This is a genomic window from Neobacillus sp. GCM10027624, from assembly GCF_042675345.1.
Lineage (GTDB): Bacteria > Bacillota > Bacilli > Bacillales > Cytobacillaceae > Neobacillus > Neobacillus cucumis_D.
This window is the reverse complement of record NZ_JBHTHD010000002.1, coordinates 115344-983880: the sequence shown is the minus strand read 5'-3', so window position 1 is coordinate 983880 and position 868537 is coordinate 115344. Positions and strand designations below refer to the sequence as shown.

At 37.7% G+C, this 868537-nt stretch carries 847 protein-coding genes, 2 tRNA genes, 4 other RNA genes, 25 pseudogenes, 7 riboswitches and 2 other annotated features (1 of these 887 running past the window's edge); of the genes and pseudogenes, 642 read left to right on the top strand and 236 right to left on the bottom strand.

Annotated features, from left to right (window positions below; translation table 11 throughout):
- Positions 1-102: 102 nt before the first annotated feature.
- Positions 103-846, bottom strand: a complete 744-nt coding sequence (locus ACFQZ9_RS04975; RefSeq protein ID WP_498942577.1) for a flagellar motor protein MotB — start codon at positions 844-846, stop codon at positions 103-105.
- Positions 830-1630 (bottom strand): MotA/TolQ/ExbB proton channel family protein, encoded by an 801-nt coding sequence (gene motA / locus ACFQZ9_RS04970; RefSeq protein WP_498942576.1) that lies wholly within the window; start codon positions 1628-1630, stop codon positions 830-832. The genes ACFQZ9_RS04975 and motA overlap by 17 nt, the downstream gene beginning before the upstream one ends.
- A 249-nt stretch (positions 1631-1879) precedes the next feature.
- Between motA and ACFQZ9_RS04965 the strand changes: the two genes are divergently transcribed.
- The 23 genes from ACFQZ9_RS04965 to ACFQZ9_RS04855 all read left to right on the top strand — a co-directional run bounded on the left by ACFQZ9_RS04965 (position 1880) and on the right by ACFQZ9_RS04855 (position 23103).
- On the top strand, positions 1880-2689 hold the full coding sequence (locus ACFQZ9_RS04965; RefSeq protein WP_498942575.1) for a CheR family methyltransferase: 810 nt from the start codon (positions 1880-1882) through the stop codon (positions 2687-2689).
- Between the two features lie 2 nt (positions 2690-2691).
- The gene (locus ACFQZ9_RS04960; RefSeq protein ID WP_498942574.1) at positions 2692-3732 is read left to right on the top strand and encodes a protein-glutamate methylesterase/protein-glutamine glutaminase; all 1041 of its coding nucleotides are present in this window, start codon (positions 2692-2694) and stop codon (positions 3730-3732) included.
- 190 nt (positions 3733-3922) lie between these two features.
- Positions 3923-5311 (top strand): flagellar hook-length control protein FliK, encoded by a 1389-nt coding sequence (locus tag ACFQZ9_RS04955; protein ID WP_498942573.1) that lies wholly within the window; start codon positions 3923-3925, stop codon positions 5309-5311.
- A 16-nt stretch (positions 5312-5327) separates the two neighbouring features.
- Positions 5328-5756 (top strand): flagellar hook assembly protein FlgD, encoded by a 429-nt coding sequence (gene flgD, locus ACFQZ9_RS04950; RefSeq protein ID WP_498942572.1) that lies wholly within the window; start codon positions 5328-5330, stop codon positions 5754-5756.
- 27 nt (positions 5757-5783) lie between these two features.
- Positions 5784-6698, top strand: coding sequence for a flagellar basal-body rod protein FlgG (locus ACFQZ9_RS04945; protein ID WP_498942571.1), 915 nt, complete (start codon positions 5784-5786; stop codon positions 6696-6698).
- A gap of 95 nt (positions 6699-6793) precedes the next feature.
- Positions 6794-7768 carry a flagellar motor switch protein FliM gene (gene fliM, locus ACFQZ9_RS04940; protein ID WP_498942570.1) on the top strand — a complete coding sequence of 325 codons (975 nt, stop codon included), beginning with the start codon at positions 6794-6796 and terminating at the stop codon, positions 7766-7768.
- Position 7769: 1 nt separating this feature from the next.
- Positions 7770-8891: a flagellar motor switch phosphatase FliY gene (fliY, locus tag ACFQZ9_RS04935; RefSeq protein WP_498942569.1), complete on the top strand. Its 1122-nt coding sequence runs from the start codon at positions 7770-7772 to the stop codon at positions 8889-8891.
- A gap of 27 nt (positions 8892-8918) precedes the next feature.
- Complete coding sequence (locus ACFQZ9_RS04930) at positions 8919-9281, top strand: response regulator (RefSeq protein WP_498942568.1); 363 nt, start codon at positions 8919-8921, stop codon at positions 9279-9281.
- Positions 9282-9505: 224 nt separating this feature from the next.
- A complete protein-coding gene (locus ACFQZ9_RS04925) occupies positions 9506-11515 on the top strand; it encodes a chemotaxis protein CheA (RefSeq protein ID WP_498942567.1) in 2010 nt (669 codons plus the stop codon).
- A 19-nt stretch (positions 11516-11534) separates the two neighbouring features.
- On the top strand, positions 11535-11963 hold the full coding sequence (locus ACFQZ9_RS04920; protein ID WP_498942566.1) for a chemotaxis protein CheW: 429 nt from the start codon (positions 11535-11537) through the stop codon (positions 11961-11963).
- Between the two features lie 41 nt (positions 11964-12004).
- Entirely contained in the window at positions 12005-12484 is a 480-nt protein-coding gene (locus ACFQZ9_RS04915; protein ID WP_498942565.1) for a chemotaxis protein CheW, read from the top strand.
- A 145-nt stretch (positions 12485-12629) separates the two neighbouring features.
- Complete coding sequence (locus ACFQZ9_RS04910; RefSeq protein ID WP_498942564.1) at positions 12630-13073, top strand: YaaR family protein; 444 nt, start codon at positions 12630-12632, stop codon at positions 13071-13073.
- A 55-nt stretch (positions 13074-13128) separates the two neighbouring features.
- Entirely contained in the window at positions 13129-13557 is a 429-nt protein-coding gene (locus ACFQZ9_RS04905) for a hypothetical protein (protein ID WP_498942563.1), read from the top strand.
- A gap of 2 nt (positions 13558-13559) precedes the next feature.
- On the top strand, positions 13560-14447 hold the full coding sequence (locus ACFQZ9_RS04900; RefSeq protein ID WP_498942562.1) for a flagellar hook-basal body protein: 888 nt from the start codon (positions 13560-13562) through the stop codon (positions 14445-14447).
- Positions 14448-14474: 27 nt separating this feature from the next.
- On the top strand, positions 14475-15332 hold the full coding sequence (locus ACFQZ9_RS04895) for a flagellar hook-basal body protein (protein WP_498942561.1): 858 nt from the start codon (positions 14475-14477) through the stop codon (positions 15330-15332).
- A 222-nt stretch (positions 15333-15554) separates the two neighbouring features.
- Entirely contained in the window at positions 15555-17069 is a 1515-nt protein-coding gene (gene fliD, locus ACFQZ9_RS04890; RefSeq protein WP_498942560.1) for a flagellar filament capping protein FliD, read from the top strand.
- Positions 17070-17386: 317 nt separating this feature from the next.
- Positions 17387-17734: a carbon storage regulator gene (locus tag ACFQZ9_RS04885; protein ID WP_498942559.1), complete on the top strand. Its 348-nt coding sequence runs from the start codon at positions 17387-17389 to the stop codon at positions 17732-17734.
- 109 nt (positions 17735-17843) lie between these two features.
- Positions 17844-19517, top strand: a complete 1674-nt coding sequence (locus ACFQZ9_RS04880; protein WP_498942558.1) for a flagellin N-terminal helical domain-containing protein — start codon at positions 17844-17846, stop codon at positions 19515-19517.
- Positions 19518-19586: 69 nt separating this feature from the next.
- Positions 19587-19952 carry a DUF8042 domain-containing protein gene (locus tag ACFQZ9_RS04875; protein ID WP_498942557.1) on the top strand — a complete coding sequence of 122 codons (366 nt, stop codon included), beginning with the start codon at positions 19587-19589 and terminating at the stop codon, positions 19950-19952.
- An 18-nt stretch (positions 19953-19970) separates the two neighbouring features.
- Positions 19971-20168, top strand: a complete 198-nt coding sequence (locus ACFQZ9_RS04870; RefSeq protein ID WP_498942556.1) for a YjfB family protein — start codon at positions 19971-19973, stop codon at positions 20166-20168.
- Between the two features lie 41 nt (positions 20169-20209).
- Complete coding sequence (locus tag ACFQZ9_RS04865) at positions 20210-20617, top strand: hypothetical protein (RefSeq protein WP_498942555.1); 408 nt, start codon at positions 20210-20212, stop codon at positions 20615-20617.
- A 356-nt stretch (positions 20618-20973) separates the two neighbouring features.
- Entirely contained in the window at positions 20974-21831 is an 858-nt protein-coding gene (locus tag ACFQZ9_RS04860) for a GGDEF domain-containing protein (RefSeq protein WP_498942554.1), read from the top strand.
- A 51-nt stretch (positions 21832-21882) separates the two neighbouring features.
- Positions 21883-23103: an EAL domain-containing protein gene (locus tag ACFQZ9_RS04855; protein WP_498942553.1), complete on the top strand. Its 1221-nt coding sequence runs from the start codon at positions 21883-21885 to the stop codon at positions 23101-23103.
- A 210-nt stretch (positions 23104-23313) separates the two neighbouring features.
- Here the strand turns inward: ACFQZ9_RS04855 and ACFQZ9_RS04850 are convergent, their stop codons facing one another.
- Positions 23314-23763: a V4R domain-containing protein gene (locus ACFQZ9_RS04850; protein WP_498942552.1), complete on the bottom strand. Its 450-nt coding sequence runs from the start codon at positions 23761-23763 to the stop codon at positions 23314-23316.
- Between the two features lie 132 nt (positions 23764-23895).
- Between ACFQZ9_RS04850 and ACFQZ9_RS04845 the strand changes: the two genes are divergently transcribed.
- From ACFQZ9_RS04845 to ACFQZ9_RS04675, 35 genes are all read left to right on the top strand, one after another.
- Positions 23896-24066 (top strand): hypothetical protein, encoded by a 171-nt coding sequence (locus tag ACFQZ9_RS04845; protein ID WP_498942551.1) that lies wholly within the window; start codon positions 23896-23898, stop codon positions 24064-24066.
- A 246-nt stretch (positions 24067-24312) separates the two neighbouring features.
- Positions 24313-26310, top strand: coding sequence for a methyl-accepting chemotaxis protein (locus ACFQZ9_RS04840; RefSeq protein ID WP_498942550.1), 1998 nt, complete (start codon positions 24313-24315; stop codon positions 26308-26310).
- A gap of 99 nt (positions 26311-26409) precedes the next feature.
- The gene (locus ACFQZ9_RS04835; RefSeq protein WP_498942549.1) at positions 26410-28419 is read left to right on the top strand and encodes a methyl-accepting chemotaxis protein; all 2010 of its coding nucleotides are present in this window, start codon (positions 26410-26412) and stop codon (positions 28417-28419) included.
- A gap of 175 nt (positions 28420-28594) precedes the next feature.
- Positions 28595-30598 carry a methyl-accepting chemotaxis protein gene (locus ACFQZ9_RS04830; protein WP_498942548.1) on the top strand — a complete coding sequence of 668 codons (2004 nt, stop codon included), beginning with the start codon at positions 28595-28597 and terminating at the stop codon, positions 30596-30598.
- Between the two features lie 132 nt (positions 30599-30730).
- Positions 30731-31093, top strand: coding sequence for a FlaG family protein (flaG, locus tag ACFQZ9_RS04825; protein WP_498942547.1), 363 nt, complete (start codon positions 30731-30733; stop codon positions 31091-31093).
- Between the two features lie 334 nt (positions 31094-31427).
- Positions 31428-31694, top strand: a complete 267-nt coding sequence (flgM, locus tag ACFQZ9_RS04820; RefSeq protein ID WP_498942546.1) for a flagellar biosynthesis anti-sigma factor FlgM — start codon at positions 31428-31430, stop codon at positions 31692-31694.
- 22 nt (positions 31695-31716) lie between these two features.
- On the top strand, positions 31717-32202 hold the full coding sequence (locus tag ACFQZ9_RS04815) for a flagellar protein FlgN (protein WP_498942545.1): 486 nt from the start codon (positions 31717-31719) through the stop codon (positions 32200-32202).
- Positions 32203-32237: 35 nt separating this feature from the next.
- On the top strand, positions 32238-33731 hold the full coding sequence (flgK, locus tag ACFQZ9_RS04810; RefSeq protein ID WP_498942544.1) for a flagellar hook-associated protein FlgK: 1494 nt from the start codon (positions 32238-32240) through the stop codon (positions 33729-33731).
- A 10-nt stretch (positions 33732-33741) separates the two neighbouring features.
- On the top strand, positions 33742-34635 hold the full coding sequence (flgL, locus tag ACFQZ9_RS04805; RefSeq protein WP_498942543.1) for a flagellar hook-associated protein FlgL: 894 nt from the start codon (positions 33742-33744) through the stop codon (positions 34633-34635).
- 111 nt (positions 34636-34746) lie between these two features.
- On the top strand, positions 34747-35388 hold the full coding sequence (locus ACFQZ9_RS04800; RefSeq protein WP_498942542.1) for a flagellar brake protein: 642 nt from the start codon (positions 34747-34749) through the stop codon (positions 35386-35388).
- Positions 35389-35692: 304 nt separating this feature from the next.
- Positions 35693-36586, top strand: a complete 894-nt coding sequence (locus ACFQZ9_RS04795; protein WP_498942541.1) for a hypothetical protein — start codon at positions 35693-35695, stop codon at positions 36584-36586.
- A gap of 142 nt (positions 36587-36728) precedes the next feature.
- Entirely contained in the window at positions 36729-37118 is a 390-nt protein-coding gene (fliS, locus tag ACFQZ9_RS04790; protein WP_498942540.1) for a flagellar export chaperone FliS, read from the top strand.
- The gene (locus ACFQZ9_RS04785; RefSeq protein ID WP_498942539.1) at positions 37118-37465 is read left to right on the top strand and encodes a flagellar protein FliT; all 348 of its coding nucleotides are present in this window, start codon (positions 37118-37120) and stop codon (positions 37463-37465) included. Before fliS ends, ACFQZ9_RS04785 begins: the two co-directional genes overlap by 1 nt.
- A gap of 294 nt (positions 37466-37759) precedes the next feature.
- A complete protein-coding gene (locus ACFQZ9_RS04780; RefSeq protein WP_498942538.1) occupies positions 37760-38077 on the top strand; it encodes a hypothetical protein in 318 nt (105 codons plus the stop codon).
- Positions 38078-38242: 165 nt separating this feature from the next.
- The gene (locus ACFQZ9_RS04775) at positions 38243-38971 is read left to right on the top strand and encodes a glucosaminidase domain-containing protein (protein ID WP_498942537.1); all 729 of its coding nucleotides are present in this window, start codon (positions 38243-38245) and stop codon (positions 38969-38971) included.
- 149 nt (positions 38972-39120) lie between these two features.
- The gene (gene flgB / locus ACFQZ9_RS04770) at positions 39121-39516 is read left to right on the top strand and encodes a flagellar basal body rod protein FlgB (RefSeq protein ID WP_498942536.1); all 396 of its coding nucleotides are present in this window, start codon (positions 39121-39123) and stop codon (positions 39514-39516) included.
- A 5-nt stretch (positions 39517-39521) separates the two neighbouring features.
- The gene (gene flgC, locus ACFQZ9_RS04765) at positions 39522-39965 is read left to right on the top strand and encodes a flagellar basal body rod protein FlgC (protein WP_498942535.1); all 444 of its coding nucleotides are present in this window, start codon (positions 39522-39524) and stop codon (positions 39963-39965) included.
- A gap of 11 nt (positions 39966-39976) precedes the next feature.
- Positions 39977-40267, top strand: coding sequence for a flagellar hook-basal body complex protein FliE (gene fliE / locus ACFQZ9_RS04760; protein WP_498942534.1), 291 nt, complete (start codon positions 39977-39979; stop codon positions 40265-40267).
- Between the two features lie 30 nt (positions 40268-40297).
- The gene (gene fliF / locus ACFQZ9_RS04755) at positions 40298-41890 is read left to right on the top strand and encodes a flagellar M-ring protein FliF (RefSeq protein WP_498942533.1); all 1593 of its coding nucleotides are present in this window, start codon (positions 40298-40300) and stop codon (positions 41888-41890) included.
- A 6-nt stretch (positions 41891-41896) separates the two neighbouring features.
- The gene (fliG, locus tag ACFQZ9_RS04750; RefSeq protein ID WP_498942532.1) at positions 41897-42907 is read left to right on the top strand and encodes a flagellar motor switch protein FliG; all 1011 of its coding nucleotides are present in this window, start codon (positions 41897-41899) and stop codon (positions 42905-42907) included.
- Entirely contained in the window at positions 42882-43706 is an 825-nt protein-coding gene (locus ACFQZ9_RS04745; RefSeq protein ID WP_498942607.1) for a FliH/SctL family protein, read from the top strand. Before fliG ends, ACFQZ9_RS04745 begins: the two co-directional genes overlap by 26 nt.
- Positions 43690-45012, top strand: a complete 1323-nt coding sequence (gene fliI / locus ACFQZ9_RS04740) for a FliI/YscN family ATPase (protein WP_498942531.1) — start codon at positions 43690-43692, stop codon at positions 45010-45012. The genes ACFQZ9_RS04745 and fliI overlap by 17 nt, the downstream gene beginning before the upstream one ends.
- Positions 45009-45443, top strand: a complete 435-nt coding sequence (gene fliJ, locus ACFQZ9_RS04735; RefSeq protein ID WP_498942530.1) for a flagellar export protein FliJ — start codon at positions 45009-45011, stop codon at positions 45441-45443. Before fliI ends, fliJ begins: the two co-directional genes overlap by 4 nt.
- An 11-nt stretch (positions 45444-45454) precedes the next feature.
- Positions 45455-46324 carry a hypothetical protein gene (locus ACFQZ9_RS04730; RefSeq protein ID WP_498942529.1) on the top strand — a complete coding sequence of 290 codons (870 nt, stop codon included), beginning with the start codon at positions 45455-45457 and terminating at the stop codon, positions 46322-46324.
- Between the two features lie 26 nt (positions 46325-46350).
- Positions 46351-46914: a flagellar biosynthetic protein FliO gene (locus tag ACFQZ9_RS04725; RefSeq protein WP_498942528.1), complete on the top strand. Its 564-nt coding sequence runs from the start codon at positions 46351-46353 to the stop codon at positions 46912-46914.
- Between the two features lie 4 nt (positions 46915-46918).
- Positions 46919-47668: a flagellar type III secretion system pore protein FliP gene (gene fliP, locus ACFQZ9_RS04720; protein WP_498942527.1), complete on the top strand. Its 750-nt coding sequence runs from the start codon at positions 46919-46921 to the stop codon at positions 47666-47668.
- Positions 47669-47681: 13 nt separating this feature from the next.
- Complete coding sequence (fliQ, locus tag ACFQZ9_RS04715; protein ID WP_498942526.1) at positions 47682-47951, top strand: flagellar biosynthetic protein FliQ; 270 nt, start codon at positions 47682-47684, stop codon at positions 47949-47951.
- Between the two features lie 9 nt (positions 47952-47960).
- Complete coding sequence (fliR, locus tag ACFQZ9_RS04710) at positions 47961-48731, top strand: flagellar biosynthetic protein FliR (RefSeq protein WP_498942525.1); 771 nt, start codon at positions 47961-47963, stop codon at positions 48729-48731.
- A gap of 2 nt (positions 48732-48733) precedes the next feature.
- Positions 48734-49801, top strand: a complete 1068-nt coding sequence (flhB, locus tag ACFQZ9_RS04705) for an EscU/YscU/HrcU family type III secretion system export apparatus switch protein (RefSeq protein ID WP_498942524.1) — start codon at positions 48734-48736, stop codon at positions 49799-49801.
- Positions 49798-51831, top strand: coding sequence for a flagellar biosynthesis protein FlhA (flhA, locus tag ACFQZ9_RS04700; RefSeq protein ID WP_498942523.1), 2034 nt, complete (start codon positions 49798-49800; stop codon positions 51829-51831). Before flhB ends, flhA begins: the two co-directional genes overlap by 4 nt.
- Positions 51828-53084 (top strand): flagellar biosynthesis GTPase FlhF, encoded by a 1257-nt coding sequence (gene flhF, locus ACFQZ9_RS04695; RefSeq protein ID WP_498942522.1) that lies wholly within the window; start codon positions 51828-51830, stop codon positions 53082-53084. The genes flhA and flhF overlap by 4 nt, the downstream gene beginning before the upstream one ends.
- 2 nt (positions 53085-53086) lie before the next feature.
- Positions 53087-53971, top strand: a complete 885-nt coding sequence (locus ACFQZ9_RS04690; RefSeq protein ID WP_498942521.1) for a MinD/ParA family protein — start codon at positions 53087-53089, stop codon at positions 53969-53971.
- 13 nt (positions 53972-53984) lie between these two features.
- Positions 53985-54371 carry a hypothetical protein gene (locus ACFQZ9_RS04685; protein ID WP_498942520.1) on the top strand — a complete coding sequence of 129 codons (387 nt, stop codon included), beginning with the start codon at positions 53985-53987 and terminating at the stop codon, positions 54369-54371.
- Between the two features lie 3 nt (positions 54372-54374).
- Positions 54375-55178, top strand: coding sequence for a sigma-70 family RNA polymerase sigma factor (locus ACFQZ9_RS04680; protein WP_498942519.1), 804 nt, complete (start codon positions 54375-54377; stop codon positions 55176-55178).
- Between the two features lie 158 nt (positions 55179-55336).
- Positions 55337-55978: a response regulator transcription factor gene (locus tag ACFQZ9_RS04675; protein WP_498942518.1), complete on the top strand. Its 642-nt coding sequence runs from the start codon at positions 55337-55339 to the stop codon at positions 55976-55978.
- Between the two features lie 58 nt (positions 55979-56036).
- Here ACFQZ9_RS04675 and menC read toward each other — a convergent pair whose 3' ends face one another.
- The 3 genes from menC to ACFQZ9_RS04660 all read right to left on the bottom strand — a co-directional run bounded on the left by menC (position 56037) and on the right by ACFQZ9_RS04660 (position 59756).
- Positions 56037-57146 carry an o-succinylbenzoate synthase gene (menC, locus tag ACFQZ9_RS04670; RefSeq protein WP_498942517.1) on the bottom strand — a complete coding sequence of 370 codons (1110 nt, stop codon included), beginning with the start codon at positions 57144-57146 and terminating at the stop codon, positions 56037-56039.
- A gap of 86 nt (positions 57147-57232) precedes the next feature.
- Complete coding sequence (locus tag ACFQZ9_RS04665) at positions 57233-58720, bottom strand: amino acid permease (RefSeq protein ID WP_198309925.1); 1488 nt, start codon at positions 58718-58720, stop codon at positions 57233-57235.
- A 190-nt stretch (positions 58721-58910) separates the two neighbouring features.
- Positions 58911-59756, bottom strand: a complete 846-nt coding sequence (locus ACFQZ9_RS04660) for a MurR/RpiR family transcriptional regulator (RefSeq protein WP_498942516.1) — start codon at positions 59754-59756, stop codon at positions 58911-58913.
- Between the two features lie 215 nt (positions 59757-59971).
- Here ACFQZ9_RS04660 and ACFQZ9_RS04655 point away from each other — a divergent pair, with 215 nt between their 5' ends.
- A complete protein-coding gene (locus ACFQZ9_RS04655; protein ID WP_498942515.1) occupies positions 59972-60556 on the top strand; it encodes a DNA-3-methyladenine glycosylase I in 585 nt (194 codons plus the stop codon).
- Between the two features lie 25 nt (positions 60557-60581).
- Here the strand turns inward: ACFQZ9_RS04655 and ACFQZ9_RS04650 are convergent, their stop codons facing one another.
- The gene (locus tag ACFQZ9_RS04650) at positions 60582-60731 is read right to left on the bottom strand and encodes a YuzK family famiily protein (protein ID WP_498942514.1); all 150 of its coding nucleotides are present in this window, start codon (positions 60729-60731) and stop codon (positions 60582-60584) included.
- 307 nt (positions 60732-61038) lie between these two features.
- Here ACFQZ9_RS04650 and ACFQZ9_RS04645 point away from each other — a divergent pair, with 307 nt between their 5' ends.
- Entirely contained in the window at positions 61039-61506 is a 468-nt protein-coding gene (locus ACFQZ9_RS04645; protein ID WP_498942513.1) for a CBS domain-containing protein, read from the top strand.
- 55 nt (positions 61507-61561) lie between these two features.
- On the opposite strand, the gene ACFQZ9_RS04640 is transcribed toward ACFQZ9_RS04645, so the two are convergent.
- Positions 61562-61723 carry a hypothetical protein gene (locus tag ACFQZ9_RS04640; RefSeq protein ID WP_165976193.1) on the bottom strand — a complete coding sequence of 54 codons (162 nt, stop codon included), beginning with the start codon at positions 61721-61723 and terminating at the stop codon, positions 61562-61564.
- A gap of 380 nt (positions 61724-62103) precedes the next feature.
- Between ACFQZ9_RS04640 and ACFQZ9_RS04635 the strand changes: the two genes are divergently transcribed.
- The 10 genes from ACFQZ9_RS04635 (at position 62104) to ACFQZ9_RS04590 (ending at position 69165) form a co-directional block, all read left to right on the top strand.
- Positions 62104-62769, top strand: a complete 666-nt coding sequence (locus ACFQZ9_RS04635; protein WP_498942512.1) for a TetR/AcrR family transcriptional regulator — start codon at positions 62104-62106, stop codon at positions 62767-62769.
- A gap of 18 nt (positions 62770-62787) precedes the next feature.
- Complete coding sequence (locus ACFQZ9_RS04630; protein WP_498942511.1) at positions 62788-63537, top strand: GTP pyrophosphokinase; 750 nt, start codon at positions 62788-62790, stop codon at positions 63535-63537.
- A gap of 199 nt (positions 63538-63736) precedes the next feature.
- Positions 63737-64570, top strand: coding sequence for a DUF8832 domain-containing protein (locus ACFQZ9_RS04625; protein WP_498942510.1), 834 nt, complete (start codon positions 63737-63739; stop codon positions 64568-64570).
- A 127-nt stretch (positions 64571-64697) separates the two neighbouring features.
- Positions 64698-65012 (top strand): metal-sensitive transcriptional regulator, encoded by a 315-nt coding sequence (locus tag ACFQZ9_RS04620; RefSeq protein ID WP_498942606.1) that lies wholly within the window; start codon positions 64698-64700, stop codon positions 65010-65012.
- A gap of 15 nt (positions 65013-65027) precedes the next feature.
- Entirely contained in the window at positions 65028-65234 is a 207-nt protein-coding gene (copZ, locus tag ACFQZ9_RS04615) for a copper chaperone CopZ (RefSeq protein ID WP_198309932.1), read from the top strand.
- A 78-nt stretch (positions 65235-65312) separates the two neighbouring features.
- Positions 65313-65422, top strand: a riboswitch (TPP riboswitch).
- 166 nt (positions 65423-65588) lie between these two features.
- Positions 65589-66581 (top strand): ABC transporter substrate-binding protein, encoded by a 993-nt coding sequence (locus ACFQZ9_RS04610; RefSeq protein ID WP_498942509.1) that lies wholly within the window; start codon positions 65589-65591, stop codon positions 66579-66581.
- Between the two features lie 14 nt (positions 66582-66595).
- On the top strand, positions 66596-66886 hold the full coding sequence (locus tag ACFQZ9_RS04605; RefSeq protein ID WP_198309934.1) for a thiamine-binding protein: 291 nt from the start codon (positions 66596-66598) through the stop codon (positions 66884-66886).
- A 1-nt stretch (position 66887) separates the two neighbouring features.
- The gene (locus ACFQZ9_RS04600) at positions 66888-67655 is read left to right on the top strand and encodes an ABC transporter permease (RefSeq protein ID WP_498942508.1); all 768 of its coding nucleotides are present in this window, start codon (positions 66888-66890) and stop codon (positions 67653-67655) included.
- The gene (locus ACFQZ9_RS04595; RefSeq protein WP_498942507.1) at positions 67652-68398 is read left to right on the top strand and encodes an ABC transporter ATP-binding protein; all 747 of its coding nucleotides are present in this window, start codon (positions 67652-67654) and stop codon (positions 68396-68398) included. The genes ACFQZ9_RS04600 and ACFQZ9_RS04595 overlap by 4 nt, the downstream gene beginning before the upstream one ends.
- A complete protein-coding gene (locus ACFQZ9_RS04590; protein WP_498942506.1) occupies positions 68395-69165 on the top strand; it encodes a TatD family hydrolase in 771 nt (256 codons plus the stop codon). The genes ACFQZ9_RS04595 and ACFQZ9_RS04590 overlap by 4 nt, the downstream gene beginning before the upstream one ends.
- Before the next feature lie 33 nt (positions 69166-69198).
- Here ACFQZ9_RS04590 and ACFQZ9_RS04585 read toward each other — a convergent pair whose 3' ends face one another.
- Positions 69199-70491: a DUF4309 domain-containing protein gene (locus ACFQZ9_RS04585; protein WP_498942505.1), complete on the bottom strand. Its 1293-nt coding sequence runs from the start codon at positions 70489-70491 to the stop codon at positions 69199-69201.
- Between the two features lie 146 nt (positions 70492-70637).
- Here ACFQZ9_RS04585 and ACFQZ9_RS04580 point away from each other — a divergent pair, with 146 nt between their 5' ends.
- The 9 genes from ACFQZ9_RS04580 (at position 70638) to ACFQZ9_RS04540 (ending at position 79453) form a co-directional block, all read left to right on the top strand.
- Entirely contained in the window at positions 70638-71303 is a 666-nt protein-coding gene (locus ACFQZ9_RS04580; protein ID WP_498942504.1) for a YfjL-like protein, read from the top strand.
- A gap of 124 nt (positions 71304-71427) precedes the next feature.
- Entirely contained in the window at positions 71428-72330 is a 903-nt protein-coding gene (locus tag ACFQZ9_RS04575) for an alpha/beta hydrolase (RefSeq protein WP_498942503.1), read from the top strand.
- Positions 72331-72435: 105 nt separating this feature from the next.
- Entirely contained in the window at positions 72436-72843 is a 408-nt protein-coding gene (locus tag ACFQZ9_RS04570) for a hypothetical protein (protein WP_498942502.1), read from the top strand.
- Between the two features lie 103 nt (positions 72844-72946).
- Positions 72947-73789 carry a hypothetical protein gene (locus tag ACFQZ9_RS04565; RefSeq protein WP_498942501.1) on the top strand — a complete coding sequence of 281 codons (843 nt, stop codon included), beginning with the start codon at positions 72947-72949 and terminating at the stop codon, positions 73787-73789.
- 174 nt (positions 73790-73963) lie between these two features.
- On the top strand, positions 73964-74992 hold the full coding sequence (locus tag ACFQZ9_RS04560; protein WP_498942500.1) for a tripartite tricarboxylate transporter substrate binding protein: 1029 nt from the start codon (positions 73964-73966) through the stop codon (positions 74990-74992).
- Between the two features lie 63 nt (positions 74993-75055).
- Entirely contained in the window at positions 75056-75511 is a 456-nt protein-coding gene (locus ACFQZ9_RS04555; RefSeq protein ID WP_498942499.1) for a tripartite tricarboxylate transporter TctB family protein, read from the top strand.
- 22 nt (positions 75512-75533) lie between these two features.
- Positions 75534-77060: a tripartite tricarboxylate transporter permease gene (locus ACFQZ9_RS04550; protein ID WP_498942498.1), complete on the top strand. Its 1527-nt coding sequence runs from the start codon at positions 75534-75536 to the stop codon at positions 77058-77060.
- An 82-nt stretch (positions 77061-77142) separates the two neighbouring features.
- The gene (locus tag ACFQZ9_RS04545; protein WP_498942497.1) at positions 77143-78768 is read left to right on the top strand and encodes an ATP-binding protein; all 1626 of its coding nucleotides are present in this window, start codon (positions 77143-77145) and stop codon (positions 78766-78768) included.
- Positions 78731-79453, top strand: a complete 723-nt coding sequence (locus tag ACFQZ9_RS04540) for a response regulator (RefSeq protein ID WP_498942496.1) — start codon at positions 78731-78733, stop codon at positions 79451-79453. The genes ACFQZ9_RS04545 and ACFQZ9_RS04540 overlap by 38 nt, the downstream gene beginning before the upstream one ends.
- Before the next feature lie 91 nt (positions 79454-79544).
- Here the strand turns inward: ACFQZ9_RS04540 and ACFQZ9_RS04535 are convergent, their stop codons facing one another.
- Positions 79545-80819 carry an MFS transporter gene (locus ACFQZ9_RS04535; RefSeq protein ID WP_498942495.1) on the bottom strand — a complete coding sequence of 425 codons (1275 nt, stop codon included), beginning with the start codon at positions 80817-80819 and terminating at the stop codon, positions 79545-79547.
- Positions 80820-80845: 26 nt separating this feature from the next.
- A complete protein-coding gene (locus ACFQZ9_RS04530) occupies positions 80846-82153 on the bottom strand; it encodes an alkaline phosphatase family protein (protein ID WP_498942494.1) in 1308 nt (435 codons plus the stop codon).
- A gap of 136 nt (positions 82154-82289) precedes the next feature.
- Between ACFQZ9_RS04530 and ACFQZ9_RS04525 the strand changes: the two genes are divergently transcribed.
- Entirely contained in the window at positions 82290-83228 is a 939-nt protein-coding gene (locus ACFQZ9_RS04525; protein ID WP_498942493.1) for a carbohydrate kinase family protein, read from the top strand.
- Positions 83229-83325: 97 nt separating this feature from the next.
- Positions 83326-83769 carry an OsmC family protein gene (locus ACFQZ9_RS04520; protein WP_198309951.1) on the top strand — a complete coding sequence of 148 codons (444 nt, stop codon included), beginning with the start codon at positions 83326-83328 and terminating at the stop codon, positions 83767-83769.
- Between the two features lie 172 nt (positions 83770-83941).
- On the opposite strand, the gene ACFQZ9_RS04515 is transcribed toward ACFQZ9_RS04520, so the two are convergent.
- Complete coding sequence (locus ACFQZ9_RS04515) at positions 83942-84685, bottom strand: SDR family NAD(P)-dependent oxidoreductase (protein ID WP_498942491.1); 744 nt, start codon at positions 84683-84685, stop codon at positions 83942-83944.
- Between the two features lie 327 nt (positions 84686-85012).
- On the opposite strand from ACFQZ9_RS04515, the gene ACFQZ9_RS04510 reads away from it, so the two are divergent.
- The 18 genes from ACFQZ9_RS04510 to gucD all read left to right on the top strand — a co-directional run bounded on the left by ACFQZ9_RS04510 (position 85013) and on the right by gucD (position 102502).
- Positions 85013-86038: an ATP-grasp domain-containing protein gene (locus tag ACFQZ9_RS04510; protein WP_498942489.1), complete on the top strand. Its 1026-nt coding sequence runs from the start codon at positions 85013-85015 to the stop codon at positions 86036-86038.
- Positions 86039-86376: 338 nt separating this feature from the next.
- Positions 86377-87138 (top strand): FadR/GntR family transcriptional regulator, encoded by a 762-nt coding sequence (locus tag ACFQZ9_RS04505; RefSeq protein WP_498942488.1) that lies wholly within the window; start codon positions 86377-86379, stop codon positions 87136-87138.
- 84 nt (positions 87139-87222) lie between these two features.
- Positions 87223-87654 carry an aconitase X swivel domain-containing protein gene (locus ACFQZ9_RS04500; protein ID WP_498942486.1) on the top strand — a complete coding sequence of 144 codons (432 nt, stop codon included), beginning with the start codon at positions 87223-87225 and terminating at the stop codon, positions 87652-87654.
- A 157-nt stretch (positions 87655-87811) separates the two neighbouring features.
- Positions 87812-89128 carry an aconitase X gene (locus tag ACFQZ9_RS04495; protein ID WP_498942484.1) on the top strand — a complete coding sequence of 439 codons (1317 nt, stop codon included), beginning with the start codon at positions 87812-87814 and terminating at the stop codon, positions 89126-89128.
- 52 nt (positions 89129-89180) lie between these two features.
- On the top strand, positions 89181-90335 hold the full coding sequence (locus tag ACFQZ9_RS04490) for a branched-chain amino acid ABC transporter substrate-binding protein (RefSeq protein WP_498942483.1): 1155 nt from the start codon (positions 89181-89183) through the stop codon (positions 90333-90335).
- Between the two features lie 122 nt (positions 90336-90457).
- Entirely contained in the window at positions 90458-91354 is an 897-nt protein-coding gene (locus tag ACFQZ9_RS04485) for a branched-chain amino acid ABC transporter permease (RefSeq protein ID WP_198309958.1), read from the top strand.
- A gap of 3 nt (positions 91355-91357) precedes the next feature.
- Positions 91358-92341 carry a branched-chain amino acid ABC transporter permease gene (locus ACFQZ9_RS04480; protein ID WP_198309959.1) on the top strand — a complete coding sequence of 328 codons (984 nt, stop codon included), beginning with the start codon at positions 91358-91360 and terminating at the stop codon, positions 92339-92341.
- A complete protein-coding gene (locus ACFQZ9_RS04475) occupies positions 92328-93098 on the top strand; it encodes an ABC transporter ATP-binding protein (protein ID WP_498942482.1) in 771 nt (256 codons plus the stop codon). The genes ACFQZ9_RS04480 and ACFQZ9_RS04475 overlap by 14 nt, the downstream gene beginning before the upstream one ends.
- A complete protein-coding gene (locus tag ACFQZ9_RS04470) occupies positions 93095-93811 on the top strand; it encodes an ABC transporter ATP-binding protein (RefSeq protein ID WP_498942481.1) in 717 nt (238 codons plus the stop codon). The genes ACFQZ9_RS04475 and ACFQZ9_RS04470 overlap by 4 nt, the downstream gene beginning before the upstream one ends.
- 38 nt (positions 93812-93849) lie before the next feature.
- Entirely contained in the window at positions 93850-94731 is an 882-nt protein-coding gene (locus ACFQZ9_RS04465; protein WP_198309962.1) for a dihydrodipicolinate synthase family protein, read from the top strand.
- A 26-nt stretch (positions 94732-94757) separates the two neighbouring features.
- Positions 94758-95075 (top strand): (2Fe-2S)-binding protein, encoded by a 318-nt coding sequence (locus tag ACFQZ9_RS04460; RefSeq protein WP_232490024.1) that lies wholly within the window; start codon positions 94758-94760, stop codon positions 95073-95075.
- Positions 95062-95403: a (2Fe-2S)-binding protein gene (locus ACFQZ9_RS04455; RefSeq protein WP_198309963.1), complete on the top strand. Its 342-nt coding sequence runs from the start codon at positions 95062-95064 to the stop codon at positions 95401-95403. Before ACFQZ9_RS04460 ends, ACFQZ9_RS04455 begins: the two co-directional genes overlap by 14 nt.
- On the top strand, positions 95400-96638 hold the full coding sequence (locus ACFQZ9_RS04450; RefSeq protein WP_498942480.1) for an NAD(P)/FAD-dependent oxidoreductase: 1239 nt from the start codon (positions 95400-95402) through the stop codon (positions 96636-96638). Before ACFQZ9_RS04455 ends, ACFQZ9_RS04450 begins: the two co-directional genes overlap by 4 nt.
- 103 nt (positions 96639-96741) lie before the next feature.
- Positions 96742-97929, top strand: a complete 1188-nt coding sequence (locus ACFQZ9_RS04445; RefSeq protein ID WP_498942479.1) for an NAD(P)/FAD-dependent oxidoreductase — start codon at positions 96742-96744, stop codon at positions 97927-97929.
- Between the two features lie 19 nt (positions 97930-97948).
- A complete protein-coding gene (locus ACFQZ9_RS04440; RefSeq protein ID WP_498942605.1) occupies positions 97949-98971 on the top strand; it encodes a proline racemase family protein in 1023 nt (340 codons plus the stop codon).
- A 13-nt stretch (positions 98972-98984) separates the two neighbouring features.
- On the top strand, positions 98985-99989 hold the full coding sequence (locus tag ACFQZ9_RS04435) for a proline racemase family protein (protein ID WP_498942478.1): 1005 nt from the start codon (positions 98985-98987) through the stop codon (positions 99987-99989).
- A 36-nt stretch (positions 99990-100025) separates the two neighbouring features.
- Positions 100026-101009 (top strand): NAD(P)-binding domain-containing protein, encoded by a 984-nt coding sequence (locus ACFQZ9_RS04430; RefSeq protein WP_498942477.1) that lies wholly within the window; start codon positions 100026-100028, stop codon positions 101007-101009.
- Between the two features lie 26 nt (positions 101010-101035).
- On the top strand, positions 101036-102502 hold the full coding sequence (gucD, locus tag ACFQZ9_RS04425) for an alpha-ketoglutaric semialdehyde dehydrogenase GucD (protein WP_498942604.1): 1467 nt from the start codon (positions 101036-101038) through the stop codon (positions 102500-102502).
- Positions 102503-102622: 120 nt separating this feature from the next.
- Here gucD and ACFQZ9_RS04420 read toward each other — a convergent pair whose 3' ends face one another.
- Positions 102623-103531: a DMT family transporter gene (locus ACFQZ9_RS04420; protein ID WP_498942476.1), complete on the bottom strand. Its 909-nt coding sequence runs from the start codon at positions 103529-103531 to the stop codon at positions 102623-102625.
- 138 nt (positions 103532-103669) lie between these two features.
- Between ACFQZ9_RS04420 and ACFQZ9_RS04415 the strand changes: the two genes are divergently transcribed.
- Entirely contained in the window at positions 103670-104548 is an 879-nt protein-coding gene (locus ACFQZ9_RS04415) for a LysR family transcriptional regulator (protein WP_498942475.1), read from the top strand.
- 170 nt (positions 104549-104718) lie between these two features.
- Here ACFQZ9_RS04415 and ACFQZ9_RS04410 read toward each other — a convergent pair whose 3' ends face one another.
- Together ACFQZ9_RS04410 and ACFQZ9_RS04405 are read right to left on the bottom strand one after the other, a co-directional pair.
- Complete coding sequence (locus tag ACFQZ9_RS04410; protein ID WP_498942474.1) at positions 104719-104928, bottom strand: hypothetical protein; 210 nt, start codon at positions 104926-104928, stop codon at positions 104719-104721.
- Positions 104929-105082: 154 nt separating this feature from the next.
- Positions 105083-106342, bottom strand: a complete 1260-nt coding sequence (locus ACFQZ9_RS04405; protein ID WP_498942473.1) for a dicarboxylate/amino acid:cation symporter — start codon at positions 106340-106342, stop codon at positions 105083-105085.
- A gap of 208 nt (positions 106343-106550) precedes the next feature.
- Between ACFQZ9_RS04405 and ACFQZ9_RS04400 the strand changes: the two genes are divergently transcribed.
- From ACFQZ9_RS04400 to ACFQZ9_RS04375, 6 genes are all read left to right on the top strand, one after another.
- Positions 106551-107228, top strand: a complete 678-nt coding sequence (locus ACFQZ9_RS04400) for a response regulator (protein ID WP_498942472.1) — start codon at positions 106551-106553, stop codon at positions 107226-107228.
- Between the two features lie 31 nt (positions 107229-107259).
- Complete coding sequence (dcuS, locus tag ACFQZ9_RS04395) at positions 107260-108882, top strand: sensor histidine kinase (protein ID WP_498942471.1); 1623 nt, start codon at positions 107260-107262, stop codon at positions 108880-108882.
- Between the two features lie 77 nt (positions 108883-108959).
- The gene (locus tag ACFQZ9_RS04390) at positions 108960-110477 is read left to right on the top strand and encodes a helix-turn-helix domain-containing protein (RefSeq protein WP_498942470.1); all 1518 of its coding nucleotides are present in this window, start codon (positions 108960-108962) and stop codon (positions 110475-110477) included.
- A 238-nt stretch (positions 110478-110715) separates the two neighbouring features.
- Positions 110716-112386 carry a urocanate hydratase gene (hutU, locus tag ACFQZ9_RS04385; RefSeq protein ID WP_498942469.1) on the top strand — a complete coding sequence of 557 codons (1671 nt, stop codon included), beginning with the start codon at positions 110716-110718 and terminating at the stop codon, positions 112384-112386.
- Between the two features lie 21 nt (positions 112387-112407).
- Complete coding sequence (gene hutI, locus ACFQZ9_RS04380; RefSeq protein WP_498942468.1) at positions 112408-113706, top strand: imidazolonepropionase; 1299 nt, start codon at positions 112408-112410, stop codon at positions 113704-113706.
- On the top strand, positions 113678-114670 hold the full coding sequence (locus ACFQZ9_RS04375) for an agmatinase family protein (protein WP_498942467.1): 993 nt from the start codon (positions 113678-113680) through the stop codon (positions 114668-114670). Before hutI ends, ACFQZ9_RS04375 begins: the two co-directional genes overlap by 29 nt.
- A gap of 73 nt (positions 114671-114743) precedes the next feature.
- Here ACFQZ9_RS04375 and ACFQZ9_RS04370 read toward each other — a convergent pair whose 3' ends face one another.
- Positions 114744-115664, bottom strand: a complete 921-nt coding sequence (locus tag ACFQZ9_RS04370; protein ID WP_198309973.1) for a DMT family transporter — start codon at positions 115662-115664, stop codon at positions 114744-114746.
- Positions 115665-115859: 195 nt separating this feature from the next.
- Here ACFQZ9_RS04370 and argH point away from each other — a divergent pair, with 195 nt between their 5' ends.
- From argH to ACFQZ9_RS04325, 9 genes are all read left to right on the top strand, one after another.
- Positions 115860-117350: an argininosuccinate lyase gene (gene argH, locus ACFQZ9_RS04365; protein ID WP_498942466.1), complete on the top strand. Its 1491-nt coding sequence runs from the start codon at positions 115860-115862 to the stop codon at positions 117348-117350.
- Between the two features lie 215 nt (positions 117351-117565).
- The gene (gene gvpJ, locus ACFQZ9_RS04360) at positions 117566-117799 is read left to right on the top strand and encodes a gas vesicle protein GvpJ (RefSeq protein WP_498942465.1); all 234 of its coding nucleotides are present in this window, start codon (positions 117566-117568) and stop codon (positions 117797-117799) included.
- A gap of 89 nt (positions 117800-117888) precedes the next feature.
- Complete coding sequence (gene gvpN, locus ACFQZ9_RS04355; protein ID WP_498942464.1) at positions 117889-118779, top strand: gas vesicle protein GvpN; 891 nt, start codon at positions 117889-117891, stop codon at positions 118777-118779.
- A complete protein-coding gene (locus tag ACFQZ9_RS04350; protein ID WP_498942463.1) occupies positions 118776-119534 on the top strand; it encodes a GvpL/GvpF family gas vesicle protein in 759 nt (252 codons plus the stop codon). Before gvpN ends, ACFQZ9_RS04350 begins: the two co-directional genes overlap by 4 nt.
- Positions 119531-119764, top strand: a complete 234-nt coding sequence (locus tag ACFQZ9_RS04345; RefSeq protein ID WP_498942462.1) for a gas vesicle protein GvpG — start codon at positions 119531-119533, stop codon at positions 119762-119764. The genes ACFQZ9_RS04350 and ACFQZ9_RS04345 overlap by 4 nt, the downstream gene beginning before the upstream one ends.
- Positions 119765-119794: 30 nt before the next feature.
- Complete coding sequence (locus ACFQZ9_RS04340; RefSeq protein WP_498942461.1) at positions 119795-120625, top strand: GvpL/GvpF family gas vesicle protein; 831 nt, start codon at positions 119795-119797, stop codon at positions 120623-120625.
- Complete coding sequence (locus ACFQZ9_RS04335; RefSeq protein ID WP_498942460.1) at positions 120625-120864, top strand: gas vesicle protein; 240 nt, start codon at positions 120625-120627, stop codon at positions 120862-120864. Before ACFQZ9_RS04340 ends, ACFQZ9_RS04335 begins: the two co-directional genes overlap by 1 nt.
- Positions 120836-121099 carry a gas vesicle protein K gene (locus ACFQZ9_RS04330; RefSeq protein WP_498942459.1) on the top strand — a complete coding sequence of 88 codons (264 nt, stop codon included), beginning with the start codon at positions 120836-120838 and terminating at the stop codon, positions 121097-121099. The genes ACFQZ9_RS04335 and ACFQZ9_RS04330 overlap by 29 nt, the downstream gene beginning before the upstream one ends.
- 21 nt (positions 121100-121120) lie before the next feature.
- Positions 121121-121501: a gas vesicle protein gene (locus ACFQZ9_RS04325; RefSeq protein ID WP_498942458.1), complete on the top strand. Its 381-nt coding sequence runs from the start codon at positions 121121-121123 to the stop codon at positions 121499-121501.
- Positions 121502-121744: 243 nt separating this feature from the next.
- Here the strand turns inward: ACFQZ9_RS04325 and ACFQZ9_RS04320 are convergent, their stop codons facing one another.
- The 4 genes from ACFQZ9_RS04320 to ACFQZ9_RS04305 all read right to left on the bottom strand — a co-directional run bounded on the left by ACFQZ9_RS04320 (position 121745) and on the right by ACFQZ9_RS04305 (position 124679).
- Complete coding sequence (locus tag ACFQZ9_RS04320; protein ID WP_498942457.1) at positions 121745-122152, bottom strand: hypothetical protein; 408 nt, start codon at positions 122150-122152, stop codon at positions 121745-121747.
- 197 nt (positions 122153-122349) lie between these two features.
- Positions 122350-122499: a hypothetical protein gene (locus ACFQZ9_RS04315; protein WP_498942456.1), complete on the bottom strand. Its 150-nt coding sequence runs from the start codon at positions 122497-122499 to the stop codon at positions 122350-122352.
- 207 nt (positions 122500-122706) lie between these two features.
- Positions 122707-123453, bottom strand: coding sequence for a spore coat transglutaminase TGL (gene tgl, locus ACFQZ9_RS04310; RefSeq protein WP_498942455.1), 747 nt, complete (start codon positions 123451-123453; stop codon positions 122707-122709).
- 245 nt (positions 123454-123698) lie between these two features.
- Positions 123699-124679, bottom strand: a complete 981-nt coding sequence (locus tag ACFQZ9_RS04305) for a CgeB family protein (protein ID WP_498942454.1) — start codon at positions 124677-124679, stop codon at positions 123699-123701.
- A 200-nt stretch (positions 124680-124879) separates the two neighbouring features.
- On the opposite strand from ACFQZ9_RS04305, the pseudogene ACFQZ9_RS04300 reads away from it, so the two are divergent.
- Together ACFQZ9_RS04300 and ACFQZ9_RS04295 are read left to right on the top strand one after the other, a co-directional pair.
- Positions 124880-125209: pseudogene (locus ACFQZ9_RS04300) on the top strand (polysaccharide deacetylase family protein); the annotation flags it as partial.
- A gap of 24 nt (positions 125210-125233) precedes the next feature.
- The gene (locus ACFQZ9_RS04295) at positions 125234-125506 is read left to right on the top strand and encodes a polysaccharide deacetylase family protein (RefSeq protein WP_498942453.1); all 273 of its coding nucleotides are present in this window, start codon (positions 125234-125236) and stop codon (positions 125504-125506) included.
- Between the two features lie 74 nt (positions 125507-125580).
- Here ACFQZ9_RS04295 and ACFQZ9_RS04290 read toward each other — a convergent pair whose 3' ends face one another.
- From ACFQZ9_RS04290 to ACFQZ9_RS04280, 3 genes are all read right to left on the bottom strand, one after another.
- Positions 125581-125799: a hypothetical protein gene (locus ACFQZ9_RS04290; protein ID WP_498942452.1), complete on the bottom strand. Its 219-nt coding sequence runs from the start codon at positions 125797-125799 to the stop codon at positions 125581-125583.
- A 179-nt stretch (positions 125800-125978) separates the two neighbouring features.
- Positions 125979-127049, bottom strand: coding sequence for a glycosyltransferase (locus ACFQZ9_RS04285; protein WP_498942451.1), 1071 nt, complete (start codon positions 127047-127049; stop codon positions 125979-125981).
- 58 nt (positions 127050-127107) lie between these two features.
- Positions 127108-127509 carry a hypothetical protein gene (locus ACFQZ9_RS04280; RefSeq protein WP_498942450.1) on the bottom strand — a complete coding sequence of 134 codons (402 nt, stop codon included), beginning with the start codon at positions 127507-127509 and terminating at the stop codon, positions 127108-127110.
- 334 nt (positions 127510-127843) lie between these two features.
- Here ACFQZ9_RS04280 and ACFQZ9_RS04275 point away from each other — a divergent pair, with 334 nt between their 5' ends.
- The 3 genes from ACFQZ9_RS04275 (at position 127844) to ACFQZ9_RS04265 (ending at position 131076) form a co-directional block, all read left to right on the top strand.
- Positions 127844-128086: a glutaredoxin family protein gene (locus ACFQZ9_RS04275; protein ID WP_498942449.1), complete on the top strand. Its 243-nt coding sequence runs from the start codon at positions 127844-127846 to the stop codon at positions 128084-128086.
- 572 nt (positions 128087-128658) lie between these two features.
- Positions 128659-129585 (top strand): alpha/beta hydrolase, encoded by a 927-nt coding sequence (gene lipP1 / locus ACFQZ9_RS04270; RefSeq protein ID WP_498942448.1) that lies wholly within the window; start codon positions 128659-128661, stop codon positions 129583-129585.
- A 123-nt stretch (positions 129586-129708) separates the two neighbouring features.
- Complete coding sequence (locus ACFQZ9_RS04265; RefSeq protein WP_498942447.1) at positions 129709-131076, top strand: MATE family efflux transporter; 1368 nt, start codon at positions 129709-129711, stop codon at positions 131074-131076.
- A gap of 110 nt (positions 131077-131186) precedes the next feature.
- Here ACFQZ9_RS04265 and ACFQZ9_RS04260 read toward each other — a convergent pair whose 3' ends face one another.
- The 3 genes from ACFQZ9_RS04260 to ACFQZ9_RS04250 all read right to left on the bottom strand — a co-directional run bounded on the left by ACFQZ9_RS04260 (position 131187) and on the right by ACFQZ9_RS04250 (position 133492).
- The gene (locus ACFQZ9_RS04260) at positions 131187-132086 is read right to left on the bottom strand and encodes a DMT family transporter (RefSeq protein WP_498942446.1); all 900 of its coding nucleotides are present in this window, start codon (positions 132084-132086) and stop codon (positions 131187-131189) included.
- A 123-nt stretch (positions 132087-132209) separates the two neighbouring features.
- On the bottom strand, positions 132210-132944 hold the full coding sequence (locus ACFQZ9_RS04255) for a metallophosphoesterase family protein (protein ID WP_498942445.1): 735 nt from the start codon (positions 132942-132944) through the stop codon (positions 132210-132212).
- A 254-nt stretch (positions 132945-133198) separates the two neighbouring features.
- Positions 133199-133492, bottom strand: a complete 294-nt coding sequence (locus ACFQZ9_RS04250) for a hypothetical protein (RefSeq protein WP_198309985.1) — start codon at positions 133490-133492, stop codon at positions 133199-133201.
- A gap of 244 nt (positions 133493-133736) precedes the next feature.
- Between ACFQZ9_RS04250 and chrA the strand changes: the two genes are divergently transcribed.
- Complete coding sequence (gene chrA, locus ACFQZ9_RS04245; protein WP_498942444.1) at positions 133737-134927, top strand: chromate transporter; 1191 nt, start codon at positions 133737-133739, stop codon at positions 134925-134927.
- A 104-nt stretch (positions 134928-135031) separates the two neighbouring features.
- Here the strand turns inward: chrA and ACFQZ9_RS04240 are convergent, their stop codons facing one another.
- On the bottom strand, positions 135032-135949 hold the full coding sequence (locus ACFQZ9_RS04240; RefSeq protein ID WP_498942443.1) for an MBL fold metallo-hydrolase: 918 nt from the start codon (positions 135947-135949) through the stop codon (positions 135032-135034).
- Positions 135950-136096: 147 nt separating this feature from the next.
- Positions 136097-137176: an AbrB family transcriptional regulator gene (locus ACFQZ9_RS04235; protein ID WP_498942603.1), complete on the bottom strand. Its 1080-nt coding sequence runs from the start codon at positions 137174-137176 to the stop codon at positions 136097-136099.
- A 220-nt stretch (positions 137177-137396) separates the two neighbouring features.
- Between ACFQZ9_RS04235 and ACFQZ9_RS04230 the strand changes: the two genes are divergently transcribed.
- The 4 genes from ACFQZ9_RS04230 to queE all read left to right on the top strand — a co-directional run bounded on the left by ACFQZ9_RS04230 (position 137397) and on the right by queE (position 140805).
- Positions 137397-138611, top strand: a complete 1215-nt coding sequence (locus tag ACFQZ9_RS04230) for an ATP-binding protein (RefSeq protein ID WP_198309988.1) — start codon at positions 137397-137399, stop codon at positions 138609-138611.
- Positions 138612-138718: 107 nt separating this feature from the next.
- A riboswitch (PreQ1 riboswitch) is annotated at positions 138719-138762 on the top strand.
- Positions 138763-138943: 181 nt separating this feature from the next.
- Positions 138944-139603: a 7-cyano-7-deazaguanine synthase QueC gene (gene queC / locus ACFQZ9_RS04225; protein ID WP_198309989.1), complete on the top strand. Its 660-nt coding sequence runs from the start codon at positions 138944-138946 to the stop codon at positions 139601-139603.
- 4 nt (positions 139604-139607) lie between these two features.
- Positions 139608-140090 (top strand): 6-carboxytetrahydropterin synthase QueD, encoded by a 483-nt coding sequence (gene queD / locus ACFQZ9_RS04220; RefSeq protein WP_198309990.1) that lies wholly within the window; start codon positions 139608-139610, stop codon positions 140088-140090.
- A complete protein-coding gene (gene queE / locus ACFQZ9_RS04215) occupies positions 140083-140805 on the top strand; it encodes a 7-carboxy-7-deazaguanine synthase QueE (protein ID WP_498942442.1) in 723 nt (240 codons plus the stop codon). Before queD ends, queE begins: the two co-directional genes overlap by 8 nt.
- A gap of 70 nt (positions 140806-140875) precedes the next feature.
- Here the strand turns inward: queE and ACFQZ9_RS04210 are convergent, their stop codons facing one another.
- Entirely contained in the window at positions 140876-141577 is a 702-nt protein-coding gene (locus tag ACFQZ9_RS04210; RefSeq protein ID WP_198309992.1) for a polysaccharide deacetylase family protein, read from the bottom strand.
- 477 nt (positions 141578-142054) lie between these two features.
- Here ACFQZ9_RS04210 and ACFQZ9_RS04205 point away from each other — a divergent pair, with 477 nt between their 5' ends.
- From ACFQZ9_RS04205 to ACFQZ9_RS04190, 4 genes are all read left to right on the top strand, one after another.
- The gene (locus tag ACFQZ9_RS04205) at positions 142055-142249 is read left to right on the top strand and encodes a Fur-regulated basic protein FbpA (protein ID WP_198309993.1); all 195 of its coding nucleotides are present in this window, start codon (positions 142055-142057) and stop codon (positions 142247-142249) included.
- A gap of 337 nt (positions 142250-142586) precedes the next feature.
- Positions 142587-142880, top strand: a complete 294-nt coding sequence (locus ACFQZ9_RS04200) for a hypothetical protein (RefSeq protein ID WP_498942441.1) — start codon at positions 142587-142589, stop codon at positions 142878-142880.
- Between the two features lie 131 nt (positions 142881-143011).
- Positions 143012-144661 (top strand): FtsH/Yme1/Tma family ATP-dependent metallopeptidase, encoded by a 1650-nt coding sequence (locus tag ACFQZ9_RS04195; RefSeq protein WP_498942440.1) that lies wholly within the window; start codon positions 143012-143014, stop codon positions 144659-144661.
- 199 nt (positions 144662-144860) lie between these two features.
- Positions 144861-145781, top strand: coding sequence for a thermonuclease family protein (locus tag ACFQZ9_RS04190; RefSeq protein ID WP_498942439.1), 921 nt, complete (start codon positions 144861-144863; stop codon positions 145779-145781).
- A 608-nt stretch (positions 145782-146389) separates the two neighbouring features.
- On the opposite strand, the gene ACFQZ9_RS04185 is transcribed toward ACFQZ9_RS04190, so the two are convergent.
- The gene (locus ACFQZ9_RS04185; RefSeq protein ID WP_198309997.1) at positions 146390-146905 is read right to left on the bottom strand and encodes a J domain-containing protein; all 516 of its coding nucleotides are present in this window, start codon (positions 146903-146905) and stop codon (positions 146390-146392) included.
- Positions 146906-147124: 219 nt separating this feature from the next.
- Here ACFQZ9_RS04185 and ACFQZ9_RS04180 point away from each other — a divergent pair, with 219 nt between their 5' ends.
- Together ACFQZ9_RS04180 and ACFQZ9_RS04175 are read left to right on the top strand one after the other, a co-directional pair.
- Positions 147125-148243, top strand: coding sequence for an alpha/beta hydrolase family protein (locus tag ACFQZ9_RS04180; RefSeq protein ID WP_498942438.1), 1119 nt, complete (start codon positions 147125-147127; stop codon positions 148241-148243).
- A gap of 136 nt (positions 148244-148379) precedes the next feature.
- Complete coding sequence (locus ACFQZ9_RS04175; protein ID WP_498942437.1) at positions 148380-149381, top strand: LLM class flavin-dependent oxidoreductase; 1002 nt, start codon at positions 148380-148382, stop codon at positions 149379-149381.
- 55 nt (positions 149382-149436) lie between these two features.
- Here the strand turns inward: ACFQZ9_RS04175 and ACFQZ9_RS04170 are convergent, their stop codons facing one another.
- Positions 149437-150180, bottom strand: a complete 744-nt coding sequence (locus tag ACFQZ9_RS04170; RefSeq protein ID WP_498942436.1) for a YoaK family protein — start codon at positions 150178-150180, stop codon at positions 149437-149439.
- Between the two features lie 121 nt (positions 150181-150301).
- On the opposite strand from ACFQZ9_RS04170, the gene ACFQZ9_RS04165 reads away from it, so the two are divergent.
- Positions 150302-150577, top strand: coding sequence for a hypothetical protein (locus tag ACFQZ9_RS04165; protein WP_198310001.1), 276 nt, complete (start codon positions 150302-150304; stop codon positions 150575-150577).
- A gap of 84 nt (positions 150578-150661) precedes the next feature.
- Complete coding sequence (locus tag ACFQZ9_RS04160; RefSeq protein ID WP_498942435.1) at positions 150662-150889, top strand: hypothetical protein; 228 nt, start codon at positions 150662-150664, stop codon at positions 150887-150889.
- A gap of 59 nt (positions 150890-150948) precedes the next feature.
- On the opposite strand, the gene ACFQZ9_RS04155 is transcribed toward ACFQZ9_RS04160, so the two are convergent.
- Entirely contained in the window at positions 150949-151653 is a 705-nt protein-coding gene (locus ACFQZ9_RS04155; RefSeq protein ID WP_498942434.1) for a YjjG family noncanonical pyrimidine nucleotidase, read from the bottom strand.
- Positions 151654-151862: 209 nt separating this feature from the next.
- On the opposite strand from ACFQZ9_RS04155, the gene ACFQZ9_RS04150 reads away from it, so the two are divergent.
- The gene (locus ACFQZ9_RS04150) at positions 151863-152000 is read left to right on the top strand and encodes a hypothetical protein (protein WP_498942433.1); all 138 of its coding nucleotides are present in this window, start codon (positions 151863-151865) and stop codon (positions 151998-152000) included.
- Between the two features lie 91 nt (positions 152001-152091).
- Here ACFQZ9_RS04150 and ACFQZ9_RS04145 read toward each other — a convergent pair whose 3' ends face one another.
- Complete coding sequence (locus ACFQZ9_RS04145) at positions 152092-152928, bottom strand: RMD1 family protein (protein ID WP_498942432.1); 837 nt, start codon at positions 152926-152928, stop codon at positions 152092-152094.
- A 188-nt stretch (positions 152929-153116) separates the two neighbouring features.
- On the opposite strand from ACFQZ9_RS04145, the gene ACFQZ9_RS04140 reads away from it, so the two are divergent.
- Positions 153117-154154, top strand: a complete 1038-nt coding sequence (locus ACFQZ9_RS04140) for a threonine aldolase family protein (protein ID WP_498942431.1) — start codon at positions 153117-153119, stop codon at positions 154152-154154.
- 144 nt (positions 154155-154298) lie between these two features.
- Entirely contained in the window at positions 154299-155759 is a 1461-nt protein-coding gene (locus tag ACFQZ9_RS04135; protein WP_498942430.1) for an amino acid permease, read from the top strand.
- 140 nt (positions 155760-155899) lie between these two features.
- Here the strand turns inward: ACFQZ9_RS04135 and ACFQZ9_RS04130 are convergent, their stop codons facing one another.
- Positions 155900-156679: an HAD family hydrolase gene (locus ACFQZ9_RS04130; RefSeq protein WP_498942429.1), complete on the bottom strand. Its 780-nt coding sequence runs from the start codon at positions 156677-156679 to the stop codon at positions 155900-155902.
- 217 nt (positions 156680-156896) lie between these two features.
- On the opposite strand from ACFQZ9_RS04130, the gene ACFQZ9_RS04125 reads away from it, so the two are divergent.
- Together ACFQZ9_RS04125 and ACFQZ9_RS04120 are read left to right on the top strand one after the other, a co-directional pair.
- Positions 156897-157277, top strand: coding sequence for an SLC5/6 family protein (locus tag ACFQZ9_RS04125; RefSeq protein WP_498942602.1), 381 nt, complete (start codon positions 156897-156899; stop codon positions 157275-157277).
- A gap of 199 nt (positions 157278-157476) precedes the next feature.
- A complete protein-coding gene (locus ACFQZ9_RS04120) occupies positions 157477-158913 on the top strand; it encodes an MDR family MFS transporter (RefSeq protein WP_498942428.1) in 1437 nt (478 codons plus the stop codon).
- Positions 158914-159043: 130 nt separating this feature from the next.
- Here the strand turns inward: ACFQZ9_RS04120 and ACFQZ9_RS04115 are convergent, their stop codons facing one another.
- Positions 159044-160249: an MFS transporter gene (locus tag ACFQZ9_RS04115; RefSeq protein WP_498942427.1), complete on the bottom strand. Its 1206-nt coding sequence runs from the start codon at positions 160247-160249 to the stop codon at positions 159044-159046.
- Positions 160250-160587: 338 nt separating this feature from the next.
- Here ACFQZ9_RS04115 and nirB (ACFQZ9_RS04110) point away from each other — a divergent pair, with 338 nt between their 5' ends.
- The 13 genes from nirB (ACFQZ9_RS04110) to bioB all read left to right on the top strand — a co-directional run bounded on the left by nirB (ACFQZ9_RS04110) (position 160588) and on the right by bioB (position 179943).
- Positions 160588-162699, top strand: coding sequence for a nitrite/sulfite reductase domain-containing protein (gene nirB, locus ACFQZ9_RS04110; RefSeq protein WP_498942426.1), 2112 nt, complete (start codon positions 160588-160590; stop codon positions 162697-162699).
- A 34-nt stretch (positions 162700-162733) separates the two neighbouring features.
- Positions 162734-164884 (top strand): molybdopterin oxidoreductase family protein, encoded by a 2151-nt coding sequence (nasC, locus tag ACFQZ9_RS04105; RefSeq protein WP_498942425.1) that lies wholly within the window; start codon positions 162734-162736, stop codon positions 164882-164884.
- A gap of 165 nt (positions 164885-165049) precedes the next feature.
- Positions 165050-167464 carry a nitrite reductase large subunit gene (nirB, locus tag ACFQZ9_RS04100; RefSeq protein WP_498942424.1) on the top strand — a complete coding sequence of 805 codons (2415 nt, stop codon included), beginning with the start codon at positions 165050-165052 and terminating at the stop codon, positions 167462-167464.
- 29 nt (positions 167465-167493) lie between these two features.
- Positions 167494-167820 (top strand): nitrite reductase small subunit NirD, encoded by a 327-nt coding sequence (gene nirD, locus ACFQZ9_RS04095; RefSeq protein WP_198310014.1) that lies wholly within the window; start codon positions 167494-167496, stop codon positions 167818-167820.
- Between the two features lie 114 nt (positions 167821-167934).
- Positions 167935-168720, top strand: coding sequence for a uroporphyrinogen-III C-methyltransferase (gene cobA, locus ACFQZ9_RS04090; RefSeq protein WP_498942423.1), 786 nt, complete (start codon positions 167935-167937; stop codon positions 168718-168720).
- A 237-nt stretch (positions 168721-168957) separates the two neighbouring features.
- The gene (purU, locus tag ACFQZ9_RS04085) at positions 168958-169857 is read left to right on the top strand and encodes a formyltetrahydrofolate deformylase (RefSeq protein ID WP_198310016.1); all 900 of its coding nucleotides are present in this window, start codon (positions 168958-168960) and stop codon (positions 169855-169857) included.
- A 218-nt stretch (positions 169858-170075) separates the two neighbouring features.
- Positions 170076-172799 carry a hybrid sensor histidine kinase/response regulator gene (locus ACFQZ9_RS04080; RefSeq protein ID WP_498942422.1) on the top strand — a complete coding sequence of 908 codons (2724 nt, stop codon included), beginning with the start codon at positions 170076-170078 and terminating at the stop codon, positions 172797-172799.
- 19 nt (positions 172800-172818) lie between these two features.
- A complete protein-coding gene (locus ACFQZ9_RS04075) occupies positions 172819-173661 on the top strand; it encodes a CheR family methyltransferase (RefSeq protein WP_498942421.1) in 843 nt (280 codons plus the stop codon).
- On the top strand, positions 173603-175648 hold the full coding sequence (locus tag ACFQZ9_RS04070) for a PAS domain S-box protein (RefSeq protein WP_498942420.1): 2046 nt from the start codon (positions 173603-173605) through the stop codon (positions 175646-175648). Before ACFQZ9_RS04075 ends, ACFQZ9_RS04070 begins: the two co-directional genes overlap by 59 nt.
- 41 nt (positions 175649-175689) lie before the next feature.
- Positions 175690-176646, top strand: a complete 957-nt coding sequence (locus tag ACFQZ9_RS04065; RefSeq protein ID WP_198310020.1) for a sugar ABC transporter substrate-binding protein — start codon at positions 175690-175692, stop codon at positions 176644-176646.
- Positions 176647-176837: 191 nt separating this feature from the next.
- The gene (locus tag ACFQZ9_RS04060; RefSeq protein ID WP_198310186.1) at positions 176838-178076 is read left to right on the top strand and encodes a multidrug effflux MFS transporter; all 1239 of its coding nucleotides are present in this window, start codon (positions 176838-176840) and stop codon (positions 178074-178076) included.
- A 169-nt stretch (positions 178077-178245) separates the two neighbouring features.
- Entirely contained in the window at positions 178246-178692 is a 447-nt protein-coding gene (locus ACFQZ9_RS04055) for a carboxymuconolactone decarboxylase family protein (RefSeq protein ID WP_498942419.1), read from the top strand.
- A 243-nt stretch (positions 178693-178935) separates the two neighbouring features.
- Positions 178936-179943 carry a biotin synthase BioB gene (bioB, locus tag ACFQZ9_RS04050; protein WP_198310022.1) on the top strand — a complete coding sequence of 336 codons (1008 nt, stop codon included), beginning with the start codon at positions 178936-178938 and terminating at the stop codon, positions 179941-179943.
- A gap of 216 nt (positions 179944-180159) precedes the next feature.
- Here the strand turns inward: bioB and ACFQZ9_RS04045 are convergent, their stop codons facing one another.
- The 3 genes from ACFQZ9_RS04045 to thiS are packed head-to-tail and all read right to left on the bottom strand — an operon-like array spanning position 180160 to position 182148.
- A complete protein-coding gene (locus ACFQZ9_RS04045; RefSeq protein ID WP_498942418.1) occupies positions 180160-181179 on the bottom strand; it encodes a thiazole biosynthesis adenylyltransferase ThiF in 1020 nt (339 codons plus the stop codon).
- Positions 181176-181943, bottom strand: coding sequence for a thiazole synthase (locus tag ACFQZ9_RS04040; RefSeq protein WP_498942417.1), 768 nt, complete (start codon positions 181941-181943; stop codon positions 181176-181178). The genes ACFQZ9_RS04045 and ACFQZ9_RS04040 overlap by 4 nt, the downstream gene beginning before the upstream one ends.
- 1 nt (position 181944) lies before the next feature.
- Positions 181945-182148 (bottom strand): sulfur carrier protein ThiS, encoded by a 204-nt coding sequence (gene thiS / locus ACFQZ9_RS04035; protein ID WP_498942416.1) that lies wholly within the window; start codon positions 182146-182148, stop codon positions 181945-181947.
- 142 nt (positions 182149-182290) lie between these two features.
- On the opposite strand from thiS, the gene ACFQZ9_RS04030 reads away from it, so the two are divergent.
- A complete protein-coding gene (locus tag ACFQZ9_RS04030) occupies positions 182291-183040 on the top strand; it encodes an MBL fold metallo-hydrolase (protein ID WP_498942415.1) in 750 nt (249 codons plus the stop codon).
- 40 nt (positions 183041-183080) lie between these two features.
- Here the strand turns inward: ACFQZ9_RS04030 and thiO are convergent, their stop codons facing one another.
- Together thiO and ACFQZ9_RS04020 are read right to left on the bottom strand one after the other, a co-directional pair.
- Positions 183081-184214 (bottom strand): glycine oxidase ThiO, encoded by a 1134-nt coding sequence (gene thiO / locus ACFQZ9_RS04025; RefSeq protein ID WP_498942601.1) that lies wholly within the window; start codon positions 184212-184214, stop codon positions 183081-183083.
- Positions 184189-184905, bottom strand: coding sequence for a thiamine phosphate synthase (locus ACFQZ9_RS04020; protein ID WP_498942414.1), 717 nt, complete (start codon positions 184903-184905; stop codon positions 184189-184191). The genes thiO and ACFQZ9_RS04020 overlap by 26 nt, the downstream gene beginning before the upstream one ends.
- A 16-nt stretch (positions 184906-184921) precedes the next feature.
- Positions 184922-185030: riboswitch (TPP riboswitch) on the bottom strand.
- Positions 185031-185264: 234 nt separating this feature from the next.
- On the opposite strand from ACFQZ9_RS04020, the gene ACFQZ9_RS04015 reads away from it, so the two are divergent.
- The 4 genes from ACFQZ9_RS04015 to ACFQZ9_RS04000 all read left to right on the top strand — a co-directional run bounded on the left by ACFQZ9_RS04015 (position 185265) and on the right by ACFQZ9_RS04000 (position 188541).
- Positions 185265-185750 (top strand): GNAT family N-acetyltransferase, encoded by a 486-nt coding sequence (locus tag ACFQZ9_RS04015; protein WP_498942413.1) that lies wholly within the window; start codon positions 185265-185267, stop codon positions 185748-185750.
- Between the two features lie 155 nt (positions 185751-185905).
- Positions 185906-187075 (top strand): hypothetical protein, encoded by a 1170-nt coding sequence (locus ACFQZ9_RS04010; RefSeq protein ID WP_498942412.1) that lies wholly within the window; start codon positions 185906-185908, stop codon positions 187073-187075.
- 74 nt (positions 187076-187149) lie between these two features.
- Complete coding sequence (locus ACFQZ9_RS04005; protein ID WP_498942411.1) at positions 187150-187380, top strand: DUF2187 family protein; 231 nt, start codon at positions 187150-187152, stop codon at positions 187378-187380.
- 354 nt (positions 187381-187734) lie between these two features.
- Positions 187735-188541: a rhamnogalacturonan acetylesterase gene (locus ACFQZ9_RS04000; protein WP_498942410.1), complete on the top strand. Its 807-nt coding sequence runs from the start codon at positions 187735-187737 to the stop codon at positions 188539-188541.
- Between the two features lie 137 nt (positions 188542-188678).
- Here ACFQZ9_RS04000 and ACFQZ9_RS03995 read toward each other — a convergent pair whose 3' ends face one another.
- The gene (locus tag ACFQZ9_RS03995; protein ID WP_026575434.1) at positions 188679-188870 is read right to left on the bottom strand and encodes a hypothetical protein; all 192 of its coding nucleotides are present in this window, start codon (positions 188868-188870) and stop codon (positions 188679-188681) included.
- Positions 188871-189136: 266 nt separating this feature from the next.
- Between ACFQZ9_RS03995 and ACFQZ9_RS03990 the strand changes: the two are divergent.
- Positions 189137-189532: pseudogene (locus tag ACFQZ9_RS03990) on the top strand (YybH family protein).
- Positions 189533-189628: 96 nt separating this feature from the next.
- Here ACFQZ9_RS03990 and ACFQZ9_RS03985 read toward each other — a convergent pair.
- The 3 genes from ACFQZ9_RS03985 to ACFQZ9_RS03975 all read right to left on the bottom strand — a co-directional run bounded on the left by ACFQZ9_RS03985 (position 189629) and on the right by ACFQZ9_RS03975 (position 193345).
- A complete protein-coding gene (locus ACFQZ9_RS03985; protein ID WP_498942409.1) occupies positions 189629-190405 on the bottom strand; it encodes a 3D domain-containing protein in 777 nt (258 codons plus the stop codon).
- Between the two features lie 332 nt (positions 190406-190737).
- Complete coding sequence (locus tag ACFQZ9_RS03980; RefSeq protein ID WP_198310033.1) at positions 190738-192162, bottom strand: Na+/H+ antiporter NhaC family protein; 1425 nt, start codon at positions 192160-192162, stop codon at positions 190738-190740.
- A 214-nt stretch (positions 192163-192376) separates the two neighbouring features.
- Positions 192377-193345 (bottom strand): NAD(P)-dependent alcohol dehydrogenase, encoded by a 969-nt coding sequence (locus tag ACFQZ9_RS03975; RefSeq protein WP_498942408.1) that lies wholly within the window; start codon positions 193343-193345, stop codon positions 192377-192379.
- A 319-nt stretch (positions 193346-193664) separates the two neighbouring features.
- Here ACFQZ9_RS03975 and glnA point away from each other — a divergent pair, with 319 nt between their 5' ends.
- The 3 genes from glnA to ACFQZ9_RS03960 all read left to right on the top strand — a co-directional run bounded on the left by glnA (position 193665) and on the right by ACFQZ9_RS03960 (position 195435).
- Positions 193665-195029 (top strand): glutamine synthetase family protein, encoded by a 1365-nt coding sequence (glnA, locus tag ACFQZ9_RS03970; RefSeq protein WP_498942407.1) that lies wholly within the window; start codon positions 193665-193667, stop codon positions 195027-195029.
- A 132-nt stretch (positions 195030-195161) separates the two neighbouring features.
- Positions 195162-195272, top strand: a complete 111-nt coding sequence (locus ACFQZ9_RS03965; protein ID WP_081810792.1) for a YjcZ family sporulation protein — start codon at positions 195162-195164, stop codon at positions 195270-195272.
- Positions 195273-195303: 31 nt separating this feature from the next.
- The gene (locus ACFQZ9_RS03960; RefSeq protein ID WP_498942406.1) at positions 195304-195435 is read left to right on the top strand and encodes a YjcZ family sporulation protein; all 132 of its coding nucleotides are present in this window, start codon (positions 195304-195306) and stop codon (positions 195433-195435) included.
- A 58-nt stretch (positions 195436-195493) separates the two neighbouring features.
- Here ACFQZ9_RS03960 and ACFQZ9_RS03955 read toward each other — a convergent pair.
- A pseudogene (locus tag ACFQZ9_RS03955) lies at positions 195494-195709 on the bottom strand (DUF3231 family protein); the annotation flags it as partial.
- A gap of 123 nt (positions 195710-195832) precedes the next feature.
- Here ACFQZ9_RS03955 and ACFQZ9_RS03950 point away from each other — a divergent pair.
- The 11 genes from ACFQZ9_RS03950 (at position 195833) to narI (ending at position 207509) form a co-directional block, all read left to right on the top strand.
- Complete coding sequence (locus tag ACFQZ9_RS03950; RefSeq protein ID WP_198310036.1) at positions 195833-196297, top strand: hypothetical protein; 465 nt, start codon at positions 195833-195835, stop codon at positions 196295-196297.
- A 107-nt stretch (positions 196298-196404) separates the two neighbouring features.
- On the top strand, positions 196405-197100 hold the full coding sequence (locus tag ACFQZ9_RS03945; protein WP_498942405.1) for a Na-translocating system protein MpsC family protein: 696 nt from the start codon (positions 196405-196407) through the stop codon (positions 197098-197100).
- Positions 197101-197212: 112 nt separating this feature from the next.
- A complete protein-coding gene (locus tag ACFQZ9_RS03940) occupies positions 197213-199066 on the top strand; it encodes a PAS domain S-box protein (RefSeq protein WP_498942404.1) in 1854 nt (617 codons plus the stop codon).
- Positions 199067-199478: 412 nt separating this feature from the next.
- Entirely contained in the window at positions 199479-199859 is a 381-nt protein-coding gene (locus tag ACFQZ9_RS03935; protein ID WP_498942403.1) for a VOC family protein, read from the top strand.
- A 143-nt stretch (positions 199860-200002) separates the two neighbouring features.
- The gene (locus ACFQZ9_RS03930; RefSeq protein ID WP_498942402.1) at positions 200003-200467 is read left to right on the top strand and encodes a hemerythrin domain-containing protein; all 465 of its coding nucleotides are present in this window, start codon (positions 200003-200005) and stop codon (positions 200465-200467) included.
- Positions 200451-200756, top strand: a complete 306-nt coding sequence (locus ACFQZ9_RS03925) for a hypothetical protein (protein ID WP_498942401.1) — start codon at positions 200451-200453, stop codon at positions 200754-200756. Before ACFQZ9_RS03930 ends, ACFQZ9_RS03925 begins: the two co-directional genes overlap by 17 nt.
- 17 nt (positions 200757-200773) lie before the next feature.
- Positions 200774-201070 carry a hypothetical protein gene (locus ACFQZ9_RS03920; protein ID WP_498942400.1) on the top strand — a complete coding sequence of 99 codons (297 nt, stop codon included), beginning with the start codon at positions 200774-200776 and terminating at the stop codon, positions 201068-201070.
- Complete coding sequence (locus tag ACFQZ9_RS03915; protein ID WP_498942399.1) at positions 201051-204716, top strand: nitrate reductase subunit alpha; 3666 nt, start codon at positions 201051-201053, stop codon at positions 204714-204716. The genes ACFQZ9_RS03920 and ACFQZ9_RS03915 overlap by 20 nt, the downstream gene beginning before the upstream one ends.
- Positions 204706-206208, top strand: a complete 1503-nt coding sequence (narH, locus tag ACFQZ9_RS03910; RefSeq protein ID WP_498942398.1) for a nitrate reductase subunit beta — start codon at positions 204706-204708, stop codon at positions 206206-206208. Before ACFQZ9_RS03915 ends, narH begins: the two co-directional genes overlap by 11 nt.
- On the top strand, positions 206208-206807 hold the full coding sequence (gene narJ / locus ACFQZ9_RS03905) for a nitrate reductase molybdenum cofactor assembly chaperone (protein WP_498942397.1): 600 nt from the start codon (positions 206208-206210) through the stop codon (positions 206805-206807). The genes narH and narJ overlap by 1 nt, the downstream gene beginning before the upstream one ends.
- Positions 206808-206819: 12 nt before the next feature.
- Positions 206820-207509 (top strand): respiratory nitrate reductase subunit gamma, encoded by a 690-nt coding sequence (gene narI / locus ACFQZ9_RS03900; protein ID WP_198310045.1) that lies wholly within the window; start codon positions 206820-206822, stop codon positions 207507-207509.
- A gap of 55 nt (positions 207510-207564) precedes the next feature.
- On the opposite strand, the gene ACFQZ9_RS03895 is transcribed toward narI, so the two are convergent.
- The 3 genes from ACFQZ9_RS03895 to ACFQZ9_RS03885 all read right to left on the bottom strand — a co-directional run bounded on the left by ACFQZ9_RS03895 (position 207565) and on the right by ACFQZ9_RS03885 (position 209201).
- Positions 207565-207798: an ABC transporter gene (locus tag ACFQZ9_RS03895; protein ID WP_198310046.1), complete on the bottom strand. Its 234-nt coding sequence runs from the start codon at positions 207796-207798 to the stop codon at positions 207565-207567.
- 141 nt (positions 207799-207939) lie between these two features.
- Positions 207940-208425, bottom strand: coding sequence for an HXXEE domain-containing protein (locus ACFQZ9_RS03890; protein WP_498942600.1), 486 nt, complete (start codon positions 208423-208425; stop codon positions 207940-207942).
- Between the two features lie 269 nt (positions 208426-208694).
- Positions 208695-209201, bottom strand: coding sequence for a hypothetical protein (locus ACFQZ9_RS03885; protein ID WP_498942396.1), 507 nt, complete (start codon positions 209199-209201; stop codon positions 208695-208697).
- 291 nt (positions 209202-209492) lie between these two features.
- Between ACFQZ9_RS03885 and ACFQZ9_RS03880 the strand changes: the two genes are divergently transcribed.
- The 5 genes from ACFQZ9_RS03880 (at position 209493) to ACFQZ9_RS03860 (ending at position 215122) form a co-directional block, all read left to right on the top strand.
- The gene (locus tag ACFQZ9_RS03880) at positions 209493-210974 is read left to right on the top strand and encodes a multicopper oxidase family protein (RefSeq protein WP_498942395.1); all 1482 of its coding nucleotides are present in this window, start codon (positions 209493-209495) and stop codon (positions 210972-210974) included.
- 150 nt (positions 210975-211124) lie between these two features.
- The gene (locus ACFQZ9_RS03875) at positions 211125-213257 is read left to right on the top strand and encodes an outer membrane protein assembly factor BamB family protein (RefSeq protein WP_498942394.1); all 2133 of its coding nucleotides are present in this window, start codon (positions 211125-211127) and stop codon (positions 213255-213257) included.
- A gap of 173 nt (positions 213258-213430) precedes the next feature.
- Positions 213431-213757: an antibiotic biosynthesis monooxygenase family protein gene (locus ACFQZ9_RS03870; RefSeq protein ID WP_498942393.1), complete on the top strand. Its 327-nt coding sequence runs from the start codon at positions 213431-213433 to the stop codon at positions 213755-213757.
- Between the two features lie 33 nt (positions 213758-213790).
- Positions 213791-214318, top strand: a complete 528-nt coding sequence (locus ACFQZ9_RS03865) for a DinB family protein (protein WP_498942392.1) — start codon at positions 213791-213793, stop codon at positions 214316-214318.
- Between the two features lie 279 nt (positions 214319-214597).
- Positions 214598-215122 carry a ferric reductase-like transmembrane domain-containing protein gene (locus ACFQZ9_RS03860; protein ID WP_498942391.1) on the top strand — a complete coding sequence of 175 codons (525 nt, stop codon included), beginning with the start codon at positions 214598-214600 and terminating at the stop codon, positions 215120-215122.
- Positions 215123-215479: 357 nt separating this feature from the next.
- Here ACFQZ9_RS03860 and ACFQZ9_RS03855 read toward each other — a convergent pair whose 3' ends face one another.
- Positions 215480-216403, bottom strand: a complete 924-nt coding sequence (locus ACFQZ9_RS03855) for a DMT family transporter (RefSeq protein WP_498942390.1) — start codon at positions 216401-216403, stop codon at positions 215480-215482.
- A gap of 154 nt (positions 216404-216557) precedes the next feature.
- Between ACFQZ9_RS03855 and ACFQZ9_RS03850 the strand changes: the two genes are divergently transcribed.
- The 4 genes from ACFQZ9_RS03850 to ACFQZ9_RS03835 all read left to right on the top strand — a co-directional run bounded on the left by ACFQZ9_RS03850 (position 216558) and on the right by ACFQZ9_RS03835 (position 219676).
- Positions 216558-217010 carry a MarR family winged helix-turn-helix transcriptional regulator gene (locus ACFQZ9_RS03850; protein WP_198310055.1) on the top strand — a complete coding sequence of 151 codons (453 nt, stop codon included), beginning with the start codon at positions 216558-216560 and terminating at the stop codon, positions 217008-217010.
- A gap of 226 nt (positions 217011-217236) precedes the next feature.
- Entirely contained in the window at positions 217237-218613 is a 1377-nt protein-coding gene (locus ACFQZ9_RS03845; protein ID WP_498942389.1) for an amino acid permease, read from the top strand.
- Positions 218614-218723: 110 nt separating this feature from the next.
- A complete protein-coding gene (locus ACFQZ9_RS03840; RefSeq protein ID WP_498942388.1) occupies positions 218724-219065 on the top strand; it encodes a hypothetical protein in 342 nt (113 codons plus the stop codon).
- A 98-nt stretch (positions 219066-219163) separates the two neighbouring features.
- A complete protein-coding gene (locus tag ACFQZ9_RS03835) occupies positions 219164-219676 on the top strand; it encodes a DUF3231 family protein (RefSeq protein ID WP_198310058.1) in 513 nt (170 codons plus the stop codon).
- Between the two features lie 133 nt (positions 219677-219809).
- Here ACFQZ9_RS03835 and ACFQZ9_RS03830 read toward each other — a convergent pair whose 3' ends face one another.
- The 4 genes from ACFQZ9_RS03830 to ACFQZ9_RS03815 all read right to left on the bottom strand — a co-directional run bounded on the left by ACFQZ9_RS03830 (position 219810) and on the right by ACFQZ9_RS03815 (position 223075).
- A complete protein-coding gene (locus tag ACFQZ9_RS03830) occupies positions 219810-221711 on the bottom strand; it encodes a beta-glucosidase (protein WP_498942387.1) in 1902 nt (633 codons plus the stop codon).
- Positions 221712-221729: 18 nt separating this feature from the next.
- A complete protein-coding gene (locus ACFQZ9_RS03825) occupies positions 221730-222206 on the bottom strand; it encodes a hypothetical protein (RefSeq protein WP_498942386.1) in 477 nt (158 codons plus the stop codon).
- 286 nt (positions 222207-222492) lie between these two features.
- A complete protein-coding gene (locus tag ACFQZ9_RS03820; RefSeq protein ID WP_498942385.1) occupies positions 222493-222861 on the bottom strand; it encodes a carboxymuconolactone decarboxylase family protein in 369 nt (122 codons plus the stop codon).
- Between the two features lie 40 nt (positions 222862-222901).
- The gene (locus ACFQZ9_RS03815; RefSeq protein WP_198310059.1) at positions 222902-223075 is read right to left on the bottom strand and encodes an asparagine synthase; all 174 of its coding nucleotides are present in this window, start codon (positions 223073-223075) and stop codon (positions 222902-222904) included.
- A gap of 194 nt (positions 223076-223269) precedes the next feature.
- Here ACFQZ9_RS03815 and ACFQZ9_RS03810 point away from each other — a divergent pair, with 194 nt between their 5' ends.
- Positions 223270-223518 (top strand): hypothetical protein, encoded by a 249-nt coding sequence (locus ACFQZ9_RS03810; RefSeq protein ID WP_498942384.1) that lies wholly within the window; start codon positions 223270-223272, stop codon positions 223516-223518.
- 105 nt (positions 223519-223623) lie between these two features.
- On the top strand, positions 223624-224589 hold the full coding sequence (gene uvsE, locus ACFQZ9_RS03805; RefSeq protein WP_498942383.1) for a UV damage endonuclease UvsE: 966 nt from the start codon (positions 223624-223626) through the stop codon (positions 224587-224589).
- Between the two features lie 38 nt (positions 224590-224627).
- Here uvsE and ACFQZ9_RS03800 read toward each other — a convergent pair whose 3' ends face one another.
- Positions 224628-225560 (bottom strand): AEC family transporter, encoded by a 933-nt coding sequence (locus ACFQZ9_RS03800; RefSeq protein WP_498942382.1) that lies wholly within the window; start codon positions 225558-225560, stop codon positions 224628-224630.
- Positions 225561-225685: 125 nt separating this feature from the next.
- Entirely contained in the window at positions 225686-226558 is an 873-nt protein-coding gene (locus ACFQZ9_RS03795) for an SDR family oxidoreductase (RefSeq protein WP_498942381.1), read from the bottom strand.
- A gap of 252 nt (positions 226559-226810) precedes the next feature.
- Between ACFQZ9_RS03795 and ACFQZ9_RS03790 the strand changes: the two genes are divergently transcribed.
- Positions 226811-227881 carry a BMP family lipoprotein gene (locus ACFQZ9_RS03790; protein WP_498942380.1) on the top strand — a complete coding sequence of 357 codons (1071 nt, stop codon included), beginning with the start codon at positions 226811-226813 and terminating at the stop codon, positions 227879-227881.
- A gap of 298 nt (positions 227882-228179) precedes the next feature.
- Here ACFQZ9_RS03790 and ACFQZ9_RS03785 read toward each other — a convergent pair whose 3' ends face one another.
- Positions 228180-229652 carry a flavin monoamine oxidase family protein gene (locus ACFQZ9_RS03785; RefSeq protein WP_498942379.1) on the bottom strand — a complete coding sequence of 491 codons (1473 nt, stop codon included), beginning with the start codon at positions 229650-229652 and terminating at the stop codon, positions 228180-228182.
- A 180-nt stretch (positions 229653-229832) separates the two neighbouring features.
- Here ACFQZ9_RS03785 and ACFQZ9_RS03780 point away from each other — a divergent pair, with 180 nt between their 5' ends.
- Positions 229833-230288 carry a C40 family peptidase gene (locus tag ACFQZ9_RS03780; RefSeq protein WP_498942378.1) on the top strand — a complete coding sequence of 152 codons (456 nt, stop codon included), beginning with the start codon at positions 229833-229835 and terminating at the stop codon, positions 230286-230288.
- A 226-nt stretch (positions 230289-230514) separates the two neighbouring features.
- The gene (locus ACFQZ9_RS03775) at positions 230515-230883 is read left to right on the top strand and encodes a Gp49 family protein (RefSeq protein WP_026575468.1); all 369 of its coding nucleotides are present in this window, start codon (positions 230515-230517) and stop codon (positions 230881-230883) included.
- Between the two features lie 61 nt (positions 230884-230944).
- On the opposite strand, the gene ACFQZ9_RS03770 is transcribed toward ACFQZ9_RS03775, so the two are convergent.
- On the bottom strand, positions 230945-232318 hold the full coding sequence (locus ACFQZ9_RS03770; RefSeq protein ID WP_498942377.1) for a dipeptidase: 1374 nt from the start codon (positions 232316-232318) through the stop codon (positions 230945-230947).
- A gap of 174 nt (positions 232319-232492) precedes the next feature.
- Between ACFQZ9_RS03770 and ACFQZ9_RS03765 the strand changes: the two genes are divergently transcribed.
- Positions 232493-233119, top strand: a complete 627-nt coding sequence (locus tag ACFQZ9_RS03765; RefSeq protein ID WP_498942376.1) for a fumarylacetoacetate hydrolase family protein — start codon at positions 232493-232495, stop codon at positions 233117-233119.
- An 81-nt stretch (positions 233120-233200) separates the two neighbouring features.
- On the opposite strand, the gene ACFQZ9_RS03760 is transcribed toward ACFQZ9_RS03765, so the two are convergent.
- The 5 genes from ACFQZ9_RS03760 to ACFQZ9_RS03740 form a co-directional block, all read right to left on the bottom strand.
- On the bottom strand, positions 233201-233779 hold the full coding sequence (locus ACFQZ9_RS03760) for a hypothetical protein (protein WP_498942375.1): 579 nt from the start codon (positions 233777-233779) through the stop codon (positions 233201-233203).
- Positions 233780-234388, bottom strand: coding sequence for an SCO family protein (locus tag ACFQZ9_RS03755; RefSeq protein WP_498942374.1), 609 nt, complete (start codon positions 234386-234388; stop codon positions 233780-233782).
- The gene (locus ACFQZ9_RS03750; RefSeq protein WP_498942373.1) at positions 234381-235868 is read right to left on the bottom strand and encodes a heme-copper oxidase family protein; all 1488 of its coding nucleotides are present in this window, start codon (positions 235866-235868) and stop codon (positions 234381-234383) included. Before ACFQZ9_RS03750 ends, ACFQZ9_RS03755 begins: the two co-directional genes overlap by 8 nt.
- Before the next feature lie 16 nt (positions 235869-235884).
- Positions 235885-236403 carry a cupredoxin domain-containing protein gene (locus ACFQZ9_RS03745; protein ID WP_498942372.1) on the bottom strand — a complete coding sequence of 173 codons (519 nt, stop codon included), beginning with the start codon at positions 236401-236403 and terminating at the stop codon, positions 235885-235887.
- 386 nt (positions 236404-236789) lie between these two features.
- A complete protein-coding gene (locus ACFQZ9_RS03740; protein ID WP_498942371.1) occupies positions 236790-237104 on the bottom strand; it encodes a formate/nitrite transporter family protein in 315 nt (104 codons plus the stop codon).
- Between the two features lie 380 nt (positions 237105-237484).
- Here ACFQZ9_RS03740 and ACFQZ9_RS03735 point away from each other — a divergent pair, with 380 nt between their 5' ends.
- The gene (locus tag ACFQZ9_RS03735; protein ID WP_498942370.1) at positions 237485-238147 is read left to right on the top strand and encodes a YfjL-like protein; all 663 of its coding nucleotides are present in this window, start codon (positions 237485-237487) and stop codon (positions 238145-238147) included.
- A gap of 106 nt (positions 238148-238253) precedes the next feature.
- Here ACFQZ9_RS03735 and ACFQZ9_RS03730 read toward each other — a convergent pair whose 3' ends face one another.
- A complete protein-coding gene (locus tag ACFQZ9_RS03730; RefSeq protein WP_198310077.1) occupies positions 238254-238820 on the bottom strand; it encodes an MOSC domain-containing protein in 567 nt (188 codons plus the stop codon).
- A gap of 261 nt (positions 238821-239081) precedes the next feature.
- Here ACFQZ9_RS03730 and ACFQZ9_RS03725 point away from each other — a divergent pair, with 261 nt between their 5' ends.
- Together ACFQZ9_RS03725 and ACFQZ9_RS03720 are read left to right on the top strand one after the other, a co-directional pair.
- Positions 239082-240191 carry an alpha/beta hydrolase family protein gene (locus ACFQZ9_RS03725; RefSeq protein WP_498942599.1) on the top strand — a complete coding sequence of 370 codons (1110 nt, stop codon included), beginning with the start codon at positions 239082-239084 and terminating at the stop codon, positions 240189-240191.
- Between the two features lie 252 nt (positions 240192-240443).
- Positions 240444-240584, top strand: a complete 141-nt coding sequence (locus ACFQZ9_RS03720; protein ID WP_081810794.1) for a DUF3934 domain-containing protein — start codon at positions 240444-240446, stop codon at positions 240582-240584.
- A 157-nt stretch (positions 240585-240741) separates the two neighbouring features.
- Here the strand turns inward: ACFQZ9_RS03720 and ACFQZ9_RS03715 are convergent, their stop codons facing one another.
- Positions 240742-241182 carry a YaiI/YqxD family protein gene (locus tag ACFQZ9_RS03715; RefSeq protein WP_198310079.1) on the bottom strand — a complete coding sequence of 147 codons (441 nt, stop codon included), beginning with the start codon at positions 241180-241182 and terminating at the stop codon, positions 240742-240744.
- 208 nt (positions 241183-241390) lie between these two features.
- On the opposite strand from ACFQZ9_RS03715, the gene ACFQZ9_RS03710 reads away from it, so the two are divergent.
- Positions 241391-243073, top strand: a complete 1683-nt coding sequence (locus tag ACFQZ9_RS03710; RefSeq protein ID WP_498942369.1) for an Ig-like domain-containing protein — start codon at positions 241391-241393, stop codon at positions 243071-243073.
- Between the two features lie 90 nt (positions 243074-243163).
- On the opposite strand, the gene ACFQZ9_RS03705 is transcribed toward ACFQZ9_RS03710, so the two are convergent.
- On the bottom strand, positions 243164-243466 hold the full coding sequence (locus ACFQZ9_RS03705; protein WP_198310081.1) for a hypothetical protein: 303 nt from the start codon (positions 243464-243466) through the stop codon (positions 243164-243166).
- 395 nt (positions 243467-243861) lie between these two features.
- Here ACFQZ9_RS03705 and ACFQZ9_RS03700 point away from each other — a divergent pair, with 395 nt between their 5' ends.
- The 4 genes from ACFQZ9_RS03700 (at position 243862) to ACFQZ9_RS03685 (ending at position 246494) form a co-directional block, all read left to right on the top strand.
- Positions 243862-243996, top strand: coding sequence for a BA3454 family stress response protein (locus ACFQZ9_RS03700; RefSeq protein WP_133333306.1), 135 nt, complete (start codon positions 243862-243864; stop codon positions 243994-243996).
- 233 nt (positions 243997-244229) lie between these two features.
- The gene (locus tag ACFQZ9_RS03695) at positions 244230-245387 is read left to right on the top strand and encodes a DUF4317 domain-containing protein (protein WP_498942368.1); all 1158 of its coding nucleotides are present in this window, start codon (positions 244230-244232) and stop codon (positions 245385-245387) included.
- Positions 245388-245589: 202 nt separating this feature from the next.
- Positions 245590-245865 (top strand): hypothetical protein, encoded by a 276-nt coding sequence (locus ACFQZ9_RS03690; RefSeq protein ID WP_498942367.1) that lies wholly within the window; start codon positions 245590-245592, stop codon positions 245863-245865.
- 83 nt (positions 245866-245948) lie between these two features.
- Positions 245949-246494, top strand: coding sequence for a GNAT family N-acetyltransferase (locus ACFQZ9_RS03685; protein WP_498942366.1), 546 nt, complete (start codon positions 245949-245951; stop codon positions 246492-246494).
- A 160-nt stretch (positions 246495-246654) separates the two neighbouring features.
- On the opposite strand, the gene ACFQZ9_RS03680 is transcribed toward ACFQZ9_RS03685, so the two are convergent.
- Positions 246655-247119 carry a DUF3291 domain-containing protein gene (locus ACFQZ9_RS03680; RefSeq protein ID WP_498942365.1) on the bottom strand — a complete coding sequence of 155 codons (465 nt, stop codon included), beginning with the start codon at positions 247117-247119 and terminating at the stop codon, positions 246655-246657.
- 339 nt (positions 247120-247458) lie between these two features.
- On the opposite strand from ACFQZ9_RS03680, the gene ACFQZ9_RS03675 reads away from it, so the two are divergent.
- Positions 247459-248421: an aromatic acid exporter family protein gene (locus ACFQZ9_RS03675; RefSeq protein ID WP_498942364.1), complete on the top strand. Its 963-nt coding sequence runs from the start codon at positions 247459-247461 to the stop codon at positions 248419-248421.
- A 707-nt stretch (positions 248422-249128) separates the two neighbouring features.
- Here the strand turns inward: ACFQZ9_RS03675 and ACFQZ9_RS03670 are convergent.
- On the bottom strand, positions 249129-249893 hold the full coding sequence (locus ACFQZ9_RS03670) for an MBL fold metallo-hydrolase (RefSeq protein ID WP_498942363.1): 765 nt from the start codon (positions 249891-249893) through the stop codon (positions 249129-249131).
- A 117-nt stretch (positions 249894-250010) separates the two neighbouring features.
- Between ACFQZ9_RS03670 and ACFQZ9_RS03665 the strand changes: the two genes are divergently transcribed.
- The 4 genes from ACFQZ9_RS03665 to ACFQZ9_RS03650 all read left to right on the top strand — a co-directional run bounded on the left by ACFQZ9_RS03665 (position 250011) and on the right by ACFQZ9_RS03650 (position 252045).
- Positions 250011-250421 carry an Lrp/AsnC family transcriptional regulator gene (locus tag ACFQZ9_RS03665; protein ID WP_498942362.1) on the top strand — a complete coding sequence of 137 codons (411 nt, stop codon included), beginning with the start codon at positions 250011-250013 and terminating at the stop codon, positions 250419-250421.
- A 135-nt stretch (positions 250422-250556) separates the two neighbouring features.
- Positions 250557-251018 carry a hypothetical protein gene (locus tag ACFQZ9_RS03660; protein WP_498942361.1) on the top strand — a complete coding sequence of 154 codons (462 nt, stop codon included), beginning with the start codon at positions 250557-250559 and terminating at the stop codon, positions 251016-251018.
- Positions 251019-251215: 197 nt separating this feature from the next.
- A complete protein-coding gene (locus tag ACFQZ9_RS03655; protein WP_498942360.1) occupies positions 251216-251623 on the top strand; it encodes a YwrJ family protein in 408 nt (135 codons plus the stop codon).
- A gap of 200 nt (positions 251624-251823) precedes the next feature.
- A complete protein-coding gene (locus tag ACFQZ9_RS03650; RefSeq protein WP_498942359.1) occupies positions 251824-252045 on the top strand; it encodes a hypothetical protein in 222 nt (73 codons plus the stop codon).
- Positions 252046-252343: 298 nt separating this feature from the next.
- On the opposite strand, the gene ACFQZ9_RS03645 is transcribed toward ACFQZ9_RS03650, so the two are convergent.
- From ACFQZ9_RS03645 to ACFQZ9_RS03635, 3 genes are all read right to left on the bottom strand, one after another.
- Positions 252344-252607, bottom strand: coding sequence for a hypothetical protein (locus ACFQZ9_RS03645; protein ID WP_498942358.1), 264 nt, complete (start codon positions 252605-252607; stop codon positions 252344-252346).
- 372 nt (positions 252608-252979) lie between these two features.
- Positions 252980-253138: a hypothetical protein gene (locus ACFQZ9_RS03640; protein ID WP_198310092.1), complete on the bottom strand. Its 159-nt coding sequence runs from the start codon at positions 253136-253138 to the stop codon at positions 252980-252982.
- Between the two features lie 216 nt (positions 253139-253354).
- Positions 253355-254257 carry a DMT family transporter gene (locus ACFQZ9_RS03635; protein ID WP_498942357.1) on the bottom strand — a complete coding sequence of 301 codons (903 nt, stop codon included), beginning with the start codon at positions 254255-254257 and terminating at the stop codon, positions 253355-253357.
- 151 nt (positions 254258-254408) lie between these two features.
- Between ACFQZ9_RS03635 and ACFQZ9_RS03630 the strand changes: the two genes are divergently transcribed.
- The 3 genes from ACFQZ9_RS03630 to ACFQZ9_RS03620 all read left to right on the top strand — a co-directional run bounded on the left by ACFQZ9_RS03630 (position 254409) and on the right by ACFQZ9_RS03620 (position 256976).
- Positions 254409-255797, top strand: a complete 1389-nt coding sequence (locus ACFQZ9_RS03630) for an aminotransferase-like domain-containing protein (protein ID WP_498942356.1) — start codon at positions 254409-254411, stop codon at positions 255795-255797.
- A 17-nt stretch (positions 255798-255814) separates the two neighbouring features.
- Positions 255815-256369 carry a hypothetical protein gene (locus tag ACFQZ9_RS03625; RefSeq protein ID WP_498942355.1) on the top strand — a complete coding sequence of 185 codons (555 nt, stop codon included), beginning with the start codon at positions 255815-255817 and terminating at the stop codon, positions 256367-256369.
- Between the two features lie 79 nt (positions 256370-256448).
- The gene (locus ACFQZ9_RS03620; RefSeq protein WP_498942354.1) at positions 256449-256976 is read left to right on the top strand and encodes a dihydrofolate reductase family protein; all 528 of its coding nucleotides are present in this window, start codon (positions 256449-256451) and stop codon (positions 256974-256976) included.
- 6 nt (positions 256977-256982) lie between these two features.
- Here the strand turns inward: ACFQZ9_RS03620 and ACFQZ9_RS03615 are convergent, their stop codons facing one another.
- Together ACFQZ9_RS03615 and ACFQZ9_RS03610 are read right to left on the bottom strand one after the other, a co-directional pair.
- Positions 256983-257207 carry a hypothetical protein gene (locus ACFQZ9_RS03615; protein WP_498942353.1) on the bottom strand — a complete coding sequence of 75 codons (225 nt, stop codon included), beginning with the start codon at positions 257205-257207 and terminating at the stop codon, positions 256983-256985.
- A complete protein-coding gene (locus ACFQZ9_RS03610) occupies positions 257200-257886 on the bottom strand; it encodes a Dph6-related ATP pyrophosphatase (protein WP_498942352.1) in 687 nt (228 codons plus the stop codon). The genes ACFQZ9_RS03615 and ACFQZ9_RS03610 overlap by 8 nt, the downstream gene beginning before the upstream one ends.
- Before the next feature lie 201 nt (positions 257887-258087).
- Here ACFQZ9_RS03610 and ACFQZ9_RS03605 point away from each other — a divergent pair, with 201 nt between their 5' ends.
- From ACFQZ9_RS03605 to ACFQZ9_RS03590, 4 genes are all read left to right on the top strand, one after another.
- Complete coding sequence (locus ACFQZ9_RS03605; RefSeq protein WP_498942351.1) at positions 258088-258777, top strand: hypothetical protein; 690 nt, start codon at positions 258088-258090, stop codon at positions 258775-258777.
- 161 nt (positions 258778-258938) lie between these two features.
- Positions 258939-259421 carry a DUF2975 domain-containing protein gene (locus ACFQZ9_RS03600; RefSeq protein WP_498942350.1) on the top strand — a complete coding sequence of 161 codons (483 nt, stop codon included), beginning with the start codon at positions 258939-258941 and terminating at the stop codon, positions 259419-259421.
- Between the two features lie 10 nt (positions 259422-259431).
- Positions 259432-259653, top strand: a complete 222-nt coding sequence (locus tag ACFQZ9_RS03595) for a helix-turn-helix domain-containing protein (protein ID WP_429742592.1) — start codon at positions 259432-259434, stop codon at positions 259651-259653.
- Positions 259654-259760: 107 nt separating this feature from the next.
- Positions 259761-260552, top strand: coding sequence for a DUF817 domain-containing protein (locus ACFQZ9_RS03590; protein ID WP_498942598.1), 792 nt, complete (start codon positions 259761-259763; stop codon positions 260550-260552).
- 678 nt (positions 260553-261230) lie between these two features.
- Here the strand turns inward: ACFQZ9_RS03590 and ACFQZ9_RS03585 are convergent.
- Positions 261231-261863: a LysE family translocator gene (locus ACFQZ9_RS03585; protein ID WP_498942349.1), complete on the bottom strand. Its 633-nt coding sequence runs from the start codon at positions 261861-261863 to the stop codon at positions 261231-261233.
- A 363-nt stretch (positions 261864-262226) separates the two neighbouring features.
- On the opposite strand from ACFQZ9_RS03585, the gene ppsA reads away from it, so the two are divergent.
- From ppsA to ACFQZ9_RS03565, 4 genes are all read left to right on the top strand, one after another.
- Positions 262227-264827 carry a phosphoenolpyruvate synthase gene (ppsA, locus tag ACFQZ9_RS03580; RefSeq protein WP_498942348.1) on the top strand — a complete coding sequence of 867 codons (2601 nt, stop codon included), beginning with the start codon at positions 262227-262229 and terminating at the stop codon, positions 264825-264827.
- A gap of 193 nt (positions 264828-265020) precedes the next feature.
- Complete coding sequence (locus ACFQZ9_RS03575) at positions 265021-265617, top strand: DUF4256 domain-containing protein (protein WP_498942347.1); 597 nt, start codon at positions 265021-265023, stop codon at positions 265615-265617.
- Between the two features lie 246 nt (positions 265618-265863).
- A complete protein-coding gene (locus tag ACFQZ9_RS03570) occupies positions 265864-266748 on the top strand; it encodes a DMT family transporter (protein ID WP_498942346.1) in 885 nt (294 codons plus the stop codon).
- Between the two features lie 137 nt (positions 266749-266885).
- On the top strand, positions 266886-267659 hold the full coding sequence (locus ACFQZ9_RS03565; RefSeq protein WP_498942597.1) for a class I SAM-dependent methyltransferase: 774 nt from the start codon (positions 266886-266888) through the stop codon (positions 267657-267659).
- Between the two features lie 152 nt (positions 267660-267811).
- Here the strand turns inward: ACFQZ9_RS03565 and ACFQZ9_RS03560 are convergent, their stop codons facing one another.
- Entirely contained in the window at positions 267812-268033 is a 222-nt protein-coding gene (locus ACFQZ9_RS03560) for a hypothetical protein (RefSeq protein WP_498942345.1), read from the bottom strand.
- Between the two features lie 562 nt (positions 268034-268595).
- On the opposite strand from ACFQZ9_RS03560, the gene ACFQZ9_RS03555 reads away from it, so the two are divergent.
- Complete coding sequence (locus ACFQZ9_RS03555) at positions 268596-269144, top strand: GNAT family N-acetyltransferase (RefSeq protein ID WP_498942344.1); 549 nt, start codon at positions 268596-268598, stop codon at positions 269142-269144.
- 171 nt (positions 269145-269315) lie between these two features.
- On the top strand, positions 269316-269717 hold the full coding sequence (locus tag ACFQZ9_RS03550) for an SRPBCC family protein (RefSeq protein ID WP_498942343.1): 402 nt from the start codon (positions 269316-269318) through the stop codon (positions 269715-269717).
- Between the two features lie 292 nt (positions 269718-270009).
- Here the strand turns inward: ACFQZ9_RS03550 and ACFQZ9_RS03545 are convergent, their stop codons facing one another.
- Positions 270010-270642 carry an MOSC domain-containing protein gene (locus ACFQZ9_RS03545; protein WP_498942342.1) on the bottom strand — a complete coding sequence of 211 codons (633 nt, stop codon included), beginning with the start codon at positions 270640-270642 and terminating at the stop codon, positions 270010-270012.
- A 586-nt stretch (positions 270643-271228) separates the two neighbouring features.
- On the opposite strand from ACFQZ9_RS03545, the gene ACFQZ9_RS03540 reads away from it, so the two are divergent.
- From ACFQZ9_RS03540 to ACFQZ9_RS03520, 5 genes are all read left to right on the top strand, one after another.
- Positions 271229-271423, top strand: coding sequence for a hypothetical protein (locus ACFQZ9_RS03540; RefSeq protein WP_198310106.1), 195 nt, complete (start codon positions 271229-271231; stop codon positions 271421-271423).
- A gap of 167 nt (positions 271424-271590) precedes the next feature.
- Positions 271591-271938 carry an ArsR/SmtB family transcription factor gene (locus ACFQZ9_RS03535; protein WP_498942341.1) on the top strand — a complete coding sequence of 116 codons (348 nt, stop codon included), beginning with the start codon at positions 271591-271593 and terminating at the stop codon, positions 271936-271938.
- Between the two features lie 31 nt (positions 271939-271969).
- The gene (locus tag ACFQZ9_RS03530; RefSeq protein ID WP_198310108.1) at positions 271970-272611 is read left to right on the top strand and encodes an MIP/aquaporin family protein; all 642 of its coding nucleotides are present in this window, start codon (positions 271970-271972) and stop codon (positions 272609-272611) included.
- Positions 272612-272624: 13 nt separating this feature from the next.
- A complete protein-coding gene (arsC, locus tag ACFQZ9_RS03525) occupies positions 272625-273044 on the top strand; it encodes an arsenate reductase (thioredoxin) (RefSeq protein ID WP_498942340.1) in 420 nt (139 codons plus the stop codon).
- Between the two features lie 188 nt (positions 273045-273232).
- The gene (locus ACFQZ9_RS03520; RefSeq protein WP_498942339.1) at positions 273233-273367 is read left to right on the top strand and encodes a hypothetical protein; all 135 of its coding nucleotides are present in this window, start codon (positions 273233-273235) and stop codon (positions 273365-273367) included.
- Between the two features lie 87 nt (positions 273368-273454).
- Here ACFQZ9_RS03520 and ACFQZ9_RS03515 read toward each other — a convergent pair whose 3' ends face one another.
- Positions 273455-273637, bottom strand: a complete 183-nt coding sequence (locus tag ACFQZ9_RS03515; RefSeq protein WP_498942338.1) for a hypothetical protein — start codon at positions 273635-273637, stop codon at positions 273455-273457.
- Between the two features lie 76 nt (positions 273638-273713).
- The gene (locus tag ACFQZ9_RS03510; RefSeq protein ID WP_198310111.1) at positions 273714-274037 is read right to left on the bottom strand and encodes an ArsR/SmtB family transcription factor; all 324 of its coding nucleotides are present in this window, start codon (positions 274035-274037) and stop codon (positions 273714-273716) included.
- A 288-nt stretch (positions 274038-274325) separates the two neighbouring features.
- Between ACFQZ9_RS03510 and ACFQZ9_RS03505 the strand changes: the two genes are divergently transcribed.
- Entirely contained in the window at positions 274326-274739 is a 414-nt protein-coding gene (locus ACFQZ9_RS03505) for a VOC family protein (RefSeq protein ID WP_498942337.1), read from the top strand.
- 130 nt (positions 274740-274869) lie between these two features.
- Here the strand turns inward: ACFQZ9_RS03505 and ACFQZ9_RS03500 are convergent, their stop codons facing one another.
- A complete protein-coding gene (locus ACFQZ9_RS03500; protein ID WP_498942336.1) occupies positions 274870-276471 on the bottom strand; it encodes a HAMP domain-containing sensor histidine kinase in 1602 nt (533 codons plus the stop codon).
- Positions 276461-277177: a response regulator transcription factor gene (locus tag ACFQZ9_RS03495; protein ID WP_498942335.1), complete on the bottom strand. Its 717-nt coding sequence runs from the start codon at positions 277175-277177 to the stop codon at positions 276461-276463. Before ACFQZ9_RS03495 ends, ACFQZ9_RS03500 begins: the two co-directional genes overlap by 11 nt.
- Positions 277178-277358: 181 nt before the next feature.
- Here ACFQZ9_RS03495 and ACFQZ9_RS03490 point away from each other — a divergent pair, with 181 nt between their 5' ends.
- The 4 genes from ACFQZ9_RS03490 (at position 277359) to ACFQZ9_RS03475 (ending at position 280670) form a co-directional block, all read left to right on the top strand.
- Positions 277359-278021 carry a phosphatase PAP2 family protein gene (locus tag ACFQZ9_RS03490; protein WP_498942334.1) on the top strand — a complete coding sequence of 221 codons (663 nt, stop codon included), beginning with the start codon at positions 277359-277361 and terminating at the stop codon, positions 278019-278021.
- 72 nt (positions 278022-278093) lie between these two features.
- A complete protein-coding gene (locus ACFQZ9_RS03485; protein WP_498942333.1) occupies positions 278094-279269 on the top strand; it encodes a glycosyltransferase family protein in 1176 nt (391 codons plus the stop codon).
- Positions 279270-279289: 20 nt separating this feature from the next.
- The gene (locus tag ACFQZ9_RS03480) at positions 279290-279955 is read left to right on the top strand and encodes a TVP38/TMEM64 family protein (RefSeq protein ID WP_498942332.1); all 666 of its coding nucleotides are present in this window, start codon (positions 279290-279292) and stop codon (positions 279953-279955) included.
- Positions 279956-279980: 25 nt separating this feature from the next.
- On the top strand, positions 279981-280670 hold the full coding sequence (locus ACFQZ9_RS03475; protein ID WP_498942331.1) for a polysaccharide deacetylase family protein: 690 nt from the start codon (positions 279981-279983) through the stop codon (positions 280668-280670).
- Positions 280671-280825: 155 nt separating this feature from the next.
- Here ACFQZ9_RS03475 and ACFQZ9_RS03470 read toward each other — a convergent pair whose 3' ends face one another.
- Positions 280826-281830, bottom strand: coding sequence for a YvdQ family spore coat protein (locus tag ACFQZ9_RS03470; RefSeq protein ID WP_498942330.1), 1005 nt, complete (start codon positions 281828-281830; stop codon positions 280826-280828).
- Between the two features lie 506 nt (positions 281831-282336).
- Here ACFQZ9_RS03470 and ACFQZ9_RS03465 point away from each other — a divergent pair.
- The 8 genes and pseudogenes from ACFQZ9_RS03465 to ACFQZ9_RS03430 all read left to right on the top strand — a co-directional run bounded on the left by ACFQZ9_RS03465 (position 282337) and on the right by ACFQZ9_RS03430 (position 290329).
- Positions 282337-283209: a YitT family protein gene (locus tag ACFQZ9_RS03465; protein WP_198310117.1), complete on the top strand. Its 873-nt coding sequence runs from the start codon at positions 282337-282339 to the stop codon at positions 283207-283209.
- Between the two features lie 95 nt (positions 283210-283304).
- Positions 283305-283474: pseudogene (locus tag ACFQZ9_RS03460) on the top strand (PLP-dependent aminotransferase family protein); the annotation flags it as partial.
- 120 nt (positions 283475-283594) lie between these two features.
- Positions 283595-284890, top strand: coding sequence for an MFS transporter (locus ACFQZ9_RS03455; protein ID WP_498942329.1), 1296 nt, complete (start codon positions 283595-283597; stop codon positions 284888-284890).
- A 225-nt stretch (positions 284891-285115) separates the two neighbouring features.
- Positions 285116-286117, top strand: coding sequence for a 3-dehydro-L-gulonate 2-dehydrogenase (gene yiaK, locus ACFQZ9_RS03450; protein WP_498942328.1), 1002 nt, complete (start codon positions 285116-285118; stop codon positions 286115-286117).
- Between the two features lie 59 nt (positions 286118-286176).
- Positions 286177-287565: an aminotransferase-like domain-containing protein gene (locus ACFQZ9_RS03445; RefSeq protein ID WP_498942327.1), complete on the top strand. Its 1389-nt coding sequence runs from the start codon at positions 286177-286179 to the stop codon at positions 287563-287565.
- A gap of 141 nt (positions 287566-287706) precedes the next feature.
- The gene (locus ACFQZ9_RS03440) at positions 287707-288816 is read left to right on the top strand and encodes a flavin monoamine oxidase family protein (protein WP_498942326.1); all 1110 of its coding nucleotides are present in this window, start codon (positions 287707-287709) and stop codon (positions 288814-288816) included.
- A 270-nt stretch (positions 288817-289086) separates the two neighbouring features.
- A complete protein-coding gene (locus ACFQZ9_RS03435; RefSeq protein WP_498942325.1) occupies positions 289087-289332 on the top strand; it encodes a hypothetical protein in 246 nt (81 codons plus the stop codon).
- An 844-nt stretch (positions 289333-290176) separates the two neighbouring features.
- Positions 290177-290329 (top strand): hypothetical protein, encoded by a 153-nt coding sequence (locus tag ACFQZ9_RS03430; RefSeq protein WP_498942324.1) that lies wholly within the window; start codon positions 290177-290179, stop codon positions 290327-290329.
- Between the two features lie 51 nt (positions 290330-290380).
- Here the strand turns inward: ACFQZ9_RS03430 and ACFQZ9_RS03425 are convergent, their stop codons facing one another.
- Positions 290381-291838 carry an MFS transporter gene (locus ACFQZ9_RS03425; protein WP_498942323.1) on the bottom strand — a complete coding sequence of 486 codons (1458 nt, stop codon included), beginning with the start codon at positions 291836-291838 and terminating at the stop codon, positions 290381-290383.
- Between the two features lie 126 nt (positions 291839-291964).
- Between ACFQZ9_RS03425 and ACFQZ9_RS03420 the strand changes: the two genes are divergently transcribed.
- The 7 genes from ACFQZ9_RS03420 (at position 291965) to ACFQZ9_RS03390 (ending at position 296778) form a co-directional block, all read left to right on the top strand.
- Positions 291965-292837, top strand: a complete 873-nt coding sequence (locus ACFQZ9_RS03420) for a LysR family transcriptional regulator (protein ID WP_498942322.1) — start codon at positions 291965-291967, stop codon at positions 292835-292837.
- Positions 292838-292850: 13 nt separating this feature from the next.
- The gene (locus ACFQZ9_RS03415) at positions 292851-292940 is read left to right on the top strand and encodes a recombinase family protein (protein WP_198310127.1); all 90 of its coding nucleotides are present in this window, start codon (positions 292851-292853) and stop codon (positions 292938-292940) included.
- Between the two features lie 351 nt (positions 292941-293291).
- Positions 293292-293846 (top strand): YvdQ family spore coat protein, encoded by a 555-nt coding sequence (locus ACFQZ9_RS03410; RefSeq protein WP_498942321.1) that lies wholly within the window; start codon positions 293292-293294, stop codon positions 293844-293846.
- Positions 293847-294110: 264 nt separating this feature from the next.
- The gene (locus ACFQZ9_RS03405) at positions 294111-294548 is read left to right on the top strand and encodes an Imm26 family immunity protein (RefSeq protein ID WP_498942320.1); all 438 of its coding nucleotides are present in this window, start codon (positions 294111-294113) and stop codon (positions 294546-294548) included.
- Between the two features lie 165 nt (positions 294549-294713).
- Entirely contained in the window at positions 294714-295736 is a 1023-nt protein-coding gene (locus tag ACFQZ9_RS03400) for a DUF3231 family protein (RefSeq protein ID WP_498942319.1), read from the top strand.
- Between the two features lie 242 nt (positions 295737-295978).
- Positions 295979-296341, top strand: coding sequence for a DUF4362 domain-containing protein (locus ACFQZ9_RS03395; RefSeq protein WP_498942318.1), 363 nt, complete (start codon positions 295979-295981; stop codon positions 296339-296341).
- Positions 296342-296544: 203 nt separating this feature from the next.
- Positions 296545-296778, top strand: a complete 234-nt coding sequence (locus ACFQZ9_RS03390; protein ID WP_498942317.1) for a DUF3953 domain-containing protein — start codon at positions 296545-296547, stop codon at positions 296776-296778.
- A gap of 109 nt (positions 296779-296887) precedes the next feature.
- Here the strand turns inward: ACFQZ9_RS03390 and ACFQZ9_RS03385 are convergent, their stop codons facing one another.
- The 3 genes from ACFQZ9_RS03385 to ACFQZ9_RS03375 form a co-directional block, all read right to left on the bottom strand.
- Positions 296888-298102 carry a hypothetical protein gene (locus tag ACFQZ9_RS03385; RefSeq protein WP_498942316.1) on the bottom strand — a complete coding sequence of 405 codons (1215 nt, stop codon included), beginning with the start codon at positions 298100-298102 and terminating at the stop codon, positions 296888-296890.
- 532 nt (positions 298103-298634) lie between these two features.
- Positions 298635-298802, bottom strand: coding sequence for a YwrJ family protein (locus ACFQZ9_RS03380; RefSeq protein ID WP_498942315.1), 168 nt, complete (start codon positions 298800-298802; stop codon positions 298635-298637).
- A 93-nt stretch (positions 298803-298895) separates the two neighbouring features.
- Positions 298896-300257: an arsenic transporter gene (locus ACFQZ9_RS03375; protein ID WP_498942314.1), complete on the bottom strand. Its 1362-nt coding sequence runs from the start codon at positions 300255-300257 to the stop codon at positions 298896-298898.
- Between the two features lie 412 nt (positions 300258-300669).
- Between ACFQZ9_RS03375 and ACFQZ9_RS03370 the strand changes: the two genes are divergently transcribed.
- The 6 genes from ACFQZ9_RS03370 to ACFQZ9_RS03345 all read left to right on the top strand — a co-directional run bounded on the left by ACFQZ9_RS03370 (position 300670) and on the right by ACFQZ9_RS03345 (position 306301).
- Entirely contained in the window at positions 300670-301197 is a 528-nt protein-coding gene (locus ACFQZ9_RS03370) for a GNAT family N-acetyltransferase (RefSeq protein ID WP_498942313.1), read from the top strand.
- A gap of 379 nt (positions 301198-301576) precedes the next feature.
- Positions 301577-303124, top strand: coding sequence for a spore germination protein (locus ACFQZ9_RS03365; protein WP_498942312.1), 1548 nt, complete (start codon positions 301577-301579; stop codon positions 303122-303124).
- Between the two features lie 4 nt (positions 303125-303128).
- Complete coding sequence (locus tag ACFQZ9_RS03360) at positions 303129-304229, top strand: GerAB/ArcD/ProY family transporter (RefSeq protein ID WP_498942311.1); 1101 nt, start codon at positions 303129-303131, stop codon at positions 304227-304229.
- Positions 304226-305329, top strand: a complete 1104-nt coding sequence (locus tag ACFQZ9_RS03355) for a Ger(x)C family spore germination protein (protein WP_498942310.1) — start codon at positions 304226-304228, stop codon at positions 305327-305329. Before ACFQZ9_RS03360 ends, ACFQZ9_RS03355 begins: the two co-directional genes overlap by 4 nt.
- Positions 305330-305495: 166 nt before the next feature.
- Positions 305496-305696 (top strand): cold-shock protein, encoded by a 201-nt coding sequence (locus tag ACFQZ9_RS03350; protein ID WP_026574136.1) that lies wholly within the window; start codon positions 305496-305498, stop codon positions 305694-305696.
- A 398-nt stretch (positions 305697-306094) separates the two neighbouring features.
- Positions 306095-306301 carry a zinc ribbon domain-containing protein gene (locus tag ACFQZ9_RS03345; RefSeq protein WP_198312645.1) on the top strand — a complete coding sequence of 69 codons (207 nt, stop codon included), beginning with the start codon at positions 306095-306097 and terminating at the stop codon, positions 306299-306301.
- A gap of 153 nt (positions 306302-306454) precedes the next feature.
- On the opposite strand, the gene infC is transcribed toward ACFQZ9_RS03345, so the two are convergent.
- A complete protein-coding gene (gene infC / locus ACFQZ9_RS03340; RefSeq protein WP_498942309.1) occupies positions 306455-306931 on the bottom strand; it encodes a translation initiation factor IF-3 in 477 nt (158 codons plus the stop codon).
- 209 nt (positions 306932-307140) lie between these two features.
- On the opposite strand from infC, the gene ACFQZ9_RS03335 reads away from it, so the two are divergent.
- The 5 genes and pseudogenes from ACFQZ9_RS03335 (at position 307141) to ACFQZ9_RS03315 (ending at position 310281) form a co-directional block, all read left to right on the top strand.
- Positions 307141-307956, top strand: coding sequence for a lipid II flippase Amj family protein (locus tag ACFQZ9_RS03335; RefSeq protein ID WP_498942308.1), 816 nt, complete (start codon positions 307141-307143; stop codon positions 307954-307956).
- A gap of 168 nt (positions 307957-308124) precedes the next feature.
- Positions 308125-308297 (top strand): annotated as a pseudogene (locus ACFQZ9_RS03330) (helicase); the annotation flags it as partial.
- Between the two features lie 313 nt (positions 308298-308610).
- Positions 308611-309108: a DinB family protein gene (locus ACFQZ9_RS03325; RefSeq protein WP_498942307.1), complete on the top strand. Its 498-nt coding sequence runs from the start codon at positions 308611-308613 to the stop codon at positions 309106-309108.
- Positions 309109-309183: 75 nt separating this feature from the next.
- Positions 309184-309600: a VOC family protein gene (locus ACFQZ9_RS03320; protein WP_498942306.1), complete on the top strand. Its 417-nt coding sequence runs from the start codon at positions 309184-309186 to the stop codon at positions 309598-309600.
- Positions 309601-309795: 195 nt separating this feature from the next.
- On the top strand, positions 309796-310281 hold the full coding sequence (locus ACFQZ9_RS03315) for a hypothetical protein (protein WP_498942305.1): 486 nt from the start codon (positions 309796-309798) through the stop codon (positions 310279-310281).
- 896 nt (positions 310282-311177) lie between these two features.
- Here the strand turns inward: ACFQZ9_RS03315 and ACFQZ9_RS03310 are convergent.
- The 6 genes from ACFQZ9_RS03310 to ACFQZ9_RS03285 form a co-directional block, all read right to left on the bottom strand.
- On the bottom strand, positions 311178-311507 hold the full coding sequence (locus tag ACFQZ9_RS03310) for a hypothetical protein (protein WP_498942304.1): 330 nt from the start codon (positions 311505-311507) through the stop codon (positions 311178-311180).
- Entirely contained in the window at positions 311476-311691 is a 216-nt protein-coding gene (locus ACFQZ9_RS03305; protein WP_498942303.1) for an aldo-keto reductase family protein, read from the bottom strand. The genes ACFQZ9_RS03310 and ACFQZ9_RS03305 overlap by 32 nt, the downstream gene beginning before the upstream one ends.
- A 15-nt stretch (positions 311692-311706) precedes the next feature.
- A complete protein-coding gene (locus tag ACFQZ9_RS03300; RefSeq protein WP_198312654.1) occupies positions 311707-312231 on the bottom strand; it encodes an NAD(P)H-dependent oxidoreductase in 525 nt (174 codons plus the stop codon).
- 89 nt (positions 312232-312320) lie between these two features.
- Entirely contained in the window at positions 312321-312857 is a 537-nt protein-coding gene (locus ACFQZ9_RS03295; protein ID WP_498942302.1) for an NAD(P)H-dependent oxidoreductase, read from the bottom strand.
- Positions 312858-312962: 105 nt separating this feature from the next.
- Complete coding sequence (locus ACFQZ9_RS03290; RefSeq protein WP_498942301.1) at positions 312963-313610, bottom strand: Rossmann-fold NAD(P)-binding domain-containing protein; 648 nt, start codon at positions 313608-313610, stop codon at positions 312963-312965.
- 51 nt (positions 313611-313661) lie between these two features.
- A complete protein-coding gene (locus ACFQZ9_RS03285) occupies positions 313662-314096 on the bottom strand; it encodes a MarR family winged helix-turn-helix transcriptional regulator (protein WP_498942300.1) in 435 nt (144 codons plus the stop codon).
- 239 nt (positions 314097-314335) lie between these two features.
- Here ACFQZ9_RS03285 and ACFQZ9_RS03280 point away from each other — a divergent pair, with 239 nt between their 5' ends.
- From ACFQZ9_RS03280 to ACFQZ9_RS03265, 4 genes and pseudogenes are all read left to right on the top strand, one after another.
- Entirely contained in the window at positions 314336-315229 is an 894-nt protein-coding gene (locus ACFQZ9_RS03280) for a zinc-binding dehydrogenase (RefSeq protein ID WP_498942596.1), read from the top strand.
- A gap of 54 nt (positions 315230-315283) precedes the next feature.
- A pseudogene (locus tag ACFQZ9_RS03275) lies at positions 315284-315822 on the top strand (NAD(P)H-dependent oxidoreductase); the annotation flags it as partial.
- Between the two features lie 420 nt (positions 315823-316242).
- Positions 316243-316731, top strand: a complete 489-nt coding sequence (locus ACFQZ9_RS03270; protein ID WP_498942299.1) for a CBO0543 family protein — start codon at positions 316243-316245, stop codon at positions 316729-316731.
- Between the two features lie 504 nt (positions 316732-317235).
- A complete protein-coding gene (locus ACFQZ9_RS03265) occupies positions 317236-317673 on the top strand; it encodes a VOC family protein (protein WP_498942298.1) in 438 nt (145 codons plus the stop codon).
- A gap of 251 nt (positions 317674-317924) precedes the next feature.
- Here the strand turns inward: ACFQZ9_RS03265 and ACFQZ9_RS03260 are convergent, their stop codons facing one another.
- On the bottom strand, positions 317925-318176 hold the full coding sequence (locus ACFQZ9_RS03260; protein ID WP_498942595.1) for an AAA family ATPase: 252 nt from the start codon (positions 318174-318176) through the stop codon (positions 317925-317927).
- 611 nt (positions 318177-318787) lie between these two features.
- Between ACFQZ9_RS03260 and ACFQZ9_RS03255 the strand changes: the two genes are divergently transcribed.
- The 5 genes from ACFQZ9_RS03255 (at position 318788) to ACFQZ9_RS03235 (ending at position 321793) form a co-directional block, all read left to right on the top strand.
- Positions 318788-319462, top strand: coding sequence for an alpha/beta family hydrolase (locus ACFQZ9_RS03255; protein ID WP_498942297.1), 675 nt, complete (start codon positions 318788-318790; stop codon positions 319460-319462).
- A 165-nt stretch (positions 319463-319627) separates the two neighbouring features.
- On the top strand, positions 319628-320167 hold the full coding sequence (locus ACFQZ9_RS03250; protein WP_498942296.1) for a helicase: 540 nt from the start codon (positions 319628-319630) through the stop codon (positions 320165-320167).
- Between the two features lie 169 nt (positions 320168-320336).
- Complete coding sequence (locus ACFQZ9_RS03245) at positions 320337-320930, top strand: dienelactone hydrolase family protein (protein WP_498942295.1); 594 nt, start codon at positions 320337-320339, stop codon at positions 320928-320930.
- Between the two features lie 77 nt (positions 320931-321007).
- Positions 321008-321208 carry a hypothetical protein gene (locus ACFQZ9_RS03240; RefSeq protein ID WP_498942294.1) on the top strand — a complete coding sequence of 67 codons (201 nt, stop codon included), beginning with the start codon at positions 321008-321010 and terminating at the stop codon, positions 321206-321208.
- A gap of 63 nt (positions 321209-321271) precedes the next feature.
- Positions 321272-321793 carry a hypothetical protein gene (locus ACFQZ9_RS03235; protein ID WP_498942293.1) on the top strand — a complete coding sequence of 174 codons (522 nt, stop codon included), beginning with the start codon at positions 321272-321274 and terminating at the stop codon, positions 321791-321793.
- Positions 321794-322158: 365 nt separating this feature from the next.
- Here the strand turns inward: ACFQZ9_RS03235 and ACFQZ9_RS03230 are convergent, their stop codons facing one another.
- Positions 322159-322947, bottom strand: coding sequence for a hypothetical protein (locus tag ACFQZ9_RS03230; protein WP_498942292.1), 789 nt, complete (start codon positions 322945-322947; stop codon positions 322159-322161).
- 227 nt (positions 322948-323174) lie between these two features.
- Here ACFQZ9_RS03230 and ACFQZ9_RS03225 point away from each other — a divergent pair, with 227 nt between their 5' ends.
- The 6 genes from ACFQZ9_RS03225 (at position 323175) to ACFQZ9_RS03200 (ending at position 330843) form a co-directional block, all read left to right on the top strand.
- Complete coding sequence (locus tag ACFQZ9_RS03225) at positions 323175-324014, top strand: DUF5995 family protein (protein WP_498942291.1); 840 nt, start codon at positions 323175-323177, stop codon at positions 324012-324014.
- A gap of 178 nt (positions 324015-324192) precedes the next feature.
- The gene (locus ACFQZ9_RS03220; protein WP_498942290.1) at positions 324193-325491 is read left to right on the top strand and encodes a Glu/Leu/Phe/Val family dehydrogenase; all 1299 of its coding nucleotides are present in this window, start codon (positions 324193-324195) and stop codon (positions 325489-325491) included.
- A gap of 162 nt (positions 325492-325653) precedes the next feature.
- Complete coding sequence (locus ACFQZ9_RS03215) at positions 325654-328545, top strand: 2-oxoglutarate dehydrogenase E1 component (protein WP_498942594.1); 2892 nt, start codon at positions 325654-325656, stop codon at positions 328543-328545.
- A 46-nt stretch (positions 328546-328591) separates the two neighbouring features.
- Entirely contained in the window at positions 328592-329818 is a 1227-nt protein-coding gene (gene odhB / locus ACFQZ9_RS03210; protein ID WP_498942289.1) for a 2-oxoglutarate dehydrogenase complex dihydrolipoyllysine-residue succinyltransferase, read from the top strand.
- Between the two features lie 85 nt (positions 329819-329903).
- Positions 329904-330422, top strand: a complete 519-nt coding sequence (locus ACFQZ9_RS03205) for an acyl-CoA thioesterase (RefSeq protein ID WP_498942288.1) — start codon at positions 329904-329906, stop codon at positions 330420-330422.
- Between the two features lie 226 nt (positions 330423-330648).
- Positions 330649-330843 (top strand): aspartyl-phosphate phosphatase Spo0E family protein, encoded by a 195-nt coding sequence (locus ACFQZ9_RS03200; protein ID WP_198312672.1) that lies wholly within the window; start codon positions 330649-330651, stop codon positions 330841-330843.
- Between the two features lie 251 nt (positions 330844-331094).
- On the opposite strand, the gene ACFQZ9_RS03195 is transcribed toward ACFQZ9_RS03200, so the two are convergent.
- Positions 331095-332522: an alanine/glycine:cation symporter family protein gene (locus ACFQZ9_RS03195; protein ID WP_498942287.1), complete on the bottom strand. Its 1428-nt coding sequence runs from the start codon at positions 332520-332522 to the stop codon at positions 331095-331097.
- Between the two features lie 588 nt (positions 332523-333110).
- Entirely contained in the window at positions 333111-333827 is a 717-nt protein-coding gene (locus ACFQZ9_RS03190; RefSeq protein WP_198312674.1) for a trimeric intracellular cation channel family protein, read from the bottom strand.
- 304 nt (positions 333828-334131) lie between these two features.
- Between ACFQZ9_RS03190 and ACFQZ9_RS03185 the strand changes: the two genes are divergently transcribed.
- The 7 genes from ACFQZ9_RS03185 (at position 334132) to ACFQZ9_RS03155 (ending at position 339775) form a co-directional block, all read left to right on the top strand.
- On the top strand, positions 334132-334485 hold the full coding sequence (locus ACFQZ9_RS03185; protein ID WP_498942286.1) for a Na-translocating system protein MpsC family protein: 354 nt from the start codon (positions 334132-334134) through the stop codon (positions 334483-334485).
- A gap of 75 nt (positions 334486-334560) precedes the next feature.
- Complete coding sequence (locus tag ACFQZ9_RS03180; RefSeq protein ID WP_498942285.1) at positions 334561-336636, top strand: carbon starvation CstA family protein; 2076 nt, start codon at positions 334561-334563, stop codon at positions 336634-336636.
- A complete protein-coding gene (locus tag ACFQZ9_RS03175; protein WP_198312677.1) occupies positions 336629-336832 on the top strand; it encodes a YbdD/YjiX family protein in 204 nt (67 codons plus the stop codon). The genes ACFQZ9_RS03180 and ACFQZ9_RS03175 overlap by 8 nt, the downstream gene beginning before the upstream one ends.
- Positions 336833-337504: 672 nt before the next feature.
- Positions 337505-337642: a hypothetical protein gene (locus ACFQZ9_RS03170; protein WP_498942284.1), complete on the top strand. Its 138-nt coding sequence runs from the start codon at positions 337505-337507 to the stop codon at positions 337640-337642.
- A 170-nt stretch (positions 337643-337812) separates the two neighbouring features.
- Entirely contained in the window at positions 337813-338799 is a 987-nt protein-coding gene (locus ACFQZ9_RS03165) for an alpha/beta fold hydrolase (RefSeq protein ID WP_498942283.1), read from the top strand.
- Positions 338800-338921: 122 nt separating this feature from the next.
- Positions 338922-339050, top strand: coding sequence for a hypothetical protein (locus ACFQZ9_RS03160; protein ID WP_286180277.1), 129 nt, complete (start codon positions 338922-338924; stop codon positions 339048-339050).
- A 278-nt stretch (positions 339051-339328) separates the two neighbouring features.
- Positions 339329-339775, top strand: a complete 447-nt coding sequence (locus ACFQZ9_RS03155) for a DNA mismatch repair protein (protein WP_498942282.1) — start codon at positions 339329-339331, stop codon at positions 339773-339775.
- 191 nt (positions 339776-339966) lie between these two features.
- Here ACFQZ9_RS03155 and ACFQZ9_RS03150 read toward each other — a convergent pair whose 3' ends face one another.
- Positions 339967-340179 carry a hypothetical protein gene (locus ACFQZ9_RS03150; protein ID WP_498942281.1) on the bottom strand — a complete coding sequence of 71 codons (213 nt, stop codon included), beginning with the start codon at positions 340177-340179 and terminating at the stop codon, positions 339967-339969.
- A gap of 253 nt (positions 340180-340432) precedes the next feature.
- Between ACFQZ9_RS03150 and ACFQZ9_RS03145 the strand changes: the two genes are divergently transcribed.
- Both ACFQZ9_RS03145 and helD read left to right on the top strand, forming a co-directional pair.
- On the top strand, positions 340433-340708 hold the full coding sequence (locus tag ACFQZ9_RS03145) for a stage V sporulation protein S (RefSeq protein WP_198312682.1): 276 nt from the start codon (positions 340433-340435) through the stop codon (positions 340706-340708).
- A gap of 145 nt (positions 340709-340853) precedes the next feature.
- A complete protein-coding gene (helD, locus tag ACFQZ9_RS03140) occupies positions 340854-343160 on the top strand; it encodes a HelD family protein (protein WP_498942280.1) in 2307 nt (768 codons plus the stop codon).
- A 216-nt stretch (positions 343161-343376) separates the two neighbouring features.
- Here the strand turns inward: helD and ACFQZ9_RS03135 are convergent, their stop codons facing one another.
- Complete coding sequence (locus tag ACFQZ9_RS03135) at positions 343377-343769, bottom strand: GNAT family N-acetyltransferase (protein ID WP_198312684.1); 393 nt, start codon at positions 343767-343769, stop codon at positions 343377-343379.
- A 279-nt stretch (positions 343770-344048) separates the two neighbouring features.
- Between ACFQZ9_RS03135 and ACFQZ9_RS03130 the strand changes: the two genes are divergently transcribed.
- The 6 genes from ACFQZ9_RS03130 to ACFQZ9_RS03105 all read left to right on the top strand — a co-directional run bounded on the left by ACFQZ9_RS03130 (position 344049) and on the right by ACFQZ9_RS03105 (position 350000).
- Entirely contained in the window at positions 344049-345152 is a 1104-nt protein-coding gene (locus ACFQZ9_RS03130) for a glycosyl hydrolase family 18 protein (RefSeq protein ID WP_498942279.1), read from the top strand.
- A gap of 200 nt (positions 345153-345352) precedes the next feature.
- Positions 345353-346708, top strand: a complete 1356-nt coding sequence (locus ACFQZ9_RS03125; RefSeq protein ID WP_498942278.1) for a TrkH family potassium uptake protein — start codon at positions 345353-345355, stop codon at positions 346706-346708.
- 45 nt (positions 346709-346753) lie between these two features.
- Positions 346754-347671, top strand: a complete 918-nt coding sequence (locus ACFQZ9_RS03120; RefSeq protein WP_498942277.1) for a VOC family protein — start codon at positions 346754-346756, stop codon at positions 347669-347671.
- A 459-nt stretch (positions 347672-348130) separates the two neighbouring features.
- Positions 348131-348391, top strand: a complete 261-nt coding sequence (locus ACFQZ9_RS03115) for a hypothetical protein (RefSeq protein ID WP_498942276.1) — start codon at positions 348131-348133, stop codon at positions 348389-348391.
- 14 nt (positions 348392-348405) lie between these two features.
- Positions 348406-348774 (top strand): CBO0543 family protein, encoded by a 369-nt coding sequence (locus tag ACFQZ9_RS03110; protein WP_498942275.1) that lies wholly within the window; start codon positions 348406-348408, stop codon positions 348772-348774.
- A gap of 191 nt (positions 348775-348965) precedes the next feature.
- Complete coding sequence (locus ACFQZ9_RS03105) at positions 348966-350000, top strand: DUF3231 family protein (protein WP_198312689.1); 1035 nt, start codon at positions 348966-348968, stop codon at positions 349998-350000.
- 269 nt (positions 350001-350269) lie between these two features.
- Here the strand turns inward: ACFQZ9_RS03105 and ACFQZ9_RS03100 are convergent, their stop codons facing one another.
- Positions 350270-350734: a hypothetical protein gene (locus ACFQZ9_RS03100; protein ID WP_498942593.1), complete on the bottom strand. Its 465-nt coding sequence runs from the start codon at positions 350732-350734 to the stop codon at positions 350270-350272.
- Positions 350735-351306: 572 nt separating this feature from the next.
- Here ACFQZ9_RS03100 and ACFQZ9_RS03095 point away from each other — a divergent pair.
- From ACFQZ9_RS03095 to ACFQZ9_RS03080, 4 genes are all read left to right on the top strand, one after another.
- Complete coding sequence (locus tag ACFQZ9_RS03095; protein WP_498942274.1) at positions 351307-351411, top strand: FMN-binding negative transcriptional regulator; 105 nt, start codon at positions 351307-351309, stop codon at positions 351409-351411.
- 251 nt (positions 351412-351662) lie between these two features.
- Positions 351663-352646: a tRNA dihydrouridine synthase gene (locus tag ACFQZ9_RS03090; protein WP_198312787.1), complete on the top strand. Its 984-nt coding sequence runs from the start codon at positions 351663-351665 to the stop codon at positions 352644-352646.
- A gap of 271 nt (positions 352647-352917) precedes the next feature.
- Entirely contained in the window at positions 352918-353934 is a 1017-nt protein-coding gene (locus ACFQZ9_RS03085) for a DUF3231 family protein (protein ID WP_498942273.1), read from the top strand.
- A gap of 212 nt (positions 353935-354146) precedes the next feature.
- Entirely contained in the window at positions 354147-354761 is a 615-nt protein-coding gene (locus ACFQZ9_RS03080; protein ID WP_498942272.1) for a thermonuclease family protein, read from the top strand.
- A gap of 130 nt (positions 354762-354891) precedes the next feature.
- On the opposite strand, the gene ACFQZ9_RS03075 is transcribed toward ACFQZ9_RS03080, so the two are convergent.
- The 3 genes from ACFQZ9_RS03075 to ACFQZ9_RS03065 form a co-directional block, all read right to left on the bottom strand.
- Positions 354892-355692 (bottom strand): COG4705 family protein, encoded by an 801-nt coding sequence (locus ACFQZ9_RS03075; RefSeq protein WP_498942271.1) that lies wholly within the window; start codon positions 355690-355692, stop codon positions 354892-354894.
- A gap of 296 nt (positions 355693-355988) precedes the next feature.
- On the bottom strand, positions 355989-356915 hold the full coding sequence (locus ACFQZ9_RS03070; RefSeq protein WP_498942270.1) for an alpha/beta hydrolase: 927 nt from the start codon (positions 356913-356915) through the stop codon (positions 355989-355991).
- Positions 356916-357084: 169 nt separating this feature from the next.
- Positions 357085-358128, bottom strand: a complete 1044-nt coding sequence (locus tag ACFQZ9_RS03065) for a phosphodiester glycosidase family protein (RefSeq protein WP_498942269.1) — start codon at positions 358126-358128, stop codon at positions 357085-357087.
- 296 nt (positions 358129-358424) lie between these two features.
- Between ACFQZ9_RS03065 and murI the strand changes: the two genes are divergently transcribed.
- The 3 genes from murI (at position 358425) to ACFQZ9_RS03050 (ending at position 360078) form a co-directional block, all read left to right on the top strand.
- A complete protein-coding gene (gene murI / locus ACFQZ9_RS03060; protein ID WP_498942268.1) occupies positions 358425-359222 on the top strand; it encodes a glutamate racemase in 798 nt (265 codons plus the stop codon).
- Between the two features lie 120 nt (positions 359223-359342).
- Positions 359343-359495, top strand: coding sequence for a hypothetical protein (locus ACFQZ9_RS03055; protein ID WP_498942267.1), 153 nt, complete (start codon positions 359343-359345; stop codon positions 359493-359495).
- A gap of 109 nt (positions 359496-359604) precedes the next feature.
- On the top strand, positions 359605-360078 hold the full coding sequence (locus ACFQZ9_RS03050; RefSeq protein WP_498942266.1) for a hypothetical protein: 474 nt from the start codon (positions 359605-359607) through the stop codon (positions 360076-360078).
- Positions 360079-360124: 46 nt separating this feature from the next.
- On the opposite strand, the pseudogene ACFQZ9_RS03045 reads toward ACFQZ9_RS03050, so the two are convergent.
- Positions 360125-360809: pseudogene (locus ACFQZ9_RS03045) on the bottom strand (IS110 family RNA-guided transposase); the annotation flags it as partial.
- 512 nt (positions 360810-361321) lie between these two features.
- Positions 361322-361645 (bottom strand): redoxin domain-containing protein, encoded by a 324-nt coding sequence (locus ACFQZ9_RS03040; RefSeq protein ID WP_498942592.1) that lies wholly within the window; start codon positions 361643-361645, stop codon positions 361322-361324.
- Between the two features lie 1415 nt (positions 361646-363060).
- Here ACFQZ9_RS03040 and ACFQZ9_RS03035 point away from each other — a divergent pair.
- From ACFQZ9_RS03035 to ACFQZ9_RS03025, 3 genes are all read left to right on the top strand, one after another.
- Positions 363061-363255, top strand: a complete 195-nt coding sequence (locus tag ACFQZ9_RS03035) for a hypothetical protein (protein WP_498942265.1) — start codon at positions 363061-363063, stop codon at positions 363253-363255.
- A gap of 171 nt (positions 363256-363426) precedes the next feature.
- The gene (locus ACFQZ9_RS03030) at positions 363427-364350 is read left to right on the top strand and encodes a glycoside hydrolase domain-containing protein (RefSeq protein ID WP_498942264.1); all 924 of its coding nucleotides are present in this window, start codon (positions 363427-363429) and stop codon (positions 364348-364350) included.
- A 164-nt stretch (positions 364351-364514) separates the two neighbouring features.
- Positions 364515-364904 (top strand): cupredoxin domain-containing protein, encoded by a 390-nt coding sequence (locus tag ACFQZ9_RS03025; protein ID WP_498942263.1) that lies wholly within the window; start codon positions 364515-364517, stop codon positions 364902-364904.
- Positions 364905-365104: 200 nt separating this feature from the next.
- Here ACFQZ9_RS03025 and ACFQZ9_RS03020 read toward each other — a convergent pair whose 3' ends face one another.
- A complete protein-coding gene (locus ACFQZ9_RS03020; protein WP_498942262.1) occupies positions 365105-366217 on the bottom strand; it encodes a GerAB/ArcD/ProY family transporter in 1113 nt (370 codons plus the stop codon).
- A 498-nt stretch (positions 366218-366715) separates the two neighbouring features.
- Here ACFQZ9_RS03020 and ACFQZ9_RS03015 point away from each other — a divergent pair, with 498 nt between their 5' ends.
- A complete protein-coding gene (locus ACFQZ9_RS03015; protein WP_498942261.1) occupies positions 366716-367603 on the top strand; it encodes a C39 family peptidase in 888 nt (295 codons plus the stop codon).
- Between the two features lie 120 nt (positions 367604-367723).
- Here the strand turns inward: ACFQZ9_RS03015 and ACFQZ9_RS03010 are convergent, their stop codons facing one another.
- A complete protein-coding gene (locus ACFQZ9_RS03010; protein ID WP_498942260.1) occupies positions 367724-368110 on the bottom strand; it encodes a CotD family spore coat protein in 387 nt (128 codons plus the stop codon).
- 735 nt (positions 368111-368845) lie between these two features.
- Here ACFQZ9_RS03010 and paaK point away from each other — a divergent pair.
- Positions 368846-370174 carry a phenylacetate--CoA ligase family protein gene (gene paaK / locus ACFQZ9_RS03005; protein WP_498942259.1) on the top strand — a complete coding sequence of 443 codons (1329 nt, stop codon included), beginning with the start codon at positions 368846-368848 and terminating at the stop codon, positions 370172-370174.
- Positions 370175-370370: 196 nt separating this feature from the next.
- On the opposite strand, the gene ACFQZ9_RS03000 is transcribed toward paaK, so the two are convergent.
- On the bottom strand, positions 370371-371801 hold the full coding sequence (locus tag ACFQZ9_RS03000) for a sigma-54 interaction domain-containing protein (protein ID WP_498942258.1): 1431 nt from the start codon (positions 371799-371801) through the stop codon (positions 370371-370373).
- 223 nt (positions 371802-372024) lie between these two features.
- Between ACFQZ9_RS03000 and ACFQZ9_RS02995 the strand changes: the two genes are divergently transcribed.
- The 8 genes from ACFQZ9_RS02995 (at position 372025) to ACFQZ9_RS02960 (ending at position 379340) form a co-directional block, all read left to right on the top strand.
- Complete coding sequence (locus ACFQZ9_RS02995; protein ID WP_498942257.1) at positions 372025-372783, top strand: SDR family NAD(P)-dependent oxidoreductase; 759 nt, start codon at positions 372025-372027, stop codon at positions 372781-372783.
- On the top strand, positions 372776-373555 hold the full coding sequence (locus ACFQZ9_RS02990; RefSeq protein ID WP_498942256.1) for an SDR family NAD(P)-dependent oxidoreductase: 780 nt from the start codon (positions 372776-372778) through the stop codon (positions 373553-373555). The genes ACFQZ9_RS02995 and ACFQZ9_RS02990 overlap by 8 nt, the downstream gene beginning before the upstream one ends.
- Before the next feature lie 13 nt (positions 373556-373568).
- A complete protein-coding gene (locus ACFQZ9_RS02985; RefSeq protein WP_498942255.1) occupies positions 373569-374039 on the top strand; it encodes a PPC domain-containing DNA-binding protein in 471 nt (156 codons plus the stop codon).
- Positions 373978-375525 carry a class I adenylate-forming enzyme family protein gene (locus ACFQZ9_RS02980; protein ID WP_498942254.1) on the top strand — a complete coding sequence of 516 codons (1548 nt, stop codon included), beginning with the start codon at positions 373978-373980 and terminating at the stop codon, positions 375523-375525. The genes ACFQZ9_RS02985 and ACFQZ9_RS02980 overlap by 62 nt, the downstream gene beginning before the upstream one ends.
- Positions 375522-376658: a thiolase family protein gene (locus ACFQZ9_RS02975; protein WP_498942253.1), complete on the top strand. Its 1137-nt coding sequence runs from the start codon at positions 375522-375524 to the stop codon at positions 376656-376658. Before ACFQZ9_RS02980 ends, ACFQZ9_RS02975 begins: the two co-directional genes overlap by 4 nt.
- A 3-nt stretch (positions 376659-376661) precedes the next feature.
- Positions 376662-376967 carry a Zn-ribbon domain-containing OB-fold protein gene (locus ACFQZ9_RS02970; protein WP_498942252.1) on the top strand — a complete coding sequence of 102 codons (306 nt, stop codon included), beginning with the start codon at positions 376662-376664 and terminating at the stop codon, positions 376965-376967.
- A gap of 114 nt (positions 376968-377081) precedes the next feature.
- On the top strand, positions 377082-378044 hold the full coding sequence (locus ACFQZ9_RS02965; RefSeq protein ID WP_498942251.1) for a bile acid:sodium symporter family protein: 963 nt from the start codon (positions 377082-377084) through the stop codon (positions 378042-378044).
- A 3-nt stretch (positions 378045-378047) separates the two neighbouring features.
- Positions 378048-379340, top strand: a complete 1293-nt coding sequence (locus ACFQZ9_RS02960; RefSeq protein WP_498942250.1) for an MFS transporter — start codon at positions 378048-378050, stop codon at positions 379338-379340.
- Between the two features lie 198 nt (positions 379341-379538).
- Here ACFQZ9_RS02960 and ACFQZ9_RS02955 read toward each other — a convergent pair whose 3' ends face one another.
- The 3 genes from ACFQZ9_RS02955 to ACFQZ9_RS02945 form a co-directional block, all read right to left on the bottom strand.
- Positions 379539-380648 (bottom strand): GerAB/ArcD/ProY family transporter, encoded by a 1110-nt coding sequence (locus tag ACFQZ9_RS02955; RefSeq protein ID WP_498942249.1) that lies wholly within the window; start codon positions 380646-380648, stop codon positions 379539-379541.
- Positions 380649-381487: 839 nt separating this feature from the next.
- The gene (locus tag ACFQZ9_RS02950) at positions 381488-381883 is read right to left on the bottom strand and encodes a DUF3224 domain-containing protein (protein ID WP_498942248.1); all 396 of its coding nucleotides are present in this window, start codon (positions 381881-381883) and stop codon (positions 381488-381490) included.
- Between the two features lie 589 nt (positions 381884-382472).
- On the bottom strand, positions 382473-382793 hold the full coding sequence (locus ACFQZ9_RS02945; RefSeq protein WP_498942247.1) for a hypothetical protein: 321 nt from the start codon (positions 382791-382793) through the stop codon (positions 382473-382475).
- A gap of 306 nt (positions 382794-383099) precedes the next feature.
- On the opposite strand from ACFQZ9_RS02945, the gene ACFQZ9_RS02940 reads away from it, so the two are divergent.
- From ACFQZ9_RS02940 to ACFQZ9_RS02910, 7 genes are all read left to right on the top strand, one after another.
- A complete protein-coding gene (locus ACFQZ9_RS02940; RefSeq protein WP_498942246.1) occupies positions 383100-383231 on the top strand; it encodes a hypothetical protein in 132 nt (43 codons plus the stop codon).
- Entirely contained in the window at positions 383204-383701 is a 498-nt protein-coding gene (locus ACFQZ9_RS02935; RefSeq protein ID WP_498942245.1) for an MFS transporter, read from the top strand. The genes ACFQZ9_RS02940 and ACFQZ9_RS02935 overlap by 28 nt, the downstream gene beginning before the upstream one ends.
- Positions 383702-384564: 863 nt before the next feature.
- Positions 384565-385044: a 2-oxo-4-hydroxy-4-carboxy-5-ureidoimidazoline decarboxylase gene (gene uraD / locus ACFQZ9_RS02930; RefSeq protein WP_498942244.1), complete on the top strand. Its 480-nt coding sequence runs from the start codon at positions 384565-384567 to the stop codon at positions 385042-385044.
- Complete coding sequence (gene pucL / locus ACFQZ9_RS02925) at positions 385045-385998, top strand: factor-independent urate hydroxylase (RefSeq protein ID WP_498942243.1); 954 nt, start codon at positions 385045-385047, stop codon at positions 385996-385998.
- Positions 385995-386354 (top strand): hydroxyisourate hydrolase, encoded by a 360-nt coding sequence (uraH, locus tag ACFQZ9_RS02920; RefSeq protein WP_498942242.1) that lies wholly within the window; start codon positions 385995-385997, stop codon positions 386352-386354. Before pucL ends, uraH begins: the two co-directional genes overlap by 4 nt.
- A 10-nt stretch (positions 386355-386364) precedes the next feature.
- Complete coding sequence (gene allB / locus ACFQZ9_RS02915; RefSeq protein ID WP_498942241.1) at positions 386365-387726, top strand: amidohydrolase family protein; 1362 nt, start codon at positions 386365-386367, stop codon at positions 387724-387726.
- A 16-nt stretch (positions 387727-387742) separates the two neighbouring features.
- Positions 387743-388972, top strand: a complete 1230-nt coding sequence (locus ACFQZ9_RS02910; protein ID WP_498942240.1) for a Zn-dependent hydrolase — start codon at positions 387743-387745, stop codon at positions 388970-388972.
- A gap of 653 nt (positions 388973-389625) precedes the next feature.
- Here the strand turns inward: ACFQZ9_RS02910 and ACFQZ9_RS02905 are convergent.
- Positions 389626-390849 carry a cytochrome P450 family protein gene (locus tag ACFQZ9_RS02905; RefSeq protein WP_498942239.1) on the bottom strand — a complete coding sequence of 408 codons (1224 nt, stop codon included), beginning with the start codon at positions 390847-390849 and terminating at the stop codon, positions 389626-389628.
- Positions 390850-391120: 271 nt separating this feature from the next.
- Between ACFQZ9_RS02905 and ACFQZ9_RS02900 the strand changes: the two genes are divergently transcribed.
- Complete coding sequence (locus tag ACFQZ9_RS02900; protein WP_498942238.1) at positions 391121-391513, top strand: J domain-containing protein; 393 nt, start codon at positions 391121-391123, stop codon at positions 391511-391513.
- A gap of 533 nt (positions 391514-392046) precedes the next feature.
- Here ACFQZ9_RS02900 and ACFQZ9_RS02895 read toward each other — a convergent pair.
- Positions 392047-392367, bottom strand: a complete 321-nt coding sequence (locus ACFQZ9_RS02895) for a hypothetical protein (RefSeq protein ID WP_498942237.1) — start codon at positions 392365-392367, stop codon at positions 392047-392049.
- Positions 392368-393139: 772 nt separating this feature from the next.
- Here ACFQZ9_RS02895 and ACFQZ9_RS02890 point away from each other — a divergent pair.
- The gene (locus tag ACFQZ9_RS02890) at positions 393140-393583 is read left to right on the top strand and encodes a hypothetical protein (RefSeq protein WP_498942236.1); all 444 of its coding nucleotides are present in this window, start codon (positions 393140-393142) and stop codon (positions 393581-393583) included.
- Positions 393584-393623: 40 nt separating this feature from the next.
- Positions 393624-393794, top strand: a pseudogene (locus ACFQZ9_RS02885) (family 1 glycosylhydrolase); the annotation flags it as partial.
- Positions 393795-394332: 538 nt separating this feature from the next.
- Here the strand turns inward: ACFQZ9_RS02885 and ACFQZ9_RS02880 are convergent.
- The gene (locus ACFQZ9_RS02880; protein WP_498942235.1) at positions 394333-394755 is read right to left on the bottom strand and encodes an organic hydroperoxide resistance protein; all 423 of its coding nucleotides are present in this window, start codon (positions 394753-394755) and stop codon (positions 394333-394335) included.
- A gap of 179 nt (positions 394756-394934) precedes the next feature.
- Here ACFQZ9_RS02880 and ACFQZ9_RS02875 point away from each other — a divergent pair, with 179 nt between their 5' ends.
- Complete coding sequence (locus ACFQZ9_RS02875; protein WP_498942234.1) at positions 394935-395372, top strand: MarR family winged helix-turn-helix transcriptional regulator; 438 nt, start codon at positions 394935-394937, stop codon at positions 395370-395372.
- 80 nt (positions 395373-395452) lie between these two features.
- Here ACFQZ9_RS02875 and ACFQZ9_RS02870 read toward each other — a convergent pair whose 3' ends face one another.
- Complete coding sequence (locus ACFQZ9_RS02870; protein WP_498942233.1) at positions 395453-396115, bottom strand: TetR/AcrR family transcriptional regulator; 663 nt, start codon at positions 396113-396115, stop codon at positions 395453-395455.
- Between the two features lie 206 nt (positions 396116-396321).
- Between ACFQZ9_RS02870 and ACFQZ9_RS02865 the strand changes: the two genes are divergently transcribed.
- From ACFQZ9_RS02865 to ACFQZ9_RS02825, 9 genes are all read left to right on the top strand, one after another.
- Entirely contained in the window at positions 396322-396960 is a 639-nt protein-coding gene (locus tag ACFQZ9_RS02865; protein ID WP_498942591.1) for a nitroreductase family protein, read from the top strand.
- A gap of 31 nt (positions 396961-396991) precedes the next feature.
- Entirely contained in the window at positions 396992-397288 is a 297-nt protein-coding gene (locus tag ACFQZ9_RS02860; protein WP_498942232.1) for a putative quinol monooxygenase, read from the top strand.
- Positions 397289-397711: 423 nt separating this feature from the next.
- A complete protein-coding gene (locus ACFQZ9_RS02855) occupies positions 397712-398932 on the top strand; it encodes a metallophosphoesterase family protein (RefSeq protein WP_498942231.1) in 1221 nt (406 codons plus the stop codon).
- Between the two features lie 60 nt (positions 398933-398992).
- On the top strand, positions 398993-399199 hold the full coding sequence (gene tatAD, locus ACFQZ9_RS02850) for a twin-arginine translocase TatA/TatE family subunit (protein ID WP_498942230.1): 207 nt from the start codon (positions 398993-398995) through the stop codon (positions 399197-399199).
- 213 nt (positions 399200-399412) lie between these two features.
- Positions 399413-400060, top strand: coding sequence for a TerC family protein (locus tag ACFQZ9_RS02845; RefSeq protein ID WP_498942229.1), 648 nt, complete (start codon positions 399413-399415; stop codon positions 400058-400060).
- 124 nt (positions 400061-400184) lie between these two features.
- Positions 400185-401312 (top strand): acyl-CoA dehydrogenase family protein, encoded by a 1128-nt coding sequence (locus ACFQZ9_RS02840; RefSeq protein ID WP_498942228.1) that lies wholly within the window; start codon positions 400185-400187, stop codon positions 401310-401312.
- A 23-nt stretch (positions 401313-401335) separates the two neighbouring features.
- Entirely contained in the window at positions 401336-402151 is an 816-nt protein-coding gene (locus ACFQZ9_RS02835; RefSeq protein WP_498942227.1) for a phosphate/phosphite/phosphonate ABC transporter substrate-binding protein, read from the top strand.
- Positions 402152-402269: 118 nt separating this feature from the next.
- Positions 402270-403451 (top strand): cobalamin-independent methionine synthase II family protein, encoded by a 1182-nt coding sequence (locus ACFQZ9_RS02830; RefSeq protein WP_498942226.1) that lies wholly within the window; start codon positions 402270-402272, stop codon positions 403449-403451.
- On the top strand, positions 403444-403935 hold the full coding sequence (locus tag ACFQZ9_RS02825; RefSeq protein ID WP_498942225.1) for an OsmC family protein: 492 nt from the start codon (positions 403444-403446) through the stop codon (positions 403933-403935). Before ACFQZ9_RS02830 ends, ACFQZ9_RS02825 begins: the two co-directional genes overlap by 8 nt.
- Positions 403936-403997: 62 nt before the next feature.
- On the opposite strand, the gene ACFQZ9_RS02820 is transcribed toward ACFQZ9_RS02825, so the two are convergent.
- On the bottom strand, positions 403998-404345 hold the full coding sequence (locus tag ACFQZ9_RS02820; protein WP_498942224.1) for a hypothetical protein: 348 nt from the start codon (positions 404343-404345) through the stop codon (positions 403998-404000).
- A gap of 299 nt (positions 404346-404644) precedes the next feature.
- Positions 404645-404800 carry a hypothetical protein gene (locus ACFQZ9_RS02815; RefSeq protein WP_498942223.1) on the bottom strand — a complete coding sequence of 52 codons (156 nt, stop codon included), beginning with the start codon at positions 404798-404800 and terminating at the stop codon, positions 404645-404647.
- 475 nt (positions 404801-405275) lie between these two features.
- Here ACFQZ9_RS02815 and ACFQZ9_RS02810 point away from each other — a divergent pair, with 475 nt between their 5' ends.
- Together ACFQZ9_RS02810 and ACFQZ9_RS02805 are read left to right on the top strand one after the other, a co-directional pair.
- Entirely contained in the window at positions 405276-406478 is a 1203-nt protein-coding gene (locus tag ACFQZ9_RS02810) for an FtsW/RodA/SpoVE family cell cycle protein (RefSeq protein ID WP_498942222.1), read from the top strand.
- A 1037-nt stretch (positions 406479-407515) separates the two neighbouring features.
- The gene (locus ACFQZ9_RS02805) at positions 407516-408550 is read left to right on the top strand and encodes an LAGLIDADG family homing endonuclease (RefSeq protein WP_498942221.1); all 1035 of its coding nucleotides are present in this window, start codon (positions 407516-407518) and stop codon (positions 408548-408550) included.
- A 305-nt stretch (positions 408551-408855) separates the two neighbouring features.
- On the opposite strand, the gene ACFQZ9_RS02800 is transcribed toward ACFQZ9_RS02805, so the two are convergent.
- Both ACFQZ9_RS02800 and ACFQZ9_RS02795 read right to left on the bottom strand, forming a co-directional pair.
- Positions 408856-409167 carry a hypothetical protein gene (locus ACFQZ9_RS02800; RefSeq protein ID WP_498942220.1) on the bottom strand — a complete coding sequence of 104 codons (312 nt, stop codon included), beginning with the start codon at positions 409165-409167 and terminating at the stop codon, positions 408856-408858.
- 210 nt (positions 409168-409377) lie between these two features.
- On the bottom strand, positions 409378-409869 hold the full coding sequence (locus ACFQZ9_RS02795; protein ID WP_498942219.1) for a hypothetical protein: 492 nt from the start codon (positions 409867-409869) through the stop codon (positions 409378-409380).
- A gap of 210 nt (positions 409870-410079) precedes the next feature.
- On the opposite strand from ACFQZ9_RS02795, the gene ACFQZ9_RS02790 reads away from it, so the two are divergent.
- On the top strand, positions 410080-410799 hold the full coding sequence (locus ACFQZ9_RS02790; RefSeq protein WP_498942218.1) for a YybI family spore inner coat protein: 720 nt from the start codon (positions 410080-410082) through the stop codon (positions 410797-410799).
- Positions 410800-411060: 261 nt separating this feature from the next.
- Here ACFQZ9_RS02790 and ACFQZ9_RS02785 read toward each other — a convergent pair.
- The 4 genes and pseudogenes from ACFQZ9_RS02785 to ACFQZ9_RS02770 form a co-directional block, all read right to left on the bottom strand.
- A pseudogene (locus ACFQZ9_RS02785) lies at positions 411061-411479 on the bottom strand (staygreen family protein).
- Positions 411480-411622: 143 nt separating this feature from the next.
- On the bottom strand, positions 411623-412849 hold the full coding sequence (locus ACFQZ9_RS02780) for an NAD(P)/FAD-dependent oxidoreductase (RefSeq protein ID WP_498942217.1): 1227 nt from the start codon (positions 412847-412849) through the stop codon (positions 411623-411625).
- 281 nt (positions 412850-413130) lie between these two features.
- Positions 413131-413598 (bottom strand): DUF8821 family protein, encoded by a 468-nt coding sequence (locus ACFQZ9_RS02775; RefSeq protein ID WP_498942216.1) that lies wholly within the window; start codon positions 413596-413598, stop codon positions 413131-413133.
- A gap of 21 nt (positions 413599-413619) precedes the next feature.
- Positions 413620-414099 carry a GyrI-like domain-containing protein gene (locus ACFQZ9_RS02770; protein ID WP_498942590.1) on the bottom strand — a complete coding sequence of 160 codons (480 nt, stop codon included), beginning with the start codon at positions 414097-414099 and terminating at the stop codon, positions 413620-413622.
- A 307-nt stretch (positions 414100-414406) separates the two neighbouring features.
- On the opposite strand from ACFQZ9_RS02770, the gene ACFQZ9_RS02765 reads away from it, so the two are divergent.
- Positions 414407-415369 (top strand): helix-turn-helix transcriptional regulator, encoded by a 963-nt coding sequence (locus ACFQZ9_RS02765; protein ID WP_498942215.1) that lies wholly within the window; start codon positions 414407-414409, stop codon positions 415367-415369.
- A 44-nt stretch (positions 415370-415413) separates the two neighbouring features.
- On the opposite strand, the pseudogene ACFQZ9_RS02760 reads toward ACFQZ9_RS02765, so the two are convergent.
- A pseudogene (locus ACFQZ9_RS02760) lies at positions 415414-416300 on the bottom strand (LysR family transcriptional regulator).
- Between the two features lie 247 nt (positions 416301-416547).
- Here ACFQZ9_RS02760 and ACFQZ9_RS02755 point away from each other — a divergent pair.
- The 11 genes and pseudogenes from ACFQZ9_RS02755 to ACFQZ9_RS02705 all read left to right on the top strand — a co-directional run bounded on the left by ACFQZ9_RS02755 (position 416548) and on the right by ACFQZ9_RS02705 (position 426917).
- Entirely contained in the window at positions 416548-417060 is a 513-nt protein-coding gene (locus ACFQZ9_RS02755; protein WP_498942214.1) for a carboxymuconolactone decarboxylase family protein, read from the top strand.
- A 138-nt stretch (positions 417061-417198) separates the two neighbouring features.
- A complete protein-coding gene (locus tag ACFQZ9_RS02750; protein ID WP_498942213.1) occupies positions 417199-418035 on the top strand; it encodes an NAD(P)-dependent oxidoreductase in 837 nt (278 codons plus the stop codon).
- Positions 418036-418305: 270 nt separating this feature from the next.
- Positions 418306-418956 (top strand): helix-turn-helix transcriptional regulator, encoded by a 651-nt coding sequence (locus ACFQZ9_RS02745; RefSeq protein ID WP_498942212.1) that lies wholly within the window; start codon positions 418306-418308, stop codon positions 418954-418956.
- An 11-nt stretch (positions 418957-418967) separates the two neighbouring features.
- A complete protein-coding gene (locus tag ACFQZ9_RS02740; protein WP_498942211.1) occupies positions 418968-419342 on the top strand; it encodes a RidA family protein in 375 nt (124 codons plus the stop codon).
- A 74-nt stretch (positions 419343-419416) separates the two neighbouring features.
- Entirely contained in the window at positions 419417-420520 is a 1104-nt protein-coding gene (locus ACFQZ9_RS02735) for a threonine synthase (RefSeq protein WP_498942210.1), read from the top strand.
- 190 nt (positions 420521-420710) lie between these two features.
- Positions 420711-421049: a GNAT family N-acetyltransferase gene (locus tag ACFQZ9_RS02730; RefSeq protein WP_498942589.1), complete on the top strand. Its 339-nt coding sequence runs from the start codon at positions 420711-420713 to the stop codon at positions 421047-421049.
- A gap of 463 nt (positions 421050-421512) precedes the next feature.
- On the top strand, positions 421513-422454 hold the full coding sequence (locus ACFQZ9_RS02725; protein WP_498942209.1) for a hypothetical protein: 942 nt from the start codon (positions 421513-421515) through the stop codon (positions 422452-422454).
- A gap of 397 nt (positions 422455-422851) precedes the next feature.
- Positions 422852-423517 (top strand): annotated as a pseudogene (locus ACFQZ9_RS02720) (MFS transporter); the annotation flags it as partial.
- 1060 nt (positions 423518-424577) lie between these two features.
- A pseudogene (locus ACFQZ9_RS02715) lies at positions 424578-425185 on the top strand (transposase); the annotation flags it as partial.
- 531 nt (positions 425186-425716) lie between these two features.
- Positions 425717-426223 (top strand): CBO0543 family protein, encoded by a 507-nt coding sequence (locus ACFQZ9_RS02710; protein ID WP_498942208.1) that lies wholly within the window; start codon positions 425717-425719, stop codon positions 426221-426223.
- Positions 426224-426365: 142 nt separating this feature from the next.
- Complete coding sequence (locus tag ACFQZ9_RS02705) at positions 426366-426917, top strand: CBO0543 family protein (protein WP_198312774.1); 552 nt, start codon at positions 426366-426368, stop codon at positions 426915-426917.
- Positions 426918-427218: 301 nt separating this feature from the next.
- Here the strand turns inward: ACFQZ9_RS02705 and ACFQZ9_RS02700 are convergent, their stop codons facing one another.
- From ACFQZ9_RS02700 to ytzI, 3 genes are all read right to left on the bottom strand, one after another.
- On the bottom strand, positions 427219-427707 hold the full coding sequence (locus ACFQZ9_RS02700; protein ID WP_498942207.1) for a pyridoxamine 5'-phosphate oxidase family protein: 489 nt from the start codon (positions 427705-427707) through the stop codon (positions 427219-427221).
- Positions 427708-427937: 230 nt separating this feature from the next.
- On the bottom strand, positions 427938-428279 hold the full coding sequence (locus ACFQZ9_RS02695) for an alkylphosphonate utilization protein (protein WP_498942206.1): 342 nt from the start codon (positions 428277-428279) through the stop codon (positions 427938-427940).
- Positions 428280-428300: 21 nt separating this feature from the next.
- Positions 428301-428465 carry a YtzI protein gene (gene ytzI / locus ACFQZ9_RS02690; protein ID WP_498942205.1) on the bottom strand — a complete coding sequence of 55 codons (165 nt, stop codon included), beginning with the start codon at positions 428463-428465 and terminating at the stop codon, positions 428301-428303.
- A 281-nt stretch (positions 428466-428746) separates the two neighbouring features.
- Here ytzI and ACFQZ9_RS02685 point away from each other — a divergent pair, with 281 nt between their 5' ends.
- Positions 428747-429253: a DNA mismatch repair protein gene (locus tag ACFQZ9_RS02685; protein WP_498942204.1), complete on the top strand. Its 507-nt coding sequence runs from the start codon at positions 428747-428749 to the stop codon at positions 429251-429253.
- Between the two features lie 618 nt (positions 429254-429871).
- Here ACFQZ9_RS02685 and ACFQZ9_RS02680 read toward each other — a convergent pair.
- Positions 429872-430063, bottom strand: a complete 192-nt coding sequence (locus ACFQZ9_RS02680) for an aspartyl-phosphate phosphatase Spo0E family protein (protein ID WP_035424241.1) — start codon at positions 430061-430063, stop codon at positions 429872-429874.
- Between the two features lie 227 nt (positions 430064-430290).
- Between ACFQZ9_RS02680 and ACFQZ9_RS02675 the strand changes: the two genes are divergently transcribed.
- The 4 genes from ACFQZ9_RS02675 (at position 430291) to ACFQZ9_RS02660 (ending at position 433513) form a co-directional block, all read left to right on the top strand.
- Positions 430291-430785: a cysteine hydrolase family protein gene (locus tag ACFQZ9_RS02675; RefSeq protein WP_498942203.1), complete on the top strand. Its 495-nt coding sequence runs from the start codon at positions 430291-430293 to the stop codon at positions 430783-430785.
- 297 nt (positions 430786-431082) lie between these two features.
- Positions 431083-431298: a binding site (T-box leader), on the top strand.
- A 58-nt stretch (positions 431299-431356) separates the two neighbouring features.
- Positions 431357-431914, top strand: a complete 558-nt coding sequence (locus ACFQZ9_RS02670; protein ID WP_498942202.1) for a pyridoxamine 5'-phosphate oxidase family protein — start codon at positions 431357-431359, stop codon at positions 431912-431914.
- A 297-nt stretch (positions 431915-432211) separates the two neighbouring features.
- Positions 432212-432904, top strand: coding sequence for an SDR family oxidoreductase (locus ACFQZ9_RS02665; RefSeq protein ID WP_498942201.1), 693 nt, complete (start codon positions 432212-432214; stop codon positions 432902-432904).
- 105 nt (positions 432905-433009) lie between these two features.
- Entirely contained in the window at positions 433010-433513 is a 504-nt protein-coding gene (locus ACFQZ9_RS02660; RefSeq protein WP_498942200.1) for a P-loop nucleotide/nucleoside kinase family protein, read from the top strand.
- An 892-nt stretch (positions 433514-434405) separates the two neighbouring features.
- Here ACFQZ9_RS02660 and ACFQZ9_RS02655 read toward each other — a convergent pair.
- Positions 434406-434492, bottom strand: a pseudogene (locus ACFQZ9_RS02655) (gamma-type small acid-soluble spore protein); the annotation flags it as partial.
- Positions 434493-434522: 30 nt separating this feature from the next.
- Here ACFQZ9_RS02655 and ACFQZ9_RS02650 point away from each other — a divergent pair.
- Both ACFQZ9_RS02650 and ACFQZ9_RS02645 read left to right on the top strand, forming a co-directional pair.
- Positions 434523-434696, top strand: coding sequence for a hypothetical protein (locus ACFQZ9_RS02650; RefSeq protein WP_498942199.1), 174 nt, complete (start codon positions 434523-434525; stop codon positions 434694-434696).
- 452 nt (positions 434697-435148) lie between these two features.
- On the top strand, positions 435149-435328 hold the full coding sequence (locus ACFQZ9_RS02645) for an aspartyl-phosphate phosphatase Spo0E family protein (RefSeq protein ID WP_498942198.1): 180 nt from the start codon (positions 435149-435151) through the stop codon (positions 435326-435328).
- A gap of 260 nt (positions 435329-435588) precedes the next feature.
- Here ACFQZ9_RS02645 and abrB read toward each other — a convergent pair whose 3' ends face one another.
- Complete coding sequence (gene abrB, locus ACFQZ9_RS02640) at positions 435589-435873, bottom strand: AbrB/MazE/SpoVT family DNA-binding domain-containing protein (protein ID WP_498942197.1); 285 nt, start codon at positions 435871-435873, stop codon at positions 435589-435591.
- A gap of 531 nt (positions 435874-436404) precedes the next feature.
- Between abrB and ACFQZ9_RS02635 the strand changes: the two genes are divergently transcribed.
- On the top strand, positions 436405-436737 hold the full coding sequence (locus ACFQZ9_RS02635) for a CBO0543 family protein (protein ID WP_498942196.1): 333 nt from the start codon (positions 436405-436407) through the stop codon (positions 436735-436737).
- 265 nt (positions 436738-437002) lie between these two features.
- Here the strand turns inward: ACFQZ9_RS02635 and ACFQZ9_RS02630 are convergent, their stop codons facing one another.
- Complete coding sequence (locus tag ACFQZ9_RS02630) at positions 437003-437275, bottom strand: heterocycloanthracin/sonorensin family bacteriocin (protein WP_498942588.1); 273 nt, start codon at positions 437273-437275, stop codon at positions 437003-437005.
- Positions 437276-437855: 580 nt separating this feature from the next.
- Positions 437856-438221, bottom strand: a pseudogene (locus ACFQZ9_RS02625) (tyrosine-type recombinase/integrase); the annotation flags it as partial.
- 167 nt (positions 438222-438388) lie between these two features.
- Between ACFQZ9_RS02625 and ACFQZ9_RS02620 the strand changes: the two are divergent.
- A complete protein-coding gene (locus tag ACFQZ9_RS02620; RefSeq protein ID WP_498942195.1) occupies positions 438389-438586 on the top strand; it encodes a hypothetical protein in 198 nt (65 codons plus the stop codon).
- Between the two features lie 199 nt (positions 438587-438785).
- Here the strand turns inward: ACFQZ9_RS02620 and ACFQZ9_RS02615 are convergent, their stop codons facing one another.
- The gene (locus ACFQZ9_RS02615) at positions 438786-439103 is read right to left on the bottom strand and encodes a DinB family protein (protein ID WP_498942194.1); all 318 of its coding nucleotides are present in this window, start codon (positions 439101-439103) and stop codon (positions 438786-438788) included.
- Positions 439104-439501: 398 nt separating this feature from the next.
- On the opposite strand from ACFQZ9_RS02615, the gene ACFQZ9_RS02610 reads away from it, so the two are divergent.
- The 4 genes from ACFQZ9_RS02610 (at position 439502) to ACFQZ9_RS02595 (ending at position 443555) form a co-directional block, all read left to right on the top strand.
- The gene (locus ACFQZ9_RS02610; RefSeq protein WP_498942193.1) at positions 439502-439921 is read left to right on the top strand and encodes a GNAT family N-acetyltransferase; all 420 of its coding nucleotides are present in this window, start codon (positions 439502-439504) and stop codon (positions 439919-439921) included.
- Positions 439922-440389: 468 nt separating this feature from the next.
- Positions 440390-441928, top strand: coding sequence for a phosphoesterase (locus ACFQZ9_RS02605; RefSeq protein ID WP_498942192.1), 1539 nt, complete (start codon positions 440390-440392; stop codon positions 441926-441928).
- A 108-nt stretch (positions 441929-442036) separates the two neighbouring features.
- Positions 442037-443092 carry a HupE/UreJ family protein gene (locus tag ACFQZ9_RS02600; RefSeq protein WP_498942191.1) on the top strand — a complete coding sequence of 352 codons (1056 nt, stop codon included), beginning with the start codon at positions 442037-442039 and terminating at the stop codon, positions 443090-443092.
- A gap of 106 nt (positions 443093-443198) precedes the next feature.
- Positions 443199-443555, top strand: coding sequence for a GIY-YIG nuclease family protein (locus ACFQZ9_RS02595; protein ID WP_498942190.1), 357 nt, complete (start codon positions 443199-443201; stop codon positions 443553-443555).
- 397 nt (positions 443556-443952) lie between these two features.
- Here ACFQZ9_RS02595 and ACFQZ9_RS02590 read toward each other — a convergent pair.
- Both ACFQZ9_RS02590 and ACFQZ9_RS02585 read right to left on the bottom strand, forming a co-directional pair.
- A pseudogene (locus ACFQZ9_RS02590) lies at positions 443953-444255 on the bottom strand (transposase); the annotation flags it as partial.
- Entirely contained in the window at positions 444256-445350 is a 1095-nt protein-coding gene (locus ACFQZ9_RS02585; protein WP_498942189.1) for a low temperature requirement protein A, read from the bottom strand. It abuts the pseudogene before it with no gap.
- 270 nt (positions 445351-445620) lie between these two features.
- Here ACFQZ9_RS02585 and ACFQZ9_RS02580 point away from each other — a divergent pair, with 270 nt between their 5' ends.
- The 6 genes from ACFQZ9_RS02580 to ACFQZ9_RS02555 all read left to right on the top strand — a co-directional run bounded on the left by ACFQZ9_RS02580 (position 445621) and on the right by ACFQZ9_RS02555 (position 450996).
- Positions 445621-446178, top strand: a complete 558-nt coding sequence (locus ACFQZ9_RS02580) for an NADPH-dependent FMN reductase (protein WP_498942188.1) — start codon at positions 445621-445623, stop codon at positions 446176-446178.
- A gap of 185 nt (positions 446179-446363) precedes the next feature.
- Positions 446364-447008, top strand: a complete 645-nt coding sequence (ycaC, locus tag ACFQZ9_RS02575; RefSeq protein ID WP_498942187.1) for a hydrolase — start codon at positions 446364-446366, stop codon at positions 447006-447008.
- 276 nt (positions 447009-447284) lie between these two features.
- Positions 447285-447803: a metal-dependent hydrolase gene (locus ACFQZ9_RS02570; protein WP_498942186.1), complete on the top strand. Its 519-nt coding sequence runs from the start codon at positions 447285-447287 to the stop codon at positions 447801-447803.
- 281 nt (positions 447804-448084) lie between these two features.
- The gene (locus ACFQZ9_RS02565; RefSeq protein WP_498942185.1) at positions 448085-449755 is read left to right on the top strand and encodes a ribonuclease J; all 1671 of its coding nucleotides are present in this window, start codon (positions 448085-448087) and stop codon (positions 449753-449755) included.
- A gap of 190 nt (positions 449756-449945) precedes the next feature.
- Positions 449946-450329, top strand: a complete 384-nt coding sequence (locus ACFQZ9_RS02560; protein ID WP_498942184.1) for a DUF1259 domain-containing protein — start codon at positions 449946-449948, stop codon at positions 450327-450329.
- 313 nt (positions 450330-450642) lie between these two features.
- Entirely contained in the window at positions 450643-450996 is a 354-nt protein-coding gene (locus ACFQZ9_RS02555; protein WP_498942183.1) for a hypothetical protein, read from the top strand.
- A gap of 157 nt (positions 450997-451153) precedes the next feature.
- Here the strand turns inward: ACFQZ9_RS02555 and hpaB are convergent, their stop codons facing one another.
- Both hpaB and ACFQZ9_RS02545 read right to left on the bottom strand, forming a co-directional pair.
- On the bottom strand, positions 451154-452599 hold the full coding sequence (gene hpaB / locus ACFQZ9_RS02550; protein WP_498942182.1) for a 4-hydroxyphenylacetate 3-monooxygenase, oxygenase component: 1446 nt from the start codon (positions 452597-452599) through the stop codon (positions 451154-451156).
- 497 nt (positions 452600-453096) lie between these two features.
- Positions 453097-453288: a Spo0E family sporulation regulatory protein-aspartic acid phosphatase gene (locus tag ACFQZ9_RS02545; RefSeq protein WP_498942181.1), complete on the bottom strand. Its 192-nt coding sequence runs from the start codon at positions 453286-453288 to the stop codon at positions 453097-453099.
- Between the two features lie 372 nt (positions 453289-453660).
- On the opposite strand from ACFQZ9_RS02545, the gene ACFQZ9_RS02540 reads away from it, so the two are divergent.
- On the top strand, positions 453661-453903 hold the full coding sequence (locus ACFQZ9_RS02540) for a hypothetical protein (protein ID WP_498942180.1): 243 nt from the start codon (positions 453661-453663) through the stop codon (positions 453901-453903).
- 159 nt (positions 453904-454062) lie between these two features.
- A complete protein-coding gene (locus tag ACFQZ9_RS02535; RefSeq protein ID WP_498942179.1) occupies positions 454063-454497 on the top strand; it encodes a hypothetical protein in 435 nt (144 codons plus the stop codon).
- A gap of 516 nt (positions 454498-455013) precedes the next feature.
- Here the strand turns inward: ACFQZ9_RS02535 and ACFQZ9_RS02530 are convergent.
- Positions 455014-455304, bottom strand: coding sequence for a GNAT family N-acetyltransferase (locus ACFQZ9_RS02530; RefSeq protein ID WP_498942178.1), 291 nt, complete (start codon positions 455302-455304; stop codon positions 455014-455016).
- Between the two features lie 31 nt (positions 455305-455335).
- Positions 455336-455551: a (4Fe-4S)-binding protein gene (locus ACFQZ9_RS02525; RefSeq protein WP_498942177.1), complete on the bottom strand. Its 216-nt coding sequence runs from the start codon at positions 455549-455551 to the stop codon at positions 455336-455338.
- A 651-nt stretch (positions 455552-456202) separates the two neighbouring features.
- Between ACFQZ9_RS02525 and ACFQZ9_RS02520 the strand changes: the two genes are divergently transcribed.
- A complete protein-coding gene (locus ACFQZ9_RS02520) occupies positions 456203-456661 on the top strand; it encodes a DinB family protein (protein WP_498942176.1) in 459 nt (152 codons plus the stop codon).
- Between the two features lie 416 nt (positions 456662-457077).
- Positions 457078-457485: a hypothetical protein gene (locus ACFQZ9_RS02515; RefSeq protein WP_498942175.1), complete on the top strand. Its 408-nt coding sequence runs from the start codon at positions 457078-457080 to the stop codon at positions 457483-457485.
- 322 nt (positions 457486-457807) lie between these two features.
- On the opposite strand, the gene ACFQZ9_RS02510 is transcribed toward ACFQZ9_RS02515, so the two are convergent.
- Positions 457808-457966 carry a hypothetical protein gene (locus tag ACFQZ9_RS02510; protein ID WP_429742756.1) on the bottom strand — a complete coding sequence of 53 codons (159 nt, stop codon included), beginning with the start codon at positions 457964-457966 and terminating at the stop codon, positions 457808-457810.
- A 649-nt stretch (positions 457967-458615) separates the two neighbouring features.
- Between ACFQZ9_RS02510 and ACFQZ9_RS02505 the strand changes: the two genes are divergently transcribed.
- Entirely contained in the window at positions 458616-459821 is a 1206-nt protein-coding gene (locus ACFQZ9_RS02505) for a Ger(x)C family spore germination protein (RefSeq protein ID WP_498942174.1), read from the top strand.
- Positions 459822-460249: 428 nt separating this feature from the next.
- Here the strand turns inward: ACFQZ9_RS02505 and ACFQZ9_RS02500 are convergent, their stop codons facing one another.
- On the bottom strand, positions 460250-460438 hold the full coding sequence (locus ACFQZ9_RS02500; protein ID WP_498942173.1) for a gamma-type small acid-soluble spore protein: 189 nt from the start codon (positions 460436-460438) through the stop codon (positions 460250-460252).
- Positions 460439-460719: 281 nt separating this feature from the next.
- Positions 460720-460859, top strand: a riboswitch (cyclic di-AMP (ydaO/yuaA leader).
- Between the two features lie 220 nt (positions 460860-461079).
- On the opposite strand from ACFQZ9_RS02500, the gene kimA reads away from it, so the two are divergent.
- Positions 461080-462987 carry an APC family permease gene (gene kimA, locus ACFQZ9_RS02495; protein ID WP_498942172.1) on the top strand — a complete coding sequence of 636 codons (1908 nt, stop codon included), beginning with the start codon at positions 461080-461082 and terminating at the stop codon, positions 462985-462987.
- Positions 462988-463425: 438 nt separating this feature from the next.
- Here kimA and ACFQZ9_RS02490 read toward each other — a convergent pair whose 3' ends face one another.
- Positions 463426-463932, bottom strand: coding sequence for a potassium channel family protein (locus ACFQZ9_RS02490; protein WP_498942171.1), 507 nt, complete (start codon positions 463930-463932; stop codon positions 463426-463428).
- A gap of 271 nt (positions 463933-464203) precedes the next feature.
- The gene (locus ACFQZ9_RS02485) at positions 464204-465442 is read right to left on the bottom strand and encodes a cation:proton antiporter (protein WP_498942170.1); all 1239 of its coding nucleotides are present in this window, start codon (positions 465440-465442) and stop codon (positions 464204-464206) included.
- Positions 465443-465668: 226 nt separating this feature from the next.
- Positions 465669-465811: riboswitch (cyclic di-AMP (ydaO/yuaA leader) on the top strand.
- Between the two features lie 322 nt (positions 465812-466133).
- Here ACFQZ9_RS02485 and ACFQZ9_RS02480 point away from each other — a divergent pair.
- The 10 genes from ACFQZ9_RS02480 to ACFQZ9_RS02435 all read left to right on the top strand — a co-directional run bounded on the left by ACFQZ9_RS02480 (position 466134) and on the right by ACFQZ9_RS02435 (position 475662).
- Complete coding sequence (locus ACFQZ9_RS02480) at positions 466134-466553, top strand: hypothetical protein (RefSeq protein WP_498942169.1); 420 nt, start codon at positions 466134-466136, stop codon at positions 466551-466553.
- 224 nt (positions 466554-466777) lie between these two features.
- Complete coding sequence (locus ACFQZ9_RS02475) at positions 466778-467434, top strand: potassium channel family protein (protein ID WP_133338322.1); 657 nt, start codon at positions 466778-466780, stop codon at positions 467432-467434.
- A gap of 73 nt (positions 467435-467507) precedes the next feature.
- Complete coding sequence (locus ACFQZ9_RS02470) at positions 467508-468854, top strand: TrkH family potassium uptake protein (protein ID WP_498942168.1); 1347 nt, start codon at positions 467508-467510, stop codon at positions 468852-468854.
- A 296-nt stretch (positions 468855-469150) separates the two neighbouring features.
- Entirely contained in the window at positions 469151-470146 is a 996-nt protein-coding gene (locus tag ACFQZ9_RS02465; RefSeq protein ID WP_498942167.1) for an APC family permease, read from the top strand.
- 353 nt (positions 470147-470499) lie between these two features.
- The gene (locus ACFQZ9_RS02460) at positions 470500-470931 is read left to right on the top strand and encodes a hypothetical protein (RefSeq protein ID WP_498942166.1); all 432 of its coding nucleotides are present in this window, start codon (positions 470500-470502) and stop codon (positions 470929-470931) included.
- Between the two features lie 374 nt (positions 470932-471305).
- On the top strand, positions 471306-472565 hold the full coding sequence (locus tag ACFQZ9_RS02455) for a divalent metal cation transporter (protein WP_498942165.1): 1260 nt from the start codon (positions 471306-471308) through the stop codon (positions 472563-472565).
- Between the two features lie 311 nt (positions 472566-472876).
- The gene (locus tag ACFQZ9_RS02450) at positions 472877-473134 is read left to right on the top strand and encodes a CBO0543 family protein (RefSeq protein WP_498942164.1); all 258 of its coding nucleotides are present in this window, start codon (positions 472877-472879) and stop codon (positions 473132-473134) included.
- Positions 473135-473643: 509 nt separating this feature from the next.
- Positions 473644-474066 (top strand): CBS domain-containing protein, encoded by a 423-nt coding sequence (locus ACFQZ9_RS02445; protein ID WP_498942163.1) that lies wholly within the window; start codon positions 473644-473646, stop codon positions 474064-474066.
- A 388-nt stretch (positions 474067-474454) separates the two neighbouring features.
- The gene (locus tag ACFQZ9_RS02440) at positions 474455-474880 is read left to right on the top strand and encodes a MaoC family dehydratase (RefSeq protein WP_027323078.1); all 426 of its coding nucleotides are present in this window, start codon (positions 474455-474457) and stop codon (positions 474878-474880) included.
- A gap of 233 nt (positions 474881-475113) precedes the next feature.
- Positions 475114-475662, top strand: a complete 549-nt coding sequence (locus ACFQZ9_RS02435) for a GNAT family N-acetyltransferase (protein WP_498942162.1) — start codon at positions 475114-475116, stop codon at positions 475660-475662.
- A 299-nt stretch (positions 475663-475961) separates the two neighbouring features.
- On the opposite strand, the gene ACFQZ9_RS02430 is transcribed toward ACFQZ9_RS02435, so the two are convergent.
- The gene (locus ACFQZ9_RS02430) at positions 475962-476147 is read right to left on the bottom strand and encodes a hypothetical protein (RefSeq protein ID WP_498942161.1); all 186 of its coding nucleotides are present in this window, start codon (positions 476145-476147) and stop codon (positions 475962-475964) included.
- A 439-nt stretch (positions 476148-476586) separates the two neighbouring features.
- Positions 476587-478104 (bottom strand): carboxypeptidase M32, encoded by a 1518-nt coding sequence (locus ACFQZ9_RS02425; RefSeq protein WP_498942160.1) that lies wholly within the window; start codon positions 478102-478104, stop codon positions 476587-476589.
- Positions 478105-478337: 233 nt separating this feature from the next.
- Between ACFQZ9_RS02425 and ACFQZ9_RS02420 the strand changes: the two genes are divergently transcribed.
- Both ACFQZ9_RS02420 and ACFQZ9_RS02415 read left to right on the top strand, forming a co-directional pair.
- Entirely contained in the window at positions 478338-478739 is a 402-nt protein-coding gene (locus ACFQZ9_RS02420) for a MarR family winged helix-turn-helix transcriptional regulator (RefSeq protein ID WP_498942159.1), read from the top strand.
- A 318-nt stretch (positions 478740-479057) separates the two neighbouring features.
- A complete protein-coding gene (locus ACFQZ9_RS02415; protein ID WP_498942158.1) occupies positions 479058-480404 on the top strand; it encodes a type 1 glutamine amidotransferase family protein in 1347 nt (448 codons plus the stop codon).
- 1047 nt (positions 480405-481451) lie between these two features.
- Here the strand turns inward: ACFQZ9_RS02415 and ACFQZ9_RS02410 are convergent.
- Positions 481452-481739: a hypothetical protein gene (locus tag ACFQZ9_RS02410; RefSeq protein ID WP_498942157.1), complete on the bottom strand. Its 288-nt coding sequence runs from the start codon at positions 481737-481739 to the stop codon at positions 481452-481454.
- A 531-nt stretch (positions 481740-482270) separates the two neighbouring features.
- Between ACFQZ9_RS02410 and ACFQZ9_RS02405 the strand changes: the two genes are divergently transcribed.
- From ACFQZ9_RS02405 to ACFQZ9_RS02350, 12 genes and pseudogenes are all read left to right on the top strand, one after another.
- Positions 482271-482678, top strand: coding sequence for a hypothetical protein (locus tag ACFQZ9_RS02405; RefSeq protein ID WP_498942156.1), 408 nt, complete (start codon positions 482271-482273; stop codon positions 482676-482678).
- A 366-nt stretch (positions 482679-483044) separates the two neighbouring features.
- On the top strand, positions 483045-483599 hold the full coding sequence (locus ACFQZ9_RS02400; RefSeq protein ID WP_498942155.1) for a CBO0543 family protein: 555 nt from the start codon (positions 483045-483047) through the stop codon (positions 483597-483599).
- Positions 483600-483766: 167 nt separating this feature from the next.
- Complete coding sequence (locus ACFQZ9_RS02395; RefSeq protein WP_498942154.1) at positions 483767-484225, top strand: hypothetical protein; 459 nt, start codon at positions 483767-483769, stop codon at positions 484223-484225.
- Positions 484226-484623: 398 nt separating this feature from the next.
- Complete coding sequence (locus tag ACFQZ9_RS02390; RefSeq protein WP_165976420.1) at positions 484624-484776, top strand: hypothetical protein; 153 nt, start codon at positions 484624-484626, stop codon at positions 484774-484776.
- Between the two features lie 152 nt (positions 484777-484928).
- Positions 484929-485206: pseudogene (locus ACFQZ9_RS02385) on the top strand (CPCC family cysteine-rich protein).
- A 267-nt stretch (positions 485207-485473) separates the two neighbouring features.
- Positions 485474-485950, top strand: a complete 477-nt coding sequence (locus ACFQZ9_RS02380; RefSeq protein ID WP_498942153.1) for a CarD family transcriptional regulator — start codon at positions 485474-485476, stop codon at positions 485948-485950.
- Between the two features lie 328 nt (positions 485951-486278).
- On the top strand, positions 486279-486476 hold the full coding sequence (locus ACFQZ9_RS02375; protein WP_498942152.1) for a sporulation protein Cse60: 198 nt from the start codon (positions 486279-486281) through the stop codon (positions 486474-486476).
- Between the two features lie 191 nt (positions 486477-486667).
- A complete protein-coding gene (locus ACFQZ9_RS02370) occupies positions 486668-486868 on the top strand; it encodes a cold-shock protein (RefSeq protein WP_198313891.1) in 201 nt (66 codons plus the stop codon).
- A 1616-nt stretch (positions 486869-488484) separates the two neighbouring features.
- Positions 488485-488862 carry a hypothetical protein gene (locus ACFQZ9_RS02365; protein ID WP_498942151.1) on the top strand — a complete coding sequence of 126 codons (378 nt, stop codon included), beginning with the start codon at positions 488485-488487 and terminating at the stop codon, positions 488860-488862.
- 158 nt (positions 488863-489020) lie between these two features.
- Positions 489021-489248, top strand: coding sequence for a cyclase (locus tag ACFQZ9_RS02360; protein WP_498942150.1), 228 nt, complete (start codon positions 489021-489023; stop codon positions 489246-489248).
- Positions 489249-489386: 138 nt separating this feature from the next.
- Complete coding sequence (locus tag ACFQZ9_RS02355; protein WP_498942149.1) at positions 489387-489761, top strand: hypothetical protein; 375 nt, start codon at positions 489387-489389, stop codon at positions 489759-489761.
- A gap of 312 nt (positions 489762-490073) precedes the next feature.
- Positions 490074-490196 (top strand): DUF2750 domain-containing protein, encoded by a 123-nt coding sequence (locus tag ACFQZ9_RS02350; RefSeq protein WP_498942148.1) that lies wholly within the window; start codon positions 490074-490076, stop codon positions 490194-490196.
- Between the two features lie 358 nt (positions 490197-490554).
- On the opposite strand, the gene ACFQZ9_RS02345 is transcribed toward ACFQZ9_RS02350, so the two are convergent.
- Complete coding sequence (locus ACFQZ9_RS02345; RefSeq protein ID WP_498942147.1) at positions 490555-491601, bottom strand: cytochrome d ubiquinol oxidase subunit II; 1047 nt, start codon at positions 491599-491601, stop codon at positions 490555-490557.
- Positions 491602-492975 carry a cytochrome ubiquinol oxidase subunit I gene (locus tag ACFQZ9_RS02340; protein ID WP_498942146.1) on the bottom strand — a complete coding sequence of 458 codons (1374 nt, stop codon included), beginning with the start codon at positions 492973-492975 and terminating at the stop codon, positions 491602-491604.
- 432 nt (positions 492976-493407) lie between these two features.
- Between ACFQZ9_RS02340 and ACFQZ9_RS02335 the strand changes: the two are divergent.
- From ACFQZ9_RS02335 to ACFQZ9_RS02315, 5 genes and pseudogenes are all read left to right on the top strand, one after another.
- Positions 493408-493500, top strand: a pseudogene (locus ACFQZ9_RS02335) (alpha/beta fold hydrolase); the annotation flags it as partial.
- 409 nt (positions 493501-493909) lie between these two features.
- Positions 493910-494485: an NAD(P)H-dependent oxidoreductase gene (locus ACFQZ9_RS02330; RefSeq protein WP_498942145.1), complete on the top strand. Its 576-nt coding sequence runs from the start codon at positions 493910-493912 to the stop codon at positions 494483-494485.
- Between the two features lie 422 nt (positions 494486-494907).
- Entirely contained in the window at positions 494908-496812 is a 1905-nt protein-coding gene (shc, locus tag ACFQZ9_RS02325) for a terpene cyclase/mutase family protein (RefSeq protein ID WP_498942144.1), read from the top strand.
- 35 nt (positions 496813-496847) lie between these two features.
- Complete coding sequence (locus ACFQZ9_RS02320; protein ID WP_498942143.1) at positions 496848-497495, top strand: HXXEE domain-containing protein; 648 nt, start codon at positions 496848-496850, stop codon at positions 497493-497495.
- A gap of 492 nt (positions 497496-497987) precedes the next feature.
- Positions 497988-498923, top strand: a complete 936-nt coding sequence (locus ACFQZ9_RS02315; protein WP_498942142.1) for a TIGR01777 family oxidoreductase — start codon at positions 497988-497990, stop codon at positions 498921-498923.
- A 199-nt stretch (positions 498924-499122) separates the two neighbouring features.
- On the opposite strand, the gene ACFQZ9_RS02310 is transcribed toward ACFQZ9_RS02315, so the two are convergent.
- Together ACFQZ9_RS02310 and sda are read right to left on the bottom strand one after the other, a co-directional pair.
- Entirely contained in the window at positions 499123-500256 is a 1134-nt protein-coding gene (locus ACFQZ9_RS02310; RefSeq protein ID WP_498942141.1) for a YsnF/AvaK domain-containing protein, read from the bottom strand.
- A gap of 302 nt (positions 500257-500558) precedes the next feature.
- On the bottom strand, positions 500559-500714 hold the full coding sequence (gene sda, locus ACFQZ9_RS02305; RefSeq protein WP_198313799.1) for a sporulation histidine kinase inhibitor Sda: 156 nt from the start codon (positions 500712-500714) through the stop codon (positions 500559-500561).
- Positions 500715-501019: 305 nt separating this feature from the next.
- Here sda and ACFQZ9_RS02300 point away from each other — a divergent pair, with 305 nt between their 5' ends.
- Both ACFQZ9_RS02300 and ACFQZ9_RS02295 read left to right on the top strand, forming a co-directional pair.
- Positions 501020-501328: a hypothetical protein gene (locus ACFQZ9_RS02300; RefSeq protein ID WP_498942140.1), complete on the top strand. Its 309-nt coding sequence runs from the start codon at positions 501020-501022 to the stop codon at positions 501326-501328.
- Between the two features lie 273 nt (positions 501329-501601).
- Positions 501602-502135 (top strand): GNAT family N-acetyltransferase, encoded by a 534-nt coding sequence (locus ACFQZ9_RS02295; RefSeq protein ID WP_498942139.1) that lies wholly within the window; start codon positions 501602-501604, stop codon positions 502133-502135.
- Positions 502136-502456: 321 nt separating this feature from the next.
- Here ACFQZ9_RS02295 and ACFQZ9_RS02290 read toward each other — a convergent pair whose 3' ends face one another.
- The gene (locus ACFQZ9_RS02290) at positions 502457-503557 is read right to left on the bottom strand and encodes a GerAB/ArcD/ProY family transporter (RefSeq protein WP_498942138.1); all 1101 of its coding nucleotides are present in this window, start codon (positions 503555-503557) and stop codon (positions 502457-502459) included.
- Positions 503558-504475: 918 nt separating this feature from the next.
- On the opposite strand from ACFQZ9_RS02290, the gene ACFQZ9_RS02285 reads away from it, so the two are divergent.
- From ACFQZ9_RS02285 to ACFQZ9_RS02255, 7 genes are all read left to right on the top strand, one after another.
- On the top strand, positions 504476-504583 hold the full coding sequence (locus ACFQZ9_RS02285) for a YjcZ family sporulation protein (RefSeq protein ID WP_133340128.1): 108 nt from the start codon (positions 504476-504478) through the stop codon (positions 504581-504583).
- 36 nt (positions 504584-504619) lie between these two features.
- On the top strand, positions 504620-504778 hold the full coding sequence (locus ACFQZ9_RS02280) for a YjcZ family sporulation protein (RefSeq protein ID WP_198313802.1): 159 nt from the start codon (positions 504620-504622) through the stop codon (positions 504776-504778).
- A 710-nt stretch (positions 504779-505488) separates the two neighbouring features.
- The gene (locus ACFQZ9_RS02275; protein ID WP_498942137.1) at positions 505489-506079 is read left to right on the top strand and encodes a molybdopterin-dependent oxidoreductase; all 591 of its coding nucleotides are present in this window, start codon (positions 505489-505491) and stop codon (positions 506077-506079) included.
- A 267-nt stretch (positions 506080-506346) separates the two neighbouring features.
- Positions 506347-506622, top strand: coding sequence for a hypothetical protein (locus ACFQZ9_RS02270; protein WP_498942136.1), 276 nt, complete (start codon positions 506347-506349; stop codon positions 506620-506622).
- Between the two features lie 70 nt (positions 506623-506692).
- Complete coding sequence (locus ACFQZ9_RS02265; protein WP_498942135.1) at positions 506693-506953, top strand: hypothetical protein; 261 nt, start codon at positions 506693-506695, stop codon at positions 506951-506953.
- A gap of 1080 nt (positions 506954-508033) precedes the next feature.
- The gene (locus ACFQZ9_RS02260) at positions 508034-510094 is read left to right on the top strand and encodes a catalase (RefSeq protein WP_498942134.1); all 2061 of its coding nucleotides are present in this window, start codon (positions 508034-508036) and stop codon (positions 510092-510094) included.
- A 465-nt stretch (positions 510095-510559) separates the two neighbouring features.
- Positions 510560-511519: a DUF3231 family protein gene (locus tag ACFQZ9_RS02255; protein ID WP_498942133.1), complete on the top strand. Its 960-nt coding sequence runs from the start codon at positions 510560-510562 to the stop codon at positions 511517-511519.
- Positions 511520-511760: 241 nt separating this feature from the next.
- On the opposite strand, the gene ACFQZ9_RS02250 is transcribed toward ACFQZ9_RS02255, so the two are convergent.
- Both ACFQZ9_RS02250 and ACFQZ9_RS02245 read right to left on the bottom strand, forming a co-directional pair.
- Positions 511761-512243 (bottom strand): CBO0543 family protein, encoded by a 483-nt coding sequence (locus ACFQZ9_RS02250; RefSeq protein WP_498942132.1) that lies wholly within the window; start codon positions 512241-512243, stop codon positions 511761-511763.
- Positions 512244-512970: 727 nt separating this feature from the next.
- On the bottom strand, positions 512971-513546 hold the full coding sequence (locus tag ACFQZ9_RS02245; RefSeq protein ID WP_498942131.1) for a dihydrofolate reductase family protein: 576 nt from the start codon (positions 513544-513546) through the stop codon (positions 512971-512973).
- A gap of 141 nt (positions 513547-513687) precedes the next feature.
- Between ACFQZ9_RS02245 and ACFQZ9_RS02240 the strand changes: the two genes are divergently transcribed.
- A complete protein-coding gene (locus tag ACFQZ9_RS02240; RefSeq protein ID WP_498942130.1) occupies positions 513688-514173 on the top strand; it encodes a DinB family protein in 486 nt (161 codons plus the stop codon).
- A gap of 515 nt (positions 514174-514688) precedes the next feature.
- Here the strand turns inward: ACFQZ9_RS02240 and ACFQZ9_RS02235 are convergent.
- Positions 514689-514994, bottom strand: a complete 306-nt coding sequence (locus tag ACFQZ9_RS02235) for a DUF4870 domain-containing protein (RefSeq protein ID WP_198313846.1) — start codon at positions 514992-514994, stop codon at positions 514689-514691.
- Positions 514995-515654: 660 nt separating this feature from the next.
- Between ACFQZ9_RS02235 and ACFQZ9_RS02230 the strand changes: the two genes are divergently transcribed.
- The gene (locus ACFQZ9_RS02230; protein ID WP_498942129.1) at positions 515655-516674 is read left to right on the top strand and encodes a DUF3231 family protein; all 1020 of its coding nucleotides are present in this window, start codon (positions 515655-515657) and stop codon (positions 516672-516674) included.
- A 452-nt stretch (positions 516675-517126) separates the two neighbouring features.
- Positions 517127-517465, top strand: coding sequence for a YolD-like family protein (locus tag ACFQZ9_RS02225; protein ID WP_498942128.1), 339 nt, complete (start codon positions 517127-517129; stop codon positions 517463-517465).
- A gap of 298 nt (positions 517466-517763) precedes the next feature.
- Here the strand turns inward: ACFQZ9_RS02225 and ACFQZ9_RS02220 are convergent, their stop codons facing one another.
- Complete coding sequence (locus ACFQZ9_RS02220; protein WP_498942127.1) at positions 517764-518903, bottom strand: AbrB family transcriptional regulator; 1140 nt, start codon at positions 518901-518903, stop codon at positions 517764-517766.
- Positions 518904-519044: 141 nt separating this feature from the next.
- Here ACFQZ9_RS02220 and ACFQZ9_RS02215 point away from each other — a divergent pair, with 141 nt between their 5' ends.
- Positions 519045-519917 carry a LysR family transcriptional regulator gene (locus ACFQZ9_RS02215; RefSeq protein WP_498942126.1) on the top strand — a complete coding sequence of 291 codons (873 nt, stop codon included), beginning with the start codon at positions 519045-519047 and terminating at the stop codon, positions 519915-519917.
- Between the two features lie 210 nt (positions 519918-520127).
- Here ACFQZ9_RS02215 and ACFQZ9_RS02210 read toward each other — a convergent pair whose 3' ends face one another.
- Positions 520128-521279 (bottom strand): pyridoxal-phosphate-dependent aminotransferase family protein, encoded by a 1152-nt coding sequence (locus ACFQZ9_RS02210; RefSeq protein ID WP_498942125.1) that lies wholly within the window; start codon positions 521277-521279, stop codon positions 520128-520130.
- Between the two features lie 563 nt (positions 521280-521842).
- Between ACFQZ9_RS02210 and ACFQZ9_RS02205 the strand changes: the two genes are divergently transcribed.
- The 5 genes from ACFQZ9_RS02205 (at position 521843) to ACFQZ9_RS02185 (ending at position 526777) form a co-directional block, all read left to right on the top strand.
- Positions 521843-522499 carry a PIG-L deacetylase family protein gene (locus ACFQZ9_RS02205; protein ID WP_198313840.1) on the top strand — a complete coding sequence of 219 codons (657 nt, stop codon included), beginning with the start codon at positions 521843-521845 and terminating at the stop codon, positions 522497-522499.
- A complete protein-coding gene (locus ACFQZ9_RS02200) occupies positions 522496-523794 on the top strand; it encodes a glycosyltransferase family 4 protein (RefSeq protein ID WP_498942124.1) in 1299 nt (432 codons plus the stop codon). The genes ACFQZ9_RS02205 and ACFQZ9_RS02200 overlap by 4 nt, the downstream gene beginning before the upstream one ends.
- A 14-nt stretch (positions 523795-523808) precedes the next feature.
- A complete protein-coding gene (locus tag ACFQZ9_RS02195; RefSeq protein WP_498942123.1) occupies positions 523809-524987 on the top strand; it encodes a carboxylate--amine ligase in 1179 nt (392 codons plus the stop codon).
- Between the two features lie 31 nt (positions 524988-525018).
- Positions 525019-526089 (top strand): aminoglycoside phosphotransferase family protein, encoded by a 1071-nt coding sequence (locus ACFQZ9_RS02190; RefSeq protein WP_498942122.1) that lies wholly within the window; start codon positions 525019-525021, stop codon positions 526087-526089.
- Between the two features lie 118 nt (positions 526090-526207).
- Positions 526208-526777, top strand: coding sequence for a kinase (locus ACFQZ9_RS02185; RefSeq protein WP_498942121.1), 570 nt, complete (start codon positions 526208-526210; stop codon positions 526775-526777).
- Positions 526778-527029: 252 nt separating this feature from the next.
- On the opposite strand, the gene ACFQZ9_RS02180 is transcribed toward ACFQZ9_RS02185, so the two are convergent.
- The gene (locus ACFQZ9_RS02180) at positions 527030-528046 is read right to left on the bottom strand and encodes a DUF3231 family protein (protein ID WP_498942120.1); all 1017 of its coding nucleotides are present in this window, start codon (positions 528044-528046) and stop codon (positions 527030-527032) included.
- 169 nt (positions 528047-528215) lie between these two features.
- On the opposite strand from ACFQZ9_RS02180, the gene ACFQZ9_RS02175 reads away from it, so the two are divergent.
- Positions 528216-528659: a GNAT family N-acetyltransferase gene (locus ACFQZ9_RS02175; RefSeq protein WP_498942119.1), complete on the top strand. Its 444-nt coding sequence runs from the start codon at positions 528216-528218 to the stop codon at positions 528657-528659.
- Positions 528660-528790: 131 nt separating this feature from the next.
- Positions 528791-529219 (top strand): hypothetical protein, encoded by a 429-nt coding sequence (locus tag ACFQZ9_RS02170; RefSeq protein WP_498942118.1) that lies wholly within the window; start codon positions 528791-528793, stop codon positions 529217-529219.
- Between the two features lie 208 nt (positions 529220-529427).
- Here the strand turns inward: ACFQZ9_RS02170 and ACFQZ9_RS02165 are convergent, their stop codons facing one another.
- Genes ACFQZ9_RS02165 through ACFQZ9_RS02155 form a run of 3 tightly spaced genes read right to left on the bottom strand, consistent with a single transcriptional unit; the run spans position 529428 to position 530768 of the window.
- Entirely contained in the window at positions 529428-529955 is a 528-nt protein-coding gene (locus tag ACFQZ9_RS02165) for a permease (RefSeq protein WP_498942117.1), read from the bottom strand.
- The gene (locus ACFQZ9_RS02160) at positions 529952-530434 is read right to left on the bottom strand and encodes a hypothetical protein (RefSeq protein WP_498942116.1); all 483 of its coding nucleotides are present in this window, start codon (positions 530432-530434) and stop codon (positions 529952-529954) included. The genes ACFQZ9_RS02165 and ACFQZ9_RS02160 overlap by 4 nt, the downstream gene beginning before the upstream one ends.
- Positions 530427-530768 carry a PadR family transcriptional regulator gene (locus tag ACFQZ9_RS02155; RefSeq protein WP_498942115.1) on the bottom strand — a complete coding sequence of 114 codons (342 nt, stop codon included), beginning with the start codon at positions 530766-530768 and terminating at the stop codon, positions 530427-530429. The genes ACFQZ9_RS02160 and ACFQZ9_RS02155 overlap by 8 nt, the downstream gene beginning before the upstream one ends.
- Positions 530769-531269: 501 nt before the next feature.
- On the opposite strand from ACFQZ9_RS02155, the gene ACFQZ9_RS02150 reads away from it, so the two are divergent.
- From ACFQZ9_RS02150 to ACFQZ9_RS02100, 11 genes are all read left to right on the top strand, one after another.
- Complete coding sequence (locus tag ACFQZ9_RS02150; RefSeq protein WP_498942114.1) at positions 531270-531620, top strand: VOC family protein; 351 nt, start codon at positions 531270-531272, stop codon at positions 531618-531620.
- 379 nt (positions 531621-531999) lie between these two features.
- On the top strand, positions 532000-532266 hold the full coding sequence (locus tag ACFQZ9_RS02145; protein WP_498942113.1) for a hypothetical protein: 267 nt from the start codon (positions 532000-532002) through the stop codon (positions 532264-532266).
- 615 nt (positions 532267-532881) lie between these two features.
- On the top strand, positions 532882-533862 hold the full coding sequence (locus tag ACFQZ9_RS02140) for a DnaD domain protein (RefSeq protein ID WP_498942112.1): 981 nt from the start codon (positions 532882-532884) through the stop codon (positions 533860-533862).
- A 5-nt stretch (positions 533863-533867) separates the two neighbouring features.
- Positions 533868-535112, top strand: coding sequence for a replicative DNA helicase (locus ACFQZ9_RS02135; RefSeq protein WP_498942111.1), 1245 nt, complete (start codon positions 533868-533870; stop codon positions 535110-535112).
- A gap of 32 nt (positions 535113-535144) precedes the next feature.
- Positions 535145-535603, top strand: a complete 459-nt coding sequence (locus ACFQZ9_RS02130) for a hypothetical protein (protein ID WP_498942110.1) — start codon at positions 535145-535147, stop codon at positions 535601-535603.
- A gap of 441 nt (positions 535604-536044) precedes the next feature.
- Positions 536045-536608: a GNAT family N-acetyltransferase gene (locus tag ACFQZ9_RS02125; RefSeq protein WP_498942109.1), complete on the top strand. Its 564-nt coding sequence runs from the start codon at positions 536045-536047 to the stop codon at positions 536606-536608.
- Positions 536609-536810: 202 nt separating this feature from the next.
- Complete coding sequence (locus ACFQZ9_RS02120) at positions 536811-537173, top strand: hypothetical protein (RefSeq protein ID WP_498942108.1); 363 nt, start codon at positions 536811-536813, stop codon at positions 537171-537173.
- 49 nt (positions 537174-537222) lie between these two features.
- A complete protein-coding gene (locus tag ACFQZ9_RS02115; protein ID WP_498942107.1) occupies positions 537223-537537 on the top strand; it encodes a hypothetical protein in 315 nt (104 codons plus the stop codon).
- A 1318-nt stretch (positions 537538-538855) separates the two neighbouring features.
- Positions 538856-539074: a hypothetical protein gene (locus ACFQZ9_RS02110; protein ID WP_498942106.1), complete on the top strand. Its 219-nt coding sequence runs from the start codon at positions 538856-538858 to the stop codon at positions 539072-539074.
- A 262-nt stretch (positions 539075-539336) separates the two neighbouring features.
- The gene (locus tag ACFQZ9_RS02105; RefSeq protein ID WP_498942105.1) at positions 539337-540197 is read left to right on the top strand and encodes a hypothetical protein; all 861 of its coding nucleotides are present in this window, start codon (positions 539337-539339) and stop codon (positions 540195-540197) included.
- Positions 540190-541686 carry a hypothetical protein gene (locus tag ACFQZ9_RS02100; RefSeq protein ID WP_498942104.1) on the top strand — a complete coding sequence of 499 codons (1497 nt, stop codon included), beginning with the start codon at positions 540190-540192 and terminating at the stop codon, positions 541684-541686. The genes ACFQZ9_RS02105 and ACFQZ9_RS02100 overlap by 8 nt, the downstream gene beginning before the upstream one ends.
- A 1050-nt stretch (positions 541687-542736) precedes the next feature.
- Here the strand turns inward: ACFQZ9_RS02100 and ACFQZ9_RS02095 are convergent.
- The gene (locus ACFQZ9_RS02095) at positions 542737-543075 is read right to left on the bottom strand and encodes a hypothetical protein (RefSeq protein ID WP_498942103.1); all 339 of its coding nucleotides are present in this window, start codon (positions 543073-543075) and stop codon (positions 542737-542739) included.
- 514 nt (positions 543076-543589) lie between these two features.
- Between ACFQZ9_RS02095 and ACFQZ9_RS02090 the strand changes: the two genes are divergently transcribed.
- From ACFQZ9_RS02090 to ACFQZ9_RS02050, 9 genes are all read left to right on the top strand, one after another.
- Positions 543590-543868: a hypothetical protein gene (locus ACFQZ9_RS02090; RefSeq protein ID WP_498942102.1), complete on the top strand. Its 279-nt coding sequence runs from the start codon at positions 543590-543592 to the stop codon at positions 543866-543868.
- Positions 543869-544551: 683 nt separating this feature from the next.
- Positions 544552-544950, top strand: a complete 399-nt coding sequence (locus ACFQZ9_RS02085; protein ID WP_498942101.1) for a hypothetical protein — start codon at positions 544552-544554, stop codon at positions 544948-544950.
- 194 nt (positions 544951-545144) lie between these two features.
- Positions 545145-545423 carry a hypothetical protein gene (locus tag ACFQZ9_RS02080; protein WP_498942100.1) on the top strand — a complete coding sequence of 93 codons (279 nt, stop codon included), beginning with the start codon at positions 545145-545147 and terminating at the stop codon, positions 545421-545423.
- Between the two features lie 332 nt (positions 545424-545755).
- Positions 545756-547360: a RelA/SpoT-related domain-containing protein gene (locus ACFQZ9_RS02075; RefSeq protein WP_498942099.1), complete on the top strand. Its 1605-nt coding sequence runs from the start codon at positions 545756-545758 to the stop codon at positions 547358-547360.
- On the top strand, positions 547347-548489 hold the full coding sequence (locus tag ACFQZ9_RS02070; protein ID WP_498942098.1) for a DGQHR domain-containing protein: 1143 nt from the start codon (positions 547347-547349) through the stop codon (positions 548487-548489). The genes ACFQZ9_RS02075 and ACFQZ9_RS02070 overlap by 14 nt, the downstream gene beginning before the upstream one ends.
- Positions 548490-549512: 1023 nt before the next feature.
- Positions 549513-550880 (top strand): DEAD/DEAH box helicase family protein, encoded by a 1368-nt coding sequence (locus tag ACFQZ9_RS02065; RefSeq protein WP_498942097.1) that lies wholly within the window; start codon positions 549513-549515, stop codon positions 550878-550880.
- A 15-nt stretch (positions 550881-550895) separates the two neighbouring features.
- Positions 550896-551069, top strand: coding sequence for a hypothetical protein (locus tag ACFQZ9_RS02060; RefSeq protein ID WP_498942096.1), 174 nt, complete (start codon positions 550896-550898; stop codon positions 551067-551069).
- Positions 551070-551072: 3 nt separating this feature from the next.
- Positions 551073-553064 (top strand): AAA family ATPase, encoded by a 1992-nt coding sequence (locus ACFQZ9_RS02055; protein ID WP_498942095.1) that lies wholly within the window; start codon positions 551073-551075, stop codon positions 553062-553064.
- A gap of 1 nt (position 553065) precedes the next feature.
- Complete coding sequence (locus tag ACFQZ9_RS02050; protein WP_498942094.1) at positions 553066-553524, top strand: DNA phosphorothioation-associated protein 4; 459 nt, start codon at positions 553066-553068, stop codon at positions 553522-553524.
- 22 nt (positions 553525-553546) lie between these two features.
- Here ACFQZ9_RS02050 and ACFQZ9_RS02045 read toward each other — a convergent pair whose 3' ends face one another.
- The 7 genes from ACFQZ9_RS02045 to dndB all read right to left on the bottom strand — a co-directional run bounded on the left by ACFQZ9_RS02045 (position 553547) and on the right by dndB (position 562982).
- A complete protein-coding gene (locus ACFQZ9_RS02045) occupies positions 553547-554890 on the bottom strand; it encodes a ribbon-helix-helix domain-containing protein (protein ID WP_498942093.1) in 1344 nt (447 codons plus the stop codon).
- 223 nt (positions 554891-555113) lie between these two features.
- A complete protein-coding gene (locus ACFQZ9_RS02040; protein ID WP_498942092.1) occupies positions 555114-556697 on the bottom strand; it encodes a ribbon-helix-helix domain-containing protein in 1584 nt (527 codons plus the stop codon).
- A gap of 89 nt (positions 556698-556786) precedes the next feature.
- A complete protein-coding gene (locus tag ACFQZ9_RS02035; protein ID WP_498942091.1) occupies positions 556787-557905 on the bottom strand; it encodes a cysteine desulfurase family protein in 1119 nt (372 codons plus the stop codon).
- 9 nt (positions 557906-557914) lie between these two features.
- Entirely contained in the window at positions 557915-558286 is a 372-nt protein-coding gene (dndE, locus tag ACFQZ9_RS02030; RefSeq protein ID WP_498942090.1) for a DNA sulfur modification protein DndE, read from the bottom strand.
- A complete protein-coding gene (gene dndD / locus ACFQZ9_RS02025) occupies positions 558283-560268 on the bottom strand; it encodes a DNA sulfur modification protein DndD (protein ID WP_498942089.1) in 1986 nt (661 codons plus the stop codon). The genes dndE and dndD (ACFQZ9_RS02025) overlap by 4 nt, the downstream gene beginning before the upstream one ends.
- Before the next feature lie 22 nt (positions 560269-560290).
- Positions 560291-561883 (bottom strand): DNA phosphorothioation system sulfurtransferase DndC, encoded by a 1593-nt coding sequence (gene dndC / locus ACFQZ9_RS02020; RefSeq protein ID WP_498942088.1) that lies wholly within the window; start codon positions 561881-561883, stop codon positions 560291-560293.
- 1 nt (position 561884) lies between these two features.
- Positions 561885-562982 carry a DNA sulfur modification protein DndB gene (dndB, locus tag ACFQZ9_RS02015; protein WP_498942087.1) on the bottom strand — a complete coding sequence of 366 codons (1098 nt, stop codon included), beginning with the start codon at positions 562980-562982 and terminating at the stop codon, positions 561885-561887.
- Between the two features lie 203 nt (positions 562983-563185).
- Between dndB and dptF the strand changes: the two genes are divergently transcribed.
- Genes dptF through dptH form a run of 3 tightly spaced genes read left to right on the top strand, consistent with a single transcriptional unit; the run spans position 563186 to position 572187 of the window.
- Positions 563186-565522 (top strand): DNA phosphorothioation-dependent restriction protein DptF, encoded by a 2337-nt coding sequence (gene dptF / locus ACFQZ9_RS02010; RefSeq protein ID WP_498942086.1) that lies wholly within the window; start codon positions 563186-563188, stop codon positions 565520-565522.
- Between the two features lie 7 nt (positions 565523-565529).
- The gene (dptG, locus tag ACFQZ9_RS02005; RefSeq protein ID WP_498942085.1) at positions 565530-566927 is read left to right on the top strand and encodes a DNA phosphorothioation-dependent restriction protein DptG; all 1398 of its coding nucleotides are present in this window, start codon (positions 565530-565532) and stop codon (positions 566925-566927) included.
- Positions 566908-572187 (top strand): DNA phosphorothioation-dependent restriction protein DptH, encoded by a 5280-nt coding sequence (gene dptH, locus ACFQZ9_RS02000; RefSeq protein ID WP_498942084.1) that lies wholly within the window; start codon positions 566908-566910, stop codon positions 572185-572187. The genes dptG and dptH overlap by 20 nt, the downstream gene beginning before the upstream one ends.
- Positions 572188-572218: 31 nt before the next feature.
- Here the strand turns inward: dptH and ACFQZ9_RS01995 are convergent, their stop codons facing one another.
- The 3 genes from ACFQZ9_RS01995 to ACFQZ9_RS01985 are packed head-to-tail and all read right to left on the bottom strand — an operon-like array spanning position 572219 to position 574824.
- Entirely contained in the window at positions 572219-572587 is a 369-nt protein-coding gene (locus tag ACFQZ9_RS01995; protein ID WP_498942083.1) for a hypothetical protein, read from the bottom strand.
- Positions 572588-572591: 4 nt separating this feature from the next.
- Positions 572592-574607: a DNA sulfur modification protein DndD gene (gene dndD / locus ACFQZ9_RS01990; protein ID WP_498942082.1), complete on the bottom strand. Its 2016-nt coding sequence runs from the start codon at positions 574605-574607 to the stop codon at positions 572592-572594.
- A gap of 16 nt (positions 574608-574623) precedes the next feature.
- The gene (locus ACFQZ9_RS01985) at positions 574624-574824 is read right to left on the bottom strand and encodes a DNA modification system-associated small protein (RefSeq protein WP_498942081.1); all 201 of its coding nucleotides are present in this window, start codon (positions 574822-574824) and stop codon (positions 574624-574626) included.
- A gap of 150 nt (positions 574825-574974) precedes the next feature.
- Here ACFQZ9_RS01985 and ACFQZ9_RS01980 point away from each other — a divergent pair, with 150 nt between their 5' ends.
- From ACFQZ9_RS01980 to ACFQZ9_RS01955, 6 genes are all read left to right on the top strand, one after another.
- Positions 574975-575538 carry a hypothetical protein gene (locus ACFQZ9_RS01980; protein ID WP_498942080.1) on the top strand — a complete coding sequence of 188 codons (564 nt, stop codon included), beginning with the start codon at positions 574975-574977 and terminating at the stop codon, positions 575536-575538.
- Between the two features lie 127 nt (positions 575539-575665).
- On the top strand, positions 575666-575965 hold the full coding sequence (locus ACFQZ9_RS01975; RefSeq protein ID WP_498942079.1) for an HNH endonuclease domain-containing protein: 300 nt from the start codon (positions 575666-575668) through the stop codon (positions 575963-575965).
- Between the two features lie 57 nt (positions 575966-576022).
- A complete protein-coding gene (locus tag ACFQZ9_RS01970; protein WP_498942078.1) occupies positions 576023-576352 on the top strand; it encodes a nucleoside triphosphate pyrophosphohydrolase in 330 nt (109 codons plus the stop codon).
- Positions 576353-577482: 1130 nt separating this feature from the next.
- Positions 577483-577674 (top strand): hypothetical protein, encoded by a 192-nt coding sequence (locus ACFQZ9_RS01965; protein WP_498942077.1) that lies wholly within the window; start codon positions 577483-577485, stop codon positions 577672-577674.
- 474 nt (positions 577675-578148) lie between these two features.
- On the top strand, positions 578149-578349 hold the full coding sequence (locus tag ACFQZ9_RS01960; RefSeq protein WP_498942076.1) for a sporulation protein Cse60: 201 nt from the start codon (positions 578149-578151) through the stop codon (positions 578347-578349).
- A gap of 187 nt (positions 578350-578536) precedes the next feature.
- Positions 578537-578737: a cold-shock protein gene (locus ACFQZ9_RS01955; RefSeq protein ID WP_133337187.1), complete on the top strand. Its 201-nt coding sequence runs from the start codon at positions 578537-578539 to the stop codon at positions 578735-578737.
- 104 nt (positions 578738-578841) lie between these two features.
- Here ACFQZ9_RS01955 and ACFQZ9_RS01950 read toward each other — a convergent pair.
- Positions 578842-579021 (bottom strand): annotated as a pseudogene (locus ACFQZ9_RS01950) (hypothetical protein).
- Between the two features lie 36 nt (positions 579022-579057).
- Between ACFQZ9_RS01950 and ACFQZ9_RS01945 the strand changes: the two are divergent.
- Positions 579058-580419 carry an IS1182 family transposase gene (locus ACFQZ9_RS01945; protein ID WP_498942075.1) on the top strand — a complete coding sequence of 454 codons (1362 nt, stop codon included), beginning with the start codon at positions 579058-579060 and terminating at the stop codon, positions 580417-580419.
- 641 nt (positions 580420-581060) lie between these two features.
- Positions 581061-581264, top strand: coding sequence for a cold-shock protein (locus tag ACFQZ9_RS01940; RefSeq protein WP_198313821.1), 204 nt, complete (start codon positions 581061-581063; stop codon positions 581262-581264).
- Positions 581265-581580: 316 nt separating this feature from the next.
- On the opposite strand, the gene ACFQZ9_RS01935 is transcribed toward ACFQZ9_RS01940, so the two are convergent.
- Both ACFQZ9_RS01935 and ACFQZ9_RS01930 read right to left on the bottom strand, forming a co-directional pair.
- Positions 581581-582120, bottom strand: a complete 540-nt coding sequence (locus tag ACFQZ9_RS01935; protein ID WP_498942074.1) for a hypothetical protein — start codon at positions 582118-582120, stop codon at positions 581581-581583.
- A gap of 137 nt (positions 582121-582257) precedes the next feature.
- A complete protein-coding gene (locus ACFQZ9_RS01930; protein ID WP_498942073.1) occupies positions 582258-583013 on the bottom strand; it encodes an NERD domain-containing protein in 756 nt (251 codons plus the stop codon).
- Between the two features lie 685 nt (positions 583014-583698).
- Here ACFQZ9_RS01930 and ACFQZ9_RS01925 point away from each other — a divergent pair.
- Entirely contained in the window at positions 583699-584262 is a 564-nt protein-coding gene (locus ACFQZ9_RS01925; protein ID WP_498942072.1) for a GNAT family N-acetyltransferase, read from the top strand.
- Between the two features lie 408 nt (positions 584263-584670).
- Here ACFQZ9_RS01925 and ACFQZ9_RS01920 read toward each other — a convergent pair whose 3' ends face one another.
- Positions 584671-585081 (bottom strand): hypothetical protein, encoded by a 411-nt coding sequence (locus ACFQZ9_RS01920; protein WP_498942070.1) that lies wholly within the window; start codon positions 585079-585081, stop codon positions 584671-584673.
- Positions 585082-585588: 507 nt separating this feature from the next.
- Positions 585589-585689, top strand: a riboswitch (TPP riboswitch).
- Between the two features lie 55 nt (positions 585690-585744).
- On the opposite strand from ACFQZ9_RS01920, the gene thiH reads away from it, so the two are divergent.
- The gene (gene thiH, locus ACFQZ9_RS01915; RefSeq protein WP_498942068.1) at positions 585745-586827 is read left to right on the top strand and encodes a ThiH family protein; all 1083 of its coding nucleotides are present in this window, start codon (positions 585745-585747) and stop codon (positions 586825-586827) included.
- A 1274-nt stretch (positions 586828-588101) separates the two neighbouring features.
- Here the strand turns inward: thiH and ACFQZ9_RS01910 are convergent.
- Positions 588102-589208 (bottom strand): GerAB/ArcD/ProY family transporter, encoded by a 1107-nt coding sequence (locus ACFQZ9_RS01910; protein WP_498942066.1) that lies wholly within the window; start codon positions 589206-589208, stop codon positions 588102-588104.
- Between the two features lie 622 nt (positions 589209-589830).
- On the opposite strand from ACFQZ9_RS01910, the pseudogene mobQ reads away from it, so the two are divergent.
- Positions 589831-590526 (top strand): annotated as a pseudogene (mobQ, locus tag ACFQZ9_RS01905) (MobQ family relaxase); the annotation flags it as partial.
- Positions 590527-590529: 3 nt separating this feature from the next.
- Positions 590530-591108 (top strand): hypothetical protein, encoded by a 579-nt coding sequence (locus ACFQZ9_RS01900; RefSeq protein ID WP_498942587.1) that lies wholly within the window; start codon positions 590530-590532, stop codon positions 591106-591108.
- Between the two features lie 1233 nt (positions 591109-592341).
- On the opposite strand, the gene ACFQZ9_RS01895 is transcribed toward ACFQZ9_RS01900, so the two are convergent.
- The 3 genes and pseudogenes from ACFQZ9_RS01895 to ACFQZ9_RS01885 all read right to left on the bottom strand — a co-directional run.
- Positions 592342-592863 carry a DUF3920 family protein gene (locus ACFQZ9_RS01895; RefSeq protein ID WP_198312140.1) on the bottom strand — a complete coding sequence of 174 codons (522 nt, stop codon included), beginning with the start codon at positions 592861-592863 and terminating at the stop codon, positions 592342-592344.
- Positions 592864-593522: 659 nt separating this feature from the next.
- Entirely contained in the window at positions 593523-593798 is a 276-nt protein-coding gene (locus ACFQZ9_RS01890; RefSeq protein WP_498942063.1) for a tyrosine-type recombinase/integrase, read from the bottom strand.
- Between the two features lie 303 nt (positions 593799-594101).
- Positions 594102-594217: pseudogene (locus ACFQZ9_RS01885) on the bottom strand (SET domain-containing protein-lysine N-methyltransferase); the annotation flags it as partial.
- A gap of 128 nt (positions 594218-594345) precedes the next feature.
- Here ACFQZ9_RS01885 and ACFQZ9_RS01880 point away from each other — a divergent pair.
- A complete protein-coding gene (locus ACFQZ9_RS01880; protein WP_026576733.1) occupies positions 594346-594555 on the top strand; it encodes a hypothetical protein in 210 nt (69 codons plus the stop codon).
- Positions 594556-594914: 359 nt separating this feature from the next.
- On the opposite strand, the gene ACFQZ9_RS01875 is transcribed toward ACFQZ9_RS01880, so the two are convergent.
- Entirely contained in the window at positions 594915-596270 is a 1356-nt protein-coding gene (locus ACFQZ9_RS01875; RefSeq protein ID WP_498942061.1) for a sigma-54 interaction domain-containing protein, read from the bottom strand.
- Positions 596271-596527: 257 nt separating this feature from the next.
- Between ACFQZ9_RS01875 and ahlS the strand changes: the two genes are divergently transcribed.
- The 4 genes from ahlS (at position 596528) to ACFQZ9_RS01855 (ending at position 601883) form a co-directional block, all read left to right on the top strand.
- The gene (gene ahlS, locus ACFQZ9_RS01870) at positions 596528-597376 is read left to right on the top strand and encodes an N-acyl homoserine lactonase family protein (RefSeq protein WP_498942060.1); all 849 of its coding nucleotides are present in this window, start codon (positions 596528-596530) and stop codon (positions 597374-597376) included.
- 14 nt (positions 597377-597390) lie between these two features.
- Positions 597391-598515, top strand: coding sequence for a zinc-dependent alcohol dehydrogenase family protein (locus ACFQZ9_RS01865; protein ID WP_498942058.1), 1125 nt, complete (start codon positions 597391-597393; stop codon positions 598513-598515).
- A 30-nt stretch (positions 598516-598545) separates the two neighbouring features.
- Entirely contained in the window at positions 598546-599985 is a 1440-nt protein-coding gene (locus ACFQZ9_RS01860; protein WP_498942586.1) for an NAD-dependent succinate-semialdehyde dehydrogenase, read from the top strand.
- Positions 599986-600875: 890 nt separating this feature from the next.
- Positions 600876-601883: an LCP family protein gene (locus ACFQZ9_RS01855; protein WP_498942056.1), complete on the top strand. Its 1008-nt coding sequence runs from the start codon at positions 600876-600878 to the stop codon at positions 601881-601883.
- 493 nt (positions 601884-602376) lie between these two features.
- Here the strand turns inward: ACFQZ9_RS01855 and ACFQZ9_RS01850 are convergent, their stop codons facing one another.
- Entirely contained in the window at positions 602377-603207 is an 831-nt protein-coding gene (locus ACFQZ9_RS01850) for a carbonic anhydrase (protein WP_498942054.1), read from the bottom strand.
- 2496 nt (positions 603208-605703) lie between these two features.
- On the opposite strand from ACFQZ9_RS01850, the gene ACFQZ9_RS01845 reads away from it, so the two are divergent.
- The 7 genes and pseudogenes from ACFQZ9_RS01845 to ACFQZ9_RS01815 all read left to right on the top strand — a co-directional run bounded on the left by ACFQZ9_RS01845 (position 605704) and on the right by ACFQZ9_RS01815 (position 617857).
- Positions 605704-608439, top strand: coding sequence for a DUF3289 family protein (locus tag ACFQZ9_RS01845; protein ID WP_498942053.1), 2736 nt, complete (start codon positions 605704-605706; stop codon positions 608437-608439).
- Positions 608436-608957, top strand: a complete 522-nt coding sequence (locus tag ACFQZ9_RS01840; RefSeq protein WP_498942052.1) for a hypothetical protein — start codon at positions 608436-608438, stop codon at positions 608955-608957. Before ACFQZ9_RS01845 ends, ACFQZ9_RS01840 begins: the two co-directional genes overlap by 4 nt.
- Positions 608958-608985: 28 nt before the next feature.
- Positions 608986-609630, top strand: a pseudogene (locus ACFQZ9_RS01835) (DEAD/DEAH box helicase family protein); the annotation flags it as partial.
- A gap of 306 nt (positions 609631-609936) precedes the next feature.
- Positions 609937-611448: a spore germination protein gene (locus tag ACFQZ9_RS01830; protein WP_498942051.1), complete on the top strand. Its 1512-nt coding sequence runs from the start codon at positions 609937-609939 to the stop codon at positions 611446-611448.
- On the top strand, positions 611441-612550 hold the full coding sequence (locus ACFQZ9_RS01825) for a Ger(x)C family spore germination protein (RefSeq protein ID WP_498942050.1): 1110 nt from the start codon (positions 611441-611443) through the stop codon (positions 612548-612550). Before ACFQZ9_RS01830 ends, ACFQZ9_RS01825 begins: the two co-directional genes overlap by 8 nt.
- Before the next feature lie 19 nt (positions 612551-612569).
- The gene (locus ACFQZ9_RS01820) at positions 612570-613673 is read left to right on the top strand and encodes a GerAB/ArcD/ProY family transporter (RefSeq protein WP_498942049.1); all 1104 of its coding nucleotides are present in this window, start codon (positions 612570-612572) and stop codon (positions 613671-613673) included.
- Positions 613674-614098: 425 nt separating this feature from the next.
- Positions 614099-617857, top strand: a complete 3759-nt coding sequence (locus ACFQZ9_RS01815; protein WP_498942048.1) for a PDDEXK-like endonuclease domain-containing protein — start codon at positions 614099-614101, stop codon at positions 617855-617857.
- Positions 617858-617996: 139 nt separating this feature from the next.
- On the opposite strand, the gene ACFQZ9_RS01810 is transcribed toward ACFQZ9_RS01815, so the two are convergent.
- Complete coding sequence (locus ACFQZ9_RS01810; protein WP_498942047.1) at positions 617997-619205, bottom strand: multidrug efflux MFS transporter; 1209 nt, start codon at positions 619203-619205, stop codon at positions 617997-617999.
- 143 nt (positions 619206-619348) lie between these two features.
- Between ACFQZ9_RS01810 and ACFQZ9_RS01805 the strand changes: the two genes are divergently transcribed.
- From ACFQZ9_RS01805 to ACFQZ9_RS01685, 25 genes are all read left to right on the top strand, one after another.
- Positions 619349-620230: a LysR family transcriptional regulator gene (locus tag ACFQZ9_RS01805; RefSeq protein WP_498942045.1), complete on the top strand. Its 882-nt coding sequence runs from the start codon at positions 619349-619351 to the stop codon at positions 620228-620230.
- 400 nt (positions 620231-620630) lie between these two features.
- Positions 620631-622028 (top strand): amidase, encoded by a 1398-nt coding sequence (locus ACFQZ9_RS01800; protein WP_498942044.1) that lies wholly within the window; start codon positions 620631-620633, stop codon positions 622026-622028.
- Positions 622029-622441: 413 nt separating this feature from the next.
- On the top strand, positions 622442-623797 hold the full coding sequence (locus ACFQZ9_RS01795; RefSeq protein ID WP_198312200.1) for an ABC transporter substrate-binding protein: 1356 nt from the start codon (positions 622442-622444) through the stop codon (positions 623795-623797).
- Positions 623798-623894: 97 nt separating this feature from the next.
- A complete protein-coding gene (locus ACFQZ9_RS01790; protein WP_198312201.1) occupies positions 623895-624773 on the top strand; it encodes a carbohydrate ABC transporter permease in 879 nt (292 codons plus the stop codon).
- Positions 624773-625675 carry a carbohydrate ABC transporter permease gene (locus ACFQZ9_RS01785; RefSeq protein ID WP_498942585.1) on the top strand — a complete coding sequence of 301 codons (903 nt, stop codon included), beginning with the start codon at positions 624773-624775 and terminating at the stop codon, positions 625673-625675. The genes ACFQZ9_RS01790 and ACFQZ9_RS01785 overlap by 1 nt, the downstream gene beginning before the upstream one ends.
- Before the next feature lie 53 nt (positions 625676-625728).
- On the top strand, positions 625729-626964 hold the full coding sequence (locus ACFQZ9_RS01780; protein ID WP_498942043.1) for an ester cyclase: 1236 nt from the start codon (positions 625729-625731) through the stop codon (positions 626962-626964).
- 104 nt (positions 626965-627068) lie between these two features.
- The gene (gene hisD, locus ACFQZ9_RS01775) at positions 627069-628334 is read left to right on the top strand and encodes a histidinol dehydrogenase (RefSeq protein ID WP_498942042.1); all 1266 of its coding nucleotides are present in this window, start codon (positions 627069-627071) and stop codon (positions 628332-628334) included.
- Positions 628335-628688: 354 nt separating this feature from the next.
- Positions 628689-629978, top strand: a complete 1290-nt coding sequence (gene hisD, locus ACFQZ9_RS01770) for a histidinol dehydrogenase family protein (protein ID WP_498942041.1) — start codon at positions 628689-628691, stop codon at positions 629976-629978.
- 81 nt (positions 629979-630059) lie between these two features.
- Positions 630060-631166, top strand: a complete 1107-nt coding sequence (locus ACFQZ9_RS01765) for a cupin domain-containing protein (protein ID WP_498942040.1) — start codon at positions 630060-630062, stop codon at positions 631164-631166.
- Between the two features lie 112 nt (positions 631167-631278).
- Positions 631279-632040, top strand: coding sequence for an SDR family NAD(P)-dependent oxidoreductase (locus ACFQZ9_RS01760; RefSeq protein ID WP_498942039.1), 762 nt, complete (start codon positions 631279-631281; stop codon positions 632038-632040).
- A gap of 111 nt (positions 632041-632151) precedes the next feature.
- Positions 632152-633174, top strand: a complete 1023-nt coding sequence (locus ACFQZ9_RS01755; RefSeq protein WP_498942038.1) for a LacI family DNA-binding transcriptional regulator — start codon at positions 632152-632154, stop codon at positions 633172-633174.
- A 125-nt stretch (positions 633175-633299) separates the two neighbouring features.
- Positions 633300-634001 (top strand): alpha/beta fold hydrolase, encoded by a 702-nt coding sequence (locus tag ACFQZ9_RS01750; protein ID WP_498942037.1) that lies wholly within the window; start codon positions 633300-633302, stop codon positions 633999-634001.
- Between the two features lie 49 nt (positions 634002-634050).
- The gene (locus ACFQZ9_RS01745; RefSeq protein ID WP_498942036.1) at positions 634051-635097 is read left to right on the top strand and encodes a LacI family DNA-binding transcriptional regulator; all 1047 of its coding nucleotides are present in this window, start codon (positions 634051-634053) and stop codon (positions 635095-635097) included.
- Positions 635098-635121: 24 nt separating this feature from the next.
- Positions 635122-635889 (top strand): HpcH/HpaI aldolase family protein, encoded by a 768-nt coding sequence (locus ACFQZ9_RS01740; RefSeq protein ID WP_498942035.1) that lies wholly within the window; start codon positions 635122-635124, stop codon positions 635887-635889.
- A 512-nt stretch (positions 635890-636401) separates the two neighbouring features.
- Positions 636402-637781 carry an FAD-dependent oxidoreductase gene (locus tag ACFQZ9_RS01735; RefSeq protein ID WP_498942034.1) on the top strand — a complete coding sequence of 460 codons (1380 nt, stop codon included), beginning with the start codon at positions 636402-636404 and terminating at the stop codon, positions 637779-637781.
- A gap of 3 nt (positions 637782-637784) precedes the next feature.
- Complete coding sequence (locus ACFQZ9_RS01730) at positions 637785-638486, top strand: isochorismatase family protein (RefSeq protein ID WP_429743124.1); 702 nt, start codon at positions 637785-637787, stop codon at positions 638484-638486.
- A gap of 3 nt (positions 638487-638489) precedes the next feature.
- On the top strand, positions 638490-639869 hold the full coding sequence (locus tag ACFQZ9_RS01725) for a dihydroorotase (protein WP_498942033.1): 1380 nt from the start codon (positions 638490-638492) through the stop codon (positions 639867-639869).
- Positions 639870-639895: 26 nt separating this feature from the next.
- The gene (locus ACFQZ9_RS01720; RefSeq protein WP_498942031.1) at positions 639896-641152 is read left to right on the top strand and encodes a 3-isopropylmalate dehydratase large subunit; all 1257 of its coding nucleotides are present in this window, start codon (positions 639896-639898) and stop codon (positions 641150-641152) included.
- Between the two features lie 45 nt (positions 641153-641197).
- Positions 641198-641704 (top strand): 3-isopropylmalate dehydratase small subunit, encoded by a 507-nt coding sequence (locus ACFQZ9_RS01715; RefSeq protein ID WP_133337141.1) that lies wholly within the window; start codon positions 641198-641200, stop codon positions 641702-641704.
- Positions 641705-641783: 79 nt separating this feature from the next.
- On the top strand, positions 641784-643073 hold the full coding sequence (locus ACFQZ9_RS01710; RefSeq protein ID WP_498942030.1) for an MFS transporter: 1290 nt from the start codon (positions 641784-641786) through the stop codon (positions 643071-643073).
- A 102-nt stretch (positions 643074-643175) separates the two neighbouring features.
- Entirely contained in the window at positions 643176-644045 is an 870-nt protein-coding gene (locus ACFQZ9_RS01705) for an isocitrate lyase/PEP mutase family protein (protein ID WP_498942029.1), read from the top strand.
- A gap of 49 nt (positions 644046-644094) precedes the next feature.
- On the top strand, positions 644095-644826 hold the full coding sequence (locus tag ACFQZ9_RS01700; protein ID WP_198312219.1) for an IclR family transcriptional regulator: 732 nt from the start codon (positions 644095-644097) through the stop codon (positions 644824-644826).
- A gap of 268 nt (positions 644827-645094) precedes the next feature.
- Positions 645095-645604 (top strand): hypothetical protein, encoded by a 510-nt coding sequence (locus ACFQZ9_RS01695; RefSeq protein ID WP_498942028.1) that lies wholly within the window; start codon positions 645095-645097, stop codon positions 645602-645604.
- Between the two features lie 171 nt (positions 645605-645775).
- Positions 645776-646885 carry a lactonase family protein gene (locus tag ACFQZ9_RS01690; protein WP_498942027.1) on the top strand — a complete coding sequence of 370 codons (1110 nt, stop codon included), beginning with the start codon at positions 645776-645778 and terminating at the stop codon, positions 646883-646885.
- A gap of 997 nt (positions 646886-647882) precedes the next feature.
- On the top strand, positions 647883-648743 hold the full coding sequence (locus ACFQZ9_RS01685; protein WP_498942026.1) for a transporter substrate-binding domain-containing protein: 861 nt from the start codon (positions 647883-647885) through the stop codon (positions 648741-648743).
- 78 nt (positions 648744-648821) lie between these two features.
- Here ACFQZ9_RS01685 and ACFQZ9_RS01680 read toward each other — a convergent pair whose 3' ends face one another.
- Positions 648822-649067 (bottom strand): hypothetical protein, encoded by a 246-nt coding sequence (locus tag ACFQZ9_RS01680; protein WP_498942025.1) that lies wholly within the window; start codon positions 649065-649067, stop codon positions 648822-648824.
- Positions 649068-649724: 657 nt separating this feature from the next.
- Here ACFQZ9_RS01680 and ACFQZ9_RS01675 point away from each other — a divergent pair.
- The 10 genes and pseudogenes from ACFQZ9_RS01675 to ACFQZ9_RS01630 form a co-directional block, all read left to right on the top strand.
- Positions 649725-649895: pseudogene (locus ACFQZ9_RS01675) on the top strand (FAD-dependent monooxygenase); the annotation flags it as partial.
- Between the two features lie 433 nt (positions 649896-650328).
- Positions 650329-651132, top strand: a complete 804-nt coding sequence (gene rsbRA / locus ACFQZ9_RS01670) for an RsbT co-antagonist protein RsbRA (RefSeq protein ID WP_498942024.1) — start codon at positions 650329-650331, stop codon at positions 651130-651132.
- Positions 651133-651134: 2 nt separating this feature from the next.
- A complete protein-coding gene (locus ACFQZ9_RS01665; protein WP_026572864.1) occupies positions 651135-651497 on the top strand; it encodes an STAS domain-containing protein in 363 nt (120 codons plus the stop codon).
- A gap of 3 nt (positions 651498-651500) precedes the next feature.
- Complete coding sequence (locus ACFQZ9_RS01660; RefSeq protein WP_198312221.1) at positions 651501-651902, top strand: anti-sigma regulatory factor; 402 nt, start codon at positions 651501-651503, stop codon at positions 651900-651902.
- Between the two features lie 10 nt (positions 651903-651912).
- A complete protein-coding gene (locus ACFQZ9_RS01655) occupies positions 651913-652920 on the top strand; it encodes a PP2C family protein-serine/threonine phosphatase (RefSeq protein WP_498942023.1) in 1008 nt (335 codons plus the stop codon).
- A gap of 53 nt (positions 652921-652973) precedes the next feature.
- The gene (locus ACFQZ9_RS01650; RefSeq protein WP_498942022.1) at positions 652974-653573 is read left to right on the top strand and encodes a PP2C family serine/threonine-protein phosphatase; all 600 of its coding nucleotides are present in this window, start codon (positions 652974-652976) and stop codon (positions 653571-653573) included.
- A gap of 115 nt (positions 653574-653688) precedes the next feature.
- Positions 653689-654510, top strand: a complete 822-nt coding sequence (locus ACFQZ9_RS01645; RefSeq protein ID WP_498942021.1) for an STAS domain-containing protein — start codon at positions 653689-653691, stop codon at positions 654508-654510.
- Positions 654511-654648: 138 nt separating this feature from the next.
- A complete protein-coding gene (locus ACFQZ9_RS01640) occupies positions 654649-655485 on the top strand; it encodes an STAS domain-containing protein (protein ID WP_498942020.1) in 837 nt (278 codons plus the stop codon).
- A gap of 214 nt (positions 655486-655699) precedes the next feature.
- The gene (locus tag ACFQZ9_RS01635) at positions 655700-655918 is read left to right on the top strand and encodes a hypothetical protein (RefSeq protein WP_498942019.1); all 219 of its coding nucleotides are present in this window, start codon (positions 655700-655702) and stop codon (positions 655916-655918) included.
- A gap of 109 nt (positions 655919-656027) precedes the next feature.
- Entirely contained in the window at positions 656028-657485 is a 1458-nt protein-coding gene (locus ACFQZ9_RS01630; protein WP_498942018.1) for an alpha-amylase, read from the top strand.
- Positions 657486-657581: 96 nt separating this feature from the next.
- Here ACFQZ9_RS01630 and ACFQZ9_RS01625 read toward each other — a convergent pair whose 3' ends face one another.
- Positions 657582-658451 carry a Rossmann-fold NAD(P)-binding domain-containing protein gene (locus ACFQZ9_RS01625; protein WP_498942017.1) on the bottom strand — a complete coding sequence of 290 codons (870 nt, stop codon included), beginning with the start codon at positions 658449-658451 and terminating at the stop codon, positions 657582-657584.
- A gap of 433 nt (positions 658452-658884) precedes the next feature.
- Between ACFQZ9_RS01625 and ltaS the strand changes: the two genes are divergently transcribed.
- Positions 658885-660852: a lipoteichoic acid synthase gene (gene ltaS / locus ACFQZ9_RS01620; protein WP_498942016.1), complete on the top strand. Its 1968-nt coding sequence runs from the start codon at positions 658885-658887 to the stop codon at positions 660850-660852.
- A 111-nt stretch (positions 660853-660963) separates the two neighbouring features.
- On the opposite strand, the gene ACFQZ9_RS01615 is transcribed toward ltaS, so the two are convergent.
- Entirely contained in the window at positions 660964-661701 is a 738-nt protein-coding gene (locus ACFQZ9_RS01615; protein WP_498942015.1) for an SH3 domain-containing protein, read from the bottom strand.
- Positions 661702-661706: 5 nt separating this feature from the next.
- Positions 661707-662627, bottom strand: coding sequence for a hypothetical protein (locus tag ACFQZ9_RS01610; protein ID WP_498942014.1), 921 nt, complete (start codon positions 662625-662627; stop codon positions 661707-661709).
- Between the two features lie 410 nt (positions 662628-663037).
- Here ACFQZ9_RS01610 and ACFQZ9_RS01605 point away from each other — a divergent pair, with 410 nt between their 5' ends.
- From ACFQZ9_RS01605 to ACFQZ9_RS01580, 6 genes are all read left to right on the top strand, one after another.
- Entirely contained in the window at positions 663038-663718 is a 681-nt protein-coding gene (locus tag ACFQZ9_RS01605; protein WP_498942013.1) for a serine/threonine protein kinase, read from the top strand.
- A 26-nt stretch (positions 663719-663744) separates the two neighbouring features.
- On the top strand, positions 663745-664356 hold the full coding sequence (locus ACFQZ9_RS01600; protein WP_498942012.1) for a DedA family protein: 612 nt from the start codon (positions 663745-663747) through the stop codon (positions 664354-664356).
- Positions 664357-664399: 43 nt separating this feature from the next.
- Positions 664400-665293 (top strand): mechanosensitive ion channel family protein, encoded by an 894-nt coding sequence (locus ACFQZ9_RS01595; RefSeq protein WP_498942011.1) that lies wholly within the window; start codon positions 664400-664402, stop codon positions 665291-665293.
- A gap of 316 nt (positions 665294-665609) precedes the next feature.
- Positions 665610-666122 carry an acyl-CoA thioesterase gene (locus ACFQZ9_RS01590; RefSeq protein ID WP_498942010.1) on the top strand — a complete coding sequence of 171 codons (513 nt, stop codon included), beginning with the start codon at positions 665610-665612 and terminating at the stop codon, positions 666120-666122.
- A 570-nt stretch (positions 666123-666692) separates the two neighbouring features.
- A complete protein-coding gene (locus ACFQZ9_RS01585) occupies positions 666693-669350 on the top strand; it encodes an SGNH/GDSL hydrolase family protein (RefSeq protein WP_498942009.1) in 2658 nt (885 codons plus the stop codon).
- Between the two features lie 115 nt (positions 669351-669465).
- On the top strand, positions 669466-669609 hold the full coding sequence (locus ACFQZ9_RS01580) for a hypothetical protein (protein WP_498942008.1): 144 nt from the start codon (positions 669466-669468) through the stop codon (positions 669607-669609).
- 360 nt (positions 669610-669969) lie between these two features.
- Here ACFQZ9_RS01580 and ACFQZ9_RS01575 read toward each other — a convergent pair whose 3' ends face one another.
- The gene (locus ACFQZ9_RS01575; protein ID WP_498942007.1) at positions 669970-670464 is read right to left on the bottom strand and encodes a PM1805 family lipoprotein; all 495 of its coding nucleotides are present in this window, start codon (positions 670462-670464) and stop codon (positions 669970-669972) included.
- A gap of 550 nt (positions 670465-671014) precedes the next feature.
- On the opposite strand from ACFQZ9_RS01575, the gene ACFQZ9_RS01570 reads away from it, so the two are divergent.
- A complete protein-coding gene (locus ACFQZ9_RS01570; protein ID WP_498942006.1) occupies positions 671015-671611 on the top strand; it encodes a class I SAM-dependent methyltransferase in 597 nt (198 codons plus the stop codon).
- A 360-nt stretch (positions 671612-671971) separates the two neighbouring features.
- Positions 671972-672553, top strand: coding sequence for a hypothetical protein (locus ACFQZ9_RS01565; protein WP_498942005.1), 582 nt, complete (start codon positions 671972-671974; stop codon positions 672551-672553).
- Between the two features lie 312 nt (positions 672554-672865).
- Here the strand turns inward: ACFQZ9_RS01565 and ACFQZ9_RS01560 are convergent, their stop codons facing one another.
- A complete protein-coding gene (locus tag ACFQZ9_RS01560; RefSeq protein ID WP_498942004.1) occupies positions 672866-673099 on the bottom strand; it encodes a hypothetical protein in 234 nt (77 codons plus the stop codon).
- Positions 673100-673112: 13 nt separating this feature from the next.
- On the bottom strand, positions 673113-673484 hold the full coding sequence (locus tag ACFQZ9_RS01555; protein WP_498942003.1) for a hypothetical protein: 372 nt from the start codon (positions 673482-673484) through the stop codon (positions 673113-673115).
- A gap of 207 nt (positions 673485-673691) precedes the next feature.
- On the opposite strand from ACFQZ9_RS01555, the gene ACFQZ9_RS01550 reads away from it, so the two are divergent.
- The 3 genes from ACFQZ9_RS01550 to ACFQZ9_RS01540 all read left to right on the top strand — a co-directional run bounded on the left by ACFQZ9_RS01550 (position 673692) and on the right by ACFQZ9_RS01540 (position 675759).
- The gene (locus ACFQZ9_RS01550; protein WP_498942002.1) at positions 673692-673886 is read left to right on the top strand and encodes a hypothetical protein; all 195 of its coding nucleotides are present in this window, start codon (positions 673692-673694) and stop codon (positions 673884-673886) included.
- Positions 673887-674373: 487 nt separating this feature from the next.
- Positions 674374-674652 carry a hypothetical protein gene (locus ACFQZ9_RS01545; protein WP_498942001.1) on the top strand — a complete coding sequence of 93 codons (279 nt, stop codon included), beginning with the start codon at positions 674374-674376 and terminating at the stop codon, positions 674650-674652.
- Between the two features lie 492 nt (positions 674653-675144).
- Complete coding sequence (locus ACFQZ9_RS01540) at positions 675145-675759, top strand: peroxiredoxin (RefSeq protein ID WP_498942000.1); 615 nt, start codon at positions 675145-675147, stop codon at positions 675757-675759.
- A gap of 135 nt (positions 675760-675894) precedes the next feature.
- Here ACFQZ9_RS01540 and ACFQZ9_RS01535 read toward each other — a convergent pair whose 3' ends face one another.
- Complete coding sequence (locus tag ACFQZ9_RS01535) at positions 675895-676158, bottom strand: MerR family transcriptional regulator (RefSeq protein ID WP_498941999.1); 264 nt, start codon at positions 676156-676158, stop codon at positions 675895-675897.
- 103 nt (positions 676159-676261) lie between these two features.
- Here ACFQZ9_RS01535 and ACFQZ9_RS01530 point away from each other — a divergent pair, with 103 nt between their 5' ends.
- From ACFQZ9_RS01530 to ACFQZ9_RS01510, 5 genes are all read left to right on the top strand, one after another.
- Positions 676262-676621 (top strand): zinc-binding dehydrogenase, encoded by a 360-nt coding sequence (locus tag ACFQZ9_RS01530; RefSeq protein WP_498941998.1) that lies wholly within the window; start codon positions 676262-676264, stop codon positions 676619-676621.
- A gap of 113 nt (positions 676622-676734) precedes the next feature.
- The gene (locus ACFQZ9_RS01525) at positions 676735-677175 is read left to right on the top strand and encodes a cell wall hydrolase (protein WP_026572891.1); all 441 of its coding nucleotides are present in this window, start codon (positions 676735-676737) and stop codon (positions 677173-677175) included.
- 267 nt (positions 677176-677442) lie between these two features.
- Positions 677443-678282, top strand: coding sequence for a GNAT family N-acetyltransferase (locus ACFQZ9_RS01520; RefSeq protein ID WP_498941997.1), 840 nt, complete (start codon positions 677443-677445; stop codon positions 678280-678282).
- A gap of 514 nt (positions 678283-678796) precedes the next feature.
- Positions 678797-679138 (top strand): DUF485 domain-containing protein, encoded by a 342-nt coding sequence (locus ACFQZ9_RS01515; protein ID WP_498941996.1) that lies wholly within the window; start codon positions 678797-678799, stop codon positions 679136-679138.
- A complete protein-coding gene (locus ACFQZ9_RS01510) occupies positions 679135-680688 on the top strand; it encodes a solute symporter family protein (RefSeq protein WP_498941995.1) in 1554 nt (517 codons plus the stop codon). The genes ACFQZ9_RS01515 and ACFQZ9_RS01510 overlap by 4 nt, the downstream gene beginning before the upstream one ends.
- A 140-nt stretch (positions 680689-680828) precedes the next feature.
- On the opposite strand, the gene ACFQZ9_RS01505 is transcribed toward ACFQZ9_RS01510, so the two are convergent.
- Complete coding sequence (locus tag ACFQZ9_RS01505; RefSeq protein WP_498941994.1) at positions 680829-681257, bottom strand: DUF2383 domain-containing protein; 429 nt, start codon at positions 681255-681257, stop codon at positions 680829-680831.
- 203 nt (positions 681258-681460) lie between these two features.
- Between ACFQZ9_RS01505 and ACFQZ9_RS01500 the strand changes: the two genes are divergently transcribed.
- The 3 genes from ACFQZ9_RS01500 (at position 681461) to ACFQZ9_RS01490 (ending at position 689029) form a co-directional block, all read left to right on the top strand.
- Positions 681461-685093, top strand: a complete 3633-nt coding sequence (locus ACFQZ9_RS01500) for a fibronectin type III domain-containing protein (RefSeq protein ID WP_498941993.1) — start codon at positions 681461-681463, stop codon at positions 685091-685093.
- Positions 685094-685380: 287 nt separating this feature from the next.
- Positions 685381-688416, top strand: coding sequence for an efflux RND transporter permease subunit (locus ACFQZ9_RS01495; RefSeq protein ID WP_498941992.1), 3036 nt, complete (start codon positions 685381-685383; stop codon positions 688414-688416).
- A 421-nt stretch (positions 688417-688837) separates the two neighbouring features.
- Positions 688838-689029, top strand: coding sequence for a hypothetical protein (locus tag ACFQZ9_RS01490; protein WP_498941991.1), 192 nt, complete (start codon positions 688838-688840; stop codon positions 689027-689029).
- 166 nt (positions 689030-689195) lie between these two features.
- Here ACFQZ9_RS01490 and ACFQZ9_RS01485 read toward each other — a convergent pair.
- Positions 689196-689519: pseudogene (locus ACFQZ9_RS01485) on the bottom strand (hypothetical protein); the annotation flags it as partial.
- A 99-nt stretch (positions 689520-689618) separates the two neighbouring features.
- On the opposite strand from ACFQZ9_RS01485, the gene ACFQZ9_RS01480 reads away from it, so the two are divergent.
- From ACFQZ9_RS01480 to ACFQZ9_RS01465, 4 genes are all read left to right on the top strand, one after another.
- Positions 689619-690983: a spore germination protein gene (locus ACFQZ9_RS01480; protein WP_498941990.1), complete on the top strand. Its 1365-nt coding sequence runs from the start codon at positions 689619-689621 to the stop codon at positions 690981-690983.
- Positions 690984-692081 carry an SLC5/6 family protein gene (locus ACFQZ9_RS01475; protein WP_498941989.1) on the top strand — a complete coding sequence of 366 codons (1098 nt, stop codon included), beginning with the start codon at positions 690984-690986 and terminating at the stop codon, positions 692079-692081. It abuts the gene before it with no gap.
- Positions 692078-693172 carry a Ger(x)C family spore germination protein gene (locus ACFQZ9_RS01470; protein ID WP_498941988.1) on the top strand — a complete coding sequence of 365 codons (1095 nt, stop codon included), beginning with the start codon at positions 692078-692080 and terminating at the stop codon, positions 693170-693172. The genes ACFQZ9_RS01475 and ACFQZ9_RS01470 overlap by 4 nt, the downstream gene beginning before the upstream one ends.
- 181 nt (positions 693173-693353) lie before the next feature.
- Positions 693354-693812, top strand: a complete 459-nt coding sequence (locus tag ACFQZ9_RS01465; protein ID WP_498941987.1) for a hypothetical protein — start codon at positions 693354-693356, stop codon at positions 693810-693812.
- A 116-nt stretch (positions 693813-693928) separates the two neighbouring features.
- Here the strand turns inward: ACFQZ9_RS01465 and ACFQZ9_RS01460 are convergent, their stop codons facing one another.
- A complete protein-coding gene (locus ACFQZ9_RS01460; protein ID WP_498941986.1) occupies positions 693929-694924 on the bottom strand; it encodes a YvdQ family spore coat protein in 996 nt (331 codons plus the stop codon).
- Positions 694925-695202: 278 nt separating this feature from the next.
- Between ACFQZ9_RS01460 and ACFQZ9_RS01455 the strand changes: the two genes are divergently transcribed.
- The 7 genes from ACFQZ9_RS01455 to ACFQZ9_RS01425 all read left to right on the top strand — a co-directional run bounded on the left by ACFQZ9_RS01455 (position 695203) and on the right by ACFQZ9_RS01425 (position 699966).
- Entirely contained in the window at positions 695203-695673 is a 471-nt protein-coding gene (locus tag ACFQZ9_RS01455) for a hypothetical protein (RefSeq protein WP_498941985.1), read from the top strand.
- Entirely contained in the window at positions 695674-696171 is a 498-nt protein-coding gene (locus tag ACFQZ9_RS01450; protein WP_498941984.1) for a hypothetical protein, read from the top strand. It abuts the gene before it with no gap.
- A gap of 181 nt (positions 696172-696352) precedes the next feature.
- Positions 696353-696811, top strand: a complete 459-nt coding sequence (locus ACFQZ9_RS01445; protein ID WP_498941983.1) for a CBO0543 family protein — start codon at positions 696353-696355, stop codon at positions 696809-696811.
- Positions 696812-696998: 187 nt separating this feature from the next.
- Positions 696999-697535, top strand: a complete 537-nt coding sequence (locus tag ACFQZ9_RS01440) for a sugar O-acetyltransferase (RefSeq protein WP_498941982.1) — start codon at positions 696999-697001, stop codon at positions 697533-697535.
- Between the two features lie 235 nt (positions 697536-697770).
- Positions 697771-698214 (top strand): TetR/AcrR family transcriptional regulator, encoded by a 444-nt coding sequence (locus ACFQZ9_RS01435; RefSeq protein ID WP_498942584.1) that lies wholly within the window; start codon positions 697771-697773, stop codon positions 698212-698214.
- A 94-nt stretch (positions 698215-698308) separates the two neighbouring features.
- Complete coding sequence (locus tag ACFQZ9_RS01430; RefSeq protein WP_498941981.1) at positions 698309-698848, top strand: CBO0543 family protein; 540 nt, start codon at positions 698309-698311, stop codon at positions 698846-698848.
- Positions 698849-698970: 122 nt separating this feature from the next.
- Positions 698971-699966, top strand: a complete 996-nt coding sequence (locus ACFQZ9_RS01425) for a zinc-dependent alcohol dehydrogenase family protein (protein ID WP_498941980.1) — start codon at positions 698971-698973, stop codon at positions 699964-699966.
- A gap of 156 nt (positions 699967-700122) precedes the next feature.
- Here ACFQZ9_RS01425 and ACFQZ9_RS01420 read toward each other — a convergent pair whose 3' ends face one another.
- Positions 700123-700770 carry a MerR family transcriptional regulator gene (locus ACFQZ9_RS01420; protein ID WP_498942583.1) on the bottom strand — a complete coding sequence of 216 codons (648 nt, stop codon included), beginning with the start codon at positions 700768-700770 and terminating at the stop codon, positions 700123-700125.
- A gap of 340 nt (positions 700771-701110) precedes the next feature.
- Between ACFQZ9_RS01420 and ACFQZ9_RS01415 the strand changes: the two genes are divergently transcribed.
- Both ACFQZ9_RS01415 and ffs (ACFQZ9_RS01410) read left to right on the top strand, forming a co-directional pair.
- Entirely contained in the window at positions 701111-701881 is a 771-nt protein-coding gene (locus ACFQZ9_RS01415) for a cyclase family protein (RefSeq protein ID WP_498941979.1), read from the top strand.
- 439 nt (positions 701882-702320) lie between these two features.
- An RNA gene (gene ffs / locus ACFQZ9_RS01410) (signal recognition particle sRNA small type) lies at positions 702321-702416 on the top strand.
- Positions 702417-702878: 462 nt separating this feature from the next.
- Here the strand turns inward: ffs (ACFQZ9_RS01410) and rnpB are convergent.
- Positions 702879-703262, bottom strand: an RNA gene (gene rnpB / locus ACFQZ9_RS01405) — RNase P RNA component class B.
- Between the two features lie 389 nt (positions 703263-703651).
- Between rnpB and ACFQZ9_RS01400 the strand changes: the two genes are divergently transcribed.
- The 4 genes from ACFQZ9_RS01400 to ffs (ACFQZ9_RS01385) all read left to right on the top strand — a co-directional run bounded on the left by ACFQZ9_RS01400 (position 703652) and on the right by ffs (ACFQZ9_RS01385) (position 704304).
- Positions 703652-703742, top strand: a tRNA-Ser gene (locus ACFQZ9_RS01400).
- Positions 703743-703751: 9 nt separating this feature from the next.
- Positions 703752-704114, top strand: a transfer-messenger RNA (tmRNA) gene (gene ssrA, locus ACFQZ9_RS01395).
- Positions 704115-704148: 34 nt separating this feature from the next.
- A tRNA-Asn gene (locus ACFQZ9_RS01390) sits at positions 704149-704220 on the top strand.
- An RNA gene (gene ffs, locus ACFQZ9_RS01385) (signal recognition particle sRNA small type) lies at positions 704220-704304 on the top strand. The genes ACFQZ9_RS01390 and ffs (ACFQZ9_RS01385) overlap by 1 nt, the downstream gene beginning before the upstream one ends.
- A 100-nt stretch (positions 704305-704404) precedes the next feature.
- Here the strand turns inward: ffs (ACFQZ9_RS01385) and ACFQZ9_RS01380 are convergent.
- Together ACFQZ9_RS01380 and ACFQZ9_RS01375 are read right to left on the bottom strand one after the other, a co-directional pair.
- Positions 704405-705229, bottom strand: a complete 825-nt coding sequence (locus ACFQZ9_RS01380) for an ABC transporter permease (RefSeq protein WP_498941978.1) — start codon at positions 705227-705229, stop codon at positions 704405-704407.
- Between the two features lie 26 nt (positions 705230-705255).
- On the bottom strand, positions 705256-706026 hold the full coding sequence (locus ACFQZ9_RS01375) for an ABC transporter ATP-binding protein (RefSeq protein WP_498941977.1): 771 nt from the start codon (positions 706024-706026) through the stop codon (positions 705256-705258).
- Positions 706027-706504: 478 nt separating this feature from the next.
- Between ACFQZ9_RS01375 and ACFQZ9_RS01370 the strand changes: the two genes are divergently transcribed.
- The 3 genes from ACFQZ9_RS01370 (at position 706505) to ACFQZ9_RS01360 (ending at position 708882) form a co-directional block, all read left to right on the top strand.
- Positions 706505-707398, top strand: coding sequence for a TauD/TfdA dioxygenase family protein (locus ACFQZ9_RS01370; protein WP_498941976.1), 894 nt, complete (start codon positions 706505-706507; stop codon positions 707396-707398).
- 104 nt (positions 707399-707502) lie between these two features.
- Entirely contained in the window at positions 707503-708498 is a 996-nt protein-coding gene (locus ACFQZ9_RS01365; protein ID WP_498941975.1) for an ABC transporter substrate-binding protein, read from the top strand.
- 144 nt (positions 708499-708642) lie between these two features.
- Complete coding sequence (locus ACFQZ9_RS01360) at positions 708643-708882, top strand: hypothetical protein (protein WP_498941974.1); 240 nt, start codon at positions 708643-708645, stop codon at positions 708880-708882.
- A 63-nt stretch (positions 708883-708945) separates the two neighbouring features.
- Here the strand turns inward: ACFQZ9_RS01360 and ACFQZ9_RS01355 are convergent, their stop codons facing one another.
- Positions 708946-709941 carry an LLM class flavin-dependent oxidoreductase gene (locus ACFQZ9_RS01355; protein ID WP_498941973.1) on the bottom strand — a complete coding sequence of 332 codons (996 nt, stop codon included), beginning with the start codon at positions 709939-709941 and terminating at the stop codon, positions 708946-708948.
- An 18-nt stretch (positions 709942-709959) separates the two neighbouring features.
- Positions 709960-710244 (bottom strand): DUF3219 family protein, encoded by a 285-nt coding sequence (locus ACFQZ9_RS01350; protein WP_498941972.1) that lies wholly within the window; start codon positions 710242-710244, stop codon positions 709960-709962.
- Positions 710245-710459: 215 nt separating this feature from the next.
- On the opposite strand from ACFQZ9_RS01350, the gene spxA reads away from it, so the two are divergent.
- The 4 genes and pseudogenes from spxA (at position 710460) to ACFQZ9_RS01330 (ending at position 712687) form a co-directional block, all read left to right on the top strand.
- Entirely contained in the window at positions 710460-710855 is a 396-nt protein-coding gene (gene spxA / locus ACFQZ9_RS01345) for a transcriptional regulator SpxA (protein ID WP_198312250.1), read from the top strand.
- Positions 710856-710966: 111 nt separating this feature from the next.
- Positions 710967-711380, top strand: a complete 414-nt coding sequence (locus ACFQZ9_RS01340) for an RrF2 family transcriptional regulator (RefSeq protein ID WP_198312251.1) — start codon at positions 710967-710969, stop codon at positions 711378-711380.
- Positions 711381-711477: 97 nt separating this feature from the next.
- Positions 711478-711819, top strand: a complete 342-nt coding sequence (locus ACFQZ9_RS01335) for an IDEAL domain-containing protein (RefSeq protein ID WP_498941971.1) — start codon at positions 711478-711480, stop codon at positions 711817-711819.
- A 199-nt stretch (positions 711820-712018) separates the two neighbouring features.
- Positions 712019-712687 (top strand): annotated as a pseudogene (locus tag ACFQZ9_RS01330) (DUF3231 family protein).
- A gap of 77 nt (positions 712688-712764) precedes the next feature.
- Here the strand turns inward: ACFQZ9_RS01330 and ACFQZ9_RS01325 are convergent.
- Positions 712765-713853 carry a GerAB/ArcD/ProY family transporter gene (locus ACFQZ9_RS01325; RefSeq protein ID WP_498941970.1) on the bottom strand — a complete coding sequence of 363 codons (1089 nt, stop codon included), beginning with the start codon at positions 713851-713853 and terminating at the stop codon, positions 712765-712767.
- Positions 713854-714311: 458 nt separating this feature from the next.
- Here ACFQZ9_RS01325 and ACFQZ9_RS01320 point away from each other — a divergent pair, with 458 nt between their 5' ends.
- The 14 genes from ACFQZ9_RS01320 (at position 714312) to ACFQZ9_RS01255 (ending at position 730317) form a co-directional block, all read left to right on the top strand.
- Positions 714312-714608 carry a heterocycloanthracin/sonorensin family bacteriocin gene (locus tag ACFQZ9_RS01320; protein ID WP_498941969.1) on the top strand — a complete coding sequence of 99 codons (297 nt, stop codon included), beginning with the start codon at positions 714312-714314 and terminating at the stop codon, positions 714606-714608.
- Positions 714609-714774: 166 nt separating this feature from the next.
- Positions 714775-716733, top strand: coding sequence for a putative thiazole-containing bacteriocin maturation protein (locus ACFQZ9_RS01315; RefSeq protein WP_498941968.1), 1959 nt, complete (start codon positions 714775-714777; stop codon positions 716731-716733).
- Entirely contained in the window at positions 716733-718673 is a 1941-nt protein-coding gene (locus ACFQZ9_RS01310) for a TOMM precursor leader peptide-binding protein (RefSeq protein ID WP_498941967.1), read from the top strand. The genes ACFQZ9_RS01315 and ACFQZ9_RS01310 overlap by 1 nt, the downstream gene beginning before the upstream one ends.
- 21 nt (positions 718674-718694) lie before the next feature.
- Complete coding sequence (locus ACFQZ9_RS01305) at positions 718695-720284, top strand: SagB family peptide dehydrogenase (RefSeq protein WP_498941966.1); 1590 nt, start codon at positions 718695-718697, stop codon at positions 720282-720284.
- 288 nt (positions 720285-720572) lie between these two features.
- A complete protein-coding gene (locus ACFQZ9_RS01300; RefSeq protein ID WP_498941965.1) occupies positions 720573-721244 on the top strand; it encodes a DUF975 family protein in 672 nt (223 codons plus the stop codon).
- Between the two features lie 166 nt (positions 721245-721410).
- Positions 721411-722412: a macro domain-containing protein gene (locus ACFQZ9_RS01295; protein WP_498941964.1), complete on the top strand. Its 1002-nt coding sequence runs from the start codon at positions 721411-721413 to the stop codon at positions 722410-722412.
- Positions 722413-722489: 77 nt separating this feature from the next.
- Positions 722490-723140 (top strand): vWA domain-containing protein, encoded by a 651-nt coding sequence (locus ACFQZ9_RS01290; RefSeq protein ID WP_498941963.1) that lies wholly within the window; start codon positions 722490-722492, stop codon positions 723138-723140.
- 184 nt (positions 723141-723324) lie between these two features.
- Positions 723325-724671 (top strand): cation:proton antiporter, encoded by a 1347-nt coding sequence (locus ACFQZ9_RS01285; RefSeq protein WP_498941962.1) that lies wholly within the window; start codon positions 723325-723327, stop codon positions 724669-724671.
- A gap of 140 nt (positions 724672-724811) precedes the next feature.
- Positions 724812-725549, top strand: a complete 738-nt coding sequence (locus ACFQZ9_RS01280; RefSeq protein ID WP_498941961.1) for a DUF2161 domain-containing phosphodiesterase — start codon at positions 724812-724814, stop codon at positions 725547-725549.
- A 252-nt stretch (positions 725550-725801) separates the two neighbouring features.
- A complete protein-coding gene (locus ACFQZ9_RS01275; RefSeq protein ID WP_498941960.1) occupies positions 725802-727304 on the top strand; it encodes a spore germination protein in 1503 nt (500 codons plus the stop codon).
- Positions 727297-728535 (top strand): Ger(x)C family spore germination protein, encoded by a 1239-nt coding sequence (locus ACFQZ9_RS01270; RefSeq protein WP_498941959.1) that lies wholly within the window; start codon positions 727297-727299, stop codon positions 728533-728535. Before ACFQZ9_RS01275 ends, ACFQZ9_RS01270 begins: the two co-directional genes overlap by 8 nt.
- Before the next feature lie 236 nt (positions 728536-728771).
- Complete coding sequence (locus ACFQZ9_RS01265) at positions 728772-729878, top strand: GerAB/ArcD/ProY family transporter (protein WP_498941958.1); 1107 nt, start codon at positions 728772-728774, stop codon at positions 729876-729878.
- Positions 729879-729964: 86 nt separating this feature from the next.
- Positions 729965-730144, top strand: a complete 180-nt coding sequence (locus ACFQZ9_RS01260) for a hypothetical protein (RefSeq protein WP_198312267.1) — start codon at positions 729965-729967, stop codon at positions 730142-730144.
- A 23-nt stretch (positions 730145-730167) separates the two neighbouring features.
- Entirely contained in the window at positions 730168-730317 is a 150-nt protein-coding gene (locus ACFQZ9_RS01255) for a hypothetical protein (protein WP_155925458.1), read from the top strand.
- A gap of 460 nt (positions 730318-730777) precedes the next feature.
- Here the strand turns inward: ACFQZ9_RS01255 and ACFQZ9_RS01250 are convergent, their stop codons facing one another.
- Positions 730778-731326 (bottom strand): hypothetical protein, encoded by a 549-nt coding sequence (locus ACFQZ9_RS01250; RefSeq protein WP_498941957.1) that lies wholly within the window; start codon positions 731324-731326, stop codon positions 730778-730780.
- Positions 731327-731390: 64 nt separating this feature from the next.
- Between ACFQZ9_RS01250 and ACFQZ9_RS01245 the strand changes: the two genes are divergently transcribed.
- Positions 731391-731669 carry a hypothetical protein gene (locus ACFQZ9_RS01245; protein WP_498941956.1) on the top strand — a complete coding sequence of 93 codons (279 nt, stop codon included), beginning with the start codon at positions 731391-731393 and terminating at the stop codon, positions 731667-731669.
- A gap of 117 nt (positions 731670-731786) precedes the next feature.
- Here the strand turns inward: ACFQZ9_RS01245 and ACFQZ9_RS01240 are convergent, their stop codons facing one another.
- Entirely contained in the window at positions 731787-735494 is a 3708-nt protein-coding gene (locus ACFQZ9_RS01240) for a polysaccharide deacetylase family protein (RefSeq protein ID WP_498941955.1), read from the bottom strand.
- A gap of 314 nt (positions 735495-735808) precedes the next feature.
- Between ACFQZ9_RS01240 and ACFQZ9_RS01235 the strand changes: the two genes are divergently transcribed.
- Positions 735809-736516, top strand: a complete 708-nt coding sequence (locus ACFQZ9_RS01235) for a hypothetical protein (RefSeq protein ID WP_498941954.1) — start codon at positions 735809-735811, stop codon at positions 736514-736516.
- A gap of 74 nt (positions 736517-736590) precedes the next feature.
- On the opposite strand, the gene ACFQZ9_RS01230 is transcribed toward ACFQZ9_RS01235, so the two are convergent.
- The 7 genes from ACFQZ9_RS01230 to ACFQZ9_RS01200 form a co-directional block, all read right to left on the bottom strand.
- On the bottom strand, positions 736591-736758 hold the full coding sequence (locus ACFQZ9_RS01230; protein ID WP_198312270.1) for a hypothetical protein: 168 nt from the start codon (positions 736756-736758) through the stop codon (positions 736591-736593).
- Between the two features lie 224 nt (positions 736759-736982).
- Positions 736983-737876: a permease-like cell division protein FtsX gene (gene ftsX / locus ACFQZ9_RS01225; protein ID WP_498941953.1), complete on the bottom strand. Its 894-nt coding sequence runs from the start codon at positions 737874-737876 to the stop codon at positions 736983-736985.
- Positions 737873-738553 carry a cell division ATP-binding protein FtsE gene (gene ftsE, locus ACFQZ9_RS01220; RefSeq protein WP_198312272.1) on the bottom strand — a complete coding sequence of 227 codons (681 nt, stop codon included), beginning with the start codon at positions 738551-738553 and terminating at the stop codon, positions 737873-737875. The genes ftsX and ftsE overlap by 4 nt, the downstream gene beginning before the upstream one ends.
- A 30-nt stretch (positions 738554-738583) precedes the next feature.
- Positions 738584-739816 carry a glucosaminidase domain-containing protein gene (locus tag ACFQZ9_RS01215; RefSeq protein WP_498941952.1) on the bottom strand — a complete coding sequence of 411 codons (1233 nt, stop codon included), beginning with the start codon at positions 739814-739816 and terminating at the stop codon, positions 738584-738586.
- A 287-nt stretch (positions 739817-740103) separates the two neighbouring features.
- Complete coding sequence (locus tag ACFQZ9_RS01210) at positions 740104-740865, bottom strand: N-acetylmuramoyl-L-alanine amidase (protein WP_498941951.1); 762 nt, start codon at positions 740863-740865, stop codon at positions 740104-740106.
- Positions 740866-740991: 126 nt separating this feature from the next.
- Positions 740992-742488: a sodium:solute symporter family protein gene (locus ACFQZ9_RS01205; RefSeq protein ID WP_498941950.1), complete on the bottom strand. Its 1497-nt coding sequence runs from the start codon at positions 742486-742488 to the stop codon at positions 740992-740994.
- Entirely contained in the window at positions 742485-742691 is a 207-nt protein-coding gene (locus ACFQZ9_RS01200; RefSeq protein ID WP_026572933.1) for a DUF3311 domain-containing protein, read from the bottom strand. The genes ACFQZ9_RS01205 and ACFQZ9_RS01200 overlap by 4 nt, the downstream gene beginning before the upstream one ends.
- A gap of 366 nt (positions 742692-743057) precedes the next feature.
- Here ACFQZ9_RS01200 and ACFQZ9_RS01195 point away from each other — a divergent pair, with 366 nt between their 5' ends.
- The 3 genes from ACFQZ9_RS01195 (at position 743058) to ACFQZ9_RS01185 (ending at position 747037) form a co-directional block, all read left to right on the top strand.
- A complete protein-coding gene (locus ACFQZ9_RS01195) occupies positions 743058-744008 on the top strand; it encodes a ribose-phosphate diphosphokinase (RefSeq protein WP_026572934.1) in 951 nt (316 codons plus the stop codon).
- A gap of 137 nt (positions 744009-744145) precedes the next feature.
- A complete protein-coding gene (gene trpB, locus ACFQZ9_RS01190) occupies positions 744146-745315 on the top strand; it encodes a tryptophan synthase subunit beta (RefSeq protein ID WP_498941949.1) in 1170 nt (389 codons plus the stop codon).
- 213 nt (positions 745316-745528) lie between these two features.
- Complete coding sequence (locus ACFQZ9_RS01185) at positions 745529-747037, top strand: efflux MFS transporter permease (protein ID WP_498941948.1); 1509 nt, start codon at positions 745529-745531, stop codon at positions 747035-747037.
- Positions 747038-747081: 44 nt separating this feature from the next.
- Here the strand turns inward: ACFQZ9_RS01185 and ACFQZ9_RS01180 are convergent, their stop codons facing one another.
- On the bottom strand, positions 747082-748107 hold the full coding sequence (locus tag ACFQZ9_RS01180) for an acyltransferase family protein (protein ID WP_498941947.1): 1026 nt from the start codon (positions 748105-748107) through the stop codon (positions 747082-747084).
- A gap of 217 nt (positions 748108-748324) precedes the next feature.
- Here ACFQZ9_RS01180 and ACFQZ9_RS01175 point away from each other — a divergent pair, with 217 nt between their 5' ends.
- Together ACFQZ9_RS01175 and ACFQZ9_RS01170 are read left to right on the top strand one after the other, a co-directional pair.
- Complete coding sequence (locus ACFQZ9_RS01175) at positions 748325-749236, top strand: DMT family transporter (RefSeq protein ID WP_498941946.1); 912 nt, start codon at positions 748325-748327, stop codon at positions 749234-749236.
- Between the two features lie 124 nt (positions 749237-749360).
- On the top strand, positions 749361-749678 hold the full coding sequence (locus ACFQZ9_RS01170; RefSeq protein WP_498941945.1) for a hypothetical protein: 318 nt from the start codon (positions 749361-749363) through the stop codon (positions 749676-749678).
- 753 nt (positions 749679-750431) lie between these two features.
- Here ACFQZ9_RS01170 and ACFQZ9_RS01165 read toward each other — a convergent pair.
- Entirely contained in the window at positions 750432-750632 is a 201-nt protein-coding gene (locus ACFQZ9_RS01165) for a hypothetical protein (protein WP_198312283.1), read from the bottom strand.
- A gap of 175 nt (positions 750633-750807) precedes the next feature.
- Between ACFQZ9_RS01165 and ACFQZ9_RS01160 the strand changes: the two genes are divergently transcribed.
- From ACFQZ9_RS01160 to ACFQZ9_RS01150, 3 genes are all read left to right on the top strand, one after another.
- Complete coding sequence (locus ACFQZ9_RS01160) at positions 750808-751329, top strand: DUF2179 domain-containing protein (protein ID WP_498941944.1); 522 nt, start codon at positions 750808-750810, stop codon at positions 751327-751329.
- A gap of 91 nt (positions 751330-751420) precedes the next feature.
- A complete protein-coding gene (locus tag ACFQZ9_RS01155; RefSeq protein WP_498941943.1) occupies positions 751421-751846 on the top strand; it encodes a DEAD/DEAH box helicase family protein in 426 nt (141 codons plus the stop codon).
- Between the two features lie 80 nt (positions 751847-751926).
- A complete protein-coding gene (locus ACFQZ9_RS01150; RefSeq protein WP_498941942.1) occupies positions 751927-752835 on the top strand; it encodes a TIGR01777 family oxidoreductase in 909 nt (302 codons plus the stop codon).
- A gap of 99 nt (positions 752836-752934) precedes the next feature.
- Here ACFQZ9_RS01150 and ACFQZ9_RS01145 read toward each other — a convergent pair whose 3' ends face one another.
- The 6 genes from ACFQZ9_RS01145 to ACFQZ9_RS01120 all read right to left on the bottom strand — a co-directional run bounded on the left by ACFQZ9_RS01145 (position 752935) and on the right by ACFQZ9_RS01120 (position 759934).
- Positions 752935-754278, bottom strand: a complete 1344-nt coding sequence (locus ACFQZ9_RS01145) for a TldD/PmbA family protein (RefSeq protein ID WP_498941941.1) — start codon at positions 754276-754278, stop codon at positions 752935-752937.
- A 4-nt stretch (positions 754279-754282) separates the two neighbouring features.
- Positions 754283-755671, bottom strand: a complete 1389-nt coding sequence (locus tag ACFQZ9_RS01140; protein ID WP_498941940.1) for a TldD/PmbA family protein — start codon at positions 755669-755671, stop codon at positions 754283-754285.
- 163 nt (positions 755672-755834) lie between these two features.
- Entirely contained in the window at positions 755835-756917 is a 1083-nt protein-coding gene (locus tag ACFQZ9_RS01135) for a GerAB/ArcD/ProY family transporter (protein WP_498941939.1), read from the bottom strand.
- Between the two features lie 36 nt (positions 756918-756953).
- Positions 756954-757181, bottom strand: coding sequence for a hypothetical protein (locus ACFQZ9_RS01130; RefSeq protein ID WP_498941938.1), 228 nt, complete (start codon positions 757179-757181; stop codon positions 756954-756956).
- The gene (locus tag ACFQZ9_RS01125) at positions 757178-758365 is read right to left on the bottom strand and encodes a Ger(x)C family spore germination protein (protein ID WP_498941937.1); all 1188 of its coding nucleotides are present in this window, start codon (positions 758363-758365) and stop codon (positions 757178-757180) included. The genes ACFQZ9_RS01130 and ACFQZ9_RS01125 overlap by 4 nt, the downstream gene beginning before the upstream one ends.
- Entirely contained in the window at positions 758366-759934 is a 1569-nt protein-coding gene (locus ACFQZ9_RS01120; RefSeq protein WP_498941936.1) for a spore germination protein, read from the bottom strand.
- 191 nt (positions 759935-760125) lie between these two features.
- On the opposite strand from ACFQZ9_RS01120, the gene ACFQZ9_RS01115 reads away from it, so the two are divergent.
- The 10 genes from ACFQZ9_RS01115 (at position 760126) to ACFQZ9_RS01070 (ending at position 771915) form a co-directional block, all read left to right on the top strand.
- Positions 760126-760707, top strand: coding sequence for a hypothetical protein (locus ACFQZ9_RS01115; protein ID WP_498941935.1), 582 nt, complete (start codon positions 760126-760128; stop codon positions 760705-760707).
- 126 nt (positions 760708-760833) lie between these two features.
- The gene (locus ACFQZ9_RS01110; protein WP_498941934.1) at positions 760834-761337 is read left to right on the top strand and encodes a hypothetical protein; all 504 of its coding nucleotides are present in this window, start codon (positions 760834-760836) and stop codon (positions 761335-761337) included.
- Between the two features lie 209 nt (positions 761338-761546).
- Positions 761547-762629: an inorganic phosphate transporter gene (gene cysP / locus ACFQZ9_RS01105; protein ID WP_498941933.1), complete on the top strand. Its 1083-nt coding sequence runs from the start codon at positions 761547-761549 to the stop codon at positions 762627-762629.
- Between the two features lie 281 nt (positions 762630-762910).
- Positions 762911-763903: a hypothetical protein gene (locus tag ACFQZ9_RS01100; protein ID WP_498941932.1), complete on the top strand. Its 993-nt coding sequence runs from the start codon at positions 762911-762913 to the stop codon at positions 763901-763903.
- 17 nt (positions 763904-763920) lie between these two features.
- The gene (locus ACFQZ9_RS01095; protein ID WP_498941931.1) at positions 763921-764109 is read left to right on the top strand and encodes a hypothetical protein; all 189 of its coding nucleotides are present in this window, start codon (positions 763921-763923) and stop codon (positions 764107-764109) included.
- A 65-nt stretch (positions 764110-764174) separates the two neighbouring features.
- Positions 764175-765107 (top strand): hypothetical protein, encoded by a 933-nt coding sequence (locus ACFQZ9_RS01090; protein ID WP_498941930.1) that lies wholly within the window; start codon positions 764175-764177, stop codon positions 765105-765107.
- 254 nt (positions 765108-765361) lie between these two features.
- Positions 765362-766666, top strand: a complete 1305-nt coding sequence (locus ACFQZ9_RS01085) for a DUF2399 domain-containing protein (protein WP_498941929.1) — start codon at positions 765362-765364, stop codon at positions 766664-766666.
- On the top strand, positions 766642-768069 hold the full coding sequence (locus tag ACFQZ9_RS01080) for a hypothetical protein (RefSeq protein ID WP_498941928.1): 1428 nt from the start codon (positions 766642-766644) through the stop codon (positions 768067-768069). The genes ACFQZ9_RS01085 and ACFQZ9_RS01080 overlap by 25 nt, the downstream gene beginning before the upstream one ends.
- Positions 768014-768712, top strand: coding sequence for a hypothetical protein (locus ACFQZ9_RS01075; protein WP_498942582.1), 699 nt, complete (start codon positions 768014-768016; stop codon positions 768710-768712). Before ACFQZ9_RS01080 ends, ACFQZ9_RS01075 begins: the two co-directional genes overlap by 56 nt.
- The gene (locus tag ACFQZ9_RS01070; protein ID WP_498941927.1) at positions 768709-771915 is read left to right on the top strand and encodes an AAA family ATPase; all 3207 of its coding nucleotides are present in this window, start codon (positions 768709-768711) and stop codon (positions 771913-771915) included. The genes ACFQZ9_RS01075 and ACFQZ9_RS01070 overlap by 4 nt, the downstream gene beginning before the upstream one ends.
- A 492-nt stretch (positions 771916-772407) precedes the next feature.
- Here the strand turns inward: ACFQZ9_RS01070 and purF are convergent, their stop codons facing one another.
- From purF to ACFQZ9_RS01050, 4 genes are all read right to left on the bottom strand, one after another.
- On the bottom strand, positions 772408-773787 hold the full coding sequence (gene purF, locus ACFQZ9_RS01065; RefSeq protein WP_498941926.1) for an amidophosphoribosyltransferase: 1380 nt from the start codon (positions 773785-773787) through the stop codon (positions 772408-772410).
- Positions 773788-773977: 190 nt separating this feature from the next.
- A complete protein-coding gene (locus ACFQZ9_RS01060) occupies positions 773978-776290 on the bottom strand; it encodes a thiamine pyrophosphate-dependent enzyme (protein WP_498941925.1) in 2313 nt (770 codons plus the stop codon).
- Between the two features lie 19 nt (positions 776291-776309).
- Positions 776310-777320: a 2-oxoacid:acceptor oxidoreductase family protein gene (locus tag ACFQZ9_RS01055; RefSeq protein ID WP_498941924.1), complete on the bottom strand. Its 1011-nt coding sequence runs from the start codon at positions 777318-777320 to the stop codon at positions 776310-776312.
- A 252-nt stretch (positions 777321-777572) separates the two neighbouring features.
- The gene (locus ACFQZ9_RS01050) at positions 777573-778046 is read right to left on the bottom strand and encodes a hypothetical protein (RefSeq protein ID WP_498941923.1); all 474 of its coding nucleotides are present in this window, start codon (positions 778044-778046) and stop codon (positions 777573-777575) included.
- Positions 778047-778204: 158 nt separating this feature from the next.
- Between ACFQZ9_RS01050 and ACFQZ9_RS01045 the strand changes: the two genes are divergently transcribed.
- From ACFQZ9_RS01045 to ACFQZ9_RS00970, 16 genes are all read left to right on the top strand, one after another.
- Positions 778205-778423: a hypothetical protein gene (locus ACFQZ9_RS01045; protein WP_498941922.1), complete on the top strand. Its 219-nt coding sequence runs from the start codon at positions 778205-778207 to the stop codon at positions 778421-778423.
- Positions 778424-778600 carry a hypothetical protein gene (locus ACFQZ9_RS01040; protein ID WP_498941921.1) on the top strand — a complete coding sequence of 59 codons (177 nt, stop codon included), beginning with the start codon at positions 778424-778426 and terminating at the stop codon, positions 778598-778600.
- 130 nt (positions 778601-778730) lie between these two features.
- Entirely contained in the window at positions 778731-779462 is a 732-nt protein-coding gene (locus ACFQZ9_RS01035; protein WP_498941920.1) for a TerC family protein, read from the top strand.
- A 69-nt stretch (positions 779463-779531) separates the two neighbouring features.
- Positions 779532-779903, top strand: coding sequence for a hypothetical protein (locus ACFQZ9_RS01030; protein WP_198313406.1), 372 nt, complete (start codon positions 779532-779534; stop codon positions 779901-779903).
- Between the two features lie 633 nt (positions 779904-780536).
- Entirely contained in the window at positions 780537-780737 is a 201-nt protein-coding gene (locus ACFQZ9_RS01025; RefSeq protein ID WP_498941919.1) for a hypothetical protein, read from the top strand.
- A 64-nt stretch (positions 780738-780801) separates the two neighbouring features.
- Entirely contained in the window at positions 780802-782973 is a 2172-nt protein-coding gene (locus ACFQZ9_RS01020; RefSeq protein ID WP_498941918.1) for a transglycosylase domain-containing protein, read from the top strand.
- Between the two features lie 140 nt (positions 782974-783113).
- The gene (locus tag ACFQZ9_RS01015) at positions 783114-783452 is read left to right on the top strand and encodes a hypothetical protein (protein ID WP_498941917.1); all 339 of its coding nucleotides are present in this window, start codon (positions 783114-783116) and stop codon (positions 783450-783452) included.
- A 123-nt stretch (positions 783453-783575) separates the two neighbouring features.
- Positions 783576-783688, top strand: a riboswitch (TPP riboswitch).
- A 140-nt stretch (positions 783689-783828) separates the two neighbouring features.
- A complete protein-coding gene (thiC, locus tag ACFQZ9_RS01010; RefSeq protein ID WP_498941916.1) occupies positions 783829-785598 on the top strand; it encodes a phosphomethylpyrimidine synthase ThiC in 1770 nt (589 codons plus the stop codon).
- Positions 785573-785770, top strand: a complete 198-nt coding sequence (locus tag ACFQZ9_RS01005) for a hypothetical protein (RefSeq protein WP_498941915.1) — start codon at positions 785573-785575, stop codon at positions 785768-785770. The genes thiC and ACFQZ9_RS01005 overlap by 26 nt, the downstream gene beginning before the upstream one ends.
- Positions 785771-786068: 298 nt before the next feature.
- Positions 786069-786899 carry a basic amino acid ABC transporter substrate-binding protein gene (locus ACFQZ9_RS01000; RefSeq protein WP_498941914.1) on the top strand — a complete coding sequence of 277 codons (831 nt, stop codon included), beginning with the start codon at positions 786069-786071 and terminating at the stop codon, positions 786897-786899.
- Positions 786900-786962: 63 nt separating this feature from the next.
- A complete protein-coding gene (locus ACFQZ9_RS00995; RefSeq protein ID WP_198313412.1) occupies positions 786963-787625 on the top strand; it encodes an amino acid ABC transporter permease in 663 nt (220 codons plus the stop codon).
- Complete coding sequence (locus ACFQZ9_RS00990) at positions 787622-788344, top strand: amino acid ABC transporter ATP-binding protein (protein WP_498941913.1); 723 nt, start codon at positions 787622-787624, stop codon at positions 788342-788344. The genes ACFQZ9_RS00995 and ACFQZ9_RS00990 overlap by 4 nt, the downstream gene beginning before the upstream one ends.
- 12 nt (positions 788345-788356) lie before the next feature.
- On the top strand, positions 788357-789562 hold the full coding sequence (locus ACFQZ9_RS00985) for a M20 metallopeptidase family protein (RefSeq protein WP_498941912.1): 1206 nt from the start codon (positions 788357-788359) through the stop codon (positions 789560-789562).
- 118 nt (positions 789563-789680) lie between these two features.
- A complete protein-coding gene (locus ACFQZ9_RS00980; RefSeq protein WP_498941911.1) occupies positions 789681-790862 on the top strand; it encodes an MFS transporter in 1182 nt (393 codons plus the stop codon).
- An 18-nt stretch (positions 790863-790880) separates the two neighbouring features.
- Positions 790881-792161 carry a Zn-dependent hydrolase gene (locus ACFQZ9_RS00975; RefSeq protein WP_498941910.1) on the top strand — a complete coding sequence of 427 codons (1281 nt, stop codon included), beginning with the start codon at positions 790881-790883 and terminating at the stop codon, positions 792159-792161.
- A gap of 68 nt (positions 792162-792229) precedes the next feature.
- Positions 792230-792388: a hypothetical protein gene (locus tag ACFQZ9_RS00970; protein WP_198313417.1), complete on the top strand. Its 159-nt coding sequence runs from the start codon at positions 792230-792232 to the stop codon at positions 792386-792388.
- A 61-nt stretch (positions 792389-792449) separates the two neighbouring features.
- On the opposite strand, the gene ACFQZ9_RS00965 is transcribed toward ACFQZ9_RS00970, so the two are convergent.
- The 3 genes from ACFQZ9_RS00965 to ACFQZ9_RS00955 form a co-directional block, all read right to left on the bottom strand.
- Positions 792450-792707: an HPr family phosphocarrier protein gene (locus ACFQZ9_RS00965; protein WP_198313418.1), complete on the bottom strand. Its 258-nt coding sequence runs from the start codon at positions 792705-792707 to the stop codon at positions 792450-792452.
- Positions 792708-792828: 121 nt separating this feature from the next.
- Positions 792829-792969: a hypothetical protein gene (locus tag ACFQZ9_RS00960; protein WP_498941909.1), complete on the bottom strand. Its 141-nt coding sequence runs from the start codon at positions 792967-792969 to the stop codon at positions 792829-792831.
- Positions 792970-793012: 43 nt separating this feature from the next.
- On the bottom strand, positions 793013-793138 hold the full coding sequence (locus ACFQZ9_RS00955) for a hypothetical protein (protein ID WP_268884104.1): 126 nt from the start codon (positions 793136-793138) through the stop codon (positions 793013-793015).
- Between the two features lie 184 nt (positions 793139-793322).
- On the opposite strand from ACFQZ9_RS00955, the gene ACFQZ9_RS00950 reads away from it, so the two are divergent.
- Positions 793323-794447 (top strand): NADH-dependent flavin oxidoreductase, encoded by a 1125-nt coding sequence (locus ACFQZ9_RS00950; RefSeq protein WP_498941908.1) that lies wholly within the window; start codon positions 793323-793325, stop codon positions 794445-794447.
- Between the two features lie 27 nt (positions 794448-794474).
- On the opposite strand, the gene ACFQZ9_RS00945 is transcribed toward ACFQZ9_RS00950, so the two are convergent.
- From ACFQZ9_RS00945 to ACFQZ9_RS00935, 3 genes are all read right to left on the bottom strand, one after another.
- Positions 794475-794612 (bottom strand): hypothetical protein, encoded by a 138-nt coding sequence (locus ACFQZ9_RS00945; RefSeq protein WP_498941907.1) that lies wholly within the window; start codon positions 794610-794612, stop codon positions 794475-794477.
- 311 nt (positions 794613-794923) lie between these two features.
- Positions 794924-795973, bottom strand: a complete 1050-nt coding sequence (locus ACFQZ9_RS00940) for a C40 family peptidase (RefSeq protein WP_498941906.1) — start codon at positions 795971-795973, stop codon at positions 794924-794926.
- A gap of 174 nt (positions 795974-796147) precedes the next feature.
- Complete coding sequence (locus ACFQZ9_RS00935) at positions 796148-796660, bottom strand: cupin domain-containing protein (protein ID WP_498941905.1); 513 nt, start codon at positions 796658-796660, stop codon at positions 796148-796150.
- A gap of 129 nt (positions 796661-796789) precedes the next feature.
- Here ACFQZ9_RS00935 and ACFQZ9_RS00930 point away from each other — a divergent pair, with 129 nt between their 5' ends.
- The gene (locus ACFQZ9_RS00930) at positions 796790-797665 is read left to right on the top strand and encodes an alpha/beta hydrolase family protein (protein WP_498941904.1); all 876 of its coding nucleotides are present in this window, start codon (positions 796790-796792) and stop codon (positions 797663-797665) included.
- Positions 797666-797736: 71 nt separating this feature from the next.
- Here ACFQZ9_RS00930 and ACFQZ9_RS00925 read toward each other — a convergent pair whose 3' ends face one another.
- Positions 797737-797880, bottom strand: coding sequence for a hypothetical protein (locus tag ACFQZ9_RS00925; RefSeq protein WP_198313425.1), 144 nt, complete (start codon positions 797878-797880; stop codon positions 797737-797739).
- Between the two features lie 407 nt (positions 797881-798287).
- On the opposite strand from ACFQZ9_RS00925, the gene ACFQZ9_RS00920 reads away from it, so the two are divergent.
- From ACFQZ9_RS00920 to ACFQZ9_RS00900, 5 genes are all read left to right on the top strand, one after another.
- A complete protein-coding gene (locus ACFQZ9_RS00920) occupies positions 798288-799862 on the top strand; it encodes a spore germination protein (protein WP_198313426.1) in 1575 nt (524 codons plus the stop codon).
- A gap of 3 nt (positions 799863-799865) precedes the next feature.
- Complete coding sequence (locus ACFQZ9_RS00915) at positions 799866-800990, top strand: spore germination protein (protein ID WP_498941903.1); 1125 nt, start codon at positions 799866-799868, stop codon at positions 800988-800990.
- Positions 800974-802155: a Ger(x)C family spore germination protein gene (locus ACFQZ9_RS00910; protein ID WP_198313427.1), complete on the top strand. Its 1182-nt coding sequence runs from the start codon at positions 800974-800976 to the stop codon at positions 802153-802155. The genes ACFQZ9_RS00915 and ACFQZ9_RS00910 overlap by 17 nt, the downstream gene beginning before the upstream one ends.
- Before the next feature lie 125 nt (positions 802156-802280).
- Complete coding sequence (locus ACFQZ9_RS00905) at positions 802281-803252, top strand: transglutaminase family protein (RefSeq protein WP_498941902.1); 972 nt, start codon at positions 802281-802283, stop codon at positions 803250-803252.
- A gap of 148 nt (positions 803253-803400) precedes the next feature.
- Positions 803401-805554 (top strand): MMPL family transporter, encoded by a 2154-nt coding sequence (locus tag ACFQZ9_RS00900; protein WP_498941901.1) that lies wholly within the window; start codon positions 803401-803403, stop codon positions 805552-805554.
- Positions 805555-805767: 213 nt separating this feature from the next.
- Here the strand turns inward: ACFQZ9_RS00900 and ACFQZ9_RS00895 are convergent, their stop codons facing one another.
- On the bottom strand, positions 805768-806640 hold the full coding sequence (locus ACFQZ9_RS00895) for a processed acidic surface protein (protein WP_498941900.1): 873 nt from the start codon (positions 806638-806640) through the stop codon (positions 805768-805770).
- A 195-nt stretch (positions 806641-806835) separates the two neighbouring features.
- On the opposite strand from ACFQZ9_RS00895, the gene ACFQZ9_RS00890 reads away from it, so the two are divergent.
- Both ACFQZ9_RS00890 and ACFQZ9_RS00885 read left to right on the top strand, forming a co-directional pair.
- The gene (locus ACFQZ9_RS00890; RefSeq protein ID WP_498941899.1) at positions 806836-809937 is read left to right on the top strand and encodes an SNF2 helicase associated domain-containing protein; all 3102 of its coding nucleotides are present in this window, start codon (positions 806836-806838) and stop codon (positions 809935-809937) included.
- 19 nt (positions 809938-809956) lie between these two features.
- Entirely contained in the window at positions 809957-810739 is a 783-nt protein-coding gene (locus ACFQZ9_RS00885; RefSeq protein ID WP_498941898.1) for an arylamine N-acetyltransferase family protein, read from the top strand.
- Positions 810740-810775: 36 nt separating this feature from the next.
- Here the strand turns inward: ACFQZ9_RS00885 and ACFQZ9_RS00880 are convergent, their stop codons facing one another.
- A complete protein-coding gene (locus ACFQZ9_RS00880; protein ID WP_498941897.1) occupies positions 810776-811117 on the bottom strand; it encodes a helix-turn-helix domain-containing protein in 342 nt (113 codons plus the stop codon).
- A gap of 185 nt (positions 811118-811302) precedes the next feature.
- Here ACFQZ9_RS00880 and ACFQZ9_RS00875 point away from each other — a divergent pair, with 185 nt between their 5' ends.
- From ACFQZ9_RS00875 to ACFQZ9_RS00830, 10 genes are all read left to right on the top strand, one after another.
- A complete protein-coding gene (locus ACFQZ9_RS00875) occupies positions 811303-812307 on the top strand; it encodes an asparaginase (protein WP_498941896.1) in 1005 nt (334 codons plus the stop codon).
- A gap of 33 nt (positions 812308-812340) precedes the next feature.
- Positions 812341-813771: an aspartate ammonia-lyase gene (aspA, locus tag ACFQZ9_RS00870; protein ID WP_498941895.1), complete on the top strand. Its 1431-nt coding sequence runs from the start codon at positions 812341-812343 to the stop codon at positions 813769-813771.
- 147 nt (positions 813772-813918) lie between these two features.
- Positions 813919-814386, top strand: coding sequence for a flavin reductase family protein (locus ACFQZ9_RS00865; RefSeq protein ID WP_498941894.1), 468 nt, complete (start codon positions 813919-813921; stop codon positions 814384-814386).
- A 160-nt stretch (positions 814387-814546) separates the two neighbouring features.
- Complete coding sequence (pabB, locus tag ACFQZ9_RS00860; RefSeq protein ID WP_498941893.1) at positions 814547-815953, top strand: aminodeoxychorismate synthase, component I; 1407 nt, start codon at positions 814547-814549, stop codon at positions 815951-815953.
- Positions 815950-816543 (top strand): anthranilate synthase component II, encoded by a 594-nt coding sequence (gene pabA / locus ACFQZ9_RS00855; RefSeq protein WP_498941892.1) that lies wholly within the window; start codon positions 815950-815952, stop codon positions 816541-816543. The genes pabB and pabA overlap by 4 nt, the downstream gene beginning before the upstream one ends.
- A 3-nt stretch (positions 816544-816546) precedes the next feature.
- Positions 816547-817395: an aminodeoxychorismate lyase gene (gene pabC, locus ACFQZ9_RS00850; protein ID WP_498941891.1), complete on the top strand. Its 849-nt coding sequence runs from the start codon at positions 816547-816549 to the stop codon at positions 817393-817395.
- 201 nt (positions 817396-817596) lie between these two features.
- Complete coding sequence (locus ACFQZ9_RS00845; protein WP_198313441.1) at positions 817597-818382, top strand: ABC transporter ATP-binding protein; 786 nt, start codon at positions 817597-817599, stop codon at positions 818380-818382.
- Positions 818366-819127: an ABC transporter permease gene (locus ACFQZ9_RS00840; protein WP_198313442.1), complete on the top strand. Its 762-nt coding sequence runs from the start codon at positions 818366-818368 to the stop codon at positions 819125-819127. Before ACFQZ9_RS00845 ends, ACFQZ9_RS00840 begins: the two co-directional genes overlap by 17 nt.
- Before the next feature lie 30 nt (positions 819128-819157).
- Positions 819158-820156, top strand: coding sequence for an aliphatic sulfonate ABC transporter substrate-binding protein (locus tag ACFQZ9_RS00835; protein WP_198313443.1), 999 nt, complete (start codon positions 819158-819160; stop codon positions 820154-820156).
- A gap of 58 nt (positions 820157-820214) precedes the next feature.
- On the top strand, positions 820215-820799 hold the full coding sequence (locus ACFQZ9_RS00830; RefSeq protein WP_498941890.1) for an SCO family protein: 585 nt from the start codon (positions 820215-820217) through the stop codon (positions 820797-820799).
- A gap of 56 nt (positions 820800-820855) precedes the next feature.
- On the opposite strand, the gene ACFQZ9_RS00825 is transcribed toward ACFQZ9_RS00830, so the two are convergent.
- Positions 820856-821371 (bottom strand): gamma carbonic anhydrase family protein, encoded by a 516-nt coding sequence (locus ACFQZ9_RS00825; RefSeq protein WP_198313445.1) that lies wholly within the window; start codon positions 821369-821371, stop codon positions 820856-820858.
- Between the two features lie 240 nt (positions 821372-821611).
- On the opposite strand from ACFQZ9_RS00825, the gene ACFQZ9_RS00820 reads away from it, so the two are divergent.
- The 5 genes from ACFQZ9_RS00820 to ACFQZ9_RS00800 all read left to right on the top strand — a co-directional run bounded on the left by ACFQZ9_RS00820 (position 821612) and on the right by ACFQZ9_RS00800 (position 827344).
- Entirely contained in the window at positions 821612-822262 is a 651-nt protein-coding gene (locus ACFQZ9_RS00820) for a GGDEF domain-containing protein (protein ID WP_498941889.1), read from the top strand.
- A 60-nt stretch (positions 822263-822322) separates the two neighbouring features.
- Complete coding sequence (locus tag ACFQZ9_RS00815) at positions 822323-823291, top strand: HD-GYP domain-containing protein (RefSeq protein WP_498941888.1); 969 nt, start codon at positions 822323-822325, stop codon at positions 823289-823291.
- Positions 823292-823483: 192 nt separating this feature from the next.
- Positions 823484-823739, top strand: a binding site (T-box leader).
- Positions 823740-823813: 74 nt separating this feature from the next.
- Complete coding sequence (ilvA, locus tag ACFQZ9_RS00810; protein ID WP_498941887.1) at positions 823814-825103, top strand: threonine ammonia-lyase IlvA; 1290 nt, start codon at positions 823814-823816, stop codon at positions 825101-825103.
- A 194-nt stretch (positions 825104-825297) separates the two neighbouring features.
- Positions 825298-825987 carry a response regulator transcription factor gene (locus tag ACFQZ9_RS00805; RefSeq protein ID WP_498941886.1) on the top strand — a complete coding sequence of 230 codons (690 nt, stop codon included), beginning with the start codon at positions 825298-825300 and terminating at the stop codon, positions 825985-825987.
- A gap of 1 nt (position 825988) precedes the next feature.
- Positions 825989-827344, top strand: coding sequence for a sensor histidine kinase (locus tag ACFQZ9_RS00800; protein WP_498941885.1), 1356 nt, complete (start codon positions 825989-825991; stop codon positions 827342-827344).
- Between the two features lie 63 nt (positions 827345-827407).
- On the opposite strand, the gene ACFQZ9_RS00795 is transcribed toward ACFQZ9_RS00800, so the two are convergent.
- Positions 827408-828322 carry a DMT family transporter gene (locus ACFQZ9_RS00795; protein ID WP_498941884.1) on the bottom strand — a complete coding sequence of 305 codons (915 nt, stop codon included), beginning with the start codon at positions 828320-828322 and terminating at the stop codon, positions 827408-827410.
- 183 nt (positions 828323-828505) lie between these two features.
- Here ACFQZ9_RS00795 and ACFQZ9_RS00790 point away from each other — a divergent pair, with 183 nt between their 5' ends.
- The gene (locus ACFQZ9_RS00790; protein WP_498941883.1) at positions 828506-829831 is read left to right on the top strand and encodes an MDR family MFS transporter; all 1326 of its coding nucleotides are present in this window, start codon (positions 828506-828508) and stop codon (positions 829829-829831) included.
- Between the two features lie 75 nt (positions 829832-829906).
- Here ACFQZ9_RS00790 and ACFQZ9_RS00785 read toward each other — a convergent pair whose 3' ends face one another.
- Entirely contained in the window at positions 829907-830875 is a 969-nt protein-coding gene (locus ACFQZ9_RS00785) for a DMT family transporter (protein ID WP_498941882.1), read from the bottom strand.
- A gap of 145 nt (positions 830876-831020) precedes the next feature.
- Here ACFQZ9_RS00785 and ACFQZ9_RS00780 point away from each other — a divergent pair, with 145 nt between their 5' ends.
- The 7 genes from ACFQZ9_RS00780 (at position 831021) to ACFQZ9_RS00750 (ending at position 835912) form a co-directional block, all read left to right on the top strand.
- The gene (locus ACFQZ9_RS00780) at positions 831021-831263 is read left to right on the top strand and encodes a replicative helicase loader/inhibitor (protein WP_498941881.1); all 243 of its coding nucleotides are present in this window, start codon (positions 831021-831023) and stop codon (positions 831261-831263) included.
- Positions 831264-831323: 60 nt separating this feature from the next.
- Positions 831324-831977: a GntR family transcriptional regulator gene (locus tag ACFQZ9_RS00775; RefSeq protein ID WP_498941880.1), complete on the top strand. Its 654-nt coding sequence runs from the start codon at positions 831324-831326 to the stop codon at positions 831975-831977.
- A 206-nt stretch (positions 831978-832183) separates the two neighbouring features.
- On the top strand, positions 832184-833527 hold the full coding sequence (gene glyA, locus ACFQZ9_RS00770) for a serine hydroxymethyltransferase (RefSeq protein WP_498941879.1): 1344 nt from the start codon (positions 832184-832186) through the stop codon (positions 833525-833527).
- An 82-nt stretch (positions 833528-833609) separates the two neighbouring features.
- Entirely contained in the window at positions 833610-834029 is a 420-nt protein-coding gene (locus ACFQZ9_RS00765; protein WP_498941878.1) for a GNAT family N-acetyltransferase, read from the top strand.
- A gap of 194 nt (positions 834030-834223) precedes the next feature.
- A complete protein-coding gene (locus ACFQZ9_RS00760; RefSeq protein WP_498941877.1) occupies positions 834224-834649 on the top strand; it encodes a DMT family transporter in 426 nt (141 codons plus the stop codon).
- Between the two features lie 25 nt (positions 834650-834674).
- Positions 834675-835373, top strand: coding sequence for a Crp/Fnr family transcriptional regulator (locus ACFQZ9_RS00755; protein WP_498941876.1), 699 nt, complete (start codon positions 834675-834677; stop codon positions 835371-835373).
- Positions 835374-835402: 29 nt separating this feature from the next.
- Positions 835403-835912: a DMT family transporter gene (locus ACFQZ9_RS00750; protein WP_498941875.1), complete on the top strand. Its 510-nt coding sequence runs from the start codon at positions 835403-835405 to the stop codon at positions 835910-835912.
- 19 nt (positions 835913-835931) lie between these two features.
- Here ACFQZ9_RS00750 and ACFQZ9_RS00745 read toward each other — a convergent pair whose 3' ends face one another.
- Complete coding sequence (locus ACFQZ9_RS00745) at positions 835932-836336, bottom strand: hypothetical protein (RefSeq protein ID WP_498941874.1); 405 nt, start codon at positions 836334-836336, stop codon at positions 835932-835934.
- Between the two features lie 241 nt (positions 836337-836577).
- Between ACFQZ9_RS00745 and ACFQZ9_RS00740 the strand changes: the two genes are divergently transcribed.
- The 14 genes and pseudogenes from ACFQZ9_RS00740 to ACFQZ9_RS00675 all read left to right on the top strand — a co-directional run bounded on the left by ACFQZ9_RS00740 (position 836578) and on the right by ACFQZ9_RS00675 (position 855023).
- A complete protein-coding gene (locus ACFQZ9_RS00740; RefSeq protein WP_498941873.1) occupies positions 836578-838623 on the top strand; it encodes a hydantoinase/oxoprolinase family protein in 2046 nt (681 codons plus the stop codon).
- A 1-nt stretch (position 838624) separates the two neighbouring features.
- On the top strand, positions 838625-840364 hold the full coding sequence (locus ACFQZ9_RS00735; RefSeq protein ID WP_498941872.1) for a hydantoinase B/oxoprolinase family protein: 1740 nt from the start codon (positions 838625-838627) through the stop codon (positions 840362-840364).
- 153 nt (positions 840365-840517) lie between these two features.
- On the top strand, positions 840518-841282 hold the full coding sequence (locus ACFQZ9_RS00730; protein ID WP_498941871.1) for an IclR family transcriptional regulator: 765 nt from the start codon (positions 840518-840520) through the stop codon (positions 841280-841282).
- Between the two features lie 18 nt (positions 841283-841300).
- Positions 841301-842923, top strand: coding sequence for an OPT family oligopeptide transporter (locus ACFQZ9_RS00725; protein ID WP_498941870.1), 1623 nt, complete (start codon positions 841301-841303; stop codon positions 842921-842923).
- Positions 842924-843096: 173 nt separating this feature from the next.
- On the top strand, positions 843097-843639 hold the full coding sequence (locus ACFQZ9_RS00720; protein WP_498941869.1) for a helix-turn-helix domain-containing protein: 543 nt from the start codon (positions 843097-843099) through the stop codon (positions 843637-843639).
- Between the two features lie 291 nt (positions 843640-843930).
- On the top strand, positions 843931-845967 hold the full coding sequence (locus ACFQZ9_RS00715) for a hydantoinase/oxoprolinase family protein (protein WP_498941868.1): 2037 nt from the start codon (positions 843931-843933) through the stop codon (positions 845965-845967).
- Complete coding sequence (locus tag ACFQZ9_RS00710; RefSeq protein WP_498941867.1) at positions 845964-847619, top strand: hydantoinase B/oxoprolinase family protein; 1656 nt, start codon at positions 845964-845966, stop codon at positions 847617-847619. The genes ACFQZ9_RS00715 and ACFQZ9_RS00710 overlap by 4 nt, the downstream gene beginning before the upstream one ends.
- Before the next feature lie 16 nt (positions 847620-847635).
- Positions 847636-848076, top strand: a complete 441-nt coding sequence (locus ACFQZ9_RS00705; protein WP_498941866.1) for a DUF3830 family protein — start codon at positions 847636-847638, stop codon at positions 848074-848076.
- A 52-nt stretch (positions 848077-848128) separates the two neighbouring features.
- Positions 848129-849478 (top strand): MFS transporter, encoded by a 1350-nt coding sequence (locus ACFQZ9_RS00700; protein ID WP_498941865.1) that lies wholly within the window; start codon positions 848129-848131, stop codon positions 849476-849478.
- A gap of 148 nt (positions 849479-849626) precedes the next feature.
- Positions 849627-851672 (top strand): hydantoinase/oxoprolinase family protein, encoded by a 2046-nt coding sequence (locus ACFQZ9_RS00695; protein ID WP_498941864.1) that lies wholly within the window; start codon positions 849627-849629, stop codon positions 851670-851672.
- A 2-nt stretch (positions 851673-851674) separates the two neighbouring features.
- Positions 851675-853423 (top strand): hydantoinase B/oxoprolinase family protein, encoded by a 1749-nt coding sequence (locus tag ACFQZ9_RS00690; protein ID WP_498941863.1) that lies wholly within the window; start codon positions 851675-851677, stop codon positions 853421-853423.
- A gap of 1 nt (position 853424) precedes the next feature.
- Positions 853425-853787 carry a cupin domain-containing protein gene (locus ACFQZ9_RS00685; RefSeq protein WP_498941862.1) on the top strand — a complete coding sequence of 121 codons (363 nt, stop codon included), beginning with the start codon at positions 853425-853427 and terminating at the stop codon, positions 853785-853787.
- Positions 853750-853889, top strand: a pseudogene (locus ACFQZ9_RS00680) (proline racemase family protein); the annotation flags it as partial. The gene ACFQZ9_RS00685 and the pseudogene ACFQZ9_RS00680, both read left to right, overlap by 38 nt.
- 27 nt (positions 853890-853916) lie before the next feature.
- On the top strand, positions 853917-855023 hold the full coding sequence (locus ACFQZ9_RS00675) for a M24 family metallopeptidase (RefSeq protein ID WP_498941861.1): 1107 nt from the start codon (positions 853917-853919) through the stop codon (positions 855021-855023).
- Between the two features lie 49 nt (positions 855024-855072).
- On the opposite strand, the gene ACFQZ9_RS00670 is transcribed toward ACFQZ9_RS00675, so the two are convergent.
- The 3 genes from ACFQZ9_RS00670 to ACFQZ9_RS00660 are packed head-to-tail and all read right to left on the bottom strand — an operon-like array spanning position 855073 to position 855831.
- Positions 855073-855309, bottom strand: coding sequence for a hypothetical protein (locus tag ACFQZ9_RS00670; RefSeq protein WP_498941860.1), 237 nt, complete (start codon positions 855307-855309; stop codon positions 855073-855075).
- A gap of 49 nt (positions 855310-855358) precedes the next feature.
- A complete protein-coding gene (locus tag ACFQZ9_RS00665) occupies positions 855359-855592 on the bottom strand; it encodes a spore germination protein (RefSeq protein WP_198313462.1) in 234 nt (77 codons plus the stop codon).
- Positions 855593-855597: 5 nt separating this feature from the next.
- Positions 855598-855831 carry a hypothetical protein gene (locus ACFQZ9_RS00660; protein WP_198313463.1) on the bottom strand — a complete coding sequence of 78 codons (234 nt, stop codon included), beginning with the start codon at positions 855829-855831 and terminating at the stop codon, positions 855598-855600.
- Positions 855832-856051: 220 nt separating this feature from the next.
- Here ACFQZ9_RS00660 and ACFQZ9_RS00655 point away from each other — a divergent pair, with 220 nt between their 5' ends.
- Positions 856052-856582 (top strand): hypothetical protein, encoded by a 531-nt coding sequence (locus tag ACFQZ9_RS00655; RefSeq protein ID WP_498941859.1) that lies wholly within the window; start codon positions 856052-856054, stop codon positions 856580-856582.
- A gap of 195 nt (positions 856583-856777) precedes the next feature.
- Here the strand turns inward: ACFQZ9_RS00655 and ACFQZ9_RS00650 are convergent, their stop codons facing one another.
- On the bottom strand, positions 856778-857455 hold the full coding sequence (locus ACFQZ9_RS00650) for an SOS response-associated peptidase (RefSeq protein WP_498941858.1): 678 nt from the start codon (positions 857453-857455) through the stop codon (positions 856778-856780).
- Between the two features lie 337 nt (positions 857456-857792).
- Here ACFQZ9_RS00650 and ACFQZ9_RS00645 point away from each other — a divergent pair, with 337 nt between their 5' ends.
- The 12 genes from ACFQZ9_RS00645 to lsrK all read left to right on the top strand — a co-directional run.
- Positions 857793-858530, top strand: a complete 738-nt coding sequence (locus ACFQZ9_RS00645) for a GntR family transcriptional regulator (RefSeq protein WP_498941857.1) — start codon at positions 857793-857795, stop codon at positions 858528-858530.
- A 68-nt stretch (positions 858531-858598) separates the two neighbouring features.
- Entirely contained in the window at positions 858599-859441 is an 843-nt protein-coding gene (locus ACFQZ9_RS00640; protein WP_498941856.1) for a fructoselysine 6-kinase, read from the top strand.
- A gap of 103 nt (positions 859442-859544) precedes the next feature.
- Positions 859545-860840 (top strand): ABC transporter substrate-binding protein, encoded by a 1296-nt coding sequence (locus ACFQZ9_RS00635; RefSeq protein WP_498941855.1) that lies wholly within the window; start codon positions 859545-859547, stop codon positions 860838-860840.
- A 56-nt stretch (positions 860841-860896) separates the two neighbouring features.
- Positions 860897-861784 carry a carbohydrate ABC transporter permease gene (locus tag ACFQZ9_RS00630; RefSeq protein ID WP_498941854.1) on the top strand — a complete coding sequence of 296 codons (888 nt, stop codon included), beginning with the start codon at positions 860897-860899 and terminating at the stop codon, positions 861782-861784.
- Positions 861785-861788: 4 nt separating this feature from the next.
- Positions 861789-862691 (top strand): carbohydrate ABC transporter permease, encoded by a 903-nt coding sequence (locus ACFQZ9_RS00625; RefSeq protein WP_198313468.1) that lies wholly within the window; start codon positions 861789-861791, stop codon positions 862689-862691.
- Between the two features lie 138 nt (positions 862692-862829).
- On the top strand, positions 862830-863795 hold the full coding sequence (locus ACFQZ9_RS00620) for an SIS domain-containing protein (RefSeq protein ID WP_498941853.1): 966 nt from the start codon (positions 862830-862832) through the stop codon (positions 863793-863795).
- A gap of 63 nt (positions 863796-863858) precedes the next feature.
- Positions 863859-864872 (top strand): SIS domain-containing protein, encoded by a 1014-nt coding sequence (locus tag ACFQZ9_RS00615; protein WP_198313470.1) that lies wholly within the window; start codon positions 863859-863861, stop codon positions 864870-864872.
- Between the two features lie 285 nt (positions 864873-865157).
- Entirely contained in the window at positions 865158-865709 is a 552-nt protein-coding gene (locus tag ACFQZ9_RS00610; protein ID WP_498941852.1) for a GNAT family N-acetyltransferase, read from the top strand.
- A gap of 89 nt (positions 865710-865798) precedes the next feature.
- Positions 865799-866209 carry a VOC family protein gene (locus tag ACFQZ9_RS00605; protein WP_498941851.1) on the top strand — a complete coding sequence of 137 codons (411 nt, stop codon included), beginning with the start codon at positions 865799-865801 and terminating at the stop codon, positions 866207-866209.
- A 341-nt stretch (positions 866210-866550) separates the two neighbouring features.
- Positions 866551-868068, top strand: a complete 1518-nt coding sequence (gene hutH, locus ACFQZ9_RS00600; protein WP_498941850.1) for a histidine ammonia-lyase — start codon at positions 866551-866553, stop codon at positions 868066-868068.
- A 78-nt stretch (positions 868069-868146) separates the two neighbouring features.
- Entirely contained in the window at positions 868147-868296 is a 150-nt protein-coding gene (locus ACFQZ9_RS00595) for a hypothetical protein (RefSeq protein ID WP_197031476.1), read from the top strand.
- Between the two features lie 141 nt (positions 868297-868437).
- Positions 868438-868537, top strand: partial view of an autoinducer-2 kinase gene (gene lsrK / locus ACFQZ9_RS00590; RefSeq protein WP_498941849.1) — the 5' end (the start) only. 1463 nt of this gene lie beyond the right edge of the window; 100 of the gene's 1563 nt are visible here — the first part of the coding sequence; its start codon is at positions 868438-868440; its stop codon lies off the right edge, out of view.

Here is an 868537-nt window from a genome sequence, read left to right as displayed (position 1 = left end):
GTATTCTTTCTTCAGCTGTAAATTTGGCCATAAAAAAACCCCTAAACGTTAGAATGGTGTCTAACATTTAGGGGGCATTTCAAAAATTGAACAGGCTTTTGATTATTGGTTTCGTAAAATTACTATATTAACCCGGCGGTTTGCCTGACGGTGTTCTTTCGTATTATTTGGATAAAGCGGCTTATATTCACCATAACCGGTAAATTGAAGCCTTTTATCAGAAACTTTTTTCGACTCAAAAAAGTGAAGGACACTGACAGCTCTAGCAGAGGAAAGCTCCCAGTTTGAGGCAAAAGCAGCATTACCTATTGGGACATTATCCGTATGCCCTTCAATACTAATCGGATTTGATACAGTTCTAATTAATCCAACAATATCATTTAATGTCTTAAATGAGCTCTTTTTTAAATCAGCCTTACCTGGGTCAAAAAGGATGACATCCTTTAAGGAAACTTCAACCCCCCGTTTTGACTCCTGAAGAGTGACGGTTGCATGTAAATGATTGTTTTTAATGTATTGCTCAAGTTTTTGTTTTAATTTATCTAGTTCAACATCTTTTGTTTTTGTTTCAGGCTGAACCACTGGAACTGGCGCATTTTTTTGCTGCTTTACGGTTGTTTGGCTAGGCGAAAGGCCGACCTGCGCATTTTGTACCTGGGTGCCGGATAATTCATTTTTGAATGATTCCATAATAGCTTCATACTTTGATTTATTAATACTACTCGCTGCAAATAAAACAATAAACAGCGCCAGCAGAAGAGTCAGAAGATCAGAATAGGGAATCAGCCAAGTTTCGTCGATATGATCTTCGTGTTCCTCTTCTAACTTCCTACGCGATCTTCTCATTTCTCTCTTCACCTCCGCCATCTTTCACGAATTTTTTAAGTTCCTTTGGCGGCATAGAAACGGTTAATTTTTTTTCCAAAGCGCTTGGAGAAAGTCCTTGATAAACGGCAAGTAATCCTTCAATGGTTAAAAGTTTTAAATCTTGTTCTTTTTTTGATAAACGCTTTAATCGATTGGCAATCGGGTGCCATAATACGTAGCCGGTAAAGATACCTAGTAAAGTGGCAATAAATGCTGCAGAAATGGAGTGTCCAAGTTTTTCGACATTGTTTAAATTCCCAAGTGCAGCGATCAGCCCTACTACTGCCCCAAGAACACCGAGAGTAGGTGCATAGGTACCTGCCTGAGTAAAAATAAGGGCACCGGTTTTATGGCGTTTATCAATCGCTTCTACTTCTTCAAATAAAACCTCTTCAATAAATTCCAGGTCATAGCCATCAATAATCAATTCAAGTCCCTTTTTCAAAAAAGGATCTGTTGTGTTTGCGGCAATTTCTTCGAGCGCAAGGAATCCCTCTTTTTTTGCGACTTCTGCACATTCTACTAAACTGGAAATTTGCTTAGCCTTGGAAGGAAGTTTTGGTTCAATCAGGGCGATTTTGAATAATTGAGGAAGTTTCTTAATTTCACTGAATGGAAATGCAACCAAAAGTGCAGCAGCCGTGCCACCGAAAATAATGAGGTAGGCTGCTGGGTTGTATAATGATGTAAGTGAAGCACCTTTTAAAACCATCCCGATACCGATTGCTAGTAATGCTAACAAAATTCCAAAAATACTAGACATCTTTGTTCTCCTTTTAAAAATAAAATAGGTTATAAAGATATTGTACGTTAATCAATAAGCTTCGACAATTATGTTTTTGATTTTTATCGAACAAAAAATTTAACTTTTTGATAAAAAATCAAAATATCTAGTGTGAAAATTCTCAAAATCTATTTGACGGGTGCCTATTAATTTTGTAACTTTATACTAAACTAGGTAAAATAATGTCAATCTATTTTTTGAAGGAAGTGGCTGTACAGAGTGAACTTTTTGGTAGATAGCGGACTAGAAAAATTAAGCCGAAGTATTTACAATCATTGTGGATTGCGTTTTGCTGACAGGCTTACCATTTTAAAAGAAAAGATTTCTAAAAGGGTTCAGGAACTTGGGGTGTCGTACGAAGAATATTATGGATATTTACAAATCAACCCTAGTGAATGGGATATTCTTGTGGAAATATTAACCATCAATGAAACTTATTTTTACAGAGAGGAGAGCCAATTAAACGAGTGCTGCTCGGTGGTTTTACCTCAAATGAAACAAAGAACCAGAAACCGTCCGCTAAGAATATGGAGTGCTGCGTGTTCAACAGGGGAGGAACCTTTCACTCTTGCGATGTTAATTCAGGAAACGGGGCTGTTCCCGGCAGGGTCTGTTGAGATTATTGCAACGGATATCAATAAAAAGGTCCTCCAAAAAGCAGAAAAGGGCTGGTACCATAAAGGATCCTTTGCCTTTCGAAGAATCCCTGAAAAACTATTATTGAAATATTTTTCAGAAGAAAATGGCGGTTATCAAATCATGCCTGCCGTTCGAAATATGGTTCGCTTTCAGCATTTAAATCTCCTAAACAAAACAAAAGCATCACAAATCGGAGATGTAGATGTCATCTTCTGCAGAAACGTATTGATTTATTTTGATCAAGAGACCACAAAACAAGTAATCAGAAGTTTACATCAAAACCTAATACCCGGAGGGTACTTGTTTCTAGGACACGCTGAATCGATTACTCAAATGGACTTAGGATTTCAAAAGGTAGATTCTAATAAGACTTTTTATTATCGAAAGGAACTTGATTAGAAATGAAGCAGTATGGTGTTTTAGTGGTGGATGATTCTGCTTTTATGAGAAGAACCATTAGTTTAATCCTAGAAAAGGACCCGCAATTTTTTGTCATTGGAATTGCAAGGAACGGTGTGGAGGCGGTTGAAAAGGTTCAACGGTTGAAACCCGATTTGGTCACAATGGATTTGGAGATGCCGGAAATGAATGGACTTACGGCATTAGAACAAATCATGGGGAAATCACCCGTACCTGTCGTGATGTTAAGTTCACGGACGGGAGAAGGAGCTCAAGAAACCATCCAGGCTCTTGAATTAGGAGCCGTTGATTTCTTTTTAAAGGATAAACTTGTTCAAAACCCGTTAGACAATGACCATGTTCAAGATTTTTTGCTGCGCCTGAAAGGTATTGCCGAGGCTAAACTTCCAAGCGAAACTCCGAAACCGCAGCCGCGAAATAGAGTAGTAAAAGAGAAGAGGAGTCGGAAAATAGAGCTGATTTTCATTGGCTGTTCGACTGGGGGCCCCTCTGCCTTACAGGCAATCCTGCCCCATTTTCCAAAGAATTTTCCAATTCCAATTGTTGTTGCGCAGCATATGCCTCGCGGGTTTACCAAACCTTTGGCCAATCGTTTTAATAATCTATGCCAATTAAATGTAATCGAGGCGCAAAATGATCAGGTGATTCTGCCTGGAACGATTTATATTGCCCCTTCGGGTTATCAAACAAGGTTTGAAAGGAAACCAAATGGCACAGTGGTATCTAAAATAGATGACTCTCTAGATGTAAGAACATTATACAAACCAGCGATAGATATATCACTCGAATCCGCTGCCCCCATTTTTGGAGACCGTTTGCTATCCATCATATTAACTGGTATGGGATCAGATGGAATGAAAGGGTGCAGTTTTGTAAAAAATCATCGGGGAAATGTGTTCGTAGAGGCTGAGGAAACCTGTATTGTATATGGGATGCCGAAGGCGGTAAAGGAAGCAGGATATGCCGATGGACAATTTGCACTTTCGCAAATGTATCAGGAAATAATTGCTTTTACGATTTAACGGCTGGTAGTTAAAAGGAAGGGATGATGGGCGGGTATCGTCCCTTCTTTTATTATGAATCTAGGATTTCTTCAAAAACTATCAAAAATTTTATAACTTCTCATCGAAAAATCTCATGACTAAATTTGGCTAATGAGTTATAATATTGTGTAATTGGAATATGTTATCCAGATGAAAGTAGGGAAGTTGTTTGGAAGTCAATCAAATCTCAATCAAAATAAATCAAACAACTCAAGCGGATAGTGGAAAACAAACTTCTGCCGAAAAGGCGGAAGGTTCCGCTAATTCCTTTGATCAAATATTGGCGATGTTCAATCTTCTTGGTCAAGCAAATCAGAAGGCCGAGAATAAATCTTCATCTGTCTTGAAAGACAGTTCTAACTTTTCCAGTACGAATAAGGAAGATGAAAAGAATATAAGCCCGGAAGAATGGCAGCAAATAGAAGCAATTTTACTTGCTTGGGTCCAAAGCGGCCAGCAAGTTTCACCATTACCGACAGGCGAAAATCCAGTAATGAATAATTCTTCAGGAAGTGAGTCCCAATCACCCGTCAATGTATCGCAACTTGGCCCATTACTCCAAAAAATTGGGTTACAAAAGATGGATGGACTTAATCAACTGTCAGATTCGGATAAAAATAAATTCGCCCAGGGAATACTCAATCTACAATCACTCGCACAACAAAAACCATCTGAAATTTCAAATAATACACTGGGTAAAATACCATTTGAAATTTCAAATAATATACAAGATCAAAAATTATCTAGAATTCTAAAGGGAATAGAAAATAAACTCGGGATTAACTTAAACGATGAAAAATCGGAAAATTTGTTAAACAGTAAGTCGTCTGAAATCAGCCAATCCCGACAACCATTATTTGTTGATATCAAACAAAATAGTAATCTTTTATTTAAACCCCGGTTAAGCTTAGATAAAAATCAAGTAGATTTCCCATCCTCTATTAATTTAGAACTTGATGGGAGCAAGCAAGTAAGAATCAAGGAACAACCAATTCTAGTAAATCTACAGCCGCAAACGACCACAGGATTGAATGCTTCTGGCGATTCAGCTGCTCCATCCGTGTTACCGGTTTCTAATTTTGTTCCGGAAGTCAGTGAATGGATGGGAACATTTATGAGAATCTCAGCGGGGCAAACGGGAGGAACTGAAGCGAAATTTTCTTTATATCCTGAGCATTTAGGACATGTTGAAATCAAAATTTTCTCTCAAGATGGGCAGTTATCTGCACAAATCTTGACAGACACGGCCACGGCAAAAGATGCTTTGGCAGGCCAGCTGCATGATCTGAGGCAGGCACTCCAGCAGCATGGAATCATAGTACAAAAGCTTGATATTTCTCAGCAGGCCGTTCCATCCACAGAACAAAATCAGGCCGGCTTATCCTTTTCTCAAAATGGTTCAAGTTCTTCGGATGAACAACGTTCCTTCACTTTTAATCAGAATCCGTTGAAAAAACAAAATGATTCTAATCAAAAAGAAATAGAAACAGAGCCAATACCGATTACATATGGGAGGACATCTCCTAGCTCAACTTCAAGTATCGATTTTACCGCATAGAAAGGAGTCCAAGAGTATGAGCAGTTGGGTAGATATTTCCAATGCCTCCCAAACGAATTCCGTTTTTAATAATGTAAAGCCTTTTGAACAAAAAAGCATCCTGGGAAAAGATGATTTTTTGCGGATTTTGACGACACAATTGTCGCATCAGGATCCCTCCAGTCCGCTTCAAGATAAAGATTTTATCGCACAGATGGCTACGTTTAGTTCTTTGGAACAAATGACGAATTTAAATAGTGCTTTTGATAAGTTTGCCAGCCAGCAAATGAGTCAATATGCTTCATCAATTGGAAAAGAAATTAGTTGGACCGGGGAGGATTCAAGTTCCCCAAGCAATGGCGTTGTGGATGGAATCTCCATGCAAGACGGAAACTATTTTTATCTTGTAGGGGATCAAAAAGTCCCAATGGAAAATGTTACTGAAATCAAGGAAGTCAAATCCTGAAACTAATTCATTAATGGGGGAACGAACATGTTAAAGTCACTTTATTCCGGGGTTTCCGGAATGAAAGGTTTTCAAACGAAACTTGATGTAATCGGAAATAATGTTGCAAACGTTAACACGGTAGGATTTAAAAAAGGCCGCGTAATGTTTCAGGATATCATTAATCAAAATATTGCTGGGGCAACCGCTCCTACCACCCAAAGCGGCGGTGTGAACCCTAAGCAAGTAGGGCTCGGTACGAAAGTTGGCTCAATCGATACCATCCATACACCAGGAAGTCCGATGACGACAGGTGTTGGGACAGATTTAGCAATTGATGGAGATGCGTTTTTTGTTGTGAAGGATGGAGTGAATGGCCCAAGTTACTTAACAAAAGCTGGAAACTTTAATAGAGATGCAAATGGGGATTTGGTTAATTCCAATGGATATCTTGTATCAGGGGTTAAAGTTAAAATTAATGCCGGAGCTCCTCCGACTAGGACGATTACTCAAGTTCCAAGGATTAATATAACTAAGGATGATAAAACGGATTTAAATTTTACTTCCTATTCAATTGATTCGAATGGTTATATAAACGTGGTAGATGAAAAGGGTAATAGCGGAAAACTAGCCTATGATGGCACTGATTACTATTTGAACAATACTGCAACTACAGATGATAATGTTTCAATAGCTACCTCAGTTGTTCCGAACCCAGGCGGTTTACAAAAAGTTGGAAATACTATGTTTGCGATTACAGGGAACTCCGGAAATGGAACACCTGACGCCATCCAATACAACAAAGGTGGCACGATCAACTCCGGAATCCTCGAAATGTCCAACGTGGATTTAACCGATGAATTTACTGAGATGATTGTGGCACAGCGCGGTTTCCAAGCAAATGCTAGAACGATTACTACTTCAGACTCTATTTTAGAAGAGCTTATAAATCTAAAACGATAGCTGGTAATTTTGAAAACTAATTATCTCCCCTTAGTTAAAGGAATGTGATTAAATCTTTTTAATAAACTCAGGGAAGAGTGAAGGGGGGATGCCCTGTGGCAGATGTATTATCACAACAAGAAATTGATGCTCTTTTATCAGCGTTAAATAACGGCGAACTGCAGGCATCAGAAGTTCAAGAGAAAAAAGAAAAAGTAAAAGTTTATGATTTCAGACGGGCGATGCGTTACTCAAAGGATCAGTTGCGCAGCATTGCCAGAATTCATGAAAATTTTACAAGACTATTCACTTCCTATCTTTCAGCTCAGCTAAGAACCTTTGTTCAAATTGAAATCGACCTGGTAGACCAGGTAAACTATCATGAGTTTATTTCGTCAATCCCTTCAAAAACGATTATCAATCTGTTTGAAGTGAAACCAATGGACGCCAAAATGGCGATGGAAGTAAACCCGCAAGTCGCTTATGCAATACTAGAGCGGATGCTGGGAGGACAAGGCGACCTTGCTGACCGGGCCGAATCACTTACAGAAATCGAAACCAAGCTTTTACAAAAGATTTTTACCCGTGGCTTTTCGATGTATCAAGAGGCATGGAAAAACATTGAACATATTCATGTGAAATTGGAAGGGATTGAATCAAACCCTCAATTTATTCAAATTGCTTCTTCTAATGATACGGTGATTATTATCGTTCTACGTACGACGATAGGAGAAATTACAGGTCCAATGACAATATGCCTACCGCATTTAATCGTAGAACCAGTACTGCCAAAATTAACGACACATCAATGGCTTTCTTCCATGTCGAAAACGAATGATACGCAGCAGGATTTATTAAAGAAAAACTTAGACACGGTTAATATTCCTGTGATAGCTGAATTAGGCAGAGCCACCTTACCAGTTTCCGACTTGCTGAACTTGCAGATTGGTGATGTGATCGGAATTGAAACAGGTAAACTACGAATCAAAGTAGGAGATTTGACAAGGTTTTTGGGAAACCCTGGCCTTCAAAAAGGGCATTATGCTGTCCAGATTGATCAAGTAATCCACAACGAAGGAGATGACCTTTAAGATGACCGAGGGATCGTTATCTCAAGAAGAAATCAATGCATTATTTAATCAATTAAATGAAAATCCAAGTTTATCGATTGAGGATTTCTTGAGCCCTATGGAGCAGGATGCTTTAGGGGAGATTGGCAATATATCATTAGGAAGTTCTACTACTGCACTTTCTACCCTGTTAAATCAGCGGGTTGAAATCACGACACCAACATTGTCTGTGATTGAACGGGATCGAATGGAAGATCTTATTGAAGAAGTACATGTGGCTGTATTTGTGGATTATACGGAGGGACTGCGCGGCAATAACGTTTTGATGATTAAAGAAAACGATGCAAAAATCATTGCGAATTTAATGATGGGCGGGGATGGTACCTCACTTGACACAGAACTGACAGAGTTGCATCTCAGTGCCGTACAAGAGGCAATGAATCAAATGATGGGATCAGCTGCCACATCAATGTCGACGATGTTTCATCAAAAAGTGGATATTTCACCCCCATCTATTGATGTCCTTGGGTTTCCCCCGAAAAAGTTGGAAGCATTCGATGACGATATTATCATCAAAGTTTCCTTTCGATTAAAGGTAGGAAACCTAATTGATTCGAATATGATTCAATTTATTCCACTTTCCTTTGGAAGGGAATTAATTCAACAAATTTTCAAAACCAATGCTCCAGAACCGCCTTCCACTCCGGTCATTGAGGAAAAGCCAGTCAGGCAAGCCCAAACGACGGTAGTGAAACCTGAAGCGGCTCCGCATTATGAGGGAAGCTCGGCTTCTCAAATTCCTGTACTGCCGCCCGTCAATGCCAATGTACAAAAGGTTGAATATGGTGCTTTTCCAGAGCAGCCTGCAGCTGGCAATGTCAAAGGCAATCTTGATTTGTTATATGATATTCCTTTAGAAATTACTGTTGAGCTTGGAAGAACAGATATGGAAATCCGCAAGATTCTGGAATTGGGACCTGGGGCTGTCATCCAGTTGGATAAATTAGCCGGTGAACCTGTGGATATTCTAGCGAACCATAAGCTGATTGCCAAGGGAGAAGTAGTGGTTATCGAAGAGAATTTTGGGGTGCGGATTACAGATATCATTAGCCCTATCGACCGTTTAACGAAAATGACCATATAAAGATAGAAGATATTGGAGGAGAATTCTATGGCAAAGGTATTAATCGTTGATGACGCTGCTTTTATGCGTATGATGTTAAAAGATATTTTAAGTAAAAATGGACTTGAAGTAGTTGGAGAGGCAGTAAATGGAGCTGATGCAGTTGTAAAATACCGTGAGCTACAGCCTGATGTCGTGACCATGGATATTACGATGCCTGAAAAAGATGGGATTTCTGCGGTTAAAGAAATTAGGGCTTCTTATCCCCAAGCGAAAGTGATTATGTGTTCCGCGATGGGGCAGCAGCCGATGGTATTAGAAGCCATTCAGGCCGGTGCAAAAGATTTTATCGTAAAACCTTTCCAAGCGGATCGGGTTATGGAGTCCATTACTAAGGTGTTAGGAAATTAAATTCAAAGGGGAATTTTCAATAAAAGCGAGAAGTGCATGGAGCCATTTAGTTAATCCGTTCACTCTCGCTTTTTATACGCAATTTAGTTTTTGATGATGGATAAAAATCTATCAAAAAATTTTAGAAAAATAGTAAAAATATTTGGTAATATGGAGTATATACGAAACTGCATACATATTAAATCTAGTAATCCTGAAATGCTATTTAGCGAGGAGAGTAAACAATGGACTCGAATGATTTTTTAGAGATGTTTATCGAAGAATCAAAAGAACATTTACAGGCAATGAACGAAGAGCTATTAAATCTAGAATCGGAGCCTGATAACACGGCAATTGTGAATGAAATCTTTCGTTCAGCCCATACCCTTAAAGGGATGGCAGGTGCTATGGGCTTTGAAGACATGGCATCGCTTACCCATGAAATGGAAAATGTGCTAGACCTTGTTCGTAATTCGAAACTGCGGATTACGGTGGAAATAATGGACGTAATTTTTAAGTGCGTGGATCACTTGGAAAAAATGGTCACCAATATCGAGCAAGGAGGAGACGGTAAAGAAGACGTTTCTGAAACGGTAAAACAATTGACGATGATTAAAAATCCATCATCAACTACCCAAAAAGAACCTTATGCGGCGGCTCAAGAAGTTGCTGCTACGGCTGAACTTGTGATGGATGAGTATCAAATGTCTGTCATCAATGAAGCATGGAAAACGGGTAATAAAGTCTATCAAATTCAAGTCACACTCGATCATAATTGTATGATGAAAGCCGTAAGAGCCTATATGGTTTTTCAAGTAGTTGAGGAATACGGGGAAATCATCCAAACAAATCCATCTGTAGAGAAAATAGAGGAGGACGATTTTGGTGACTCTTTTACCCTATTATTATTATCTGAGAGCGAACTGAGAGTGATTCAAACCGAAATTTCTAATATTTCAGAAGTTAAAGAAGTCATTATAACCGAAAGTTTGACTCGAAAATTAGAAGAAGTTGAATCTGTAAATGCCCCTGAAATCGAAAAACAAGAGCAAACGAGTACGATACAAACCAAAGCTGCTCAAGACCATGGCAAAAAGAAACATCGCTCAAAATCAATTCGTGTCGATATTGAAAAATTAGATCACTTAATGAACCTTTTTAGCGAATTGATAATTGACCGCGGCAGATTAGAGCAAATCTCCCGAAAGTCAGACTTGGCTGAACTGACTGAGACAGTGGAGCATATGACCCGTATATCAACTGACTTACAAGGACTTATTTTGAATATGCGAATGGTACCGGTAGAGCAAGTATTTAGCCGATTCCCGCGAATGGTAAGGGACCTTGCGAAAGACCTAAATAAAAAGGTTCAATTAGTGGTAGAAGGCGCTGAAACTGAATTAGACCGGACCGTAATTGATGAAATTGGCGATCCTCTAGTCCATCTCCTTCGTAATGCGTTAGATCACGGATTGGAGTCTACAGAGGAACGAATCAGCAGCAAAAAAAGAGAAGAAGGCAAAATCTTATTGAAAGCCTATCACAGTGGAAACCAAGTGTTTATCGAGGTAAAGGATGATGGGAAGGGCATTAATCGTGAGAAGGTATTGAAAAAAGCGATTGAACGGTCTGTTGTCACAGAGGAAGAGGCTAAATCTCTAACTGACTCAGAGGTATATGCTTTGATTTTCTCATCAGGATTCAGTACCGCCGATAAAATTTCAGATATATCCGGACGGGGTGTAGGTTTAGATGTGGTGAAAACCAAAATCGAATCCTTGGGCGGAGTGATTAGCATTGATTCAACACCTGGCCAAGGTTCAACGTTCCGCATCCAGCTGCCGTTAACCTTATCGATTATTTTTTCGATGCTCGTGAAGGTGGCAGAAGAAACCTATGCAATTCCATTTAATTCGATTGTGGAAATTACCTCTATTTCACCAGAGGATGTAGCTACCCTTCATGGTCAAAGAGTAATTCAATTTCGGAAACAGGTGGTTCCATTAATCTATTTGAATGAGGTATTCCAAGTTCCTACTATGGATGAGAGCCATGATCGCCAGCTTTATATTGTTATTGTTCGCAAGGGCGATAAGACGGTAGGGGTAGTGGTAGACTCGGTTTTAGGACAACAAGAGGTAGTATTGAAATCTTTAGGCGGATTTTTAACCAACTTATATGCGATTTCTGGCGCTACCATTCTTGGAAACGGAGAAGTGGCATTAATTATTGATTCTAACCAGTTCATTAAATAGAAAGGGCAGGGGCTTCCCAATGGAAATAAAAAAAATTGTCGCTTTTAAAATCGGTGATGAGGAGTATGGACTTGATATTGATTATGTGGAGTCTATTGAAAAAGTGAATCATATTACGAGAGTTCCTAATGCACCCGTTTATGTAAAAGGTGTCATCAATTTGCGCGGAAATGTCACTCCAATTATCGATCTTCGCTGTAAATTAGATTTAGGGCAGGCTGAGTTCACGGAAGATACACGAATTATTGTGACCAAAATTGAAGATATTGAGTTAGGGTTAATTGTCGATAAAACGAGCGATGTAATCGATGTGTCACCGAAAGTGATTGATGACCCGTCCACCTGTGGATTTGCTTCCGAGTATTTTGCGGGAATTGCCAATATAGAGGGGCGTCTAATTATTCTTTTAAAATTAGCCGAATTGATGGAGCTCACAACGGTAGCTTAATCATTTTCTTGTAAGTAATACGTAAGAAAGAAGGAATCGAAATGGAGCAACATGATGTAAAATCACTTATTTTTAAGGTGGGGCATGAGGAGTACGGGGTCCAGATCAGTCAAGTGATTTCGATTGAACAAATGCAGGCAATTACCCCATTCCCGAACCGGCCACCGCATGTTTTAGGAGTAACGACCATCCGAAATGTTGTAACACCTGTGGTAGATTTACGCTCAGCTTTAATGGGGAAAACCCTTTCGACTGATGACGCAAGACTTGTGGTGGTTCAAGTTAGCAATAAAGCAATCGGTCTTGTAGTGGATGCGGCAACAGATGTTTTAGATATTGCTCCTGATACCATTCAGCATCCTACCCTAATGGAATCTAGAAATGTTTCTTATTTAAAGGGAGTTTCCATGCAAGATGAACGCTTAATCATTCTTTTGGATATTGAAAAATTACTTGAAGATACATCGAATTTGGATGAATTGAAGGAAATTAAAGATTCCTCGCAGCTTCAAATGGCCTAGACATTCATTGGCTAAATTGTTTTAAGGGCTTTAATCGTAATAGATTAAGGCTCTTTTCATTTTTTCTGCCAGTTTTAATGAAACTTTCAAAAAATTAGGGTATAATTTTGATAGATTTTGATATTTTTTTGAGGTGGTAAATCCATTGAAAATACAAGACCAGATTCGAATCAATTTGGGAGATTCCCGTTTTCCCACAACGGAAAGGAATTCCACTAACTCTGCTTCGTTTCAAAAAATAATGAGCAACTATTCGAAAGGGCTTACAAAGGATTACCTAAATCAATTATTGGAAGATGTTGATCAACAGGGACAAAAGTTAAGCGAAAATCCAACTTTTCTTGAATTACGTAAATACAAGGATTTAGTGAAACAGTTTATGGGTGAAGTGACGAAGAATGGGGTCGGCTTATATCAGACAGAAAGCTGGGACCCATACAGCGGAAACAAAACATTGAAAACGGTTCAGGTGCTTGATCGCAAGTTAATGGAATTAACCGACCATGTCCTAAACCAACAAAATGAAGGGCTGTCTATCTTGGATCGGATTGGCGAGATTAAAGGGTTATTAATTAACTTATATACATAGTCTCATTGTACGGTTCTGAAACAACAACCATAGAATTGCAGAAAGGAAGGGAACAGTGCAAACGTTTTTTATAGTCATACTTTTAGTCCTGATTTTTTTGGGTGTTATTTTTTTAATTGCCCGAAGTTTAATTGGAGAAGATTCTCGAACAAAAAAGGATCATTATCAAGAAATCCTTGAGAAATTAGGAAAGTTAAAGCGCGATACGGCTGAATTAGAATTAACTGTAGAGTGTTTTTCACTCGCAATCAAACGGGAATTCAACAAGTGGCAAGCGGAAAAACAGGCATTAGCAGCAGCTGTTCAATCAGCTGAGAACTCTACAAACGAACATCATCTATTCCTAAATGAACGATACAAAGAAATTTTTGATTTGTATGCACAAGGGCTATCTGCCGAACAAATTGCAAGAAAACTTGACAAAGGTTACGGAGAGGTATCCTTTATCCTGCAGCTGGCAAGCCAAGAACAGAAAGGGGATTAACGATGTTAAGAGGATTATATACTGCGGCATCAGGCATGTTTTCCTTGGAGCGGAGACAGGAAACATTAGCCAATAATCTGGCCAATGCGCAAACACCAGGGTTTAAAAAGGATGATACGGTTCTCCGTGCTTTTCCAAAACTATTAATGCAGCGAATAAATGATTTTAATGAAATGGCCAAAGTATCAGGACCCGGAGTACCGCCAATCCCAGGCTATCCTGTACCGATAGGGGACTTGTATAACGGGGTATACGCCCAGGAACGCATTCCCAGCTTCACACAAGGTGCTCTAGTAGATACGAATAATCCATTAGACATTGCCATTGAGGATCAAGAGATTCCTGCTCAAAATGTAAATGGCCGGCAGGTAAAACCGAATGCCTTTTTTGCGGTGCAGCTTCCGAATAGAACAGTTGGCTATACAAGAGATGGGAAGTTTGACCTAGATACCAATGGCAATCTAGTAACTGCAGACGGATATCGCGTAATCGGCTCTGATAATAAACCTGTCCAAATAAACAGCAGCATCAGTAAAGAGGATTTGCAAATCAGTCCGAACGGGCAGATCATTGCTTACCCGAATGAACCTTCAAAAACAAGGAACATCGGGCGGATTGGCATAGCTATCGCACAAAATCCTTTAGACCTTCGCCGCTTAGGTGGCAATGTTTATCAATCTACTAATCCATTACCAATGATTCAAGGAAACGGTACAAATCCGGGTGTTTCCCTGCACCAAGGCACTATTGAGCAGTCCAATGTCGACCTTGGCCAAACGATGACAGATATGATGTCTACAGTAAGAGGATATGAAGCAAATCAAAAAGTTTTAGGTGTTTATGATCAATCGCTTGATAAATTGTACACGGTCGGAAGGCTTGATGGCTAAAATACATAAGGACAGGGGAATAGAAAATTGAACACTTCATTATATATTTCATCCGGCGCACTGCAAGCCTACCAGCAAAAAATTGACACTTCTGCAAACAATATTGCCAATGTAAACACGACTGGATTTAAACGAAGAGATCAAAGCTTTTCAGAGCTTTTAGCCTCACAAATCAACAATCAAATTGATACTACACAGGAAATGGGCCGGCAAACTCCTTATGGATTGCGAGAGGGTTATGGAGCACGGGCAGGACTAACTCAGCTTGATACAGAGCAGGGACAGGGAATTGAAACGAAAAATCCGTTTGATCTGATGATTCAAGGAAAGGGATTTTTTCAAGTAAGCTATCCATCGAAAACTGCTGGCGGCCAAAGTGAGGTCCGTTTCACGCGTGATGGGAATTTCCATTTAAGCCCTAATCCTAATAATAAAGGAAGCTATTATTTAGTTAGTGCTAATGGGGGATTTCTTCTGGATCAGAAGGGTACGCCGATACAGCTGAATGGCCAAAATGAGGTCCAAATTGATGCAACCGGACAAATACAATTGAAAAATAAAAATGGTAAAGGCACCGTAATCAATTCCCCTCAGCGGGTCGGGATTGTTGATATTCAAAATCCACATGTTTTGAAAAATATGGGGGATAATGAATATTCTATCGATACCACTGTCCTTCCGACTGGGACCAATGCCGCAAATTTTGTGAGAGCAATGAATCCGGGTGAAGCACAAATTCAATCTGGTTTTTTAGAAGGCTCCAACGTTGACTTAACATCAGAAATGACTGACTTGATGACTTCACAGAGAAGTTTTCAAATGAATTCTAGAGCGGTTTCCTATGCGGATCAGATGATGGGGATTGCGAATAATATTTTAAGGTAATGTAAGATTGGAGGTGCTTTATTGTGCCTCTATTTTTTAAGACTAAACCTTTTTTTCTATTTTCCGATAAAACACTTTATAAGATTATAAAAAGGATAAATAGATTTAGATCAGTTAGGTTAAATAGTGAATATATTAAGCCTTAAAGTTTTAGGAGTGATTGTATTGGTAAGTTCTGTTACAAGTAGTAATTATAATAGAATATCTGGATTAGCTTCTGGGATGGATACGGATAGTATAGTTCAGCAAATGGTAAAGGCACAAAGTACCAAGCTAAATAAGCTGCAGCAGGCAAAAACGTTAAATTCATGGAAGACAGATGCATACAGAGATGTGAATACAAAGTTAGCTGATTTTAGAAGTTCAATCCAAAATCTTCGGTTACAATCCACTTTTAATAAGAAGACAGTTACTTCTTCACAACCTGATTTAGTTGGAGTTTCCATTTCTGGAGCACCAACTGCATCAAGTTACACTCTAACAGTTAATACGCCGGCAACACCAGCACAAAATGCGACTGTTAGCTTTAGCGGAAGCATTGCAGACAGAACATCAAAGGTCGGAACTGATTTTTCATTTGATTTGACAGGAACAGGAACACAAACGATTTCCATTTCTAAAGATGATACGATAGATGGTGTAATTACTAAAATCAATACTCAAAGTGCAACGACAGGTGTTAAAGCAAGTTATTTTGATGGGAATGGATCTATAGTTTTTTCAACAGTAGCAACAGGAGCAACGGCTAACATAAAGATTGAAAATGTTGGTGCCAATAATTTAGGGATTACAAATGGTATTATTCTAAAAGATGCAGATCCTACTGTTGCAGTAAACCAACAAAACTTTACTAATCAAAGTGTCGGAGCAGATGTTAAACCAGGTCAGGTTACAATTAACGGATTATCCCTTACGATTAATAGCAACAGCTTTACCTATGATGGGGTCAAGTATGATTTAAAAGCTCCAAATACTGGCCAGACAGTTTCCGTTCAGACAACAAATGATACACAAAGTGCGTTTGATTCAATTAAAACCTTAGTCGACAAATATAATCAGCTTATTTCAGATCTTAATTCTAAGATATCAGAACAGAAGTACCGTGATTATCCGCCGCTTACAGATGATCAGAAAAAAGATATGAAAGATACGGATATTACACTATGGGAAAATAAAGCTAAAAGTGGACTATTAAATAATGATTCAAACATTTCAAGTTTATTACAACAAATGAGGACAAGCTTATCCCAGGCAGTTGGCGGGATTACAGATGGTCCAAAGTCCCTATCTGATATCGGCATTACCACCAGTAACAACTATCAAGATAATGGAAAGCTAGTGCTAGATGAAGCAAAACTAAAAAGTGCACTTGACAGCAATTTATTAGGTGTTCAAAACCTATTTACAAAAAAAAGTACCTTAGGATCATCAAGTGACACGACCGCAACAAGCAGTGAAAAGAGTAATGACAGTGGTTTTGGCTGGAGGATTTATGACCGGGTTAACAGTGCATTGTCTGATTTAGCCACCATTGCTGGTTCACCAACTTCTGCGTACACAGATACAAAAAGTTTGATGGCCAAACAACTAAAAAGTATTACTGATAATCTGACAAAGGAGCAAAATCGAATATCACAGTATGAGACTAATCTCTATAAAAAGTTTTCCGATATGGAAACAGCACTTACAAAATTAAATTCGCAAAGCAATTGGTTAACGCAACAACTAGGCGGATAAAGAATAAGGTGAAACAGTATTTCTTGGTTTATTTTAAGGCTGAATGCTGTTACGAGAGTCATCCCTATGGATGGCTCTTTTCTGTGTTAAATAAATAAAAAATTAATTTAATTACTAAACCATATTTTATTTTTTCCGATAAGAAGAATAGAAAGAATGCGATAACTTTTTTTAAAGATTTCAATTAATATTTTAGAAAAATACTAAACTTAAATCCTAATCATCCGATAAATAAAATACCAAGCAATTCTTCCAATAAAGTAAGTTCATACATATAAAGTGAATTCTTGGAATTTACTCCTATGGAGGTTGCTAAATTGCTGATTGTAGGTAGAGAAATTGGTCAATCCGTTATTATTGGTGATGTGATTAAGGTTACAGTTCAAAAAAAATATTTAAAACCTCAATTATTAATTAATGCACCAAAGCACTTTAGTATATCTCAATACAATCAGATTGGAAGCAGTAAGGTAAGCTTAAAAAAAGGTGTACGAATGGTGGGCAAACAAATCCTTATCGGAGAATTAATAAAGGTAGCACTCCTTCAGACTGATTCAGGGTTACTAAGAATTGCCATTGAAGCACCGAAAAAAATTCCTATTTATCGAGAGGAATTATACAAAACTATTCGTTTATCAGAAGAAAAGTTGAGAATTAGTTTGTAAAATTATTATTTATTTTTTCTTTGATAATAACCCAATCGGGTTTATTATAAATAATCTTTAAAAGGGTAATATCCCCAATAAAAATATAAACTAGGGAGGAAAAAATAACATGATTATTAACCACAATATTACAGCACTTAACACTTATCGTCAGTTGAACACCAACAGTAACGCTCAAGCCAAATCTATGGCGAAACTATCTTCTGGTCTTCGTATCAACAGTGCTGCTGACGACGCGGCAGGTCTATCTATCTCTGAAAAAATGAAAGGTCAAATCCGTGGGTTGGACCAAGCAAGCCGTAACGCACAAGATGGTATCTCTCTTGTAAGTACTGCTGAAGGTGCTTTAAACGAAACTCATGACATTCTTCAACGTATGCGTGAATTGTCTACCCAAGCTTCCAACGGAACTGCAACAGATTCTGACCGTGGTGCAATGCAAGATGAGTTTAACCAATTAACTTCTGAGATTAACCGTATCGGTAACACTACTGAGTTCAACACACAAAAACTGTTGAATGGTGGAATTGGATCAAATAGTGGAGATAAGATTACTCAAGCTACTAGCGCGTCCCTTACACTGAGTGGGGCGACTACTAATGCTGCGTCTACTTCGAAAATCACAGTGGACAATCTAACGTTCGATCTGAGCAGTGCTGGAACTTTGACTGGTAGCGGTGCGGCTTCTGACATTACTGCTCTTGGAAACGTAACGTCTGGTGGAACGAAGTTGTCTGATGTGGTAGATATCACTCAAACTGCGAGTGGTGTATTAACGTTCACCGCTAAATCTCAAGGTGCAAACAGCACCATTACTCTTGACGATGGCGGTGCCGATGATGCTGGGTTGGGTGCGGTTGATGCTACTGATGCTAAGACGGTTCATGGTACATCCACCACTGTTGAACGTACAGGTGTTGAAATGACTACAGCACTTGGTGGTGGTAACACGATTGCAGCTAACTCTTCTTTCCAAGTAACCGTTGGATCTAATAGTGCAGTTACTGTTAATATTGGTGGTCCAAATGGCAAGACCTATGATACTGGTAATAGTGACTCAAATGTCGCTAAAGCAGCGATGCAGGACCTCGTTAAAGATGTGAATGCTGCTTTACAACAAGCTGGTTTGAGTGGTCAAGTAACTGCATCTCTCTCCGATACAAATAAATTACAGTTTATTTCGGAAACTGGTAAGGATATTTCACTTACTGATGGTACTGGTACACCGCTAGCGGCGATGGGTTCTACGGCAGCAACTGACGTTAAAGGTAACATACAGCAAGTAGTAGGACCTGGTGCTCAAGGAGTTGGGTATAACGTTAAATTCCAAATTGGTGCAAATACTGGACAATCAATGTCCTTAACTATCAATGATATGCGTTCTTCTGCACTTGGTATCACTGGAAATGCAGGCCAACAAGGCTTTACTACTGCTAATTCAGTTTCAAACGGAACTGATGATATTAAAACAGAAGCTGCATTGAATATCTCTTCAGTAGATGATGCTTCAAAAACAATTGCAGTTATTGATAAAGCAATCCAAACAGTTTCTGCAGAACGTTCTAAATTAGGGGCTGTTCAAAACCGTTTGGACCACACCATCAACAACTTAAATACATCTAGCCAAAACATCACTGATGCACAATCTCGTATCTCAGACGTAGATATGGCAAAAGAAATGATGAATCAAACGAAGTCCAGTGTTCTTGCACAGGCTGCTCAAGCAATGCTTGCTCAAGCAAACCAACAACCACAACAAGTACTTCAATTACTTCGTGGATAATTTTTATAAAGGAGACCCTATTGTGTCAAGGGTCTCTTTTTTCTATAAAATCAAAGGAGGGATAGACAGATGGAAAAGTACAACGATGTGATGAAACGGATCTTAGATTTAACGGAGACAATGGAAGAAGGATTAACTCATATACACAACCAAGTAAATGAAGGATATTTTGAAGCATCTGTTCCTTTACTACAGGGTGTAATCACTGCCTTTGCGTCGATTGAAAAGAGTATCTTAGATATTAACAACCTGCGACAAGTAGATTTCAAAGAAGTGTTTCAAAACTTAAGACAAGGATTTAACGTACTAACCGAATCCTATGAACAAGGTAGTGGAGGGAAGGCTTTAGAAATCCTCCAGTTTAACGTTCTTCCCATCTCAAAAAAATGGAAAGCAGCTTTAGAGCAGTCTTTTGAACCTTATCTTGTATCATAAATGAAAGGGGATGTTGAAATGGACATAGCAAGTTTATCTATGGGCATAAGCCAATCCAAACTGCATCAAGATGCAAGTATAGCGGTCATGAAAATGGCAATGGATACAGCAAAAGGACAAGGGGATATGGTTAACGAACTACTTAGCCCTCCAACCCAAGCAATGGAACAATCCGTTCAGCCACAACTAGGTGGTATTCTAGATATTCGAATATAATTCATAGAAATAATAACAATCGTGATATTGGAGGAAGGAATATGTCATCCATCAACGATTATCCGACTTCCAGGATATTCAACATGTTTTCATCTCAACCTGGAACTAGAGAATATTTTCAATCTCATGTTGATGAATGTATTGCAACGATTGAAAAAGGAAAAGAGAAAGTAGCTAACCAAGTGAAGCCAATTACACAAGGGGGCTATGCAAACATAGAGCCTGGGAACTATCCTGACCTTATCACAGGACAACCGATTTCTAATTTCCACCCGTTCTTTCCTGACAAGGAAGCTGTTGGAGGTCAAATCAAAGAAGTAACGTATGATGCTCTTATGGCACCTCATAGTGTTCCATATCCAGATATCACAACTGGAACACCTGTAGATAAGTTTAAATTTGTAACAAATCCACCGGCAGTGGGAAAAAATTTGAACGTGTCTATTTAACAGTTTCTTCTGATATCGTGACAACCGTGAACCTAGGAGGAACGCGGTTTTTTGTGTTTTTACATAAATACCGATGCATGCCAATACCCGAACATTGTCGAAGATTAATAGTTAATTTGATTTGTAAATCAAGGAATTTATAATATTATCTCTATTCAATATGACTTTCCAAAAATTTTAAATATCTTTTTCCCCAAAAACAGCTGAGTGTATGTATGATAATTAGATTCAATCATCAGCTGTTTTTTTTCTATTTTACTAAACCTTTTATAAAAACCGCCGATTACTATAGTAAATGCTTCATAAATGAGTAAACAGTTGGAGTTTAAATCCAATCGGAAGAGGTTTAAAAAATTTTGCAAAGAAAATATCTATATTGGTCAATTATTGTCCTTTTTACAATTTTTCCAATAATCATAGACTTTACTTTAAAAGAAGATTTACAAAGACTGTCTGCTTCTATTTGGTCACTTTATCGCATACCTACAATCTTAATCATGATCCTGTATCCGAGATGGAAAGTTATTTTTGGAACAGCAATCTTCTATTGTTTTTTGAAGTATACCACTTATTTTACAGAAGAGGACTCCATTAGCCTCATTGAGATGGTGGCACTTATTTTCAATTCCTTAGTGAATGCGGCTATTCTGTTAACGGTGAGTTACTTGCGATTAAGATATATCAAATTATTAAAGCAAATGCAGAAATTAATTGTCATTGATTCGGTGACAGGATTGTATAACCGAAGATACTTTGACTTGTATATGGAAAAAACGATTCCATTTATGAAAAGGATCAAAAGACCGTTGATTCTGCTTATGCTGGATATTGATCACTTTAAACAGGTCAATGACAATAATGGTCACTTATGCGGGGACCAAGCCCTTAGACATATTTCTGAAATTATAAAAAGGAATGTCCGAAACACGGATGCGTATGTTCGTCTTGGCGGGGAGGAGTTTGCGATTATTTTGCCCAACACCCAGCTAGCTGAAGGCCAATCAATTGCCGAACGGATACGAGGAGCGGTCGAACGATCAAACTTTACTTATAAACATATACCCGTTCCTATTACAATTAGCATCGGGGTTACATTGTACTGCGGAGAAAATGTGGATGATTTTATTGAAAAGGCAGATCAAGCCTTGTATCGTGCAAAGGAAAGTGGAAGGAACCAAGTCGTTTGTTTTGATGCATTGCAACTGGCCAATTGATTATAAATAAGTCCTAATGGGCAAGTTTTAATACTTTGGGGGAATAGGAAAGTGGAATTCGCAAGTGAAAAATTTCAATTAGAAACAGAACTCAGAAATGCTATAGAACGGAAAGAATTCCGCCTTTATTATCAACCAAAGCTTGATTTGATTACGGGAAAATTAAAAGGGGTGGAGGCGTTGATTCGCTGGGAACATCCCGCAAAAGGACTGGTTTCACCGGCAGATTTTATTCCTTTAGCAGAGGAAACAGGATTAAATATTCCTATTGGAGAATGGGTACTTCATACGGCATGTTTGCAAAATAAGGTATGGCAGGAAGCAGGCTTATCACCTTTTATGATGTCTGTTAATATCTCCGCACGTCAGCTTTACCAATCAAATTTTGTGGATTGTCTCCGGCATATTCTAATAGAAACAAATCTTTCCCCGGAATACCTTGAACTTGAGATTACAGAAAGTGTGGTACTCGATACAAGTTATAGTCTCCAAATCATAAGGGAATTAAAGCGGATGGGGGTACAAATTACTTTGGATGACTTTGGAACCGGATACAATTCCCTCCACTATTTAACTGAATATCCAATTGATAGTATTAAAATAGACCGTTCCTTTACATTTAATTGTACAATGGACTCCAATGATGCCATGGTTGTAAAAATGATTATTTCTTTGGCACACAAGTTGCAAATTGAAGTGATTGCAGAAGGGATTGAAACCAAGGACCAATTGATTTTTCTGCAACAGCATTTTTGCCATCAAGGGCAAGGATATTTGTTTAGCAAACCGTTGCCGCCCGAAATCCTAATTCAACAATTAGCTCAAATCGAACAAATTTTTAACCGTGAAGGAATTGGAACTGAAGTATTTAAACAAGGTTTGATTGGGGAAGCATCAGAAACCGCCCGTCAGGAATTAGCCGAAACGGTTAAGCAACACCATGGGATTATTTTTCGCTTTAAAGAAGTAAATGGTAAGTTTATTCACACAGTTTGCGATGGTGGATTATTGTATCGAATGCAAATTACACCAGAACAAGTAATTGGAAAAGAGTTGAGAGGCTTATTTCCTAATCCAATCGCGGAAGAAAAAGAAAAATATTACCGTAAGGCTTGGGAAGGAAAAGAGAATGTAATGTATGAAGGAGAATTTAATGGCATTAATTATCTTGTTTCCTTACGTCCAATTCAAAAAAGAGGACAAGTGATTGGTGTGGTTGGTTCAGTTTTTGACATTACGATACAGAAGCAACGGCAAAAAAAGGGCGATTAATTTACAAATAAATTGGGCTGTTTCTTTTTGTTAATGGGAGGTAAATTATTATGATCATTAGTTGAAAAGATTTTACTATAATACGATATTGATGGGAAGGCTTACTGAATAAGCATAGATTTGCCGGGCAGTATAACTGCCCGGTTTATGTATGTTCACTATTATCATTTATCCGAATTTCAACCTATTTTATCCGTGAATTAAAATTTTTTAAAGCAATCGAATCCGATACTCGCAGTGGCTGTCGCCGTTTACATTACATTTTTCTTCGCTGACCATTACTCTTCCATCATAGAAGCGTGAAATTGCCCCTTCTATAATTGCCCCCTCTAAGTCACAGACTTTATTTCCAGGATGGGGCGGAAGTCCTTTGCAGAAGCAATCGTCAATTTTAACAAGATATTCATTTTCTTTTGAGTCCAAAACTGTTGGAATTCCAATTTTTAATTCTTGAAAATGGGCAAGGACTTCATCAATTTTTTGAACCGGCAAACTTTGGCCAATCTTTCTTCCCACCGCAACGGTTGTATTTTTCCCATTCATTGGCAACCCTTGATACATTCCGATTAAACGAACCGATCGGAAAAGCTCCAACGGGATCATCGCCCCTAATTTCCTTCGATTAATTTTCTTCATATCCTCATACGTAAATAATTCCACTATTGTTCCCTCCATTCATATGTATGTCTCTATTTTGACAGAGGTTAAACTTGGAAACCTTGATTTAAGTCAAGTTTTTTTACAAGATTTAAAGATAATCTTAAGTTATACATTGGGTAAAGAGGGGTCATTATGGACAAAGCGATACTGCATCAATTTCAGACACCCATAATTCTAGTAAACAATCAAAGGGAAGTGATCTTTACCACTCATGCGTTCAATGAGAAAAGCGGGTACGGTTGGGATGAGCTTCGGTATATGCTGCAGCATCATTACGTTGAAAACATGAAGGCTATGGTTTAATTTAGTAACGCTCTTGCGGAATGCAGGAGCGTTTTTAAACGTTTATTTAAATCGCTGATAAACTCTGCCGATTGGCCGATGAACTTCTGAAAATCGCCGATAGAATGTAATTTTCCCCTATCCTATTATGAAATTCCTGCAATTTCCGATAAAAATTGACAAATAATGAAATAATGGTATAAATTTTTAATATGTCAAAAGTTTTGCTACTATAGTACTATTTTATTCTCAAAATGGAGGCAATCTATGAAAAAAGTCAAAATAGCAAACTCACTACTTGTTCGAATCATTGTTTTCCTTCTTCTTTTTATGGTCATTCCGATTTCCATTGCCGGCTCTTATTTATATGGCGAAGTCAAGAAAGATCTAACGCAAATGGAAAAAGAACGCGTTTCAATTTCAAATCAAGCATCTAAAAAACTATTTTACAAATTTGGAGAAAATTTATTAGTCGTTATAAAATCGAATTCTCACTGGGAGGATAATCGTGCTGCGGTAAAAAAGAAAGATATTAACTGGATTGATGAAAATGTTAACTCGGAAATAGAGGCGATTCCAAATGTTTCTTTCATTGCAACTACTGATCTAAATGGCAGCGTTCTTACGCAGGTTGGCGATGTGAAAGAGTTCACGGGAACATTAGCGAATAAAGAAATATTGGATAGGTTGAAAAACCAAACTGAACTTTCAGGGTTAGTGGAAACTTCAAAAGGGTTAGCTGTGATTGCTGCGTCTAAAATCACAGACGAGGATGGGAAGGCAAAGCCGACAGGTATTTTAATTTTTGGAAGAATCCTTGATAATCAGGCTATAGGAGAAATTAAGGATACGCTTGAAGATGATATTGCCTTATTAACGAATAATGGCATCATGTTATCCACTTCAAAGGAAATTACAAGAGACAACTTAACTCAAAATCTAGCCAAAATAAAGAAGAATGAAAAAGTAAAGCTATTTGAAACTACTAACCGTAAGAAAATGGAATATGCACAAATGAGTACCTCTTTAATGGATTTTTCAGGCCATTCAATCGGTGTGTTACATATCTATCAAAAGCAGGCCACAAGTACGAAAGTAAAGAATCAATTATTAAATGTTAATTTTATCATTGGATCCATATTAATACTGATGATTGTACTATTATCCTTTATCATTTACCGATTGATGATTAAGCCAATTCAACACATTGTTTCCGTTTCCGAAGATGTTTCTCATGGAAACCTATCTTCGGCAGTCATACAGAAAGTGAGTAACCGGAAAGATGAATTAGGTAAACTGGGTTATTCCATGAATAAAATGATTGAAAACTTTCGAACGTTAATAAAAGAGGTGGTTCAAACCATTGAGCAAGTAGCTGCTTCTGCAGAACAGCTCTCTGCAAGTTCAGAACAAACCACACAAACCACCCATCAAATTTCAGCTGCTATCCAAGAGGTAGCTAGCGGATCGGATACACAACTTAAAGGTACAATGGAGTCTTCGCATGCTGTAAAGGAAATGGCGGAAGGGATTCAGCGTGTTGCTGAGACGGTTTCAGTCATTTCAGATCATTCTATACAAACGGAGAAAGATGTAGAGCAAGGAAACCAATCCATCCTGAAGGCAGCACAACAAATTGAAAAAATTAATGTTTCTTTTAAAGAATCAGCATCCATTGTTCAGCAATTAACGGAAAGTTCGAATGAGATTGCCAAGATTGCCTCATCTATTTCCGAAATTGCAGATCAAACGAATCTCCTATCGCTAAATGCAGCAATCGAGGCCGCGAGAGCCGGTGACCAAGGCAGAGGGTTCGCGGTAGTGGCAGAGGAGGTACGGAAATTAGCTGTTCAAACTTCCGAGTCTGCTGAACTTGTAGCAAAATTGATTGAAGAAATTAAACATGTATCTGTTTCTACTGTTCAATCCATGGATAAGGTGAATAAAGAATTAAATGAAGGTTTAAACCAAATTGATCATGTTGAAAAGGTATTTGAGCAAATTCTTTTGTCTGCCAACCATGTAGCGGTCCAAACTCAAGAACTATCTTCTGTATCGTTGCAAATGTCAGAACATACGGAAAAGGTTTCTTCTTCCGTGGAGGAAGCAGCTCAAATAGCCAGAAATTCAGCGAATTCATCGAAAAATGTAGCGTTTTCTTCAAAAGAGCAGCTGCGGGCAATGGAGGAAATTACTTCTGCGTCGGGATATTTAACAAATATGGCGCAGGAATTAAAGAAGTTGATTAACCAATTTAAACTGTAAATTTATTCTCAACAATTCAAATTTTTTTCGTACGGCTAAACTCTTTTTTAAAACTTCCGAAAAATATTAAGGTAACGAAAATTTATTTGGGGGTTTTATATGGAACAGCAAAGGAGAGTTTCATCTAAGTTAAATTGGAATAGCGCAAAAACAAAATTAATTGCAGGTATGACAACAGTAGCGATTATTCCAACGATTTCAATTGCACTTATTTCCAATTCAGTTACAAAAAATGTTATTCATGATCAAGTTTCGGACTCAAATCTTCAAATTACAAAACAGGCTAATGAGAGATTGAATTACATGATGCAGGGTGTTGCCAATCAGCTGGATTTGCTAGCTCATAATTCTGACTTTACAGAGTTTTATCAAAACAAAAAGAATAAAAAATTTGCTGATGAACTGTTAGACGGAACATCCAAAACAAATTCAGAATATTCTTCTGTTTATTTTGGAACTACCAAAAGGCAGACTATTTTGGCCCCAAAGGTTGACCTCCCGGAAGGCTATAATCCAACACAACGGGATTGGTATAAAGCAGCTGTTGAAAATAAGGGAAAGGTTACGTATAGTGAGCCATATATTGATGCATTTACAAATAAACAGGTTATCACTCTTTCAGAGACGGTATCGGACAAGAAGGGAAATTTAGTTGGGGTAGTTGCCATTGATATGTTCCTAAGTGAATTTTCCAAATCGATTAATGAAATTAAGATTGGTAAGAAAGGGTATATGACTATACTCGGACAAAACGGGAAATTTATTTCAACCCCCGAAAAAAATAAAATAGGCAAGGCTGCTCCAGTATGGAAAAATATAAAAGAAAATACAGAAGGTACGAGTGAGTACACATTAAATGGAGTGGAAAAATTTTCAGCCTATACCACAAATAAAAGAACAGGTTGGAAATTTGTTTCTCAATTAGATCAGTCTGAAATTATTGGTGACGCAACGAGAATCAGACATATTGGATGGATTCTGACTGTCATTTTTGGCCTGTTATCTGCCCTTTGCGCTTATATTTTTGGCCGCCGGATTGCACGTAATATTCTCTCCGTCAGGGATGCTTTAGAGACGGCTTCAAAAGGTGATTTTACTGCGAGGGTTTCTGTTATGGCTAATGACGAATTTAAGGATTTGGAGCGAAGCTTTAATCATACAATGGAGCAATTATCAAAATCGCTAGGGAAAGTAGGAAAATCGTCTAAAACAACTTCAGAAACATCTGCCCATTTATCTGATATGACAAGAGAGGCAAATGCCTCCTTATCGGAAGTGGCTCTTGCCATTGATGAAATTGCAAAAGGTGCCACTCTCCAGGTTAAAAATGTCCATGTGAGCTTTGAACAAATGAGAGAATTATCTAAAAAATTGGATGGAATTTCTACTGTAACCGAGGGGATGAACAGTGTTTCAGAACGTTCGATGGAATTAAGCAATAAAGGTTTGGAACAGGTTGAATTCCTATCAGATAAATCTTTAAAAACTAAATCCTCTACAAATGAGGTCACTTCCATTGTAAAAGATGTAGAAGGTCGAATGGAAGAAATCAACACGATTATAGAGGCCATCACCAGAATCACCGATCAAACCAATCTACTTTCGCTAAATGCGTCCATCGAATCCGCTAGAGCTGGGGAGCACGGAAAAGGTTTTGCTGTAGTTGCAAATGAAGTAAGAAAGTTAGCTGATCAATCAAAGACATCTGCGGATGAAATTAAGCGAATTGTTGAAAGTATTAAGGCAGTAGTGAAAAGGGCTGTTCATGCAATGGAACAAACCAATCAGGTGGTAACAGAACAAGATACGGCCGTAAAAGAAACGCAGGTCATCTTCAATGAAATTTTAACAGCCGTTCAGGAATTGGCAGAGCGGGTTGAGGATGTTCGGGTTTCCGTCAAAGACAGCCAGCATAATAAAGACCTCGTCACGCAGGAAATGGACAGTATTACGGCTGTATCAGAGGAAACAGCAGCGGCAACAGAAGAGGTAGCGGCTTCGGCCGAACAAATTTCGGCAACCATGAATTCTTTTACCGAACATGCCAATGGCTTAAAAGAATTATCAGAGCAATTGGATGATGAAATTAAAAAATTTAAATTGGAATAGTGAATAAACCCGTCTTTTCTTTTAAAGGATGGGTTTTTTATATTTTTTGACCTTTCTTTCAAAATTCACTAAACATATTTTGTCATTTGCCGATTATTAATTATGGTGAATTTTATCAAAATTTATCAAAAAATTTTTGAATAGGCTTACAAAAAAATAATCCGGAGGATTGCAAATGGAACAGAAAAGGGGTTCAACAAAGTTTACATGGAACAGTGCAAAAACGAAGATAATTGCCGGGATGGCAGCAACAGCATTAGTTCCTACGATTTCAATTGCACTTATATCAAATTATGTTACACAAAATGTTATTTCTGACCAAGTTTCTAACTCCACTCTTCAAATGACAAAACAGGCGAGCACAAGTTTGGATTATAAAATGGAGGGCGTTGCCCACCAGGTTGACTTATTAGCTCACAATCTTAATTTTACAGAGTTTAATCAAAATAAGAATCGTATTTTTGCAAAAGATTTAATCCATGGTACCGCAAATACCAATCCGGAGTATGCCTCCGTTTATTTTGCCACAACCAAAAAAGATATGCTTGACTCCACAACCGACACGATTCCGAAAGGATATGACCCGACAACCCGGGATTGGTTTATTAGTGCTGTTAATCAAAATGGAAAGACAGTTTATAGTGAACCATATATCGATGCATTTACGAAAAAAATGGTATTAACTATTTCACAGGCTGTATTAAATAAAAAAGGGGAAGTCGTTGGGGTTGCCGCAGTTGACTTATATATTAGCAACTTTTCTAATACTATTAGTCAGATAAAAATTGGCAAGCGTGGGAATATGACCATTCTCGGGCAGGATGGGAAATTTATCTCCAACCCTGATAAAAAGAAAATCGGCAAGAAATCACCCTTATGGGGGAAATTTGATGGGAAACAACAGGGAACCATTGACTATACACAAAACGGCGTAGATAAATTTTCAGCCTATACGACCAATCAAAGAACGGGCTGGAAATTTGTATCGGCTTTGGATAAGTCCGAAATCGTCGAAGATGCGACCAAAATTCGAACGATCGGCTGGTATTTAACCATCATCTTCGGCTTATTGTCCGCTATGTGTGCCTATATTATCGGCAGACGAATCGCCAGAAATATTAATTCTGTTAAAGATGCATTAGAAACAGCATCTAAGGGTGATTTTACTTCAAGGGTTTCTGTTAAAACAAAGGACGAATTCAAAGATTTGGAATTGAGTTTCAATAACATGATGGAGCAATTATCAATCTCACTTGAGAAGGTCGGGGACACATCCAAAACAACATCCGAGACTTCTGCCCATTTATCCATGATGACAAGAGAGGCTAATGCTTCCCTATCGGAAGTTGCCCTAGCTATAGATGAGATTGCCAAAGGAGCCACATTACAGGCTAAAAATGTTCATGTAAGCTTTGAACAGATGAAAGAGCTATCCAAAAAATTAGATGGAATTTCCTCTGTAACAGGGGGAATGGAAAGTGTTTCCCAGCGTTCAATGGAATTGAGTAATAAGGGACTAGAACAGGTTGTCTTCTTGTCAGATAAATCGTTAGAAACAAAATCTTCCACCAATGAAGTCACTTCCATTGTGAAGGATGTTGAAATCAGAATGGAGGAAATCAATACGATTATCGAGGCGATCACGAGGATTACCGATCAAACCAATTTACTTTCGCTTAATGCATCGATTGAATCTGCGAGAGCAGGTGAGCATGGGAAGGGATTTGCAGTCGTTGCAAATGAAGTAAGAAAATTAGCAGATCAATCGAAAGCTTCCGCGGATGAAATCAAACGAATCGTTGATAGTATTAAGACGGTAGTAAGGAATGCGGTATCTGCTATGGAACAAACCAATCAGGTTGTGACGGAGCAGGATGTAGCAGTGAAAGAGACGCAGGCCATTTTTAATGAAATTTTATCGGCTGTTCATGAATTGGCGGCTAGAGTAGAGGAAGTACAAGTTTCGGTTAAGGATAGCCAGCAAAACAAAGATTTAGTCAATCAAGAAATGGACAGCATTACAGCTGTTTCTGAACAAACAGCTGCAGCTACGGAAGAGGTTGCTGCCTCAGCCGAACAAATTTCTGCTACGATGAATACCTTTACAGATCATGCCAACGAGTTAAAAGAGCTTTCAGAGCAATTAGATAATGAAATTAAGAAATTCAAATTGGATTAATAAAAAATAGTATGCCTGTCCTGATCGGGACAGGCATACTGTTTTTTATGAAATATTTTTTTATTCCTATAAACAATATCCAAATTCATCCGATATAACCAATACATATACAGTGTAAAGGTGGGGCTGAAAATGATTGATAAACTATCCATATCGACTAGTAATTCGCCGGATTATCATGTAAAACAAGTGGAAGGTATCCCAAATGTAAAACCCATTTCTGAAGGGGAACATAAACAGCAAACTGAACAGCCAGATCAGAAAGTGAATACGAAAGATAAAACCAAAAAAGTAATCGACAGCATGAATGAATTTTTAAGAGCATCCAATTCACATTTGAAATTCCAGTTTCATGAAGATTTGCAAAAATATTATGCAGTTATCGTGGATGATCAAACAAATGAGGTCATAAAGGAAATCCCTCCAAAGAAATTGCTCGATATGTATGCCTCAATGGAGAAGTACTTAGGGCTTTTAGTAGATAAAAAGGCATAACAGTAGGAGAAAATCAAATGACCTCAGGAGGTGGAATCCATGCAGCTTCCACAAATCCGCCTGCGAACCACTCAACCCACCAAGAAATTCATCAAGTTCCCGTAGATTGATCCATTAAACAGGTTCCTGCTCCAATGACAATTGACCGTCATCCATCACAAGCCAAATTCACTCAAAGGGAGCCAGCAAAATAGGTAATGAAGAAAAGGGTTAAATTTGATACAATCTATAAAGATATGATTCTTTTAATGGAATTGGAACTATTTTCTTTTTTAAATGAACTAAACTTTTTTTTAGATTAACCGATACAAAAAGAGAATAGGAGGGACTGTTCATGAGAATTAATGAAACGAATTATGGGTTTTATTCCTACCAAAATCAACTAAACCGTAAAAATACGGAAAATATAACGAAAAAATCTTCATCTTCTTCGGCAGAAGTCGAAATATCATCCCGCGGCAAAGAAATCTCTCAAGCGGTGATGAGTGAACAAGCACAGCGCCAAAAGCGTGTTCAAGAATTGAAACAACAGATAAGTGACGGAACTTATCAAGTAGATAGCAAAAAAGTTGCGGAGAAAATGATAGATTTTTGGAAGTAATATTCCTTTAGGAGGCAGCAATATGGAATCACACGAAAATTTAATACAAACATTGGAAGCCATGATTGACGCCCATACACGATTACTCGATTTAGCGAAAGAAAAGCGAGCGATTCTTGTTGAAGGAAATACTTTACGACTTCAGGAATTAATCCAACGTGAAAGCTCATGTGTAGGGGAAATACAAAAACTTGAACTAGAAAGAAAGAATTTTGTTCAGAACTATTTTAATCAAATGGGTTTGACCAATCCATCCCCAACACTTGAGGAATTAATTAAAAACGCAAATAATCCTCTTGCAAAATCAACTTTGAATAAAATTGCCCAACAACTGCGCATTCTTGTCAAGGAAATTACGAATATAAATGAGAGCAACCAACAATTAATTCAAACTTCCCTTTCTTATGTTGAATTTTCATTGGGCATGCTTGTACCAAAAGAACCGAACATAGGGTATGGACCTAAATCAGGAAGACGATACGCAAATCTGTTGGATGCCAAGGTATAGGATAATTAGTATTATTGACAAACGGAGGAAACACAATGACTTCAACCTTTCATGGCATAGAGATAGGAAAAAGGGCACTTTTTGCCCAGCAATCGGCCCTTTCTACCACAGGCCAAAACGTATCAAATGCCAATACAACAGGATACACAAGGCAACGATCGGAGATGCAGGCTGATTACTCAATATCTCTTCCTGGAGCAAACGGAAATAATATGCAATTAGGGACAGGTGTTGTGGTTAACAAGATTGTTCGCTTAAGAGAAGATTATTTGGATGTCCAATATCGCGGTGAAAATAAAAATTTAGGATATTGGGATGCCAAAAGTGATACGCTCAGTAAAATTGAAGGGATTCTCAATGAACCATCTGATAATGGGCTCGCGTCGACAATGGATCAATTCTGGAGTTCATGGCAGGAACTTTCCAAAAACCCGGATAGTGCAGCTGCCCGTGGCGTTGTCAGACAAAGAGGGGTGGCAGTTGCTGAAACCTTTCACTATCTTTCCGATTCCTTGGATCAAATGAAGGATGACACCTTACATGTTATAGACACTAAGGTAAAAAGTGTTAATGATATAGTCGATCAAATTGGTAATTTAAATAAACAAATTTCCAGCTTAGTTGCGAATAACTACCAACCAAATGATTTGTATGACCAACGTGATGTTTTAATTGATAATTTATCTAAAATGGTGAACGTGAGTGTTACCAATCATACAAATGGAATCGTAGATGTCGCTATTGGGACAGAATTCCTAGTGAAAGGTACCGATGTCAATAAACTTGAAGGCTTCGACTTAAGTAATGGATTAAAAGATCCAGCTAACATAACCCTCAATGGAAACTCTTTACAGTTGGATAGTGGAGAATTAAAAGGACGAATCGAATCCTATCAAAAAATAATCCCTGAAATGCAAAATAAAATCGATACGTTAGCAAAAACGTTTGCGGATAAAATCAATGGAATACATAAAACAGGTTATCATTTAGAAAATAATGGAGCTGTTGCAGGAAGTGTTGATTTCTTCACTGGAATAAGTAAACCAGATCCAAGCGATCCAAATTCTCGTGTTATTTCTGATACCAATATAACCGCTAAAAACTTTGAAGTGAATTTTGAAATCATGAATTCTTTAGATAAAATCGCCGCCAGTCAAGAAGCTGTTACTGGGAATGGAAAAAATGCCCAAGCAATCGCTGATTTGAAATTTTCAGTAGTTGATTTCAAAGAAGATAGTACGGATTCCTCAAAAACAACATCAACTTCAACAATTGATGACTTTTACCGTAATATTATTGGACAACTGGGAATTGATTCTCAGGAGGCACAGCGCATGCAAGAGAACTCTGATGTGATTGTGAATCAGATCGATAACCGCCGCCAGTCAGTCTCCGGTGTATCGTTGGATGAAGAAATGGCCAATATGATTAAATATCAGCAGGCTTATAATGCCGCTGCACGAATGATAACGACCATGGATCAATGTTTGGATAAAATCATTAATGGAATGGGCAGAGTCGGTCTGTAGGAGGATTTTTATGAGTACGCGCGTTACACAAGGTATGCTTAACCAAAATATGTTATTTAATTTATCTCAAACCAATAAAGCAATGCAAAAATATCAGGACCAGGCGTCTTCTGGTAAAAAAATAAATAAGCCGTCGGATGATCCAGTTTCAGCTGTTCGCGGAATGTATTACCGCTCCTCACTAAATGAGGTGGATCAATACAAGCGCAATGCGGATGATGGTGCCTCCTGGATGAGCACAACAGATGATGCCCTTAATGAGGTAAATTCTGTGCTTCAGCGTGTCCGGGAACTAACGGTTCAAGGCCTTAATGGGACGAATGACCCAAGTGCCCGCACGGCCATTACTCAAGAAATTGATCAGTTAAAAGAGCATCTGGGGGAAGTAGCCAATTCACAGATTGCCGGAAAATATATTTTTGCCGGGACGGATATTAAAAACCCACCCTATCAAACCGCAACTAAAACATTTAATGGTAAAAATGGAAAGATTGATGTACAGGTTGGGCAAACAAATAATGTGCAAATAAATGTCCAAGGGACGGATGTTTTTGGTAAGGATATTAATGGGGATGGGGGTATTTTTAAACTGCTTTCGGATATCTCAACAGGTTTAAGCTCCTCTGATTCATCTTCCACAGACGTTTTGGGAAAATTAGATGCACAAATTGATAATGTTTCAAAAGAACGCTCTGAATTAGGCGCACGAATGAATCGAATGGAATTAAGTCAATCACGTTTAGATGGGTTAGAAGTTTCAACCACTAGTTTATTATCTAGCGAAGAAGATGCAGATATGTCCCAGGTGATTATCAACTTAACGACTGAGGAAAATGTCCAGCGTGCCGCATTATCTGTTGGGGCCCGCATCATCCAACCATCATTAGTTGATTTTTTACGTTAATCAAAGTAAACGTGAACTGCAAATTCTGCAGTTCAATTTTTTTAACTACCAATTTTGGTAAAAAACTATTAAACTGGAATTATCAATAAAAAATAATAGGAGTGGGAGTAAATGTATCCCAAAATTGGACAGAATATTGAGATTTTGATAAAAGATCGGGATTATTCCTGCCGGTCGATTATAGCGGAAATTGGGGAACACGAAATCCTGATCGCTGTACCGCTCAATCGGAGTGTCATTGGAATGTTGGGTAGCGGGACATTAATAGATGTCTTTTTTTTGGAGGAGGAAAATCAATATAAATTCCAAACTGAAATCATTGCAAAAACAAAAGATACGAAAATACCATTATACAGGTTAACAAAGCCGCTGGAGAGTGAGATTATCCGAATTCAGCGCAGGGAAAATTTTCGAGTCAACAGCAATTTACGCCTAATCGTAAATGAAAAGGAATTAGCCACCATCAATATAAGTGTAGGCGGGTTGCTATTTTCGGATGGAATGGATAATCTTCTAGAGATTGGTGACCAGATTTCCGGAACCCTGTATATTCCAAATCCCCAAAACAAGGATATTGATCCGATTAATTTCAGTGGAATGATTAGACGAGTAAATTTGATAGAAAAACCGGAAAGAAAAAACATTGCTGTCGAATTTACCAATTTAACGCAGCGTGATCAAATGAAAGTCATCCAGCATTGCTTTGAAAAACAAAGACAAATGCGATTGGTTGAAAAAGATAAACGCAGGTAAATAGGCTATAAAATTAACTCTTCTTTTTAAGAAAGAGTTTTTTTATTAGGAAATCAAAATAAATAGAGGGTTTTAAGAATAATAGATTTACAAATCTTTACATAATTAATATAATTATAGTGTAAAGGTATACTTTACAAAAAAAAATTTTGTTTGATATACACCCAAAAAGATTTCAATCAGTGCGAATACATATATTAGAACCTTTACTCAACATCAAAATTTTTCAAAATTATTTTCGATTTGAAAATTGTCATATTCCAAGATAGGTACATTTTCATTCAATTAATTAGGAGGTATTGGGATGGGGTTAAAAACTGCACTATTCGAATTGAAACAAGCTGTAAGGAATCATGATGGGTATCAAACAGATGAAGCTTTCATACATAACCTGGAGCATGATCATAAAGTAAGTCCTGGTACCCTGGTTTATTATTTTAATCATTTTCAGATGATGGGAATTAATAAAGAGGATGATCAAACCCAGCCGTCAGATGAGTCAAAAAAAGTGAACCGTAAGTGGAGTAAGAACGAAATTGAATTTATGTTTCAATACATTAAGGTACGGCAAGAAGAGGGCGCGTTGAATATAACAGAAATATTGGAGGAACTTGCTGAACTTTTTGAGCGAGGCTATCAATCTGTAAATTATAAATATTATTCACTTCTAAAGAAAAAAGAACAGAAAGAAGCCCGCACCCAAGAACCCCTGCATTTTACCACCATTCCGTATAATGAAGTTCCGGTTGTCTCCACTGAAATCATTCCCAAAACATCACAAGTATCTAAAGTGAACCTTCATCAAGACGATGATTTGCTAGATGTTTTATCCGGATTGATTACAAACATCCAACAACTTCCAGGGATTCATTTAAATGAACTTTTAAGAAGTCTTTTTCAGCTTACCAATATGGCCCTGCAGAATCAGGAAGAAGTTCAGCAAATTGAACATCTGAGATCAGAATTTCATCATGAAAAAGAAGAACTGCGGGAAAAATTATTAAAAAAAGAACAACAATTGCGCCTTGAGAAAAAGCGGAATGATGAATTGCAAATAGAAGTTTCAAAGTTGGCAAAAGAAATAAATGCATTCAATAAATTGGGAGATGCAGCCAAAATACAAAACCTAAAAGCCTACAATCAAAGGCTAAACTATATTATTGATGGGTTCGGAATTGTCCTTCAAGTAGGCAGTTAATCTAAAAAAGGCTACTCCAATAATAATTGGAATAGCTTTTACTTTTTTAATAGGATTTTTTTGATAAAAACGTAAACTATTTTTCCAAGCATCCGATAATTAATACTAGGAAGAACTGGATATAGGAAGGAGTAATTCAATCATGACTTTAAGAAATCCTTATCAAGCCTATCAAAAACATGCTGTCACTACATCAAAGCCTGAAGATTTGACATTGATGTTATTTCGGGGAATGGTAAAATTTATTCGCTTAGCTAAACATTCTCTTCAAAATAAAAATTTAGAAGAATCTCATAAATATAATTTAAGGGCCCAAGATATTCTAAGTGAGTTAATGGTATCCTTGAAAAAGGAATACGAGATTTCTGCATCCTTACTATCCTTATATGACTATATGAAAACCCGTTTAATTGAAGCGAATCTAAACAAAAATTTGGATATTTTAGAGGAAATAGAAGGTTATGCAGCCGAATTAACAGAAACATGGTCAACAGCTATGAAACTAAATAAACCGAATATGCAGGGATCGTAATGGACGAAATGATTTCAATGGTTTATGAACTGACGGTTGAAATGGAACGAAAGCTAACCAGCGGTGACTTTGAGGAATTTGAGACCTTATTAAGTCGCCGCGGCAACATAATGATGAAGGTCGAATCCTTTAAAGCAGAAAACCCTGATTTTCCATATTCTCCAGATTCAATCAAAACCATAAAGGAAACTCTTTCACTGGACAACCAGCTTACTTCACAGCTGAAAGGGAATATGAATGAAACCCAATCAGCTCTCAACCAAATCAAAAGGGATCGGCAAATATCAAAAAAATACCTGCCATATATCAAACAAATAAGTGGGGTATTCTTGGATCGGAAAAACTAATTTAGAATATGAAATAAAATTCAATTAATTGCGTGACTATGCATTTTTATTTGCGTGGTCACGCAATTAATTTTATTTTTCCCGTAAAGTTTTTTCGTTATGACGCATTGTGTTTTCGGTTAAATATTTCCATTTATCATTTAAAATAAGAATATGATGTATTTCGACATACTTTGCATCTGTAATGTTCGGATAGTTATGAAAATGGTACCAGGATTTCATTACTAGCTTTAATTCAGTCAAAGAAGACGAAAATATCTTTCACAATAAGTTTAATAAAGAGGAAGATTTTTCATGAAGCTGCAAAATACGACAAAAAAAGACAAACAAACCCTTGGGAAGTTATATCAATTTATCGACTATAAAAAGAGGCAGCCATTTTTCAGAAAGCCAATTAAAATCTTAATGGGCAGCCCAATCAATGAGATTTTTTACATGGTAGAAAACATTGTGTACGAAGGGAAGCAAATTCTTGCCTTAAAACAGGAGACTAACATCAATACGATTGTTTTAGTGGAGGCCAAAATTGAGGATGGACAACTAAAACAGGTATTAAGGATTTCAAATGAATTTTTAAGTGAAATACAAGGGATGTTTAAAAAAACAATTTAGAATCATGTCTTTGTCGAAACTTACCTGCAAATGAACAGCATCAACAGGCACCCAAATAATGCGTGGTCACTTATTTCAGTAGGGTGGTCACGCTTTTTTTATAGGTAAGAATATTCATATATTTTGCTAATAGACCATTACATAATCTCGAAAGGGTGTATTACTTTGAAAATAGATGATAATTGGTTTCTTAATTCCATGCTGGTAAACACTTTATCCCAGACAGCAAAAACACCCTCTCAGTCCATGCCCACAGGCAACTTGAGCGGTGCTCTTTTTTCAGCCATTTTAAATCAATTTTTAGACCAAATGCAATTGGAAACAACATTCCAATCCGTGGATCAACCTTCGTTTCCATCGATGATTTCGACTTCTGCCCCATTAACTGGGCAGCCAGTGTTTAGTTCGTACATACCGAATCAAGTTCCATCGATTACTCCAGATGTAAATAAGCAAAAACTGCCTATTGGCGGTGATGATTCGCTCGGGTTTCAAATGGTGAATCCGGAAAAACTGGATCAAGTACTGGACGGGAAATTAAAAGGTATGGGAGAGGTTTTTGTTCAGGCAGGGAAGCAATTTAATATCAATCCAGCATTACTGGCTGCCATTGCGCAACATGAATCAGCTAATGGAAAATCCCATGCGGCCGCTATCAAAAATAATATTGCGGGAATGATGGGATCTAATGGATTAAAGTCGTATTCCACTGTTGAAGAAAGTATCATGGATATGGCTCGTAATTTAAGTAAGAATTATTTGGGCAGCGGTTTAAACAGTATTGCTGAAATTGGCGCTAAATATGCCCCTCAAGGTGCAGCGAATGACCCAACAGGACTTAATAATTATTGGGTTTCTGGTGTTTCTCGTTATTTTAACCAGATTAGAGTTTAATTATAATTGAGGAATATTCTGCTAATCTGAAAAAAATGTAGATTTAAATCCATTTTTTGTAGTATATTGTTGAAGTATGTAAAAATTATTTTGATATTTATCAAAAACTATCAAAAGGAAACCTTGTAGGTAAAAAGGAGTGAACCCCTGTGAATAATATCAATCTATTACAATCTGCATTAGATGCTTCTAGTTTACGCCAACAAGTTGTTTCTAATAATATTGCAAATGCAGAGACTCCCGGTTATAAATCGAAACAAGTAGTTTTTGAAGATGTTTTAAAGCAGCATTTAGCTGACCAAATGAATTTTACAGGAAAACGTACAGATCCTCGTCATTTAGTGATTGGGAATTCTCCAGGTGTGATACCAGCCCCCAAAACAATAGAAGATACCGGAACGGTTATCCAAAATAACGGGAATAATGTGGATATTGACAAAGAGATGACCCTTATGGGAAAAAATGCGCTCTGGTATGACACGCTCTCGCAGCAGCTTAATAGCGAATTTCAACAATTATCCATTGCCATTACCGGAAGGAGTTAGGGGAAATGTTTGATTCTTTAAATATAAGTGCGTCTGCATTAACAGCGGAGCGCCTGCGGATGGATGTAGTCTCTTCGAATATTGCAAATGCCTCATCCACTAGAGCTAAAATGGTAAACGGAAAGTGGGAGCCGTACCGCCGCAAAATGGTTACGATGGAACCAAGGGAAAACTCTTTTAATTCAGTATTAATGGGAAAAATGCAGGCCCAATCCTCCCTACAGGGGGTAAGAGTGACGGGAATTGTCGAAGATCAAACACCATTTAATATGGTATATGATCCGAGCAATCCGGACGCCAATGCGAACGGATATGTAATGATGCCGAATGTTGACTTGTCAAAGGAAATGGTCGACCTCCTTTCTTCATCGAGGGCGTACGATGCGAATATTACCGCCTTTAATACAGGAAAATCAATGATGTTAAAAGCTCTAGAAATCGGGCGTTAGGAGGCATATAAATGAATGTTTCAGGGATTAACAACAGCGGATTTATCAAACTAAATCAAAATCTAGTTCAAACTAAACCAAAAACTTCCTTTGCCGATGTTCTTCAAGGATATTTAGGGAATGTAAATGATACTGTTCAACAGGCATCTAATCTAACCGCACAAACGGCAGTTGGAATGGTTGATAATGTACATGATGTTACGATTGCATCGCAAAAGGCGAAATTAGCATTGGAACTGACGGTTACAGTTAGGGATAAGGCTGTGGAAGCTTACCAAGAAATTATGCGTATGCAAATTTAAAGAATGACGATATGCTGGGCAGGGTGAGAAATGAACCGATCATGGATAGATCAACTTAAACAAACAAAGGACAAATTTAGTACATACTGGGGTGCGCGCAGTAAGAAGCAAAAGTGGATGATCATTGGTACCTTCTTATTTCTTTTTGTTTCCATTTCCATCTTTATCTTTTTTGCATCCCGTCCTCAATATGTACCATTATATACAGGTCAATTGACCCAGCGTGAAGTTGGGGATATTAAAGCGGAGTTAGATAAAGAAGGATTTACAAATTATAAAATATCTGATAGCGGAACCATGTTGTCCGTTCCCCGTAAAGATGCGCCAGATTTATTAGTCAATTTAGCTTCAAAGGGATATCCAAAGGACAATAAAATTAACTATGATATTTTTGGCCAGAATCTATCATTCGGTGCCACAGATCGTCAATATAATATTCTTGAACGTGAAGCTATGCAAAATGAAGTAGCAGAAGTCATTAAACATGTTGATGGGATTAAAAATGCAGATGTTATTTTGACATTGCCTGATAATTCTGTGTTTGTAAAACAAGACCAAGGGCAGCAAGCCAGTGCATCTGTTATGGTTGATGTGGAACCAGGGGTACAACTAACTTCGCAGCAAATAAGGGCCCTTTACACCCTTGTCTCACGCAGCGTACCAAATCTTCCTATTGATAACATCACGATTATGAACCAGTACAGTGAGACATTAGCATTGGAAAATGCGGATAGTGAAGATCAAACATTGGATCAATATGATAAACAGCAAAAGATTCAGCGGGATATTCAACGTGATATTCAGCAAAATCTTCAAAGTTTGCTAGGAACAGTTCTAGGAACCAATAATGTCTATGTCCAGTCTTTTGTCAAAATCAATTTTGATAAAGTCAAAACAGTAGAGAAGCTAGTAAAGCCGACTGATCAAAATAATAATGGCATTGTCATCAGTTCAGAAAAGATTTCCAAATCCTCTACCGGTAAAGGAGCAGATTCTGGTGGTGTTACGGGAACGGGGTCTAGCGATGTTCCTGGATATACCGGTTCCAACTCTGGCGGGGAAAGCTCTTATGAAGAATTGCAAAATAGAGTGAATTATGAGGTTAATCGAATTAATAATGAAATTTTAAAAAGTCCGTACCAAATTGAGGATATTACGATCAATGTCGGAGTTGAACCTGATCCTTCTTCTCCTAAAAAGATTCCAAAAGCGACATTAGCAAATATTCGTAACATTGTTTCCAATACCGTACAAACGGCTCTTGGTCATCCGAATTTATCCCAGCAACAGATTAACCAGCGTATTACCATTTTCCCTCACACCTTTGCAGCGAATGCTGCGCTAAACAACACATCAAACGGTCATCCAATTTTAATTGGAAGCACAATTGGTGCCGGTGTGTTAGCAGCGGGGGGACTCGTATGGTGGCTGCTGCGCAGAAGAAAACAAAAGCAACTGGAGCAAGAAGAGGAAATGAATTTTACAACACCGCCTGTTGCAGAGGCTGATTATTTTGCAGAACAGGAAATGACTGTAGAAAATCAACTGCGAAAATTGCTAGATAAAAGACCTGAGGACTTTTCTAAAATTATTCGAACATGGCTGCATGAAGAGGAGTTGTAGTTTTTCATGTCTACATCATTAAAGTTGAACGGCAGACAAAAAGCAGCAATTTTGCTTATTTCAATGGGAAAAGAGGCTTCATCGAAGGTTTTTAATTTTTTGCCTGATGAGGAGATTGAACTGCTTTCCCTGGCAATCGCCAATATTAATAAGGTTGATCTCAAAGAAAAAGAAGAGGTTTTAAAGGAATTTCATGAAATGTGTATTGCACAAGATTACCTTGCAATGGGTGGAATTGCCTTTGCACAGGAAGTTCTGGAGCAGGCATTAGGGAAAGATCGTGCAAAACAAATTATTCAGAAATTAACAGTACAGCTTCAAGTGAAGCCTTTTGAGTTTGCACGCCGAATTGATCCAATGGAAATTTACCACTTTTTGCAAAGTGAACACCCGCAAACGATCGCACTCGTTTTAGCTCATTTAGAGCCACCACAGGCCTCTATGATCCTGTCATCGCTCCCGGAGGCGTTACAATCCGATGTTGCAAGACGTATCGCTTTACTAGAACAAACCTCACCGGATGTGATTAAGGAAGTAGAAAATATATTAGAGCAAAAACTAACGGCTACGATCCGTCAAGACTTTAGCGTCGTAGGGGGAATTGATTCCATTGTCGGCATCCTTAACGGTGTGGATCGCGGTACGGAGAAGAGTATTTTAGAGGACTTGGCAATTAAAAACCAGGAATTAGTACAGGAAATCAAGCAGCGGATGTTTACTTTCGAGGATATCCTTAATCTTGACCGCCGTGCCATTCAGCGTGTTATTCAGGAAGTGGATAATCAGGATTTACTGCTTGCATTGAAGGCTGCTAGTCCGGAAGTTAAAAAGGTTATATTTGAGAACATGTCCGGCCGGATGGTTGAAACATTCGAAGAAGAATTGCAATATCTTGGACCAGTTCGAGTCAAGGATGTTGAAGAAGCCCAGGGAAGAATTGTTTCCGTTATACGTCGTTTAGAAGACACAGGAGAAATTGTGATTGCCCGAGGTGGAACCGATGATGTCCTATTCTAGGGTTTTTAAAGCCTCCCATCTTTCTATAGGGAATGAAGTAAAAGTTATTACCCAGCCTTTTATTGTTGAAAAAAATAAGCGAAATGATGAGAATCGGGTCTCTATTGATGATGAGAAGGTTTATGGGAATCAATTGATCGAAGAGGCCCAAGCAAAAGCTCAGGCGATTATTGCCCAAGCCGAGCAAAATGCGCATTCGATCGAAACGGTCGCAGCTGAAAAGATTAACCAGTGGTGGGATGAAAATCATCTAAAACTCGATGCCATGTCAGCTGAAGTTAAACAACAAGGGTTTCAAGAAGGATTTGAGCTGGGGAAACAAGAGGGCGAGTCTTTCGTCCAGCAAGAATATAATGACAAATTAGCTCAAATTCAACATCTGCTGCAACAGGCCTATGAAGAAAAAGAGGCTATCATCGCTGAAGCAGAACCATTTTTATTGGAATTAAGCTTTGCGATTGCTTCGCAAGTTATTAAACAAGAATTAACGGATTACCCTGAAAAATTTGTTGAGTTAATTAAACAGAATATTCATCGTGTCAAAGAGAAAGAAGCCATAACCGTATGTGTTCACCCAGATGATTTTGAGTTTGTTCAATCTGAGCGAAGACATCTTTTGGCTGTTGTCAACGGTGAAACTGAAATCAAAATTATCCCTGACCATTCCGTATCACCGAAGGGATGCATGATCCGTACGGCCTATGGAAGTGTGGATGCACGAATTGACACCCAATTGGAGGAAATTAAAAAGGTCGTTTTAGAGGCAAGAAGGGAGCCGGAACGTGAAACTATCAGCTGAAAACTATGTTAGGCTTATTCGCGGTATTGATCCGGTAAGGGTAAATGGGAAGATTACACAAATTATTGGACTTACCATTGAATCCCAAGGCCCTGACGTTAGAATTGGTGAACTTTGTTCGATTTATCCCTCTCAATCTAAAACCCCTATCCAAGCTGAGGTTGTTGGAATTAGGGAAAACAAAGTTCTTTTAATGCCTTTGGGCGAAGTTCGGGAAATTGGACCCGGATGTGATGTGGTGGCTAGCGGAAAACCATTGGTCGTAAAGGCCGGGACCCAACTGTTAGGAAGGGTTTTGGATGGTTTGGGCCACCCTATTGATGGGAAGCCTCTGCCAATTGGTTTAGAGGAAGTTCCAACCCATGCTGTTCCTCCAAACCCGCTAAGCAGGCCGCGGATTCACTCCTCCTTAGGTGTCGGTGTCCGAGCCATTGATGGCTTGCTTACAATGGGAAAGGGGCAAAGGGTTGGGATCTTTGCCGGAAGCGGAGTCGGAAAAAGCACATTGCTTGGAATGATTTCAAGAAATACGACAGCAGATGTCAATGTAATTGCTTTAATTGGAGAACGAGGACGGGAAGTACTTGATTTTTTAGAGCAAAATTTAGGGGAAGAAGGGTTAAAAAAATCAGTTGTGATTGTTGCAACATCTGACCAACCGGCCCTGATTCGAATTAAAGGTGCGTTAACCGCTACTTCCATTGCTGAGTATTTCCGTGATCAAGGAAAGAATGTTTTGCTTGTCATGGATTCAGTCACACGATTTGCGATGGCGCAGCGGGAAATTGGTTTAGCGATAGGGGAACCGCCTACGACTAAAGGATATACGCCATCCGTGTTTGCCATGCTTCCCCAATTGCTTGAACGTGCCGGAACTGGGCCAAGAGGAACGATTTCAGCCATTTATACGGTATTAGTAGATGGTGATGATATGAATGAACCGATTGCGGATGCTGTTCGCGGAATTTTAGATGGTCATATCGTTCTAAACCGTGCCATTGCAGGGAAAGGGATTTTTCCCGCCGTCGATGTGTTAAACAGTGTGAGCCGGGTTATGACCGAAATCACTTCCAATGAACATATTACTGCCGCACGTCATTTTAAAAGATTGCTAGCTTCCTATAAAGAAGCAGAAGATTTGATAAATATTGGGGCATATAAAATGGGCTCCAATCGCGATATTGATTTAGCGATAAGGTTAAAACCTCAAATTGACCAATTTTTGCAGCAAGGGATATATGAACCGTCCCAACTAGAGGATACCGGATCCTTTCTAATTTCACAGTTTGGAGCGATGATTGGATGAAATTTGAGTTTTCTTTTCAAAAAATACTTGATTTTAAAGAAAAAGAGAAAGAAACGGCCAAACGGGAGTTTGGTACGGCCAAACTTCGGGAAGTAGAGCTTCAAGAACAAATGGAAGGCCTTGAGTTAGAAAAGGAAAGGGCTTTCAATCAATACAATGAAGTGAACCGGAAAACGGTGTGGGAAATATTGGAGCTGCAAAATGAAATTGAGCATGTAAACATGCAAATGAAACAGTTGGAACATCAATCGCAGCAAATTCAACAGCAAGTAGAACGAAATCACGAGATTCTGATTGAAAAAACAAAGGAAGCGAAAATGTGGGATCAATGGAAGGCTAAATCAAAGGCTGCTTTTCAAAAACAATTAGATCAAGAAGAGCAAGCCATGTTAGATGAAATGGCCGTATTACGATATTCCCGGAGAATATAGGAGAGAATCAAATGGAAGAAGAAAAAAAACATGGGATACTAAGAGCCCTTTCCTTTTATGCCATTCCAATACTATTAACCATTGTCCTGGTTGTTGTGGTTGTCAAATTCTTGGGTATCCCTGTAGGAAAAACTTTACAGGAGTGGGGGAAGAAAGTTCCGATTTTAAACCAAATCATTCCTGATCCTAAGCCGGCTTCCGTTTCTACTGCCCAATCAAGCGGACAAGGGCAAGATGTATGGAAACAAAAATATTTAAATAGCAGTTTAGCCTTAAAAGATCGGGATCAAACAATCGCAGATTTAAAAAAACAGCTAAATTCTAATTTGACAAAGGTATACGATTTACAAAAAAGCAATGATGAACTAAAACAACAGCTTAAAACGAAGCAAAGTCAACAGTTTTTAAATCAAAAAAAACAAGTTTCCAGTGTTTATGCTGATATTCCCCCATCAAAAGCGGGTGCAATGTTTGAGGCAATGTCATTAGAGGATGCTTCCATAACCATGTCTATGCTCGACCCAAACCTGCAAAGCAGTGTACTTGGCGGAATGAAGGATAGTAAAAAAGCCGCTCAAATTACCAATTTGGTAAACAATATCGGGACGTTAAATGAACCGACTCAAGCGGCACTAAAGAAACGTGTACACGCAATGGTAAAAAAATTAGAAACACCATTGGATACATTATCGGAAACAATTGCTGGAATGCCGACTGCGCAAGCTGCGGGAATTATTCAATCCATGATGCAATCGAACGCCCAGGCAGCAATGAATCTATTAAAAAATCTTAATACTAATAATCGTTCACAAATTTTAGCAGAAATCGCAAATAAGGATGCAAAATTGGCTGCCCAAATCACAGCAAGCTTGAATAATTAGCCTGAACTCCAAGGAAGGAGAAAATCATGAAATACACCATGATCTTGTTTATAATTCTTTGTTCTCTAATAACGTTTCAATCCACAACATTCGCTGCAGAATCCAATTCTGCAGGCGATTCTTCCATTTATAACACGATCCATAATGGAAAGGAAAACCCGAAATCACAAGCTGTAAAAACAGTGGATATTGGGACACCTTCCTTATTTCCCCTTTTTGCCAAATTTATCGTCTCCTTTATCTTAGTAATTGGATTATTAGTTGTATTGCTTCGTTTTTTATCTAAAAGAGGCAGCATGATGCAGACGACTGGGCCTATTCTCCCAATAGGAGGACAAGTACTTGGAAATAACCGCTCCTTACAAGTGGTCTTGATTGGTCAAACCATTTATATTTTTGGAGTTGGCGAGAGTATCACTTTACTCCGTACCATATCTCAAGGAGAAGAATTTCAACAAATTCTGAAAAGTTTTGAAAATCAAGTTGAGGTTCCTTCAACAAAAGATCTCATTGATGATTCTAAAAAAGTGTGGAACACCGTGTTTGGTAAACATTTGCAAAAAATCCGCCAGGAAAATGGGGAGGAGTAGGCTTATGTTTCGAAAAATAGCCCTCCTCGTTCCGATTCTTTTACTTGGTGCCGTTTCGGCAGTGTATGCTGCAAGTCCAACGGAATCCATTCTTCCGGGAATTGATTTGGGATCCGGAAGTACTGGCGATGTATCCAATACAGTGAAAATTATCGTAATGATTACTGTGCTGTCGATTGCTCCGGCAATTCTTGTTTTAATGACGTGTTTTACAAGAATTATTGTTGTACTGGGATTTGTTCGCAATGCTCTTGGCACCCAGCAAATACCTCCCAATCAGGTATTAGTAGGACTCGCCTTATTCATGACGTTTTTTATCATGGGCCCGACTTTTTCGCAGATGAATCATCAGGCATTGCAGCCATTTATGGCAGGGAAAATGACGCAGCAGCAGGCATTTAATAAGGCGAGTATTCCTTTAAAGGAATTTATGTCCAAACAGACTCGGGAGAAGGATTTAGAGTTGTTTTTAGATTATGGGAACATGAAGATGCCGAAAAAGGTGGAGGATATCCCGCTAAGAGCATTAGTTCCTGCTTATGCCATAAGCGAATTAAAATCCGCTTTCCAGATGGGATTTATGATTTTTATTCCTTTTCTTGTCATTGATATGATTGTCTCCAGTGTATTGATGTCGATGGGAATGATGATGCTTCCTCCAGTGATGATTTCGTTGCCGTTTAAAATTTTACTGTTCATTTTGGTTGATGGTTGGCATTTAATTGTCAAATCATTGCTAATGAGTTTCCAATAAGGAGGTCCTATCTTTGAGTACGGAAATGATTTTACGACTTGCCCAGGATTCTGTCTATACGATTTTGATTGTCATTGCACCAGTGGCCGGAGTGGCTTTAGTTGTCGGCTTACTGGTAAGTATTTTTCAAGCTACCACACAAATACAAGAACAGACGCTTGCCTTTGTGCCAAAAATTGTTGCAGTCTTTTTGTCCCTTTTAATTTTTGGTGCATGGATGTTACAGCATGTAGTGGAATTTACCCAAAACCTATTGGGGAATCTTTCACAATATATTGGGTAAGTGAATCCAATGGATGTGACTTTATGGTGGACCTTTTTACTTGTATTTGTACGAATTACAACCTTTATGGTGACGGCTCCAGTATTTTCCGGCAGGCAAATACCAGCTTTATATAAAATTGGTTTTAGCGGCGTTCTTAGTATTCTATGCTTTGGAATGGTGAAAGATCCAATCCATTCTGTGGAACTAGGAACGATCATTCTACTAATCTTAAAAGAATTTATGGTAGGGATTATCTTAGGGTTGGTAGCCAATATCTTGCTATATTCAGTCCAATTGGCTGGTTCGTTAATCGATCTTCAAATTGGTTTTTCAATGGCCAGTCTTTTTGATCCGACCTTTGAAACCAATACACAATTAACAGGACGATTGCAGAATATTATCGCGATTTTAGTTTTACTTTCTACAAACGGCCATCACCTTTTGATTAAAGGGATTTTAACCAGTTTTGATTGGATTGGCCTGCAGGCAGCTGTACCGGCCTGGATGGACGGCCGTCTGTCTACCTTTTTGCTGCAGTGTGTCGTCCAAATGTTTATGATTGGCTTTATGATGGCTGTACCGATTATCGGAACGCTGTTTGTTGTAGATGTTGGTTTGGGCATCATTGCAAGAACTGTGCCGCAGATGAATTTTTTTGCCGTTGCTCCGCCAATCAAAATTATGCTGCATTTTTTGATTTATATTTTTATATTGCCGAGTTTTTTTTATATATTAAGAGTCCTTTTTGATACGATGTTTCAATCCATGGACACGATTCTGAAAATAATGGGGGGATAAACATGGCTGGAGAAAAGACGGAAAAAGCCACCCCGCATAAACGTCAGGAAGCAAGGAAAAAAGGGCAGGTTGTAAAGAGTGCAGAAGTTTCACAGGCTCTGACATTACTGTTGTCTTTCTCTTTCTTTTTGATCGGTGGGAAAAGTTTTATTGAAGGGTGCTTTAATCTCTACCGCCGCTGTTTCGAGGAATATATTCATTTGAATCTTTCCATTACCAGCACCCAGACACTATTTAATCAGTTGTTGCTCGATGCCGCCAAATTAGTAGCTCCGCTTCTAATTGTTGTATTGGTAGCGGGAATTTTAGCTAACTTTTTCCAAGTCGGATTTATGTTCAATATGTCATCCATCAAAATGGACTTTGGAAAAATAAATCCTCTTCAGGGAGCGAAAAAGATATTTTCAATAAGGTCCTTGGTGGAAATGATAAAATCAATCTTAAAAATCGTCATTACCTCTGCTATTGTCTCCATCATGATTTGGCAGGAGAAAGATGCACTGTTTACCATTGGGGATAAAAACCTTTTAGACGCATCTAAAATCATTGGTTCTCTTACACTCAAACTTGGAATCACCGTCAGTACTTGTTTGGCCGTCTTGGCCGCAGCGGATTACTTTTATCAAAAGTTTGAATATGAAAAAAAGCTCCGTATGTCAAAACAGGACATTAAAGATGAACATAAAAAGATGGAAGGGGATCCCTTCATTAAAGGAAAGAGAAGAGCGATACAAAGACAATTATCTATGAATCGTATGATGCAGGAAGTGCCAAAGGCCGATGTGATTATTACGAATCCTACGCATTTTGCTGTGGCCATCCGCTATGATTTTACAGCAATGGACGCACCAGAGGTCATTGCGAAAGGACAGGATTATATCGCACTAAAAATCAAAGAGATTGCTAAACAGCATAAAATTATGACCGTGGAAAATAAACCTTTGGCGCGTGCGTTATTTGCCTCTGTTGAAGTCGGTGAACAAATACCGGAGGAATTATTCAATGCTGTCGGAGAAATTTTAGCTTATGTGTACTACCAGGAAGGTCGTTATAAGGGGATGATGACATGAAAACAAAAGATTTTTCGGTATTAATACTTGTCATCATGATTGTCGCCATGATGATTATTCCAATGCCAACATTATTATTGGATTTTCTACTAATCTTCAATATTTGCTTGTCATTATTAATCTTGTTAGTAGCTATGAACAGCAAAGAGCCATTGGACTTTTCTATTTTTCCAACGGCATTATTAATCACAACCTTATTCCGTTTGGCGCTGAATGTGTCGACAACCCGTTCGATTCTTTCAAAGGCAGACGGAGGAAAGGTAATCGAGACGTTTGGTTCGTTTGTAATCGGTGGAAATCCGGTTGTAGGTTTTGTTGTTTTCCTCATTCTTGTTGTAATTCAATTCATTGTCATCACAAAAGGATCTGAAAGAGTTGCAGAAGTAGCAGCACGCTTTACCTTGGATGCTATGCCGGGAAAACAAATGAGTATTGATGCCGATATGAATGCGGGGTTGATTAGTGAGCAGGATGCCCGCACACGTCGTAAGAAAATTGAACAAGAGGCAGATTTTTACGGCGCTATGGATGGTGCCAGTAAATTTGTCAAAGGGGATGCAATCGCCGGAATTGTTATTCTGCTCATCAATGTTATAGGTGGTTTTATAATAGGCATGGTTATTCATGGCATGGGCTTTGCTGAGTCTGCCAGCACCTTCACATTATTATCAGTGGGGGATGGATTGGTTAGCCAGGTGCCTGCCTTACTGATTTCAACTGCAACAGGGATAACGGTTACCCGTGCTGCCTCTGATGGAAATTTGGGCTCGGATATTATGCAACAAATCTTTAATTATCCGAAACTTCTTTACATTGTCGCCGGAACAATCATGCTGCTAGGAATCTTTACTCCGATTGGGATTTTCCTGACTCTTCCTGTGGCTGCTGCATTATCGATTGGGGCCTATACCATGCAAAAGGCGGTACAAAAAGAAGAATTGCGTAATGAGCAGATTGAAATGGAAGGTATGGAGAATGATAACGGAAGTCCCGAAAAAGCGGTTACTCTGCTTCCCCTTGATACCCTTGAATTAGAGATCGGTTATGGTTTGATACCGCTCGCAGATCAAAAACAAGGCGGAGATATCCTTGATCGGATTGTGATGATTCGCAGGCAATTTGCCATAGAATTAGGCTTGATTATTCCAACCATTCGTATCCGGGATAATTTGCAATTGCCGCCTAATCAATATGTTTTAAAGTTCCGCGGCAATCGAATTACCGAAGGGGAAGTATATTTGGATCATTTCCTTGCGATGACCCAAGGTGCCGATGAATCGGGAATTGTAGGAATTCAAGTCATTGAACCGGCGTTTGGTCTTCCTGCTACCTGGGTGAATATGGAGGAAAAACAAAAAGTTGAACTTTTGGGATATATGATTGTAGATCCTCCATCTGTAATAGCTACTCATTTAACAGAGGTATTAAAGAAATTTGCGTATCAGCTTCTTCGTAGGGAAGAAACTAAAGAATTAATTGATAATATGAAACAAACTCATCCTAATTTAGTAGAGGAATTGGTTCCTAATTTACTATCGGTAGGAGAGGTTCAAAAGGTATTACAGAATCTTCTCCGAGAACAAATATCCATTCGGGATTTAGCTGCGATATTCGAAACATTAGCTGACTATGCGATGTATACAAAGGAGCCTAAAGTTTTAACGGAATATGTACGTCAATCTCTGACACGTCAAATTACTGAGCAATATGCAGAAAATGGAGTTATTCATGTGTTAACGGCCGGGGCTACGCTTGAAAAAGGAATATCGGATTATATACAACAAACTGAAGCGGGAGTCCATTATCTTTCCATGGATCCACAAATGTCCAGAAAAATTTCTGCTGAACTACAGGAGCAAATTGAACGGGTTGTCAATGCAGGCAGCCAGCCTATTTTCTTAACCTCTCCAAACATTCGGATGTATTTAAAACAATTTGTTGATAAAATTATGCCGAATGTGCCTGTTCTTTCCTATACAGAGCTAGAGCCTGATATTGAGATTCAAAGTATTGGAGTGGTAAACATATGAAAACGAAAAAAATAGTAGCAGAGTCAATGCCTGTTGCCCTAAAAATGGTTCGTCAGCAATTAGGGGAGGATGCCATTATTGTTAACACAAAGGTAATAAAAACAGGAGGGCTTTTCGGCTTTTTTACGAAACAAAAATTTGAAGTGACGGCATACTCAGTAGATAAGGATTCGAGTGCCCCAGAACCAAAATTTACATTACCGCAAATAGAAAAGACGATACAAACTGAACGGAACAAAAAGGTTCAGGAAAACAAAACAGAAGATTTAGAAACCAATGCCGCCGTTTTTCATAAGCAGCCTCAGAAACTGTATCAATATTATTCTAAGGAAATCGCTCCTAAAGAAAAGACAGTTTCTTCCTCTCAATCTTTGAAAAATGAGGATTTACTATTGGAAGAATTGCAGCAAATGAGAAAAATGATGATGAACTATATCATTAGCGATAGTCAGAAAAGCTCGTTGCCTCCTGGTTTCGTAAAATGGAACAACCATTTAAAAAAACAGGGTGTCAGCGAAGAAGTGATTGAATATATTCTCAATCGAATCCTATTGAAATTTGAGTCTAAAAATAGTTTGAACGATCAAGCCATTGAGAATGAAATAAGTTCCATTATTGTCGAGATTATTGAAAAGCGGATTCCAGAGTCGAGTGTAGTCCAAGACAAGACCCGGATGATTAATTTAATTGGACCAACTGGTGTTGGAAAAACCACTACAATTGCCAAACTTGCAACAGAACAAGTTTTAAAACAAAAGCGGAAAGTGGCGATGATTACGACCGATGTATACCGGATTGCTGCTGTGGAACAGCTCAAAACCTATGCTGTTATTTTAGGTGTGCCGGTGGAAGTGGTCCGCTCAATAGATGAATTAGAAAAGGCATTAAAAAAACTAGAAAGCTATGACCTTATTTATATGGATACAACGGGTCGTAATTATAAGGATGCTGAATATCGTACGTCGATTATGGAATATTTGAATCTTCCAATCGAAAGTGATCAATATTTGGTTATAAGCTTGACGACTAAATATGAAGATTTGCAATTATTGTTAGATGAGTTCTCCGGGAGCTCTGTCAATCGCTTGATTTTAACAAAGTTTGATGAAACAACCAGCTATGGTTCGATTCTTAATATTGCTTTTAAATATCCATTCCAATTGACGTATATGACAAATGGACAAAGTGTTCCGGAAGATATTACAGCCATCAATGCGTCGCTGGTTGCGAGATATTTATTAGGAAGGGAATAGCCATGGACCAAGCTCAAAGTCTTCGCGAATATATGCATCGTTATAATATTCAGCAGAAAAAAAAACAATCTTCTCGCTTGATAACCATTACAAGTGGAAAGGGCGGGGTTGGTAAATCAAATTTTACACTTAATTTTGCATTAGGCTTAATAGCGGTCGGTAAAAAAGTGGTCATTTTAGATTTAGATTTATCTACTGCTAATATTAATATTCTTATGGGCATCGCTCCTCGGTATAGACTGCTAGATGTTCTCCAACAAAGGAAACAGATTTTGGACGTGATTGAAAAGGGTATGGGTGGTGTCGAATATATTTACGGTGGTTTGGAGTTAGACGATCTTATGGAACTTGAACATAGGACACTTAGTTTTTTTGTGAACCAGCTTCAAGAACTTCAAACTTACGCTGATTTTATTTTACTTGACACCGGTGCCGGTATTTCAAAGGAACTTGTCGATTTTATTTTAGCTTCAGATGAAACGATATTAGTCACCACACCTGAGCCAACGTCTATGGCTGATTCATATGCAGTTTTGAAAACAATCGTGCAATACACTGACCAAATTCCGAAGTTTCGTTTAGTAATTAATCGTGCCCAATCGTATCGAGAGGCAGTAGAAACTTCAAAAAGATTGCAGAATACTTGCTGGCATTTTTTGAAGCTGGAATTAAAAACACTAGGCTATCTGTTGGAGGATCAACATGTAAGGAAGTCGGTTAAAGCACAAACGCCCTTTTTTATATCTTATCCAAATTGTAAAGCATCAAAAAATATGAAGGAGATTGTATTTTCTTATTTGCGAGAAAAAAATGAGGCTTCATCGGTTTCGTCGAAAGGGATTCGAGGTTTTTTTGAAAAAGTTCTGTCTCTAGGGAAATCGTCATAAAGGATGGGGTTATATGGCAGCAAATTGGATAGTAAATGTAATCTTGGGTGTTGTTACGTTCCTACTTACTTTTGTTTTTTCAATTGGGAATAACACTTGGCAAACATCAACATTCAGATCCGTAATCGGTTTTCTTCTTTTCTTTGTTTTTGGTTATATTTTACGGTCTATATTGTATCAAATTTCAGTAATGAAAACTTCAAAGCCGTTGGAGGACCCATCTATTGAAGAGGAGTGGGAAACAGAAGACTATTTAAATCGTTTCGGAGAAAAGCACGAGAATGAGTCTTTGTTCCAGGCAGTTACTCTCCACTCTTTACATAATGGTGAGGGCACGAAAGACCCGGAAACTATTGCACACATGATCCAATCATGGACAGAGAATAACAAGGAGGGATAACACTTGAGACCAGCTATCAAAAACAGCATTCCCCATTATTTTTTATGGAGAACGTATCGAGAAAGCAATGATTCAAACTTGCAGGAAAATTTGGTAAAACAATATATGTATTTGGTAGAGCAAATGGCCAATCGGATGTCCCAAAGTATCCCTCAACGAATTATTCCTAAAGAGGATTTGATTGGATTGGGTTATATTGGTTTAATTGAGGCCATTAATAAATTCGACTATAGTAAAGGGTATCAGTTTGAGACATATGGTCTTTGGAGGATAAAGGGGGCAATGCTTGATGGCATTCGCCAAATGGACTGGGTTCCTAGGGGAGTAAGGGAGAAAGCGAAAAAACTAAATCTCGCTCTTCGTCACCTTGAACAAACTTTGATGAAATCTCCTAGTGAAGAGGAACTAAGTAAATATTTGGATATATCGATTGAGGAAGTTGATCAAGTGATGGCTGCTTTATCATTGTCTACATTGATTTCCCTTAACGAACCAGTGAATGCATTCGAAGATGAAGGAAAACAACAGAGCCGCTTGGATCAACTAAGTGATGAAAACAGCATTTCTCAAGAACGACAAATGCAAATGGGAGAATTTAAAAAGTTAATGGCAGAATGTATTGATAAGATGCCGGAAAATGAGAGACTTGTCATAACATTATTGTATTACGAGGGTCTGACTCAAATAGAAATTGCTGATATTATGAATCTGACAAAAGGACGAATTTCCCAAATCCATTCCCGCGCCATCCTACGTCTACGTCAAAGTTTTGAGGCAAAAGGTTTTTCTTTAGACACCTTCCTATAACCTTGAATTTACATTGTGGTATAATCTTGTATGTCTCTCGGTGGGGAGGCATTTTTTTCTTCTTAATGGAAATAACCTGAATCGGGAGTATCCAAAAAACCAATTGAGAAGTATAATTACTTTTGATACTAGGTAAAAATGTATTTTGAGGTGTTTAAATGATTCACATTTTGCTTGTTGATGATCATCCGTTGATGGGGGAAGGTACTAAATTAATTATTGAAAAAGAGCAGGATATGAAGGTACTGTTTGAATCTTCATCATTAAAGGCTTTAGAAATGACAAAAACCCAATCATTTGATGTCATGCTTTTTGATTTACAAATGCCTGAATTAGATGGATTTGAATTAACCAAAAAAGTGTTAGCGATAGAACCAAATGCGAATATTTTAATCTATTGTGATAACGAAATCCTTCCATATATTGATTTATTAATGGATTCTGGTGCTGTAGGCTTTATATCAAAAACAGCAACAAGGCAACAGTTAATCAGATCGATTCGTTGTGCATTAAATAAAGAAGCGATTATTCCATATACTTTGTTAAAAGAAATCTACCATGGGTCAAAACCATCATTTTTGCTGGAAAGTCCTAACGAAGGAATTTCTTTTAATGAAAAGGAAAAGAAAATTTTAACTGAACTCGTAAAAGGAAAAACCAACAAGGAGATTGCCCAAACAATGTTCATCGGGCAAAGAACTTTGGAATATAATTTAACCAATTTATTTCAAAAGCTTGGGGTACATACTAGAATTGAGGCAATTGTAAAAGTAAAAGATATGGGGTTTATTGAGTTTTAAAGACCAAATTTATTTTTCCAATAAAAAAAAAGGGTGAATAGGTTCACCCTTTTCGATTTTAACGATAGGTCTTACTAGATAAGGTATACTTTTCGATTTTTTCCATCCTTGGCATATAACCCATTCCCGGACCGTCTGGAACCGTGATGGTACCACTTTCGGCGATAACCTCTGGTTCAATAATATCTTCTGCCCAGTAAAGTGCAGAACCGGCTGTGTCTCCAGGAAGTGTAAAGTTTGGCAGAGAGGTCAACGCGATATTATGAGCCCTGCCAATGCCAGACTCGAGCATCCCTCCACACCATACCGGTACATTATGTGCCATACAATAATCATGGATTTTCTTTGCTTCGGTCAATCCGCCAACCCGGCCCACTTTAATATTGATAATTTTACAGCTTCCAAGCTTCAATGCCTTTTGAGTATCTGCTAATGAATGAATGCTCTCGTCCAGGCAAATCGGTGTTTTTAATTTTGCTTGAAGCGCCGCATGATCAATAATATCATTATAGGCTAAGGGCTGTTCAATCATCATTAAGTTATAGTCATCCAGTGCGGTTAACAGGTCCATATCGTTTAAAGTGTAGGCCGAATTTGCATCCGCCATTAGCGGGATATCAGGATATACCTTACGAACCTTGTCAATTAATTCAACGTCCCAGCCTGGCTTAATTTTTAATTTGAAGCGCTTATAGCCTTCCGAGCGGCGCTGCTCAATCACCTTTAGCGTATCTTCAATGGAGTCTTTAATGCCAATGCTTACACCGACATCAATGGTTTTTTTCGTTCCGCCTAGAGCACTGGCAAGAGAAATGTTTTGTTCCCTGGCATATAAATCCCATGCAGCCATTTCTAAACTAGCCTTTGCCATGTAATTTCCGCGAATATGAGCAAACAGTTTTTCCGACAACTCATCAGGATGACTGAAATCATGGTTTAACAAAAGGGGCATTAAAAAATCTTCTAACATATGCCAATTCGTTTTTACGGTTTCCTCATTATAGTAGGGGGTAGGCATGGCAACATTTTCGGCCCACCCGGTTAGACCATCCTCGTTTTTCACTTCGACAAGAATAAAATCCCGATCTTTTTCTTCTCCGAAGCTGGTGACAAAAGGATAAAGTAAATCCATTTTTAAATGCCTTAGAGTAATTTCTTTTATTTTCATAGCTTTTTCATTCTCCTTTCCCTCATTATGCTTAGTATGTAAAAAAAAGCTAACGCCTTGCGGAAACAAGGCGTTAGGGGGAAAAATTATTCTCTACTGAAATCTGCCTCTTTTAGTGGAACCATTTTCGTTTTCTTTACTAATTTATAGCCTAAGTAGCCGGCAATAAATAATGGCAATCCAATGTACGAAACAAGTATACCATACCAGTCGACTTTATCACCAATAAACGCACCATAATTGGTACCAAGCGTAGCAACCAAGCAAAGGATTGTTGCTAAAATTGGTCCTAATGGGAACCATTTTGCTACATATGGAAGATCCTTCATATCTCTTCCTTGTGCTTTATACGCTTTTCTAAAGCGCATGTGGGTGATTGAAATACCTAACCAAGAAAGGTAACCGGCTAAACCTGCTGCATTTAAAAGCCAATTATAAACGGTACCGTCTCCGAAAAGAGAGGTTAAGAAACAAAGCATCCCGATAAGTGTAGTAACGTAAAGCGCGTTAACAGGTACGCCGCCCTTATTTACTTTTTTCAAAAATGCCGGTGCTTTTCCTTCTTCAGCCAATGTCCAAAGGACACGGGAACCAACGTATAAGGATGAGTTTCCTGCTGATAAAACCGATGTAAGGATGACAGCGTTCATTGCAGCAGCGGCAAAAGCTAAACCTGCATGTTTAAATACGAGAGTAAAAGGACTGACAGCAATATTTTCTAGGTCGCCGCCTAATAAGTTTGGATCCTTATAGCTAATCAAACAGCCGATAACGAAAATGGCTAAAACGTAGAACAAAAGAATGCGCCAGAAAATTTGTTTAATGGCTCTTGGCATATCTTTTTCAGGATTTTCACTTTCTCCGGCTGCAACCCCAACCATTTCAGTTCCTTGGAAGGCAAAACCTACAACCATAAACACACTGAAAATGGATAATAGCCCGCCATGGAATGGTGCATCGCCTTTTGTAAGGTTTCCAAATCCACCGGTATAGCCTTTCATAATTCCAAAAATCATTAATAAACCAACAACAATGAAAATAATAATCGTTGCAACCTTGATAATGGAGAACCAGAATTCTGATTCACCGTATCCTTTAACGGAAAGTACATTTAAGCCAAAAATAAGGACAAGGAAGCTTGCACTCCAAACGATTCCCGGCACATCAGGTAGCCAATATTTCATGATTAAAGATGATGCGGATAATTCCAAAGCAAGGATAATCGCGTTATTATACCAATAGTTCCAACCAACTGCAAAGCCTAATGCAGGGTCAACAAATCTACCTGTATACGTACTGAATGAACCGGAAATAGGAATAAATGCAGCCATTTCAGCAAGACTTGCCATAAGAAAATACACCATGATTCCTGCAATTAAATAGGCAGCAATTGCTCCGCCTGGGCCGGCATCATGAATGGTCGCACCGCTTGCTAAAAACAAGCCGGTACCAATCGTTCCACCCATGGCAATCATCGTTAAATGTCTTGTTTTCAGTTTTCTTTCCAAATGTTCATGCTGAACAGTTTGTCCCATTTGTTCTGATGTTTGAAACTTCTTTGCAGTATTTGACATAAAACACCTCTTTTATTTTATTAAATTTTTATACCGAAAACGCGAAGGAGTGCGTATTGGTTAAAATTTTTTTCTCAATGGATATCTTTTAAACTTTACTTTTAGGTGTTAATCGATTTGCTGTAGTTGAATTCTTTTGAAAGACAATTTTTGGAATCGCTTTCAATTTTTCAACCACCTCCTTTAAGGTTTATTCTTTAAAAACATGAAAGCTTGAATAAAGCATTTCTAGTTTTTGCTGATGGGAATGGATTCGTTTTTGATCTTTTTGTTGGATTCCTTCGATAATCAGGTCAAGTAAACTAATGACGGATGCAATCGAATTCACTCCAGTATCGGCGTTCTCTTCTGTCGTAACGACAATATTTGAAATTCGCCCAATGGGTGAGAGGAGGCGGTCCGTAACCGCGATTATTTGAATACCGTGGTTTGCAGCACACTCCGCTATTTTAATCGTTTCATTTGAATAGCGCGGGAATGAAAAAACGACAACAACCGAATTTTTTGTAAGATTACAAAATTGCTCGACAAAATTTCCATTAGGGGAACATAGGTTGACGTTTTCCCTTAAGGTACTAAGCCTATAGGAAAACCAGTAGGCTGCAGCGTGGGAAAGACAATATCCAGCAATTAATACTTGGTCAGCCTTAATCAGGGTATCTACTGCATTCCAAATCTCATCTATATTTGTTGGATTGAGCATATGTCTTAAAATATGGACTTCATTTTCAATTACCTTTTTAAAGGGATCATTGATTTCTTCTTGTTGACTTCTATCAAAAAACTCCGCCTGATGTTGTTGAAGCAGTTGATTTTGTATCGTTGTCTGCATGTCACTAAATCCTTCAAAACCTAGTGCGAAAGAAAGTCTAATCACAGTGGTTTCGCTGACGCCAGTTTTTTTTCCAATTTGATAAGCTGTTTTGAAGGCAAACTCATCAAGATGTTCAATGAGATAATTGGCCACTTTTTTTTGGCCAGCTGATAAAAGGGAGAACTTTTCCTTTATTAAAAGCTTAATAGGTAGTTGTTTCATTTCATCCTCCTTCCTTACTTTAGCAGATTAGAGAATTAGTAAGGTAGTAATTCAGTGAATTAAATCCTTCGCTTTTTTACTTATTCTGCATGAAATCCTTTAACACTTAATAAATTATCATATTTTTGCTAAAAATAGAAGAATTATTTTTAGTTTTCGGACTTTTTTAATAAAAAACTAATTTATGGTATTTTAAAAAGAGGAGGTGGTAATAAATGAATCGATGTGGCTGGGTAAATCAGGATCCATTATATATCGATTATCATGACCACGAATGGGGCGTGCCGGTTTATGATGATCGCCAGCTATTTGAGTATTTGAATCTTGAAGGAGCGCAGGCAGGATTAAGCTGGTATACGATTTTAAAGAAACGCGCCAATTACAGGGAGGCATTCGACAACTTTGAGGCAGAAAAAATTGTTCGCTATAATGATCGAAAAATTGAAGAGCTGCTAAACAATAAAGGAATTGTCCGGAATAAGTTGAAAATCCATGCGGTTATTACGAATGCAAAAGCGTTTTTAAAAGTGGTGGAGGAATTCGGTTCGTTCAGCGCCTATATCTGGTCATTTGTCGATGGAAAACCGATTCAAAATCACTTCGAGGACTTATCGAAAGTCCCTGCGACTACTAGTATTAGTGATAGGCTTAGTAAAGACCTAAAAAAGCGCGGCTTTAAATTTGTCGGCACAACGATTTGTTATGCCTTTATGCAGGCCGTTGGAATGGTCAATGATCATGTGATGACATGTGACTGTTATATGAAGTTAAGGAATGAAAACACAAAAGGGAACAGGTGAATGTAAACCGGTTCCCTTTTTCTATTTAGGTTGCGTAGGCATAAAGTTTACTCGTGATTTCTGCAAGCAATCTCTTACTTTCTCGATAATTTCGTTCTCGTTGATTTTCAACTCTAATTCTCACTGAATGCTTTTGACTATATACTTGATAGCCAACTCCATGAGCCTTGTGCATGGCTTTTTCCATTTCACTCGTGTAATTCAATTCTAATGGATTGATAAAAAATCCCCTCCGTTAGGTTTTTTATTGAACAAATACATCTTACCATCAATGTATTTGTATTCACAAAGCGGATATACCAGTGTATGCCTCCGTATCAAGCGCCTAGTAAGAGTGTCAGGAGGTCACCTCGTCAATCCTTAAAATAATGGCAGTTTCCTTCCAATATGGGCATGTTTTAGCAATAAAATCATTGAAGGTTCCAAATAATAGAAGTTACATAGCTGTTCATTATTAATACAACAGAAAGCGGTGCTGCGTTATGAAAGTAAAGGATTTTATGATAACAAGTGTGATTGCCGCCAGTCCTGACGCAACAATTAAAGATGTAATGAAAATAATGGTTGAAAGAAAAATCGGTGGTGTGCCGATCATGGATAAGGAAGGGAAATTACAGGGGATTGTTACGGATGGAGATATTTTGAGGGCGATTCAACCGGTTGACCGAAGAATTAATGACTATTTTTCTTTTATCAGTTATCATTGGGAACAAAATTTAGAGAGCAGGATTAAAGAGATGGCGAATCTGAAGATCATAAAAATTGCCAAAACCCATGGTTTGGTAACGGTTTCACCTGAGGATGATGTGAAACAAGTGGTACAACTTTTAGCGAAACACCATTTTAAAAAGCTGCCGGTGATTGATCAATACAGTCATGTGCTGGGGGTCATTAGCAGGGGGGATATGATTCGCTGCGTTCAAAACACGGTATTTGATAAGATGCGTTAAAAATAAGCCCATCACTTCAGTGGGAAGTGATGGGCTTAATAAAATGATTATTTATTTAATTCATTGATTTGTCCAGCAGGAAATCTCCTTTTGGTAAGGTAATAATCTTTCCACCAATTTGCACATGAATGGTATCGTTAAAGATGGCCTTCACGATTCCTTTTAAGGAAATGGTTGAATTAATGTCAATTTTTTTCGGTTCAGAATTGGCTGCCAAATTATTCACACCTTCCAAGGTAGTATGGTGATATTATATAGGATGAAAACCAGAAAACACTAGGCAGAAGTATTGGGAATGTATTATTATTCACATCATATGAAGATCATTCCGGCAGGTGCCTAGATATTCTCAATCCTACAGTAATTTTCTTTAATAATTCGGTGAAAAAATCAAAAATCCTGTTCATTTCAGAAATTTTTAATAAATTATGTTCATGTTATTCCAATTTCATTTAGTCAAGGGGTGCCAACTAAGAAGTGGATATAACATGAACTATGGTTCATAGTATTACATGGTTTAAGAAAACTGTCAATGGAAATATGAACAGAGGTTCACCTTTTTATTATTTATGATATGATTGGACCTGAGGTGATAAAATGTCAGACCGTGAAGACCAGTTGGTTGGTGATTTTCCTTTTGTACCAAAACAAGAGCGTGCTCAGCAAAAAAGGAATGCTCTGCTAGAAAGTGGTCATGCATTGTTTATTTCGAAGGGATATGAGCAAACCACCGCAAAGGAAATTGCTGCCAAAGCAGGGGTTGCTACAGGGACCTTTTATCGGTATTTTTTAGATAAACGTCAATTATTGATGTCGCTATTAGAGGATAAAATTGAAAAACTTATGCCTCCTGAACCAAGCTGGGTAAACGGGAATCCTGAAACCAGGTTAGCTGAACTGCTTGAAGCGCATGGGAATAGGTTGCAACGGCTTGGATTACATCGTGTTTTACCAGAATTATTATTAAAGGATCCGGAGCTTTCAGAGGTTATCGCTTCTGCAAAATTAAAAATTCACGGCAGAATCTATGCAGGATTGCAAAAGGCTTGTGAGAAGGGGCTAACCTGGAAGGACTTAGATTTAAATACGCTTACTTGGTCGATTATGCTGCTTGCTGAGAATACAACCGGTAAAGTGTTGGAATCAGGGGATACCGAGGAATATCATAAAACTGCTAAAGTAATCTGTAGAATGGTTTTCCCTCCTGAAGTATTGAAAAAATTACAAAATGGCGAAAAGTACGAAGAAAATATAGAGAATTGAGAGAGAGGGAGTTTTCGGTTGGAAATTGAACAATTCCTTAATATAAAAGAGATTAAAGAATTAAAGGTTGAATTAATACGTTTTATGATGGCTTATAAGTTTGCCTTGGATGAAATGAATACAAAAATAAATATTCTTCAGGATGAATTTAATTTTATTCATGACTATAACCCGATCGAGCATGTGAAGTCGCGGTTAAAATCACCGGAAAGTATATTAAAAAAGGTTTACCGCAAAGACTTCGATTTTACGTTAGACAGCATCAAGGAAAATATTAAGGATATTGCAGGAATAAGAATTACCTGCTCCTTCCGATCAGATATTTATGAAATAAGTAAGATGATTGCAAACCAAAAGGATGTTAGAGTTGTTGAATATAAAGATTATATTCAAAATCCAAAACCAAATGGCTATCAAAGCTTGCATCTTATTTTGGAAGTCCCGATCTTTATGTCTGACCGGGAGGAATTAGTTTATGTAGAAGTCCAAATCCGAACGATCGCAATGGATTTTTGGGCAAGTTTAGAGCATAAAATTTATTATAAGTATAATGAGGAAGTTCCAGAGAAAATGATTGTAGAGTTGAAGGAAGCTGCGACCATGGCTACTCATTTGGATCAAAAAATGGAACGACTTCACAAAGAAATATCGGTCATCAAAGAGGAGAATAAAAGAAAAGATGAGACTAGCATTTTTAATCTTGTTGGTCATCAATTCTCAATTCCCATGTTAGAGACATTAATGGAAAAGGTCGGGGACCGAAAGTAAAAGCACTTTTTTAAAAAGGTGCTTTTTTTATTGCTCATTAAAGGGAATTTACCCATATATAAATGGAAAATATTTTATTTTTCGTTTGACATTTTACTATAGGGGGGTATAGTATATTGTGTATATAAGCTACACAAATTAAATAAATTTTAGCCGACGGGTTAGATTAAATACCAAATAATAGAAGGGAAGTAATGTAATGAAAAAATGGGCACTTGCGGCAGTAGTATATTTGCTCGTTATTATTGGCGGCTATTGGGTATACGATGCGAATTTTAAGACGGAAGCTAAGTCAACGATGGATATGAATCATGAATCACCGGTTTCAACAAGTGAAAGTCATGCCCATAATGATTCAGGGTCTGGCGGCAACCATGAGAGTACAGGTACAGAAGCAGGAGAAGTAAAACCAACCTTTAGCTATAAAGATGGCAAAATAGAAATCATCCTAAAGGATATGCAGGGTGATCCTGTTAATGACCTTGAAGTAAATCATGAAAAACTGATGCATTTAATTGTGGTGAATGAACATTTAGACCAGTATTATCACATCCACCCCAATGAAATCGGTCCAGGGAAGTTTGCAATTCCCTACCAATTAGCGGATGGTCCGTATAAAGCGTTTATTGATGTAAAGCCAAAGAATTTGAATTATAAAGTAGAGCCTGTTCCCTTTACGGTTGGTAATTCAGTAGAAAATCACAGCCATCCTTCATTAGTACCTGACCAAACTTTTATTAAAACCATTGATGGAAAAACTGTCGGAATGAAAGTAAGTTCATTTGAAGATGGAAAACAAGTCACTCTACAGTTTAAATTGGATGAATCCACACTTGAGCCGTATTTAGGTGCTGCCGGTCACGTCGTCATCCTAAACGAAAATGCTGATCAATACTTGCATGTTCATCCAAAAGATGAAAGTAAACCGGTATTTGAAACCCAATTTGACCATCCCGGAATCTACAAAATTTGGGCAGAATTTAGACAGGCTGGAAAAGTTAGGGTGTTTCCATTTATAATTAAAGTTAAGTAAATACTCTGGATAGTAGAACAGGATGTCAAACTATTTCCTTACTTTTACTATACCGGGGTATGATATAATATCCAAAAAGGAGGGTGTGCGGATGTCTGGTGAAAACAATTATAATGAAGAATTAATAATGGATGATGCGTGCTGCGCTTCAGAAGGCAGCCACAGAAAAAGCCATCATTCAGATAAAGTAAAAAACAATCTCGTAACACGTCTCAATCGGATTGAGGGCCAGATACGTGGAATTAAAGGATTGATTGAAAAAGATACCTATTGTGATGATGTGATTACGCAAATTTCCGCAACCCAATCAGCCCTAAATAGTGTGGCAAAGATTTTACTAGAGGGACATTTAAAAAGCTGTGTCCTTGAAAGGATTCAAGAAGGGGACATGGAAGTTCTTGATGAGGTTCTTGTAACGATTCAAAAATTAATGAAAAAATAATGGAGGATTCCTAAAATGGAAAATATTACTTTAAGTGTTAAAGGAATGTCTTGCGGCCATTGTGTGAAAGCAGTAGAAGGGAGTGTAGGAGAGCTCCAAGGTGTTAAACAGGTAAAAGTCCATCTTGATAATGGCACAGTTGATGTTGAATTCGACCAAAATGTTATTAACCTTAGCAAAATTAAAGAAACCATTGATGATCAAGGATATGATGTGGTTTAAGTCTCTATAAAAAATAAACATATAATGCTAGCATATTAAAACACTTCTGTTATAATGAGTATGGAAATAAACTTCATACATTAAATGTAGGGGAGCCGGTGTTGCCGGTTGAGAGTTCGTTCTAAAAACGATAACCCTTGGAACCTGATCTGGGTGATACCGGCGGAGGGAACATATTCTTAAACAAATAAGTTGTTTGCCAATATGCACTCGAGGTTCTAAGAGCCCGGGTGCTTTATTTGTTGTTTGGGAAATTTTGTTCTATTATGCTTATAGCAACCGGATTGTTTCTCATAGGCAATTCTAGTTTTGTTTCCAACAGATTCGGATTATACATATGGGGGAATAAAGAAAATGAAAAAGTTGTTTGTTCTACTACTTACCGTTTTTCTGATTGCTGGCTGCAGCAGCAAAAAAGAGACAGATACGGCTAAGGAAAATACGAAAAAGCTCAAAAAGATTACGGTCGTTCTTGACTGGACGCCAAACACAAATCATACAGGGCTTTATGTGGCAAAAGCAAAGGGATATTTTAAGAATCAAGGCTTGGATGTTGACATCATTCAGCCGGGAGAAACAGGTGCTGATCAGCTTGTTGCATCTGGAAAAGCGGATTTTGGCGTTGGCTATCAAGAGGGTGTCACGCAGGCACGTGTCCAAGGTGTTCCGCTTGTATCCATTGCTGCGGTTATCCAGCACAATACATCGGGATTTGCTTCGCCCGTTGACAAAAATATTAAAGCACCAAAAGACTTTGAAGGAAAAACATATGGAGGATGGGGTTCTCCTGTTGAAAAGTCCGTCATTACTTCTTTAATGGATAAAGAACATGCCGATGCAAATAAAGTAAAAATCATTAATATGGGAGATACAGATTTTTTCACTGCTGTGAAAAGAGATGTTGATTTTGCCTGGATTTATTATGGCTGGACCGGTGTAGAGGCAGAGCTTCGCCATCAAAAAATCAACATGATCTACCTTACTGATTATTCTAAGAAACTTGACTATTATACACCAGTGTTAGAAACAAACGAAAAGATGATTGCCAATAATCCTGATACTGTTAAAGCCTTTTTAAAGGCAGCATCAGAAGGATATGGATTTGCAATTAAAAACCCAGATCAAGCAGCAGATATTCTCATCAAGGCAGCACCAGATTTAGATCCAAAGCTTGTCAAGGCAAGTCAGAAATGGCTATCACCTAAGTACCAGGATGATGCGTCTCAGTGGGGAATACAAAAAAAGACTGTTTGGGAAAACTATGCTTCTTGGATGTATGACCATAAGCTTCTTGATAAAAAACTGGATGCCGAAAAAGCATTCACGAATGAATTTTTACCAAAATAATGGAGGGGTTTCACATGGCAAATGCCTTAGTGAGCATTCAAATTATACCGAAAACAAAGGATGGAGAAGATGTTATTCCTTATGTGGATGAAGCCATCCGTATTATTGATGAATCAGGAGTAAAATATCAGGTTCATCCTTTGGAGACCACGATGGAAGGTAAGCTTGAACATTTATTTAGTGTTATCACCAAAATGAATGAACGCATGATGGAAATTGGCAGCAAAAACGTGATTTCGCAAATTAAGGTATTGTATCAGCCGTCAGGAATCACGATGGATCAATTAACGGAGAAGTATCGCTAAAATGAAGAAACTGCTTTTAAAAGGGTGGAGACCAGTGTTGGTTCTCCTCCTTTTGTTCGTGATATGGGAAATGATTGTAAAGACCGCAAAAATCGAGGAGTGGCTGCTGCCGGCACCATCGAAGATTTTTACTGAAGCCATCCGCGGCTGGAGCGAATTTTACCCGGATTTATTCTCGACAACAAAAATTGCTTTATTTGGTTTTGTAATCGGTGCGGTGATTGGTTTAGTGGTGGCGGTGATTCTTTATTTAATTCCGGTTTTACGAGATTCGTTTTATCCGTTACTCATTCTTTCACAAAATGTACCGACCATTGTGCTTGCTCCGCTTTTAGTGATTTGGTTCGGGTTTGGGCTGCTGCCGAAAATGATTGTGATTACACTAGTTTGCTTTTTTCCTATCACTGTTGCGGCACTCGACGGTTTCAGGCAGACGCCCGCAGAATTAAGACATTATATGATGATGGCGGGGGCTTCGAAAACGCAGGTTTTTTGGAAATTGGAGTTTCCCTTTGCATTGCCATCGATTTTTTCCGGCTTGAAAATTTCAGCAACCTATAGTGTGATGGGAGCCGTTATTTCTGAATGGCTTGGTGCAAAACAGGGGATTGGTGTCTATATGACAATGGCATCCTCATCATTTCGCACTGATCGTGTGTTTGTTGCCATTTTTGCGATTATGCTATTAAGCCTATTATTTTTCTTATTAATAGTGTTGGTGGAACGCCGGGTTGTCCGCTGGCGGGTAAAAGGAGATGAGGGAAAATGAGCCATCTTATGCTGAAAAAAGTATCGAAAAGCTTTGGTGCAAACGAGGTTATGGACGGGATGAATTTTTCCATCAAAAAGGATGAGTTTGTTTCTATCATTGGTCCTTCAGGCAGTGGAAAGAGTACGATTTTCAATTTAATTGGCGGAATGCTGGCTCCAGATCACGGTCAAATCATGCTGGAAAATAAGGTCATTAACGGAATGCGTGGTTTGATTAGTTACATGCCGCAGACTCCCTCGCTGCTTCCGTGGAGGACCATCCTTGATAATGTGGTGCTTGGACAAGAGCTTCAAGGGAAAAAAGAAATCGGCAAGGCGAAGGAAATGCTTGAGATTGCCGGTCTCGCGGATTATGAAAAAGCTTATCCGCATGAGCTATCCGGTGGGATGAAACAACGGGCGGCGTTTATCCGTGCTTTATTAAGTCCGCAAGCAGTAATTTGTTTGGATGAACCTTTTTCAGCCTTGGACGAATTGACCCGTTTTGAGATGCAACAATGGCTGTTAACTGTGTGGGAGTCAAACAAAAGGACGGTTTTGTTTATTACCCATAATATTGAAGAAGCCTTGTATCTTTCCGACCGAATTCTTGTGTTATCGCAAAAGCCTTCGAAGGTAATCAGTGAAATAGAAGTCCCGTTTTCGAGGCCGCGGGACGCAAGCATCCTGTTGGAAGAGCCATTTTTGCAATGGAAACGGAAGGTTCATTTTACATTAACGGGGCAGGGGGGATTGCGATGAAAATGATCGATGCCCATATTCATTTAGATCATTATAAAGACGAAGAAATTCAGGTAATCATGGCTGATTCTAGTTTGATCGATGCTCTCGTTTCAGTTTCGTTTGATCTTGAATCCTGTAAAAGAAATCTACAATTGGCCGGGAGGTTTAATAAAGTTAGACCTGCCTTCGGCTTTCATCCTGAGCAGCCGCTCCCCAGTGTCTATGAACAGGAGAAGCTTTTTCAGTGGATGGAGGAGCATCGAAAAGAGATGGTTGCCGTTGGAGAGGTTGGGCTTCCTTATTATACTCGGCTGGAAGGCAAAATTTCTAACAAGGAGTATGGGAAGTATATCGAGCTATTAGAGAATTTTATGCAAAGGGCAAAGGACTGGGAGAAACCGATTGTTCTTCATGCCGTCTATGATGATGCTCCGCTTGTTTGCGATTTGTTAGAAAAATATTCATTGACAAAAGCTCATTTTCATTGGTTTAAAGGAGACGAAAAGACAATTGAAAGGATGATCGAAAACGGCTATTTCATTTCTCTCACACCGGATGTGGTGTATGAAGAGGAAATCCAGCAATTAGGATCAATCTATCCTTTGGAACAAATGATGATTGAAACGGACGGACCATGGCCATTTGAAGGACCATTTGCAGGGATAATGACCCATCCGAATATGATGGAAGAATCGATTCGAGTGATTGCCGAAATTAAAGGACTTTCAGTTGGAGAGGTTTCGGAAAAATTATTTGAAAATACGGTTTCGTTTTATCAAATTTAAAGCGTCTCAGCCTAAAAGGTGAGACGCATTTTTTCATTTGTAAGCCTTTTGTCCAAGTAATGTTTGAAGGTCGACGATTTCAAAACCTTTTCGAGTTAGTTCTTCAATGATGTGTGGCAGGGCTTTAGCTGTTTGTACTTTATCATCGTCCGAATGCATGAGGATGATGTCGCCATTTCGGATATTTTTCAAAACATTGTTTTCAATATTACTGCTTTCCATTTGCGACCAATCCAGTGTATCAATCGACCATAGAACAATCTTATAACCATTTTGTGTCGCGGTGGAGATAACCGTATTATTTACAGCGCCATAGGGTGGACGAAGCAGTGCAGGTTTTTTACCAATTACTTCATATATCTCCTCATCTGTTTGAGCCAAATCTGTTTTAATTTCCACAGCTTGACGTTTGCTTAAATCATGATGATAGTAACTATGGCTTAGCACAAGATTTCCATTGGTATATGCCTTTTGGACAACCTCTGGATACTTTTTTACTTTCTCCCCGATAAAAAAGAAACTCCCTTTCACATGGTAGTTTGCCAACGTTTCAATAATGCTTGGTGTATTTAGAAGGTCAGGACCATCATCAAAGGTCAGTGCGACTCTTTTTCGGTTAGGGCCATTAAGGAATACAGAATTTTGATGAATTTTTGCAATGGGAATCATTTGATTGCGCCAGTTCTGCATATTTTGCCAAGCTGTCTCCGATAAGTTTTTCGATACCCCTTTTATCGGAAGGATATAAGGAGTGGTGGTAGTTGAGACTGCATCATTTGGAATTAATACGGAAATGTGATCGACCTTTCCAGTATTTTTTGGAATGATGAAACGAAGCTCGATTTGCTGCGTGATTTTATAGCCATAGATTTGGTCGTCCTGATTGGTTCTTTGATAGTCTGGTTCGCCTAAAGTTTTTACGATTTGTTGGTAGGTTAGCTGATGAAGTTGCTCATCGTAAGAACGGATATCCACCAAAATATTTTTTGTGTTATATCCAAATACGGTGTGTTTTGCAGGGTAATTGGCATAATTCATTCCTTCAACTTGATCGGTATTAGCAGCAGGGCCCCATTGCTTTATAACATCATTTATTGAATTTGTGTGTACAGCAAAATGGCTCGTAGGTATTTTACCTTCTTTGGCATGTTCCGTTATTTTTTTTAATAATGGGTATTTCGGTTCTTTATAATCTGGAGGGGTTACTTGGTGTTCTTCGGTATTTTTCCCAGTGTGTTCTTTATTGGGCTCTGAATCATCTTTTGCAAAAAGACTGCAGGCAGTTAGGGAGATCAGGCATAGAAAATAAAGAAGAAATTTACTCATGTGAGCCTCCTTTGATGAGAATTCTTGTAACTCCATTTTACTTTTAAACAATGTCATAAAAAAGACAAATTTTCTAAAAAAGTAAGAAGGAATAATGAATTTCAAAATTGAATAAAATATTATAAATATTCTGAAATTATTAGGGGGTGGTGCATATAAGGTTCAGCAGAGTTCTAATAGGGATTATTTTTTTTCTTATTGTCACGCTCAGTCTTTTTGTCTATGCCGGGTTTAATGGCACACCGTGGGAGAGGCACCATCAGAGTAAAAATATGGAACGCTATTTGAATCAAAAATATCATACTGCATTTATTATAAAAAATATTGATTATAATTTTTTAAGTGAAACGTATCAGGCTTATTCCTATCCGAAGGGTCATCCTGAACTGGTATTTACGGTGGAAGAGGATGTAGATGCTGCTGCCGGCTATTCAGATACATTTCCAAAAGTCTTTTGGGAAAGTGAGTTATCAAATAATCTGAAAAAAACTATTAAAGGACTATTCCCCCGCTTGGACAAAACAACATTTACCGCCGATCGAATTGTTGATCGAGGGGAATATTTTGGTTCCCATATACCAACCTATCAAAACATCTATACATCGCAGCTAGCCTGCTCAATTACTATTTTTATGAAAACTAAATGGGAAAAAGTGAAACAAGTCGCGGAACTTGAAAAAATGAAAAGGCTAAGCCAGCATTTAAAATCGATTCATTTTCCTGTACTTATTCAAGTAACTTATGAAAAGGAACGAAATGAAAAAGACAAAGTGTTTTTTATAACAGAGGATGGCAGGGTTGTCGATAAATAGAATGCGAAAGGCATACTACTTTTTTTAGTGGTGTGCTTTTTTTGTTGTGGATGGAGGATTTTAAGAATAGACCGGAATGGACAAAATGGAGAGTAGTACTGGATTGTGATAGAGGAGAGCAAAAATGGCAAGTTTACGCAGTGTTATTTTTAAAAAGATAATGAACCGCGCAATTCTTAGAACGGTTGGAACAAGTATTGAAGAAAAGCGCAGAACGATGGACAGGGCGTCCTTAATGTGGACAAGAGTTCCGAAGAATTGTATGGTGGAAAAGGTGTATATAGAGGGAATAGAAGCGGAATGGCTTAGAAATAAGCTTGTCGCCGAAGATAAAGTACTGCTCTATTTTCACGGCGGTGCTTATACATATGGATCAACGGACTCCCACCGGGCATTAGCCGGGAAAATTGGGAAGGCAGCAGGTGTAAGGGTGCTGCTCCCAGAATATCGATTGGCACCGGAAAATCCATACCCTGCTGCGATTGAGGATGCGGTGAAGATTTATAAATGGTTATTAGAGCAGGGATTTGAATCCAGTAATATTTTCGTGGCCGGTGATTCTGCCGGCGGGGGCTTGAGTCTAGTGTTAGCTCTTGTATTAAAAGAAGAAGGAATAGGGTGTCCAGCTTCGATTATATGTCTGTCTCCATGGGTTGATTTAACGAGTAGCGGGGGCAGTTATACAAAAAAGGTAAGGGAAGATCCTTTATTTACACCGGATGGTATTAAAAAAGCAGCACGGGTATATGCAGGAAATGAACCATTAACAAGTCCGTTTATCTCCCCCGTTTATGCGGATTTAACAGGCCTTCCGCCTTTGTTTATTCAAGTAGGAAGCGAAGAATTATTACTCAGCGATGCAGAAATGCTCGCGGCACAGGCAAGAAGATATCAAGTACGTGTGAATTTTAAAGTTTGGCAAGGCATGTGGCATGTCTGGCAGCTAACCGGAGACCTCCTCCCCGAAGCCAAACAAGCCATCGCCGAAATCGGAGACTTTGTCAAACGCGGTGATAAAGTAAAGTGATGCAGTGACAGGCACCGTACGTGGACTTTTTGGTTGATTTGTCCGTGTGAGGTGGACAGTGCTAGGGTTTAGGCTGATTTTTGTGTGGAATTGGGGTATTGTGTATTGAATTTGATTAAATTTTTGGTTAGAACGCAGGTTATGGCGATTATCGTTGGAGTACTGCGTATTATTTATTTATATATTTTAGCTTTTCTTGATCAACCAGATCGGGCTCTTCAGTATATTAACTGGTTTGTGTATGGATTGGCGATTGTTTTTGGAATTCTTGCTTTCTATATGACTAGATATTTTCTCGGCAGAAAATGGCTTGAAGTTTTACTTGTACTGATTTCCTACCTTATTATCTATCAGCCAATATTACTTATTTTGCAAAGCACACTATTTAATCACTACACAGGGTATGATCCAATCATAAATTTTTTAGCGATTTCAACCGGACTTGTTTATTTTGTCATCACAGCATTTGGAATGGTTTTGGCATATTGGTTTGGTTCTTCCAAAAGGGATTGATTTTTTCAGGTAAAAGTGGGGAATCGAAGCCTTGTTCTATTCTCAATATTTTCGTGGAACATGATATAATTTAGCTACTTATGCAGAAGAAGGAAGTGGAACGATGGCAATCCAACGCCCGCAAATGGAACAATCAGAATTGACTCATTATATTCCTCCGAAAGGGGAATTTGAAACTTTCCGTGATGAGGAGCATTTTAAGGAAAAACTTCGAGAGTGGGGGTTATCTGCCTCAAAGGAAGAGTTTTGGTACAAAGAGCGGAACTACCAGCGGTTAGTCTCTATTAAAGGTTATGAGATTTATGGCCGTGACAATGATTCGAATACGCTCGTCATCGAATTTCAGGATGGTAATTTAAGCTGTATCCATCCGGCTTATTTAAAGGAAATGCAGCAGGCGAGCTTTGGAAAAGAGAGTATGTTTACGGTTGAAGAAAAGGATGAGGAAAAAGCTGGTCCGCAGGATTCGCATACGGAAAATGCCACTTTGGAAGAGGTTCTGGCGACTGAACCTGATGAAAAAGCTGAATCGGCTGCTAAGGCAACTAAGGCTCCTGAGCCAAAAAAAGCGAAAGAGCCAAAGAAACCGAAAAAAGAGAAGGCAAAGAAGCTTGATCTTCCTGCAGATAAAGTTCATTTCACTGCTACTGTTAAACAGTTTGCGATGACCTACAATGCATTTTCCGAAGAAAATGATGAAGTAGTCATTTTAGAGAATGTCACCATTGTCCAGGAGTCACCGCTTGAGCTTGAATTTGCTTGGTGCAGCCATAGCAAGACACTTAAAAAATTTGAGCTGGCAGCAGGGGACAAGCTCGAATTTGACGGAAAGGTTGCGGCAAAAAAATTACCGAAGGGAAAAGAAGTTGAAGAAGAGTTCATCGTGGATGTCGCTGTGCATTATAAAATCAATAATCCTTCTAAGATTGTAAAACAGGAAAAATGATGATTGAAAAGGGACTTTGAAAAAGGTCTCTTTTTTGATTTGAAAAAATATGAACCCGCCGTGAACTTTATGAACAAAATGGCGGTTAAGTTTTTTATGCGGTTTAACTGTATAAACTATGAATTTATCTGAAATTTTATAAAATTAAGGAAACGGTTACAAGGGGGAAATGAAATGAAGAGACTAAAGAAAATTTCAGCAGTAATGTGTGCAGGTGCTCTAGCACTCAGCTTGGGGGCATGCAGCAGTAAGGAAACATCAAGCAACAGCACAAAAAAGGAAAGTAAAGGCTATCCGACGAAAGCGATTTCAGTTGTGGCTCCATCAGGGGCTGGGGGTGGATGGGATCTAACAGCCCGCTCGTTTACAAAAGTATTGAGTGAGACAAAGCTGGTGACTCAGCCTTTAACGGTTGAGAATAAGCCGGGCGGAGGCGGCGCCGTATTTATGGCCGAATATGCTACCCAGCAAGCTGAAAATAACGATATGCTGTTTGTCAATTCACCACCGATTATTATCAACAACCTGAAGAAGGAAGGTAACAGCCCTTATGGCTACAAGAACACAACGCCACTTGCGCAATTAACAAAAGATTATGGGGCTATCGTCGTTAAAAAAGATTCAAAGTATAAAGATCTTAAATCAGTTTTGGAAGATGTTAAGAAGGATCCTAGCAAACTAACCTTTGCGGGAGGATCTGCACCAGGATCAATGGATCACCTGATTTCAATCCTGCCAGCCTATAAATACGGTGTTGACCCTACTAAAATCAAATACGTATCCTACGACGGCGGCGGCGAAGCCATTACCGCTTTACTTGGCGGAAACGCGGATGTCATCGGAACTGACGCATCCAGTGTTAAGGAATTTTTAAAAGCCGGTAAAATTCGTGTTCTTGCCGTAACCGCTGCAGATCGTTTATCCGGTGACTTTAAGGATGTTCCAACTGCAAAGGAACAAGGCATAGATGCTGAATTTACAATTTGGCGCGGAGTGTTTGGCCCAGAAAAAATGTCGGCTGAAGCAAAAGCATATTGGGAAAAAGCAATTGATAAACTAGTAAACACTCCGGAGTGGAAAACAGAAGTAGAAACACAAGGCTGGGAATTAGAATACAAGAACAGCACAGACTTTAAAGCATTCTTAGATGAGCAAGAACAACAAGTTCAACAATTATTAGAAGCATTAGGCATGCAGAAGTAATAACAAAGGGAAGGAGCAGCTTTCTCCTTCCCGCTTATTTTTTAGGTAAGGAGGATCCATAAAATGGATATTAAATTCGATCGTATTGCTGCTGTGTTATTTCTGGTTGTCGGAATGTTATTTTGCGTTGGCAGCAAGCATATTGCAAGCTCTGCCTATGGAAGTGTCGTTGGGCCGGACATTTTTCCGTTTGTTCTTGGGATCGCACTTTCATTATTAAGCATCCGTCTGTTTTTTGAAACGGTACGAGGCCAAGGATACAAATTTGGGAAAAAAGAAAAACTTGACTACAAGCCATTTCTAATAATCTTTGTTGCTACCTTGATTTATATTTTAACGTTAGAATCAATTGGTTATGTGATTACAACATTTGTTTTTCTTTTCGTCTGTTTCCAGGCGATGGAACGCGGGAAAATCATTAAATCACTGATTATATCTGCATGTTTTTCAGGAATCGTCTATTTTTTATTCGTGGAAGTGCTAAAAGGTACGCTGCCAGGATGGCCGGTGTGGTTTTAATGTTTAGAAAGGAGGCTTCATGATGGGAACGATTGATTATTTACTGCATGGATTTGGGACAGCATTAATTTGGTATAATTTACTTTTTGCGTTTGTCGGAGTTTTAATTGGGACAGCAGTCGGCGTTTTGCCAGGGATTGGTCCAATGAGCGGTGTAGCACTCCTCATACCTGTTACAGCATCCGTAACCGGCGGGCTTCCGCCAGAACAGGCAGCGACAAGTGCTATCATTTTACTAGCAGGAGTCTATTACGGTGCTATGTATGGAGGCTCGACCACTTCAATTCTATTAAATACCCCTGGAGAGTCCTCCTCGGTTGTCACAACACTGGATGGATATCAGATGGCAAAGAAAGGCCGGGCAGGAAGTGCCTTGTCGATTGCCGCCATTGGATCCTTTGTTGCAGGGATTGTTACCCTGATTGCCTTGATTGCCCTTGCGAAGCCATTATCAACGGTCGCACTTAAATTTGGTCCCTCAGAATATTTTTCACTCATGCTTTTAGGATTAATGGCTGTCAGCGGTCTAGCTGGTAAATCGGTTACTAAAGCGTTAATCATGACAGTATGTGGACTATTATTAGGAACAATTGGAATCGACACGGTATCAGGGATTTCGCGCTTTACCTTTGACATTCCATGGCTCTATCAGGGAATTGAATTTTTAACGGTTGCAGTTGGATTATTTGCCCTTGGTGAAGTATTCAAAACAATTCTGGAAAAAGAAGAAGAAGATGCCGAGATGGCGCGCATTAATAATTTGATTCCATCAAAAGAAGAATTAAAAGAGTCGGCAGGGCCGATTGCCCGCGGTTCACTCCTTGGTTTCTTTGTCGGAATCCTTCCAGGTGCGGGTGCAACACTTGCTTCCTTCTTTTCTTATATTCTTGAAAAAAAGATCTCTAAGAATCCTTCAAAATTTGGTACAGGTACGATTGCAGGGGTGGCTGCACCGGAATCAGCAAATAATGCCGCATCTGGTGGAGCGATGATTCCATTACTAACACTTGGTATTCCTGGATCAGGTACCACGGCAATTTTAATGGGAGCCTTGATGATGTATAATGTTCAGCCGGGCCCGCTGTTATTCGAGGATCATCCAAATGTTGCATGGGGATTGATTGCCAGTATGTTTATTGGAAATGTTATGCTGTTGATCCTGAACCTGCCGTTAGTAAAAGTTTTTGCTAAAATTATTCAAACACCGAAGAAATATTTAATCCCTTTAATTGTTGCCATCTCGATTTTTGGGGTCTATGCTGTACAGGTTTCTACAAATGACCTCCTATTATTGTTAGCATGTGGTCTATTAGGCTATTTCTTTAGTAAAAATGATTACCCAATTGCACCGCTCGTACTGGGGCTTGTTTTAGGGCCGATGATTGAAAACAATTTGCGTAGAGCCTTAACCATATCAAATGGAGATTATAGTGTATTCTTTACACGTCCGATTTCGCTTGCCTTCCTTATAATTGCAGTTCTATGGCTGGTGATTCCAACCTTAATGAAGATGAGAGGAAAACAAGTAATTATTAACGTTGAAGGGTAAAAAATTTGAAAATTTCAGAAAGAACAAAAAACTCCTTTTTTTAAGGGGTTTTTTTTTATATGATAAGAATAGAGGTGTTTGCATGCGTTTACATACGAAATTAATGCTGGGAATGTTCGTACTCATTATTGTCCTTGGCGTTATATTAGAATTTACCTTTAAAAATATCATGGAGACTAATCTTAAGCACGATATGGGAACAAAGGCCCTTTCTGTTGCTCAAACTATTTCGAATATGCCGAGTATTCAAGAGGCTTTTACGACTAACGACCCAGCCGCTATTATTCAACCCATCGCGGAAAAAATACGGAAACAGGTGGGGGCCGAATTTATTGTAATTGGGAACCGCGACGAAATTCGTTACTCGCATCCAAATCCGAACCGGCTGGGACAAAAAATGGTTGGGGGAGATAATGATGCTGTTTTCAAAGGAAAGTCTGTTATTTCGGAATCGATTGGGACATTAGGTCCATCACTTAGGGGGAAAGCACCCATATTTAACAACGGAAAAGTTATCGGTGTTGTCTCCGTTGGCTACATGCAGAAAGATATTCATACAGAGGTTGCAAAAATTCAGCGAAAAATCTTTTTTGCCACTCTCCTTATTTTAATCGGGGGATTAATCGCAGCCCTATTAATCTCCTTAAATATAAAACGTGCAATATTTGGACTTGAACCAAAAGAAATTGCATGGATGTATCAGGAAAAGCATGCCATCCTGGAGTCGATCCATGAGGGGCTTATCGCAATCGATACAGAGGGAAGAATAACAGTCGTGAATGAAACAGCTCATAAAATTTTAAATGAGCCACTCGATGTTTTGCTTCGCGGGAAAAAAATTGAAGACGTATTGGAAAATACCCATCTATTAGATGTAGTAAAAACAGGACAAGCCGAGTATGATCAGGAAATTATCATTCATGATGACGTTTATTTGGCGAACCGCATTCCGATTTTAGGTAAAAGAGGTGAGGTGATTGGAGCAGTTGCGAGTTTCCGAAACAAGTCTGAGCTTGCCAATCTTCTCCAGGAATTATCTCATGTGAAAGCCTATGCTGAAGGGCTGCGGGCACAGACACATGAATACTCTAATAGACTTTATACTTTACTTGGATTAATCCAACTTGGCTCCTATAAAGAAGCAATTGAGTTTATTTCTAAAGAAGTAGATTTTGCCCAGGGTTTCATCCATTTTTTAATGAGGGAAATACCGGACCCGATTATTGCCGGATTTATTTTAGGCAAGGTCAGCTTGGCTAGTGAGCTAAAAATTCTTTTTTCAATTGACCGTGAGAGCAGTTTTCAAGATGTTCCGAAGGAGATTAGTAGGGAAACCCTAGTAACGATTATCGGAAATCTGATTAATAATGCGTTTGATGCTGTACGGGACAATGGCAAGGAAGAAAAGAACGTTACATTATTTTTAACCGATCTTGGGAAAGAACTGATTATCGAAGTTGAAGATAATGGAAAGGGAATATCATTAGCGGATCAGGAGCGGATTTTTCAAGCAGGTTTTACGACAAAGAATACAGTTAGTAATGCCGGGATTGGTCTAAGCCTTGTTCAAAAGGCGATAAGGGACCTTGAGGGTTATGTTACTTTATCATCCGAAGAGGGTGAAGGGACGATTTTTACGGTAGCGATACCGAAAAGCAGGGGGTGCCTACATGAAGAAGAGCCGCGATATCGAAGTGTTAATTGTTGAGGATGATTTACGGATTGCGGAAATTCAAAAGCGTTTTATTGAAAAAATAGAAGGGTTCCAGACCGTGGGAATTGCTGTAAATTATGAGGAAGCAAAAACCTATATCGAACTATTGCAGCCTGATCTTCTTTTATTGGACGTCTATTTTCCAGATATGAATGGGCTTGATTTGCTGAAGGAGACAAAACAGCATGAGAAGCAAATGGACGTTATTATGATTACCGCAACAAAAGAGATTCATAAAGTTCAAGAGGCCATTAGTATTGGTGTTTTCGATTATATGATCAAGCCCGTTGTTTTTGAGCGTTTTAAGCAGTCGTTAGTACGCTATCAGGAATATCATCGGAAGCTGGTGGAATTACGCGATGAAAATCTGCATGTCACCCAGCAGCAGGTGGACAAGCTGCTGCGGAAGGAAGTAGGCGGGACTGGAGCAGCAAATGATAAATCCTATTTGCCAAAAGGTATTGACCCGCTGACACTGGATAAAGTACTGGATGTTCTTGGAAAAGTGGATTTCGGTCTGACCGCAGAGGTCGTCGCCAAGGAAATTGGCGTAAGCCGAACCACAGCCAGACGTTATCTCGAGCATCTCATGTCCGAAGAAAAAATTGCCGCAGACCTAGCCTATGGGACCGTCGGCCGGCCTGAAAGAGTATACATCGTAAATAAAAGCGGTGCCTGACACCATAGAAAGACATTTGGGGTGGTTTTGTCCATGTGTAGTGGACATTGTTGAAAAAGGGACTTTGCCGAGGCAAAATCCCTTTTTGGGTTTAGTTGGAGATGGTATTGGATTGGGAGGAGTCTATTTTTTCGGGTACTCTTAGTAGAATCGTGCCGCCAATGACGAACAAAATAATGAGGCTGAATATGCCGCTTTTTGTATCTCCCGCTAGTTTGCCTGTTACACCAACTAAGGTTGGTCCTAAGATAGCGGCAAATTTATAGAAAATATTATAAAACCCAAAAAACTCATTGGCATTTTCTTTTGGGACTAGTCTCGCAAAATACGACCGGCTTAAGGCCTGAATTCCCCCTTGAGAGGAGGCAACGAGCATAGCCAGAATCCAAAAATCCAATGTTGAATCCAGGAAGTAAGCATAGGAACAAATGACAATATACACGAAAATCCCGACAAGAAGCATTTTTTTGGCTCTGAATTTTTCTGCAAGTTTTCCGTATAAAATCGAAAACGGACAGGCTACAATTTGTGTTGCAAATAGAATGATTAAGAGGTTATTAGAACTAATGCCGATATCTGTACCAAATACGGTGGACATGGTAATAACCGTATCGACCCCATCAATATAGAAGAAATAAGCAACGAGGAATAGGAAAAGCGCACGGTAGGATTTGATATGTTTAAAGGTTCCAACCATTCGTTTAAAGCTATTAGATACTGGATTAGGAACGCGCTCGACATAGTACACCTGTTCAACGTTTTTCAGCATCGGGATGGTGAATAATCCCCACCATAAAGCTGTAATCGCAAAGGCAGCCTGACTTGCAACGGTAACGGAAAGAGGGATAATTCCTTTAGATGATAAAATAATTAGGGCGATACTTAGGATGAAGGGAATGGTACTTCCGATATACCCCATCGCGAATCCTCTCGCAGAAATCCGGTTCATCCGATCCTCAGAGGTCACATCGACAAGAAAGGCATCGTAGAAAATATTTGCACCAGCAAAACCGATGACCGTGAACATATAACAGATTAAGAGAATCAGCCATTGATGATGGGGAACGAAGGCTAGCAGCAGGGTAAAAACAATTCCGAGTCCAAAGAAAAAGGTGAAAAATCGTTTCTTAAATCCTTTATAGTCACCGATCGTCCCTAATATCGGCGCACAAATGGAAATCAGCAGGGTGGCAATTGAATTGGCAATTCCCCAATAGGCAGTCGAGTCTACTGCGGCAACCCCTGCATCATTTGCTGCCGATTTAAAATATAATGGAAAAATGGCTGTCGTAATCAGTAAGGAATAGGCAGAATTAGCCCAGTCGTAAAAGACCCAGCTTTTTTCTTGCTTTGACAAACGCTTCATTTTCATCTCCCCCTCGGACGTTTTTTTTAATCTGTCAGGATCTCTGCAATCACTCTCCCATCGGTGTTTCCTAAGTCAAGACCCAATAATCGTGCAAAAGTTGGCCCTTCATCGACCAGATGGGCGGAAGGGATCTTGGTATTCCGAATGCCTTTTCCAGCGGCCATAAAAATCGTAGTATAATTATCTTTTTCAGGAGAATACCCATGCGTTGCCAGCGTGTATTTTTTATCTGCGGTTACATCCTCATGCGAGATTGTTTTAATATATTCCCCATGAAAATCTTCTAAAAAATAATATCCTTTCTTCGCTTCGACCATAAATGTGCACGTTCCGTCTGCACCTTTAGCAGCAGCTTGTTCGCCGTCGATAACTGCTTCAATCCCTGAGTGAGGATCTAGAAGCAATGAGTCTAATAGCTGTCGAACAGCATTCAAACATTCAAAGTCGCATTTGTCTTTGAGATAAATATATGCGGAGCCATCGCAACTTTTACAATAGGCCCGCCAATTATTTATTTTGCCATTTGTGTTGGTTGAAATAAGTTTTTGACGCTGCAGCAGTACGTTCAGATGGAGCGCCTTACTTTCATCTAGAGCGCTATGGTCGCCTAAAATAGCGATTGTTGAATTTTCATAGATGGAAGCTTCCTTTAAGGCAGCGATGATTCGGCCAAGACGTTCGTTATGACGATGGATTGCCGCAATCGCTTCATTTGATGAAAAACCATGATAATGCCGCTGTGTATCTAAATCAGTAAAGTGGACCAATAATAGATGGGGTTTCTTTATTTTAATCGTGTAAACCGTCGATTCAAGGACAAAATTGTCCAGTTCCGGCTGATTTAACCCATTTCGGATTTGTCCAAAGCGCTTATTTAATTCCCATTGGTAACCGGGACTGCCGCTTAAAAGGGAAAGCAAAATTTTATTTTGCCAAGGGTGGTTCGTCCAAATTTCCGGCATATTATAATCAATATTTGCCTTGCCTGTTACCGGCCATAACAAGGCGGCTGTTGTCATATTAGCTTTTTTGGCTTCATCGTAAAGGGTGGTGCCTTGAATGGAATGTCGGTACCAATGCCAATCAGGAGAGAGACGCCCAGGCTGGAAAAGAGTATTATTGATAACGCCATGTCGATTTGGAAAGTTTCCGGTTACAAGGGTTGCATGACATGGATAGGTAATGGAGGGATAAATGGTTTCTACATTTTGGACAATCGCTCCATTCTGGAGGATTGTCTGAAAGTGGGGTAAGGTTTCAAGTATCGGAAAATCTAAAGCGGATAAACAATCGAATGAAATCACAATTAAATGATTGGTAAGACGATTCATACACAGACCTCCGGGTTAGATATTCCAGTTTTCATTTCATTGTACTATAGCGGAAAAGAAAAGAAAATTTCCTTAGAAATAATTTTATAATATTTTGAATTTTATGTGAATGTTTGAAAGGATTGTGGCAAGCACTTTGAAAAAACATGGTGTAATTTCGTTTGGTGAGGCGTTTATCGATTATATTTCGAAGGACCGCAGCAATACCAAGTTTACGCAGCTGTTGGGCGGTGCTACGGTAAATGTGATTGTCGGTACGAGAAGACTAGGACTTCCCTCCTATTATTTATGTAGATTAGGGGTGGATGAGTCTAGTTTATTTGTAGAGCAAGAATTGGCGCGGGAAAAAATCAATACGGAATATTGTGTCCGCACGCCTAGTAAGAAAATTTGTGGTGTATATGTTTATTTAAATGAGAAAGGTGAGCGGACTTTTCATTCCTATTACAATCCTACTCCTGATGAATGGCTGTTGGAGTCAGAATTACAGCGTGATTTATTTGAGAAGGCTAAAATCTTTTATTTCGGTTCCGGGACACTTTTTCATGAAACGGCTAGAGGAACCACTAATCGGGCATTGAAGTATGCAAAAGAGACCGGCTTAATAAGGGCTTTTGATACCAATATCCGTCTGAAGCGCTGGGAGAGTGATGAGCAATGTCGGGAAACAATTCTTTCTATATTGCAAGAAGCCGATTTGGTGAAAATGGCTGAGGAGGAATTGTTGTTTCTGACTGAGACTAGTTCTTTAGAAGATGGACTGGAGAAGCTCTCGGACCTGAAGATTCCTTTTCTATTGGTCACTAGGGGAAGTAAAGGAACATATGCGATTAGGAGTGGTAGCGGAATTTTTGTTCCAGCCGTAAAGGTAAATGCAATTGATACAACAGGGGCTGGGGATGCGTTCATGGCTGCAATATTGTATGGGTTCCATGAAAAAGGGATACCGGAAAACCTGTCACAGGTGGAAAAATATACGCAATTCGCGAACGAAATTGCAGCGCTTTCCACAACGGAAATAGGTGCGTTGACTGCACTTACGAATCTACAGGAGAAAGTGCAAATATTTAAATAGTTCTAGGTTTTCTTGATATCGAATGTGAAAAAATTACTTTCCATTGTAGGTTAGGATTATAATAAAGGAGTATGAAATTTTAAGGAGGGGTTTTTCAATGGGGAGTTCTCGTTTTTCTGTAAATGGTTCATGGCAGGGTGATCGGAATGGTACGGGGCATATTCAAGCAGCAGGATTGGATATAACTGCTTCTGTTCCAAAGGAATTTGATGGTCCGGGGATTGGCTCAAGTCCAGAAGAGCTTTTGATTGCTGCTTCAAATAATTGCTATATGATTACACTGGCAGCGATGATTAGCAACCGCAAAATTGAGGGTGTCAGCTTCGAAGTTGTTTCGGAAGGCATTGTTGATAAAATTGATGGAAAGCTGAAATTTAAGCAAATTAATCATAAACCAACTATTTACATAAACCCGGATGCCGAGGTTACAGTCGAAAAACTAGAGGAACTAGCAGTTCGCGCAGAAAAAGCCTGCTTCATCTCGAACACCCTAAGATGCAGCATCGAATTCTCAGTTCAACCGAAAGTAATCGTTAAATAAGGTGACAAAATAAGGTGACAGGCACCGTTCGTGGACAAACTGCTGAATTTGTCCATGTGGGATGGACAGTGATGGTCACAGGTATAGATAAAAGCTTGGCAAATGTAAAAGGACGTAAACTGGTTAAATCGTTTACGTCCTTTATTTTTAACAAATGGACCTGGCAGGGTTCTTATTGAGCTGTGTATCCGCCGTCTACTAAAAGATTGGAGCCGGTTACAAAGCTTGCATCATCAGAGGCAAGGAAGACTACTGCCTTCGCAATTTCCTCTGGTTTACCGAGGCGCCCGATTGGATGAAGGGAAATTAAGTGGTTTTTCATTGCCTCATCCAACTGATTAAGGAGTGGTGTTTCAATATATCCCGGGCAAACGGCATTAACCCGAATATTTTCCTTCGCATACTCGACAGCCAAGGTTCTTGTAAGATTGACAACAGCCCCTTTTGAGGCAGTATAAGGAGCCGTTTGTGCCTGACCGACATGTCCTAAAATAGAAGCGGTATTCACGATGCTCCCGCCGCCATTCTTTTGCATCGCTTTAATGGCATGTTTGGCAGCCAAAAAGACTCCATCTAAATTAATCGACAGCACTTTCCGCCATTCCTCGAATGGGAGTTCAGCAGAAGGGCTTAACGAACCAATACCCGCATTATTAAAAAGAATATCAAGCTTTCCAAATTCAGAAACGGCAAATTCAATCATGTTTTCGACTTGGTCTTCCTTCGTAACATCCACATGAATATAGGCAACCTGCCGTTCTTCTTGATTCAGTTCCTGGACCAATTTACTGCCTAGGTCATCATTTAAATCAGCAATAACAACCCTTGCCCCTTCTTCTACCATTTCTCTAACCGTAAACTCTCCAATTCCACTGGCTCCCCCAGTTACAACAGCTACTTTTCCAGCAAGTTTCATAACTTAGTTTCCCCCTCATTTTGGATTGGTAACGCTTACTAACAGATGTATAATTTCAGAAAAGTATTTATTTTCTGATTTTATTAAATATTATAGAACTGATTAAGCCTAGGCTCAATACTTTTGCATGGAAAATAATAGAATAAGTGTGACGATTTTTTGAAGATTTAATTGGGTGGATCGAACGTAAATGCTTGGCACTCGTTAAAAGTCTCTAAAATTTCATATGTGTATTTATTTTTCTGGAATAATTGTTGGACGTATAAATTTCTTTTTGGATACCTATAATGGAAAAGGTTTTACAAAACATCCAGAAAGAGGTTTCAGATGAATATTTGGTTTAATCGCTGGTTTACGACAGTTTCTCACTATATCGATATGATCCGTGAGAATCCGGACCAGCGGAAGTTTATGATTTATGGCACTCATCCAAATAAGGATGCCCTTTATTTACAGAATTGTGACTTCGCTTTTATCGAGCCGGATGTTTCCGGTGAGGAATATATTCAGTTTTGTCTCGGGTTTTGTAAACAGCATAAAATTGATATTTTTATTCCTCGAAAGGAAAATGTATTGATTTCTAAACGGCTTACGCTATTTGATGAGTTGGGTGTAAGGGTTCTGGTTTGTCCTAATGCTGAATTAATGGAAATGATGGATAATAAAGCAGCAGCCTATCAATCCATTGAGAATAGTGAAAAAAATGGAAAACCGTTGATTTCAATTCCTGATTATTTCGTGGTAAATACAGTGGATTCTTTTAAACAGGCGTTTGAAGGGCTCCGGAAAAAGGGGCATACCGTTTGCTTTAAACCAGTTATCGGTGAGGGTGCGAATGGTTTTCGGGTGATTCGAGAGGAAAATGACACCATTGAGCAGCTTCTTTATCATGGAATGGGTCGTCGAATTCCTTTTCAGTATGCATGCGAAATTCTGGGCCAAAGTGGGACGTTTCCTGAACTAATGGTTTTGGAGTATTTGGACGGTCCCGAATATAGCATTGATTGTTTGGCAACGGAGGAAAAGTTAATCGCTGCTATTCCGCGGTTAAAAGGTTCAGGAAGAGTCCGGGAGCTTGTTGAACATTTTGAGCTTATTCAAATGGCTCATGCATTCCATAACGAGTATAAATTGCCATATGTGTTTAATATTCAGGTGAAATATAACGAAGGTGTGCCAAAATTATTGGAAATCAATCCGCGGATGAGCGGGGGGATGCATTACAGCTGTCTTTCCGGGATCAATATGCCATACCTTGCCATCAAAATCCTGTTAGGTGAAGAAATCGAGCTAGTGAAACCTAGATTTGGGATTAGGGCTAGTTATATTGAAAAAGAAATGATTATTGAATAACGGAAAACCTGCCATTCCTTAGAAGTGGTAGGTTTTTTACTTATAGAGGTCACAATTCTAAGAGTTTACTTTCCACACTACAAAGTACAAAAGCCCGTTTAGAAAGTGTCCACCCGTAAAAGACATTTCAGTCGATTTGTCCACGAACGGTGACAGGCACCGCACTTTTGGCACCGTACTCTTTTCGTCAAAACGAGTCAAAACTAGTCAAAACATCACAAAATAACACGCTAGTTTTAGTGTTTGGTTAATAATATAATGTGGTTAAAGGTTCGACCATTAGACGTTCCAATCTTTAATTTAGGTCGAAATTCATTATGGAGGGAGGGATTTTTGGCGTGGATGAAGAGGAAAACATCCAGTTTGCCAGCGTTTTTAATAAAGTTCAACCAGTTAGAGGTTTTGAGGATGTTCTCACTCAAATCTATAATGCAATTTATAGTAATCAATTAAAAACCGGTGATCGGCTTCCAAGCGAACGTGAAATGGCCAGTATGTTTGAAGTAAGCCGGACGACCATTCGCGAAGCAATAAGAGTACTTGAGGCAGAACAGGTAGTAGAAGTCAAAAGAGGCGTGAACGGTGGCATTAGTATAATAGAACCTAAACCCGACCAGCTGGCCCGTTCGTTAGAAACCTTACTTCACTTTCGTGGAGCAACCTTTACAGAGCTTGCCGAATTTCGCACCGATTTTGAAGGAAAAACAGCCTTTTTGGCAGCACAAAGAGCAACCCAAATCGAGACCGACCAAATCACCCTCATTGCCAAAAAATTCAAAGAACTTTCAAGTGATTCCAATACCCCTTGGGAGCAATTAATCGACCTAGACCTTGCGATGCATGAAGCAGTGGCGTATGCCTCAAAAAACCAAATACATATTGCCATTATGCTTGGAATTCAAAGTGTTCTACGAAAGACAGCATTAAGTTTAGAAAGCGGTAACGACCAAAAATTTCGTGAAAAACAAGCAATAGAGATAATGGAAATTGCACAAGCCATTCAAAACCGTGATGCGAACACGGCCAAATTAAAAATGTCAGAACACGTCGAGGGAAATATTACATCGAAAATGAACCAAAGTCTCACTGATTTGAAATGATTATCAGTCTCCTTCATTCCATCATGTTTTATTAAAAACATCTCCGAGTCAACACCCTTAACAATAAGCAAAGGGGTTGTATATATGTCTTCTAGTAAACTCCTTATAAAAAAAGGCCAGGTCCTGGTAGACGGACAATCCGAAGGACCGGTTTTATCCACTAATGTTCCCCTAAGCTTTTGGGGTGGACTAAATCCAGCAACAGGGGAAATTATTGACCGACATCATCCGTTATCCAAGGAAAATGTAACAGGTAAGGTATTTGTTTTACCGACAGGAAGAGGTTCCTGTACAGGAAGCGGGATCCTTCTCGAAGCGATTTTTTCTGAGCACGCACCCGCAGCCATTCTACTATGTCAGCTAGACGAGATTATTTCGCTCGGTTCTATCGTTGCTGATGAATTTTTGCAAAAATCCATCCCGATTATTGTCTTAACTCTCAAAGATTTTGAAGATGCGTTAAAAGCGAAATACGCTTTTATCGATAAAGCAGGAAAGGTAGAATTGCAAATCTAGACCGTCACTAACAAGGCATTTCGCATTCCAACTATCAGAAAACCGAGCTCCAACTGGCGGTTAGCGCTCACATCTACCTACAAGATCACAAAATATTCTGAATGGGGGTGGTTAAAGGATAAACATAAGCCCAGATTATAATTGGCAGGTGTCAAAAATGCAGGTTGAAGTGACGAAAAAAGATCGAAGTATCCTTGAAGGAAATGAAGGTAAAGCAAAGCAGTTAGCCATGCGGGTAATAGTCCGAATGGCAGAAATTCAAGGGGCGAAAAAGCTAATTGACATTCAGTGTGCACACATTGATGGCTGCATTTATACCGGACCGGCAAGCCTTCATTTTGCTGAAACATTGGCTGAATTGGGTGGGAAGGTCACCGTTCCGACGACAATGAATGCCATCTCCATTGACCGAAAACGCTGGAAGGAACAGGGGGTCGAGGCGGAATGGGCAAACTCCGCTCAAAGACTTGCTGATGCTTATCTTCAGATGGGAGCAAAGCCAACCTTTACCTGCGCCCCATATCTGTTGCCGGAAAAACCACAAAAAGGAATGGATATCGCCTGGGCAGAATCAAATGCCGTCGTCTATGCCAATAGTGTCCTTGGAGCAAAAACAAACCGCTATGGAGATTTGATGGATATTTGTGCTGCTATAACCGGCCGGGTTCCCTTAACAGGTCTTCATCTTGAGGATAACAGAAAAGGCACCATTTTAATCGATGTGGAGGAGATTCAAGAGATAGACTCCTTCTTCTATCCAGTGTTTGGTTATCTTGTAGGTCAAAGGGTAAATGGCGGTGTACCTGTGATTGTCGGTCTAAACCATATCCCATCAGCCGATGATTTAAAGGCCTTTGGAGCTGCTGCTGCAACAGCCGGTTCAGTAGGAATGTTTCATATTGTCGGAATTACACCTGAAGCACAAACGGTGGAAAATGCAATGGGCAATAAACCTCCAGCTTCCATACATAAAGTGTCAAAAGCAGAACTACAGGAAGTGTGGAAGAAGCTATCTTCCGGAGCAGGAGAAAAGGTTGATATGATCACACTTGGAAGTCCGCATTTTTCCTATGATGAATGCAAGCTTTTGGCAGAAATAATTGAACAGGAAGCAGAACAAGCAGAACAAGCAGAACAAGCACAGTCCATATTCAAAAAAAAATCTCCATTAAAAGTCCAGTCAGAATTCATCATCACGACCTCCCAATACGTTTATGAACAAGCCCTCAACAACGGTGTAGCCGCTAGAATTGAAAACTTTGGAATAAAATTCTTGACGGATACTTGTTTATGTATGATTAACACCCCAGTGATTCCGGATAAATGTCAAACATTAATGACCAACTCTGCGAAATATGCGCACTATGCTCCTGGACTTGTTAATCGCAAGATTTATTTTAGTAGCATAAAAGATTGCGTACATTCTGCAATCGTGGGCAGACCGATCATTAGCCGACCAAAGTGGCTCTATTAGGTAATGAAACCGTTTCCAAATCAATTTTGTTAAAAGAAAGGGGATATTTTGAATGAGTAAATGGCTTTCACGGTTAGGATTACTAGTAATCGTCATGATGATGATTACCGCCTGTTCCTCGAAAACGGGAGGATCAGATTCCTCTGATGGCAATAACAAAGGCGGCGAAATATTGATTGGAACGCTAACTCCAATCACCGGTTCGAGTGCAAAAATGGGTGAGGACATGAACAATGCGATTCAAATGGCTGCCGATGAAATCAATGCTGCCGGCGGTATCAACGGGAAGAAAATCAAACTTGTTAAAGAGGACGAAGGCTGTGACCCGCAAATTGCCACAGCCGGTGCCAACAAACTTGTATCAAAGGATGTCGTAGCAGTTGTCGGTGGTTACTGCTCCGGTGCCGTTCTGCCGGCATCAGGTGTTATGAACCAAGCAAATACCCCATGGATTTTAACAGCTGCAAACTCTGCGAAAATTCCTGAGCAAGGCTTCAAAGATATTTTTCTATTAAATAGTACCGCGCCGGCGCAGGCTAAATCTGCTGCTGAATATATGGTAAGCAAACTAGGCGCTAAAAAAATCGCGATTATCAATGATAATTCTGCGTATGCAGTTGACCTAGCCGAAAGAACAAGAGATGAAGTAAAAGGAATGGGTGCAAAGGTCATCGCATTTGACGCGGTCAATCCAGAGGAAAAAGATTTTAATTCGCTCATGACGAAATTGAAGGAACTTAAACCAGATGCAACCTACTGGACTGGTTACTATAATGTCGGCGGACTTTTGGCAAAACAATTTAAGCAAGCCGGCGTTTCCGGTGTCTTTGGCGTAGGTGATGGCTCGAACGATCCAACGATTATTAAAATCGCTGGTCCAGAAAATGCTGAAGGGTTATTTGTAACGACTACTCCAACACCGCAGTTCCAAGAAAGTGCAAAGGATTGGATTCCAAAATATAAAGAAAAATTTGGTGTGGATCCAGGACCATACTCTGCGATTTCTTATGATGGGATGAAAGTCATGGCGGATGCAATCAAACGTGCGGGCTCAACTGATAAGGATAAAATTATCAAAGCTCTTAGCGAAACGGATGGATTTGAAACGTTCAGCGGTCCATTGAAGTTTAAGGAAAATGGAGAGACTGCCACTTCTAACTTTGTTGTATTAATTGTTAAAAATGGTCAAATGACATTGGCACAATAAAAGCGGAATACGCCTGTTCGGTATCGGGGCTTGTCAGTTATCGAAGTTCAACGATTTAAAATCGGATATAGGGGTGTCCCGGGTTAAAAACCGGGATTCCCTACAATGAAAGGGGGATCCAGATGGATATATTTATACAACAATGTATAAATGCGATCATCATTGGCTGTTTTTATAGCTTAATTGCCTTAGGTTATACGATGGTGTTCGGTGTCATCAGGCTATTGAACTTTGCTCATGGCGATATATTTATGGTAGGATCTTTTGTCGGCTTCACCGTGCTATCTTTTTTGACGGGTATGCCAAGTTTACTAGGTTTAGGGTTAGCCCTATTAATTTCGATGGTTGTGATCGGATTATTTGGTGTAGTAGTTGAAAGAATTGCCTATCGGCCTTTATTTAATGCATCTTCACGTCTGGCCGTTTTAATTACAGCCGTCGGGGTCTCGTTATTTTTACAAAATGGAATCATGCTTACCTATGGAGCTAGTTTTCGCGTCTATCCTATTCATCTATCAAATAAAGGGTTCAGTATCCTCGGAGCAAATCTATCCTACATGCAATTGGGCATTATTATCTTCTCTATTTTCATGATGGTTGCATTACATATTTTTATTCACAAAACATTGTACGGAAAAGCAATGCGATCGATTGCTATTGATTCGACAGCTACGTCCTTAATGGGGATTGCCGTTCACCGCGTCATTGCGATGACGTTCTTCATCGGTTCCTCACTTGCTGCCGCAGCAGGAGTGATGGACGGGGTTTATTATGGACAAATCAATTTCCTCATGGGGTTTATCATTGGTTTAAAAGCCTTCACAGCAGCGGTAATCGGCGGAATTGGCAGTATCAAAGGAGCGATGCTTGGCGGATTGCTGCTTGGAATTGTTGAAACCATTGGAACTGTATATGTAGGAAGCGCCTGGAAGGATGTTTTTGCCTTTGGAATCTTGATTCTGTTACTCGTCTTTAAACCAACGGGAATCCTTGGTGAGAATGAAGTGGAAAGGGTGTAGCTTATGGACAAGACAGTTCAAAAAAACTATTTGAAAATAGCAGCCCTTGGTGTCCTCGTTTTCGTGATGGCATGTCTGCCCTTAATTTCAGACAATTATTGGATTGATGTTGCACTGATGGCACTGATTTATATCATTCTTGCATTAGGTTTAAACATTGTCGTTGGTTATTGCGGTTTGCTTGATTTAGGGTTTTCGGCCTTTTTTGCAGTGGGTGCTTACACAACGGGAATTTTAATGACACAATACCATCTATCCTTTTGGATTTCGATAATTGCTTCTGCGATTTTATCTGCAATTGCAGGCGTGATTATCGGTGCACCTACACTTCGCCTCAGAAGTGATTATCTAGCGATTGTCACATTAGGGTTTGGTGAAATTGTCCGGATTTCCGCCATCAATCTTCATTTTACCGGCGGTGCATCCGGAATTTATGGGATTCCAAAGCCATCCATTGGTTCCTTCCAATTAACAGGTCTTACAGGGGTTTATTATCTGGCATTTGTATCTGTTATTTTAATGATCTTTATTGTCAGAAGACTAGGAGATTCACGATTAGGCAGGGCCTGGAAATATATTCGCGAGGACGAAGATGCAGCGGAAGCAATGGGGATTAACCGTTGGAGGACAAAACTATTAGCCTATATTTTTGGAGCAATAGTCGGCGGCTTTGGCGGATCAATTTTTGCGGTAAAAATGACGGCGATTTCTCCGCAGAGTTTTAGCTTTAACCAATCAGCGATGATTTTATTAGCTGTAGTTCTGGGAGGTATAGGCAGAATTCCAGGTGTGGTGTTAGGTGCAGTATTTGTCATTCTCCTTCCGGAAGTGATGCGTGATTTTTCCGACTGGCGTCTGCTGATCTTTGGCGGGCTCCTCGTGGTCATGATGATTTTCCGTCCGGAAGGAATATGGCCCTCCGCTAAGGAAAGGGCATCGGCTTCAGCAGGAAAAGAAACGGGGGCGGATCGCCATGTCGCTGGTTAGTATCGAAAATGTAACCTTGCAGTTCGGTGGCCTGAAGGCGGTTGATGATGTCAGTTTTACGATTGAAAAAGGTAAAATTATTGGGCTTGTTGGACCGAACGGAGCTGGAAAAACCTCGATGTTCAACATCATTACCGGGTTCTACAAACCTAGCAAAGGAAATATCATTTTTGATGGTAATAATATTGTCCGGAAAAAGCCGAGTAAAATCACCGAATTGGGCATGGCTCGAACCTTTCAAAATATCCGTCTTTTTCCGTCGTTGACGGTTCTTGAAAATGTGATGAGCGGGATGCATAGCAAAACAAGACAGGGCTATCTTGGAGCTATTTTCCGTACACCTGCCCAAAGAAAAGAAGAAGAATTAATTAAAGCCGTTGCGGAATCGGCAATGGAATTTGTCGGAGTGAGTGAATATGCAAACCGTCACGCGAAAAATCTGCCATATGGGCTGCAACGGAAGGTGGAAATTGCCAGAGCCCTTGCCTCGCAGCCGAAGCTGTTGCTGCTTGATGAACCCGCTGCAGGGCTGAATAAAGGGGAACGGGAAGAACTGATTAAGCTGATTCAACGAATTCATAAGGAATATGACCTGACGATTTTTATCATCGAACATGATATTGGCCTTGTTAGTAAATTAGCCGACAATGTAACGGTTTTGGATTATGGGAAAAAAATTGCCGATGGCAGTCCGGAAGAAGTCTTCCAAAATCAACTTGTGATTGAAGCCTATTTAGGAAAGGAGGACGATGAATGAGCGCTCCCGTCTTAGAATTGAAGAATGTAGATTCTTATTATGGAAAAATTCAGGCACTAGAACGGGTGAGTGCCGCCATCTATCCTGGAGAAATTGTGACGATGCTTGGCAGTAACGGTGCCGGAAAAAGCACCCTGCTGAAAACCATTTCCGGTCTCGTGAAAACCCAAAACGGTTCGATTACTTTTTTAGGGCAAGAAATCACGAAATTACGTCCACATGAAATAGTTGAACTGGGTATTGTCCATGTTCCGGAGGGCAGACGGATTTTCGGCACAATGACCGTTCTGGAAAACCTGGAACTAGGTGGCTTTACCCAAAGAAAGAAAAAAGGACATATAAAGGATAATGTGGAGAATATTTTTGAGCTGTTTCCCCGTCTGAAGGAGCGGGCGAAACAAAAGGCCGGCACGTTGTCCGGCGGGGAACAGCAAATGCTGGCGATTGGCCGAGGATTGATGGTGGAGCCGAAGCTGTTGATGCTCGATGAACCATCAATGGGGCTCGCGCCGATTATTGTCAAAGAAATTATGAAGATTATCCGCAATATCAATAACCAGGGAACAACGATTTTGCTGGTTGAACAGAATGCGCGAGCCGCTTTGAAGCTAGCGACAAGGGGTTATGTGTTGGAAACGGGCTCGGTGACGATGGAGGGTTCTGCTGCGGAACTGCAAGAAGATAGTAAAGTGGTTAATGCTTATTTAGCATAAAATAAAAATTTTTACGGGTTTGAGAGGAGAATGTAGAAATGGCAAAGTTTTCAGGAGTTTATGTCGCGATTATTACTCCATTTACAAAGGAATATCAAGTTGATTATAAGCGATTGGAGGAGCATGTCGATTGGCTAATTAAGGAAGGTGTTCACGGAATTATCCCAGCAGGATCGGTTGGGGAATATGCATCGCTGACTCCTGAGGAGAGGGCAAAGGTTATTGAAACCGTCATTGCTGCGGCAAATGGAAGAGTGCCAGTTGTTGTCGGCACGGGTGCGCCGTCTACTGATCAGGCAGCAGGCTGGGCTCGTCATGCAAAAGCTGCTGGTGCGGCCGGGATTATGGCACTGCCTCCGATTAACTATAATCCGACTGAAGCGGAAATTTTTGCTCATTATGAAGCCCTATCCGAGGTGGGTATTCCCATTATTGCCTACAACAATCCACATGATTACAAAGTTGATTTAACACCGGATTTACTAAAAAAACTATCGGCGATTGAAAATGTGGTTGCCGTAAAAGAATTTTCGGGAGATATCCGCCGTGTACATGATATTTTAGCTAAAACTGACTTAGAAGTAATGATTGGTGTAGACGATTTAGCTATGGAAGGACCGATTGCCGGAGCAACTGGCTGGATTGCCGGATTCCCAAATGTTTTTCCGAGAGAAGGGGTACGAATATTTGAATTGGCTGCCCAAGGAAGGGTAAAAGAAGCGCTGGAACTCTATCGGCCATCACTGCCTCTGTATCATTATGATGCAAAACCACAGCTTGTTCAGGCGATTAAATATTCGATGGAACTTGCCGGCAGACCGGTGGGACCAACTCGTCCGCCAAGAATGCCGCTGCCTGAGAGTGAGCTTCAAAAAATTAAAGAAGCGTTCGAACAGGCGGTCAGTGTGAAGGTGAATTAATTTTGAGGATTTAAGGGGGAGGTAATTTGTCCCCCTATATTCATTGGAAAGCTGGTGTTTTTTTGGAGAAACCGAAAACGGTGGTCTGCCGCTGTGAAGAAGTATATTTGGAGGATTTAATAGAAACAGTTCAGATGCACGGGTGTTCCTCTAGGGAACTAAAACTCCGGACAAGAGCTGGAATGGGGTATTGCGGCGGGCGGACCTGCCGCAACCTAATTGATCGGATTGTTGAAAAACAAACGGGGAAAGAGCAGCCAAACGATATTCCTTTAAGTTTTCAGCCGCCTGTCCGTCCAATTCAATTTTTTATGATTGGGAATGATTCGAATGGAAAAGAATAATCGGGTGGTCCATCATCCTATTCTAGGAGAATTAAAGATTAAAGGTCTAGTGAATTTTACGTTTAACGATCAGGTATTTAGTGGATTGGAGGGAGAAACGATTGCAGCGGCCCTTTTGGCCAGCGGTGTTCGAACATTACGATGCCAGGAGGAGACGGGTACGCCGCGCGGCATCTATTGTAATATCGGCCATTGTTATGAATGTCGGGTTCAAGTGGATGGTAGGATGGGGGTTCGGGCTTGTTTAACCCCAATTCGAAATGGCATGAAAGTCCATTCGGGAGAAAAGCTGCCTACTCCTTTTAAGAAAGAGGGCGATGCCTTGTGAGGGATGTTCTTATTGTTGGAGCGGGACCAGCAGGTATTTCGGCAGCGATTGTCTGTGCACGTGCTGGAATAAAAGTGAAGGTGGTCGATGAATTCTTCCAACCCGGCGGCAGGCTGCTCGGTCAATTGCATGAAGAACCGGATGGTACTTGGTGGAATGGAATCGAAAAGGCTGAACGTCTGATTTCGGAAGCTCGTGATTTGGGTGTTGAATTTGATATGGGTGTTTCGGTTTATAACCTTAAACGGTCGGGAGACGAATGGAAAGTATACACCACAAAGGAAACAATAAGGGCAAAAGCATTGCTGCTGGCGACGGGTGCGGCAGAAACGGCACTGCCGATTGCCGGTTGGACCTTGCCGGGAGTAATGTCAATCGGTGCGGCCCAGGTGATGACGAATGTGCATCGGGTACGTCCGGGACAGCTGGGAGTCATTGTTGGGGTTAATATTTTATCTACTGCAATTGCCCGTGAGTTGGAATTAGCTGGGGTTGAAATTGATTCAATGATGCTTCCTGTGAAAAGTCTGATTACCGAAGAGGACGGAGACCCGGGCAAGGTAATGGATTCGCTACTACGTGTTGCCCATCTCGCCCCGTCCAAATTTCTTCGCTTTGGCAGCGGATTGATGAAATCGCCGTCGATGAAACGGTTGGGGTTAAAATTTTACCCGAAAAATGGTTTTCGCGTTTGGGGAATTCCAGTCAAGCTTCGGCAGGCTGCGGTGGAAATTGTTGGATCAGAGCAGGTTGAAGGAGTTCGAGTGGTAGATATTGATTTGGATGGAAATCCGGTTGAAGGCACTGAACGATTGATTGAAGCAGATTTTGTTTGTGTTGCTGGCGGCTTGTATCCACTTGTGGAATTAGCAGCTTTGGCCGGATGTTCTTTCCGTTATGTGGAGGAACTCGGTGGGCATGTTCCAGTTCATAGTGAAAAAATGAAAACAGGTCTAAAAGGGCTATATGTTGCCGGGAACATTACCGGAATTGAAAGTGCAAAAGTAGCGATGGCCCAGGGGGAGGTAGCCGGTTTTTCGATTGCGGAGGAGTTACTAGGGACTCTATCATACGAGGAGCCGATAAGGGCAGCCCTCGAGAAGGTGGAGGCAACCAGGCAAAAAGCCGTCATTCAATTTCATCCCGGGATTGAAAAAGGCAGAGAGCAGATGGAAATGGCTTTTAAGGTTTGGGAGGCTGAAACGGGGAATCAGTTATATGTGAAAAAGGGGTAACTAATTGCAAAATAGGAGGCATCGCAGATAAAACCCGAAGTATCGCAGATAAGAGTCGTTTTTGCGCAGATAAATATAAAAGTTTTTCAAAAGAGGGATAACCATGAAAACACATTCAGAGGTTGTAATTATCGGGGGCGGGGTTATCGGGGCCGCGATTGCCTACTATACTTCAAAACTAGGATTCGAAGTGACGGTGATTGAAAAAAATGAATTGGCCAGCGGTACCTCCTCTCGTTGTGACGGTAATATTTTAGCTATTGACAAAGACCCGGGTTTTGATTCGGAAATGTCCCTACATAGTCAAAAATTAGTCCATGAATTAAGCGGGGAGCTGCCATCAGAGTTTGAATACCGTGCACCGGGAAGCATTCTTGTCTGTGAAACGGAAGAAGAAATGTTGGCCGCCGAAAAATGGGTGGATCGCCAAAATAAAACCGGAGTACCAATGCGTCTGCTTGACCGGGAGGATATCAGACAGGATTCAGTCTACTTTGCCGACGATCTTTTAGGCGGATTGGAATGTCCCTCCGACTCAACCGTAAATCCGTATCTACTAACCTATGCATTATTTGAAGGGGCGCAAAAATTCGGTGCTAGGATAGTAAAAAATACCGAAGTCAGGGGCGTAAATAAAGTGCTGGCAGATGATATTTTTCATGTTTCAACCTCAAATGGCGATTTCACTGCTAAAAAAGTCGTCAATGCCGGTGGGATTTGGGCACCAAAACTGGCTGAAATGGTTGGGATAGAAATTCCTATCCAGCCGCGTAAGGGCCATATCATTGTAGCTTCTCGTAATCTCCCAATTGGACTCAGAAAAGTAATGGAATTTGGTTACCTGCTATCCAAATTTGGCGGGGAGAGGAAGGTCGATGCTGAAACGGAAAAATACGGGGTAGCTTTGGTATTCGAACCAACTGTCAGTCAAAACTTTTTAATTGGAAGCAGCCGGCAATTCGTCGGGTTTAATACAAAGGTTGATATGGATGTCGTCCATTGTATTGCACGGAGAGCCATTCGATTTTATCCCAAACTGAAGGAAATGAATTTTATCCGGGCCTATGCAGGACTTCGCCCATGGACTCCGGATCACTTACCGGTGATTTCTCATGTCGAGGAAGTTCCCGGTTACTATATTGCGGCCGGTCATGAGGGGGATGGTATTAGTCTTGCAGCAGTTACCGGCAAGTTGATTTCCGAAATGATAGAAGGGCGTGAAAAAACGATTATCCCGGTTGAACCGCTACGGCATGATCGGTTTACACCATCATTCACCCTTAAACATTAGAAAAGAGGTGGCATAGATGATTTCGGCGAAAAAAATGTTTACGACGATTGACACACATACCGGCGGGAATCCAACACGCACGGTAACAAGCGGTGTTCCAAAGCTGACTGGCAACACCATGTCAGAAAAAATGCTGCAAATGAAAAACGAGTATGACTGGATTCGTAAATTTTTAATGAATGAACCGCGGGGACATGGGGTTATGTCGGGTGCATTACTAACTGACCCATGTCACCCTGATGCGGACGTCGGTGTTATTTTTATCGAAACCGGCGGCTATTTACCGATGTGCGGCCATGACACGATTGGCGTTTGTACCGCGTTAATCGAATCGGGAATGGTGGAAGCTGCTGAGCCGGTCACTTACATTACATTGGACACACCGGCAGGCTTGGTCAAAACGGAGATCCAAGTAGAAAATGGCAAGGCAAAGCAGGTTACATTTCGAAATATAGAGTCTTTCTTATATAAATCGATAAAGGTTGAGGTAGAAGGTTTTGGTGAAATCGATTGTGATATTGCCTACGGCGGCAATTTTTACGGGATTTTGGACGCAAGGAAGCTAAATTTGGAACTGACCCCTTCAAATGCTTCTAAGATTATTGAAAAAGCAATCAAGATTCGGAAAACAATTAATCAGCAGAATGAAATTGTCCACCCTGTTTTTCCGTTTATCCGCGGCTTGACCCATATTGAATTTTATACCGATCCGGTTCATCGGGATGCCGATTTGAAAAATACAGTTGTGGTGCCTCCGGGTGGAATTGACCGCTCTCCATGCGGAACGGGGACTTCAGCAAAATTAGCTGTACTGTTCAATAAAGGAGATTTGGCCGTAGGTGAAGAATTTGTTCATGAAAGCATCGTCGGTTCATTATTTAAGGCACGAATTTTGGAAACAAGTGAGGTTCAGGGCTATCCGGCAGTTATTCCGGAAATAACAGGATCGGCATGGTTGATGGGTTTCCATACTTTCCTTTATAACGAAGAAGACGAATTAAATGAAGGATTTTTATTAATTCCGTCAGCGGAGGATCATTAAGGGGGAGAGATCGGTGAAGTTTACGAAGCATTTTTCAACCGTTGATATGCACACGGGCGGTGAGCCATTTCGAATCATTACATCAGGTGTTCCCTTTTTAAAAGGGGATACCATTTTGGAAAAACGTGCTTATTTTAAAAAATATCACGATGAAGTTCGTCGGGTGTTGATGTTTGAACCGAGGGGCCATCATGGGATGTACGGCTGCGTAATCACCCCGCCGGAACGAGAGGATTCCGATTTCGGTATTCTATTTATGCATAATGAAGGGCTTAGTACGATGTGCGGACATGGAACGATTGCTGCCGTAACATATGCAATTGAAAGCGGGCTGGTTGCGGCAACGGGTGAGGAAACACGTGTGGTAATCGACAGCCCTGCCGGGAAGCTGACAGCCTATGCCCAGTGTGAGGGAACAAAAGTAAAGTCCGTATCCTTTGAAAATGTTCCATCCTTTGTTTTTTATGAAAACTCCCCTGTCGTGGTGAATGGGAAAAATTATACGGTTGATATTGCCTATGGTGGCGCTTTTTATGCGATCGTCGATGCAAAGGAATTTGGTCAGAAAGTCGATATCGACCATCTCGCTACATTACAAAAAATTGGTATGGAGATTAAGCGTGAACTTGAATCGTCCATTGAGGTTGTTCATCCATTTGAAAAGGATATAAACGGAATTTACGGGGTTATTTTTACAGATGAGCACGAGCTTGAAGATTCCGATTCACGCAATGTAACGATTTTTGCCGATGGACAGGTTGACCGCTCCCCATGCGGAAGCGGGACGGGTGCACGTGTAGCGCTTTTGAAGCAAAAAGGCCTGCTTCAGAAAGGCCAGCAATTTGTCCATGAGAGTATTGTGAACAGTCAATTTGTCGCGGAAATAATTGAAGAAACAGAATTTGGTCCTTATTCAGCGGTCATTCCGAAAATTACGGGTAACGCCTTTATTACCGGTATGCACCAGTTTGTTGTTGATCCAACAGACCCATTAAGCGGAGGTTTTTTAATAGGATAAGAGACTGCTTGAATTGGAAGAAATGGAGGGTAGAGGATGTTAGTTATAAGTGAAGAAGAAATAAAAAAAGCAATTGCCATGGAAGATGTGATGAAGGCAGTAGAGGTGGCACTTGTTGAATATTCAGAGGGAAGAACAGTTACACCGGTTCGCACGGCAATTAACACTTCACAAACGGAGGGGACGGCCTTATTCATGCCATCCTTGGTGGAATCCGGAGGAGGTCTTGGGGTAAAATTCGTCTCCGTTTTTCCAAAAAATAAGGACAAAACCATTTACGGTGTCATGGTTTTATCCGATGTAGAAACCGGGGAGCCGTTAGCTTTAATGGAATCTTCTTCCTTAACGGTTTTGAGGACCGGTGCGGCTTCCGGTCTGGCAACGAAGTATCTTGCTAAGGAGAATGCGTTGGTGCTGGGGGTGATAGGGACCGGGAGCCAGGCAAGAGGATTGATTGAAGCGATCTTACATGTTCGGCCTTCGATTAGGGAAATTCGCTTATATAATCGCACGAAGTCAAAAGCATCTGTACTGGCTGAGGAATTAAAGGCTCGCTACCAGGATCAGTGTCCAGAGATTTTTATTGCGGACGAAGCAGATGAGGCAGTATGCGGTGCCGATATTATTGTAACGGCGACTACTTCCGAAAGGCCTGTTTTTTCCGCTGAAAGTGTTGCGCTCGGTGTACATATTAACGGGGTGGGATCCTTTAAGCCAAGCATGCAGGAAATACCAACAGAAATTATTACAAGTGCTACAAAAGTAGTGGTCGAAGCCAAGGAAGCTGCATTGGAGGAATGCGGTGATTTAATCAATCCAATTGAAGCGGGACTTTTTCAAGCAGATGATCTTTATGGAGAATTGGGCGAAATCATTAATGGTATGAGATCTGGGAGAGAATCCAATGAAGAAATTACCGTTTTTAAATCAGTAGGTTTAGCTGCGATGGATGTGGTCGTCGCAAAGGCGATTTATGATAAGGCTTTGGAATTGGGGATCGGTCAAAAAGTAAAACTTTAATATTTTAATAGGTGGTGTTTTTGAGTATGCAAACCGAGGTTTTTACAAAAACATATTTTAATTATATTAATGGGGAATGGGTGGAAAGTGAATCAGGCGAGGTAATTAAAAGTATCAGTCCGGCGAACCGCTATGAAGTAGTCGGAAAGGTGCAAAAATCAACTCTTACCGATTTAAAAGCGGCTGTTTATGCAGCAAAAGTAGCAAAAAAATCCTGGTGGAAGCTTGGTGGTCCATCAAGGGGGAATTATTTGTTTAAGGTAGCCGATATTTTGGAGGCAAACCTAGATGACATCGCCGAAACGATGACGCGGGAAATGGGAAAAACCCTGCTGGAAGCAAAAGGAGAAACTGCTCGTGGTGTAGCAATCTTGCGCTATTATGCAGGGGAGGGGATGCGCAAATCAGGAGATGTTATCCCATCATCTGATAGCGGTGCGTTAATGTTTACTACCAGAGCTCCATTAGGGGTGGTTGGGGTGATTACACCTTGGAATTTCCCTGTGGCGATACCGATTTGGAAGATTGCACCTGCTTTGATATACGGGAACACAGTTGTTTTTAAACCGGCAACAGAAGCTGCGGTAACAGCGGCAAAAATGGTGGAGTGTTTTGAAAGAGCGGGGCTGCCAAAGGGGGTTTTAAATTTTGTTACGGGCTCAGGCTCGGTGATTGGGAATGGACTCATTGAACATCCTGATATCAATGGAATTACGTTTACAGGATCTTCTGCAACCGGGAAAAGGGTTGGGCAAGGGGCTGTCGCGCGGGGTGCGAAATTCCAGCTTGAAATGGGCGGGAAGAACCCGGTGATTGTCGACGAGGATGCCGATTTGGTGAAAGCAGTGGACGCTGTGATGAGTGGAGGGCTGAAATCAACCGGCCAAAAATGTACCTGTACGAGCCGGGTGATTGTTCACGAAAAGGTGTATGATGCGTTTAAGGAATTGTTATTGGAGAAGGTTCGCGGTATTAAGGTTGGGGACGGGCTTTCTGAAGGGACGTGGATGGGACCTTGTGCAAGTGAGAGCCAATTAAATACCGTTAAGTATTATATTAAAGTGGCGAAGAAGGAAGGCGCCGTCTTGCTTTGCGGAGGTGATCAGCCTGTTGATCCGGGGTTGAAGGATGGTTTTTATATCAATCCAACTGTATTTGAGGGTGTCACCACGGATATGGCAATTGCGCAGGAAGAGATTTTTGGGCCGGTGTTAGTGTTAATCAAGGTAGATTCACTGGAAAAAGCGATTGAAATCGCCAATGATTCAGAATACGGATTAAGTGCATCCATCTTTACCACCAATATTGGTAAAATGCTGACGTTTATTGATGATATGGAAGCGGGCTTGGTGAGGATCAATGCCGAAAGTGCCGGCGTCGAACTTCAGGCCCCCTTCGGCGGAATGAAATCCTCTTCCTCCGGCTCAAGGGAACAAGGCGAAGCCGCCAAAGAATTCTACACAGCCATCAAAACTGTGTTCGTAAAAGGATAAAAAGGTGACAAAAAAAGTGACAGGCACCGCCCGTGGACAAATCGGCAGTTTTGTCCGTTGTGGACGGACAAATAATCTTAACCATTTTACCCAAAAATAAAAACCAAGGTTGTGATATGACTATTTCGTCATTTCACAACCTTGGTTTGTTTTGTTGGCGCCATTTTTCAATAAATACTTTTTAACATCAATCTCAGCTGTTAGGACACCTAACAAGACTAAAAAGGCGCCCAAATATCCTTTTGCCGTCAGCATTTCTCCTGCAAAGGCAAAAGCGAAGAAAGCTGCAAATAGGGGCTCCATTGAAAAAAACAGCCCTGTATGGGTTGGAGTTGTATATTTTTGGGCAATGGTTTGCACGACGAATCCGAAGGCACTGCAGAATATACCCAAGCCAAGAACTGCCACCCAAGACTCCGTTGTTCTGGGAAGTTGAGGTTTTTCCACAATCAAGGAAAATAATAGTCCCCATACCCCTGCGAAACCAAGTTGTAAAATTCCAAGAGCAATTGAATCGACATCCTTAGTAAGTTTTCCGGTTACAATGATGTGGATTGCATAAAACAGTGCTCCCATAATACATAAAAAATCGCCAAAACTGATGATGAATTGATGATGTAAGGTTAAGAAACCAATACCTATGAGTGCAAAAGTAACCCCAAAGAGAATGCGTTTCTCAGGCATTCTTTTTAAAAAAATTGCTAATAAGAGCGGGACAAATATGACGGTGAGACTGACTAAAAATCCTGCATTGGAAGCAGTTGTGGTTTTTATTCCGAATGTAATTGATGCAAAAACTAGGAATAAAATAGAGCCCAAGTAAAATGAATATTTGACTGTTTTAAACCCGGCGTTAAGTATTCGTCGGTAAAATAGAATACCAGCTAAAATAAAGGCGATGCCAAAACGTAATGCAATTAGGGTAAATTCCGGGATAACGGTCAGACCCATTTTCATAAATAAATAAGACGAGCCCCAAAAAATGGTTACGATCAGTAACATAAAGTTTGCTTTTGATTGAGTCATCAATTCGTCTCCTGCCTTTTTATATATTTTACTATTCTGAACTTAATTGCTTACTTTGTAGTATAAAGGTAAACTATAAATAAAAAAAATGAATGTTATTAATAGTTTACTTGAAAAAGATTCATATAAGGAGGGGAAAAGGTGTCACTAGTTAAATTTGAGATTTTCAGTACAGTGGTAGAATTAGGAAGTCTGACTGAAGCATCGATGAAGATGGGACTGACACAATCAGCTGTCAGTCATGCCATTGCCAGTCTGGAAGCGGAATGGGGCTTTACACTTCTTAACAGAGGAAGGGCAGGAATTAAATTGACAGGTAACGGTGAATTTATTTTGCAATACGTGCGTGAAATCTTAAAGTGGAACGAGCAAATGATGCAGCAAATAGCTAGAATCAACGGATTAGAGGTTGGAACGGTTCGGGTTGGTACTTTTTCCAGTGTTTCGATTCAATGGCTTCCTGAAATCTTAATGCGGTTTAATGAATCTCATCCCACGATTGAGATCAAGTTGATGGAAGGGGATTATGATGAGATTGAGCAATGGGTATCTACCGGTGCGGTAGATTTCGGATTCTTATCGTTACCTACATTAAAATCATTTGAGCAGATTCCTCTAAAAAAAGATAGAATGGTCATTATTGTTCCAGATCATCATCTTCTTGCTCAATCAGAATCCATAAGGCTTGAGGAACTTAAAGAAGAAATGTTTATTATGCCGACGAAAAGCTGTGATAACGATGTAAGAAGAATATTGAAAGAAAATAATGTAACCCCCAATATTAAATATGAGTTAGCAGATGACCAGGCGATTATATCGATGGTGCGAAATGGCTTGGGGATCAGTATTTTGCCTGAAATGGTTCTAAGCCGAATTCCGAATAATGTCCGTGTTCTAAGCATAGAAGGAGATTATTACCGCTCGATTGGTATTGCTGCACCATCTTTTAAAAACATTTCTCCTGCATCTAGAAAATTTGTTAAATATATTCAATCCTATGTAAACGTTAATCAAAAGTAAAAGCTTAGAATAAGTAATTCCAAGCTTTACTTTTTAGAAAATATTATTGAGTGTACTTTCCACGTGGACAAAAATGGGCAATTGTCCACGAAGGGTGACACCATGAGAAAGTTTCACAAATTTGAAGGTGCAATCTCAGAAAACTTGTCCAAAAACAACGTGATAAGAATTTAATAGAAAGTAGGATATGAAGTCCCCGGTGGTCTCCAGCCAGGAGTCCCATAATTACCATAGTTCATATGTTGCATATATGGCATTTGGTGATTGTGAGGATTAGAATGGTGATGTGCTGTTGCGTGACTAGTGGTATGGTGGTTATATTGTGCAATACATGCTCCAGGTTGTCCAGGGTGGGGACCCGTTGTGATGTTGTGAGTCAAATTAGTGCACCTCCTTCAAAGATATATATATTATAGTATGAATCTATGTAATTTCCGTTACAAAAATAGAATGGAGCTTGGATAATTCCAAGCTCCATTTAAGTTAAGGTGTCCACTGCAAACGGACAAAACAAAGATTTGTCCACGAACGGTGTCAGGCACCGATGCTTACATCAGTTTCTTTTGTTTCATTTTCCGGGTGGAATTCTTTTTCCATTTTGGATACGACTACTGTTGCTACGCCGTTTCCGATTAGGTTGGTGATGGCACGTGCTTCGGACATGAAGCGGTCGACACCTAGTAGAAGGGCAATTCCTTCAACTGGTATAACCGGAAACGCTGATAGGGTAGCGGCAAGGGTAATGAAACCTGATCCGGTTACACCTGCTGCACCTTTTGAAGTCAGCATTAAAATACCGAGTAAAGTGATTTGATGCCAAATTGTGATATCTACATGATAGGCTTGTGCAATAAAGATTGCTGCCATTGAAAGGTAAATTGCAGTACCATCAAGGTTGAATGAATACCCGGTTGGAACAACAAGACCTACAACAGACTTTGAACATCCGTATTTTTCAAGACGTTCCATCATCCTTGGTAATGCTGATTCAGAGGACGAAGTTCCTAAAACCAATAAAATTTCTTCTTTAATATAAGCGATGAATTTTAAAATATTAAAACCATAAAACTTTGCGACAGCTCCTAAAACAAAGACGATAAAGATAAACATCGTTAAGTACACGCTTCCCATTAATTTACCAAGCGATACTAATGAGCCAAGACCAAAATTACCAATCGTATATGCCATTGCCCCAAATGCTGCAACCGGTGAAAACTTCATGACAATATTAACAATTTTAAAGAAGATTTCCGTTAAATCTTCAAACAATGCAACAACCCGCTTGCCTTTTTCTCCGAACGATGCTAGCGCAATTCCAAAAAGAACGGAGAAGAATAGGATTGGAAGGAGCTGGCCATTTGCCATAGCGGCAACAAAATTATCCGGAATAATTCCTAAAATAAACTCGACAAATCCATGACTCGATTCTTTTGCTTGCTCTGTAAATTGTGCAACATCACTAGCTTTTGCTCCATGAGTATCAAAACCGGAACCGGGCTTAAGGATATTGACAAGTAATAAACCAATTCCCAAAGCGATAGTTGAAATAATTTCAAAATAGAGGAGGGCTTTACCGCCAATTCGGCCAACCTTTTTCAAATCTCCCATATTTCCAATTCCAATGACAATCGTAAAAAAGACAATTGGTGCGATAACCATTTTAATCAGTTTAATAAAAATATCTGCTAAAACCTTTAATTCCGCCCCGAATTTTGGAAACAAGAAACCAACAATAATTCCGAGAAGAATACCTGTTAAAACTTGAACCGTTAAATTTTTAAAATTAATCCTCATCTCTTACACCCCTTTTTAAATTTTGATATCGCTTTCATCCCATATCTACATGATAAAAGAAAATTCAGAAAAAATTATATTTTGGTCATATTGGTCTTATTGTTCCTTTTGTTATCTAAAAATTCTTGGAAATAGTGTTTATTCAATTTACTATCTTGATAAAATAGGTGATGATAGTGATAGATTATAAAACCAGGGGGGAACAGAGTTGTTTCCATTCAAGGTAATATTAGTAGAAGATGATCCAATGGTTCGGGAAGTACACCGCCAGTTTATTGAAAGAATTGAAGGATTTACAATCATAGGGACTGCTACAAACGGGCTCGAGGGACTTGCATTAATAAAAGAATCCAAACCAGATTTAGCTATTATCGATATTTACATGCCCCATGTAAATGGCTTGGAAATGGTGAGAGAATTACGGTCAGAAGATTTATTGGTCGATGTCATTGCGATAACGGCTGCAAATGATATTGAAACCGTTCACCGCGTCCTCCAGCAAGGGGCTGTTGACTATATTATGAAACCCTTTACGTTTGAAAGAATCAAAAAATCTCTAGAAAACTATAAAGGATATCGCATGAAATTGAAGGAAAAAGATGTCTTTGGACAGGATGAGTTAGATCAGCTGTTATTTTTAAAAAATAACGAAGAGCAAGAAATGCAGAACCTGCCGAAAGGGTTAAATCCGAATACTTTAATCAAAATTACAAGCTACCTTTCACTCCAAAATACCCCTGTTTCTGCTGAAGAAGTAGCCGAAGGAATTGGAATTGCCCGCGTCACAGCACGCAGGTATCTCGATTTTTTAGAAAAAGAGGGTAAGGTGAAAATTCATGTTCACTATGGCGGAGTAGGTAGACCGATAAATCGGTACGGAGTTTAGAATTACTAGGGTTTGAGAAGGAGAGAACATCGTGGAAGGGCTTGTATATAATCGACTTGGAAAGCCAAAGCTCCGTCTGCAGGCAATCATTACATTGATGGTTTGCGTTGTAGTGGTATTGGCATTTCTAGTAACCGATTTATTGATCACCTACAGAATATCGAGTGAAACGGAAAAAACTCAAGCAAATAAAGCAACTCAAATTGCGAAAATCGTCGCTCAGACTCCACTTGTGATTGACGGACTTACTGGAAAAGCGGATGAAAAGGAAATCCAGGCATTTGCCAGTCAAATAAGGCAATCTACTCAGGTGGAGTTTGTGGTTGTCATGGATATGAACGGAATTCGAAAATCCCATCCGAATAAAAACAAAATTGGCCAACATTTTGTCGGTGGTGATGAAAAGGCTGTCCTGAAAGGAAAAGAGCATGTTTCGATAGCTAGAGGGACATTAGGAGTTTCATTACGTTCGTTTATTCCCGTCTACGATGAGGGCCACAAGCAGGTTGGGGCTGTTGCAGTCGGGATCTCTTTGGAAAAAGTCAATCAAGCGGTTGCACAAAGCCGGAATATCATCATTTTTGGGACGTTTTTCGGAATCTTGGTCGGAATCATCGGGGCCCTTTTTCTTGCAAGAAAAATCAAAAAAATATTATTTGGTCTTGAACCGAACGAAATTGCAAAAATCCTCGAGGAAAGAAGTACAATGCTTCAATCTACGAGAGAAGGGATACTTGCAGTCGATCAGGCTGGCAAAATTACGTTAGTCAATAATGAAGCCATTCGGCTGTTTGAAAAAGCGGGAATCCAGGATCCGCCGCTTGGAAGAAAAATTGATGGATATTTACCTAATTCTAGGTTAACCTCTGTTTTGAAATCAGGCGAGCATCATTATGATCAGGAGCAGGATATCGGCGGAGTTACGATTATTACGAATCGAGTTCCGATCATTGTGAAAGGAAAAATTGTCGGGGCAATAGCTACATTTCGTGAAAAAACGGAGATCAAGCAGTTGGCTGAACAATTAACTGGCGTTAAGCTCTATGCGGAAGCATTACGAACCCAGTCGCATGAATTTATGAATAAATTACACGTGATTTCAGGGTTAATTCATATGAAAAATTATGAAATGGTTTCCTCGTATATAACCGATCTGGTTGATCATCAACAAACCGAAGTGAACTTTGTAGTCAGCCGCTTTAAAGATCCGGTTTTAGCTGGATTTCTTCTAGGAAAACTCAGCTTTGCAAGGGAAAACGGCTCTGAATTGACTATTGATGGGGAAGGGATTTTACCCGAACCTCGTCGCCAAGAGACAACACATGAATTAGTAACGATTCTTGGAAACCTGATTGACAATGCGTTGAATGCAGTGGAAGATTGTATGATTAAAACGGTTTCCCTCATGTTTGATTATTACGAGGGTCAGCTTGTATTTGAAATACACGATACCGGAAAAGGAATTGAAGAATCCGCTTTGAATCAACTATTTATTAAAGGGTTTTCCACCAAAGGGCAAAATAGGGGAATCGGCCTGTATTTAGTCAAGCAAAGCATCGAAGCCCTAAATGGAACCATTGAAGTCATATCAACAGAAGGCAAAGGCACTACCTTTATTGTGTCCTTGCCCTATCAAAGTAAAGAACAGGTGTAGTGTCCACTGGAGACGTACAAAATGGCGTAAAAGTCCACGGGCGGTGCCTGTCACCGTATTGAAAGGGGGTCCCACGGATGGAAGGGAAGTGGTTGATTGCGGATCGGGATTTGAATGAGCGGGAGGGGTTGAAGTGGTGGTTGAGGACGTCTTCGATTCCGGTTACGAATATTATATTAGCTTCTAATTATCAGGAGTTTGTTGTTATATTTGAACGGGAAATTCCGGATGTTGTGGTGATGGAGCTGGATATGATTGGCAGGGAGGATTGGTCCTCCTTTCGAGAGTTAATACAAATTTACGACCCAACATTGGTCTTAACCAGTGCCGAGGCAACCTTTGAAAAGGCACGCCTTGCGATTGATATGCAGGCATTAGACCTAATGATTAAGCCCTTTTCAACCACAAAGGTAAATTCCGCCTTTCTAAAGGCATCACGAAGCATCGGGAGAAAAAATAATACAAATGGCGCCCACCATTCGAACTCATACAAAGATCTATCCTATGAAGCCTTATTTATCTCACAAATATCACTAGTTGATGATTATCATATAACGGCATTTAAAACGGAAAATGCCGAGACCATTGGTACATTGAGTTCCTTTTTGTCCGAATTTCCCTTTAAAGATTTGCATGGTGTTTTTGCTCTTAGTGATTTGGTTGTCCTATTATTTCAGGAATCCTGCCCAAATATTACGGAGCAATGTCAAAAGGCGATGAGAAGGTGGGATGAAGAATTCTCTGATCCCCTTGCCATAGTGGTTTACACAGGAAAAAATCCAGCTGTGACACTAAACCAAAAATATCTTCAAACGCAGAAAATGTTGGAATTCACCTACTATAAGGGCTATAAACAAGTGGTCGAATTCGAATATTCTCCAGATTGGGTGCATATGGATCCATTTTTAACCCCGCCAGATCAGCGGACGTGGATTGATATGCTGACCAATTTTGATTTGGAAAAAATAAAAAAATGGCTGTATGATGAATTTCTCCAGCTGCAAAATCCTTATCCAGATCCAGGTCTGGTTAGAATCAGGCTGACAAGTATTCTCGCTCAAATCAGGAGATATATGCAGACTTTTAATCTAGACGACCAGTCACTTTATGAGCGCGAGTACCGGTATATCTTTAATTCTATTTTATATGATACAGTTTTATATCGAACGGTCCAGAACTTAATCCTCTTTATTCAAAAAATCTTTATTGGGGCTGAAGCCAGCTCACGGAATTTTAAACAAGATCCAATTGAACGGGGAATTGCCTACATGGAAGCCAATTTTTCTAACACGAATTTGAAGCTTGAAGATGTGGCGGTATATGTCGATCGCAACCCGTCCTATTTTAGTCATCTTCTTATCTCAAAAACAGGAAAAGGCTTTACCGAAGTCCTCGCAGGCATCCGGATGAAGGAGGCAAAACGACTGCTCATTGAGACAAGAAAGGCAATTAAAGAAATTTCCTATCTCGTCGGCTATCAAAATACAAATTATTTTAGTCGGATCTTCAAAGAAACAACCGGGATGTCACCAAGAGAATTCCGCTTGAATAAAGCGGAAAATATGAATAGCGCGCGGGAGCAAACTGAAAACTAGTTTTATAACCAAACGAAGAGGGATTAAAGGCCGCAGCTGAGGGCGGTCTTTTTTTTATGGAAAAATCTAAACATATTATATGTTTCTAAAAATTTTATAGATGTAAGCCAAGAATTTTTATGTAAACGGTCTGATTTTTAAAAATATTATCCTTTTTCTAATGTTTTATTCGTATTTTTCAGAAGATTATCTTTTTATAATGAAATCAGAGTTAAACATTAACTAAGGGGTGTAAATAATGACGAAGACATCTGAAAAAAGAGTAATCAAAAATTATAAAGGCACTGAACTACATGCAAAGGGCTGGATTCAAGAAGCAGCACTACGCATGCTTTATAACAACCTTGACCAAGAAGTAGCAGAAAGACCAGAAGATCTTGTTGTATACGGCGGAATCGGTAAAGCAGCTCGTAACTGGGAATCTTTTGATGCAATTGTGAAAACGCTTTTAGAGCTTGAAGATGACGAAACAATGTTAGTTCAATCCGGTAAGCCTGTAGTTGTTTGGAAATCTCACAAAGATGCACCGCGCGTATTGCTTGCTAACTCAAACCTTGTACCAGCATGGGCAAACTGGGAGCACTTCCACGAGCTTGATAAAAAAGGCTTGATGATGTACGGACAAATGACAGCAGGAAGCTGGATTTATATCGGAAGCCAAGGTATTGTTCAAGGAACTTACGAAACATTTGCAGAGCTTGCTCGTCAAGAGTTCGGCGGTTCATTAAAACATACCATCACTTTAACAGCTGGTCTTGGCGGTATGGGTGGCGCGCAGCCACTTGCTGTAACGATGAATGATGGCGTATGTATCGGCATTGATGTAGATGAGTGGAGAATTGATCGTCGTATAGAAACTAGATACCTAGATGTAAAAACAAATGACCTTGATGAAGCATTGAAATTAGCGTTTGAAGCAAAGAAAGAAGGAAAAGGACTTTCAATCGGGCTTATTGGTAATGCAGCAGAAATTTTACCATTAATGATTGAAAAAGGCTTCAACCCAGATGTATTAACAGACCAAACTTCTGCACATGATCCACTCAATGGATATGTACCAGTTGGCTATTCTTTAGAAGAAGCTGATAAATTAAGAAAAGAAGATCCAACATTATATGTGAAGCTTTCAAAACAAAGCATGGCAACACATGTAAAAGCAATGTTAGAAATGCAACAAAAAGGCGCTGTTACATTTGACTACGGTAACAATATCCGTCAAGTGGCAAAAGACGAAGGCGTTGAAAATGCATTTGATTTCCCTGGATTCGTTCCAGCGTACATCCGTCCTTTGTTCTGTGAAGGTAAAGGACCTTTCCGCTGGGCAGCATTATCTGGAGATCCAGAAGATATCCGTAAAATTGACGAGGCATTACTTCGTGTATACAAAGATGATGAGCACCTTTGCAAATGGGTTAAGATGGCACAAGAAAGAATTGCCTTCCAAGGACTTCCTGCACGTATTTGCTGGTTAGGATATGGTGAAAGAGCACGCTTTGGTAAAATCATTAACGACATGGTTGCATCAGGTGAAGTTTCAGCTCCAATCGTTATCGGCCGTGACCACTTAGATGCTGGTTCCGTTGCATCACCAAACCGTGAAACTGAGAGCATGAAGGACGGTTCTGATGCAGTATCTGACTGGCCAATCTTAAATGCAATGATCAACGCAGTTGGCGGCGCAAGCTGGATTTCCTTACACCATGGCGGCGGCGTAGGTATGGGATATTCACAGCACTCTGGTATGGTTATCGTTGCAGACGGTACAAAAGAAGCAGAAGCACGCCTAGAGCGCGTATTAACAACTGACCCTGGTATGGGTGTAGTACGTCATGCTGATGCTGGTTATGAAATTGCAATTAAGACAGCAAAAGAAAAAGGCATCAAAATGCCAATGTTAAAGCAAGACTAAGATTGGAAGGGATTGAAACGAATGAGTAAAGCACTTTTTATTAGAAATGCTGCTCAACTCGTTACCTTACAGGGGAGCTCAAAAGCTCCCCTTGTTAAGGATGCGATGTCTGAGCTTAAAATTATTGAAAACGGCAGCGTTTGGATTGAAGACGGTGTAATTCAATCGGTTGGTACCGATGCAGAATTAAAAGCAAAGTATGCTTCACGTTTGGCTGATGCAGAAGTTGTCGATGCGACCGGAAAGCTTGTAACACCTGGTTTAGTTGATCCGCATACACATGTTGTGTTTGCCGGAAGCCGTGAAAACGAGTTTAATATGCGTCTTCAAGGGGCTACCTATATGGACATCATGAATGCCGGCGGCGGGATTCATGCGACAACACGCGCAACGCAAGCGGCTAGCCATGAACAGCTTTTTGCAGAGAGCTATGAGCGTTTGAACCAGTTTTTGCGTCACGGCGTTACAACAGTCGAGGCAAAAAGCGGCTACGGAATGGAATGGGCAACTGAATTAAAACAGCTCGAAGTAGCGAAAGAATTGAACGATAAGCATGTAATCGACCTTGTTCCTACATTTATGGGTGCACATGCTGTGCCGAAAGAATATAAGGAAAATCCGGAAGAATTCATTGATTTATTGATCAACGAAATGATTCCAAAAGTGGCGGAGCTTGGGCTTGCGGAATTTAATGATGTTTTCTGTGAATACGGCGTATTTACACCTGAACAATCACGGAGAATTCTTGAAGCTGGTAAGCGTCATGGCTTGTTGGCAAAAATTCATGCAGATGAAATTGAACCGTATGAAGGTGCAGAACTAGCTGCAGAAGTAGGAGCGGTTTCGGCTGACCATTTATTGAAAGCTTCTGAAAAGGGCATGAAAGCCATGGCTGAAAAAGGCGTTGTCGGCGTATTGCTTCCAGGAACTGCTTACTTTTTAATGGCTGAGTCTGCAAATGGCCGTAAAATGATAGATTTAGGTGTGCCGGTTGCATTATCAACCGACTGTAACCCTGGTTCATCGCCAACAGTTTCACTTCCATTCATTATGAGTTTAGGCTGCCTGAAAATGGGTATGACTCCTGCTGAAGTTCTTGCAGCAACGACGATTAATGCAGCACATGCGGTTAATCGTGCGAACGAAATCGGTAGCTTGGAAGTCGGCAAAAAAGGCGATGTAACGATTTTTAATGTTCCAAACTATATGAAGCTTCAATACTCCTATGGTGTAAACCACGTTGATACTGTTGTGAAAAATGGTGCAGTGGTTGTCAAGGGAGGGCAGTTGAATGAAAAGCTTCTTGTATCCAAAAATTAACCCACATAGTTTTACATGGGTAAAACCAGAGGGGCGTAATCCAGAGAAGGTTCATGAGTGGATTCAGCCGTTGACTTCGGAGGCAGATCCTGAAAAGTGTAAGTCCGCCGAAGTGGTAGTGGTTGGGGTGCCATTGTCACGTTCTTCAATCAGCGCTTCAGGGGCATCTGAATTCCCGGATGCTTTCCGACGTGCGTGGAAGGGCTTTACAACATATAATCTTGATGAAGATATTGATTTAGCGGAAATGACAGCACTGGACGTGGGGGACGTCCCAATGCACGTCACCGATATTCTCCGTTGCCATGATAATATCATTGAGGCTTCAGAAGCGCTTCATACGCATTTTGATCATTCAAAGGTATGTTCGATTGGCGGGGATCATTCGATTACGGCGATGATGGTGAAGGGACTGCATAAGGCTAAACCGGGAGAACGGATTGGGATCTTGCAATTTGATACCCATTTTGATTTACGGGATATGAGTGATAACGGGCCATCGAACGGAACACCAATGCGTAATTTGATTGAGAGTGGTGTTGTGAGCGGAGCGGATATGTACAACATCGGATTGCACGGATTTTTTAATACGAAAGATTTAAAAGAGTACGCTGATGCTCACGGCGTGAACTATATCACCCTTCGCAATGCACGGAAAAAGGGATTTGAAGCAACCGTTTTAGCTTGCTTAGAGGAACTTGCGGCGAAGGTGGATACGATTTATTTAACAGTTGATATGGATTGCTTGGATGTTGCTTATGCACCGGGGGTACCTGCATCAACACCAGGCGGGCTGACTTCAGCAGAATTACTTGAAGGCGTCCTGGCAGCAGGGAAACATCCTAAAGTTAAGGCTATGGATATCGTCTGCCTTGACCCATTAAAAGATTCTTCCGTCCAGCAAACCGTAAAAATGGGCACACACGTATTCCTCACCTTTGTAAGTGGAGTTATGCTTCGCTAATTCATTAAAGTGCCTGACACCGTTGAAAGACAAAATGCAAAAAATGTCCACCTAGGGTGGACATTTTTTGCGTTTATACTGTTTTATTTGGATGGTTGAGAACCACTGGTTTGACTGCATGTGAAGGCATGTTGGCGATAAAGACGCCGAGTAAGACTAGGATTCCGCCGAAAATTTGCGCCGGGAGAATCCGGTCACCAAGAATAAAATGGGAGGCGATAATCGCGACAAACGGCTGGATATTCATGAACATGGAGGCCGTTCCAGCCCCTACCTTTGCCACACCGCCATTCCACCAAAATCCAGCTATACCTTGAGCGATCACCCCAGCACTAATTAATAAAATCCACATGAAGGGCGAGTGGCTAATAACAGATCCGCTGACTAGTCTTTCTACGCCCGCAGCCGGAATCATAATGACACTGCCAAGTACAGTGGCATAAACCGTAATGATATAAGAATTTAAGGTTTTGGATAACCGTCGGATATATAAGAGACTAATAGACAAACAAAGCATCGCTACAAAAATATTTAAATCTCCGAATGAAATCCCCAGCGAGCCGCCTGCACCACCAATAATCGAAAATACACCGATTAAACTGATCAACGCCCCTAGTGATTTTTTTACCGTCAATCTCACTTTAAAAATAATTCGCTCCAACAAAATGGTAGCAATTGGAGCCAACGCAATGATTAACGAGGCATTAGCCGGTGTTGTGTGATGGAGTCCTGTGAAATAAAAGGTTTGGTTTAAAAGTGTTCCAAAGATTCCGACGCCTAAGAGGGACTTCCACTCGGATCCAGTTGGTTTTCTTATTCCCTTATGAATGAGCGCAACAATGATTAAAAATAAAGAGGTGAAACAAATCCGAACCGTTGACAAAAAAACAGGTGAGAAACCCTTTAACAAGTAAGCACTTACCGGATAGTTACAACCCCATAAAATGGACACAAGAAACAAACTGATTAATGCTTTAGATTTAAGCATCGACATGATGGTGAACACATACCTTTCCACTGTAGTTGGATTTTAAACTGTTATCCATTATAGCACGCTATTTCGGGAAGCTAAATAAGATTTTTAGAAACTTTTCCTCTAATAGGAAACGGGCATAACTTTATTTTTTACATAAAAATGTTAGTAGAAGAAATGTTTAATCATATGTACGCTAATTTGGAGTTGAAAAACATGAGTAAGCGGAAGGATTTTTTTAATAAAGAAGGTTCGGTTTTTCCGGGAAGGACTTATGCGGAGGAACTGCTAATCCCAGTCTTTAATGATCAAAGGGATTATTTATTTGAGGCGATGTTTGATATTCACCGTGCCCATATTATCATGTTGAAGGAACAGCAAATCATCACTGGTGAGGAAGCCATAACGATGTTAGAGGGAACAAATAAAGTCGCCAAAACCGATGCATCTCAATTAAGCTATCAGCCTCAATATGAAGATTTATTTTTCATGATGGAGGCGAAAATATCTGAAGAAATCGGCCCCGAACTGGCTGGGAAAATCCACCTGGGCCGGAGCCGCAATGATATGGGAGTGGCTATGTATCGCTTGGTACTAAGGGAGCATTTCTTAAAGTTGTTCCACTCCTTTTTTAACTTAAGTGAAATTCTTTTGGAACAGGCCGAAGAACATACGGAAACCTATATAACGGGTTATACCCACACACAGCCGGCACAACCGACTACGCTCGGTCACTATTTTCTTGCTATTTATGATGTACTGCAACGGGACATCAAGCGCTTTTGGTCTGCCTATGAAACGGTCAACCAATCTCCGCTTGGTGCAGCGGCGATGACAACCACTGGGTTTCCAATCAGCAGGGTCCGGACTTGTGAGCTGCTGGGGTTTGATCGGCTCGTAGAAAATTCGTATGATTCGATTGCAGGTGCGGATTATCTACTAGAAACAGCGTCGGCATTGATGACTTGCATGGTGAATACAGGACGTTGGATCCAGGATTTTCTTCTCCAGGTGACGAGAGAGTATAGAACGTTTACGGTTGCTGACCCTTATGTACAGGTCAGCAGTATCATGCCGCAAAAGCGAAATCCGGTTTCGATTGAACATTCACGCTCGCTTGCGAGCAGTGCTTTTAGTGAGGCGCAGGCGGTCATGAATATGATTCACAATACACCATTCGGGGATATCGTTGATACCGAGGACGATTTACAGCCGCATCTGTACCGGTCTTTTAACCAGGCAAATCGTGTTATGAAGCTGATGTATGCTGTTATTGCTACTCTTCAGGTAAATAAAGATCATGCCATGGATATGACGGAAAAATCATGCATTACCATTACGGAATTGGCTGATACCCTTGCAAGAGATTACGGGGTTGGATTTCGGCGGGCACATGAAATTGCCAGCAGTATTTCGGAAAAAACAACCGAGGAGCAGAAAGAATTGTCGGATTGGGATGTAGAAGAAGTAAATTCGATGATTCAAAAATACGTGGAGGTGAAGCTTACCGAGAAAGTGTGGAATAATATTATTTCTCCAGTTTATTTTGTGAAAATCAGAAGTATTAGCGGAGGTCCTAGTCCAAACGAGGTGAAGAGAATGATAGAACTTAGAAAGGACCGCCTAAAGGATGCGACGGAAAAATTCAGCAATATTGTCCGTAAAATGGACGGAAAAAGGAAGCGCCTGCGGGAATATATCTTCTGAGTTCTGAAAAAAATAGTTTTTTACTATCTTAGAAAAATAACCTTCATATAAACACTTGTCCACCCCATTAACCTAATTAATCATATAATATAAAAATTCGTTATTATACGAAGAAATTTGCTGCTAGTAGGGAATGTTCCCGGAAGCCTTTATAGGACATGAAGAATTATCTAAAAAGAATCCCCTTTGAGCAGCCCTTGGAAGGAGGGGATTGAATGGCTGCTATTCAAAAAAGTGTAGACTCCTCAAGCTTAGCTGAGGTTGTTGACCGTATATTAGATAAAGGTGTGGTTATTGACCTATGGATCCGTGTCTCATTAGTTGGTATTGAACTCCTTACAATTGATGGCCGTATTGTCATTGCCAGTGTTGATACATGGTTAAAATATGCAGAAGCTGTGGGACTCCTTCATCTTCACCATCATGAGGATGAATCTTCATCGGAGTAATGGCTGCACATTTTATAGCTATAGGAGGGCCAAGGCAGTTTTTTGCCTTGGCTTCTTCATTGAAGTTAAATAGGTTAGGAGGAATGATGATGAAGGAAGAAGAGACAGGTGAATTTATAAAAACGGCATTCTTTGAAGACATAATTATGAGAACCCTGCAATACTTACAAGCAGGCTTTCCGGTGCATTTTGTTGGTCCTTCAGGAGTGGGAAAGACCAGCCTGGCACTATTTATTGCAAAGCAATTAAATAGGCCCGTTACGGTTATACGGGGCCACCATGAGTTATCAAATAAAGATTTATTAGGTCAATACTACGGTGTATCCAAGAATGAAGTAGTAGATAACTATATCCATTCTGTTTATAAAGTAAAACAAGAAATTAAACCGCTTTGGGCAAATGGCCAATTAGTGGAAGCTGTTAAAAATGGCCATATTGTCATTTACGATGAATTTTCACGTTCCCTCCCTGAAACGAATAATATATTTCTAGCACTTTTAGAGGAAAAAGTTCTCCCCTTGTATGGAAAGGGAAAAGAATCATTCATAAAATGTCATCCCAATTTTTCCATCATTTTTACAAGTAACCCCGATGAATATGCAGGGACTTTTCAAACTCAGGATGCCCTTATGGATCGACTAATTACGATTGCCTTGGATCTTTGCGATAAAGAAACAGAAATGGAAATACTCCGGCAAAAAGGTAAGTTGAATGATAACGAAGCGGATATAGTCTACGGACTTGTTTCAAGATTAAGAAAAAATGGCAACGGCTACTCTCCGAGTTTACGGTCTTCGCTAATGGTTGCAACCATTGCGAAAAAGGCAAACATCCAAATCCAACCGGAAAATAAACACTTTCAAGCACTTTGTCTAGATGTATTAACAAGGCCGGTAAAACAAATGAACACGGAGTTGGATCGGTCCTCTGTTCAAAAATTAATTTTAAAAGAATTATTGGGAAAGGAACAAACATCATGAGCACACAAGGCGGAATCTATGTTTTTTGTGCGATACCTGAAAGAAATCCAAAGCAATTTGGGACCGTTTTTTTAAACGGAGAGGAAAGTAAAGTTTACACGATTCATCATAAGCAGGTTGCGATAGTCGTTGCCAAGGTAAATGATGAAGTTTTACCAGACCGGAAAAATTTATTTGCCCATCAAAATAAAATATCGGAAGTAATGAAGGAATATTGCTTGATCCCATTCAGCTTCGGAAATGTATTTCATGCAGAGGAGGATGTCCTTCTAATCTGCCAACACTTGACAGAGGAATTTGAAAAACTATTCTCATTATTGGAAAACAAAATTGAGGTTGGATTAAAAATCTTCCCTAAGCAGGAATGGATTGAGCAGGAAATGAAAAAAGATTCGGTTTTAATTGAATGGAAAAAAGCGGAGAAGAATCTTTCAAACCCTGCCGCTTTTTATGATCAAATTCAATTAGGGGAACGGGCACAAAATTTTGTATTACTTTTGCAAGAAGAAGTGGAGAAAAAAATTTACGAACCATTAAGTGAAATAGCAGAAGCAGGTAAACTAAATAACACCATTCCAGGGAAAGTATTTTTAAATGCTGCATTTTTAGTTGACCTTACCAATGAAAAAGCATTTGATCAAAAAGTGAATGACTTGTATGAGTTGTGGAAAGAAAAAGTAGATTTTAAATACACGGGCCCATGGCCAGTCTATAATTTTGTCAATATTCGCTTAAGGATAGAGGGGAATTCATGATCCATAAATTATTTTCATTGCCATTTCGCTCGATCATAAAACTTGGTGAAAAAATTCAAGAAGAGGTGGACCAAGAACTTTATAATATTCCGTACTTGCAACAACAGCTGGTTGAATTGCATATGATGTACGAAATGGGCGAGTTGGATGAAGAAACCTATACCGTTAAGGAAGAGGAACTGCTAGGCAGATATAAAATAGCCAAAGAACGTGAGAAAAATGGGCTATAAATAGAACAATTGTTTTTTGGAGGAGGAAGTATGACAAATACAAAGCTTGAAACAGAATTCCTATATGTATATGGGATTATTTTAACAGAGGAACTTCCTACAACAGAGGTTCCTTCAATTTTGGGCATTGATCAAAAAATGACTGGGCTATTAACAGTCAAGGATGTAACTGCTGTTACTACTTCAGTAAATTCTAACGATTTTTCGCAACAACAAATTGAGCTCAAATTAAAAGATGCTGAATGGTTGAAGGAAAAAGCTTTTCATCATCATGAGATTATTTCTGCTCTTCATCAATATTATACAATCCTTCCAATGTCCTTTTGCACCATTTTTCAGAATGAAGTAAATTTGGAAAGTATGTTAACCAATCAATATGATGAAGTTCTTCAAAAATTACTTAACCTTAAAGATAAGCAAGAGTGGAATGTGAAAATGTTTTGTAACGCAGAGAAAGCCCTATCGTATATAATTCGCAAAAATCCCGCAGTGGTTGAATTAAGGGAAAAACTTACTTCGATGCCGAAGGGCAAACAATTTTTAATGAAGAAGAAGCTAGAGCACTTGATCACCTCGGAAGTAGAAATCGAACAATCAAAATGGTGGCAGCGACTAAATGAACAATTATCATCGGTCATTGCGGGAACCAATCTGCGTTCGAATTGGGGAAAAGAGGTAACGGAAAGAAAGGAGGACATGATTGTAAACAGTGACTTTTTGATAGGAAAAAATAAAACGGAGCCATTTTTAGAAAAAATAAAGGAATTAGAAAAATTATTCGAAGCTGTAGGCTGCTCTCTCCATGTTACCGGACCATGGCCTCCTTATCATTTTTCGAAAGAAGATAAGGAGAGTTTGTAATGGAGCGCTACCATCCATTAGAAAATAAAGAAATGACACTGTTAGATCTCCTGGACGGGATTATCGATACAGGAGTGGTGGTCAGGGGAGAAATATTAATCTCGATTGCGAATATCGATTTAATTGTTGTCGATTTGAAGCTGTTGATCTCATCGATCGAAAGTGCCTTTGGGACGAAAGAGCGAAAAACAGTGGGGGAGGCATTAACCGATGGAACGATTACCACTGGACTCAAATAAGGTAGAGCAAGGTTTGGCGAAATTAGTTTTAACCATCATTGAGCTGCTTCGCCAGTTAATGGAGCGGCAGGCAATGAGAAGGGTGGAAAGTGATTCTCTTTCGGATGAACAATTAGAGGAATTAGGCTTAACTTTAATGAGACTGGAAGAAAAAATGCAGGAATTAAAAATTGTTTTTGGCTTAGAGAATGAAGATCTCAATATAGAATTGGGTCCTTTAGGAAAATTGTTGTAAAAAGCGGATAGGAGAGATTTTATGCCCGTTCAACATACGTCCCAATCAACAAATTTACTGGAAGTCTTGGAAAAAATACTGGATAAGGGAGTGGTCATCGCCGGTGATATTAAAATTTCACTGGCTGATGTCGACCTACTTACAATAAAAATTAGACTGCTTGTTGCCTCAGTTGATAAGGCAAGAGAAATCGGAATGGATTGGTGGTCGAATGATCCATATTATTCTTCAAAAGCCAAGTTAGTCGAAAAAGAAAATACCCTTTTACTGGAAAGAATCAATCGATTAGAACGGTTGGTTGAGACTAAGGGCTTGCTGCAGGAAATGCCGGAAAGTGTAATAGAACGTCCATTGGAGGAACTAGAGATTGAGGCACCAAAGCAAAAGGAAGGAACGCCGTAGAGTCTTGAAAATCCGCCACTTTCACAGGGTGAGATAATAAAAACAGCTGAGCCGGAGGAAAAATCGCTCCCGGGGGATCTTTTTACACAAGAAGTCCATGGTCATGAATTAAGGTTTGTAAAGAAATCGGAGAAGAAAAAACCTCCAGGAAAACCATAAATGAAGTATAACGATTTAGGTGGTAGCTTCATGCTGCTCCTTTTTAAAAGGAAAAACCTTGATTTCTCAAGGTTTACTATGGAATCATTTCTTTTTTGAATCCTTATCCGATTTTAAGATGTATTCAATTAACATTTTATTGTGTTCTTTATACTCATTTAATTGGGCTTTTATGTCTGCTATTTCATTGGAAAGTTTTTCAAGTTGCGAAGTGATTACACTAAGTTCGGTTTTCTCTAGACTTGGAGCTGAATCATCTTGCATCGGTTTACTCGTATCATTGACTGAATTAGCAACTGCATCATTTGTAAACAAACTGCTTGCTACCTTCATTAGCGAATTCATTGTATTTGGATTTTGCATTAAGCTCCCAGCCAAATTCATTAAGGCATCATTGTTACTGTTTGGTTGTAAAGTATTATTAAATAAGCCCCCTAGATCAAGATTGTCTCCCAATATAGATTTGTTTTTTTTGTTTTGATTTTCACTCATTATTTTGTCACCCTTTTCTAAATAGTTCTTACACGGTTTGAAGTGAATCCTGAAAGTATTTATCATTTAAAAGAAAGTACTTGGAATCCTCTTATTCCAAACATTAAAAGGAACTTAGAAGATTATTTAAAGTAATCTTCTAAGTTCTCATGCATATACCTTAAAAAACTTATCGTGAGTAAACTGTTAGAATTCGATTAGCATTGGTCAGCAATTGCATTAAATGCGTGACTAAACGAACTTGTATCAACGCCTAAAATTCCACCGACAAATAGTGCAAGAGCTAATAAAATGATCACAAGTAGGACACCTAAGCAAGTAAGAAGATTGGAAAGTAGTGATGGCATTTAGTATTCCCCCCTTCCCGAAATGAAGTATTGTAAGTGGCCCCTTACGAAAATATATTATGCTAGAATAATGGACAAGCATGGACGAATGTCACAAGTTTGGAAAAATAGGTTGTCCATTTATTAAAAATAGTCAGTCAGCCAGGGAGTTGGTGAAAAATAAGTAGGGAATGGCCACCTGAATCTAGCCATTCCTGTGTTATGAACTTAATTTTGTAATGTTAATAAAAATAGTGACCGATAAACAGGCCGTGTAATCTGTCTCATAAGATAAGCGGATTCCTCAGGATCGGGCTTTCTTTTTGTGTTTAAAAATTTAATAATTGTGCTGGCATTTCGAATTCCGACACCATGGCCATAATACTTGTCATCACCAAAATAAATCACGTTTTCAGCACGCCAGTGGGGCTGCTTTGGATCGAAATCCGGATTATTGAAGTGGAGAACATCACCAGGGATAAAGTCATCTCCGTCCTTTGGAAAGACGGGGAGGTCTTCATCAAATTGCCAATCGAATAAATATAACCTTTTAAAATAAAGATTAAATAACTCCGGTCCAATCGTATAGAGGGTTGCAATATAGAGAACGATTGCGATCGCAGTTGAGCACTCAAATGCATAAAGTTTCCCATTTTTTAAAATATCAAGGATTGCAGTTGAAGGGGCTGTGCCACCCCTTAACAAGAACCCTCCGTTTGGCAAACGCTGCCAATACTTTTTATTCGGAAAAGAATAAGTGAAGGTGGTAAACTTTACTCCGCTTTTATTCATCTGGCTTGCTGCTTTCAACGTGTTTTCCCTATATTGCAGCTCAAATTTCAATTCATCTAACGACTGATACTCGTACGTCACCGATAACGCTGCCATATGTTTCACAATGGCCCGCTGTTCTTTATCTTTAATCAATTTGTTAAGATCCTCAGACTTAACAATCTGCCCATTTACCCTAATCATAAAACATCCCCGCCTCACACATCTTCCATTCCTAAAACATATGAAACTTAAACGGGATTCGTGCATCTATGTAAAATCATTCACATAGATGCCCGTCACATAAGAAAGACAATTCGCAGAAAATGTCCACCGGGAGTGGACATTTTCTAGGAACTGCCTCGATAGTCTTTTATGTCCGTGTGGAGTGGACAAAATTTGCCTTTTGTCCACGGACGGTGCCTGTCACCTGTCATATATTGTCACCCTCATTTTATAATGTACTCATTTTTGAGAGTTTTGATGGCTTGTTTAGCGCGGTTCTTATAAGAGTGTGGGGAGACAGTTTTAAGGGCGTTTTCGCTGATGGCCTTACATTCTTCCGGGTGTTTTAAATAGTGTCGGACTAATTCAAGGGTTTGTTCTGGACTTGAAGATACGATCAGGTCTTCTCCCGGGGTAAATAATTCTCTGACTCCATCGGTATCCGAGGTGAGAAAAAATCCTCCGGATGCCAAAATTTCATAGGTTCTTTGCGTTACCTGTGATTTATAGTTTTGCGGCCCAATAATAATTTGCGCAGAATTATACACCTTATAAGCATCCTTATATGGTAAATACCCATGAATCCAATTCTTTGGTATGCTTACCCCAAGAATATCACCCATTTTATCCCAATCCTTCCCCCAGAAGTCAATCCGAATATTTTCTTCCAATAACGGTTTGATGAGAGTTGTAAGTGATTGGTTTCGAAAGTGTTGAGGGGACTGTTTCAGTACTTCAGGATAAGCATTTGCGACAACAGCAATCGAATATTTAGTATCATAATTGGAACTAGGATAATGGATGCTGGGTTCGTAGCCAAAATCTAAATGTCCTGCGCGAATTCCTAGCTTTTTATAAAAGTTTACTAGTGGCTCACTTAATGTAAACACAAAGTCCGGTTTCATTCGTAAAATAAGTGGTAGGGAAAAATCCAGCGTAAAATGGGGGTCTTCAACAGCCCAATAAATATGGGGGATACCGGAAGCCTTTATTTGTTTCGCGATCAAATCCTGCTTCCAAACATTATCATTTTCTTCCCCCCATCCTTCAGAAAAAATAAGATCCGGTTTAAAGTGTGAGATTAAACGAGGAATAGTATTCTCACTTATTTTCCCAGAAACTAAAACTTTATGTCCAGCCTCCTTAAATCCGTTGGCCAAGCCATACATTAATAATTCATTACTATCTATAAAAAGAATTCTCAAGTCCGTTACACCGCCTTATTTTTCTATCATTATATGTAGATTGGACAAACAGGGGACGGCATTCGTGGAAAGTTTCACGGAATGGGTGAAATCCACCAAACAAATTCTGACTATTAACATATAGTAATCATGACGAAGGGAGAAACGATGGGGTTCGACCTTCCATTTTCATCAACTCTTAAAAAGAGGAGGGAAATAAAATCGAACAAACAAGTAAAAAAAGATATGTCGCCTTAACATTTGATGATGGGCCATCGGAATACACTCCTCATATACTAAGGATCCTAAAATATTACCGAGTAAAAGCAACCTTTTTTATTGTAGGAAAGAATGTTACACAAAGTCAGCACCAAATCCTAAAACAATTAATCTCAAATGGAAATGTTCTTGGTAACCATACTTGGAACCATCCGAATATTACGAAACTAAGCCAAAAGAAGTTAACCGAAGAAATTGAAAGCACGAATCAAGTAATAAAAAAAATCACGAATCAGGAAGTACAAATCTTCCGTCCGCCTTATGGAGAAATAACCGAAGAGAGCGAAGGAACCGTCTTGGGACTAGGACTAATTCCCGTTCTTTGGGATTTAGATACATTGGATTGGAATCTTTCCATACAGGAGCCAATTGAGGAGCGTGTATCAAGGCAAATCCAGCGGGATCATATTATTCTGATGCACGATGGAGGTGGGCGAAGAGAAAAGACAGTCGAAGCACTGCCGAAAATCATCGAATATCTAAAAAACCAAGATTACGAATTTTTGACCATACCTGACTATTTTAGAAAGGTTTTTCATTTAGAACTTGGTTCTTCCAAAAAGCATTAAATATTCTTATACAAAAAATGGCTATGAGTGTCTGCTCTAGCCATTTTTCATTTTAATTCACTTGAATTTTCCAATCAGGAAAAAGCAAGATAAATGATATACACAAGAATTGCTGCAATTGCGATGATATAGGTTAAAAAAACAGGATTAAGCAAAATAGGATGTCTTTGAATATTTTCGTGTATTTCTTCATCATATTCACTATTACTAGTGCTGAATGCTTTACCCGTTTTAAAAGTATAAATTAACCCAGCCACCATGATTATTACTATTATCGCCAAAATATATATCATAAGAATCCCACCTTTCATCTTATTTTTTGAAAAAAGGTGTTTTTTATTCAATTGAAAAAAATTCATGAGGGCAATTTGGTTCGAAAAGATAGGATGGAAGGAGGGATCTAAGGGTATTTTATATAAAAAAGTACATGGATATCAACCTGTACTTTTGCATTGTTAAAAAATGAAATAGTTTATTTTTTTATAAAATTTTTTAAAATAGTTCTATTTTTTAAAATTAAATCGTGCTCTGGATTGTAAGTTCTTGCAATTTCAATATGCTCTAAAGCCTTTTGGTAATCTCCTAAGTGGGAGTAGCAAACGCTAAGCTGAAGATGGGGTATCCAGGAAGAGCAGGCATGATTAGTTATTCCGCCCGTATCGATCGCTGGTAATTGAGTGGCGAATTGAAACCAATGGACCGCTATTTCTGGGCAATTGATTTGTAAAAAGAAAAATCCTAATCGGCAGCAGGATTCGGCACGAGGAGGACCGAATTTTAATGCGTTTAAAGCACTGTGAATGGCGGTGTCCATTTTTCCTAATGCGGCATAACATTCAGCAATGCGGCCATGTGCTTGGATTACATCCTCAATCCAGCATTTTTCACATTTTAAAAATTTTTGATAATAGTGGATGGCACTTTTGTATTGTTGATGGTCATAGAGCTCGTTTGCATAATAGTATAAATCTCTTGGAGAAAACGATGCTCCATTTTTATAACGTTGTTCGTAAATTCGCAGGTTTCGATCACTGTTCTTATGTGCTCTTTTATGCGTAACAGCAATATCGCTGTGAATCATTTTTCCTCGGACTTCAAGAAATTCATGAACAGCACCCTGCCATTTAAATTGATTTTCCCTTTTCACCATTCTGACCTGCCTTAGACTCACAAGGACGTTACCTGACTCGTCAAAGCCGGCAAGATATTTCATGGTTACAGCATCAATGTCGGGCGTTATGGAATGCTTCAATTGCTCAAGTTTTATAGATTCATCCTCACTAAAAACATCGTCGGCATCCATGGTAAGAATATAATCCATTTGAGCATGGCTGAAAGCGAAATTACGTGCAGCGGAGAAATCATCCACCCATTGAAAATGATAGATTTTAGACCCATAGTGTTTAGCGATTTCTATTGTCTGATCGTTTGAACCAGTATCAACAATGATGATCTCATCGACAATATTTTTAACAGAATCCAAACAGCGGCCAAGTGTTTTTTCTTCGTTTTTGACAATCATACACAAACTAAGGGAAATCATTTGTTTCTCCTCCAAAAATCTACCTGCATCTTATTAAAAGAATGCAGGCAGATTCATCCTAGTTTTCTGGATCAATATACTTGTTATATAAGGACCTTACCCATTGAATGGAATCCACTGATCCGTTCGCATCAGCTGGTGCAGACCCTCCAGTAGTGCCAGTGGTACCTGTAGTGCCTGTTGTACCAGTAATTCCTGTAAGCCCAGTCAAACCTGTAATACCAGTTAACCCAGTAAGTCCAGTTAGCCCAGTTAGCCCAGTAAGTCCAGTTAATCCAGTTAAACCAGTTAACCCTGTTAATCCTGTTAATCCTGTTAATCCTGTTAATCCTGTTAATCCAGTAAGCCCTGTCACACCAGTTAAACCGCCAGGACCCTTCATTCCGCCTAAAGGTGGAAGAGGTTTAGGTTGCTTGCGGAGTCGATGTTTCGGACCACGTTTTGGTGGCTTTGGTGGCAAATTCGTCACCTCCAATAAGTAGAGTATTATAATCTATTAAATTGTGAGACAAGTTGTTCTAGGTCAAACACCATTAAGAAAAAATTTTTGTTTTCACTCCCGTAACAGCTTGCCTCCCTAAATCCATGATATTAACCAACACCTTAATTGGTGTTGAATTTTAAACGAATCCGACAAAATATGCGATTGTCATAAGAGGACAAAAGAGAAAGTGACAGGCACCGTTCGTGGACAAATTGGTGATTTTGTCCGTGTGGGGTGTACATTGGTTGGTGTATCTATATCTATCATTCTAAAACTGATATAATCTTTAAAAAAAGGGGAGAAAAATTCAATGAACAAGCAAGTCATCGTTTATACAACCAACGATTGTATTGAATGCACTATGGTTAAACAAGTTCTTACTCAAGAAGGAATTCCTTTTGAAATGAGGGATATATCAACCAATGCAAAATTCCAAGAAGAAGTGGAGAAATACGGCTTTCTTGGTGTTCCAGTAACCGTCGTTGGAAATCGTGCAGTTAAAGGCTTTACTAATGAATTGAAGGAATTAATTGAGATAGCGAAAGGGATGTAAAAGCGCCGGCCGGGGTGCTTTTTTTTATAAAAAGGCTATGTTGTTGATTTTTAAAATAAAGTTGATTGGAGCGGAAGGTGCGAAGACTCCTGTGGGAGTACGGGGTAGGGGAGACCCCGCAGGAGCAAAGCGATGAGGAGGCTCCCCAGACCGCCCACGAACCGCTTTCGCCTGTAGCGGAAATCAACAACTAAGTACAACGGTGCCCATATTAAAATAAATGCCAACTTTTAAAATAACCGTTATGATTACTTTCAACTTCACATTATTAAAAGTTAATTTACAATAAGGAGTCATATAGACAAAGAGACGTTGGCATCGGCTAGCGTCTCTTCTGCTTAAATTGCACTTTGTTGATACTCTTAGAAAATATGTTGATATATTCTAAGAATGTGTCGATATCCTAATAAAATATGTTGATATACTTTAAATTTGTGTAGAAAAATTCCAAAAATATGTCGATAAACTTTCATTTTTATCATCAAAAATCTATTTCAGAAAAGGTTTAGGCTCAGGACACCACGAATATATTTTTATAACGGTTTTTTTATCGAAAAAGGAGGTTGGTTGGAATGGTTTTGAATCCGAAAATGAAGTATTTTATCGAAAACTTATTACCAAAATACCCTGAGGGATATACGCCGACACTTGAAGATATCCGTGCCCGCGTCAGTACAGTTCCTCCTGGAAGTGTTGATATGGTTCATCATGTATACGACCGCACCATATCTGGGCCCGAAAGTGACATTCCAATTCGAATTTACACACCGGAAGGAGATGGACCTTTTCCAATTGTTGTTTATTTCCATGGCGGAGGCTTTGTATACGGTGGCTTGGAAAGTCATGATGCCGTTTGCCGCAGCATTGTGAAAGCATCACAGCATGTTCTAGTTTCGGTTGATTACCGCTTGGCTCCGGAAAACCCATTCCCGGCCGCACCAAATGATTGCTTCGCTGCAGCCAAATGGGTATATCAAAACGCAGTGGAATTGAATGGCGACCCCACTAAACTATCAGTAGCGGGTGACAGTGCCGGAGGAAATTTAGCCACGGTCGTTGCCTTGATGGCAATTGAAAAAGGTGGACTAAAAATCTCAAAACAAGTGCTGCTTTATCCAGTTGTCGACCATTACCAGCCTGAAAAATATGCCTCCTACATAGAAAACGGCAGCGATTATTTTTTAACCACCGATGCAATGGCCTTATTCAGCAAGCTTTATGTTCAATCCGAGAAATACGCGGAAGATTTCCATGCTGCACCGATAACATCCCCGGATCTGAGCGGTCTGCCGCCTGCCTTCATTATTACCGCCGAGTTTGATCCGCTTAGGGATGAAGGGGAGTTGTATGGGGCAATGCTCCGAGAAGCTGGAGTATCGGCAGTGGTCCGAAGGGAAAAAGGACTCATTCATGGCTTTTTTAATCTCTTCAGCTTAATCGATTCGAAGGAAGACATCTCAGACGTCTATGAGGCGATAGGAGAATTTTTAAATAAATAAATTGATAAAAATCGTCCTTTATTGTGCGGGGACGATTTTTTAATTCTTTTTTCCACCAAATAACTGTAAAATAATCATGGCATTACCTTCTTCATGGAAGAGTTTTTAGATAGGAGTACAATCATGAGGCAAACTTTTACTTTAACAGAAAAAACAAAGCAAATTATTATTCTATTGGTTCCAATTTTAATTACTCAGCTTGGAATGTTTTCCATGGTGTTCTTTAATACGATTATGTCTGGAAAATACAGTTCGTCTGATCTTGCCGGTGTGGCCATTGGTTCCTCGATATGGAATCCAATTTTTACAGGGTTAAGCAGTATCCTGCTTGCCGTCTCGCCGATTGCAGCTCAAAGATATGGTGAAAGGAAAACTAAAGAGGTATCCTCGAGTGTGAAACACGGTATTTATCTATCCCTAATAATAGGTGTACTAGTCCTAATTCTTGGTGCCATTTTTTTAGATATCATTCTCGATCTAATGAATTTGCAGGAGAGTGTTCGGAAACCTGCCTTTGAGTATTTGGTGGGATTAAGTTTTGGAATTATTCCTCTTTTTCTCTTCAATGTTTTACGGTCGTTTATTTATGCACTTGGGAAAACACGTGTTGTGATGGTAATTCTACTATTATCTCTACCTATCAATTTCTTTTTAAATTATGTGTTGATTTTTGGGTATTGGGGATTCCCAGAGCTTGGGGGAGGTGGGGCCGGTTATGCAACCTCGATTACGTATTGGTTTATTGCCGCAATGACGGTGTTTATTATTAAAACGCAGGCGCCATTTTCCACTTATCAAGTGTTTAACCATTTAAAAGAATTCTCTTGGTCTGAATGCAGGGAAATTTTAAAAATCGGCGTGCCGATGGGGCTGTCTACCTTTTTTGAGACGAGTATGTTTGCAGTGGTAACCATCCTGCTCAGTAAATTCAGCGTTACTACGATCGCAGCTTACCAATCTGCGTTAAACATCGTCTCATTCCTTTATATGATTCCAATCAGTATTTCAATGGCGCAAACCGTATTAGTTGGTTTCGAGGTTGGCTCGGGCCGCAATAAGGATGCGAAGCACTACAGCTGGTTAGGAGTTTTTTTAGCTGTCTTAATGGCACTGGTTACAGGACTATTGGTTGTAACTTTCCGCTATGATGTTTCGGGATTTTATTCGAATGAACGGGCCGTCATCAATTTAACCGCTCATTTTCTCATTTTCGCCTTATTTTTCCAAATGAGTGATGCCATACAGGCAACGGCACAGGCAGCGTTAAGAGGCTATAAAGATGTGAATCTTGCATTTATTATGACTTTAATCGCTTACTGGCTCATTTGTCTTCCGGTCGGTTATGGGTTGGCGAATTTTACAGACATGGGAGCGGCTGGTTATTGGATTGGCTTAACAGTAGGGCTTCTTTCGGCGGGAATTGCATTATCACTTCGTTTGATTTATATCCAGAGGCGCAAATTTGCTAGTGTCGAGGTTCGTGAAAATTAAGTATAAAGCAAAAAAGCGGTGAAATGGATTCACCACTTTTTTGTCAGCCCTTCTAGGTTGCTTCAGTCCTGCACATGTCGTGGCTGACCAAGGCGCTTCCACTTTTCATACTAAGCCGCTTTCTTTTGTTCAATTGGTCTTTGTCTTTGCTGTTGAATCAAGAAACAAAACACACCGAACAGAACAAGAGCCCCGCCAAAAATCTGCCAGCCAGCAAGAGTTTCTCCTAAAAATAACATGGATAAGGCAGTTGCCCCGACAGGCTCCCCTAAGATGCTCATTGAAATGGTGGTTGCATTGACATAGTTTAATAGCCAATTGAAAATTACATTTGCTAAATTTGGTATAACAGCAAGTAAAACAAAGATTCCCCATTCACGTGCACTGTAGCCGCCAAGCGGGATTCCTGATACGAGGTTGTAAAAGGCTAAAAAAATCGCAGCGATCCCAAAAACAGAAAAGCTATAGATCCAGTGGGAGACCTTTTTAACGACTCTTTGTCCGATTAAAAGGTACATAACAACCGCAATTACACTTAGAAATGAAAGGAAGTCACCGGTTATTGCTTTTTGACTTAAGGCGAAGTCTCCCCAGCCGACCATAATGGCTCCAATTACGGCGATACCCATCATTAAAATTCTTGAGAGGGTGGTTCTTTCTTTAAAAAGAAAAAAGCCGCCAATTAATGCAATAATCGGTTGTAATGCAAGAATAATCGTCGAACTAGCAACGGTTGTCAGTTTTAAGGACCCAAACCAAAGCGCATAATGCAGGGCTAAAAATAGACCTGAAAAAATCAGAAAATACCATTCTGTTTTTGCTATTTTGCTAAAGTCTCCCCGCTTCCGCCATGCAAACGGTGCAAGCAATAAACAAGCAAGCCCCATCCGATACATGCTTAAAATCGTTGCAGGAGCATGGGACCATTTTACAAAAATTGCAGAAAACGAAATGGCGACAATGGAAAATACTAATGGAAAAACGATGGATCTAGAGTTGGACTGTTTCACTTTTATCCCCTTATCTATCTAAATTATTAGAAAATCGTTCATTAAGAAACAATTATAGAACGTTATACGTTATTCTTCAATAATATTTCGAGTAATAATGAGGAGGGGAGACCCTCCTTGTTATTAATTTTTCAAATGCTGGTTCCCATGAAAAACTTTTAAAATGTAATCAGCATCGGGGACATTTAGACTTTTATAGCCAAGTAAAAATGCTTCATTATCATACGGTACTTCTTTGAAACAAACGTTTGTTGCACCACTTTCCGCTATTGTTAGAATTGCGTAGGGCGCATATGGCTTATGATTACAGCCTAGCGCACCCGGATTTAAATAGAGTCGATCTTTTGTCTTAAAATGATGGATGACATGATGATGTCCAAAACAAACGATAGCTGCTGTCGAGTTTTGATAAAATTCATCCAGTTTTTGATCGGTGGGTTCCTTGTCAACCGATAAAAATTTCTTTTGTTCCTGTAGATGATAGTGAACAAAAAGCAGTTCTATTTCATTGTAATTGGCTTGTAGAGTGGTTGGAATTTCTTTTAGAAAAGAGATGAATTTCGGATCTAACCGCTCTGCCAACCATTGATGATGTTCTCTTTCAGCCCCTCTGCTATAAACTTCTCTTCCAGCAATGACATCGAGAATAGCTTCATCGTGGTTCCCCATAACAAAAGAAATATCGCTTCTTGAGACAAGCAGCTCCAGAACCTCATTGGTTTCATAACCAATCCCGACTAAATCCCCTAAACAGTAAATATGTTCAATTTGAGGATCGCAATCAATATCATCAAAGACCGCCTTTAAAGCAGACTGGTTCCCGTGAATATCCGTGACAATAGCAATTTTCTTATCCATGATCATACACTCCAACTTTTAAAGATAAACCTATTCTAACCCAAAACGGTGACAGGCACCATCGGTGGACAAAACGGTGAAAATGTCCGTGTGGGGTGGACAACGGTTTAATGTTCTTTTAAGTGGATAATCACATCAAGAATATTCCCTTTGTTTTCAATTGGCCCATGTCCGGGAACAGGGCATAATATTAAAGAGCCTGGAAATCTTTCCAAGCTCTAATATCTGTCTATTTAGGTAGGTAATTTTAAACGTTAATTACTCTCATGATGGTGTTCATGTTCATGGTTATCATCGTGTTCCAATTGCGCTTCCATTGGATTAAAGCCAAATGGACCCCTCGGAATCATTTCCACTCGATAAATGGCAACAATTGTCTCAATTCGAATGGCCAAATCCATCGGAACCCCTCTACCCCTGCTATGCAAAATCACCACATCAGAACCTACAGTTTTTAAGCGGCCATTAAAACTCCCTTGAAGAGTAACAACCTCAACCTCTTTCTTTAATAGTTCATGGGCAATTTGATGAAAATTTAAATCAGTCATATCATCAACCTCCTCCTTTCCCCTCTACAGTAAATGCAGATACACAAAAAATGTGTATGAGTAATAGTGGTTAGTGGATTCTGTTAAATTCGTCAATATTCGGGTGGTGACAGGCGCCGCTCGAATATTCTTGTTTCACAATCGAATGTTTCACGAAAAATAAAAGGTTGAAATGTGTAGGGGAGATGATGTAAATATGAATTAATGGATATTGGTTGATGGATAAAAATTATGGGGGGGAATTATGAGTTCAGTTAGAGAAAATAAGGTTCGGTTTTTATTAGAGGTTTTTGGGGTTGCTTTGAAGCTTGGGTTGACTTCGTTTGGTGGTCCGATTGCACATTTGGGTTATTTTCATGAGGAATATGTTCGAAAGAGAAAATGGCTGGATGAGCGCAGTTACGTTGATCTTGTGGCACTGTGCCAGTTTCTCCCCGGCCCTGCAAGCAGTCAGGTAGGGATAGGGATTGGGATGATGAGAGGGGGGATTTTAGGAGGATTTGCCGCTTTTCTCGGTTTTACCCTTCCATCAGTTATTGCACTTATAATTTTTGCTTTTCTCCTAAAAGGATTAAATGTTAATGAAGCTGGGTGGGTACATGGGTTGAAAATTGTTGCAGTTGTCGTGGTAGCCCAGGCAATCATCGGCATGGCGAGGACACTTACACCAGATCTTAAGCGAAAAGCATTAGCTTTAGGAGCTTTAATTGTGAGCTTGCTTATTCCGGCAACCTTTACACAGGTTGGAATTATTCTCATTTCCGCAATAATCGGGTTCCTATTTTTCAAGCATTCAGACATTCAAGTGGACATAGCCATTCCTGTGCCCGTTTCCCGAACACTGGCCTTAGTATGCCTAACATTTTTTTTCGGATTATTACTCCTTTTACCTATACTTCGAGATGTCACAGCATCTCACACACTAGCTCTTTTTGATAGCTTTTATCGTTCAGGAGCGCTGGTTTTTGGCGGGGGACATGTGGTCCTGCCGTTATTAGAAAAAGAATTTGTTCCTCTGGGCTGGATATCCAAGGAAAGCTTTCTAGCCGGATACGGTGCAGCACAGGCAGTGCCTGGACCACTTTTCACGTTCGCCGCCTATTTAGGTGCAGTCATGAATGGCTGGAAGGGGGCACTTATAGCGACAGTGGCCATCTTTTTACCAGCATTTTTATTAGTAATGGGGACGCTGCCGTTTTGGGATCTACTCCGCCGAAACCCGAAATTGAAAGGGGCCATGCTAGCTGTAAATGGGGCGGTAGTGGGGATTCTAATTGCTGCCTTTTATACCCCGATATGGACAAGTGCGATTCAATCGGCAAAAGACTTTGCACTCGGATCCATCTTATTCAGCCTCCTCGTCATTTTGAAATTGCCACCGTGGGTGATTGTACTAGCGGGTGTAACGGGAGGAACGATTTTTTCACTGCTTTAGCCGGGAAGTCAGTGGTTTTCTATTTCCGAGAACCATAATAATGTTATGTAAACTAAATTCAAAAAAATCTGGGCGCATCGAAAGAGCGCCCTTTACTACTCATTTCAAGAATCAAAAATAGTTTCCCCAATTAATAAAACGCGTAACAGTTCCTTTGGTAACTCTCTTTTTTCCCATTCCTTCAACAACCTCTCCAACGCTTCAGGGCCGGTGTCATCTGCTAAACGATAAGCACCGTAATGCATCGGAATGAATCTTTTCGCGTTTAACTCCATAAAAGCTTGAACACTATCCTCGGGTGAGATATGAGATACAGCCATAAACCATTCCGGTTCGTATGCGCCAATCGGCATTAATACCGTATCAACCTCAAATTTTCCGCCTATTTCCTTAAATCCTCTAAAATAACCAGAATCCCCGACAAAATAATGTGATTCTTGTTCATGTTGAAATATCCAGCCGCCCCAATGAGATGTATTGATATCGGAAAGAGTCCTCCGCGTCCAATGCTGGGCTGGAACAAAATGAAGTCTCAGTCCCAGGTACTCAGTACTTTCCCACCATCCCATTTCCTTTACACGTTGAAAGCCTTTTTTGAAAAAACTTTCCCCTAAACCAATGGGAACGAAATAATGCGGATTTCCTTTTAATCTTTTTAAAGTAGGAAAATCCAAATGATCATAATGGCCATGGGAAATGACGACAATATCAATATTCGGCATATCTTCTAAAGAGATACCTGGATCTGTTAGCCGCTTTTGAAAACCCATCCGTTTCGCCCAAACTGGATCTGTTAGGATATTCACTCCATTCATCTGGATTAAAAACGTAGAATGTCCAATCCAAGTGAAGGAGGTCTTGCTGTGATTCTCCTTTAGTTCGTTCACTTTCTTAGTAGGGGATTGCGGGATTTGAACAGTTAGATCCTTTACTTTGCTTCGCCTTTCCTTCATCCACTTCCTCATATCGTTAAAGGACTTTTTGTTTTGCACATCATCCAAATTGCTATATCTTTTTCTCATAAAATCCCCCGCATAAAACGCTTATTTTCATCATTATAGCAAACTTATTTGAAATTAGAGTTTTTAAAGTCAGTTTATTCACCATAATTATATTATGTAAACTAAACATTTTTAAAAAGGTGCCATAATCTTTTATGACACCAAATCTTACAAAGTACGGGCCGTTTTTCTCATGCCTATTTTAAAAAACAGGCGCAATAGCGGGGGAACCGCAAAATAGATAAAAAACAACCGAAATAATTGGAATCCAGTAACCATCGATAAATCAGCATGAACCTCATGGGCAAGGATTCCCATTTGATCCATCCCGCCAGGAGCTACGCTTAAAAAGCTGGTGGATGCTGTAATATGTTCTTGAAAAACGAGCAGGAGGCTTAGGCCTAACGAACCTAAAATCATCACCATCCCGCTTATTAATGCGAGTGTAATCACTCTGGCCTTATGCTGAAGTTTTTCCGGCTTTAATAATAAGCCGATATAACCGCCAATCAAAAATTGAGATAGGTCCAAAATCGATGCAGGCAGTGCAGGACCATGCAAGCCGGAAATATTGACAATTGCCGTTCCTAAAATTGGTCCCAGTAAAAAGGGAGTAGGGAACTTTAGTTTTTTTGCGAGAAATGCACAAATGATACAAAGGATTGCAAGCCAAACAATTGATGTATTGGCAGTTTGGACGGCATGAATCAGGGTCCCAGTAGAGCTAAGAGCTGTACTCCGAAAAAACGGTCCAAAAATCAGAAACGGCACAAAGAAGATAATCATCATGAGCCTTGCAACCTGAAGGAATGTCACCGTTGTAATGTCAATTCCCTTTACTTCTTCGGCAAAGATAATCATTTGTGACAGTCCTCCGGGAATACTTCCTGTCAAAACCGTTGGATAGTCAACACCAGTTAATTTTGAAACCACAAAAGCAATGCCGGCGCAAAATGCAACAAGTAAAACGGTCATTAGCAGCATGGTGGGCAATTGTTTCAAAATCTGAAGAAGCGCACTTGTAGTAAACGATAAACCGATAGAATAACCAACAATAATCAAACCAGCGTTCCGCACCTCACTGGGCCAATACAATTGAATTTTTCCAAATCGAGCACCAATAAATATGGCAACCATCGGCCCGAGAAGCCAAGGAATTGGTGTATGGATAATAGAGAATAAGATGCCACCGATCATAGCTATTATTAGTGAAAGGGAAAAACGAACCTTTTTGCTATTTTTATTCATATTCAAATAAAACCCTTCAATCTATTATAAAAATCAGATGAGATAGTACCATGATACCATAGGAGCTTCGTTTCATATTCTAAAAAGCTCTAGCGTGGGAATATTCATGAGGAAGGACTTGTTCGGCATTGAAGAAAAATAGAAGTTTTATAAATACTGGAATTTTGTTAGAATAATAACAGCTTTTGAAAAATTTTTACACTAAAAAAGGTGTGTATGCATGAAGCAGTTTTACAGTTTAATCACTCAAAAATCTTACTATTTATTTACCTCCATCATCATTTTCCTTATGATTATGGGATTATTCGTTGTGAACCCACATTACCATCACTTTGGAGCGGGAATGATCTTACATATAATCCTTGTTGCATTATTATCCATTTGTTTAGTTTTATATCCAAAACATGAAACACATCTTTTTCGAATCATCATTATTTTGATATGTGCAGCTTATTTTTACACGCTGTTCTTTTTATATAGTGAAACGTGGTCAACATTTATCTTTTTATGTTTCATTCCAGCAATCTCCATATTATTTTTTGATTCAAAGCTCTTTTATTTTTCTTTAGTTTTAAACAGCATACTTATTTTACTGCTTTTTAGTTTTATTTCATTAAATAAGCAAACATCATTTTATTCTTATATTAAAATGGATTTACCCGGAAATTTGATGAATTTTATTGCCAGTCAGGTAATGTTATTTTTTATTTTTTATTTATCTTCTGCTCGCATTAAAAAACAGCAAATGTATTATGAACAAATCCAGCAGACAGAGCGCTTGAAGACTACTGGGCAGTTAGCTGCGGCGGTTGCGCATGAAATAAGGAATCCACTAACGGTTGTAAAAGGCTTCTTACAATTATTTGAAAACGATGTATCACTTAATGAGGGGATGAAAAAGAATTTTTCTCTTATGATTGATGAAATCAATACAGCGGAACAAGTTATCTCACAATTTTTAACGATAGCTAAACCGGATAAGGATAAAAGGATGGAAACCGTCGATGTTGCCATCGTTCTTCAAAGCGTGACAGATCTACTCAAATCATACGGTCTTTTACACGATAATCAAATTGAGTTAAAGGTGGTAGAAGATTGTTTGATAGCCGTAAATGTCATTGAGTTTAAACAACTGGTGATTAACCTTATTAAAAATGCAATTGAAGCTTCAAAAGTAGGAGATACTGTCCATGTTAAGACCGAAAAAGTGAAAAATGAAGTCGAAATCCAAATCACCGATCAAGGAAGCGGAATGTCAGAAGAAGTAATCAAATCACTCGGGACCCCTTTTTATTCACTAAAAAGCAAGGGCACAGGACTAGGACTAATGATCTGTTACAACATCGTCGAAAAATACAACGGAACCATCCAGTTTATCAGTTCCATTGGAAAAGGAACAACCGTCGTCGTCCGCTTTCCGTATCATCATATTTAAATTGTTTGTGGAACATTTTGTCGAATCCAAAATTTCGGGTAGTGACAGCCAACGTAAAAAATAGTAATATTATTTGGTGATTAATTATATATACAAATCCGCAAACGGCGGTAGAGGTTCTAGCACCCCTCTTTAAAAAAACTAAGGAAAACGGGTCTGCTTTCTTTAGTGGGTCTGTTTTTTTATTGTCTAGCTCCAGGCGCCATCGGCTCTTTGGTCTACAGCCAATCCGTCATGAAGGTTAAAAAACAACCTTCCTGCCGGCTCGTCTTATGCTTGTCGCCGATAAACGGGCGCCTTGCGCTTTTCGAATTTAAAGGAGAGAGTTTAACGTGAAAAAAGATAAAGCAGTTGTTGTTTTTAGCGGCGGGCAGGATAGTACGACATGTTTATTCTGGGCCTTAGAACGTTTTGAAGAAGTGATTGCCGTAACGTTTAATTATAATCAAAGGCACAAAGCAGAAATTGAGTGTGCCAAAAATATTGCGAATGAACTTGGTGTGAAACATCATATTTTAGATATGTCATTATTAAACCAGCTTGCTCCCAACGCATTAACGAGGGATGATATTGAAGTGAAAGAGGGCGAGGATGGGGGACTGCCGAATACATTTGTTCCAGGTCGAAACCTTTTATTTATGTCCTTTGCCGGTGTACTAGCGAGTCAAGTAGGAGCAAAACATATTGTAACCGGTGTATGTGAGACGGATTTCAGCGGTTACCCGGATTGCCGTGATGTGTTTATTAAATCATTAAATGTTACCTTAAACCTGTCTATGGATCAACAATTTGTGATTCATACGCCCTTAATGTGGATCGACAAAGCGGAAACATGGCAGTTGGCAGATGAACTTGGTGCTTTGGACTTTGTCAGAGAAAAAACATTAACTTGTTATAACGGTATTATCGCAGATGGCTGCGGTGAATGCCCGGCATGTAAGTTACGAAAAAACGGACTAGATCAATATTTAAGCACACGAAAGGAGTTATAATCACATGTATGGTTTTCGAATCGTGGATAAACTCCAAAAAATCAACGAAGATATTCAGCCAAATCAATTAAAATATCATGCTAAAAGAGTCCTCGTCAGCAAGGAATTTACCTTTGATGCCGCGCACCATCTCCATAACTATGAAGGGAAATGCAAAAACCTTCATGGTCATACGTATAAGGTGATCTTTGGATTGAGCGGATTTGTCGATGATCGTGGTCTCATGATTGATTTTGGTGATATTAAAGAGATTTGGAAAAATGAGATCGAAATTTTTCTAGATCACCGCTATTTAAATGAAACGCTACCACCGATGAATACTACCGCGGAAAACATGGTTGTCTGGATTTATGAAAAAATGGCTGAGGCACTTTTAAAGGAAGAAAGACAGCAAAGGTATCAAGGTGCAAGAGTCGAGTTTGTGCGACTTTTTGAAACGCCGACAAGCTATGCGGAAGCAAGACGGGAGTGGATGGAACTTGACTAAACTACCCGTACTGGAAATTTTCGGACCAACGATTCAAGGCGAGGGAGCTGTGATTGGCCAAAAAACGATGTTTGTCAGAACGGCCGGATGCGATTATTCCTGCAGCTGGTGTGACTCTGCCTTTACCTGGGACGGTTCCGGAAAAAATGATATTCGGATGATGGAAGCAGAAGAAGTTTGGCAGGAGCTAAAGGAAATTGGCGGTGAACGTTTTTCGTTTGTTACGATTTCAGGGGGAAACCCGGCGCTACTTAAAAACTTGGATTCATTGATTAAGATTTTTAAAGAAAATGAGATTAAAATTGGTCTCGAAACGCAAGGCAGTAAGTGGCAGGATTGGTTCCTGGAGATTGATGAACTTACCATTTCTCCAAAACCGCCAAGTTCGAAGATGGTAACAGACTTTACAGTACTAGACCAGATCATTGAGAATTTGAAGGATTCCTCCCATAATGTAAGTCTCAAAGTTGTGATTTTCGATGATCGTGATTATGAATATGCCAAAAACGTTCACCAACGCTACCCAAATGTTCCTTTCTTCTTGTCGGTAGGAAATGATGATATCAACACCTTTGACAATCAAGCACTGCTAATGCATCTACTAAAAAAATATGAGCTCCTCGTGGATAAAGTCATGTCTGATTCAGACTTTAACAACGTAAAAGTTCTACCTCAATTGCACACATTGCTGTGGGGGAATAAGCGCGGTGTATAGCTTCGTATGGAACATTCTGTGAAACAAGAAAAATCGGGTGGTGCCTGGCACCACCCGATTTTTGTCGAATTTAAAACTCGTTTTGTAGTTCATTTACTGTAACAAATTTATATCCTTTTTCTGTTAATTCTTTTAAGATACCCTCAATGGTTTTTTGTTCGTTTCCGGTTTGGTCGTACATGGGATGAAGGAGTATGATGGAACCTGGTTTGATATTCTGTTTTACATAGGTCACTTTATCCTTAATAGAGGTATAATAGGTGTCCGGTTCTAGGTTCCATGTGATAGTATCCCTATGATGCTTCTTCAAATAAAAGGGAAGTCCGACAAGTTTTTTTCCATTTGGCGGACGAACATCGATTTCTCCCTTATATCCAGTCTTGCGAATCAACATATCTGTTTGTTCAATTTCTCTCTTAATATAATCAGGGCTTTTGAAAATCATCCTTTTATGTGAATAGGTGTGATTGCCGATTTGATGTCCCGCTTCTGCAATTTTCAGCCCCTGTTCTGGATGCTGTCGTAATTCATTTCCAATGAGGAAAAAGGTTGCTTTAGCATCGTACTGATCGAGAAGGGGCAATATATTGTCCACATTCCCTGTAGGACCATCATCAAAGGTAAGAGCTACCACCTTTTTATTGGTTTTAACATGGTCTGTAATACCACCAAATACCTGGTAAGTCCGTGAATTCATTAATTTGTATGTACCATAGAATGTTAGAAAAAGTACAAGTAAGATAACTGCAGATATAAGCATTCTTTTCCTCATTAAATCCTCCTATAATGGCCTGTTCTTTCTACAGTATAACAAACTTGTTAAAAATAATTTCTACTTCACACAATTACCTTCCAACACACCTTGAAAATCACCCAAATAGGTTTGAGAAAGCGGTAATGGGGAATATAGAATAGGGGACCGAGCTAAGATAAATCCTAATGTTACCGAAAATTTATTTATCTTACTTATATTATAAGAATTTAACAATTTCGTTAAGTGTGTGTCCATATGGCAGATATCGACAATTCCCTTTTCAATTAGCCCTTATAATGGCAAATGGGAAGGGAGTTGATTTTCTTTCATCAAATATTCATTCATTATGGTCTATTCCTACAAACGCTTTTTGACAGGATTTTTTCTACCTCTTTACTAATTCTGGTCCATATACCAATAGTTACAGCTAAATCATTTCGAATTCTATAACCTAAACCACCGAAAAAACCAGTTAATAATTAGGAGGTTTAAAAAATGAAAATTTTACTTCGAAAAGCAGGACAGGAAAAACGGCAATTCCTGATTGACGAACTACTTAAGTTTGGAATTTACAAGAAAAATAATAAACATCTTTATGAATGGAATTTATGTGAACTTGAAAAAGAATACCACTATATAGTTACGAATGGTTTGGTTGAACAGAGGAAGAACAATCTTGTAATGGGATAATACTTAAAAAAGCTCCAATCCTACCTAAAGTGGGTTTGGAGCTTTCCTATTTTATATGAAGGTTCCATTTCGAATTGCTCAAAAAAATATCCGACCACTCGGGTCGGATCCACACAAAAATATATTAAAAGGGAGAAAATGAATAAGAAGCTTGTTCATTTCATGTTTTTATTTTACTTTCTAAAAATGAACAAATTATGAAAAAAGCATGAAAGATATTTTAAAAGGTGCTGTATTTTGTCTAATTATTAATCTGAAAATTTAAAAAAATTAATTAATTACCTCATCACCTGTCCTTTGCAGACCGCATATTTTGGAGTAAAGGTGGTGATAAAACATGTCATTTGCACTTTCAGATTGGCTGCTTTATACAATGTGGGGCGTTTTTGGACTCATGATCATTGATTTTCTTATTGGATTTTTCCAATCCTTCTGGAAAGGTTCCTTTACTCCTTCCGTTGTATTAAATTATTTAAAAGATATTATCTATCTCGTATTGCCATTAAATATCCTTATCTCATTGTTCCCGATTGACCCAAGCGGCTGGATCCTCGTGACCTTCTACTTCATTGGCGGACTCGGAGTAATCCTTAAATATTTAATGGACATCAAAGGAAAATTCAGTAAGTAGTCGTGAAACAAAAATGTGAAACAAGAAAAATCGGGTGGTGCCTGGCACGACCCGATTTTTCTCGACTCTAGGCAACTTATAGGAAAATTCCTCATAGAATATTCTAAATCTTCTGTAAAGGATATGAGACCATGAGGAATTATCGGTGGATTAAGTGGCGTAAAATAATCCTCTGGGCCGCAGCCCTCGTCCTGATCACGGTGTTGATTTGGAGTGGAGGGCCGACAGCCTGGAACATTGCAATAAGTATTCTTAGTTTATTGCTGCAGCTGCTATTTGCAATGCTATTTATGATCATCCAATTTGTTGCCCTCTTTTGGTTCTTGGCTCGGGGTCGTACGTATTGGATTCTGCCAGGAGAGACAGGTTCAACTTGGGACGATTATCGAGGAAACCCTGAAATTGTAGAAAATGCAAAGCGGATTGTTACCTTGCTTAAAGGTGTTAAGGAGTTCAAAGAAATGGGCGGTGAGGCAATCCGGGGATTACTGCTCTGCGGACCACCCGGGACAGGCAAGTCTTATTTGGCTCAAGTCATCGCGAACGAAGCACAGGTTCCTTTCGCCTATGCCTCAGCGCCAAGTTTTCAAAACATGTTCTTTGGCGTTGGCAACCTTAAGGTGATGGGGCTGTATCGGAAAGCTCGGAAGCTGTCAAAGGTATACGGCGCTTGCATCATCTTCATTGACGAAATTGACGCAATCGGCATGAGCCGGCAGGCTGGCGGGGCCGGAGGAGGAATGATGGGAGGATTAATGGGCATGGGCGGATCCGGTCTTCTTAATGAGCTGCTTTTGCAAATGGATCCACCGAATATTGACAACTCAAAAATAGCGAAGTTCCTTCGCTCACTCGGTCTCCGACGCAAGAAAGCAGATCGTCCCGCAGTATTAACCATTGGAGCCACCAATCTCCCAGACGTACTTGATCAAGCGCTCCTTCGACCCGGCCGTTTTGACCGCAAGCTTTGGGTTGATTCCCCAGATTTTGATGGCCGTGTCGACGTCTTCGAGTATTATCTTCAAAAAGTTAGGAAAGATCCAACCATTACAGCCGAAAAGGCAGCACTTGACACAATTGGGTACAGTCCGGCCCAAATAAAACACATCGTGAATGAGTCTGTTGTCATCGCACATCAGCGAGGCGCCCAGTTAGCAAGTTACGAGGATTTCCGGGCAGCGATGGAGACATATGAGTGGGGACTAAAACAGCCGCTCCGTTCTATGAGCGACGACGAAAAACGAAATGTTGCATACCATGAGGCCGGTCACGCGGTTGCACAATATCTTTTGAAGGCACACGAACGTGTGTGGAAGGTGACAATCATCCGACGAGGCGGTGCACTGGGTCTTGCTGCAACTAAACCGACACATGAACGATATAATCGAAGTGATGATGAAATCCTTGCTGAAATCCAAGTGTGTCTCGCGGCTAGAGCAGCTGAAGAAGAGTTCCTTGGAAAAAAATTAAACGGTGTTACCTCGGATTTGCAGCAGGCAACTTTGTTAGCCGGTGCTTACCTAGGTGCAGTGGGCATGGGTGACGAATTGTTTAGCTGGCTCGCTTTAGGATCTCAAGCTGAGGGACTAAAGGCGCTTCGGTCAAAGATTAATGAATTGCTGAAATCCCAGATGCTTGAGGTGAAAAAGTTAGTTCGCGAACATGCTGACTTCGTCCATATGATTGCGGAGGAACTGCTGAAACAAGGCGATTTAACCGGTGAAGAAATTGAACAAATTTATATTAACATATATGGGCATAGCCGCCCGCAGCCGGCATAATGGAAATGCTCTTATTTAAATTATAAAAAAACACCTTCGCTAATGAAATTAAAACCATAAATATAAGGGAAAAACAACCGAGAATGGTTGTTTTTTCTTTTGCAGACATAAACAATCCCTTTACATTAGAAATGTTTCTCACTATGATTAACTTTGGAAATGTAATAGAAAGATTACATAGTTTTAGGGGGAATTTATTTTGAAAAAAGGGAAATTAATAGCTTCATTGTCTTTAACAGTTTCGCTTATATTCTCTGGCTTCGCCAGCGCTCATACAACCTTGGCAAAAACAACTAGCCCCAAACTTGTTCCTGCAACCGTTTCAAAGAATATTGACGGGGATACCATCCAAGTAAAATATAATGGGAAAAATGAAACGGTTCGCATGTTATTGATTGATACACCGGAAGATGTCGATCCTCGTAAACCGGTAGAACCATACGGCTATACAGCAGCCAAATACGCAAAAAGTAAGCTTCCGGTGGGAAAACACATCTATCTACAGCTCGGTAAAAAGGGATATGAACGTGATAAATATCATCGCTTATTAGCCTATGTCTACATCACAAAAACAGATTTATATAACAAAGATGTCGTGAAAAAAGGTTACGCCAGAGTCGCCTATGTCTATAAACCAAATACCGACCATCTTTCTGAATTGCAAGGTGCCCAATCCTATGCAAAATCTAAAAAATTAGGGATTTGGAGCATTTCAGGATATGTAACATCAAATGGATACAGTCTCAGCAAATCATGTTCCTATGCAAGAAGCAATGGATACTCAACCAACGGCTGTGGAATTACCGGTACCAAAACAACCAATAGCAGTTCTAAAGGAACCACTTCCAGTTCAACAAAAGTTACAGGTACAACATTAACTGTTAAACATGGTCAACAGGCGTCCATAACAATCAAAACGAAACCGGGTGCAAAAGGTACCATCCAAGTGATCTACAGCTCAGGTCCAAGTAAAGCGTCAGGGTTAACAGCGAAAACAGCAAACAGAGGCGGCTACATCACCTGGTCATGGAGGGTAGGAACCAGCACAAAACCTGGCAGCTATCCTGTGATTATGAAAGCAAACGGCTCCACAATCAAGAAAACTTTAATCGTCCGATAAAAACAAGCCTGGATTTGGGCTTGTTTTTTTGCAAAAAAATATCCGGCAGCTTTGCCGGATCCACAAAAATATATTTTAAAAGGGGGGTTATGAAAAGGTTGTTATCCGTTCCATATGCATATCTTACCCCCGAAAAATGAACAAACTATGAACAAACCTTTAAGGTTCATGTAATTTAAGAAGACTATTCAATTTCAGTTAGTTCGGACACATGAACCAGTAGAATATTGAACTTGTAACTCTCTTCTTGGATTTCGCAAAAGTCGGTGGAATATTGATGGTAAAGGATATACTTCTTTCCTTGATACATGACACGTTTATTTTTCAAAATGAACAACACCTTTCAAAAAATTTAAGAGGTTAAACATTACACAATATGTAGAAATTCCGTTGAATATGACAAATTTCTACCCTCTAACTGAACATCGTCATAAATTGTAATTAAGTAAGGTGCAAACGGTCATCACCATGATCCTGCTAAATAGCATCAAGATCATGATTACCCCTTCCAATGTTGAAACCTTTTATAAAAATAGCATATAACATTTTTGTAAAGGTATCATTTTTTTATTGTAAAATTACGATTAAGATTGTGCCCTCCTAAGAAACTACTTTAATTTATCATAGTGTTCATAAAATATTTTGAAGAGCTGCTCATCGCCGCCACGATCGGGATGAAGGCATTTGAGTAATTTTTTAAATTCCTTTTTTAACGAGGATGGATCAGCGCCCTCATCTAATCCAAATATGGTGTTAAATGTAAGTGGGGGAGCAGCAGTAAGAGCATACTCTGCTTGTAACATTTTTTTCAAAGAACGGACTTTAGCTTGTTCAATGCGAACAGAGCTTTTTAATTGCTCAATATCCTCTTTTAATTTTTGGTTTTCCTTAAACGTTTTTTCCCAATGTTGAAAATCGACTCCATACCTCTTCGTCTTCTCCTCGATTTTCTTTTCTATAATGAATGCTGCTAAATCACCGGGATTGACCAAGTAATCGATCTTTAAATTTTTGGCCCTTCTAGCCGTTATTTTTCCCTCAAGAATCCACTGGATAACCGTTAATTCACTATCGGTAATACCTTCCTCTTTTAGGTGAATTGTCACTTCTTTCAAATTTAACATATGACCACTCAATCGTTTTCAGATTTTACACGCTAATTTTAATGTATCATACTGAAAATATTACATGTTTACTAAATTATTTAATTTTTATTAAAATAATTTGTCAAAAGTCTTATCGTAATAGACATTTAGACAAAGGAAGTGCACGTTCCTGCATAGAATAAAAAATATATAATATATTGGTAACTCCCAAAATATAAGGAGGAATAGGAATTAATTATGATCCCTACGATCTTAATCCCGGGTATACAAGGTACAAAACTCGTCAATACCAATACCCTAAATTTCGATACCATCTGGTCAGCTGTTCAAAGTAAATATGAAACCATCTATGATCTTGCATTAAAGCGGGATAGCCGTTTTGAAGTGAACCCAAAATCAATGATTGAGCGGAGTGATGTGGAAGATTTGGCTTACCGCCAAGCTGTTCACATCATTGTAAAAAAGACGGGCAGTCCTGTATATATTTTTGGGTACGACTGGAGGAAATCTTCAGAAGAAAATAGTAAACGCTTGGAAAGCTATGTAGAATATCTGAAAGAAAAACTTTCTGTAAAAAAATTTAACTTCATTGGCCATAGTCTTGGCGGAATGGTGTTTAGCTGTTATTTGAACAATTTAAAAGGAAATTATGAGTCTATTGAGCATGCCGTCTTAGCAGCATGTCCGTTTATGGGCTCGGTTAGGGCGCTAATTTCCCTCACTGCTGGAGAGGGCGGCTTTGAATTTCCACTTTTCAATACAAATGACGAATTTCGAAAAATCGCCCGGACGTTTCCATCGGTATATGAATTATGCCCAACCTATAAAGATGCCATTGTATTTGAAGACGGCTCGGCATTTGATTTAGGTAATCCTGATGATTGGCAATCCAATATCGGTAATGATGACAGAGCAATGTTTCTTGAGCGAATTAGTCAGTTGAGAAAATTTCGGGATATTAATAATCCATCTATGCTAGATTTAACGGAGCTTCCAGATGAGGTGCAGAAAAGATTATTAATTCTTGCCGGTGTCGGTGAAGACACAAAAAGCAAAGTCATTGTAGAGCCTCAAAGCCCTGATGGCGGGGTGAAAAATTTCTTTAATTTTGATACACCAAAATCCAGTGGCGATGGGGATGGAGCCGTTCCGATTGAGAGTGCTAAAATTTACAAGCAGTCCGTTTTAACGCTCACGGTGCGGAAAAAATGGAATCAAGTAGCCATGCATCCACTTTTCTTGAACGATGGCAGGGTCCAAACGCTCATTACTCGCTTTTTTCTAAATAATACTTCTGCAAATGCCAATGGTAATCCCTGGTGGTCCGTGATAGACGGGTCTGTTAATGTATTATAAAAAGTGTGAAAAAGCAAAAATAGGAGTCCTTTCCGTTTTTTAGTTGATAATATTCTATATAAGCATTTAAGTTTGTTTTCTTGATTCGGATTGTTACTATAGTAATATCATCTACACCATGAAAGGACAAATGATTATGGAAAACATTCATATCCCTTTATCCGTATTAAATTTAGCTCCAATCCGGGCGGGACAAAGCTCGAAACAGGCGATTGATTCAATGGTCGATCTCGCACAAGCGGTTGAAAAAATGGGTTACCAAAGATACTGGATTGCTGAGCATCATAATTCACCTACACTGGTCAGTTCAGCAACTTCTTTATTAATCAAACATACATTAGAACATACCAGTACTATTCGAGTCGGTTCCGGTGGGATTATGCTTCCGAACCACTCTCCATTAGTTGTAGCCGAACAATTCGGTACAATGGCAACGATTTATCCAAATCGTGTCGAACTGGGACTTGGCCGGGCACCAGGTACAGACATGATGACGGCTAATGCCCTCAGGCGCTCAAAAAATGATTCGGTCTATACCTTTCCTGATGATGTTCAGGCCTTACTTACTTATTTTGGGCCTGAAGAACATCAAAGCTATGTAAGAGCATATCCTGGAATCGGGACCAATATTCCAATTTATATTCTTGGTTCTTCTACAGACTCCGCCTATTTGGCCGCAAGTCTTGGATTGCCATATGTGTTCGCGTCACACTTTGCACCAACCTATATGGAAGAAGCCATTTCGATTTATCGTGCACGCTTCCAGCCATCAGATTATTTAGATAAGCCATATATGATGGTATGTTTAAATGTAATTGCTGCGGAATCGGATGAAGAGGCACACTTTCTGTCAACCACCATGCATCAATTTTTCTTGAATATTGTCCGGAACACACGAAATCCATTACAGCCTCCAGTTGAGAACATGGACGAGCTGTGGACACCTATGGAAAAAGAAATGGCTAGCCAAAGAACCGATGTGGCGTTATTAGGCAGCAAAGAGACAATTCGTCAACAATTAGCTAGCTTCCAGGAAAAATATGATGTCCAAGAAATTATGGCTGTATCTTATATTTATGATTTTGAAAAACAAAAGAGGTCCTACGAAATCTTTAAAGAAGTAGTAGAGGGGAAATAAGATAGGTTAGAATGGCAAGATACTTCAAAATAGCTGGAGCGGATCTTGCCATTTTTTATTTGGCCTTGCGGAGCAAGGTTTTTGGATTCGCATGTAAAAATAGCAAAGCGCCAACTAGTACGATAGAAGCAATCCAAATGGCTTTCGTGCCATAGTGAATTGTGGACAAGGCACCTGTAAAAGCCCCAACTAAAAAGGAAAGAATAATAACCGTGAAATCGAAACATTGAATAAGTCCTTGGCGGTCATGAAGGATTAGAGCGGTATAGGCTGCTTGGGTAGCTGTTCGCAAATTACCCGTAACCATTGCTGAATTAAAGGGCCATTTTACGAGTGTGCGAAAAGATGAAATTTGTACAGAAGCAACAAAGGCGATTGTTACAGTAACAAACATATTAGGTATTTCAACAGGCCAAGTTCCTACAAACACTAATACAATGCTCTCCAATAAAAGAACTGTGCGGGCCGGAAAGGGAAAGGTTCTTGTAACCTTTGGATGCTTCAAGCCCTCGGCCACGGCCACTCCTAGAACAAACGCCAGAATAGGAGGAATATGTTTAAATCCTTGGTCCCATTGTCCTTGTGCTGTCTCTACCCCTAACAAAACAAGGTTTCCTGTCTGGGACGTCGCAAATACACCGTCCCTGCTAACATAGGTGTAAGCATCTAAAAAACCACCGATAAACGCCAGGAAAATGCCTAAAGCTACGGATTCAGCTGTTATTCGCGGCAGCTTTGTAAAGCTCCTGTTTATATACTTCGTTAAAGAGGTAAAATTTATATTTTGAATCTTTTCCATCCAAGATCTCCTATCCTTTTCTTTGCGTTAAATTTTAATATTCCCGTTTGTACCAGAATTTTTGCGTCTTGAATCATAAAAACTTATAATGAGAACACTTGCTTGAAAGGAAGAGAGAGAAATGGAAAAAACACTTGAAACATTACAAGAACTGCATCGTTCAGTTCAAAAATTAGAAACCGTCCTGCAAGAAGTTTGGTCTTATGTTGATGATCTTGGTGAAGACGATGGATTCAAGGTATTGAAGAAAAACGCAAAACAATCTAAAAACGGTCTTTCAGAAAGAATGAATGAATTTAATCAGTTTCTTGGGGAAATTCCCGAAGACGGTACGTCCGCAGTTGATTTGGAGGATGCCATTTCAGAGCTGATTGATTGGATAAAAGCAAATACATAATAGGGGTTCACTTTTTATATAGAATAATCCGGTATGAAAGGTAAATCCTAAAGGGGAGAAAATTTGTTTGAAGGAGAATACCTCGTGAATCCATATGAAATTACCGATATGATCATCGACGATGATTTTGCTAGTGAGGAATATGTAACCGTAGAATTTTCTTCCAATCATAAAGAGTATAGGATAACATTTAAAAAAGCAGATCTAGAAATCATCAATAGCTGGGTGTTCGAGAATGGCACATCCCTACCGGCAAATATATCGGATGAGATGGTTGAATCGATTAGAGAAGACGTGAAAAAGAGGATTTAACCGTTTTAATGAAAAGGGGAGCATTTTAATGCTCCCCGTAAATCCTAATAGATTTGTAATCATGAATGAACCGCAGTTAAATTTAAAATTTCATATAACTCATCAAGCTTTTGTATTTGATAGCTTGGAATAATCTCAGAATGATTCGGCTTTAACTTTGGATTGAACCAGCATGTGGAAATTCCGGCAAGCTGTCCGCCTTTCATATCAGAACTTAATGAATCTCCAATAATTAGGCAATCTTCTAATGCGAAATCTGGGATTCTTGCAAAAACATAATCAAAAAATCCCTGCATTGGTTTTTGGAAGCCTGTTTCCTCTGAAACAAAGATATCTTTGAAAAATGATGAAAATCCTGAATCATGGAGGCGTTTATATTGAGTCTCCGAAACGCCATTTGTGACAATAAATAAATCAAAATGATTTTGCAGGTTGGAAATTAATTCAAGAGCCCCCGGAACAAGTTGATGACTCTCTGCAAGCAATCTCCGATATTGTTTTTCTAATAATGAACCATCTACCTCAAGGCCATATTCCTTAAAAAGAATCGAAAAACGAGAATTCAATACCCCATCTAGATTAAGTTTTCCTTCTTCAAAAGCGGTCCACAGTCCTTGATTGATTTTTTTATAACGATCGACTACTTCATATGTAAGCGGAAAATTCTGTTCCTCAAAAAGTAAGCGTAATGCTTCTTTTTCTGCCGCACCAAAATCCAATAATGTGTCATCAACATCAAATAATAAGGTTTTGTATTTTTTCAAAATAATCTCCCCATCTATTTTCCATTCTTTTATACTTCTAATCATTTTACATTAATTTTTTATAAAATTGTATAGATAAAAATTGGTGCCTGCCCCACATTGCTTTAAAGCGTTGTAGTGGTGGGGATCTGGCACCATGAATAGTTCATTAAAAAAAAGTTTAAATTAATAGAAGTATTTATAAATCAGGGCAAATGGAGGGCATTTTTATGAAAAAACATGTGAATAAAACGGTGAAGATTGTGTCGAATGATGCAGTAGTAGGCAAACCCTATCTTGATATTGACAGGGTGATACTTGAAGGAAAATCAGATTATTCAAGTGAAAAAGGCAATAATCCAAAATAAGATTAACGTAGTTTAAATAGGAAAAGAATATTAATGATCCCTGCGCAGCACACGGATTGATTTGAAAGATAAGCATTTTTTATATGAATTTTTACGGAAACCAGCCGAAAATTTGTAAAATGGTCAGAGCAATTTCAATCACAATAAGTATCACGATGATCCATTCGACAAATAGGCCTCTAATAGAGTGGCTGATAGTAGAGAAACCGTCCATAATATTATATAAAATGTCTGTTTTGCTTTTTAGAATTTTATAACGATCGTTTAATTCGAAAAACTCGATCATTTTATCATAAAATTCATTCGCTGTGCTGCTGGTCCAGGTAATATCGGGCTTATCCAAAATCATGATATATGCAAGGGTATTGTACTCATGGCGAACAATTTTAGCTGTTGTTCTAGCAAGCTCTTTATTGCCGATCCGCAGCTTTCCTTTTTCGAGCCGGTCAATCATCGTTTCAAGCTTATCGTGGATTTTTCCAAGCTGTTCCTCTGTTTTTTCAAGTGCAACTGATTTGGCGAGCACAGTAGAAATTAACTCAGGGTAAAAGCTTTCATAGCCAGGTACCACTACATATTCGTCTGTTAATTCAAGGTTTTCGGTGCTAAGGACATGAAGGCTGTAATCATCCGTATATTTGTAGGTTTGATTTAGATCAATGTCAGGTTCAAAGGAATGGAAAAACTGGAAAAAAACCATCATGTCATTGGTGTCGATTAGATTGATGAAAACTACGCTTCCAAAGGAGAAAACGAGAACCATTTGCGATTCCTCGACTTCTTGTCCAAGGATGGTTTTTAAAATATTTCCCCTCAAGATTAAAGGCTCTTCCCAAGTGAACTTTTTCGGAATACCGCAATGAATGGCAATTTTGTTTAGATCAATTTCATTTGTTATGGCAAATGCTTTAAAGGTAATGGCCCTCATTAAGATCACTCTTTTCAGCGAATTGGTCATGCTTTCTATAAGTCTATTCATTGGAAAATCAATTTTGACCATTTCTTTGGAAAGCAATGACTTTACTTTTAAAGCAAGGCCTATATTTTTTCAAGAGGTGAACTACAGCATAAAATAAATAATGTTACAATGAGAATACATGAAAAGGGGGGGAATATATGTACAGCTTTAAAAATGATTACAGTGAGGGTGCACATCCGAGAATTTTAAATGCGCTAATCGAATCAAACCTCGAGCAGGAAGAAGGGTATGGGGAGGATCGTTATACCCGAAAAGCGATTGAATCGATAAAGAATAGAATCGGCCGGTCGGACATAGATGTTCACTTATTATCGGGTGGAACGCAGACCAATATGATCGCCATTTCAGCATTTCTGCGACCGCATGAAGCTGCAATCGCGGTTAGTACCGGTCATATATTGGGACATGAAACGGGTGCAATTGAGGCAACCGGACACAAAATTCTATCTGTAGAATCTAGTGATGGAAAAATAACTTCGTTCCACTTGCAAGCCGTATTGGACTCCCATCCGGATGAACATATGGTGAAACCAAAACTCGTGTACATATCTAATTCGACTGAAATAGGGACCATTTATAAGAAAAATGAATTGCTGCAATTGCGGGAATTCTGTAATCGCCACCATTTAATCTTATTTATGGATGGTGCAAGACTGGGATCCGCTCTTTGTTCTTCGGAAAATGACCTTGAGTTAAGTGACTTACCTGGACTTGTTGATGCATTCTATATTGGCGGAACGAAGAATGGAGCACTTTTAGGTGAAGCATTAGTGATTTGTCGTGATTCCCTTAAGGAAGATTTTAGATATCATATGAAGCAAAAAGGGGCGCTCCTTGCAAAAGGACGACTTTTGGGCATACAGTTTTTGGAACTATTTCAGGATAATTTGTTTTTTGAATTGGCAACACATGCCAATAAGATGGCAGAAATACTAAAGGTTGAAATTCATGGTGCAAATATTTCATTTTTGACCGATTCACCCACCAACCAAATCTTTCCGATTTTACCCAATTCCGTGATCGCTGAACTTGAAAAGAAGTATGGCTTTCACATTTGGGAAAAAGTTGATCAAGATTATTCAGCGATTCGCATCGTAACCTCTTGGGCAACAAAAGAGGAGCAGGTAGCAGCATTTATAGAGGATTTTAAAAAGATAGTAGATAAAAGAATATAAAAAATAGATGACTTTGTTTCATTTGAGACAAAGTCATTTTTTTATTGACTGGATAAAAATAAAATATATAATATAAAATATACAAAAGACTGAGAATTTGGAAAGCCTTTTGTAATGAATGTAAGAGAAAGGAGATGTAAGGTATTGAAACTAGAATTGAATAAAGGGGAGGGGCTTGCGAATATGGAAAATAAAAGCCATGAATTAAGGCGTGGGCTTAGCTCCCGACATATTACCATGATTTCCATCGGTGGAACCATCGGAACAGGTCTTTTTCTAGCATCTGGGAATGTTGTTTCAAAAGCAGGCGCACTTGGCGGTCCTATTGCGTATTTAGTTATTGGAATTTTAGTTTATGTTTTAATGAAAGGACTTGGCGAAATGTCCACCTTCATGCCGATTCCTGGTGCGTACACGACTTATTCCGGTCTGTTTGTTCATCCGGTTTTAGGCTTCATGGTTGGCTGGAATTTATGCATCAACGGCTTTCTCGGTCTTGGAGCTGAAATCGTTGGCGGGGGGATGATTTTAAACCAATTTTTCCCGAGTATTCCTCCCGTTGCATTCTGTATCATGCTTTCCTTATTGATTCTGGGATTAAACATGATCGATGTAAAAACATACGGTGAAGCTGAATACTGGTTTGCCGGTATCAAAGTGATTGCTATTATCATTTTCCTCATTGTTGGAGTTTTAATGATTTTTGGTGTGATTGGAAAACAAGGCTTTATTGGATTATCCAATTTGAACAGCCATTCTATGTTCCCAAATGGATTTTCTGCGGTTATCTTGATGATGACTGGGGTTATATGGTCATATCTGGGCGTGGAAACGGTTGTAACAGCAGCAGGAGAAACCAAAAATCCTCAGAAAAATGTGCCTAAAGCCATTAACACCATTTTCTTTAGGATTTTAATCTTCTACGTTGGTTCGGTTACTGTTATAGGATTAGTTGTTCCTTTTGAAAATGTAAGCGTTTTAAGCAATGGCTATGCGGGACTGTTTGGTTTGGCTGGTATACCAGGTGCAGCTACGATCATGAATATCGTCATTCTGACATCTTTGGCTTCCGCGGCAAACTCTATCGTATATGCACTTAGCAGAACCCTAGTTGCATTATCAAAAGAGGGAAAAGCTCCAAAAGCATTGGCAAAAGTAAATAAACGTGGGATTCCAATGAACGCGGTCCTTCTCACTTTGTTCCTTGGACAGGTTTCGCTAATTACCAACTTCGTTTCACCTGATAAAGTGTTCATTTGGCTCATTTCCATCGCCGGTTTTAATACACTTCTTGGCTGGTTCGGTAGTTTCCTTTCTCACTATCGTTTTAGAAAATGGCTTACTGCACAGGGCGGGTCTGTGGACAAGCTTAAGTTCAAAATGGGTACGTATCCGATTCCAACGATCATCTGCTTATTCGTTTTGGTGGCTATTGCCATTTATACAGCTTATAGCTCTGATACAAGATTCTCATTCTATATCGGTGCACCAATGCTCGTGTTATACTTCATTATCGGAACGATCTTGAATAAAAAAGGAAAACTGCAAGAACCAAACTACAAACCTTTCTTAGACGCTCACATCAATGATAAAGAAATCAATTAAAATTACTTGGTTATCTGAAAATGGTTTGGAGGTAGAAGGATAAAACTCATCAACCAAACTAAAAATTACCCTTCTTAAGTTAAATGCATTAGGTAGACAGACAAATGCCCTTCATATTAATCCATGAAGGGCATTGCTTTCTATATTAACCCAAGACGCTCTAACCCAAACCGAACTCCATCTTCTTCAGCAGATAATGTGACCATATTGGCAGCCTGTTTTACTTCATCGCGGGCTGACCCCATTGCAACTCCCATTCCTACGAGTGATAGCATTTCGATATCATTTAATCCATCCCCGAACGCAATTGCTTCATCTGGAGCTATTCCCAGCTTTTCTAATAATTTCGTTACCCCAACCGCTTTGTTAGATTTTGTTAAATTCACATCACAGGTTCTTGCGCCAGAAGTCCACCTTCTGAAATCCAATTCCGGAATCTTCGATTGATAGGATACCTCATCCTCTAGATCACAATGAAGGAATAATTGATAAATATCTTGATCCTTCCAAAATTGAGGAGGTGTCTGTTCTAGTATCCACGAATCGTTCATGTACGCCTCCACCACAAATGGATGACTCAGGTCTGTAACAGTAAAATGGGTGCCCGCTAAAAAGGTAAGAGGGTGCTGATAATCATGAGACATTAAAAGAACCCTCTCTAAAACCTCTTTATCAATGGCATTCTTGTAGATTTCTTTTCCTTCATGATAGGCATAGGCTCCGTTAAAAAAGACCATGGAATCCACACCCGTGTCATGAACAATGGAATTTGAAAAATAGGGAGCTCTTCCCGTAGCAATAACAACTTTTATATTTTTGTCTCTTAATTGCTGAATGGCGCCCAACGTGGCAGGACTGATTGTTTTTCCATGGGGAAGAATCGTTCCATCAATATCTAAGATGACAACCTTGTAATTCATTTAATACTCTCCTAACAGTGCTAATCTTGTAATCTATAGAACAGTATAACATGTTTTGCTAAAAGTAAAATTTAGGTGACCCAATGCTAAAACCGCAAAATGGAAGATTCCCGATTTCCTTCATTTTCATGGATAAAATACCATTTTTTTGAAAAAATAAAACTAATCTTGTTGAGGAGAGTAGCGATGAAAACCCGAATCCCGACCCCGTTTAAAAATAAAGTGTGCAAGATTAACATATCCCTCATATGTTTTAGGTAAAAGAATAAGTATTGGAAATTTCTTAGAACGCATTGAAGTGATTGTGGCGGTCATCTGGATTATTTCAATTTATTTTAAACTATCGATTTGCTATTATGGTCTTTCACTTGGCTTAGCACAAATTATGAAGTTGAATGATTATCGGATTTTGCTTTTTCCTTTAGCCTTTTTACTAATTCCTTATGCAATCCTTTCTGAGCCGAGTACCGTCCATTACCAAACCTATAATGCTGCAGCTTGGACTCCTTTTTCTTTAACGATCTGTTTTGTTTTGCCAATGCTTCTTTTCGTTACTGCAAGGATAAAGAAAAAACTAATTCCTTCAAGGAAGGGCTAACAAGAATTCCGTGTCGATGTGAGAACGATAAAGGTAGTTTTTCGTTTGGGAGTGGACAAAGGGCCTAAAAATAAGATGAATATTCCTGTGAAATATTTTTCGAAAACCGAAGCAATTAAATGGAAATTAAGGTGGAAATCAGTTAATCTGTAAAAGTATTTTTTTAAAGAGAGCAATTTTCAATAAGGGGGATGGTTGAATGGGGACATCAAAAAATAAACACTCCACGATCGTGGCACTTCTACTCGCAGGAACGTTTATTGCTATTTTAAATCAAACGTTGATGATTACAGCAATTCCTCCGGTAATGGATGAAATGAATGTAACCGCCAATAGTGCACAATGGCTGACAACCGTTTTTATGCTGGTGAACGGAATTATGATTCCCGTCAGCGCATTTTTATTGGAGCGGTTTACAACAAGACAGCTGTTTATATCGGCAATGAGTATTTTTGCTGTCGGTACCTTGGCAGGGGGGATTGCACCCAATTTTGAGATGCTATTGCTCGGGCGAGTTATCCAGTCGATTGGAGCCGGAGTCATGCTGCCCCTTATGCAAACGGTATTTTTAATGATATTTCCTGTCAATCGCCGTGGCTCCGCAATGGGCTTAGTCGGGCTCGTGATTTCCTTTGCACCGGCCATTGGCCCAGCCCTGTCTGGATGGGTAACATCCCATTTTTCCTGGAGAGTTCTGTTTTTTATCATTTTACCAATTGCACTGATTGATATTCTCATTGCCTTTATTGCCTTAAAAAATGTAACCGAGATCTCAAAACCAAAGGTCGACGTAATTTCTATTATCTTTTCTTCGTTTGGTTTTGGGGGACTGCTTTACGGATTTACTGCTGCCGGAAATTACGGATGGACCAACTTGACTACAATCCTATCTCTAGGAATTGGTGTAATTTCATTAGTATTATTTATTTCCAGACAGTTACGCTTAAAGCATCCGATGCTTGAATTTGGGGTGTTTAAGTATTCCATTTTTCCGTTTGCCATCATTATTGGGATGATCAGTTTTATGGGTTTAATTGGGGCTGAGACGATTATCCCGCTGTTTATGCAGAACATGCGCGGATTTTCCGCATTCGAAGCGGGCCTGGCCCTTTTACCTGGGGCTTTGGTTAGTGGATTTAGCGCTCCGATTGTAGGAAGAGTATTTGATAAAATAGGAGCAAGATGGTTAGTGATGATTGGTTTAACGATTATGACAGCTGCTTCGTTTGCTTTTACACGTTTAGGACCATCAACGACGATGACCTATATTACTGTCTTATACGGAATCAGAATGCTTGGTCTTTCGATGGTGATGATGCCGGTCGCGACATCTGCGTTAAATCAGCTCCCAAAACAATTAATTCCTCATGGAGCTGCCATGGATAATACGATGAAAATGATTGCTGCCTCAGTAGGCACCGCGATTCTTGTTACGGTTATGACCACAACAGCAGAAACAGCAAAACAGCGCACGGAGATTTCTCATCCAGATATGTACGGTGCTAACGTGGCCTTTATGGTGATTTCCATCCTTACATTGCTGGGACTCATCCTTTCCTTTTTTATAAAAAAAGACCAACAGTCAGAAGGGGAATTGAAAGGAAAAAGCAAGGTAAGAGTTAAAATGCAGGAATAAAATTAAAATAAAGAAGACATATGCTAGGTGGCACATGTCTTCTTTTATTGTTGTTTTAAGATTGGTTATATGAGTAGTTGATTGGAGCGGAAATCAACAATCAATTTTAACAGGGGCTTACTTTTAAGAGCTAAATTTTAACAGGAGCTTCTTTCGACACCAGAGCTTTTTGCCATGATACATGGGCAATCGCTAGAACCAAAAGTGCTGCCAAGCCAACCCCCGCATAAACCAAAAATCCTGCCGCATACGTACCCGTAAATTGTTTAAGTGTGCCCAAAATAGTAGGAACAAAAAATCCGCCAACCCCGCCGGCAGCCCCAACAGTTCCAGTTATCATCCCAATTTCTTCCTGGAAACGTTGCGGAACTAATTGAAAAACCGCACCATTTCCCATCCCGAGACAAAGCATGCCAATCAATAACAATATGGTGACAATCGTCAAACCAGGAAGCTGGCTAACACCGAACATTGTAAGCGCCACTCCGATAAATAAAAAGAGGAGGAGGCGTACGCCGCCAATTTTATCCGCAATCCATCCACCAATGGGTCGGAAGAAGCTCCCTGCAGCAACACAAAGCGTAACAAAATCCCCGGCTCTTACTTTTGATAAATCATATTGGTCCACAAAAAAGATGCTTAAAAAACTCGATAAACCAACAAATCCCCCGAAGGTGACACTATAAAGCAAACAGAAAAACCATGTATCTTTCTTTTTAAAAACATTGAAGTAATGAACAAGAGGTTTTGCCTGTGGCTGTGATGGAGCATCCTTGGCGATCAAGCTATAAATGATAAAAACTATTAAAAGCGGAATAATTGCTAATCCTATCACATTATGCCAGCCGATTTGGTCTGCAATCCGCGGTCCAAATAAAGTGGCGAATAACGTCCCGCTGTTTCCCGCACCAGCAATCCCCATCGCCAGCCCTTGTAATTGCGGTGGATACCAACGGCTCGCCATCGGAATGGCTGCTGCAAAGCTTGCACCTGCTACACCGAGTAAAATGCCGATCAAAAAAATCTCTGTTAACGATTGCCCAAATAACCAACCCCATACAAGTGGAACCATTGTAACAAGCATCCCGCAGATTGCCGTTTTACGTGGGCCGATGCGATCAGTTAAGATTCCTAGTACAATCCGGAAAAACGAACCGCTTAGAATCGGAACAGCGACAATAAACCCTTTTTGAGAAGGGGAAAGGCCAAAATCCTTTGTAATATAAACTCCAAGAGCCCCCAGTAACACCCAAATCATAAAACTTACATCAAAGTATAAAAATGAAGCGACTAATGACGGTGTATGACCGCTTTTTCTTAAATCTGATAATTTCATCCTTTTACACTCCCCTCGAGAAATATCCTTACCAACCGATACCTGGATTCTTTGAAAACCATACTTTCCCTAGTAAAAACAAAAATGAAATCATGCCAATCTCTTTTTTCATTTCTTTGACCTCCGTTTTTTGGAATTTTTGTCTACTTAAGCGTAGTAGATAGGTTCTGGAATTGTCAGTTTTTGTGTTAAGAAATCTAACACGGTTTTTAATAATGAATTTTCTCTGTTAGAAAATGTAACATGGATGATTTTTTTCGATTGGACTTATGGAATAATGAATGTGTTATTGAACCTGTAAAAACGACCATCTTTAATTATGAGTTGGAGGTTTATGAATGGAGAAGGAAAAACTAGTGCTGGTTGGAAATGGGATGGCGGGTGTGCGTTGTATTGAGGAAATAATCAAGCTGGCACCAGACCGCTTTGAGATTACGATTTTTGGCAGCGAACCACATCTCAACTATAATCGAATTCTTTTGTCCTCTGTACTGCAGGGGCAGGAATCATTAAAAGAGATTACCTTAAATGAACGGGAATGGTATGAAAAACATCAAATACACCTTTTTACAGGGGAAACGGTGAAAAAAATAGATAAAGAGAAACAAATGGTAAAAACCGATCAAAACCGTGAAATTAGCTACGATTCTCTGATTCTAGCCACCGGTTCCGTTCCGTTCCTCCTTCCAATTTCAGGTGCGGATAAGGAAGGAGTGTTTACATTTCGGACTATTGAAGATTGCAAGAGAATAATCGAAGCATCAAAGCGCTATCAAACAGCAGCCGTCATCGGTGGAGGGGTATTAGGCTTAGAGGCAGCGAGCGGACTGCTCAACCTTGGAATGAATGTACAGATAGTCCATAATGGGAGCTTCCTCATGGAAAGGCAGCTCGATCAAACAGCATCCAAAATGCTGCAAAATAAATTGGAAAAACAAGGGATGAAGTTTCTTTTTGAAAAAGAAACAAAAGAAATCATCGGGAACAGCCGAGTAGAGGGGCTCCGTTTTAAAGATGGAACTGACGTTGAAACCGATTTGGTTGTGATGGCAGTAGGGGTGAAACCAAATGTTCAATTAGCTAAAGATAGTGGAATCGCTACAAACCGGGCGATTCTGGTCAATGATTATATGGAAACAAGTACACCGAATATTTATGCTGTTGGAGAATGTGTGGAACACCGCAGGATAGTTTATGGATTGGTGAAACCTTTGTATGAACAAGGGAAAATATTGGCGAAACGGATCTGCGGACAGGCTACGATAGGGTATGAAGGGTCGATCTTATCCACCCAATTAAAAATATCAGATGTGGAGGTATTCTCTGTCGGTAAGTTTTCCGAAACAGGGGAATCAAAGTCTATTAGTCTCTATGATGGACCGGCAGGGGTTTATAAGAAACTTGTTTTTCAAGATCAAAAGATGATTGGTGCCGTGTTATGTGGAGATATAAACGACCAAACGAGATTGCTGGAAATGATTTTAAATCAAAAGGTTGTGCCCAATGGGGAAGAGTTGACACTTCTTCAATCTGCTAATCGACAGGAAAATACGGTTGCTTTAATGCCTGGCCATACCATGATCTGCAATTGTAACGGGGTCACGAAAGGGGCCATTATCGATGCGGTTCAAAAAAACGGATTAACGAACGTCGACGAAATAAAAAAATACACCAAGGCGTCAGGTTCCTGCGGTGGCTGTAAGCCGTTAGTTGCAAAGCTTCTTTCCTATATTAAGAGCGATGAATTTGAAGAAAAGCTGGTCGAAGAGCCCTCCATGTGTGACTGTACTTCGTTGACTGAAGAGGAAGTTGTTCGAGAAATGCAGGTTCAAGGTCTGTCCTCTTTACAGGAAGTGATGGATGAACTGGATTGGAAGAACAGGGCTGGTTGTGCAACCTGCCGACCTGCCATTCACTATTATTTAACCATGATTGATCCAGAATATGAGAATAAAAATAGTAATCTGTTTGATTATGAAGGGATGAATGTGATTCTTCAAGTGAATAAATTCACATGTAACTGTGAAAAAAGATCCTCACTTGAATTGACAAATGATTTGGAAAAGAGATTTGAATTCCTCCTAACACCTTCTAAGGTAAAAATCTTTGTTTCTGCTTGTATTCATAATGGACCCGATTCAACTATAAATGATCTAGTCGTCATCGGGATGGATAGAGGATGGGAAATCTATGTCCGTGGTTTGAGTGGAGGCAATGCACGTATCGGCGAGTTGTTATGCATTGTGGAAACCAATTTACAAGCAATAGAAATGATCTCCAGTTGTATTCAATATTATCGTGAGAGTGCCAATTACATGGAGCAGATGGGGAAATGGATGGAACGAGCGGGGCTTATTCATGTGAGAGAAGTTTTGTTTGACGACGAACATCGCCAGCAATTGTTAGAGCGTTTAAATGAAGATGCGTTCATAAGGAAGGCAGTTTTATAAAGAAGTTTGTAGAAAAAAGAAAGGGTGAGGGGTCATGACAGAACTTTTATTAAAATATTTCCGGACGAAACAACAAAAAGTCCAATCAGAAAAACTATTTGAAACGCAATGTCCCTACTGCAGTATGCAATGTAAGATGACCTTAGTTGAACAATCCATTGTTTCAAGAAAAAAATATCTGACGCTTGGAAAAGAAAACCCCACCTCTGAAGGGCGTTTATGTATTAAAGGCATGAATGCCCATCAACATGCGTTTAGCAGGGAGCGATTGAAGCATCCTATGTTAAAGGTGAATGGAGAATTTGTCCGCATCTCTTGGGAGGAAGCGTTACATCACATTAAGGAAAACTTTACACGGATCCAAAAGGAAGACGGACAAAATGCCTTAGCTGTTTATGGAAGCGCATCGATTACCAATGAAGAGGCGTATTTGCTGGGGAAATTTGCCCGCGTAGCATTAAAAACGAAATATATCGATTATAATGGCCGCCTATGTATGTCAGCAGCTGCTTCTGCTGCAACTCAAACCTTTGGAATGGACAGAGGGTTTACCAACAGCTTGTCGGAAGTTCCTTTTACCCGCTGCATCATTCTAGCGGGCACGAATATCGCCGAATGCCAGCCGACGATTATGCCGTATTTTGAAAAAGCGAAAGAGAATGGTGCCTACATTATTGCAATTGATCCACGGGAAACAGCTACAACCAACTTGGCAGACCTTCATTTAAAACTAAAACCGGGTACGGACGCAGCACTAGCAAATGGATTATTAAAGGTAATCATCGAAGAAAACTATGTTGATAAAACATTTGTCAAAGAACGGGCCACAGGGTATGAAAGAGTGAAAGACCATGTCTTGTCTCTAAACTTAGAAGAAATTGAAGAAATAACAGGGGTGCAGCACGAAAAAATTCGACAAGCGGCAGTCATGTTTGGCAAAGAAGCATCTGGAATGATTTTTACGGCAAGAGGGGTAGAACAGCAAACAGATGGAGCGATGGCTGTCCGTAATTTACTGAATATTCTTATTTCTACCGGAAAAATTGGAAAACCCAATTCCGGTTACGCTGCGATTACTGGGCAGGGTAATGGTCAAGGTGCAAGAGAACATGGACAGAAAGCAGACCAGCTCCCTGGGTATCGCTCGATTGAAAACGAGGAACATCGGGCCTATATTGCTAGTGTGTGGGGGATCAACAAGGATGAATTGCCGAGAAAAGGAGTTTCTGCCTATGAAATGATGGAAAAAATCCATGAAGGTGAAATCACTGGGCTTTTTTTAATGTGCTCCAATCCGCTTGTCTCCAATCCAAACGCCGATTTTGTGAAAGAAGCGATTGAAAAATTAAAATTCTTTGTAGCGGTCGATTTGTTTTTTTCAGAGACTGCGAGATTAGCAGATTTAATCTTACCAACCTCATCGTATTTAGAGGATGAAGGAACAATGACGAATGTAGAGGGGCGGGTGACCTTAAGGGAAGCAAGCTATCCATGTCCGGGTGAAGTAAAACACGACTGGCAAATAATATGTGAAATTGCCAAGGTGTTAGGTAAGGGCAGGTATTTTTCATTTTCGTCCGCAGAAGAAATATTTAATGAATTAAGAATCGCCAGCCGCGGTGGAATCGCGGATTATTACGGGATCACATATGAACGGATTAGAAAAGAAGGAGGCATTCTTTGGCCATGTCCAGACAATGAACATAAAGGGACAATGTTGCTGTTTGAAAGCTCTTTTGCTCATGAAGATGGCAAGGCAGCTATGGTGGTTGTGCCAAACGACCCTGTTATTCAGAAGGAAAAGATAAACGATGAGTTTCCTCTGTATTTTACAACTGGCCGCGTCATGTCTCATTACTTAACCGGTGTCCAAACGAGAAAAAGTGCCGGCTTAGCAGCTAGAAATGTAGAGGCATTCATGGAAATTCATCCAGTCACAGCAAAAAGGTACCGTATTTCGGATCAGTCCATAGTGAAAATTGAATCGAGAAGGGGAAGTATTATGGTCCGAAGCAAATGGTCAGAATCGATTCGTCATGATACGGTCTTCGTTCCGTTTCATTGGGCAGATTCGCAAAATGTCAATCTCCTTGTTTCCGATGAACTAGATCCTGACTGCAAAATGCCAGGGTTCAAAGTGAGTGCCGTTAGAGTGAGTCCGATTGTAGATTTTCTGGTCAATTAAATAAACGTGAACGATGCCTGGGCATAGTGACCCAGGTTTTTTGTTGTAAATAATATTTTGAAAAAATTCTTAAAATTAAATGTTAGGAAACCTTACACGTTAAGTCATATTTTGATTGCGCTGTGTTATAGTTTGTGAAGAAACTTTCAAAGGGAGGAATATCCAGTGGAAAAGAAAAAGTTGATTCTCATTGGGAATGGTATGGCTGGAGTCAGAGCCATTGAAGAAATTTTAAAACTTTCAAAGGAAGCTTTTGAGGTTACTATTTTTGGGAGCGAACCGCATCCCAACTACAATAGAATTCTCCTTTCAAAGGTATTGCAAGGGGACACAGACGTGAAGGATATTACGTTAAATGACTGGTACTGGTATCGAGAGAACAATATTCAACTATTTACTGGTGAGACCGTAAGTCAAATTGATTCAGCGAAAAAAGTTGTGGTAACGGACTTAGGGCGAGTGGAACCTTATGATGAGTTGATTTTAGCAACTGGATCAATGCCCTTCATCCTTCCAATACCGGGGGTGGAGAAAGAAGGAGTTACGGCTTTTCGCGATATCAAGGACACTGAAGTGATGCTTGAAGCCTCAAAAAAATATAAAAAAGCGGCTGTGATTGGGGGAGGCTTATTAGGAATTGAAGCGGCAAGGGGGCTATTAAACTTAGGAATGGAAGTTTATGTCATCCATCTTGCCCCGTACTTGATGGAACGCCAACTCGATTCGACGGCAGGCAAACTATTACAAGCAGAACTAGAAAAACAAGGAATGAAGTTTTTACTCGAAAAACAAACCCAAGAGATTTTTGGGAATGAGCGAGTTGAAGGTTTAAGGTTTAGTGACGGAACAGAACTCGAAGCCGATTTGGTTGTTATGGCTGTTGGAATTAAGCCAAATACTGGGTTGGCAAGGGAAAGCGGTCTAGGTGTCAATCGAGGAATTGTAGTGAATGACTATCTGCAAACCAATATTCCTCATGTATATGCAGTGGGCGAATGTGCTGAGCATAATGGAATGGTTTATGGTCTAGTAGCTCCATTGTATGAACAAGGAAAAGTATTAGCGAAATCCGTCTGTGGCGTTGAAACGAATCCATATAAAGGCTCCGTTTTATCCACTCAGTTGAAGGTTTCGGGGGTAGAAGTATTTTCTGCCGGGGACTTCATCGAGGGAGAAGGAAAAAAAGCAATCAAAGTCTTCGATGAACAGGACAATATTTACAAGAAAATTGTATTGAGCGGAGATCAAATAGTTGGTGCTGTATTGTTTGGTGATAGCAGCGAAGGGAATCGGTTGTTTTCGATGATTCAAAAGAAAGCGGATATTGCCGACACGGAAAAGGTTTCGATTTTACAACCATTGCATGAGGCAGCAGGCAGCAGTCTAGTCACCGTTATGAGCGATGATGAAATGATTTGCGGTTGTAACGGGGTAACAAAAGGAACGATTGTTCAAGCGATACAGCAGCAAGGCTGCACATCGGTGGATGCAATCAAAGCGTGTACGAGTGCTTCTAGATCCTGCGGGGGTTGTAAACCGCTTGTAGCTGATCTCTTGCAGCACACACTCGGTTCCGCTTTTGTGGAAACAGCTCAAAAAGAAGCCATCTGCGCCTGTACCACTTTATCAAGAGATGAAGTGGTGGATGAAATCAGGGCTAAGGGGCTGTCAACGATTAAGGAAGTCATGTATGTACTTGGCTGGAGTACGGAGGAAGGATGTTCCAAATGCCGCCCAGCATTAAACTACTATTTAGGTATGGTACATCCAACTGAACATATGGACGAAAGAGAATCACGATTTGTCAATGAACGGATGCATGCCAATATTCAAAAAGACGGTACCTACTCTGTTGTACCACGTATGTATGGCGGTGTTACGAATTCAACCGACTTACGACGTATTGCCGATGTTGTCGATAAATATGAAATTCCATTAGTTAAATTAACCGGCGGCCAGCGAATCGATTTATTGGGCGTCAAAAAAGAAGATTTACCAAAGGTTTGGCAGGATCTAGATATGCCATCCGGGTTTGCTTACGGTAAATCACTGCGAACAGTAAAGACTTGTGTCGGAGAACAATTTTGCCGGTTTGGTACCCAGGATTCAATGGGGCTTGGTATGGTCTTGGAAAAGAAATTTGAAGGTTTGCAAACGCCTCATAAAGTAAAAATGGCAGTTTCAGCTTGTCCAAGAAGCTGTGCAGAGTCCGGGTTCAAGGATATTGGGTTTATTGGAATTGATGGCGGCTGGGAAATTTACGTCGGCGGAAACGGTGGGACCCATGTCCGCGGAGGGGATTTATTATACAAGGTCAAATCCGATGAAGAAGCCATCGAGATTACGGGTGCCTATTTGCAATATTACCGTGAAACAGCAAACTATTTGGAACGTACCTCGGCTTGGATTGAACGTGTTGGTCTAACACAGATCCACTCTGTCCTGGATGATATGGATAAGCGGAAAGAATTAAATTCTCGGATGGAAGAAGCACTGTCTGTCATACATGATCCATGGAAGGAAATTACAGAGGATGAAGAAGTTAAGAAACAATTGTTTGAAAGTTTAGTGAGGTCTTAAGGTTGATAAGATAAAGGAGGAATTTGTAAATGGCGAGTAAAAGCGTGACAAAAATATTAATAGGTTCCATTCATGAGCTGAAAGCGCGAATTGGAAAAACGGTTAGTATTGGAGAAAAGGAAGTGGCTGTATTTAAATTATCCACTGGAACCGTTCGAGCGGTAGAAAACCGTTGTCCCCATAAAGGTGGTGTATTAAGTGAGGGAATGGTAAGCGGCGAATTTGTTTTTTGCCCCATGCACGATTGGAAAATCTGTTTGGATGACGGTGTGGTACAAAAGCCTGATAGAGGCTGTGTGAAAACCTATCAAACATTGATGGAGGGAGATCAAGTGTATCTTTTAGTTGAAGACTAATAGTAGAAACTGTCTTTTAACCAGTGGTTGAAAGGCAGTTTTTCCTAAAAAATAATGCTGATCATTGTATGCAAGTTTGTAAGAGTTATGGCTGGTAAGAAGGGATGCGGAAAAATGAAACAAAAAAAGGGAAAAGTGTATCTTGTTGGTTCAGGTCCTGGAGATCCAGATTTAATTACTGTAAAAGCGACAAAATGTCTTCAACAGGCAGATGTTATCTTATATGACAGATTGGTGAATCCAGTGCTTCTTGATTATGGAAGACACGATGCAGAATTGATTTTTTGCGGAAAAGAGCCAGGAAACCATTGTGTCTCTCAGGAGGCTATACATGAAATATTGGTGAAAAAAGCGATGGGAGGGAAAACCATTGTTCGATTAAAAGGCGGTGACCCATTTATTTTTGGCCGCGGCGGTGAAGAAGCAATGATACTTGCGGAATATGGAATTGAGTTTGAAGTGGTTCCCGGTATTACATCTGGAATAGCGGCCCCTGCTTATGCTGGAATACCAGTTACATATCGAGATATAAGCCAAACGTTTGCCGTGGTAACAGGGCACTGTGTTAACGGGAAGCCAAGGAACATTCGCTGGGACTATTTATCCCACGGTGTCGATACTCTGGCAGTCTATATGGGAATCAAGAATCTTCCATATATATGCAGACAATTAAAATTATGCGGCAAGGATCCGAACACTCCTGTAGCTGTAATCCAACAAGGAACAACAAGTGAACAACGAACGGTGCTTGGAACCCTTGAAACCATTGTAAATATAGTAGAAGAGGATCGAATTACCAATCCTGCAATGATTCTTATTGGTGAGGTTGTCAACCTGTCCAAGAAATTAGCTTGGTTTACGGAAAAAATAGATGAAAAAACTTGCCTGCATGCTAAATAAATAAGGAGCAAAGTACCCATCAGGAGTGGCTGGAAGGACAAAATTCTTCAAAAGAACAGGAAAGTTGTACTTCTGAAGCCTCTTCAAGAACAAATTTTATCAAATAATCATTTAAACCATCCTTTCAAAGACATAACAGTACCTTCTCAATGAAAGTAAGTATGAAAATTCTTAACAATAAACGCGGACTAGGGTATAATAATTTTCATTACTTAATTAGGAAGGTTTTAAAACATCATGAACTCAAATTTCAAAGAACAAATTGAACAATTTAAACTGCGGAATCAAAACCGCGGGCGTTTACTTGTCAGCTGTCCCGACCAACCGGGAATTGTATCAGCGATTTCTCAATTCTTATTTTCTCATAATGCCAATATCATTGAGTCCAGTCAGTACTCAACCAATCCTGAGGGTGGAGTATTTTTCATCCGGATTGAGTTCGAGTGTCCCTTTTTAAAAGAAAAAGCAAACGAAATGAAAGAACAGTTCACAGAAATTGCTGATAAGTTTTCAATGGAATGGACGTTAACACCAGTTTTTAAGGTGAAAAAAGCAGCTATTTTTGTTTCAAAAGAATTGCATTGTCTTTTGGAGCTGTTATGGGAGTGGCAAAGCGGAGATTTGATGGCCGATATAGCTCTAGTCATTAGTAACCATGAAGCAGCTAGGGATGTTGTCGAAGGGCTTAATATCCCATTCTATTATATTCCAGCTAATAAAGATATCCGTGAACAAGTAGAAAAAGAGCAGTTGCAGCTTCTTAAAGAACATGATGTGGATTTAATTGTTCTTGCGCGTTACATGCAAATTTTGACACCGAATTTTGTAGCAGCAAACCCGCATAAAATTATTAACATCCACCATTCATTCTTACCTGCCTTTATTGGGGCAAGACCGTATGAACGGGCATATGGCCGCGGCGTTAAATTGATTGGAGCTACATCACACTATGTAACGAATGATTTGGACGAAGGACCTATTATCGAACAAGATATAGCAAGAGTCGATCACCGTGACAATGTTGAATCCCTAAAGAAAATCGGCCGCACAATTGAACGAAGTGTATTGGCCCGCGCTGTAAAATGGCATCTGGAAGACCGAATTATTGTACATCAAAATAAAACAATTGTTTTCTAAAACATTAACTCCCCAGGCCATTCGGTTTGGGGAGTTGTTTTTACCAGAAAAAAATCTAGTTTGAAAGGTCTGTCCTCTTCTGATTCTCCCTTTTTTTCAAAAAAAATATTTTATCCACGATAATAATGCAGTATGATAGATAAAGTTATAGGCAATTTCGTCTTCAATATTCAGTCTTTTTAGATAACTTAAAATTTAAAAAAGGAATCTGGGATATTATGAAATTTAAAACAAAGCTTTATACGGGCACTGGGTCATTATTGCTGTTATTTTTTATCATTGCGTTAGTTTTAATGAACATGCTCCAACAAACAACCGTAAATTTAAACCTGGTAGTGAATGATTTAAATGAAAGAATCGAAATGGCTTCCGATATTAAATTTGAAACAACTAGGATCGGTTTAGAGCTTAGTTCCGCATTAACCGATCATCATAAGGAAATGAATAATGCCGCAAAGAATGATTGGGAGGATTCACAAACCACTTTAACCACAGCGCTGGATGCACTTAAAAAAAGGGACACCGAAAAGAAAGCGCAAGAGCTGATGGAAAAGTTGAAAACATTGCATGATACCTACAATAATATGGGGCAGCAAGCTTTGATTGAAAAAAAATTAAATAAAGATATTGAAATTCCAGATTCTTTTTGGAAGGATTCAGAACTGCTTCGGCAAAGAATGATGCAAATTGCCGATCTTCTTTATCGTTTGCAATCACAAAAGTTGAAGGATGAACTGATCGGGTCTAAAGATACATATAATTGGGCAGTCACCGTGATTTACAGCTACCTTGCCATTGCCTTGGTTATTGGTATTGGTTTTACTTTTTGGATTATTAGAAGCATTACTAAAAACTTGAATAAAATCACCGATGTAATGAAAAGGGCAACCACGAGCAGCTTTGATTCTTTACCACGAATTGATCTTTCTGCTAGGGGTGAGTTAGGGGAAATTGCCGTTGCTTTTAATAAAATGGCAAATGAACTGGAGAAGCATAGTAAGCTTGAAAAACAATTTTTACAAGAAGCAGAAGAGCAAAGTTGGTTAAATACAAAAATTGCCGAAATCGCGACGATTTACCCCGAAATTGAAAATGTGGCGATGTTAGCAGAGCTATTAATAACGAAGCTTGTTCCTATGGTAGATGCGAGTTTTGGGGTTTTTTATATAAAAGAAGTGGAAGAAGATCAATATTATTTAAAAAAGATCTCAAGCTATGCCTCCTTAGATAAGAATAAAGATTATATGCGTTTTCGTTTTGGAGAAGGGCTGGTCGGACAATGTGCACTTGAAAAGCGTCCGATTCTGTTAAGTCATGTCCCGGACAATTATATAAGAATGGGTTCTGGAACAGGAGAAGCTTCACCGAAAAATATTATTATATTGCCGGTCCAGTTTGAAAATCATGTACTAGCGGTCATTGAAATTGCTTCCTTCACGTCTTTTAGTCCGTTGCAGGTAAAACTGCTCGAAGCAGTCAATAATAATATCGGCATCAAGATTAATAGTATTGTGAACCATATGAAGGTTGAAAAACTTTTGCAGGAATCGCAGGCACTTACCGAGGAACTTCAAGCCCAATCAGAGGAACTGCAGCTACAGCAAGAAGAGTTACGGACAACGAACGAAAAACTCGAAGAGCAGTATGAAGCTTCTGAACAAAAAAATGTTGAAATCGAAAAGGTTCGGGAGGAGCTTGAAGAGAAAGCGCAGCAACTAGAGCTTAGCTCTCAATATAAATCTGAGTTTCTAGCAAATATGTCGCATGAGTTAAGGACACCACTGAATAGTTTGCTCATTTTAGCGCAAATTCTCTCTGAGAATGGGCAGGGAAATCTTACAGCTAAACAACAAGAGTATATTCGGACCATCTACTCGTCTGGAAACGATTTACTTCATTTAATAAATGAGATTCTGGATTTAGCAAAGGTAGAGTCAGGTAAATTAGATATTAACCTAACAGAGGTTGAATTGCAGGAATTAGAGAAATTTATTCATCGCCAATTTTCTCCTGTCGCGATTCAAACAAATGTTGGCTTCACAATAGAATTAGAAGAAGGATTATCAGAGACGTTCTTGACAGATGAGCAGCGTTTGCAGCAAATTCTGAAGAATTTACTTTCCAATGCCTTTAAATTCACGGAGATCGGCAGTGTAACCTTACGAGTAAAAAAGGTAATAAAAAATGTCAGCGGTCCGCTAACCAATGGAAAAACACAAAGGAAAGCGATGCTTGCTTTCTCCGTTATCGATACTGGTATCGGCATTGAGGAAGACAAACAAACCTCGATATTTGATGCCTTTATTCAAGAAGACGGAACGACCAGTCGTCAATATGGCGGTACCGGCTTAGGACTTTCGATTAGCCGGGAGATTGCCCATTTGCTAGGCGGATTTATTGAAGTATCAAGTAAAAAAGGAAAAGGGAGCACTTTTACGTTATTTTTACCATACAGTCAAAAAACAGTGGCTGAAAATACGGCAATGGATGAAGCAGCCGTAACGCTTTATGAGGATGAAACATTAGAAACTGCAGAGATTCAACCAAAGCGGTTTGAGAATTCAATCTTAATTAACAAGAAAATTCTTATAGTGGATGATGATATACGCAATGTTTATGCCCTTACCATTGCTCTTGAGGAGAATGGGATGGAAGTAATTGTAGCAGAAAACGGCCGGGAAGGAATTGAGGTATTAAAAAACAACCCGGATACCGATCTGATTTTACTAGACATTATGATGCCGGAGATGGACGGGTTTGAAGCCATGCGTAAAATTCGGCAAACCTCAGAATTTAAAACCTTACCAATCATTGCCCTTACAGCAAAAGCGATGAAGCGGAGCAGAGAGGAATGTTTAGAGGCAGGGGCTACGGATTATATTAGTAAGCCACTTAACTTAGACCAACTTTTCTCGTTAATGCAGGTTTGGCTGTATCAATAGAAGGGATTGAAATAATACTATGAAAAATCCTCCAATTCTGCAATCAGAAGAGATTGAAAATATTGAAATTGAATTACTGCTTGAGGCTGTTTTTCGCTATTATGGGTACGATTTTAGAAATTATGCTTTACCTTTTGTCCAAAGGAGAATTAGCCATCGTGTTCGCAAGGAGAATCTATCAAGTATTTCAGCTCTCCAGGAAAAAGTCCTTCGTGACTCTGGGACGATGTTGAGCTTACTTTCGGACTTTTCGATCAATGTGACGGAGATGTTTCGCGATCCCACATTTTTTAAGTCTTTTCGAACAAAAATTATCCCGATTATAAAAGATTATCCCGAAATACGAATTTGGCATGTTGGCTGTTCTTCAGGAGAAGAGGTTTATTCGATGGCGATTCTTTTGCATGAAGAAGGGATTTATGAAAAAACGAAAATTTACGCAACTGACATAAACCATCTGATTCTTGAAAAAGCAAAACAGGGAACCTTTCCATTAGATGTGATGAAGCTCTATACCAAAAATTATCTGGAGGCGGGCGGAAAGAGGGCATTTTCAGAATATTACAAGGCTATTAGCGATAAGGTTTTTTTCCATGCTTTTCTTAGAAAGAATGTCTTATTTGCCCAGCATAATCTAGTAACCGACCAATCGTTTAACGAGTTTGATATTATTATCTGTCGGAATGTGTTCATCTATTTTAATAAAGCTCTGCAAAATGAGGTCCATAAATTATTATATAACAGCTTAAGCCATTCAGGCTTTCTCGGGCTGGGAAAAAGAGAGGGGATAAAGTTTACGAGTTATGAAAACTGTTACGAAGAATTCGACGGATCAGAAAGACTATTCCGAAAAAACAAGTAGTTACCCAACAAATAAAGTGAACATTTTAATGGTAGACGATCATCCAGAAAATCTTTTAGCGTTGGAAGCTGTCCTGAATTCTCCCAATTATAATTTGGTAAGTGCTAACTCGGGAAAAGAAGCGTTAATTTGTATGCTAAAGCAGGATTTCGCGGTTATATTACTAGACGTACAAATGCCAGGACTAAACGGTTTTGAAACGGCTAAGCTTATTAAAGCCAGAGAAAAAACGAGACATATTCCCATAATATTTATTACAGCAATAAGTCAAGAAAAGGAGCATGTTCATCAAGGGTATGCCGCAGGGGCAATAGATTATGTTTTTAAACCATTTCATCCTGATACATTAAAACGGAAAATCGAACAATTCGTAAAAATTCATCAAAAACATGAAGAAAACATTCTTCAAACGAATCGCGAGCGGACAAATGAGCTGAAGGAAATCAATCGAAAATTAGATCGAACCACGTTAAATCTACGCCGGACTGAGGCACTATCGAAAGTAATTGGAGAAACCATTGTCGATACGATTGTTACTTTCGATGAACAAGGTTCTGTTTTATCCGTGAATCCTGCTATAAAAAAAATGTTTGGTTATACGGCTGATGATATCATAGGGAAAAACGTTGCTGTACTATTTCATAAGTTAGATGACGACCATGTCCGGATACCTTTTTTAACTACTATAAAACAATCAGTCGGTAGAGTGATAGAATCTGTAGGGATTAGGAAAGACCGGAGCCACTTTCATGCGGATATTCTCATTGGTGAAACATCCGTTGAAAATCACCAGATCTTTGTATGTACGGTTCGTGATGTAACAGAAAGAAAGCAGATTGAGGAAGTTAAAAGATTGAAGCTCAATAATATGGAATATATCGTCGAAAAACGAACAGAGGAACTAATCAAGGCAAACGAAAAACTTCAATCCGAGATTGAGGAACGGAAAAAAATTGCTGAGCATTTATTCCATTCACAAGAAAGATTTCGAAAAATCTTTGCGGCTAGTCCATGTTTGATGGCGATTTTCTCCAAAAGAGATTTAATGATTATTGAGGTAAATACTAGCTGGTTAAGTTATACAGGTTATTCCCTTGAAGAGCTTAAACAACAAAAAATAAATTTGAACAATTTTATTGAGGAAGCAACGGGGAACCCAATTCAGATTGATCAAAAGATTCGCAATAAGAAAATAAATTATCGGACGAAAACCGGCGATCTACGCGATGGATTATTATCAACTGAAATGATAGATGTGTACCCTGAGCCATGTATTTTGATTGTATTGAACGATATTTCTGAAAGGGTACTACTGGAAAAAGAGATGTCCCGATTAGATCGATTAAATTTAATTGGGGAGATGGCTGCCGGGATTGCCCATGAAATTCGGAATCCGATGACGACGGTCCAAGGATTTTTACAAATATCAAGGAATAACAAAGACCCCTTAGCAACGGATATTATCGATATCATGTTAGAAGAATTAACGAGGGCCAATTCCATTATTACGGAATTTCTTAACCTAGCGAAAAATAAGGTTAGTGTAAAGAAAAAACAAAGTTTGAATGCGATTTTAAAAGCTATTTTTCCACTCATTCAAGCGGAAGCTATGCGTTCTAGTAAACAGGTAAAACTGGATTTACATGATTGTCCAGATATTTTCCTCGATCAGAAAGAAATTCGCCAGCTGATCTTAAATATTTCATTAAATGGATTTGATGCGATGTCATCAAATGGGGAGCTTACGATAAAAACCTATACCGATCAACAGTCCGTTTTTTTGGAAATAAAGGATCAAGGTCATGGAATCAACCCGGAAGTATTACAAAAATTAGGGACACCTTTCTTTACTACAAAGGAAAAGGGAACAGGCCTGGGTTTAGCCATCTGTTATAGTGTAGCCAAACGCCACCATGCTGAAATTGATATTAAAACCGGTAAACAAGGAACTACGTTCTCGATTCGTTTTCAATTAAATTCCTTTTAAACTACCCATAGTTTTTAAAACAGAAAAGAGGGAAGGATTTTGTGTTTAAAAAAGGAAAAGTAGTTATTCTTACGATCGTTATAATTTCCGTCATCCTAATTGGATTAATCTATAAATCATATAATAAACCGAAAGTGGTTGTAGTGTTAAAAAATTTAGACACACAATATTTTGAAATTGTGAAATCGGGTGTCGAACAAGGATTTAAAGACTTTGGTATTAATGGTGAAGTAGTCGGACCAGATAAGGAATCAGCTGAAGAACAGGCCCGGATATTAAAGAAACTCTATCAAGAAAAACCTGATGTTTTAATTGTCTCGCCAATTAGTTCTTCTATTATTCCGATATTGGATAAGTTTACAAAAGAAAAGCACATTCCTGTTCTATTGATGGATCAAAATAATCCATGGCCGAATAAAACGGCATATGTTGGTGCTGATAACGTTGATTTAGGCAAGAAGGCAGGCTCATTATTGAGCTCTGAGCTGCATCCTGGCAATAAGGTAGCGATTATCGCTGGGAATCTATCAGTTCCAGTTTTTAAAGATAGGATAATGGGGGCTAAAATTGCCTTAAAAAATTCAGGGATGATTGTCGCAGAGGAAAAAGTGGGCGTTCCAGATGATTTAAAGATGGTAAGAAAAGAAGTGAATCAGATTTTGATAGAAAATCCTAATCTTCAAGGATTCATTGCTACACATGATAATCTTGCTTATCGGATTATAAAGGTATTGAAGGAAGAGGACCGGGTAATGCCGGTGATTGGAGCAGATGGAATTCCTGATATGGTGAAATATATTGAGGATGGAACCATATCGGCAACAGTTGCTCAAAACCCCTTTGATATGGGACATTTAGCGGTTGAAACAGCCCTAAAAGTCATAAAGGGGGAAAATGTAAAGAAAATCGTTGATACGGGTGTCGATATCGTCATTCAAGAAAATGCGCAGGAAAGATTAGACTTCTATAAAAAAATGGTTCGATTTGGTACGAATTAGACGTGGGCGAGAAAAGAATCGTGGAACAATATACTGTCAAAATTAGGGTGCTGTATGGCACCTTTTTATTTTGAGCATGATAAAAAATCTGCTAACATATGTAAGAAAGCCCATTTATTTAGGGATGCGTAATAATGAAATGAGCGGGTATAAATTTACGAACTGAACTGAAGGGAGGAATGATGGATCATATGGCAGATTATTCATTAAATAATCCAGAGGGGATTTCCCGATCTAAAAGAGTATGGATGGCAATTGTGCTTGGTTCGCTAGCCGCATTTGGCCCATTATCGATAGATATGTATTTACCTGCACTACCTAATATTGCAAAGGATTTTCAATCAAATCCCTCTGTTGTACAGCTTAGCTTAAGCTTTTTCGTGATTGGTCTAGCTTCCGGGCAGCTGTTCGCAGGACCAATAAGTGATATAAGTGGACGGCGTAAACCCCTTTTAATTGGATTAATTACGTATTTTATCGCTTCCCTTTTATGTGTATTTAGCCCATCGATTTGGGGATTAATTATCTTGCGGCTTATCCAGGGCTTGGCGGGCTCTGCTGGAATTGTGATTTCAAGAGCAATTGTCCGTGATTTATACACCGGAAGCGAATTAACAAAGTTTTTCGCGCTCCTTGCGTTGGTAAACGGCCTTGCTCCAATTCTGGCTCCAGTGGCGGGGGCGCAATTGCTAAAATTCGTTCCATGGCAGGGAGTATTTATTGTTTTAAGTGTAATCGGTATCGTAATGTTTTTTGTTGTTCTTTTTGGGTTGCCTGAAACTCTTCAGGAGGAAAAGCGCTCTTCCGGCGGTGTAAAAAACACGTATCACACCTTTCTTAAACTTATTTTAGATCGCCGTTTTATGGGCTATGCTTTAGCGCAGGGTTTGGTTTTTGCTGCTATGTTTGCTTATATTTCGGGATCTCCTTTTGTAGTGCAAAATATTTATGGTGCATCACCGCAAATGTTTAGTTTGATTTTTGCAATTAATGCGATAGGCATCATGATTAATAGTCAGACGGCCGGGAGATTGGCAGGACGAATTCATGAATCGAAACTGCTGGCTTTTGGTTTGGGTACATCTTCGATAGGGGGAATCGTTTTACTCCTCTTATTACTTGCGCATGCAAAATTAATATTCATTCTGATTCCTTTATTTTTTGTAGTATCAAGTGTGGGAATGGTAAGTACAGCAGGATTTTCACTTGCGATGCAAACCCAAGGAAACAATGCCGGGAGTGCATCTGCATTACTCGGAGTCACATCCTTAGCCTTCGGTGGAATCGTTGCTCCTCTAGTTGGAATTGGCGGAGGAAATACAGCAATTCCGATGGGAATAGTCATCGTCATAGCAGGATGCGGAGCAGTGCTCGCTTATCTATTACTAGTCCAAAGAAAACAGGGAAAAACCGATAACCTTTCCATGTAATCCGTGGAACATAGTGTGAAACAAGAAAATTCGGGTGGTGCCTGTCACCACCCGAATTTTGTCGATTTATTTTTAAACATCATGATCTAAATCATTTTTATTTTTAAGATATAGGTGTATTGTTTTTGTGTATTGATTAAATACTTAAGTTTGTAGGAGGATGGTATTGATGGAACAGCGGGTAAGGTATAATGAGCTTGCACCGGAAGGACTTAAAATTATGCTGGAAATGGAGAAGTATCTACATACAACGGATATCGATCCAAAATTAATGGAGCTTGTTAAAATCCGTGCTTCTCAAATTAACGGATGCGCCTATTGTCTTAATATGCATACAGTTGATGCGCGAAAAATCGGGGAGACAGAACAGCGCTTATATTGTGTAAGTGCTTGGAGAGAATGTGATTTTTACTCTGAGGCTGAGAAGGCAGCATTGGAATTAACCGAGCATGTAACATTAATTCCTTCTTTGCGCGTACCAGACGAACTGTATGACCGTGTCCGTCAGTATTTCGCTGAAAAGGAATATGTTGATCTGATTTTGGCGATTAATCAAATCAACAGCTGGAATCGAATTTCCATATCGATGGGCAATTTTGCAACAGCAGAAAAATAACCACCATTCAGTTCCTGGTGAAATGATGAACGAAAACCGTACAGTGATAGTCTGTACGTTTTTTTTATGCTGGAGTAATTTTCAAACCGATGCATACGAACAAAAGGGAAGCTATCATTACGTTTTATTACCAAATGCGACATTAAACCTATTGACAAATATGTTGGATGATTTTAACATTTAATATGTTAACTAAAATTGTATTTAAGTTAACATATAATCAAACAAAGAGGAGTTAAGAGGATGAATAAATGGATGAAGCTTGCGGATCAGGTATTAGCGGGGAATGAAGTTACAAATGAAGAGGCTCTTTCAATTTTAGAATGTCCGGATGAGGATGTATTATTATTGATGCATGCGGCATTTCAAATTAGAAAACGGTACTTTGGGAAAAAGGTAAAACTAAATATGATTATCAATACGAAATCGGGACTATGCCCGGAAAACTGCGGTTATTGTTCGCAATCTTCTATTTCGACTGCACCCATCAATACTTATAGAATGGTAGATAAAGATACGATTCTTGAGGGAGCAAAGCGTGCCTATGATTTAAACGTAGGAACATACTGTATTGTGGCAAGCGGCCGGGGACCATCCAATAAGGATCTAGATCATGTGGTAGAAGCCGTTAAGGAAATTAAAGATACATACGGGTTAAAAGTTTGTGCCTGCCTGGGGCTTTTGAAACCCGATCAAGCACAGCGCCTAAAGGAAGCAGGGGTTGACCGTTATAATCATAATATCAATACATCTGCTAGGAATCATACAAACATAACGACTTCCCATACATATGATGACCGCGTTAATACAGTGGAGATGGTAAAAGAATCGGGGATGTCACCGTGTTCGGGTGTCATTGTCGGGATGAGAGAAACGAAGCAGGACGTTGTTGATATGGCGAATAGCCTGAAGGCACTTGATGCGGATTCAGTTCCTGTTAATTTTTTACATGCGATTGATGGTACACCTCTGCAAGGAGTGAAAGAGTTAACACCGCTATATTGTTTAAAGGTGCTGGCATTATTTCGTTTTATTAATCCAACGAAAGAGATCCGAATCTCGGGGGGACGCGAGGTCAATCTTAGGTCTTTACAGCCGTTAGGTTTATACGCGGCGAATTCGATTTTTGTGGGTGATTATTTAACTACAGCAGGCCAGGAAGAGAATGAGGATTATAAAATGTTGCAGGACTTAGGATTTGAGATTGAGTCGGTAGAGGAAATGAAGGCTAGTTTGACAGGGGAAAAATAGGATTTCACCTGTGAAAGGACAAAATTTAGTATCAATAAGGCGGAACTGTCCTTCCAGCACCCGTGGAAGGACAAAATCTATTGAAAACAAGAAAACTGTCCTTCCAGCACCCGCCGAAGGACAAAATCTACTGTAAATAAAGAAAACTGTCCTTCCAGCACCCGTGGAAGGACAAAATCTACTAAAAATAAAGGAAACTGTCCTTCAGTGGTTAAATTAACCTAAATACCTATGATAAAGAACCTTAGCTTCCGCAACATCCTTCGTCCCGTGTACAATTACTCTACCATCTTTAAAAACAACCATTCTAAAAGAATCTACACTATAAGACAATAGATAAGGATTCCGCTGCACCATTCCTCCTTGATTCATCAATACCTTCTCCAAAGCCTCCAAATCCCGCACTATAGGAGAGGAGGGGCGAATTTGAACTGAATCCCTTCCACAAAGCACGGCTGTCTTGGTTTGGTTTTCAAAAGACAAATAGGGGTAGGTACGCCTAACACCGCACGAAGGACAATCAGCGTTCTTCAATAGATCTACAGAAATAGCACTATACTGGTTTTTCCAAACATCAAACGAAGCGAGTTTGTTGCGCAAAGAATTCAAATCACCGACCAATATTTTTAAAGCTTCACTGATTTGATTAGAAACCACCATGTTCACAGCTGGACTAATAATGCCAGCTGTATCACAGGTCATTCCTCCTAAAGGAACCGTTTCTAGTAAACAAGAAAGGCAAGGTGTCCGTTCCGGAACAATCGTATAAGAAATGCCGTAACTTCCCACGCAGGCACCATAAATCCAAGGAACCCCATACTTTTGAGATACGTCATTTAAAATCATTCTAGTTTCAAAATTATCCGTGGCATCGATGATCAGATCTACCTTTGAACCCCAGTCTTCCAGCTCGGAAACAGAGGCATCGGCAATAATCGCCTCGATTGAAACGGAGGAATTAATCGCAGTTAAGCGGTTTTTAGCTGCAATCGCTTTTGGCGTACGGTTTTTTGCATCTTCTTCCGTATATAGCTGCTGCCGCTGCAAATTCGACCACTCGACATAATCGCGGTCAACTATCGTTAATTTCCCGATTCCGGCACGAACAAGTGCCTCGGCGCTCCCTGAACCGAGCGCCCCGGCGCCAACGACCAGTACGTGTTTAGAAGAAAACCGTTGCTGCCCGTTTTTTCCGATTGGTGCAAAAAGCTCCTGGCGTGAGTACCGATCGTTCACCCGATACTCATTCCTTCCTTAGGGCTGCTGGCCGTCGCATATCGCTTTTTCTCAATGCGTCCGGCTTCATAGCCTAAGCGCCCAGCCTCAATCGCTAGATTCATAGCCTTTGCCATTTTCACAGGATCCTTTGCTGCGGATACAGCGGTATTTAATAATACACCATCAGCTCCTAGCTCCATTGCCAAAGCCGCATCAGCAGGAGAGCCAATTCCGGCATCGACAATGACCGGAACCACTGCCTGTTCGATAATAAAGCTTAGGTTAACCGGGTTGATGATTCCTTGGCCGGATCCGATTGGTGAAGCTCCCGGCATAATCGCATGACATCCCAGCTCTTGCAGTTTTCTAGCCAACACAACATCATCGGAAGTATAAGGGAGAACAATAAACCCTTCCTTTACCAACTCTTCTGTTGCCTTTAATGTTTCAACCGGGTCTGGGAGCAAGGTTTGATCACATCCGATGACTTCCACTTTAATCATATCGCATAGGCCGGAAGCTTTAGCTAATTTGGCAATTCGGACCGCTTCCTCCGCTGTTTTCGCTCCTGCAGTATTCGGCAGAAGCTTGTATTTATTCGTATCAAGCTGCTCTAAAAAATTCGGTTGGCTTGCTTCAAAAATATTCATTCGTCTCACAGCAAACGTAAGGATTTCTGTTTCGGAAACTTCCACCGCTTCCTTTTGGATTTCAAAGCTAGGATACTTTCCTGTTCCTAGTAATAAACGAGAATGAAAAGATAATGAACCAATTTTTAACATATTAACCGCCTCCTACAAAATGAACAATTTCGATTTTATCTTTATCTGATATTCTAGTACTCTGATGTTCCATTTTCGTTAAAATTTTACCATTTAGTTCCACGACCACCACCTTATTGTGAACCTCGTAGTGTCTTAGGACATCCGAAACAAACTCAAGATCTTGGGGGAGCACAACCCTTTCGCCATTTATCAAAAGCTTCATGTAAAGCCTCCTTTGTTTTTGAAAAATACATTGACAAAAAAATATTTTTATGTTATGATTAAATATTTGCGTATTGATAAAAAAACTTTAAAGATGTAATATTGGATTCGCAGTGATGATTAATTTTCTCTGGAGGGATCCAATGTTTAAGAAAAATGGTATTCACATGTTAGAAATCTCCATCAACTCTACTGGTGAGGTAAATGTCATCCACCCAGCCATCATTTGGGATGAAGAAGACCTAATTTTAATTGACACAGGTTATCCCGGCAACTTGAATGATTTGCGTGTTGGGATTGAAAAAGCAGGCGTTTCATTTGAACGACTGACGAAAATCTTCATCACTCATCAAGATATCGACCATATCGGCAGTTTACCAGCCATCCTGGAAGAATCCCCGAAAAAAATAGGCGTTTATGCGAGCGAGATAGAAAAGCCGTTTATTCAAGGTGAAAAAATGATTTTAAGGATTACCCCTGAATCCATTACGAAAGCCTTGGAGTCGCTGCCGCCTGAAGTACCAGAAGACTTTCGCCGCGCTTTTAAATTTCGATTAGAAAATCCACCAAAGGCAAAAGTAGACCATGTAATCGAAGGTGGTCAGGAATTACCTTACTGTGGCGGAGTGATTGCCACCGACACGGCTGGACATACCCCGGGACATTTGAGTTTTTACCATCAAGCAAGTAAAACCTTGATTGCCGGGGATGCATTAATTGTTAAAGATGGACAATTATATCCGGCTGATCCGAAATACGCCTTAGATAATGAAATGGCAATTAAATCACTTGATAATCTTTTAAGCTATGACATTGAAAAAGTCATTTGTTATCATGGTGGACACTTTGCTGGAAATGTTCATGAACGATTGCTAGAAATTTTAAAAGGATAATGTATCTTTGAGGTCGGAACTGAATATTCCTGTTCCGACCTTAAAGTACCGTTTCGGTGTGCCTTTCCAGCTGAAACGCGGAAAGAAGAGAATCCTGTTTTCCGACTAATAAGTCAGCGACAAGTTTTCCAGTGATGGGACTTAACAAGATTCCATTACGAAAGTGCCCAGCGGCGACAAATAAACCCTTCCATTCAGGATGCTCGCCAATATAGGGGAGACCATCGCCTGTCTGCGGGCGGATTCCACACCATACCCGCTCCCATGAAGCATCTTTAATCTGAGGAACGAGATGGATCGCTCTTTCAATTAATGTTGCAACTCCTTGAGGAGTGACCTTGTCATCAAACGTATCTTCTATCATTGTTGCTCCAATATAAATTTCTCCATTACGTTTTGGGACCAGATAACAGCGTTTATCGGAAAAAATCGTCCGATTGATTAAAGATTCTTCCGTTTTGACAGAAAAGCATTCACCTTTAACAGGGTATACAGGAAGATCCAAGCCGGATTCCTGCATTAATCTTCCTGCCCATGCACCGGTCGCCACAATCACTTGTTCACTATGTATGAGACCATTTGTTGTTTTAACCCCTTTGACCTTCCCGTTTTCAAAAAGAAAAGAGAGGACCTCGGTATTTTCATGAATTTCTGCTCCATAGTGGATAGCGGCTTTTGCAAAGCCTTGAGTTAATTTTCCCGGTTGAACATGCCCGTCATTTGGGAGATACATCCCGCCGGCAACACTCGGTGAAATAGCTGGTTCCATTTCTCTTATATCCAATGAGTCGAGCCACTGGATTTTGGAATCCCAATTATTTTGAAAAATGACCTGTTTTTTCAATTCGGTTGCAATTTCATCTGTTTCTGCGACTCTTAACATGCCTTTTTGGACGAACTCAATATCGACTCCTGTAAGCCCGAATAACTCGTTTGAAAGTTCTGGAAACATAGCCTGACTTTTTATTGCCAGATGGAAGAGGGGACCTTCTTGTTCAATTTCCGCTTGGGCTGCCAGCATCCCCGCGGCCGCACTCGAAGCCTGGCAAGCTAATCGTTCTTTTTCTAAAATAATGACTTTTTTACCCAGTTTGGAAAGTTGATAGGCGATGGAAGCACCGTTAATTCCGCCGCCGATGATGGCAACATCATATGAATGACACAATTGATTCATCTCCATTTTTTAGTTCATTTGCGTAAGACTTTACCGCTGCTACTGGATCCTTTGCATCTAACACTCCCGATATAACCGCAATACCGGTTGCACCTGCCTGAAGAACTTGATAAGTATTTTCTGGTCTGATACCGCCAATTGCAATAACCGGGATGTTTAATTGAGATACCTTTTTTAATTCCTCAAGACCTTTAGGGATTTTTCCAGGTTTTGAATGAGAAGGGTAGACATGTCCGAACAGCACGTAATCGGCATGATCCCTTATCGCCTTTAGTCCATCCTCAAAAGAGTGGATGGAGCTTCCTACCCGAAGTTGTTGGAAATTATCTTTTACAATGCCTGCATCTAAACTGTGATAAGCTAATTGAACTCCCGCTACTCCTGTCACTGAGGCCACATCCACCCGATCATTAAGGATTATTTTTGACAAAGGGATGTTTTTCTTTGTTAAAAATTCGACTGCATCAAAAAGTTCTCTGGCTGTTATTATTTTTTCTCGCAGGTGAATCGCAGTTATGTATGGCTGGATATCTGTGACAATTTCAGCAAACTGCTCAATTGGCATTTGACCATTTGAAATAAGATGGAATTCCTTTGAAATATAAGTCACCCCTTTAGAAGATTCCGTTGAAATGAAAAAAACCACTTCCGATTTGTAAGGAAGTGGTTTTTGAAAATTTGAAATAAACAATTTTTTGGTTACTCAAATATCCTATTTTCCACTTCCCTACGCTGGTTTTAACCAGATCAGGTTCATAGAGTCCCGAAGTAGCACTTCAATCTCAGCCCTTTAAAAAGGCACCTCTAGCGGAATAGCTTTATTTATTCATTTGTAATGTTTTCCTGCAATTATTATATTAACACGCTGGTCAGATATGTCAAATCATTTTGTCAACTTTTAATAATGTTTTATTTTACTAGATTTTTATATTTATCATTTCTAATTTCTTAATCTTGTATAAATACTTTTCAATTTTTCGACATTCTTAAGAAAATATTATCTTCCATGTGTTAAACTTAAATAGATTGATGATGGAGGGAAGATTAGGCATGTTGAATATTCGAAACGTAAAAGAGCAGGACTTATCTGATATTGTAATCATTGAACAGCTTTGTTTTCCTCAAGAAGAGGCGGCAACAAAGGAAGCATTTGAAATGAGGATTAAAGTGATCCCTGATAGTTTTTTTGTTGCGGAAGAAAATGGGGTGGTCATTGGTTTTGTTAATGGACCGGTTATTAAAACCCCCTTCATTACGGATGACTTATTTAAGGATCTAAAGGTAAACCCAGAAACGGGGGGCCATCAAAGTATCCTTGGGATAGCGGTAACACCACATTTTCAAACACGTGGGGTGGCAGCGGCACTCCTTGCTCATATTGAAAAAGCTGCAAAAGAAAAAAATCGCGAAACAATCACCCTTACCTGTAAAGAAGAACTAATTGTCTTCTATCTAAATCATGGATACCGAAACCTAGGAACCTCGGACTCCCAGCATGCCGGAGTTACGTGGTATAACATGGTTAAAAATTTATAATCCCGTGGACTATGTGAAACAAGAAAATTCGGGTGGTGCCTGGCACCACCCGAATTTTCTTTATTTGTTTAAGGAAAAAAGTAACTTTTAGAGGGTTTGCTTTCCATTTGTCGAACTATTTAGATAATAATTAATCGACAATTGAGGTGGGAAAGTTGTACGATATCCAATATGCATTTTTCAATGAGTATGGTGATTATGGTTTTGATTTTGACAACAGTGACGTCTCAACCCACTTTATCATTACGGCTATTCTAGTAAAAGATTCCGATAAAGAAGGGTTAGAAGGGGAAATTGAAAGGATATGGAAAAAATATATTCAAAAAGAAGACAACCATTTTAGTTACATAAAAAATCAACCAGATCTTATGCTGCAAATTTTGAATGAAATGAAGGAATTACCTTTTAAAATATATGCATATGTGATCGATAAGCAGAAAATAAGAGACAACAGTGGAGTCACCTACAAAAATACGTTTATAAAATATTTAACACGCAAGGTCCTCGAAGATTTATCGAATACATTTGAAAAGCTTGATATTATTTCGGACGACCAGGAACCGAAAGAGTTTATGAAGGCGTATATCAATTATGTAAAACAAGAATGTATACCTGACCTATTTAATTATTCAAGCTTCGGATTCAATAACACGAAATCAGATATTCTTGTCAAATTGTCAGAATGGATTGCACGAACACTGGCAATAGGGTATGACCGAAATCTTTCAAAATATTATCAAACATTTTATAAAATCATCAAACCTCAAATTGTCCGAATCAATTTATGGCCCCATGACTATCGGAATTTTCTCTATGATTACAAGGTAGACTCTGCTGACATTAAGAATGACGAGGTAATCATCAAACAGGCAGTCAACTTAGCTTATCAATACATTGATAAGTATCGAAAAAGTGACGATGAGGATGAAAAACTTCGCATTGATTTTTTAAAGTTTTTACTATTTAATCTGAAAGAAAATCCAGATGAATATGTTTACACACAGGAAATATTAAATAATCTCAATGCTATACGCAATATCGAGTTGAACCCACATAATTTTCGCTCTAACATCGTCTCGAAGCTTCGTGATCAGGGGTTGCTGATTGCGAGCAGCAATAAAGGCTACAAACTGCCGGTTTGTTTGGCTGATTTATATGACTTTGTGAACCTCTCAAGTCTAACCATTTTCCCGATGATCCAACGAATAGCCAAATGCCGCGATCAAATTTTAAAAGCAACGAACAAGGAAATAGACATTCTTGAGCAAAAAGAATATGAGTATTTGAAACGGGTTATTGAAATGGAAATACTGAGGGTAAAGTAATTTTTTATAAAGACTTAATGTTGTGCCCATATCTTGGTAATACTAAAAACGAAACCGAAGTGGAGGTACAGGATATGGCAGAAGAAAAATCAAAAAATGAGAGCGGGAAGGAAAAAGAAAGCCTTGTAGATGTACAGTTAGATCAATTGGTCGAGATCAAAACAGGAGAATACAAAGGGAAAAAGGCTAAAGTTATACAAGTCCGTGATAATTCAGTTATTGTAGAACTCGGAATGAAAACAAAGGCAGGGGAACCAGTGTTAACCGTGGTGAATCATAAAAATTACAAGAAGCTTAATAAATAATTACTTCTTCAATTTGATAAACTCCATCCTTGTTTGTTTCAGAAGATTGTCATGAAGCCAGATAGAAGCGGATGGAACAGTCAAAAATGGGAAGAATACCTGCGGTTTTTAACGAACTCGAAAAGTTAACAAACCAGAAATAATTTTAGGTATCAGGCGACCAAATGGCGGCTGATGCCTTTTTTTAATTGGCTATGTTAAAGGACATGGTGATTTTTGAACAGCGTTGATTGGAGCGGAAATCAAGAACTAATTTTAGCAGCCTTTTAAATAAAAATGAACAAAATGTTTTGGAAATACACCATGGTGGTAAAATTATAAATTACAATGAGTAGGTAAAGGGAGGGGAAAGCTTTGGATAAAAATCGAAAAAAGGAATCTATGGTAGTTAGCACACTACTTATAGTTGTTATAATGACATTATTCATTACATCAAGTGTGTTCGGAAAATTATCAAAGGACTCAAATCAGAAGGATAAGGATAAAAAAATTACCGTGTATCTAGCAGGAGACTCCACAGTTTCTAACTATCCTGACAATATGGCACCGCGGACGGGTTGGGGACAGGTACTACCGTCTTTTTTTGACGATAGGGTTCGAATAAAGAACAGAGCGGTACCTGGCAGAAGTTCAAAAAGTTTTATTATGGAAGGCAGATTAGCTGGAATCTTAAAACAAATTCATAAGGGGGATTACCTTTTCATTCAATTCGGCCATAATGATGAAAAATTTAAGGATTCCACCCGTTATACAAAACCTTCTACTACATATAAAAGCTATTTAAAGCAATATATTGCAGGTGCTCGTCAAAAAGGTGCGATCCCAGTCCTTGTCACTCCGATGGAAAGAAGACGTTTTTCTTCAGAGGGAGATGCTTTGAATACGCACGGGAAGTATCCATCGGCGATGAGAGAGCTGGGACATGATGAGCATGTTACGGTCATTGATTTAACGGCGAAAAGCAAGAAACTTTTTCAACAACTGGGACCCGAAAAAACAAAAGAACTTTTTATGTGGGTAGACCCAGGAACTACTCCTAATTTTCCGAGAGGAGTACAGGACAATACACATTTTCAGGATAAAGGTGCAAAGGCGATAGCTAAACTCGTGGTCGAGGGGATACAGGAGCACGGATTGGGACTGCGTGCACATCTAAAATAAAAGAAACCCATCTACAAGACGAAAGGTTTTTTCCCTTAGAAAATAAAACGGCTCTCAAATTATGAGAGCTGTTTTATTATCTTAGAATATGCAGTGGGAAAATAACAAGCAAGTTGCCTTCATCTCCCTTGTTTCCATTATGTGCGTTGAATTTGTGAAGTGGCAAAGGTTTTAATCAGTTTTTGTAAATTTCGATGGCCCTCTCTCAATCTAATTGTTTCATCAATAATCAGTTGAAATCCTTCCAATTCTTTGTCTGATGCATTTAATAGTGATTTTGGTAAACCTTCTGCGAGTTGTTGTAGGGTGTAATCTTTTGTCACGGACATCGACCATCCTTTCAACTTATTCAATAGACATCAATTTTGCCTTTTTTAGTATTTTGGGAAAGGAGACCGTTTTTCCTGCCAATACCATAAAAAACTTATCTACATATCTCAGCAGATTTCTTTTTGAATAGAGATTATTTTGCACCTAACGACAGATAACAACTAAGATGTCTAGTTTTTTGTAGAAAAATAGTAAATATCTAGCTTGCTAGAAATGAGTAAGCACGGTAAATTATAGAAATATCGATATCTGGGGAGGGAATAGAATGGAACATGAAATAAATGAAATACTCAACAAATGTGACCTTGCTATAAAGTAAGAAGATTTTGATACGTTGATGAAATACTATACGAATGATGCTATTCTGGTTGTAAAACCTGGCATGATTGCACGAGGTAAAGAAGAAATCAAAAAAGCATTTATTGCCATTTCAAAATACTTCAATAATCGCCTAGTACCAACTCAAGGTGAGATGATCATTTTAGAGGCGGGGGACACTGCGTTAGTTATTTCCCAAACCCTTCTTGATACCGATAAAAACGAATCGGAATTTTCCATGGATAGAAGAGCAACCTATGTATTTAAGAAAAATAAAAAAGGTGATTGGCTTTGTGCAATCGACAATTCTTATGGGACCGAATTAATAAAAAGTAGAAATTGAATAAATAAATTTTCATTCAAAAGCCATATAACATAGTTAAGGGCTTCTCCAAGATAAAATGGAGAAGCCCTTAATTTTTTATAAATTAAATGATTATTAGTTTAATATGGTTACTTTTAATTGTTTTACGCCAAAATCAATGGCATCTTCTTCAGATGGAATAAAGACATCAATCCGATTTCCTTTAATCGCACTGCCCGTATCGGCAGCTGTCGCTTCTCCGAACCCCTCAACATAAACCTTACTGCCCAAAGGAATAACATTTGGATCCACTGCGATGACTTTTGCATTCGGGTTTGTTTTGATGTTAACTCCAGTTTTTGTGATTCCAGAACATCCTTCACATGAAGCCGTATAAGCGGTGGCCCTCACGGTAATTTGCTTAGCAGCCTTTACTTTTTCTTCACGTTGCTTGGAAGCCTGTTTCTTAGGATGCGATGTTGCTTTATCTTTTAATTCCTCATGATCTTGTTTCTTCTCTTCAGATGTTTCCTGCTTTTTTGTGCTTGTTTCAGAAACATCTTCAAAGATAATTAAATCTAATCCAGGATGGATAAGATCCGAAATTAAATGGTTCCATTCCTTTATTTGTGAAACACTCACATGGTGTTTTTTGGCGATATCTAATAATGTTTCATCTTTTTTTACGGTATAATGTTTTTCAGGTGCGATTTCAAGTCTTTCACCTGGATAAATAAAATCTGAAGTAAGATGATTCAACATCCGGATGTTTTCTACCTTTGTATGATTTTCGCTGGCGAGATTGGAAAGAGTATCTCCTTCTTGTACGGTAACCGTTGCAGCATGTACATTAGCACTTACAGTTCCTGAGAGTACTACTGCCGCCATAAATGTTTTCACTTTGTTTAGCATTTTTTTACCCTCCCTGTTCTTTGTCCGCTAAGTTTTCATAAGCGTAACATGAATTTTGCTTATAAAAAGAACAGGAGGATGTTAAAACCATTACAAGCATGGCAAGTATATTGCGATAGTATTTCGTAATTGGCGGAATAATCTGAAATATAGTGTTTTTAAGGAATGCTATCTAAGAAAAAGCCCAATAGGATGTGCTTTAAGCGCAACATCCCATTTATTACAATAATGTTACAAGGAAATAGTCAAACTTTTATGGAATACTAATATTTCCCAATATACCCAACAATTTAATCTGGTCAATTTTTAAAAATTTGCTCACAAAAAACGAATCAAGAAACAAAAAACCCGCAAATCGTATATAAAACAATTGAAATGACTCCTCCAATAGCCGCAACCTTTAATTTAAAACGGGCATAGTCGATAAGTGACATATCTAAAATTGTAGCGGTTGTAATGGTGGTATCTCCAAGTGGTGAGGTTAAAGCGCCAAAAGCTCCACTTGCAAAAACAGCACCTACGGTTAATGGAATAGAGGCCCCTGTTGAAACCGCCAATGACATCCCTAGAGGCATGAATAATCCCCATGTTCCCCAAGAAGATCCAATAAAGTAACCGACAATTGATCCCAGCACAAAGATTGTAACTGGGGTCAGAAAGGCGGGTAAGAAGGAACCTAAAGTGGAACTAATAAATTTTGAAAAACCAAGATCTTCGGCCAATAAAGTTAATGACCAGATGAGGACAAGCAACGTGATGGCCTCCATCATTTGGTTTCCACCATCAAAAAAATGGTACAAGATTTCGTCTAATTTCTGCCGTCTCACTATGTAAAAAACAAAGGATAAAACAAGGGTGATGAAAACGGCTAATAACATCACAAAAGTAGCATCGGCCATCGAAAAAGCTTCAAAAATTGTATGGGCACCTTTAGCTATGCCGTTTTGCCACAAGAGAAATAATGATAATCCAAGAAGTAAAAAGACGGGGAAAATCAAATTCCATGGTTGAGCTTTTACCATAGATAATTCTCTTTTAATTCCACTCCGGTGCAGGTCATTCTCTTCCTCGTCTAACTGTTCTTGTTTTAGGTTAAGAAGAGATGTTTTGTTCGCTGGAGTCCAGAAGGTTAGGACAATCCCGATGATTAACATCACAATCGCAAAAAAATTAAACAAGATACTAAGTAAGAAGACATGATAGGAGGACATGCCTAAATGAAGCTTACCTATATTGCCTTCCACTAATGACACCATGAAACCAACAAATGCCGTAGCAACCGGTAAAAGGACAATCACTGATTCTGTTGAAATATCCATCGTCATACCGACCTTTTGCTTTGGCAAATTCATTTTTTTAATCAGGGATTTAACAATCGGACCAATCATCATAATCCGAAACATCGGCATCATAAACGTAAAAAGGAGGGTAAACCAAATCAGACCTAGCAGACCACGCTCTGTTTGAATTTTATTCCCAACCCATTCTGAAAAACCCTTTATGCCTCCGGAAATGTTCATCATCCCTACCAATCCGCCAAATAAATATAGAAATCCAATGATTTTAATATTATTTCCAGCGGATAAGGTTGTCACAATATAGGATACCGTTTGATAGACTCCAGCTAATAAATCAGCTTTAAAAATCAATGACCCTACTAGCAAACCAAGGATAAGACCAGGCAGAATATTTTTCAGCCAAATAGACATGGAAATGACGATTATAAATGGTAACAAAGAAAGCCAGGTATGGTTCAAAATATCTCCCTCCAATCTGATCTATATATATGAAGAACTTATTCCATTATTATGACCACTCAATCGAAGAAAAATGAGGACTAGGCGCATTAGGTGATCGAAAAGGGGATAGGAATCAAAGCTTTAATAGTGCCAAAGGTTAAAAACAAAAAAACACCACAAATGAATTTGCAGTGTGAATTTTTATAAAGGAAACTTTATCACTACCTTTTATTTATACGGTAAGGACAACTTTTCCTTGAGCATGCCCTTCAGAAAAATACTTGAAAGCTTCATGCACTTCATTCAATTTATAGCACCGATCGATAACAGGTTTTACTTGGCTGGTTTCAAGAAGTTCTTTCAAATAAATCAAATCTTGTTGATTAGCTCTCTGTAAAAAGGTACTCATTTTCTTTTTGCTAGTCATCGAAATCCAAGGTCCCAGTACCATGGCTTGAAACATTTGAGTACCTGAACCTCCAACATGCACAAAAATCCCATTTGGACTTAAGACACGCTTATATGCGGTAATCGGATGAGAACCATTCACACCCAAAATTAGGTCATATTGCTGATGCCTTTTAGTAAAGTCTTCTTTTTTATAATCAATTACATGATCCGCTCCAATCGATCGTAAAATGTCTAAATTTCTTGTACTGCATACACCCGTGACCTCGGCCCCATATGCTTTGGCGAGCTGTACGGCGAAAGTACCGACACCACCGGAGGCTCCATTAATCAATACTTTTTGTCCTGCCTGTATTTTTCCTTTATCACGTATTGCCTGGAGGGCCGTTACACCAGCCATTGGTACAGCAGCTGCTTCTTCAAATGACAAATTGGCTGGTTTTAATACTACTGCCTGTTCGGGGATAGCTACATATTCAGCATAACCACCCCAGCCGCAACCGGATAAGTCTGCGAATACAGCATCACCAGGCTGAAACTCCTTAACATTTTTTCCAACTGCTTCAACCCGTCCTGCTATGTCACCTCCGGGTATGGGATATTTTGGTTTTAAGAGCCCGAAGGCAAAGCGAGCTAGGAAAGGTTCACCTTTTAAAAGAACCAAGTTTCCAAAATTAACGGATGTTGCATGAATTTTTACTAGTACCTCATGATCCTTAGGAGCCGGTTTGTCTACTTCCGTTAATTTAAGAACATCAGGCGGGCCATATTGTTTGTAAACAATAGCTTTCATCCGTTACCTCCTTATTTTTTGAATAATGATGAATAAAACGAGATTACAAATAAAAAGCCCTCAAATAAAGATATTCAAAGTGAAAGAATTCAAGACTAAAACAATATAAATGCATATAATTGTATATTTATAAGATTTATCTTTAAAATAAAAGGTCCGAAATCCTTAATTTATCACTCTGAATGAAAACGCTTTCTGAAAAAATACTATAAATATTCAAAAAATATTCAAAAAAATATTGTCAAAGGATATTTTTTTGACTATAATCAAAAATATCAGATGTGAGGAAATATAACATAAGAATGAGGGGTAATGTGACATGACTGAAACGCTTATTTCAAAAACACCAACGACAACTGCTATTTTTGAACAAATTAAAGAAACTATTTCAGAAAAATCTGTTGAACTATTACATTTACAATTTGTCGATATCGAAGGGATCTTAAAACACGTAACCGTAACAACAGAGCAGCTTGAGGATGTAGTAGAAGGAAAAATGATGTTTGATGGTTCTTCGATTAAAGGTTTTTCGCCGATTAATAAATCCGACCTTTATCTTCAGCCAGATCTTAATACATTTGCAGTTCTTCCTTGGACGGTTGAAGAGGGGTATTCAGAAGCTCGTTTCTTATGCTCGGTAAAGAACCCAGATGGAACGCCTTATGAGGGAGATACAAGAAATGTTTTGAAAAAAACTGTTGATCGTGCAGCTGAAAAAGGGTACACGATTTCAGTAGGACCGGAATTAGAATTTTTCCTTTTTAAAACAGATGAAAACGGGTATGCTACCCAAGAACTTGGTGATAAAGCAGGCTATTTTGAGCCATCTCCACACGATCTTGGCGAGCGCGTTCGTTTAGAAATCTACCGTGCCTTAAAAGCGATGGGCTTTACGATTGAAGCTTCTCACCATGAAGTGGCAGAAGGGCAGCATGAGATCAATTTTAAATATGCGGATATTTTAACGGCTGCAGACCTTTCCACTACATACAAATGGGTTGTAAAAACGGTGGCGAAGAAATTTGGTTTACACGCTACCTTTATGCCGAAACCAGTTTTTGGAATCAACGGTTCTGGAATGCATGTCAATATGTCCCTCTTCAATGAAAACGGAAATGCATTCTTTGATGAGACGGATGAGTTACAATTATCAGAAAAAGCATACCAATTTATTGCGGGTATTTTAGAAAACGTGAAGAGTTTTACAGCCGTGACCAACCCGCTTGTGAACTCATACAAGCGCTTAGTTCCTGGTTATGAAGCACCTTGTTATATTGCCTGGTCTACTTCGAACCGTTCAGCATTGATTCGTATCCCAGCTAAAAGAGGTCTGGCCACCCGAGTAGAATTACGTTGTCCAGATCCATCATCCAACCCATATTTAACATTTGCCGTGATTGCATCTGCAGGCTTAGACGGGATGGAAAATGAATTAGAAGTACCGGCTCCTATTAATGAGGATATTTTCCATATGACGGAAGAAACAAGAGCGTTCATGGGAATTGACAGCCTTCCTGGCAGCTTGGCAGAAGCGGTAAGTGCATTAGAAGCTGGCGAAATTGCTGCTAATACCCTAGGCGAACATGTCTACAACGAATATGTTTCTATGAAAAAAGCAGAATGGGATAGCTACCGTACGGCTGTTCACACATGGGAAATCGAAAACTATCATTCTAAATTTTAATAGTTGAAAAAGCGGGGATGCTCCCCGCTTTTTTAAATTTTCAGTGAGAGGTAAACACCAAAACAAACAAGCCCTGCCAAAATCCGGACTTTTACATAGTATATATTGTGTTAAAGAAGGGAGGTCTTAGTAATGGATGGTGCAGGAGCTGGTGGAGGTTTTGCATTGATCGTTGTATTGTTTATCCTTCTTATTATAATTGGAGCGTCGTTTATCGGCGGAGGATACGGCGGTTTTTATTAAAAAATAAAAATTTAAGAAAGGTGGAATAAATATGTTTGGTTACGGTGGATTTGGAGGATGCGGCGGTTATGGATATGGTGGTTTTGGCGCTGGCGGCGGCTTCGCTTTAATCGTTGTATTGTTTATTCTTTTAATCATCATTGGAGCAGTTTGCTTTTATTAATTAAACACCCATTGGTATTAAAATTAGAAAAAGGCCGTATCGGCCTTTTTTTCTTGAATTAAGCTCTGTCATACGCTTTTGGCGGTGATTCCATCCAACCTTTATCGATTAAGATATTTGCACCGTCATCAACAAATAAGCCAATGTTTATGAGTGTTCTTCCATATAACAATCCTATATCTCTTCTCCCGTTGACTGCTAATGAGTTTCCAAACGACCTTATTTTCATGGCGAACATATCGACTTTATGAAATAACATTATTTTATCGGAAAAAGTAGTTTACATATTTTAGGAGGTTAGGGAGATAGTAATAACAAATATTAATATCAAATAAGGCTGGCTTGAAAACCACCCTCAGCACCAAATCGAAAAGAAAACGCAAGGGGTTAGAAGAATGTGGAGAATCCGAAAGAAGCGTTATTTTGGAGTATTGCCTTACCGGGCTTTGGGCAATTAATTAATGGCAAATACCTAAAAGGCCTCCTCTTTATCATTTTAGAATTTATTGTAAATGTAAAAGCTCATTTTAACGAAATTATTAGATTAAGTTTTCATGGTGACATCGAAAATGCAATTGCACAAGCAGATTATCAGTGGTTGATGTTTTACCCCTGTTTGTACTTCTTTGCAATGTGGGATTCCTTCAGAGATGCTGGGGGAGGAACGGAAAGACATTCGTTTTTCCCATTTGTAATGGCAGCATATTTTGTAACGGTAGGGTGTATTTATTCTTCAAACTTTAAATTATTTGGGGAATTACTAGGGCCAGTTTGGTTACCCATACTATGTGTAATTCCTGGCTTAATCGTGGGGACAGCAATAAGAGGGATATTGCAAAAAAAGGTTAGGCAGGAAAATTAAGAGAGTATATAGTAAATAAGTAGTATTGAAATTCAAGATTTGGAAATATAAAATAAAAATTAGGATAAAAGAAATAAAGCTTTTATCTATATAAAGGATGAGCAGGTTTGGAAAACAAACAGGTGCAAATGGAGCTGGCAAGTTATATTGGAAGAACTTTACGGGAAAATTTCGGAAAAGGGCCTGAGTCGGTATTTGTTTCCTATAATCAGTCGATATTGACGGTTTATTTACGAAACTTCCTTACTCCATCTGAAAATGTTTTGTTAGCGCAGGATCAGGAAGCGATTGTTCAAAAGACAAGGGATATGCTAATGCAAACACTCATTCCTGAGTTTAAGGCTTATATTAAAATCCTAACCGGGATGGAAATTAGGGAATTTTACTACGATTGGGGACTTCACAATAAAAGTGGTGTCTTCATTGGCAAAAGTGCTTCTCTAACAGAACAAGCCGAAATCATAAATGATTCATACGAAGGAAAAGAGCAGCTTCACGAAGAAATTAAAAGAATCAGTATTCAGGCTCAAAGAGAACCGGATGAAGTGGAATCATTCCTTTTAAACCAAAGAACTTTGGTAGTCATTCGAAAAGGAATACTCGTATCCATCGAAAGGGAATTAATTCGCTTGGGTAGTTCCGAAACCCTCAGATTAGCAAAACGAAATCTTGAAAAAAGATTATTACATAATAGCAATCATTTTGAAGCCATACTCAAAACAAAAGTAAATGATATTTTTGTGGATTGGGATTTTAATCTGGATAAGAGTGCCATCGTGCTCATCTTATTACCAAAAGCATAAAGGCAGAAGTGAGTTAGACAAAATTATTTGAGCTAAACACAAGCCAAGATGGGGATATAACTCATCTTGGCTTTTTTTATCTAATTATAGGGAAAGGAACTGATAGAGAGAGATGAACAGTCCCGTGGAAGCGATCAAAAGTGAAAAGAGGCAATTATTAAAAAAATATGTAAACGAAAAAATGAACAGTAACCAAACTTTGTTTAAAGAGAATAAGGATGCAATTGTCATTTTCGATTTAGAAGGCCAAATTGTTCAAGTAAATCCAGCCTTTGAGAAACTATCAAACTATACGGCTGAAGAATCGATCGAATTGAAGCTCCAAAGGCTGTTTCCGATTGAAAGTTTGGATAAGGTTTTTCACTATTTTCATAAAGCTTCATTCGGTCAGGTCCAAAACTTTGATTGTGTAATGATGACGAAACAAGTGAAATTGATTGATTTAAATATAACCAATATACCGATATCTTCCAATGATAAAGTGGTTGGAGTATACGCATCCGTGAAAGATATTACCCAAGTTAAAAAGGAAAAATCAGAGGTTAGAAGAATTGAAGAATTTCACCGTGTCATGACCGATCATATTTTGGATATCATCCTAACCACAAATTTAATGGGAAAAATTCATTATGTTTCCCCTTCCTGTGAAAAGATACTTGGGTTTAAGGCAGATGAGATCATTGGTCAACATTTCTCGGTATTGTTACATCCTGAAGACAAGGAAAAGGCTTTTCAGGAACGTGAAAAGGTAATTGCGTTGCTTGAAGATAGCAGAGGCTCATATCGGTACGTCAAAAAAGACGGTAGTTTTGTTTGGATTGAATCGATTTGTAATCCCATCGTGGACCATGATACGAAAAATATCATTGAAATAGTCAGTGTTATCCGGGATATAACGGAGAGAAAGCAAGCCGAAGAAGAGTTATGGAGCAGGAAAAAAGCCTTTCGGGATTTAGTTGAACATTCCCCAGATGCGGTGATTATCGCCAAGGATGAGAAAATCCTGTTCATAAATGAAACGGGGGTCAGTTTATTAGGTCCTGAACGCATGGAGAACTTCATTTCAAGATCCCTCTTAGACTTCATCCATCCAGAGGATCATCAGGAAGCGAAAAAAAGAATCAAAAGTATTGTGGACGGGAATAGAACTGAATTTAAACCCTATAAAATCATCCGTTTTGATGGAAGTACCTTTGATGGTGAAGTAAAAGGCATTCCTACCTTTTTTCAAAAGCAGTCAGCTCAGCATATTATTATTCGGGATGTTACCGAAAAGAAAAAGACACAGGAGCTCTTGCGTAATTCGGAAAAATTAACGATCGCGGGACAGTTAGCTGCTGGAATCGCTCATGAGGTTCGAAATCCTCTCACTGCCATTAAAGGTTTTCTCCAGCTAATGGAGGCGCAGGTTAAGAATAAAACGTACTTTGAAATCATTCAATCTGAGATGGAAAGAATTGAACTAATCCTCAGTGAGTTATTGGTTCTTGCTAAACCGCAAGATTTGAAATTTGAAAATGAAAATATTCAGATATTAATCAATGATGTTAAAACATTAATAGACACGCACGCCATCATGAATAATATTTTGATCGAAATCGTGAATGAATGTAAGGACCTCACCATTAATTGTGATAAAAACCAGTTGAAGCAAGTTTTTATTAATTTTTTAAAAAATGCGATTGAAGCAATGCCTGATGGCGGAAGTATCACAATTGAAATCAAACAATATAGTGAGGAAAAGGTGAAGATCTTTTTTATAGATACCGGGAGGGGAATCCCGCATCATATTTTAAAACGAATTGGGGAACCATTTTTTACAACAAAAGAGAATGGTACAGGACTCGGTATTATGATTTCGAAGCAAATTATCGAAAATCATAATGGAAGCGTTCATATTTGGAGCGATGACAAGGGAAGCATTATTGAAGTAATTATCCCGGTTAATAATTGTTTGACAATATAATGAGATAGAGATGTATAGTTACTCACTTTCGATTATGTTCATTTTAAATACTATCGAAAGAAAGCGGGAGAGAAGGGGCTGAGACAATAACGTTTGATGAAGGTTGATTAAGTAAGTCACTAAATTGATTTGGCAATCAAAAGGGGTTGTCCAAAAAGTCAGGTAACTGACCTTTGGTAGCCTCTTTATGTTTAATTTTTCGGCGGTTAACTAGGTGTTGATTTCCGCTCCAATCAGCAGATTGCATAATAGGTATCCTACAAATGGTGATCATTTTTTAATACATTTTTTAAAGAAATTTTCTATCTCTATGAAAATAAACACGATAACAACTTACCGTGATTATTTTAGTGTTTTTTTTTATATAAGAATGGTATATAATTCCATTAGATGATATTGAGGAGTGATTTTGTTGATTAATATAGTGGGTCAAATTATGTTGTATGTAAATAATCAAGATGAGGCAGTGAAATTTTGGACAGAAAAGGTAGGATTTCGTGTAATTTCGGAGCAAGATAACGGTCAAGGAATGAGATGGATTGAAATCGCCCCGACAAATGAAGCGGAGACTAGTATTGTTCTCCACAATAAGGAACTCATATCTAAAATGCAGCCTGAATTAAATCTGGGTACACCATCTTTACTTTTCTTCTCAAATAATTTCGAAGAATTACATAATGACTTAACAAATAAAAACGTTACAGTCGGAGAAATTGTGAACATGCCTACAGGCAGAGTATTCAATTTTGCAGATAGTGAAAATAATTACTTTGCAGTATTAGAAAAAAAGTAAAGTTGACTAAAAAGGCACGAGTTTTATAAAAACTCGTGCCTTTTTATATTTGGGAATTTCCGAAGTGAATGATTAGAGAAAAAGCGATTGGAAAAACTTACTAGTGGATAGAATCGAAAATCTAAAAGGAAGGATGAATTGAATTGTCAGGACCTAGTTTAAGAAAACAGGATGCCCACACCTCCATTCATGAATCAGCGTTAAATGAAGCAAAAGAATTGCGTACTTTATTGTATAAATGTCTAAAGGATGAACAAAAGGAAAAAGCCCTAAAAGTAGCCGAGGTAACCATTGAGCATTGGGAATCCCGAACATTACAGCATGCTGAATCGGAAGAGGAAGGGTTATATAAGGAAATGGAAGAGGAGAAGCCTTATTTACGACAGCTTATCATCCAGCTCACTCGTGATCACGATCTTATGCGTAGAATCGTAGAACAAATGAGGAACCTGCTGATTCAGGATGAGATTGATGACAGAATGATCTCTTTACTTGATTCCTTAATTATCGTGGACTCCATCCATAATGAAGATGAAATGAATAAACTACTATTAAATAACGAAAGCTACGACAAGAAAGTTATGGAAAAAGGTGAAGATATTGCTTGAAGAAAAATTATTACGTTATGCGGCCCCAGAATTATATACCAAAATGGTTGAAATCTTTTCAACCTTTCATCTACATCCCTATGATGTTCATGCTACCTCTTTGAAAGTAGAGAATGGGTATGAAGTTTCATTAAAGTTTTCTACTGATTTTTCTCAAACTATCACACAACATTTCACCTTTAACCAGGTGGCAGAGCCTGATGAAGAGGTGACCCATTTTTTTGAAAGGGCTGCAGATCAATGTAAGTCCTTGTTAATTGCAGATTACTATAAAATGATAAAGCCCTAAAAGGAGTTGAAAGTCGTTTGTTTTCATTTCAAGATGATGCCCTACTCGTTGATGACCGAGAAGATTTAATTGCTGTTCTGCGGATGAGATTCGGATCTATTCCAGGTGAAATGATTGAGAACATTTATGAAATAAATGAAATGAATTCACTGCAGCGTCTTATCCTATCAGCAGCAAACGCAGCAAATTGGGATGTGTTTTTGGAAGATTTTAATGAAGGTAGAGACTCTTTTCGATTATTGGGTGAAGACTTTAACCCTTTAAGAGATCGGATGAAAGGTAGAGATGGCCTCGATGGAAAAACACAAAAATAATTTATTTCATTCTCTTAAGCATCTCGTCCGAGGGGAGCGCATTAATGATGGATGGACAGAGGAGAACCCGCGGCCGCGGGATTGGGAATCGGTCTACCGTGGCCGTTGGGGTCATGATAAGGTAGTCCGGTCCACTCACGGAGTGAATTGTACAGGCTCGTGCAGTTGGAAAATCCATGTGAAAGACGGCATTATCACGTGGGAAACCCAACAAACCGACTACCCGTCAACGGGTGATGATTTTCCTGAATATGAACCAAGAGGATGTCCTCGAGGTGCCAGTTTTTCTTGGTATACATATAGCCCAACACGGGTGAAGCATCCCTATATCCGCGGAGACCTTTATGCACTATGGAAGGAAGAAGTGGGCAAAGCTGACAACCCTGTACAGGCGTGGGAAAATATTGTTTCGAATCCCGAAAAACGTGAACAATACGTGAAAGCACGCGGCAAGGGCGGGTTTGTCCGGGGAACATGGAAAGAGATTTGTGAAATGGTTGCTGCTGCAAGTATTTATACGATTAAAAAATATGGTCCAGACCGAATTGTCGGATTCAGCCCAATACCGGCGATGTCGATGGTTAGTTATTCAGGAGGAACAAGATTTTTATCCTTAATCGGCGGGACCATTTTAAGTTTTTATGATTGGTATGCTGACCTTCCGCCTGCTTCTCCACAGGTTTGGGGCGACCAAACAGATGTACCGGAAAGTGGAGATTGGTATAACACGAAATACTTTATTATTTGGGGAACCAATATTCCGCAAACCAGAACACCTGATGCCCATTTTATGGTTGAGTCAAGATACAACGGTACAAAAGTGGTGGGAGTAAGCCCGGATTATGCAGAATATGAAAAGTTTGCAGATGTATGGTTACCTGCGAAAGAAGGAACCGATGGGGCTCTTGCCATGGCCATGACCCATGTGATTTTAAAGGAATTTTATGTGGATAAAGAAACTCCTTACTTTTTGGAGTATGCCAAACAATATACGGATTTGCCTTTTTTAATTACGTTGAACAAAAAGAATGAAAATTACCGGTCTGACCGTTTCCTGCGAGCATCAGATCTTTCGGACCAAGAGGAGCTTGGTGAATGGAAAACCGTTGTCTGGGACGAAACCACCGATAATTTTGCGATTCCAAATGGCAGCGAAGGGTTTCGGTGGGATAAGGGGAATCAGTGGAATTTAGATTTATACAATATTAATCCAAGAATGAGTTTTTTAGATGATTCTGATGAAAGAGCCATGGTTGAATTTCCGTATTTCGGTGAAAAAGAAGGCGGATTGGTTAAGCGCGAAGTCCCTGTTAAAAAGATTAAGGACAAATCCGGCAACGAGTTAATCATTACGACGGTATATGATCTGATGTTGGCTCATACTGGGATCAATCGAGGTTTAAAAGGCGAATACCCATCTGGTTATAATGACGAACAAAGACCCTATACACCTGCATGGCAAGAGAGCATTACCGGTGTGAACCGGGCACATGTCATTCAAGTTGCCAGAGAATTTGCAGAAAATGCAGCCTTAACAAAAGGGAAATCGATGATTGCAATGGGAGGCGGCACGAATCATTGGTATCATAGTGATCAAATTTATCGATCGATCTTAAACCTTGTACTGTTAACGGGTTCTCAAGGAGTCAACGGCGGAGGCTGGGCACATTATGTCGGGCAGGAAAAGGTACGCCCATTAGAAGGTTTTTCACAAATTGCTTTTGCGAATGACTGGGTGAAAGCTCCAAGGTTTATGAATGGAACTTCCTTCTTTTATTTTGCCACCGAACAATTTCGCTATGAGTATGAAAAAGGGGAGAGTGAAACAGAATGGGGCAGTCAATATTCCAATATGCACCCTGCTGATTTCAATGCGCTCTCTGCTCGATTAGGATGGCTGCCAAGCTTCCCGCAACTATCGCAAAATTCATTAGATGTAGTGAAAGATGCCCGGTCACACAATAAGGATGACCAAGCGGTAATCAAAGATATTACGAAACAATTAGTTGATGGGAAACTGGATTTTGCGATTGAAAATCCAAATGATCCTCGAAACTTCCCGCGTGTCTTTTTCAATTGGCGCTCCAATCTATTAGGTGATAGCGGAAAGGGTCATGAGTATTTTGTCAAACATTTAATCGGCTCAAAGGATTCTGTATTAGGAGATACTGAAAGCTCCTGGCAGCCTGAAGATATTAAGCTTTCCGAAAAGCCACCTGAAGGGAAAACGGACCTGTTTGTCAGCATGGATTTCAGAATGACAAGTTCAGGGCTATTCTCCGATGTCATTTTACCGGCAGCAACTTGGTATGAAAAGTACGACATTAGCAGTACCGATTTACATCCGTTTGTGCATCCATTTAATGCAGCAATTACCTCCCCATGGGAGACAAGAAGTGACTGGGATGCATTCAGGGAAATTGCCAAGAGCTTCTCTGAGCTGGCCAAAAAATACCTCCCAGCCCAGGAGGATCTTGTGCTGTCACCTCTTGCACATGATACGATCAATGAAATTGCCCAACCATTTGGTAAAGTGAAGGACTGGCGGAAAGGGGAAGTCGAGGCAATCCCGGGTAAAACCCTTCCTAACTTTAATTTCGTTAAACGGGATTATCCAAATGTATATGATATGTGGATTACCGTTGGACCAAATATTAAAAATGGTTATGGTACAAAAGGGGTGAAGATCCCTGGAGATAAAGTTTATAAAGAATTACTCGACCGGCTAGGGCCTTCCAAACATGTAGGCATTGGAAAAGGCTTTCCTGATCTTTATTCTGATAAAAAAGCAATCAATGCGATTCTTTTAATGTCAGGAGCAACGAATGGGAAAAGAGCGGTTGAAGGCTGGAAATCGATGGAGGAAAAGACAGGCAAAAAACTGAAGCACATCTCTGAAGGGCGAGAGGAAGAGGATTATACCTTAGATGCCTTAACCATCCAGCCAAGGCCCGCAATCTCTACACCTGTTTGGAGCGGTTTGGAAAACGATAATCGCCGGTACTCTCCATTTACTGTAAATAAAGAATTTAATATTCCGTGGCATACCCTTACAGGGAGACAAAGTTTTTATCTCGACCATGAAGTCATGCTTGATTTTGGAGAGGGCTTTCCTTTATATATCCCTCCGATAACCAAAGGGGCGTTTATTAAAGGTGAAAAAGAAGTCGAAAACAACGGAAAATCTATTACGCTCCGTTATATGACTCCACATCAAAAATGGGGCATTCACACCATGTTTACCGACACGAATAATATGGTTCAGTTATTTCGCGGCTGGCAGGTAGTATGGATGAATGAGGAAGATGCGGCTTCAATCGGGATTAAAGATAATGACTGGATTGAAATGTATAACCGTAATGGGGTTGTGGTGGCAAGAGCGGTACTAACGTACCGGATGCCGCGAGGAGCGGTTTACATGTACCACGCACAAGACCGCCATATGGGAGTTCCGGGAAACACCATTAACAAAAATCGCGGAGGAACCCATAACAGTGTCACCAGAATTTATCCTAAAGCGACACATATGATTGGCGGCTATTCGCAATTAAGCTATGGATTTAATTATTATGGACCAACCGGTAGTCAAAGGGATACGATGACGATTATCCGACCGTTGAAGGAGGTCGATTGGCTTGAGGATTAAAGCACAAGTGGCGATGGTTATGCACCTTGATAAGTGTATTGGCTGCCACACTTGTTCTGTCACTTGTAAAAATGTTTGGACAAACCGGCCGGGTATGGAATATGTCTGGTTTAATAATGTCGAAACCAGACCTGGTGTGGGCTATCCAAAAGAATGGGAGAACACCGACCGCTATAAAGGCGGTTGGGTCCTTCGAAATGGGAAATTGCATTTAAGGGCCGGCGGACCCCTTTCAAAGCTTGCAAATATTTTTTACAATCCGAACATGGCAGACCTAAACGAATTTTATGAACCGTGGACATATGATTTTCAACATCTTCACAAACGAAAAAAAGGAGAGAGTATTCCTGTTGCTCGTCCTCGTTCGATGATTACAGGAAACTATATTGATAAACCCGTATGGGGTCCCAATTGGGATGATGATTTAGCCGGTGGCAGCGAATCCGTCCCAAATGACCCCAATGTTCGAAAACTTCAGGAGCATATCAAAACTGAATATGAAAAGACCTTTATGATGTACCTGCCGCGGATTTGTGAGCATTGCTTAAATCCATCCTGTGTCGCTTCCTGTCCTTCAGGTGCCTTATATAAGAGAGACGAAGACGGGATCGTACTGGTAGACCAAGATTCATGCCGCGGTTGGCGTTTTTGCATGAATGGGTGTCCGTATCATAAGGTGTACTATAACTGGAATACACATAAAGCGGAAAAATGTAATTTTTGCTATCCGCGTACGGAAGCAGGATTGCCAACCGTTTGTTCGGAAACCTGTGTGGGAAGGATTCGCTATATTGGAGTGGTTTTATATGATGCAGACCGGGTCAAAGAGGCTGCATCCGTTGAGGACCCAAAAGATCTGTATGAATCCCAGCTTTCCATCTTCCTTGATCCGTTTGATCCGGAAGTAATCGAAAAAGCACAAGAGCAAGGCATCAATTATAATTGGATTCAAAGTGCACAAGAATCACCGGTTTATAAAATGGCGATTAAGTGGAAAATTGCACTGCCTCTGCATCCGGAGTATCGAACGATGCCAATGGTATGGTATGTACCCCCACTTAGCCCAATCATGAATCATATCACAAATGAACAGGATTTAAGTGCGGAAGGTTATATTCCTGCTGTGGACCAAATGAGAATTCCAATGGAATATTTAGCTTCGCTATTAACCGCAGATGATACCACTGTAATCAGAAAGGTTCTGCTCAAAATGGCCGCTATGAGAGTCTATATGCGGTCCAAAACAGTAGGAGGGGTGGATCCGCAGAAAATGACGAAATTGATTGATGAAGCGAGCACGACAAATGAAGAACTAGAAGATATGGCGAGGTTGCTTGCAGTTGCCAAATACAATGAACGATTTGTGATTCCAACAGGCCGCCGTGAAATGATCGATGATTTGCATTATAAACAGGGAGCATGCAGCATTGAAGACCTAGCACCACCTGAAGGGATGACAACCTATCCATTTGAAAGAAGTGAAAATGCATAATGAATGAAAAAAAGGCCATTCTAGCCATCTTGGCCCGGATGATGGATTACCCAGAGGAAACGTTTTTAAATGAACGAACGACTGTTGAATCCTTTATTCATGAAGCAATTTCAACAGAGGAAATAAAAAGAGAGGTAGTAGAGAGGCTTCATCCTCTTTACGAGATGCCTTTAAAGGAGTTACAAGAGTTATATGTATTAACCTTTGATTACAAGGACAAAACCAACCTATACTTAACGGCCCACGAGTTAGGGGACAGCAGAAAACGCGGTTTTGCCCTAATCGAATTGCAAAAACTTATTTTTGAAGAAGGATTCGAGACAGTCGGAAAGGAATTGGTGGATTACATTCCGATGCTATTGGAATTTTTAGCAGTTGCCCCAGAGGATGAAAAATTCGACAAACTTTCGCGAAGGGTTGCATTCGCTATTAATCGGATTTTATCAAATCTTCCGGAAGATAACCCTTACAAACGGGCAATAGAAGTATTGATGATGTATGTATTCGAGGCTCCTGGGACGGACGAAATTTCTGCATTAGAGATACTCCGGGAGCAAGCAGATCTAGATGAATTGCCATATCCATTGATGTATCGCTAAGGAGGGGATGAGATGGAAGTTGTTTTTTGGTGGACCATATTTCCTTATATATGCGGAACAATCCTGATCATAGCAACCTTTTACCGCTTTGCGTTTAGGGGGAAAAGTTGGACAGCTCCGTCAACCGAAATTTTTGAAAAAAAAGGGTTGGGAGTGGCGTCGGTTGTTTTTCATTATGGGATTATTTTTGCTTTTGTAGGGCATGTAATGGGCGTATTAATCCCACTGGAGGTTTATAATGCACTTGGAGTTGAAGACCATGTGTACCATTTCTTTGCCATTGCAGGTGGTGGGGTTGCTGGTCTAATGGTGGTAATAGGTTTAGTATTAATGCTCATTCGAAAATTTACAACTCCAAGAGTCCGCGTCCATACCACAGGCGGTTCCTACTTCACCATTATTTGGTTGTTACTGGTGGCGGGGTTAGGTACCTATATGACCCTCATTTACAATACAACAGTCGGTGAATACGAATACCGTTTATCAATTGGGCCATGGTTTAGAAGTTTGTTTACTTTACACCCCAAATCTGAATTAATGTTGGGAATCCCCACTCTTTTTAAGGTTCATGTCATTTGTTCGTTTATCTTATTCGCATCCATTCCTTTTACGAAACTCGTGCATATGTTCAGTTTTCCTTTACGGTATCCAACACGGGCGCCCCAGCAATATCGTTCAAGGAATGGTTATAATAAACAGTAAGCAATAAAGATAAAAAACAGTCTCTCTAGAGGGACTGTTTTTTATCATTTTATCATCAACGGCAGCAACTCCACGCTCTTTTGAATACATATAATCCAAAAACAAAGAAAGCAAGGAAGCCAATTACCGCAATAAGGATCGTGAAAAAATGACCAAGGTTTCCTAAGTCAATTAAACCAAAGAAATCAGAAATGTACCCCAATACTGCTAACAGCATCCAAATGAAACCTGTAAAAAACCCAAGAAAAATTCCAAAAATGTGACAGTGACCGTTACAGTGATGACCCATTAAGTTCACCTCCTGTCAATGCTTGTTCAACATTATGGTATGCGGAAAATCAAAGCCTTGATTATAAAAAGAACAAAAAGAGGCTTCTGCACAAAAGGCACAATCTCCTAAAAAGATGAATCCCATGAAAGAATGGATGAATTAAAGATTGTATCGTCGGCCTAAAAGATTCCCAATAAGAAAAATGGGTACCATTACCATACTGAAGGGAATACTTTTAAATAGTAAATGTCCATCTATGAGACCTAATTCAAACAAGCAAGAATAGGTGAGAAGAGAATATGGAATGACGATTACTAATGCAGTAATCACACCAGGCGTATACACGCGTAAAATGAAGGTTTGGCCAATATGAGAAAAAGCTTGAAGGAAAAATATATTTAATGCAGCAATAAATAGAAGAAAGTTATCCCCCATTGGAATATGGAATGCGGTTTTAAACGTGATAAAAGTTATAATAAGCAAAATCCATGTAACAGCGATAGAAAACTGGGAGGAATTCGCACCCAACATTTTTTTCAAGTTTAATGCAAGTTTGGCAAGAAAAGACCTTGGTACCTTGTTTTTGAATTTGGCCATAAAACTGTCCACTGTTATGATCTCTTCTAATACATGGAACATAAAAATGATAGGGAATAATCAAATAACTGCTTCAATAAAGAAAGGTGTATATGACACTGGGGTTTTTTCCTCCTTTTTAATAAGAATAAATGGGATAGTTTAACAAGGCAAAGAAGAGGTTTTGGTGCCTTATTATTAATCATATTTATTCCTATCTCTGGGAAGAACCATAATAAAAGGTTTAGGTGGAGACGCTAGGGGATCTTATTGAAATATGGCTCCTCCTCAAGCTGCACACTCTTGAGGGGGAGCCAATACATGTTATCTCATTAAAGTTAAGGAATGTATTGTTCCGTAATTTTCGTAACAACACCTTTTCTAATTTCGATATGGAAAGGAACTTGATGGTCTTTATTCCGTTGTTTCAAAAATCGAATAAACTGGCTTCTTGTCACTTTTTCGTTCCATTTTACTTGATAAGAATTCCTTGTCTGTAAGACAAATTGAGCGTTTTTCGAAATGGTAAAGGTCCGTATCCTAGGATTTACGTTTCGAATCCAGTATCCATCGGGGGCACCATCCATATCTTTGCTGCATTTACAGTCTTTTAAAAATTCTCTGTCAGCCGCTTTTCCAAAATACCATTGGATATAATCGAATTTTCCTACCCATTTACCATGAACCTTTTTGAAGGAAGTGATATAGGTAGCGGCTTTTACGGTTTTAGAATGTTTGGTAGTCTTCATTTTTGCGTTTACTTGTGACATAGGTGATGGCAGTATTAACAAAGTAAAAATTAAGAATACAGGAAAAATAGTTTTTATTAATCTTTTGAATTTCATTCGTCATTCACCTCACTATATTTCTATCTATACCCAAAATATAATAGGTGAAACTTGAAAACGATGTCGATATAAAGGATGTAGAAAAATATTTTTTCTTCCTTATTGAACATAGCCAACGAAAACCTATACGGGCGCTGCTTTTAGAAGGTATTTTTCAAATCTATATGGTAGCTTATTGTATTGAATTTTTATTTTTTCATGTTTATGATAGATTCGTAGGAACTAAATGGTTAATCACTATATTCGAATATTAAGAGGTTTGAAGTAGAAAGGAAGTAAAAGGAAAAGTTGAAAACATATACTAAATTAATGATCCCTTTGTTGGTGCTACTTGTTTTCGGTTTGGCTGGATGTGGCGGGGATAAAATAGTAACAAATGTTGGTAAGTTACATTTTGAACATCCATTAAAAATACCGCAACTTCTGAAACCAACAATTAGTTCGGACGGTACAAAACATTTTCAATTAACCATGCAATCGGGAACGACAGAATTTTTACCAGGGAAAAGGGCGAAAACATGGGGAATCAATGGTTCCTATCTTGGTCCTACGATCAGGGTTTCGCGAGGTGACCACGTAGCCTTTGATGTGGTAAATCATTTGGACGTGGCTTCCACTTTACATTGGCATGGGATGAAATTACCGGCCGTGATGGATGGTGGCCCACATCAGATGATTGAAGCAGGAGAGACGTGGTCGCCTCATTGGACCATTGATCAACCAGCTGCAACTACTTGGTACCATCCTCATGTGCATGGTAAAACAGCACAACATGTGTACCGGGGACTTGCAGGAATGTTTATTATCGATGATAAAGATTCAAAAAAATTGCCATCTAATTATGGTGTCGATGATATTCCGCTAATTGTGCAAGATAAATTGTTTACAAAAGAAGGGCAGTTATCAGAGAAAGACGATACCACCTATGGCACACTTGGAAATGAAATACTTGTGAATGGTACGTATGACCCATTTCTTAAGATAACAGCTAGTCAAGTGCGTTTTCGACTGCTTAATGCTTCCAATGCAAGAGCCTATAATTTTGGATTTACGGATGGCAGGTCGTTTAAACTTGTAGCAAATGATGCCGGACTTTTACAGAAGCCGGTCACATTAAAACGCTTCAAGTTAAGTCCGGGGGAGCGGGCAGAGATTGTTGTTGAATTTAAGCCGGGTGAGAAAACTGTTCTCCACAGTTATAACAGTGGCGGAGAAATTGACCATGGTGAATTTGATTTGTTGAAAATGGATGCAGCTTCTAAATTAACAGAATCCGCTCCATTAGCCGGCCAGCTTTCTACCGTACCACCAATCGAGGTTCCAAAGAATGCGAAGTTACGTCAGTTTAAAATGACGATGGAGTCCAAGATTAATGACAAAAAGATGGTTATGGACAGAATTGATGAGGTTGTGCCGGCGGGGGCCAAAGAAATATGGGAAATTGACAATTTTGGCTCGTCTCATAACTTTCATATTCATGATGCAGCATTCCGAGTATTGGATATAAACGGTCAGAAGCCGCCAGAGTATGAAAGAGGAAGGAAAGATACCGTGCTTATTCCGAATGGAGCAACAGTGAGGCTTGCTGTGGAGTTTGCGAACTATGCCGACCCTAATCACCCGCTTATGTATCACTGCCATCTTTTAAAACATGAAGATTCCGGGATGATGGGGCAATTTTTACTTGTAAAACCCGGTACAGAATCACAAGTTTCCAAAAAACTGCCTAAAAACGATATGGAATATGAACATAATGGTCACCATGAATAAACATATTTAAAGAGACTAGATTTGTACTAGGATGACCTCCAAACGGTCATCCTTTTAATTTTGTGTCTGAAGCGTAACCAAGAATAACCTCACCATGTAGGCACCTATGCATAAAATGAATAGTGCAAAAGGGAGGTGTAATGTTCAAAAATGATGCATTTCAATCAGCATTATATAAATAGTTTAATAACCCAAAATCAGCAATTAAGGCAAAGGATAGCTGAATTAGAGGATCAAGTTAAGGGCCGGAACATAAGGGCTGATAACGGGAACTGGCCAATGCATTTGGCTGACCAGGGAAATACCAATTATTCAACTGCGACAGTGCCGGTAGATTTGACATTAAAGAAAGATCCATTTAATAATGCTTCATCCTTGTTTAGTGTCGACCAGAATCAGCTCTATTCTGTTGAACGGATTGAGAAAAAAATCCTTTCAGCAACCGACTTGGATACCTATAAAGAAAAATGGGATTTTTCAACCGAAAACAAGGATGCCTTTCTAGACCTCATCGCAAAAGATGGAGTGATCTATGCTTCAACAATGAATCAACTGTATGCCGTACAAGATACGGGAGCGTCTCCGCAAACACTTTGGACAATTGATACCTTTGCTAGCCGGCTTTTAATTGATCAAAATACCTTATATTACTACACCAGAGATGTTAACATGATTGAGGGGATTGTCGCAGTAGATGCAAAAACGGGACAAAGAAAATGGAACTATACGCTTAAAACCAATGAGAGAATAGATGGAGAATTCGCAGTTGGCGGTAACCGGCTGTATGCTATTATCCGGAATCCAGTTCAAATGACGGTTCGCTTATACGCATTCGATTCTGCTAGCAGCACGGTTCTTTGGACATTCGATTTTTCTTCAGGTGCATCCATCTACGGAGCTCCGGTCTATAAAGACGAGAAGCTTTATGTGGATGCCAAAGATAATACAAGAAATTTATGGGCATTTGATCCGGCAACCGGTAAGACATTATGGAAATTTGGTCTTACGGGTATGTTTACACAGCCAATGTCCGTGACGAATGATTCTCTTATTGTCTTGGATGAAAAAAATATTTTTGGAATTGATAAAAATACAGGATCACAAAAATGGAAGACGATGTACGCAGAGCAGTTTGTTGCTGGCGGACTTCAGACTGTTGTAGGCTCAAGGGGAATGGTTGTCGCATCGGACAAAATTATTTTGGAGAATTACAATAAAATCAAATTTTTTAATTCAGCAACTGGCCAGCTTATTTCATCAACCATCCAGCTGTCGACCACTACTGGCGGTCCTGGTGTACGACCAATTGGAGTCATCCAAGACACCATATTTGTAACAGAATCTAATCAACTCCTTTATACGTATGCCGTACCAAAACCAACCCAGGCAGATACAGAAAAGCCAACCGCAACGATCGATTTGGCACCTGTCAATCAGCTTTCGTTTCAGGATGGGAAGAATCAAATTAAAATCCCGGTGACCATAAGTGAAACAGCAGATATGAATGTTACCGTTGTCGACGAAAGTGGCCTTGCAGTACAGACGATCGGATGGGACCGCCATTTGAAGGGTACATCTTATTTTTATTGGGATGGAAAAAACAATCGTGGTTTTAATGTAACTCGGGGCAATTACCATCTTGTTGTCAAGCTCACCGATCTTGCCGGAAACACGAATGTGTATGATGCCCGTGACAACATCATTCAGATAACAGAAGGTTTCGGTTTAACAGTGAAAAATTCAAACCTGCGCACAGGACCAAGCACACAAAATCCAATCCTATTGACCATTCCTGCCGGTTCAGAGGTTACGATAACAGGGGAAACAGGTGATTGGTATCAGGTAACCTATAGTATGGTCACATCGGTGTTGAATGGATATGTCTCCAAGCCTTTAATCAAGATTCCTTCGAATCAGGAAATTCTTCAGATTGAAAGTGGGAAGACAAGGGTAAACGCCAATGTTCGGACTTATGCCGGGACGCAGTATGATATAAAATTCTTGCTTCCGATGAATACGGATATCAAAATTGTATCTGCTCTCGGTGACTGGTATGTAGTAGAGTATAAGAAAGATGCCTATTATTCTGATCAAGGCTATGTAGCAAAATATATTATAACCCTTCCAACTGTATCCACTATCGTTTATACCGTTATTGCGGGAGATTCTCTCTGGAAGATCGCCCAGAAGTTCGGGGTAACGATTGACTCCATCGTTAAAGCCAATAATCTCGATCCTACTCAACCGATTTATATCGGGCAAAAATTGAACATTATAAAATAAAACTCGTCAAAAAGGGGGCCTTGAGCCCTCTTTTTTGAATCTATCTTGAATTTATCAAATTATTATAGTACTTTAATAAACATTAAATATATTAATGATGGTAAAGAATGATATTTTTTATTTTCAATGAATAAAAATGAACGTAAATTAAAACTTTTTGGAGGAGCATACTGATGAGTGGAATTTCAATAACACCCGAACCGCCATATTACGCAGTGATTTTTTCGTCCCAGAGGACGGATGGAGACAAGGGGTACGCAAAAATGGCGGATAAAATGGTAGAATTAGCTTCTGGGCATCATGGATTCCTAGGAATGGAAAGTGCAAGAGACGAAGGACTAGGGATTACTGTTTCTTATTGGGATTCTTTAGAATCTATTCAAGAATGGAAGGAAAATTCAGCCCACAAAATTGCACAAGAAAAAGGGAAAACAGTGTGGTACAAAAATTTTGCCCTTAGAGTTTGCAGAGTAGAGAGACATAGCTTTTTTGAAATGTGAAAATCTAGTTAATCCAATTGGAAGGGGTAATTTATGAATTTTAATTTGAATGAAGCCATTGAAGTACTGGAACGAACACCACAAACCTTAGAGTATTTTTTATCAGGTTTATCGAAAGAATGGTTGCAATCTAATGAAGGTGAAGGAACCTGGAATATCTCTGAAGTGGTCGGGCACCTCATTGAAGGCGAAAAACATGATTGGATTCCAAGGTTGGAGATCATTCTTCAGGAGGGCGAGGGTAAACCATTTCCTCCATTTGACCGATATTCTCACTTAAAAGAAAATCCTAAAAGACCGATTGAGGAAAAGTTGCGAGAATTCAGTATATTACGGAAGAAAAATGTTACAAAACTTAAGAATCTCATTGAAAATGAAAGGTACCTTGAATTAACTGGCACACATCCAGCATTTGGTAAGGTGAAGGTAAGAGAACTACTTTCGACATGGGTTGTTCATGATTTAACCCATATATCCCAAATTGTACGGGTAATGGCTGAAAGGTACAGGATGGATATTGGTCCTTGGATCGAGTATTTGGGAATATTGAAAAATAAATAATAATTTTTCTTAAGTTAAGAGTTGCAGATGTGCAGCTCTTTTTTTGTTTTAATTTGGGCTAAACTGAACAACTGGAAATATTGAGTGTATTTTTTAAAAAAAGAAAACCCCATTCGTATAGGTTTAATCAAGAATTTGTTCCGTAAATGGAATTAAATTAAGGATTAATTAAGTTAACTTTTATAAATTAATTCTGCAGGAATAACCTGACATGCAAGATTAAATCACATATTTAATCTAATCGAACTGTAATGAGGAAATAGAGAGGAAGCGAATAATATGGAATCTCTTGAATGGTACGTAATACGAGCAACAGGAGTGGTGGCATATCTACTATTATATCTAGCAGTTTTAACTGGACTTTATTCTGCGGTTCAAAAGAAACGAAAAAAGAAAATTAACGGCATTCTTCATTTTCATGAGGTGCTTTCCGATTGGTCCTTAATTATGACGTGCGGACATTTAGGGGTTTTACTGATTGATTCGTACTTCCCATTTAAACTATCTGAAGTGCTGATCCCTTTTGCCAGCGGATATGAAACCATTTCAATGGCGATGGGGACGATTGGCTTTTATTTTTTCATTTTAACCCTTTTAACATCAAAATTCCGGAAGAAAATTGGGTATCAAAGATGGCAAAAATTGCATGCACTAAATCCCATTTTGTATATCCTTGTGACTTTACACGGTCTAATGAGTGGGTCGGATTTTCCAGGAACAATTTTGGCTGCTCTTAATCTAGTTCCAATCATTTTTATGGCCGGAATGTTGCTTTCGAGTAAGAATAAACTAACAGAAGTTTAATATAATCCAACTTGTAAGGTTTGAATGTGATTTTTGTAATAGTTTTTAGTTTAATAGAATGTTATAATTATGGTTGTTTTAGATGTAATTAAAAATTGGATAAACAACGTACGGAGGTGAAAAAAATGGATTACGGTCTTTATGTTATCCTTGGATTGTTTGTTACCGCTATGGCAGCAACTTCTGTTATGTTTAGTAAGATGATGAAAGAATAGATAAAAACGGCAGATGCCGTTTTTTTTATGTTTGATAGAAAATTTGAGCAGCGAAAAAGCTTGTTTAAACTAGTGATGATGACTAAACTTTATGAGCAAAGAAGACCTCAAAAAAATGTTCAATACATGAACGGTTTTTTTCTTACATATTTACCTTTTGGTTTTTTATCTTTAAAAATGGAAAATACCTCGAGAATGGAATTTCAGCTAATAACATACCAAACAGGATCAATAGGCATCCGAAAATGGAGCGGGTTCCCAAAGTTGTTCCATTCCAATGATAATCAGCTAGTGCAGCAAAAACAGGTTCCATTGAAAAGATTAAAGCCACCTTTGAAGGACTGGTCGACTTTTGAAAAAAAGTCTGGGCAATGTACGCAAATGCTGTTGCAAAAATACTTGTGATAAATAACGCAATCATCACCGATGGGTGTGAAAAAATAGTTACATTAAGCGTAGGTTCAAAGAACAACGCAAAAATTCCACTCAAAACCGAAACGGTAATTAATTGGGATAAAACAAGATATAAGACGGAGGCCTGAGAAGCAAACTTTCCTGTAAAAACCATCTGGAGACCAAAAGCAAATGAACATAAAAGTGCTAACAAATCCCCGATATTTACTCCTGTCATGCCAGTAAACGCCAATAGGTAAAGTCCAAAAACAGCTAATACAACGCCAATTATTCCTTGAAAGCTAGGTTTTTGCCGTAAGATGAAATATGAAATAATCGGCACAAGTGCAACGGCCAAACCTGTTAAAAATCCTGATTTCCCTGGTGTAGTGTGTAATAAACTAAAGGTTTGCAAGGCATATCCTAAAAACAATAATAACCCAAGAAAAGAACCAATTTTAAATTCAGTGATGAGCATTTTAAGAGAAAACTTTTCTTTCTGTATGAAAAATAGAAAGAAAAAAATCAGTACGGCTGCTAAACCAAATCGTAGAAAATTAAAGGAAAATGGATCAATGGTTGCTATGGCTTCTTGGACCACAACAAACGTAATCCCCCAAATGAATGCGATACTCAACAATGCAGAATTAACAAGCCAACGATTATGAATCAATAAAAACAACTCCCTTTTTTTAGTGGCAAATCAATGCAGTGTGTCTCCAAATAGGTCTGCTCACTTTTCTATATGTCATTGTTAGGTCATAATGTAGTATATACGAAAATTTTTTTGTTGTAAATACAACAAAAAATACGAGGAGATCGTTTTTATGAGAGAAATACTAAGAGAAATTGGAATGATTGCCAGAGCACTTGATTCGATAAGTAATATTGAATTTAAAGCAATCGACCTAACTAAAGGACAATATTTGTACTTAATTCGCATATGTGAAAACCCTGGAATCATTCAAGAAAAAGTGGCGGAAATGATTAAAGTGGACCGAACAACTGCTGCTCGTGCCATACAAAAGCTTGAACTTCAAGGCCTTATTGAAAAAAGAAACGATGAAGAAAATAAAAAAATTAAAAAGCTCTATGCTACAGAAAAAGGCCAGGAAATGTATCCTTTTTTAAAAAGGGAAGGGGATTATTCAAACAAGGTTGCACTAAATGGATTTTCTCAAGAAGAAATAGAGACAATTCATCATCTACTTCAAAGAGTGAGATCCAATATCGATGTGGAATGGGATTATGTTAAAAAAGGGAACAAGAGGGAATATTGAAGATCATTGAAGATGCCTACATTTTAAAAAATGTAGGCATTTCTAATTTCTTGATTATTCCTTTTTTTGATAAAGATGAAAAATAAAAATTATTTATAGGAAGAAATACAATAATCAGGGATTGAACCCGAACGAATGAATATTTAGCCATCATAACGAAAACGATAGAGTGAGGAAACAGGCTTTGAAGAAGTTTCTAGCTATCATTTATACGAGGAGATTAAGAATGGATTTTTTTATACCTAGTAGCCAAAAAAATGAAAGTAAAGATAAGAATTTAAAGTGGTGGCAATTATCGCTTATCGGTGTTGGCTGTACGATTGGCACTGGTTTTTTTCTTGGTTCTACCATTGGCATTGAAACAACAGGTCCATCAATTGTATTTTCTTTTTTGTTAGCAGCAATTGGAACTTATATTGTTTATAGTTTATTAGCTAAAATGACTGCTAAGGATCCCCAAGAAGGATCTTTCTGTTATTATGCTAACAAAGCATACGGGCGATGGGCTGGGTTCAGCTGCGGCTGGAATTATTGGTGTTCAAATATCTTAATCATGGGAAGTCAACTGACAGCACTCTCTATTCTTTCGAGATTTTGGTTCCCGAATATTCCTCTTTGGATGTTTGCGGCCGGATATGCCATTCTCTCGATTCTTGTCGTCATAACGGGCAATAAGGGTTTCGACAAAGTAGAAAATCTATTGGCCGTTATTAAAACAGCTGCGATTGTTATGTTTATTATTCTTGCAGCGGCGGCTGTATTTGGATGGCTCCATGGATATGTAAAACATCCTGGTTTTCCTCAATCAGCACAAGGATTTTTTACAAAGGGTTGGAAAGGATTTTGGGCCTCCTTAATTTATGCCTTTTACGCCTATGGTGGAATAGAAGTTATTGGCCTAATGGCGGTAAGGCTAAAAAAGAAGGAGGATGCTCCCAAAGCGGGAGTCATTATGTTAATTGTACTTGTTGTTATTTATATAATTTCACTTGGACTAGCTGTTTATATGGCAGCGCACGGGGCATTTAACGAAAAGGAAAGTCCTTTTGTTACCGCATTAGATAAATATCACTTTGGCTTTTTTCCACATGTATTTAATGCTGCGATTATTTTAGCCGGATTTTCAACAATGACAGCATCCTTATTTGGGGTAACGACACTTCTTGTGACCCTGGCAAATGGTGGGGATGCCCCTAAATTATTTACTAAAAAACTAAAAAATTTTAAGGAGCTCCCTTTACCATCATTGGGCCTTGCTACAATCGGTTTAATTGCCTCTATCATAACCGCCTTACTGTTGCCTGGTAAAATTTATGAATATATTACTACCGCCGCAGGAATCTTAATCTTATTTAACTGGTCGTTTATCATTCTTTCTGCACTTCATATTTTGAAGATAAAAATATGGGGAAAGATAATGGCCTTTATAGGAATCGCGCTTATTCTAGCTGCGGTTAGCGGGACATTGATGGAAAAAAATATTCGGATGGGTTTCTTTGTTAGTTTACTGTTTGCAGCGATTATTGGTATTGTTTCATTTATTATGCAAAAGATGGTTTGGAATAAGAAAGAAGGGCATAATCCGTTAGGAGAGTTCTCATAACATAGTGTCTATTTTGGCCCCCTATAAAAAGGGGGTTGTGATTTTCCTAAACCAATAATGAAATAAATCCCTGATAAACAAAATATGCAGAACTTTAAGGAGTGAAATACATGTCCGTTTTAGTTTATCAAACATTTGAAATCAAACAGGATAAATATAAAGAGGCAATAAATAATTTAAGAGAGATTAAAAAATTTAGAAATGATCATTATGATCAAAAGGTTGAAATATTAACCCCTGTTACGGGGGAAGACCATACATATTCCTTTCTAACGACTTATGAAGGATTAGCTGAAATGGAATTGCAAGGGAAGAAGATGTTTGAAGATGAGGAGTATATAAAGCTGATTGGAGAATTTTTTTTAGAAAATATAGTCCAAGGCAGCATGTATACTCAAATCTTTCGAACGTTAAGCGAGAAGGAAAGTGACAAAAAAGGGAATAAAAAATAATTCATAGCCGCACCAAGGACCGGGAAAATTAAAGTGATAGTTCATGAAAGGTGTTTCTGTCAATGAATAAATTTGTTTACACGCTAAGGAGGGCAACAATGGGAATTTTAAGTGGGAATCCGAAGGAAGAGCCTTTGCATTATGGAGAAGTTTTTGATCTTTGGGCTTCTGTATTAGCGGGAAATGGAATGATTGCAGGGTATCAAACAATGATTAACCATGCGGGAGACGAGGATTTAAAAAAATTATTATTAGAAGCACTCGATACGTGTCAGCAAGAAAAAAAGCAAGTAGAGGAGTTATTAAAAGAGAATGGAATTGGCTTACCGCCAGCTTCACCTGAACCACCTGAAGCTTGTTTAGAGGATATTCCAGTAGGAGCTAGAATTCCTGATCCAGCCATTGCTGCGACACTTTCCGCTGATATTGCTGCCGGTTTAGTGGCGTGCAGTCAAATTATAGGAAAATCAATCAGGGAAGATGTTGCTTTAATGTTTGGCCAAATCCATATGCAAAAAGCAGCACTCGGCGCTAAGGTACTCCGATTAAATAAGGAGAAAGGCTGGCTCATTCCTCCTCCATTACACCTAAATAAGCATGGTGATTGTTAAACAATTAACCAATCTTTAGAGCTTTCCCACTCGGGGGAGACCTTGAAATATGTCGAGCACAGATTCTGGTTATGGGTAAAGAATAGACAAAAAGACGTGTGATTGATGACACGTCTTTTTGCAGTAAATTCAATTATTTAGTAAACCGGTCAAAAGCATCCTTTGGAGCCAAAGCATTGCTTACTTTTTCAACAATCCTATCCTTTTCTACTTTAAAAGTAGCTGTTCCTTTAATATTTTCTGAGGAAGAACCAACTTTAATAGTATAAGTACCTTTTTCAAGGACCCAAGCTGATTTCTGTTCATCGAAGGAGGCAAGATCCTTAGCATCCAGGTCGAAGGTAAGCAGCTGGCGCTGATGTGGTTTAAGCTCTTTTGTTTTACCAAAGGCTTTTAGCTCAAGCGCTGGTTTTTCAAGCTTTCCATCCGGTGCGGAGACATAAACCTCGACGACCTCTCTTCCAGAAACCTTCCCAGTATTTTCAACCATTGCCGATACAGTAAGCTTGTCCTTAAATTTTTTCCCTTCACTAATATTCACATGGCTATAGTCAAAATTTGTATAGGAAAGACCGTATCCAAATTCATAGGCAGGTTTCACATTAAAAGTAGTATTGTAGCGATAGCCTACATAAATATCTTCCTTATACACTACTTGCGTTGGATTGTTCTCAGGCGTTCCAGGGAAATTAGCGGCTGAAGCTACATCACTATACTTCATTGGGAAGGTTTCCGCCAATTTTCCAGATGGGTTGACTTTTCCAGAAACCACATCGGCAACCGCATTTCCAGCCTCCTGGCCAGGCTGCCAAGCTAATAGAATGGAGTCAATATGTTTTCGCCAGCTGGCTACTTCGACAGGTCCGCCAATATTAAGAATTACAGCTACTTTTTTGCCTTCTTTATGGTAGGCATCAGAAACTCTTGTAATCATATCCTGTTCAGAATCTGAAAGAAGGAAATCTCCTTTTTCCACTTTGCGATCCTTACCCTCACCGGAATTTCGTCCGATGACCATTACACCGATATCGCTATTTTGGGAGGCAGCCCTAATTTCACTATTATCTAACGGCTTTTCCGGGATCTCTGGAACTAGCTTACCAAATTCAACACCCCATGGACTAGGCTTTATTTTATATTGATCTTGAGAACGTAAGTCATCAATATAAGATTTGTAGCTCGTAAATAATGATTGATCCAATTGATAACCGGCCGTTTTTAAGCCATCCGCTATGGAGATAATATATTTAGCATTGACATCTCCACTGCCGGTGCCGCGTTTAATCGTTTCAATTTGTGTGTTTCCAAATAATGCGACTGATTTTTCTTTGCTGATCGGCAGGGTATTGGCATCATTTTTCAAAAGTACCATACCATCAGCAGCGGCGCTTCTAGCAACCTGTGCATGGGCTGCTAAATCAGGTTTATCGCTGTTCTTATACTGTTGGAATTCTGGTGTTTTAATTAAGATCTCCAGAATGTTCTTGATGTTTCTGTCAAGAATTTTTTCGTCCAATAAGCCATTTTGGACTGCCGTTTTAATGGCATCAGATTGGGAAGCAGTGCCTGGCATAATCATGTCATTACCTGCATTCATTTGCTCAACCGGATCATTTCCGCCAAACCAGTCTGTCATGACAAAGCCTTTGAAGCCCCAGTCTTTCCGTAGGACGTCTGTTAATAAATCTGCGCTTTGGGAGGTGTAGGTACCATTTAGTTTGTTGTAGGAACTCATGACCGACCATGGGTGACCTTCCTTGACAGCAATTTCAAATCCTTTTAAATAGATTTCTCTTAATGCTCGTTGCGAAACAATCGTATCAATGCTGTTTCGGTTCGTTTCCTGGTTATTGGCAACAAAGTGCTTAATAGTTGCACTGATGCCATTCGATTGCAGCCCGTTCACAGCAGCGGCTGCGATTTTTCCTGTAATCACCGGATCCTCTGAATAATATTCAAAGTTTCGACCGTTTAATGGATTCCGTTGAATATTGAGCCCCGGGCCAAGAAGGAAGTCCACTCCATATTCTTTCACTTCATTTCCTTGTGCCTTTCAAACTGCTTCGGCAGCATCTGTATCCCAAGTAGAGGCAATCTCAGTACCGATTGGGAAGGCAGTAGCATAGTAGGTTTGATTTGTATTTGCCCGTGTTGGTAAGATGCGAAGCCCTGCAGGTCCATCTGCTAGACGAAGCTCAGGTATACCCAATCGAGGGATTCCATATGTACCACCTACAGCACCTGCTACATCTTCGAAGGCTGGCCTTCCAAATCCGGGCATTCCAACACCAACGGCAAATTTTGATTTCTCGTCCAATGTCATGGCATTGATGACACCATCAATAGAGGCCGCATCTGTTAAGAGGGGGGCTTTAGAAGTATGGCCACTTTGCACGGTTGTAGAGACAGTAGACGAATGGGTGGTTTGTGCTGATGCTATATCAAATGTTAAACCAGATAGAATTAATGAAGATGTTAGTGTCATGGCGAGCAGTCTTTGTTTTCGATGTTTTTTAATTTTTTTTAACAAATTTTAAAACCTCCCCTAGAATTGTTTAATGTTGTATCGAGTAGTAAGCTTGTAAGAATTTATCTAAAACGCTTACAATGTTATTTTATAACGATTGAATATTCTAAATATTGTTTATTATCTGGGTTATATTGTGGATTTCTTCACTTTTTTGTGGTACATAGGTGGTTTGACCAGATTTTTTTTAGATAAAGGACGAAAGAGGTGGGTTTTTAGATAATTATCACTATTTTAGTCAATTATAAAAACCCCGGGGCTTTTTAATCCTCGGGGATAATCAACATTTTTATTGTTTTATTTGATTGAAATCATTTATTACTTGTTGAACTAATGTTACTGCTTGACTCATCACTGCACCGCCGCCAAATGCTGCTGTAACACCTATTGCTTCTAATATTTCTTCCTCAGAACACCCTTGGTCTAGACAGCCTTTCAAATGATAAATGATGCAATATTCATCTTGAGCATGAAGACTGATGCCTAATGCAATTAATTGCTTCTCCTTTTGACTTAAAGTACCTTCCTGAAAACAAATTTCTGTAAATTCATTATACGCCCTTGCCAAATTCGGCATTTTCTTAGTAAAGTTGCCAATTCCTTCTTTGTAATCGATTAAAGAGGATACTGATTGATTTTGTAATTCCAATTGGCTCACTCCTTAGTTGAATTGAGTTCCAAAGGTGCACTTGTTAATGCTAACGACGATGCTGGATAAGGTCAATTGAACCCAATACTATGTGAGCTAATCCAAAACCAAATACAGTATTTGCAATCATTTTATTGGTTCCTCGTTTCTGTTTTAGCGCATAACCAGTTGCAGTAACCGCTGTACCTAAAACAGTAGGAATGACACCTTCCCTAAAATTCATACTGTTTTACCTCCAGTATTGTTATCGTTCCTTGAACATTCTCATTTGAGCGTTCAGGAATAGTATTTTTCCGATACAGAGATTAGATACGAGAGAAAAAATCCCTGTATATTTTCTTAAAGGGTTTACGGGCAAACAACTTATGATGAATATGTAATGGTAAAAATGAAAAATATAAAGGAGTGGGTAAGCTATTGAAACATTTCCAAATCGCTAGTAGTCAGCTTTATAAAAGAAGACTTCAGAATACCATTGATAAGGGGAATAAGCATATGTCTAATAAACAAGCCATTAATAATCAAAAACAAAGCGGGAAGTATCAGCAAGGATCAGGGTCTCGCTATCATGAAGAGCATGCAAGCCATGTCCCAGATTACGGAGCAAATATTGTAGACCCCAATGCACAAGGTTTAATCAACAACACAAATAATACTAACCAATAATTAATTTTAATGATTAAAAAGGTCATCATTCATTGATGGCCTTACTCTTTAGTGTTAATAATATCAGCTGTTCATTCTGAATGACTAAGAAGAGGTGGAGGAAAAGTGACGATTGTACGCCTTGGCTTTGTTGCGATGAGCATGGAACTAAAAAATGCTTCCCCCTCTCAGACGATGACATATTCACAATTCCAGAAAATAGCAGATAGGGAAGCGGCGATCCACAAATTGGAGAGGATTTCCATATCAAATTTACAGCATACATTTAGAATTTTAAAGCATGCTGCAGCTTCTGAGATTCATTTTTATCGGTTAACCTCACGCCTCATTCCTTTGGCGAACCATGAGGAGCTTTTGGATTGGAAATATATGAAGCCCTTGCAAGAACAGTTGAAGGAAATAGGAAGTTTTGTCAAAAAACATAACATAAGAATTGACTTTCATCCCGATCACTTTGTCCTGATTAATTCACCCAATAAGGATATTTTGAAAAATTCAATCAGGACTTTAAAAATGCATTACTTATTATTAAAGGGGATGAAAATAGACCCGACACATCGTTGTGTCATGCATGTGGGGGGGAATTATAAGGAAACAGAAACCTCCCTTGAACGCTTTATCGATAATTGGATGGAGGTCCCGAGATTCATACAAAAAACGATCATGCTTGAAAATGATGATACTTCTTTTACATTAGAAGATACACTTTTTCTATGTGAAAAATTAGGGATTCCACTTGTTTTCGATTATCATCACCATCTTGTACATCATAAAAATCCAAATTGGGAAGAGAACTGGAGTCAAGTTGTACACACATGGGTGGATTCTCCTCTCCCTATAAAAATGCATATATCAAGTCCCAAAAGCGAAAAAGAAATTCGCCACCATTCAGATTACATAAATATCGATATGTTTTTCACGTTCCTAAAAGAGATTAAAGGCAGCATTCCGCAAATTGATTGTATGATTGAGGCAAAAAGGAAAGATGATTCCTTATTTAAATTAATGGAAGAGATTAAAACGAGAGGCGACATCGAAATGATTGACGGCTCTTCATTTTACTTGAAGTAATTAAGAAGAGCCAATATAAAATAATTTAGATTAATATTCTAAAAAAGCGTTAAGACGAAATAAAGAAATGGAAGGGTAAAAATACATAGAATTGTGGTAAGTAAGACTCCTAACGATGCAAAGCTTGAATCAGCCCCAAATTTTTCAGAATAAAGAGATATAGTTGGAGCAGAAGGCATTCCGGACACAAGGACTGCGATTACTAGTATGGGGAACGGTACGGATAGTGTAACAAAAGGAAGGAGGAGTATGGGAATGATGAGTAGTTTGATCAACACAGATTTCCATAGGTAAATATTTTTTATAAATAAAATCATCTCTTTACTTTTTACATTCGCAATTAACATCCCGATCATCATCATAGAGAGGGGGATGGTCATTTTGCCAACGGTCTCTAGGCCGCTAGAAATTAGATGTGGCAAACGAATGGGTAGGAGAAAAATAATCAGTCCTGTGATTGTGGATAGAATCCCGGGATTTAAAAAGATATTTTTCCAATTGATTTGCTCCTTGTTTTTACTAAACAAGTATACCCCATACGTCCAAATGAGAATTAAATAATATAAATTAAACATCGTTAAATAAACAATACCCTGCTCCCCCAATATAACATAACTAACTGCGTAACCAATAAAGCCTTGGTTGCCAAAAATAATGAGTCCCTCATAAACACTTTTTTGTTTCTCAGGAAGGTTTGCACATCTTCTCATCCAATTCGCCAAGAAAACAGACAAGGTTAGAATATATACTGACAATGATACAAGCCATAAAAATTCTTTTAATAATGTAAAAGAGAAGGAAATATCTAATGAGAATAAAATGAGGGCAGGTAAAGTTATATTTAATATCAGTTGTGTAAGCACATTATTAGCATTTTCATTTAGGATTCCTTTTTTTCTAACGATAAACCCTAAAATTGCCATTCCATATAGGACCAACATTTCCTGGATAAATGCCTCAACAGAATTCATTTTCATCCCTCCTTCTCTAAAGTATGACCTCTAGATTTGGATGGTTAATCATATTAACAAACTTTCCTAAATAGTGTAATACAATAAAAAACCGATCTTTCGTCCTTAGAAAGATCGGTTTTTCATTATTTTGTTTGAGAAAGTTCATGCACGATTTCAGTTAATGCCTCGTTAATTGGTGTTGCCGGACGGCCGATTAGTTTTTCAAAATCATTGCTCTCAACATCTAGTGTACCTTCTCGAATGCTTCTTTGAATGTCTACAAGCATTGAAAGAAGGAATTCCGGTACGCCCGCACCTTTCATAATGTTTGCATAAGTGGCGTCATCGACCTGCTGCACTGGTACTTCTTTACCTAGGACAGATCCAAGAGCAGCTACTAGTTCTTCCTGTGTTAATACTTTACCGGATAGTTCGTAAATAGTATTTTCGTGGCCATCACCAGTAAGGACTGCTGCCGCAGCTTCAGCATAATCTTGCTGTGGCGCCCAACCGACCTTGCCATTACCTGCTGATGTCACCCATGGAGCTCCTGCAAGGACACCTTGAATGCTAGGTATTTCATTTTCTAAGTACCAGTTATTGCGTAAAAAGGAGTAGGAAATACCTGTTTTCAGGATTGCTTCTTCGGTTGCCTGATGAGTTGGGGCGAACAGATTTTTACTCTCCATTGCATTGCCTAAACTAGTATAGGCAATAAATTTAACAGCTGCACGCTTTGCCGCAGCGACCGCATTAGCATGCTGACGAATTCTTGTATCATTGTCTTTATCGGCAGAAATAAGAAGTAAGCGATCAATTCCAGCAAAAGCTGAATCTAAGTTCTCCGGCTGATCAAAATCTCCTTGGCGAACTTCTACTCCACGTGCCCGTAAATTTTCCGCTTTCTCCGGATTACGTACACTTACAGCCAGTTGACTTGCTGGTACAGTTTTCAATATAGTTTCTACAACTTTAGCTCCCAATTTTCCTGTGGCACCCGTCACGAGCATTTTCATAATTATTTCCTCCAATTTTTAAAATGTAATTATATCAGTTACCTGTAATCATAATAGTTACTTTAAGTGTTTTTGTCAATAATGTAAATAATAAAGGTGAATAAAACAGTAAAGAATAAAGTGGAAAAAGTATAAAAGTGAAATTGTGCAATTAAAGAATTAAGGAATGAACCTGTCCTTTTTTGACAAACTAATTTATATATGACAGGTTAGTTTTTGTATTTCATCAATTTTCTTAGGAGGACTATTAAGGTGATAAAGAGAAAAATGGCATTGCTATTAACGTTATTGCTTGCTGCAGGGACCATTCTGGGGGCATGTGGAAAGGGTAATAACAACACAACTGGCGGTAACAAAAAGAATGGCTTCTCTGCTGGCATGGTTACGGACGTTGGTGGGGTTGATGATAAATCCTTCAACCAATCTTCTTGGGAAGGTCTCCAAGCCTTTGGTAAAGCAAATAACATGGAAAAAGGAAAAGGTGGATATGATTATCTTCAATCTACATCTGATGCTGATTATGTAACAAACTTAACGACACTTGCCCGCCAAGGCTTTGATTTAGTATTTGGTATTGGGTTCTTAATGCAAAACGCTGTAGATCAAGTGGCAAAACAACAAAAGGATACGAATTTTGCCATTATTGATTCGGAAGTGAAAGAGCCTAATGTTGTAAGCATTCTTTTTAAAGAGCAAGAAGCAGCTTTCCTTGCGGGAGTTGCAGCAGGACTTACAACAAAAAGTAATCATATTGGTTTTATTGGCGGTATGAAAAATGCTGTAATTGAACGTTTCGAATCTGGTTTTCTTGCTGGAGTAAAAGCAGCAAAACCAACAGCAAAAGTAGAGGTTCAATATGCGGGGGCTTTTGACAAACCAGAGGCAGGTCAAGCAATTGCTTCTAAAATGTATACTTCTGGAGCAGATGTGGTCTTTCATGCGGCTGGTGGTACTGGTAACGGTCTATTTAAAGAAGCAACGGACCGAAAGAAAAAGAATCCAAATGGTGAAATTTGGGCAATTGGTGTAGACCGTGATCAAAGTGACATGGGTCCTGATATTGTTCTTACTTCTGCACTTAAACGTGTGGACGTTGCTGTAAAGGATACTGCTCAAAAAGCAAAAGATGGAAAATTCCCTGGAGGACAGGATATTCTTTACGGTTTAAAAGAAGATGGTGTAGCATTAGCTCCAATTAATGCCAAGGAAGCAAACAAAGCTGCTATTGAAAAGGCAGTAAATGAGTGGACTGATAAAATTAAATCCGGAGCTCTCAAGGTTCCAGGAACTCTTGCTGAATTAAAAACATTTACTGTTAAATAGTAATCGCTTAAAGCTAATCGTACATTTTGAAGAGAAGCTGCCTCCTGTCGGCTTCTCTTCAATTTTTCGTGGATATTTTTGCATGAAAAATCCACCCTTCCAATAGTGAAGGATGGATAAACAACAATTTCAAGAATTTAGGGGTTTCTTGAAGTAATTTTATTATGAACTAAATTAAGAAAGTTATTAGTTTTTTCTTTGAGACAACAAAGAAAATTTATGAATGTTATTTTTTTAATAATACTGCCGAACATGTGCTTCACTTTCGAGCAAGGCAGATTGAACTGAATTCCCGGTTTTATTTCGGTAAGTCATTCACTTCATTGGCAACCCTAATTCCAGATTCAATCGCTCCTTGCATCCAACCGTGGGTAAGGGTGGTATGTTCACCTGCAAAATAAACTCTTCCTTCAGGCATCGTGATATAAGGAAACAATTCATTTTCCTGCCCCGGCTTAAATGCCACAACAGCTCCAGTAGAATAGGGATTATCGACCCAACTAAAAGAAGTTCCTAATTTAAATTCAGAATAGACTTGGTCACCGAAAATTTCGGCCAGGTTTTTTAAGGCATATTGAACACGATCTTCATCGGATAAACCATTCCATGTTAAAGCTTCATCTGACCATGTATAACTTGCCAAAACAACAGCAGGTCCTTCTTTGCCAATCCCTTGGCTTGGGTAATAGGTAAACCGAATCGGCAAATCCGTAATGGATTTACCACCAAATTGACCATACCTTTCCCAGAATCTACTTTTAAATTCAATTCCAACTTTTGTTGCTGCCATATAGTTGATTTCACGAATCGCTCTGCGTTTATAATAAGAAAAAGAATGGTAGGGTTCAATCGTCACAAATCGTAACACTGAAAAGGGAATGGTTATGATGGCAAGATTACTTGTAATGGAAGAATTTGTTAAGTTTTGCTGATCGGTGGAATGGATAGTTACATCATTATGATGTTGGACAATTTTTGTCATCCTTTGATTGAATCGAATATCCTCTTTTAATTGTGGCAAAAATGCCCTTGGAAGTAGTTCCATACCTCCCGTGATCTCATAGTAACGTTTTGTACTGAAGGTTGATGCTTCACGTAATACTTCAAGAAATGACATCCCCATGTAGGCTTCATAGTCAAGAAGTATATCAATCATATCAACAGCACCATCTGAAAAGGTAGTTCCGTATTGATAATGGTAAGAATTTAAAAAAGAACCAAGAGAGTACCTTTTAAATTCTTTTTCGATTAATGGCCAATTTCTCTTTGGATTCTTATTAATAAAATTAACAATAGGCTGGAAAGCTAAATTAAACAGTTCTTCTGCGCTTTTACCCTTTTCATTGGGACGAACCGGAAAGTTTAGAATACTTGGGTTTTGTTCATACATATTGAGACGTGTCCGTATTCCATTTATATAAAGAATATCTGTGGTTGTTCGGTTGATAAAAAGGTTTAAGGGTAAACTGAATTTTTTAATATATTCTAAAGTTAACAAATGAGTATCAGGAATTCGCATGGGGCCCGCGTTTAAGTAAAGTCCGTTGCTAAAAGGGTCACGGATGGTATAGATACGGCCTCCAACAAGGCTGTTTGCTTCCAGGATGGTGACGTGATGCCCAGCCTCCTTCAAAAGCGACGCGGCAACAAGTCCTGCAATCCCTGCACCGACAATAGTAATCCTCTTAGGGACTGTCGATTTTTTAAGACCATTCCGAATAAAGCTGATCATCTGTTGTATGGTTAAGAGCCCGTTTATGTTTTCAGGCATTTCATCTCCCCTTTATGAAAAGGAATATTACATTGTATTCACTTGGAGAGATGCCTATGTGTTAAAGAGTAAAAATTATCTCAGAATAACTTTGTAACAAAACTGTAAATTTGCTGTGATGTCCCTGTTATACCTTCCTAGTATATTGGAACTATCAAATCACACGAGGGGGTAACCAATATGCTAAAAAAATTCATCATGGCGTTTGTCATTCTTGCTTCTTGTGGCACATTGTTTGCCAACGTTGGTGATAAAGCGGAAGCGGCATCTTATAATTATCATATCAGAGCAATTCAAGTAGCGGAAAATCATATGGGAGTACCTTATCGATGGGGTGGAATGTCACCATATGGTTTTGATTGTTCAGGACTTGTGAAATATTCTTATGGAAAAGCAGGAAGAACATTAAACCGTACAGCAGCAACAATGTACTATGGCAACGGATATCATGTATCTTCTCTAAAGACAGGAGATTTAATGTTCTTCGCACCATCAAAAGCAAGCAGACCAACACATGTTGCGATCTATATCGGATACGGTAAAATGATTATGGCTTCTTCTTCCAAAGGAGTTATGATTACAAAAACAAGCAACCCATACTGGCATGCTAGATATATTGGAGCAAAACGAGTATAAAGATCATCGGAAACGGTGGTCTTTTTTTTTCTGATTTTTTTAACCATAGAAATACATTGTTGAATTATCAGAAAAATTAGAGAAAGTTTAATTTGACTGTGTTTAATTTCCGTAATAAACTAAGGAAAATTTCATAAAGTAACTCCCATTTTTTGAACCTTTGTAAATAAACAAAGGGGTAAGTGGAAAGTCCTAAAACATTTATAATCTAAGGGAGAGAAACACTATGATGATTGAAAGTATTTGCCCAAAATGTGGAGAAATAAATAATGTTGAGCATAAAGGGGAAGACCTTCTATTTGTTACTTGTAAAAACAAACATATCTATGACCATATTGTCATTCCTTATTCCAGAACCGCCGGCATTAAAGATGATCGAAGGAAAAAATTAGAGGAAATGATTGTCGAGAAAAAATTTCACCGAATGAGTGATAAATCAACTATCTGTCTACTAATCTTTGAAAATGGGTATGAAATTGAAGGACGTTCAACAGTTCGCGACATGGCTGATTTTCGAACGATTATTGGAAAAGATAAGGCATATGAACAAGCATTAAAAAAGGCTATGGTTGCATTAGGTGCATACTTAGTATAATTTTTAAAAAGTATAATCAAAAAGGGCTATTCCAATTAAATAGGAGTAGCCCTTCACATTTTTATAAAGATTGTTCCAGCTCATACCAATAATAACAAATGGTTTCCATCCCTTTATCGAAATTCTCAAGATTGAAATGTTCATTCGGTGCGTGAAAATTTTCGTCCGGGAGTCCAAATCCCATTAATACAACCGGCTTTTCTAAAATTTGATCAAAAGTGGCTACAATCGGAATCGAGCCGCCGCCACGTGTATAGGACGTAGGTACGTTGTAGACTTTTTCATATGCTCTCCCAGCAGCTTGAATTGCTGGATGGTCAAATGGTGTAACAAACGCAGGGCCTTTGTCAAAAAGCGAAACATTTACTGTGACTCCAGGTGGTGTATGTGTTTTGATATGTTTTTGCAATAGCTCTACAATTTCATCCGGATCTTGATCTGGAACAAGGCGGCAGGTGATTTTTGTATGGGCTTCCGCCGGAAGAACCGTTTTAATGCCTTCGCCTTGGAATCCGCCATAAATCCCGTTCACTTCAAGCGTTGGACGAACCCAATTTCTTTCTAATGACGTAAAGCCTTCTTCGCCAAACATTTCCGGAACCCCTAATTGGTCAATAAAAGACTGATCTGTAATTCCTAGTGATGCATAGGCTGCCTTTTCAGCCGCTGTTAACTCCGCCACTTTATCGTAAAAGCCTTCAACGGTGATCTGCCCTTTTTCGTTATGGAAGGAATTCACGATCTCGACTAATGCATGAATCGGATTTTGAACCATGCCGCCGTATAATCCCGAATGAAGATCGCTTTTTGGTCCCTTAACATCAATTTGTACACCGCACAAACCTCTCAACCCATAGCAAATGGCGGGCTTTCCGCGCTCCATCATGCTGGTATCGGAAATCACAATCACGTCGGAGGATAATAATTCCTTATTTTCCTTTACAAAGAGCGGAAGGTTAGGGCTGCCGATTTCTTCTTCCCCCTCAATCAGGAATTTTACATTGATGGGAAGGGTTCCTGTGATATTAAAGATCGCTTGCAACGCTTTGAGATGCATAAACACCTGGCCTTTGTCGTCACTTGCCCCACGAGCATAGATCTTCTCGTCGCGGATTTCTGCTTCAAAAGGAGGGCTATCCCATAATTCAACCGGGTCAACGGGCTGTACATCATAGTGGCCATAAATCATTACAGTTGGTTTTCCTTCTGCCTTCAACCACTCCCCATAAACGACAGGGTGACCTTTTGTTTCGTAGATTTCGATCTTTTCCATCCCGATTTCTTGAAGGGCATTGGACACCCATTTTGCAGCCTTTTGAACATCCTCTTTATGTTCAGGGAGAGAGCTGATACTTGGAATCGCCAAAAATTCCTTTAATTCCGTTAAATGCTTTTCTCTGTTTTTTGTAAGGTATGTAATAACAGCTTGATCCAATAAAAAAACCTCCTAAAATCTTAATTTTTCCATTAAGTTAATTTTGTATCATATTGTTAAATGTTTCAAGTTGAATTCAGGAGCGAGCAGAAAATGAAATTTTATAAAGCGGATGAAAATCAATATGGTAGAATGGAAAGAGATAACTTTACATGGAAAAATGAGGGATGAGACATGAAGGAGATTAAAAATATTTATTGTGTAGGAAGAAATTACGCAGCACATGCAAAGGAATTAAACAATGAAGTGCCTACTTCGCCATTTCTTTTTTCAAAACCTACTCATGCCTTGGTTGAAGCGAAAGGGCAGAGAATACAGCTGCCTGCAAATCGTGGCTCCATCCATTTTGAAACAGAGCTCGTTTTAAGGGTTGGGAAACAATATGAGATCGGCATGAAAGTAGACGAAACAATTGATAGTATGGCGATTGGGCTTGACCTAACTTTACGGGATGTCCAAACGGAATTGAAGAAAAAAGGGCATCCATGGTTGCTTGCAAAGGGGTTTCCAAATTCGGCAGTCGTGAGTGAGTTCATTACTTTTCCTGGGCTTGATGAAGTGGAAAAGGCTGATTTCATGCTAATGAAAAATGGGGAGAAGGTTCAACAAGGAAACATTAAAAATATGCTTTTTGATTTACAAACCATTTTAGATTTCACCGCTGAGAATTTTGGTTTGGGTGAAGGGGACATCATTTTTACCGGAACACCAGAAGGAGTCGGACAAGTTTTGGACGGTGATCATCTTTCTTTGGTTTGGGATAATAGGGTTCTTGGAGAGTGTTTAATTAAATTAACTTAATTTCTTTGGGATTTTATTGGTATTGATGTCTGGATTGGTGGCGTTATCGATTTTTAGATTTTGGGTCAGTCCTCCCACTGCCTAACGCAGCGGGGGACTGATTCTTTTTTCACCAATGAAAAATGCCCTGCAAAAAAACGATAATAGGAAGAATAGCGAGAGACCGATTAATGTAATTCCCAAGTTGACTTGTTGTCCCTTAAGATAATTGTTACAGAGACGAATGGGAGCGTTAGCGTAAAGCCAGCCCATGACAAAAAGCATGGAAATTACATTTGCCCAAATGAACCCCTTCACTACAGGAGAAAGCCGCCCCCAGCTAAAGGCTAGGGGCAGACCAATCATTAGAGGAGTAGTCAGATACTTTGCTAATTCAAATGTAGTACTGTTAAGCGCGGCATCAAGGGATCTCGGCAGAAGCCAAAAGATGCTGGTAAATATAGCAATGAGCAGACCAGGAATTCCATCTGGGTTGTATTGACCCCATTCCGGCTTCCAAACATGTTTCCTGAAGCTGGTTCCAAATAAATATCCAGTAAAAGCTAATAAAGGAATTTGAACAACCATTTGGCCAACCATAGTACTTTCAAGACCCGTTCTTACTTGTGGGATACTTAGGGCGGCAATAAGCATAAAGCAAATGAGTACAATAGGTTTCATTCATTTCACCCTTAAATTTAATTCCTCGACAACTTTGTCGGGAGAGTTATAATCATATATCTGGATTAACCTGCCTTTAGGATCAATTAAATAAAATGCTGCATTATGTTCAAATCCATTTTCAATCGGGATGACAATGACCCCTGCCATTTTTAATAATAACTTCAGTTCCTTTTGGTCTGGAACCGTAGCTATTCTCCAATTGACTCCGTCTGCTTCATACAATTCGCGATGGTGTTCAAGCATTTCAGGTGTATCCCGCTTAGGGTCAAAACTAATACTTATAAAATGTAATTTGTCACGCAGGATCCTTTTTGGAAGGCTCGAATAAATTTTATTAAAATTCATCTCCACTACGGGGCAAACATCTCCACAGGTAGGATAAAAGAACGTAGCCAAAACGTATTTCCCTTGATATTCAGAAAGGGTAAAGGATTCTCCCTTACTGTCCTCAAAAGTGACATTAGGAACGATGGGACTTTCCTGCAACACATTGATTTTCCTTGCCTGTTCGGCTGTAAAAGCCCGAAAATGATCGCTATAGAAAAACAAAATGGCTGTGCCTAAGATTGTGAGCCCTATTGTCATGAAGAAATATTTTTTATCCATGTGTCGAAGTTCCAATATCCTCAGTATTGGAAATATTTTCCCTAATCTTGCTGGAGTAGTTAATAAAACGGAAGAAAAATAACAAGAAAATGACCATTGCGAAAAATCCGAAGAAAGCAGCTACAATATCTACAGGAGTCCATTCAGGAAGATGCTCAGCCCAGCGTCTTGGAGCACTTGTCTTTCCAGAGAATAAGAATGAATAGGTTAATCCAAGGAACGCCAGGAAATACATCCATAAGATGAATTGGTCAAACTTGCTATCCGTCCGTCCGCCTTCCACCCTTGTCAGGTAGTACATGAATCCAAGAATCATTGCACAAACTCCCATCCCCATATACATATGGAAATGCCCCGGTACCCATTTGGTGTTGTGCATCACTTCATTGATCACGATGGTGGCATCAATAATTGCCGGAATCACCCCAATCACCCAGCCAAATATTGAAAGGTAGAGGAAGGTTGAAGCCACGTCCCACTTAATTCCAGAACGATAGATAATCATCAAAGCCCCAAATGCAGTAACAACCAGCACTGGGATTCCATTGATATAGGAAAGAACCTGCCCCAAAATCAGGACCCACTTTGGCATAGCATAGTCCATCAAAAGATGATGAGGATAGGCAGAAAGCGTTAAAATGGTTGAAAGGTTCCACGCAATTAAAAAGATTTTATTGGATTTCCAAGGCCTGCCCGTATAGCGGGGGAGTAGCTCATAGACGACAATAACCCCCATATAAATGGTGGAATTTGCAAGAACATGGCCAAAGACAAAGGTTAAGTTTTTTGCAAGCAGTGGATCAATAGTAAAACTTGGTGTGTAAAGGTTAATGAGGCTCATTAAAAGGATGGAAGCACCTGCAATCAGTGCCGTGATGTCAACTATACATACCATTGTAGCGGCTACAACTGTTGGAGGAGGACCAAATCCTTCTTTTTTTCCAAGAAGTTGCGGCCAGCCCAACGTTGTAGAGAAGCTTCCATATTTTTTGATGATGGCATGTGCGGTTTCTAATAGAAAAATCAAAAACGAAGTTCCAATTACTAACATCCCGCCTAAATAAAGGGCAGCACCAGTTTTCCCCCACACTCCTCCAGAAATGGCAGGCAGAGGATAAAGGAAGGTCCAGCCACCGGCAAAATCATAGCCAAAGATTGCAATTAGAATCATGGTAACGCCAATAAGGAAAAGAATAATATATAGGTGAAACACAGACCTTTTTAAAGGAACGTATTGACTTAAAAAATACCACATGATGGCAGATACGGCGAGTATAGAAGCGCTGATCATACCGGTTCCATGCAGGGTCATGACTTTATAGAACATGATGGTGTCCAACTTGATAAGGTTTCCTTGGGACAGGAGCATCAGAACACCAGCAATCATCATTAACAGTAATACCGCACCACTAATGATAAGTGGAAACACAACACTTTTCTTTGTATTTGGGTTAATTGCAACCCGTAATGTGTTTGTCATTTACTAACTCCCCCCATTATTCATTAACGATAATCTCGCGTTTCATAATGTGGTGGGCTGCACCACAATACTCCAAGCACAATATAGAATAGGTTCCAGGTTTCGTAAATTGATAATACACAGTGTTTGTATATTGAGGCATGGCCTGAGTTTGAGCAACAATATTCATTTTATCATCGTATAAACCAAAGCCATGATTGACATCCTTGCTAGTGACATGAAAGGCAATGTAGTCTCCAACTTTAAAAGTGTCCTTAGATATTTCGAACCCAAATTGCATAGCGGTAACATCGACGTCAACAGGAGTGCCTTTCGCTGCCGCCCGATGATAAGGCAGTTGTTTTAAGGTAAAAAAGCTTGTAGTCAGCAACGATAAACATACCAATATAAACCAAATATTGCGAATAAAGTATCCCTTTTTTTGAATCCCGGTATAATCAACTTTTTTATCAGAGCGTGCAAAGACAAACAGGAAGACAAAAATGATAAAAAGGCTAAGAAGTAAGGTAATATCCCAGGCTTCTTGTTGATACATACTAATCCCCCTTTTTAAAAAAATTTTTTTCTTCAAGGATGGCTAAGCTTGTGTGCAGCAATAAATTCTTGCCTAAAAGAATCATACAAAATAAACATAGGAATTACTGTTAGAAAAGTCACAATTATCAGAAAAATAAAGAGATGGATTTCCCTGTTAGTTAGTAGATGAAGGGGTGGAAGGTTCCACTGATTCTCTATAAGTCCTTTTCCTTTATAGATGCCGGAGGGTTAAGGGGGATGTGTGCGGAAGTGATTTCTTTCTTGTTTACAAAATGAAGAGCTTTTTTCAATCATCGGCCCTTCGGTAATATGTCCCAGTTTTGTTTCAGAGATATAAAATAATCCCCCATACAACAGGCTTCCTAAAAGATTTCCAATAAGAGCCTAAAAGAAGTTAATATAAACACTTTTACCGGATGTAAGCCCTCTCATTTTAGCGAGTGGCAGCATGGCAAAATTCCCGGTTACCAGCTCTAATGCTAATAATAAAATAAGGACAAATCCAACAGGAAAGATAAAGGCACCAACAATCCCCAACCTGGTTTCGATTGAAGCGTTATAAGCGAGAGTTGTGGCGAATCCCAAAAAGGCACCTGACAGAATTCCCTTGAATAAAATGTCCTTCACAGCCAAATTGGATTTATAGGCTCCTGTAGTTGCAACATCCTCTATCAACTGTATCGGTTTAATATAATCCAATCTCCATCCCTCCTTTTTCGTTTGATTTTTATTGTAAAGAGGGTACTTTGTCAAATCAATATTATTTTACAAAAAATTACAATTTACTTATTAACATAGTATTTATGGTAGAAATTCAGGAGATGATTGCAAATTAAAATTACTGCCAATCCGCTTGAGGATAAAGTACTATTAATCTATTTGTTTTTTAATAAGTATATCGAAGATTTGAATTCTATCTTTATACAATTAGGAATGTGTCGAAAAAAATAGATAATTTATTTTTAAGAAAAAGAGAATTAAAGTGTAATTTTACACTTTGGGGAATATAATTACATTAACAGAACGTTCCTTTTTTGACCTTTTGAATAAATAATTATTTGTAAATGGTGGTGATAAAAATGAAACCTAAGAAAATTATTTTCACAATCGTATCGATCGCAATAATTTTTGTAATCGGATATTTCCTAAATGCCTTTTTTGGAAACCCCATCAGCAAAAGAATAGCGGAAAAGGAGGTCTTAACGTATTTTGAAGAAAAATATAACAAGGACTTCAAAGTTTATTCGTCCAGCTATAATTTTTTAATTCCAGATTACAATATTAAGTTAGGACCAAGTGATGATAAAGAGGCTGTATTTGAAACTTCCAGATATGAATTAACTATGTTTGACGCATATGGTGCGTATTTAGCTACTGAGGAATTAAAATCTAAATTTCTAGAGATTCTGGTAAAAGAATTTCCAAAAATCAAATTTACAGTGCAGGCGGAGGAGCAGCATCATATAGAAGTTGCGGGTGTTGAATTTGCCTTTTTTTCTCCAAATCCCCAGACAAGATTAGAAAAGAATTATTTTAATGCAAATATATCGTGGGCTGACACCGGACTTAGCAGGAATGAAACGATAAGGCTGATGGATGAAATTGCCCTTAAGGTAAACACCGAACTAAAGGGCATACCCAAAGAACTTAACCTGGAAATTTATGTGAAAGACAAAAAGGGAGATAATGTTATCATTGAAAGGTTTTATATTAATGGGAAAGCGATTCTTAAAGAAAATTAGATAATCATAATTTACTTAGTAATATCTTCTAATCGTGTCTAAAAAAAAGCCTTCCTGCGAAGGCATCACTTTGAGTCTGGTAGCCAATAAGTCGAATAACAACCTTTTATTGCATCGGATTTGAAAAGTTGTTAATTAGAATCTGTACTTGATCTCCTTGATGAATTTTACCCGGTCGTTCTACTGCACAAACAATACCTCTTCGCTTAAAGGCTGCACGAACAAAATCTGTTGCTAATTTTGGACGATCCTCATATTGCTGTTGAATAATTTCACCAGGAAACACGCACGGCAGGTTTTGACCCATACAAATCAAGCCTGTACCATTAGGAAAAATAATTCGTGAACCAAGCGTGAGACATGTCAGCTCAGAGAATCCACTCAACAATAGATTTGCACCTAACCATTCAGGCAGTACCTTCTCAATACCTAATTGTTCAGAAATCTGCCTGCAATCTTCTTCAGCCAAAATGGTAATCTGACGGCGATTGAGGATTTCTGTACCTCTAGGATACATGGGCTGACGAGAATCCGCCGGGAAAGTAACTCCAAAGTGACGATCCCCCGGTATTCCACCAAATTCAAGATTTACCTCAGGAATTCGGCGTGTAACAAAAGTTTCTGGGTTATCCGCTATGAGGATTGCACGTACCTCTGCCTCTGCAGTTTTCATATAAGCACCTCTTTGAATATATCGTTATACTGTTGTTGACTCCTAGTAAATTGTAAATTTACCATTTAAAGAGTATTGTAGCACTTAAAGGAAGGTTACTCCACACCAAGAAAGATAGAAATTCGGTAAAGCACCGGGGGACATGCATTTTTTCTTTCATCGGTTGTTACCCAATCAAAGGGTAAAGCGTATATTTTTAAAGATGAACTCGTACTTAAAGTCGGAAAAAGGGAAAAACATAGGAGGCGAACTATAATGGATCTGAATCACGTACAGAAACAGTCATTTACAATTGCAAACTATTCTTTGGAAAATGGGGAAAGCATTCCGGTTACACTTGGATATGAAACCTATGGGGAATTAAATGTGGATAAATCGAACGTGATCTTAGTCCCTCATTATTTCAGTGGTACAAGTCATGCAGCAGGAAAATACACACCGGAGGACCCATTTCCAGGATACTGGAATGATTTAATTGGCCCTGGAAAAGCAGTAGATACTAATAAATTTTTTGTCATAAGCACCGATAACCTTGCCAATGTCCAGGTGAAAAACCCCTATGTGATTACTACAGGACCAAGATCTATCAACCCGAAGACAGGTAAAATATGGGGCCTTGATTTTCCGGCTTTCACGTACCGTGATATGGCAGGCATTCAACATGAATTTTTAACAAAACAATTAGGAATCAACAAACTATATGCCGTGATGGGGGCTTCAGCCGGTGGATTTATTTCACTGCATTGGGCCGTGAATTACCCTGAAAAAGTGGAACGGATGATTGGCGTAATTACTAATCCGCAAAATCCAATTCTTACTTCATTAAATGTGACTCAACATGGGATGCGTGCTATTGCCCTTGATCCCAATTGGAATGATGGTTTTTATCAGGACGGGAAAGAACCGATAGAAGGCCTTCATCTAGCTGTTCAAATGATGAATACCGGGGCATTCACTCCGGAATTCTATGAAACAACCTATCCAAGGGATTGCAAAGAGCAAGAACCTTATCAGGATTTCAAAGTGCCAACTTCCTATGAAAAACAGGTTGCACAGGCGATTGAATCTGGTTCAACATTTGTTGATGCCAGTCATTGGTATTACACGTGCAGGGCAACGATGATGCATGATATCGCACATGCTCATGAATCGTTCGAAGCGGCTTTAGAAAAAATTACAGCAAAGATATTAATGGTATCCTGTACCAGTGATTTATTGCAGCCTACCGTTTATAATCGAGAAATGATCGAAATCATGAAAAAGCAAGAGAAACAAGCGGAACTATTTGAATTTGATAGTTTAAATGGACATTTGGCCGGCATATTAGAAACACATTTGTTTCGTGAGAAAATTGCTGAATTTTTAATTTAGGATGTGTTAAAGGACAATGCTGATTTTGAAAACGTTGATTGGAGCGGAAAGTGCGAGACTCCTGCGGGAGCAGCGGGACAAGTGAGACCCCATAGGCGCTTAAGCGCCGAGGAGGCTCACCGCCCGCCCCGCGGAAAGCGAGCATCCTGGAGCGGAAATCAACAAATAAGTTTAACAGAGCATTAATTTAAAGGAGTATTGCTTGTGTTTTGGTGGAACTAATAGAAAAAAAGATGAGAATGAGGTGATTTTATGAGTAAAGCTAAAGGAAAAGGTGGAACAGGGAGAGGAACAGACAAGAAGGGGTGGAACCGTTGGCAGGCAAGTGCCAACAAAAAAAAGAGTGCAAAACCTTATACAAGTAAAGGTACAAAAAAGACGGATGTGGAATGAGTCACGGGCGATCGTTAAGTCACTTATCCGAAACATAGTGAATGCTGAATAATACAATTTTAATGATCAAACATGTGGCGAGCTCCTTAAAAGGAGTTCGCTTTTTTCTTTTTCAGCTAAAGGGGGCATGTTAGTTAATATTTATCACAATTTATTTTTAACGTGAAATCGCTCTTATAAAAAGCTCCTTAAATTTCTCCCGATCTTCAGATGTAAATGGTTTTGGACCCTTTGTACGCTTTCCACTTTTTCGAGCCATTGCACTCAAATAACGTGTTTGTAATAATTGGTCAATGTTTTCATTCGTATAAGTATACCCAGTATGATGAAGCACCGTACACCCTTTTGCTAAACCTAGCGAAGCTAGACCATAGTCTTGCGTAACGATTAGATCTCCTTTTTCAACCAACTTCATAATCCGATAATCCGCAGCATCTGCTCCAGAATCAACATAAATGGTTTCTACCCCTGATGGTTGTTCCGCATTCGAAAAATGAGAAAAGCTAGTAACAAGGATAACTGGAATTTCAGCCTTCGTACCTTCAGAGATAATGATATCTTTCACCGGACAAGCATCTGCATCAACATATATTTTCATCTTTACCGCTCCCGTAAATAAGTTTGAGTTGATGATAATGGCAAATTTAGCCTTTGTCAAACGATAAAGATGGTGTACCTAAAATCTTTAAAAAACAGTTATCATTCGTAAAACTTATTCTGGCATGCTCTCCCAAATAATAGAAAAATATCAATCTATCATGTAAAATTAATTCTATAAATTTTTAAGAATGATAAGGAGAGAATGAATGAAATCAATTTTACTGAAAGCAGGGCTGATGACTTCCTTAATATTTCTAGGATGGTCTTATAAAGAGGTTTCTGCGGAGATGTTATGGCCATCCAAATGTGCATCATATGAGAAAATAGTACCCAATAAAAATCCCTCTTCTCAGCATATAAACTGCTTATTGACCAATGCAGCTTTAAGTGCAAAAATTCCTCCAGAGGTCTTAAAGGCTGTTGCTGCAACAGAAAGTGATTGGAGACAATTCGACAGTAAAGGACAGCCATTTAAATCGCAAGATGGCGGCATTGGAATCATGCAAATTACGAATCAAGCAACCTATAATCAAGAAAAATTAAAAAGTGATATTGTCTATAATATACAGGCAGGCGTCGACATTCTTAACAGTATGTATAATCGTACAGATTTGCCGAAAATAAAAAGGGCAGGACGAGAGGTCATTGAAAATTGGTATTTCCCTGTAATGGCTTATAACGGTACGAAGCCTGTAAACAGCCCAATTTACAAGGCTGACGGAAAGAAAAATCTGAATGCTTATCAGGAAAAAGTCTTTGCCAGGATTAAACAAGACAGCTTCTTAAATGAAACAAATTTAGCGCAATTCCCTTTCACTAGAGCTGATTTTGAGTATAATTCAGGCAGCGACACCAATATTATTTTCAAAAAGAAGGATTACATCCTTACTTCTCAGATGCATGCATCTAGATATTTTTTTCAAAAGGGGAACAAGGTAGTGGTGACACAGAATGATGCAAGGTTACGCTCACAACCAAGTACTAGTAGTAATCGTACTACCCTAAGAAAAGGCACCACTTTGATCATCGATAGGAGTTTTACCTTAGATAAAACTGCAACTAGTCCAAACCAATTTGTTTGGTACCCGGTTAAATATAAAAGTACAGATCAAAAGCCAGCAGGATATATCCCTTCTGTATATATCAGTAAAAAGTTGAATGCTCCAATCGTGAATCCTGTAGATGATCATGATCGAGTTTTATCCGGAAAAGCACCTGCGAATGTCATGATTCGAATTATGAATGGGAGATTTCCGATTGGCCAACCAAAAAAGGCAGATGCAACCGGGTACTATAAGATTACTATTCCTGTCCAAAAGGCAGGGAAAACACTTACGGTAACGTATAAAGATTACCTGAACGAGGTAAGTCCATCTACTACAATTAAAGTAATCGATAATACACCACCAGTAGTTCCAACAGTGAATAAAGTAACCAATAAGGCAGCTATAATCTCCGGTAAAACGGAAGCATATGCAAAGGTGTATGTGAAAATTGTGAAGAAAACGTATAGTGCAAAAGCGGATCGGTACGGAAAATACAAGGTGGTAATACCTGTGCAAAATACAGGAATGACGATATCTGTCAAAGTAAAAGATCGTGCCGGTAATGTAGGGACTGCAAGGAAGGTCACCGTTAAACGGGTTGCGCCAAATCTACCTACTGTGAATACAGTCAAACACACTTCTAAAACTGTGTCGGGAAAAACGGAGAAACATGCGAAGGTAACCGTTAAAATTGGAACAAAGAAATATACAGCAAAAGCAAATGCTTATGGAGCTTATAAAGTGAATATTCCTAAGCAGCGAGCAGGCACAAAATTATATGTTTATGCAAAAGATGCAAAAGGAAAAGTAAGTGCTACAAAAAAAGTGATCGTTTCAAAATGAACCAAAAAAAGTCAATCTTAACTAGATTGGCTTTTTTGATTGGACTAGGTGAGGGACCTGTGAAAGGTATCCCATGTCCCTAGGTGAAAATTAATCATAACGAACCCGATCTTCTCCTTCAATGATTAGCTCAAGTTCTGTTAAAAAGTTGAGTTCTAGCGGGGCAGGTAAGAGGTTAATAAGTTCCTTGATTTCGATAAGATCTTCTGCCTCTTCGATCGTTAATGGAGGTTGATCTAAATGCTGATACCAAATCTTTAATTCGTCAATAAACTCATAAAAATGCATCTCGAACCGTTCGGCTATTTCTTCGCTTTCATCCTCGGCAGCTTTTTTCATCAACTCCCAATCTTCAAGGGCAGTTTCCAATTTTTCTTTAACACGATTGACCACATCATCACTCCTTGGTTTTTGGAAATAGGAAAATTCGCCAAACGAACATTGAAAATACCAATAACTATTCTAGTTTAAAGTATACAAAAGCAATACCAATAAGACAAAGGTTTAAGAACTGCATTTTTATTTCGACAAGTTTCAGCATTTTTAGTAGTGAACCAGTAATACATAATCGTTTAGATTCATAGAAAGTTCGTTGATTTTATTGACTTTGTGAGCCATTAGCTATTGTTACTAAATATTTTCATTCTGGTTAAGTTGAGAGTTTGTCAAATCTTGACCTTTTTTTTAGCTTTCATCACTATCATTTTATTTGTAAAATAAAAAAAAGTTAAAAAACTAAATGAAATTGTGAACAAATTATTAGAATGATATAAAGGGGATCGAAAAAAATGTACAAGTATACAATTTATGTAACACATAATGGTAAAGTTTATCAAACGAACGTAATTGCGGACAAAAACCAAACAGAAGAAGAGGTTCATCGTATAGCAAAAGAACAAGTTTTGAAGCAATGGGCAAATTAATTAAGAATCCAAGGCTTTTATGTAACTAGCTGCCAATGGCGGCTTTTTTTATTGATCTAAATTTGAATGGTTTGCTCGTAACACGTTAAAAATCATTAAAAGTGAGTGAAGATTTATTCTTTAAAAGAAGGGTGAACCGAAATATTTGCTTGCCTACTATTAAAATTGAAATAATATCAAGTATTACTATTTTCTTGTTGGAACAGTATAATCAGGAATGGGAGTTGAGATATATGAATAAAAAAGACATCGCGAATATCCGAAAGCAATTTAAATTAGATAATTATCGTATGAACATCCGTGAAATCTTCAATGTGTATGTTCAAAAAGAATCGGGCGAGATTTACCATCAAGTTTGCCAGCCCTTTCAAATGTTGGAACAGGAAGCACAAGAATTGTTTTTAGCCAACTTTAAAAAAGTTTTAACAGGTAATCTTGATGCTAAGCTGTTTGAATTGAAATTCCAGCGGGATGTGGAATACAGTACACAAACGATTCTCTTCGAAGGACTTCAATCGGACTCAGCAGATTGGCAAGATAATATGGTGGAAATTGTTACGAAAATGTTTGCTCATGGTGCTTATGAATTTGATACGGTAGTGACATTTATCCGGGGGGAATACCGAAAGCCTACCAAGAAGCGGAATCCAGAATCGGAAGAAGGTGGGGATGATGCGGTGTATTCAAACGAATTTATCCTATGCAGCCTTAATAAAACCGATCATCCGAAAAAAGCCTTGATGTTTGACTATATCGAAAAAGAATATAAGTCCTATCATGTCGTGGATCCGATAATTAATTTAGACTCACCTATGTCAGGATTTCTGTTCCCAACGTTTAATGATAATGCTGCAGATGTGAACCATATTCTTTATTGTGCCGGAAAAGCCAATGAGCCAGATGTGAGATTTATTGAAGAGGTTCTAAATGGTGAAGAGATCATGACTGCTCAGGAAGATAAGGATTGCTTCGATTTTATCTTAAAAGAAGTGATGGGAGACGAAGTTGAACCTCGGGTCATTTCCAATGTTTATGAGGAAATCGATAAGATGATCCAAGAGAATGCAGAAAAGGAAGAAAGTGAAATTCCAACATTGGATACTCGGGACATTGAAAGGATTTTAACGGTCAGCGGGGTCGAAAATGTAGAGCCTGCTAAAGTGGAACATGCCTTCAAAGCGATTATCGATGATGAAAAATATGAATTCAAAGCAAGCAATTTAGTACCAAAAACGATTAAAATCAATACAAAGCTGGCAGACGTTACGATCAACCCGAAGGACTTGAAATATGTTAAATATATCACATTCGAGGGAAAACGGTGCCTCTTGTTAGAGGTCGATGAAGAAGTAATGGTGGAAGGATTTAAACTGGAATCGGAGACACTCTAGATGTGATAACACATTTAAACTTTGGTCCATTTATAGCGCTAATTCCTTATAAGATCTTATTCGGTATCGAGTAAGGTCTTTTTAAATTGTGGGATGAAGAATTAGTTTATGGTGTAGGTTCATCTAATTGTTTAAGCTACAATTCATTTTCTTCTCAAATCTTAAGGAGATTTGGTAAAATAAGTTAAATGGGGGTGCTTTAATGAAAAGTTTTAGTTTTTGGTCTTTCGTATTCGCAGTGTTTGGTGTTTTGTTTTTTGGGTCCTCGTATATGTTTCCAGAATTTTTTGAGCCTTTTATGGCATCAGGATTTGGATTTCTAATTGTTGGCTCGTTATTTTGTTTCGGAGCCCTATTTAAAAGTGAAAAAGGAAAAGCAAAGTTTTTAGCAGTTGCTGCGTTATTTTTCTTAAGTTCTATTATTGTTTGGAGCGAACCATTTCAAATTGTCCGGGTACTAACCTGGATGAAGAATTAATAAAATTTTATATTGAAAAGAATATAGATTATTTTAAAAATGGTGTTAGTATCATATAATTGGTGCATTTCGGAGGGGCTCGAATGATTATACAAAAAATAAATGATGACCTATCTTTAAAATTAATAGAATTACGAGATGGTGAAAGGATTTTTGAATTAACAAATAAATCAAGAGATTATTTAAGAGAATGGCTGCCTTGGCTGGATACTACAACAAAACTCGAAGATACAATTGGGTTTATTGAAATTTGTTTAAAAGGCTTTGCAGAAAATAAGAGTTTAAATGCGGTCATTTTATTTAACGAAGAAATTGTTGGAGTTGCAGGCTACAATCAAATTAATTGGTTAAATAAAACAGCATATATTGGGTATTGGCTAGGGGAAGAATTCCAGGGAAATGGAATAATGACCGAAGTGGCAAAGGCGTTGACCAGTTATGCTTTTAATGAGTTTAATTTAAATAAAGTTGAGATTAGAGCGGCGGAAGGGAATAGGAAGAGTAGGAGTATTCCTGAGCGATTGAACTATGTAAATGAAGGATGTATTAGGCAAGCAGAATGGTTATATGACCATTATGTTGACCATGTTGTTTATGGAATATTGGCAGAGGAATGGAATAACAAATAGCTAAATCTTATAAGAATTATTAAAACTTCAAAAACAAAAAAAGAGCCTTGAAATAGATCCAAGAGAAAAAAATCGTAAGGGGAGCATTGGAGGTGTACTATTCCTTAACGTCACCATCGTTTAAATGGATAATTACCTAATTAATAAAGGATCCCCAGTACTACTTAATCTGGAACGTCTCACCTTTTTCATCAAATGCATGCTTAAAATCAAATGCAAAAGGAGTGGGTCCATGCTGAATATAATATTTGTATCTCTTGAATGCCTCCTCCCATGAGACATCCTTCACCTTTTCTGTCCACCAAACTACATAAGAAAGGTGTTTCTCTGGATATGGCTCGATCCATCTGTTCTTATCTCGTAATGCTTGACTATGCTGCCCTGAATAGGTAAAGCGATATAAGGATTGAAGGCTTCTCCATACTGTTAGTGTAAGAATAGGAGCGCCCTTTCCCTTTACAATATCTTCAGGGAAAGGGACTCCTTCAGGCGAAAGCGCCTCTATAAGTCCTGATTTAGATGCCTGACGATATATTTCATTTCCCACTTGAAAAAATTCACGAGAGGCAGGGTGGTCATAGTGGTGGTTTAGCCTACCCACAGTATAGATTGAAACGAATGCCATAAACAGCCCTCCATCTACAGTCTTTTCCTAGATATATTCAAGTGAAAATGTGAAAATTCCCTTTTCGTTAAGCGTTGGACCAATTATTCCTTGGCTTTTTAATGAAAACCCAGACGAATGAACAGTTTTGGTATAAGTGAGATGATACATTTTTCTTCTCAGAAATCAACAATGATGGAATCTTCCTATGTTTAACAGACGCCCCTTAACAGCACATTTCATTACCCCAGCTCCTCGAGCCCAAAAGAAAGCGATGCCAAAAATTTTACAAACAAAATACAAAAAAAACCATACCAATCATGGTAAACTAACATGAATAGAAATAACTGGGGTGTATTTATGAAAATTGGTTTAAGAACAATCAAAACAGCACTGGGTGCGGGGGTTTCCATCTGGATTGCCGAATTGCTTCAGCTTCAGTTTGCTAGTTTCGCCGCTATTATCTGCATCCTTTGTATAGAAAAGACGAAAAAGCAGTCGATCCGGTCTTCATTGGAACGATTTGCTGCCTGTACACTTTCTTTGGTTTTGAGTGGTCTGGTGTTTCGAATGCTGGGATTCAATCCCCTTGTATTTTCGTTATTCATTTTGATTCTCATTCCCTTGTTAGTTCGGCTTCGACTGCAAAAAGGGTTTGTGAATAGCGTAGTGATTGTTCTTCACATCTTCACGCTTGAGAAATTCACTCTTCCCATCGCTTTAAATGAACTCCAAATCGTCATCATCGGTGTAGGGGTTGCGATTCTGTTAAACAGTTACATGCCTAACGTAGAAAAAAACCTTAAGGCTACCCAATCAGCCATAGAAGAGAAGTTCAAAAAAATATTGTTTGAATATGGAGCCTATTTGGAAAAAGGGGATCAAGGTTGGGACGGAAAAGAACTATTGGAATTGGAAGAAAATCTTAACGAAGGGAAAAGATTAGCTATTCAATACGATGAAAACCAATTGCTTTCCGATAAAAAGGGATATTTTTATTATTTCGATATGAGGGAGAAACAATTTGTTATTTTAAGTCGCATGCTGCCCATTGTATCGTCACTCGATGAAGATGTCGTCCAGCGGCATGTATTTGCCGAATTTCTTTACGATATCAGCGCCGATGTGAAGAGTGAAAACACAGCTTACAAACATCTTCAAAAACTGGAAAGTCAGCACAAAAAAATGAAAGAGCTTGAGTTGCCAAAAACTCGCATTGAATTCGAAACAAGGGCATCTGTTTTCCATTTAATGAATGAGATGGAGTATTATTTAAAAACAAAAATAAACTATTTCGACGAAAAACAGATTGATGTTTCCTAAAAGCATCAGCTTTTTACAAGATGGAAGTGGGCAAAAGAACCTCAGTTCAGTAATAAATTACTTATGAGGTTCTTGGATAGATTTAGGTTAAACAACCAAACTGATAAATCTTAAGTTTCTGGGCTTTTCACATAGCACGATCAAGCAGTTTATTTTAAAAATTTTTTTTGTTTCCTTTGAGGTTCATTAATTTTGTATTGGTACAGATAATTAATAATTCACTATAGAAACACACTGAAAGAAAAGTTCGTTGTTACTGAAATTCAAATATGAATCCTTCTATAAGAGAGATAACTAGTTTGAAGGGAGAGCTTTTCGTCTGATGGAATACATACCAAATTATCTGAAGGTACAATTTTATTTAGGAACGATCACTGTGGTAGTGGCCTGTGCTATTGGTATTTGGATTAGAATAAGGAAAGAGAAGTAATGGTGGATTGAAACCACAGAATCATTTTCGTCATGCGGAAATGATAAGGAAGTACACCTTCTTTCCTCCAATAATAGAATCAAAAGTGTTAGTAAATCGAAAATCGTGCCAATAATGTTTAAGGGCAAATAAATTCAATTTTTGTCCCTTTACAAGATAAAAGCCCATGATGATCAACTACATCATCATGAGCACCTTATATGTCTAGAACGTATTAGTGGTTAAAACTGCACTCAATAAAATTGAACCAACACATTGGCAAACTGTTTTTTTAAAATTAGAATGTGTACGATTCTCCATCATAAGGCACTAAAACATGAGAAGAGATTCCTTTTTCATTAATAAAGCTCTTCAATTCATCTCTTGATAATGTCCAATGATTGACAGCTTCCATATGGACAGAAATGATTTTAGCGTTAGGAGCAGCCTTATACACTTCAAAAATGTCATCTTTCCCCATTACCAGAGAACCAAGTTCTAATATTTGATTATCTCCACCATTTACAATAATGATATTTGGTTTATTGGTTTCGATTACTTCGTGGATTGGATCATACCAAACTGTATCACCAGCCACATATAACGTTTTTTCAGTTGAGTGTTTGAAGACAACACCACATACTTGACCGGCACGTTTTAATAATTTTTCTCCTCTTCCGTGCTCACCTTTTGTTTTAATTAATTGGATATCATCAAAAACGGTATCTTCCTGTAAAACTTCTACATTTTGAAAACCAGTGTTCTTAACTTCTCCAGCATCATTTTCATTTTGTACAAACATTTTTATACCCTTTGGTAACACCTCTTTGGCTGTATCATCCCAGTGATCTAAATGCAGATGTGTGACAATCACAGCATCCACATTATTGATAATACTATCAATGGATGTTGGTAAGTCAACAAGTGGATTAAATTGTTCTTGTCTAATGGTATTAGAAAAGGGCGGATAACTCCCTTTATCTGCTAAAAATGGGTCAATTAAAAACTTTTTCCCAGCGTATTCAACAACAAGTGTGGCATTACGAATTAGTTGTATATTCATAGTTAAAACTCCTTTTATTTGATTTATGTATAGTTTATACTATCACCGAATAACATTTACATAGATAAAATCAAGTCTTTTCGCTGTTTGGCTTGAATTATGAAAGGAGTTGAAAAAATGTTAGATCGAACGGATTTGCGTATCTTGGATGAGTTATCCAAGAACAGTCGGATTACCATGAAAGAATTGGGGGAGAAAGTTCATTTGACTGGTCAAGCAGCCGCATCTAGAGTTGCAAAATTAGAGGACAGTGGGGTAATTGAGGGATATACCATTAAAGTCAACCAGGTTAAATTAGGATGGTTTATACATGCATTTATCAATATCTATATAAAAACTACGTATCATGAACCCTATCTTTCTTTTATAAAAACACAAGATAATTACATAATTAATAACTTTAAAATAAGTGGAGATAGTTGTTACATTCTCGAATGTAAATTTCCGTCCCATGAACGATTAAATCAATTTTTAGAAGACTTAAACAAGCATGCAAACTATAAATTATCCATCGTTATAAATAAATAGTGCATGGAATAAAACTAGGAAGTTTATGAATATTCACATATAAACTTAAGTGCACTTAAGTTCAAGATGGATCGTTATGCAGTTCTTTTTTTTGTCCTTACGGAACATTTTAGTTTTAAACGGAGGAAATTAAATATGACAGAAATTGCATTCTTAGCATCATCCAAGCCATTTAAAATACCAGATGAAATAGAAGAATACAATTATAGAACAGTTTTTGAACGTGAGGAAGATTTTATCTTTTTTTCTGTACAAGAGGTCGATGATGATTGGAAGAAAAAAATTGAAGGATTGTTTTCTATGCCTTACGTTTATGAAGTGGATGGAGTCGGAAATCAGTTATTTCTTACATACATTGAAAAATATATGGAATTAGGTGATGTGTTGGAAATTTATCAGGTACCAAATCAACACGCATTCGAAGAATATAAACATAGAATGGAAGAAGAACCTGAGCCGATTGATGTAAATGTGGGGAGTTTTACCTATCGAACTATTTATGGTTTGTATCAATTAAATTCCAAAGGATGGTTAGAAGATCTAAGCCGCCGAAGTTATATAACTCATCGTGGCATCACGACATTTGTTAAGTTTTGAAGGAAGCGATAATTAAATAAATATTTTTATAGGTTTTTTTACTAGATAAACACGATAGTTGAACAAAAATAAGAAGCGATACCCAGATCGACAACTGTTCCCAGACAAAAGAGGCTTATTAATTAGTACAGCCCCCCTGGATAATTCATATAAATAAAAAGAAAAATGCTTGTTTAATTGAAAAGGGGTATTCATTTATGTTTCTAGACATGTTGAAGTCTTTTGTAGGTAAGGTAATCAATATTGATCGAGGTGGTCGCGGATCTAGGATTGGTAAGTTATTAGATGTTTATGATGATTATTTTGTCCTACTCACTGAAGAAGATGGGGTCGTTTACTATAATACCCAGCATGTAAAAAGTTTGACGGAGAATACGAAAGGATACAATATTGTATTTCCTGAAAATTTCGAGTATAAAAAAGCTGATAATTTACTAAGTTTGTTAGAAAATCAAAAACTCCAATGGATCAAAATAAACCATGATAGTCCAGAAAAAATAGAAGGAATTTTATATGATGTAAATAATGACATTATTTCTTTGATTTTTAATGATGAAATTGTTCGTATCCCCATGTTCCATCTTCGTAATATCAGAATGGGTTAAATTGGAGAAATGAACCATTCAGATGAGTTAATAAAAATGACCGCAATGTTGCAGTCATTTTTTATTTGCTCAAATCATCAAACTTGATTTTGATCGTATTACTTTGCTTAACTCAAAAATATTTTTAGACTGTGTTATAAACATCCAATCAATTAATAGGAGAAATCATTTAATAGAATTAGAAAGGAGATGATAGGAAGATGAGCAGTAAGGAATTTAACCGTTTTGCTTCTGAACTTGTTGGTCAAGAAGTAGAAGTGGTCACCAATAACGGAACATTTACAGGGACACTAGAGTATGTTGGCAGTGATAGTATTATTCTGATCACTAGAGTAAGAGGCCGTAGAGTAAGAATGGCCATTCGTATCGCTTTAATCATTGCTCTTTTCAGTCTACTAACTGGAAGCAGGTTTACTTTATAATAAATCGAAAGAGAGTTAGCTGTTCTTTTGTCAGCTATTTTTTTCATAAAAGAAAAGTTGAATGACTTGATTGTAAAAAATCACTGTGGATTGTTGATCAATTGATGCAGTTCAATTCTCAATTATTTTTGCGGATAGAAACACGCATGGAATTCCAAGCGTGTTTTTTGTATTTATCCAAGGATGTCCCCAATTGCTGATCTTACTTTCCAATTGATCTGAACCGCTATTTTGAGAATCACCAGCACCACATCTAAACAACCTAGAGACGTCTTTCTCCAGGCTGTTTAGGTGAATATTAATTTTGTTTATGATGCCATTTTTGTATGTGATCATGATCATAGTGATGGTCGAAATGAGTAGCTCTTCCTCCTCCAAAGCCAATCAATACTCCGAGAGCAAATATACATACAGAATAGACTAAATGGCGTTTTCTTTTTTGACGAAAATTACTGAATTCAGCTTTTAATTCATTTTTAATTTCATTTTTCAAAGTTTCCCTATTTTCTTCGAGTTGTTCTTGAGATTGTTCATGAGGCTGTTCTTGAGGTTCATCTGACACTTTCCCTCACCTCCTTTATCCAAAATATATGGATAAAAGAACTTTTCATTTCTTAAAGAATTGTTAAATTTTTATGAAATTTTTTATTTTATGAGGGATTAGAATTTGCTTTAGTTTAAGAGGTGCAAATTGTCTGTCTAAGAGTGAGTGATTGAGGTTGCTGCGTCGAATAAAGTTTAGGAATTGTTTCTTGTTTAAACAGGTAGGGACAGACATCTGGCGATAAGCTATCTGCTAAAGAGTGCGTTAGTACAGTAAAGTCGGTTGTTTGCAGTACAAAAAAGGACAGGTAGAGCCCATTTTCAATGCTCATCTATCCTTTTTTATCATTATAGTCCCATTATAAAAATTTAATGTTGTTTAGAGTGCTATTTAATCGCGCATTGCTCCTGCCTCACGGGAAGTCATTGCACCTTCGCCTTGGCTAATATCTTTTTGAATTTCTTGTTTTACTTTTTGTGCATCAGTTCCAGCAAATTCTGGTTTCATAATAGACCCTAAATTCTCTTTAGCTTGTTGATCCTGTGGCATACAAGTCCTCCTGAATTTATTATTTAACCATCTTATTATTAGCACCGATTGGAAGAATAATAACGATTTATTTTTGAATTACATTCATTTTTCCAATTTGTAATTTACTGTTCTTCTAAATGAACAAGCAAAAAGAGCATTAATCCTTAAGCTAAATGCCATAAGATTGATTCCTTTTCATATTTTATTATTTAGTTATGTCAATTGAACACGAAGTTAGTTTTTCACTGAAACAGAACCTTTTTTTGATACGGGAGCATTTTTCCCTAATATAACTGAAAAGACAACAATCACTGCTGTTACAAGAGTAAAAAGGGTAATGGATTCATCTAGAAATACTGTTGCAAATAGAATCATCAAAAATGGTTGTAAGTATTGAATCTGACTAACTCTTGCTATGCCGCCCATTGCCATTCCACTATACCAAGAAACATATGCTAGAAATTGACTTACCACTGCGAGATAAATAAAACTAATCCAAGCGTGTATTGGTGCATGGAGCATTTCAGTTGTAAGGTTTAGCCCAACTGGAATAATGAAAAATGGAGCACAGATCATAATCGCCCAAGCAATTACTTGCCAGCTACCTAATTCTTTCGCTAATTTCCCGCCTTCTGCGTAACTAAGTCCAAGTATAATCACTGCTGTTAGTAATGCTAAATCGGCAAACTGTAATTGACCGAACCCCAGATGAAGGGCATACACAATAACAGCAAAAGAGCCGATTATACTTGAAATCCAGAACTTAAGAGAAGGGACTTCACCAGCTCTAAATATTGCAAATCCTGCTGTGGCTAGTGGCAACAGGGCTACTTCCACAGCTCCATGAGAAACAGGAAGGGATTCCATTGCCCAAGAAGTGAGGAGAGGAAATCCTAAAACTGCACCAACTGCAACAATTAGTAAACTTATGAATTGGCGAGGAGAAGGGAGTTTTTCTTTTCGAACAAGCAATACAAGAGCAACTAAAATAGCGGCAACAATTGTTCTTCCTAAACCGACAACCGTAGTCCCAAAATACGCTACCGCAATCCGTGTTGAAGGGAGTGTTAAGCTAAAACAAATAACACCTACTAATCCCAACAATAATCCAACTTTTTCTTTGGTTTCTCTTTGCATATTATCAACCTACCTTCACCTTATATCTGTACCTTTTTCTGTTTTTTCAAAAAACAGTTCTGCTATAATTAAAATAATAATTGGTACACACCAAATAAATAAACCATTTTTTTACCCTTCTGTACGGGTACAGTTGAAGGAGGATAAATGTATGAGCTCAAAATATATTGAGATAATGGGAGAAATTAAGCGGCGGTTGTCAGATGGGGCGCTTATTGCAGGGAGTAAACTCCCTTCTATTCGTCAGATATCTGAGCATTTTTCCTGTAGCAAGAATACGGTGATTAAAGCATATGAAGAACTAGAAAAAGAGCATTTAATTTATTCTGTTCCTAAAAGTGGCTACTTTGTTGTGAATGAATTTCAAAAAGCGACGAATGAAAATGAGGTGATTGATTTCTTGTCTGCTGGTCCAGATAAAAATGTCATGCCTTATCTTGATTTTCAACATTGTATGAATCAAGCAATTGAACAATATAAAGAAGAGCTTTTTACATACTCTGATCAACAAGGGCTTTACTCATTACGAGTACAGTTAGTGAAATATTTAGAGAATTTACAGGTGTTCACTCAACCTGAAAGACTAGTCGTTGTATCAGGTTCGCAGCAAGCCCTTAATTTATTAGTTTCTATGCCATTCCCAAATGGAAAAAACAATATTCTAATTGAACAGCCTACTTATTTCGGATTTATTGAATCCATCATTCTGCACCAAGCTACTACTTTTGGAATTGAGTTATCGATGGAAGGGATTGATCTTAATCGTCTGGAATACATTTTCCGAAATAATGATATAAAATTTTTCTATATTATCTCGAGATTCCACAATCCTCTTGGACATTCTTACACGAATAGTGAAAAGAAAAAAATCGCCGAGTTAGCTGAAAAATACGATGTATATATAGTGGAAGATGATTTTTTAGGCGACCTTGATCCAAATGCAAAATCAGATCCTTTATTTTCTTTTGATCCTTCTGGGAGAGTGATTTATATTAAAAGTTTTTCGAAAATTTTTCTCCCAGGGTTAAGGATTGCTACTGTCGTTCTACCTGTTTTAATGATTAACAAGTTTTTACGATATAAATTTAGTTCTGATTTTAATAGTTCTGCACTTTCTCAAGGTGCTCTTGAAATTTATTTGAAAAGTGGGATGTTTAATAGCCATCTGAAAAAAATAAAAGAGGTATACCGTACTAAAATGAAAATTCTCCAAGAAGCATGCGAATTATTGCTGCCTGCTAATACTCATTTTTCAAAACCGACTTCAGGATTCTATCTATCCATCAATTTGCCAGAGAATGTGACAGCAAAACAGGTAGTTCATATGCTAAACGAGCAGCATATTTATGTTGATGATGCTTCTAGAATGTTTTTACCAGAATATAAAAAGGAAAACCTTCTTCGATTATGTATCTCTCAAGTGAATGAGAGTCAAATTAAACGAGGGGTAGAGCGATTGGCTCACTGTATTGCTTTAATTGATAGTAGAAAAAATCATATTACTCCAAATAATTTCTTCTCTTTTTCAATGAGACATTGATAAAATTAGGAGGGAAAATGCGAAAAAAATATATTGTGTTACTTGCTTTAATTATTTTACTAGCGTTTATCGGCTATCGAACAATTTCTCTCTATACAGAGGGACGAAGCTATTACTTTAAACAAACTGATTCAACCAACCTTTCAAATGAAACTTTTGGAATGGTACGGCTACACGATAATATTCATAACCCAACTTTTGTAAGGCACTATGGAACACCTCTTAGCAGGGAAAATAATGATTTATACGATTATTATCATTGGGAAGGTGGATTAGAAACGGCTTCTTTCATCAACGGAAAAGAAAAAGGGGATATTGTTCGTTTAATAATTGGGGAAGTCGAAAAAGGTGTAAAAACGAAAACCAGCCTTAAAACATCTAAAGGAATCGAGATTGGTAGTACGAAAAAAGATGTTATTGCTTCGTATGGTTCAAGTTACTATAAAAGGACAGAACAAGGTGTGGATATCGTCGGATACGTTGACCACAAACTTGGTGCAACGATTGAATTCTGGCTTGTAGAAGGCGGAAAGGTAGTGGAAATACGATTAGATGACACAAGCATTGACTAAGGAAATTAGAATCAGTAAATAACATATGTTTCATAATAATATTAATTTTATAAACTGAAACAAAGTAAGGGAGATTCACATGAAAAAACAGCGTAACATAATTTTATACATTGGTACTTCACTTGATGGTTATATTGCAAATGAGGATGGTACATTAGAATGGTTAGAATCAACAGAAGTAGAAGGCGATTCTGGCTATAATTCACTCCTTGAAAGAATAGACACTGTTGTTATGGGAAAAGGAACATATGATGTCATACGTGGATTTGATATGGATTATCCTTATAGTAAGTATAAAAATTATGTATTTTCTAAATCTGTTATTGGATCAGATGAATATGCCTCATTTATTAATGAAGAGGTCAAAACTTTTATTCAAGATATAAAACAAAAGCCTGGTAAAGATATATGGTTAATTGGTGGAGGAAATTTAGCTCGTGAATTTTTCAAAGAAAATTTAATTGATGAATTCCAATTAGCCATTGCACCTATTATTTTAGGGAAAGGTATCTCCCTATATACCGGAGATGTCATTACTCAAAAATATACATTAACGAAAGTAGAAAAATTAGGTCAACTTGCTATGCTACATTATATAAAAAAATAATTTTAACTATCTATCCTTTATTTGTGTTGGAACAATTACCCGAATGGGTGATATGTAACTAACAAGTGCTAAACCATAACTAAAAGTCGTAGTTACGACTTTTTTCTTGTTGAACAAACGGGGCATGTAGCTTTTTTCCGAGCGGTACATCAGGTGCCGAATCAGCATAAGTGTTTTGGGATGGGGTGCACATGCTGCTGATTCGTCATCATCATCTACTTCCTTACTCACCTTTTAATTTAATTCCAACAAACTTCCAACGATCCCTTCCGTTTATAATTTGAAAGTCGATTTCTATTGGAACAGGATATTGAAAGATAGGTCCATGATATACAAACGTATGGTACTCGCCGTACTCTCCACATGGGTCTACATCAGAAGGCAATGCTTCCAGCCATTCTTTCGTCAAGGTTTTCCCTAAAAAATCGGACGACAATTTTGTTGAATCTATGGATATAACGGCAGCTTTCCATCCTTCTTCCACCATTAGTCGAGCTAATGTTTTCGTATTCCGTCCCCATAATGGCAGCAGCAATTCAAATCCGTGTCTCGCGAGTAATTTTTCTTTATAGATCTTGACCTCTTCCAAAAATAAGTCACCATATGCGATTTTCGTGACTCCAAAATGTTTCCTGAAATAAACCATGGTGCTGATTAAACCATCTTCAAAATTCTCAGTGGTAAAATCGCTCATTTTTATTTTGTATAGAGGCAATCCAATAGCTTCCGCTTGTTTTTCAACAAGGTGTTCATCAATGTGATGACTGGTGACGTTACCATTGTTCGTGCAAGTTGTCACTAACGATATGATTTTATACCTCTGGTCCTTTAACAATTGATTGACTAAGAAAACGGAGTCTTTACCAGATGAAAAGGCAACAACGATATTTTCAAGGACTGTTTCTTCCATGGGCTCATCCTTTCTAAGAAGATGATTAATTCGTTCTTATTCTATAGTTATTCTACTGTCAAATATATTGTGGCGTCTATCCTTTTAAGAGAAATTGGTTCAAATAAAGGAATTTACATTCTTTTTATTAAAAAACTTCCAATATAGTTCTTTTCGTTAATGCGAATAATAATAAAAACATGTGTTGGAAGAGGGATTTAATTGAAGAAGCTCGTGGTGCTATCCCTTATTAGTCTATTGTTTCTTTCTGCATTGGCGAAACCAAAGGAGGTCGTGCCCTTTTTACGACCTGTGGCAAAAGGTCTGAAACAAAATACGAATGTTCCCGTCATCTTACCTACATACTGGAGTGAACAAGCTGGGAAATCCAAAAAGCATACGTCTGTCAGGTTGAATGTTTATGAAAATAGGTACATGATTTATTTTGTATCCCTAGATAAACGTTATCGAGCAAACGATTCAGCATTATTTCATCCGCCTGAGTTTAGTAAAATTGGAGAACTAGCCGGATATGTTGGAACCATGACAATTAGCGAACGGCCGAGTGATTTTGTTTTTTACAAAAAGAAAGATGGGGCAAGGTTATGGATCCAACCGTGGATTCGATCGATTATTATCGGTAAGCGTGGCTTGTGGTACATGCGTTTTGATGGTGATAACGGGGATGAACCCTATCAGCAGGCGGATGAATTGTTTAACGCGATGAAGAAAGTGAATTGGTTAAAAAACAAAGACATTCATAAAGGGCAAATCTCTATTCGTGGCACGAGATGCGATGCATACATAGACTTTTCTTGGGAAACAAAGGATGGATTTGTTTATCATTTTTTTTATAAAGGCCCCATTAAGGAAGCTGTAAGAATCGTCGATAGCCTAAAATCTATTGAATAAGCGTATAAAAGTATTCTTTGTAATGAGGAATGCTTTTTATTTTTGTCTAAACTTAATATTCATACAATAAAAATATCATTAAAAGGGATAAAAATTTATTGTAAAACGATAAATGATATGTTAAATTCAAAATGACCATAAATCAGTGAGGTGTACTTTTTATGAAAAAAGGAACTACATTATTTTTAAAGATTACTGTTATTCTTATTGGAATCCCAGTTCTTGCTTTGTGCATCTTTTTGGTGCCTGAGTTAGGGAATCTTGCAGCAAAATTGCTTCCTGACTTTGCTTTGATTAAATATCTCGTTTTTCTTGTTTTTTATGCATCAGCGATCCCTTTTTACTTTGCTTTGTATCAGGCTTTCAAACTTTTACACTATATTGATAAAAATAAAGCGTTCTCGCAAATTTCTGTAGAAGCATTAAAGAAAATCAAATACTACGCCATCACAATCAGTACCTTGCACGTGCTAGTCTTGCCGCTTTTTTATCTCTTTGCAGAGAAAGACGACGCCCCAGGTGTCATCTTTGTCGGTTTGGTTGTTCCTTTTGCTTCAATGGTGATTGCAGTCTTTGCGGCTGTTCTCCAAAAGCTTTTGCAAGAGGCGATTGATATAAAATCAGAAAATGATTTAACGGTCTGAGGTGAAAACAATGGCGATTATAATTAATATTGATGTGATGCTGGCTAAAAGGAAAATGAGTGTAACGGAGCTTTCGGAGAGGGTTGGAATAACGATGGCGAATCTTTCTATATTGAAAAATGGAAAGGCAAAGGCAATTCGTTTATCAACTTTAGAGGCAATTTGTAAGGCTTTAGAATGTCAACCTGGAGATCTTTTAGAATATCGAAGTGATGGAGACACCCAAGAATAATTAAGAGGGAATATTTAACACTGAAAGAAAAGAAAGATTAAGGGGAGTTCATCATGAATATAACCATTCAAAATGTTTCTCAGAAAAAACCTTTGAAGGCTCAAATCATGAGAGCACTAAAACAGCTTGTACGTTTCGGTTGGGAGCAAGCCTTGTCATGTTTGTTTCCTGTCGTTATTTTTGCCTCATTGGCTGTTACAAAAATCATGCCACTTCCCTTCCTGCCAAGGTATGACTGGCTGCTTATCATCTGCCTTCTGATGCAGTGGGCGATGGTGCGTTCGGGGCTTGAAACACGGGATGAACTAAAGGTGATCACATTGTTCCACCTTATTGGCCTTTGTCTTGAACTATTTAAGGTACATATGGGCTCCTGGTCCTATCCGGAGGAAGGATATTTCAAAATTTTTGGAGTGCCTTTGTATAGCGGATTCATGTACGCAAGTGTAGCGAGTTATCTTTGCCAGGCGTGGAGGAGATTAAAGGTTGAATTGGTTAAGTGGCCGCCGTTTTGGGTGGTTGTGCCGCTTGCAGCAGCGATCTATTTGAATTTTTTCACTCACCATTACTGGATGGATATTCGCTGGTGGTTATCTGGTCTTGTAATGATTGTCTTTTGGAAATCCTGGGTCACATATGAGGTGTCTGGAACTCGTTACCGTATGCCACTTGCACTTTCTTTTGTGCTCATCGGATTTTTTATATGGATAGCCGAGAATATCGCAACTTTCTTTGGAGCGTGGCAATATCCAAACCAAACCGATGCCTGGAGTATGGTTCATCTGGGAAAGGTGAGTTCGTGGCTCTTATTAGTGATTGTTAGCTTTCTTATCGTGGCAACGTTAAAGCTGGTTAAGGGGAAAGATTCCACCAGGATAGATGCAAGTCAATTCATATAACTGTTTTAAAGCATTTTGAACTTCAAAATAGAACCCGATAACATAATAAAGGCCGAATGAATGTCCTGGTGCGTATAGCTGGTAAAAAACTAATCCCACATATTTGTGGGATATTTTTATTTTTTCCTTCATAAAAAACTATTTGGTGCCGATATGCCAAGCATAAACATTAACCAAAAATGGATGTGGCATCTTGCCTAACAACAACAGGTTGGACAATAGGTCTTGGTGGAAAGAATAATGGAGCAAATGCACACGCACCTTCAAGTGTGAACATTCCAGAGGCAGGAGAATGGGCAATATTTCTTTATACGGATGGAAAATTATTTGATACATTAATTTACAAAATTAATGAGTGAGGAGTATGTTTTATTATTCTTATTTCACCTTACGGGTTTAAAATCAAAGACCAGCTGCACATCAATGCGGCTTTTCTTTTTTAACGAATGAGGTATGTTGGTAGATAAAGAGGAATTTATTTGCTTAATTTTAACCATTCATATCCATGTTTAACTAAACAGAGGCTTTGCTGCTATTAGAGCAAAGCCTTTTTCTTAGTAACGAGGCAGGTTCGTGCAAGATGGATACAAAATTAAAAGAGCAGGTTGACAATAATATAATTGGACACTCATAAACATTACGTTAATCAAGGGTCTTAGTAAATAAATAAGAATAACCTTAATGATGAGCCTTTTCAAGAAATAGTCTTATACCAAAACCTATTAGTATGGTCCCTGTGATTCCTTCAATAATATTTTGTGTTTTAGGTTTTTTCATAAAAGCACTAATATGATTAATTAAATAGACATAAAGTAAAGACCAAAGGGCAGTCATTACAGTATAAGTGGTACCCATTATTACAAATGGTAAAAAAGTATTGCTGCCAGGGTCAACGAATTGAGGGAAAAAGGTTAAGAAAAGAATAGCAACTTTGGGATTCAGAAGATCCGTAAGGAACCCTTGTTTAAAACAAGATGTGCTTACCATCTTGCTTTTTTTATTCATCTCAACGCTTGCTGCTACTTCCTTTTTCTTTAGAGACCATAATGTCTTCACACCCAGGTAAAGTAAGTAAACAGCCCCCACATATTTAAAGACAGAAAATAATAATGCTGATTTCACAATGATGGCTGAAAGTCCTAATACTGCAGCAGAAGTATGGATAAGAAGAGCACAACAAATACCTAAAACTGTTTTAAGACCACCGACTTTTCCAGCGGTGATAGTATTTTTTGTAGATATTGCAGTATCAGGACCAGGTAAAATGATAAAAAAAATACACATAAGAACAAACAAATAAAAGTTTTCCATTTTAGTATCTCCTTTCTGTTTTTTACAGGTTTGAATATGTAATTCTTACACATTATTATATATAAAGCGTGTTATTAATTGAACATAAATTCTTTTTGATTGATTTCCTTGTTAAACTAACGTGTGCAATGGTTGCAGATTAATATAAGGTGTTTTCGGGAAAATAAACAGATTAATGGAAAAAGTCGTGGTCTAAAAGCTAAATGAGGTGTATAAGAGGGCATGAACCGGGGCATCAGTTTACTGTATGTTGAACTCTTCCTAATTTAATTATAGCATTTAAAAAATGGTTAATATAGACTTTTTATTCTCATGTTCTACTGCTAAAATCAATAGAACATGAATGGGGAGGAGAGATGTAGAATGAGTTCTTTAGTTCTCGATTTTCAGGAAATGGAAAAAACACAGCTTTTGCTCGTTGGCGGAAAAGGGTTAAATTTAGGGGAGTTATCAAAAATTCAAGGAATACAAGTACCGGAAGGATTTTGTATTACAACAGTAGGATATCAAAAAGTCATCGAACAAAACGAAACGTTTCAAGCATTGTTGGATCAACTAGCACTGTTAAAAGTAGAGGATCGAGATCAAATTGGTGAAATCAGCAGGAAGATTCGACAAATCCTAATGGAGGTAGAAATTCCTTCCGATGTTGAGAAAGCAGTTACTCACTATCTCTCAAAGTTTGGCGATAAACATGCATATGCGGTGCGTTCTAGTGCGACTGCTGAAGATTTACCATATGCCTCTTTTGCTGGTCAACATGACACCTATTTAAATATCAACGGAAAAGAAGCCATCTTGCAGCATATCAGAAAATGTTGGGCTTCACTATATACGGATCGAGCGGTAATCTACCGTATGCAAAATAGATTTGACCACAGACAGGTTTATTTATCCGTTATCGTTCAAAGGATGGTTTTCCCACAGACTTCAGGGATTTTATTTACTGCTGATCCGATTACTTCTAACCGTAAGCTTCTATCCATCGATGCCAGTTTTGGGCTTGGAGAAGCACTGGTCTCTGGCTTGGTATCCCCCGATTGTTATAAAGTACAGGAATATAAAATCGTCGATAAGATGATATCAACTAAAAAAATGGCTATCTATGGTCGAAAAGAAGGCGGGACCGAGACACAAGAGATCTCTCCTGACCAGCAAAAGACGCAAACACTTACTGACCAACAAATTTTACAACTGGCACGCATCGGAAGACAGATCGAAGCTTTTTTTGGTTGTCCACAAGATATCGAATGGTGTTTGCATGATGATACATTTTATATTGTCCAAAGTCGTCCAATCACTACTTTATTCCCCATCCCTGAAGCAAATGATCAAGAAAACCACGTCTTTATATCTGTCGGCCATCAGCAAATGATGACCGACCCCATCAAACCATTGGGATTGTCTTTTTTTCTGCTAACGACTCCCGCACCCATGCGTAAAGCTGGTGGAAGGCTGTTTGTTGATGTCACAAAACAACTGGCTTCAACTGTCAGTAGAAACATTTTATTAAATGCCATGGGACAACACGATCCGCTCATGAAAGACGCACTTATGAACACACTTAAGCGAGGAGATTTTATAGTAGCATTACCGGATGATAAAAAAACACCGAGTCCCAGCAGGGGCAATACAGATATGTTGGAACAAATTGAAAACAATCCAACAATTGTTTCTGATTTGATAAAGCGAAGCCAAACATCCATTGAAGAGTTAAAACAAAACATTAAAACCAAATCAGGATCAGATGTATTTGATTTTATTCTAGAAGATATTCAAGAATTAAAGAAGATTTTATTTGACCCACAAAGTTCAGCTGTATTTATGGCTGCTATAAATGCTTCAACATGGATCAATGGAAAAATGAACGAGTGGTTAGGTGAAAAAAACGCAGCAGACACGCTTTCTCAATCTGTTCCAAACAATATTACTTCGGAAATGGGGCTTGCACTTTTGGATGTTGCAGATGTGATTCGTCCTTATCCAGAAGTAATCGATTATTTACAACAAGTAAAAGATGATAACTTTTTGGATGAACTGGTTAAGTTTGAAGGTGGGCGGAAAGCTAAAGACGCGATCTATGCATATCTAAACAAATACGGAATGCGTTGTGCCGGAGAAATCGATATTACTAGAAGTCGTTGGACCGAAAAACCAACTACACTTGTCTCATTAATTCTGGTTAATATCAAAAACTTTGAGCCGAATGCCAGCCATCGGAAATTTGAGCAAGGGCGGCAGGAAGCTTTGAAAAAAGAACAAGAGTTATTAGAACGATTGAAGCGATTACCGGATGGTGAACAAAAGGCTAAAGAAACAAAACGAATGATCGACCGAATCCGGAATTTCATCGGGTATCGTGAATATCCAAAATACGGCATGATTCATCGCTACTTCGTTTATAAGCAGGCTTTACTGAAAGAAGCCGAAAAACTCGTGCAAGTGGGTGTTATGCATGAAAAAGAAGATATCTACTATCTCACTTTTGAAGAACTTAGAGAAGTCGTACGCACAAATAAACTGGATTACTTAATAATCAACAAGCGAAAAGATGAGTACAAATTATATGAAAAACTGACTCCCCCGCGTGTGATCACGTCTGATGGTGAAATTATTGCAGGTAAATACAAACGAGAAAATCTCCCAGCCGAAGCGATTGTAGGTTTGCCTGTTTCTTCCGGAGTGATAGAGGGGCGAGCACGTGTCATCCTAAACATGGAAGATGCTGATCTAGAAGATGGAGATATATTAGTCACCTCCTATACTGACCCTAGCTGGACACCATTGTTTGTATCCATTAAAGGCCTAGTCACCGAAGTTGGTGGACTGATGACCCATGGAGCAGTGATTGCGCGTGAATACGGATTACCAGCCGTTGTCGGAGTAGAAAATGCTACCAAACTGATAAAAGATGGGCAACGGATTCGAGTACATGGGACAGAAGGGTATATCGAAATATTGTAAAATATAGCCTACTAATTTCTCACATGTAGTATGACAAGATGCTATATTGAATGTTGTTCAAGCTGTCATTTTGGCAGCTTTCCTTAAATAATAGGAGGCCTTTTGACAATCGGGTAGCTTGGATCCAAGAAGGATTAGTGCTTCTTTTTGTTGAACATTATTGAAGTGACCAATGGCTTAGTCCAAAACCATTATGAATAAAAATAACAAGGGGGAAATGAATATGACAGATAGAAATAAGGAGTTGCCACTAGAAGAACGTGAAGAATTACTAAGAGCATTGAAAGTCCGTTTTGAGGAAAATATGAACCGCCATAAAGGTCTTGAATGGACTAAAGTCCAAACAAAACTGGAAGCTAATACTGAAAAACTGTGGTCACTTAATGAAATGGAAAGAACTGGCGGTGAACCAGATGTTGTTGGTCATGATAAAAAGACGGACGAATACATTTTTTATGATTGTTCAGCGGAAAGTCCAATAGGCCGGAGAAGTATTTGTTACGACCGTGAAGCGCTGGAATCTAGGAAAAAAAATAAACCAGAAAATAACGCAATTGATATGGCTTCTGACATGGGCATTGAGCTTTTAACGGAAGAACAATACCGCGAGTTGCAGAAACTCGGAAATTTCGATACGAAAACATCGAGCTGGGTGATAACACCTGTTAATATTAGAAAACACGGAGGGGCTATCTTTTGTGATCGTCGCTATGACGCTGTCTTTGTTTACCACAATGGGGCAGAATCCTACTATGCTGCCAGAGGCTTCCGTGGCTCGCTAGTGGTCTAAATTTTACATAGAAAGCTAAATTTGAATTTTAGAACGGATCACCTGTATAAATCCTATTGGATTAATTAACTGCTGTTGGCCTACATACACATTAAGCTTACGGAAAATATTGTTTAAGAAATCGGTTGTCATTTAGGCAGCTGATTTTCTTTTTAACTAAACAAATTTGAATATTGTGGTAAAATATTTTAGATACTTAGGGATACGAAAACTTATTTTTCTTTTAAGACATCGGGGGAATCAGTGATGAATGGATTGATGCTTTTTTTATGTGTAATTTGGGGTTTTAATTTTGTGATTATGAAGCTGGGCAATGACGTGTTCCCACCGGTTTTATTTGCTGCCTATCGGTTTTTACTTGGGGCAATTGTACTTTTTGGGTTCGCCTTTATTAAAAAAATCCCACTACCGCGTAAACGGGAATTAAAATGGTATATTCTTTCCGGCTTTCTGCAAACAACTTTTTTTAACATTGCGATCCAAATTTCTTTAAATTATATCAGCGCTGGGCTTACATCTGTTCTAACATACAGCATGCCATTGTTTCTGTCACTTATGGCTCATTATTTCATTCCTGGGGAGAAATTGACAACTACTAAGACAGTTGGCATCTTAATTGGCATATTTGGGCTATTTTTAGCAATGGATATTCATTTTGGAGAAAATATATGGGCTCCCATTCTTGCGTTAAGCTCGGCAGTAACATGGGCACTTTCTAGTTTAATTTTCAAAAAAAAATTGCAAGGCTGTGATACGGTTCAATTTACTACCTGGCAAATGGGCGCTGGCGCTATTGGCTTGTTTTTGTATTCTGTCAGTTTTGAGCATGGCCAGTCGCATTGGAGTCTTATGGCTGTAGTATACCTCGTATATTCGGGGATTTTGGGCTCTGCATTCGCTTTTGTTATATGGACTCATATTCTTTCTAAATTGGAAGCGAGTAAAGCATCCATTTCTTTGCTAATTGTACCCGTAGTTGGAACTCTTTCGGGATTCCTATTTTTAGAGGAAAAATTACATGCTATTACACTACTTGGAATTATTTTGGTCCTTTCAGGAGTTTGGCTGGTAAATAAAACAAGTGCTGCCCGGATCCCAGTACAAAAGCATTCATTAAAAAATTCTCGTTAAAATATTCTTGAGCTGACGGTCAATTTAGTAGAAGAGGGATATTTTTTTGGCTCAAGCATAAAGATGATAAAAACTTTGAATTGTTAAAAGTGGTGAGATAAATAGGACAGAAAATGACGTTCTCTTTAGATAGTAAAATAGAAAAAGGCATAATCGATAGACTTCGGAATGAAGGTTGTATTTTTGCTGAAGAAGAAACACAGTTACTGATCTCAGAAGCTAGCAGTGTAGAAGACTTAATGAAAATGGTAGAAATACGTGCCAGTGGGTTACCACTTGAATATGTACTTGGATTTACAACGTTTTACGGCCAACGGATAATAGTAGAACGGGGGGTTTTTATACCACGCCAACGTACAGTGTTTCTGGTTAAGCATACAGAAGCACTAACCCGCATTGGTGATATTGTTATTGATTTATGTTGTGGGTCTGGTGCTGTGGGGGCTGCAATCGCAACCGACGTGAATAAAATTTCATTACACTCCGTTGATATCGATCCAGTCGCAGTACAGTGTGCTTCCCATAACATAGCAGACATTGGAGGACACGTTTACAAAGGGGACTTGTATAATGCATTGCCCTGTTCATTGAGAGGGCGTGTAAACATAATAGTGGCCAACGTACCATATGTTCCTACTGATGCAATAAAGCTGCTTCCTCAGGAGGCACGCTTATATGAACCAAAAGTGGCACTTGACGGAGGAAAGGATGGACTAGACCTCCAGCGTAAGGTAGCGGAAGGGGCTCCTCACTGGCTTGCTCCTGGAGGACATCTTTTGGTAGAGACGAGCAAAAGGCAAGCAGCTAAAACCTTTGAAATCTTTACCAATGCTGGACTAATGACCAAAATAGCGAGGGATGAAGAATTAGATGCAACAGTTGTTATAGGAACAAATTCAGGCAAAGGGTAACTACAAAATAAGACCCCTGTTCAAATAACGGGTGCGCTTAAAAGAATGAGATATTTAATGCATTGCGAGAATAAGCAAACCTTCGCCCAAATATCTTTTGTTCCATAGGAATATTGTGATTCCTTCAATCCCTCACTATTTTAATAGGTATTTTATTTGACCAAGATCTTTTCACTAACAATCCGTACATATCGAACTAAAGTTGAATTGATCATATAATTACCTTGTTCATTGTTCACTTTAAAGTATTTGTTATGATCCATCTTTTTAATTATTTCTTGTTCAACATCTTCTTTTTTCACTTCTAAATCTTTTATCAATTTTTCGGTTATTATTTCATGATCAAACGTATAGCAAACTGTAAATTCTTTCAACATTAATTTTCCTTTCTATTATCATGATGATGACAAAAAGAACGTCATCTTTTGAAACAGTACATTTATAAAATTCATATATGTTAAGAGATTGGTTATTATTTAGTTTTGCCTTTCAAAGACCTTACACATGATATAGCAATCCATAGTGAAATAATGAAGGAGAGTATACCTGCAATTTCATTACTTACCCGATGCTTCTGATTAAAAAAAATTTCATACGTACCATATACAAAACCTAAACAAATTAATATTATGTCATGTATAGAAATCTTCATTTCTTTACTCCTTTATCCAAATGAAAGAGAAAAGTAAATTCCTTTCGAGATTTATGTAACGATTATGTAACATTTCTGTAATAATTGATATAGTTTTGATGAAGTTTTTTAAAATAGATTCTAAAGAATCATTTATTGGATAATTTTGTTATTTAATAGTTCAAAAGTATTATCGATTAATCGATAATTGCTTTAAAGAGTATTCCGCTTCAAATGATTTGGGCAAAGGACTCAAATACAATCTGATTGCAATTGATTTATTTAAATATGAATGGAGTGTATTCATGATTATCAACGAGAAAGATTTCAGTGTGAGAGATTTAACGTACACGATTAGATCTGCGATTAAAAGTGATGCAAAAAACTTATCAGAATTAAGATTACAGATTGATGGAGAAACCGAAAATATGGACAGAGAAAAAGGAGAGGCGTTCATTGATAAAACTGGTTTTGAAAAAATAATTGCAACGGATACGAACCATCCTAAAAACTTATTTCTAGTTGCAGAGATGGATGGGAGATTAGTGGGGTATTCCCGTTGTGAAGGAAGTGATTTAAAAAGATTCGCCCATAAAGTGGAATTTGGATTAGGGGTATTGAAGGATTTCTGGGGATATGGGATCGGGAAAAATCTGTTAAAAGAAACGATTTCTTGGGCTGATGGGAACGAGATTAAAAAAATTGTGTTATATGGTGTTTTGGAAACGAATGAAAAAGCGATTGAACTGTATAAAAAACTCGGTTTTGAAATCGAAGGTTTAATGAAAAAAGATAGAATCCTTTCTGACGGAAAATACTATAACACGTATATAATGGGAAGATTTCAAGAATAATTCCAAATCTAACTTGTACTTCATCAATTTGTCCTAAATACATTTTTAGATTTTCAGCTGTCATTTGGTAGCTGTGCTTTTAAATTAACCAAACATGGTTAGTGAATCAATGACTTTGGATAGAATTTAATATTAAGAGTGGATATTAAAAGTAAAGGGGGAGATTTATTAATGTCAGTTATGAATGCAAAAACGTTGGGAATATCAATTAATTGTCAACCTAAAGATGTTTATGAGTACATAACAAATCCTGAAAACCTTTCAGAATGGGCAACAACATTTTCTTTTTCAGTCAAAAAGTCTGAGCTCGATGAATGGATTGTAGAAACTCCAGAAGGCGAAATGAAAATCGAATATGTAGAAAAGAATGAATTTGGAGTGGCCGACCATTATGTGATCACACCACAAGGGCAAAAAATATATAATCCAATGAGAGTGTTCCCAAACAGCACTGGATGTGAAGTGATTTTTACTATATTTCAGGTTTCTGGTATGTCTGATGTTAAGTTTTTAGAAGATGCAAAATTGGTTGAGCGAGATTTAAAAAGCCTAAAAGATGTTATGGAGAAGTAGAAGTTAATTAAAAGCATTTTCTGATCTAACGGAGCCTTTATTTCAACAGGAGTATAGCCTTTTACTTATGCAGGTAACGAGGTTAGGTTATTTTTTATTTTACTAAATGTTGTAGGAGATATAGTTTACCATTTGTCTAAAAACAAGAATTGATCAAGGGTATCCATATAAAAAATATTTTTCAGGAATAAATTATAATGGCAGGTTAATTCAATAAGATATACATAAAAAACCTAGCTTTTTAGGCTAGATTTTAGCGTTATGCAGCTTATTCGAAAAGAGAACAAAAGAATCATAGCAATTTTAAAAATCTATTCCTCCAGTCCTCGGCAAGAGCATCAACTGTCAATATTTTTTCAATTGATGCTTTATCTTGTTTTTGATGGAAAAGAATTTGTGTAGCAAAAGAAACAGATATTTCTTTTGAGTGTTTTTCCACAAGATTTATTTCTGAATCGAACTTAATTGTCCCCTCTTCCAATATTCGAAAAAAATAGCCCGTTTGTGTCGTTTCAATCACTTTCTTTAAAAGTTGTTTTTCCTCGTTATAATTGGAGATCGTTACACAAGGTACTCTCCCTTGTGTTATTTGAAGAATAGAATCCCCTATTTTATATATGTCCCCAATACAAACCTGTTCTTCCGTCATACCTGTTGCAGTAATATTTTCCCCAAAAGCAGGTAGAATAAGCTTTTTTTGAAATACCTCTTCCCAATAAGTGTAATGCTCGAATGGATACAAACATACTACACGGTCTGGTCCCCCATGAAATTGGTGATTAGCAACATCATCACCAACAATGCCAGATTTTTTCACCTCAAAAGCTTGTACAGATGATTTTCCTATTCCAGAAAGTTCTTTTTTATTGTTCCAATTATATTCCTTCGGTTTTCCAACAGCTAAATTAATAATTTTTCGATTCACTTTGAATTTACCTCGCTTATACAGAACTCCATAATCAATATGCTAATATAAATTGTATTATAATAGTGTCACTTGAAAAGGTACAGTTTTAAAAAAACAATGGGGTCAAGATAAGGTTAACATACCTTAATTAAAGAATTTGAGGGAATGTTCTTAAACTATATGGGTTCTTTAAGAAGGGGAATGGCTTTTTTATTTAACTATAGTTGCAGGTTGCTTGAATTAAAAAGGGTATAGTACAGGTATAATTATTTGATATATTGAATAAATATTCATATTGTGTTAATATAATAACAGTTTAAATTCTTCTGAGTTTAGACCTCCTAAAATGACTTAGCCTAGACCACTAAGTTCACCTTTGACCTTTGATTTTATAGATCAAAGGTATTTTTTGTTTGTATATTTTATAAACTGGATACTTCCTCCACATTTCAACCGACTTCTACATTGGCAAAAACCCCAAAACTTCATTTATATATTATCCAAAATCTGTTAAAATATTACTAATAAAGGGAGATTACCAGAATGGTTTTGGGTTTGGATTTCTTTTTTTGTAGAGATCAATACCCAAAGGAGGGGAAGAATTGTGTTTTGGATAATGGTGGTTCTATTGTTCGTCATAATAATAGTATTTGAAGAGGCAGCCAGCTATTTTTGGAAGCAATATTTATTTGGTCCCAGTAATAAAAGTCGAAGAAAATGGATGATGAAGGCTTTAACTTTTCTAAGGAAAAAACCGCAAAAAGAAATACGTGAATTGAAGAAAGAAAAGAGTTCATAAGCATTGGAAAATCGGAGATAATGGGAGCTTGTGTTCAGGAAGGATTGCTGCGGCGATCTTTTTTTATTTACAACAACTTTACAATAATCTACTTGAACGAAGAATATAAGTGATTTATTATATAAGCAGTTAGTTATATGTTTATATGGAAAAAATGAGGTGTAATTATGTTAAAATCCACCGTCGATATAGACCAAGCTGCTAATGTTTTTAAACTATTAGGTGATAAAACACGATTAACCATCGTTGGCATTTTAAAACAACGTGAATGTTGCGTTTGTGAACTGCTCGAAATCTTTGATACGAGTCAGCCGTCCATCAGCCAACATCTTCGTAAATTAAAAGATGCAGGACTCCTTAGAGAAGAACGAAGAGGCCAATGGATTTATTATTCCTTGAATCACCAAAGTGATGTATATGACCTTATCGTAGAAATTTTAAAGCATGTGCCTGAACAAGTTGAAAAAATCAAGCAAATTGAAAAAAGCAACCCTACGATTCGTTGTGGTTGCTAAGCAATTAAATCATCAAGGAGATTAGTACAGCATGAAAAAAAAGTTAATCAGCGAATTTTTAGGAACCTATTTTTTGGTTTTTGCTGGAACGGGTGCCGTTGTAATCGACGACATTACGAAGAGTTTAACCCATGTAGGTGTAGCTCTAACATTTGGACTTGTCGTCATGGCATTAATTTTTGCGTTTGGTCACCTTTCTGGTGCTCACTTTAATCCAGCGGTTACGATTGCATTTTTAATACATGGGGATATAAATAGGCGGGAAGCTATTCCTTATATTGTCATTCAAATCATTGCAGGGATTGCTGCAAGTGCAACGTTGTTAGGTTTATTTGGTAATGTCGCAGCGCTCGGCACCACATTACCAAGAGGTTCTTGGGAACAATCATTTATTTTGGAATTGATCCTTACATTTTTCTTGATGATGGTTATATTCGGGTCAGCTGTTCATGGTAAAGCTGTCAAATCCTTTGCAGGAATTGCGATAGGTGCAACAGTCGGGTTAGAAGCCATGTTTGCAGGACCGATTTGTGGTGCATCCATGAACCCTGCCAGATCCATTGGCCCTGCACTTGTATCAGGAACAACACAGCATTTATGGGTGTATATTGTCGCAACGATAGTCGGTGCAAGTATCGCGGCAGTTATTTATAAACAACTACACGAAAAATAAAGGAGAATACATCATGACTAAAAAAACAATCTATTTTCTTTGTACTGGGAACTCTTGCCGCAGTCAAATGGCAGAAGGTTGGGCTAAAAAAATTTTAGGCGATGAATGGGAAGTTAAAAGTGCTGGACTTGAAGCACACGGATTGAATCCTAATGCCGTAAGAGCAATGAATGAATCCGGGATTGATATATCTAAACAAACATCCGATGTAATAGACCCTGAAATTCTAAATCATGCTGATTTAGTTGTGACATTGTGTGGACATGCAGCTGATCACTGTCCTGTAACTCCTCCGCACGTTAAACGAGTGCACTGGGGATTCGATGATCCAGCAAAAGCAGAAGGAACAGAAGAAGAAAAATGGGCATTCTTCCAACGTGTTCGTGATGAAATAGGTGGCCGTATTAAACGTTTTGCTGAAACTGGAGAATAATAATAATCAGTAATAAAGTATGAAAACATTAGGAGGAAATGGACATGAAAATCACTGACGAAGCACGTGATGAATTAAAAAAAATGTTCGAAGAAGAGAATGCCAAGAATATTCGTATCTTTTTTGATGGCTTTGGCTGAGGACAGCCAAGGATTGGACTGGCTCTGGATGAGCCAGAAGCAGACGATATGATCGTCATGATAAATGATATAAAAGTAGCAATCGACCCTATCATAGAACCGAATACAGAAGACCTTATTCTTGATCGAAGCGGGAATGGAAAAGGGATTACGATGATAGGTAATACGGGAAGATGCTGTTAAAAAAGACCTTTTCAGGTCTTTTTTCAATTATCCAATTGCTTATCAGGTTAACCTCTAATATGCCAATTGATTTATTTGGCTGTGTGCTTAACAGCACTCGCAAGTAGTTTTAACCATAATTGCTTTATTTCTTGAATTGAATTTCATAACTATTCTTTGAAATAGTGTATCTTTTTGCCAATCCTCTAACTTCCAAGCATCTCGAGCCTTTCTTTCTACTTCCTCCTGACGTAATTTCATCATTTGATATACTTCATATTCATTAAACATTATGAATCCCCCTAATTAATCAAATTATATTGATATATTAATCAAATAAAGTTGATGAATAAAATAAAAAAATTTATCAACAGCTCGGCTTAAATAAGCAACAAAGTTCATGTGATAACAAATGGTTGAGTTCTTCTTGATTTAGCTCGTAATAACTCCATGTTCCACGTGTTTCTTTCGTTATAATGTTGGCATCTAATAAAATCTTTAAATGATAAGAGAGCTTTGATTGGGCCATATCCATCATTGGAGCAAGGTCACAAACGCACATAGCGCCTTTTTGAGTTAGTATATTCATAATCTGAAGTCTCTTTTTATCCGCTATGGCTTTAAATTTTAACTCATATTTTTCAAATACTGAATCTAAGGATATATCCTTTATTTGAATTTCTTCTTTCAACTTTTCACCTACTTTTTAAATCAAATAATCTTGATATACCCATATTATATCCAATATTTTCATGTGTCAACTGATTAAATCAAAATTAATTGATTTAATTTTATATCTTATTATATTTCGAAAGCGTTCAAATGTTACAAATTAAATATCAATTTTTTTTGATAAAGGAGTTGTAATTAGAAAAAGTTGCTAATATACTATAACTGTAAATCAAAAAATTTGATTTATGGTTTATTAATCAAAAATATTTGATTAATAAGATGAATAACTATGAGGGAGTTGTTAGGAATGAAGATGCATGTTGGAGTTAATGTAACGGATTTAGAAAAGTCAATTGAGTTTTACACAAAAATATTTAATGTTGAGCCCGTTAAAATCAAACCTGGATACGCAAAATTTTTATTAAATGATCCACGGCTGAATTTCACATTGAACTTTAAAGATGTAGTATCAGGAAACCAGGTAGGACATTTTGGGTTTCAAGTGGAAAATCGAGATGAAGCTTTTCAGCACAAAGACCGTCTAGAGAATTTAGGTTTCTTTGCTCGTGAAGAGATGGACGTTACATGCTGTTATGCAACTCAAGATAAATTTTGGGTTACAGATCCAGACGGGAACGAATGGGAGTTCTTTTATACAAAAAGTGATGTAGAGCCTATGACAGCAGAGTCATCATGCTGTGAAAATCAGTCAATTAAGTAGAAAGGCAGTTACATGCGACTATTATCTTCGATAACAATAAAACTCGTCTGCCTCTTAATGATCTCTACAGACGAGTTTTATTTTTATTCGATCCACCATTATTACTCTTTTTTAGCATTTCGGTTCTATACTATTCCTCATTGATCGGTAAGCGAATCAATAGTTGAATGACTTGATTTTTATAATCAACATGTATGGTTCCGTGATGCAATTCTATAATGCTTTTGGTGATGGCTAATCCCAATCCCGCCCCGGATTTATTAGATGACCGAGAAGCATCCACTCGGTAAAAACGGTCAAATAACCTCGTTACCTCTTCTTCAGAGAGGGATTCACATGGATTTGAAACAGATATTTGCACAAATTTTTTGTTTTTAACCATGTTAACATGAATGTTTCCAGGGGGTGTGCTATATTTGATGGCATTCGTAAGCACGTTTTCCAAGGCTCGAACCATTTGATTTGGGTCGACCTCCATCAGGATGGGTTCTTTCGGAAGTTCGTTCATAAATACCACATGATGATCTTTCGCGATTGGATCCAGTTCATCCATGAGCTGTCTTAGCATTTGATTTAAGCTGACTTTTTCCTTTTTGAGCTGTACCCCCTCATAATTTAAACGGGTAAAATCAAATAAATCCTCTACTAATTTTTTTAATTGCTCCGATTTTCCATATGCAATATCTACGTATTCGTCTAATTGTGTTTGATTCTTGTATTGATGATCTTTCACCAGCCTTAAATAGCCCATTACAGAAGTTAAGGGGGTGCGTAAATCATGGGAGACATTGGTGATCAGTTCATCCTTTAATTTTTCCGTTTGCCTTTGCCTCTCAATCATTTCGTTTAATTCCGAAGCCATATAATTAATATTGGTTGCAAGAGACCCTAATTCATCAGTGCTTTTCTCGCGAATCCGATAGTGTAAATTTCCTTTTGCTATTTCCATTAAACCTAATGCAATCTCCTCAATTTCTTTCATTTTCCGTTTGGTAATTAAATAAAAACAGAGAATAAACGTAACAAGTCCAAGAAGATAGGGGGTAACTCCGGGTTCTTCTACATATAAAGTTTTAGATTTCGGGACACCAGTGACCATTAAATAGTTTTTACCCCCATTTAGGGTGATGGGATAGATTCTTGTAACCGTTGGATGTTCCTTATGCTCTTTTTCAACGAAAGCCTTTTGGGCCTTCTCCATTACATCTTGAAGATCTACCTGCGTATTCTTCTTCATGCCTCCCGATTGATAAAGGACATTCCCATCTAAATTGGTAATCGCTGTAGAGAGATTATTCTTTTGTTTTGGTGTACCTATTAAATATAGAATCAATTCATTCTTGGTTAAATGGTAGGCAGAATTTCCGCCATTCGGAACGGATAGCCATTCCTCATTTCCTTTTGAGGCGGGGAGAGGGCGGTTGAGAAACTTTTTCTTAAAAACAGGATCTTCATCTCCCAATTCATTTACAAGCCCGTTCATATCCTCATTCATTTGCTTAAATTGTCTGACCATATTTCGAGCACTTTCATCTATCGTTACAATTCCTTCCGTAAAATCAAGCCTTCGATCTTTATTGACAAAGAAGGGGCTTGAGGCAAAACCGACAATGAGTGAAACAAGAATACAAAATGCAAACGCGATGATCACTTGAATTCGTATGCTTGACTTCACTGGGTAAATCAGTTTATCCCAATAACTTCCTTTTAGAAAAGGTTTCTTATTGTTCAATTTTATAGCCCACCCCCCAAACCGTTTTTATATAGCGAGGTGTCCGTGGGTTATTCTCAAGTTTCTCACGCAAATTACGAATATGAACCATTACCGTGTTTTCTGATTCATAAAATGATTCATTCCAAACCTGTTCATAGATTTTTTCGGTACTAAACACAACACCGGGATTCCGCGCTAAAAGTTCTAAAATGGCAAATTCCCTAGGTGTTAACTTTACTTCTCTACCTTCCGCTGTGACCTCGTGTGTCGAAATGTTAATAGTAAGCTCATCGATTGAAATCACATCCATCTGTCCGGTTTGATTGATTTGACGATTTCCATCTGTTTGATTTAAACGGAGATACCGGCGAAGCTGCGACTTAATTCTGGCTACTAATTCCAAAGGTTGAAATGGTTTAGTGACATAATCATCCGCTCCGGTTGTTAACCCCATGATTTTATCCATGTCCTGCGATTTTGCCGATAACATAATAATAGGAACATTTCGGCTATCTCTGATTTTCATACAGGCTTGAATACCATCTAAACGAGGCATCATGATGTCTAAAACCACCAAATGAACCGTTTCCTTTTCTAGGTATTCTAACCCCTCAATGCCATCGGCTGCTTTTAATACGTTATATCCCTCATTCGTAAGATAAATCCCGATTAAATCTCTTATTTCTTTTTCATCATCAATAATTAGAATGGTTTCTTGTGACATCTAAACCGCTCCTTTCTAATTCCTACATTTTACTCTAATCCTCTTAAGAAAAAACAATAGAATTTCTGAAGATTTTCTGAAGATCTTCATTAACTTTTAAGAAAATCTTCAGAAAGAACGGCATTTTTCCTTAAGAAGTTTTTTGTATGATACATATATGCAGACGAGGAGGTATTCGGAAATGCATGAAAAATGGAAAACAGTTGGTATGCTTTGTTTTTTGCTCAGTATACCAGCGATGTTGTTGGTTTATCCATCCTTGAATACACCCACTCGCGGTGTTCATTCGCTTGTAACGAGTTTAGACCAAGCCATCCCAGTTGTGAAATGGTTTGTCATTCCATACGTTGCCTGGATTGGTTATATAACGATGACGTTAATTTACTTTTGTTTCAAAGATCGTACACTGGCATTCAAAACGGTTCTTGTTTTTGACCTTGGATTATTGGTTTGTTTTCTTATTTATTATTTTTATCAAACAGTTGGGCCTGTACGCCCTGTGATCAGTGGTCATGATGTTCTATCGCGAATATTGCAGTATGTATATCAAATTGATCAACCATACAATAGCTTTCCAAGCATTCATGTCATGAGCAGTTATTTAATGATTCGTGCTATTCGGAATTGCTCGTGGAAAAACAAGTGGATTCAATGGATTATTGGATGTTTCTCTATCTCGATTATCTTTGCCACCTTGTTTATTAAACAACATTTGATCATCGATGTTGCAGCTGCCATTTTCTTGGTTGAGGTTTTATTTAAAATGGTAGAACTCGGTTTTATCTGGTTATTTGTACCAAAGCAAAAAGTAAAAGCTGTTGCAAAGAAGTCTTTTTCAGTATAGCCAGGATGTCTTGAGATGACCCGCTGACAGGGCATTTGAAACAGATAGATACATTTAAAGGAGTGGAGATCCATGAAGGCAATCAATAAAGAAAAAATTTTAATTCTTACTGGTAATTATGGAGATGGCCATATTCAAGTTGCTCAGGCATTAAATGAAGCGATACAGATTCGATTTCCATCCTTAGAACCTGTCGTATTTGATTTTATGGAATGGGTTCATCCTTATTCCAATCAGGTCAGTCGTTACCTCTATCTTCAAGGGGTGAAAAAATTCCCGCAGGTGTATGGATATATTTATCAAAAAACACGGAGAATGAACACTTTTTCCAAATTCATGAAGACGATTTTCTCAACAGGAATTGGACGGATGGTTAAATTAATTGAGGAGGTGCAGCCGGCTGTTGTCGTCAGTACATTTCCATTAGCAGCTGCTGTGATGTCTAAGGTGAAATCCTATGGTTTAACAAATATTCCAACTGTCACAACCATTACGGATCATACCGATCATAGCTGCTGGATTTATCCGAATACCGATCAATATATCGTCGGATCGAAGACAGTCCGCGATTCTTTGATTGAATTAGGCGTGGAAAAGAATCGAATTGCCGATATCGGGATTCCGATTCGCCAGCAATTTTCTCAATCCTTCAAGCGGGAGGAAATTCTTAAGAAACATGGTTTAGATCCGCATTTACCAACCGTTTTAGTGATGGGGGGCGGCTGCGGTTTGATTGGCGAAGGAAGTTCTACGATTCAGGAGTTTGATGCATTACCAAAGCCGATTCAATTGATCATTGTTTGTGGACATAATGAAAAACTCCGAGTGGAATTAAAGGAGAAACTAAAGGATTCCAAACATCGCATCCATCTCACTGGCTATATCGATTACGTTCACGAGTTAATGGCGATCTCCGATTTAATGATTACAAAACCGGGCGGAGTCACTACTTTTGAAGCGATTGCTATGGAATTGCCGATGCTTCTTCATAAACCGATTCCCGGACAAGAACAGGATAACGCTAAATTTTTAGTTCGTTCAGGGGTGGCGGTTCAAGCCGAAAAGGAACGGGATTTAATGGAACATTTATCTAAATTATTGAACAGCCCAGAATTACTCCTACAAATGAGGGAAAATGCGAAGCAATTCCATCCGAAAGAATCGGCGTTTGCATCGGTTGAAATGATTATGGATACAAAAGAGACTTATAATCGTTTGCAAACCCTTATGTATTCTTTCGGTTTATAAGCAAATAGGAAGGTGGGAAAATGGAAAATAGTATGTTTTTGTCGATAAAGTTAAAAAAACCAACAGCCCGCACTCTTTCCATTGGGAGTTTGATGATTTTCTTATTGCTAACGGGAATTTATTTATACTTTGTTCATACGGGTGCAGCAAAAGGATGGCTTGAATCCATTCGTCAACTTGGTGTTTTCGGGATCGTGTTAGGGATTATGATTCAAAGTGTTGTGAATGTCATTCCGGCACCAGGTGAATTTGTTTCTCTTTTTCTGATTGAAATCTATGGTCCTGTTGCCGGTGGGTTCTATTCTTTCATAGGCGGAATCTTAGGAGCTTTCCTTGCATATCGTTTGTCTGATTGGATTGCTCGTCCGATCATTGAACCAATGGCTAAGCCTTATCTGGAAAAAATCGATCGCTGGCTAAAAAAGCGGGGAGATATTGGTCTTTTGATCATCCGTTTTGTCCCATTGGTTCCCTACCATTTCATCAACTATGCGGCCGGGATATTGCGCGTAAACAAAATAGCGTTTATTTGGACAACCGCCTTAGGGATCCTGCCTTATTCAATCACGATTAGCAGCATATTTGCAGGATTTCGTTATGGAAAATTCCTACCGTTTATCATTGGCGGTGGACTCTTTATTTTGTCCTCTATTTTAAGCATCGTCTTACGGAGAAAAATGGATTAAATCTTTGAACTGGGAGGATCTAGATATGTTTACGATGATTTTACTTTTATTATTGGTCCTCGTATTCTACTGGCTGGTTCCTTATTTTCTAACTGCCGGTTTAGGTATCGGGGTTTTAAAACGGAAGGATTCTTCTGCAAAAATTGCTTTTACTTTTGATGACGGTCCTAATCGGATTTTCACTCCGCAGCTTTTGGACCTGTTAAAAGAAAATAATATAAAAGCGACATTTTTTGTTGTTGGTTCTAAGGCTGAAAAATACCCGGAGTTAATCAAAAGAATGCATGAAGAGGGACATTTAATCGGAATCCATAATTATGTACACAAATCGAACTGGGTCATGAGCCCATGGAAGATTCGACAGGATCTCGAGAAGAGTGCTTTGATTATTGAAAAAATCACCGGTGAACGTCCTATCTATTATCGTCCGCCATGGGGGTTAATGAACTTATTTGATTTTTTCCTTTTAAAAAACTATAAGATCATTCACTGGTCGGTCATGGCGGAAGATTGGAAAAGTAGAGGCGGCAGTGAAAAGGTGAAAAACATTCTGTTACAAAAAATAAAACAAGGCGATGTTATTCTTCTGCATGATTGCGGAGAAACCATTGGAGCGGATGCGCATGCTCCCATGAACACAATCGATGCATTAAAAGATGTCTTGAAAGAACTTTCAAGACGAGGGATGATTTGTGTTAGAATGGACGAATTATAGAATAAAGAAACAGGTGATTAAAAGTCGAAAGGCATGGCTTTTCCTTGTCCACTAACGGGACAGGTTAATTTAAGGAGGAAATAACTACTTTATGTTGGAACTATCCCTTTAAAAAGCTGATTAAAAATATACCCCTCGCAAATGAGGGGTAAATCTTATTTATCTTGTGCAAGTTCTTTTCTATTGGGAGCAAGTGGTGGTTGTTCTAACCACTTGTTTTTTACCATAATATCGAACCAGTTTTTTGTCATTGCTAATGTTTTTAGAATTGTTTTTTCATAAACAACAACTAGGTCCGTTCGCATGGCTCCTGCTAAACCTGTCCCGTAATATACTTGTGCAGTTTGAGCCAAGAAACCCATATGATACAACATTAATTTATCTGAAAAAGGAGATTCTTTTGACGTTGTAACCTCTGATTCCCACGACATTGGAACTGGCAAATTATCCTTGTGCATAATTTCTGAAAGGGCTTGTATGTTTTCATCTGCCTTTTTTTCTAATTCCTCAAAAAACTTTCTTAATTCTTTCGATCCGGTGACTTGACTGAATCCGATAGAAAGAGTTTTTGCCATAATGCTCTTTTTAATATTTAGAGAAATACTAATTAATTCTGTAGCAGATAAAAGTCTCCCTTTTCCGAAGAATCCATCAGTAAAATCTTTGGTAGGAATAAATTCAGGGCTCTCTTTAGGATAGAAATAGGGGTCTCGTTGGAATTTACCTTTTTTAAGCAATAACTCAATGGTTAAATCGTACATACTTTTGGCATCATTATCACATGAATTGTAAAATTCCCGTAGATCCTTTCTGACAGAAACACTTAAAGCAGTTGTATGACCCAACAAACCATGTAAAGTCATAATATGTAAATAATTTAAGCAGAATGTGTCAGAAAACAATCTCTCTGCACCTTTATTAAGGTCGGACTCAGTAAATCCAATAGGAACTGGAAATCCCTCTTTCTCAATGAAGGAAACAAGCTGCTTCTTTTGCTTCTCCCATGTCCCAATGGCAATTTCAAAAACTTTTTTTATTGAATCGTCTTCCAATATAGAAATCATATACCTATTTACGATCTCCGTCATAGTTCCGTTTACATACTCCCCCCAAAGTGTTCCTATTTCGGATGATGTAAGTTTTAAATTACCATTTTCCATTAGTTCTCACCTCTTCCGTATTTTTTACTGACACAGAAATATATATGCGTTTCTTTGGACTTAAACCTTTAGATAATAATAGTTGGACAGTTTTTGTTGAACTACCGGGTGCATTTCCACAATAAGTAAATTGATGTCAGGTCTGGTTGAAATGGAATTAGTAGAACAATATAAATTAAGCTCAGTGAATTTATTCACTGAGCTTTTCGTCTGTAATTATTGCATATAGTGTATTTGAGTCTTTTTTAGATAGAAAGGTGATTTTATCTAAACTTTCAATTGCTTTTTCCATTTAAACGAATAATTCTTTATTAAGTCACAAAAAAGCCTCTAATTATATACTAGACTACAATAGATTGTGAAGAAATGTTCTATAGGAATGTATGGTAATGTAGATGTATAGGGAGAGGCACTAGCGTGAAACTAGGTAAAAGCTGACTGCAAAAATTCTAGCCAGCGGTTTTATGTTATGCTTAAATAACAAAATATTTGAAGAGAGGCATTATATGAGTTCAATCCAGAAGCAAAAGACCAATAAACTGAGAATGATTTTACGAGGATTATTAGTCATTATAGGGGGATTTATAGCTGCATATGGGTTAGAAACAGTATTAATCCCAAACAACGTATCAGATGGAGGAGTTACCGGTTTAAGTATTGTTGGTTCTGAACTATTTGAATTACCATTAGGGGCCCTGATTGCGATCATAAATATCCCATTTATCTGGTTAGGTTATCAACAAATCGGAAAAACTTTTGCGTTCTTTTCGATTATCGGAATTGTATCGCTATCTATTGGTACAATTTTATTTCATCATACACCGGCTATTATTCAAGGGGATACATTGTTAATCACCGTAGTTGGGGGAATTATCATTGGTTTTGGAATGGGATTAGCCTTGCGTAATGGCGGTGCATTAGATGGAATCGATATGCTTGCCGTACTACTATCTCGAAAATTACCGTTTGGGACAAGCGATTTCATTCTTTTCTTAAACGTATTTGTATTTATGATCGTTTCAACCGTATTCGGTCTACAAGGAGCAATTCTATCGGCAATTGCTTACTTCATTGCTTCTAAGGTGATCCACATCGTAGAAGAAGGCTTGAGCGGCTCTAAAACCTTTAAAATTATTACAACTCAACCAGGATTAATGGTGGAGACTATACGTGACCGCTTAGGACGAAGTGCAACGTTTAACGAGGTTTATGGTGGCTTTTCTCACGATAAGTTTATAGAAGTTACCTGCGTCATTAATCGTTTAGAAGAAACCAAATTAAAGGAAATTATTAGTGAAATTGACTCAAAATCTTTTGTTACCGTTTATGATGTGGCAGAAGTGAAGGGTGGTAATTTCAGAAAGAATAATATTCATTAAAAAAAGCTTTGTGAATCATTACACTTAACATTTCCTTGATGGGTACTTACTCTTTTCGTTACTTTTTGAACTAGCACCTCATACATACCTAAACTGTAAATCGAGATTTAGCAGGCTATACGTGTCAAGGTGTTGAAACAGGGCGTTTAATAGTTGGAAATCGTTCTCCAGAAAGAGCTGTAAGGATATCTGTCTGTACACCGAAAACACTTGAGAGCTTGAGCAAGGATTATTGATCCTTAAACGTTTGTTATACGATCTTACCAAATATTGTTCGCCATACAACTATAATATTGTATGGTTTTTTTGTTCGTGTTATGATGATTCAAATCTAGTCGGAGGTTTATCTTAATTAGAATTAATTTTCTAGAAAGGTAGGTTAGATATGTTACCCAAAGATAGTGTTAAAGCGTTAGACGTTCAATCAGTTCGGTTGCAAAGCTACATTAATTCTGAGGAACAACGAAAATCCTTATACAAGCGTACATTACTTATTGTAAGTATTTCACAAATTTTGGGTGGTGCAGGGTTAGCCGCAGGTGTGACTGTGGGGGCACTTCTTGCACAACAAATGCTCGGTACAGATGCGTTCGCTGGAGTTCCTTCGGCTTTACTTACTTTTGGGTCCGCAGGTGCTGCTTTATTTGTTGGGAAACTTTCGCAGGCGTTTGGTCGTCGAACAGGTCTATCAGCTGGTTTTATGATTGGGGGACTTGGAGCAATAGGGGTCATTATTGCAGCAATAATAAATAGTATTTTCTTATTATTTACTTCCCTTCTTGTTTATGGTGCAGGGTCAGCAACAAATTTACAAGCTCGTTATGCAGGTACGGACTTAGCGAACAGTAAGCAGAGAGCAACTGCTATTAGTATTACGTTGGTTTTTACAACATTTGGTGCAGTTGCGGGTCCAAATTTAGTGAATGTGATGGGGAAATTCGCTCTTTTTATTGGTGTGCCATCACTTGTTGGACCTTTCATTTTAGGAGCAGCAGCTTATATCTTAGCTGGTGCTGTCCTTTTCATCATGCTTCGCCCAGATCCATTAGTTATAGCAAGAACAATAGAAGCGACCTACCAAGAATCAAGTGTTAAGGGACATTCTGCAACAACTGAACAGACAGAAAACAAAAGAGGCATAATCGTTGGTGCAACGACTATGGTTATTACTCAAATTGTAATGGTAGCGATTATGACAATGACACCAGTTCATATGATGCATCATGGACATAGCTTGGGAGCAGTAGGCCTTGTGATTGGCTTTCATATTGGTGCAATGTATTTCCCTTCACTAGTTACAGGTGTGCTTGTTGATAAGTTGGGGCGCACAGTGATGGCTATTGTTTCTGGAATTACGTTACTTTTGGCAGGTTTAATAGCAGCATTTGCACCTGGTGATTCTATGGTTTTTATGGTAATTGCTCTTTCTTTACTTGGATTAGGATGGAATTTTGGTTTAATAAGTGGGACAGCACTTATTGTTGATTCAACTGAAACTGCCACACGGGCTAAAACTCAAGGTAAAGTGGATGTTTTAATTGCGTTGTCAGGAGCTGCTGGAGGAGCCGTGTCAGGAATGATTGTGGCAGGTTCAAGTTATCCAACATTATCAATTGTTGGAGGGATTTTGTCTTTATTACTAATTCCAGTGGTGATATGGTCTCGTGGAGGTAATAAATAAGCCAGATTGTTTTCAAAAACAATATCAAACTTATTTTAACTAACGTCGTTTAAGACAGTCTTTCTGCACTACTTAATTTGATAGTAGCAAAATGACTATATTGATAGTCTTTTAGTAGAGAAAGAAAAACGACAATTTGCTAACGCTAATGTAGACAATGAGCTGATTAGCTTCACAATTTGGTATGAGAAGTATCCTGACAATAATAGTAAGGTGGGCTGGTTAATGCGTATATCATATGATGAAATGAAAGGTGAGTTCAAAAGAGTTCTTATAAAAAAGGGTGTTGATACGATAACTGCTGAAACTGCAGCATCCATAATAGCCGACAACAGCTGTGATGGGGTGTATTCTCATGGCTTAAACAGGTTTCCCTTCATTGTTAAAGCGATAGAAGAAGGCGTTATTAAACCGGTGATGCGACCTGTGAAATTAAATAGTATCGGGGCCCTTGAACAATGGGATGGACAGTTAGGTTTTGGTCCTATCAATGCGACTATTGCCATGGACAGGGCTGTTGAATTGGCAGAATATTATGGTATAGGCTGTGTTGCACTTAGAAATACAACCCACTGGCTTCGTGGTGGCACCTACGGATTAAGAGCTGCCAACGCTGGATGTATCGGGATTTGCATGACAAATACGATTCCTAATATGCCGCCATGGGGTGGTAGTGAGAATCGTATCGGTAACAATCCTTTAATCATCTCCGTTCCCCAAAAAGGTGGAAAACACTTGCTATTGGATATGGCACAGTCTCAATTCTCATTTGGTAAACTGCAGACCTATTCGTTAGCTGGAAAGAAATTACCGGTTTTGGGAGGTTATACGGCGGATGGGGATCTTTCGGACGACCCGGAATCCATTTTAAATGGCGGTAAGGTCATTCCTTCAGGTTTTTGGAAGGGATCCGGTCTTTCCATAGCGATTGATATGATCGTTTCGGCACTATCAGTTGGCAGGTCTACTTCAGATTTGCGGGGAGAACGCCAGGATTCGGGAATATCACAGGTATTTATTGCTATCAATCCAGCGGAATATGCAGGGGAGGAATTTGCAGATTCTTACATGGAAAGTATGGCTGCCTATATTAAAACCTCTTCAAAGATGGCTGATGTTAAGGAGATTCTTTATCCTGGCGAAAGGGCGGCGAAGGAGCGTGTGGAAAATCTTAGAGACGGTATCCCAGTAAATCAGAAAATATGGGAAACAGTAATAAAACTATAATTATAATTGTTTTATAAAATGCACAATCATATAATTATATGAAAAAAAGGGTGCTTATTATGCCTATTAATTCTTTTGAAAACTATCCGATGAGCTGGAAGCCATCGATTGATAGAGCTGAAAAGCCTATTTATCAAGCACTCGCGGGGCAATTGGAACGAGATATAGTAAACGGTGTTTTATTACCTGGAACAAAACTTCCTCCACAACGAGAACTGGCTGATTATTTGGATTTAAATCTGAGTACCATTTCAAAGGCATTTAAAGTCTGCGAGTTAAAGGGACTGTTAAGTGCATCAGTTGGAAGTGGCACATTTGTGTCATATGATGCGTTATCAAATGCGTATTTACTTGAAGATACAAAACCCAAGCATTTAATTGAAATGGGCGCAACACTACCAGATAATTCTTCTTACGGGCCACTGCTACTCCAATTAAAGAGTATGCTGCAGGAGCCAGATTATGAGAAATGGTTTGGTTATGGTCGAGCAGGAGAAAGCCTATGGCAAAAGGATGCTGCTATAAAGCTAATTCGAAGAGGTGGGTTTGAAACAACCGTTGATCACATTTTATTTGCCAATGGGGGTCAAAATGCGATTGCTGCTACATTGGCAAGTCTTTGTAAGCCCGGTGATCGGATTGGTGTTGACCATCATACGTACCCTGGCTTAAAGACTGTTGCAGCAATGCTTAGTGTACAAATAGTACCGATAAAATCAGAGAACTATGAAATGAGTCCAGCTTCCTTTGAAGATGCCTGTAAAAATGATAATATTAAAGGCATTTACTTAATCCCAGATTATCATAATCCGACAGCTTCCTTTATGTCTGTTGAGAATCGAAAAAAGATTGCAGCAATAGCCAAAAAATATAACCAGTTCATTATTGAAGATGCATCGTACCATATTCTGGGCAAGAAGCCCCTTCCAGCAGTCGCATCATTTGCACCTGAACAGGTGGTCTATATTGCAAGTTTATCTAAATCATTAGCCCCAGGGTTACGATTAGCCTATGTAGCAGTGCCGAGTCAATTCAAGGAACCCATTTCGAAGGCGCTTTATAATTTAAATATTACCGTTTCACCGTTATTAGCAGAACTTACAGCACGTACAATCGTATCAAATCAATTTGAAGTCTTGATTGAGGGTCATCGGGAACAAACCATTCGCAGAAACAAAGCCGTAAATCGATATTTGGCAGACTATACGTGTCTAGGTGTTGAAACAGGCATCTTTCGTTGGTTGCTGTTACCAGACAAGATTACTGGTGCTGAATTTGAAACGTTAGCTGCAAAGCGGGGAGTACAAGTGTATGCTGCTGAGCGTTTTGTAGTTGGGAATAGTTCTCCAGAAAGAGCTGTTAGGATATCTGTCTGTGCACCGAAAACGCTTGAAGAGCTTGAGCAAGGATTAATAATCCTTAAAGGTCTACTAAACGAATTTTCTTAATATTGTTTGCCATACAATTTTATTATTGTATGGCTTTTTTGTGAGTGTTATGATGGTTCAAAATAGTAGAGGGATTCTAGAAATAGAATCCTTTTCAATTAAATATATACAACATAAACACAGACAAAAGGAGAACAAAATATGAACAATCCTGTAATCATTATTGGTGCTGGTTTAAGTGGATTACATGCTGCATCACTACTTACTAAACAAGGCATTAAATGTATGGTCCTAGAGGCTAGAGATCGAATTGGGGGTAGGGTTTTGAGTTCGTCTGTTCCAGACAGACCTGACCTAGGTAGATTTGACCTTGGCCCAACGTGGTTTTGGCCACAGGATGAGAGGCATATGGCTAATCTTGTAAAAGAACTAAATTTAGAAACTTTCGAACAATATAAGGAAGGCGAAATACTAATAGAACGATTCCAAATCAAGCCACCAGAACGCTGCGTGCTGAAAGAAAATTCTGACGAAAAATGGGTCCGATTGACTGGAGGTGTGCAGTCTCTTATCGATGCTATAGCAGAGACTATTCCTTCAGAAATAGTTGAGCTAGAAACTCGAGTTAAAAAAATTCAGCTGAATGAAGATGGTGATATCACGGTTGAAGCAGAGCTTTCTAATGGAAAGGAAAAAAAAATTCCTGCAGATGCTGTTATTCTGGCATTGCCACCTCGTCTTGTGGCGCATCACATTGAATTTTCGCCTTCCCTCCCTCCCAATCTTATTACTGACATTGTACAAAAACCTACGTGGATGGCAGGACAGGCAAAGGTAGTTGCAGTCTATGATCGTCCCTTCTGGAGAGAATTGGGGCTTTCTGGATATGTATTGAGTGCCGTTGGTCCCTTAGAAGAAATATATGATGCCTCTCCTATTAAGGGCTCTGGTGCATTATTTGGATTCTTCGGAATGCCTCCAGAAGCACGTAAAAAAATGGGGCAAGATAAAATTTTAAAATTGGTTGGTGACCAGTTAGTTAAGCTTTTTGGAAGTGAAGCTAAAAACGCAAAGGCTATTTTTTATAAAGATTGGTCCAGCGATTCTGAAACGACTGTTGAGGAAGACTACAGTCCTCTTAAGAATTACCAAAGCTATGGTCAACCACCAGTAGAAGGTGTATGGGAAAAGAAACTTATTTTTGCTGGTACAGAGACGAATTCACAATGTAGTGGACATCTTGAAGGTGCACTTCAGGCGGCTGAACAGGCAGTTTTTAAAATCAATAATTTAAATAACAAGTCTTCATGACACGATTAATGAGTATCCTATGTGAAAGCTTACAGACATTGAAAAACTAAAAAAGTGAAAAATTCTGATGATCACAGCATTATACAATTCTTCTATATATATTAAATAAAAAGGCAGCAATGCCTTTTTGTATACTTCTCCACTACCATATTGGAAATATTGTACTTAAAGTAACGGGTGCAATGCTACCATCGGTGAGGTTCATTAATAATACGAAGTTAGAGGAGGTTAAAATGGAGAAACAGGCTGATTTATTTCATTCATTGGAGGGTGAAAAAATCGAATGGAAATATCGTTAAAATTGCAGAGGATAAAAGTTATCAATGGTATATTTCAGAAATGATTCAAGGAAGAGCATATGAAAATATAAAAAAATTGATGGCTGAGAAAGGCTGGTTTTTTAAAGACCAAGTCGGTTCGGGCTTTGTTTTTCATAATGAACAAGGAGAAATAACAGTTCTAAGTGAGATGTGGACTTCAAAATATGTAATCTTTCATTTTCCAAAAGAGATTTAATTCTTATTCAAGTAACGGGTGCAAGAGTTGAAGATCGAGCTGCCATTTTTGGCGGTTTTTTCTTATAAGACTAAAGGGGAAGTATAGTTGAAGAAGGTTTACGCAAATAACACGATTGATATTTTATAATTTTATCTGATAATGAAGCGAAATTATACTTTGAGAGAGTGAAAAACTTGAAACGTAATATTCCTTATGTTGGTCTAATATTACAAATAATATTTTTTCTATTGATAACATTCTTTAACTTTGTGAGAGTGTATGTTATCGACCATTATTCTGTGTATCCAGTAGCTTTTTTTGAATTATTTTTAGGAGTGGCAAGTTTTATCTGTGGGCTACTTGGACTCGTAAAGAAAACTAGTATAGGACTCTCCATCTTAGTTATGGTATTGGGGGTACTAATCTGTTTCTTTTTCGTTTTTGTGTATCTCTTAGGAGAAGCAGGTATACCTCCACCTATTCGTTGGTTTTATTCCGAATAAAAATATTTTTTTCATCTAACAGGGGCTTTAATAAAATTCTAAGCTATAAGACTGATTAGCAACCAGCCGTGATTATATTGATTATTGAAATTGACGGTTATTTCATTCAGGTTCTACTTATTGGTAAAAAGTGTTCCAAGCAACAGTTAAAGCAAAAATATCTTCAAGCAAAAGAATTATCCTTCGAGATTAAAGACCTTCCAAATGTATTTTGTAGGCTTCATAATTTTGAACAAATTCCTTATGATGGCGATTTAAAGGTCGAGTTTGTTATTGACACTGATACAGATAGAATTTATTCACCATTTTATTAAGCTAGCGGGCGCGATTGTTCAATAAGGGATGGCAAATTTTTTAGAATGTCAGGAACGGTTGCTGGTTTTGAGCAGCGATTTTTCGATGCCTTTTGTTTAATTGTCTGGTGTAAGAGAATGGGAATTGAAAAGAAACAATCCTTTTTTCAGGAGAATGCCGCGTATCTAACCGCATTTTTACAAAGCTTTTTTACATAAGATAAAAATGAAATAACCAACCGTACATGAGCTGTATGGCTGGTTGTTCCTTCATCGTGAAGCTTGTTTTTCTATTTCGGTGTAGATATGTTTTCGTTTTTGATCCCGCAGCATCCCTATTCCGAGTAACAGGGCCAGGATGAAGAATAGGGAATAGACCCGAAATCCTATATCTGTTACATGCACCAAGGAGATTTTTGCGGTGCGTGACTCCATCCCCATTCCGAGAAATGCTCGTGATGCAATGGCAGGAGCAACGCAAAGTTGAAGCAATAGGAGTGTCAGGGTTTGGCTGCCAACGCGCCCAATATTGTAAACGGTATAGAACATCCCTGATGCTGCTCCGGCATGTTCTGAAGGGGCTGCCGACAAAACTGTTTTCGCAAGTGACGGCCATGCAAAACCGTTTGCAACCGAAATGATCAACAATGGAATGATGACTCCTGTAATGGACAGGTGCTCTCCAAGGTTCCCAAGTAGCAGAAGGGAAAAGGCTATCAAGATCATTCCTGTCAGCAGCATCCGAATAGGGCCGAAGCTGTCTGCCAGCTTACCTCCAAGCGGGCCCATCACCAGCTGGGGCAGGGATAATGGAATGAGTAAAAGTCCTGATTCTAAAGGAGATAAGTGCTGCGCTCCCTGCAGGTATAGGGCAAGGAGAAGGGTGATGGAAAAATATCCGATACAATAGCTTATGGTAATCCCCAATCCTGTTGTATAAAGTCTGTGAGTATATAATGCAAGATTAAAAAGCGGGTCTTTGACCTTTAGTTCAGTAATGATAAAGGCAGCCCCCAGCAATACGGCTGTTGAGAGAAGTCCAAGAATGCGGATAGAACCCCATCCCCAGGATTGCCCTTGAGAAAGAGCGATTAAAAGGGCCGTCAAAGCAAGTGCGAAAGTGGTAACGCCTATCCAATCCGTTTTGACAGACTGCTTTACTTTCCATTCTTTTAAAATAAACCACCCTCCAACTAGAGCGATAAAGCCGAATGGTGCAGATATAAAGAAAATGGAACGCCATCCGAATGCGCTAATTAAAGCCCCGCCAACGACCGGGCCAATGATGGAACCAATGACCCACGACGTGGAGTTAATCCCTATAGCCAGCCCTAATTGCTCTTTGGGAAATGTCCGCATCATAATGGGAGTGGCCGTTGCCAGAGCAAACGCAGCACCAACCCCCTGTATAAGCCGAAAGATGATGAGCATTACTCCTGAGCCGGATAAGCCACACAAAACAGTAGCGATTGTAAAAATAGCAAATCCCCAAAGAAAGATCCGTTTAGCTCCCGCTATATCTGCCCATCTGCCTGCCGGAAGCAAAAAAATTGTACTGGTAATAAGATAGGATGTAATGGTCCACATCCCTGTTACAATCGGGATATTTAAATCCTTCATTAATGCAGGAAGGCCGATGACGATGATCGTTGCATCCACATTGGTCACAAATGATACAAGGGTAACGACGGCCAGCACAGCCCATTTGTTTGAATAAATTCCTTTCATTTTTAAATCCTCCTAAATATTTTTTTATATCGCTGACACCAATGTACAGGAAATGTTCAATCATGTAAAATGAATATAAATGATATTTTAGTTCATATTTAGTGATAAATAAAAGGAGGGATAAGGATGGAGAGCAATGAGCTTCGAATTTTCCTGGCCGTTGCAAATGAGGGAAGCATTACAAAAGCGGCCCAAGTACTTGGGTACGTACAGTCAAACGTTACGGCAAGGGTACAGCAATTGGAAGCGGAATTAAACATACAGCTTTTTTACCGTCAGCGAGGAATGGTATTGACGCCTGCTGGCAATAAATTATTGCGTTATGCCGAGCAAATCATTCATTTGATGGATGAGGCACATATCGTTATGAATGATATTGGAGAACCATCAGGACCGCTGATCCTTGGAGCTACTCATACTTCATCTGCTATGTATCTGCCGGCCATATTGGCGAAGTATTCCAAACTGTATCCAAAAGTAGAATTGTCTCTCATGACGGAGTATTCAAGTGAGCTGGTGGAAAAGGTACACCATTTCCAGCTCCATGGGGCATTTGTAAAATCGGAACAGAATGATGACAGTCTCGTTCAGGAACTAGTGTTTGAAGAACAGCTGGTGTTAATCAGTTCTTCGGAAGCGGAAGATATTCAAGATGTTTATCATAAGCCATTTCTTATGAATACAAAAGGCTGCCCGCATCGGGACCGTCTTGAACGCTGGCTAAAAAGGGAAGGGATAGGGAGCATAAGATATTTAGAGTTTAATCACCCGGATGCCATTATTCAAGGGGTTATTTCAGGGCTGGGAGCCTCTTTTGTCCCAAGGTCCTCCATTCAATCGCTGGAGCAGGCCGGCCAGTTGAGGTCCTTTGACGTTCCATCTGAATACAGTTCGACTAAAACATTTTTTATTCGCCACAAGGACAGTGTTATGACAAGCGAGCTTTCAGCCTTTATTGAGCTGTTAAAACAACACTCCCAGCCTTCATCCGCTTCCTAAACAGGATAATGCTTTGGATAGGCTTTTGAACGAAACCAAAAGAAAAGAATTTGATATTATTCTTGTATGGAAAATGGACCGTCTTGCGAGAAAGCAGACGTAGCTCATTCATTTTTTATAAAAGGGGAGAGGGCCTAATTGAATAAGATTTAATCAATAATCTTCAACAATCGGGCGCTTTTCTTGAATAAGAAGGTGTCTTTTTGTATTGTAATGGATTCCGGAACAACACTTAATAGGGAGTGGAGTATATTAAGGTGTAGAAAAGATTGTGAAGGATTACACTTAAACAAGCGGGTGCTTGAGTTTAAGATCTGAGCTGTCATTTTGGCAGCTTTTCTTCTTGCACTAATGGGGCAGGATAGTTGAATATAATAAGGCATTACGCAGACACTCTGAATAAAAAATTTTTCCTTACAAACAATATGTATACTATCAGCACAGGGGGGTTCGCATGGTAAATATATTGGAAACTGTCATTGATGCCATGAAATCACTGACAGTTCAAGATGAAGATCAACCACTTCATGTTGGAGAAGTGATGTCATGCTGGATTTACTTAGCAGGGCTTGAATTAGCTAAAGTATCTGTGCAAGCGGGAATAAATACCACAACAGATGAAGAATTAAAAGCAATTCTTGAAGAAGATATGAATTTAGGAACCAGTCAAAGAGAACGACTCCACGATTTCATGATTAAGGAAGGAATTCCGCTACCTCCTGCTCCTGAAGATTTGCCAATATCAGACTCTAATAGTATCCCTCTTGGAGTTAAATTAACGGACGATGTGATAGCGAACGAATTATCTTTAAAAATCGTAAGTTTAATTATGCGTGCTGCTGGTGCTGCATCTGAATCGATTCGTACAGATGTTGGTTTATTGTTTATTCAGTTTCAAACAGAAAAATTTTCCTTCGCAACGAGATTAAAACATTTAATGCGTAAACGCGGATGGATTAAAGTACCGCCTTTTTACGTTCCACCTGGTTCCCAAAAACCATTAAGTTAATAGGAACGTACAAAGCAGATAACCGTGAAAAATGAATAAAGAGCTAATTAACAAGTCCGATTCTTCAATATGAAGGTCGGCTTATTTTATTCCACAACAAAGTTTGTGAAACATTACACTTAAACTATCGGGTGCAAGAGTTGAAGATCGAGCTGCCATTTTTGGTGGCTTTTCCTATTAGACTAAGGGGTTATTTTAATAATCCCCATTAGATTTTGAGTCAAGATATAATAAAGGAATAAATTTTATTGGAGAATCGGAATTATGCGAAAAGTGTCTTATCCATTTTTACCAAAGTCAAATACATATTTAATGCCTGGTCAATTTTGGGCAATCCCTTTAGGTACAAACAAATTTGCATGTGGACGGGTAATTCAAGTTTCAAAAGAGGATAAACGGGGGTTTTTGGCAGGATTGATGGACTGGGTAGGTGAATATCCTCCCTCCGCCGAAACAATTGCTGGAACTAAGACGTTAAAACAAGGTGATGTACATATAAAAACTATTCATGAAACAAGACTAGATGGAATAATATTGGGCTATCGTCCATTAGAAGAAGACGGAATAGAACCTTATTTTTTAAAATCTCAGGAAGGTTTTGCAGACAATTGCATCCTTATGAAAGGCTACCAAGAAATACGCCCTGTATCTAAAGAGGAATGGGAAAAATATCCAATCTTTCAACGTGGGGGTATTTTGTAATTAAAAACATAGCAGAAGAATATTTTACGTAATACAGGTTGTGCTTGTTCAACTAAAGGGGAGTTTAGTTGAAGAAAGAACGGGTGGGGTATTAAGTTAACTAATACATACTATAGGTAATTTCTGGGTAAGGTATTTTTATTATAATTTTTTTGGAGGATACTTATGTATGAAGAAGTAAAACAGATTAGGCTAACAGCGGGTGAAATTGGTCAACTTTGGCTTCAATACTTAAATGATAGCTCTAGCAAATGTGTTCTTACATTTTTTCTAGAAAAAGTTGAGGATATTGAAATTAAGCCTATAATTGAATTTGCTATAGAATTATCACAGTCACATATTGAAAAGATTACAGCAATACTATCAGAGGAAAAAAATGTAGTTCCATATGGTTTTAGTATTAAAGAGGATGTGGATTTAAATGCTCCTAGACTTTATTCTGACAGTTTTGTACTAAATTTTATAAATCAAATGTCTAAGGTTGGACTTACAACATATGCTGCTAGTGTTGGAACATCTGTAAGAAGTGATATTAGATCCTATTACATGGATTGCCTTACAGAAACTATGCAATTATATGATAGATCAACTGAATTATTATTGTCTAAAGGATTGTTTATCAGATCTCCGAGCCTGCCTAATTTAGAGAAGGTTGAATTTGTAAGAAAGCAATGGTTTATGTTAGATGTATTCGGAGAAAAAAGACCATTAGTTGCAGCCGAAGTCGATAGTTTATTTGCGAATCTGCAAAGAAATGCTCTTGGAGTAGCTGCACTTACTGGATTTAGTCAGGTTGCAAAGGATAAGGATGTAAAACAATTTTTTTTAAAGGGTTTAGAAGTTGGGAATAAACATATTCAAATTTTTAGAAGTAAGCTAGAGGAAAGTAAACTTCCTGCACCCATGGGTTGGGATTCAGAAATAACAAATAGTACATCCCGTACTTTTTCAGATAAACTGATGATGTTCTTCACAAGTGGTTTGATTTCTTTGAGCGTTGGCTATTATGGTACAGCTGTTAGTCAAAGTCCTAGAGGAGATCTAAGTGCAATGTATAACAGGCTATCCTTAGAAATTCAGATGTATTCTGAAGATGGAGCTAATATCATGATTAAAAATGGATGGTTGGAACAGCCTCCAATGGCTTCCGATAGAGATGAATTAGTAAGAAAAAAGAATCAATTGTAAATCACATTTAAAGTCCTTCTGATTTAAAAGTAAGGACTTTTTTTATTTCATTATAAATTATGTTTGATATATTGTGAAGAGTTGCACTTAAACTACCGGGTGCAAGAGTTGAAAATCCAGCTGCCATGAATTTTTGGCGGCTTTTTTTATTGTGCTAATGTCGCAATGGAAGAAGAATGCTTGAAACTTATATTCATTTAAAACGTCAATTAGGTTAAATAAGTAAAGCAGGGAGTGAATGTATGATCTTAAGAAGGGGATTTTTTCTTTTATTTGTAAGCAAACAAGACGAGATAGAGAATTTAACAAGGCTTAAATCTTTTATACAAAATGTGAGTAAAGGAAAAAAAGATAATATACGGGTAGTTTCATATACAAAAGAAGGCGACCCTATAATCAGTGATATAACAACTAATGTCGAAATTCTGGAAGTGAAGAGTGACAATACTAGAGACGAATTTGGAGATAAAACAATTAAGACAATACAGTGCAAAACTGTCGAGGTTATAAAAAATGAAAGTAACAAGGATGAATATGTTTTAACAGGTTGTTCAGGTTATGAAGTACCTTATTATTTAGGAATAGATAATGATCGAGTTAAATAGTTGGGGTTCTTCAACAAACCGGTGCATTGCATAAACAAGGAGCAAGGCATTTCCACTTTCAAGTAAAGGTCAGGATAGTCTAATAAAGGATTAGATTTATATGGTAAAGTTTAAATGGGTGGCAGTAAATAATAGGAGCAATTGTCTTAAAGGGGTAGTCACTTTTTTACTAACTGGTTAGTGCAAGAAAAAGGGGAGTTATTTTGTTAAAAGTTCTACGTTCTGTTTTATCAATAGTTACTTTTTTATTTACTTCTTATGGACTAATTACGAAAAACTTTGAGTTTAACTTCATTATGATCTTTCTCTTAGGTCTAACAATCTTAATTATGGGGTTAGAGGAATTTCGAAAAGAGCGAAAAATGTATGGTTGGCTAATGGTTGTTGTTTTCTTATTTTCATTATTCGCATCCATTCAAAGCTTTTTATTGAACTAAAGAATTTCCACCAAGTCGCATGAAAATGTTAAACCTGCACATAAAGTTTAGGCAGTGAATTTAACGCCAGTGCTTTCAAATTAAAAAAGGAACCACGATTTTGCGGTTCCTAAGATTTTGATTTATTTACTTTGTTTATGATACTAAGCGAATGGCTAAGTGCAGATTTGCTCTTGCTGGCATCTGGGTTTGATGAACGAACCGATGCTAATACAACGTCAATTGTTCCATCAATTTTAGTCCATTTTGTGCCATCTATTTTTCTAAGCTTAGCCTCGGATGTATCCCATTGATGTTCCAAATTGTCTGCACTTTTTTTCGCAGAAGTAAAGTTATCTACGTTTACATCGTTTAGAATATCACTTTCAATTTTAATAAAATCTGTTAATTGTCCAGCTAATGTCGTTTGTGAAGCAGTGGATTGTGATGCTAGGTCATTACTACGCCATACATAGCCGCCTACACCAACAACTAAGAAAATACAAAGTGCCACAATGGTTTGTACCAAAACATTTTTCTTACTTCCATTTGTTTGCTTTGTTTCGGTGGTTTCACTTTTAGCCGTTATATCAATTTTTGAAACAGCAAGAAAAATGATGATTGCAAAAATAGCGATAAGAAAAATGACACTAGTAACGGTTGTCCCCAAGTCTAACCCACCATTAACTTTCGATTGTGAAAGATAGTCCCCTAAGGATGCCCCAAGCGGGCGAGTAAGAATATACGCAATCCAAAACGCTAATACCCCATCAAGTTTCAAAAACTTCCATGCTAAAAATACACAAGCAATGATTATAATAACTGTTATTCCTGTGTTTAGATATCCAAAACCGAGTTGTTCGGAATATAAATCGCCTACCGCTGTTCCAAGTGCAAATGTGAAAAGAATGGTAAGCCAATAGAAAACTTCTCTTTTTCTTGTAAAAATCGAGTGGATCGAAAGTGTTTTTTCACTAAGATACCAAAAAAGAAAAGTTAATGCTAGCAGAACCGAGAAAACTGCAGTACTAAGCTCAAGAGGGACTCCCATTCCGTCTGTCAAATTATCCGTTACCAACGTTCCAAATACGCTAATTAGAACAACAGTTAACCAATAAATGCTCGGAACATATTTCGTTGTTCTGAATTGAAGATATAATACAATGAAAAAACCTATTCCCAATAGTATGGTAGTGTTAGTTAAACCAAATCCCAGGTTGAAATTTAGGAAATCAGCGAATGTTTCACCGACTGTTGTGCATAAAACTTTGATGATCCAGAAAAAAATCGTAACTTCAGGTACCTTGCTAAGTAATATTTTCAATTTATCTTGGTTTGTTTGCATATAGAATTTCCTTTCTTTACAGTGGTTACTCGCAAATTATTGGCATTACAGATGTTGTTTGTCTCTACTATATTAGAAAAAGGGAGGCTATTTATTAAAAACTGATTAATATTAACTAAACTGTCTATTAAGTATAGACGGCATTTTCATAATGTACATTACGAAAGGGATTTGGGGATTGGAATAGATAGGATAGAAGAAGGGAAACGAAAAGTAACAGAACCTCCACATAAGTAAAATACCCTATTTGGATAATTTTGAGGGTAAGAATATATGTGTCTTTACATAAGCTTAATGTGTAGAACAAAAAACACCCCAATTACATATTCTATAATAGGTGATACACCAAAAAAGACCGCGTCTGATTCACACGGTCACAAAAATAAGTCTAGAAGTGTATGATTAATCCATCCTCGTCGCTAAACATTGGGTGGATTTTTCTTTTGATGTTACTTTGATATTTCCCATTTAAACACCTACCAAAATATTTAGATTTTAATGAGGAATTGGATCGACGTCCTAATAGTCCCCATTAATGAGATACCTGATTGGTTTTTATATGCTCTAAATTCCAGACCACTGTTTCACCTTCATCTGTGATCAAGGTTGCTTGGTTATCTTGTACCTTTTCGAGCAAGCCTACTTTTTCGGGGTGGTCTCCATTATCCAGAATAACCAGGCGATTTTCTAACTTTTTCAATGAAAAATTCCTCCTGTTATCTCCACCTCAATATTTTTTTCAATGAAATCCAAAAGCATGTTAATTCACCTTTATTCTCCTTTTTAAATAGGTCTATTTTTGAAGGACTCCTCCAAAAAAATAAGAAACCCAATAATATAAAATCACTAATGTGAACAATACAGTTGGTGGAATCACGACAAATGTTACTTTCATATATTGCCACCAGGTAATCATTACTTTTCCACGCCTTAAAATATGCATCCACATGAGCGTAGCGAGCGTCCCCATTGGAAGTAGTAATGAGCCCATATCACTGCCAACAATGTTTGCTAAATAAGCAATTTTTAAGGAGAGTAAATCCAGGTTCATATGTGTTAAGGTAAGGGTCCCCACCATTAGGGCTGGGTGGTTATTAAATAGGTTCGACAGTACCGTTAAAAGTGTCCCCATTAAGACACTCGCATGGAGCAGGCTTCCAGAAACCAGTGGACGCATGAATCCAATCAACCAGTCTGTTAAACCAATGTTGTTTAGACCGTAAATGATGGTATACATACAAAAAGCGAAAATAAGGATATACCACGGCGTTTTTTTCAGCATATCACCAGGTGAAACCTTTAGATAGGCCCAGCGCCAACCTAGGAGAACAAGTGATCCAAGAACAGCTACCAGGGAAACAGGAATGGCGAAAAAGGATGCAACAAAGAGGCTGATACGTACAGCAAATACGAATAGCAGGACATATAGCATAAATCTTGTCCGTTCCTTCTCCGAAGCAAATTTGGGTCCCAGTTTCTTTGGATTTACAGAAGGATTGTTTAGACCCATTACACTAGTAGGAATGGTCTTTGGTAAGATTTTGCGAAAATAAACGAAGAGGAGCCCGACTAAGAGTAGTAAACCAAGTGTAGCCGGTACAAACATCATCGCTGTATGCAGCCACAACGTCATATGCACGATTTTCAGTGCAATTAAATTTACAATATTACTTACACCGATTGGTGCACTGGAAGCTGTCGCAATTAAGCCTCCAGAAAGTAAATAAGGAATTTTTTGATGGTTCTTTAATCCCATATTGTTCAATAGCATGACTAAAATCGGTGTGGTGATTAAAATACTTCCATCGTTATTGAAAAAGAGGGTCATCAGAAAACATAGAAGGTTGACATACCAAAATAATCGTACACCTGACCCCTTGGATATTTCAGCTAACTTAACTGCAACCCAGTTAAAGAATCCAAAGCTTTCTAAGACAATCGCCATGACAATGGTTGCCATAATTGTAATCGCAGCACCACTAATGGTATCCGTGATGACACCTAAGTCTGAAAATGAAACACTGCCACTAAGGAATACAATCAATGCACCAATTGCAGCAGGTATGGCTTCATTTATCCCTTTGGGTCTCCACAGAATAAATACCAGAGTACCCAAAAAGGCTAAAATGGTGATCCAAGCCATTGGTTGAAGCATATTATTTCTCCTTTCTTGCTTACTAAGTTTTGAGAGCTCTTTACCTCCTCTATCGTCAGTAAGCGCTTGTCCCTCCCTTCCATCTGTCCCTCTTGTGATGTTGTACTGTATTTATATGTATCACGCATCAGACATGCTTTAGGTTTGTACCCTTTTTTATTACAATTGTGCTTTTTATCTTTGAAAAAGTGCTTAATAGATTAGAATAAACAATCTAATATAAAAAAATGTGAATTCATTTTCAACTAACAGATTAAAACTTCGGCAACAGTGATTTTTGGGGGTTTAGGGTGTAATTCATTTATCTTCAGCAACGAATAAACATGGTAAGATTTTCTTACATAAGACTTTTAACGAACAAGTATTTTTAGTACAGTAAAACCATATTTTACTAAATTGGGAGGTTGTTTTTTTGGAAAATAGATCAAACACAACAAATGCCATAAAAATAGAAAAATGTATCTCCATTGAGGAACATGTAAATGAGCTTTCAACACTTCTCATACGGGTCGTTGAAGATGGAGCTTCAATTGGCTTTTTGCCACCTTTGAATCGTTTAGAGGCAAATCAGTATTGGGGAAATGTATTAAATCCCGGCGTGATCTTATTTCTAGCAAAGATGAACAATGAAATAGCTGGAACCGTACAATTGCATCTATGCCAAAAGCAGAATGGCGGGCATAGAGCGGAAATTGCCAAATTAATGACACACCCAAATTATCGGCGGAATGGAATCGGCCGTTTATTAATGGAAAAAGCTCAGGAAACAGCTTTAGAGATGGGGAGAACCTTATTAGTTCTTGATACTAGGGAAGGGGACACTTCTAATTTGCTCTATACTTCATTAGGATATATTCAAGGCGGCCGGATCCCTAACTACTCAAGGAATGAAAACGGACAATTAGATCCTACTATAATCTACTATAAAGATATTATGTAAACAGTTTAGTTGGCGCTTTAGCTGTAGAGCAGCACCATTAGGCATAGAGGATTGACAAGTTCCAACACCAAACAGCAACATGCTGTCGGAGGAGATGAATCAGGTTCGGCAGACAACTCAGGTGAAAATAGCGACCAAATAGAAGATTGACTTTATAAAAAACTGCTCCTTGGAGCAGTTTTTTTATGTCAATGTAAAAACAGTTAGCTTTCCAGTCCAGACCACAGTGATGAATTAGAATGGTAGTCCAATGGTATCAATCCTAATAGAAAAAAGTGGGTCGTAACTATATGCATAGGAGATCGAATAGAATATTTTTCCTCTAAGAATGCATATTAAAAACATATTCATAGTGCAAAAGCAGAGAGGGACAGAGAGGATGTTTGATTTTCTGAAGTTTTTAACAGGCAAGGGCTCTTTTGGGGGCAAACAAAAGAACAACCATTTTAACCTTCAATTGAAAAATAGGCAAGATGATGTCCTTTCTGTGGATTTAACTCAAAATACAGAGAAACTTCTCCAACAATTTTCTCAAGCACCTGATTTAGTGATTCGTCGATTTAAAATGGCAGGGAATTTGACAGATGCCGCTTTAGTATACTTGAAAGGATTGACGGACAAAAATGCAATCCAATATCACGTTCTGAAGCCCCTGATGCAAAGCCCCTTCGACCCAAATCAGGAACTGCCAATTACATTGGGAGAAATCGAAATCGCCTATACATATAGTCAAATTGAAGAGGCTATTTTAGGAGGAAATAGCATCTTATTATTAAGTGGTCAAAACTCAGCCTATCAATTAGCTACAAAAGGTTGGCCGCAAAGAGAAATAAAAGATCCTCAAAACGAAATATCTCTAAAAGGTGCTCATCAAGGATTTGTTGAAACCGGGAGTCAAAATATTGCATTAATTCGCAGGTATATCCCCCAACAGGAATTACGATTGAAAGAGATGACAGTCGGTATTAGGGGGAAATCAAAAGTTTCCATTTTATATTTAAGTGATGTAGCTTCTGAAGAGGTGCTAAGAGAACTAGAAACACGGATACAAAATATTAATGTGGACGCCATCATTAATACTGGTGAACTGATCGAGTACATTGAAGATAATCCTTTTTCACCCTTTCCACAATTTATCTTAACTGAAAGACCTGATTCAGCTGCATCTCAAATTCTTCAAGGGAGATTTGCGATTATTTTAGATCGATCCCCGAGCGTATTAATAGCTCCAACGAATTTTATGTCTTTTTTTCAGGGGATAGATGATTACGGGACACGTTGGTTAGTTGCTTCATTTATCCGATTATTGCGTTTCATTGCCTTAATGATTGCTTTATTTTTGCCTGCGACGTATGTTGCGTTTATTTCCTTTAATTTTGAGGTTATTCCCATGAAGCTCTTGTTATCAATTGCAGAATCCAGGATACAAGTACCACTCTCACCTGTGATGGAAGCGATTCTTATGGAAGTTACATTAGAATTAATGAGGGAAGCAGCATTACGGCTTCCCACCCCAATCGGCCAGACAATTGGAATAGTGGGCGGCATTATCATTGGTCAAGCGGCGGTTCAGGCAGGGATTGTAAGCAACATTATGATCATAGTCGTAGCCATTACAGCCATCGCTTCCTATAACATCCCCAATTATGATATGAGTTCTTCCATAAGATTATTGAGATTTCCGATGATGCTAGCGGCTTCCTTGTTTGGTGTGATTGGAATTGTGATCGGTGGCATGACCATAGTTGGCCATTTAATTAGTCTTGAATCGTTAGGCACTCCTTACGGGAGTCCTTTAGCTCCTTTTAGAATTACCGATATGAAGGATGCCTTTATGCGTTTTCCTTTATGGGTAATGAAAAAGCGCCCAAAAGGCACCGGGTCTAATCGATTGATTCGGCAGGGGAGAAATCGCACAAAAAGGTGAGATAATGAAAAAATATGCCTATAATGAAATTACTCTTATGCAGTATATTTTCCTAATTAATGGAACACAGGTGGGAACCGGTGTTCTGGCGCTTCCGCGTGTACTTGCAGAAAAAGCAGGAACAGACGGATGGATCTCTTTACTCATTGGATGGGTTTTTTCTATGATGGCGAGTATCTTTATTATTAAAACGGTGGAAAGATACCCAGAAGATACACTTTACGAGATTCTTATCCGATTATTTGGAAAGATTATTGGGAAAGCAGTAGTCATTGTTTATATGTTGTATTTTGCTTTTTATGCTTGGACCATCCTTGTGAACGCTTGCCTTTATGTCAAGGCATGGTTCCTGCCTAGAACGCCGGATTACATTATATTACTTTTGTTCTCGATTCCTACTTTTATAATAGCCCGCAACGGAATTCGCATTTTAGGCAGATATTCCGAGCTATCTTTTTATATGGTGATGTGGATTCCACTTTTTTTCTTGATACCGCTTAGGGATGGAAATTTGCTTCACTTTCTTCCATTACTTAAAGAAGGGTGGAAACCAGTAATATCTGCAGTACCCACCACAGCTTTTTCCTTTTTGGGATTTGAAGTGGCATTCTTCTTGTACCCCTTTTTACAAAAAAAGCAGCATGCTGTTCTCGGAATTACCATTGCGAACACCTTAACCATGTTGTTTTATTTATTTGTGACGATTGTCTGTTTTGCCTATTTTAGCCCCGATGGGATATTAGAATTTAATCAGCCCGTCCTGAATTTACTTAAATTAATTGAATTTCGCTTTTTGGAGCGGTTTGACATGATTTTATTGGCTCATTATCTGATTGTTGTTTCCACAGCCTGGATACCTTGCGTATACTTTGCAACATTTTGTTCTAGTCAATTACTGGGAAAACAGGATCATAGCCCTCATGTAGTCGTCTTATTATTAATCATTATTGGCTTAGTATTTTGGTTTCAACCTACCTGGATGGAATCTGAAAAATGGCAAACGATGATTGTTAAAGGAGGGCTGCAATTGGCTTATGTAGTTCCTCCCTTTTTATGGGTTTATACCTGGATATATGAAAAGTACCGTCGGAGGGGAAACCATTGAAAAGGAAAATACTAGGCTGCTTATTGCTCTCGGTTTTTATGTTGACCGGATGTGCTGACCAAATCAATGTAGAGGATGTCACTCTGACACTTATCCTTGGTTTAGATTTGGATGAGGATAATCATTTAGTAGTGTACATGACAAGTCCTGTCTTTAACAAAGAAGCGCCGATGAAGGAGGAGAAAGTCGCTGTAAAAGCCTATACAATTCGAGATTCAAGGGAACTTTTTGATACCACGGTGATGGCATTGACATCGGGAAGCAAAACCCAATTAATCTTAATTGGGAAAAAGCTTTTGAAACAAAAAAACTGGGTAAGATACATCGATCCCTACTATCGAGATCCAAAGAATACGGTAACTTCGCGTGTCGTCGCAGTAGATGGGCCTGTTTCGGACGTAATCTTTTTTAGGCCGAAGGACAAGCCTCGTCTCCCACTGTATTTAGCAAATTTAATAGATACCGCTTACAGAAGAAATGTAACGGTAAAAACATCCCTTCAAGAATTTCATGAACAAATGATTGAAAAAGGGATGACGGCAAGTATTACCGAGATGAAAAAAAATAGCAAAATCATGTTGACCGGAACGGCTCTTCTGGATGAAAACGGCTTATACAAGTTAACGATCAATCCACACGAAAACAAATTATTACGGATCTTGCAGAACAAAAAAAGAGGGGATTTTCCATTTACCCTCTCAGTCCCGTTGAAACCGAATGGTCAAGAGAAACATTGGTTAAGCTTTGGCACACAAAGTATCAAAGTAAAAACAAAGGTAAGGTATGATGGTCATTATATTTTTGACACCAATATAAAAATGCGTGTTACGATTACAGAAATGCTTTTTCCTTTCAATGTAAGGAAAGACGCAGCCAAACTCGAAAAGAGTATTCAAACAAAACTGAAAGCAGATTTCGAGCACTTAATAAAGAAAACGCAAAAAGCGAAAATTGACCCTTTTGGCTATGGGCTATATGCAAGAGCATATACGTATCCAGAGTGGAAAAAAGTCCAAAATCATTGGGAAAACGAATTTTCGAAGGCTGATGTAAAGGTTAAGGTAAATGTAACCATTAGCGGGATGGGAACCATTAAGTAACTTATTTTTATAATACTTGAAGGCGCTTACAATAAATGCTATCCTATTAATGAATTATTTTTGTTCCGTGTAAAGGATTGTATAAGTATCAACTTTTCGTCTAATGATCACTGAGAGCAAGAATAGTAATACATTGTGTGGATTTACACGCTAGGAGGCAATAAAAATGGAAAACGGTAAAGTAAAATGGTTTAACAGCGAAAAAGGCTTCGGATTCATCGAACGTGAAGGTGGAGAAGATGTATTCGTTCATTTCTCAGCGATCCAAGGCGAAGGTTTCAAAACTTTAGAAGAAGGACAAGCTGTTACTTTTGACGTTGAGCAAGGTCAACGTGGTGCACAGGCAGCTAACGTACGTAAGGCATAATCATAAGAACAAATAAAGACAGACTCTAATTAAAGAGTCTGTCTTTATTTTCCAAAAAAAATAAAAACCCCACTCAAGAATGAGTAGGGTACATGAAAACTGTAAATCAAACGGTAAACAAAGTGTAACATATAATTTGAGGATTTCCTAATTTCTTTATAACTACTTAGAGAACAAGCCATAACAACACCTTATCATCTCGTTTTTTTTCATTTATTCTTACCAATATGGCATCTGGTATGCTATTGCCTCATCAAGCTCAAATCAACAAAATCCAATAATACAAATCTCCAATCATTAACAACATTCATTAAATGCCAAAACAGTTTTTAGGAGTAAAAATAAAAAATGCAACTATAAATAGGTAATAAGGAAGTTTTAGAGAGAGGAGAACAGATATGTCTGAACAAGGTTGTACAAAATGTGGAAGCAAAGATGCAGGAAAAAAAGAAGTTGCGATGACGGGTACAGGATTATCCAAAATGTTTGATGTTCAACACAATCAATTTATTGTTGTTTATTGTAAGAATTGCGGTTATTCCGAGTTCTATAATAAGCAATCATCGAAAGCATCAAATATACTGGATTTATTTTTCGGTTCATAAAAGATAAAAAGAAACTCACTGGAATCTATAGCTAAATTATTTGTGAAAAATAACTATTCATTTTAACCCAAACCACATAAAAATAGCGTGTTCAATTGCACGCTATTTTTATGTGTAATTTTATACTTATGCACCCGTTTAAAAGTTTCGTTATTATGGTTTTAACAAAATCGATAACACTCGACCTTGCAATATTGCTTCTGTTTTAGAATTCACTAGATGGCTAACCTCTTGGCAAAAATTAGCGAGGAGATCTTCGCCGATTTTAGAATGTGTGATTTCTCTTCCACGAAATCGAACACTTACTTTTACATGATATCCTTTTGTTAAAAAGGTGATGGCGCTGTTTACTTTTGTTTGAAGATCATTTTCATCAATCGTGATGGATAACCGTATTTCTTTAGTGATGATGATTTTCTGATTCTGTTTGTTCTGCTTTTCTTTTTTCTGCATTTCAAATTTGTATTTACCGCCATCTAAAATCTTACAAACCGGTGGATCTGATTCATTGATTTGAACAAGGTCTAATCCCATCTCAATTGCCATGTTAAGCGCTTGAACGGTGGGTAACACTTGTTGACCGCTTTCTGATACGAGTCTCACTATTTTTGATTGAATCGCTTCGTTCATAATTATTTTTTTTATAGATCAATTCCTCCTATTTAAACTCATTCATTACATTTTATGATAAGAAATAAAAAATGGTAGGGCGCTTGATCTGTTTCTGGTAATTAGTTAATGAATGCTTTGGAAGTAAAGCTTTACACTTTTTCAAATAATTCCGAAACAATAGATCTAGTGTATAATACATCTATAATATTTTTTTAAAGGGGACTTTTATGGAGTTAATTACAGGTAAGGTCATAATAATATCTCTATTTTTATTGATAATCACAATGATTGAGACATTAGCTTATTCAACAAGAATTTCAGGAGCAAGGGTAAAATTGATTGCTACTGCGTTATCTTTGTTTAGTACCCTGGTAATTGTTTCAAGGTTTTCTACAATGATACAGCAACCTCTTACTGCAAAACTTATCGCAGAAGCACCTGATCTAAACAAATTACATTACATAGAGGAACAATATAGGATTTTAATCGGAGTAACCTCAATTGGAGTGTTGTTCGGGATACTGCTTTTTCCAACGTTCATAAATATTTTTTCAAGAGCTATCATTCAACTTTCAAATCAACGTGGTTCAATAATTACACTGTTTATGACTCAATTCAATCGAAAAAGCATCAGAAAAATATTAATGTGTTTTAGACTACCAAGATTTTCTTATCTAAAGGGAATTACATTAAAAACAATTCCAAAGCGGCTCTTTGTGTTTAATGTCATCATTTCCGCTGTATTTACCATCGGGGTATTGTCTTCCATTTATGCATCAATGATAGTTCCAAAAGATTATGCACAAGCTGCTTTAATGTCATCTGGGATTATAAATGGTATTGCAACTATTTTATTGACTTTATTTATTGACCCTAAAGCTTCCGTATTAGCTGATAGAGTGATGAAAAAACAAACGAATTATATTTATTTAAAAAGCTACTCTTTGACGATGATTAGTTCAAAATTTTTGGGTACAATTGTGGCTCAACTACTGCTTATCCCTGCGGCATATTATGTTGCTTGGTTTGCTAAGTGGATTTAATGGTTTTTTTTTCACTAACAGGTGCTTGAGTTTAAGATCAGAGCTGTCATTAAGGCAACTCTTTCTTGTTGAACGAAAGGGGAGGTTAGTTGAATAAGGGATTTATGGAGAATTGTAGAATGAATTAATATTTAATCTTTATACCCAATTTTTTATGAGTGACCACATATACGAATATACCCCGTTTGTCCTATTATTACTAGAACAGTAGAGGGTGGCGGACTTACGAAATCGCAGCTTATTCAGAAATTGCAACAATATTCCATTTTAATGAATGAGTATGGAGAAAGACTGTTTGCAGATGATAAATTTACGACTCCTATACAAAGTACAGCCTGAAGATCAGTTTATCCTTTCAAACAAAAATACTTTTAGAAGTGAGAAATCAAGAAAAAATTACCTTCTTTTGTTCAACTAAAAAAGTGCTTTAGTTCATTAATATCTGGCTGCTATAGTAGCCTTTTTTTGTTGTGCACTAATGGTGCAGGTTTAATATGAACTGCTATCTCTAGTAAAAACTGATACTAACAATAGTGGGCAAATATTCTTGAATAATTAGCCTTAAAGAGAGGCGATGGTTAGCTGTACATGATACAATGATTTAGAAAGTCATGCCAAAAAATTGATGAATTGTTAATTTGAGGAGGAAATGGAATGTTTACATCAGTAAATGATTTTTTAAACGAATGGAAACAGGAGGCAGCTGTTACCCAAAAAGTGCTGGATGTGCTGACGGATGAATCGTTGAATCAGGAGGTTTCTCCAGGGTTATACTGCATTGGAAGCTTGGCTTGGCACATTACTGGAGCAGCTTACTATTTTCCTTCACAGGTTGGATTAAAATTTGAGGTTCCTGATCTTCAAAAAGAGGCACCGCTATCAGCAACTGAAATTAGTGAGACCTACAAAATAGTAAGTCAAAGGTTAACACAGGCATTTTCTGAACAGGTTTCAGATGAAGAAATGAACAAAATGGTGAATGTATTTGGAATGGACATGCCAGTTCAAGCTGTTTTCCGTCTGCTAATTCAACATCAGGCTCATCATCGTGGACAATTGACTGTCCTTATGAGACAAGCTGACTTGAAAGTTCCTGGGGTATATGGTCCTAGCAAAGAAGAATGGGAAGCAATGAATCCTCAAAAAAGCTGATATTTTATTGGTGATATAAAAAAGCCGGCGTCTGCCGACTTCTTGTACAAAAATTTCTCCAGGAGGTATTAAAAAATGGCATTCACATCCAAAAACATCTTTATCAATTTATCAGTAAAAGACGTGAATAAGTCCACCAATTTTTTCAAGGAGCTTGGTTTTGAGTTCAACCCACAATTCTCCGATGAGACCACATCTTGTATGATCATCAGTGACAACATTTTTGCCATGATAATGATTGAAGAACGTTTCAAAGGATTTAGTAACAAGAAAATTGTGGATACTACTACTTCTGCCGAAGCAATTCTCAGCTTTTCAGCTGAAAGTCGGGATCAAGTGGATGAGATAGTAAATAAGGCTTTGTCATCTGGTGGTAAATCTTTTAGTGAGCCTCAAGATCATGGATTTATGTATATATGGGGGTTTCAGGATTTAGACGGTCATTTATGGGAAGTTGCTCATATGGATGAAAGTGCAATTAATCAAGAATAAATTTTAAGGTTTAAAGGCGAATCAAGCTTAATATTCTAAGGGATGATGTCTTAATAAAAGGTATCATCTTTTTATTTATTTTTTATCAGATTAGAATATGTCAAAAAGAACGCCCTAGTGCACATTACTTCTATTGCGAATGCAATAAAAAATATCATTTAGGCAACCCTATTCTAAAAACACGGGGTGAATGCTATGAAGAAAGCAGCTTTAATGTTAGTTGTGCTATTTTTCCTTATTGTTGGAAATGCATATGCTTCTAACATTATGAAGTCAGAAAAACCTCAAATTATGTCAGTAGGAAAAGAAATAGAAGTGAAGGATCAAGCTACAAAGATGTTTATATATAACACAATGCAGGTATGGCTGCATCATAGCTTAGTGGATTATTATCATAATAAATATCATGCAGACTCCATAAGTTGGGGAGAGCTTAAACAAGAAGGAATACGGATTTGGATAAGGCAGCTTGGGCCAAGTGAAAACGACAGAATATACACCCATCTTATAAAAATCTCTTTACAACGTGATGAATTGATTATTAATGAAAAGAAGAAAATAAAAACAGAAGATACATTTACTTATGTGGTTAATGCAGACTTACTTTCACTTTGTCGTGATTCAGGTAAGTCTGAAAAGGAATTGAAATTAATCAATTCATATCATAAAGTGCGACCATAGCTGGTTGCACTTATATTTATAATTGCACCTTTTTTTCTAATGTTGTTTTAATTTTCCTCTCTGTAAATTAAAATCGCAGGTATATTACTACTCACTACTATCACTATCATCAATCCCGTCTCCACTTCCATCATCATTATCATTATCGAAAAATTGTTGATTATAACCCATAGAGAAAATAACTTCTTTTTGAATTACCTACAAATACCTTTGAACGGAAGGATCCCTTTTGAAGCCAAAATGAGGTTCACCTAATTCATACAAGCAAGGTTTTATCTGATTCTGCTAAGAAATTTAACAAGTCATTAACTATATTAACAATTTGATCCAATAAAGAGTAACTTTATTATTGATAAAGAAGAATTCTTGGATGGAGCGTTAAAATCCATTCAAGATTTGTTCGATACTGTAACTGATAAATTTCCTGAACTGAAAACTAATGAAGATTTTATCCTATTAAAAAGAAAATATGATAAAGTGAGAAAAATCTAAAGCTTTTTGTGTGGTTGTGAAATTATGTACTTAAACTATAGGGTGCAAGAGTTGAAGATCCAGCTGCCATTTTTGCTACTATTAATGGTATAATTCCATTTATAAAAAAATAACACAAACAAAAATCATTTTAATTTATCATAAGAGGGTTATCAATGAAGTTATATACACTTAAAAGGCAATTTAATGGATATAAAAAAGGAACACAATTTTACCTGATTGCTGAATCCGAATTTATAGGGGTTAAAGAGTTTGTATTGAGAACGAGAGATTTAACGAATCGTATATCAATCAATGAATCTGAACTTATTAAGAATTTTATTTTCATAAAGGAAATCTTTTCTATCAAATGAAAGGCACCTGCTATTAAACCATTTTATAAGGAGTATTTTAAGTGGATATTCTTAGAAATTTTCGTGGAAAGCTATAATAAACTCTTCTTCAAGGATGTTTAATTCTTTTAATGGTTGTCTTAAATATGGGTATCCAAATTGTATATGAATTTTTTTGTAATTACTTTTTCCATATGGATCTGGGTCTGTAACTTTTGGATAGAGAATTTTATTAAAAATTTCTTTAAGATCTTTTGCAAACTCAACTAATGAATTCTCTTTTTCCTCTAACAATGCAATCCTATAAAGAATGAATTGTAAGTATGACCTTACCTCTTGCTCAGGTAAATCCTTAACAATATTTTTTATATCAACGAATAAATTCACCAACATATTTTTCACTTGTTCCATTCGTATAATTGACAGCCGTATCGATAAAATTCCCACCAGCTTCAACGAAAGCATTGAAGATTTTTTTGCTTTCTTCTTTAGAAGCACCAAATCCCCAATCTTCCCCAAACGTCATCGTGCCCAAAGCTAATTCAGACACTCGGAAGCCGCTTCGTCCTAACAATTTATAATTCATGACAAGACCTCTTTTCTAATAGTTATTTTTTAGATGTCGTACCAATTCTTCAGCACTTTCGCGTATATGTTCGATCGTTAAGAGGCGTACTCCATGCTTCGTAAAAGAGGGCAAGAACCGCATTCCGGTCAAGTTAGCGGTTGCCTGGAATGGTTTGATTAATTCGCTCATGCTGAAGTGATTATATCCGCCAGCTTGATAGGCTGTTTCTGGTCCGCCTGTTGAAATGACTAACATAAGCTCTTTGCCGCGCAATTTCGTTCCTCTCGATCCATATGCCCAACCGTAAGTAAGAACCCAATCCTGCCACTGTTTTAATAAAGCGGGTGAACTGTACCAGTAGAAAGGGAATTGCAATATGATTCGATCATGCTCCAAAAGAAGCTGCTGTTCTTTTTCCACATCAATCTCAAATGTCGGGTAATGTGCATATAGGTTGTGGACCGAAATATTTTCTTCTTGTTGAAGACGGTTCATCCACGTTCTATTTACCTTCGACTGTTCTAAGTTTGGATGGGCTACAATAACTAATGTTTTCATCTTAATCACCTTTCAATTGTTTATACACGTGAATAATAATCATTAAAAGGGATTTCAGTGGAAGAAATCCCTTTCTTTAAATATTTAAATCAAGCTTCGATTAAGGATGGATGAAGAACGTGATTTACATATGCTTTTGCATTTTCTTCAAGTTGTTCATCTGTAACACGCATAACACCATTCAGCACAAATAACGGCATAAAACGGGTACCAATGAGGTTGCTTGTTTGCTGTAAAGGAGTGGTTAAAGTCTCCATGGTAAAATGATTGTAGCCAGTAGGCTGGTAGGAATCTTCCGGTCCAAAGGTTGAAATCGCAAGACCCAGTTCTTTACCATGAAGCTTGTCGCCTCCTTCGCCATATGCCCAGCCGTAGGAGAGCACTTCATCCTGCCATTTTTTTAACAAAGAAGGTGTGCTGTACCAATAGAGTGGAAATTGAAGAATAATACGGTCATGTGATTCTAATAGGCTTTGTTCGTGTGCAACGTTTATTTTCCCTTCTGGATACGCTTGATAAAGGGTATGAATTGTTATTTTTTCGTGTTTTTCTAATTCCTGCATCCATTTGCGGTTAATTCGAGATTGTTCCAAATTAGGGTGAGCGATAATTACAAGAGTTTTCATTTGTAAGTCTCCTTTTGTATATTTTCTTTTCGATTTTGATTTCACTTATTGTTGCTTACAATAAAATTAAATATTTGTACATACAAATGTAATGTTAAAAAAATTTTACTTTTCTTCAAAGATAATTTCCGCTTCCGTTTGATTTTCGTACATGCTATAAAATGCATTCGCAATATTTTCAGGAGAGAAATAGGTTCCTTCTTGTACAAACCCTTTAACCGTTAAGGTTCCAACATAAATTCCTTTAGGGCTCAATTCTTGGTGCAAGCTATATGCTAAATTACGAATTCCTGCTTTTCCAATAGCTAATGAAGCATAATCAGCATATGGGTGAAGAGATAATCCGCCGCCGGTTAACAGAATGGTTCCATTTTGCATATAGGGAATCACTTCTTTTACACTTGTAAGAGCTCCAGCTACACTAATTTTAAAATCTTCAACTATTTGGTCAGCGTTTAAGCTTGTTGGTTTGCCTGGTTTTCCTGAAGCAGCATTGTATAAGAGTACATCAATTTTTCCATACATTTTTATTACCGCATCAATGGCTGTTTTTATAGATTCTTCTGAAGAGGCATCCCCTGGAAACCCTTTTGCTTCAATCCCTTCAGTTTTAAGTTCATTTTCATATTTTTGTAATGACTCCATGCTGCGGGAAATCAAAGCAACTTTAAAGCCTTCTTTGCCGAATTTTCTTGCTGTATTTAAGCTAATCCCTGGACCAGCACCGACAATTAGAAAAATCTTTTCTGACATAACAACTGCCTCCTTATTTATTTGTATATGCAAATGTAAGGGTAAAAAAATTTATAGGTCTCTTTCTAGTTTATTGCTTGCTTCGTAAAGCATTTTGCTTAAATCTTTACTGAACTCGCGTCCTAAAACACTGGAATAGCTGGTAAACAATTCTTTTAAAGAAATCCGAAATTGATGGTATACTTTTTCTCCTTCTTCAGTTAAAGAGATAAACGATTGTTTCCCATCCATTTTTCTGGTGACCAGTTTTAATTTTTCCAGTTTATCTATAAATCTCGTACTGGTTGAAGGAGCAATGGATAACTTGTGGCATAATTCCTTCTGTGTGATTTCCGGATGGAACTTCACAATCATAATCATGTAAAGATAAGAGGGAGCAAGGTCACCAAAATCAAATGTTTTTTCGGCTAATTTTGTAATGTTACGAGCAAACCGGCTGGCAGTAAAGTAAAGACAATGAATTAATACCTGTTCTTCTTCATTCATTTGATCAAATCCTTTTTTTCATTTGCATATACAAATTAACACGAAATTACGTTAAGGTCAACTAAATCATATTTCTTGTTTCCATCTGAAACAGTATATATTATAAACTTTGTTCCAAAACTTATTAAGATTAGATGAAAAGGATGATATAAATGAAAGCATTGCTATTACGTGAAAAAGGTAAATGGGGAGACATGAAGGTAGAAGAAGTCTAAACACCAAATCTCGGTCCAGGGAAGATTTTAGTTGAGGTACATGCAGTTGGGTTAAATCCTGTTGATTATAAAACAACTACTGGTGGTAATTCCAATTGGTCCTATCCTCATATTCCTGGTTTAGACGTAGCAGGAATAGTGGCAGAGATTGGTGAAGGGGTCACTCAGTGGAAAAAAGGTGATCGAGTAGTCTATCATGGAGACCTTACAAAGAAGGATGGCTATGCAGAATATTCTGTTACCCCGGCACATACTGTTTCTCGAATTCCAGACGGAGTAACGTTTGAAGATTCGGCTGCTTTACCGACAGCTGGATACACAGCATACCAATTGTTATTCCGTAAACTGCCAATGGATCAAGTTGAAACTATTTTAATACATGGCGGTGCTGGTGGAGTAGGAGGATTTGCTGTTCAATTAGCCAAACATGCAGGTAAAAAGGTGATTTCCACTGCTTCCAGTCATAACCATAAATATGTAAAATCATTTGGAGCAGATTATGTCATTGATTACCATCAAGAAGATGTGACCAAAAGAGTTATGGGGATTACGGATGGACATGGTGTGGATGCAGTCGTAGATGTATTAAGTAGACAAAGTGCAACGGATTCATTAGATACTCTTGCATTTTTGGGACAAATTGTTTTTATATCAGGTGCACCCGATTTTACAAAAATAAAGCCTTTTACAAAATCGGTTTCGTATCATGAAATTGCCCTCGGTGCAGCACATCAATCAGGTAGTTATAAGGCTCAACAAGATTTAGGGGTAATGGGAGATGAAATGCTTAAGTTAGTGGTTGAAGGGAAAGTTTCTTCTATGTTAAAAGAAGTGATAAGCCTTGAGGAAGTTCCAGAAGCTTTTTTCCGTCTTTCAGAGCGACATGTGAAGGGGAAAATTGTAGCAAAAATAAAATAGGGTAAGATTTCTGTAAGTATAAATTATTCCTTTCACTGGGGGATTGAAATCACTTCTGAAGGAGCGAAAGAAGCAGGTGCTGAAGTAAAGATTCTAAAAGTGCCTGAACTTGCACCACAATCTGCAATCGAAGGAAATCCTGTTTGGAAATCACATGTTGAAGCTACTAAAGATGTACCAGAGGTTAAATTAGAAGATTTAGAATGGGCAGATGCGATTATTTTCAGTGTACCTACTCGTTTTGTAATATGCCTTCTCAGATGAAGCAATTCTTAGATACTACTGGTGATCTTTGGTTTAATGGGAAGCTAGTGAATAAGGTTGTAAGTGCAATGACTTCTGCTCAGAATCCTCACGGTGGTCAAGAGGCAACTATATTATCACTTTATACAACGATGTATCACTGGAGTGCAATTGTTGCTGCGCCTGGTTATACAGATCCTGTAACATTTGGAGCAGGTGGAAATCCTTATGGAACAAGTGTAACTGTTGGTCAAGATGGAAAAATGATTGAAGATGTCCAAGCAGCAGTAAAGCACCAAGCAAAGCGTACAGTAACAGTTGCAGAGTGGGTAAAGAAAGCAAATCAATAAATTTTTTATTTTAGAAAAAAACTATACGGAAAAAAGTACCCCAAAGTGTAGATACTAAAAAAGTCTACTAAGGGGTACTTTTTCTTGTTTGTTTACGATTCCTTGTGGGGTGGAATACGCATCTTGAAACAATCCTTTAAAATCAAACCAAGATATTCATTATGGATATCAATTATTATTGTTCATATCATTGTTATAAATATCAAAGATAAAACGGATGTTGATAAAATCTCCTCAATCTTCCATTTATATTTATATACCCCTTTTATTTTTGGTTTTAATTAGTTTTCAGAAGGTTAAAAAATTCATGATTGAAAACACTAATTCTAGGACAAATTTTGTGAGAAAGAAAAGCAATAGGAATCATAATAATTTTAGAGTAAGGATACAACCATTACAGAATTGAGAGGATGTTAAGAAGTGGAGAGAAAGTTGTTAAACTTACTATTATCCCTATGTATCGCATCTTTGCCATTTTTATTTAAAGGTACAAAAATGAGAGAAAACCTCGTAATTTTTTTCTCAAAAGGGGTGATAGCAACTCTTATTGATGCTTATGTTGTTGGAACAAAAAAAATTGAATATCCAGTTCGTCCTATTCCAAAAATTTTTAAGACGAATATTATTTATGACGTGTTATTTTTTCCCATTTTAAGTGTTATATGGGTTAAGATTTCATACAACGACAAACTTTTGAAGATATTACTTAAAAGTTTAATTTTTAGTGTTCCTATGAGTATTGGTCAATGGTTTATGGAAAAGAACACCAGATTATTTAAATGGAATAAATGGTCACCCTTTCATACTTTTGCCAGTGTTAGCTTTACTTTATTTACGATTAGAGGGTTAGTTGGTTTATTAAAAATAGTGGATAGGTTTAAAGGTAAGCAAAATATAACCGAAAATTAAAGGTTGATTTTACGAAGAAAACGTATAAGTTAGAAGCTATACTGTGGAGTGTGGCTTTTCCGGGCTTCGGAATTGGATTTATCATTCGTAATATGATAATAAAAATTGGTCGAAAACATAATTATAGTGAGAGACATTCCTAAAAGGAAGGCAGGCAACTTTATGTAAAATAGGATCTAATGAAAACCTTTTTACAATATGTTTGGAAATGGTTGCTAAGGCAACCACTTTTTATTATGAGGGTAAAAGATTGTGAAATACTACACTTAAACTATAGGGTGCAAAAGTTAAAGATGAGGATCGTTATGGCGGTCTTTTTCTTGTTCAACTACCATGGAAGAACGGGTTTAAATTCCATTCTTTGTGGTGAAGCTCTGCTTCATGGACGGCTAACGGGCAGGTTTATTGAAGAAGGATATTTTCTGTTTTAAGCGAATTAGAATGACAAACAAACCTGACACGAATACAGGTATTGAAATAACAGGAACATAGGAGGTATGAGATATGAAGGTCAATAGAATAGATCATGTGAGTATAAACGTAAATGATCTTTCAGAAGTTAAAGCGTTTTTTCTTGATTTAGGACTTGAAGTTAAAGCTGAATGGGAATTGGATGGAGAACAGTTGGATAGAATAGTTGGGCTTAAGGATGTTAAAACGGCCTGTGTAGGATTGGGGGTGCCAGATGGTCAGGCATGGATAGAGCTAGTCAAATTTTATACGCCGTCAGATGAAAAAGATATTCAGCAGCCTTTTGCAAATACGCTGGGTATCCGACATATTTGCTTTAATGTTGAAGATATTGAAGCTATAGTTGCAAAATTGAAAAAGAAGGGCACGGAAATCTTTAGTGAAATACAGCAATATGAAGAAAGTTATAAGTTATGCTACGTTCGTGGTCCAGAGGGAATTATTTTAGAGTTGGCAGAGCAAATCAGATAAATATTAAAGACTTCTTCTTAAACTACCATGGAAGAACGGGTTTAAATTCCATTCTTTGTGGTGAAGCTCTGCTTCATGGACGGCTATCGGGTGCAATACTTAAAGATCCAGCAGCCATAATGGCGGCTCTTTTTTATTGTGCTAGCTGGAAGAATAGTTCAATAATGGAACCTACAGAAGTAAATAATTTGACATTTTTGTTGGTTCCTTTATTATATGCCTTCTGAAGTGCCCAAAAATGTTTCTGTCATTTATTCAAATTCATTCTTACGGTCTCTGAAAAAGTCGTAGAAATACCTTACATTTTCAAGTTCTGTCCATCTATAGGTTCTCAAAAGGGGAGCGTCAAGATTATAGATTTTAGCATCTAGTGTTCCCAACATAAATGGCGAATGTGTCGCTATAACAAACTGACAGTTAAAAAATCTAGACAGTTTATTGATTTCTTCCGCGAACTGAAATTGGTTTGCCGGTGAAAGAGATGTTTCAGGTTCATCGAGCAGGTATAATCCATTAAGGCAAGATACTCATCAAATATTTGCATGGATGTTTCTCCGTTAGAATACTTCTCATCGGCAAACTTCATAATCTCGATTTGTTTATACATCTGTGAAGAGTGTTTCAATTTTTCCAAATTTTCCTTAGTATAACCCAATTTAGAGTGCTGGTACAGGTAACCTTCCTTAAGAACCGCTTCCTGCTGAATCTTCTTAATCTCATATAAAATATCTTCGCTTTTGATGTACTGACTATTAGGCGGTATTCGCTTTGACTCTCCGTCACTCTTGGTGCAAGAGTATAAAAATGGGACTTCTGCGGCAATCCCTTTTTCTTATGGTACTACAGGGAGTTTAGTAGGAAAAAAAGGACTGACTATTACTTAGTCAGTCAATTTGACCGAAGGTGCTTCCTTCTCGTCTACTATATAATATGCAAGTGATTGACAAGCGGTTTATAAATCTATGAATTTGTCGATAGTTTTTTACTACTATTTTCCATTGGCATCCTTATGTGAATTAGGACACCATTTTTTCTTCAACTACCGAGGCTGGTTTGTTGAAGAAAGATTTTATTTCATTACTCTATTATTATTGGGCTTTAGGATTGAAATTTGATGCAGGTTGATAAGGGGGCAGTAACAATTATGAGGGTTAATCAAAGAACAAAATTTATTAATGAAAAACAAGTTCATTACACTTATATTGAAAATGGAAGTCCAGTTATTTGTTTTATGTTCTCTGGAGCAGGTTACACATATGATAAGCCATTATTATATTATTCAACAATGACAATGCTCGAGAATAAGTATGATGTTGTACATATTCATTATTCTTATGAACAAGATATATTGAAACTTCCTTTAGCAGATATAACAAAAATAATCTTTAATGATGTAAATCCCGTTATTACTGAGGTGCTTAGAGAAAATCAATATCAAGAAATTGTGTTTTTAGGAAAATCACTTGGTACAATTCCTATGATTCATGGACTTATGAAAAATGATATGTATTTAAATTCTAAAATGGTTTTACTTACACCTTTACTGAAGTATGAATCAATTTATGAAACCTTATTGATATGCAATCATTCATCCCTAATTGTAATAGGAGAAAAAGACACTCATTATATTCCAAGCAAAATTGAATCAATAGCAATCAAAAACAATATAAATATTGCAAAAGTCCCCAATGCCAATCATTCATTAGATATTGAACCATTTAATACTTCAAAGTCCATTATAGCTATGGAAAAGATAATGAAAAGATTGGACGAATTTTTAAAATCATAATTCTTATTGAAGTAATGTGGCAGGTGTTCAATAAGAATTGAGAATATAAACTGTAAGGGGGATGGTTTTGGTGGAGCTTATGTTAGTTGAACAAGGGGATTTAAGGAGAATGTAGAATGTATTAATTTTTAATCCTTATACCCAATTTTTTAGGAGTAACCACAAATGCAAATATACCCTGATTGTCCATTTATTACTAGAACCGTAGAGGTTGGCGGACTTACGAAATCGCAGCTTATTCAGAAATTGCAACAAGACTCCATTTTGATGAATAAGTATGGTGAAAGACTGTTTGCTGATGATAAATTTACGACTTCTGATACAAAGTACAGCCTGACGACCGTTGAAATAATCGTTATGGACCTTGGATTTCCTGATGGAGCTACTACGGCTCAGCTATTTAAAAAAGCATTCGAACTTGGTTTGGAATTGTGTCCACTTGAGCTGGGACCTCACTTAAGACTGGAGTATCTAGATCAGCCAGAAGGCTATTTGGGGAATGTCTCGCAACAACATCAAGCTCCATCTGGCGCCATCACAATAGCATCGGAGATATTAACTAAAGACGATGATTTTCCGAAAGGTTTTTATCTTAGAAGAATTAATGGCGTGTTGTGGCTACGCGGATACATTGCTGACCATCTGCACGTTTGGAAGTCTGAAGACCACTTTATCTTTGTCAAACAAAAAAACTTTAAGAAGTGAGTAATCAAGAGAAACTTACCTTCTTTTATTCAACTAAACTTGTGCTTTAGTAAAAGAACCGGTGGCCGGCAGCCCTTTTTTGTTTGTTCCACTAAAGGGGTTAGTTCAATATGAAATGATATAATTTCTTTAAATCTATTAATGTAAAATCATTTTTAGGGGGATTAAAATGCTTCAGATCCTGAAAAAATCAGGTGATTTGATTATTGTAATACACGAAATTTATGGCATTAATCAACATATAAAAAATTTTTGTGATTTATTATCAAAACAAGATTTTGATGTTATTTGTCCGAATTTATTAGAACGGGAGCAACCATTTGATTATTCTGAAGAGGAGATTGCCTATCTTAATTTTATGAAGAATGTAGGGTTCTCTGAAGCTGTAAATAAAATAAAGAAATTATTATTAGGTGTTAAAAATGAATACCAAAAAATATATATTATTGGATTTAGTGTTGGGGCAACCGTTGCTTGGCTGTGTAGCGAGGAAGAGTGTCTTGATGGGGTTGTGGGATACTATGGTTCGAGAATTAGGAATTTCACGCAAATAGTACCAGTATGTCCTACAATTTTATTCTTTCCTGAAGAGGAACAATCCTTTAGTGTGGATGAGTTAATTTCAAAATTAGATAAAAAACATATCGAAATACATAAATGTTTTGGACAACACGGATTTAGTGACCCATACTGTACTAAATTTAATGAACAATCATCTCAAAACGCTTTCAATGAATTGCTAAATTTCTTAAAGACACATTGATTGACAAACAAGGATTTTAACCCAGAAATGGAGAATTATTCAATTTAGGAAAATTCTTCATGAGGGGAGCTTTTTAAATGGATAGACAAAGAACACTTTTTTATGGATTAGTGATTGGTTTCGCTTTACTGATTGTACCAATTCCACGCTTCTTTTTTTGGATGGATATAATCTATGAGGTTGCAATGACTTTCCGGTATATTGGATTCTTTATTTTTCTAGTGTGTGGTATTCCATTAATGATTGATGTGTATAGAATCCTAGTGAAAAAAAGGTAACTTATCTGCTTACGGGTGTTTCAACACAATAGGGAGTAAAAAATGGCGTAAGTAGGGATGAAAATGCTGAAAACAAAATGGATTTTTTTTGCTGCTGTTATTATTTTACTGGTTGCAGGAGGTTGGTACGGATATCAAAAAATGAATGATCATACGTATGAAGGTATGTCGATTATTCCTGAACAACACGACGATATTCCTTTATTTGAAGGGTTAGAGCCAACTGAAAACCAATATGTTATAGATGGGGACCACTGGAAGGATCTATATGATTTTTACTTTAAGAAACTTCCCAAACTTGGATGGAAGAATGAATATGTTCAATCTGCACTTGATGATCATGACCCTGAAAATGATTGGGGAGGATTTGATTCTCGTTGGACGAAAAAAGGTTTTAAAGGTGAATTAACCATTAATGCTTCGTATAATAAAACGAACCAACAAACGCAGGTTATCTTCGACCAGACTCCTATTTATCAATCTTCGACCTGGATAAATAAAGTTCCGGAAAGCATTTGCCTCTATAAGAGTTCAACTAGTTCAGATTGTATAATCTTAAAGATAAAGCTGAGATTCATAAAATAGTAGGCTTTATTAATCATGCAATCGATTGGAACGAAAAGGCAAAACCGCTCGAAAAAGAAAGTACAATTGATTTTGGCGAAATTAAGGTGAAGGTTCTTTACGAAAAGGAAAAAGAGATTTATTTTGAGTCGGAAAAAGGGATAAAATATATGAAGCCAGAACCTGAATTCTTTAAACTTATGAATCTCTCACAGTAACCAGTTCAACTTGCATCAATATAACGATTTTAATAGCATTTGAATGAACAAATACAGGGAGGAATATCCGTCTCTATTGTTTTGGAATTTATAATGAAAGTTACAGTCCGTTTTAAATAAATAGAAAAATTAAAAACCAGCCTAATGATAAGACTGGTTTTTCTAAATTTAAGCTGTTTGCTTTTTATTTTTTCTTGTTTGTTCTTCCTTTTTCTTATCTTTAGATTTCTTGTCTTTTGATTTATTTACTCTAGACTTTCTAAACATTAGAATTAATCCTGCATTAGACATGAGGGTCCATACAAGTGCGAATTGATTGCCGCTAAAATAGATTCCTAAAATCGGAATCAATAGAAATACGATACCTCTCGGAAAAGAGTATATTCTAGGATTCAGCGCCATCAAAACGGAAACAACCACAATCAACGATGTGATCTTGTTATTCCCCAAAAAGGAATGTTGAGTATAATTTACATACCCGTAGTACGCGAATGAACCTATAACGGCCATTAAGGAAAGATAAAACCTTATATAGGCACGTTTATAAAATAGAATCCAAACCGCAATTAAATTAACGCCTGCACATATTCCAATCACAATTAAAGTTTCGGTAAAATTGCTGGCAGGACCTTTCATGTAGTTTAGTAGGAAATGGAAGTTATACCAAACAGCTGCTACGATAAAAATCCTAAAGACTAGTTTTACCCAGGACATCTCCAACTTCGTTTTCGATTTCGTCTTCTTTATCTTTTTTGGCGATCTGGATATAGATGGGGAGTCACCTTCCGTCTTTTCCTCTACATCTTCGTGGTTCTTTTTCCTGTCCTTAAACGATTGTCTAGATTCTCTTGAAAGTTCCCTTCTCGCTTCCTGCCTAGTAGGGTACTCACTAACTCTATATTCTTCGTCGTTCATTATTTCTTCTTGTTGTTCTTCTGACCCTGAATGATATTCCAATGGATCTTCACCTCAAGTATTTTTTTATCATTATAGCTATTTCTATATTAGTAGGGATAACTAAGCCTGTCCAATTTTTTCACCTATTCCATAAAAAATAGCTTCATTTTAACCATCGATCTGGCATAATATTGAACAAATAAGGGGCGGAAGGATCCGCCTTTTTGATTATGGAATTTACTATAGTATCTCGCTTAAGTGATTTTCTGAGGTTAGGAGAATGAGAAATGAATCGACCATCTATTACGTTGGGAAATGCCAGGACAATCGATGAAGTCATTTGGCAGTTGGACCAAATTATTGCCATGAGTATCGAAAATAAAAGCAAAATCGGCTACTTTGCTTCTTTGTACCGAATGGTAACCGTTCGAGTGAAAACAGGTATTCTGAATAACGAATTTGAGGACGGAGTCAGAATGGAGCGTTTGGATGTATGCTTCGCCAATTACTATCTGAATTCGCTGAATGACTATTTAAACGGAAAACCGACCAGCCTCAGCTGGCAATTCGCCTTTCGTTGCACGCGAAAAAGAAGACCGATCCTTCTCCAGCACTTACTGCTCGGCATGAATGCACATATCAATCTCGATTTAGGGGTTGCGGCTGCCATGACCGGCAAAAATACTGATATTTTATTGTTAAAAGAGGATTTTATGAAAATAAACAGTATATTGGCGTCCCTTGTCGATGAAGTAAGAAGTGACTTGGATCAGATTTCTCCATGGATTGGTTTTTTGGACCGAATTGATCCGAATGCTTCTAAAGCGATCATCAACTTCAGTATGGAAAAGGCCCGCAATTATGCATGGGACTTTGCGCAGAAACTGGCTGCTGCAAATGAATCGGATTGGGAGCAGCTCATAATCGAGCGGAATCATGAGATTGAAGCAATCGGAAAAAAGGTAGCGTACCCAGTGATTTGGATGTTAAAAGCTGGGTTATGGGTGATTCGCCTTCGAGAATCCAACAATATTGGGCGAAATATGGATCTCTTGAACGATCATAAATTTGAATCAAAAGAGAAGGCGGTATTCAATTTTTATAAGAAAAAAAGGGGAACTTTTTAGTTCTCCTTTTTACGTTTTGGAGAATTTTCAACCCCTTTTTTCATTAACATTAAAATTTTTAAAAGATATTTTGTGTTTTTTTGTCTAATGATGTAGGTCCCATTATAGATTATAGGTGCGTTCTTATTAGAACAATGTGAAAGCGCTTAAGGATAATTTATAAATAAGAGGTGTAAACATGGAAACGGTAGTCACGGTTAACAGTAATCAAGTTCAAAAGCAAGACAGTAAGCAAAATGAAACATTAAATTTATTAAGTTCAACTCAGTCCATCATAAAAGAGGCAGTTCGAAAGTTAGGATATAACGATGCCATGTACGAGCTATTAAAAGAACCGCTTAAGATACTCACGGTACGGATCCCGGTTCGAATGGATGACGGTTCAACCAAAATTTTTACCGGCTACCGTTCACAACATAACGACGCAGTCGGTCCGACAAAGGGGGGAGTGCGTTTTCATCCAGAAGTAGATGAGGAGGAAGTAAAAGCATTGTCCATGTGGATGAGTTTAAAATGCGGTATTTTCGACCTTCCATATGGTGGCGGGAAAGGCGGAATTATCTGTGATCCTCGCAACATGTCATTTTCTGAATTAGAGCGTTTAAGCCGAGGGTATGTACGTGCTGTTAGTCAAATTGTCGGGCCAACAAAAGATATACCAGCACCGGATGTATTTACAAATCCTCAAATTATGGCCTGGATGATGGATGAATATAGCCGGATTCAGGAATTTGATTCACCGGGATTTATAACAGGAAAACCTCTTGTACTCGGTGGTTCACAAGGACGTGAAACAGCCACTGCACAAGGAGTGACGATCTGTATTGAAGAGGCGGCAAAACGAAGAGGCATTTCAATCAAAGGGGCGCGGGTGATTGTTCAAGGATTTGGAAATGCCGGGAGTTACTTAGCGAAATTTATGAAGGATGCGGGAGCAAAAGTAATCGGTATTTCTGATGCATATGGTGCGCTTTATGATCCAGATGGGCTTGATATTGAATATTTGCTTGACCGGCGTGATAGTTTCGGCACCGTAACGAATTTATTTACAAATGTCATTACGAATCAAGAATTACTTGAAAAAGAATGTGAAATTCTTGTTCCAGCTGCTATCTCTAATCAAATTACACGTGAGAATGCAGATAAGATAAAAGCTGAAATTATTGTAGAAGCAGCAAATGGACCAACAACCCTTGAAGCGACAAACATATTAGCAAAACGGAACGTGCTTCTCGTCCCGGATGTACTTGCCAGCTCTGGCGGGGTAACCGTTTCCTATTTTGAATGGGTACAAAACAACCAAGGTTATTATTGGTCTGAAGAAGAGGTAGCTGAGAAATTACGCAAAAAAGTAGTCGATTCTTTTGAGAGAGTTTTCTCTACAGCACAAACTTACCAAATAAATATGCGTTTGGCTGCCTATATGGTGGGAATCAGAAAGATGGCCGAAGCTTCCCACTATCGTGGCTGGGTATAAAATTCATGTTCCGCGTTCTCAGTTCCGCGGCAAGCAAAAAAACAGTTCGAAGGGCACTGAGGAGTGGTCCCGGTGTCCAGAAATGCAAAATCTTCGGTTCCATGGTCACTAAAAGAAAGAAAACAATAACCAATTTGAATGAACAAAAGTACCATTGGGGGAATTGTAGTGGATAACAACAAACAAAATCCATGGAGTGGTTTTCACGGCCCAAACCTTGGCTATGTGGCTGAACAATATGAGCAGTATGTGAAGGGAATCGACACTGTTGATCCGGCATTAAAAAAGCTATTTGAAAAATGGGGTTCACCATTGTCTGTTGAAACGAATCATTCGCAAAAAGCGACGGAACAGGAATTCATGATTTCTGACCACAAAATAATGATCGAAAAAGCACTTAAAGCGGGGAAATTGTTGGAGGATATTCGATCACATGGTCATTTGGCGGCAAATATTAATCCGCTAGAGGAGGATGTCAAAGACAATCATTTATTCTGCCCAGAAAAATATGGATTAAGCATCGATGATTTGAAAGCGATTCCCGCGAATTGGGTATGGGCGGATGCGCCAGAAGAAATCCAAACAGCTTGGAATGCAGTAAATTGGCTAAAAAGCATTTATACCTCTACGTTAGCTTACGAGTTTAATCATGTGGATAGCAGCGAAGAACGAGCCTGGTTGCAAAATAAGACGGAAACAGGTGCCATCCAGCGTGTGCTTTCAAAAAAAGAACGATCCAATCTTTTGAAGCGCCTAACAGAAGTAGAAGCGTTTGAACAATTTTTACACAAAACATTTGTAGGACAAAAACGCTTCTCCATCGAAGGGGTGGACATGCTGGTACCGATGCTGGATGAAGTCATCATTGAAGGGGTTCATGACGGAGTGCGCAATGTTATGATCGGAATGGCGCACAGGGGACGATTAAATGTGCTGGCGCATATTTTAGGAAAACCGTACGGGAGCATTTTTTCAGAATTTCATCATTCTCCAAATAAAGAACTTGTACCGTCAGAAGGATCGATGGGAATTAATTATGGTTGGACAGGTGATGTAAAGTATCATTTGGGCAGAGACAGATCCATCACCGAAACGGAAGTTTTTCCAGCAAGAGTGTCGTTGGCGAATAATCCGAGCCATCTTGAATTTGTGGATCCGGTTGTAGCTGGTTTTACCCGAGCTGCCCAGGAAGAACGTGACACTGCGGGTTACCCAGAACAAGATTTTTCCAAATCCTTTGCTATCCTGGTCCATGGTGATGCGGCGTTTCCAGGCCAGGGAATTGTAGCGGAAACCTTAAATTTGGGCGGATTAAAAGGATACCAAACAGGGGGGACCATCCATATCATCGCAAACAATAGGGTTGGCTTTACCACAGACAGCCATGATTCACGTACCACGAGATATGCCAGTGATCTTGCGAAAGGATTTGAGATCCCAATTGTGCATGTAAATGCCGATGATCCGGAAGCATGTCTTGCTGCTGCCAATCTTGCCTATCAGTATCGAGCTCGTTTTAAAAAAGACTTTTTGATTGACTTGGTCGGCTATCGGCGCTTTGGTCATAATGAAATGGATGATCCAGCGGTTACACAGCCAAAGGTTTACAAAAAGATGGCGAAGCATCCAACGGTAAGAGAGATCTATGCCAATCAATTACAAGAAATTGGACTTCTAAGTCAAGAGGAAATCGACCAGATGACTCGTTCCGTTCAAGAAACGCTGCAGATCGAATATGAAAAAATTGCAGATAAAAATAAGGATCATAGAGTTACAGAAGTGGAGGTACCAGAGGTAATTATCAAAGGAATTCCAAGGATGGAGACGGGAGTTCCATTTGATACACTTCGTGAACTAAACAGCGCCTTACTGAAATGGCCTGAAGGTTTTAAGGTGTACCCAAAATTAAAACGCATTCTCGAGCGTCGTGAGAAAGCGCTAGAGGAGAATGGTAAAGTAGAGTGGGCTTTAGCTGAAGCGCTGGCATTTGCCACCATTTTAAAAGACGGTACACCAATTCGTCTAACGGGACAGGATTCTGAGCGCGGAACTTTTGCGCAACGTCATATTGTCTTGCATGATGCGGAAACAAACGAGACGTTTTCTCCGCTGCACCGCTTACCGCAAGCAAATGCTTCCTTTGCGGTTCATAACAGCCCGCTTTCTGAAGCGGCAGTAGTAGGGTTTGAGTACGGCTATAACGTGTTCGCTCCTGAAACACTCGTGATCTGGGAAGCGCAATATGGAGACTTTTCCAACACGGCTCAGCCACTCTTTGATCAATTCGTTTCTGCGGGAAGAGCGAAATGGGGCCAAAAATCGGGGCTTGTACTCCTCTTGCCTCACGGGTATGAAGGACAAGGACCAGAGCATTCAAGCGCCAGACCGGAACGCTTTTTACAGCTGGCAGCCGAAAACAACTGGACGGTCGCGAGCGTGACAAGTGCAGCTCAATATTTTCATATTTTGCGTCGGCAAGCGGCAGCACTCCGAACAGAGTTTGTTCGGCCATTGGTAATCATGACACCGAAAAGCTTGCTGCGCCATCCACTTACCACCTCTCCTGGAACAGACCTTAGCATGGGCCATTTCCAAACCGTCTTAGAACAGCCAGAGCTTGGCAAAAAAGCGGATAAAGTGAAGCGTCTGATATTAACAACCGGGAAAATCGCAATTGATTTATCGGCAGAAGTAGGATCAGGTAAGGAAAATCAAAACTTTGATGAGATTCATATCGTACGTTTGGAACAGTTGTATCCATTTCCGAAAGAAAAGGTAGAAGTGATTCTTGAGCACTACCCAAACCTGGAGGAAATCGCATGGGTGCAAGAAGAGCCGAAAAATATGGGAGCGTGGTATTATATCGCCCCAATTCTGTTTGAACTAGCTTCCGGTTCCTTAAAAGTTAGTTACATTGGACGACCGGATCGTTCCAGTCCTGCAGGTGGAGATCCTGATATTCACAAGAAAGAACAAGAACGAATCGTGAATCAAGCGTTGAAAATCGTAAGATTACGAGCTAATCAGAAGCCGGAAAAAATAGTAATCGGGTAAACTTCCGTTTGATAGAAACTATGAAAACACAAAAGGGGATATCGACATGATTGAAATCAAGGTACCGGAGCTTGCAGAATCCATTTCGGAGGGAACCATTGCACAATGGATGATTAAAGTCGGCGAAAAAGTCAATAAAGGGGATATTGTAGTCGAGCTTGAAACAGATAAAGTCAATTTGGAAATCAATACAGAACATGCGGGTTTTTTAACAAAAATGTTAAAGGAGCCGGGGGATACAGTGGAAGTAGGGGAAGTCATCGCGATTTTGGAAGAAAATGCGGTGGCAGAAACATTTCAAACGGCATTTCCTGAGCCTCAAAAAGAGGAAGTCCTTCCTCAACCTAACAACCAGCCGATCCATGGATTTCCGGGAACAGAGCATCCGATTGCTTCTCCTGCAGCAAGAAAATATGCGAGAGAAATGGGCATTGATTTGAAAGATGTAAAAAGCAGTGATCCGCTGGGCAGAATTAGACCGCATGATTTCAAAGCGCAGCCACAGGTACCTGCAGTGGAGCCAAAAGTGGAAAAGTCGAAACCAGCAGCTAAGACAGAAACAGAGTTTAATAAACCGGTAGAGCGCGTAAAAATGTCCCGCCGCCGTCAAACGATTGCGAAACGCTTGGTGGAGGTTCAACAAACGGCAGCAATGCTAACCACATTTAACGAAGTTGATATGTCAGCGATTATGGATTTGCGTAAAAAGCGTAAAGATATGTTTTATGAAAAGCACAATACCCGTCTTGGCTTCATGTCCTTTTTTACAAAAGCCGTTGTGGCGGCATTAAAGCAATTCCCGCTTTTGAATGCGGAAATTCAAGGCGATGAGATTATTGTCAAGAAATTTTATGATATTGGAATTGCGGTTGCAGCTCCGGAAGGATTAGTAGTGCCAGTTGTGCGTGATGCAAATACATTGAATTTTGCTGAAATTGAAAGAGAAATTAGTGAGCTTGGGAAAAAAGCGCGTGACAATGCCCTTGCGTTAAAAGACCTGCAAGGAGGAACGTTTACGATTACAAACGGCGGCGTCTTTGGTTCCTTGATGTCCACGCCGATTTTAAACAGCCCGCAGGTGGGAATTCTCGGCATGCATAAAATTCAGATAAGACCCGTTGCGATTGATGCCGAGAGGATGGAGAACCGTCCGATGATGTATATTGCCTTGTCATATGATCACCGGATAGTCGACGGAAAAGAAGCAGTCAGCTTCCTGGCCCTGGTAAAAGACCTGTTGGAGGATCCGGAATCCTTATTATTGGAAGGGTAAAGCTAGTAAAATAAGTTCTGTGAATTCCTGAAATAAGTAAAATATACGGCGAAGAGATTGGGATGTTTTAGGGGGGAAGTATTTTATGGAAGCAAAATACTGTAAAGAAACGCGGGTGATCCGAACAAGCCGTATATTCCCAAACGATGTGAATAACCACAATACATTGTTTGGCGGCCGGCTAATGAGTGATGAGGACCAGGTTGCTTCTATATCTGCAGCGCGTCATAGCCGTAGAGAATGTGTAACTGCTTCAACCGATTCGGTAGATTTCCTGCATCCGATTCGAACGACAGATTCCGTCTGTTTTGAATCGTATGTAACTTGGACAGGAACCTCATCGATGGAGGTTTTTGTAAAAATTATTGCCGAAGACTTAAAAAGCGGTGAGCGTAAAATCGCAGCGACTGCACTACTAACATTTGTAGCACTTGATGAACATAAACGTCCGGCACGTGTCCCGCAAATCATTCCGGAAACGGAAGAAGAGAAAAAGTTGCATGAAACCGCACCTGAGCGGGCAAAAATGCGAAAAGAAAGAAAGCAAAAAAGTAAAGAATTGGCCAGCTATTTAACAATGAATCATCCTTGGGATCAACCATAATAGCTAGTTTAGTTGTTTAAAAGGGATGATTCTAGGCTCGAGGAATCTTTTGAGAAAAAAGGAATAGATATAATTTATTGGAGGTGTTTTTTATGGATTATCATGGTCCATAGAAAAACACCCTCATTGTTCTAAGGTTATTTAACTAAAGATCCTTGCTTCACTACAGCAACTGCTTAGAATCCTTACGAAAATATTGAAGATCTGTAGAAAGGAAATAGGGATAATGCTTCTAAAGAATGCACTGGAATTAAGCAAGAGTATAAATGAAGATCGCCGGATTATGCACGAAACAGTACAAAATAAGGGGATGTCTGATCCGGAAGTTAGAAAAATCAGCCAACAATTGGATAGGAAAATTAGTATGCTGCAAAAAATGATGAATGAAATGGACGTCTTGCCAAGAGAATCGTCACTTTAACAGGTTGTAAAACATGGGTAGGGGTCTATCGCCAGTTGGGGTCAGCTATCCGCTAGTTGTGGGCGCCTATCCGCCAGTTAAAGGGGACTATCGCCGGTAGTAGCAGCTTAACCGCCAATTGAGTGGTCTATCGCCAGTAGGAGCAGCTTATCCGCTAGTTGAGGTCAACTTTCCGCCAATTGCAACAGCTATATTCTATGTTTCGAGTAAAAAAAGATGCTCAGACCAAGTCTGAACATCTTTTTTTACATCTAATTTGCTATTTTTGAAGTTGAATCCTCTTCGGAATACTCCCAGCATTCAGCGTTTTCAATACCTTCAATGCTATCTTTATAAAAAACGGGGTCTTTGCCGGCTTTTTTCTGTTTTACGTAATCCTGTAATGCAGCAAAGGCCACTTTTGATAATAAAAGAATGGCGATTAAGTTCACAATAACCATGAAGCCCATAAATAAATCCGCCATATCCCATACAACTTGGATCTTTGCCACCGAACCGAATACAATCATGGCTAACACGCTTAGGCGGTATATCATCAGCAATGCTTTGTTTTTGTTTAAGAATCGAATATTTGTTTCCCCGTAATAGTAGTTACCAATTAATGCACCGAATCCAAATAGGAAAATAAAAATCGCAAGACAACCAGATGCCCAGGAACCGACATGTTCACTTAATGCGGCTTGTGTAAGGGCAATTCCCTCTAACCCTGGTTTTTTCCAAGCATCAGAAAGTAAAATAATAAAGGCAGTGCTTGTACAAACGATCAGTGTATCCGTTAATACGCCAAATGCTTGGATCAGTCCTTGTTTCACCGGGTGACTGGTTGTGGCTGTTGCGGCAACGTTTGGAGCACTCCCCATACCAGCTTCATTCGAGAATAAACCGCGTTTAACGCCATTCATCAGCGCCGCACCGATGGAACCGCCTGCGATTTGTTGAAGGCCAAACGCATTTTTTACAATAAGAGAAATAACCTCCGGCATTTTTGTGATGTTCGTAATAATCACAAATAAGGCGCAACCAATGTATAAAACGGCTAGAACCATAACTTTGTATTCAGCCATTTTTGCAATCCTCTTCACACCGCCAAAGATAATCGCAGCGAAAGCAATGGCCATGATAATCCCTAAAGTTAAACGATTTGTGCCAAAGGAGTTCTCAAAAGCAATGGAAACCGTATTGGACTGTACAGAATTGAAAACAAGACCGAAAGAAAGAGTAATTAAAATCGAGAAAAATACGCCCATCCAACGTTTGTTTAATCCTTTTTCCATATAGTAGGAAGGACCGCCGCGGAAACCATTTTTATCTTTTACTTTATATACTTGCGCTAACGTACTTTCAATAAAGCTAGATGCTGAGCTAATAATCGAAATAATCCACATCCAGAATACCGCTCCAGGACCGCCTAAAGCAATTGCAATCGCAATTCCGGTGATATTGCCTGTCCCGACGCGAGCTGCCATGCCTATACAGAAGGCCTGGAATGGAGAAACATGATCTTTAGAACTCGTTCTTCCTTCCATTAAAACGCGAACCATTTCCTTTAACATTCGAAACTGTACAAATTTCGATTTGAATGTAAAATAAAGACCAGATAAAACAAGCATAATAATGAGTAATTTTGACCAAAGGAAATCGTTTGTTACACCAACCAGATTTTGCAGTAATTCTTGCATTCCATCACCTCATATTAAAATTTTAGTAGCTTTATATAAACTCTTTTAATAAAAGAGTTTCCCCTACATGAAAAAGCGCTTTCATTCTATCTGGATGAGAATTTCGTCTTTACTATAAATTCTGTTTTTACTATAAATTGCGGACTACAAAAATAAACAAAAATCTACAGAAAAACTACAAAAAAAATTCAGGTTTTTGAATTTTTTTAAAATACGCTTTTCAAGTGCAATATAATCTCTATCTCAATAACAGGGGAAACTTGGCGTCTTATCCTATTAAGTTGCGATAAACTAGCATTTTCAATCTTTTAAGGATCTTATATAGCATCCAGTATTAAAGGATTTTGTTCTTAATAGTTTTTCATAATAATATTATGTTAACTATTAAATAAACTCAATTCGCCTAGTCACCGGCTTCTTCTTGCTAATGGACCTGTGGATTTCCGCTCCAGGTACGCAACCCCGCAGAAAGCGAAGCGCCTGGAGCGAAGATCATCAGTCTTGTTGAAGAGCCTAAATATCAATGATATTACTATGAATTAATGCGGTGAAATGTTAAAGTAAATTGGTGCAAAGGGGGCTGTCGATTCATTTTTCTTTGAATGATAATGGTGCATCACACTCTTCGCTAGCAAAGAACCTAGTTCCCATCTGTGACTTCTTACCTAGAAATGGGGTCATTAAATTTGACTGTGTTTTCCTAATCTTTTTTAGATTGCAGGGGAGATGCAGCCTCCAATGATAGCGAACGGCAGTCATTCTTAATGTCATAACAACAAGGACAATGAGACTCAACTGAAGTGGGTCGCTCCACCCCAACCAAATACATATAGCACATAAAATCGTTAAAATTGCATGAATTTCTTCTTTTAGAGCAAGTGGTTTACGAGAAGCCAAGATATCTCGAATCATTCCCCCTCCAACTCCAGTAAACATCGCCGCCAAGATTATCACGCCTAAATCATTATCAAAAACCTCTTTCGCCGACATGGCTCCTTGTAGAGCGAAGGAAGCAAGCCCTATAGAGTCAAAAAATAAATTCCGCCGTTTCCAATGATTTAGCCATTTTAAGGGGAATATTAAGATAAATGTAAGCGTCGTTAAAACCGTTAAAATGGTGGAATGATCCCATAACTCAGAAACAGGGACTCCGATAATCAAGTTTCGAATAACCCCGCCACCAAAGGAAGTCGTTAAACCCAATGCGTAGACTCCAATAAAGGAATATTCCGCTTCAAGAGCGACAAAAGCTCCAGTTGCGGCATAAGAAATAATTCCAATAAAATGTAATACAATCCAAGACATACTCTAAAAAACCTCCAAAAATTATTATCCTAATAGTAGAAAACTTGAATAAACGATCCTTTCTAAAACACAAAAACTCCACCACAAGATCACCTCTAAAGGGAGATGTTCTTGTGGTGGAGTAATCAATTAGCAATCCCTACTAATAAATCATTCCATTGGCAAAAGTAAATAGAAAACGAACAAAGTATTTTATTCGATTTCCATTCGGTAATTTTGTCAAAATTATGTCCAACTGTGATTATACTCCTCTCACCCAAAAAAACAAGACAAAATTATGCCGATTTATTTAGGAGGCAAAAAGATGGGGAAAAAGGAAACAGCGTTTAATGATATGGTGCGAAAAATTCGGAAAGAGATCTTTGGAAAGGGACCAGAGCGAATTTTTACTCATTTCGTAGAGAATATGGCTGTCACGACCATGTATGGAATTCAAACTCCGACTGAAAAATTTATCGCTCAAACCCAAGAGGGTAAAAAAGTGGTTCATAGTGCCAGAACTCAAATGATTCAAGATCTATATAAGGAGCAAGTGCCTGCAGGGATGGAGGAGCTTGTCGGTTCAAAGTTGCTTCATCTATTTTCAGATGTCAAAGTAGAAGAGGATATGGCAGTTTCTGTATTTATATTTGAAAAACCGATAGAAACAACAGAATAGGTCAAAGTAGTTATTTTAATTTTCTGAATAATAAATTACAATAATGGTAGATTTTAGAAAAGGTGGCGATGTAATTTGAAAGCGCTTAAGTCGATTCTAATTTGGGGGCTAATAGCAGCCCTCGGTGCGGCAGGCTTTGCTGTGATGGCTTTAAACAGCGGTGAAAGCATTAATGCGGTGTGGCTTTTAACAGCAGCTGTTTGTGTCTATGCCATTTCTTATCGATTTTACAGCAGGTTCATAGCCCGTAAGGTATTTCAGCTGGATGACACACGCAAAACCCCTTCAGAAATCAATAACGACGGGAAAGATTATGTTCCAACGAACAAATGGGTTCTCTTTGGACACCACTTTGCGGCCATTGCCGGGGCAGGACCATTAGTTGGTCCCATCCTTGCAGCACAAATGGGATATTTGCCAGGAACCATTTGGATTGTCGTGGGGGTTGTTCTAGCCGGTGCGGTTCAAGACTTCATCATTCTATTCGGCTCGATGCGTCGAAATGGAAAGTCACTCGGTGAAATGATTAAAGACGAAATGGGCCGCGTCACAGGTTTAATCTCGATGATTGGTATTTTAGGAATTATGATCATTCTATTAGCCGTATTGGCCTTGGTGGTCGTGAAAGCATTGACAGGAAGCCCATGGGGGATGTTTACCATTGCCGCTACGATTCCAATTGCGGTTTTTATGGGTATTTACATGCGCTATATTCGTCCAGGCCGGGTTGGGGAAGCATCCATAATCGGAATAGTATTATTACTTTTCTCGCTCTATTACGGCCAAACAGTTGCCGAAACTCCAGCCTTAGCCAGCATGTTTACCTTTAAAGGGGAAACAATCGCCATCATGATGATCATCTATGGATTTATTGCTGCAGTCTTACCTGTATGGCTTCTATTAGCACCTCGTGATTATTTAAGTACATTTTTAAAAGTAGGAACGATTCTTGGGCTAGCCTTAGGAATCATTATAGTGGCACCGAATCTGGAAATGCCAGGCCTGACGAAATTCATTGATGGAACGGGTCCTGTATTCGCCGGAAATCTCTTCCCATTCTTATTTATTACCATCGCCTGCGGATCGGTATCCGGTTTCCATGCCCTGGTCTCCTCGGGTACAACCCCTAAAATGATCGAGCGTGAATCACATGCAAGACCCATTGCATATGGAGCGATGCTAACAGAATCATTTGTGGCGATCATGGCGATGATTGCGGCATGTGTGTTGACGCCTGGGGTTTATTTTGCGATTAACAGTCCGCCAGCTTTAATTGGAACCAATGTGGTCCAAGCAGCGTCAACCGTCTCAAGTTGGGGATTTACCATCACTCCGGATGTTTTGCAAACACTTGCTAAAGATGTGGGGGAGCAAACCATTCTTTCTAGAACCGGTGGTGCACCAACTCTTGCAATCGGGATGGCGGTGATTTTTTCAAAAATCATTGGCGGTAAGGCGTTGATGGCCTTTTGGTACCATTTTGCCATCCTGTTCGAAGCCTTGTTCATTTTAACGACCGTTGATGCTGGAACCCGTGTAGGGCGTTTTATGATTCAAGACTTACTTGGAACGGTTTACAAGCCTTTTGCAAAAACGGAATCTTTCTTTCCAAATATTATTGCAACAGCCTTGTGCGTCGCTTGCTGGGGGTATTTCTTATATCAAGGCGTCATTGACCCACTAGGCGGAATTAATACGTTATGGCCGCTTTTTGGAATCGCCAACCAAATGTTGGCAGGAATTGCTTTGCTGCTTGGTACCACGATTCTTTACAAAATGGGGAAAAAAGCATATGTATGGGTCACTCTGTTGCCAACAACGTGGTTGCTAATTGTCACATTAACGGCAGGCTGGCAAAAATTATTTCATGAAAATCCGAAAATCGGCTTCCTCGCTCATGCGGATATTTTTAGTGAGGCAAATGCTACGGGAAAAATCCTTGCTCCGGCAGCCTCTGCAGCACAAATGAAGCAAGTTATCATCAACGATTATGTCGATGCAACGCTTACAGCTATTTTCATGATTGTGGTCATTGTGGTTTTGATTTCGGCATTCCGAATCTGGTTTAAAGTCCTAACCAACCACAAATTACCTTTGAACGAATCACCGTATGTACCACGGGATAAAGGAGATTTTAAACATTATGCTTAACAAAATAAGAGAATTCAACGTCTACAGGAAGCAATTCATTAGCTTGCTGGTTGGCGTTCCAAGCTATGAAACTTATGTTGAACATATGGAATTGCATCATCCTGGAATGCCAGTTAAATCGAGAAAGGAGTTTTTCTGCGAAGTACAGGAAGCACGGTACAACGCGAAAGGCGGTAAGGTTTCAAGGTGCTGTTAAGCTGTTATTTAACATAAGTACTTCACAAAGGTTTTGCCATATATCGGTTGGTTAATGAAGACCATTTTCAAAGGGATCTCCCTGAGTTTTGTGCTTCATCGAGGTTATGAAGGCCATTTTCAAAGGGGTATCCCAGAGTTTTGTGCTTCATTGAGGTATGAAGACCATTTTCAAAGGGGTATCCCAGAGTTTTGTGCTTCATCGAGGTTATGAAGACCATTTTGCAAGGGATATCCTTAAGTTTTGTGCTTCATCGAGGTTATGAAGACCATTTTGCAAGGGGTATCCTTAAGTTTTGTGCTTCATCGAGGTTTATGAAGACCATTTTCAAAGGGGTACCCTTAAGTTTTGTCCTTCATTGAGGTTATGAAGACCATTTTCAAGGGGTATCCCTGAGTTTTGTCCTTCATCGCCGATATGAAGTCCATTTTCCAAGAGGTATCTCTGATTTTTGACCTTCAGCCAACATATGAAGAACATTTTCACAAGGATTCCCCTCTAAAAATATCTTTCATCTCCCTGATAAAGAGCCACTTTGACGGTAATATTTCATCGCAATGCTGCTTCCAATCCAATAAGGTATATTGATTTTAAAAAAACACATGCACCTATTCTAACAACCGCCCATATAGTAGCTTCTGTGGGGAAAATGTTAGAAAGGAAGAGTGAACAATGAATAATACTCAATTAATAATACCAGCGAAAAACGAGTGCAAAGATGGAAAAAATGGTTATAAGGTAATAGAATTCAATGTATCGGATCCAAGCGAAAATTTATTCGCCGTGGTGACTCCAGTAAAAAAGAAATAGAAATAATTCCAAACTTATAAAACTATCTTTTTAGTATTGTACATAGAAAGATGGTTTTCTTTATTTTATGAAGCATTCTATATGGCCCCTAAGTCACATACCTATGTACTATTCTGAATTATCAATCGAATCTCTAAGTCGTACAAATGAATCAAGGGGGAAGTGAGATCATGTTTTTTAGAAAAACAAAGGAGATTAATAGTCAATTCGAAGCGATTACATCTTTAGAAGAAGTCCAGATTGGTGGATTTAAACAATCCATCCTTATTAGAGGAGAAAATACAAATAATCCATTAATGTTGTTTTTACATGGAGGACCTGGAACCGCCCAAATCGGCTTGGCTCCTAAATTCCAACGGGATTTAGAAAAACATTTTACAGTTGTGAATTGGGACCAGCGGGGCGCTGGGTTATCCTACTCCAGAGATTTAAAAAAAGAAGACCTTACGATTGAAAATATGGTAAAGGATACGGTTGAATTAATCCAATACCTGTTAAAACGCTTTAATCAGCCAAAGCTGTTTTTAGTCGGTCATTCTTGGGGATCGGTGCTAGGGGTGTTAACGTCCCAAAAAGCACCAGAATTCATCTATGGATACATAGGGATTGGTCAAGTTGTGAATATGAGGGAAGGTGAAAAAATTTCTTATGATTATACCATCAATAAAGCGAAGGAATCCAACCATAAGAAGGCGCTAAAAAAATTAGAGGAGATCGAATATAATCCATATGATATGAAATATTTAGGAGTTCAAAGAAAGTGGCTGGCTAAATTCGGAGGTTCATTCATCGGAGTAACCATGTATAATCTTGTTTATTCAAATATTCTATTTGCACCTGAATATACCATGAAAGATTGGTTCGTTTTTATCAAAGGGGGCAAGTTTTCTTTGGATTCTTTATGGGAACAGTTAATGAATATTAATTTCATCGAGACAGCTCCAAAGCTGGAAGTTCCTGTTTATATTTTTGCAGGCAGACATGATTATCAAGTCCCATCCATAGTTGCAGAACAATATTTCCACACATTGGAATGTCCACATAAAGAATGGATCTGGTTTGAAAATTCAGGGCACCTTTTAAACTACGAAGAAGTGGAAAAATTCAATGAGGAATGCCTAAAGATAAAGGAGAGAACGTTAACACCAGTCTGTTAAATCAAAGCTTGAAGTATAGCTCACAAAAAAGAAAGCAAACTAAAATGGTGGATGCTGGTATGAGGAAATAGGTGTAGGCATCCTTGATAAAATAACAAACTCAATCGAAGGATGGTGCAAAAATGTCTACAAAAAAGAACAAAGAATTAAGAAATAATCATGCTATGCCGAAGACAGATGTAGAATTTGCAAACAATGGCCTTGAAAAAATTGCCTTAAAATCCCAAGAAAGACAAGGGAAAAATAAATAAATATACGGGACAGTGGAACTGTCCCTGAAAAATAACGGACACTAAGTAGATTACGAATTTAAAATCGATGAATTACCTGGGACTAGGGACCTCTTAGATATACCCCATGTCCCAAGGTGTAGCTTGTCATAGCGTACGTGATCTTCTCCTCAATGAATAACGCAACATTCTCCGGAGTTTTACTCATCATTTCTCAATCCTCAAGAATAGTATCCGATCATACGGAAGTTTACAAATTTTAATTCCTTTTATAAACCAAATAAAGTCAGGGGTAAAAAATGAGTATTGAGATGAAAAAAGAGCATCTGATCCAGTATGGTTTAAAAGTGTTTGAGGAAATAGGGGCAAATGAGATTTGCACGATCTGTATTAAAAGTGGAAATACCTGTTGTCAGGGGTGTGAATTTTTAAACGATAAGGAAGGTTGTCAAAAACGGAACACCTCTTGTACGGCATGGTTATGCGGCTTACAAAAACAATATTTTAATGAAATCGGGTTATTGAATGAGTGGGAAAAATTTTGGACGAAAATTCCGGGGAAATTACACCGTGATGATGTAACACCGGATTTTGTACAGTTGAAGACATTTCTAAAAGTTAACCACATTAAGAAAAGCTCAGGAAAGTTAATGGCGGATACTTTTAAAACTTTTGTAGAAGATGGTGGGAACTTAGAAAAATTAGAGAGAAATTTACAACACGATTTTGTGATGGAAAAACTTTAAAATAACTCTTGTAATCGTAATAGAGGAGAAAAAACGAAAATTCAGTAGAGGTATGGGTTTAAAGTGAAATTGATTATGAGGTAAAAGGCTGTTGTGACAGCCTTCTTTTTAAACACTAACGGAATTAATTAGTTAAGAATTCGTTCGATATGCGGATATTTTGTTTTACCCCAATTAAAGCGTACCACAAGTTATTCTGTTGAATATTTAATGATCCCATGCAAATAAACAGAGTATTCTCGCTGTATGCATTCTCTTAACTTGATTTTTCCTTCTTTTTCTAATTCAGCAATTAATTCTTCAATCCTTTTTTCATCTTCTTTTGCAGCCTTAGGAATCTCTGCTGCAAACATATTCCCTCTACTTGAATGGCGTAGATCTCTTAATAAATCAACTTTATTCATTGGGTCAACCCCTTTATCTATATATTTCGACATAACGGAGGTATTTCCCTTTAAGTTTTCTTATTTATCAAAACGGATGCATTCCTTAAACATGGATTGTTTGAATATTCGAATATGGGTGAACGATTTTAAAAAAGTATCCAAGGAGTAAGTTCAATAGTTCTGTTTGATATCAATTTGAATAGGATAAAGAAGCGATACCATCTTTCTAGCGATCATATCAAGAGATTAAATAACAGGGGGAAAAATTTATATGGATGATGTAATAAAGGTATCTTCAAAATCAAATCCAAATTCAGTTGCAGGTGCAATTGCAGGCGTAATTAGTGAAAAAGGAGTTACAGAAATTCAAGTGATTGGGGCTGGTGCTCTAAATCAAGCAATTAAAGCCATTGCCATTGCAAGAGGTTTCGTAGCTCCTAGCGGTGTTAATCTAGTTTTTGTTCCTGCATTTATAGATATTTTGATCAATAATGAAAATAAAACAGCCATCAAATTAATTGTAGGTCCTAGAAAAAAAAGATCATAGAAAGCGCCAGGTACCGTCCAGAAAATTGGAAAGTGCCTGGCACTTTCTATATCTCGAGGTAATAACTTGACGAGGACAAATGTTTTCGATACTCTTAATATCCCATGTTTCTATTATTAGAAAAGCGAGGTGACAAAATTACAGGATGAGTGCCAAAGATCAATTGTCTGTCCGGGACCATAAAGATTATCAGGAAGAAATCGAGCGTTTAGAGTTTACCAAGGAATACATACGAACCGTTTTAGAGATCTCAAAAGGGAATAAAGAATTCTTTGTTGAAAACATGAAGCAAGCCTTTGCAGAAAGAGACGACAAGGATAGCAGTGCAAGCTACACGGATCTTCTTGCCAATGCGCGGTTTCTTGAATTAGCACAAAGTGAATTGAAAAGATTAGAGAGCGTGGTAGGCAAGCCATACTTTTCAAGGATCGACTTTACAAGTAATAGTACGAAAAAGGAAGAAAATCTGTACATCGGCAAAGTGTCCTTGTTTGACCGTGTGACTCAACAGCCGATCATCGTGGATTGGCGGTCACCAATTGCAAACGTGTACTATGACGGACGGCTCGGAGATGTTTCGTATGAAGCATATGGGGAGACCCAGACCGGTTATTTATCCTTAAAAAGGCAGTATGAAATTGTTGATGGCTTATTAAAAGAAATTCGAGACATCGATTTGACCACACACGACGAACTGCTACAGAAGTCATTATCGGGGAAAGCAGACAATCGATTAACGGAAATCGTTGCGACCATTCAAAATGAGCAAAACGAAGTGATCCGGGCATCACTGAAACACCCCATTATTGTTCAAGGGGCCGCGGGGAGCGGGAAGACAACCATCGCACTCCATAGAATATCCTACTTTCTTTATTCCTTTGGTTATCAATTTCCTCCAGAAAAACTCATGATTCTCGCACCAAACAGACTATTTATTGATTATATCTCTGCCGTTTTACCGGAACTCGGCGTAAATAAAATTAACCAAACCACCTTTATCGATTTCATGAAAGCTTGCTTAGGACAGAAAATAAAACTGATGTCTCCTAATACAAAGCTCATGAGGCTACTTGAAGGGAAGGGAAATCCCAAGACCATTCAATGGATGTCCAGTTTCAAGGGTTCGCTTGCATTTAAGGATGTAATCGACCGTTATATAAAAGAATTGGAATTAAGTCTTGCGCCTACAGGGGATTTTATTGTTGAAAAATCAATACTCCTCAAGGGACAAAATCTAAAAAGACTATTTTTAAAAGAATATACCTATTTACCAATCTATAAAAGAATTGCGAAAATAAAATCCCTGCTAGAAAGTGACTTAAAAAAGAAAAAAGCCATCATTAAATCAAAACTCAGCACGAAATATGATGATGCGTTAGATCGGGCTCTTTACAGCAGAAGGATCGACACCGAAAAAAGAAAGCAAAAAGTGGTCGACCTCATGGACATGAAAAAACAAAGAATCGCTCAAGTGGAGAAGGAAGCGAAGACGGTTGTAAAAAAATATATGGAACAATTTGTTATGCCAGATGTTTTTACCTTATACAAAGAACTGATGTCTTCACCCGAAATCCTAAAAAAGCATGCATCTAATCTGAGCGATCAAGAATGTAAGGTTTTAAGTCAGTTTTGTCTGCGGATTTTTGATCGCAGGGCTTACGAACTCGAAGATTTAGCTCCGTTATTTTATATGAAGGCAAAATTAGAGGGCATCGATGAAAAATATAAAATGCGAAGTATCTTCATTGATGAAGCGCAGGATTACAGCTATTTTCAATTTGCAGCCTTAAAGGAAGGCTTTGAAACCGACTTGTTTACGATTGTCGGAGATTTAGCACAAGGGATTCATTCCTATCGGGGCTTGAGTAGTTGGGAACCGTTATGGAAAGAAATCTTCCCAAATGCGAATTATCAAGCTTTGCAAAAAAGCTACCGAACCACAGTTGAAATTATGAATTTGGCCAATGATATCCTAAAGCTGATCAATCAGGACCTTCCAAAGGTTGAACCCGTCATTCGGCATGGTCAAAAACCAAGGTTTAAACTAATTGATCCTGCAAATTTGGAACTGGTAAGGCTGCAGCTAGAACAGGACATTTCCTCACTTAAGGAGGAAGAGCTGAACTCCATTGCGATCATTGGGCGTACCGATAGAGAATGTCAAAGAATCCATGCGATCCTTGAAAAAAGTCAACTTCCGATTCAATTGTTAGAGGGAAAAGAAGATATGAAGAAGGGGCATGTGGTAATTGTACCATCTTATTTATCGAAGGGGTTGGAGTTTGATGCAGTTATGGTGGTATGCTTGGAGGAGTCTTTCTCCAAAGTAGACTTAGACATTAAATTGCTGTACGTGGCAATGACTAGACCGATGCATCGATTGTATTTATATGGGAAAGACAAGTTAGACTTTTTATTAGATAGTGCTTCATCATTAAATTTTGATACTTAACAAGTGCCAGGTATCTTCCAGAAAACTGGATGGTGCCTGGCACTTTCTTTTCTTGATTTTACAATGATGAATCAAATGTGAAGACTTAACTGTTTGACTTCTATAGTGATTCGTTTAAAACAAAAATTTACTATTGAAGTTCCAGTTGAAGGACGTTGATCTATCGGTTTGAGTCCTTTTATATTGAACCTCTAATTTTTTTATTAGAATAAGGAATTAATTAAGCGCAGTAATTAGTTTTTTCATATCTATCTGCAAATCTTCAATTATGTTGCATTTATGTAAAAAAGCTTCCGTGTTTTCTGTTGGAAGGATTGGGGTAGAAGGATAACGTCTTTTTAAAGCTTTAACCAAATGCTTGCCGAATCCTTGATTTCGATGAGAAGGGTTGATGGCAAGATGTTGCAATAGAATCTGGTTATTTGTAAACAGGACACCAATCAGGCCAACGATCCCTTCTTTTTCTTTCCACAGATAAAGCATGCGGTCGTTCTCCGTATCATACTCATTCATGGTGATCATCAGTTTTTTAAGATCCTTTTCGCTAGGAATAAAGGATAGGAGCCCCATTGCAATTTTTTCATAACTTTTTTTATATTTGATCAGCAAATCCATCCCTCGCTTATTAAAACTTTACGTGACAATACCCTCTGAATTATCGAAAAACTTAATCTGATTTTTCAGAATTATAACACATCTATATATCAATTCCTTAATAAGAACATTACAATTCGTTATCAGATAACTTACAAGCAATTGATCCTTCGATTTTGGCTTTATCCATGTACAAAAAAGCGATGGTTTAGGTGTTTTATAAGTATATTTTGAATGTATTCTTTATTCTTAGCTAAAATTATGTGTACATATTAGAGAAGTAGGTGCACGATTTTGCGAAAATATTATCGGTCATTCACCATTATTTTTTTGAGTATGACCTTACTATTACTGACATCCTGTATCCAGTCACAAAGAAAAGTGGAAACTAAAACAAATAAACCCCCTCGTGAAGTGCTAGGTTTCTACACCGAACAGGAAGGGAAATATCCAGGGTCTCAACCTACAGTTGACGCGCAATTCACCAATTTGAGCATCATTGCACCTTTTTGGTATAAGCTTGATGATCAACATCCAGGAAGTCTTATCAATTCCGTTACAGCGGACCATAAGCGAAAGGTAATACAGAATGCTCATAAAAAAGATCTGAAGGTATATTTAGTTGTTCACAACCTTCTTTATGAATCGGTTAAGAAGGGTAAGCAAGTAGCGAGTAATGTGCTTGATCAGGATGCGAACCGCCAAATGTTCATTCAAAACTTACGAAAGGAAATCAATCAATTCGAATATGATGGTATTAATATTGACATGGAAAATTTGTATTTATCTGACCGGGATTCCTTTAGTCTGATGATGAAAGAATTGTCAGGTGTGCTGCATGGTGAGGGAAAGGTAGTGACAGTTTCAGTCCCGGCAAACACAGGCGATTCCCGTGCGAATCCCTGGTCACCGTGGTTTGATTACGCAAAACTTGGTCAATTTTCTGATGGGTTAATGATTATGACCTACGATGAACATAACCCCAGAACAAAACCCGGGTCGACGGCATCAGTTGATTGGATAGAAGCAACCATTCGTTATGCTTTGAATCAGGGAGTGCCTTCCACAAAAATATTACTCGGTATTGCTGGTTATGGATGGGACTGGGATACTACAACAAACAAAGCCATTTATAGTTCTTATGCACAGGTAATGGAGCAGAAAACAAAATATAAAGCGAAAGTGAAGTGGGACTCCACTTCGCAAACGCCTCATTTCGGTTATGTAGATGAAAAACATCATAACCACCAGGTGTGGTTCGAGAATAGTTCCAGTTTGCGGGTTAAACTAAACCTTGTGGAAAAATATAACCTACGAGGCATTGGGATTTGGCGGCTGGGCTTAGAAGACCCTAAGTATTGGACAGCCATTTCAGAAAAAATAAAAGTGAAAAAATGAGTATGTAAGGTTTTCTCTAGATCAACTGATTCATGCAAATTCGCATTTAAACTATTAAATCGCACATTTAGAGGAGATGGGGAAAGATACAATGCTTCACTGAACGAAATGGGTAGTTGAAGAAGACTTGATTGTGCTGTACATTAATAAAGATGGTGTTGAGGAAAAAGATGCCTTAAATGGGTAAGAAGAGGAGAAATATGAACATTATAAAACAGAAAAAAAAGAACTCACTGCAACCAGCACAATTAATCTTCATTTATTACTTCATAGCTGTGGTGGTTTCAACTATATTATTAATGTTGCCGATCACTTTAAAACCCGATGCTCACTTAACGTTGATAGATGCTCTATTTACTGCTGTTAGTGCGGTTAGTGTGACTGGATTATCTACCATTACGATAAATGAGGTTTTAAGTGTTCCGGGAACATTTATTTTTGCGATCATCTTGCAATTTGGCGGAATTGGAATTATGTTTCTTGGAACAACGATTTGGCTCTTAATCGGAAGACGAATCGGAATAAAAGACCGAATGCTGATTATGACAGACCAAAACCTTCCTACTTTTTCAGGATTAGTTAAGCTCGTCAGAAATATCTTGTTCCTCTTTATAATCATGGAATTAGTGGCGGCAATTATCTTTGGTACATACTTTTTAAAATACTTTCCTACCTGGCAGGAAGCTTACTTACAAGGTTTCTTTGCTTCTGTCAGTGCTGCTACCAATGCGGGATTTGATATCACAGGAGAATCGTTAATCCCATTTGCCCACGATTATTTTGTGCTAATCATGACGATGGTGTTGTTAATAATAGGGGCGATTGGTTTCCCAGTGCTGATGGAAGTGATTCAGTTTTTTAAACATCGGAAGAAAACACCTTATAGGTTTTCTTTGTTTACAAAGATTACGACTCTAACTTTTTTTGCCTTAATCGTAATCGGCACTATATTGATCTATGGCTGCGAATTTAATCGTTTCTTTGCCGATAAAACTTGGCACGAATCTTTTTTCAATTCGCTTTTTTATTCTGTGTCTTCTAGGAATGGTGGACTTAATACGATTGATATTAATGAGTATTCCCCGCCTACTCTATTTATTTTAAGCATCCTTATGTTTATCGGAACATCTCCAAGTAGTGCAGGGGGAGGTATAAGGACGACTACTTTTGCCATTATGGTATTAAGTATCTATTATTTTGCTAATGGAACGACGAACATAAAAATTTTCCGAAAGGAAATCGCGATGGAGGATGTAATAAAGTCCTTTATCGTCATTACAACAGCGATGATGCTCTGTTGTATCAGTACCGTCATACTTACGATCTTGGAACCGAATTTTTCATTATTGGAAATCATCTTTGAAGTTGCATCTGCGTTTGGAACGGTCGGTCTTTCCATGGGAATCACGGCAAAATTAAGTGCAATGGGTAAAATTGTCATTATGATTTTAATGTTCATCGGAAGAATCGGGATCTTTACCTTTTTATTAATCATGGGTGGTAAACCACTTAAAACGAATTATCATTATCCAAAAGAGCGAATCATCATAGGTTAAAGCTCAGTACAGGGAATTTTCGCTGAAGATGAAGGAGGAATAATAGTGACAAATACAATTCAAAAAATCGTTCCGCATTTATGGTATGACAAAGAGGCAAAAAAAGCAGCTGAGTTTTACGCTTCCATATTCCCAGACTCCAAAATTACAAATGTAACGACCATCCACGGTACACCCTCAGGCGATTCCGATATCGTCTCTTTTGAGCTATGGGGGCAGAAGTTCATGTCCATAAGTGCAGGACCTTATTTCAAGATCAATCCATCGGTATCTTTCATGGTTAATTTTGACCCGTCACGAGAAGAAGACGCGAGCGAAAAATTAAATGAGGTTTGGAACAAATTGTCTGAAGGGGGCACAGCATTGATGCCGCTCGGTCAATATCCATTCAGTGAAAGGTATGGATGGATTCAGGATAAATATGGTTTGTCCTGGCAGCTAATTCTTACCAACCCTGAAGGGGAAGAGCGCCCTACAATCATGCCATCACTTCTGTTTGTCGGTGATAAATGCGGGAAGGCGGAAGAGGCGATTGATTTTTATTTATCCGTATTCAAGAACACAAAGCAGGGAATGATCGCTCGCTACCCTAAGGGCATGGCACCTGACGTAGAAGGAACCGTAATGTTCGCTGATTTCCGCTTAGAAAATCTGTGGGTTACTGCAATGGACAGCGCGCACGATCATCAATTCAGTATGAACGAAGCCATCTCCTTTATGGTGTACTGCGAGACACAAGAAGAGATTGATTATTACTGGGAAAAGCTCTCTGCGGTTCCAGAGGCCGAGCAATGTGGCTGGCTGAAAGATCAGTTTGGTTTATCCTGGCAGATTGTACCGAGAGAGATGGATGAGATGATGAGCAAAGGTACACCTGAGCAAGTTGGGCGCGTCACGAAAGCTTTTCTTAAAATGAAGAAATTTGATCTTGTGGAATTAAAGAAAGCATACAAGGGATCATGAGCTTACATCCTATGAAACAAATGGTGGAGAAGCTAAGAGAAATCAATTAAAGAAAGTAAATTTTCACTTTTATGTTTGATATCTTTTAATAAAAATGCAAGAACTATTCTAAACCCCTACTAAGGGGTTTAATTTTTTGTCTCTGTTAAACTTGGTTGTTGATTTCCGCTCCAGGCACAAGCGGCTCGTGGGCGGTTTTTGTATTTCCATAATAAACCACATGGGATCTTTTTAGTAAGCTGCTCTTTTTAAAAAAGTACTGCATACTTTGAATCTATATCAACCAGTAAGTTTTAAAAATCTGCACCTCAATTTATCATTTGATTGAACAAAAAGGTTTTTTCAGTGATGTGATAATTCCGCCAAAGTTTAGTTAATACTATTATTGGATTCTACTTATAAAATCTGATCCGTATATCAAAGAATTCTTAATAATTATGAAGGAGAGTTGCTATCAACATGCTAGTGGAGCGTATCATCCTGATAGCAATGTGGTTGTCCGGCTTTGTTGGCTGGATTCTGCTTATTCCGCGAAATAATCGCCGTAAGGCAATCTTGGCTTTATTGATGTTTCAAGCCATCATCTGGCTTTGCGATATACCTTCTTTTCAACTAGGTCTGCTTAGTGCTCCTGGAGAATCGACTGGTGGATCCTCTTATTTGTCTGGGTTGTATCAACGGGTATTCTATTCTTCATACCCAAACATAAAATTCGACTAGCGGTAGTTGCTTTTTTGTTCAATCAGATCATTACTTTTCTTATCGGTCTAGTGGTCGTAGAGTTGAGAATGATTGAATATCCTGTTCGACTGTTTGCTTCGATTAATCGGACGAGCTTAACATTTGTGTGTTATGCTTTTCCTGTCGTATGTGCTGCCTTTAATGTCTGGTATCCAAAAAGTCGAGGAAACCTTTTTCAATTGGGGTACTATGTTGGATATAGCTCTTTGGTGACCATCCTTGAAGTCATGATCGAAAAGTATACACATCTTATTAAATACCTTCACTGGGAATGGTATATTAGCTGGATTACTATTGGTGTTGCCCTTTTTATAACACGATTATTTTGTACCTGGTTTTTCGCAAAGCGAAGAAAAATATAAATATCTAAGAATAATTTTACCTCCTGTTTGCTTCTCACTAAAGTAGATTGATTTCCCTTTAATATACTAAAGAATTTTATTATAGATGGAGACGGTGGAAATCTCCAAATTCAATTTTGAATGGATTAACCATTGAGTATGATTCAAAATGAAGGGAATACTAACCAAAAGCGGGTAGGAAAGGAGCAACCATGGAAACAATTAAGCCGATTAAATTAGGTTCATACAAAGAAGATACTAGCGAACCCTTAACTTCTGCAGAAATGGGCAAACTTTGGGCTACTTATATGGGAAACAGCATGTCAAAATGCATATTAAGTTATTATCTCCAACATGTTGAAGATAAAGATATAAAAACTTTATTAGAAAATGCATTAAAATTAAGCTTGAAATTTATGAATACAATCGAAGGAATTTTTGTAAAGGAGAACTTCCCTATTCCTAAAGGTTTTGGGGAAGAAGACGTAAACCTTGGAGCTCCTCGTTTATTTCAAGATCAATTCTATGTTCATTATTTGAAGTACGCTGCAAAAGCAGGAATGAGTATATATAATGTTGCAATACCGCTTATGATTAGAAGGGATGTTAAAGAATTCTTTAGGTACTGTATGGATGCCACAATGGACTTAATTGTGCAAATCAATGAAATATTAATGAATAAAGGATTTATTATCAAACCTCCTATTATACCGGTGCCAGAAAAGGTGGAGTTTGTTCATCAGGACTTTTTAAATGGATTTTTGGGACATGTGCGTTCTTTACATGCATTAGAAATTGCCCACCTTTACGACAATATTGAAAATAATACTGCGAGCAAGGCACTAATTATGGCATTTGCCCAAGTGGTAAAGGATGAAAAGATACGAAAATTGTTTGAATGGGGCAGAGATTTAACCTCCAAAAACATCGAACACTATATGCAAAAGCTACATGATGAAAATCTACCTACACCTTCTTTTTTGGATGATTTGGTGACAACTTCAACTTTTTCACCCTTTTCAGATAAATTAATGTTATTTCATAAAATGGATATGTTCTCGATGAAAATAAGAGCATTTGGAAATTCTACTGCTGTTAACGGAAGGCATGATATCGGGCTAATGTATTCAAAGTCGTTATTGAAAATCGCACAATTTGTTGAAGCGGCAGCAAAAATTTTTATTGAAAAAGGGTGGATGGAACAACCGCCACATGCTGTTGATCGTAATAAATTAGCAGCTAAATGAGGTTAAGCATGATAGAAGGTTACTTTTTAAAGTATGAAAAATTGTACTTAAGTTTAGTGTGCTATTGAATAAAAACTAAGTGTCTAAAATAAAAGGCGATGAAGACTAAATACCTTGCATGTATTCATGGGTTCAAAGTAGTAGAAGTATTAGATTAATCAGGGCAATTCGAAAAAAAACACCTTCACAAATGAGTGAAGGTGTTCGTTTATTTAATGAGGAATAACCATCCATGCATTGGGTAAATAACGTTTGCCTAATGTAAAACGTTAATTTTTTTTGCATTTTTTTAATAGATAACGAATCAAGAATCCAACCAATAATCCTGGGATTAAAAATAACATAGGAAGGAAAATTGGACCGAAAAATACTCCGAAAATGGTAAATTTCGTTGAATACATTAGTCCAACTGTAACGAAATATGCACCAAAAGCGAAAGGTAAAAAGGAAAACGGTCCAGTATTCTCGCCTGCATGCTTGAAGGCGTCATACATTGCAAACATGTAAACACATGGATAAAACATCAGCCATTGATAATCAATTATTTGCACTGCTTCACTTATTTCTCCTAAAAAACTTAGCATAATAGCTTTATTAAATGAACTCATTACGTTAATAAGGAATTCTAGGAATATAAAAAGCATGCCTTTGATCAGTTGTCCATTAAGAATTTGACCAAAACCGGGAAGAGCAATGCTCCAAAATACAGCTTCAATTTTGTTTGTTTTCCTCATCACTCAACTAGCTCCCCCCTTGTTGCCACTAACTGCGGTTCCATCTAATTGTGGATTCATTACTCATTAATTCTTCCTTCAGCAACAGGACTAGAAGCTTTTCTAATCAATTTTTCTATTATGTACTGAAATCCATATATGACAACTGAGAAACCAACACATATAAAATACCAAATCGTATGGGTCATCTTTTTAATTTAAAAATTCCAAGGTTTTATTAACCACTTTTTCTTATTCGCAACAACGCTAAGTACACTTATGAACAAATTGGTAAAACATGCCACAGGCAAGAACCTAAAAACGAATTTTTCCCCATGAAAGGAACCGATAGCCACAGAGAACACCATTTTTTTATTGTGGTTAGACATAAATTCGCTCCTTTACTATATTGTTAAACTTAATATTTCCTCTTTGAAGAAAAAAATGATTAAAAATATATACCCAAAACATAATTTTTGGAATTATTGACCTGTTTCACGAAATTGGAACGGTGTTTCTATTTATATTTTTTTATCGGATATTTTTTGCTGATATTATTAAAAATTCAATGATATGTTGAAAGGATGAAGATTATGTATATTCCCAAGCAATATCGTATGAATCATGATGAAGAAGTTCAAATGATGAAGTCTTATCCGTTTGCCTTAATGGTTACTGTTGATGGAAATCGCCCCTAAACAATAGAAGCTCTGATTGAACTGACCTAGTCTTTTAAACACACATAAAACTACTTTCCAAATTAAGGGAAGTTAACGATTCCATTGATATTCGCCATAGATTTTTTCAAATTATAAATGTCAAAGTGAATTTGTGTTTGATAATTAGTTATAAAGCATGTTATAAGTGTAAAAGAAGTAGAACATTTGGCTTTATATTTTTTGGCCGTGTGCGTGAAGTTAGAACCATAATGAGAGGATTTGAGTTTAAATTGATCGATAATTTTTGGCGTGATTTACCACGGCCATTTTTTATACTTGCACCAATGGAAGATGTGACAGATGTTGTTTTTCGTCACGTAGTAAGTAAAGCCGGTCGACCGGATGTGTTTTTCACAGAATTTACAAACTCGGATAGCTATTGTCATCCAGAGGGTATGAAAAGTGTGCGTGGCCGTTTGACTTTTACTGAAGATGAACAGCCTATGGTGGCACATATTTGGGGGGATCAACCTGAATATTTCCGCCAAATGAGTATTGGCATGGCAGAACTAGGATTTAAAGGCATCGATATTAATATGGGCTGCCCTGTACCGAATGTGGCATCGAGAGGGAAAGGTAGTGGCCTAATTCTACGTCCAGATGTTGCGGCAGAACTTATTCAAGCAGCAAAAGCGGGCGGACTGCCTGTCAGCGTGAAAACACGACTTGGCTATAAGGAGGTTCAGGAGTGGGAGGAGTGGCTAACGCATATTTTAAAACAGGATATTGCGAACCTTTCGATACATTTACGTACAAGAAAGGAAATGAGCCAAGTAGATGCGCATTGGGAGCTCATTCCGGAAATCAAAAAATTGCGTGACCGTATCGCACCCAATACGCTGCTAACCATTAATGGAGACATCCCTGACCGTCAAACTGGGCTGCAACTTGCTGAACAATATGGTATTGATGGCGTTATGATCGGGCGAGGTATTTTTAAAAATCCTTTTGCTTTTGAAAAAGAGCCAAAAGAGCATAGCAGTAAGGAATACCTTGATCTTTTAAGACTGCAGCTTGATCTTCAAGATCGATATGCGGAAGTACTGCCGCGCTCCATCACAGGGCTGCATCGCTTTTTCAAGATTTATGTCAAAGGATTCCGTGGTGCTGGTGAATTAAGAAATCAATTGATGAACACGAAATCAACAGATGAAGTGCGTGCATTGCTTGATCGCTTTGAGAAAAATGTGGATGAGACGGGGACAGTGATATGATGTAACTCTCAAAAACTTAGAGGAAAATGAAGTACATTATGTACTTATTATTCAGTTCCTTTGCAGCTAATTGTTTTAAATAAAAGAAGGCAGGATTTTAGTATGGGGGATTCCTTAACAGGGGATTCTCCTTTTTTTGTCTAAAAATCATCACAGAAGTTCTAAAAAGCCGCGATCGACCTAACAGGGGGTGAGTAATATTCCATACATTGGAATAATTCCCTTCAATTTAAAACATACTTTAATTAAAAAATGTTAATGGGGGATTAAATTGTTAATTAAGGATAAAGAACCGTTAAGTTCATCTGAATTAGGAACACTCTGGCTTACATTTCAAGAAAAAACAATGATACTAAGAATTTTAGAATACTTTTTGGAAAAAGCAGATGACCAAGAAGCTAAAAATATTATGGGTATGATGTGGCAAGAATTGGATTATTATGTTGAGTTGATAAAAAGTATTTTTGAAAGTGAAGGTGCAGTTATTCCTAAAGGATTTACAAAAGAAGATGTTAATTTGGATGCACCAAAATTATTTGACAATGGATTTGACATTATGTTCCTTCGTATTTTAAAAGAAATCAGTATGGGTATGTATACCATTAATATGAACATGGCGTACCGAATCGATGTAATGACAATTTATGAAGGTCTGACTGCGATTACTCATAAGTGTTATAAATTGACAACTATTTATTTACTAAAAAAAGGGATTCTTACACTACCGCCAATTATAACAATGCCCAAAAGAACTGAATTTATTGAAAGTAAAAAGTACATGAAGGGATTTAAACCGTTTAGCGAAAAAAGGGCATTAAACGCTATTGAGTTGGGTTTTCTTCATCATGGAATTGAAACGAATAATATCGGTATGCAACTTATTACAGGATTTGCCCAATGTGCCCAAGATAAAGAGGTTAGACAATATTTTGAAAAAGGAAAAGAACTTGCCAAAAAGCATATAAAAACATTTCAGGAAATTCTTTTAGATAATGATATTCAGGTTTCAGCAACTACTGGATGTACGGTAACGACTTCAACAGTTGCCCCATTTTCTGACAAACTCATGATGTTTTGCATTGACCTTCTAAATGGGTATTGCATTGTTGGGGAAAGTTTCGGAACATTTTTCACATTAAGAAATGATTTATCCTTAAAAACAGCGATTCTAGTGAAAGATGTCTATTTTTATGGTCAAGAAGGACTAGAAATTATGTTTAAACACGGATGGTACGAAGAACCACCGCAAACGGAGGATAGAAGTCAATTAATAAATAGAAAGGAATAAAAAACTTAAAAAACGCCCATAAAGACCAAAATTCTTCCCCATCCATTCGTTCACCTACTTGCCATATATATATATAAATTTTTTTATTTTACTCTGTCCCTTTTTGCCATTTTTCTTTATATAGCTAGTGAAAGATGAATGAACCAATCGATGAAACAAGAAACGGAAGCAAAAAAATTTTATTGGTTAGAAGAAGGGGTGGATGGTTATACATGCGAAAACGAATTCTTGGAGGTGTGATGATCGCAGCAACGACGCTACTTGCCTATCCTCATCAACAAAACCTTTCACGAGGAAATCAAGTAGAAGTACAGACCGGAGCTCCACAATCTCGTGAAGTAATCCAACAAAATGTCGATAATTATCCTTCTTATCAAATGCCTGTATCTCTAGTGGAAACCGTTGATGGGGACACGGTAAAAGTAAAATATAATAGGAAAACGGAGACCGTTCGTTATTTGTTGGTAGACACGCCAGAATCAAAAAAGCCAGGGATGTGTAACCAGCCCTTTGCGAAAGAGGCTTATTATCGGAATAAACAGTTGTTGAGTAGTGGAAAGATTACCATTGAGTTTGATAGAGGCAGCATGAGAGATTCATATGGACGGTTGCTAGCTTATGTGTATGTAGATGGAAAATCGGTGCAGGAAACCCTATTAAAAGAAGGATTTGCACGGGTAGCTTATATTATGGATCCGCCTTACAAATATCTTCGACTCTTTCGGGAAGATGAATATATCGCAAAGAAAAGAAGAGTAAAGATTTGGAGCCTGCCTAATTATGTTACCTATAGAGGATTTGAAGGGTGTATACCTATTGGAAAATAAATAGCCCTTTAAATCCACACACTTCCTGCATTGAAGAAAAAAGTGGACAAAACTACCCCAAATATAAAATTGAAGAAAGACCACTATGGAATTTGTAGTGGTCTTTCATCTCTTTCAACTCTTACCTTTATTAAGATACTCTTTCTTCACTCTCTTTAGCTTCCATGCTTTTCGCGGGTGAACCTCCCCGAAAGAAAACGAGGATCATAATAAAGATCAATAAAACAAGTGTAACTAGCCCTTTACCTATTCCTAGACCACCGTGGTTCTGCGATGCCCCTAACCAATCCGAGAACGATGCACCTACTGGACGCGTCATGATATAAGCGAACCAGAAAGCAAAAATTTCATTTAGACCAAATAATTTGTAACCCAAAGCTGGAATAGCGAGCAAGACAGTAAATAATACACCTGATGAGAAGTAACCCAAATGCATGGTTGATGCGGTCATATCGCCTGCGGCGGTACCGAGTGCGAATGTAACCAGTACGGTTAGCCAGTAAAAGATTTCTCTGCGACGGGTGAATATGCTGTGTACGGACAAAGTTTTTTCTTTGGAAAACCAAGTGATGAGAACACCGGCGAGTGTCACGATAAAGAAGATAGTAGACACGAAGTAGGGGATTCCGAGTCCGACACGAACGACATCTGCAGCCATTGTTCCAAAGATACTGACCATCACAACAACTAACCAGTAGATACTTGGTATATAACGGCGTACTTTGAACTGCAAGATCATGGCGGCTACAAAAATAAGAACACTTAAAGGTGCAGAGATAAATGGATTTAGATTCTCGAATAAATAATCAGAAGCCACTTCTCCCATCCCAGTTGTCAGTAGCTTGGTAATCCAAAAGTAGAGTGTAATTTCGGGAACCTTCGCAAACATTTCATTTGCTTGATTCATGGAGACTGCTAAAGCTTTGTTCATAGTAGACCTTCTTCCAATAATGATGAATAACTTGAATTAACTAATTTTCATGTACATTCGTATGTATAAATTTTTACGAATAAATCATTTATAATAAAGCAACCTGAATTCTGTCTAAATTAATTCTTAAAGAATGATTAAGAATGAATAAATAGTACATGAACTACCTCAGGGCTTAAATTTGAGGGTCTATACCTTAAAACTAAAAAACCCCGCCAACTGTGACGAGGTTTTGATTTGTTATATCCCAAAAGCTAGGTCAAAGATGGAACAACCGGCAGGGCCAGAATCTCGCTTTAGGCAAGCTTTAAGTACTTATTTAAAAATCGGAGAACACGGCGCTCATACTCTTCTTTATTCAAAAGATACGAATGAATATGGTCACCATCTTCTGTCAGCCACAATTCTCGATTGTTATCAGGTGAAATGGATTGAACGAGTTTTTCACTCTCGATATAAGGAATAGCTTCATCTGTTTTACTGTGGATTAATAAGAAGGATTTCCCTTTCGTGTTTTTCACATTATTGATTGGTGAAACTTCAGTGGGGTCAATTTTGAGGAGTTTTCGCATGGAATGATAAATAAGCGGTGTAAACGGTCTTTTGGGTAATTTGCTCCAGTAGGAAAGATTTTCTTTTAAAAAAGCTTCTAAATCACTAAAGGGACTGTCGGCGATGATGACGGAAACCGCAGGATGTTCGCAACCGGCAATAAGCGCAGTGGAAGCACCCATACTCCAGCCAAGCAGGGCAATTCTTTTCTGCTTTTTTTTCTGAATGGAATATTCAATCGCTGCATGTAAGTCGTGCTTTTCAAAATACCCCAAACCTGTGGTCCTACCTTTCGATTTGCCTGCATTGCGAAAATCGAACATTAGCACATTATAGCCTTGTTTCGATAGAGCTTTGGCGAGCTGCAGCCCATCAATCCCTTCCATGGCCCGTTCATTCATATAACCATGTGCCGTGATGACGGTTTTATTGCTCTGCTTGGAAGCGGCAGGAATCCACCAGCCAGACAGCTTTACTTGATCTTTTCGACTGAAAAATTCAATCTCTTCGTATGAAAGTCCGTAGTCCTTCGGATTTTTTGTGGTTTTTGCTGGGAAGGGGTGAGTGAGATAAAGTCCGATTCCAAGAGGGGCAAGAAAAAATACAGCGGGTGCTGCCAAAAGCGGTCCCCACAGTGATTTACCTTTTTTACTTTTTTTCTCTTCACTCAACATCAACTCCTCCTTTCCTTTTTAATTTTCGGTACTTTATCATATGTCGATGAACATCAAAACGGAAAAACATTTAGTCCCATTTTGTTTTAATTGATATGTAATGTTTGAATCTAGGCAATTCGAAAAAAAAACACCCTCACAAATGTGTGAAGGCGTTCGTTTATTTTTAATGTGGAATAACAACCCATGCATTTGGCAGGTAACGCATGCCTACAGAAGTATGGGTAGCTGGTTTGAGCTGAAGCACTCCATCCTTGATCATCGTTGTGGATCCTCCGCCATCCATGGCAATCGCGTTCGAAACGTTATATTTCTCAAATAAATGGACCATATCGGACATGGTAGCACCACGATGAGTTTTATTCCAATAATAACGGCCATCTGTGATAATCATGACGATGCTTCCGTTTTTTGCTTGACCAATGGCAGTTCTTGGTGCCCAGCCCCAAGCTGCATCAACATTTGATGTTACTTGGCTTTGACCGTTGACAATCAATTGCGGACCAAAGCTTACTGCATCCCGAACTCCCAAACTCTGTAATTGGTTTACGGAATAATTTCCTGTGATAAATTCGCCATTTCTTAAAAACGCACCCACAAGCTGCGGCACTTTGTAGCCATGTTGAGAATTAATAACTTTTCCATTGATGATGACAATCCCTTTTGGCTGGGCGCCAGAACCATTTCCTTTTGGATCGTAAAATCCCCCGCCATTAATCCCTGCAACCCCATTATTTTCTTTAATCAAATCGGATAATGGCTGTCCTTTGTCGGAATACCTTGTTCCTATAAGGTGAACGGTTGTAGGGTCAGGAATAACCATAACTTTTGCTGTGAAATTAGCTGTATTAATCGTGTCAACACGAATCGATTCCTTCTTCCCAGTGGAATCTTTTTTCTCCTTGGTTATTACAGGAGTAACCGATGATTGCTTAACCGGTGGATGTAACATGGCTTGATTCAATTCTTTTATTTCCGACTGTGGGAGCAAAAAAACCAAGTATTTCACATACTGAGGGTGCTGTGATGAAATCACCGTCCCAACGACCATTCTTCGAAGTTGGTGCCCTTTATTTGTTCCATATAAAAATTCACTTCCGCTTAAGAAGAGAAGCAAGATCAAAATTCCAAAAATACGCCAAACTGTACCTCTTTTGAATTTGAGTGGATGGCGTGGAAGGTAGTTTCTTTTGGTAGTACTGAGTTCCATACCATTTCACCTCTTGTAATTATTTTTACCGAACGAATTCGGATGGGAATTTGAAAACCCTATTGACCTGTTAAATATAACGTTCTCCATTATACGTTAAACAGGCGATCAGTTTAAGTCCCATTTTCTATCCTAAAATGGAATTATTCGGCTATTTTTGCGGTAGATTTGTTTTATCGAAAGAGCAAGGATTGTGGAGGTTAGTTTAAAAAGAATAAGCGATAACTAACAATAAAAACTTTATGGTATTATTAATAATTGATTTATAACGTTAATTTAAGAAAAGAGTGAAAGTAGTGAGAATAGGTTTTTTTGATTCTGGAATAGGTGGAATGACTGTACTTCATCAAGCATTAAGATTTTTGCCGAATGAGGATTACATATTCTATGCAGATACGTTACACGTTCCATATGGTGAAAAACCAAAAGAAGAGGTAAGGGAGTATATATTTAATGCAGTTGACTTTATGGCTAATCAGGGAATTAAAGCATTAGTCATTGCTTGTAACACAGCTACCAGTATCGCAGTGGATGACCTTCGTAAAAAGTATGATTTTCCTATTCTAGGTATTGAGCCGGCCGTAAAACCCGCTGTTCAAAGCTGTGAGGGAAAAAGAAAAAAGGTATTAGTGTTGGCTACTAACTTGACTCTAAGAGAGGAAAAGTTCCATAATCTTGTGAACAGTATTGACCAGCACGATATTGTTGAAAGTCTGCCTTTACCTGGTCTTGTCCAATTCGCTGAGAATTTTGAATTTAGAGAAGAAAAAGTCGTCCCGTATTTAGAAGAAAGACTATCTTCGTTTGATATAAAGCAATACGGAACGATTGTTCTTGGATGCACCCATTTTCCATATTTTGAAGATAGCCTAAGGGAAATATTTCCTGAAGAAATAGACATTATTTCTGGAAGTATTGGTACGGCTAAAAACTTAAAGAGAATTCTTGAAGCAAATAACCAAATTAATGATGGTTCAGGAGATATTTTATTTTTTAAATCTGGTGATAAAGTTGAAGATCAAGATGCTTTGTCTAATTATAAAAAGTTACTAGTAAAGTTAGATGAACTTCAGCTTATCTCAACGAAATCTTGAAAAATGATTCTTCCACATCAAGGTTTAAATTATTAAAAATTGTTAGGCTGTTCCTACAGCCTTTTTTTGTGGAATAGCTGATGGTACTTAACCAATATTTATCATGGAGGTAGATTATTTGTGAATATACAAGTCGCTAAAAGTGCCCATAAGCAAGCTATTTCAGAGTGTGTGGATGCGGCTTATGGCATGTATATTGAGAGAATGGGAAAAAAACCTGCTCCTATGGTAACTGATTATACTGAACCTATTTTGAAAGGCTTGTCCATGTAGCTGTAGACAGGGAGGAATTACTTCTTGATGTGGGAGAATAAATAAATAAATAAATAAACAAGGTGAAATACTAAATTAAATAATCATTTTGGAAAAGGGAGGGATTAATATGTCAATGAAAAAACATTGGATATTTAATATCATACTGATTTTACTCTCCTGGCTTACAGTACCTTTGTTAGGATGGAGGACTATAAAGAGATTTTTACCAGCCTCAATCCTTGCTGTTATTCTATGTAGTTTGGATCCCCAAATTGGAAAAAAACGTAGATGGTGGTCTTTTTATAATAGACCACAGTCCTTTATTCAAAATGAATTTCCTTTTCTCATTGGCCCAATGTTGGCGATGGCGTTATGGACATTAAAATGGGGATACGGAAATTTTAAAAAGTTTATTATGTTAAATGTTATTGGCGAAGCAATTTTCGTATCTCCAATTACAAGGTTGTTCACAAAATTAAAACTCTATAAATTAGTTCAATTTAACGAATTTCAATTCTTTCTATATTTCTTTTACAAGGCTTTTTGTTTATATGGATTTCAAAATCTTTTTGAAAAATACAAGAAAACGATTGATATTTAAAGTAGCAAGTGCGACTCTTCAAGATGAAGGTTGCCTTTTTTCTGTGTTGCTCCGTTAAAAATTCAATGTGACTTAGAATTGTTTTAATCATTAATCGTTGATGTGGGTTAATATAGCCCTGAAGTGCTAATTCAAGCTCTTCTTTTTTCTTTTTCATTGTGCGACGAGCGAAGTTTGCTAGTTTCTCAGGATCTCCTCGCCATCAGCGATAGCTCGAAGCATATCCTTCGAGGAAACCCCCATAATATCAGATACGACAGAACCGAGTTTGATGTTGGCTCCTTCTAAAACTTTTTGAATCCGATTGTGTTGCCTAGCACGTCTTCAATAATACTACGACGATAGCGGACAAGTTCTCTCAGTTCTCTTTGAATCCGATTTGGAATAAAACTCGCTTTAAGTAAACCATGGTGAAGAAGTTGTGCAATCCATTCGGCATCTTTAACATCGGTTTTGCGACCTGGGAGTGCCTTCATGTGTTGTCCGTTTACAACTAAAAACTCAATTCCTTCGGATTCTAGCAGGTTAACAATAGGTTTCCAATAAACACTAGTGCTTTCCATTGCGACATGAGTACATTGGTGTTCTTTAATCCAGTCGATTAACTTGAGCAGAAATACAGTCTTAGTAGAAAATGTTTGAATCTCCTGTCCATCAGGTGTCATAATACACGCAGTGATATTATCCTTATGAACATCCATACCACATGCTCTTTCAATGATTACATCCATTGAAATTCTTCCTTTCTAGGCTTGTAAAATTGGAGGCTGGTGCAATAATCAGAATAAGGATTAATCTACCATGAGTGCTTCCCGCAAGGGAGCGACAGTTTGTGATGTACCGTGGTCGTTGGAGTCAGACTAACGGATGGGCTCTAAGGCACCATAGTTGATCGACCTTCCTCTCCAGCCTTAGGACAAGTATGGACGGATTCAATACATTTTCATTCTTTGTGGTGAAGAGCTGTTTTTTGCGATACATGGATGGCTAACGGGGCAGAATACTTTAAGAACAGATTCGTAGGAAATAAAAAAAGAGCAACGCTTATGTTGCTCTAATTTTTTATTCTAATGCTTTATTTTAAGACGCAATTAATTTTTTTTTAATTGCTTTTCTGTTACATTAAGTAGAAAGGTTCATAAATATCTCTTTCAAATTTTTCTTGTCTATGTGAATAAAATAAAGACAAAAAGCATCATATTGTTCGGATTATCTTCAGGTTAGAGAATTAAATCTAATTTTTTTATTTTTGTTTATTATATTCTTCTTTAATCTTTTCAACTGTTTTCTCTATTTGCTCTCCCCAATGATCATCTTTAGTATTAAAAATAATATTCCCCTCTTTATCAATCATTCCATAACCTCTATAAGCCACATTATTTTTCTTCATTCCCATTATATCAATTAATTCTAATTTTGGATCAGAAATAAAGGAAAGACTATGTCCAAAATTTTCCTTCAATTTATTATGTAATGAAAGTAGCTCTTCTGGTGAATCGCGACTAATTACAAACATTTCAATATCCATTCCTTCTAATTTGTTAATATTTTTATGCAACTGAACCAGTTGCTTCTGACAGAGACTTCATGTATACGTTGTTATAAAAAAGAATACTGTTGGTTTTTCTAATGGAAAAGTTACCTCTTTTTGTTCGTGATTTAATAAAGTGATTGGTTTGGTAAGCGTCTTTTGTGCAAACGCTGATAATATTAGAAAAGAAAGTAAGGACAAGACTACAATTCTAGGTCGCATTTTTAACTCCTTTTTTATAAATTTTATAAACAGATTTGGATTATCAGGTTTTATAGGGAGTGGGGCTCAATAATCCCTATTTTAAGCTTTTAATTTGCCATTAGTTCTTCCTTAGTGGATTTTCTAAAAAACCATAATATTCACCACCATTTTTACTTTATTAGAATGAACGAACGAATGAAACTCTATACAAGTTTTTTTCTAATTAAACCCTTCAAAAGATCAAAAGCCCTTCTCAATGAAAAGGGCATGGATTGTTTCAACATTCGATTTTTCTTTGTCTTTAATCCGTTAAATGGGAATTTAGTTAAAAAACAAAGATGAAAGTATATAGGTAATTTAATGTTTTGAAGCGGGATAAGTACCTACTTATCTAATGCTAGAAAGAATGGGTAAGGAAAATGGACAAAAGCCTTAGGGTGTCCAGGGCGGTTTTAGTTTGCGTACTTCCTAAAATCCCAGTTATGGTAACAATAAACAGGTTTAGTATCTAAGAGGTACAGAAAATATTGGGACATTCATATGTTGATGGGTCCAATGATAGTAAGGATTATGTTGGTGATGATACCCTATTTCATAAGATGGGTCTCCGTATCCCATATAGTTTCCGTAAAAAGGACATGGCATATATCCAGTCCCATAATGATAATGCATATAGTATCTCATTTCTGGATTCATGTTTTCACCTACTTTCGGAAGAATATCCAGCCTCTTTTAGGATATGGCCGATATCTATGAAAGAGCTTATCTTTTTCCAAATTAGGTAATTACCTACTAATCAAACAGCTATGAGGAAACTCGCTAGCCCTAAGTTATTCAATTAACAAAAGAAGGTTTAATTACCAAGCTGATGAAATAAATGGAAGTATTGAATTAAAGGGAAAGTGAAATGAATAATATCTAAAAACCATTTATTTCCGATTGAACTCCAATTAATTTCAAATATTTCTTTGATCTTGTAATAAAATAACACTAAAAATTTTTTAGTAAAGAAATCGTCTATTTTATCCCAATCCCAAACATTTAAAAATCCCCCGTAAAGAATAAAACCCTTCCTCAACTCTTCGTTCGCCTAATTGCCATATTTATAAAAACTTTTTTATTTTACCCTGTCTCTTTTTGTCATTTTTCTTTATATAGCTAGTGAAAGATGATGAACCAATCGATGAATCCAGAAACGATAACCAACAGTTTAATTGTTTGGGCTTTTGAAAGGGAGGAATAAATAGATGAGTAAATTATTAGTGTACGAAAATCCGATGATCGTGAGCCCGTCATTTGCCAACATAATTGGCTTAAATGAAGCAATCGTCCTGCAGCAATTACATTACAGGGTGAATAAAAGCACCCATATCATTGAGGGGCGAAAATGGATTTACAATACCTATAACGATTGGCAGGAACAATTTCATTTTGGTCACTGAGTACCATCAATTAGCGCCAAGTTTGCCAAAGAAGGAAGAAGAGTTAAATAAATAGGAGCAAGCCTAATTATGTTATTGATCGGGGATTTGAGGGGTGTGAACCTTAAAAAGAATAAAATATAACAAAAAGAAATTCGAGAAGGTTAAAATCGGAAAAGGGGAGGGTAAGTCATGACAAGAAATGGGTTTGATTGCGCTACAAAATTAACGGCTGCATCTGCAAAAACTTTAAAAGATTTAGGTTTTTCTTACGTGGCCCGATATCTCGGCAATAGTTGGAAAACATTTGATGCAGTTGAAGCTAGGGTAATTCAAGAGGCAGGATTAAAGTTAATCAGTATCGCTCAAAAAAGTGCAAACTATCCAGGTTACCATACGAAAGCCCAAGGAATGACGGATGCAAAGGATGCGGAAATATACGCAAAATTAGTAGGGCAACCTGCCGGAAGCGCGATTTACTTTGTGGTTGATTTCGATGCCCAAGCCTGCGATATGGAAAGGATCCTCGATTATGTCGATGGGCTTAAAGCCACAATAAAAAATTACAAGGTCGGATTATACGGCTCCTATGCTGTAATAATGGAAGTAAAAGATAAAGTGGATTATTACTGGCAGACATTTGCTTGGAGCAACGGAAAAGTGGCAGATCACATCAATATGCACCAGTATCAAAATGATGTCAAAGCCGCCGGAATTGCTATAGACAGGAATGAAATTAAAAAGGATCCGGGCGCATGGGATGAAGCTTTAAGACCCAAAACTGCAGCTAGTAAGAAGGATGAAATTCAGGAAATTCACATTGTAAAAGCTGGAGAAAATCTTACTGTAATTGGTAGAAAATACGGATTATCAATTGACTACCTTGCAAAGTTGAACCATCTTGCCAATCCTAATGTTATTTATGCGGGACAGCGCTTAAGCTTAAAAGGGAAGGTTCCCTCTGGATCAAAACCTGAAACGTATACCATTAAAAAAGGGGATACTTTTTGGGGCCTTGAAAAGGGATGGAAAATGAAACATGGCACACTTAGTAGGTTGAACCCAGAAGTTAATCCTGAAAGACTGCAGCCAGGACAAAAAATTAGAATGAAATAAATGTGGAAGAATGGATTCCAGAAGATTGGCCATTAGAGTCGATCTTTTTTCTTTGTCACCGTTCCAAATAAAAGGGTGACGATTTGAAGCACGTTGGAACCCATTTTATCGTGATAATATTTTATGAATTCGAAGATAATAGTTTAGGAAAGGAGGGATTGCGAATGTCTGTGAAAAAGAGGTTAACAGGATTGGTTGTTTTGCTTGCAATGATTGTGGTTGTGACAACTCAAGGCTCTCTCGGCGTATTTGCCAAATCCAATGTTGTAACTAAGCCTTCGGAGACAGTGAAACCGATTGAGGTCAAGTTGAACGATGATTACTTTAATCCGAAAGCCATCACGATTCCGAATGGAAAAACGACAACGTTGATATTGAAAAACGAAGGTAAGAAAGAACACACCTTCACAGTGGATAAGCTAGGAATTGACGCTGAAGTCCAGCCGGGAAAAGAAAAATCCATTACCATAACACCGAAAAATTCAGGTACATACGAACTGATCTGTCGTTACCATTTTCAGGAAGGTATGGTTGGAAAAGTAATTGTCAACTAACAAGCAGGGCCAATCAGGCCTTGCTTTTTGACCTATCGGGGTCTTATAGTGTCAAAAATGATGTCCTGCGTACAAAGGAAAAAGCCCCTTTTAAAGAATGCTAATTTGGATATTCAAAAAAAGGCCCCGATAAAGGGCCTTTTTCTGCTCCAGTATGAATCCAAGAAAGAGATATATCCGTTATTAAGTCGAATTATATTTTAATTTACATTCGTATCAGGTTTTTTCTTCCTATTTCGAAAGAATGCGATAAGCAGTAAGATGCTAGGAATGATAATTTGAAAAGGCAAACTAAAAAGATATGGAAAAAAGTCAAAACCTTCCTTGACAAATTCAGCATACGTCGATGCTGTGGTTATGGATGCAAATAAAACAATTATTCCAATTGGAAACGACAATTTTTCCTTTTTTTTAAACTGAAATAGATCTGCTGTACCCTCAACTGCTGCATAAAAATACAATGATATTTTAAAGAAACCGCTAATGATCAGATAGAGCAAAAAAAGAACATCAAGCCGCTCAATAAAATTTGCCAGTTGAATTCTTGAAACGGTTGTTAACAATGGAAAGTTTGAGCGGGTATACAGTTCTGGCCCAATGGTTGAAATCGTAATAATCACGGTAATGGTAATATTAATCCCGCTTAAAATCATCCCGCCAATACAAACAAATTTTATTTTCTTTCGTTCCTTCACAAATGGGTATATCATCGTGAAAACAACTATTTCTCCAAAAGGGAATGTAAGTGTGCCAGGGAGAAACTCTTTAAATATTGGTTTCCATCCATTTTCAAGGATAGGCTTTAGAAATTCAAAATGGATTAACCCGGAAAAAATAATTAACAGAAATCCAAATATGGCCATTAAATAAATAATGCCAAAATAAATCTGTCCCACTCTTGCGATTACTTCTAAGCCTTTATGTATGCCATAGATGATGGTCAGAATCATCAATGAATTAATGATAAGTAACGGCGTACTTGTATAAACAGTCGTTACCAAGAGTTCCCCAAAATCTCGTAATACGACTGAAGCAGTATAAATAAAATAGCTGATAAAGAATAAGCCGATAATCCGGCCTGGCCATTTTCCGGCAATTTTTTGTATAGAGCTGGTTAGAATTAATTCTGGATAAAAAAGAAACAAACGATAGTGTATAAAGAAAACGATCAAACCGCCTGCTAACCCTAATAAAATGGCAATCCATGCATCCTGTTTTGCATTTGCTCCTAGACCAAAGAGGATTGAACTACCCATTTCAAATAAAAATACTAGAACGAAAAGCTGGGATGCGCTTATTTTAATCCTATCCATATACTACATTTCCCCTTTGCTAAGGGTAATTTTATTAAGTATTCCAGAACGGATTCACGCGTAATCCATCAGGCCGTACATAGGAACCAACATTGACATTAACTTGAAGCTCAGGTAATCAATTGTTCTAATCAAATACGATGGGTAAGTTTGGTGGATCACTTATCTCTATTTGTAGGTGATTTTTTGGTTTACCTGGATCTTGCATTTGCTGCCTCACTTAGAAATTATCTCAATTAATTAGCCAATGTTAGGTAGGATGTCCTAAAAGTTCCAAATTATCCAAAACCCCTAGTTGTCTTAATAGTTTAATGGCAGCTTAGTTCAATAACAAATTATGATAATTGGCTCTTGTTACATTGTGCAGTATATTATAAGGTTAAAATGACTTCAACGTGATCAATTTTAAATTTGCTTTGTTGATGTAGTCCAATTCAATAAGAGTGTTACATATGAAAGACTTAAAATCAGAATTACATATTTTAGAAGGGGAATGTTATGAAAAAAATAGTAGCCAGTTCTTTAATCGCATCAGCAATTTTTACGAGTGGTATTTTACCAAATGTCTTAGACGCTAAGGTTTTAGGAGCATCTTCAGTTGAAGCATCCACAACGAAGACCTATAAAACAATAGAAAATTTGAATTTACGCAAAGGGCCAGGAACAAAATATTCTCGTGTTCTAGTCATGCCAAAAGGAAAAACCGTTACTTATATTTCAAAAAGTGGCAGTTGGTATAAAGTCAAATATAAGAGTTACATAGGGTACGCAAGTTCAACATATCTTAAAAAAGTTAGCACACAGGCAGTCAAAACGGTAAAGGTAAACGTACCATATGTTAGTCAATTAACACCAACCTATGCCCCATTTGGATGTGAGGGTGCTAGTTTATTAATGGCTTTAAAATATAAAGGGTATACCAGTCAAAGTTTAAAAACATTGCTTGATAAGATGCCAAAAACCAAGAATAATCCGTATCTTGGATATGCAGGCACGCCATACAAAAATGTAAATGGTGTATTCCAATCCATTTTCCCAAAACCTTTAGCAAGTTTTGGAAAAAAATATAGTAGTAAAGTTGTCAATGCAACAGGGTACTCTACTACTCAATTAAAACAAGAACTAGATAAAGGAAATCCGGCAGTTGTATACGTTACATTAAATTTTGCCAAACCAACATGGGTGAAGTGGGATATGGGAAGTGCAGGGAAGGTAAATATGGTTGACAATATGCACGTCGTAACATTGATTGGTTACAATAAAAGTACAGGCAGTTACTATGTTGCAGATCCAAACAGTAAAAGGACAAACAATAAATATTGGGTAAGTAAAAGTGTCTTTGAAAGATCCTATAATGCTTTAAAATATGCAGTTGTAGTACGATAATGAATTTAAAAGAGTAGTAACACATGTAAATTCACAATAGGCTTCCAATAACACTCGTGCTCTTCATGGCGACAGGGGTACAATTATGTACCCCTCCTTTAATGGGGAGGGGAAAGGAAATTAAAATCCAAATGGTCCAGGTGGACAGCAAGGATTAACGGGGGCACCGCACATCGTATGTGTTTCACAGCATTCATTTACACATGATTCTGTGTGTGGAAAATAGTGTTGATGATTTACATGAAGCTTGTTGACAGTAGTGGTATGAGAAGGATGAATATGTTGTACGACTTTATTAAATAAATTTGTTTTCACATATTGTTGTCCAGGTGAAACAAGTGGCGGATCATACTGTGCAGGAAACGCTTGAGGCGGACAGTATATTGGTTGACATGGTGGTGGCGGACAGAATGGAGCTGGCATTTGTTGTACAGGAGCAACCAGATTTGGCATTGCATTTGGTATTGCATTTGATGGAAACCCACCAAATCCCATATTTCTTTTCATAGGTATTTTACCTCCAGGTGAATTTGTCATGTTACCTCAATAGTCTATGTGAACTTTTGTTTGTGCGGACTAGTTCTGATACCTATTTATGGAAAAAAGTGATGCACACTAAGAACATAATGTGAAATAAAAAGGGTGCTTGAGTTGAACAAAAGGGTCGCTGTTGCGGTTCTTTTTCTTGTTAGCTTTACTTAAGAACTGGCTGCTAATTACGGCAGCCTTTTTTTATTGAGCAGGTAGCAGTTTAAGTGTAATGATTCACAATCTGGAGTATTTACTGTTAGGTACTACAATTTTCCTCCACACAAATGGACCCCCTCCATTTGGAAGAGGATGGCATTTTAATAAAATTACTTCGCAGGCATGATTAAGCTTAATTTATAATTTTTTCCAGAAAGGGTAAACTACTAAAAATTTAAAATCATTCATAGAACAGAACTTTTACCGCTCCATTACATTAAAAGAGGGGGATTTGGTTGATCCAAAAGGTGATTCATTCTACACACATTCGTTGTGATGTTTGGGTTTTTAGTGGGAATTGGAAATATAAAATATAAGGATTACAGCATGCTATTCCCTGTTTTTGAGCGTGGATATCACGATTTCTTTTCCGGAATCATGTATTCATGCGCTAGTATTAATCTATACCTATGTTACATTTTTGTAGAATATCGTTGAATTAACGTTATTTGACTTTTTGTTTATTTATAAAGGGAATAGTTAGGGGGGTCGTAAATGTACAATCCGGAAATTGAAGCGATGAGTCGCACGGAATTGGAAGCATTACAATTTTTACGCCTTAAACAAACGATAAGTAAGGTTTATGAAAATGTGGCGCATTATAAGGAAAAATTTGATGAATTGGGAATCACACCTGAAGATATCCGCTCTTTGGACGATGTAAAAAAGCTACCTTTTACAAAGAAAAAAGACTTGCGGGACCACTACCCATTTGGATTGTTTGCCGTTTCGATGGACGAAGTAAACCGAATCCATGGATCATCTGGAACGAGCGGCAAACCAACGGTTGTCGGGTATACAAAAAATGATATAAAAAATTGGGCATCAGTAGTTGCTCGCTCCATCGTTACAGCTGGGGGTAGAAAATCAGATGTTTTTCATAATGCTTATGGATATGGTCTTTTTACAGGCGGGCTTGGACTTCATTATGGGGCGGAAGAACTGGGGGCCGCCACAGTTCCTATTTCAGGGGGAAATACGGAGAGACAAATCACAATTATTAATGATTTTAAACCAAGAGGAATTTGTGGAACCCCATCCTATATTTTAAATATTGTGGAGCAAATGGAACGGATGGGAATGAATCCGCGTGAGACAAGTCTTGAATATGGAATCTTTGGTTCCGAACCGTGGACACAGGAAATGCGGGCTACACTTGAGAGAAAACTGGACATTAAAGCGATTGATATTTACGGCTTAAGTGAGGTAATGGGCCCTGGGGTGGCCATTGAGTGTTATGAAGCTCAAGATGGTTTGCATATTGCTGAAGATCATTTTTTTGTGGAGGTTCTTAACCCTGAAACATTAGAACCGGTCGAAGATGGCCAAGATGGAGAGCTTGTGTTTACCAGCTTAACAAAAGAAGCAATGCCCATTATTCGTTACCGCACAGGGGACATTACTTCCATCACCCGTGAAAAATGTAAATGCGGCAGAACTCATACGCGTATGTCCCGGTTAAAAGGGCGGACAGATGACATGCTGATTATTCGCGGTGTAAATGTTTTCCCTTCAGAGATTGAGCGTGTTCTTTTACAAATTGAGGGGCTTGTTCCAAATTATCAAATTCATTTGATGAAAAAAGGGAGTTTAGATAGTTTAGAATTACACGTTGAAATTGAAAAAGAGCTTTTTGAGGAAGTGGGAGAAGATTTAGGACATGCGACTATTCAAAAATTAAAAAAGAATATTCAGCATCAGATGAAATCCAGCTGTTTAGTGACAATGGATACGATTATCAAAAAACCAGGAAGCCTGCCTCGTACTGATGGAAAAGCGAAAAGAGTTTTAGATAAAAGAAATCTTGCTCAAGAGGTTTTATAAAGTTTTTACTAAGGTTAAATGAAAGCGAATTCACCTAAGCTTGACTAGTCCATTATATGACAGCAAGCTTAGGTGAAAGCGTGCCATGATTTAAAAGCACTATGGCACGCTAAATAATTTCTGCTTATGGTTAATATATTGAGATAGAGAAATATGTTATTTATTTCGTAAACTGGCGCAATTCTTGTACCCAGGCTTAGAGCCCGAACTTTTTTTTCTTACGAACAAGCGTAGCTAAGTCAATTTGCAACTTTTCGGCACAGCGCTTCATCGGACGACAAGTAGATAAATAGGATGCGAGCAGGGTTTTTTCATACTCATTGACCATTTCTTTTAAGGATAGATGTGAATCTCTTCCATCTCCCATATTCTGTGAGACAGGAGTTGGCTGGGTCGTTTTGTGCTGATAAATAGTCGGAGGTAGCAAGGCTTCGTGGATGAGGTCGTCATCGGATAAGATGACAAGCCGCTCCACTACATTTCTTAGCTCACGAACGTTTCCGGGCCATGGATAGGCAAGAAGTTGATCAATGACATGAGGGGGGAATGCTTTGTCCCTTCCATGTTTTTTGTTAAACATCTGAAGAAAATGCACAAGCAAGACAAAAATATCCTCCTGCCTCTCCCGGAGTGGCGGGACGTGTATGGGCAACACGTTAATTCGGAAGAAAAGATCTTCACGGAATTTTCTCGCTTGAATCAGCTCTACCAGGTTTGCGTTCGTGGCCACAATAATCCGGACATCGATGGGGATCGATTTCGTTCCGCCTACTCTTTGAATCTTCATATCTTGTAAAACCCCCAGCAATTTCACCTGCAATGAGAGAGGCATCTCGCCGATTTCATCCAAAAATAACGTACCCTTATCGGCCACCTCGAAAAGTCCCGCTTTCCCCTGCCGTGCCGCGCCTGTGAAGGCACCCGGCTCATAACCAAATAATTCGGACTCGAGAAGATTCTCCGGGATGGCGCCGCAGTTGACTTTTACAAAGGGGCCTTTGTCATGGCGGTCATTGATGAAGTGAATATAGTTGGCGAGCACATCTTTTCCCACCCCAGATTCTCCCAAAATCAGAACAGGTGTATCGATAGCAGAAACTTTTTGGGCAAGGGAAACGATCTTTTCCATTGCCTTGCTGCGGTAGATGATCTGCTTGCCATCCATGCTCGGCAATTGCATTTCCTGAAGGGTTTTCCGATAGCTCTCGGTCAAGCTATTCGTTTGGTCAAGCTGTCTTTTTAAGCGATTCAGCTCCGTTAAATCTCTTATATTACTAATCACAAACAACAAATTTCCCTCATCATCCAGGACAGGAGTGGAGGTAACCAAGGCTTCAATCCCAGTAGAATATTGGTTCAGCTTCGTAATCGTCTTCTTTTGAATGATGGCTTCCCTCGATACCGCCAGCTTGACGAATCCTCTTTCCATTACTTCATCGACGGTTAAGGTATCCAATAAATGGGGGGAAAGTCCTGATATCTGTAAATAGGCTTTATTGTACCAGATGATTTTTCCAGAAGGATCCATGATGGTGACGCCATCAAAGGCACTATCAATTAAATGCGATAGTAATAATTGTGATTGGTAAAGCTTTTCGGTGATCTGAGTATTTTTCATACTGGTCATGGAAATCCACCTTTATTTTTACTTGTTTGAATATATTTTATATTTTGAAAACTATGTAGGCAAGTATGCGCAAAAAATATGCATTTTGGCATATGCGAAAATGCATATTTTTTTTGAAAGCGCTTGATTTTGCAAGTCATATACGTTTGGCATGATAGTTGCATAGTAGATTCATAAATGGAAAGGAGTTTTGCATATGTGGGAAATAAGCCATAACGATAGTTTGAAAGGTCAAGTGGCCATCATTACGGGAGCTGCACGGGGAATCGGTGCTGCATGTGCAAGAGCCCTGGCTCGAAGCGGATGCCATATTGTTATTATTGATCTTATATCCAGTGAAGAAACGGTACAAGCCATCCAAGCGGAAAATCCGGAAAGTAGGGTTCTCTCGATGCAGGTTGATATACGCAAGAAAGAGGATGTTCAAAAGGCGGTTACCGAAACAGTTGAACGCCTAGGCAGAGTCGATATCCTCGTCAATAATGCCGGTACTGCCTCTAGGCTTGGATTGGAGGAAATGACGGTGGAGGACTGGCAGCGCGATCTCGATACGAACCTCCTCGGGACCTTCCTGTTTACTCAAGCGGTGATTTATCCACATATGAAGAATCAAGGCTACGGCAAAATCATCAACATCAGTTCCATTTCAGGCATTATTGGGGGGGTTTCGTCTAGCCTTCCAGGCAGCAATGGGGGAAGATCCGGTCCGGCTTATGCCGCTTCTAAAGGAGGCATCATCGCCCTGACGAAATGGGTGGCCAAGGAAGTAGGGGAGCTGGGCATATATTGTAACAGCATTGCCCCAGGGTCTGTCGTTACGGAACTGACCAAAGGGCTGGAGTATCCATTGGACGGGCAGCCGATTAAGCGGATGGGCGATCCGGCTGACATTGCCGAGGCCGTTGTCTATTTGGCTTCACCCGCTTCCAATTATGTGACCGGCCAAGTCATGAAAGTATGCGGAGGGCTGGCCATTGGATAACGTCGCAGGAAAATTCATCATGATTACTGGTGCTGCCAGAGGCATCGGGTTAGGCCTGGCGCGTACCGCCGCCGAAAAAGGAGCCAACCTAATCCTGGTCGATCGCGATGAAGCGGCTTTGGAAACGGCAAAGCGGGCATGTCAGGAGAAGACCGATGATGTGAAAAGTGTGGTCATGGATATTACCAATGTTCAAGAAATGAGGAATTCGGTCGACCAAGTCATGATGGACACGGAGCGGATCGATGTTCTGATTAATAATGCAGGGATTATGCAGACGAAGCATTTTTTTGAAATAGAGGAAAAGGATTGGAACCGTGTGCTCTCCGTCAACTTAAAAGGGCTGTTCTTTCTTTCCCAAGCAGTCGGGAAGCATATGATCACAAGGCGCCAGGGGTCCATCATCCATGTTTCCTCCATCGCCTCCCGCTTTCCCCGGCCGCTGGCGATGCATTATGGGGCTTCGAAAGCAGCGGTTCTTAGTTTAACGAAGTCGATGGCGGAATTTTTCGGAGAATATGGGGTGCGGGTAAATGCTGTCTGTCCCGGCCCAATGGAAACGGAAATGCTGCAAGCGATTGGCCGTGACCGGGCAAGCCTTTTTGGCGGTTCCGCGGAAAAAGCCATCCTTGACTATGTGGGTCCGATTCCCCTTAAACGAGTAGGGCAGCCGCGGGATGTCGCTGAAGCCGCTTTATTCCTAGCTTCTGATCAAGCTGCCTACATTACCGGCCAAGCACTCAATGTATGCGGCGGCGTGCAAATGGTGTAAGGGGGAGGTTAACATGTCGGAGAAAAGGCAGTCGGTCTATAACCGCGATCAAGGCGTGATTTGGGGAACTCTGGCCAAAGGGCAGGATTTAATGCAAGGACTGCTTGAGGATTGCGAGTACCATGGGGTTGATACCGGCATGGTCAACTGTATCGGATCTCTTGAGCAGGCGCATTACGTTTACGGCACCAAAGACCATGATGGACAGCCCGCCTACAGCGATCCCGTGACCATCCAAGGTGTGATGGAAATCCTCCAGGGCACGGGATTCATCTGCCGCAATCAAGAAGGAAAACTGGACCTGCATTTTCATGGACTCGTGATTGATCAAGACGGCCAGATTCGGGGAGGGCATTTTCTCAAAGGAAAGAACATCATCTTGGTTACGTTGGAATATTCAATCCTTGTTGGACAGGGAATTGATGCTGTACGGGCATTTCGCCCAGAACTGGGCTTTCAAACCATTCAATATCGAGGGAAGTGATGAAGCTATGGAAACAATCGCAAGCCTTGCCAGAAAGACCTGTCTTAGCCGTGCTAATAGCCAGGCGCTAACGGATGGAAGAACTACTTTTTTATACAAGGAAATGGGGGAGCGGGCCGCAAGTTTGGCGCAAGCCTTGCTGGACCGTGGCTTGCAAAAGGGTGAGAGGGTTGCGATTCTGATGTCAAACCGCCTTGAGCATATTGAATTGGACGTAGCCATCGCTTGGGCCGGGCTGATAAAGGTTCCGCTCAATTACCGTTTGCATCCGAAAGAGCATGAATACATACTTGAGCATTCGGGGACGAGCCTGTTGATCGCTGAACCTGATTTATTGCAGGGGATTGAGACAAAGATTCCCCTTGTAACGACAGAGGAATACGAGGAATGGATTGGTCCATATCCCAGTACCATTCCGAATATAGAGGTGGGAGAAGACGATACCTACGCCATCATGTATACATCGGGAACAACCGGAAGGCCCAAAGGGGTGATGCTCACGCATCGCAATTTCATTTCCGGTGCACTTTCTTTGATTATGGGCTGTGGGATTACGCAACAGGATGTGATTGGGCATGTCGCCCCACTTACACACGGAAGCAACTTCTTGGCTCAATGCGCACTTTTATTGGGATGCAAGCAGGTGGTATTCAATAAGTTTGAACCGAAGGATTTTCTTGAGACCATTGAAAGGGAGAAAATCAGCACTGTTTTTCTCGTTCCAACGATGGTGAATCTGATGATTCATGAAGAAAGCTTCCATTCCCGCGATCTTTCTTCGCTCAGGACGATTAATATGGCTGGTGCTCCGATGGCAGCCGAGAAAATCAAGGATGCTTTGGAGTTGCTCGGTCCGAAAATTGTCGAAACGTATGGACAGGTGGAGGCTCCGATGACGATCACCATGATGCCGCGGGACGAGTTGGGAAATAAGCCTGATTCGTGCGGGGCGATCGGTCCTTTTGTCGATGTGAAGATTATGGATGATCAAGGAATCGTATTGCCCGCTGGAGAGATAGGCGAGATTATTTGCCGGGGGTCACTTGTGATGAAGGGTTACTGGAATCAGCCCGAGGCCACGGCCGAAACGTTACAGGATGGCTGGCTCCATACCGGAGACCTTGGATGGCTGGACCCGCAGGGATATCTGCATATTGTCGACCGTAAGAAGGATGTGATCATCAGCGGAGGTGCGAATGTGTATCCGCGCGAGGTGGAAGAAGTGCTCAATCTCCATCATGCAGTCAAGGAAACCTGTGTTTTTGGCATTCCGGATGAGAAATGGGGAGAATCGGTGTATGCCCATGTTGTCCTAAAAGAGGGCGAAAACGTAACAGAACAGGAGCTGATTGAGTTGTGCAAGAATCACCTTGGCGGATTTAAAAAGCCAAAAGGGATTCTGATTGTGGATCAGCTGCCGAAAAGCTCTTACGGAAAAATTATGCGCAAGGAAATTCGTGCAGAGTATTGGAGGGTGATTCAGTGAGAAAGGTTTCCGTAACAGGTATCGGCATGACGAAATTCGGTAAGCATGACCGCAGCGTCAAATCGCTTGCGGTGGAAGCATGCCGAGATGCATTAAGAGACGCCGGTCAACCGAAAATTGATGCTATCTTTGTGGGCAATTTCATGGGAGGTAGCTTAGCCGGACAAGAAATTCTCGGGTCGATGTTGGCAAGTGAGCTTGGATTGGGGGCGATTCCCGCAGCCAAAATGGAGGGAGCTTGTGCTTCCGGAGGGATTGCTTTTCGCCAGGCCTACCAGCTGATCGCTGGAGGAATCTATGACCGGGTCTTGGTGGTAGGGGTTGAAAAGATGACTCATGCAGGAACAGAGTCTGTGACACATGCCATAAACGCGGCGATGGACAATGACTCTAATGAAGGGCCGGCCGGATTGACTTTTCCTGGATTTTTCGGCATTGTCGCCAATCGCTACTTATATGAGACGGGTGCACGTAAAGAGCATTTGGCCATGATCGCGCTGAAAAACCGCGAATATGCCAGGAATAACCCAAGGGCCCAGTTCCAAAAGGCGACGTCTATCGAGGAGATCATGGAAGCCCGGATGATCTGTGACCCGCTTGGATTATTTGATTGTTCCCCGATCACAGACGGAGCTGCAGCAATAGTTCTTTCAGCTGCTGAGCAGGGGGTCCAAATTCTAGCCTCGGGGCAGGCCTCGGGTCCGCCGCTGATGCAGGAGATTCCCGAGCTGCTGACGATTTCCGCAACGGTTGAAGCAGCACGTCAAGCCTATTCCCAAGCGGGGGTGGGTCCTCAGGATATCGATGTTCTTGAGCTTCATGATTGTTTCTCCATGACCGAGCTTCTCGCCATTGAAGATCTAGGCTTCTTCGAGAAGGGTTCAGGCTGGCAGGCCGTCGAACAAGGGCTGACGCAGCATGGCGGACAGATTCCGGTCAATACGAGCGGTGGACTTCTATCCCGCGGTCATCCGATTGGAGCGACAGGTGTTGCGCAAATCATTCAGGTGGTCTCCCAGCTCAGAGGAAATGCACCCAACCAAGTGCCAGGGGCCAGGATTGGAATGGCACAAAATTTGGGCGGGACTGGAGCTTATTCCGTGGTCCATCTTTTTGCCGGAAAGGGGGTATAGCCCATGGAAATCAACGTAGCCGTCTGCAAGGAATGCGGACATCAAGCCATTCCGCCAAAGTACGGATGCCCAAAATGCTCCTCCGCTCATCTTGTTGAAAAAAAGCATTCAGGCGAAGGCTGCATTTATTCCTACACTACCATTCGTGTGGCAGCAGGAAAGTATGCATCACAGTTGCCCTATATCGTGGCTCTCGTCGAATTGGACGGAGGATTAAGGGTCACTGCCCGCTTGGAGGGGGACCAAGCCTCGATTAGCCAGCGAGTGAAGCTTAATCGGATAGAGGAATCGATTTATTGGTTTGGGTAAAAAGTATGGTTTATTATAGCAGTATTGTATTTTTCTGACTAATATGATAATTTTTATAATTGGAAATTAAATCTCTTCTTCCTAATTTGTAAACGATCTGGAGGCACCATACGTATGAAAACTGCCACATTTGTGATCGCCCGCTTAATGCCCCTTTGGATCGTAGCTTTTGCTGCATGGGCTGTATTTTCGCCGGAGCTCTTCTCTCCGTTGAGTGGATATACGAGCCTTGCCCTAAGCTTCGTCCTGCTGATTATGGGGTTGACGTTGGATCTCGAGCGCTTAATCGTCCTGATCCAAAAACCAAAAGTACCTCTGGTAGGTTCTGCTGGAAAATGGGTGATTGCAACAGTTGTATCGGTCATTGTTGGGTATTTATTTTTTTCATCCACTCAGTTTTTTGCAGGAGTGGTGATGGCCGGGATTGTTCCGAGCGGCACTTCGGCGAATCTAAACACGTTGATTGCCAAAGGAGATCTTGCTTTAAGTGTGACTATGTCTGCGGTGGACACCTTAATCGGGCCATTGCTCACGCCCGCTTTAGCCAAGTTTTTTATTGGCTCGAGTGTCCATTTCGATTATTTTTCCTTTGTTTGGAAGATGACAAAGATTGTTTTTTTACCGTTAATAGTCGGAATATTTATACAATATAAATTTCCAAAGCTTCAGCAGCATGTGAAGCCGGCAGCGCCGATCTTTTCATCCGTTGCCTTATATATCGTGGTTCTCGGTATTGCTTCTCAGGCAAGTATTCCGCTTCTGGCGCATCCAGCTATTTTACCTTCGTTATTTTTATGTGTATCCTTGCAAATCATTCTTCAGATGATGCTCGGCTACTTTTTTGCTAAAGTTCTTCGTTATGACGAAGCGGTATGTCGTTCCATTGTGTTTGAAGTAGGGATTTGTAATTCTGCTTTGGCGACTGTACTCGCGAATGATGCGTTTGGTCCTTTGGCAGGACTGGCAGCGATGGCGAACATGGTTTGCAATTTGACGTTGGGAAGCCTGCTAGCCGCAGTCCTTGCCTCGATTCCTTTCCGGACAAGTCTTCAGAAGGTGACGTATCATAAAATTTAAAAAATGGAGAGTGAGATAAAAATGAAGAAGATTCCAAAAGCCCGCTGGTACCGTATCGGATTGTTACTATTTTTAATTTATTTGACGGCTTTCGTGGACCGTTCCAATATTGGAATGGCCGCCCCATTAATGGTTAAATCCCTTGGACTATCCACCGCCAGTGTCGGCGTGTTACTTTCCGGTTTCTTTTGGGGATACGTCATTACCCAAATACCAGGAGGGTGGGTTGCCGGTAAGTTCAGTGCTAAATCGCTGATTGTCTTTGCCTTAATTATTTGGGGAGTAGCCGCGGTCCTCACGGGTGTCGTTCATAGCTTTGCTGCTCTGATGGCCGTCCGCTTTATCATGGGATTGGCTGAAGGGGTTGTATGGCCAGCGTTTTCAATTTATTTCGTCAACTGGTATCCGGATGAAGAAAGGGCCAGGGCCATCAACTTTTCAGAAATGTCGCTTCCGATCTCTTCGATCATCATGTCTCCTTTAGCGGGCTGGATGATTCATACCTGGAATTATGAAATGATGTTTATTTTACAAGGGATTCCTCCATTGATTTTAGCGGTTGTTTTCTACTTCTTGGCCCCGGACTCTCCGGCCAAGGACCGCAGGCTCTCTAAGGAAGAGCGAGATTATCTGCTAGAGAATAAGTCAACCGCAGTGAAAGAGAAGGGTTCACTTTTAGAAGTGATTAGTAATCCGAAAATTTGGGTGTTTTCGATTATTTATTTCCTTTGGATCACGGGACTGTATAGCTTCGGTCTATGGATGCCGAGTCTGATGAAACAGTTAAGCAGCATGGGAATTCAGGCGATTGGCTTTCTTTCGGCGATTCCATTTATCCTTGCCGCCATCGCCATGTACGTCAATGCAAGTTGGTCTGATCGCCATGGCGGGAACCGAAGCTTATTTGTAGCCATTCCTTTACTTATCGGAGGACTAGCTCTGATTATTGAACATTTTATTGGGTTTAGTCTTGTTGCCAACCTTATTGTGCTATGCGTCGCCGGTATCGGCATTTACGCCGCCATGGGACCATGGTGGGCATGGGCGATGTCCTTTGTACCGCGTGATCAAGCAGGGACGGCTAATGGTCTGATCAATCTGTGCGGGAATTTCGGGGGAATCGTGGGCCCGATTGTTGTCGGTGCGGTCGCTCATGATGGGAATTTGATCAATGGTTTTTATATCTTAGGTTTTGCGATGGTCGTGGGTGCGCTCCTTGCCGCCTTTGTTGCAGGGCGCTTTAGAGTAAACCATTCAACAGAACAGGAAACAAGCGGGAAACCAGTTCAGGTGTAAGGAATAAAGAGAAGATATTATAAAAAGCGTGCCTTGTCTTTGGGCACGCTATTTTTATTGAAGGTGACTAGTTTAACACACCGCCTTTAAACCTCAGTCTACTTAATCGAGCTTGTCCCCATTGTGGAGGAGTAGCAATTGATGAAGACTATTATATGATTGTGTTGATCTTCTTTTTAAAGAGTTTGCGGAGTTTTTTTAATTTACATTTGTATCAGGTTTTTTCTTCCTATTTCGAAAGAATGCGATTAGCAGTAAGATGCTTGGAATGATTATTTCAAAAGGCCAATTTAAACTGATTATAATAAATTCTAGTCCTTTAATAAACTCAGCAAATGACGATGCAATGGTTAGAGATGAAAACAAAACAATCAATCCAATTGGAAACATTAGCTTTTCCATTTTTTTATACTGAAATAGATCCGCTGTAGCTGTTACTGCAGCATAAAAATACAGTGATATTTTAAAAAAACCTCCAATGATTAGGTAGAGCAAAAAAAGAACATCGAGCCGCTCGATAAAATTTGCAAGTTGAATTCTTGAAACGGTAGTTAGCAATGGAAAGTTTGAGCGGGTATATAATTCTGGACCAATGGTTGAAATCGTAATAATCACAGTAATGGTAATATTAATCCCACTTAAAATCATCCCGCCAATACAAACAAATTTTATCTTCTTCGGTTCATTCACAAGCGGGAATATCATCGTGAAAACCAGCATTTCTCCAAAAGGAAATGGAAATGTTTCATGGAGAACCGTTTTTAATACTGGTTTCCAGCCATTTTCAAGAATAGGTTTAAGAAATTCAAAATGGATTAACCCGGAAAAAATAATTAACAAGAATCCTATTATGGCCATAAAATATACAATGCCAAAATAAAGCTGCCCCACTCTTGCGATTACTTCTAAACCTTTATGAATGCCATAGATTATGGTCAGAACCATCAATGTATTGATGATGAATAATGGCGTATTTGTATAAACAGTCGTTACCAATAGTTCCCCAAAATCTCGTAATATTCTTGCGTCAAGATAGATAAAATAGATGATATAGAAAAAGGCTATAATCCGGCCTGGCCATTTTCCGACAATTTTCTGTATATAGCTGGTTAGAATTAATTCTGGATAAAAAAGAAACAGACGATAGAAAACAAAGAAGGCGACCAAGCCACCACCTAACCCTAATAATACGGCAATCCATGCATCCTGTTTTGCATTTGCTCCTAGACCAAAGAGGATTGAACTACCCATTTCAAATAAAAATACGAGTACGAAAAGCTGGGATGCGCTTATTTTAATCTTATTCATTTACTATGTTCCCCTTTGCTAAGGGTGATTTTGTTAAGGAATCCTCCAACGGATTCACGCGTATTCCTACAAGCGATACATAGGAACCAACACATTTACTTGAAGCTCAGGAAATTAATTGTTCCAATTGAAGATGTTGGGTACGTTTGGTGGATAACTTCCCGGATGCCAAACACATTACCTTTTTCCTCTGTGCTGCTCTCTTCAAATAATTAGCCTAGTATTAGGTAGGTTGTCCAAAAAAATCCAAATTATCCAAAACTCCCAGTGCAACGATTGGCGATTAAAATCCATCTGCCTTATTTGGCGGTTTTTCTTATTGAAGTAACGTGGTAGTGGAAGAAGGAATCCCTTTTTATACCTCCTGTTATATCTAAAATTTTCAAACCCTCTTTCAAGAACTACAATATAATGTAATAAAATGGTATTAAATGTTTGTTGGTGTAAATAGCGTAACAATGGGGAATGGTATGTTTTTCTTTAATAAAGAAGAAATTTCCATTGGATATTCAATGGAAAAATTATTAAAGGTAAGAGGAATTTAAGAAAGTAAGGGCATTAAATATACCTACAAGGTTATAAACCGTTCGAGTCAATGGTTGGACATGGTACAACAATAGGAAACTTTGGAAGTGCTGGAATGAACAGTAAATATGAAACTCAATATATCGTTTCTGTTAAGAAAAAAGACTGAGAGAACGCAAAATATTGGGTTAATACTGTTTTACACCCATAGGAGAATGTATCTTGTTAACCTAAAGGGGCGGGATAGTTGAAGAAGATCTTTCAACGAAAAGGACATTCCTTGTAGTATAGAAATGTCCTTTTTTACTGTTTTGTTAGAATTTAAAGTTTAGAACCATCTTATTGGTTTCACCTGTAAACCTATAGTTATAAGACCCTTTCAAGCCTTCTAAGTCACCGGTAGCTTTGATGATTGTTGCTGGAGAATCTAGATTTCCCTTATCAAATATTCCTTGCTCTACAGCAGTAAATGTGCCCTGTTTTCCCTTGTAAGTTCCTTCAAAATGGAGAAATCCTGAAATTTTAGAAGTGGCTAAGTGACCATCATCTATAGTAGAGTCTATATAAAATAATAAATATTCAACAAAAGCTTTTCCTGTTAATTCACCCTCAATATCATATTCGACATGGGCAATATTTATAGGAAATTCTTTTCTAGTGTCCTCTATTGGCTTTTCATTCCATTTGCTTACTGTAAATGTTACCTCCATGGTAAATCTCCCTTCATTATTAAATAGTAATTCACCTCCAGTATAATATCCAAAAAGTACCATTATCAATAATAGAATAGGATTACTTTTTATTAAATTTTCTTTACTGACTTTGTGAAATAATACACTTAAACTAATGGGTGCTTCGTATTATAAGGTTAACCAGTTTTTACTGGTTGACCTTTTTTAATAGAATTTATTATATCAGTAGCCAGAGTAGGACGTACGGGTGCGTGGGACAAAGATCCCGTCAACTAAACTATCTGCTCCCTACTTGGAGAATCATGTTTGAGGCTGGTTGGGACAAAGATCTCGTATAACAAGCAAAGCTATGATACTGCATGGAGGAAAAGGGGTTACTGGAAAATAAATGGAGAGGAGAGGTAAAAAATGAATCCAGTAGTTGGTCTGGATGTTTCAAAAGGGAAAGTCAGATTCAAGCATTTTTAGTATAGCATTTATCTTTATAGAATTTTAATGAAAAATATTGATATCCTATTAGCTGGTTTAGTTGAAGAAGAATGAGGAACCTGGACAAATGAGGGTTCCCCTAATTACTTATAAAAATTCCATTTAAATTTAACAGAGCCTAAAATTTAAATTCTGTCCCATTTTCTATATAGATTGTGTTTTGTAATCCGGTTTGGTTTACCAAATATTCAAAAACATCTTTTGCTGTTGCTCTGATTATCTCGCTCAGACCTAAGTTGTCAAACGTGCGCGCATAGCAGCGGATAATCAACGTATCATTTTCCTTTAACAAATGATAATAGACGGTTTCCTTATGTGTTTTCGAAAAACAGTTGATAAATAGATATTCACCTGTTGGTTCGATTCCTTTTAACAAAAGTTCTTTTCGAACTATTCGTTTTAATTCCACGATTTGTATCTCTGATAAATTTATTCTCATACCAGCTCACCATCTTATTTATTGATCAGCATTCCACCTTTATTATTATACGAGAAAGCGAGACCACTAGTCACAAAAGATTGTGATAGCTGCGGCGGTCCCTTTTGTTTTTAGACTAGCTTGGCAGGTTAGTTGAATAACAAGGAAATTTAAACCATTATGTTGAATTTAGTAATAATATATATTTTGGGAGGATTTTCCTTTTTGAGAACAATGGTGTAATTTGATTTTGGGTGTTTTAGTCTTATTTGTAGTCATATTAATTTATGCAAAGGGGATTTAATTATTGTTCAACGGGTGCTTTCCTTGAAGAAAGGGCTGGCAACAGGTCAGCCTGTTTCTTATTCAGCTAACTGGGCCATTCCATTACTGATAGGAGGACTAGCTCTCATTATTGAACATTTTATGCTTTGTATGCGCAAGAAATTAACCTTGTAAAAGCCGCCAGTACGTTCTTTATTCTTTATGCGGGCTTAATGTTTGTATTCCGGCCATTTACAGGGGTATGGGCTGACCGTTACGGGGCAAACAAAATTGTATATCCTTGTATTATTTTATTTGCAATTGGGATGGTTATGCTCTCATTGCCTCAAACAGCAGTGATTATGATTTTGGCAGGTGCAATCATTGGAATTGGGTATGGCTCTGTTACACCAATACTTCAAACACAGGTTATTAGTTCTGTTGAACAACATCGTGTAGGAATCGCCAATTCGTTGTTTTTCAATTCAATGGATTTAGGAATGGCCATTGGTGCATTTGTGCTGGGAATTTTGGCGAAATCATTCGGATATAGCAGTGTTTTTATCGCTGGTATCATTCTAATTGTCGCAGGAGGATTAGCTTACTTCGCTTTAGCGGGCGGCAAGAAAAATCGGGATCGCCATGCTGTCGAAGAGTATAATTAAAGTAGCCGGCAGGTTTGTAGGGATTATAAGCCGAGGAGACATTGTCCATAATTTATCAAAATCAATATTTAGTTAAAGGGATTTCTTACTATTTTGACAGGCATCTCGAATGGCTTGGACCTCGGCGTGAGTAGTGGGATCATACCGAGGCCGTTACTTCATTCCGACCTGTCCCAATGAAACTTCCCGTCTTTCACAACAATCGCCCCCCAAAGGGTCCCCCGTGACTAGTAAGCACATTCTGAAGTGCGATCTCAATGGCTTTTTCCATAAAAGGAAAATCTGACATAACCACCACTTCTATCTTATATATTAAAGTAAACCTTTGATTCATACACTTCGCCAGGGGATAAAAGGGGGCAATCTTGAATTATTTATTAATATCACAACCCGGAAATGGAGTTCCTACACCTTTTACTTTCCTTAATTATTATATAAATGCCTCCTTATTTTTCACTTGTTGTCAGATTATCTGATCAATTATTTCTAAAATAACCGCGTTAAAATTCTTCACATATGACTCCTTATTGAAATCATTTTCAGGTCAGAGCACTAATCTATTCTTTTCTCAAGATTCTCAGCCTTTTGCAAATAATATGTAAGATTATATGACACTAATGTGGATGATCGATCGTCATTTGGCTATTATAGGAAAAAACTTTGAAAAGGTGAATGTCAGTCATGAGTAGGCTGGGGGCAGCCTTGTTTCATTCTCCAACTGTTTGAGAGCCTGAACAGTTGGAATTAGCCTAGAATTAAAGCGGCAATATGTAGGGGGTGAATGCTCGCTTTATTGCTAGCCCAAGCATAAAGAAAAGGAGATGAATGATATAGGAAGGTTAACATTACAGAAAGTTAATCAAATGAACAAAGAAGAGTTTGTTAACACCTTTGGCTGGATATTTGAACACTCCCCATGGGTGGCAGAGAAAGCTTGGGATCGTCTGCCTTTTCAATCCAGTAAGGAACTCTTTCAAGCCATGATCGCAGTGGTCCAAAATGCAGAGGACCCTTTGCAAGTAGCCCTGCTCCGTTCCCATCCCGATCTCGGAACCAAATTAAAAATGTCGGAGGTTTCTCAAAAAGAACAAGCAGGTGTCGGCTTAAATAAACTTTCTATGGGTGAATACGAGGAGTTTGTTTCGCTTAATCAAAGATATGTTAAGAAATTTGGGTTTCCTTTTATCATGGCGGTTAAGGGACAAAACAAAGATTCACTTCTTTCAGCGATGAAAGAACGGGTGGACAGTGACTATGAGGTTGAATGTATTACTGCAATAAATGAGGTTTATAAAATCGCCGGGTTCCGTCTAAACGATATCTTTGAAAAAGGAGATGCGTAAATGCAAAGGATCATGAGTTATGGAAAAGAAGCGGTTTGGGTTTATCGTACCTATGCAAAACCACTTACAACGGTTCGGTCCATCCCTGAATCAGCCTTTACGGGGCGCGAGAATATTCTTTTTGGAATGAATGTAAAGGTGGCAGTGGAGGGAGATGCGTTTCTTTCCTCCTTTACAGAAGGCGACAATACGGTAGTTGTCGCAACCGATTCGATGAAAAATTTTATTCTCAAGCATGCTGGGGATTATCAGGGGGCAACTCAAGAAGGATTTTTGGAATTTGTCGGTCGCCGCTTTCTTGAAAAGTATCCGCAAATGACTTGCGTCAAGATGTCCGGCGAGCAAATTCCCTTTGAAGAGCTTCCCGTTCCAACCAAGGATCGTTTCGAGCCAAGTCCTTTGGTGTTTCGTTATTCTTTAAATGAGCAGGCTTGTGCATCTGTTGAAATGAAACGAACGAAGGAGGGAATCACTACAACAGACCAAATAAGCAGTTTAAAATGGCTTAAACTTATAAAGGTGAGGGGAAGTTCTTTTTACGGATACGTGAAGGATGAATATACGACGCTGCCAGAATCCTATGACCGTCCGCTATTTATCTATTTAAATATTGATTGGCGTTATAACGATATGGAGGATGCCAAAGGAAATACACAGGAAGGATACGTGGCAGCCGAGCAGGTAAGAGATATTGCCTGTACCATTTTTCATGAAGACAACTCTCCTTCCATCCAAAATCTTATTTATCGGATCGGTAAAAGGATACTGCAGCGTTTCCCGCAATTAGTAGAGGTTCGCTTCGAGTCCAATAACAGGACATGGGAAACCGTTTTAGATGATATTCCAGCATCAGAACAAGGAAAAGTATTCACTGAGCCACGCCCGCCTTTTGGCTTTCAACAATTTTCACTGACACGCGATGACGTGGAGAATACTGGGGAGTCAGGAGAATGACAGGAAAGCTGACAACCCATGTTCTGGATTTGAGCATAGGAAGGCCAGCAAGCGGGGTTTTAGTGGAATTATGGCTGGTGGGGGAGGATCATCAGTTTGAGTTGTTACAGAATCGCTATACAAATGAAGATGGAAGAGTAAACCAGCCGCTCCTGGAGGGGGAGTCCATGAAAAAAGGAATCTATGAAATTCGGTTTCACATTGGGGAGTATTTCAGGAAGAGCGGAACCGTAATGGGGGACCCATCTTTCCTTGAGTGTGTTCCCGTCCGTTTTGGAATCTCCCAACCTGAGATTCATTACCATGTTCCCTTGTTAATCTCTCCTGGGGGCTATAGTACTTACCGAGGAAGTTAGGGTGAAAAGGATGGCAACGGAGTTATGGATAAAAAATGGCCTGGTTTTTACAGATGCTGGATTTCAGGAAATAAGCATAAAAATCAAAGATGAGCGAATTGACTTCCTAGTAAAAGATGAAGCTGAACCTTTGAAAGAAACAAATAAAAATGTTATTGATGCAAGCGGCTGTCTTGTTGTTCCCGGTTTTATAGATGCCCATGTCCATTTTAATGATCCGGGACGAACCGATTGGGAAGGAATGGAGACAGGCAGCCGTGCAGCCGCTATGGGCGGAACAACCACCATTTTTGATATGCCGCTCAATTGTTCCCCTTCTATTACCAACCTCCATAATTTACTAGAAAAAAAGAATTATTTAACCTCTCTATCATATGTTGATTATGCTCTTTGGGGAGGATTGACAGGCACAAATCTTGAAAGCCGGGCAGAATTGGAACAAATGAGTCATGGAATTATTGCATGGAAAGCGTTTATGAGTGAAAGCGGAATTAAGGATTTTACTTTGGTTTCACCGAAGGGTTTAAAACAAGCGATGCAAGTGGCAAAGGAACACAATAAAATTCTTGCCCTCCATGCGGAGTGGGAAGAGGAGATTGTGAGACTCACTACTTCTTTTAAGCAACGTCCTGGTGTTAATGAACGAAAAGCCTTTCTGATGAGCAGACCTATTTCGGTAGAAGAAAAGGCTGTAAATTATGCCTTAGACCTTGCCGCAAAATATGGAACAGCCATTCATTTTGTCCATATTAGTTCCGCAAAAGTAGTCGCTCAGATCGAACTGGCTAAAAAAAGTGGTGTAAACGTAACGCTAGAAACCTGCCCGCATTATCTAATTTTTGATGAAGATGATTTCTTGCAGCAAGGAGCTATCCTTAAATGTGCGCCGCCGCTAAGGGTTCGGGAAGAGGTCGAAGGATTATGGGAATGCCTTTCGAAGGGCATGATTGATACGATTGGATCCGATCATTCTCCCTGTCTTTATGCGATGAAAACAACAGACACCATCTGGAAATCTTGGGGCGGAATTCAAGGAGTACAATTTACATGGCTTGCAATGCTCGATGGGGCTTTAAAGAGAAAAATAAACTTAAAACATATTCTGCCTTTAGGGACCTCACGTGTAGCTGAACGATTTGGAATTGCGGATCGAAAAGGGAGGATTCGTCCGGGATTGGATGCTGATTTAGTGTTGATACGATTGGATGAAACGACCTTTGCGGATAAAAAATCCTTTGGTTTTCGGAATAAATTTTCCCCGTATGAGAATAGGGAATTTTTAGTCAAAATAAAAAAAACGATTTTACGGGGCAAGGTTATTTATGACGACCAAACAGGTATAACAGAAGAGAAAATTGGTCTGTGTCTCTAACCATGGGGGGAGTATCATGAGTCCATTTCCCAACAATCTTGTAGAAGCAATCGAGTGGCTAAGCTCGTATGGTACAGTTCCTGGTGGTGGTGTTACACGTACTCTTTACTCCAAACCTTGGAAGGAAGCCCAGCAGGCCCTAAAGGGATGGATGGAGGACTTGGGGCTGCAAACGTCTTATGATCCAATAGGAAACCTGTTTGGGCGTTTAGCGTCTGAAGATTCAATGGCCCCGACAATCCTGGTGGGATCTCATATCGATACTGTACTTTCAGGAGGAAAATATGATGGCGCTTATGGAATTTTAGCGGGTATCCTTGCGTTAAAGGATCTTAAAAAGCATCATGGCCACCCCAACGTAAATCTCGAGGTTGTTTCATTGTGTGAAGAGGAAGGGAGCCGTTTTCCTATCGCCTGCTGGGGTTCCGGCATGATGACAGGAATCTATTGCATTCAAGATATTAATGGTTTAAGAGATTCTGATGGAATCTGTTTTGAGCAGGCAATGAAAGAGGCTGGATTCGGGATTGTCGAGCAACCAGACGTGGTCCGTAGTGATATTTCTGCCTTTGTTGAATTACATATTGAACAAGGCCCCAGTCTGGAAAGACTTCAAAAATCCATCGGTATTGTTCAGTCAATTGTTGGTCAAAAAAGGTTTCGAATTACTGTAAAGGGAGAGCCCAATCATGTGGGTACAACCTTAATGAAGTGGAGAAAAGATTCACTGATGGGAGCCGTAACGATGATTCATGATTTATATGGCTTAACTAAAGAATACGACGAAGACCTTGTTACAACGGTTGGTCAGCTGTTTGTGGAACCAAATGTACCGAATGTGATACCAGGGCAAGTGGAATTTACGGTAGATGCAAGACACCCGGTGAATTCGGTTTTGAGTAATTTTTGCGAACGGTTTAAGCAGCAGTTTCTTGAAATTGCTCAAAAATTGGGTTTGGAGATTGGCATAGAAATTTGGCATAATGTTCAGCCGGTTCAAATGGATGCAAAGTTGCAAAAAATGGTTCAAACCATTTGTATGAATAGTAATATTTCTTATCATGTGATGAATAGCGGAGCGGGGCACGATTCCCAGTTATTCGCGCGAATGTGTCCGACCGCGTTAGTGTTTGTTCCAAGTCAGGGAGGAATTAGTCATTCTCCGTCTGAATATACTTCAAACCATGATTTAGAAACAGGACTATCTGTTCTGATCCAATTATTGCATGGGCTAGCTTACAAATAGCAAAGAGGAGGAGTTTTATCATGCAAGATAAGTCATTTCTAGTTCAGTGGATTGAGGGGCAAGAACCCTTTGAAAATGTACTTCATAAGCTCGATGAAGGACAAAAGTAAGGGATATTCCTTTGAAAATGTACTTCATAAGCTCGATGAAGGACAAAAGTAAGGGATATCCCTTTGAAAATGTCCTTCATAAGTTCAATGAAGGACAAAAGTAAGAGATATCCCTTTGAAAATGTACTTCATAAGCTCGATGAAGGTCAAAAGTAAGGGACATCCCTATGAAAATGGTCTTCATAAGCTCGATGAAGGTCAAAAGTAAGGGATATCCCTTTGAAGATGTACTTCATAAGCTCGATGAAGGACAAAAGTAAGGGATATCCCTTTGAAAATGTCCTTCATAAGCCTGATGAAGGACAAAACTTAGGGACCCCCTTTGAGAATGGTCTTCATACAGTAGTTCAAAGACCAAGTGTCATAACTTATCTTCGAGGCTTAAAGCTCGAACTTTTTTTCTTGTGGACAAGGATAGTCAGTCCATTTTGCAGCTTTTCGGCACACCGTTCATGGGACGATAAGTGGAAAAATAATTCACTTTCGAAGCGACCACACGCATCAGATCATCTCCATTATGAAAAAGATAGATCATTGTTGTTATCAATTTTGCAATCGAATGGGGAGGCTCTTAAGGGATTGGCCGCCCCCTGGCGAAGCGATCAAATGTTCAGTTACTTTGAACTCCTCCACTGGTGTAATATCGGCAAACCGTTGCACAAACGTTGTTAAAGCAATGTTTGCTTCCATGCGAGCGAGCGGTGCACCTAAACAGAAATGCGGACCTGCTCCAAAAGTCAAATGTTTTTGATAGCCCTGACGATGGATATTAAACTCTTGCGCATGGACAAATTGAGATTCATCTCGGTTCGCGGCACCAATCCACGCTAATATTGCCTGCCCTTTTTTCATCTCATGTCCAAAGATGCTCGTATCTTGGGCAACCTGTCGATCCATGCAAACAGGGAAACGGAAGCGTAACACTTCCTCAACGTGCTTGGGAACCAATGACAAATCAGCTCGAAGCTCCTGATAGATGCCAGGTTGGTCATACAACATGCAGTAAAACATAAGGGAAAGAAGTGTAGTGGTTGTTTCATTCCCCGCGCCCAACAGTCCTATACTAGACATAACGACTTCTGCATCCGTTAATCGTTCACCATCCAGTTCTGCTTTGGTCAAGTCGGAAATGATGTCATTCAAAGGATGCTTCCGTTTTTCTTGAACGATTGGGTACAAGTACTCGAAAAACTCCCTGCTAGCTTGTGCTTTTTGTTTTGTGATGTCATCAAAGGTTTCTTTATCATATGGGTAAAAGAGGGTATCAGACCAGGACTTAATTAGCTCCCGATCTTTGGAGGGGACACCGAGTAAATCCGCAATGACCGTAACCGGCAAGGGGATGGCCAGCTTCTCTACAATATCCACCTTCGTTTGACTTGCCATTTCCGTAATCAATTCATCAACAATGGCTTGGATCTTGGGCCTCCACTCTTCAAGGCTTCGAGGAGTAAAAGCATGGGCAATAAGGGCCCGTCGATTTCGGTGTTCCGGGGGATCACAATGATTAACGTTGCTACGGTTATCCTCGTTTCTAGGAACGGGAATAAAACTTCGTTCTTTTTTGTTGGAGAATAGCTTGTGATCAAAAAGCACACTTTTGACCTGATCATATAGAAAAACATTCCAGACATCTTGCTCGGCATCATAAAACACAGGGCTATTTTCTCTCATCTCTTTATACCAAGCAAAAGGTTCCCATTGCTCTTCCTTTGATTTGAGCTTCGATATTTCGTTCAAAAGGATAATTTGCTTCGTTGATTTCATTAAACATCCTCTCCTTATGTTTAAATAACACATCTCTCATTAACATATATTGCCAACATGGTTAATTTAACATATTGGAGATGATGCAGTAAATCATTTTTAAGAAAATTTTGACAAAGGTGATCGTGCTTTTTTTATATGTGACCTATGAAATGGAAAATGCATATTAGGATGTACTTAAAACGAATATTTTATAAAGAACCAGAATACTATTTTGAAAGAAATAAAACGTAAAAGTGGGAGCTATATGACCAAAAGAGGGTGAAAATACATGGGATCCAATGGAAATTACTATCTTATTTTAGACGTACCCTATGATGCAACTTTTAATGAAATTAAAGAAGCTTATCGAAAAAAAGTAAAAGAAGTACATCCAGATACGGAAAAAGGGAATGAAGAACAGTTTAAAAGAGTTAAAGAAGCCTATGAAACTCTCAAAAATGTTGGAAAAAGAAAGCGGTATGACGACCTCCTTTTCAAAAAAGCACGTACTGTCACAGGTAATCTGAAACAGGAAGCTTCCGCTAAAACAAATTCTTACATAACTATAATAAAAATACAAAGTAAAAAACGCAAACAGGTTAGCTTTTCTCCTGTAATCATAAATGCAGCTCTTATTTTAATTGGAGTTTTGGGAAATACCTATTTTAATAGAAAGAAATAATAAAACGAATCAATGAACAATGGTCCAAAAGCAGCTGGGCCCACATTACTAGGGTATGTATTCGAAATTACACTTCTTGTTATTTTCCTCGTATTAAGCTCTCTTAGTTTAATACAATTTTCTCCCGTATACTCGGTAACCAGTTCAAGTGAAATGAATAAATAAAAGAGCATTAAGTATGCGTGCCTTGTATTGAGGCATGCTATTTTATGTTTCAAATTGTGTTGATAAGTGAAAAGTTTCTCAAAGCAACGACTCACCGTTTCAAATCAACAAACTTCCTCTCAGTTTATGCCTATGAGTAACAATTTAATTTCCATCGGCAGAGTTTGCCATGACTAAAAGGATCTAGCTAAGGAGTACTAACACAGCACCAAGTGTAATAAAAACAATATGCAATTTACATTTATCCAAATAGATTAAGAGATTAGCTATTAGGAAGCCGAAAACTGATGCAACAACATAAAACCACCATAAGGTTTCAGCACCCTCTTTAATTAACAAAACCATATACTGAATCGTAAAGCCCAAACTCATAAAAAAATAGGAACACTATAGAAGCAGGATGCTATGAATTCCCTATTGTGCCTTTTTACCAATAATATAAATAAAACAATGACACTGGTAATTCCTATGACCCAATATATCAACGCCAAACCATATACTGCGTTCGCATAGCTCTCCTTTAAGGGGAGTTCCACGACTTCATCAAAAGTTTCCCCATCTAAATGATCCACCATCATATACCAGCCTAAAAACAATACGACGATAAAAGAGCCGAATAGCTTTAGTGCTGTACCGAACGTACTCGGTTCTTTCTTCCTTGCTTTCCTTTTTTGTTTCTTTTTACTCAATCGTTACAACAACTTTTTTCTGAATTTCTTTTAACAAAAGATAACATAAAAAACAAGACCAAAATAAGGGGATTACTTACTATTTTCCTATCACAATGGCTCTCGTAAAGTTTCATTTTGATTTTTTAATATTTAAAATGGACCTCCAATATATGGATGGTCCGCTAGATGTTTATATAGTTTCTTCTTCACTAAAGCCTCCTTATGGGGGAGTATGTATAAAGAGGCTAGTATCTTATGCAATCAAGGTAGCAAGTGCAAATGAATTGAACCTTTAACGATGAGCCGTACTAGTAACAAATCCATTGTTCGAGAGGTCAGTCCGCAGGTGGAGTAAAACGTTAGCTCACTGGGGGACTGACCCAATTTTTCAGGTCTTTAATATGAATGTTTTAGGATAAATCGGGGTGAACCGTATCATAAGTAAATGAGGTTTATATAATATTGTTTCTATTTTGACTGTACATATGTTAAACAGTGCCTGCCACCACCCAAATTTTGTCGATTTTTTCGACATTATTCGAGGAGTGACAGGCACTGTTCATTATTAAAAAGTTAGAATCAATATTGTTAAATATCCAGACCAAAAAATCCTCTAAGTCTGGTGAAAAAACGATTCCACCTTTCTCATTTTTAAGTTCTTCTTTATAGTTTTTTTGTTGTGCCAACGAATTATTTTTAGATTAAATACTAAATGATGGACAAATTAACATGTCCCCTTAAGGATTACCCGAATAAACTATTATAGTCCGATTGAAAGGAAGTGAAATCGATGAGCAACAAAACTAACCAACCTAATTTCTCTGCCACGTTAAGACAGGAGTTTTCTTTTTATTCGAACGATGAAACTCTCAACATGATTTTAAGAGATATCGCAGCTCAAGGAGTAACGATCATTGCCTTTACAATAAATAAGTTGGATATGGGTAATGTTAACTTTGTCCGAATGGTTGTCGGTCCTCTCAGTTCGAATAGTTCCCGTGCTAACTCGGTAGCTCGGGACGCCCTTCGTTCTGCAGGCGTAAGATTCCATCAGGAGGAAGTCATCCAGATTATTGTAACACCTGCCCCAGGAATCTTAAGCCGTATTTTACACTCCTTATTCCATCACGTGGTAGTGTTCGCTGCATACAGTGGTGCGAATTCCATCATCCTGAATGTCTCCAATAACCAAACAGCTCTTAAATTATTAAAGCAAGACAACATTATTCGCTAAGACTGTAAGTGCCTAATTATGAGAACAATTAGGCATATTTTGGGGCCTTATTGATATTTTCAGCTGTTCGTCATCTGAAATATCCAAACGCTACAGCTTTATCTATGTTTATCAAGATGATTATGGAAATGGCAGCAAGAAACGAATATTAAAAGACAGCTACTATTGGTATAAAAAAGTCATTGAGATGAACGGGGAAGACTTAAGTTAGAAAAAAAGAAAATATGTTAGAAGAATTGGGATAACACGAATGTAGAGCAATAGAGAGTTTGAAATATAGAGACCCTAATAGGTCTCTTCTATTTTATATCTCCTTAACATTGCAAAATCGATTAGAAGGAATATACAATACTTGTTAACAATAACTTATTTTAGATTAGATGTATATTTTTCTTTTTATATATTCGCAATTTAAAGGTGAAAACCTAATTTAGAAATACTACGGTGAACCGTATCATAAGTAAATGAGGTTTTAAAAGTAGTTTTAATTCCTTAAGCAATAAGATGTCAAAAACAAAGAACTGTAGACATTTGTCTACAGTTCTTTTCAATTCATCCTATTTAAAATGAGATAAAGGCAAACCGGCTTCAAGGAAAGCAATTGCATTAACTACTGCGTCTATAATATCTACTTCCGATGTTGAAAACAGTAAAATTGTGTGGAAATAATCGCACCCATTAGAGCACCCATGAAAGTGAGAGTTTCCTGTCAGTAAATTCGTCTCCAAGATGTTTCTAACTGAGAAATTTTAGATTACATTCGTTATTAATTTAACATCCATATTCCCATTTGTTGCTTTAGAGTAAGGACAAACACTATGAGCGTTATCGACTAATCCCTCAGCCGCTGCTAATGAAACCCCTTTGATCGACACGTTTAAGACTGCGGCTAATTTAAAACCACCATCCTGGTCTTTTCCAAGTGAAACTTCCGCTGTAACTTTAGATTCAATTCGTTTTCTCGCTTGTCGCGCGACCAAATTTAGCGCACTATCGAAGCAGGCTGCATAGCCGGCAGCGAATAATTGCTCAGGATTCGTTGCATTTTCTTTTCCTTGACCGCCTAAAGATTTTGGCATTGAAAGTTCTAAATTTAATGTTCCATCACTGCTTGTTACTTTCCCTGCTCTGCCACCTTCTGCTGTAGCACTTGCGGTATATAAAAATTCCATAAAAAATCACCCCGTAATATAATTTTATAAAATTTAATTGTGCACAATTTATTTTATAAAATTATATTATCGATAAAGTATTCTGAAGTCAACAATTAAGTTGTGTAAAATTAAATTGTGATTTAAATAATTGTTTATTGTATTATAATGGTACTAATGAAAGATGAAAGGACAAGAAAATGGAAAATAATCAATTAAAACTCGAAAACCAAATATGTTTTAAGATTTATTCAGCCGAACGTGAAATCACTAAATTATACAGAAATTTATTAGAAGAGTTGGGTGTAACCTATCCTCAATATTTAGTATTATTGGTACTTTGGGAGGAAAAATCGTTGACGGTGAAAGAGCTTGGCCAAAAGTTATTTTTAGATTCGGGAACGTTATCACCTATGCTAAAGCGAATGGAAGGGAATAATCTTATTGAACGCCGAAGATCATTAGAGGATGAAAGAACGGTCATCATTTCATTAACGAAAAAAGGTGAAGAACTAAAAGAAAAAGCTCAATGTATTCCTTCAAAATTGCTAGAAAATCTGTCCTTAGACATGAAGGAATTAAAGAATTTAAATGAAACACTATCAACCATTTTAAACAGAATTCAACAGAAAATATAAAGCTCGTTTAAAAACGTATAGTTGCAAACAAAAAATTACTAAAGACTCTTACCATCGCGTAAGAGTCTTTTTTATAGTTTTTAGATGGCTACCAGCTTTTTGAGGATGTTTTCTACCATCGCATGAATATCTTCATTTTCCGTGTTTTGCAAGTACTCGGGCTTTAAGACCTGCGTTTTCTTCGCTACATAATAATCCAATAGAGCCTGTTTCAATGACAATTCTTCTTCCACTAAAAAAGCTGTATTAACCAATTTCCCTAGTACGGTTTCATCCTGAATAATTAAGATTGAGGGATTCAATTGATTAAAAACTTCTGCTTTCATGCCATTCCGATAAAAGGTACGAATCGCAGATAGTTGTTCTTTTCTTGAGTGCATCTTTTTTTCATAAAGATGCTTACAGCTTGTTTTTAAATCAGTCAAATAAATATCAGAAGCATAGACAGCTGAAAAAACAGCATGTTCAAACACTTTTTGGAAACGAAGTGGATAAGATAACTCTTCATTGGAAATGGTTTGACCAGCTTCATTTATATAATCAATACAGAGATTCGTCAGCTCCATAATAATGTCTTCCTTCGAAGAAAAATAGTTATACAAGGAAGCCCGGCTTAAATTCATTGTTTTTGCGATATCTTGAATGGTAAGGGAAAGGAATCCTTGAGTCCGAACGACATGGATTAACTTTTTTACATAGGCTTTTCTCATCATCTGTCTTTCATCAGGTGCAATTTTTCTCAAACTACCACTCCCTTATCAGGAAATTATATCATAATCCAATGGTGTTCATTCAAATTCGATATTCCAATTCTTTTCAGTTTACAACGAAAAGAAAGTGGAGTAAGGTAATAACAGTTATTATTTTAGACATTTTATAATATTTTTGTCTAAAGTGATTAAAATTATAATACTCATAACGAAAAGAGGAAAATATAACAATGACTACTATGACTACAACACAAGTAACAAATGATTTTAATAAAATTGTGGCAGAACGCCGGTCCATTAAAAATTATGATAAATCCGTAAAAATCAGCCATGAAGAAATGGCTGAAATTCTTACATTAGCAACACGTGCTCCTTCTTCTGTTAATATGCAGCCATGGCGTTTTCTTGTGATTGAAAGTCCTGAGGCAAAAGCAACACTTGCCCCGCTGGCACGTTTTAATCAAACTCAAGTTGAAACATCATCTGCCGTTATTGCCGTATTTGGTGATTTGAATAATTTTGAGAAATTTGAAGAAATCTACGGTGCAGCTGTAGAGAAGGGATTTATGCCTTTAGAAGTAAAAGAAAGAATTCACGCTTCCTTTTCAGGCTATTTTGAAACGATTTCACGTGAAGCTATGGAAGATATTGTTTTAGTGGATGGCGGACTTGTATCCATGCAATTCATGCTTGCTGCCCGCGCTTATGGATACGATACAAATCCTATCGGCGGATTTGAAAAAGACAAAATTGCAGAAGCATTTGGATTGGATAAAGAACGTTATGTTCCGGTTATGCTAATCTCTATTGGTAAAGCAGCAGATAACGGACACCCATCAGTTCGTCTGCCTATTGGTCAAGTCGCGCAATGGAAGTAAGGAAATGTAAAAAAGAAGGGATTGACGTTCGTTGATTATTATTCATGCAACATTCCATATAAATCCAGCGAAACAGGATTTGTTTCTAGAGGAAATTCAGCCGTTAATTGCTGCCTCAAGAGAAGAAAACGGAAATATTTCATATCGTCTTCAAAAAGATACAGAAAACGAAAATGTATTTACGATGGTGGAGATTTGGCAGGATATGCAAGCTGTTGCCAATCATAACTCAAGCGAGCACTTTACCAAGTTCGTAGCAAATGCAAAAGACTTTTTGACTGCACCATTAGAGGTTAAAGCATTTGAGGGGCAGCCACTTAAATTATAGATTCCGGCAACTTAAATTTTTCAAAAACCAAACAAGCCTACTCAAGAACAATAATTCTTGAATAGGCTTTTCTTTTAAGCTGCAAATAAATAAAAAATTAAATTTTTACAATCCTCTTACAATACACTCTTTCCTCACTACCGCTTTTTTCTCATTGTTCCACCCATAAAACAAGAATGAAATTAATGTTATAAGTCAAATGATCTAAAAATTTGCTCGTATATGCATAAAATCTATCTTACATATAATTAAAATGGGTAAAAATTCCTGATTAGAAAAATATCGGGAAAATTTACGTTGCTATAAAACTGAATTTACAATCGTTTGATAAAGTGTGACATGTACAAAAAATTTAATGCTTTCCAGTTCAACTGGCATAATTTAAACAACTATAATCTATTAAATGAATAGGGGCGGATTCCAATGAATGTACAAAATGAAAACAAGGTTTTAAACAGGAGGGACTTCATAAAAATTGGAGGAATGAGTACAGTTGCCTTAACAATCGCTTCTGCTGGATTGCCAGGTGTCAATCTATTAAGTACTACCATCGCTCACGCTGAAACAAATGATAATGCTAAACTGCAATTCAATCCAAATGGAAAGTTTAAGATCGTGCAGTTTAACGATACACAGGATGATGAGCAGATTGATCGCCGTACAATCGAATTAATGGAAAAAGTGCTTGATAGTGAGAAACCAGATTTTGTAGTGCTAAATGGTGACATTATTACCGGTGGCTGCAATTCGGAGCTTGAGATGAGACAAGCTATGAACAATGTGGCTCAGCCAATGGAACAGAGGGGTATCAAGTGGGCTGTTACTTTTGGCAATCATGATGAAGATTCAACACCAAAAGGCGGACTTGATGAAGAAGCCATGCTTAAATTTTATATGGCATATAAATACAATGTGAATCAGCCGGGTGTAAATGACATAAACGGAACGGGGAACATGAACCTGCTAATTAGGGATTCCGCAGGAAAAAAAGGGGCATTCAATCTTTGGCTGCTAGATAGCGGCAGGTATGCTCCTAAAACGATTGCGGGGCAGGATTTTAGTGGATATCCTACTTGGGATTGGATTCGTTCCAATCAGGTCAACTGGTATTTTGAGACTTCCAAAAAGTTGGAGAAGCAGTTTGGTTACAAAGTACCCTCTCTCATGTTCATTCATATCCCTCTTTGGGAACATCGTTACATGTGGTTTGACAGTGTTGATAGCAGAACAGATATTGATCATGCCCGTGCTATAGAAAAGCATCAAATAGAAGGAGAAAGAAATGAAGAGGAGTGCCCGGGGCCGATTAATAGTGGGATGTTTTCGGCCATGCTTGACAGAGGAGATGTCAAAGGCGTGTTTTGCGGTCATGACCATGTAAATACATACATGGGGAATTATTTTGGAATATTGCTCGGTTATTCAGGCAGTACCGGATTTGGTGCTTACGGATTGCCGGGGGCTGAACGAAATCGACTGCGCGGTGCCCGTGTATTTAATTTGGATGAAAATAAAGCGGATGTATTAGTTGAAACACATATGGTTTTTGCAAAGGACTTTGGCATTGACCTTACAGCTAACGATCAAAGCACTGATCCGGAACCAATACCAGAAAATAAAAAACAAGAAAAAATAGTAAGATAGAAATGTGAGAGGTTGCCGTTAAGAAGTAGGTGCCGTTACTTAAAAAGGGGATGAATCTAAATGCTTTCCAATATTGGTATTCCAGGGTTAATTTTAGTACTAGTTATTGCTCTTATCATTTTTGGTCCTTCAAAATTGCCAGAAATCGGCCGGGCATTCGGGCGTACCTTAACAGAATTCAAAAGTGCCACAAAGGATTTAGTATCTGATGATAACAAAGAGGAAACGAAAAAACCTGCGCTTTCCGCTATTAAAAAAGAAAACTAATAGGAAGAGAGCAGACCGGGCTGCCCGTCAGCTCTCTTTTTTGTTTTATAAAAAATAGGATTTTTGATTCAGCATACTTGTTCCAAAGTGGTATTAGGAAAATATTTAGGAAAGAAACGAAGAATATCACAAATCGGGTCTTTTTTAAACCTCAAATTAATATAATGACTTAGTTAGCTTGTTCCAGAGGTGAGTAGTTTGGAGATCTTTGGTTTGTCTTTTGCGGTTCTTTTGGAGGTTATTTTAATCAATATTGTATTAAGTGGGGATAACGCAGTTGTAATCGCAATGGCATCACGTAATGTTCCAAAGAAACAACAAAAGAAAGCAATCTTTTGGGGAACATTTGGAGCAATTATTTTACGTTTAATCTTTGCAGTAGCAATTGTTTACCTACTTAAATTACCTTTCGTAACTTTTGTAGGCGGCCTTCTTCTCGTGTACATTGCTATAAAACTTCTAATGGGTGATGATCATGACTCTCATCGAGAAGGGGGTTCAAGTTTCATTTCCGCTGTAAAAACCATTATTGCGGCTGATGCCATTATGTCCCTTGATAATGTACTCGCTATTGCTGGTGCGGTTGAAGGAAATATAGCCGGTATCATGATTGGAGTTATTGTGAGCATTCCTCTCGTTGTTTTTGGCAGCCAGTTGATATTAAAGGCAATGGAAAAGTACCCCATCATTTCTTATGCTGGTGCTGGAATATTAGCTTGGACAGCAGGTGAAATGATGGTGGGAGAACCAAAATTCGAATATATTCTTCCACACGATTACCATTTATTGATTCCTACTGCTATTACAGTTCTTGTCATTGGTTTGGGATATTTAGCTAATAAGATAAGGCTCTTTTCTTAAACTTTGTTGCTCTTTGTTCTATAGTGAAGCTCTTTTTGGACAGCATTGATGGTGTTTATATGAAAACGGATTCATAAAAGATTTTATATAAATAATATGGGATTTTATGGAGGGTGAGGAATATATGAACAATATTTATCAACAAGGCAAAGATTTTGCAAGGTCCTACATACAGCCTTACACTGAATTGACTGACAAGGAGTCGAAATTTCCTGAAGAGTCCTTCAAGAAGCTTAGTGAAAAGGGCTTTTTAAAACTGGTTATACCTGTAGAATATGGCGGATTTGGCAAAGGACTTGAAGAGCATGCTCAGGCTTGTCTGGCATTTGCAGAGACCTGCTCTACTACAGCCCTTTGTTACATGATGCATAATGTCGCATTGATGTGTATTCTAACTCATGGAAGTGACGAACTAAAGCAAAATATTTTCACAGACATTGTAGAAAATGGGAAATTCATGGCTTTAGCCTACAGCGAATTAGGAACAGGAACACACTTCTATATTCCGGAAATGACTGCTGAGGTTAACGGGGACAACACAACTTTTAACGGAACAAAGAGTATGGTCACATCTGGAACATATGCTTCTTACTATCTCGTTCTTGCACCATCTGTTGAAGAAGGAAAAATAAACAATTGGGTATTCCCTCTGGAAACAAAAGGCCTATCCTTTGACTTGTCAAAATGGAATGGCTTTGGATTGAGAGGTAATGCGTCATGTCCAATGCACATTGAGAATGTCACTTTGGATTCATCTTTCCGCATTGGGGCAGAAGGTTCAGGAGAAGAGCAGGTATTCAACGTGGTAGCTCCATTTTTCGTCACAGGGCTGGGAGCAGTTTATAGCGGTACTGCCATGCATATGTTTGAAATAGCCAGCAACCATGCTGTGGATAGACAATATCCGGATGGAACAACCCTTGCTAACATTGAAACAATTCAAATTCATATTGCAAATATTTATAAAACTGCAGCAGCCGCTAGAGCACTCACTCTAGACGCTGCCAGAGCGGGTGCCAACAGTGAAGCTGATGCACTTGCAAAGATTCTCTCGGCAAGAATCGTGGCCTCAGAAGCTGCAATCGAATGTGGAAGGCTTGCAATGAGAGTGGGTGGAGGGAAAGCTTACAATAAATCTCTCCCTACCGAAAGGCTTCTGAGAGACGCATATGCCGGACAAATTATGGCTCCAAGTGCCGACGTTCTGTCTATTTGGCTTGGAAAAGCATTAACAGGTCAGATGATTCCATAACCACAAAATAAGGAGTGAGTTCGTTGAATAACGATAGAATAAAAGTAGGGGCTGTTATTTATGATCCGAGGGTTACTGTTATCTGGGGGATCATCGCCGATTTTTTCAAAGAGGAAGGCCTTGAAATCGAATGTATCTTCTATAAGGATTACGAAGGACAGGTCGACGGTTTATTGAACAGGGAAATAGACATTGCCTGGAATTCGCCCCTTGCATGGTTGGACGCTTATTTGAGAACCGATGGAAAATGCCAGATGGGTTCAATGCGAGATACGGACAGAGACAGAAAGACCTGTTTTATAGTGAGAAAAGACAGCGGGATCACAAATCTAGCCGGGCTAAGGGGCAAGACGATTGGCTTTGGAGCGATAGACTCTCCTCAGGCAAGATTAATACCAATCAACCATTTGCATAAAAATGGACTTGAGTATGGAGCGGACTACACTGAGAAAAGGTTTGATATTGGCGTAGGCCTACATGGAGACCACATAGGAGGAGAGCTGGATGCTATTAAAGCATTGATGGCGGGAACTGTAGACGCCTCTGTTACTCTGGATTTGAACTGGGAAGCTTGGAGTAAGGATGGCACAATTGATGAAAATGAACTGGTATGCATTGATACAACCGCTTTGTTTGACCACTGTATTTTCGTAGCTCATCCTGATTTTTCAACTGATAGGTTCGTAGAATGGCAAAAGGTGCTTCATAGAATGGACTATAACAATGAAGCTCATAGGAAGATGATGGATATGGAAGGTTTGAAAGAATGGGTTGAAGGCAGAATCACAGGATTTCAGCAATTACGTGAAGCCAATGACTATCTGAAGTTCTTCATATAGGTAATTCGTGAATGAATTTTTGCTAGACAAACTTTAAACTTGTTTATTTAAAAGAGAAGAGTGTTTTTTCCGCTGCTTCTCTTTTAACCATTTACATCCATTTTGGGGGATGAAACACATGGAAAGGCCATTACCGCTATTTCCCGCTTCCTTAATTGGGAGCATGCCAAGGTCAAAAGAGGTTCTAAGAGCCCTCAGAATGATGAGAAAAGGAACGATTGAACCAAAAGACTTCAACCAGCTTATTGAGATTGAAACGCAAAAGGTCATTAAGCTGCAGGAGGATTTAGGGATTGATATCATCACAAGCGGAGAGCTCGGAAGGGATAACTATGTGTCCTTTGTTTCCGATAAAATTGGCGGCGTTAGAATGATGAACATGAGTGAAATGCTCGATTATATTGATGATAAAAAAGCTTTTGAGAATATTTTGACCGCGCTTGACGTTCCGGCTGTCAGCATTAAAAATGCTATTTGTGTTGGTAAGTTGAACTACAATGGCGATATTGTCGCAAATGAGCTTTTGATGATGAAGAAGTTCACCAACAAACCCGTTAAGATCACAATGCCAGGTCCCTATCTTCTAACCAGATCGATGTGGCTTCCTAATCTCTCTGGTAAGGTTTATGGCAGCAAGGAAGAACTTGGGCAAGATGTTATAAAGATCATGAAGGAAGAGATAGACAATCTTTTGAATATAGGGATTGATGTAATTCAATTTGATGAACCGGTTCTGACCGAGGTTGTTTTTACAGAGGGAAAGCCGAGGTCATTTATGTGTGCAGCTCTTTCTGAGAGAAAAGATCCTAAGGAGGAGCTTGAATTTGCCAGTTCCCTAATTGGACAGATTATGAGTCATATAGATAGAACAAAGACGGTTGCTTCTCTACATGTCTGCAGAGGCAACTGGAGCAAGAATGAGAGCATATTATTGACAGGTCCTTATACTCCACTGCTTGAGTTATTTGCTAGTGTGAATCCGGACCTATTAACACTTGAGTTCTCAACACCACGGGCAGGTGAACTAAGTTCGTTATTGGCTGATTCAAGAATTAGGGGGCATGCTACCCTTGGTTTAGGTGTGATCAATCCGCGTACAGATGAAATGGAGACATTGGATCCTATCCTTTCAAGAGTCGAAGAGGCAATGATGTATCTTCCAAAGGAAAGAATATGGCTAAATCCTGATTGCGGTTTTGCAACCTTCGCCAATAGCCCAGTTAACATATATGAAAATATCTCAGCTAAAATACGCTCATTGACAGGAGCGGCTTTAATACTAAGGAGTAAGTATGAATAAGCAGTCGAAAGATGAAATAAACACATTATATGAATCCAGGATTTTTGATATGAGCTTTAGGGGGACGTCAAATGATCTCTCATCGGTAAAAGTTTTTACAAATCAAAGGAGCTTTCAAATAGAAAAGCAAATGAGTTTTGATTCAGAATACAACGAAATCACGAGTCTCGAATACTTCGCAGGATCAGTTTTAAGCAGCATCATTTTGACGCTCTTAGAGGTGTCGAAAAAAAGGGGCTCTATTATTGAAGAAATTGAAGGGGTTTTGAACCTTTCACTGGAAAACCCTCTATCCTTGGTAGGTGTGAAAGGGTATGATGAAGAACCGTTTATCAGAAAAATAACTGTAACCGTTTTTTTATTTGTTGAAATTGAGGACAATGATTTTGATGATTTTTGCTTCAGTGCACTTAAAAATTCCCCTATTTTCAATACGTTAAAAAGATCAATGGAACTGGAAGTCATATTCAAAAAGCTTATATGAGGAGCTTTATATCCAAACAGATATAAAATATGCGGATACAGAAATTCGGCACAGAATAAACCTCATTTAGATGAGTTGAGGTGAACCTTATCATAAATAGGTGCAGTTTTTAAAGAAGATGGCAAGGATTTGAGTGCTTTCTTCTTTTTATTATAAACTGCAAATTTAAGTTTTTTGTTTTGAAGTAAACTATATGAAGAATGTACGTTGTTGGTGGAGAAAGCGACTTTGATGATTTCACCACTTTTTACATTAAGATCATCTTTTAATGCGATATCCATCAAAAAAGTTATCGCCAACCCTTCTGATACGGCTTTATTGATGACTTCAGTATTGTTGGAAGCAAATAAAATATTCATTGGGCCATATATTCTAAAAAAAAGAAATGGAATCCTTCCATATTGCCCCAAATAAAGAACCACCAGTCTAGGATTGGTGGTTTTAAATTTGTTAAATTCTCTTATTCAAATTAAAAAATCTTCTTGGTGTCGAAGGTGCTCTTTGTCGATTTGGATGTATTTCCTAGTCGTTTAATATCTCTCCATTCGGCAATATCTTATAATCGTATGATGCCAAGATAGAATCTTTACATCTGATGACATATGCGAAGATGAGCATACAAAAGCCCGGGAAATGCATATAGAAGTGAATCATCCAGTGGCAGGAACAATGAAAATACCAGGAAACCCAGTAAAATGTGGCAGGAATCCTAAACAGCCGTTGCTAAGCTAAAATCATTGAAATAGATAATCTCTGAAAGGATTTTGTTACCCTGAATTTTCTCAAAAGTTTCTCTTGCTTCACTTTCTGTGTCAAACTCAAACATTTTAGTATGTTCTTTTGAATGGACAGTAATTACCCACATTAATAAAATCCCCCAATTAAAAGATAAATTTTTACCCCTGTTTTGTATTATAAAAGCAGTTTTTTAAGTTCTAATGGATTTTATGTAAAGGTTTATTAAGTATTAATTTAATTGTCTGTGGAGTAAGAGTGTTACTACCCATTGCTAAATACAAACACCTTATATTTAAAGTGTTTTTCGTTTTTTATTCGTCTTCCTTTTAACTCGAATATTCGATAGATCGCAGCCAATTGTTTAGTTTCTGGTAGCGGTCTCTTTATTTTGAGACTCAAAAGCATTGGAGAAGTTTTAGTTTAATTCATAAATAATATTTTAAAGAAAAATAATCCAATTATAGTTTATTTGTAATAAAACCCTAATACTTTTTTGCTATAGTAAAGCTGAAATTACCTTTTCTTATACAAAGAAAGATTTAGTCTTAATTTATTACATAACTACTAAAAAGTTTTTAGAAATTAATAAAGAGGAGGAAATGATGTTTAAGAAAATTGTAAAATCCTATGATTATACTTTAATTATTGCGATAACTTTATTATCTCTCTTTAGTTTAATCATGGTCTATAGTGCGAGCATGGCTACTGCTGTAGAAAGATATGGAGTTTCCAGTGATTATTTCTATCAGAAACAAAAATTATTTTTACTATGTGGTGCTTTTTTCTTTGTTATTACTGCCTTATTCCCTTATAAAGCCTTGAAAAGCAAAAAAGTACTTATAACTATTGTTTTTTCATCGATTTTTCTCCTAATGGCTCTTTTTCTCTTTGGACATGTGGCTGGAAATGCACAAAGTTGGTTTAAAATTGGACCGTTTAGTATTCAGCCGGCAGAATTTGTTAAGCTTTGTGTGATTATTTATTTATCTGCACAGTATGCTAAAAAACAGGAATATATAAATGAATTTAAAAAAGGGGTTATACCTCCTTTATTTTATTTAGGAGTAGTTTGTATATTAATAGCCATTCAACCGGATTTCGGTACAGTTGAACTTATTTTATTATTTTCTGGAGCAATCATTATTTCTTCTGGAATCAATATTAAAAATTTATCGAAACTAGGTACACTTGGTGTTATAGTACTGTTACCATTTTTTCTTCTTTTTTATAATAAAATTTTCACATCGACTCGAATGAATCGATTTGAAATTTTAAAAGATCCATTTAAGTTCCAAGAAACCTCTGGATATCACCTTGTAAATTCATACATAGCAATTGGTAATGGTGGAATAAATGGATTAGGATTGGGAAAAGGGATCGAAAAGCTTGGTTATTTACCAGAATCACATACAGACTTTATTATGGCGGTTATTGCTGAAGAGTTAGGAATATGGGGTGTTGGTTTTGTAATCATTACATTAGCGTATATAGTGTTAAGAGGGATTTATATTGCATTGCAATGCAAAGATCCATTTGGAAGTTTACTAGCTATCGGTATTTCAAGCATGATTGGCATCCAAGCTTTTGTTAATCTTGCTGGCATCTCTGGCCTCATCCCACTTACTGGTGTCCCTCTGCCATTTGTCAGTTATGGAGGATCTTCTCTGATTCAATTAGCAATTGCTGCAGGAATTTTAGTCAATGTTTCAATGTTTGTTAATTACGAAAAGAAGTATAAAAAACAACAGAAACAAAACGCTGAAAATATTGTTAATAGGAAAAATATTTATTATCTTACAAAATAAAGTGGACATATTTTTGTCTACTTTTTTTACTATACGGATCTTTATAGGGACGCTAACTGAGATGTTTCCCTCTTACCCGACAAAAGCAACAAGTTTAGGATGAGATAGTACGATGCTAAAATTGATAATGTGAAAAGCAAAAAAAATTGTGTTGCGTCATTTGCTGAAAATAGTGAACAAGCAAGAGGTGTTTGGTTACAAGATACCGGCACTTAAATTCCTACTTTAACTGTAGCAGTTACAATAATTGTTGTTCCGCTTTTTTGCTTCGAAATGGTAAATACGTAGAGACACTTTGCTGCCGCTGTTGTTGATTTTGGTACTTATTGTTGATAGATAATTTAACTGTTAAACCTGCCTCAGCTTTTCCCGTGACAATAGTTGAAAGATCTGACACACTATTCATTGAATGAGTAGTTGGTTTAGTCTTATTGAGTCTAATTTGTCACATATAAAAAGCTTTTACAGGGATTGCGGGGACAGAGAAGCTAGAAATGATCATGTTGTAGTGAGAAATTCTTAAAATCAAATGAAAGAGTGTTTGAAATAATAAAGAATAAAATTCCTTATTTACAATTTAAAGTGATCAAAAATGCGGAGCATCATTATAAATATTTTATTGATCGAGTACCCAATCTATTTGCTTTTTTAAACCAAGATATGACAGTTTCAAAGGTGGACAAGATGATTGAAATCTTGGAGGCAAAAGAAAAAAGGCAATAGACTTTTTAAAGAATCGTGAGAACGTAAAAAGCTTGTCGATTTTTGAAAGGGCAGTCCCCAGATGGAGTAAAACGTTAGCTCACCGGGGGGACTGACCTTAATTTTTCAAATCTTTAATAGGATTGTTTTGGGATTATTCGGGAGGGAACCTTAGCATAATTAGAGGCAGTTTTTATATTATATTACATCTCGCCTACCGTGGTTCCTTGATTAAGAATACTTTTAGGGTGTCTGAAAACAGTTCGTCTTTAAAACCGTAAAAAAAGTAAACAAAATTAAAAAACATATAAGGTTTAATTTCTTGGGAGAATTATATGCTTAAATTTGATACATGGGTAGAAACTGAAATCGGATTTAATCGAATTGATTATATTTCCAATCAATCAAAAAACAAAAGTCTTTTATGGAAAATCTCACTAAATAATGGGATGGTTATAAAACTACATCCACACTTAAAATTAAAAACCATTTCTAAACAAACTCGTTATACGCAACAATTTGTTTGGAAAATGGTAAAAGAAGTTCAAAATGGAGATTTAATAGCAATTACAAACAATAGACAACTAAATACTTGGAGTGGTAACGGTGATTTCGAAGAGGGATGGTTACTTGGAGAAATACTTGGTGATGGGTGTTTACAAAATAATTCTAATCATGCCTATCTTTGCTTTTGGGGAGAAAATCAAAAGTCAATGGCAGATATTGCAGTAAAAATAATTAAAGAAAAATATAAAGTAAGGTCAGATTTTAAGGGATATAGTATTAGAGATTACAGTATAGTTCAAACAAGTTTTTTGTCTCAATTAACCAAAGAGTTCTGCTTACAAAAGAAGGAAATAACCTATGAGGTTGAATCATCGTCAAGCGACTTTTATAGGGGAGTGTTAAGTGGACTTTTTGACTCAGATGGAAGTGTTCAAGGAACACAAGAAAAAGGAATAAGTGTGAGACTTGCACAATCTAACCTACCTCTTCTTCTTGCTGCACAAAGAATGTTGAACAGATTGGGAATAGTATCTTCTATTTATGAAAATAGGAGAAAGGATGAGAAATTTAAACTATTGCCAGATGGCAAAGGAGGACATAAGCTGTATCCTATAAAAGCCCAACATGAATTATGTATAGCTAATGATAATATCCATTTGTTTTCATCCTTAGTAGGTTTTATGGATAAAGAAAAAAGTGAAAAATTAAACCACTTAATTAATAATTATAAAAGGGCTTTAAATCGTGAACGATTTTCAAGTAAAGTCAAATCTATAGAAATATTTGAAGAATATTATTATACATTTCCCGGAGAAGAACCTGATGAAAAACATTGTAATGGCTTTATAATAAGCGTCAATTAATATATAAATAATAAGCAGTATGTATATTGATGTGGTGGACCTTACTACAAATAGAATGGGGTTTAACTACATTGCATCCCTTTAAGAACATTGCTCCTAACACCTGTTTAAACTGTGCAAAAACTGCCGCTTAAATAGGTGTAGTGAACCGTATCATAAGTAAATGAGGTTCAGTAGTTTCAAGTAAACAATCGTACTAATTGGTTAAAAAATAAAGGCAAGATTTTAAGAAAACCCCCATAATTATGAACGAAACCCACTCCTTAAAAGGGTGGGTTCTTTAGCGTCATACCAAAAACAATTTCTTAATTTTCTTCTTTAAAGGCATATAGAAATAGTTGTCCAAGATTACCATTTCCTTTGAAACCTAAATCACGTAGGCCATGATCAATCACGGTTAATACAGATAGAACCTTTTCAACAAAGGCATTTTCACCCATATGACCAATACGCAAGATCACATCTACATATTGCGCCAAAGAAGTAGCGATGAATAGATTGTATGTTTCTTGGATGTGTTGTTGTAATCGTAATGCGCCGATTTCTTCTGGAATGATGACGGCAGTTACCGTATTGGAGGCTCCTAATGTTCGAGGGTCAGTCCCCCAGTGGTGCACTTTAGAGGGAGAATATCAAACTCTGTTCTCGAATCGGCTTTTTTTAGGAATTCTAATAAGCTAAAAATTTGTACAGACTCTTTAGGTGTAAACTGGTCATAGTCTGTAGGGATAAATAAACAATTGAAATGATTATTTTCTACAAGGAGAGAAAAGTCGGTAAATAACAAAACAAAGAGGCCATTACACTCTTATATCCTCTAAAAATGGCTAGCACAAAACAATGATTTTAAAGGGAGTAGTTTGGGCAGGAATGCTTAGTGTGGTGGGACCATATACAACAAGTAAATTTCGGTTTGCAGGACTCAATGTGAAGAGTTGATCGTTTTGTAATAATATCGGCGTATAACTAGATATATTTAATTGTAACTGGGCATCACTACTTACCAGCTGGCTATCAAAATAGTCAACTTTTACATTTTGATAAGGGTTATCTTTTACGACAATGAGAGCCTGATATTGTGGTGGATAAATTAGAAGGACGGGTAGATTGACATCATAAAAACCAGTTACATGATCTCCAACTGAAACCATAACACGGTCCAAAAAATAGGTTGTTGGACTAATAACGAAATTTACTATTGAACCATCTCCTCTTAATAAGGACATTAATTTAAAACACCCTTTTAATTCCTCATCTGAATTTACTAAATAATCTTGTATCATGGTAACGGTACCAGCGAAAGAACTGAATTTTTTCACATTTTCCTCTCCTTTATGATGAATAATAAACGAAATTCAATCCTCCAAAAACCTCGAGAGCGGGAGCTATGCAATGTTTTCATGAAAATTCAGCTGGCCTTATAAATTTTATGATGCTGGTGATTGGATATTACTTATTAAATAAAGAGCTATAATTCTTTTAGAACTTCAGAAAATCATCATGGTGATCACCATGATAAGGAGTAGGTTATGTATAACTATTATTCTAGGACAACTATGAATCAGCCAAGTATTGTTTCGTTTGCACGTGGTGATGTAACCGGAGATCGAGTCCATGATAATGTCTATTTAACCGGAATAAAGACTCCAGCTAGTCCATTTATTCAAAATATTACCCTGCATGTTCAAGATGGCAGAACTGGAAAGGCAAAAAGTGTTCCCCTTCGTGAAAGTGCAGGCTACAATCCTACTATATTCTTGGGGGATTTTACTGGGAATAGAGTGGATGATATTTTAATAAGTACTGCTACAGGCGGCAGTGGCGGAATTATGTACCATACTATTTATTCCTTTGTGGAAAATACAGAACAATTACTATTTGATATCAATATATATAATGAGCAATATCAATATGGGGTTACTTATCAAGATAATTACAAAGTGGAAGTTGTCAGCAAGATTAATAATAAAAAGTATATAATAGACATTTCAACAAAAGGTGCTGAGTATTTAAATGAGATATATGATGGAAAAGGCAAACTAAAAAGTCCTATTTCCGGTTTTGTAAATCCTCTAAGCGGCTTATATCCTGTAGATTTTGATTCAAATAAAGTGTATGAGCTATTGGCGTTTCAAAAAATTGCCGGAAGATACAATGCAGATTCTTTAGGATATGTCTTGAACACCTTAGGATGGTTAGATAATAGGTTTGTATTGCAAAATCAGTATGTTGCTATTTTCGGATATTAGGATAGCATAGCAAGGCATATATTTCAGCGAGATGAGCTTTTTAATTAGCAATAATACAAAAAATTATTATCTAAACCTTATTTAGATAAAACATGGTGAACCGTACCATAAATAAAGGCAGTTTATAATAAGAAGGCACTGATTAAGTGCCTTCTTATTATTTTAATCGGTAAATGAGCTTTTTTGTTTTCAAGTAAACGATAAGAAGAATGTACGTTGGTGGAGGAAGTGACTATGTTAGTTGTGACATACAATCTTAGATCATGATCTGTATGAAAAATGGTGGAAAGTTCCCCAGTTTTCTTGTCTAGCAAACTGAGGGTAGGCGGACATAAAATGAATGATTATTGTCGCTTGATCTAGATTAGGGTATGCGTTGAAAAAAATCTATCACCGTATCGAATAGCTGTTAAGGCAAGCGGTAATTCACGTCTAAATATTTCATTGCGTTTTGCTGATTTATTTTGGTTATATTGTCCTTGATCAATATGCAAATAAACACAATAATACAAGGAACCTCCAGTTTGTTTCCATTCACCTAATACTTCATCTCTCATAGGATTGATTTTATCCCAGGCATAATGAATTCCTATAGTTAAAAACAGATCTCCAGTTAAATCAGAGTGAGTTAGCGTGTAATTCCTTGGAATAACAGGGCCCGCAGCAGCGATCCCATCCATGTATTCTACAGATAGTTTTTCAGGATTGAAATTGTTCAATGCAATCAACTCCAATCGTTTTTTTACTATTATGCTGATTTGCATTTATTAATTCATACTACAAGCCACAACATCCCATCAAATAAAACAAGAACAACTGTTTTTCAACTTTTGTTGAGCAGAGGGCGTTCTTGCAAGTATAGAGCTATATCCGGAGATTCCCCTTCAACAATTTCCTTTACAATAATCTTCGACAGCAATTGGCTGTAAACCGTCCCGTTATCACCAAAGGCAAACAGGAAATAGCTATTTGGAAATTCACCATACTTGCCGATAATCGGAATGCCGTCCAGCGTTCCTCCGTAAAATGCAGCTAAGTAATATTCCGGCTGTACTTGAATGGCGGGGAACATTTTATTAAATTCTTCAATGAGTTTATTCTTTTTGTGAATCAGTTTTCTATCTCGATCTTCATGATACGTAGTATTATCATCAAGTCCGCCTATGATAATCCGGTTATCTCTGGTTGTACGCATAAATAAATAAGGACGAGCGGTTTCCCAGATGAGGGTCCTGTTATACCAATCGGAGAAACGACCGACTGGATTGGTTGTTACTGTATATGTACTTACAAAGGATGCTTTTTTCTCTTTTTTCATGTCTATTCCTTCATAACCTGCTGCAAAAATAATATATCGCGCTTGTATAGACTTGCCATTCTTTGTTGAAATAATCATTTTTCCCTGTTTTTCATCAAAATGATGACCATTCATTTCCGTATGTTCAAATATATGAACCCCTTTACTTGCAGCATACTCCAATAGCGCATGGGTAAATCGGAAGGGATTGATTTCTGCATCATTGTATGAATAAATAGCAGCATCCCTGCTAAAAGAATATTTTGCTTCAATATCTTCCTTTGTTAAAAAAGTAAGTTCACAGTTATGCTGCTTTAAAAATTCATATTCTTTTTTTAACCTTTCAACGTCTTCTGCACAGCTTGCGGAATAGAGGGTGTCTCTTCGATTGAACTCACAATCAATGGAGACGCTCATTGAGGCTTTCTCAATTTCATTAATTGCTTCTTTTAGTAATTGTAAATGTCTTTCGATGTAATCGATGCCAAAGGTGTTGATCAAATCGGTAAACATTTTTTCACCGGAATATTGAAGGAGGGCTGTATTCGTACTAGTACTGCCGCTGCCAATTGTTGATTTTTCAATTACAGCCACATCTAAATTAGTATCAGCGAGATAATATGCACACTGAGCTCCTGAGCTCCCTCCACCAATGACTAATACATCACAAGATAGGTCTTCTTCCAATGCTGGGTAGGATGGAGCATCAGGAAAAGTAGTAGGCCAATAATAGGTTCCAGATTGTAAATTCATATATATCCCCCAGTTTAAAAAGTATAATGTTACTATTTCCATCCTCATTTTGTGTATACAGAAGTTTCTACCCAGATTGGACACGAAAAAATAATAAATAATTGTGAAGGGATGAACGGAACTGCAGGAAATTCAAGATAGAAACGGTAAGGTGAAACTGTTATTCTAAGGAATAATAAAACCTCATTTAGATGCTTTATGGTGAATCGTTTCAGAAGTAAATGAGGTTTTTGCGAAGAAAGGAAAAGCACCCTTTCATATGATGAAAGGGTGCTGCTATGTTAATATTCTCCTTTAATGACAAAATACGAGCCTCGAATGGTTCCAGCCAATTTAGACTTCTGCCTGGCAAACTTAAATTTCCCTACGAGCTCCTGTGGTACCTCCATACCCTCAGAAAGCTTAAAACCAACGGCCCGCTTTGGCTTAGGGCCATCAAGCGAATACAGGACGTTGACCGAAAGACCATCCTCATAAAAGACGTAAGTCCAATCGATATTTTCCACTTGAAAACGCGACGTCTCTAAAGGTTTAGCCGCAAACTCAAGATCACGTTCTTCCTTCAAGATTTTGTTCACATAATCAAGGGTATCCTGGCTTTTGCTAGCGGGTACAACCGTAAATTCATGCTTGTATTTGTTCATAAAATAACGAGCTTCATTCGCGCGTAAACCAGCAAGCGCATCTGCTACTGGCGAAGCCTCTAAACCAACCGTAGAAACCTGTTTAAAATCAACCATATAGGACATTTCCATCCTCCTATTCCTTCGTTACTTCCTCACAACAGGAATCCACATTTCACCAAATAGGACGCCGTTTCGTTCTCCCATCTGAACCGCTGCATTGGGTCCGCCAACATAGGCAAAATCCTTTGCTTCTGGCAAAACTTGACCAAATGCAATGCCTGTAAGTATATTACTCAGCTCTTCATCTGTCTTTGCTTCACCTTGCACTACAAGGTATTCCCCTTTGGGAAATTGGATCATTCTGTCTGCTTCCGGTAACGATTGATCTGTCATGACGCCAGCATAATGCATCATCTTGCTATTCACTGCTTCGTTCACGACAAAAATATAGTCATTTGCAGCTATGGACTTTAAAGTATCAAGCGTTCCATCTTGTTTGATGGATTGCCAAAAATCTGACTTTTCCTTGTTTATACCCGCATAGTCTGTATAATGACTCTTAAGCTCAGTACCAATACCTAGAACGGTAAAGCTATCTTTTTCTTCCAGTTTAAAATCTGCCATATTCAATCCCATCCTCTTTTTTTATTGGCTTGTTAAAGAACAATGTTGATTTTTAAACAGTGTTGATTGAAGCGGAAGGTGCGAGACTCCTGCGGGAGCAGCGGACAGGTGAGACCCCACAGGCGCTTTCAGCGCCGAGGAGGCTCACCGCCCGCCCCGCGGAAAGCGAGCAGCCTGGAGCGGAAATCAACAACCACTTTTAACACAGCCTTCAAACTCATCAAATGACTTGTTTTTTCACTTGATGAGTTTATAATAACCTTAAATCATGTCAATAAGTGATACTGTTTAGGAGGTGCGCAGCTGAATGAAAAAAGTTGAGCGAATTAATATCATCATGCGGTATATCAACAACCGTGCCCACTTTACCATTACGGAAATTATGCGGGAATTTAATATCTCTCGTTCAACAGCGATTAGAGATATCAGAGAAATTGAAGCCATGGGGATGCCGCTTGTCGCTGAAGTTGGAAGGGATGGGGGTTATTTTGTCATGAACAACTCTGTCCTGCCCACTGTTCGCTTTACCGATAACGAGGTCAAAGCTCTTTTTATCGCGTTTATGGCCACAAGAAATCAACAACTCCCTTATCTAAAGAGTCGTCAGTCTTTAGCTGAGAAACTACTGGGACTTATCTCAGAAAACCAGCAAGACGACCTTGTTCATTTAAATCAAATCTTGCTTTTTGAAGGGACCAACCCCAATAATCCCGACCTGCTTGAGTTGACAGATCTCCCTCATCCTATGTTAGAAAAACTCATTCAACTTCTTCTTTTGGATCGCTCCTTATTGATTACCATCAAAGAAGAGAAGATCATAAAATCTTATCCCATTTATCTCTTAAACCTCTATCGTGAAAAAAGTCTATGGTTAATAGAAGCTTTTGACTTAAAGGGTGAACAGAAGCAGGTTTTTCCTGTAGACAATCTCACCGATGTCGCGCCATATCCTGTGAAAAAAAGAGTAAGTAAGAAAAAGATTTTAGAGAAACTAAGTAAGAAGGAAGAAGCAGTGAACCTTGTCCTCGAACTTGGTCCAAAGGCGATTGCCCAATTCAAAAAGTACCATCCATTAAAAGTTTCCATTTCCTATACGAATCCATACCAAACGACAGCCATTCTAAAGACTTTTATTAATGTTCATCATTCAGAGGAATTGACCGAAATGACGAATTGGCTGCTTTTTTTAGGCACGGATATCAAGGTCAGGGAAGTGCCAGAAGAAGTCTCTAAAGGATTACAAGAGAGAATATCCCTATACTGTCCATAGTTAGTGCAATTAAACATCAGTTAGATACGTCAAAGTGAAAGGTATCATGAGTATATGGGGTCAGCTGAAACAAACTTCATAAATTCACGAACAGCAGGTGAAGCGTACTTCTTTTTTTTGAAATAAATTTTAAATCCCAAGGGATACTTGGATTGACGATGGGAATCGCCTTGATTAAAACTTGATCGACTTTTTTGGCAATGGGTTTTGGGAAAATTGAAATCCCTAAGTTTTCGCCGATCATTCCACTAATAAAATCCCACTCAGTGCTTTCGTAAGCAACTTTTGGACGAAAACCAGCTTGTAAGCATTCTTGAATAATGAGTTCATGAAACCCAAAGTCTCTTTTAAATAGAATGAAGGTTTCATTCTGTAACTCTTTCATTTCCACTTGTTCCCTCTGCGCTAATGGATGGGAACAATGGACGAAGAGCGACAGTTCATCATGAACAAAGGGAATAACATCAAATTCCTTTTCATCCACTGGTAGAATAACTACACCAAGATCTAATATCCCTTCTTTAACCCCCTGTTTAACCTTTTTAGAATCATCTTCAAAAATCTTTATTTTGATATCGGGGTAAAGGTTATTAAATCCTTTAATGATTTTTGGGAAAAATAAAAAACCAATGATTGGCGGTATCCCGATTTTTATTTTACCTTTTTTTAAGTTCAATAAATCATATAGATGGGTAGATAAATCATTTAGCGATTCTATGATCATTTCCCCTTGTTCTAAAACAATTTCTCCTGCTTCTGTTAATTCAATTTTCTTTGCGGAACGGTCAATCAGTTCTACATTTAACTCTTCTTCGAAACCTTTGACTACTTTACTTAGGGTGGACTGTGACAAATGGAGGGATTTCGAAGCTTTCGTAAAACTTTTGTATTTGGCTACTTCTATAAAATAAGTGAGATGACGTATATCCATGACGGTAATCTCCGATCTATGAAAAATATGCATGATTAGCATTCTAAATATGTATTTTACCCATAATTAAATAAAATGTATACTAAATTAGAAACATAGAGTTACATTAAAAACTTCTTTCGTTTGGATCCATGATGAACAGTAGTACTACAGATAAGTAAGAAATTATTAGAAGAGGTGACCTAAATTGTCTAGTAATGACAAGTTAAGTTCTATAGTTAAAATAGATTTTCCTGATTTCTCAAAATTGCCTGAGCGAGTGAAGCAAAGGTACGAAAGCTTACCTACAGTTGTGAATTTTTTCCGGATGATGGGGTATAGCCCAGGTACTTTCGTGGAAGTCATGGATCTAACCGATGCCATTTTTAAGAGGCTTACACTGTCCGATTACCATAAAGAGCTTCTCGTTCTGCAGGTGGCTGCGCATGGAGGTGCCGAATATGAATGGGAACAACATGTTTCTATTTCCCAAGCAGCAGGCGTGCGTGAAGATCAATTCATCGCCATCGCTGAACAACGGTTTGATGATAGTCAAGTATTTACAGTACGTGAACGGTCCCTGTTGAAATTTGGGAAGTTTATGCTTGAGCAAGGGAAAGTGCCGGGCGTTGTATTTAAACACACGCTTGAACACTTCTCCATTGAAGAATTGGCGGATGCCATGATTGTCATTGGGTATTACAATATGTTATCAGGCTTCATCCAAACCTTTAACATTCCGCTTGATCCGCAGGAGAACGGAAACTGGGTTAAGGGTTAAGAGAAAACCGAGCAGAATATTTACAGTAAGGAAATAGGGGATTTGATCGGTTTGATATAAGGACTCCAAAAGAAAAGCCCTTCTTTAGAAAAAGTACGAAACAACAAAGGGACTCAAACTAGATAGGAGGAACGAATCATGGGTAAAAAAATAGGATTTGTAGGATTAGGAACGATGGGCTTCCCGATGGCAGTTAATTTAAAGAAAGCTGGTTTTGAAGTAATCGGTTATGATGCTTTTAAAGGTGTTTATGAGAAGGCTAAAGCTGAAGGAATAACCATGGTAGAGACTTTAAAAGAAGTGGCGGAACAAGCTGACGAAGCGATGATCTCAATGGTTCGTGATTATGCCCAAAATGTAGACATTATTTTTGGTGAGGACGGTCTAGTATCTGCCCAACCTAAAAATAAAACCATTATTGTCATGAGTACACTTGACCCTGATACTATGAATCAATTAGGCAAAAAAGTCGAAGAAGAAAGTGATTTGAAATTAATTAGTGCTGCAGTAAGTGGTGGTTCTTCAGGTGCTCAAGCGGGAACATTATCAATTATGACAGCTGGTTCAGAAACAATCGTGAAATCATTTAAGGCCTACTTTGATGCGATGGGTTCCAATATATTCTACTATGGAGAGAAACCAGGCAACAGCCAAGTAGCAAAATTAGTTAATAATATGATTTTAGGTATTAACATGAATGCATTAGCTGAAGGACTTAAATTAGGAAAACACTATAACTTACCTCAAGAAGAGATATTAAAACTACTAAAAGTTAGTACAGGAGATAGCTGGGTAGTTAGAAATTGGAGCGATGTTTCTGAATGGACAGCAGACACTGCCTTAGCTGTTTTACTTAAAGACTTAAAAGCGGCATATAACGAAGGACTTAAACACAATGTCACTTTACCATTCAATGCCTTATCATCTACACAATTATTTGACTCTATGGCTAAAGAAAAACCTGAAGTCAAATAATTGAAGAAAGTTACCGCTCAATTGGTTGAGTATACAATTTACATTTCTCAAAAAGGAAAGTGTTCTTGCGTGAGCAGAATGCTTTCCTTTTTTGATTAAAGGATTTCGTGCCTGACCCCCAACGCTGGCTGCAAGTCAAACAGTGAATTTTGGATTTTGCGTATTGGAGTTTTGCGTTTTTTTAAAAACATATAAAAAAATCTACATATTGCTTTCTTTGTATAAAAAAATATATAATTAAACGGACTTTAAAAAATGAGGTAGTTAGAAATGGAAGAAAGTAAGAAAGTATTAGAGAGTTTTATTTCTGTAGCAAAATCTACTGCAAAAATGTTTGGACCAAACTGTGAAGTCGTTATTCATGATTTGACGAACCCTCGAAGCTCTGTAATGTTTACAGTAAATAACCATGTTACAGGAAGAGAAATCGGGCAATCATTTGATCACTTAGTGAAGACTGTTTTACGTTCAGAAAACTTTAAAGAAGATTATCTTGCAGGTTATACATTTGTAACAGAAGATAAGCGCACGATTCGTTCTTCGACTTCATTAATCCGTGATTCCAAGCAAAATGTAATCGGTGCTTTCTGCATAAATTTTGATGTTGAACCACTGAATCAAATGCAACAATTTATGAGTACGTTTCTTTCAACACAAGTTGAAGTTCAAAAGAATGAAACAAAATCAGATGATGAAATTGAAAATGTTGAAGGAATAGTGGATCAATTGATTCAACAAATCATTCAAAACAGTGTACATCCAGTCATGAAACGCCATGAAAAGATTGAATTAATTAGGTTTATGGATGAAAAAGGTATTTTTTTATTGAAAGGATCTGTTGAGAAAGTCGCATCTTTGTTAGGCATCTCCAAAGTAACCGTTTATAGTTATTTGGATGAAATCAAAAATAAATCAAGTTAAGGAAGAATCAAATGAAAAGCATCTTTAAAGTAGGAAATTTAAAATCAAATGGACACTATGCATTAGCAACAGTTCATCAGAACACTGCCTATGTATCAGGGCAATTTGCCATTGATCCAGAAACCCGTAAAAAGCAATTTGGCACTATCGAAGAAGAAACATTACAAGCACTTAAAAATGTGGAAATGATTGTAGAAGCAGCTGGAAGTAAAAAAGAGCAGATTTTGCGTATGACATTATATATTCCTGATGTTAAGTTATGGGATAAAGTAGATGCAATTTATAAAGAATTTTTCGGTGAACATAAACCAGCACGTACCGTTGTACCCACTAATGAATTACATTTTGGATTCAAAATTGAAATTGATGCCATTGCATATATTTAGTTATATTTTTTTTGTTTATTTTGTATAAAAAAGTCTAATTTATATAAAAAATTATCTGAAAGGAATGATAAATGATGGAACATTTTATTTGTAACAGTTGTGGCAAAAAGCATGATATTACACCAACTATATGGAAATGTGAATGTGGCGAAGTATTAAACATAGTTAAAGATGCTCCCAAAATTGATGTTGCTGTATGGAATAACTATCCAAACACATTATGGCGCTATTTTGAAACCATGCCATTTGCAAAAGATTCTAGGACATGGGAATCGGTGACAATGGGTGAAGGTCAATCACCCTTAATCCTTCTAGATCCTATGGAGCCAAATACGTATGTAAAAGTTGATTATATGATGCCTACAGTATCTTTTAAAGATCGAGGAGCCGTTGTTTTAATGACGAAGGCAAAAGAATTAGGGGTGTCAAAGGTAATTGCCGATAGTAGTGGTAATGCAGGAACGGCGATTGCAGCTTATGCAGCTCGTTGTAATATTGCCTGTGATATTTATCTAAGCGATGAAACTTCACCGAAAAAGATTGCTCAAATAAAAGCCCATGGAGCAACGATTAAAGAAATTCACGGTACACGAGAGGACATTGCTGCTGCGGCGCAAAAAGCAGTAGATGAAGAAAAGGTTTTTTACGCAAGTCATGTGTATAATCCTTATTTTTATGAAGGAACTAAAACGTACGCTTATGAAATTTACGAGCAATTAAAAGGAGTTCCAGATACATTAATCATCCCAGTTGGTAATGGTACCCTTGTACTTGGTGCGTATTATGGTTTTAAAGAGTTATTTGTAAACAAATTAATAGAAAAAATGCCGAAGATTGTTGCAATCCAAGCAGCAAACTGTGCACCTCTTATGAGTGCATATGAAAATGGGCAAGAAATAGCAGAACCTGTAACCAATAAAGGTACTTTAGCAGAAGGTATTGCCATTGCAGCCCCAGCACGTTCAAGACAAATTTTAGAGGCTGTACATGAAACAAATGGTTTATTTATTGACATTAAAGAAGATGAAATTCTGAGTGCACGAGCAATGCTTGCTGATAAAGGTTTCTATGTTGAAGTCACAACAGCTGCAAACTATGCAGGTTATTTAAAATATAAGAAGGCACCGGATGAAAAAATTATAATACCTCTTTGTGGTGCAGGAATTAAATCAAAATAACTGTGGAAATAAGGTATGTTCGTGCCCTTTTTATTACAGCAACCTGTTTATTGTTAGGGAAAAATATTTATGATTATATTGGATTATAGAAAACAAAGGAGAGGACAATGGAAACCACGATAAGAAAAGTAGATCAGGAACAAGTGTGGGGTATAAGGCATGAAGTCATGTGGTCCGATAAACCCTTTGAATATATAAAATTAGAAGATTAGGTATTCATTTTGGTCTTTTTAAAGAAAGCACACTGGTTTCTGTCATCTCACTATTTATAGACAATGAAGAAGCCCAGTTTAGAAAATTTGCAACTCTTCAACAAGAGCAAGGAAATGGATTCGGAAGTGAATTGTTAGAAACTGTATTGAAGGAAACAAAGATTCACTGCGTGAAAAGAATTTGGTGTAATGCCAGAAAGAATAAGGTAGATTTCTATAAAAAGTTTGGTTTACAAGAGACCAACTCTAGTTTTCTAAAAGAGGGGAAATCCTACGTTTTAATGGAGAAAAATTTGTATGGGAACTACCTTAACTGAAGTTTGTGAAATATTATACTTAAGCTCTAACGGGGCAGGTAATTGGAACAAGAGAAATAAAGACAATACCTCTATTATATCCAATTTGGCTTGGAATTTAAAAATTCACTAGTTCTTTTTTGTTAAGAATTAGTTGTGCAAAATCAAAAATAACTGCAAAGTATGCACCGACAATACACATCAATAAGACATCTTCCTCAAATGAAAAATCAAAAGGATCTAGTATAAAGAATAGGGACTGCTTCGGCAGCCCTTTTCTTGTTCCACTAAATAGGCAGTTTAATGAACAATCGTCATTAGCTTTTTTACAATAATCGGGCCAGATTGTTGAAGATTAAAAGCTGTTGAAAAGTCGCTTAGCTATTCAAAGTTAGCTAATAAGAAAAATTAATAAGAATACTTAAAAATATGTTATAATTTACAATATTGGTTATAAATGATAATTTCTCAAGGGGTTGATTTTTTGAAAAGAATATCAATATTATTCGTTTTATTTAGTATGTTATTTTTTGTTGTAGCATGCACATCAAATAAAACGAATAATGAAATGGAAATCCATGAAAATGATGCCACAACTAAAGGGAGTTCAAATAATTTAATTTCCTATTATGATACGATCAAATTAGAAAATTCCATTGAATCTTCTTTCAATAAAAAAGTGTTAAAGAAAAAAGGTCATCCAGATGGTTATAATCTAACCCTTTCTCGGGCAAAGAAAGAAGTTATTCTTGTGATTAGACCTTATTCTAAGAAAAATTTTAATTATTTAAAAGACGACCTTCAAAGTAATATTGAAGAAGTTTTGCAATCCAAAAAATATACGGATTATAAAGTGAAAGTTCTTGCTGATTGGTCTAAAACGAATCAGACAGAAAGACAAGAAAATGAACAAAAGATTCTAAATGAAATTGTTCAGATTATGAGGAAGACTCATAAAATTAATGTTTCGATGGGAACCCAATATTCAGCTACTAACGGACGTATTGTACAATTAGACTTAATGCTTTATAGAAACAACAAAGAACTTATTAATCCAAATGAAGTGAACAATTTTCATAAAGAATTTTTAAAATTAGCTAAAGAAAAAGGATTTAATGTTACAAATATTCCTATCCGTTTTAAATCAAATTTAAAAAGAGATTGGGAAATGAAAGTGATGCCCTCAATAGATCAAGGTTTAATAGAAATAAAGGATCTCAAAGTTACATCGACAACTATAATAGATGATAAAAATCCTATTATTATTAATACTGCAATTAACAGCACAGATAAAAATGCTAAAGAAATTGGAAAACGTATTGAGGAACTCATAAATGAATTTTTCCAATATAAACAAATTAACAAATCATTTCCTGGTCCTTATGAAATTCAGGTTCTAAGTAAAGATAATAAGAAAATAAATTAGGCAGCTACTGGGGCAATCCCCCCATTAGGTTAAGGTATTACTAACAATCCTGTTAAAAAATTTTATAATGCAACTTTATCAATACTTTTTCTTTGTCACAGGTGATGTTTAGATTGAAAACATTAGGAGGCTTAGTTATTGTGGGGAAAATTAAAAATATGACTCTAACGATTTTTCTGTCTCTTTTCTTGCTTATATTTCTCACTGTGTTTATATACATAATGTATAGTTCGGGAGCCAGTCCTTTAATAATTTTAGGCATTATAATTTTGGGCATAATTCTTTTTTATCTTGGACTCATGTAGATTTTTGTATGCTGAAATTTCCGACTTACCAATCCGATTATTGTTATTACCTCTAATTCTAAATTACTTCTTGAGCGTTTTATTGTTGGTTTTATTTATCAACAACGACATTAATTTTTATTTTTGTATTAGTTTTCCTGATTTCCTTCTTAGATGGATTTTCTAGTCCCTCTAGTAGTGCATTGCTTCCGTTTTTGGTTCCTCCTAGTGAGTTAGCAAAAGCAAACAGTGTTCTTTCTTCTATAAGCCAATTTATTCAGCTTGGTGGTTGGGCAATAGGTGGAGTATTGGCGAGTTTACTAGGAATCAAAGGATTGTTTTTCTTAACATTTATCCTGTATATACTATCCACAATGATGATGTTCTTGATTAAGGATACGGGACAAAGGGAAAGGTCGAAGCATAATGAGAACAAAATAGCTTCATTTACAGAGGGCTGGAAAATCATTATTCAGAACAAAAGTTTTCGAACAATACATTTATTTTTACTTTTGAACGTCAGTGCAAATACAGTATGGGTCTCGGCTCTTCTTTATCCATTTATGATACAACAATTAAAAGTGGATACTGGTTGGTGGGGGTATATTAACACTGCTTTATTATTGGGGTTGTCGCTTGAGGGAGTATATGTTTATCGAAGACCCCAAGAATTGGATATGAGTACGGGGATGACCATAATCAAAGGCAGCTTTATGGTATTCTTAAAAACAGCTTTGTTTGGATTAAATAAGATTCCTTTAATGGCTCTATTTAATTAGAATTAATGGTTTTTTTCAAGAATTCACTAACATTTCAATTCATACTCTCATACAAAGTATGATTCAAGGCAAACTTTTAGCAAAGGTTTACGCTGCACAAACTACACTGATTATGATAACTTTTGGAATTTCAACAATGATGAAGGGATTAATTGCTGATTCATTTAATATTGTGGCAGTCTATTGTATAGCATCATTTTTCCTTTGTTTTTCTTTCCTATTGTTATTAGTACAGAAAAAGTATCTATCAGCTTATTATTTTCAAAAAAAGTAAATAATTAAATACAAGCTGTTTAATTTTGGTTAAATAGCCTTTTCAATCGACCATTTGTGAAGGATTACACTTAAAGTAATGGGTGCTTGAGTTGGTCACGTGGTTGCAATGGCTACACTATTTCTTTGTTCGACTAAAGGGACATGTTAGTTTAAATAAGGAAATGAATTTTTCAGGAAGAGTAGTGGTTGAGTATGATTAAATTATATTTGTCATTAAATGAAGCTGGTTTGATGTTTAAGGGGTAAACAGCTCTTGCTCAGGAGGAGGTTGATTACATTCTTCTTGAAACCTATGAGAATGGAACAACACATTCAGTGGATGTGAATACATTTGAAACGCTTTTCGGGGATGTAGCTGGGAATCCGACCTATGAAGAATTGTCAGGATCTCATACTATTAAATTGGGAGGTACGCAATACACTATGACCGCTGAGGAAATTGGTTATCAAAATAATTTGACCAATGGAAAGAGTAAGGATTGTTTAAACTTAATTAACGGGTGCGTTACTTGAAGATTGGGCTGCCATAATAGGCGGTTTTTTTGTTGTTCAACTAAAGGGGGTTAATTCAATAAGATTAACTCGTATTTTTGGAATAATATGTTAAATTTGTTTTGTTGGGGGAGGGGAAGCTGAATGACAAAAGAAAATTCAATGTATTTTTTAATTGTGGGAACCTTATTAGGACTAGTTGGACTTGTAATGATTTTTTTAGCGTTAATTTTGGAACATCCTTTGCAGAATCCTGGTTAGCCAGTCGTGGTGGAGCGGATACACCTTATAGAAATCTATAATGAAGAGACAGCCTGGATTAAAAAAGGCCCTATTACTCCTTCAATTATCTAAGAAATCTGTCGGTACTAGACAAGCACTTGATGCTTATAAATTTCATTTAGAACAGTTATTAGAGGATATGATTTAGCTGTAACACAACTCGAGAGGGTTGAACAACAAGTCACCGAAGCGTTAAACAAAATTCCTTTTGCTAAGAAACTGCTTACCATAAAAGGAATTAGTGAAGTATCTTTGGCTGGCATATTAGGTGAGGCAGGAGATTTAAGTGGTTTCTCCCACGGTAATTCTCTACTAAGGCATGCAGGATTGCATCTAGCTGAAGCAAGTTCAGGAAAGTGGAGAGGCCAAATTGTCATTTCAAAACGCGGAAGATCGAGACTTCGACGATTCCTTTACTTAGCAACAATGAGCCTTATCATGAACAACCCAGAATTTAAAGCATTACATTCTCATAATGTTAAAGTAAAAAAAATGAAGAAAATGAAATCCATTATGAAACTAATTGGAAAGTTGGCTAGAATATTTGTAGGTATTTCTCGACGTAATGAAGCCTATTGTCCTGATAAACTTCAACCATTATCACCGTTGGCGGCCTAATAACTTACAGAAGCGAAGTTTATTCGTCCACTTTTAGGATGGATATATAAAATATAATCATGGATTTACCGAATGTTGGCTTATTCGTAGGATTTCAAATATGTACGGAGTACCAGATTTCTTTCACGAAAGGGCACGGACCCATCAGGTTAGCATAATTTGGCCTCCACCCCTTGGATAGGCATGTCGAAGGAATGAGAGGGCGATTGACCCGTTGAGACATGGGAGGGAAATCCTCCAGGGGAGGCGTGGAGCATGTACATTATATGGTAAATTGTGGAGTTACACTTTACTCCTCTATTTAACTATGCCTTCACGAAGCCTTTATGATCTGACCTCATTCCATTAAATTGTTATTCCTATATCAATGGTTATGAAATCCTGCGAATAAGCGAGTATTCGGGAGAAAATCGTATTAATCTGAGGGAGTTGAAGAAGGAAATAAATTGAAGCCTATACCACAGTGTGACTAATGATAATAATTCTACCGAATGGAAAGTATAAAGGTAATTACTCCGAGGGAATGGTCTTATGTATATTTTCATTAGCACTATTTATTCAATTGCAGCGTTAATATGGGGGGATTGGAGAAATTGGAAACAGTATTATCCAACCATTCTTTTCTTTATAATAGGAGACTTTTTATATAATTTTTTACTTTATAATAAATCGATGTGGATTTTCCACGATTTAATTTTACCAAATCATACAATGATTACCCTTTTAGCAATGGCGTTTTCTTACACTGCAACAGTATTAATATACTTAGGTAGGTTTCCTAAAAGTTGGATAAAACGGTTTTTTTGGTTTTTGTTATGGTGGGGAATTTATATAGTGATTGAATTCATTAACAATAAGATGGGATTTATTACTTATCATCATAATTGGAATTTTGGTTGGTCCATTATCTTCTCAGGCATCATTTTTTTTATTTTGCCAATTCATCAAAAAAAACCTCTACTTGCTTGGTTCTTATCTATAATCATAATTGTATATTTGTTGATTATCTTTGATGTAAGAATAAGCGATATGAAGTAATATTCCGATTGAGAGGTATATTACTGCTTTTTCTTGTTCTAGTTGTTATTGTCTTTAATTTTGTGAGTATGGTGATAAACTCCAAAATAGAAGGCGTAGATTATAATTAATTATAACCATCTACATACGGAGAGTGACAAAGTTGAAAGCAACCTATCCAAGTTATGATGAAATACGAAGTATCGAATATAAATTAGCTGAAATGAAAAACGAATATTGGCTCCACCACGATTTGTTTACATTTCAATGGTGGTTACTTTTGATCATATTTATTCTTCCTTGGATTTTATGGTGGAGGTATGTTGATAAAAATAGATTAAAGGATATTCTGCTTTTTGGGAGCTTATTAATGCTTTTGGTTGGACTATTGGACGACATAGGTCTTAATGCTCAACTTTGGTCATATCCTTATAAATTATTACAGGTAATACCACGATTAGTCGCAATTGATCACGGTATACTTATCGTTGCTCATATGACAGTTTATCAATTTTTTACAAAATGGAAATCATTTATAATTGTTAATTTAGTTATGGCAACTATTTTTACTTTTATATTTGAGCCTCTGACTGTTTGGCTTAATATTTATAAACTAGATAACTGGAAATACATTTATTCGTTTCCACTATATATTGCAAAGGCTGTGTTTGTAAAATGGTTAGTTCAAAGAATAAATTTAATTAATAAATTCTAACCTTATTAATTCCAAACTGGTCAACTTAAATTAATTTTCTTCAATGTTTGTGAACAGTTTCACTTAAATTAACGGGTGCAATGCTTCAAAAATAAAGTATAGTTTGTTCCTCTAAAAGAAGGGAACAGAAATTAAGTGAAATTGAACAGAAGTTAGATACTCTAATAAACAAAATGATAAAAAGTAGAAAAATCCCCTGTTAATTGAACTGATGCATAGCTAACGCCTCGGAATCCAAGTAAAAGGACAATACCTAATTGAAGGTATTATCCTTAGATATACTGACCACCTTGTGTGGCTGTTATTTATTCATTTCAACCGTTTCATTAACATCTGTTGATTTAGAAGTTTGCCCTGTCATTCGTTTGTAGAGAAAGGCGATTTTTTTCGTTAAATTACCGGTATCCCAATATTCTGCTGCTTCCGCTTTTACCTTTATTAAGACAACGTTAGGGTCGTCATATGAAGTTTGCATAATTTTCTCATATGCTTTGCTCCACAATTCCTTTTTTTTGTCTAAATCCTCAACGATTTCCGCTCTTCCCCGGACGGAAACATATGATTTACCTGCATAAGCCACATTAACTTCTTGATCGTGTAAAATCTCTTCATATTTATTCGTCTCTTTTTTAGTGAAGAACCATAAGTCCCCATCAAACTCTACTTCTTGTGTTTTCATAGGACGAGAAACAAGCCCTTCTTCAGTTACCGTAGTCAGCATGGCCGTGTCTACGTCTTTGATTAACTCTCTCAATGTCTCCATTTCTTCTTGTTTCAACATGTTAGACATTTCCATCACCCCATGAATGTTTTAAGACGTATATTACCCTTTACATCCACTTTTATTCATGTATGGAGAAATAATAAAGCTAACTCTAACAAAACAAAACTAAACAATCCGAACAAATCAGGCAATAAAAGAATTATATAAAAAGATAACTCTGTGAAGAAATATAATTATACAAACGGTTGTTTTTGTTAAGTGTCATGATCGCTGCGGTGGTCATTTTTTCTTGTCCATTATAACTTTTTCACAAATTCAGATTTTAATTTCATAGCTCCAAAACCATCAATCTTACAATCAATATCATGATCTCCGTCAACTAAACGGATATTTTTAACCTTTGTACCTACTTTTAAGACTGAAGAACTCCCTTTTACTTTAAGGTCTTTGATTATTGTTACAGTATCACCATCGGTTAAGACATTCCCATTTGTATCCTTGAAAATCCTGTTATCGTCATTATTTTCGGTTTTTGAATCTAAAGTCCACTCATAAGCACATTCTGGGCAAACATAAAGAACTCCATCTTCATAAGTATAGGTTGAATTACATTTTGGGCAATTTGGTAAATTTGACATAATTGCATATCCTCCGTTCATTTAATCCTTTTTATTACTATTTATTATCTTTCTATCTTCACTTATATTTGGATTGTTTTCCAAGGGGTCTATCGTATGCTTGTAGGTATATGCTTTGGAAGTTGTTATAACACTTAAGAATAGCACAATTAAAACAATCAAAACCCCGACAATAATAAAACTCATTATCATTTTATTCACCTGACTTCATTCATTATTAGCAAAACGATTATTATAGCTGGTCATATTGCACAGAAACACTTCACCATATAAACTACATGTATATCTGATTATTTGAATATATAAATATGAATCTACACCTGATTTTATATTAAGTCAAAGGTTTTTTAGATAAAGTGCTTTGAAGTTTATTCATACGATTTATACATTAACTTATAAATAACAACATCAACCCATTTTGAACGCTTAGAAAAAAGATATAAACTTTATTGAAATGTGGGGTAAATATGAGTATTGAAATGACGAAAGATGAAGTAATTAATTACGGTTTAAAAATTTTTGAAGAAATTGGAGCAAATGAAATTTGTAAGGTCTGTATTAATAGTGGGAATTCCTGTTGCTTTGGATGCGAATTTATAGAAGACCAAGTTGGCTGTCAAAAAAGAAATACCGCATGTACTGCTTGGCTATGTGGTGTGCAACGATATTATTTTAATGACATAGGCCTATTGGAGGGGTGGAGCGAGTTTTGGAAACAAGTTCCAGGTAGGCTTTATAGGGCAGACAGAACTCCCGAAGTGATTACAGTGGACAGGTTACCAAAAAGTGATCATATTAGTAAAAATAAAGGAAAAAATGTAGCAAAAGAATTAGAAATTTTTATAGCAAATGGAGGTAGTATTGATAAATTGGAAAGAAAGTTAAGCCTTGATTTGGAATTTGGTAACCTATATTTAAAAAACCAGCTATCTTTGAAATACACTTTAAAGAAAGAAGGAGAAACCCAAGTATAAAGTTACACTGATGCGTTTTTCCGAATTGAAATTAAAAGGAGCGTGAATCGTTCTATTGGTGGATATTTTTTGTTAGTGTTCTAAATGGTCTGTTTAGTAACAAAATATTTAAGAATAATGAAAAAGCAATGGATACTATATCTCACTGCTTGATAATTAATCGGGTTTAATATTTTTTAATGAAAAATTGGTGCTAGTAACTTCGGCAACCTTTTCTTACTGAACGAAACGGAGCAGGATAGTAGAAGAAATAGGAAATTTTAATAATAATGTATCTAGTGAAAAGAGGTATAGTACACGTAAGTTTTTATTGTAAATAAAGGCAATCGAAGGAAGATAAAGGTGATAAATGGTGGTAAGATTTTTATTTGCACTAATGATTTTTTAAATACTAGATGTGTAGCCCCCACAGTGGACTTTCACCACCTAGATAGTTGCCATCCCTGGCACAATATAAAAAAGTGCCAAAAATGACGCTTTCAAGGAAAGTGAAAAAAATAAGGTTGTGGTATGAACTGATAATTTATTATATGTAAATAAGAAAATAAGAAAATGGACAAGTGCGTACAAAAAAATATTTACAAAAAATCAGGAAACTCCTGACTAAAACCTGCAAATTCAGGAAGCAGTGTTTAATTCATTTTTATGAGAAAAATGTTTCATATGCAGATTTAGTACGGTATCTAACTCTTGACTGCATCTTAATGTTTCATAGCTATTAATTCCAGTACCTTTAGCAAGGTCAATCATTTTCTTTTTTAATAAGTCAATTTGATTTAACAGTAATGATTCACACGATTCTTTATTCATAACGGGTACTTACTCCTAGTAAAAATTACTTATAAAAATCACACGAAAGCAATTATAAGGGGATTTTCTAAAAATAGAAATAGTTTCGACGAAAATTGTCAGAAAACAACAAAAATTGTAATCCTACCACTAAAGGTACATATAGAAGATGAAACAACTCTAGTTATTGAAGTATGATATCGTTAAGTAGATTAATTATTAAAAAAGGTATGAGGAGAATAATAATTATGGAAAATACAGCATTAATAATTATTGACTTACAAATTGGTGTTCAGCCTGAAAATGTTCCACTTTATAACTTAGCGAATGTATTAAATGGAGTTAATCAACGAATTCGTTTATTTCGCGAAAAAAACAATCCTATAATTTTTGTTCAACATAATGATACGGATCTAGTTCTTAATTCTCCAGAATGGAAACTATTTCCGGAACTAGATGCTAAAGATTCAGATATCTATATCAACAAAATACATGCAAACTCGTTTTACAACACTGAGTTGAATGAGCAACTAAGGAAATTAAATATAAATAAACTTGAAATTTGTGGCGCACAAACTGAATATTGTGTAGATACAACTGTTAGAATGGCACATGGATTAGGATATAAATTATTTATGAAAAAAGGGTTAACTACCACCCTTAACAGTGACCTTCTAGGAGCTAAAACAATCATTGAGCATCATGAGAATCTCTGGAATAATAGATTTTTAACTTTTCTATAGAAAAGAATTGCGTTTTATGAAAATGAGTAGTCCTTAACATTTTCCCTCCTCCAAAGGTGATAGAACTTACCTAAATTTCCTGAAAAATGACGGGGGATCTTGAACTAATTGGGTGCATTACTGGAACAGCGGTAATGCTTTCTTATTGAAGTAACTAGCAGCGTTCCTGTACATCTCTTTACAAAGTTAAAGAAATAAGCCGATCTTCCGGTTGGAAAATTTAGTTGAATAAGAAATAGAAAAATATGGTTGACCATTTTAATAATACATTATAAAATTGAGAAAATTACAAAATATTAAAACGTTGTGACTGGGAGTATTAAGGAATGTTTATTGTTGAGAGAGCTGTCGGCTGGTGAAAGACAGTCAATAAAGTCCCCAACTCGCCCATGAGTGGTAAGGCTGATATGTAAGTCTTAACGGTTGACATCCGTAATCAGTTATAAAGTGGATTTGTTGTATTAGCAAATCAACAAGAGTGGTACCACGAAGGTAAAGCCTATCGTCTCTTATATATGAGATGGTAGGCTTTTTTATTTTAAACAATTGGTGAGGCGAGGAGGAATATATTATGGGAACAGTTTATTCATCAATACTACCAATACATGAAGAATTTATAAGAAAACAACGGATTTTTTTCGTTGGTTCAGCACCACTATCAACAGACGGACATGTTAACATTTCCCCTAAAGGTCATGATGTACTAAGGATATTTTCACCAAATGAGGTCGCTTATTTAGATTTAACTGGTAGCGGAAATGAAACAAGTGCCCATTTAATAGATAACGGTAGAATTACATTTATGTTCTTAGCTTTTGAAGGTCCCCCGATGATTTTACGTCTATACGGAAGAGGTAAGGTAGTATTACCAGATTCACCAGAATGGGATGACATGGCTAAGCGCTTTGACATCCTACCTGGTTCTCGTCAAATAATTCATGCAAAGATTGAAACGGTAAAAACGTCATGTGGTTTTAGTGTTCCATTTTATTCATACAATGGTGAACGAGATACTCTTCAACAGTGGGCTAACAATAAAAGCGAACAAGACTTAGAAGAATATCGTAAAAAGAAAAATTCTATTAGTATGGATGGAATAGTTACACCAATTGGGGAAAAGTTTATCTAGCTTAATAACGTTAAATAGTAATAGTCCTCGTTGGGCTAACGGGTGCTTGAGTTTAAGTAAGAGCCGTAGCTGCGGCTGTAGTGTGAATAAACCTTAATGTAGAAACAACAGGCACAATGTTACTTAATGGTAAATTTTGTAGTCAAACCAAGGCACGACTTACTCAGTATGTCGAGCGGTTAACAAAGAATGAGCCTTTTGTGGTTCATTTTTTAATGCCCTCCTGTATTCCAACATCAAGTCGGACTTACCCGCTCAGACAATGGTGCAGCGATACTAAAGGAAGCTGGGGTCGAGGTGCAACGAGGTGATCTTGACGACCTAGACACCCTTCGTAGGGGCGCTGCTGCTGCGGACGGTGTGATCCACCTAGCGTTTAAGCACGATTTCTCGGACTTCGCTGGCTCGCTTGCAACCGATTTGCGCGTTATCGAAGCGATTGGGGAGGCGCTAGAAGGCTCTGGAAAGCCGTTCGTGACCACCGCTCACGCATATGGGATGGCATCGGATAACGCGGTGATAGCGCTAGCAAAGCGTGGGGTGCGGACATCGATCGTTTCGCTTGCGCCATCCGTACATGGCAAGGGAGACAAGGGCTTCGTGCCGAGTCTGATCAATATCGCACGCGACAAGGGCGTTTCTGCCTACATCGGAGATGGATCCAACCACTGGCCGGCTGTACATCGACTTGATGCCGCACGTCTTTACCGCCTCGCGATGGAAAAGGCACCAGCAGGTTCACAGCTTGACGGGGTAGCAGATGAGGGGGTGCCATTTCGTGACATCGCGAGCGTCATCGGTAAGCACCTTAACCTGCCAGTAGTTAGTATTTCATGTGAAGAGGCAGATGACCACTTCGGTTTTCTTGGTGAAATTGCTGGTCTCGACATTCCTAGGTCGAGTGTACAGACTCAGGAACTTTTGGGATGGCGTCCTATTCACCCCACTCTGATCTCGGATCTCGAAAAGGGGCACTATTTCAAAAATTGAACACCCTCCAGCCCTATCCCCGTAAATATTAATAAGAGGAGAATGTCTATGGGAACTAACGAAGTAAAAAGTTTAAACTAAAATAAGCGCGGGGGGTTAAAAAATATGAAACAATTGGGGTCGTTATACTTTTTCTGTGGAAAAATGGGAGCTGGAAAATCAACTAAATCAAAACAATTGGCGATAGATAAACATGCGGTACTGTTGTCTGAGGATGAATGGCTTTCATCTCTTTATCCCAATCAGATTGGATCATTTGAGGAATATCTAAAATTCTCAGCGCAGCTCAAGCCGTTGGTGAAAAAGCATGTCCAAAACATATTAAGTGTCGGTACAGATGTAGTGATGGATTTTCCAGCTAACACTCAAAAACTTCGAAAGTGGTTTTTGGATATGGCGTCAGAGGTCAATGCAAGTCATCAACTAATTTTCCTTAATCTAAATAACGAGCAATGCTTACGCCAAATTGCACAAAGGCGTAACGAACAACCCGAAAGAACAGCTTTTGACACGGAAGCGGTGTTTATTCATGTTACTAAATTTTTTGAAGCACCAGAGGCATCCGAGGGTTTAAATATTTTAGAGTTTAGCGGAAAAGAATATTTGTGAAGTGGTAACTGATTTAGGAAAAGACTTATCAAAAACCATTAGATATGGAATGAAAAAAAGAACAGAAACAGTAATTCATATGTATGAAACAGAAGAGAGATAAAGCCGAAAGAGAAGATATTAGAAAAGGTGAGCTCAAAAAAAGTTACTGCCAGTATGGTTTGATGGGTTTAGGGCTTGGTTGTGGAACAGCAATAGCAATAACCTGGATTAAGAGCAACTCAAAACTTTCTTAGATTCTTTTTCGATACGATTAAATATCAAAATCATTTAAGTTTGTGAACAAATGTACTTCAACTACCATGGAAGAACGGGTTTAAATTCCATTCTTTGTGGTGAAGCTCTGCTTCATGGACGGCTAACGGGGACTATAGTTTAAGAATTCAAATATATTATTGGTCGAATTTAATGAGAGAAGGCGGCTTTTCTTTTTGTACTATCGGAGCAGGTTAGTGGAAGAAGAATAAACAAATTACTTAATAATGATTTATAATTATTTTGAAGTTGTTGTTGGATTAAGGAGAAAGTATGAATGGGGTTAATAACCGTATTATAACTAATTAGTTTTTTGTTGTTTATTATTTTTCAGGCTTTGGCACTACTGGAATAACCAGTGTAGCTATTAAGTTAATAAAGATACAAGGAAAAAGAGGAGCGAACATTAGCAAGAAAAAAACACTAACTGAAGAACGGTTGAATCTATTTTTAAGTATTTAGCTAAAACGTCAAAAGATGGACAATTTTAAGAGACTTATTTGTAAGTGATATAGACTTTAGCAAGAAACGCAAAGTGGATTTTTATTTTGTACTTCAAACCTCAAAAAAAGTTCATAAAAAAGACACCCCCTACCGGACGATAAGAGGTGTTTTATAAAGTCACAAATTAAGAGTTTTGGTTGTTATTTTGCCGGGATTGTTGGTTTTGTCGTCTTACCTCTTGTGCATTTGTTTCGCTAGCAAATTCTGTTCCGAATTGACCAGGGAAATTGATTTTTAGGGTGGGCAAATTTTGAATAAGGAATATATTTTCGGTTTTCTTGTTATGTTTGTTGTTATGATATTAACTAAAGATTTAAATATATTGGATAGTTGGATAATGACGCAAATAGTTAAATTATTACTTGGTTTTATTGCATTAATTATTGCTTCTGTAATTTTTAAAAAGATTTTTTCCAAAAAATAATAAATTTCTTCTTGAGCTAATGGGTGCGATTGTTGAATAAAAATTTTTGAAGACGATTCCGCTTGGAAATCGTTTTTTTTGATTTAATGGTGTCATAACTCAAAAAGTAAAGCCCTCGAATTAAACAGAAATTCGAGGGCTTTTTACAACAACGTACTAACGATTATGTTACATACGCTTACTCAATTTTTTAAATGAATAAATCGTGGTAAGAATCCTAAACAGCAGCGATTGCTAAGTAAGGAATCATTGAAATAGATAACCTCTGAAAGGATTTTGTTACCCTGAATTTTCTCGAAATCGGTCATTGGGACACAAGGTATTATGCAGTTTGGGTATTTTTATTATGAATGATGATTTTCAACAAGGTTAGGGCTAAATGTTCCTTACTAACCATGTAGTTATAAAATGGCTCTTCTAGAGAGGGAAAATATATAAGGTGAGAGGGCACAGTGCAATCGACAGTCTTTTTTTCAAGTCAAGTAAGAGAATTACCAGAGTGTATAGAGAACAAACGGAAAGAATTAATTGAACTAGGTATGACTTATGGATTTGCAGATAAAATGACTATCAAATGCAGCCAAGATCTTGATAAGTTGATCACTATGCATATGAAAGCAGTTGTATATTAGTTGGTTATATCTCCAATTTTGAGGGCTAATCATTAGTAAAAGTTAGGATGAAAGGATTGATTTTTGGGGGAAAAAGGTGTTGGGAGCAAGGAAGGTTCTTCTTTGTGATCAGGATGTTAAGTATCAAAGAGAGGAAGATAAAAATGACTGAAGTTGTTTGAAGTAACGGGGCAGGTTAGCTGAGGAACGGTCATATATTTCCTATAAAATAAAAAGGCTGTCGAATCAAAGATTCTAGAGCCTTTTTATTTTAATCTATATTATTTTGCTAATTCAAAGCTTGCCATAATTTCCTTCAAAAGGTGCTCTGCGCCTTCACGACTAAGAATTAATTTTCCACCGGCAAGCTGATAATTATCGTCAGAAACTTCACCGGTAATAACACAAGTCATATTTGGTTTATATTTTTTTAAGATAATTTTGTCTTCATCAACATAAATTTCGAGCGCATCTTTTTCGGCGATATCAAGTGTACGTCTTAATTCGATGGGAATAACCACGCGTCCTAATTCATCAACTTTACGTACAATACCAGTAGATTTCATTTCTTTAAACCTCTCTCTGTTTATGGTCTATTTCTATTTTGGAATTCACTATTATTCGACAAATTTCTATCAATTTAACAATACCATCCGTCGATTATTATAAATTTAAAATTACATTAGAATTTAGTGAAAAAATATATTTTTTTCAAATTTTAATGGGGCGATTGTTCTAATTGAGCAGTCGCTTCTTGTGTTAACGGGGCAATTTAGTTGAAGAAGGATAAGGAGAATAATTACCAACTATTTTGCTGAAAGTATATTAAGTATCATAAGATAAAAATTTCTAATAGCAAGAAGTGGTGTTCTTAAATCTAAAGGAAAAGGCAAAAAAAGCTGGAGAATTATATAAAGAAGTAGATAAAGCAAATGATAAATATTTTGACTATGGAAGGAACACACGTTTTTACATTGGGATTGGTGGTTTTCATTAGGATTAACTATAATTCCTTGGCTAATATGGTGGAGATATAGAGACAAAGAGAATACTGCCCGTTTTATGTTTTCTGCTTTTTTTATCATAATAATTAGTTCTTGAATGGATTTTATTGGTGTTGTCTGCGGATTTTGGTACTATACAGGCAAAGTAATACCTACGATCCCTTCATATTTCCCTGGGATTTTTGTATTATTCCTGTATCAATGACATTATTTATGCAAATTAGACCTGAAGTGTCTCCAATAAAAAAAGCTGTCTTTTTTAGTGCGTTAGCTTCATTCATTGGAGAACCATTATCTGAACTCGTAGGATTTTACACGATGATACATTGGGAGTATTTGTACTCTTTTCCAATTTATATAATAATTTATCTTTGTGCAGATTGGGTTAGCAAACGGAAAACATTCGGAACAGTAAGCAAAAAGTAAATCATTAACCAATGTGGGATTTAAGTGTAAGTTATATTCAGATAACGGATGCAAGAGTTTTAGAACGTGGCTGCTTCGGCAGCTTTTTTGCTTTTTCCACTAACGGGCAGGTTAGTGAAAGAACGAATTCCTAATCGTTACGATTGTGCACCATCAGGTAGTGTACGATTTTTTGTCCAAGATGATAATCAGTAAAGAAGTGCCCTTGCGGCAAATTATGCATGGGCACTTTATTTCAATAGATATCCATTTTTTCTTTTGTGAATTAGTAATTGTACCAACCGTTGTAACCGTTGTAATCGTTGTATCCGCTATAACAACCACCACAGCCGCCACAGCCGAAGCAGCCGAAGCAACCGAAACATCGGAATCCTCCACAACGAAAGCCCCCGCAACGCATACCGCCGCAACGCATGCCACCACACATCATGCCACCACCACAACGCATACCGCCGCCGCAACGCATTCCGCCAAAATGACGCGGATCATTGATGTTTGGATCAATGGTAATTAAATTACCAACTTGGAAATTATCCATTCCTAACATTTGAAGTTCATTTTGAAGATTCTGCATTTTTTCCTCCATTTTTATTTATTAATTAGGTTAGTCATACACCTATATAGAGAGATGAACGAGGGTAATTGGTCAGTTTCGTTTAAATGAAACCATTATATATACCTGTACTCTCTTCAACAAATTATGATTTCTGTTAGGTCATTGTCACTGATTTAAGTGCCTATTTCACTTTGAGGTAATATTAAATGTTGATTCATTACATAAAAACTTGTGGTTGATTAATCTGATATACTGTTGAAGTTGATGATTCAATGTATGAAAACTAGGATATAGAGTGTGAAAGAATGCACTTAAAGTAACGGGTGCTTGAGGCTATTTCATTTTTCTTTGATTTCATTTTCTCGATTGGGAGTGGGGCAATTTTATTGGGATTAATTTTAATTATCATTGGGATAGTAAAGGCTGGGAGTTAACGGTGATATTTTCAAACAAATTGTGAAAGGCTCCACTTAAACTAACGGGTGCAAGACTTGAATAAAAGCAATGCATTATTTCAGCATTGCTTTTTTGTGTCCTTTTTAAAATACTTCCTATAAAGCTCTTACCTTAAACTCCCACTTAAGTGTGCATATATCCTCGTATTCTCACTTTTCTCATGATCTAATAAACTCTGAATGACTTCAAGAGGGGCTCCGTTATTTAACATATGAGTAGCATAGCTGTGCCTCAGTTGGTGTGGATGAAACGTTTTATTTTAGCTTGCCCTTTTTGAAATTCGCTTGATGATATATCTCATTTGGGCAATACTCATTCGATGAGGATACCGTTCGGTAACAAAAATGGTATCTCCAGCCTGGCGTTGTTCAAAGTATCTTTTTAGCCAAATTTCACAGCGGATATTAAAATAAGCTTCTCTTTCTTTATCTCCTTTTCCCCTAACAATGGCAGATCGGTTTGACCAATTAATTCTACTCCACAAGTCAATTATTCTTACAATCGATTCCAAAATGAATATAAAACAATACTAAAGGTTTTCATTTACAATAACTTAACCATTCATTTACTTTTTTTCTATTTCTTTTTAACCATATTCCAAACTACAATGGAATCGAATACAAATTGAGGTGAAAAATAATGGATGAAGAAAAAGCGTATTTAGGAATTGTCATTATCATGTCCTATTTAAGGGATTATATTTTCAGCTTCACTTTTATCAATGTATTGGTTCTTCTTTTTAACTATCCTTATAATATGCTTGAAAATGTTATTATTTGTGCTGTGCTATCTGTTATCCCCACATACAGAGAATTTATAGAAAACCGGAATGATTAATGACGTCCTGATGAAGCTTTTTTAAAAGCTCCGTTTCCCTGCCCAAGCTCCTTGCATTTTACTAAGGAATACAATTTGCCCAATATGATATGCAGCGTGCATTGCTAAACTCTTCAGTTCAAGCACTAATGAATTATCTTCTCCTGGGATCTGTCTATACAAATCTTCATGTTCTGAGTTTGTTAGTATTTTTCCAAGTTCACGATGAACATAAAAAGTATTCTTGTTTTGTTTCCTTCCAATTTTCTAACGTATTAGTGGGTAATCGAAATGTAGATTCATTATTTTCTGCCTGTGGTTCATTCGCTGTTTCACCAAGAAATCGCATCAGAAATTTCTTTTCATAGAAAAGTAAATGACAAACTAATTCCCAAATGGAATTCATTGCCCCATCAGCTGGTTTCCAAATTGCCTGTTCAAAAGTGATATGCTCTAGCACTTTTTCAAGTGGTAGAAACCAGTCTTCTTCATCTAAGCAGCTTGCCCATTGCTGTAACAAAAGTGTTTTTACATCCATTTTCTATTCCCTCCAATTTAATCCCTTTGGTTCATTTGTGGCGTGTTGTAGATAGCTCACTAATTAAGGTGTCATGCCAATTCCTTGTTCAATTAAACTGGACCTTTAACGGAACAATGAGCGATCTGTTATTTGGGAAATTATGACAACCGTAGTTTAACATAATTTGTGTTAACTATAAGGCAGAAAACAAAACCAGGACAAGTTTTTAAAAAAGATTTTCCCAATTTGTGAGATATTGTACTTAAACAAATGGGTGCTTGAGTTTAAGAGAGGAAGCTGTCATTGAAGCAGCTTTTTTTATTGCACTAACTGTGCAGGGTTAGTTTAAGAAGAAACACTGATATTATGGTAAAATTTTAAAAAAACTTAGATATGCGATTATAGGGGGAGTATAAATGGATATAGAAATTCATAGTGATTTCGCCAATGCAAATCTTGATGAAATGAAGGATGTTTATGCTTCTGTTGGGTGGACGAAACATACAAACGCGATAATTAGACATGTCTTCGAAACAAGTAATGTCGTAGCCTTAGTAAAGGTCAATGGAAGAATTATTGGGATTGGCAGAGGGATGACAGATGGCGTTTTTAATGCCGCAATTTATGATGTAGTGGTTCATCGAGATTTTCAAAGGCAAGGAATAGCTAAAAAAATTATGGAGTTTTTATTGGATATGCTTAGAAATGTTTCTTGTGTACAGTTAATATCAACAACTGGTAATGTAGGATTCTATCAAAAACTTGGATTAAAAAAGCTGAAAACAGGAATGGGAAGATATTTAAATCCAAGTCTAAGTCACGAGTATTTAGAGTAATTTTCCTTGTTCAACTACGGGTGCCTATGTAAAAGAGGGGAATGCTGCGGTATTTCCCTTTTCTTATTGTGCTAACTGGCAGGATAGCATTCCTGTTAATCGTTAATTTTCAACTTTGAAAAAAAGGGCTCCTCAGTAAATGGAGTTTTTTTGAATTTGTAAAGTATCTTTTTTATAAACCTCTTCACAATAAATGTAGGGGTTTTTATATTTGAGCCCCTAGTTTGAAGTTTCTAAGATGGGTATTGAAAGGAACTTAGCGTTCAAACTAAATTAGTAAATTAAGGAATTCTTAACAGTGCATTAATAATAGATTTACAATTCTAATTTATATTTAAGTAGTCAGAAAGATTAAAAACTGATGAGAATTTTAATTAATTTTTAATCAAAGAATGAGAGCAGTTTGTAGTTAACTCTTCTTATGCTCAATGATTAATATTGATTTGAATTTAAAGGGGGAAAATGAACATGAAATCTCGGTTCAAGAAAAAGGCTATACCATTAATAGCAACGACAGTTCTCGCAACCACGGCTATTACAACCCAAACTTTATTTAATGACGGTGGTAATCAAAGCGCTAAAGCACAATCATTATCAAAAGAAGAAGTGAAAAAGAATGGTGCATCATGGCTTGCAGGTGACCACCATGTACATAGTGAATGGAGTGTAGGTTGGGACAATTCAACCAATCCTCCAACTCCAATTAGGGGTGGGGATGCTATCTATCCAATCTCTAAAAATGCCGAAAATGGTAAAAAGTATGGACTTGATTGGATGATGACAACAGATCATGGGGGTCCTAACCATTCCAAGGTCAACTTAGAACAAGCTTATCCTGAATTAGTAAAATCCCGTGCAGCTGTTCCTGAAGTTCTTCAATTCTATGGAATGGAGTTAGACACACCAGCAGCTGACCACAGCACTCTAATGATTCCAAAAGGTGAAAAGGAATCACAAGTGCTTTATGATCTTGAAAGCAAGTTTAATTCCCGTGAGGCTTATCCAAATGACCCAAGCCGTAACACTGAATCAAAAATGATTGAAGCCCTGAATTATATGAAACAAATGGATGAGCTTCCAATTTCTATCGCTCATCATCCATCCCGTTCAGCGACAGGTGTTGGTGCATGGGGACAAGATACTCCACAAGAGTTCCGTAATTGGAATGATACAGCACCAAATATCTCTATTGGAATGGAAGGAGCTCCTGGACACCAAGCAGGTGCTATTAATCCAGATGGCTCTCTTGACCCTAACGGATCTCGTGGTGCTTACTCAAACGCAAACGCACCAACAATGGGTGGATTTGACCAAATGACGGCTATCGTTGGCGGTTTATGGGATTCGATGCTAGGTGAAGGAAGACACTGGTGGATTACGGCTACTTCTGACTCACATGTTAACTGGCGTGATGGAGGAAGTGACTTCTGGCCTGGTGAATATTCTAAAACATATGTAAAAGCAGAGAAAAATTATCAAGATGTAATGGAAAACCTTCGTAAGGGTAATGTATTTGTTACCACGGGTGACCTGATCTCAGAACTTGATGTTAAAGTACAAGCTGGAGGCAAATCACCATTGCATGCAGAGGCAAAAGGAAATACAGCATCCATCGGTGAAACACTTGCACTTCCAAGTAAGAAATCTGATGTAACAGTAACAGTTCGTATCAAAGATCCCAACACTGCGAACTCTCACGGAGATAAGCCAAATGTTCAACGTGTCGACTTAATCATGGGAGAAGTTAAAGGAAAAGTGGAAGACCGCTCAACTGCCTCAAATCCTACAACCAAAGTGGTGAAGCGTTTCACAGAAAGTGATTGGAAAAAAGACGGTGAATACATCACCATTACTTATACTTTAAAAGATGTGGACAAAGATAGCTATATTCGTTTACGTGGCACTAACACTGATCAATTAGAGCCAGTCAAAGATCCTAAAGGTGAAAATCCTTGGAATGATCTTTGGTTCTATTCAAACCCAATTTTCATCAAATCAGATAAATAAAGGGGTAAAATGAAAAAATGACGAGGGGGTTTTAAAAACTCCTCGTCTTTAAATTATCTTATGTTAAGACATATTTGAAAGAAAACAAAAGAAATGGACGTGTACATAATGAAAAAGTTATGGTGCTTTATTTTTCTCCTATTACTTTCATTTAGTTCTTTCCTTCCTTCCCCAGCATTTGCTCATACCAACAACAGTGAAGGTTTTTCTACCATTGAAGTTAAAAACAATTCATTGGATTATGAATTAAAGCTTGATTTGGAGGAGTTGGGACATTCCCTTAATAAGGCTACGGATCAAAAGGAGTTAATTGACCATAAGGTATTACAGCATTATATCAATTCCCATATCAAGCTTTATGCAGACAGCGAATTGGTTGAGGGTAGCGTATTAGAAACGGATATAGAGATGATCAAGGAGCGTCCGTTTGCCGTTATAAACTTAGCATATAAAACAAACCATAAACCAGAAAAACTAGTAGTGGAATATAATATGTTTATGGATGATTCCGACCCAAGTCATGCAAATTTTGCAACAGTAAAAATGGACGGGAAACAACAAGAAAAGATTTTGACATTCGAATCAAGGGAATTTGAGATTGGTAAAATAAGTTTCTTGCAGAATGCCACACAGTTTTTGATGCTTGGCTTAAAACATATTTTTACAGGTTATGACCATATTCTATTTGTCATCAGTTTGCTTTTTGGAGCAAAAACGATTCGGCATATTCTTTCCTTAGTTACAGCCTTTACAATTGCACACAGTATTACTTTGGCTTTGGCAACTTTCGATATTGTTCACCTCCCAACCAGATTTGTAGAATCTGCTATTGCTTTAAGTATTATTTATGTAGCACTTATGAATATTTTTAATCAGGACTCAAAACACCAGCCGTGGCTTGCCTTTGCTTTTGGGTTAATCCATGGATTCGGATTTGCAGGAATTCTTTCAGAAATGAGATTAGATACGAACCACATGGTTACTTCACTTGTATCTTTTAATATCGGGATTGAAATCGGTCAATTATTAATCGTTTCTGTAGTATTTCCGCTCATTTTGTGGATTAAGAAATTAACCCTAAAACCAATTAAATGGGTCATCCCTGGTACCTCAGTGGCCATATTAGCATTTGGAATGGTATGGTTTATTCAACGAGCTTTTTAAAAAAGGATCTCTTTGTAAATAGAAACAGTTAGCTTGGCGAATAAACGCCAAGCTATTCTTTTGACAAAAATTAACATATTAGTAGCCCCTGAAAGGAGAGAGAACGGTGGATAAGAGCAGGCGTAAGGAATTAAAAGAGGAGTTTAATCAAATTAAGACCTATATGGGCATATATCAAATTAAAAACAAGGTTAATGGAAAAATTTATGTTGATAGCTGTCCTAACTTAAAAAACAAGTGGTTAACACTGAAAATGCAACTTGAAATGGGGAGATTCGCAAATGCTCAGTTGCAAAAAGATTGGAGTCAATTAGGGGGAGATGCATTCGTCTACGAAGTACTAAAGAAGAAGGAAGTTGAAGAAGGTACAGACAGACGCTGGCAGCTTAAGCAAATGGTAAAGCAGTGGTTGGAGAAATTACAACCATACGGAGACAGAGGGCACAATAAGCCTGCAAATTAAAGCACTATTTTAGTGTTTTTTTTATATCTTTTTTTGTGAGCAATTTTGCTTAAGCTAATGGATGCTTGAACTGAACCAAGAGTTTATAGCTGCGACTCTTTTCTTTGTTCCACTACCGGGGCAGGTTTGAGGAATAAGAAAGTGTCTAGGAACAAAACAGTTTGCCGTTGGCTACAACATTAGTTGCAAAGAAATATCTTGAAGAACTTTAACTAAGGGGTGCAAGAGTTAAATAAGATTGGGCTACTGCGGCAGTCTTTCTTACGATTAGTCAAGTATTTTGGGGAGGATTTAAGGATTATTTATGCCCTGGCACGGGGATTTTTGAGTATACTTAATAAGCCTAGCTTTTACCATTTTTTAGCTAGGTAAGATGTATGATATTATATTGTTAACATTACTTACTAGCTGCCAACTGGTAATTGTAATGAAGGTCGTGTGTAATAAGGTAGAAGAGGCACTTCAGTAACTTATTTACACAGGCAATAGACGCAACTTTATGAGGTTGCGTTTTTAATTTGTCATAATAATCCACGATATGATTTTTCCCAAAACGTCGCTGTCGGATCATATTTTGAATAGTAAAATAAAGTATTTTACGCAAGTGACTATTACCACGCTTATTGATTTTATCCTTATAAAATAACGTACCTGATTGAAACCGTCTAATGTCAATACTAGCGTAGGCATTGAGTTGCTTTTAATTAGAAATTGTTAGTTTAGTAAAGATAATAAAAAACAAGGTTAATTCTGCTATTATCAAAATATTTGGTACAACAATAATCAAATTAATAATAAAAAAGACGGCTAAAATTCCTAAAAATAACCCTAAATGATAAATTTTCAATCGGTGGTGCACATGTCTATATTGATGGAAAACAAAGGTAGTTGACAGGAAATAGAGCAATACAGCTCCAAAAACAAAAATTAGGATAAATAGGTAATGGACCTCACGTAAAAACAATAGTCTGATAGATGCTGCAATCATGCTCAAAGACATTAAAATAAACAGATGACCATAAATAATGATTTGTCCGGATGTTTGTAAAGACTTGTCGAGTTTCTTCTCCAAGTTATCGAAATATTGCCACCACATCGATATAATCAGGATAAATGAAATGATCGCAAAGCCTATTGAATCCCAGTTTCCTTGTGTAGGCTGAATGACCGCAAGTGTACTAATAAGAGCTTCCCCAAAAAGAATAATGGTAAATAAACCAAATCGCTCTAATAAGTGAGCCGTATTTGTGGGAACCTTTACTAAGCATTTTCGTCCAAGCACCGGGACAAAGATATCAATAAGGATTCCCGTATACAACACAGCATATCGAACCCAAGAATCAAAAAAGACGGACAATAATGAAATGACGATTCCAATCCAAAAATATTTTCCCAAAAAGAGGGCTGCTTGTTTTCGAACTCCCGTTTCTACACGTTGGACAATAAGATACTGGATCGCAGTCACTGCTCTTAAGCCAATATATCCAATTAAAAAAGAAAGATAATAAGGATCAAAATCAGCTGATAAACTTGATGTCATAATGAGTACAAAAAACATTTGCAGAATTAAAAAGATACGTTGATGAAATAAATCTTTTCCAAACCGGTTAATAAATATGGTTTGCCCTACCCAAGCCCACCAGATAGGGATAAAAATTAATATAAACTTTACTAAATACTCTGCATGGATATGACCATCTTCAACATGAAGTAATACATGCGTCGCAGCCGCAACCGCCGCCGCAAATAACAAATCATAAAAAAGTTCCAACCACGTCACTTTCTTTTCTTCCATTTCTGCACTCCCTCCAATTCTTTATAGTTACTAGTATGATAGGAATATATGGTAATTGGAAGAGGAAATAAAATTATCACAGAACATTTTCCATAGATTGGAAAATATGTGCCGATTAATAAGAAAAATAAAGAGAAATCTTACATCCTAGATTTTTTGTAATCAATACTTCATTAAGTTAATAATCTGACAAAATTAGGTATAACGTCACTTCTTCTGTTTTGGGATATTATGGTAATATGAAAGTGATTTTAAACGAGGAGGAAATGTATGACCAAGACCATCGGCCTTATATGTGGTAGTTTACGTAAAAACTCTTATAATCGAATCATTGCTCAAACCTTAGCAGAGCTGGATGATTCTAATCTATTTCGTTGGATCGAGATTAATGATCTGCCTTTGTTCAACGAAGACCTAGAAATAAGTGTTCCAGAAACAGTGACATCATTTAAATCTGCGATCCAGGACGTTGACGGTATCATTATTGTAAGTCCAGAGTACAATTCTGGGATTCCAGGCGTATTAAAGAATGCATTGGACTGGGCCTCAAGACCTCGGGAATCCGCTGTTCTTATCAGAAAACCGGTTGGTTTAATTGGTGCAACTCCTGGGGGATTAGGTACTGCCTTTGCTCAATTGCAAATCAAACAAGTACTAGAGGCCATGCAGGTTCATGTTCTTCCATTTCAAAAAGTGTTGATTTCCCAAGTACATAAAAAGATTGATCCTGATCAGAAAGTCCTTACAGACGAACAAACAAAACGTTATCTTCAAAAATATTTAAACCAATTTATTCATTGGATCGATCACATTCCAGCTCTAGATTAATTGAAAAAGTCCTAGCTTTTTCAATCATTTTTATTAAAGTACTACAAACGCATTATGATTTTTTAGAAAACGAATTCCAATCATCCGCTCAATAATATTGGGTCAAACGAAGGAGTTTAAATCTATTTTCCAATCTATGAATCTTCTTCGATTACTTATACCTTAATTAAAGGGAGGACAATAAAATGTCTGATTTCTATTCTCGCCTTAATAAAGATGAAGCTGCTGTTCTTTTAGTTGATCATCAGACCGGCCTTATCTCCGGTCTTGTGCGTGACTATGGTGTTGATGAATTCAAGAACAATGTTATGGCTCTTGCTAACACTGCTAAGTTTTTTGATTTACCAGTTATTTTAACAACAAGTTTTGAAAACGGGCCGAATGGGCCACTCATGCAAGAATTGGTTGAACTTTTTCCTCATGCGCCAAAAATAGCTCGTCCTGGACAAATTAACGCATGGGATAATGAAGATTTTGTCAAAGCAATCGAAGAAACTGGAAAAAAACAACTGATTATTGCGGGAGTAGTAACAGATGTTTGTGTTGCATTTCCTGCACTTTCCGCTGTGAACGCTGGTTATGAAGTATTTGTTGCAACTGATGCTTCTGGAACATTTAGTAAACAAGTAGCGGATGCGGCATTAACACGTATGGCCCATGGTGGGGTACAGCTTCTGAACTGGTTTAGCATAGCGTGCGAATTACAACGTGATTGGCGTAATGATGTTGAAGGTTTTGGGGCTTTAATTTCTAATCATCTTCCTGGTTATCAAAATCTTATTGGAAGTTATAGGGGAGCTCAGAGAGATTTCAGCAAGCAGGCTAACTAGAATAGCAGCTCATTTATAACTCACTTTTTCCAATATAAAGTTTCTGGCTTATTCAAGAAAAGCAATGCATTTTTTTCGCATTGCTTTTTTGTATCCCTTTATAAAAATACTTCCTACTAAGCTCTTGCATTAAACTCAAATTTCACAGCGGATATTAGATTAACGAACAGTGTAGGTGAAAAGGATTTAAAGGAAATGATGTAGAATTACATATTTTTAGACATTTCATTTAGTTAGCCAAAAAAATTACAAGGGACTTTATAGGAGGAAGAGTAGATGGATATGAAATATCCAATTGGAAAATTTCAATTTAATGGTGAAATTACTAACAACATTACAAAGGATTGGATAAATGAGATTGAAAGTTTACCAAGATTATTACGAGATGCTGTAAAAGACTTAGATAATGAACAGCTTGATACACCTTATCGTTCAGGAGGGTGGACTGTTCGACAGGTAATACATCACCTTGCGGATAGTCATATGAATGCCTATTGTCGCTTTAAATTGGCCCTTACAGAAGAAAAGCCTGTAATTAGGCCCTACGACGAAACTAAATGGGCGGAGCTTTCTGATTATAAATTACCAATTGATATTTCACTATCTCTGCTCGAAGCATTGCACCATCGATGGAAAAACCTTTTACGTAGTCTAAGTCCAGCTGATATGGAAAAGACATTTATCCACCCAGAATCGGGTGAAGTTTCAGTAGGTAAAAATATAGGAATCTACGCTTGGCACGGGCGACATCATCTTGCACATATTACTTCTTTGTGTAATCGTAAGGGCTGGTAATGGACTTTGTGTTTTGTGTACGATTACACCGCAACTTTTGATTTCCTTGGATTTACCACTTTTGCGCTAGGAGTAAACAAGGGGAATTTCGAGTAAAACGGAGGACAAGCAAGAAGAAAGTCCAAGCTAAATTACCCAAGTTATCAATGTTGTAGTCAGTATTTTTAGGAAAAGACAAGTTTAGAGTCCCCTTTTTTTTTAAAACTCGAGCATTCTACCCACTGATAAAGGGAAACCCAAAGGGCATACTAAGATTATATTTAAAGTGGGAGGATATAAATTTGAGTACGAAAGAGAATGCATTATCTATCTTCGCCTTAGGCGGCTTGAATGAAATCGGAAAAAATATGTATGCAATCGAATATTCAAACGATATCGTGATTATCGACTGTGGCAATAAGTTTCCAGATGAAAGTTTATTAGGAATTGATTTGATTATTCCTGATATAGCTTTCTTAGTAGAAAATAAAGATAAAGTTAGGGCTTTAATTGTCACACATGGACATGAAGATCATATCGGGGGGATCCCGTTCTTCTTAAAAAAATTGAATGTACCCGTTTATGCCACACGCTTCACATTAGGATTAATTGAAATCAAATTAAAAGAACATAAACTACTAAGAGAAAGCGAACTTGTTGAAATCAACTCAAATTCAAACTTGAAATTCGGAGAAATGAGTGTAAGCTTTTTCAAAGTGACCCATAGTATTCCTGATTGCTTGGGAATGGTCTTTCATACACCAGAGGGGAATATTGTACATACGGGGGACTTTAAGTTTGATTTAACCCCTGCGAATAATGAGCATTCGGATATTCATAAAATGGCTGAAATCGGTAAAGTTGGGGTCTTGCTTCTATTGTCTGAGAGTACCAATGCAGAACGTCCTGGTTTGACTCCGTCGGAACAAATGGTAGGTGAACAGGTAGAAGCAACTTTCATGAAAGCCGAACGCAAAGTTATTTTTTCTACCTTTGCTTCAAATATTAGTCGCGTTCAGCAAGTCGTGAATGCAGCGCAAAAAACAAATCGAAAACTTGTGTTACTTGGACGAAGTATGGTTAAGGTCATAGCGGTTGCTATGGAACGTGGTTATTTAACAGTTCCTGGTGGAATGTTAATTGACCCACATGAAATCAATGAAATGGCTCCTGAAAAGGTGGCCATTTTATGCACGGGGAGTCAAGGAGAACCATTGGCTGCACTTGCCCGCCTGTCCACTGGAAACTTTCGCGGTGTTGACATTTTACCTAAAGATACGGTTATCATTGCAGCAGGTCCAATACCCGGGAATGAACGAAATGTAACAAGTATCGTCGACAACTTTTTTGCACTTGGAGCCAACGTAATTTATGGATCAGGAAGTACATCTGGAATGCATGTTTCTGGCCATGGTTATCAAGAAGATTTAAAACTAATGCTAACATTAATGAAACCAAAATATTTTATTCCCATTCACGGTGAATTTAGAATGCTGCACCATCACCGTTTGTTAGCTGAATCCGTTGGAGTAGAGCAAGGAAACACGTTTATCATCAGTAATGGCGATGTCGTCGATATTGAACATACCATTGCCCGTCACACTCGGAAAATACCGGTTGGAAATACTTACGTAGACGGGGGAGATGTCGGTAATGTTGGGGAAATTGTGTTACGAGACCGCAAACAGCTTTCAGAAGATGGAATGCTCATGATTGTTTTAACTATGAGCAAAGCGGAAGGAAAACTGATTTCTGAACCCGATACCTTTTCTCGTGGATTTGTAGATAGAGATTTCACGGAGCTACGAAGAGACGTTAGTCAACTTACTACAAAAACTGTTAACGGGCTACAAGAAGCAAATAGAAACCAATGGAATGTAATGAAAAAACAAATAAAAAAGTCAATACGACAATATGTATATTCACATACTAAGAAAAAGCCAATGATAGTTCCTATACTTATTGAAATTTAATAGGGGAAGTTTTTAAAAAATGAATTTATTGATCTTCCTTAATCGGGCGCATTTCTGTAAAAAGAAATGGGCTCTTCATAATGAATTGAGCCTTACACCGTAATTTTTTATTACAAAATAGATACCTATCCGTTTCGGAACTATTCATTTATTCAAATCCTAGTAATACTAGGTAAGGAGATGAATAGCTGTGTCTAATGATGAATTAATTTGTCAAGAGTTTGCTAGAATTATTGGTGGACAAGAGGGTTTTGCGGGCGGAAAATGCGTGGCAACCATAAATCGAAATGAAGTCCAGGCAATAATTTTAGGAAAACCTTTTAGAGTAACCTCTTCTTTCTCATTTGAATCAAGAGATAATCTGACTGGACGAGCATTGTGCCTAGGTAGGGTAGCACTCTTGCAAAGAGAAGTCGAGTTTTTTGTTGCTTCCATTCTTAAACAAGGAATAATAGTTTCTTCCATACACAATGAGTGGTTTTTTGATACTCCGAATTTGATTTACGTTAATATCGAAGCTGTTGACAATCCATTAGATTTTGCAAGGAAAGTCAGTAGAGCATTAAGGAGCTAACGGTTCCAAGAGTTGTAGATCGATGAATGGACCTGCAGCTCTATTTTCTTATTGAGCTAACAGGGCAGGATAGTTTAAGTACGCGTCTAGCACTTGTCCATAAGCTAACTAAGAAAAAAAGCCGAGAGCATCAATCCCCCGACCAAATTTATTATATCAACAAAAGATCGTCCTCATCTGGAAATTTGCACCAAACATAAATCGGTCCTCAATCCGCATATGTCATATAAAATTTGAGGATTCAGGACGAATACCCAAGAATTTATCCCAAAAACGCATATGCTCTAAGGAAAACGAAATGAGGAGGATAAAAGTGATTCCTTATAATAATATAAATTATATTTCTCATTTTCCGATTGATGAAAGAATTGGTTTAGGTGGACCAGGCTCAGGATTTGGTTTTTCACCAGGGCTAGGTTTAGGTGGACCAGGCTCAGGGTTAGGGTTTGGACCAGGACTTGGCTTTGGTGGACCTGGCATTGGAACTGGTTTTTATCCTGGTATTGGCTTAGGCGGACCAGGCTCAGGGTTTGGATTTTCACCAGGGCTGGGTTTAGGTGGACCAGGCTCAGGGTTTGGTTATTATCCAGGACTTGGTTTTGGCGGACCTGGCATTGGATATGGCTATCCGTACCCATATCACCACCATCATCATTACCATTATTAAAAATTGTTGATATAAGAGTTCAAATCTAATAGTAAGTTTATATAAAACAGGCGTTTAAACAATAAGTAAAAACGCTTGTTTCTTCTGGGGAATAGTGAAGGTTTATGGATTTATGGCTGGAGGTTACTGAATAATAAAAAATTGGGTGCAGAGATTTTTAACTTTTTAGATTTAAAAATTTGCTTATTTCTCCAACATGTTTATTTTTTAGATAATTTCGGTTTAAAATACTGGATAATCGAACGGGATCACCAAAAAAATATCTTTCGTATTGGGTTTGCCTTGTACCAAATGAACTCATCGTCAGATCCCATGCTAATCGGAATAGTTTAACTCGATCCTCGGCATTCATACCAGCTGCTTGAAGATATTGATCCAGTTCAACTCTAATTTCAGAATCAAAGGCTTTTTCGGTTGGCAATGAAACCATTCCACTGGCTCCAATCAATTGGATAATTTCTGTGAATCGGGGATAAATTTTCGGAAAAATGTTACTCGCTACTTGTAATGGGATGATACTCGGACGCATAAATCCCGATTCATCCAATTCTGCATCATTTTCCGACTTCTCCACTAGTGCTTTCATGGTTTCAAGTCCAATGATGATTTCACAAAGTTTTTCTTGAACATGCTGATACTCACCTACATTAATTGTTTCGACAAGGAGTTGTGCCACTCCAAGAATAAATTCTGTTTTTACAATTTGTCTGGTTACGACTTGATGGTAGGCGAATGGGTAAAAAGAACTTTGAAGTAGGAAGTCAGTAGCTGCATCAACATTGTCGTAATAAAATACCCGATCCCATGGCACTAAAACATTGTCAAAGATAACGATTGAATCCATTTCTTCATATCTTGAACTTAAGGGATGGTTAAAAGAAGATTCTCCCCCGACATAAGATTCCCTGCAAATAAATTTTAATCCTTTTGTATTGGAAGGAATGGAAAATGCGAACGCCTCGCTTGGATCAAAAAACACCCTCGGAGCAGAAAAGACTAAAACCTCATCCGTTAAACCTCCTTGAGTTGCAAGTAAGCGGGCACCCTTTATAATTAATCCTTTTTCATTTCGATCGACAACCTTAGCGGAAATTGGCTCATTCGAAAATCCTAAATTGACTTGGGAACGATTGACCTGTGGCGTGATAAAGGTATGGGTAAACGAGAGGTCGTGTTCCATTGCTCTTTCATACAGGCATTGAATATTTGCAGGAAAACAATTTTCTCTATCTTTTAAAAGGATCGATGAGGATGCAAAGCTCATAACAACAGTATTCATATAATCAGGACTTCTTCCCATCATTCCATGAGAGTGTCTTGCCCAATGTTCAATCATTTTTCTTCTTTTTATTAAATCCTCTTTCGTTTTAGGCTGTAAATAGGAAAGTCCAATAGGATCTTCTTTTTCTGGCAAATAGAAAGTCATCTCATCTTTTATGCTTGGATGAGTTTGCAAATCATAAAGGGAAGCTTTAGCTGCAACAATTCCTTTAAAGGCAGGATGTTCGGAGATATTCCCCTTAATTTTTTCTCCATCAAACCAAATTTCATTTTTCAGTCCATTTAAACGTTGAATAAAAGTATTTCCGTCTATGGTCCCCATCTTGAACATTCTCCTTTTGTTTAAAGAAGTACTGGCTAAGCTAGTATCATTTTATTGATTAACCTTCTGGCTTGTTCCTATTGGAAAAGCCTTATTTCACAATATTCCAAGTGCGATAGTTCAGGATGGATTACTGCGACAATCCCTTTTTTTATTCGGCTTACGGTCAAGAACTAGTTTGTGAAAAGTTCTACTTAAACAAACGGGTGCAAGAGTTAAATAAGATTGGGTTGCTACGGCAGCCTTTTTTGCTTGTTCCACTTTCGGGCAGTTTAGTTGAACAAGAAATTTATGATTAACGTCCCAATTGATGAATAGTGTGAAGTAAATAAAAAAGCGCCAAAATGACGCTTTCAAGGAAAGTGAAAAAATAAGGTTGTGGTATGAACTAATAATTTATTTTATGTAAATAAGAAAATAAGGAAAAGGACAAGTGCTTACAATAAAATATTTTAAGAATAAAAAAATCAGGAAACTCCTGACTAAAACTTGCAAATTCAGGAAGTAGTATTTAATTCATTTTTATTAGAAAAATGTTTCATATGTAGATTTAGTACGGTATCTAACTCTTGGCTGCATCTCAATGTTTCATAGCTATTAATACCTGTACCTTTAGCAAGGTCAATCATTTTCTTTTTTAATATATCAATCTGATTTAACAGTAATGATTCACATGATTCTTTATTCATAATGGGTACTTACTCCTAGTAAAAAATTACTTATAAAAATCACACGAAAGCAATTATAAGAGGATTTTCTAAAAATAGAAATAGTTTCGACAAAAGTTGTCAGAAAACGACAAGAAATATGTCGCCCTATGAAGAAACTGTGCTACAAATAAGAAGGTGCTTCTTTAACTAACGGGTGCTTGAAATTAAGAAGGGGAGGTTGCTGTGGCAGCCTTTTTTATTGAGCTAACGGGGCAGATAGTTGAATAGGCTCATGAATCAAAACTGTTTAACTTTCGTCAATTATTTGTGCCGAGACTAAGAATATAACTTTACCGTATTGAGATTATTAAGGTATAAGAAACCAAAAGAGACTAAGAAAGGAGAAGTAAAATGGCTAGAGGGATTTTGCAAGATATAGTTACAGTGTTCTCAGCGAATAGTCACATTAACGAAACCCCATATGTGGAAGTTAAAGTACCAGACGGTTATAAAGTTATCGGTGGTGGAGGATGGGTGGAATATGTTGCAAAACCTTTAAATGAAGGAGGAGATGCTGGTTGTCTTCTTACAGGGTCATATCCTACAGACGATCTTAAAAAATGGGTGGTTTGCAAGAGCAAGTCAAATCCATAGCTATAATAAAATCCATGCCTATGCTATTGGATTGAAAGATCCCAATAATGAATGGGATGTCCGATTGTGGACAACCACATCAGATCCAGCAATTCCCAATCCTTGGGGTACAGTAACTATAGACTCAAGCTATAGCCTCACCTGTGGTGGTGCACGAACGTGGCCATTAGAGCTGCTGCAGGAAATTTTTTGTACGAATCGTATCCCCTTAGTAATGATACTTGGAAAGCCAGCGCTAAAGACCATTTTGTTTCTGATCCAGCTACAATTGACGTTTTTGCAATTGGTCTTAAACCAAATAATTCAAATATAGCGATAGCATCACAAATTACTAGTGATGTAGGTCCTACTTCTGATTTTCCCTCAGCACAAGTGAATGCATTCCGTGATTTTATCATTACTAGAGGAGGCGCTCAGATTTATTCCGGTAGTGGTTATGGAAACCTTTTTACTGCTAGCAATCCAATAGTTGATAATACGGTACAAATATGGAGAGCTGACGGGAAAGCCCATATGGAGCATAGTCCTGGAACATTAACTGTTTATGCTATTGGGCATTTTGCGTTTCCCGTAATTCCTATACCTACACCATAAAAGTCTTACCATCGATAATAACAGGTAATTTTGAAAAAAGCGAAATCAAATGCATTTGTGAACGATTGCACTTAAGCTTACGGGGGCAAGAGTTAAAGAATGGGATGGCTGCGGCGATCCCATTTTCTTATTGTGCTAACGTGGCAGATTAGTTGAAGTATGATCTTTCACAAGGTAATGAGGAGTTTATTGAGAACTCTTATTATACGCACGCCTATGAAGGAAAGATGCGTTTTTGGAATGCTGCAATGGAATACGAAGACACCAGAAGGTTAAGGCAATTGTTTAATGTCCAATTATAAATAAATCAATAAAAACACCGATTTGATTGTCGGTGTTTTTATTTAATCTCTAGGCATTTTAAAAAATTGGTTGTCTCGTTATCGTGGCTTCTTCACTGGATCTCTTATACTAATTAGCAGTATGCCCTGATTTAGTGATAAGTCTACTTGACCTTATTTTTTTGTACAGTTAAGTGTAGCAGATCAGATTCAACGCATATATAATAAAATGGCATCAATTTGCTAGTACACCTTGATACTCTTCCTTACTTTCAAGAATACTTTTTGCGTAAGGACATACAGGAATAATATATAAGTTTTCATCTCTTGCATATTCAGCTATCTTGTTTACTAATTCTTTGCCTAATCCACGACCATTATGTCCCTCGTATACAACTGTATGGCTTACAATAATTAAATTTCTTCCATTTACATCTTTTCCGCTTGGGATAAATTGAATTCTTGCAATAATTTCATTAGATTCCTCAATATAGAATTCATTTTTGCCCATTTTAATTTCCGTCATTTCCTTATTCTCCCAACTATTTTAGTTCTGTTTATTTTTGCTCATAAGTAAGTGCTCTGCTTGGACAACGATCAATCACTTCCATGACTTTTTTAGCTGTTGCATTCTGTGGTGATACCCAAGGTTTATTCTGGGTATTGAATACACTTGGCAATCCCTTTACACATTCAGCTGCATGTTTGCAAATATTGGGTTTCCAAAATATTTTGATACCTTCAGCTTCATAAGTTTTAATATTTTCGCTCATAATATCCTCCTTCTAATTTTTCTGTGGGAATAATAATTTTAAATTACTCTTAATTCTTCCTCTGTTCTAAATTTCACAAAACTGTATGATGGTTTTTTACTAACAAACGAGCCACTTAGTAGCAGCATGATAAATTTTTGAAAAACAATATTAATTTAATAGTACTTTATGTTATGAGGAATCTCCAACATAAACTCCATATTTTCATGTTTTTGCCAATGTTTTTCATCAAAATGGTAAATGTTAGTTTTTGTCAGAGTTATTCCACAATCATTCAACTTATTTTATGAAACCTAAAAAATGACTAGTGGAAAGTACCTTGTGAAATGTTTCACTTGAACTAACGGGGCAGGTTAGTTGAATAAAAAAAGGACTGACTATTGTTTAGTCAGTCAATTTGACCGAAGGTGCTTCCTTCTCGTCTACTATATAGTATGCAAGTGATGGAAAAGCGGTTTATAAATCTATGAATTGATTGATAGTTTTTTACTACTATTTTCATTGGCATCCTTATGTGAATTAGGACACCATTTCTTCTTCAACAAACGGGTAATGCTTTTTTTATTTAAACTAAAGTTTAGTGTAAGAAGGGATATTAATGTCTTTAGACGAATATTGTTTTTTAGATACATATTGAAGGGGTGAAGGCGTGTGGAGGATATAATTAATGGATTAAACCACTGGATACAAACATTACCGAAGGTATATAACTCAATGTCAGAAACAGAAATATCAAATCGCCCATTACCAAATAAATGGTCCAAAAAAGAGATTTTAGGACATCTATGCGACTCTGCAATAAATAATATTAATAGGTTTATAAAGATTCAGTACGAAGAACAACCATTTGTTATCCAATCATATAATCAAAACCAATGGGTAATACTTCAGAATTATCAAGAAAGACCACTTGATGAGATATTAAACCTTTTTTTAGCATTAAATAAGCAAATCATAAATACTATATCGAATATTCCAAAAGAGAGATTATCAAATCTTTGTGATATAGGAAATAATCAACAAAAAACATTTGAGTGGCTCGTAAAAGATTATCTTAAACATATTGAACATCATATTAACAACCAAATCCTTATTAATAATAATGCCTAATATTTGATACTGCTTCTTTAACTACCATGAAAATAAACTTCCTCAAGATTAGAAAAATGACAATTCTTAAGAAGACCCTGCTCAATCGTTAAAAAAAAGAGTAGAGCTTAATGAATAAGTCTATGAATTGGTTGACTGGATTAAGGTCTTTATCAGTATTGACCCTTCCATACCTTTTTCATTCTTTGTGGTGAAGCGCTGATTTTTGCGCTTCATGGATGGCTAACGGGTGCATATGTTGAAGTATGGGGTTCTGCTTCGGCAGCCCTTTTCTTATTCCACGAAAGGGGCAGGATAGCTTAAATAATTATCCTATCCGCATTTGTCATATAATATTTAAAGAATCTGGACGATTACCCAGGAGTTTATCCCCAAAATGCATATGCTCTAATGTAAATTAAATGAGGAGGATGAAAGTGATTCTTAATTATAATGCTTATAGTCCAACATATGAGAGGATTGGTCCAGGTCATGGTCCAGGTCATGGTCCAGGTCATGGTCCAGGTCATGGTCATGGTTTTGGTGGTCCAGGTATAGGAGCACCTGGTTCTGGTGTTGGTTTTGCTCCAGGTCTTGGTTTAGGCGGACCAGGCTCTGGTGCTGGTTTTGGTCCAGGTCTTGGTTTTGGTGGTCCAGGTATAGGAGCACCTGGCTCTGGCGTTGGTTTTGCTCCAGGTCTTGGTTTAGGTGGACCAGGCTCAGGTCTTGGTTATTATCCAGGTCTTGGTTTTGGTGGCCCAGGCATTGGCAGCTACCCATACTATTATCCATACCCATACCCATACCCATACCCATACCCTTATCCATCGTACCAGTACCATTAATAAAGAATTTAGAGCTTTGCCTAGTTGCGTTTCTACAACGAGTAGAAACGCTTGTTACTTTTTCACAATTTCTCTTAAACTACCCGTTACATCTCAACTTTGTGAAGGATTACAGTTAAAGTAACGTGTGCTATAGTTGAATAAATATTATTGAAGACGATTCCGCTTGGAAATCGTTTTTTTTTGATTTAATGGTGTCATAACTCAAAAAGTAAAGCCCTCGAATTCAACAGAAATCCGAGGGCTTTTTACAACAACGTATTAACTATTATGTTACATTAATTTACTCAATTTTTTAAATTAATAAATCGTGGTAAGAATCCTAAACAGCAGCGATTGCTAAGTAAGAATCGTTGAAATAGATAACCTCTGAAAGGATTTTGTTACCCTGAATTTTCTCGAAAGTTTCTCTTGCTTCTCTTTCTGTGTCAAACTCAAACATTCTAGTATGTTCTTTTGAATGTACAGTAATTACCCACATTAAATAAATCCCCCAATTAAAAGATAAATTTATACTCCCGTGTTTTGTGAATGGATAAGTGACTTTAGAAGCAATTGAAGTGAATAGGAGTATGGTTATTTCTAACAAGGACGATTATAACATCTTCATATCCTTATGGCGATTGTAATTGTTACAATTTATTGACATTTTTTGTATTTCAAGATTCATACTTTACCCAGATTCACTCTACTGGAGCAGACAATTGATATTCCACAAACTGGCCAGATTGTGGAATAACATATTAAATTGTGTCGTGAAGATTGTGAAGAAATGTACTTAAGCTAACGGGGCAGGTTAGTTGAACAAGCAATTTATGATTAACGTCGCATTTGATATAAATAGCGGCGTAAGAACATTTAATCAAGCTATTTGTAAAGTGAAAGTAAAATTATTAAATTTTAATACCTCAAACAGGCATAACTCCGTTATAAATTTAGGAAGGAGTTTAAAATAGTTGTTTAATTTTTGATTTAAAAAGCTTCACCACACTTAAGATATTGGGATAATTTGGTCATTTTTGGACAATCTACTTTATATGAAAAAAGAAATAAAAAATAGCTAAAAATAGCAAGGACAAGACCAAATTATATCAGGGCTCACCACTAATTCGGAACGAAAGGTAAAAAATATGAAAAAGTGTTTGTTGATTGTTCTCTTATTGGTTATGTTCCTTCCAATCGTCAGTGCTTGCTGGAATCAAAAAGAGCTGACAGATTTAGCATTTATCATGGCGTTGGGTATTGACAGGGGAAAGGATAAAAAGTTTCACCTTTCGGTACAGATCGTGAATCCTGGAAATGTATCAACGGGACAGACCGGTGGTGGTCAAGGATTACCGATTGTCGTATATAAAAGTGCTGGTAATACCTTAACAGAAGGTGCCAGAAATTTAACAAAGCAAATTTCCCGACGGCTCTATTATGCACATACGAATTTAGTTGTCATCAGTGAAGAAGTAGCTCGAACAGATATGCTTGATATATTGGATGCTTTGGACCGCGATCCGGAATTCCGAACCACAACTGAATTAGTGGTTGCAAGAAACTCATCAGCAGAGGAAATGATTTCTACCCTGTCACATCTTGACAAGGTGCCAGTAACTAAAATCACAAAAGAAATTAAAGTAACGGAAAAAATGCTGGGGGAAAATTTGCACATCACAATCGATGATATCCTTGTTTCATTAGTTTCAAATGGAAAACAGCCAGTTGCAAACGGGGTTAAGTTAATCGGAAATAAAGATGAGGTGGGGAAAAGTGACTTTCTCCAAAGAACGAAGGCTGATACGATAGCAATGGTTGATGGTCTGGCCATTTTCAGAACTGGAAAATTGAAAGGTTGGGTTGATCAAAAAGACGCCCGAGGAGTTGTTTGGATATTAGACAAGGCTGAAAGCACAGCAATTAATGTAAATTGGAATGGAAAAAAAAATGCCTTATCCATTGCTCCGATTCGATCAAAAACGAAGGTCTCCACAATGATGAAATATGGAAAACCTGTTATCAATGTGCATATTGAAAACGAGGGATGGGTTAGTGAAGCGAATACTGATATCGATTTAGCAAATCCGAAGGTGATAAAAAAAATTGATCAAAAAGTTGAAAGCGAAATTAAGAAGGAAGTAGAAGATTCAATAAAAGCAGTTCAGAAGAAAAAAAGTGATGTGTTCGGCTTCGGTGAAGTTATTCACCGTACCTACCCGATGTACTGGAGTAAAATAAAAACGGATTGGAACAATCGATTTCCTGAGCTTCATGTTAATGTCGTCGTTGATTCCTATGTACGGCGTGAAGGAATACGAGTAAATCCGTTCTGGGATAACTTAACAAAGTAACCATTAGTAAGGGGAAAGAAATACTGGTTTAAAAGCGTCATTGAACATCTTTTCCAACTGTAATTTTAAGACCTCTTTTTAAAAAATTTAAATAACAAAAGTTCTATCCGTAATATGTATTAACTTAGTTCGCACTACGAAGATATTGTGTAATTATTGAGGTACTTGTTCAACTGACGGGTGTAAGAGTTTAAGTAACAGTCTGGTCAGCCCAAAATGTACGATAATCGAATTTTAAAATTGAAGGAGAACGAAATGAAATTCCCAAAGGATTACGATGGACAATTTTAAGAGACTTATTTGTAAGTGATATAGACTTTAGCAAGAAACGCAAAGTGGATTTTTATTTTGTACTTCAAACCTCAAAAAAAGTTCATAAAAAAGACACCCCCTACCGGGCGATAAGAGGTGTTTTATAAAGTCACAAATTAAGAGTTTTGGTTGTTATTTTGCCGGGATTGTTGGTTTTGTCGTCTTACCTCTTGTGCATTTGTTTCGCTAGCAAATTCTGTTCCGAATTGACCAGCTCCAGCTTGAGCAGATTGAGCATTTTGCTGTCTAACCTGTTGGGCGTTAGTTCCAGCTGGAGTTTTGTTTGGTTGTTGATTGTTAGCCATAATAAATCACCTCCACGACAATAATATTTACTGAACATAATTTTATTATCCTAAAAATTTTAAATTGCTTTACAGCATTTTTCACTTACTATGGGGAACAGTTTGATGTGGATTTTAAATAAAGTTTAATCAAAAGTCCTGTATTGATACATAGAATTTTTTTGTTCCAAAGATTGTTGAAGAACCCTTGGTGAAAAAGAAATTGTAAAGGAATGTAATTAAAGTATAAATTCGCTCTTTACAACTTTCATTCTTGGGAGTAATATCTTCTTCATAGAAAACTACATATCATGCCTAATCCCATTAGGGAACGGAGGACCCATTTTTTTGGGGTTAATTCTACAAAATATGTAGAAGGGATGTTTAACTCTTTCGCCATCCTACCCGTCAGCTAACTTCGTAGGCCAAAGCGAAGGAGGTCAAAGACCACCTTTTGAAGGGTTTCTTTTTTGTGTTTATTCACAATAAAAGATCTTTCATTTTTTAGGTCTTTTTTTGTTTGTATTTTTTTAAGGGGGCAAAATAAAGTTGGATAGATTTACATTAAAAGAATCTAACAAAAGTCAATTATCATATGGGGACTAACTAAAATTTTCATTTTAGCTCAAAAAATAGTTGTTACCACCAAAGGAGAAAAAGAAGTGACACATCCATCTCATTTTATTGAATTAGCTTTAGCTATTATTGCACTAATAGCTATTTGGGTAGCCTTTTCCAATTTTAACAGTGTTAAACGTATATTAATTGGCAGACCTATGCGAACTGCGGAATTAAATGCAACACATAATAAATTGATTTGGTATATAGCCCTGCCAATCCTTTCAGCAGACTTATATTCATCTGTCGCGTATGGTCCTGAATCTGGCATAACGGAACTAATTAGTTTAGGAAATCAGGCAAAGTGGTTTATTGTACCTATAACTATATCAACCATTGTTTTATTGGCAATTTTAATCGTTTCCTACATCATGGGAATCCTTGCATATCCGAATGGTGGTGGTGCTTACGCAATTGCAAAGGATAATTTCAAACAAAAGTGGGTCGCTTTAATTGCTTCAAGTGCGTTACTTGTAGATTATATCTTGACAGTAGCTGTATCTGTATCAGCTGCATTGGAAGCAGTATCCTCAGCTTATTCAATTGTAGTACCTTACGAAACGGTTCTTGCTATATTTTGTGTGTTTATCTTATTAATGGTGAATCTTCGAGGGGTTGCTGAATCAGCAAAAATCTTTGCATGGCCAACATTAGGGTTTATGGCTTGTATGTTATTGCTAGTATTTACTGGCTTTTTCAACGAGGTTACACATGGTTTTGTCCAGTCGAGTACACCGCCATTTGGAACATTCCCAAAAGGTTTATCTGTTTTACTTCTATTAAAAGCTTTTAGTTCAGCTTGCTCTGCTTTAACTGGAATCGAGACGATTTCCAATGCAGTTCCTGTATTCAGAGAGCCACAACAAAAAAGTGCGATTAAAACGTATATAGCGTTAGGTACAGTTACATCTGTTACTTTATTAGGGTTTGCCTACCATTTGTATGTAAGAGGTATATCCCCAGATCCAAATAATACAATGCTTTCTCAATTAACGGAGTATTATTTCGGACACGGTATTTTATATCAAATCATTATCTGGTTTACTTTTATTGTTCTTATTCTTGCAGCCAATTCTACGTTTACTGGTTTTTCGCAATTAGCTGCTATTGTTGCAGCTGATGGTTTTTTGCCGCGTGGACTTACGAACAGAGGAGACCGATTAGGTTATTCTAATGGGATTATTATGTTGGCAGCTACTGCGAGCTTACTGATTATCGCCTTTCATGCTCATACGAATGCATTAATACCTTTATATGCTATTGGAGTATTTTTATCTTTTACAGTTGCTCAATTTGGCTTAGTGAAGCGGTGGAAACGTGTAAAAGGGCCTCGCTGGAAATTAAAACTTTGTATTAACATTATTGGTGCTGTCATCACTACTATTGTTGCTTTAATTTTTGCAGTAACTAAATTTACGAGTGGAGCTTGGATTGTTCTTATTGTCATACCAGCTATCATAATTTGTTCGTTAGCAATTCATCATCATTATCAAGACATAGCAAATGAGTTAAAGATTGACCTAGAAACAATTCGACCTGAAACTAGAAAAGTGGTTACAATTGTTCTTGTTTCAGGAGTGCACAGAGTCGTTCAAAACACTTTATCTTTTGCAAAGAGTGTGAGTGATGAGAATTTATTAGCATTATTTGTAGGATTTGACGACAAGTCAATTGAAAAAATGGAGGAAAGATGGGAAAAGTGGGGTAACCCATGTCGTTTACTTACATTAAAAAGTAAATATAGATCAGTATTAGAACCTGTATCACGATTAGTAAGAATAATTGAAGAAAAGGATGAAAATACACTTATTCAAATTGTGATACCGCAATTTATTCCGAAAAAATGGTGGCACAATTTACTACACAACCAAACAGCATTGCTACTTAGGCTATGGTTGTTTAGACACAAGGATGTAATTATTTCAACTGTTCCATATCATCTTAAAAAGTAATAAATGGTGTTGGGTACGATAAAAAAACTTCTATTTAAAATATGTTAAATTCAAAAAGTGTAATTTATTCCTTATATAACTCAAGATTTAAGTTGGGTTGCAACTGCAGCCCCATTTTCTTTATGTGTCAATATGGTGTCCCCAAGGTGACTCAATACACTTTTATCTTATCAAGTAAAAGATTGTGAATTCAATGTAGTTTTTGTTCCAAGAGGATAAACAAATCTTAAATTTCATAACAACACTACTGTATATAAGAAATCCTAGTTTAAAAATACTCGACGTTCATTTAAAAGAATGTTACTCAACTTATTCAATTTACAAGTCTAATGATGCTTGGGCTTTTTATATTATTAGGATGTATAAATAAAGGATTGGTGAAAAGTAACAAGGTTAAAAACATTGATGTATATTAATTCCAAGGAAAATATACAATTTTTATTGATCCAATAATGAATTTATTACTTCATAGGAATTAATTTCTTCGGTAAGAATAAATTTATTTACCTTTATATTGTTGAATAAACGGATATGATCTTGATTCATTATTTCGGCGATAACATAAATCGAAGTATTCAATTTTTCTTGAACGAATGTTAACGCAGTGGCAATTAATAATGTTTTTCCATCGATAAGTAATGTTCCTTTTGAATCAGAGTTTATTTGTGTTAGTTGATTTGCAAAAATAATCACACCTTTTGCTTCAGGTAGATTTGCTTGGGAAAGCGTCTTTTCATCAGTGGGATCTCCATATATGTAAAACAGATTTTCTTCTGTTAGGTGATTTTTTTCTAAATTATTAATGACGAGAAAATCAATGGTTTCATTAAACTTTAAAATTTCTCTTATAAGTATTTTGGATTTATCATTCCATCCTATTAGAATGATATGATTTTTCCCTGTATAGTTCATTTTTTCACCAACTGTATCTAATTTTCGAATCATTTACTAAATTTATTTTTCCCATACTTATTAGTTCCCATAATTGTAGAAACCTTTTTTACTTTGAGCATGCAAAGATTTAAATAGAGGAGCTTGGACTAGTATTATATAGTTATTTAAGGCAGAGTTCACCAATGGTGTCCTGCCCTTTTTTGGTTTCAATAACATTTAAAATACGGATAATGATTGTTGTATATTGATGATAATACTCTGAAGGTAATAATTCATTTTTCTTAATTGACTAAAAATAAATGAGTAAAAATCATTAAATACTTTATACAGGTTTTAAAGTAATTCCTAACTTTTTGGCTACAAATCCTGTGGTACTTGCTTGAATTAGAATGGTGACTAATATAGCGATAAAAGTAACAGAAGCAATTTGGTTTGCATAATCAACTTTTGCTGCAACAATCATCCCGGAAAGAGCGGCAGGAATAACACCTGTTTCACGAACCCAGAACATAAACACAATTTCATTCCATTTCCATTTTGCCTTGCGATCAGGCAATGTACATAGGAGGACTGCTAGAGGTCTTGCAATAAACATAAAGACGAGTACAACCAAAATTCCTTGTAACCAAAACTGGCCTAAAGTATGAAAATCTACCTGGGTACCTAACAGCATAAAAATAAGTGTTCTCATAATTAAGGTCAAGGTACCGGAAAATGCAAAAACCGTTGAGTCGGTTTCTTCTGCAATATGTAACCTAAAAAGTTGTGGGTTTCCTGAGATAAGACCTGCAGTGAATGTAGCCATAAAGCCGCTGGCTTGAATAAATCCTGCTACTAAATAAGAGCTTATGGATACAAGCAAGCTAACTACAATGCTGTATTTTTTTAAAAAGCCAAAGCGGTGTTCTGAGGTTAACAGAATACCGATAAAACCAATCACTGCTCCAACTAATATTCCACCACCGGCTTCTCGAAAAAAACTCCATATGCTCGAAGAAATGGATAATTCTGTATGTCCCATTATAACCCCAAGTAAGGTAAACGTTAAAATAGATCCTGTTGCATCGTTAAAAGCAGACTCACTTTCAACTGTTCGTCTCACCTTCTCTTGAATGGCTATTTGTTTAAATACCGGCATCAAAGTGGCCGGATCTGTGGATGCAATAACCGAAGCTAGAAGAAGGGCGTAAAGAATGGGTATATCTAATAAATAGAAAGCGGTAACAGCCACAACGGCAGCCGTAATGATCACTCCTAATATAGATAAAAGAGAAACCGTAACCCAAACTTTTTTAAGTACTGAAAAGTGTATTGCAATGCCTCCTTCAAACAGAATTAATATCGATCCCAATACAATGATAAATTGGTAGGAAACAGAGTCATTGGGAACTGTAATCAAATTGAAGACGGATGGTCCAATTAAAATCCCTACAATCATAAACAGGGCTACGTCAGGAATTTTAATTCTTTCGGAAAGTTTAATAGCGATTAATCCAAAAAGAAAAACCATGGTGATCATGTATAGTTCACGTTGAACAAAATGCATTACACTGGCTTCCATGTGATCTCTCCGTTCTCTTTTTTTTTCATGATTATAGGTTGTTCCTTATGCAGTTCATCTATGAATACATTTAATTAAAATTGAATGAATACCAAAATCATGAGTAATTTAAAGAAAATGTTGAATTTTATTAGAAAAATGAGCAAATGATAGGTTATTTAATAAAATATACCTCTTTACAGCTTTTTCAAATGGAGCTAAAATGACCTCATATTGAACATCTAATTAAATAGTTCGGCCTAATCTCGACATTTGGGAACGGAGGAACCAATTTTTGGGGGTTAATTCTATTACTGTAGAAAGGATGAGAATATTCTCTTTCGCCATCCTACCCGTCAGCTAACTTCGTCGGCTAAAGCGAAGGAGGTCTGTGACCGCCTATTCAGGGGGCTTTTTTGTTTCATTGGACAAATTGAAGCATAGGAGCAGCTTGAAGTTAAAGTAGGTCTTTTTTTTGTGCCTATTTTTGAGAAAGATACATGGGAGACGGAACACTAAGAGAGCAAAGTTGCTGGCTAGGTGTTAAGTAGACAAATGTTACTTTTTCGCCTATGTAATGGAAGTACATTTTTTTTTGGCTTTCTGTTAATTCAGATCTATGCCGGGAATATATGGTTTTGTTCCATCTTGGGAAAAAGTAAATATTGGTCTATTTTTTTTGTGAATAAATACAAAACGGGTGATGATACGGATGTTGAATGGCTATATGATGAAAATGAATCTAGTTGTACCAAAAGCAACTATCCAGCTTGACAAAAAAGTTTATGGGGTTGGTACTAATATAAACGGTTCCATTGAGCTTAAGGGTGGTCTTATTAAAAATAAAGTGAAAAGGTATGATATTGATTTAATTAAAAAAGATCCAAATTCTCATGAAGAAGAAACAATCAATAGCCATACGGTTTTATTTTCTTATTCTAGTTTACCTAATAAATCAGAAACCATTCCTTTTACATTTTATATCCCTGAGAGTATTCGAAAAGATAGGGGATCTCTTCTTTATACTTTAATAATAAGGATTGTTTTAGCCAACTCTAAAAGTATTACACAATGCCTTCCAATTATGATCAATAATGAAAATGGTTTTAAAGAAATGGATGAGGCATATTAAATCCACCTGTGGGTGGCTTTTTTTTTTGAATAATTAATTAAGAAAATATTACATGAGGCATCTATAATTTTCCTTGGCTAATTTGTGAATGACAGCAGATTTTAAAGATAAGTCAAGGAATAAAATTCAGAATGTACATATACAAACTGGAACCAACTTATTGAGTGGTATTTTTTATTGGATTACATTAATTAGTTTTAGGAGATACAGCAGGAGGTTTTAAGATGCAAAAACAATATGCAGTCATTGGAATGGGCAGGTTTGGTTCAAGTGTTGCTGCTGCCTTATTTAAAGAAGGAAATGAAGTACTAGCTATTGATAAAAAGGAAGAAAACATTGAGGATAATCAGGACTCCGTCACACATGCAGTTATAGGGGATACGACCGATGTATCGACCCTAAAAAATGTAGGGATACGAAATTTTGATACTGTCATTGTAGCGATTGGCGATGATCTTCAAGCAAGCATTTTATCCGTACTCCTACTTAAAGAATTAGGAGTTAAGCATGTTGTGGCAAAGGCTATAAATAAAAGTCATGGACAAGTTTTGGATAAAGTAGGAGCGGATCGTGTGATTTATCCTGAGAAAGACATGGGAGAAAGGCTTGCACATCAGTTAATGTCATCTCCAAACGTTTTAAATTTCATTGAACTGGCAGATGACTATAGTATTGAAGAAATTAAAGTACCTGCAAGTATGAATGGACAAAACCTCCGCGAAATCAATATGAGGGCAAATTATAATATAACCGTCATCGGCATAAAAAATAAAAATAAAATTGATATCTTGCCAAATCCGGAAACCCCGCTAAAATCGGATGACATCTTGATTGTAATTGGAGAAAATGAAGACTTACAGAAATTCTCCCATATCAGTTAATTAAATTAATAAAAAAATGGATAAAGCAATTTTGAACAGGTTAGTGGAAAACCTTAATAAAGGGGGATAAAAGGTGGGTGCCTTTAAACGAAAAGGTGATCTAATTAAATTACATCCTGCCCAAATTCTTGTTATAGGGTTTGGCAGTCTTATATTAGCTGGTACTCTCCTCTTAATGCTGCCATTTTCGACGGTGGAAGAAGGAAGAGGGCTTAATTTCATTGATGCTTTGTTTGAGGCAACATCTGCAGTATGTGTGACAGGATTGGCGGTTGTTGATACAGGAACAACCTTTACTTTATTTGGACAAATTGTTCTTCTTTTTTTAATCCAGTTCGGCGGTTGGGGATTTATGACAATCGGTATATTTATGTTTATCATATTAGGAAAGAAAATTGGCTTGAAAGAGAGGCTGCTTTTACAGGATTCATTAAATGTATTGACTCTTTCGGGAGTAGTGAACCTGGTGGTTCGAATAATCAAAATTACATTGGTTGTAGAAGCAATTGGAGCAATCATTCTGGCCATTCGCTGGTCCTATGAAATGCCAATAGGGAAAGCAGTTTATTATGGCATTTTTCATTCTATTTCCGCATTTAATAATGCAGGATTTGGTCTCGAACCTGATAGTTTAAGTAAATGGGTAGGTGACCCAACTATAAATTTAGTCATTACTTTTTTATTTATGATTGGCGGTATTGGTTTTACTGTAATAATGGATACTTGGCAAAAGAAATCATTTCGAAAATTATCCCTGCATTCTAAAGTAGCTTTACTAATGACCTTTATTCTTAACATATTAGGTACAATGATCATTTTTGTATCTGAGTTTCACAATCCTGCAACTATTGGAAAGCTTAGCTTAGGGGATAAATTATGGGCATCTTATTTTCAAGGGGTAGTGCCTCGCACAGCAGGTTTTAATACCATTGATTATGGAAAAATGACTTTATCATCTCAGGTGTTTACTATGGTTTTAATGTTCATTGGGGCATCATCTGGTTCCACAGGCGGAGGAATCAAAGTAACAACCTTTGCTATTATCCTTCTTGCTTTTTGGACAGTTCTTACAAACCAAGATAATGTGAATGTTTTTAAAAGAAGGATTCCATGGCAATTAGTGAATAAATCACTGTCCATAGCAGTAACTGCAATGATTTTTATCTTTACCATTTTCTTTTTATTAACTTTTACGGAAAAAGCAGATATGAATAAAATCCTGTTTGAAACGATTTCAGCCTTTGGAACAGTCGGTTTATCTGAAGGATTAACAGGGACCCTTACACCTCTGGGAAGACTTTTAATAACAATGATGATGTTTATTGGAAGGCTTGGACCGTTAACCATGGCTTTCGCTCTTATGTTAAATAAGAAAGAAGGAAAAATAAAATATGCTGAAGAAAAAATATTAATTGGATAAGTAATTATAAATTAGACCTTAAAGGAATGAAACATCATCATCCTTGTTGTTTTTAATAGAAGAGAAAAAACTAATTCTAGATTTTATTCGAATTTATTATTATTAATAGGCACTCACTAAAAGTGAGTGTTTTTTAACTTATTCATAAGCCTATCCTTAAAATAACAAAACGCATCAAATTAATTGATTCAATGCGTTTGTAACTAAATATTTGCCTGCTTTTTTGTGAAGTCAAGACCGTTTGTAATACTAATCATCATTTTGGTCATTTTAGCATGTAAATCAAGTCCACCAAAATGGCGAGCTCTTGGTCATCAACCCCTTCCTTAACTCAGGAGTATTTTGGACATGGAGTAGTGTATCAAATTATAATTTGGTTTACTTTTATTGTACTAATTCTTGCAGCCAATTCGACGTTTACTGGTTTTTCGCAATTAGCGGCCATCGTAGCTGCTGACGGATTTTTGCCTCGCGGGCTGTCAAACAGAGGAGATCGTTTAGGATACTCTAATGGAATTATTACTTTGGCAGCGACAGCTAGTTTATTGATTATCGCATTCCATGCACATACGAATTCGTTGATTCCGTTATATGCAATTGGCGTTTTCTTGTCCTTTACAGTGGCCCAATTTGGATTAATGAAACGTTGGAAGCGAGTAAAAGGAGCAAATTGGAAAATAAAATTAGCGATTAATACAGTGGGTGCAGTAATCACCACCATTGTTGCTGTCATTTTTGGAGTTACCAAATTTACAAGTGGAGCATGGGTTGTATTAATAGTGATACCACTAATCATATTCGCTTCATTGGCCATTCACCATCATTATCAAAACATTGCAGATGAGTTAAAGATTGATATTAACACTCTAAAGCCTAAAGGAAATAGGGTTATTACAATTGTTCTTGTTTCAGGAGTACATCGGGTAGTGCATAACACTTTATCTTTTGCTTTAGGTTTATCACAGGATAACTTAATAGCTGTATATGTAGGTTTTGATGATGACGCGATGAAAAGGATGGAGGCAAAATGGGAGGAATGGGGAAATCCATGCAGACTGGTAACGTTGAAGAGCAAATATAGATCGGTCTTAGAGCCTTTTTCGAGATTAATTAAGTTAATTGAAGAAAAAGAAGAATTTAAATCACAAATTCAAGTTGTTATACCTCAATTTATTCCTAAGAAATGGTGGCATAACTTATTGCACAATCAAACGGCTTTATTACTTCGATTATGGTTATATAGACATAAAGATGTTGTGATTACAACAGTACCTTATCATTTAAAGAAATAGGTTATAAAGGCATGGTAAATTCTCATGCCTTTTATATATTTTATTGAGCTAATTCAGGTTTTTTGCTGCAAGTCAAAAGGTACATTTTGGATTTTATGTAGTGGAGTTCTGTTCATGCACGCACTAACGCCGTAAACAGCAGGGCATCCAATAACGCACCTTAATATTCAATGCTACGGGATTGTGAAGAATTGTACTTAAGCTAACGGGTGCAAGAGTTGAAGATCCAGCTGCCATTTTAGGCAGCTTTTCTTTTTGTGCTAACGGGCAGGTCACATTAAGAAGGATTATAATTGAATAAAGAACTTAACTCAGAGGTGTTAAATGCTGTTTCTTAATTAAGGAGGTATATGATGAAGTTTTTTATAAAGTTAAATACTATTAGTGCCATATACGCTTTAGCGTTGTTCATAGCAATCGAACTCATAATAAATGTATCTCAAATTAGTAGGTTAACTGGCTGGGAATGGGAAAATGTTTACATTGTAATTGCTGCTATTAATGTAATTGGAGTTCTACTTTCAACGATTTTATTCATTTGTTTAACAAAAAAATGGACTATAGTTAGAAAAAACAACTATTGGTCACTCATTTTGTGGGTACCATTTTTTATCCTTTTTTTCTCTTTTTTCACTGTTGTAATTCCTATTAATTCAGGAGTAACACTTTTTCCGAGATTTAGTCTTCTGATTTATGGGTCTGTCATTCTGTATCCAGTTTACATATTATTTATTAATCTATGTGCTTCACCTCTAAGTTTAGATGATGAGGAAATAAGTCATTAATAATGCAGGTCACTTTTTATAACTTATTCATCTCGCTAATTGAACTAAAGGTGCTGTTTCTACAATAAGTGGAGACGCTTTTCCTTATTCAACTAAAGGGGCAGGTTTGTTGAAGAAGAATCTTAAATAGCATAGCCTGTTAAAAAGAAAGCAAACTAAAATAGTGGTGCCGATAATGAAAAAATTTTGGGAAAAATACTACTCTGATATCTTTAAATACTGTATTTATTATTGTTGGTATCTAATCAATTAGAAAGCCCAATAACTTTATTATGTCGGGTTTGCAACCTGAGACCCCTAAAAACATTAGCGAAAAAAAGTTTACTGAAAATAAACTATAAGTTCGGATAAAAGAAGGAGGTTGGACCCAAAAATTGTCTAACTCTTTGAATAGAACTTCTAATTCTCCTATAAAAGGAGATTCTAATGGAATTAAAAGATTGCTTCCTTTTTTAGGTCCTGCCTTTATTGCTGCTGTGGCATATATCGATCCAGGTAATTATGCAACAAACATTTCGGCAGGGTCTAAGTATGGATACACATTATTATGGGTCATTTTAGTTTCTAATTTAATGGCTGTTTTGATTCAAACGATGTCTGCCAAGTTAGGGATTGCAACAGGTAAAAACCTCCCTGAAGTTTGCCGAGAAAAATTTTCAAAGAAGACTTCCATACTTTTATGGATACAAGCTGAACTTGTCGTTATGGCAACAGATCTGGCAGAATTTATTGGTGCATCGCTTGGAATCTATTTGCTCTTTGATATCCCACTTGTTTTCGCTGCTATTATTGCAGCCATTGGTTCATTCGTCATTTTGGAGATTCAAAGGCGAGGAATGCGTCCGTTAGAAGCTGTTATTACAGCTATGATTTTTATTGTTGTAATTGTTTTTGGGGTTCAAGTTTTCTATGCAGCACCAGATGCAACGGCAATTCTCTCTGGTCTTTTTACGCTCAAATTTCAGGATGTTGATAGCGTTTTATTAGGGGCTGGGATGCTGGGAGCAACAGTGATGCCACATGCCATTTATCTGCATTCTGCCTTAACACAAAATAGAATTGTCGGAGAAACTGAAGAAGAACGGAGAAAGATTTTTAAATATGAGTTTGTAGATGTCATTATTGCGATGATTATTGCAGGTGGGATAAACGCGAGTATGTTAATCGTCTCAGCGGCATTATTTAATAAAAACGGACTTAATGTAAGTGATTTAGAAGTTGCTTTTAATGAATTTGGAAAAATACTTGGACCCTTTGTGGCAATATGTTTTGGAATTGGATTGTTATCCGCAGGATTATCGAGTTCTTCAGTTGGTACTATGTCGGGTGACATCATTATGCAAGGCTTTATTAAACGACGCATACCTATTTATTTGAGACGATTTATAACAATGATACCGCCGTTAGGAATAATTCTAATGGGAATTAATCCTTCTAAAGCTCTTGTTATAAGTCAAGTCGTTCTCTCTTTTGGAATTGCTTTTGCTTTAATACCTTTAATAATGTTTACAAGTAACAAAAAACTAATGGGGAAACTTGTAAACCATTTAGTAACATCGATCTGTGCGTGGATAATTGCCGTACTTATTATAAGTCTTAATTTATTTTTGTTATATCATACTTTTATTAACTAAAGAACGTTTTTACCTCCTATTTATTCTAAGTTTCTTTTTAAGCTTATGGGTCAAGAGTTGACGATCCAGCCGCCAAAAATACTTGGTGGCTTTTTCTTATTCAGCTAACGGGGCAGGTTAGTGCAACAAGCAACGCTAAAATATAATAAATGAACTTGGTAATAAGAAACTTTAATAATTAATCCATTTGTGATATATGATGTAAAGATTGGGGTAACTGTTTCGATGAATGAATTTAAAGCTGTCCAAGATAAAAGGTTGAAATTTTTGGAGTCATATCATGAATATTGGACTGAACATGCCTTTCTAACATGGCAATGGTGGATTCTGGTTTTAGCAACAATCTTTATGTGGATTTTATGGTGGAAAAAGTTAATAAAAATCAAATTCAATTGATATTGAACTATGGCTTAATTTTAGCATTTATTTCACTTTTACTTGATATGGTTGGACAGAACTATGGATTATGGGCATATCCAATTCGTTTATATTGGGCTTTTATTCCCCCTTTGGTTCCATTCGATATGTCTTTTATACCTGTAATTTTTATGCTGATATACCAAAAATAGGGTCAAAAATGGACTTATTTCCTTATAGCAGTTTCAATTACTTCCGCATGTATATCATTTCTCATTGAGCCGTTATTTAAATGGATGGGTATTTATGTTATATACAATTGGAGGTCTATATACTCCTTTGTTATTTACATTATGTTGGCATGTTTTGTTAAAACTCTGGTTGATTTCTTTAATAGAAAGAAATGACACGAAATGCTTTGCTTTAGTCAACAACGAATGGACTGTTTCTGCAGTTGGTTCGATTCTTCAAGATAAAGGTGCCTTTTTCTTACAACAATGAGAATGTTTGTGAAATATTGTACTTAAACTATAGGGTGTAAAACTTAAAGTTCAAGCTGCCATTTTGGTGGCTATTTTTTATCGTACTAACGAAGCAGGTTAAGTCAACAATGTCCCTTAGTTCAAATGCCTCCCTAAAATTTAGGTAAGTAATATTTTAATTCTGAATGGAGAAAATACATTAGACAAATGATTTTAACCGAAAAGGGAGGAAAGGAAAAATGACAAAAGTACATGATATAATGTCAAAAAATGTAAAGGTATGTACACCGCATGAGCCAGTGACAGCCGCAGCAAAAATTATGCGTGATATTAATTGTGGTTCCGTACCGGTTTGTGAGGGTAAAAAAGTGGTGGGATTGATAACTGACCGCGATATTGTCCTTAATTGTGTTGCTGATGGAAAAGACTGTAGCTCAATCCATTGCCATGATGTTATGACTTCAGATGTAATTACCTGTTCTCCGGATACAGATGCACATGATTGTGCTCGTTTGATGTCTGATAATCAAATCCGCCGTATCCCTGTGGTCCAAAATGGAGAATTGGTTGGCATTTGTGCTATTGGTGACCTGGCAACAGTTGACATTCATATAAATGAAGCAGGGGATGCGTTAAGTGATATTTCTCGACCGCTTCAATAAGAAATTTTCAGATTAATAAAAAAAGGAATAAACCGAGGGAAACGGGTTTATTCCTTTTTAAATTTAGGATATTCTCATGATTTTTGTAAGTCTATTTTAAAACTACATTAACCTGACGAGTTAAAGATTGTGAGGAATTGTACTTAAAGTAACGGGTGTAAGAGTTAAACAAGAGGTTGCTGCAGCAGCGTCTTTTTTTCTTATTGAACTTACGAAACAAGATAGTTAAATAATGTATTAACAATTGCAAAGATGAATTATATATATCCCTAAAAAGTATTCTTTTCTATTGATTTTAGAGGATTTTGAGTATTTTTTTAACTTGATGTGCATTTGATGCTACCTTAATATAAACAAGTGCAAAAGTTTCTAAATAAGAGGTGTAATTATGAAGTTTGATGAGTTTACAGTAGGACAGGTGTTTGAAACTAAGTCCTTCAAAATGACAAAAGCGGATATTATGAGATTTGCAGGAGAATTTGATCCTCAATATATGCATTTAGATGAAGAAAAAGCAAAGCAGGGGAGATTTGATGGAATCATCGCTTCCGGACTACATACATTAAGCATTTCAGTAAGGCTTTGGATTGAACAAGGTATCTATGGTGATGATATCATCGCTGGAACAGGGATGAATAATATGAAATTTATAAAACCGGTGTATCCTGGTGATGAATTGTATACCATCGCCGAGGTTATCGATAAGAAAGAGACGAAGAATGAATCGGGAATCATTACTGTATTGTTATCTACTTACAACGATAAAGAAGATAAAGTATTAGAAGTAGACCTGTCGGGATTGATTAAGCGATGATGTGTTGTAATTGAAAATAAGTGAAATAATCTACACAAGTCAATTTAAGCTTATGGGTTAAGTATTTTCATAATTGCATTTTTGGAAAGGGTCTTATTCCACTAACGGGTGCTTATGTTAAAGATGGGATAGCTGCTGCAATACTGGTTTTAATTGTGCTAACGGACACGATACTTAAAGAAGGATAATTGAAGTACGGTATTGAAGTGAATAGGAGTGAGGAGGAGTTTTGGGTGCTTAACGTAGAGATAAGAAGGCCAAGAATTGAGGACATAAAAGAGTTAAATTCATTTTTTAGAATAGTGATTACTGATACTTTTATTAAAGAAGGTTTAGGCGAGAAGTTGAATGATATTAATGATGAAGTCAAAGATAAGGAAAAATACTTAGAATGTGATTTTGAAAGCAATGGTGAGGAACGATATTTCTTAATTGCTTTAGATGATTATAAAATTATTGGTTCAATTGAATATGGCCCAGCAAGTGATCTCATATGTCATTGTACAAACAACAATTTCAAAGAGCTAATTGAGGTAGGTACTGTATTTGTTCAGCCGGACTACCAAAGAATGGGGGTAGGGAATTTGCTATTGAATACTATGTATTTTACTTTACAGAGTAAAGGCATAGAAGAATTTTGTTTAGATAGTGGATATATAAGTTCACAAAAAATCTGGAAAAAGAAATTTGGAGACCCTAATTATTTGTTAAAGGATTATTGGGAAAAAGAACACGATCATATGATTTGGAGGATTAAGATAAGCGATTTGGTATTGGGTTGAGAAGTAAGAAAATTAAGTGTTTCTTCAAAGAAGTGCATTACTTCAACAACGGGGTAATGCCATTTTCTTATTTCAACCGATTTGTGAGTTTGTGAAGGATTGTTCTTAAAATAACGGGTGCGATTGTTCAAAAAGGGCAGTCGCTTTTCTTGTTCCGCTAACAGGTAGGTAAGTTGAACAAAGATGAAAAAAAGACAAAAAAATTGTTCATAAAATATCCCTTTTTAATATCGTGGAATTGTTGTAAAAATGAAAAGGAGAAAAGCACCCATATTGAGTGCTTTCCATATTAATCCTATTTACTTGCTGAATAAGCCTTTTACACCCTTATAAATTAAGACTAGCGAGAATACTAGAACTGTTAGAATGCCAAGGATATTTGTAACTGATGAAACGCTTTCAAGAAATGAATCATCTAACGGAACTTTTATAAGTGCAAAACCAGATAAAATTGTAGCAAGGAATAAGAAAATCCGATTATCCATTGCTTCCTCCTCCTTCCCATGTGATTAATAAATCATATGTCAGTATTGTTGCAAATATGTCAAGCTTGTAACGATTGTTTCATATTATTGAAAAAGAAAAATACATTTAGGTATTCAAAAATGATTCTTCAGCTAATGGTTGCAAGAGTTAAAGATTGGGATTGCTGCAGCGATCCATTTTTCTTATTCTGCTAACGGGGCAGTTTAGCTCAATAAGAATATAGAAGGCCCAGTTTTTAAATAAGGGGTATTTGGTGCTGGAAAGCCGACATTTACTAAAAGGTTAAGTGATATATGTCCTTCAACAATAGGGAAGGGGAAGAACTGTTTATAAAGGTATGAGTTTGGAAACAAATAAATAGCTGTAGACAAGCTCAATTTTCTTCGAGTTTGTCTACAGCCTGAGAGGAGAATCAATCTCCTTCTCCTCTTTGTATTCCTATAATCTATAAATGATATTATATTTCTCCATTAAATAGTCAATTAAATATTGAACATTTAAGCTTTCACCTGTAATATCCTGTAGTAATTGTAATGGTTCCTTCAACTTTCCGTACTGATGAATTTGTTCATTTAACCATTGTTTAATCGGTTCAATATTCCCTTCCGACAGTAGTTGATCATAATTGGGGAAGTCCTTCAGCATCGCATGCTTAAATTGGGCTGCATACATATAACCTAATGCATAAGAAGGAAAATAGCCAAAGTCTCCACCAGCCCAGTGCGCATCTTGTAATACACCCTCGCCATCATGACTTGGTTCTAGGCCTAAATATTCTTTATATTTTATATTCCACACCTTAGGCAAGTCTGCAACTTCAATTTCATCATTGAACAAGGCTTTCTCAATTTCATAACGTATCATTACATGAAGAGGGTACGTTAATTCGTCTGCTCTGATACGAATTAACGAAGGTTTTGATTCATTAATGGCTCGATAAAAATCCTCTAATCCAACATTCTTGAATTGTTCAGGTGCATATTGCTGTAAAGCCGGATAATTCTTTTGCCAGAAATGATAGTGACGTGCGATAAAATTTTCAAATAATAAGGATTGAGATTCATGAATTCCCATAGATGTTCCTGTTGATAAAGTCGTTCCTGTTAGCTCTTTCGAAATATTTTGTTCATAAATGGCATGACCCGATTCATGAATAGCTCCAAAAACAGCTGAACGGAAATCTTCTTCATCATACTTATTTGTAATCCGTACATCATTGGAATTGATCGTAATTTGAAACGGGTGAATAGTAGTGTCCAAACGACCGGCTTCAAAATCATACTGCAATTGTTCTAATAACTCTAATATAAATTTCTTCTGTTTTTCTTCAGGAAAATACTGAAACAGAAAATCAACGGTAGGTTTTTGCTTGCTATCCACAATACGTTGAACTAGAGGTACAATTTCACCCCGCAATTTTTCGAATACCTCATCTAATATATCAACTGTCATTCCTGGTTCGTACAAATCTAGAAGAGTATTGTATTTATTACCTTTATAGCCCCAATACTCAATAAATTTCCGTTTGAAAGCCACGATTTCCTCCAAATATGGCTGAAGCATCTTGAAATTCTTGGTTTCTTTCGCTTCTTCCCAAACGCTTTCTGCTTGTGCCGTTAAGACTGTATACGCTTTATGATCTTCAGGTGGGATTTTTTTATTATGATCGTATTTTCTTTTATAATCCTTCACAAGCTTCTGTGTAATTTCAGATAACGCCTTATGCACATCTTCTTTTGAAAGTGTTTCTATGTATACTTGAATTTCATTACTTGTTGACATGGCAAACACTTCTGATGATAGTGTTCCCATTACTTCCGATCGTTGCTCTACACCTTTCTTCGGTGCTCCAGTACGTAAGTCCCAATAAATTAAGGCCAATGCTTCTTCATATGCTGTCATTTTCTTTACGTAGGCTAAAAAGTCTTTCTCTACTGTGGAAATATTATTTGACATTCCCACACCTCCTTACTTTATATAATTTTATCACACTTACAAGTTTCAATAACTGTAAGGAAATTTGATAGAAGTATTTACCGAATACTCATTTGCTTGGTAAGCAGTTCCTATTCTCCATCGTCACAGGAAGTTACAACTATTGCAAAAATACAAAAGTTTTGTTATACCAGTAATAGAATAAAATAAACAGGTGATGAAAAATGAGTCAGGAAATATTTGGAGAATTCTTATTGTCTATAATTAAAATGTCGGGTGTACTCGGTGGTGATAAGTCTTTTGTTGAAGGCCTGACCCCAAAACAATTGCATCTTTTAATGGAAATAGGTTCCAATACGTACCGTCACGGAGATTTGGCTGGTATACTTGGTGTGGATCCTTCCACGTTGACAAGGACACTGGATCCACTTGTGAAATCCGGCCTGGTGGAAAGGCAACACAACCTGGACAATAGAAGGGAAGTACTTATCAAACTTACCGGAAAAGGCTTGGAAACAGTAGTGAATGCTCATGAGAAACATCATCAGTTGTTTGCGGACATATTAAAACAAGTTCCAGAAAACAAGCGAAAGCAAGTAGATGAAAGTGTGTCTATTTTGTTGGAAATTATCAAGAAGACAAACGTTAAGCATTAAAAATAGAACGGCTGCCTGGATATTAAACTGAAGTTTAATTTTCAGGCAGCCGTTTTTATATAAATTATTTGTATAAATACAACAATTGAGTATTGACAATGGATAAAAATGTTTTATATTTGTATATATACAATAATTGCAATTAAGTAATTAAATGAAGGATCTTGGTAATAAAATCAACAGCAATAAATTTGGTCTAATCTGGCGATGTTACTGGAAAATTTGAATCATATTTTCTTACAAAGGCAGGTGTTTATCTAGATCGGGTAGTTTTTCTTAGTGAAAAAATAAATAAATATTAATCAGAGGAGAATCAAAATGAAGTTATTACTTCGTGTAGTTGTCTATGTAATGACGTTTCTTATATTTTTTGGAGGGATGGGGGTGTATGGATATATTCGCACGAATCAGGAATATTGGAATCCTACTCGACAAACACCAATCCCTGCTTTACAACGCGTGAGTGTGCCGGAATATAATCCTCAAAAACCAACAGTAGCTGTGATTTTATCCAATTCGACTACCGAAGTGTTTGATTTTATGGTTCCTTATGAAATGCTTGCGATGACTGAATCTTATAACGTGTATGCTGTTGCTCCGGACAAAAATATGAAAACACTCTCTGGGGGATTGGATCTGATTCCGCACTATTCTTTTGATGAACTGGATCGATTATTAGGAAAAAGTCCAGATCTTATTGTAATTCCCGCCATGCCTATGGCTGACGAAATAAAGTATAAACCTGTCCGGGAATGGATTCGAAAACATTCTGATACAGAATTGTTAAGTATTTGCGCTGGAGGGGTAAATCTGGCGGATACAGGTCTATTAAAAGGGAAAGAAGCAACAACTGACTGGAAAAGTTTTGATTATCAAGAAGTTAATAAATATCCTGATACAAAGTGGAGAAGAGATTTGCGTTATGTCGTAGACGGGAACATTGTTTCTTCAGCAGCAATTACTTCCGGAATCGATGCCGTCCTCTATGTGATTTCAAAGCAATTAGGCGAACCAATGGCGGAGAAAATAGCTAATAAGATTAATTACCCTTCTTATCATTTCGTGAAAAATCCAAAGATAGAACCATATTATGTGGATGGAAGTGAATTGATTTATACGCTCAACACAGCATTCCAATGGCACAAAAAAACCGCAGGGGTATGGTTGTATAATGGGATGGATGAGGGGGCACTTACCACCATTTTTGATACTTATGCAAATTCAGGAACAACAAAAATCTACACCGTCTCAAATGCCAAGCAGCCTATCGTTACGAAGTATCACCTTAACCTAGTTAGCCGATATCACATGTGGAATATGCCGAAGCTAGATCGAATGTTTGTTCCAGGGGAAGAAGCGAAGTCTTTAACTGCAGAAGAAGTCAAGGATTGGAACGGTAACAAAGTGACACCAGAATTTATTCACAGCGGCTACTCAGGTAGATTTATGTTTGATGCTACACTCGAAGATTTAGCGAAGCAAGAGGACGTTCTAACTGCTAAATATGGTGCTAAGCGAATAGAATACCGTGCTAAAAATCTAAAATTCCAAGGCAGTCCGTTTTCCTATGAATCTTTCGGGATACCAGGTTTAATCAGTTTAGCTGCAATACTTACGGCCTACTTTATTGATAGACGATTTATTCGAAAGGTGAAAAGAAGATAGGACGTCAATCAATAGCATTTTGAAATGTCGAAATCTTCACCTTTAATATATTTGGTGTTCGAGGGTCATTCCCCCTGTGGAGTAAAGTGTAACATCAGTGGGGAATGACCCCAATTTTCACAATCATTTATGATTTACGAAGTTCTTATAAAAACTTTGGGAGTGGACAAAAGGAGATTACTTTTGGGAAAAATCCAGCAACAGGAAAAAGAACTTGGTTTATCACTAGAATAGTTACAAAATATAAAGAATTCGAAGGGGTTACACCAGTTGAAACCGTTATTAAATAAAGGTGATGTTTTAGGTTCTTTTTTAATTGAGAAGAATTACACTTAAACGAAAGGGTGCTTATATTGAAGATCCAGCTGCCATCGATGCAGCATTTTTTATTGTTTAAACAGGGCAGGTTTGTTTATTATCTGTAATACTCCTGGAATTGATATGAATGCGTCAGAGAAGCAACCGTAACATTCAGACAGTAAGCAAAGAAAGGAGTATAGGAGATTTAAAGTAATCAAAAGTCGCTCTTTCTTCAACGAACGGGTGCTTAAGCGAAACAAAAAGTCGTAGCTACAACTCATTTGCTTGTTTCAATAACGTCAAAGTTTAGTTTAACTAGAGAGTTATTACTTAGGTAAATATACAAAAAATCCATCCTTATTCACATAAAGGATGGATTTAAACTATACTAATATCTTTTCATTTGTAATCCGAATATAACGTACTAAATATGAATTATAATATAATTTCCTTGATCATTTTTTACATTAAAGAATTTGTAACGTTCCATATTGTCAATTATTGCTTTTTCAACATCTTCTTTTTTAACATCCAATTCTTTTATCACTTTTTCAGTATTGACATTTATTGGGGTAACTGTAATTTGCGGAATTATATTATATTTTTATAAAAAATTATTCTTCAACTAAAGGATGCTAATGTTGAAGAATAGGGTCTGCTTCGGCAGCCCTTTTCTTGTTCGATATACACAGAGATAAAGTGTTTTTACTGAGTAGTTGTTGTAAAGAATTTTGCTCCCTTTGTAATTCAATTTATTTGGATCGTGGAAACCACCAAATGATTATGGTCCACCTCTATATGATACTGTTTTCCATTTGCTCCTTTTACTAAATAAATAGGATCTGCACCTATTAAAGATCCAGTTTTTGAATAAAGGGAATACGAGATCATTTTTGTACCTTTATCTTTCATCGCTTGCCTTAAACTTTCATCAAGAGTTGAATGGTTTATGTAGTTTGAAAAAACAATAAAAATAATGACGGCAACTACTACTGCAACAAGAAAGTACCAACCTTTTTTATTAGCTTTAGACATGGGTTCCCTCCTAAACTATTTTAATAATAACTCTATTATGATTATTAGGAATATTGATTAATACATGAATAGAATTCAATTAAATTTTAATAAGAAAGGTTGAGAATCTTTGAGGTAGTAAGCTTATTCAATAATGAAATTTAGTTGCATGATAAAATGGGGCTAATACAAAGGTATTATAAAAGAAACTCGTCAAAACAATCTTTTTTAACTTCATTATTTAAGTGAAACACTTCACAAAACAGTCTAGGAACAGTGTTCTTACTCGTACTGTTTCCTCCACAATTAGGCCTGTTTGTTGAATATGAAATAATTCCATGATTTGAAAAAGCCTTTGCTTTAGGGGTGCAAGAGTTGAACAAAACGTTGTTTCGACAGCGTTTTTTCTTATTGAGCTAAAGTGGCAGTTATGTGGAATATAGGTATCATAAATCTTCTCCCCAAAAAAGAGGCTTTTTTATTAGTACAACCCCAGTACAGGATTCATATGTATAAAAAAAAGCTTGTTTTATGGAGAGGGGAAAATTTTTGATGGGTTTAGGTAGGATGAAGTCATTTTTAGGTAAAATGGTCAAAATTGATCAAGGTTATCAAGAAACAGGGGTTGGAAGGTTATTAGATGTTTATGATGATTATCTTGTCCTACTCACTGAAGAAAATGGGGTTGTTTACTATAATAACGATCACATAGAAAGTGTGACAGAGAATACCAAGGAATTCAATATCGTATTTCCAGAAGATATTGAGTACGATAAAGCAAATAATTTACTAAATCTTTTAGAAAATCAAAAACTAAAATGGGTCGAAATAAACAGTGATGGACCAGTAAAAATAGCAGGGGTTTTACACGATGTAAATAATGATATTATTTCATTGATTTATGATGAAGAGATTGTTTACGTTTCCTTCAACCATCTCCATACTATTAGCATAGACTAGAATTTTGAAAAAATAAAAAATGAAGGCGATTTCTAGGGTATGGTGTTATTTTTATTTATACTGGTATCCTTTAAAAAGCTGTAAAGGAATAACACAAGATGTATCAAATAATTAATGGAATTTCACCACATATTCCTTTATTACTCTCTTTTAAAATCCCTTTAAAACAACATTCTTATTGATAACAGCCAAAATAAAACATCTTGTTGAACTATGGTTGCAAGAGTTGAAGATCGAGCTGCCATTTTTGGTGGCTCTTTCTTATTCAGCTAACGGGGAGGTTAGTGCAATAAGGAAATAGAAAATACATTTATACGAATTGGGGGATAATAGCAGAAACAATAAAATAAGGAATGGTTCGTACTAATGGATGGTAAAGAGCTATTATTTAAAGATGTACAAGATAAAAGGATGGATTTTATAAAGTCATTTCATGAATACTGGACTAATAATGCCTTTTTAACTTGGCAATGGTGGTTACTTTTATTAACAACAATTATCATGTGGATTATTTGGGTAAAGAACGTTGATAAAGAGCGAACTCATTTAATCTTAAACTATGGTTTAATTTTTGGAATCTTTTCGTTTATATTTGACATGATTGGTACCAATCATGGTGCATGGGCATATCCGATTCGCTTGTATTGGGCTTTTATTCCACCTTTAGTGCCATTCGATTTAACTTATTTACCAGTAATATTTATGCTGATATATCAAAGATATGGGCAAAGATGGACCTATTTTCTTATAGCACTTTTCTTTACTTCTGCTGTTATATCGTTTCTAATTGAACCGTTATTCCACATGAGTGGAATTTATGTTATGTACAAATGGAAATATATTTATTCTTTTCCGATTTATATTTTTTTGGCATGTTTTGTAAAAGTTTTAGTTGAATTAATAAATAAAAAGTTACATTAAGGTAACTGTGTAAACGACATTTTTATTTCAAAGACAAGTTTGTGAAAAATTGTATCGGGTGCTTGAGTTTCAGTTAATAGCTGTCATCATCGAAGCAGCTTTTTTTGTTTAACGGATGGAATAATTGAATATTGGCAAGAGAAAATTAGTTAAAAAAGGACATTTTTATGATTGGACTTATTATTGCCGTTATTCTTTTTAATTTAGTTGCATTTAAAACTAACAAGCTCCTTACAAAAAATCAAATTGTTCATGTTTGGCTTTTTACCATTACTTTACAGGTTATTGCTGATTTGTTTGTTGACCAAAAATACCACGGTTATTGGTACTTTACACGAGATGTTGATTGGAGAGGTTTACCTACACTTACAATGCTTTTACCACCTGTAAATATGATGTTTTTGAATTGGTATCCTTTTAACACCACATTATTAAAAAAATTTCTTTATTATATATATTGGTTAGTATTTATGGTGGTTTATGAAGAAATTGCCTTACTTCCAGAACCTTGGGGGTACTTTAATTATGGATGGTGGAAATTGAAGTATTCTATACTTGTTGACCCTATTTTGTTAGTTATTTTACTAAATTTTTATAAGTGGATCTGTAAGATTGAAAAAAGTTAACTTATGAGTGCCTTCGTTGAACAAACCTAAATGAAAATAAAAGAATGTGAAGAATTGTTCTTAAACAAACGGGTGCAAGAGTTGTAGATCAAGCTGTCATTGTGGCAGCTTTTCTTTTTGCACTAAAGAAGCAGGTTAACTGAAGAAGGAAAATATGTTAGATAAACAAATTTTGAACGCTTGCTGCTTCGAATAAAATCACCTTCGGATAATTCGTTAAAAGACTCAAAAGGGTAACCTGTTAAGAGTAAAAATCCGCTCCCTTTTTGCAATAAGCCCCTCTCGAGTGAGAAGGGCTATTCTTAATGTTTAAAAGTAAAAAGTTTGCACGTACTATATTTTTCTACTCCGTCATATTATTGGTTGTGGTGATAATCACATTAAGGGAGGAAAAACAAATGCAAATTAATTTAACCGATAGAGAAATGGAACTATTAAGAAGGCTACTTAATACAGAAAGTAAAAATGATCGATGTACAGGTGAACAAGCAGAAATTTACGAAAATATTATAATGAAAATTGATAAAAGAATGAGTTTAAAGAGACTTTAACTGTTTGTATGCCCATCTCAATTTAGAGTAACGGGTTCACTTCAGATGGTTAACCGCTGCGTCGATCCTTTTTTCTTCTTGAACTAAAGGTAGCAAGTTAGTTTAAAAAGCTATGATAAAATTAAAGAAATATTTGCATTAAAAAGGTGAAAATAAATGAAAAAGTTTCCCTGCCCTGTTGTGGTTATAAGACTTTAGAATAGAAACCTCATGGGACCGACATTATATGTAAAGTTTGTTTGTGGAAGGATGATTATGTTCAAGCAAAAGATTTTGACTATTGGGGCGGTGCAAACGATTTATCCTTGAGAGATAGTCAAAAGAATTTTTTGAAGTTCGAGCAATAGAAGAAAGTTTTATAAAGAATGGTAGAAAACCAACTATTGAAGAAGCAAGGTATATAAATTGGAAAGCATTTGCTGAGAAATAATTATTCCACCTTCAATTAACCTTGGCTTTCCTTTAAGCAAAGGCTATCACTAAAGGTGGCCTTTTTTTATTGTGCGAAGGATGCAGTTTAACAATTTACCTGTTTTCTCACTATAAAAAAACAATGGGCAGCGATCCCATTGTTTTTTACACACGACTCAGGAAATAATTTTGTTGACATTAACTAATAACAAATGGTAAAATAAAAATTTTGTTATTTAGGTTTTATGTGGTATACTAAAGATGTTTTATATTTGGAGGTGGTTAGTTGTTTCAAGTTGGTGATTATATTGTTTATCCTATGCAGGGAGCAGGAGTTATTGAAGCAATAGAAATAAAGGAAATTCAAGGTGAGAAACTTCAGTATTATATAATAAATATGCTAATGAATAAAATGCAAGTTATGATTCCTATTGCAACAGTACACAAATCACGGATTCGCTTAGTTACCGATATGAGTACTCTTGAAAACGTGTTGAACATTTTCCATCATGGTCTAACCGATACAACCCTTACAATGAAAGAAAGATACAAGATTAATACGGCAAAACTTAGAACAGGTGATATCCAAGAAGGAGCTGAAGTTGTACGGGATTTAATGCGGATAAACAAAAATAAATCACTTAATTCAAGTGAAAAGCAGATGCTGGAAAGTGCACAAAAGATGTTTATTAGTGAACTTGGTTTAATTAGAGGTATCACTGAAAATCAGGCAATAGATTTATTAAGCAACAAGGTAGGATAAGTAATTTATTTCAAAGTTTAACTTTCACGCGGTCATTGTAAAAAATATCTTAACCACTCAAATCATAATTATCCATATCCTCTTAATTTCTAACATCATTAGAAAGTATGGTTTTTTCCTTTTAATTCCATTTTTATTAGATATGTAAAAAAATGCTAATTTTATTTAAAAATTTTATCAAATGGTGCGGTCATACAACTTTTGAATTAATGTGGGGTCACTTAAAGACAACCCTTTTGTTTTAAAAGAGGTTTTTTCTTATGTTTTAAATATTAGTGCTCATAGGAATATATATTGTAGAAATGCTCCATGAAAGGAGAGAGAATAAATGTATGAGGTAAAAGGTTTTCAAAGTACAGACTTCGAAGAACTTATTCGAGTAGTTAATGAGTTTGTTGGCTCATTAGAGGAAGGAAAGCTTATAGATGTTAAATACAATTCTGTTCCTCTTGCTGTAAGCACCCATACAGAGTATGGGGTTTATCCAGATACAAAATATTCTGCAATGATAATATATAAGAAATAGCAAGCTCAAAACAGTTTTTGTGATGGATTTTTTGTCTTCTTGCAATATCTTACAAAAAATGCTATGATTAAAAAGAATTATTTTTGTTCGGTGTAAAGGATTTGTATGAGTTTGAACTTTTCGTCTTGATGATCACTGAGAGCAAGGATAGTATTACATTGTGTGTGTTTACACACTAGGAGGCAACAAACATGGAAAAAGGTAAAGTAAAATGGTTTAATGGCGAAAAAGGCTTCGGATTCATCGAACGTGAAGGTGGAGAAGATGTATTCGTTCATTTCTCAGCGATTCAAGGCGAAGGGTACAAAACATTAGAAGAAGGTCAAGAAGTGACTTTTGACCTTGAAAAAGGTCAACGTGGACCTCAAGCAGCTAACGTACACAAAGCTTAATTATAGAATCCTTTAAACAGGCTCTTATAGAGAGTCTGTTTTTTATTTTTCTTAAAAAACAAAAACCCCACTCACGAATGAGTGGGGAACATGAAAACAGTAAATCAAATGGTAAACTAAGTGTAGCATACAATTAGGGAATCTCCTAATTCGTTTAAATTAGAGTGGCTGGAAAGTAGCATTTTCTCATTTGAAATGAGAAAAAACTACCCAATAATATTTATGGATGTTTTTTTCTTAGTTGAGTACAATCCTTGAATATGGAATCTGAAAGCAAATAGGTGTCGCAAAAAAAAGGCACTTTTGATGCCTTTAAAATTCATAACTGGTTGGCAATTAATATATGACACTTTATTCTATGGGAAATAGCAAGTAATTCTTGGGCATTAGTCTTGTAGCTATAAAAAAGAAGCAAGGCATTGATGTAATCTCAATGTATGTGGAGGACTAACCTTGCTCTTAGTTATTTATTTTATTCCATTTGGTAAAAACATTTGTATAAAAATCTCCATTTCTTAGCCTCATACTATCCCCCTTTCAAATGTATATAACCTGTATTATGCCCAGGATACTGACCTGAGAGCCATTAGACATATACAGTCTAAAAATCCTGGATATACAGGGGAAAGAAGTGAAAATCAGCGGTAGGGACAGAGCAAGGATAGTTGTATAAACGGAATTTTTCCTTATTCAGCTAACGGGTGCAAGAGTTCAAGATCATAATGAGTTACGGCGGCAGCTCATTTTCTTATTGTGCTAACGGGGCAGAATAGTTGAAAAAGCTGGACTAATTAACCAGGTTGCATACACTGGGGAAAATTAGAAAAACCAACCAAAAAGAATTATGGAGTTAAACTAATTAATGTCAAACACATTTTCAAGAAAAGTCCGTCGCCCATGTGTTCATGTGTCATCATATGTTCTAAATCAAATTCATCTTCGAAATCCATGGGTTACAGTATTTTGGTCTTTGGCGTTCCCAGGTGCAGGACACATTATGCTCTGCAAATACTTTACAGGTTTTATGCTAATGCTTTGGGAATGGTTTGTATGGTGCTTGGAGCCATTTACGGATTTGTTTGGGCGTAGGGTCCCCAATTATATAGGCACTCATTGGAATGGTAGTAGGTGCTCTATTAGGCTTCTTGATTGAAATATTATTAGCAGGAAAGAAAGTTTTCCAAAAAAGCATAAGGGTAGATGTCATTCTTATTGTGGATTGCAAAGACAGTCAAGCTGAGATTGTTGAGAAAATACTTTGGAGTCATCAAGCCCTTGGAGTGGCTAAACAGCCAAGGTATAATTCTAATAAGCATGGTTGCGAATAATTTCACTTAAGCTAATAGTGCGTTAGTTGAACAAGAATGGGGAACCTCGACAAATGAAGGTTCCCCTAATTATTAAATAAAAATCAACATTTAAATTTAACAGAGCCTAAAAGTAAAAAATAAAAAACAATGTATGCCCTTTATTAATTAAAGTTAGAAAAGAAACTTAACAATTAATTTAATTATGAAAAAATGTGTGGGTTAACTAAATAACTTGTCCCTATCAAATAGATACCCTTTTGCATTTAATATATTGTAATTAAATTTTATTTGAAAGGGTGTGAAACCATGGCATTAGTATACTCTACTGGACCACTTGAAAATGCAGCTGCTCCTGCCACACAATCTACTAGCGTGATCACTAAAGTTTTGAATAACCATGAACATACCACAATTACTGCTAAAATTGAAATATTTGGATTAGACGGAACCAAAACACTGTTAGACACAGGAACGTTAACAATTCCCCCTCTTTCCTCACGTTTCTTTACTTCAACTCGGATCGCTAACAAATTTGAATTTGAGGTCCAAATTCAAATAAGTCCTAGCAATGATCGCGATGATGTCTTAATTGGAGTTTTTGGAAAAACTGCAACAGGAGACCTTAATGCTAGTCATCGTTTGGTTCACAAGGAATTAACTCGAATTGATGAACTAACTTTTTAATAAAAGTGGACAAGAGTTGACGATGATCCAGCTGCCATTTTTGGCGGCTTTCTTCTTGTGCTAACGGGGCATGTTTGTTGAAGAGTGGAAGAAGGTATTTATTTTTTAAAACCATAATATATATAACACTCTAAAACTAAGGTTAAGGTGGATTCGAAATGGATAAAAGAGTTGTGTTCGACTTTGAAATCGAGTTTACGAATGGCGGTGGAATTCAAGGGCAAGACTTTCGTCTTGATATTGATGGAGATGACATTTCTGACGAAGAGCTAGCTAAGTACATTGTAGAAGATATGAGGTTGTTAATGGTTGGTGAAGTAAGGATATTTAACAAGAAAATCATTAATGAAAAACATAAACGAAGACCTGTTGATGAGAAACCCTGAGCAATAATAAAAGTTCATTTTGCCTACTTCAAGTTTCAGCTGCCAAATCAGGTGGCTTTTCTTTTTGTGCTAACTGGCAGTTTAGTGGAAGAAGTGATTAAATTATAATGGAGTTAAATACTCAAATGGGGGACAAAAATGAATCATTTCGGGTCTGAATTACGTTTTGGTTTAGTTAAAAATACAAATCAAGATTCATCGTTTATATATATTGTAATCACAGAAGTTATCTTAAAATTTTTGACTCAATATCAATTCGATTTAAACATACATCTTGATAAATTTACACAATTTGAACAAGAAGAAATGAGATACCTTTTTACAGAAGAAGTAGAAGAATTATCGAGATGGGCTTCTGGGGTATTAGTATCATTAAAAAATAAAAATGAAAGTACAATATTCCAGGAATATAGAAGAACACATCATTTATCCGAGCTGGATTTTTCTCAAGATGACGTAAATGAAGTATTAAATCATCTTTTTTATCTATGTGATGTGGTTCTTAATGGGTAAAAAATATTATATGTTTCATCTGGGTATGACGATTCTGCAATGATTGAAGGGTGAACTTCACAGGTGTCTTGTTTAGCTAACTGGCAGGTTATTGCAAGAAGGTATTTTAATCACTATTGGAGAATATTTTAAATACGTTGTTAAATGGAGTGCCTGGAGGAAAACAATATGAACCAAAAAGAATTTGAGTCGGTCATTAAACAACCACCCAATATAAGATATGAGTATTTTATTAAAAAGGTCGCTGATTATGAAGAGGTCTGAGGTTTATATGATGATGGCTGGGCAACAGCACAGGATGACGCTGGAAATATGTTGATTCCTTTCTTTCCTAAAAAAGAATTTGCAGAATACTGTGCTGTTAATGAATGGAATAAATTCAAAGCTGAACCGATTGACTTATATGAATTTATTGACGAATGCTTGTTGGAATGAAGAAAGATAGAGTTAAACCATCCATTTTCCCAACAAATGAAGATTCAGTAATGGTTGAGATAGATATATTATTGAGGGACTTAAATAATGAGTTAGAGAATAATTGAGGTTTAAACATTAGAAAAATTGCTTACTATGAACAAGATTGTGAAGAAATGTACTTAAGCTAACGGTGCATTCGTTCAACAAGGACACATTTTAAGGGCCAGCCCGAATGGAATTAAATCCTTTCGGGCTTTTTAATGAAGCTATCTACTTAAGTTAATTCATTAATGAAACATTCAATAAATTCTTGTATCATAACTCCCATGTTTCCTCTTTTCCGCTTTCTTATTGCCAAGGATTAATTTTCAATTCTTTATTTTATATCCGCTTTGGGTCTTTTAATCCTCTGATACCTTTTATCATTCATAAACAAGCTCCAAAAGTAAACAAAGCCTGGAAACAAAATGGCGAATCCGACAATGTAGGTTATGAAAACTGCTCGAAAAGAATTCGGGTCTGTAAAAGCTGAATGAATGGTTATGTCTGGATAGACTATGTAGGGCAAATGGGCACGACCGTAAACATAGCTTGCTGTCATATATTGAAGTGTAACGGCAATAACAGAGAGACGCGGCATCCCTCTATATCCAGGTTTAAGGGAAGGAAGGATTAAACCAAGACCTCCAACAAGAAAAAGGAATAAGGATAAAATCAAAACGGGCAAATTTTGCATCATTTTATCATAAATCCAGCCGCTTTCATTTTTTAATGTAAGCATTATTAAAAAGGCTGTTATTAGAGACACGGGTCCCATGATTAGAGCATCCCGGCGATAGGTGTCATAGGCTTCTTTTTCATTCGAAGCCTTGGAGTAATCCGCCAATAACAGTGATGAGAGAAAGAGCGTGCTGGAAATCGCAAATGCCATAAAGGCATATGCATTCATGCTTGAAAATAGTCTGACCAGATTTAGCTGCTGGCCGCCATTTGAAAAATCTACAAAATTCCCATGGGTGATGGGAAGCACACTAATAAGCAAGCCCGGGATAAAAATTCCACATAATCCGGAAATATAAGTGAGTGGCTTTTTATACTCTTCGGCAATATGGGAAAAAACCAGGAAAGCACTTCTGACTGTCAATAGAAGCAGAATGATGCTTCCGGGAATCAACAAAATGGTGCCAAGTGAATAGGCGGCTTTAGGAAAAAGGCTGTAAATAGCGACCACTAAGGCTACGATAAAGGTATTGGTGACTTCCCATGTAGGGGAAAGATAGCGATTTGCTATATTCGTCGCTCTTGTTTTTGTTCTATTAATGTAGATCATCGACCAAAATCCGGCACCAAAGTCCATGGTAGCCATAATGGAATAAATAAAGACAAAACCCCATAATATCGATATCGCGAGGTAAACATCCATCTATTTTCCTCCTAAAGAATTGGAACCTGAAAGTGAAACATTTTTTGGATCTGTACGATTGATATCTTCAAGGACCGTATTCTTTTTAAAATAATATAAAAGAACTAAGACAGCAGAGATGGCTAACACCATATAGATAACAACAAACAAAATAAATAGAATACCAAGATTTCCGGCCGTTGTTACGGAGTCAGCTGTAGAAAGTTTATGATAAATCGTCCAGGGCTGTCTTCCGGTACAAGCAAAAATCCAGCCAAACTCAATGCCCAAAATGGAAAGTGGACCACTGGCAACATAGATCCACAACAGCCAATTTGGAAAGCGTTCCTTTTTTAATATTTTGTTCCAAATAAATCCGATCACACCCATTAAAAGCAATAACATACCAATACCCACCATGGCATTAAAGAGGGTATGGATGAATAAGGGCGGCCAGTATTTTTGCGGAAAATCATTCAGGCCTTTCACAACCGTATCAAAACGATTTCCAGCCAGAAAGCTAAGCCCCCATGGTACTTCAATTCCCCATTTTACCGATTCCGTTTTAGCATCCGTATATCCGCCAATTGTTAGAGGTGCATATGATTGGGTCTTAAACAACCCTTCGGCTCCCGCTAACTTTTCCGGCTGATACTTATAAAGGGACTGGGCGGCTTCATGTCCGCTTAAAGCGGTGAATAAGGAGAATAGCCCGCCTACAATAAGTCCGACCATGAGCGCCTTTTGGTGGAACTGATAGACTCTCGATCCGTATTCACTTTTCAGCATCTTAAAGGCTGCTACCATCGCGACAATAAATCCTCCAACAATATAAGCAGATACACCGACATGTAATGCGTTAATGCCAAAGCTGGGATTGAAAAATGCTGCCCATGGATCAACGTTTACAATTTTGCCATTTTTAATGTCAAATCCGGCCGGGGTTCCCTCGAAAGCGTGTACATTTGTGATTAAAACAGCAGATGCCAAACCGCCCAATGCAACGAAAAAAAGACTTACATTTCTCATCCATGGTGCAATTCTGTCTGCTGCATAAACATATATAGACATAAATAAAGCCTCTAAAAAAAAGGCATAAATTTCAATTTGGAAAGGCAATGCCATAACGGTACCAATCACTTTCATAAAACCAGGCCACAATAAGGAGAGCTGCACCCCGGCAATGGTTCCGGTGGGAATACTAACCCCTAATATAATCGCAAATGCCTTTGTCCATCTTTTGGCCATAATGGAATAATCCTTATTGTTCGTTCTTTGATAAAGCAATTCTGCGGTCAAGATCATCATTGGCAAACCAACACCAATTGTGGCGAAAATGATATGAAATGCCATTGTGGTACCAAATAAAGACCGTGCAATAATTAAATGATCCAAGCAATTTCCTCCTATGAGTTGATGAAGAACTAATGGCGAGTTCCAATTTATATTGTTTTATTAATAGAAAATAATATACATTGATTTCCATTACTCCCAAATATAAGAGAAGAATCATCTTACTTATAAAATCACTTTTTGCAGACGGAAAAACATTTTAGAATAGATAGGCAAACTCTAAAATAATGTTTGTAAAATTTTGTACTTAAACAATTGGGGGCAAGAGTTGAAGATCTGAGCTGTCATTTTGACAGCTTTTCTTTTTGTCCTAACGGGGCAGGTTAGCGGAAGAAGGTATATTATGGGGGCAGGATAGTTTAAAAAGCCTTATCCTTTTATACTTTTCAACCCACAACTGGGATGGGTACTCACCTATTTTTACAAAAATGAATATCTTATTGTTGAAACCATATTAATTATGGAGGAATTTTCATGGGATACTTTGTTACTGTAGAGCCAGGCGTAAAATTATATATTGAAGATATTAACCCAGGTGGCAGCAAGATTATAGTTTTTAAACATGGATCCTTATTGATGCGACCGCTCCCACAGGCTTTAAAACGTGACAAGTTTAACCAGCTTTTACCTTAATTTTTTGGCAATAGTTCTACTTAGCTCTATCGGAATTCTATGATTGTGGAGCCATATTGGCCCCCTATATTTTTTTACGGATAATATAAAATTTCTTCGGATGAGTTACTGAACAGTAATATAAGTGACAAATCGCCTGTTGAGTGGACCACGTAGCACTGCTAAATGCCTGATAATTTGTAAATGCTGCTTGAAAGTCTTTTTCATTTATAGTGGCAGTGGCATCATAAACAGCAGCTGTTTGAAATCCATTTTCGATTAAGTCCCTCATAATTAGGGCGCAGAGCTGCTAAAAGTTCGCTTGCTGCATGAACCGTGGAACAAGAAAAATGGAGGGATCCATATGACAATTTTAATTATATATGCCCACTCAAACAAGGATAGCCTTAATCATGCGATTTTAGAGAACGTCATGAAAGGGTTAAAGGAAGCCAAACGAAAATTTGAATTAATTGACTTATACGCGGAGAAATTTGATCCTGTTTTAGTTATTGATGAGCAGCACAAACCAAGGGATTTAATCCATGATCCATATACTGAAAAATATCGAAATAAAATTGAGCAGGCTAATCAGTTAATTTTCATTTACCCGATTTGGTGGTATGGTGTACCAGCCATTTTAAAAGGATTTTTTGATCGCGTCTTTGTTTCTGGATTTGCGTATAAACACCACGGAAAATTTCCGAAAGGCTTATTGAAGAAAAAATCAGCATGGGTTATTTACACCATCGATTCTCCCGCTTTCTTTATTCGATTGTTTAGAAAAAATGTAGAATGGATTGTAGTCCGAAATTACATTTTAAAGTTCTGCGGCATTAAAAATATCAAAAGAACCCGGCTGACGTCCGTTAAACATTCTACCTATGAGTCCCGGCAGAAATGGCTTAAAAAAATCTACCATCTCGCAAAAGCGATTTAAAAAATATGGGATGGCGACATCTGAAATTCCTAGGCCATTAAGAAGAACCGATGTATTATATATAATCTTCTGAAACACAAAACTCCACGTTACGATCAAAACGTGGAGTTTTTATCCGAACAACTGCTTCTATAATGGATTAAAGTAACTGACTATACAGGATGATAGGTTGAGTAGACATTGCCTATATGGTGAATACATTGTTTATCATTTCTTGATAAACAGGGAAGAGGCCGGAAGATTTCTTTTTCAACTAATTTTTAATTCCTTTTTTACATCTGAGAAAGAGTCCAGCAAAAACGGATCATCCTTTTTCAACGTTCATTTTGATTGCATCAGTCATCCCCATCAATGGAATGAATATACATATTGCTCTCGGAATATGAATACAAAGATGAATATAGGGGGAGAGGATGGGGCATATGAGGCATCGGGTATATCAGGAAATGAACAGAATCGCTAATCAGTTAGTCCAGGACCAATCAGAGGACGGGGCCTGGCATTATCCTTTCGAGACCGGGATCGCAATGGACTGCAGTATGATAATCTTATTACGGACATTGGAGATAAATGATGAGGAATTCATAAAAGAATTGGTGAAACGGATCGCCGGAAAACAACAGGAAGACGGATCATGGAAGCTGTTTCATGACGAGGAAAAAGGAAATCTGACATCCACTGTGGAAGCTTATTATGCCCTTCTTTATTCTGGCTACCGCAATCGAAAAGACCCGGAAATCCAGGCGGCCAGACAGTTTATTATGGCCAATGGAGGGGCAACTGAAGTCCATTTGTTTTTGAAAATCATGTTGGCCATAACAGGACAATGTGCGTGGCCGCACTTCCCCATTAATATTGAAGTGATGCTTTTACCAGATTCTTTTCCCATCAACTTTTTTGACCTCTCCGTGTACGGAAGAGCGAACATTATCCCTTTTTTGATTCTCGCCAATACGAATTTCCGCAAGAGAACTCCTCGATCGCCCAATCTCTCCGATTTGTTTCAAAAAAAAGCTGTTCGTTTTTTTACAGAGGATCAAGCAGAAGAGGCCCGCTCGGTGATTAAATGGATTAAACAGGGGATTAAGGGTCTGAAATCCCATGTAAATCTTCGCGAATTGGCATTATATCGTGCCGAAAAATATATGCTGGACCGAATCGAACCGGACGGCACCTATTTAAATTATTTCAGCACTACATCCCTCATGATTTTTGCCTTACTGGCGAGGGGGTATCCGAATACACATCCGGTGATTACTCGTGCCGTACAAGGATTAAAAGCGATGACCTGCCGGATTGACGGAGAACTTCACTGCCAGTATACAACGGCATCGGTCTGGAATACGACCTTAATCAATTATGCTCTACAAGAATCCGGAGTTCCTTATTCATCTAACACTGTACAAAAGGCAAATGATTACATTCTCTCCCGTCAGCATCTCAAATACGGGGATTGGGTCATTCATGAACCAAACCTGTTACCGGGTGGTTGGGGGTTTGCAGACATGAACACGATTCACCCAGATATTGACGACACAACAGTTGCACTGAGGGCGATACGTACTTTAGCCACAGAGCAAGTGGATTACCGGCAGGCATGGGATCGTGGAGTAAACTGGCTCATTTCCATGCAAAACAATGACGGAGGTTGGGCGGCATTCGAAAAGAATGTGGACAAAAAAGTGTTGAATTTGTTACCGATAGAGGGTGGAAAAGATTTATTGATTGATCCGTCAACAGTTGATTTAACGGGAAGGACTTTAGAGTTCTTCGGAAACTATACCCATTTGGATCATCACCATCCCATGGTGAAACGTGCGATTCGTTGGTTGTTGCGGCATCAAAATTCAGATGGTTCCTGGGTGGGGCGATGGGGCGTGTATATTTATGGCACATGGGCGGCTGTAACGGGAATGGTTGCAGTTGGAGTTTCCACGAACCATCCAGCTATTCAAAAGGCTCTAACTTGGTTGCGGAAAATTCAGAATCCCGACGGGGGGTGGGGAGAATCCTGTAAAAGTGATATCAAAAATTGTTATGTGCCGTTGGGGGAAAGTACCCGCACTCATACCGCTTGGGCCCTTGACACACTCATCTCGGCCGCAACTGGAGTTACGCCTGAAATTGAAAACGGTGCAGCTTTTTTAGTGGATAAGAGGGAAAAAGATTGGACGACGACCTACCCAAAAGGAAGGGGAATGGCAGGATCCTTTTATCTCAATTATCATTGTTATGAATATGTTTTTCCATTGATCTCCCTGGCACATTATCAAAAATTAGCTGGCGGGCAGCTCCTAACGGATTTGTCACACAAGGATTTTAATTAAGGATTTGTGTATTTAAAATTTCTCTTGAGTGACCTTTGGCATACTTTTATATCCTGTCTCATAAAATGAACAAGCCACAACAGACGGCAGTCTTGGAGAAAAACGAAATCTTACCAATTAAAGGGGGCAGACAAAAGATGCTAGGGGCGCTCCACCAATTTTTGGATATTAAAACATTAATTTGGTTGTTTCCCGTCATTTTCATTTTCCATGACTTAGAAGAGATCATAACCATTGAATCTTCCATGAATGCAAAAAAAAACAGTTTTCAAAAGGCTTCCTTCGTCAAGCTAACATTAAAAATGAGGGAAAAACTAGGTTCGACCGCTGCCCAGCTTGCTGTTTCGGCTACATGGATTTTACTGATTATCTCATTCACAACAGTGATGACCGCCCATTTCTCATTTAACGGAGGGGGTTTTCTTTTATATATAGCAATTCTCAATTTATTTATTCTGCAGGTGATCATGCATATTGTTCAGTCCATCTTTTTCAAGGGTTACACACCTGGCATCATAACGGCGCTATTCCTCCTCATCCCATACTGTCTTATTACATATTACAATTTGTTCGAATGTGGCCTGATAAACTGGCATTTAATTTTCGCAAGTCTCCCCGTCAGCCTGTTCATGATCCCGATTTTTCTTGTGGGCAATCTCTTAGGCCGTTATTTTATTCACTAATTGGCCTCTGATTACTTTTACTTGGTCAGTATTTCATTGGAAAGGTGCGGAACCTTTGCTAGAAAACCTGTTATTTTTGCTCGTCCCTATCGATTCTCATTTTAAAATGAATTTTGTCTAAGCCTTCAATGTTCGGGTTGGGTATGAAAGTCTTGGAAAAGCTTTTGGTTTTCCACTAGTGACACACTATAGGAAGGAATCATTTCATTAATTTCGTTTCCTATGTTTTTAGATGTTGCGGGAATCACTTTTTCATTACTTAAAATATTACGTGAACGGCATTAGTAGTACCAAGAGAAGGTCCAAGTAATGCAGCAATCGAGTTTCTATCTGCATTAACAACTTCGTACAAAAAAGGTAAGTTGAGAATAATCCATTAGGAAAGCAGAAAAAGCCCATAAACAGGATTGGATTTAAATTAAATGGTGACTGTTCCTCAATCAACGACAAGTTAGTCAATTATAAAAAAAGTAGTTGCAGGGTGGGATGGAATTGCATGTTGTTATAACTGGAGGAAGTGGGTTTGTGGGTCAAGCCTTGACTCACCTGTTGATTCAAAAAGGCCATCGAGTAACTATATTAACACGTCTTTCTGATAATAAAAGAACAAGTGAGTTCGTAAATTATGTTGAGTGGCTTTCTGCAGAAAGTCAACCTGAAAACGAACTTAAGGGTGTCGATGCAATGGTCAATTTAGCCGGGGAACCAATCGGTAGCGGGCGGTGGAACCAAAGTAAAAAGGAGGCTATTTTGAATAGCCGTCTCACAGCTACCAAAGAAGTAATTCGAATATTGAGACATCTTAATCCGAAGCCAAAAGTTCTTGTTAACGCTTCAGGTATAAGTTACTACGGTATGTCAGACTTCAAAACGTTTAATGAGACCACCAAAAGTTATGCAAATGATTTTTTGGCAAAAGTTGTAAAGCGTTGGGAGAAGGAAGGGGAAACGGCGAAAGAATTAGGTGTTCGTACGGTCTTCGCTCGTTTCGGTATAATTCTGGGTCAAGAGGGTGCCTTACCACGAATGGTGCTACCATATAAATTAGGAATTGGGGGGACAATCGGAAGTGGGAAGCAATGGATTTCCTGGGTGCACATTCAAGATGTAGTTGAGATGCTTTACTTTGCCATGATCAAGCCTGAAGTAGAAGGACCGATGAATGTGACCTCGCCTAATCCAATACGCATGTCATCATTCGGACAGTCCATTGGAGACGTGCTTCACCGCCCACATTGGCTCCGTGTGCCAGGGGTTGCATTAAAAATAGCACTTGGTGAAATGAGTCAGGTGGTATTAAAAGGGCAGAAAGTAATCCCACAAAAAGCACTTTACCACAATTACTCCTTTCAATTTACAGAAGTAAAAAGTGCACTTTCTGATATTTTAAGAAAAAACGGAAGACCCAAACACCCAGCAAACCGATGATGGTTCTCACAAACGATGGTTCTCAAAGTGACAATGGAAATTCTGGTCAATAAGGAAATTCATTTGTCATTCATGTAGGTAATCTTTCAGTTTTTTTATAATTCAACAGAAAAAAGCTGACTTCAAAAGGGGACAATTTAGTCTTTTGAAATCAGCTTTTTTTACAGTTTGACTATCCAATTTTAATCACTGACAATGATCATTTTTTCTTATTCTTTATTTGATTTTTATTTTCCTCTTTCGAAGAATTTTCGTTACTGTGGATTTCTTCTTTCACATTAACTACTGTAATCGGTACTTCACTTTCACTTTCATTTATAACAGTAGAACCTGTTTGCATTCCGTTCGCTTCCATCTTATTATTTGAAGATACTTCTGGTTTGTTTTTCTCTCCTTTAACAACTAGGGAGCCTGTGCGTTTTTCACGGGTTTCTTCCTTTTTCTCCTCTTTCATTATGCTTTCAATGTCGGGATTTCCTTCCACTATTAAAATATTTGGGCTTTCCTTTATAACTTCTTCTTGCCCAATATCAGCCTTCAGCAAAGTCACTTCTTCCGTAACCGATGGGACAGAACGTTCCACAATTCGAGCTTCTTCTTTTCTAATAATATCCTGTACTTGCTTTGTTTCTTGAAGTTTTCGTTTGCCTACAATCACTTCTTCAACCACTACAGGTCTTTTCGTTACTTCTATTCGTTCTTCCGTTATAGGAATACGAATGATTTCATCCTCTGTAAATGCGCTGCCATCATACTTTCCATCAGTGACAGGACGGCGCTCTATATATACTTCTTCACGTAAAAGTGGTACATAAACAGTTCGCTGTTCTTCAACTATTTCTTTTTGGAGCTGTAATTCCCCGACTTGGACACGCTCTTTTATAATATCAAGCTTTTCTTCACGAAGTTGGACAGCTGTTGTTTTTTCGGTCTCAATTTGATCCTCATAAATAGGACTATTGTAAGTTTCATACGTATCAACCAGCAAAATGATTTTTCCATTATTTATTTCCTTTTCACACTGTTTTGCCGTAAATACTGGTAGTCCCCTCTCAATAAGCCTGCTGGACATGGCGTTTGACGGGCCTCCCCCCATTCCTACCGTCATCAAGGAAAAAAAGCTTTCCACCATGACACCAGCTAAGGTACCCACTGGTATATCCGCTTCCACCAAAACACCAGTTTGAGAAGTGATTGATGGTATGTCACTTCGATATTTTGCCACAACCATCATATCTGTTTCCCGATGCCCCTGACGTTTCAAACCTTCAATCGCATACAAGACTTCTTGCTCTGAATAAAATGCTCCAACGATTCTTTTTTCCATGCTCATACTACCATGCCTCCCATAATGTACTAACGCAGTAAAAAAATTACACCGAAGTCTATAGAATGTCTACCCGAGTACTCTTGACTTGAAACATTTGATAGAAGATATGATAAACACAAAAAACCCCGTCAATCACACTTGGGAGTTGACGAGTTTTCCTCTATTTTCACGGAATCGAAATATTCCTTAGTTAAATTCATCTTGGTGCAACGGCTCTTTTTTCTTGTCCCACTAACGGAGGTTAATGGAAGGTGAGAAATTACACCATTATATCGTAATCGACTCAAAAAGCTAAAAAAATAAGACTAGGATTGTAAACTAGTCTCAAGTAATAAGTCATATATGTCTCTTTCCACAATTTCATCTAACAACATTTTTAAAAAAGAAGCATTTAATTTTTGTTCGTAAGCTCTTAAATAAATATCAATTAACTCTTCATTAGACACTGTTTTAAATCGCATTGCTATCTCCTTGTTATTCAATCCAATTTTATTACATAAATTTCCCATCCTAACCTTATAAAAAAGATTTCGAACAACATTTGCTTTATTATAGGGTAATTCTAGAAGTTTTTTAAATTTCTTTGTTAAATTAAAGAGAAGTCTACCCCTTTTTATTATTCCAAAAGCAACAATGTGAAATATTGTACTTAAACTAAAAGGTGCTTATGTTAAAGATGGGATGGCAGCAGCGGTCCCGTTTTCTTATTGTACTATAGTGGTAGTTTACTTTAAGAAGGGTTACTTACATAATAATATCGGAGGTGTTGGAAATAGTTAGAAAAGCTGAGAGTCACCTTAAAGATAAGATTGGTGACGACACTGATGATATTAAAAAAGTTTGGGATGTATTCAAGGGATTTTGTAAAGAACCCGTAGAAGGGGAAGAAGATAAGCAAATTCTATTTGAATGTGGTATTTATGATTTTACTGGAGAGGAACTATTTCATTTTGCTTTTGTACGTCAGTTTTCTATCTTTGAAGATGACGAGTACGACCATATGGAACAACTTCACTGTTTATTTTATTTTAAACCTACCAAAGTGTTAAGAACGTTAGAGGTAGCAGAATGGTAAATGGATTGTGACGATTTAGATACTTTTTTTAATCATATAGAAAATCTTCAGGAGTTTAAAATACCTTTAAATTTAAAGCAAATAAGATCGGAGATATATCAGGAAGAAGTTTAAGCCTAATTTCACTAACGGGTGCAAGAGTTTAATAAAGGGTTGATGCGGCAACTCTTTTCTTATTCCACTACCAGGCAGGAATGAGAAAAATCAGTGCTCCCATGCGAGCACTAATGGTTCAATCTGCTTAATCATAAAAGTATGATGGAGGGGAGTAGCGTGAAAGAGTCTATTGTATTACGTGCAATTGATGTTGGGGATATTCAAAACTTTACATTTATCGAGAGGGCAGCGCAGATATTACAGAAGCTCGTTTTAAACGGTGCGGCAATCGGATGGGTCGACCCACCCTCAACGGACGAGGTGGTCTCCCTGCTTCGGGAGTTGTCCGTCGCAAGTGAGCGCGGCGATGCGTGCCTACTTTCAGTTTGGGTCGGACCAGACCTTGCAGGACTCGGATACTGGAGGCGCTATAATCGCCCGACTCATCGCCCAAATGCCGACATCGAAAAAGTAGCGGTCGATCCGTGGTATCAAGGTCGTGGTTTAGGGCGAAAGCTTGTAAGTCAGTTAATTTCGGAAGGGGTCAGTACTGGAATTGAGGTGTTAACCCTAGATTTCCGTGGTGACAACGAGCGTGCTGCCAAGTTGTACAGATCTCTGGGATTCACGGAATACGGGCGTTTACCGCGTTTTGTGGCTGTTGGTACTATGCGATATGACAAGGTATTATACGCCATCGATTTGCGCTGATAGACGCGTGAAGAAAGTCGTATAAATAAATAAATAAATAAACGATAAGAAATTTCGTTACCCTGGCAGCACCAATACTGAGTATTTGATTTTAGCTTCTGTCGCTAAAGGGGGCTTATGTTAGAGATGGGATAGCTGCAGCTATCCCGTTTTTTTATTGAGCTACCGAAGCAGATTAGAGAAGGAAGGAATGTAAAAAAGAAAGGCGGGGGATTTTTATTTGTTCAATATTGTGAAGGTTTTCACTAAAAGTTAACCTTTTTCAAGAGTGACGTAAAATGGTGTGGAAATTTTTTAAATTTTCCCATATGAAAATAGGTATCATGATGTTCTATATTTTTTCTTTACTCTCTTCACAATCAATAGTAGAAAAAAGAGTAAAGGAATGTATCCATAATCTATAATAAATCCTATTTTCCCTATATAGCTAGTTAAAGTATAAATTTGTTGCCCTGTCTTTAAAAAATAAATGATAATTACTACAAGCATAAATATCAACAGAACCCCATATTTTTGCTTCAGGTTGGTCACCTTTTTTATAATACGGCTGCTACACCAAAAGGAAATACAAAAATTAGGAAGAAGGACAATAGTCCAAGTGGCAATACCAATGAATTCGAATCTCTCAACGAAAGGCATCTCTACTATTTTCCACATCGTTAAGGTTGGCCATATGTTTTTTTGCAACTGTCCTTCAGAATAATAAGCAAAGGTTAAAATCGCAAGAAATGTATAGGCAATCATAGCAATAAGAACAGCCAGATGAGCCCATTTTTTTGATTTTTTCGGTTCTTTGATAAATGGATAAATAAACAAAAGTATCAAATAGCCAGAATTGGTAAAGGACATATGATAGGATGCTTTAACCAGATCTTTTATTGAGTGGTCAAAAATTGGAAGGAGGTTCCTGAAATCCGCATAAGGTATCGTAAATAAAAAAGTGAAAACTAAATAAGCGGGAAGAACAAATCCAAAAAACGCCACACCTGCTATGGTTCTAATCCCTCCAAAAACGATATAAGTAGCTAAGCAACAAAAAGCTAGAGAATACCATAATGTACTAAGATCCGGAAACATCCACACTTGAATGACTCTTATAAAATTACTTAGAACAGTGACAGCGCTAACAAGATAATAGATAACAAATGGAAGGGATATGAGTTTGCCCATTTTATTTCCAAATATGACGGTATGAGCTTTCATTATATCGCCATCTGCTGTTTCGGCGATTTTGTACATCATCCATAGAATGATATGGATGCTTAAACCGGAAATGATAACGGAAATCCATGCATCGTATCCTGCAGTTAATGCGATAATGCGCTGGAAGCCAAGAACCCCTACGCCAACTTGCATCTTATGGATCAGAAAAAAAACTAAAAAAGGCGATATTTTTGCTTTTTCAGGCACTATTTGTTCCATTAACCCTTCCTCCGGTTCTTATGTCAATCAGTTTTTTGCTTTTTATTCATCTAAGATATCATATTAGGATTTTATGCCATTGAAGCTTATAATCATTAAGGTTGATCGCTTCAAAAAGAGTAATCTTAAGGTCCACCATTCGCGGTGTATAGATTTAAAAAGGAGTTAAGGAAGGTAAATCTTAATAAGTATGTTTATATTTATCTTTTCCTTATATGGAATAATTATGAATCATGCTGCTATATAATGGGTCACCTATATAGGTGGGTGAAATTTTATGATAAAGGCTTGGGAGTAGATATGAAATAGGGACTGCCACCGCCGGAACCGCCTCCGTAGTCAAATTCGCACATACTTATCATTACCTGTTAAAATGTTCGAAATAAAACCCTCACTATGTATCTTATTTCATAGGACAAGAATTCTTGGACAAACATTATTTTGATAATGTAAAATAAACAACTTGCCTATAAATGCAAAGAAACGTTTGCTTGAAGGAGGCAAACGTTCTTTATATCCGAGAAGGTAATATTTATGTTTAGTTTTGGTGTAATCATAATATATGTACAAGATAATGAGATGGAATGGACAAGGGCTGATTTTTTATCGAATTAATTTTTGATCTGTTCTAAAAAATTCTTCCAAATAAAACTTAACCGATTGGGTACTCAAGTTTAACTGATGCATAGTCTAGAGTGTAGCCGAAAAGCCATAGTATTGCTTAGCACATAGACCTGTCAAAGACAGTCTCAATCACCAAAAGCCTCGAGTAGGGCTTTTTTTGTATATATTAATACTTTCCACTTAAGTATGGACAGGGAGGCACCTTAGGAGAATGGTCTTAATTGCAAATAGTGCCCACCCCCTTTTTAGTATTTTACATATTTTATAGGTATCAGCTGAAAGGAGGTTGTGTATATGGATGGTGTTGGTTTCGGAGGCGCTGGTGGTGGCTTTGCCTTACTCGTTGTTTTGTTTATCCTTCTTATTATTATAGGAGCTTCATTTGTTGGTGGTTTTGTTTAAGAAATAACCTATTCCCTTTTGAAAGGAGGATGTATTATGGATGGTTACGGTGGTTTTGGAGGCTATGGTGGATTTGGTGGTTGTTGTTCCCCTGGATTTGGCTACGGAGGTGGCTTTTGCGGAGGCAATCCATTCGTTTTAATCGTAGTATTATTCATCCTGTTAATTATCGTTGGAGCAGCATGTTTTTACTAATTTATATTCTTTAAAAAAGCCTTATAAAAAGGCTTTTTTCATTTTTGTGTAAATTATTAAAAACTCATATGAAAAAAGGGGAAATTAACCAAGCCCTGCCCATAAAGTCTATTTAGGCAAAATTAAGGACTCAAGGAAGCAATTCAGTGTCCTGCACTGCACGCTCGCGAACTGCTTGTGCCTTGAACGGAAATTAACAGAAAAGTTTAATACTGCCAATGTTAAAAATACTTCCTATATAATCCCTGACTGATTCTTCCATTGAGGTGGGCGTAAATCTGGGGTGTTTCATTTTTTCATAACCTAATAAGTTTTGAATAAGTATAAGGACGATCTGTTACTGCTGTATGGCTTCCTACTCCAACTCCCCACGGGCTATATCCTGGTGTTCCTGAATTTCCGAAGACATTGTTTTCTACTCGAACATTCACCGTTTGTGTTCTATCATATAATCCAAAAGCAGGAATAGCGCCTTCGACCATGACATCAATTTGTACAGCTTCTTTGTAGTACCGATAATGGGTGGGTGTATCATCGTCATATCCTAAAAATTGATTGTTGCGGATGAGAACGTCCTTATCTCTGATTCCAAATTTTAGGTGAATCTCAAATAACGAATTTGACTACAGTATGCTGGCATTATTTTGAAGCATACTATACAAAGCACTATGTTTTAATTAACGTTTAAGATGAAAAAGGGATGGTGTCAGATGAAAAAGCAGCTTCCACCTGGCCAATTCGAAACAGAAAAATGGCCAATACTGCACACAGGCGATGTTCCCGAGTTTAATGAAATCACATGGAATTTCAGACTTTTTGGTGAGGTGAAGGAAGAAAAGTCCTTATCCTTTAAGGAAATCATGGAGCTTCCAAAAACCATATCAAGCGTTAATATGCATTGTGTTACCACCTGGACTAAATTTGATACAACTTTTGAAGGAATTGCACTTAGAGAGTTATTGAAATTTGTTGAAATTAATGATGGTGTAAAATACATTAAAATTTACGGTTACTTCAATGGGGACAGATTTGGTTATTCTGCAAACCTGCCGCTAGAGCCTTTATTAGGGGACGATTCTTTGTTTGTATACCGTTGGAAGGATAAAAATCATGATTGGCAAGATATTGATCTAAAACATGGTTATCCACTAAGGTTTATTCCACCAGAAGTATTTTATCTATGGAAAGGCTCAAAGTGGGTTTCAGGGATTGAGTTTATGAAAGTAGACGAGGCTGGTTTTTGGGAAGAGCGTGGCTATTCGATGACAGCAGATCCATTTAAAGAAGAGCGGTACCGTTAACACAGGCTACGAAGCAAAAAGGAGGGTGAGAAGTAATTCAACTAATTCAAAGTCAACATTGGACAAAAGTGTAAGAAGACAACTCATTTTGCTCGCAAACGGGTGCAATAATGTAAAATATGCGATACCTAGTGGATCGCTTTTTTTTTATTTGCTAATGATACAGTCTAGTTGAATAAAATATATGGGATAAAAGATACACAAGTTATTCGAATAAGGGTGAGTAAAGAAGATTTGGCAAATCATAAGTAGAAGGAGGATTGGAAAATGAAATTTACCATTCGTATTTTCTTTAGCGAAACCTATAATCATTCAATATTTGAAAAAGAGCTAAAAAAATCCCTAGAGGAAATTAGTGTATCTGTTACAAGTATTAAATTTAATCAATTTGAAGAAAAATACATACATAATAAAAGGAATATTATTGAGATAAATGTTGAAGTTAAGGGGGATTATATCGATTACAGAACCGTTTTTGGTTGTGTATTTTTAGTATTAGATGAACTTTCTTTAAATTTATCTGGATTAGATATAAATGAATAAAAAGCTTCCCTAGGTGCTTTTGTATTTTTAAATTTCCCTAATAAAAAATTTGTTTTATAAGGAGGAAATGATGAAAGAATTTATTATTTCATATATAGAAGATAATGAAATTGGTGGCCAGAAAAAGGAAATCCTCGTTGTGGGCGAAGACTTTCAATCATGCTATGAAGAGCATATTCAAAAATATCCAACCATGGTAGGGATTGTTCAGCAATTTGATGAAGAGCACGAAACGATAAATTTTCTCCGCCCTAACAATATTCAAATAGAAAAAGTTACGGACGAAATCTTCGAGGAAGATGAGAAAAAAAGAGAATTTTATGATGGATGATATATATCCATATTTCAAACTGAAGTGTTGACCATTTTGTCAATGCTGGAGTCACGCGATTTTTGTACGCTAAGCATATTTCGACATGAAAAAAGCCGATTTTTCCTACGCTAAGGAATCATCGGCTTTATTTTTAATGTTAAGTTAACTTCTACCTTTTCAGTTATGTTATTAGATATCTGTTTTCCTTAGCAAAAATAAAATAAATCGAAAGCAAAGAACATATTACTGCTAAAAGGGGTAGCGTCAGGATTTTGACAATTTACATCGGTAAGAGAACAAATACTGATATATCAAGGTTTATGAGGTTTGTATCAATAGGGTTTTACTCTATTGATAATGAGGGATATAACTGTAGTTAAAGGGTTCCAAATGTCTCATATATATGTCTCAAAATCCCTTATAGTTGTTAAGTTAAGCATTTTTACTTCTTAACATTGCTTAACGTTGTAAATCCGCATTTTCCTGACCTCCCACCTAGTAGGTTTGAAAATGAGATTGCTAATTTAGTTGCAAAAGAGATTAAGTTCTGTTTACGAGGAATCGACTTTAAAGTAAATGGTGGGCTTGATTTCCTGGGGTTAATGGGAGATCCAAGTGTACAAACGTACTTCCAAACAATTAATATTGTGGCAATTGTTAAAAAAACGAATCCGATGAGAGGGTAAAAGAGTTGAAAGAAAAAACAGACCCAGATATCCGGTCTTAAATACTTTAAAAGCTGCTGACGTTACTATTAACACTACATGGAGGATGGCTAATCCGCATATCGTGCGTAAAGGAGTACAAAATTCTCATTTCCCCTTAGGATATAATTACAACCTCATATTGGAGAAAAAACGTTGTGAATATTGCGGGTTCTGCTCACAGTCTTTCACAACGGTTTGCTTCTGTCCTCCTCGAACTGTATGAAAACAGTTTTCTTCTGAAGTTCTCCCCCCCCTCCATTGTACGTAATCCGTTAGCTCCAAAAGGGCATTTGCCACATCGCTTAACCAGTTTAAGAGGCTTCGAATACTGGGGAGAACTCGGGCATACATATAGCGTGAAATGCATTTTGACTAGGGGGCATGAGATCATATGAATTACGATGACGTTTCTAACGAAAGAGAGAATCAAAGCAACAAAAAAGATGAGCAACTTGAGGAATTTCGTGTTCAGAATGCAGGAAATCCCCTTACGACGAGTGCGGGATTAAAGCCATCCAACAATGACGGGATATTGAAGGCAGGAACTCGAGGCCCTGCTCTGTTGCAGGACTTTCTGTTTTTTGATAAGCTGATGCATTTTGACCGAGAACGTACTCCAGAACGCGTCGCCCATGCTCGAGGGTTCGGTGTTCACGGGACATTCCAGGTTTATCAGTCGATGAAGCCTTATACCAAGGCGGGATTCTTGCAGAATCCAAGTGCAAGTACGCCCGTATTCGTCCGCTTTTCAACAAATCATGGCGGTCGCGGATCGATCGATACCTCGCGAGATTTGCGAGGATTCGCAGTGAAATTTTATACTGACGAGGGCAATTGGGACCTATTATCATTAAATTTACCCGTGTTTTTCGTGAATGACGCGCAGAAATTTGTCGATTCACATCATGCGGCCAATCCGGATCCACGCACGGATATGCCGACAGCTTCAGCAGCACAAGATAACTTTTGGGATTTTGTAGCAAATAACCAGGAGTCGGCGCATTTTATCATGTGGCTTATGTCGGATCGGACGTTACCAAGAAGTTGGAGAATGATGGAGGGTTATGCGATCAATTCATACCGGTTCATCAATGACCAAGGAACCTCTCGATTTGTACGCTTTCAATGGAAGCCAGTCCTCGGCGTACATTCGCTTCTCCAAGAAGAATCCCTCATCATCGGCGGGTTGGATGCCGATTTTCACCGGCGAGATATTTATGAGGCGATTCAACGCGGGATATATCCCGAGTACGAATTTGGGGTGCAAATGATTGAAGAAGAAAATGAACACGCATACGAATTTGATGTTCTCGATCCGACGAAGCTCTGGCCAGAAGAAATCGTTCCTGTTCATTACATCGGAAAGCTGACACTAAACCGTAATGTCGACAACTTTTTTGCGGAGACCGAGCAATCCGCTTTTGATCCGACCAACGTGGTTCCGGGCATCGGTTTTTCCAACGATCCTATATTACAAGGCCGACTTATTGCTTATCGCGATACGCAGATGTATCGATTGGGTGGTCCGAACATCAATGAAATACCTATCAATCGACCGCTTTGTCCTTTTCACAACTACCAACGAGAAGGGGCTCATCGCCAACGCATTGATATTGACCAGGTTAACTACTATCAAAACTCACTAGCGGGCAATACACCAAGTCCAACACCGGTCGAGCAGGGCGGGTTCGATTTCTATCCCGAAAAGATAAAAGGCTTAGCCACCAAAGCCATAAGCGACACGTTTAAGGACTATTTTTCCCAAGCACGTCTATTCTGGAATAGTTTGTCTGACGTTGAAAAAGACCATATATTACAGTCATTCATTTTTCAACTCACAAAAGTGAAGAGCCAATCTGTTCGTCAACAAATCGTCGACATGTTCGGAAATGTGGACCATACATTGGCTTCCACCATTGCTTCAAACATCGATGTACGACCACCATCAACCAAGCAAGTTTCCGTTTCTGCGTCCTCTCCAGCCCTGAGTCAAGCCAATACGCAGCATTTCCCCTATACCATGAGGGTTGCCGTTCTGATTGCCAACGGGTTTCCCGATCAAGAGGTCATCTCAGTTTTGAACACGCTCGTCGAACATGGAGTCTTCGTGGAGTTTGTCAGCGATCGATTGGGTACGGTTACAGGAGCACAAGGGACGACCATCACGTTGGATCAAAATTTCCTCGCGACGAATCCTGTTCTTTATGATTCTCTGTATGTTGTTGGTGGACGCGTGCAAAATCAAGCTGCCTTTGACTGGAATGTGAAAAACTTTATCCAAGGGACATACAAGTATTACAAACCGATTGGCGTGGCGACCACAGGGGGATCGTACATACGGCCACCGAAAAACGGAGAGCTTGAGGGTGTCGTCTTTGCTTCAAGCACTAACAACTTCGGAGAAGTGTTTGTCAGAGCAATTGCGAAGCAACGATTTTGGAACAGGAAGTAAAAGGGGCTATCTTATAGGACAGCTTGCTTACATGCAAAATTAGGTGAAACGAAGAGATGGCGGTCTAGGGAGACGTTCCTAGCACCGCCATTTCTTGTTTCGATAATGGATTCGAAGGAGCTGTTGGAACATTTGTTAGATTGACATTTATTTGATTAAGTGATATCTACCTTCCTGTAGTTCCTGTCATGGCCCAATATGGTTACCAATTTTGTGCGTGATACCAGGAATTTGGATAGCCTTTAACTAATGAAAATCATTAAAAAAGCTATTGAGAAACCTGAGAGCCCGTGAATTTAATTCGTATTCTTTTAACAGAAACTCTAATTAAATTATATAAATTACAATAATTAATATAGTTTGAGATTGAGAACTAAATGTATTAATTAGAAATATACCCTGAATAATTACCAATATTTTTTGTCATTCTAATAACAGAAAATAAATAATGAAGGAGCCTTTTGTATGAACGTAAATGAGTTCGGCTTTCTTTGGTATCTACAATCAAGTTCGAATATGGTTAATATTATTTTAAAAAATCTTATTGACACTGCTGAGGATAAAGATTTGAGAAGTGTTCTAGATGAAATCAATTCATTATCTACATTTCAAGAAAAAGAGGCTACAAAGTTATTAAATGACAGCGGTTATAATGAAACGCCATTTTTTAGTGAAGTTGATTTATATAACTCCTCACTAAAGCTTTTTACCGATCAATTAATCATTGAAATTCTTAAGCATATTACCGGAAATGGGATGAAAATCCTCGCTTCTCAATATGCAGAATTAGCGGATATGAATGTAAAGAAATTCTTTAGTGAAGTCCTCACTAAAATGATTCAAATTGATGAATCTCTTTTAGGTTTATTAAAAGAAAAGAACTTGTTACAAAACAGTCCATTTTTATACATGAAAGCACATGAAAGAGAGAGTAAACTGTTTAAGGTTATATCAACACAATTGAGGCCACTTAATGCGGTAGAATTGGCACATATGTCCAGTGCACTTCAATGCAATAATGTTGGTGTTGCTCTATGCACTGCTTTTGCTGATGTTGTAAAAGATGAAGAGTCAAAGCAATTATTTAATGATGGCAAGAAATTATCATTTCATCAAGCTACTACTTTATCGGATATTTTTAGGGAAAACGGAGTTAGTACTACAACTGGACTAGAGAGCTTCGTTCATAGGGCCCATGAATCTCCATTTTCAGATAAGTTAATGACGAACCTAATAACGTTTTTAAATCCTATTGGAATAATAAATTTACAAAACGCTGCTGTATCTAGTTATAAGAAGAATCATGTCAAAATACTAAATGAATTAATTGAACAGGTCCAAAGTTTTTCAGAAAAAGGGTTTAAACTATTGGTTAAAAAAGGTTGGTTTAATGAACCACCAGTAACTGGTAGGTCAATTAAATAATGATAAACTGAATCCAATAGTGTAAATAATAAAGAAGAAGGAACTTTATGGAAAAATCAACCGATTCTATAGAGCAAAATTATAAATTTATACAAGATAAACTTACATATTGTGATACAGCTTTTCTTAGTAAAGTACCGTTGAGTGGAACAAGAGAGTTAACAATCTACTCCTATCTTTTATAGCCTTGACTGATATATTGCATTTAACATAATTCAAGGGGCAGTCTAACTGCCCCTTTTTATTCATGAAATTTAGTTTTAAAAAACCAGTTGTGAAAAGCTTGTGTTAAGTAATCAGTTATCCAAATTGTTATAAAACTCCAATACCAAGTCCATTTTTTATATTTAATTAATTTTGTATATTTCACTGCAATTATTTCAAAGATGACGATTACAGAAGTACTAATAAAGCAATGCAGGATTTTTAAAAGGTTAGATTTATTTTTTGGATAGTACAAACTAAATAAAGCGCACAGTCCAGGATATATAAAGTATTCAAATGAAAAAGTAGCTTTATTTGCTTTTTTGAAAAATAAGCGAGATGGATAGGAAATTAAGTTTTTTTCTACCACTAGTAATCCAAAAATCCATGTTAGTGCTTGTTTAAATAAAAATACAACTAGTGATTCACGAATTTTATTTTTTGGCGTAAATTTTATTAATAATAATGACACAACTATCCAGGATGAAATTTCAATAGTTTTCTCTGCTTTGTATCTCATTAATTACCCCCTTAGTAAATAGTTTTTACTATTAGAATTGATTAATTCAATTTTTGTTTAAGGTAAAATTATAATACGAAGATAATATGAAATAAAACAGTAAAGGATTTTAAGCTAAGCTTTGTGATTCAAGAAGGATTAACGATCTTACTTGTAGGGTCAGTACCCCGATGAAGTATAGCGTTATATCGGTGGGGGACTGACCCCTTATGTCCCAACCAGCCTCAAACATGTTTCTACAAGTAGGGGGCGAACTGTTTAGCTGACGGGATCCAAGTCCCATGGGTGCTACTTTCTATCCCGGCTACCGTTATAATAAAACCATATAAAAAATGGTCAACCAGAAATATCTGGCTGACCTTATAATACGAACGGGTGCTTTACTTGAAGAAACTGAATTTTTGGACCTAAATGTGGTCTTTTTTTGCGGTTCTCTTTTTTCTTTAAGATTGTATTTTTTCAAACTTTAAGGTTAAAGTAATCATTCCATACCAATTTTTTATTTCGCTCTTTTTTTCATTAGTTTTTGATTGCCTGATTTTGCATTTTTTTATGGATCCTTAACCCAAATTGTTTTACCGGTATGATCTACTTCATGTTTGCGTCATCATCTTAGATTTAGGTTATAGTTAATCCTGATGTTGATCTAACGATAAGAAAACCGCCTGGTTGAAGAGGCGGCTTATTGAGCTATCGTATCCGTCGTAATCTGCTTTAGGAGAAAAGGTCATCTAACCGTCTGGTAATCGAGGGCTATGGCACCAGAATCAAATGTCTTGTTTTCAATCAGTTTAAGATTGATCTTCTCCTTGAGACCTTGGAATAACGGCAACCCGCTGCCGATCAGGACGGGAGAAACTGTAATTTTATACTCATCTATTAAATCAAGCTGCATAAGGTAGTGTGCTAACCTAGGACTGCCGAGGATGACCATATCCTTGCCTGGCTGCTGTTTGAGGTTCTTGATTTCTTCCTCGACATCTTCTTTCACCAGTCTGGAATTGTTCCATTCGACTTTCTCCAACGTCGTGGAAAAAACGATTTTGGGTGTCTTTTCGATCCACTCGGCATGATCCCGTTCATGCTGCGAAGCTGAGGGGTCAGAAGGCACAGATGTCCAGTAACTGTGCATCATCTGATAAGTCTCACGTCCCCATATGACAGTGTCGGCAGTACTCAGAATTTCTTTCGCGTGTTTCTCCAAGTCAGCATCGTATGAAACCCAGCCAATGTCCATTTCACCGTTCGGACCTTCTACAAAACCGTCAAGCGATGCGTGCAGAAATAGAACAAGTTTTCTCATTTTTAGTCTCCTTTGTCCATGAGGGATATTTTTTTATACTTCTTTACTTCCAATGTAAGTATAACCATTTTTTATAAATTTTGGTAAAAAAGTTCTATAAATTACACTATTTAAAATAAAATGGGACGAGGTGAGATTGGTATGGAAAAAACGGAATATGAATTGGTAAAACAAACAAGACAGATTTTATTAGACCAGTGTAAAGAATTGAACGAAAATGATTTTACAAAAGAATTTGGATTTGGTTTTCAAAGTATAAGAGATTCTTTAGTTCATGTGGCAGGTTGTTATCATGCTTGGCTGGGTTCTTTTACACTTTCAGAAAAAACATCACCCCTATTAACAAAGGAAGTAATCAATGAGATGCAGATAGGAGATATTCAACGTTATTTTCAACAAGCGGACAAATATGTAGATACTGTATTTGAACAATTCACTGATAAATTTGATGATATTATCGAAAAAGAACCTTCTTGGAAGATAGGCAGTGGAGCTATAAGGAAAACGCCACACCAATTACTAACTCATTCTATTACACATGAATTTCATCATAAAGGGCAAATTGTAGCAATGCTGCGTCTACTTGGTTACATACCTAAAAGTACAGACATATTGTGGGCTACCTGAGAGGGAGTTCGTAAAATAATAAAAAAACAGTTTTGAATAAAGATAGCCAAAAAAATGGCTTTTTTAAGCAAGTTTGTGAACAAATACACTTACACTAACGGGTGCAAGAACTAAGGAATGGGATGGCTGCGGCGATCCCGTTTTCTTTTTGTGCTAACTAAGTGTTAGTTGTACAATAATACCCAAATTTAATGAAATTGTTTGGTAAATAATTGGTGTCACTTTAGGAGGTAATCTGCACTTATTTTAAGTGCTATTTTGCACTATAAATAAATACAAAAAGCCCAATTTCTCAACATTAAAATTGAGAATTTGGACTTTTATCATTACTACAGGGTGACGCCCGTTTATGGAAGATCGTTATTGAAGCAATGCACTCTCATATCTATTCTTTTCAAGTATCCGTACAGAGCTAACATTCTCATGAATTACCATGGCATGGAGTATATAAAAGATTAAGTGATTTAAATACCACTTTCATCATCATTAAAACGATTAGATTTGTTTAGATTTAATCAAAACCATGATCCAATAATAGGATATCGAAAAGGACGGTCATTAATTGCTTTAACAATTCCAACAATCGGAGCTATTATAGCAATGAGTCCAAAAATAATGAGGAATGGAATCCCGATTAATATCCAAGAAAAAAAAGCAGACACTGAGATTAAAATACCAATTACAATATGAAATACCAAAGCCTGTAAGGATAAGCTTTTAATTTCTCGATCTGAAATAATAAAATATGTGATAATGGGAACTAGTATAGGTGCAAACCAAGTACTAGCATGAATCAATATTTTGAAACCCTTATTTTTCATTTAAAATTTACTCCTCTTTGTATCGTAATATTTAACAAAACTTTATTCATTAATCATTATAAAGTTTGGGTTAGAATAGTACATCAGGCTATGAACTAAATCGTTATACGACTTTGGTCGTAGTCCAAATCAAAATTCCAGTATGCGAACTATTCTTTTTTATTTTCCAATATATGGTATGATGCTGAGATTTCTCCATATTTTGCCCGATTGCTGAACAAAGTTTAAAATGTACACATTTATTATTTGTTACAAAACTCGTGGTTAAAAACTTTTTTAAATATCTTGCAACCAATATTATTATCAATTTATTCCTTTCATTTCCTCTTGTAAAATTCTTCACCCAGGTTGGGGTTTTGAGTTTAAAAAAATAAGACCTAAACATTTTTTCATTTTATCTGTTTCTATGGAATCATCATTTATATTTATCAATTATTAGTAGAGCGAGCTATCTATAAAGAATCTAACCAAAATTAATGAGATTGTGAATGTTTGTACTTAAACTCTAACGGGCAGAAATGGTTAGGAAGTAATTATAAATTGTTTTAGCTTACTGTATAAGGCAGTAGGCTTTTTTATTGAAACTACAATTACATATTGTTTGAAAAATAGGGGAATATTGTACAACAAAGGTTTGTTTGGTTAGATGGAGGTTTATTTATGGAGAAAGGCAATCAGGTTAAGCTTACATCAGCAGAGATAACAGCTCTTTGGGCATCCTATATTAATGATACTGCCATAGCTTGTAAGTTTAAATACTTTTTAACCATAGTTGAGGATGAAGAGATTAAAGCACTAGTCAAACATGCTTTTGGGATCGCTCAAGGAAATCTTAAAACACTAACTGAGATTTTTAACAAAGAAAAGTACCCAATACCTTATGGATTTAAACTTAATGAGGATGTAAATGTAAATGCTCCTAGGTTGTATTCAGACACATATTTTTTGAATTACCTCCACCAAGCATCACAAATTGCTCTGCAAGGATACAGTATAAATCTGTCAGTATCAGTTAGGGCAGATGTTTACAGTCATTTTAGTGAGTGTATTTCACAATTAATAAATTTTCTTAGGGAGGTAAAAGAGCTTTTATTATCTAAAGGTCTTTATATCAGGTCTCCTTATTTACCTGTACCAGATGATATTGATTTTGTTAAAAAACAAAGTTTTCTTAAAGGGTTTTTTGGAGAAAAGAGACCATTAGTTGGGACAGAAATATCAAACCTCTATGTTAATTTTCAAAGAAATGCTTTTGGAGTTGCAACCTTAATAGGATTTAGTCAAGTTGCAAAGTCAGAAGAGGTAGCCAAGTTTTTATTTAGAGGTGTAGAAATTGCAAAAAAGCATTGTGATGTTTTTGGAGCTATCCTTAGAGGGGATTACCTTCCAGTACCTATGTCATGGGATTCAGATGTAACAGAGTCTACAACTCATACTTTTTCAGATAGACTTATGATGTACTACACTACATCCCTTATTGCCCTAAGTATTGGTTTTTATGGTACAAGTATGGCAATGAGTCCTAGAAGGGATATAGGTCTGAATTATGTAAGGCTTACTGCTGAAATAGCTTTGTATGCTGAAGATGGGGCTAATATAATGATTAAAAATGGATGGCTAGAACAGCCTCCTATAGCTCCTGATAGGGATGAATTAATAAAAAAATGGAATCAATTATAATCCATATTCAAGTCCTTCTGCATAAAAACAGATAGGGCTTATTTTATTACATTAGGACTTAAGCAATTTCCTTCCAGATATTTTGTGAAGAGTTTCACTTAAACGAATGGGTGCAAGAGTTGAAGATGGAATCACTTCAGACGGTCCTTTAAGTATTTACAACTATAAACCAAGTTTTCTTATATCTGCAGGAAGCTACAACTATTGCACTGCAATTGTTTTTCGCAAAGTCCCAGCGAAACGAATTGTCGTTTAGTGTATTTGGCAGAATTTGAGAATTGTCGTCGTTTTCGAAGGGAAGGGTGTTTAGAATTCCTTCAGCGCTGTATTGCATCTTGTTGAGAAATCGAGGATGGTAATTTCTTTGTAATTAGAGCTGTATTAAGCAGCTCTTTTATTTTTCTATTCATATAGAACGTTCGTTCGCATATAATAATACCGAGGTGGTTATTATGACAATTCGTGATCGAGGCGTTATGAAATGGCAATTCGCGTTTGGACATCCCGAGCTAATAAAGGGGCAGCGGGATCTATGGCGAGACCAGGAACGCATTAATAAGCCAATCATAGACGAGGATCAAGCGGAGGAGTTCGACCTGCGAATACAGTATGCAACAGAATACAATCATGCGGTAAAGCTGACGGTATGGAATGACGGATTTACTTCAGTGATAACTGGCCGTGTTCATTACGTCGATCCAATAACGCATGAGCTGCGGATAGAAGTAAAAGCCGGTGAGTTTGAGCGGGTGGCGTTCGATAGTGTAGTCGGAGTGAAGGTCGTTGATTAAATAACAAAAACGGCAGCAAATTTACGCTACCGTTTCTATTCCTTTAAATGGGTGCTGATGGAAAGATGGGTGAGCTTGGTAACAACTGATAATGGAATATCGAGTTACCCTCTTGTGGCACACCAGCAGTGTAAATCCCAATTACGTTGGCACGCATAGGTGACGGTGGAGCAGATACAAAGCTTTCTACATTTGTTCGAATCCACAAAGTATCGCTGCACCTTTTTGTGAAAATAGATCTTATATGAAAATTCCAAACTTTTACTATATGAACCATAAAAAATTTAACGTAAAAAAATTAAAGGGATGGTTTAGATAAAAAGTGCTTTTTCTGCTCAAGATAATTTAACAATCTAAAAAATTGAGGCAAGATCACACATATAATTAGGATTCGAAGAACCTGTACGGCTACGACAAAGGTCGAGTCACCATGGAGGACGACAGAAGTTGTCGTCATTTCAGCAATCCCGCCTGGTGCGAATGCAAGGATAGAGGTGATTAGTGAAATCCCTGTTATTTTAGCAACTAAAACCGCACACATAAACATCGAGAAAATGAGACCGACCGTACTTAAGAAAGATACGATGATCGTCCGTTTTAACCCGATAAACATGCTTTTCTGAAAACGCGAGCCAATGCTTGCTGCAATCATGATCTGCGATAAAATGATTACTTCATGAGGCCACCACGAAACGATGTCACTGCCAATCATGAACGAACCAAGAGATTGGCCAATGGCAACCCCCACCATGCTTCCAATCAGCCAGGGAGCAGGAAACCGTAAAAATTTGATCAACCAGTAGCCCGCATAGGCAAATCCCATAAAGGCAAAAGTCCAAAGTAACATCTCGATTTTAAATCCCGGGTCTGCCAAAACCGGAAGGGGAACAGAATTCGCCGAATTTCCACTGTGTGAAGCCGAAATAGAAGCAATCAACGGAATCATTAGGATCACTAAAAACACGCGCATGGTTTGAATAATGCTGACAATAGCCGTATTTGCCCCTGCCTCTTCTGCAATCCCAGGCATGGCGGATAATCCACCAGGAGCCGTTCCGAAAAAGCTGGTCATCATATCCGTATTACTATATTTCCAGAGTACGAGACCGGAAAGTAAGGAAAAAATGATCGAAAGAAAAAGCATAAGAATGATGGCAAGCCAATTTTCTTTAAAAACATGCAAAAAAGTCAAGTTGATTTTTTGTCCCAAATGAATGCCTAGAATAAACTGCCCCATAAATAACCAGTATTTTGGCATCCCTTTTTGATTCTCATTACCCCTTAAAAAGGATGGCCTCCAAAAGGAAAGGAAAGCAGCTGCCAAAAATGTGCCGATCATCCATCCAATGGATAGGTCGGTCAATGAGATCAAGAATCCTCCTAAACTACTTATCAATATAAAACAAACACTGCGAAAAAAGGTGTTTTTTCCATTCATAATCTAGCCTCCTTGCATCAAAATATCCAATGAAGATTTCGTAATCTAAATATAGTATAATCAAAGCAATAAATAAAATATGGAATTTATATTGGAAACCATAATCAAAAGTTATTTCTTAAGGGATACAAGGTGATTTCGATGGATGAAAGAGACTGGATGGTTTTGCAAACCCTTTATCAAGAAAAAAATATAACCAATACTGCTAAAATACTGCATATTTCACAGCCGGCTTTAACCAATCGGTTAAAAACAATGGAAAGCTACTTTGGAGTTAAAATCGTGAATCGAAACTGGCGCGGAGTCGAATTTACTCCACAAGGTGAATATCTTGCAAAAAATGCACATGAAATGTTATTGCGAATCCAAAGGATGAAAGAAACAGTCCTGAATATGGAGAAAAAAATATCAGGTACATTAAGGCTGGGTGCTTCAACGTTTTTTACGGATTATAAACTTCCCGGATTATTAAAACTTTTTAAAGATCAATACCCTGATGTCGAGTTTAAAGTAGTAACTGGTTCCAGCAATGATATTGCCCATTTAATGTACAATCATGATGTTCATGTCGGCTTTTTAAAAGGGGAATATGGCTGGAAGGATCAAAAAAAGTTTCTCTTCGAAGAAAGCATTTGTATTGCTTCAAAAGAAGAAATAGACATGAACCGACTGCCCAGTTTACCAAGAATTGACTATGAAACGGATCCATTATTAAAAGCTGTAATTGATAACTGGTGGGCTGAAAATTATTCACAGCCTCCACTCGTTAGTATTAATGTGGATAAAGCAGATACTTGCAAAAAGATGGTCGGTTATGGCTTGGGCTACGCAATTATGCCAAGCATGAATATTGATGATCTTGTACATATCAATAAAATTGAAATTAAAAACAAGGAGGGAGAAAAAATCATTCGAAAGACATGGATGTTCTACCATGAAGAATCTTTAGAATTCAACGTAGTAAAGGCCTTCGTCGAATTTGTAGAGGGGATTGACCTTCAATCCATTACCTAGGGTGGGATTAGCTGGTCAAAAACGGAGGTACATGGGGAGTTGTATAACAATATTCATGTACCACCGTTTACATTAGCTGACACAAAAATTTATACCTGCTTTCTTTTACGATGCGGGCAATACGGAAATATTTTTAAAATTCCTAATGATGAACGAAACCCACTCCTTAAAAAAGAGTGGGTTCTATAGCGGGCAGACAAAAACTATCCCTTAATTTTCTCCTTTATAGGCATCTAGGAATAGTTGTCCAAGATTACCCTTTCCTTTGAAACCTAAATCACGTAGGCCATGATCGATCACAGTTAATACAGATAGAACTTTTTCCATGAAGGCATTTTCGCCCATATGACCAATTCGTAAGATGACATCTTCATATTGCGCCAAAGAAGTAGCGATAAATAAATTGTATGTTTCTTTGATATGTTGTTGTAATCGTAATGCGCCTATTTCTGCTGGAATGATAAGGGCCGTTACCGTATTGGAGCATCCTGATTCTAAGAATAAGGTTAGTCCATATTCCTGTATAGACTTCCTTACAGCGCGCGCAATTTTTGTATGTCGCTTATAAACAGCCATTTGTCCTTCTTTTAAAATATTGTCCAAGGCAACATCTAAAGCTTCAATATTGCCAGCGGGCATTGTATAAGGCAAGGTGCCTTTTTCAATATATCCCTCGAAAATTTGTAGGTTTGCATAAAATGATGCAATTGGCGTTACACGGTTATTCATTGCTTTTTTAGCGTCCTCACTAACGGAAACGATCGCTAAGCCAACAGGTGCTGAGATAGCCTTTTGCGTACCTCCACAGCAAATATCAATTTGATTTTGGTCGACATCGATGGGTTCACCAACCATACCAGCTACTGAATCTACCACTGTTAGAATGCCATATTCTTTTAGTACGGGAGAGAGTTGACTAACATCATTTAAGATGGACGTTGGTGTATCACAATGAACAAATGTTGCATATTTGAAGTCATGATCTTTTTCTAAAAAAGTGCGTAATTCTTCAACAGGTATGTCTTTATGATAGTCAAAACTTAAGACAACAGGTTCTCCTCCATACATTCTGACAAAATATTGAAAACCTTCACCATAGATCCCGTTATCGAGTACGAGGACACGGTCACCAGGTTCAGTTAAGCTCGCACAGGCCGCTTCCAAAGCTAGAATTCCTTCTCCAGCAAGCAGCAGTACTTCATTTGTAGTACCCATGACCTGGCCCATTTTTTGGCATACCTCATGGTAATAGTGGATGAATTCTTTATCAAAATCCGGGTTATTTGTTTTTTTAGCTAACGCCAAGCGTACATTCTCACGTACGTCCGTTGGTCCTGGTGCATAGTTTGGGTTATATCTCATATGTATCCTTCCTTTTTAAATCAGAGTATTTTATGGAGTAATAGTAGCAAATAATTGGTATATTTAAAAGGATCAATTTATCCTAACCTATAGGGGTTAGTTTAAATAAAATACCGATTTATGGATCTGATCTGGTTGGAATATGGTTTCTAACTAAAATGATAAAGAATAATGCATCGCCATTTTCCTGAACGAATGAGGTGCTTCTTTAATGAGCTGGCTTCGAAATGATGGCAGTCTTTTTTATATTAAATATATGGAGCCTTTTTTTATGTAAATGCATCTTACTATCGAACAACAAAATAAACATTTTTTTTCAAAAAAAAATCACAAAAAATACAGGAAACAAATGGAGGGAATCAAAATGATTTCATTATTTTTTATATGTATCCATACAGTTTTGGAAGGAACTTACTAAAGATAAAAGCAGCATTCCTGTATTTAAGGAAATATAAGGTAAAAACAAGCTTCTTTTTTGTCATTTTTGACTGTTTGTCCATATCATTAAGGCAATTATTTCCATATACTTCTAGAAAGAATTTTTTCTGGAGTTGATGTGTTTTATGAGTAAGAATGTACTAGTGATTGCCGCTCACCCCGATGATGAAATTCTTGGAAGCGGCGGAACGATAAAAAAACTAGTAAATAATGGGTACAGAGTCATTTCCGTCATTGCCGCAAAAGGACGAAAGGAAGAGGAACATCACATCAAACCTCTTATGTTAAAAGCCAACAAACAAATGGGGGTGGAAGAGGTAATTTTTTTGGAGTTTCCTAATCTATTATTAGAAACCAAACCTCTTCATGAAATCAATAAATCGATTGAAGCCTTATTGGATAAGTATGATCCATCTATTATATTTACCCATCATTATGGTGACACCAATCGTGACCATCAAATTTTGTTTCAAGCGGTATTAACGGCAGCACGGCCACTGCCTGGAAAAAGGCCAGTGGAAATTCTATGTTTTGAAACCGTATCCTCGAGTGAATGGAGTCAGCATACCAATGACAAAGAATTTAAACCAAATTATTTTGTCGATATAACAGACACAATTGAAGAAAAAATTAAATCTCTAGAGCATTATGACATAGAAATGAGACCATTTCCTCATCCGCGCTCATATGAAGGTGTAAAATATTTATCTCGAGTACGAGGAATGACCGTCGGTGTAGAATACGCAGAAGCATTTGAAATCATTAGGAGGGTATGGAAGTGAGCAAAGCTAAAGTGAGTGATTTGCCCCCATTGCCTGCTCATTTCCCATATCTAATCAAAGCCATGGATCAATATTACGGTGTAGCTTCAAATTTTGTGTATGAACCAATAATAAAAAAAGACAAGGCACCCGAAGGAAAAAAGGAAAACAAAAAGCTTCGAATTCTCATTACGACCTTTTGGGACTATCACGTGATTGGAGGTTTGCAAAACTATATTGCCACACTTAAAGCAGGATTGGAAAGGATTGGGCATGAAGTTGACGTTTTTTCGCCAGACCTGTTTCCAAAGGAATCAACGAAGGAAGTATATTCCAAAGTGAAAAGGTATTTCAAACAATTTTTTCAAGAACGCTACGGCTATGTTAGCAAAGGCATTCTTTCTAATATAAGCAATCTTTCTATTTATAAAATGATGTTAATGGATTTGAATCTGAGTAAATATGATATCATTCACGCACAAGATCGGTTCACTTGCAATGTGGTAGGAACAATAAAAGAGGCTTCTCAAAAACCAATTCTATTTACCCCTCATGGATTTATGACTTATTCCAAACTGAAGTTTAATTTAATTGAAAAGGGGTCAATTGAAGAACGTTATTTTTCTACTATTGACGAACAAGCGATAAAAAATGCAAATCAACTGATTATTCTTTGTGATGCCTTTCGACCGATTTTAAAAAAATTAGGAGCCAAAAATAGCTGCATGACCACGGTTTACACAGGAATCGATTTTGAGGTTAAAAAATCTCAGAATGGACAAAACAAAATAATTATAACCTGTGTTTCACGCCTTCGCCCGCGTAAAGGGCATAAGTATTTATTCGAAGCGCTATCTCTTCTTAAAGACGATTTATATAATGTAGAGGTCTGGGTTGTTGGTGATGGAGAGATGCGAGAGGAGCTTGAAAAGCAAATTCGGGAGCTTAAATTAAAGAATGTTTCTTTTTTAGGGAGCAGAAACGATATACCAAAATTGCTTAGGCAATCTGATATATTTGTTCAGCCAACCATTAGTGATACACTACCAATCTCGATTATTGAGGCAATGTTTGCTGGGCAAGCTATTCTGGCAACAAATGTGGGGGGAATCCCGGAAATCATTCAAGACAATGATACCGGACTTATTATTGAACCTGCTAATCCTAAGCAGCTAGCCGAAAAATTGTTATTGCTCGTGCAAAATCAATTGTTAAGAATAACACTTTCTAAGCAAGCTAAGAATTTTGCTGATGAACATTTGACGGTCACTAATATGGTTAAAGAAATAGATAAAATCTACCAATCACTATTATGAAAGGAGAAGAATCCATGCGAAATGACATTCCTGCTGTTGTATTAGATTTGAGTGCAACGGGTATTGGTATCGTTCGGAGCCTTGCAAAACAAGGAATTCGGGTTTATGCGTATGATACGGAGGGAAAATATAAAATTGGTAAAACTCGATATGCCAGCTGTGGTATATGTCCAAGTCCTGTTTCGGAGGAAGATGATCTGCTAAAATTTTTAGCGAATTTGTCACGAAATCTGGGCAAAAAAGCGCTCTTGTATGCTGGATCCGACGATTTTGTCTATTTTATTTCTAAAAATAGATACGTCTTAGCACAAAACTATAAATTTCTGCTGCCAGAACATTCACTAGTTGAAGCAGTCCTAGATAAACGATTAACATATGAACTAGCCGTCCAATCAAACCTTCCCTGTCCTAAAACCTTCTCTATACAGGATGAAAAGCAACTTAAGCAAATCATCGACCAAATTACTTTCCCTTGTATATTAAAGCCCGTTCATTCTTCCCACTTTCGTTCAAAAATTGATAACCGATTATATAAAAAAGCGATAGTTGTCGAACATGCCTCCCAATTATGGGAGGAGTATCATTTTTACCGTTCCTTTGGAGAGTTAATGATTCAGGAAATCATTCCTGGAGAGGACGATAGCATCTATTCTATTAAAACGTTTTTTGATGATCAGATGAACTTAATTGGATTATGGATGAATCAAAAATTACACCAATTTCCTCCACACTATGGATCCTCCGCTCTTGTTCTAAGTAAACGAAACGAAGAAGTCATTCAGACAGCTATACCTTTTCTCCAAAAAATACAGTTTAAAGGTTTAGCGATTGCGGAATTTAAAAGAGATCACAGAGATGGCCAATTAAAATTTATCGAAATTAATCCAAGAATTGGTCTAACCCAAGCATTATCGAGTTCTGTAGGTGTTAATTTGGCCCACTTGTACTATTTATCGCTTACCGGCCAAAACCCTTCTCCTGTTTTAAAACAAAAAGAAGGGATTAAGTGGGTTTATTTCGTCCGTGACTTTTTATCCTTCCGTCAAGAAAAAAGAAGTGGGAAGATAACATTTTTTGAATGGATGCAAAGTCTGTCCGGAAAAAAGGTAGAGGCTCTTTTTTCCTTATATGACCCTCTTCCTTTTATTCGTAGTTTTATTTCTCATATTCGAAACCTATGGGGAAGACGATAAAATTCTAATCGTTATAGGGGGAATCTTTCCATTGAACAAATTAGAAGAAATTGTTAGCCATTGGCAACATTTAAATTGGGATAAAAAATTATCAAAAGCATTTGGTGAATCTGTCCATTTAATAGGGGATCAAATTGAAGTCCTAAAAAATTCACGGGAGAAGACAAGTATTTGGAAGCTAGTCATGACAGATGGATCAGAGTACTTTCCAATTGTTCTAAAAATTTTCAAAGTGCCGTTAAAAGAAAATCAAATGCTAGAGATTAATATGTATGCGAGGGCTTATTCTGTTTACCATGAATATATGCCGAAATTGTATTGGCTTGAACCAAATGAAGATACGCAAGAAATTTGGATGGTTACAGAATATGTAAAACCGCTAAGGGGACAAATAAAACTTGTTCCACAACATTTGGAACGAATTATTCCAACTATCGCAAAATTTCATGCCCAATCCTTTGGAAATCGATTTTCACAGCATGCATACCTTTTTGATACCTCTCTGCCCCAATTTGATTCACCAGAGGTAAGAAAAAAGGGAATGGAATATATGGAGAAAACAAGACAGTACCTAGATGAAGCAATGAAAGACCCCAATTTAAAAGAATTGGTGGAACCTAAATATAAAGCTATCCGAAAAATCCTGAAAAAGGGTCCTTTATTCTTCCCGGAATTAATCGAAGCTGGACAGTGTCTTATTCATGGTGATCTCCATGTCCATAATATTTGCTGCAAAAATGCGAGTGATGACGGAGAATGGGATATTCAATTAATAGATTGGGAGTCAGTAAAATACGGGTCATGTTGGTATGATCTAGTGATTCTTGTTGAATTATTAATTGATTTTCGCTGGGATTGGCAAAAGAATGAAGAACAAATCCGAACTCGATGCGTCCATTTATATGCTGAGGAAATGAAAAAGTATGGAATCACCTTTAAGGAAGATCCATTAAACCTGTTAAAAAAGGCTTATTTGCAAAGAACGTTAGAAAAAAAACTGGCAAAACATTTGCAAAGAGCACTAAACGGACAAAAGAGTGCGCTTTTAAAAAGATATCTTGAGAAAGTAGTGGTTTGGGGAGAAGAACTAGGATTAATTTAATTGCCTAAATAGTACTTTAAAGGAGTTTCAATGAAAACGTGTGGATTCGTCATAATGGTAATTGAAGATGCTGGATGTAAGGATAGGTGAAGATACTTGTAACTGGAGAGGATAAAATTTGAATAATTTTAAGGATATTGTGTCTAGAAATAACGGGTGGGTTTCTATTGAGGATTTAGTCGGATATAAAAAAATCGGGAAGGGGAGTGACGGGTCTATTTTTCAAATATCACCTGAGAAATGTATCAAAATCTTTGAGAAGGAAGAAACATTTCGAAATGAATTATTAGCCTATCAGGCAGGAAAATCGTCTTCCGTTATTCCGACGCTCTATGAGTATGGTAGAAACTATATTGTGATAGAGTTTATTAACGGACCATCTCTCAGACATTATCTAAAAAATGAAAAAGAGCTATCTGAATCAACCGCCCAAAAACTTTTATTTATGCTGGATGAATTCAAGAGAATTGGTTTTACTAGACTTGACACCCAGATTCGTCATATTTTCATCAATGAATTAGGGGAAATAAAAGTAATTGACCACAAAAGAGCATTTAGTAGGAAAACGAATGCCCCCGTAAGATTGCTAAAGGATTTAAGAAAGATTGGTTTTTTAGATGAATTTTTAGAGTATGTAGAAATTTTTAGTTGGTCTCTTTACAATGAATGGAAGTCCCTAGCTTACTGATTAGTTAGAAATCAAGACATTAAGCTATTATATAAAACTAGATGGAACAAAAAGAGATACCTTCCCGCTAACTTCAAAACTGCTTGAGACCTCCGTGCAAGGTCTGGTGTATTCGAGGGATCAGTCCCCTGGTGGAGTAAAACGTTACCTCACCGGGGGACTGACCCCAATTTTTAATTTTTCTTAACTTATTATCTCTATTTGGGAATATATAGTGATTCAACATATGTATTTTATTTTTCTTATCATACATTATTTCCTTTTGGTTTTAGCTAGTTCAATTTCATCAATGGATGCAGGGGGTTTTTCCATCCAACCATGTTCAATCATAATGTTCGCTCCATCTTCTGCAAATTGAACTGCTTCAAGAAATATCCGTAAAAATTTTGCACCCAAGTCACGTCTAGCAACCGTACCTACTGCTGTTCCATAATAGCCAAGTGACATTCCTGTAAGCATGGTTACTTGGAACATCATTAACTTTTCTGAAAATGGTGGAGTCGTAGATTTAAGAACTTCTGAATCATATGTAGGGGATTCAGATATATTTTCTTCTGCTAAAATATGTGCCATAATATCCACTACTTTATTAGCGATATTTGCTCCTCTAACCATATAATTTTGAACTTCTTTTGATCCAGCAACTTCAGCAAAGCCCAATAGTAACGCTTTACCAACAGCATTTCTTTGCATATTTTCATAAAAGTGCATGATTTCTAGAGTATTGATTGGGCGACGTTCTCCAAACCAACCAGTTAAATATCCTTGTTTCTCAATAAATTCAACTTTTTCTGGGATTGGGATATAAGCCGCCCTAGAATATAATCCTTTTTCTAATGAGACGTTTAAGGATTTAAAGTATAATTCCCTAGTGAGGTCTACGGCACTTGAAAAAAGTTCTAATACATCGGAGCGTACACAACCAGATAAAGCTGCACCATATGCAGTTAAGCCATGTCTTGACATATTGTGAACAAAATTCAAAAAGAAGGTATCAGAATATAATGCAGGTGCATTTATATTAACATCCTCACTTTCATTAAAAGCAACGGGAATGGGATGATTTTCTTTAACATAAATTTCTGTAATGTTTTGTAACATCTTTTCTGCTATTGAAATTGCCAAATTTATAACTGTTCGAATTTCTTCATCTTGAGTCTTTTCTCTAAAATACTTCAATACACACTTAGACATACTATTATTCATGTATCCAGTCCAAAGCTGAGCAATTTCAGCAGAAGTAAGACGAATATTATGTTCAGAATTCATAAGAAATTAACCTCCATGTATCATGTAGTTTTAAAGTGCCCTTTTTAAGGAAAATAATCTATTTTTCACATACGCTCAAAACAAATATCTTTTTAACGGGGCAGGTTAGTTGAAGAAAGAAGGTCAATCTGTTTAGATAATTACAAACTTGTAGATAGGAGAGTTTAAAGTGTCAGAAACAATAGTCCCAATAACAATTGATAAAATTGAACAGTGTATCGAACTCTATATTAACGTTTTTAATAGTGAGCCTTGGAATGAAAATTGGACATACCTAACTACTAAAGAAAGACTTACTGATTTACTACATACTCCTAAATTCCTTGGATTTTTATTATACGATAATGGCAATTTAATTGGATTTATAGCAGGAAATAGTAAAAAAGCGTATACAGGATTAACTTTTTATTTGGCTGAACTCTGTATAAATAATAAAATCCAAGGCAAAGGTTATGGTTCAAAACTGCTTCTTTGTTTAGAAGATGAATTAAAGAAAAGAGGGATTCAAAGTCTTTATTTATTGACCGCATATGGAGGGCTTGCGGAATCGTTTTATCTAAAAAATGACTATGAAATAAATAAGAATAGAATTGTTATGAAGAAGAATTTATAATGATTCCTTCTTCAACAAACGGGGGCATTTCTTAAAGATGGAGAAATGCCCTTTTTCAGCTAACGGAGTTTAGTTAAAAAATGTAATAATCCTCCTAGAAAAAACTATTTTTAATATGGGAGGGTTGTACTATGAAAAAATTCCCTTTTTTTATTTTAATCGTCTTAATTTTATTAGGTTGCACAGGTGCAATTGATAAAAAATCTAGCCAATCTGAAAATTTGATAAAGAAGCTACAAGAGGAAGGGCATACATTTATTAAAATGGGAGTTGAAAAAGACATTATTTTCTCAGTATATCCCACTTACTACAAAGTTGATGGTAAACCATTAGCTATTTATGAATTTCCAAATGAAATAGAAGCTAAAAAGGAATCAAAAACAATATCTGAAGATGGTGAAATTATCGGAGGTCACATATTGGAGTGGACAGATTTTCCTCATTTTTACCAAAAACAGAAAATCATTGTTAGTTATATTGGGTCAGATACAAAATTTGAAAAAGATTTAGAAAAGATTCTTGGAAAATCAATTACAAACAGTCCTATTATAAACAATTAATCTTCTACTAACAGGTGCGATTGTTAAAGATGTCGGCTGTCAAATTGGCAGCCGTTTTTGGTTAGGGCGGCTAGTAGAAGAAGGGAATTAATAAGAGGATGCAGTGCAAACTGTATCCTCTAATCTTTTGCTGTACTCAGTATAGTCCGTTGAGGTTCAGTTACAAAGTAATCTGGGATGGAGTGGTTAAAGGTTTAACGATCTAAATCTAAACGTCTTTAGTTATATCATAATTTAACAATTGTCGATGCTTATAAAATTTCTCAAAAATAATACCCATTGAATAGAAAAATAACAAACCAAAACAAATGTGAATGAGTGTAAATTTAACTCCAAATGAAGCAAATTCATATACAATAACCGGTAATTTTGCAGTTGTCCAAACTCCTAAAAAAAATACAATATAGCGTATGCTTGCTCCTTTTTTTAATAATAATGCCGCAATTGGAAAAGCTACGTAGAGGGGACCAGCTGCAATTACTCCTAATAATAGAGAGAACAAAATGCCATTGATGCCGGATTTTTCTCCCATATATCTTATTAATGTTTCTTTCTCCACCCATTTGTCAAGCAAACCTACGAAAATTAAGACAGGAGGGAGTAGAAACAGCATATCTAAAATGCTTTTTCCTGTTAATTGAAATGCGTTCCATCCCACCGACTGGTTTATAAAGGTAAGGATAATAAGCCCAAATAATAAAATGAAAAAGAAACGATACCTTTTTAATTCACTCATCCCATCACCACCCAAATAATATATGAAAATATTAGAGACATTACCACTGCAGATAAGTTGCGAGAATAGGCAAAACTTCGCCCAAATATCTTTTGTTCCATAGGTAAAGTTGTGATACCTACGGACATTAATGTAGACATTAATACAGCTACTTGAGGGAGTCCTGCACCATTTTGGACTAATGTGTGTCCAAGAGGAAATACAACAAAGCTTGGAACTAGTGCAATAGAACCAATTAATGCTGAATAAACAATACCTGTCAATCCGGATTTTTCTCCAATGATTGAAGAAATTAAGGATGGAGTTAATATAGATAGTGATAGTCCAACTAAAAGCATAATTGATAACATGTCAGGTATAATATGACGAAAGCTTTTCCATGACTTTAATAGGGCATCTCTTGTTTTATTTCGATCTTTTATAAAAGAAATACTGAGAAGAATGATCGTCATAGCGTAAAGGATAGCACCATTAATCATGATTAGACTCATTCCATTCTTTGTATTTATTTAAGAAAAATGATAAGTTCTTCATTTTTTCTTCTATATCTATTTGAAAATCTTCTAATTTTCTTTTTCCAACTGTAGTAATTTTGTACATTTTTATCAGCTTATCTTGATTAGATGTGTCCAAATAAGACTCAACAGCACCTTCTTTCTCTAATGTTTTTAATGTGCGATAAAGAATGGCACTATCGATTGGGTTGATGGGAAGCTCTTCTTCACATTTCTGCAGGAGTTGCCCTCCATAGCTATCTCCCTCTGTTAAAAACAGCAGAAGAAATGCACCTGTATGTCTCCCTGTATGTTTCATGAAATATATAACCTCCTAATTTAAATGTAAAATTTTTTTGGAAATACTTTACTGTTAATAACAGTATACTGTTAACAACAGTAATATGTCACTGACAGTATGTCCTTTATAAAAATTTTTTGTTCAATTTTTCAGTCAGCTTTCAAATGGTTAGTTGGATGGTAGCCTAAGAATGGAATCATAGTTGCATCTCGTGTGATGGTGGAACAAGTGGGGATATTGTTTAAGAGGAATCCATAGTTATCACCTATGTCTCCCTTATAATTTAGAATGACAGAAACAGATTGATGGTTTAAGAATTTTGGCTTTTACTTATTTAATAAGAAATTAGAATGTGAAGGATTGCACTTAAACTAACGGGTGCTTGAGTAAAATAATAGGGATGGCTGCGTAGATCCTTTTCTTGTTGTGCTATCGGTGTAGTTTTAGTCATCAAGAAGGGAATATATATCTTGTACCGAATTAATCATATATATTTGAAATTCATTTTGGAGGTAGTTAATGAGCCCTATATTAAATCAAATCGGTACAGTTTTTATTCCTGTAAGTAATATTGAAGAAGCACGTAATTGGTATTGTGACATATTAGGGTTACCAGCAGATGGTGAGATTTTATATGGTCATTTGTATATTGTTCCTATGAAAGGTACAGGAATTGTATTAGATAGCAAGATTTACTCAGAGGATAATATTTTTAATACTCCATCTTTTCATTTGAATACTAACAATATAGAACTAGCATATGAGTATATGAGAGGTAAGAATGTCGAATTAACAACAGAAATTGAACATAACCATTGGTTTAATTTCAAAGACCCTGATGGGAACCATTTGATGATCTGTAAGTGCTAACCTTGTTTCACTAACGGGTGGAGTAATGATAGGAGCTATTAAATCTAAAGGATATAAGGTTTTGCCACCTACATTATAAATGGATTTAAATAATTTGATCAAAATAAGGTAACTAGCATGGTCTGAAAAATCCATAAAATAATGTATCCAGCTGCCATGATGGCAGCTGGATTTATAGTAACTGATTAAACGCAAGTAAACGATTGAATTTGTCTTAGGCTAATACCGAAATTAACCCATCTATGTCCGGTCCAGCGATACCCTGAAACAGAGTTTCGACCAATAAATGTTGGATAGAACCAAAATTGCTCACGACCTCTTAGCCATACATAGGTGTATCTGTGTAAACAACTGACCATACTGCCTGGGTCTACTGCATATGCTCCTGCTTGGTGCATCTGTTGAGGAACAACAGATGGCGGTGGCGAAGTTGGTGGTCCTTCATCTGGGGCGTGATGACCAGGCGATGGTCCGGCTCCTGGGGCATGATGACCAGGTGGCGGAGCAGCAGGCGGTGGCTGAAAGCCGCCAAATTGTCTTGGATCAAGGGTCGAATAGTAATCTGCTTGAATTGGAGTGGCAGATTGATAAGCATCTTGACTATTTGGAATGTTATAGTACAGATGTATATGATTTGGATACATAAAATGCACTCCCTTACAATTTATTTTCACATCATTCTATTCATTGGTTATTCACCTATTAACTTGTTCAACAAAAATGTGTGTTTACCTATAATCATTGGTCCGTTTTTTGTTTGAAATTTCCTGTCAATAAAATACAATATAAAAACCCTTAAAAATTAGTTGTCCTATTTGGCAGCTAATTTTTTTTACAGAAAATTAGAAATTAAAATGGAATTTTCTACTACTCAAAATGAATCCAAGTTTATTTCAGATTGAACCAAATCAGAGGTCAACCTGAACCAATTAAAACTTTCAGATTGACATGATGGAAGAAACAAGTCTGAACCAAGCAATACCAGAGATTACTACAGAGATTATCCAAAGACAACAACACAGATCGTTCCAGTTGTTTTCCCAATCAAAAAGATTTTTAAAACCCCCTTAAAAACCAAAATCCTTCCTCATTCATTTGTTCACCTAATTGCCATATTTATAAAAATTTTATTATTTTCCCCTGTCCCTTTTTGTCATTTTTCATTATATAGCTAGTGAAAGATGAATGAACCAATCGATGAAACAAGAACGGAAGCAAATTGTTTTATCGTTTGGCCAATCGAAAAGGGAGGAAAAAAGAGATGAGTAATTTATTAGTGTACGAAAATCCAATGATCGTGATCCCATCATTAGCGAATAGGATTGGTTTAAATGAAGCAATCGTCCTGCAGCAGGTACATTACTGGGTGAATAAAAGCAACCATATCATTGAGGAGCGTAAATGGATTTACAATACCTATAACGATTGGCAGGAACAATTTTCATTTTGGTCACTCAGTACGATCAAACGGGTATTTCGCTCGCTAGCGGATCAAGGATTATTGCTTTCAGGGAACTGGAATAAAAGCAAAATGGATCAAACCAAGTGGTACACCATTGATTATGAACGGTTAGAAGCACTGGAATTAGCGCCAAATATCCAAAAGAAGGAAGAAGAACTTAATGAAAGGAAACACGTCGAAGCAGAAATAGATTCTATACCTTCGGAGATAAACGAACGTGCTGTTAAAGAGAACCTGTATGAAGAAGATAGTTTTGATAGGGATTTAGATGAAAATGATACATACAAAACTGAATATAAAGAAATGGACGAAACGTTCCTGCATCGTCATTCGATACCTGGGCAAAAAGAAAAACAAACAGCTTTCGATCACAATCTAGAAAATAATCCAGACATAGAAAATCCCGTACAAAGGATTCAAAAATCAAAAGATGTGAAAGAAATTATTGAGTTTTGGGACGCTAATGGATTTGGTTTTTCGAACGTGAATGCAAAAGAGCAGTTGCTGTCGTGGTTAGATGATTCTAGCTTTTTACAGCCAAAAGAGATGATTTTAAAAGCAATGAATATTGCGTGTGCCAATAACAAGCGGAAGTTGAACTATATTGTGGCGATTCTGAAGAACTGGGAAAATGAATCTTTACTGACCGTAGAAGAAGTTGAAATGGATCAGGAGAAGCAAAAGCCAGCACCAAATCATAGGAAATCAACTGAATCATCTCCAACCGGAAGAGATATTCCAAGAGGATTTGAACTCGACCTGACGGCAGGTGAAGAGTGATGAGTATGGCAGAGAAGGTGTTTTTAGGAAGCTTGATGAAAGCGGAATACTTACTCAAAGATACGATGATTCAGCCTGAACAGCTTGAAAGAATACAGCATAAAGAATTAATGCGGAGAATGGTAGAGTTTAACCGTGCTGGCAAGAATATTGATTTAATTTCCTTGACCACGTTACCTGACCTGGATTCTGTAGGTGGAATGTCTTACCTTTCGGAGCTGTTATCGTATGCGGATATAGAGAAATTTGACCGTACGGAGAAGCTCATACTTGATCAGTGGAAGGAACGGGAAAAGAGAAACATCTTAACGGTTGCAGTCACGAACGATTGGGAAATTTCGAAAGTAATCGCAGAATTGGATAAGATTAACCAAATGAAATTGGACGACCACACGTCCTTACAACAAGCGATGTCAAACATTTATGAGGCACCCTGGGAAGATCAACCAACGTTGAAAACCGTCACAACGGGCATCAAAAAGCTGGACGATGTAACGGGAGGCTTTCAGGACGGGGAAGTGACGATCCTAGCGGCAAGACCATCGATGGGAAAAACCGATGTGATGCTTCATTTTGCAAAAATGTCGGGATGGGCTGGATATTTGCCTCTTGTATTTTCCTTAGAAATGCCCGAAAGGCTGATCACAACCCGATTAATTGCTTCAACCGGAGGCTTTAACCGTGCAAAAATGCGTGATCCGAAAAGAATGCTCAATCAAAGCCAAAAGAATAAATGGTCGGATGTCATTGGAGACCTTACTGAAACCCATATGCAAATTTTTGATGGGGCTGGACAAACCATTGCCGAAATAAGAGCAAAAACACGAAAAATGATGCATCAATTTCCCTACAAGAAACCGATTCTATTTATCGATTATCTAACGCTTATCCATTCTGGTCAATTTTTTGGCGGGAATTCCCACTTACAAGTGACGGAAATATCTAAATCTCTTAAAGCGATGGCGAAGGATTTTAATTGCCCCGTCATTTGTTTGGCGCAGTTAAATCGATCGGTGGAAGCAAGAGCCAATAAGCGGCCGATGATGTCTGATATTCGGGAATCAGGCAGTGTCGAACAAGATGCCGATGTGATTCTGTTCTTGTATCGCGAAGCCTATTATGACAAGGAATCTGAGGATCATTCCCTTGAAATCATTGTCTCAAAAAATCGAAATGGTCCAGTTGGAACCATTCCAGCGAATTACAACGAGCATACTGGAAAGATTGAGGAGCAAAGGGAATCCAATTGAAAATAAAAAATCTTATACCGAGGTGTTACCGGATGATTGTGGAAGAATTGTACCAGGATTGTTTCCGTTATAATGAATCCTCTTTGGCCCATTGCATCTACTATTTACTAGAAGAGCAGAAAATTTCATTAAAAGATGACATTTCAAGAATCGACCTCAATCAAATAGATCATCAGAAGATAGCGGAATTGATTCAACATAATTACTTAGGAATTCATAAAATGGGCATCTACTCATTGAAGATGAGACAGAAGGATTTTGTCTTTATCTTTGCTAGAAGCGGACAAGAAGCAATCGATTTCTATACCAAAACCTTTCATCAAACCCCATTGAATTGTCACGAATATTCGCTAGATTTCCAGCTTGCTAGAGGCAAGGAGGTGATTTCGTTTCGGGACATGAAGAAGGATAATGAGAGTTTTCCTGCTATTCGGGGTATTTTAAAGGGAAAGGTGAAAATGAAAGAGGTGGAACACCTCATATATAGGTAAGAAATATAAAATTGTAATAATAGTAAAAACCATGAATGAGGAGTAATTTAAAATGATGGATTTATTTTGATGAAGAAACTTTCTATTAGGACAATGAATAAAATGATTAGAGAAAAGGGGGAATTTGGCTTTATACATTTTAAAAATGATAAGAAAATCAAGACTATGAAAGTGCTAGTTGCATTGTTCTACTTTCAAGTTGGTCTAAAAATATTTCTATGTTAATCGGTCGAAAAAAGGCAGACCCAAACACTTTGCTGTGATTTGTGGGTCTTTTAATGGGAAATTCAACATTCGGGCCCTTTAATTGAATAAGCAGGATTGATTTTTGGATTTAACACACACTCCAAAGTTGATATTGATGAAAAGAAGTATCTATAATAATTAGATAAAGGTAACTGGTATGGGATTTCGGAATAGTGCTATATAAGGAGTGGAAATATGAACTTACAATATGAAGTTATTTCGGAAGAAAAAATAGAATGTTGTCGAGATTTGTGCAATGAACTCATGGCCTTTCAAAAGTCAAAAGCTAAAATTAAACCAGAGTTGTTTAACAGCATGAATTTTGACACACGAATGGTACCATCTATTAAAAGCGCATTACATAATTATATTGTGGTAGTGAAAGATATGGATAAAAATGAAGAAGCAGTGGCTTATGTGTATTCAAATATCTCTCCTAAAGAAGTGTATTCAAATGATACTGCCACTTTTTTTGATCTTTCATCTGTTAAAGGAAAAAACGTTGGTTGCTTATCCCAATTTTACATTAAGGAAGGGTACAGACAGTACGGGATTGGATCTAAACTTTTCAACATGTCAATGAAGTGGTTAAACAAATTTGATGATATAGAAGATTATTTTATCTACGTCTCAAACGGTAATGAAAATGCCTTGGAATTCTATAAGCGTAAAGGGTTTTCGGTAAGCCATGACATATTAGAAGGTTTTATCACTGTTTTACGAAGCAATAAACAACTTCAAGATAAGAAAGCCGTTTAATTTAAGGCTTAAAAAAATGATTTTGTTCAATTCTTTTATTACAATTGGACTGCTTTAATACATTTATGGTTTTTATGGATTAAGTTTTTTCCATAGCCTGGAGGGGTTCAACCCTTACTTGTGTGAAAACATTAATCTACTTCTACTAATCATTTCATTTGTAATTTTAAATCTGTATAACTCAATTAAAGAGGTGGATAAGTTGTTAATAAGAAGAAATGACAAAGGATTGATTTATTTAGATGAGGGAACAATTTCTGCGATTTTTGATTGTGTGTATGGCATCAACGATAATCTTAGTCTTTCCACAATAAAGTTACTCAAGGAGAAGAGCTTTGAAGATTTTGTCAAATTACTCTTAATTTATCAAAACTTTAATTATTGGCACCGTTTTGAACAAGTGGCAGAACTATTTCCATTATTCGAAGAGACCGTCGGCCCCATGGAAAGAAACTCGGATGGAACAACTTTATGGCTAGCCATGGGCCTAGCAATTAAGGAAATATATGGGTTAAGAAGAGGAACTCTTAAAGAATTGCTTAATTGTATAAAGGTTCGTAAGTAAGCAGCTTATAGTTGATTATGACTATTATATTTAATAGGGGGTAGTAGAAATGGAGAGTTCAAGAATCATTCGATGGGAAGATGACGGTTGTGAAATGAATATTACTGTTGACTCAGCAGGCTTAGATGTGTTGGACGATAAGTCCACACTAATAGAAATTGTTGATTTTGCATTAACTAAAGGCTTTTCTAGGTTTGTTGGAACAGCAGGTAATTTTGAGGATGATCCAGATTACGTTTTTATTTTTGCGAAACCAAATTATTTTGACAATGACGATTGTTTAGTTAGAAATCCTGCTGCAAGTGAAAAGATTAATAGAATAATAATTGAAAAAAACGCCAAGGTCCGAGGTGAGAAAAAGTGAATTTGGTGATACCGTGTGTACCACCTCTAATATATTTTCAAAAACATTAATAAGATGGGAACAACACATTAATAGTTTTTTCTTGATATTGTTTCATCGGATATTGGATTTGCGTAAGTTCTTGGTACAAACCGTATCTAAGGCATAAGCCAAAATCTCACTGGGGGATTCAGGGGACGGTTCTTGTGGTTGGGGGAACCCCTAATTAAACCATGGGAACAATCTCTTTAAAGCAATAAGAACAGCTGCCACAATGTTAGCTAGTTCTACAACACTTGTACCCAATCGTTCAACAAGATGTTTTATTTTGGGCTGTTTTAATAAGAATGTTGTTTTAAAGGGATATTAAAAAAGCCAGATAATAAAGGAATATGGTGAAAATCCAATAATTAATTGATACAGCTTGTGCTATTCCTTTACAGCTTATTAAAGACTACCACAACAAAAATAACATTATAGCTCCCAAAAAAACGCCTTCATATTTATTTTTTCAAAATTCTAGCATATGCTAATATGATGGAGTTGGTTGAAGGAAACGTAAATAATCTCTTTGTCATAAATCAATGAAATAATATCATTATTTACATCATATAAAACTCCTTCTATTTTTATATGAAGCGTAAATACCACGCTTCTTTTTTTTATACTAGTATTAAAATTTAAGCGGAACGGTAAAGGAGGGATCTTTTCATTGGCTGATGTTGCAAATACAACAAAAATATTAGCTCATTGATTTCCGCCATTGAAATGTACCACCTCTGAAATAGTTTATACCACCGAATGACAGACTTTTTACCACTGCAATCTATCTGGTGACACAAGATATAAAACCATAGTTTTGAGAATCAAAATGTTATAAAAAATTGATTGACTTTCAATAAGATTAGTCTTCTGCAAACGGTCCGGATTAACTCTTGTATTACTTAGTAGACATATACTGCTCAGCAATGATTTCCATAATTATGTAAAATTAGAACAAAAATCTTCTATTTTCTGGTATGATTTTTATATAAAGATACCTTAGATTGTGAAAAGTTTCACTTAAAGTAACGAAGCAGTTTAGTTGAACAAGGATTAGCTAAAAATACTCAACTGTTTATAAATCACCTAATAACATAGAGTGATTTGTTGAAGAGGATATGCCAACGATTGGGATATTTAATAGAGATTCTTTAGAAGCAAACTGGTACATAAAACATTAGATATTATTAATCATGGCAATTGTAAACAATTTACTTTTCTTACTCCTTTCGTTAAAATTTCAAGTATAGACCAAGTTTACAGAATTTAAAATATCTTCTCGGAAAGAGGTAAAAATATGGTTTGGTTGAAAAACGGCAAACTAATATCAGATGCAGAAAGTAGAGAACTTATTTCTAAAGGATATCAATATGTCGAAGGTGTTTTGCTGTCATCCGATGATGTAAATGACTTAATAAAGTCTGGGTACACTAGACCACATTTAGCAGAAGGCTTACGATATACTTTTACTTCTAAAGAAAAGAAAAGTCTTGGAATTTTAGGGTTGGAGTTTTAGGTGTTGGCTTGGTTTCATGGGGAGCATGGAATGTTGGAAAGTTTGCAAAAATTAAATTTGATAATATAAAAAAGAAAAACCCTACGGACTGTGCCAGAAGGTAAACAGCTTAGCTTATTGAAAGAATATCTTGAGCAGAATGATATTGTGCCGATAAAAGGAGCAACTACATATTGGTGTATATATAAGGTTCTTAAGCTTGACTCAAGCAAAGAAGATTAAAACTCTACTACAGTAATAAACTATGAGGGAAGGCAATCACATGTTCAATGCAAAGTTAAGAAAAAATGCAATCGACAATTATAATGCAGCGGTTGAACGTTATGAAAAAGTCGCCAATGATTTAGGTGAAAATACGAATGTTCTTTATAAAGTGCGTGAAAAAGCTTTAAAACTTGTTAAATTAATAGAAGAACGAATTAATAAATTAGCAAACACTCCAAAGGAATTCAAAGTAACACTTAAAAAAATTGAAATTGAAGTGGAAAATTTTAAGACAAAACAACAAGAAATTAAAAAGGCAGAAGTTGAAGCAAAAGCAGCTGCTGGAGGTTCTGGAGCGGGTGCAACTTTAAGTGCTCTTGGAGTTGCTGTAGCGACAATGGGTCCAACAGCAGCAATGGGCATTGCCACTACTTTTGGTGTTGCATCAACAGGTACTGCTATCTCTACTTTATCAGGAGCGGCTGCGACTAATGCTGCATTGGCATGGCTTGGTGGTGGTGCATTAGCAGCTGGTGGTGGTGGAATGAGTGCAGGTAGTGCATTCCTTGCACTAGCAGGACCAGTAGGTTGGACAATTGCTGGTGTTATGCTTGCAGGTTCGGTTGGTTCAGGCTTGTTTGCCAGTCATAAAAACAAAAAAACTGCGAATAAGCTAATTGCTGAGAGAGAAAATCTCGAGAAAATAATTAGAAAATTTAACAATATGAACTCAGAAGTCAAGGCATTGGTGGAAACTACCAACACTCAAATTACTGGAGTATCTAAGGCAGAGAAAGCTTTGATTGGAAGTGATTATAGTCAATTCTCCAAAGATGAAAAACTACAAGTTGGATTGCTTGTGAATTCAACTTTAACTTTGTCACAACTAATCAATAAGGAGCTAAAATTAGATGCTTAGTGAACAGTCTATTGATAATAATGTTGAACAAGGGATTGCTTCATACGTCGATTATTTAAATAATATCCGATTAACAGATCTGATGAATACATTAGAATCAATTCTTACTAGTGAAACAGATAAATTATCAGACTTAGCTACTAAATCAGCAAATGCATTATCAAATCTAGATTGGGCGAAAACAGAAATCGATAATCTTATCAATATTAATCGTGGTGGAGATACTGGAGTACATGGTTTTATTTCAGAGTTTGCTGAAACGGGTATAAGAAATGCAAGAGATGTTTATCAAGGACTACAGAAAAGTGTAGTCCTATTAAATGATAATGGACCTGCAGATATTCTACTTCAAGGCAAAGAAGTGCAAATGAAGTTTTATGCCAATATCTTAGAAGCGATTAAGCAAGCATCCAATTATGATAAAATGAGTATGATTTTTCCAAAAGACCATGTGGAAGTCATAGAAAAAATTATGAGCGGAGCAAAATCTGTAGAATTTAATGGAAATTTCTTGTCTAACTCCCAAATCAATAATATTAGAAAAGCCATTGAAGATGAGAGTGCTCTGCGTGGCGTTTCTTATGATAAATGGTTGGAATCATCAGTTCTTGAATATAAAGATGTTCAAAAAGGAACAATTGACCAAACGTTATCAGGGGAAGTAAATGACATAAATAAGCAAACTGCTCAACAAAAATCTGATATTAAAAAAGAAGCGGATAGCGATAGATTAAGCGCCCAACAAGAAGCACAACCAAGTTTCGGAGAAGCATCTAAAGTTGCTGGAATAGGTGCAGCAGTACAAGGTGGGTTCAATCTAGGGATCTTTGTCTATCAAAAGCATAAAGATGGAAAAGAAGTCTGGGATTTTGATATTGAAGATTGGAAAGAGTGTGGAGTCAGTACAGCTAAAGGTGCTATTAAAGGTGGAATTTCTGGATATGCAATATATGGATTAACCAACGTTTGTCACCTTGCTGCACCAAGTGCTGGTGCAATTACTTCAGGAACTTTTGGGTTAAGTAATGCCATTGTCAAATATAGAAAAGGTGATGTTGATAGAGATGGATTTATTGATTTAGTAACACTAAATGCCATTGATGCAACAGGGGCTGCTATTGGTGCTGCTATAGGACAAGCAGTTATACCAATTCCAGTTGTTGGTGCTTTGGTTGGCTCAATAGTTGCAACCACAGCACTAAGTCTTGGAAAAGGTGTCCTAAGCAAACACGAAATAGAAGTTATTAATCTTTATCAAGAAAAAATTAATGCATTTGTTGATAAATTGAACAAAGAATACCAAGTAAAACTAGATGAGCTTTTGAATAAATATCATAAACTCGGGGAATTGCAGCAATACTCGTTTGACTTCAATATCAATGTTCAGCTAAGATTTGTTTCTTCTATTAATTTAGCGAAGTCAGTAGGAGTACCAGAGGAAAGTATTCTCAAAAATGAAGATGAAATTGATGAATACTTTCTATGTTGATTTGTTCCCACACACGAGTTGGATATGTTCCCGCAAACGACCGTCAATAAAAATGGGGCATAAAAATTCGATTTTGATAGCTATCCTGACCTCTCAAGGCATGTTGAGTGTGGAAACATTCTAATAAAATTAATGACGGTTAAACCATAAAACGGCATCGGAAAGTAATATTTACCAATGCCGTTTTTGCCTCTTAAATAACCACGGTGAACTATACCACAAGTTAGGTAAGATAGAAGAATTTCAATCTTAATTAATTAATCGCCATTTTCTGAAAAAGTTTATAAGTTAAACATTGATTGCTGAACAGTACAACGATACTATTTTACAGAAAACGTTAATCTATATTCGGATTCGATACTGGAAATCATAAGCCTAATTCCTCGGTGAAAATAAGGAAGATTAGACTTTTTCACTCCACAATCCTTGATATTTTTCTATTGGTAAACGCGTTGACAGCAAGTAGTGAATTCATGGAAATCTCTGGTAAAAACCAAAGCAGAGGTGGTACATTCTTGTGGCTGTAATAACTTTTTTTCATGCCTATATTTAATTGTAAAACTAAATAGGATAATAAACGTCGGATGAGGTGATTCGCTTTGGCCTTCTTTTTTTCGTTTTAGAAATATGTTCATTTCAAAATAAGATATTAAAATAATGAAGAAGGAATACGAAAGGGCCTTCTGCTCATATTAAAAAAGGATTCTAATCAAGGTTTAGGTAAATAATTTGTCTAAACGCTTGTCAATATCCACCCAGCGGGTTGCTGTAGAAATTTTAAACGATCAATGTTTCATTATAAAATTGATACCTATTATATTTTTTATGATCTTTTGACAAAATTAGCGTTGCTAAATCAATTCCAAAAGTATTTGCTAATCTTTCAATATATATTTTGAGTGTAGGATTAATCATCGATTGCGAGTTTGAATTAAACATAAGATGATAAAAAGAAGCCCAAAATACCGCAGCTTCAGTAAATGTTATGTCACTTAGTGGTCCTGTAATTGACAAAAATTTAGTTTCAAAAAGCCCTTTAGAAATATGTTCTTACATCATTACACTACAGGATGAAAGAAATAGCCTTCTATTATTCATTTCATTTTCAAACATTTGATTTAGTTCATCAAAAGATACTTCATTATTTTCTAGGGTCAAATCAATTCCAAACGGATCACCATGACAAGATAAGTGAAGATACTTGAAATTAGATTCCTCAAATTTTCTAATCATTATTTTTAATTCTTCCCTAGTCCTAATATAGAAGTAGTCAACTTCTACACCTAATAACTTAAGCATTTCAGTAAGTATTTTCCCCTCAAAAATCCCTTCTTCTTCTTGTTCAAAATATAACGATTCAATGATAAAAACACTTGGTTTTAGCTTCAAATTTCCTCCCCCTATAAACTAACTTTAGTTATCCCTAATGCGTGCTCACTTTTGTTTGACCATGAGCGGTTAATATGAAAAAATCATCCCAATAGAAATATACAACAAATAAAGATAAATCTCCTGCGTTTTTGTGAATAATCCCCAGTACCAATTTTGCACTCCTATGAAATCGCCTTCTGGACTTCTTTAATAAGGGTAGCTTTAGGTGAGTAAGAGATACTTAATTTTCTATTGTTGCGCAGTAAAACGATATTAGCCACTAAATATATATTTAACCGAGATCACATTTTTGATGTGATCGTTTTTCATGTTTGACACGTTAATCTTTCGAAGAAATCTAGCAAACTACAGATTGTGCCAGAGGCACTGAATTTCAAACATCTTGATTTTCTGTACGGTGAGATAATTCATATTTGTGTATAAATTCGGACATTAAACATGGTATAATTTAGCAAATGAGAACAAACGTTAGCCAATTAATGTTAAGTTATATAACAAGGAGGAAATTAATATGGGAATATTTGATATTTTTAAAAGGAAAAGTTGGGAAGAAGAGGATGCATATACAGGTGAGACTCCACCTTGTCCACGATGTGGAGAGTCATTAACTAAAAAATATGTTTATAGTGAAATGTACTGTACAAATTGTAGATATGATTTAGATGGTGACGACGATGGTAATGATGAATCTTTAAGTGTTTACGAAGCTGCAGAGATTCGGGCTTCACACGGAAAAGATGAAGATTACATGTTTGGGTATACTGAAAAAGAATTGGAAGATGCTTTATAAACAACAGGACCCTCCCGGCCAGAACGGCCGGGAGGGTACCTATTTGTCTTGGTTTAATAAGAACGACGAAAAACTAACATTTTATTTATTGCACAGTACAAGGAAAAAGTGCAATACGAATGTAGAAGAGTGGTTTACCGAATTAAGGGTAACCACTTTTTTTGTTAACAGATTATAGTTAATTATTGGAGGGATTTTACAATTAATGTCGAAGTATGTATTTGCTTGTTCTTTTAAAATGGATTATGTGAAATATGATTAGCTTGTAATGGGAATTATTAATCAGTTAGAGAAGGATGATTCATAATGATATATACGTTTTATAAAGATGAAAATGGTTATGAGCAATGGCTACTTGATAACAAATCTGGCTATGTTTTTAATCATTTTGGTACTGCTGAAATGAATAAAATGCATCATGCTAATTGTTACACATTGCATACGACAAAACATAAAGGATCAAGGACGAACTATGAAAAAGTTTGTTCTATAAATTATTTAGAATTAGAGCAAGAGGCCAACAGAGTAACTAGGAACGAATGGAGTAAATGTAGGACCTGTTTTTAGGCTATGTTCTTTACATTAAAGATAAATACTGTCACTTATGTATGAAACGCTTAAAGAAGATATTTATTTAGAAGAGAAAAGTGGAGGAAATAAATAAACAAGTCGGAGGAATTTCGATGAACTCACTAATCACCCAATGTAAGAAAAAGGGTAACGGACTACCTAAAACTCATCTTACTGAACTAAGATCATCTTTCTACCGCCTGTCAATAGAAGAAAATGAATTAAAGGACGGTTACTCCTATTTTCCAGTTGGAATGAAACGGAATGCACGGATTGGCAAAATAGCATTTGATAATACAGGCAGAATATACTTGGAATTTAATTATGTTAATTTTGATGATGCATTACCTGAACTAGTAGAGAAACTTTGGAAATTAGATGACAGCGACCGTCAAAGGCTTCATGCAGGAGGAGTTTCGTATTGTTATGTTGGAGAAGATATTAAACATGCAAAATCATTAATTGAATTAGCAATTAAGACTCATAGCATTTTGAATGGGGATAAGCTTTGACAACAATGATTGTTTCAAATTTAGTAATAATACAATGAACTTACATTCATTTATTGCCCCACTTTAATTAATGAAACAAAGTAAATTTTTGATATGAAGTAAACTTTTGACTAGTTCTAGACTAAACATCTTAAAGGATTAGAGAAAGATACTATATATAAATTTAGTATTTTAATATTTGGAGGATGGAATAATTGGAAAAATTTATTGAGTTTGAAGGTGCAATTAATCATTTAGGAAATTCATATCTAGAGAAACTGAAAGATGATAATTACTCCATAAAAAGTAAAAACTTAACCATCTTTGGTCCTAAGACAGATAAATGGGGTAAAGTATTCCTAAAATCTAATAGAATTGAGATAGTCATTGATTTACCCAGGTCAAGATACACTGCAGAAAGTATTTCTGCCAGACTTGGATTAGAGAAAGTGTTAGCTAATGGTAAAATGAATAGCGTGCCTGACCCCCGGTGAGCTAAATCGTTAATGTCCTGGGGGTTAGGCACCGAATTTTATGTACACCCTAGTTCTTAAAACTTTAAGATATCAACGTTTCAAATTCTCTCAGCTATTATTTCTGGGGGTTTTTTTTATGTCTGAAAAGTACTTTGAAAACGAAAATATTTTTGATCATATTTGACCGCAAATCATGGTTCGATATACCTTTAAAAATTCTCCACTATTATTATCTTAAATTATTTGGTAAAATTTTCTTTGATTTAATAAATGATAAATAATTTAATAAGTAGTTTTTTAAAGAAAGGTTTGCAATCTAAAAAAATTGTCCCAAATATGAGGTGTTACATGTGGATCAACATTTAATTGATTTTATCCATCGGAGTAAAGAAAAAATTATTGAAAATAAGGATAATTTACAGAAGGTAGAAAAAAACATTAGTGAGTATGTAGATAATAGGTTTTTAAAAAGTATTGCTATGAAAAATATTTCAATACATACTAGAATTAAAAATGAAGATAGCTTGGGCGAAAAAATAATAAGAAATAAAGTTTTATTATTTGAAGAAATAGAACCGGAAACATTTATTAACAATCTTAAAGATATTATTGGATTACGATTAGTCTGTTTGTTAAATAATGATGAGAAAAAATTATATGAGGAAATACAAAAAATTTTCAACCACCAAAATACTGAACATTTGGGCTTCTTTGAATTAGAAGAGGTTGATAGAAGTACAGGTTATCTTCTAATAAAACACGGCAAACAACCAGAGAAACAAAAAAATGGAAAAGAAATCTATAAAATGGAATGTCTTTGGATAGAAAATGGACAAACTACTCCTGTTGAGTTACAAATTAAATCTTTAGTACATATGTTTTGGGGCGAACTTGAACATAAACTTATATATAAAAATTATGCATATGATGAACAACAGGGCTTTTACAAAGATATTATTAATTCAATTAATGATTTACTATCTAATATAGATTCTCAATTAACTACAATAAATACTCACTTGCAAGAGAAGGGCACTAAGGAACAAAAATTAAGAGCAAAAGAGATGCTTGCAACTGAGTTTTATATAAATTTACAAGGAAAATTAAATACTCTATTAATTGATTATGATGTCGATTTTAGAGAGGTATATGTATTGTTATCACAATTACTATCACTAGGGAAAAATTATAAAGCAATTGTACAGCTATTATCTACACAATTTACCAACTTAGCAACAATAAACATTTCTGAAGAAAACTTTGAGTTTACGGAGGAAGAATTAAGAATTGAAAGAGAGGATCATTTAAAATCCTTAGGTCAGATAATATCTAAGTTAATATTATCACATGATGTAGTGTGGAGGGTTTTATTTGGGCTTTATCATTTAATGGAACAAAATGAAACAGTTAAGGTGTCTTTTAAGAATTTTGTGGACAAATTAAATGATACTTTCAATCTAGTTATAAGTGAAAAAGTATCTGAATTATATGAGTTAATAAAAGTTGAAATTGTTGATTCTGTGATTTTACCTTCTATTACAAAAGGTCTTGTAAGTGCATTTGATCAATATTTAAAAATGGACTTTTTTATTGAGAAAAAGAAATTGAACGTGGTATTAGAAACAACAGAAGAATTTATAAATTTTTTGAATTTACATTATGAAAATTATAGGAATAAAGAAAACTATGATACAAATCAAGATCTTAATGAGTTACTAGGTCAAAAATTAAAGCTTCAAATTCTATTGAACTTATCAACAAAAGTTGATTTGGATGAATTAACTGATTTTAAAACAAAGCTACTTACAAATCCGGATTGGGTGTTTGAACTCGATTATGATAAAATGGATGAACTTTTTAAGACTGAGTTAACACTAGAAGATCGAAGTAAATTAGTTCAAGTCTTAAATACAAAAATAGAAAGAAATGGGGAATTTCAAAATGATCAAAGCTGATTTTATCCCATTAAATCAAAAAGATATTCAATTATACCTTGTTAAATTGACGGTTGAGGAATTAATTCATAATTCAATTGTTGCTGTTTTTAATTCGGTAACAGGAGAGGGATATCAGAGACCACCTATTCCGTCTCACTATAAAAAAATTGCTCAGTATTTAGAGAAGGAAGATAGAGTTCTTTTACCACTTGGAGTATTAACTGCAACTGATCCTGATAAAGTAAATATTAAGGATGGCCATTTGCAGATAGAAGGTCCCTTGAGAATTGTAGATGGTCAACATAGAATTGAAGGATTTAAATTTCTGGCAGCTAATAATCCAAATCGCTATGAACAATTCAAATCCTTTGAATTACCAGTGACTATAATGGTGATAAATGAAGAACATGAAGTAGATGAGATGGATACGTTCATTAACATCAATAGTAAGGCAAAAAAGATAAGTACAAACCTTGCAATACGTTTAAGACATGAAAGGAGAAAAGACAAACAGTACTTGAGGAGTTTAGACGAAATAATAGAGGATATTGCAATTAAAGTAACAAAGTTATTAAATGAGGATTTAAAGTCTATCTGGTATAATGCAATAACAATTGGACCTGATGAAAAAGGAAGAATAATAAGCCTAAATGCCTTTAGAAAATCCTTAATTCCGCTTATAGAGCTGTTTATTTGCTATTATCGAGATCCAAAAGATGAGGAAGATTCCTATTTTGTATTTGACGGAGGAGGGTGGCAGCCATTAGATTTAAATGATGATCTAATACCTGTTTTAGAGGAGTATGAAGAGAAATTTGTTTCTCTAATTAAATCCTATCTGGATTCTACTTGGAGAATAATTTGGAAAAAATGGAGCTCATGCTTTAATGTTTACCAACCATACTTCGATAGAGACTACAATATACAAAAAGGAATTGGCTTGTATTCATTACATTTAGTGTTACAAGATTGTCTAAAATATGAAGAAAATGTTCAAGGCGCGTTATATCAATTTGAAAAGATTATAGATAATACTACGGTTCTTACAGAAGATTGGGAGTCAGGTGGCACTTTTAGTGGGAACAACTCTCAAGCAGGTTTTAGAATAATTGCGGATAGGATTATCGATATAAATAATCTAATATAGGGTCTTTTAAATAAAAAAGGAATTAAAAACGGATGGTAATTAAATATTTAATAAGAGTGTTTTGGGATTAATCGGGGTGAACCATATCATAAGTAAGTGAGTTTTTTTTTCAAAACAGCACCTTAATGAGAATAAAGGTGCTGTTTTTTGGCATTTTAATTAGGTTATATGAACAGCTCTCAAGGCTTCATTATCTTGAAAGGCTCTGAATACTTTTCGTTTGGAATCTGGTATTGGGTGCCCGACCACCGGCCCTTTAACATTTTGATCATTTCAATTAGGAAGCTTCAATATATATTTTCTATGGTTTCATACCAGAATATAAGAATTATCAACATAAAATAATTAAAGTAGGAGTGTACTACAAAATGGTACACCTTTTTGAGAACGCGTTAAACATTGTATAAATCTTAAAGTAAATAAAAAGAAATAACATTTTTCTGTAGAATTAAATTAGTTAAAAAGTCTCGTTTTAATAAGAAGCTAAAAGGTTTTCGCTGAAAAAAAAAGTAGGTACCCATTTTAAAGATCATTCAAGGCTACTGGATGGATTCTTCCACTTATCCAGACGGACTCGGTGACAATAAAGAATCGGAAAGTACAGTTGTAACAGGTTTTAACGGCATAATCCGAATTTTAGAAACATATTTAAGTCTCACTTCACCTATTGCATCAGAAAACATACCGGTCAAATGGCAGTAATATAATATTTGTAGCAACTACAGATGAAAATGAACAAGCTATCAGATATATAAAGGTTTTACTAATAATGCAGAAAGAGGAGTTTTAAATGATTTAACACATTTTTATACTTTAGGAACTAATCGTTATAATAGAAATATTCACGAAACCACCAAAAAGAGAGGTTCACTAATCCCTCTTTTTGCTTATTTGGGGTGATTATGTATCTTTATAATGTATTCAGTTATAATTAAAATAGTAATATAGAATCATTAATTTAAAAGGATTTTATGAATTTAAATACATCATTATATAAGATATTTTAAACAGGAGGTTAAGTCGTTGCAAAATGAAATTTCTCCTTATATTCCCCCTGTTATAAAAATAAGAGAATACCAACAGGAAGCTATTCGAAATTGGTTTAGAAACAATTGTCAGGGTCTTTTGGAAATGGCGACGGGGACTGGAAAAACGATAACAGCGTTAAGTGCTACAGCAAAATTATGGGAAGTAACTAAGCGTTTAGGAGTAGTGATCGTTTGCCCTTATACCCATCTAGTGGACCAATGGGTAAAAGATATTAAATGGTTTGGAATGTCACCTATTGTAGCTTATCAGTCGAAATGGCTATGGGAAGATAATTTACAATCAGAAATTAGTGCTTTTGAATCTGGAATCATAAACCACTTTTGCTTAATTACCACAGTTGCAACGTTCACTTCAAAAACGATGCAAAATATTTTACAAACTTTGAATTCTGAGGTTCTTTTTATAGCAGACGAGGCACATCATCTTGGTGCTAAAAAGAATAGAGAGTGTTTAGTTTCAGCTATACCGTACCGTTTAGCGCTTTCAGCTACGCCAAACCGTTGGCATGATGAAGAGGGAACAGATGAGTTAATTGAGTACTTTGGAAATTCGATTGTTTTTAAGTATGGTTTAGATAAAGCAATTGGTGAATTTTTAACAGAATATTATTACTATCCACATATTGTTTACCTAGACGAGGATGAAAGCGAATACTATTTTGAAATTACCAAAAAGATTGCAAGAATGTCTGCTTTTAATGATTCGATCGATGAAAATGAGTCTCTACAATCACTAATGATTGAACGTTCGAGGATTATCAGCAGGGCACGGAATAAGCTAAGTGTTTTAAAGGAAATAATGAAAAGCCAAACAGATTCAAAATTCAACATCGTCTATTGTGGTGATAGTAAAATAGATGGTGAAAAACAGATAGATTCAGTAACGAAAATGCTAGGAAATGAATTGGATATGGATGTTCACACCTTTACATCACGAGAAACTAAAGAGGAAAGAAAAGAACTTTTGGAGAGATTTGAAAGTGGAGAACTGCAAGCGTTGGTTGCGATCAAGTGTTTAGATGAAGGAGTAGATGTTCCTGCAACTCAGACGGCCTATATTCTTGCTAGCAGCACTAATCCTAGGGAATTCATCCAAAGGCGCGGAAGAGTATTAAGAAAGCATAAAAACAAACAATACTCATACATTCATGACTTCATTGTCGTTCCTAGGCATCTAGAAGAAATACAAACACTAGAACCTTCATTGTTTAATACGGAGAGAAACCTAATCAAGAGAGAATTGGCAAGGTTTTCAGAATTTGCTGATTTAGCGATTAACGGTCCGTTGGCCCATGAAAAACTAAATAAACTTAAACATGCCTACCAGTTAATCGATATATAAAGGAGTAGAAACTTGATGAATGTGGAAAAAGAAAAAGTCCAAAGTATTCTTATTAAGCTTCCTGAAGAATATGCGTTTATCCTTAAGGAGATATTGGAAGCTGAAAAAGAAATTTTACATAGAAAAAACCTTCAGGGAACAAATATCACAGGAACTATTATGGATATTGTGAAAGAACGGGTGAAGTAAATAATGTTATTACATGAAATAAAGTTAAAAAACTTTCGTCAATATTTTCAAGAACAAGGAATAGAATTTTCTAGATCATCAAATCGAAATGTAACGGTAATTCATGGTGAAAACGGCTCAGGTAAAACAGCCCTATTAAATGCTTTTAGTTGGTGTTTTTATGGAAAATTAGACTTACCAAATGCTAAAGATATTATTAATGAGCATGCGGTTAAAGTGGTAGAACCAAATAAAGAAGTTGAATGTTCTGTTAGTATTAAATTTAGTGACCATGATAAAATGTATAACTTAAAGAGAAGGGTAGTGGTCCGAAAAGACCGGAATGGTTCAGTTTATTACGGGGAACCTGAGGTATTTTTAGACTATAAAAGAAATGGTAATTTAGAAACTATTTCAAATCCAACTGATGAAATCAATAGAATATTACCGGAAAACCTAAGAACGTATTTTTTCTTTGATGGGGAAAGAATTGATAACCTGTCAAAAGACAATAGTGCGGGTGAAATAAAAAATGCCATCAAGAAAATTATGGGTCTAGAAATTCTTGAGCGTGCCATTAAACATACAGGCGATGCTAGCACAAGATTTAGAAGTGAATTGAAGAACTATGGAGATCCTGAGACAATTAATCTTATCGAAGAAATTGAAAGGTTAGAGACGGAAAAACAGGAATTCGAGAGTCGGAGAGAACTTCAAGTAAGTAACTTAGAAGTTACAAAAAAGCATATTAAAGAAATCGAAAACAAGCTTAAATTTATAGAAGGCTCACAACAATTACAAAAAGAAAAAGAACAGAAAGACGATGAACTAGACCAGGTTCAATCAGATTTAAAGAAGGTTCAAAAAGAAATTAGAGAGGCAGTTAGTAAAAGTGGATATTTAGCATTTAGTTATACAGCTATTAATCAATCAGAAAAAGTCATTAATGAAAAAGAAAGTGAAGGTTTTGGCATACCTGGTATTCGTTCATCTTCATTTATTGATGATTTAATTGAAAGAGGAAAGTGTATATGTGGAGTTGAAATTAAAGAAGATTCCACTCACTATGAGCATTTACTAAAGATCAAGGAATTTCTTCCTCCTCAAAGCCTAGACAGTGCTATTATTAATTTTAAGTCTGGAATTAAGATTGTTAAAGATGCACGTCAAAAATTTTATGAACACCTTAAGGAACTAAAGCAAAAAGAAATAAAATTACAAGGTATAGAAAGAAGACTAAGAGAAGAAATTAACGAAATTAAATCGCAGCTTAATGAAAAGGACTCCGAAGAAATTTCGGGTTTAGTGAACAAATTAGAAAAGCTAGAGGAAACACAGAGTCAAACGGAAAGAGAAATTGGTGGAATTGATCTAAAAATTAAGCAACTATCCACAAAACTTGCTGAAAAAGAAAAAGAACAGAAAAAAGTAAGTTCTATCGCAAATAAAGCCCAATTGGCCCAGAAAAGAATCGAAGCGTGCCATACGTTAATTAAGACTATGGAAGACATTTATAATATACGTGAAGGGCTTGTAAGAGAACAATTGCAAGAAAGAATCACCCGAGTCTATAAACAATTTTTAAGGAAAGGATATGAGATTACGCTCTCTGATAAGTATGAATTAAATGTTGTTAATCAGAACAATAACAAAGTAGGAATGTCTCAAGGAGAGAGACAAATTACGAGTCTTTCCTTTATTGGTGCAATAGTTGATTTGGCAAGAGAACAATTTAAAAAGGAAAATAAAAGTGCGTTTGAAGAGGGGGGGATTTATCCTCTTGTAATGGATTCACCATTCGGAGCCCTGGATTCTGACCACCGTGAAAGGATTGCTAAGGGTATTCATAAATTATCTGATCAGGTAATTGTTATTGTATCAACTTCACAATGGCATGGTGAAGTTGAAGGGCAAATGAAAGAACTAATCGGAAAAGAGTATCATTTAAAATATAACGACCCTAGAATTAATAAAAATCAACCATATGAATTTACGGAAGCGATTGAGGTGAAATAGGGTGTATAGAAGAATTAGAAGGCCGAAAGATCAAGAAGAATTATATTCAAAATTAACCGACCAAGGAGAGTTTGGAATTTTCTCCACGTATAAAGATGTATTCATGGCAGCCGGGGTACTTGGGTTTATTGAAAAGAAAAGAAGAGAGTTCACAACCACCCTTGAAGGAATTAATTGGAATATCTTTAATCTGGAGACTGATGAAACAGTCATTAACGCTGTAGCTATTAGCGAAAGCGGGGATCCTAAACTTGTTAATACAGATGAAGATAGCTTTGATGCAAAGATGGAGATCTTTGAAGAATATGCTGCTGGTGGGGTAGAAATCTTATACAAAAGGGTAATGGAAGATCCTAAAAAAGCATTAAATCTATATATTGAGTTAATTATGTCGATGGAAGCAGAAACAAGTGCAAAAGAAAGAAATTTACGCGATATAGCGGATTTATTAACTTTTTAAAAGGCGGGAGGAAACCCGCCTTTCAGTTTTTTAAATAAACATTTAGAGCTTTTTCGATCAATAATGACCGACTTACTCCTTCATGCTCTGCTGCTTTATTAAGTTGAAATAATAAATTCTTCTTAATGTAAATACTTATTTCGGTTGAATCACTACTTATTTGAAGTTTTTGATTTTTCCTTTGTTCCCATTGGTCAATCATTTCCTTTAAGCATGTCAACTCTTCATTATTAAAAATGTCAGTACTTGTAGCTGAAACGGGTTTATTTATCTGCTTATATGGGCTTGATTTTTTTTCCAGAACATCATCTTTTTGAGTAGCGTTTGTGTTTAATACATCGACCATATTTCTCTCATTCTCATCATCAACATGTTCAATGGCTGAATGAAATTGGTTATTGCTTTTTATTAAAGGATTGTCTTTATCACTTAAGTTTAAATCAAATCCTCCAAACTGTAGTTCTACTTCTAATAGTCCTGTATTTAGATTTCTTTCCTTGAGATCTCTGACAGTTATTTTACCAGAAATAAGTTCGTCTGCTAAATTTTTTACAAGTTCACTTCTCTGATCTTGGGTCCATATATTAAATACCCGATCAAACCGATACTTATTATTTTTAAGTTCTTGTCGTAAGTTAATGGTAGTTATGTTAAAAGATTCAACCACATCCTTCATTGAAACACCTTTATTTAATTCTTTAACAATGGTTGAAAGTTTAGGTGTAGGTTTACTCCATATCTTTTTAGTTAAGTTATATTTATAATTGTACTTTTTAAGGTATTGTTCAAGATTTTTTACAAAAGTAATTCTATCAAAATTGTCTTTAACATATTTTCTTGATAAATCATAAGGGGAGAATCCTTGATTAAGCTCTTTTACTAGATATTCACATAGTTCTTCTTTACTCATTTTTGTCCAATAATTCATGAAACTATAGTATCGAAAGCCATTAAATGCCAATAGGTCTTTTAATTTCGTTGGAGAAATATTATATTCTTTTGCAACTTGTTCTAGTAGAACACCATCGTTAATAACATCCACAACGAGGTCTAAACTGTTGCTTAACTCTTTGCTTTTATCAGGTTTGGATTCTGAATATAGAAGATTATTATCTAATTTGCTTGTCTGATTTGTTTTCTTTTGATTGTTTCCAGAGTTGTCTTGTTTAAAATCTATTCCATTATAATTTAAAGTAGTCTGTGCTTTATCAAGTAATTCCTTGATTTGTTGGGGAGTGACATTATATTGTTTGGAGATTTTTTCAATTGAATAGCCTTTATTTAATAAAGTCTTAAATTCACTAGCCAATTGTTCTTCTGTTTTATTATTTTTTATATACTCGTTGAGTATCCCTATTATATCCAAGCTATACATACATCCTTTCAAGGCAGGTAGGATTGGTTATTAGAGTAGTTTAAAATTCTTATATTTTAATTATAAGGGTAAGTTAGGGGTTAATAAATAATGTTTATCATAATTTTTAAGGGAGAAGTATTTCAAAAATACGTGAACTGAAATGTTGTTGTGAAAAAGGAGTTTTAATCAACCTATAAAGTTTAAGAGGCGGTATAGACCCGCCTCCTAGTTACTAGTATATTAAATAAGCCTTTAATGCTTCTTCTATAATCAAGGAACGGCTTATTCCTTCTTGTTCAGATGCTTTAGTTAATATTGATAATAATTCAGAACTAATAAAAATAGTTGTTTCAACTTTTACATTACTAACATTTGCTTCCTCTTCCTCTTCCTTCTTTTGCTTCCAAAAATTTATCATCTCTTTAAGAGTAGAAATTTCATCTTCATTTAACTTTTCTTTACTTTCAACAGTAGCTTCAGCTTTTATTTCTTCATCTATAGCAAGTAAAATATTTTCTTCTTCCTCTTCCTGCCTTAACATTTCTGCAGTAATTAAGTGGTGTGTTTTTAACCTATCAGTAACTGTTTCATTGTTTAATTGTTTGTTGGTTTTAGTGGTAAGAGGAGTATCGTTTGAATTGCTACTTTTTTCGAGTTTTTTATATGCATGACCACTGTGCCTAAGTTCAATTTCTAAAATTTTTACGTTAACATTTTGTTTTTCAAGATCCTTAAATGTAATCTTACCATCATACAGATCTTTTGCTAATTTCTCCACCAATGTTCTTCTACTATCTTTAGTCCAAACCTTAAATAAAGCATCATACCGGTAATTATTATTTTTTAGATCAAGCCGTAAATTTGCTGAGGTAATATTAAACAACTCTGCTACAAATTTCATGAGTTTGCCATCGTTTAATTCATTAACCGCTAAAGGAAGTTGATGATGAAGAGACACTTTTTCTATGGTGTTTTTATTAGCTTTATTTGCCGATTTGTTCTTTGAACTACTACTGGATTTTTTTGTTTGCTTAGGTGTATGTGTGTTTTTCCACTTTTTGGAGAATCCATAATATGTGTAACCAGCGATAGCAAGGATATCCTTAACTTGGTGCGTAGAAAGATTATGCCTTTCAGCAACCTTTTCAATAGAATTGCCTTTATTATTTAAAAGAGCGGCTAATTCGTCAGCAAGTTGTACGGTAGTGTATTGATTTCTTTTTTCAAAGGATGACATAAAATTTTTGTAACCATTCGTACTTAAAATCTCTTTTATTTTTTCAATTGGAAACTCATAAAGTTCTGCAATTATTTCAAGAGATTTTCCTTTATATAATAGAGTTACAAACTCGTTAGCAAGTTGTAAATCCGTTTTAGTGTTCTTTTGAGGTATTTCTGATGTTTTAGCAGTTAGTTTAGTTTTCTCCTCATTAGTGGTAATCACATTGCTATAGCCTGTATTGATGAGAATTTCCTTTACTTTTTCAACAGGGAAATTGAATTTTTTAGATATGTCGTAAATAGACAGACCTTTATTTAAATGAGATATAAATTTGGCAGCAAGTTGTATATCATTTTTATTATCTAAATCTTTATTGAAAGATGGGAGTGTATTAATGTTTTTTTCATTGGATTTACTATTTGGTTTACCAGAATTTTTAATAATCTCACGAATTCTTTGCGGTGCAATCTCATATAATTTCGCTATATGTTCTAGAGAATTTCCTTTATTTAATAGTTTAAGGAACTCATTAGCAAGTTGTTCATCGGTTTTATTGTCTTTAATAAAATCGTTAAGCATTCCCAAAATATCCATTATTCTACTCCTTTTTTAGAGTGTTATATCTAGGGGGATTAAAATGGAGACTGTCCAAAAGCATGGAATAAAGTAGGAGGCGAGACCTCCTACAATTGTTTAAAAATATCCAAGTCTTCTTTAGTAGTATAGGACGACATCGAAAATCTTATAGTAGATCTAACCTGATCTATGTTTAAGCCGATTGCAGCAAGTACATGTGATGGTTTACTAGAACTGCAAGCTGACCCAGTAGAGGCAGCAATAATCGGAGCAAGTTTTTTTACCAAAATTTCATTATTAACTCCTTTGAATTGAACACTTATCAACCCAGGAATTTTATTTATAACATCATTATTAAATATAATGTGATCTTTAAATTTTTCTTTTAATATATCAGTTAAATATGTCTCAAGTTCAGAAAGTTTGTGAATATTTCCTTTTATGTTTTTCAACACAATATCTGCAGCCTTACCGATTCCAACAATATTATGAACTGGAAGCGTCCCACTTCTAATGCCTTGTTCTTGGCCACCACCGTGTAAAAGGGGAGTAATCCGAGTCAAAATGTCGTATTGATCTTTTCGAATAAAAGAACCGCCAATTCCTTTAGGACCATGAAACTTATGGCCAGAGAATGATAGAAACGTTAGACCTGTGTAATTAGATAAATCGATTTCCACTTTACCAATTATTTGAGTTGCATCAGAGTGTAATAGAACTTTTTCCTGAAAACATAGATTAGATATAGCCTCCATATCGTTTAACGACCCAAGCTCGTTATTCCCCCAGATTATAGAGACAAGGATTGTATCCTCTCTAATTTCATTCCTCAGTTTTTCTATATTAATTCTTCCGAAACGGTCTACATCAAGATAGGTAACTTCAAAACCTTTAGTTTCTAAAAACTTGCAGGTTTCTATGATAGAGGGGTGTTCAACTTTTGTTGTTATTATGTGGTTCCCTTTGTTTGAATAATAATCTGCTACACCCTTGATAATCATATTATTACTTTCAGTAGAACCACTTGTAAAAATAATTTCGGAACTGGTACAGCCCAGTAAAGAAGCAAGAGAGTTCCTTGCTTCTTTTACTGCATTTTTTGCATTCTCGGCAACAGAATAATACTTGCTTGATGGGTTACCGAATTCCTCCATAAGATAGGGGAGCATAGCGTCTTTTACTTCAGGATGAACCTGTGTTGTAGCACTATTATCTAAATAAAGCATCGATTTCACCTAGTTTTCCATTTTTAATAGGTTTACGAGTAGCTTTTCATAATTACCCGCATGTTTGTATTCATTTTCAAGTAATACAATTCCTCTTTCCAAATGAGCATTAAACATGTCTGGAAAATATTCTTCATCTGATATATTCTGCTTAGCATGTTGTCGTATAAGGGCTTTGTAAATATAATCATTTTCCCCAGTCATAGCATTTCTGTGGATATCTACACCTGATTTATTTTCAACTAACTCAGGAATGGACGGGTCCTTTAAAGATAAAGAAACCGCTATTCTTGATAAGATGTTCCACGTAAGTCCTGTTGCAGCCTGTAGACTATTTAATTTTTCACCAGTTGCTTTTGAGGTTTTTAATCGAAAGTTCATATTCCCAACTCCATTTGTTTAAAAGGAAAATATCGGTCTAGTATACGTGTTTCTTGTTTTTCAACATTAAATTCCAACATATATTCCTTTGCCACAATTTTTTCTAAGAGTGAATAATGCTGTAGATCAATTTCTGAATCTGTCGATAGGATAATAGCTTGCCTTCCACAATTTGGAATGAACTCGGATAAAACAGCTGCTTTATGAGTTTTATCCAAACGGCCAAGTAATGTATCAAATATAAAAGGAACTTTTCTACCAGAGCATTTAAAAATGGCCCAAATAATCGAGATCAGTAAGATTTCTTTTTCTCCAGCTGAAAGGGTAGTTTTTTCGATTTTTTCCTTCTGTGAATCATACAAAATGACATCATATGTTTCGTAATCAACATAAATAGATGATACATAGTTATGTTTTCTAAAAATCCTTTTTAACATCGAGGTCGCTTCAAATTGCACTTGTTGTAGCTTCTTTTTTAATTGGATTTCTCTGAAACGCCTACTTAACGTAATGATCTTCTGTGATTCAAGGAAAGAACTCTTTGTTTTATCATTATCTTTTAGAGAATGTTGAATTTTATTGATCGCGTTAATAATAACTTCAATATCATCTTTCCATTTCTGTAGTTGTGTTTCATGCTCAACTATCTGTTGGTCCAATATAATAATGTTATGTTGAATATTCTCCATTTGCTGAATCATATCGCTAAACTCGTTTGTGTTATCGTTGACTGTAAGTTTTTCTCGTAGTGCTTGATGTTCGGTCAGTCTAGTTCTATTTTCTTCAATGATATTCAAATATTCTTCTTTTGAATTACTTGAAACTTTAAGAAATGCATTTTCGACCAAACTGCTTTCTGAGAAGGAGGCACCATGTATTTGCTGTATGTCTATTTCTGGTTTCACTAATTTTAATAACTTTTCTTTTAAAACTTGCCCTGTGCTTGCTTCATACGAACCTAATATGGAACTAAGCAAATCTTTCATATTCTCGTCAGTGAGTTTAACATTAAGTTGTTTTGAAAGTTGCATAGACTCTTCACTTTGGATCTGCTCTCGAGTTTCAGAGAGCAGATTTTTTGATAAGTAGAAGGGAAGAGTGTTCGAAACAAAGTTTCGAATTTTTTCCATGTTTTGTTTTCTAGTGGCTTCAATAACATTCATTTGTCTAATGATATTTTCGCGTTCGTCTTTTATGAGTCCACCATAATTTTCAAAGTCATATTTTAATCTTTGGTATTCATCATTCAATTGTTCTCTTGATGAAGAAAGTTCTTTTTCTTTTTCAATGGCTACAACAATATTTGCTCTTAGTTCCTTTTCACTTTGGTTCAAGGTGTAAAGTTCTTTTTCTAAGGATTCCATTTTCTCCAAATCTAGTGATTGATTGGAGTAGCTATCTAAATCATCCTCAAGTTTTTCAAATAAATCAAGGTTAAATACCACCCTTGATAAATTACTTAAATATTCAGATAGGAGGTCTTTGTTAACAATCCTGGATATTTCCTCACCATCAAATAGGCAAAGGTCTAGTAGTTGTGGCGGCATAACTTCTTTTAACTTAGATTGGAAAAGGTCCTTTTCATAATCTGAAAGATGTTTACCGTTTGCAATTAAATCGAACGATTCCTTTAGACTTTGGTTTTTAAAATTCCAATAGCGGTATAATATATAATCTACTTTTTCAAAATCATCAACTAATGAGAACTCAAGTTTTATTCTAAAATTGTTTTCACCAATCCTTTTTGCCCCATGATTAAGCATACTTTGGACTCTTTTGTAGTACTCAGCATTCTCAGTCTTAAAGCCATAGCCGTATGAACCAAATAAACCAAGTTTTATAGCGTTTAATAACGTAGTTTTTCCAGCACCATTTTCTCCGCCGATTAAGATGACATTTTTATCCTTTAACGGCCGAAAGTCAAAAGAATTGCTCCCTCTATATGCACCAATATTGGTTAATTGGATTTCATTTATAATCATTCTAAAACCTCATTTTCTACTATTATAAATGTAAATAGTCTTGCTTTAACGCCTTACCAATTTCATCCATTAGCCCTCGTCTTACTTTGAAGCCAGAATAGTCCTTTTCAATTGAAATTAGTTTTTTAATAACCTTGATGTCTACTTTAAATTGATCAGCAAGTAATTCAAGGTCAGAAATTTGTTCCTTATCGAAGAGTGGACGGTCGTCCATCTCCCAATCGAAGGAGTAACCCATAATTTTATTAAAGAGGGTAGGGATCTGATCTTCCCAGTCTCCGTTTTTGAACCAAATTTTCCGGATGGCTTTTAATTCTTCTATACTAATGAGTTCATAATGTGGATCTTCAGGATGTTTTAGATCTCTTTGAACTTCTAAAAGATTAGTTAGAATTTCTTTACGAGCTTCCATCGTATAAGGTCCAAGACCAAGCTGAGCATATTTTTTTATTTTATGACCTTCTAATGTTTCCTCGTCATATGAAACTAATATTTTGTGATCCTCAGGAGAACTTAGATCAATATTATGTTTGGAAATATACTCATTTAACTCTTCTTTGGGAACTTCGGTAAATTCATCAAACTTAATTAGCTGTTTAGCTCTACTTGCTTTTTTCGGAATAAGTACATATTTTACTTCATCAATTTCTTCAATTTTTACTTCTTTATAATAAACCTGTCCATGCTTTCTATATTTCATTCTTTTTGTACGATCATCACGAATTGTTGTTAGCCAATTTCTGAAATCAAGCAATGGTTTCATCCAATCATGCCCACTTAAAATAAATCCGGATAAAGCCTTATCTTCATTAACTACTGTGCAAACCCAACAGCCAAAACGACTGTTTCCACATGAACCGGCACTTTCCTTAATGTTTTTGTCAATAACGAGAGGGCATTCACCACTGTTGGAATCTTGGTACAGTCTATGAAGTTCCTTGTTGTCATCTCCCCAAGGTGAGTCAAAATTAAGTAGATAATCCCACACGTCATCAAGAGTAAAACTTCTGATTGGTGCATATACATAAGCATTTGAAAGGGTAGAATGTCTCATAAATGTTTTTCCATCTACTGTGTGAGAACGGATTACATTTCCACGTGTCTGACTTTCATCCTCACGAACTCCTAAAACCATAATAACTTCTCCGAAGGATGATACTTTATCCATAATAAATTGATTCGCAGGATCAATCTTTAATCGATCGGTACACCATCTAAATTGTTGATTCGGTGTAGGGTAACCTTTACCAATAATATTTACCCAGAAAGAATTTTGAAAATCAGGTTTAACTTTATGTGTTTCGATTGGCAGATCTCTTTTTAATGCTTCGTCTTGAATTCTCCTAAGTGTTTGATTAATAGAATTGATGATTAATGGTGTTTCTACTAAAGTATCAGAAGAAATCACATATACTTTCTTATGTAATTCCTCCTTAGGCATTTCATTTAAAGCTTCAAAAACTAACTGAACCACTACAGTAGAGTCTTTTCCACCGCTATAGCCAACTACCCAAGGTCTGTTATCTTCTTTATATGCTTTTTTTATATTTTCTTTTGCTTCATCAACAAAAGGCATTTCACGTGTTAGTGCGTTACTTATAATGCCGAAAGTCATATTAAACTACTCCTTGGAAAAATTTATTTTCTAAAGTTTGTTCACTTTCCGTTAATGGAAGATTGATCATTTGCTTTATTCTAATTGAAGTTAATTGAATCGTATAAGAAGTTTTTTGAATTCTTCCATTTTGATTAAATGCTCTGCCTAGCCAGTCCTCAGTATTACTCCTGTGCCAGTCAATTTTTGATAGACTATAAATATATGGTTTCCAATCAGTTTCATGGTAGAGACGAAGGTAGTTACCAACGAGTCCGATGGCTTCTAAGAATACCCCATGACCAACAATAAAATGAGCCCTCAAATCACGAGGATTAAGCTCCTTTTTAAAGACCAAATTCCATTCTACAATAGATTCACACAAAGTTGACCAAAATTCCCTCAAAAAGTTTTCCTCTTCCGTCGTAATGGAGTCACCCTTACTTTTATTTATTATTTTTAAATTTGTATTATAAATATGATTCAAAGCTAGTATTTTTGGTGAGTTTTTAGATAGTGAGACTCTTTCTTTATCCGTGTAGCGACTTAATAAAGGAGTAGCTGAAATTATGTCTTTCGTTACCATAGATATTTGATCACGGTGGTCATATAAAATTCCTATAGAAGATGTTGTATTAACAGCATGTCTATTTAAATCTGAAAAGATTTGCTGTGATTTCCTAAGGCCTTCATCATGGAAAAAAACAACTGATATTGTTTCATTTCCGAGTTCAGGAGATATCTTTAATGCTTCTTCAATGGCTGCACGTCTATGTTGACCATCATTTATTAAGAATCTAGCATCTAAGGCAATCCTTAGTTGTCCTATATCTTTGGACGACTGGTCATTATTAAATGGGAAAAATTCGACCTCTCCATCGACAGATGCTGTAATTGATGAAAATACATAATCTTTTTGATTTTCGACAATGTAGTTAGTCATCTCTGGAATTCTTGCCTTATTAAGTATTCTTTGTGCTCTATGCTCTGGTGGAATTTCTTCTTCATCAAAAAGAAAGATCTTCGGAATAATCCTAAGCGGACACATTGCGACAAAATACTCATTTCCAGCCTGTAATCCTCTAATTGAAGGGAAATTATAACTAAAAGTTGCGTCCATAACAAACCTCCATATTACGTACGTAATTTATAATTTGATTATAAACTTTATAATCAAATTATACAACAAAAAAGACGAACCTTTATTCGGTATTTTAAGAAACCGCATATTAAATTTAAAGCGGTTTCTTATTGTTAAAATAAATGGATAGATTATGTTAATATTAGGGTAAAAGTGACAAAAGTATTTGGAGATGATGGAAAATGAATCCCCAGCAGAACTATTTTTTGAATTTTTTAGATGAAATTGCACCGGTAGCAGCACTAAATGCGAAAAAAATGGAAGAATTACTTTTTGAAGACCCTGCTAGCTCCATTGTGAAAGCAAGATTATTTACTGAGGCCATACTGAATGAGGTTTTTAAACAAGAAAAAATTGATGCACCTTTTTTATCATCCTTACATGAAAAGATCTCTTACTTAACTAGAGAGGGTTATATAAAGCGTGAGCACCAACAATCACTAGATATTATCCGCTTATCAGGAAATAAGGCCGCTCACGTAGGGAACTTTAATGACATTACAGAAGCATATAAGTTACATAAAGAAATGTATAAGGTAGGAGTTTGGTTTTACGAATCGTATTCATCCAACCATAAAACTAAATTACCTTTATATGAGGTTCCAAAACCGAGACATAAGGACGACATTAAAGAAATGATTAATAAACAAATATTGGAACTTTTAGGTTCAGGTAACTTACAAATTCCTTCGGACGAAAAGAATCCAGAATTAGAAGACAGGGAACCAAAGATAAATGAAGATTTAGACAAGGAACATTGTCCTTCATTTGAAGATTCAGTAGTGCAGAAAAAAGCTCAATCTATCTTAAATATGGATATTGAGAAGGGAGAAAGCTTCTTATTACGTGAGTTAAGAAGGCTCAAGGATTCATCACAAGAAGCGATTGAAAATGCGAGTCAATTTAGTTCTTTTAAGGATTATTTACATGTGGACCGAAAGATACAAATGGACTTAGAAGTTATACTCGAACGGAATAAAGGTCGTAAAGAGGGAAACTTAATTCTTTTATGCGGAAGTGTGGGGGATGGAAAGTCTCACTTATTAGCTTATCTAAAAAATAAAAAGCCAGAATTAATTAATCAGTATACGATTTATAATGATGCAACAGAGAGCTTCTCACCCAATAAAAACGCTTTAGAGACCCTAGAAGAGGTTTTAAACAGTTTTTCTGATGAAAGGGTCAATGAGTCAGAAGAAAAAGTTATTTTGGCTATAAATATGGGGGTACTACACAATTTTATAAATGTTAAACATAAGGAATATTCCTACAACAAATTGAAACAATTTGTTTATCAAAGTGATTTGTTTTCACAGAACATCACAACGCATTTCAGTAATGAAACCTTTGATTTACTAAATTTTGGTGATTACCACTCTTATGAACTAGGCGAGAATGGCCCCAGATCTTACTTTTATTCTTCATTAATTCAACGGATATTAAATCCATTAGAAGACAATCCGTTTTACTTAGCCTTAAAGGAAGATGAAAATAGAAAGATTCATTCTATGGTTCACGAGAACTATACATTTTTGCAAAATAAATTTGTTCAAGAGCAAGTTGTACAATTAATTATTCAAACCATTGTTAAGAAAAAATTAGTTATTTCTGCAAGAGCTTTTCTAAATTTTGTGGCTGATATTTTAATTCCTGATGAATTAGCAAATACGAACCGTTTATCTGAATTTGATATCTTAAATCACTCTTTACCTACTCTTTTATTTAACAGAAATGAAAGATCTACCATCTTAAATGCATTAAGTCAAATAGACCCGATTCACCGTCGATCAATACACATCGATCAATTAGTGATTGAATTAAATACCATCAATGACTGGAACCCTATTTTGGATCGATATGTGTTGGAAGATACTTCGAAAAATTGGCTTGCACCTTTTGTATCTCAGCATAATTTAACAGATACTTCTTTTAATGTGTTTTTTGAATCTTTCATTAGAGTCACATATTTAACTAATAAAAAATTTGCTGAAAATATTATTGAACCTGGGTATTTGGATTATTTAAGAAATCTGTACTACTTTAATGCAGGAAGTAGAAAGGAAATCAAAGGGTTTTATGAAGAAATAAAAAAAGCCATATTCAAATGGAGAGGAAGCCCAAGAAAAGAACATTTGTATTTGGATAGAACTTCAGAAAAATACAGATTAGCTCAAAAGTTAAATTTGCGTCCAACGATTGAGCATCTAAAACAGAATACCAATGAAGTCCTAGATACATTTAAATCGTCAATTTTACTTGCATATCATGGTGGGAATTCAGAGAACAAAATTTTCTTGGACATTGATTATCCTTTATATTCTTTGTTAATCAAAGTTATCGAAGGGTATCGTCCAAATAAAAAAGACGAAGAAGATGCCATTAGATTCGTTGAATTTATTGAAAAAATAATGGATTTTGGGGAGAAAAAAGATAACATTTTGGTACAATTCCCTAAAGAGAACACTTATTACATTATTAAACGTGACGACTTTGGAGCTTTCGTATTTGAAAGGGAGTAATTTATAAATGGCACAGTTATTAGAAAGAGACTATTTAATCAATTTATTAAAGACAAAGAGAAAACATGATACTGGGAAGGCATTAGATGTCTTACCATTTCTGACAAAAAGAACCGGAGCCATTCGAGATCAATTTAGTAAAGTCCTTGGTGAATTCGTTAGAAATATTTGCGAATTAGAATTAAATGAAAAATCCATAAAGAAGCAAGAGTTTTATATGTCTTCGGAGGAAAACGAACTAAGTGAGCATATTGCTAACGCGGTAGAGTTTAATGAAGAAGATGATCGCTATGATTTTATTCGATTTCTTGATGATTATTTGTTTAACCAAGATGAAATTAAACCGATACATCCCTTTTTATTTAACTATATTAAGGTTGAAAAAAAACATAAAAATGAATTTGGTAAGTATGCAAATTTCATGAAAGATATTTTAATTCAAGATAATAAAGAAATTACTTCCATTTTTAAAGAAAAAGTTTCGGACAACATTCTTTCAGAATTAATCCTTGACAACATATTTGCGCTAGACAAAACAGGGCCAATAAACCAACAATACCAACCATTACTAAGTTCGCTTACAAAGAATTATCAGGAAGATATTATGTTTTTAAGCCGTCATAAAGACTATTTTCTTACTTCATTTCCAGTGATTACACATTTCTATATCTTTATGTATGCTTGTCAATTAGTTTTTAAATTTGACCAGTTTACTAAGGCGGATTACAACCAGGCACACCCTTTTTATTTTGGATTAGAATGGGAATCGATGAGTAAACGAAGACAAGCAGCAGAATTTGATGGTTTTAAACTTATAAAGGAAAAAATGGAAAATCTTTTTCCACATATCCATACCATGTCGCAATTAAGTCATAACTGTTTTACTGAGAAACATGATCCTAAGCCATTTATGACTTATAGTCAGCTTTATCAATTAATCAGTGAACGTGGAATTGAGTTTGAAGAACTTGCCTTCATAGAGGTTAAAGAATGGATAAAAGACTATTCTGATTGGGCATCAAATGTAAAAGTTAATGATGATTCAAAGACTTTAGATGAGGCTTTTAAAGTATTATTTAAATGTTTAAAGCAAGGGACAAGTAAAGGGGTTGCAGAGAAGTTTGGTAAAAACTTAGAAGACCTAGGTGCTAGTCATTTTATCAAATCACGAGGTAGTATTGGTCAAGTATTAAATATAAAACATGATTTTCTTCTATTATTAACTGCCGTTTCGGTAAAGGATAGAAGAATACCTTTAAACGAATTATTTAACGAGTTTGAAAAAAGAGGGGTCGCTTTTGACCGATATTCCAAAAAGGAAATCATTAACCTTTATGATAAACTCAATATTATCGATAAAAAAAGTGATAGTGGTGATGCTCAATATGTCAAGCCAATTTTATAACTATATATCATCGTTGTTAACTGGTCATTTAAAACCTGTGATTAAATCAGGGGACAGATATTACCTTCAATTAGATAAACAATCTGATTTAGAAGATTTGGTAAATGCCTTTAATAACATTGAAAATACTAAAGAATTTTCATACAAACATGAAAAAGGTGAAGAATATAAAACCTTTTATATACCATTCGGTAATATTAAATTAGTGGTGGCTTACACTGCTGAAAATGTCAAACCAGACTTCCTTGTAACTTTAAGAAACCTAGTTGGTGAGCAAAAAGGGGTCTGGGAAGATACTGCATTGATTAGTATTGTTTCTGAACAGCTAGATTCTATTCAGGGGGGAAGCAGTGATCTTCAAAAAGAAGGTATGCCCTTGCATTATGCATCTCTATTTAAAAATTTGAAAAATGATATAGAAAATAGTGTGTTAGAAAAGGTAGACCGTATTATTTTATTAGATAATTTAGAGAATTTGTTAAAAGAACAATCCTTTCAACAAATTACATTCTTTGATTTTGAAGATATTTTTACTACTTTACAAAAAGGATCTATAGATGACCAGGATTATCATAAATTTGGTTTATTCAAAGATCCCGATTTAGACAAATTTAAAGGTAAAGAACAAAAAGAACGGATAAAAGAAAATAGGGAATTATTTGATTTTGTTAAAAGGGTACATGATTTTGGTTTGGAACAAGATGTATTAGAAAATAAATTTACTCCCGAAGGCAGCAAGGATTTAAAAGGTGAAGAATGGAAAGAAGTTTTATTTCCTAAAGTGCATAAATACCATGAGGATTTTAAAAAGACAACGAAGAAGATGAAGATTGATTTTGAATCCCTCAAAATCGCTAACAAATTAATTTATTGGGATAAGCCGCTTAGTGAAACCAGCTCTGGTAAGAGAAAGAGACAAATTATTATTTTTAATCCTGATCAATTAGATGAAATTGAATTACAAGTTTCTTTTAACCTAATAGGCAATATCAAAACTTTATCATCGGATTATATTACCATTCAAAATACGTTTACAAAAAAAGTTATGGCTGATGTTAAAAATAAAAATATTTCAGTAAAAGTGGTTAATGAAAAAGGTAAGGTAACCTTTGTAAAGTTTGCTTATAAGCATGATGGTAAGGCTGCATTAGGTGGAGAATTTTCTATTGCTGTCATCCCTTGCGACCCAATTTATTTAGATTCATATAAATCAAAATACGCTTTAAATCCTGGTAAAGGATATATAGAACTCCATTATGAAGAGGATGAATTAACTTTTAATAATGGTATGGATCTAAAAAAAGTTGAAATAAAGGAGAACGATCAGGTAGTTAGTGTATCTGAAGATGAGAAATTAGTCATCACCCCACTTCCTGAAGCTTTTAATGATGATGACGAATTAAAAATAAATATTAAGTTTGATCAGGTTTTAGTGCCATTTCTGTTGAAAAATGAATTACCAGATGCGATGCCTATTGCTGGTCAGCGTATTTGGAAAATAGCAAGGGAGACCGGCAAAGATATTCAATGGATTAAAGAAAATAATCGTTTAGTTCTAGAGAACCGAGAGTTTTATTTTCACTCAGAGTATCGAGAGTATTTTGAGTGGGAGAATCAGTGGGTTGATGAGGGCTTAAGATCTGCAAGTATTAATTCGGATCGATTAGTCGGTGAAAACCTTGAATTAAGTGATGACTTGAGAGAAGCATATAGTCGTTATTTAACTTACTTTAAAATTCAAAATTCGATTCCAAGTTTATGTACTGTAACTGATGAGTTAAAAGAAAGGTCACTTGATCTATTAACAGAATATCAAAAAGAAATCCAAAGTTTTAAAGGAGGTTCTCCTGCGGGCAGAAAAGGTAGAGACTTATTTAAGTTAGGGACAATCTTTTCTGATGGTGTTATTTATTTCACACCATTTCATCCTGTAATGATTGCGTTTAAACTTAAGACTTATGAAATGTTACAATCGGAAGAGGTTGAGAATAATATCCTAAACCGACTAAATCCTGATGCGTTAATACCTTTTATTTATAACGAAAAGGAAACATTATTTAAACCGGATCATCAACAGGCTGCAATGGAATGGTTACTTTTTAAACCCGTTCAGAAGGTAACCGTTTCTGATGCGAATCATTATTTAGCTAAAGTGGTTAATGATAAAATTACGCAATTCAAAGAGCATTTTTCATACCTGTTTATCGAAAAATCTCAAGCTCCGTTACAATTAAATGTAATTAATATTATTAATGACCGCGAAGTTGTTCGTGGATTATTCCAGTGGATTCTTAAGGAACTAAACTCCGGCGGCCCTGAAGGTCTAATACCGATTGAAGTGACCTTATATAAAGTGGATAATTCGGAAAGCTATTTTGACTATTATGCAAGGGTCGAAACAGTTGAAGAGTTTGAACAACTTTTTGATATTAAATTGAAAGCTAAAGATATTGATCCCGATGATATATTAAGGATTATTAGGGAGAAGCTGTTCTTTTACAAACAAGAACCAAATGAGGAACTTCGATATGCACATATCTCGTTTTATAAAATGCATGCACAAGAACATCACGCCGTTCAACCAATCAAAGAAATGATTTCAGGTGTTTCTATAGATGGGCTTTACTCTAGTGTTCCCTCGATGAAAGATGAAGAAACTTATAAGAGTGGATTCGGAACCAAAACTTATAGTGTAAATAAAGAAAATTACCTAATCAGTACAGTCTATTATATTAATGAATTAGCAGCCAATTTAAGAAATGGCGGAAACGATAGTTATCGTAAAGGAGAAGCAATATTCTCACGAACTACCACGGCAGACGAGGAAACATTAGAAAAGATATTTAAATCATCATACTGGGTGACTTTTGTCGATCCTTCTGTGGATTTAGAGTTTTTTAATAAATATGATGGAAATTTAGTTGTAATCCATTATAGTGATCAGTATTCCTCTTCCAGTCGCTATGATGCTATAACCGTCACAGATAAATCTCAACAATATTATGCTGTTATTAAGGAATTTCTAAATCAAAAAGAAGTAGAGGGGACAGATGAGAATGTTCTTTCTACAATTAAAGCGTTTAATACTTTTAACGGAGAATGGTTATTAAGAATCATTGGTAGCAAGGGCCATTATGATCGAGAGAAGTTGAGTATTATTTCGGCTATAAAGTACTCTGTTTCTTATTTGGATCATCCTAACATATTATGGGTACCAATTTCGCTTGAAGAGATTTTGAGGGTTGCTGGGGCAGTTAGCTTAAATAAATCTGAAGGGATTTTTACTGCAAAAAACCTTGGTGTAAAAGGGAGTCATAGTGATGATCTTTTGTTATTAGGTTTAGAAAAAAATGGGGATGATTTATTAATTCATTTTTATCCTATTGAAGTTAAAATAGGATTTAATAGGGGGGAAGTATTAGATAAGGCACGGGTACAAGTTCATAAAACTAAAAAGGTAATCATGGAATCCCTAACAGGTGAATTTGGTGAAACTTTTACGGGAAAATTTTATCGTAATTTCTTTGTCCAGTTACTGATTTCCAATGCTAAGAAACTTGATCAAAGTAAATTTTGGGAAGGAAAAAATTACCAATTAACTGAAGAAATTATTGAAAAATTATTAAAGGATCAGTTCGAGGTTTCTAATAATCTAAATGATTATATTGGAGATGGCGCTATTTTATCTTTCCAAAAAGGTGCATTTTTCAGAAGCGCTACTTTGGATGAACGAGTATTATTTTTAAATCTCACTGAAAAGGATGGTTATGAAGGTTTAGTAATTCCAATTGTAGAGATGAGAGACTGGATACAAGATAAAGAAAATGATTTTATTAAAGAAGAAATGCTTTCATCAAGATATCAGTTAAAAGGTAATAAAACTGAAATTTTGAATACAGGTGTATTAAAAGAAGAGTACGTGGTGAAGAAAAATCCAGAGAACAGCAGTCGATTACCAATTGCTCCGGAAAATGAAGATAATGATTCAGGTGAACTTTCCAAAAGTTTCAAGCGAGAAGATGAAGAAAAAAGTCAGACATTAATTGAGGGTGCCCATCTTATGCCAGAAAAAGAAACAAATAATTTTCTTGTAGATGAGATGAGTGATGATTCGATTATTGAGAATTCACCAACTCAGCTAGAATCAGTGAGAATTAAAATTGGTAGGGCAGAAAATTCAAGTCGTGATATTTATTGGGAATATGGAAATAGAGGTTTAGCCAATAGACATTTATTGATTTCCGGTAAATCAGGTCAGGGTAAAACGTATTTTATGCAATGTTTGCTCCTTGAAAAGTCCAAACTTGGAATTCCAAGCATCGTAATTGACTATACCGAAGGCTTCTTGCCAAATCAGTTAGAACCAGAGTTTGTTGAATATTTAGGTAATAAACTTAAGCAGAAAATAGTATATAGTGAAAAGCTTCCGATTAATCCTTTCCAAAAAAATGTTAGAGATATCGGAGGAATTCAGTTACCAGAATCCAATACTGATGTGGCTGAAAGAATTAAAAGTGTTTTTGCAGCCGTATATAAAACATTAGGGATTCAACAACAAAATGCTATATACGAAGCGATATTACTTGGGTTAGATCGGTATGAGAACCAAATGAGTTTAGTAAAATTAAAAGATCTTCTTGAAGAAGACGGATCATCATATGCCAAAACAGCATTATCACAAATTAGGCCTTTAATTGACCGAAATCCTTTTAGTATTGACAATGAAATTAACTGGAAAGATATTGTTGAGAGTCAGGGAGAAGTTTATATTATACAACTCACTGGGTTTCCAAGGGATGTTCAATTGATAATAACAGAGTTTATTCTTTGGGATTTATGGAATTACTCCATTAGGTTTGGTAATAAAAATAAACCAATGCCAGTCATTATGGATGAAGCCCAAAATCTAGATCATACAGAAAAATCACCTTCTGCGAGAATCTTAACGGAAGGAAGAAAATTTGGTTGGTCTGCATGGTATGCAACTCAATTTCTTAAATCTCAATTAGATGCTGATGAGCTAGCAAGACTTCAAAATGCATCTCAAAAAATTTACTTTTCACCTCCAGAACAAGAATTATCAAATATTGCAGCAAGTATTTCAAAGGATAACCAGGAGAAAAAGTACTGGGAAAATAAACTGGCATCTTTAAAGAAGGGGCAGTGTATTGTTCACGGTCCGATTTTACAAGCAAACGGGGAGTTATCAAATCCAACTGTTACGATTGTTGATATTAACCCTTTATCGGAAAGATTATAATAAAACTCCCACCTCATAGGTGGGAGTTTTATTATAATATTATTAGTCTAAAATCTTCCATAGAGGTTTTGTTTTCAAGTTCATCGTTCAACTTTCTTAAACCTTTTTCAATAAAAGAGAGCATGTGTTTGTGTAATTCGTCTTCATTTAATGGTTTTTCAACTTCATTTATTATTATATGTTTAAACAAAAGGAATTCTTTGTCTTTTATAATATTATCTGGGATTGTCCACTTATCTTTTCCTCCATCAAATTCCTCGGCGACTGGTCCATTTGAAACTGATATACCTTTTGCAAGAGCAATCTTGACTGCAAATGGTCTTTCTACTTCCAAGATATCAGCAACACTATCTAAAATCTTCTTACCTCTCTCAGATAATTGCATTCTTCGATTAGACATTTAATCACCCTTTTACAAATTTAAAATATCCATCCCTAATTATGGTATATTTTTTTCTTTCATCATAATCTAACATATATTGTTTATAAGAATTTTCTTTCATCAGATTTACATATTCTTTGGTAATTTCTGTATCAGTTGAAAGTATGATTACTTGTTCACTTAATTCTTTATAATAGAAGTTAATCAGGTGGTTTCTATGATAACTATCTAAACGACCAAGGGGAGTATCGATAACCATCGGTAATGATAAATCAGAAGCTTTAGTTAAAGCCCATATTAAAGCTGATGAAATCATTTGCATTTCACCTGCTGACCTGTCTTGTATGCTTATTTCCTGCATACGATCATTATAAAGTCTGATACTATAAGTATTAATATCAAATTCGATTTTTCCAAATTCATCTTGCTTTCTAAATAGACGTTTTAACATCATAGAAAATTCTTCTTTAATATATGTCGCCTTCATTCTAGTTAATTCAGTAACATATTGTTCTAATACTTTAATAGTTAATTCTACTTCCACATATTTCCTTTGTAGTTCTTCTAAACTTTCATCTTGTCCGGCTAAACGGGTTAACTTATTCTGTAAAGTGGTTTTTTCATCTTTAGCTACAGATAATTTTTTTAATACTGATTTTAATTTTAAAGTCTGTTCTCCTAATTTCTTTCCAAGTACGTCAATCTTATAGTTTTCATCGTCAATATTAACTTCCTGTGGTGCATTGCGGATTTCAATTTCAAGTGAATTTAATTCATTTTGAAGTTTATCAATTTTACTAATTAATTGAGTCACTTGTAATTTGTCTTTTATAGGTATGCCTTGTAAATAGCTATAATCATTACTGGTAATATCATGTATTTCTATAAAATCAGAAGGAATAGTATTTCTTATATCATTTTCTTTAATCCAAACTTCTTCACCGAGTTTTTTGATTTGCATCAATTGTTCATTTGTTAAAGGAGGATCAATGCTTTTACTCAATAATTGATTCATAAAATTTCTATATGGTGTCAGGGAAGAGTTTTGTAAAATCCTTTTATGACTAATTTCATTTTCTAATCTAAGTTGTTTTTTCAAATTTGAAATTTTATTTGTTAAAATTATGTTGATCATATTTTGTTTAAGGAATGAATTCAATTCATCTTTAGCAAAATTTAACTCCGTAGCAGTACGAGTCTGTTTTTTAATTATTACTTCACGCGATTTAGAATTTTGGGAAATTTTATTATTACGCTCTAATTTTGTTTCATTAATTAGTTTTTCAAAATTTTTAACTTCAGATAAATATTTTTCTCTCTTAGATTCCAGTGAATCTATAGATTTATTAATTTCATTTAGCTCTGTTTGTATAGAGGTTAGCTTAATCTGTGAAACTGATTTAGCCAGTTTATTTTCTAACGAGCTTTTTAATGAACGGAAATCGTTTAAAAGAAGTTTATATGATTCCATACCAGTAATTTTATGGATTGCTTCTTTCATTTCGTGACTATTTTGTCTAAGAATAATTTCTTTTATCTCTTCTCCATCAAAAATGAAAAACGGAGCAGCATAATAGGGGATAATTTTGTCTATAAACCTGTTATAAACTTCAATATTATCAATACGTGCATGTTTGGCATGTTTGGATTTAGGACCTTTTACCTCTAGTGCTCTCTCTTCATGGGAGACTCGTTTAACATTGTCAAAATACCATTTAACTTTTAGATTCCATTCCTCACCAGCATCAGTTTCAAGTAATAATGACACTGAGCATTCACGACCACCTTCATCAAAGAAGGTATTGTTAATTACATTAGAAAACAACCTTTTATGTTCAGCTTCAGACATTCCCCTTTTACCAAAAAGCACATAAAGGATGGCTTTTAGAAAAGTGGTTTTTCCTGCCCCATTTAATCCACCAAGAAGTATAATATTTTGATGTTTTTCATCTCTTATTTCTTTTGGTATATAGAGATCAATTTCTTGGTGACCATAATATGTTTTATAATTTACAAATACTAATTTCTTAAATAACATTTATTAAATCACCTTATCATTGATTATTATTTTCAGAATTTTTTATATGGAAATCAATCAGTTCTTGATATTCTTTTATCCTTGCCCCTTGGCTTACATTTTCATAAGATAATCTTTCAGCAACTTTTATTAAATCTTTAGCAAGTTTTAGATGAAAATTGTTTTCATAACATATCTTAGCAAGAAGTTCTATTTCTCTTCTCCTGATTTCTTTCATAAAAATCACCTACACTATGTTAATATGGAATGGTTTTTCTAAAGGTTGTAATAAAAGTGTAACATAAATACCGACAAAATTTATAATATTAATCAAAACAAAAATTCCATTGTTAAATTTTGTTATAATATAGTCCCAGGGGGTGTAATATTGGCTGGCTGGGATTTAAAGGTAGGAGAAATTAAACAAACTTATGTTACTGATGAGGATATTTGGAAAGCCTTAAACCAATTTTATAGTTATGGATCGACAACGATGTCTTATAAGTATGGTTTACTTAAGTCATTAATAGAAAATCTATATAATGTAAACGAAAATCTAGAACTAAAATTCAGTGATTTATTCTATTCTTTTACAAAAATTTATTGGAATTTAGTAATACATCATCAGCTTTGGCAATCTAATTCAAAAAAGCAACCCTCTAGCATTCAAAAAAATTTAGAAGACTTTTGTTTAAAATATTCCATTCCAAGTGAATGGACTTTTGATAAGTTACCAGATGACTTCCAAATTGAAATATTGGAGAAAATTAAAAATATCGGAAAAAGATATGTTATAGGTGCATTTTATTCTGATACAAATTCTTATTTTTATGAGTTTGATCTTAAACGTGAATACCTTAAATTTAATGCCCCAGTTTATAGATTCTTGCAAAAACATCAAAGAACGGTTACATATTTAACAAATTATCAATACGAAATTCTTAGAAAATAATAATACTGTCCCTAACATTAATTATATCCTAGGTAAAGTAGAGGTAATTTCCCAAAGAGAATCCCTTTCAAAATTTTTAGAAATTCTAAGAAAGTATGATGAAGAAAATTGCTTTTATTGTGGTAAGGTGATTAAAAAAGAAAAGAGAAATACACATGTTGATCATTTTATTCCTTGGAGTTTTATTCAAAATGATAATCTTTGGAATCTAGTCATCGCATGTCAAAAATGCAACCTTCAGAAGAGTGATAAGATAGCAGAAGAAAAATTCCTAGACCACTTACTGGAAAGAAATCAAAAACTATCTAATGAAATAAAGAATGAACCAAGCGATTTATTTATGAATTATAAAGAACAAAAATTAATTCAACTATACCAATATACAATCTATAATGGATATTCTGTTACATGGAGTCCAGGAATCTAATTGGATATTAACTTTATTACTTTACTCAGCTCTATCATTTTGACGGAGGAAACCTGAATGTCTACAAATTACAAATTAGTCCGAGACCGTATACCCCAAATTATAAAAAATACTGGAAAACAACCTATAACAAAGATACTAGACAACGATGAATATATAATGGAATTAAAAAATAAAATATATGAAGAACTGGAAGAATATGTGGAAACTTATAATGATCAGGATGCGATCGAAGAATTAGCTGATCTCCTTGAAGTCATTATTTCATTAGCTCGATGTCATGGTTCCTCCTTTGAAATGTTAGAAGAGGTTCGAAGAATGAAAGAAGTAAATCGGGGTGGATTCAAAGAAAAGATCTATTTAATTCAGGTGGATGATATGAAATAAAATGGAATTGTACAGATTTCAATTAAAAGAGAACTGGTTGGATTTTACCATGACCCTTCTATGTTTATAAATAAAATGGTAAACCGTGATTTGGAAGGGGAGATAATTACACTACAAATAGAAAAGGCTAAACGGAAAGTATAAAGTTCACAAAGCATGGAATCGGATACCAGGTGTTATTTATTCTGTTTAAATTATTATGCAGTATTAAAAAAATCCCTAATGTTTCCTCGACATTGGGGAAACTTTATCTAACTATTTACTCTCTCCAATACCTCGGCTGGAATCAGGCCAAGGAAAAAATCCTCAATATATCCCAAAATTCTTCTGTTTTGACCTCATTCTCTAAAAGGAAGGAAGGCATCGCAACGGAAACCTGATGTCGTTTATGCACATTATTTAGAATCGAACTTTGATAATTTTACGCATTTCTTATTGCAGTTTAAATTTGGAGCTTAGTATTGATCCGCATAAATATTTCTGGATTATCTCCGCCCTTTACCTCATACAAGACTTGATCTAGCATTTCAAATAACCCAAGTGAGATAAATGTTTTTTCGACTTTAAACCTATTCGATTTTGCTAATAGACATCATGGACGTTTTGTCCTGGTTTTGGGGTGGAGATTTGGATTAACTTTGTCAAATGAGTTTTCAAGAATTTTGTAAACTCATTTATGCCCGGGTAAACTTGATATTTGGTTTCACGTTGATTTTCTCGTTCATAAATCATATGGACTCGATGGTTTCGGTTAATATTGGCCGTGTTTTGATAACTAATGATACTTTGCAGTAACTGATTGGCCAAAGCCTCGGCTTGATATTTTGTTTGAAGAATAGGGGTTAAACCACTGACCTAGACCCTGCCAAAGTCGCCTTCAATGTGAAATTTGCATTTTTTGTTCTATTTTATCCTTTGCAAGAATAAAAGAATTAATGATAATCTTTCCTCGTAATAGGTCCTTCGGAATGGAGAGTTCGATTGAGTTGTTGGTTTAGCTTACCGGGGGTAGGCACAGGCACCAAATCCTGCACTCTCCTTTTATAAAGCACTCAATCCATGAACCTCTAACTATACGATACCAGCCGAATTATCGAAATGAATGTCTAAATAAATGGTATAAAGAATCATTGATTACCTTTGAAAAAGGTAATATCCTGGCGATTGGGCATGCCATTGAAACCAATTTATTCGAGGTCCATTTGGAACTGTTAAATTTACCATCAATTGCAAAAGTAACAAAGTTGCTTGAAAACCAATTTATGGAGGTTGGTATCCCGTATCCATACAAACATGATTACGATATTACTACCAGAATATGAATATAACCAATATGCGACTAATGCAAATTCAAGGCTAAAGAATCAAGCAAAATGGTATTCAGGGGCAAGGTCGAAAATTTCTCCCTCTACGGTTATTTTCAAATGCCATAAAAGATGATTAGTGGTAGACAAGTATGAATTAAAACAACTTGTCAATTTACTACATAGTTGAAAGATGCTTATTTCAACAAGTCAAGGCTGTTTCTACAGCCTTTTTTCTAATTCGACTAACATTATTGTGAGTGAAAACGGGGGGAGCTGTAAAATATAATGATAAATGAATAGGATCATTATCGGAGGAAATGCCTTGAAAGAGAATTTATCTTTTATTAACGTCGTGGCAGAATAGCTGAAAAACAAAAGTACATAATATTACAAACAAATAAGACGGGTGAAAGGAATTTATATAAATGGAGTTCTTACAGGAGAATATGCCTTTTGTGTAGAAAGATTAGATGAAGGAGGGATAAATTTATGTATGAGGCAAAAGGTTTTGAAAGTACAGACTTCGCAGAATTTACTCGGGTAGTTAATGATTTTCTTGGCACATTAGAGGAAGGAAAGCTTATAGATGTTAAATATAATTCTGTTCCACTTGCTATAAGCACGCATACTGAGTATGGGGTTTATCCAGATACAAAATATACTGCAATCATTATATTAAAGAAATCGTAAGAAAATAACAGTTTTTACGAGCTGTGGAATTTTCCCCTTGCGATTATTTACAAAATATGTTAAAAATTAATCAGATTATCTTTGTTCGGTGTAAAGGATTTGTTTAAGTTTAAATTTCGTCTTTATGATCACTGAGAGCAAGGATAGTATAACACTGTGTGTTTTTACACACTAGGAGGCAAAACAAATGGAAAAGGGCAAGGTAAAATGGTTTAATGGCGAAAAAGGCTTCGGATTCATCGAACGTGAAGGTGGAGAAGACGTATTCGTTCATTTCTCAGCGATCCAAGGTGAAGGCTACAAATCATTAGAAGAAGGTCAATCAGTTACTTTCGACGTTGAACAAGGAAACCGTGGACCACAAGCAGCTAATGTTCGTAAAGATTAAATAAAACCAATAGACAGACTCTAAAAATAGAGTCTGTTCAGACTGTCGACAAATCCGAAGGATTTTGGATTTATCGACAGTCTTTTTTGTTTGGCTGCGTTATACTAGTCTGTTGATTTCCGTTCCAGGCGCTTCGCTTTCCGCGGGGCGGGCGGTGAGCCTCCTCGTCGCTAAAGCTCCTGCGGGGTCTCACCTGTCCCGCTGCTCCCGCAGGAGTCTTCGCGCCTTCCACTCCAATCAACAGTGTGTAAAAATAAATATAGTACATAAACACAGCCTTTTATATAATTTAGGTAAAAGGTTTAAACGGGGTAGATGAAATGCTTACTAAAAATACACAGATCAATCGTGATCAAGTAGAAATGATAGCCCTAGATCAACTTGTACCTGCTGATCATTTAGTTCGTAAAATGGAGGCTACAATAGATTTTTCATTTATCTATCCGATGGTTGAAGATTTATATTCAACTGAACGGGGACGCTCAAGTATTGACCCTGTTATTTTAGTTAAGATGGCATTCATCCAATATACCTTCGGTATTCGTTCAATGCGTCAAACTATAAAAGAAATTGAAACAAATATGGCATATCGCTGGTTTCTAGGCTTTGGATTTTATGATAAAGTACCGCACTTTTCAACATTTGGTAAAAACTACGAACGACGGTTTGAGGAGACAGATATATTTGAACAGATATTTTATCGGATTTTAGAGGAAGCCGCAGATAAAAAGCTACTCAGAAATGAACATGTATTTATTGATTCAACACACGTAAAAGCAAATGCAAATAAGAATAAATTCGAAAAGAAAGTGGTTCAAAAGGAAACGAAGGCATACCATGCACGTTTACAAGAAGAGATAAATTCTGACCGAGAAAACCATGGAAAAAAGCCAATCCCTTCAGATAAATTTAATAAAGAAGAACATAAAGAGATCAAGGAAAGCACCTCTGACCCGGAAAGTGGGTATTATGTGAAAGATGAGCGTACGAAACAGTTTGCCTACTCTTTTCACACTGCTGCTGAACAAAATGGTTTTGTGCTTGATGTAATTGTAACTCCTGGTAATATACACGATAGTGCCGTCTTCGAGCAACTTGTTGAAAAGGTAATTAAAAAGCAAGGAAAACCTGATGCTATAGCAGCAGACGCAGGATACAAAACTCCTGCCATTGCTCAATATTTAATCGAAAATGAGGTTCGCCCTGTTTTACCATATACACGCCCTCGAACGAAAGATGGATATTTGAAAAAATACGACTTTGTTTACGATGAACATTATGATTGTTACATATGTCCAGAAGGACAAATTTTTGAATACAGTACAACTACTAAAGAGGGTTATCGTCAGTACTTCTCTAATCCTGCTAAGTGTAAGGATTGCCCGCTTCTATCACAGTGTACTCAGAGTAAAAATCATCAAAAACTTATTCAACGGCATGTTTGGGAGGAGTATCTTGAGGAAGCTGAACATCTCCGTCATACAGGAGAGAATAAAATGATATATGCACGTCGTAAGGAAACGATTGAACGTGTTTTTACGGATGCAAAAGAAAAGCATGGTATGCGATGGACAACCTTAAGAGGTCTAAAAAAATTGTCCATGCAGGCGATGCTTACTTTTGCTACCATGAATTTAAAGAAGATGGCTACATGGACTTGGAGTAGCCCAAAAATGGGCTAAAAAATGACCCCGGAGGGGTCTTGTTAAAGAAAAATTTAACATATAAATGGCTAAGAATTGAAAAAGGCCCCGAATAGGGACATTCGGAATGCCTTTTGTCTACAATCTGGACAGACTCTAAAAATAGAGTCTGTTTTTTTATGCAATAAAAAACAAAGAACCCCACTCACGAATGAGTAGGGAACATGAAAACAGTAAATCAAATGGTAAACAAAGTGTAGCATACAATTAAGGATAATCCTAATTTAATGAAAGTGGCTTATAAAGTCACTCTAATTTTTATGAGATACCTGAAGCAATATTTTCTGCTTCAATTCTAAGTAATAACTGCCAGAACCCTACTTGAGGGAGTGGTGTAGTTCGTGGTGCTTGAGTCGATTGAATATGGTGAGGATGCAAGTACACCTAAAAGAAAAAGGTTAAGCTGACGAACTTCTGAATGGTCGGGTCTATACGACAAAAATTTGGAAATTCGTCTTATATATATTAAGCTTGCAATTAATTCCAAAAAGTGCTATTATAAGGAAGAATTATTTTTGTTCGGTGAAAAGGATAGTATTAGTTAAAACTTTTCGTCTTGAAGATCACTGAGAGCAGGGATAGTAACATTGTGTGTGTTAACACACTAGGAGGCAACACAAATGGAAAAAGGTAAAGTAAAATGGTTTAACGGCGAAAAAGGCTTCGGATTCATCGAACGTGAAGGTGGAGAAGACGTATTCGTTCATTTCTCAGCTATCCAAGGCGAAGGGTATAAAACATTAGAAGAAGGTCAATCAGTTACTTTTGACGTTGAGCAAGGTCAACGTGGAGCACAAGCAGCTAACGTACGAAAAGCTTCTTAATTATAAGAATAAATATAGACAGATTCTTATTTTAGAGCCTGTCAGAGTGTAGGAAAAGGCATCCGAATGAGCCCATTCGGATGCCTTTTCTTTGAAATTTGTTCATAAGAGCAGATTTTAGACCTATTCTACCTATTTTTTAGGCCATATCTGGACTTTTCTAAATCCAGCTTGCCTAAAAGGAAGGGGTGCGATTGATAGGTATCTAGCAAAGTATTCAAGCCGGAGATTAAAAAAGATTTAGTTGCAGGTTCTTCCAGCGCTTTATAATATACTTAAAAAGAGCTGCCCAATTTGTGCAGCTCTTCTTCATTCATCATAATTTTTCATAAAAAAGGCGAATTTTATTGGCCATAAGTTGTCTGCGTTCCTTTAGAAATTCCTCGTAATCGGTGTAGTCTAAATTAAATATCGATAAAGGGCTACAGTTCATTTCCATGTTCGACTTTAATTCGTCTTCGTTTGTGATTTCTACTATTGCAATTTGCCCGCCATTGCACTGTACCTTGACAAGCTCCATATAATTGGAAAGGGCTTTGTCCTTTATCGAAAGGTTTACAATTTGTTCTGTATAAACATAGTTGGCGATTTGATTATATTTTCCACGATTATTGATCCCATTTTTCTGAAGATACTTTTTCGGGAAAATATGATGGACATCCCCACGTTCTTCGATTAAATGACTTACTGTTATTGACTTTGATAAAAAGGCATTATCCTTATCATAAATTTGTGCCATTATAAACAAATTGAAATAGGGACTACTGGTAACGGAGGTATCTAAGTTCGTTACCAAAATATTGTTCCAATAAGCATCCGAAAGTTCGCCAGCTTCAATACTCTTTAAATAATTCATCGTTTATCGGCAAGATTAAATCTCCTGATATCGAATTCAAACATTGTTTCGGGAGATCCTGAATATCGTTCAGTCAATACGGACATACCTACACATTAGAATTATCTTCATCTAAAAAGGCAGGGAAAGCCTGCCTTTTATGCTGTGAATTTACATTTTGGATATTTACTGCACCCTTTGAATTCACCATATATTCCTTTCCTTTTAACCATTGGATTGCCACATCTGGGGAAAATATTATTCTTAATGCTTTGTTTTTTTTGTGATAAAGTGGATCGGATTTCACTACGATGATTTTTAGCCACTTTATTTTTTTCTACATTTGATATGTTTACTAATGGTTCAATTTTATGCTGGATTTTCCTTAATTGTTGATGACTAAGAATGTTTGAATTGGTGCTCCCATTTATTAGCCCTATTAACTTGTTTCTTTTTATGACAGATGCATTTTTGAATTCAGATTTAAACTTTAATTCTGATTGATCTCCGAAAACAATAATCGAGAAAAATGGAACATTTTCTACTAAATCTCCCAAATAAGTCTTTAAAGCTTGAATATGTCCGTAATTTTGCCAAAGAGGGTTATTAAACTTATCTTTTCTTTTGTAGTTTGTTTGATTCCAGTATTGGCTTTGTTCTGACCCAGTAATCCAGCCTTTATAATTCTTTGTTTCAATTACATATATACCTTTATGAGAAAGAACTAGGTGATCAACTTGACTTGTTTTTTTCCCATTCTCTATTGGTATGTAAAGATCATGAATGGAAACGTATAGTGTGGGGTTTAATTTCTTAATTGTGTTTTTGACCCTCTTTTCTCCAATCTTTCCTTTAAAAGAAGCAGAATTTGTTACTACCAATGCAATAAAAATTAAAATAAAAAAATAAATCATGACAAAATCCTCCAATATCATACAATAGATACTATTTTATCATTTTTTATCCATTATTAGTAAATTAATATGTATTTAATTGAGGTCTAAATTACTATTTTATAAACTATGTTCTTATTTATGAAATATCTTTTACTATTTTTCCTTAGCTACTCTAAGAAGGTATGGTGCTAATTATAGCTTACCCAAAACAAGAAACTCAACAAGTACTTCCTATTTGGGAGGTTGTAGATACCGAAAAAACAATCGAAATGCAAATGGTTCGGATTGATAGCCTTGAACATACTTTAGAGGACTTGAGGGAGATAATGGGTGAAAGGGCCGTACCTAGTGATAGAGCAGTACCGCGCTACAGGACTGAGTTTTAGGCACACAAAAACAAATACAATTTTAACGGTTTGACTTAAATGTCAAACTATTTTTTCTTTGTCCTTGAGGCTAGAATGTCTGGCCCTCATGATTTAACGTTGTACTGTGCCGGGGGACACCAACACTGTGCGAGGATTTGTAATATGTCTTTTAATGGGCAATTCATCAATCGGGCCCTTTAATTGAATAAGCAGGAAGGTTTTTTGGATTTAACACACACTCCAAAGTTGATATTGATGAAAAGAAGTCTCTATAATAATTAGATGAAGGTAACTGGTATGGGATTTCGGAATAGTGCTATATAAGGAGTGGAATTATGAACTTACAATATGAAGTTATTTCAGAAGAAAAAATAGAATGTTGTCGTGATTTGTGCAATGAACTCATGTCCTTTCAAAAGTCAAAAGCTCAAATTAAACCAGAGTTGTTTAACAGCATGAATTTTGACACACGGATGGTACCATCAATTAAAAGCGCATTACATAATTATATTGTGGTAGTGAAAGATATGGATAAAAATAAAGAAGCAGTGGCTTATGTGTATTCAAATATCTCTCCTAAAGAAGCGTATTCAAATGATTTTGCGACTTTTTTTGATCTTTCATCTGTTAAAGGAAAAAACGTAGGTTGCTTATCCCAATTTTACATTAAGGAAGGGTACAGACAATACGGAATTGGATCTAAACTTTTCAACATGTCAATGGAGTGGTTAAATACATTTGATGATATAGAAGATTATTTTATCTACGTCTCAAACGGTAATGAAAATGCCTTGGAATTCTATAAGCGTAAAGGGTTTACGGTAAGTCATGACATATTAGAAGGTTTTATCACTGTTTTAAGAAGTAATAAACAACTTCAAGATAAGAAAGCCGTTTAATTTAAGGCTTTAAAAAATGATTGTGTTGCTTATAACCCAAATAAAGATTTAATAGGCTTATATCTCACCGGGGGACCATGGGGATGGTTCTTGTGGTTGGGGGTAACCCGCAATTAAACCATGGGAAACAATCCCTTTAAAGCATTAAGAAAAGCTGCCACAATGCCAGCTAGTTCTACAACTCTTGTACCCATTCGTTCAACAAAATGTTTTATTTTGACTGTTTTAATAAGAATGTTGATTTAAAGGGATTTAAAAAAAAGCGAGAAAATAAAGGAATATAGTGAAAATTCAATAATAAATTGATACATCTTGTGCAATTCCTTTACAGCTTATTAAAGACTACCACAACAAAAATAACACCATACCCCCAGAAAAATCGCCTTCATTTTTTATTTTTTCAAAATTCTAGCCTATGCTAATATGATGGAGATGGTTGAAGGAAACGTAAACAATCTCTTTATCGTAAATCAATGAAATAATATCATTATTTACATCATATAAAACTCCTTCTATTTTTACTGGTCCATCACTGTTTATTTTGACCCATTTGAGTATTTGCGTTTCTAACAGATTTAGTAAATTATTAGCTTTATTGTACCCAATATCTTCTGGAGATACGAGATTGAATTCCTTGGTATTCTCTGTCACACTTTCTATGTGATCGTTATTATAGTAAACAACCCCATCTTTTTCCGTGAGTAGGACAAGATGATCATCAGAAACATCTAACAACCTTCCAACCCCTGCTTCTTGAAAACCTTGATCAACTTTGACCATTTTACCTATAAATGACTTCATCCTGCCTAAAAACACCAATAGATTTTCCCCTCTCCATGAAACAAGCTTTTTTTTATTTATATGGATACTGCATGGGGATTGTACTAATAAAAAAGCCTCTTTTGTGGGAAGAAGATATGTGATGTCTATATTCCACCAAACTGCCCCGTTCAAAGTACCTTGGAAAAATTACTACCTTGGTCAAAAACACTTTCAATCATTTGTATAAATTTTAAAAACTTACCTATATAATAACGTGTTCCCTATCTGGTTTTACAGGTGGGGATTGTTTTAACTCCTCTACATTACAAAAGTAATTAGAGGAGTTTATTTATTGGTAAAGAGTAGACAATGATTGGTAAATTCTTTGTCAAGGAATGGTTCAAAAGATGGCAGAGGTGGTAAATTCCTTTGGTCGTAATCAAATCTCATCTAAACACAAAGTTCATCCATCACATAGGTTCAATATATGTCCTATGTGATGTATATCATATTTATTATGGAATTCTTTTGATAAACTTGATTTATAAAAACAAATAACATTTGATAGAAAGCTAGGGGTGCCCTTATTGGGCTGAGAGGAGCAATCCAACCCTTTGAACCTGATTTGGATTAGTACCAACGTAGGGAAGCTAAACACGCTAGTGCAGCTTACCTATTTTTTTTGGGTAAGCTTTTTTATATTTCAAGGAGGATAGAACAATGAGCTATTACAAAAAATATTATGAGGAAAAGAACTTACCTTTTGAGGACTATTTTTCATCACTAACTTATGAAGATGTAAAGCACGTCATAAATAAAACAACGTTAAACGAGTTGGATTTTTTAACGTTATTGTCGCCTGCAGCAGAGCCTTTTTTAGAAGATATAGGGCAAAAGGCTCAACAAGTAACTGTTCAACATTTTGGGAAAGTTATGCAGTTGTTTGCCCCTCTCTATATATCCGATTTCTGCGTCAATCAGTGCGTGTATTGCAGTTACAGCATAAACAATGATTTTTCTCGAAAAAAACTTACCTTGTCTGAAATTGAAGCAGAGGCACAGGCACTAGCTAAAACAGGAATTGAACACTTGCTTATTTTAACTGGGGAATCAAGGTTACATGCCTCTATTGAATATCTTAAAGAAAGTATCACGATTTTAAAGAAATATTTTTCCTCCCTTTCAATTGAGATACACCCTCTGGAAACAGAAGAATACCGGGAATTGATTCAATGTGGCATAACCGGACTCACTATTCATCAGGAGGTATACAACGAAGATATATATAAGCAAATTCATGTGAAAGGTCCAAAACGAAACTATTTATATCGGTTGGATACGCCGGAACGGGGTTGCAAAGCAGGAATGAGCAAGGTTACTATCGGTGCGCTCTTAGGAATGGATGACTGGAGGAAAGAAGTGTTTTTTACCGGTATTCATGCTGCTTACTTGAAAAATAACTATTCAGAAACGGAAATCGGAATTGGATTTCCAAGAATGCGCCCTCATTTGGGGGATTTTCAGCCAAAAACAAATGTTACAGACAAAAATTTACTTCAAGCCATGCTGGCAATGCGTTTGTTTTTGCCAGAAGCAGATATTATCCTTTCTACAAGAGAGCAGTCGGAACTTCGTGACCATCTTATTAGTTTGGGCGTTACTAAAATGTCTGCAGCTTCCTCAACTGCTGTTGGTGGTTATGTTAACAAAGAGACCAGCCACAGTCAGTTTGAAATTTCCGATACACGAAGTGTTGACGAAATAAAAGATATGTTGCATCGTAACGACTATCAAATCCGATGAAGGCAATTAAGAATTTTATCTTACTAGCCAGTGTAACTCATGCTCTTAAAAGGCTGCCAGCTTTTAATCTGGCTATTGTGTTCTATATTGTTACTAAAGTGATTTTGGGGTGACAATTGTGGTTTGGATTAGCCTCTTAATACTGTTTCTTCTTCCTATGTTGATGGTCGTTGTCATTCGAGCAACTACGAAACATGATTGTTGTAGTAGTGGTATTCTGCGAAAAAAACGTAAAATTAAAAAGTGGGATTCCACCAATACACAAGATTTGTAAATTTAAAGAAGAATTACATTTTATGTTTGTTTTATTGTTTTAAAAAAGTAGATGAAAAGAAGGTAATTGGGTAACATTTCAATTATAATGTTACTCTTTTTTAAAAAAAATAAAAAAGCAAAAAGATAGATCTGTATGAGTATAAAACCAGAACTGGGTAATTTCGAATAAGAGATTTTTCGCTTGAAGTTTATCTGGACAAGACTACACCTGAGCTTATGAGACTGTCAACTTTTGAGCTACTTAGTTTGCTAAAGTACGCCAGAGCTGAAAGAGTATCTCTCTATCATTATTTAAATGTGTTCTACAAAGCTCGAAAGCTCGGTCAAACAGAGGACTATATAGTAAACGAAGAAAAGAAAGCGGGAAAGAATATGAAAAAATCACTCGGAAAATGTTTGTTCTCGAAAATATTCTTCGCCAGCGGTTGGGATATGTTCCCCATCGCATCACAGACGACTATTTGGCAAGGTATTTGGAGGAAATGAAGAAAGGCAAGCATAAACCTATGATTATACGTCAAAAAAGAAGAGATGAAGTCAAAAGTGGCAGTTGAATTTCTAACTCTTTAAAGTAGTTAGAAGGAAAAATCACTTTTTTTATAAAGAAGTTAGAGGAATCAATAAACTTGCAATCAAAAAAGAAATATTGAATCTTGGGATTGTATTAAAAGAACTAAACAAAATGTGTACTCTAAAAGGGGAGGTTTCCCGGATATTTTGATGATAGATGTTACTCATAAATGTGTTTAAAAAGTTTAGGCAGCGATGGTAACCGAAGGTCTTCGTGAGTTTCGACGTCAGTTCAACTCATCCGTTACACTCCCTTATCTACTTTCAGGCTTCAAAGTTAGGAAATATCGGACGCCATGTTAGATTTGCAAATGCAAATTAGACATCGAATTGGGGTACGAGTTGAATGTTTATTTACTTTTAAATCACAAAACTATAATTTCCTATGCAAAACAGCCATTAGCAATATAAATGGCTGTTTTTTCAATTTATATTTTTGTCAGATTTTTCTTCCTATTTCGAATGAATGCGATAACTAGTAAGATGCTTGGAATGATAATTTGAAAAGGCAAATTTACATAGGCTGTTGCAAATTCAAGTCCTTCTTTAACAAACTCAGCAAACGTCGATGCCATGGTTATGGATGCAAACAGAACAATCAATCCAATTGGAAACGTCAGCTTTTCCTTTTTTTTAAACTGAAATAGATCTGCTGTACCTGCTACTGCAGCATAAAAAAACAGTGATATTTTAAAAAAACCGCCAATTATTAGGTAGAGCAAAAAAAGAACATCCAGCCGTTCAATAAAATTTGCCAGTTGTATTCTTGAAACGGTGGTTAACAATGGAAAGTTTGAGCGGGTATAAAGTTCTGGACCAATGGTTGAAATCGTAATAATCACGGTAATGGTAATATTAATCCCACTTAAAATCATCCCGCCAATACAAACAAATTTTATTTTCTTTGGTTCATTCACAAACGGGTATATCATCGTGAAAATAAGTATTTCTCCAAAAGGATATGTAAGTGTTTCAGGAAGAAACGCCTTAAATATGGGTTTCCAGCCATTTTCAAGAATAGGCTTTAGAAGCTCAAAATGGATTAACCCGGAAAAAGTAACTAGTAGAAATCCTGATATGGCCATTAAATAAACAATGCCAAAATAAATCTGCCCGACTCTTGCGATTACTTCTAAACCTTTATGAATGCCATAAATGATGGTCAGAACCATCAATGCGTTGATGACAAATAACGGCGTATTTGTATAAACAGTCGTTACCAAGAGTTCCCCAAAATCTCGTAATACTCTTGCGGTAATATAGATAAAATAGGTGATATAGAATAAGGCGATAATCCGGCCCGGCCATTTTCCGGCAATTTTTTGTATATAGCTGGTTAGAATTAATTCGGGATAAAAAAGAAACAGACGATAGTGAATAAAGAAGACGATTAAACCACCCGCTAACCCTAATAAAATGGCAATCCATGCATCCTGTTTTGCATTTGCTCCAAGACCAAAGAGGATTGAACTCCCCATTTCAAATAAAAATACTAGTACGAAAAGCTGGGATGCGCTTATTTTAATCTTATCCATTTACTACATTTCCCCTTTGCTTTGGGTTATTTTGTTCTTCTCCAAAGCACTTTTTCTTCTTTATTGTACTAATTGCTTCTTAGACTCCCTCTGAATATTTTTTCAACCAGTTAATCAATTTAATTATCAAATTGATAGAAATAAAATACTTTCTCCATTTTGCAGTTTTTTTGTTTCTCTTTAACAGAATAAATAAAATTAAAACAATATCCGTCTAATTTAGAAAGCACCTCAAATATTTACCCTAATATTTGGTAGGGTGTCAAATATCCACCAAATTATACAAATCGCATACAGTATAAACATTTTAAAAGTACAGTCCAAATTGAACTGAATTTGTAGTAAAGAGAATGGTTTTGGGGAAATTGTGAAATCCTTGTGAAGAAAAAAACACTGAATAGATGGAAAGGGGAAAATTACTTTTGATGAGAATGAAATATTTTGGCGTGCAGTTGGAGGTTTTGCAAAAAAAGGAAGAACAGAGATTTTATAATAAAATCCAATAATTACAATGTTATGACATATAACAGGAGTCAATGTTTTTGAATCGTTGGCTCCTTCTTTGAAGGAGCCAATCTCGTGAGGCGTCGAAAAAATTCGCTTCGCTCATGTCTTAAAAAGAATGTGCGGTGTAATGTCGATGGCTATCTATCATTTCTCAAATCAGATCATTTCAAGAAAAAAACAGCAAAATACAATAGCTGCTGCAGCTTACCGTTCTGGTGAAAGATTGATAGATGAAAGAACAAATGAGGAAAAGTTCTATAAAAGAAAAGTGAAGCCAATCACTCATATTCTTGCGCCACGCCATGCACCTCAATGGGTTTATGATCGCCAAAGACTCTGGAATGAAGTGGAGTTAAAGGAAAAACAATGGAATGCTCAACTTGCACGTGAAATAAATGTTGCATTACCAAAAGAGCTATCGAAAGAAGAACAGGAGAACTTAGCCCTTGATTTTTGTAAGGACATTTTTGTAAACGATGGAATGGTTGCTGACTTATCCATCCACCGAGATAATGAGGAAAACCCACACTTTCATGTGATGTTAACTATTCGTCCCTTTAATGAAGATGGGACCTAGGGAAATAAGCAAGTGAAGGTAAAAGAATTAGTGGATGGTAAGCAACAGGCTAAAGCATTGCATACAACTGATTGGAATACGAAAGTGAAGCTTGTTTATTGGAGAGAACAGTGGGCAAATTATGCAAATCACTATTTAGAGAAGAATGGATTTTCTGAACGAATTACTCACTTATCAAATAAAGATAGAGGGATTGAAACACTGCCAACTATCCATGAGGGATTTGTTGCACGGCAGATGCAAAAAAATGGGAGAGAATCTGACAGGATCCAAATGAATCAGTCGCGGAAAGAATACAACAAAACGGTTATTGAACTCCAAGAAGCAAAGAAAGAAAAACAAAGGAAAGAGAGAGCAGAAAAGTTTGTACGTCGCTTTACTCCTTTAGAAAAAAGGCAACTGCGTGAAACAGCCAAATATTTAAGAATGTTTGTAAACCATGAAAATATTAACATCAGGAAATTGCAATTGGAAAAATGGCAATCTCGTATTGAATTTCAAAAAAATTCAATTGATAAGTATAAAAAATTAAGTCGAATCGAAAAAGAAACAGATATCTTAAATCAAGCCGAATTTATATTAGAAACTGAAGCTAATCGATTTCTGGATAAATATTATCCAAATTTAAATAAAAGTGAGTTAACAAAGAATCAGAAAATAGAAGTTGTTGACATAACTGTTTCGCAAAATAAATTGTTGAACACTAATGACATTGAAACAGTATGTCGTGAATTAGAGAGAAACCAGATCGAAAAAGATCTAAATATTTTATTAAATAATCGACCTAAATTCGTTTTAGCATGCAACAGGAAATGAAAAATGCTGGGATGAAATTTGAACAATTAAGACTAAAAAGTGGAATTAATTTTGCTGATCCATCTTCCATAAAAAATGCTTCTGAGAAAGACCTAAATCAATTACAATTTTTATTGAAACAAAAACAAATCTCTAGAATTGATGGATCGTCTTTATGATTATAGGATTAGTGAAATGTATCCTAATTGGGAGGGAAGAAAATATTTAACCATAGAAGTTTGTGATGGCAGAAGAGTTTTATGGAAAAAACCTTTCTCCTGAGGATTTCTCTAACCCACCAAGGTAATTTTCAAAGGATGAACAAAAGGAGATTATCACTTATTTGTATTACATTCAAAACAATAAAATTGGATCAAATAGTGATGATCAGAATTATCAATATTTACAAAACAAATATCCTGATTTTCAGTTGCAAAATCAATCTTATAAACAAATGTTTTATTATGAATGCATGAGATATAAGGATGAAATTGGCCAAGATACAATAGATCAACTTTAAAGTATATTTTATGTTCAACCATACAATAATGTCGATGAAATACAACCGGATGGTTTTAGTACTGCCATACTATATTCTAAACTCGTTTCTTCCATCAAACGAATGGTTCCTAACTAACGGCAATATTGATTATTTTTTTGAATTGTTGACAATCTAAATAGTTCTTTAAAGTATATTTATTCATTAATTAAAAACATTGATGGGAAAAGGTGAATATAAAACAATTTTAGTTGCTTAATACTTCCGCAATTTCAAACTAGCTTAATTGAATAAGTAATTTGGCTAATTAAAATGTTGCCTTTATCATAATTGAAGAAATTAAAAAGCCAGGCTCACCTGGCTTAGTCACAATGGTAATGAGGTACGAAACATACTGTTTGAAGGTCATTATTTGTATATATAATACTGCGTATGTGGAGTTTGGTCTTGGATATTTGCCTATTTCATAAAAATATGGTCTTAAGACGTTTCGCAGGTGCTTTCGTAGTAAAGAAGAAAGTACCTTCAACTATGATAGATGCCCCCCTATTTGACCTTTTATTTTCATAGAAAAAAGACCTTGGAGCCTGCGGTTTGAATAAATCCAGTAAATAACAATCCTAAAATGGAAGAGATACAAAATGTATCTACTTATAAATTAATTAGCCTATTAATTCCTTAGCATAGGAAAAATCAGCTTAGCTCACATTTTGTTTTTTTGTTTTACATATTTAATAAAAAGGACAAGGCCTACTCTAATAACCTAATACTTTTTTTAGTTCCTTTTTTTGAACTAACCATAAGTCGATATTTTTATATGGATCTGATGTTAGATATTCATTTGTTTTTTCTTTTGCAAATTGAAAGGCGTCAATTTCTGTAATTCGTTCTTGATAAGGTAATTTTTTATCACTTTGGAAATGTAGTCTAAAATCTGGATCTAAATCTTGCATAACATGGCGAAATTCATGAAATAGAGTCTCGATTAATGGTCTATATTCACTGAAGCGAAAAATAAATATAATATTTAATTCTCTCCAATAAATACCTGATGCAAAACGTAAATATTCGTCTTCTTCATCCCCTAAGTCACTAATGATTTTATTTGCTTCACAAATAGAACAAAAAATAACAGGGATGCTAAAATATGAGTCTAAGTATTTAAAAATAATATTGGATAATGTTTTAATGTCCCAATAAAATTCATCATCCAACACATACCAATTTCTATATTGGTGATAAATAATGTGTTTTTGTAGAACTTGACTTAAAGACACGTATAAAACCTCCAATACGTTTTTGTCAATCGTTTTAAAAAACTTTATTATTCATTTATTTACAAAAATTATAAAATCCAAACACGATGCTTAAAGAAATAAATTCCCTCTAAATTCTTTTCCACAATTTGTACATTTGTTTTTAATGTGGTGGATTAACATTTTCAATGGTAACGCTGATACTAATGTTTCTAAAAAAATGTAAATATGTCGAACCAGTTTGGAAACATTTTATGCTTAAGTCTCTATTTATATTATTTTTAAAAATACTTTTTATAGCTTTGCGTATGGAAATAACCAACCTTCCTTTGATTAATTTAGCCGTAGAGATAAAGATGATAAAATAAAGTAAGCAAGGGATGAGGAAAACAACCTTTTTCAAGAAATAGCACGTTTTGATGATATTACCTTTATAGAGGATGAAGACCATTGTTATCTTACCCGATACATTCCACTTTAGTGTAATTGCATCAAAGTGGTTGTTTTTTACAATTACTGCTGTAATCTTAATATTCTCTAAAAAAAAATGGTGGAGTAAGCTTATTGCTTTAATTTTTGCCGTGGTAATTGATATTGTATTTATTATTTTATTTAACTCATAATAAAACTTATTTTCGCCATTTGTATGAAGAACTAAAAAAATTTACATCAAATATATATCAAATCGGTGATTGTCTTGCACCACGTATAATTGAGGAAGCAACTACTGAGGGACTAGAAACCGTCTTATGATTGCAATTGATGCGTTCTAAGTATATGTTGGTTGTGGAAACATCCGAATGGCCAGTCCGATCCTTAACTACTGCAAGAGGAACGTCGTTCTCAAGCAGAGGAATGACAAATGTATGACGGAACCAGTGAAAGGTTACGCTTAAATTTTTTCCTGCAAGTTGTACAGCTTCTTTCACAATTTTAAACAGGGCAGGGTAGGACAACCGTTTTTTATTAACTCTGGGCTCATTTTTATTGTATAATATTCGAAAAAGAGCGGGCTGGTATCCTGCATATTTATTTCAACTGTTTCGCCCGTATATTTTCGAAACTAAATAAAATATCTTTGGTTTTATCTCTTATAGGGATTGATCGAGGTTTATTCCCTTTACTAATGACATCTACAAATAAAAATCCTTTACAGTTATATCGAAAACTTCTCCAATTTAAGCTTAAAAGCTCACTTGCATGAAGCCCCGTGGTATAGAGTAGGTAACCAATCAGCAAATTCCTTTTCTCCATTTTTTAAAATTAATCTCATAAATTGTATTAGGTTTATAAGAGTGGTTAAAAAACATTCATAACCAAGAAGAATCGCAGAATGATTTATCCCATACTCAAAAGCGTAATCAGTGAGTATGGTTTATCTGTTTAATTGTGTTCCAGCTCATGTTATAATGAGTAACTTAGGATAATTAAAACTTTTGCTCATAATTGAACGGATGCCAAAAAAAGCCTCCGTGTAGCGATAAAATATAGAGGTGTAAGAGAATGAATAAACGATGGACAATCGGTAAAATTAAAGAATTTGTTGAGAACAATTCGGAAAGTAAGTTGCTAACGACGGAATATCTAGGTTTTTCTCAAAAGTTACTATTTAAATGTGCTTGTGGTAGCAATTTTGAAAAAACATTTACGAAATTTAAAAATAATAACCAACGTAAATGTGACGTGTGCCAACCGCCAAAAGCGTCACGCTAACGTTTAGCGAATAAACGAAGTGCCGATTTCTATTAAATAGAAGTTGGTGCTAAATACGAGGGACGATCTTCAATTAAAGGGCGCCTTAATTGAATAAAAGAAGAGCACATATTATGCATGACTAATATGTGCTTTCTTTATTTTAAAGAATTTTTATAATTTAGATAAAAAAGCATTCTTTCTGTCATTCCGTACATGTCGCTTCGACATTGAATGGACAGATAACCACGGCTCCCCTAAGTCATTGGACTTATCCGTTTTTGTTTTCGATAACGTAAAAAGTAGTCCTGTTACCAATGCCATTAAGCACCTTATTATCTGGTTAGTTACAAGTATAGATTAAAGAAGCCACTAATGCTTTACAGGTCGCGCTTCCACCTCTGCAGCTTTTTTACTAATGTGGAGTGGTCAATTCCTAGTGATTTGGCGGCCTGGCGCAGCGATGAATTGTTGGCAATCGCCTCGTTAATAATTCGTTTTTCTAGTTGTTCTAATCTACTTTTCAAATTCGATGACGATCCATTTTCCATCTGTTGAAGCTGAAAGGGTAAATGATAGGGTTCAATAGTTTGCTCAAGCACTGAAGTAACAAGATTCTCCATAATATTTTTTAGCTCCCTTACATTTCCAGGCCAGTGATACTGGATAAGGCAATGCTTGGCTTCAGGTGTTAAGACTTTTTGAATTTTATACCGTTGACAATAAGATTCAAAATAATGATCAGCCAGTAAAATAATATCTTCCTTGCGCTCACATAAGGGAGGTATACGCAGTTCAATCACCGAAATCCTGTAGTATAGATCTTCCCTAAACTTCCCTTGTCTAATTAAGTTCATGATATCCTGATTGGTGGCACCGATCACACGAATATTTACAGAAATGTCTGCAGTTCCTCCAATTCTCCGAATCTTTTTTTCTTGTAGCGCGCGCAGAAGTTTGACTTGCAGCTGGAAGGGCATCTCACCTATTTCATCAAGCATTATAGTCCCATTATTGGCCAATTCCAACAATCCGAGTTTTCCTTGGCGACTTGCTCCTGTGAAGGCACCCGCTTCATACCCGAAGAATTCAGACTCTAAAAGAGTCTCCGGGATTGCTCCACAATTGACTTTTATAAATGGTTGAGCCTTCCGATCGCTGAAATCGTGAATCAGGTTGGCAATCACCTCTTTCCCCACCCCAGAAGGTCCGGTTAACAAAACACTAGTGGGGAATGGAGCAATTTGGGTCACTTTTTCATAGATTTTTTTCATTCGGATATCGCGGAAAAGGAATTTATTTTCTTCTTCATCTGTTGTAAAGGTATATCGATAGTTTTGCATTTGTGAAAAAGTATTGGCTTTGCTTAAATCCTTTTGCAATGAATTTAGTTTGGTAACATCTCTTACACTCGTTACAACCATTTCAATGGTTCCATCCTCTGCAAAAACGGGATTTCCCGTTACAATTACTTCTTTTGTTTGAGCGATGGTTTGTAATAGAGAAATCTTTTTCTTTTCGCGAAGGACTTGAAGGGAAACAGATTGATCGATAAATTCGTCCTGAACTAAATTCTTCATATGTCTTCCAACAAGATCTTCACGGGAAAAACCGGTGATCTGTTCATAAGCTTGATTGACGAAAAGTGTGATTCCATTACGATCAACAACATAAATTCCATCCGTCGAGAATTCAAGAATGGCTAACATTTGTTTATTATTTAACGTTTGAACCATAAATCTTCACCCTCATACAAAATGTAGGTGGTGAAATTTTCATATAGTGCTGAATTTTTTCACCATAGGATTAGTATGATGTTTTAATGCTTTTTTGTAAACCCTTACGCAATATGTTGGTGAAATTATTCACCATTACAATCAATGAAAAACTAGTAAATTGGCGTCCTAATAGTATTTTAAAAGTTGGCATGATTCTTGCTTTTAAATAAGTGTAAAGAATTTTATTTGAATGAGAGAATACAAGGAGGTTTAACATGGCAAATATTATCACACCAAAACCGAAGCTTTATGTAATGGACAATGGCAGAATGAAAATGGATAAAAACTGGATGATTGCAATGCATAATCCAGCAACCACAGACAATCCAACAATGCCTTCTGAAATGGTAGAGTTCCCAATTTACACGGTCCTGATTGATCATCCGGAAGGGAAAATTTTATTTGATACCGCCTGTAACCCGAATTCCATGGGAGCAGAAGGTCGGTGGACAGAAACGACACAAAAAGCTTTCCCTTGGCAAGCTGGAGAAGAGTGTTACCTCCACCATCGTCTCGAACAATTAAGAGTTCGTCCAGAAGATATTAAATATGTCGTTGCTTCTCATTTGCATTTAGATCACGCCGGCTGTTTGGAAATGTTTACGAATGCAACGATTATTGTGCATGAAGATGAGTTCAACGGCACGCTTCAATCCTATGCCCGCCATCAAAAAGAAGGTGCCTATATTTGGGGTGATATTGATGCCTGGATTAAAAATCATTTGCAATGGCAAACCGTTAAACGGGATGAAGATTTCCTTGAACTTGCCTCCGGTATTCGTATCTTAAACTTTGGAAGCGGACATGCCTGGGGAATGCTTGGACTACATATAGATATGCCTGAAAAAGGTGGAATTATCTTAGCTTCAGACACAATCTATACAGCGGAAAGCTTTGGACCTCCAATTAAACCTCCGGGTATTATCTATGATTCTGTCGGTTATTCAAAAACCGTTGAGAGAATTCGCCGACTGGCAAAAGAAACAAACTCAGAGGTCTGGTTTGGCCATGATTCAAAGCAATTTGCCAAGTTTATCAAATCCACTGAGGGATATTACGAATAAAAGGAGAATAAGAGATGAAAATACGTGCAGCAGTACTTCATGAATTGGGGCTGCCTACCCCTTATGCAAAAAGTAAGCCTATCAAAATTGAAACTCTGGAACTGGATCCACCTGGACGTGGAGAAGTATTAGTGCAAATTAAGGCCGCTGGTCTTTGCCATTCAGATCTATCAGTGATTAATGGTAGTCGCCCCCGTCCAATGCCAATGGCATTGGGACATGAGGCAGCGGGCATCGTTGTTGAAGTCGGAGAAGGTGTCACAGACCTTCAACCAGGGGATCATGTTGTTTGTGCTTTCGTTCCAAGTTGCGGCCATTGTCTTCCTTGTCAGGAAGGACGTCCTGCGTTATGTGAACCAGGGGCTAAAACTAATACAGAGGGAACCTTGTTAAGCGGTGAACGGCGGATTCATTTAAATGAAGGAACTATTCATCACCATTTAGGTGTTTCTGCCTTTGCTGATCACGCAGTAGTTTCAAGAAATTCTCTCATCAAAGTCGACCCTGAGATTCCATTTGATAAGGTGGCTGTGTTCGGCTGTGCGGTTATTACAGGAGTAGGAGCGGTGGTCAATACAGCAAAAATTGAAATGGGAAGCACTGTGGCTATTATCGGGCTTGGTGGTGTTGGTCTAAGTGCGCTTCTTGGGGCCATCACTGCCGGAGCTAGCCGAATTGTCGCAGTAGATGTCAATGATGCAAAACTTGAGGAAGCACGTAAATTAGGTGCAACTGATACATTTAACTCAAAAGATCCTGAGGTTGTCTCCTTAATCCGTGAAGCAACAGGTGGCGGAGTTGATTATGCATTTGAAACAGCAGGTGTTGTCCCTGCTATGAACGTGGCATATGGCATTACGAAACGTGGAGGTACAACGGTTACAACAGGATTGCCACATCCTGATCATCACTTTTCTTTCCCGCAAGTTACCTTAACGGCGGAAGAGCGTACGCTTAAAGGATCTTATGTTGGAAGTTGTGTACCTGCTCGGGATATTCCACGGTTTATTGAATTATATAAGCAAGGCCGTCTTCCTGTCGATCAGTTATTAACAGACCGTTTATCGTTGGATGAGATTAACGAAGGCTTCGACCGGCTGGCTAAAGGGGAAGCTTCTCGATTGGTCGTTGTATTTTAGTTCTGCAAGAGAAGAAGGGCGGAAGCAATGTTGAAAAAATATCAGTTATTTATTGGCGGAGAATGGGTGGATAAAAAGGAAACTTTTGATGTCATCAATCCAGCAACGGAAGAAATAATTGCACAGGTGCCCAATGCGACACATGAAGAAATGAGACTTGCCGTTGAAGCGGCTGTACGTGTCCAACCGGAATGGGCAGACAAGGTTGCGTCTGAACGTGCAAATATCCTTTTGAAAGCTGCGAAATTGATGAGCTCACGAACCGATGAGCTTGCTCGAATTATGACGCTAGAAGAAGGAAAACCGCTTGGTGAAGCACGCGGAGAAATCGCGTATGCTATTTCTTTTTTGGAATGGTTTGCTGAAGAAGCTAAACGTGTCTATGGGGATACCATCCCCTCGAACTCTAAGGATAAAAGGATTTTGGTACTCAAGCGTCCTGTTGGTGTGACAGCAGCAATCACTCCATGGAACTTTCCAGCAGCGATGATTACAAGGAAAATTGGACCGGCACTCGCGGCGGGCTGTACCATGATTGTCAAGCCATCTGAATTGACGCCATTATCTGCATTAGAAATTGCCAGCATTTTTGAAGAAGCAGGTCTTCCCAAAGGGGTCCTATCCATCGTCACAGGAACAGATCCTGCTGAGCTGACTCAGGTATTAATGGAAGATACACGCGTTCGTAAAATATCCTTCACGGGATCAACAAGTGTTGGAAAGCTGTTAATGAGACAGGCTGCTGATACGATGAAACGGGTTTCCTTTGAGTTAGGGGGACATGCTCCATTTATTGTCTTTCCTGATGCTGATTTGGAGGAGGCAGTTTCCCATGCAGCATTGGCAAAAATGCGGGGAATGGGTGAAACATGCGTAGCGGCCAACCGCTTCTATGTACACCAGGAGATTCTTCCAGCCTTTACAGAGAAATTAATAGAACTTCTGGAAACCATGAAAGTAGGAAATGGTCTTGAAGAAGGAATTACAGTAGGTCCTCTGATTGAACCTTCTGCTGTACAAAAAGTTAAAGATCAGGTACAAGATGCGGTTTCGAAGGGTGCCAAACTCTTATTAGGAGGAGAATGCACAGGAATTGAAAAAGGATATTATTATCCACCGACAATTCTAGCAGGTGTTACGGAGAAGATGAAAATATCGAAAGAAGAGACATTCGGGCCCGTTGTCGCAATTCTTCCTTTTGAAACGGAAGAGGAAGTACTCTACAAAGCGAATGATACGCATTATGGATTAGCCGCTTATTTCTTTACACGAGATGTAGGCAGAATTTTTCGCCTCGCTGAGCGTTTAGAATTTGGCATTCTTGGTGCCAATGACGGTATGCCATCCGTTGCCCAAGCACCGTTCGGAGGCGTGAAGGAATCCGGTTTAGGCCGAGAAGGAAGTAAATATGGTATCGAGGAATATCTCGATATCAAATATTTATCACTTGGTGGTATTTCTGCAAAATAGTTTTTAAGAAGGGCTTATCCTAACAATTTTGTTTGCGATAAAGCTCCTCTTTTTTTATTTCAACGATGGTATGTCAGCTGTTGAACAGAAAAAAATCATTCAAGATTTCATGAATAATGGGATACGATACAAATCTTGAACTTTATTACTTTAATTGAGAAAAAATATATTGAATATGTAAGCGTTTGTAAATTTATATAAAAATAGGTTGGGTGGCAAGCGTGGCCATCATTGGTATCAAGAGTAGGATGGGGCTGATGCTAGGGTAAGGGCTAAAAGGCTCTTTTTATTTTGCCTTTTTTTAAGCTCAGTTATCGACGAAAAATGCACTCTTTAGAGTCCGTTGACAAAGCTTAAGCTTTATTAACTTATCCAAGTGTTAAAGGAAGGTATTCTTAATTTCCCCTTCCTAGCTCCAATTCTAAACTTCACACTAACAGGAATCGCTTTTTTAAGTAAATCATTTTCTCATTTTCGACATTCCATTCTTCTCCATAAAACCTTACTTTATTTTTAAAGGATCACACCCCTTTACTTTTTAAATATAAGTTATGACACCTTTAAACCCCTTATTTTAACTCTTGGTTTTCGGTATCAGTACTTACTAAGTTATAAAGCTATTTTATTTAGCGAACTTAAGTAGAGGTCCCTGTAATCTAATTGTTGTTTTTTATTAATAAAAATGTAAACAAGCTTTGATATAGTAAATACGATCAATTCCAAGGATAGCAATTTTCCCTAGTAAAAAGCCGGACTTCCTGTGATATGAGGAAAGCCGGCTTTTTAATTCCCTTATCAGGCTAAACAGTACACCGAATAAAACCAATTGAATGGATATCTTGGCCGTCTATACGGTGTTAAGTAACTCATACGTGAAAAGGAGATCATCTATGTCCGCAAATAGAGAAGACAGTGTAAATAATAAAAAAAGAAAAAGATTTTTGCCCTGGATCCTCTTGCCTATCCTAGTCATTGGATTAAGCAGTGTTGTCTATGCCGCATTCCTTTATAGCAAGGCACAATCGGTTATGAATAGTTCATATAAACCGATTGAACGGGATTCCAAACGAGTATTTAAAAATGTTCCAGTTGAAAACACTTCGATTCTTTTTATTGGAATCGATAACAGTCAAAAAAGGAAAGAAGAAAATCCGCGGTCAGACGCTTTGCTGCTCGCCACATTTAATAAAAAAGATAAATCCATTAAACTTCTGAGCATCCCACGTGATTCCTATGTTCATATTCCTGAAAAGAATATTTACACGAAAATCACACATGCACATGCATATGGAGGCGTAAGGCTTACCCTCGATACTGTCGAAGGATTGCTCGATATCCCGATTAATTATTATGTAGAAATGAACTTTAATGCTTTTATGGATGTCATTAACGCCCTTGGCGGAATTAATGTCAATGTTCCTTATACCTTTACGGAACAGGATTCTCAGGACCACCAGGGAGCGATTACCTTACAAAAAGGAATGCGGCATGTGAACGGAGAACAAGCACTGGCTTTTGCAAGAACAAGACATTATGATAGCGATATTTATCGTGGAAAACGACAACAGGAAATTATGAAAGCTATTCTAGCCAAAGCTACTTCCGTAAAATCAGTATCTAACTATTCAAAGATAATCGAAGCGGTTGGTAAGAATATGACATCAGATTTAACCTTTGATCAAATGTTATCGTATGTTAATTATTTAACAGCAGGTACCGGCTTAAATTACGAATCCCTGACATTGAAAGGTTCCAACGCAAGCATTAATGGAGTTTATTATTATAAGTTAGATCAAGCATCATTGGACAAAACAAAGTTAATCCTGAAAAATCATCTTCTTGGAAAAACGACTTCAAGTGGAACACCATCTACAAATGAATCATCTTCCAATAATTAAAAGAAAGAACCCGGCTGTGAGAATCAGCCGGGATTTTTTGAAATTAAAAGGGGGTACTACATTGCACTAAGGGCATAAATCAACAATACGACATGTGCTTAAGCCTGCTTAGTTTAATAGTTATAGGGAGTAATATTTTTATGAAAAAACATTATAAAAGAAATGGACAAAGATGGAATTTAATGGAGTTACTAAAAGGCCGCTTTTTTTATTTGTAAAAAAAGAAACCCCAACAATATTGATGGAGCTTGGAAAAAGGGGGTTCCGATAAACTATACTGTTTTAAGGTACAAACCTTACATTTTTATTATGTTCAAATGCGTTAGAAAATATACGATGAAATCCAACTATTCCATACTCATTATGAAAAAGGATGTAGATGAGAGTGGCTGAACAGAGATGCTGTTTTAATATATAATTGCATAAATTTATCAACATATTGTTATTAATTTTGTTGTTCTATTTGCTGATCTTGTAGCTATTAGTTAAATTGTTATTGTACTGCCCAATTACTCGTTTGAATTTCACGTTCATACAGAGGTTGTACAGGACGATGATTATCCTGGAAGATTTTACCGAAAGCATTGATTTGTGCTTTGGACATCTCAATTGGTTGCTCTAATACTACCCACTCAACTTTTTCAGAACAAGGAGGTGTTGTTAGCGAGCCATTATATTGAAATGCTTTCCTACTCTTCGGCAGCAGGCTTGTCAAATTAATCGGTTGAATTAATTTGATCTCCTCTTTGGTTTCTTTTTTTGGCAGCTTGCCCCAAATCTCTGCCAGAGATTTGTTCTTGCTTCCTTCTTTGATCATAATGCCGAGTACCGCTAGCTTGTTATTTTTATCTTGATGCACCAGATGGATCTCCATTTCAAAGTTTTTCCCATTAAACTGGTGCTCGCTTGGCTGGTGGAAATGAAATTGAGCAAGTTTGTATTCTGTTCCTTCCACTACTATGCTGTTATTTATTTCAGATGTATTGGCCTGTACAGTATGACCGTTATTCTTGAAAGTAAATACCGTTGGTTGGTAAGTGTTTCTGACATCATCCAATGCGTGATTTGGTTGAACCTCAGATATTTCAATATTAATAGGTGATTGTTCCTTGCCATTGACACATTCAGAGTATAACGTATCTAATTTCCCCCAATTTTGTGGACTTGTTTCTCCTTCATATGACCACTGAGTAGAGTGATTGTTCTCTGCTTCTAAAGCTTCCTCTTCTTTTGGTTCAGATGTTTCCTTCGTTTGACCTGAGCAACCGCCCAGTGAAAAACTTAAAGATCCAGCTAAAAATGCATAAAAAAGTTTCTTTTTCATAATTAGTAATTATCTCCTTTTTAATTTTGATATAATCCAAGAAATCAAGTCTTAGTTATTAATAAAATCTTACCTGTAAGTTTTTTCTCGTCACGATCCAAACGTAGCAGGCTATTAACTTTCCAAGTCATAAATGTTAAATTTATGAAAAAAAGATTGTATTAGGTTTTTTTAGGATATCAGCGGCACTATATAAGTGATCATTGGTTGTATTAAAACTGCCTTCTATAGAGTAGTTTTTTTCCTAATGAAAAGAACCCCCAATAAGGAGTTCTTTTCATCTAGCAATTTATCTATAACATTAGGGTATTTCAATTATACCAATATTAACCAATGAAAAAAGAGGAAAATGTACTAGTATTTTCTAGGTAAAATAACTTGAATTTTGATTCTGTAGAAAATCTACTATCCAAGGTTTTAAGGAAATGAAATTGCAAAAGTTTAAAGAAAAGACATAAAGAAGTACAGGACGGAAGCATAAATGTAACAAAACATTCACGAGGAGTATTTATAAAAATGCAGAATTACTCTGTATTCTCCGAAAAGTTGTTGATTTATAAAAAAACAATTATAGCTTTATTTGCATGTTTGGATTTGTAATAGGTATTGCATTAACTTGCTTGTACGATATGCGGTTATATACAAATAAAAATACAAAAGGCCCCCCTGGTATGGGAGCCCTCATGTAGTAGTAACTTCTCAGAAATAGAAAAGTTATTTATAATTATACAATTCGTTGCAACAAAATGCAATTGCTGATTTTCTGACTACATTAGGATAATCACATGAAAATACTAATTCCTTGGTGGCTTTTATTTATAAAATGAAAAGAACTCCCGATTAGGAGTCCATTTCATATAGTGTTTATCTATAGTATTACGGTTTTAAAAAAAATACCAATATCAACTTATTTTAAAAAGAGGAAAAGGAACTAAGGGTTGTTAGTCCATTTTATTTAAGAATTTATACGAATCTATTTGCCAAATCGAACGGCCTTTATCCCAAAAAACTGACGAATGAAAGTCCTTTTGGTTCAGCTCTTGAGAATTTAGATACGAATGTTGACATTGGTAAAATTTAATTTGAAGTTTGGAATTTTCCTGTTAAGACGTTAAACCTCCATGTTTTTCCATCTTTTGCTTTAAGCTTCAAGTTAATACGATTGTAATCAATTACTTTAATTGCTCCATGTTTTTCTGGAGTTTTATATTACTTATAAATGGTGTTCCAAGGTGTGGTGGTGGTCATGGGGCGGCTACTACAGGGAACATAGTAATCAATTCTGTCAACTAGGGTTTTTCCTTTCCATTGCCCAAGATACACGGACCCATATGTTTCGTAATATTCTATTATATAAATTAAAGAACGTAATTTATTATTTTGTGATGAAGCATAGCTTCATAGATGATGTGATGCTTCAATAGAGAAGGGTCGCTTTTCTTATTCAACAAACGGGCCAGTTTGTAGAAGATCGGCGATTCTAGTTAGAAAGCAATTGAAGTTGAATTTATAAACTGTTACCAGTAGTTTTGTAATAAAGTTTGATAAAAAGAAGCACCTAAACCTTTTATTAGACAGTAAACAAAAAGAATCTAATTAGATGAAATTCGGGTACAGGATATTTAATAAAGGGTGAACAATGTTTCAATATATCATTAGTTGTTTTCTAATTTTATAGAAAGTATTTACATCCTATTAGCCGGTTTTGTTCAATATGGCCTTGAAATGATCTGCAAATATCAGGCGCTATCCTGGAACAAGGATAAGCGCTCATTTTTCATTTTACGGCTATTATATGGAATATGTAGATGCATAAAAATTCTACTTTTTATCGTCTGACAAGCTTCTTTAGAAGCCGAAAATCTTGATATATCAACGAAGTATAAAATCATGCATAGTCGATAAACGGCAATCCCTTATGTATGGGATTGCTGTTTTTGCTAACTTCATATTTACGATTAACTGATAATGAATTAGATACGCAGTTAGTATTTTTCTTTAACCTTTATCGTAAGATATCACAGGTCCAAAGATTTATAAAATAATTTCCAATTTAGGAAATTATTACCTTAAAATCACGAAACAAATAAATTAAACTAATAGCTACGTAAGAAGAGATTCATTGTGCATTGCTTACTGATCCCACCCACCACAAACCATATTTATCCAGTGGTGACAGCGTAGCGTACCTAACTAATGTAAGAGTTTCGCATATTTATAAAATAATGTTAATCAGAGTGTCAAAAAATATTTTTGACACCCCACCAACGGGTAAAACCGTTGATATATCAATATTTGTAGAGGGAGTTGATTTAATGACATTATCTCAAGGATTTTGACAATACTTCTTTGGATGGGAACCCCGATATCGTATGCTTTTATCATTAAACCAAATAAGTTTTATAAGTATCCACCATAGTAAATGCATGCAGCTTCTCTAAATATCGTTATATTTTTATTGGTTAAATTAATATTTTTATAGAGGAGATTTTCATTTTGAAAAATAAAATAAAAAGTATACTGATTATTTTATTGAGCTTTTCAATAGTTTTCGGCGGAATTGGGCAAACAGTGGTGGCAAAGGGTATTAAGGATGCTAATCAAGGACAACAAATGATTTCTAGTGAGGAAAATGTAAAACAGTGGTTAAGTGAATATGAATTCTATGAGGACACCAGAATTGCAAAAATCTATGATCAAATGGCAATAAATGAATTAAAGCGTTTCGCGACAGTCATAAAAGAATCTAATGCTAATTTTGATTCTAAACGGATAGCGGAAATTAATGAAACCGGAGAATTTAAACAAAAAGATATTAATGATGTACTTCAACAATTGATTAACCAATATGAACAAGCCTTTCAAGAGGAGTACATACAAGAGGTGGCTCTTAAAAGTGATCTGCTCTTGAAAATTAAACATAAGTTAACCATATGTCTATGGGGTTATTTATCAGAAAACGATTTTAATGAACCAACTGAAGTTTTACTTGCAGATATACTCTTTAATTTTTATTTATCGGATAAAATTGTCAATAAAAATGCGATCGGTATCTTAAAGGATATCTCCGATCAAGCAGATGACAAAGGAAATCGGGTAAAAGCTCATTTGAATAACGCGGTGAAAATGTCTGAAAAAGGTAATGAGTTTCTGGAAAAAGATCTAGCTATCCCTGCCTCAAAATCCTATCAAAATGCATATAAACAAGTGTTATTCGGACTTGAAAAAGCTGGCTACTCATTTAATAAAGAGTTCTTTGAATCTACCTCTGACACGGATGGTGACACTATAACAGCGGGAATAGAATTCCTGGAGGGACTGAATCCATATAAAAAGGATACAGATGGTGATGGATTGCAGGACAATATTGAATATGAGGTTAAATCATTAATTTCTCCGACAAAATATGATACAGATGGTAATGGCATAAGTGACGCCGATGAAGATAGTGATGAAGACGGCTTGAGTAATAAAGACGAGCAAGCTTATCAAACAAATTTGATTAAGGGAGATTCAGACCAAGATAGTTTAACTGACGGATATGAAGTACATCAGTTTAAAACATTACCTAATAAGGTTGATACAGATGGCGATGGGTTAAGTGATGGAGATGAACATGCTTTAAAGACAAATCCGAATGCTGCAGACAGCGACAATGACGGAATCGAGGATTCACAACAACTCTATAAACAATCGATTCGTCAATCATTGACTCAGCCTAATCAAGCAGAAATTAAAAGCGTAGAAGTTGAGTTTAGTGCAAAGGATAATATCAATCAAACAACTAGAATTAGCACCACAAACAACGTTAAAACAACTAATTTACACGGTATGATTGGTTCTCCTGTAAGCATCACTACGAAATCAGCATTTGAGAAAGCAAGCATTACATTTACGTATGATGAAGCGAAGCTAGGAGACACAGTGGAAAATGATTTAGGAATTATTTGGTACAATGAAGAGAAGGAAATATATGAAGGCCTTAACGCGGAATTGAATGCAAGTAAGAATACAATAAGTGTGGAAACGACTCACTTTGGCGAATTTCTGATTGTTGATAAGAAAAAATGGCTGGAGCTTTGGAGTAGGGAAATAGACTACTCGGGGGAGAAGGGAAAGAACGATCAAGCTGCAAGCAGCAATAAGTTGAATGACATTGTCCCTAGCGACGAATCAGGTGATGGAGGGATCGATACAACAGATTCCGATGGTGATGGCTTATACGATATCTATGAAATAAAAGGAATGAAGACACCATACGGTATCATCTACTCAGATCCTAACAAAAAAGATAGTGACGGAGATGGATTAACCGATGGCGAAGAAATGGGTCCATTCCAATCATTCACGGTAACTATTTTTGGAGTTCCTATTCATTTTGAAGGTTTCTTTCCAAAGAGTTTTCCTGACCGAAAAGATAGTGACGGAGATGGAAAGACTGATAAGGAGGATTTGAAACCATTGTACTCTGATTTATCCAATACGGTCATTTTTCAATCAGATCGACCAGAAGGCCATGATGAAAATGGAAATGTCGCGAATGATATGAAAACAAATGATTATACTGAAGATGAAATTAAAGACATTAGCTGGATGTTCAGACTCCAATTACTGGAATCTTATTTCCCAAGTATTCTCTTTTATGAGTTCGAGGATATGTCAACAAGTTTGTTTGCCATGGGAGATATGGAAGATGTGATTGTAGATATGATTAATCATTTCAAGGATGGAACTGGTAAAGAATACAGAAACAAGACGTTAACGAAAGAAGCGAGTGAGCATGAAACAACGAAAGCCTATGTTGAATTTGTCAAAAAGGCCTTAGTCGATGAGCTGAAGAAAAATGGAGGAAATTTGGCAGCACTTAAGTTTGATCAAAGTACAAAGGATACAAATGCATTTTATAATTTTATCCAGAGAAATGCTAGTTATCCGACGTTTAGCACTTGGAGTGACCGAGTAGGTGGACTGACCATTACGGTAAATGATACGTGGGGGAATACTGTATCTGTAAAAGATTTTTCAGTAGAACGGAATCGCTTTAAAGGAGTCATGCGTGTTCGTTTATATGATCATTTTGGGTTAGATCAGCCAGATGTTGAGAAGGTGTATAAGAACTTAGCAGGATTCCGTTCCTGGTTTGTCTTACAGCACTTTGATGAATATGATGGGAAATATAAGCCTTTTGTGTCTGTAATGGAAATGGATATACCATTTGAGGGAGAATTATGATTAAAGTTAATGTGAAAATTATCGCTTTGATGATTTGTACACTCTTCATTCCATTAAGCTTAATTGGATGTACAAAGAATGAGGAAGCAAGCGGGGAAACAAAGATTTTCGAAATTGCCAATACAAAAGAGGTCGTTGGTCAAAAGGGTGGAGAAGTGGAGACTCTTAGAAAGCATTTTATGATTCTAAATCCACCAAAAGATTTAAAAGAGTTGAAAGAATTAGTTGAAAAATACAGTAAGAATCATCCAGTTGAAGATGAGATGAAAAGAATCAAAGGCAAAAACAGGATTTTCGATTTGTCCTTTTATCGGGAAAGTGAGGATTTGCCAAGAGATTGGCAGCCTGATGAAAAGTACATGGACACAGATAGGCTGGAACATCATAAGAATGATCTAATTGCCTATATCATTTGGTCAGATGCTGAACCACAAAAGGAATACACTGTTTATGATAAAAGTAAGGAAGGAAAGGTCATGAAACAGATGCATTTTATTGAGGATCAGCTTGTTGAGTGATACACTATCCAGACAAAATAAAGAAATGGAAAAGATTATGAATATGTTTGTCGTTCCATTTCGGCTAAGGGAGCCACTTTCGATTGAAGATATCAATGCCATTCGTTACCATTTATTTCCAGAAGTGAGGATTAGCGCAGAATTCAAACCACCAGTTCCTTATCAGGACCAGCTTTTGTTATCCTTACATGATATTAAAACCATGGATCTCCATCAGGAAAATCTGGCGAAACAGATCGGTGATAAAAATCGTTTGATTCGCGGAGTAGCAGGGAGCAGCAAGACTATTATCTTAGCAAGTCGAGCGAAGATGTTGTCCAAAAAGAACCCAGATTGGAAGATTCTGATTCTTTGCTATAATATTTCACTGGCGAATGCCATTCAACAAATGATCCATCACATGTTGAATGAGCCCGAAGATTTATTCGATTTTGATCCGAATCGAAAAAGTGTTCAAAATCAAAACATTATTGTTCGGAATTTTCATGCTTGGTTAAAGAATGATTTGAAAATTCGAGAGCAGCAGTTGCCTGATATCATTGGAAAAATCGAGAAGAAGGAAGCGATTCTACCAAACTATGATGCGATTCTTATTGATGAGGGTCAGGACTTTGAGACGGATTGGCTGCGTCTTGTCAGCTTACTCTTAAATACGGAAACTCAATCACTATTATAGAAAGAAAAAGAAGATAGAAAAAGCATAAATATGTGATTTTGTCTTCTTTTTTACTATACATTATGAAATGGGTTTACATACCTTACATGGCTGTCAAAAAACAATTGATTAATCGGAAATTCCGATTAGTTTTTTGCTGGTGAATAATGGCGAAGGGGAGAAATATAGGGAATTTAAATTGAATGTAAGGGCATATTAATAATTGTGAAATTCATAAAAAGGTGTGATTTTTAATTTTTTAAAGTGTCATGGTATCACACGACAAATCTGAAAAAAATGTAAAAATCGATTCAGGTGATATAAATGCCTTTTAAGTTTTTAGAAAGATTTAAAAATAGTCAGAAACCAGAGACCGATACAAAATCAATAAAAATGATTTTTCAACAAGCTGCTAAATCAAGTGATTTCCATCAATTTTCATTATCTGAAGAACAGGATATTACCATTCGTTACTATAAAAGTATGGTTGATCCAAAGAAAATAAATAACCTTCTCCTCCCAGCAATTCAAGAACATATTGAGAAAATTAGGGGAATTAATGATATAAAAAAGTTTATTCCTTTTGAGGATGTCATAGTAACAACTGATCCCTTAGATGTTGAAGAAAAACTAATTAAAGGATATGTTATTGTTCAATTAAAGGATTCCAACCAACATTTTTTGACCATAAATATTGAAAATGCAAATCTTGGTTATCGAGAGAATAATGATACAGAGAATGAATTTAGTGTTATTGGTCCAAAAGTTGGTTTTGTAGAAAATATTAGTACTAATCTTCATTTATTAAGAAAGCAAATGGCCGTTACAGAATTAGTTTTTGAAGAAATAAAAATTGGTTCAATGTCTAAAACGGAAGTAGTCATTGCCTATTTAGATGGAATTACTAATCCGGAATATATTCAAACTGTTCGACAGCGACTGAAGAATATTAATTTTGATGTTATATTCGATAATTCCCAAATTGATCAAATGATTTCAGATCATTCAAATACCCCCTTTCCTATTTTTTTATCTACTGAACGGATTGACAGGGTTTTATATGCAATGATATCAGGACAAGTTGCAATCTTATCGAATGGGTCACCTTACATTGTTACAGGACCAACAACGATATTAGATTTTTTCATTTCTCCAGAAGATTATTATCTTAATTGGGTACTCGGGTCGTTTTTTCGGATCATTCGTATTATTAGTGTTATTTTCTCTTTGTTTGCTACACCTATATATGTAGCAATTTTAACCTTTCATTATGAAGTTGTACCTGATGATTTATTGCAACCCCTTATTAGCTCAAGAGCTCATGTTCCATTTCCTCCGGTATGGGAAGCGATTTTTTTGGAAATTACCATTGAATTGTTGAGAGAGGCGGGGGCACGCTTGCCGACAAAAATTGGGCAAACACTGGGTATTGTAGGTGGTATTGTTATCGGTCAGGCATCTGTCCAAGCTGCTCTAACAAGTAATGTTTTACTTATTATTGTTTCATCATCGGCACTTGCTTCTTTTACAACTCCCATCTTTAAAATGTCAAATGCAATTCGTCTCATCCGGTTTCCACTAATTTTACTTGCAGCATTTTTGGGTGGCTTTGGAATTATAATAGGATTTGTTCTTCTGTTAGGACATTTATTAAAACTTAAATCCTTGGGAAATCCATATATGGTACCTCTATTTCCTTTTAGAATAAAGAACTTTCGCGACAGTTTTATTCGATCATCCTATCAGTTTACAACGACACGAAGCAGATTTTTAAGACCTCTTTCACTTAAAAGATATACACCAAATCAAGATAAGGATGATATGAATAATGAATAGTCAAAAGCGAAAAAATATAAGGTATTTTTGTGCTCTTTTGCCTCTCATTTTGATGATTCCTGGCTGCTCTTTTCCACGGCAAAAAATTATAGATGATGTGCAACTTCCTAAAGTATTAGGTTTTGACAAAGTTGATAACCAGTATGTTGGAACTGCGCTTTATTCTGATTATACGGGAGATGAAAAAGAAGGTGGGAGCTCTATTTTACAGGGGAAAGGAAGGAAATCCTATTTAATAAAACAATCTATCAATGCACAATCTCCTAAACCGCTAGAAATTGGAAAGTTGAACCTTGTAATCTTTGGTAAAGAATTAGCCGAAAATGGGGTGTCTTATTTTGTTAAGACTGTTTGCAGGGATCCTTTGATTGGAAGCAATATGTTAGTGGCTGTTTCTGAAGAAACAGCAGGGGAAATTTTAATGAAAAATAAAGATAGAAACAGCAACTATCCTTATAAAATGATTGAACAAAATTACCGAACTCAAAATGTACCAATCCCAACTTTGCAAAGTTTTTTATTTGATTTCTATGGAGACGGAAGAGACCCCTCCTTACCTTATTTAAAGATTAATCAAAAGGGGAACATTGAGGTAAACGGGCTAGCAGTGTTAAAAAAAGACAGACTAGAACTTATCTTAAATCAAAAAGAAAGCTTTTTATATAAAATATTAAGAGGAAGAGTGATTAGAGGCCAAACAGAATTTAACATACATAAGGGGCAGTCGAGGGATTCAGTAATTTTAGCCATTTTGAATGGAAAAAACAAAAAATCAATTATTAACAAAGGTTCGAAATCAAAAGTAACATTCAATATAACACTAAACGGAATGGTAAAGGATTTTCCAGATTGGCTAGATTTAAGGAAAAAACAAAATAACATATTATTAAAAAAGCAATTGGAAAAACAAATGAAAAAGGATTTTGAAAACCTATTCGTAAAATTCCAAAAGCATCAAGTCGATCCTTTAGGTATAGGTGACTTAGCAAGAGCGAATTCAAAAAAATGGAATGAAAAGGAGTTTTATGAAAAGGTGTACCCAACTATTTCATTGGATATAAATTTAAAAATAGAACTATCTCAAGCAGGGATTGGCGAATAAGAAAAAAAGGTGATTGACCATGAGTAAACAATTAAATAAAAGTTTGACAGTATCTCCTTTTTTTTTATTTTTTCTGATTCACAGTACTCAAACCGGTGTAGGCTTGTTGAATTTTCAAAGTAAAATAATAAAGGGAGCAGAACAGGATGCATGGGTTTCAATTGTATTGGTTGGAATTAGTATACATCTCATTATTTGGCTACTGTATTTCTTATTAAAGAAATCAAATAATGGTGATATTATGTCTTTACATCAACAATTATTTGGGAGATGGCTAGGAAACGTATTAAATATTTTCTTTTATGGATATATGCTTTTAATTGTTTCAACTATCATTAGGTCCTATTTATCAGTTTTGGTTACTTGGGTTTTTCCTTATACCCCTATTTGGATTTTATCACTTGTTGTTATTTTTGTGATTTCATATTTAGTTATTGGAGGCTTTAGGGTTATTACCGGTATTTGTTTTTGGGGGATGATCATCCCTTCGCTCCTTCTGTTCACAGTATTTTTTCCATTACAATATGCTTACTGGACGAATTTATTACCCGTTTTTAATCACAGCTTAAGTGACTATTTTGTATCAGCAAAAGAAAGTATTTTTATGTACTCCGGACCAGAATTTTTACTTATTTATTTTCCTTTTATTAAAAATAATCAAATTTCCCAAAAATGGGCCCACATTTCACAAGCGTATACAACGATTTTATATTTATTTATTACAATCACTTCATTTGTTTATTTTAGTCATGGGCAGCTTGAACATGTTACATGGCCCACCCTCATGATGTCAAAAATTATCCGTTTTCCATTTATCGAAAGATTTGAATATATCTTTATTTTTTTATGGCTCTTAGTGATCCTTCCCCCTTGTTGTATGGCATTGTGGGGGGCGATTCGAGTTTTGAAAGAATCGTTTAAATTTAAACCTAGAATGTCATTATGGATATCAATTATTATCGTTCATTTGATAATTATTAATGTCAAAAGTAAATTGGAGGTTGAGGAAATAGGAACTGTCATTACATTTGTCTCATCCAGCTTTCTATATATTTATATACCATTTTTGTTTTTGTTTTTTCTCATCTTACAAGCCTTTAAAAAAGCCAAGAGTGTAGGGTAAATTAGTAGGACCTAGGGTAGGGACGGTTATTTTTTTGAGCAATGGATTGAGGGATAACAAAAATAATCCACCCTTGAGTTTTTTTCACGGCTCGGGTGGATTATCATTCAACAATTGCGGACCCCATTAGGGGAACCTTCTATTGCTAGACCAAACATGTTACCGCATGTCTGGTCTTTTTTAATTCAAAAGTGGCCACAACAGAACCGTCCCCGCGGATTTCCATTTGGCTCATTTTGTCAAATCAAGTAGAATTAGAAGGTATAGTATAGAGTAGAAACTCACGTATTGATCCTTACATTCATTTTAAGAAATTATCATGTTTAATGAGACAAGCGTATTTTTCCTCTGTTTCAATGAGTGATAACTGGGAAAATTCAGATGTATAATGAAATTAGTTGGAAATTGAAAAGAGGTCCTGCAAAATGAAAGACAAGCTTATACATATGAGGGACAAACTTAATGATATCAGTCGGAGGAATCGTTCCATTCGATTAGTAAAGCTTTATCACAAGTGGAGCTTCGATTTAACGGAGCTGGATTCAATATCTAAGTTGTCAAAAGAAAAAGTCAGTGAGTCCGTAGTGGAGCAAATTGTTAACCACTCGAAAAATGAATTGACCTTATTAAAGCCAACCTTCAATAATGATACTTCAATGGCTATTTCAAAAAAATTAACTGATTTATATCGAAATATCAAGGCAATTGAAGACGAAACAGGAATTCATGATTTTTATCTAGGATTTCCCTTTTTATCAGGAACCTTCGCGGATGGCACATTTTTTCAAGCACCGTTATTCCTCTACCCAGTAAGGCTTGAGAAGAATAATGTAAATGCCCAAAAATGGATATTGAAGTTCGAGGAAGATGGTCCGCAAATTAACCGAACCTTATTCTTGGCATTTAAAAAGTTAAATAACCTTAGCTTTACAGAAGATTTCTTTGAACAAGCTGCTGAACTAGCAACGAATTACAATTACGATAAATGGCTCACATTTTTAAAGGCTCATGAAATGAATGTTTCGTTTACTCCTCAGGGTTTAACGAAACTGAAAGAGTATAAAAAAGAAGAAGAGCCTGAAGTTGCAGGTTTTACATTATTGGAGAATGCGGTCATCGGTAACTTCCCGCAAGGCGGATCTTCGTTAGTAAAAGATTATGAGGAACTTATTTTACGATCAGAGGATGGTCATTTATCGTTAGCCGGAGAACTCATTGAACCTTTAGCTGAAGAGGTTGAAGATAATGGTGACCAACTTGAATCGGAAAAAGATGTTCCAAAAAAGGAATCAGAGGTCTTAACCCTTTTACAAGCTGACGGGTCGCAAGAAGAAATTATAAAAGAAGCACGGTATAAAAAAGGGATTGTGGTACATGGACCGCCGGGAACCGGTAAATCTCAAGTCATCGTTAATCTTATCACGGATGCATTACAGCAACAAAAGAAGATCCTCGTTGTTTGTCAGAAACGTGCGGCTTTGGACGTGGTTTATCAGCGGTTAGATGGATTAGGATTAAGTAACCATGTGGCCCTTGTCCATGATGAAAAAAATGACAGAAAAAACCTATATGCGAAAGTTGCAGCGGTGATTGAGCAAAATCAAGTATCTTTTGAGAATGCAATGAACGAGTTAACCTCGACAACCAAGAAATTGTCCTCACAGGAAGAATTATTGAACAGTATTGCGAGTGCTTTGTACAGTTATCAAGACTTTGGCTTACGCTTATATGATTTATATGGATTAGCGAAGCCCGTTACGGAAACTACAGAAATTCTTGATCTTCATGAAGTACTGTCAGCTTTAACTAAAGATGTGTTGGTCTATATCTCTGAAAAAGTATACACCTATGCGGAATGGTATGAACGCTTTGGAGACGAGGATTTTCCGTTAAAGGAACGAAAAAACTTCGCTCATTTTAATATGAAAGAAAAACTGGAAGCCATTGAGTTATTGAATGATGTAACCGATAAGGCAAAGAAATCGGTGGAATATATTGAAACATTGGATCATGAAAAAATTACACCAGGCTACACGTGGCTGATTGAGAACAAGTTGGATAAAATTTATCCTGATTTAGAAGATGGAAATAAAAGAACGTTACAAGGTTTACGACTTTGGTGGTGGACTGCTGTATCTGGTAAAAACATCATAGAAGAGTTGCTTGAAGGTGAAAAATTCAGAGGAACCAGCTCACCTGAATGGTTAAAGATTAAAAAGTCACTGGTGACCATGCATCAATTAGGTAAAGTAACAAAAGCCATGGGCGAAGAAGTGGAAAAGTTAAAGAAGTTTCTCCAGGATTCAAAAGTAGAGACCCTAAAAACCAGAATCTCTGAAGGAGATATACCCTTACAGGAACTAGATAAAATGATGGAATATATTCATCGAGATTTTGAAGAACTGCAGCAAATGGATGTATTTTGGAATCAATGTAATGAGGTTGAGAAGAAGGTTATTCAACTCCTTAGTAAAAGAACTGTAAAGAATGAATTAACCTTATCCGAGTATTGGGAGGATTTATTTCAAAGCTCTACCTATGTCCATTGGATCGACCAAACAGAAAAGAGTCATCCAGAGGTTCAAAAAATATCAACCAATGAATTCTCAAGGATCAGAGAGTCATTTGCAGACTTAATTGAGGAAAAGAGAAAGGTTGGAACTCAGTATTTAATTCATACTTTAACCAAGAAAGTGGATTCGGTTCAGACCACACACGCTAAGCATATCAGAGAGTTAAAGCATCAGGTAGGTAAGAAAAGACAGGTTTGGCCGCTGCGGAGATTGGTAAACGAATTTGCTGGGAATGGCCTTGTCGATATTTTGCCAGTCTGGCTCGCATCTCCTGAAATTGTTTCGTCTATTTTTCCATTGCAAGAAGGGTTATTTGATTTGGTGATTTTTGATGAAGCCTCCCAATGTACAGTGGAGAGTGGAATTCCGGCGGTCTACCGTGGGAAACAAGTCATCATTGCGGGTGATGAAAAGCAGCTGCCGCCCTATAATTTGTTCCAGACCTCTTTTGTCAATGACGAGGATGAGGATGAAACCTATGATACAGATGACTCCGTCAGCTTATTAAACTTAGCCAAGAGAAGGTTTTCTGAAAAAATTCTTCAATGGCACTATCGTTCAAAATATGAAGAATTGATCAATTATTCCAATCACGCCTTCTACAACGGACATGTCCAAATTGCTCCCAATGTGGTCCCTTTTAAGAATCCACCTGCAATTCGTTGGAAGAAAGTAGACGGGAGATGGATCAATCAGTGCAATGAAGTAGAAGCGATCGAAGTCGTCCATATTCTCAGGGACATCTTAATCAATCAGCCTGGAAAAACAGTTGGGATTATCACCTTTAACGCCAAACAGCAAACGGTTATCCAGGATCAGATTGACAGACTGCTAAGTGAAGATGAGAAATTTAGTGCCGTTTATAATCAAATGTTAACCAAGGACCTTGATGAACGAGTATTTGTGAAGAATATTGAAAATGTCCAAGGAGATGAGCGGGATATTATCCTTTTCTCCATTACATATGCCAAGAACGAAGAGGGGAAAGTGGTTAACCGCTTCGGGGATCTTAATAAAAAAGGTGGGGAAAACCGGCTTAACGTTGCGGTTTCACGTGCAAAAGAAGCGATTATTGTTGTTTCAAGCATTGAACCAGAGGAGCTCAATGTAGCAAACACCGCCAATGTGGGGCCCAAATTGTTCAAGGCTTATCTCAAATATGTGAGAGCGGTGTCGACCTCTCAGGTTGATGAGATTAAAGCAGTGGTTCACGAAATCAATGAAAATGTAAACACACATGTCCAGCAAAAAGAACTACACTTTGATTCTCCCTTTGAAGAACAAGTGTACCATCAATTGAGAGATCTGGGGTACGAGGTGACCACTCAGGTTGGGATGTCAGGATATCGAATTGATATGGCTATTGTGCACCCGCATGATTCATCTCGTTACATTTTGGGAATTGAGTGCGATGGAGCAATGTATCATAGTTCTAAGAATGCAAAGGAAAGGGACGTTTATCGTCAGCGTTTCCTAGAAAGCAGAGGCTGGAACATCGAGCGAATCTGGAGTAGGAACTGGTGGAAGAACTCTTCGACAGAAATCGAAAGAATTGACCAGAAAGTGAAAGAATTAATGAGGAGTGCAGGGGTTCGGGAGATAGTTAAATGAAACATAGGGGACGGTTCTAGTGGCTTTTTTCATTCAAAAGTGGCCACATGAACTGTCCCCATGGCCCTCTAAGCCGATGTTTTAAAATGATTAAATAAAGAACAAAAAGAAGAAACACACTGAAATCTCAGTGTGCTTCTTAATGACTATGTGACATGCTCCTTCTTCTAATACCTATATGGTTAATACTGTAAACCCATAATGCATTTAGCAATAATAAAGCACTTGTAGTGAAGAACACATAATGAATGCCAAAGAATGCTGCCATTTGCCCGCCTAATACAGATCCTCCGAGAGTACCAATATACTGTGCAGATTGATTATACCCGAAAATACGACCAACAATTTCATCTGGCGCACTTTTTCGGACAAGGTTGTTAATGGATGGCAATAATCCAGCTGTCGCAAGTCCAAGACAGAAGCGAAGCCCCATGAGTTCCCATGGTGTTTTTACAAATGCTTGTGGAATAAAGATAATCCCTGCAGCAATAAGTGCTCCAATCAATATTTTTCTTGAACCGATACGGTCAGCAAGCTTACCTAATCGTGGTGCAGCGATTATATTGGCTAAACCGGCAGCAGCCACCACCATTCCCGCAATCATAGATAAATGGGTTGCATGTGGTGATAATTCTTTTACATAAACAGTAATTAATGGCTGAATGGACATATTGGCTATTTGCAAAATAAATGTACTAGCAAACAATGAAATTAGCAATCTCGTATCAGGAACTAGCTTCCAAACTTGGCTAAAGGCTAACGGTGTTTTATGAACAGGTGTAAATTCTTCTTTTATCAAAAATAGAACTGCAAAAAAGGCGATTAACAATAATACGCTTGTTACAACAAAACAGCTTCGAATTCCAAAGAATTCAGCAATAAACCCTCCCATTAAAGGACCTAGAAGCCCGCCACTAACGGAGCCTGTTGAAAGTGTACCGAGTGCCCAGCCTGAATTTTTTTTCGGTGTTTGTGTTGCAACTAATGTAACCGATGCAGAAATGTAACCGGAAACGGCCCCCATTAACATCCGTAATGCGAGTAATTCATCAACGTTTTGTACAAATGCCATCACAAAAACGACAATGGCCATTCCAAGGCTGGCACGGAGTAACATTAGTTTTCTGCCCTTTTTATCTGCAAGTCTTCCCCAAATAGGGGAAACAATGGCTGAGATTAAAAAGGTTGAACCAAAAATCAATCCAGACCATTTTTCAATATCTGAGGTTGCGTGTACCCCTAGCTGATCGATATATAAAGGAAGCATGGGCGCTATTTGACTCATCCCCGCGGCCGTTACAAATGAACCAAACCAACAAACAAATAAATTTCTTTTCCAATTCTCCATATAAACACCTTTCTTATTAACTGGAATTTATTTCGACTTCCAAAGTAATTTATATCCTTAATCATACTCCAAACAATTGATAATGACTAATATATGTATTACTATTTACTTATAGGTTGAGGACTATCAATAGAGGTGAACAAATGGACTTCTTACAATTAAGGTACTTTCAAACCGTTGCCGAATTTGAACATATAACTAGGGCTGCCAGAGAGCTTAAAATCGCACAGCCGTCACTAAGTCAAACTATTTCTCGTTTAGAGGAAGAGCTGGGTGTTTCCCTTTTTGATCGAGAGGGAAGGAATATAAAACTAAATCAATTTGGGAAAATTTTTTTAAAAGGAGTAGATAAGGCTTTTTCTGAATTGGAATTTGCCAAGCTTGAGATGGCGGAGCTGGCAGGAGAGAGCAAGAATCAAATTTCGCTTTCTGTCATGCATACCCCATTATTACCGAATATTATTAGTCAATTTCGTAAGGTATATCCATTCGCCTATTTTCAAGTAAGTATGCATTCACCCTTGCGACTTGTGGAACAATTGGAAAAAGGGGAAATCGATTTATGTGTTACTTACTTTCCTATTGAGAAAGAAGGAATCAGCTGGATTAATCTTATGGAGGATGAAGTATTTATTATAGTCCCGGATACCCATCATTTGGCTAGGAGAGGCAGCATTCAGTTAAAGGAAGTGGCAGATGAACAATTTATTCACAGAGAGCCGACAAATCCTTTCAGAATGCTAACAGATGGTTTTTGTGAAAAAGCAGGATTCACACCGAAAATCGCCTTTGAACTCGAAGAACCTGGATCCATTCATAACTTTGTAGAGGAGGGATTGGGTGTATCTTTTTTAACCGAGCACACCCTTCGCTATTCACACTATGAAAAAATTGTTCCCTTGCATATTGAACAGCCTGTCTGTACAAGAACAATAGGAATGGCATGGAAAACGGAGCGGTATACTTCAAAGGTCGTTCGGGAATTCCGGGAATTTATGATTGGGTATTTTAAGGAATTAAGCTAAATGAAGCATGAGTGCTTGTCTAGAAACGATGGAGTTCTTGGCTATCTGAAGGAAATGTACGCTATAGAGTGGTAGGGTACGTTTTAGATTCGGTTAGAGTTGCTTAGAAAAGGGGAATCTGAAATATTTTATTTTTTTGAATATTCACTATTGACGTTATTAGTTTGCAAGGTTAATATAGTGAATATAAGGAATATCTATTCATTACTGCTAAGAATTTCCAAATAATAAACTCTTTATTGAATTAATTTTTGAATACGCATTCAAACTAAATTGAATACGCATTCAAAAATCCACATTAAAAAGATAAGGAGGTTTTTATCGTCAAAATCATAACTTTGTAGATTTAAAAATAGGTAAGGTCACTGAAAATAAACGTATTTCTAAAGAGGGGACCTGCATGATCGTAAACAAGTCGATTAAAGAAATCATCCATGGATATCGAGTTAAACAATTTTCTCCAGTGGAAGTTTTTAAAGAGTTTGTAAACCAAGCAAAAACGCTTAATCCTCAACTAAATGCTTTGATTACCATCAATGAACAACAAGGTTTTCAGCAGGCCATACGTTCTGAAAAGAAAGTAATGGCTGGTGAAGATTTAGGAATATTAGAGGGGATTCCGATCTCCTATAAAGATAATATTGATACAAAAGGAATCTTAACAACCAGTGGCTCTCCTATACATAAAAATCGAATTCCTGAACGTAATGCGTTTGTTGTGAATAGGCTGCAAGAAGCAGGCGCCATCAATATTGGGAAAAATAATATGTATGAATTTGCTTTTGGTATTACCTCTAAAAACCCATTTTTCGGAGATATTATCAACCCATGGAATAACGGGGTTACGGCTGGCGGTTCTAGCGGAGGATCAGCTGCTGCCGTTGCGGCGAATCTTTGTTTAGGGTCCATTGGAACAGATACAGCCGGTTCGATTCGAGTCCCGTCTTCATGTTGTGGCGTTGTTGGGTTAAAACCGACCCGCGATTTAATTCATAAACAAGGCATTACTCTACTATCTCCTTCACTTGACCATCTTGGCCCAATTGCCCAAAATGTTGAGGATTTAGCTCTACTATTGGAAGCTAGTACGAAACAGTCATTCAGTAAGAATTGTATGGGTGATATTAGAGGGATGAGGATAGGGGTACCTAAGCGATACCTCCATGATAAACTTAACAGCCTTGTAAAAGAATATTTTAATCGTGCTTTAAAAGCATTAGAAAATTTAGGTGCGATTGTGATTGATATTGACCTGCCTATTGCAGATGACCCTCGAGATATAGCCCATGTGATTGCTACGTCTGAGGTAGGGTATGAACATCGAGATTTAATTCAATCTTCGCTTAGTCAATATAGCGAAGGTGCTAGACAAACATTTGAAAAGAGTAAAATGATTACTGCCCACGCATACTTGGAAGGATTAAACAAGCGAGCCCAATGGGATCAAGAAATATCAAGTCTATTCGAGGGGATCGATATTTTTGTTACTCCTACCATACCTGTACCGCCTACAGAAATTGATGTAATAGAAATAGAATTAGGTGGTGAGAGGGAATCCGTTAACGAAAGCTTAATTCGCTTCACCAGTTTATTTAATGTAACGGGTCATCCTGCACTATCCATTCCGTGCGGTTTATCCCATGAATCAATTCCAATCGGATTACAATTAATCGCCAACCATTTTAGAGAGGATCTCTTAATCAAGACGGCCTACTCGTATGAACAAGCCTATTTAGTCGATATATATGATAAAAGAATCGATAGGATTAGAAGCTTAAAACAAAAAGCACTTATTTAACTCCTTAAAGTGGGGATGAAAAAGCATGAGATTATGAATATGCTTTTATTTTAGGAATATCTTGAATGCGTATTCAAAAAGGAAAATTAATCTCTAAGATTCATAAATCATCAAGTTCGAAATGAATGCGTATTCAAAATTTATCATTCGTTTGAAATTGAATGCGTATGCAAAAAGAATTCGTTTTAAATGAATACGTATGCAAAACAATCATTCTACCTACACCCTAGAAATTACATCCTTCGAGCACGTCGCACATCTAAGAGTTACTTCCTATTCAATTTTAAAAAAACCAGTATTAACCAGTTTAAACTCAAACTTTGTATATTGTTTCTGTCATTGCTCTTTTTGAAATCATTTTTAGTAGATTGGTAGAAATTAAAAATTAAATATAACTTTAAGATGAAAGGAACATGCAAATGAAACTAAGAAATGGATTTCGTATGATTGCTGTTTTGATTCTAATTGCAGCCCTTATGATTACTGGCTGCAGCAAATCCTCCAGTAGTAATGAATCAAGTGGAGGATCTCTAAAGGGTAAGACAGTCACAGTGCTATTGTCAGCAGGGGGAGTCGGGCAATTTAATGCCTGGAAAGAAAGATCGAAAGAATTTACGAAAAAGACTGGAATTAAAGTAAAATTCATTGAAACACCTTACGAAAATTTACTCCAAAACATTACAACAGACGGTATTTCGAATAGAGGTGAGTATGACCTAGTCGTCCATTTGGACACAATGGGTTCATCCATTTCCCAGTTTTTAGAACCTCTAGATCCTTACGTGAAAAGAGACCATTTTGACTTAAATAGATGGCCAAAGTCAGTTCTTGATTTATCCACATTTGACAATAAACTTCTGAGTTTGCCAGTAAGGGCTCACGTCCAAATGCTATTCTATCGGAAAGATATTTTTAAGAAATTGAATCTGCAGCCACCTACAACATGGAGCGAGCTAGAAACCGATAGTAAAAAAATAACTGAGAATACGAATCTATCAGGTATTGTACCTTACTATGCCTCAGGTAATAATGGCCAAAACCTTTACATGTGGACTGCTTATTTGTGGAGTAATGGCGGCGATATTTTTGATAAAAATATGAAACCGACCTTTGCTAGCAAACAGGGTGTGGAAGCAACACAAAAATATATTGACCTTCTCGTAAAAGATAAGGTGGCGCCTCCTGGTTCTGTAACATTTGGCGAACAGGATTCACGGACATACTTCAAACAAGGCAAGGGAGCCATGTGGGTTGGCTGGTGGTGGGTATATCCTGAGTTTAATAGTAAAGAGACTACTGCAAAAGGTGTCGCTGGAAATGTTGGTTTTGCACCGGTTCCTGGCTGGGAAGGAAAACAAAGCCAGGCAAATGTATCCACTTTCCCATTAGCAATGATGAAGGGATCTAAAAATAAGGATGCGGCCTGGGAAGTTTTAAAATGGATTGCTGAACCGAGTGAAGAACTGGATATGGTAACGAAAACATTGAAAAATGAAGTACCTGCAACTGTCCAATCTACCGTTGTTACACAAACTGCAAACCTTCGCAATAAAGAATTAAATGATTTAAGCGGCGGATTTTATAATGTAGCTGCAGACAATTTTGAAAATGCCCGTACATTACCGAAAATCAAGGAATGGCCTCAGGTTGCTGATATTTTAAGTTCTGCCATTTCTAAGATGGCAACAGGCGGGTCTGTGGAAACAAATCTGCAGGAGGCGTCAAAGAAGGTTGAGCAGCTTTTAGATAAAGCTGGTTATTATAAGTAAGTTTTCTGGGAAATACCTATTCCAAAGTGGTTTAGAGGGAGACTTCAAAACCACTTTGGAGGGGTAACCCTACTCCAAAGATTAGGAGGGAGTTTCATTGAAGAATAATAGTTTTAAGTATATTTTGTTGGCTCCTGCACTCATTCTGATATTAGTAACGACCATTTATCCTTTACTAAAGTCTTTTTGGATTAGTCTTCACACTTGGGACTTAAAGGTATCCGCAGAAATGGGACCCTTTGTTGGGGCAGATAATTATATTCGCGCCTTTTCTGATGAGCAATTTTGGAACAGTGTGTGGATTACCTTAATTTTTACGGTATGTACGGTTATTCTAACGCTTGGACTTGGGATTGGTGTTGCCCTCTTATTAAGTAAAGAAAAACGCATTCTTTCCTATTTAAGAGCTGTCATTATTATCCCTTTTGCAATGAGTGCGGCATTGATCGGTTATTCCTGGCGATTCATGTTAAATTCCGATTACGGTTTATTTAATAAGATCCTAGATTTTTTTATTCCTGCTCAATCACACACGGTTTGGTTAGGAACTCCTTTAACCTCTATTGCAGCACTTGTTTCGGTGGTTGTTTGGATTTGGCTTCCATTTATGAGTCTTATGTTTATTAGCGGATTAATGGGAATGTCAAAAGAAGTATTTGAAGCAGCCCAGATGGATGGAGCTTCACCACTTCGAACGCTCATACATATTACACTTCCAATGCTAAGGCCCATTATCTTAATTGCTGCGATTTTAATGACCATGTTTGCTCTTAAAGCATTTGACCCTGTTGTCACGCTGACTCAAGGTGGACCAGGTAGTTCAACTGAAGTCCTAAACTTCCTCATTTATAAAATTGGCTTCCGCTATTTCGACATGGGATATGCATCAGCACTTGGTTATATTTTAGCTCTAATCACAATCGGATTTGTCATCATATACATGAGAAGGCTTGTGAAGGGAGACGATTGGAACTAATGAGTAACGCACTAGATTTAAGTAAGAAAGAAGAAAGATCAAACTTAATGAAAAATGAACTGAATGTAAATACGTCTAAGAAAAATTCCTTTCGAACATTCGGTTCGATTTTTGAAAGCATTGGTGTCCTGCTGGTTGTAATCTTTATGTTCCTTCCAATCTTTTGGATTTTAATTACCGCCTTTAAGCCGGAACATGAAGTCTACACCACCAGTATTCTGTTTAAACCTACATTAGATAATTTTAAAGCCGTTTTTAGTCCCTCTTTCAATTTGGGTAAATATTACTCGAATAGTTTAATCGTTGTGATTGTGACGTTGTTGGTAACAGTGCCGGTAAGTATTCTGGCCTCCTATAGTCTTTCAAGGTTTAAAATTCGGGGGAAACAACTCATTATGTTTGCCATCCTAGCAACCCAGTTTATTCCGTTGATTGTCAATGTCATTCCATATTTTATTATGTTTAGAAATTGGGGGCTATTAGATACAACAATGGCTCTCATCATTGTCAATCTAGGTCATACCATTCCATATGCCATTTGGTTAATGAAAGGTTTTATCGATCGAATCCCTCATGATATGGAAGAAGCGGCGACCATTGACGGTGCGAATCGCCTCCAGATCATCTGGCATGTACTGCTGCCAATGGCCAAACCAGGAATTATTACAGCGACTGTTTTCTGCTTTGTCATCATTTGGAATGAATTTATGTTCGCACTCATCTTAACCAATCAGGATGCCGTTACATTACCAGTAGCATTATCCTTCTTTAATGGTGAAAAAGGCGTGTTATGGAATCAAATGGCTGCAGCCGGAATCATTTTTGTTCTGCCAACGGTCATCTTTATGCTCATTGTAAGAAAGCAATTCATATTAGGGATGACTTCAGGGGCAGTTAAGTAGAGTTTCCTAAAATTTATATAGCTACTAAATTATTTTAAAGGCAGGTCCTTCAAATGGAGAATACGTTGATCAAAGAAGAATCCAGTGTCATCACAAACAGTCAAGAAAAAAGAAGAAAAGAAAAACAGACAAACAACTATCCGAATTTAATTTTTTATGCAGATGCGAATGATGTCAATATGATTGATGCTAAAGATGATTATGATTACATCCATATCAGTGAAAGTGATCAGAAAAAACAAAGCATGAGAGGGTTTAGTGAAGAGTATAACAATATCGTCGATTATATCGTAAAAATCACAAGACAAATTTGGAAGGAAAAAGACATTGGCTTAATCTATGATACTTACAGCACTGGGGTAAGTGTCCATAAAGGATTGGTCAATAGTCACGGTATTAATGAAGTCATCTCAGGTACCCTGCAGACATTACATGCTTTTCCTGACCGCAAGGGATTAGGATGGAGTGTCATTTGGTCTGGTAATGATAAGGATGGATTTTTCACTTCCCATCGCGGCCGCTCGATTGCAACGAATTTAGGGGATAGCTATTATGGACCGGCTACTGGAAAGAAAGTGATTTTTCGAACAACAGCAGACTGTTTGATTCATGCGAATAAAATATACGAAGAATGGCTTGTCATGGATACTTTTCATTTGGTTCAACAGCTAGGATTAGCTCCGGTGGAGGTTGCGAAAAAAATTGCAATTGGATCACAAAAATTGGCACCTGCATTAAAATTCGGCAATCCGGAGACTGCTGAGATCGGCTTGCCTCCAAAGGTATTTGTTCCATCCTCTGATGAATTTGAAATTGGCGAATTTATGCTTGAGCTATTTAACCGGGTATGGGAAAGACGTTCATTTAATTTTGCTAAGAAGTTCTATGAAGATAAAGCAGTGGTTCATTATGTTTGCAATAAAGACTTAGTTGGGATTAGTGAAATTCAAGGAATGTTTATTAGTTTGTTCGCTTCCGTGCCGAATGCAAAGTTAATCTTGGAAAGAATAACTTGTAATAAAAGAGATTCCGAACAAGATTGGGATGTTGCTGTTCGCTGGAGATTACAAGGAATCCATGAAGGAACCGGTTATTTTGGCCAGCCAAGCGGTAAAGCCATTGAGATTGCAGGAATGAATCACTATAAAATTCGAAATGAAAAAATCGTAGAAGAATGGTTTTTATTCGACGGAATGGAAGTTCTTCGCCAAATCTACCTGCCTGATTCTGAAGAGTCAGAAGAAGGAACGAATGGGACAGAAGACGGGAATTTTACGGGCGTTTCTTAATCTAGTAGGTGTTTGTTAGATTCATATTAGTATTTTAATAGATTCCCTTTGATGGCAATCATACAAATTTAAAACGGGTAGTTATTTATAAGGAGGTATTTATTATGGAATATATTAAACAGGCTCAAAAGAATGAACAAACGAACATCACTGATGTAGAACAAACGGTTAAAGAAATTATTGCCACAGTGCGAACTGAAGGTGATGCGGGGGTACAAAAATATGAAAGAAAGTTTAGTCAATCCGATCGTGCTATAAGAGTGAGTGAAGAAGAAATCGAAAGAAGTATCAAGTCTTTATCCAGTGATGTGAAGGAATTAATTGACCGCGTAGTGGATCGGATTTCCACTTTTGCGAAGGCCCAGCTTGAATGCATTTTGCCGCTTCAGAAGGACTTTGGCCCTGGTATTCAAATGGGGCACCGAATTGTTCCAATCGAGAAGGTGGGAGCTTATGTTCCGGGAGGCAGATTCCCGCTGTTGTCATCTGGTCCAATGGTAGTGGCTCCCGCAAAGGTAGCAGGTGCCAAACAAATTGTTGCCTGCAGCCCGGCAAATTTTGAAGGCGGCATTCACCCAGCTGTTCTTTACGGACTTGTCCGTTCGGGAGCTACTGACATTTTTGCCATTGGAGGAGCTCAAGCCATTGCTGCAATGGCCTATGGAACTGAATCCGTTCCGGAGCTAGATATTATTGGCGGTCCAGGGAACCGCTTTGTGGCAGAAGCTAAACGTCAGGTTTTCGGAAAAGTAGGGATCGATCTGATTGCCGGACCAAGTGAGGTCTTAGTTTTTGCGGATGATTCCGCTGAACCGAAAAAATGTGCAGCAGATTTGTTGGCACAGGCCGAACACGATCCTCACGCACGTGCGATTTTGGTAACGACTTCTCATTCCATTGCCTATCAAACCATGGAAGAAATTAATCAGTTACTTAAAGAGTTCTCACCAAATTCACCAGCACATGAATCATGGGCAAACTTAGGTGAGGTCGTTGTTGCAGAGACTTTACAGGAAGGAATCGATATCTGTAATGATTATGCAATCGAGCATCTTCATTTACATTTAGAAAACAGCAGAGATTTAATGGATCGTCTTTACAATTATGGCTCGTTATTCATTGATTCAGCTAGTTCCGTTGTCTTTTCAGATAAAGTTTCTGGTACGAATCATACCTTACCAACGAATAGAGCTGCGAGATATACCGGCGGACTTTGGGTGGGCAGCTATATTAAGGTGATTACCCACCAGCAAATTTCAGGTGAGGGAGTTCACCTATTAGCTTCCCATGCATCAAAACAATCCGAAATAGAAGGGTTAGAAGGCCATCAATTATCAGCAGCTTTAAGATTAACCAGCATTAAATCCTAGGCTTTCTTACATCTTTTAAAAACTAGGCTATGTTAAAGAAGAATGTTGATTTTTAATACAAAGTTGATTGGAGCGGAAGGCACGAAGACTCCTCGAAAATGCTAACGCATTTTCTTCGTGCGTGGGCGGATTCAAGGAAGCAATTCAGTGTCCTGTGGGAGTACGGGACAGGGGAGACCCCGCAGGAGCGGAGCGACGAGGAGGCTCCCAGAACCGCCCACGGAAAGCGAAGTGCCTGGAGCGGAAATCAACTACTAAGTTTAACAGAGCCCAAAACTAATATAGAGTAAAAATATTCATGGTAACCATTTCTATAAAAGATATTTTTAAAATTGAAAAAATGGAGAGGTTAAGATGGTGAAATTTTTAAAAGTTGGGAAGTCGCAGGAAGAAATAGCTGAAACAGAGCTGAATGTATCTGAAACCGTTAAAAGTATGATAGAAGAAGTAAAGAAAAATGGCGATCATGCTGTTCGAGAATATTCTAGAAAACTAGATAAATGGTCTCCGGAAAGTTTTAAACTATCGAACGAACAGATTGAGGAAATTATTAAGTCCTTACCAGAGGAAACTATTAATGATATTAAGTTCGCACAATCCCAAGTTAGAAGATTTGCCGAAGTTCAAAAATCAGCCTTAAGGGAAATTGAGGTAGAAACATTACCAGGTGTCATTTTAGGACATAAAAATATACCCGTTGGCAGTGTTGGCTGTTATATCCCCGGTGGAAGATATCCAATGGTTGCGTCTGCTCACATGAGTGTATTAACAGCAAAGGTTGCAGGCGTAAATCGAGTAATCGCTTGCACACCGCCTATCAACGGGGAGATCCCAGCAGCAACCATTGCAGCCATGTCTTTGGCTGGGGCAGATGAAATCTATCTACTCGGAGGAGTTCAGGCATTAGCTGCCATGGCATTAGGTACAGAAACGATTGAACCTGTCGATATGATCGTTGGACCTGGAAATGCCTTTGTAGCTGAGGCAAAACGACAGCTGTTTGGAATCGTAGGGATTGATCTTCTTGCTGGACCAACGGAAACTCTCGTTATTGCCGATGACAAAGCGGACCCTGAAATGATCGCCTGCGATATTCTTGGTCAATCTGAACATGGACCTACGTCACCAGGTGCACTCATTACGACGTCTGAAAAGATTGCTAAGGAAACCTTAATTGAAATCGAACGACAATTAGCCGTATTACCTACAGCGGACGTTGCGAGAATTGCTTGGGAAGAAAACGGGATGATTCTTCTTGTTGAAAATGAAGAAGAAACAGTAATTGAAGCGAATAAGTTAGCCTTTGAACATGTTGAGATCCTAACAGAAAACCCTGATTACTTTTTGGAAAACTTAAAAAATTTCGGTGCGTTATTCTTGGGCCCTGAAACGAATGTAGCCTATGGCGATAAAGTCATTGGAACCAATCATACGCTGCCAACTAAAAAAGCGGCAAGATACACAGGCGGGTTATGGGTTGGTAAGTTTATTAAAACTTGTACGTATCAAAAATGTACCCCTGAAGCCAGTGCATTTATTGGGGAATATGCTGCCCGTCTTTGCGAGCTAGAAAACTTTATGGGTCACCGTGAACAGGCTTTGCTTCGTGTAAGACGCTATGGAAATAAAAGTGTTTTTAACTGATTAAAGTACTTAATACTAAGAAATTTCTATTTTTTAACTAAGTTTCATAGAACCATTTTTAAAATGTAAAGGAGGTATACAATGTTGATGACTATTGTGAAAGAGGAATATAAAAAGAGAGTGATTCGATTTGAGGATCTAGTGGCAGATAAGGCTGCATTTATTGATGCAAAGACTCCTGGCTCTGACAAAAAAGAAAACTTCACGATTATTGGACCTGGTGTATCTGAGAGCAGTAATCGATTTATTAATTTAGAGGAAGCCCACGGGTTTAACTTTGGAGCTGCAGCTATGCCCAATGGAACCAAAAATTCGCTCCATTCTCACTTAACAGCAGAAGTATTTATCGTAGCGAAGGGAACCTGGCGATTTTTCTGGGGGAATGAAGGTACAGAAGGAGAGGCCATCTTAAAAGCAGGAGATGTATTCTCGATTCCGACAAAGATCTTCAGAGCCTTTGAAAATGTTGGTGCAGATGATGGATTCTTATATTGTATTTTAGGTGAAGATAATCCGGGTAAGGTAACATGGGCTCCCCAAGTACTAAGGGCTGCCGAAGGATATGGGCTGGTTTTACTGGAAGATGGCCGTTTAATCGATACAACAGCTGGCAAGGAAGTTCCTTCCGATGCAAAAGTGGTCAAACCAATTGGTAATGAAGAGCTGGCATTGGTTCCAAAAATCAGTGAAGAAGAAATGAGTAAACAGATTTTTCGTTTTCAAGAGCGGGTCCCGCACTTGGAATCTTTTCTGGACTGCCGTTTACCAGGTGGAGAGAAGAAGAGCTATGGCTTGATTGGACCAGGTATCGCAGAAGCGGTCGATCGGCCAACTCTATTAAATTATCAACATTCCTTTAATTTTGAACTGATCGAAGCTGAACCAGGGAATGGATTCCACCCCTTTAAACAAGATGTTAAACAAGTGGTTTTTGTTCAAAAAGGAGAATGGAAAATTTCGCTGGGTGAAAATGTAGAAGAAGGCGAAGTAGTGCTAAAGGAAAAGGATATCCTATCTGTCCCTGCTGATGTTTATCGCCGAATAGAGTGTGTTGGCAATGATACTGGTTTCTTATTTGTTATCAATAGCGGGGATCAGCGGCCGAAATTGGAATGGGCTCCTGATGTGGTAAAGGCTGCTCACAAAACTGGTTTATCTCTTGATGAAAATAATCAATTGGTAAAATGATCATTTTGATTTTTAACCCATAAGCTTTCTGGATACGAAAGCTTATGGGGTTAATGATCATCAATCTATGGAATAGAAACGGAAGGAAAGATGTTCCGAGGAGTGGATGTTCGTGGATTATTTTACAGACTTAAATAACCAAAAGGTGATTATTACCGGTGGAAGCAAAGGAATCGGTAGAGAGATTGCCCTTACTTTTGCCCAGTTAGGTGCAAAAGTAATCATTACAGGGCGGGACGAATCAGCACTTTATACTACTACTGAGCAGCTAAAAGAACTTCAATCGGATTGCTCCTACATTGTATGTGATATGCAGGATGTAAAAAGTATATATGAAATGGTTGATGAAGCTGTCACAAGGTTAAATGGTCTTGACGTTCTTATTAATAACGCAGGGATTAATATCGCCAAACCTGCTTTAGAGGTTACGGAAGAAGATTGGGATCAGGTTCTGGATACGAATCTTAAAGGAGTGTTCTTCTGCTCGCAACGGGCGGGGAAACACATGATTCCTTATGGAAAAGGCAAAATTATCAATATCGTTTCACAAATGGCATTTGTTGGTTATATTAAACGAGCTTCCTACTGTTCTAGCAAAGGCGGCGCTGTACAGTTGACGAAAGCGTTAGCCGTTGAATGGGCACCATTTAATATTAAAGTGAATGCCGTTGCCCCAACCTTTATCGAAACAGACTTTACTAAAAAAATGTTTGAGGACCAAGGTTTCTATCAAGATGTGATTAGTAGAATCCCATTAGGAAAATTGGCCCGTCCAACAGATGTAACTGGTTCAGTGTTGTTTTTAGCTTCGAATATGTCTGATTTTATTACCGGGGAGACGATTCGTGTAGATGGAGGTTGGACGGCTATTTAAATAATGAAGGATTATTGGGGTTTAAAGACGAATTTCATTGTAATGGTTTCTAAACAATGAAGATATTGGTAGAATAGGTTATTTCTACTTAGTTGAAAGGAAAAAAATAATATGATAGGTAGAGTAACTGCGGATGATGTGGCTAGGAAAGCTGGTGTCTCACAGTCTACGGTTTCTAGAGTTTTAAATAATTATCCTTTTATAAAAGAAGCTACAAGAGAAAAGGTCCTTACGGCCATATCAGAATTAGGATTTACCCGGGATGAGATCGCGAGGAGCCTTGTTGAAAAGAAAACCAGGTCGATCGGTTTGATTTTGGGGGATATTTCAAACCCTTTTTTTGCTGAGTCTGCTGGAGTGATTATTGAACAGGCGCAGAAATTAAAATATGATGTCGTCATTTGCAATACCAACCATAATGATGAAAACTTAGAAAAATCAATTAACACCTTAATTGGAAAAAGAGTGGATGGAATACTGGTCGCTTCCGTGAAACGGGATGATACGAAAGTCCAGCAGCTGCACGATAAGGGTTTTCCTATTGTTTTATACAATAGCAGTATTGATGACCCAATGGCCAACTTTGTGGTGATTGATAATATCAGAGGGGCAAAAATGGCCGTAAACCATTTGCTTGAACTTGGGCATAAAAAAATTGCCTATATTGCCGGACCATTTAAGTATTTAACAACCTATCAACGTTATATTGGGTATAAAGAAGCCATTTCGGAAAATGGGCTCTCATTAGAACAAGATTTTGTTTATAATGGTGATTTTTCTTATCAAAAGATTTTTGAATTTACAAAAGAATTATTAACCAAAAAAAATAGGCCTACTGCCTTTTTAGCGGTCTCTGATCAAATGGCTTTAGCTATTTTAGATGCAGCAACCAGTTTAAATTTAAAAATTCCCGAAGATGTATCGGTCATAGGGTTTGATGACATCAGTCTAGCAAGCAATCAATTTATTGGATTAACAACTGTTTCGCAGCATATGGAAGTGATGGCTTCTGTTGCGTTGGAGAAATTAGTCGATTTAATTGATCATGAAACAGATTCCTTTGATCCGGTACAAATCGTCCTTAAACCTGAACTAAAGATTCGTAAGACAACATCAAAAAATCTTGATAAATAAGGGATTGGTTTATCTTCTGGATTTTACTCAGCCCTAAAGATGCAGGAGGGACAATTCTACATGGGATTGTCCTTTTTTACCAAAAAAGGATCTGTTGCGAATTCTATTTAATGAAAGGAATTGTGATGACAAAAGAACATTTAATACTGTTACCGGGGACACTGTGCAGTGAAAGACTTTGGAGAGATCAAATCGATCATTTATCAGATATTGCAGAAATCCAAGTTGGAGACTTAACGAAAAATGATAGTATTCAGGGAATGGCTGAATCCATTTTAAATGAGGCACCAGAAGAGTTTTCTTTAGCAGGCTTGTCCATGGGCGGAATTGTAGCGATGGAATTAATCCATCAAGCTCCTGAAAGAGTGAAGAAATTAGCACTCTTGGATACCAATCCATATCCTCCAAAAACAGAACAAATTTCAGGATGGAATCAATTTATTCAAATGGCTAAAGACGGAAAATTTATGGAGGTAACGGATCAATATCTTTTACCAGGATTGATCCATCCAGAGCGCCAGGATGACTTGGATTTAATTCATACCATTCGGAAAATGGCAGAAGACGTAGGACCAGAAGCGATGATTAGACAAATGAGAGCGCTTATGAGCCGTCCTGATCCTAGGGAGTATTTACATCTAATCGGGTGTCCGACACTGGTTCTTCTTGGCCGGCAGGATGCACTATGTTCTCTTGAAATGCATGAATATCTCATTTCCATCATCCCTAATGCCAAGCTTTCAATTATTGAAGATTGCGGTCATTTAAGTACATTAGAAAAGCCAGTGGAAACGACATCCGCATTACGTAACTGGCTGCTCGGTTAAAAAGGGAAACATGATTTTTTATGGATCGTAAGAGGAGGAGTTAACTTAGTTGAATGAGTTGCAAACCATGAAAGTCACGGAAAATGATATTGCTAAAATGGCAGGAGTATCACAAACGACAGTCTCCAGAGTGTTAAATGATCACCCTTCCGTGAAAGATTCTACCCGGCAAAAAGTATTGTCGGCGATAAAAGAAATTGGATTTACTCCTGATCCGATCGCAAGAAGTATGGTAACAAATAGAACAGGCACTTTAGGTTTGATTGTCGGTGATATTTCCAATCCCTTTTATGCGGAAACAGCAAAAATAATTATAGGGTTCGCCCGAAACAAAGGGTATGATGTCATCCTAAGTGATACCGACCATGATTCTGATTCCTTACAAAAGGAAATAAGGATGCTTTTGAATCGCAGGGTAGACGGAATTATGATCGCATCAGTAAATCGGTGGGATACATATGTCAGCGAATTGTATCAATCGGGTTTTCCAGTTATCTTGTTTAATCGTACAACAGATGATCCTAACATGCATTCAGTGATTCTTGACAATGAACAGGGAGCACAGCTTGCTGTCAGCCATTTGGTTGACTTGGGACATAAACGAATCTCTTTTATTTCAGGACCTTCAAAATATTCCACTTTTTATCAAAGACTTGAAGGGTATAAGCATGCACTAAAGCAATATCATCTCCCCTACGAAGAAGAGATGGTTTTTAATGAAAATTTAACTTATAAGGAAATAGAAAAATTTGTTAAAAGCATCTTTTCCATCCATGACCCTCCAACTAGTTTTTTCGCATCTTCTGATCATATGGCGTTTTTTGTAATGGATGCTGTAGCACGCATGGGCTTTAAAGTACCTGAAGAAATTTCAATTATTGGATTTGATGATATTGATATTTCTTCCAATCCTTATATCAATCTAACAACGATTTCACAGCAAAAGAAAAAAATGGCGATTAGTGCCCTTGATATATTGTTGTCCCTCATAGAAAACGAGGATCGTTTGAAAAAGCCTGTACAAGTTAGAATTGTTCCCGAATTAATGATTCGTGGAACAACATCGATGAAACAGATGATTTCTTTATTTAAATAGAACGAAATTTGGAGTGAAATTTAAATGGAAAATAAGGTAAAACAAAAAATCATGAATGGAGAAAATGTACTAGGGGTGTTCCTAGGAATTTATGCTCCATCCATTATCGAAATGATTGGCTATGCTGGTTATGATTTTGTTGTTATAGATGATGAGCATGGAGCTTTCAGTCATTCAGAAATTGAAAATATGGTTAGGGCTGCAGAATTGGTTGATTTAGTGCCCATTATTAGGGTTTCCTATGATGCTTCGAGCATACAAAAGGCGCTGGATCGGGGAGCTAAAGGCATTCAAGTGCCTATGGTTAATAATAAGGAAGATGCAGAACTAGTGGTAAGAAGAGCAAAATTTCCTCCACATGGACAGCGGGGAGCTGCTTTTGCTATTCGGGCGGCACGTTTCGGTAAGGATGGAGGGGAAGCTTATTTTAATAATGCAGATGAGAATATCTTAATTTCTGTTCATATCGAGACGCCTGAAGCGGTACAAAACTTCCGGGAAATCATGAATGTTCCTGGAATAGACATGGCCTTTATAGGATCAACTGATTTATCTGTTAATATGGGCTTTAAGGCAGAGGGACCAGGACATCCAGAAGTTCAGCTGGCCATCAATGAGTTGTTTGAGATTGGAAAAGAGGAAGGCTATAAAATTGGTACAGTGGCTGCTAATTCGGCTGGAGTTCGTAAAGGTTTTGACTCAGGGGCTTGCTATATCGGTATTACAGGGACTTCTGTTATTTCGAATGCGTTGGAACTAGTTGTAAATGAAACGATAAAGGTTGAGAAATAAATAGGACGAATTTTAAAAAAATCAATTTCTGTCAATATAATCATTATTTTATATATTTATAAGGCAACAAAAGAAAAACTGCCATTTTTTAATTGGCAGTTTTTCTTTTGAGAATGAGTTGGCATTATCATCATCAAACGGATCTGGCCAGTTCATTAATCCCAAAATGCCCTTCTTGAAAAAATATTTTTTTAATGAATTATAATAACTATTTCATACTTCTATGATTAGTTACAGCCTGTCGATTACGTTCAAAAAGCATATGACAGTACAACCCCAAGTATGCAAAATTACATTTTTCGAGAGTATTCAAAAAATAATAAATCTTTTTAATATTGACAAAAACATTCTATAAATTTAAACTAAAAATATCTTATTCAAATAATGGAATGCGTTCCACAATGTGGAACGGAGAGAAGGGGGAAAGGTACAATTTAGGAGAGTGCCAAAATTTAATGGAATGAATTCCACAATGCGAAACAAATAACTGTTTTAGGATGGTGATTTAATTTATGCAATGGGATATAGAGGTGGACGTTGTTGTTGTCGGTGGTGGGGGTTGTGGTCTAACTGCCGCTCTTGCAGCAGGGGAAAGTGGATTGGATGTCGCTATTTTGGAAAAAACAGAATTTGTTTTGGGGAATACTGCATCAAGCGCAGGAATGATACCGGCGGCAGGCACACGCTTTCAGGAAGAAATGAACATTAGTGATTCTCCAGAAAAAATGGCAAATGAGATATTAGAAAAAAATAAATATACAGGTGATCCCGAGCAAACTCTAAGAATATGTGAGGAATCAGCGAGTTTAGTTGAATGGTTGGTTGATCAACATGATATTAAACTATCACTAGTAACAGAATTTTTACTGCCAGGCCACAAAACATACCGCATGCATGCTCCACCATCAAGATCAGGATTAGAATTAATGAAAATGTTAAGAGGCGCTGTAAGGAATAGGGATAACATTTACCTTATGTTGAAATCACCAGTTACTAAAATAGTATTCACCGACAACAATGAAGTAATCGGTGTAGAAACGAACACGCCAAATGGAATGCAACGGATAGGGGCAAAAAAGGTAATCCTAGCCGACGGCGGATACGGTGGAAACAAGAAGATGGTGAGTGAATTTATTCCTGAGATTGCGGACGCAATATATTTTGGCTATGAAGGCAACACTGGCGATGCTGTATCCATGAGTGCGGAGGTAAATGCCGAACTGAAAAATATGAGTGCCTACCAAGGACATGCTTCCGTTTCCGAAGCACATGGACTTCTCGTTACATGGGGAGCCATCATGTTGGGTGGATTCATTGTTAACAACCAAGGTTTTAGATTTGGCGATGAATCACAGGGATATTCCGAATATGCCACCGAAGTATTAAAGCAACCGGAAAAGCATGCTTATATGATTTTTGATCGAGAAATTTACAATCAATTGCTTGGGATTGAGGATTTTAAAAATTTGGCCAATTTCGAAGCGTTCCATTACTCGGACTCCATTGAAGGCTTAGCAGAAAAATTAGGATTGAATTCAAAAACCCTTAAAACTACACTGGTAAAATACAATGATTCAGTTACGGTAGGGGAGGATGAATTCGGGAGAAAAGTTTTGCCAAAGAAACTTATAAATTCCTATTACGGAATTAAAATCGTTCCCGCCTTGTTTCATACACAGGGAGGACTGAAAATAAACGAAAATGCACAAGTACTAGGGAAGAATGGTACTCCCATTCCTAATTTATACGCCGGGGGTGGAAGTTCTGTAGGTATTTCCGGAACTCGAGCCAATGGTTATGTAGCAGGTAATGGTTTGTTATGTGCATTGGGGTTTGGAAAAATTGCTGGGTCCCATGCAGCAAAATCAATAAAAAAAGTGGAGGTAAGATAGCATATGTCACATGTTTGGGAAAGCGCATTAACAGATGTAGATAAGATTGTCATTGAAAAAGGCGGTTATGGAAAAAGAAGAGGACTTGGAAAAAAGCCAGTCTTCATGATTATTGATGCTCAGTACAACTATATTGGAGCAGATGAGCCCATTGAAGAGCAGCTTGAACAATGGCCTAGCGGCGGGGGATCTTCTGCATGGGCAGGAATAAGAAAAATTAAAGAGTTAAAAGAGTATGTTCAAAAGGTTGGTATTCCAGTTATCTATACAAGAAACGTACAAAAGAAAACGATAGCTTTCGATTCCTTCGGTTTAAAAGCTGCAAGAGACAATTCTAAATATATTGATGGACGTCCAGAGACGCAAATCGTTGAAGAGTTAAAGCCAGATGCTCAGGATATTGTTGTCGATAAAAGTTATGCAAGCGCTTTTTTTGGAACTCCACTTATTAGCTATTTGATCAAGCTCGGTGTGGATTCTATTATCATTGTCGGCGGGTCTACGAGCGGCTGTGTGAGAGCAACAGCTGTCGATGCAGTTACACACAACTTTAATGTAGCGGTAATAGAAGATTGCGTTTTCGACCGTATTCAATTATCCCACCAAGCTGGCCTTCTAGATCTATGGATGAAATATTGTGACGTCATGAACGCAGAAGAGGTTAAAACGTATCTTCAAAACTTACAATACAAGGAGGTCTACTAAGTTATGTTGGATTTATTAATTAGAAACGGACAGGTTGTTTTTCCTAAAAGAGGGGTTTTACGTGCAGATTTAGGAATTAAAGATGAAAAAATCGTTGGAATTTATGATCCAGAACAAGAAATGGATGCAAAGAAAATTATTGATGCGGAAGGTCTTCATATCTTCCCAGGAGTGGTAGACGCGCATGAGCATTTAGGAATTTATAATTCCGTCGAAGATGATTTTCTCGATACAAAGCAGCATGCCGTTGGCGGTGTAACAACATTAGTCAATTATGATCGAATCCCTAAAAGTTATTTGGAAGCTTTCCCTAGACTGAAAGAAATAGGTGAACAAAACAGTTATATTGATTTCGGCTACAGTTTAGGGATTTTATTAGAGGACCATATTGATGAACTAGAAGAAGTTATTGAACGGTTTGGTGTTACATCCTTTAAATTTTTCAGAAATTACGAGAGACAACTCAACGATAAATTTAAGGTGAACAATGCAATTGATCTAACTTCCATGGACTTAATGAGAATACTAGAGAGATTTAATAGCATCTCTCCTAAATTACTATTGGGAATGCATTGTGAAAATATGGACATCAATCGGTATTTAACCAAAAAGCTGAAACAAGAACCTGTGGAAGATCATTTGAAAACATGGTCCAAAACGAGTCCAGGATATGCAGAAGCTGAATCGATGCTAAGCACTCTTTATTTAAATCAGATTGTTGGTGGAAATGTCTTTATTGTTCATTTATCTTCCGGAACGAGCGTTGATCTGCTTGAAAAAGCTCCGTGGTTATTGGAAAGTGGAGCAAAAGTTGAAACGTGTATTCATTACCTGACATTGACAAATGATTCTCCAGCGAATCTTCATGCCAAAGTTGGTCCTCCAATTCATACACAATGGGATCAAGATCGTTTGTGGGACGGGATTAAAAAGGGACTTATTAATGCAATCGGTACGGATCATGTTCCATGCAGCATAGATGCTAAATACAAAAATGGTACCGGGGTATTCGATACACAATACGGATTTCCAGGAGTAGGTGCACTGTTGCCGCTCATGATTACCGAAGGATATGTAAAAAGAGGAGTTCCACTTGAAAGAATTGCAGATATTTGTTCTACCCAAGTGGCCGATTCTTTTAACCTACCACAAAAGGGCCGCATTGAAGTAGGGGCGGATGCTGATTTTGCCATTGTAGATTTACAGGAGAAAAAATCAATTAACCACCAGCTGCTTCAAAGCGCTTCTGACTATACAGTGTATGAGGGAATCGAGGCAGTTGGTTGGCCAGTGTACACCATTAGCCGTGGTGAAGTGATTTTAGAAAAAGGTAAGATTACTGCAAAACCAGGCAGGGGGAAATATCTCCATCGCCAAATCTAGGTTTACAGAAGGGAGCGGGAGTTCATATGGGATATACTATAGCGCAAAAGATTATTGCGAGAGCAAGTAAAAAGAGTCAAGTCCAAGTGAATGAAATTGTTGAGGTCGATATTGATTTTGCCATGATTCATGACTCGAGTGGGCCACGAAGATTCGGCTCTACCATGGAGAAGTTAGGAGCGACAGTTTGGAATCCTGAGAAAGTTGCTTTGATATCTGACCATTTTGTTTCATCCAGCGATTCTACTGAAGCTTCCATTCTGAAATTGACAAGGGAATGGGCGAAAAAATATGGGATTTCGAAGTTCCATGAGAGGGAAGGTATCGGTCACATTGTACCTGTTGAACGAGGATACATCACTCCAGGTATGATGTATGTCGGAGCCGATTCTCATTCAACAACAGCCGGAGCAATGGGATGTTTTGCAATCGCACTAGGATCTACTGATATGCTAGGTGTCATGGCGACTGGGAAAACATGGGTGAAAGTACCTGAATCCATCAAGATTCTTTGGAAAGGGAAACTTTCCAAAGGGGTAATGGCTAAAGATATGATGCTGAAATCAATACAGAGAACGGGTATTGATGGTGCTACCTATAAATCAGTTGAGTTTTCGGGAAGTGCAGTCGATACATTACCAATGGATGAAAGATTAGTTCTGTCAAACATGGCAATTGAAATGGGTGCAAAAGCGGGACTAATCGAAGCTAATGATATTGTTATCGACTACCTTAATGAGAGGAATGTAAGTAATTTTGAGGTAGTAACAGCGGATCAAGATGCTTTCTATTGCGAAACTTTAGAATTCGATGCGAATCAGCTAGAACCAATGGTTGCACTTCCGCATTCTCCTGATAATGTAAAGCCTGTTTCAGCAATTGATCACTTCGAGCTTCTAGATCAAGCCTATATAGGGGCTTGTACGGGAGCTAAGTATTATGATTTGGAAATAGCTGCCCAAGTCCTTAAAGGCAGAAGAGTTTCCGAAAACACGCGATTGCTGATTGCACCGGCATCATCGGAAGTCATGAGTAGGGCTACAAAAAGCGGCATAGTTGAAACCTTGCTGGATGCGGGAGCATCATTTTTGCCGACAGGTTGCGGAGCGTGCGCTGGACTTGGCAATGGTGTGCTTGCTCCCGGGGAAAGATGTATATCTTCGACAAACCGCAATTTCCCTGGCCGGATGGGATCTGGATCGGAAGTATATCTAGCTTCCCCTGCCACAGTTGCCGCATCCGCTATTACCGGCATAATAACTGACCCAAGAGAGTTTTTATAGTCTTACGGTACCAAACTACATGTCAGGTTACTTAGGAGGATAGATATGCAAAAGATTAAAGGGAAGACATGGGTGTTTCCAGATAATGTGGATACGGATATGATTAACCCCGGACGGTATTTAAAATTATCAGCTGATCAAGCAGCGAAACATATATTTGAGGGAATCGATCCCGACTTTCCTTCCAAATTCCAAGCGGGGGACATTATCGTTGCCGGTAAAAACTTTGGATGCGGATCAAGTCGCGAGTCAGCCCCGGCTGCTATTAAATTATCTGGTATTAGTGCCATCATTTCGGTATTTTTTGCAAGGATATTTTTTCGAAACGCGATAAATTTAGGTTTACCTGTAATCGAATGTAAGGAAGCAACTAGAATTGAAGAAGGAAATGAGATTGAAATTGATTTTGAAAATGGTGTGATTTATAACTTAACGAAAAACGAGTCTTATTCAACAACTATCTACCCGCCGTACATACAGGAAATTATCAATCATGGCGGTTTGGTTAACATGCTGGAACGAAAGTTGAGCAATAAGGAAATCAAGTTATAAACTTGATGTGCTTTTCTTAAGGTAGCTTGACTATGTTAATTCACCACTATAACGTTGGAAAAAGGAGTCGGTTGGGTATATGAAAGGTAAGTTCCGCTGGGTCATTGTAAGTATTATTGCTCTTACTATTTTAATAAATTACTTGGATAGATCTGCTCTTGGTTTTGCCAATGGAGCAATTACGAAACAGTTTAATATTAACAATGCGGAGTGGGGCCTCATTGGTAGTGCCTTTTCCATTGGTTACTTGATTCTCTCCTTCGTAGGCAGCCCAATTATAGACAAAATTGGAGTAAAGAAGGCATTGTCTCTTTCTGCAGGGCTCTGGTCAGTATTTAGTATTTTGACCGCTTTCATGGGCTCTTTTGTCAGCCTTTTCCTAGTTAGGGTGTTACTCGGTGGATCTGAAGGACCAGCCTTTCCAGCAGTCAGCAGGGCAATTAGCCGTTGGCTGCCAGGAAAGGAAAGAGGGAAGGCTTTAGGGATGATCGTTGGATTCGGGGTCCCTTTTAGCCTCATGATCGGTGGACCCATTATTACACAACTAATGGAAAGCCTGGGATGGAAATCGCCCTTCGTTATTTTAGGAACATTAGGATTGATATTGGTTGGAATTTGGTTATGGCTGTTTAAGGATTCTCCTATTGGCTACCATCGAGTTAGCCCTCAAGAACAAGAATACATTAAAAGCGGCTTAGTAGAAGAAGAGACAACGGAGCATGTAAAAAAAGTAGAATGGAAGAAGATATTTACCAATAAGAATCTTTTGATTTCCGCATTTGGTTATTTTTCTTGGGGATTCATGTTCTGGGGATTTATGTATTGGTTGCCAGGCATACTCAGCCAGGTTTATCATCTCAACATCGTTAAAGTTGGATTTTTCACGGTTTTACCATGGGCCGTTGGGACGGTAGCTACCATCGCAGGCGGACTTATTGCAGACAAACTATATAAACGTAAACCAGGTATACGAAGCCGATTTAATTTGATAGGAGTATGTTTATTGCTATCGGGTGCCTCCCTTATTCCAATCATGTTTAATCCATCCCTATATGGTGCCATTACATTTATCTCCCTTGGGGTAGGATTTGGGATGGTTACGGGTTCGATTTGGTGGATCGTTGCAATTGATTCTGCTCCAGACCAGCCCGCAGCTGCATCAGGGTTTTTGAATGCTGCGTTTGCTCTTGCCGGTATTATTGCTCCTACAGCAATGGGATTTGCCATTCAAATAACGGGCAGTTTCAGCGCAGGGTTTGGGGTCATGATTGTTCTTGCATTACTTAGCTCCATCGGATTTTTATTTTTTACAAAAGAAAAACAGGGTTCTATTTCAGAGGAACAGAGAATTAAAACCATAGTCCATTAAAATTACTTTGATTAACCCGCCATAGATTAAAGAATCATTAATTAGGCGGGTTGGTCAACTTGTTAATAAAAAAGTTGAGCAAATAAAGGGAAGTGAGATATGATGAATTCAATTAGAAAAAAATTCAAAGAACGAGTATCGCAAACTGGAATTATCATTGCACCGGGGGCATATGACAGTTTGACTTCGGTACTAATCGAACAGGCTGGGTTTGAAGCACTTTATATGACAGGCGGCGGCATTTCTTATACCACATTAGGAAAACCTGATATAGGTTTAATGACGGCAAGTGAAATGGCAACAAGAGCATCATATATATGTGACTCGGTACAAATTCCAGTAATCGCAGATGCTGATACGGGGTACGGAAACTACTTGAACGTGATGAGGACCGTAAGAGATTTTGAGCGAGCAGGCATTTCCGCAATCCAACTGGAAGATCAGGATTTCCCTAAAAGGTGCGGTCACTTGAGAGATAAAAATGTAATCCCTTTGTCTGAAATGATTGGTAAAATCAAAGCTGCAGTAGACACTAGAGTGGATGAAAACCTGCTAATCATTGCACGTACTGATTCGAGAGCAATCAACGGTTTACACGAAGCGATTGAACGGGCACAATGTTATGCGGAAGCTGGCGCAGATATAATTTTTGTAGAGGCTTTGGAGAACAAGGATGAGTTCTCCACCATAACAAATTATATCCAAATGCCTTTATTGGCGAATATGGTGGAAGGCGGAAAATCTCCATTAATGTCTGCCTCTGAACTCGACAGCATGGGTTATAAAATTGTCATCTTTCCAAACAGTGTTACTCGTGTAGTTGCAAAGGCTGCACAAGATTTATTTCATGAATTGAAAGAAACAGGAACTACGGCTGGGATGAAAGACCAGATGTTGAATTTTAGTCAGCTTAATCAACTGCTTGGCATCCAACGGTATCATGAGATGGAAGAAAAATATGTCTTGAGATAATCGTTCCTGGAATTTTAAAAAGCGCTATCTATGAAAGGAACAAAAATATATGGTTGCGAGTATTGAAAAATTATTTAAGATTTTAATGTTATTTTCATTTGAACGAAACACACTTTCAATCGCCGAGATTCATGCTGAGCTTAAATACCCTAAAAGTACAATTGTCAGGTTACTAGCTACGCTAGAGAGCATGGATTTTATCAAACAAGATCCTGACACGCGCAGGTATTCTTTAGGATTTCCGTTCTTTAGGCTAGGGAATATTGTGATGAATGATTTTGATTTACGTAAAGTTGCAAAACCGATTATGGCTGAGTTGGTAAAAGATACAGGGATGACAGTGGATTTAAATATCAGAGCTGGGAATTCCCGGGTTTGTATTGATAAGATTGACGGGCCTGAGATTGTGATTAATTTTATCCGGATTGGTGAACATACCCCTCTTTTCACCGGGGCATCTGGAAAAGTGTTACTTGCCTATTCAAAAGATAAGGATGAAATCTTACAAAAGATCATTGAAGAGGCTGATGTTAACATTGAGCAACTAAATGAAGAATTAAATGAAATTCTTGTTAAGGGATATAAAATAACGACAGGTGAAAGAAGACCCGGAAGTTTTGGAATCGCAGTGCCGATATTTGATCATTCCAATGAAATTACGGCGAATCTTACTGTTGCAGGCCAAATTCATATGCTAACAGATGAAAACAAAATGTTTCTGGTAAACAAGACTAAAAATTGTGCGAATTTAATAAGTGAAAGATTAGGATATAGGTGTTAAATAATCTTTGTTATCTAAATGGAAGATTTAAAGAGCAAAGAGCAACGGAAGAAAAACTGCAATTATTTTAATTGGCAGTTTTTTTTTGAAATTGCTTAATCAAGATAATTTGAGTAAGCTTAATCGGACTCAATTCCTTGATAATAGAAAAGTGAACAATGAGTTAATGCGAGAAAAAGAGGCAGGAACTTTGAATAGAGGTATCAGAGCATTATTACTATTAAAGTGAAAATGACAATAAAAGACGATGAGATTTTTTATGATTTAAATGGCTCTTCCTTCTATACCTCATGGTGTCTGGTTAAACCCTGATAAGGAAGATAAACAATGCTTAGGAACTGTCTTCTCCAATGTGAAATTAAAAAATGGTGATATGTTCACTAGACCTTCAGCGGGTGGCGGAGGTTTAGGTGATCCTCTAAAAAGAGATATTCAAGATGTTTTAAAGGATGTTATAGATGAATATGTTTCGATAGAGAGAGCAGAAAAAGATTATGGGGTCGTCATTAAAGAAATCGACCGTGATTTAGATCAGTTTGAAATTGATATTGAAGCGACAAACGCTGCCCGTGAATTTATTCGGAACAATCGAAAAAAATGGTTAGAAGAGGATATGGATGCAGTGTATAAAAAGTACCTAAAAGGTGAAGTGGATCAATTAGATCTTATCCGCCGATACGGAATTATTTTGGATATGACCACTAATACCCTTTTACCAATATCCACAGCCCAAAATCGTGAAATGATGCGGAAACGATCGTTATTTTATTGGGAGTAATTGAATCTTCAATATATCCAATCTTTAGGTTTAAGTATATGCCATGGGGACGGTTCTTCCGGCTTAAAAGCCGCCAGAACCGTCCCCATGGTTTTTTTCTAAGAAATTTGTTTTTGTGAATTTAAATGGCAAATGAGCCATATAAAAATATGAAGGGAGGAGAGTCATAAGATGCAGGTTATTTCCAATAATTTTCGTGTCCGAACGAGTATGGTTTACATGATGACCAATAATGATGTAATGAATCAAATCATTGCCTTTTACAGGGACATGAATGGAATGCTCACCTTTGTAGGAGCCTATCCAACACAAGGAAGAGGCACCGGTACAAAAGAAGTGTCAGGTGTTACAGCAAACGAAGGAGTCGATCCCCTTGCCTCACAAGGCGCCCTGACCTTATCACGTGATGGACGTTTTTTACTTACTGTTAACGCTGGCAGTAATACTATAAGCAGCTTCATCATAACAGACAACGGGGTGCCCGTTTTGACGGATGTGAAGCCATCAGGAGGTGCTCAGCCGAATAGTGTAGATGTGTTTGGTAATTTTGTCTATGTTTCCAATGTAGGTAATGCCGTTACCAATTTTGCCTCCAATATTTCTGGTTTTCTAATCGAAGCTAACGGACGCCTTACTCCGATTTCAGGATCCACCCATTCTCTCAGTACTTTTAATGCTCAACCTGCGCAGGTTCTATTCACACCAGATGGAAGTAAAATCCTAGTTACAGAGCTTACATCAAACAATCTCAGTATATTCCATGTAAATCAAAATGGTATAGTTACAGGACCAATCGTCAATAATTCTTATGGCCAAGGACCATTAGGCGCATATTTTTTATCCTCTGGAATTCTCTTGGTTACGGAAGCCATGTCAAATGCGCTGTCGTCTTATTCATTAAGCAATGATGGTATCCTTCATGTGATCAGCGGATCTGTTCCAAACGGTTATAAAACAGCCTGTTGGGTTGTAACAACAAAGGATGAACGATTTGCATACACTACCAACACTTTAAGCGGCACCATCTCCACCTACCGAATTGATTCCAATGGAGCCCTATCGGTGGTAAGGCATATCACCAGTACCCCGCCAGGTGCTGCACCAGGTCTTCCGATGGATGTTAGAGTGAGTAAAGATGGACAGCATTTTTACACCCTTAACGGAAATCAGGGAACAATATCAGTATTTTCTATCCAAAATGATGGTAGTTTAGTAAGATTACAGGTTGCTGCCTGGACTAACCTTCCTTACTTTGGGTCGCAAGGTCTAGCTGTTCTTTGAGTATATTTGGTCTACTTATATTACATGGAGGAGGAAATCAGGAGATTTTTTTTCTATGAGTCGGTGTTATTAAATAAAGGAAGAAGGCAGAAATAAGATGACATCGATTACATTCTTCCTCAACATTAGAAAGCCAACAATGGAATTGTGAAGGTAATCCCATTGTTAATGAATCTAATCTGGTGTTATAAGTAAGCAATATAATGGATAATGAACATTTGAATTGAATTTATTTTGGAGACAATCCTACCTTGTTACACACGATCATATCTAAGATCAATACTTCCTATATTTTATTTGATTGGAGCATGGAAGTTTGGGTGACTGGAGAAATTGGAAGAAGTATTATCCAACTATCCTTTTTATTATAGGGTTGACCTTTTTATTTCAATTATTATGTGTGGATATTCATTATGGCTTCGTAAATCATTACATATTCTAAATCCTACAATATTTGACTTTTTACTAGCCTTTACATTTTTCATCCCAATAGTCCTAATTATGTAAAGCTGTTAGATTTAGAAGGTGCGAAAATATGCCCAATGATACAAAGTTGTTACTTCATCTTAAGAAAATATATGTGTATGAATAGGTTAACCTAATTTGAAAAAATGTCCGAACTCTTGATTTTTCAGGTTCTGAGGGGATATTAGATGTTTAGGTGAAAATTATTGATACAAAAGGATAGAATACATCTTTGTTTACAAAGATGCATTCCTGTCGCCACTTAATATAAGTACTGTTCCAGACATGAGTAGTCAGGAAAAGTTTGTGATAAATTTTACTGAAAATACAGGTGAGTTAGTTTAACAAGAATTAAAATAACGACTACACATTTTAGTCATATGTGTAGTCCTTTTTATTTACCTGTTACAAAGGAACAACCTAAGCATTGGAATCTTTATGTAGTTTTGTGAAGGGAATTCTCTGATTTTGTCGTATTTTTAATAATTGGAAGATATATCAAAAAATATTGCGAAATATGGAGGGAAAACACATGTTTAAGAATTGGAAAAAAACTCTAATGGCGGGAGTGATCAGCTTATCCTTACTTGGTACAGGCTATTTTGGTCACGACCTGATCTCCTCGCTAAAGGTATCAGCTGAACCCGCATCAGAAAACGCACCAGGGCATTTAAAAAATGCTGAGGCTTCCCAGCTTGATGAAATAATCAAACGTGGATACATACGGGTAGGAATGACCGGGGATTACAAACCCTTTTCCTATTTAAACCCAGAAACTAAGGAGTATGAAGGTTTTGACGTGGATGCTGCTAAAGAGCTTGGAAAAGACCTCGGTGTGGAGGTGAAATTTGTGGCTACCACATGGCCAACGATGATGGAAGACCTCCAAGAAGACAAATTTGATATCGCTGTGGGTGGTGTGACACGAAACACAGCCAGACAAAAAAGCGCTTATGTATCCCAAGGTTATCTATCATTCGGCAAGGTGCCTTTGATTCGCAATGAAGATAAAGATAAATATCTTACCATTGAAGATATCAACAAGCCTTCTGTACGCATCGGTGTAAATCCAGGTGGAACTAACGAATCATTTGTCCGAAAGTATTTAAACAAGGCTAACATAACGGTTGTAGAAAACAATCTCGATATCCCTCATCTTGTTGCAGAAGGAAAGTATGATGTGATGATCACAGACACAGTAGAAGCCATGCTGTATGCTAAAGCTGATTCACGACTGTATGCGGCTCTAACTGACAAGCCTTTCACAAAAAGTGAAAAAGGTTATATGATCCCGCGAGGTGATTTCATTTATGCAAGCTACTTGGAAATGTGGATGGATGAAATGAAGCTCCAGGGAAAATTTGACGACCTCTACAAAAAGTGGATGGAATAGAGGATATATGGGACAGTTCTTGTTGCTTTTTTTGTTCAATAGTAGCCTCAAGAACCGTCCCCATTGCACTTTGATTTTCTATTTTTCATCTTTTATTAATCGCATCCAACCTTTATAGCCACAAGCAGGACAAGTTACCATTCGTTCGTATAGATTTTTTTTAAAAGCCAAGGCGAAACTTGATTTTGATAATTTAAAGGAAGATCGACAATGCGGACATTCAAAATGGGTGTTCTTTGTTTGAATATCAACATATTTGTAAGCCAAAATGAAGACTAGAGCCATTATAATCAGTGTTTGAATTAATCCTACTATTGGACTCATTGATTTTCCCCTCTAAAATTAAATTGTCAGTTAAATTCTACTACTTTATTTTCGTTGTAGGTGCAAAATATCCGCAATGTTAAATCTTTTGTCAGTAATTCCTAAACGCTGTGCATGAGTTTATTCATGCCTATCCAAAGATTATGATGGTAAACCGAAATTTATATAACTTTTAGAGCACAAAATCGCACTAAAAACATACTGTGATTATTTGATGATTATCCTGTTTTGCTTATAAGTTTAAAAGTTTAATAGGTTGTATACAGCTAACAGTTTTTGTATTTGAGGACATTTAAGCAGAATTAAGTGAACTCATGATTGAGGTTTTAGTTTAATTAAGGGTGCATTTCTATAGTAAGAATTGCACTTTTTTGTATTGGGCCATTTATGCAATTAGTTAAGGGATTACTCAAAGGGAAATCGAAGTTAATTTAGAGTTATGTTATTTTATTCGCCAACTTAGAGTGACTATGTTATGTAGCGAAGGTCCAATGTGAGTCTTACCTGAAAGTTGTCTCCGAAAGGTTTAAAAGCAGTAGATTGGAGTGAATCATTATTATGAAAAAAACGATGCACGTTCTTATTACTGGTGCCAGTATTGCCGGACCGGCACTTGCTTACTGGCTTCACCGCTACGGTTTTGATGTGACTGTCATAAATCAAAAAATAGGACGAATAGCCGTAGGGAGCATGATCGAAAAATCAAACTTCAAAATCTTTCTAAGAAATTTACTATTGCGAGTACCCACTCTTATGGCCGTACAGTTTAAGATGGTTTCAAAAATGATTGCGAAAGCTGCCAACGGAATAGAACTGAAAGATTATTGAAATGCAAGGAAAAATCAATGGGACGATTCTGGCTCTTTTAATCCAGAAGAACTGCCCCAATGGTTTTAGAGCCTGGGGCATGATGATATAGCGCCATGTCTGGATACCAATTACTTGTTTTTTTGGATGATAAAATAGTAGAACAGGTAATCTAATAGAGATTATTTAATAAAAAAATGTTAAAAAAGGTTTTAAACGCATGAAAAGGTGGTAAATCATAAACAAGGTCGCAATAATTGAGGGAGGTATTATCGATGGTCTTTTTGAAAAAAACTGAAAATACCTCAATTATTAACATTTTTAGACAGAAAACAAACAGAGCTTGCACAAATTGGTGCAAGCTCATTTTCCGTTAGAACCGGCAGGATTTATCTGTTTTTTGGGACTATTGAATATATGATATACTAAGTGTATAGGTTTAGGAGGGATTATAATGGAGCAGCCAGATTATATTTTTGAATACATACGAACAAATCGGGAACAACTGGTGAAAGAATGGAAAGACAAACTGGTCAGCCTGGATGAGGAAAAAACCGACCAAAATTATGCGAGTTTTTGTAATGACTATATTAATATACTGCTATCCCATTCCATGAACGATCAAGATGGGAAAATAGCTGTGTTTGCTCAGAAATTAGTAGAATTAGGCTGGACATTAAGTTCTATTATAGATAGTGTCTCTGAATTTGGAAAGATTATTTTCTTTCATATCACGGGGAATGATTCAGAAAAGAAACAAGTTGAGTTTGTTTGGGGTTATGATCAGCGGATTAGTCCGATTAACAACCGATTGTTTAACCAATACGCATCCTCATGGCAAAAAACGGTCTCTCAGCAGAAAATTGCCTTGCAAGAGTTATCCGCACCGCTCATTCCCGTTTTTGATAATATTTCCGTCATGCCTCTTGTCGGAACGATTGATACCGAGCGAGCGAAAAAGATTATGGAGAATTTGCTGGAGGGTGTTGTTAAGTTTGGTTCACAAGTGGTGTTAATTGATATAACAGGAGTCCCTGTTGTCGATACGATGGTGGCCCATCATATTATACAAGCTTCCGAAGCTGTAAGATTAGTAGGTGCACAATGTATTATCGTCGGGATAAGAGCAGAGATTGCCCAAACGATTGTTACACTAGGAATTAACTTAGATCAGGTTATGACAAAAAGCAGCTTGCAAAAGGGGATTCTAGCGGCATTAAAAATGACCAATCGAAAAATCGTATCAATGGAGGATTAAGAATGGCTGTCAATATACCCATACTAAAATTATATAATTGCCTGCTTGTTTCCATTCAGTGGGAGCTAGATGATCAAACGGCATTACAGTTCCAAGAAAATTTGCTTCAAAAAATACACGAAACCGGCGCAGATGGCGTCGTAATCGATTTAACATCTGTCGATATGATCGATTCCTTTATTGCGAAAGTGCTCGGTGATGTCATTAACATGTCTAAACTGATGGGGGCAAGAGTCGTTTTAACCGGTATTCAACCGGCTGTAGCGATTACCTTAGTTGAACTCGGAATACACCTTCAAGATGTCCGTACAGCATTGGATTTAGAAAAGGGGTTAGAAAGATTACAGCGGGAGTTGGAGGAGTAGAGCATGGAGAACGAATCCTATGTAAAAATAATATCAGAATGGGATATCGTTGAAGCTAGGCAACTAGGAAGAAATATTGCCAAAGAGCTTGGATTTGGAACGGTTGATCAGGCAAGGATCACAACAGCGATTTCTGAGTTAGCACGAAACATCTATTTATATGCGGGAGAAGGGGAAATCCATATTGAATGTCTCCATGAATTTGGAAGAATCGGTTTAAAAGTGACTGCCATGGATCAGGGGCCAGGTATTCGGGATATTCGAAAAGTGATGGAGGATGGATATTCCACATCAGGAGGCTTAGGGGCAGGATTACCGGGAGTGAAACGTTTAATGGACAACTTTGATCTCATCTCGTCACCCGGAAAAGGTACGACAATCCAGGTGGAGAAGTGGCTGCGTTAGGAGTGAGAGAATGGATTTTAAAGCGATTTTAGAAGCAAGTTATCGGGAAATGCTTCGAAGATACATAGAAGAATCGAGTGAAGTGGCATTGTACCAAGGCCAAATGTTTAGCAGGAAATCAATTGAACATAAGGTATCCCCTGAGGAAATCATCAATATCCATCGTAAAGTGTTAAAGGATTTATTTCCTGATATTCAAAAGGAAATTCTATCCTCATTTGATTTTCTTATGGAGTTTATGATGGACTATGGCTTAGCCTATCAAGAACATCAAAGCTTAAGAAATCGACAGTTTGAAATCATTTCAGAAATTGAGACGGCTGCAAGCATTCAAGAAAACCTTTTAGAAACGCCAGTCCCCGATCATGATGAATTAGATATAGGTGCGATTAGCATTCCGGCAAAGAAAATGAATGGGGATTTTCACCAATTTGTTCAAGAGGGAGAAAAGATTAGTATTGCTATTGCTGATATTATTGGCAAAGGAATACCCGCCGCTCTTTGTATGTCCATGATCAAATATGCAATGGACAGTTTACCAAAGTCCACAAAAATTCCAAAAGATGTTCTAGAATATTTAAATAAAGTCGTAGAAGGAAATATCGGCTCAAGTATGTTTATTACGATGTTTTATGGAATCTATGATTCCGTTCAGCATTTATTTACCTATGCTGGCGCTGGGCATGAGCAAGGGTTCTATTATCATTCTTTAACAGATACCTTTGAAGATCTTACAACAGAGGGTATCGTGTTAGGTGTAGATCAGGATGTTACATATAAGCAATATGAAAAAAGAGTAGAACCCGGTGACATGCTCGTTTTACTCTCGGATGGTGTGACGGAATCAAAGACAGACGAGGGATTTATCGAACGCTCAGCGATCACAGATTTAATTAAAACCTATATGCATTTATCCTCCCAAGAAATGGTGGAAAACATCTATCATGATATTGAGAGATTGCAGAATTTTGAGTTAAGGGATGATTTTACCTTAATTATTTTACGAAGAAAGCAATAGGTAAGGAGAAATATGAATGAATTTAAAAGTAGAAAAGATGCTCGGGTGAAAAAATGCTAGAGCGTGAATCCAATCAGTATATGCAGGCCATTGCCTATCAAATTCAAAAAAAGGGCAACGATGTTAATGGAGATAGTTTCTTTATGAAAGCAATGGATGAATATTTTATTTGCGCGGTAGCTGACGGTTTAGGGAGCGGCCAGCATGCTAATGCCTCATCAAAGGCGATTTGTGAAGTGGTGGAACAACACCATGAAGAAGAGGTAGAAAGATTAATCGACAATTGCAATCAAGTTCTTAAAGATCTAAGAGGTGCAACCGTATCCATTTTGAAGATAAATTTTCTAGAAAAGAGATTCACTTATGGCTCGGTGGGAAATATTGAATTTATTCTTCATAGCCCTTCAGGCCGATTCATTTACCCGATTCCCGTTATGGGGTTTTTATCGGGAAAGCCGCAAAAGTATCACTGTGAAACTTTTTCTTATGAAGAAGGTTCGAAATTTATCATTTATACGGATGGCCTTCTCATTCCAGGTATTAAATCATTAATAAGTAACTCTAGGACGGTTGAAGAAATTTCGAATCATTTAGAGATCTATACACAAACCAGGAAAGATGACTTGACCTATGTGATTGGTCAACTATTTTAGTAAAACGGATCCCCATATGCATGAGTGCGTTTTTTTGAAGAAAGATCATATTGATCGTGAATGAAATCGTTTTGGGGAGCTTCAAAATTACACTTTTACATAAGGAGGACAAACTTTGAATACCTTTTATGACGCAAGAGATATCTCAGAATATATTATCGCAAATAACATGAAATTTCAGGAAAAGCTTTTATCGGAGGCTGTAAATGTTGCCTCTAATATTGAGGGGATTTTAAAAGCCGGAAACATTGATCTTTTGAAAAATGCTCAAAGACTCGTTCTTTACGTTGTCGAAAATTCAATCGATGACCTCATTTCTTTTGCTAAACAAGAAGGCGTCGCTTGGGCGAAACATTCATTAACTTTAGAGTTCAAATTAGAATGGGTACATGCAATAAGACGTACCTTATGGTATTTCATCGAACTTTATGATCAAGAAAATAAGAATTTTAATAATGCTGGCGTTTTTTTTGAATTGGAAAAGAGTGTAAATGATGGGATTGATGAATTTTTAAATACCTTTTTCATTAGCTATTCCCAGTATAAGGATGAATTGATACTTTCTCAAAGGAAGTTAGTTGAACATTTATCGGCTCCAATCATACCAGTCAGTCCAACTGTAGCTGTACTGCCGTTGATTGGTCAGTTTGATTCTTATCGAATGGATATTATTGAAGAAAAAATACTAAAGGAGATTGCAAGGTTAAAGATTCTTACATTGATTATTGACCTTTCTGGAATATCGGATATGGACGAAATGACGATTTCCCATTTTCAAAAAGTATTGATTGGCATTAACTTGATGGGGGCTAAATCAGTCATAACGGGATTACGCCCTGAACTAGTAAGGCAAATGGTTAATTTAGGAATTGACCTTAAAGGTTTAACACAAACAAAAGCAACATTACAGCAAACACTAAATGAACATCTTGCTTAGCCTTCACTTTTTTTGAATGAATCTATCGTAAAGCTAAAAAGTAACCCTTCGTTCTGGTTGGTACGACGGGTACTTTTTATTTTTTAAAATAGTATTATGGCTTTAATATCGATCACAATCAGAGGGAGGTGGGATCGTATGAAAAATAATGAGTTATATCATTTTCTATTAAGGAAAACATGGCAGTTAACAGAACAATGGTATGATTCCTTGGATAAAAGCAACGCATCCGGAGTATATGCTTCCCAAGATCCTAAGGTAATTAACACGCTCAAGCAGCAAAATTATGAGTTTCATTTGCAATTTTGCAATGCATTTAATGAAGAAATCTCTAATGAACAATTCTACAAAGAGTTTGAAGAATGGGTCATGACTGTTGCAAGGGATGAACAACATTTAAGGACGCCTATCCCATTTATTTTAAAGGAATTTTTTAGAGTCCAAGAGCAATATTTAGACTTAGTGCAAGAATTTATTAAGTTACACAAAAATAAATATTCTTATGAAAATATAAATACCTGGAATCGAACCATTGTGAAGAATTTCAATCTGATCATCGCATGGTTTACACAAGAAAGCTATCATTATGCAGAGTTAAAACTCAAATCCCAACAAGAATTAATAAATGAACTTAGTTCTCCAGTCATTTGTTTAAATGACGACGTTGCTTTACTTCCGTTGATCGGTGATATTGATCGTGAAAGGGCAACGTTTCTCCTAGAAAATACCTTAAATCAATGTACGAAACTGAACATTAATCACCTTTTGATTGATCTATCAGGAGTAGTGAAAGTTGATACCATGGTTGCCTTACAAATTTATCAATTGATTAAAGCGCTAAAGTTAATAAACGTTGACTGTACCCTTTCAGGAATTAGACCTGAAATCGCAAAGACTGCTGTTCAACTTGGAATTGATTTTAATAAAATCCCAATTGTTTCTACACTTAAACGAGCGATTAAAAGTTTAGTGTAATCAAATACATTTTTTTAAAAGAACTGACTTTAAAGGTCGTTGAATGACGGCTCGTTTAAGTCAGTTTTTTATTTATAAATAGGTAAAAGTGTTTAGGTCTCTTGGAAAGGGGTATTTAAAATACCAAGGGTACCAAAGAAATAAGCAGCTACAAATTCAGTAGAAAGCTAGAATGGAACAGCGGCATTTTTTTAAAAAAGAGGAGGAGAGGAACATGGATAAAAATAAATATGATCAAAAGAATATGGAAGAAGCTGGTCATAGAGTAGGACTGGCTCCTTATTACCTCAAGGATAGAGAAATTGAGACAGGCAAAAACGATGTTGATTCCGCGCAAGAGCGCACTGAAGAGGATGTTAAGGATTCGCTAGAACAGAATGGTTCGCGAGAAGTCGATAAACAAAATGGTACATCAAGCAGCGAGCAGAGTTAATGAACTCGTTAAATAAATGAGCGAGAGACATGACAAGTCTCTCGCTGTTTTAGTCCATGAGAAAAATAGATACATAGAAAATAAGGGGAGTTGAAGGAGGTAACCGAGAATGGAAAGAAATCATACGATGATGCAATTCTTTGAATGGCATATAAAATCGGAGGGTACTCATTGGAATTATTTAAAAGAAGCTGCACCACAATTAAAAGAAATAGGAATTGATTCGCTGTGGATTCCACCCGTTACAAAAGGGAATTCAGCAGATGATGTTGGTTATGCTGTATATGACTTATATGATATTGGTGAATTTAATCAAAAAGGAGCAATTCGTACAAAATATGGAACAAAACAAGAATTAGCAGATGCTGTTGCTGCCTGTCATAATTTAGGAATTAAAGTCATTGCAGACATCGTTATGAATCATAAAGCAGGAGCAGATGATACCGAAGTATTTCAAGTCGTTGAAGTTAATCCACAAGATCGAATGAAAGAAATTTCCGAGCCATTTGAGATTGAGGGATGGACAAAATTCACTTTCCCTGGACGAAGGGACAAGTATTCCTCTTTTAAATGGAATTTCGAGCATTTTATTGGGATAGACTATGACGCTAAACAGGATAAATCAGGCATTTACCGAATAGTTGGAGAGAACAAAACGTGGAATGACAAGGTAGATGATGAATATGGCAATTATGATTATTTAATGTTTGCGGATATTGACTATAATCATCCAGATGTACGAGAAGAAATGATCCACTGGGGGAAATGGCTGGCCAATACCTTACATTGCAACGGTTATAGATTAGACGCGATTAAACATATTAATTATGATTTTATTAAAAGTTTTGTTGAAGAGGTACGTGTGGATCTTGGTAAAAACTTTTATATGGTTGCTGAGTATTGGAACCGTAATCTCTCAGATTGTCAACAAGTTTTAGAGGATGTCGATTATACGATCCATTTATTTGACGTCCCACTCCATTATAAATTACATGAAGCGTCAATAGCCGGGGCTGATTTTGATTTAACGACCATTTTCAATGAAACGCTCGTGAGCACCAACCCGACTCATGCAGTAACATTTGTCGATAATCATGATACACAACCAAATCAATCTCTTGAATCTTGGGTAGATGACTGGTTTAAACAAAGCGCTTATGCTCTTATCTTACTCCGAAAGGATGGCTTTCCCTGTGTCTTTTATGGCGATTATTTTGGCATTGGCGGGGAAAATCCGATTGAAGGAAAAAAAGTAGCAATTGATCCTCTTGTTTATGCCCGGTACCATAAGGCATATGGAGAACAAGATGATTATTTTGATAACGCAAATCTAATTGGATGGGTTCGAAGAGGGGTGAAGGAATTCGAGCGGTCTGGCTGTGCAGTCGTAATCTCCAACAGTGATGGGGGAGAAAAAAGAATGTTTGTAGGTAAGGAACGTGCAGGAGAAATTTGGGTAGACATTACGAGAACAAGAGATGAAACCATAACGATTGAAGAGGATGGATTTGCATCTTTCCAGGTGGATGGAGGAAGTGTATCCGTATGGGCACAGCAGCATGAATGATAGGATGAGAGTTTTTGTATTCTGGTAATTATTAATCCCTACAAAAAAACACCTTCAGAGTATCCGAAGGTGTTTTTTAAAGTGTAATTGCAATTCTTAACTGGTTATAAATTGCCCTCCATTAATATGAATGATTTGTCCCGTTATATAGGAAGCATCGTTTGAAGCAAGTAAAACGTAACTTGGAGCGAGTTCTTCCGGTTGGCCCGGACGGCCCATTGGAGTGTTTTTTCCAAAGTTTTCAACTTTTTCTTCGGGAAAGGTCGATGGGATTAAAGGGGTCCATATCGGCCCGGGGGCTACACCATTTACTCGTATTCCTTTTTTAACAAGAGATTTGGCCAATGACCGAGTAAAGGAGACGATGGCCCCTTTCGTAGATGAATAATCGATTAACTGTTCGTTGCCCTCATAGGCTGTAACCGAAGCGGTATTAATAATAGCGCTCCCTTTTTTTAAATGTTCCAGTGCAGATTTGGTAAGATAAAACATCGAAAAAATATTGGTGCGGAAAGTTCTTTCCAACTGCTCTGAATTGATATCTTCAATTCTTTGCTGCGGATGCTGTTCTGCGGCATTGTTAACGAGAATATCTAAACTGCCAAGCTCATTTACTGTCTGGGAGATGGCTTCTTGACAGAAAGTCTCATTTCCAATATCACCCTGAATGAGAAGGCAACGCACACCTTCCTCTTCTATTTGGGCCCGCGTTTCCTCTGCGTCCCTATGTTCATCCAAATAAACAATCGCGACGTTAGCACCCTCTTTTGCATAAGCAATCGCAACAGCCTTACCGATTCCACTATCCCCGCCGGTAATAAGCGCTGTTTTCCCTTTAAGTTTATAACTACCTTTGTATGAGGAGTCCTGATCAAGGGGTTTAGGTTCCATTTGAGATTTTACTCCCGGCTGTTGATCTTGATGCTGGGCAGGTTGTCCATTTTGTTGGAGATTTTGGTCAATCATTTACATTTCCTCCTTTAAGTTGTAATCATTCATAGTCTATAGCTACCCGAATTTTCTAGGCATAAACATCTCCAAGATTGCACCAGCTGGGCCGATGTGTAGCCATTTTATCTATTCTAACCAATTTAAATAATTGGTGATTGAAGAGTTTTTGTGGTAATTCATTGATTTCGTGTATTTTTAATGATTGGTAGATTTATCAAAATAACGGGGTAGGTATCATTTTTGGGTGAAAAGTTCAACGTAATTTTCATATTTTGTTCATACCTTGTTCATATTATGGGGTTAAAATAAAAACATGAAAAGTTCTTTTTCATGTTGACCCCTTATTTAATATATTTTTCTTTATCCGGCTCCCAGCTGGGTAATTTTTTTTGTAATAGGGTGCGAGTAAGGGAGAAACAGTATTTATAGATTTGAGAGGAGTTTTAAAATGGAAAAGGTCGGACTACTTAAAAGATTCGATAAGAGTCATATTACCTTTTTTACTCTAGCAGTTGTGTTATTTTGGATCAAGACCTATGCAGCCTATCAAATAGAATTTAAATTAGGCATAGATAATAATCTACAAAAGTTTTTGTTAGCTATTAATCCCATTAGTTCTGGATTATTCTTTATTGGATTAGGTTTACTTTCTAAAAAGCATACCAAAAAGATTATGATTATCATCAATTTTGTATTGTCATTTCTATTATATGCCAATATTGTTTATTATCGATTTTTCAATGACTTTATAACAGTCCCTGTCATTATGCAAGCGAAAACGAATGCTGGACAGTTGGGCGATAGCGCCAATTCCTTAATGTCACCATTTGATATTTTTTATTTCACAGATACTCTTATTCTAATTGTTCTTGCTCTAACGATATTTAAAAAAGCTGTTGTGAAAAATCGTAAATCCTATAAAATAGTATTTTTATTTGCTGTCACTGTTTTCCTTTTTAACCTAGGATTAGCAGAAAAGGACCGTCCGCAATTATTAACACGTTCCTTCGACAGAAACTACCTTGTTAAATATTTAGGGGCATATAATTTTACCATTTTGGATGTCATTCAAAATATCAAAACTTCTAGTCAAAGGGCACTCGCTAGCAGCAGTGATATCACAACTGTAGAAAATTATCGAAAAGCCCATTATACGGCACCAAATCCAGCTTACTTTGGTAAAGCAAAAGGGATGAACGTTATTTACGTTTCATTAGAATCATTCCAAAATTTTATGATAGATTATAAAATGCCAAATGGACAAGAAGTGACGCCATTTTTAAATTCATTGGCTCATGATGGCAACACCTTCTATTTTGATAATTTCTATCATCAAACTGGACAAGGTAAAACATCAGATGCTGAATTCTTAATGGAAAATTCACTATATCCTTTAAATCAAGGTGCCGTTTTTATCAATAAAGCACAAAATACCTATCAAGCGACTCCTGCCATTTTAGGTCAAAAAGGCTATACATCTGCTGTATTTCATGGAAACTACAAAACTTTCTGGAACCGGAATGTTATGTATAGAGCATTAGGCTATGATCAATTTTTCGACGCAGAATATTATAATATGTCTCCTGAAAATATAAAGAACTACGGGATGAAAGATAAGCCATATTTCCAAGAGTCCATGTCCATGCTTGAGGGTTTAAAACAACCTTTTTATACCAAATTTATTACGTTATCCAACCATTTCCCATTTGAAATGGACAAACAAGATACTAATTTTCCAGCCGGAGACTTTGGTGACTCAGTTGTAAATCATTATTTCCAATCAGCACATTATATGGATGAAGCCCTTAAACAGTTTTTCGATGCTTTAAAAGCAGATGGGCTATATGATAAAACGGTCATTGTCCTTTATGGAGACCACTATGGTCTTTCCGAAAACCACAATAAGGCAATGGCAAAAGTTCTTGGCGTTCCAAAAATTACGCCAACCATTAATGCCAAGTTGCAGGAAGTACCATTATATATACACGTTCCAGGTGTAAAAGGTGGGGTTCAGCACCAATTTGGCGGTGAAGTAGATGTTCGTCCAACCCTTCTACATTTATTAGGTGTTGATACAAAAGATTACATTGAGTTCGGTTCCGATTTATTATCTAAAGGCCATCGCAACTGGGCATTGTTTAGAAATGGAGATTATGTTTCGCCGCAAGTAACTGAAGTAAGCGGGAAATTCTACAACCCTAACACGGGTGAATTATTACCTAATCAAAATGCCTATAAATCCATTAATGATAAAATCTCAACAGAGCTTCAAATGTCCGATGCAGTGGTCAATAAAGATTTATTACGGTTCTATACACCAAAGGGATTTAAACCGATTGATCCTAATGATTATCAATATTTAGGTCCTAATGGTAATACGAAACAGCCTAAGGTTCAAACAACTGGGGCTCAATAGCAGTCACGAGAGAGAGGGTTCCGGTTTCTATCCCCAAACCGTAATATCAACCGAAAACCCACAGGGACAGTTCCTATGGCAAAGTGCCTATGGAACCGTCCCTGTGGTTTTTTATTTTTCCCGGACAATGCTGGCTGAAATCCAGCCTTTGACCCCGTTTGCGGTTTGAACTTTTAGCCACTTAATTCCTTTGGAATCTACTTGTTCTTCATTCAAAAAGTGTATGATTTCCCCATTTTCAATCGTATATAGACGATCCGCAGTTAGTGTGGGAGCCACCCGGATATTTCCACCATCTTTATATTCCCTATTTAAAATGAATTCTTTTGTATCATGAGAAGCAGCACTGGATACTTGTTTGTGAACCTGTTCTTGGTTTAACCAGGCCTCAGCTTTCTTCCATTTTTGTGTATACCATTCATTTGGATTGTTCATGGTTGCTGCAGTAAGCAAAATCGCTAAAGCTGTGGCAAAATAGAAGGACCATCTTTTAATCCTTGCCTTATTCCTTTTCCGTTTCCTGAAAAGCTGAATCATTTTGTTGAAAAATCGATCGAACAAGGCAAACATTCCTTCAATGATATCCATCCAAACAGGTATGCCCGCTTTTCCTGCTTCTCTCCTGCTTTTTTGCATCGTGCAAATGAATACCATGATCGGATAGGAAAGGAGATAAAGCAATTTTTTCAACAACCGGCACAACAAGTTGACGAAGGGAGGAACAATGTATAACAAAATCGTTCTTGCCAGCAGCAGGAGCACAAAGAGAACTAAAAAAATACGGAGCCATTCCGGAAGGAGAGAAACCGGTGACCACAACCAAAACAGCTGATTTATAATGGATTCCACAGTCACTACTCTCCTTTATTAAAATAGGATAGAAGTTCTTTCCTTGGACTAGAAATCTGTTTTTGCTCATTTACTTTTGCCAGATCGATGGGAAGATAGGGAAATAGTTTCTTTAGTTTGGCTAATCTTTGTTCTGCCTGGAACTGGTCAATCGTGTGATCGTTGATCAAGTTTAAAAGTTGTTTGTTTACTTCATATTTAAAGGTTTGATTTTGGATAAACTCCGATTCTACCAACCTCTTTGCCATTTCATTTTTTTCTCCAAGCTTCCCAGCAGTGATGAAATCACCATCTTCAAGGGCTTCTTTAATCGAGGCAGAAATCCTGCGCGCTTCCTCTAAGTCATGTGCCTCTTGATAGGCGGATAGTTCTGCGTTCCGGTCTAAATCGGCGATCGTCTCATCATGGCGCTGGTCCCGAATACCTTGCCGGATTAAAACACGAACATTTCGAACAACGATTCCAGCCTCTCTTAACACTTTGACTAATGGCGAGGTTTGAAAAAATTCTTCGATATGCCGGGCAAATCTCAGTTCCTCTTCAATAGGAAAAAATCTTGCTTCTGATTCTACCCAGAAGGGCAGATTATTGTTAATCATGGTGCGAAATTCGCCTGCATTTTGTTGAACCAAGCGTTCCGGGTGTTCGACGGCGATATCGACAAATAAATTGACAGAAAACCTTCTCCCTCTTGTTGCCGAAGGGACCTCCTCATTGTAGGTGATGGTTTGCTGCTGCATATTGACGGTATAAACCCTATGATATTTACCAATCCGCAATTCACTGCGTGACAAACGCTCACCATTTTTAACTGCATAGTAATCGTTGTTTTTATTTACATAAACAAATGAATAAGCCATAGACGACGCCGGCGGTTTTTCCCAGAAACTAAATTTCACGTCTTTCACATCTTCTATAAATTGCATTAGGTTATTCCCTCCAAGTTCACTATTTTCATTGAGAGATCACTCACCCTTGTCTACATTCTATGCAGACAAGGGTGAGAAAAATCCCCATAACTTTGGAGAATTGGGGATGGAGGGAGGATTATAGATATCAAACGGGAAGAGGTAAGGAGGTAGTTAGTTTTTTTCACTAATGAGAGATTTATAGTATTGGGTAAATTGAACCCAAAAAGTATTTCGTTAATACATAATTATCTTTAAGGTAACTGAATAATTTCTGAAACTTACCTTTTAAATAATCGTATAAGTTTATGGTAAGGGGAGTTCAGTGATCAATCATACACTGGTTGTTTGGAGCCTAAAAATAAATGGTTTGAAATTGAGTAGTGGGTGGTTAATAAAGTAAAAAACCAAACAAAAAGGAGATTTTCATGATTCCAGATTGGAAACTGGCAGATGAAGCACTCGGGAACATTGAAGTGATAGGTAATGAAAATAATCAACCTGTTAACATTATTGGGGTTGCTGAAGGTCTGAAATGCATTGGAATTGGAACGGATGCTGCTGTTTTTTATTATCATAAGACTCCAGCCTATGTTTTTAAAGTATATTCTTCTCAAGCATTAAAGAAAAGAGAAGTAGAGGAATATGTCTATGAACATTTAAAAGGGTCCCGTTTTTTTCCTAAACTTTATGGGAACGGACCTAATTACATTGTTTTAAGTTTCGAACAGGGGATAACTTTTTATGATTGTCTTTTACAAGGCATTCCGATCACGCAACAAGCGATTCGGGACGTAGAGGATGCTAGGGTGTATGTTCGTAGTCAAGGTTTGAATCCGAGAGATATTCACCTAAAAAACATCCTTCTGCAAAATGGAAGAGGAAAAGTTCTAGACGTATCGGAATATGTCAAAGAGGGAAACGACCAACGTTGGGAACACCTTGTATGGGCATATAATAACTTCTATCCTTTCATTTCTAGCGTCCAAGTGCCTTTATGGATCTTGGAAACAATAAAACATTTATATTATCGGATTGATTTAGCAGGCTTTGTGCTGGAGGGGTTTTCAAGGCGGGTAAGCCGACTTTTCATCAAACAGCGTAAATAACTAAGGTCCAAATGCTGGAGGAAACTATGGAGTCCCTGATTAAAGATATAATTGAGCAATATGGTTATTTGGGAATCTTTTTTTTAATTGCATTAGAAAATGTTTTCCCTCCGATCCCGTCAGAGCTGATTCTTACTTTTGGCGGATATATGACATACGGAACAAATCTTAGTGTTACAGGTGTGATTATCTCATCAACGATCGGTTCGATCACAGGAGCCATTTGTTTGTATTGTCTCGGTTTATTATTAGATGTAAAAAAATTAGAAAAAATCATCGAGCGCTATGGACGTATTTTGCGGTTAACAAAAGAAGATCTATATCGTGCTGATTCGTGGTTTGATAAATATGGAATTTGGACAGTATTAATCTGTCGGTTAATTCCTCTGATTCGAAGCTTAATTTCCATACCTGCTGGAACGGCAAAGATGAACTTCTGGCTATTTTTAATTTTTTCAACCATAGGGACTATTATTTGGAATAGCATTTTAGTTAATCTAGGAGCTCGATTGGGAGCTAATTGGGAAAATGTAGTATACTTTATGAATCGATTTTCCAATGTGGTGTATCAAATTATTATTATTATTCTTTTTATAGTGCTTATAGGTTGGTATAGGAAGGTAAGAAAAGAAAAATAGTATGTTTAGAGCAAGGGATTTTCCTTTTTAAGGAAGTGAATGGATGGATTTATTAACTTTTACTGAGGAACTTTTTAATTATATTCGGAAGTTTTTACTTTTAAGATTTACACTATTTGCTTTGGTTCTCATGACCTTTTCCTTTGTCGTAAACCGTATTTTAGAATGGTTCTTTAGGAAGTCAAATTTTTTTGATGATGAGGTAGAACAAACGATTCAAAGTGTAATTCGCTCGATTTTTAGGTATGGAATTGCGATCAGCCTTTTTATATATCTAATTAGTCAATTTGTAGATATAAAAGGAATACTTGCAGGTGCAGGTATTGCCGGAGTTGTCGTTGGTTTTGCAGCACAACAAATGTTAAAAGACGTTATATTGGGGTTTGTGAGATTAACGGACAAAGAGTTTCGGGTCGGCGATTTTGTTACTTTCAACGGAACAAATTCAGGTACCATTGAGGAAATCAGTATTCGCTATATGCAAATTCGAGAATGGTCAGGAAAACTCCTTACCATCCCACATGGAGAAATTCGAACGATTCAAAATTTTAATAAAGGCTGGATGCGAGTAATTGAACGGATTACAATAAGTTATCAAGAAGATCCAAAAAGAATAAAGGAATTGTTAGAAAAAGTAAGTGAAATCTGCAATGAAAAATTTGAACAAGACCTATTTAGGCTAGAGGACGAGGTTGTTGAACCTTTTCAATATATTGGCATAACAGACTTAAATCCAAACCTTAAATATGTTGGGTACGAATTTTGTATTGTAGGCACAGTAAAGCCTGAAGAGTATTTTGAAATTTCCAGGCAAGTTAGGTTTGAACTAATGTCTATATTCCACAAGAATCAAGTAGGAATGCCTACAGCGAACATGTTCGTTCATACTGATAAATTTCAGGAGATTCTCGAAGATCAGCCTTCACGAAGCAGGTAAAGAAAATTTAATCATATAGAAAATAAAAGGTGTGATAAAAATTGGAAGGATTTAAGTCAATCTATAAGATTGGCTTATTTTTTTTTGAAAGGAGGGTTAAGTACCTAAAATAAGAATAACACGCAGCAAATGCTACCGGGGGGTAAGGAAAATTCGGAGACAAAGTAAAAATCCCAAAATTAAAAAAATTGGAAAAATATATTGTCAAACTATCATTCTTAATATAAAATACCCTACATGTAGATTGATCTAATTTTCTGAATAAAATTAAGCTAGATATAGTACCAGTGGTTTAGGTGTTTTAAGGAGGAAAAGTATGGAAACAAAATATTGTAGAGACTCACGAGTTATACGAACAAGTCGTGTATTTCCTAATGACGTAAATAATCATAATACATTATTTGGGGGGCGATTAATGAGTGATGTCGACCAGGTAGCATCTATTTCCGCAGCTCTTCATAGTCGCACGGAATGTGTAACGGCTTCAACAGATTCTGTTGACTTCTTATGTCCTGTTCATACTTCAGATTCGGTTTGTTTTGAATCTTATGTGACATGGACAGGTACATCATCCATGGAGGTCTTTGTTAAGATTATTGCTGAAGATTTAAAAAGTGGTGAACGTAGAATTGCAGCGACTGCTTTATTAACATTTGTTGCACTCGATCAGAATAAACGTCCATCACATGTTCCACCGGTCATTCCTGAAACAGATGAAGAGAAAAAGTTGCATGAAACCGCACCAGACCGAGCAAGAATGCGCAAGGAAAGAAAACAAAAGAGCAAAGAATTAGCCACTTTCTTAACCACAAGTTATAGATTGTGTTAACTTCGGAAAGACCAGTCTCTATTATAATCATTCTCTGAATATGAGTACTGTTGATAAAATCTGATAGAATTTATCAAACAATTAAATCAAAAATCTTAGTAGCCGAATTAAGGACCTAAGAAGCTGCGCCTCAATTGTTCGTTACAACTAGCAATTGGAGGTGCATTTTTTATAACCAAATAATGGTAGATTATTTATTTGTAAGTTTTCTATTTACTTGATTTAAACTTCAAAATAGACCATTCTAATTGGTTCTTTCATAACAAATGGAATATTGAAAATTTTAATGAAGCTGCAACAAAAGGAATTAGTGTTAAGCGTGATCACTTTGTTTTGTCCAACAGAATTATTAATAGTTAATTAGAATTATTAAATATAGCCTTTTCAGCTTGATGTAATCATATCCTATGTTAAATTACCTTTTTACCAAAGTATGGGTCTATTGTGGTCTCTTCTGAAATATATTTTTAATCGGGTTTTTAAGTCCTTCATACCATGTTGTTTTACCAGTCATTCATAGGTTTGTTGGACGAGAAAAGCCTAAACATTGTTATTCTCAGGAGGAATCAGATGACTTCAACTTTAGGAACACAATTTATCCCAATTGCAAAACCATCCATTACTATGAGCCCTAACACGATCTCTTCACTCACAACTTCGAGCCAGGACCGATTACAGTATCACAAAGCCGTTCTTGAATCGGTGGGAATTACTTCCCTTTCATCCCTTGGAACACTCAACTTATCAGGAAATTTAATACCTCAAGCAGGGCTAACAAGGCCTGATCCTAATTTGGCGGCCAGTCAGGTATACTTCCAGTCAGCGTATAAATTAACGAACACGGCGACTGCACCTGTACTTCAACCTGCAGGGGGCCAGGCTACTATACTTAAAGCCATTCCGTTACCATCGAAAACAGTAAGTGCTGCTTCTATATCAAGTCTTACAACCCAGATTAATGTAGATACCGCTTATTGGGTCGCTACAGAAATCAATTTACAGGACAATACGACCATTGTCCTCAAACAACCGCAGCATTATCTTATTTTAATTGCTGAAAAAATAACGGTTGGCCAAAATGTTACGTTTACATGGGAAAGGCCAAGTAAATTTAGTCCTGCTAAACCGATGAAACCACCAACGCCTCCCCAAGCGCCAACATCCACTACGCTTGTGGGCATTACAGGGACAAATGGCACACATGGTGTCAAAGGCGGCAGAGGTCCGGACGGAACGAGTGCTCCTGAATTGGAAGTATGGGTGCTTGATATGACTGGACGCCCTGCTTTTGATTTAAGAGGTCAGGATGGAACCACCGGTGGTGCAGGGCAAGATGGCGGGAATGGCGGCCAAGGAGGAAAAGGAAAACCTGCGCAATTAGACTGGGCAGGATTTTGCAAATCTGGGGCCGGTGCTGGCGGCAATGGAGGAGCAGGAGGAAATGCAGGTTTGGGCGGAGATGGAGGAAATGGGGGAACTGGAGGGAAGCTTTCCCTATATGCCCCACAGAGTGTGATCAGTCAATACCTTCAAGGTTTTTACATAACCGTCGATGGTGGACGTGGAGGAGCAGGGGGTCTGCCTGGCGAAAGGGGTTCTGGAGGAGCAGGAGGACCTGTTGGAGATTCTCTTAAAGCGAACTTCGGAGCCGTTTGCGGGCCTGGTTCCAGAACGGCAGGATCCAGAGGCCCGGATGGTGCATCTTCTACCCAAGGGTATTCAGGCTACGAGGGGGGGAAACTCCCAGATCCTATCAGTATGCGTGCCATCGATCGAGATGATTTCCTGAGAAAACTGCTTGAACCAGTTATTTTTGAAGCAACTCCTGCTTATGCCTTTGCAGGGGAAAGCATCACATTAAAAGGCAAGCGTTATACGAAAACCGATGTTGTGCTTATCGATGGTTCACCTGTACCAACAAATGTTTACAGTGATACGTCCCTGCAATTTTCCGCTCCTTTTATCAGAGGAGGGCAGCATACCATTCAGGTAAAACAGTCGGATGGAACGTTATCGAACAAAGCCTCTATGTATATTAAGCCTAAGGTCGATTCTGCTCAGCAGGATAACAAAGAAAATGAGCATATGCGAGTGATTCCAGGGCGAAAAGTAACGTTGATCGGCAGTGGATTTTCCGAAAATGCCATCGTCAGGATCAATGATCAGGATATGCCGGATGTTACTTTATTAAGCCCAACCCAGCTTGAGTTCACCTTAATCAGACCTGCCACAGTTGAACAAAATCCATCAGGAGAGCATGTGACCGCACGCGTGATTCTATCAGACGGAACTCCATCTAACACCCTCAATTTAGTGTTGGATACCTTTCATATGCTCGTCCTTGGTGACTCTGTTTCTTGGGGTCAAGGATTGTTCGAACAGGAAAAGCACTATTCCCTAGTCGGCAATGCGGTCAAAGCCCGGAATGGAAATATAGGATTCTATACCCAAGTACTTGCGCATTCAGGGGCGACCATTGGTGTAAATGATCATACAAATACTCCAGCAGTAGATGGAGAGGTGCCTGTTTCCTATCCGACCATTCTCCAACAGTGTAATTTATTTGTCGGCGATCCAGAGCAGGTGGATCTGATCATTATGGATGGCGGAATCAATGATGTGAATCTTCGAGTTGTTCTGAATCCATTTAATCAAGATGATTTGAGTGAGCTGAATCGGACGCAATTCCTTGATAATAGTAAAACTTTATTTACTGAAGTGGGCAAAACCTTTCCAAATGCCAAAGTCATTGTAACGGGATACTATCCTCCTGTTTCTGAGCATAGCGATCTAAGAGCTGTAGAAGTATTACTTGTTGCGTTAGGTATTGCGACAGAGGGAATACCAGGTGGTGTGGCGGCTGGATTTTTGACGGAACATCATCTGCAGATCATACATGAGAGAAGCTTGCAGCTTGCGAACGAGTCCAAATTGTATCTCCAACAGGCTGTAGATGAAACCAATACTACTCCGGAAGGAAAAAACCGATTTTTCTTTGCCGATCCTAATATTGGTGTAGAACACTCCGCACTTACCCCGGATCCTTATTTATTCGGGATTAATTTGGATATGTCACCCCAAGATTTTATCGCAGCTGAACGTCTGATCTCTTGTACAAAAGCAGGCTGTACCGGAATAGACTTTGAGATCTGTAAACGAGCCTCAATGGGCCATCCAAACAATAAAGGGGCAATTGCTTACGCAAATGCAATTTACCCATTTTTATAAGTAAGCAGAAAACAAATCCACTGAATTATAAAGAGTAAAACTAAGACCTTAACCTAATCAACTGAAGTGCCCCTCTTATTTTGGATTAATGATTCAATATAAGAGGGGTTTAAATTTGTTAATGAAAGGGTTTTTACAAGAAAAAAACCTATCTAGAAAAGGTTATTATGCGCCAAACATTGGTTTAATTAAAGATTTTTATGAAGATAAAGAATACGGCAGCAATGAAACCGTATTAGTCCAATTAAAAAATAAATAATCGTTGTTCGTGCAATATTCTGACCTAAAAATTAAAGATGAAAGAAAAATTGCAAGGATTTAAGTCAATCTATAAGATTGGCTTATTTTTATCAAATTTTTTTTAGAATTGGGAAGTTATGTTGGAGAGTTTTTCTTATTAATATTTGGGCCATATGTAGTTTATACGGTGGTGGATTTCGTGGTTTTGAAGAGCAGTGAAGGGACGGAAACCTTAACGGATAAGTGGTTAGGGACACGAGTTGTAGAGTACTGAAGGAGATTTATGAGAAAATCTTTAATCTAAGGGGACGGTTCTTCTGAGGTTTTTGGTTCAAGAGATGAATAAAATAAACCAAGAGAACCGTCCATGTGGAATTCATCAATCGTTTTTCTCAAATGTTAATTCATGCTTTTTCGCCAATTCCTTTAATGCGTTTTGATAATCTCTCATTAATTTTCTTGCTTCTGTTAATTTATTATTAGCAGCATTGACCTTATTCAGATCTTGTTCTTCAATCGCGCTGACAATCATTATAAAAGCGCTGTTCTGTAAATTGACTGCTTTCAGATAGATTTCATGGATATCACGGACTTCTTTTGTTTTAGGTTGGATGCTTTCTACTTCAGCAATATAGTCGCGGTATTTGGGGATTACTTCTTTTACCATTGTGTTATAGGTGGTTTCGTCATTTGTATAATTTGCACCCGTGACACTTTGATAAAGATTAATCACTTCTTTTTCTTTTTTCGCAAGCGGTTTTGTTTGTTTGTTTACGTAATTTTGTAAATCATCCTTGACTGGGTCATTCCCACAAGCAGTAAGAAGCGTCCCTAACATTAAAAAGAATAGAATGATGATGCTCTTTTTGTTCAATCTGATCACCCCCACGGACACTATATGCACCGGAAGAAATGTCCAATAACCATTTTATGGATACAACGTGGGAGTTATGGTTAAGTAAAAAAATGAATATAACAAGGGCGTCTGAGTCGAGTAAAACGGGGAAATTTTGTGGCTTTATTAAAAAAGTGCCAGGTATTCCTTTAGCAGAAAGGTTCCTGACACTTTTTAAGAAGGGGTTTGATGTTAATTTGTCCTAGCAAAATTATTATAGATAAAATAGTTTAACAAATTATGAACAAAACATTGCGATCGTATTAATATTAATATTTTTTTGGGATCATCAAGGATAGAACGCTCATTCGGTTTGAGACACCAAGTTTTTGAAACGAGTTATATGAAGGGGGGAGGGAGAATCCCTTTAAAGCTTTTTTTTTGCTATAATGACCACTATACAGCTATAATTTTGGCTATGATAAAGAACAATGTTGATTAGTAAACAAAGTTGAATGAAGCGAATTGCCTGAAGCGGAAAGCACCAATCTGGTTTAACAAAGCTTTTTAAAAAATTGGGGAGTGAAATATGGAGAATAATGTTTTTGAACAGATGGCAAAAAGATATGATACAGAGGAAAGAATTGAACTAGCTAAAGTGATCGTAAAGGAAGTAAGACCGGAATTACGAAATTGTAAATCAAAATCTTTACTAGACTATGGGAGCGGTACTGGTCTAGTTAGTCTAGAAGTATCAGATTTAGTAGCTGATATTTTGTTGGTAGATTCATCAAAAGAAATGTTGGAGGTTGCGAAAGCAAAAATTTCTCACAAAGGAATCAACAACTCCAGAGTGCTTTATTCAGATTTTACTCAAGAAACTCCTGAACTTAAGGCAGACATCGTTTTAATGTCACTAGTCCTTCTCCATATTCCGGATACTAAAAAGATTTTACAAGAATTGTTCAACATTTTAAATATTGGTGGCAAGTTGCTTATCATTGACTTTGACAAAAACGATAAAATCCATCATCCGAAAGTTCATAACGGTTTTTCGCATGACGAACTGAAAAAAAGATTATCTGAAGTTGGATTTAAATCAACTGAAATTAAGACATTCTATCATGGCAATCATATTTTTATGAATCAGGATGCCTCCATGTTTCTATCCAGTAGTATTAAGTGATTTCTTACTTTTTTATTTCTTGGTTCACACCATCTCTAAAAAGAACCAATCAAATCACAAAGGGGTTGGCTTTATCCCTTTGACCCAAGCTTCGCAATTTTTGGTTATACATACTTAAATAGGTAAATTTAAAAAGACCGAACATGGTCGATACCTATCCGGTCAATCAATATACGGTTCCCCTCAATAGGGGCAGTCGATTTAATGAGATAATCTACCCCCTAGGGTGGATTATTTTTTTGCTTAAATAACAATAAGCCACAATTAAACTTATCTAAAATTGAGTGGACAAGTTGAGACCTGAGCTTAGAAACCATGAAAATGTGGAAATAATAATAATTGAAAAGGTGGGGATATAATATGTATAAATTTATCTTAGCATTAACAGTAGTAGCAATTATGACAGGTTGCACAGTGAATAAAGAAGATGTCAACAAGCTAGTACACAAACCAGTTATAAGGGAAAAGAAAGAAGTAGAACAAAAGAAAGAAGTAGAACAAAAGAAAGAAGTACAAGAAAAAACAGCCGTTCAAGAAGATAAGAAGCTAGTTCAAAAGCATCCAAAGAAAAAAGAAAAAACTGTCGTTAAACAGCCAGTTGAGCAATCTAAAAAGGAAGGAAAGAAAATAGTAGAACAAAAGCCAAATATAGCAGAAAAGCCTATAGTAGAAGAAAAGCCGAAAGTTACGGAACAAAAACCAGTTGAGCCTGAAAAGCCAATAGCAATAGACCACATTAATTATAAAAGAATTGACGTTCCAAACAAACCATATTATATAAGACAGATTATTGTGATCACGAATAGACCAATAAAGAATGAAATGGAGTTTTTAACAATACGTTCTCAGATTCAAAGACAATTTGTTGTTGGAGATGATTGGAAATGGTATGGTTCAACTGTTATCGTAACAGATGCCCACAATTATTCAATTGGTGGTTAATTTTGGAACGAATCATAGGGCATTCAATCTTGCTGAAATCATTTTTCATTTCCAAAAACCTCATTTAGTTGTTCCTATATTTTAGATGAGGATTTACAATTTTAATTTCAAAAGAAAGTTTTCCCTTTAATTTCATTTCGGATCAATTAACATGGTGGATACAAGTCCGGTCAAGCAGTAGACGGGTCCCTCGAAAGGGGTCTGCTAATGGGGAAATAATCCACCTGAGCTGCTAATGAACTCATGGGTGGATTATTTTTGGGGTTAAATGACAGTATTTTTACGTATAAACTAGTAAATACAAGCATAATTTTATTGAGTTGGTCTACAAACCTTGCACGGATTTATAAAATTCATATCAATATCCTCACAAGTTTCTAAAGGTTTATAATAACCGTTTTTTTCTTCATTTATAATTACCTTTAAATCATAATTTTCTTTGGTAACATAAGAACAACTGGTTTTATGTAGTTTATTCCCATTTGCGTTATCGTAGATAATCACATATGGATATTTTAAAATCTCAGCAAATATCTTTATTGCCATCCTTGAACACCCCTCAAACCTTAAGTTCCTTCATTTTTTTAAGATACTCAGTCATCGCCCCATTGTATTTGTGCCGGGTATTACATAGATTCGGATCTTTGTTTCCGGTATTTCTAGGTAAAATAGAATAATGTACACGGTCCTTCACAGCATAATGATGTGCTTCAAAAACCCCTGCCAAAAGGTTTTCCACATAAGGGAGTCGCTCATAAATCGCATTCACTGTTAGATCTTGTACATCAGGAAATTTTTGATGGATTTTTTCTGCTAATTCAAAGGTCAGACGCTTTGATTCCTTTAAGTCCTTATATTCAATTGTTTGACGATATAAAGGAATTAAGTCTAATATATGCCTTTGTTCTCTTTCACTCCATTGCTTGGACATGAACTTTCACCTCTTTTTCATCCTATTGATTATATATTCTATGATTAAAGACCTAATTCCTTGAATAGGAAATAATACTTTTCTACATTTTTACAAATAAATGACCCTTTATACTTAAAACTTTTCCTATTTTTTATTTAAATCTTAACCCTACTTAAACGTAGTGGTATAATTTACCTAAATTCATAAAACGTGGGAGATAAATACATGACTGCATACATTGGAAAAATAGTTTCATTGCCAAGGAACTTAAGAGGAAGGAGTCTTCATATCAATGTAATTCCGACTGTATGTAATATAAAAAATATGCTGGATAAGTTGATAGCAGTTGAAGGAGACGTTTCTCAACTAAAACAGTGGGAGAAAAGAAGTTATAAAGCCTACCAAATAGACAAAATATAATTAGATTTAATGGCTGCTTCAAAGTTAAGCTCATTAGAGCGCATATACTAAACGGAGACCCAAATGACTTCGGAGCAAGCTGCATAGATATATACTTGGTTGCCTACTGTGCACAAAATTATCAACCTGGTAAACAAGCGTTTTTTGAATATGTATATAAAAATGGAATTACAGATAAACAAAATTCAGCACAAGCGATTTGGCAAGTTGGAAAAGGGGACGGAACTTATTTAGGCTTATTAAATGAAGACGGTTGTATAAGGGACTGGGACTTTTTTGAACAATGGATAGAGGGCTAAATTAAGATGAACAAGAGGTCTGGATTCATTCTTAAACATGGTTATAAACTTGGCATTATTGGAAGCTACCAATCTCTTAAGGAGAGAATATTAGGATATTCAGATCACTCAATATTTATAAATTAAGTAATTCTTTAATGGCCTTACATAGACGAAAAGATAAAAATTTTAGTTTAGGAGAGATGAATATGAGTAACGTAATAAAAGCAACAAAATATTGTAACCTTTTAGCTCAAGGCACAACTCAAGAAGGCGAAGATATATCAGCAGTAGAGAAAATTTTTATTAAAGCTCTTAAACGTGAGGAAATTAGGTTCGCATGGTATAAGGAAAAGAATGGGGTAAGGTATTTTCAGCCGAGACCGCTTGATTTAACAGAAGATGAACTCTTTGATTTATTAAAAGATGGTGTAAATAAGGGAGTTTTTTCTGAAAAATTTAGGGAAAATCTTAAAGAAGTTCTTTAGAATGTTTTATATAAATAAAAAGTTTGCCCCATCAATTAGAATCGGTCATATATTGGAAGAATCAATTATAGAAGATGAAGCTCAAGAGGCAAAGTTTCTGCATATTAGCCGAGAAAACCCACCTCATATGTAGAAGAAAGCCGTTGAGCGTATTTTAAGGAGAATCATATAACCGAAATTACCTGCCACAATACTGGTTATGCAATGGGATTATTAAGAAAATCAAACGATTCAACCCCCTTGTTCAGCAAGGGGGTTAACTGGTTTATCTGCCCCAATTTATCGAATTTTAAAACGCCAGAAGAGCTCTACATATGAATAAATGATTTGCATTTATTAAGAGCGGTTCAGATTATTTAATAAGAAATAAAAGATATATCCTAAATAGGCTCAATTGGACAATAAACTATGCATACAATATGTATCGAAAATACAAATCATGAATAAAAAGTCGCAATATTTCACTCAGGAGTAATGAATTGAGGTGAAAAAATGGAATTTAAAGATGAGAATTTTTTAAGAGACAGTGTCCAACCATTTTGTGCACAAACAACTGATATAGCACCTCTTTTTGAGGCAGAAGCTTACGACCATGAAGAAAAGAAAATTAAAAAGATACATCTTGAGAGTTATCGTGGAAAATGGGTTATCTTATTTTTTTATGCAAGTGATTTTACTTTTGTTTGACCGACAGAATTAGCAGCGGTCGCTGCTATTTATGATCAACTGAAGTTTCTAAATACAGATGTACTCGCTATAAGCACAGACAGTGTATATTCCCATAAAATTTTTACTGAGGTTTCCCCTTCTGCCTCAAAGGTGATGTTTCCACTATTAAGTGACCGAACACATGAAATCAGCAAAGCATACAGAGTTCTAAACGAAAAAGCAGGGGCCGCATTACGAGCAACCATCATTATCGATCCAGAGGGAATAATTGTTACAAAAATCATAAACCCTTTAGAAGTTGGTAGAAATGTTTATGAAATATTAAGGGTAATTCAAGGCATACAATATGGTAGAAGGACTGGAGAAGGAATACCTGCCAATTGGGTGCCAGGGCAACCTGGTATTGTTAGGGATCCAAAGTACATCGGGAGGATTTAGGGTATTTTTGGATATAAGTCAAATTAAATTGAAAATGATTAAACATAAATAGACTAAGGGTTTTTTGTAAAGATGGGATTGCTACTGTAATCCCGTTTTCTTATATTATTAGCAACCCTTAATGAGCATTCTCATTTAATTTTTTACCAATGGGCAGGAGGTACTTGGGATTTTATCATTTTGCCAATGGGCAGGATTGGTAGCATCCGGGATCACTTGATTTATAATGTCATGATAATGTTTTTCTTTATGCGTAATAAATTCCGCCATTAGTTTTACTTCTTCTAATTGAGCAAGAACCGCCTCTTTTTGCTTCCGAATCATTTGATAGCGTTCCTCAATGGTTGAATTGCCTTCCAAACATAGGTCTACATATTTTTTGATGTCTTCTACTGACATACTACATTTTTTAAATTTTTTTGCGCCTGTAAGCCAGTGAATGGAGTCGTCATTAAAAATACGATTATTATTTTTATCACGCTGTATAGTGACGAAAGGCAAGGTGAAGAAAGGAGAGACCGTTCTGATCCCCGGCGTTGGCGGAGGCGTAGCTACCTATCTCGTTCAGTTTGCAGCTGCACTTGGTGCTGAAATTTACGTGACATCCAGCAAAGAAGAAAAGATTGAAAAAGCAAAAAGCTTCGGTGCAATCGGAGGGGTTAACTCCACATTAGATGATTGGCACGAGGAATTGGAAAAATTAACGGACGGCATAGATCTATCCGTCGACAGTATTGGCGGTGAAGTGTTCAAAACATTGGTGTCACTTGGCAAGATCGGAAGTCGAATCGTCAGCTTCGGTGCAACGAGAGGCCCGGTTCCAAATCTCCTCCTGCCAAGTATGACTGTCAAAGAAATGTAGGAAGCCTCCGTTTTCTGTTCTGAGGGGGGGTAAGAGTGAATTCAACATTCATAATATTTAAAAAATGACATGACTTTAGGCTTTTTTTCATACAATATTTTTGGGGTGGAAAAATGCCAAGAGTAAATTACCGAAGCTCAGATGTTGATGTAATGGCAAGGATGATGAGAGCAGAAGCCGAAGGTGAAGGAAAACAGGGAATGTTATATGTTGGAAATGTAATTGTGAATCGTCTTGCAGCAAATTGTTTAGATTTTAAAGGTTTAAGAACAGTTCCCCAAGTTATTTTTCAAGTACAAGGAGGAAATTTTTCCTTTGAAGCCGTTCAAAAAGGGAATGTATTTTATCAAAGATCAAGGACTGCTGAAAGAAGATTAGCAAAACAGAATTTGGATTATTGGAGAGACCACCCAGCGAAATATGCCCTATGGTATTTTAATCCACATGCTCCATGCCCTCCAACATGGTACGATCAACCTCAATCTGGTCAATTTAAACAACATTGCTTTTATGAACCAAAAGCTGGAACATGTGATAGTGTTTATAGTGGTTAAGCTTACTCTTAGAGTAAGCTTTTTTACATATTTTGAATATTTACGTAATAAAAAACATGTTTATTTATGCTTTACAGTACTTCAATCAATGGGGCTCTTCCAACATATTTACTTTACTCCTGAAATTTTTATGTATTAAATCATTTTGAAATACTTGAATGCTTGTTTAATATCTTCCTGTTTATAAAGGGGACATGGGTTAGTACTTGATCTTTATGATAAATTAAAAGAGCAATAGAATAGGATTAACGGCAAGGGGAGAGCATAATGGAATTTATTAAGGGATATAGAGAAAATGTGGTATTAAGGAATAGCTTTAATGAGCTGGCATTGAAAACCTTTGGAATTGAATTTGAGGATTGGTACAAGGAGGGTTATTGGACGGATAAATACATACCTTATTCGCTGATTGATCATGGGAAAGTGATTGCCAATGTTTCTGTTAACCTGCTTGAGTTGGATATTGTTGGCCAGAGCGTACCAGCTATTCAAATTGGAACTGTCATGACGGACAAAGAGTATCGAAATTGCGGGTATTCAAGGCTGCTCTTGGAAAAAGTGATCGAAGACTATAAGCATATTGAAGTTATGTATTTATTCGCAAACGACACAGTCCTCGACTTTTATCCGAAATTCGGTTTTGCAAGAATGGGAGAAACGCTGTTTAGTTTAGAAATTCAGCCTAAAAGCAACACTCTTCCTCCAAAAATCCAAGATTTAAAGTTTATTTATGAAGCCGCTGCAAAAAGGAAACCCGCTACTCAATTCGGGACTACGGGAACTGAAGAATTGCTGATTTTTTATGCTATGAAGGTGTTTACAGAGGATATTTACTATCTTAAACAGGAACAGGCTCTCGCTATTTGCCAACATGAGGGGGAAACACTGCACCTGTATGATGTTATCTCTGAGCGACAGTTGGATCTACTACATATTATCAGTCAGTTGAGTACTGATGAAACCACAAAAGTGGTCTTTCACAATACTCCTGAAATCGCTGAGGCTCAAATGGGAGAATCCCAAGGTGGGAATGTCCTATTTGTCAGAAATACTGGCAATATCAGATTTCCTAAACATTTTAAACACCCAATCACCTCACAGGCGTAGGCTATTTATAATGTGTTTGGCGGTTATAAAGCATTTGTGGGATATTTAAATTTGAAATTGGAAATAACACCCTATAATGTCATATTAAAAAACAGCAATTTTTACATAGTAAATCAAATACAAAAACGCTTGGATTTTTTTCCAAGCGTTTTTTAAGTCTTTCTATTAATCTAACGACCATTCGTTTAATTTCAAAAATTCAACGATAATACCTTGTTCTTTGATATAAAGGTAGTGAAAGAAGCATTTTTGTATTTAATTGAAGCAAATTATTAGGGGAAAATAATATTTTCATATAATTCTAAAAATTTTAAAAATATCATTTACATAAATTTTCAAGTATGCTATATTCTGTAGAGTGTATAACAGTTTCGCACACAACCGTAGTAGAAATGTATTATTAATAGCGATGAAGGGAGGATTATCAGGCACTATTAAGGGTTATATCTCATGAAAAATATGTATCGTTAATTTAGTGAAACTTTTAAAAAATGTTATAAAATGAGGTGATAGGATGCAACAAAAAATTCAAGAACTGCCTGTACAAAAAAATATCTCTTATGAAGGATTAATTCAAACGAAAGAATTCAAAGAATTGGTCCAAAGGAAAAAAACATTTATCCTTCCAACAACAATCTTTTTTCTTATTTTTTATTTCACACTACCCTTATTAGCGGCCTACACGAAGGTCCTGCACACAGAAATTGTTGGACCGATTACAGGTGCATGGATTTTTGCTGGATTACAATTCTTACTTGTATGGGTATGCGGTTTTATTTATGTAAAAAAATCAGAAAAGTATGATAATTTAACGAAGGCTATTTTACATAAATATCGAGGGGAGCTTAGTGGATGAGTACACTTTCAATCTTACTATTCATCGGAATTATTGCATTAACATTGGCCATTACTTATTTCTCTTCAAAGAAAACCAAAAGTACCAGTGATTTTTATACAGCTGGAGGAGGACTTACCGCAACACAAAATGGCCTAGCCATCGCTGGGGATTTTATGTCGGCAGCATCCTTTTTAGGAATAACCGGAGCGATTTCCTTAATTGGATTTGATGGGTTTTATATGAGTATTGGAAATTTATTAGGTTTTCTTTTCTTACTTTATTTAGTTGCGGAACCGATGCGCAATTTAGGTAAATACACATTGGCCGATATGATTACCGCTCGTTTTAAATCCAATAAGGTTCGTGGTACGGCAGCAGCCAGTACCCTTGTCATTTCAATTTTTTATATGATTGCCCAATTGGTCGGCGGCGGCGGACTGATTAGTTTAATGCTGGGGATCGATTACTGGCTTGCGGTCGTGATTGTTGGAGTCTTAATGACGATATATGTCATTTTTGGCGGGATGACAGCAACGAGCTGGGTGCAAATTACAAAGGCCGTGCTATTGCTTGGAGGCTCATTTGTGTTAACCCTATTAGTATTTGCAAAGTTTGACTTCAGCATCATTCAAATGTTCCATCATATTAAATCGGCCAGTCCATTTGGTGCGGAATTGGCGAATCCGGGAAATAAATACAGCAATGGATTGGACATGATATCTCTTAACATGGCACTTGTCCTTGGAGTCGCAGGGCTGCCCCATCTGCTGATTCGCTTTTTTACTGTAAAAGATGCTGCAACGGCAAGAAAATCGGTGGTTTATTCTACTTGGATTATCGGAGCGTTCTTTCTAATGGTTGTCTTCCTCGGATTTGGTGCAACAGTTTTTGTCGGCTGGGACAAAATTGTGGCCGCTAATCCCGCGGGGAATTTGGCCGCGCCAATGTTAGCGCTTTCTGTAGGTGGAGACTTTCTATTCGCTTTTATTTCCGCTGTTGCTTTTGCAACCATCCTTGCCGTTGTTTCGGCTCTTGTATTAACGTCTGCCTCCGCTTTTGCGCATGATATTTATGGGCAAATTATTAAAAAGGGAAAAATTAACGAGAAGCAACAAATGAAAGTAGCGCGTATTTCTTCTATTATTGTAGCCGTTGCATCTATTCTTTTAGCATTAGTTGCAAAGAATTTAAATGTTGCGTTTTTATCCGTACTGGCCTTAGGAATTGCGGCAAGTGCCAACCTGCCTGTCATGTTATGTACAATCTACTGGAAACGCTTTAATCAGATGGGTGCCGTGACAGGAATGGTAGTTGGATTAATTAGCTCGGTAGTGCTTGTTTTGTTAAGCCCAAATGTTTGGAACCCTGAAGCGGGGAAGGCGATTTTAACAGGAACGCCTTTATTTCCCTTAGCAAACCCAACTATTTTTACCGTTCCACTCGGTTTTATTGGTGCATATTTAGGAACTGTCCTTTCATCTAGGAAGAAGACGGAAAAAGGATCCTTTGAAGAAGTGTTATTTAAATCAAACACTGGATTTGGAATTAGCGTACCAAAAGAACATTAAATAGTTGAAATTTTTAACAATCGGTCACATTACTTGAACAGCCGTGCTGCTATAGCCGGCTGTTTGATTCTCCAACACAAGGTGCAGGTATATGAAATGAGATGACCAACAAGGATGAAAGTCTTTAGCATCTTGATTTCTTAATGAATTAAATGCCTTAGCTGTTCAGCATGTCTTCGACTGTCATTAATTGTTTCATCGGCAATTTGTTTACTGCTAGGATCTAAATCACCTTTTACAAGCTCTGCTGAATAGTGGACTCCATATTTGTCCAAACTCTCTATAGCTTCCTCTATGATTCTTCTTTCATTATCAGGGATCATAAATTTATGCATAAAGCTAATCATTGATCCAGAGACCCCTTCATCGTCAGCTGGAACTCCTCCAAGATTCTGAATTTGTTCTGCTAGTTTTTGGGCATTTTGCTTTTGCTCTTGCTGAATTTGTTGAAAGTTTCTTTTTAAATCATGATTGTTTAACTTTTCGATATATTGTTCAAAACCATGTATTCCCATATATGTACCTCTTAATAATGTGTTTAATTCCTCAATAACTGTCTTATTTATCATAGTCTCACATTCCCTTTTTCCTTATTATGATACTTTTGGCTTGGATTATCCGTAGTATTAACTTAAAACATGCGAAGCCACAATAGTAAAAATTACTAGTATTCAAAATTGACGAGAATCCTTTTTATTTAAGTATAATATTTATATAGGAATTTTATCGTTCCATTTTACTAGAGTGAGAGATTTGAAAGGAAGTCTGGGAAATGCATAGGAAAAGTTTTATGATGTTCATGGTTTTTCTGCTCATGCTCGGAAGTGTACCGGCAAACCTTATTCAGTCAGCACATGCTGAAGCCATTCAACAATCAGAGGTGCCAGTTGGGTATATTCCAATTTATACTGCGGAGGACCTGAATACAGTCCGTACGAATCTTAGCGGAAAATATATTATCATGAATGATATCGATTTAACAGAAGCTACCGCAGAAAATGGTGCGTTTTACAATGAGGGGGCGGGCTGGATTCCAATAGGAACGGATACCTCACCCTTTACTGGGACTTTCGATGGGAATGGCCATGAAATAATCGGGCTAAATCAGTCGATCAAATCGGACAAGGTGATTTATGCAGGGTTGTTTGGATATGTTAAAAATGGTAAAATTCTCAATCTTGGTATGGTAAACAGCAAGATTGACGCTGAAAATACTTCGCTCGATTCGGCAACCTCACAAACGTACGCAGGTGGAATAGTGGGGTACGGCTACAATGTAACGATTACTGGAAGCTACAATTCCGGGAACGTGGCTTCCCATTCACTTTTCGATGGCTATGCGGGCGGGGTTGCGGGCTATGTTTCGAGCGTATACAATGCTTTTTCAACGATTTCTAATAGCTATAACAGCGGGACAATCCAAGGAAAAAGCTACACAGGCGGAATTGCTGGACAAACCTACAGGACGCAAATCAGCAACGTATACAATACAGCTGATTTAAACCCGACTGAGAGTAAATATACTGGTGGAATTGCGGGCTATTTATCTTCAAGCACCACGGTATCAGATGCAAATAATAAGGGGAATATCCAATACCAATATCGAGGAGGCGGCATAGCAGGATATGCGTCGTCAAGTTCCTCTATCAAAAATTCATCAAATGAAGGGGATTTAATTGGTACAGCCAGTTCATCGATTGGCGGAGGAATCCTCGGTGATGGCTACACCGTCACAATTGGTCAAACATATAACAATGGAGACATCACTAGTACGGCACAAAGTTCATATGGGGGAGGGATTGCTGGTTCTCTAAGCTCTAATTCCTCCATTAGCGAATCATACAACAATGGCGAAATAAATGTACAAAGTTACGCTGGCGGGATTGCTGGTACTATGTATAGTTCCGTCATCAGCCAAGTCTATAATACAGGAACAATTTCAGGGCTATTTTCAGGTGGAATTGTTTCCTACAGTTCCAGTCTGACAATCCTGAATAGCTTTAATATTGGTACACTAAAAGCCAGAAGCGATATGGGTGGAATTGTTGCTATTGCCAGATCTGGTACTTCTATTAAAAATACTTACAATGTTGGTCTGCTTCAGCCTGCTAGTTCTACCTATATAGGAAATAAAGGTGGTATCGTAGGAGAAAACGAGGGGATCATTGAGAACAGCTATTATTTGGACAAAGCGGGCAAAGGAGTGGGCACTGGAACAACGGACGGGACAATGGGGCTTTCCTTCGAGCAAATGAAAGATTCAGCAACCTATCAAGGGTTTGATTTTAATTCGGTATGGCACTTGGATACGAATTCTGAATTTCTTTTTCCATCCCTGGGTGCGGCACCAGGAGCTGAATCGGAACGCAATATTGATGTTTCCATCGCTTCTCTCCCTGAAAAGCTAAAGTATATTGAAGGGGAAGAGCTTGACCTAACGGGTGCAAAGCTCGATGTAAAAACAAACCACGGAAACTCAAAAGTGATCGATGTGACGAAGGACATGGTGACGGGATTCGATTCGAATTCGCCGGGAAATCAGACGGAGACACTTAAGGTCACCTATGATGGGCTCACGGCAACTTTTGTCGTCACGATTACAGCTAAATATACTGTAACGTTTGTAGATTACGATGGAACCGTTTTAAAACGCGAAGAGGTCATCGATGGAGGGTCTGCGACTGCCCCTGAGGTTCCGGTACATGAGGGCCGGACCTTTGACGGCTGGGATACTGATTTCATAAATGTCAGGGATAATTTATATATTAAAGCAAAGTACACGGTTCACTCGTATACCGTAACGTATAGAGATGGAGATTCTATACTATGGACAGAAACCTACAAGTACGGCGATAAGGTCAGTGAGCCTCAACCGCCAGTAAAATCGGGATATGCGTTCCTAAATTGGTATAAGGATCAGGAATTCCAAAATTTGTACTCGTTTTCCGACCCTGTAAAGTCAGATGAGATCCTTTACGGCAAATTTGCCAAAATTCCGGATCGGGTAGAAAATATCGTGGTCAAACCCAGCTTAGACTATGCAAAGGTAACTTGGTCTCCGATAAACGGTGCTGATGGCTATAGCGTGTGGTGGACAGACTCGCCAAATGAATATTTCTATGGAACTTATATCAGTGCGGACACGACGGAGAATACGATCTCTGGTTTGACACCCGGAAAAACCTATTATTTCAAGGTAACGGCGTATCGGATGGTAGATGGAAGGCAAATTGACAGCCCGGATTCCAAGCTCGTAAGTGGGAGGACATACCTTGCGGGAGTCACCAACCCGAAAGCAGCTGCGGTTGGTTCCGATAAGGTGAAGTTAACTTGGGGACAATCTGCGGATGCGACAGGCTATGAAATTTATCGGGCGGATTCAAGCAATGGTGCGTATAGCAAGGTTACAACCATCACGGAAAGCTACACCTTAAGTTATCTAAATACTGGATTACTGCCGGGAAGAACCTATTATTATAAGATCAGAGCATACCGGGAACTTGATGGCAGCAAATATTATAGTGAATTTTCAACTGTAGTCAGTGCAAACCCGATCATTTTAGGTGTGTCAGCCAAAGCGGCCGTGGCCAGCTACGACAAGATGAAACTGTCCTGGAACCGATCACCCGAGGCGACAGGGTACGAAATCTACCGTGCCTACTCCGTTACGGGATCATACAGCAAAATTGTTACCATTACTGACAATAGCACCGTTAGTTACACGAACAGCGGCCTTTTGACAGGAAAAAGGTATTATTATAAGATCAGGGCATATCGGACTATCTCTGGTAAAAATTACTATAGTACCTATTCGGGAATCGTCAATGGGATGCCGGTGCTGTCGGGAACGGCCGCAAAGGCAGCTTCAGCTGGATACAACAAAGTGAAAATAAGCTGGAAACCTGTCTCAGGAGCAAACGGCTACCTGGTCTACCGGGCCACCTCAAAAACCGGAACGTACTCCACTATTAAGACAAGCACTAGTAGCAGCACCGTCAGCTACACTAATACTAGTCTTACTTCTGGAAAGACTTATTACTATAAGGTAAGAGCTTATCGGGTCGTTTCCGGCAATAAGGTCTACGGCACGTACTCAAACATTGCGAGTGCAAAACCAGTCTTGGCTGCACCAATAAAAATCTCGCTTGCAAAAGCAAGCAGCACAGCTATAAAAGTATCTTGGTCCAAAGTAAGTGAAGCATCTGGATACGAAATCTACCGGTCCACCAATAAAACCGGTACTTACGCTAGGATCAAAACAATCACTTCGGCTTCAACCACGAGCTATAAAAACTCATCCCTGACAAAACGCAAAACGTACTATTATAAAGTTCGGGCATATAAAGTGGTCAGAGGAAAGAAGATTTACAGTTCGTATACAACCATTGCTTCTTATAAGTTATAAAAGATAAAAAAGGGCGCTAATCATGAATAAAATGATTGGCGCTTTTTATGTATGTGAAAAGGGGCTTTCCCCTCCATTCCTATGACTTTTTAAATGACTATCCTCACTATTCACTGTGATTCGCAGGCATTACACTAATTCTAGTTGGGAAATGTTTCTAGGTCTCTAGTCGTAGGGAATTTTACAACACCCGCCCGAGGCTTAAGGATCGATGGAGAACCTATAATGAAAAAGGGAACTGGTGAAATGTGGAAGTCTTAAAGATCGTAATGGAGGGGAAATAAGTTATGCAGTCGTGGATCAAATTTTCTTTAAAGAACGCAGGGGTTATTTTTATCGCCATGCTATTGGTGATCGTGGGTGGTATCTATTCCGTCAAAACGATGAAGATGGAGTCGATGCCGAATGTCGACATCCCTTATATTATTGTACAGGTTCCATATGTTGGTGCTACGCCGGAACAAGGATTAGAGGATATAGGAAAGCCACTTGAGACGACGCTGTCGGGAATCAAGAAACTGGATAATCTCTATATTGAATCTCACAGCAATGTGGTTGTCGGGATTCTCGAGTTTGAAATGAGCAAGGACATGGAGGAAGCTGAGAAAGATGTGACGACAGCTGTCGCTACGATCAAGTTGCCGGAAGGTGCCGAGAAACCTCAGATCTTAAAGGACGGTCCTTCTGCCATGCCGGTCTTTCAGTTTGCGCTTTCTTCAGAAACAGCGGGTCAATCCGACCTGACACAATATATCAATGAACACATCAAGCCTGCCTTAACTGGAATCGACGGAGCAGGAACCATTGATTTCAATGGCGAGACTGAAAAAGAAGTGGCCGTTAAACTTGATCCCAAAAAGATGAAGAAGTACGGGATTTCTTATGAGACCGTCAAACAAACCTTTTTAGCACATCATTTTTCGTTTCCTGCCGGGCAGATCAATGTTGATGATCAAACCTTGAATGTACTGGCAGATTTCAAGCTCGATTCTGTACAGGATGTTCAAGATATTCAAATTTTGGCTCAAGGTCCTAATGGACTTGAAAACGTGAAATTGTCGGAGATTGCCGATGTTTCTTATAGCAATAAAAAGGAACAGGTTTATACCCGATTGAATGAGAAGCCAGCCGTTTTGGTGGAAATGAAAGCACAACCTGGTTCCAATACCGTTGAATTGGTGGGAAAAGCGAAGGAAGCACTGGAAAAATTAGATCTTCCAGCTGGCTATACTTTAACCAAATTATATGATACCTCCAAAGAAGTAAAAACATCGGTCGATGGGATGCTTCGCGAGGTGTTGCTAGGTACATTGTTTGCGGTTATTGTGACATTCTTGTTTTTACGGAATATCAGAGCAACCGTTGTCGCTGTGCTTTCGATTCCATTATCGATTCTGGCTTCGATGGTGACGATGAAATATTTTGGCTACAGCTTAAATATGATGACCTTGGCTGGAATAGCCGTCGCTGTCGGCCGGGTGATTGATGACTCGATTGTTGTCATTGAAAATATCTACCGCCGGACCCTGACTAGTCCTAAACGGGATGAGCGGATGGTTTTGACGGCTGCCAAAGAAGTGGGTGGAGCAATTACCTCATCCACTCTGACAACGATTGCTGTGTTCGGACCACTTTCATTTGTACCAGGGATTATTGGCCGATTCTTTGCACCGTTTGGCATCACAGTCATCGTCGCGCTTGCGTTTTCTTTGATTGTCTCTTTGACCGTCGTGCCATTGTTAGCGAAATTATTTTTGCTGCGGATTAAGCACAAAGAGGTGAAAGAATCCTGGTTTGAAAAAGCCTATAAGCACACTTTGTCCTGGGTATTAAATCGTCGGGCCGTGACGATTGTGCTTGCGGTGGTAATGTTTGCAGGCTCGCTCGCCTTGGTACCGATGATTCCGAAGAACTTTTTACCACAGGAAAAAGCCGTTTCCTATCGATTAACCGGGGAATTACCCGATGGAACCTCATTGGAAAAAGCCAATGAGCTGGCAATGAAAGTAGAAAAGATATTATCTGAAGAAAAGAATATTAAAAATGCACAAACGATTGTGAGCGGGGACTTTATTCGTTTTTCCATCGATTTAAAGGATGATGTGACGAAGAAACAAGTAAATGATTTTGAAAAGAATGTCCGATCTAAGGTGGAAAACTTGGACGATCAGATGCAGGTGGCACTGGCTCCTGTCGGGATTGTCGGAACAAGCGGTCTGGCCCTGATAGTAGAGGGTGGCAATGCCAAAGATTTAGAGACCGCTGGGAAAAAGATTGTTGATAAAATCAAGGATGTAGAGGGATTAGAAAATGTCGAGTCGAATCTTTCTGGTGTGAAGGAACAGCTGCAGTTGTCAATTAATGATCAGAAAGCTGCTGAAAAAGGGTTGAGTCCGATTATGGTGGCCGGCTTCGTTAGAGAGCTGATTGCTGGCGATCATGTGGGAGATATGCAAGTTGAAGGGAAAACAACAAGTGTTAATCTGTTATTGAACAGTGGTTCACGTGACTCTATTAAAGATATTTTGAGTCAGAGAATGAGTAATCCGATGGGGCATCAAGTAAGTCTTTCTGATGTAGCAACACTTACGAAGCAGCCTAGTCCTTCAGCTTTGTACCGGTTAAATCAGCAGCAATATGTACAGGTTTCGGGCCGGATTACCACTGATAACTCTTCAGGCGTGCAAGCGGAGGTAGAGAAGCGGCTTAAGACGCTAGATTTGCCAAAAGGGATAACCTATCATTCCGAAGGCCAGGCGCAAGCGATGAATGAAGGATTCACCAATATGACCATTGCAATGGCAGTTGCGGTTGTGCTTGTGTTTATCGTGATGCTGGTGGCATTTGGAAATATGGTCATGCCGATGGCGATTCTATCCTCTCTGCCGTTCTTGTTCTCGGGCGGTTTACTAGGATTGTATCTAACAGGGCAGGCTTTAGGGATGCCGGCACTGGTTGGATTCTTGATGTTAATCGGAATCGTTGTGACAAATGCAATTGTGTTAATGGAGAGAGTAAAGCAGAACGAGAAGAAGGGTATGGAGATCAAAGCTGCTTTGCTTGAGGCAGGGAAGACCCGAATTCGCCCAATTTTGATGACAGCATTGGCGACGATTGGTGCGCTGTTGCCTTTAGCTCTCTCCAGTGAAGGTGGATTGATCTCAAGGTCTTTGGCGATTGTCGTAATTTCAGGACTCTTAACTTCGACCTTGTTAACCTTGGTGATTGTACCAACAACGTATCATATTTTGAGGTCAATTAAGACGAGATTAAATAGGAAGAAGGAAGCAGTCGCGTCCACCACAACAAGAGGTGTGTCGTAGAATTTTGAATGATGGAGTGAAGTAGGGGGGAGAAGTGTTTGATCGCACTTCTCTTTTTACGCCCTATTTTATGCCCTTTAGCCACTATTGGATGGAGGGTAAAAAAATTAAATGAGGCACCTATTGCCTTAGATGATAAGGGAACAAAAGTGAATACCTGGATTTGCTAGATTGGAGTGAACGAACATGGCGCTGATAAAATCCGCATTTCATCTGATTAACCTGTCCATTCCAAAGTTTTCTAAATTAATATGATAAATTATAACACGATAATAATAGATTCTGTTGTTAAAAGTTTGAAATCGGCGCCTTCAAGAAAGATAAGGGAGGAAACTAGAGTCAATTATCTTATGGACAAAGCTAAACATGAAGTGGATAAGTGTGGAAATTTGTTGAATATGCAGGTAAAAGGAGGTTGACAATGTTAGCCAAAAAAAATTTGGACCGTCGAATTTGTGATATTGAGTCGGAATCTAAAAATACTCAAACCTACCGAGAATTTATTAAACAAAGTGAAAATGAGTTTGGTTTAAGACCTAGGAATTTAGACAATATGAGTACTGAACAATTGAACGAGTATTTAGATTTCCTAGATTTCTTATGGGGAAAGTAATTAGCCATATCGAAATAATGTGCAATAAAAAGGATCATGTTCACAAACGGTCAATAGGAAAACATGAGACTGCTGAAAAAGTGGTCTTTTATTCTTTCTCACAAAACAGAACGTTTGTAAGTATAAAAATATTTGGGGCGATCCGCCCCCGTTGATTTAAAAATTTTTATTTAATCCATTTCTTAATTATGAAACCTACGCATAATCCCGGTATGACAAATAACATTGGAAGCCAAACAGGTCCAAATAAAATCCCAAATAAGCGAAGATTTGATGAATAAATACATCCAACAGTTACAAAAAAGGCTGAAAATACAAACGGAAGGAAAGCATGCTTATCTTCTCCTCCCCCTGAATCCTTGAACGCATCCCACATAGCAAAGAAATACTGACATGGATAGAACATCAACCATTGATAATTAGCTTGTTCAATCGCTTTTTTTGTGTCCCCGTGAAAACTTAACATAATGATAGTGTTAAAATTCCCCTGCTTTGGAAAACAATGACTATGGAAGTCGATTTGATTTAGCATTCCATTATTAGCATAATTTGGTTTAGCTCAGTGGAAGATATGTAGGGGTGCGTATTTATGAGAAGGCAGAAGGAAAAAATTCATAATTTGAAGCAAGAACTTCAAGATACAAGTGATTTAATTGTTCATTCATTTGAATATTTCAATCAAGAAATAAGTTTGGTATATCTTCAAGATATATGTGATGCAGAAAAAATTAAGAGCGATATTATTCAGCCATTGATGATGTGTGAAAGAGAAAGCAAATATCTTTTACACCTATTGTCTTTAACAACAAGTAAAGAAATTCAGCAAAATGAAGATTTTCAGAGTCTTATCCTAGACGGGAATGTCCTCGTATTTATATCTAATTCTATCTATTCATATAAGGTCTTACGTATAGTCAATAACAACCCTGAAGAAGCGACTGTTGAAATGTCTGTACAGGGGCCACAAAAAGCTTTTACTCAGGATCTACATACAAATATTGCATTAATTCGAAAAAGGTATCCTTCTAATAAGGTAATGGTGGAATATCAAGAGGTAGGAACATTATCAAAGACCAAAATCGCTTTACTGTATGATGTTGACTATGCAGATTTCAAGGTCTTAGAAGAATTAAAGAAGCGTCTTAGCAAGATTGATATGGATGTAATTCAAGCTGCCGGCCAATTAGATAACGCATTAACAAAGGGGAAAATTCATTTATTCCCAACCATTATGATTACAGAAAGACCTGATAGAGCAGTAATAAATCTTTCCCAAGGGAAAATTGTCCTTTTAATTGATGGGACTCCTTTTACATTATGTCTCCCGGCCATCTTCTTTGATTTCATGTCTTCCATGGATGATATGTACCATGCCTTTTGGGTAAAGAAACTCATGCTAGTTGTGCGGTATGCAGCACTTCTTATTACACTACTCCTGCCTGCATTATATATTGCTATTACTTCATTTAATCCTGAAATACTGAGATCCCAGCTTACCTTAACCATTGCTGGCAGTCGGGCTGGTGTTCCATATCCTTCCTTTTATGAAGTTATTTTCATGATGTTAGCAGTGGAAATGCTAATCGAAGCGAGTATAAGACTTCCCAAAGCAATTGGACCAACTGCAACAACAGTAGGTGGACTTATTTTAGGGCAGGCTGCCCAACAAGCAGAACTTGTAAGTTCCATTATGATTATCGTCACAGCTTTTGTAGCAATTGCAAATTTCACCATCCCCATTAACGCAATGAGTTTTGCTATTCGATGTATTCGGTATCCATTAATGTTACTAGCTTCTATTTTTGGATTGGTCGGTCTTGTAGGTGGAATAATTGTTACTCTTTGTATATTAGTCGATCTACGGAGTTTTGGAACTCCATTCTTGTCAATCTATTGGGGTTCTACTGAGAAAATAGAGTCCATAACCGAGAATCCAAAGGAGGGTCATAACTAGTTGGTTCGTCATTTTTTCTATACGGTTATGTTAACCATGATGTTAAACATCATTATAAACGTACCATCGATATTGATTCAGGATCGCTTTGATGGAATTATTATGTCGATTCTCTGTAGTTTATTAATTGGCAGCCTTTTTGTTTTTTTATTCACCATTGCGATGAGTAAATTTCCACAAAAAGGATTACCGGAAGTTTTTCACGAAAAGCTACCTGCCTTTATTCGCAACCCTTATTTAGCATTTTTAGGAATCATGTGGATGGCTGCTGGAGCCTTTGCACTTATTTCATACAGTTATGTGATTAAATTATATCTTAATCCAGATATGAACCTGAAAGTCATACTTACTTTTCTGCTTTTAGTTATTATTTTCGGGGCAACTAAAAAAACAGATTCTATATTATTTCTAATTGAAATAATCGTATTAACCGCTACTCCTTTGGTGGTTTTTATTTTATTTAAATCTTTTACAAGTAAATATTTTTATACAGAACATATTTTTAAAATGCTTCACAATATATGGCAAATGCCTAGTTTTAGCTCCATCTCTGCTGCCACTTATATTTTTATCGGTTATATTAATTTGGCCATTATTAATCGATACATTGATTGCAAACGGGTTGTAAAGTTTCTATGGACTCTTCCTATCATTGCATTTCTTGTGATTACCTCTACATTTTTTATTCCAATTGCTTTTTTAGGAGTTAATGGAGTAAATGATGTTGTGTTTCCCTGGATATTTATCACGGATTCTTTAAGAATGGAATTTGGGTTCATTGAGCGTGTTCTATATTTAATCCTCTGTTTGTACCTTTTACTCATCCTCTTGTTTGGAATATTAACATGGCATATTGGATTAAAACTATTAGAGGGAATGTTTATTTTTAAAACTAAGCAAAAAAACAAAAAGAGTAGAGGAAAATTCTACTCTCTCGGTTTCTTAATTTGCTTTGGTATTTTAACTGTTATTCTCCAAACAATAACGAATCAACGAGAATTTTTTTATATCATTAAGATCTGGTTAAATATCCGTTTTCCTGCGGAGTTAATGTTAGTCGGTTTAGTATTTTTCTTATCTTGGAGGCAAAAAACATGAAGTATTGCTTCATATTCATTCTAGTCATCTCTACATGTTTTTTGACTGGGTGTCAGTTTAATGATCTTGACAAACGGTTCTTTGTGACTGCCATTGGAATTGGTAAATCACAGGATGAAAAAAAACCTTACCGTGTGATCGTGAAATTAGCCATCCCGTCAGCACAGGTCGAACCAGGAAAATCAGAATTCCAAACCATAGCTAGGGAATCAAATTCAATTCCTGAAGCCATTAGAGTAATCCAATCAATGGTAGATAAAAAATTAGATTTTGGACATTGTAGGGTGTTAATTCTAGATAAAGACATTCTGAATTATGACCAATTGTCTTTGATGAAATGGTTTATTAAGCGTCCTGATATACAAGGTATCTCATATGTTGCAGTTGGAAAACCTTCAGCAGAAAAAGTCCTTTCCTGGAAAGTGAAATCGGAGAGATTGCCTTCAAATGCCTTAATTTTGTCTTTTAATGAGGTTACAAATAATTCTCCTTACGTAATATCTGAAATTCTTAATGATTACTATATGAGACTAAGAGAGGATGGAATAGATCCTTATTTACCGATTATTGAACCAATTAAAGGATCCTTTAGAATTAATTCATCAGTTGTATTAAAAGGGAAAAAATTAAAAGCTGAATTAAATCGAAATGAAACAAGACTATTAAATGAACTGTTAAACCCAAATAAAACTACACTTATTAATGTTGGGAAAGGGAAGGATAAGTTCTTCGTTAATGCTGAACATACAAAAACGAAAATGAAGATTGTAACACCCAAAAATGGAAAACCTTACGTAGATGTCCAAATCAAAATCCAGGGATTTGTGGAAGAGTCCGAACAAAGTCTTCATCATTTAAGCGACATAAAAGAGTATGAAAAAAGAGCATCTATATTAATAAGCACGAGAGTAAAAGAATTTCTTGTACATCTACAGGAGCTAAAAGTAGATCCACTTGGCCTTGGACTAAAATTTCAAGCGAAAAATGGTTTGACTAAAAATGTTTCAGATACATGGGGGGATATTTATCCCACCCTAGAATTTCATGTGAATTCAGAAATAAGATTAAAAGGCACTGGTTCGATGTATTAAATGGTTAATAGTAGGGTTTGACTCGAAAAAATTCATACTCTACTGAACTTAGTTGTCCTTTAATTAACGGGTACCATTGTTAAATATTTAGATTGCTACTTCAAAAAGAAATGGGTATTATTTCTAATAATATAAGGGAAACTAGAAGAATATTTAGAATTTTTTAGGGGAATTGTATGTAATGGTGTTATTTTTTGTTTCCATTATTATTTTCAATACTGTTGCTTATAAAATGAATAAACGACTGACCAAAAATCAAATCGTTCATAGTTGGGCATTTTCAATGATATTGGAAATTTTATTCGATATTTTTATCGATGAAAAAACAAATGGGTACTGGTATTTTTGGAAAGGAATCGATTGGACAAATATATTAGTATATACGGTACTAATACCACCTGTGTGTATCATATTTTTAAACTGGTATCCCTTTAATCAATCCTGGAATAAAAGAATTGGTTATATTGGTATCTGGGTGGTATTTATTTTGGTTTATGAATTATTATCGTTACAACAACCTTGGGGATACTTTCATTACGGTTGGTGGAAATTTATTTATTCGCTAATACTCGACCCAATTCTACTTTTCATTTTATTGGCACATTATAAAGGGATACGTAAAATTGAAAAAATGAACTAATAATGCCTTGCTTCTTAAGCAAGGCATTTTTCCGATTCGACCAACGGATCAGGTTGTCATTTTATGAATCACATTGTTTTAGTATAGAGATAAAGGTAGATTTCCATATAAAACGATTATTTTGTTAATTGATTCCGATCCTCGATCTGTGGAGGTTCTTCCATCCAGCCATTTTCAATCATTAGTTTTCCTCCCCCTTGAGCAAAACTAAAAATATCTTTTGAAAGGAGAGACATTTTTGCTGGTAAGTCATTTCGTAAACTAAATGCACCTCCTAAAGCATTACTTCCAAGCCCAAATGTAGCTAACAAACTGGTGTTATACATCATCAATTTATCGGAAAATGGTGTGATTTTTGACGCAGTTGCTTTACCAGCATGAGTCGCGGGTGGTTCAATAAAACTTTGGCGTAAAAAATCACCTAGCTCCATTTCAATTTTTTTGGACAATTCCATTCCCTGTACAAAGTAATCTTGCACTTCCTTATTCTCAGCAACTTGGGCAAATCCAATCATTAGTTGCATTCCTACAAGGTTTGTTTCAACGGCATGGTGGATTAGAGATACTTCAATCGTATTTAGGGATCTAGTTTCACGGAATGGATTGAGGCCACCCCTATATTTTTTTCCCTCTACAAAATGCACTTCTTTAGGCATTGATACGAAAGGCGGACGCACCAAAACTCCTTTTTCTAAAAGGTGTTGTGCTGCTTTGCAGTTCATCGTTTGGGCTTCTGCTGCTATATTGATAAAAAACTCATTTATATCTTTCCGATAGGACATACCACAAAACAACGTAAAAAGACTCATTTCCATTTTCGTCATCATATTCAAATAAAAGATATCGTAGAGGAAATCAAACAACTTTGGAGCCCCTTTATTTACATCACTTTCTGTAAAACCAATAGGAATAACAGCACCCTCTTGTTCGAATAGTTCTGTAATATATTTGATGGCTTTAGCCGCATCATTATAATGAGTTTGTAACAGTGGTTTTTCTTCCTGATCAGCATGTTCGATAAAATGCTCCAACATTCTCATGATCATGGTTTTTTCTTGATACGTCATCCATAAATTTGCTAATTCTGATGAAGTAATGGGAACTCCACTCATTTTCTAACCCCTCTAAGTTTTATTTAATGTAAATTTTTTAATTCACTTATCCTTATAATGTCCAATCAAAACATAAAAATTCCTTAGCCTGATGATTGAGAGTGAGTGGAAGTTGAACCTAAACTACGGGGTAATTTTTAAATGGGATAAAATCAGGGGAATGTCGAAACCATCTACTACAAACTATTTTAGCAAGTGTTAAATCTAATCGTGCATAAATCCTTTTATTGAATCAAAGCCTAACTATGAGTGATGATAAAAATAGAGGTGGACTTCCGATGGCATTATCAATAATTGTATACATAGCGTGGTTAGGTATTGCGGTATTTTATGCTATGAAAAAACCATATTCAAAAATGGAAAATTCCGCACTCATTTTTTGTATATTTATTTTTGATATTAACCGGAGTTGGATCACAAATGATGAACTAAAATATATTACCTATTCTACCGTTCCACTAAATTATACAGCATATATTATTCATCGCACTTTTATCACTCCTTTCTTTATATTAATTGGCATAAATAGTATATATAGAAACTCGACAGTGTTAAAGAAAGGTATAGCGATCCTAATTTCTTCATTTATATTAGTTTTAATTAAAATGGTTTTACTAAAATTTGATGTGGTCGCTTTCCATCAATGGAATTTGGTCTATGATTATCTATACTACGTCTTTTTACACTTATTAGGATTTTTTATTCTATCTTGTTACAGCTCATTCGTTTTAAAAGGAGCGAAAAATTAAATGATTTGGATCGGCAACTTTAGCCTAAATGAGATTTCGCTTATTGTCATGAATGTGATCGGCTACTTATTCTTGTTGTTTTTACCGAAAAAACTAAGCAGGGAAGTAACTTGTATAAGCGTACTTGCAGGTTTAACAACAGGTTTGTTGTTTGATTTTACCATTGGTGGCGGCATCTTAGATTTTTACAAGCAAAATGATACGAATCACTATGAATTATTTGACGTTTTCTATTATTCATTATTTGCACCATCTGGTTATTTTTTCATGTATTTTTATAAGGTGTTACGGATTAATAAAGTAACGTTTATCTTTTATATTACTGTATGGTCCATTATTGGGATTGCAGTTCAATGGATCTTTACACTGCTTCATATCCTGACTTATCAAAACAATTTTCAATTATCGTATTCTTTTCCAATATTCCTGCTTACTCAAACATTAACAGGGCTTTATTATGTATTCATTACGAGTAATAGTGACAGAAAACTGACCTGAATATCTCTGAAGCAATTATAGTGAATTTTGTGGTAATGGAACTGATAAAACAATTAAGAAGTAAAATTAAATAACGGGGGGCATTGCTTGAATCAACAAGAAAAAAATAATTAAAGATTTCTACAAAGAGATAGATAAGGCAAATGATAAATATTTTAGTTTTTGGAAGGAACACACCTTTTTGCATTGGGATTGGTGGCTATCCCTTACATTAGTTATCGTTCCTTGGATAATATGGTTAATAGTAACCAATAAAAAAACATATGCACGTTTTATGCTGTCCTTTTTCTTTATCCTAATTATTAGTTCATGGTTAGACTTTTTTGGAGTATCCCTTGGTTTGTGGTATTACTCAGGAAAGGTAATACCCACTCTACCTTCCTATATAACTTGGGATTTTAGTTTGATTCCTGTGACCATGACAATATTAATGCAGATAAAACCTCATATATCCCCTTTAAAAAAAGCAATAGTTTATAGCACAATTGTTTCGTTTATAGGCGAACCTTTTTTTGAACGGTTAGGATTCTATACGATGGAAAATTGGGAATACATTTATTCATTTCCAATTTACATAATTATTTATCTTTGCGGTGATTGGGTAAGCAAACGAAATTCATTTGCCACATTGTCCAAATAGTCCATAATAAAGCAATTCATAATCTAGGACGAATATGTTTTCGAATTGGTAGATGAATAAATGTTCGACTCTATCAGTACATCAGTATATCATTTAATTACCTGCTTTTATCTAATTGAAATTATTGGAAAATTATCCATTTAAACTAATGGTGACGTTTAAGAAAAAACGGGAAAGGAGACTAGATATGGAGGATAAAGAGAAAATCTACTACGAACGAGGTACGGATGAACTAAGGTTGAAAAATATTATTGCCCATAAACTTGTTCAAGAGCTTAACAATTGTCCAATCGAAGATTCAGAAAGAAAAGAGGAAATTATAAGGGAATTACTCGGAGGTGTCGGAGTAAATCCGAGTATTGAGCATAATTTCCACTGTGACTTTGGATACAACATCTACATTGGAGACAACTTCTATGCTGGATATAACTGTACGATATTAGATATGGCAGAAGTAAGGATTGGTGACAACTGTATGATTGGTCCTAATGTTGCACTATATACGGCTGGTCATTCAATTGAACCTAAAGATCGAAACAAAAGTGGTTATGCAATTCCCATAATAATAGGAAATGATGTATGGATTGGTGGCAGTTGTGTGATCTTACCTGGGATTACTATTGGTAATAATTCAATTATTGCTGCTGGATCTGTTGTTACGAAAGATGTACCTACTAATTCAATAGTGGCGGGAAATCCAGCGAAGATACTGAAAAGTATTTAAGTGCTAATGTTCCAAGAAGGATTGTGAAATATTGCACTTGAGTAACGGGTGTTTTTATAGAAGATAATTATGCGGCGTTCTTTTTTCTATATTTAAACTAGAAGAAGAGTGGCGACAAAGCCACTCTTTTTTTCCTATAGTAAATACCCTATCGAAACTCGTAGTAGTTGTAAAATACAACTCTCCCAGAATTTCCTTCACTTGATAACGATTTGGTGAGAGTTCTTTGTCAACTATGGTCAACCGTGCGACGTTTTATTATCATTTCGAGGATAAATATGACTTATTAGAAAAGGTATTATCAGAAGTCCTGTTGATTAATTTAAATGCTGATCAGGTTCAGCAAGATGAACTAAATGAAGAAGTGATTGTTAGGATCTTTTTAGCCATTACGAACTTTCAAAATTCCTTATCCAATCGTTGCCATAGTGGGTACGAAGACACCATAGCACGCATTATAAGGGAACAACTAGAAATCATTTTTTACAAATTGTTGTTAAAAAGAAGGTCAATTGAAGAAGATCCAGCACAAAAGAGAACGGCTGTTATGTTAAGTTGGGGAATCTACGGAGCATCTGTAGAATGGAGAAGGAATACAGGGGTACCACCAGAAGAATTTATCAAATCACTAATCCCTTTTATAATGTATGGGATTGATTTTAAGCCTATAAACCAATAAATAATTGCAAAAAAGATTGGGAAAATATCATAAAGAAAACCTTCATACAGTAAAGATAACCAGAGCTATTTCTTTGTAGATTGGGGTTAAAAGTATGTTACACACAATTGTTTCCTATATAAGGATGATGCTTCCCATTATCTACTTAGTTTTAGCTTGGCGTTTTGGTGATTGGAAAAATTGGAAGAAATATTATCCAACCATACTTTTTATATTAAGTGTGGACTTTTTTATTTCAAATCTTTTGAAAGATTACCCTTTATGGACTTTCCATGGCTCACTACTTATTCCAAACCATACAATAGCAGATTTTATGATTGCATTTACTTGTTTTTCCCCAATGGTCTTGATCTATCTTTCAAGATACCCGTATAGAAAAGAGTGGTATAGGCAATTTGTTTATATTTTACTGTGGTTTATTTTATACAACATCGTTGAAGCTATTTTCTTCTTTGCACATCTTATCACCTACCATCACGGTTGGAATTTTTGGTGGTCAAGTATAGTCTGGGTTTTCATGTTCATTGGTTTGCGTCTCCATCATACTAAACCTCTCTTGGCTTGGTTACTTTGTTTTGCATGTACTGTCTTTTTGATCATATATTTTCAAATTCCGATTTATAAATCCAGATAAAGGAATCGCTATTTAGACTTTATTAACGAAACATATTGAGCACTTAAACATTTAAAAGTTCATATTATTTTAAAAATTAAAAAGATTTGGTGTAAAATGATAGGGGAGGAGTGTGATAACAAATGAAAGCACAGGTGATTAAAAAATTTGGAAATCCAACTGTCTTTGAAATTGCTGAGGTACCTAAGCCAGAAGCAATTTTTGGGCATGTTGTTATTCAAGTAAAAGCAACAAGTGTAAATCCGATTGATACAAAGGTTCGTGGCGGAGCGGTACCAGCAGTTGCACCAGAGTTTCCAGCGGTGTTACACGGCGATGTAGCAGGAGTTGTTGTAGATGTCGGAGAAGGAGTAACCGAGTTCAAGGCCGGTGATGAAGTCTTTGGTTGCGCAGGTGGTTTTAAAGGAACAGGAGGTGCCCTAGCTGAATATATGCTTGCGGATGCACAGCTTCTAGCTCCTAAACCAAAAAATTTAACGATGTCACAAGCAGCTGCACTTCCTTTAGTAACCATTACTGCATGGGAGTCACTTTATAATCGTGCAAATGTTCAAAACGGACAAACGGTACTGATTCATGCAGCCACAGGCGGGGTGGGGCATGTTGCAATTCAACTAGCAAAGCTAGCTGGTGCAAAAGTGTTCACTACGGCTTCATCTGAGGAAAAGTTAAGCATTGGAAAGCGTATGGGTGCAGATGTGGCCATTAATTATCGGGAACAGACAGTAGATGAGTACGTAAAGGAACACACAGCTGGAAAAGGCTTTGACATTGTGTTTGATACGGTCGGTGGCGAAAATCTTGATCGGTCTTTTCAAGCTGCTGCCACTTATGGAACTGTATTAGCAATCGCAGCACGCTCATCGCATGATTTGTCTCCCCTCCATGCAAAGGCACTATCCCTACATATTACCTTCATGCTTTTAAAAGTAATGAATAAAGAGCAAAGGCAGGAATACGGGAAAATCTTGCGAGAAGTTTCGAATCTTGTAGAGGAAGGGAAACTTCAGCCGTTAGTCGATGAAAGAACTTTTAATTTTGATCAAGTAAAAGAAGCACATTCATTGCTAGAATCAAATAAGGCAATTGGAAAAATTGTATTGATAAATGAATGGTAATTAGTAGCGAACTACCCCCTTTAAGAGTAGAGAAGAAAATATTATGGTATTAAACAAAAAGAAGTTGTCACCTAAAAAATAGCATATTACACAAAAACGGCAGCAAATCAATGCTGCCGTTTCTGCGTTCATATCTTTTTCCGTTAAATGGGATTTTTATTTCCACCATTGCCACCATTTCTTTTGCTGGGCGGCTGCGATCTGTAATCTGACTTCTTCCTCCATCATCCTACTACGTTCTACCATCAGTTGCTCTGAACGTTCTACAAACTTTCCAATTAGATTAATTTTCTCTTCGAGATAAGCTTCTCGTACAGCTTTCTCCTTTAAAAGTTTGATTAAATCTAGGTTTATTTGTTCCAAATGTTCCATTCGTTCCAATAGCTCATTGTGGTTTCGAGTCTGATCTATTTCTTGGTGATTTGTTTTCTGTACTGACTCTGTTAGGATATCCGATCTATTCTCTTCAGGAACTATTGTTATCTCTTCTTCAGACATCACTAAAAGCTCTTGAGGATCTTCCAGATCATTCGTTATTTTTGCCGGTCCTGATGCGGTATCCGATTTGTGTTGTTCAGAAACAAACGCCATTGCTACTTCAACAGATCGTTCCAAAGTCATATCTTCCTGCTTACTGAATTCAATTAATTGGCGGAGTATGTTAACATCTTGATCAAGAAATCCCCTGTGACCTCTAGTATTACGATGAATGTGATACCCATGCTTTTCCAAGAGATTAGCGTACTTGCGTAAAGTACTGCTATTTATTTTAAGCATTTTTTGAGCATCCCTGGGCGAATACATATCACTCAAAACCTTTCACCTCCGCAATACTTTTACCCTTTAATCATTTAATAAGAAGATTTTATTAATTTAAAGTATAGCAATAGAACTATGATAAAATTGTCGAAGGAACGGAGCGTAACCAGATTGTAATTAGAATGTTAACTAAATGAAAGAAATAATTCATTTTGTCTTCCATTAGAAAGTCTATTCACCAATCTTTTTTAAGCGAATTGCAGTCTTTTAAATTAGAAAGAAACTTGGAATAGAAAGAGTATATTGTTCGTAGATTTTAAAAGAACTTGTAGTTTTCCTATAAATTCTCAATGTCTAATAAAAATTTTAGTAAGGGGATTTAAAAATGAATCGAGCGAATCTACGAATTATTGATTTAAGTGTCCCTCTGGACAATGCTGCAAAAGAGCCGTTTCCACCAGAAATAACCTATGGAACACATGAACAGGGGGCACAACAAGCTGCCCAAGTTTTGGGGCTGAAACCTAGCGATTTTCCAGACAGTGCAGCATGGGCAGTAGAAACGGTTACCTTAACTACACACACGGGGACTCATGTGGACGCACCTTGGCACTATGCTTCGACTACTGCGGGCGAGCATTCTAGAACCATTGATGAACTGCCACTTGAATGGTTCTACGGCCATGGAGTTCTGTTCGATTTTAGCGATAAACCACCAGGCTATGAGATTGAAGTGGAAGATTTTGAAAAACAATTAGAAGCGATGGACTATCAATTGCAGCCCTTCGATATTATTCTTGTCCGAACGGATGCAGATAAAAAATATTATCAGGAAAATTATGCTGCTGTCCATGCAGGTGTATCGGCGAGTGCAACTAGATGGCTGATTCAAAAGGGGATTAAGGTGATGGGCACGGATGGCTGGGGGTGGGATATTCCACTATATAAACAAGCTGAGGATTTTAAAAATAACCCGCGCGATGGGGTCCTTTGGGCCGCACATTATGTTGGAAAAGAAGCAGAGTATTGCCAAATAGAAAAACTGGCTAACTTAGAATTACTTCCCAAAAGATTTGGATTTAAAGTGGCCGTTTTTCCTGTGAAGATCAAAGGAGCAAGTGCTGGCTGGGCACGACCTGTTGCTATTTTTGAGTAAAGAAAATCATTTTATAACAAGGCTGTTTTTACAAAGATTGTTGCTTTTAGAATAGATTAAAAGGCCTGTAGATTCGGACTTAATCGTCTTAGAAATCACCATTCTTGTCTGTATCAGAGCTCCATTCGGACTCGTTCGGCTTCGAAATCATCTTGCAAGTCTGTATCAGTGCTCAATTTGGACTTGATCACATTAGAAATCAACTCCCCTGTCTAAATTAGGGCCACATTCTGACTCATACGTCTTAGAAATCATCATCCCTGTCTAAATCAAGGCTCCATTCGGACTCGTTCAGCTTCGAAATCACCATTTCAGTTTGAATCAGCACCATTCCTGAATAATGACCTCGAAACTTTATTAAATAAAACTGGCCCGTGTTAGTAACAGGGCTTTTGTACTACCAAAATTTACAGCTATCTTACAAATTGGTTAGATGATATATTATTAATAGTCCAACAAAGACACTAAGAACGGGTCAGGGCGGGAACGCAGCAGCCATAATTCGTGAAATTGTGTGGGCTATTACATAAACTTAACACAAGAGAAGTGAACCCCTTAAGTTGGACTGATGAAGTCCCAGCTTAGGGGGTTTTTGTATAAGTTAACTTTAGAAGGCCGATGAAGACCAAATCCTATTGGAAAAATAGATAAAGTGGTCTTGTTAAAGGCGATGAAGGACAAAACCTTCTGGAAAAACAAAAAAGTGGTCTTCATAAAGGCAATGAAGACCAAATCCTTCTGGAAAAAACAAAAAAGTGGTCTTCATCAAGGCGATGAAGACCAAATCCTTCTAGAAAAACAAAAAAGTGGTCTTCATCAAGGCCGATGAAGACCAAATCCCTTCAAAAACAAAGAAAGTGGTTCTTCATAAAAGAGAACTAGGTTTATGTAATTTGTTGCAGGACTAAGGTAATTAGTCCTAAGAGTATATTTGCAAAAAATGCTAGTTTATCCCGCAATTATAGTGCTCCTATAATAGATAAAGTGCTCATGAAATGGCTGTAAGCCAGGTTTTGTACTTCCATACTGCAAACGGCAGCAAGCCTCGTACAGGAAGTAGTAGTCATATAACTATCGATCAAAGACCGATTCATCCGTTAGGTTCATTTCCCGCAGGATGATGCCCCTACCTAAATTTGGGTTGCTCGCTCGTGGGGTTTACCCGTTCCACCTTTTCCGTTTCCAGAAAAATCTCGTCACTGTGGCACTTTCAGGTTAATTTCAGCATATCCAGATGGACTTAGCATGATTTCACCGCCGTCAGTCGAACATGTACGACTGCCCACTCTTGCGAATGGCACGAACACTACAGGCATCTCAGCACTGTGCGAGCCTGGACTTTCCTCAGCTCCTGTAAAAGGAACCGCGACTACTCACCATTTCAAGTTTATCCATTTGTTTTGAAGCGACAATATTAAATATACCAGGATAATCAGGCTAAATCCTTAGTAGGTTCTTTCCATTGTTTCCAACCATATTTGGCAGTTGAACTAAAACTGAATTCAAATTCTAATTTCTAATGGAAATAGACTTATTCCTTCATTAAAATATGATAAAAGGAATCAAGGACATACATTTAAAATTCGGTGATTTTAAAGTGAGATAAGACCAAAAAGATCCAACGCATTAATATAGAAGATACCCAAAACACCCCTTGGAATACCCAGGACTTTTGCACTACCAAAATTTACAGCTAGCTTCCAATTTGGATGGATGATATAGTTACTCTTGTAAGTTCTTAAAGGAACTTACGCGCAAGGTTTTTATTACAGAGAAGTACTCAAGAGGCTGAAGAGGCGCCCCTGCTAAGGGTGTAGGTCGGGTAACCGGCGCGAGGGTTCAAATCCCTTCTTCTCTGCCATATTATTATGGGAATGTCTTGGTATCGACAGGGATCGTTTGAGTTTATATTGCGAGTCGAGGGCATCGGCCTCGTTAAAACGATAAAGCCTAATAACTGGCAAACCAAACAACAACTTCGCTTTCGCTGCTTAATAACAGACGATAGCGGTTCCACCTTCCATCGTCCATGTGGCAGGGTAAGGGACTCATTCTAAGTGGACTACGCCGAAATCCACCGTCTGAGGATGAAGGAAGAGAATAATCAGACTAGCCGCTCCCATGTCTGTCAGTAGACTAAAGAAGTGGGCGAACTCAATTTTACTGACTACACTCGTAGATGTATAAGTGTCAAGATCTTTGCACACGGGTTCAACTCCCGTCATTTCCACTAAAATTTATTTGTGAAAGCAACTAACATAGCATTTTCCTCAGTAGCTCAGTGGTAGAGCTATCGGCTGTTAACCGATCGGTCGTAGGTTCGAGTCCTACCTGCGGAGTTATAGTCCAACAAGGACACTAAGAACGGGTCAGGGCGGGAACGCAGCAGCCATAATTAGTGAAATTGTGTGGGCTATTACATAAACAGAACATAAAAAACGGTAAACTGCCCAATGGAGTTTACCGTTTTTTCTTTTGTTTTAAAAGTAGTATTTGAGTTGGTGCCATTGTGTAGTTTTTAAGTTAAGCTTTAAAACTATCTTGCCATTTCAGTAAACGATTTTCTAACAAGCGGACAACGGAATCCGATATTTTTCCTGCCAGGGCAAAAATAATGATTCCGACAAAAACCGTGTCAGTCTGCATAAAAGACCGTGCATCTTGAATCATGAAACCCACCCCTCGATCTGCACCTAACAATTCAGCAACCACCAAGCACATCCAAGCCGCACTTAAAGCTAAGCGTATCCCAAGTAAGATATTGGGCAAAGAGGCTGGAATCATCAGCTTTGTTATTTGCTGGGTTCGGCTGTATTCTAGGATTCGGGCAACCTCGTAGAGCTTTTTATCGACATTGCGAATGCCTAAAAAGGTTTGTAAATAGAGAGGAAAAAAGGCACCTAAAGCAATGAGTAAGATTTTTGACAATTCGCCAAAACCGAACCACATGATAAAGAGTGGAGTGATCACAAGCAATGGGACGGTCCGTAGCATTTGAAAACTCGGGTTTAAATATTCCTCCGATTTTTTGTTCATTCCAACGATGACACCCATCAATAGGCCGAAAAATCCTCCTAAGACAAAGCCGAGAATTGCTCGGGTTAAGCTGATTTGTAAATGCTTTGCCATCTCTCCTGATTGAACCAGTTCAATAAAGCGCGAACCAATTAAAAGGGGCGAAGAAAATAATTGTGCTGGCAAGATGCCGATTGTACTTAATATCTGCCATAATATCACTACTAAAATAGGGAGGAATATCCCCCGCCAAACAGCCGTATTTTTTGATAATTTGGCTTTCTTTTTCTTCATCGAAATAGCTTTGTTCTGGGTAATCGTTTGTGTCGACATTTCCATCATCCTTTCTAAGTTTTGAGTTAAATGCTCCAATCTTCTAATTCATTGACATGGTGGTCAAGGTATTTCAATATTACCGTTCTATATTCTTGGAATGATTTACTGCTCCTTGTTCTTGGATAAGGAAGATCAATCGAAACGATTCCCTTTATCCTTCCGGGCTTAGCATCCATGACAACGACTTTAGAAGATAAAAAGACGGCTTCATCAATATCATGAGTAACTAGCACCATAGTAGTTTGATTTTCGTTCCATATTTCCAACAAAGCTTCTTGAAGATGGTTTCGGGTAAAAGCATCTAGTGCCCCAAACGGTTCATCCAACAACAGCACTTCAGGATTCCGGAGCAAGGCCCTGGCAATGGCCACTCGCTGCGACATTCCCCCGGATAATTGGCGCGGATAGGCTTTTTCAAATCCTTTCAATTTAACAAGTGAAAGTAATTGGTCTACCTTTGAACGGATTTCAGGATCCTTTAATGACAAGTTACCTGAAATATTCTGTTCTACGTTTAACCAAGGAAACAACCGATGTTCTTGAAAAATAAAACCGCGATCCATAGAGGGACCATTCACGATTTTTTCACCTATCCTAATCTGACCTTCAAAATCCAAATCCAGCCCGGCAATTAATTTTAATAGGGTACTTTTTCCGCAACCGCTGGGACCAATAATGGTTAAAAACTCACCTTGTTTAATGGAGAGATCAAAATCCTCCAAGACATGAATCCTTTCCTGGTCATTCCTAAATGTTTTCCTTACGTGGTCAATCTTCACAGCTGATACCATCATCATCATCCTTTCTGAAATAAAAAAAGAGATTCAGCGAAAAGACATTTCTGTCCTTTTGCTGAATCTCTAGAAGACTAGTCGATTCATGCGAATGACTTAATTTACAAAATACCTTATCATGGAATTTATTTGAACGCAACACTTTAAAACCAACTAAATTTATAGGAATAATAAAATTTTAATTGACAGATTATTTTGTTTCCTGTTAAGATGCATTCATACACAAACGACTTACCAATTTAATCCATAGTGATAGGAATCCACTAGGCGACTAGAGATTCAACAAAGAGAAGTGTCAACACTCTCTTCGTTGGATCTCTTTTTTATTTATAATAAAGCCGACTATTCAACTAGGTTAAATTGGGTATTGGGTGATAGGAGGAGATGAAAGAAGGTAAAATGGTTTCTATGTTGCTTGACCGAATCGCAAAGTTCTTATAAAAAAAAATCTAACAAACTTGATTAGGAGGAAAAAGTAATGACAAATCTTCAAGCAAAACAATTAAAAGTAGTACCGGTAGCAGGGAGAATTGGTGCAGAAATTCAGGGTGTTCAACTAAGCGGGGATTTAGAACCAGGTATTTTAAACGAAATCAAACAAGCGCTAAACGAGTACAAGGTCGTATTTTTCAAAGGTCAAAATCATTTAACTGATGGAAGTCAGGAAGCATTTGCGAAGTTATTAGGAGAGCCATATGTTCATCCCACAGTTCCCGTGAAAAATAATACCAACTATATCTTTGAATTAGACTCTCAGGTAGGGGCAAAAGCGAACCATTGGCATACAGATGTCACATTTGTCCCAGAAGTTCCTAAATACTCCATCCTAAGAGGGGTGACGATTCCCGAAGTTGGCGGAGATACGGTGTGGGCCAATACCAATACAGCGTATGAAGATCTTCCAGAAGGATTGAGAAAATTAGCAGATACGTTGTGGGGAATCCATTCAAATGAATATGATTATGCCCAATTTAAACGGAGTGACAGTGAGGTTAATGAGGTAACAAGGAAATATCGTGCTGTTTTTGAATCAACGGTTTTTAAAACAAGACATCCAGTTGTCCATGTTCACGCAGAAACAGGGAAAAAGCATTTGTTACTAGGAGGATTTGCCGGAAAGTTAGAAGGCTATTCAACAAGTGAATCTGAAAGACTATTAAGTATCTTTGATTCTTATGTGAGTCGCTTGGAAAATACTGTCCGCTGGAAATGGACGGAGGGCGATGTGGTTATTTGGGATAACTTGGCCACCCAACACTATGCGGTTGCAGACTATGGAGATTCTCATCGAGTGGTACGGCGCGTAACCGTCGGAAAAAATGTTCCTGTTAATCAAGAAAATGAAGTTAGCAGACTAATTGTTAAGAAATAAATCTTTAATGTTTTTGAAAAAAACATGGGAGGTTCTGGTAAGGACTCCACACCTTACTGAATCTTTTTTTTTACATCGTTTGCTACATACGAGGAGGAATCGAGATGGAAAAATATCGTAAGCATGTATCTGGATTTGTATTGACTATTCTTTTCATATTGTTATTAGCAGGATGCAGTTCATCCATAGGAAAAACAAACGCTCAAAACAAAAATGAACCAGTAGAGGTGAATATTGCGTTAAATGGGAAAATGGGTCCTTTGGCGATTGCACGCGAAAAGGGGTGGTTTGAAGAAGAGTTCAAGGCCTTAAATGCGAAAGTGAAATGGAGTGAATTCACAAGCGGGCCGCCGCTATTAGAATCGCTTGCATCGAATCGTGTTGATTTATCGTTTTTAGGAGATGGCGCGTTAATCGCTGGTATTGATAAAAATCTCCCATTCGAGGTGATTGGGCAAACCGGTACGGGAGAATCGAACGTACGAATTTTAGTTCAAAAAAATGGGGACATCAAGAATGTCAATGATTTAAAGGGGAAAACGGTTGGTGTTCCTCTTGGTACAACTGCCCAAGTGTATTTAATTAAGGCTTTAAAAGCCAATGATTTAACGATTAATGATGTAAAACTAATTAATCTTCAACCGGATGATGCCCAAGCAGCCTTTCAGTCAAAAAAATTGGATGCTTGGGCCGCCTGGAATCCCTACTATTTAAATAATGTGGAAAAAGGAAATGCGATCGCTCTTGATGTGAACAAAAAGATATTTGCCCCGGGTGCCATCATTGCCCGCAATGATTTTGCGAAAGAACATCCTGATCTTGTTCAAGCCTATTTACGAGTTTACAAAAAAGCTGCTGATTGGCAAATTGCTAACCCGAATGAAGCATCTAAGATTTATTCTGCTCAAACAAAACTTCCGGCAGATCTTATTTATAAAATCATCACAGTAGAAAAACCATCGATATTTTTTACAGAAGAGTCTATCAACGCACAACAAGAATCCATTAATACCTTGGCTGATGCCGGTTACATCAAAAAATCATTTAATTATAAAGATCAAATCCACAATGAATTTATTGATAAAGCATTTAAAAAATAACACCAATAAATGATGAACAAAAATGCTAAACTCAAACGTATTTGAGTTTAGCGTTTTTTCGATTTTCGTTCAAAATGTATTCAATATTAACGAATTTCAAAATTAAATTTTATGGTACAATCTATCTAAAGGAGATGATCCGGCATGACCGATAGAGAACTTTTGGAAGCCATATTTTCAGAATTAAAAGAAGTAAGAAAAGATGTTGATGGATTAGACCAAGAGTTAAAAGAGGTAAAAAGGGATATTGTTGGTCTAGACAAAAGGTTAGAGGTCCAAAATGAAATACTTAGGACATTTAAATATGATATTGATTTTATTAATGAAAAACAAGCAAAACAGGATTTAAAAATAAATCGAATTAGTAAACAACTCGAAGTCTGAAAAATAGAGACCTCGAGTTGCTGTGTGTATCAATTATAAATTATAACAAAAATCGTTTAAAAATCATGAAAGAACTTCAGCGGCAATTAGTTTATAGGACTCGATCCGGTCCCTAGGAGAGTGGGTAATTGTCACAATCATGATTTCATCCACTTTAAATTTAGCTTGTAACGCAATCAGTTTGTTTTTACACTCCTCGGGATTACCAATAATCATATTCTGTTTCATTTTAGCCAATTTTTCAATTTCTTTCTCAGTAAGTTTATATTCTTGGGCTTCTTGGATGGAAGGAACATTTTTTCCTTCACCATTTTCTTTTTGCAATGACCAAATCAGATTACTCAACGCAATCTCTTCTGCTTTTTCAGAAGTCTCTGCACAAATCACGGAAACCGTTAATAATACTTGAGGTACACGACCATGTTTCCTTGGTTGAAAGGCATCTAGATATTGTTGAATAATAGGTGCTCCATCATTGTCGCTCATAAACTGACCAAATGCATAGGCCAAGCCATTTTCTGCGGCAAGTAAAGCGCTTTTTTTACTTGTGCCGAGAATCCATGGCATAGGTGTGATATCTGGTATTGGTGCGGCAGTAACATTTGCGTACTTATGATCCTTAGGGAAATCATGGTCAAAAAAATGAAGCAGTTCTTCTAGCAAATTCGGCATTTTATAAACTTCTTGCAAAAAATTATCTGATAAGGCATTGGTTACTTCGGCAGACCCGCCTGGTGCACGGCCAATGCCAATATCGATGCGATTTGGAAACAACGTAGCCAGCATATTGTAAACCTCTGCTACTTTATAAGGTTTATAATGCGGCAATAATACCGCCCCTGAGCCAATTCGAATCCTTTTTGTATGTGCTCCAATATAACTTAGCATCACTTCAGGTGCAGAGCAGGCAAGACCAGGTAAATCATGATGTTCGGCAATCCAATATCGAGTATACCCAAGCGATTCTCCAGCTTGCGCAAGCTTCATCGATTCAATTAACGCATCTTGCGCGGTTTGGTTGGAGGAAATGGGAGATTGATCTAATATGCTTAATTTCACCACATCATTTCACCTTTCCTAATTCTTCACTTCAAGTAAAGATAATTGAAATTCTCCAACTTGACCTTTTTCATATAGGTTTGTAACAGAAGTGGAATATTGCTGAATGTTTGCTCTAAACGATAAGTCTCTTTCAGGAATTTTTACATCAAAGATTCCTTTATATAACAATGTCGTTATATCGTGATATTCTTCACTTGAAACTTTAAAATCAATGGTAATTTTATATAAACCGTTCACTGTCTCTTCTTTATAATTGTCAACATGGATCACTGTATCAAATAAGATTATTTCTTTTATCAAAAAATCATCCCCCTGAATAAATAATAAACGAAAACCATAAAAAAACAGTTGACGAAATGAACTGTAACAATTAAATTTACAGTATAGATATTTTGCAAATGAGTTGCTTGAGATGAAATTATATAATCTTTGTGGTTAAACTGTAAAGTTTTTTATTACATTTTATTATTTTGATGCGTGTGGAAAAAAAATAAACTCTTGGAGCGTGAAAAATAATGGTGACTTTGTATACAACAACGAGCTGTGCTTCTTGCCGAAAAGCAAAAGCTTGGCTTGAGGAACATCATATAGATTTTGAAGAAAGAAACTTATTATCTAAGCCACTTACAGTTGACGAAATTAAATCGATTCTTCGTCTGACAGAAGAGGGTACGAGCGAGATTGTTTCAACAAATTCAAAAACCTTCCAGGAATTAAATATAAATATTGAAACTCTTCCGCTTAATGAATTTTATCAATTAATCATTGAGAATCCTAAAATGTTGCGCCGGCCCATCATCATGGACGAAAAAAGATTACAGGTTGGATATAACGACGAGGAAATTCGTAGTTTTCTGCCACGTAAACTTCGCACATTTTTGAACCACGAAATGCAAAAAATGGCTAATTAAAATGTAATAATAAGTACAAATTAAATATTTGACAATCCAATCTGTAACGATTAGTATTACAGTACGATAACGAATGGAAAATAGATGTGATTGTTTCTTAGGAGGCAGACCATGAACAGTGATTTTACACTTGCCATCCATAGTTTAACGTTTCTTGCGCTGCAGCCGGATCGGATGTCAACGAGTGATGCTATTTCAGAAAGTGCGGGTGTCCACCCGGTACGTATCCGTAAAGTGTTAAGTTTGTTGAAAAAACATGGATTTATAAAATCGAAAGAGGGAACGGGCGGCGGCTTTCTTTTTGCTCTCGACTTAAATGATATTAATCTTTGGGATATATATAAGATTACATCTGAAGGTGCCCTGCAGCCTAAATGTCCTGAATCAAATGCGAAGTGTATTGTTGGCGCCAATATGCAAAATGTCCTATGTAGTATTTTTTGGGGGGCAGAAGTACATCTGGGTGAATATCTTAAGGACTACACCATTAAAGAAATTGTTGATCTTATCAATAAAGAAAAATAAGTCGCATCCTTGCAAGCTTATTTTTCATTTAAATGTAATAAAAAAAATTACAGTTTGTTAAAATGGCATTCAAAATAATTGAAGAAGGTGAGAAAGAATGTTATCCAATAAGCAGGCTATTTTAAAAACAGGTGATTGGATTAAGGGAAAAGCACGAGATGGGGAATTAATCATTGGTTATATCGAATCATTGTCGCCAGAAATTCCAGAAGAAGTAGTTAAGGTAACAGTGGTCACTAGTGATAATAATGATATGATTGGAAAAACCATTCCCTTGTTAAGTAAACGGGTTAATAAACTGCCTATTTCAAAAGCGATCAACAAGGAACAAATTCGATTTCTTATCGACTTGGCATTATCGACAGGAGATGAGGAATGGTTTTTGGAACTTTCTTCTAAATTAACCTCAATAGAGCAGCTAGTTAATGGAGTATATTAAAATCTTAAAATTAGATCCATCAACCATTATGAGAAAAATTCAAAATATAATATATCTTGCAAATTGCATTTTCCCAATGTGGAAAATGCAATTTTTATTTTACCACAATAGGGGTCTGCCAGAACGTTTTATCTGTATACCTTTATCATAGTTACCATAAAATAATCACAGATTAAAGAATGAAATAAACATAACCATATTGGAGGTATTTCTTTTGGGGATTTTTAATAAAGAAAATAGAAACACCTTAACCTCTGCAGAAGTATCCGCTCTTTGGCTTCAGTATATGGGTGATAGCATGGCCATTTGTGTTTACAAATATTTTCTTACAATCGTTGAAAATCGAGAGATCAAACGCATTATAGAATCTTCCTTACTGTTATCTGAAAGCCATATCAAGAAAATTACCGAATTCCTGAAAAGTGCAAATTTCCAATCGGATTTACAGAGAATGATGTGAATCTTAATGCCCCACGTTTATTTTCTGACCAGTTTTTACTTTTTCATGGTAAAAAACGTTACATTAGCGGGAAAAGATGCTGAAAGCTTTGACACAATTTTACAAGAAGATCATTTACCAATTCCCAAAAGATGGGATGCTGAAATTACTGATTCTACCATAAGTCCGTTTTCAGACAAATTGATGATGTCTCATGCATCGTTTCTAGTCAATGCGGCTCTTTCCTATTATGGTGCAGGATTAGGATCCAGCTTAAGATCGGATATGATTTTAAACTACTATAAGGTTTTTACTCATGCCATGGAGGCTGGTGTTATTTGTTACAATATTATGGTGAAACATGGATGGTTGGAAAAACAACCAGAAGCGGTTGATAGAAAATCCTTGTCACAGGGCTCTAGGAAATGAAACGATTATGTCCTACATAAAAATTACAAAATTCCTATTTTAAAATAAAAAGAGCCAACTTGGCTCTTTTTTGATTTTCATTTTTTCTTCACCTTCTTCACCAGCAACACCAGAAATAAAAGTATTGGAATGTATCCATAATTTATGTAAAAAGCTATTTTCCCTGTGAAATTGGCGAACAAATAGATTTGCTGCCTTGTTTTTAAAAAATTAATAATGATTATTATGGCTAATGATATGACAAATACCCCATATTTTTGTTTCAGATTGACCACGTTTTTTACAATGCGGCTAGCACACCAAACGGCAATACAAAAATTGGGGAGAATGAGGATATTCCAATTGGCAATTCCAATAAATTCAAATCTTTCGACAAAAGGCATTTCAACGATTTTCCACATCGTCAAAGTTGCCCACCTGTTCTTTTGAAGCTGTCCCTCTGAAAAATAAGAAAATGTTAGAATCGTAAGAAGCGTATAGATCATCGTGGTAAAAAGGACAGCAAGATGGGCCCATTTCTTTGATTTATCCGGTTCCTTAATGAACGGATAAACAAATAATAATACTTCATAGCCGAGATAAGTGAGGGACATTTGATAAGAAGCCTTGATTAGGTCCATTATCGAGTGGTCTAGGATGGGTAGTAGGTTTTTTATATCTGCATACGGTACGGTAAATAAAAATGTGAATGCTAAATACGCAGGAAGAACAACTCCAAAGAATGCGACACCTGTAACGGTTCTGAACCCTCCGAAAATAATATAGATGGCTAAACCACAGAAGGCCAAGGAGAACCAGAATGTACTAAAATCTTCGAATATCCATACCTGAATGACCTCAATAAAAATCCTAACAGTAGCTACGGCAACAAGAATAAAATATAAAACAAACGGGGCAGACATGAGTTTCCCGATTTTCTTCCCAAATACAAACGTATGAGCTGTCATAATATCCCCATTAACTGTTTCGACAATTTTATACATCATCCAGAGTATGAGATGGATGCTCAAACCGGCAAAAAGAACCGATATCCATGCGTCATAACCTGCAGTTTGGGCAATATAGCGCTGGAAGCCAAGTACCCCTATGCCAAACTGCATAGAATGGACGAGAAAAAAAACTAAGAAAGGCGATATCTTTGCTTTTTCAGGCACTAATTGCTCCATGGTTTATCCTCCGGTCTTACATCAAAAAGCCTATAAAAAATTAGGTTTTTAGTATTTCCTCAATTGGAATAATTATGAATGTCACCCTTTTTTCTGGAAGGAATAGGTATATCAGATTTTTGTTGGATTCGTTTATCCTTTCAACCTACCGCCATATCCCGCAACTCCTTAAAATTTAGCTTATCAAACTTTTTCTTGAGAATTCCAATGAACAAAAGACAGCGGTACATGATCACTATCAAAAGTGCTTACTGATATGAAGAAACAACTATAGGCTTTTTCATCGTGAAATAGGCGCTTAAATCAGTAACAGCAACCTAATAAGAATCATAATTTGTTGAAGAGAGTTCACGTAGGATTGGTTAGTTTCATATACACCAAACTGACAAACTACACTTCGTTAAACTCTGGTTTCAGGTGTCCTTAAACCTGATTATAAGTACAAAGGGGAGGAAAAAATGCAGAATTTTCATAATGAGCTGCAAGGGTTGGGTATCGATCCTTATCAAGTTGGTGAATTAGTTCCATTGAATTTACAGAGCTCTGATCCGCGCGTGTTTCGCTGTGGAGGCTTTCGCTGTGGAGGTTTTGGTCGCTGTGGAGGCTTTGGTCGTTGTGGAGGCTTTGGCTTTCGTTGTGGAGGCTGCTTCGGTTGTGGCGGCTGTGGCTTTGGTTGCGGCGGCTTTGGTTGTGTCGGATTTGGTTGTTTTGGTTTTGGTTTTAGCTGTGTTGGCATCGGTTTCGGATTTATTTAATGGGTTTAGATTCTGGAAAACTGCTGAAAAAAAATATGATTTTGTGAAACAAAGTGCCCCTGCATGTACATGTGCCGCAGGGGCACTTATTTTATCATATTGGACAAAAAATCGTACATAAACTGATAGTGCGCAAGTAGTTACGATTAGAATAAGGAGGGGCCGAATGACAAATCTTACCTCGTCCTCACGTTTGAAGGCTAAAAGGGATACATTTTTTATCCCGGATCCAAAGGGTGGAGTTTATTTTAGAAATAACCTCAATTCATTTCGATTGGAAGGTCAAACCATCTATCAATGGATTGAAAAATTGTTGCCGATGTTTAATGGGGAACAAACATTGGGAGCTTTAACAGAGGGATTATCAGCACCATACCGTGACAGGGTATATGAGATTGCAGAAACGTTGTACAAGAATGGGTTTGTTCGCGATGTAAGCAAAGATCTTCCCCATCAATTAAGACGTCCAGTTCTTGAAAAGTATGCTTCACAAATTGAATTCATTGAGAATTTTACGGAATCGGGTGCTTACCATTTTCAAGAATATCGACAGGCTAAGGTTCTGGCTGTCGGCTCAGGGCCCATTTTGGTCTCGTTGGTTTCTGCCTTATTGGAATCGGGGCTGCCCAAATTAAATGTATTGGTAACTGGTACAGTTCCAACCAATAGGCAGCGGCTCCATGAGTTGATCCAGAATGCGAGAAAAATTGATTCCGATGTGGAGCTCGAGGAAGTATCCTATCCTAAAGGAGCCGAGGAAAATTTTTGGAAACAAGTAGTTCAGCCCTATGATTGGATTCTGTATGTGTCACAGGATGGAAATCTAAATGAATTAAGGAATCTGAATCAGGTTTGCCAAGAAGAAAAGAAGTCATTTCTCCCTGCTATCTGTTTAGAAAAAGTGGGACTCTCCGGCCCGTTAACCCATCCAGAAACAGAAGTATGCTTCGATTCTGCATGGCGTAGAATTCATCCATCTCTTGTGGAAGCCGAGGAGCGAACACAGTCATTCTCTTCCACCTCTGGAGCGATTTTGGCAAATGTGTCTGCATTCGAATTTTTCAAGAAAGCTACAGGAATCGCAGGCTCAAACCAAGATAATCAAATTTATTTGCTTAATCTTGAAACGATGGAAGGTGACTGGCTTTCATTCATTTCACATCCCTCTGTATTGTCAAATAGTGTGAGACCCGGGCTGGTTGATGATCTTGATGTAAGACTGAAACAAGAATCTGACAGGAATGAACAAAAGGATTTGCTTGAATACTTCAGTCGATTAACTTCAGAAGAAATCGGTATTTTCCATACCTGGGAGGAACGAAATTTACCACAGCTTCCTCTTTCCCAGTGCTATGTTCAGACCGTTAACCCTGTGTCAGAGGGACCTGCAGAACTACTGCAGGAAGTTGTCTGTTTAGGTCTGACACATGAAGAAGCGAGAAGAAATGCCGGATTGATCGGGATCGAAATGTATGTTTCAAAAATGATCGATTCACCTGTTTATGGGTTTAGAAATCAGATAGGTCATGCTCATGAGAGTCTTCCTGAAGGTTTTATTGGTATTGGTTCAGGAGAAAACATCGCTGAGGCTGTTTGTCGAGGGCTGCAAGCCTATCTAGATGAAGAATTGAAAAATAGAAAAGGAGATCACCAGAATACGGTTAAGGGTGTACAAATGGGAGCCATAGAAGATAAAAAATGCCGATTTTATTTAAATGCCCTTACTACCTTAAATGGTTCACCGGCCATTGGGTTAAAAGAGGACGTATTTGGATTCCCTGTGGTTTGGGTAAGGTCAAAGGGCTGCTGGTATACAGGGGTAGGTTTAAATACAACCTTGGCATTGCAAAATACTTTGCAGCAAGCACTTTTGGATGCGCAAAACCAGAAGAATTCCGGAGTGAGGCATGAGAAGGAGTCTATGATTTACCTTAAAAAAAATGAAAACAAACTCGAAATCCCTTCTTGTGAGGAAATGACACAATTGGAACTGTTACAATCTTCCATTCAGGTTTTAAATCGAAGCAGCAAACAGCTATTGGTTTATGATCTGTCGATTGAGCCGTTTTTAAAACAAGAGCTGGCCGGGGTGTATGGTGTGCAGGTACGAGAGGGGGATTCATAATGACTGCACAGATTCTAATAGACGGAGATGGATTATTAGCAGATTATGTCTTTGAGCAATTGTCCGCTACCTATCAAGTTAGACGTCAAAGCATGAATGAAGAAATTCCCGAAGAAACAGAATTGGCTCTAGTGCTTGACGATACTTGGCATCCATCCAAACATCGAAAAGCGGATGAGAGATTCAAGGCCGCCGGTATCCCTTGGCTTCGAGGTTTTGTTTCGTTTGGTGAGGGAATTATTGGCCCTTTCGTACGGCCCGGCACTCCAGGATGCTCCCACTGTGCTGACAAACGGCGCTTGCTTGCCGGACCTGACCGACTTGAAATGTCGGAGATTCAGGCAAGATTGACAGTAGGATCAGCTGTTACGCGAGATGCATGGTCATCAAGAATGGGATTAATGCAAATGGCTATCTTCATCCATAACGAAGTTCAGAAAGTTCTTCAAGGAGATTCCTCGTCCTTAGAAGAAAGGATGTTCATTACCAATCTGAAAATGTTAACGAACTCCCGTCATTTTTTCTTGCCTGATCCATTGTGCCCGATTTGCAGTCCATTACCTGAAGACTCACCAGAATTAGCTCAAATTAGGTTAGAGTCCAGTCCTAAAATAAATGGTGAAGGGTTTCGCTCTCGTTCCATGGATGAATTGAAAACAGTGCTAGTGGATGACTATCTGGATTTTCGTACTGGCATCATGAATGGAAAAATCGAGGATTTCAGGCTGCCATTTGCAGATGTTTTGGTTAACATGCCGTTGTTTGGAGCGGACGAGGGAGTTGCTGGTCGTACTATTTCATATGAAATGAGTGAGTTAACTGCGATTTTGGAGGGGTTAGAGCGATATTGTGGAATTGAACCTCAAGGGAAAAGGAAGAAAGTTCGGGAAAGTTATCAGCATTTAAAGGAAGTAGCATTAAATCCAGCCAGAGTAGGATTTCATGACCAGATACAATATGCAAAGCCTGGTTTTCCATTTAAACCGTTTCATCCTGATCAACCAATGAATTGGGTCTGGGGTTATTCCTTCATGCAAGAACGTCCTATACTCGTTCCGGAGCTACTTGCTTACTACAGTTTGGGCAATGGGGAGGGCTTTGTTTATGAAACCTCCAATGGGTGTGCTTTAGGAGGGAGCTTGGAGGAAGCCATATTCCATGGCATTATGGAGGTCGTCGAGCGCGATTCCTTCTTGTTAGCCTGGTATGCACAGCTGCCCCTTTCACGTCTTGATCCTTATTCTGCTAACGACAAAGAATTAGAGTTAATGGTTGACCGTATACGTGAGGTGTCGGAATATGACCTATATTTTTTTAATTCGACAATGGAAAACGAGATTCCTAGTGTTTGGGCAATAGCCAAAAACAGAAGATCAAAGGGTGTCAACCTCATTTGTGCAGCAGGTGCGAATCCTGATCCTGTAAGAGCAGTAAAAAGCGCGATTTACGAGCTCGCTGGAATGATGGTTAGGCATGACGAAATATTGGAGAAAAACCGGCAGAAATATGAAGAAATGCTTAAAAATCCATTTGCAGTCCGGAACATGGAGGACCATGGCCTGCTTTACGGACTGCGGGAAGCAGAGGAGCGGTTGAGCTTTTTATTGGATGATCAGCGGCCATTACGGACATTTGCTGAGGAATTTACACAGCCTCCGGTGTACACTGATTTGAAGGATGATCTTCAGGATATTCTTCAAAGGTTTCGCGCGTTAAACCTCGAGGTCATTGTGGTGGACCAAACGACACCGATTACCAAACGGAACGGTTTATTCTGTGTAAAGGTGTTGATTCCTGGTATGTTACCAATGACATTCGGACATCACCTTACTCGTGTCAAAGGGCTTGAAAGGGTCCTCCAAGTACCAATGAAGCTTGGATATGCCAAACAGCCGTTATCGTATGAACAGCTTAATCCCTATCCTCACCCATTCCCATAATGAAGAATAGGAGGTGTAAGAGTGAACCTAGAAACATTTCTTCATCATCTTCACTTTGATACGGAAAAACTGGCTCCGCCTGATTGGGAAGTAGATTGGCAAGACGCACCACTTCCCTATAAACTATACCGCGGCTTGCCTGAGATTCCACTATCAGGAGATGTTCCGTTAACTCTCAAGGAACGAGATGCTCAGGCCAATCCCGGACTAGAGGAGCTCGGGTCTTTCTTATGGTATATATACGGCCTTACTCAATATGCTCAATTCGCTCAATCCTCCTTCATAGAAGGGACTGAGGAAAAAGGTGCTGTAAGCTATGCCCAGTTATTCCGCAGATATGTTCCCTCGGGAGGAGCATTGTACCCGAATGAATTATATGTGTATGTAAAGCTGGAGGGGGCACCACAGGGAATTTACCATTACGATGTGGCACATCACCGCCTCCTATTGCTGCGAGAAGGAAATTACGATTCCTACTTATCTAGAAGTCTTGGACATTGTGACGTTTCTGACTGTTTCTGTACTGTTTTTGTCTCGACGGTTTTTTGGAAAAACTTCTACAAATATAATAATTTTTCCTATAGACTCCAAGGATTAGATGCCGGTGTGGTAATTGGGCAATCGTTAGAAGTGGCCAATCGGATGGGATTCTCTTCACGGGTATGCTACCAATTTCTTGATCGGTCTATCAATCATTTACTTGGACTATCCGAACAGGACGAAAGTGTATATGCAGTGCTCCCATTATCTATTTATCCATCTATCTCTTGTGTTGATCACGATAATGAAGAAGCAAATGTTTCTGCCGTTGATTTATCTCAGGAAGTGCCATTTCTGAAGCATGAAACCTATAACCGTTCAAAGAGAATCATTGATTACCCGGTGCTGAAAGAGATGAATGAAGCATCGATGCTTGAAACGACACAGTCATTTGTGAAGATCATAAAAGAGAATCGTGGCAGCATTCCCTTAGGTGTGGAGTTAATCATGCTGCCATTTACCGAATCCCCTTCATACGATCTTGCATCCGTTTGCAGGGAGAGGCGTTCTCCCGATATTGATTTTATAATAGGGAAAGTTAGTCAAACACAACTATCCACTTTGTTAAAAGAGACTTTTCCATTATCTTATCAGAATGACCTAGATGACACCCATGTGGGGCTTGCGACTCGTTTTTCTTTGTACGGCAGTTTTTATAATGTAGAAGGAGTTCCAAATGGTACTTACTCCTATGACAACAACACTCATGGACTTTGCAGAATCACGCAGGGAGATTTTCGGGAGTATTTACAAAATGGATTAACAATGCCCAATTTAAATCTGTTTCAAGTGCCGCTCTGCCTGCATGTCGTCGGAGACAAAAATCACCTCAAGGAGAAAATGGGGTTTAGAGGATATCGGATTCAACAGATGGAAGCAGGCATTCTCTTGCAACGCCTGCTCTTGGTTTCGTGTGCTTTAGGAATGGGGGGCCATCCTCTACTAGGATTTGATGTGAACCAATGTGATGAACTTTACAGAATCCATTCGAAAGGAAAAACCAGCTTAATCCAAATCCCTGTGGGTCCTTACCGTCCCCGTGCCTGGTTAAAAGGGAGTTTGCTTAGCTAGGTGCGACATGGGTAGCGTAAAAAATAACATAAGTTAGGGGCCTTTATAGGCTCTTTTTGTTGGAGATATTTAATATCCGTGCTGTGCAGATACGAGAATATGAAGAAGGAACAAAAGGTTGGTATAAACCCAAAAATCATGACATACATTCTAGAAAAATGTAAAATTGGAAGTTGTTTACTACAAGCTTATTAGTTTAGAATAATGATAGGCAATGAGAAGTAAAAAAACTCACCGTTTATTGCTTATGATTATTTGCAAATTATGAGAGAAAAGGAGTACAGAAAATTGAATTTAAGCATCTCAGAAATCAAAAGACAGGCAAAATTATCTTTAAAAGGGAAATGGGGATTAGGTGTTTTATTAACGTTCATTCTATTCCTTCTCAACTTTTTATTACCTACATTAATTGAAATGATGATGAGCGGCGGACCTGCTGAATGGATTAAGCGAGAGGATACATCGCCAGGAGGAAGTTTTGTAAGTACCCTCATATCGATTGCGCTCATTCCTTTTACGGTTGGTGTATATTGGTTTTATTTGTCAGTAGTAAGACAAAACAATCCGGAAATTTCTTATGCTTTTTCGATCTATAAGGATGGAAAAACATCCTTTAAAATGATTGGCGTATCTATTTTACAAGGGCTATTTGTTTTTTTGTGGTCCTTATTACTGTTTATTCCCGGTATCATTAAAAGTATTGCTTACTCTCAAACCTATTACCTATTGCGGGACCACCCAGAATATTCCATGCTTGAGGCAATAACAGAGAGCAGAAGAAGAATGAACGGGTACAAGTGGAAATATTTCTTGTTGGGGCTAAGTTTTATTGGCTGGGGTATTCTTTGTTTGTTCACATTGGGAATTGGGTTCTTGTGGTTGGTTCCTTATGTCTCGACAGCAATGGCTGCGTTTTATAATGAAATAATTGATATTCAGGACAAAGAATTAGAATATTAAGCATCCATCATACCCTAACATCTAAGAGTGGCTGAAAAGTCATTCTTTTTTTCATACAAAAATATCGATGGAATCAGGAAGTTTGAGGTTTTCTATTTTAGAATTCCTTTCATTCTCTAAGATTGTTAGAATAGAAAAAAGACCTTAATTGGAAAGGGAATAAACCATGCCATTAGAGATTGTTCGCCATGATATAACGAAGATGAAGGTTGACGCGATTGTGAATGCTGCCAATACAGCGCTGAAAATGGGCGGAGGTGTATGCGGCGCTTTATTTCGTGCGGCAGGTGAGAGGGAGTTACAAGAGGCTTGTAACAAAATCGGGGAGTGCAAGGTAGGAGAAGCCGTAATTACTGAGGGATTCCAACTAGATGCAAAATATATTATTCACACACCAGGTCCAATTTGGCAGGGTGGCACGCAACAAGAAGCAGCTCTGTTAAAGGCATCCTACAATCATTCCTTGGAGCTGGCCAAAAAATTTCAATGTGAATCGATCGCCTTTCCGTTAATTTCAACGGGTATCTATGGCTATCCAAAAGAGGAAGCCTTAGAAATTGCAGTTTCCACGATCAGTTCATTTTTATTGCATCATGATTTACTCGTGTATCTCGTTGTTTTTGACAAAAATTCTTTTGGTTTAAGCAAGAAGGTATTTTCATCGATTCATCAATATATTGATGAGCACTATGTAGAGAAAGTCGAAGAAACGTTCCAACGCAACAGAGAAGAACCATACATATTCGAACAGCATCAAGAGATTGAAATTTTTCAGCAGGACGTCTATAAAGAAACAGAGGAATCATTAATAAAGCTATTGGATCAACTCGATGAATCTTTTTCCGAACAGCTGCTTCGATTAATCGATGAAAAAAGAATGACTGATGTTGAGACCTATAAACGGGCAAATCTAGACCGGCGGTTATTCTCCAAAATCCGGAATGCAGTTGATTATACTCCTAAAAAGAAAACAGCGGTTGCGTTAGCTGTTGCATTGCAACTGAATTTTGAGGAAACGATTGATCTGTTGTCTGCAGCTGGATATACCTTGTCACGCAGCAGTAAATTTGATGTCATTATTGAATACTTTATTCATCAAGCGAATTTCAATATCCATGAAATCAATGAAGCTTTATTTGCCTTTGACCAACCATTACTCGGTGCTTAAAATGTCGCTTATAAAGCGACCATTTTTGATTGGATTATTGTTATCCTTTGTTTATCAAAGAACGGAGGATGATCAGGATGAAAAAAGACTTAACCGAGTTAGTGTTTATTTTAGATAAAAGCGGGTCAATGGCGGGGCTTGAGGCAGATACGATTGGCGGCTATAATGCGATGCTGAAGAAACAACAAAAGGCGGAAAGGGAAGCCGTTGTTACGACTGTATTATTTGATCATGATATTGAACTATTACATGACAGGATTTATGTGAAAGGCATTTCTCCGATTACGGATGAAGATTATGAAGTGGGGGGTACGACCGCACTATTAGATGCCATCGGTTTTACGATTCAAAAAATCGTCAAGGTAGAGAAGAAAACAATGGAAGAGGAACGGGCTGAAAAGGTACTGTTTGTGATTACCACGGATGGCAAGGAAAATGCTAGCAGGGAGTTCTCTAGGGAGAAAATCAAAAAAATGGTGCAGCATCAAAAAGAGAAATATGGCTGGGAATTCCTCTTCCTTGGAGCCAATATTGATGCCATCTCGACTGCTGCTCAATTTGGAATTCAGGAAGACTTTGCAGTTGATTATCATGCTGATAAGATTGGAACGGAAGTAAATTTTGAAGCAGTGAATGAAGCTGTGAGCAACCTTCGAAGTGGCAAAAAGCTTGATCGAAGCTGGAAAAAAGGAATTGAAAGGGACTTTAACGGGCGTACAAAAAGATAATTGGAAAGGAAGACCCTTTTGACTTTTTCTAAATATCATTTGTAAATATCCCAACGAGGTCCTATTTCTAATACAATAAATCGACATGTCCAAAATAGTTTGGAATGTCTAAACACTTGCCCTCCACAAACTTGTACGATACAGCATAGGTTATGTTGTGTACTAAATTTAAGGAGGGTTTAGATTGTTTGATTTTAGTTCTATAGAACTTAGTCACTTTTTGTTGGCCACAGCCATCCTGTTAGCAATGGCCCATTTACTTGGTTTTATTGCTGAGCGATTAATGATTCCCCGCGTGATAGGTGAAGTGGCAGCGGGAATTATCTTGGGTCCTACATTGCTTGGCTACTTTTATCCCCATGCTTTTTCTTGGCTGTTTGCCGGGTTTCCACAGGAAGATCGCATGTTTGGGCTTATGTACCAAATTGGTCTGACACTACTTATGTTCTGTTCGGGGTTAAAATTCCACACTAAATTTAAAAAAGGTGATGGGAAAATTACATCTGTTATTATTCTTGCATCGACCATTCTACCATTTGCACTTGGTTGGTTAGCATCTTATTTAATTGATTTTGGTCAGTTTTTAGGTCCAGCCAATAGTGTGTTTGCCATCAAGATTGTCGTGGCCATTTCGATTGCTGTAACATCCATACCTGTGATCTCCAAAATTTTCAATGACCTGGGTATCATGCACTCAAGATTTGCGAAGCTTGTGATCGCCATTGCGGGTGTTCATGATACATTGCTTTGGGTGGCGCTAGGAATTGCTACCGCGGTTGCGGGGCATGGGGGACCTGTTACAGCTGGAGCTGTTTTAAAAAGTGTGGGGATAACTGTAGGGTTTATTCTTGTTACTATATTTGTACTCCGCTTTTTGTTTAAAAACTTAACGATTCGAAACGGGAATTTTTTATTTAGAGCCTCTCATGTAGGATATTTTTTATTTATCATGTTTGTTGTCTCTTCCGTTGCAGGGTATTTGAATATCGATACGATTTTCGGTGCTCTTTTAGCTGGAATCGGCGCAAAGATGGCTTTACCACCCACATTATTCAAACGATTAGAGCAGTCCGTCTTGCATATTTCATTTTCATGGTTTATCCCCGTTTACTTTGCTGTGGTAGGACTTAAATTAGATTTAGCGAAACATTTTGATCTAGTATTCTTTATACAATATTTATTATTTGCGACGCTTGCACAATCGATCATTGTATTCCTTGCTTGTAAGCTGATACGTCAGGATCGGATCACAAGTATGAACTTTGCCATGGCCATGAATGCACGCGGAGGTCCAGGAATTGTTCTTTCCACTGTTGCCTTTTCGGCAGGGATTATTAATCAAGATTTCTTTGCCATTCTCGTAATGCTAGCGCTCATTACCTCATGGCTTGCAGGATCTTGGCTACGCTTCGTCTTAAATAAAGGGTGGAGGTTAATGCCAGGGGATGAGGATATCGTTCCTGAAAAAATTAATAACGATAGTGACATTATTCATCTGCAACAACAAATTAAACGTGAAAAATTGGAGTAATCATTGTCTGTAAAAAAATACAAAAGAAGGTAGAAAAATCTATGAGGAGGGGTTCTATCTTCTTTTCCATAACCGATTTTGGTTTCTTATTTTTCGATGTTAGAATGATAGGTATAGAAAATAGAAATGGTGACTACATAATGAATGAAGGTAAGAAATTACAAGAGAAAGATTTATATAAACCCATTCAAAGATATTTTTCCCGAGAAGGTTATGATGTCTACGGTGAGGTTAAAGACTGTGATATGGTTGCCGTGAAAGGGGAGGAGCTGGCGATTATTGAATTAAAACTCACGTTAAGTGTTGATTTACTCATCCAAGCAGCAAAACGCCAGCGTATAACGGATCAGGTTTACATCGCAATCCCTAAACCTAAATATCGATTAAACTCTAGGCGTTGGGCTGATAAATGCCATTTTATCAGAAGACTGGAATTGGGCCTTATTGTGGTCTCTCCTTCAGGAAAAGGCTTAAAAGCAGAGTTGATCTTTCACCCATCACCCTTTCATTCAAAAAAGAGCCGGGGTAAAAGCAAGGGGAAGCGGGCGGCAATTTTGAAAGAAATAAGCGGACGAAGTGCGGACTTTAATATCGGCGGAAGCAATCGAACCAAAATTATGACCGCCTATAAAGAAAATTGTATTCAAATTGCCTGTTACCTGCGTGAGTCTGGTCCCTTATCTCCAAAGGCACTCCTTCAAATGGGGTCTGGAGATAAAACATCCTCCATTTTAACAAAAAACTATTATGGCTGGTTTGATCGTATAAAAAGGGGCACCTATTGCCTTAGTGATCAGGGAGCAAAGGAAATAATGGAGTACCCTGAATTACTAGATTACTATTTAAAAAACATGATGAAGGACGAAGAGAGTACCTGAATTAATAACCGCAGATACCCATTATACTATTGAAAAAAGTCTTGGCTTTAAACTAGCCAAGACTTTTTTTAATAGTATGACTTTTCATGTTGTGTCATTATTATTTCTTATCGAATGGATATTATTCCAACTTCCAAAAACTAATTGGAAATAATTGTATTGAAAAGGGTTTTTTCGAAGAAATCTATTAATTACCAATGAAAGTATAATATTTCTCTTTAAAGAAAAACCTATCCATCGGAGGTGTATTTGATGGTCTCATATGAAGATAATGTAACGGATGTTGAAGAATTATTTGCTAAATGTGATGATTTCGTTTCTCGAAGAATTGAAATAGCAGGTAAAAAAGCGAGCCTATTTTATTTAAAAGATATGATCAATGATCAAAAACTTAATAAAATCGATCAGAGAATTTCCATTTTTTTAAGAAATCAAAGAGAAAAAAATACTGCTGAACCATTATTGCCTTCTATGAATCAACTCTTCCCATTCACCAATATTAAAGAATCAACTGGACTTCAAGGTGCTGCGAACGAAGTTTTAGTTGGGAATATGGTCTTAATGGTTGAAGAGGAAAGCCAATTTTTCACCTTTCAAACGGCAGACTCAGTTGGAAGGGAAGTTTCAGAGCCCACTACTGAACCTGCAGTTAACGGTCCGAAGGAAGGATTTGTTGAAGAGATCCAAACAAATCTTTTGTTAGTACGAAAACGTTTGCTTACCACCAATCTAAAAGTAGAGAATCTTACAATTGGAAAGCAAACACAAACAAAATTAAGCATTGTCTATATAGATGGGATAGCTAGCAAAGACATTGTAAACGAGGTAAAGGAACGTCTATCCCGAATAAAAATTGATGGAATTCTTGAAAGTCAATATATCGAATCCATGATTAAAGACTCGCCAAAATCTCCATTTCCTACAATATATAGTACTGAGCGCCCAGATCGGGTTTGTGGGGGTTTGTTAGATGGAAAGGTAGCCATTTTTATTGATGGAACACCATTTGTTCTAACAGTACCCGTCGTGTTTGTTGAATTCCTCCATGCAGGAGATGATTATTACGATAGTTCATTAGTTGCCACAATCGTGAGATGGGTCCGTTTCCTAGGTCTTTTTGTTACGTTAATTCTACCCGCATTTTATGTTGGCTTGACTACTTTTCATCAAGATTTACTGCAAACGCCATTCTTAATTCGAATTGCTTCCAGTCGTGAATCCTTACCATATCCTGCATTGGTTGAAGCGATCTTTTTGTATATTACGTACGAACTGATTCGGGAGGCAGGAATGAGGATGCCTAAAACTCTTGGTGGTGGTGTTGTTACCATTCTGGGCTTAGTTTTAGTAGGACAGGCAGGTGTTCAAGCAGGAATCGTCGGACCCGTATTAGCGATTGTTATGATTGTAACTTCCTTAACTTCGTTTATTCTCCCGAATTACCGGTTTCATCAAGTGATTCGATTCGCAGGGTTCCCGATCTTACTTTTGGCAGGCTTGTTTGGATTTATGGGTATTATCGTGGCTTTGATGTTTGGCTTAACCCATTTGGTTAGTTTACGATCCTTTGGGGTACCATACTTTTCTCCTGTATCACCTTCAAGAAAGGAAGGATGGAAAGATGTGTTTATCAGGGCTCCATGGTGGGCAATGGATACACGCCCACCAGGACTAGACATAGAAAATATAGCCCGTGCTGGGGCTGAAAACTATTCAAAGCTTCCAAACAAGGAAAAGGGGACAAAAGATGACTAAAAAAAAGAGTCTTTTATCAGTTTTTTTACCTATCCTTTTGCTTCTTTCGCTTACAGGTTGCTGGAGTGCGCAAGAAATTAATAATTTGGCCATCATCAATATCATTGGTGTTGATGAAGATAACTCAGGTGATGTGGTCTTAACCGTTTCTGTTATAAGGCCCAATATGCTTTTTGCGCAGGGCTCTGATTTGCAAGGACCGAAGAAGGAAAGTTTTGTTATCCATTCGGCGTCTGGTAAAAACCTATTCGATGCAATGGGGAAGTTGTCGAAATCTATTCCGGAAAAAATTTTTCTTGGTCATGCCAATGTGGTGGTATTTGGAAAAAAAGCCGCCGAGAATCAAATGGAAACAGCAGTAGATTTTTTTAAACGACAAAATGATTTCCGTCCTAGTATTGAATTGTTTGTAACAAAAGGAAATGCTAGCGATTTGATTAAACAGACTCCAGTCTTAAATCCAACACTTGCAACCGAATTACACGATTTAGCACTAAGAAATCGTTTTTCTGCAACGAATATGGTAAAAGATATTAGCCAATTTACCAATGCCCTTACAAGTGATACGGTCGATCCCTTCACTGGGGTAATTAGTTTGTCATCTATGGAACATGGGAATAATAATAAGGATTCTTCTTCGAAGAAAGCAGAAAAAAATACAAATGAACCTAAAGTACTTACTCTTAATGAAACTGCTGTATTTAAAGGTGCCAGCCTAAAAGGCTTTCTTAATGACGATGAAACGAAAGGACTTCTGTGGTTACTAGGTGACCTTAACCATGAAAATTTGATTTTAGATTGTGGAAGTACAAATAAAGAAGGAACCGTGGGCCTAAATGTAACAAATTCATCCTCCACAATGGTCCCAACCTTTTCAAATGGACAACCCCAAATGACAGTTACAATTCAAACACAGGCTGATTTGGTTGAGGCAACCTGTAAAAATTTTACCATTGATACAGCACAAATGGATAAATTAAACAAACAATTTGAGGCTAAAATTAAAGATGAGGTTTTGAGTGTCTTATACATTGCACAACAAAATTGGGAAACCGATATCTTTGGGTTTGGTAAAGCAATCTACCGTAAATACCCGGAAAAATGGGATCAATTAGCCCAAGGCTGGAGAAGCGGCGGCTTGAGGAATATGGATGTTGATATCAATGTTTCAGCAACGATAGATCGCTATGGACTATTGAAAACTCCAAGCAAAGCTAATGAATCGAGGTAGTACAATGAAAATCCTATTAAGTCTATTACTTATCCTTTTAATTTTGGCTACTTCAGGGCTTCATATTTACTTTGTTTGGAAAAGAAAAGATTATAAGACTTTAGTTATACAATTAGGAATCATTGGTCTTACAATCATTTTCGGAATTTTTACGATTTATACCGATGATATATATTCAATTTCTAAACTTTTGAATATGATGAATCCCTTTGGAGTATGAAACGGAGGTATCCTACATGATTGAGAGAGGCCGAATCAGTAATATCCAAGCAGCGATGCTTGGGATTACTTCTTTAACCATTATCGGACATTTAATATTACTCACGATTATTCTCCAGCAAAGTCGACAAGATGGCTGGATTGCTGCCATTTTCGGAACCATTCTAGGGCTGATGGGAATTATAGCGATCGTTAAGTTATCCCAGACCTTTCCAGGGCTTACACTGATTGAAATTTTATACAGCCAATTTTCATGGGTTGGAAAAATAGTATGTGTTCTCTATCTTTTTTATTTCTTTATAATGGCTATTCTTGGCGTAAGGCTGTTTGCGGAATCCTATAAGCTTATTATGAGCGACACACCCATGTGGGCTTTTGTTGCAATTATTCTCATGCTTACAGGATTCATTGTATATTCAGGATTAGAGTCACTTGGGCGGCTCAATCAAATCATGCTCCTTGTTTTAGTAATTTTTGCTATTGGGGTCGTTTTTTTAACTATGGGAGAAAAAAAGGACTATAGTAATTTATTACCGATACTTGGAAATGGGTTTCCTCGAGTTGCCATTGGATCCTTATCGGTGATGGGATGGTTTGGGGAATTTGTTGTTTTAGGAATGGTTCTTCCGTATGTACAAAATCCCAAAAAACTTGTTAAAACAGGAATCTGGACAGCGGCGATCACACTACTTTTCTTCCTAGGACCCATTACAGGACCCATTGCCTTGTTCGGTCCTGTAGAGGCAGCAAAAATGTCATTTCCAACCTTTTCAGAAGTCCGTTATATCAGTGCGGGTGAAGTAATCAATCGTTTTGATGCGATTGCAATCCTTTTTTGGACAGTAGGCTTAATGATCCGGGTCTCCATATTTTATTACGGCCTAAGTCTTGGAATAGGACAGATATTTAAATTACGTTCCTACCAGCCTCTAGTAATCCCCTTAGCTTGGATGATTGGTGTTGGATCTTTCATTTTTGTTGAAAACTTTAGTGAGTTAAACGAGTTTCTTTTACATACGTATGTTCCACTAAATATTTTAATGGGATCATTGATCCCTTTACTTTTATTTATTGTATCCATTGTCATCATTTCCGTTCAGAAGAAAAAGAGAGAACACGACTAATTGTTTAATACAAAATTACATTTTAAGCTGGCATTCTCATAAAGAGAGAGATTAAAGAAGAAAATAGAAACTGGAGGTGAAATATAGTGCCGGAGAATCAACCAAAAGTAACCATACCTTTTTCACCAGAGATTATTGCGGTAATGAAAGATGATCCCGTTTTTCCTCAGCTGGGCCATCAAAGCTATCCGGAAATATCAAAACGATCCAGTGAAGAAGGGAACAAAATTCCAGAAGAGCAGGGTTCACCCAATTATCCTGAATGATCGAAGCTAGAAAGGGGTAAAAAATGGCCAATAATGATAAAGTTCCGGATCTTATCCAACAACCATTAATGTCAACTGGTACCACGGAGCCTGGGTTTGACAGGAATACAAATAAGTCTAAACAGGAGACTAAACCTAAAATTGGTGAGACAATTGTTGGAGATAAGGAATAGATTTTGATATATCAGGTGACCTACTAAGTAAAGCGACGCAGCCAAAAACTTTTGGCTGTTTTTTTCGTGTGTGGATTTTACTGCACTTTTTGGACAAAAAAAGGCGTCTTTCATTCGCCCCTTTTTCAGTTAATCACTGTAAAATTTCCCCTTCCATGAATAGTCTATAGGAGGCTAAAAACTTACTGCATTTTATTTTACCGAGAGGTGTGATGGAGATGGGGAAAAGTTCAAATAACAACAAGAAACAAAATAGCAACAGCAATAACAAAAACAAAAGCAATAGTTCAAAAAACAATAACCAAAAGAATAATAAGAAAAAATAGATGCATTTTAAAAAAAGAAGAGACGTACCTCTTCTTTTTTTGTACAACTGAAATCACAAATTAGACTGGGGGATAAATGAAATGAAACGTCTTATTAATGGGGGATTCTATGACAAAAAAACAGGTATATTTTTTTACTCTAAATCATCTATAGGTATTACATCGGTTATGTGGAGTGGATCCTGAGAAAAAAGACAATACAAGTCTGTAACTCCGTTTTGTTGCTCCGAATTTCGTAGGACAAAACCTTCGAATCCTATTTTCATAAGGCTGTTTCGGAATTCAGAATTGGCCTCTTCTTTATTTAAGAGAATTGCTTGACCCTCCCAGGCTTTTTTGGCACCTAAATAATCACAGTATTTGTCACGTTCTTTCATAAATAAATCATAAGAATCCTCTGAATTCGATTTATATTCCTTAAGATTTGGTTCGTCCACATAGACTTTATAGATAAAACCACGGACCGGCCTTTCAAACTGCACTACTTTCGGTTCTCCATCCTCCCAAAATTCCATATCGGATTTTTGAATGACAGTCTCCGTACCCATTGCGTAGGGTTTTGCCGATTGGAGATCTGATGTAAACCAATATCCAATCGTATCGATGCCATTATTTACATTTTGAACAGGTGTTTCATTATTAAAGTGATCAAATTTTCTTATCGAGCCAAGATAACCAATCATATACATGACCTCCATTTTTAGAATACCCTAATTTGGGTGTTTATTGATACAATCCAGAAGGTAGATGAAGGACAAAATTATAAGGATGATGTTGGAAAACGTCCTTCATAAGGGTGATGAAGGACGAAATCGTAAAAAGAAGCGAGAAAACGTCCTTCATAAAGGTGATGAAGGACGAAATCGTGAGAAGAAGCGAGAAAACGTCCTTCATAAAGGCGATGAAAGACAAAATAGTGAGAAGAAGCGAGAAAACGTCCTTCATAAAGGTGATGAAGGACGAAATCATGAGAAGAAGCGAGAAAACGTCCTTCATAAAAGAGATGAAGGACGTTATCGTGAATGAAAGCTGGAAAATATCCTTCATAAAGGTGTTGGATTATTTCGAGGCAGGGAACCTTTCCCACTTTTTCCTTTGAAAAAAGGCCCTCCCCAAACAGGAAGGACCTTCATAGAAATTGCATTACATATTCTGTTCAACCTTCGCCATTGCAGCTTCCTGTGTGACATTCCCATTTCGCTTTAGTTTATTCCATCCAACTGTAACGCCTTTAATTGCAGAGAAGATGGATTTGATTACGACATACGTCATCAGCTGTTTATACAAGATGCGTTGCAGAAACAAGGAAGCCAGTGGTTTTGGACTTTCTTTTTCCAAACTGAATGCATAAAGAGCAGTAGCGAAATCAAGTACATAAAACAGAATAAATCCAATCGAGGCTCTGCCTGGGTGTTCACCAAAAAGGGCGAGAATGAACAAGAAATCCGCAATCGGCGAGATCGTTTGATATAGATATTGGAATATCCACATGTTTGGCAGGCCGATATATCCTAATGATGGGTGCTTTATATTAAATAAAGCCCCTCGATGTTTCCATAGGCATTGCAGGGTCCCATAAACCCATCGGTAACGCTGCTTTGCCAGGCTTTTAAGATCCTCCGGAACCTCTGTATAGGCGTAGGCCTTTTCTTCAAATTCAATCTTTTTCCCTTGTCGTAAAAGGGTCAGCGTGATATCGGTATCCTCTGCAAGTGTATCTTCTTGAAAGTATCCCGCTTCTTCCACCGCTGTTTTTCTCCATGCCCCGATTGCACCTGGTACAACCGTAATGCAGTTGAGCGTGGCAAAAGCTCTTCTTTCCAGGTTAAAACCTGTCACATATTCGATATGCTGCCAGTTTGTAAGGAGGTTCCCCTTGTTACCAACCTTGACATTACCTGAAACAGCCGCAACCTTTTCGTTTTTAAAATGGTTCACAAGCAGGGTGATGGCGTTCTCGGCAATGAGTGTATCCGCATCAAGCGCCACTACAATTTCTCCTTTTGCTTCTTTAAAACCAAGATTCACGGCTGTGGATTTTCCGCCATTGCTTTTTTTAATTAACCGAACCCGAGGATGGTTTGCATACATTTTTTGAACTACACCAGCCGTATCATCCTTTGATCCATCGTCAATGACCAGCACCTCAAATGCAGGATAGTCACTTGATAAAATTGAATCAATCGTTTTGCAAATGACTTTTTCTTCATTATAGGCAGCAATCACGACACTCGTAAAAGGGGTAAAGCTAGGATCTATCTCCGTTTTTTTATACCGTTTTACCTGCCTGCTGGAAAGGAAAACAAAGAGCAGCAGACGTAAAACTCCTAACACAATTGCGGAATAGAACAGAACGTTTAGCCCTGAACGCCAGCCTTGTACGAGCATAAAAATCGCCCGATCATAGACAAAATAAGGTCGGTCTGCATCGGCAGGAGGCATGATCTGTTGATTATTTTTTCCAATAAGATCAGAAATGGTAGTAAAGGTATAACCCTGTTGTTTAAGTTCTTTTATCAAGATCGGCAGTGCCTCTACTGTATGAGAGCGGTCACCACCGGCATCGTGCATCAAGATAATATTGCCTTCCGGCAGTTGATCCAAGACCCGCTTTACAATTTCTTGACTCGATGGCCTTTGCCAATCCTCCGAGTCAATGGCTTCACCGACCATGGTATAACCCATTTCTTGTGCACGCCATATCGGCAGCAGTTCGTCTCTTGTGCTCGGTTCCGCATCGGCGACATACGGCGGGCGGAAAAGATTCATCGAATGACCGGTAATTTCTTGAAAGAGACGTTGATTTGCATTAAGCTCTATTTTTGTTTGTGTTGATGTCGTGGAGGCAACATTCGGATGCGTAAAGGTATGGCTGCCGATTTCATGGCCTTCATTATACATCCTTTTCACCAGTTCCGGGTGTTGCAAGGCATTTTGACCAACGATAAAGAAGGCCGCCTTTATATGATTCTTATTCAGAATGTCCAATATTTCGGGTGTATATTTTGGATCCGGTCCATCATCAAAGGTAAGGACTACTTTCTTCCGTTCTACATTGCCATATCGAACCACTTCAAAAGGCATTGGTAATTTTGTATAGGATTCACTTTGAATCCAACCCTGTGAATCAGTTTGAATTGTTCTTTTTCCATTTTGTGCTGGAGCAGCAATTTTCAAAATCTCTCCATCACCTGTATAGTTAACAGGCTCAGGACTGACTAGGGTTTCTAGTGTCTTGGATGGATTAGCCATTTCCTTTGGTTTATTGATGTATTTCCAGATTGACGGGTCTTCAGAACCAAGGCGCCAAACAGCAATTCCTTTTGCACCGCTATTCATGGCGGTTTTCATTTGATTATAAAAGGTTGCACCATCTAAAAACCAAACAATATGGTTTTTGCCGTCTATTTTGTAACGGAAATAGGGGTTGCCTGCTTGTTTATTCCAATTGATTTGCAGGTTCGTTCCCATTCCGAGATTCATAATATCCCCGTATGTCACGGTTTCTGCGGGCCATTTAGCATTTTCTTCCCAGTCGTACCCAAAGCTTCCGAGACTCACAATTAATTTTTCAGAAGGGATTGGGAGCTGGTTTAAACTCTCTTTTACCCAATCCGTTGGGGCAACAGGACCAGGTTTACTCGTGGAGTTGTGCTGGTCATAGAGCATAACAATCATACGGTCAACCTTAGATGCTAATGAAGCATAGTCAAAACTATTGTTCATTGGCGGAATATCCATTGTGACCATGAGATCATGCTCGTGAAAAGCTTTCGAAGCTTTATCCATAAAAACAGTTAAATTCGCTTTGTCCCTTTGCTGGACGCCTTCAAAATCTATATTGATCCCGTCAAAGTGATTGGTTTTTACATATGCTAACAAATTGTTTATCAAACGGTCTTCAGCGCCGGGTGTCGTAAATAAACGATGGAGAGTTTCACCATCCCATTTATTGTTGATGTAATTATTCACTAAAGGGAGAACCTTTATTTGGTGTTTTTTTGCCTCGGCCTTTATAGACGAGTCTGTGCTTGTCTTTAAGGTGAGGTCAGAATTGAGCTGAAGCCACTCTGGAATGAGTGTTGTCATGGAACGGATGTGTTTATTAAAAGATGCTTTGCTGTTTTCATCCCAGTTGACGTAAAAACCATATATTTCTTGTTTGCTTGTCTGTTGAATCCCTTGATTATTTTTTTGAATAAGCGGGGAAGGATTCGTTTTCTGAAACTGTGCGGCTAACTGCTCCTCACTTAAGGGTTGATTAATAGGATCAATCCCGCTCGTTGCCGCCGATTTACTCAATTGCAGTTCTGGAAACATTGGATTTGTATACAGGCTATCTATAAAAATCATAGTTACTAAAAGGATAAATACACTAAAGCCTGTCGTCATTCGAATGATAATCGACCAGCGCCTTTTAGCAGGATCAAGAAAAACATGTTCTTGGTCGCGTTCATTTTTCTTCAGTCCTAAATTGTAGAACCAATGGAAGAAAAAGAAGCAGGAAAGACCGATTAACCCACCAAAAATCCCAGTTGTAATGGATTGGGTAAGCTGTATTTTTGTTTTTAGGGTGGAGGATAGCCAGTCATTCATATATCCTTCCATGGCCTCTAAATTTAGGAACGGTAAGTGACGAACCATCGGAATAAAAATGGTGATCAACGTTCCAAAGAATAAAGCAATAATATTAAGACGGAAAATGAGGGAAAAGGCAAGCATTAATGGAATTCTAGCACTATATAAAGGTATAAAACCCAAGAAAAATCCAAGTGTACTCGCCACCGCCCCGCCACTTCCCGTAACAGGCGCAAACAACGATCGAACCATCCACCTAAAAATTCGATTCATAAGATTCCTCCTTTGGTGTTGGGTGACAGGCACCGTTCGTGGACTTTTTGATGAAATTGTCTGTCTCCAGTGGACAGTGTTTTTTCGACAAAAACTGACTACCAACAGAAGGTTAGGATGTCGGTGTGGAATTATGGGGGTAGGGTAGAAGGTTTTCATTTTTTGATGGTTTAGGACTATATTTTTGGGTTTAATTACCTTGAAGAATAGAGATAAAATAAGTAAATATGACTATATCGAATACCCCCAGAAACTCTTTGAATTGGTCGAATTTTGTAAGGCGATTGCGCGTAAAAAGATTAGAGGAGAAACAAATGAATAAACTGACTAAAGGAGCACTCACGATGGTGTTAGTGGGATCGGTTACGTTTTCTGTCACTAATGCCTTGTTTGGAGATACTATAAAACAAATCACGCAAGGAAATGATGTAACAGAATCTGATAACCAAAAAATTACGGACCAAATGGATAATGTCGAAAAAACGGGGAAGAATCAACCACAAAAAACAGCAAATAACGTGAACCAAGCGGAAAAAACGCTGAAAGTACAAAAAACGATGGCTGTTGGGAATCTTGTAGATAAAGCGGTGACCGTCGCAACACAAGAAACTGTAAAAGACAAAAATGTGAAGGCTCAAACAGCAAAAACGACTGTAAAAGACGTGAAAATCACGGCTTCACATCCTAGTACTGCCCCAAAAACGGTTGTAATGAATGAAAAGAAGAGTGATAAAGTTGTAGCATCAATTCAAAAGAATAATACAACAACTAGAACTACCTCAACGACCACTCATTCAACAGCCTCTGCGACTCATACTACTACTTCGAGTCAGAAATCTACCGCTACGGGGTCAACAGGGAAGGGGACATCAAGCACGAAGCCAGTGGCCAATACTGCTCCGAAGACATCAACAACTACGACAACAACAACAACCAATCATGGACAACAGGTTTCACAAGCAGCAAAAGAAAAAGCTGCGATCCTTCAGGCTACCAATGAAAATAATGGAAAGAACAAGTAAAGGATCACCGAGAAGGCGATCCTTTTTTTCAACTCTTTACGCTAATGAGTCTATTTTCCTTAAATTCTTCCACTTTAATATTTTACACATTTAAATATCATGTCAACATTTTTCTTTGTATTTACCATGATTTTTTTCCGGAATTCTTTTGCTTTTTTGAAGGCCTCCATCATTCCTGATGCTTCAATCTTTATCTCTCGAGGACTCACTGCTTCATCCAAGAGAAAGATATATTGTCTCATGTTGTATTCACCCTTCGAACAGTAATTTTGTATAAAGTATATCGTGTATTGTAATCGTTTACAATTGTTTTTTGTGATATTACAGTTTTTAACAAATAGTTGAAACGAGATTGGAAGAAAAGAATGGCAGGTAAAGACAAAAAAAGTGCCAAAGATCTGAATTTATAATCTTTAGCACTTTTTTAACCAAGTATATTGTGTAGGAGGTAAATTCGATCCAAAAATCAAACCTTTAAAATTCGTCTTAATGATGAAGTAGCTCCCATGATTCCGATGAAAACCCCAAAAAGAAGCAGAATCAAACAAGAAATCGGAATGAGGTGGAGAGGGGAGAGCAATTCAATAAAGTCCAGATCAATATATCTACTAAAATAAAGATAAACAAAATAGTATCCTGTCAAGATGAGAGTGCTTGCAATCATTGCTCCTAACAATCCAATGAAAGAACCTTCAATAAAAAAAGGAAGACGAATAAATCCGTTTGTAGCTCCAATCAATTTCCTAAGCTGAATTTCTTCTTTTCTCGCCAATACCGTAATTTTAATCGTGTTCGTTACTGAATGAACAGCTGAAAGGGTGAGACAAATAATAAAAATGATCCCAGCCAAACGGGCTATTTTTGTAGAGGTAATCAGGGGACCAACCACGTTTTTAGCGTACGCCACTTTATCCACTAGCGCTAATTTTTCTACACTTTTGGCAACACCAGCTACATCTTTTGGCTGTTCTGTTTTAATCACCAATTCATCATTTAATGGGTTATCGTTTTTTAATGTTTGAAAAGCTGCGCCCTCATCTCCTAAATTTTTCATAAAGCTCTGAAGGCCTTCATGTTTAGAGATGAACGTAACGGATGTAACATGATCATACGTTTGAATTGTACTAGTTAGAATTTTTACGTCCTCGGAATCAATTTCCTTTAAATAGGCGTGTATTTCTACATTTTTCTCTACTTTTATTGTCATGTGGTTTAAGTTGACCAACACTAGGAAGGTAATCCCGATGAGGAAAATCATTAAAGTTAAAGAACTGACCGAAGCAACTGTCATCCAGCCATTCCTTTTAAAATTATTCATTCCTTCTTTAATATGTCGATTTAAGTAGGATCCTTTTTTCAACTTGTTCGCACCTTCCTTTGATGATCACGAAGAATGCTTCCGTTTTCAATTAAAATGACTCGTTTCATGGTATGTTCTACAAACTCTTTATTATGAGTGGTCATAAGGATCGTTGTCCCGAGTTTGTTGATATCTTCAAAAACCTTCATGATTTCCCATGCTGTTTTACTATCTAAATTACCAGTCGGTTCATCCGCGATAATCATTTTTGGACGGTTCACTATTGCTCTGGCGATGGCAACTCGTTGCTGCTCGCCTCCAGATAATTCCTTTGGAAAAGCATTCACTTTCGATTCAAGGCCTACCATTTTTAGAGCATGATAGACGTTTTCACGAATCAAGTTCATCGGTACTCCAATCGTTTCTTGAGCAAAAGCGACATTCTCATAAACGGTCATTTTCGATAACAAACGAAAGTCTTGAAAAACCATCCCAATTGATCTTCTTAATTGCGGAATTCTTTTCTCTTTTATCGTTGATACTTTTATTCCGTTTACCATTAATTCACCGCTCGTTAATTTTTCTTCTCGTGTAATCAGTTTATTAAGGGTCGATTTTCCTGCACCGCTCTCACCAATCATCAAGACGAATTCACCACTTGAGATCTGCAGATTAATGTTTTTTAATGCATGCACCCCATTAGGATATATTTTTGTTACTTCTTGAAAATGAATCAATTTACTCAAACCCCTTTTCAGAAGGTGATTTTAATGGTTAAATTCATCTAACTTCCATAGATCATATTGGTAGATAATTTTAAGCAGTTTATTTGCATACTCCGGGTCAGTCGCATATCCTGCGTCGTGTATACCATGGGCGTAATCTACAATATTGGTAACATCCTTTAAATATTTTTGATACCGAGGAGTTAATAATAGATTTGCATGATCTAGCATACTATCATAATAGGTTTTATATTTAGCAAATTCGGCAATAACCACAATTTTTTCACCTTTTACATATTCCGTTGTTTTCACTTTGACCGAACCTGCTGTGCCTGTTCCTTTTATTCCAAATAGATTTTTAGCTTTATAGGCGAGTCCGGATAGACCATTATAGCGACCCGAACTTTCCAGAATGATTTGGCCCAAAGTAATGGAAGCCGGAACACCTGTCACTTGTTCAAGTTTTTGAGAATCTGGAACGAAGGGAGCGATAATTGAATTGATCTTTACCACATTTTCTTTATTTTCAGTGCCATTGTGATTGATTAGGTCTAGGATTTCATCTCCTTTTTCCTGTAACAATTCAAGGGCGATGGTTTTTTCCTGTTCTTCTTTCTCTAATTGTTTTTTCTTCTTTTCAAGGAACTCCGATAATTGTTCTTTTTCCTTTTTGTTTTTCTCTTGTCCGGCTTTTATTTCTTCCAATTCTACTTTTTCTTCCATCGTGGACTCTTGCAAGGATTGGACCTTATCTTTGATACTCGCAACCTTGTTTTGGTTTGCGATGTATTCTTCAATAAATTCCTTATCTTCGTTTACGATTTTATCATAGGCAAAAAAATGATCGATAAACTCTCCGAAACTATTAACCGATAAAATCACATTTAAAAATGACATTTGACCATCAGTTCGGTAATAAGCAGCAACTCTGTCCTTAAATTCTACTTTTCTATTATTAAGTAAGGTTGTAATTCTCTTTTCCTCTTTGTTTAAACGGTTCATTTTTTCTTTAATTTTATTTAATTCATGCTCTTTTTTTTGAATTTTCGCCTTTGATGTAGTGATTTGTTGATCAAGGGCTTTTATTTTTTTTGCCGTTGCTTCCATTTCTTCTTGGACTAGAAGTTTTTGTTGTTTGATCGCTGTTAAATCGTCTTGAATTTGTTTTTGTGAATCCTTTGGAGGTTTAGGGTCAATGCTTTTTGCATTGGTCGCAATCGGAGCTGTCATGAATGTAAGAAAACAAGCTGATATCAAAATCATCTTTTTATCCATTGTTCAGTTCCTGCCTTTTTATAGTTTAATGGAATCATTATATATCAGATAAAAATTATAGATACAATTCGTATGTATTTGTACTGTATTTATCTTCCTTTTTGATATTAACAGAACTAGGAATAAAATACCATGTAGAAATTGTAACGCTTTAGGGACAATATTGTTTCATTTTTGAGGGGATTCCCAAGTTGTATCTTAAACATTTAATTTCAAGCGTAAAGTTTCTTTAAAAATGAAAAAAACCCCTGGATCGATATTCACAGGGATTCTTTTCAATAGAAGAATTATTCTTTATAAACAATTACATCAAACCCAGCCTTCTTTGCTTTTGCGGCTAGATCATCGGCATTTTCTTTTGATGCGAACGCGCCGATTTGGACTTTATACAAACCATCTCGTAAAATAACGATGGCATCAAAGCCTTTTGCGTTTGCTTCAGCTGCAAGGTCATCAGCATTTGATTTTTTACTAAACGCCCCAATTTGGACTTTGTACAGAACAGTAGGTTTTTTCGTTAAATCAAAGGCTTTGGCTAACCCATTCGCATGCCCTCTGGCAATCGCTTTTAGGAAGCTTGCATCCTTAAGTTTAGCCGCATCACTTGAAGTATCAATAAACCCATTTTCTGTTAACAATGCAGGCATAAAGGATTCTCGTAAGACATGGAAGTTGGCCGTCTTTTGACCGCGATTTGCAAAATCAACCACTTTTAGAACCTCAGTATGAATGAGATCCTGATAGGTGGTGGTAGGGGAGCCAACTCCCGGGTAAATATAGCTTTCGAAGCCTGTCCCGCCGCCGGCATTGATATGAATGGAGAGGTAATAGTCTGCATCCCAATTGTTTGCTGCATCTGTTCTTTCATTTAAACTAACCGTCTCATCACTTGTTCTGCTTAATTTAACGGAAACACCTTCATATTCATTCACTAAGATATCTCTAATCGTTGTCGCAATTTTTAACGTAAGATTTTTTTCGAGAAGACCATTTCCTGTCGCTCCACTGTCTGCACCGCCATGGCCGGGGTCGATAAAAATTTTCACCATTTTTCATCACCTACATTAATAGGGTATGGTAGAGATGGTAAAATGCTTGTACATAACAACCAACGATAAAAAATTATCCTAAAAAAAGAAACATCCCTGAATCTACTGGGATGTCTCTTATAAAGATTATGCCTCTTTTTTTAATTTGAGAGACGGCTCGTTCTTTCCAAATAACTCTTCTGTGATTGGATTGGTCTTGTTTTTAATTTTACTAACAAACATAGGATTAAAGATGACCGTTACGATGATATTCGCTAATAATCCCCAGAAACCTTCGTAAATACCGAAGGACTTTCCTGTCGCATAAACGGTGAACGTGACAATTAATCCGACAAGCAAGCCCAAAATCGTGGCTTCTTTTGTTTGGTTCTTCCAGTAAAGGCTAAACACAATCGCCGGGAAGATTTGAACCATTCCGGATACACCTAATAACTGAAGTGACACAAGTGCGGAAGGGAAGACCATTCCAAAAATTAACGCCAGACCAATGACGACAAATACCATCGAACGAGTGACCATCGTTAATTTAGCAGGTGTTACGTTCGGATTAATGAAATCCCGATAAATGTTATTGGCAAATAGGTTTGAAGCACCGATCGCCATAATCGAACACGGAATCAGAGAGGCCAGGGCAATTGTTGCATAGGCTAAACCTTGAACCGTCCCGCCATAGGAAACTTGAATTAAGTTTAACAAGGCAAACCGAGGATTCGTACCCTGCGGCAATACATGATAGGCAACAAAACCTAAGAAAATCAGCAGAATTAACACAATATTATACAGCGGTAAAAAGATTGCATTCTTCCTTAGTGCATCTGCACTTTTCGCTGTAAAGACGCCAGTAGCTGCATGTGCCCACATGAATAATGCTAATCCAGAAATGAGTGAAGCGGTTAGAAACCATGGAATCCCTTTTGGCCCGGAAGTAGGGATGGTAAGTAACTGCGGTGAATCCGAAGCTACCTTGTGAATCATTGAACCCCAACTGCCAAAATGTAAGATTGGTAGATTGACAACCAAGAATAACATAATCACCCAAACCATAATGTCCTTTATCACAGCGGTATAGGTAGGTCCTTTGATCCCGCTAAAGAAGGTGTATAATGCAACTAATAGAAACGAGAAAACTACCACGACTTTGACATTGATAAAGCCTGTCCCAGCTACGGTTAATGTATCCTGAATCCCGGCTAACTGTAAATCAATGTACGGGATCAGCATTAATACCCCAACTGCTGCAATTAACAAAGATAAAAATTTACTATCAAATCTTACTTTTGCATAGTCAGCCAGTGTAGTTAACTTATGGCTTTTCGAAAATTTCCAGAGCTTCGGTAAAAAGAAATAAGAAATAAAGTAGGCAATGATGGTATAGGGAATTGCAAAGAATGCCAAACTTCCACCTGTATAGGCTGTACTAGTTAATCCTAAAAAAGTATAGGCCGTATAAAGATCCGCCCCTACTAAAAACCAAACAAGTAATGTCCCGAATCTCCGGCCGCCGACAGACCATTCTTCAACAGAGCTTCTATTTGATTTGTCACGCCCTGATAAAAATCCAATCAAAACAACGACTAAAACGATCGCTGCTGTAATGACCAAAGCAGTTAAATTTCCCTTCATGATTCAGTACTCCTTTCTGATTTTTGTAGGCGAAAAATCACATAGGTGCATAAAGGAGTAATAAGCATCCCCAAAAAGAGCCAAAATGCAAGAAATGGTAATCCAAAAATAATCGGTTGGATCCGATTAACAAATGGGATCGCCACAATCATAAAAACAATAGGCACCAAGGATAGGATCGCAATGATTGTCTTTTTGCCCATTTTAAAAAGCCCCCCTAATATTTAAATATTTCATCAATTCAAAAATTGACCTCAATAATACTATCAGTAATTTCCGACTAAGACAAGCGGATTACACGAAAATGTCAAAAAACATTCTATTTTAAAATAATAATAGGATTGGTAAGCGCATACATTCATTTTGGGTCATTGTGTGAATTTTCTAGCAGAGACAGTAAATGGGGAGAAAAGTTGTACTTTTGGGTTATTTTAAGTATAAGCAGGGCTTTATTTGTATATAACAATGAAATGTGAAATATAATGGCTATCTCTATTCCTTCAATTCATGTAAAATAAGATGATGGACAAAGGTTTTTAAATGACGAAACAAAGCATGGAGGATTAAAGGTGACGTATCAACTGCATAAGAAATTTAAAATGTTTTCATTAAATTCAAATCCTAAGCTGGCAAATGAAGTGGCGGATCTTTTGGGCTGCGAACTGGGGAAAAACTCCACTACTCGATTTAGTGATGGTGAAATTCAAATACATGTACAAGAGAGTGTCCGTGGTGGTTATGTATATTTAGTCCAATCTACATCACAGCCAAACAATGAACATATTATGGAGCTCCTCATTATGATTGATGCCATGAAGAGAGCTTCTGCAAAAAGAATTAATGTGGTCATGCCTTATTACAGTTATGCCCGTCAAGACCGCAAAGCCCGTTCGCGGGAACCGATTACGGCGAAGCTGATTGCGAATCTTTTACAAAAAGCTGGAGCTACACGGTTGCTTACCATTGACTTCCATTCTCCACAGGAACAGGGCTTCTTTGACATTCCCGTGGATCACTTGACAGGTATTCCGATTCTTGCCGAGTATTTTATGAAAAAACAATTAGAAGATGTTGTCGTGGTTGCTCCGCATAATGGAGTAGTGGTGAAAGCGAGAAAACTAGCCAGCCCATTGAACGCGCCGATTGCCTTAATTGACCGCAGGAATCCTGAATCCAATGTGTCTGAAGTCTTGAACATTATTGGGAATGTGGAAGGGAAAAATGCGATTATTATTGACGGTTTAGTCGACACGGCATCGAACATTACGTTATCAGCAAATGCATTGATCGAGGCGGGAGCCAAGGCGGTTTATGCCTGCTGCACGCATCCGGTTCTCTCAGGTCCGGCTATTAGCAGAATTGAAGCCTCACCGATTAAAGAATTAGTTGTCACGAACACCATTGATCTGCCAAAAGAAAAGCAAATCGATAAAATTACGGTTTTATCCGTTGCTCCATTGCTTGCAGAAGCAATTGATCGCATCCACAACGAAAAAGCAGTTAGTCCGTTATTTGAATAAGTTAAAAAGGTATCCTGAAATTAAATCGGGATGCCTTTTTATTTTAAACAATAAAGCGATGGGACGCTTAAATAGTTGGAAAATTCACTTAAATGGAGTATAATAATTCAAAAAGTAGAGAAGGAGACGAGTTGAGTATGACGAGCTTGAGCACAGAGAAAAAAGGGTATTTCGGGGAATTCGGAGGAAGTTTTATTCCAGAGGATCTCCAAGTGGTAATGGATCAGTTAGAGGAACAATTTTTGCGCTATAAAGATGATCCTGAATTTCAGGAAGAATTTAAATTTTACCTAAAGCAATATATTGGTCGCGAAAACCCGCTTACATATGCTGAAAACCTAACGCGGAAAATTGGTGGTGCGAAAATCTACTTAAAACGGGAAGATTTAAACCATACAGGTGCCCATAAAATTAACAATGCCATTGGACAAATTCTGCTTGCGAAACGAATGGGTGTAAAAAGAATCATCGCCGAAACCGGCGCCGGTCAGCACGGGGTTGCAACTGCAACGGCGTGCGCAATGTTCGACATGGAATGTATCATCTACATGGGCAAGCTTGATACGGAGCGCCAGGCATTAAATGTTTTCCGTATGGAATTATTGGGTGCTAAAGTCATTCCTGTTGAGAAAGGACAGGGCCGCCTTAAGGATGCAGTTGATGAAGCTTTAGGGGATTTGGTACAAAACTATAAAAATACTTTTTACTTGCTTGGCTCTGCGGTCGGACCACATCCATATCCAACCATGGTTAAGCATTTCCAATCCATCATTAGTGAAGAGTCAAAACGCCAAATCCTTGAGCAGGAAGGGAAACTGCCAACAGCCGTTATTGCCTGTGCCGGCGGCGGAAGCAATGCCATCGGAGCGTTTGCTCATTATATCGACGAAAAAGATGTGCGATTGATTGGTGTAGAACCTAAGGAAGCTCCTACTTTAACAGAAGGAGTACCGGCGGTCATTCATGGTTTTAAATGTCTCACCTTGCTTGATGAGAAAGGCGAGCCTCAACCAACCTATTCCATTGCGGCTGGCCTGGATTATCCGGGTGTTGGTCCCGAACACAGCCACTTAAAGGTAAGCGGCAGAGCTGAATATGTTACTGCGACCGGACAAGAAGCATTGGAGGCCTTCCAGATTTTATCCAAAACAGAAGGGATCATTCCGGCTTTAGAAAGCTCCCATGCTGTGGCCCATGCGATTAAGTTGGCAAAAGAACTCACAAAAGACGATATTTTGATTGTGAACTTGTCCGGCCGCGGCGATAAGGATGTTGAACAGGTCTTTCATATGTTAAAAAATAAATAAAATGCAAAGAGGGAAAATCCCCAGAGTGGGGATTTTTCTTTGTATGTTTTTGTTTTAGTGGTTCAATTTTAAATTTTTTTATGAATTTGCTTGTAGAAAGCAACTAGTTTGACAAAATCCTATTAACCCAATATAGTAGTAAAGTTCATTTGTGTTTGGGTAACCTAACAGGGACTCGTTTTCCTATAATATAATCAAGGGGGGAATTTTTACTTGGACACCACAAAATCTTCGAAATCATCGCTTCGGACCACACCCATTTTTGCTGTTTTGATTGCTGGAGCGTTTGTTGCTTTTTTAAATCAAACTGTCATTAATGTCGCATTGCCGCAAATTATGAATTCCTTTCAAATTTCAGCTGCTACTGCAAACTGGCTAAGTACCATATTCATGTTAACAAACGGAATTGTAATCCCGATCACTGCATTTTTAATGCAAAGATTTACAACCAGGCAATTATTTTTATTTTCAATGGGTATTTTTTCAGTTGGAACCTTTATCTGTGCAATTGCACCAGCTTTTTCCGTTATATTAGTTGGCCGTGTTGTTCAGGCAATAGGTGCCGGAATTCTTTTTCCACTCATTACAAATGTTATTTTTACCATCTTTCCTTTGGAACGTCGTGGATTTGCCATGGGAATCTTTGGAGTTGCGTTGAACTTTGCTCCAGCGATCGGTCCAACATGGGCGGGATGGATTATTGAAACGTATTCATGGCATGTGATGTTTTATATCATTGCCCCAATTGCACTGATTGACTTTTTTATTGCGATTTTTCTTGTGAAAAATGTCACAGAAACAAGCCGTCCAAAACTCGATGTGCTCGGTGTAATTTCATCGACGATTGGATTTGGCGGTATTCTTTATGGATTCACTACAGGAGGCACAAAAGGGTGGACTGATCCTGAGGTGATTGCCTTGTTTATTATTGGGGGAATCAGTTTAATCCTGTTTGTATGGCGTCAGCTGACAGTAGGTCATCCAATTTTAGAATTCAGGATTTTTAAGTATAAGATGTTTACATTAACGACGATTATTAACGTGATTGTAACAATGGCGATGTTCTCAGGAATGATTCTAATGCCGATTTATATGCAAAATATTCATGGCTTCAGCCCGCTTGAAGCTGGTTTCGCACTCCTCCCGGGCGGCGTGGTAATGGGGATTATGTCGCCCATCACAGGGAAACTTTTTGATAAATACGGGGCAAAATGGTTAGCGATTATTGGTTTAGCGATCACGATCTTTACCACCTATGCATTGACAAGACTTCATACAGATACACCGTTCTCTTATGTAATTTCGGTGTATACCATCAGGATGTTTGGAATTTCGCTCTTGATGATGCCGATTTTTACAGCTGGTTTGAATGATTTAGGGCTTAGTTTAAATAAATATGGCACGGCAATGGTGAATACATTAAGAATGGTTGCGGGGGCTGTCGGAATGGCCTTTTTCGTTTCCATTATGACGAATAATGGGAAAAGCCATGTGGAGACGATTATGAGTCAAAATCAAATTTCACCAACTGATAAAATTCATATGGCACTGGCGATCAAACAGGGTACGGTAATGGGAATTGACGATGCCTTTATGATTGCAACCTATTTAACGATTGCAGCCTTTATTTTGGCCTTCTTTATTAAAACAAGAAAACCCGGCAGAGAGGAAGAAGCTCCAAATAGAAGCAAAGTCTTAAAAAAGGTACCACAAGCACAATAATGGATTGAAACGAAAAAAGCTTGCATCCATTGCAAGCTTTTTTATTACTTACCATAAAGTTGTCGGGTTTTAGTAAATTGAATAAAGTTGTAAGTTATGTACGACATTGAAAAAACAAGAAAAGCATCAATTAGGTTTAATGTTAGATCATGGGTCATATTCTCAATGCCGAATTTGTGAAATATAAAGTCGTCGATATCAATAAATAACACATGAATCGTATAAATTCCTAGAGCGTTTCCGCCTATTTTTGTAATCAACATTCCCTTTCCAACTTGCTGGTTTTTGATTGTAAACAAAAACAAAAAAACAGTTAAAAGGATCGTGGAGAAAAAATACTCGCCATGCTTGGCAGATAACACTTTTTCGAGCCAATATGCTTCTGAAAGCTGAAGGGCAAAGAATAGAAAAAAGAAAAAAAGATAGGTTTTAATTTCTACTTTTTTAGACTGTTGGAAAGGGGAAGCAGAAGCAAACCAAAATCCGATGGTTGTATAAAATAGACCAATAAATAGTGCATCCCGGGTGCTGTCGATGGGGATTTCTAGAAATTGGGAGTACCCTTGACCAAAAAGACCCACTATATTTAAACAAAGACTAAGGATTAATAAAATCCTAATTTTTTTTAGTCTGTAGAATAGATATAATAGAGCAATGCTCCAAGCAAGAGAGATGACAAACCACAATTGATATCCGCTTGTTCCTTCTCCATAGTATAGGAGATTTAGAGGAGTTAAGTTCTCCATATATTTTTCTAATTCGTGACTATGGTTTCCTTTGTCTATATAAATTTGAAAAATATCATATAAAATATAAAAAAGTAACCAGCTAAAATAAATCTTTAAGATTTTTATTATATATTTTTTGAAATATTTGGCTGATTTAGGATTATTGATCACTTTAAGTCCAAACAAATATCCTGAAGCAGCAAAGAAAAATGGTACAGCAAACCTGGAAAAGTTATCTAGAATGAAGTATCCGAGCTCATGGTCACTTGGGAATGTATGAATGACTACGACGGCTGCTATTGCAAAAAATTTAATAAAGTCGATTGCATAATTTCGTTCCATTGTCCTGCCCCTCTGTTTGTTCTAAGAAGTAGTCCTTATATGATGTCCCATACAGTATGGATTATGTTATCGTTATGGTGATGTGAGTCGAAATTAGTGAATTTATAACTTTAAAGTGATAAAGTCGTATTTGAACAAGGAGTAGATTAAATATAAAACTTCTTATTGGTAGAAAAAGCTTGGGCTGGTTTCAAAGGAATAAAGGGGAGGATAAATAATGAGAAGATTTTCACCAAAAACATTTGCTGCGATTGCAGGTTTAGTTTTGATTTGGGGCTTTAGCTGGCCTCTCTATAAAGTAGCATTATCTTATACCCCGCCAATTTTATTCGCAGGGATGCGCCCATTAATCGGAGGAATAGTATTATCCACCTTATTGATTCCGCAATGGAAAAAAATAAAGTGGCGTGAAAACTGGAGAATTTATTGTATTTCTGCCCTTTTAAATACGTTCCTCTTTTTTGGCTTACAAACGATTGGCTTGAATTTTTTGCCGGGAGGACTGTTCTCCGTGCTCGTCTATTTCCAGCCGGTTTTAATTGGACTGCTTGGCTGGCTGTGGTTAGGAGAGAGAATGTCCATTATTAAAATTACAGGGCTGATTGTCGGATTTTTAGGTGTTGCTGCAGTTAGTTCGGAAGGATTTACGGGACATGTATCGATCTTAGGGATTGTTTTAGCTTTAGCGACAGCGATTTTTTGGGCGATTGGTGTTATTTATGTGAAAAAAGTAAGCCATAAGGTAGACTCTTTGTGGATGGTGGGCTTGCAGTCCCTAATCGGAGGAATGGTGCTTACGGGGATTGGGGTTGTTAAAGAAGATTGGTCAAGTATCGTTTGGAATGGGAAATACTTGTTCGGTTTATCGTACGGATCCATTTTAGGGGTAGCAGCAGCCTATATCCTTTATTTTAAATTAGTCAATTCGGGTGAGGCAACAAAGGTAGCATCTTTCACTTTTCTTGTCCCGCTTATCGCTGTCTTAGTTGGGACCTTATTTTTGGGAGAAAAATTCACTTATTCCCTTTTGGTGGGATTAATTCTTATTGTGATTAGTATTTATTTTGTAAACCATTCTGGAAAAAAACAAGAACTCAAGACGAAGGAGCCGATCACTTTCGATGCTTGAGATGGAATAAGCGACCCATCTTCTTTTGTATCAAGAATACGGTCACAAATAACCCGAATAGGTATTCCTTAGTTGAATTACTATTTAATGGTCATACTATTGAAAAATAGTAAGGAGGGTCACAATGCCACGAAAAGCTGCCCAAAATGCCGAAACACCTGAAGAGGAAACCATTGTTACTTTTCCAACTCAAGATGAAGATGAAGCAGAAAAACTTTCCCGAATGTTAGCTGCTGTCATGGAATATCTTACTGATGATGATTTGGAAGAAATGGATATTGAATACCTATTGGACAGCACAGAGGGTCTTCGCGACTGGTGGGATCAATATCGAGAAAGTAACAAAAAAGTTATAGAGGATGAGATAAAAAAATCCCTCAGCGAGCTGTCCTTAAAAGACCTTGAGAAGATTCGGGAACAAATTAAAGAAATTAAGGAATAATCAGGTCGTTTCATCACCTCTCTTCTCCCAATTTTGTTAACTCTTTTCCTACTGTTGCGATTCTTCCAATACGAAGGATCGCTTTTCTTTTAATAAAAACATATTTTCATCGTTACTTCGTATGTGACATGCGCCCAATTCATACATTTATTTAAGAGGCAGCGGCGATTCATTCGTTATAAAAAGGGTCACACTAAAACACCATTACACTAACACGTTACACCTAAAAAATGTGGAAAAATACATGTATTATAAAAGGAGGGGCTGTTTATGAAATTTACCATCCAGTATATCCCATTAAACAAAATCAAACCGGATTTATCATTGAAAATTACGGAGCACATAAAGAAACTTCAAAGATTAATGTGGGACTGCATGTATGTTTTAGTTGTCAAAAAAAGCCGGAAAGATGGATCCTACATTATTGTTAGCGGCCAAGAACGATTCGAATCTCTAAAAAAACACACTAAAAATATTTATGCGCCATGTATTGTTGATAAAACTAGTTCCACTGGAGTAATACCCTGGTTTTATCGCTTGTGGAACAAACAACCCCTAGATGACTTTCCTTTAATGCCACCCAGTTGGTCAATCTTTCGGTCCTTTTTGAAACAAGAGCCCCGGTTTAAAAATCTATCCCGATCCGAACAAATAAGAGTGTTGCTCATAGCAGCACGTTATAAGGAAACCGTGATTTATACAATGAAAATGACCGTGGACTCCATTCTAAAAACTAAAATATAATCCTAAGTATTATTTTTTCTCAGTTATCACCCATCCATCTGGTGTTTTTTCTATAATAAACATATTTTCATCAAAATGTTTTCGAAGGACTTTGTATTCTTCATTTTCAATTTTAACCTGTGTTTTTTTAATTTGTTTCACTGTAATTTCTGGCTTTCTAACTTCGAATACTAAATCATCGATCAGAAAATAGGTTCTTTGAAATTTCATTATACAATTCCCCCTTTCAATATTTCATACGTATACAATTCAGCAAAAATGTATAAAATCCTATAAAAATTTTATTAAGTTTATGTTAAATACACCGCCCACTTTCCTGTTCATTTCTTAGAAAGAGCATGTTTTCTTTGAAGAAATAATAAGGTAGGAATGTGGGGGTGTTTTTTTGTTTGGCTTAGAACCAATTATCTTCATTATTATTGTGATTAATATTCTCTATGTGACATTCTTTACATTACGGATGTTGCTAGTGATCAAAGGTCAAAAGGTATGGGCCTCGATTATTTCGATGTTGGAAGTGTATGTTTATTTGGTAGGTTTAACGATTGTACTGGACAACCTTAAAAATCCAATCAATATGATCGCCTACTGTTTGGGTTGGGGCCTCGGTGTTTATTTGGGAGGAAAAATTGAAGAATACCTGGCTTTGGGCTATGTAACCGTACAAGCCATTGTCAATCCGTTTGATTTTGAGCTTCCCCGCGCGCTGAAATCTCAAGGTTACGGTGTTGCTTCCTGGACAGCTGATGAAAAAAGCGGAAGGCGAACCATCATTCAAGTTTTAGTGAAACGCAGGTACGAGCAAAAAGTGGTGAAAGTGATAAATAAAATGTCCCCGAATGCTTTTGTCATTTCATATGAACTAAAAAATTTCCAAGAGGGTTATTGGGGAAAGGGAACTTTTTAGCAAATCAAGTAAAGTATAATTTTGCATAAATAAAATTGTATTTGCAAAGCCTTAAACTAAGGAATTTTGTTGGAAGAAAGAGGATAATAATATGTTTTCACTTCGCGGGGATGCCCATAAAATTTACCTCAGACTAAAAAAAGCCTCGAAAAATGATCCATCATTTAAAGAATTAAAAAGGCTTTTAGAAATAGAGGAAATCCAAAATTTTTATCATGGTATTGATACCGAGACCTTAAAAAGAATTTATTATTGTATGATTAAGGAGAAAAATGGGTCGGGGATGATCCCGATTCTTGTCTCAACGATTCCCTGGCTATTAGTCATATTTGCAAAACAATTACAAGATTTTGTTTTTCAAGACCATAGTTATGTTTGGGCGATTTTTGCGATTATTTCATTGGTTATTCTTCTATACAGTGTAATCATCCACTTTTACGAAAAATCGTGGGCTGCTGTTCATATTGAAATCATTCAAGCCATTCTAAAAGAACGAAAAAATAGCCAGCAAAAATAATGGTTGCCGGCTGTTTTTATTTTACAATGGAAACAGAGAAAGAGATTCTATTAGAATTGAATCTTGATAGGAGTGAAACAATGAAGATTATTATTGCAGGCGGATCAGGGTTTGTTGGACAAAAATTAACGGAGCTTCTTTTTAAAAAGGGCCATGATATCATTATTTTGACAAGAAAAGGGAAACAGTCGGAAGGTACCATAAAGTTTGTTCAATGGCTGGAGGAAGGGGCGTACCCAGAAAAGGAAATTGGCTGGGCAGACGTTGTGATCAATCTTGCAGGTGTATCGATCAATGATGGCCGCTGGACGGAAAACCACCAACGACAAATCTATCAAAGTCGAATGACAGCGACCGACGAATTGATAAGGATGGTGGAGGCTTTTTCAGAAAAGCCATCTGTTTTTATCAATGCAAGTGCGATTGGAATTTATCCTCCGTCCCTCGATACTGTTTATACGGAAAAATCAACGGAGGTGGCCGATGACTTTCTTGGTCAAACCGTTCATGATTGGGAAAGAAAAGCGGTTGCGATTAAGGAGAAAGGAATACGTACAGTCTTAATGAGATTTGGAGTTGTACTGGGAAATGAGGGAGGAGCGCTTCCTCTTATGGCGTTGCCTTATCGGTTATTCATGGGTGGTACAGTCGGTTCGGGTGAGCAGTGGGTTTCATGGGTACATATAACCGATGTTGTCCAATCAATTGTTTTTGCGATTGAAAACAATTGTTTGAATGGTCCTATTAATGTTACCGCACCAAATCCAAAAAGGATGAAAGATTTCGGCAAGAAGGTTGGAGCTGTTTTACATCGTCCGCATTGGTTTCCGGTACCCGCCTTTCTAATGAAGGCAGCCCTTGGAAAAAAAAGCTCGCTTGTTCTTGAGGGTCAACATGTTTTACCTGAAATTTTGATAAATGAAGGGTTTGAGTTCAAGTTTCCAACACTCGAATCTGCTTTAAGGGATTTATTCCATTCTGTAAATTAAATCCTACTTCCTAATGGAATGGGGGAATACCCGTAAAAAAAAGTAAGCCCCCACCGCATTACCGCGGCGGGGGACTTACTTCAAAACTGACCCCCAAAATTATTCCACTGTTACCGACAACGACTTCACCAATATCGAGGGGGATCCTACTGGCGTCAGCGGAAAGGTTAAATCTGAGCCGATTTCTTCAACGTCCTGTAGCAGCTGATAAAAATTTCCGGCAATCGTCATTAGATTTACCGGGAAGGCAATCTTGCCATCCTTCACATAGAATCCATTCGCTGCAAGTGAAAAATCACCTGAAATTGTATTCGCGCCAGAATGCAAGCCTGATAGACCAGTGATCAAAACACCTTCTCCCACGGATGCAAGCAAATCATTAAACGATGACTGGGCAGGCTCGATATATAAATTCGATGGCCCTACTTTGACCGCACTCTTATAAGAATCTTTATGGGCGTGACCGGTTGTAACAGTCGAATCCTTTTTGGCTGTTTTCAGATTATGCAGCAGGGAATGTAAAACACCGTTCTCTACCAATGTCAATCTTGTAGAAGCGACTCCCTCGCTATCAAATGTTCGACTTGCTAACCCATCCTTTAATAATGGATGATCGACAATCGTGATTTTCTCGGTAGCAATTTGCTTCCCGAGCTTATCCTTTAATGAAGAAATCCCCGCTTGCGTATTATCTGCAGAAAAATTAGCAGCATAAGTCGCCAACAGATGCGCTGCAGCGTCATTTCTCAAAAGCACCGGATAATTTCTGCATTCGATATTCCTTGAGCCTAGCTGTGAGAGTGCTTCATCTGCAGCTTTTTTGGCGATTTCCTTGGCATTCAAGCTATGAAAATCCTTGGTAACAACAAATTCAAATGATGTTTTCGTTTCCTCGTCATCTTTCACAATTACTTCGACCATAACGGTTAAATGATTCATTTTATCGCTTAAGGACAGGCCCTTATTATTCATTAAATTTTTTGTAACTGATTCTGTTCTGACCATACAATAATCTGTCGCCGAAATCCTTGGATCAACCGCATAGATTTCACGTTCAATCTCTTTAATCAATTGAATTTTTTCAGCTGCGGTAACCTCATTTAAAGATGGTGAGTAAAAGCTGGTTTTTTCATACTGATCGCTTCCAGCAAAGATTTCTTCTCCATCATCCTCCTGCACCATACGAGCATTTTCCTTCGCATTTTCAATCAAAAAGAGGATCGAGGCATCATCTAACTTCTCAGAATAGGCATAGCCCATTTTTCCATTAATGATTCCACGGAAAGAAACGCCGCTATCTTCTGCAATTTCGTATTGGTCGATTTCACCTTTGAAAACCTGACAACCGAATATTTCCTTGTTTTCATAATAAATCTCAACATCTGTAAAACCACTGCATACTGCTTGTGAAAATAGCTTCGCTTGGAATTCTTGAATGTTCATTCGTTTATTCCCCCTTTGTCCCGCCGACCGTCATTTCACTTACCCGAATCATTGGTTGGCCAACATTTACTGGAATACTACCACTTGAAGCACCGCACATCCCGGCACCATGCCCCAAATTATTCCCAACCATATCCACAAGCTGTAGGGTTTTTGGACCATTTCCGATTAAGGTTGCTCCCTTTAGCGGCTTTCCGAGTTTTCCATTTTTTACTTCATACGCTTCCGCAACGGCAAAGTTGTAATCACCTGTCGCCGGATTGACCTGTCCGCCGCCCATATATTTTGTATAAATACCATGTTCCGTGTTAGCAATGATTTCTTCTGGTGTTGATTTACCCGGAGCAATATACGTGTTGGTCATCCGAGAGGTTGGGGCAAAACGGAAGGATTGTCTTCTTCCAGATCCTGTCGATTCCATTCCCATCCTTCGTGAATTAAACTTATCAATTAAATAGCATTTTAAAATACCGTTTTCGATGAGAATATTTTTTCGGGCTTTTTCACCCTCATCATCAATATTGATCGAGCCCCACTCATTTTGCAGTGTACCGTCATCAATATATGTAACGATTTCCGGAGCAACCCGTTCCCCTATGCGGTTCGCGAAAACGGAATTGTTTTTCGCTACAGCAGTTGCTTCTAATCCATGTCCGCAAGCCTCGTGAAAAATAACACCGCCAAATTCATTATCAATAATCACTGGGAATTTTCCGCTTGGACATGGACTGGCATCTAACATCGTCACGGCCATTCGAGATGCCTCTCTTGCATAGTGATCCATATTTAGGTTTTCAAAAAATTCAAAGCCTTGGTGGGCACCTGGTCCGTAAAAGCCCGTTTCCATTTGGTTGTCCCTCACGGCTACCGCCTGGATGGCAAGCCTTGCGCGGACCCGTTTATCTTCAATGAATTTCCCTTCGGAATTGGCAATGAGAACATTTTGTTCTTCATCCATATATCGGACGGTTACTTGAGAAATACTAGAATGATAGTTTTTGGCTGTATCAAAAGCATTTTTCATAATGGTGATTTTTCTTGATTTATCTACCTCGAGGGGCAGAAGGTGAACTGGATGACTGGATTCGAAGGATTCTTGGATGAAAGGGGCAGGTTGGATGATTGAATTTCCGCTAATGGCTTGTGCCGCATTTTTGGCTGCCTTTAAAAGGCTGTCTTTTCGGAAATCTGTTGTATAGGCATAAACACTCTGAAATCCTTTAAAAACACGGATGCCAATCCCAAAGTCACGGCCGGAGAGGCATGTTTCTACTTTCCCGCTTCTAAGCGACATATTATTCGTGAAACGATCTTCCACAAATAGTTCAGAAAAGTCACCGCCGGTAGACAAAGCAGCTGTGAGTACGTCTTCAATTAAAGATTTACTAAGCATAGGGTCCCCCTTCGTATTAAAAGATTTGTATCCTCTTTGATTATATGTGTTAATCACTTAATCATACAAATGAAATGCGATATTTTGGTAAAAATAGATTTTTTTAGATAATATACTATTTCCCACAAAAAATCCTCACTAGTACGATTGCTAGTAAGGATTTTTAATCGTGCTTTCTGATAAAAGCAACAATAAGGAGAACAATTGGAATAAAAAGTTGAACCGTTAAAAAGTAAAAAGGTACAGTTGTGCTCATACCTTGAATCATCTTATCAAATGAGGGGATAGACCAGACTGAAAACAGGATAATTAGCACCCCAATCGGAAGTACCATTTGTTTATAACTTGGCAATGTCAGCCATTGAGCAGTCCCAAGGACAAGCATATAAAAAAAGGAGGAAAGCTGTACAAAACCACCAAGCACCCAAACGGCGATGACAATGGACTCAATATGTTCAAAGAATGAACCGATGCTAATAAATCTTGCCGCTTCAAAAACTGGAAATTGAATATCTGTAATAATTTCTCCAAATAAAAAAAGATTCCCAAGATTGATAAATACCATTGTCAGGACACATGCCAATACGGAAAACATTCCCCATTTCATTGCTTTTTTTTGATTCGTTAAAAATGGCAGGAGGAAAGATAACAATGAAAATTGACTTAACCATGCATGTGGGGCAAGGGAGCCTTTAATAGAGGGCATCCACCCATCTTGCATAATTGGAAATAAATTTTTAAAGTTTAAATCAGGAATTAAAAAAACATAAATCAAGAGATAAAGGGCCAAAACGATTGGCAAAAAAATTGTTGCACACCTTCCTACTGTTTCAATGCCTCCATTCACTGCAATCGCGCAAGAGAGGGCAATACTTGCGGTTACAAATACCATCGGAGTTTTATGCAAAAAGGCACTTTCAATAAATTCACCATATTCCCTAAATGCAATGGCTGTATCATGTAATAGAAAGAACAAGTAAACGAAACTAATTATTTTGCCAAAGGTTCGACCAAGAATGAGCTCACTATATTCAATCAGTGTTTTCTTCGGGTAAAGCCTATAAAGTTTAACGATAATCAATACAATAACAAAACCACTCAATGAACCCCAAATAGGGGATAGCCATAAATCACGCTTTGCATGCTGTGCGGTGATATATGGAATATAAAGAATGGCAGTTGCGACCACGGTCGCATACATAATGAGTGTCATTTGCAAGTAGGAAATCCTACCTTTTTCAAGCATACCTTTCATTCCCCTCTAAAAGGTGGTAATAGTGTGTTATGTTTCCCAAAAAACTCCAATAGATTTATAAATAATGTCAATGACTTGCCCAGGCCCAGGTATCTTAGGAAATAATATGAGAATTGCTGCGAGAATCCAGTCAAAGAGCAAAAACGCGCAAAAAGTCATTTGTACCTTTAGTCCGTTATCCTTCAATTTCGGCCGTTCAAAAAGATAGATAAGCAACAAAAGGGTTGTTACTCCTAATATTTCTAGCGTCTTCATTGTGTCTCACCTCTGTTTCTTTTACCGGTTGCTAAACCGGTTTTTTCTATCGTTACATTTGTATGAAAGGAAATGTCTACTTGCCTGAAAATCTCATCCCATTCGTTTTTCTTTGTTTTCCAGACTTCGGGATATTCTCGTTGGAACGCTTCAGCAAACCCAAAAATATCAGCATTTAATTTTTTCTGTGCTTCAGAAAAAGCCAATCGTTCCCGATCCTCGATTTCCTGACTAGCCCTTTGCTCTGCTTCTTTTATAATTTCTGGCTGAAATAAATTAAGGTTTGTAGTATTTTGAATTACCTCAAGAGCCGTATCTGTTTTAATGAGCATACTCCATTTTCCATTTGTGATGGTGGGAACCAACTCATTTTGGCTTCTTAACAAATTTAAGGAGATATAGCCTGATTTGTTTTTTAAGGAAAGCGTAATAACACCAGACCTCATTTCATTTCTTGGCCAAAGAATCCCTCTTGTTGCTTTAGCATCCAAGCGTCCGACCATCTTATCTCCTTTAAATATGGCTACCCCATTAATGAATGGAGTATCCCTCTTATTAGAACCAAGGTGCGCTGCAGGCAATTTTTCAACCCAAGGAAGAACGGCAGCGTCAGACTCTCCAGATAACATTTGTGCCAAATCTTTCACGGTTACTTTCACACCGATTTGAGTTTTTACCAATTCGTGAAGTTGTTTTGCTGAGTCTCTTTCCAATTCAGGCATCGACTCTAAAACCCGCTTGGCTCTTCCTTTTGAGATAAAAACATCAGCACTAATACGAGGCTCTGAATGCCGTAGCCAAAAATCAATTTGATCACTTACCCCTTCTTTGGCAAGTTTCTCGCCAATCACGAGCACCTCATTTTGGCCCCAAAAGATCCGTCTTGTAAGCACCTCTTGAAGACGGGCCATCGCATCCGCAATGGTTTCTCCTTCAGCGGATCGAACGAATGTTTGACTGCTGTTGGTTCCGCTTGACATGCCGTTTTGTTGATCACTTTCCGCTGGTCTTGGGATAAATACTTGGACAGAAAGTTCTATCATATTATTTTTACCTTTATCAATGCCAGCGGCCATAATAAGCGCAAGATTATTTACCTCAGTTCGGTCCCAGCATCCTGTTAGGAATAATAAAGTCAAGCATATGATAAGGTTTAAATTTTTCTTTTTAAACAATGGTACCACTCAACTTTCCTCTCCACCTTTGCTTGGACCAGGCTTTTGATCGGGTGATTGGCGCCTTAGGGTACCAGCTTCAGATGAATAAAATTCGGGACGTTTATCCAATGCCCACCAAGGTGCCCGAATGAGTACATCTTTGAAATTTTGAATTTTAAATGTTGCAGTTGAATTTAAGTATGGAACTCCAAAAGAACGGAGGGTGCAAAGGTGTGCGACAATCGCTGTAATGCCAAGCATTACGCCCAATAAACCTAATATGCCGGATAAAATCATAATTGGAAAGCGGAGTAAACGAATCGATACTCCAGTTGCATATCTCGGCATCAAAAACGACGCCACCCCTGTAATCGCAACAACCATTACCATCGGTGAGGAAACAAGCCCAGCTGAAGTTGCGGCTTGTCCAATGACAAGTGCTCCAACAATACTTACAGCAGCACCTACTTGTTTTGGCAATCTTACACCAGCCTCACGCAGTGCTTCAAAGGTGATTTCCATGATAAATGCCTCAATCAATGCAGGAAAGGGGATTTGTTCCCGACTTTCAGCAATGGTTAAGAGAAGGGAGGTTGGAATCATTTCTTGATGATAGGTTAAAATCGCTACATATGCTGATGGTGCAAGCAAAGCGACGAAAAAGAAAACATAACGCAGCCAACGGATCAAGGTGCTTATGTAAAAAGAATTATAGTAATCTTCAGGTGCTTGTAACATGGTCGCAAACGTACATGGAGCAATCAGTGTGAAGGGAGTACCATCAATCAAGATGACAACACGTCCTTCTAAAAGGCAAGAGGCCGCAACATCCGGACGTTCCGTCGTTAACATTTGCGGGAAAGGAGAAAAGGGCTTATCTTGGATCATTTCCTCGATATACCCGCTTTCTAAGATGCCATCAATATCAATTCGTTTAATTCTATTTGTTACCTCTTGGATTAAATTGTTCTGTGCAACGCCTTCAATATAGGCAACGATTACTTGTGTTTCTGTTAATCGGCCAATTTCCATCTGTTTCATTTTTAATGCCGGGTGGCGAATTTTTCTTCGTAAAAGGGAAGTATTGACTCTTAAGGTTTCCACAAATCCTTCCCGAGGTCCGCGAACTACCGACTCTGCAACAGGTTCCTCAATTCCTCGTTTTTCCCACTTCGGTAACCCTAGTGAAATTCCATTTGTTTGTTTTTCTATTAAAATAATCGGGTTCCCAATTGAAACTTGCTTGAAAATATCTGAAATTGAATAGACTTCCTTTGAATCTGAAACAGTAATTTCATGTTTAAACATTTCAATCAGTGTATCTTGATTTAAGTTTTTCATTCGTTTAAGCGGAATCAATACATGTTGATCAATTTCTTCCGTATTGGAGAGCCCATCTATGTAAAGAAGAACGGCATTTATTTGGCTGCCAATCATAAATTCGCGAAAGACAACATCTGAGCAATCACGATAAGAAGATTTTAGTATTTCTATATTTTCTTTCAACTCTGGACTTAGTGGAACTTCAGGAAATTTGTAAAGTAATTCATCCATTTGGCGTTTAGGAAATTTGTAATTTTTACCCAAAAAATTCATCCGTTGATTCCCCTTGAATGTATTCAAGCCTATTTTTTCCTGAGAAAGAATTACTATGCAAAGCAGCTGGGCTTTTATTCATACAGTGGCGCTATTTTGGTAAAAATACATTTTTTAGAAAAGGGACTTTTCTACCATAAAGATGTTATATATAATTAAAAAGTAATCATACAAAAGGAGGATTTGGGGTTTTGTTGTACAACTTTGTTTTATTTCTACATATTTTAGGTGCAGTCATCATGTTTGCTGCAGTAGGAATCACCTTAACGGCGATGATCGCCATGCTCCATTCTACAAAAACGGAAAACATACGGATTTGGTCTGCATTAGCTGTGAAACTTGATGGTCTGCTGCCTTTTAGTGTTATTTTGATTCTACTGCCTGGCCTATACCTTGTGATTTCTACATGGGGATGGGGGAAACCGTGGGTTGATTTTTCGCTTGCAGCATTAATCATTATGACGTTTATGGGCCCAATCATTAATTTGCGCCGTTTAAAAGCGGTATTAAGCGCTGTAAGTACTGAAACCAATGATGTCCCTTCTCCGGGTTTAATTGAAAAAGTCAGAGACCGTGTCCTTTGGAATTCTGTTTTGATCATGACGATGCTGACACTTGCCATACTATTTTTAATGGCAATGAAAATCGCTTTAGTGGGCTCCATCATTACTCTAGTAGTAGCCATTATTCTTGGGTTTATTGTGTCAAAAATCATTTTAAACCGAGCATCTATTAAGATTACAACATCGAATAGTACTTTTTTTGATAAATAGTTTTTTAAAATTCCTCACTAGCCCTAGTGAGGTTTTTATTTTTTCTTTGAAGAAGCATCATTTTTTGTTATAAAATTAGATTTATCAAATGCAATTGGATGGAATAGCTGTATGGAGGAATTGTTTATGGTTCGTGTAAAGTCAGTAAAGGTGGATGGTGAGGGGATCCACGTTTTTAAAAGTGCCATTTATATTTTTGAAAGCAGCACAGGAATTACTCTTGAGTTTGACTTGATTGTCAGTGAAGTTGCTGTAAAAAAGTATAAAAAAGAAGAAACCCTTATAATTGAAATAGAATTAGAGGATGGTAGAATCATAAATTCAATTATGCATGTCAAAATCCTGTCAGGGGGATTGCCGCAGCTTAATTTGTTCTGCGAACTAGATGCTATTGATGAGTATGAAGATTTCCATCGAGTAAACGAAAATGATTCCTGGTTTCCGAATATTGAAGAGGGTATAACAATAGAAGAAATCAGAAAAGTGGAAATGCCGAACGAAGATATTAGTTTAAAACTAAAGCTGCCAATTGACCAAGTCGAATGGTTAAAAGCGCAAAAAAAAGCGAGCTTAAATGAATTGTTTAAGGAATTCATTTGTGATTTTAGGAAAAAGCAGGATCTTAAATAAATTTATTAAAATAGAGTTATAGCACGCTGATTAAAGCGTGTTTTTTTTATGTTATTTTTAAAAAATTCCCCAACATTTGAATTTTCCTAATTGATTATTGCTGAATGGGAATGTATAATAATCTTCATATAAATTATTCCTATCTGAATAGTATGGATTAAAGTTCAAAACATTAGGAATTTTAAAATGAAACATAAGGGGAGATTGAAATGTTTTGGACATACATAGCATTTATCATCGCATTCTTTTTTGCCATGAATATCGGGGCCAGCGGGACAGCTGCATCCATGGGTTCTCCGTATGGGGCAGGGGCCATAAAAAATAAGCGATTGGCGATGATTCTTGTGGCACTAGCTGCCTATCTTGGCGCAGTACTTGGTGGTGGCGAAGTCGTCAAAACAATTGGGAAAGGAATTATTCCGACTTCGATCCTCAGCATTGAAATGGTCGCCCTTATTCTTTGCGGAGCAACGTTAACCTTATTTATCGCCAATCTAATGGGAATCCCGCTATCAACCAGTGAGGTGACAGTTGGCGCGATCGTCGGTGCCGGAATTGCTTATAAAAAATTGTATTTTGATAGCCTTATAGTTATTGTCGCATTTTGGGTCATTGTTCCACTCGTCTCATTCTTTATCACATTTTTCCTTGGAAAACTAATTTCCAAAGCTGAAAAGCGGTGGATTGGGCTGACCAAACACGGAAAATGGAAAAAATGGCTGGCAATCTTACTCGTAATAGGAGGCTGTTTTGAAGCTTTTTCTGCCGGAATGAATAATGTAGCTAACGCCGTTGGACCACTTGTCGGTGCTGGAATGCTGTCTGCAAATAAGGGAATTTGGATTGGCGGACTATTTGTTGCTATAGGCGCCATATTATTGGGTGGTAGAGTTATTGAAACAAACGGAAAGAAAATTACCAAACTCTCGCTATTAGAAGGCAGCGCCGTTTCGTTTACAGGAGGAGCGCTTGTGACGGTTGCCTCACTATTTGGGTTGCCAATTCCGCTGACACAGGTAACCACTTGCGGGATTTTAGGAATAGGCGTATCCCAAAAAGGGTTTGGGATTTGGCAAAAATCTGTCATCCAAAAGATCTTAAAGGTATGGTTGATTTCACCGCTCGCGTCCCTGGTGATTTCCTATCTGCTCGTTAATCTCTTTATACAAGGCAATATGTATAATATTTTCATCATCTTGAGTACCTTTATTGCGGGATTAGGCGTATTAAGTCTGTATTCCAACGTCCGAAAGGAGAACAGTACGACCCATGATGAGGGCGGGGGAATATAATTGATTAAAGCTATAGTCAGGAATTGGCTGTAGCTTTTTTTATAATTATTACCTTCAGCAACATCCGGAATATTTTCCTAAAATAGAATCAAACAAGTAATGGGGAAAATAGGGTGCATCAGGTTGAAAGAAATTCATACTATCGACATTTAAATGTATAAAACGGGCTATTATTTGTACTATATCACCAGAACTATTTCACTAGATTACTATAGTATAAAACTATCAGACAAGCATTGTTTGATAGTTTTTTTATTTTAGAAAGGAGAAAAATTAGGAAAATGGCAAGTTCGTTTCCAGGCTTTTATACCACCAGTCACTACATTAAAAGCCTTTCGTATCTACCAGGTTACGGGGAAGATTTGGCAGCCCAAAGTCAAACAAATCTTACAAACAACCCATCCCTAACTTTTTTAAATGAAATCATTATCCTTGATTTTGGCAAACCAACCGTTCAAACCCAACGTGTTAAGAAAAATAAATTTAGAACGTATGGTGCGTCGTTATTTAACTCTACAACTTTTACATCAACAAATGAGATTGCAAGTGGAGTGGAACAATTTATCGATTCTTTTATTGCAACCTTCCAATCCACTATATCGTACTCCATCACCATTGCAGTTGGAACAACAAATTATGGGAGCCAAGTGACAAAAGAACATGGTCAAGCATGGGGGAATATGATCAACTCAATTAACACCTATGTGCTAAATAAAGCATTAACGGATACACGATATCTTTCAATCCAAGTAGTTGGGGCAAATGATATGGAGACAGGATGGAACTCACCCAATGTTACACGAGCATGGGTGGATGGGTATCGAAGCACAACAGACAACCAGCTATGTAATTTTGGAGACGCTGGTGGGATGCCACAAGCATCTAAAGGGAGAACTACGTATATTTCAGGTACGGGAAACAATGGATGGACACTTAATGATATTTGGTATGTTTCCGATGGTGGAATTAATCCAGTGACCAATACTCAGTTTTCTTTTGTTTTACCCGAAATTTATACAACGGCTGGAACTCAAGCAGCACAGTGGTTTAATTTGGATCTTTATTCTCATCAAACCTATCAAAAACCGCTTAGCATCTACGGGGTTTTAACAGAATTTGCTGCAGATAATACTACTAATCCACCAAGTGGTCAAAATTCCGGATGGAATCAGCTGGCAGGATATTTGCAAAGTTCTCCCGTTACTGCAGTTGACTTAGAAGATGGAACGCCATTTATGCAATGGGCAACAGATATTTCATGGGCATTGCCTTAAGGAGGAAAGAAATTATTGTGCAAAATCCTGCAAATTTATATGTAGATCCAGATTTTGCTTCTTACAATGTTAAGTTTGGTATACACTCAGGAATTAAGAAAAAAGCTCTAAGTCAAGTTACTGTTGGACAATCCTTTGCGGTTGATTATAGAGGAAAGTTAGAAAACCCTATTCTATATGTTGCACAATGCCGAAATAAAGTTTAGCTGGTGATCGAGGTGCTGAACACGGAGATCTTGTTATCAATAAGCTTGATGCTACTGGAAATCTATTGGGTACGATGTATCTTAACCATCACCATTTCAAAAATAGCTATGAGTCAAGTCCTGGCCGATTTTATGAAGGAATAAATGACAATTTTAGAGCTTTTGGTTTTGGTCATGGATCTCAAATCGCGATAGAATACGCTCCTGATGGTGCCTATCTTTGGACAGACTGCCTCTCAGAAGTAATCGATACAGTTAAAACCCTTTCATCAAAACGGTATGATGTTGCTGGAGATGCATTATGCCGATTTATTTACAAAGATGGCAGCTATACTCCTGATAGCCCTGATATTCATGTATTCAATCCTATAGATTTTTTTGGGACCATTGGAGTAAATTATACGAATCTCTCTATTAGCATTGATAACGAGTTTCATCGTATGGCAATAAAGTATAAAGATCATCTTAATAATGGGAAGTATTATGTAGCTATTTTCCAAATTTCATATGTTGGAAATAAACCAACATTTTCGTTATTAAATTCATTTCTTTATCCAGTTATTAATTGGTGGGAAGTGAATAGTAACGGAAATCCCATTCAAGTAAAATCACCACTATCAAATCAAGGGATGAGCTTATTTGGTAATTACTTATATACCCAACATGGAACAGCATACCATAACGCTGATTTGTTTAGCCCAACGGATATTACTGAAAACGGCGGTTTTTATCCAGATGGGACACCGATTAAATTGGTTGGGAATCATCATATTACTCAAGTTGATTGGAGTTCAGGAGTGATGGTCGATTATAATCATTCACAAGCATATCGGACCCTAGATTATCGGGAGCCAGAAGGATTATTTATGATACCAACAAAAGATGATTCTGGAAACATCACAGCGTTAGAACTATGTTTTGGCTATGCAAGTGGTCCGAATGGCGCTAGACTTTGGACACTATATTCGAAGAAGCGGACAGGAATCCCCTTAAATTAATTATAAATCCTTTTTCCATAAAATCCCTCTCGTAAGTCGAAAGGGATTTTATGATGACCGCTATAAGTTGACATTAAATAATAAAAATCCAGCACGATGGCATGAATGAACAAACTTTTTAATTTTATTATTTGGCGGATAGGAATGGGTTCTTTATGAAAAAGAATGCAATCCTTTTTCATAATTTTTACCTTCAGCAGCAATCCCGATACTTTGGTAAAATAGAGTTAAACAATTAATTGGAGAATAATAAGATGAATCAAGAAGAAATTCAATATCTCAATCAATTTTTATTAAAAAGTGGCGAGCGTTTGGATTTGGCCATCAATGAAAACAATGCACCTGTTTGGGAAATTCAGATTGTAAAACAAACAGAACGAACCTACCGAGTAGTTGGGTTATTAACACTTACTTGTAACCCTCCAAACCTTGAATCTAGCAATATGGGAGAATTGTTATCGTCAGTAACACCAAGAAAGAAGCTACATTTAAAAGAGAATGATCCCAACACATTAAAATGGTTCCAACAAGGTTTGATTTTAAAGGAAATTCGTTTTAAAAAAGACGGTAAAACGGTGGATTCACAATATTTTCGCATGGGTTTTCCTCTATATAAATATGCACAAGAACAAATTCAAAGAGAAGAAGATAAAATAGAAAACGAGTTTAGCAGCTGGAAGAAGAACATCTCCGCATTAAGATCCATCCCTACTTTTACCCCACATCGGGAAAGGGGTTTTTTTGCATGCTTATCGAGAATCAAGGAGCTAGTGAAAATTACTTCTAAGGAATTAAAGGAATCAAGCTATTTTTTAGCCAGCTGGTCTTTCGCTAAGCGTATGAAATTCCTCCATTTTATTTGTGCTTTTTTACAAATTTCTTTTATGAAAGAAGAATTTGACTGGAAGGAGATCGGCGCTGAATATTTTCAAGAAATCGGCGGCTCCAAGGAATTCGACCGCTATAAGGATGAATTTATCAATCTTTTAGAAGCATGGGCCGGTTGTCCTGTTTCCTTGATGGGAATGACAAGTCTTGGTAGAATCACTCCGCTTTACTTTTCAGGGCATATAAGCGGAAGTTATTCTACTTACCGATATGGTCCTGTCCATTCCTTAACGGACATAGCGATCTCTATCGAGAATTATACTACTAACTCGACAACTCTTTGGCTTGTAGAAAATCGGGCTATCTTGACTCGAATGGCAGCTAAGAAAAACTTTCTCCATGATACCGAATCTCTTGTACTATGTGTTGATGGGCATCTCAGGTCTTCGCATAAGCATTGTATTAAACAGCTATTAACAAATGGAGAGGTAGCGCAAGTATTGATTTGGACCGATTACGACCCGGATGGATTACAAATTGCCAAAGAAGCCTATCTTACTGTTTCGGAAAAATACACTGGCACCATTAAGTGGGTTCGGCATGATTCAGAGGTCAATACAAACTGGCATGATTATGAAACCTACATGGAATCCTTATTGAACGAAACAAGAATGGAACAAGAACAAGTATTAGGAGGTGTAGAAGAATGGACAAAGTGGATTCTTCAATGATTTCCATATTTCAATCAGATGAATCAAATCCTGAAGTTCTGCAATCTCTAAAAGATATTGCCTCCTTATCCGGTGTCCTCTGTGATTTAGGGTCACAAAACAATTATCAATCACCCGCGGAAATTTTACGTTTTCTAAAAATCATTCAATTGATTAATGAGGAAGCCCTTGGTTTAGATGATCCAATTGAAAATGCTGAAACGGTTTACTATCGATATCGAAACCGCTATACCGACCCCGAGCCGCCAACTAAGAAAAAAGTGGAGCAAATCGTCAATGTTCTCGTTAAATATAATTGGATTTCGAAAACCTCGAGACAGTTGAAAATGCGTGATGTTGGAAAGCGAATGATGGATGCATTGATCCGTTTGGCCAATGATTCATTGGCTTACTATATGCATGACGATATTGGCCGCTCGCTTTTTCAGGCGCGGCGGGATGCTGAATTAAGTGAGGCCTATGATGATCATGGAATCTCTGGCGGTAACAAGATTGCTAGTATGATCCGCAATGTAGAAAATGCGATTCAAATCATGAAGGAACGGGAATTGGAAATGCTCGCAGATCGGAATGCGCTCCCACAGCTGGAAGTGATTCACCGATTAATGCAGGAGCTCGAAGGTAAACTACAGGAGCGCTTTAGACAGTTTCAAACCGTTGAAGAGAGTTTAGTTCTATCCCATTTAATGCAAAAAGGGACAGCGGTCCTTGCTGAGGGTACGAACTTAAGCTTAGGGATGATAAACAAATATTTGAGATTTACCCATATGCAAAAAACACCGTTATCCTCGACCATTCAGCCTGAAAAGGTCCGGGCCTTTATCACGCAAATGTATGATCCTCCGCTTGATTCCGATGTACCCAATGTTTATCAATTATTTAGTTTTATGGAACAGGGACAGCATGAAGACGAGGCGATAGATGGGTTATGGGTGCCAGTAAAGCTTGCAGCACCAATTGGGCCAGCTGCGATAGAGGATGCCGTTCAATATCTCGAAACCTATGAACCGATGGCAGACCCTATTGATGAAATAGAAGAGGAACTTGATTATACGACAGAGGTCATTTCAGAGGGTGATATGGAAGAGTTCATGGGGGAAAGCCAGTGGAAGCTGATGAAATCGATGATTGAAACGGAAGCGATTGAAAATTACTTAAAAGAACATGAGGAAGCTCCAATGGAACAGCTGGTGATCGAGGCAACTTCCACCGGTTGGAGTGATGCGGTAAATGCCATTACAGCCGTTGCAGCCTTGGTTGGTAACAAAAAAATATCTGTATCAAAACCTGTAGAAAAGGTGGAGATACCGAACTATGATCGAAAATGGGAGTGGATGAATCGTGACGATGGATCCAACATTATCAGAAATAGAAACAAACGAGAACAATCAGATGAACGTTAATCCCCTTAATGTGATGCAATCCTTAAAGGGGTTCTTAACGGAAGAAGAAGAATTAACGTTCATGAACATTCTTTTTTCCTCTTCCGCCTCTATCCGGTCCGGAAACTTCGGACTCCCGCGAAAAGAGGTAGAAAAACAATTGCACATTCAAGGAAAGAATGAAAAATTCCATTCTTTTCTCATAAGAGTCAACCAAGCAGTGAGCCGTTACATGAAAGTCATTTATGATGAACGCCGTGACCAAGTCATTGTCATGATGCGCGTCCCTGCAAGAGCTGCCCGTAATACGTTAACAAAGGAAAGTTTGGCTGTACTCCTTTATATGTTTTATCAGCAGGAGGTACTGCAGCATGAATTTACTTTGTTTGACCAGCTGCTTAATGCCTTTGGCCATGAAACAACGAAAGCCAACCAGAGATTACTAGTGAATATTGATCCGTTAAAAAAAATTGGGGCCATTGAGGAATATGATACGAATTCACAGGAAAAAGCCTATCAAATTACCGCAATTGGCGTTCATATGTTCACAGATTCTTTTTTAAGAAGAACCGCTGAATTTAGTCAATCCAATCAATTAAACAAAGAAGAAGTACTGAAATTTTTCAAGCGTTATAATCTTTATCAAAAGGATGATGTTGAATGATTCCTTGGAGACTAACCTTCTCGGGTATTCGCGATTACCCGCCAACTTTGTTAGATTTATCCGGAGAAAAAGACCATGTAATGATCACCGGGCCAAATGGAGCAGGTAAATCAACCATCACTTTTTGTATGGGGGCCGTTTTATATTCTTCCAAGGTGGATGTCGAAGGGTTAAAATCACGAAATTTACCAGCGGACCAGACGTGGAAGGCTAAGATATCTCTACTTTTCAAAAATGAGGGTTCCATGAAAATTGATGCCCCTGGATTTGTAGAGTTCGGTTTAAAAATTATTCAGGATCCGGGCCAGCCGATGAAAAAAGAGTTTCTTATTTCTACCGGCGACACCATTGATGAATGGGAAGAAACGATCAAATATACCTCTGGAGACCGGTTTTACAACTTTACCGCTTATAAAAGGGATCTTCAATATAAATACAAAGTTGATCCGGATCTCTTCTATTTAATTTGGTATCAACAGGAAGTAAACCAATTCGCTGTGATGAATCCTGAGGAACGGTTTCGCATTTTTAGCGAAATGCATGGTATTGATCAGGTGCAGCGTGATTGGGAAGAGAGTATGGAAAAGGTAAAGGACAGCGAGGAGTCCCTCCGTGCTGCAGAGTCGAATGTGAAGATAAGAAAAACGGAACTTTCCATGTCGAGGGCGGCCTTGGATCGATTTTTAGATAATCAAAAGCGCTTGAACGATGGCGGCAAGCTTTATACGGTTTCCCTTCTTCAATTGGAGGCGCATTATAAAAAGGAAATTAAGAGATTAGAAGAAGTTGTTTTAGGTTTAGAAGAAGAAATTTTAGTGGCAAGGGATGATTTGTCAATCAAAAAAGGCTTAAAAGAGCATGGCGAGGAACAGCTTCAAGTGACAAAAGCAAAGCGTAATCAAATAGAAATGACGATTGGCGATTCAGAGCTAAAGCGGGATCAATTGGTTGAAAAGATAAAAAATCTCCAATTTCGAATGGAAGAATTAGATCGTGAATTAGAAGCGATAACGAAACGAAAAAATCAAGTCACACGGACTGAGGAAGAAGTAAAAACAACACTCGGGAAGCTTTTAGTAGAACAAGAACAAACAAACATCGCTTTTAGACAAAATCAAGAACATTTAGACCAAAAAGAAATGGAATGGAAGAAACAGGTTGAACGGATCGCTCGAATTCAACAGGAAATTGAAATAGAGGAAGAATTCGAGCAAGTCCATCGTGATCGTTTACAACAGTATACCAGCAGCCATGAGGTTCAACGGAGGATCGAATCACTTGAAGTAAATGTATTAGCTAATAAAGGAAATCATTTCAATGATTCTCTAAAACTAAAAGACTTGAAAGAGGAATTAAAGCTACTTTATGAGGACCGCGATTATTCAATTAGGCAAGTGGAGTCTATTAAATTTTTTAATGCCTTAAATATGAAAGCCTATGCACTTCGTGAACTTTTGGAACTGGATGAGCTCGCACAGCCAAAAGATGAACAATTATTTAATGCTATAAAATATACCATCTTTTTCAATGGGACAGCAATTGCTCCACCTAACGATTTATATCATGTGCCATTAATGATGGTAGTTCCGGACCGGGTGGTGACAAAATTATCTTCTCTTCACTTGCAGGTGAAGGATGGATTAGATGAGGAAGTTCTAACCTTTGCGATGAAAGCTCTTTGGTGGGTGGAGCAATTTTTCAAAGGGAGCACTTTTTCAATCAAAAATGGTTCTCTTATCGACCCTATGGGAATCCGTGGGCCACAGGAGAAAGAACGATTTATTTTAAGTGAGAAGGCTTTAAAGGTCCGCAAGCAGGAAGTCGAAAATCTGGTGATGAGTCTTTCTCAAAAACTAGAACGATTGGATGAAAATATAACTGCTGAAACAAAAACGATTCAAGAGTTAAATAGTATTATTCATCAAGTAAGAGAATCCGAAGCCTTTATGACAAATGAGTATGAAAGAATAGTAAAGAAAAACAGATTGAAAGAAGAATTGCAGTTAAGAAATTCAATTGAAGGAATAACCATTGAAATTAAACAAGAGCTGGAAAAATTAATGCGCCAGCAAATACAGCAAGAAACTTTAAAGACCATTTTAGTAGAAGAAGCAAACATATACGATGAACTTGGAAAAATGAAGGACAAGTATGAGGAACGGAACCGTTTACAAGTTCAATACAATCAAGAAACTGAACTTCTACGAAATGTTAAACGAAAGATTGATCGTTTGAATGATGACTTTAATCTGGTAGAAAACTCCATTAACAAAACTGAACGGGAAATTACCAAATGGAATGGGGCTCTGGAGGACGCAGGACGAAAAATAGCAATCATTGAAAAACAAAAAAAGAATTACAGTGAGGACAAGGAATCTATTCAATTAGAACTTGTACAAGTGATCAATGACCTAGTGGACTTACAAAAACTAATCCCTGCAATTTATGCGGAGGCCAGCGATATACCTATGGGTGAGTCCTTCCCATCTGTTCCGCAAATCAAGAAGAGCTGTGAGAATGGTAAGGTTATGTTTGAGAATGCTAGAACTGAGGCTGGGATTGATCCGGCCGCACAGGAGAATTATGATACGCTAAAATCTGAATATGAGCGATTGGATTCTGAGTATAAACGGATGAAGATCCTACTTGATGAAGATAAAGAAAGGACCGAATACCTGAAAGATCAATTGGAAACCACGATTAACATGCGCGTCCTCGAGCTGCAGCAGCGTTTTAAAGCCTATATGAGCCAGTTCCAGTTCGAGGGAGAAATTAGTTGGGAGTCCTATGAAGACAGGAGAAAACGGACCCACTTTCATTTGTATATAAAAGCTCGCAAAGAAGGGCATCGCGGTGCCATGGAGGATGTTAGTATTAAAGCACGGGGTGGAAGAGTGGGAAAAGGGGTTTCAGGGGGAGAGGAATCTTTGAGTTCCTTACTATTTGCACTTGCTCTTTTACAAAATCTCCAGACTACTCCTGGGTTTATTGTGCTGGATGAGTTTGATAGTGCATTGGATGAGCATCGGAAGGTAAAAGTGTTTGATCTGTATGTAAATGAGCTAAAACGTAAGCTTATTATTCTCACGCCTAAGTCACATGAAGAGTCGTATTTAGACCGATTCACGAAAGCATTTGTGGTTCAACATGATCCAACGGTCCCTAAGAGTAGGGTTGTGGGAATTGTTAAGGCGATGAGTTAGTTGGTAATTGACGGTTTGCTTTTTTTTCGGAAGATTTTTATCAGTACCCACAGAGCTTACTTTTCACCTGAACGGGCACTATTGGTCCTTGTCAGTGCCCAAGGAGCTTTATTTATCACCTGAACGGGAACTATGAGGCCCTCGTCAGTGCCCACAGAGCTTGACTTTTCACCTGAACGGGAACTATGAGGCCCTGTCAGTGCCTGCGGAGCTTGACTTTTCACCTGAACGGGAACTATGAGGCCTTGTCAGTGCCCGCGGAGCTTGATTTATCATCTGAACGGGAACTATAAGGCCTTGTCAGTGCCCGTAGAGCTTGATTATTCCAAGAAACGGGCACTATGAGGCCTTGTCAGTGCCAGCGGACCTTGATTTTCCCAAGAAACGGGCACTATGAGCCCTTGTTAGTGCCAGCGGACCTTGATTTTCCCAAGAAACGGGCACTATGAGCCCTCGTCAGTGCCTGCGAGCTTTTTTATCTTAACCGGAACTTCATTTCAAGTACAATTTGGTTGGATATGCCCCACTAAAGCAAGCGATACAGCGACTGCTTGTTTCTGCGAGATCTACATCTACTGCCTCCAATAATCCTTCGGTGCTTAAAAAGGCTAAGGTATCTGCGCCGATGACTTGTCCCATTGCTTGTTCATGTTCATGCTTATTCGCAAATAACTCTTCTTTTGTCGGCATATCCACGCCATAAAAACAGGGGCTTTTTACCATTGGCGAACTAATGCGAACATGGACTTCCTTGGCACCTGCTTGCCGAATCAAATCAACAATCCGCTTACTTGTCGTTCCCCGAACAATCGAATCATCTACTAAAACTACTTTTTTTCCTTCTAAAATTTCTTGTACAGCACTTAATTTCAAACGAACCGCCAAATCTCGCAATTCCTGAGTCGGTTCAATAAATGAACGTCCTGCATATGGGTTTTTGATGATTCCCATTTCATATGGAATTCCTGATTGTTTGGAAAAACCGAGGGCGGCTGGGACACTCGATTCCGGGACGGCAACTACAACATCTGCTTCTATTGGATGTTCTTTGGCTAAAATTTGTCCTAATTCCTTTCGAATGGCTAATACACTTCTTCCCTGAATGACACTATCAGCACGGGCAAAATAAACAAATTCAAAAGAACAAAGGGAAATGTCACCTTTTGCGGCAAACCTTCCTGATTGAACCCCATTTTCATCAACAAGAAGCCATTCACCTGGTTCAACATCTCTCCAAAACTTGGCATCCACTGCATTTAACGCGCATGTTTCAGAAGCAGCGATAATGGAATCCCCAATTTTCCCAAGGCTAAGCGGCCTTAATCCGTGACGATCCAGGCCAATTAACATTTGTTTTTCCGTCATAATGAGTACAGCAAAAGAACCGTCAAGCCGCTTGAGAACATCAGGTCCTGCTTGGGCAAAATATTTTTTACTTGATCGAGCAATTAAGTGAGCAATAATTTCAGTATCTGTTGTGGTTTGAAAGATGCTTCCTTGCTGTTGCAGGACATCTCTTTCAAATCTAGCATTCACAAGATTTCCATTATGAGCTACCGCCAAATCCCCTTCGCTGTATTTAAAGACAAGGGGTTGTGCATTTTGCAGTAAGCTTTCTCCAGAGGTAGAATAGCGCACATGGCCAATGGCCATATTTCCGGTGAGGTCATCAAGGGTCTTACGACTAAATACTTGAGTAACCAATCCCATTCCTCGATGATGCCTGAATGATTTCCCATCGCTTGCTACGATCCCCGCACTTTCCTGACCGCGATGCTGAAGAGCATGAAGTCCGTAATAAGTTAAGTCAGCTGCTTTAGGGTGATTAAAGACTCCAAATACACCGCATTTCTCCTGCATTTCCGAAATCATCTTGACTTCCTCCTATTGACATCCTTTCTTTATTTTAGGCATAGGGAGAAATTCTATCCTTTTTGATTTTACTTATAAAGATTTTTTAGGTTGAAAAGTATAAAAGAGGGACTTGAAAATTTGAAAGTAGCAAATTTATTGAAAAAATGCACACGAGACCATAAATCTCGTGTGCATAGCTTTGCTCATTTTATAAATATGGACTCTCATGCTTCGCCTTCAGCCTCATCCAGCGGCGCTCCACTTCATCATCAAACATCTGCAGCATTTCTTTACTCTCTTCCCTTAGCAAATGCTTCGTTTTTCCCATCATCTGCAGCCAATCAGACACCGCAACTCGTTTACTCTTACTTTCAGGGTCATACGTAATCGTCGTAATGCCGCGTTCGACTTCATAAAGAGGGAAGAAACATGAATTAACCGCCGCTTCCACAATCGTCTGGCCTAATTCATCCTTCGATTTCCAGTTCAATGGGCACGTAATCAAAATCTTGCCGTACACCAAACCTTCATTCTGTGCATACCACTGGGCTTTGGCAGCTTTTTTCAAGAGATCCCGGTCAAACGCTTCCGTTCCGGTAAAAACATACGGAATATGGGTAGCGGCCATAATTTGTGCTGTATCCTTATGATGAAACGGCTTACCATTTTGGAAGCTGCCAACACTTGAGGTACTCGTCATATGGCCCATTGGCGTCGAATAGGACATCTGGCTGCCCGTGTTCATGTAGCCTTCGTTATCATACTCAAGGATAATCATTTTATGGTTGCGCAAGGCTGTACCGATTGCCGGCCCCATTCCAATATCCATACCGCCGTCACCCGTCACCATCACAAAGGTGAAATCATCGCTCAAGCCGAGGTCATCCAGCTCGCCGCGCCGTTTGCGTTCATGGAACATCTCGACAAGTCCAGAAAGAGTAGCAGAGCCATTTTGGAAGAGATTATGGATATAGGTTGCTTTATGGGCACTGTAAGGGAACCCGGTTGTTACAACCATGGCACAGCCAGTATGAAATAGGGCAACAATATCTCCTTCAATTCCTTTAAAAAACAATTCAAGGCCCGAGAAAATTCCACATCCAGGGCAGGCACCGTGCCCGGAGGCAAGCCGTTTTGGCTTTTTCGTCAAGCTTCTTAACGGAGGAATTTTCACTTTTAATTCACCGGTTTTATCATCAGGAGTTACCGTGATTAATCCCGTGTTTAAGTCTTCTTTTTTCATCGGATTTAAAACACGTTTTGGTGCATATTCAGGTCTGCCGGGATTATGGCCAAAATAGTCAAATGCCTGTTCGACCACGCCTTTCTCAGCGGCTTCCAAAGCTATCTGGAAAAAATGCTCCGCATCATCGGCATAAAAATCCTTGCCGCCAAGTCCGTAAACTCTATTGACCACTTTTGTATGACTGTTCCCAAAGGTTTGCAAAGCTGCCCTTACTTCGAGTGCCATATTACCGCCGTGGGCACCATAGGAGTCTGCACGATCGCCAACTGTAAGCGCTTTTACATTTTTTAAGGCTTCTACTAATTTTAGTTGCGGGAAGGGACGGATCATATTAGGAGAGATGACACCAGCTTTTATCCCTTTTAAACGGAGCCTGTCAGCAACATCCTTACAAACTTCAGCAGCAGAATTTAACATAAATACAGCAATCTCTGCATCTTCCATCCGATATAAATCAAGAACAAGATATTCACGCCCTGTTAATTCTGTATATTCTTTTGAAATCCTTTCGAAAACCTGCTCCGCTTTATACATTGCTTCAGATTGCTGAAAACAATTATTAATATAGTCCGGTTCATTCATGTAAGGCCCGATGGTGACCGGATTTTCCCGGTCCAAGGCATGAGGGAAGTCCCTCGGCGGTTCGCCAATAAACTGTTGTACATCTTTGCGATCCTTTACTACCTGTACCCGCCGTTTTTGGTGAGAAGTAAAATAACCATCAAATGAAACAATTACTGGAAGCCGTACTTCTGGATCTTCTGCTAGTTTAATAGCGATAATATTCATATCATAGACAATTTGCGGGTCACGGGCCATTAAAATCGGCCAGCCAGTGTTCAAGGCGAAATATAAGTCAGAATGATCGCCGTGGATGTTCAACGGTCCGGAAACAGAGCGGTTAACCAAGTTTAAGACCATTGGAAAACGTGTACCAGATTGGACGGGCAGCTGTTCAAGCATATAGAGGAATCCATTTGCGCTGGTTGCGTTAAAAACCCGTCCGCCGCCTGTCGAAGCCCCGTAACAGATACCGGCGGAGCCGTGCTCGCCATCAGCCGGAATTAGAACAATATCGTGCTCGCCTTTGGCTTTCATGCTATCGAGGAACTGAGCCACCTCTGTGGAAGGGGAGATTGGATAATATCCCATCACATGGTAATTAATTTGGTGGGCTGCATAGGCTGCCATTTCATTCCCGGATTCAAAAACAACGGTTTGTTCCGCAGCACCTTTTGGAACCTGTAATTTTTCTTGGTTTAAATCGATCGACATTTTTATACCGCCCTTTCCTTTAATTTTGATTCACTAAATCGAATAAATGGGGGACGCGATTCTTGTCGGCGTAGCCGTCATTGTATTCTCTTTCTCCTGATAAAGCATCAACCGGGCAAGCTGTCACACATTTTAAGCAGCCTTTGCAATATTGATAGTCAATCCCTTTCAGGAACATTTGCGGCCGGCCTCGTTTGTCATCTTTTTCCTCCCAAACAAAGCAAAAGTCTGGGCATGCCGTGTCACAGGCAGCGCAATTAATACATTTTTCTTCGTGAAAATGAGGGAGCATACCTGCTCGCGAAATGCTTAAATCTTTTAAAATGCTGTTTCCTGGATTGGTGATCGTGCCGCCAATCGTTTGAGTTTCATAGCCAAGTAGTGGTTCCGCTCTTTTAAACGGTTCTAGTTCCGTGCTTATTTCTACAGGATATTTTTTGAATTTAACTTCTTGATAGCCACGATCAAATGTTCGGAGATTGGGTTCAACCAGGTGGGGATATTTTTTCTCAAAGGTGCGGCGAATGGTTTGTTTCATGGACTCAGGGTCTAGAAAGTCTAATATACGATAAAGGGCCCCAAGCATTGCAGTATTGGCTTTGGTCTTTTCATCTAGGGCGATTCCGGTTGCATCAACAATAGCAATCGTTCCGCCCGGTATTTTTATTTGTTGTTTAAGTTCATCGGGAGATTTTAAAGAATTTACTAAGATGGTGCTGTCGGGATAGATTCCGCTTGTACAGTTGATGGTTTTAAAAAGGGCATCATGGAAAATGCCGACAACGTGAGGGCGTTCAATGGGTGTGGTATCTCGAATGGTGGTTTCAGGATTGCAAAATCGGATATGTGCTTTTACAGGGGAGCCTTTTTTCTCAGAACCGTAGGATGAAAAACCGACCCCATTTAGACCGTTTCCAACGACACCATCCTCGGAAAGTAATTTTCCCGCAAGATTTGCTCCTAAACCGCCGATAGATTCCAGTCGGATTTCAAAAAAACCTAATTCATTCACTTTTGGTAATTTTGACAAATAGATTCCTCCGATCTTATTGAATAGTATTAATGTTATGAATTATCAATAAATTCAGTATCATTATTGTAACAGGATAAAAAAATAATTACAACAGATTATATTTTAAATTAATTATATGTATATTTTTGTGCGTTTATGTTGAAGTTAAAAGGGTTTATAGAAAAAGAAAAATTTCGAGTTGATATAGTACAGAAAAACCGTTGTTATATAACAAAATGCAAAAAAGTGAAGGAGCATTCCTTCACTTTTTTATCTATAGTATAAAGATTTCCGAAAGAGTTTTTCATAAGCCATTTGAAAGCCATATAATACGACTGTTTTTATTAGAAAAACAAGAGATAGTTGAAACTTACTTAAACGTACCAGCGAGACATAACCGATTTTTTTAAATAGGTTTAACCCCAAATAGGTAAAAGCGGCATCAACGAGGATATTGACGAAAATGTATAAAGGAAACTTGCCAAACGTGTATTTTAAAATCCAAAGGGATCCGACTAAAAACGGTCCGAAAATCAATGGCATTTCTCCTAATACATTCGGTTTAATATTAAGAGGGAACCACCACCATTTCCTTTTTTCCGCCAACCTGCCTTCAAATATAAGGTAAAGGCACATAAACAGTCCTGACGGAAGGTACCGTTTCATTGTTTTGTTACCAAGAAGTGGGATTGTGAGCCAGGGTAATATAAACATTAGCAGAATTAATAATTTTGTATTTTTCATGCTAAAACATCCTTTATGTGATCTTAATATATTTATTTTTCCTATTCTAGGCAGGTTTATGTGGTATAAAACATCGCATTTCAAATATCGCAAGAATTGGAATAAAAAGGAAAGTTGATAGAAAAAATAAATAAAAAAATACAAAAAAGGAAATTGCCATGAGGATTATTGCAGCATTGTTTTCGATCATTATGCCGGGATTTGGTCAGTTCTATAATCGGCAAATGATTAAAGGTGTGCTTTTTGTTGTGTTTGAACATTTTGATAACCTAGTTGGAAACATAAATAATACAATCCAGCTAGATTTTAATGGATTTCACCAAAAAGCATTAGAGACAGTCGTTTATGATGGACTATTATTTTACCCAGGTTTCTAAGTGTATGTTGTGTGGGATGCCTGGTTTTATGCAAAGGAAGGGGCAAATAAAACAACGACTGCCATTCCCTTTATCATTGGCGGTTTTTTAGGAGAAATAAGTACCATTTTTTCTGCTAAAGTGCCGTTTCCATCCTTAACAGCGGGGCTATTAATGTTGGTCCCAATGACTATCTGAATGGTTATTTTTAGGAAGCAATAAACTATGACAGGATTAAAAGTTCATTAATAAAAAATCCAAACATACATATTAAAGGAGGACGACCTATAGATTAATTAAAACTGAATTTAAAGGGGAAAGAATCCTTATGGAATTTCTACAAGAATTAATCAATCATTTTAGCCCATTTTTGTCTTTAGAGGCTGCTGCAAAAATTATCTCAGATCCCGCAAGCTGGGGTGTTATTGGCACACTTGTGGTTCTTGAGGGATTATTATCTGCCGATAATGCTATTGTCTTGGCAGTTATGGTCAAGCACCTGCCAAAGAATCAAAGAAAAAAAGCCTTATTTTATGGAATATTTGGAGCCTATTTTTTCCGTATATTCGCAATTGGATTAGGAGTAACGCTAATCAATATCGCGTGGATTAAAATTATCTGCGGCCATTATCTATTGTGGATTGTTTTTCAAAACTTTATCAACAAAAAAGAGGAGGAAGGCGAAGTCCATGCTAGAAAAATGGGATTTTGGAGGACCGTTTTAACCGTGGAACTCATGGACATTGCTTTTAGTTTTGACAGTATAATTGCTGCATTTGGTGTATCCAATCAAGTGTGGGTTCTCTTTTTAGGAGGGGTGTTAGGAATTTTAATGATGCGCGGCGTAGCCCAAGTTTTCCTTGCCTTGATTGAAAAAGTACCGGAGCTTGAAACAACTGCTTTTATCTTAATTGCGATTATCGGCGTAAAAATGATTGCCTCTGTATTTGGATTCCATCTTGACCAAATCGTCTTTTTCAGCACATTGGTTGCCTTATTTTTGGGGACCTTTATCGTTCATTTCTTTAGAAAAAAAATAATTTTTTGGAAATCCTTCTAGTAAATTCGCCGTTGCCCGAACCTTCATTTTTCATTTATTAATATATATGGAGAAAGTCGGTGGTTTTTTTTGGCAAATGGATTTTATCATACGGAAGTTATTGATATTGTGACAAGTGTTACGGGCGGATCAAAATGCAGGATGCATTTTCAATTGACGACAGAAAGTATGACTGGCGGGGGATTAACGACGATTACCTATACGATTACAAACTTTCTGGATTCAAACTGTTTGATTTTTTACTTAACAGTAGATGAGCATTTGTTCCCTTTTGATCCAGGCATTGCTCCAGGCGGTATTGGTACCATTAAATTCTCCAGAAACGGTGCTTCTGTTCCCGCAATCGGCAATGTCTATATGGAATGCGGCGGCCTGGAATTTGAATTCGGCTCACTGTGTACTGCTGTGTTAAAGGGAGATTGCGGCAACCCATCTGAATAATACATTAAAGGAATTCCAGCAGATAGGGGACAAGAAACAGATAAATGGCGAGATTTTAATTTACAGAAGACCTATATGAAATAAGGTTAATTTGAATAAACTCGCTAGTTTAGTGCAGAATAATAACCATTAAGTAATGGAGGTTATTATTTTGTTAAATAAAAAAACTAAGCTAACATCTTTATTTTGGATAGCCATACTTGGTTTAATATTAACAACAATTTATACAATAATCCTTGGGATTTTAGGATATAGAACCATGAACAGGATTGATTTTATCTATAAACAGAATAAACAAAGAAAAAATAGTTAGGATCAGACCGCTCATTTGGGCGTTTTTTTTTATCAAAATCTTTGAGCGTTTTTGTTTGTTGTTCTATATATAAAAAGAAATAAAAGAAGAAATCCATTTCTTTTTCATGGCAAAAATTGTAACATCTTGTTACAATAAACATCAAAATACAAACTCAATTGGATTCTGCAAGAAAGAAAAAATTATTCGTATACCCCCTTAATCAAAGAGGCTATGTCGAATGAATATCATTGTACGATAAACCTATTTTGATAGATAATGAGATTGTATTTTTAAAAATGATGAAAATGTTTTTGGAGTTTTTGAAAGGGAGATTTACATTGAAGGAATATATTGTTTGTTATACATTGGATCATGATATTAAACGCGTAAAAATTTTAAAAGATCAAGAGGTTAAAAAGGAAGAAGTCAAACAAGAAGTGTTAGATAAGGTTCTCCAGCATTCATACATTGTGGCAGAATGTGAACAAGGGGATTATCGGATAAATTCTTCCTCCATTCGATATATACGAGTTTTATAAAGCGTGATACAATGTTCACTTAGTAACAACATTGTGTAACTTATAGCAACGGGAGAGAGAAAGAATGTCAGAAACCTATCGCTACCGTGAGGAACGAAAACAAGCGGAAAGAGAAAAACAAAGAGAACATAAAAAGAAAAAATCACCGAAAAAAGGTTCTCTATGGAAGAAAATTTTATTGGTTTGTCTCGTGCTCGGTGTCTTGTCCATTGGAGCTGGAGTCATTACGTTTGCTGCTATGGTTAAGGATGTTCCTTCATTGGATGCATCTAAACTTGTCGACCCGCTTTCAACGAAATTTTATGATCGAAACGGGAAGTTCCTTTATGAATACGGGAAGGAAAAGCGAACGAAAATCACATATAATCAAGTTCCAAAACAGCTCGAACATGCCTTTATCGCCACAGAGGATTCGCATTTTTATGAACATCATGGAATCGACATCAAACGGACTGCGAAGGCGATTTTCTTAAATGTTACAGGAGACTTTGGTTCTCAAGGTGGAAGTACGATTACACAGCAAGTCATCAAAAGGTCATTTTTAACCCCAGAAAAAACAATAAAACGAAAGGTTCAGGAATGGTACCTGGCCTATAAATTGGAGCAAAAATATTCCAAACATGAGATTTTGATGATGTATTTTAATAATATTTACCTTGGCAACCGTTCTTACGGTGTTGCTGCGGCAGCAAAAAATTATTATGGACTCGACGCCAATGAATTAAATCAATTAACGCTTCCGGAGGCTGCGATGATTGCCGGTCTTCCGCAAAGCCCAAATAATTATGACCCGACAAAATCAATAAACAAAAAGGCAGCGACGAACCGTCGAAATCTGGTTCTAGCTTCCATGCACAAACAGGGATATATTTCGAAAGAACAAATGCAGGATGCCATGAAGGTTCCCGTAACCAAGGGACTGGTGAAGAAAAAAAATGAAGGGATGCCATATGAAGCATTTCTTGATGCAGCTGTAAAAGAAGTGGAAGGAAAGCTTAAAGGGATTGATATTGGTACGGATGGTTTATCCATTTATATGACCCTCGACCAAAACGAGCAGAAATATGCTGACAAAATGATGAACAGCAATGAAATCGTCAGTTATCCAAATGATCGATTCCAAGGAGCTTTTGTATTTTTAGATTCAAAGACAGGTGAGGTTAGGGCAATTGGCAGCGGTCGGAAAGATTATAAGGCCGGATTCCGCGGCAACAATTTTGCAATTGATCTTGTCCGCCAACCAGGTTCAACTTTTAAGCCGATATTAGATTATGGTCCTGCGATTGAATATTTGAATTGGTCGACACACCATATGTTAAATGACCAACCGACAACCTATTCCACTGGCCAACAGATTCAAAACTGGGATCGTCGCTACCATGGGATGCTATCAATGCGGACAGCATTGGAATGGTCTTATAATATTCCTGCCCTGCTCACGCTTCGCGAGGTCGGTATGGACCGGGCAAAAGACTTTGCAAAACAGCTAGGGATTACTTTTGATCACAACCAAATTTATGAGTCCTATGCCATTGGCGGAAATACCGTCAGCCCATTGGAAATGGCTGGGGCATACAGTGCTTTTGCCAATCAAGGCACATACAACAAGCCGCATTTTGTACAAAAAGTCGTGTTTCCGAACGGTAAAGTCGTGAGCTTTAAACCGAAACCAAAACAGGTTATGCATGATTACACTGCCTATATGATTACCGATATGCTGCGGGATGTTGTGGACTCTGGGACAGGTAAAGCAGCAAATGTACCTTGGCTGGATATTGCCGGAAAAACGGGAACGACTAATTTTGATGAACGGACTAGTCTTCAATATGGCTATCCATTGGGTGGTGTAGCCAAGGACAGTTGGTTTACGGGATATACCCCACAATATACGATGTCTGTTTGGACGGGATATGTGAAGAATGGCACGGGTAACTATTTACCAGGAGATACAACACATATTGCGCAAATCATGTTTAGTAAAATGATGCAGAAATTTGGCACGGACAGTACAACCTTCCAGCAGCCGAATGATGTGTATCAAATGGGAAATGATCTTTATATTCGCGGTGCAGCCGAGGTTCCACCCCCACCTAAGCCTGTGGTGCAACAAAAAAAGACTCAAAAGATCGTGGAAAAGCAACAAAAAGCTATCGAGAAAAAAATAGAGAAAGCACCTGGTAAACAAAAAAACCAAGAGAAAAAGCAAAAAGGACACGGAAAAAATAATAACCATTAAGTTCTGTAATGACTGCATGAAATTCAATTTCAGCAGTCTTTTTTTACTACAACTGGAATAATGAAAAAAAGTGAATAAACCAAAACTTCAAAGTTAACTCTATATACTAACGGTCAAATTGACGGTATGAGGTGTTTTCTTTGCAAGATTGGTGGATTTATCAACATTTTATTAATACGATGTGGTTTATCTTGTTCCTTATTTCCTTACCTGTAGCACTGGGACTTTTCATCTTCTATTCCTACTTAAAAAATAATAAACAAAATGGTAATCAGGAAAATAATCAAAATAACCAAAACCAACAGCAAGATCAGAATCAAAGTAAGCAGAGTAATCAAGAAAACCAAAACAATCAGCAATCAGATAATCAAGAAAACCAAAACAATCAGCAATCAGATAATCAAGAAAATCGAAACAATCAGCATGCCAACAATCAAGGAAATCAAACAAGTGAAACGAAACAAGAACAACCGACTTGAAGAAAAATAGAAAAAATCTAGTTCTATTTACTTATTTCAATAAAAAATAGAGAGAAAGGCTTTTATTATCTAAAAACTTATGTTAATTTGTAAAGGTAAGTTTCATATTGTATATTGTTTCCAATGCTCTACTAGGGGGGTCCGATAGCTCGGACTGAGAGAAGAATGCGTTAATTCTTTGACCCTTCGAACCTGATCTGGATGATACCAGCGTAGGGAAGTAGTTATGAAGGCGTCAATTCTTACAACGCGCCACTACTTTTTGACGATTTAATCAGGTTCTGTGTAAACAGAACCTTTTTTTATTGTCATTCATTCTCCGTAATGAACGATGCTGTATCTTCCAGATTTGGATAACATTAAAGGAGGAAGTTACATGCAAACGGAAATGAACATTGAATTAAAATCACAATTTACAGGAAGTAAGAAAGTATATCAAAGGGGATCCAGGCCGGATATCCAGGTTCCAATGAGGGAAATTAGCCTAAACCGAACTGTCACTACTTTTGGTGAAGAAGAGAATGCTCCACTACGAGTTTATGATACAAGCGGTCCCTATACAGATGCGAATTATGATATCGATATTCGCAAAGGGCTTCCCGCTTTACGTCGAAAGTGGATTCTCGAAAGGGAAGATGTGGAGGCGTATGAAGGTAGAGAGATTAAACCTAAGGATAACGGCTACCTTGATGGGGATGAACGCGCAAACCTTGAATGGTTCCCAAATTTAAATAAGACACCTTTAAGAGCAAAGTCTGGAAAAAATGTTACACAAATGCATTATGCCAAAAAAGGTTTGATAACTCCCGAGATGGAATTTATTGCGATTCGTGAAAACTTAGATCCGGAATTTGTTCGAGATGAGGTAGCCCAAGGCCGAGCCATTATTCCTGCTAACATCAACCATCCTGAAAGTGAACCGATGATTATTGGTCGGAATTTTCATGTAAAAATCAATGCCAACATCGGAAATTCGGCCGTCACTTCCTCCATAGAGCAGGAGGTTGAAAAAATGACATGGGCCACACGCTGGGGTGCGGATACCATCATGGATTTATCAACGGGAAAAAACATACATACAACAAGAGAGTGGATCATCCGTAACTCACCTGTTCCAATTGGCACCGTTCCGATTTATCAAGCATTAGAAAAAGTAAATGGAATCGCTGAGAATTTAACGTGGGAAGTGTACCGTGATACATTAATCGAACAGGCGGAGCAAGGTGTAGATTATTTTACAATTCACGCCGGTGTGCTATTGCGCTATGTTCCAATGACGGCGAAACGGACAACAGGAATCGTATCACGAGGCGGATCCATTATGGCCCAATGGTGCTTAGCTCACCATCAGGAAAGTTTCTTATATACTCATTTTGAAGATATTTGTGAAATTCTGAAACAATATGATATTTCTGTTTCACTCGGAGATGGACTACGTCCGGGAAGTATCGCGGATGCCAATGATGAAGCACAATTTGCCGAGCTTGAAACACTTGGGGAATTAACAGAAATAGCATGGAAGCATGATGTCCAAGTAATGATTGAAGGTCCTGGCCATGTGCCAATGCACAAGATTAAAGAGAATATGGATAAGCAATTAGAAATTTGTAAGGAAGCTCCTTTTTATACATTAGGGCCGTTAACCACAGATATTGCGCCTGGATATGATCATATTACTTCTGCAATTGGTGCGGCTATGATCGGCTGGTTTGGGACGGCGATGCTTTGCTACGTTACTCCAAAAGAACATCTCGGCTTACCAAATAAGGAGGATGTGCGTGAAGGGGTTATTACGTATAAAATTGCTGCACATGCTGCCGATTTGGCGAAGGGCCATCCAGGAGCTCAAGATCGTGATAATGCCTTATCGAAGGCTAGGTTCGAATTCCGTTGGGAGGATCAATTTAATTTATCTTTAGATCCTGAGCGGGCAAGGGAATATCATGATGAAACATTGCCAGCTGAGGGGGCAAAAACGGCTCATTTCTGTTCGATGTGTGGACCAAAGTTCTGTTCGATGAGGATTTCTCATGATATCCGCGGCATGGCAAATGAGGATACCGGGTTTGAAGGGACCTCCATTGAAGAGGGGATGAAGCAAAAAGCGGAGGAGTTTGTCCATGATGGCTCAAAAATCTATCGATAATTCGAATGAGGTTAAGAGTTTAATCGAGGAAGTAGCTGCTTTAGAACAACAAATTCAACACCTTACGAAAAGGATCCAAATGATTCAGCTTCACTGTAATCATGTCTTTTTAGAAACGGCCTTCATGAGGAAATGCCAGAAATGCGGGTTTTCAGAAAGTAAGTATTATTAATGACATGGTCCCATATACAACCTTAACATCGATGAAGGACAAATCTTGGCAGTAGAGTAGTAGAAACATCATACATTCAACACATTCTACCATTATAATTTCAAACAGCCGCCTGTACTGGCGGCTGTTTTTTGTACAAAAGAAATACTTTAATAGAATAATAATTCAAAACTATCGAAACTATCGAACTTTGATGAAACGTATTGCATTTTTCTTTGTATAAAATTACAATGAAATACATAAAAACACTTTAGTTTGCTAAACAGATAAAGAAAATAAATAGATGGGGGAAAACATCATGAAGAAGGTCATCCAAATATTCATCATTATGGCCGTTGCCATAATGGCTACCGCTTGTGGCACACAGCCAAATCTGCCGGATGCAAAAACAAAAGAAAAAACACAAAAGGCGGATAGTGGAAATACACTGGATTCCATTAAAAAACAAGGCGTGATCACCATTGCGATGGATGATACATTCCCGCCAATGGAATATCGTAATGATAAGAATGAATTAGTCGGTTTTGACGTAGACCTAGCAGAAGCCATTACGAAGGAGCTCGGCGTGAAAGCTGAATTTAAACCAACTGCATGGGACGGCATTTTACCTGGATTAGATGCGAAACAATATGACGTCATTATGACTTCGATGAATATTACAGATGAACGAAAGCAAAAGGTTGATTTTGTAGAGTACCTGAAACTAGGACAAGTTGTGGCAGTTAAAGCCGGTAACCCATTAAACATTCAATCAAAAGAAGACCTTTCTGGAAAAGTTGTCGGTGTTCAAATTGGTTCAACCAGCGAAACGGCAGCAAAACAAATTAAGGGAGTTAAAGAGTTAAAGACGTATAATGCTTATACCGATGTGTTTAATGACTTAGGTCTAGGGCGTCTTCAGGGAGTAATCGTTGCTGAAGCGGTCGGTCGTTATTATAAAGCAACGAAACCTGAAGCTTTTGATGTGGTAGGAACCTCATTCCAAAAATTACCGATTGGAATTGCCGTACGAAAAGGTGATGACAAACTTGAAGAGGCATTAACGAAAGCTGTGCAAACTGTGAAAGATAATGGCACTTATGCGAAAATCAGCCAAAAATGGTTTGGAAAAGATCTTTCAAAAGAATAGGGGAAGAGCGGATAAATCGGTTTGTAGATTTATCCGTCTTCTTTTTAAAAAGGAGTCGTAAAAATGAAGGAATTTTTGTCATTCTCACTTACCTATCTCCCCTATTTATTACAAGGGGCGTTAGTGACGATTGAAATCGCGGCGATTGGAGTAGTTGCCGGAAGTTTAATTGGATTATTATTTGGTCTTGGACGTGTTTCAAAAGTGAAATTATTTTCACAGATTAGCAGATTTTATATATGGGTGATTCGCGGAACACCGCTTTTACTGCAATTGTTTATGATTCATTTTGCCATTCCGTCTGTGATCCCAGCACTCACCATGCCGCCATTCGTCTCGGCCTGCATTGCCTTGTCGTTAAATGCGGCAGCTTATATTGCAGAAATTTCCAGGGGGGCCATTCAGTCCATCGATAAAGGCCAAATGGAAGCCGCACGGTCACTAGGTTTAAGCTACGGACAAGCGATGAGAAGGGTCATTATTCCTCAAGCGTTTCGCCGGATGCTGCCGCCATTGGGGAATGAATTTATCGCTCTAATCAAAGAATCGTCCCTGGTTTCAACGATTGCTTTATATGATTTACTTCGAACAGGGCAACAAATTATCAGCAGTACGTACCGGTATATGGAAATCTTTATCTTAGTCGGGTTAATCTATTTATTACTTACCACGATCATGACATTTATCGTTGGAAAAGTAGAGAAAAAGGTAGGTGCATATGAATGATTTCCTGCAAGAATGTTGTAAAATCCTTTGGTGATTTGGAAGTTTTAAAAGGAGTCGATTTGGACGTTTCACAGGGTGAGGTCGTCGTAATCATTGGACCGAGCGGATCTGGTAAAAGTACCTTTCTTCGTTGTATGAACCATTTAGAGACCATCAATAGTGGAAGTATTACGGTAAATGGTAAAATGGTAGAAAATAAGGAATCATCCTTAAATAAATTGCGTCAGGAAATCGGCATGGTCTTTCAGCAATTTAACCTTTTTCCCCACAGGACCGTGATGGAAAATATTACCGAAGCACCGGTTCTGCTGAAAAAAATGTCAAAAGCGGAAGCCAAGAAAAAAGGGATAGAACTTCTGAAGAAAGTAGGATTAGAAGCGAAAGCCGATGAATATCCGAACCGTTTATCCGGTGGGCAAAAGCAGCGGGTAGCGATTGCCCGGGCGTTAGCTATGGAGCCGACCGTGATGCTTTTCGATGAACCAACCTCGGCTCTTGACCCGGAGCTAGTTGGGGAAGTACTGGCTGTTATGAAACAACTGGCAAAGGATGGGATGACCATGGTCGTTGTCACACATGAAATGGGATTTGCAAAAGAAGTGGCAGACCGGGTGATTTTCATGGACGGCGGCTATATGATTGAACAAAATACTCCTGAAGAGTTATTTGGCCATCCACAGCATGAACGGACAAAGGAGTTTTTAGGGCATATCAAGTAAGGAGAGATCATCATGAAACAAGTTTCAAGTTTGGATTTAACCTCCAAGATTAATGAAAAAGTAGATCAATTGTTTCCTAGATTAATGGAGATGAGAAGACATCTCCACATGTATCCAGAACTTAGTAATCAAGAATTTAATACAACCAAACAAATCAATGACTGGTTAACCGAATTCAAGATTCAACAAATTCCGCTTAGCCTTCAAACAGGGACTGCAGCAGAGATTATTGGTAAAACCTTAGGACCAACTGTTGCCATCCGTGCTGACATTGATGCTCTTCCAATTTTTGAAGAGGCGAACGTACCGTTTCGTTCAAAAATTGACGGGATCAGTCATATGTGCGGGCACGATGTTCACACGACGATTGCCCTTGGTGCAGGGATTATTTTACAAGAAATCAGCGATTTACTCCCTGGCAATGTCCGAATTCTTTTCCAGCCGGCTGAGGAATCGGAGGGCGGCGCCGAGTTGATGATTCAGCAAGGATTATTAAATGAAGTAAAATCAATCATTGGTCTTCACAATGTTCCCGAACTTCCAGTAGGAAAAATCGGGGTTAAAGAAGGCTTTTTGATGGCCAGTGTGGATGATTTTACTATCACTATTCAAGGAAAAGGCGGACATGCAGCCCTTCCGGAAAAAACAATTGATCCAATCGTCATCGGCAGTGCGGTAGTCAGCCAGCTGCAAACCATTGTCAGCCGTACGATATCTGCAAAAGAATCGGCGGTTGTCACGATTGGGTCGTTCCAAGCGGGTTCGACGAACAATGTCATCCCAGATAAGGCCATTCTTAAAGGAACGGTCAGGACATCCAATGAAGAAGTCAGGAAGAAAATCTATGATGTCTTTACCAAGACGGTTACGAATACAGTGGCAGCCCTTGGTGGTGAGGTGGAAATTGATTATCAATTTTTACTACCTGCTGTTTATAATGATGCAAGCATTGCTGAAATAGTCCGGTCTGCCGCTGTGTCTGTTGTCGGAAGTAAGAATACGGTTATCGCTGAGCCTACCATGGGTGGAGAGGATTTTTCTTTTTACCAAAAAGAAGTTCCCGGCTGCTACGTTTGGCTCGGATCCGGTAACGAGGAAAAAGGGATTCAATATGGCTGGCACCATCCGAAATTTATGGTGGATGAGGAAGCTATTAAAATCGGTGTTCATTTGATGGTCCGTTCAGCCTTGCTTTTATTAGAAAATTCTTCTATATAATACTAATCCTGCCTGCTAGTATGTTGTAGCAGGCAGAATTTTTTATTATCGTCTTGTATTTTTATTCCAGTTGTATTAGGTTATTAACGATGGAACTTCTTTGGCGGGAGCGATGAATATGTTAGGACATAAACGGGCCTTTTTGTATTTAAGTACTTTTCTATTTTTCTTTCACTCTTCTTCGACGGTGATCTCAACTTTTCTACCAGTCTATTTTCAAGAAGAGCAGCTTACTGGGACCCAAATTGGTTGGCTAATGGCTGTTGGTCCGTTTTCTTCATTATTATCGCAGCCTTTTTGGGGCTACATCAGCGACCGATATAAAACCATTAAAAAGATTCTGCTGCTTTGCCTAGTAGGGGTGATCTTCTGCAGCATCATCTTGTTTCAAGTAAACTCCTTTTTAATGCTGCTATTTTTATGTGCCATCTTTTATTCGTTTCTGAGCCCCATTGGAGCATTCGGCGACAGCTTAGCGTTGCATACCTCTCAAATCGTTGGCTCTTCTTTTGGAAGGATTCGGATGTGGGGGTCTGTGGGCTATGCGATTACCTCGTACCTAGGGGGCCAAATTCTTACTCGAATTGGTCTTGAGCATTTAATCTACCCCTATCTTGCTTTTACTATCATCGCATTTGTTTTTTGCTGGAAGGTCATGGATATTAATACACCATCTGCACCCATTAATCTTAAGGGAGCGGTCCGAAATATTCTCCGCCCAAATTTCTTATTTTTCTTACTCATCATTATGTTTGTTACGATTCCACATCGGACGAATGATATTTTTTCAGGGATCTTTATTAAAGTGCTTGGGGGTAATGAATCCTTAATCGGGTTATCCTGGTTTGTAGCAGTTGCTTTTGAAGCGATTGTTTATTTACTTAGTCCTTTATGGATGCGGTTTTTTAATGAAATAACCTATATGGTTATTGCGTCAGGATTATATGGGGTAAGGTGGCTTTTATTTTCTCTTGCAGAAACTCCTTCGCAAATCATCTTGCTTCAGGCCTTGCACGGAATCACCTTTGGGATTTTTTATTTGTGCTCGTTTCAATATGTTTCAAACTTATTCCCGAACGAATTTAGAGCTACTGGGCAATTATTCTTTATTTCCGTGTTTTTTGGTCTTTCAGCAATCATCGGTTCTTTAGGCGGAGGGATGATTCTTGATGTCTTTAATGGTCAAATGTTATATAAACTGATGAGTTATCTTGCTTTCACTGGATTTGTTGGATTATTAGGATTCATTGCCTATTCGGGCAAAAAGTTACGGCCTGGTAGAGAGATTTTACAGAAGTAAGGAAAGGAATGGAAGTTGATGAGTGAAGAAACGGGACGAATGATTCAAACCGACCGTCTTTGGAATGATTTAATGACGCTTGGAAAAATTGGTGCAGGAGAAGATGGCGGGGTTACTCGCACCTCCTTTGATTCTGAGGATCTAAAGGCACGGAAATTTTTACTTCAACTTTTAAAAGATGCAGATTTAGATCCTTATATGGATGAAGTAGGTAATATTATTGGGCAAATCCACGGAAAAAATCCAGATTTGCCTGCGATTCTAATTGGCTCTCATATTGATACCGTGCGTTCAGGCGGGCGCTTCGACGGAGCAATGGGCGTGTTAATGGGTGTGGAAGTGCTCAGGTCTATAAAGGAGAAGGGGATTCAACCGGAGCGAACGGTGAAAGTTGTTTCGTTTACGGATGAAGAAGGAGCCCGTTTCGATTATGCTTTTGTAGGAAGTTCCGCCTTGTCGGGGGCGATCAGTTCTGATCAATTGCAAAACGATTTAACGACCGCCCTTGATCAGGAGGGAGTTTCTTATATAGAAGCGATGAAACGTGCTAGTATGGAAGGCGGCTATTTTAGCCGAATTAATCCTGAAGAGTTGGCGAAGGCTTGTGTCAGAAAAGATGAGCTAAAAGCTTATATTGAGGTACATATTGAACAAGGAAAAGTTTTAGAAAGTCAAGATTTAGCTGCCGGCGTGGTCAGCGGTATTTCAGGCGGGCACTGGGCCGAGGTAACCATCACAGGAGAGGCCGGTCATGCTGGGACAAACGGAATGTTGGAGCGAAAAGATGCGTTAACGGCGGTAGGTGAATGTTTGCTTGCGATTGAAAAAATTGCCCGGGATAGCGGCGGAAGTGTGGCAACCGTCGGAAAGGTAGCGGTAAAACCGGGAAGCGGAAACGTGATTCCTGGTCGGGTTGATTTTACCTTAGATGTCCGGGATATTTCTGATGAACGCCGCGAGCTGACTGTTAAAAAAATTTATGAGGCGATTCGAGAAATCTCAGCACAGCGCGGTGTGAGCTGTGAAATTAGGCCGTTTCAATCTCTTGCATCCGTTATGAGTTCACCGTTGGTGGTAGAGGCTATTAAAGAAGCATTTATTGAGCTGGATTATCCGATTTGTGAGTTACCAAGCGGGGCTGCGCATGATGCCATGGTCATGGGAGGCATTACCGAAATTGGTATGATTTTCGTGCGAAGCAGAGGCGGTATCAGTCATCATCCGGATGAATGGAGTTCGTTAGAAGATGTCGCGTTGGGCTGTGAGGTTCTTTATCAAACAACCATGAAGCTGTTTTAGTGGGCTGAATAGACAAGACTCCTGCTGCAAAAAATAAGCTGAAGTTTTTGCAGCAGGAGGTGGCACATTTGGAAAAAAATCAACCAAACCAGGATTTAATCTCAAACAATAGAGGGAATGAAGAAGAATTGGTCATCAGTTCGACAGGGTATGGATTAGAATCTGTATTGAAAGAGGAAGCCTCTAAAGAAACCAATCGTTCAGACTCATCCTGTGGCGGATTATAAGAATGTTTAAAACCCTATTCCTTATTTATGAGAATAGGGTTTTTTCTATTAATAACTGTTTTTATTGAAACGTTTCCACCGTACTGATGATTTGATTTAATGCTTCTTCCTCATCATTTCCACTCGCTTCAAAGGTTAATTCAGCATCCTTGGAAACAGCGAGAGACAAAACTCCCATCATGGACTTCAGATTCACTTTACGACCATTATGCGTCATAAAAATTTCCGAGTGAAAGCGAGAAGCTTCCTGAACCAATCGCGTAATATATGGCGGATACAGACCTACTTTTGTTTGCAATTTTACCGATTGTTGAATCATGTAAGTACCTCCCCAATTTACTTAAAACTCTCTGTTTTATGTATGAATCCCCATTCTAAAAAATGACCCAAACACAAAGAAAAATCCCAAAACCGTTATGGGTTTTGAGATCTTTCATACGTTAACTTTGCTTTTTCTGATAAGCAATCACGACAATATCGTCATGAGCGTTTTGATTTAATTCGTGTTCAAAAGATTTTATTTTCTCAACCATTGAAGTATCCAGATCTGCTGTTTCATACTTTATATCCTGTTGGTTCATTTCTTATTAGTACCCCTTTCATCGGAATCCGAGAAAATAAATCTTATTTTTCTCTACCATTTTTTTCTTTTAATTCATAACGAATTTTGCCTGGATCTTGTTTTCCTTTTGGTACAGATCGTTTTCCACCCAGACTTACATTCGGATAGCTTGTTCCCTTTTCACTCATCCATTTTACCTCCCAACACTCAATGTCTACTCATCGGTCTTAGTGTAAGAAATAAGCGAACATTTCATGCAACTATAATTTTAGAAACCTTAGTTGAAAAAGGAATGCACATAATGAAAAATCGGAACACTAACCATGTTCATTTTTTAAAACATTTTCGCATCTTTTTAGGGGGATTTTCAACATGAATTCAAAATATCAACCATTATTAGAACCTTTCACTTTTCCAAGCGGAGTGCAAGTTAAGAACCGTATCGTAATGGCCCCGATGACGAATTTCTCATCCAATCCGGATGGGACCGTAACCGAGGCGGAGGTGAAATACTATGCACGCCGTTCGGCTGGTGTAGGCATGGTGGTAACAGCCTGTACGTATGTAACTGAAAATGGAAAAGGATTCAATGGTGAATTTGGAGCAGACCGGGATGATTTTATTCCGAGTTTAAAACAGGTAGCAACTGGAATCAAAGAGCAGGGTGCAAAAGCCATTCTGCAAATTTTCCACGGCGGCAGGGAAGTGCCTCCAGCGCTGGTCCCAAATGGCGATGTTGTCAGTGCTAGCGCGGTTCCATCCGAGGGAGAAGGAAAACCGGTTCCAAGGGAACTATCCGATCAAGAAGTTGAATCGCTTATTCACGACTTTGGTGAGGCAACGCGCAGAGGGATTGAAGCAGGGTTTGATGGGGTGGAGATTCACGGAGCGAACGGCTATATCATCCAGCAATTTTTTTCACCACACTCTAATCGGCGGGAGGACCGCTGGGGCGGCAGTATCGAAAAAAGACTTGCTTTTCCATTGGCGATTGTCGAGGAAGCTAAAAAAATAGCTGCTGAGCATGCGAACGGTTCCTTTATTGTCGGCTATCGTTTTTCACCGGAAGAGGCAACAACGCCAGGAATTACAATGGCGGATACCTTGGTATTAATTGAAGCCCTTGCTGATAAAGGCCTAGACTATCTTCATGTTTCTCTGAATGATTTCTGGTCCACTCCAAGACGCGGTATAGATGATACCCGCCCGCGGATTGAAATTATCAAGGAGAAGGTAGGCGACCGTGTACCTGTTATTGGCGTCGGCTCGCTCTTTACTGCAGATGATGTGTTAAAAGCTTTTCAAACCGGAGTGCCGCTCATTGCATTAGGACGAGGAATGATCATGGATCCCGACTGGGTGCAAAAGGTTAAAGAAGGAAAAGAGTCAGAAATTATCACAAAAATTGATAAAGATAAGCAGCAGGAGCTTATGGTACCGGATCCGCTATGGCAGGCGATTGTAAATAGTCCGGGCTGGTTCCCTGGTGTCGAATAGTTTTTTTAAAAAGAGATCGACCGTCTTTTATAGACGGTCATCTTCCCAACCACGAGAATAATCCTCTATTGTATTTTTCTCCTTTAAGGTTTCAACGTATTGGGTTAAATCCTCCGTTTGATTCGTTAGTGACTCATTTTCCGTATTTTGATTATTTTTTTTCATCTCATAACCTCCAATTATTGTTATCCCTTTTGTAAGGTAACCAAATTTTGGATTAACCATGTATAAAAATAGTTAAAAAACATAGGAAAAAGGATGCGTATTGTAAACGATTTTTCATGAATAAGATAGACCCTGAAGAGTCTCATATTTATAAAAGAGGTGATGATGATAAAAAAACACCGGGTAAAACGAATGCTTGCACTATTGTTCCTGCCTTTTCTTATTTTCGCTTTACTGAGTTAATTATTCATGCGAAACTTATGAGAACTTTTTGAGGATAGGAGAAATTAGCTCCTATCCTATTTAGTTATTTAAATCCTTACCACCCGTCCATTAAAGGTCTGTTTCCAATATCCTTTCGACAAATCCTCAATCGCAATTCCTGTATTGTTTTGGGAACCGATGAATTTACCATTCCCAAGATAAATTCCCACATGGCCGTCTTTTTTGTAGGTATCAAAGAACACTAAGTCACCAGGCTGGATTTCATTAAATGAAACCTGTTCGCCAGCATTTTTTAAGCTGTCTGTCGTGCTGCCAACCTCAATCCCTGCTTGGCCAAACGCCCAATGAACGAAGCCTGAACAATCAAACCTTCCATTGGCGATATCACTTGCGTTCCTTCCGCCGCCAAATACATAAACAGAGTTGCCAATATATTTATAACCAGCTTTTAATACCATTTGAATCGATCCTTTTACTGGAGCTGTTTCAAATTTTTCCACTGGTTTCATGCTATTACGAAGAGGCTTTTTTGGAGTTTCCTTATGTATTTGTGTCAACTTGTTATATTGTTTTTGTTGTGCCTTAAGCACGTTTTTCATATTTGTTAACTCAACCTTCAAATCATTGTATTCAGCAAGTTTATCTTTTAAAGAATGCTTTTTACTTTCATATTCTTTTTTCTCTTCCATCTGCTGTTTTAATAGTTCCTGGTCTGCCATCACAATAGTAGAAACCGCTTCGGCCCGCTCAACAAAATCTTTGATACTTGTAGACCCAATTAATACATCCAGAAAGTGAACAGTTCCGCCATTTTGTTGATAGGCTTTCGCACGTTCTTTTAATAATGTATTTCGTTTTTTCATTGTATCCTTTAATTGTGAAATTTTCTTTTTTAGCTGTTTAGCCTCCAGTTTTGCAGCCTTTACAGAAGAATCTGCTTGCTTCATCTTTTTACTATTTATTTCTAGAGATAAATTTACTTGTTTGAGAGAAAGTTCTTTTGGAGTATCTTGAAAGTTTGATGGAAGTTCTTTTGTGGGATGTAAAGGAATGTCGGTTTCAGCGAATGCTTTTGGAATCGTTCCGATGGCTAAGAAAAACGTAGTGCTCAACATTATGAACATGAGTCGAACCAATATCATCACTTCTTTCTTAAAAAATAACCTGAGACCCTTAAAAGGAAAATGTATTCTCAAAATTCGTACAATTGGAATTATAACATGACAATTTTTCAGCTTTGTTATAGAGTAATTACAATTCCATATCAGACTGGCTACAAAATGAGACAGGGACAAAATCTTGTCCCTGTCTCATTTTGGAATTTCTTTATAGGCTAATTTTTTAATGATAGCTTCATGTTGCGGGTATTTTTCTAAAAGCTCGGTTTGTGTAAAGAGTTCAAAGTCCTGAAAATCAAAACCCGGCGAAACCATGCACCCGACAAGAGAATAGGTATCCTTTTCCATGACTGAGGAGCCGAAGATGGAATTTTTCGGAACCAGTGCTTGCGGGATTTCACCGTTCCCGCTATTCATACCGATCTTCATTTCTTCATAATCTCCATTTTCATGAATAACATGGACGGTTAATGAGCTGCCGCCATGAAAATACCACAATTCATCGGATTTCAAGCGGTGGAAATGGGAAACGTCGTCTGAGGTCAACAGGAAGTAAATACTTGTAAAAAGCTTCCGCTGACCTTTAAATCTCTCTTGGTCAGTAATCACTTCAGGCGATTCAAATGTTCTTTTATAATAACCGCCTTCGGGATGGGGCTCCAGCCCAAGAGCCGAGATTAAAGCTAGTAATTCAGTTTTCTTCATTCTAAAAATCCTTTCACATTTATAAATGCAAGATTACTTTTTCCAAAAATCAATTGTTTTATTTAGAAATGTATTTCATAAGAATTGTATAATACTACTATGAGGTTATATTTGGGTTAAGGAGGAGAAATGATGCGTGATGAAGGATACATAGAGGTAACAGGGGGCAGGGTTTGGTATCAAATTTTTAATAAAAACGCTGAAGGCACACCTGTCATTGTTTTACATGGAGGACCAGGGTCATCCTGTTTTTCACTGCAAGGGCTGCAAGCATTGGGGAATGAACGGCCGGTCATTCTCTATGACCAATTAGGCTGCGGCAGATCAGATCGGCCAACAGATTCTTCCCTATGGAGGATTGAACGGTTTGTGGAAGAATTAGGTCAGGTGAGAAAAGGGCTTGGGCTTGATGAGGTTCATATTCTCGGACATTCCTGGGGAACAACGCTTGCGGCTGCCTATTGTTTAACAAAACCAAGTGGTATAAAAAGTGTGATATTTTCGAGTCCATGTTTAAGTGCGCCAATTTGGGAACAGGACCAAAAACGTAACCTTATGAAACTGCCAAAAGAGGTTCAAGAGACGATTAGACGCTGTGAAGAGAATGGTACGACGGATTCAAAAGAGTTTGAGGAGGCCACAAAGGTTTTTAACAAAAATTTCGTCTGCCGGATTGACTCTGATCCGGAATATTTAAAGGAAGCTTCAAAGTACAAAAATCCTGAAGTTTACAATATTATGTGGGGGCCCTCTGAGTTTACGGTCCTTGGCAATTTGAAAAATTATGATTGTACGTCTCGGTTGTCGGAGATAACATGTCCAACCCTCTATACATGCGGCCGCTATGATGAGGCAACCCCGGAGTCTACTCATTATTTTAGTTCATTGACTCCTGATTCGGAATTTCATGTTTATGAAAAAAGTGCCCATTTACCGTATGTTGAGGAGCCTGAAGAATATTTACGAGTTGTGAGGGATTTTTTTAGGAAGATTGATTTAATATAATCGGATTTTGAAATGAAATTGGTACCATCCTGATTAAATTCAGGATGGATTTTTTATGGGAGTTGCCAGTTTTAATGATTAAGTTTTTCATTATCCTTAGTCTGCTTGTGGGAGGATCCTTTTTTAGGATTCTTTGCAATCTTTACTAAAGACCAAACGAACACAACACCCAAAATGGCTGTTAGAACCCACGCAAAAATTTCAATTCCATCCATACTAAAAAGCCTCCTTGTCAAATGCTGTTTCTTACATCTACGCTATTCATTCCGGAAATATGTCTAAACAACCATTATAAAATTATTCTGAAACAAGATGTAAGCGTTACCATATACAATTCTCCGCTACTTTTTATTTTCCTTTAAATAATTTCTAATTATCGAAATAGTAAATCCGACAAAAATCGGGTGGCGCCTGTCACCTTTCGATTTTTGTCGAAAAACTTTGGTTAAGTTTCCATAAATTAGACAAGATAAACGTAGTGGTGATGTGTATGTGGAAAATGGTGCACGGGTTTATTCCGGATTGGAAGGTTTTGGTTCAAGCTTTGGTTACTTTTTTGATTCCTTATGGGATCTCTAAGGTGTTTAGTTGGATTCGTCAGATAGAGGAGGATTAGACGGCGATGAAGGGACGAAAGCTCGAGATTAGAAAACTGAAAAAACAGTCATTTTCAACTACGGAACATCAGGAATTCAAGCCTTCATATCCTACCTCCAACCAGTTTAGCGGGGATCTTCGTGCAGATTTAGAGTTAATCCGCCAGGAAATTGGACATAATTCCGATTTGAATATTCGTGAGTTTATTATAGGTGGAACAGGGGTTCATGCAGCACTAATTTTCATTGATTCCCTATCTGACAAGGAACTCATTGATCAGCACATCATGAAGTCCCTGATGATGAATTTTTCCGAAGTTTGTAATCTGCCTAGTACTCCAAAACATTTGACCATCCCGATGGAGTTTTTAAGAAATCAAGTTTTATCTATTAGCGAGATAACCGAAGCAAACGAACTGCAAGAGTTAGTCACAAAGGTTTTTAAAGGCTCAACAGCCTTACTGGTTGATGGGCAAACGGATATTTTAATTCTAGGAACTGCAAAAGGAAAATCGCGTTCAATTGAGGAACCGGTTTCCGAAGCATTGGTAAGGGGACCGAGGGTAGGTTTTACTGAAACCTTGAGCGATAATACGGCCTTGTTGCGTCAGCAAGGTGATAACCGAAATTTAACCATGCTCCATTTTCAGGTAGGAGAGCGATCACATAAAGACCTTGTTATCGCTTATAACCAGGAAATTGCCAATCCGGAATTGATCGAGGAAGTAAAGAAAAGGATTCATAAAATTAACCTTGATGATGTTGCCGAATCGGGCTATATAGAGCAACTAATTGAGGACAATTTCCTTAGCCCGTTTCCGCAAGCACAAAACACAGAGCGGCCTGACCGTGTAATTAGCGCCTTAATGGAAGGTCGGGTGGCAATATTACTAGACCGAACTCCATTTGCACTGATTGTCCCGGCCACTTTCAATATGATGCTGCAATCACCGGAAGATTATTATGAACGATGGATCCCAGGTTCACTCATTCGAATGCTGCGTTATTTGGCTGCATTTATTGCTCTTTTTGGACCATCCTTATATATTGCCTTTATTTCATTCCATCCCGGATTAATTCCGACAAAACTCGCGATTTCGATTATGAAAACACGCGAAGGAGTTCCTTTCCCGGCCCTTATTGAAGCACTCATTATGGAGATATCCATCGAAATTCTCCGTGAGGCAGGCTTACGTTTGCCGAAACCGATTGGTCCGGCAATGGGAATCGTTGGAGGTCTGATTATTGGTGAAGCTGCAGTACAAGCGGGAATCATTAGCCCGATTATGGTTATTGTAGTTGCTATTACGGCGATTTCTTCTTTTACCATCCCGCAATATAGCACGGGAATTTCATTACGAATGCTGCGTTTTGTGGCCATGTTTAGTGCAGCCTTATATGGTTTGTACGGGGTCATTTTATTTTTCCTTTTCCTCTGCAGCCATATGGTAAAACTAAAGAGTTTTGGTGTTCCCTATGCCAGCCCGGCCGTTCCGTATCGGCTTAATGACTGGAAAGACTTCTTGGTACGGATGCCACTAATGCTCATGAAACGCCGTCCAGAAATGATGAAGACAAAGGATCCAATTCGAAAAGGTTAACCAATGTTGAAAGGAAGCGGATCAAGAATGATTCGTACAAATGAAAAAATTACCACCCCGCAAGCAGCTGTCATTGTCATTAATTATATTCTAGCCGCAATCATTTTAACTTTGCCACGTTCAGCTGCGCAAAAAGTGAAAACACCCGACGTTTGGATTTCCGTTTTAATTGGCGGTATTATTGCGATGGCCGTAGCAATATTGATTGCAAAACTTAGTCAACAATTCCCAACCAAAACAGTCTTTGAATATTTACAAGACCTTATTGGGAAAATTGGCGGCAGGCTGTTGGGAATATTGATTTGTATTTATTTCTTTACGATTTCTGCCTATGAAGTTCGAACCATGGCGGAAGTGACAAGAATGTTTTTATTAGAGGGAACACCCACCTGGGGAATTATCATGCCCTTTATGTGGGTGGGACTTTACTTGATCTTAGGGGGGATTCCTTCCATTGCCATACTCTTTGAAATTATTTTTCCTATTACAGTCATTTTTTTTCTTTTAGTTGCTTTTATGAGTTTTAAAATTTTTGAAATCGATAATTTGCGACCTATTTTAGGAGAAGGGGTTATGCCAGTCATCAGAGGGCTGGAAACCACGGCACTAGCCTATACCGGGTTTGATATTATGTTTATTTTAGTTCCATTTATGCAACAGCCGAAAAAAGCAGTAAAAGCAGTCGTTGTTGGTGTTTCGCTTGCAATCGTTTTTTACCTGATTACGGTTGTGATGGTAATCGGAGCCTTGTCAGTGGATGGGGTCCTAACAAGAACTTGGCCAACATTGGATATGATTCGGAGCTTTGAATTTCCCGGTCTGCTCTTCGAACGTTTCGAATCCTTGGTGCTAGTTATTTGGATCATGCAAATTTTTGCTACGTATGTGATAACGCTTTATGCATCAGCATTAGGTTTTTCCCAAATATTCAAAAAAAGAATCCAGCCCTTTATGTATGGATTGCTGCCAATTATCTATATCGTTGCCATGCATCCCAAAAACCCTAATTCGCTATTTAAATTAGGCGATTGGATTGGAAATGCTGCTCTATTCTTTTTTGGAGCAATGCCGGTAGTTATGCTCATCATTGCAAAAATTAAGGGGAAACGACATGAAAAGAAGCATTAAAATCATGATTCTTTCTTTTGTCGTTCTACTGCTCGGAGGCTGTTGGAGCAGTAAAGAAATCGAGGAATTAGGATTGATTGCCGGTACTGCAATGGATTTGGAAAAAGACCGAGAACTAAAGGAAAAATTAGAAGCGGATGATAAAAGTCTTCTCAATAGACCTCTCTTTACCTTAACAAATCAATTTGTGACATCAAGTGGAACGGGGGCAGGAAAAACAGAGAACACTACTGCACCGAAATCTTATATTAACATTTCTGAAACAGGCGATTCCATTCTACCAACCTTACGAAACATGACGTTAAAAATTGAAAAGCGCGCTTTTGCTGAACATGAAAAAGTGATTATCATTGGAGCAGATCTGGCACGTAAAGTAAGCCTGGAGAAGGCGCTTGATTTTTTCATAAGAGAACAGGAAATGAGACCAAGCTGTCTTGTTATGATTTCAAAGGGCAAAGCTAGTGAAGTTCTCGTATCCAAAAAACCAATTATTCCGGCCTTTCACCTTTATCAAATTACGCAAGGGGAAAAAAGAAATGCCAAGATTGTTCCGGCAATGCCTCTAGGCAAATTAGAGGGAAAAATGAATTCAGGATCCAGTTTTCTGATACAAAATGTCAGCTTAGAAGAGGGAGAAGCAAAATTTTCCGGGGCTGCGATCATAAAAGGCAAAACGAAAAAACTACTAGGTTTTTTGAATGAAAAGGAAGTAGAAGGTTTAGCTTGGATTGCCGGAACGGTAAAAGGCGGAGTCATCAGAAGTATTGATAAAAAGAGCGGCCAACCAATTATTTACGAAATGCTTTCGTTAAAGAGCTCCATTAAACCCCATTTAAAAGGAAACCAGCTTTCTTTCCATGTTAACATTCAATCGGAAGGACGAATTGCTGAAAACTGGGTTTCATCCGGAGACCCGTTTAAAAATGAATTTCTAAAAAGAGCCGAAACAGCTGCCAAAAACCAAGTCAAACAGCTCATTCAAGAATCATTGCAAAAAACACAACACCACTATAAAGTAGATGTCGCCGGATTTGGCAACCAACTAAGAATCCAAAATCCCGCCCAATGGAAAAAACACAAAAAAAACTGGGACCAAACCTTCAGCCAAATCCCCATCACCTATCATATAAAAATCACCATTAAAGACTACGGAATGTCAGGATAAATACAATCGACAAAATTCGGGCGGTGACAGGCACCGCCCGAATTTTGTCGAAATGCATTTTTAATGAATTTTTCATCTTTACCCTGTATAGTCTTTGTAAAGTTGGTGTTTGGAGGTGTTGGCGGATGAGGAGGTTTTTGGCTTTTGTTTTGGTGGTTGGTTCTTTGTTTTATTTGTTTAAGCACGGGGAGCTTCCATCTATGGCGAAGCTTCAGGGGTTTTTTTCTGGTTCTCAGGTGGCCCATGTGGAAAAGAAGGTAGAGGATACGATCTCAAGTCAAAGCAAACAGGCGAAGGTATCTTCCATTCCAGCCACATATGAAAAAAAATATACCCCGACAAAAATTCAAACCTATGTGGTCACGATAAAAAATGGAAAAGTAGTTGTAACAGGAAAAGCGACGCCGTACGGAAAATATTACAAAGCTGATGGAGTCATTTTATACATCGATGAACCGCGGGCCAATAAGAAATCTACGGTAAAAGTACCGTTTACCAATTACCAAGATTTCCATTATGAATTCCCTCTTACCTATAACGTTGGCGATGTGGTCGTTAATCTTGATGAATATTACAACGGAAAAAAAGACGATCCGAATAAAGTATTGGGCTATGCAAAATATCATTTAACTGATGGTGATCCGTATTTGCAGCCAAGTTTCATGGTACAAAGTAACGACCCGACACTAAAGGCGCTTGCTGCAAATATAACTACGGGAAAACAAACGAATACGGAAAAATCTCAGGCCCTATTCAAGTGGGTTGCCACCCATATAGCCTATAATGCACCATTGGTGAATGCAAAGAATCCGCCGATATATTCAGCTCTACAAACCTATCATTCTCGTGTTGTCCTATGTTCTGGATATGCTGATTTAAACGCCGCTCTGCACCGGGCAGTCGGAATCGAAGCAAAAGTGGTATATGGGGAAAACCACGCCTGGAATGAAATTAAACTGAACGGAAAATGGCAGGTGGAGGATCCCACTTATGGTGCAGGATTTATTAATCTGAACACAGGTAAATTTGTCCAAAATTATCATCCTGCCTATTTTTCTAAATCAGACATGCATAAAGCCGGGGAATATCATTGGTAATACAGCCTTAAAATCCTCGAGAGCGAGATCCCTATTTTCATAAAAAACTTTCCAATGTGTCATCCTATTATTATGATTACAGCTAAGAAAAGAGGCACATATGAAAGGATCAGAGAAAAGGGGATGGTTTTGGCATTGGGGTTTGAAAATGTACCAATTCCGCTGGTTCGTTGCGGCCTTTTGGATTTTATTGTTTATTGTTTCAGCATCATACGCACAAAAGCTGCCCGAACGGTTAAAAGATAGCGGGCTAACCCCAAAAGGGAGCGACTCGGACCGCGGCTTTTCACTAATGCAAAAGAAATTAGGTACAGCGCTATCCTCCATTGATATTGTTTATACAAGCAACAAATTTGATTTAACCCGTCCAAAACTTAAAGCTGTCATTTTACATTCTTTAGAACCTTTAGCAAAGAAAGACTATATAAAAAGTATTAAATTTAACCAAACAGACCGCCTGAATAACAAAACAGGCATTCAAGCAGTGAGGGTTGAACTCAAGCTTAAAAGCTCGGAAGCCCTTAACCATTTTCCGGAAATCAGAAAACTTATCACTGAACCGGAAGGCATGAAAACCTATGTCGATGGAGACACAGCAACACTTTACGATATCCAGCGGGCAACCAAACAGGACATGCACCATTCAGAAATGATCGGGCTCCCGGTCGCGTTGCTGGTTTTGCTGTTTATTTTTGGCTCGGTAGGTGCGGCGCTGTTACCGCTTGTCATTGGGATTATGAGCGTATCTCTGACGCTTGGAATGACTTATTTTCTTACTGGATCCTTTTCCCTCTCTAATTTTCTGCCCAATATCGTCATGATGCTCGGCCTTGCGATTGGCGTCGACTACGCCCTGTTTCTCGTCAGCCGCTTTCGGGAGGAGCTGAGACGGGGAAACGAGGTGCGCGATGCCGTCGCCGCGTCTGCACAAACAGCAGGGAAGTCGGTATTTTTTTCAGGACTTGCCGTTTTGATTGGCTTGCTGGGAATGTTATTTATAAAATTACCTATTATCTATTCCCTTTGCCTCGGAGGTGTTCTCGTTGTTTTGTCGGCTGTTCTGCTTTCCTGCACGCTTTTACCGGCACTGCTCGGTATTTTCGGCCGCAATATCAATGCGTTAAAGTTGTTTCCGCGAACACAAAAGAAATTGGAAGGTTCGACAATATGGGAGAAAATTGCCAATGCTGTTATGAAACATCCGGCGATCCTGGCCATTATTATTAGTACTTTATTACTGTCACTCATGTTCCCGATAACACGAATGCGGATTGGCGTTCCAACTGCAGATGTTCTTCCGCCTGCCTTTGAGTCGCGAATGGGTTCGGACATCCTCAAAAATAATTATGATAAGCGCAGATCGAGCCCGATTTTTATTGTGTTAAAAACAAAAGATAAGGTTTCAGATGAATCATCGATTCGAACCATTCAGTCATTCGAAAACAAAATTCGCCGGATTTCCGGAGTCATGGATGTCAACAGTTTTATTGATGCTCTTGGGAAGCACTCTCCTGAAGAAACAGCGATTCTGATCAGTTTAGCGGCTACAAAAGCGGAAATGGAAAAAGAAAATCTCGTAAAAGGCCATTACGCTCTCTTGAAGGTTGTTCCGAAGTCAGACCCTGGAACAAGAGAAGCCGCTGACCTTGTGAAAAGGATACGGAACGTGAAAATAAATCAAGCAGAGCGTTTTGTTACAGGGCAAACGGCAATAAGGGTGGACATGCTTGACCGGATCTTTTTAGGACTACCTTATTTAATGGGTTTTATTATCGCGGTTACATATCTCATTTTGCTTTTTGCTTTCAAGTCTGTTTTAATTCCTCTGAAAGCCGTTGCTATGAATATTCTCAGCCTTGGAGCCAGTCTCGGGATTGTGGTGATTATTTTTCAATACGGATGGCTCGCGGATGATTTACGGATAACTTCAACCGGATATGTCAGCATAATCATGCCGGTAACGATATTTTGTATTGTTTTTGGTATTTCAATGGATTATGAAGTTTTCCTAATCTCGAGAATCAAGGAAGAATATGACCGGACTGGGGATAATAATCGAAGTACAGCGGTAGGACTGCAAAAAACGGGAAGCCTCATTAGCAGTGCTGCATTCATTTTAATGGTGGTCGTCGGTTCATTTATTTTTACCAATATTGAAATTACCAAGGCTCTTGGGGTCGGCTTATTCTGCGCCATTTTTATTGATGCGACATTGATACGGATTATTGTCGTTCCCGCACTGATGAAACTGCTGGGTCCCGCTAATTGGTGGGCACCGAAATGGATTGGGGGAAGATCGTGAGTTATTGGGGGAAATGGGGATTCGCTGATAAATCGACTGAATTCGCTGATAAAAGCAATTGATTCGCTGATAAACCTTGTAAATTCGCTGATAAAAATTTTCTCCCTTGAAATTTAGGCGTTCAAAAATATGTTTTATATGCGGATTAACACATTTTATTTGCAAATCTATTTCAAATTAGAAAAGGCTGTCCAAATGGACAGCCCAATAAATTTATTTATACCGTCTTGAATTATTATATTTATCTTGATGCAGAAAATCGACAAACTCATCAGAAAGCTCGCCTAAATGGAGCATTTCTTCATAACCTGCCATAAGACCTTCGAAAAATCCAGCCGGCAGGGTGAAATCAATTAATGGTGCTCCTGTTTTTGTATAAATCCCCGTATAGAGATTGCCGGGAGGTTCCGACATTGTCAACAGGTCCTTTAACGTAATGTCCTTATCATTATTCTTAAGCTTCACTTGAATCCCATAAAGATCAAAGGCAGTCGTTAAAATATCGGTTAATTCAGTTAATTGTTCCTCCGTAAGCTCTGCACTTGGGTCCGTCGTATTCATAAATTGCTCTAGCCGGTAATCCAAGGATTCCATTTGATCAAGAGAATCTTTGTTATTTTCCTCCACCTGCGACAAATACGTAAAGAAATTTTCTACCTCTTGTTCAGTAATACCGATTTTTTGCAATTCATCCTCAATGCCAGCCATATATTTATCATGGTTTGTATAAAAGCCCACCGAGGAATCTAAATCCTCGATGAACTTATAGTCATTTAAAGAATCACCAAAATGATCCAAAAGCGCGTTTAGTTCACTTTGTGTCATATTATATTTTGTCAGTAAATCCTGTAAATTTTTTGAATTAATCGGTGTTCCCAGAATACTTTTTAATTCCTCAACGGAATTGAAATCCTCTAATGGGATTTCATAATAATCCAGGTAGTCCAACAACTCCTGCTTTGTCCAGCCAATTTCCGTCAAATATTGATTCAGCTCATTTTCCGGAGGGGTGGCACTGGCAAACGGGGCAAAGGACAAGAGAAGGATGGATAGCAAAAAAGTTAAGAACGTCTTCTTATAGAACATAAATCAACCTCCAATAGATATCCTTCATTCACTAATGTTCCCATCTGAAAAAACTTAAGAGATAAAAATCATTGGTAAAAAACTTGGGGAGATTTTACAAAGAAATGTATAATTGACATAGGTAATCGATTGACCCTTTAGGGTTACACTATATAAGAAGAAACCTGGATCCACAGTTTAGGAAGGAAAACAGCAATGAATGTAACGTTAAACCAAAAGATGATTAAACAATTATGCGGAGAGCATTCCTATAAAAAAGGTGAAGAATTAACAAGGCGCAAAAAAGTGGACCTGACGGATTATTCACCCGATCACGAAATCTGCCATGCCACCGTTCATGCCACAAATGAATTCCAGGTTACAATTAAAAATCAACACGGGCAAATTGAAACAGCCTGCACATGTCCAAAGTTAGCTACCTATCAAAAGCCCTGTCACCACGTGGCGGCCGTATTGGTCAAGATTTTAGAAAAGCAATCGTCAAATCATACTGATTTAACAAGGGGAATCTTAGGATTATTCCAAGGGGGACCGATCCGTCCAAGTACTGGGAAGCATATTATTGAGGACAGACAATTATTTACAGTAGAATTTTTGTGCAAACCCATCCCAATTGACAACAGTGAATACATGTTCGGACTTATGATTCGAAGCAGTTCCAAATCTTTTAAAATCATCGATTTTTTAGACAGCGTTGAACGGCGGGAAGCTTATCAAGATTACGATCCTAACATCCACTTTTTTCAAAAAGAAACGGATGCTGTACTTCAGGAATTAATTCGAACGAAAGACAAATTAAGCCTTAAAGATGAATTTATATTAATCCCGTCCCGCGAATGGGAGAGGATTTTCCCGATCCTTTTAAATGCTCCCTTGGTAAAATTGAAACATCAAGGGCAAGTTTTTGAAAAGATTCACTTATCAAGCGGCCCCATCCCGCTTTATTTCCTATTTGAAACTGGGCCCAAAGAAGATTTTCAATTACAAATAAATGGGTTAAATAAAATCACCATCCTTTCCAATTTCGTTCTTTTTGAAGGGCAGATTTGGAAGCTGGAAAAAGAAGAATTGGCACGTCTAAGTGAATTAAAGAAAATGCTGGATGCTTCCGGTACCCACCAAATCTCGATATCGAGAGACCAAATGGAATCGTTTGTCGAGGCAGTCATTCCGGGACTCATGAAAATTGGCCATGTCCGAATCGGTGAAGCTGTTTCCAAACGACTGGACCAGACTGCTTTAAAAGCAAAACTATATTTAGATCGAATAAAAAATCGTTTGCTTGCTGGCCTAGAATTTCACTATGGCAATGTGGTCATCAATCCTCTTGAAGAAAATAAACAAGTCTCTTCACTGTTAAGAATAGGCGAACAGGAGGAAAAAATCCTGCAAATCATGGAGGAAAGCGGCTTTACGAAAACAGAGAGCGGTTATTTTTTACAAAATGAGGAATTGGAATATCATTTTCTGTATCATATTGTTCCAACCTTAAAAAAACTCGTTCGAGTTTATGCTACAACTGCGGTTAGAGCGAGATTATTTAAAGAAAACCCACAGCCGCGTTTTCGAGTGGATCGAAGAGAACGGACGGATTGGCTGTCGTTTCGCTTTGAATTGCAGGGAATTCCTGAATCTGAGATTCGTAATATCCTAGCTTCACTTGAGGAAAAGCGGAAATATTATCGACTTCGCAACGGGTCATTTCTTTCGCTGGAGAGCCCGGAATTTAATGAATTAAATCGATTTTTACAAGGGATTGGCGTAAAACCGAAAGAGATTCACATGGAATTTGAACTCCCGCTTACACAAGGTTTGTCCGTCCTTTACTCCTTTGAAAATTCAGTAAGGGTTGGTTCATCTCTAAAACAGCTTTTAGAGGATCTTCGAAATCCAGAAGGGGTTCAATTTACTATTCCTGCAAGTCTCACTGGGATTCTCCGGGATTATCAAAAACTTGGCTATCAATGGCTAAAAACACTCGCCCATTACGGTTTAGGGGGAATTTTAGCAGATGATATGGGCCTGGGGAAGACGCTGCAAAGTATTGCCTATATTCAATCAGTTTTGCCTCAGATTCGGAAGGAAAGTCAAACTGTTTTGATCGTTTCGCCTTCCTCTTTAACGTATAACTGGTGGAACGAATTGAAGAAATTTGCACCGGAGATTCAGGCTGAAATCGTCGATGGCACCAAGATCACACGGGACAGACTGTTGAAAAACCTTGCAGAGGTGGATGTGGTGATTACTTCCTATCCGCTGCTGGTAAAAGACACTTTGTTATACAGTAAACTAGCTTTCCATACGCTATTTTTAGATGAAGCCCAAGCCTTTAAAAATCCTGAAACACAAACGGCAAAAGCGGTAAAAAAACTTCAAGCAAGTCACCGCTTCGCTCTCACTGGAACACCCATCGAGAATTCGCTTGATGAGCTTTGGTCGATTTTTCATGTCGTATTTCCAGAATTGTTTCCGAATCGAAGGGCTTTCCATGAATTGCGTAGGGAAGTAGTAGCGAAGCGGGTTCGGCCATTTATCCTCAGACGCATCAAGGAAGATGTGCTAGGTGAACTTCCTGAAAAAATTGAATCCATGCATGCCTCCGACCTGTTACCAGATCAGAAAAAGCTGTATGCCGCCTATTTAGCTAAGCTAAAGCATGATACACTGAAGCATTTGGATAAAGAAACTTTTCAAAAAAATCGCATCCGGATTCTTGCTGGGCTTACTCGGCTTCGGCAGCTATGCTGCCACCCGGCCTTGTTTGTGGATGGATATAAGGGAAGTTCAGCAAAATTTGAGCAATTGCTGAAAATCATTGAGGAATGCCGAAGCACAGGGAGAAGAATGCTGATTTTTTCGCAGTTTACGCAAATGCTCGGGATTATCGGCACGGAACTAGCAAGCAGGGGAGTTTCTTATTTTTACTTGGACGGCAGTACCCCCTCTGCAGATCGAGTGCAGCTTTGCAGCCGATTCAATCTCGGCGAAAAAGATATATTCCTGATTTCCTTGAAGGCAGGCGGTACCGGTCTTAATTTAACGGGCGCCGATACGGTGATTTTGTATGATTTATGGTGGAATCCTGCCGTTGAGCAGCAGGCCGCAGACCGAGCTTACCGTATGGGCCAGAAGAACACCGTCCAGGTGATTAAACTGGTGGCACATGGGACGATTGAGGAAAAAATGAATGAGCTTCAAGAAAAAAAGAAACACCTGATTGACGATGTCATCCAGACGGGAGAAGAGAAGTTGTCTTCCTTATCAGAAAAGGATATTCGCGAGATCTTGATGATTTAAACTTTAGGGGGCAAGCTTCATGACTGATTTCAATTCACAATTCCGTAAAAGAATTGGTCTCCCAGCAAACGAAACCATCACATTCGATAATTTAGAGGCCGTTCTCGAAAAAACAGCCAAAACGGTTCCATTTGAAAATATATGTATCATTACAAATCAGGCAAAAGAAATCACGAAAGAGAACTTGATTAACAAAATTATCGACCAACAGGAGGGCGGGCTTTGCTATGAACTAAATGGCATTCTCCATTTATTTTTACTGGAAAATGGTTTTGATGCAAAATTAATTTATGGTGTTGTCTACGACCACAATCATCAGCGTTGGAGCACGACTGGGAAAACCCATGTCGCAACAATTATCACTCACAATGTGCAACCATATCTTGTAGATACAGGATTTGGAGCGAATCTCCCTTTAAAACCTGTTCCATTATCCGGAGAGGTGGTATTCTCGAATAATGGTGAGTTCCGTGTAGAGAAAACGGAAACTGAGCATGGGGATTATATTTTTTATATGAAATTGAAACATAAAGATAAAGATTGGAAAATAGGCTATGCTTTTGATACCAAAGCGACTATTACCAATCATGCAGAATTAACTGGGGTACAAAAAATCATTATTGATCATCCGGAATCTTCTTTTAATAAAAAGCCGTTAATTACCAGGCTGACAGACCGAGGAAGCATGACCTTAACAGATTCATCATTTACTGAATGGATCGATGGTAAGGTAGATAAAATGGACATTGATCCAAAAAAATACAAAGAGCTTGCAAAAGACCATTTTGATATTCAGACCTAAAAAGATCCACCCATGCAATATGGGTGGATCTTAACTTTACGATTTTAATCCTCGTTTTACACGCACAAAGGCTACGAAATCATCTAATTCCTCTTTTGATAGCAGCACACCGTCCAGGGAAAAAACTTTTTCGTTGGAATTTATTAATTCGGTAATTTCAATCACTGAATGTTCCGCTAATGAATTCTCTGTTCTCCCTAATATATAATCTACTGATGTATGAAATAAGTCGGCTATTTGTGATAAGGATTGTAATGATGGCAAACGATAACCCGACTCATAGCCGGCATAGGTGCTTTTGGCAATCCCCAGCTGGTCGGCGGTTTCTTGTAAGGACCATTTTCGTTCTTTTCGTAATTCCGATAATCGCTCCAACATTCGTCTCAAACTCCACTCTAAAGATTTTGAAAAAATTATATCATAGGTTATAAGATTAGAATAGAAAAAAGTACGCGAATTGAATAATAATACTTGATTTATATAAAATTAATCCTATAATTTAAAGTATAAATACGCATAACGCGGATGATATAAAAATTGTCTTGCTAATCGGGGTGATATTTTTGAAGAAGATTTTAATATTAGCAACTGGTGGTACAATTGCCTCAGTAGAAGGGAACGAAGGACTTGTTCCCGGATTATCTGCCGATGAATTATTACACTTTTTCCCAAAATCAGCAGGTAACATTCACATTGAATGCAAGATCCTTATGAACATAGATAGCACAAATATGCAGCCGGAGCATTGGGTTGAAATGGCTCATGCGATCTATCAACATTATGAAAATTACGACGGATTTGTCATTACGCATGGAACGGACACGCTCGCCTATACTTCTGCGGCCCTTTCCTACATGTTACAAGGACTTCGCAAGCCTGTTGTATTAACCGGGTCGCAGGTCCCGATTAGCTTTAAAAAAACAGATGCCAAAAAGAATGTGGCTGATGCACTTAGATTTGCTAGTGAGGACATTGGCGGAGTATTTATCGTTTTTGATGGCCGGGTGATCATCGGAACGAGAGCTGTAAAAATGCGAACGAAAAGCTATGATGCATTTGAAAGTGTAAATTCTCCCTATGTTGCCTATTTGAATGAAAAAGAGGTAAAATATCAGTGGAAACCTGTACCGCCCGGGGTGGGACTTGCATTAAATACTAATATAAATACCGATGTTTTCTTAATGAAATTATACCCCGGGACAAAACCAGAAGTGTTTGATTGCCTAAAAGGTTTATACAAAGGTATAATAATTGAGAGTTTTGGGAATGGCGGACTGCCATTCGAAGGGCGCAACCTTCTTGTGAAAATCAAAGAACTAACAGAAGCGGGCATAGCGGTTGTGATTACGACTCAATGCCTTGAAGAAGGTGAGGATTTACTTTTATATGAAGTAGGTCGTAAAGTAGCTCAGCATGATGTCATTTTATCGGGAGATATGAATACCGAGGCCATTGTGCCGAAGCTCATGTGGGCTCTGGGTCAGAAATCTTCTATTAAAGAGATCAAGACTATTTTTGAAACTCCTTTGGCAGAAGATTTATCGATTAAGGGCGAAAAAGAAGAGTAATAGATTTTTACTAAAAACAAAGAGGCGATATGGATGTTGACCAATGAAGTAAACATGCGAGTGGAGAAAGACTTTTTAGGGGAAAAGGAAGTACCTGTCGAAGCGTATTATGGTGTACAAACATTAAGAGCAGTGGAAAACTTCCCTATTACGGGCTATCGCATTCATGGGGAGCTAATAAAAGCAATGGCGATTGTGAAAAAAGCTGCCGCGATGGCGAACATGGATGTTCACCGCTTATATACAGGAATTGGCGAGGCTATTGTGAAGGCTGCTGATGAAATGATTGAAGGGAAATGGCATGATCAAATAATTGTCGATCCAATTCAGGGCGGTGCCGGTACTTCCATCAACATGAACGTGAATGAGGTTATTGCCAACCGTGCAATTGAAATACTTGGACATGAAAAGGGAGACTATTATCACTGCAGTCCTAATACCCATGTCAACATGTCGCAGTCAACCAATGATTCATTCCCTACCGCAATTCATATTTCGGTATTGAATCTTCTCGAAAAATTATTGGGTACAATGGAAACTATGCATGGAGTGTTCATGCAAAAATCGCAAGAATTTGCCCATGTAATCAAGATGGGGCGGACCCATCTTCAAGATGCAGTACCGATTCGCCTTGGCCAGGAATTTGAAGCATATGGACGAGTACTAGAACGCGATATTAAGCGAATTAAGCAATCCCGTCAGCATTTATATGAGTTAAACATGGGTGCAACTGCAGTTGGAACCGGTCTCAATGCCGATCCTCGATATATTGAGTTTGTTGTAAAACATCTTGCTGACATCAGTGGATTACCACTTGTTGGAGCAGAACATTTGGTGGATGCCACTCAAAATACAGATGCTTATACAGAGGTATCAGCAGCATTAAAGGTTTGTATGATGAATATGTCGAAAATCGCCAATGACCTTCGTTTAATGGCATCTGGTCCACGTGCAGGATTGGGTGAAATCTCGTTGCCAGCACGTCAACCAGGATCTTCGATTATGCCAGGTAAAGTGAACCCGGTAATGGCTGAGCTTATTAATCAGGTTGCATTCCAGGTTATCGGAAATGATCATACGATTTGCTTAGCTTCAGAGGCAGGGCAATTAGAATTGAACGTTATGGAACCTGTCCTTGTATTTAATCTGCTTCAGTCGATTAGTATTATGAATAATGCCTTCGGTGTATTCACGGAACATTGTTTAAGAGGAATTACCGCAAATGAAGATAGATTAAAAGAATATGTGGAAAAGAGTGTTGGTGTCATCACTGCAGTTAATCCGCACCTTGGCTATGAAGTAGCTGCACGGATTGCCAGGGAAGCAATTTTAACAGGCGCTTCTGTACGCGATCTTTGTTTAAAATATGATGTATTGACTGAGGAAGAACTAGATTTAATTCTTGATCCATATGAAATGACGCATCCAGGAATTGCCGGAAAGGCATTGTTGGAGAGAGATTAATAGATTCGCCAGGCTTTTTGCCTGGCGTTTTTTGTTTGGAAATTCTTGCTTTCCACTTTTAACATCGGAATTATCGTTGATTTAATCATTACAATCAAAACAGAACCATACGATTAATACTACAGCTTTTTTAGGAGTGTGTTTCGTATGGATGATCGTTTTTTTCGAAATGTCATGGGGAGCTTTGCTACTGGGATTACCGTTATTACGGCAGAGGTGAAGGGGACTGCCCATGGAATGACCGCAAATGCATTTGTCTCAGTGTCACTGAATCCAAAATTAATACTTGTTTCGATTGATAAAAGAGCTAAAATGTTGGGGTTTCTTCAAGAGTCGAAAAGGTTTGCTGTGAGCTTTTTAGCCAGTGAACAAAAAGAGGAATCAATGAGATTTGCCGGTCAAAAAAAGGATGAAGAACCTTATATTTTTGAGCGATTTAGTGAATTACCTGTTATAAAAGGTGCCTTGGCAAATGTTGTTTGTACGGTTTTTAATCAAGTTGAGGCAGGAGATCATGTTTTGTTTATTGGGGAGGTACAGGATTTACAGGTGAAGGATGGGGAGCCGCTCCTTTATTTTAAAGGTAATTATCGAGAATTAAAGGATTTGGATTAAAAAGCAAGTGATCTGTAATTATATTATGTAAACTTATAATACTACTAGACTGTGCTTCCCGGCTCAGTCTTTTTGTTTGTCATAAAAAAAATTTTTCCTATGAAAATAATGCTTTCATCATGTATGATGTAAAAGACTAATCGTATAGGAGTGACAATCTTTGGTTCAGCTTCATTTATACAGCAAAAAATTTCCTTTTTTTAAAGAAGAATTTTTTTCACACTATCGTGAAATCGCAGCAGGTTACAGTCATCATGTACTTCTAGAAAGCGGCCGGGGCGGCCGGTATAGCATCGCTGCATTTAATCCCGAGAAGATCATTACGGGAAAAAACCATCAACTCACCATTCAAGATGGAGACCATCAAGAACAATTAAACGGAAACCCCCTGCATTTATTAAAGGAATGGATGGGGCAATATCATGTTGATAAAATAGAAGGGCTGCCTGATTTCCAAGGCGGTGCCATTGGATACATCAGCTATGACTATGGTCGTTATATTGAAAAACTACCCTCACTCGCAAAAGATGACCTCGAATTACCGGAGATCTACTTTTTAATTTTTAAAGAATGGTTCATATTCGATCATCACACTAATGAATTATGGTTATTATTTTTGCATAAAAAAGGAGAATCTGTGGAAGAAAAGGCTGCACTTTGGGAGAGCCGCTGGCTTGAAAAAATTACTGCTGTTGAAACCTCAAAAACTGTTTCGACGCTGTCTGATCCTTTAGAAGTTTCAATGGATGAGCGGCAGTTTATCGATGCCGTCAAGAAGGTTCAGGCATACATCGCTCAAGGGGATGTTTTTCAAGTCAATCTTTCCGTTCGGCAATCAAAACCCATGGAGGTAGAAGCGATTGACGTCTATGAACAATTGCGCCTGCTCAATCCTTCCCCTTATATGGGCTATTTCCATACACCAGAGTTTCAATTGGTCAGCGGATCACCTGAACTCTTGGTAAAAAAGCACGGGAAGGAAGTTAGCACACGGCCAATTGCCGGGACTCGTTCTAGAGGGAAAAACGAGTCGGAAGACCAGGAGCTGGCCAATGAATTGATTGAAAATGAGAAGGAACGGGCGGAGCATGTGATGCTCGTTGATTTGGAACGAAATGACCTTGGCCGGGTTTGTGCATATGGTACGGTTGAGGTAAATGAATTTATGGTCATTGAAAAATACTCCCATGTGATGCATATCGTTTCAAATGTACGCGGACAATTAGCGGACGGGAAAAATAGCATTGATGTCATTGATGCGGTTTTTCCGGGAGGAACGATTACTGGAGCACCTAAGATTCGTACGATGGAAATTATTGAAGAGCTTGAACCGGTTCAAAGGGGCATTTATACGGGATCCCTTGGCTGGATTGATTTCTCCGGTGACATGGAACTAAATATTGTGATTCGCACCATGTTGGTGAAAAACGGGATGGGACATGTCCAAGCAGGAGCGGGGATTGTGATCGATTCTAATCCGAAGCATGAGTATAAAGAATCACTGAAAAAAGCGGCAGCGCTTTGGCGCGCCAAAGAAATGGCAGAAGGAAAAGGAGAACAGCGATGATTTTCATGATTGATAATTACGATTCTTTTACCTTTAATTTAGTGCAATATTTAGGAGAATTAGGCGAAGATTTAGTCGTTAAACGAAATGACGAGACCACAATCGAGGAAATCTCCAAGATGCGTCCAAAATTCTTGATGGTTTCTCCTGGTCCTTGCAGTCCGAATGAAGCCGGAATCAGTCTAGAAGCAATCCAAGCTTTTGCGGGTGAGATACCGATTTTTGGTGTCTGTCTAGGTCAACAATCGATTGCTCAGGCCTTTGGCGGAGAAGTGGTACAAGCAGAGCGTCTTATGCATGGAAAGACCTCGGAGATTTTTCATGATGGAAAAACGATTTTTGAAAATTTAGCTAATCCGTTTCCAGCGACTCGTTATCATTCCCTAATTGTTCGAAAAGAAAGCTTACCTAAATGCTTAGAGGTTTCCGCCTGGACTGCGGAAGGGGAGATTATGGCGATTCGCCATAAAGAGCTTCCTATTGAAGGAGTTCAGTTCCACCCGGAATCCATTATGACAACCGCCGGGAAAGACCTATTGCGAAATTTTGTCCGCCATTATGGAAGAGTGACGGAAACGGTAAGAGGATAACACATGTTTATTTATGTAAACGGAGAAATCGTTAAAAAAGAAGAAGCTGTCATTTCGCCTTTTGATCATGGCTTTTTATATGGAATGGGACTTTTTGAAACGTTTCGGGTTTATAATGGGCATCCCTTTTTATTAGACACCCATATTGCCCGTCTAAACGAGGGTCTCAAAGTCCTAAATATTGAGAAACAGTTTACACGAGATGAAGTGTGTAATGCCCTTAGGGTACTGTTAGACGCGAATGGATTAATCAATGCGTATATCCGCTTTAATGTATCAGCGGGTCTGGGTGAGGTTGGATTGCAAGTCGAACCCTATCGGGAACCAAATGTGCTTATTTTTGCAAAACCACTGCCGGATGCGGGGGAGATGGCAGAAAAGAAAGCCAATCTTTTGCTTTTAAAGCGGAATACACCCGAGGGTTTGACTCGGTTAAAATCACATCATTATATGAATAATCTTTTGGCAAAAAGGGAGATTGGGAGTTCCACCGACGTAGAAGGCATCTTTTTAACAGAAGAAGGTTATATTGCCGAAGGGATCGTTTCAAATATCTTTTGGAAAAAGGGAATCACCGTGTATACACCGTCGCTTGCGACAGGCATTTTAAATGGGATCACACGGCAGTTTACAATGAAGGTAGTCAAAACGTTGGGCATGCATTTGGAGGAAGGACTTTTCAGTATGGAGGATGTGGCAGCAGCAGAAGAAATCTTTGTCACCAACTCCATCCAAGAAATTGTTCCTATATCAGAGTTTGAAGGTCATACAATGCCGGGAAAAAGCGGGGCAATCGTTCAAAAACTCCATCAACATTACCGGGAATCTTGTAAAACGCTCTGGTCTATATAACCCGCCACTGTCCACTCCATACGGACAAAACCATTCAAAAGTCCACGAAGGGTGTCAGGCACCAGTGCCTGACACTTATTTTATTTGAATAAATTATTCGAAAATTCTTGACTTCGTTAGGAAAGGATTTATAATTAAAGTATTATTTTTAATCCGATAAATCTAATAGGATTTATGGGTTAAGTGGGCGGTGGGACAGAAATGTTTTTACAAATTAACAATGTGAATAAACAATTTATCAATCAAAAAAAGGCCAGTGATGTCCTTACAAATATTAATCTTGACATTAAAGAAGGAGAGTTTGTTTCAATTCTCGGGCCTTCAGGGTGCGGAAAATCGACATTATTATCGATTGTTGCCGGATTAACAAAGCCAACAAGTGGAGAAGTCGTCCTGAGCGGAAAGCCGATTACGAAACCAGGAAAAGACCGAGGAATGGTCTTCCAACAAGCCGCCTTATTCCCGTGGTTGACAGTCGAAGAGAACGTGATGTTCCCACTTCGTAAAGAAATGAAAAAAGCAGAGGCACGCGAAGTAGCTCATCATTTTCTTAAAATGGTCCAGTTAAGTAATTATACAAAGCATTCCCCACATGAGCTTTCAGGCGGAATGCAGCAGCGGGTGGCGATTGCGAGAGCACTTTCCATGAATCCAGCTGTATTGTTAATGGATGAACCGTTTGGGGCCCTTGATGAACAAACAAGAGCACGTCTCCACCATGAATTAGAAAAAATTTGGCTAGAGACAAAGAAAACGATTCTTTTTGTCACCCATAGCATCAGTGAATCTATCAAACTATCGGACCGAATCATTGTCATGGGAACGAGACCTGGGGTAGTACTAGAGGATATCCATGTTAAAATTCCACGCCCAAGGGGAAACCATCCGCAAATGGTGGCAAAATTAGAGGAAAAAATTCTTGGATTGTTACAAGGCGAGATTGATAAAGTAGTGAAAGAGGAATTAGCTTATGCAGCAAACAATTAAACGCATCATTTTCTTCGCATTATTAATCGTCATCTGGCAGGCTGCGGTAAAAATAACGGGTGTTTCAGCCGCAGTGATGCCAGCACCGACAGATGTACTTCAAGCACTTGTAAAAGGATTTGCAGATAAAACATTAATCTATGATATTCTTGCCAGCTTTCGCAGGCTTGCAATCGGTTTAAGTATTGCGATTATCCTTGGAATCTTCTTAGGCATTCTTTTAGCGAAAAATAAAACGGCTGACGAAACACTCGGTACGTTGATTTTAGCCTTACAAAGTGTACCAAGTATCGTTTGGCTGCCGATTGCGATTATGTGGTTTGGATTAAATGAAACATCGGTAATTTTTATCGTGATTCTTGGGGCAACACTTGTGATGACCATCAATATGAGGATTGGCATCAAAAATGTTTCGCCTCTTTACATAAGAGCCGCTCAAACGATGGGCTCCGGAGGATTAGATCTTTTTACATCAGTTATTTTCCCGGCTTCCGTCCCATATGCCGTAACAGGTGCAAGACTTGGCTGGGCATTTGCCTGGAGGGCATTAATGGCAGGAGAAATCCTGAGTACCGGACCTGGATTAGGGTATACCCTGAAATATGCTTCTGATTTTGGCAATATGAGCATGGTTATCGGGATTATGATTATTATTGGTATTATTGGAACCATTGTAGATATCGTTTTCTTCCAACGCGTTGAAAAAAATGTTATTCGTCGTTGGGGACTAGAGACATCAAATTAGATAGAGAAAATTAGAGGGGGAACTAGAGAGATGAAGAAAAAATCAATGATTTTAGGTTTGGCGGTTATGCTTGGAGCAGGTGTTTTAGCAGGCTGTGGATCGAACAATGCAAGCACTGATGGAGGAGAGAAAAAGGTCGTTATCGGCTATTTTCCAAACATTGACCATGCACCTGCAATGGTGGCAAGGGAAAAAGGATTTTATGAAAAAGAACTTGGCAAGGATATCAAAGTAGAATACAAAACTTTTCCAGATGGCGGTGCCTTCATGACCGCACTTAAAACAGGTGATATTGATGCCGGTTTAGTTGGACCAGGGCCTGTCATGAATAACTTTACAAATGGTGCCGATGTAAAAATCATTGCCGGAGCTTCTTCTGGTGGTACAGCGATTGTTGCCAGCAAACAAAGCGGGATCAACTCTGTTAAAGATTTCAGTGGGAAAACCTTCATTACTCCAGGAGTAGGTTGTACACATGATGTACAAATGGAAACATTCTTACAGGATTATGGAGTTAAGTCAGCCCGTATTGGGGGAACTTTAAAGCACGTAACCGGTAACCCGGCACAATATGCAAGTATGTTTGAATCAGGAAAAGTGGATTTAGCCGCTGTTCCAGAACCATGGGCTTCACAGCTAGTGAAGAAATCAGGGGCAAAAGTAATCGTTGACAGCCAGAAAATTTCGTACGGTACAACGTTGCCAAATACGATTCTTGTAACAAGTGGTAAAGAAATTAAGGCTGATAAAGATGTCGTCGGAAAAATTGTTAAAGCACAGGAAGAAGCGATTGCTTTTATCGGTAAAAATCCTGAAGAAGCGAAGAATATCACTGTTAAGGCGATTAAAGATATTACAAAACAAGGTCTTGATAAAGATGTGATGGATCAAGCTTGGACACATATTCACTTTACAAGTGATGTTAACAAAGATGTGATTCAACAGTTTGCTAATTCATCTGTAGAGTTAAAGTTCTTAAAGGAAAAGCCTGATTTTGCTTCGTTAATTGATACACAATTTATTAATTAAAATGTAAGGTGCTGAGTGATGACTCGGCACCTTTTTCTGAAAAAGAGGTGTTTTTACCATGAAACGCTGTTTGTTTCTAGTAGTTTGTTTATTTCTGTTAGCAGCCTGTTCTAAGTCTGAGGAGAAAAATGTAGAGGATTCTTTTCCACTTCATATGGAAGTACAAAAATTTAATGCGGTGAATCAGTATGGTGAACCATTCACTTTTAAAAACATAAAGGGAAAGGTTTGGGTGGCTGATTTTCTGTTTACCAATTGTGATACGGTTTGTTCACCGATGACCGCGAACATGGCGACATTGCAAAAGAAATTGGCTGATGCTGGGGTGGATGCGGAGCTTGTATCTTTTAGTATCGACCCAGATCACGACCAGCCTGGGAAATTAAAGGAATATGCTAAAGGGGTGGACGCGGATTTCTCGAACTGGAACCTCCTAACCGGATATAAACAGCCATTCATTGAAAGCTTCGCCAACAAATCTTTTATGGCCGCAGCGGCCAAACTGGAAGACTCCAACCAATTTGTACACAGTACATCCTTCTACCTCGTCAACAAAGACGGAGTCGTCCTCCAAAAATACGAAGGCGCCTCAAATCCGCCATACAATGAAATTATTAACGATATTAAAACATTGGAAAAGTGATTCGACAAAATTAGGGTGGTGCCAGGCACCACCCTAATTTTGTCGAAAAAAACCTATTACTTCTCGAGAATTTGTTTGTATTCTTGCCCTTTTTGGACGTAGACTTCGATGGACATTTGGATTAGTTGCAGGTCTTTTTCTGTGAGCTCGCGGACTACTTTTCCGGGTGATCCGACGACAAGGGATCGTGGCGGGATTTTGGTTCCGCTTGTGAGTAGGGTGTTAGCTCCTATGATGCATTCATCGCCGATTTCGACGTGGTCGAGGAGGGTGGAGCCCATCCCGATGATACTGCGATTGCCAATCTTGCAGCCGTGTAAAATAACATTATGACCAACTGTTACTCCATCCCCAATTTCTACTGGACAACCTTCATATAAATGGATGGTGCTATTATCTTGGATGCTTGTTTGATCTCCAATGGTAATCGGCCCTTCGTCCCCGCGTAATACCGCATTAAACCAAATGGTAGACTCCTTCCCAATTTTTATATCTCCGATTAAATAAGCGCCAGGTGCCACAAATACCGTTTCGTCGATCGAAGGGGCAACACCATTGTAGGGTATCTTCATTCTTTCTCTCTCCTTTTAAAAATCTGAATTATAACTCTCTTCAGTTATTAGTATACCACTCTACAGTAGAGGAAAAAATGAGAACTATTTTCAAATGAATTTTGCCAAGCCAAACTTCGAAAATGTCAAAAATATTTAACAAATATTCGACAAAATTCTTAATAAATTCACGGTAATCTCCTTCTATTTTTGTCCGATGGTAGAATAAAACTATCACAATAGTAGAAACGGGGTGAGAAGATGAAATGTACGGGGAGAGTATGTATTTTAGCTTTTACAATCGTTAGTTATATGATTGGCCTTTTCATTCATGGTAATGCTTTCACAAGCTTGGACCTCGTCCTCATTTCAGTTTTTTCTCTAATCGCATGGTATTCCGGAAAGCAATATGATTTAGTGAAATTTCATTCCGAAAAGGATTTTTTAACAAAAATATATAATCGCCGTTATGCTGAAAAAATTTTTCCTAAATTGAAGGCAAAAATGGAGCGACTGAATAAATCGATGGCAGTGTTTCTTTTAGATGTAAATAATTTTAAAGAGATTAATGACTCACTAGGTCATGAGACCGGTGATGTAGTTTTAAAAATGCTAACCGAGCTTCTTGCGAAAACCTTAAATAAATCGGAAGTATTAATCAGATGGGGCGGGGATGAATTTTTGATTATCGCTCCAAATACCAATCAAATTGAAGCCGAAAAAATAAGAGAAAAAATAGAAACCTGTCTACTAAACTCAGAAAAAAATACCTATCATATCGCAGTTTCTATTGGTTATTCCATTTATCCAGAGCAAGCAAGACGATTTGAAGAGGCTGTAATGCTTGCGGATCAACAAATGTACAAAACGAAATTAGAAAAGAAATGCAATGGATTTGTTCCCGTATCCTAATCGTTTAAGAGAGATGGATTATTGTATTTCGGGTTACCAAGAAAGGGAGTTTTAACTGCAATGGAAAAAAGAATTCAATCATGGTTAAATAAACCCAATTACTTTCGTTATGGATTCATTTGCATCTTACTATGTAGTACGTTTTTAAACTTAACCATTTTAATGGATGAACGGATTTATATATTTTATGTTCTTGCCACCGTTTTCTTAGGAATTGGCTTTTTTAATCAATCTCCTTTGTTTCTAGTGTTATGTACCACCCTCATTGTCACTTGCAGGTATTCCTTTGCACCAAATTTACCGGATGCAGGCACTTTTTTCGTTCAGCTTGGTACTTATCTGTTAATCATGGTCATTTCAGTTGGACTAATGAAACATAACCAGCGAATAAAAAGAGATAATATTGAAATGATTAAGGTTCTTTCCAAAGCACTGGACTCCAGGGATACTTATACCTCCCAGCATTCTGAAAATGTTGCCAAATATGCTTTGAAAATCGCTAAGAAAATGAAATTATCAGCTGAATTATGTGATATGACTCAAAAAGCAGGATTATTACATGATATCGGAAAAATAGGGGTTCCTGAACATATCTTAAAGAAGCCGGGTAAGCTTACGGAAGAGGAATATTCGATTATTAAAGAGCATCCGTTAATCGGGAATGAAATTATTAAGCACGTTTCAAGCTTTCATGAAACAGGAATATTAGACGGCGTTTTATATCATCATGAGCGATATGATGGCAAGGGATATCCTCATGGGCTTAAAGGCGAGGAGATTCCGTTAATTGCCCGCATTTTAGCTGTTGCGGATACATTTGATGCGATGACTTCGAAGCGGGTTTATCGAACAGAGCTAGATGTACATAAAACGCTAGCTGAAATTGAACAAAATAAAGGAACACAATTTGATCCAGAAATTGCGGAAGTATTTTTACGTTTATTTGAAGAGGAGCACTTAATAGAATTTAAGAAGGAAATTCCCAAAATAGTATTTAAATCACAAACAACGAAAACCCTCGGCCAATGAATGGGACGAAGGTATATGAACTCCTTCATCCCCAACAACAACTTCTCCCTTGGATGAACCGGAAAAATAATAGATGCCCGTGAAAAATCCTTCATTTTCCAATGTAAGCGTTTTAACTTTGACAAAATAATAAAAATAGTCAAAATATATTGACGAAGGCGATTTACGGTGGTAACCTAATAACAAATTTAAGATGAATTGATGACGAGAATAGTAGGATTTATTCCTTGTTTAACAGAGAGTCGACATTGGGTGGGAGTCGATAACAGGAAATTTCTGAAAATCATCTCCGAGATGCGTAGCTGAAAGTTAGTAAGCTAGGCCGGAAGGTCCACCGTTAAATTGGAACACGTATCATGATACGGTACGTTGATTTGAGAGCCGCAGCTTTAGTGAGGAATTTTAGCTGTGGAAGTAGGGTGGTAACGCGAGCTAACTCGTCCCTATACATGGGGCGGGTTTTTTGTTGTTTAAAAATTGAATTTGAAATTGAAAAGTGCAATTATTTAGGAGGGACCATGAATGAAACAACAAGTTGAGCAAACAGAGAAAACAAAGAAAACAGAACAAACATTAACTGCTGAGGATGTGATCCTTGCCAGTCACAATATTAAGGACGAAATTTCGCCCACTCCTCTGCAATACAATGCCATTCTATCTGAACGATATGAGTGTAATGTCTACCTTAAGCGCGAGGACCTGCAAAGTGTACGTTCCTTTAAAATTCGCGGGGCCTATAATCGGATTAAAAAACTCAGCGGTGAAGATCTACATAATGGGATTATCTGTGCAAGCGCCGGAAACCATGCACAGGGAGTAGCCTATTCCTGTCATCTTCTCAAAATTAACGGAAAAATCTTCATGCCAAGCACAACACCAAAGCAAAAAGTGAACCAAGTAAAGTTCTGGGGCAGGGAAGATGTTGAAATTGTCTTAGTGGGGGATACCTTTGACGATGCTTATGAAAAGGCAATGGAATGCAGTAAAGCGGAACAAAGAACCTTTATCCATCCGTTCGATGATTTTGATGTAATTGCAGGACAAGGGACGGTCGCTGTTGAGCTCCTTAATGACTTTCAAGAGCCAATTGACTATTTATTTGCAGCCATCGGCGGCGGGGGACTTGTTTCAGGTGTTGGAACCTATATGAAACAATATTCTCCGGATACTAAATTAATCGGTGTCGAACCAATGGGTGCCCCTGGCATGAAAGAATCGTTATCAAAAGGAAAGGTAACCTCTCTTAAAGAAATTGATCCTTTCGTAGACGGTGCAGCCGTAAAAACCGTTGGGGCGCATACGTTTGAGATTTGTAAGGACCTGCTAGAAGATATTGTGGTAGTCCCGGAAGGAAAAGTTTGTACAACACTCATTTCGTTATATAACGAAAATGCCATCGTTGTGGAACCAACCGGTGCTTTATCTATCGCTGCACTTGATTCCTATAAGGAACAAATTAAAGGAAAAACAGTCGTTTGTATTGTTAGCGGTGGGAACAATGATATTGGAAGAATGCAGGAAATCAAAGAGCGTTCCAAAATTTATGAAGGCTTACAGCATTACTTCATTGTTCAATTCCCTCAGCGTCCCGGTGCATTGAGAGAGTTTTTATTAGATGTTCTTGGACCAAATGATGATATCAGCCATTTTGAATATACGAAAAAGAACAACCGCGAAACTGGACCGGCCCTAGTCGGAATCGAATTAAAGGATAAAGACGATTACTTCCCATTAATGGAACGGATTAAGGCAAAAGGATTTTTATATCGGGAAGTGAATAAAGATAAAGCATTATATCAAATGTTGGTATAGTAACCTTTTTAAATCTTCGGGTCCATCAGGACTCGGAGAATTTTTTATTTTTAACAGAAAAATGATACGATATTTCTGTAGAAGATCAACCTAAACTCTCCCTAAAAATTATATTAATAATCCATGAAAAATCTAAACTAATGGAAGAAACATGTTAAATTATTGGTAGAGTTATTTAAAAGGAGAAAGAAATCATGAAAAAACGTATCCTAGTCATCGAGGATGAAATCAATATTGCTAAGGTGTTAAAAATAGAGCTTGAATATGAGAGTTATGAAGTGTTTGTCGAACATAATGGAAAATCAGGATTAAATACGGCAACAGAAAAATCCATCGATCTTATTTTATTGGATGTTATGCTCCCTGAAATGAATGGAATCGAGGTACTAAGAAGGCTTAGGAAGGCAGGGAATCAAACTCCGGTTATTCTTTTGACAGCTCGAAATATGACATTGGATAAGGTAACGGGATTGGATCAAGGAGCCAATGATTATATAACCAAACCATTCGAAATCGAAGAACTTTTGGCCAGGGTTCGTGCATGTATCCGCGACCACTCGATTCATACTCCAAAGGAAGTTACTTCTGTAGTGACTGTAGGGGATTTATCGATCGATACAAATACCCGAGAAGTAACAAGAGATGGGACCTCCATCACCGTTACTCCGAAAGAATATGATTTATTGCTTTATTTGGTAACAAATAAAAATAAGGTTGTCACGAGAGACAATATTATCTTGAATGTATGGGGCTATGAATATGAAGGAGAGACCAATGTTATTGACGTATTCATTCGCCATCTTCGCAAAAAAGTGGATGAAGGGTTTGACTCCGAATTAATTCATACTGTTCGTGGAGTTGGTTTTACCGTCAAGGAGAAATAACATGAAAATCACCACGAAAATTAACCTAATGACAACCGCGTGGCTGCTTTGTGTGTTAATCCTTATTAATGTCGTTGTCTTTTTTTCTTTTTTAAAAATTACCGTCAATATGGAAGAGGATGCGCTATTACAAAAGGCGAATGATATTATCGATGAACTTAAATCTTCATCTCCAGAAGAGCAAACAGAAAAGTTAAAAGATTTTTTAACCATCCATTCTTATATCAGGGTCGTTGATCCTAATGGAAAAACACTTGCGGAAGTAACCAATGATAGGGAAATTACAAGTAAGATTAAACCAAAATATACAAGAAAACAGGAATCCGGCAGGATATTACTTGGAACAAAAACGGGAGAAAAGCAAGTAATCTATGTTCGTGTTCCGATAAAAACAAGTCAGAACCGAACAGCAACTCTTGATATTGGAGAAGCCTTGATGGGACTTGAAATGAGAAAAGATATTTTACTATGGATCCTTGGATTATGTACTGTCCTATCCGGTATCTTGTCCCTTCTTGGCGGGAAATGGTTATCCGGCTTCATTATGCGTCCCATTTCCAATATGATCAAAACCATGGAGGACATTGAACAAAGTGGTATCCCAAAAAAGATTGTGATTCAAAATCGGACAAGGGACGAATTGGAGCAGATGGCCTCGACCTTTAATCGAATGATTGAACGGCTTAGTGAGAACATGGAAAAACAGGACCAGTTTATTTCAGATGCTTCGCACGAATTAAAAACACCGTTAACCGTCATTAAAAGCTATGCCAGCCTTTTGAGACGAAGGGGCGTGCAAAATAATGAAATATCAACGGAAGCGATTGAAGCCATTTATTCGGAAGCAACCCGGATCCAAAAAATGACCGAAATGTTCTTGAATATGGCCACTTCCGAAAAAGAAACGACCTTGGATCTAAGGCAAGTGGATTTAGTCGGCTTATGTAAAGAGATTCAAAAACAGCTAAAAAATGCCTATAAGCGCGAGATTCATCTCCACCACAGTGATGAACATATTTATATCCAAGCGGATGAACTGAAATTAAAACAAGTGATCATAATCCTTCTGGATAATGCGATCAAGTATAGTAAAGATCAAATCGACCTATATTTGAATCAGCAGCAACATTTTGCATCTATTGCCGTAAAAGATTACGGCATCGGCATACCAGAACAAGATCTTCATCGGATTTTTGAACGATTTTATCGAGTTGATAAAGCAAGAAGTCGAGAAACAGGCGGAACTGGCCTTGGGCTTGCAATAGCCAAGAATATTATGAAAATGCATAAAGGGGAAATAAAAATAACAAGTAAAGAAGAAAAAGGAACAGAAGTCGAATTACTATTTCCTCTATAAGATTGTGAAAAATTCACACGGTGCCTGGCACCATTGTGAATTTTTCACTAAGTCTACATATGTTTAGGTCCGTTTTACCGCTGATAAAATAAAAATGGTCGCAAGAATGGAGGCAGCACCGATCCATTCAAAAACACCGAATGGAACATGAAGCCAGGCTACTGCTAAAAACGCTGCAGATAAGGGTTCTACACATGCTAAGAGGCTTGCTTCTGAAGCTTCAATGTATTTTAGGCTTTCCATATAGCAAAAAAAAGCGACTAACGTACCAAAGATTACTACAAAAAGAACCGCCATCAACGCAGAGAACGACCAAGACCCACTAAATTGCCAAGGCGGCTGAAAAAAACTGAAAACTACACCGCCAATCAGCATCCCCCAGCCCGTTGTAATCAAAGAACCCCATGTATTTAATAGTTTCCTAGGATATAGAGTATAAAAGGCCAAGGCAAAAGCGGAGAGAATTCCCCAGACAAAGGCCGGTCCAGAAATCGAAAGCGCCTGGATATTCCCATTTGTAACGAGAAAAAAGGTCCCTAAAAGCGCTAAACCAATGGCGATGATCTCATGTTTAGCAGGTAATACCCGCGAACGAAAACAAAGATAACAGGTAATCATAACCGGCGCCAGGTATTGAATAATGGTAGCGGTAGCGGCATTTCCTTCTTTTACAGCTGCAAAATAGGTATACTGAACACCGAGCATTCCAATGATTCCAAACACAACTAATTGCAATACATCTGATTTATTTTTCCATATGGTCCATATATTTTGTTTTCCAACAAAACGGGAAAATAATAATAACCCCAATCCAGCAAAAAGCAGCCGGATTACTACGAGCCAGCTGACACTGAATCCTTGTTTTTGAAACAAGAACTGTGCGACTGTACCCGAAATCCCCCAAAAGGAAGCGCCAATGAGTACTAAAATAACTCCCTTGGGCCTGGGGTTCGGCATAACAACAACTTGCGAATCCAAACCAATCCCTCCAAAACTCTTCAAATTACAAACATACTAAATTATAACAATCTTTTTTAGATTTTGGCTATTCAATTTGTTAATATTGGAATCTAGAAAAAGAACATTAGTTTTTGTATAATAGTTAAGTAACTCATTTTTTATAGAAAAATATGGAAATCAACAAGTTTTATGGGGGTCTTTATGAATAAAAATAGGTATGTATTTTGGGGATTGGTCATTACAACCCTTATATCGGCACTTGATGCCAATATTATGCAAACAGCAAGTCCGACGATTGTGAAACAGCTTGGCGGGATGGAGCTGTTTGCTTGGATCTTCTCAGTTTATATGCTTGCAAGTACGGTTACCGTGCCGCTGTACGGAAAATTATCCGATATGTATGGAAGAAAACGGCTGCTCATCATTTCAGTCGCAATCTTTACCATCGGTTCTTTGCTTGCAGGGTTGGCCAATTCAATGGTTTCGTTAATTATTTACCGTGGTATCCAGGGGTTAGGTGCAGGAGGAATGCTGCCAATCTCGATGATCATTGTCGGTGATTTATTTACGATTGAAAAACGGGGGAAAATTCAAGCTGTCTTTAGCGGAATATGGACATTGTCTTCAATAGTAGGACCTGTTCTTGGTTCTTTTTTTGTTGAAACCTTAACGTGGAGATGGATTTTCTTTATTAATATTCCAATTGGAATTGCGACTGTTCTTTGCTTAATCCCCTACAAGGAACAAAATCAATTTAAAAAGACTTATATTGACTATAAAGGTTTTGTTTTATTTGGTCTTTCTATCACGCTTTTATTGCTTGCCACAAACGTAGCACAACCATTATGGTATGTCACGTGTGGAATTGTCTGCATGGTCGTATTCCTGCTTGTAGAACGGAAGGTAGAGCAGCCATTTCTTCCGGTTTCCTTGTTTAAAAATAGAGGAACCTTAATGGTCAATCTTTACATGTTATTTCTCTGTATTTCTTTTTTCGGAACACCGAACTATATCCCTCTGTTTTTGCAAGAAGGCAGCCATATGAACATTTATCAAAGCGGTTTGATTCTATTAAGCATTGCCATTGGCTGGACATTCGGAAGTACGCCGGCAGGAAAGTGGATTTTACGTTACGGCTATAAAAAATTGTTCATTATTGGTAATCTTCTATGTACTCTTGCAGGGCTGATCATCTTTTTCGTCATTAAAGACGTATCCTACTTTTTATTGTTTGGACTTTTGACTGTTCAAGGATTTGCGTTTGGTTTATTATTCGCCGTTGGAACAATCGCATCACAAGAATTTGTTGAAAATAATATTAAGGGGATGTCTACTTCCCTGCAAATCTTTATTCGAAACATCGGAACGTCCATAGGGGTAACGGTCATGGGACTGTTTATCAATCATGCTGCGACGATGGTGATAGGGATGAAAAATATTTATCTTTTCGCCTTATGTATTAGTGTGCTATCTATTGTGGTTACGTTTTTAATACCGGCAAAATCACCGGTTGGAAATGAAGGATAATCTTTTGAACTAAGCTGGCCATTAGAATAATTAGCACAAAAACCGACTCATTAAAAAGTCGGTTTTTTCGCTTCATTAAGCCACTGATTTTTTAAAATTACTTTCTTCATTTTTATTTGAAACATAACTATGCAAAATCATACCAAGAATGACGATTAGAATACCACACCAAGATAAAGGAGCTGGAATTGGCAGTGACAAAAATACTAGTTCACCAGCTAATGTAAACAGGACTTCCATTGATTGTGTTGCTTCAACTGAAGCTAGTTTTTGAGTATTTCCTCGTACCATATCCGTTGCTTTGAAAAATAGGACAGTGGCAACGACTCCAGAAAAAAGTGCAACCAATAAAGATTGGAAGACCTGTCCCGTGCTTGGTAAACCTACGGTGAAAAAGCCATAGAAGGAAAGTAAAAACCAGAACGGAAGACTTCCAAGAGTCATCCCTAATACTCTTTGAAAAGTATCTAAACGCCCTTCACAAATCTCCATCATTTTACGGTTCCCTAGAGGATATGCAAAAGATGCGATCAGGACAGGTACAACTCCAAGTAATAAATTTTCTAAGGAAAAATGTTTAGAATGTTCAACTTGCATTAAAACAATACCTAACAAAATAATAAATGACATGATGAGACCTTTATAAGGAATTTTACTCCTTGTTTGTATAGGTCCTTTTTTTGTATATATTGTTTCAAAAAATAACGGTGCGAGTAATGTACCTGATATAATCGTGATTTGCCAAGTACCTGCAATGAGCCAACCAGGTGAATACGCTGATGCTAAGCATAATGGAGCATAGAATACCCCAAATCCCACAGAACTCCATAGTATCCATGTTCCGGGTTTTTTTCTCATTTCATTTAAAAGCGGTCGAAGATTTTTTCTACTTAGTACGATACACAGGAGAAAGGGAGCCATAAAGATATATCGCAGCGAAGCACTCCAAATCCAACTGCCGCCAGATAACTCCATAGATGAATTAAGAACAAATGTAAAAGCAAAAAAGAAGGAGGCACAAATGCCGATTAAAATTGGTTTCAACTGAAGTTCACCTCTGTTCATTCTCTAAATAATAAATGATTAATTCTGTCTTTTTTATAAAACCAATATATCGCATAGTGGTTAATAAGGCAATCAGATTATTTTTTCGCTAAAAGGGAAAAATAACTAATAAGGAGGGCACAAAATGACCAAACAAGAGGCTTTGAAAATTATAGTCCTAATTGAATCCGTTTATAAAGGCTTTATGACCAAAAATGAAACCATTACTTTTTGGTTCGAATACTGCTCAGAGTTAGATTTTACTAAAGTTATGACAAAACTAAAAAGGCATATCCGAACAAATCCTTATCCTCCGACTATTACCAGCTTGACTGAAGAAACTGAGAACAAACCATTTCAATGGTTACATGAATATAAAACAATTTGATCCAATTGTTCCCCTTACACCACAATTGACATCGGAAAAACTCATTGATATATTGGTTTTATGAAAACAATTAAAAGTATTGACCGTCCTGTATTAAGAGACCAAATATACGAATCTTTGAAAAAAGCAATCATTACCTTGGAATTAGAACCTGGGAAGCGCATATTGGATAAGGATTTGGCTGCGGAATTTGGTGTCAGTCGAACACCCGTTAGAGAAGCGCTAAAAAGACTGGAGGATGAAGGGCTTGTTGAGTCCCTGCCAGGTTCGCAAACAAGAATCACGAAGATCAATTTGGAGGAGGCTCGGAATGCGTTTACGGTTGTCGCAACTTTAAACAATTTAGCTGCACGCCTTGCAATCCCGCAGATTTCTACTGAAGAAATTGAGCGAATGGAAGCCAAAAATAACGAGTTGCAAAAGGCATTGGAAGAGAAGAATATAATTGGAGCAGTGGAAGCAGATGACCAATTTCACCACGTTCTCTTAAAAGCTTCTGACAATCCGGAAATAGAAATAGCGCTAGAACGAATAATGCCCAAAATCAGGCGTTTGGAATTCTCTAAGTTTAGTTCTGTGGATGGTCATCATTCACTAGAGCAGCATCGGCAAATCATTGCAGCGTGTAAAGCAAAAAATAGTAACTTAGCAACTGCCTTAGTTGAGGAAAATTGGTTGAGTTTAAGCAGGGTTTTAATTGGGGAATCCGAATAAAGTACGGCAAAATGCTGTACTCTTTTTTATTTAAAGGAATTAATTGAATTATCAAAAAACAAATTGACTATCTTTCCGATATGCGATATATTGGTTTTTAGTAAGGCTCAAAACTTTTTTTACATAAAAAGCCTTAATGTAAGTTACTCCAAATTCAGTCAGAAGCAAAGTAACACATTTATTGACAAGATTAGGAGGAAATTAAAATGAATACTACGACTACCACCGCTCAAAACTTCGATGTGCATGACCAAAAGGTATTAAATTGGGCAAAGGAAATCATCGAAAACAGTTCATCACCACGATTAATCCAAAAGGAAATCATTAATGCCGTAGACAGAAATGCGATATGGAGAGGACAGGAATGTCTCAATTTATTGGCTCCAGAAGCTCCAACAAGCCCGACCGTCCGGCAATTATTAGCATCAGAAGTGGGAACACGAGCAGCAGAAGGCCATATTGGTCCAACGCAAAGATGGTTTTCCGGAACAAAATATATCGATGAAATTGAATCCCTTTGCGTGGAATTACTTAAAAAAGTATTTAACTGCAATTATGCAGACCATCGTCTTGTCGCAAGCATGATAGGAAACATGACGGTTTATGCCGCGCTAACAAAACCGGGTGACAATATTTTAACAATTGCCCAACCGTTAGGTGGTCATTCCAGTAATCGATATGATGGTCCGGCCGGTATCCGCGGCTTGAATATTTATGATGTTCCAATGGACCCGGTAGACTTGGTGGTAGATATTGATGAATTTGCAAAAGTAGCCAGGCAGGTAAAACCAACATTAGTTACCCTTGGCGCATCGATGACACTTTTCCCATTCCCATTAAAAGAAATGTCCGAAATCGTCAGTGAATGGGGCGGAAAAATATTCTTTGACGGTGCCCACCAACTCGGACTGATCGGAGGGGGGCAATTCCAAGACCCACTTAACGAAGGTGCTTGCATTATGACAGGTTCAGCGGGAAAAACCTTCAGCGGTCCACAAAGCGGCATTATTGTTTGGAATGATCCAGCTCTTACACAACCTGTTTGCGATACGATTTTCCCAGCACTTGCGGCTACCCACCAAGTTAACCGCGTGGCTGCACTAGCCGCATCAGCTGCTGAATTCCTCGCTTTCGGAAAAGAGTATATGGCACAAATTGTTTCCAACTCAAAAGCACTTGCAAAAGCGCTTCATGAAAGAGGGATTACGGTTCTTGGCGCCCATAAAGGTTTTACAGAAACTCACCAAGTCATTGTTGACGTGAAGAAATTCGGCGGTGGTTTGGATGTGGCACATAAGCTTGCTAGGGCGAATATCATCACGAACAAAAATTTAATTCCAAGCGATAAACCGGAAGATTGGGATTTTCCAAGCGGCTTACGAATTGGAACCATCGAAATTACCCGCTTAGGGATGAAGGAAGCAGAAATGGACATCATTGCAGACTACATCGTCCGTGTTCTAGAGAACCAAGAGCCAGTTGAATCTGTTAGAAAACGTGTTATAGAAATGCGTTCAGGATATCAAAAAATTCATTATTGTTTCGATTGATATGTGCAAAATTCATGAAATACCTCAGATCCCAAATGGTTCTGGGGTTTTGTGGTAAAAGTATGAATAAGGAGAGAGGAAAATGGAGCTTCAAATTCACCATGAGTTTTCTCAAATCAATTTGGAGGAAATGAGAGAGGTCTATGAATCTGTCGATTGGACAAAACATACCAATGAAATCATTAAACAGGTGTTCGAAGCGAGTAATGTCAGGGTGTTTGCATCGGTAAACGGCCGTACGGTTGGATTTGGCAGGGCATTATCAGATGGAGTTTTCAATGCAGCCATTTATGATATTGTGGTACATAAAGAGTTTCAAAAATTAGGTATGGCTAAAAGAATCATTGAAGATCTCCTTGACCAACTGAAAAACATTTCTTGTATTCATTTCATTTCAACGACAGGAAATGAAGAATTTTACCGAAAAGCAGGATTTAAAAAAATCAAAACAGGGATGGCGAGGTATTTGAATCCAGTACTGGATTCTGAGTATTTGGAGTAGACCGCCATCATTAGAATATGATAAAATCTGAAACGCAACTAAATGTGTATTACCGTAAATACATGTTAGAAATCCTGTATTATTTCAATAATACGGGATTTTTCATTCGGAAAATCAGGGACATATGTCCTTCCTCTCATTTAAGCAAAGGATATATCATTTACATATTGATTGTTAAAAGAGGAGAGGAATAAATGAAAGGGATTCTATTTGCGTTTTTAGCAGGAGCTTTTATTACCCTTCAAGGTGTTGCTAATGCACGCATCAGTCAGGATATTGGTACTTGGCAAACGGCGACCATTACCCAATTTACTGGATTCATTGCGGCCTTGGTGATCCTCATGTTTGTCCGTGATGGAAAATGGCAAATGTTTAAGCAGGTGAAACCATTATATTTAACGGGAGGCGCCTTTGCGGCGGTCATTATCTATAGTAATGTTACGGCTATTCATCATATCGGTATCACTCTTTCAATCGCCGCAATCCTCATTGCCCAGCTTGGCCTGACCTTCATCATTGATAGTAAGGGATGGTTTGGTGTGAGGAAGCAGAAGATGAACCTGTCACATTTTATCGGGATTATAATGATGATTGCTGGTGTGTTAATTCTAAAATTTTAATGGGAACGGTAGGAGAAATAACGGAATGAAAGAAATCAAAAATCAAGAACAATTGAATGATTTTTTGCAAATGTACGAACTGGAGCACATTTTTAACGAAAATTTATTACCATATTTATCACTGTTCCACTTTGATCAAGGTGAGAATATTTGTTCTCAAGGGGATACGGCACAGTATCTTTACGTTCTTGTAAAAGGGAAGCTTAAAATCTTTACAAACTCAGTTGAAGGTAAGACCCTTATTCTCTCCTTTAAGACACCTCTTGAAGTGATCGGGGATATTGAATACGTCCAAAATATTCATTTTATCAATACCGTTGAGGCGGTATCACCAGTAACTTTGATTGGGATCCATCATCACTGGTTGAAAAAATACGCAAGTGATTATTCTCCGTTTCTTCAATTTTTATTAAAAATCATCACAGAAAAGTTCCACCTTAAATCCAATTCGATGAGCTTAAGTCTGATGTATCCTGTTGAAGTACGTTTGGCCAGTTATTTATTATCAGTCTCATATGATGAAACAAATTCCCCAATGAACAAGCAACTAAGTTCGGTTAATCTTACGGATACAGCTAATTTCATTGGTACTAGTTATCGGCATCTGAATCGCGTCATTCAAAAGTTTTGTGAAGAAGGACTTGTTGAACGGAACAAAGGCTCCATTACGGTTAAGGACAGGGAAGGCTTACGGAAGCTTGCCATTCAAAATATTTACGAATAATCTTTCGCAGGAAAGAAGGGGGAATTAGGATGGTATTTGGATTACTGATATCGCTTCTTGCCGGAGCATTTCTCAGTGTACAAAACATTTTTAATAGTAAAGTAAATGAACGAGCAGGGTCATGGTCAACCACCACACTCGTACTAGGAATGGGATTCCTCGCATCATTCATATTTGGATTCATTTTTGAAGGAAAAAATCTATTTGTCTTGCAAAATATGAAGCCATGGTTTTGGTTCAGCGGTTTGATTGGAATAGGGGTGGTCATGTGTCTTGTGAAGGGAATGCGGTTGCTGGGCCCTACATTTTCTATTTCAATCGCTCTGACATCACAGCTGGGCTTTGCCTTATTGTGGGACTCTCTTGGCTGGTTTGGACTCGATCAGGTTCCTTTCACTTCTAAAAAATTAATTGGTGTAATCATAATCGTTGCCGGTATTTTGGTTTTTAAATTTGCAGGAAGTAAGCAAGGGATTTTAAAGCGAGCCACTAGCTCTGGCAATGATGTAAAACATAAAAAACATGGATCTGTTTTGTAAAGATCCATGTTTTTTACTATTATCTTGGTGTAAGAGGCTTTACATTTATCGCTGGAGAAGATGTTTTAATAATACAGCCGTCTAAGTGCTCTTGGTTTATTAAACCAAGTTGGAGAGCAGCTTTTATTTTACCATCATCCGGTTTTTTCACAATTTGAATCAAATCATTCATTTGTAATTCTTCTAATCTTTTAATCGTCAATTCATCGTTATATTTCTCGCTATTCCGAATTTGCCGTTGAAGTTTGTACCCGCTAATTGTAATTTCTCCTTTTACATTCTCACCAACAAACTGATCAAAGTAGTGCTGGAAAGACTCCTTCAATTGATTCATTTCCAATTCAATTTCTTTTTTCTGTTTATTCAATTCATAATATTTAACTAACATGTCTCCAGTAAGCGAGGTATCATTTTTGTTTTTCATGCTGTTCTCCCCTTTGTACGAACGTATATTCTATATTATGAATGCTAAAGTAAATAAATTACTGTTATGGTAAATTTCACAACTTATTTGAAAAAGCCGGTGGAAAAAAACTGTTATTTTAATAGATTGTAAAAAAAGATTATTGAAAATTGTCAAAAATATAAATATAATAAGACTATAAATTTTAGAACCAATGGTTCTAATATAGAAACAATAAAAATATCAGAAAGGTGGTTATTGCATGCGGGTTGCTACAGATATTGGCGGAACCTTTACTGACATTGTCTATGTTGACAACGAAGGAAAATTTGGAGTTGCAAAAGCACATACCACTCCATCGCAATTTGAAAATGGGGTAATGAATGTTATTGAAAAAAGCGAGATCACTCCCGAATCGATTGAAATGTTTATCCACGGATCTACGGTAATTATCAATGCCTTAACAGAACGCAAGGGGGTTAAAGTAGGACTGATCACCACAAAAGGAACAAGAGATGTTCTGGAAATTGCCCGTGGAAATCGTCCTGATCTATATAACTTCCGCTACCAAAAACCGGCTCCATTCGTTGAAAGATACCTCCGGCAAGAGGTAGAAGAACGATTAAATTACAAAGGCGAAATCATCACACCATTAAACGAAGAGCAAATTGCTTCCATTTTATCTTTCTTTAAAAAAGAAAACGTCGAAGCCATCGCAGTCTGTTATTTACATTCCTATGTGAATCCGATCCACGAAATAAGGACCCTTGAACTCATCCAAGAACTATGGCCGGAAATCGCCGTTACAGCTTCACATGAAATCACGAAAGAGTGGCGTGAATACGAAAGAACCAATACGACAGTATTCAATTCCTATGTAAAGCCGATCGCTGCTTCCTATATTGACCGGCTCCATACAAAACTAGTAGAGCATCAGGTCAACGGAAATACTTACATCATGCAATCAAATGGCGGTGCGACCACTTTTGAAAGCGCTAAACAATCTCCGATTCACATGGTGGAGTCTGGTCCAGTTGCAGGGATTTATGGCGCGGCCGTTTTAGGGGAAGTTTTAAGGGAAGATAACATCATCGCCTTCGACATTGGTGGAACAACGGCCAAATGTTCCCTAATTACAAAAGGAGAAGTAAAGGTAACGACGGATTACTTTATAGAAAGAAATGAAAAGGCAGCCGGATATCCGGTAAAAGTACCCGTCGTGGATATTGTGGAAATTGGAAACGGGGGCGGTTCAATCGCCTGGATTGATTCAACGGGATCACTAAAGGTTGGCCCGCAATCGGCGGGGGCAGTGCCTGGACCCGTTGCTTACGGGCAGGGTGGGGAGGAACCAACTACAACTGACGCGAACTTAATTACCGGACGTCTCTCCAAAGAAAACTTTGATTATGAAGTGGATCTTAAAAAGGTGGAAGAGGCCGTCGGGAAGAAAGTTTCATCCTTTTATGATCTTTCCATCGAAGAGGGAGCACTGGGAATCATCGACATTGCCAACTCCAATATGCTGAATGCCTTAAAACTGATTTCCATCCGTAAAGGTTATGATCCAAAAGACTTTTCACTTGTTGCCTTTGGGGGCGGCGGACCCATGCATGCAGCGGCCTTGGCTTATGAGCTTGGGGTAAAAAAAGTCATCATTCCAGTCGCATCTTCCGTTTTCTCTGCCTGGGGCATGCTGATGAGCGATTTGCGTCATGATTATATCCAAACCCATATTAAACAATTGAATGAAATTGATCTTCAAGCATTAAACCAAAGATGGAATCAAATGATGGAAGAGGCATTAAATCAATTTGTAGATGAAGGCATGAAGAAAGAGCAAGTTGTTTTCAGTCGGTTTGTGGACATGCGTTATATCGGACAGGAACATACCGTTAAAGTTCCAGTTCCAAATGGTGAATGGACACAAGGAACCATTGAGGAAATTATCACACGTTTCCACGATCTTCATGAACAAAACTATACGTTTAAACTGCCAAACACCCATACTGAAATTGTAAATCTCCATTTGACCGGATTTGGTCGGGTGGACAAACCTGAGCTTCGAAAAATGGAGGAAAAAGGAAAATCGTTTGCGCAAGCATTGAAGGAAGAAAGGCCTGTTTATTATAAAGAGGATGGTTGGGTCCCAACAGCGGTGTATGACCGCAACTATATGGAACCAGGAATGAAAGTGACCGGACCAGCAATTATTGAAGAACCGTCCACTTCCACTGTTATATATTCAAAGCAATCTTTAGTAGTTGACCCATATGGAAACTTAATCATTGATACGGGGGTGGAGTAGGATGACGACAGCCGAACGAATAAAGATCAACCCATTTACATTAGAAGTCATTAAAGATTCGTTAATGTCCATTGGGGATGAAATGTTTCTTGCCTTGGCCAGGACCTCGATGAGCCCGATTATTTATGAAGTGCTTGATTATGCCTGCGGGTTAACAGATGCCAGGGGGAATCTGATTAGTCAAGGGAATGGGGTTACGAGTTTCATCGGAATGTTAAGTCCCATGGTCCAGCATGTCGTGAAAAAATTTGATGATGGGAAGGCGCTGAAAGAAGGCGACGTGATTATCATTAATGATCCCTATGTCGGCGGGGGATCGCATTTATCCGATGTAGGTTTAGTGATGCCGATTTTCTGTAAAGGGGAACTGGTTGCCTTTTCGGCGAACAAAGGCCACTGGACAGAAGTTGGCGGTAAAGATCCAGGATCCTTTACAAGTGACTCCACTGAAATTTTCCAAGAGGGCCTGCAGCTGCCGGGCGTCAAACTTTTTGACGGAGGGATTCTTAACCAGGCAATCGTAGATGTGATCGCTACCAACGTCCGACTACCTGAACTTTCATTAGGGGATATGTGGGCCCAGGTTGCCGCATTAAGGACAGGGGCAAAAAGATTTATAGAATTATGTGAAAAGCATACGGAAGGCCTCGTCGAAGCAGCGATTGCAAACCTGTTAAAGCAAGGGGAGCAACTGGCAAAACAAGAGCTTGAACGGCTTCCAAAAGGAACCTTTACTGCTGAGGACTTCATTGAAGGCGACTGTGCCAAGGGTGGGCCTTATCCAATAAAGGTTAAAATTACGATTACCGATGACGAATTCATTTGTGATTTCCGCGGCTGCCACCCACAAGTGACAAACCCGGTGAACTGTTCCTATTTTGGCCTGATGGCAAGTGTTAGGGTAATGTACTTGGCCATCATTCGGCCGGCGCAAAATATTAATGAAGGTGTCTTTTATCCATTGAAACTCATAACGGATAAAGCTTCGATTATTTCTGCGGAACGGCCGGCACCAGTTTCGATGAATTTCGAAGGAAGAATGGGCGGTGCTGATTTGATTTGGAAAGCCTTAGCTCCAACTCTGCCGGACCGGTTGACAGCGGGGCATTTGCTGTCCGTTTGTTCGGTGGTTTTAAACGGAAATCATCCGGATACGAATGCACCGTTCCTGATTGTTGAACCTTCTGTAGGGGGTTGGGGTGCAGGAACAGGGCAGGACGGACAAAGAGGACAATTTTGTATGGGGGACGGGGAAACCTATAATATTCCATTAGAGGTTACTGAAACGAGATATGGTGTCCTTGTAAATGAATATAGTCTCCGCTGTGACGGAGCTGGCGCCGGTGAATTTATTGGCGGCTCGGGTGTCATTCGTTCCTATCAGGCATTAAGTGATAACCAGAAACTATCTGTAAGCTTTGGCCGCCATCAATTTACCCCGTGGGGAATGAATGGAGGTGAAAATGGTTCTTCCAACTATGTTAAGATTGTCAAATCAGACGGCCAAACAGTTGGTCCTCTAGGTGTAACCGCGCGATATCCATTAAATAAAGGCGATGTGGCCCAACTTGTAACGGCAACGGGGGGCGGTTATGGCAACCCGCTAATCCGACCGGCTGATAAGGTTGCAAGTGATGTTAAAAATGGTTATGTCTCAGTGCAGCAGGCGGAGGGAAAATTTGGGGTGATTGTCGACCCTGAAACATTTAAAATTCATAAGTTAACACAAAAAAGAAATTAGTAGATTAGATGACCTGGCAGAAGGGTTTCGGCCCTTTGTACTTCAAATATTTAGAAAATTTCCTTAATTGTTATTGTTCAATCAACCCTCTTATTGTATAATTTCATAAATTGAACCACCGGTTCGAATAGGGAAACAATGGGAGGAAATAAAATGTCATTAAAAACATTAGAGAATTCGTTAGAGTTATTACAATTTTTTACGAGGGAAACTCCCTCTTGGGGCGTTCGCGAACTGGCAAAAGAAATAGGAATCAGCCATTCCATTGTTTATCGAATTCTTTCTACCTATGAAAAATTTGGTTTTTTACGTCAAGATGGAAACTCCAAAAAATACGAATTGGGATTCCGCTTTTTAGAATACGGGCAGATGGTGAAAGAAAAGATCAGCTTATCAGAATATGTGAATCCTCTTATGAAAGAGCTTTCCGAAAAAGTAGGGGAATCCGTTTTCTTGACATGGCGGGAACAAATGGATGGAGTTACCGTTGAAATTGCTGAATGCGCACACAAAATCAAATTTGCCGTTTCCATTGGTACAAGGACACCATTATATGCAGGGGCCTCATGTAAGGTGATTATGGCATATCTTTCTAAAGAAGAACAAATGGAAATTATTAATAGCGGCATCCAGCCGTTTACGAAAAATACCATCATGGATCAAAAAGCTTTGCTTTTAGATTTGGATGAAATAAAAGTAAAGGGCTGGTGCTACTCCGTTGGTGAATTTTCGGAATCAATTTTTGGGCTGGGGGTACCACTATTTAATCGACAGCGCGATGTCATTGCTTCCTTAACCATCTCGGGTCCGGAATACCGGATGGAAGAAGTGGATTTCAATCATACATTGACATTACTCCAAGAACATGCAGAAAAAATACAGCAATATTTTTATCAATTTAGCAGTGTTTATAAATAAATTTCGAGGAGGATGTATATGAACGAACAAAAGGCGGTTAAACGGGAACATCCCACTGTATTAGATCCAATGGTCTTATTAGTCATTGTGGGGACAGCGGTAGTAGGGGCTATTATCGGTGTTCAATTAATTACATCCTTAGGAATTTCTGCAAATACTTCAATCATTGGGGCCATTTTTGCCATGTTGATTGCAAGAATCCCAGTCAAAATGTTTTTAAAATTCAAATCGGTCCATCGGCAAAATTTAGTACAAACCTCCATTTCATCCGCAACATTCGGAGCAGCAAGCAGCCTGCTTTTACCGATTGGGATTCCTTATGCACTGGGCATGAAAGAGCTTGTGCTCCCATTGTTTATCGGTGTTATTTTAGCGATGTTTGTAGATGCTATTTTACTTTATAAATTCTTTGATACGAAGGTTTTCCCAGCTAAAGAAGCATGGCCTCCCGGGATTGCAACAGCTGAGTCGATTAAGGCAGGTGATGAAGGTGGAAAGCGTGCAAAGTTATTAAGTGTTGGAATTGTAATTGGAATTATCGGATCTGTTTTAAAGGTGCCTATGTCCGCTTTTGGTGTTGCGTTTATCGGAAATATTTGGGCGTTAACCATGTTTGGAATCGGGCTTTTATTACGAGGATACTCAACCCAGTTATTTGGAACCGATCTCAATGCCCATTATATTCCGCATGGTTTTATGATTGGGGCAGGAATTGTTGCGCTCATTCAGGTCATCATCCTAATTTTTAGAAAGAAAAAAGTTAATACTTCGATCGGAAAAAGTAAGGTGGAAATTGCAGCAGCGCTTGAGGAAGCGCCATTATCAAGAAGCGAAAAAGATATTGGACAAGCCTTTGGCTATGGTTTTATTGCCTACTTGGCCATTGCCTTAATATTAGCTTTCGCGGGTGGAATTTTAACGCATATGTCTGCTGGTATGCTGATTGGTTTCCTATTATTTGCCGCAATCGCAGCATTTGCTCATGAGTTGATTGTTGGTATTTCTGCGATGCATGCCGGCTGGTTCCCGGCGTTTGCGGTGGCTTTAATCACCCTTATCCTTGGTATCATGATTGGTTTCCCGATTCCTGCCTTAGCACTTCTTGTCGGATTTAGTGCTTCTACAGGTGTGGCGTTTGCGGATATGGGCTATGATTTAAAAACAGGCTATATCCTCCGTGGCAATGGAAGAGATTTAGAATTTGAAAGAAAAGGAAGAAGGCAGCAGCTTTTTGCCGGATTAATTGCTTTTTCTGTTGCGGCTGTCGTTGTTTTACTAACTTATGAGAGCTATTTCTCTAAAGGGTTGATCCCTCCGGTTGACCATGTTTATGCTACCACCATTAAATCTGGTGTTTCCGGGGATATTGCCAAACAATTAATGATTTGGGCGATTCCAGGTGCATTATTACAATTAATCGGTGGCTCGAAAAGACAGATGGGGATCTTGTTTGCAACAGGGCTGCTCCTCGTGAACCCAATTGCTGGATGGGCGGTTTTAGCAGGTATTATCATCCGTTTTGTCGTAACGAAATGGAAGGGGAAAGAAGTTGAAACGCCTATGACCATCCTGGCAGCAGGGATGATTGCTGGTGATGCTTTATATAGTTTCTTTACATCCATCTTTAAAGTAGGGAAGTAGTTTTATAAGGAACCCCGTTTAAACAGAGCAGGTGTATATTCCAGCTCTGTTTAAATTTTTTATTAAATCTGTTAAAATATTAAAAATTTTCTTTTATTTATAAATTTTTTATGCTATCATCAAAATTAATTAAATGACACTGTAATTTTCTGAACGCAGAGGAGATTTATACAATGGAAGAAGTTTTTAAGAAAATTAAGCAACTACGATTAGAACGTGGTTATACGTTGAAAGACTTAAGTGAAAAAACGGATTTATCGGTCAGTTTTTTATCTCAAATTGAGAGAGGTTCTTCCTCATTAGCTATTACCTCTTTAAAGAAAATAGCCGATGCTTTTGAAGTGAAAATGACCTATTTTTTTGAAGAGCCCGTTGATATTAATTACGCAGTAAAAAAGGCGGATCAAAAACCATTTAATCTTCAAGGATCTGATTCGACTTATATTCGGCTGGGAGGTAACTTCCCTGACCGGAAAATAGAACCTCTGATTGTCACCATGAAGCCATTTCAAAAAGATAAAGAATTTTACCGGCATCCCGGAGAGGAATTCTATTATGTTTTAAAAGGTGCATTAGTCTTGAACGTGGATGGCAAAGAATATTTTTTGCGAGAAGGAGATTCCATCCATTTTCCTTCCACTAACCCGCATATGTGGGAAAACCCGCTTGATCAGGAAACCGTACTTTTTAGTGTCGTAACACCAGCCCTTTTTTAAAAATTTTAACAACCTCTGAACTCACCAATAGATCTGCATATCATTAAAGGGCTTTAATGGGATCAATCCGTTTAGCCCGGTTCCTCCATAGAATCTACATAATTCAAATAACTATTTTACTACACTCGTATTTCTGAAATAAATGAAACCTTGAAAGGAGGAATGCCCCTTCTTCCCAAGACAGTTTCAGTTAGGAAGAAACAGAACGACTTTGAAAAAATGAAACTGCATACTGCCGCTAGAAGCTCAATTTTTAAAATGTATTTTAAACGGAAAGGATTGAAGAAATTCATGTCACGTTACCGTCTTGGAGTAGATATTGGAGGTACCTTCACCGACCTGGTTGTTTATGATCGTCTAAAAAATGTATATCACACCAAAAAAACATTAACCACGCCGCATAATTTAGCCGAAGGTGTATTGGAGGCGATTGAACATTATGTAAGCAATCTTGAGGAGATTGAATATTTTGTTCACGGAACAACATCCGGCTTGAATGCTTTTCTTGAAAGGAAAGGGGCAAATGTTGCACTGGTTGTTACCAAGGGCTTCCGCGATGTTTATGAGATTGGCAGAGCGAATCGGGTTGAAATGTATAATGTCAAATACAATAAGCCGAAACAGCTGGTAGATCGTGAACATATTTATGAAATCGAAGAAAGAATTGCAGCAGACGGTTCGGTTATTGCCGACCTTGACCAAAACAGCTTAAGTGCTGTAATCAGTGAACTTAAGGAAAAGCAGTATGATGCAGTTGCTGTCTGCCTTCTGCATGCCTACCGCAATCCGAATCATGAGCAGTTCATCAGAACAGCACTTGAAGAGGAACTCGACATACCTGTGTCGTTATCCAGTGATATCGCACGGGAATGGCGCGAATATGAGCGTGTAAGTACGACCATTATTAATGCCTATATTGCGCCGATTGTAAAAAAATACTTAACGATTTTGGAAAAAGAAGTAGAAAAGCGCGGATTTAAGAAAGATATTTACATCATGCAGTCAAACGGCGGTGTCATGACTTCGAAAATTGCCAAACAGCTGCCTTTACAAACCTTAATGTCTGGCCCGGTCGGCGGAACCATCGGCGGGATGAACTTAACTAAACTAACAGGGGACAAAAATTTAATTTGTGTCGATATGGGCGGAACAAGCTTTGATGTCAGCCTGATTGTTGACGGACAGCCGGATGTGACAGCAGAAACGATTATGGAAGGGTTTCCAATCTTGTCCCCAATGGTTAATATTCACACAATTGGTGCCGGCGGCGGTTCGATTGCCTGGATTGAGGCAGGCGGATTACGTGTTGGTCCGAAGAGCGCAGGGTCTTCCCCAGGACCTGCATGTTATGGCAAGGGCGGTAAACAGCCGACGGTGACGGATGCGAACGTCGTCCTTGGAAGAATTGATGAAAATAACTTTTTAGGCGGAGATATGAAGCTTGACCGTGAAGCCGCTGTAGCTGCAGTTAAAACGGTTGCCGACCAAATTGGCCTGTCTGTTCAGGAGACGGCTGAAGGAATTTGTGATATTGCCAATGCGAAAATGGCTGATGCCATTCGAACTTTAACCGTAAAACGCGGAATTGACCCAAGAAATTTTACCTTAGTTGCATTCGGCGGCGCAGGTCCGATGCATGCGGTTTTAATTGCTGAATTGCTTGATATCAAGAAAATATTTGTTCCAAGCGTATCCGGAACGTTCTCGGCATGGGGAATGCTTCAGGCGGATATCCGCTATGATACGGTTCGGAACTATGTTGCAACAATGGGAGCGGTCAATAAAGCCGAATTGGTATCTTCTTATGAGGAAATGAAGCAGGATAGCATTCATGTGCTTAACCAACAAAATATTAAAACAGATCAGGTTCGTTTCCAATTTAGCGCGGATATTCGCTATGCCGGCCAAGAGTATACCGTTAATGTTATAAATATAGCAAATGATCTCAAGGAGCTTGAGGCAAGTTTTCATAACGCGCATTTAGAAATTTACGGCCATAACAACCCATCGGGAATTACGGAGATTGTAAACCTGAGAACAACGGCTTTCGGGGATCTTGAAAAAATAGAATATGTGAAATCGGAAGATAAAGCGGATTGTCTTGCAGAACCAAGATCACAAAGAAATGTTGTGTGGAATAACCAGGTAACATCTACAAATGTTTATACAACAGACGCCTTACAAAATGGAAACTTCTTTAATGGGCCGGCGATTGTTGAAGATAAAAACTCAACCATTGTCATTCAGCCAAATTATCATATCCGCATTGATGACTATCAAAATATAGAAATTGTCAAACAGACGGTTGGACAGGAGGTTCTAGTATGATCACGCAAGAATCAGTATTTTTAGAGAATCCGATTACAACGGAAATCGTTCGTAATGCCCTAACATCCATTGCGGATGAAATGAATGCTAGTTTAGCCAGAAGTGCATTTTCACCGATTATCTATGAAATGAAGGATTGCAGTGTCTGTCTATTTAACCGAGATGTAGAATTACTTGGCCAATCGGCGGGATTACCTATTTTTCTTGGTAATATTGATGAATGTATTAAGACTACAACGAAGGTCATTGGAGGGATTGACCAATATAAAGATGGGGATGTCTACATCCTGAATGATTCTTATATTGGCGGGACTCACTTAAATGATGTAACCATTTTTTCACCAATCTTTTATGAAAATGAATTAGTAGGGTTCACGGCAAACCGTGCCCACTGGTTAGACATTGGTTCAAAGGATCCTGGCTATCCAATGGATGCAACCAGCATTTATCAGGAAGGCATTAGGATTCCTCCTACAAAAATTTATGATAATGGAAAGCCATTGGAAGGCGTAATTCGGTTAATTGTTTCCAATAATCGTTTCCAGGATGCTGCACTAGGCGATATGAATGCGCAAATTGCTGCATGCAGAACCGGTGAGAAAAGATTTAAGGAGATGATCGAGCGCTTCGGCATCGATCGGATTAACCGCTGTGTACATGATATTTTTAAACAATCAGAGGAAATGGACCGCAGTGTGGTTCGCAGTATCCCTGATGGAATCTACAAAGCAGAAGGTTACCTTGATAACGACGGAGTAAAGGATGAACCAATCTTAATCAAAGTAAAAGTTGAGGTAAATGGCGACTATATTACGATTGACTTAACTGGTTCAAGCAAACAGCGTTCAGGCCAAACGAATTGCGGTTTCGCCCAAACCGTATCAGCATGCAGGGTAGCATTTAAGGATTTAATTAGCCCTCATACCCCTGTAACAGGCGGAAACTTCAAGACAATGAAGATCATTGCACCGGAAGCAACGATCTTCCATGCGGTAGAACCTGCTCCATGCGGCTGGTATTTTACACCGCTGGGTATTTTAATCGACTTAATCATTAAGGCACTTTCTCCGGTTATGAAAGAAAAAGCAGCCGGAGCGCACTACGGGGATTCAATGGTTGTTACCTTTGCCGGCATAGATGATCAAACAGATGAACAGTTTTTGAGCGTTGAAGCAACAGCTGGCGGCTGGGGAGCATTTGATTGCGGTGATGGTCAGTCAGCCTTAATTAACCATGTAAGTGGTGATTTCAAAAACCTTCCAATTGAGGTGTTAGAATCTAAATATCCGCTGCGGGTCAATCAATATGCACTACGAAATAATTCGGGCGGTGCAGGAGAATACCGCGGAGGATTAGGTGTTGTCCGTGAGTATGAAGTTTTAAGCGAGAACGCAAATGTCTCCCTATGGTTTGAACGTTCAAAGACACCGGCTTGGGGGCTATTCGGCGGTCAGGCTGGAATGGGACCTGATGTTGAAATTATCTCTGGTGATAATGTAGAACATATTTTAAAAGTTAACAGCATGCCACTTAGCAAAGGGGATCGTGTAATCGTGAAAACAGGCGGCGGCGGCGGTTTCGGCGACCCATCCAACCGAGCAGCGGAGCGAATTGAAAGTGATCGAAGAAACGAATATGTTGTTCTTCCTTAGGGGCCTAAGGGAAACTATGAGAAAAATAAAAATTACCTTTGAGCGTGGGGGAGAGGTGCTGGCTTCATTGAATGAGAGCCAGGCACCTCAGACATGTGAACGTATTTGGAATCTTCTTCCTTTGGGAAGTGTGGTAACTCACTCCAGATGGTCGGGACGTGAGATTAATTTTTCATATCATGATACCCAATGCATCCCACGGGAAAATCAAACCATTTATACAAGTATCGGCGAGATTTGTTATTGGCGAGACTGGGATTGGGAAGGGTTCGGTGACCCTCCCCAGGTCTTGGCCATTTATTATGGAGCTGAATTAGCCAGGAGCATGAAGGGGAACGAGCCGGTTAACGTATTTGCCCAAGTGGATTATTCAGAGATTCAGAAGCTTATAGAAATTGGGGAAAAAGTGTGGCTCTCCGGAACGGAAAAAATTTATGTAGATAGATTTGAAGAGTAAGACCGTTATAAGATTTAATTTCTGAATTTTCAGTATAGGGGATGGTTTATACATGGTAAATAGCACATTAGTAAAATCTAAGCCTGGTTCATCTGTTCAGGTCGGCGAATTATTCATGAGTATGCCCTTTAATAAACGGCACGCTTTTGTGGGCTTTGTATTATTCTTTGCTTTTATCATTGAAGCATGGGAAATGATGATCATTATATTTGCCAGTGGAGCAATTGCAGCAGAATTTAAATTGACTGCTGTGCAAACAGGGTCGATTATCGGTGCTATATTCTTGGGCATGATTCCAGGGGCTTATATATGGGGGTTTTTCTCGGATAAGATCGGCCGCAAAAAAACGATGATGTATAGTTTGTTATCCTATACTTTGTTTTCCTTAATTAGCGTGTTTTCGGTGAATTTTGAAATGCTTTATGCCAGCAGGCTATTAGCAGGGCTTGCACTTTCAGGAATGCTGGTCTGTATTTTCCCATATTTCGAGGAAATGCTGCCGGTTAAAGAGCGCGGAAAATTAGGAGGCTATTTATCTGCAGGGTGGCCTTTCGGTGTTATGCTTGCCATTGGGGTAACAGCATTATTTTTGGAGTTTGAAGGTTCCTTTGCTGGATGGAGAATTGTCATGTTAATAAGTTCCTTAGCAGGTCTGTGGGGACTTATGCTGATAAAGATTCCGGAATCTCCTTATTGGTTAGCTGGTAAAGGCAGACAAGAGGAAGCAAAAGCGGTCATTAAATATTTGAGTAAAGATAGCATCCAAATTGATCAAAATACGAAGCTCGAGGTTTTAAATGTAAAGCAAGCAAACTACTTTGAAATTTTTAAAGGAAAACTATTTAAAACTACTACTCTTCAAACCATTGTCAATTTTACACTTTCTTTCGGTTACTGGGGATTATATACATGGATTCCAACCTTATTACAGCAAAAAGGATTGTCTATGTCCCAAAGCTTAGGATTTCTTGCAATCACATCGCTTATCCAAATTCCTGGATATATGGCAGCATCACATCTTACTGCGAAATTTGGCCGTAAAAAGATCCTATTTACTTTTGTTACAGGTGCTGCAATTAGTGGTTTCTTATTCGCCTTTTCATCAAATATGTTCGAACTTTATGCATTTAATTTCCTTCTTGCATTCTTTAACCAAGGTGCATGGGCAGTATGGAACACTTGGTTTGGCGAAATTTATCCTACCAATGTTCGCGGTGCGGGGTACAGCTTCGGAGCAGCATCACAGCGCTGGGCAAATACCTTTGCTCCATCGATCATTGGTTTCGTCATTGGTTTAGGCTGGACATTTGGTGCAACGGTTTCCTTTATTGAAGTATTTGTCGTCGTCACCATTATCACGATGCTCTTTATCCATGAGACGGAAGGAAAGATACTAGAATAGACGGCAAGACTATTAAATTATTTAAAAATCACTCCTTTGCTTTTGGCAAAGGGTGGTTTTTTGAGGGTAGAATCTTACTTTGTGTTCTAACACTAGCTAATTTTTAACTGGATATTATAAAACAATTTTTATAGAAAGGTGGAGTATTATGCGTGTCGCTACAGATATTGGAGGAACTTTCACTGATCTAGTTTACGTTAGTGAAGATGGTCAAATTGGAGTAGCAAAAAGTCATACAACCCCTCCAAATTTTGAAAAAGGTGTTATCAATGTTATTGGAAAAAGTGGAATTGATCAAAAAGCAATCCAAACATTTATACACGGTACGACAGTCATTATTAATGCACTAACGGAAAGAAAAGGCGTCAAAACAGGATTGGTTACAACAAAAGGATTTCGCGATGTTCTTGAAATTGCTAGAGGAAATCGGCCAGATTTGTTTAATGTTCGCTATCAAAAGCCTGCTCCTTTTGTGGAGAGATATTTACGTCAAGAAGTGGAGGGCCGCCTAAATTATAAAGGTGAAGTATTGGATCCATTAAATAAGGACCAGTTAAAAGAAATTATTGAGTATTTTCAAAAAGAAGAGGTAGAAGCGATTGCAGTTGCTTATCTGCATTCTTATGTCAACCCAATTCATGAAATAGAAACCGTTGAATTAATTAAACAACTTTGGCCAGAAGTAGCTGTAACCGCTTCACACGAGATAACCAAGGAATGGCGGGAATATGAACGCACAAGCACAACAGTACTAAATTCATATGTAAAACCGATTGCTGCTTCCTATGTGAACCATTTACAAACAAAATTAATAGAAAATGAGACTAATAGCCAAAATTATATTATGCAATCTAACGGTGGTACAACTACATTTAATAGTGCTAAGCAAACACCTATTAGTATGGTTGAATCTGGACCGGTTGCCGGGATTTATGGGGCTGCTGTTTTAGGTGAAATCATTGGAGAGGAAAATATTATTGCCTTTGATATTGGCGGTACCACAGCCAAATGTTCATTAATCCATAGCGGCGAGGTAAAGGTATCAACTGATTACTTTATTGAAAAAAATGAGCGTAACGCAGGCTACCCAATTAAAGTTCCAGTTGTAGACATTGTTGAAATTGGAAATGGAGGAGGTTCCATTGCATGGATTGATGGTGCAGGTTCTTTAAAGGTTGGACCACAATCAGCCGGTGCATTACCTGGACCTGTTGCGTATGGTCAAGGTGGAACTGAACCGACAACAACGGATGCCAATCTTGTAACAGGAAGACTCTCACCTGAAAACTTCGATTATACAGTAGATCTAGAAAAAGTCAAAACTGCTATTAAGGAAAAGGTTGCGGATCATTTTGGTATGTCAATGGAAGAAGCGGCATTGGGGATTATTCGGATTGCCAATTCTAATATGTTAAATGCTTTAAAGCTTATTTCAATTCGGAAGGGTCATAATCCTCGTGAATTCTCATTAGTTGCCTTTGGTGGGGGAGGCTCTATGCATGCACCCGCATTGGCAAAAGAATTAGGTGTAAAGAAAGTAATTGTTCCAGTTGCTTCTTCAGTCTTCTCTGCTTGGGGCATGCTTATGACAGATTTGCGTCACGACTACATCCAAACCTATATTAGAAGACTAAATCAAGTGGATATAAGTGAATTAAACCATGAGTGGAAGTCACTGGAATCAAAAGCGGTAGAACAATTCAAGGATGAAAATTTTGAGGAAAACAAGGTATTATTCACAAGGTTTGCCGATGTCCGTTACCTTGGGCAGGAGCATACGGTTAAGGTTCCAGTTCCAAATGGAGATTGGAACGCAGCAACCATTTCCGAAGTCGTGGAACGATTTGGAAACCTTCATGAGCAGCATTATACCTTTAAGCTTGATGGTACACCAACAGAAATCGTGAATTTGCATTTAACTGCTTTTGGAAAAGTTGTAAAACCAGAAATAAAAAAACTGGAAACAGGTTCAAGCAATGCGGAAGATGCAATGAAAGAAACTCGTCCCGTTTATTACGAAAAACATGGATGGATGGATACCAATGTGTATCATCGCATTTTATTAGGAAAAGCTGCTTTTGTTTCAGGCCCAGCGATTGTGGAGGAGTCGTCAGCTTCGACAGTAATCTATCCAGGTCAGTCGTTAATGGTAGATACTTATGGCAATTTAATTATTGACACGGGGGTGGAGTGAAAATGACACAAGTTGTACAAACAAAGGTTGATCCATTTACACTCGAAATTATAAAAGATTCATTAATTGCGATTGGTGATGAAATGTTTATCGCCTTAGCGAAAACCTCAATGAGCCCAATCATTTATGAAGTCCTTGATTATGCAAGCGGCCTTACCGATGCAAAAGGACAGTTATTAACGCAAGGTAACGGGGTAACAGGATTTATCGGAATGTTGGCAGATATGGTTAAGCAAACACTGAAGAAATTTGGCGATGGGAAATTAAAGCCAGGAGATATCATCATCATCAATGACTCATATGGCGGTGGAGGATCCCATCTCTCTGACGTAGGGCTGGTAATGCCTATTTTCTATGAAGGAGAAATTGTTGCTTTTTCTGCAAATAAGGCACATTGGACTGAGGTGGGGGGTAAAGACCCCGGATCCTACAGTAATGATGCAACAGAAATATTTCAAGAAGGCTTGCAGTTCCCTTGTGTAAAACTTTTTGAGGAAGGAAAAATCAATCAGGCAATAGTTGATATCATCGAAGCAAATGTGCGCTTCCCTGAATTATCATTGGGAGATATGTGGGCGCAGGTTGCCGCGTTAAAAACTGGCGAAAAGCGTGTAAAAGAACTATGTGAAAAACATGGGAAAAAGTTTGTTCTTTCATCGATTGATTATTTGCTGGACCATGGTGAACAGCTTGCACGGCAAGAACTTAGGAAATTACCAAAAGGAACCTATGAGGCGGAAAATTATATTGATGATGATGGATTCGGCAATGGACCATTTTTAGTAAAAGTGAAGGTAACCATTACAGACGAAAAATTTATTGCTGATTTCCGAGGAAGTCACCCGCAAGTACCAGGGCCAATTAACTGCTCTTACACAGCCCTCGTATCAGCCGTTCGAGCATTATTTATGGCCATTACAAACCCTTCTCAAGATGCTAACGATGGGGTATTCCGTTTGCTAGAAGTCATTACAGACAAGGGATCTGTTCTTTCAGCCGAACGTCCTGCTCCTGTATCGATTTATTGGGAGAGCATGCAGGCTGGGGCTGATTTAATTTGGAAAGCTCTTGCACCGGTTATTCCTCATAGATTAACAGCAGGTCATTTATTATCTGTTTGCTCTGTTGTCTTGTCTGGATTACATCCTGATACAAAGGAACCATTCCTAATCGTTGAACCATCTGTAGGCGGTTGGGGTGCAGCTGAAGGCCAGGACGGACAAAAGGGACAATTCTGTATCGGAGATGGTGAAACCTATAATGTTCCGGTTGAGGTCGCTGAAACAAGATATGGAGTTTTGGTGGATGAGTACAGCCTGCATACCGATGGTGCTGGAGCTGGGGAATATATTGGCGGTGCGGGTGTCATTCGTTCCTACAAAGCATTAACAGATAACCAACAAGCTTCTATTACATTTGGACGCCATAAGTTTGTTCCTTGGGGAATTAAAGATGGTAAAGACGGTTCAGCGAATAAGTTTTATGTTGAAAAGGCAAATGGAGAAGTGGATGGACCATATGGTATTTATCCAAGATACCCTTTAAATACCGGGGATATAGTTAAATTGGTTACTGCAACTGGTGGCGGTTATGGTGATCCATTCAAACGACCTGCTGAAAAGGTAGCAAAAGACGTGAAAAATGGTTTTATTTCCATACAACAAGCAAAAGACGATTATGGTGTTATCGTGACCGCTGAAACCTATACTGTTGAAGGTTTGACACTGGAACGTTTAGAGAGGGGGGAGTAGGATGGAGGTATTAAAGATTGATGAGCTTCAAATCGATCGCGGTGCGGCTGTTCCGTTAAAGACAGTATTTTCACAGGAATACCTTTCTGGAAATGTGAGAATGGGTACGGTAACCATACCTCCAGGAAAAAGGGTCCCATTATCGGGTGTTTCGAATCATCGAGAAAACGAATATTCAATTATTGTAAAGGGATCGATCGTCACGGAAACCAATGGAAAAACCTATCGGGTTTCTAGTGGAGAAGCCACCTTTATTCCTGCCGGTCAGGAACATATTGCTTATAACGAAAGTAATGAAGATTGTGAAATTATCTGGGTATTAGTGGGGCGAGGTACTGGAAAAAACAAACGTAGACCAATATGATGCCGTTATTCCAAAGTAACTGGTCAGGCCTTTATAATCGGTTTTCACCAGTTTGTCATCGATCAAATAGATCCAATGAAGCAAGGTTTTTTATTAGCATAATTTTTATAAATATAGGAGTGTTTCATAATGAAAGAGCAGTATCAACAACGATTAGACAAATTAATGGGGCATTTACATCAACAACAAGTAGATTTAGCGATCATCAATTCTCCTAAAAATGTATTTTACTATACAGGTTTTAATTCTGATCCGCACGAGCGCTTTATGGCGTTGGTCCTAGATCTTCGTAACGGAAATCAATATCTATTTGTACCTGCTCTAGACAAAGAAGCAGCTGAAAAAAATTCGACCATTCAAAATCTGGTACCCATCACTGATGAAGTAAATCCGTACCAAGTTCTCAGAAATACTGTTGGAGAAGGCATTCGAAAAATCGGTTTAGAAACGAAAAATATCAGTTTATTTCAACAAGAGCAACTACATTCCATATTTTCCGATTTTAGCTATCAAAATATTGGAGAATTCTTGTCAGGTCAGCGTATGAGAAAGACTGCAAAAGAATGTCATAAGGTTCAAGTAGCTGTACAAGTGATTGAAAAAGTAATGGCAGAAGGGATCAAAAAAGTAAATGAAGGAATGTCAGAACAAGACTTAGCTGCTGAACTGGAATTTTTAATGAGAAAATTTGGCGCTGATGGCCCATCCTTTACAACGATTGTTCTCTCAGGGGAGAAAGCATCCTTACCGCATGGCCGTCCGGATCGAAAAAAAATGATGAAAGGTGAATTCATCTTAATTGACATGGGTGTCATCGTTGATGGCTATTGCTCCGATATTACGCGAACCTTCATTTTAGGCGAGGAGACCGCTAAACAACGTAAAATTTATGACATTGTTCGAGAGTCAACAAATGCCGGCGTCCATGCGGCAAAAGCAGGAGTAACAGCAGGTAGTGTGGATATTGCTGCACGTAATGTTATTAAGGTTAATGGATACGGTCAATACTTTAATAATCGTGTCGGTCACGGTCTAGGCATGGAAGTACACGAAGAACCATCCATGCATGAAAAAAATGAAACAATCTTAGAACCGGGATTCTTATTTACAGTTGAACCAGGTATCTATATCCCAGGATATGGCGGGGTACGAATTGAGGAAGATGTTTATATTGGAGAAGATGGAAAAGCAAAAGTATTAACCACATTTCCAACCGAGTTAATAAGGATTGGTTAAAATTACAGAAGAAAAGAGTGAAGAATCAACCCGATTCCTCACTCCTTTTTTAAATAATGCTATTTTTCGTAATCCATGTGTCATTTAAATCACTATCATAAACAAGTGAGATCGGAATAAAAATGGGAACGATGTCGCCATTTTGTTCTCCAAATCCCTGATTTCTTTTATAGCTGACAAACTGGTCCCTAATTTGATTTGCACCTATATTCATGACGGATGCGTGGTCAAACACATTTATTTTATAACCCAACAAATTGATTTCTGTCGGTGCAAATATAACCATCAAAATCACCCCATGGAAGCAGACATATCCAAAAAATCCTGGCTTTTGTTTAAATCACGCTGTTTTTTGCGGAATTTGAATCAGCAACATCTGGATCGACAACCCATGAAATAGGAATATTGACCGGTGATATATCACCATTCTGTTCGCCAACTCCCTGATTTCGTTTATAGGCAACTAACTCATCGATTATTTGATTGGGGCCAAAATTTACATAGGAAGAGTTATCAATCGCATTCACTTTAAAACCAAGAAGATTTATCGCATAAGGCCCAACAATCATTTCCATCACTCCCTGTTTATTTTCACTCTTGGTGAATCAAATGGTTCGTCATCATATGTCGCATGGACCGGAATCATAATCGTAGTTAAGTCAGCCATTTGTTGGCCATAGCCTTGATTTTTTTTGCCGGTCACATTAACCCCAACAATATAATTCTCCCCGAAGGATACCAATGAAGCATGATCAGGACTACCCAGTTTCAAACCGCCAATATTAATCTTTGTTGGAATAAAAAACATGTTTTGTCCTCCAAATTACAGCATTTTAAGAGAATAAAATACGATATTTTTAAAGTTTATTCGTTTAATGGTGAAAAAATAACAGGTTTAAAGATTGGGCCAACCTATTCGTTTTTTGCATACAAAGGCAGATTTATTTTTATATTTGGGTAGCCGCCTATGCCTTTTTCCTTCGTTGACATAGTCTAGACTGTAACCTATAAAAAGGAGAGTGTGCTTCATGACATTTAATCAAATGGGTACAGGAGCGATGGGTGGATTCCCTGGTATGGGAAGCACGGGTGGAGTTCCTGGAGCAGGTATGACAGGTATGGGTAGCATGGGAGGAGTTCCCGGTATGACAGGTATGGGTAGCATGGGTAGTATGGGTAGTATGGGTGGAGTTCCCGGTATGATGGGTATGGATGGAATGACTGGTTTTCCTGGTCATGGATTTGATGGGATGCATGGAATGGGTGGTTTCCCAGGTCACGGTTTTGATGGGATGCATGGACTTCCCGGTCATGCAGGAATGGGAACATTCCCAGGACATGGATTTGGAAGTATGGGTGGATTCCCAGGATATGGAGGATATGGAAGCATGGGAGGTTATCCTGGCTACAGTGGTTATGGAGGATTCCCTGGGACTGGAGGATACCATGGATATCCAGGATTCCCAGGAGTAGGGGGAACCCAAATGTTTGGTCCACAAGGCGGAATGACAGGTTTCCCTGGTTCTGTACCGGGGGCAATGGGAGGCTTTCACGGTTAAATAAGCCATTCCTGCTGAATTTTAAAAATGAAGTGGTGTCCCTAAAACTTGGGACACCACAAAAAAAAAACGAAAGTGGTCGTTTCCACTTTCGTTAGAAGGAAAAATGTTTGGGTTACTACAAAGTATGTTGATGCTTGTACGTCGATGTAGTTTACTTGTCCTATATTTAAAAAATATTATTTAAAAATGGGTCTAACAAATTTTTTGGACGAGCTCGATTGAATTATTCTTAGGCGAATTAACTAGAGACGAAACCTCATAGGCCTCCATTAATCGTTCATCAAATGGTTTTAAAAATCCCATTAAATATTCTAGGTTTGAAACAGAGGGATCCAGCCATATTTTTTCATCCTCCGGCTTGAGAATGACAGGCATACGGTCATGAATATCCTTCATTATTTCATTGGGTTGGGTTGTTATGACTGAGCAGGAATAGAGGGGCTTACCATCAGGCGATTTCCAGGTGCCCCAAATTCCCGCCATCGCAAATAAATGATTGCTTTTCAGCTTTATACGCATCGGCTTTTTTGAGCGATCCTCTAAACGTTTCCATTCATAAAAACTATCAGCTACAATTAAACAGCGTTTGCGTTTAAAGGAATCCCGGAAGCTTGGTTTCTCTGATAAAGTTTCAGACCGGGCATTAATCAATTTGTTGCCAATGGTTACATCCTTTGCCCATGAAGGGACGAGACCCCATTTTAAAAACCCCATCCGATTCATCGTTCCATCATTTATGATGGCTAAAACCTGTTGAGAGGGTGCAATATTATAACTTGGACTATACAGTTCCTCATCCAAAAAGGAATGAACATCAAAGCGGTCCAAAACTTCCTCAAGAGTTGCAGTTAACGTAAATCGGCCACACATACAAAAATCACCTCTGTAATTGAGTGTAACAAAGTTTTTGATCATTTTTCAAAGTTTTTATTTAAATTCTATTGACAAGACAGAAAATTTAAATTATTTTTAAAGTAATCCAAACTAAAAGACTACCATAAAAATCACACCTTATATGTTAACCTTCCAACATAGAATCTTCTTATTAAATTGAAAGCGCTATCCTACACGTACGATTTCTATTTACCTCCAAGATTTATCTACCAAGACCCTTTTAAATCCTTTTTATATTTATTGTAAGTGGTATATACCATTATTAGAAAAAGTGAAATAATAAATGAAAACACTAAAAATTGGAGATCATCAGATGAGTAAAATGCTGAAGGACGAAGAAGCAATTCCATTTTATAAACAATTAAAAGAAAAAATCCTTGATGATATTGAAATTGGCAAATTAAAGCATGGAGATAAACTGCCATCGGAAAGAGAACTGGCTGACCAATATGGAATCAGCCGGATGACAGCAAGACATACCTTGTCCATTTTAGAAAGAGAAGGTGTAGTAGAAAGACGAGTGGGTTCAGGAACTTTTATTTCGAATAAAAAAATAGAAATGGACTTTATTACCTTTAACAGTTTTACAAGAAACATGATTAATAGGGGATTAACTCCTATCACCCAAGTTCTTTCGATTCGAAAAATAGAAGCAAAACCGATGTTGGCAAACAAATTAAAAGTAGCAATTGGTGAGTCAGTGACAGCAATCAAACGTTTACGTCTTGTAGATGACATGCCAGTCGCGATTGAAGAATCATTTATTCCTGAAAAGCTTTGTCCTAATCTCGATCAAATTATCACCGATAACAGTTCCCTTTATGAAATTTTAGAAAACCATTATGGTATTGTCCTCGTCAAGGCAAAGGAGTACATGCAGGTTACCTATTCCGAGGAAAGTGACAGCAAGCTATTAAAAATCCGTTCCGAAAGCCCTTGTATATTTCAAGAAACGGTCGCCTTTGACCAAAATGAACAGGAAATTGAATTTTCCACTTCATTAACCAGAAGTGATATCGTTAAATTTTATTCTGAATTGAATCTCCAATAAACAAGGATTCCTTTCAGATTTAGATAAAGTGGTATATACCATTAACAACCGAACTAGGAGGAAGAAACATGAAGGTAATTGGTGTTGGCGATAATGTAGTAGATCAGTATCTTTATAAAAGGACCATGTATCCAGGTGGCAATGCTTTGAATTTTAGTGTTTATGCAAAACAGCTTGGTGTAGAGTCCGCCTACCTTGGCGTTTTTGGCAGCGATCGTGCTGCTGAACATATAACCAAAACCTTAAAAAATTTAGAAGTCGATCTATCACATTGCAGGTATCATGATGGTGAAAATGGTTATGCGCAGGTAGATTTAGTCGATGGCGACCGAGTTTTTATCGGAGGCAATGGGGGAGGCGTCCAAAAGGATCATCCAATTGTCCTTACCGATGAAGACTTGGAATATATCAAAACCTTCGAAGTTGCTCACAGCAGCATATATAGCGAGATGGAAGCGGAATTACATAAGTTAAAAGAAGCAGGGGTCAAAGTATCCTTTGACTTTTCAGCTGACTATAATAATGAAATTTTAGAAAAAACGTGTAAGCATGTGGATTTTAGTTTATTGTCCTGCGGTCAATCGAAGGATGAGGAAGTAGAAGAACTTTTAAAACGAGTTCACTCCTATGGAAGCATTCTAGCAATTGGTACGATGGGTTCACGCGGTTCCATGGTTTACGATGGACAAACCTTTTATCGTCAGGAGCCTCATTTTGTTCAACCCGTCGATACATTAGGAGCAGGAGATTCTTTCTTCACCGCCTTCATTCTTCATTATCTTAAAGGAAAGAAAGAAAAAACGATGAAGACAGAAGCAGAGCTTATCAAGGCCAGCTTGGTAGAAGGTGCAAAATTTGCTGCGAAAACCTGTCTTGTCGACGGTGCTTTTGGGTATGGGATTTCATTCTAATCCCCTTTTAGGGGGAGGAATTTTATTAAAAAGATCCACAGGGGGTGTCATGTATTAAATAGTTTGAAAGTTTAGTATTTTTAAAAAATAGGAGGGTTAATGAATGGGTAAAAAAATGAAGATTTTATTAGTAGCCATGCTAATGTTTGCACTCGTGTTAACAGGATGTTCAAGCTCTTCGTCAACCAAGGAAGACGAGTCGGGTAAAATCGTTCTAAAATTTTTGCATAAGTGGCCGCAGCCAGAGTACGCTCCCTATTTTGAAGAAGTTGTAAAAGAATTTGAAAAGCAAAATCCAAATATTATCGTAAAAATGGAAGCGATTGCAGACGAACCAATTAAGGATAAACTCCGTGTCATCCTTGGCGGTAACGATGTTCCTGACATTATGTTCTCTTGGTCAGGAGAGTTTGCAAGAAAATTCGTTCGTGCCGGTGCAGCCTTGGATTTAACTCCTTATTTAAATGAAGATACTGCATGGAAAGACAGCTTCATTCCAGCTTCCTTGCAGCCTTTTAGCTCTGACGGCAAAAACTATGGAATTCCGCTTCGCTTTAACGGAAAATTCTTTGTCTATAACAAAAAAATATTTGATAAGTACCACTTACAAGCACCAAAGACTTGGGATGAATTTGTACAAGAGTTAGACACCTTGAAAAAGGGTGGAGAAACTCCGATCATTTTTGGTAATCAAAGCCCTTGGGCAGCCATTCATTACTTAACTGGTCTAAACCAAAAACTAGTAGCACAGGATGTAAGAATGAAAGATTATAATCCTAAATCCGGAGAATTTACGGATCCTGGTTATGTAAAGGCAATGGAGATGTTTGCTGAATTAAATAAAAATGGCTACTTCATGAAAAATGCTAACTCTACTTCCCATGATATGGCGAAGCAATTATTCCTAGCAGGAAAGGGAGCCATCATGTATGTAGAATTAGAAGAATTCCCGGACATCGAAAAGGGCTTAAAAGGAAACTGGGGATTTTTCCCAATGCCGACTATTACAGATGGAGCTGGAAATCAGAATTTCATCACCGGAGCACCGGATGGATTTATCGTTTCATCTAAATCCAAGCATCCTAAAGAAGCCATTAAATTCTTAAAATTCTTAACTAGCAAAGAAAATGCTATAAAACTGACAAAACAGCTTGGCTGGCCAAGCCCGATTGATGGTGCAACAACCCCTGAAACTTCCTTGAAACAGGTAGCAGAAGGCGTTGATTTCATGAAGAAGGAAGAGGGCATGGCTGAATGGCTTGATACAGATGTACATGCGAAGGTTGCAGATGCATACCTAACGAATATTCAGCTATTGCTGGACGGCACAAAATCACCGGAAGAAATTATTAAACAAGTTCAACAAGTTGCGAAACAAGTACAAAGTGAAGTGAACTAATAGATGAAAGGGTAGGTAGTTCTGTAACTGCTTACCCCCTCTAAGGAGGAAGAAGGATGACGAAAACATTTCGAAATAGCCGTACAGCTTTATTCTATATTTTACCAGCACTTCTTCTCATCCTGTTGTTTGTGTTTCTGCCGATTGTTCTAAATCTTTACAACAGTTTATTTAGGTGGAATTCATTTTCGGCAGGAAAAACGTTTGTAGGTTTTGATTATTATAGCAGACTCTTCAAGGATCCCGTTTTTTATATTGCCTTAAAAAATAATTCTCTCTACGCTGTCATTTCATTAGTATTCCAGGTAGGAGGCGGATTAATTATTGCCGCCATTTTAGAAGATAAACTGATTAGAAGATTTCAACCATTTTTCCGAACTGTATTTTTTATCCCTTCCGTTATTTCCATAGCCGTTGTTGGTTTATTATGGCAGCTGATTTATAATCCGGAAGTTGGTCTAGTTAATAGTTTTTTAAAATTCATTGGCCAGACTGAATGGGCACATTCCTGGCTTGGGGATAGTAAAGTTGCCATTTATGCAGTTGTTGCCGTTTCGCAATGGCAGTATACAGGTTACATGACGATGCTGTTCTTGATCGCAATGCAAAAAATTCCATTTGAATATTATGAAGCGGCCATGATTGATGGCGCATCTAAGATAAAAACCTTTTTCAATATAACACTTCCACAAATCAAAGAAATGACCATCGTGGGTATGGTCATTACCGTAATTGGTGCATTCAAAGTGTTTGATGAAGTGTATATCATGACCTTTGGCGGACCTGGTCAATCGACAGAAGTGTTAGGAACGATGCTTTACCGGGCAGCTTTCCGAAACGATGAAATGGGCTATGCTTCCACAATTGGAACAGTCATATTCGTCATCACTCTCATCCTATCCTTAATCCAAATGAAACTAGGAAAATCAGGACAGGAGGCGTAAGAAAATGACGACAAGAGAAAATCCAGTGGTTAAAACAAACGAATTCCAGCCCGTTAGAACAGTAGGGCCGAGGATTTCAACAAAGATTAAAAATAAACTCTTTCAAGGGACAGTTCTTGTCTGGTTTAGTATTTTTGCAATTTGTATTATATATCCGATCATTTGGCTTGGATTAAGCGGACTAAAATCGAATAGCGATTTCTTCTTAAGTACGTGGTCCCTGCCAAAAGAATGGCTTTGGAGTAATTATAAAGCCGCTTGGGATGCAGGAATTGGTCATTTCTTCTTAAATAGTGTTCTTGTGACAGCGGTCTCCGTTATATGCGTACTCTTCTTTGGGTCGATGGCAGCCTATGGGCTGAGCCGCTTTCATTTTAAAGGTCAGAATTTCTTATTGATAATTATCCTAAGCGGTTTGATGCTTGCGCCGCAGGTTAGCTTGATCCCGCTTTATAAATTGTTGCAGGCGATTGGACTATATAACACCTATGGAGCCTTAATCCTCCCTTATGTAGCGTTTCAATTGCCATTTGCGATTTTCTTGATGCGATCCTATTTTCTTTCCATCCCCCATGAGCTTGAAGAATCGGCTATTCTCGATGGATGTAATAGTTGGAAGGTCTACCGACATATTATTGTTCCGATGGGTAAACCCATCATTGCTTCCTGTGCATTGTTGACGGGAATGAACGTCTGGAATGAGTTCATGTTTGCCCTTGTATTCGTTGAAGATTCCAGCCTTCGAACGATCCCAGTCGGCTTAATGAACTTAAGGAGTCAGCTAAATACGGATTTTGGAATTCAATTGGCCGGTTTGGCAATATCCGCCTTGCCGATGATCATTGCGTACATTATTTTCCAAAGACAATTCGTCCGCGGCTTATCGGCTGGAAGTGTAAAAGGTTAAGCAAGGGTACCATGATAATTGGAATAGGGAAGAAATGTACTTTCCTATTCCACGTAATTTCGTTTCTCACGATTGGTTTAAATGGTATATACCAAATAACCAATTTAGAAAAATATAGAATTTAAAGGAGGATACAAAATGTTAGCAGATGTACAAAAAGCCTTAGATGTGTTGAAGGAAAGGGATATTGACCGTGTTTATTTCGTCGCATGCGGAGGTTCTTCTTCCCTTATGTATGCAAGCAAATATGTGTTGGACCGGGAAAGCGAGACGATTGACTCTGATCTTTACAGCTCCAACGAATTTGTCCATCGTAATCCGAAGAAGTTAAACGAAAAATCGCTGGTGATTTTATGCTCACATTATGGAAAAACCCCCGAAACGGTGGAAGCTGCACGTTTTGCTCGTGAAAAGGGTGCGTTAACTATATCCCTGACCTTTGATGCTGATTCACCGCTTGCACAGGTTTCTGAGAATGTAATCGTCTACCATGATCAGGAAGACTCAAATTATGTGAACGAATCCCCTGCAATTATGCTTGAACTTGTTTTTGGCCTGTTAGCAGAAAAGGAAGGCAACGAAAAATTTAATGATATCCTGTCCTCCTTAGAAAATCTAAGACCGCTTTTAAACAAGGCAAAAGAAGAGACTTTGGCCCAAGCAAAAGAATTTGCCGAGTCCTATAAGGATGAAAAAATTATTTACACGATGGGCAGCGGCGCCAACTATGGAATTGCTTATTGGTTTGCGATTTGTCTCCTAATGGAAATGCAGTGGATCCATTCTCATGCCCTCCACGCAGGTGAATACTTCCACGGTCCATTTGAAATTTTGGATAAGGATGTACCAATTATTCAATTAGTTGGCTTAGATGAAACCCGTCCATTAGAAGAGCGCTCTTTAGAATTTACCCAACGCTATGGTGAAAGAGTGATTGTAATAGATGCAAAAGACTTTGACTTAACAGGTGTTGCTGAAAGTGTGAAAGGATACATTGCTCCACTCGTCCTACAAACCGTTTTACGCCAATATGCAGGTGAACTGGCAGAGGTTCGTAATCATCCATTAAGCACCAGAAGATATATGTGGAAGGTTCCTTATTAAAAGTAGGGCACCTATTAACTTAGAAGTCTTAAAAAATTTCAAATAACATTTGGAGGGATTATCTTGTTAAAATTCGAACACGATACTTTTTTAGAATATGTTGGAAAAGAAGCGGTAGCGAAAAGAGAAGAAATTGAAAAAGTAGTAGATGAAATTTCCGCTAAAGGCTATAAAAATATCTTCCTTATCGGGTCTGGCGGAACAATTGCGATGATGTACCCATTCGAATATATCCTAAAATCGAACTCAACCGTAGAGGTCCATGCAGAAATTGCTGCAGAAGTATTAGTCATGAATAATCGCCATCTTTCAAAAGATTCCGTTTGTATTTTTGCATCTGTGACCGGAACAACAAAGGAAACGGTAGCAGCAGCCGAGTTCTGTAAGGAGAAGGGGGCCACCACCATTGGTTTGGTCGCAGAACCTGGTACACCACTTGCCGAAGCCGTTGATTATTGCATTTCAACCGGGCATGAGAAGCATTCGTTCGATACATTCTTCCTTCACCTACAATTGTTGACATTCCGTTTTATCCATAACAACGATGAATTCCCGCAATACGAGCAATTTGCAAAAGAAATCGCCATGTTGCCAGAAGGAATTGTTCATGCATTAAAAGCCTTCGATTCCCGTGCAGAACAATTTGCGATTAAACATAAAGATACAGGTTACCATATGTTAGTCGGTGCTGGTAATCTATGGGGAAATACCTATTCCTACGCGATGTGTATTTTAGAGGAAATGCAATGGATTAAGTCTAAATCGATACATGCAGCTGAATTCTTCCATGGTACACTTGAGCTTGTTGAGGAAGACACCAGTGTCATTTTATTCAAAGGAGAAGATGAAACTCGTCCATTGGTTGATCGTGTTGAACGATTTGCAGAAAAAATAACAAATGAATTATTCATAATTGATACGAAAGACTATCCACTTGAGGGCATTAGTGAGGAATTCAGAAAACACTTTGCTGTAAATTTAAACTGGGCATTAACAAGCAGGATTAGTGTCTACCTGGAGCGTGAAAGAAACCACCCATTAGAACTTAGAAGATATTACAGAAAAATGGAATATTAAGATAAAACTGAGGTTATTATTAAAATTCCATACAATTGTTAAAATCATAGTAAAATATATTTATTTTAAATTTTCAATTACTTTTACACTTTAAACTGTTGAAAGAAAATTTTGAAAATGTTACTATTGAGTTGTTTAAATTCTTCTGAGTTTAGACCTCCTAAACTGAAGCTTAGCCTTGACCACTAAGCTTTACTTTGGACCTTTGAGACGTACTCAAAGGTTCTTTTTTTTGATGAAATCGGCTAAGATGGAATCAATATTATTTTGACGGAGGAAACTTAAGTGGATTTTAAAACTATTGATCGTTGGGATGAAGAAATCTGGAATCAGGTAAGCCCTATTTATCAAAAAGCCTTTGGGGATAAAGGAGCGAAACCTGAAAGGATTATCCGTAACATGTTCCGTAAACAAATTTGCTTCCTCCATGTTGCTTTACAACAAGATCTACCCGTCGGACTTGCACTCACAGGAAAATTACAGGGAATAAATGCCCTTGTGATTGATTACATAGCCGTTGACGCTAATCATCAGGGTCGGGGGAATGGTTCTGAAATGATCCACTACTTAAAGGACTGGGCGATGGCTGAAAAGGGATTTGATAGTATCATAATTGAGGTCGAGTCAGAGATGAGTGTTGAAAATCTGGATAGGATTTATTTTTGGAAAAAGAATGGTTTTACTTTAACGGACTATATTCATCGGTATATTTGGGTTCCAGAAACCTATCAAGCCATGTACATACAGCTCTCCCCGAATGAAAAATTTCCCAAGGACGGGAAACAGCTTTTTAAACATATTGGTAATTTTCATAAGGAATCTTTTCAAGGGATCTAACATGTTTATAAATGCCAACCGAAGTAAAAAATGATATATTGTGGACAAAGAAGAAATTGTTTCCAAGATCATATAAAGGGAGTGTCTAAATGAAGGGCCAAATCACACCGTATCTTATGTTTGATGGCAATGCCAGAGAAGCTTTGGAATTCTATCGTGAAGTGTTTCAAGGGGAAATACTAAACGTTAAAACTTATGGGGAGGCAGGCTATAATAATTCTCCGGAGGCTCAAAATCTTCTGATTCATGCCCAATTTAAAAAAGATGATTTATTCATAATGGCTTCGGATGCATTTCCAGGAAATACAATAAATAAGGGAAATAACATTTCGTTGGCACTTGATTTGGAAAGCGAAGAGGAAATTCAACGATTATATGATGCCTTACGTGAGGACGGGAAGGTCTACATGGAACTTCAGGATACCTTTTGGGGAGCAAAATATGCAAAGGTTACAGATGCCTTCGGAATTGCCTGGGATTTAAATTATCAAAAGTCATAACCGCAGTTGGAAAAACAAAAGCACTCGGATCGAGTGTTTTTATTTTTGGCTAAAATTACTATTTGTGAATTCAAACTTAAAAAATTAAAACCTTTCATCCACTGTTCTGCTAAAGTATTATTGTGCTAAAATTCAGAAAATTCCATTGACAGACATGATAGCATCACATAGAATAATAAAGAAATTTAAAATATAATGATGGGATTGATCATTCATGAGGCATCGAATAAAAATTGTTCAAAATTCAAAAATGGTTATAAAAGAGGCTGGACTCCAATTCTAAGTGAAATGGAATCCAGCCTCTTTCTTTATTTTACTAAAGTGGTAGAGGAGAGATATAAATGATTACATTAACTGGCCAAGGTTTAACTTTAAAGGAAATGAAAGAAGTATTATATGGTGGTCAAAAGGTTCAAGCATCAGATAAAAGCATGGAAGCAGTAAAAAAGAGCAGGGAAGCAGTAGATCGAATTGTTTCAGAAGGAAGAGTGATTTACGGAATTACAACTGGATTCGGTAAATTTAGTGATGTATTAATCGATCAGAACGATGTTCAAGACCTGCAGTTAAACTTGATCCGTTCTCATGCATGCGGCGTCGGCGAACCATTTCCTGTGGATGTAGCAAAAACAATGGTACTTCTTCGTGCCAATGCACTGTTAAAGGGTTTTTCTGGCGTACGTCCAGTGGTAATTGAAACATTATTAAATCTTGTGAATCATGATATTGTACCTGTTATTCCGCAGCAAGGTTCACTTGGTGCAAGTGGAGATTTAGCGCCCCTTTCCCACCTAGCATTAGCACTTGTTGGGGAGGGAGAGGTATTCTACCAAGGAAATCGTATGGATTCTTTAACAGCGTTCCAAATCGAAGGAATTCAGCCAATTACATTAGAGGCAAAAGAAGGATTAGGAATTATTAATGGAACACAGGCGATGACTGCAATGGGCGTTGTCGGCTACTTAGAAGCAGAACAGCTTGCGTTTGAAAGTGAGCTTATTTCTTCCATGACGATTGAAGGATTAAATGGAATTATCGATGCATTTGATGAAGACATTCATGTTGCACGCGGTTACCAGCAGCAAATTGATACAGCAGCAAGAATACGCAGTTATTTAAGTGACAGCTTATTGACTACACAACAAGGCGAGCTTCGCGTGCAGGATGCTTATTCACTTCGTTGTATCCCACAGGTTCATGGAGCTTCATGGCAGGCACTTGATTATGTAAAAGAAAAATTAGAAATTGAAATGAATGCGGCAACAGATAATCCATTAATTTTTGATGATGGTGAGAAAGTTATCTCTGGAGGTAATTTCCATGGCCAGCCAATTGCGTTTGCAATGGACTTTATGAAAATTGCCGTTGCGGAAATGGCTAATATTTCAGAACGACGCATTGAACGGTTAATCAATCCACAATTAAATGATCTGCCGCCTTTCTTAAGCCCAGAGCCAGGTCTACAATCTGGTGCGATGATTATGCAATATGTGGCAGCAGCGCTTGTTTCTGAAAATAAAACATTGGCACACCCAGCAAGTGTCGATTCGATCCCATCTTCTGCGAACCAAGAGGATCATGTAAGTATGGGAACCATTGGCTCAAGACATGCACATCAAATTATTCAAAATGCAAGAAGAGTTCTTGCGATTGAATTAATTTGTGCCATGCAGGCTGTGGAATACCGTGGTGTGGATAAAATGGCTACACAAACAAGAAGACTCTACGAAAAGGGAAGAGAACTTATTCCTTCTATTAATAAGGACCGAATATTCTCTAAAGATATCGAAAAAGCCGCTGAAGCCTTAAAGAAAATCGATTTGACAACATTCATACAGCAATTTGATGATGTTAAATAAAAGTTTAGGCCAAAAATTGAAGTGACATTGCTAGGATCTTCTATTTTTCACTGCAAATAATTATTGGAGGAATTAAAAATGTGGGTTATCACTCTTTATTCTATGGATAATATTAAAATGTATGAATATGAAAAAGAAGAGGAAGCAATAGAAGCCTTCAAAAAGATTCAAGGCACCAAAATTCTTTCTGAAATTGTCTATTTTAATGATCCTTGTTTTTTAAATTAAAGCTTGTAACCCTGTATGAATTTACAGGGTTTTTTCTCTATATGAAAGGGACAAGGCAATCCAGTTCTTTTTAAAAAAATTGCGGATATATTTCTTGTAAGCGGTGATAAATTTAAAAACCTGATATAGAGGTGAAGCCAAATGGAGTACATTCTCGCCTTTGATGCCGGAACGGGCAGTATTCGGGCGGTATTATTTGATCTGTTTGGAAATCAAATCGGTGTTTCGCAATTTGAATGGG

Coding starts and splice junctions, on each gene's coding strand:
- ACFQZ9_RS04975 (WP_498942577.1), bottom strand. CDS start 846: ATGAGAAGATCGCGTAGGAAGTTAGAAGAGGAACACGAAGATCATATC.
- motA (WP_498942576.1), bottom strand. CDS start 1,630: ATGTCTAGTATTTTTGGAATTTTGTTAGCATTACTAGCAATCGGTATC.
- ACFQZ9_RS04960 (WP_498942574.1), top strand. CDS start 2,692: ATGAAGCAGTATGGTGTTTTAGTGGTGGATGATTCTGCTTTTATGAGA.
- flgD (WP_498942572.1), top strand. CDS start 5,328: ATGAGCAGTTGGGTAGATATTTCCAATGCCTCCCAAACGAATTCCGTT.
- ACFQZ9_RS04945 (WP_498942571.1), top strand. CDS start 5,784: ATGTTAAAGTCACTTTATTCCGGGGTTTCCGGAATGAAAGGTTTTCAA.
- fliY (WP_498942569.1), top strand. CDS start 7,770: ATGACCGAGGGATCGTTATCTCAAGAAGAAATCAATGCATTATTTAAT.
- ACFQZ9_RS04930 (WP_498942568.1), top strand. CDS start 8,919: ATGGCAAAGGTATTAATCGTTGATGACGCTGCTTTTATGCGTATGATG.
- ACFQZ9_RS04925 (WP_498942567.1), top strand. CDS start 9,506: ATGGACTCGAATGATTTTTTAGAGATGTTTATCGAAGAATCAAAAGAA.
- ACFQZ9_RS04920 (WP_498942566.1), top strand. CDS start 11,535: ATGGAAATAAAAAAAATTGTCGCTTTTAAAATCGGTGATGAGGAGTAT.
- ACFQZ9_RS04915 (WP_498942565.1), top strand. CDS start 12,005: ATGGAGCAACATGATGTAAAATCACTTATTTTTAAGGTGGGGCATGAG.
- ACFQZ9_RS04900 (WP_498942562.1), top strand. CDS start 13,560: ATGTTAAGAGGATTATATACTGCGGCATCAGGCATGTTTTCCTTGGAG.
- fliD (WP_498942560.1), top strand. CDS start 15,555: ATGGATACGGATAGTATAGTTCAGCAAATGGTAAAGGCACAAAGTACC.
- ACFQZ9_RS04880 (WP_498942558.1), top strand. CDS start 17,844: ATGATTATTAACCACAATATTACAGCACTTAACACTTATCGTCAGTTG.
- ACFQZ9_RS04875 (WP_498942557.1), top strand. CDS start 19,587: ATGGAAAAGTACAACGATGTGATGAAACGGATCTTAGATTTAACGGAG.
- ACFQZ9_RS04870 (WP_498942556.1), top strand. CDS start 19,971: ATGGACATAGCAAGTTTATCTATGGGCATAAGCCAATCCAAACTGCAT.
- ACFQZ9_RS04865 (WP_498942555.1), top strand. CDS start 20,210: ATGTCATCCATCAACGATTATCCGACTTCCAGGATATTCAACATGTTT.
- ACFQZ9_RS04845 (WP_498942551.1), top strand. CDS start 23,896: ATGGACAAAGCGATACTGCATCAATTTCAGACACCCATAATTCTAGTA.
- ACFQZ9_RS04840 (WP_498942550.1), top strand. CDS start 24,313: ATGAAAAAAGTCAAAATAGCAAACTCACTACTTGTTCGAATCATTGTT.
- ACFQZ9_RS04835 (WP_498942549.1), top strand. CDS start 26,410: ATGGAACAGCAAAGGAGAGTTTCATCTAAGTTAAATTGGAATAGCGCA.
- ACFQZ9_RS04830 (WP_498942548.1), top strand. CDS start 28,595: ATGGAACAGAAAAGGGGTTCAACAAAGTTTACATGGAACAGTGCAAAA.
- flaG (WP_498942547.1), top strand. CDS start 30,731: ATGATTGATAAACTATCCATATCGACTAGTAATTCGCCGGATTATCAT.
- flgM (WP_498942546.1), top strand. CDS start 31,428: ATGAGAATTAATGAAACGAATTATGGGTTTTATTCCTACCAAAATCAA.
- ACFQZ9_RS04815 (WP_498942545.1), top strand. CDS start 31,717: ATGGAATCACACGAAAATTTAATACAAACATTGGAAGCCATGATTGAC.
- flgK (WP_498942544.1), top strand. CDS start 32,238: ATGACTTCAACCTTTCATGGCATAGAGATAGGAAAAAGGGCACTTTTT.
- flgL (WP_498942543.1), top strand. CDS start 33,742: ATGAGTACGCGCGTTACACAAGGTATGCTTAACCAAAATATGTTATTT.
- ACFQZ9_RS04800 (WP_498942542.1), top strand. CDS start 34,747: ATGTATCCCAAAATTGGACAGAATATTGAGATTTTGATAAAAGATCGG.
- ACFQZ9_RS04795 (WP_498942541.1), top strand. CDS start 35,693: ATGGGGTTAAAAACTGCACTATTCGAATTGAAACAAGCTGTAAGGAAT.
- fliS (WP_498942540.1), top strand. CDS start 36,729: ATGACTTTAAGAAATCCTTATCAAGCCTATCAAAAACATGCTGTCACT.
- ACFQZ9_RS04785 (WP_498942539.1), top strand. CDS start 37,118: ATGGACGAAATGATTTCAATGGTTTATGAACTGACGGTTGAAATGGAA.
- ACFQZ9_RS04780 (WP_498942538.1), top strand. CDS start 37,760: ATGAAGCTGCAAAATACGACAAAAAAAGACAAACAAACCCTTGGGAAG.
- flgC (WP_498942535.1), top strand. CDS start 39,522: ATGTTTGATTCTTTAAATATAAGTGCGTCTGCATTAACAGCGGAGCGC.
- fliE (WP_498942534.1), top strand. CDS start 39,977: ATGAATGTTTCAGGGATTAACAACAGCGGATTTATCAAACTAAATCAA.
- fliF (WP_498942533.1), top strand. CDS start 40,298: ATGAACCGATCATGGATAGATCAACTTAAACAAACAAAGGACAAATTT.
- fliG (WP_498942532.1), top strand. CDS start 41,897: ATGTCTACATCATTAAAGTTGAACGGCAGACAAAAAGCAGCAATTTTG.
- fliJ (WP_498942530.1), top strand. CDS start 45,009: ATGAAATTTGAGTTTTCTTTTCAAAAAATACTTGATTTTAAAGAAAAA.
- ACFQZ9_RS04730 (WP_498942529.1), top strand. CDS start 45,455: ATGGAAGAAGAAAAAAAACATGGGATACTAAGAGCCCTTTCCTTTTAT.
- ACFQZ9_RS04725 (WP_498942528.1), top strand. CDS start 46,351: ATGAAATACACCATGATCTTGTTTATAATTCTTTGTTCTCTAATAACG.
- fliP (WP_498942527.1), top strand. CDS start 46,919: ATGTTTCGAAAAATAGCCCTCCTCGTTCCGATTCTTTTACTTGGTGCC.
- fliR (WP_498942525.1), top strand. CDS start 47,961: ATGGATGTGACTTTATGGTGGACCTTTTTACTTGTATTTGTACGAATT.
- flhB (WP_498942524.1), top strand. CDS start 48,734: ATGGCTGGAGAAAAGACGGAAAAAGCCACCCCGCATAAACGTCAGGAA.
- flhA (WP_498942523.1), top strand. CDS start 49,798: ATGAAAACAAAAGATTTTTCGGTATTAATACTTGTCATCATGATTGTC.
- flhF (WP_498942522.1), top strand. CDS start 51,828: ATGAAAACGAAAAAAATAGTAGCAGAGTCAATGCCTGTTGCCCTAAAA.
- ACFQZ9_RS04690 (WP_498942521.1), top strand. CDS start 53,087: ATGGACCAAGCTCAAAGTCTTCGCGAATATATGCATCGTTATAATATT.
- ACFQZ9_RS04685 (WP_498942520.1), top strand. CDS start 53,985: ATGGCAGCAAATTGGATAGTAAATGTAATCTTGGGTGTTGTTACGTTC.
- ACFQZ9_RS04675 (WP_498942518.1), top strand. CDS start 55,337: ATGATTCACATTTTGCTTGTTGATGATCATCCGTTGATGGGGGAAGGT.
- menC (WP_498942517.1), bottom strand. CDS start 57,146: ATGAAAATAAAAGAAATTACTCTAAGGCATTTAAAAATGGATTTACTT.
- ACFQZ9_RS04665 (WP_198309925.1), bottom strand. CDS start 58,720: ATGTCAAATACTGCAAAGAAGTTTCAAACATCAGAACAAATGGGACAA.
- ACFQZ9_RS04660 (WP_498942516.1), bottom strand. CDS start 59,756: ATGAAACAACTACCTATTAAGCTTTTAATAAAGGAAAAGTTCTCCCTT.
- ACFQZ9_RS04655 (WP_498942515.1), top strand. CDS start 59,972: ATGAATCGATGTGGCTGGGTAAATCAGGATCCATTATATATCGATTAT.
- ACFQZ9_RS04650 (WP_498942514.1), bottom strand. CDS start 60,731: ATGCACAAGGCTCATGGAGTTGGCTATCAAGTATATAGTCAAAAGCAT.
- ACFQZ9_RS04645 (WP_498942513.1), top strand. CDS start 61,039: ATGAAAGTAAAGGATTTTATGATAACAAGTGTGATTGCCGCCAGTCCT.
- ACFQZ9_RS04635 (WP_498942512.1), top strand. CDS start 62,104: ATGTCAGACCGTGAAGACCAGTTGGTTGGTGATTTTCCTTTTGTACCA.
- ACFQZ9_RS04625 (WP_498942510.1), top strand. CDS start 63,737: ATGAAAAAATGGGCACTTGCGGCAGTAGTATATTTGCTCGTTATTATT.
- ACFQZ9_RS04620 (WP_498942606.1), top strand. CDS start 64,698: ATGGATGATGCGTGCTGCGCTTCAGAAGGCAGCCACAGAAAAAGCCAT.
- copZ (WP_198309932.1), top strand. CDS start 65,028: ATGGAAAATATTACTTTAAGTGTTAAAGGAATGTCTTGCGGCCATTGT.
- ACFQZ9_RS04610 (WP_498942509.1), top strand. CDS start 65,589: ATGAAAAAGTTGTTTGTTCTACTACTTACCGTTTTTCTGATTGCTGGC.
- ACFQZ9_RS04605 (WP_198309934.1), top strand. CDS start 66,596: ATGGCAAATGCCTTAGTGAGCATTCAAATTATACCGAAAACAAAGGAT.
- ACFQZ9_RS04600 (WP_498942508.1), top strand. CDS start 66,888: ATGAAGAAACTGCTTTTAAAAGGGTGGAGACCAGTGTTGGTTCTCCTC.
- ACFQZ9_RS04595 (WP_498942507.1), top strand. CDS start 67,652: ATGAGCCATCTTATGCTGAAAAAAGTATCGAAAAGCTTTGGTGCAAAC.
- ACFQZ9_RS04590 (WP_498942506.1), top strand. CDS start 68,395: ATGAAAATGATCGATGCCCATATTCATTTAGATCATTATAAAGACGAA.
- ACFQZ9_RS04585 (WP_498942505.1), bottom strand. CDS start 70,491: ATGAGTAAATTTCTTCTTTATTTTCTATGCCTGATCTCCCTAACTGCC.
- ACFQZ9_RS04575 (WP_498942503.1), top strand. CDS start 71,428: ATGGCAAGTTTACGCAGTGTTATTTTTAAAAAGATAATGAACCGCGCA.
- ACFQZ9_RS04565 (WP_498942501.1), top strand. CDS start 72,947: ATGGCAATCCAACGCCCGCAAATGGAACAATCAGAATTGACTCATTAT.
- ACFQZ9_RS04560 (WP_498942500.1), top strand. CDS start 73,964: ATGAAGAGACTAAAGAAAATTTCAGCAGTAATGTGTGCAGGTGCTCTA.
- ACFQZ9_RS04555 (WP_498942499.1), top strand. CDS start 75,056: ATGGATATTAAATTCGATCGTATTGCTGCTGTGTTATTTCTGGTTGTC.
- ACFQZ9_RS04550 (WP_498942498.1), top strand. CDS start 75,534: ATGGGAACGATTGATTATTTACTGCATGGATTTGGGACAGCATTAATT.
- ACFQZ9_RS04545 (WP_498942497.1), top strand. CDS start 77,143: ATGCGTTTACATACGAAATTAATGCTGGGAATGTTCGTACTCATTATT.
- ACFQZ9_RS04540 (WP_498942496.1), top strand. CDS start 78,731: ATGAAGAAGAGCCGCGATATCGAAGTGTTAATTGTTGAGGATGATTTA.
- ACFQZ9_RS04535 (WP_498942495.1), bottom strand. CDS start 80,819: ATGAAGCGTTTGTCAAAGCAAGAAAAAAGCTGGGTCTTTTACGACTGG.
- ACFQZ9_RS04530 (WP_498942494.1), bottom strand. CDS start 82,153: ATGAATCGTCTTACCAATCATTTAATTGTGATTTCATTCGATTGTTTA.
- ACFQZ9_RS04520 (WP_198309951.1), top strand. CDS start 83,326: ATGGGGAGTTCTCGTTTTTCTGTAAATGGTTCATGGCAGGGTGATCGG.
- ACFQZ9_RS04515 (WP_498942491.1), bottom strand. CDS start 84,685: ATGAAACTTGCTGGAAAAGTAGCTGTTGTAACTGGGGGAGCCAGTGGA.
- ACFQZ9_RS04510 (WP_498942489.1), top strand. CDS start 85,013: ATGAATATTTGGTTTAATCGCTGGTTTACGACAGTTTCTCACTATATC.
- ACFQZ9_RS04500 (WP_498942486.1), top strand. CDS start 87,223: ATGTCTTCTAGTAAACTCCTTATAAAAAAAGGCCAGGTCCTGGTAGAC.
- ACFQZ9_RS04495 (WP_498942484.1), top strand. CDS start 87,812: ATGCAGGTTGAAGTGACGAAAAAAGATCGAAGTATCCTTGAAGGAAAT.
- ACFQZ9_RS04490 (WP_498942483.1), top strand. CDS start 89,181: ATGAGTAAATGGCTTTCACGGTTAGGATTACTAGTAATCGTCATGATG.
- ACFQZ9_RS04485 (WP_198309958.1), top strand. CDS start 90,458: ATGGATATATTTATACAACAATGTATAAATGCGATCATCATTGGCTGT.
- ACFQZ9_RS04480 (WP_198309959.1), top strand. CDS start 91,358: ATGGACAAGACAGTTCAAAAAAACTATTTGAAAATAGCAGCCCTTGGT.
- ACFQZ9_RS04475 (WP_498942482.1), top strand. CDS start 92,328: ATGTCGCTGGTTAGTATCGAAAATGTAACCTTGCAGTTCGGTGGCCTG.
- ACFQZ9_RS04470 (WP_498942481.1), top strand. CDS start 93,095: ATGAGCGCTCCCGTCTTAGAATTGAAGAATGTAGATTCTTATTATGGA.
- ACFQZ9_RS04465 (WP_198309962.1), top strand. CDS start 93,850: ATGGCAAAGTTTTCAGGAGTTTATGTCGCGATTATTACTCCATTTACA.
- ACFQZ9_RS04455 (WP_198309963.1), top strand. CDS start 95,062: ATGGAAAAGAATAATCGGGTGGTCCATCATCCTATTCTAGGAGAATTA.
- ACFQZ9_RS04445 (WP_498942479.1), top strand. CDS start 96,742: ATGAAAACACATTCAGAGGTTGTAATTATCGGGGGCGGGGTTATCGGG.
- ACFQZ9_RS04430 (WP_498942477.1), top strand. CDS start 100,026: ATGTTAGTTATAAGTGAAGAAGAAATAAAAAAAGCAATTGCCATGGAA.
- gucD (WP_498942604.1), top strand. CDS start 101,036: ATGCAAACCGAGGTTTTTACAAAAACATATTTTAATTATATTAATGGG.
- ACFQZ9_RS04405 (WP_498942473.1), bottom strand. CDS start 106,342: ATGAGGATTAATTTTAAAAATTTAACGGTTCAAGTTTTAACAGGTATT.
- ACFQZ9_RS04390 (WP_498942470.1), top strand. CDS start 108,960: ATGGAAGGGAAGTGGTTGATTGCGGATCGGGATTTGAATGAGCGGGAG.
- hutU (WP_498942469.1), top strand. CDS start 110,716: ATGACGAAGACATCTGAAAAAAGAGTAATCAAAAATTATAAAGGCACT.
- hutI (WP_498942468.1), top strand. CDS start 112,408: ATGAGTAAAGCACTTTTTATTAGAAATGCTGCTCAACTCGTTACCTTA.
- ACFQZ9_RS04375 (WP_498942467.1), top strand. CDS start 113,678: ATGAAAAGCTTCTTGTATCCAAAAATTAACCCACATAGTTTTACATGG.
- ACFQZ9_RS04370 (WP_198309973.1), bottom strand. CDS start 115,664: ATGTCGATGCTTAAATCTAAAGCATTAATCAGTTTGTTTCTTGTGTCC.
- argH (WP_498942466.1), top strand. CDS start 115,860: ATGAGTAAGCGGAAGGATTTTTTTAATAAAGAAGGTTCGGTTTTTCCG.
- gvpJ (WP_498942465.1), top strand. CDS start 117,566: ATGGCTGCTATTCAAAAAAGTGTAGACTCCTCAAGCTTAGCTGAGGTT.
- gvpN (WP_498942464.1), top strand. CDS start 117,889: ATGAAGGAAGAAGAGACAGGTGAATTTATAAAAACGGCATTCTTTGAA.
- ACFQZ9_RS04350 (WP_498942463.1), top strand. CDS start 118,776: ATGAGCACACAAGGCGGAATCTATGTTTTTTGTGCGATACCTGAAAGA.
- ACFQZ9_RS04345 (WP_498942462.1), top strand. CDS start 119,531: ATGATCCATAAATTATTTTCATTGCCATTTCGCTCGATCATAAAACTT.
- ACFQZ9_RS04340 (WP_498942461.1), top strand. CDS start 119,795: ATGACAAATACAAAGCTTGAAACAGAATTCCTATATGTATATGGGATT.
- ACFQZ9_RS04335 (WP_498942460.1), top strand. CDS start 120,625: ATGGAGCGCTACCATCCATTAGAAAATAAAGAAATGACACTGTTAGAT.
- ACFQZ9_RS04330 (WP_498942459.1), top strand. CDS start 120,836: ATGGAACGATTACCACTGGACTCAAATAAGGTAGAGCAAGGTTTGGCG.
- ACFQZ9_RS04325 (WP_498942458.1), top strand. CDS start 121,121: ATGCCCGTTCAACATACGTCCCAATCAACAAATTTACTGGAAGTCTTG.
- ACFQZ9_RS04320 (WP_498942457.1), bottom strand. CDS start 122,152: ATGAGTGAAAATCAAAACAAAAAAAACAAATCTATATTGGGAGACAAT.
- ACFQZ9_RS04315 (WP_498942456.1), bottom strand. CDS start 122,499: ATGCCATCACTACTTTCCAATCTTCTTACTTGCTTAGGTGTCCTACTT.
- tgl (WP_498942455.1), bottom strand. CDS start 123,453: ATGATTAGGGTAAATGGGCAGATTGTTAAGTCTGAGGATCTTAACAAA.
- ACFQZ9_RS04290 (WP_498942452.1), bottom strand. CDS start 125,799: ATGATATATATTTTGGCGATAATAGTAATAATCATGGTGGCTGGGTTA.
- ACFQZ9_RS04285 (WP_498942451.1), bottom strand. CDS start 127,049: ATGATTTCCCTTAGTTTGTGTATGATTGTCAAAAACGAAGAAAAAACA.
- ACFQZ9_RS04275 (WP_498942449.1), top strand. CDS start 127,844: ATGAACAAGCAAGTCATCGTTTATACAACCAACGATTGTATTGAATGC.
- lipP1 (WP_498942448.1), top strand. CDS start 128,659: ATGGTTTTGAATCCGAAAATGAAGTATTTTATCGAAAACTTATTACCA.
- ACFQZ9_RS04265 (WP_498942447.1), top strand. CDS start 129,709: ATGAGGCAAACTTTTACTTTAACAGAAAAAACAAAGCAAATTATTATT.
- ACFQZ9_RS04255 (WP_498942445.1), bottom strand. CDS start 132,944: ATGGATAAGAAAATTGCTATTGTCACGGATATTCACGGGAACCAGTCT.
- ACFQZ9_RS04250 (WP_198309985.1), bottom strand. CDS start 133,492: ATGACTGATTTAAATTTTCATCAAATTGCCCATGAACTATTAAAGAAA.
- chrA (WP_498942444.1), top strand. CDS start 133,737: ATGAGTTCAGTTAGAGAAAATAAGGTTCGGTTTTTATTAGAGGTTTTT.
- ACFQZ9_RS04240 (WP_498942443.1), bottom strand. CDS start 135,949: ATGAGAAAAAGATATAGCAATTTGGATGATGTGCAAAACAAAAAGTCC.
- ACFQZ9_RS04235 (WP_498942603.1), bottom strand. CDS start 137,176: ATGAATAAAAATAGCAAAAAGGTTCGTTTTTCCCTTTCACTAATAATA.
- ACFQZ9_RS04230 (WP_198309988.1), top strand. CDS start 137,397: ATGAAGCAGTTTTACAGTTTAATCACTCAAAAATCTTACTATTTATTT.
- queD (WP_198309990.1), top strand. CDS start 139,608: ATGTATGGTTTTCGAATCGTGGATAAACTCCAAAAAATCAACGAAGAT.
- ACFQZ9_RS04210 (WP_198309992.1), bottom strand. CDS start 141,577: ATGAGGAAAAGAATGCTTATATCTGCAGTTATCTTACTTGTACTTTTT.
- ACFQZ9_RS04205 (WP_198309993.1), top strand. CDS start 142,055: ATGAAAATTTTACTTCGAAAAGCAGGACAGGAAAAACGGCAATTCCTG.
- ACFQZ9_RS04200 (WP_498942441.1), top strand. CDS start 142,587: ATGTCATTTGCACTTTCAGATTGGCTGCTTTATACAATGTGGGGCGTT.
- ACFQZ9_RS04195 (WP_498942440.1), top strand. CDS start 143,012: ATGAGGAATTATCGGTGGATTAAGTGGCGTAAAATAATCCTCTGGGCC.
- ACFQZ9_RS04185 (WP_198309997.1), bottom strand. CDS start 146,905: ATGTTAAATTTGAAAGAAGTGACAATTCACCTAAAAGAGGAAGGTATT.
- ACFQZ9_RS04180 (WP_498942438.1), top strand. CDS start 147,125: ATGATCCCTACGATCTTAATCCCGGGTATACAAGGTACAAAACTCGTC.
- ACFQZ9_RS04175 (WP_498942437.1), top strand. CDS start 148,380: ATGGAAAACATTCATATCCCTTTATCCGTATTAAATTTAGCTCCAATC.
- ACFQZ9_RS04170 (WP_498942436.1), bottom strand. CDS start 150,180: ATGGAAAAGATTCAAAATATAAATTTTACCTCTTTAACGAAGTATATA.
- ACFQZ9_RS04165 (WP_198310001.1), top strand. CDS start 150,302: ATGGAAAAAACACTTGAAACATTACAAGAACTGCATCGTTCAGTTCAA.
- ACFQZ9_RS04150 (WP_498942433.1), top strand. CDS start 151,863: ATGAAAAAACATGTGAATAAAACGGTGAAGATTGTGTCGAATGATGCA.
- ACFQZ9_RS04145 (WP_498942432.1), bottom strand. CDS start 152,928: ATGAGGGCCATTACCTTTAAAGCATTTGCCATAACAAATGAAATTGAT.
- ACFQZ9_RS04140 (WP_498942431.1), top strand. CDS start 153,117: ATGTACAGCTTTAAAAATGATTACAGTGAGGGTGCACATCCGAGAATT.
- ACFQZ9_RS04130 (WP_498942429.1), bottom strand. CDS start 156,679: ATGAATTACAAGGTTGTCATCTTAGATATTGATGGAACGATTCTTCCC.
- ACFQZ9_RS04120 (WP_498942428.1), top strand. CDS start 157,477: ATGGGGACATCAAAAAATAAACACTCCACGATCGTGGCACTTCTACTC.
- ACFQZ9_RS04115 (WP_498942427.1), bottom strand. CDS start 160,249: ATGAAATTATCAGATTTAAGAAAAAGCGGTCATACACCGTCATTAGTC.
- nirB (WP_498942426.1), top strand. CDS start 160,588: ATGGAGAAGGAAAAACTAGTGCTGGTTGGAAATGGGATGGCGGGTGTG.
- nasC (WP_498942425.1), top strand. CDS start 162,734: ATGACAGAACTTTTATTAAAATATTTCCGGACGAAACAACAAAAAGTC.
- nirD (WP_198310014.1), top strand. CDS start 167,494: ATGGCGAGTAAAAGCGTGACAAAAATATTAATAGGTTCCATTCATGAG.
- cobA (WP_498942423.1), top strand. CDS start 167,935: ATGAAACAAAAAAAGGGAAAAGTGTATCTTGTTGGTTCAGGTCCTGGA.
- purU (WP_198310016.1), top strand. CDS start 168,958: ATGAACTCAAATTTCAAAGAACAAATTGAACAATTTAAACTGCGGAAT.
- ACFQZ9_RS04080 (WP_498942422.1), top strand. CDS start 170,076: ATGAAATTTAAAACAAAGCTTTATACGGGCACTGGGTCATTATTGCTG.
- ACFQZ9_RS04075 (WP_498942421.1), top strand. CDS start 172,819: ATGAAAAATCCTCCAATTCTGCAATCAGAAGAGATTGAAAATATTGAA.
- ACFQZ9_RS04070 (WP_498942420.1), top strand. CDS start 173,603: ATGAAAACTGTTACGAAGAATTCGACGGATCAGAAAGACTATTCCGAA.
- ACFQZ9_RS04060 (WP_198310186.1), top strand. CDS start 176,838: ATGGCAGATTATTCATTAAATAATCCAGAGGGGATTTCCCGATCTAAA.
- ACFQZ9_RS04055 (WP_498942419.1), top strand. CDS start 178,246: ATGGAACAGCGGGTAAGGTATAATGAGCTTGCACCGGAAGGACTTAAA.
- bioB (WP_198310022.1), top strand. CDS start 178,936: ATGAATAAATGGATGAAGCTTGCGGATCAGGTATTAGCGGGGAATGAA.
- ACFQZ9_RS04040 (WP_498942417.1), bottom strand. CDS start 181,943: ATGTTAAAAATTGGTTCATTATCTTTTCATTCTCGTTTATTACTAGGA.
- thiS (WP_498942416.1), bottom strand. CDS start 182,148: ATGAAGCTTTTGATAAATGGCGAAAGGGTTGTGCTCCCCCAAGATCTT.
- ACFQZ9_RS04030 (WP_498942415.1), top strand. CDS start 182,291: ATGTTTAAGAAAAATGGTATTCACATGTTAGAAATCTCCATCAACTCT.
- thiO (WP_498942601.1), bottom strand. CDS start 184,214: ATGAATCAATTGTGTCATTCATATGATGTTGCCATCATCGGCGGCGGA.
- ACFQZ9_RS04015 (WP_498942413.1), top strand. CDS start 185,265: ATGTTGAATATTCGAAACGTAAAAGAGCAGGACTTATCTGATATTGTA.
- ACFQZ9_RS04005 (WP_498942411.1), top strand. CDS start 187,150: ATGGCAGAAGAAAAATCAAAAAATGAGAGCGGGAAGGAAAAAGAAAGC.
- ACFQZ9_RS03995 (WP_026575434.1), bottom strand. CDS start 188,870: ATGTCCGTGACAAAAGATTACACCCTACAACAACTCGCAGAAGGTTTA.
- ACFQZ9_RS03985 (WP_498942409.1), bottom strand. CDS start 190,405: ATGCTAAACAAAGTGAAAACATTTATGGCGGCAGTAGTACTCTCAGGA.
- ACFQZ9_RS03975 (WP_498942408.1), bottom strand. CDS start 193,345: ATGAAAGCTATTGTTTACAAACAATATGGCCCGCCTGATGTTCTTAAA.
- glnA (WP_498942407.1), top strand. CDS start 193,665: ATGACTGAAACGCTTATTTCAAAAACACCAACGACAACTGCTATTTTT.
- ACFQZ9_RS03965 (WP_081810792.1), top strand. CDS start 195,162: ATGGATGGTGCAGGAGCTGGTGGAGGTTTTGCATTGATCGTTGTATTG.
- ACFQZ9_RS03960 (WP_498942406.1), top strand. CDS start 195,304: ATGTTTGGTTACGGTGGATTTGGAGGATGCGGCGGTTATGGATATGGT.
- ACFQZ9_RS03940 (WP_498942404.1), top strand. CDS start 197,213: ATGAACAGTCCCGTGGAAGCGATCAAAAGTGAAAAGAGGCAATTATTA.
- ACFQZ9_RS03915 (WP_498942399.1), top strand. CDS start 201,051: ATGGAAAAACACAAAAATAATTTATTTCATTCTCTTAAGCATCTCGTC.
- narJ (WP_498942397.1), top strand. CDS start 206,208: ATGAATGAAAAAAAGGCCATTCTAGCCATCTTGGCCCGGATGATGGAT.
- narI (WP_198310045.1), top strand. CDS start 206,820: ATGGAAGTTGTTTTTTGGTGGACCATATTTCCTTATATATGCGGAACA.
- ACFQZ9_RS03895 (WP_198310046.1), bottom strand. CDS start 207,798: ATGGGTCATCACTGTAACGGTCACTGTCACATTTTTGGAATTTTTCTT.
- ACFQZ9_RS03885 (WP_498942396.1), bottom strand. CDS start 209,201: ATGAAATTCAAAAGATTAATAAAAACTATTTTTCCTGTATTCTTAATT.
- ACFQZ9_RS03875 (WP_498942394.1), top strand. CDS start 211,125: ATGATGCATTTCAATCAGCATTATATAAATAGTTTAATAACCCAAAAT.
- ACFQZ9_RS03870 (WP_498942393.1), top strand. CDS start 213,431: ATGAGTGGAATTTCAATAACACCCGAACCGCCATATTACGCAGTGATT.
- ACFQZ9_RS03865 (WP_498942392.1), top strand. CDS start 213,791: ATGAATTTTAATTTGAATGAAGCCATTGAAGTACTGGAACGAACACCA.
- ACFQZ9_RS03860 (WP_498942391.1), top strand. CDS start 214,598: ATGGAATCTCTTGAATGGTACGTAATACGAGCAACAGGAGTGGTGGCA.
- ACFQZ9_RS03850 (WP_198310055.1), top strand. CDS start 216,558: ATGAGAGAAATACTAAGAGAAATTGGAATGATTGCCAGAGCACTTGAT.
- ACFQZ9_RS03845 (WP_498942389.1), top strand. CDS start 217,237: ATGGATTTTTTTATACCTAGTAGCCAAAAAAATGAAAGTAAAGATAAG.
- ACFQZ9_RS03840 (WP_498942388.1), top strand. CDS start 218,724: ATGTCCGTTTTAGTTTATCAAACATTTGAAATCAAACAGGATAAATAT.
- ACFQZ9_RS03835 (WP_198310058.1), top strand. CDS start 219,164: ATGGGAATTTTAAGTGGGAATCCGAAGGAAGAGCCTTTGCATTATGGA.
- ACFQZ9_RS03815 (WP_198310059.1), bottom strand. CDS start 223,075: ATGAATTTTAGGGAAGGTGTCATTCCTACTGTTTTAGGTACAGCGGTT.
- ACFQZ9_RS03800 (WP_498942382.1), bottom strand. CDS start 225,560: ATGAATTCTGTTGAGGCATTTATCCAGGAAATGTTGGTCCTATATGGA.
- ACFQZ9_RS03795 (WP_498942381.1), bottom strand. CDS start 226,558: ATGAAAATGCTCGTGACGGGTGCCACAGGAAAATTGGGAGCTAAAGTT.
- ACFQZ9_RS03785 (WP_498942379.1), bottom strand. CDS start 229,652: ATGCCTGAAAACATAAACGGGCTCTTAACCATACAACAGATGATCAGC.
- ACFQZ9_RS03780 (WP_498942378.1), top strand. CDS start 229,833: ATGCTAAAAAAATTCATCATGGCGTTTGTCATTCTTGCTTCTTGTGGC.
- ACFQZ9_RS03775 (WP_026575468.1), top strand. CDS start 230,515: ATGATGATTGAAAGTATTTGCCCAAAATGTGGAGAAATAAATAATGTT.
- ACFQZ9_RS03765 (WP_498942376.1), top strand. CDS start 232,493: ATGAAGGAGATTAAAAATATTTATTGTGTAGGAAGAAATTACGCAGCA.
- ACFQZ9_RS03760 (WP_498942375.1), bottom strand. CDS start 233,779: ATGAAACCTATTGTACTCATTTGCTTTATGCTTATTGCCGCCCTAAGT.
- ACFQZ9_RS03755 (WP_498942374.1), bottom strand. CDS start 234,388: ATGGATAAAAAATATTTCTTCATGACAATAGGGCTCACAATCTTAGGC.
- ACFQZ9_RS03750 (WP_498942373.1), bottom strand. CDS start 235,868: ATGACAAACACATTACGGGTTGCAATTAACCCAAATACAAAGAAAAGT.
- ACFQZ9_RS03745 (WP_498942372.1), bottom strand. CDS start 236,403: ATGTATCAACAAGAAGCCTGGGATATTACCTTACTTCTTAGCCTTTTT.
- ACFQZ9_RS03735 (WP_498942370.1), top strand. CDS start 237,485: ATGAAACCTAAGAAAATTATTTTCACAATCGTATCGATCGCAATAATT.
- ACFQZ9_RS03730 (WP_198310077.1), bottom strand. CDS start 238,820: ATGAAAACTGCAGAGGCAGAGGTACGTGCAATCCTCATAGCGGATAAC.
- ACFQZ9_RS03720 (WP_081810794.1), top strand. CDS start 240,444: ATGAGTAAAGCTAAAGGAAAAGGTGGAACAGGGAGAGGAACAGACAAG.
- ACFQZ9_RS03715 (WP_198310079.1), bottom strand. CDS start 241,182: ATGAAAATATATGTTGATGCAGATGCTTGTCCGGTGAAAGATATCATT.
- ACFQZ9_RS03710 (WP_498942369.1), top strand. CDS start 241,391: ATGAAATCAATTTTACTGAAAGCAGGGCTGATGACTTCCTTAATATTT.
- ACFQZ9_RS03700 (WP_133333306.1), top strand. CDS start 243,862: ATGTACAAGTATACAATTTATGTAACACATAATGGTAAAGTTTATCAA.
- ACFQZ9_RS03695 (WP_498942368.1), top strand. CDS start 244,230: ATGAATAAAAAAGACATCGCGAATATCCGAAAGCAATTTAAATTAGAT.
- ACFQZ9_RS03690 (WP_498942367.1), top strand. CDS start 245,590: ATGAAAAGTTTTAGTTTTTGGTCTTTCGTATTCGCAGTGTTTGGTGTT.
- ACFQZ9_RS03685 (WP_498942366.1), top strand. CDS start 245,949: ATGATTATACAAAAAATAAATGATGACCTATCTTTAAAATTAATAGAA.
- ACFQZ9_RS03680 (WP_498942365.1), bottom strand. CDS start 247,119: ATGGCATTCGTTTCAATCTATACTGTGGGTAGGCTAAACCACCACTAT.
- ACFQZ9_RS03675 (WP_498942364.1), top strand. CDS start 247,459: ATGAAAATTGGTTTAAGAACAATCAAAACAGCACTGGGTGCGGGGGTT.
- ACFQZ9_RS03670 (WP_498942363.1), bottom strand. CDS start 249,893: ATGAATATACAACTAATTCGTAATGCCACACTTGTTGTTGAATACGCT.
- ACFQZ9_RS03665 (WP_498942362.1), top strand. CDS start 250,011: ATGTTAGATCGAACGGATTTGCGTATCTTGGATGAGTTATCCAAGAAC.
- ACFQZ9_RS03660 (WP_498942361.1), top strand. CDS start 250,557: ATGACAGAAATTGCATTCTTAGCATCATCCAAGCCATTTAAAATACCA.
- ACFQZ9_RS03655 (WP_498942360.1), top strand. CDS start 251,216: ATGTTTCTAGACATGTTGAAGTCTTTTGTAGGTAAGGTAATCAATATT.
- ACFQZ9_RS03650 (WP_498942359.1), top strand. CDS start 251,824: ATGAGCAGTAAGGAATTTAACCGTTTTGCTTCTGAACTTGTTGGTCAA.
- ACFQZ9_RS03640 (WP_198310092.1), bottom strand. CDS start 253,138: ATGCCACAGGATCAACAAGCTAAAGAGAATTTAGGGTCTATTATGAAA.
- ACFQZ9_RS03635 (WP_498942357.1), bottom strand. CDS start 254,257: ATGCAAAGAGAAACCAAAGAAAAAGTTGGATTATTGTTGGGATTAGTA.
- ACFQZ9_RS03630 (WP_498942356.1), top strand. CDS start 254,409: ATGAGCTCAAAATATATTGAGATAATGGGAGAAATTAAGCGGCGGTTG.
- ACFQZ9_RS03625 (WP_498942355.1), top strand. CDS start 255,815: ATGCGAAAAAAATATATTGTGTTACTTGCTTTAATTATTTTACTAGCG.
- ACFQZ9_RS03620 (WP_498942354.1), top strand. CDS start 256,449: ATGAAAAAACAGCGTAACATAATTTTATACATTGGTACTTCACTTGAT.
- ACFQZ9_RS03610 (WP_498942352.1), bottom strand. CDS start 257,886: ATGGAAGAAACAGTCCTTGAAAATATCGTTGTTGCCTTTTCATCTGGT.
- ACFQZ9_RS03600 (WP_498942350.1), top strand. CDS start 258,939: ATGAAAAAAGGAACTACATTATTTTTAAAGATTACTGTTATTCTTATT.
- ACFQZ9_RS03595 (WP_429742592.1), top strand. CDS start 259,432: ATGGCGATTATAATTAATATTGATGTGATGCTGGCTAAAAGGAAAATG.
- ACFQZ9_RS03590 (WP_498942598.1), top strand. CDS start 259,761: ATGAGAGCACTAAAACAGCTTGTACGTTTCGGTTGGGAGCAAGCCTTG.
- ACFQZ9_RS03585 (WP_498942349.1), bottom strand. CDS start 261,863: ATGGAAAACTTTTATTTGTTTGTTCTTATGTGTATTTTTTTTATCATT.
- ppsA (WP_498942348.1), top strand. CDS start 262,227: ATGAGTTCTTTAGTTCTCGATTTTCAGGAAATGGAAAAAACACAGCTT.
- ACFQZ9_RS03575 (WP_498942347.1), top strand. CDS start 265,021: ATGAATAAAAATAACAAGGGGGAAATGAATATGACAGATAGAAATAAG.
- ACFQZ9_RS03570 (WP_498942346.1), top strand. CDS start 265,864: ATGAATGGATTGATGCTTTTTTTATGTGTAATTTGGGGTTTTAATTTT.
- ACFQZ9_RS03555 (WP_498942344.1), top strand. CDS start 268,596: ATGATTATCAACGAGAAAGATTTCAGTGTGAGAGATTTAACGTACACG.
- ACFQZ9_RS03550 (WP_498942343.1), top strand. CDS start 269,316: ATGTCAGTTATGAATGCAAAAACGTTGGGAATATCAATTAATTGTCAA.
- ACFQZ9_RS03535 (WP_498942341.1), top strand. CDS start 271,591: ATGTTAAAATCCACCGTCGATATAGACCAAGCTGCTAATGTTTTTAAA.
- ACFQZ9_RS03530 (WP_198310108.1), top strand. CDS start 271,970: ATGAAAAAAAAGTTAATCAGCGAATTTTTAGGAACCTATTTTTTGGTT.
- arsC (WP_498942340.1), top strand. CDS start 272,625: ATGACTAAAAAAACAATCTATTTTCTTTGTACTGGGAACTCTTGCCGC.
- ACFQZ9_RS03520 (WP_498942339.1), top strand. CDS start 273,233: ATGATCGTCATGATAAATGATATAAAAGTAGCAATCGACCCTATCATA.
- ACFQZ9_RS03515 (WP_498942338.1), bottom strand. CDS start 273,637: ATGTTTAATGAATATGAAGTATATCAAATGATGAAATTACGTCAGGAG.
- ACFQZ9_RS03505 (WP_498942337.1), top strand. CDS start 274,326: ATGAAGATGCATGTTGGAGTTAATGTAACGGATTTAGAAAAGTCAATT.
- ACFQZ9_RS03495 (WP_498942335.1), bottom strand. CDS start 277,177: ATGTCACAAGAAACCATTCTAATTATTGATGATGAAAAAGAAATAAGA.
- ACFQZ9_RS03490 (WP_498942334.1), top strand. CDS start 277,359: ATGCATGAAAAATGGAAAACAGTTGGTATGCTTTGTTTTTTGCTCAGT.
- ACFQZ9_RS03485 (WP_498942333.1), top strand. CDS start 278,094: ATGAAGGCAATCAATAAAGAAAAAATTTTAATTCTTACTGGTAATTAT.
- ACFQZ9_RS03480 (WP_498942332.1), top strand. CDS start 279,290: ATGGAAAATAGTATGTTTTTGTCGATAAAGTTAAAAAAACCAACAGCC.
- ACFQZ9_RS03475 (WP_498942331.1), top strand. CDS start 279,981: ATGTTTACGATGATTTTACTTTTATTATTGGTCCTCGTATTCTACTGG.
- ACFQZ9_RS03470 (WP_498942330.1), bottom strand. CDS start 281,830: ATGGAAAATGGTAATTTAAAACTTACATCATCCGAAATAGGAACACTT.
- ACFQZ9_RS03465 (WP_198310117.1), top strand. CDS start 282,337: ATGAGTTCAATCCAGAAGCAAAAGACCAATAAACTGAGAATGATTTTA.
- ACFQZ9_RS03455 (WP_498942329.1), top strand. CDS start 283,595: ATGTTACCCAAAGATAGTGTTAAAGCGTTAGACGTTCAATCAGTTCGG.
- yiaK (WP_498942328.1), top strand. CDS start 285,116: ATGCGTATATCATATGATGAAATGAAAGGTGAGTTCAAAAGAGTTCTT.
- ACFQZ9_RS03445 (WP_498942327.1), top strand. CDS start 286,177: ATGCCTATTAATTCTTTTGAAAACTATCCGATGAGCTGGAAGCCATCG.
- ACFQZ9_RS03440 (WP_498942326.1), top strand. CDS start 287,707: ATGAACAATCCTGTAATCATTATTGGTGCTGGTTTAAGTGGATTACAT.
- ACFQZ9_RS03430 (WP_498942324.1), top strand. CDS start 290,177: ATGTCAGGAACGGTTGCTGGTTTTGAGCAGCGATTTTTCGATGCCTTT.
- ACFQZ9_RS03425 (WP_498942323.1), bottom strand. CDS start 291,838: ATGAAAGGAATTTATTCAAACAAATGGGCTGTGCTGGCCGTCGTTACC.
- ACFQZ9_RS03420 (WP_498942322.1), top strand. CDS start 291,965: ATGGAGAGCAATGAGCTTCGAATTTTCCTGGCCGTTGCAAATGAGGGA.
- ACFQZ9_RS03410 (WP_498942321.1), top strand. CDS start 293,292: ATGGTAAATATATTGGAAACTGTCATTGATGCCATGAAATCACTGACA.
- ACFQZ9_RS03405 (WP_498942320.1), top strand. CDS start 294,111: ATGCGAAAAGTGTCTTATCCATTTTTACCAAAGTCAAATACATATTTA.
- ACFQZ9_RS03400 (WP_498942319.1), top strand. CDS start 294,714: ATGTATGAAGAAGTAAAACAGATTAGGCTAACAGCGGGTGAAATTGGT.
- ACFQZ9_RS03395 (WP_498942318.1), top strand. CDS start 295,979: ATGATCTTAAGAAGGGGATTTTTTCTTTTATTTGTAAGCAAACAAGAC.
- ACFQZ9_RS03385 (WP_498942316.1), bottom strand. CDS start 298,102: ATGCAAACAAACCAAGATAAATTGAAAATATTACTTAGCAAGGTACCT.
- ACFQZ9_RS03375 (WP_498942314.1), bottom strand. CDS start 300,257: ATGCTTCAACCAATGGCTTGGATCACCATTTTAGCCTTTTTGGGTACT.
- ACFQZ9_RS03365 (WP_498942312.1), top strand. CDS start 301,577: ATGTTTGATTTTCTGAAGTTTTTAACAGGCAAGGGCTCTTTTGGGGGC.
- ACFQZ9_RS03360 (WP_498942311.1), top strand. CDS start 303,129: ATGAAAAAATATGCCTATAATGAAATTACTCTTATGCAGTATATTTTC.
- ACFQZ9_RS03350 (WP_026574136.1), top strand. CDS start 305,496: ATGGAAAACGGTAAAGTAAAATGGTTTAACAGCGAAAAAGGCTTCGGA.
- ACFQZ9_RS03345 (WP_198312645.1), top strand. CDS start 306,095: ATGTCTGAACAAGGTTGTACAAAATGTGGAAGCAAAGATGCAGGAAAA.
- infC (WP_498942309.1), bottom strand. CDS start 306,931: ATGAACGAAGCGATTCAATCAAAAATAGTGAGACTCGTATCAGAAAGC.
- ACFQZ9_RS03335 (WP_498942308.1), top strand. CDS start 307,141: ATGGAGTTAATTACAGGTAAGGTCATAATAATATCTCTATTTTTATTG.
- ACFQZ9_RS03325 (WP_498942307.1), top strand. CDS start 308,611: ATGTTTACATCAGTAAATGATTTTTTAAACGAATGGAAACAGGAGGCA.
- ACFQZ9_RS03320 (WP_498942306.1), top strand. CDS start 309,184: ATGGCATTCACATCCAAAAACATCTTTATCAATTTATCAGTAAAAGAC.
- ACFQZ9_RS03315 (WP_498942305.1), top strand. CDS start 309,796: ATGAAGAAAGCAGCTTTAATGTTAGTTGTGCTATTTTTCCTTATTGTT.
- ACFQZ9_RS03305 (WP_498942303.1), bottom strand. CDS start 311,691: ATGAATTATAAATTGTTAGGACGAAGCGGCTTCCGAGTGTCTGAATTA.
- ACFQZ9_RS03300 (WP_198312654.1), bottom strand. CDS start 312,231: ATGAAAACATTAGTTATTGTAGCCCATCCAAACTTAGAACAGTCGAAG.
- ACFQZ9_RS03295 (WP_498942302.1), bottom strand. CDS start 312,857: ATGAAAACTCTTGTAATTATCGCTCACCCTAATTTGGAACAATCTCGA.
- ACFQZ9_RS03290 (WP_498942301.1), bottom strand. CDS start 313,610: ATGTCAGAAAAGATTTTTCTAATTGTCGGTGCTGGTCCAGGGATTAGC.
- ACFQZ9_RS03285 (WP_498942300.1), bottom strand. CDS start 314,096: ATGAATGAAGAAGAACAGGTATTAATTCATTGTCTTTACTTTACTGCC.
- ACFQZ9_RS03265 (WP_498942298.1), top strand. CDS start 317,236: ATGAAGGTCAATAGAATAGATCATGTGAGTATAAACGTAAATGATCTT.
- ACFQZ9_RS03255 (WP_498942297.1), top strand. CDS start 318,788: ATGCAGGTTGATAAGGGGGCAGTAACAATTATGAGGGTTAATCAAAGA.
- ACFQZ9_RS03250 (WP_498942296.1), top strand. CDS start 319,628: ATGCAAATATACCCTGATTGTCCATTTATTACTAGAACCGTAGAGGTT.
- ACFQZ9_RS03245 (WP_498942295.1), top strand. CDS start 320,337: ATGCTTCAGATCCTGAAAAAATCAGGTGATTTGATTATTGTAATACAC.
- ACFQZ9_RS03240 (WP_498942294.1), top strand. CDS start 321,008: ATGGATAGACAAAGAACACTTTTTTATGGATTAGTGATTGGTTTCGCT.
- ACFQZ9_RS03235 (WP_498942293.1), top strand. CDS start 321,272: ATGCTGAAAACAAAATGGATTTTTTTTGCTGCTGTTATTATTTTACTG.
- ACFQZ9_RS03225 (WP_498942291.1), top strand. CDS start 323,175: ATGAATCGACCATCTATTACGTTGGGAAATGCCAGGACAATCGATGAA.
- ACFQZ9_RS03220 (WP_498942290.1), top strand. CDS start 324,193: ATGGAAACGGTAGTCACGGTTAACAGTAATCAAGTTCAAAAGCAAGAC.
- odhB (WP_498942289.1), top strand. CDS start 328,592: ATGATTGAAATCAAGGTACCGGAGCTTGCAGAATCCATTTCGGAGGGA.
- ACFQZ9_RS03205 (WP_498942288.1), top strand. CDS start 329,904: ATGGAAGCAAAATACTGTAAAGAAACGCGGGTGATCCGAACAAGCCGT.
- ACFQZ9_RS03200 (WP_198312672.1), top strand. CDS start 330,649: ATGCTTCTAAAGAATGCACTGGAATTAAGCAAGAGTATAAATGAAGAT.
- ACFQZ9_RS03195 (WP_498942287.1), bottom strand. CDS start 332,522: ATGCAAGAATTACTGCAAAATCTGGTTGGTGTAACAAACGATTTCCTT.
- ACFQZ9_RS03190 (WP_198312674.1), bottom strand. CDS start 333,827: ATGTCTTGGATTGTATTACATTTTATTGGAATTATTTCTTATGCCGCA.
- ACFQZ9_RS03185 (WP_498942286.1), top strand. CDS start 334,132: ATGGGGAAAAAGGAAACAGCGTTTAATGATATGGTGCGAAAAATTCGG.
- ACFQZ9_RS03175 (WP_198312677.1), top strand. CDS start 336,629: ATGCTTAACAAAATAAGAGAATTCAACGTCTACAGGAAGCAATTCATT.
- ACFQZ9_RS03170 (WP_498942284.1), top strand. CDS start 337,505: ATGAATAATACTCAATTAATAATACCAGCGAAAAACGAGTGCAAAGAT.
- ACFQZ9_RS03165 (WP_498942283.1), top strand. CDS start 337,813: ATGTTTTTTAGAAAAACAAAGGAGATTAATAGTCAATTCGAAGCGATT.
- ACFQZ9_RS03160 (WP_286180277.1), top strand. CDS start 338,922: ATGTCTACAAAAAAGAACAAAGAATTAAGAAATAATCATGCTATGCCG.
- ACFQZ9_RS03155 (WP_498942282.1), top strand. CDS start 339,329: ATGAGTATTGAGATGAAAAAAGAGCATCTGATCCAGTATGGTTTAAAA.
- ACFQZ9_RS03150 (WP_498942281.1), bottom strand. CDS start 340,179: ATGAATAAAGTTGATTTATTAAGAGATCTACGCCATTCAAGTAGAGGG.
- ACFQZ9_RS03145 (WP_198312682.1), top strand. CDS start 340,433: ATGGATGATGTAATAAAGGTATCTTCAAAATCAAATCCAAATTCAGTT.
- helD (WP_498942280.1), top strand. CDS start 340,854: ATGAGTGCCAAAGATCAATTGTCTGTCCGGGACCATAAAGATTATCAG.
- ACFQZ9_RS03125 (WP_498942278.1), top strand. CDS start 345,353: ATGAACATTATAAAACAGAAAAAAAAGAACTCACTGCAACCAGCACAA.
- ACFQZ9_RS03115 (WP_498942276.1), top strand. CDS start 348,131: ATGCTAGTGGAGCGTATCATCCTGATAGCAATGTGGTTGTCCGGCTTT.
- ACFQZ9_RS03105 (WP_198312689.1), top strand. CDS start 348,966: ATGGAAACAATTAAGCCGATTAAATTAGGTTCATACAAAGAAGATACT.
- ACFQZ9_RS03100 (WP_498942593.1), bottom strand. CDS start 350,734: ATGAGGAAAACAAACAAAATTGAAGCTGTATTTTGGAGCATTGCTCTT.
- ACFQZ9_RS03095 (WP_498942274.1), top strand. CDS start 351,307: ATGTATATTCCCAAGCAATATCGTATGAATCATGATGAAGAAGTTCAA.
- ACFQZ9_RS03080 (WP_498942272.1), top strand. CDS start 354,147: ATGCGAAAACGAATTCTTGGAGGTGTGATGATCGCAGCAACGACGCTA.
- ACFQZ9_RS03075 (WP_498942271.1), bottom strand. CDS start 355,692: ATGAACAAAGCTTTAGCAGTCTCCATGAATCAAGCAAATGAAATGTTT.
- ACFQZ9_RS03065 (WP_498942269.1), bottom strand. CDS start 358,128: ATGGAACTCAGTACTACCAAAAGAAACTACCTTCCACGCCATCCACTC.
- ACFQZ9_RS03050 (WP_498942266.1), top strand. CDS start 359,605: ATGTCAATGAAAAAACATTGGATATTTAATATCATACTGATTTTACTC.
- ACFQZ9_RS03035 (WP_498942265.1), top strand. CDS start 363,061: ATGAGTAAATTATTAGTGTACGAAAATCCGATGATCGTGAGCCCGTCA.
- ACFQZ9_RS03030 (WP_498942264.1), top strand. CDS start 363,427: ATGACAAGAAATGGGTTTGATTGCGCTACAAAATTAACGGCTGCATCT.
- ACFQZ9_RS03025 (WP_498942263.1), top strand. CDS start 364,515: ATGTCTGTGAAAAAGAGGTTAACAGGATTGGTTGTTTTGCTTGCAATG.
- ACFQZ9_RS03020 (WP_498942262.1), bottom strand. CDS start 366,217: ATGGATAGGATTAAAATAAGCGCATCCCAGCTTTTCGTTCTAGTATTT.
- ACFQZ9_RS03015 (WP_498942261.1), top strand. CDS start 366,716: ATGAAAAAAATAGTAGCCAGTTCTTTAATCGCATCAGCAATTTTTACG.
- ACFQZ9_RS03010 (WP_498942260.1), bottom strand. CDS start 368,110: ATGAAAAGAAATATGGGATTTGGTGGGTTTCCATCAAATGCAATACCA.
- paaK (WP_498942259.1), top strand. CDS start 368,846: ATGTACAATCCGGAAATTGAAGCGATGAGTCGCACGGAATTGGAAGCA.
- ACFQZ9_RS03000 (WP_498942258.1), bottom strand. CDS start 371,801: ATGACCAGTATGAAAAATACTCAGATCACCGAAAAGCTTTACCAATCA.
- ACFQZ9_RS02985 (WP_498942255.1), top strand. CDS start 373,569: ATGTCGGAGAAAAGGCAGTCGGTCTATAACCGCGATCAAGGCGTGATT.
- ACFQZ9_RS02980 (WP_498942254.1), top strand. CDS start 373,978: ATGCTGTACGGGCATTTCGCCCAGAACTGGGCTTTCAAACCATTCAAT.
- ACFQZ9_RS02970 (WP_498942252.1), top strand. CDS start 376,662: ATGGAAATCAACGTAGCCGTCTGCAAGGAATGCGGACATCAAGCCATT.
- ACFQZ9_RS02965 (WP_498942251.1), top strand. CDS start 377,082: ATGAAAACTGCCACATTTGTGATCGCCCGCTTAATGCCCCTTTGGATC.
- ACFQZ9_RS02960 (WP_498942250.1), top strand. CDS start 378,048: ATGGAGAGTGAGATAAAAATGAAGAAGATTCCAAAAGCCCGCTGGTAC.
- ACFQZ9_RS02955 (WP_498942249.1), bottom strand. CDS start 380,648: ATGAATAAGATTAAAATAAGCGCATCCCAGCTTTTCGTACTCGTATTT.
- ACFQZ9_RS02950 (WP_498942248.1), bottom strand. CDS start 381,883: ATGGAGGTAACATTTACAGTAAGCAAATGGAATGAAAAGCCAATAGAG.
- ACFQZ9_RS02945 (WP_498942247.1), bottom strand. CDS start 382,793: ATGAGAATAAATTTATCAGAGATACAAATCGTGGAATTAAAACGAATA.
- uraD (WP_498942244.1), top strand. CDS start 384,565: ATGAACAAAGAAGAGTTTGTTAACACCTTTGGCTGGATATTTGAACAC.
- pucL (WP_498942243.1), top strand. CDS start 385,045: ATGCAAAGGATCATGAGTTATGGAAAAGAAGCGGTTTGGGTTTATCGT.
- uraH (WP_498942242.1), top strand. CDS start 385,995: ATGACAGGAAAGCTGACAACCCATGTTCTGGATTTGAGCATAGGAAGG.
- allB (WP_498942241.1), top strand. CDS start 386,365: ATGGCAACGGAGTTATGGATAAAAAATGGCCTGGTTTTTACAGATGCT.
- ACFQZ9_RS02910 (WP_498942240.1), top strand. CDS start 387,743: ATGAGTCCATTTCCCAACAATCTTGTAGAAGCAATCGAGTGGCTAAGC.
- ACFQZ9_RS02905 (WP_498942239.1), bottom strand. CDS start 390,849: ATGAAATCAACGAAGCAAATTATCCTTTTGAACGAAATATCGAAGCTC.
- ACFQZ9_RS02900 (WP_498942238.1), top strand. CDS start 391,121: ATGGGATCCAATGGAAATTACTATCTTATTTTAGACGTACCCTATGAT.
- ACFQZ9_RS02890 (WP_498942236.1), top strand. CDS start 393,140: ATGAGCAACAAAACTAACCAACCTAATTTCTCTGCCACGTTAAGACAG.
- ACFQZ9_RS02880 (WP_498942235.1), bottom strand. CDS start 394,755: ATGGAATTTTTATATACCGCAAGTGCTACAGCAGAAGGTGGCAGAGCA.
- ACFQZ9_RS02875 (WP_498942234.1), top strand. CDS start 394,935: ATGGAAAATAATCAATTAAAACTCGAAAACCAAATATGTTTTAAGATT.
- ACFQZ9_RS02865 (WP_498942591.1), top strand. CDS start 396,322: ATGACTACAACACAAGTAACAAATGATTTTAATAAAATTGTGGCAGAA.
- ACFQZ9_RS02855 (WP_498942231.1), top strand. CDS start 397,712: ATGAATGTACAAAATGAAAACAAGGTTTTAAACAGGAGGGACTTCATA.
- tatAD (WP_498942230.1), top strand. CDS start 398,993: ATGCTTTCCAATATTGGTATTCCAGGGTTAATTTTAGTACTAGTTATT.
- ACFQZ9_RS02840 (WP_498942228.1), top strand. CDS start 400,185: ATGAACAATATTTATCAACAAGGCAAAGATTTTGCAAGGTCCTACATA.
- ACFQZ9_RS02830 (WP_498942226.1), top strand. CDS start 402,270: ATGGAAAGGCCATTACCGCTATTTCCCGCTTCCTTAATTGGGAGCATG.
- ACFQZ9_RS02825 (WP_498942225.1), top strand. CDS start 403,444: ATGAATAAGCAGTCGAAAGATGAAATAAACACATTATATGAATCCAGG.
- ACFQZ9_RS02815 (WP_498942223.1), bottom strand. CDS start 404,800: ATGTGGGTAATTACTGTCCATTCAAAAGAACATACTAAAATGTTTGAG.
- ACFQZ9_RS02810 (WP_498942222.1), top strand. CDS start 405,276: ATGTTTAAGAAAATTGTAAAATCCTATGATTATACTTTAATTATTGCG.
- ACFQZ9_RS02805 (WP_498942221.1), top strand. CDS start 407,516: ATGCTTAAATTTGATACATGGGTAGAAACTGAAATCGGATTTAATCGA.
- ACFQZ9_RS02790 (WP_498942218.1), top strand. CDS start 410,080: ATGTATAACTATTATTCTAGGACAACTATGAATCAGCCAAGTATTGTT.
- ACFQZ9_RS02780 (WP_498942217.1), bottom strand. CDS start 412,849: ATGAATTTACAATCTGGAACCTATTATTGGCCTACTACTTTTCCTGAT.
- ACFQZ9_RS02775 (WP_498942216.1), bottom strand. CDS start 413,598: ATGTCCTATATGGTTGATTTTAAACAGGTTTCTACGGTTGGTTTAGAG.
- ACFQZ9_RS02770 (WP_498942590.1), bottom strand. CDS start 414,099: ATGGCAGATTTTAAACTGGAAGAAAAAGATAGCTTTACCGTTCTAGGT.
- ACFQZ9_RS02765 (WP_498942215.1), top strand. CDS start 414,407: ATGAAAAAAGTTGAGCGAATTAATATCATCATGCGGTATATCAACAAC.
- ACFQZ9_RS02750 (WP_498942213.1), top strand. CDS start 417,199: ATGGGTAAAAAAATAGGATTTGTAGGATTAGGAACGATGGGCTTCCCG.
- ACFQZ9_RS02745 (WP_498942212.1), top strand. CDS start 418,306: ATGGAAGAAAGTAAGAAAGTATTAGAGAGTTTTATTTCTGTAGCAAAA.
- ACFQZ9_RS02740 (WP_498942211.1), top strand. CDS start 418,968: ATGAAAAGCATCTTTAAAGTAGGAAATTTAAAATCAAATGGACACTAT.
- ACFQZ9_RS02735 (WP_498942210.1), top strand. CDS start 419,417: ATGGAACATTTTATTTGTAACAGTTGTGGCAAAAAGCATGATATTACA.
- ACFQZ9_RS02710 (WP_498942208.1), top strand. CDS start 425,717: ATGTATATTTTCATTAGCACTATTTATTCAATTGCAGCGTTAATATGG.
- ACFQZ9_RS02700 (WP_498942207.1), bottom strand. CDS start 427,707: ATGTCTAACATGTTGAAACAAGAAGAAATGGAGACATTGAGAGAGTTA.
- ACFQZ9_RS02695 (WP_498942206.1), bottom strand. CDS start 428,279: ATGTCAAATTTACCAAATTGCCCAAAATGTAATTCAACCTATACTTAT.
- ytzI (WP_498942205.1), bottom strand. CDS start 428,465: ATGAGTTTTATTATTGTCGGGGTTTTGATTGTTTTAATTGTGCTATTC.
- ACFQZ9_RS02685 (WP_498942204.1), top strand. CDS start 428,747: ATGAGTATTGAAATGACGAAAGATGAAGTAATTAATTACGGTTTAAAA.
- ACFQZ9_RS02680 (WP_035424241.1), bottom strand. CDS start 430,063: ATGAATAAAGAATCGTGTGAATCATTACTGTTAAATCAAATTGACTTA.
- ACFQZ9_RS02675 (WP_498942203.1), top strand. CDS start 430,291: ATGGAAAATACAGCATTAATAATTATTGACTTACAAATTGGTGTTCAG.
- ACFQZ9_RS02670 (WP_498942202.1), top strand. CDS start 431,357: ATGGGAACAGTTTATTCATCAATACTACCAATACATGAAGAATTTATA.
- ACFQZ9_RS02660 (WP_498942200.1), top strand. CDS start 433,010: ATGAAACAATTGGGGTCGTTATACTTTTTCTGTGGAAAAATGGGAGCT.
- abrB (WP_498942197.1), bottom strand. CDS start 435,873: ATGAAATCTACTGGTATTGTACGTAAAGTTGATGAATTAGGACGCGTG.
- ACFQZ9_RS02630 (WP_498942588.1), bottom strand. CDS start 437,275: ATGGATAATTTCCAAGTTGGTAATTTAATTACCATTGATCCAAACATC.
- ACFQZ9_RS02620 (WP_498942195.1), top strand. CDS start 438,389: ATGGATGAAGAAAAAGCGTATTTAGGAATTGTCATTATCATGTCCTAT.
- ACFQZ9_RS02615 (WP_498942194.1), bottom strand. CDS start 439,103: ATGGATGTAAAAACACTTTTGTTACAGCAATGGGCAAGCTGCTTAGAT.
- ACFQZ9_RS02610 (WP_498942193.1), top strand. CDS start 439,502: ATGGATATAGAAATTCATAGTGATTTCGCCAATGCAAATCTTGATGAA.
- ACFQZ9_RS02605 (WP_498942192.1), top strand. CDS start 440,390: ATGAAATCTCGGTTCAAGAAAAAGGCTATACCATTAATAGCAACGACA.
- ACFQZ9_RS02600 (WP_498942191.1), top strand. CDS start 442,037: ATGAAAAAGTTATGGTGCTTTATTTTTCTCCTATTACTTTCATTTAGT.
- ACFQZ9_RS02585 (WP_498942189.1), bottom strand. CDS start 445,350: ATGGAAGAAAAGAAAGTGACGTGGTTGGAACTTTTTTATGATTTGTTA.
- ACFQZ9_RS02580 (WP_498942188.1), top strand. CDS start 445,621: ATGACCAAGACCATCGGCCTTATATGTGGTAGTTTACGTAAAAACTCT.
- ycaC (WP_498942187.1), top strand. CDS start 446,364: ATGTCTGATTTCTATTCTCGCCTTAATAAAGATGAAGCTGCTGTTCTT.
- ACFQZ9_RS02570 (WP_498942186.1), top strand. CDS start 447,285: ATGGATATGAAATATCCAATTGGAAAATTTCAATTTAATGGTGAAATT.
- hpaB (WP_498942182.1), bottom strand. CDS start 452,599: ATGGGGACCATAGACGGAAATACTTTTATTCAACGTTTAAATGGACTG.
- ACFQZ9_RS02545 (WP_498942181.1), bottom strand. CDS start 453,288: ATGAATAAAGAATCATGTGAATCATTACTGTTAAATCAGATTGATATA.
- ACFQZ9_RS02540 (WP_498942180.1), top strand. CDS start 453,661: ATGGCTAGAGGGATTTTGCAAGATATAGTTACAGTGTTCTCAGCGAAT.
- ACFQZ9_RS02530 (WP_498942178.1), bottom strand. CDS start 455,304: ATGACGGAAATTAAAATGGGCAAAAATGAATTCTATATTGAGGAATCT.
- ACFQZ9_RS02525 (WP_498942177.1), bottom strand. CDS start 455,551: ATGAGCGAAAATATTAAAACTTATGAAGCTGAAGGTATCAAAATATTT.
- ACFQZ9_RS02510 (WP_429742756.1), bottom strand. CDS start 457,966: ATGTGGGTAATTACTGTACATTCAAAAGAACATACTAGAATGTTTGAG.
- ACFQZ9_RS02505 (WP_498942174.1), top strand. CDS start 458,616: ATGAAAAAGTGTTTGTTGATTGTTCTCTTATTGGTTATGTTCCTTCCA.
- ACFQZ9_RS02500 (WP_498942173.1), bottom strand. CDS start 460,438: ATGGCTAACAATCAACAACCAAACAAAACTCCAGCTGGAACTAACGCC.
- ACFQZ9_RS02490 (WP_498942171.1), bottom strand. CDS start 463,932: ATGATTCGAAAATTAGATACAGTTGGTGAAAAAATGAACTATACAGGG.
- ACFQZ9_RS02485 (WP_498942170.1), bottom strand. CDS start 465,442: ATGGAAGCCAGTGTAATGCATTTTGTTCAACGTGAACTATACATGATC.
- ACFQZ9_RS02480 (WP_498942169.1), top strand. CDS start 466,134: ATGTTGAATGGCTATATGATGAAAATGAATCTAGTTGTACCAAAAGCA.
- ACFQZ9_RS02475 (WP_133338322.1), top strand. CDS start 466,778: ATGCAAAAACAATATGCAGTCATTGGAATGGGCAGGTTTGGTTCAAGT.
- ACFQZ9_RS02465 (WP_498942167.1), top strand. CDS start 469,151: ATGGCGAGCTCTTGGTCATCAACCCCTTCCTTAACTCAGGAGTATTTT.
- ACFQZ9_RS02460 (WP_498942166.1), top strand. CDS start 470,500: ATGAAGTTTTTTATAAAGTTAAATACTATTAGTGCCATATACGCTTTA.
- ACFQZ9_RS02450 (WP_498942164.1), top strand. CDS start 472,877: ATGGCAATGGTGGATTCTGGTTTTAGCAACAATCTTTATGTGGATTTT.
- ACFQZ9_RS02445 (WP_498942163.1), top strand. CDS start 473,644: ATGACAAAAGTACATGATATAATGTCAAAAAATGTAAAGGTATGTACA.
- ACFQZ9_RS02440 (WP_027323078.1), top strand. CDS start 474,455: ATGAAGTTTGATGAGTTTACAGTAGGACAGGTGTTTGAAACTAAGTCC.
- ACFQZ9_RS02430 (WP_498942161.1), bottom strand. CDS start 476,147: ATGGATAATCGGATTTTCTTATTCCTTGCTACAATTTTATCTGGTTTT.
- ACFQZ9_RS02425 (WP_498942160.1), bottom strand. CDS start 478,104: ATGTCAAATAATATTTCCACAGTAGAGAAAGACTTTTTAGCCTACGTA.
- ACFQZ9_RS02415 (WP_498942158.1), top strand. CDS start 479,058: ATGAAGTTATTACTTCGTGTAGTTGTCTATGTAATGACGTTTCTTATA.
- ACFQZ9_RS02410 (WP_498942157.1), bottom strand. CDS start 481,739: ATGTCTAAAGCTAATAAAAAAGGTTGGTACTTTCTTGTTGCAGTAGTA.
- ACFQZ9_RS02405 (WP_498942156.1), top strand. CDS start 482,271: ATGGGTTTAGGTAGGATGAAGTCATTTTTAGGTAAAATGGTCAAAATT.
- ACFQZ9_RS02400 (WP_498942155.1), top strand. CDS start 483,045: ATGGATGGTAAAGAGCTATTATTTAAAGATGTACAAGATAAAAGGATG.
- ACFQZ9_RS02395 (WP_498942154.1), top strand. CDS start 483,767: ATGATTGGACTTATTATTGCCGTTATTCTTTTTAATTTAGTTGCATTT.
- ACFQZ9_RS02390 (WP_165976420.1), top strand. CDS start 484,624: ATGCAAATTAATTTAACCGATAGAGAAATGGAACTATTAAGAAGGCTA.
- ACFQZ9_RS02375 (WP_498942152.1), top strand. CDS start 486,279: ATGTATGAGGTAAAAGGTTTTCAAAGTACAGACTTCGAAGAACTTATT.
- ACFQZ9_RS02370 (WP_198313891.1), top strand. CDS start 486,668: ATGGAAAAAGGTAAAGTAAAATGGTTTAATGGCGAAAAAGGCTTCGGA.
- ACFQZ9_RS02365 (WP_498942151.1), top strand. CDS start 488,485: ATGGCATTAGTATACTCTACTGGACCACTTGAAAATGCAGCTGCTCCT.
- ACFQZ9_RS02360 (WP_498942150.1), top strand. CDS start 489,021: ATGGATAAAAGAGTTGTGTTCGACTTTGAAATCGAGTTTACGAATGGC.
- ACFQZ9_RS02355 (WP_498942149.1), top strand. CDS start 489,387: ATGAATCATTTCGGGTCTGAATTACGTTTTGGTTTAGTTAAAAATACA.
- ACFQZ9_RS02350 (WP_498942148.1), top strand. CDS start 490,074: ATGTTGATTCCTTTCTTTCCTAAAAAAGAATTTGCAGAATACTGTGCT.
- ACFQZ9_RS02345 (WP_498942147.1), bottom strand. CDS start 491,601: ATGGATGTTTACCTCGCGATATCGATATTATGGGGTTTTGTCTTTATT.
- ACFQZ9_RS02330 (WP_498942145.1), top strand. CDS start 493,910: ATGACAATTTTAATTATATATGCCCACTCAAACAAGGATAGCCTTAAT.
- shc (WP_498942144.1), top strand. CDS start 494,908: ATGAGGCATCGGGTATATCAGGAAATGAACAGAATCGCTAATCAGTTA.
- ACFQZ9_RS02310 (WP_498942141.1), bottom strand. CDS start 500,256: ATGAGCATGGAAAAAAGAATCGTTGGAGCATTTTATTCAGAGCAAGAA.
- sda (WP_198313799.1), bottom strand. CDS start 500,714: ATGCGATTTAAAACAGTGTCTAATGAAGAGTTAATTGATATTTATTTA.
- ACFQZ9_RS02290 (WP_498942138.1), bottom strand. CDS start 503,557: ATGGAACAAATAGTGCCTGAAAAAGCAAAAATATCGCCTTTTTTAGTT.
- ACFQZ9_RS02285 (WP_133340128.1), top strand. CDS start 504,476: ATGGATGGTGTTGGTTTCGGAGGCGCTGGTGGTGGCTTTGCCTTACTC.
- ACFQZ9_RS02280 (WP_198313802.1), top strand. CDS start 504,620: ATGGATGGTTACGGTGGTTTTGGAGGCTATGGTGGATTTGGTGGTTGT.
- ACFQZ9_RS02275 (WP_498942137.1), top strand. CDS start 505,489: ATGAAAAAGCAGCTTCCACCTGGCCAATTCGAAACAGAAAAATGGCCA.
- ACFQZ9_RS02270 (WP_498942136.1), top strand. CDS start 506,347: ATGAAATTTACCATTCGTATTTTCTTTAGCGAAACCTATAATCATTCA.
- ACFQZ9_RS02265 (WP_498942135.1), top strand. CDS start 506,693: ATGAAAGAATTTATTATTTCATATATAGAAGATAATGAAATTGGTGGC.
- ACFQZ9_RS02260 (WP_498942134.1), top strand. CDS start 508,034: ATGAATTACGATGACGTTTCTAACGAAAGAGAGAATCAAAGCAACAAA.
- ACFQZ9_RS02255 (WP_498942133.1), top strand. CDS start 510,560: ATGAACGTAAATGAGTTCGGCTTTCTTTGGTATCTACAATCAAGTTCG.
- ACFQZ9_RS02250 (WP_498942132.1), bottom strand. CDS start 512,243: ATGAGATACAAAGCAGAGAAAACTATTGAAATTTCATCCTGGATAGTT.
- ACFQZ9_RS02245 (WP_498942131.1), bottom strand. CDS start 513,546: ATGAGAAAACTTGTTCTATTTCTGCACGCATCGCTTGACGGTTTTGTA.
- ACFQZ9_RS02240 (WP_498942130.1), top strand. CDS start 513,688: ATGGAAAAAACGGAATATGAATTGGTAAAACAAACAAGACAGATTTTA.
- ACFQZ9_RS02235 (WP_198313846.1), bottom strand. CDS start 514,994: ATGAAAAATAAGGGTTTCAAAATATTGATTCATGCTAGTACTTGGTTT.
- ACFQZ9_RS02230 (WP_498942129.1), top strand. CDS start 515,655: ATGGAGAAAGGCAATCAGGTTAAGCTTACATCAGCAGAGATAACAGCT.
- ACFQZ9_RS02225 (WP_498942128.1), top strand. CDS start 517,127: ATGACAATTCGTGATCGAGGCGTTATGAAATGGCAATTCGCGTTTGGA.
- ACFQZ9_RS02220 (WP_498942127.1), bottom strand. CDS start 518,903: ATGAATGGAAAAAACACCTTTTTTCGCAGTGTTTGTTTTATATTGATA.
- ACFQZ9_RS02215 (WP_498942126.1), top strand. CDS start 519,045: ATGGATGAAAGAGACTGGATGGTTTTGCAAACCCTTTATCAAGAAAAA.
- ACFQZ9_RS02210 (WP_498942125.1), bottom strand. CDS start 521,279: ATGAGATATAACCCAAACTATGCACCAGGACCAACGGACGTACGTGAG.
- ACFQZ9_RS02205 (WP_198313840.1), top strand. CDS start 521,843: ATGAGTAAGAATGTACTAGTGATTGCCGCTCACCCCGATGATGAAATT.
- ACFQZ9_RS02195 (WP_498942123.1), top strand. CDS start 523,809: ATGCGAAATGACATTCCTGCTGTTGTATTAGATTTGAGTGCAACGGGT.
- ACFQZ9_RS02180 (WP_498942120.1), bottom strand. CDS start 528,046: ATGAATTCTGAACATAATATTCGTCTTACTTCTGCTGAAATTGCTCAG.
- ACFQZ9_RS02170 (WP_498942118.1), top strand. CDS start 528,791: ATGAAAAAATTCCCTTTTTTTATTTTAATCGTCTTAATTTTATTAGGT.
- ACFQZ9_RS02165 (WP_498942117.1), bottom strand. CDS start 529,955: ATGAGTGAATTAAAAAGGTATCGTTTCTTTTTCATTTTATTATTTGGG.
- ACFQZ9_RS02160 (WP_498942116.1), bottom strand. CDS start 530,434: ATGATTAATGGTGCTATCCTTTACGCTATGACGATCATTCTTCTCAGT.
- ACFQZ9_RS02155 (WP_498942115.1), bottom strand. CDS start 530,768: ATGAAACATACAGGGAGACATACAGGTGCATTTCTTCTGCTGTTTTTA.
- ACFQZ9_RS02150 (WP_498942114.1), top strand. CDS start 531,270: ATGAGCCCTATATTAAATCAAATCGGTACAGTTTTTATTCCTGTAAGT.
- ACFQZ9_RS02145 (WP_498942113.1), top strand. CDS start 532,000: ATGCTCCTGCTTGGTGCATCTGTTGAGGAACAACAGATGGCGGTGGCG.
- ACFQZ9_RS02140 (WP_498942112.1), top strand. CDS start 532,882: ATGAGTAATTTATTAGTGTACGAAAATCCAATGATCGTGATCCCATCA.
- ACFQZ9_RS02135 (WP_498942111.1), top strand. CDS start 533,868: ATGGCAGAGAAGGTGTTTTTAGGAAGCTTGATGAAAGCGGAATACTTA.
- ACFQZ9_RS02130 (WP_498942110.1), top strand. CDS start 535,145: ATGATTGTGGAAGAATTGTACCAGGATTGTTTCCGTTATAATGAATCC.
- ACFQZ9_RS02125 (WP_498942109.1), top strand. CDS start 536,045: ATGAACTTACAATATGAAGTTATTTCGGAAGAAAAAATAGAATGTTGT.
- ACFQZ9_RS02115 (WP_498942107.1), top strand. CDS start 537,223: ATGGAGAGTTCAAGAATCATTCGATGGGAAGATGACGGTTGTGAAATG.
- ACFQZ9_RS02110 (WP_498942106.1), top strand. CDS start 538,856: ATGGTTTGGTTGAAAAACGGCAAACTAATATCAGATGCAGAAAGTAGA.
- ACFQZ9_RS02105 (WP_498942105.1), top strand. CDS start 539,337: ATGTTCAATGCAAAGTTAAGAAAAAATGCAATCGACAATTATAATGCA.
- ACFQZ9_RS02100 (WP_498942104.1), top strand. CDS start 540,190: ATGCTTAGTGAACAGTCTATTGATAATAATGTTGAACAAGGGATTGCT.
- ACFQZ9_RS02090 (WP_498942102.1), top strand. CDS start 543,590: ATGGGAATATTTGATATTTTTAAAAGGAAAAGTTGGGAAGAAGAGGAT.
- ACFQZ9_RS02085 (WP_498942101.1), top strand. CDS start 544,552: ATGAACTCACTAATCACCCAATGTAAGAAAAAGGGTAACGGACTACCT.
- ACFQZ9_RS02070 (WP_498942098.1), top strand. CDS start 547,347: ATGATCAAAGCTGATTTTATCCCATTAAATCAAAAAGATATTCAATTA.
- ACFQZ9_RS02060 (WP_498942096.1), top strand. CDS start 550,896: ATGAATGTGGAAAAAGAAAAAGTCCAAAGTATTCTTATTAAGCTTCCT.
- ACFQZ9_RS02055 (WP_498942095.1), top strand. CDS start 551,073: ATGTTATTACATGAAATAAAGTTAAAAAACTTTCGTCAATATTTTCAA.
- ACFQZ9_RS02040 (WP_498942092.1), bottom strand. CDS start 556,697: ATGGATATTTTGGGAATGCTTAACGATTTTATTAAAGACAATAAAACC.
- ACFQZ9_RS02035 (WP_498942091.1), bottom strand. CDS start 557,905: ATGCTTTATTTAGATAATAGTGCTACAACACAGGTTCATCCTGAAGTA.
- dndE (WP_498942090.1), bottom strand. CDS start 558,286: ATGAACTTTCGATTAAAAACCTCAAAAGCAACTGGTGAAAAATTAAAT.
- dndD (WP_498942089.1), bottom strand. CDS start 560,268: ATGATTATAAATGAAATCCAATTAACCAATATTGGTGCATATAGAGGG.
- dndC (WP_498942088.1), bottom strand. CDS start 561,883: ATGACTTTCGGCATTATAAGTAACGCACTAACACGTGAAATGCCTTTT.
- dndB (WP_498942087.1), bottom strand. CDS start 562,982: ATGGACGCAACTTTTAGTTATAATTTCCCTTCAATTAGAGGATTACAG.
- dptF (WP_498942086.1), top strand. CDS start 563,186: ATGAATCCCCAGCAGAACTATTTTTTGAATTTTTTAGATGAAATTGCA.
- dptG (WP_498942085.1), top strand. CDS start 565,530: ATGGCACAGTTATTAGAAAGAGACTATTTAATCAATTTATTAAAGACA.
- dptH (WP_498942084.1), top strand. CDS start 566,908: ATGTCAAGCCAATTTTATAACTATATATCATCGTTGTTAACTGGTCAT.
- ACFQZ9_RS01995 (WP_498942083.1), bottom strand. CDS start 572,587: ATGTCTAATCGAAGAATGCAATTATCTGAGAGAGGTAAGAAGATTTTA.
- dndD (WP_498942082.1), bottom strand. CDS start 574,607: ATGTTATTTAAGAAATTAGTATTTGTAAATTATAAAACATATTATGGT.
- ACFQZ9_RS01985 (WP_498942081.1), bottom strand. CDS start 574,824: ATGAAAGAAATCAGGAGAAGAGAAATAGAACTTCTTGCTAAGATATGT.
- ACFQZ9_RS01970 (WP_498942078.1), top strand. CDS start 576,023: ATGTCTACAAATTACAAATTAGTCCGAGACCGTATACCCCAAATTATA.
- ACFQZ9_RS01960 (WP_498942076.1), top strand. CDS start 578,149: ATGTATGAGGCAAAAGGTTTTGAAAGTACAGACTTCGCAGAATTTACT.
- ACFQZ9_RS01955 (WP_133337187.1), top strand. CDS start 578,537: ATGGAAAAGGGCAAGGTAAAATGGTTTAATGGCGAAAAAGGCTTCGGA.
- ACFQZ9_RS01945 (WP_498942075.1), top strand. CDS start 579,058: ATGCTTACTAAAAATACACAGATCAATCGTGATCAAGTAGAAATGATA.
- ACFQZ9_RS01940 (WP_198313821.1), top strand. CDS start 581,061: ATGGAAAAAGGTAAAGTAAAATGGTTTAACGGCGAAAAAGGCTTCGGA.
- ACFQZ9_RS01935 (WP_498942074.1), bottom strand. CDS start 582,120: ATGAATTATTTAAAGAGTATTGAAGCTGGCGAACTTTCGGATGCTTAT.
- ACFQZ9_RS01930 (WP_498942073.1), bottom strand. CDS start 583,013: ATGATTTATTTTTTTATTTTAATTTTTATTGCATTGGTAGTAACAAAT.
- ACFQZ9_RS01925 (WP_498942072.1), top strand. CDS start 583,699: ATGAACTTACAATATGAAGTTATTTCAGAAGAAAAAATAGAATGTTGT.
- thiH (WP_498942068.1), top strand. CDS start 585,745: ATGAGCTATTACAAAAAATATTATGAGGAAAAGAACTTACCTTTTGAG.
- ACFQZ9_RS01910 (WP_498942066.1), bottom strand. CDS start 589,208: ATGGATAAGATTAAAATAAGCGCATCCCAGCTTTTCGTACTAGTATTT.
- ACFQZ9_RS01900 (WP_498942587.1), top strand. CDS start 590,530: ATGCAAAAAAATGGGAGAGAATCTGACAGGATCCAAATGAATCAGTCG.
- ACFQZ9_RS01880 (WP_026576733.1), top strand. CDS start 594,346: ATGAATAAACGATGGACAATCGGTAAAATTAAAGAATTTGTTGAGAAC.
- ACFQZ9_RS01875 (WP_498942061.1), bottom strand. CDS start 596,270: ATGGTTCAAACGTTAAATAATAAACAAATGTTAGCCATTCTTGAATTC.
- ahlS (WP_498942060.1), top strand. CDS start 596,528: ATGGCAAATATTATCACACCAAAACCGAAGCTTTATGTAATGGACAAT.
- ACFQZ9_RS01865 (WP_498942058.1), top strand. CDS start 597,391: ATGAAAATACGTGCAGCAGTACTTCATGAATTGGGGCTGCCTACCCCT.
- ACFQZ9_RS01855 (WP_498942056.1), top strand. CDS start 600,876: ATGTCCGCAAATAGAGAAGACAGTGTAAATAATAAAAAAAGAAAAAGA.
- ACFQZ9_RS01850 (WP_498942054.1), bottom strand. CDS start 603,207: ATGAAAAAGAAACTTTTTTATGCATTTTTAGCTGGATCTTTAAGTTTT.
- ACFQZ9_RS01840 (WP_498942052.1), top strand. CDS start 608,436: ATGATTAAAGTTAATGTGAAAATTATCGCTTTGATGATTTGTACACTC.
- ACFQZ9_RS01830 (WP_498942051.1), top strand. CDS start 609,937: ATGCCTTTTAAGTTTTTAGAAAGATTTAAAAATAGTCAGAAACCAGAG.
- ACFQZ9_RS01825 (WP_498942050.1), top strand. CDS start 611,441: ATGAATAGTCAAAAGCGAAAAAATATAAGGTATTTTTGTGCTCTTTTG.
- ACFQZ9_RS01820 (WP_498942049.1), top strand. CDS start 612,570: ATGAGTAAACAATTAAATAAAAGTTTGACAGTATCTCCTTTTTTTTTA.
- ACFQZ9_RS01815 (WP_498942048.1), top strand. CDS start 614,099: ATGAAAGACAAGCTTATACATATGAGGGACAAACTTAATGATATCAGT.
- ACFQZ9_RS01810 (WP_498942047.1), bottom strand. CDS start 619,205: ATGGAGAATTGGAAAAGAAATTTATTTGTTTGTTGGTTTGGTTCATTT.
- ACFQZ9_RS01805 (WP_498942045.1), top strand. CDS start 619,349: ATGGACTTCTTACAATTAAGGTACTTTCAAACCGTTGCCGAATTTGAA.
- ACFQZ9_RS01800 (WP_498942044.1), top strand. CDS start 620,631: ATGATCGTAAACAAGTCGATTAAAGAAATCATCCATGGATATCGAGTT.
- ACFQZ9_RS01795 (WP_198312200.1), top strand. CDS start 622,442: ATGCAAATGAAACTAAGAAATGGATTTCGTATGATTGCTGTTTTGATT.
- ACFQZ9_RS01785 (WP_498942585.1), top strand. CDS start 624,773: ATGAGTAACGCACTAGATTTAAGTAAGAAAGAAGAAAGATCAAACTTA.
- ACFQZ9_RS01780 (WP_498942043.1), top strand. CDS start 625,729: ATGGAGAATACGTTGATCAAAGAAGAATCCAGTGTCATCACAAACAGT.
- hisD (WP_498942042.1), top strand. CDS start 627,069: ATGGAATATATTAAACAGGCTCAAAAGAATGAACAAACGAACATCACT.
- hisD (WP_498942041.1), top strand. CDS start 628,689: ATGGTGAAATTTTTAAAAGTTGGGAAGTCGCAGGAAGAAATAGCTGAA.
- ACFQZ9_RS01765 (WP_498942040.1), top strand. CDS start 630,060: ATGTTGATGACTATTGTGAAAGAGGAATATAAAAAGAGAGTGATTCGA.
- ACFQZ9_RS01755 (WP_498942038.1), top strand. CDS start 632,152: ATGATAGGTAGAGTAACTGCGGATGATGTGGCTAGGAAAGCTGGTGTC.
- ACFQZ9_RS01750 (WP_498942037.1), top strand. CDS start 633,300: ATGACAAAAGAACATTTAATACTGTTACCGGGGACACTGTGCAGTGAA.
- ACFQZ9_RS01740 (WP_498942035.1), top strand. CDS start 635,122: ATGGAAAATAAGGTAAAACAAAAAATCATGAATGGAGAAAATGTACTA.
- ACFQZ9_RS01735 (WP_498942034.1), top strand. CDS start 636,402: ATGCAATGGGATATAGAGGTGGACGTTGTTGTTGTCGGTGGTGGGGGT.
- ACFQZ9_RS01730 (WP_429743124.1), top strand. CDS start 637,785: ATGTCACATGTTTGGGAAAGCGCATTAACAGATGTAGATAAGATTGTC.
- ACFQZ9_RS01725 (WP_498942033.1), top strand. CDS start 638,490: ATGTTGGATTTATTAATTAGAAACGGACAGGTTGTTTTTCCTAAAAGA.
- ACFQZ9_RS01720 (WP_498942031.1), top strand. CDS start 639,896: ATGGGATATACTATAGCGCAAAAGATTATTGCGAGAGCAAGTAAAAAG.
- ACFQZ9_RS01715 (WP_133337141.1), top strand. CDS start 641,198: ATGCAAAAGATTAAAGGGAAGACATGGGTGTTTCCAGATAATGTGGAT.
- ACFQZ9_RS01710 (WP_498942030.1), top strand. CDS start 641,784: ATGAAAGGTAAGTTCCGCTGGGTCATTGTAAGTATTATTGCTCTTACT.
- ACFQZ9_RS01705 (WP_498942029.1), top strand. CDS start 643,176: ATGAATTCAATTAGAAAAAAATTCAAAGAACGAGTATCGCAAACTGGA.
- ACFQZ9_RS01700 (WP_198312219.1), top strand. CDS start 644,095: ATGGTTGCGAGTATTGAAAAATTATTTAAGATTTTAATGTTATTTTCA.
- ACFQZ9_RS01695 (WP_498942028.1), top strand. CDS start 645,095: ATGGCTCTTCCTTCTATACCTCATGGTGTCTGGTTAAACCCTGATAAG.
- ACFQZ9_RS01690 (WP_498942027.1), top strand. CDS start 645,776: ATGCAGGTTATTTCCAATAATTTTCGTGTCCGAACGAGTATGGTTTAC.
- ACFQZ9_RS01685 (WP_498942026.1), top strand. CDS start 647,883: ATGTTTAAGAATTGGAAAAAAACTCTAATGGCGGGAGTGATCAGCTTA.
- ACFQZ9_RS01680 (WP_498942025.1), bottom strand. CDS start 649,067: ATGAGTCCAATAGTAGGATTAATTCAAACACTGATTATAATGGCTCTA.
- rsbRA (WP_498942024.1), top strand. CDS start 650,329: ATGGAGCAGCCAGATTATATTTTTGAATACATACGAACAAATCGGGAA.
- ACFQZ9_RS01665 (WP_026572864.1), top strand. CDS start 651,135: ATGGCTGTCAATATACCCATACTAAAATTATATAATTGCCTGCTTGTT.
- ACFQZ9_RS01660 (WP_198312221.1), top strand. CDS start 651,501: ATGGAGAACGAATCCTATGTAAAAATAATATCAGAATGGGATATCGTT.
- ACFQZ9_RS01655 (WP_498942023.1), top strand. CDS start 651,913: ATGGATTTTAAAGCGATTTTAGAAGCAAGTTATCGGGAAATGCTTCGA.
- ACFQZ9_RS01650 (WP_498942022.1), top strand. CDS start 652,974: ATGCTAGAGCGTGAATCCAATCAGTATATGCAGGCCATTGCCTATCAA.
- ACFQZ9_RS01640 (WP_498942020.1), top strand. CDS start 654,649: ATGAAAAATAATGAGTTATATCATTTTCTATTAAGGAAAACATGGCAG.
- ACFQZ9_RS01635 (WP_498942019.1), top strand. CDS start 655,700: ATGGATAAAAATAAATATGATCAAAAGAATATGGAAGAAGCTGGTCAT.
- ACFQZ9_RS01630 (WP_498942018.1), top strand. CDS start 656,028: ATGGAAAGAAATCATACGATGATGCAATTCTTTGAATGGCATATAAAA.
- ACFQZ9_RS01625 (WP_498942017.1), bottom strand. CDS start 658,451: ATGATTGACCAAAATCTCCAACAAAATGGACAACCTGCCCAGCATCAA.
- ltaS (WP_498942016.1), top strand. CDS start 658,885: ATGGAAAAGGTCGGACTACTTAAAAGATTCGATAAGAGTCATATTACC.
- ACFQZ9_RS01610 (WP_498942014.1), bottom strand. CDS start 662,627: ATGCAATTTATAGAAGATGTGAAAGACGTGAAATTTAGTTTCTGGGAA.
- ACFQZ9_RS01605 (WP_498942013.1), top strand. CDS start 663,038: ATGATTCCAGATTGGAAACTGGCAGATGAAGCACTCGGGAACATTGAA.
- ACFQZ9_RS01600 (WP_498942012.1), top strand. CDS start 663,745: ATGGAGTCCCTGATTAAAGATATAATTGAGCAATATGGTTATTTGGGA.
- ACFQZ9_RS01595 (WP_498942011.1), top strand. CDS start 664,400: ATGGATTTATTAACTTTTACTGAGGAACTTTTTAATTATATTCGGAAG.
- ACFQZ9_RS01590 (WP_498942010.1), top strand. CDS start 665,610: ATGGAAACAAAATATTGTAGAGACTCACGAGTTATACGAACAAGTCGT.
- ACFQZ9_RS01585 (WP_498942009.1), top strand. CDS start 666,693: ATGACTTCAACTTTAGGAACACAATTTATCCCAATTGCAAAACCATCC.
- ACFQZ9_RS01570 (WP_498942006.1), top strand. CDS start 671,015: ATGGAGAATAATGTTTTTGAACAGATGGCAAAAAGATATGATACAGAG.
- ACFQZ9_RS01565 (WP_498942005.1), top strand. CDS start 671,972: ATGTATAAATTTATCTTAGCATTAACAGTAGTAGCAATTATGACAGGT.
- ACFQZ9_RS01560 (WP_498942004.1), bottom strand. CDS start 673,099: ATGGCAATAAAGATATTTGCTGAGATTTTAAAATATCCATATGTGATT.
- ACFQZ9_RS01555 (WP_498942003.1), bottom strand. CDS start 673,484: ATGTCCAAGCAATGGAGTGAAAGAGAACAAAGGCATATATTAGACTTA.
- ACFQZ9_RS01550 (WP_498942002.1), top strand. CDS start 673,692: ATGACTGCATACATTGGAAAAATAGTTTCATTGCCAAGGAACTTAAGA.
- ACFQZ9_RS01545 (WP_498942001.1), top strand. CDS start 674,374: ATGAGTAACGTAATAAAAGCAACAAAATATTGTAACCTTTTAGCTCAA.
- ACFQZ9_RS01535 (WP_498941999.1), bottom strand. CDS start 676,158: ATGTCAGTAGAAGACATCAAAAAATATGTAGACCTATGTTTGGAAGGC.
- ACFQZ9_RS01525 (WP_026572891.1), top strand. CDS start 676,735: ATGCCAAGAGTAAATTACCGAAGCTCAGATGTTGATGTAATGGCAAGG.
- ACFQZ9_RS01520 (WP_498941997.1), top strand. CDS start 677,443: ATGGAATTTATTAAGGGATATAGAGAAAATGTGGTATTAAGGAATAGC.
- ACFQZ9_RS01515 (WP_498941996.1), top strand. CDS start 678,797: ATGCAACAAAAAATTCAAGAACTGCCTGTACAAAAAAATATCTCTTAT.
- ACFQZ9_RS01510 (WP_498941995.1), top strand. CDS start 679,135: ATGAGTACACTTTCAATCTTACTATTCATCGGAATTATTGCATTAACA.
- ACFQZ9_RS01505 (WP_498941994.1), bottom strand. CDS start 681,257: ATGATAAATAAGACAGTTATTGAGGAATTAAACACATTATTAAGAGGT.
- ACFQZ9_RS01500 (WP_498941993.1), top strand. CDS start 681,461: ATGCATAGGAAAAGTTTTATGATGTTCATGGTTTTTCTGCTCATGCTC.
- ACFQZ9_RS01495 (WP_498941992.1), top strand. CDS start 685,381: ATGCAGTCGTGGATCAAATTTTCTTTAAAGAACGCAGGGGTTATTTTT.
- ACFQZ9_RS01490 (WP_498941991.1), top strand. CDS start 688,838: ATGTTAGCCAAAAAAAATTTGGACCGTCGAATTTGTGATATTGAGTCG.
- ACFQZ9_RS01480 (WP_498941990.1), top strand. CDS start 689,619: ATGAGAAGGCAGAAGGAAAAAATTCATAATTTGAAGCAAGAACTTCAA.
- ACFQZ9_RS01470 (WP_498941988.1), top strand. CDS start 692,078: ATGAAGTATTGCTTCATATTCATTCTAGTCATCTCTACATGTTTTTTG.
- ACFQZ9_RS01465 (WP_498941987.1), top strand. CDS start 693,354: ATGGTGTTATTTTTTGTTTCCATTATTATTTTCAATACTGTTGCTTAT.
- ACFQZ9_RS01460 (WP_498941986.1), bottom strand. CDS start 694,924: ATGAGTGGAGTTCCCATTACTTCATCAGAATTAGCAAATTTATGGATG.
- ACFQZ9_RS01455 (WP_498941985.1), top strand. CDS start 695,203: ATGGCATTATCAATAATTGTATACATAGCGTGGTTAGGTATTGCGGTA.
- ACFQZ9_RS01450 (WP_498941984.1), top strand. CDS start 695,674: ATGATTTGGATCGGCAACTTTAGCCTAAATGAGATTTCGCTTATTGTC.
- ACFQZ9_RS01440 (WP_498941982.1), top strand. CDS start 696,999: ATGGAGGATAAAGAGAAAATCTACTACGAACGAGGTACGGATGAACTA.
- ACFQZ9_RS01435 (WP_498942584.1), top strand. CDS start 697,771: ATGGTCAACCGTGCGACGTTTTATTATCATTTCGAGGATAAATATGAC.
- ACFQZ9_RS01430 (WP_498941981.1), top strand. CDS start 698,309: ATGTTACACACAATTGTTTCCTATATAAGGATGATGCTTCCCATTATC.
- ACFQZ9_RS01425 (WP_498941980.1), top strand. CDS start 698,971: ATGAAAGCACAGGTGATTAAAAAATTTGGAAATCCAACTGTCTTTGAA.
- ACFQZ9_RS01420 (WP_498942583.1), bottom strand. CDS start 700,770: ATGTATTCGCCCAGGGATGCTCAAAAAATGCTTAAAATAAATAGCAGT.
- ACFQZ9_RS01415 (WP_498941979.1), top strand. CDS start 701,111: ATGAATCGAGCGAATCTACGAATTATTGATTTAAGTGTCCCTCTGGAC.
- ACFQZ9_RS01380 (WP_498941978.1), bottom strand. CDS start 705,229: ATGTCGACACAAACGATTACCCAGAACAAAGCTATTTCGATGAAGAAA.
- ACFQZ9_RS01375 (WP_498941977.1), bottom strand. CDS start 706,026: ATGATGGTATCAGCTGTGAAGATTGACCACGTAAGGAAAACATTTAGG.
- ACFQZ9_RS01370 (WP_498941976.1), top strand. CDS start 706,505: ATGACAAATCTTCAAGCAAAACAATTAAAAGTAGTACCGGTAGCAGGG.
- ACFQZ9_RS01365 (WP_498941975.1), top strand. CDS start 707,503: ATGGAAAAATATCGTAAGCATGTATCTGGATTTGTATTGACTATTCTT.
- ACFQZ9_RS01360 (WP_498941974.1), top strand. CDS start 708,643: ATGACCGATAGAGAACTTTTGGAAGCCATATTTTCAGAATTAAAAGAA.
- spxA (WP_198312250.1), top strand. CDS start 710,460: ATGGTGACTTTGTATACAACAACGAGCTGTGCTTCTTGCCGAAAAGCA.
- ACFQZ9_RS01340 (WP_198312251.1), top strand. CDS start 710,967: ATGAACAGTGATTTTACACTTGCCATCCATAGTTTAACGTTTCTTGCG.
- ACFQZ9_RS01335 (WP_498941971.1), top strand. CDS start 711,478: ATGTTATCCAATAAGCAGGCTATTTTAAAAACAGGTGATTGGATTAAG.
- ACFQZ9_RS01325 (WP_498941970.1), bottom strand. CDS start 713,853: ATGGAGCAATTAGTGCCTGAAAAAGCAAAGATATCGCCTTTCTTAGTT.
- ACFQZ9_RS01320 (WP_498941969.1), top strand. CDS start 714,312: ATGCAGAATTTTCATAATGAGCTGCAAGGGTTGGGTATCGATCCTTAT.
- ACFQZ9_RS01315 (WP_498941968.1), top strand. CDS start 714,775: ATGACAAATCTTACCTCGTCCTCACGTTTGAAGGCTAAAAGGGATACA.
- ACFQZ9_RS01310 (WP_498941967.1), top strand. CDS start 716,733: ATGACTGCACAGATTCTAATAGACGGAGATGGATTATTAGCAGATTAT.
- ACFQZ9_RS01295 (WP_498941964.1), top strand. CDS start 721,411: ATGCCATTAGAGATTGTTCGCCATGATATAACGAAGATGAAGGTTGAC.
- ACFQZ9_RS01290 (WP_498941963.1), top strand. CDS start 722,490: ATGAAAAAAGACTTAACCGAGTTAGTGTTTATTTTAGATAAAAGCGGG.
- ACFQZ9_RS01280 (WP_498941961.1), top strand. CDS start 724,812: ATGAATGAAGGTAAGAAATTACAAGAGAAAGATTTATATAAACCCATT.
- ACFQZ9_RS01275 (WP_498941960.1), top strand. CDS start 725,802: ATGGTCTCATATGAAGATAATGTAACGGATGTTGAAGAATTATTTGCT.
- ACFQZ9_RS01270 (WP_498941959.1), top strand. CDS start 727,297: ATGACTAAAAAAAAGAGTCTTTTATCAGTTTTTTTACCTATCCTTTTG.
- ACFQZ9_RS01265 (WP_498941958.1), top strand. CDS start 728,772: ATGATTGAGAGAGGCCGAATCAGTAATATCCAAGCAGCGATGCTTGGG.
- ACFQZ9_RS01255 (WP_155925458.1), top strand. CDS start 730,168: ATGGCCAATAATGATAAAGTTCCGGATCTTATCCAACAACCATTAATG.
- ACFQZ9_RS01250 (WP_498941957.1), bottom strand. CDS start 731,326: ATGATTGGTTATCTTGGCTCGATAAGAAAATTTGATCACTTTAATAAT.
- ACFQZ9_RS01245 (WP_498941956.1), top strand. CDS start 731,391: ATGAAGGACAAAATTATAAGGATGATGTTGGAAAACGTCCTTCATAAG.
- ACFQZ9_RS01240 (WP_498941955.1), bottom strand. CDS start 735,494: ATGAATCGAATTTTTAGGTGGATGGTTCGATCGTTGTTTGCGCCTGTT.
- ACFQZ9_RS01235 (WP_498941954.1), top strand. CDS start 735,809: ATGAATAAACTGACTAAAGGAGCACTCACGATGGTGTTAGTGGGATCG.
- ACFQZ9_RS01230 (WP_198312270.1), bottom strand. CDS start 736,758: ATGAGACAATATATCTTTCTCTTGGATGAAGCAGTGAGTCCTCGAGAG.
- ACFQZ9_RS01215 (WP_498941952.1), bottom strand. CDS start 739,816: ATGGATAAAAAGATGATTTTGATATCAGCTTGTTTTCTTACATTCATG.
- ACFQZ9_RS01210 (WP_498941951.1), bottom strand. CDS start 740,865: ATGGTGAAAATTTTTATCGACCCCGGCCATGGCGGTGCAGACAGTGGA.
- ACFQZ9_RS01205 (WP_498941950.1), bottom strand. CDS start 742,488: ATGAAGGGAAATTTAACTGCTTTGGTCATTACAGCAGCGATCGTTTTA.
- ACFQZ9_RS01200 (WP_026572933.1), bottom strand. CDS start 742,691: ATGGGCAAAAAGACAATCATTGCGATCCTATCCTTGGTGCCTATTGTT.
- trpB (WP_498941949.1), top strand. CDS start 744,146: ATGACGAGCTTGAGCACAGAGAAAAAAGGGTATTTCGGGGAATTCGGA.
- ACFQZ9_RS01180 (WP_498941947.1), bottom strand. CDS start 748,107: ATGGAACGAAATTATGCAATCGACTTTATTAAATTTTTTGCAATAGCA.
- ACFQZ9_RS01175 (WP_498941946.1), top strand. CDS start 748,325: ATGAGAAGATTTTCACCAAAAACATTTGCTGCGATTGCAGGTTTAGTT.
- ACFQZ9_RS01170 (WP_498941945.1), top strand. CDS start 749,361: ATGCCACGAAAAGCTGCCCAAAATGCCGAAACACCTGAAGAGGAAACC.
- ACFQZ9_RS01165 (WP_198312283.1), bottom strand. CDS start 750,632: ATGAAATTTCAAAGAACCTATTTTCTGATCGATGATTTAGTATTCGAA.
- ACFQZ9_RS01155 (WP_498941943.1), top strand. CDS start 751,421: ATGTTTTCACTTCGCGGGGATGCCCATAAAATTTACCTCAGACTAAAA.
- ACFQZ9_RS01150 (WP_498941942.1), top strand. CDS start 751,927: ATGAAGATTATTATTGCAGGCGGATCAGGGTTTGTTGGACAAAAATTA.
- ACFQZ9_RS01145 (WP_498941941.1), bottom strand. CDS start 754,278: ATGAACATTCAAGAATTCCAAGCGAAGCTATTTTCACAAGCAGTATGC.
- ACFQZ9_RS01140 (WP_498941940.1), bottom strand. CDS start 755,671: ATGCTTAGTAAATCTTTAATTGAAGACGTACTCACAGCTGCTTTGTCT.
- ACFQZ9_RS01135 (WP_498941939.1), bottom strand. CDS start 756,917: ATGCTTGAAAAAGGTAGGATTTCCTACTTGCAAATGACACTCATTATG.
- ACFQZ9_RS01130 (WP_498941938.1), bottom strand. CDS start 757,181: ATGAAGACGCTAGAAATATTAGGAGTAACAACCCTTTTGTTGCTTATC.
- ACFQZ9_RS01120 (WP_498941936.1), bottom strand. CDS start 759,934: ATGAATTTTTTGGGTAAAAATTACAAATTTCCTAAACGCCAAATGGAT.
- ACFQZ9_RS01110 (WP_498941934.1), top strand. CDS start 760,834: ATGGTTCGTGTAAAGTCAGTAAAGGTGGATGGTGAGGGGATCCACGTT.
- cysP (WP_498941933.1), top strand. CDS start 761,547: ATGTTTTGGACATACATAGCATTTATCATCGCATTCTTTTTTGCCATG.
- ACFQZ9_RS01100 (WP_498941932.1), top strand. CDS start 762,911: ATGGCAAGTTCGTTTCCAGGCTTTTATACCACCAGTCACTACATTAAA.
- ACFQZ9_RS01085 (WP_498941929.1), top strand. CDS start 765,362: ATGAATCAAGAAGAAATTCAATATCTCAATCAATTTTTATTAAAAAGT.
- ACFQZ9_RS01080 (WP_498941928.1), top strand. CDS start 766,642: ATGGACAAAGTGGATTCTTCAATGATTTCCATATTTCAATCAGATGAA.
- ACFQZ9_RS01075 (WP_498942582.1), top strand. CDS start 768,014: ATGGATCCAACATTATCAGAAATAGAAACAAACGAGAACAATCAGATG.
- ACFQZ9_RS01070 (WP_498941927.1), top strand. CDS start 768,709: ATGATTCCTTGGAGACTAACCTTCTCGGGTATTCGCGATTACCCGCCA.
- purF (WP_498941926.1), bottom strand. CDS start 773,787: ATGATTTCGGAAATGCAGGAGAAATGCGGTGTATTTGGAGTCTTTAAT.
- ACFQZ9_RS01060 (WP_498941925.1), bottom strand. CDS start 776,290: ATGTCGATCGATTTAAACCAAGAAAAATTACAGGTTCCAAAAGGTGCT.
- ACFQZ9_RS01050 (WP_498941923.1), bottom strand. CDS start 778,046: ATGAAAAATACAAAATTATTAATTCTGCTAATGTTTATATTACCCTGG.
- ACFQZ9_RS01045 (WP_498941922.1), top strand. CDS start 778,205: ATGAGGATTATTGCAGCATTGTTTTCGATCATTATGCCGGGATTTGGT.
- ACFQZ9_RS01035 (WP_498941920.1), top strand. CDS start 778,731: ATGGAATTTCTACAAGAATTAATCAATCATTTTAGCCCATTTTTGTCT.
- ACFQZ9_RS01020 (WP_498941918.1), top strand. CDS start 780,802: ATGTCAGAAACCTATCGCTACCGTGAGGAACGAAAACAAGCGGAAAGA.
- thiC (WP_498941916.1), top strand. CDS start 783,829: ATGCAAACGGAAATGAACATTGAATTAAAATCACAATTTACAGGAAGT.
- ACFQZ9_RS01005 (WP_498941915.1), top strand. CDS start 785,573: ATGATGGCTCAAAAATCTATCGATAATTCGAATGAGGTTAAGAGTTTA.
- ACFQZ9_RS01000 (WP_498941914.1), top strand. CDS start 786,069: ATGAAGAAGGTCATCCAAATATTCATCATTATGGCCGTTGCCATAATG.
- ACFQZ9_RS00995 (WP_198313412.1), top strand. CDS start 786,963: ATGAAGGAATTTTTGTCATTCTCACTTACCTATCTCCCCTATTTATTA.
- ACFQZ9_RS00990 (WP_498941913.1), top strand. CDS start 787,622: ATGATTTCCTGCAAGAATGTTGTAAAATCCTTTGGTGATTTGGAAGTT.
- ACFQZ9_RS00985 (WP_498941912.1), top strand. CDS start 788,357: ATGAAACAAGTTTCAAGTTTGGATTTAACCTCCAAGATTAATGAAAAA.
- ACFQZ9_RS00980 (WP_498941911.1), top strand. CDS start 789,681: ATGTTAGGACATAAACGGGCCTTTTTGTATTTAAGTACTTTTCTATTT.
- ACFQZ9_RS00975 (WP_498941910.1), top strand. CDS start 790,881: ATGAGTGAAGAAACGGGACGAATGATTCAAACCGACCGTCTTTGGAAT.
- ACFQZ9_RS00965 (WP_198313418.1), bottom strand. CDS start 792,707: ATGATTCAACAATCGGTAAAATTGCAAACAAAAGTAGGTCTGTATCCG.
- ACFQZ9_RS00960 (WP_498941909.1), bottom strand. CDS start 792,969: ATGAACCAACAGGATATAAAGTATGAAACAGCAGATCTGGATACTTCA.
- ACFQZ9_RS00955 (WP_268884104.1), bottom strand. CDS start 793,138: ATGAGTGAAAAGGGAACAAGCTATCCGAATGTAAGTCTGGGTGGAAAA.
- ACFQZ9_RS00950 (WP_498941908.1), top strand. CDS start 793,323: ATGAATTCAAAATATCAACCATTATTAGAACCTTTCACTTTTCCAAGC.
- ACFQZ9_RS00945 (WP_498941907.1), bottom strand. CDS start 794,612: ATGAAAAAAAATAATCAAAATACGGAAAATGAGTCACTAACGAATCAA.
- ACFQZ9_RS00935 (WP_498941905.1), bottom strand. CDS start 796,660: ATGAAGAAAACTGAATTACTAGCTTTAATCTCGGCTCTTGGGCTGGAG.
- ACFQZ9_RS00930 (WP_498941904.1), top strand. CDS start 796,790: ATGATGCGTGATGAAGGATACATAGAGGTAACAGGGGGCAGGGTTTGG.
- ACFQZ9_RS00925 (WP_198313425.1), bottom strand. CDS start 797,880: ATGGATGGAATTGAAATTTTTGCGTGGGTTCTAACAGCCATTTTGGGT.
- ACFQZ9_RS00920 (WP_198313426.1), top strand. CDS start 798,288: ATGAAGGGACGAAAGCTCGAGATTAGAAAACTGAAAAAACAGTCATTT.
- ACFQZ9_RS00915 (WP_498941903.1), top strand. CDS start 799,866: ATGTTGAAAGGAAGCGGATCAAGAATGATTCGTACAAATGAAAAAATT.
- ACFQZ9_RS00910 (WP_198313427.1), top strand. CDS start 800,974: ATGAAAAGAAGCATTAAAATCATGATTCTTTCTTTTGTCGTTCTACTG.
- ACFQZ9_RS00905 (WP_498941902.1), top strand. CDS start 802,281: ATGAGGAGGTTTTTGGCTTTTGTTTTGGTGGTTGGTTCTTTGTTTTAT.
- ACFQZ9_RS00900 (WP_498941901.1), top strand. CDS start 803,401: ATGTACCAATTCCGCTGGTTCGTTGCGGCCTTTTGGATTTTATTGTTT.
- ACFQZ9_RS00895 (WP_498941900.1), bottom strand. CDS start 806,640: ATGTTCTATAAGAAGACGTTCTTAACTTTTTTGCTATCCATCCTTCTC.
- ACFQZ9_RS00890 (WP_498941899.1), top strand. CDS start 806,836: ATGAATGTAACGTTAAACCAAAAGATGATTAAACAATTATGCGGAGAG.
- ACFQZ9_RS00885 (WP_498941898.1), top strand. CDS start 809,957: ATGACTGATTTCAATTCACAATTCCGTAAAAGAATTGGTCTCCCAGCA.
- ACFQZ9_RS00880 (WP_498941897.1), bottom strand. CDS start 811,117: ATGTTGGAGCGATTATCGGAATTACGAAAAGAACGAAAATGGTCCTTA.
- aspA (WP_498941895.1), top strand. CDS start 812,341: ATGTTGACCAATGAAGTAAACATGCGAGTGGAGAAAGACTTTTTAGGG.
- ACFQZ9_RS00865 (WP_498941894.1), top strand. CDS start 813,919: ATGGATGATCGTTTTTTTCGAAATGTCATGGGGAGCTTTGCTACTGGG.
- pabA (WP_498941892.1), top strand. CDS start 815,950: ATGATTTTCATGATTGATAATTACGATTCTTTTACCTTTAATTTAGTG.
- pabC (WP_498941891.1), top strand. CDS start 816,547: ATGTTTATTTATGTAAACGGAGAAATCGTTAAAAAAGAAGAAGCTGTC.
- ACFQZ9_RS00845 (WP_198313441.1), top strand. CDS start 817,597: ATGTTTTTACAAATTAACAATGTGAATAAACAATTTATCAATCAAAAA.
- ACFQZ9_RS00840 (WP_198313442.1), top strand. CDS start 818,366: ATGCAGCAAACAATTAAACGCATCATTTTCTTCGCATTATTAATCGTC.
- ACFQZ9_RS00835 (WP_198313443.1), top strand. CDS start 819,158: ATGAAGAAAAAATCAATGATTTTAGGTTTGGCGGTTATGCTTGGAGCA.
- ACFQZ9_RS00830 (WP_498941890.1), top strand. CDS start 820,215: ATGAAACGCTGTTTGTTTCTAGTAGTTTGTTTATTTCTGTTAGCAGCC.
- ACFQZ9_RS00825 (WP_198313445.1), bottom strand. CDS start 821,371: ATGAAGATACCCTACAATGGTGTTGCCCCTTCGATCGACGAAACGGTA.
- ACFQZ9_RS00820 (WP_498941889.1), top strand. CDS start 821,612: ATGAAATGTACGGGGAGAGTATGTATTTTAGCTTTTACAATCGTTAGT.
- ACFQZ9_RS00815 (WP_498941888.1), top strand. CDS start 822,323: ATGGAAAAAAGAATTCAATCATGGTTAAATAAACCCAATTACTTTCGT.
- ilvA (WP_498941887.1), top strand. CDS start 823,814: ATGAAACAACAAGTTGAGCAAACAGAGAAAACAAAGAAAACAGAACAA.
- ACFQZ9_RS00805 (WP_498941886.1), top strand. CDS start 825,298: ATGAAAAAACGTATCCTAGTCATCGAGGATGAAATCAATATTGCTAAG.
- ACFQZ9_RS00800 (WP_498941885.1), top strand. CDS start 825,989: ATGAAAATCACCACGAAAATTAACCTAATGACAACCGCGTGGCTGCTT.
- ACFQZ9_RS00790 (WP_498941883.1), top strand. CDS start 828,506: ATGAATAAAAATAGGTATGTATTTTGGGGATTGGTCATTACAACCCTT.
- ACFQZ9_RS00780 (WP_498941881.1), top strand. CDS start 831,021: ATGACCAAACAAGAGGCTTTGAAAATTATAGTCCTAATTGAATCCGTT.
- ACFQZ9_RS00775 (WP_498941880.1), top strand. CDS start 831,324: ATGAAAACAATTAAAAGTATTGACCGTCCTGTATTAAGAGACCAAATA.
- glyA (WP_498941879.1), top strand. CDS start 832,184: ATGAATACTACGACTACCACCGCTCAAAACTTCGATGTGCATGACCAA.
- ACFQZ9_RS00765 (WP_498941878.1), top strand. CDS start 833,610: ATGGAGCTTCAAATTCACCATGAGTTTTCTCAAATCAATTTGGAGGAA.
- ACFQZ9_RS00760 (WP_498941877.1), top strand. CDS start 834,224: ATGAAAGGGATTCTATTTGCGTTTTTAGCAGGAGCTTTTATTACCCTT.
- ACFQZ9_RS00755 (WP_498941876.1), top strand. CDS start 834,675: ATGAAAGAAATCAAAAATCAAGAACAATTGAATGATTTTTTGCAAATG.
- ACFQZ9_RS00750 (WP_498941875.1), top strand. CDS start 835,403: ATGGTATTTGGATTACTGATATCGCTTCTTGCCGGAGCATTTCTCAGT.
- ACFQZ9_RS00745 (WP_498941874.1), bottom strand. CDS start 836,336: ATGAAAAACAAAAATGATACCTCGCTTACTGGAGACATGTTAGTTAAA.
- ACFQZ9_RS00740 (WP_498941873.1), top strand. CDS start 836,578: ATGCGGGTTGCTACAGATATTGGCGGAACCTTTACTGACATTGTCTAT.
- ACFQZ9_RS00735 (WP_498941872.1), top strand. CDS start 838,625: ATGACGACAGCCGAACGAATAAAGATCAACCCATTTACATTAGAAGTC.
- ACFQZ9_RS00730 (WP_498941871.1), top strand. CDS start 840,518: ATGTCATTAAAAACATTAGAGAATTCGTTAGAGTTATTACAATTTTTT.
- ACFQZ9_RS00725 (WP_498941870.1), top strand. CDS start 841,301: ATGAACGAACAAAAGGCGGTTAAACGGGAACATCCCACTGTATTAGAT.
- ACFQZ9_RS00720 (WP_498941869.1), top strand. CDS start 843,097: ATGGAAGAAGTTTTTAAGAAAATTAAGCAACTACGATTAGAACGTGGT.
- ACFQZ9_RS00715 (WP_498941868.1), top strand. CDS start 843,931: ATGTCACGTTACCGTCTTGGAGTAGATATTGGAGGTACCTTCACCGAC.
- ACFQZ9_RS00710 (WP_498941867.1), top strand. CDS start 845,964: ATGATCACGCAAGAATCAGTATTTTTAGAGAATCCGATTACAACGGAA.
- ACFQZ9_RS00705 (WP_498941866.1), top strand. CDS start 847,636: ATGAGAAAAATAAAAATTACCTTTGAGCGTGGGGGAGAGGTGCTGGCT.
- ACFQZ9_RS00700 (WP_498941865.1), top strand. CDS start 848,129: ATGGTAAATAGCACATTAGTAAAATCTAAGCCTGGTTCATCTGTTCAG.
- ACFQZ9_RS00695 (WP_498941864.1), top strand. CDS start 849,627: ATGCGTGTCGCTACAGATATTGGAGGAACTTTCACTGATCTAGTTTAC.
- ACFQZ9_RS00690 (WP_498941863.1), top strand. CDS start 851,675: ATGACACAAGTTGTACAAACAAAGGTTGATCCATTTACACTCGAAATT.
- ACFQZ9_RS00685 (WP_498941862.1), top strand. CDS start 853,425: ATGGAGGTATTAAAGATTGATGAGCTTCAAATCGATCGCGGTGCGGCT.
- ACFQZ9_RS00675 (WP_498941861.1), top strand. CDS start 853,917: ATGAAAGAGCAGTATCAACAACGATTAGACAAATTAATGGGGCATTTA.
- ACFQZ9_RS00670 (WP_498941860.1), bottom strand. CDS start 855,309: ATGGTTATATTTGCACCGACAGAAATCAATTTGTTGGGTTATAAAATA.
- ACFQZ9_RS00665 (WP_198313462.1), bottom strand. CDS start 855,592: ATGATTGTTGGGCCTTATGCGATAAATCTTCTTGGTTTTAAAGTGAAT.
- ACFQZ9_RS00660 (WP_198313463.1), bottom strand. CDS start 855,831: ATGTTTTTTATTCCAACAAAGATTAATATTGGCGGTTTGAAACTGGGT.
- ACFQZ9_RS00655 (WP_498941859.1), top strand. CDS start 856,052: ATGACATTTAATCAAATGGGTACAGGAGCGATGGGTGGATTCCCTGGT.
- ACFQZ9_RS00650 (WP_498941858.1), bottom strand. CDS start 857,455: ATGTGTGGCCGATTTACGTTAACTGCAACTCTTGAGGAAGTTTTGGAC.
- ACFQZ9_RS00645 (WP_498941857.1), top strand. CDS start 857,793: ATGAGTAAAATGCTGAAGGACGAAGAAGCAATTCCATTTTATAAACAA.
- ACFQZ9_RS00640 (WP_498941856.1), top strand. CDS start 858,599: ATGAAGGTAATTGGTGTTGGCGATAATGTAGTAGATCAGTATCTTTAT.
- ACFQZ9_RS00635 (WP_498941855.1), top strand. CDS start 859,545: ATGGGTAAAAAAATGAAGATTTTATTAGTAGCCATGCTAATGTTTGCA.
- ACFQZ9_RS00630 (WP_498941854.1), top strand. CDS start 860,897: ATGACGAAAACATTTCGAAATAGCCGTACAGCTTTATTCTATATTTTA.
- ACFQZ9_RS00625 (WP_198313468.1), top strand. CDS start 861,789: ATGACGACAAGAGAAAATCCAGTGGTTAAAACAAACGAATTCCAGCCC.
- ACFQZ9_RS00620 (WP_498941853.1), top strand. CDS start 862,830: ATGTTAGCAGATGTACAAAAAGCCTTAGATGTGTTGAAGGAAAGGGAT.
- ACFQZ9_RS00605 (WP_498941851.1), top strand. CDS start 865,799: ATGAAGGGCCAAATCACACCGTATCTTATGTTTGATGGCAATGCCAGA.
- hutH (WP_498941850.1), top strand. CDS start 866,551: ATGATTACATTAACTGGCCAAGGTTTAACTTTAAAGGAAATGAAAGAA.
- ACFQZ9_RS00595 (WP_197031476.1), top strand. CDS start 868,147: ATGTGGGTTATCACTCTTTATTCTATGGATAATATTAAAATGTATGAA.